This is a genomic window from Bacteroides faecis, from assembly GCF_020091505.1.
Taxonomy (GTDB): Bacteria; Bacteroidota; Bacteroidia; order Bacteroidales; family Bacteroidaceae; genus Bacteroides; species Bacteroides faecis.
In genome coordinates this window covers 2076172-2998917 of record NZ_CP081916.1, presented here as the reverse complement: position 1 = coordinate 2998917, position 922746 = coordinate 2076172, and the positions used below count along the sequence as shown (strand labels likewise).

Genomic DNA, 922746 nt, shown 5'->3' with positions numbered 1-922746 from the left:
GGAAATGACAGATGCTGCTTTGAATTTCTTATCCCAGGTAGGATATGATCCTGAATTCGGAGCTCGACCGGTAAAAAGAGCTATCCAGCGTTATTTGCTGAACGATTTGTCGAAAAAGTTACTGTCACAGGAAGTTGACAGAAGCAAGGCAATTATTGTAGATTCAAACGGAGATGGGTTGGTATTCAGAAACTAAATTATAATTAGTTGTTATAAAGACAGCCGATATGTTCTTAAATGAACATATCGGCTTTTTTATACTCCGGAATATATAATTCTTCTTACTTCTGGCTGACAATTAGGATGACTCATTACTAAAACATAGGTACCTTTCTTAGGAATATCCAAAGTGAGAGAAGGTAAGGTAAACCTCTGTTTCTCTTTCAGTTCCCCTTGCGAATCATATAAAAACACCATAGTACCTACCAACATTCCAGTTAAGCACAATGTTCCTTTTTCATTATCAAGGTAAACGTTTACCTCTTTATTTGTTATTACATCCATATTTTTACGTATATTAGCAGTTACAAAGATAGAGAAAAACTATGTTTATCTACTATATAAACAATAAAATATTCATGCAAACATAAGATTGCTTAAAGAACACTAAAGGGGATTTGTCGCTTACATATACTTTTATAAATAAAAGAAAGCGTGACAATTTGAACTATTGTCACGCTTTCCTTAATACATTTTCGTATTAAAGTCATTAGTGTTTCATGACTTATTTTTCATCAGTTACAGCCTCTTCTGCAGTGTCTGTTTCTGATTTAAATTCTGTAATTCCGTTAGAAACTAAAATGTTGTACCAAGAAATCAATTTCTTAATGTCTGCAACATATACCCGTTCACGATCAAAATTTGGTAATACTTCTCCTAAATACTCACGGAGCTGTTCCGGAGTGGCTTTTTTAGGATCAATAGAAGCTACTCCAGTATTTTCTTTTCCCTTCATTGCTTCCAACACGTTATACAGAGGCACTTCCGCCTCATCCGTATACATTGCTATATCTGCCAAAGAGATAATTTTCTCATTACCATAAGCGGGGAAACGTTTTTTATCTGCACTGATTGATTCAACAATCAACATATTTTTTCCTTGCGAAATTAGTTTGTACAATCCCGGTTTACCGGAGATAGACAGGATAGTCTTCAACATAGTATATATTCTTTTGTTTATTAATTATTTTTTTGCGGAGCAAAGGTAATGATTATTTTTAGATAGCAAAGAAATAAACGTCAAAACCTGTGGAATTAAAGGGGTTTCATCATCATTCACGATTACAAAATCAGCACGATTTCGCTTTATCTCATCACTCATTTGTGCCTCGATACGTTTCATTATCAATTCCTTTGAAGAATGATCACGTTTCATTGCCCGTACCACTCTTACTTCCAACGGTGCATATACCATTACCACAAAATCGACCTCCTCTTTAAAACCGGCTTCCAAAAGAATTGCCGATTCCATACCAACGATACCGATATCACCTTTCCGAAGTGTCCATTGCCTGAAATCTTCTTTCACCTTCGGATGAATGATAGCATTTACCTCTTTCGCATGCTGCGAATCACCGAATAAATACGATGCTAATAAAGGACGATTTAACTCTCCATTCTGAAAAACATCCGGACCGACCAGAGTACAAAGTTCTCTACGTAGCACCTCATTGGTATGAGTGATGCGCTTCGCCTCAATATCCGAAACATAAACGGGAATTCCCATCATTTCCAGTAATCTGGAAACTACACTTTTTCCACTACCGATTCCACCGGTAATACCTATTTTAATAACCATCGGAAGAAACTTGTTCTATCAGAAAATCAACTTGCTCGGGTACTATACGAATCTGGTTAATCCCACGAGGAGCTGATTTTAACTTTACCGTATACTTATCAGATCCTAGTTTTAGTAGCTCTTCATAAGAAACACTTATCACAAAATCGCTGGCTTTAATGCTTCGAAAACGTTTCAAGCCTACTTGAAAAGTTATTTGAACCTTTGAAGGAAATGCACGAAGTACCTTATCTGCCGGAAAGTTAACCCCACGCAATGGAACTTCGACCGTCTTCTCTGTGTAAATATCTACAGGAAAAGTCAGTTCAACCGAAGCGGGAACATACTTCACTCCTTTTTTATTATTCAAAGCCACCCGCTGACGAATCGTATCCGAAATATTTTCAAGGTTTACTTCTTGGGTATAAGCAGCTTTTATAGTATCTAAAATTCCAGCCGGAGCATATACTAATACAGAATCCGGACTACAAATTGTATCGGAAACATAATATTGAAGTCCGGCAGTCACTTTCCCTTGAAAATGAACAGGTACTAACTTAGATTTTCCTGTCGAATAGATATAATCTAATGTATCAGGTTTTATCGAAAGTATTTTAGAAGAGGCATTCAGCTGGCTGAGTATCTTCTTTTCAAATTCAGAGACAAAGATCTTCACATGATTATTTTGCCCTTTATAATCTGGAAAACTTAAGTTTACCGGAAAAAAGCTTTTTCCCAGCATATAATTGAGAAGCACCGTCCCTTTGTCCTTTACCCGGACACGAAGTTCGGAAGGAGGTTCTGAAGTAAGTACTATATTATTGGGGACATCCTTCATTCTCACCGGGATAGAGAATTCCGCTTCATAGTCGTTATTGAGGGTCTGAATCAGCCAGAATCCACCGGCAATCAGGAAAAAAAATAAAAAAATTAAGAACTCCCTGCTTTTATCACTAAGCAGGAAATCCTTAATTCTTTTGGATAGTCTTAAATATGTATATCTTAATTTCCTACGATCGAGCATAGGGTATTTGTTTACTAAAGATTACTTAGACTGATTGCCGGCAGCCGAAGCATCAGCAAAAATAGAGTTCTTATCTATTTTAATCTTCACGTTAGAAGCAATTTCAAGTACTATATAATCATCAGTAATCTCTTTGATCGTACCATGGATACCACCTGCAGTAATTACTGACTGATTTACCTGAAGAGATTTGCGGAAATTAGCAATTTCTTTCTGCTTTTTGTTCTGAGGACGGATCATAAAGAAATACATGATAACAAACATAGCTATCAGCATGATCCACATCATACTTCCACCTCCCGCTGCGGGAGCTTGCAATAATACAGTCAATAGGTTCATAAATAATCAAGTTTTAATTTCTACTATATGGACAAAGGTATCAGTTTTTAGTCAACTTACCTTCTTTTTTCAATTGATTAACTATTCCATCCAACGTTCCGTTGATAAAGCTTCCGCTCTTGGCAGTACTATACAACTTCGCGATTTCTACATATTCATTTAACGAAACACTCACCGGAATGTTCGGGAAACTTAAAATTTCTGCTAAAGCAGTCTGCATAATGATAATATCCATAAATGCAATACGGTCCAAATCCCAGTTTTTAGTATTCTCGCTCACAAGGTGACGATAATAGTCGGAATTCAGAATAGTACGACGGAATAAACGACGTGCAAATTCCTGATCTTCGTCATCCTTGAATTCCGGAAGCAATTCTTGATTTGCTCCATTCTTCTCTTCAAAACGCTTAATCGTTTTCAGCACAAAGGTATCCACAATCTCTTTATCGTCATTCCAATACAGACTCTGGTCTTCCAATACCTGATCAAGAGAATCATTATTGAAGATGTATGTCTTATAGAGTTTTCTCCACAATTCACGGTCAGCCTCATAGGAATTATCACTGGAAGCCATATAATCTTTATAAATATCGCTTTCTACAATTTTCTCATAGAGTTCCTTGACGAAATCCTGATCATTAGCCCAAGTCCTTTTCTGATTGGATATAAACTCGGTTAATTGTTTGTTCACCTCCAACTGTGCAACAAACTTATTATCCACAAACTTTGTATTGGGATATAACTCTTCTTTAGTAGGAGCCAGTTTTGCTTTTGCCGCATCAATGCGCTTTTGTGCATACTCTGTCAATGCCATCATCAGCATTAACAAATAATTATAAAGGTCATACGCCTTTGAAAGGCTGAAGAATAACTCTTTCTCCGCTGAGTCTAGATTTTTGCTGCCGTTCTGGTAATAGGCATACACTATTTGTATAATCTTAAGACGAATAAGAACTCTGTTGATCATAATTCAAATTAATACTGTTATTATCGAACTGCAAAAGTAGATATTTTTAATGAGTTTCCACAAATAAATCACATTTTTTAATGCAGTATTTGATTCTCTGCGCTTTTTCTTTTGACAGTTTAAAAAAAATATCCAATTTTGAGGCCGATTATTAACGGACCGAATGATATGGAAGATTTTAAAAAGAAAATGAACGCAGACATGAATGATAAGGAGATTGTTTTCTCCAAGTCCATCAAAGCAGGTAAACGCATCTATTACCTTGATGTGAAGAAGAACCGTAAAGATGAAATGTTTTTAGCAATTACGGAGAGTAAGAAAGTAGTGATGGGAGAAGGAGATGACTCTCAAGTTAGCTTTGAAAAGCACAAAATCTTCTTATATAAGGAGGATTTTCAGAAATTCATGGCAGGATTGACAGAAGCCCTCAATTTCATTAACCACAACGACATGAATGATTATATCAGCCGCCTGAATGAAGAGGCAGATATAAAAAGAGAACAAGAAGCGCTTGCCGAAGAAGCTAAAGAGGACAAGCTGGAAAACGAAATTAAGATTGATATTGACTTTTAAAGAGGTAACTCTTTGATATTTCAAAAAAAAACTGTACTTTTGCACCGCTTTTTTGCAACATCATGTGATAATCCACATCGTGTAATGGTGAATTAAGCAAAATAACTTAATTTAGAGTAACACAATTTTTTAAGAAATGAAATCAATTGAAGTAAAAGGAACTGCAAGAACTATTGCAGAACGCTCTTCAGAACAAGCAAGAGCCTTGAAAGAAATTCGTAAGAACGGTGGTGTACCTTGTGTACTTTACGGAGCTGGTGAAGTTGTTCACTTTACAGTGACTAACGAAGGTCTTCGTAACTTGGTTTATACTCCGCACATTTACGTAGTAGATCTGGATATCGATGGCAAAAAAGTAAACGCTATCCTGAAAGATATTCAATTCCATCCGGTAAAGGACAACATTCTTCATGTTGACTTCTATCAGATTGACGAAGCTAAACCTATCGTTATGGAAGTTCCAGTACAATTGGAAGGTCTTGCAGAAGGTGTTAAAGCCGGTGGTAAGCTTGCATTGCAGATGCGTAAGATTAAAGTGAAAGCTCTGTACAATGTAATTCCTGAAAAACTGACTGTTAACGTTTCTCACCTGGGATTGGGTAAGACTGTTAAAGTTGGCGAATTGAGCTTCGAAGGTCTTGAACTGATCAGTGCTAAGGAAGCAGTTGTATGTGCTGTTAAGCTGACTCGTGCAGCAAGAGGTGCAGCAGCAGCCGCTGGAAAGTAATTTGAGATTATCCCTGTAAAGAGATATAGCAAACGCAGATTAATGCAGATTAAAGCAGATGTTCAGTCTGCATTAGTTTGCGTTAATCTGCGTTCTCTTTTTATATTAACAAACTGTTTTTACGAAAAAAACAATGATTAAATATCTAATTGTCGGACTAGGAAACATTGGACCTAAATATCATGAAACCAGACACAATATTGGTTTCATGACAGTGGAGGCATTAGCTAGAATCAACAACGCCCCTTCTTTCATTGACGGACGCTACGGGTTTACTACTAGTTTTTCAATCAAAGGGCGCCAGTTAATTTTACTCAAGCCATCAACTTTCATGAATCTGAGTGGACTAGCTGTTCGTTACTGGATGCAAAAAGAAAACATTCCATTGGAAAATGTATTAATAGTAGTAGACGACCTGGCTCTCCCCTTTGGTACTTTACGTCTGAAAGGAAAAGGAAGTGATGCCGGACATAATGGCCTTAAGCACATAGCAGCCATTTTAGGAACCCAGAACTATGCCCGTTTACGCTTTGGTATCGGTAATGACTTCCCGAAAGGCGGACAGGTTGACTATGTACTCGGACACTTTACTGATGAAGACCTCAAGACAATGAATGAAAGACTGGAGACCGCCGGAGAAATCATCAAAAGTTTCTGCCTGGCAGGTATAGATATTACCATGAACCAGTTTAATAAAAAATAAGAGCATTTACAGTCGGCTACTTATAGCGCATTTGCAGTTGGTTTTAGTCAGTACACCACTAAGATATTGTACATCATAAATTAATAAATCATCAATAGACATATGGCAGAAGCAAGAATAGATAAATGGATGTGGGCCGTTCGTATTTTCAAGACACGCACAATTGCTGCTGAAGCTTGTAAGATGAATCGTGTCACCATTAACGGAGCATATGTAAAAGCCTCTCGCATGATAAAGCCAGGTGATGTGATTCAAGTCAAGAAACCGCCTATCACCTATTCATTCAAAGTGCTACAAGCTATCGAAAAGCGAGTAGGTGCCAAACTTGTACCCGATATGATGGAAAATGTAACAACTCCCGACCAATATGAACTATTGGAGATGAGTAAAATCAGCGGATTTATCGATCGTGCACGAGGAACCGGACGTCCAACCAAAAAAGATCGCAGAAGTCTGGAAGAATTCACTGCTCCGGAATTTATGGACGACTTTGATTTTGACTTTGATTTCGACGAAGATAAATAAACACTAAATAATATAAATGATAAACGGCGAACAAACCTGTACCTCTATGTTACAGTTTATTCACCGTTTATCATTTATCAAATACTCCGATTACAGATTTGCTTTCACCGCATCAATCAATTCCTGATATTCAACATCCGTCAAATAAACCTTTCCCGGGTTCATCTGGAATATACCTCCATAATCAGGTCCGTCGACATATTTCGGAGCCAGATGAAAATGCAGATGAGATAATTTATCTGAATAAGCACCATAATTTATTTTTTCCGGCTGGAAAGCCTTCTGCATCGCACGAGTAACACGTGCCACATCAGCCATAAATGCATTACGGTCTTCATCACTCAATTCATTCAAATCATTCGCGTGATCCTTGTAAGCAACGAGGCAGCGCCCCCGATAAGTTTGCTCTTTAAACAAAAACACACGTGATACACTAAGCTGCGCAATCTCAATCATCAGATTATGCAACGTTTCATTGTTCTGGCAATACAGACATTCTTTTGGATCGCTCTTCATGATATTATTATTTTTATGTTTTGACAAAGCAAAAATAGTCGTTCTGCTTTTATTTCACCTGTATTTTTTCGTTTTTTTGATCGACTAATTGGTACACATGCTCTTTTTCACCGACAACCCACACTACATCACCCTCTTCGAATGGCGCATTTACATCCGGTACCATCAGCGTCCCATCTTTCCGTTCCACACCGGCTATCATACAATGGTATTTATCCCGTATACCGGATTCACGAATTGTTTTACCCAGAAAAACAGAGTCCGTATCAACAATAAACTGCTTTAAAATCATCTCTCCTTTTTCATATACATCCCAGTCTATTTTAGCACCACTTTGCATCGCACTGCTAAATACGTTCAGCTGTTCATCTGTACCTATCACCTGAATCTTATCCATAGGGAAAAGGCGTACAGAACCACCGGGAATATTAATCCTCCTTTTTCCTCGTAAGATAGAAGCAATATGAATTCCATATTTCTTACCTAAATTTAATTCCATCAACGTTTTTCCCGCCCAAGTTGATTCACCCGGAATCTCCAAGTCTGCCAAATGCAAATCATGTGACAACAGGCGTCCGGCATATTCCGGCTTCTTTTCTCCCAAATATTCTGCACGTACCTCTCTGGAACGCAAGTTTTGAAAGAAACGCCGTTCAATTAATATAGACTGTTTTTTCAAACGACGCGACCATACCATCAACAGAACAGCAAGCACCGCAACTCCAATAATCAATCCAATAGATGCCTTAAACAATCCCGATATCACAAAAATAACAAATAATGCCGCTATCATTATACGTATGACAATAGTAGATACCAATGGCGCACGATTAGCACGATTATCATGCCACAGAGTCATAAATTCCACGGAATGGTTTTTCTTCACCATAATGGCGCGCAGGAAAGGCGCAATACAGAGAATGATAAAAACAGCCCCCAATAATGATGCCCAGAAATGAGGCAAATTCTCTTTAAAAAATGGCACGACAAAACGGAAAGACAGTGCAATAATAGATATACTGACTATTGAATATACTACAGTAATACGCACCATTGCCAGCAACAGCTTCTTCCACAAATTCTCATGATTAAGCACAGTTTGCGATCCTGAAGAATAGCGCATCAAAAACTTCCGCCAGGAAGCAGGTAAATGAGCATCTACAAAAGAGGAAGCAGGTTCAGCCAAGCGAATCATATAAGGAGTCAGGAAAGTGGTTATCACTGAGACAGCTACCACTATCGGATATAAGAAATCGCTCGTCACATGCAGAGATACACCTAAGGAAGCAATAATAAATGCGAATTCACCAATCTGGGTCAAACTGAAACCGCACTGCATAGCAGTCTTCAATGGTTTACCGGAAAGAATCACACCGAATGTTCCGAATGTAGCCTGCCCCAAAATAACCGCGATCGTAATCACAATAATAGGTATTGCATATTCAATAATCATTGCAGGGTCGACCATCATACCCACCGACACGAAGAAAATAGCGCCGAAAAGATCTTTTACAGGTTTCACCAGTCTGTCTATAGATTCCGCTTCGATCGTTTCCGCCAGAATAGACCCCATAATAAACGCACCGAATGCTGCGGAAAATCCTGTATTGGCTGCCATTACCACCATGCCGAAACACAGCGCCAATGATACAATAAGCAAAGTTTCCTCTCCCATCAGCTTTCTGCAACGTTTCAAGAACTCCGGAATCAGATAGATACCTACTACAAACCACAGAATGAGGAAAAACAGCAATTTGCCAATACTCTCCAGCATTTCGGTACCTTCAAAATTATGACTCACCGCCATTGTAGAAAGCATCACCATCAATACAATAGCCAATATATCCTCCAAAATCAGAATACTCAGCACAAGTCCGGTAAACTGTTTTTTTCTTAATCCCAAGTCGTCGAATGCCTTATAGATAATAGTAGTAGAAGACATCGCAATCATACCACCCAAAAACAGGCTGTCCATTCGATGCCAGCCGAATCCCATGCCGACGCCTATTCCCAGCAATATCATACAAAAAATAATAGTACAGGCGGCAATGATAGCAGAGCCACCTACCTTAACTATTTTCTTAAAACTAAACTCCAGACCAAGAGCAAACAACAAGAAGATAACACCAATGTCCGCCCATGTCTTAATATTGGCGGTATCCATCACTGATGGTGTAAAAGGCATGTGCGGACTTGCCAGAAACCCGGCAACCACATATCCCAACACCAAAGGTTGCTTCAACTTCTTAAAGAGTAAAGTCATAACGCCGGCACAAATCAGTATCAGTGCAAGATCGGCAATGAGTGTAGGTAATTGAGACATTGTTTTATCGTATTTGGTGACAAAATTATAATAAATCTATGGTATAAACAATATATTCACAAATATGTTTTAAGTCAATAGCCTCAAATAGATTGCATAAAATATCTAATTATTTACATAAGACATAATTAAGCGGAAAAATCTGCAGCCTATCTATTATAGATAAACTACCGACTTCATTTCATGATACCAATTCTCCCGCCATAACCTTTATTTTCTCTTTGAATTTGATAAAAGTCATAGATCTCTGAAAGCTAACTATCGAGCTATTCTAAAGGAGTAAATTCTTTATATTCTCTGGACATATTTATTTCCCCATATTCTCCCCATCGGTCATAAATGGCAAATTTCTTGGTTGTAAGTTCCTCTATATCCCAATAATGATCCGAACCAAAATAAATTGTACTGGAATTCTGATCATAAAAAGCCCATCTCACATTGACATCACGCCGTTGCTCTTTTCCGTTTTTATCAGTAACAATTGAAGTTTGAGTACACGTACCATCGTTTCTAAACTTATACAACCCTTGAATCGTCTCTTCAGCATCATTGACTATTTTTTGACTAGCCCACGTTACACCACATATCAAAGATATGACATCATCTTCCGCCTTTGTATAATATCCGGTCTTCTCCACACAACCTGTCATAAGAAAAGGCATGATAAAAACGAGCGATACAAAAATCCATTTTTTCATCAACGTAAGAATTTGAAGTTTGCAATACGGGGAGCATTCAAACTCGTCGTTTCAAAATTCCATTCTGCATAATCACCCTGAGTTGTAGACCATTCAAAACAAGGATTGATATGATAACCAATTCCACAAAATAAAATTCTTGCTGTTTCCTTGTTATCATTACTTCTAAGGTGGCAGATCACGTAAAATGCCCAGCCTGCATTCTTATAAGATTGTGGATTTAATTCTATGGATGTTTCGATATGATTGCCTTTATTTATATAATAATTCTCTTTGTGATCCGTCACATCAAGTGATGCTACTGTAGAAGAATACCTGGTGCGCCCGTAAAAGGGAATTTGACGAATGTCGCTTTGGCAAGCGACTGGGCAAGTGTTTAGAATGCCTATTAACAACCGCTAACCGGAGGGGAAAACCCCACAAGGGAACATAGCACGTTGGTAAAGCCATAAGTCAGCCAACTGTCAGGCTGCGACCGAATGGCAAGTTAAAATGATAGATATGAGGATAAAGCCTGTATTGGTTGAACGATAGTCCGAGCAGTCGTATCCTTGGGCAATGACGGAAGACAGTTGAATAATTCTTCGGAATTATACCGTTATGTTGCGGTACTACACTGATGACAGGTAGCAGGAGTAGCATAAACTTACCGCAAGGCAACTACCATAAGTAGTAAAGGACGAAAGTCGTATCCGACAATCTATCGAGCCAAATAGTCGTCAAATTTCTAAACGGGGATTGCCTAAACCGGAAAGCCAGTTGTAGGGCTATGGGGTCTGCCCCTGAATATCCGGCATGGCAACGGAGCTTCCATAGTAGTCTGAGCAGGGTAAGGTCCTGTACATGGCGAAGGGGAGCAGCTAATTAAGTTTAACAATTTAAAGGAAGATGTGAGAGACATGAGAAATCCAGAAAATGTGTTGAACAGTCTGAGTAAACACAGCGGTAACTTGAACTATAAGTTTGAGCGGCTGTATAGAGTGCTGTTTAATGAGGAAATGTTTTATGTAGCCTATCAGAATATTTACAGCAAGACAGGCAACATGACGGCAGGAGCCGATGGTAAAACCATTGACGGAATGAGCATTGACCGAGTTGAACAATTGATTGATAGTCTCAAAAATGAGACTTATCAGCCTAATCCGTCCAAAAGGACGTACATACCTAAGAAAAACGGGAAAAAACGTCCGCTTGGCATACCCTCTTTTGATGATAAGCTGGTACAGGAAGTAGTTAGAATGATACTTGAAGCAATCTATGAAGGCAGTTTTGAACATACTTCACATGGGTTTCGTCCCAAACGAAGTTGTCATACTGCTCTTATAGATATACAAAAGACATTCACTGCCGTGAAATGGTTTATTGAAGGCGATATTAAAGGATTCTTCGACAATATCAATCATGACGTATTGATTAATATTCTTCGGGAACGTATCGCTGACGAAAGATTTTTGCGGCTTATCCGAAAGTTCCTGAATGCCGGATATGTGGAAGACTGGGTATTTCATAGAACGTACAGTGGAACTCCACAAGGCGGGATTATCAGCCCAATACTGGCTAATATCTACCTTGACAAGCTCGACAAGTACATCAAGGAATACACCAATCGGTTTAATAAAGGGGTAACGAGAAAAGGCGATGCTCGATACAAGCTCTACGAACAGCGGAGATACCGACTGGCAAAGAAGCAAAAGAATGAGAAAGATGTAAAGGTAAGGGAACAGATGACCGCTGAAATTAAGCGGCTACGAGAAGAACGGAACAACTATCCGGCACGTAATGAAATGGACAGCAGTATCAAACGGTTAAAATATGTGAGATACGCAGATGATTTTCTGATTGGAATTACCGGTAGTCTGGAAGACTGTAAAACAGTAAAAGAGGATATTAAGAACTATTTGAATGAAGCTCTTAAACTGGAACTGTCAGACGAAAAGACACTGATAACCAATGCGCAAAAGCCAGCAAAATTTCTCGGATATGACGTATTTATCCGCAGGTGTAATGATTTACGCAAGGATAAGTTCGGTAGAACGGTTAGGGCATTCGGACACAAGCCTGTCTTGTATCTGAATTTTGAAACGATGCGGAAGAAACTCTTTGATTACAAGGTCGCAAGAATAGCGGTTGTCAATGGTAAAGAGGTTTGGAAATCTATCGTCAGAACGTACATGCTGAACTTGGATGACTTGGAAATAGTCAGTCAGTTCAATGCCGAAATCCGAGGGTTCTATAATTACTACTCAATAGCCAATAATAGCTATGTCATCAATTCTTTCTATCACATTATGTCATACAGTATGTATAAGGTATTTGCGAACAAATACAAATCATCTGTAAAGAAAATCCTTCTGAAATATAAAAAGAATAAGGTTTTCCAAGTGGCATATGAAAATAGCAAGGGTAAGACACTTTACCAATCATTTTATCATGATGGTTTCAAACGCAAAAAGGTTGCAGGTAATATTTACTGTGACACTATTCCACGGACAGTTTCCATAACAGGTGGACGTAACAGCCTTATGGAAAGGCTGAAACTCCAAGTCTGCGAATTATGCGGTGCTACCGATAAACTCGAAATGCATCACGTTCGCAAACTTAAAGACCTGAAAGGTAAATCCGACTGGGAAAAGAGAATGATAGCCCGAAGACGAAAAACTTTGGCTGTCTGCTCAAAGTGTCATGCAAAGATAGACCCCGACCGAAGAATCAGACTGAATTAATTAGTGGAGAGCCGGATACAGGGAGACTTGTAAGTCCGGTTCGGAGGCGAGTACTCGGAAACCTATCATAGAAATATGACAAGGCGCTGGGTGCTTAGCCTACCCATTATCAGACTGTTTTTTCTTCAGTTCAATTGGTGAATCATTCTTTATTTGACTAATGTATATTTCATTTTCTGTTATCATAACAATATAGTCCACGCCATGAGAAGCCGCCAACTGTCCGGAGCAACTATTTATTTGATTAAGACTTTCTTTAAAGATACTAAGATTAAGGGAATTGACGGAGTTTAGCTCTTCTACATCTGCGTTGGTTATATAAGATAATACAGAATTACGTTTATTAGAGTTGATATAATATTCATGTGTAGTTTTATTTATATCAACAAATTCATTTAACACCGCAGCATCTTGTTGGTAGTTACGACTTGCTGGAGTTGGAACACTAAAATTATCTCTACAGCTCTGAAAAGATAAAGATAATAAGATAATTACTGAAAATAAAACAGACTTCATAGTTGATAGTTTTTTTGTGTACAAATAATAATCTTTCAAAATTAAGAAACTGTCTTTAATCCATACTATCAATTAGATGAAAAGAAGTTAATATTAAAAAGAATTATACAACCACAATCATTTCACTTCTCACTTTTACATCCATTTAAAGTTTTATCCGATATCCAAAATAAATAATACAAGAGGGTAATCAAAACCCTTATAAATGAAAAATTACCCTTGCCACAGATTGAACTGCACCCCAAAAGTTGGACACAAAACTTTAGGAGTGCAGTTCAGATAATTGTAGCGAGGGTAATTTTATTGAGAGGAGAGTTTTGACATCCCCTTTATTTTCTAAAAGGTGGTTTCACCACTATTGCCTTCAGTTTACGTCCGCGCATATCAATACAGATCTCCGTACCTACTTTAGCATATTCCGGTTTCACATACCCCATACCAATACCAATCTTACGAGTAGGAGACATCGTTCCGGAAGTCACCACTCCTATACTCTCTCCTTCTGCATCCACCAGTCCATAGCCATGACGAGGAATTCCCCGGTCGATCATTTCAAATCCAACCAATTTACGGGTAGTTCCTTCTGCCTTCTGTTTTTCCAGCATCGGACGGTTGATAAACTCTTTGCCTTCCACAAACTTAGTAATCCAGCCTAATCCTGCTTCGATCGGTGAAGTTTTATCATCCAAGTCATTGCCATAAAGACAAAACCCCATCTCCAGACGAAGCGTATCACGAGCACCCAGTCCTACCGGCTTTATCCCGAACTCCTCTCCCGCCTCAAACACCGCTTTCCATATCGTTTCTGCAGCATCGGGATAGAAATAAAGTTCAAAACCTCCGGCACCAGTATATCCGGTATTGGAAATAATCACATTCTCCTTTCCCGCAAACTTACCAACGGTAAACGAATAATAAGGAATAGCTGACAAATCAATATCTGTCAGTTTTTGCAAAGCAAGAACAGCCTTCGGACCTTGAACGGCAAGCTGTGCCATGTTATCAGAAGAATTTTCCAATTCCACCCCTTCCGTATTATGGGAAACACACCAATTCCAGTCTTTCTCTATATTGGCTGCATTCACTACCAACAGATATTTTTCCGGCTCATAGCAATACACAAGCAAATCGTCTACAATCCCCCCTTCTTCATTAGGGAAACAGGTATATTGTATTTTTCCGGGAACAAGTGCCGCCACATTATTGGAAGTCACCTTCTGAAGAAAGGATAACGCTTGCGGACCTTTTACCCAAAATTCCCCCATATGGGATACATCAAATACACCGACTGCATTGCAGACAGTCAGATGTTCATCAATAATTCCAGAGTACTCGATGGGCATATTATAACCTGCAAATTCATGCATTTTAGCACCTAATGCAATGTGTTTCTCTGTAAACGGAGTGGTTTTCATTTTTTATGTATTAAGTTTTAAGTAATATTGAACATTGATATTCGTGAAATATAATCACTTGGAGGCTACCAGTTCTGCAATCTTCACAATGACATTCATCGCCTTCTCCATATTGGGGATAGGAATAAATTCATAACGCCCATGGAAGTTGAGACCACCTGCAAAGATATTCGGACAAGGCAAACCTTTAAATGAAAGCTGTGCTCCATCCGTACCTCCACGAATCGGCCTTACATTCGGCTTCACACCTACTGCTTCCATTGCAGAGAAAGCTGTGTCGATGATATGCATCACCGGTTCTATCTTTTCGCGCATATTATAATATTGGTCACGTAACTCCAATGCAGCTGTACCTTCTCCATATTCGGCATTGATCAGGGCAACCAAACGTTTCATTTCTTCCTTGCGTTCCTCAAATTTAGCACGGTCATGATCACGGATAATGTAGGATACTGTACTTTGTTCCACATCTCCCTGAATACCGATCAGATGATAGAATCCTTCATAACCTTCGGTCTGTTCCGGAGTTTCCATAGAGGGCAGCATCGCAATAAACTGATTAGCGACACGAATCGAGTTTATCATCTTATTCTTTGCATATCCCGGATGTACGTTACGTCCTTTAAAAGTAATCTTTGCAGCGGCAGCATTAAAGTTTTCAAATTCCAACTCTCCCACTTCACCACCATCCATGGTATACGCCCATTCACAGCCAAACTTCTCTACATCAAACTTATGGGCACCTTCACCGATTTCCTCATCCGGATTGAATCCGATACGAATCTTTCCGTGTTTGATTTCAGGGTGTTCTTTGAGATAAGCTATTGCTGATACAATTTCGGCAATCCCCGCCTTATCATCCGCACCAAGCAAAGTTTTTCCGTTTGTTACAATCAGATCCTCCCCTTTATGATCGCGCAGTTCCGGAAATTGTGCAGGAGAAAGGATTATATTTTCCTCTGCACAAAGCACTATATCCGAACCATCATAGTCTTTTACAATACGTGGAGAAACATCTTTCCCGGTCATATCCGGACTTGTGTCCATATGAGCAATGAACCCGATAGTGGGTACTTCCTTATCTATATTGGCAGGAAGCGTGGCAAAAAGATAGCCATGTTCATCCAATGTAATATCTTCCAATCCCAAAGATTCCAGTTCCGTCTTCAGATATTCGGCGAATACCATCTGTTTTGGAGTACTGGGAGTAAGCCCGGTCGATTCATCCGACTGTGTATCAAAGCTTACATACTTCAAAAATCTGTCTACTAAAGTCATATCTATTTACGATTTAATGATTTACAATTTACATTTTGATAGTTTATAGTGCCGTAAAGGTAAAAAAAGAGCCGTGAATTGACAAACAATTCACAGCTCTTTTTTCTCAGTATATTACTTATTGCTTATATTTCACACTTCACTTCAGAATTTTAATTCTCTGCCATTTCTTCTTTAAAAGTGACTGCTGCCATCAAAACAATGCGTACAAACCTTACATTTCGGCAATCCGATGGCTTCAATCAATGTTTCAAGTGTATTGAATTTCAATGAAGACAGTCCGAAACGCTCGGCTATGATGTCAACCATCTTTTCATATTCAGGCGAACCTGTAGTAGCATATTTTTCCAGATTCTTATTTTCATCGCCTTCCAATTCCTTAATGATGCGGCGGGTAATTAATTCCAAAGCATTCTTTGAAGCAGAGAAACCCACAAACGGACAGGCGTAGATCAACGGAGGACAGGCGATACGCATATGCACCTCTTTTGCTCCATAATCGTACAGAATCTTCACATTATCACGCAACTGTGTTCCACGTACGATTGAATCATCACAGAACAACAGACGCTTTCCCTGAAGCATTGCACGATTCGGAATTAACTTCATCTTTGCAACCAACGAACGCATTTCCTGATTACTCGGTGTGAAGCTACGAGGCCATGTCGGTGTATATTTTGAAATGGCACGATGGTAAGGAACCCCTTTGCCTTCGGCATATCCCAATGCCATGCCCACTCCCGAATCGGGGATACCACAAACACAATCTACTTCTGATTCATCCTTCTGTCCCATCTTCATTCCACTGGTAAAGCGGACTTCTTCTACATTTTTACCCTCATAACAAGAAGTCGGGAAACCATAATATACCCACAAGAAAGAACAAATCTGCATTTCTTCATTCGGCTGGCGAAGCTGCTCGATACGGTCGGCATACATGCGTACTATTTCTCCCGGTCCCAAGTATCTTTCGATCTCATAATCCAGATTTGGAAAGCTGGATGACTCACTGGTTGCAGCATACGCATCTTCTTTCTTTCCAATCACTACCGGAGTACGTCCCCATTTGTCCCGGGCGGCAATAACACTGCCATCCTCCGTAAGAATCAGCATCGAGCAAGAACCCTTGATGTGCTTGAATACATTTTCGATACCTTCAGTGAAAGTTCTTCCTTGTATAATAAGTAGTGCGATAAGTTCCGTCTGATTGGTATTGCTCGAACTTAGTTCGGCGAAGTGCATATTTTGATTGAGAAGTTCTTCTTCCAGTTCCTGGATATTTGCTATTTTAGCGACTGTAACGATGGCGAAGCGCCCGAGGTGAGAATTGATAATGATAGGTTGTGCGTCTGTGTCGCTGATAATACCGATTCCGGCATTGCCTTTGAATTTGTCAAGCTCTCCTTCAAACTTGGATCGGAAATACGTACTTTCCAGATTGTGAATGGAGCGAATGAATCCTTTCTCCTGACTATAAGTCGCGAGTCCGCCCCGCTTTGTACCCAGATGTGAGTTATAATCTGTACCATAGAATAAATCAGTCACGCAACTTGATTTCGAGACTGTTCCGAAAAAACCTCCCATGTTGTTCTCTTTAATTGATAATGTTAAAAAAAAGATGGCGCAAAAATACAAAAAAGAATCCATCCGATAAAAAAAGCACTCCGCAAAGTTTTAATTTTCTTTGCGGAGGACCTCTAATTTTTATTAAAAACACACAGGAAGATGAACAATCGTTTTAGCTGCGACTCATTTCCATTTCTTAATTGATTTCCGATCGGATGGACTCGCCTCGATGAGACTCAATGCAAAACCGCCGCTACGTGCCAATTGGGCAGATATCTTCGTTTTATTTGTTACAATCCCCTTCTTTATCTGATAGGAAGTCGGATTCTTTTCATAATCAGCATCTTTTCCGTCGGCATAAAGGGTAGCGACGTATTGTTTACCCGGCTCCAGAAAATCAAGGGTAAACGCAGCCGTACGTGCATTTTCATCAGTAATACCACCAACAAACCAGTTATTGGTTCCTTTCGCTTTGCGGGCTACTGTTATATAATCGCCCGGTTCAGCTTCCAGATATTTGCTGTCATCCCAGTCCAAAGCTACATCTTTAATGAACTGAAAGGCGTCCGGATGGCGCTCATAACTCTCAGGCAGGTCAGCAGCCATCTGCAAAGGGCTGTACATGGTAACGTAAAGCGCCAGTTGTTTTGCCAAAGTAGTACGTACAACGCTATGATCCCCTTCCAGAAAAGAAATTCTTGTATCGAAGATACCCGGTGTATAATCCATCGGACCACCTATCAGACGAGTAAATGGAAGCAAAGTAGTATGAAAGGGTTTGTTACCGGCAAAAGCTTCATATTCCGTTCCACGTGCCGATTCATTACCAATCAGGTTAGGATAGGTACGACACAATCCGGTAGGACGTACGGCTTCATGTGCATTCACACAGATCTTATAATCGGCAGCTTTTGTCACAGCATATAAATAATGGTTATTCATCCATTGTCCGTAATGATGTTCGCCCCGAGGGATGATATTACCCACATAACCGCTTTTTACAGCATTGTATCCGTTGTCAGCCATAAATTGGTAGGCTGTATCCAAATGTCGCTCATAATTACGAACGGAAGCAGATGTTTCATGATGCATCATCAGTTTCACACCTTTCTCTTTGGCATACGCATTCAGCATCTTCACATCAAAATCCGGATAGGGAGTGACAAAATCAAATACATAATCTTTGGATTTGCCAAACCAGTCTTCCCAGCCTTCGTTCCAGCCTTCTATCAGTACCTGATCGAAACCATGCCGGGCCGCAAAGTCAATATAACGTTTTACTTTATCATTGTTGGCTGCATGACGTCCGTTGGGCCTTGTCTTTGAATAATCTGTCAGTCCGAGTTTCACGGAATAAACATCATCCGTATATGCCCAACTACTCTTTCCGGTGATCATTTCCCACCAAACACCGATATACTTTACAGGTTTAATCCATGAAACATCTTGGTAAGCACATGGCTCATTCAAATTCAAGGTCAGTTTGGAAGCCAGAATATCGCGTGCATCATCGCTCACAATCACAGTACGCCACGGAGACTGGCAAGGTGTCTGCATATAGCCTTTATCCCCCATTGCATCCGGTGTCAACCATGATTCAAAAATCAGATTCTTGTCATCCAGATTCAGGTGCATGCAGGAGTAGTCCACTAAAGCGGCTTCGTGCAGGTTAATATACAGCCCATCAGCGGTCTTCATTTGCAAAGATGTTTGCACACCTGTCGGTGAGAAAGAAGTTTGAGAAGCATTGTCAGTAATAGCTCCCTTCATCAGCCCCCGGATTTCCGTAAGTTTGGATTCTGTATAATCATACTCTTGGGTATCATAGTCTCCCGGAATCCAAAATGCAGTATGGTCACCTGTCATAGCAAACTGCGAATGCTCTTCTTTAATAACAAAATAGTTCAGATTTTCCTGCTGTGGAAATTCATAGCGGAAGCCCAATCCATCATTATAAAGACGAAAACGGATGATTATATTCCGGTTCTGCGCTTTCTGATTCAATGTGACAGCCATTTCATTATAGTGATTACGAATGGATTTAACCTCTCCCCACACCGGTTCCCACGTTTCGTCGAAAGTGGAAGTTTTTGCATCAATACATGCAAATCCACCCATTAGTCCCGGATCGTTCTTCAATTCAAGTCCCAATTTTGATGGTTTTATCACTTCCTTTCCTTTATAAGAAAGTTCGTACACTGGCTCCCCCTGAGTATTGACCGAAAAGTCAAGCTTTAATTGTCCGTCAGGAGAAGTAATACTTTCTGCCATTGCCGTTGTACCCATAAAAAAAGAGAGTAACAGACAGAGTACTGTCGTAGTTAATATTCTCATGTTCTTCATGATATAAATGAATTAGTTAATAATCGTATGGCAAATGTAGTGAGGAATAGCAAGCATCATTTCGGATTATAATTAAAATATAGTATTCCCGGATATCAAAAAACATATATACATCTAATAATCAAAGATATAATAATTCCCTCCAATAGAAAAAATATAGTGCTTGCATGGAGCGATATAGCACTTTATCACATCGCAAAACGGGATTTTTCTTTATTCTCCCGCCCCTATTCAGAAATAAAAAAAATATTTTAGTCTCATAGTCTCATCCTATATCAGGTAATATATAGATAATCAAAACAATACAAAATGAGAGATCCATTTAAAATGGTTATCTCTCATCATTTCTTCGTAAGCGTCTCGGCGATGCCGTCTTTTCTTTAATTCTACTTCTTCATATCTTTGCTTTCATATTAATCAATTCCTACTTATATGACTGCACATGCTTTATACACTCAAACCCTGTCTGAGTATAAATCCCGTCTGATATCTTCTCCCTGTTTAACTCTTCGTAGTTATTGTCATGAGTGTCATGTTAATTATCATGGTATGGAACTCTGGCTTTCTCGGCACGGCATTCGCATTCGTGAACTTCGTTCTTCCCTTTCGGCTTCTTCCTCCGAAAAGCCGGTGCCCTGCTTCAGTCCTTTGGTTCCCTCATCTGCGCCTTCGGCCCGTCCGTCCTCTTCTTCGGATATGCTTTATGGTATCAATATTACTTTTCCGGATGGGGTGATTATTTCCATCAAGCAGGGAAGTTCTTTTGGTATTCACCGTTTTATTGACCTTTATAACCGTAAGATACAGGAGGAGCAGTCATGTTTGCTTTAACCGAAAATATGCGTTATTACCTGTACCAGCATTATGTCGATATGCGTAAAGGTATGACAGGACTTTATCAGCTGGTCAAGTCCGACATGTCACTTTCTCCCGTTTCAGGAGATGTTTTTGTTTTCTTTTCCCACAAACGGGACATGGTTAAAATTTTACGTTGGGATACGGATGGTTTTATTCTTTACCAGAAGCGCCTGGAAGAAGGTACCTTCGAAGTCCCGCGTTTTAATCCTTCTACGGGTGCTTACGAGCTTTCCTGGAAGAGTTTCTTTTTGATTATGCAGGGCGTCTCCCTCCGGTCAGCCAAGTGCAGGAAACGATTTCGGCTGAAGTCATAGAAACACCAAATGATTGATAAACAATGTGTTATAACGTAGATTTATAATAAAAAGCTTTGTTGCCCGGTTCTTTTTTCGTATCTTTGAGGTATGAAAAAAGACCGGGTCATAGAGCTTCTGGAGGAACAGAACAGACATTTCAAGGAACAGATTAAAGCTGCTGACAAGCGTGAGCAACAAAGTCAGCGTCTGATCTGTGAACTGACTTCACAGGTTAAGCAACTGACCGATGCCGTTCAATCTCTGGAAGAAGCGCTGACGCTGAAGAACGGCAAACTGAAAAAGCAGGAGAACATTAGCCGCAGTTTGAGTAAGCTTATCAGCAATGAGTCTGAAAAGCAAATACCTGATAAGCCGCAACCCGCTTCTGAGACGGCTCCGTCCCGTCCGTCCGCTTCCCCCAAAGAACGGGGGAATAACAACTCCAAACGTAAAGAGCATTTTGAACTGGAAGAAAAGATAATCGAAGTCAATCCCGACCATCCCCTTTTCAGTATGTCTCTTGCCAAGTTTATGGGATACCGTGATTCTATCCGATATGTCTATATTCCGCCAAAGTTCATTAAGTACATTTATCGACAGAATATTTATAGCTTTAATGAAACGGTCTTCAGCGGTTGCGCCCCCGCCGCCCCTTTTCTGAATTCCCAATATGACGGTTCGTTCGTTGCCGGTTTATGCCAGTTGCGATATATCTACTCCATGAGTGTGGAACGTATCGTTAACTTCTTTCGGGAGAACGGGTTCGAACTCGAGAAGCCCACCGCCCATCATCTGCTGGGTAAAACGGCTGTTTTGTTCGAAAACCTCTATGAAGCACTCAGGGAAGTGGTGCTTGAAGATCCCTACCTCTGTTGTGACGAAACATATCACAAAGTACTGGTTCCGGAAAAGAACAGTAAAGGCAAAGGGGTACGAAAAGGGTATATCTGGGCAGCGGCGGCGGCGACCTTAAAGCTGGTGTTCTATTTCTATGAGGACGGATCACGCAGGCAGGAGGTGCTTTTTGATTTCCTCAAAACCTATAAAGGAACAGTACAAAGTGATGCATACGCCCCATACAGGAAACTGGAAACCGACCAATATCACAATATCACGAGGATCGCATGTCTTCAGCACGTCAAACGAAAGTTTCTTGAACAGGATAAGGAACCGGACGCCCGAAAGATAGTTGAAATGATAAACCAACTGTACCAAAAGGAACATGAACATCGGACAGGCTATCAGGGATGGACAATCAAAGACAATCTTGCACATAGAAAACAGTATGCCCCGCCAATACTCAGGAAGATAAAAAAGAAATTATTGAGCCTGCAGGCAAAGCCGGACTTATTACCGAAAAGCCAAATGGCGGAGGCCATTAATTACACACTATCCCAGTGGAAGGCCATAGAGGATATCTTTACCAAAGGGGAGTATTATCTGGACAACAACCTTGTCGAGAGGTATAATCGGTATATATCACTATCCAGAAGAAACTCGCTTTTCTTCGGAAGCCATAAGGGAGCTGAAAGAGGGGTAATACTATATTCATTGGCATGTTCGTGCAGGATGCATGGCATAAATACATTCGAATATATAGCCGATGTGATTAACAAAGCGGCGAAGTTACCACCAAATACAGACAGGAAAATATATAGAGATTTATTGCCACACAAATGGAAGGAAAACAGAAGTAGAATCTGAAAAGAAAAGGATTATCAGATTTTTTGAAGAAAAACACGGCATCGCCGAGACGCTTACAAAATAGTTCCATTTCTTACTATCTCTCATTCATATTTCAATTATCTCTCATCAATCTTAGAATCAGCAATCCATTACCCTACAATAAGCCTTACAGAACATAAAATCCACCACTGTTTTTCATATAACATATAGTATGTTTGTATGTGTATCACCTATTCATACTGCATATTTGAAGGAATGTTAGCAGCGTTCCATCCGGATGAACAGGTCTCATCACTCTAGTGAAACGTTCTCACCACCTGGATGAAGAGATCTTCTCACCCGGGTGGAACGATGAAGATAAAAGGTAAAAAAGACACAAATACAGGCAATGTATCATAGAAAAGACAGCCGGACAACATACAAACAACTGCCAGATAGCAACAAATACAGTATAGATAAAGATATATATTCGCATAGTTTGGACTGAATACTCCAAGAGCTTACATCTTAATTGGATAATAGAGACAAAAAAGTTCAGAGAATGCAATGATATTAATATATAATTGATAATTTTGTAGACTAAATATATTACTTGAAAAACATATAATCTGATATTACTACTATGAAACGAAATCTTAGATACACGGCATTATTACTCTTTATGTTATCTACAGTTTATGCCTCCGCCCAGTCTCTACGAAAACTGATGGAAATGCCTCCCCGTATTATTGAATCGAAATGGGAACAAACTTCAGACGGAGGAACGGAATTAAACTATTACAACGAAGACTTGTGCAGCTATTATCTATTCCGCGAAAATGACCGTTCGTACAATTTGAATCCCGGAAAGAACACGGTATTCAGAATAGAAAAAGGCTCTAATGCCAGCAATCCATTTATAGGTTCAAGCAGATATATGTTCTTCCGCGGACAATTCCCCAAAGATTTTCAGATCAGCACTCCCTATGCACTCCCTGTTAAGGCCGGCGAAGAAACCCAATGGCAAATCGCCCTTCAGGAATCTGCCAAAACAATGATATTCCGAATTCAGGAAGGAGACACCGTCTATGCAACCCGCAGAGGCGTCGCCTGTGTGACAGCACTGCCACAGCAATTGCTGATATACCACCCCGACCACACTTTTGCCGCTTACCTCATGATGCATCAAAACTTCATCCATGCGGGTGAAGAAGTCATGACCGGACAACCCATTGGGATAGCCGGAGTACTCGGAGTATCCGTCTCTTATTTTTTTCTTGATAACAATAAGTTTAATTCAAACGGCCCGTTGGGGTATCCATATTCCCATTTTACCCCTGTATTCCGTACGGACAAGGGAGATGTAAAACTAGAAGAGAAAGCAGTCTATAAATCAGCTATAGATGACGAGTTGATTATGCTCGAAATGACCAAACGGGAGAAAAAGAAATTTCAGAAGCAGAAATATTCAAAATAGAGGGAAACAATATGCGTACATTTTATCTGATCCTGTCTTTTGTCTGCCTTTGCGATCTGCTTCATGCACAAACCGTACGAATCGCCTATGAAGGTGACCCGCTTACGGACAAAGAGCGCCAGAAAATTGAACTGACCCTTCAATATGAGGTCGAATTCTACTCACAATTCGGACTTCCCGATACGCTTAACCTTAAATTAACTGTATTCAATAAAAGAGAAGACGCTCTGGTTTATCTCAATAAATTCAATATACATCCCCCTAAAAGCACAAACGGTATATACATCTCCAGATTACAGAAAGCCATCATATTGAGCAGGGAGAAAGAATACCAACAAGGTCTTGGTGTCATCTATCACGAACTGAGCCACCACCTCACCTTACAAATTACGGCAGGGCGCCCTCCAATTTGGCTCAACGAGGGACTTGCTGAATACTTTGAGCACTGTAAAGTCAATAAAAAAGGACTCCAACATACATTTACCGAATACGAAAAAGGAAGAATCCGCACCATATATATGCTGGGGGACATTGATTTACCTACCTTCATCAACAGCCGCCAAAACGAATTCATGAAGCAACAAAGAACCGATGAACAATATGCTTATATCCTCTCCCATGCGCTTGTCACTTTCTGGATTGAGAAAGCTCCCCGGCAGATATTCCGTGATTTCGTACTTTCCCTACAAAACAAAGACGACTCATCCACTGTTTCTGAACGGATAGAGCAGATTTACACCGGAGGGTTCAAACAATTTGAAAAAGATTTTGAAGCCTTTTGCAAATAGTTTTATCTTTTTCTATCTTTGCACCGGCTATGGGATTAGCCTTTAACCGCCCTTTGGAGCTGATGATCCCTACAATTTGAATGTATAACTCTTAAATTGTCAGCTTATGCTCAAAACTCTATTATTTATTGGAATGGGAAGTTTTACCGGAGGTGTACTACGCTATCTCATCTCACGCTACGTTCAGAATTTCCTGATTCCTTCCTTCCCTTTGGGAACGTTTCTGGTCAATATACTCGGTTGTTTTGCCATCGGTCTGTTTTATGGACTCTTCGAACGGGGAAATCTGATGAGCCCCAATCTGAGAATGTTTCTCACGGTAGGATTCTGTGGAGGATTCACCACCTTTTCAACGTTCATGAATGAGAACTTTCTGTTAATTAAAGATGACAATTTCTTCTACCTCTCTCTCTATGTAGGCCTCAGCTTATTTGTAGGATTCATTATGTTGTACTTGGGACATTCATTGATAAAATTATTCTGAAATGTAATATGATAAAAAGAAATGCAGCCAAACCTGTCCGTGTAGTTCCTCCCATGATGGAGGAACAGGAAACCAGTACAAGCACATTGCAAGAATTGCTTGAAAAAGAAGAAACAGTCTCAAACCTTATATTCTGCAAAGGAAAAGAAGAAGGAATCAGCAAATCTTACAAGAGTTTCAAGAATTGCACATTCCGGAATCAGACATTCAGCGAATGTAAGTTCCGTTCTTCCCAACTGACAGATGTACGGTTTGAAAACTGCGACCTGTCCAATATATCTTTTGCCGAAAGTTCTCTTTACCGGGTAGAATTTATTTCTTGCAAATTATTGGGAACCAATCTCTCTGAGACGACTATGAATCATGTTTTGCTGCATGACTGCAACGCCGCTTACATCAATCTGGCAATGAGCAAAATGAATCAGGTACGCTTCTCGCACTGCCATCTCCGAAACGGCAGTTTCAATGATTGTCGTTTCTCTTCCGTCGCCTTCGAAAGCTGCGATCTGGTAGAAGCCGATTTTTCTCACGCTCCGCTTCGGGGAATCGATCTTCGCACTTCGCGTATTGGCGGGATAACACTCAATATCAGCGATCTGAAAGGAGCTGTCATTACTTCTTTGCAGGCTATGGATTTGCTTCCATTGTTGGGAGTTATTATCGAGGATTAGAATTTCACAAATTTCATCTATCCACATTCAAACAAAAAGCATCGTCACATTGTTATTTTATAAGACCGGACTAATGACATCTAGGGAATATGATTCGAAAGAATACCTATTTATAGTGATTTCCCACTCCCCGTCAAGTCCGTACTTTTGCAAAAATATTATTCAAAACAATAGAAACGATGAAAATAGAAAAAATTGTAGCTCGAGAAATTCTCGATTCAAGAGGTAATCCCACAGTAGAAGTTGACGTAGTATTGGAATCTGGTATCATGGGACGCGCATCTGTTCCGTCAGGTGCTTCCACAGGTGAACATGAAGCACTGGAACTTCGTGATGGCGACAAGCAACGTTACGGTGGTAAAGGCGTACAAAAGGCGGTTGATAATGTAAATAAAATCATCGCTCCGAAACTGGTCGGTATGTCTTCTCTCAACCAAAGAGCAATCGACTACGCAATGCTGGCACTGGACGGCACTAAGACTAAGGCTAACTTAGGCGCTAATGCCATTCTTGGTGTGTCTCTCGCTGTAGCGAAAGCAGCAGCTAACTATCTTGACCTCCCACTCTACCGCTATATCGGCGGAACAAATACTTATGTAATGCCTGTACCGATGATGAATATCATCAATGGCGGTTCACATAGTGACGCTCCTATCGCATTCCAGGAATTCATGATTCGTCCGGTAGGTGCACCCTCATTCAGAGAAGGTTTGAGAATGGGTGCCGAAGTATTCCACGCATTGAAGAAGGTACTGAAAGACCGCGGTCTCAGCACTGCCGTAGGTGATGAAGGTGGTTTCGCTCCTAATCTGGAAGGTACAGAAGATGCTCTGAACTCTATCATCGCAGCCATCAAAGCTGCCGGATACGAACCGGGCAAAGACGTAATGATCGGTATGGACTGCGCTTCTTCCGAATTCTATCATGATGGTATCTATGACTATACCAAGTTTGAAGGTGAAAAGGGTAAAAAACGCACTGCTGAAGAACAAATCAATTATCTGGAAGAACTGATCAACAAATTCCCGATTGACTCTATCGAAGACGGTATGAGCGAAAACGACTGGGAAGGCTGGAAAAAACTGACTGAACGTATCGGCGACCGTTGTCAGCTAGTAGGTGATGACTTGTTCGTAACAAACGTCGACTTCCTCGCAATGGGTATCGAAAAAGGTTGTGCAAACTCTATCCTGATTAAAGTAAATCAGATTGGTTCACTGACAGAAACACTGAATGCTATCGAAATGGCTCACCGTCATGGATATACGACTGTTACTTCTCATCGCTCCGGCGAAACAGAGGATGCTACTATTGCGGACATCGCGGTAGCTACCAACAGCGGACAGATCAAAACCGGCTCATTAAGCCGTTCAGATCGTATGGCTAAATACAACCAACTGCTCCGTATCGAAGAAGAACTTGGCGACTTAGCTGTATACGGATACAAGAGAATCAAATAACTTTTATTTTCTTTTTTAGATATCTTTCCCCGGGCAATGCGTTGTCCGGGGATTTTTTTTATATATTTGATGTTTTACAAACGACCTGAAGCATTTGGTTACGTATCATATAGTAAACAGGAATAAATAATGATGAATCAGGAAAAAATACAGGAACTGGTAAACCGGAGTCAGCAGAATGACAAAAGGGCATTCGCTCTATTGGTTTCGGAATTCCAGCCACTAGTGTTCCGACTCGCTTTCCGGTTACTTTGTGATGAAGATGAAGCCAGAGATATAACACAGGAAACGTTTGTAAAAGTATGGTTATCCCTAAAAACGTATAATCAGGAAAACCGCCTGTCAACCTGGCTCTATAAAATCACTTGCAACACCTGCTATGACCGCTTGCGTTCGTTACGTCATTCTCCTCTGGATAATGAATCTGCTTTTTCCGGTTCGGTAAATATTCCTTCAGACGATAATATTGAAATATCTCTGTCCAACAAACAGTTGAAAGAGCTTATTCTGAGGTATACCAGCGAACTGCCTCCCCAACAGAAGTTGGTCTTTATGCTTCGCGATGTAGAGGAACTGGAAGTGGCGGAAGTACAGACTATCACCGGATTATCGTCCGAAAAAATAAAAAGTACCTTGTATCTTGCCAGAAAGAATATACGTAATAAAATGAATCAAATAGATCCCGACTTATGAAACAAGAAGATAAACAGTACGAGAAATGGCTGGCTGAAGTCAAAAGCAGACAACCGATATTGGATAATCCGGAAGAACTGACAGCATCTATCCTCGACAGGATATCCGGAATCTCGCCCCCAAAGAAACAGAGAAAGTTTCTCATAGGAGCATGGGCATCAGGCATTGCCGCAACATTATTACTTTTATTATTCATCAATGACACATGCTTCACTCCTGTATCTCAAAGAACAGGAAAGCAAAATGAATATGATAATTGGTCGAACAGCATTCCATTACCTGCCAACTGGGAAGAAATGCGACTTCAGGAAAAGAACATTTATCTATCCTCTCAGTATACGCAACACCGGAAGTTCCGAAAAGCGCAAATCTTACAAGTCATTAAAGAAAAACGATTAAAATAGACAGGATATGAAAACTAACTATTTCATAATGGCAATGCTACTGCTACTTAGCGTGACTTCTTGCAGCACCTACTACCGGATGAGTTCACGGATAGAAAAGGATGGAAGCATGTATAGAGAAATTTACGCACAGGGTGATTCAGCCTTCCTTGCAGGAGATAAGACACACAATCCATTTCTGTTTCAACCAGATGCCAACTGGCAACTAGTAAATCTGGACTCCACAATCAAATTCAACTTTTGGGGAGAAGAGGAAAAGCTGAACGTCAAAGCCTGCCAAAAAATTTCGGTAACGGACGGAGAATACTTCACTGTTGCCAAAAACAAAGAACACCTAAATTCTATGGCTATCCCCATGGAACAGCTAAAAAAGAAATTCAGATGGTTTTATACCTATTATATATACACCGCTACTTACAAAGAACTTCAAGATAAAGGGCCCGTACCTCTTAGTGATTATCTGAATAAAGAAGAGCAAATAATCTGGTTTCATGGAAACGACGATGCTTTTAGAGGCATGAACGGCATCGAAATGAATGACAAACTGGATAAACTTGAAGCTAAATTCGGAGAATGGTATAATCGCAGCATCTATGAAATTAATTGGGAAGTCATCCATCACTTCGTTTCCCAACAAAAAGATACTGCCTGTCTGCATCGCTTGGAGGAATTGAAAGATGCTGTCTACAAAAAATATTCATCGGAAAAAGGATATAGTTTGGAGGATGCTGATCTTGAAGAAGTCTGCAGCTTATTTGATAAGGTTTGCAGTACGAAATATTTCTCAGACCTTTATAACACAAATAAGGAAATGATGGAAACCTTTTGTGAAGAGAAAATCAATATTGCCGAAGCCTTCTACCATGCCATACAGTTTGAATTGACAATGCCCGGCAGGCTGCTCACATCCAACGCCAAAGTTCAGAAGGACAGTTTAGTGATCTGGAAAATAGACGGTTTCCGACTTCTTGCCGATGATTATGTACTCACAGCAGAGTCACGGGTTATCAATTACTGGGCATTCGGGATTACCTTATTTATTATTCTGCTTATCTTAGGGCTCTGCATAAAATTATATAGAAGTTAGATTGACTTTAATCAGGATATAAAAGAAAAAAGCATCCAAGTAAATACCTGGATGCTTTTTTGAGCCTCTTGTCGGATTCGAACCAACGACCCCGAGATTACAAATCACGTGCTCTGGCCAACTGAGCTAAAGAGGCGGGTGGGTAAGCTTACTATATCGCGCCGCTACAACCAACTACCTTTGCTGCGATCAAGCCCTGGAGGATTCGAAGGGAGCTGGCCGTATAGGACTTACCCGTTTTGCGGTTGCAAAGGTAGGCATTTTTATCAATTCTGCAATAGTTTCAGATAACTTTTTTACATAAAAGAAAGTAACACACTACATTTCAAGCAATTAAAAACCTAAAAAAATATTCGGAGAGCAACTTTTACTGCTTTATTAACTTTAACAACCATATTCCCTTTACCAACCGATATTATTTGTACCTTTGTGCGCAATTTATTAACGAAGATGACAGAGAACAGAAGCTATTTACAGAAATATGCCATGCACTTTGGCACGTATATGGGAATCTATTGGATATTGAAGTTCATTTTATTTCCGTTGGGATTCCACATCCCTTTCCTTTCGCTATTATTTGTAATTCTGACGTTGGCAGTGCCATTCATTGGCTATCACTACGTGAAGATGTATCGTGATAAAATATGCGGAGGAAGTATCCAATTCTCACATGCGGTTCTTTTTACCATATTCATGTACATGTTTGCTTCCTTATTGGTAGCCGTTGCACACTACGCTTATTTCCAGTTCATTGACCACGGTTTTATCATCAACTCCTATATCCAGTTATGGGACGAACTGATGACCAAAACACCCGCTTTGATGGAAAATCAAGAGATAATAAAAGAAACGATAGATACCGCCCGTTCACTTACGTCCATCAATATCACCATGCAACTCTTGTCATGGGACGTATTCTGGGGAAGTTTACTGGCCATTCCTACCGGATTGATGGTAATGAAGAAAGCACGACCGGAAAACAATACCCCGGTTTAATCATAATTCGTAATTCATAATTATAAAAAATGAATATATCAGTTGTAGTCCCATTATTCAATGAAGAAGAGTCACTGCCCGAACTCTACGCTTGGATAGAACGGGTAATGAAAGCCAACGGATTCTCATTCGAAGTGATTTTCGTTAACGACGGAAGTACAGACCGTTCATGGGAGGTGATAGAAAAACTCAAAGCCCAATCGGACTGCGTAAAAGGCATCAAGTTCCGCCGCAACTACGGTAAATCGCCCGCACTCTACTGTGGATTTGCAGAAGCACAAGGAGAGGTGGTGATCACAATGGATGCCGACTTACAGGACAGCCCGGACGAAATACCGGAATTATACCGGATGATTACGGAAGACGGATATGATCTGGTATCCGGATGGAAACAAAAAAGATATGATCCGCTATCCAAAACACTACCGACCAAGTTATTCAATGCTACCGCACGCAAAGTATCAGGCATTCCAAATTTGCACGACTTCAACTGCGGCCTGAAAGCCTACCGCAAAGATGTCGTGAAAAACATCGAAGTGTATGGCGAAATGCATCGTTATATCCCCTATCTGGCAAAGAATGCCGGATTCCAGAAGATAGGTGAGAAGGTGGTACACCACCAGGCACGTAAATATGGTTCTACCAAATTCGGATTCAACCGTTTCTTCAACGGATATCTGGATCTGATTTCTCTTTGGTTCCTTTCCAAATTCGGAGTGAAGCCGATGCACTTCTTCGGATTGCTGGGATCACTCATGTTCTTTATCGGAATGATCTCCGTTATCATTGTTGGTGTAAGCAAACTGCATGCAATGTACAACGGTCTCCCCTACCGGCTTGTAACCGATTCCCCTTATTTCTACCTATCGCTTACGGCGATGATTATCGGTACACAGCTATTCCTTGCCGGATTCTTGGGAGAACTGATTTCACGTAATGCCCCCGAACGGAACAATTATCAGATAGAAAAGAAAATTTAATTCACGCCCAATAACCGAGATTATGAAGAATTTAATTCGTATCTTTTTAATATTAGTAATTGTTGGTGCATGTATAAGCATCGGCAGTTCGTGTTCGGACGAAAATGATTGTTCATTGGCAGGACGTCCTATGATGTACTGCACATTGTATACTCTTGATGAAATAACCGATGACAGAGTAAAAGACACACTGGACTCATTGACTATTACAGCATTAGGGACAGATTCGATCATTCTCAACAACGAGAAAAATGTGCATACCCTGATGTTGCCGTTGCGATATACCAGTGATACGACTGTATTTGTTTTCCGTTACGATCCGAAACGCAGACCGAACGACGTTGATACATTATATATTGTACAACAAAACACACCTTACTTCCAGTCTATGGAATGTGGATACATGATGAAGCAAAACATTCTCGGCACTAGATTCGGAAATACCAGAAATAGCTCAGAAAGAATAGACTCACTTCGTATATTAAATAAAGAAGCCAATACAAATGAAATTCAGAATTTGGAAATATTCTATAAGTATCGCGACCGTACACCTCCTACGATTGAGTAGTGTGTTGCTCCTACTTTGTATTGGACTACCGTCAATTGCACAACAGCAACAACAACGACCGGCTCCCGTACAGAAAAGAGACCAGAAGAAGAAAGAGGTTGTAGTCGACACTATCCCGTTTTATAATGGGACGTATGTCGGCGTGGACTTATATGGCATCGGAAGTAAGATGTTAGGCGGCGACTTTATGAGCTCCGAAGTCAGCATAGGTGTCAATCTTAAAAACAAATTCATCCCAACTATCGAGTTTGGTATGGGAGGAACAGATACATGGAATGAAACGGGAATACACTACAAAAGCAAGGCTGCCCCATTCTTCCGGATCGGCGTGGACTATAACACGATGGCAAAGAAAAAAGAAAAGAACAGCTATCTGTATGTAGGTCTTCGCTATGCGTTCAGTTCATTCAAATATGATGTGTCTACCATGCCGGTTGATGACCCGATTTGGGGAGGAAGTATCGGAAATCCAAGTCTGGAAGACGACTATTGGGGAGGAAGCATCCCTTTCAGTCATTTGGGGATGAAGGGGTCTATGCAGTGGTTCGAATTAGTGGTAGGCGTCAAAGTACGCATTTATAAGAATTTCAATATGGGCTGGTCTGTACGCATGAAATACAAGACAAATGCTTCGACCAATGAATACGCCAATCCTTGGTATGTACCCGGCTACGGAAAATTTAAATCAAATAACATGGGAATTACCTATTCCCTCATTTACAAATTACCTCTTTAAAGAATAATGACAGGACTAGAAATTTGGCTGCTTGCAATAGGTTTGGCGATGGATTGTTTCGCTGTTTCAATTGCAAGCGGTATTATTTTGAAACGTACTCAATGGAGACCGATGCTGGTCATGGCTCTGGCATTCGGGCTTTTTCAGGCTCTCATGCCTTTTATCGGATGGATGTTTGCAAAAAGTTTCAGTCACCTAATAGAAAGTATAGACCATTGGATTGCTTTCGCTATTCTTGCCTTTCTGGGCGGTCGCATGATTCTTGAATCTTTTAAAGACGAGGAGTGTCGCCAGACATTTAATCCGGCAAGTCCGAAAGTTGTGTTTACGATGGCAATAGCGACAAGCATCGATGCTCTGGCCATAGGTATCTCCTTTGCCTTTCTCGGCATCAACGACTATACTGAAATCCTCTCCCCCATCCTTATCATCGGATTCGTCTCATTTGTCATGTCACTGATCGGCCTTTTCTTCGGCATCAAATGTGGCTGCGGATGTGCACGGAAATTAAAAGCAGAATTATGGGGCGGCATCATTCTGGTATTTATCGGATTAAAAATATTGATAGAACATTTATTCTTCCAATCATAGAAACTTGTTCCTCCAATTATAGAAAAAAGAAAAGTGTATGAAAACAAAAAAAAGCTTCCTTTGGCTGGCTTTCCTGATCCTGGCAACGATCTGGATATTAGCCAGGCGTAATCAAAAGACTGATTTTAACACTGCCAGCGGTTTTGTCTTTGGAACAGTATATAAAATTACATACCAGTGTAAAGACGACCTGAAACCGGAGATAGAAGCGGAACTGAAACGTTTTGATCAGTCTCTGTCACCGTTCAATGACAGTTCTGTCATCAGTCGTGTCAATCGTAATGAAGAGCTGGTAACAGACAGCTTCTTCCAGACTTGCTTCAATCGCTCTATGGAAATCTCCCGCGAAACGGAAGGAGCTTTCGACATTACAGTAGCACCTCTTGCCAATGCCTGGGGGTTCGGATTTAAGAAAGGAACTTTCCCGGATTCATTGATGATAGACAGTCTGTTACAATTCACCGGCTACGAAAAGGTTAAGTTAGAGAACGGCAAGGTTATCAAGCAAGACCCACGTACGATGCTCAGTTGCAGTGCTGTGGCAAAAGGATATTCTGTAGATGTAGTAGCACATCTGCTTGACCGGAAGGGTATCAAAAACTATATGGTCGACATAGGTGGAGAAGTAGTGGTAAAGGGTAAGAATGCGACAGGAGACCTGTGGCGCATCGGTATCAACAAGCCTTACGACGACTCACTGGCCGTGAAGCAAGATATACAGACTATACTCAACCTGACAGATGTGGGTATGGCTACTTCGGGAAACTACCGCAACTATTATTATAAGGATGGCAAAAAGTATGCTCATACAATCGACCCCAGAACAGGATATCCGGTACAACACAGCATTCTATCTTCTACAGTGGTTGCAGAAGACTGTATGACAGCCGATGCTTTGGCTACCTCTTTCATGGTGATGGGGCTGGAAGAAGCGGAGAAATTCTGTAAAGCAAATCCAATGATTGACGCTTACTTTATATATAGCGGTGAAAACGGAGAATTTAAAACTTACTATACGGATGGTATGAAACGATACTTCAAATAGAGCATTCTTTTATTTCTGAGTAAGACTCCCATGCAAAATAAATCAAACTTGTATTAGAGTACTTCCCGATAAGTACAAGACTTGCTTGTGACAAGTACTTAAGTGGTCCGGTTCTTGTACAACGTTTGGGTCGAAGATGTACAACATTGGAATGAAAGATGCAGTACCTTTACTCCACACACTATTACAGAGTACTCACCGCCTTCAGCCCTTTCAGTTTCGCTCGCAAACGCCCTTGCAGAAGGGGATACCGGCTGAAGGCACTATTTTGCAACTTGTCTCTGATAAGCTCAGGGAGGGGGGGCAGTAGTTTCAGCCCTTTCAGCCTTGATCCTACATAAATTCTTTGTTTGTTTTGCCTATGGTTACTCTACCTGCGAGTGATCGTTACTTTATATACGGGCTGCACTCCGCAAGACCCGAGGTGAATCTCACTCACCACCGAGATGAAGGATACTCACCTCCGAGGTAAAAGTGGATGGTATACTAGCTTATTTTAAATGAATAAACCGATCTATAGCTCAGAAAAAACTGAGGTTCCATTTGCCTCAAACAGAGATTTTGTTTATCCTCAATAGAACCTCTGTTTGAAGTAAATACAGGCTCTATTGAATCAGATATTATTAGCTTCCGAATTTATGGTCTTCCCGACTGAAAGGGCTGAAACCACTGCCCCCCCCTCCCTGAGCTTATCAGGGACAGGTTGCAAAATAGTGCCTTCAGCCGGCATCCCCTTCTGCAAGGGCGTTTGCGAGCGAAACTGAAAAGGCTGAACGCGGAGTGTCAGTTCTTTGTTAGGGAGGTAGGATTTTGTCTCTTTTGGCGTAATAATGAAGAAAAATGAGAGCCGGTGTCATTCTGCGCTGCGAAGGAGAATTCACTGTAAATCTCTAAATACAAACGACATAGTTTTATGCGGAAGAAGTGGATCGTATTAAGCATAAATCATTTGTACTACCTGTAAACAAGAAAAGCCCGGAAAAGATTTGCATCGCCAACAGAAAAAGTATACTTTTGTAAAGTTCTAATTGTGCATTTGAGATAATGCCATGGAACATACATATTGAGAGACGTTTTCATGCGTTCATCTTCGACCTTTTGAATCTCGCAAATCCAAAACTCAGAGAAGATAAGGCAACAAAGGCGTCTACGTGGTATGATTGTATCATTTTATACTTGTCAATGAACAATTGACAAGAGGAAGTGTATATCATACAGGCGTGGGCTAACTGGCGTTGCTTATCCTCTGAGGAAGGCAATGCGAGAGCCTAAAAGGTGGGATAAGCAGATATCAGGCTCCCACGTCTTCTCGTATGTATACACATCAACATGACACACACTGCTGAGCATGGGGACCTATCAGCAAAACACAACATCCTTATGATTCATATCGGCAAACAAATCAGACAGAAAATGGAAGAACGTCAGAAGACAGTAGTCTGGCTATCAAAACATTTATCATGCAGCAGAGCAAACGTATACAAGATTTTTGAAAAATATTCTGTAGATACAGAAATGCTTGCCAGAATATCCGCTATCCTAAATTTTGATTTCTTCTCACTCTATTCGGAAGATATAAAGAAAAAAAACAATCAAGAATAATCAGCGCCAACAGTTCAAGAAGTAAGATTTTGGCACATCATGTCTCCGATTGGTTTACATGTCAACCAATCGGAGGCATGATATTTAATATATAATTCTATAATTCGTTATGTTTGCACTCAAAGATATTCATTATAGATATAATCATAATGAATGGCAGTATCCGAAAAGCCCAAACAGAGTAGGAATTATTAAATAGATATATTAATCATGGGATTCTGGAATACTTTTTTCAGCGGACAACGATGCGAACATTGCAACAGCTATAACACTGCAAATATCGATTTCCGAGATTTATCCAGCGAAGATCAGGATATGTATTGGGATACGGTAGGTAATGTCCGTCCGAAAGATATTTACCGATGCAAAGATTGCGGTCAATTGACTATTATTTGTCAGGATGGAAGAAAGTATTGGACACATCCTGCTAAATAACAACTCAGCTAAGATGATTATATTGGAAATTATAGGAGGACTTCTCGTCTTATTCCTTGCTGCACAAATTCTAGGGCGACTTGCACGTTTCGTGTGGATACCTATTTTATCATCCGTTATAGCAGGATTGGTTGTTGGTATCAGCAACCATTCACTTTGGGGAGGAATTGGAACCGGAATAGCGGTTCTCATCGTATTTGGTATATCGAGTGCTATTGTTGGAGGCAATTGACCTTTACATATTATAAAAGACATGGAGAAAAGAACCTTCAGATATGAAAAACTAAAAAGATGCACATGTACTCTATATATGACGGAGACCTGTAATCTGAATTGTGTCTACTGCTACGAGCACATAAAAGGCAAAGATTTAATGCCCTTGAATATAGCTCAAAGTGGCATAAAATCCACTTTCGAACGCGCTAAAAAAGAACAAATAGATTATGTCGAAATACTATTTCATGGTGGAGAACCATTTATAGCATTTCAACGGATTAAGGATATTTGCGAATGGTTATGGGCACAAGAGTGGCCGACAAAATATATTTGTTATGCAACAACCAATGGCACTCTTATACATAATGAAGTGAAAGAATGGCTCATGAAAAATAAAGAAAGATTCATTGTCGGACTAAGCTTGGACGGAACCCGTGAAATGCATAATCGCAATCGTTCAAATTCTTATGATAAGATTGACATCCCCTTTTTTATTGAGAACTGGCCTGAACAGGGAGTGAAAATGACTCCTTCACCCGGTACACTGAAATCCCTGGCAGAAGGTGTTATCCATATACATGAGTTAGGTTTCAGCCGCAATAATTGTACTTTTGCTTGTGGAGTGGCTTGGGATAAAGACGAATTTGGGAAAGCAATAGATTATCAACAAATACTCCAGGAACAATTGATGAAACTTGCCATATATTATTTGAACCATCCTAATATATTGCCTGTGGAAATGTTAAATATAAAATTTATAGCTGTGGCAGCAGGCATAAACAATATGCTCGATAAATTATGTGGTGCAGGTACTATTATGCGCTGTTGGACACCGGATGGGCAGTGTCTTCCCTGTCATTTATTTTATGAAGTCAGCAAAGAGAAAGGGGTGAAATTAGATGACATTGACTTATCTTCACCCTGTCATCTGTCAGATGAGCAGTGCAAGGGATGTATCCTTGAGACCATCTGTCCTACCTGCTATGGTGGCAACTATATTACATATGGCGATATATCAAAACGTGACCCCTACACTTGCATTATTACAAAAATTCGCGCATTAGCAGGTTCATGGATGATAGGCCAAATGCTGGAAACACCCGAAAAATATTATGCTTTAAAAGATTTTAGCAATGAAGAATTAGCAATGACTGCCAAAGGAGTCATTCAAACACAATCCTTTCTTGAACAAACAGGATTTATGGAAGAACTTCAAAATGGATAATTGTCCTTTCCGAAAACAGGGCAAAACATTAAAATATTAATATTATGAATTTTAAATTAAGCAACTTATCTGTCATCAATGAAAAATACGACAGGATAATAGAATTACTGAAAGATACGACTTGGGAAATATGTTCCAACAGTTGCGGTTGTTCTGGTGATTGTGGTTCTAACTGGATGCAATCATAAGACATATAAACAAGAATACTATGAAAGAACATATAGATGTAGCTAAAGATTTTATCGACTTTATATCTGAAAGTCCTACCAAATATCACGCCATAGAGAATGTAAAATCTAAACTTTTACAGCATAAGTTTGAATCACTGTCTATTGACGAAAAATGGGATTTAAAACCACATGGAAGATATTTTATCGAACAGGACAACTCGGCATTAATTGCATTTTGCATGAGTTCTCGTGAGCCAAATATACAAACAGTCATAGACGAGGGAGTACGCTTGGTATGTGCACACACAGATTCACCAGCTTTCAAAGTAAAACCAATAGCGCAAATGGTGAGTTCTGACGGCTACATTCGGCTGAATACTCAGGGGTATACATGGCCTATTTTATCAACATGGTTCGACCGCCCTTTATCATTAGCCGGAAGAGTTGCATTAAAAGGCAAATCCCCTTTTCAGCCAATAATACGTCTGATCGATATAGAAGATCCCATACTGATTATTCCCAATGTGGCTTTTCATTTGACAAAAGGAAAAACAGAAGGCATAATTTCCAAGCAAAAAGAAATGTTGCCAATCATGGGTATGAGCTACAAAGATATGAGTGAAAATATACTTTTTGATCTTATGGCTCACAAATTAAATGTATCGAAAGAAGATATTCTGGATTATGAATTATACCTCTATCCGATTGAAAAAGGACGATTAGTTGGGGTGAATTCAGACTTCATAGTTACTCCTCGGCAGGATGATTTAGTGATGGTATATGCAGCATTACAGGCTTTAACTGACGCCAACTCTGAACTTTCAAAGACCAAACTACCGGACATCGAAACGGAAATACAACTATCTGATGCAAACGCGGACGATGCAACAAGAATGATAGCCTTTTTCGATGCCGAAGAAGAGACAAACTCTACTTTAGGTGGTGCTGATACTCCACTCTTGAGAAATGTACTAACCAAAGTAGTAAAAAGCATAGGAGGCAATGAGGAAGATGTTATAAAACTAATCAACCATTCATTCGCAGTATCCTTGGATACCTCTTTTGCCGCACATCCTAACTACATGGAATGCAGCGATCCAACATGCAGCCCGATAATAAATAAAGGAGTAGTCATAAAATATGATGCAAATATGCATTATGCTACAACAGCATTTTCTTCTGCCGTATTTCAAGAAGCATGCAACCGGAAGAATATTCCTTTTCAAAAAGCCGCCGCTAATTCAGACCTCAGAACAGGAGGTACAATAAGTGCATTTATGCAAACACAGGTGGAGATTAAATGCGTAGAAATCGGCATTTCCACCTGGGCCATGCATTCAGCATACGAAAGTTGCGGAACTGCTGATCTATTCAATCTAATCGGAGCTTTAAAGAGCTTTTGGTTGATGCGTGATTGAAATTCATTGCTGCCAGGCATCAATTTTATAAAGGATGATTTATAACGGAAGGTTAATTGCCTTTACCACAAACAGGGCAAATCATTAAAATATTAACATTATGAATTTTAAATTGACTAACTTATCTTCCATCAATGAAAAATATGGTAAGACGATGAAACTATTGCAAGACACAACTTGGGAAATATGTGCCAATAGCTGCGGATGCTCTGGAGATTGCGGCTCCAACTGGATGCGCAGTTAATTTGAAGCAAGTATATTAGAGAAACATCGGAGATAAAATCAACCATATTTTATCTCCGATCATTTGTTATTGACTAAAGACCTTTTTATTTCATAAACACAAAGTAGACAGCTGCAATCAGGCAAACGAATGCTGCCAGATGATTCCAGTGCAAAGTCTCTCCTTTAAAGAAAATGGTTGTAAAAACAGTAAAGATAATCAATGTTATCACCTCTTGAATTACTTTCAGCTGCATCAACGAGAATGGGCCACCATTCCCCTCAAATCCGATACGATTCGCAGATATCTGACAAGAATATTCGTTTAACATAACGTACTTGCCCATGACAAGAAAACATATTATATTTGCACCAAATATAATGCAATTACCATGAACCATAAAAAAGCAATAGCCTATATTAGAGTTTCCACAACACACCAAGATGTTGAAAGACAAAGAATAAAGTTTAAGGAATATTGTAAAAACAATAATTTACAGGCTAATGAAGAGATTATTGATTTTGGTATATCTGGTGCAAAATCCGATAGACCTGGCTATTTAAGACTACAAGCGCTTACAGGTAAAGATGCAGATATACTAGTCGTTTCAGAATTATCTCGTCTTAGTAGACAAGAAGAAATATTAGAAACTATAAACATAATCCAAAATATTGTATACAATGGATTATCACTAATTTTCCTAGATGCTCCAAGTAAAGTATATGAAGCTCATTCAACACTAGATATTACAGAATTAATTATATTACTTGTTGGAGCTTTTAGGGCTGCACAAGACCGTAAGGAAATAAAACGTAAAAATCAAGAAGGGAAACAAGCGTTATTAAGTCAAAATCCTTATGCTGTTGTTGATGCTAAAATTCCTTATGGATACAATGCTATTTACAATCCTAATGGAAGTAGACCAAAGAAAATACTTATCGAAAACGAAGAAGAAGTAGCCAATGTTAAGAAGATATTTCAATTAGCTCTTGAGGGTTATTCTTTAGGAAAAATAGCCAAATACTTCAATAATAGAAATATATTATTTAGAGGAAACTTTGTTACAAGGCAATTATTAAGCGTATTAGTTCGCAATATTTTATATAAAGGAATTAGAAGAAGAATTCACAGCTTCGACAGAAAAGACAATCCCAATATTATTGAAAATAAAATCACTCCTATTATTTCTGAAAGTGATTTTGAGCGAGTAAACCAAATGCTCAAAGATAATCATAAATTTTGCTCAACTGGTAATAATTACTTCAATACACTTAGAGGTATTATAAAATGCAGATGCGGAAGAGGAATGATGGTAAAAGACAAAGGTTATGCATCTGGTATAAAGAAAATGGTCTATAGATGTAATGATGTGAGTGCTAAAGACAATCCAATACATTGTCAATACAAAGATGAAATATCATATCAATTTACCAATGAAGTCATATTCAATGTTTTTAAGTACATCCATAATACAGATGAAATATTCATTTTCATGGCTAAAACTGAACAAAAAATATACGAAATAGATGAAGAAATAAAAGGTATTGAACGAAAAATAGAAAATAAAAACATTGAAATAGAAAGTCTAAATAAAGACAATAAAAGATTAATAGAAAGGTATATTCATGCCAAAAGTCAATCCATAGCTAATGCTATACAAGATGAACAATTGACTATAGAAAATAAAATTCACAAATTAGAAGATGAAATATCCCATTGCAATAAAGAGAAAGTAAAACTTATAACAAACAAAGAAAGTCTTATTAATTATATAGATACAGAAGAACTGTCTAGTTTAGGTAATGAAGAAAGAGCAGAATTATTCAAAAAGCATTTAGAGAAAGTTATTTATTTACCAGTTACTTTGATGCAAGGATTCTATATCATTACTTTCAAAAGCAAAATGCAAAGAATTGTGGCTATAAGAAAAACAGCGAAGAGCCCAATAGCGGCTATTCTCCCAGATGGCTATACAGTAGATATGAATACTAAATTAATAACAGAATATTACCAAAGTATACAAACTGGTGGTTGCTCTTATCCTATTTCTTCAAGTTTTAAGCAATTAACAATCCAAGAATATTTTAAAAAATTACCACAGATTGGTAATTTGGGAATATTGGAAATTGATTATTCTTACAGAAAGGGGAAATGAAAAACAAACAATTATCAACGATTGCCAATGAAACATATTCTTCACGAATAATCATTATCAATACTTCCAGTCGTTTTTTTCAGTTTGTGGTACTAGTATTAGGTCACTCCCTAAAAACTTAGTACCTTTGTATCAATATATTACAAATAGTATATAAGATAGCACAGACACAAAAGATACACTATTTTATCATCATTTTTTATTTTAGATTTTTATCGGTTTGACTTAACCGATTGAAGAATAAACTTTTAGCGAATTATTTAAAAAATAGAGGTAACGATTTAGCAACTATACAAATTTCAGCGTTTTGCGTTGCTTCGCTGTCAAATAACTCTTTCATTTGCAAATATAATATCTTTTTTCCGAAAACACGAACTGTCAGCGGCTATTTTACAAAGACACTTGCGAAAAAAGAAAATTATTCGTTCCTTTCACGGGCTGAAATATTAGTGGTATGTTCACGTTATCATTTTGTTACTAGGATTTGTCCGCATTATGGAAGAATCATACCAATCAACCAGACACACGATATTATCTTGTAATAATTGGCAGCTTGTTTTTGTGGTGTAATACTCCGATATAGTTTTATATGTGCAAAGGTTAGGAAGCCCCCAGCGAGCTACCGCCAGAGGCTTGTTGTTAGAAATACACGTTTAGCATAAGATATACATATGCTGTTTTATCTTTTCCGTTTAAATGTTGTAATTCAAACTGGATTTTGTCTTCACGTGCCAACCATCCGATTGCACTGGCTAATTCCTTATCGTCCAATCCAGTACCTTCTTTAACTTCTGTCAGTAACCACTTTTTGTGTGCGTCCGTGCTCAGGAAACGCCATAAAATCCCGGCGTTTTCACCGATAATGTGTTTATCCATACTTGTTGTTTATTAATTGATAAAATAGCTTCAAAATGGATAATGAGAAGCGCTTTTATATTAATAATGGTATGCACTGTAAATATCCCAGCGTTTGTCTTTTATCCTTTTGAGAGGTTATGTTTTTTATAAAACGTCCCAAATTTATAAATATATCTTGTATCTAAGAATGGAATAAAATACTAAATAAAATTTATCCTCCCTATTATTAGTAAAAATTAACAGTTTACATAATCTACATATCAATCTCTTTTCATTCGCCAAATGGGATGACTATCTTAGAGGATATAATTTAGTAATATACAGTTGAAGTACTCCAAGTTCATTTCTTTATTCATAGCTACAAATCTGTATTTGCTTTTGGGTATAAGTCGTAAAGTCCTTTTTCATCTTTTTTTAATTCAAAATTCCCAGATTTTAATTGTTCATTCCATAAATTGAACGTTTCGGAAATGAACTTGTATAAATCTTCTGATATATATATCGCTTCCGTTTTTTATGAGGAAAACCAATTGACCGTTTTGGAATGACAGATGTTTTCTAGCTCTCTCAAGTGCTTTCAAATAGGCTACTTGATTAAAGGCGTATTGCTCATTAAAACCCTCTCCTGTCAACATATCTATAGCAGAATATGACATTTCTCCTTTTGTTTTTAGAAAGGTTGTGTCTGTTATAGAAGCCTTATATTTGTTTGCATCTTCCCACGTTACAAAATTAGTTATTAGTGAGTTACCGACAGCTATGCAAATCGACGCAAAACGCAGAAACAGAACTGTTTAGCAAGAAATCTGCACCCGTTACGGGAGTAATGAGGTGGTAACTGAACTCTTGCGCAGTTTGGCTTTATATTGGCTTTCTGTTGGCTCTGCCCCATAGAAAAACAAAGCGTAACGAACGCTGTATCAGCTAATTCGCTACGCTTTGCCCAAATTTACTTTTTCGCTATGTGTTTATTTTAAATAGTACTATGCAAACGTTCACCTATGAAGAAATCAGAGAAAAAGCACTAAAACAAGGAATTACAGATAATAAGCTAAGGGTTGGCTTATGGGCTAGCTCAAATGGCTATATTAAAAGCAAAAGGAAGATACAAGGAAAAGTATATACGATTTATTTTGCACCACAACATTAATTAGATTCAGATACATCATTTATAAAATAAACCTATGACCTATGATTATCCATATTCCTACAGGACAGCGATTTAATAATCGAAAAGAAGCAAAGATTTACTTTGGTAGTGCTTATTACTACAAGATAGAAAAAGAGAAGAAAGATTTACTATTTATAAACAATATTCAATCCGCTACTAATGAATATTCTACCCAAATTCTGCAAAAGCAGTGCAACCGTAAATTATTCCATTCTAAATAGATTCAAACCTGCATATATTTATAGATTTTTCTGCTTGTCTCTTTCAAGGGATGATTGGTATAATGTGAGGATTACTTTAGATGAATTAAAAAGAACAAGTGGAGATAAATCACTAAGCAGTTTTAATAAGAAATTTAAAGAGTATTTGGACATCAAGCCTTATTTTGTGGACAATGGTTTTTATTATCCAACTAGACGCAATATTTATCATATTCCTGCAATGGAAGAACAATGTATCACTATCTCCAATAAGTTTGCATTAATCAAACTGGATGCAGCAACGAAAGGTTTCTTTATCCAATTACTTCTATTATCCCAATATGGCAATATAGAGCTGATTAAGAAAAATATAATCAAAGCAATCAGAATAGATAAAAAGACTTATGATAAGTATATAATAGAACTTGTTGGCGCTGATTTAGTATCAATTACTACTCCCTTAACTTTACATACTGAAAATATTCTATTGGAAAACGACTTTTCCAAGCAGAAAAAACTACCCACGAAGAAAGTAAATAAAATAGCAGAGATAGACGATAATGGGAATATCATAATTCCCAAGTAAGGGGAAAAAATGTTCTTTATTATATAATATATTAATGTACTACTTTTCCCCTATATATACCTGTTTTGTAGAATAGGATGCAATAAAAGTGATTTTTTCCATGTAAGGCAAAGATGAATGTTGTTGCCAGTATCACAAGTCATTTTTAGCTTTACATAGGTAAGGTGGTGGGGAAAAAGTGTCTAGTAATAATTATATAATATACCACACATTTTCCCCTATTACTAAAGAAATCGAACTTTATATACATATAAAACTAATATTTCAGGGTGGCAGATTGGCTATCCTAGTTTTTAAAGATTAAAAGTTATATATATTATTTTCTAAATTGGAGAGTATAGCATGGAAAATGTCTCCTATAAGACAAAATAAGACCGATATGGGAAGCATAATAAGTAAAGTGTATTACTAGCCAACTGAATACAAAAATAGCCGCAAGCGACTGTACGCCTAAAAACAGTCAAATGCGGCTTTTTTTATTGAACTGCTAAAATCTCCATAAGTACGGAGAATATAGCGGTTCGCAATTTTAAATATGAGAGTTAATTTTCCCAATGGAAGTGTGGGAAAATACAAATATAGCCTGTTTGGTTTATCCAAAATTCAAGGAGTAGAATACTTGGCAAACAGACTGTTCTTGATTTTTATGAATACCCAAAGTTACTCATTATAAATGAAGTAAAAAAATAAACAATTCTCTATTTCTGATATTACTACTTAGTATATCTTTATATGGTAGTATAATACCCTGTTTTCTATTATAGTACATAGTAATACATGAGCACGCAATATAGTACAGGTACTTTATATATAATACCCCTACCCATTAAAAACAGGAGCTTAAATATATATCAGCTTACTTCTCCTATGATTTACTGAATTGAAAGTTATGTGAGCGCGTGAAGAGTACCCTTTTACGCCGCCCTAGGGTAGTTGGAGAGAAATGAAAAATATTTCAATCCACGTAATCAATTTATAAATCATTTAAAATCTTATTCGTTATGAGAAATCTACAAATTATTGGCAATGTGCCACAGGTAAGAAGAGAAAGTAACTTTGGTTTGTATGCAGAAGAGGCAACAGTTATCGAAGAACAGCCAAAAGTAAAGAAAGAGAATCCTCATTTCTTGGAAGCTAATACAATGGAAGTAACAATGCAACATTTGAAAGAAGATTGTATTACACCCGTATTTGCCAAAGATAATGAGCTTACAATTCCTCACCCTGCATTTATTGATACTGTTTATGATGCTGCAAATACGTTTTTCAGTGGTGAAAGTATTGATAAGCCCGATATTCGTGTAAGTCACATTATTAAAGGGAGAATACCAGAGGCAATACATAAACCTGCAAATCAACTTCTTGAAAGTGATAAGACTATCTACTACGAAAGATGTGCTTTTATTATTCAGATTCCTACGATTTACGAAACGGTGAACGGGAATAAGCTAACTCTTACTATTGGTGGTGTGAGAGCTTATAATCACACAAATCTGTATTCAAAGAAAGGAGCAGAGCGATTTAAAGTATTTATAGGCTTCATTTGTAAGGTTTGCACAAACTTGTGTGTGTCAACAGACGGTTTTCTTAGTTGTTTGGAAGTTACTAATACAAGGGATTTATATCAAGCCGTATTAGAGATGTTCAACAAATACGACACAGCCAAACACATACACTTAATGCAAACACTTGGTAACTCATATCTCACAGAACATCAATTTTGCCAATTACTTGGGAGAATGAGACTTTATCAATCATTGCCACAAGGTTATCAGAAAGATATTCCTAAAATGCTTATTACTGATTCGCAAATAAATGCAGTTGCAAAAGCATATATCAATGATGAAAATTTTGGGAGCTTGGGTAATGATATAAGTATGTGGAAATTGTACAATTTATTGACAGGAGCAAACAAGAGCAGTTATATAGATAGCTTCTTGGATAGAGCGGTAAATGCTACTGAAATAGCAACAGGAATAAATGCCGCTTTGCATGGAGACACTAAATATAAGTGGTTTATTGATTGATTAAACAGGGGAATATTCAGTAATGGGTATTCTCCTATTTTATTAACTACGTAAAATAAAGAATCATGTTTTATTATAAGATACTCGTTTGGCTCTTTTGGGTGGTATTGTCTTTTATAACAGGTTGTGTTCCGTTAATCCTACTTATTCTTTTAGTTGGTTTATGGGATGTTGAGGAAGCGAATAAACGTCACTAACTACTTGTGTATTCAAAACTGGAATGTGTTCAAATAAATCTGCAAAGGTGGTTTGAACACATTCTTTCATGTTATCAATTTAATCAAAGAATAAAATGAAAACAGCCGTAATATATGCTCGTGTTTCGTCAAGTAATGACAGACAGGACACGAGTAGACAAATAGAGGATTTAAAGAAATATGCTATCTCACAGGATATAGAAATAGTAAACATATTCCAAGAGCATATTTCAGGTGCAAAGAAGATAGAGGAAAGACAGGTTTTAGGGGAATGTCTGGAATACTGTAAACATGAATCTGTGAATATCCTACTTTTATCTGAATTGTCAAGATTGGGAAGAAGTACATTACAGGTTCTTCGCTCTTTGGATATATTGCATGAATCGAAAGTATCGGTTTACATACAGAACTTGGGCTTATATACTTTGCAACCAAATGGGGAAGTTAATCCAATAGAGTCTATCATGGTGACAGTACTTGCAGAAATGGCAAATATCGAAAGAAGCAATATCCAATATCGTTTGAATAGTGGTAGAGCGAATTATATTGCTAAAGGTGGCAAACTTGGTAGAAAGACAGGTTCAACCAAAACGGATGATAAGAAAAAAGAAGAATACAAAGAAGTCATTGCTTTACTAAGAAAAGGCTATTCAATCAGAAATATAGCTAAGCTACAAAGTATTGGTATTTCCACCGTTCAACGGATAAAAAATCAGTTTATAAAGCCATAAGCATAAAGTATCGGTGGGGTGGAAAATTTCAGAAATCTAGTTTTTATATGGGCAGTCTTGAATTTTTCCACTACCATAGATTTACAAAGCAGAGATTGCTCTCAACTTTTAATAAACAATAGTTCTTGCTATTACAAACGCTTTTCGTAACTTTGTGGCAATTTCAGATACCTAATGTGTTGGGACTGAAAGGACATATTAGTTAACGAAGAGCGTTTAAGATATTATCTCATATTGGAATCTGGACAATTTCGAAGGTTGAAGATAATGGGCAAGAACGCTCACGTCAATGTTATATACCTATCTTGTTAAGATAGTCTATATATCGTTTGGCGTGGGCTATTGTTTATTATTCAACCTTGGGCAGTCCAGAGCCTCAATATGATAATATTCAATAGTTTCCACGCCTTTCAATTTTTAATAGTATCTGAAGGAAACAGGGTACATAAAACGATATATAACTACGAATCAGACATTAGAAAACAACTTTTGCTACTATCTTTCAAGTAGCCAACTCATTTTTTGAGCAGCTTATACTACAAATTAAATTATTAACAAAAAGATTATTTACAGAATATGAAAACATTTAGATTTTTTGCGACTTTATTAATTATTACTTTATGTGCTGGTTTTACTTCTTGTAGCGATGATGATGATGAAAATGAAAGTAATTCTCCATTGGTAGGTACGTGGATAATGACGAAATCTATAAAAGATGGTCATACATGTATTCCTGGACAAAATGGATTTGACAGCGGATTAGGGCTTGTTTTTTCAGCTAATGGTACATTCTATAATTTAGTGGAAAATGAAAAAGCAGAAGATGGTAAGTACTCCTATGATGAGAAGGGGAATACTTTAACGCTTATATACACAGATGATGAAACATTATTCTGTTCTGTTAAGTCATTTAGCGAATCTGCTCTTATCATTTCATATACAGAAGGTTCATCTGCTCGTGAAGATTATTTTGTTAAGCAGTAAATAACCTGTTGGTTTATTGGAAAACAGCATTTGAAGAAATTCATTTGCTGTTTTTTTATCCTTAATCTTGTTATATTGTCAATAATATGTATTTTTGCACCCCGAAATATGCGCTCTTTGAAATGCTTAACTTTAAAAACAAAGGTCACTAGCAGCAACGCTTTATTGTGTCAAAAGCACTTTAAATGTTATCCATTGGGGTAACTCGTGACCTGTAACCTTTTTAAGACAGAGACACAACGTCTATTTTTTATTAAATAAAATTCCTATATGATTATATCTAAATTAAAAGATATTAAAAATGAGGGTGTTAACGTTTGTTTCATTCAAGGAAACAGACAAGTGTCTAATAAAAATGTAAAGTCTAAGACTACATCCATTAAAGAATATGGTATACTTGTACCATTGATGTATGTTAAAGGCACAAAAGCTGTTGAAGACGGTTGCTCATTAATGACAAGTAAAGGGGATGCTATTCCTAGTGAAGAAGCTGACAAATATATTGTTATTGTTGACGGGCAACATAGATATACAGCAGCAATAGAGAATGGTGTTTCTGATGAAGAAATATATCTTTTTGAAAGCTATGCTAAAGCTTCAACAAAAGAGTTGTTAGCAGAAGCAAATGTTGAAGTAGAAAGGTGGAAAGGTGAGGATTATATTGCAGGTGCTACTTTGGCTAAGCCAGAGGATGAACTTTTGCAATTTGCAAACTCCTTATCTTTAAGAGGATTTCCGATTAGTACAATTAGCCTTATTTTATGTTGGGATAAGCACAAGTTTACCTCAAAAAAATTAAGTAAGCTAATGAAAGGTGAAACTGTAAATATAGAGTATAAGCTTGAAAGAGCTAATGCTTTTTTGGATGCTATGTCTAATTTTACAGATAAATTTGTTGCTAAGAACTATGCTATTAATGTCGTTATAGACTTATCAAGTGAAATGGGTTACAAGCCTGTTTGTGAAGCATTGTCTAAAATTTCAAGAGCTACTATACAAAGAATCGAAGGGATGACTGGAGAGGAAAATGTAAAAAACTTCTTGAAGGATGCAATAAATAAAGAGTTAGGTAAGCAAAAGTTTAATCATTTAAAACCATAGGTTATGTAACCAAAGTTTAAAAGCGCATATTTCATAGCCGATTATCAGAAATGGTAATCGGCTTTTTCATGAAATTATTTCAAGAAAACGAAATAAACAGCCAATATTAAACATATACATGCTGCAAAATGATTCCAATGCAATGTTTCTCCTTTAAAAAGAACCATAGTAAATACTGTAAATATCATAAGAGTAATTACTTCTTGAATAACCTTTAATTGCATTAAAGAAAATGGTCCCCCATTACCAACAAAGCCAATACGATTTGCCGGTATTTGACAAGCATATTCTGCAAGTGCTATACTCCAAGAAAATAATATAACGGCATAAAGAGACCAATTAGATATAACTTTCATTTCTTGTAGTTTCAAATGACCATACCAAGCAAAGGTCATAAAAACATTAGACACAATGAGCAATAATATTGTATAAACAGCTTTCATATATATTTTTTATTTACATAAGGATATTGAAATCTTGAATCTATTTTCTCATGGGTATTTTCGACAATTTATATTCAAAGAAAGCAATTGCCCAACTAAAGGTAATCACACCTATCAGTGGAAGAGCTGCAAACCAAGAATACTCCTGCTTCATCTTTAGATGACCATACCAGGCGAAGGTCATAAAGACATTGGATACAATGAGTAATAAAATTGTATAGAAACCTTTCATCTTATTATATTAATTGGGTAATTATCATTCTATTTTATCCGGTAATAATTCTTCTTGCACATTTGTCATGCTCCCCCATAAGCTGTAGCGAGCTTCCGGATTCATCGCTTCCAACTGCCGCAGAATACCTTTCATATCGCTTCGGCTGGACTGTGATTCATATGGACAGTTCTTCACTTGCTTCCGATAGTCATGCAACATAGCCAACTCAACCAAATCAGCCTCATGCACCATACACATCGGTCGGATAATTGTCATATCAAATTTCTTCATAACCAACCGGGGAGGCATTGTACTGAAAGCTCCCTGATAAGTAATGTTCATCAACAATGTTTCCAGAATATCATCCATATGATGTCCTAAGGCAATCTTATTGCACCCTCGCTCCTTGGCAACCGTAAACAAAGCTTTCCGTCGATTCCAGGAACAAAGAAAACAGGGAGACTTACGTGTATCCGTAGCAGGATCAAAAGAGGTTTCGTACTGTACGAAAGGCACTCCAAAAGATTCACAATATGTCTTCAGATATTCGATATCACTCTGATAAGGAATATTCTTCATCACCACATGGACAGCTATCACGGAAAAACGAGGTTTGTAAATACGCGCCCGCTTGCCCAACAACTCGACAAGTGCCAACGAATCTTTCCCTCCCGACAGTCCGATAAGGATTTTGTCCCCTTCTTCTATCAGTCCATACTGCACCACTCCTTTATTGAATCGCCGTTCAATACGGCGGATCGTCTTCTCTTCTTCCGTAAATTGTGTCATATCTTCAAAAATCGGCTGCAAAAGTAAGCGAAAAGAATGATTTAAAGAAGAATTAACATAATAGAATCTCTGAAAAAGGGTTTATTTCTAATAAATTTGTACTTTTGAACAATTGATGCATGGATTATTGAATAAAACAATGAAAAGAAAATATATTCTATTTTTAATTTGCAGCTTCTTCCTTGGCGGAGCATCTGCACAAACATTGGAACAGGCACGCGCCTTATTCACAAAAGGCGACTATGAACAAGCCAAACCTGTATTTCAGAAATATGCCAAATCTCAACCGTCCAATGGCAACTACAGCTATTGGTATGGTGTCTGCTGCCTGAAAACCGGCGAGCCGGAAGAGGCAGTCAAGTATCTTGAGACTGCCGTAAAAAGACGGGTAGCCGGTGGACAACTGTATCTGGGACAAGCCTACAACGATACGTACCGCTTCGAAGATGCAGTCAACTGTTTCGAGGAATATATTGCCGACCTCACTAAACGCAAAAGATCGACAGAAGAGGCCGAAGCTCTGCTGGAGAAAAGCAAAGCCGATCTGCGTATGCTCAAAGGAGTAGAGGATGTTTGTATCATCGACAGCTTTGTGGTAGACAAGGCAAACTTCCTGAGTGCGTACAAAATCAGCGAAGAGTCGGGCAAGTTGTTCATGTTTAATGAGTTTTTCCAGACTGAAGGAGATCATCCGGGAACAGTTTATGAAACAGAAATCGGAAATAAAATCTATTATAGTGAAAAGGGAGAAAGAGGAAATCTGGACATTTTCTCCAAAAACAAATTGCTGAATGAATGGAGCAACGGACGTCCGTTACCCGGTAGCATCAACGAGTCCGGAAATGCCAACTACCCGTTTGTACTGTCGGACGGTGTTACCATCTATTATGCAACTGATGGTGAAGGATTAGGAGGGTACGACATCTTTGTCACTCGCTATAACACAAATACAGATTCGTATTTAACACCGGAAAATGTAGGAATGCCATTCAATTCTCCTTACAACGATTACATGTACGTCATCGACGAATACAATAATCTAGGTTGGTTTGCCTCCGATCGTTTCCAACCCGAAGAAAAAGTCTGCATCTATGTATTCATTCCCAATTCATCCAAACAGACTTATAACTATGAAGCGATGGACCCGCAGCAAATGATCCGTCTGGCACAGATTCATTCGCTAAAAGAAACATGGAAAGATGAAAATACAGTTGCAGAAGCATTGCAGCGTCTGAAAGAAGCAATCAATCATAAACCGCAGGAACGCCGTGTAGTTGACTTCGAATTTGTCATTGATGACAACACAACTTATTACCTCCTGAGTGACTTCCAATCTCCTAAAGCCAAACAACTTTTCCAAAGTTACCGGCAACTGGAAAAAGATTATCTGCAACAGGAAGATAAGCTGGATGGCCTCCGTCAACAGTACGCAACTGCCAACCAACAAGGAAAAGAAAAACTGGCTCCCGCTATACTCGATCTGGAAAAAAGGATTCTGCAAATGAATGTAGAGCTGGATGCTCTCGGAGTGAGTGTGCGCAATGCTGAAAAAACAAAATCAAAATAATACAGAGTTATGGACATACTAATTATCGCCGTTCTCATTATTGCTGCAGTGATACTATTTTTAGTGGAACTGTTTGTCATACCCGGAATCAGCCTCGCCGGTATTTCGGCATTGGCTTGCATCCTCTATGCTAACTACTATGCATTTGCCAATATGGGCATGGCGGGAGGATTCGTTACTCTGGGAATATCAGCTCTTGCCTGCATCGGGTCACTGATCTGGTTCATGCGTTCGAAAATGCTGGATAAGCTGGCTTTGAAAAAAGATATCGATTCGAAGGTAGACCGGAGTGCGGAAGAAAGTGTAAAGGTAGGCGATAAAGGTATCAGCACTACCCGTCTGGCCCAAATCGGTTATGCTGAGATCAACGGTAATATCGTGGAAGTAAGATCCATCGATGGTTTCCTTAATGAGAAAACACCGATTATCGTAAGCCGCATTACCGATGGCACCATTCTGGTTGAGAAACACAAAATATAATATTCACTTAATATAATTATCAATGGAAACATCTTTGTACTTACCTATCGTTCTGATTGTTGGAGGTATTATTTTCCTAATACTATTTTTCCATTATGTGCCGTTCTTCCTTTGGTTGTCGGCTAAAGTATCAGGCGTTAACATCTCGTTGATTCAACTCTTCCTGATGCGTATCCGTAATGTTCCGCCGTATATCATTGTCCCGGGCATGATTGAAGCTCACAAAGCCGGACTGAAAAACATCACCCGCGATGAATTGGAAGCCCACTACCTTGCCGGAGGACATGTAGAAAAAGTTGTTCATGCGCTAGTATCCGCATCGAAAGCAAACATCGAACTGTCTTTCCAGATGGCAACTGCCATTGACCTTGCCGGACGTGATGTGTTTGAAGCTGTTCAGATGTCTGTAAACCCGAAAGTGATTGATACTCCTCCTGTTACTGCGGTAGCCAAAGATGGTATCCAGCTGATAGCAAAAGCTCGTGTAACGGTACGTGCCAGCATCAAGCAGCTGGTCGGTGGTGCCGGAGAAGATACAATTCTCGCCCGTGTAGGTGAAGGTATCGTTTCTTCCATCGGTTCTTCCGAAAACCATAAGTCTGTACTCGAGAATCCGGATTCTATCTCTAAACTTGTACTTCGTAAGGGATTGGATGCAGGGACCGCTTTTGAAATTCTGTCTATTGATATCGCGGATATCGATATAGGTAAAAACATTGGTGCAGCTTTGCAGATTGACCAGGCTAATGCAGACAAAAACATCGCACAGGCTAAAGCAGAAGAACGTCGTGCAATGGCTGTCGCTTCCGAACAAGAAATGAAAGCTAAGGCACAGGAAGCACGTGCCAAAGTAATCGAAGCGGAAGCGGAAGTACCTAAGGCAATGGCAGAAGCCTTCCGTAACGGCAATCTGGGTATAATGGATTATTACCGTATGAAAAATATCGAAGCCGACACTTCAATGCGCGAAAACATTGCCAAACCAACGGCTGGTGGTGCCACCAACCAGCCGTTGAGTAAATAGTCTACCAAACGCCGGAACCCGATTCCTATTCAGTTCATCAGCGTATCTTCTCTTTGACAAACTTGCAAAAGAAAAGAAAGATACCTCTTCCGAACTAAAATCCGGTTCCGGCGTTTCTATTTATATACGACTTATTGTAAAACTAAAACCGTTCAATAACATGAAAAAGTACTTTCCATCCTCTGAACTGATTATCAACGAAGACGGCTCGGTATTCCATCTTCACGTAAAGCCTGAATGGCTGGCAGATAAAGTGATCCTTGTAGGAGATCCCGGACGTGTAGCACTCGTAGCTTCTCACTTTGAAAACAAAGAATGCGAAGTGGAAAGCCGCGAATTCAAAACAATCACGGGTACATATAAAGGTAAACGAATCACAGTGGTTTCTACCGGAATTGGTTGCGATAATATCGACATCGTTATGAACGAACTGGATGCGCTTGCCAACATCGACTTCGAGACACGGGAAGAAAAAGAAAAGTTCCGCCAACTGGAGTTAGTACGTATCGGTACATGTGGCGGATTACAGCCAAATACTCCGGTAGGCACCTTCGTCTGCTCACAGAAATCTATCGGTTTCGACGGATTATTGAATTTCTATGCCGGACGTAATGCGGTATGCGATCTTCCTTTCGAACGTGCTTTCCTTAATCACATGGGCTGGTCGGGAAATATGTGTGCCCCTGCGCCTTATGTTATCGATGCCAGTGAAGAACTGATTGACCGGATCGCTAAAAAAGATATGGTACGCGGTGTAACTATCGCTGCAGGAGGCTTCTTTGGACCGCAAGGACGTGAACTCCGCATTCCATTAGCAGACCCGAAACAAAATGATAAGATTGAAGCATTTGAATATAAAGGCTTTAAGATTACCAACTTCGAAATGGAGAGTTCGGCACTTGCAGGACTTAGCCGACTGATGGGACATAAGGCGATGACCGTCTGTATGGTGATAGCCAACCGACTAATCAAAGAGGCTAATACCGGATATAAGAATACGATCGATACACTGATTCAGACTGTGCTCGATAGGATATAGGATAATATCAATTACAATGTAAGACCTTCACTAAAACCATTAATGATCCTTTAGTGAAGGTCTTTTTATTGATTCATATATAAAGTTTCAAATAAGAGGAATATTTTAGCCTTTGGTGCGATGAGGAACAAAGGTAAAGAATCTTTTAAAGTAATCTCTCAAAGATTCATTGCACACATAGATATAAGTTCCGTACATACCTCTTTCCAAAAGAGTAGCATAAATATTCTTTATATAATTACGCAATATTTTTTCATCCACCTTTTCTTTGCCTTTGGCATCTTGATACATATCCTTAGATACAGTAATAATATTATTTATAGGATCATAGTCTATCTCCCAACCTATTATCACACCTGCATAATTTAAATCATACCCCTGCGTCGTATGTATACAGCCTATCTCATTAATTGAATTTTCTGAGTTTATCCAGTCTCTTTGGGTAGTATTCCAAATGTACTTATGCGCATTATTTACCTCGTATTTGTTTTCTATCTCAATATCATATAATCCTTCTTTTTGAATTTTAGACAGTTTCATTTTGTGCGTCTTCCAAGGCCAGGCATACCCCGCCATATTCCGACAGAGCCCCATTTTATTATTTTTTTCTTTAATTGCAGATACCATGTCTTCAACATCCTCAAACAACAGTAGTTCATAGGATGAACCAAAAGTGAGCATTTCTTCTTGTTGACACTCCAATATATTGTTAATATATTCTATGTAATCATTTCCACCCTTACACCTCATCTGAGAAGTAAGCTTATAGTTCCGGGTATCCTCTTGCTGAGACAATGAGAAAAATCTTAGTGCTTCCACATCAGAAGGCTTCACCGATTGTCTGGAATCATAAAAGAATAGCTGATACCGGCTTTTTTTCAGTATCCAGTCCAATTCCGTCGCTTCTTCATCTAACTCTAATGTCTTGTTAGCTTTATCATACGATCCATAATTAAATAATGCACGACGACGCCTCAAACGATGTGATTCATCAACAATCAGAAGATCATATAAACCTTCACCCGAGTTGGCAACATCTTCGGGGCTAAGTACCATTTTAGAATCAAGTCCCTGTATTCCATCAAAAACTTTTTTCAATGTCTCACGAAAACTTTGTGTAGGAACTACATACCCAACTCTTAAGTTCGGGCTCAAATGGCCAATTATATAACTAAGATTCTCATCCAATGCTTCTTCTTCCGCAGTCCATGCAGGTGAACTCTTTGCATCAATCAACAGCTTCAGCAAATAAATTCCAAGAATAGACTTACCGGTACCTGCCCCTCCATCAATTATAAAAGAACGGGATTGATTATTATTCCCTAAATCATATTTCAGATCGGTAAGAATTTGCACAGCAACATTAAATTGGTCCAAATTCAAAATCTTATATGGAGAATATTTAAATAAGTCTTGATTCTCAAGAAGAGTAATTCCATGCCTGACAACACCTTCATCCTGAAGAAGCTGCCAAATGTGTCTGAACTCTCTCTGATATTCATCACGCAAATAATAGTTATGAACATGCTGGCCACCATTGCCATTCTGGAGTCTATATTTACCATCAGCTACAATATATCCGATAAGAAACGCTTCAAGATCCAGGATTACAGATTTATTAAAGACTTTATTAAAGATAATATATATGTTTTTCAAAGCTCTGCGTTCGGTATTATTCCAATGATCACAAATCCTGGTACATATATTTGTAGACTCTCCTATATAGGCTTGTCCCTTTTCGTCATCCTCGATAATATATACAACAGGCCATCTATCTTTGAAGGCAGCTTTTACTTTAGAAAAATGTTCCTTCTCAAAGGTACATTTTAAGATTTGAGTTTCTTGTTTGAATATCATAGTTCAGAATATCATTAAGTATTTCTTCTTTGTTTCATTTTGTGTTACAATACCGACACAATGCAAATATCGGAAAATAAAATAAGAAATGACTTGAACCATACGTCAAAATGTATGCCTCAAGCCATTATTTTTACTTGTTAACTCAAATTTTACACAAGCAAATTTATATAACGATTAATCTCTTAATCAATAGCCAATTGTAAATCTCTCCTGATGATGTTTGGGATGTTCCAGCTCGTCAATCATCGCAGCCGCATAGTCTTCTACAGAAATATGGCTGTTACCCACGATGTCCACAATCATATCATCTTTGCCCAAACGATAACGTCCGGTGCGCACTCCCGGTCTCATATCTGCTGCCGGAGAGAAAAAGACCCAGTCTATCTCTTTCTCCTTCATCAGGAAGTTCAAATAAAATTCTCCTAAAGCTTTAACTCCGGGCAGGATATTTTCAGGAACTTCACCCGAATCCATCAGTCGCAATCCCGGCGCAATAAACAGTGATCCGGCACCACCCACCATCAGAAAGCGATTCACCCCTGCTTTCTTCACTCCATCAATGATAGTCAGATACACTTTGATGGTTTCGTCATATATATCAGGATTATTCCATCCCGGATTGAATGCACTGATTACAGCATCGGCTCCTTTACAAACTTCGCATACTTCATCGAGTGAAGAGACATCCGCTTTCTTTACTTTCAGATGCTCGTTCTCTATCTTTATTTTTTCGGGATGACGAACTACGGCTGTCACTTCAAAGCCACGATTCAACGCCTCATTCAACAGAGCAGAACCAACAAAGCCGCTAGCCCCTATGAGGACTATCTTTTTCACTTTCTCCATATTCCAACAAAAATTAGATTGTTATTATTACTTTAATAACAATCTAACTTTCAGAATGTTGGTTTCCTTTTAGAAAATTAATTATCCAATATAGGTTTCTATCGTTTCTTTCAGCTTCTCCAAAGAATATGGTTTGGAGATAACAGCATTGCATCCTGCCTGAATAGCTTGTTGTTGTTCCGTATAGAACGCATAGGCTGTAACTGCAATAATAGGAACCGAAAGAGAAATAGTTCGAATCTTCTCTGTAGCCTGAATGCCATCCATCACAGGCATACGAATATCCATTAATATCAAATCCGGTTTTTCGCGAATAAAACTATTGATTGCTTCCTGTCCGTTACGCACCCACAGGATGGTATACTCTTTCTTCAGTAAGATATTCAGCTGGGCAAAGTTCGATTCGATATCCTCCACTACCAAAATCTTTTTATGGCGGACAGATTCAGAATCAATCTTAGTAGACAGAGTCTGTTCGACGACTTCCGCCGGTATCTCCCGATAAGGCAGGTAAAGTGCAAATGTACTTCCTTTTCCCTGTTCTGAACTGACTTCAATACGACCACCCAAGCGTTCTACAATACTTTTACAAATAGAAAGTCCCAGTCCGGTACCTTGTACAAAGTCATTCAGTTTTTCAAAACGAGTAAAGATTTGAGGAAGTTTCTCTTCCGGGATTCCACAGCCTGTATCACTGACAAACAGCTTCAGCCAATCTCCCTCCTGCTTCAATCCTAACGTGATACTCCCCGTTTCAGTATTCTTAATGGCATTGGACAAGAAATTGAATAGTACCTGCATCACGCGGTTTCGGTCAGTAGAAGTCCAGAACTCTCCTTGTGGACGGACCACTTTCAAGTCCACATTCAACTTCATCTTCAACTGATGCACCTTCTCTACTTCGTCTACCAAGCCGGCTATTTCAACCTGCTGAAAATGCATTTCCGATTTACCGGATTCTATACGGGACAAGTCCAGAATATCATTGATCAACTGCAACAGCAGATTACTATTCTTCTGAATAATCTCCAGGTATTCATGTTTCTCCTCTTCATTTTCCGTTACAGCCATAATCTCCGAAAATCCCACAATAGCATTCAGCGGAGTGCGAATCTCGTGACTCATATTCGCCAGAAATACAGACTTCATCCGGTCAGCATCCTCTGCACGACGCTTAGCTTCTATCAATTCCTCGGAACGGCGAATACGATCACCGATATCGTGTATCAACGCCAGCACAGTGTTACCTTCAAACGGAGCAATGCGTGCCTGAAAATAATGTTTACTTCCATCTACTTCCAATGGATACTCTATTTCTTTCAGCTTACCGTCCTGCAGACATTCCCGAATGTTACAGAGAAACAAATCACTTACTTCCGGAGAATAAATACTTCGTCCGTCCGCTCCTTTCAGTACTTCTACCGGATGTAGCAGAATCGTACCCGGCGCCATCAAGACATCCGTTATAAAGAAGTCCTCGTCAAAGATGAAGATAAATTCGGGTAAAGCTTCTATTATTTTACGGTTATGTTCTTCTAAATGCTTAATATGCTGTTCTTTTTCACATTGGGAGGTGACGTTTACAGTATATGCCAACAGTTTATCCGGATCTCCTTCTTCATTCCCTTTATAAGACAGAAAATGATCCTCCAACCAAATCACTTCACCATGCTCTCCTACACAACGAACCTGAATCTGAGATGTCTTGGACTCCGAAGCAAGCATATTAGCAAAAGCCGTCTGATAGGTATTCATATCTTCGGGGTAGACGAAACGATAGAAATCATCAATATCTTTAAAGACCACTCCTGCCTCTTTCAGTCCTAACATACGGAAGTAATCGTCGGTGAAACTACATTTCCCTGTCGGAATGTCATATTCCCATAAAGCAATTTGATGTGCGGCAAGTACAGAAAGTATCTTTTGCGAATTCTCCCGTATGATTTCATTATTCTCATTCGGTGAATATAAATTTGTATCCGGCTCCATAGGCTATAATTGTATTTTGTATGTGTATTGTTTGAACGGCAGCAAATATAAACAAATAAAGCACAAGTTGTGTCTAATCTTATTTTTTTTACTCAGAAACAATTATCTTTGCATCATCCAAAAAGAAATATAATGAATCAAGATACTATCTGCGCTATTGCTACTGCTCAAGGAGGTGCTATCGGGAGCATCCGTGTTTCCGGTCCGGAAGCTATTTCTATAACAAGCCACATCTTCCAACCAGCCAAGCCCGGCAAATTACTTAGTGAACAAAAGCCTTATACGCTGACATTCGGGCGTATTTATAATGGAGAAGAAGTCATAGACGAAGTCCTTGTGAGTCTTTTCCGTGCTCCTCATTCCTATACGGGAGAGGACAGTACAGAAATCACATGTCATGGTTCTGCTTATATTCTTCAGCAAGTGATGCAGTTGTTGATTAAGAACGGTTGTCGTATGGCTCAACCGGGAGAATATACCCAACGCGCATTCCTCAACGGAAAGATGGACTTAAGTCAGGCAGAGGCTGTAGCCGATTTGATTGCATCTTCTTCCGCAGCTACCCATCGTTTGGCTATGAGTCAGATGCGGGGAGGTTTTAGTAAAGAGTTAACAGATCTACGCAACAAGTTGCTAAACTTTACTTCCATGATCGAACTGGAACTTGACTTCAGTGAGGAGGACGTGGAGTTTGCAGATCGTTCGGCATTACGAAAACTCGCAGATGAAATAGAGCAGGTTATCTCCCGACTGGTCCATTCATTCAATGTAGGGAATGCCATTAAGAATGGTGTTCCGGTGGCTATCATCGGTGAAACGAATGCGGGAAAATCGACTTTACTGAATGTATTACTGAATGAGGATAAAGCAATCGTCAGTGATATTCATGGTACCACACGTGATGTCATTGAAGATACTATTAATATAGGTGGCATCACTTTCCGATTCATTGATACTGCTGGAATCCGGGAAACAAATGATACCATTGAAAGTCTTGGTATCGAACGTACATTCCAAAAATTGGATCAAGCGGAGATTGTACTTTGGATGATTGATTCATCTGATGCATCTGCCCAGATAAAGCAATTATCAGAAAAGATCATTCCTCGTTGTGAAGAGAAGCAACTAATTGTTGTATTCAACAAAGCGGATTTGATTGAGGAAAAGCAGAAAAAAGAATTATCTGCTTTATTAAAGGACTTTTCTAAAGAATACACGAAATCTATCTTCATATCGGCAAAAGAACGTAGACAGACCGACGAGTTACAAAAGATGCTTATTAATGCAGCACATCTACCTACGGTAACACAGAATGATATTATTGTGACAAACGTAAGGCATTATGAAGCTTTAAGTAAAGCTTTAGATGCTATTCATCGAGTGCAGAATGGGCTTGACACGCATATATCCGGAGATTTTCTTTCACAAGATATACGGGAGTGTATTTTTTTCATTTCAGATATTGCAGGGGAAGTGACGAATGATATGGTGCTCCAGAATATTTTTCAGCATTTCTGCGTGGGCAAGTAATCACAAACAAATTATTATCAATATATTACGCAATAAAATACCACAAATTATTGGCTATAATTAAGTTAGAGTATATTCTCTTGCTTTCTTTTATTTGCCGTATTTTCTGTGCATTTGCATATGCTTCCTCAAGTTTTGTCCCCCGTTTGTACTCGACCAGTCAGACTGGGGACAAATTATTGTCCCTCATGACTATTTTGGTGTAATAAGCAATCAAAACCTTGTATTTACCATTAAGGTATAGCAGTAACGATACCGATACAATATACGCACTCACATATTATACTATTGATATATAGCCAAATATGATATATTATATTGTAGCAAAAGTTACAACAAACGGTATTTCATCAACAATATCCCACAAGTATTTTATGATTATTTCTGTATCAAAATTTCCAAGCACTAGGACGAAAGCAAGATTCAACAAGAGAGTTCATCATGATACTATCCACATTTACATAACACGAGTAGTGTGAAATATTTTATAACACCACAGAAGTGTTTATTACTCAATTGATTATAGAGACAATTTAATACCTATTTTGTCGCAAAAAAGATGTTTTTTTGCGACAAAATCAATCTATATGAAACTGAAACAATGACTGAATTTACAGTGCGATATATAAAGTCGACATAAAAACATATTTATTTCCGACTTTATATTGTAATGTCCGCAAAATAGCGTTTTTAAGCTTCCACATCATCACATATCGACCAGTTGAAGTATCTGTCGTTTTTCAAATTCATCCAGTAGTCAACACCTTGACTTTTAACTCCGAGTTTATGGAGTTTCTCTGCCATAAGAATTGATAACTCTGCACATAAAATCACATTCTGCTCAAGATCTCTAAATTCATCCAACGTGAGTTTATCTATCAAAAGTCGAAGTTGTGGTAGCAGTTCTAGATCTTCCATTGTATTCAGATAGTAACGCACATAATACTGCATATAGTCCAAAACCCTTCTATAAGAATATCTATTTCTGCAAAGAAGTCTTGTTACCAGCACATTAATATAAGCAATATTACAATAAATCCCCTCTTTCTTTACTTTTGCTGCAAGATCCTCTAGACAAGCTTCCACTTCACTGTTAATATCAGAAAATATAGATTTATCTAACTCCATATAGTCAGTTAGCAATTTATACTTCTCTTCAAGTGAGTTATACAATATATCAAGTCCTTCTTTATCTGAGAGTTCTCGCCGATGTAGATCAATGAATTTCATCATCTCATACACCAAATCCTCGTAACGCATTATTCTCTCAAAACCATCACCTTTGATACGCTTTAATAAAGTCTTTGCACTTGCCTCTAATTTGTCATACACAGTATGTACTTCTTCTACAGTCCACTCCAATGTGTCATCAAGGTCTACAATTGGGATATAGCCAGCTCGTACAAATGATCCATCCTTCCTTATTCCATTTTCCCATAATAACCCAGAATCTAACAAAGCATTTTTTACTATTGCCAAGGTTTTCTTGTCTGACTTGGCATAATAAACCAATCCGTTTACAGAGGAAGTTTTTATGCCTAAATACGAAATCAATGCAGGGATTTTCTTGGCAATATCTTTGTATTGTGACTTGTTGATTACTCTATAAAGATTCCCAAGTAAGATAAAATCATTGCCATTGTCCATCTTGCTGATATACTCTGTCAGTACCGGCTTTATTGCAGTTGAAACTTTCCTGCTATGCTTAGTCCGCAAATGATAGAACAAATCCTGGACTATATGATACTTACCGTTTGTCTTGACTACTTCAAGGCAATCATTGATTACTATCGCGACCAAATCTTCATTCATTGTGCATGACAGACCTACGCATATAAGTTTATAAACGGCATCGGACTCACGTATTTCATCGAATTGAGGCAAAAAGTCTTCTTTCCATAGTTTCAGAATGAATGCGTCCCAATGCGAAGAAGGCACTGCCTTGATTATCTCACTGAGAAGATGGCAGATGTTGTGAAAAGTCCAATATGACAATGGGGGTTCCTTATTAGTTATCAGCTTAAACATCCTTGCTACAAATTCCGGTAATTGGGCATGGAGCACCCCACTATAAGCAAAATCCTGTCCTATTCGTCTTAGAGTATTCGAATCATTAATTGTCGAACTATAGAAGAGAACCGGATAGGGATATTTCTCGAACAGTGCATGGACAACCTTATACCACTGTACTGTTGAGACAATACTCCACATATTTATTTGTGGCATTAACGGAGTTTCCAACATAAAATTCAGACACCTCACAGCATCCTCCACTCTGATTTTCTTATCTTCATCAGCCTCATTCCCATAAGTATAGATTCTCTCTTTGGGTTGAATCAGACTTCCAAAGTACCAATCTCTAAGTGAAAATATACTATGTTGAGCCAAGTCGGTAAACTCATCCACCGAATATGTTCCCCGTATGCTTCCCGACAAAATATTAGCCAGTTGTGTAGCCCTGAACCGTTCTATAGACGGATGTATCTTATCCAATAAAGATTGCGACAGAATCCCGTCGATAGCCTTTCCGTCCACCAGACTAAGAAGCATAAGTTTCTTCATGATAAAGTCTTCCGACGGGTGCCAAGCTTTTAACGCCCCGTTTAGCTGGCCAAATTCAAATGTGAAAGCGAGCCTTACACAACGTTCATAGACAGCCATGTCAGAGTCTCCTTCTACCGGAGCAAGTGGAGAGACAAGCGTGAGGTGGCGATTCTTCAGCCTCTTCACACGCTCCTGTTCCGCATCATTTTGCAGCACCTTTTCAATCTTATCAATAAGGTCAAGCTCTTCGTTCTCATAATCCTCCTGCATCTGTTCCAAAGCCATCAACGCCATTTGGGCTTCAAGTTCGCCTATTTCTTGCCTTCGAACCATCGCATCAATGAAATGAGACTGATAGTGAGTTCCCCGCACAAGCCTCAGATAAGCATCGTAGCGTATCAACCGATTGGCAGCACTCTCGTCAATATCAACATCGAGCATATGTTTGCCCGTGAGTGTATAAGCTTTTGCCCAAAGACTGAAAGTATCGTGAAGGATATGTTGTTCGTTCTGCTTTTCCACACCGGGCAATTCATCTTTTTCTTCCTTTTCCGCTTCCTCGCTCTTCGTTATAAGCCGTTGCTGCTCATTGATCTGTTCTTTTATAGCTTCATCTACGCAGTCTTCATGCCAAGAGCGGCTGTCTTCATCAGCAGCTTTCAGATAATCAAAGAACGCCTTAAACAGTTTACTTCCACGTTCTGGGTCATCATTACCAGAAACCTCCGCTCCTATCAATTCCATTACTTTGCCTTCCGTCAGCAGAATTCTGTATATACGGTGATTCTCAAAATACTGGCGTGTGGCGTCGTCCTGTTCGTCACCTCTCGCATCAATAAAAAACACTTTAATATCTTTTGCCTGCGGATAATCCTGAGTATTATTTTGAGAATTCATCTCAATGATTTCACGCACCCAATTTATCCAGGCAATAAAGTTGGCATCCTTACCGGAGAAACCGACAATACACAAGCAATCCTTCAACAGCGAGATTCTCATCAGTTGCATAAAAGCCTCGTGCTTGGCTGGATAATCGTCATAATCTTCTTGGGTAATGATATATTTCCTGTGCTTGTCACAGTCAAAGCCGTTCGACTCATGCTCGAAGTCTATGCTGCCATGAAGTTTGACTATCATCTCACGCATGTTGCGAAGCGACAAATCGGCAGCACGATTGCTTGCATTAAACTTTTGCATCCCATTCATCATGGCCACGTGCTCCAACAGATTATCATAGTTTGTCGTAAAAATGGCATTCCAATTAATCTTGAGCATAGAGGCCAGAAAATTCGTACTTACGCCGAGCGACATCGACTTGCCAAACAGGGTTGCAGTATTATCGTTGCTAAGTTGCGGCGTATGCGATTCGATATAAGCCTCTACTGACTCTCTCAGCCCCGTCCTTTTCTCAAACTGGGCTGGAATCCGAAGTACGCCTTCGCGCTCAATAATGTTCCTGATAATGTTTTCAATCTCTTTCTCTGAGTTTTCTCCGCCTTTTTCTATCGTATAATGACAGTAGAACTGCTTATCCTGCTCCACCTTAACACCTTTCGCTTTCAATTCGTCGGCATAAAGGAAAGCCACCATATCTTTTATCAAGCCATACCAGTCTTGATAAAGCTTGCATGCACAACACGATGCGCCACTCCCTACCAAAAGGCTCATCCTGCCATTTTCGATATGCGTCTTCATCGCTTTTATAGCATCAACGACATCTATATCTTTAAATTTACCCATTCCTGAATATCTGTTTATAAATATATTCTTTTATTGTGTCACAAACACTCTCCAGCTGCCTTCCTTCTCTCCGCGTTCTACATATTTTTTGGAAATCAGCTGATCCAACAATTTCTGTATAGCAGTCACACTGATGCCTGTTTCTTCTTTCATGTCCGAGAGCGTCAAAGTCGGTTGTGTCCGCATAGCGTTCAGTATCTTCGTATAATTAGGTGTTCGGAATGCAATCCGTTCTCCATCATACCACCACACATTTTCATTCCTTTCGCTCAAAAACAACACATCATTATAGACCTCTGTAGCCACTAAATCATTGAAATACTTCAAAAAAGGACGAATATCCTTGATATTTGCATGAGCACCATCACTGGGAACAGGCCCTACTTCAAGATCCGCCTGATGCAAAGCTTCCAGATACTCACTTTTTTTACGGCTACGAACTACAATCATTGGATAATCATGGCGGGTTAAAATGAAATTTACCATCAATCGGGCGATACGACCATTCCCATCCTCAAAAGGATGAATACGTATATAGCGGTAGTGGAACAGGGCAGCCAACTCCACCGGTGAGAGTTTTCCCTCTTGTTCTGCCGCATTATACCAGTCAACCAAGTCCCCCATCAGTCCCGGTGTTTCTTCCGGTGAGGCATATTCAAATCGGTCTCCATATCGTGTAATGACACTGTTAGGTCGAGTCTTATACTGTCCGGCATGAATCACATAACTTGTTTGTATTCCACCGGGTAAATTACGGTACACAGTGTAATCCTCTCGCAATAGAGTCTTATGCAATGTCCAGATAAAATTCTGCGTCAGTGGCATTCCTTTCATGGCTGCCTCTTCTCTCATCATCCGTAATCCAACATTACTGGCTGTCATTTCTTGTACATCACGCACATCTGCTTCTCCAATCACCTTACCGAAAAGCAGCAGGATTTCTGTCTGTCCATAAGTCAATGTATTACCTTCGATATGATTACTGTTGTAGTTGAAGTCCACGGTAAAACGGCGACTAAGCCTTTCCCTATCCTTCTCCGACAACGGTTGCAAATTCTGCCATGCGGCTAATGCTTTCTTTATATTAAGATACTTCATACGGATTTATATTTATCACTTGACAATGCAAATGTATAAAAAATCGCCGAAATGGTTATAATGATACAACCATTTTTCCGATTTACTTCACAAAATATCTACTTATAAATCCCTGAATAAATATGCTGTCCAAAAGAAAATAGAGTTTTATCACAAATGCTCGCTACTTTAAGGCTGTAAACAGTTTAGTTTAGAACTTGAAGAGATATACAATAAACAAACTAAACCTATTTTTCGTACCGCTATTGAAGTTTCCGCAGAATACATAGAAGCAACAACCATGTATCACTCACAAGGCAGAGTATGACACAATGAAAAGATATTATGTATTTGCTTTTATTTTCTTTTGGACAGCATATTTTTGTCCCCCGTTTGTCCCTTAAAGGTATTTTAATACATAAACACATATTGATTACCAGTATATTACACACTCAAAACACATATTGCGTCGGCAAGTGATGTCGCATTATTAACCGTAACTATTTAGAACCAATCATAACGAAGTCGCTGATTTTCAGCGATTTTTTTTTACCATTAGTCCAGCTAAGTCCAGTTGGATGCAGTTATTCACCATATTTTTCTACCGTATTTCTACCGCGGAACAAGTACACAATTAACCGCAATGTCACACTGACGTATTAGTTTACGTGGGTTGACAATGGTTTACGTGGGTTGACAAAAAGGGAAATTAAACAACGTATGTTTTACTCAAATATGGAGAAAAAAGAAAATGGAAGTAAAAAGAATTTGTCAATGGTGTGGTAAGCCTTTTATCGCTCAAAAAACCACCACCAATTATTGTGGTCCACAGTGCTCCAAACGTGGATACAAACATCGCATGAAAGAGCGAAGAATGGAGCTGAAAGAGAACCAGCAATTGCAGGAAGTAAAAACCAAGCTTGAAAATCAAGAGTACTTCACCTTTGCAAAGGTTGCTCAGTTGATGGGTGTCACTCGTCAATACATTTATAAACTGGTCAAGGAGGATAAGCTTCGTGCATCACGCATCAGTACCAGAATGTCTATAATACGCCGTTCCGATTTAGAGCTGATGCTGAAATCCAAACCTTATGAACGTGTCATGCAAAAAGACGATTATGATGTTGCTGACTACTACACCGCTGAGCAGATTGCTGAAAAATACAAAGTCAAGCCGAAATGGGTCTGGACCTACACCAGAGAAAACAACATTCCCAAGGTGAAAATCCGTCAGTTCAATTACTACAGCAAAAAGCACATTGATGCTGCCTTTGCCAAGTACAAGACAGATGAAGCATTGAGTGAGTGGTATACTCCAGAGGAAATTGAAAAGAAGTATGGAATGACTCGCGTTGCAATCCGTTCCCAGGTTTATCGTAATAACATCCCATCAAAGAAAGAGAATGGTAAGGTCTACTATTCCAAGGTTCACTTCGACCTCTCGAAAACATCTGAGCAGGAAAGCACTGCCGAATACTACACTGTACAGGAGGCCATGCAGAAATGCAACCTTTCCCGTGACTCTGTATATGGTGTTCTGCAATTTCATGAAATCAAACGAGAGAAGAAAGGTCGGTTTGTGAGGTTCCTGAAAGTGGACTTTGACCATGTTATGGGTGCAAGAAAATAGACCATCCGCAACAAATTGAATATAAATGGAAAATTAATCTATGCTGAAAGAAATCTGCATATCTCCATTATTCACATTTGCATCAGTTATTCATTTATTAATTTCTAAAAAAGTACAACTATGGATTGCAAGACAATTACATTGAGAACAAGAGTTCTAAAACATGGCATGTTGGGTTTCTATCTGGATTTCTATCCTGGTTATCGTGACAGAGAAACTATGAAGGTGTATCGCCACAAAAGTATCGATATTCAGATATACGCTGAGCCAAAGAACCAACGAGAGAAAAATTTCAATGCACAGATGACCGAGAAAGCCGAAGCTATCCGCTGTCGCATCTATGCATCAGTAGTTAATGACAAGTATGACTTCTTTGACAAGGACAGATTCAAAGGTGATTTCCTGGCATACTACAAAAAGCAGCTCTCCAAGCATGATCCGAAATGGGAGTTCGTGTATCTCCACTTCTGCAACTACGTGAAAGGTAAGTGTACATTTGAGGACATCACCCTTGAGCTATGTAATGGTTTCAGGGAATATCTTCTCAAAGCCAAGCAGTTAAGGCGCAAAGCAAAGGTATCAAAGAACTCAGCTTCAGGATACTGGTCAACTTTCCGTGGCTTCCTTAAGATATTATATCGCAATAAGCTGATTAAGGAGAATCTCAATGACTTCCTTGATAAAATTGAGACCGACGATGTAATTAAGGACTACCTCTCTGTTGAAGAACTGTATGCCCTGGCGGAGACTCCATGTGAAATTCCTGTGCTTAAAACGGCATCGCTATTCTCCTGTCTGACCAGTCTGAGACGAAGCGACATCATAGCACTCAGATGGGAAGATATTGTTGACTACTCTGCTGGTGGTAAGTGTGTACACATCATCACTCAGAAGAACAAGTCGGAAGATATTATTCCTATTGGCGAGGAAGCACTGGAGCTGATTGGATATGATCCGGAGAAAAGAGGTGTTGTGTTCAAAGGATTAAAGGTAAGCTGGACTCAGTTTCCTATGAAGAAATGGATCAGTTCGGCTGGCATCAGAAAGAACATAACCTTCCACTCATATCGTAGAACATTTGCGACGCTTCAAGCAGCTGCAGGTACAGACCCTAATACTATCCGCAGTATGATGGCCCACAAATCCATTACCACAACACAGAGATATGTGAAAGTGGTGGACAAAAACAAACTTGAAGCCAACAGTAAAATCACGCTGAGAAGACCTGCGAAGAAAGCGAAATAAACTCGCCTGAAATACCCCATTTACCCTCCAAAGTATGATTATTTGAAACAAATCATACTCTGGAGGATTTTTTCATCATATTTTGAACGAATTACCGCAACTAATTGCAACGTATTGGAATAGAGGATATAATTTTGAGATGAAGTTAAATTTAAAACAGCTCATAATATGAATTATTCTACTCAAATTCCAATGCGAAAGTTGTGTTTCATACTTTCTCTTTTGTCTGTTGCTTTTACCATTGTCAGCAGTTATCTGTTCATGAAACATCAGATTAATGTGATGCAGTATTCCACACCTGTTATATTGGTAACAGTTCTGGCTATCATCACTTGTGGCGTACTGAACAAAGTTTTCAAAAAGTTGCTGTCTGAGTTTGGATTTAAGAGCACACCCATCACTCAGGAGCCAGCTACCATCATTGTTCCTATTGAGGAAGCACCTGTTGAAGATCATCAGCCCGAAGATACAATCCAGGAGGAGAAAGAGCCTGTAACCCCACCTATCAACATTACCATCAATCTTGAAAACAGTGGTAGTGTGCAACCTGCAACTGCAAAGAGTAACATTCTAGATAGCTACGAAGAGGCCATGGAAATCAACGAACGTAAAAGCAGAGAGAGACGCATCGAGATTATGAATGCAGTACGAGAGTACACGATAGAAGTTATGCCTGAATTCCTGAGTAAGGAGGATCTGGCTACCCTGCTTGAGAATATCAATTACATGTCTTGTGGCGATACAGATAAGTACGTTCCATTGCGCTCTAAGATTGATAACCCTCTAAAATCACCAGACTTGCGCCATTTTGCTTGGAATATCGGGCACAGATTAAATATTCCCATGAGAGACAGAGCACTTTTTATAAAATCAGTATTCCCATTCGAGCTAAGAGAAGCTACCATAGAGTATCTGGAAAAGAATCTTCGTGACTCTGTTCCATCAAAAATCAAGATTGATGTACCTAAAAAAGGTGATTATCGCTTCAAATGCATGATGAAAGAGGCAGCATAATGCACCAACTGAGATTATTTTGATCTATTCGGATAATTAGTTCCTGCTGACGAAAATCTGCAAAATTCCATTGTATTGGTTTGCAGCATGTTTAACTAAATTATAGTTTAAATTATGTTGCATAAAGAATTAACATTTAATGATTTGCCAACCGTGGTAAATCAATTGTGCGAGAAGATCGCAAGTCTGGAATCTATGATGGAGAAGCATTTTGCAACTCCCGTCCAAAAGAAAGAGAACACGCACGTACCTATGAGTAGAGAGGAAGTGTGTGCCTATCTGGGTGGTATCACAAAATCATCATTCTATCACAAGGTCAAGTTCGGAAAACTCCCGGTAGTCAAGCAGGGCAAACGTCTCCTAGTCTATCGTGACGAGCTTGATAAGTGGCTGGAGGCTGGAAGAAAAAGTGATCCTCTCAAGAGTATTGAAGAGGAACACGATGCTATGCGTGCATCCATTCGCCGTAGACCTGAACCTTTAAATTTTTAGGCTATGGAGAAGAGAGCGATATTAACGCCTGAAGAGCTGCAGGCTTACATGGATGAATCTACCATCAGCCTTTCACAAACCTACATCAAGGCACCAGAAGTGCTGAAAGTTGGTGACTCTGTTTTGGGTACATTAGGAAACTTCAGTGTATCCATCGGTAAGGCCAAGAGTAAAAAGACCTTCAACGTATCAGCGATGATTGCAGCTGCTCTGTCTAACGGATCTGTGCTCCACTATCGGGCACAGTTTCCTGAGGACAAGCGTTTCATCCTTTACTTCGATACTGAGCAAGGACAGATACATTGTCAGAAGGTGTTGAAGCGTATAACCAAGTTGCTCAATCTTCCTGAGGATGCCGATCCCGATAACCTGCTGATGGTCGCACTTCGCAAGTATGATCCGAACACACGTGTGGCAATTATCGAAGCCTTGATTGGCACAATGCCCAATGTAGGACTGGTGGTCATTGACGGAGTTAGAGACCTTCTTTATGACATCAACAATCCTCATGAGGCAACAGCCATCTCATCCCTGCTGATGCGTCTTACTTTTGACAAGCAGATACACATTCACACCATCCTTCACCAGAACAAGGGTGATGAGAACGCTCGTGGTCATATCGGAACAGAGCTCAATAACAAAGCGGAATCTGTCATTAAGGTGGAAGTTGATAAAGATGATAAATCCATCAGCGTGGTCGAATCGGTACTCAGCCGAGACAGAGACTTTGAACCATTTGCCTTTTGTATCAATGAGGACATTCTTCCAGAACTTGTAGAGGACTATTCGCCAACAGAGAAAGGTCCAGGCAGACCGAAGAAACCACCATTCGACCCATACTTTGACATTAGCGAGAGTGTACACCGAAGTGCGTTGGAGGTGGCATTCAAAGATGGGAGTATTGGCAAGTACCAGGATCTGCGTGATAAGTTGCAAGAGGGATATGAAAGCCAGGGTATAAAGATGAATCACAATAAAGCAGTTGCCTTGGCTAAGTTTCTACGCAACAAACGGATGATACTTCAGGATGGTAGGCAAAACATCTATAATCCTGACTTTGTTTACTAACATCAACTTTACTTTATTCAAGGGGCATATATACAGGCAATAAAGCGTAGTTACCTGATTATGAGTAATAATATAGCAGTCTTGTGTAATCCCTATCCAATTAAAATTACAATTATTAATCAAAGTTGTAGAAGCACGATAGCAGGGTCTAGCAGAAATCTGCTAGCAAGATATGCCAAGGTATAACCTCAATTAATTGAGATTACCCCATTGACGCTCTTGCCTGCTCAATGCTTCACAGGTGCAGTGCTCGCAAGCTTGCACATAAATATGTATTCACAATGAAAAAGAAAATATCCAAGAAATTACTCTCCCCAGCTGACAAAAGAGAGACCTTCATCGGTGCTAAAGTAACGGCCCAACAGAAAGAACAAATTAAAGAACTAGCCAAGGACAAGGGTATGACTGTAAGCGATTACCTGCTTGCCCGTGCTCTCAATTACGAACCTAAGTCCAGACTTGGAGAGGTGGAAATATCGGCACTTCAGAATCTGAATATGCTCAGAGTGGATATCCTGCGTTGTACATCCGCACTTGAAGGTGCCAGTCTGTCGAAGCGTATGGCTATATTCAACGACGTAGCTTTTATGAATAACTGGATTGACAAGGTGACCACTATGGTTGATCGTCTGAATCTCATACTTGACCAGGCCAAGGCACCTAATGTTGTTCCGTCTAACCCTAAACCTCAGGAGTCATGATAGCCATAGCAAAAGCAGTTTCATACGGAGTCAATGATCTCCGATACATCACTGGTGAGTCCAATAAAAAGAAACACCCGGAGAAGATTTTCAGAATGCACGACAACCTCTTGCCATCCAAGATGGACGCATACGGAATATGGAGTGCTATGCAGCTTCACCTGGGGCAATACCGAAAACTCAAGAACTCCGTTATCACCATTCGTATCAGTCCCTCTCGTGAGAATACGAAACATTTCAATGAAGATGATTGGCTAAAGCTATGGCAGGACTTTGTCACAGAGTTTGACAAGCCAAGGATGACAGACAAGAATGGAAAGGGTGTCTCTGTACAAACGAACATCGCAAATAGTATCCACACAGTCTGGCTACATCACGACGCTGAGGGTGGAGTCTATCATCTGCACGCTGACGTCTGTCGCAGGGACATAAACGGCAAAACGAACGATGATTCCATGATTCATGAACGTGCACAGAAGGCTGCTGAACGAGTGGTTATCAGCCGTGGCTGGGTTACGGCTGCTGAGATTCACAATATAAACAAGCGTCAAGTTAGTAGTGACTGCTACTCTGTCTTGAAAGCCATGTCAAAATGGTCGTGGGAGGATTATAAAATCGGTATCACTCAGAAGGGCTACAAGGTAAACGAACTCAGAGATGAGAATGATATACTAAGAGGCTATTCTATTATGAAAGGTCATACCAAGTATAAAGCTTCTGATATTGGTGTCGGTCGTAACTTGACAGCAGGAAAACTGGGTCGCACCTGGAGCAGGCTCCATCCCGAAATAGAATACTCCATTCGGGAAACTCCCCAAAGTGCAAAAGTGCAAAGTGCAACAGCAAATCATTCACCAGAGCAACCTGAGAAAGTCGCTGAATATACTCAACGCAAACCAGGCTTTTATGCTTACGAGCTTACCCATAATGGTACTGACCACCGCTTTTATATTCCGGAGAAAGTGCTTGATCTGTTCAATGACGAGTTCGATTACAGGTCTGTAGCAAACTGGCAGGAGCTGACACATATGGCCGTGGCAATCTTTGTCGGGCTCATTGGTGGTGACGAAGTAGCTGTGACTGGTGGAGGTGGTGGCACGCAAAGCGACCTTAATTGGAGAGATAAGAATGAGGATGACTTTAATTGGGCACGTCGATGCGCTCGTATGGCTGGTCGCAAGTTAGGCATCCAGAGTAAAAACGGATTAAAACGATAAGATTATGGGAAAGAGAGTAAATTTATCAAAGATTGAAAAGCCGGTGAAAGATGATAACAATTCTGATGGCACAGTTACGCTTACTGGAGAAGAGTTGAGAATATTTTTAAATGTGTTGCATAAAATCGACGACAATCTCATGGGACTCGCGACTTTGAATCATAATGTTATAGTTGCAAAAGAACAAGTTAGAACTTACACTGATGGAATGTAAGCAATCAGTAAACCCCGTCTTGCGGGAACTTTAAAGATATGGAGATGTGTCTTAAAAATTTGGACTATTCTCTGAAAAAGTCCCAGTTTCTAAGAGACATCTCTTATTTTTTAGAAGATTCTTAAATGACAGCTTGGTCTTTTAGCGCGTGCGGTAGCAGCTCTGCCAAGTCCTTTGAGTAATTGTTGTCGTACTCATGAACATGATTAAGAAAGTAGCTCATCCATTCCTTGAAGTCTACACCAACCGCTTTGCAACATCCCATCAGAGAGTAAATTACAGCGGCATCTTCGGCCGCTTCGTGATTGCCACAGAAGAGATAGTTCTTTCTTTCCAAAGCTACGGGACGGACGCTATTTTCAATGAGATTATTATCGGGCAAATATCGACCATCCATGGTATAGCGCACCAGCTGACGTGAGTAATTCAAGAAGTAGCCGATAGCTTTACCGATTGGGCTCTTGGGAAGTACCTTACTCTGCTCACATATACACCACTTTTCAAAAGCGCGGATAATGGGATAAGCAAGTCGCTTACGTAACTCCATGCGTTGGATGGTATCCATATTTTGATCATTTGCCATTCGCTCCACATCATAGAGCATACCGATTTGGGCTAAAGCATATTCAGCTCTAGCCTTATCGTGGGTTAATGCCCTGTCAAAATAGCGTCTGGCATGACTCCAGCAACATAAGGTGGTTATACCTTTGAACTTTTCCAAGATACTATAGCCGGCATAGCCGTCTGTCTGTATGGCTCCTTGGTAATCTTTAAAGAGTTGTATAACTACTTTTTGGCCTCTCGAGCCTTCATTATAGGAGAAGAAGACCATATTGTTTACCACACTCCGGACCAACCATAAGTATCCTTTTACTGTTTGATGCTTCTCATTATTTATAATCGGAACCGTCGTTTCATCAGACTGAACGTAATCAGTGGCTAAGACCAGTTCTCTTAATCGATAATAAGTGGGACGCATTAAATCTGCCACATCATGGAACCAGGATTCGATAGTTGATGGTGGTATGCTAAAGCCTAAGCGCTTATACATCTGTATTTGTCTGTAGAAAGGAAGGTGATCCACATACTTCCCAACCATAAGGTCTGTCAGCAACGAGGCGCTTGCATAACTTTTAGCGATTGGCTCATTCTGCACAGGAGCGGTTTGTATCTCCTTTGTATCTTTGCGCATTCCTTTATGGCGGATGGTCACTCGGATATATAATTCTGCGGGGTTAAACTCTAAATGCTCAGATGTCTCTGTGTCATCAAACAGCACCCATTCATCTTCATGCCCTTTATAACCTTCAGGATAGATATGTTCTTCCACATGTCGAAGTTCCTCTGGTAACTTGTGCCGAACCGGAACTCGTTTTTCATGCTCCTTGACTATTACTTTTTTGTAATCGGTAATTTCTTCAATGGCTTTTCGAGCGGTTTCCTCCTCCTCAGGTGACATCTCAAGCTGTTCAAAGTCAAGCTTGAGTTGATTGGGGTCATCAGGTATGCGTCGTTTCTCTGACATAGCTCCCCACATCTTACGTTCCAGATAGAGTAGCTTTTGTTCCAGTTGAGCAATACGATTATCTTTGGCTTCAATCGTTTTATCTCGTTCTTGAAGAGCTTCTTCTTTTTCTGCCAGTTTAGCCTCGTATGCAGCCTTCATATCCTTTGCGTCGGTCAACTCCTTCAGCTGTTGTTCAGCTTTAGAAGCACGGCGATATTCTGTATCGCGGTCGCGAAGCAATTGGTCGATGAGGGCTTGTCGGCTTGAGTTTTCTGACATCTTTTCGTTCTTTATTTATGGTGCAAAAGTATGAAAAATGCCCATTTTACTAGAATTTTCACTACCAAAAAACTGCAATAAATGCTACTATTTCTTAGGCTCCCAACGACTACATCGCTTAACTTCCGAAGGGGATAATCCTTTTACAATCATTATTAAGTCAGACCAGTCTATCCCTCTTGAAGAAGCAGGGTCATCAGAGTCGATTTCAGGCAGCTTAAAGACTCCACGCTCCAGTTTCATATTATAGATGACTAGTCCACCATATTCTGCATGGAGTATTTTCATTCCTGTCAAATTCTTATTGATAAAGATATAAGCATCACCATCCTGGACATTTTTGCCCATGTGATTGGTTACTATCCCACTCAGAGAGTAGAAGCTCTTGCGCATATCTGTCGGATATGGATACAGCAAAAAACGAGTTGAATCATTCAGACAGAACATAGGCTATTGGCATAAGAGGATTAGTGTGCGTAACATTTCCAACGTCATATCACTCTTTACTTTAAGAGTTACTCCGTTTTGATACACAATCTCACAAGCAACATTATTCTCTGCATTCAATTCCGAAGTGGTGGCAGAACCCATCATGAGCTTTCCATTATGACGGCTCATCTGTATGGGTACAAAACCTTTTTTCTGCGGCAGCATAGAGTCTGTGAGCTTTTTACGCCAATAGTAGAATTTGCTTTCTTCAAATCCGGTATTGCTACAGTAGTCACGGATGGATAGGCCTGTAGACTTCCAATCCTCATGAATCTTCTTGAATTCATCTAAAGTTAAGTTCTTCATATCTTTTACGTTTTATAATTCACACGCAAAGGTATGAAGAACTATTATGGTCTAGGATACGGGGTTTACTGATTGCTTACTTTCTGTTGATGTCTCTGTCGTTGGTTCTGTAGCAGAATCTGTTAATTTATTCGTAGCATCGCTATAGTAATCATTTTCAACTTCAATAGGTTCTTCTTCCTCTGGCTCAACGTTGAAAGTCAAATCCAACGACTTGAGGTAAGCACAGAATTTCTCATCGTATGCAAGCGAAGAGCAATACTTTTCGATACAAGATTCAACGGAATTATTAATGTCTAGCACATCCTCGCAAACATCTGTATCGACAAAGCACCCAACAAGGTTTCTTATGCTGCTACAGAATTTTGTAAATGTACGGTTATGAAGCCAAGAACCCACATAATACAAATGTGAATCATCGTTGTAGATGCGCATTACATCATTATGTATAGTCTTATAGCCAAGGTCTATCTTTTCGCAGACACTAAAGCGATATTTGGAAATCGTTTCGTTATATTTCTCGTATAATTGCTGAAATCTAGCTGGATTTTCTATAGCAGCAAGCACTAAGAGGCGAGGACGAAGTATCGGTACCATTTTTACCGTTTCATCATTTTTACCAATAGGTGTGGCTATAAAATCATCCTTAGTCAGACACTCTATTTGAAGAATCTGGCAGACTTTCTCGAATGACTCCGAACTTGACGGAAAACTGGTAGTTTGCATTACAAACTCATCACCCCAAAAGATATTCCTCTCCTGTTTTGCGTCAGGATGAATAGCAAATAGTTCTGAGATGTGCTTTTTCTGTCCCTTACCGTTTCTCCATGTAGAGGTTGACGTATTTCTGTATTTTGCAACCAGTTCGCTATCGTGTGTGGGAAGCAGCAAGCATCCAATTGATAACCATACGGCGATAGTCAGATTCTTCTTCTCGACGTTCAGTTACCCTTGCAAGATAATAAAGGCAGTCTTCAAAAGACAAAACGGTACAGAAATGAAGTCTCTCAAACAGATCTCTTGCGTCACGATTATCTATACTTTCTACAATTGCCTTACATGGAACCTTTTCTTCCCATTGAGGTGCTTTTGCACGAACAGCATAACTTGCAGTAATACGAGGTGCATACAACAATTCCGGTTTTTGAACAGAGTTCTCTGTTGGTATGCATACAAGATTGTTAAATAGACCTTCCTCAATCCATGTTTCGTATTCTGACAAGCGACGAGAGAAACATTTCGACCAGAAATAGCAAGCAAATGTGCGGTTTGCGAGATATTTCAAGTCCTCTCGCGTCATATTCTGATGCAAGTTTTCCGCCTTGAAATATTGCTTGATGATATCCTTGTTGCCTTCGAAGATGTAAGTGTCAGAAAGATACGGCAATTCAGACACACCATTTGCCTCAAAGTCGCACGTTGGAGAATATGCTGTTCCAAGTGTCAGCTCATGAGCAAACTTGTATGTCGTTTCATTCGACTTGACCAGATACTTTATCTGCTTACGAAGTGTGTCATTTATGTCATACTCACTCTGTATCTTGGTAACTTCACGTACAAACTGAATGTGAGTGCCAGCAACGCTATTCTCATCGGCAGCAAACTTTGCAAGATAATCCATAACCTTTGCGTCAATCCACATTTGCTTTGTGGTAATGAGATTACGATTACCGTACTCTTCAGAGATAGCAAGAAGCAAGTCCTTGTTTGCCTTTAGGATATCGGGATGAACCTCGTTGGCGAGAGTGATGTACTTGAATGGTTCAGATACAGAATCCTCATCCACGTTGACGATTATTACCTGATCAAGAGTCTTATAACCGGCAGATTGAGTACGAACTCTCAACTGCATAATTTGGTGTTTCCTTTCTGCCCATTTGTCCTTCAGGTCTTTAAGGTGCTTGGTCATCATCGCTACAACCGAATCCAAAGACTCAGTTTTAATAGTTGAAAGCTTAGGCAAGATGTCTGAGAAAAGAATATCCTTGTTATCGGACTTAAGATCGAGTTTCCTGAACAATTTCATCCACTCTGCCTTCTCGTTCTCATTGGCGGTTTCGATGTAAGACGAAGACACAAACTGCGCCTCCTTTACATACTTAGTTACCAGCGCCTCAATTTGCTCGTGCTGATATGTGTCAGAAATGTAAAGAGATGCACCATTAATAAGCGCGTTGTTCTTGTCGAGCAACGGAATAGCCTTGAACTTATCAACAGATGCAATTTGCTTCTGGTTTACCTTTACCCATCGCCAGAAATCAACGTTATTGTTTATAACATTAACCGATTGACGCAAGTTTGCGTTCTGAGCAAGAATGTCAGTTGTGGTATTGATGTCAAATTTCACAATCTTGAACAGCTGACGCATATCTTGAGAGAAATCATCGGTATATTTCTGTGAGAGCACAACATACGTCTTTGGACACCATGCTTTCTCGCACAGAGTCTTTGCGTCCTCGTTGTATTCGATATACTGGATATTCAGTTCCCTTGCTCTTACTATGGTTCCGTCATAAGCAAGTAATGGCATATCCTTGATGTCGTTGAAACTCATAGTATCATCAAAGAGCCTGTCTGCGTCTCGCTTCAAGTATTCCAAGAATGTGAGCATAGTTGCCTCGTCAACAAGACTGGCATAGATAACCGCCTTGTTCTTGATTACAACATCTGTGAAAAACGACTTGTCTGTGAAGGTCTTAACGCCAAACTGCTGACGCAAGAACGATTCCATTTTCTTTACCTCTTCCTTCTCACGACCTTCAAAGTAAGCATTTGAGAGAGCATACATCATGCTATCCTGCAACCAAGTATGATTGATATTGTCGGCATAGGTACTGTTCTGAGCATAGGCATCCTGATTGAAGTATCTTACGTCATCGTTGCAAAGATATACCTCATTTATGTGGATGTCAACACAACGCAAGACATAATCCTTGAAACAGTTTTCTTTCAACTGCGCTTCACAAGCGAACACATATTCAACAAATGATTTGTTGGCGGCATAATTGTTTTCTATGGCTGCGTTTACTTTTGCTCGGAAATCGGCATCGCCAACTATGACAGTCGTGACGAACGAGTCCTTGGTAAATTCGTTGAATCCAAGGTTAGTAAATATTGCTGTTATGTTATCTTTCTCGTCATCAGCCAGGCTGTCAAAATAGATATGCGATAGTACGTTGATAACATTCTCGCCCAACCATTTCTCACGTGTTAAGTCATGAGCATCTTTGTTGAAGAAGTAGTGGTAATTGGTATAGTCGGTACTTGCACCGCCATCCTCGGTAATATACGGAACCTTAGTCTTGTTAGCCTTTAAATCAACTTCCTTTACTGCAAGATAATGATAGAATGCAACAGAATTGCTTGGTACGTTAAGCAACGCCATAGCATCCTCGTTGGATAGAATGTAATCTGTAATCATAGAAGCTGCAGAGAAAGACAGGAAATACTTGTCTGCAAATGATTTCCAATTTTCATCTTCCTCAAAATTTGTTCTTGATGACTCACAAAGATGCGGTACAAATCTACGCAAGAATCCTATTCCATTACAATTCGTGTCAAGATCATAGTAGAGACTTCCTGCTGTAAACAAATCGCCTTCGTACTCAATAAATATTTTTTTCTTCGCAAACTCGTTTAGTTCATCCTCACTCAACCAATGTCTTATAAATCGTGTATTGTTTTCGGGTACTGTCAACCATGTCTGGAAATCAGTTTCCTCACATTTCTTTACAACAGCATTAATCTTTACATCAAGGCTCGAAGGAGAATGCTTGTACAAGAAATCCATGAATGCCTCCGATTGTCTTAACTTGTCAACTGGCAAGGAGTAGTCACCCAACTCCATAAGAATTATGAAGTCTTCGTCTGAAATGACTCCGTTCGCTGTCATGCCAGTCATGTCGTTGATAATATTGTCGATGCATTCAAAGGTTTGTTCACCATCCTTATCCACGCATGGAACAAAAGGCTCTTCTTTTATGAGTTTTTCAAATTCTTCCTGGAACTCCTCTATAAACGTCTTATACACGCGCCTCTTCTTGCACTCATCAAAGTCTGGGATAAGTGCAAAGATAGAGTCAATGTCGTATTCTTTACTTTCAATAAGCTGCTTAATCCAATAAAAAAACTGTTTACCTGCAATACGAGCAATAACGTGATTGAGTTCGATATCCTCAATATCATCACGCTGTCCGTTGGGCACCATATCGGTGTTCATTAGGAAATTGAAGCCCCAATCAGCTCGCTTGGCAGGAAGATAGCAATAGAGCATAGCGTCATCAACAGCTTTCAGTTTACTTCCCTCTTTCTTGCATGCGAACTTAACTGCAGTTTTGTGGAAGTTCATGTACTTCTCTGGTATCTTCTCATAACCATCCGAACGAAGAGAGTCTGGATTTTCCAAGACATCGTTTATCTTATCTGTAATGTCCTCAGGAATATCATTTACAAGAGAATCTGATACACACCAGTCTTTATTGTCTTTCTCACGTACAATCGGTTCATTACGACCATCAATAAAGATGCTAACTTTCTTGATGTTCGGGATAAACAATATGACGCGCTCTGAGTCAAATACATCAGTAAACAAATCGATGTAGTTGTCATCTCTGTTTTCATCGGTCAGAATTTCCGTATCTCGTGGTTGGAGAGCGAACTTTACTCTGAACTCTTCGTTAGGATGCTGACGGAATACAGACTTGATTTCATTATCGATCTCACTATGTTCCGTCCAGATTGGCAATATCTGCCATGGTGTATTGATTACATCCGTAGCAGACTTGTCGAACCTGAATGTGTAATTACCAGTATTGAGAAGAACATAGTCGTTGTCAAGGAAAACGGTCTTAAAACCAATACCTTTGTAGCCGATGGCTTCGGTATTGTCAGCCTTCTCGCCATCATTTATATCACAAATAGCTGCAATATTCTTCGGATTGAAATATTCACCTGTATGCTCGAAGGTTAAGTAGTTCTTGGTAATATGGAACTCCACATCAACAGGCAAAGGTTGAATCTTGCTATCAACTTTTGTACGACGAGGATAGTCGTTAGCATTCTGCAACAACTCATAGATGAATACTTCCTTACCGCTTTGTGTAAGCTGCTTTTTGAGAGTATCAAGCGAACGAACAATCTTCTTTGCAGCACCTGCAGGATAACGCATAATGCCCTCATAAAGACTGCTCACAATGTCTTTGGGGTAAACTGGTGTTATTTCCTCATGCAAGTCAATACCAAACTTGAGAGGATCGGTTTCAAGCAATACCCAAGTGAACTTGTAGTATGCATAGCGGTTGAACTCCTTGTTGCTTCTGAATGAGATTGACAGATTCTTTACACCACGTTCCTTATCTTCAATCTTTGTAAAATCAGTATTACGGATATCTGTTATCGTAAACCGACCTTCATTTCTTTGAGGCGCGAACTGACCAATAAACTGATTGTTATCAAGACGCAATCTGCGTTTAATTTTAATGACTTCCTCGTAATCTACGTATTGGGTTGCTGCACGATTGTATTGTGGTCTTCTTTGCTCTTCGTGAGATTTTGGTTTAGCTTTTTCAATTACATACCTTGTGGGTTTTTCTCCCGAGAAATCTGTCCAAATAAAGAACAATTCCGAATCATTCAAGAACTCATTGAACCACTCATAGCCCAAATTCTTGAAATTGATTCGTGATTTCCAAACTTCTCGCTGGAAGTCAAACATGCTCACCCACCCCATCACCTTTTTCAGGTAATGAGACTTTGTCCATTGCTTGATAAATGGAACGAAGTTTATCTTTTATTGTTTCGTCTAACATGGTTGATTCGTTAATTGTCATTCTTAAACCTATCATCCTTCTGCACTAACTCAAAGAATGGCAAATCTCTAATACCATCTACCTTTGAACCTATTTTACAAACACTTTCGAAGAGCTTAGCCTTGTTAATAAAGTCCATATAGCGTTCTCCATTAGGATCACTAGCACCAAATATGCTGGCAATTTCTGCTTTGCTGATAGAATTAACGTGATGAATTACCCAACTCAAAATAAACTGAGAATAATCTTCCTGCGCAGTCTTGAAATCACTGATATTTTGGGTGGACAGTATCATACCAACGCCAAACATTCGTCCTTCGCTTATAATGCTACGAAACGAATTGAAGTCTTTCTTCAAAAACTGATGTGCTTCATCTACCATGATCATAGCACGCAATTCACGGTAACCATCCTCTTGCTTACTACCACCAAGTTGACGCATTTCAGCATAGAAAAGATCAAGTATTAGGGATACTATTACTTTCTTTGTGTCGTCTGGATATAGTGTAAGGTCAATTACACGAACACTATTTAGCCATTCAAACAAGGATACACAATTACTGTTGTCGGTTGTGAATATTGTGTAATCTTGAAGTTTATCAAATAGAGCATAAGCTTTATCATTGGCATCATATGTTTCAAAATATTTATCAATAACTTGCTCCATTGTTGGAACAGGCTTATCCCACGTATTTGAATCCCTTGTAATACCAGCATCATTATATGTGTCAATAATAACCTGCTTGATGTTACTCTGTTGTTTCAATCCAAGCCCATAAGCTTTTGCAAACGAATCAGCTATTCTATCTGCTGTAATAGCGGGCAAATTCATGCCTTCAACCTCATCATTTACTACTAGCTTCAGAGGATTGAATGGATAGTTGAATTTATATGACGTTCCGCCAACAGCATCTAAGAATTCCTTATCCTTGTAGTCTCCCTTGTAGTCGAACACAAGCATACCAACAGGTTTACCTCCCACATTATGCACAGATTCCTTTGCGAACTGCGCAATAACAGATCGAGCAAACTGGGTCTTACCAGTACCCATTGTACCAATAATTCCCATATTAGGATGTGAGACCATTCTGGTATTATTGGGTTCAAAAAGGATATTCTCTCTTGTCACCTTTGAATAGCCAACTATAATCTGAATTGGTTGGTTCGACGAAATCTCCGAGTCTGGAGAATTTACTTCAATGATCTCATCCGTTGTTTGTTCACCCTCCTGTGTATCAGAAGAAATTTTTGCCACGTTACTCGATGTACTATGTTGATCTTTGGTTTCAGTAATATCTATGTCCTGAGCTTGAGCAGAAGAATTTTGGTTCTCAAAACTTTTAACTGGTATAGTACCTGATGGCATCGTGGTTGGTGAATCAAGGATTCCTAAATCTTTATTCTTCCAAAATGCCTTTACCTCATCGGCAACGATTATTGGCGACTGTATAAGCTGGTTAATTGCAGAAACATCATCGCTTATAATACAAGAGTTACATGTATTCAATGAAACCTCAATATGACAAACTAGGATATCATCATTAATCATATCAACAGAAGCTTCAGGAGCACTAGAGCCAGAAAACGCAACAGTTGCAGCATAACCCATTTCACGACACTTCATTTCATCTGCTATGGTATAATCCAAATTGAGTAACCGGAATCGGCAATTATCTATGAATTGATATTCAGCTTCATCTAATAGACCATTTGCCCAAAGTTTATCTGTGTTAGTAAGTATCTGTGATGCAAAAAACGTCTTATAAATATCATTTGCAAAACCACCTTCATCCATCAATGTTTTCTTGAGAACGTTATATGTCTTAACAACTTGTTCACTGGCGGTATGTGTGAAGTTGCTTCCTATAGAAGCTTTAACTTCAACAGGATAGTAATACAACTTTATTGCTCCTTGAACATCTTCAACACCGACTAGAAGCAAATCATCAGACATCTGGCCTTTCACGCCTAGGGCTTTCTTTGAGAACAAAGAATCTTGCTCAAGACCTATATTCCCTGTTACACGAAGTATTTCTTCGAGCGAAATAGGGACCCATACAACATTTTGGTTTCTAGACAAAAACCTCTTCATCATAATGCAAGCAGATACTATGCTCATCTTTTCTCGAATCTGCACATCAGTTTTTCTGATAACATCTAGTAACCAACTTCCATTCAAACTATTGAAATAGTTCATCATAGTACTCATGAACAATTCACGCTGATTTGTATTAGTAACACAGCTGTCATAATAACCAGCCAACATATTGTCATATTGCTTGGTCTGTCTGGTTACAGTAATACTATCATATTTTGCATTTATCGTATATTGGTCCGTATAGTGAATGACATAAAGATCTTTCTGACGATAGAAGAAATCTATATCAACTTCAGGATTTAAGAATGTTACCCAATTAGACTTGTCGTATATAGATTGTAAAAGCAAGTCGTCCTTAAACACATAGCTTTTGGCGAAGCACGTATCTGGAGAATAACTATTTGCCCAATGAGTGCGCTCATTAGCATACAGACTATTCATGTCGATAGCAATTGGATAAACCTTTCCATACTTGCTGAGATCTGTTGCAAATCCACGTGTACCAAATCCAACTGTATATGTTTTGCCCTTTTGGTTGTTAGTTGATGGGATAGAAATCAACCCATTCAAAGATAATTCACTTCGAAGTGCAGACGTTGGTGACTTAGAGAATTCCAAGCCTGTATCCATTTGATAGAAAGAAATGTGACAATAATCAATTTCATTATTACATTCATTTATATCATGCTTATAGAAATCAATTCTTGTAAAAAACTGTCTTATAATTTGTAATGGGCTGATATCTTTATTGCCCATATCTAAATATGTATCAACTTTGTCGAGCTCTTTACAAATCAATTCTTCTGAATTTAATCTATTAAGCTTTTCAAAGAATGTTTCTACAGCTAGATTCTTGACATACTCATGAACTTCTACTCTCTGAATTGCTTCAGGAGAATTCTTCATTTCGCTTTTAACGTATTCAAAAAGCCCCTTGACAACATTAGTATCGTCATAAATACCGATAGTACTTATTATAATAGGACTATCAGCAACCTGAAATAGATAACTGAAATGTTTCTTAAATTCCTTTATTTTACTTGTCACCATTTTAGTGGTGATATTGTATGTGCGAACCTGTTGTGCATTGCTGGCCTTCTCATAAAACAACCATGTTTTAAGGTCATCAGTAAATTCATCACAATATGGCTGCCTATCTGAATTTTCATAGGACATATATGGCATCAGGTAGAATGGCGAAACTAGTTTAAGTATTTTGGGATTCTCAAACATTTGTCCTTTGTACCTGTTTTTATATTCCATCATGTAGGCAATCAGTAGAGGATGATAAGGAGTTAGCATTACCTTGTCACCATCTTCAATAGTCCCCAATTTCGTAAGAGAGTACTCCTTTTCATCCATCAATTCATTTGGAGTAATTGACATGATTACATTATGTACCGCATCAACATACTCTTCGTATAACTTGAAGAGTTCATCATCTATATAACTCAATGTAGGCACATAGCCTTTTTCAGAGTAGTACACATAGATAGCATCTATTTTCTCCTTTACTAATGTAGGGAGTTGGAGTTCTACTGGCTCTAACTTGCTATCAAAACTTGTAAGACAACGCTTCATGCAGTATATGTTCTCTGTTGCCATTTTTCGTTCCAGTTCAAGATAGCTAAAAAATTCTTTATCAGCATTATATTCGTTTGAACCAACTCTTACTTTGTTTCCGCCAGGGAATTTAGCAGAAGTACCATTACTCCAAACCTCTCCAATCAATTTTGGCGGTTTAACTGGAACAATTCTTTGCTCATCAACTTCAATTTTGAATATAATCTTTTTATCCCCAAATGTGATTGGTAAGTCAACACCATCGCAGAAATCGTTAAGGTCAACTTTAACACTATAGTCATCATCCCATTCAATATCTCCAAGAGTATTTGTAAAGTCGATTTTCTTTGATCCTCTTCCAATAGAGATAGAATCAATATCTTCAGGTGTTTTTATTACGATATTTGCTTTTGAACTTATAGAAAAATATGGTTTGATTTCTTCAAAAGTACCATGAGGAGCTTTTACTCTCATCATTATGAAAGTAAATTTATTACTATCCTTACCTATTTCACATTTTACAGCATTATCAGCTAATTCTATTCGTACTGATGAACCTACAACCTTGTACTGAGTTGTAGGATTGCCCTTCACATTTATATCCTTGAGTACCGTACAATCAGAGATAGGTTTATTAAAATCAATTCTAACGCTTGTTGTTATATGGTCGGTATTATCACAAATGATCGCAAAGACTTTCTTAGATTTTTGCGTCATTTTAGGAAGAGGACTATTTATTAACTCAGCCGAATGATCATTAGCTATTTGAAGAGACACAAATTTATAATTAGCCTGCTCAGCTTTCTTTTCGACACTTTTCTTGATCTCTTCGTAGTCAATCTGCATCCACGTATCTGGATTCTTAACAATCTTATTTGCTAAGGCATTGTCATATATTTTAATAAGTTCTGTATATGCCTCAGTTGAATATGAATTAAGGATAGTCTTTATTTGCTCAAAATGATATGAGTTTCCTTTTATACGAGCCTCCATATCTTTTGAGTCAATTGTTATCAGACTTGGGGTTGTACAATATTTGTCAGGGAAATAACCAAACTTGTCATACTTACCCGAAAGTTCAACTGGATGTGATTGTAAAACGCCAAGAATATCTTTGAACATAAATAGGTCAGCTTCATGGTGAGCAATTCGTTCACGAATAGTTTCTGCATACCTTTTTAAGCACATTCTATCGTAATCAAGAATCGTTAGGTTGTCCAATTGGGTCAACATATTCTTGAAAATGGTATCTTGGTGTAAAGGTCCTCCCTCTGCTAGTAGATTTACTCCAGTTGATGTTAAGGATTCTAATTTATTATTGCATAGAATACAAAACAAAGTTTTGTCACTATATTGAGAATCAGGCTGAACTACAGCATTTCTAAGCGTAGTTAAATAACCATTATCTATTACACTTTCGTTACCAACAATAATTTCTGCCCCATCAGCATTTGGCTGAAAGCACTTGGTATTAAGCACATCGACATCCATCCATTCCTGACGGTTTTCGAAAATTCCTGTAACAGTTATATCATGAGCTGTCAGATTTTCTGCAATAGCATTATATAAGCCATTTCTATGTTCAGCATTTTCAAACAGAACATAAAAATATTTTAATCCAAATGAACCAGGCTTGTGTGTTGTGAAATAATCTGTGATTAGTTCATCAACGAGATATTTATAAAACGATTTTAACATATTGTGCTTCACCTGAGTCGCTTTTGCGCTCTAATAAGTTTAATTTCAGTAAGTAATTCTCAATTGCGGCTTTTGTGTCGTAGTCAAAGGCTACACCATATTTACCAAAACCTTCATAAAGATCCTCAAGTTTCATACGGGTACCTTTTGAGATCATCGCCATAAGAAAAAATAGCATTTCGTCATCAAGGTTTAGAATCTCCCTGCCACGTCTTGTTGATAGCATTCTTATTTTCATTATATTGTTGACGCGTATCTTCATCTTTGATTCATACTCCTTGGATTGTAAAGTTGTGCAAAGCAGTCCTAGCTTAAGAATAAAATCATCGTAGGAATTGACTTCGGTAGACACCTCATCTGGGAATTGAAACTTTGCTACTTCACGTTTTTTGAGCTGTTCGCGTTTATCACGCTGATAAGAACATATGACATCTTCAAGCAGCATTTTAATTTCATCGTTGAAATCCTGTTCTTTAAGTTTATTGTATACATCATTATAAAAACCTATGTTGCCATCTAGTAAACTATTAAGAATGTCTAATGCCTCAATTCTTCCAAACGATTTCTCTAAAGCTTCTTTGTTAACGTATTTATTCCAGCCATTAGTGACAGCCTCTCGACCTTCAGATGCATGCTCAGAAGTAAGGATATAATACATCTTTTGTGGTTTCTCAGGAACTATATTGTATTTGCGATAATCAAGATACACAAGTGTCTGAGACAGAGAATAACACAGGTAGAAGTGGAGGAATACATGAATATATTTCACAACAATGCTATCATCACGTTTCAAGAACCATTTAAGGTCTTCACCAAAAGCCTCCTTAATAAAAGGGAGAATAATATATTCATTTTCATTTGAACCTCCTGTGCCAGTTGAGCTACTGAGTGCAGATATAATAATTTCATTGAAGAGATTAGGCTTCTTTGATAACATATCGACAAGTAGATCTTTTGGACAAAGCATAGAAGAGAGGTATTCTGCAATGGATCGCTGACCATGTTCATATTTCTTGGAATTTGTATTACCATCAGTGAGAGGTAGAAATTTCAAAAAAGAAGGGTCAATGATCGTTAATGAACCATCTGAATACATTACATCCTTCATTATCTCAATAAACTCTTCAACCTGTTTCTCTTTCATATGCTTCTGTTGTAATAGATAGTTACGTACAGGTTGAATAGCATTGTTTTCAAAATCTGATATTGCTTTTGTTTGTCTGTCTTTACTTTTTCTGAAAAACTCTCCAGTTATACCTCGTAAGCCACAACTTCTATCATAGTTAGAAGTTGAAGGATTACTGGTAAACGGCAATACTTGCACAGACGATCTAAAAGCATCTGTAAACTCTTTATCCTCTAACAATACATTTTCCACAACACCGTTTTCAAAACGAATTCGAGACGCTGTAGGCAATGCTTTATCTTTTGTGGTATCCTTATAATAGGAACTATAGAAATTCTCTGTATTAATCATGATAGCGTTACGACGTTGTTAAGTTTTGATCTAAGACAAACTGTTTTTTCATCAGATGATATGATTACTACCTCCTTATCGCCTGAACTATATTTAATTAACTCACGGATGAAACGGCTGAATTCCATATTCAATTCACTTTCATAGGTAATTGGAAGTTTCCCTTTCTCAAGTGAACAGATGTATTCGAACAATTGGTAATCCATTTTAAGTTCAACTGGATTATTCTTAACATCCCATTGCATTGGTATATATAATAGGAATTCATTTCTAAATTGTCCGATATAAGGTGCGTCTACACTTGACATTGACTTGTCTATTCTTGCAAAGAGTCTGTATTTACTTCCTTGAATATTGAGAGGAATTAGATCATTCACTTGGGTGTATGCTCCATAATGGCGTGGAATACTCAAATCGACTTTTTCTTCTAATTCAAGGATTATTTCATTTCTAGATTCTTCATTGTTATATAATGAGAGATTCCTTAGGAACTGGCGATATACATCAGATTCACTATGATAATCAAGAAGATGAGAAACTCGAAATATAAATTTTGAGATTCTCTCTGTATCTTTACCATGATTTTTGTAGTAAAAATTAATTTTCTCCTTCAGTGATTCATAGACACATGACAGCTTGTTTTTATCTAGCATATCATCATGCAATTTATAGGCTGTAAACATAACTGCCAAAGACTTATTATGGTCAAGACTACTCACTCGAAGAGGATCTAATTGACATACCATTTTTTGAATCTTACTAGAATTACCTGAGAATATAAGACTTGGCAATAACGATTCAAATAAATGACGGCCTTCATTGTACTTTTCGGAGAATGGAAATACAATTATAGAACATACAAAGTCAAAGAAATCTCTTGGCGTAAAGATTAGCTGAAAACGTACCATGCACTCTATTATGAGCATTACAATACTCTTTTTTACTACAAGCAAAGAAAGTATCTCGAAGTTTAATACTTCTGGATACATTGCCCCATAATGGCTATCCTTTTTTGTTTCCTCATACGCAGCATAAAATGGATTGCAGCAATCTGCTTTTGTGATTTTATTCAGAATTTCACTTATAAATGACGATTCTACAGGATATTCAGAGCCATCTTGTGTGAGCTCAAAATTTTGCTGATTACTGAACGAGACAAATCTTAGGTAATCTGTTTGATTTATACTTTCATAGTGGTCACTTAGAACCTGCTTTGCTAAATTCCCAATTTCTGAAAAGTTTTCATCATCAACAAAATCATTAAGTTTACCAAGATTTATGGCAAGAAGGGTTTTAGTTGAAGTAGTCTTGATATGCTGGTCGTCATAGTTGCGTAATGCGATCTTAAGCGTTTCTATAGAAGACATATTTGGAGAGCAACTAGCTGTAGCATCATTATAAAACTCAAAATCATTGTAGTCATTCGTATTTTTGAGTTTACTTATAATGTGTGACTTTCCATCACCAGCATTACCAATAAGTAACACTAAGCCACCTCCGTTTTGTTTGATGGCATCCATGTGTTTCTTAAGATTTACTTCTATAAGTCTATCAACATTCAGATATTCAGCCAATTCATTTAATTGACATCCGTTCTGAACTGCGCCTAACGAGCCATGGCTCAGTTGTTTAAATATGTCTGTTATCTTGCTCATATTCTATTTTGCCAAAGGATTGGATCTATAAGATCCTCCATTTTATAGTTGTACATCTGTATTAACTCATCATAGTGATTGGGGAACATTTCTAGTACATCTAGGGCTGTTTGTAAAGTTCTACAAATCTTTCGGACCTTGCCATTCTTATTTGGATGTGCATAGAAACCTGCACTAAGGTCCTTTTGGAAAGCATCAAACGATTTAATTTCATCTAAAACCTCAAAACCAGAGTGCTGTTCCCAGTAAGTTTGATTTCTGTAACAATATTCCCAAAATGACATTTTTTTGTAGAATGCCTGCTGATTACACCATCGAGCTATCTGAATATAAAAATTAGGAATTGGAGCCTTATGATAATCTTCATGCCTCATTACATAACCGACACAGCCATAGGACATAAGTATCTTTATTCTTTGGAACAATTCCCATATATCCTTGTAGAATTTATCTTGACTATGCTCAGCTTGCTTATATCCACAAAACAAATAAAACTTTGTTCCTTTTTTAGGATTATAACGTTTCCAAATTTTGAGTGACTTTTCAATTAGTTCATGGTCCTTCCAATTATCAAACGCAAAAATAAAATCTCCATGATAACGTGAACGTGATAACATTTCTGCCATTTCTTCACCATAAGGACTTTCTGCCAACATACGCTCATCAAGACCTTGACGGAATTGAAATGGACGTTTTGTCTCTATAAGTTGTTCCAATAGTGGTCGCCATATTGATGGATCAGATGCTAGAAAATTATCATCCCATAGATATATATATGGACGAATAAGTTTACCATTATCATCCCGTTCCTCATCTAAAAAACATTGTAGTTTAGAATATGGCAATATATGATTCTCAAGTTTATTTACGCAAAAAGGACAATGTCTTACACATCCACGAGTTAAAAATCCGATCGAATATTTCTGATAATCCTTATATTTCTCTCGTTTAAAACCTTTTTCAACTTGTTGATTTACAAAAGAGTCATACAGATGATAGTATGGCATTTGCCTAGCCATGTTTATACCATACTCTTTGCCTCCATGGAAGTTTCTCAACGAATTTAGGAATTCATCGTTTTCTAAGCGATTCATGTCATCTTCACGCATTTTGCGATATTCCATTACATTTGCTTCATTAGCATAGAAACCTGTTCCTCCACAATGGAATTTTCGCTCTTCAGATGTACCTTTAGCACGTATATACAGTTCAGGTAACTCGGTATATGTGAATACACGAGACATGTATATTTTTGTATAATGCGATGTATCTGCTTTGGGATCTAGTATCAACTCAAATTGAATTCCGTTGTCATGGAAGAATCCTGCTAATTTAAGCAACACAAGATTAGGATGACGTGTACCATTGTCAAGCAAGTCAGCATCTATTAATCCTATTATTTTTTTATTCTAGCCATTATTATTCCTCCAATGATTTAACAAAAGCTTGGCCTTTCTCTGTTAGCACATAACCACCAGTCTTTAAAGATCCTTGATACTCTATCAAAGCTAAAGGCTCTGATGATAGCTGTTTAATGGTTCTTTCTAAAGTTGCTTTGGAAATTTCGATATTTTCCAATAATGATTTGCGCTTAATAAGAGGCGACTTTGATATTGCCAATAAGACAGTTTGTGCATTATCATTTATAGCCTCATTTATAGCCTCATTTATAGCCTCATTTATAGCCTCATTTTTCGCTTCACCTATAGTTAAAGAACCCTCAAAGCCCTCATGACAAGGGATTTCTATCAAGAAGTAGCTTCTTTCTTCATTGGTTTCAATCACAGCTGGAGCAGAGCCATTTCTGCGTAATTCGTCCTGAATGGTTGGGATGCCAGTACCACGACCTTCCGACAACTGCAACTCTTTAAGGTAATCACCCAAACGACGGTTACGATATCGACGTGACTTTAGACGTTCTGCCTTTTGAATAGCATCCAAACTTATAGAGCGATCTGGGCCAGTATAGCTAAGAATTGATATTTTATCTGGTTCAATTGTTATCTCCACTGGCTCACGCTCTTGATAATCTCTATGATATAGTGCATTAACTACAGCCTCTTCAATCGCCTGGTAAGGATAGTTGAAATAGGTTATAGACTCCGCTTTATCTTTAGGTTTGATGATTCTCTTCTTGATAACATTTGTTTTGATATAGTCCAATGCTTGCTTAATCATTTCAGGTACAGGACCTACGATCTTTGGAACCTCAATCATATTATTGGGATTCTTGATGCAGCCCTCTGGAAAGATTACAATATCAACCTGCGTGGTTGGGAAGAACTTGGCTGGATTTTTAGAGAACATCATAGCAGCTACATTCTTCACTAGCTGACATTCAGTTGGTCCAACTAATAAGTCCATTTGAGACAATATCTCAGACATTGACAGCTTTTCAAAATCAGCTACCAAGCGACTATTTACAGTTTGTAGATAATCCAGAACCAATGCTCTAGAAATATCTGTCTGTTCAATATTTTCATTCCCTCTTTCATCAAATGGAAGGCGACTTGCCAATTCACGCAATTCATCCAATACTTCGCCTTTTGCCTCTATGGTATTGGTACCATTACGCACATACCATTTACATGGTGATTGATTGCTCGCTGTAACACGTTCACGCACATTATACGGACGATTTACACCTGCTGGTACCCAGATAAGCAATACATATTTATCATCTACCTCCTGAACATCAACTCTTGGCATGTAATAAGGATCAATCTTATTGTTATAGCCAATCATTTCACGCTGGATTTTGTCAAGCTCTTCAACAGGAACTCCTGTTACAGGGCGTTTTGCGATGCCTGTATTATCTTCCTCTTCTACACCTACAACAATGTATCCTCCTCCAAGATTATCAATATCGTTGGCGAAAGCACAAATAGTACGATAGATTTTATCAGGATTCCAACCTTTTTTAAATTCAATGCGGGTGGATTCTATTTTGCGTTTGTGAAGTAGATCTTCTATGTTAACTGGAATAGCCATGTGGATTACTTAGTTAGATTTATCTTTTTCTACATGAATCAACTCTCTCACATCAACATTCAAGAGCTCTGCGATGCGAAACAGTGTTTCCAAGTCTGGTTGTGAAGCATTTGTACACCAGCGAGACACTGAACATGCATTCTTGCCTACCTGCTGAGATAGCCAGCGAGCTGTTTTATTTTTTTCAACCAATACAATTTTAATCCTATTTAGTTGCTTCATGACTGAATTTGTTTATAGTTTAATGCAAACATATTAAAATTTATCGTAATGGGCGAATAATTTTCAGGTTAATTTGAATAGTCGCATAAAATTGACTAAGTGCCATTGTTGATTTTAATAAAAAAGTATTTATAAGTCGTGGAAATGTGGTGTTTTTGATAGATTTCCACGAGGGATAGCGCATTTTCCTTTTTATGTTCTTAAAGAGATTTGCTGACAAAAGAAAAATAGAATGACTTTACTTTAATGTCGTACCCTACATATACGGATAATAAAGTAAAGCTATATTCAAAAAGAGGGAAAAGAAGAAAGAGGCTTTGCCTCTGATATTTTCTTTTGTTTGATTACTTGTTAAGTGTAAGGGGGTACTTTCAAAGTACATCCTTAGCAATAATGATAAATGAGGAACAAATCGTTATGCATATGTCACCCATCAAAGGGGTGTCCATTTCGGCTACCCCTTGAATTGCGACCTCTCCCTGATATTTTTCTTTTGTTTGCTTATTGCTTTAATCACAAGATGGGGTCGTTTCAAAGGACATCATCTATTACATTTCACCAAACCTTGAACCAGTGTCGCAAATCACGACGGTGCTTTTAGAAATATATGGAATTGTAGGGAGGCCCTGTAACGGGGCGTCCAAAAAACGATGACCCCTTATAACATGGAGTCACATTTCGTTACCCCATACTATAGTACATAATAAACAACGAGGAACAAATCGTTACATATATGTAACATATCAATCCCAAAGGAGGTTGTGTCAAAACGTTGGCACAACCTTTTTTTTACGTTTTACAGTCCTGCTATATTTTCTTTTGCTTATGATGCTTTTTTCTGATTCATTTGGTAAGACGTTGCTATCTTCCACTTGTAGCGGTTTATAAATAGCCCAATAAGCATAGATTTAGCAAATGTAATGAGTCCCTTTCCTGCCTTTCTCAGTTTTGCACACATCTTTTTGATATTAAAAGCTATGGCAAAGAAGGCAAAGTCCATTGTCACCTTGTCTTCTCCCACATGCCGGAACCTTCTGTATGCCATGTTGTATTTCATTTGTCCAAAAACAGCTTCCGGTTCTATACACCGCCTGCCTCTATGCCTGATTCCTTCTTTTGAGAGCAACCTTTCCCGGGCTTGTCGTTTGTATTGGTTTAACCGGTGGTTGACTTCTATCATACGGTTCCCCCGTGCTTTAAAACAACTTCCACGCAAAGGACAGCCCTCGCATCTTTGTGCCTTATACCGGGCACTTTCGGTGGTGTATCCGCTCACCGTTCTGTCACGTTTGGTTCCTATGCGGTTCATGTGCTGCCCCATCGGACAAACGTAATAATCCCCTTCCGCATTGTAATGGAGACTTTCCGCATGGAACGGGTTGGACGTATAACGGGGACGCTGTTCTTTATGGAAGTAGTTGTACTTGACAAAGGCTTCTATCCCGTTCTCCTGCATGAACCGGTAATTTTCTTCCGAGCCGTAACCGGAGTCTGCCACACCGATAGCAGGTAAGCGGTTATAGCGGTGCCGGAAGGAGTGGAAAAAAGGAATGAGGGTCAGCGTATCGGTAGGGTTGGGAAACAGTCGGAAGTCTATGATGAATTGGTTTTCAGTGCCTGTTTGCAAATTATATCCGGGTTTGGTCTGCCCATTCCTCATGGCGTCTTCTTTCATGCGCATGAATGTGGCATCAGGATCGGTCTTGGAATAGGAATTACGTTCTCCAAGGACATCAAGGTGATTGTCGTATTCCATCAGCTTGTCACGATACCCTTCAAGTTCCCTGACCTGTTTCTTTTTCTCCCGCAGGGTTTTCTTTTCTTCCTTGTCCTTTGTTGCAGGCCGGTGTTCCAGGGCTTCTTTAAGTTCATTCGCTATGCCCGAGAGCATGGAGGGAGTGAACTCCACGGATGTGTCTTTTACGGAGTTCTCCTGTGCAATGGTTTCATCCACCTGCTCCAGAAGGATGCGGATCTTATCCATCAACCTTGTACGGTTCCTTTCGACTGTCTTGCGCCAGACAAAAGTATATTTGTTGGCCTTGGACTCGATCTTGGTACCGTCGATATACTCCACGTCAAGACTGATGAAACCTTTGTCGGCAAGGACAAGAACCAACTGCGTGAATACGTTGTTTATTTCCTCCTTTACACGGTTACGAAAACGGTTGATGGTAATAAAATCCGGATGCTCATTACCGGCAAGCCAGATATAATGGATGTCACGCAAAAGAAGCTTCTCGATTTTACGGCAGGAATAGATATTGTTCATGTAAGCGTAGATAATGACCTTGAGCATCATCTTAGGATGATAGGCTGAGCGCCCAGTTTCTTTATAAAGCTTCTTGAAATTATCAAGATTGAGATTATCAACAACTGCATTGACGATGCGGACAGGGTCGTTCGCAGCTATGTTTTCATCAATTCTTTGTGGAAAAAGAACGGTTTGGTTGGGAATGTAAGGACGAAAATGTAACTTTGCCATAACGAAAATGTAATGCCTAAAGTTACAAAAAAATTAGGTAATAACAAAGCCCGGGCTTGGGAAAGTCTGGGCTTTGCGCATAAAAAAAAGTTGTGCCAGCATTTTGACACAACCTCTTGAATTGAGCCCTCCCTGATATTTTTCTTTTGGTGGATTACTGCTTAAATCACAAGATGGGGTACTTTCAAAGTACATCATCCGCATTTTTGTGATATTACTACTTTAATCGCAAGATGGGGTATTTTCAAGCTACCTCATATGTTGCATTCCACTAATTCTTGAACCAGGGTCGTATATCACGACGGTGCTTTTAGAAATATATGTAATGACAGTGAGGCCCATTTAGAAGGCGTCCCCAAAACGATGCCCCCTTTGGAATCTAAACCGAAGCCTAAAACAAGGCGGAGGTTTTAAGACATGCCATCCTGAATTATAATGTCACATTTCTCACATGGGTGAAGCCGTGAAACACGGCGCCATCACTTTTTTGAATATGATGTCGCAATTTGCTACCCCATACTACTGCATTATGTTCGTACACCATACCGTAGCTTTCATTCCGCTAGTTATCATGCCTTGTATAATCAAGGAGTCTCTAAAAATGAAAACCGAAGCCCTAAAACAAGGCGGTGGTAAAAAAATACCCCCTCTGGAATAGAGTTTAAAAATTACACAAGGATGAGGCCCTGAATCAGGGCGCCACATTTATACTCATCACAACCGATGAGATTCAGCAGAGAAATATTTGATTTTTCTTTTGTCTGCCAAGCCTATATACAGTCATAGCCCCTAGTCTCTATAACTTACTATATCTGATTATTTAGGGCTATAATCGGCTTAACTTACTACTTGTATTTATTTATACTACGGCTTTTATATCAGGAACTGTCACTAATGATGACCTGATTCTTGCAGTTATAACCACATATCTAAATCAAGTATCTGGTTACATCTTGGAACAGTCGTTCTGTACAACACATGTTGATTTTTCTATTGTATGCTTAATAAGTAGGTAATTATCCTGTGATGATAAACAAAATGTAGTCTATTTGTATATTGGCAATATATAAAACTCGGTATCTTTATCTATTAAGAGCGTGGAATGTAAATAATTTGCATATACTACAATTTCTTAATTTAGTCGACTGCGGAAAGTTATGCAGTTAAATTTGCGTGAAAGTCTCCTGCAATTAGTTGACATAATCGGCGATAATTCCACGTATATTTCGTACCTTTGCAAAAGGAAAAGTAGAAGTGAACTTCGTGGCAAATTTAAAGTTTTGCTGGTTCTTATGAAATGAGGGAAAATTGATGCTAAAATATTGATTTTCACAAGAATAAAACAAATTCGACCGCTATTCTACCGTTTAAAGCGTAAATTCCTCATTTCGAATATTATAGGCATGGTGCATCGGGAAATAACAATCCCCAATATATTTATTAACACCCTAAATATCCCAATATATGTTTTCCCCCACAATTGACAACCGTCTTCGAGCAATCGATTATAGTAGCAATTGCCGTGAGAAAATAATAATGATATTTTTCTGGCTATTACTCCTCATACCTATTTTCTAATAAATATTCAACAATTTCTTTATCTGCCGGTAGCCACATAACTTCATCAAGGGAGCTTAGTACTAGCCACCGTGCAGATTTATGTTCACGAAGCTCCAATTCACCGACTAAAATTGTACACAGATAACAGTGCATAGTAAGGTGAAAAGATGGATAGTCAAAATCAGTAGTACATATAAATCCATCAATACTAATGTCAACACCTAACTCTTCTTGAATTTCCCGTCTGAGTGCATTTTCATGGCTTTCGCCTTTCTCTATTTTACCACCAGGAAATTCCCACAAACCTTCAAACTCGCCATAACCACGTTGGGTTGCAAAGTATTTTTCATTATCATAGATTATAGCTGCTACAACTTCTATCTGTTTCATAGCTTATATTGCTTTAACATATTGTGCCATTGCTGGTTGTTGAAGTTTCCATGTGATATTCATAGGGAAGTCGTCATGAGAAGACATATACTCTACTAGACCAAAACAATGGAAAGGACAAGTATTACCATAACCATCCTTTTTCTCTTCACGAACAAAGAGGATTATTTTGTTTTGTGTATCAGCTTGCTTAGTATATCGCTGTCCTCCATTATTTTGATGAGAGTCTGTGTTTTGTGACTGCCAATGGAAATAGTGTTCATTAATGAAATAATCATTATACTGTGTTGAAGGAGAAAAATCCTTATCTGATTTATTAAGCGTTACAAAAAGTAATGTAGCATTGCATTCGGACAAATTAAAGACTCCCGTTACAGAACCTTGCATCTTGCGCGCTTCCGTTTGCCTACCGACAAGCGTAAAAATTTCCTCACGGGTATAGCAACCGTATAATTCAAGTCCAGGCAAAACATCCTCTCCTAAAGGCATCGTTTTTAGTTGAAGATGCGCAAGCAAATAAGAAATAATTTCCGAAATCTCTTGCTTAAAATAGCTGTACATTTCCTTATGGATCAATTCAAGCGCTTCATAAATACTGGCAAAACCTGTTTTATCCAAACGATCCTGAAAAAGAGCGTAATATAGCATCAAAGCATACTTATAATTTTTAGTATCAAGATATTGCTTACTTCCATCGATAAAGAGTTCTATAAAATGAAGGAATGATACAGTATTGTGGTGCAATAAGTTAGCCATCCCTTTCTCCAACCGTTTGGTTATAACATCGTCTTTGTACGCGATACGACCTGCAGCGCGCTTAAGCGATGTCCAGCAATTGTTACTATGATAAAGAGTACGAATATCTTGTCCATTATTCTCTAAAAACTGAGAAATGGTAGGTATATTAAGGTAACTATTGATTTCTCTGATAATGCGATTCTTGTTATAAATAGCACTCTGGATATTATCAAGAATATATTGTCTTGCTTTCTTCTCCATCACGATACTGCAGCCTGATGGCAACAAAGTGAATCCATCTTTGATTTGCTTAACAATATTCTTTTCAGGATTGAGCATCAAAGCACGGAAACGACTAGCAAAGTCATACTTACGATTAGATTGTGCTACGAAGTCAAGTACAGTGAGTTCCGTCTTACCTACAGAAAGGCGCAAACCACGTCCTAACTGTTGAAGAAAGATCGTTAAACTCTCTGTGGGACGTAGAAAAAGTACAGTATCCACTTCAGGAATATCTACACCTTCGTTGAAAATATCTACTACGCAGAGATAATGAATAGCTCCCTCACGCAGTTCTTTAGCAAGTTGCTTGCGTTTATCAGATGGTGTATCCGATGTTAAACTCTGAGCATTAAATCCATACAGACTCAACTGTTCTGCCATAAAATCGGCATGACGTTTGTTCACACAGAAACAGAGTGCACGGCACATATATTCATTAGCGAGGTATTTATGCAACGCTTCAACAATATACCCAGCTCGTTCTTTGCTGCAAAGTTTATCCGCAAGACGCTCGATATTGTATTTTTGCCCATTCCAAAGAGCATCATCACTAAGATCAGTAGAATCTGTTACGCAAAGATATTGAAATGGTGTGAGCAATCCTGCTTGTAAAGCTTGTGGCAAGCGAATTTCTGCACTAATTCGTCCACCAAAATCTGGTCGAAGATCACGTCCATCCATACGCTCAGGTGTAGCAGTAAGTCCAATAAGGAGTTGCGGTACGAAGTGAGCAAACAATTTTCGGTAGCTTTCTGCCTGACTGTGGTGAGCTTCGTCAATCACGATATAATCATAAAAATCAGCACCTAGTTTCTCAAAAAAATCTTCAAAACGGGAGTTTAACATAAAGATGGAAACAAACAAATTTTCGTATTCGCTTTCATCTTGTGGGCGGCAATTGCCTACCCACAAAGTACCGAAATTTGCATCACCAAGCACACTACGATAAGTATTCAACGATTGGCGAAGAATTTCCTCCCGATGAGCCGTAAATAAAATGCGGCTTCTAGAGTGTATGCGACGAAATTCCTGATAGTCAAAAGCTGAAATCACTGTCTTTCCTGTACCAGTAGCCGCAACAACTAAATTTTTGAAATTCTTAAGCTCTTCACGTTCTACACGTAACTTGTCAAGAATTTGTTTTTGATGAGGAAGAAGAGTAAAATGTCGATATATCACTTCATTCGAAGTATCTCTAAAGATATTACGATGTATTTCTTTATTAAACTTTTCTATACCTCCAAGCCGGAAATCCTCAAAATTAGAACTATTCCAGTACATCTCAAATGTAGCAAGAGCAGTTTTTATTATATGTGGATTTTCAACACTTGTAACGCGTATATTCCATTCAAGACCTTCAGTTTGAGCAGATTTTGAAAGATTTGACGAACCGATATAAGCAGTATTCATACCGGAGTTGCGCACAAAAATATATGATTTGGCATGTAGACGTTCAATATCTGTATTATAAGAAATACGTATTTCAGTATTCGGCAACGCAGCAAGCTGCTCTATTGCTTTAGCCTGTGTAGCTCCGCAATAAGTAGTTGTTATGATCCGCAAACGATTCCCTTCTTTTTGGCAGAATTTGAGCAAATCATTGAGCAATATACGGACACCTGATACTTTCAAGAAAGATACAATGAAATTTATCTCATTAGCACTTGCTATTTCACGGCGTATTTCTTCTCCTAGAGAAAGCAAGCTACTACCGCCCGTAAACAGATTACTTACGCGAAAGCCAGAGATGGGACGAATAGTTTGTATGCGACTTTCTGCTTGTAATAGTGCTTGTTGTCTGCTCATTACCTCCGTTAACAATTTTGAAGGTTCAGCTATCTGAATTTCATCAATAACCCCAGCTTCTTTCAAGATATTATTTATAAGATTTACGCGATCTTCTTGATTTTCGATCTCCTCAAGTTTCTGGCGAATCACCTTCCCCAAATAATTGGCTAGTATTTGTGGAGACTCTGCCTCATCTATATTTTGTAACATACAAACCATACCTTGCTCTTCAATTTCATGAATATGCAGCTTTGTTATCTGGTTGATAACATGTTCGTATATACCCTTCTTTAGCATATAAAAGATTTATTTAAATTGTTTTTCCTGCACTACCGAGACTTCCATAAAGTTCATCTCACCTTCAAAGACAAAAGTAAATATAAAAAGACAGAAAAGCTAATACAATTACTTTTTTCTGAACGCCAATAATACCCTGTTTTAAATAGATGAGTACATCCTTAAACAATAAGCCTACAAAATATTCAGCTAAAATAGCTGGAAGAAGATTAGGTCTATTTTAAATAGAACAGTATCTTTGTGCATCAATAAGTTTTTATGCTTTATACTCTAAAGCAAATCTTTTGACTTTACAGAATAAACAACATAATATGGCAACAATAGAAGAACTTACAGAAACCATTGTGAAATTCAGAGACGAACGGGACTGGGCCCAATTTCACAATGCTAAAGATTTATCATTGGCATTATCCATTGAAGCAGCAGAACTGAACCAACTCTTTCTCTGGAAATCACCGGAAGAGGCAAATGTTGAAAAAATAAAAGAAGAATTGGCAGATGTCCTCAATTACGCATTACTCATTGCTAATAAATATAATTTTGATGTCGCCCAAATCATACTGGATAAAATAGAGAAGAATGCGCAAAAGTATCCGGTTGAGAAAGCCAAAGGATCTGCTAAGAAATATAACGAATTATAACCGAACACCATGACCGGCAAAAGAGTATTATACCAAGAACCGCAGGCTACGTTTTTTCATGATGTAATGACCAATCTGTTTACAGACAAAATAACAAAGGCCGCCACCTATTATAACTTACACCCAAGCAATTCAGAACTAATGTCATGGGGGAATAATGCCCCTAAAATAAAAGACTTGCTTCAGTTGAGCGGAGTTACTGATACATATGTGACATTCGAGTACCTCGTTCCATACAACATGAAACGCATTGACTGCATCTTATATGGTAGAAACTCACAAAATCAGGGAAATGTAGTCCATATCGAATTAAAACAATGGGACAACAAAGGGGTCCGGGATGCTGACTGCGAAGGAAACTTCAACGTCGACGAAGATTCAGACACCACATTCCAGGTACAGGCATACACAGGCGGAGGACACCGGCTGGTATCCCACCCTTCCCAACAAGTAAGAGGATACAATGATTATCTGACCGGATTCATAGAAATATTGAGCAGCAAAGAACTTCATATCGAAGGACTCGCATACTGCTACAATTACCGCAAAAACAAAACACCCAATACCTTATTTGATGAGAAATACAGCGAACTCCTGCAAGCATACAAAACGTACGCCGGCGACGAAGTGCAGGAACTCGCCCAACACCTGCAGCAAGCATTAGGCAACGGCGATGGCGAAACGATCTTCCACAAAATGATCAACAGTCCCATACGCCCTTCTAAAAAACTGCTGGAATCGGCAGCCAACCTGATTCATGAGGGTAATGTATCCGCATTCGCCCTAATCGAAGAGCAGATTATAGCGCGCAATGTCATTCTTGATAAAATCCGCAAAATCGGTAACAAGAAAAGTATCATTATCGTAAAAGGAGGACCGGGAACCGGAAAAACAGTGATTGCCTTACATATCCTGGCTCTATTGGCGGGAAACAAGAAAAGTTATAATATCCGTTATGCCACAAAATCAAAACCTTTACTGGAAGGGGTAAAAGACCGGTTGCCGCGTGGCAGTAAGGCTAAACTGCTATTTTCAAATGTAACTCAGTTTATTCCGGCCAACTGTGAACCTAATAATATAGATGTATTGCTGGTCGACGAAGCCCATCGCATCTCTAATAGTGCAAACAACCAATACACGCCGACTGATAAACGAACCAATCTTACACAGATTCAAACAATCGTCCAAGCAGCCAAGATATCCGTATTCTTTATCGACGACAAACAAGCCATTCGAAGCGTCGAGATCGGATCTTCCCAACTCATTCGGGAATGTGCCAAAGAATACAATGCCGATATTGCAGAAGTCGAATTAAAATCCCAGTTCCGCTGCAATGGTTCGGACAACTATCTGGACTGGCTTGAACAAGTTATCTATAATGAACCTGTAAAATCATCCTTCAAAGAAGATGAATTTGACTTTAAAATATTCGACGATCCTCAAACACTGTATGATGAGATAAAGAGAAAAGACAGTATAGACGGGCAAAGCGCACGCCTGACTGCAGGATTTTGCTGGCCATGGTCAAGTTCTCTGGATGAGAACGGAGATTTTGTAAAAGATGTTACCATCGGGAACTTCGCAATGCCGTGGGAAACCAAAGATACTATTACCAATATTCCCAAGGGATATGTCAAGTGGTATGAATGGGCATATAAACCCGAAGGCATCAAACAAGTCGGATGTATATATACGGCGCAAGGTTTTGAATTTGATTACATAGGTGTCATCATCGGTCCTGATTTACGGTATGACACAGAGCAACAATGTCTGATTACAGACATTAAAGAAATCAAAGATCCTATGTTAAAACGAAATGCGGCATATTTTGATAACTACGCCCGCAACATCTACCGTGTTTTAATGTCCAGAGGAATGAAAGGTTGCTATGTATATTGCTGTGATGAAAATTTAAAAGAATATTTGAGAGCTAAAATTAGAGATAGAAAATAAGAAAGTATGGCAGGCTGGCTGGAACTTGTTTCAAACAGGTTCCAAACAAAATAAAGCGTTTGTTTTCCGTATCATTTACAAAAAACTGTCCTACAGACGACATCAGATACGAAGATAACCACTACCGTTATACACAATCAAAAAAAACAAAGTATGTATCTTACAAGTATGACTCACGAGGAACTGTATGCCGAAGTGCATAAGGACCTCATCGAAATATCGACCAAAGCAAATATGTTCATGGATAAGGTTCGTAAGAAAACAAAGAACATGCTGCCATATCCTTTGGCGACCCAGCGTATAACCCTCACCACCACCCGAAGAAATGTGTGGACAGTGGTGGGAAAACACAATTCATATATGCAAGGCGTAGGATTTCAGGCTTACGCCCCCATTGTCGGCGCTTCAAGCAATGGCTATATCCAAATGTCGGGTTTCAAGCCCCGTGATATGGTGATGCATTACACAGCGCATTTCATGCAACGATATAAAGAACGTTACATCGACCATTATCAAATAGACCGCAAGGGAGAAAACTTATTCGAGTACTTTGTATATAACAATCCGCAAGTCTTGTATACCCGCAAGAATAATGGCGGCTATTTCATCGTTTCCGACCATGGTATTGCAGTAGCCGATTTAAGCAACGACCTAAAACTCATGACTCATGTCACTTTTCTGGGAGATGATGAACTGACGCTAAAGAAACAGCTCATCTATGATGAGGAAATCAAAATCTACAAAGGGGCACTTGAGCTGAAACGGTTAAAATCAAGAAAACAAAAAGATGATCTCGTCACGATTTGGAATGTTGCCAAGAAGCATAATGCAGGTATTGAGATGGTAAAACGATGGTACCAATGGAATGGAGTAAAAGTGGATGAAGATTATCTTCAACAATGCATTGATCTCATTGAGAAATATAATGTCCAGTCACTCGATCAATTTGCGGAACTTATGTCCCGACAATAAAAAGGACCTTCATAAAATCTTTTTTATTAAAGATTATTACACCAACATATCCTAAAACCTCAGAACTATCGGGCACGAAGTTGCCAGAAAGCTACGGCAGTCGCAGCGGCTACATTGAGCGAATCGACGCCGTGCGACATAGGAATACGGACTACGTAGTCAGCTTCGGCAATCGTTTCCGGCGAAAGTCCGTCCCCTTCGGTACCCATCACGATAGCCAATCTGGGTTCGGTTGTCAGGACAGGATCATCAATGGAAACAGAGTTATCCGTGAGTGCCATGGCAGCTGTACGGAAGCCCAGCTTGCCCAAGTCGCTGAGAGAACCGTCCATCCAAGTCCATGGTATAAGGAAGACCGTTCCCATCGATACTCTGACCGCACGACGGTTCAGCGGGTCACAAGAGTTACGCGTCAGTAGTACAGCATCAATTCCCAAGGCGGCTGCCGAACGGAAAATAGCACCGATGTTGGTTGTATCAACAACACCGTCGATCACGACGATGCGCCGGGCTCCCCGACAGACTTCTGCCATACTGCGCACCGCAGGACGACGCATGGCACAAAGAACACCACGTGTCAGAACATAACCGGTCAATGTAGCAAGCAGTTCCCTGCTACCCGTATAGACAGGCACATTGCCACAACGTTCAATGATGTCGGAGGCATCGCCAATGATATGTTTATGCTCACATAAAATGGCTAAAGGTTCATAACCGGCGTCCAGAGCTCTCTCTATAACCTTTGGACTTTCTACGATAAAAATACCCTTGTCAGGCTCGATACGATTGCGTAACTGAGCCTCGGTAAGAGTACAGAATATCTCAACTCCGGGATGAGACAAAGAGGATATTTCGATAACAGGCATATTCTTATTTATTACTTTCGGTTTGACATACAATCGCTACCTTGATGACGCCGTCCAGCTTGTTTTCAAAGATACGATATGCCTCCTCAATCTCGTTCAGCGGAAAGCGATTGGTAATAAGAGGAGTGGTATCTATCTTCCCTTCCTCAATCAGCCTGAGAATCTCTGCGCAGTCACAACCGTCCACTCCACCCGTTTTGAAAATCAAGTTCTTGCCATACATCTCAGGCAAAGGAAAAAGCAGAGGTTTGTCGTAAAGAGCCACAATAGTGACTATCGCATTGGGACGGGCACAGTCCCACGCCATCCGGAAACTATCTTCGGTCCCCGCCACTTCCAGGACAACATCAGCTCCACCGTGATCACTGTTTTGGAGTACAAACTCCTTGCAGTTCTCAGGTGTCGTTATCAGTACATTGGGATAATGTTCACGGACAAACCGAATCCTTTCAGGGGACTTTTCACAGACAATGATACGTTTCGGATTCTTCAGCATCGAGCAGAGCAAAGTGCAAATTCCAGTAGGTCCGGCACCAATGAGGAGGACAGTATCTTTCTCCGTAATCTCCGAGATACGAGTTGCCCAGAAGCCTGTGGCAAGGATATCACCGACAAAAAGAGCCTGTTCATCACTGACTGTATCGGGAATACGGTTCAGTCCCTGATCGGCATAAGGTACTCTGACATATTCCGCCTGTCCGCCGTCGATACGGCAGCCTAAAGCCCAGCCACCGTTGGGGTCGGTACAGTTGTTGACATATCCGTGATGACAAAAGAAACACTCCCCACAGAAAGTCTCGACATTCACAGTCACTCTGTCGCCGGGACTGACTGATGTAACTTCAGCTCCCACCTCTTCCACGACACCTACCATCTCGTGTCCAACCGTTATTCCGGGTACTGCACGCGGCACACTACCGTGTTTGATATGCAGGTCACTGGTACAGATACTGCCAAGAGTCACACGCACGATTGCATCCCGTGCATCCGTAATTTCCGGTTCCGGTTTTTCTCGCAATTCAAATTTTCCGTGTTCAATATATGTATATGCAAGCATAATCTCTTCTTGTCAATTAATAGATTCATTCTAGTGCAAAGATAGTGATATAGATAAAGAGATAGATAAGATGAAGATAAAATTACTAGAACCTCCTCAACTCTTCCATCATTGCCGACCGACGCTTATATATCGTCCTAAAGTCTTCAACCAATTGTTTTACAGCAACCTTTCCTCCATTAAGTTCTTGCATACAAAGCAATGCCCGCGCAATCTGCTCATAATATTTCCGTCCTATATTCCGTTCGGCATAATCAATCAATATAGAAATATACATGTCAATCAATTGCTCCGAATGACTGTTTTTCAGATGATGAGCATACTGCATCAATGCTTCCAGCTGCCCAAAACCGGCAGATGACAACAAATGGAATAAACGTTCATCCTCTTTTTCTTCCACATAAATTTCGGCCTCTACATTTCTGTCAAAAGAAAAATAGCCATTAAACGGTACCTCTTTCATCATCTCGTCCAAAAAAACTTTCCATTGCTCCTTCGGGATCAGCGTCTTCAGTTTATGATAATATTCCAACTGCTCTCTACCGGATATAAACAATAGGCGACACGTATCAATGACTTCAGAAGTGCGATTCGTCCTCTCAAAAATCTTCAATTTAAGCTTTAACCATTTACCTGTAGTTCCGTCATATTCTTCTTTTTTCGAAAGTTCTATCCCTTCATCCAACAATCGGACAGCCTCGTCATACTGTTCACGCTCCATCAATTTCTTAACCTCCATTTCTCTTATTTCAGATAAATACAGATATTGGCGAATCGTATCATCCGCTTTTTCCTGCTCTTTCTGCCCCAGCAACATATCGACCTTACGAAGAACCAATTGATACAAATCATAAGAATCTTTTCTCTCTTCGAGAAGCTTGTCTATCAATTCCAGAGCCTTATCCGCAGATTGGATGGAGAGATTGATTTGCATCATAAGATCATCTACATCATAGATATCATAATCATGATAAATCGATATCCCGGCAATTTGGCAAAGCTCTTGCAATATCCCGGTCTTTTGTTGCTGAGTGGTTTTCGGATGTCGAACCACTTTCAGTATCAAATCTCCTGCCTGTTCACAATAGTCTGAAGCGGATATATCATCATCATATAATAGTTCATCATCATAATTTTCTCCTATCGAACGAAGTGTCTGAAGAGCTATAGCAATCGTATCGTCCAAACTCTCCAACTTCAAGAAGAAATCTGCTTTCTCCAAAAAAGTATCCAATTGACTGAAAACAGTTTCCCAATCACGGCTAAAGTCATCATAACGATTATGATAGCGCGATTTCTTACTCTGAAAGGAGTTCTCAAATATCTTTTGAATTTCTTTTCTGTAATCTTTATCTTTGGAAGTCTTTGACAATTCTTTCGTAATAAACCGGTCCAACAGGGCTGTTTTAAATTCCTGATTCGTAGAAGCATATTCACATATAAACCGTGAAAGTTCCTGAGGCTTAATAAAAGAAAGACATTGCTGTATATCCACATCAACCGGACTATACAGGACTGTATCCTCTATCCGTTCCAAATCTACAGATTCCTCCACATCCATTTCTTCATCTCCATCATCCTCCAATACCGACATTTTCGAAAAGACACTGCGACTCACCTTCTCACTATTATCACGAATAGCGAATAATGTTGCTACCACATGCTTACAGATTCCCCCGTCATACGGACAATCACAGTACCATGAGTCTACTTTGTCTCCTTCCAGAGATATTTCCACAGTATAACTACGGGTACCGTCAACGGTTGCAGTCCATTCGCCGGACGAAGCCTCTTCCAAATCAGATACTGCACCCAGTTCATAATATTCTTGGCCACGCATTAATATCTTAAACGGCACTATGGCCTCAAAATTATCTAATGTAATCATATATTATCCTGCTCTTTAATATAACCTTCCTGTTCATACCCTCGCCTATACTTATGTATCATCTCAACCAACGGTTTCAAGCGCTCATCTGCCACCTCCATATATCTATACCGCGAATACTGAACATCATACAGTACGTGATTCCCATTTTGAAGCCGCTGTTCCACATCAGCAGGAATATAAAACTCCGCCCGTTCGCCCAATTCCGAATAGAACTCCGATAAGAATATAGACACTCCCGCCAAATCAAAATCTCCGAAATGAATATAACGGTTGGGAATCATCTTTAACCAAGCGCATAGATCTTTCGATTGGGGATAACGAGATACAAAGAGTACTTTCATCCCTTCAAATAAATACTTCTGGGCACGGATATACCGGAAATTCTCTCCGTTCTCCATGCCGACCACCACTACATCCTCGGGAATACGAAAGGATTCGTAATCTTGCATGAATATGCAAGTACCTCGTGCCGGAGAAAGCAAGTAAGGTTCCTCATGAAAAACAGCTTCTATCGGCTCGTAACAATTAAGAGGGAAACCTTTAAACGCACGGGTATGCCTAAGTTTAGAGTTAGCCCCCTTTGCCACTTGTTCCGAGCGTGCCACTTCCTTCTCACGAGTCTTTATTTCGATCCAGTCTTCCAGACTCATACCGGATGTATAATGCTGCGCCATATAAATGCGACATCCTTCAGGATCAAGCATCCGAAAAGTCCTATTTCTACCGTGTGACACGACAGCTAAGAATCCTTCTGTTTCTAATCGAAGAGATACTTCGCACACAAAGCTGGAAAAAGGGATGGACTCCCCATTTAGCAATCTCAACAATTTGCGAGCCTTTGTTACATTAAATTCACCTATCATTGTCTATTTCTGATTATAAGTCAGTAACGGAACCACCTGCGTATTCGAATGGCCGTCTTTACTCAGTAAATAAGTATACCGATAGTCCTCCACATTATAAGTAGTGGGCGAACTGTTCACCAACAGAATATTCCGGCAATTGGCAAAGTCCAGAATACCCTTCACATTATTAGGATGCAGCTTGCCGATTTCATCCATCATGCAATGAATTTTGAAATCACCGAACTTGCGTGACGCCTTCTCCTTAAACACATTAATCAACATGATATTCACCATTGCCTTCACCAGAATATCCGTGCCGTCGGAGCCCACATTCGCAATCTTTTCCACCCAGCCCGTATCATTATCATTCTCTTTCACACGAAATTCCAATTTGAATGTATCTGCCAATGCCAGCCGTTTACGTCCCGGCTCATCAAGTAAATATTTCATAAACGATAACAGATAGCGCACTGCCGTGGCATTCACATCTTCACGGGAAGTTTGCGAAAATAAATCCACTTTCCCCATGTTATGCTGATTTTCATCATTAAACCGCTTGATTTCCAACAATAATTGCATCAGTTTATCACTACTTTGCAACGCTCGGAGAGCTATTTCTTTAATCACTCCCGCAAAATTACGTTCCACAAAATCATCATTGATAGCCTGAATCGTTTTATGTATCTCGCTCTCATTGCGTGTCAAGTCGCCCACCTCTTTTGATATCCGACGAATAATGTCCGTATACCGTTCACTGATATGTTTCTGATATTCAGAGATTTTATCATTATCTACAAATTCACACAGATTCGAAGCAAAGTCATAATAATCCTGTTCTCCGATCAGTTCAGTACGGAAATGGAATGTATTCTTGGCCGAGAAGTTTCCGTTGAACTGTGTCACCACTTTCTTAAAATCTTCCGTCTTCCTGATGGTGGATACGATAAGGGATTTCAATTCTTCAACGATCACATCGCAACCTTTCCGGGTAGGCTTCTCACCTACCTCCGCCATATCAGGCGGACAAAAGGTTTCGTCTTTGCGAAACATATCCACTTTATTCAGTCCATCCTCCAATAGACGCAGTTCCTTCCGAATCCGGTCCAGAATCTCCTCCATGCCTTTTATCTGTATCTGCAACTTCTCCTTTTTCAAGGCAAAACGTTCGTCTACTGCATCAAGTTTCGCATCCAGTTCTTTTTTCCGGTTTCTCGTAGCCGGTTCTTTATCAAAAAGTTCCGCCTTATCTCTTTCATAATAAAGCACCTGCGGACGGTATTCATGAATATAATCCAACTCCTTCCGGATTTCAGCAAGCCGATCGTCATACTTCCGGATCGTAGTCGTATCAGCTCCTCTTCCGTTCAATTCATTCTCTTGCGCTTGTTTCAGTTCATTCTTCCGTTCCCGGGTTTGCAGCTTTCGACTGTCAATTTCCTGTTGTACACCTGCAACAAACAGCTCCTGTTCATTCTGTAACTCCGCTTTAGCGTCTTTATATATTTTCTGGCAGACTTTCAATTTACTCTCACGCTCGGCCAGTACTTTCTTCTTTTCCTCCGTCAGCACATATATCCGATGAGCCGTCTCCTCCAGTTTCGCCCGGAACTCCTCCGTCCTGCTTCGCTTCCACTCCTCTTCCTTTGTTTTCCATGAAGCATGATCCGCCTGCAAGTTTTTCAGTTTGGCAGGTATCTGCATCCGTTCGGCTTCTCTCAGATGTTGTTCTTCCAGAATGACACGTATCTGTTTCGCATATTTTTTCTCCAATGAAGAAACAGCCTCACTCTCTTCCTCCGTCAGTCTTTTCAGACGACCCGTACAAAGTTGCCATGCCGCTTGCCGCCCGTCACGTTCCCGTTTCATCTCTTCGGGGGTACGGACCGAACGATCGATAACCGACAAATTAAGGGAAACTCCGAACAACGTAGTTTCCTCTTTCGCCAGTTGAGGATGCAGTTCATGGCTGTACAATACCGACTCTTCATCCGCCACTTTACCTATCGTCTCCTGCCAACCCGGTTTATTCTGTTCCAGCCATTCGCACAAAGAACCTTTCCGCTTCTCAATCAACGCATCCAACACCTGAAGCTGTTCTTCAACGACTCTTCTCTCTTTTCGTATATCTTCCGCTTTCGTCTGAAACTCCCACTTCAGTTCTTTTACTTTCCACTCGCATTCCTGCCTCAATCGGTTGATATCCGCTTGCTGCTGACGAATGCCGAGTTCCAGTTCCTTGTCTTTCTTTCGCAATTCATTGATACCCTCCTCGCAATCTTCCATCTCTTTCTGATGAGGACGTTCGTATCTTACTTTCTGAAGTTTCAGATTCCACTGTGCTTGTTCGTCACGCAACTGCTGCATACGATTATCCACCGTCTGAATCTTCTCCTCCTGCACCGTTCTTATTTTTTCCTCTTCCTTGCGGACCAGCTGCATCAGTTCCTCTTGCTTCACCGCAATCTCCGATTTCCGGGCAAAGATTCGTGCCTGCTGAGTATTCTCAAATGTACGGAAGTCAGCCTCCAGATTATCGGACAGTAAACGATATTTCCCTATCACATCCTCATACGCCCTTGTCAGTTCCGACTTCATCCTCCGAACCTGTTCCAGTTCCTGATTCAAGATTTCCTCACGAGCCACCCGCCGTACAATCTCGTCTATCTGTAACCGTTCATAATGCAAGCGTTTATCACGTATCTGTTTCAGCAAATCATTGATCACACCGATATCCGTAATCAATCCGTCACGTTCTTTGGTATACTTCTGCTGTAATTCTCCCATAAGCCGCAACAAGCGTTCCCGTTCCGTCTCCTTCCGGGCAATGTCCTCTTTCACCTGCGGAATATCATGCAAAGCCCGCTTTTCCGCAAAGTTCAGTTCGGCACGTCCTTCGTCAATCTGTTTATGTGTATAAATCAAGTCCCGATAAGCATTCATCACTTTCCCCGCCATTTTCCGGACAGGCACCTCGCCATTCTTATTTTTCTCGAACCACAACATCACATCCCTGTATTCCTGCTCGAACTCCTTAATCTGACTACGATAAAAATCCAGATCAACAGAGATATCCTCGTCGCTCATCGAACGGATAATAGTATCTTTTATAAAGTCTGCATCCAACTTGGAATTCAGAAAAACATTCTGAATGGTACGTGGAATATTTTGATATTTGGCACTTTCCACGATAGCAAACTTCCGGAAGGGTATCATTTCCTGTTTACGATTATTACCAAAGATAATATCACGATACATCTCATAGCTCGTCACCTGCGCAGTCGTCTGAATCTTTGGGCCTATATGTTCACGGACACGCCCCCATTCGGCATATACCGCATTGCGCCCGTCAATAAACCAATCCCGCTGAAAAGGCGCGTCCACAAACCGGAAATAGACTCTGCCCTGCGACTTGGCGGCTACCACACAATAAGCACCGTTTTCACGCATCACCTCATATATAATGTAGGAGTTACCATATGGGAAGTAGAAAGCATCGAAACTTTTCTTCTCTTTCGGGATGCCGAGTTTCAACTTATCGGCATTGTAAAAAAAGAGCAGAGCACGAAGCAGCGTACTCTTCCCCACTCCTTGCGTACCGATAAAATGCACATTTCCATCCAGCTTCACCTCTGCATACGGAATATGGGCACTGTTCAGAAAAACAATTTTACTCAGGTATCTCATTTTGCACTTCCTCCGAAATAGTGATACAATCAATCAAATCTTCTATATAATGAAAAGCGGTCAACACCTTATAGGTCCCGTCAAGTTCATTCTCCTTCTCTATCAGTCCCATGTTTTCCAATTCCTTCAGCAGCTTGGCCACCACTTCATCAAACTTCTTCTTATCCGCAAAAAGCTTGACAGCCTTTTCTTTCAGCTCGATATCGCATCCTATCTGAATTTCAATATCGGCGGCCCGAAACAGAAAGCCCGGTCCGAACGCCGAATGGTACGTTTTCAGGAAGCTCAGATAATCAATCCACTTTTGGGCAGCTTCCAATTTGCGTTCCAAGTCAACTTTCGTTTCTTTGCGGACAAAATAATAATAGCCATCGCCTCCTTCAAGATAGAATCCGATGCCTTTATAGTAATCATAATAATCGGGCAAGTCTTCCTCTATGGCGTCATACAGGCGTTTCACTTGTGTAGAAACACTGTTGGAAGAGATGAAACCTCCTTTGCTAAGTATATTAAATATTTCTTCGGTATATTTCATGGTCATTCGTTATTTCATATTCAATATTCATCATCTGGAATAAATCAGAGGGTACTCCACTTCACCGGAAGTTTCGTAAGTATCCGTAAAGTGAAGTTCATCGGCATACTGCGAAGCCAGTTGGCAGAAAAAGATTAGTTTCTCACCACGGGTCACTTCCTTCCGGAAGCGATAGTTCATCACAAAATAGAACAGATGGGCACTGGAAGCCATAAAGGCATTATGCACTTCCTGCAGATTTACACTATCTATCGTTTGCGACTGACCGTCCAGATATTCCTCCGGAATAGCATCCGCCAGTTGCTTCATCCCCCGTGAAGAGTTCTTTTGTCGGGCTGCCAGCTTCTTCATCAGTTGAAAAGCCTCATCAGAGGTTCGCAGATTATCAATGGAAAGTTTGATGCGATAGCCCACCTGAGGCTCCATCCAAACAGGATTCTTTTGCGCTACTACTTGGCGGATATCGGTATGTTCTTCCAACAGAAACTGATCTTTCAGATATTTCAGTTTCTTCACTTTCTCCAGAATACGGTTCTGATAATCAATCAGATTCAGGTAATGTATGATTTGTTTTTGTATTTCAATCAGATTATGATACGAATCATTCAGTTGCAGTTTCACGTCGCTCACCACATTCCGCATCTGTACATCCATCGCCACCCGGAAAAAAGTAGGCTGTCCGTAGTCTATCAGTTCTTCGCTCTTGCGAATCAGCAGGGCGATATTATTCCGTTTCTCGTCCAACCGAAAAAGTTTGGTCTTTTTGATCCGGTAATTAGGTTCATTCTTGTAGGTGTTGTCCATGTTCCTTTTCAGGTCCATCACATTGCGGACGGTGGTAAGGGCGATGTTCTTCAGGCAGCGTTTCACTTCCCGCTGATAGTTGTATTTACGCTGTTCATTGTTCTCCTTCAAGTAATAATCGATGTTTTCATTCAACCGCGTGAGATAATCCTGCACGAAAGAGACATTGATTTCTTCATTGACTTCGAGTACATCTTCAAAGAATTTCAGATAGATATCCTCCATCTCCAGAAAGTCGCCTGTATCCCGAATCACTCCATAATCTATCAGATAGCGGATACGTTCTTCTTTGTACTCGGTCATTTCGAGTGCATAATCGTAGCGAAACGAAAGAGATTTCCGCTTGGCAAACATTTCTTTCAGGAGTTCTTTTTCCCGATCAAGACTCTTGACCAATTCTTCTATGGAACGAAAAGTGCTCATGTCGGTTTTGTCTTATCAGATTCACATATATACCGGTTCACAGTATTGTTTCTAATGCAAACGTACATAAAAATATTTGATTTATATGTACGTTTGCTTCTCATTCTTGAAAGAAAGCCTTACATTTGTAGGGAATACAAAACTTGTATCCCTTGCTATCATAAATAAAACAAAGTATACTAATGAAAGAAGAACCCGACAGCCTGTCTGTCCCTTACAATTTTGCCCGTTGCTTCAACGACCAATGCCCACAAGCTTCCAAATGCCTACGCCACATAGCTGCACAAAATAACGGAGCCGACTATCTTTATATCACCAACGTTAATCCGGCACGCTATCCTGCAGACGGGAATCAATGCGAATGTTTTAAAACGGCTGTAAAAGTCCATGTAACATGGGGACTTAAACGATTGCTTGACAGGATTCCTTATGAAGATGCAGTCAGTATCCGATCACAGTTGGTCGGACACTATGGGAAAACAGGATATTACCGGCTCTATCGTGGAGAACGAGGCCTTATGCCCAAAGATCAAGCTTATATAAAACAATTGTTTCGTAATAAAGGAATAAAAGAAGAACCTACTTACCAACGCTACACAGAAGAATATATATGGTAAATTGCTGTCATCTGTCACCCCAAAGGGCATAACAGACTAATTATGAACGAATCAGCCCGTGACAGCAGGAGGTGATTGCATTGTGACGGCACTCTTGCCGTCACAATCAACTACAGCCAAGTATCTTTGCAGTATCACATGAGGTTATATCGCCAGACCACACTTACGGTACTTGTTCCCGCTACCCGGCCACTAACTTGACGACATGGTAAAGCGTACCGCTACGTACATGCTTGGAGGGGATTTCCTGCTTTTTCAGTATTCTTCCAAATGAATTAACCCTTTTAACGGACATCGGTATCGAACTATTTCTCTGAATATCCTCCATAATCTCCGCCGGAGACAACCACTCCCCTTCTTCAGGCTGTGCAGCACGAAAATAACGGAAAAACAACTGTTCTTCCGGAGGAACCTGCTCAAATTCACGATTGTTTTCCATCATAATCTTTTCATCCTCCTGATCGAACCAATAGCGTTCGCCATGTTCCAATTCATACATGGCTTGCGCGTAAAGCTGCTCATAATCTATCGGACGATTCGTGTCAATCACTCCCGTCACTTCGATACAGATAAAACGACGGCTACCGGAAGGATCGGTCAACAGGTCTTTTTGATTACTCGTAGCGATAAATGAAGCATACCGCCGCATTTCGAGCACGGCATTGGCATGAGGTTTCCGCATATTTACCACAGGCTTTTGCAGAATATGTTTCAAGAAGCCTTGTTGTGTCGAACTGACCTGATCAAACTCATCAATATTGATGAGCGCAAAACGATTGAGATAAAGTTCCGCATCTTTCTTTCGCGAGAAATCAATGCTGTCAGTATAATAGGAACGTTCCGAAGGCGGCATTATACTCCGGCAGAAGGTAGATTTTCGCGTCCCTTGCGCCCCGACCAGTAATGGCGAAACACTGTTCGCGTATTTCTTATCATACCCTCTCCAATGAGAAACCATATTGAGAAACCAGCGGTGAAACAAGTCTGTCCAATACGGATTCCGGCAAGGCACAGTGGCTGCCAGTTCACGGATACGGTCTTTACCGTCCCATCCGGGAAGTCGATAAAGAAAATCCTCCAACGGATTGAATACAGGCACGCGATTTGAATAGATATAACGACTGATGTCCCTGTCCCACAACGGAATACCCTCCATTTGTGCATCCAGAGCAATGCTGTTCAGCGCCCGTTTGTCGAGAGGATTGAAACGAAAACGAAAAGAAAGCCTTTCCCGATATTCCACCTCGGCGATTTGTGTGTTATAGCGAAACTCATAACGGCGTTTCATGAATTCTTCGGTCTGCAAGGCCAACTGCTGCTCTTTGCTCAAACTGATATTCTTGCCGAAACCTTTACATTCGAGATATACGTTGCCAATCATCTCCCGGATCAGCACTTCCTGTTTATACATATAGAAATGAAAAACGGTACGTTTCACGACTTCTTCCTGAGGCAATCCCGAAGCAAAACAATTTCTGGCCAATTGTACGACCAATGGTTGCCATTTATCTTCCCGTAACTGGAGGCCTGCTTCGCTAAGATCTGTATAAGCTTTCCGAAAAGCAGCTTCAAAAAGCATCAAAAAGGCATTTTCCGCATCATATCCCGGCACGGCACGAGTCAACGGAGACTTCTCCGCCTGCACTGCCTCCCGAAAAGTCGTTTCTTCGGGCATCACTGTCGGCTGCGAGAGATAAAATTGCACGGAATTCGGACGATACATAATATCCGGATCATAAGATAATCGCGAATATTGCTCCAAAGTCGGCTCTTTGGGAAGTATATCAAACGGGATTTGGGGCTGATAACATTTCACGGCCAGCCGATAGGCGTGAGCGTGAAACAGTTCCGCCTCTTCCCGTGTCTTGGGCAGTGAGTTATCCGGACGGGTAAAGGTGGTCCATATCTTCACCGTTTTTCCACTCGAACCCATAAAAGCACAGCGGGTCTGCGGTTGTTCACTCGCTTTTTGTTTCACCAGAGCTATCTCCGATTTATTGGACAGGGGACCGACAGTCAGTTCAACAATGCCATTGTACGCTTTCATCTGCTTCTGCCCGTTTACTTTTCTAAATTCTGCGGCAGGAATTATCTCAGGAAGCTTGTCGGCAAACATACACCGATCATCAGGAAGCATATACTTTAATCCTTCCCTGAAAATGGAAACCGGGCGGGATTTTATTTCTGTTTTTACTTTGTTTACCAGTTTTTCAAGATCCATTACGCTGAGCGCTGTTGCATCTCCATTTCTACGGAATTGGGTAATTTTCATTTATATAGTAATAGGTTGTTTGTGTCAGCGTCTTCGTGTCGTTGAGACTGCTAAATTACTCATTATATCCGGGACCGACAAGAAAAAACGAAAGTTTAATATACAACCGACTTTTTAGTCAGCCTCATAGAAAAGAGAAGACACCAAAGAAGCAACCTAAGCCGGAGCATGATAGGATAAGACAACTAAATTAGTTCCCTCACCTTGAAACCATAGTTTCAGCGAAGAGAAACCATAGTTTCAAAGGCTTGAAACTTTAGTTCCAACAGCTTGGAATCATTAGTTTCAAGCGTTTGGAACTATGGTTTCAAGCATTTGGAACTTTAGTTTCAAACTGCAAAACAAACTGTTTCTTACAGTAGAAAAGATAGTTACACACCGTGATGAAATCAACGACTTCAAAACATAACCCGAATCACCAATACAAGGGTGACAGCATAATTGCCATCACAGTGCTGTCACCTACTGCTGTCACATCATTAAGTATTTATAATCTGATAGTTATAGTAAAATCGGTGACAGATGACAAATATATTCTTCTTTTTAATTTATAGGGAGTGATAGACAGACGGATTCAAATTTCACTGATATCTAGCTGTCAAACTTGAATGCTCCATATCTCTTTTTGCTAAAAGGTAAGAACTTTACCATACCAAGCCAACAAGGATACCAAAAATCTTATACGAATGATTCATTTCAGACCGTTCACTTATTCGATGACGGGAAGTATCAGGATTTCCTTGATTGGTTTTGCCCTATCATTTTCCTCCAATCTCCAACACAATCTTTCAAAGAACAGTCCGCCTATGCCGACATAGCATCTCGACGAACAGCCTCTTTTCAGTTATCCCTGCCGCAACATTTCTTATATTTCTTTCCGCTCCCGCAAGGGCAAGGATCATTCCGCCCGATTTTCGTTCCGGAGAATGTATCATAAAACATACCATCAACCATTGTTTGCATTTCAGGAGTGATATCCATGCCTGCTGCTTTCATCGCTGGTCCGGCAACGATACGAGGAAGAGTTTTCACCGATTCACCCCTACCAAGTAAAGCAGATGCTTCGGTGGACGGGTGACCTTTCAAGAACCAACAGGGACAATAATTACAATAGTTTACAGCTATTCCAACCACTTCCTGAAGTTCTTGCATAGAACGAACCTTCGTGTCTTGTTTTACCGACAAAAATAGATAATTCTTAATATAGGATTACTATTTACGGGTAAGGATTTGCTGATAAAATTAGTATTTATATCTTTGTGACTCTTAAGACCCAAATACAAACCAATTAATGAAAAAATTAGTATGCGCTCATTCATCCTGCTTCTCTGTCTGATCCCCACTATTATCTGTGCACAGAATTTTTCTCTTGAGGACCAACTCAAACAAGCTATCAAAGGCAAAAAAGCTGAAATCGGCATTGCCGTTATTATCGATGGAAAAGATACGGTAACTGTCAACAATGACATTCATTATCCATTGATGAGTGTGTTCAAATTTCATCAGGCGTTGGCATTGGCTGATTATATGGGAAAGCAGCAACAGTCATTGAACTTTGAACTGACCATAAAGAAAGAGGACTTAAAACCCGATACTTACAGCCCGCTACGGGACAGTTTCCCACAGGGAGGATTCAATATAGACATTGCGGATTTATTGAAATACACCCTGCAACAAAGTGACAACAATGCTTGTGATATTCTGTTTCAGTATCAGGGAGGAGTAGATGCGGTAAACCAGTACATCCATTCTTTAGGCGTTACCGACTGCGCCATTGTCTGCACAGAAAACGAAATGCATCAGGACGAAAGTCTGTGTTATCAAAACTGGACTACGCCTCTGGCTGCCGCCAGACTCCTGGAAATATTCCGTAAAGAAGCACTATTCCCGCAAGAATACAAAGACTTCATCTATCAGACCATGACAGAATGCCAGACCGGACAAGACCGACTGGTTGCCCCATTGCTGGACAAAAAAGTAACAATCGGCCACAAGACAGGAACAGGCGACCGGAATGACAAAGAACAACAGGTAGCCTGCAATGATATCGGCTTCGTCCTCCTGCCCGACGGACACGCTTACAGCATAGCCGTTTTCGTGAAAGACTCTGCGGAAAACAATCAGGAAAACAGTAAGATTATCGCGGACATTTCCCGCATAGTCTATGAATATATAATATTAAAATAGGCATGAAACTACATCATATCGCTATCTGGACTTTTCGTCTGGAAGAATTAAAAGATTTCTATGTCCGTTTTCTGGGTGGAACGAGTAATGAAAAATACATCAATCCGAAGAAGGGATTCGAGTCCTATTTCGTCTCTTTCGGAGAAGGGCCTTCTCTGGAATTGATGAGCCGGACAGACGTACAGAATACTCCGATAGAAGAGAACCGTCTTGGGCTGACGCATCTTGCCTTCACCTTTCCCAACCGGGAAGAGGTGCTCCGCTTCACAGAACAAATGCGTTCCGAGGGATACCCCATAGCAGGCGAGCCACGTACTTCGGGAGATGGTTATTTCGAAAGTGTAGTTCTTGATCCTGACGGTAACCGGATAGAATGCGTATGCCCCCCGCAGGCAGACGAACCACAGGATGATTGTTCGTTTGAAACGGAACGCTTACTCATCCGGCCTTTCCGGGAAAATGATGCAGAAACATTCTTCGCTTGTTGCCAGAATCCGAATCTGGGCAATAATGCCGGATGGGCTCCCCATAAATCGATAGAAGAATCGCGTGAAATCCTTCAGAATGTGTTTATCGGTCAGGAGGATATCTGGGCTATAACACTGAAAGACACCCGACAGCTCATCGGCTCCATCGGCATCGTCCCCGACCCGAAGCGGGAGAACCCGCAAGTACGTATGCTGGGATACTGGCTCGACGAGGCTCACTGGGGAAAAGGATATATGACGGAAGCGGTACAAGCTGTGCTTAACTATGGTTTCAACGAACTTCAGCTCAGCCTCATCACCGCCAACTGTTATCCGCACAACAAGCGGTCTCAGCAAGTATTGGAACGCAACGGCTTTATCTGTGAAGGCGTACTGCATCAGGCGGAACTTACCTACAACGGAAATATATACGATCACCTGTGCTATTATCTGCCTAATATATGCCGACCGGCTCCGGAAGACTACGACGAGATTCTGCAAGTATGGGAAGATTCCGTACGCCATACGCATCACTTCCTCACGGAAGAGCATATCCAATTCTACAAACCATTGGTACGCAACCACTACTTATCGGCTGTAGAACTGTATATCATCCGCAATGCCAATGGAAAGATTGTCGCCTTTATGGGACTGAGCGACGAACTCATCGAAATGCTGTTCGTAAGCCCCGGCGAACAGGGAAAAGGATATGGCAGACGATTGCTGGAATACGCCACCCGGAGAAAACAGATGAATAAAGTAGACGTAAACGAGCAGAACGACAAAGCGCTCGGATTTTATCTCCGCATGGGATTCCGGATCATAGGCCGAGATGAAACAGACGGTATGGGCAAGCCTTATCCGATTCTCCATCTGCAACTGCCGGAAGCAGAGAACGGCAACAAGTAAAAACAACTCATTCCCCCCAAAAATGAGAGCCATATGAACCTGCGTGCAAGACTATCCGAACGTGTACACATCGAGAATATCAGAGAGATACTTCATTACATACAAGACGACGAACGCCTCAGAGAAGAAATCTACCGGCTGATATATGATGAGGACAGCATCGTCTCTTACCAGGCACTGTGGGTTTGTACCCATTTCTCGAAACCGGAAGTAGAATGGCTGAGCGGGAAACAAAATGAATTGATTGACGCAGCGCTTACCTGCCCGCATTCAGGAAAACGAAGAATGCTCCTGAACCTGCTATGTCAGCAACCGCTAGCCGACCCTCCACGGGTGGACTTGCTGGATTTCTGCATAGAGCGTATGGTATCCCGGCAGGAACCGCCCGGAGTGCAGTCACTTTGCATCAAACTTGCCTACCAACTGACCCGTTCCATCCCGGAGCTTCAACAAGAATTGCGCACAATGCTGGAAATCATGGAACCCGAATTACTGGTTCCCGCTATCCGCTCTGTGCGCAAAAATACGTTGAAGGCAATCAAGGCAAAGAAGAACTAATAATTCTTCATCAGTTCCTTAAAATACCATTGCATCTTCCCGAAATTCTCAAGGGATATATACTCATTTTCGTTATGTATCGTACGCTGCTCGTACTGGTTCAGACAAATAGGCAAGAAACGGTAGATGTCATCGCTCACCGTCTGATATTTGTAGGAATCGGTACCCCCGATCGTAATATAAGAGGTAACGATAGCTGCGGGATATATTTTTGCCATCTCTTCCTTGATAATCCCGAAACCTCTAACGTTTTCAGGAGAAATGCTTGAAGGCTCACGTTCCGATACCACATGGATGGCAACATCGTAGCCTTCACACAACTTCTTCACATGCTCTATCACCCCGGCAACCGATTCACCGGGCAAAATGCGGAAGTTTACAGTAACCTCAGCTTCCGAAGCCAATACATTGGCCGCATCGCTGCCTTTAGCCATCGTGATGGCGGTTGTGGTGCGTACCAGCGCATTGGAGGCGGGAGATTTTTCCATAGTCTTCAGCAGTAACGGTTCGAGCAGCCATTGATTGGCTATCGCCATCCGCGAAAAGAATCCCATTTCCCCTCCTACATTATCGAAAAATGCAGCTATGGGAGAAATGATTTCTGCCGGGAACTGGTTGTCGTTCAGCTTCTCTATGATTTCTGCAGCATACACCAGAGAACTCTTTGAAGGTGGCATCGAAGAATGACCTCCCATCCCTTTTATCGTAAGGCGCAAGGTCAGAAAGCCTTTTTCTCCCACTCCCACCAATGCCAACGGTTCTTGTATGGATTCTATTGCCGAACCGGGAGCTGCAATGATGCCTCCTTCGTCATAAACCGCACTGAAGCGCAGCCCTTTCTGCTTAAAATAACCGGCTATATTGAAAGCTCCCTGACGTCCGCTCACTTCCTCGTCTTGCCCGAAAGCAAACCAGATATCTCTTTCCGGTTGGAAGCCTTCGGCTATCAGGTTATCCGCTCCCTCCATCAGCGAGAAGAGCATACATTTCATGTCAAGTGTTCCACGACCGTATATGCGTCCGCCTGCAACAGCTCCCGAGAAGGGAGGATAATCCCACTTCTCCGAATAAGTCCCGATGGGAGGCAACGGTTTGTCGTGAAACCGGAAAACCGTATCTGCAACAGTCGCCGTAGACGGATCATATCCGACTACCGGAACCACATCGTAATGGGACAAGAATAATATCGGTTTCAGATCACTGTTCCTGCCTTTCCAATGAAACACCAGCCCATATGTATTAATGGTATCTGCATCCATCACCCTATATACCTCCGGATAAGAATCGGCCAGGTACTTCATAAATTCATCGAAAGGCTTGAAATCAGTCTCTTCATACACTTCATTACTGATTGTCGGGATTCGTATTCCTCCGACAAAACGACGCACGGATTGCTCCGAAGGAGCTGTGTTCACCAATTCTTTATCATCCACATTCCTGGTCACTTTACCAAACTTATAGGTTACGGTCCGTACTACCAAAACCAGAATAAGTATAAGCAACAGGATGAATAAAGCTGCTAAAATCTTTTTCATTTTCATATCTCAACGTTTTATAATATTCATCCGCATCACAGTATATTCAGATGGAATATATGGGAAATGCCTGTCACGGAAATCTGTATACCAATACAGAACGTAAAAAAGCAACGAGTCTATTTATGATCTGATTGCCTGCCGGTCCCAGTCTCTGAATAATCCTCTGCCCCTGCGAAAGGAATACATACAGGATAGCGGGCATGCAAAGATACCTTATTCAATATCCGTATATATGTAAAACATAAATGGAATCTTATTGTTCTGATACCAAAGTAACTTATCATAAACCCTTAACTGAAAATTATAATTATGTGCACAAGAGTTGTTTATTCGGGAACAAATGGAATGGTGGCAACCGGTCGGTCTATGGACTGGAAGACAGATATGCATAGTAATCTTTGGGTGTTTCCCAGAGGTATGGAAAGAAATGGAGAGACGGGAGAAAACTCCTTGAAATGGGTCTCTAAATATGGCAGTGTGGTGACTTCCGCTTTTGAAATAGCCAGTACGGACGGAATGAATGAGAAAGGACTGGTCGCCAATCTGTTGTGGTTGCCTGAAGCTAAATATCCGGCAAGAGATAAAAGCAAGCCGGGACTTGCCATTACAGCATGGGTACAGTATATGCTGGATAACTTCGCCACTGTAGACGAGGCTGTCGCATTCATTGACGAGGATACTTTTCAGGTAGTATCGGACATGATGCCGGATGGTTCCCGTCTGGCGACCCTGCATTTATCAGTTTCCGATGCAACAGGTGACTGTGCCATATTCGAATATACAGACGGAAAACTGACTGTCTATCACAGCAAGGAATATAAAGTAATGACCAACTCCCCCACTTACAACAAACAGCTGGCCCTTAACGAATATTGGAAATCAATAGGTGGATTGAGCTTTCTGCCCGGAACCAACCGCCCGTCAGACCGCTTTGCCAGAGCCAGCTTTTACGTAAACGCACTGCCTGAAACGGATGATGTGAGGATCGCTGTGGCAAGCGTATTCAGTGTTGTCCGCAACGCATCGGTCCCGTACGGCATATCTACTCCCGAAAATCCGGAGATTTCGACGACACAATGGAGAACGGTATCGGAAAGCAAAGACCTGATGTACTTCTTCGAATCAAGTCTGACACCCAATACTTTCTGGGTGAATCTGCGGGAAATGGATTTGTCAGAAGGTGCTCCGGTACTTAAATTGTCTATTTCCAACGGAGAAACTTATCATGGTAATACGAGCAAAGAATTCAAACCGGCGCAACCGTTTAAGTTTATGGGAGTGAGAGGGTGAGAAAAATAAGAAGCGAATACGGGAGGTTGTCTTCATTAATCAAATGAAAACAGTCTCCCGCATTATATTACTAAATATTAATTGAAGTAATACAGGAACACTGCGATTCCTTCCAGCGCTTTTTTGGGCTGGTCTTTGATTTCAATAGCAAACTTGATTTCTGCTTTTGCCACACCACGCAAGTTAGTCAGTGAGTGCAAAGTAGTCACCAGACGAATACTTTGTCCGGACAGCACAGCCTGACCGAATTTCATCTTATCCATACCGTAGTTAATCATCATTTTCAGATTATTTACCTGAATAATCTGATTCCACAAGTAAGGAAGCATAGACAATGTCAGATATCCGTGAGCAATTGTGCTATGATAAGGACTATCCACTTTAGCACGTTCTGTATCTACGTGAATCCATTGATGGTCCAGTGTTGCATCTGCGAAAAGGTTGATGCGTTCCTGAGAGAGTTCGACATAATCGGATACACCTATCTGTTGACCTACTAACTTTTCAAATTCTTCATACGAGTTGATAATAACTTTCTCCATAGTCTCATCATTTTATGGGGGTTCTACATATAATTATGAGGGCAAAAATAGGAAAAATAAATGATATGCCGTCTATTTACCGCACAAATGCAAAAACAAAATACAAGAAAATGCTTTATCCGTTGACTGCCTTTTTTAGTGCATCGCTCAGTATGCTGTATCCTTTACCATTCAGATGTAAATCGTCAATTGTCAGCCCGGGATTCAATCGCCCGTGCTGAAGTAAACGGTCGAACACATCCAGACAGACAATTTCCGTTCCTTCCAGTCTGGCATGTATCTTCTGATTAAGCATACGGATAAACTTGTTTACTGCCGTACTATAATCATCATAATCGTTGCGGGGAAAAATACAAAAGAGATAAGTTTTCAGAGAAGGAATGGCAAGAACAGCCTTCACATAGCGTTCCACATATTCATCTGCATTTTCATCGTTCAACCGGTAAATGTCATTGGTACCGAACTGGACTACCACATAACAATCGGAAGTATCCACCGAAAAGGATTCGACATATGCCAAACCTTCTCCGGGAGCACCGTAATTCATACATTCCCATTGAGGAAAATAAATATTCAGTGCCCAGAATGCCATGTGACTGTTACCTACGAATGCAAATTTGGGTCTGTCTTCCATCTTATTGTTCTATATTCGTTCCAATTACAGAACAAATATAGAACAATATTTCGTAGATTTACCTTATTTTTGTATCCATAATTCTGTTATGACGAATCAATGATACATTTTTTCGACCAACCGGTTTCCCATATTGCACTACCGGAAAGGTTTACATATCCTTTCAACTATACTCCTCATCCGCTATGCGTATTAGCGGCTGAAGAAGTCAAAGCATATATTTCGACACAAAAGGAGTGGCAAGAGGAATTGGCTCCCGGCAAAATGTTCGGAGTACTCATAGTACAACCCCAAGAGGAGGAACCTTCTCCAATTGGCTATCTCGCTGCCTTTTCGGGCAATCTGGCAGGAAAGAACCTGCATCCGTACTTCGTACCTCCTGTATATGATTTGTTGCAACCACAAGGATTCTTCAAAATAGAAGAAGAACAGATTTCTGCTATTAATGCCCGTATCAGTGAATTGGAAGTTAACCCTCATTATCTGCATTTAAAAGAAAAGCTGAATGCAGAAACAGAGCAAGCCAATCTGGAACTGACTCAAGCCAAAGAAAAACTAAAGGCAGCCAAAGAAGAAAGAAAACTTCGCCGCAACTCATCCCCTGCCCTGTCAGAAGAAGAACAGGCCATTCTTATTCGCGAAAGTCAATATCAGAAAGCGGAATTCAAACGATTGGAACGGGGATGGAAAGAACGGATCAAAACTCTGGAAAAGGAGATCGCCACTTTTGAAACGGAAACAGATAAACTGAAGACCGAACGGAAGAAACGCTCGGCAGCTTTACAACAAAAATTGTTCGAACAGTTCCGCATGCTGAATGCAAGAGGAGAAATAAAAGACTTGTATACTATCTTTGAGCAAACCGTGCACAAAACTCCCCCTGCCGGAGCAGGAGAATGTGCCCTGCCTAAATTGCTGCAATATGCTTACCTTCATCAACTAAAGCCATTGGCAATGGCAGAATTCTGGTGGGGAAACTCTCCGAAGACGGAAGTCCGGCATCATGGTTATTATTATCCTTCGTGTAAAGGAAAATGTGAACCGATTCTACAACACATGCTGCAAGGATTGAAGGTAGATGAGAATCCACTCTCGGCCAATGCCCACAAGAAAGAAGAATTAGAGATTGTATTTGAAGATGAATGGCTGGTGGTGGTCAACAAACCATCCGGCATGTTATCCGTTCCCGGCAAGGAAGAGGAGACAGATTCCGTCTATCACCGTGTAAAAGCCAGATATCCGGAAGCTACAGGGCCAATGATCGTACATCGGCTGGACATGGCAACTTCCGGATTATTACTGGTCGCCAAGACTAAGGAAGTTCATCAACATCTGCAGGAACAGTTCATGAATCGCAGTATCAAAAAGCGTTATGTAGCCTTACTGGACAGGAGCGAACAGAATGGATTACCGGAAGAAACAGGAACCATCAATCTTCCCCTTTGCCTCAATCCGCTCGACCGCCCCCGCCAAATGGTCAGTGAAGAATACGGCAAGCCGGCTGTTACCGAATACCGGATTCTGAACTATTCCGATAAGTACATACGCATCGCCTTTTATCCATTAACAGGACGTACCCACCAACTACGGGTACATGCCGCCCATCATCAAGGGTTGAACTGCCCCATTCTGGGCGATGAACTCTACGGAAAAAAGGCGGACAGGCTCTATCTCCATGCCGAATATCTCGAATTCCGCCATCCCGTTTACGGAGATATTATCTGCATACAGAAGGAGGCGGAATTCTAAGAATATTTTCTTCGGCTGTTTTCTTTTAATTATGAAACGGCACTTGTCAGCACCTGCCGTTTCAACCTGCGATAGACGTAAATAAATGCAGGTATCAGAAACAAATCAGCTGCTACCCATGCCATCGGATCACCGAAACAGACGGCTATAAAGCCAAAAGCCGGTACGGCACAAATACTGACAAGAATACGTGCAATCATTTCCGACACTCCGGAAAACATGGCAAGATTGGTGTAGCCTACTCCCTGAATAGTATATCGCAGGATACAGAGTAATCCAAGCATCGGAAAGAAAGAGACTGATATATGCAGGAAAAGTTCTGTTTTCTCCAGAATCTCAACTTCCGAAGGGTCTACAAAAATCAGAGCAAAAGACTTGGCTCCCACCATCAGGATCAGGAAAGTCACGGCTGTATAGACAACCATCATCAGCGTACTGGCTTTAATCCCCGACCAGATACGTTCAGGCTTTCCGGCACCGTAGTTCTGGCCGCTAAAGGTAGCCATAGCCATACCCAAACTCTCCAATGGACAGAGGAAGAACATCTTGATGCGCATGGCAGAAGTAAATGCCGCCACACATGCCGTACCCAGCGCATTGTTTGCACTCTGAAGCATGATACTTCCGATAGCCGTAATGGAGAATTGCAATCCCATGGGAACACCAATGGAAAGTAACGTTTTCGCCAGTTTAGACTGATATTTCCGCTCTTTCGGTGTGCCGCGCAGGATGTCAAACTTCCGGTACATATAAATATAGCAAAGTAAAGCGGAAACTCCCTGCGAAAATACCGTAGCAATGGCAGCTCCCATCACTCCCCAGTCTAATACCAGAATACAGAATAAATCGAGAATGATATTGAGTATCGTAGCCAACACCAGAAAATAAAAAGGTGTCTTGCTATCCCCCAAAGCACGGATGATACTCGACAACAGGTTGTAGAAGAACGTACAAGGTATCCCGATAAAAGTAACAAGCAGATAAGCGTACGCCCCTTCAAAAATATTCTCCGGTGTACGCATCATCTTCAGGATATCCGCGCAATAAATACTAGTCAGAATAGCAATAACCACAGACATCACAACTGCGAGTTGCAGACTGACAGAGACGTAGCTACGCATCGTACTATAATCTCTTGCCCCGAACTTCTGAGCTACGGGGATACCGAATCCTCCGCAACATCCGTTGCAGAAACCCAGAATAAGGAAAACGACTGATGTGCTGGCTCCGACAGAAGCTAACGCATTAATTCCCAAAAACTTTCCAACGATTGCAGCATCAACAAGCGAATACGTTTGCTGCAACAGATTGCCGAACAAAAGCGGCAGAGTGAAATTAAAAATCAGAGGTAATGCCGGCCCTGCCGTCATCTCTTTAGAAGTTGCCATACGTCTATGTCCTAAAAATTGGCTGCAAAGATACTGAAAAATCCGGTTGAGAGATTCTAAACCTATGCCCTCTTTTTATTGACATAAGTCAAAAAAAGACGAAATGGCGGAAATCTCCTATCTCTTCACCAGTCTTTTCGGCGAACCATGCCAGGAACAGCCCAAACAATAGACCTCCGTCATATCAAAACCATCGGTAGAAGCTGCCGGATCTTTAGGCACGACTTCTCCATTTTCGAGTACATAGACCAAAAGGCGCTCTTTACGGTCATTCACTACATATAGGGCAGCAATCTTGCACTGCGGACATAATAACTTTCTCATGCCGCAAAGATACGCATAGTTTCCAGCAACAACAACCATTCCTCTTGAAGTTATTTGCAGAATATGCAATCCGTTTATTATCTTTGCCCTATGGAAACTGATAAAAAGCCACGTATTACTCAGGAAAAGAGAACAGTAGAGATCATGATTCGTCTCTATTGCCGGAAGAAAGAGAAGAATGCAACTCTTTGTCCGGAGTGCGAAGAACTGCTCCGCTATGCACATGCCCGTCTTGATCACTGTCCCTTCGGAGAGAAGAAAAGTTCGTGCAAGAAATGTTCCGTACATTGCTACAAGCCTGCTATGCGCGAACGGATGCGGGAGGTTATGCGGTTCTCCGGTCCCAGAATGTTGCTCTATGCTCCGATGGAAGCGATACGCCACTTATTCTCCTGACCGGTAAATTTATCCTAATGATTTTTCCAGAATCCCGGATAGAAAAGTAACAGCACACTAAAAAGTTCCAGTCTGCCTATCAACATCAGGAAAGAAAGAACCCATTTGGCCAAGTCCGGCAGAGAGTTCCATGAATATGCCGGGCCACAGCCACCCAATCCCGGTCCCACGTTACCGATGCTGGAAATTACCGTACTGACTGATTCAGAGAAACCTACTCCTAAAAACAAGAGAATCGCCCAGCCTATCAAAACAATAATCAGGTAAAAAGCAAAGAACAGTAATACGGTCGTTACAATGGACGGAGATACCGTCTGTTTGTTAATCCGCACCGGAAGTACCGCATTGGGATGAAGCAGATGCTTGAATTCATTTCGGATGGAACGAGCCACAATCAACAGGCGCATATTCTTGATACCTCCACTGGTAGAACCTGTACAACCTCCCGAAAGCATCGCTATAAATAACAATAACCATGTAAAAGGGGGCCACAAATTATAATCATCCGTGGCAAAACCGCAGGAAGTATGTACCGTAGCTACCTGAAACAATGATTTACGAAAAGCCAGTTCCCAACCATAATTATTCTGAAATACCAGTGCCAAAGTGATCAGCAGTGTCAATATCCCGACAGATGCCAGAAACCAATGCGTTTCTTCATCCTTAAACAAACGGCTCACTTTCCCTTTCAGACACATCAGGAATAAAGAAAAATTAATGCTCGAAATAATCATGAAGATAGCAACCACATACTCTATATACGGAGAATTCCAGTAAGAAATACTGTTTTGTTTGGTAGAATACCCTCCGGTCGCAGTAGTAGCAAATGATTGACAAATGGCATCGAACAAGTCCATTCCTCCGAACATCAGCAGAATGGTTTCCGAGACAGTCAATATCAGGTAGATAGTCCACAGCCATTTGGCCATTACATTAATTTTCGGATGTGTGCGGTCATGAGTTACTCCGGTAGTCTCAGCAGAAAAAAGCTGTACTCCGCCCGTAGTAAAGATAGGAAGAATGGCAATCGTAAAAAAGACAATCCCCAACCCGCCGATCCATTGCGTGAGGCTACGCCAGAAAAGCATTCCATGCGAAAGAGATTCGATATCATCGAGTATTGTAGCTCCTGTGGTGGTGAATCCGGACATCGTTTCGAAGAAAGCATTGGTAATGGTATCAATGCTTCCACTAAAATAGAAAGGCAGCATCCCGAAAACCGTAAAGAATAACCATGAAAGAGTTACCACGCAATACCCGTCCCGGCGACTCATCCGGTTCTCCGCTCCCCGTCCGTAAAGTAACAGCAATCCACCTGCTACGGCATTAATCACACAAGTATAAAGAAAATACTTATAGTCATCCTCTCCGTATCCCAACGAAATACCGGCGCACAAAAGAAACATTCCCAGCTCAATAAAAAGCAATGCCCCAAGCACTCGCCCTATCATCTTCGGATTGATCATACTATTGCTTTTGGCACGTGCATACACACTATTATCTGATATATACTCTTCCATAACTCATGAATTACTCTGCACGACTCCCATAGCCAATAGTATGCCAAAACAACGGCATTCTTTTTAAACAGCTATCTATCAGCCCAATATTATTTCCACTTTGAAAAAGCATAAAGCCTCCACCCTACCAAAATGGAAAGGTTTCCTATCAAAATGAAAAGGAGGACTTTCAAAATGGAAAGTTCCCTTTCAAAATAGAAAGATTTGATTATCTTTGTTCCAAAAAAATGAAACGAGCCATTATCATAGGTGCTACCTCCGGTATCGGGAAAGAAGTTGCCAAATGCCTTTTATCCGAAGGATGGCAAATCGGAATAGCGGGCAGGCGCCAGTCAGCTCTTGATGATTTCCGGCAAATCGCACCGGAGCGGATAAAAGTTCAGGCGCTGGATGTCACTCAGGAAGACAGTGCCGGAAAGCTGGATGCGCTTATTCATCAGTTAGGCGGCATGGACTTATTCCTTCTCAGCTCCGGCATCGGTTTCCAGAATATGAACTTGAATATGGAAATCGAGTTGAATACTGCACGTACCAATGTCGAAGGTTTCACACGGATGGTGGATACCGCATTTTCCTATTTTAAGCACAACGGAGGCGGACATCTGGCTGTCATCAGTTCGATTGCCGGTACCAAAGGATTGGGAGTTGCCCCTGCCTACTCTGCCACAAAGCGTTTTCAGAACACTTACATCGATGCTCTTGAACAACTTGCCCATCTGCAAAAGTTAAACATTCACTTCACCGATATCCGACCGGGATTTGTAGCTACCGACTTACTGAATGACGGAAAGCATTACCCGATGCTGATGAAAGCCGGTCAAACTGCCCGTCACATTGTCCGTGCACTTCATCGGAAACAGCGGGTAGCCATCATCGACGGACGCTACCGCATACTCGTATTCTTCTGGCGAATGATTCCCCGATGGATATGGAAACGGATGCCGGTAAAAACAAAATAGCAAGATTGGATAACCGAATACCGATGAAAAGCAACTATATTTGTAAGCAGATAAAAGAGAGTTATTTATCATACTTTTAATCACTTAAATAAATAAAAGATGGAACAGAAAATTTGTCAGAGTTGTGCTATGCCGATAGATGAGTCTACATTCGGAACAGAAGCCGATGGCAGTAAAAATCAAGAGTATTGCCATTATTGCTATGCAAACGGGCAGTTTACCAAAGAATGTACCATGGATGAAATGATTGAGCTCAACCTGAACTACCTTGATGAGTTTAATAAGGATTCGGAAGTGAAGTACACGATAGATGAGGCGCGGGTAACGATGAAAGAGTTCTTCCCTCAACTTAAAAGATGGAAACTATAAACTAAAAAGGGACTGACCCGAAAGTTCTTCTTCCAAACGTTTCTTTGTTACCAATATCCATTGCCACAAAGAGAAAATAACTTTTCGTTCTTTTAGGTCAGCCCCTGTTTATCTAATTATCCGCATTCATCTCCGGATGGCGTTCAAGCCATCTCACAGCATAAGAGCAGGTAGCTTTCGGCTTCATCCCGTTGGCGAGTGCAAAGTCATAAGCAGCTTTCACCAGTGCGGCAGCAATCCCCCGTCCTTCTATCGGTTTGGGGACGATGGTATGAATAATATCGAGATAATCACCTAACAGGCGATATTCTACAAAAGCGGTGCGACCGTCAACTTCCGTCTTGAACAGTTTCTGTTCGGGCTGATGAGTAATTTCGTAATCCATGATGTCTATTTTTTAAGTTGTTCAATCCATTGCAGCCGGCTCGTATCATAACCACGACGTTCGGCGGCAGTGACCAATTTCTTTTTTATTTCTTCCGTCAACTGCGGGGTACGGCTCAATATCCAAAGATATTTATCGGTACTGCTGCCGATAAGGGCATAGTTGTAGTTCTCCTGATCCAGTTCCAACACATAATAGTCAGAATAGAAATTCAGAAAAAAAGAAACTTTCAGCTTACCGGGCTGCGCGGGATCGGGAATCTTGGCATGTCCGGTGGCTGTCCGGCAAATATCGTAAGGTGAGTTACGCTTGCAACCCCGATTCTCTACGCGGATCGTCCCATCGGGACGGAGGATATAAGTGGCAGTCACTTCTGTCAGTCCACGTTCAAAACGATGGTCATACCGGGCGATCTCGTACCAGAGCCCCATATATCGCTCCAAGTCAAGATGCTCTACCGTATGACGATCCGTTTCTTCAAAAAGCTTCTTGATGGTGGGCACGGAAAAGTGAAATCCGGCTTCCAGCAAGCGCGTAGGACGTACATTCTGTCCGGCTGTCAGAAAAGAGGCGGCTTCACCATACAGTAAACGAAAGACAGTCTGAGGAACAATAAAAGTAGTCCAGGCATGATACGCCTTTCCCATCGCGCGTGTAAATGAGAGTTGTGAAACGGATTGAGGAGCAACCAGATTGAAAACACCTCTCAGTTCTTCATTCTCTATAAAGAAGACCATAGCGCGACAAAGGTCGTGAATGTCTATCCACGGAAAAGGTTGCGTACCCGGCCCTATGGCGGCGGCAACTTTCGTTGCACGCAGCGGTCGGAGCATCTGCTGCATCGCTCCTCCATCGGAAGAAAGCACGACCCCGAAACGTGTAATAACAAGTCTTGTCGGTTGCGGACAACGTTTCGCTTCCTTCTCCCACGCATAGCAAAGGTCAGACAGGAAACCATCGCCACGAGTCTGAGTATATTCGTCCGATTCCACCAAAGAAGGATAATAACCTACGGCGGATGCCGAAATCATCAGTTTCGGTTTGGTTTTGACAGCATTCAAGGCACGGATAATACGGTGTGTCACTGTGATCCGGCTATTGAAAAGTTCTTGCTTATGCTCCGGTGTCCAACGCTGATTAATGGGAGCGCCTGCCAGATTGATAATGACATCGCAATGCGTCAGCGTCTGAACCAAAAGTCCGGACATACCTTCCCGAAACATCGCCCTTCCCAGAGGAATGATCCGGTGTCCACCCTTTTCGGTCAGATAGCTAGAGAGATGTTTGCCTATATATCCGGTGGCTCCGGTCATTGCTATATTCATCTTGATTCTTCATTTTTTCAACTATACTAGAAAAACGTATTAAAAGCAGAAAAGGTTCTTTTATTATACGAATAAATATTATTCTAATAAATAAACCTTATCTTTGCACAGACATACAAACTATAAAAACAAAGACTTGTGACTAAAATACACATACTTCTAGTTCTATCGATATTCTTACTCTATTCCTGCTATTCAAGAGAACAGACCGAGGCATCATTCATACAAGTTGAATCCCTGCTAGAAGAACATCCCGACAGCGCATTGCAATTACTTCAAACATTGCCTACACTGCAAGAGCTTTCTCACAAAGAATCTGCCCGCTATGCCCTACTTTTAGCACGTGCAACAGATAAATGCGAGAAATCACTGCTACCCTGTGATTCATTACTGAATCTAGCTTTACGCTATTATGATGACGACGAGAAAGAGCGGGCTGTAGCTTTACTCTATAAAGGACGGTTGGAAATAGAAATAAATAGCCCCAAAGAGGCTATTACCCATTTGCAAGAAGCGCTGACCATATTGAAAGACTATCCGAAAGAAATTGAGATCAAACGACATACGCTCAGCTCATTGGGAAATACATATTACAGAACAAGCTTCTTTGAAGAAGCTATCAAAGCGTATCGGGAACTATATAAATATTGTATAACAGATAAAGACAAATACATTGCACTGAATGATATAAGTTCATACTATTGCATGACTGATAATAAAGATTCTACAATAACAATACAACACAAAGCATTAGAGTATGCCATAGCTTCAAAAGATTCTTCTATGATTGCCATAGCTAAACTCAATCTAAGTGTTTATTATGATGAATTTGAAGAACTCGATTCAGCTTTATATCATGCATATAGTGCCCTCCAATGGTTTCCATCAGGAAAGATACCGGGGAATTATTATGGCAATCTTGGAACCTTGTTGTTTGAAAAAGGAGATAACCTCGATTCAGCTATCTATTATCTCAATAAAAACATAGAAAACACTACGGATATAACGGGAAAAGCAGCCGCCTTATTAAGTTTATATGATGTTGAAAAAGAACGCGGAAATTATAAAGCTGCATCTGACTATTTAGAAAAACATATAGCAATACAGGATTCTTTGTCCAGCACTGAACAATCAACCGAAATACAACAACTCATTAATAAATATAATATCAAAATCCATATTAGAGAAGAGCAAATAAAAGAGCAGCATCGACTCCAACTCATAATTACACTCTTTATTTTTTGTTGCTTACTTATTATATTATTCTATCAATACCATCTTAACAAAAGAAAAAGGATACAACTTATATATCAGCAGAATTTAAAACAAACCCAATATAAACTATCTTCAATGCAGACTATCATTGAAGATAATCAATCAATAATCAGCTTACTGCAAGAAGAACAACGCAATCTGAAACAAGACCAAGCAAATAAGATAGATGAAATACAGGAAAGAGAATGTACAATAGAAAGACTTAGACAAGAAAAAGATGAACTGAGAAATTGGTTGTTTACCCAAAGTGATATATACAAGAGGATCATCGCCCTTTCGAAACAAGAAGTATCTGACAGAAAAGCAATGAAGGTATTAACAAACACAGAACTAAAGAAACTCCAAAAGACTATTTTCGAGATTTATGCCGATTATATATCACACTTGCAAAAAAAGTATCCTAAGTTGACCGAAGAAGATATCTTATATCTCTGCCTAAATGAAGCAAAGTTGCAACCTCTAACTATTGCGCTTTGTTTCGGTTATAACAATACGCATCCCATTAACCAACGCAAATTAAGGATAAAAGAGAAAATGAAAGACGAAGAAATGTAAGGTGTGACTACCAATTTCACTATCTCACTAGTTATCAACATATTACAAAATAGGAATGTGACTGCAAATATTATTCATCTAGACTAATACTCCATACCTTTGCCTCCATAAATCAATAAAAGAATTGAATATGAAAGCAAAATCGTTATTTATCCTATTATCGGTATTATTTATTATACCAATGAATGCAGCAACGCTGGAAGCACAGAGGCATAGATCGCATTGGAGAGCCCGCGACAGAGAATCCAAAGCATCCACACGTTCTCCCCTTACTTTTGATATAAACGTGCAAGAAGTAGATAACTGCCTACAAATCATCTTTCTGTCACCTCTGCCGGATGCAGAAATCACTATTACAGATAAAAACGGGAAAACCATAGTTCATGAACCTCCTACCTTCATAAACAAAGGTAAAACATTGTATATAGAAACTCCAAACGGTTATCCTTATACAGTAAAGATTATCTCTCCCATAATGGATATAACAGGAGATATTGTAGAAGAAGAAAGCGAATAAAAAAATAAAAAAAGATGAGACTAAACATTTATTTAATCGGAGCATTCTTCGGAATGTTTATTCTGTCATCGTGTGGCAACGATGATGATGAAACTCCCACTCCTAAAGATGATTCATGGTATTGGGGATACTTTAAAGGTACTATAAACGGAAAAGAAATAGCAGTAGAAAATGTAGGACATGGTGATTGGCCAGTTCATACAGTGAAAACAAGCGCATCTCCTCCAGATAATAATACTGATTCTATAAAAGGAATGATGACAAGCGTTAAATACAGTAGTGATGAATTGCTTAGCATAACCATCTATCATTTAAACAAGGGAATACGCTATATAACAAAGTCAACAAAAACAGATTGGATATATGATGGCATTCAAATAACACGAGATACGCATAGTGACAAATATGAGGACAGATATATTTACTATATCCCCCAAAAAGAGCAACCATTCCAAGTAAAAATTACTAAATTGACCTATGCAGATCAGTGGCATCCCATTGTTGAAGGAAATCTTGATGGAGTACTTTATCGTTTAGATAATCCAAAAGATTCTATTATAATCAATGGTTCTTACGGAACCAGATAATTTTTATCTATTACTAACTTTCATAAAAAACATGCATTATAGCATTTTCTTTTGTCTGAACTTATCAAACTTAGTATTAATGGAATAAAAACGTTCTCTTTTTGTGGAGAACATAATTACAATTTACGTATGAAAAAGAATTTTTATTTTTTACTTTTTAGTATTGCAATGTTATTATTTGCATGTACGAACGACCAAGAATCAGATTTATTGCCATCTAAAGAAGCAAAAGGCACTGTTGATATGTTGAATTTTGCTACGGAAGAGGAATTTTTCAATGCGGTTGAGTCGCCTGAGGCTACTTTAAAAACAATTTCAACCCATAGTGATTTTAAATCACTGTATAATGAATATGAGGAAGCTTGGGAAATAGAAGAAGAATATTATGCTTCTGAAGAAAAATATAATGAGTTCAAAATGTTGTTTCCTCATTTATATTTTCCAGAATATAAAGATGACTATTCTTTTTTCTTACCAGTAAGTAATGAATCAGTTGCAAAATTATTGAATCTTGAAGGGAATGTCAGAATAGCAGGTGAGGTGGTTAATTATATTGATATCAAAACACCACAAGATCTTTTAAAACTGGGACAGTTAGCACCTGATGATATAGATAATCGGATTATGACTCGGAATGGAGGCTATCTGAATGACATCCCTAATCAATATGGACCAGATGGAGATCGTAAATTTTGGGTTACAACAGTTGCAGGGGGATTAAATGGAAGACCCTATACTACAATAGAAGTCTATTTTCGGAGAAAAGGTGCTGGTGGACACTGGAAAAATTATAAGTCAAGAGTTACAGTTATTGGAAGATTACAATATGCAACAGGAGAAGCCATGATTTTTCCTGTAACTTCCGAGAAGTATGGAAAAGCTCCTTTGAAATTTGAATTCTTATCTTCTGCTGCACCTAATGTGAATCCTTTTCCTTGTAGAGGAAATAATATAAAGATCAGTTATCAAGGTATTCATGAAGATTATTACATGAATGTAGATATTAGCCCTAAGCAATAATTAACACTATGAAAAACAGCATTCCTGAAGGATGACCGTCTATATAAGAGACCGGATGATATTTCATCCGGTATTTTTCATAAATGAATAACTAACTATTTCTAAACAAAAAGATTATGCGAAAAATCCTTTTATTATTATTTCTATTAGCCTCTTTTCCTATGTGGGCTCAAGTTATTAAGAATTCTGGTATTATTATTAATGCCGGTAAAGAGAAAATATCCTCCAACCTTCCTTATAGTATTGAAGGAGTAGCTACTCCTGTTGATATGGATAATTCTTATCTGAAAGGTAAATTTTCAATGGAACTGGGATACCGTTTCAGATTACAACCAAAGCAATCACGCTTTTTCTATGATATAGACTTATTGGGAGGATATACGAAAAGTGAATATGCCGTAAATTTTAAGTCGTTTGGGAATACACAGTATGGAGAAAGATCGGGTACGAACGACTTACTATCATTTTCTTTGGCCGGTAGTGTCAATTTCAACATCTTTAGAGGATTGAATGTAGGATTGGGAGTACAGCCAACCGCATACATTTGGGATACTCGTTTCTTCGACATACCCGTTTTTGCTAAAGTGAGTTATGACTTGAAATATGTGGAATTGGCTTTTTCCTATAAATGTGGATTGAGTAAAGAGTACAAAATATCTCCTTTCAAAAGTAGCCGTTTGTCACAATGGCAATTCTCAGTCTATGTTCCTTTATGGAAACGATAGTGCTTTTGTATGATAATGATGTGAAACCTGAACCTATGTCACCGAATTAGTGTCAACTAATATCGAATGATGAGTAGCTGAAATATAAAAAAGGTTGTGCCAGAGTTTTGGCACAACCTTTTTTATGACATATTTTCTCTCATATACCTGTCAAAACCTCATAGAAAATATCAAGAGTTTCTCAAAAAACATTTGATGAATTTCTTAAAACGTTTGACGGGATTAAAAAACTTCCTGAAAGATCTCGGATACATTTTGGACTGTTTTTTGCCTGTCTCCAGTACATGCCACTCAATCTCCATATGATACTATCCGTAGATAAACACAGTGATATAGATACAAATGCAATTATTGATAAAGCAATAAAGCGGTATTTTGTTCAACCGGTTTAGTTTAGTTCTGACTAATAAATATTATATTTGCATGAGAACATTTATAAAATCATAAATAGAGACTATATGATAGAAGCACCCGAAGCCCGTTATCTCTGCGAACAACTCACTGAGACAGTTGTAGGAAAAAGAATAACAGATGTATTTATTCAATTCAGCCCTCACAAATTCGCTTGGTTTAACGGCAATTCCGATGAGTTTGCCGAATGGCTGGTCGGTAAGAGAATAAACGGTGCGCAGTCTCAGGGAGGCATGGTAGAGATAACAATAGAAGATAAAGTGCTCGTACTCACAGACGGAGTAAATCTGCGTTATCTGACTCCGGGGACCAAGCTGCCAGCCAAGCATCAGTTACTTATCGCATTCGAGGATGAAAGCTGCCTGATAGCTTCCGTGCGGATGTACGGCGGACTCATGTGCTATGACAAGAATGCCGCTACGGGCATGCTTTCCGAATATTACCGGATAGCGAAAAGCAAACCGCAAGTGATGACAGATGCCTTCAGCAAAGAATATTTTCTCGGACTGATTAATGAGGAAGGTGCACAGAAGAAATCTGCCAAAGCCTTTCTTGCAACAGAGCAGACTATTCCGGGATTAGGAAACGGTGTATTACAGGACATCTTGTATCATGCCCACATCCATCCGAAGAAAAAAATAGCCACATTAACAGACAAAGAGAAAGAATATTTGTTCTATCAAGTAAAGGAGACCATGAACGATATCTACCGGCAGGGCGGACGAAGCACGGAATCGGACCTATTCGGAGCGAACGGCAAGTACGTTGCTTGCCTCTCTAAAGATACGGCAGGCAAAGCCTGTCCCCGCTGCGGAGAAACCATCGTCAAGGAGAATTATCTTGGCGGTAGCATTTATTATTGCCGTGGTTGCCAGATATTGGAATAAGAACCCAACCAATGACTAAAAGAAAACAGAAAATGAAGAAATTTACCAAGATCAACTACATTCTAACCTTTATATTAGTATTCTGCATCGGAGCTACCCTCCCCATCCTGATCGGTAGCAGCCATGTAGACGAGCAGCATTCCGCCAAATCGGAAGTGCCTTATTGCGTCACCTCACCCACCGTCCCCGAACAGGTCACCTTTGACGGAGAGACAATCGACCTCCGCCGCTACGACCGTCGTGAGCGGATGGACCGGGAGATGATGGCATTCACCTATATGCACTCCACCACTATGCTGCTCATCAAGCGTGCCAACCGTTACTTCCCGATAGTGGAACCGATTCTGAAAGCGAACGGTATCCCCGATGACTTCAAATACCTGATGGTTATCGAAAGTAACCTCAACAACATAGCCCGTTCTCCCGCCGGTGCAGCCGGATTATGGCAGTTCATGCCCGCTACGGGACGCGAATTCGGACTGGAAGTGAATGAAAATGTAGACGAACGTTACCACATCGAAAAAGCAACAGCAGCAGCCTGCAAATACTTCAAACAGGCTTATGCCAAATACGGAGACTGGATGGCAGTATCCGCTGCCTACAATGCCGGACAAGGACGAATTTCGTCCCAACTCGACCAACAGCTTGCCAGTCATGCGATGGACTTATGGCTGGTAGAAGAAACTTCCCGGTATATGTTCCGCCTGCTGGCAGTCAAGGAGATATTCAACAATCCGCAACGATATGGATTCCTGTTGAAAAAGGAACACCTATATCCGCCTATCCCCTACAAAGAGATCACCGTCAGCACCCCCATCGCCAGCCTGAGCGATTTTGCCAAACAGCAGGGAATCACGTATGCCCAACTTCGGGATGCTAACCCTTGGCTGCGCGAACAAAGTCTAAAGAACAGGACCGGAAAAACATACGTTCTCAATATACCGACACAAGAAGGAATGTATTATGATCCAAAGAAAACCGTGGCATACAACAAGCATTGGGTAATAGATTGAGAAGCAAGCATTCTATGAATAACAAGTAACTGATTATTCGCATGAAACTGAAAGAAAGAATCCATCATTTCCTGCATAACGAAAAACTGAAACATAAGTTATACGTTATCATTTTTGAGTCGGACACTCCTTCGGGAAAGCTGTTCGATGTGATTCTTATCGGTTGTATCCTTGCCAGTGTGTTGCTTGTCATTATAGAAAGTCTGAAAGGACTCCCCTCCTATCTGACTACTCCATTTGTCGTAATGGAATACCTATTTACCGGTTTCTTTACTTTTGAGTATCTGACACGGATCTATTGTTCTCCCCGTCCCAAGAAATACATTTTCAGTTTCTTCGGTATCGTGGACCTGCTGGCTACCCTGCCGCTTTATATCGGTTTACTGTTTCCGGGAGCACGCTATCTGCTTATCATCCGCGCATTCCGGCTGATACGGGTATTTCGTGTCTTTAAACTGTTCAACTTCTTAAACGAAGGCGAACGGCTGCTCACCGCACTGCGGGAAAGCAGTAAAAAGATTGCTGTATTCTTCCTGTTTGTCGTGATACTGGTTACTTCCATCGGAACGCTCATGTATATGATAGAAGGGAATATTCCCGGCTCTCAGTTCAACAACATCCCGAACAGCATTTATTGGGCCATTGTCACGATGACTACCGTAGGATACGGAGATATCACTCCCGCCACCGGACTGGGAAAGTTTCTTTCAGCATGTGTCATGCTGATCGGCTATACCATCATTGCAGTACCTACCGGCATTGTGTCCGCCTCTATGATGAAGGACTACAAACGGAGAAGAGACAAAGAATGTCCGAACTGCCATCGTTCCGGACACGAAGACAATGCGAAGTTCTGCAAGTATTGCGGACATGATTTAAATCCGGACCTGTGATTCAGATCAACGTCGTCTGAATATCCGTTCAAACAGGAAAATAAAGATACATCCTGCCCCATAGCAGACGATATCTTTCCAATCGAACGTAGATCCCAGAATAATTCTTAATGCACGGTTGGTGATTCCCAGCGTTTCCACCAATTGAAAATATTGCAGAATTTCGACAAAGCAGGCGAACAGGAAGACATAAAACGGCAGGCGGGGAATCCCTGTCGGGATGAATATACGCACGAAGCTATACACCAGTACTACCACCAAAGCATCTCCCATATAAGGACGTACGAAACTATCACGCACATACAAGGCTATGAGCACCTCTATACAAAATATCATCAGAAAACTAATGATGTAAAATATCCTTTTCTCCATTTCTTATTCAATCTTTGGCGTGATGCACGGTTTTGACTGCGAATATACGATAAAATGCAGACGCTACGTTCAAATATTACTAAATTAATAGCACAAAAAGAGAAAAGAATTGTATATTTATAGGACTAACCGTTTTTTAAGAAAAAGACAGAAGAAACAAAAGAACAGAAGAAATAAGAACAGAAAAACAAGAACTAAAGAAAGAAACAAACAAAGAAAAGAAAGGAGACCGAACCTATGATGTTGAACGTTGATTTTATGTTAAGATTACTGGTCGCAGGAATACTGGGAGCCATCATCGGACTGGACCGTGAATACCGTGCCAAGGAAGCCGGATACCGCACTCACTTCCTCGTATCATTGGGCAGTGCCCTGATTATGATTGTTTCGCAGTACGGATTTCAGGAGATCATCAAAGAAAACAGTGTGACACTCGACCCCAGTCGTGTAGCGGCACAAGTAGTAAGCGGCATCGGATTTATCGGTGCGGGAACCATTATTCTACAGAAACAAATCGTCCGCGGACTGACTACAGCCGCCGGTATATGGGCCACAGCCGGCATCGGTCTGGCAGTCGGCGCAGGAATGTACGCCATCGGCATAGCCACTACCGTGCTGACTCTGATCGGACTGGAACTACTCAGCTATATCTTCAAAAGCGTAGGCATGAAAAGCTCAATGATCGCATTCTCTACCAACAACAAAGATACTTTAAAGCAGATAGCAGACAGATTCAATTCAAAAGATTATATGATTGTCTCTTACGAAATGCAAACACTACATCCGGGTGAAATGGAATCCTATCAGGTCACAATGGTCATCAAATCGAAACGGAACAATGATGAAGGACATCTGCTTTCGTTGATGCAGAACTTTCCGGATGTAACGGTGCAGCGGATAGAATGAAGAAATTCATCATTTCTCATTTCCCTGCTTTTCCGTCAAATACTTCCAGTAGCGAACAGGCATATCCTTTTTATGCTTTCTCGGATTCATACGTTCCTTGATGCAGATAGCCTTGAAATACGTTTTCCAGAGTTTCTGAAAGATCTTCTCGTTCTCATCCATCAGACTCTCGTCCAGCATGCCCGTAATCAAATGAGCGGCCTTGCTGTCGTCATCAAAAGAGATCGTAGTCACTTCCTGCAAATCATAGTAAAAGCCATAACGTCGCTTCATATCATAGACAATCCACTTCTGATCGGCAAAGCGGTCCTTGAAGTGCTGGATAGTCAGTGGTAAGGCATTGTACTGCGGTTCAAAGGCAGCAAAGAAAGTACCGTCCGCCGCTTTCTGAAAACGTACGAACTGCATCAGATGCACCCGTTCGCCATCCACCTTCTTCCAAATCTGAGCAAGCTGAAGTACATCCGGATCACCGAAGTTAGTCTCGATAGAGCGAGGAGCGTCGATCGCCTTACGGATATAACGAAAAATAAGCATCCCTATATCCGGCAATTCCGACAACCAGCTCTGGGTGAGGCAGCCGAGCGCGGAAGCGGAAACCTTCTTCTGCAAACCACGCCACACACGGGCGGCTTTCTCTTCGTCGGTGACCACCGTATGCAGCTCATCGTAAAACAAAGGCAACGCATCCCCTTCCGACAACAGGAAATCGGGAAAGGTCTTACGAAAATAAGCGTCGAAGACAGCAGTCAGCAACCCGTCAAAGGTTTTATCGTAGATATAAACATTCATTATCTCCCGGTTTTACAATATATTCCAGACATCTTCTTTATTTCTATTCTCCGAAATCCAGTACCAGCTGCCGGTCGTCCACCCTCTTCTTCGGCTTCGGGAGCAGCAGGCTGCGTACCCGCTGCGGAGAAAGCTCGTTCACCGTCTGCATCTGCAAAGGCAGTTCCCTGCACGTAATGAAGTACTGCGCTTTTTTCATCACTACGCCTATCTTCTTCAATTCATAAAAGCCCAGACGGGAAAAACGGCGGGATGCCACAATCAGCTTAGCCGACTTCACCCCGATACCCGGCACACGGAGCAACAGTTCATAATCTGCCTTATTGATATCGACCGGAAACTGCTCCGGATGACGCAAAGCCCATGAGAGTTTCGGATCTATCTCCAGGTCGAGATCGGGATAAGCGTCATCCACTATCTCGTCCACTTTAAACTGATAGAAGCGCAGCAGCCAGTCCGCCTGATAGAGACGGTTCTCGCGTACCAGAGGCGGTTGTTTCAGTGCGGGCAGCCGCGTATCGTATGTGTTCACGGAGACATATCCGGAATAGTAAACACGCTTCATCGTCGGTCGCCCATAGAGAGCCGACGAAAGGAAAAGAATATCTTTATCCGACTCGGAGGTAGCTCCTACAATCATCTGCGTGCTCTGTCCCGCAGGGGCAAAGCGCGGAGCGTGGCGAAACTTCTGCCGTTCTTCTTTGCTTTCGAGCACTCCTTGCTGAATATACTTCATCGGGGCGAACACACTCTTATGGTCCTTTTCGGGAGCGAGCAGTTTGAGGTTTTCCTCTTTGGGTATTTCTACGTTGACGCTGAGACGGTCGGCATACAGACCGGCTTCATTCACCAGTTCCCGGCTCGCTCCGGGAATGCTTTTCAGATGGATATATCCGTTGAAGCGGTGCACTTGACGCAGATCTTTCGCCACGCGTACCAGCCGTTCCATTGTATAGTCGGGACTACGGACCACACCGGAACTGAGAAACAAGCCTTCGATATAGTTTCGCCGGTAAAATTCAATTGTCAGTTCCACCAGTTCGGACACAGACAGGGTGGCGCGGGGAAGATCATTGCTGCGCCGGTTGATGCAGTAGGCACAGTCGTAAATACAATAATTGGTCAGCATGACTTTGAGCAGGGAGATGCACCGTCCGTCTTCGGCAAAACTGTGGCAGATTCCCCATCCTCCTACGGTATTGCCCAGCATGCCCGGTTTGTTGGAGCGCACTGTACCGCTGGATGCACAGGATACATCGTACTTGGCGGATTCTGCCAGAATCTTTAGTTTAGCGAGGACATTTTCGTTCATGGACCCAATCTGATTAGAGTCGCAAATATACGATTTTAATCGGAATGCTTGGGTGATAATGAACCAAATCACACGCATTTTGTTCTTTATAAACAAAACAATCAGTCTCTCTATATATAAAAAAGAGGATGCCCGTGGGAAAATGTGAGGGGCATCCTCTGCAAAGAACAGAAGGCGGAAAAAAAGACTTTCACAAGCATCGTTTTCCATCTGTTCACGTGGGGTTTTTCTTCACATTTAAGTGAAAAAAAGGGTTCATTACAGAAGTCCGGGCTTTCACAAGCACGGGCTTCCTCTTTTTACTCATCATGCAGGGTACCTCATCTTATTATTAATAGAATAGAGGAATAGGGAAAACCCCGCACGAGAAGTGGGAAAATATTATTCCGCAATACAGATACTTACCCGGTTTTCTTCCGGCACGCGGTAAGGCTGTACAGTATCTCCTTTAAAGTCCGTTACGATTCTGCTTGCTGCGATGCCTTTGGCTTTCAGTGCGTCGGCAACGTTCTTCGCACGTTTCTCGGATAAGGCCAGGTTGATTCTCGGATTACCGGTTTCTTTGTCGGCATATCCGGTGATGGCAACTTTGCTGTTCGGATACTTTTCCATGTATGCCACCATCGCGTCAATCTTCGACAACTGGTCATTCTGAATTTTCGCAGAATTTAAAGCAAAGAAAATATTTTGTTTCATCGGTTCCACTACTACTGCCGGTTCCGGTTTCGGCTGTGGCTTTTCTACCACAGGCTGAGGTTTCGGTTGCTCCACTACCGGTTCCGGTTCATAGTATACCGGGGCTGTTTTCTTATAGCTCTTGCCTAATTTGATATTCAGACCAACCAGAACATTGAACTGCCAGTCACAGTTGCCTGCCTTTTTGGAATTGAATTTGTCGGAAAGAGCATTTGCATTTCCTTCAATATTGATAGCCAGCCGGTCATTGAGGCGCAGGTCGCATCCCAGTCCAAAGCGTCCGGCTACAAGGTTTTGTTTGTCTTGCCACAGATACTCCAGTTCGTGAGATCTTGTGTCCAGTGCATTTGCTTCGTCGTTATCGAAAGCATGATTCAATCCTACGCCGCCAAAAATATATCCGTTGAATACACGTTTCGGATTAAAACCACAAAATAAAGTACTGAGGTCTGCCATAAGGTCCAGATTGCCTTGCAGATATTTGTATTGATAGGTTTGAGAAGGAGTGACCCATCCTGCCTTTGCCTGCCAACCGCTTACGCCTAAACGGGCTCCAAATGCGGGTGCAAACTTATACCCTACATTGACGGCTGCTGCCGGAGAGATCAGATCGGTAAAATCGGCTTCGCCTACTGTGTGAGCAGCTCCCGCCTGTACTTGCATAAACCAATGAGGTTTGAACACTGTCTTACCTTCTTCCTTGATTCGCTGTTCCTGAGCGAACGCCATAGTACTACTGACAGTAAGCAGAGATAATAATAGCAAATTTCTTATTTTCATAATATTTTTATTTTAAGTCTTATGAAAAACTTTGTGAAAAAGGGGGGCCCTTCTGTAGAGCCCCCTTTTAGATTTATTCTGTCTAAGAATCATTTCAAAGACATTTACACATTATCAACTGTTACTTAACAGGTTTCACCAAAATAGTCAACTGAGAAGTAGCAGTACCCCAACCGTAATTTACAGTAGCAGGGATGAAGATCTTATATTCAGATCCTACCGGTGAATTAACATTCACATACTTAACAGTATTACCTTCCTGAACCAAAGTAGCACCGTTAGGCAACTTACCATTAGCCAAATTGGTAGTAGCTTTCGTTACATCCAATTTAACTTCACCGAATGGGCCATAGAAGTACCAGTATTGTCCAGCAACCCATTGATCAGTTGTTTCTGTGTAAGTAGTCCATACATAGCATCCGCATCCAGCAGTTTCTCCATCAACTGATCCGTTGAAGTTAGGATAGTCAGAATGTTCATGTTTAACTTCTTCCCAAGTACCATCAATCCATTCGTACTTAGCCGGAGTATACTCGATACCTGCTACGTAAGTGTATTCAACGAGTTGACCTTCTAAGATAACTCTATTGGTGTATTCAGTTTTTCCAATCTGATCTACTTTAGCAAAAGGATGAATTTCCCAACCCTTAGCGCGAAGTTGAGCTTCAATAGCCTTATCAGCATCAGCTTGCGTTTCTGCTTCAGCAGTGAAAGTAGCTCTATCTTCTTCAACCCACTCATACTTCATGAAACCAACTTTCTTATATTTAAGATAGCTATATGTTGCAGTTGCAGTATACATAGTTACAGGCTTAACAGCTGTGAAAGAAACTTTCTTAGTTATCACATTCAACTTAGCTTCTTGTGTCTGTACATAGTGGCCGTCAACATATTCATACTTCGGAGTATACTTGAAGTCCCAATAAGATACACTTCCTGTAACAGATTCCTGATAAGGAGCAGTAATCGCTTCACCTCTCCAGTCTGTCAATAATTTATTATGCTGGAAGTTAGCGATATCACCACCAGTCTTAGCATCCTGCAAAGAAATTTCACCTGGCATATTCAGATTAACAGGACGGATAAAGTTAACCACGAAGCTATGTTGTGAAAGCTCATCACCGCTCTCCAATTTATAAACATGTTTAACTACAGCCTGCAGACCACCTTCGCTATTCAATGCTTTCTTAACCGCATCATCATTCTTATCCAAAGAGATTACAGTTCCATTGATCTTAACACCTGACAATACAGTCGTAGTAGCCTTACCATTAGATCTAGTTTCGATTATCTCATAGTAATCTTCAACACATTTAGGAAGTCCGGTTACTGTATGTTCTGTATAAGCTGCTTCCAGATCTTGATTGAACTGGCAGTTTTCAGGATCTTCATCATTATCAGTCGGAACTGTTACATTCACATCAAAATCATCAGCTGAAGTACCGGCCAAGGTCCAATAAGTATCATTCTTAACCAGTTTTTCTTCAAATGTCGGCAACTTCACATCAATTGTGAATTGGAATGTTACAGCAGCAGGATATTCAGAAGAAGCCAGTTTGTTCTTCACTGTAATGCTTGCTACGAAAGTAGAAGTAGAACCAATCTTACCAAGTTCACCATGTTTGAATGACCAAACAATCTTCTTAGTTGCAACTCCGGCTGAAGTAGGACCGTCTACGATGCTAGGAGCTGACATTCCATAAGCACTACCGTTCTTCGTTACAGCAGTTGTAGCAGTAGAAGCGTCATACAGATTCCAGAATTCTTCGTGGCTCATACCAACTTCACCAAGACTGTTTGCAATCTTACGGTACAGGTTCTCACGAATGTATTCTTCGTTCATTTCATAAGTAGCAGCAGTTGTTGAGCACTCGTAAGTCAATGTTCCCAAAGTCATAGGCAGAGTCATATCATCACTCTTAGTAACTCCGATTTCTACTTTCACGAAACCACGACGTACTACATTACCGTCAGCATCAACCAGTTCAACTTTCAAGATCGGAGTACGACCGATAGCTTCTTTGCTGAAATCTTCTGCCTGATACAAACCAGCTTCAGCATCATTACATTTGATCCATTTCTGCTGGTCAGTAGTAGTAGCACCTGTTTCAATCTCATATTTAGAACTTGCTACAGCAAATCTATATGATAAGCTGTAGTCCTCGATCGGGAATTTACGGTGAATATTAGTTTCTTCATTGTCACCGAAACAAGTTGCAACCAAGTCTTTCAAGTTGAATACTTCGTTGTAATACATCTTGTATCGAGGTTCTTCTAGTTTACAAGCATCAAATGTTGTTGCGTAATGAGCATCAGCTCCCCATTCTGTTAAAGTAGCATCATCGGCAATACGTACATCTGATGCATCCAATATATCATCGTAGATAGATACGTATGGAGAAGTTACCACTGCACCTGTTTCGTCTTTATCAACAGCTTCACCTTTCAATGTAGCCTGCAAAGCGATCATATTCACATCGCTCTTTTCCGGCTGAGTTGAGTGAGCGTTCAGACGAAGCAGTTTGAAGTCAACTGTACCCTTTTCAGCATTAGCAACCGGTTCGCCACTGATTTCAACCCATTTGCTGGCAGCAGCACGAGTGTTGATCACTGTAACAGTGCGATCAATGTAGCTATAGTCAGCGTTAGCCAACTTGAAGCTAGCCGGATTGAAGTGGTAGCTGGCAGTTGCCAAAGCAGCTGTAGAGAATTTATAAGTAGTAGGGATTTCTGCATTTTCACTCTTGTCCATCGCACCATACTTCAACGAGCTGAACTTAATAGCTTCAACACCGTCTACAATATAATCAGGAGCAAATGTGATGCTTGACAAACGAGCTACAACCAATATGTGCAATTGATCCAAGTCAGGTTTGATTTCTTCTCTGATTTGTTTCTGAATTTCAGCAATAGCCGGTTTGATATTGTCCTTGATATCATTTTTAATATCAGTCAACTGATTATTGATACGTTCTTCCAGATTAGCCATATCTGTAGCAGTCTGGTTCTTCAGATTTGTAATAGCTTCTGCATTACCGTTAATCAGTTCTTTCAGTCCGCCTTCACCGTTGATTTCATTCCACAGTTTCTCAATTTCTGTTTGAGCAGTGGCGATATCTTCTACGGCTTTCTTTATAGCTTCAGCATTAGCAGTGTAATCAAGACAAGCTTCTTTATATTCTTCTAATGTAGCCGACTGAATTTTCAAGTTTTCATATGCCGCCATCAAAGTTGCAATAGCCTGCTTCGCATCGCGCATGTCTTCGGCCACCTGATCCGGATCCAGATTGTTCAATCTTTCTTCGATACCCTCAATTTTACCTGCAATTGCAGTTTGGGCTGCTTCAAAAACTTCCCTGTCAACTTTTCCGTCGATAGACTCTTGCAACAGTACCTTCAACGCTTCCACCTGCTTTTTAGCTTCTTCTATTGCTTCAGCTTTAGCATTAGCAGCAGCCTCCTGAGCGGCAGCAGCATCAGCTTTCGCCTGAGCAGCATCAGCAGCAGCCTGGTCACCGGCAGCCTTAGCAGCTTCAGCTTCAGCCTTAGCAGCATCAGCAGCTTCTTTGGCGGCATCGGCAGCCGTTTGTGCAGCCTTAGCAGCAGCATCTAACGTAGCCAGCTGTTTTTCAAGAGCTGTAACGGAGCTTTGATTTCCGTCAATTTGTTCTTGTAGCCCCTTGATGTCGTCATCATAGTCTTTACAAGAAGTAAATGTACCCGCTGAAGCCGCTAATAGCGCTCCAAACAGGACGACACTTAAATACTTTTTGTTCATAATAAAAAAACTTTTAATTTATAAATTAAAAAAATAATAAAAATATAGTCTTCAAATTCTTCTTCTCAAAATTCATTTCTCATTCCTTTCATTCCTTGTGCGACCTCCTTTTCTTAATTCATTCGACCTTTATTTCCCTTATACAATACACTTAAAAGCATATTCACCATACAACTTCAGCCCGTTACTTTGTAGGTAACGGGCACACCTTTGTCCCGGCTTCCGAAAAGCCGCTTTTATGAAAAACCAAGCATTTTGATCATGAAACATTTTTACCCCTGCTTTTGAGCTACGGCAGAGGGGAGGAAATTCTTTGTATCTTAATCAAAGGTTAATAAGGCCCTGGCAAAAGAAATCCGTCGTTTTATCGTATTATTTCTCTTTTTTTAGTAGTTTATCAGAAAAAATATCTTTTTTGTTTGCATGTTTTCCAAAATATATCCATCTTTGCAACGCCATTTGGCTCCGTTACCTACAAAGTAACGGTCTAGTTATCAGCAGCCTACTCCTATAATAGATCGTTTTACAAAATTAATAATCTGATTATTAGCTTCATCAATTTTCTTACTACGGAAAGGCTTAAGATACGTCTCGGTCACCGTAATCGAGGAATGCCCCATCGCTTCAGAGATAATACCCGGATGAATCTCACAATAGTAGGCTGTCGTGGCCCATGTATGGCGGGCTGCGTACGAGCTCAACCTATCATTCAACCCCAGCATTTTGCCCAACAACATGAGTTGCTGGTTGAAGCTGCGCAAGGCCAACTGATACTCGTGATAGGCTTCCTTCGTTCCTTCACCGCTTTTCAACAGCGGGAAAAGATAAGGAGAATCGGTATCACGACTCATATACCTTTTCAACAAGATCATCGCTTCCGGTGTAAGTGTCACCGACAAAGGGCGCCCCGTCTTCCGCCTGCGGTAAGTGATCACGTTATCCCTCAAATCACTTTTACGCAGATAGGCAAGATCGACAAACGGCAAGCCGCGAAGCAAAAACATTAATATAAACAGTTCTTGTGCGCGCCGTACAGTAGTAGGTACGGCAGAAGATGAAGATAGTTTAGTAAAGACTTTCTTCATGTCTTCATCACACAGTGCCCTCTTATGGTCTGCACGCGTACCTGTATAGACGTAACGGAACAGATGAGGTGTATAAATAATCATCCGACTATTAACCGCACGGTTGTACACCGCACGGAATGTCCTTAGATAGGTAGAAACGGTATTCCAGCTACATCCTCTCCCACGAAGGTGTACCTCAAACCCTTTTAGCCACTCCGGGGTAACTTTATCAAAAGAAAAATCCCCTTTCCCACAATAAGCAATGATGGCATTGGTACTGCTACGATACACGTGCGCAGTACCAAAGTTTCCCCCCATCCGTAGCTCTTCGGCTACCTGCTTCATAAATGCTACTACTTTTAACATTGTACTAAGTATTAAAATTTACACTCTAAATATACAAATATTTTAGTAACTTGGAACCTTATATATGTATATTTTATTCATTGTTTTGACTTTCGCCGGACAGATGGATTTGATCCGGCAGAAAAGAAAAGAACAAACGAGAGAGAGGTTGAGTTCACGATACCCCTAAAAGCCCTAAACTCCCAGTCTACGAACATGCGAACAGGGACTAAAGAAAAAAATCATGAATATATCTACACAAAACAACAGGGAAAAAGAAGAATTGAAAGCTATGCTTACAGAGGTGAAATTTAAAATATATTTTTAATTACAAATATAAGAATTAACCAGAAAATAATTTAAATATTTTATTGTAACAAATATATTTTTAGTAATTTTGCAATGTCTTTACAGAATTGCACTACATATTTGTAACAATAAAATTATATTAAAATGAACTTAGAAAACGAAAACGGAGAGATTACATGGGACATCAAAGGATTCAAGGCTTTCTCCGACCTGGCGATGACATTCTTTCCGGAATACAGCAACATAGACGCGGCAAGCAAAAGAATGCGCGCAGAAATAGAAAATGACGAATCACTATTCAATGCCCTAAAACAGGCACACTATACGCACAACACCACACGTCTCAGCCCTAACCAGCAATATATACTGATATCCCTCTGGGGACCGTCTCACATTCATCTGCACTTCCGCTTCGGCACGCAAGAAACAGGGGAAGAATGAAAGGGGCAAAAAACACAGAAAAAGTGAGTCGTCCGAACAATATTAATATAGATAATTATATTTATTAATAATATATGGGCGGGTGTATGGGCGGGTCTCTTTTTTTAATGCTCATAACAGACTAGACTTCAATCAGTTGCATCCACTCAAAAACGGGCGGTTGTATGGGCGGCTTATTTTTCTGCAAATCCTCAAAATAGAGGCTCTAATTTCATCAAACAGAACCTCCATTTCTACTCAATAGAGGTTCTATTCTTAGCCAATAGAACCTCTATTTTTCCCGGCGACTTTCACCGCAACCCTCCTGCCCTCAAATACAAGTTTACACTCCATCTCCTCTTTTTGGCTTTTCCCCATACCATTCAAGTCTTCCTTCCTGTCACTCTCCCCTGTTTTCGACATAAACCGAATGCTATTCTCATTACATTCCAACATTATTTTCAACTCGTTCCGTCCAAATACGCCAGCACCGTCCATATTCGCCAAAACCGTCCATACGAACTTGACAAAAGATTCTCAATTTCGTACCTTCGGGCCGGATTTAAAGATCATTTGTCCACAACCAATAATATTAATTTAATAACGATTCAATGAAACAAATTACCGAGACATCCTTTCAACAAGGCTATTTCAAAATTCCCAGAACACTACTAAAACAACAGACAGGAAGCGGACAGCTGGAAAATATGGGAGCTTTCTTCCAAGTCCTCTCGCACGCCAACTATTCGGAAACAACCTACAACATTCACGGACTGACGATCTTTTGCCAACGTGGCGAATCACTTATCAGCAACCTGCATTGGAGTATTTTATTTGGATGGACCCGGTATAAGACCGCCCGTTTCTTCAAAAGGCTGGAACGCGAAGGCATCATCGAGATCCTCCCCCACCCGGAGAAGACTTTCCATATCCGCATCATCAACTACGACCTATGGACTGGAAGTGCACAGCCTGCCGACTCCTCTCAGAAAGAGGAAGAATCATCCAAAGCTTTCCACACCTTTTGGGACAACTACCATCAGATCATGCGGAAGCCCAAAGTCAACGTCGCCCGTGCCCGCCACGAATGGGAGAAGCTCACGAAAGAAGAATGGCAACTTGCCATCGACCGTATCGAAGATGTCTACTACCACACCAACGACACCCGCTTCATCGCCCACGCCTCCACTTACCTGAAAGACAAAGCTTTCCTGAACGAATACATAGACTAACCCCGACACCTCAAACATCATGAACCAACAAGCCACCGAACTCGAAGAAGCCATCATAGGCGCCTGCCTGATAGAGCAGGAAGCCCTGCCACTCGTCGCCGACAAACTACGTCCCGAAATGTTCTACGACAACCGTCACCAACTGATCTTCGCCTGTCTGACAGCCATGTATCAGGCCGGCAAAAAGATCGACATACTCACCGTCAAGGAAGAACTCGTCCACCGGGGCAACCTGGAAGAAGCAGGCGGCGCATTCGCCATCGCACAGCTGAGCAGCAAAGTCGCCTCTTCCGCCCACATCGAATACCATGCGCAGATCGTCCATCAGAAATACCTGGCACGCGAAGCCGTTCTCGGCTTCAACAAGCTCCTCGCCTGCGCCATGGACGAAACAATGGACATCGGCGACACACTGATAGACGCCCACAACCTCCTCGACCGGCTCGAAGGCGAATCCGGCCACCAAGACCACATGCGGGATATGGAAACACTGATGGCCGACGCCCTCAAAGAAGCCGAAGACCGCATCGCCAAAAGCGTGAACGGCGTCACCGGCATTCCCACCGGTTTGAACGAACTGGACAAGAAAACAGGCGGTCTGCAAGACGGAGAGATGGTGGTTATCGCCGCCCGTCCCTCGGTAGGAAAGACGGCCTTCGCCCTCCATCTGGCACGCAGTGCAGCATCAGCAGGAAAAGCGGTAGCCGTGTACAGCCTCGAAATGGAAGGGGAACGCCTTGCCGACCGGTGGTTACTCGCTGCCAGCAACATCAATCCATACCGGTGGCGAAACGGGCTTGCCAATCCGCAGGAAGTAGCGGAAGCACATACCACCTCCGGCGAGTTGTCGCAACTGCCCATTTACGTGGACGACAACTCCTCTGTCAGCATGGAGCACGTCCGCTCCAGCGCACGACTGCTGAAAAGCCGCAAACAATGTGACATGGTCATCATCGACTACCTGCAACTTTGCGACATGACTACCAAGCAGCTCAACCGGAATCGTGAACAGGAAGTAGCGCAAGCTACCCGAAAAGCGAAGTCGCTTGCCAAAGAGCTGCATATTCCGGTCGTACTGCTGAGCCAGTTGAACCGTGAGTCGGAGAACCGTCCCGGAGGCCGTCCGGAGCTGGCACACTTACGTGAGAGCGGGGCTATCGAGCAAGATGCGGATGTCGTAATGCTGCTCTACCGTCCGGCACAGCAGCGCATCACCATCGACAAGGAAAGCGGGTATCCGACAGAAGGATTGGGAGTGGTCATCGTAGCCAAACAACGCAACGGGGAGACAGGAAACGTCTACTTCGGGCACAACCAGTCTATGACAAAAATATATGATTACATTCCGCCATTGGAATATATGATGAAACATGCCAGATAGGGAGATATCAAGTTATATATATTATTACATTTTATAGTATAAATACCGGCTCTTTTCTTTTCTATTTTATTTTATATATTAGGGGAAAATAAAGTGCTATTTACTTGACTTCGCCTCTCAGATTTCGTATCTTTGTATTGTTAGAAAAAAGCATCACATAAGTATTAACCAAACCTTAACTTTTTAGAAATTATGAATGTATTAGTAGAACGCTATCAACGCAGAAAGTATGTAAATCAGGAAAATGCTCCCATGTTGTATTACATCCGTCAGAAGTCGGGCAATGTGAGGGTGATGGACATCGACACGATGGCTACCGCTATCGAAAGCAAGTCGGCACTGACCGCCGGAGATGTGAAGCATACCATCGAGGCTTTTGTGGAACAACTGCGGGCATCGCTCACACAAGGCGACAAAGTGAAAATTGACGGACTGGGTACGTTCCACATCACGCTGACCAGTGACGGTACGGAGCTGATGAAGGAGTGTACGGTACGCAGCATTCGCCGTGTCAATGTGCGGTTCGTTGCGGACAAGGCGCTGAAGCTGATGAACGCAAGTCACACCAGTACCCGAAGCGAGAATAATGTGGATTTCGTGCTGGGTGGTAAGAGTGACGAAGACGGAGGCGGAAACGGCGGCAATGGTGGAAACGGCGGTTCGGGCGGCAACACTCCCGGAGGGGATGATGGAGACGAGGCACCGGACCCGACAGTTTAAGACTGTAAACTACACATGGCGGGGAGATTTCAGCCCCGCCATGTTTTTTTCACTAATATGATTGATTACTCTACCCGATTCTATTTTCTTTATTCACCAATGATTCAATAAATATATGTTAGACAAAATACTTGATATTATTATGACGATTCTCCCTTTCTTCGGAGGTCGCAAGAAACGCCAGCAAATGGCGCAGGAAGTGAAAGAGTTCAGCGAACTTGTGAAGGAACAATACGGCTTCCTGATGGCACAGCTCGAAAAGGTATTGAAAGATTACTTCGACCTGAGCGACCGGGTGAAGGAGATGCATGCGGAGATATTTTCCTTGAAAGGCAGGTTGTCGGAAGCGATGGCATTGCAGTGCGTCAACAAGGAGTGTATCCAACGCAAAAACAGTACGGACGCATGAGGACAATCAATCTAATTGTCGTCCACTGCTCCGCCACCCGGGAGGACAAGAGCTTCACCGAGCATGACTTGGAGACGTGTCACCGCCGTCGCGGATTCAACGGAACGGGGTATCATTTTTATATCCGCAGAAACGGTGATATCAAATCTACCCGCCCTATCGGACGTATCGGTGCTCACGCACGAGGTTTCAACAAGGAGAGTATAGGGATCTGCTATGAAGGTGGGTTGGACTGTCGGGGAGTGCCCAAAGATACGCGTACTTCGTGGCAGAAACATTCGCTACGGGTGCTTATCCTCACATTGCTGAAAGATTTTCCCGGTTGCCGCATTTGCGGGCATCGTGATCTCAGTCCCGATCTCAACGGGAACGGTGAGATAGAGCCGGAAGAATGGATCAAGGCGTGTCCTTGCTTTGAGGCAAGTAAGGAGTGGAACCGGGAGTAAATAAAAGAATTCCCCTTATCTCTCGCCTGTCCGGTTGTGAGATAAGGGGAATTTTCTTTTTTCTGATATCTTAGTAGACTTCCAAATCTTATTTCTTAGAAGCTTCCAAAGATGCTTTACGGAATTCTTTCATTGCTTTTTCGATTTCCAAAGAAGCTTTACGAGCGCGAGTTCCTGCTGCTTTGTTACCGTTTTCAATCTGAGCGTTAGCATCTTTTGCGAAGTCAGCATACAGAGCTGCTACTTTTTCTACCAATTCTTTCATAATCCTTTTATTTTTTTCGTTAATAATGTGCCGCAAAAATACACTGTTTCCCGAAATAAACGCATAAAAACGATATTTTTTTTGAATTTATCTGCGAAAATAAACTAAAAAAAGGGCTTTTCGCCATTTTTCCCTACCTTTGTAGCCATGAAAACGCTTACAGATACGGATTATATACATAGTTTGATAGCTGAAGGAGAGCATCAGCAACAGGACTTCAAATTTGAAATTTCAGACGCACGGAAAATCGCAAAAAGCCTCTCGGCATTTGCCAATACCGACGGAGGGCGGTTATTGATAGGCGTTAAAGACAACGGACGGATAGCCGGAGTACGATCTGAAGAAGAAAAATATATGATAGAAGCCGCTGCACAACTTTATTGTATTCCGGAAGTTGAATATACTTTACAGACATTTATCGTGGAAGGCAAGCAGGTACTGGTGGCCACCATCGAAGAAAGCCCGCACAAGCCTGTGTATGCAAAAGATGAAAACGGGAAACCTCTCGCCTATCTCCGCATCAAGGACGAGAATATCCTGGCGACGCCTATTCATCTGCGTGTATGGCAGCAAAGTGACAGTCCACGGGGAGAACTGATCCGATACACGGAACGGGAACAGCTCCTGCTCGACCTGCTGGAACAGGGTACTTTGCTTTCTCTCAACCGTTATTGTCGCCAGACCGGACTTTCCCGACGGGCAGCCGAACATCTGCTCGCCAAATTTGTTCGTTATGAAATAGTAGAGCCTGTATTCGAAAATCATAAATTCTATTTTCGGATAAAAAGCGAATAATGCAAGAGTTATCATTTTAGAAATGAACTAAATTATAAATTGAGGATTAGGCACGGATTACACGGATTAACACGGTTATTTTACGTAATCATAGCACTAAAACCGTGTTAATCCGTGTAATCCGTGCCTAAATATATTCTTTTCCATACAAATATGAACTTTATCAACGAGATTAACGATATTCTCTGGACTTATATCCTGATTATCATGTTGCTAGGCTGCGCAATCTGGTTCAGCGTGCGGACAAGATTCGTACAGTTCCGCATGATTCGCGAAATGATTGTATTGCTCAGCGAATCTGCCGGAAAAGGAAAGCACGGAGAAAAGCATGTGTCTTCTTTTCAAGCGTTTGCCATCTCCATTGCCAGCCGCGTAGGTACGGGAAACTTGGCAGGGGTTGCCACCGCCATCGCTATCGGAGGACCGGGAGCCGTTTTCTGGATGTGGGTCATTGCCCTGCTGGGAGCTTCAAGCGCATTCATCGAATCTACACTGGCGCAGCTGTATAAAATACGCGGAAAGGATTCTTTCGTCGGAGGCCCTGCCTATTATATGAAGAAGGGATTGAAACAGCCTTGGATGGGGATGCTCTTCGCCGTACTTATCAGTATTACGTTCGGTTTTGCCTTTAACTCGGTACAAAGCAATACAATCTGTGCCGCTGCCGAACATGCTTTTGGTTTCGACCATACGGTGTTGGGAGGGATACTTACCGCACTGACTCTTCTCATCATCTTCGGAGGAATTCGCCGCATTGCCCGGGTAAGCAGTATTATCGTACCGATTATGGCATTGGGATACGTAGGACTGGCATTGGTCATCGTATTACTCAATATTACTCAGTTGCCGGGAGTCATCTCACTGATCGTAAGCCACGCTTTCGGCTGGGAACAGGCATTGGGAGGAGGAGTCGGAATGGCACTGATGCAAGGCATCAAGCGGGGACTTTTCAGCAATGAGGCGGGTATGGGATCGGCACCGAACGCAGCGGCAACGGCAAACGTCACTCATCCTGTGAAGCAGGGGCTGATACAAACGCTGGCTGTATTCACCGATACACTACTGATTTGTACTTGCACGGCGTTTATCATTCTTTTTAGCGGTGCTCCGCTGGACGGTTCTGCCAACGGTGTTCAACTAACTCAGCAGGCGCTGACCAATGAGATCGGCGCATCCGGAGGGGTATTTGTTGCCGTAGCACTGTTCTTCTTCGCATTCAGCAGTATTCTGGGGAATTATTATTATGGAGAGGCAAACATTCGCTTCATCACCGAAAAGAAATGGGTACTGCACTCCTACCGGATATTGGTAGGCGGCATGGTACTCTTTGGCTCTGTTGCGACTCTTGATATGGTATGGAGCCTGGCAGATATCACGATGGCGCTGATGGCTATCTGCAACCTGATTGCCATTCTTTTTCTCGGGAAGTACGCAGTACGGCTGCTCTCCGACTATCGCGCCCAAAAGAAAGCAGGCATCCAAAGTCCCGTTTTCAAGAAAGAGACTATGCCGGAGATCGAAAAGGACTTGGAATGTTGGTGAAAACCAACAGTTTTTACTACCTTTGCGGCAATTTAGCGGACGACTTGTTTGATAGTATCTTTCCGCAGACTCTATCTGTAATTTGTAAATCATAAAATTAGATATAGGACAATGAGCTTATTTGGTTTATTTAAAAAAAAATCCGATGAAACAAAAGTCGGCAACGTAGAAGATTTTATATCACTGACAAGGGTTTATTTCCAGTCAGTCATCGCTACCAACTTAGGTATCACTAATATCCGTTTCTTGCCGGATGTAGCAAACTTCAAACGTTTGTTCAAAATACCGACGCAAGGCGGCAAACTGGGACTGGCAGAGAAATCGGCTTCACGCAAAATGTTGATGCAGGACTACGGATTGAACGAGAGTTTCTTCAAAGAGATAGATGCTTCTGTCAAACGTAACTGCCGCACACAAAATGATATTCAGTCTTATCTGTTTATGTATCAGGGCTTCTCGAATGATTTGATGATGCTAATGGGTAACCTGATGCAATGGAAATTCCGTATGCCGTCTATCTTCAAGAAGGCTTTATACGGGATGACGCAGAAGACGGTTCACGATGTTTGCACCAAGCAGGTATGGAAGGCGGATGATGTACACAAGACAGCTGCTACCGTACGTCAATACAAGGAACGTCTGGGATATTCGGAACAATGGATGACGGATTATGTGTATAATATCGTTCTTCTGGCCAAGAAGGAACCGAAACGGAAAGAGGATGACACGGAGACGAAAAAATAAGTCGCTCGAAATGTTAGAAAGAAAAAATAAATCGTAAAGAAATACACGATTGGAAAAGCGGGGCTTTTGGGGCTTCGCTTTTTTTATTATCTTTATGTACTTTTCTCTTTTGCCTTGATGCAAAAGAAAAAGTACCAAAAAGAAAAAATCAAGGCTGCGTCTGCCCGGCTACTCAGGTCTCATTCCCGGCTAAAGGGCAGAAACTCGCTACGCTCAAACAGTCTGCCCTTCTTGACGCCGTGAATAAGACCTTCGCTTGACGCCGGGCAGACGAGGCCGGGGGGGGACCTGCGGGGCGTTGGAGGTGTTGGGGCTGCTGGTCGTTAATTTATTAGTCGATAATTTACTACACTAGTCAATAATTTGCTAGTCGATAAAAAGATAGGATGCTTATGAAACAAAAGAAAATGCTTGTACTTACTTTTTCGCAGTTGAAACAAATCTATAATCAGGAGATGCCGGAGTTGGTGAAGATGGCTGTAAAGAGTCCTACGGTGGAGGATTTTAAGGCCGGGTTGCTGATGTATCTGGATGCTTGTGAGGTAGTGAACGAGACGGCGAAGGAGGCGAGGGAGCAAATTCGACTCTTACTCCATTATGATGGACAGGATGTCCATGAACTGTCTACGGGACAGGATATGTCAGTACAGACGATTCGGTTGCTATATCAGTTTCTGACGGAAAGGTTGGAGAATATAGAGATGCCGACGGATTTGTTTATTGAATTGTTCCAGTTGTTTAAACGCTTGCAGGGGGAGACTGTTCCTTTGCCGTCGCCGCAACGTATCAAGAGCCGGAATGACCGGTGGGCTACGGGGCTGGATGAAGAGGTGCGTGAAGAACGCGATGAGAACAAGGAGCGGATGTTGCATTTGCTGATTCAGAAGATAGAGAACCGGAAGTCGAAGCCTTCGGTACGGTTCCATTTTGAGGAGGGGATGAGTTATGAGGAGAAGTATGAATTGGTGAGCAAGTGGTGGAATGATTTCCGTTTCCATTTGTCGATGGCGGTAAAGAGTCCGGCAGAGCTGAATCGTTTTTTGGGGAATTCGCTTTCGTCGGAGACGATGTATTTGCTGAATAGGGCTCGCAAAAAGGGGATGCCGTTCTTTGCTACCCCTTATTATCTGTCGTTGCTGAATATTACGGGATATGGGTACAATGATGATGCGATCCGGAGTTATATTCTTTATTCACCGCGGTTGGTGGAAACGTATGGCAATATTCGTGCATGGGAGAAGGAGGATATTGTAGAGGAAGGGAAACCTAACGCGGCAGGATGGCTTTTGCCTGACGGACATAATATTCACCGGCGTTATCCGGAAGTGGCGATCCTTATTCCTGATACGATGGGACGGGCTTGCGGAGGTCTTTGTGCGTCTTGCCAGCGTATGTATGATTTCCAGAGCGAACGGTTAAACTTTGAATTTGAAACGTTACGTCCGAAGGAAGCTTGGGACAGTAAGCTGCGACGGTTGATGACGTATTTCGAGAAAGATACGCAGTTGAGGGATATTCTTATCACTGGCGGAGATGCGTTGATGAGTCAGAATAAGACGCTCCGGAATATATTGGAGGCTGTCTACCGCATGGCAGTACGTAAACAAAGGGCGAATCTCGAACGTCCGGAAGGAGAAAAGTATGCGGAACTGCAACGGGTAAGGTTAGGTTCTCGCTTGCTGGCTTATTTGCCGATGCGTATCAATGATGAACTGATCGATATTTTACGTGAGTTTAAGGAGAAGGCTTCGGCTATTGGTGTGAAGCAGTTTATCATTCAGACGCATTTTCAGACACCGCTAGAGGTGACTCCTGAAGCCAAAGAGGCGATCCGGAAAATTCTTTCTGCCGGATGGATCATTACGAATCAGTTGGTATATACGGTGGCTGCTTCGAGAAGGGGACATACGACACGGCTTCGCCAAGTGCTTAATTCGTTGGGAGTGGTATGCTATTATACTTTCTCTGTGAAGGGATTCAATGAGAATTATGCAGTGTTTGCACCGAACAGCCGTTCGATGCAGGAACAACAGGAGGAAAAGATCTACGGTCAGATGAATCCGGAACAGGCGGAAGAGTTGTATAAGCTGCTGGAAACCAAAGTGGATACGGAAGAAAAAGAGGATGTTGCCAGACAGATAAGGCGCTTTATGAGAAAGCATCATCTGCCTTTCCTTGCTACAGACCGTAGTGTATTGAATTTACCCGCGATCGGCAAGAGCATGACTTTCCAGCTAGTCGGATTGACAGAAGAAGGAAAACGTATTCTGCGTTTCGAGCATGACAGTACCCGTCATCACAGTCCTATTATTGACCAGATGGGACAGATCTATATCGTAGAGAACAAATCATTGGCTGCCTATCTGCGCCAACTTGGCAAAATGGGGGAAGATCCGGAAGACTACGCATCCATCTGGAGCTATACAAAAGGAGAAACCGAACCTCGTTTCAGCCTTTACGAATACCCCGATTTCCCCTTCCGTATCACGAATAAAATGAGTAATTTAGGTATTAATACCTAATACCTAGCTCTTCACCCGTATTACTATATTAGCAATAATTGCAGTCAAACCTCCAGTGGTGATTCCTGAGGAGAATATACTCCGAATCGCTTCTGGAGCTTGTTTTAAAACATCCGGCATCAGTTCTACACCCAGACCTAAAGAGAGGCTGACTGCCAATACCAGAGTTTCTTTGCGTCCTATTTCCTGCGAAGAGACGATACGGATACCTGCGGCTGCTACGGTACCGAACATCAATAAGGTAGCACCACCCAATACCGGATCGGGCATCAGGGAAAAGACGGCTCCTACAATGGGGAATAATCCGAGGAGGACAAGCATGGCGGCAATATAATAACCTACATAGCGACTGGCAACTCCGGTCAATTGAATGATACCGTTATTCTGTGCGAAGATGGAGTTCGGGAAGGAGTTGAAAACACCTGCCAGGAAAGAGTTGAATCCATCTGCCATCACACCGCCGGAAATACGTTTCAGATATGAATCCCCTTCAATCGGAAGTCCGGAAATCATGGAATTGGCTGTCACATCTCCCGTAGCTTCAATGGCGGTAATCAGATAGACCAGACCGATGGCGATGAACGAAGAGATATTAAAGTCAACACCATATTTAAAGGGCTGAGGGATGTTGAAACTCATCAGCATCTCAACATTGAGCGCACTCATATTCACTTTGCCCAAAGCGAAAGCCAATCCATAGCCCAGACAGAGACCGAAGACAATGGAACTCATGCGCAGGTATTTGTTTTTGCAGCGATTGAAGAATAAGACGCTCAGCAAGACGAGTGCTGCAATAGAGAGATTTTCCCACGAGCCGAAGGAACCGTCATCCATTGCACTATATCCGCCGCCACAAGAAACAATACCGACTTTAATCAGACTCAATCCGATGAGCAGCACGACAATACCGGACACCAGCGGAGTGATAATATTGCGAAGATACTTGAAAGTACGGCTGACAACCATTTCGATGGGAGCGGCAGCTATACAGGAACCGAATATAAGGGGAAGTCCGCCTACCAATCCGGTAGCTATAATGGGCCCGATAAAAGAGAAACTGGTGCCTTGAATACAAAGTAACCTGGCCCCTATCGGACCAATTCGACGGCATTGTATAAACGTGGATACACCCGAAGCAAAAAGGGACATAGATACCAGAAAGCTTGTTTTTTCAACATCCAGTTTCAACGCACCTGCAATGATAAGAGGAGGTGTTATGATGGCTACAAAGATGGCCAGCAGATGTTGCAAGGCAGCAAACAGGGCATCTTTAAATGGAGGGCGGTCTTCTACGCCGTAGATCAAATCTGTTTTCATTCGATATTTTATTCAATAATTTATGTATATCCGTTTCGGGATTTCGTATCTTAAAGTTTAGTTTAACGTCCACTTCAGAGCCAGTGTCGGAATCACATAGAAGCCGTCACGACCACCGAAGTTATTGCTCAGTTCCACTTCGGAGCCAACACTCAGGTTAAAGTTTTTATTTACTCCTTTTATACGGTTCAGGTTTACCCAGAATTGAGGTTCGGACAGGAAGATTGTTTTTCCATAGTTCGTTTCTTCTCGCCACCAGTCGGCAAAGCCGGAGAAGGTGAGCAGGTTCTTGCAAAAGTTCATGTACCAGGTTCCTGTCAACTGGAAGTTATTCGAAGAGCGATGTTTCTGAATATACTTGTACATGGCTGTCAAGGTGAAGCCTCTTGAAAAAGAAGCGTTATTATAGGTATAGGTGGCTCCTGCCAGATAAGCGTTATTGTAGGAGAATCCTTTTGCTAATCCGCCATTGTATTCGAGATGGGCAGAGAAAGGACCCTTCCAGAATTTCAGTTCGCGGGCTATCTCCCAGTATGCGGCAGCGACACCTTCGGAAGTATAGTCCATATCAATAAAGAAATAAGTACTTCCCCAGTTATCGGGATGGAACTTCTCCACTGTAGAGGTTAACAATGGACGCCCTTTCAAATCTTTATCATACAGGGAACGTCCGAAATCATAATGTAACTGAATGTTTTGTGCCTGTAATTCCGGTACGGCAGAAAGCAGCATACACAGGAAAAGAGCAGAAATGATCTTTTTCATGACAAATGTGTTTAAATGAAGGTGCAAAAATAGTTAAACCTATACATATATTCACATTCTGACACTACTATTTTAATCCAGACGATTATTTCCTGTATCCCACCAAAGTCGGGTACCTCCATGATCCGGTCCGTTCAAGGCCTCAACAAGAGCTGAGTATTGTTCTTTATCTTCTGTCTGCAGGGTACCGGGGAAGTTGAGACGGCGTATCATCGTCTCCGTATCGATACACCCGTTTCTGCTATGGTTAAAGCGTACCGGAAACAGACGCGGATATCCCGTACGACGTTGTTCAGCCCATGCCTCACAGCCTTCCGGAAACATGGCAATCCATTTCTGTGTAATGATCTTCTCCAGTTTCACTTCTTTATCATCTGCCGGATTCCATTTAGGAGAAACCCGGCAACGGGCAGGAATGTTGTTTTCAGCATCATACGTATCAGTAAAGTCAGCGGCTGTTCGTTCGCTGTTCAGATAGTCGTCCACCTGATAAATCCCGTGCTGGTGCAAGGACGCTTTTACACCATTCAGATAACATTCTTCTTCATCCTCCGGAGTCCAGCCACGCAAAGCCGCTTCGGCACGGAGAAACCAGATTTCGGCAGAGTTCATTAAAGGAGCATCCGTACTCTGATCGACAGCCAATTTAGATAATCCTGCATAATGATTGTGTGCAAAACAAGTTCCCTGACGGATTCCACGATACTCCCCTGCATAAGCCTTGTCGGTACAGGCTTCAAAGTAGACTTTCAGCCGGGGATCATCATAGCCTGTGAGAATAGATTCCATTGCAGCGCTCATATAAGTTTCGTTCCATACACGGTTGAGTTCTCCCAACGGATTGGTAAATCCGGATTGCGTCGAGACCGCTACCCGCTCATCTTCGGCTTCAAAAACACCAAATTCGTTCTCCAATCCTTTCCGAAACTCGGTATATGCCTTATCCGGATCAACTGCCGAAATACGCATTGCCAGACGCAGACGCAAAGAATTGGCAAACTTGACCCAAGAAGAATACTGACCGTCCAGCAACAGATCAAAACGGGAGAATCCGTTGGATTCAGGCCTCTTTTCTATGTAACCGGCAAGAGAGACAACAGCCGAATCTAGTTCATTAAAGAACTCATAGTAAACTTCTTTCTGCGTATCAGGGCGATATTGATTTCGGGCATTCGCAAAGTTCTTATAAATAATAGGGCCGTAATAGTCCGTCACCCGATGCATAACTTCTACTTTCAGCACTTTGGTGATACCGAATAAAGCAGGTTCTGTATCACGGGTGGCATTCTCCGACTGATAGATTTGTGGAAAAATATACGAATACATATGTGTCCACATGGCACTGTTCCAGCCATCCTGCATGTTATAGTCCGAGTTATGCGTACCTCCGTTCAGCGGTTTGGCATCGTGCATATAGCCGGAGAACATATCCGCGTTCAGATTCTGTATCAATTGGAAAGGCCAGTTCTTGCCTTTACCGAAATCGTAGTTAAAGTAAATACCTTGCTGGATAATTCCCAGACGGATGCCGAAGCCATTATCATCAATCACCAAATCCTCATCCGTAATACCCGACTGATCGGTATTAAATTCACGGAACTTCCCTGTACAGCTGACAGAGAGCAGCAGAATACCCAACAAGTATATATAAATATGTCCTTTCATCATCTTCCCTCCTGCTCTTAAAATTCACATTTCAACGTAAAGCCCAGACTGCGGGTGGTAGGCATGCCAAACACTTCAATTCCCTGATTGTCATTTCCCGTAGAAAGTACCAGATCAGGATCGAAAGGGGCTTTCTTGTACAAGAAACAAAGGTTACGGGCTACAAAGGAAAGTTGCAGGTCCTTCAGTACGTTCGTTTTCTGTATCCATTTTCGGGGGAAGCTATAACTCAGTGAGACTTCCCGCAGACGGAGGTTGGTCGCATCATACATATAGTATTCGGTCACTCCGGCACGTCCGCCGACCACATTCTTATAGAATCCCTTTACATCGCTTATCTGCCGGCCTTCCAACGAGACATATCCTTTATCACGGGCTTGTGCCGTAACCTTCGAAACTCCATAAAGATCCATCTCCGCCTGAGTCTGCGAAAGGATTTCACCTCCATATCGCCAGTCGAGCAGGAAGTAAAGGCTAAAACCTTTGTAAGAGAAAGAATGATCCCATCCCAACATAAAAACAGGATTGGCATTTCCCACTTTTACGGTATTCCCGTCACCCTCTACCAACGGAAGTCCTTTATAATCTCCCTCCGTTCCATACAGAATATGACCTTCTTCATCACGTATAAAGGCTTTACCGTAAATGTCGCCGATCGAACCGCCTTTCACCAGTTTCATCGCATAACTGGAAGAGAAGCTGGTAGGTCCGTAAGCAAACTCCTTCAACTCTTCATGAAGTTCTACGATCTTATTCTTATTGGCAGAAAAGTTCATGGAAGTCTTCCATGTAAAGTCAGAAGTCAGTACCGGAGTGGCATCCAGCGTGATCTCCCATCCCTGATTCTGAATGTCTCCCGCATTTACATATCGATAGGCGTATTTATCTCCAGCAAGTGCCGGGAGTTTGAAAAACTGTTCATAAGTGTTGGTACGATAATAAGTCAGGTTCAATCCCAAGCGGTGCTGCAAGAATTTCCATTCCATACCCAGTTCGACAGAATGTGTCATTTCCGGTTTCATCTCCGCAAAAGGAGCGGCATCACTTGCCAGCATTCCTCCGCCGGCAGTCACATACGATACGGGATAAGTAATGAAGGGAGGTACCCCGTTGCCTACAATGCTATAAGCTCCGCGTAACTTTGAGAACGAAACCCATTCGGGCATCTTCACCCACTTATCGGGGAGAAAAGATACTCCGATGGAAGGATAAAAGAATCCCTTCTTTTCGTATTTTGTATAAGCTAGCGTAGATGACCAGTCATTACGTGCGGTCAGATCTAAAAAGATTCCTTCTTTATAGCCAGCCTGTGCTGTTGCAAAAACAGACTGCAGTTGGTAGTGAGCATCTATTTTCTGGTCAATACTGGCAGAACTGCTCATCACGATATTAGCAAGGTTGAACACATTGGCAAATTTTAGAGAAGCATTCTTCGAATCAATACGGGTGGAGTTAACAACCTTATCATTAATACTGCCGCCAATAGCTATATCCAACGTAAAATCATTCAGTTTCTTCTTAGCCATCGCCATCACGTCTCCATACATCAGCGTTTCCTGATAATCCATTTCAATATAACGCCCGTTCATTCCACACAGTGCCGTAGCGGTAGAGGCATAGAATTTCTGACGTAGTTTATCGGCTGAATAATCCATATTGCCACGAGCTTGAAGCGTCAGCCAACCGGTCACTTTCAAATTGGCGGAAAGAGAGAGGATCAATCGCGTACGCGCTTCCTTACTCTGTATACGGTTTTGTATCCAATACGGGTTCTGCTCGAAGTCCTCGGTAAAAGTATGCCAGTTTTGTGTATTCAGTTTTCTTTCCTCATCATAGTGTTCATAGTTATCTTTATAATATGACAAGTCTTCGCCACGAGGAAAGCGGTAAAGCCCTACCAACGGATTCATATAGAAACCTCCCGATACAGGTTTATTCTTCACCGTCTGCCTCATGACGTTCACATTACCATCCAGTTTCAGCAGGCTATTGAAGAGTACAGCGGTCTCCCTCAGATTGATATTGTGCTTGGAGAGTTTGTTTTCATTCAGAATACCACGCCCGGTCGTATTGGCATAGGAGAAGTAAGTTTGCAGTCTATCGTTTCCGGAGTTGACGGATACGGAAGTGATCGACGTCAGTCCGGTACGGAAAAAGTTATTCAGATTATCATAAGCCATGAGGTTTTCTTTCTCCCCCCAACTGTCTGTCACATCACTTACCCCATAGTTATTCTGCATTTTGGGCAGACAGAAAGCCTTCTCAAAAGTCAATCCGGTAGAGAAATGAATATCTCTCCGCCCTACGGAGTTTCCTTTTTTGGTCGTAATAAGAATAACTCCGTTGGCTGCCTGACTACCATACAAGGCTGCGGCTGGAGCTCCTTTCAGGATGCTGATACTTTCCACATCTTCCGGATTCAGATTGGAGATACCGTCGCCTCCGTCCCTGTTTCCGGCATTTGCCGTACCGCCAATAGCCGAATAAGCCTGTTCCGAAGTGGAGTTCGACATAGGAACTCCATCTATCACATACAAAGGCTGATTGTCTCCGGCTACCGAGCGCACCCCACGAATACTGACTTTCGCCGACCCGCCCATACCGGAAGAGTTCTTGCTGACCTGCACACCGGCTGCCTTCCCCGCCAAAGCAGTGATCATATTCACTTCTTTCACGCGATTCAATTCTCCTCCCCTCACCTTCTGCACAGCATAGGCCAAAGAAGATTCTTTCTTTTCAAGCCCCAAAGCGGTAACAATCACATGATCAAGCAGCTGAATGCTTTCCTTCAGACATATTTCAAGCATCGACCTGCCCTGTACGCCGACTTCCTGAGACTCGTAACCCACGAAAGAAATTTGCAGTATAGCACTATCCGGAACGGATAAGAAGAAATTCCCCTCAACATCTGTCACTGTTCCATTCGCTCCGCCCTTCTCTCTGATTGTCGCTCCGATCAACGGTTCACCATACACATCAATAACCCGTCCCCTCACCGTAAAATTAACAGAAGAGACTCTCACATTTTCTTTCGGTTCTGACTGCGAAGCATAACAACCTTCTTCAAAGAAAAATAACAAGCCTATAAAACAGCAACTTATAAGTATTCTTGTTTTCAAAAGTATTCCAATATGTTGTTTTGTCATTACCGTGCAAAAATAGCCAAAATTTTTTAAAACTGTTTTTTTCTGTAACTATTTTGAATGAAAAGAATAGATTCGTTATTTTTGTAAGAAATTACAGAAGCATGGAAATTGAAATCGAAAAACATCCGCTGGAACCTTTTCTTCCCCCGAAAGCAAAGCTGCTGATGCTGGGAAGCTTTCCGCCACAAAGGAAACGGTGGTCGATGGATTTTTACTATCCGAACCTGAATAATGATATGTGGCGCATTGTCGGACTTTTATTTTTCGGAGACAAAGAACACTTTCTGAATGAGAGCCGGAAAGCATTCTGCCGGGAACAGATCGTTGATTTTCTAAACGAAAAAGGAATCGCCCTGTTCGATACCGCCTCCTCTATCCGGCGTTTGCAGGATAATGCTTCAGACAAGTTCCTCGAAGTAGTACAGCCGACGGATATTGCAGCATTACTCCGCCAACTGCCCGAATGCAGGGCCATCGTCACCACCGGACAAAAAGCGACGGACACACTCCGTGAACAATTGGAAGTAGGCGAACCCAAAGTAGGCGATTATGCAGAATTCGTATTCGAAGGACGAGCGATGAGACTCTACAGGATGCCTTCTTCCTCACGGGCATACCCTCTTGCCTTAGACAAAAAAGCGGCTGCCTATCGGATTATGTATCAAGATTTGCAGATGCTTGTTTAAGTATTAAGTTCTAAGGTTTGAGTTTTTAAGTATGAATCAATAAACAACATATAGTATGACACCTTTATTTTTGCAATATCCGGCATGCAGCACATGCCAAAAAGCCAAGAAATGGCTAACAGAAAATAACATTGAGTACACTAACCGGCTTATTGTGGAAGATAACCCTACGGTGGAGGAGTTGAAAGCATGGATTCCGCGAAGCGGACTACCGATAAAGAAATTCTTCAACACTAGTGGTTTGGTATATAAAGAGCTGAAACTGAGTGAGAAGCTGCCAACTATGACCGAAGAAGAGCAAATCACCTTATTGGCAACTAACGGTAAATTGGTGAAACGTCCGTTAGTAGTGACCGACAGCTTCGTTCTGGTAGGTTTTAAGCCCGATGAATGGGAAAAATTAAAATAATTGGAAATTTATTTACCCTAACATTTGCAGGTTCGGAAGTTTATACTACCTTTGCAGCCGCAAACACGGGAGTAGCTCAGTTGGTAGAGCACCGGTCTCCAAAACCGGGTGTCGGGAGTTCGAGCCTCTCCTCCCGTGCAGAAGTAAACCGCAAACAGTCCATGACTATTTGCGGTTTTTCTTTTTATTACCACTTCCTTTCATCCGCATTGCAATATTCATTCTTATTTCATACTGATTTTGGAACGAACTCAAATTAGTTAAACGAAATAGTTATCTATTCGATGATTACATCTGTTTTTACCAGTGTTCTATCAATCGACTCATGTAGGCTTTAATCCTTAGGTGTTATCCCTTTAGCAGTCTCAACCAGACGGACAAATTCTCTTCTGTATCCTTTATCATCATTATTCAGTCCTTGTTTGGCTAGTTCAATCACCTTATCATAGCTTGCATCCCCTTTGAAATCAGAGTTCCGGAGCAACTGACCGAACATAGCTACGGCAGAGGCAAAGCGGAAATCGGAAGAAACATTATTTCCTTTGTTATCCACGAAGGGAAGCTCCATCTTTTTGCTGACGTCTTTATCCGGAGCTTTATAGCGTAATTTTACGGTCAGCAATTCATTGGAACCGGTTGGTTTCACCGTTTCTTTTTGTTTCTTTTGATATTTCAGATCATCCACCTTTCCTACATAGTCATTCTTCACGCCTACGGGAATCACTTCATAGAAAGCGGTTACCGTATGTCCGGCTCCCAGTTCACCGGCATCCTTGGCGTCATTATTAAAATCTTCATCTTTCAGCAAACGACTCTCATAACCAACCAGACGATATGCCTGTACCTGAGCAGGATTAAATTCGACTTGCAGTTTCACGTCCTTGGCTACCGTATGAAGTGTAGCTCCAAACTCACCCACCAAAACGCGATTGGCTTCCTGCAAGTTGTCTATATAGGCATGATTTCCATTTCCTTTTTCAGCCAAAGCCTGTCCTTTGTTATCTTTGTAGTTACCCATTCCATAGCCCAACACACTCAGAAATACTCCGCTTTTACGTTCTCTTTCTATCAGTTGCTCCAAGCCTTCCACAGAAGAAACACCCACATTGAAATCGCCGTCGGAACAAAGGATAATACGATTGTTTCCTTTAGGAAGGAAGTTTTGCTTAGCCACCTTATAAGCCAGTTGGATACCTGCACCACCAGCGGTAGAGCCACCGGATGTAAGCTCGTCTATCGCATCTCGTATTTTCTGTTTGTCACTGCCCGGAGTCGATTCCAGTTTCACACTGGCATTGCCTGCATACACTACAATCGCTACCCTATCCTTATCACGCAAGTTGTTCACCAATAACTTCAGAGACGACTTTACCAAGTCCAAACGGGTAGGTCCCCACATCGAGCCGGAAACATCAATCAGAAACACCAGATTGGATTCCGGCAGGTTGTCAGTCGGTATTTCTTTCGCTTTCAGTCCGATACGTACCAGACGGTGAGCCGTATTCCAAGGGCAAACACCTGCTTCCATGGTTATCTTCACCGGATCAGTTCCGGTCGGCTTTGCGTAATCGTAAGAGAAATAATTCACTAATTCTTCTGTACGGACAGCATCGGCAACGGGTAATGTACCGCTGTTGATAAAGCGGCGCATATTACTGTAAGAAGCAGCATCCACATCAATGGAAAAAGTAGAAAGCGGAAACTCGCCCACTTGCTTGAAACCATTTTCATGGATTGATTGATATTCTTCCGTATTTACCGCGTCCATATATACAGCCGGTTGTCTGAGGCTTGCCAGATCTACGGTCGAGACAGCTCCGGTGACTGTCATCTTCCGTTGAGTGCCGTATCCAACGACAACACATTCTTCCAGTATTTCCGACGAACTTACTTTAAGGCTTACATTGATCTTTTCCGAACGCACGACCCTTTCTGCTTTTTCAAAACCAATATAACTAAAAACAAGCGTTTCTCCCTTTTTTGCCTCAATACTATACCGCCCTTGCAGGTTTGTAATAGCCCCGCGAGAGGTTCCTTTTACAGTCACCGAGCACCCTACCAACGGAGAACCGTCCGATCCATCTGTCACCGTTCCCTTTACAATCAAAGGTTGTGCCCATACCGTACCCAATGTGGTAATCACTAACATCATTGCGAGCATCATTGCTCTGAATTGGTTTGTCTTCATAACTTTATCTTTTTAAAATGTTACAACTAATTCGCTTTTACTATAGAGATGCAGATTCCACACGGATTCCATAAACCAATCGAAGTTTTTTTTATTTTTCTTCTACACGTTGCTATTTCTAATTGCTATGTCTATCTTTGACAGCAAAAAAAGTTCTGTTTTTCAAAAGAAACATATCAAAGTTAACGGACGAGGAACTACTGACGCACTACATGAAGTCCGGGGATTCGGAATATTTCGGTGAATTATACAACCGTTATATCCCGTTAACGTACGGACTGTGCCTGAAATATCTGCAAGATGAGGACCGGGCGCAAGAAGCAGTCATGCAGATGTTCGAAGACTTGCTGCCTAAGATCAGTAACTATGAAATAAAAGTGTTCAGGCCGTGGCTCTACCGGGTAGCGAAGAATCACTGTCTGCAACTGTTACGAAAGGAAAACAAAGAAATTCCGTTAGATTACACCATTAATATTATGGAATCCGACGAATTTCTGCATCTATTAAGTGAAGAGGAAAGTTCGGAAGATCAGCTAAAGGCATTGCATCATTGTCTGGAAAAGCTGCCCGAAGAACAACGGACCAGCATTACACGTTTCTTCTTAGAAGAAATGTCGTATGCGGATATTGTGGAACAAACCGGATTTACGCTCAATAACGTGAAAAGCTATATCCAGAACGGAAAGCGAAACTTAAAAATTTGTATCAAGAAACAAACCCTATGAAACTATTGGACTACATACGAGGACTCCGCAAAGGAAAAGAGGCGCATCGACTGGAAAAAGAGTCGATGAAAGATCCTTTTCTGGCCGATGCTATGGATGGGTACCACCAAGTAGAAGGGGATCACGAACAGCAGATTCGTCAATTGCAGATGAGGGTAAACGCTCATTCGGCCAAGAAAAGAAATAAGTATGCCATCACCTGGAGCATCGCTGCCTGTCTGATGATAGGAATCGGAATCAGCAGCTATTTTCTGTTACTGAAACAGAGTATAGAAGATAATGTATTAGAGCAAGTTTCTTCCGTATCCATACAAAAGATGACCCCAGATTCCAGCCACATCCCTACCGAAAAGGAAATAGTCGGAAAAGATATAGTGGCCAAGACCAAAGAAGCTTCTAAATCCCGAGAGATTCCTGCCGCAGCAACTCCCGCAACAATACCTGCCAAAGCATCTACGACCGTTCCTACACCAGCTCCGGTCATGGAAGAAGTGATTACTCCAACTGAAGTTTCGGAAGAGGTGACTGTAGCGATGGCTACAGATACTTCAGTCTCCGAGTCTGACAGAAAAAAGATGAAAATTACTAAATTGACTGCCCAAGCCAACAACATCATCAGAGGAAAGGTAACAGATGAAAATGGAGAACCACTCGTTGGAGCTAATATCTGTTATAAAGGAACCAATATCGGAACCATAACAGACCTCAACGGAGAATTCTCATTGATCAAAATGAAAGGTAATGAAGATTTAACCATCAATTATATCGGTTATAATCGCATTGATATGCAAGTAGACACCAGTCAGACAATGCTCATAGCTATGAATGAAAGTGACAGACAAACACTGGATGAAGTCGTGGTAGTAGGATATGGCACACAGAAAAAAAGGACTGTAACAGGAGCCGTCTCCACCGTTTCAATAGAAGACTTGAAAAAGGCTCCGGGTATCTTGCAAAACTCCGATACATCAAAAGAATCCGATACATTAAAAGGCTCTGGCAATTCGCAGAGTTCTGTTGCTCCGAAGCCCGTGATGGGAATGAAACAGTATAAAAAGTATCTCAAAAAGAACTTGATTCATCCCACAGACGAAGCTTGCGCTAAAGTCAAAGGAAAGGTTGTATTGACTTTCCGCGTAAACAAGGAAGGGCGTCCTTACTTTATCAGAGTCAAAGAAAGTCTTTGCAAATCATTAGATAAGGAAGCTATACGCCTGATTCTGGAAGGACCAGACTGGACTTATGGAAACAAAATTGCAGAAGTAACCGTCAAATTCTAAGCAACATCAAAAGTTTGATTCATTTCTGTATGGAAATGAATTAAATAAAAAAGTAGGCAGTATCTTTATTGGGGCCGACTAAAAAGTCGTTAGTATCTTAAATCTCCTCCCTTCGGGAAGGAGGAGTACCCGTAGGGGGAGGTGGTAGGTGAGTATATTAGTCCTTCGTATCCTTTTGTTACAAATCAGAAGTTAAAAACATCTATTATAGGGCCTGGGTTCAAGTTATAAATGCGACAGTTGATTGAGAATTTAGTGTAGAAGCATAATTTTAGAGAGAAGCTGATGAAAAAAAACTTCATCTTGCTTCTCCCTTGGAATAAAGTTCCTATCTTGCCTCCTCAATCTCCTACCAAATCAGTTGCAAGATGAAACAATTAACCGAAGGACAAAGATACAAATTAGAAGCGTATCTGCAAGCAGGTAAAAAGAAAGATGATATTGCCTCTTTATTAGGTGTACATCGTAGTACCATTTATCGTGAGTTACGTCGTAATAAATTGCGGGCTTCCGACAAGTATGACGGAGATTATGCACAATATAGGTATGAGTTACGCAAATCACAGCGTTCTCGTTACGTAAAGTTTACAAATATAGTCGAAGCTCATGCTCGTACCATGTTGATTGATCTGAATTACAGCCCTGAGCAAATATGTGGACGATGCAAGCTCTTAGGCTACCCAATGGTTTCTCATGAACGCCTGTATCAGTGGATATGGAAAGACAAACAAAATGCCGGAAATCTATTCTGGTATTTAAGAAGAAGAGGCAGGAAACATAAAAAGAGAGGGAACAAGAATAAGGATCGTGGTTGGGTGAAAAACCGCACAAGTATATCGGAGAGACCTCCTATTGTGGATACAAGAAGCAGATTGGGCGATTTGGAGATTGATACAGTTATTGGAAAAGGACAGAAAGGAGCTATTCTGACCATTAATGACAGGAAAGCAGGATTTTTATGGACAGCAAAATTGCCCAGTAAAGAAGCAAGGTGGGTAACAACAGCGACAATTAACATATTAAAACCGTATAAGGGATATATACACACTATAACATCCGATAATGGAAGCGAATTTGCAGGGCATATGGAAATTGCAAAAGAACTGGGTATTAAATTTTACTTTGCAAGACCATATCATTCATGGGAAAGAGGATCTAATGAGAATCTAAATGGAATACTTAGACAGTATATACCTAAAGACAAAGAGTTTAAATATATTACGGGAGAAAGATTGAAGGAAATTACATACGAAATTAATATAAGACCGAGAAAAAGGCTAGGATTCATGTCGCCTAAAGAAGCCATAGCCTTTAAAAATATGAAACAGTTTAAAAAATATATGGAGAAGTTTAAATAGGAATGTCGCGTTTATAACTTGAATTCAGCGGGGATATATACATTCGAGAATTAAGTAGATTCTATTGTCATCTGTCAGCTTTTAGTATTTAAACATCTACAAAACAGTCGTTTATATCATGACAATAAGACCTGATAATAAGGCTGACAGTAGAAAAACAGGCGTTTTATTGTCAGCCTCTTTTTTCAATTCTGATAGGAGGCATCAATGATTTCTCTTATTCTTGCGAATCTTGAAGGGGATAAATGACAGGGCGGATGTTTTTGCTTGCTCATCTGTAGAAAGCTGCTGTTTCGTGTTTATAGAATTGTCGTTTCCTTGCTTGGAACTGTTGTTTCTTCTATTGGAAACGGTTGTGCCAAAGGCTTGGCACAGCTGTGCCATCGTATTGGCACGGTTGTGTCACTACGTTGGCACAACTGTTTTACCGGTATGGCACAACTGCTTTGATTGGTTGTCATGAGCAAAGTGAGCGCTCAAAAAATACAAGGAGAAGGAGAGGATATTTAAATTGCAGGATTTATCTTTGGGTAATGGGCTGACAATAAAACGCCTGTTTTTCTACTGTCAGCCTTATTATCAGGTCTTATTGTCATGATATAAACGGCTGTTTCGTAGATGTTTAAATACTAAAAGCTGACAGATGACAATAGAATGCCCGAAAAACTCTTATGTAGAAGCAACTCGGACCCGTTGATTTCTCTATATGAAATAGGGGATCAATCCGAAATCCCGGTTGTTTTCAGTTTGTTTCTTTCTGTATGGTTTTGAATGATGAATGAAGAACTGGCTGCGCTATCACGCTGCAAAGTAATTCTTCGTTCATCATTCTTCATGTCCACTAAATCCAAGTCCCCTTACGCCACAGAAACTCAAGCGGTCCCTGCTTATGACGGGCAAGCCACCAGCGGCTGAATATCAGCTGTACGGTGAAGATAAGTAATGCGATCAGCAAGCTTCCTGTTGCACCTGCATATTTGTACATGGCCAGTCCGAATCCATAATAGATAGTTACCCCCATGATGGACTGCGAGATATAGTTCGTCAGACTCATACGGCCATAAGGAATCAGCAGACTTTGCCAGCTATATCCCGTATCTTTTTTAAACCAAAGCAAGGTAAAGACGGAAACAAGAACAATCATGAAAGCAAAGTTGGCATAAGACGGGACAGCTATCTTATACGGAACCAAGATGGACGGATTCGTGATCAGTTCAGGAACAAACACCCTCAGACAATGGAGAGGAATAAAAGCGATTGCAGCACCTGTCAGCATCCTCTTCCAAAAGCGCAGGGACTCTTCGCTTTTCATAAAGTACTTCCGGCGTCCCAGAAGCATTCCGAACATGAATAAAGCTGCCGTCTGGAACAGGCGACCGTTCTCTACCTGCCAGATATTGCTATATAATTGTCCGTCAGTGATATTGGAACGGAGTACTTCAAAGAAACTGCCGGTAGCCGTCACTTCCTCCGCAAGCTTGGCAAAAGGAATATAATGACCTGTCACCGGTACATACTCCGGATTGATCATTGCATAGATGGCACGCCCCCACTCGTAGGGTTGCAGAAGCAAGATAACGGCAATCCAGAAAACGGCTTTATCTTTGAGTTTACAAACCGGAATCAAGGCAAAGCCGACTACTGCATAGAGCAGCAGAATATCCCCGTTGTAGAACAAGGCATGCAGCTGCGCAAACAGGAAAAGCAAGCACAGCCGCCACGCAAAGCGCCCGCGAAAGTCAGTTCCCCGCTTCTCCGCATTATGAAACTGAATATAAAAACTAAAGCCGAACAATAAAGAGAACGTAGCGTACGCCTTCCCTGCAAACAGGAAAAACATGGTGTCCCACGCATACTTATCTACCGTCTGCAACCATGCAGGCAAGGTACATTCCAACGGTAAAAACAGATTATAATGTTCCAGATTATGCAACAATACAATAGCCAGCAAAGCAAATCCGCGCAGAGCATCTACAACTCCGAGCCGTTCAGTCGTTTTAAGTGTTTGAGTCATCAGATATAGTTATTCAAGATCAATTTATAATGACGCAAAAATAGCAGAAATATCTGAAGTACAAAAGTTTATAAATATTAAAAGCTTTTTATATCAACTCATAGCTAGCCATCTGTATCGGCATGTCCAGATTGTGAAGAACCTTCTCCAGCAGAATGCCTTCCCGGTTGTCATACTCATAGCCGAAGGTTGCCCGGATACCTTGCAAAATAAATTGCGTAGCACGGTCCAACGCCATCGGAAGGCTGTCTCCCTGCATCAAAGAACCGGTGATCACACTCGTAAAAGTATCCCCCGTACCCGGATAGTGTGCAGGCAGATAAGGACAAGTCACCTTCCAGTAGCGGTTGCCCTGACGATTGTAGGCATATACGGAAGTCTTATGGGGCTCATCGTGCACCGGAACACTGGTGATAATAACCACCTGCGGACCTTTGTCAGACAAGAGACGGAGATATTCTTTCAGTTCCTCGTCGGTATTGTCCGCTTTATACGGTTTGTCCAGCAAATAAAACAACTCAGTCAGATTCGGAGTAATCACATCCGCCTTGGTTATCAGATGACGCATTTCCTTCACCATATCCATATCAAAGTTGGTATAAAGCCGTCCATTGTCTCCCAGCACCGGATCGGCTACTATCAGACTATCCGGCTGACGGAAATCCTTGATAAAATCGGAAACAATCTGAATCTGTCGCGGAGAGCCCAGATAACCGGTATAAATAGCATCAAACTGTACCTCCAGTTTCTTCCATTCGGCAATGATTTTCGGCATTTCATCCGTCAGGTCCAGAAAGGAGAAGCCGGGATACTGGGTGTGATTGGACAACACTGCCGTAGGAAGCGGACAGACCTGAAAGCCCATCGAGGACAATATAGGAATAACGACTGTCAGAGAAACGCGTCCCATCCCCGAAAGATCGTGAACGGCAGCTATCTTCTTTACTTTATTTGCATACATATCAATTTATTATTAGACGATTTTTGATTCTTGTCTGTCAACGGGATCTCAAACAGAGACTCTATATAATGAAAACGAAGGCTCTGTTTCTGACCAACGGAGCCTTCGTTCGATATAAACAGAAGCTCTGTTTTTTCTTTGTCCTAACAAAACTAAGCTTCTATTGTTTTAAATCCAAATTTATTTTAGAATAATAAAGCCGGAATTATGTCAATATGACTAAAACCTCCCGTGCTCCATGCGCTCCCATGACCAATGCCTGTTCGATATCCGCCGTCTTTGAGGGACCGGAAATAAAAGTACCGAACTGATATTCCTGTCCGTCCAGTTGGCAATAAGCGTCATACATGGTATCCACAATCTTGTTCCGGTCGATCAGAATCACCAGACTCTCCGAGATAAAATAAATCGCTTTATACTTCACCTGTTGCGGTATCCAGATCGCACCGTTCTCGGCTACCCCGATCTCTCCCCGAACGACGGCAACTTCCGTTCCGTCCAGTTCTTTCGGGTCGTCCACCATATCCGGATTGAAAGTTGCACAAGATATATCCGGCAGTACGGAAGCAATGCGCATCGCATCCGGATACGTCCGGCGAATGACAGCATTCACATCTTCCCCTTTGTCCAATACCACTGCCGTACCACCGACAGCACGGCTGATAGCGCAGAACTGCTCCACTTTGTCGGGATACGTCAACCGTTTCATATCTGCTATATCCGGCTTTTCATAATGCGACTGCGTATGCTTACGGATGCTCGCCAGTATTTCTTCTCTGCTACTCATTTTGATTCCTCCTTTCCCTGTACCTTGTTTTTCTTCCACATTTCATTGAATGACTCTCCGGCAAATTCCGGCAGTTCGCGTCCTTTGCCCCAATCGTCCAAGTCATTGTATTTCATAAAGCGCGGCAGACCATTCACTATCGGAGCCGCCCACAAAGCCGCATTGAACAGTGCGGGACGTTCCATCAGGAATTTCATTCCACCGGACATTATCTTCTTTCCGGTATTCGCCTTTCCCAATGCGTCGAGATCCTGACGCCACCTGTAAATCTGTTCCGCCAAGTCCACTTTTACCGGGCAGACATCGGAACAGGACATGCACAGCGAACAGGCGGAAAGATTATCATAATACTTCTCCGGATCGTGGGCCATCCCCAGATTGATACCGATAGGACCGGGTATAAAGTAAGTATAAGAGTATCCCCCACTCCGTCGATAGACCGGACAGGTATTCATGCAGGCACCGCAACGGATACAGTTCAGTGTCTTGATATGACCGGGCTTGGAGAGCAGTGTACTCCGACCGTTATCTACGATAATAATATGATATTCACCGCCTTCGCGGGGACGACGGTAATGAGAAGTATAAGTAGTCACCGGCTGTCCGGTTGCCGAACGTGCCAGCAGACGGGTGAACACTCCCAGCGCCTCCAAGTCCGGCACGATCTTCTCCATACCGAAAGCGGCGATATTCAGTTTGGGATAAGAAGTACCCATATCGGCATTTCCTTCATTGGTGCAGACGACGATGTCTCCGGTAGAGGCTACGGCAAAGTTGGCGCCCGTCATGGCAGCTTCCGCATTCAGGAAGAGATGACGCAGGTTCTTGCGTGCGGCATGTGTAAGGTAGGTCGGGTCGAAGTTTCCTTTTTCCGTACCCATCTCCTTTTCAAACAATTCGCCTACCTGTTCCCGCTTGATGTGGATCGCAGGCAGAACGATATGGCTCGGTTCGAGATGCATCAGTTGCAGGATACGCTCGCCTAAGTCGGACTCTACCACATCAATTCCACGTTCCATCAGGAAAGGGTTCAGACCACATTCTTCGGCAAGCATCGATTTGCTTTTGATGAAGTGGTGCACGTTATGCTCATTCAGAATCTCGTACACAATGGCACAATATTCATCTGCATCTTTTGCCCAATGTACAATCGCCCCGTTGGCAGTAGCGTTCTTCTCAAACTCCAGCAGGAGTTCTTCGAGGTGGCTGCTGGAATACAGTTTCAGTTCACAAGCCTTGTTGCGCAGTTCCTCCCATTCGGGAACTTCCTTGCTCATCTTGTCCCTTTTGGCACGGACCATCCAAAGGGTTTCGTTATGCCATGCTGCCATCTTGCTGTCCTGCAAGAACTTTTCGGCAGCCTTCGAATGTTTGGTACTCATGATTGCGACGCTAAGATTTCTACAATATGGATAATTTGAATCGGCAGATGTTCCCGTTTGATGACACCTTGCATATGCATCAGGCAGGAACTGTCCGCTCCGACAATGTATTCGGCTCCGGTAGCCATGTGGTCTTTCACCTTATCACGCCCCATGCAGACGGATACCGCCTGTTCTTCTACGGCAAACATTCCGCCGAAGCCGCAACATTCGTCTATATGGCTGGGCTCGAACACTTCGATGCCTTCCACCATATTGAGCAGATCACGCAGTTTGTTGTAATAAGGGATGTTCAATTCGCTGGGAGCGGAGATGAAGAGTTCGCGCACACCGTGGCAGCTGTTGTGAATGCTGACTTTGTGCGGGAAGCGTGCCGGTATCTTCGCCGGTTTGAGCACATCATGGATAAACTCGCAGAGATCATAAATCTTCCCTGCACTCTGGCACACATGTCCTTCGGTCCCCAAAATCCGGGGATGGTTTTCTTTCACAAATGCCACGCAACTGGCAGAAGGGCCGACAATGTAATCGTACTTCTGGAACAGATCTTCAAAACGGAATGCCAGCTTCATCGACTCGTCTTCAAAACCGGCGTTTGCCATCGGTTGTCCGCAACAGGTCTGATCCAACGGATAATCGACATCTACTCCTAAACTTTTCAATAGTTTATACGATGCTACCCCCACATTGGGGTAAATAGCATTGATATAACAAGGAATAAATAAACCTACTTTCATAATTATATTACGTAAAATTTAGATGCATCCTCTGCTACTCCATCCGTTCTGTCTGTTTAGCGGATGTCGATTAGTTTGTGTGTTTGCAGGCTTAGTCTCCATTTGGGGTGTCGCATTACACAATCCACTGTCAAAGCAGTGTTATAACAAGAACAAGGCTGGAGGAAAAAATGTTCAGCGGAAAGTCGTTCATAAATGCTTATATCTTGTCCTTCGTAGACCACTTTCACCTCATCCATCCGGGTAATGGCCAACCGGGCGCCTTGCTTTGGCGAACAAGTCACCCAGTCGATAGATGCCGGCAGAGGGCGTGTCCCGTTGGTTTCGATACAAACATACTTGCCTGCTTCGTGCAGACGGTCGACCAGCGCGTCGTCTATCCAGAGCGACGGTTCTCCGCCGGTGAGGATAACGGTTGCAGCCGGATATTTGCTGACTTCGGCTATGATTTCGTCGTCCGTCATCAAAGTGCCCTCTTCGTGCTGCGTGTCGCAGAAACTGCATTTCAAGTTACAGCCGGAGAAGCGGACAAAAACAGCCGGTGTTCCGGTATGATAGCCTTCCCCCTGCAAACTATAAAAGATTTCGTTAATCTTTCTCATCTTTCAAAAAAAGTTTTGTTTGGTGCGCGTTTACTCTTTCTCGTCTTCGGTACGGTCTTTCTCGTAGATAACGATATTTCCTTCGGACTCCTGCACTTCTACTTTATAGCATTGCGGAATCTGTTTGCAAACCCAGCGGGCAATGTTCTCCGCTGTCGGATTGAATGGAAGTACTTCATTCAGGTTCTGATGGTCCAGTTTCTCCGTGACCACTTCTTTGATGCGGGTGAAATCCACCACCATTCCTTCGGAGTTGAGCCGTGAAGAACGGCAATAGACAGTGATAATCCAGTTGTGACCGTGTAGACTGGCGCATTTACTGCGATACGGGAGTACCAGTTTGTGAGAAGCTGATATCTCCATGCGTTTGATTACTGTAAACATGGCTGTATATATTTTATATGGTTACATGCATCTAATGTCACCTCGATGCAAGGACAAAGGTAATATAAAAAGAGCTTTCATCCCGCAAACCCGATTATTTTTTCCTGTTTTTACACTATCTTTGCCGAATGAAAACTCTGTATATTGTTTTAGGAAGCATATCTCTCGGACTCGGCATTCTCGGCATCTTCCTGCCGTTACTGCCTACTACTCCTTTTCTATTACTTACCGCCGCACTTTATTTCAAAGGGTCGCCCCGATTATACAATTGGTTGCTGAATCACCGGCACTTCGGTCCGTACATCCGCAACTTCCGTGAAAATAAGGCCATACCGCTCCGAGCCAAGATCATCTCCCTTGTGCTGATGTGGGGAACGATGCTCTATTGCATCTTTTTCCTGATTCCGCTTCTATGGGTGAAAATCCTTCTGGGACTAATAGCGGCAGGCGTCACCTATCATATTCTCTCTTTCAAGACATTGAAATAATCCGAAAGTCCCTGACGGGCGTCAACCAGTTTGTCTTCCCAATGTTTCACGGAGTTTTGCCCGATAATGTCAGTCACGTACTTCACGGAGATAAAAGGGATTTCCTTGGAACGGCAGACGAAGGCCTGCGCATACGCTTCCATATCCACAACGTCTCCGCTGACATGAGTCAGTTCCGTCAGGAAACCATCTCCCGTATTGCAGATCCCTTCTTCTGTCCAATGTTTGCAGAACCCCTTTGTTTCGAGCAAAGCGGAAGAGTCTATTTCACATTCCATACCGAACCCGGCAAGCTTCTGCATGTCGCGGTCTATAAATTTACGGCAGACAAAGATATCTCCTACCTGATGGCTGACCGTTCCCGCGCTTCCGATATTCAAGACAAGATCGGGTTGCACCTGGCGAATCGCCTCTGCCAGATGAAAGGCAGATTTCACTTTTCCGATGCCCGTACGGATATAATAAGGCTCCACATCCGGCCACTTAATTTCTACAAACTCGCCTTGAACGGCATACGTTACTAATATTTTCAGCATAAGTTTTCTGTATATAATGACATTAATTAAGTGCAAAATTAAGCATTTACGCTTAATTTGGTTCAGGATTGCTCTAAAATGGTCATTTTTTAATCATAGATGTTTCTCCCGTTCGTTAACTTTGCCTACATAACTTAAAAACAAAACACCATGACAAAAAACTCTATTACAGACAACCGGATGGTTTGGCTGGACGTGATTCGTTGCGTTGCCATGCTAATGGTAATCGGCGTACATTGTATTGATCCTTTTTACATTTCCCCCACGATGCGGGTTATTCCTGAGTACACACATTGGGCAGCGATCTACGGTTCACTTCTGCGTCCATCGGTTCCCCTGTTCGTGATGATGACCGGACTCCTTCTGCTTCCCGTCAGACAAGAACAGCCTTTGGGCACTTTTTACAAGAAACGTATTTTCCGCGTACTTTTTCCGTTCCTCATCTGGTCGGTGCTTTACAGTATGTTCCCCTGGTTTACGGGACTTTTAGGTCTGCCCAAAGAAATCATAGGCGACTTCTTCTGCTACACTCAGGGACATGAGTCGCAAAGTCTCATGGATTCGCTGAAAGATGTGGCCATGATTCCGTTCAATTTCAGCCACAAGGAAAATCACATGTGGTATATCTATCTGCTCATCGGATTATACCTCTATATGCCTTTCTTCTCTGCATGGGTAGAGCGGGCAAGCAACAAAACCAAGCAAGTATTCCTGTTTATCTGGATCGTCTCTCTCTTTATTCCTTATATACGCGAATATGTAGCCAACTGGCTCTTCGACCGCAGCGGTTATGTTTTCGGTACCGATACATGGAACGAATTCAGCATGCTTTACTACTTCGCCGGATTCAACGGTTATCTGCTGCTGGGACATTACGTGAAAGAAAACAAGGACGGAAATATACTAAAAATCTTCTGGCCTTTTAGTGGTAACGGAGAATCCGATCGTCATAATAGCAATTGGAGTGTGTGGAAGACATTCCTTATTTGTGCCGTAATGTTTGCCGTCGGTTATTACGTGACGTACACAGGATTCAGTACGACTGCTGCCAATCCGAATGCTACGGAGACTGAAATGGAACTTTATTTCACGTTCTGTAGCCCGAATGTGCTGTTGATGACGTTAGCAGCATTCCTGTTGATGAAGAAAGTGGTAGTCAATACGCCTGTCGTAGTCAAAGCATTAGCCAATATGACAAAGTGCGGTTTCGGAATTTACATGGTACACTACTTTGTGGTAGGTCCGTTCTTCCTGCTGATAGGTCCTTCGGAAATTCCTATTCCATTGCAGGTTCCCTTGATGGCTGTTTGCATTTTCCTTTGCAGTTGGGCATTCACGGCAGCAGTATATAAAGTGATTCCGAAGAAGGCTAAGTATTTTATGGGATAAAAAAATTAAAAGAATAGGTATTATGAAGATTAAAGTTGGTCTCATCGGTTTTGGCAGAATGGGGCGATTTTATTTAAAAGAAATGCAGAAAAGCGGGCGATGGGAGGTCGCATACATTTGCGACATCAATCCCGATTGCCGGGAACTGGCGAAGAAATTATCTCCCGAATCGAAGATACTGGAAAACGAACAGGAAATGTTCGATGATGAAAGTGTGCAGGTAGTAGGACTATTTGCTCTGGCAGACTCACGAAAAGACCGGATTGAAAAGGCCATCAAATACGGCAAGCATATCATCTCCGAAAAACCCGTTTCAGACACTATCGACAAAGAATGGGAAGTAGTGGACATCACTGAAAAAGCCGCTTGTTTCTCTACCGTCAACCTGTATCTCCGTAATGCCTGGTACCATCAGGCCATCAAGCAATTTATAGACCGGGGAGAGATCGGTGAACTGGCCATCCTGCGCATCTGCCACATGACTCCGGGACTCGCACCGGGGGAAGGGCACGAATATGAAGGACCCGCCTTCCACGACTGCGGAATGCACTATGTAGACATCGCACGCTGGTATGCCGGATGCGAATACAAGACGTGGCATTCACAGGGAGTCAACATGTGGAGTTATAAGGACCCCTGGTGGGTGCAATGCCACGGAACATTCCAGAACGGCGTTGTCTTCGATATCACCCAGGGATTTGTCTACGGACAATTATCCAAGGACCAGACCCACAATTCATACGTGGACATCATCGGTACCAAAGGAATCGCCCGCATGACACACGACTTTAAAACCGCCGTTGTCGACCTTCGCGGAGTCACACGGACAGAGCGGATAGAGAAACCCTTCGGAGGGAAAAACATCGATGTACTGTGCGACCTGTTTGCCGACTCCATAGAAACCGGAACCAGAAACCCCAAACTCCCGCTCATACGAGACTCCGCCATCGCGTCCGAATACGCATGGACCTTTTTGCACGACGCCTATACGCACGATTTACCCGCGATAGGAGAACTGGAGACACTGGAGCAAATATGGGAAAGAAGAAGAAATATGAAAAACGGATACGGATTACTCCAAAAGCCATAATAAGTTTTTAATGATATAACAGGCTGAAATTAATTACTAACTCTTAAAAATAAAACCATGTCAGACTTTTCAAGAAGAAAATTCCTTAAAACGGGAGCCGCCGCTTTAGCAGGCATCACCATTGCTCCCAGCTCTATCTTAGGTATGAGCCACGGGCACGTTTCACCAACCGACAAACTGAACCTCGCAGCCGTAGGTATCGGAGGTATGGGACACGCCAACATCAACAATGTGAAGGGCACCGAAAACATCGTAGCCCTCTGTGATGTGGACTGGAAATATGCCAAAGGCGTATTCGACGAGTTCCCCAAAGCTAAGAAATACTGGGACTACCGCAAGATGTACGACGAAATGGGCAAATCCATTGACGGTGTCATCATTGCCACTGCCGACCATACTCACGCCATTATCACGGCAGACGCCATGACAATGGGCAAACATGTATATTGCCAGAAACCGCTGACACACTCCGTATATGAATCCCGTCTGCTGACCAGACTTGCCGCTTCCACCGGAGTAGTAACCCAGATGGGTAACCAGGGAGCATCAGGCGAAGGTACCGACCTTGTTTGCGAATGGATCTGGAATGGAGAAATCGGTGAAGTGACTAAAGTGGAATGCGCCACCGACCGTCCTATCTGGCCGCAAGGACTGAATGCACCCGAAAAGGCGGACCGCATCCCCAACACATTGAACTGGGATCTTTTCACCGGACCTGCCAAACTGAACCCGTACAACAACGTTTATCATCCCTGGAACTGGCGCGGATGGTGGGATTACGGAACCGGCGCATTGGGTGACATGGCCTGCCATATCCTGCATCAGCCGTTCAGAGCACTGAAACTGGGTTATCCTACCAAGGTGGAAGGTTCTTCTACTTTATTGTTGAGTGCCTGCGCTCCTCAGGCCCAGCATGTGAAAATGATTTTCCCCGCCCGCGACAATATGCCGAAAGTTGCCTTGCCGGAAGTGGAGGTACACTGGTATGACGGCGGTATGATGCCCGAACGTCCGAAAGGTTTCCCGGAAGGAAAACAGCTGATGGGCCCCGGTGGTGGTCTGACCATTTTCCACGGAACAAAGGACACATTGATTTGCGGCTGCTACGGAGAACAACCTTTCTTGTTGTCAGGCCGTGTGCCCAACGCACCGAAAGTATGCCGCCGTGTCAAATGTTCCCATGAAATGGACTGGGTACGTGCTTGCAAGGAAGACAAATCCAACCGCGTGATGCCGAAAGCGGATTTCTCCGAATCGGGACCGATGAACGAAATGGTAGTAATGGGTGTATTGGCTATCCGTCTGCAAGGCTTGAACAAGACACTGGAATGGGACGGCGCCAACATGTGCTTCACTAATATCGGTGACAATGAAACACTCAGAACCTGTATCAAAGACGGATTTACGATTCATGACGGTCACCCGTCCTTCAACAAGACCTGGACAGATCCGATCAACGCGAAACAATTCGCAGCCGAACTGGTGAAACATAATTATCGTGAAGGCTGGAGACTGCCCGATATGCCACGATAACACGATAAAAGTAAGTTAGGAATTAAAGATTAAAAAATAAATAGCAATTATTATGAAGAAAGTATTTTATCCATTAGCTTGTTGTCTTGCAGCGGGAGTTCTGGTTTCTTGCGGTGGTCAGAAGAAAGCCGGAACAGCTCAGGAAGAGCAGTCGGCAAACGAAGTAGCATTGTCATATTCAAAATCATTAAAAGCGGCAGAGACGGACAGCCTGCAATTGCCGGTAGATGCGGATGGTTACATCACCATCTTTGACGGAAAAACATTCAACGGATGGCGTGGTTACGGTAAGGACAGAGTGCCTTCCAAGTGGACTATCGAGGACGGCTGTATCAAGTTCAACGGTTCCGGCGGCGGTGAAGCGCAGGACGGTGACGGCGGAGATTTGATCTTCGCTCACAAATTCAAGAACTTCGAACTGGAAATGGAATGGAAGATTTCCAAGGGCGGTAACTCCGGTATCTTCTATCTGGCTCAGGAAGTGACTTCCAAGGACAAGGATGGTAACGATGTACTCGAACCGATCTATATCTCCGCTCCCGAATACCAGGTATTGGACAATGACAATCATCCGGATGCCAAACTGGGTAAAGACAATAACCGTCAGTCGGCTTCTTTGTATGACATGATTCCGGCTGTTCCCCAGAATGCGAAACCTTCCGGCGAATGGAACAAGGCCAAGATCATGGTTTACAAAGGCACCGTTGTTCACGGACAGAATGACGAGAATGTTCTTGAATATCACCTGTGGACAAAACAATGGACGGAAATGTTGCAGGCCAGCAAATTCAGCGAAGACAAATGGCCGCTGGCTTTCGAACTGCTGAATAACTGCGGTGGTGAAAACCATGAAGGATTTATCGGAATGCAGGATCACGGTGACGATGTTTGGTTCCGTAATATCCGCGTGAAGGTTCTGGATTAAAATTACTATTCTATTGCTAATCTGTTTTAAACAACTCCATTGAAGAGCTGTCTCAATGATAGCGTTCTTCAATGGAGTTCATGTAAATAAATTCACAAATTAATGTATCATACGATGAAAGCCAGATATTTATTAGTACTATTCGCTTTATTAGTAGCCTTGCCACAAGCAATGAACGCCAAAAAGAAAAAAGAGGTTTCTATCCAACTCTATTCTGTCAGAGATGTAATCAATAAAGGAACTGATCTCAATGTTGTTCTTAAAGATTTAGCTGAGATGGGATATACCAGTATTGAAGCAGCCAATTATGACAACGGAAAGTTCTATGGTAAAACTCCCGAAGAATTCAAGAGTGCAGTAGAAAAAGCCGGTATGACAGTGCTGTCTTCACATTGTTCAAGAGGATTGTCAGGCGAAGAAGTGGCTTCCGGAGACTTCTCCGAATCTTTGAAATGGTGGGATCAAAGCATAGCCGCCCATAAAGCCGCCGGTATGAAATATATCGTAAACCCGGGAATCGGTGTTCCTAAAACAATGAAAGAGATGAAGATGTATTGCGACTATTTCAATGAAATAGGCAAAAGATGTCAGCAGAACGGTATGAAATTCGGATATCATAACCATGCACATGAATTTCAGAAAGTGGAAGACAAAGCGGTTATGTTGGACTATATAATTGAAAATACCAATCCTGAGTATGTCTTCTTTCAGATGGATGTATATTGGATAGTCAGAGGTCAGCACAGTCCGGTAGATTATTTCAATAAATATCCGGGACGCTTCACCATGCTTCACATCAAAGACCACAGAGAACTGGGTCAAAGTGGTATGGTAGGATTCGATGCCATCTTTAATAATGCAAAAACAGCAGGAGTGAAAAATATCGTTGCCGAAATAGAAGATTATAGCTGCCCTGTAATGGAAAGCGTAAAAAAGAGTATAGATTATTTGCTGGAAGCTCCTTTTGTGAAGGCTTCTTATAGTAAATAAGAGTATGTGGTAAGTATCCTTATGCGATAAATCCACTTCTTAGGAAATAACAGAAAAGAAAACTTACGTCAGATAATGTATCAGCATTCCATCTGAACGAAGTCCAATTCTCTGTGTCATGAATGAACATATCATACCTCCTTTTTGCAAAAATAAGCATTTCATTGGAGTTTTCAGTAAATTTGCGGTTAATAAGTAGGAATAAGCCGCATATTTTGCGGCTTATTCCTACTTATTAACCGCATTATCATGACCTACCAGTCATATATTATCAGTTTCTTTATTCTAGTTATTGCATTTAATACCATTGTATATTAGTTTATGTCTGACTTCTTTTTTCATATTTTAAATCCTGAAGAATACTTGCATTGGCACGAATGGTAACATTGTAGTATTACTATTCACTAATCATCTTTCTTATCAAATCTCTATTCTCCAAATCATCCGCATCAATCACCTCGCCATATACCGACCTTACTTTTGCGTTCTTCCTCATTAAGATACACAGTAGTAACAGTACCGGCAAACAACATATTCAGTCGCAAACGGCAAATTGCTATCTGGCAATAGCCCATTCCCAAACAGGAAACACTTCTACGTCTCCCGATACTACAAAAAACAATTGATTCCCTAAACGTATTTAGGTAAAACTGCAATTTTCCCGAATCATACTTCGGTATTCAAACGCCTGCGTGCAAAGAGCCCCAAAGCAAGTACGACACACAACCCTGCTCCCCATATCCATAGCAGTAAATCTCCTCCTTCGGTCTTTCCGTAAGAATGCAGACCGCTCAGGTAGTAATTCACTCCAAACCAGGTCATGATGACAGAAAGAATAGCAACCACTGAAAGCAGATTGAAACACCAGGTTGTCTTGCCTTTCAGCAGAGGGATAAAACGGATATGGAGCACCAGTGCATAGACAACGATGGAAATCAGAGCCCATGTTTCTTTGGGATCCCATCCCCAGTATCTTCCCCACGAGACATTCGCCCAGATGGCACCCAGAAATGTTCCTGCTGTCATAAAGAATAGACCGAGGATCATTGCCATCTCATTCAGTAAGGTAAACTCACGGATACGAAATTGGAGCTTCACCCGGTTGGTGGCAGAGAGCAGACTCATCAAAATGAGATTAAACAGTCCCGTCAGAGCGCAAAGCGCAAAGAATACATAGCCTATCATGATAATGGCGACATGAGACATCAGCCAGTACGACTGAAGTACCGGCACCAAAGGAGTAATTTCGGGATTCAGGTGGTTCAATCCTGCCACAAAAAGCATTATTCCACCTAATAACCCTGCAAGTGCGGGGAGAATACGGAACCGGCGGGCAAACAGGAGTCCGCCACCTACCAGCATCCATGAAGTACAGATCATGGACTCGTAAGCATTTGCCCAAGGTGCACGCCCGCTGATATACCAACGCAACAATACACCGGATGTATGAGCCAAAAAGGCGATCACCAGAAGAGCAATTAAAATGCCGCATACCTTTTTTCCCCATTTAAAGTCTGCAATAATCTCACCACAGGCTATAAAAAGTAAAATTCCGCCTAAGATAAGATAAGCCAGACGACACCAGAAAAACAAATTCAGCTGATTATAAAGAAGTTCCGCTTTCACTCTCTGGTTGTCAATAGCGGGAGTCTTACTCTTTGCCTGCTGAAAAATATTCATCATGCCGACAATCTTGTCCGCTTCCTCCCAATTGCCGGAACGAACTCCATTCCCCAGCTCATAGATATACCAATCCATGATTTTGGAAACAAACAAAGAATCTTTTCCCTGAAAAACATTCAGTTCATCTCCTGCCGAATACCATTTCCCCTGTGCATCATTCTCGTCCGGGAAAAGTGGCAGTAACTGATGTTGCATGATACGATATACGATATTCACAGATTCATCCAGTTTCAATAAATCCGAGTCCATCCGTTTCCGTTCCGAAGCGGGTTTGGCGTAGATATCATTCACTTCATCGGTCAGGATATAGTTGCCTTCCGAATCGAAAACGTCCTCCCAGGCAATGTATTTACCGCTCCTGCCAAACCGCTGGAGTAGTTCTTTGTTATCGACTTTAATAAAAGGATAGGCTCCCCATTCGTCGGGAAAAGAGAGCAGGTTCAGGAAAAACTGGTCAGAGTTGATGCCATTCAGTTTATCGGCTCCATAAAGCTTACGCAGAATAGCGGAGGTATAGCTATTGACCGGTTCGAGGCGCCCATTAGGATTCAGCACTACCAGGCTTCCGAATTTCCCGGCGTGCTGAGAAGACACACAAGGTTGCTGTGCGTGTACTGTCTGCCCACCGGCTACACCGGACAAGGCCAAGAGAAACAGTACACAGTAAGGCATGTTTTTCTTCATCTCTCCCAATTCCCTGCGCAGACGACCGAAACGGGATTTCTTACTGAATAATGTAAGCACAAAGCCTGCAAACAGCAAAAAGTATCCTATATATGTAAGTTGCATTCCGGGACGATCGTAACTGACGGACAGAATGGTTCCCTGCTCATCCGGATCGAATGACGACTGAAACAACCGGTATCCGTCTATATCAATCACTTTATTCATACGGACAGTTGCCTGCACTGGAACCTCATCCCCCTTCTTTATCACCAGATCGCTCTCGTAAGACATCGGGCTATGGGAACCCGGATAGCGTTGCAACCTGAAATCATCCAGAGTAACGGAGAAAGGCAGGGAGGTTTTACCCATCCCTGCACCTTCATCGTGCATCATGCTACTCACCGTTTCCCCCTCACGGATGTGCATGATTCCTGTTACTCCTACATAGTGAGTAACAGCAGCCCCCAACCAAATAAATACAAAAGCCCCATGAAAAATCAAACTTCCTTTACTGATTCTTTTGAAATAGCTTCCCTGAAGAAACATGGCCAGCAGATTGACAGCCTGCAACAACTGCAACAGGATGAACCAGGGAGCATAATAAAAGTGTTCGCGGGCAACAGCAGGTCCATACGAGTTTTCCACAAATGTGGCTGCCGCCAATATAAGTGCATAGAGTCCCGCCAATACATACATTAACACCGGTGAAGCTATCAGTCGAATCAGTTTCATTCGTTTTTCCGTTATAAGTGATTATCTTCTATCAGTAAGATATGCTTTTTATAAATGAGCAATACCTTCAATCTCTACAAGTAATTCCTCCCTGCACACATCTGCATAAAGATAGGCGACAGGAACGCCCGGACAAAGTTTATCCATATCTTCTTTCACAATCTGCGCATCTTTCTCGTTTTTGAGATATACGCGGAGAAGCTCCAGCTTACCGGAATGTTCCGGTAGTTTCTCCTTTCCCTCTTCCAGACCGATCAGATGCTGGATATTTTCAAGAGTAATCTCTGTTTGCCAAAGCACATCTCCGGTCACCATACTTTCCTCGCCCCGAATAGCAGCCGTCCCGGAAATATAAATCACTTCCTGCTGATGGTCGGACAGTGATTTGCCTCTTTCAAATTTAGGGGTTCCTTTCTCCGTATCCGGTCGATGACTAATCAGTACCTCATCCGAATAAACATGTGCGGCTCTTTGCCAGTCATTATCCAAAGGAATAATCCCAATCTTTCCGCTCACTGCATTGAAGTCGATCTGTATACCACCATGCTGCGCTCCGATTCCCGTTGCTGCCGGATACCCCGACTGCCACTCCGAAGTAGCATAGAACTGGGAACGAACATCATTAAAATCCTGATAGCACTGATTGCCATGTGCAATATCCGTGATGCCTTCCAGATAATTCCATTGACGGACGATATCACCAAAATTCATCTGTTCCGCCTTCAGGATTTCTTCCGCTTTCCGGAAAGTCTGTTCCGACTGTTCACGAATGGGGAGATTCAAATCATCAGCGCAAAGTCCTCCCGCTATGATTTCCCGATAATCGGCAGACGTTATCCGCAGATAGCGGACAGAAGAGGCAAAGCGCTCTTCCAGCATCACTGCCTCATCAACCGATAACGGTAATGAATGTACTTCCAGCACCAACTCACCTTCCAAAGGCTTTTGGGCCACCACCGAAACAACCGGTCGGGGAGACGGAAAATGGCTGTCTGCCCATTGTTCCAGAAAAGTTCGTTGCTGCCGGTATTCCTGATTATCCTTACAGGCAGTAAAGAAAATAAGGCGGACGACTCTCTCCCTACGAACGGCGGACAGAAGTAATTCTTCTGCCATCCGTTCCCAAGTTTTCCCTTCCGCTTTATAGATTTCACATTTTATTCGATGATACTTCATATTGAAAACCTCAGTGATATTTCATGCACGATGCATGGATTAATGAAAAGAAGCTACTCCTGCCGGTATATCCGCACTATACACGGAAGACATTGTCTGTAGCTCCGGAGTGTTCTCCAGAGAGTAGAGCACATTCTTCTGACGGTCTACCAACAGCAAATGCACTTTATCTTTCGGATTCACATGTCCTGTCCAGTTCGTAATCAGAAAACGTCCGTCGGAGAAATACTGAAAGCCGCCGAGGAATTTCAAAGGCTTTCCGGGAATATCCGCATTCGACAGTTCCCAAATCGTCTTTCCTTCTCCGGTTACTTCTATCAAACGGGGATTTCCGTCCTTATCTGCTACGGCAATCAACGTATGTCCGTTAGGCAGGCGGGTCAAAGAATGCGGACCGCCGGGAACATCCAGCTTCCACACGACTTTACCGTTCGTATCATATTCCTTCACACACTGATCTCCATAATGTGCCACGAGAAAATGTCCGTTATCCAACCGGCGGGCATTGCGCATAAAGGCGAATCCGCCATCTTTCACGCCTTCCGGCAAAATGCAGACTTCCTTCACAATCTTCCCCTTCGGAGATATCTCCAGCATCCGTCCGGACACACATTCACCGACAAATGTATTGCCGTTCTTCAAACGTTGACAGGCAAAAATCGGACTTTGGGACTCATAATGAAAGATGGTATCGTTCTGACGAGTCATCTCGAGCACTCCGTGTCCGGTGGTGAAAAGGATATTGCCATTAGGCAATATCCATAAGTCATTTGAATCGGGGGCTTTGTGTTTCCATACAATCCGGTTGTTTTCCATCACAAATACGATCCCTTGCGAATAATCGGCTCCGGCAAATGTCTTTGTCTGTGCAAACAGAGACACAGAGAACAGAACTGCCAAAATCGAAATATATATTCTTGTCATAAATAATAAGTCTGAATTAGTATTATTATAAAGAAGCTTTCAAGCACCGATTACTCACTACAGGGATAATACATATTCCTCCAACTCTTCCAGTTCCTTTTCAGTAACAGGCTTATGAGGTCCGTGTATCTTCAGCATATCTTTCATCGAGTAGCTGCGTCCGTCATAAAGATAAGGAGCCGTACGCCAGCATTCGTTCAAAGCAGGAACGTCCATCGACAACCCTTTATCCGGTCCGGTGGTCCAGTCTACCTTATACTGTTTCTGGTCTGTGTAGTATTCGCCTGAATGACAGCTTGCACAGTTCTCTTCAAATATCTTCTTTCCCTTCTTCGCTTTCCCGGAAAGTTTGCCATTCACCAGATAAGGGCTTGGCAATGGTTTCAGAGATTTCAGATATTCGTCGATAGATTCATAGATTTCATCATTTCCTTCCATAAACAGAATGTACTTCACACCCGAACGTACTGCCACTTCAGCATTCTTACGGATACCGGTAGCCATACAAGGCGGAGTCTGATGTGAAAGCAACAGTGTCTTCGTGTTCTTCGGATTTCCCATGCCGTCGTTCAGCAAGTCCCAGTTAAGTCCGTCCATGCGCGCATCGTTCGGATGGCAGGTAGCGCAACTCTGCCAGTTCTGGAAGCAGATTGTCGCATCATGGAAATACATGTCTCCCTTGCCTACTTTGGTGAAAGCCAGCGGAGCACCCAAAACTTGTTTATTGAGATTCTTGCCGTTCATATCCATAGAAACCAGTTCCGAAGTATAATAATTGGCTGTATAAATCTTATTGCCGGTAGCAACAACCGAACGGGGACCTTTACCCTGTGTAGGGATAAAGTCGCGGATGCCATACAAAAAACCGGCATCATTCGGTATATTATTCCAGGACTTCACGGAAGGTGTCACCATCACTCCTTGTTTTGCCTTCGCCAGACGTTCGTGCAGGGCAATGCGGTCAATGCGAACCAGCTCCTGACTTCCGGCAGCAGCTACAATAATCTGCTTGTCATCCGGGGTGACAATCACCGACCACGGATTGGCAGCTCCTTTTTGGGGAGTATCCAACAATACGGAAGTCAGCAGCTTTCTCGCCTTCAGATCGATAATGGACAACGTATTCGTAGCCATCCATCCGCGATCCAGCTGATTGGTAGGCAACTGATAACGGGCAATCAAGTGAGTGACATACGCATACGCACGATTCTTGTCTACCGCTATCGATTTCACATCTGTAGAACCGTTGGGAAGCATGATACGGCTTGCCACCTTCTTTGAAGACACATCGACAATATCGAGCTGGGCTGCAAGCGGATAGGCTGTAGACGGCATTTCCGGCATATTGTTTGCTATCAGCAGACAAGAGTCACCGGCAAAGGAAGCCATTGCCACCGGCTCACGTCCGACAGTGATTTTCGCTTTTACCTTACGTGTTGCGGGGTCTATCTCCCACAGCTCGTTGTTGAACCGTTGTGCTACCCAAAGTGATTGAGACAAAGGGTTGTACAAAATATCCGAAGGAGTAGCACCGCTTTTTGTTTTAGACTGTATCGAAAGTTTTTTTCCGTCCAGTTGGTACATCATGCCGTAGTTTCCGTCGCACACTACCCAGAGGTTTCCGTCAGGGTCTTGTGTCATGGCGTTGACCGGAGAAGAGAACTCCACTTTTTGTTCCATCTCCTTTCCGTCAGCCGACATTTTTATCAGTTCGCTACCTGCTCTGTTGGTAACAAACAAGGATTTTCCATTATCCGCCAAAAACAGACGATCCGGCGAAATAACTGTCTGATCAGCATCTTTCGCAGCAGTGCAAAGAAGTACAGCTATGATACTAACAGGTATTAATATCTTTTTCATTATTTCTGTTGTTTAGTTTGAAGGGATTGAATGTACTGGCGAATATTCTCCTGCTCTTCCGCACGAGCTGCTTTCCTTTTCTTGTCGTAGCGGTCGTAATATTCGAGGTCATGTTGTGACCAGTTGTTCGCTTCACGGTAATCTCCGATCTGAGGAACGAGCAAGTCGATCCAGAGAGAAACTTTACGTATCTCCTGCGGAGTCAGTTTGGTGCCTCCATGACCTTCTTCCAGGCGTTTGATCAGATTACTTGTGTTAGACCCTGCAAAATAAGGAGGTAACAAAGTCGGCTCGGACAAAGCGCTGATCCAGTTTACTTCCGGATGATGGGCATTGCCTCTCCACGGACCATCAGGACCATCCATACGGGCATGCGTCAGACTCAGATAAGACTGTGCATATTTTCTCTTGCTTCGCTTATCAAGCACCTGCAACTCGCCTTTCAGACTCATCGGCTGTTTCACTCCGTCATGGCAAGAAATACAATGCTTGTCCCAAATCGGCTGAATTTCTTTCAGATAGCTGAAGTTACGTTCTCCCATTTCATCTTCCGGTATCAAAGCCTTGATACCTTTGTTCATTGCCATAGATACCGGATGTCCTGCCACCGGAACGGTGTTCTTATGTTCATGACATCCCACACAACTCTGTACCTCGTTCGGCTGAAGGGTAGACCAGCTGCGCATAGTCTGTACCACACGGCCATTTTCATCCAATGCCTGGAAATATAACGGTCTGCGTGCAGGAACTTTAAAGAAAGCGGAGCCATCCGGATATACATCGGTCACCCCTATCACTCTCTTCACATCCCAGGCAGCATTACCTACTCCTACCGGAGAACTGGCCAATGCACCTCCTCCTTTATCATCACCGTTCACTTCGCCGATACCTGCCGCACGGAACTGTATTTCTACCACACGAAGCTGCTTGATCGTTCCCGGTTTCACACCTTTCAAACCATTGCCTTCGTAAATGTTCTGCATATAATACACACCGTCATTCTTCGTATAGTCTACCGAAGACGAACGCTGGAAGGGACGGGTGCGCGGAGCCACCAATATAGGCTGGTTGCAGGATATCTTCGAATCGGAAACGAGCAATTCACGTTCTCCGTCTACATTCATCCAATAGATTCCAAATTCCATCGGATGCCCAACATAATATCCCAGCGGAGTATAAGAAATAAGAAAATCCGTTTCATTCATCGGGAAAGGATGCTGGTACTGATCAGTAAACTGTCCGTAGCTGTCGATACGTTCTGCTTCGGGCTTGCGAAGCGGAGCTACGAACATCGTTCCTTCATTCTCGTCACGTCCGGCTTCGGGATCGATAATACCCAATTTACCATGTTGAGGAGTATGATGTCCCATAAATACAGTCATCACTTTACGAGTACCGGGAATCTGGCGGGTTTGTGCCACCGTCGTCGGGAACCAGCTGTTCATACCGTAATATTCCGCCTGTCCTGTTCCATCAGGATTCATCTGGAACAACGGTTGTGCCCATACCTGTCCGCGGTCGTTATAATCCCAACGGGTATAAACGATACGACCGTCATCGAGCAATGTAGGAGTAACGGTATGCACCTGGTCGAAACCTACCTGGCGCATATAGCGTCCTTCTCTGTCACACAAGTACATATTGCTGACTTCGGTAAACCAGCAGTCTACCGCACTTCCGCAACGGGTGGAGTTGAAAAGGATATTTTCATCGGGCAAATAGATTCCTTCGATATCAGCATGTCCCTTACCGAAAGTCAACTGCTTGATATCGCGAGTCTTCAGGTCCATCTCATACAAATGGAAATCGTCTTCCTTAGCCGACTTCTTCCATGAGAAAAGCAGATGCTGACCATCGAAATGCAGATTCGGATCACGATATACACCATCTTCATCTGTCATCAGTGTTTCCTCTTCCGCCCAGATGCCGTTCATCTTAATCTTCGACAATGTACCGCCTGCAATGTAATTACATTCGGCACGGGCATCCGAAGCTCCTTCGGTATAAGCGAAGAAGGAAGGACGCAGTGTTCTGAACTTTGTGAATACAATTTCCGGACTGTTGGCAGTGAATGAAGCCAGACGCTTTGCACGTCTTGCTTCACATGCTTTCAGATAGGCCTGAAAAGCGGCTGTAATACTTTCCGGAGTATCATTAACGGTAGTAGTGACATTCAGCTTCTGCAAACGCATGGAAAGCTGACGGCTGAGAGTGCCTCTAAACCAATTGACATCTTTGCCATCTTTTTCATTCTTCGCATCTTGTCCGTCTTGCAGCCACCAATCGTAATAGACCGGATAGGTGTGCATCAGCATCCGGTGCGTATCTCTCATTTTACGATCTAATTCTTCTCTATGATTATCTTTCTTCCTTATCGCCTGCACTTCTGCAAACTGCTTTTGCATTTCGGCGATAAAACCGTTTGTGTCGATCGGCTGAAAAGAAGTGTCTTTCGTTTGCCAGGCAACGACAGAGACGAGCATGCAACATGCCATCCCCCACTTCAACAGCTTCATTAATCTTGATTTTATCATTTTGATTTCTTATTTACCTTAATTACCATCCTGAAAAAGAGATATTACATGCCTTTCTTCAATTCTTTATAGGCTTCCACAATCTGAATACCGCTTGAAGTACCGATACGGGTAGCTCCCACCTGAATTAAAGCCAAAGCAGTCTCCAGGTCACGGATACCGCCCGCAGCTTTCACACCAATTTCCGAACCGACTACACGACGCATCAACGCTACATCATGCACATTGGCTCCCGCTGTGCCGAATCCGGTAGAAGTTTTCACAAAGTCTACACCGGCCTCTTTGGCAATGCGGCATACTGTCTCTTTCTCTTCGTCAGACAGATAGCAAGTTTCAAGAATCACTTTACAGATCACTCCGGCAGGTTTGCAGATAGAAACCATATCTTCGATTTCTTTCTTTACGATGTCAGTCTGTCCTTTCTGTAAAGCACGGACATTGATCACTGTATCTATTTCTGTGGCACCTTTGGCAATGGCATCACGAGTTTCAAATGCTTTGCATTCTACCGTATTCTGTCCCAGAGGGAAACCGATAGCTGCTCCTACACGTACTCCGGAACCTTCGAGCAATTTCACGCAAGTTTCTACTTCCGCAGGATTGATAGCTACCATCGCAAACTTATACTGACGGGCTTCGGCACAAAGTTTTTCTATATTTTCGGCTGTTCCGAAAGGTTTAAGGAATGTATGGTCAATCATTCCTGCCAATTGTTCTACTGATAAATTTGCAATTACTTCGTTTATATTCTTAGTTTCCATTCTTATAAGGTATTTAATTATGTTAGTTAAAAAATCAATACACACTTCAATACTTCGCCACGTTTCACTGCAGCAAAGGCTTCTTCAATTTCTTCTATCTTGAAACGGTGTGTGATAAAGTCGGATGCAGAAAGTCTGCCTTCCTCAATCCATTGAGCCAGCGTGGTCATAGCCGCTTTCTCTTCCGAACGGGTAGGCCACTGATGCATGTGCAGGTCAAAGTTATAAGGTGCTTTCGACAAGTCGAATGTCGGATTTTTCGTCATAACACCATACACACAGACGTCTCCGCCCATCTTTACCAACGGCAATACGGAATTGACTACTACATCGAGTCCTACGGCGTCAATCACTGCATCGTAAGAGCGGTTGGCGGCTGCTATAAATTCCGGTGTGCTGATTTCGGCAGGTGTATATCCATTGTCGGCTCCCATACGGCGGGCAACTTCCAGTTTGGCAGGAAGCATATCAACAATATCAATCTGCCCCAGGCCGAAGAGTTTGCCCAGCTTTACGAAGCTCAATCCTACCGGACCGGAACCTACTACAATCACTTTCTTTCCCGGAGTCAGGTTGAAATCCTTGAAAGCTCCCAGTACTTCACGCCAGGTACAGGAAATTACCGCTTCTTCCGGCTGCACATGCGAAGGAACCGAATTCTGAATTTCAAAGCTGTCCCAGCATCCCTGTTCGGGTGTGGCAAGTCCTTCTTCCTTCAGCACTTCGAAGTCATTCACTACTACATATTCGCTGAAACCGCCCCAGCCGCTATTAATGCCTTGCGCGCCAAAGTCGGAAATGAGGCCGCCGATCGCACGATCGCCTACTTTAAAGTTGCGAACCTTCTCGCCTGCCGCTACTACGATTCCGGCATTCTCATGTCCCAGAGCCAACGGATATGCATCTACGCCGGGAAAATGTCCGGCAATCAGTTTACTGTCGGTAGCGTTACACAATGCCACCATTTCTGTTTTTACCAATGCCTGATATGCATTGATTGCAGGTGTTTCCACCTCTCGTATTTCAATTTTGCCGGGAGCCGGCACAATCACAGTTTTCATTGTATTCTTATTCGATTATATAATTTATAGTTCAGTTTTCGCTATCTCGGTGTACATCTCACACAATGCATGATAAGCCTGATCGAAAACAGGCATCCAGGCTTCATACTTCTTCACGTTCTCCGGAATCGGCTGTACGGTCTGTTCAATACGAACAAAACGGTCGATCACAGAGAAGTCCTTAAATATACCCGCACCGATACCTGCCAGAATAGCAGCTCCCATCGAAGTCGCTTCTTCCAGATAATTGGGTACGCGGATTTCCGCCTGATAGATATCTGCCATCATCTGACGCCAGATCGGATTCTGTGCACATCCGCCAATCACTGTTACCTGATCGATAGGAACATGCTTGCGGAAGATGTTCACAATAAATCCGAGATTTAAAGTGATGCCTTCCATGACGGCGCGCAACATATCTCCGTGTGTATGCCCCAGCGTCAGACCGATGAATGCACCTTTGGCATCAACATTCCAGCGAGGAGTACGCTCACCCAGCATATAGGGTAAGAAGAGTAGCTTGTTGGCACCGATCGGAGATGAGATAATTTGTTCGTCAATCAGTTCGAATACGCTGCGTCCTGACTGAGCCGCCAGTGTCCGTTCGTTTTGACACAACTGGTTAATCATCCAGTTGTAAGAAGAACCTGCCGCCTGCATTGTTCCCGACGGATGCAGCATACCCGGTACTACGTGCGCCCAGTTCATCGTGCGACGCTGTTCGTCCACAATCGGCTTTTCCACCGTCAGTGCTACCCAGGATGAAGACCCCAGATAGTTGTATGCATTGCCCGGAGCCACACAGCCTACTCCTACTCCGGCACAGCTGCCGTCGCCACCACCACAGATGACGGGAGTTCCGGCAAGCAATCCTGTTTCACGGGCTGCTTCGCCTGTCACTTCCCCGATGACATCGATAGAAGAACGGACTTCCGGAAATAAAGAAAGATCGAGTTCTGCCGCTTCAATGATTTCTTCGCTCCATTGCCAACGATTCAGATCATAGGCGTTCGTACCCGAAGCATCTGAAGGGTCAGTGGCAATAGTACCACACAAACGGTAGTTAATATAGTCTTTTGCATTCAGCATCTTTGCTGTCTGCGCGAAGATTTCCGGTTCGTGCTTCTTCACCCACATCAGTTTTTCTACAGAGTAGGAAGCGCTGATTCTGTGTCCCGTGATCTCATAGAAATGCAGCGGGTCTATCTTATCGGTCAACTTTGCTTCTTCTTCCTGCGAACGCTGGTCACAGTAGAGCATGTGCGGACGAAGCGGCTGACCGTTCTTATCCACACAAAGACATCCCATCATTTGTCCGCTAAGTGCTACTCCTGCGATATCATTGGGCGATACCAGTTCGAGAAGTGCCTGTGTTGTGTCTACAATAGCTTTCCACCAATGGTGCGGATTCTGTTCCGCCCGGTTGCCGGAAGCGTAGTCGGTAGGGTAAGCAGCAGTACGCGAAGCTACCAAAAGCCCCGATTCATCGAACAAAGTTGCTTTGTTCCCGCTAGTACCCAGATCGTGTGCTAATATATACATGTTATATTTTCCTTTTTCAGTTAATTGATTTAGAGTGCCGCATTTGTATATCCGGTAAGTCCGACAAAGATTCCTCCGGCAATACCACCCAGAATAATCACCAGCCAACGGGGAAACGCTTCTTTCAGTAATCCGCTGCGCGTACCTTTCGGCGCACACAGCACATCAGCCAGAATAAAGCCCATCGCAATTGCCCATCCCATGTCTACCCAGGGAGCACTGCCACGGTTTCCCTGATGAATGAGACTGAATTGCATCGGTAAACCGTCGGCATCATTCAGCAGCCCGGTAGAAAAACCGAAACCGGGAAGTTTGTGATTCACCAGCCAGAAAGTACCAATGATAAGGGCAGCTGCCATAAAACCGCCTATCGGACCGAAGTCCTTCACCAATTTAGGCCAGCTCATCAATACGGTAAACGTCACGGCAAAAGCACCGAAAATACTTGTTATGATTCCGGCATTATACATGCCCAACCATTCATTGTAGGTTTGCAACCATTCACTCATTGTATCCTCCTCCTTAATTTATTTTCCGGGCACAATCGCACGAACGGATTTTCCATACCACAATTCCGGCCAATGCGCCGCCAATCAGGCAGCATACCAGCGTGGGTACGGCATAAAAGAAATTAGTAATATCTCCCTGAAAGCGGACAATTCCCCAAGTGATCCCGGCAGAACCAATGCACCAGCCCTGATCCAGCCATATTTTTCCCGGAGGATTCAGAATCGCTCCATTATAGTGATTCATATACCACATGATGCCGATAATCAGCGTTGCCGCCAGCCAGCCTCCCATCAGACCGTATGTCTTCCAAAGTTCGGGCCAGATGCCGAATGCAAAGCCGCCACAGATAGCAGAACCGGCAAATGTCGATAGATAGTGTTTCATATTATTAATAATGTGTTTTATTAGATTGATGATAGTAGATTTGCGCGGGATATTACTCCAATGCCAGTTTAGCCAATGTGAAAGGCTTATCGTGTTTGGTATTCACCTTGTCCGGTCCGGTCACCAGGTCGAAGCAGGATACAATCACCTGACCGTTCCATACGATCGGTTCGCCGGGCTGATCCAGTCCGCCATCGCTTCCGTCGCAATCGGGACTTTGCGCAATGCGCTCAATCTTTCCGTTTTTATCTACACGCGCAACGGCATTTGCAGAGAAGTCTGCTACCCAGATGTTACCTTTATCGTCGATACACATACCGTCTGTAGTACGAAGTTGAGTCGTATCCTGTGCCCAGACGTCGTTGCTGACTACTTTTCCTTCCGCGTCCATCTTGATACGATGAATAGCACCGTCACCAAAGTTGCCTACAAAAAGGTCGCCTGCCTCGTTAAATACAATTCCGTCCAGTCCGTACTGCACTTCGGGATTTTTGGTGATTACCGTAGTCAGCAAGTTCTTATCAGCCGAAGTGTTGGTTACTACAATGTCACGATCGTTCATGTCAAAACAGTATACGCCACTGACAAGCAGACCGGAAGGGTCTTTTATCTGCGACAATGAACTTTGAGTCACATATAATTTTCCGTCACGAATACGAATACCGTTCGGATGCTCCAGACCGGATGCTACCGTAATGGTTTCTTTCAACTGGTCATTTTCAAACTTCAAACGAAGTACACGTCCTTTGTTCTTTGCTTTCTCTGCACCGCTCCAGCCTTGATTGTCACTGATAAACAAGTCACCTTCTTCGTTGAAGGCAAGCCCCATCGGAGAAGCCCATCCGGTTTCTTCCAACACAGGAACATCGAGCCATTTCGAAACCGATCCGTCCTTAGTAATACGCATCAGACAAGCAGGCTGTGTGATATCTGCAAAATTGGGACATGCCAGAATCAAATCTCCATTAGGAGCAATAGCCATACCGTCCGGAGTCGGACAATAATCAGGCAATGATACAAACAGTTCACTCTTTTGCGGAAGAGTATTCTCTCCTGTCTTTTGTTTGGGAGAAGTACATTGAATACAAGTTGCTCCAATCAAAGAAGCAGAAATAAGAGATAGTAAATAATACTTTTTCATGGTTAGCTGATACAAATATTTATGTTTATAATTTGAGTCCGTTAGTTCGGTACGCAAACTTACTGGAAAATCTCTGTAAAAAAGGAAAACGACAAATCAATAAAGGACAATATTTGTTCATTATGACGCAAAAATGCCCTATTTTCCATCTGAAAAGGAAATTTTCCTTCAACAAATAATTATTTTCATCTCTTGATTATCCACCGACAGGAAACTCAATAATAATAGAAACCACATTATTTTATGAACGAATTAAAAGACCGAAACCACTAAAAAGAAGAGTTTATTTAGAATGCACCAGGGTAACGAAGAGAGGGTTAGCAAACAAGTGATCACCAAGAAAAGATAAAGAATAAAGTCATGAGATTCATGAATAATGCAGTTTGAAAAGGGGAAATGTATAAAGCATAGCTTTGAGTGAGCCAAAGCTATGCTTTAAGAGTCGTAAAGCTTAGCTTTGGCTCATGCAAAGCACTAAGTTATCAACAGGTACAATAAGTACACTTTTCTAAGGCTTCCTTTAGCACACACACGCACGAACATTAATTATATACGCGATATATATACGTGCGCACATACGCACGCCTGTGTGTGAAAAAATTATAGGGTGTACCTAATGTACCTTTTGTACCTGCCGGGTTGTTCATAAAGAAAAGATTTACACAGATAGCCTCATGTATTTTATCTCCTTCACCCATGTAATCCACTATTTTAAGGCTAAAAAGCATATTTTCTCCCGAAAAGTTTTTGTAATATCAGAGTTAATCGTATTTTTGTGTACAATTTTGGTGTAGTAATGACAGAAGAAGAAAAAAAGTTATTGAGTACCTTTGAAACGCAGCTACGGCATTTAATGTATTTGCACGATGAATTAAAGCGTGAAAATGCCGGGTTGAGAAAACTTCTTGAAAACGAAAAGTTAAAGAACGAGAAGGTGCAAGCTCAGTATGATGAATTGGAAGTCAACTATACAAACCTAAAAACAGCTACGACAATCAGCCTTAACGGCAGCGACGTAAAAGAGACGAAGCTGCGATTGTCAAAATTAGTGCGTGAAGTCGATAAATGCATCGCTTTATTAAACGAGTAAAGAAGAAAGATGTATGAACGATAAAATAAAGATAAACCTGCAAATAGCAGACTCAAACTACCCGTTAACCATTAACCGACAGGAAGAAGAAATGGTACGGGAAGCAGCCAAGCAGGTAAACATCAGGCTTAATGCGTACCGGGAATACTATAAAAACCTTGAACCGGAAAAGATTATTGCCATGGTAGCCTATCAGTTCTCGTTGGAGAAACTGCAATTAATGCAACGTAACGATACCACTCCGTATACGGAAAAGGTAAAAGAACTAACGGAATTGCTGGAGGATTATTTCCAAAAAGAATAATGCCACCGAGCTATTCACTGATAAAGAAAACACCACGCACTGCAGAATATCCGAGCAATGACTGTTTTGATATTTGGCGGTGCGTTTTTATTTATATAACTAAATTAATGTAAGAATGATAGCAATAATAGCAACAGCAATTGCTTGCTTCGTCGTAGGAGGAATCCTTTCATATGTACTTTTCCGGTACGTACTGAAGTCTAAATACGATAGTATTCTGAAAGATGCGGAAACTGAAGCTGAAGTAATTAAGAAAAACAAATTGCTGGAAGTAAAGGAGAAATTCCTGAACAAGAAAGCTGATTTGGAAAAAGAAGTGGCACTGCGTAATCAAAAAATTCAGCAGGCGGAAAATAAACTGAAACAACGCGAAATGGTGCTTAGCCAGCGTCAGGAGGAAATCCAGCGCAAGAAACTGGAAGCCGAAGCTGTAAAGGAAAACCTGGAAGCACAGCTTGTGATCGTTGATAAGAAAAAAGAAGAACTGGACAAACTGCAACATCAGGAAATAGAAAAGCTGGAAACAATCTCCGGTCTGTCTGCCGATGAAGCAAAAGAACGCCTGGTCGAATCACTGAAAGAAGAAGCTAAAACGCAGGCACAGTCATTTATCAATGACATCATGGATGATGCGAAACTGACTGCCAGCAAAGAAGCAAAACGTATTGTTATCCAGTCTATCCAACGGGTAGCTACCGAAACTGCCATCGAAAACTCCGTGACAGTATTCCATATCGAATCAGACGAAATCAAAGGACGTATTATCGGACGTGAAGGACGCAATATCCGTGCACTGGAAGCCGCTACCGGCGTTGAAATCGTTGTAGACGATACTCCGGAAGCAATCGTTCTTTCTGCTTTTGACCCGGTTCGCCGTGAAATTGCCCGTCTGGCTCTTCACCAACTGGTAACAGACGGACGTATCCATCCGGCACGTATCGAGGAAGTCGTGTCTAAAGTACGCAAACAGGTCGAAGAGGAAATTATCGAAACCGGTAAACGTACGACAATCGACCTTGGTATCCATGGTCTGCATCCGGAACTGATCCGTATTATCGGTAAGATGAAATATCGCTCTTCGTATGGCCAAAACTTGTTGCAGCATGCCCGCGAAACAGCCAACCTTTGTGCTGTGATGGCATCGGAACTGGGACTGAACCCGAAGAAGGCAAAACGTGCAGGTCTGCTGCATGATATCGGTAAAGTACCCGATGAAGAACCGGAATTGCCACATGCATTGCTGGGTATGAAACTTGCCGAGAAGTACAAAGAAAAACCGGATATCTGCAACGCTATCGGCGCTCACCACGACGAAACGGAAATGACCAGTTTGCTGGCTCCTATCGTACAGGTTTGTGATGCTATCTCCGGTGCACGTCCGGGCGCACGCCGCGAAATCGTAGAGGCGTATATCAAGCGTCTGAATGACCTTGAACAATTGGCCATGGCTTATCCGGGCGTAACCAAGACTTATGCTATTCAGGCAGGACGTGAACTCCGCGTAATTGTAGGTGCGGACAAGATCGACGATAAACAGACTGAAAGCTTGTCCGGTGAAATCGCCAAGAAGATTCAGGATGAGATGACTTATCCGGGACAGGTGAAGATCACCGTGATCCGTGAAACACGTGCGGTTAGTTTCGCTAAATAAGTAAATATTCAAAAGAAGATTCAATATAAGGGCGAAGCAATTCGCCCTTTTTTAGCTTATCACCATTTATCTTTCATGTTGGCGGTATCGCACAGCAACATGCAGTCTAAAAGTATCAGCTTATGAAAAAGTTTCAATTTGAAGTCTGTGCCAATTCAGTAGAAAGCTGCCTGGCAGCACAGGCAGGCGGAGCCAATCGGGTAGAGTTATGTGCAGGTATTCCGGAAGGCGGAACGACCCCTTCTTACGGAGAGATATCGACAGCACGTGAGATGCTGACAACGACTCGTCTGCATGTCATCATCCGCCCGCGTGGAGGAGATTTCCTTTATTCTCCCATCGAAGTGAAGACGATGCTGAAAGATATCGAAATGGCACGGCAATTAGGAGCTGACGGAATTGTATTCGGTTGTCTGACAGCAAACGGAGAGATCGACCTTCCTGCGATGCAAGAGTTAATGAAGGCCTCGCAAGGCTTATCGGTTACCTTTCACCGTGCTTTTGATGTATGCTGCAATCCTGAAAAGGCTTTGGAACAGATTATCGAACTGGGCTGCAACCGCATTCTTACTTCCGGTCAGCAACCTACTGCCGAAATCGGCATTCCTTTACTCAAAGAATTGCAGCAACAGGCTTCCGGAAGAATCATCCTGCTTGCCGGATGTGGCGTAAACGAGAAGAATATCGCTCGCATTGCCTCAGAAACCGGTATACAGGAGTTTCATTTCTCTGCACGTGAAAGCATCAAAAGCGATATGAAGTATAAAAATGAATCAGTATCGATGGGCGGCACTGTACATATCGACGAATACGAACGAAATGTTACCACCGCCCAAAGAGTGACAGATACCATTCAGGCTATAAATAAGGGATAATCGTAATATAGATACCCGTAATAATAGCTGAGGTGATTACTCCTGAGATATTGGCTCCCAAGGCATCTCCCAGAACGAACGAATCCGGATTGTCCTTGCTTACTATCTTCTGGGCAACTTTTGCGGTGGTAGGTACGCAACTGACAGCAGCGATACCAATCACCGGATTGTAATTTCCCCGCTTGACAATGTACATAATGTATCCGCCGATAATTCCTCCGATACCGGAAAGCAATAAGGCAACGATACCTAATACCAGCAATTTCAGTATTTTCGGATCAAGCAACAGATGCGCGTCGCAAAGCACACCCAGCAATACGCCTAACATAAAGGTTGAACCATACAACAACGGACCGCTGACAAAATCATAAATGTGCTTCATACCCGATTCGCGGACAGCAACTCCTAAAAACAGGGAAAAGAACAATGGAGAAGCTACCGGAAACAAGAAGCAGAGTACTGCGCAAAGAACAGCCGAAAAGGCCAGTTTCACTTTGGCGTCATAGTTCTTCGGTGCCTTCTTACTTACCATCTTAATGGCACGGAAACGTTTAGGAACTAATAGTTTGACCAGATAAGGATAACCTCCATACGTCAGTCCCAGATACAGATAGGCAACTACCGTGATAGGGACAAACAAATGCTTTGCCAGAGCCAGCGAAGTAAACAATACCATCGGGCCATCCGCACCACCTACCATAGCAACGGAGGCACTCTCCTTCAAAGTCAGTCCAAGGGCGGAAGCGATGGGTACCGTAAGGAACGTGCCAAGCTCGGCACATAAAGCAAGGAAAATACTCGCAAACGGTTTCTGAAGCAAGAAGCCCACATCCAGCAGTGTTCCGATGCCCATAAAGACAAAGCAAGCTATAAGCCCGTTACTGAATGTCAGCGTATAGACAGGCTGCAGAAAGTCTATCTGCATCGTATTCATCAGATCATCCGTATCCGAAAGCATCGGGTCGAGAAAAAGGTTGCCTAATGTGCCATCCGGCATCATCAATGTTCCGCAGTTGATAGCTACCATGCCTAGCCCCATCGGGATCATGACCATAGGCTCGAGCACTCCCTTCCACCCGAGATAGATAAGTAACAACCCCAGAAGTACCAGAAAGACTCTGGCAGAAGCCAGCAGCCAGCCACTTTCCATCATTGTTCCAATGCCCTGAAAGAGGGTGGCAAAATCAATATTTTCCATAAATAAACGTTATTTTATTGCTTGTTGGTAGTAGATTTCTTTAAATTCTTTTTGTTGGTATGTGCCAGCTCTTCTTCTTTGAGAAAGAACTCACGTGTATCCCGCGGATAATAATAATCCATCAGGTTCTTTTCTGAAGCACCCGGACTTACCCCATGATAATAACCGGAATAGCCGGAAAAATTCCGGTTGATTCCACGACTGAAATCTTCGCGGTAATCTCCCAAAGTCTCTTCGGCTTCAAGCGGCATCTGCCTTACAAGCCTTTCTACTTTCTGCCGATGTTGTCGCCAACGGTGTAACCTCAACAGTTCCAGACGATGAGAACTATAAAAATCAAAAGAATCTGCCGCATAGGCAATCAGCTTGATGACCGCTGCAACAAAAAAACCGATGAGAAAGGTTAGTCCCATCATAGCAAAAGTAGATATTAATAAATCAATCATAGCAATATAAATATAGGTTATATAATAGTATTCAAAAAAAAGAAGAGGCGCCCAATGGTATAATCATTATAAAATTTAGACACACATGAAAGTTTAATCCCATCGGGCACTCCTCATCATCCATATAGAAACAATCGGCAGATGTTACTTGCCTGAATCACTTCGGTATACATCTTTGCTTCTATACGACGTAACTCCCGTTTCACAACGAAAAACACAATATTTTGATCCCGACACCTTAACTTGGTATCCGGGAAGTATATCATACGTTTATAGGAACAATAAATAATAAGGAGGGGCAGCGAGAAAGACATTTCTCACCCTGCCAAAGGAAAACAATGTAGCCTAAATAAGAATATGGGCTAATGTATAGACGTAGTATTTACACGAATATTTTGTGTAATTGACATCAAAGCAAGTATGGCTCAGACGTTTCTCCGGAAGCATCGTATTCAACGAGCTCAATATCTGTAGAATTGCAGTATTGGTAGTATTGAACCTCAAATTCTTGAAAGGAACAATGCTTCTTGGAAAAGAGAGATTATCAAAAATACAGTCGCTAACTTTACTGCCGTAAGTTCCGTCAGTCAGCAACGAATGAGTTTCTTTACATGATTTATCAAAACCGGCAGAAGAGATACAGCAATTTGCTCCCTCATTGTAGGACATATCAATTGCCGGGACTCCAGTTTCTTTCTGAAATCCCTGCAATTCTTTGTTGGAAATATGAGTAAATCCCAAAGCCAGAAATGCGCATGCTAATATGCCAAAAATGTACTTTGCCATAATTTGCTGCAAACGTAATCATTCTTTTCCAAAAACAATGTATGAATAATAAGAATTAACGATTATTGCACTCTGGCTTCACCTTATAATCCATGTATTACTTTCATCAATTGCTCTCCCAGACCAATCGTATATCCCTGAGAGACAAAGACTACCCGGTTGAAAGTATCGGCAATGATGAATATCGGCAAACTATTTTTATGTTTCAGTTTCATATTATCCACTATCTGTTTGCAAATTCCATCCGTATCTATACCATAAATAACGGTAGAAGGCAACTCAGGAAACTCGGAAGGATGGAACTTCTTACATTGTGCTTCATCCGGGAAAAGCAATACCATTTTCCGGTTCCATTTCTCTAAGTCAGATTTTAAAGCTGCAATATCATGCAAAGCATGGTTGGTGGGTTCTTGCCCCGGACCTAGTATCCCGACTATAAAGTAGCCGCGGCCACAAGCTTGCAACAAACTTTGCCTATCCAAAAGTGTTGTCTTCTGCCCCATTTCTTCCACTGGAGTAAAAAGAGACTCGGAATTAAACCCGCCAATTACAGCAACTTTCTCACCTGATTCACGTAAATGATAAGAAACTTTTGTAGCTTCCAATTTCAAGTCATCTTTCTGCATCGGCAATACAAAAGATGAAATTCTAGCCAACACACCACCGTCAGCCAATCGCGTACCTGTCACCTGCAAATAATAACCGGCATCCAATACTCCTATATTCCTCAATTGAGGATTATTTTCATCACAATCAATTAATATCGGCCTTCCATCTTCTATTCTGGAGATCGTAAACTTACTATAATACTTCACTCTGTCATCACCATTTGCAATGGGTTTGTTTCCATCATACATCCGATATATTCCTTTGGGCGTTTCTACGCTTTCTGCTTTATCGAAGTTAACATCCACGGATTCATTCCAAAAATAACCGTTATCTTCAAAAGTCATATAATAAGATACACTCCCATTCATACTATTTATATAAGCAGGAATATTCATGCTACGTGCCAACGCAACAAAGAATATATCCCGCGAATGTGAATCAGCCACCCGAGAACGCCAGACTCCTTCCGGGGAAACAGGTATCCCCTGAGAATTATGCGTTCCGTCGACAGTCACATAACGGTTTACCCACTCTACCAAAGCTTGTGGACGATTACGGAATGTATCTACTTCCGCTTCCGAAAACTTTGACTGGAAGAAAGATCTGTAAGGAGTCAATGTCTCCATAGAAATACGTGGTTTGAAAATTTCATGTATTTTTAATTCCGGAGGATCACTCATACAAACAGGCCCCGGTAAAGCGCACACGTATGAACTATTAGAATCATCTTCTGTATACATGAAATGATCCATCAATACCTCATAAGAAACATCACGACGGTCTTTTTCGTTAATGATAGATAATAGCGCAGCAGCTTTCAGCAATTTTCCTTGTCGATCAGCCTCCTGCAGAAAACGAATTAACACATCATAATTTCCTCTGGCATCCACTAAGAAAGAACATAAACTTTTCTTCACACTAGAAGTTTTTGTCCCTTTCCATCCGGAAACTATAGAATCAATCTGCGCAGCAGTCGGAAAAGTAGCGATATACGAATTGCGGATAGAGTCTTCCAGAGCCATCCGCCGGTCATTTTCTGCCCGTTGCTCCGGTGTTACTTCAGGCAAATTGGCATTCTCTACAGGAGGAACCATATCAAGATCCACTTCAAAGATATCTCCTTCTTTTTTATCCAGTACTAAGGCCAACTCCGATTGTTTTCCAAATGATAATTTGGTAAAGCCGAACTTTCCTTCACTGGAAGCCCATACCAGCATATCTCCTTTTCCGGCTGTCAATGATACTTGCCCGTCAGCATCCGTATATTTTGTAGCTACTGTATAGAACTCGGCGTAATTATATACCTTAAAATCAACTCTGGCACCGGAAATAGGATTTCCACTCACATCCGTCACAGTCACTATTGCTTTTGCTGTCGGCGCATAATTCTCTGTCACATTGATTTCCGTATAATTAGGAGTTTCAAGCATAATTTCTTCCGGACCGTTATAGCGACCGAATACCTTTGTATGCATCAGCATTCCCCGGCTAGCAGGAGCATTGAACCATCCCAGATTCAAAACCGGTTCCGGCTCGCAAGCCCCAATAAAATACCACTGGCCATCTGCCCATGCTTCCACCCAGGCATGATTATCATCCGTATGCGCCCAGCGGGGAGTATATACCTGCCGTGCCGGAATACCTACCGAACGCAATGCAGCCACAGCAAACGTGGATTCTTCTCCACAGCGTCCATACGCCGTCTTCACCGATGCCAGCGGAGAACTCGTACGCGCATCGCTCGGACGATACACCACCTTTTCGTGGCACCAGTGATTCACTTCCAGAATGGCATCTTTCATGGAAAGATGCTTTACCCTATCCTTCAATTCTCCATAAAATACCCGGCGGGAGTCATCCAAATTCTCATTATTCACCCGAATAGGTAACACAAAATGCCGGAACAATTCGTTCGGGACCTTATCTCCCCAAGGCATCTCGGCACGTGTCTGACCGGATAACCGAACATTCTCCAAATAATAATCTCCCGAATAATCCGTTACATCCCCTATCGGCATATACGCATAGAGAAACATCAAAGCTTCCTGCTCATACACAGACAAGTCAGGATTCGACAAAACAGTAAATAAGTCTCCACGAGGAAGCGCCTGTTTTTTTTGTTCAAAGTCTTTGGTTACTTGATTCCGATAATCCTCTTCTTTCAGGAAATGAGCATTGCTACAGGCAAACAGCACAATCGAGAGAATCAAAACAGATACTAGATGGATGAATGTTTTCATAAGAGTGTTTGGTTTATTTTAGATAATAAGATTGCTGTCTCACAAAAATACAAGAATATTTTCTGAATGCCTAGATAACTACATAAAAATGTGATGGATAAGAATAATATTGTCATCAAAAGAAAACAGCGGGAAAATTGTAACAGGTTTGTAACATCTCCGTGTTCGAACCTCTTATAAAAAGAAATTTCATAAGAAAAAGAAGATTTTTATGTTTTACAGCATATAATTCAAAAACATTTTGTATCTTTGCAGTGTTAATAAAGAAAACAAGATGTAAAACCGCTCTTCAAAACGTGGAGGGCAAAAAAAGAGGAAACAAATTATGAAAAAGAATGCAAATGAAAAAATCATGATGTTACAGTACCGTATTAAACGTTATCAAGCAATGGGAAACGGTGCTATGTGCCAAACCTTGAATGGTAAACTTCAAAAACTGCTGACGAAGCAGCCTGCCATGTAATTAAACACACTAATATATATCATGAAAAGAGCGGAGCAACCGATTGGTTCTCCGCTCTTTCTTTTTTATTTTCTTCTTATTTCTTCTTCAAAGTCACGTCACTGATTTCTACTACCCCACCTTTATTCTGTCCAAGGATAGCTACGTAACAATCCTTCAGGATAGCAGCATCATCATCCGTATCAGACACTTCCATATCAGGATTGGACTTCTTACTGCTGATAGTATTCACCACCTGTTCCATGTCATAGTAAACAACAACCTTTGTCCATTTGCCCGCATCCTTGATTTTGAAGTTATACTGTGCACCGGAAGCATTAGGCTGAGCATCAGCATCATAATCTCTACGCATAAAGAAGGTAGTGTTCAGCTTACCGTTATCATTCTTTTCTTCATTCGTCTGCTTGATATATACACTGACCGGAGTCCCTGCTTCTTTCACTTTTGCATAGAAAGTCAGCACATAGATACCTTTCTCCAAGCCGTCGGTAATACGTTGTCCCAGAAAAGCTTTATACCAGGAAGTATTCTTTTCTGCACCCGAATTATCTATTTTCATGGCATTCGGATATTTGGCATCCCCGGTTTGTTCCCAAGCGATGGTTGTCACACCGTCTGCCTCATTATTCATGATGAACCACTCACCTGCTGTAGCCTTGTTAGGGTTGGTAACCTTATTCGTTACTTCCGTAGCAAACTTTTCATTCTTGATCAGATTCTGAGCACTTACGCTTACTCCGGCGACAGCCAAAAGACCGACTAATAATACTTTTTTCATCTTACTGCGATTTAATTGTTTATACGTTATTTCTTGTTTCTACTTTATCTGCTAAATTCTATTTCACTTGTTGAATAACAAACTTATAATTTCCAGTCTCTTTTTTCTCGTTTGTTTTTAGTGTGATGCGATAAATCTCCTTGCCCCATACATTAGAGAGGCGCGGATCATCCAATTGGATGGTTTCCAGTTCAGCTTTGAATTGGACCGGATAGTCCAGTTCTACTTTCTGCCCTTTTACTTCAATCTGAATTTTACCCGGTGAAGGGAAAGTCACATTCCCCCAAGTCATAAAATTTACCTGATTGGGAGCTACAACTTCGTTCAGAGTGTAACTGTCAGTGATAGTCAGCTTACGGTCGTCCAGTGCATACGAACGGTTCCAGTTCTTCACTTTCGCCTCAGCCGGATAAGCTTTAGCTATATCAGTAGTGAAAACGCGTTTCTTTTCGTCGCAAGTGGTGTTTGTCACCTTATACTCCTGACCGTATTTCTGCGGTATACCGTTAATCATCGGCAGGTTATGATAATTGCTCTGCATGGTCCAAATGGTGTAACGGTCTTTGCTGAATGTCTGTTTGGTATACGTACCCACTCCGGCGTCGATAAAGACAGGAATCGTATTCATGTATAAAGAGAAAGTTCCCACGTCATTATGATTATGACTTTCGTTATTAAAACCACCTTTGGCAGCCACAAACATTCCATTCTTATTCTTCATGTAGCAGAATTCTGTTTCGGGATACCAGGTTACGTCAGGCATATCATGCTTTGGCGTTTCTTTGGCAAGATCATTGCAGCAAATCAGAGACTGAAGGGAACGGAATGCATCGTTTCCCATTGTTGCATAAGGTTTTCTGCCATTCAGCAGATAAGCTGCAAAATGCATCATTTCATCGCTGTTGACAGCCTTACCAAAACGATAGATCAACAGAGGATCACCACCGCCTTGTGCGGAAGCATCGGCAAAGTTCACTACCCAGCCATTACCGACATAAGAACGGGACATATACTCTCCCATACGACGAATCATCGGTTCATTGAACAGAGATATGTTGCCTCCTGTACCATCGGAAAGTATTTGCAAATAATCATATAGCTTACCTGCCGCATGTCCCCAATAAGAAGTTCCCTCTTCGCAAGCTCCGTCAGACTTCACAAAGTTGATAAACTGATCGACCGATTTCATCGAACGATACACCGCTTTTGCCAGACGGTCTTTATTATTTTCCATCAAAAGAAAACACTGCAAAGCATTAGAATTACACCAAGGATTCCAGTTGTTGATAATCTCACCCGGCTGCCAGTTGAATGCCATCCACCACATATCATCATCATTCATATATGGATCGAGGATACGTTCTTTAATCGCTTTACGCATTTGCAGAGAAACAACCGGATTGATTTTGTCGAAAGGCTTACGGAAGAAATAATGCACCCAAGCCATCAATGCACCATATCCACCGGAACCAAGATCAATAATTTGTTCACGGAAATCGGGAAGAGAACGCTTACTACTTTGTCGGGGCAGATGAGCAGACAATACCCATGAATTCATCTCGCAACTCATGTAAGCTCCGTTCAGCAACTGATCGATGAAACGCCCCTTGCCTTCTGCCAGTTCTGCCAGCATCAGCGTATTCAATGCCTGACGGTTAGCATCATAGGGAACTTCCATTATTTTACGATTACCGGTACGTTCATATTCAAGATAGGCAGTAGCGGGGATAAGTTGCCACTTGTAATCGAGAAGCTTCTCTCCTGCTGCGATAAGACGTTGCTTGTTAGGTCCCATCAGTGAGTCCCATGCGGCACGGTCGGTGTAAGCCGGGTAAGGTACCCACGCCTGCTTCATTACCAATACACTTTTCAACGTAGTTTCGTCTGCTGCTTTTTGCAGCATATTGCGTTCAGTATAGGCATTCGCTTTGAAAGAAAAACTTCCAAGGACAACTACCAAAAGAAAACTAATAAAATGCTTCATTCGATTCATGGTATTTTTGTTCGTTTAAGTATGGCAAAGATAGTACATCTCTGAAAAAGTAAGGTGAGCAAATCATACGAACCTCATGACAAAAAAGTACAGACTTCAAGAAAAAGTATATAAGTGCCTTATTATCCCCAGTAAACAGACGCTCTGTTCAGAGCAAACAGAGCCTTCATTCTAAGTAAACAGACACTCTGTTCCAAGTAAACAGAGGCTCTGTTCGAGCTTCCGTAAAACCGTCGTTACTATCAATCTGAAGGCTGCTTTATTCCCAGTCGCTAAACTCAAAACTCAGTTGTTCCCAAACTCCGCGCTGTTCGTCCGTCTCTTCTTTCGGATTGGATACGGAAAGTCCGATGAGCCGTATCGGATGTTGTTCGTACTCCACACTTTTTAGTAATTCTTTAGCAAGGGGCAGCACACGGTCTAAGGTAGTCAGTTCCTGCGATTGGGTAATACTTCGGGTAATCTGACTAAAATCATGAAACTTAATTTTCAGAGTCAATGTATTCCCTTTAAACTCTTTATGCTGAAGCCGCTCAATCAGTTCTACCGCCACATGATATAGTTCGATGATAACGGAAGAATGGGCGGAAATATCCTTTTCCAATGTCCGCTCACAGCCGATAGACTTTCGGATACGAACCGCCTCTACGGGACGTTCGTCAATGCCACGGGAACATTCATAATAAAGCGACCCGACCTTTCCAAAATGGGCAGTCAGCATTTCAAGCGAACACTTACGTAGCTGAAGTCCATTATGGATACCCAGCAGATGCATCTTCTTTGCCGTCACAGGACCCACTCCCCAAAAAGATTCAATCGGAAGACGGGCTATGAAATCAAGCGCTTGTTCAGGATGAATAGTGCACAAGCCATCCGGTTTTCGATAGTCTGAGGCGATCTTCGCCAAAAACTTATTATAAGAGACACCGGCTGACGCGACCAAATTCAGTTCTTGACGGATGCGGAGCTTTATTTCCTTTGCTATGTCTACCGCCAAAGAGATTCCTTTTTTATTCTCCGTCACATCCAGAAAAGCCTCATCCAAAGAAAGAGGTTCGATTATATCGGTATATTCATGAAAGATTTCATGTATCTGACGGGAGACGGACTTATAAACATCCATTCGACCATGTACAAATATCAATTGCGGACAAAGTTTCTTTGCCTTCTGTGAAGCCATAGCTGAGCGGACGCCATAGCGCCGGGCTTCATAACTCGCCGCCGCTACCACTCCCCGCTCCTCGGCATGCCCCACTGCCAGAGGTTTGCCACGAAGTTCCGGATTATCGCGCTGTTCTACAGAGGCGTAGAAAGCGTCCATATCGATATGTATGATCTTACGCTGAGACATTATCTTCGATTATCAGAGCAAACTTACTACAATTTTCCGAATAAATAGATCTCTAGAATAATATGCATTTATTTTTTTAGAGACACAGGTCATAAAAAAGATTCGATATCATTGCGATCCCATTTCTAATAATAGTATATTTGTATATTGTTATCCATAATCTGTCAACAGGAAAACATTTGAGGTACAAACCATAAAACAAATTTAGTATTATGAAAAAACTACTATTCTATTTATTCATTCTATGCAGCACTTCCGCAGCTGCTCAAAATGGAACGACTTTTGAAGTTGAGCAACTCTCCAAACCCGAAAAGTTGCATCCTGTGGCTTCGCCCGATGAAATCTACAGATACCTGATGTTATCTGATAATGAATTAACCATTAGAATTACAGAAAAAGACATCTGGAAACCTCCATTTAATGTAATTGCCAAAAGTGAATCTCCTGACAGTTTAGTACATTTTGGGTATAATTCTTTTTTCCGCGGCATGTATCAGGCTTATGCAGATCATAGACCGTTCGTTTTATCACCGGATATGATTTGGTTACTGATTAGCCAAGGTTTTGCCCAACATGTGAATGCCAACCATGAGTCTTTGAGAAAATATTTTGTAGATTTCTCCGGGAAACAATCTTTAGTTGTACAATCCAATAAAAAACTGGAAGACCCGAGTCTTTCATGGGAAGAAATGCTCCCTCAGTTTACGGAACAGATAAGAAAAGAAGTAGGAGGTAATCTGGTCGAAACACTCACTTGTAATTTCTCTACAACGACTTCTTTGGAAAAGACCGTTTCTGAGATAACAATAATGGAAACGGTGAAATCATACTTCGAATTTATCACCATAATGATTGCTTGCGGTATTCCGGAAATCACGCTTGAAGGGACACCACAAGACTGGGAAAAAGTTTTAAATAAAGCCAGAGAACTAAAAGAATATAAACTTGAATGGTGGACATCACAACTTGAACCTCTTTTGGAGGAGTTTGTGAAGGCATCAAAGGGGACCGTTAACCAAGAGTTTTGGCGTAATATGTTTAAATGTCATTCACCAAAGTCATGTGGAGCTCCCGAGACTTTTGATGGATGGATCATTAAATTCTTTCCTTATGACAATGAAGGAAAAAGAAATAATCTAAAACAGATTGTGGGTCGTAAAAAACTTCCGAGCGAGATAGTAAAAGTGGATTTAAAGTATATTGAAGCATACAATGATACCGTGATTGAAACACCACTGGAACTGTGGTCCGGTTTCATCGGACTCAAACAAAACAATGAGAGTTTTGCCCTGAGACCACAAATCGGCTGGATGGTCAGAAAGAAAAGCACAGATAACACCAGACTCATAAACAGATTGAAAGCCGACGCCAAAACAGGAGGTTTTGGCGGGGGTATCAACCTTAGAGTGAAAGAGTTCCCTTCCATACTGCTGAAACTTGAAGAAATAAAACAGCTGGAGCTTACCTTCATTAATGAAATTGATATACCGGACGAACTTTCAAAAGTGAAAATCGAAAGGTTAGAGCTATCCGGCAAGATTACGGAAGAAGGAATACAACGCATCAAAAGCTTGTTTCCAAATACAAATCTGAAAATAAACAGAAAGAATATAACAGAAATATCACCTGGTAATTCCCAAAGACACAAAGAAATAATCGGTATTACGTATGAATAGAAATAAGGGCTGAATTCACAATACAGAATTCAGCCCTCTTTTCAGTTAATATACTTTGAAAACTAACCTATAGCTTATTCAAGTCTGACCCTCATCTCTGTCACAGTCGGCTCTACGAAAGACTGACGTCCACCGTTTTCACCACGCAGACCATTGTTTGAAGTTGCATCGTTACGATTCGGCGACTGATCGCGCACATACCATACTCCGTCACGTTGCTCGGTGTCTTCACCATTCATTTTCCAATAACCTACCAGACCATCTGATTTCGAATCAACAAACATCATATTTTCGCGAATCTGATTGGCAGTACGTGCAACTGACCATAAACGTACTTCGCTCATATATCCATTCCATTTACGGCTACTGTCATAGTCATAAGCATAGCCGATACAGAAACGTTCGTTCAAGTCGAATGTCAGTGAGCCAACAGTCTTATCGGCTATTTTCTCACCATTGAGATAGAGAGTAGCCATTCCCGCAGAAGCATCATAAGTGAACGCCACATGATACCACTTATTCAACTGGAACACAGACACATCAGGCATCTGCAACGCAACACTACCCGCCATCTGAAGTTCGTTGTCCGGGTGATTCAAGTCACCGGTACGCATAATTAAAGTACCTTCATTACCCATAATCGTACCCAAATTCTTCCAGCGCAAAGCATAAACCAATGCTTCAAAAGTGACGGAACCCGTTGATTTGTACACTGACGGCAAACGCACATCAAACCACCCCGGATTCACACGGTACACCTTATCAATGATAATCGGCTTCCTCACAACAATGTAAGTAACACTTGTACTGCTGATCTTTTCCACATCCGTACTGTTCACTAACACAGGCAGAATATAAGTCACCCCATCTTCACCTTTGGTAATATTCTTCACTAACAACTCACATGGATTGGCATAAAGTTCTCCTGCCTTAATGGTCGACGAAGCTCCCAGCATTTCATAGTTATCAGCAGCCAGAAGCTGTCCGGTCGTCCCATGTTTTTGATTATATTCATCCACTAGGTCCTGTCCGCCTATCTGATAGCTCACCTTTACATCACTCTTCATCATATTTGACAGACGTGATATCAATTCACAGTCATAAGTATCCGCTTCCACTTCCACTCTTATCACATTACTCTCAAAATAAAGTTTGGATGTCAACAGATCACTTTCACTATCGTTACAACCAGCACCGAAGAAAGACAATGCAACCAGTGCACTTGCATATAAGATTTTGATACGTTTCATTACTGTTCTGTATTTTCATTAGATTGACTGTCCATATATTCCTTATAGGCCTCTTGATTGATTTGTATCGCATGGCGCACAAAATTGTAATCACGGGCATTATCATAGTCATTATCGAGTCGGAAAGCACCTACGCCGCCCTTCGGGCCATTGACATGGTTATAGGCTGCCTGAGTCAGCAAAACACCACCGGACACCCATGATGACTCGAAGTTCTCGGTAAAGATATGCTTACGATAGTCATAGTATTCTCCACACCAACTTTGCAAGGTACTGACTCTCCTGTCAAGATTGGAATCTCCATACGCCTGAGTAATGAAATAGTCGAAATAGGGAGCCGATTCCTTGTTCGAATTCCAGATTTCACCATCTATCATAAAATAGTAGTACTTGCCATTCGGACGTTCAGTTGCCTTCGGACCAAAGTATTTTCCTATCTCTTCTACCAGATAATGCAGAAATTCTCCACGCGGACCACCACGGCGGTCTTTCAAACTTCCGACATATCTTCCTCCGTCACCACCGTTATCCGGCTCCCAGTCAATGTCCAGACCATCATAATCAGTAGCTACGATAGTATCCACCAACGCCTTTGCATATTTTTGAATCGCTGTAATGTGATCTTCCGCACCCTTCTCTCCACTGGTAAAGCCCCAATATTCTTCTGTAGCCTTTTTTACCAGTTCATTGATCTCTTCACTGGAGGCTTCCGGGTTTTCAGCCTGTACTTTCTCTGAAACGGAAGTAGGCGTAATACCTGTCCCGATATTATGCAAAATATAACAGACAGTGATCTTACCACCTTTCTTCTTCTGGAAAATCTCCTTATCAGCCAATTTTGCTTCATTCAAACCAAACGGACCGCTCCACATCGAAACCATATCGATACTGTCCGGCAATGATGCCAAATATCCCTTACGGATAGGGCCTTCGGGTGACCAGTTACTAAACCATCCGAAAAAAATGGGACGACCGTAATCCTTGCTTGTTGCCTTCCATGCACGAAGATCCGCATAATATTGTGCGCTTTCTTCGTTATCCATCGTATTGTAACCACCGATATGCTCAAAGTCTTTGCTTTCTATATCGACACACGACGCAAACACCATCCCAATAATAGGAAGTATATATAAGATTCGTTTTAACATTTTCATATAAATCACAGATTAATAGATTCTATTTTTACAATCCCACCATAGCTGAGTGATTGCTTTATCTTTATCAGCACCACCCAAAAGATTCAAAGCTTCTTCATAATTGGCTCTGTCGTCTGCCGACTGAGAGAAGCTGAGAGGATACACCATACGGCGGATACCACCTTCACGGGTCACACCCTGCCCACGATTTGTCTGCACCTGGTTCAGTTTCGGATAACCTGTTCTGCGCCATTCGGTCCATGCTTCGTGTCCGTTAGGATAAAGAGCAATCCACTTCTGAATAATGATTTTCTCCAGTTTTTCTTCCGTCCCACCGCTGAATTCGGGTGTCGCGGCAGTAGGAGCAGCAGCGCTGTAGCTATAATATGAAGCTCTCATATTATGAGCAATCGGAGTCAAGCCGGATGCCAAATAGTCATCTACAGACGAACTGACACCGTTTTCATCAAAGGATGTGGCAACACCTTGTTCATACAGTGCCTTCGCATCTCCAAACTCTGCTCCCCATCTCAATGCAGCTTCCGCTCTGAGAAAATACACTTCAGAAGCACGCATCCAGTAAGTAGGCGTGTTCGAAGCAATATTAGGCTTGGAGAAGTCGGTGTAAATCGTGTTTTGCTGATAAGCATTGCCGGGAGGAACTGCCTGATATTTTTTACCGTCATAAGCCTCTGTTGCATACGCACTGGCGGAAGCTTCAAAATAAGCACCCAGACGCGGATCTTTGTAACCCAACAAATAAGAAAACATGGAGGATCCCATACGACATTCATTATATTGGTTTGACAACCATTCTATGTTGTTACGAAATACCATTCCGGCTCCACTGCTCATCTGCGCTTCGTCCGCTTTAGCAGTCATCACGCCGACTTCGTGCTTCAAAGCTTGCAGTACATATTTCTTCGCAGTCGTTTCGTCAGCGTAACTGATACGCATTGCCAGCCGTAACATCAGCGAATTGGCATATTTGACCCATTTTCTCGTATCACCGCCATATACGGCATCATAATCGGCAACAATGGTTGCTCCTTGTTCTACTCTGGCTGTCAATATCTCAATAGCAGCAGTCAGGTCAGCAAACATAGCATTGAATGCGTCTTTCTCACTGTCAAAAGGAATAACCAAAGCAGGCTCACCCGCATGTGTATAAGGAATCGGTCCAAATGTTTCGAGCGTCTTATGCCATGCCGAAATCTTCAGAATCTGAGCCAAAGCGAAAACTTCCATTGATCCGGTTTTCTCGGATTCTTGTCTGATTTCCTTCCATGAGGAAAGCAATTCTGTATACGAATTCTTATAAGTAGCAGCCACCCAAGCGTCCTGTAAGTAATAGGTAGTATTGTTGCTACCGCTATACCAGTTGTTATTCTGTCCGAAAAATCCGCACCACGAATCGGCTGACAAATTGTAAGCAACCTGATATTGATTAATAGCCTCTGTATCGTCAGCTTGTGTTCCTACGGGAACTACAGCTCTTTGCATTGCTGTAACGGCGCCTCCGATGGCAACACCATCTCTTATCCCCATTTCGTTGGTCATCTCGAATGGATTGGTGTTTATTTCTTCGAAGTCACAAGCAGTAAAAAGCGCCAAAGCGCAAATGCCTGCCAATAGTTTATATTGATTTATCTTTTTCATGGGTCAATTATAATTTAAATTTAATACCGAAACCGAAACTCCTTACACTCGGTTGCATGAAATAATCATTACCTTGACCGTATGTTCCTACAGACGGAGTCAGTTCCGGATCATGCGGAGCCTTACTGTAGATCATCCAAGGATTGTTGGCAATGAATGACAAAGTAACATCTTTCAGTATATCCTTAAACCAAAGGTTAGGGAACTTATAACTCAAAGTCAGTTCCTGCAGACGGATGTTGGTAGCACTATATACATAATATCCGGAGGTAGTATAGTCTCCCGTACCTATCAACTGATAATATTTCTGAGCATCCACTCTTCCCTGTCCGGGCAATAAGACACCACCTGCGTCACGCGCTTCAGCAGATGTTTTTGATACTCCGAAACGGTCGAGGACAGCTTGGGTAGAAGAAGTTACCACACCACCGAAACGTCCGTTGATCAAGAAACTCAAGCCAAATCCTTTGTATGATAATGAGTTGCTCCAACCCATATTAAAGTCCGGTGCGGTCTTTCCTAAGAAAACCGGTTCACCCTGCTCGAGTCCGAACGAGCCGTCTTGCTTGATTTCAACATAGCCCTGGCTATCCTTCTTCAAGAAGGTATTGGCATAAATATCATTGATACTGCCCCCTACTTTCAGAATTACACGCCCGTTGTCTTTCCTTACTTCCGGGACGTTAATAGGTTCCGGGCTCATACTGGTATGGTAGTTTTCCACCATTTCTTTAATCTCGTTCACATTGCGGGAGAAGGTCAGGTTTGAAGAGAAGCTAAAATCCTTGAAGCTGTCTCTATATCCCAATGAGGCTTCCCATCCGTGATTCTGTACGTTACCTGCCTGCAGATAAATTTGTTTGTAACCCGAAAACTCCGGCAAGTCTCCGATAAATGTCTGATTGTATGTATTCGACTTATAATAAGTGACTTCTGCACTCAACTTGTTCCAGAAGCGAACACTCAATCCGAATTCATACGAACGGGTACGTTCTGCCTTGAAGTCGGTAAACGGATAGATACCTGTGGGAGATAACGCACCGCCCACTATCGGAGTGGTAACTGTTCCCGGAGTAAGTCCTGATTTAGATACCGGAGAACCTACTTCCGTATAAGACCCGCGCACCTTTAAATATGAAATAAATTCGGGCAGTTTCACCATTTCAGAGATAATGCCGGACAAACCTACCGACGGATAGAAGAATGACTCTTCATCGGTGTTTACCAACCTTGAGTTCCAGTCATTACGTCCGGTCAAAGTAAGATAAAGCATGCTTCTCCAACCCAGCTCGACATTAGCAAAGATAGCGTGATTGCGCACGCGACTGTCACCTCCATCTTCGGAAATACGACCGTTGGACGGGTCGATGTTGCTGGCTGCAAACAGGTTTGTCACTCCGAGCAATGTTCCTTTATAACCTCTTGCCAGCGACCAGTAGTTAGAATAACTATAACCCAAGTTGGCAGAAACATTGAAGTCATTAAACTGCTTATTGATGTTCAGCATAAAGTCAGCGTATTCCTGACGGTCTTTATAGTTGCTATAGTCATAAAGCCCCTTTCTGCCTTCGGCGAATTTTTGATCGGAAGTAGCATAAACCTTACGTTCGAACTGGACATGAGTATCGTCCATACGATAACGTCCGGCAAGATTTATCCAGTCTGTGATCTTATAAGTCAGTCCGACGTTGAACATATAACGGCTCTTTTCATTGGTTGCTATATTGCGGTAAGCAGTCCAGTAAGGATTCTGTGAACCATAAGTAGCATCGGCAATAGGCCAATACTGTATCGGAATGTTACGACTCTGATCGTAACGTTCAAAAGTCTTGATATCATCGAAACTTTCGCCACGCGGGAATAGATAAGCGGATATCACCGGATTCCAATATTGTCCCTGCGATACCATGTTTTTATCTTTCTGCTTCACGTAGGATGCACCTAAATCCAACTGCAATTTATCATCCAGAAAAGTAGCTGTATTACGAATCGTAAAATTCAAACGATCATAAGCATTGTTAGGAACAATACCTTTTGAATTCGTAGAAGATACGGAAGCAAACGTCTGGTTCTGCTTTGTACCGGTCGACAGTGTCAATGAATTAATGAAATTAGTTCCGGTATTAAAGAAATCACTCTTAGGATCATATGAATTAGGTCTGGACAGCTTATCGCCCCAGCTTTCGAACATACCTTCTTTATTTCCATAGGTATTCTGGAATTCAGGCATCATATATGCCTTACTGAATTCGGATGAAGAAGAAAATGATATCTGCAATTTCCCTTCCTGTCCTTTCTTCGTAGTAATCAGGACGACACCGTTTGCCGCGCTACTACCATACAGAGCAGCAGCCGAAGGTCCGCTCAGAATAGAAATACTTTCGATATCTTCCGGGTTAAAGTCGGCAACACCTTCTGTTCCGGCTTTGCCTTCACCCATGATACCACTGTCGGTGTTTCCCATATTGGTATTAAACAAAGGAATACCGTCAACTACATACAGTGCATTATTGTCTCCTTCGATGGATTTTGCACCACGCATTACTACACGCGTTGCACCACCGACACCGCTACCACTTTTGTTGATACTCACACCCGCTATCTTACCGTTCAGCGAATTAATGAAGTTAGCGTCTTTGATAGCGGTTATTTCATCTCCTTTTACTTGTTGCACATTGTAAGACAGTGCTTTCTCCGCACGCTTGATACCTAATGCCGTAACAACGACTTCGTCCAGTACCTCAGCATCCTGCTTCATGGTAACCGGATAAAACTCTTTATCGGAAACTGCAATCATTTGAGTTGCATATCCTATATAAGATACTCTCAGCCTGGCATTGCCGGGACCGCTAATAGAAAAGTTTCCATCAAAATCGGTTATTGTACCCGTAGAACTACCTTCCACTGATATATTTACCCCAATAAGAGGTTCACCATTCTCATCGGTCACTTTTCCCTTAATCATTTTCTGAGATTGTTGAGATTGCGCAGCAGGTTTCTTTTCGGTAACTATGATATAATTACCCTGAATCTGATACGAGAAACCAGTTCCTTTTAAGATTGCGTCGAGTGCAGTTGCCACTGATGCGTTTTCCAAGTTTAGTTCGGCTATTTTCTTTCCTTTCAGTTCGGAATCACTGTAATTAATAGACATCTTCGACTGCCGTTCCACAGCTTTCAACGCATCTACTGCAGTGATATCTTTTTGCTTGATAGTTATTTTACTATCATTTTGAGCAAAAGCGAGGGTCTGCAGCAACAATAGACCTAAAAAAATGAGAAATACTCGCTTTTGAGCAACATTATCTGCTATTTTTTCATAAATTTGTAGCATCTTTTTAGTATTAGTTAATTGGTTATTATTTTATGATCAATTGAAATAGCGTCAAGACACGCTAATATTAAAAAGAGAATGATTTCACATCCGGGAGAAACGGCCATTTCTTCCGGATATTTTTTTGCATAATGTATTAAATTAAAAAAGGTTCAACAATTATTCTTTATTCGTTATCTGTAATATAGCATTTATTTCCCCTGATTACATATTTGACATCTCCCGCTACTTGAGTTATAATCTGCATAACTTCTTCCAAAGTGGCTTTCTGTTGGAAACGGAAACTATACGTTTTATCATTCAGGCTGTGAAGGCTATAAACAAAGGTATAAGGGAACTTACGTTCGAGGCTTGTGAAAATCTCGTCCAGATGTATATTGCTGAAAACCAGTTCTCCACGCTGCCAGGCAGTCACATCTTCCATTCGCGGCGTTTGAAGGCTACGCTTTCGGGTCTGTTTATTATACGTTATCTGCTCATTAGGTTTTAAAATCACATTAGATAATAGGTTATTAAATTCTACTTTCACACTTCCTTCCAGCAGAGTTGCAGTCAATTCATCATTCTCCGGGTAGGCATTCACATTAAACTCTGTTCCCAAAGCAGTAATTTGAAAATCATTGGCTTTTACAATAAAGGGATGTTCTTTATCCTGCTTTACCTGAAAATTTGCTTCACCAATCAAATATACACTGCGCGTTTTACCGGTAAACTGTTCGGGATACAGTAAAGTACTTTTCGAATTCAGCATCACCCGTGTACCGTCAGGCAATGTAAATTCACGTATTTCCGCTGTCGGTATATAATATTCTACCAGATCCTTTTGCGGCTTGTCCTTCTCCAGCATCAGATAGATTGAAACAGACGACACTGCCAACAAGAAAATAGCTGCCGCTCTCCATATAAGCAATTGATACTTCTTATCGGAACCGGCAGGCTGCATTCCTATATTTCGTTGCATCCGTTGTATCGACTGCTGCATGCCACGGGGTACCTTCTGTTCTCCCGCTTGCTGCCACAACGCATGGAGTGCTTCTTTTTTTTCTTCCGCATGGTTCTCATCTGCCAACCATTGCTGCACTCTTCTCCGCGTGCCCAATGAATATTCATTATGCCCGAATAACTCTATAATATGCTGAATATAATTTTTCATCCTCGTTTTTCTCCTTTATACTTTAAATACAACTAAAACAAAAACACTACTTAAATGAAAACAGAAAAAATAAAAAGAGGAGTACTTTCTTCAATTCTATAAGCACCAGATAAACCTGATGCTCCACCGTGCGAATAGAAATATTGAGCCTCTCCGCTATTTCTTTATAACTAAGTTCTTTAAAACGGCTAAGCTCGAATATTAATCTCCGGCGTTCCGGCATTTTCTCCAGAGTCAGGCGAATGACAAGCAGCATTTCTTCATAATATATGTTTTTCAGCGTGTCCTCACTTTCCATCAGTTCATGAAGTACCGCCTTTTCAAGATACCCTTCCTGATAGTCCTGTTCTATTTGCTGGTGTTTGAAGATATTCAGAATAATGTTTCGAGTCATTATAAAGAGATAGTTATCCAGTTCCTTTTCATTGTCTAGCCATATCTCGGGTTGTAACCAAAGTTTATAGAAAACATCTTGCGCTACATCCTCTGCATCAATCTCTGACCTAAGCAGCATCTGTGCATAATTCTTTACTTTTGGGAAGTTTTCAGTAAAGAAACGCTGAAACTTTAATTCAATTTGTTTCACATTGATTTCCATTTTTGCTAAGATAATTATCGGTTACAAATATAAATTTAAGCATTCTCAAAGATTAGAAGGCAATAGCGTCTCAATATTAAGACTTGTTTGCGTATATTTGCAATTATTCCGCATTTCAATTACAATCATAAAATTATTGACAATACAAAACTTCTTTTATAGCATACCAAAAGAGAACAAACGTAAATACATGTATAAGAAATTGACTCCTTATCTAAAAAAGAGGAGAAGAGCCGGTCAGTGGTAAAAACAGAGAAACAAGAGGAGTATAAAGAAAAAAATAAAGCTCTGAATACTCAGAGCTTTATTTTCTAAATCGTGGAGCTGGAGGGAATCGAACCCTCGTCCAAACGAGGAAATCATAAGCTTTCTACATGCTTATCTTTGCCTAAATTTTCGTGCAGGAGCAGAACCAAAGCCATCAATTCCTGCCTTATCCTCTAAAGTTTCATCAAAAACGCGAGGCCGCTTCTGACTATCCCCGATATTACTGCACCACTGAACCGGAATGCTTCGGAGCAACAGCTTCCGAGTGATGTCTCGTCCTGACACCTAGTGTCTGGATTAAGCTAATCTACTGTGATTCGATTAAGCAGCAAGAGCGTAATTAGTTTCGCCAGATAAAGTTTTGATAACTGAGATTTAAGTGGAAATTACCGACCCACTGCATGCTTACCTACCATTTCTGCCCGCTGTCAAATCCAGTCAACCCCATGACTTTATAACGGTCTGAAATTTTAAATACGCTGCAAAGATAAGAAATGTTTTCCTATTCCCGGCTTTTCATTAGCAAATATTATATTCACCTCACTTGTATGGACTCTCAGTGCAGGCAATTTGTACGAAAATTGCTGTTATTTTCCGATAAGTGGCATTATCTTTACAGGCAGAAATCAAAAACAAGATATCATATACCATGAAGAAACTTTTATTCACCGCACTCTTTCTGGGAAGCAGCACATTGTTATCTGCACAGAAGGCAACTAAAACACCTGCTGTTTATAAACCTGTCCGCACAGAAATGTATAAGAAAGGATGGATTGACTTTAACAAGAATGGAATCAAAGACGTGTACGAAGATCCGACTGCCACAATCGACGCACGTATAGAAGACCTGCTCAGCCAAATGACACTGGAAGAAAAAACATGTCAGATGGTGACGCTTTATGGATACAAAAGAGTATTAAAGGATGATCTGCCTACTCCCGAATGGAAAAACCAACTGTGGAAAGACGGAATCGGAGCTATTGACGAACATCTGAATGGTTTTCAGCAATGGGGACTTCCTCCCTCCGACAATGAAAACATATGGCCCGCCTCCCGCCATGCCTGGGCATTGAATGAAGTCCAGCGATTTTTTATAGAAGAAACAAGACTCGGCATTCCCACCGACTTCACCAATGAAGGGATTCGCGGAGTGGAAAGTTATAAAGCTACCAACTTCCCTACCCAACTGGGGCTGGGACATACCTGGAATCGCCGGCTGATTCACCAAGTAGGGCTGATCACCGGACGGGAAGCACGCATGTTGGGATATACCAATGTGTATGCACCTATATTGGACGTAGGTCGCGACCAACGCTGGGGACGCTACGAAGAAGTATACGGCGAGTCTCCTTATCTGGTTGCCGAACTGGGTATAGAAATGGTACGTGGTATGCAACACAACCATCAGATAGCAGCAACCGGAAAGCACTTTATCGCCTATAGTAATAATAAAGGAGCACGCGAAGGCATGGCACGTGTCGACCCGCAAATGTCGCCACGTGAAGTGGAAATGACCCATGTCTATCCTTTCAAGCGGGTTATCCGCGAAGCCGGATTATTGGGAGTCATGAGCTCATACAATGACTATGACGGATTCCCGATTCAAAGCAGTTATTACTGGCTTACCACCCGTCTGCGCGGAGAAATGGGTTTCCGTGGATATGTGGTTTCGGACAGTGATGCGGTAGAATACCTTTATACCAAACACGGAACAGCCAAGGACATGAAAGAAGCGGTACGCCAAAGCGTGGAAGCCGGACTGAATGTGCGCTGTACTTTCCGCTCACCGGATTCGTATGTATTACCACTAAGGGAGCTGGTCAAAGAAGGAGGACTGAGCGAGGAGGTCATCAACGACCGTGTACGGGATATTCTGAGAGTCAAGTTCCTCGTCGGATTATTCGATCATCCTTACCAGATTGATTTGAAAGGGGCTGATGAAGAAGTGGAGAAGGCAGCCAATGAGGAAATAGCTTTGCAGGCTTCCCGGGAATCTATCGTACTACTGAAAAATGATAAAAACATATTGCCGTTAGATGCTTCGGGCATTCAAAAAATAGCAGTCTGCGGTCCGAACGCAGACGAACATTCGTATGCACTGACTCATTACGGTCCACTGGCTGTGGAGGTCACTTCCGTACTGAAAGGTATTCAGGAAAAGATGAAAGGAAAGGCAGAAGTACTCTACACAAAGGGCTGTGATCTGGTAGATGCCAACTGGCCGGAATCGGAACTGATTGATTATCCTCTGACCGATGAAGAGCAGAAAGAAATAGAAAAAGCTGTCGACCAAACGAAACAGGCGGATGTAGCTGTAGTCGTTTTGGGAGGTGGGCAACGCACTTGCGGAGAGAACAAATCCCGCAGCAGCCTCGATCTTCCCGGTCGTCAGCTCGATTTGCTGAAAGCAGTAGCAGCTACGGGAAAGCCGGTTGTACTCGTTCTTATCAATGGTCGTCCGCTTTCTATCAACTGGGCAGATAAGTTTGTTCCTGCCATAGTCGAAGCATGGTATCCGGGTTCGAAAGGTGGAAAGGCGGTAGCAGATGTACTTTTCGGAGAGTACAATCCCGGTGGAAAACTGACCGTCACTTTCCCGAAAACGGTAGGCCAGATACCTTTCAACTTCCCCTGCAAGCCCTCTTCACAAATAGACGGAGGCAAGAATCCGGGAATGGAAGGCAATATGTCTCGTGCCAACGGTGCATTATATCCGTTCGGATACGGACTGAGTTACACCACTTTTGAATATAGTGATTTGAAAATCTCTCCCGCCATCATCACCCCTAACCAGCAAACATTCGTCACCTGCAAAGTGACAAACACAGGCAAACGGGCGGGAGACGAAGTAGTGCAGCTTTACGTACGCGATGTACTAAGCAGCGTCACTACTTACGAAAAGAACCTTGCCGGATTCGAACGAGTTCACCTGCAACCGGGTGAAACGAAGGAAGTAACTTTCCCTATTGACCGCAAAGCACTGGAATTGCTCAATGCCGATATGCACTGGGTAGTAGAACCGGGAGATTTCACGCTGATGGTCGGAGCTTCCTCTACCGATATCCGTCTGAACGGCACACTGACGGTAGTGGAACCCGGTCGTATACCTACCACCGAAGCTGATAAAGACAGTAGTCCGGTAAGCGCCAGTACCAACGCCGAAACAGCAAATAATGTAATAGACAATAATTTAACTACTTCCTGGGAGGGTAATAAAGGAGATTACATTACCTTTGCCTTACAGAACGGAGCCAAAGTAGACGGTGTATCCATAGCTTTCAGCCGCGAAAATGGACTGGATACTAATTTCGAGATACAACTATCCAGTGGTGGAGGACAGTTCCTCACCGTCTATTCCGGTATCGTAAAAGAGTATAACAAGCTCTTGGATTTTCATTTCAAAGGGACAACTGCCAGTGATTTACGCATTGTGCTGGGTGACGACCGAATCGGGATCACAGAAGTGAAATTGCCGCAGTTAAAGAAATAGCAATCAAACTGAAAAGAATCTATATATGCTAAAAATTCTTGCAACAATCTGTATTATCGGTATGGCCACATCTAGTTGTACATCAAAAAAAGCTTCCCGAACCGAAAGTTCCCATGAAGCAGAACCGGAACTGACAATGATTGTCGGTACTTACACTTCGGGAGACAGTAAGGGCCTTTACAGTTTCCGGTTCAACGAAGAAAACGGAACGGCAACTGCGCTCAGCGAGGCGGAAGTAGAAAACCCATCTTATCTTGTACCGTCTGCCGACGGAAAGTTTATTTATGCAGTCAGTGAGTTCAGCAATGATCAAGCTGCTGCCAACGCATTTGCTTTCAATAAGGAAGAGGGCACTTTCCGGCTACTGAACACGCAGAAAACCGAAGGCGAAGATCCTTGCTACATCATCACCAACGGCAGTAATGTGATCACTGCCAATTACAGCGGAGGAAGCATTTCTGTTTTTCCGATTGATAAAGACGGTTCGCTCCTCCCCGCTTCTACGGTAGTGAAGTTCAAAGGCTCGGGAGCAGACAAGGAGCGTCAGGAGAAACCGCACCTGCATTGTGTCCGCATCACACCGGACGGTAAATACTTGTTTGCCGACGATCTGGGTACGGATCAGATACATAAGTTTATCATCCATCCGAACGCCAAACCTGATAATGAAGAGATCCTCCTGAAAGAAGGAAATCCGGCTTCTTATAAAGTAGAAGCAGGGTCGGGTCCCCGCCACCTGACTTTCGCACCGAACGGACACTATGCGTATCTCATTAACGAACTGTCGGGGACAGTAATCGCATTTGAATATAACGACGGAAACCTAAAAGAAATCCAGACAATAGCTGCTGACACAGCAGGAGCCAAAGGAAGCGGGGATATCCACATCAGCCCGGATGGTAAATTCCTGTATGCAAGCAATCGCCTGAAAGCGGACGGAATAGCGATCTTCAGCATTCATCCGGAAAACGGCATGCTGACAAAGGCCGGTTATCAGCTGACAGGGATTCATCCACGCAACTTTATTATTACTCCCAACGGAAAATACCTGTTAGTCGCCTGTCGGGACAGCAATATGATTCAGGTCTATAAAAGAGATGCAGACACGGGATTGCTGACAGACATACATCAAAATATAAAAGTAGATAAGCCCGTGTGCGTGAAGTTTATCCCGTGAAACGATATCTTACAGGCTCTTACATGAACACTTGTTGCCTGCTGCCTTGAATAAGCCCGGCAAAGTTATGCTGTATAAGGGGAAAACTTCCTTTTCTCCCTATGCAAACTTATCTTTTATCGGATATAAACTATAATTGCAAGCTTTGATTGTAAAAACGCAAGTTCCATTTTTATAATCAAAGCTTGCAATTATAAAAATGAAACTTGCGTTTATAGTTTGCTTCAGGACAAAACCAACTTTGCTATGGGAACAAAAGAAGTTTGCAAAGCAGGAAGCAAAACTTGGTCAGTACCAAACCGGAACTCTTAACCTATCAGGCTACGGAAAGCCTGAATGCCCTGATGATTGATATCCAATTTCTCCACCTCACCCAGCAAGCGAACAGATTTTTCTTTTTGATTCAATCCCCAGTAACCCAATGCCATCATATATTTGCAATGGATGACATTACGTATTGTCAGATCATCTTCCCAAATTAATAAATCGGGTAGTGATACTGCAAAGTAATCCATCTTAATCTTGTCAAACAAATGCTTTTCACCATAAGAAGTCAGTTTATGAAAGCGTCCGTTAGCCTCATCCATACGACCGAGTTTCAGTAATGCCAGTCCCTGATAGAATATCTTATCAGGTTTTGCATCGTTGTAGTACATAGCTGCAGCCGGTTCGGTAGGACCGACAATGGCTTGTTCCCAACATTCCGCCGCTTTGTCACTCTGCCCCAGACCTTCATAAGCGCAACCCATAAAGTAATAGAAGTCATTCTCCTGCGCACCATATAGTTTGCCTTCACCCAAGTGGTGCGGATATTCCAGACATTCTTCCAGAAGCGGGATAGCCTGACTGTAATTACCGGCTTCAAGTGCTTTCTTCGCCAGTTCTACGCGGGCAAACTGATACTGTCCCGGCACTTTTCCTTCTCCACCTTCCCACGGATGGAAGATGTGTGCATCAAGCAATGTTTTCGCTTTTTCGTACTCTCCTGTCTGATTCAACAAAGTGATTTCTTCCAATACCAGATCGTCACGTTGTGCTATCAGTTCGGGATATTGCTGTAAGAACGCCAAACGTTCGGCATGTGAACGGCGGACACGCTTGTAAAGCTGATCTAATTCCATCAACACACGCGCGTCAGTCTTATCGAGCCGGAAAGCACGCTCCATATACTCGATGGCTCTTGCTTCTTCGTTCTTCTTGTTAAAGTTGGCCAAAGCCAGGTTGCGCCATATCGTCGGAAACTTGTCATCCAGTTTAGCCGAAGTTTCCCATGCTTCAAGTGCCAAGTCGTACTGGCGCTTGTCGTAATACAAATTGCCCAGGTAATAAGGAGCTTTCGCATCATTCGGATTTTGCTCCATAGCACACTGCAAGGCAAGTATTGCTTCCAGGCGATTAGGGAAACAGTAGTCGGAACATGCTTGGGCTGCATCGGCAAGTGCTTGCTCTGCACCGGAAAGTTTCCCTTGGGTCAAACACCATCCCAGATAATAATAAGTCATCGGAGTCACACTACCCTCAGTAATCGCCACATTCCATAAGCCGGCAGCTTCCGACCAGCAACCGGCACTACAATAATCGAGTGCTATTTCATCATAGTTGTGGGCTTCGCCACGCATCATTGTCCGCAAAGTCAGCAAGTCCTCAGCGGCATGAGTTATCAGATACTTTTCATAACGGCAACCAAAGTTGAACTGATCAATAGCCAATGAGTCTTCAATGACCTGCAAAGCTTCTTTCGCTTTCCCCATCTGACGAAGAATAGCAGTTCTCAGTGCACGTGCCTTGTGATGATGCCAGTTGCGGATAAGCGAGCGGTCCACTTCATCCAAAGCATCTTCCAAGCGACCTTGCATAGTAGCAATCTGAGCACAGGCAAAATAGCCTGCATCCTGCCATGCTGCATTCCAGCATGATTTATAGAAACGATCGTATGCTTCATTATATCGTCCCTGATACTTCAAGGCAAGTCCGAGATTGTAAAGAGGTTCTCCGTCATAAGGATTCGGATTGCGTTTCTGCAAGGTCTTCACTGCTGTAAGCAGATATTGTTCGGCTTTCCGGAAACGCCCCTTACGGATATACCACAGTCCAAGCGCATTATTATTGCGTACGTCAATCGGATCACGACGCAAGGCTTCTTCGTAATAATCTACCGGATTGTAAGTAGCATGTCTGTATTGCTCCAAGTGTAAGCCCGTCAGATAGAGTTGCTCGGTTGTCTTTATTTCTTCCGGCAACAGGGCTGCTTCGGCAGCATCGGGAATCGGTTTTACCTCTTCCGGCTCGGCATGCCAGTAAAGCAGTTCCTTACCGTTTGCTGTGATTTCGAGGCTCAGTTTATTGAACTTCTCACCTGCCACATCAACCGTTTCATCCAGCAATTCTTCCGGAGTGATGACTACTTGTTTGCTGTAATATACTGTGCCGTCCTCCCCTTTCAATACTACCTTAACCGTTTGTTCGGAAGTGGCGAATATCTTGAAACGCACCTTATCTTCACCCTCCGGTTCTATGTTCATCAAGAGGTCCTTGCTTGCATTCTTGACTACTCCCAGTTCACGATAAGGCAGAAAATACTGCACGAAGCTTTTTTCCTCGTAAGGCTGTAACCAGGTAAAGTCCGGTTGATTCTCGGTGTAGACACCTGCCATCAGCTCGATGTATGGGCCGTCTTCATCAGTCAGATTACGATCCCAGGCACGACCGAAATCGCCGTTTCCCCATGTCCACTGCTTCTTACCCGGAGAAATATGGTGATTGGCTACGTGAAGCATACCTGCATGCGTATCGTTCTCATATCCACCTTCGAAATTATACCGGGAATTGACAGCCATGTACGAAGTAGGTACTTTGATATTTTTATAGTTAGAGATGTCTACTCCGGCAGAATAATCCATTTTGTAATAAGTGCCCGTGGCAATAGGGAAGCTGGATACGGCCCGCTTTCCATGATCGAACACCGCATTAATATCGGGTGGGAATACACTCTGATAATGGTCGTTCACCGCTACGGCAGGATTTGCCCACCACAGGAAAGTTTGCGGTACTTCGGTACGGTTGTAGAGTACTCCCTTGATTTCGAGAAAAGCATGTCCCGGACGAAGAGTGAAACCTGCCATCCCTTTCTGATGAAACATACGTTCCATTTCATTGACCCACACAGTTACGCTGCCGTCTGCATTTTCTTCAACCGCCGTATCTACGGGCATGTAGGTACTGGGACGGTGATGCTGGGGCCAGTTGAACTCGATGCCTCCCGAAATCCAGGGACCTGCCAGTCCTACCAGCGCAGGTTTAATCACATGATTATAATAGATAAAGTGACGTTGCTTGATTTTGTCATAAGCCATTTGCACACGACCACCCAACTCGGGAAGAATCATCACTTTGATATATTCATTTTCAATAAAGATGGCATCGTATTCCTTATCCACCTTTTCATCGGACATTGACTCGATGACAGGATAAGGATAAACCACTCCGCTACTTCCCTGATACACACGCTTCTCCAGGAAAATAGGATTCTTCTCAGGCTTACCTACCTCATACGTAGGGATTACAACCTTTTCTTTCCACGCTTTTACCATAATATAATTAGTTTTATTTTATTAAATCTTTCTCCAACGTCTCCAGTGACTTTCCTTTGGTTTCGGGCAATGACCGACAGAAGAAGACAAAGCCTACGAGACAAATAGCTGAATAAATCCAGAATGTACCGTAACTACCCAGTGCGCTGTTCAGCAAAGGAAACGTGTATGTCAGTGTGAAACTACCTACCCACAAAGCGAAAGTACAGGTTGCCATAGCGACACCACGCACACGGTTAGGGAATATCTCAGCCAGCAATACCCATGTGATAGGTCCCAGTGACATGGCATAACAGGCTATTGCCAACACCACCAGTACGACCATAAAGAATCCGCTCACCTGGAAGAAATAACAAGTGCCGAGAACCAGATAAATGCCGGCCAGTCCGCCTGCTCCCAAAAGCATCAGTACACGGCGTCCCAGACGTTCGACTGTGTAGATAGCCACAAACGTGAAGATCACATTTGCCACACCGGTCACTACAATATTAAAGAGCACATCTCCCAGCGAATAACCTGCCGACTGGAATATTTCCTGTGCATAATTAAAGATCACATTCGTGCCGCACCACTGCTGAAACACAGCCACTATGATACCGAGTACCAGCACTTTTCGGAACGGACGACTGAAAAGCAATTTCAATCCGCCTTCTGATTTGGAAGAACCGGTTTGCTCCACCATCTGAAGTTCCTGTTCCGCATAATGGTTTCCACCTATCTTGCTGAGCACATTCCATGCCCTCTCTCTCTTTCCTTTCATAGCCAGCCAACGGGGACTCTCAGGAATAAAACAGGCAAGCAACAAGAATACTGCCGCCGGAAACGCTGCTCCCCAAAACATCCAGCGCCATCCCATCTGTCCATTCCATGAAGCACAGATATCGGCAGGAGTAAAGTCGGCAGGAATAGGCTCGGCTATCAGCCAGTTGGCTATCTGCGCACCGAGAATACCCAGTACAATAGTCAGCTGATTGAGTGAAACGAGTTTCCCTCTGATAGAAGTCGGTGCTACTTCGGCAATATACATCGGAGACAATCCCGAAGCGATGCCGATACCGATACCTCCCAGAAAACGGGCCACCAGAAACCAGCTAAATACGGAAAAAGCTCCGGTAGCGTATGCAGAAGATAAAAAGATAAATGCGGAAATCAGTAAAAGAGGCTTCCGCCCGTAACAGTCTGCCATCATACCGGCTACCATCGCACCGATCAGACAGCCAAGCAAGGCTACACTCATCGCCAATCCCTGCATCGTCGGTGAATCGGCAATATCGAAATAGAGTTCATAGAAAGGTTTCGCTCCGCCGATGACCACCCAGTCATATCCGAACAGAAGACCGCCCATCGCGGAAACCAGACAAATAGAATAGACAAACTTTTTATTATAACTTTTCATACCACTAGAAGATTGATTAATTGGTGTTGCAAAGATAGGGGGCATCCCAGGTACAAAAAATAGAATTTCATTTTATAAAGATGGACAATCTTATTTTCAATGTATTATTTGACAGATACCATACATTATTATATATTTGTGCAGAATAACCAATTATATGCTATGGTAAAACTAAAAGATGGATTTACCGGAGAAAGAGCCCTAGTCCTGCCCCGTATGATCGTTGACAAGATGGAAGAAGACCCGCTGACCTCCATGCTGCATATCACCGACATCGGATATTATCCGAAAGCCAAGTATCATTTTCGGGAACGGAAAGAACCCATCAATCAGTTCGTCTTTATCTATTGTATAGACGGGGCCGGTTCTTACCGGATCGGAGATCAGGAATATAACGTCTCTGCCAACCAGTATTTCATCCTTCCGGCAGGTGTCCCGCATTCATACGCCTCCAATCCTTCTACTCCATGGACTATTTACTGGATTCACTTCAAAGGAACAGCAGCTCCATTCTATGCCAAGGATGCCGGCCGTCCGATGGACATCAAACCCGAACGACATTCGCGCATCAGTACACGGATCAATCTGTTTGAAGAGATATTCAACACACTGAAGAACGGCTACAGCAATGAGAATCTGCGTTACGCGTTTTCGATGTTCCACTTTTATCTGGGAACATTACGCTATATCCAGCAATATCGCAATGCAGGCACCAACCAGGTGGAAGATGAAAGGATAGTGGATGTTGCCATCCACTATATGAAAGAAAATATGGAGAAACATCTGAGTCTTGAAGAAATCTCGACGCAAATCGGATATTCTCCGTCGCACTTCTCAATGCTGTTTAAAAAGCAGACGGGACATAGCCCGCTCACGTACTTCAATCTGCTGAAAATACAACAAGCTTGCCTGCTGCTGGATACCACCGATATGAAAATCAACCAGATATGCTATAAAATCGGTATTGAAGATACTTATTATTTTTCCCGCCTGTTCAGCAAAATCATGGGAATGTCACCAAGGGAGTATCGCAAATCAAAAAAAGGGTAGGAACTTCTCCTACCCTTTCTTGTCTTCTTATAAGTCATCAAGGCTGAACCGCGTAAAACGGTTTACTTTTTCTCTATAGTCAGAACAAACTGACGCAGATATACTTGCTGTTCTTCATTGCTCACATTGGTGAACCGGACAAACTTCAACGGAGTTTTCTGCAAATCAGCCGACAACCTGCTTTCTTTCTGCTTCATATCGATCGTTTTCCATTCTTTGCCATCCGCAGAGATTTCAAGACGTCCCCATGTACAAGGAGCATCCTTACCAAAGTTTATCTGAATATTCTCTCCCGGACAGATCGCATCCAGTTCTATTTCAACACTGTTTCCGGGTGCCCATTTCACGACCTCATTAGCAGGAGAGATAAGTATACGATTGGCTTTCACCTGCAAAGGCAAGTTCTTTATTTGCTCCACACTACTGATTATCTTATGTGGCATATAGTCGGTAACAGCATCCAGACGGGCATTATACTTTTTATTGTAGTAACTCACAACAGCAGCGAAAGTCTGGTCAATCAATGGTTTTATCACTCGTGTGGCCGTCTTTACTCCCGGCTGATAAGGGTTCTGATTAGATGTCTGGTCAATATAAAACATCTGTTGCTGCAAAGCTTTCACATGATTGTATTTCCGCAGAAAATAAGATTCATTCCGACCTTCTACCATTTGCAGCACTTCTTCTCCTGTTTCAGCCATCAGTTTAAACTGACGCAACCAAGGAGTAATTTCGGCAATCAACGGTTTGTTTTCCGTATTGGTCAGCAGTATATCAGCGGACTCTTTCATACGCTCGAAAGTATTCCGGAGGGCTTCGAAATCCGCCTTATCATAGCTGCCGTCTTCTTTAAAACTTTTAAGGAAACGATCGGCGGCAGGCTGAATGTCCTGAGATTCTTCACGACGGTAGCCATGTCCGTTAGGTCCTAAGTCGGAATTATGGATAGCAAAGCATTCGAGTTCACCCGACGCACTTGGCAGAATGGTACGAATCGCATCCTTCCACGTTTGCCAAGTATCATACTTGGCAGGATTCCAGGCATAGCTTGCCACACTATAGATAGCAATTTTAGATGACTCGGCATGTTCCATCGGGTTCGTTACGAAACCTGACATTTCTTTGGCAATCGTCGTATCGTTACCATACACAGGACCGAGGAGCAAATGGTCGCGCACATAATCGGACACCGGAAAATTCCACCAGATGTAAGCCGGACGTTTGATCCGTTCATTAATCCACGCCATGCCATCACGGGTAATGTCAGAAATGACACGGTCTCCCGTCCACATAATCTGAACGGAAGGGTTGAGCTTTTCACCCAGCGTAGTCAGATAATTGCCGTTAGGATTCGACCAGCTTTTATTATATTCCGTAGGACACATGACAAGTTGATTGACATCAGGCTTCGTCTGCGCAAAATTCTCATCAATATAGTTCAGCAGCTCCGCCTGCTTCTGAGGATTGGTACCTTCACCGGAAATATCATCGAAGAATACGGCAAACGAACGAACGCCGAGCTGGTACATCTTCTCAAATTTGGAAAGCAAAAGGTCGCGGTCTTCCTGATTCCATTTGATATCCTGTCCCGGATGGATTGCCCATACAAAGTCAACTTCGTTCTCATTGGCTACTACCACCAATTCTTGCAGTTGGGCAGCTTCTTTGTCGGGATATGGCAGGCGCCAGTTGGGTGCACTATGATACGGATCGTCTTTCGGACCGTATATATAAGTGTTCATCTTGTTTTTACCATAAAACTTCAGCTGACTGAGGCGTGCCTGATGGCTCCACGGAGTTCCGTAGAAACCTTCTACTACCCCCCGATATCGTACGGAAGGATAATCTTTGATTTCTACTTCGGGCAGTTTCCCGTCTTTCAGTAACTGCGCGAAAGTTTGCAAGGCATAATAGGTACCTCGTTCGTCATTTCCGGCCAGTACGATTTCTTTTTCATTCACAGAGAGATAATAGCCTTCCTCACGGTTAGGAATCCGGCGGCTATATTTGCGTACGCTCTTGTCGCCTTTCTCACCAATGGAAATAAGTATTCCCTGCTTACTGCTTTGCTTACCGGAAAGCAATTCTTTCAGTACCTTTACGGCATGCGGATTCGCTTCTTTCTCACCATTTAGCTGATAGACAGCAGGCAGATCAATGGTCTTGTTTTGAACAATAAGTTGTTGAGGAGGGGGTTGCAGACTTACATTCTGCGCAAAGACAGTTACAGCACACAGGAGGCAAGCTCCCAATAGACAGATCTTGTTGTTTTTCATAAGTTGTAATAATGGGGGTTAGTTATCATGACTTATATTATCGTACAAAGAAACACTAAATTATCAAATTACGCAAATTTATAGGGAACGTTGATCAAACAAATCAAAAAGAGCAAACAAAACAATCAGAAAGACACACTTTTCTAATTTATTATTTCTATCTTCGTCCGCTGTTATACTTTTTATTCAAATACCCCCAATTACCATGAAAATTAAACACTTTTTACCCCTGCTATTGCTAGTTCTTAGCAAGCAAATGTCAACAGCGCAAGAAATTGCCATCATCCCACAACCGGCTCACCTTACGGTAAAAGACGGACGTTTCGAATTTGGCAACCAACTGAAAGCCAAAGTCACTCCCTATCAGGGAGACAGTGTCCACATGGTCTTCGAATCATTCAAAAAGGAGTTTCAGAAAGTAACCGGCATCAAAGTCTCTTCTACTCAAAAAGAAGCCAAAGCCGCCATTATTCTGAATTTGAATCAGCAACTTCCGCCCGAAGCTTATAAACTGAACGTTTCAAAAGAACAAATCCGGATTGAAGCCGCCCGCCCTGCAGGTTTCTATTATGCGCTACAAACACTAAAGCAGCTGATGCCCCGCAACGTAATGGCAGGCGTAGCACCGTCCGGCCATCAAGAATGGAGCATCCCATCTGTTGAGATTGAAGACGCTCCCCGTTTTGAATGGAGAGGTTTTATGCTGGACGAAGGCAGACATTTCTTCGGTAAAGATGAAATAAAACGAGTGATCGACATGATGGCTACTTACAAAATGAATCGATTCCATTGGCATCTGACAGAAGACCAAGGCTGGAGAATCGAAATAAAGAAGTACCCCAAACTGACGGAAACCGGTGCATGGAGGAATAGCAAAGTGCTGGCGTATGGTGACGTAAAACCTGACGGCGAACGTTACGGCGGCTTTTATACTCAGAAAGACATCAAAGAGATTGTAGCTTATGCGAAAAAGAAATTTATAGAAATCGTTCCCGAGATCGATATCCCCGGACATTCACAGGCTGCTGTCGCTGCTTATCCGGAATTTCTGGCATGCGACCCGGAAAATAAACATGAAGTATGGTTGCAACAGGGAATCTCTACGGATGTAATCAATGTGGCCAATCCTCAGGCTATGCAATTCGCCAAAGACGTGATAGATGAACTCACCGAATTGTTTCCATTCAACTATATTCATCTGGGAGGCGATGAATGTCCCATCAACAAATGGCAAAAGAATGAAGAATGCAAGAACTTGCTAAGCGAAATAGGTTCTACCAATTTCAGGGACTTGCAGATTTATTTCTATAAACAACTGAAAGATTACATTGCCACGAAACCTGCCAGCCAGCAACGCCAACTGATATTCTGGAATGAAGTGCTTCACGGAAATACCCGCATTTTAGGCAATGACATCACCGTCATGGCATGGATCGGAGCGAATGCTGCCGCTAAACAAGCAGCCAAACAAGGTATGAACGCTATTTTAAGTCCACAAATTCCTTACTATATCAATAGAAAACAGTCGAAGCTTTCCACAGAACCGATGTCACAGGGACATGGAACTGAAACAGTGGAGGCCGTATACAACTATCAGCCGCTTAAAGATGTGGATGCCGACTTGCAACCTTATTATAAAGGTGTACAAGCTAACTTCTGGACCGAATGGGTCACTGAGCCCTCAGTGCTCGAATACCTGATGTTACCACGTCTCGCTGCCGTTGCCGAAGCTGGATGGACCCCACAGGAAAAAAGAAATTACGAAGATTTTAAAGAACGGATTCGCAAGGATGCAGAGTTGTACGATCTCAAAGGATGGGATTATGGCAAACATATTATGAAATAAGCCAAAAGGCTTTGAATAAAAGAAACAAAGGCTTTATGCGTCGACCGGACCATGAAGCCTTTGTCTATAAACCTTGCTAACAAGGCTGTTCCATTTATTTTTTATTTTGAGCCATGCGATTACCGGTTGCCTGCGACCTCACTACAATTCCATTTCCATTCTTCGTACATTTGATACATTCTTTCCGCAACGTACCTTCTTTCAGATTGAAAATAAGATTCGGATTGAAATGCTGACCGTTAATACGGGTTTCAAAATGCACATGCTCCGTAGTCGCACGACCGGTACGTCCGGTCAGTCCGACAGGTTGCCCCGCTTTCACTGTATCTCCGCTCTGCACCAGATTCTTGAAGTTATGGCTATAAATCGTTTCCAATCCGCTCGGGTGACGGACTACTACCAGATTTCCGTAAGCATAATATGGCTTGGACATACGTACCACCCCATCAAAAGCAGCACGAATGGTATCTTTTGCACACGTTTTTATATCTGCTCCCGAATGCCCTCCGCGAGATCCATAAGCCGAAATGACTTTAGCTCCCGGTAACGGAAATGCATACTCATGTTCCTTCAAAGAATCCAAATGCAAATATATATGATTGCTTTTCGCAAACAGTCCGGGAGTAGCAACCCGTACATGGTTCACCTCCATAGAAGAGAAGGAAGATTTACTTTGCGCATGAGCCATAGCCGGCAAAGCTAAGACTGTCAATAATATCAGTATGTTTTTCATGTATTTTTCCCCTTGTTATTCAAAATAGATAAGTTCGCCGCCATCCGATCCAGCATAATCCTTCAATAAGGATTGAATCATTTCAGCAGCTTCCTTAAGTCCTTCTTTTCCGTTATATCCGTTGACTATTGCAAGAATATGACTGGTCCCGATATCCATCTTTGTACGTTCATGATCGCTTGTCGGCGTTCCGATTCCTCCCAAAGAATCTCTGTACACAGGCAGTCCTTCTATGTTCAGCACCCCCCGTCCGATACCTTCAAAGGGTTCTTCCGCTTTGCCGATACCGAGTTCAAGACGGTTACCCTGTATCTTGTCCGCATCGAAACCACCAATAGAATGTCCGGTACGAAGAGAAACCAGATTGATAAGGTCTACCAAGGTATCGATCTGATACAAAGGAATTCCACGCATCAGACGGCGGCGCAATGCTTCTGCCGACGGACGATAGCGCCCCGGATCTTTACCACAACGCTTGTAAGCCTCACGGGTAGCAGCAATCACAGGTTGCCGCTTGATGTCTTCCATTTGAGTAGTGGTAGTCAAATCTTCTGTGAAAGCATTTATTTCTTTCCAAAGCCCCTCGCAGAAAGCGGTATTTTTCACTGCAGCATATACGGCTGCCCCGGCAAAAAAAGGGCAGGCATTCTTTAGCTCCTGAGATACTTTTATTTCAAACATTCTTTTATTCAAGTTTATGTCAACCTACATTCAAATTTATATCCACTTATATGGAAAGTATTATTCATGAATCATGATCCCCGACAGAATCCGTCCGGACTTAATGCCCAGACGCCTTGCCGAGAAGAAATCGTCGTAATGAATATACGTACATATCTGCGCAAGTTCCACCTGTCCGGGAGGTACTCCGAAAGCAAGCAGTTGCAATCGGTTCGCTTCCCATAAATCGATATGATGCTTTCCGGTTTCCTCTTTCCTGATAGAAATACGGGGCATGTCAAAACCATTCTTTTGAAATGCTTCGTACACCTCTTCACCCACTTCAAAAGAAGTCAATGAAATACTCGGACCGATACAGGCAACCACATCTTCTCCACTTGTGCCAAACTCTTTTTCCATCCGCAACAAGGTATCACGTACAATATACGCTACCGTCCCCCTCCATCCGGCATGGATGGCAGCCACTGCGCAATGCTTCGTGTCATATACCAGTACAGGCACGCAGTCCGCCGTCGATATGCAAAGACAATATCCCGGCTCGCGGGTAATTAGCGCATCTACTCCACACAGCATATCCTGTTTTTGCCGAGGCGAAGCAGACAAATAAACATCCCCAATCAGCAGGCAGTTCGTGTCATGAGTCTGCAAAGGAATAACCAGTTCTCTGGGCATTTGCGACATACCTTCCATCAGCAGACTTTGATTCCGTCGCACTTTCTCCGCCTCATCACCACTGTAAGGCGTGCAGTTGAACGACGCATAAGCTCCCTCACTGCATCCTCCCTGCCGGGCAGTTACAAAATGAGAAATGTTGGAGTATGAGCTTAACGACTCATACCCCAACATTCTTTTATCTCTTGTGATTGAAATCATTTTTCCTCCCAATCCTCTTCTTCGTATTCGTAGTCAAGATCATCGTCTTCGTCGTCAGCCTCTTCTTCATATTCATATTCGAGGTCTTCGTCCTCACCCATGTCTTTGAGTTCCTGCTGCAGACGGGTCACGTCTTTCGGACGGTGAACGATGTCTTCTATCTTGTTACTTTCCTTATTCAGTTCCTCCCACAAAATGTCTTTCAACACTGAGATTCCCAAACCGGAAACAGAAGAAATGAATATATGAGGAATGCCTTCGGGCAATGTCGGTTCAATCTCGTCCATCAGTTCCTGATCGAGCATATCGCTCTTTGTGATAGCCAATACGCGCTGTTTGTCCAACATTTCGGGATTGAAGGTACGCAATTCATTCAGCAATACTTCATACTCCTTGCGGATATCGTCGCTGTCCGCCGGAACCATGAACAATAATAATGAGTTACGCTCGATATGACGCAAAAAGCGCAGTCCCAATCCTTTTCCCTGACTTGCTCCCTCGATGATTCCCGGTATGTCCGCCATCACGAATGACTTTCCATCGCGATAGGAAACAATTCCCAGATTCGGTTCGAGTGTGGTAAACGGATAATCAGCAATCTTCGGTTTTGCCGCTGAAATAGCAGAAAGCAACGTAGACTTTCCTGCATTCGGGAAGCCTACCAAACCGACATCTGCCAACAGCTTCAGCTCCATGATCACCGTCATTTCCTGCATCGGCTCGCCCGGCTGCGCAAAACGCGGAGCCTGACGGGTAGCTGTCTTGAAATGACTGTTGCCCTGACCACCACGACCGCCTTTCAGCAAGATCACTTCCTGTCCGTCATCCGTCACATCACAAAGGTACTCTCCGGTTTCGGCATTATATACTACCGTACCGCAGGGAACTTCGATCACTTTATCTGCGCCGTCTTTTCCGAAACTACGGTTCTTGCTTCCCGATTCGCCATGTCCTGCCATCGCGTGGCGGTCATATTTGAGGTGAAGCAATGTCCAGTAATTACGGTTACCGCGCAAGATAATATGGCCTCCTCTTCCACCATCGCCCCCATCGGGACCTCCGTTAGGACAATATTTCTCGCGCCTCATGTGCGTAGAGCCTCTTCCGCCCTTACCTGAGCGACAGTATATCTTTACGTAATCAACAAAATTCGATTCAGCCATACTTTTTATTTATTATAATTTGTCTACTGCTTCGCAGATATCAGCGAAGATACCATCCATAGTACCCAAGCCGTTGATGTGTTGGTACTTCTTCTCGTTCTTGTACCAGTCGATCAGCGGTGCTGTCTGTGAATGATATACATGCAGACGTTTTTTGATTGTTTCTTCGTTGTCGTCAGCACGACCGGAGTCTTTGCCACGTTTGATCAGACGGGTCATCAGTTCATCTTCCGGAACTTCCAGATCTACCATCACAGTAACATCCTGTCCTCTTTCCGCCAACATCTTCTTTAATGCTTCCGCCTGTGCAATTGTTCTTGGGAAACCGTCGAAAATAACACCTTTGCTGTCTTCAAAGCTGTCGAATACGCTTGCCAGAATATCAATCATCAATTCATCCGGAATCAACTGACCCTGGTCGATGTATCCCTTAGCTGTTTTGCCCAGTTCTGTGCCGTTCTTGATTTCTGCACGCAATACATCTCCCGTAGAGATGTGGTTGATTCCATACTTTTCTACAATACGTTCGCTCTGTGTTCCTTTTCCTGAACCCGGAGCACCGAAAATTACAATGTTCAACATTTTGTCATTTACAATTTAATGATTTACAATTTACCATTTAAAAACTGGCCCTATTCTTTTTTATATATAATATATCTTAGTCCACTACCGTATAAATGTCGGGATAATTACGTCCGAAGCCGTCATAATCCAATCCGTAGCCAACAATAAAATCGTTCGGAATTTCCATTGCTACGTATTCGATGTTCAGATCTACTTTCAACTTTTCCGGCTTCACCAGCAAAGAGGCGATATGTATAGCTTCGGGATTGCGGGTCCCCAATGTATCCAGCAGGCGTTGCATCGTCAGTCCGGTATCTACAATATCCTCTACGATCACCACCGTACGTCCGGCAATGTCTTCGTTCAGTCCGATCACTTCCTTTATGACTCCGGTGGAGGTCACTCCCTGATAAGAAGCCAGCTTCACGAATGAGATTTCGCAAGGAATCGTGATATGCTTCAACAAATCGGCGGTAAACATGAACGAACCGTTCAACACACTGAGGAAAAGCGGATTTTTACCTGCCAAATCGCGATTAATTTCGCTCGCTACGCGAATCACTTCTTTCTGAATATCCTGTTCCTTGATGGAAACAGTAAACTGCTTGTCTTTTATCTGTATGGTATCCATAACCGGTCATTTTAAAAAAGTTGTCGCAAAAATACGATTTTTTATTCTACCCCGTGCATCATCTTCTGTAATTTCTTCGAGAGAAGGAACAGAATCAGTGAAGCAACACCCGACATTACGACGAATACCATGAAGAAATCGTACATGGTAGCGATCTGATAGCCAAAGAGTGATTTCACTTTTCCGTCTTCGGGATACAAACCGCTCAACATACCTGCAAATTTATTGGCAGTAGCGGTAGAAAGATACCAGATACCCATCATTAAAGAAGCAAAACGCAATGGGCTTAGTTTGTTTACCATCGAAAGTCCGATAGGAGACAAAGCGATTTCACCCATAGTGTGAATGAAGTAGAGTCCCGTCAGCCAAATCATGCTGACCTTCACTCCGGGAACAGCATCTTTCACTCCGAAACAGATAAAAAGATATCCCAGTGAAAGAAGCAGCAAGCCGATAGCCTGTTTGGTAGGAGAAGCCGGTTCCATCTTCCGTTTGTTCAGGAAGCTCCATATTCCCGGCATAATGTAGGCAAGGATGACAACGAAAAGCGGATTGAAAGACTGGAACCAGGATGCCGGCATTTCCCAGCCGAGAATATCACGGTTCGTCTGTTCGGCTGCGAAAAGCGTTAAGGAAGCACCCGCCTGTTCATAAGCTGCCCAGAAGAAGATAACGAAGAAAGCAACAATATAGATGACAAAAATCCGGCTGCGTTCTATCTTCGTGAGCGAACCATCCAGCAAAATGAGTACAGGGAAAACAATACATGCAGTAAAAATACCGATACTCACCCAGTCGCCACTAAAGGCATAACTGAAAAAGACCAATAAGGCAATGGTAAGAACAGTGATAATGACCGTATTGCGTATTTTTGTCCCCTTATCCATTTTAGGATGTACGATATGTTCTGCTTTATCTTCCTTCTTTTCACGTTTGGCGTCAGGAATAATGCCGATAGGTTCACCGGAAGGTGAGAACAGGTATTTGTTCTTTTGGGTTTCGAAAAGAACGACTGTAAACAGTGTCATGATACCAGCAGCGAGGAATCCCCACTTAAAGTCGTTCGGATCTCCGGTATCACCCAAATAACCGCAAATCAAAGGTGCTGCGAAAGAACCGACATTCACTCCCATATAGAAAATGGTGTATGCAGCATCCAGACGTCTGTCACCCGGCTCATAAAGTTGTCCGACCAGAGAAGAAACGGTAGGTTTGAAACAGCCGTTACCTAAAATCAGAAATCCGAGTCCGCCATACATCAACCAGTGTGCAAGGTCCGTATTATTCAATGTGGAAGCACTCATAAACATCAGGAACTGTCCGACAGCCATCATCACCGCTCCCCAGAACACGGAACGACGGATTCCCCAATATTTATCAGCGATATATCCGCCAATCAAAGGGGTCAGATAAACCAGTCCGGTATAACTACCGTAGATAGATGCCGCTGCCTCCTTATCGAAAAGCAATGCCTGCGTCAGGAAGAGAATAAAAATCGCACGCATTCCGTAATAACTGAAACGTTCCGCCGTGCTTGTCGCGAAAATCAGATAAAGGCCTTTCGGATGCCCCTTCAATGCACTCATGAATTTATGTGTTTAGTAGTTTATGGGGTACAAAGGTACGAAAAAGTAGTTTAAAATGCTTCAAGATAGGAAAGTTCTTATAGAATAGAAGGGTATAGAATTAAGTGCAAAACATCTCCAGCATCCACTTGATTAAGTTTTCAACCATGTAATTAATTCAGTGGATGTTCACCTTAAATGTTAATCGGTCATCATTTAGCCAAAACTAAATTCAACATCGTCGATCTTGACAAAGAGCATGTTGTCTTTTTCTCTGAAAGAAATTTTGTTTTCTCTGGCGAGCCAGCCAATAGCAACAGCTACTTCTTCAAATGTCAAACCTAACTCGCGGCAGAGTTCAAACATTGACAATTCACCTTTCTCATTTAAGATACGCCATACTTTTCCGGCATTTAAGCCAATTCTCGTATTTTCCATCATGCAAACTTTAAAAGATTAAACAATCCGTTAACTATAATCTAATTGTTGTGAGCACAGGAAATAATGCAAAGCACATTATGTACTACAAAGATAACATTTTCTTCGAAATAATCAAATAATCAACAGAGTAGCTACTACAATCAGTTATATTCCGGCCAAATTCCCCGATTCCTGCTAAAAATGGTACAAATTAAAGAAACGATTCAATTCTTTTTATAAGTTTGCAGACGCATACTCCGATAAAAGTCCGACCGGAATAAAGCATTAATTCAGAGTTTTTGCGTAAGTTTGTAGGTCGAAAAACTAAAAGAATATTGCAATGAAAATATTTCCAAGCAGCAGCATTAAGAAGTTAGATGCTTATACCATTGAACATGAACCAATTGCATCAATAGATTTAATGGAACGTGCCGCACAGGCACTGACCAAAGCCATTACCAACAGATGGAATCCGGAAACTCCTGTCACCATTTTTGCCGGACCGGGAAACAATGGCGGAGATGCCCTTGCCGTTGCCCGCATGATGGCAGAAAAAGGATACAAGATCGAAGTATATCTCTTCAATACAAAAGGAGAACTTTCTCCCGACTGCCAGACGAATAAAGAACTGGTAGAGATGATGGAAGAAGTAACTTTTCATGAAATCAGTACCCAGTTCGTTCCGCCTACGCTGACGCCCGAGCATCTCGTTATTGACGGTCTGTTCGGTTCGGGACTGAACAAACCGTTGAGCGGAGGTTTTGCTGCTGTAGTGAAATATATCAATGCTTCTCCTGCCATGGTAGTCTCCATCGATATCCCTTCCGGACTGATGGGAGAAGAAAATACATTCAATGTAAAAAGTAATATTATCCGTGCGGACGTCACTTTCAGCCTGCAACTTCCGAAGCTTGCTTTCCTCTTTGCCGAAAACACAGAATTCGTCGGTGAATGGGAACTGCTGGACATTCAACTGAGCGAAGAAGGAATCGAAGAAACAGAAACCAATTACGAAATGCTGGAAATCGCAGAAATCCGCTCACTGATTAAGCCACGCCGGCAATTCGCTCATAAAGGAAACTTCGGCCATGCCCTGCTGATAGCCGGTTCGAAAGGAATGGCAGGGGCATCGGTATTAGCCGCCCGCGCCTGTCTGCGTTCGGGGGTAGGTCTGCTGACCATACATGCACCGTTATGCAACAATGATATCCTGCAAACTTCCGCGCCCGAAGCAATGGTAGAAACAGATGCAAGCGAAACATGCTTTGCCGTACCTACCGATACCGATGATTATCAAGCTGTCGGCGTCGGTCCCGGACTCGGTCGCAGTGAAGAAACGGAAGCTGCCCTGATAGAACAACTGGAACACTGCCAGACTCCGACGGTAGTAGATGCCGATGCGCTCAACATTCTGGCAAATCACCGGCATACACTCACCCATCTGCCGAAAGGTTCCATCCTCACCCCTCACCCCAAAGAACTGGAGCGCCTGATCGGCAAATGCCAAGACTCTTACGAACGCCTGATGAAAGCCTGCGAACTGGCTCACACCGCTAAAGTGCATATTATTTTGAAAGGAGCTTACTCCACCATTATCACTCCCGAAGGCAAATGTTACTTCAATCCGACTGGCAATCCCGGTATGGCGACAGGAGGTAGCGGAGACGTATTGACAGGAGTGATTCTGGCACTACTTGCACAAGGCTATCCTGCCGAAGACGCTGCTAAAATAGGTACCTATATTCACGGATTAGCCGGAGACATCGCCCAGAAAAAACAGGGCATGATCGGACTTATCGCAAGTGATATCGTAACCTGTCTGCCAGCAGCATGGAGGCTTGTAAGCGAATAAAAGTTAAGAACTTACAGTTTATTCAATAACTTCATTAACTTTGTTTTTCAAAATCAGCTAAAAAGAACCGAATATGAAAAAGTTAATCATAGCAACAGGACTACTAATGGCCACTTCTGCCCACGCACAAACAGAAGTGCTGACAGGAGTGACACGAGGAAAAGATTACGGAGTAGTGTACGCCCTTCCCAAGACTCAAATAGAAATAGAGATAAAAGCGAACAAAGTCAACTATAAGCCGGGAGAATTCAGCAAGTATGCCGACCGCTATTTGAGACTGACCAATATCTCTGCCGAACCCGAAGAATATTGGGAACTGAGCAGCGTGAAAGTGAAGCCGGTAGGAGTACCCAACAGCGAAGCTACCTACTTCGTCAAACTGAAAGACAAAACGGTAGCTCCTCTCATGGAACTGACTGAAGACGGACTCATCAAATCAATCAACGTACCTTACAGTGGTAACAATACCACCAAAGCAGCAACCAACACTCCTGCTTCACAAAGGAAAGCCAACCCGCGCGACTTCCTCACAGAAGAGATTCTGATGGCAAGCTCCACTGCTAAAATGGCCGAACTGGTAGCAAAGGAAATCTATAACATCCGCGAAAGCAAGAATGCATTGTTGCGCGGACAAGCCGATAACATGCCTTCGGACGGCGCACAGCTCAAGATCATGCTCGACAACTTGAATCTTCAGGAAGAAGCTATGACCGAAATGTTCTCAGGAACCCGCGACAAGGAAGAAAAGACATTCACTGTCCGCCTCACTCCGGATAAAGAGTTTGACAATGAGGTCGCTTTCCGCTTTTCAAAGAAGCTGGGCGTAGTTGCTAACAACGATTTGGCAGGCACTCCATTCTACATCAGCCTGAAAGACCTGAAAACGGTGAAGATTCCGCAAGAGGACGGAAAAAAGAAGAAAGATATGGATGGAATTGCCTATAACGTACCGGGACAGGCAATGATTACGCTGACCGACGGCAAAAAGAAATTATACGAAGGAGAAATACCTGTTACTCAATTTGGTATCATCGAGTATCTGGCTCCTGTATTATTCAACAAGAACTCAACCATCAAAGTTTACTTTGATCCGGTGACCGGTGGACTACTTAAAGTAGATAGAGAAGAAGGTAAATAAAACTCTTTAATAGTAAAAATCATGGGTGGAGAAGGACACATGCTCGACATGATACGCCGGCTAAAAGACGGCAAAGAAGCTTCCCGCTTACGCCGGGAACGGAGAAATGACAAACTAGGAAGACTCAGAAGAAACAATGATCCCTATCTCTTACCGAACACGACTCCGGAAGAAATGGAACGCATCATTAAAGATTCGGAAAAGAAAAAAGAAAAAGACAACAACTATTTCGTATGGGGAACGCTTATCATTATGGGCGTCCTAATAGGATGCGCTGTCCTTCTATGGGCTTTATTTAATTGATAATGGACAATGAGGTTGAGCCAACCGGATATTATCTTATACTAAGCATTCACTATCCATTATCAATTATTCATTATCCATTTAATAAATCCGTCTTTCTGTAATTGGGTAAGATAGGTTGATATACGAGACTCGTAGCCTGCTTCACGCTGAAAGTGGTCTGCGAGTTTTTCTATGATTTCACGCACCGTCCGCTGACCGTCTATCAATTCCCATACAGCCGTTCCGTGTTCCTCCAGACGCACATGAATATCCTTTGACATTCCTTTCGGCAATAAGTAACGACTCATCCACGAACGCTTAAAACGAGGAAAGGAGAGCACAATAGTCTCCCCTTCCCGTTCAGCTTTAATATGTTCGTTACGACAAGGGATAACCTCCAAGAGGTTTATTTTCTCTTTCGTAGCCATATCTTTTCTCTTTTATATCTTTATTCCTGATAGGATCTGATTATTTCTGAATATTTGCTTCTTCCAGTCCGTAGCCTTTCTTCTTGTTCTCTGCTTTCAGCATCAAAGCAACAATCAAGGCCAATACACCGAACATAGCAAAAATAGTCATCGGCAATGTATAATCATAGGTCTGCGCACCGTCTACTACCGGGCCCTTGCAATAAGAATTCAATACCCATCCGATCAGCAAAGGTACTCCCATCAATCCCCAGTTCTGTACCCAAAAGATCAGTGCATAAGCCGTACCCAACTGTTTCTCCGGAATAATCTTTGGAACTGAAGGCCACATAGCCGAAGGAACCAGTGAGAAAGCAAATCCCAGCACAATCATGATAACGGTAGCAAACCACCATACATTCAGAATAGGAAGAGCGAACATGGAGTGTACGAAAATCAGCATCACCGACCCGATTACCATCAACGTAGCTCCCTTACCGATACGGTCATACAAAGAACCGAACAACGGTGTCAAGATGATCGCACCAATCGGCAACAATCCGGGAATGGTTCCTGCCAGTTTCGGATCTACATGATACTTCTGCACCATCAGGTCAGCCGCATACTTAATGAATGGGAATACAGCCGAATAGAACAATACACACAGTAATGCGATCAACCAGAATCCTTTGTTGGTAATGATATATACAATATCTTTCATGCGGAACGGCTCTTCCGGTTCCAGTCCTTCTGCATCCAGAGAGGCATCCAGCTTCTTATCATAGAAAGTATAGATAAAGAATGCAATCGTACCTACACACAACATGACGAGACAGAACAGAATCGGAGCAGGAATATTGGTATGGAATGCACCGCCCTCATCTGTATATCCGAAAAAGTCGGCCAAAGGAACAGTAAGCACCATCGCTAAAGTAGTTCCAATACGTGCAGTAGCCATTTCCAGTCCCATAGCAAGAGCCATTTCCTTACCCTTAAACCACTTTACAATAATCTTCGAAACAGTGATACCCGCAATCTCGACTCCTACACCAAAAATAGCATATCCCAAGGCAGCCAGTGTGACCTGCATCTTGAATCCGAAAAGCATTGCACCTTCCGGGAAAGTAGTAGAAATAGCATAATATTTCAATCCGCAACCGAACACCATCAACAAACAGGCTCCCATTCCGGTGAAGCGAACTCCCATTTTATCCAGGATGATACCACCAAAGATAAGCATCAGCAGGAATACATTAAACCAGCCATAAGCACTAGTAAAGAAACCGTAATCTAAACTGTCCCAAAGAAGTTCTTTCTCAAGCATGGGTTTCAGGGGAGACATGACGTCTGTGAGGAAATAGCCGCACAACATTGTAAAAGCGACTAATGCTAGAACACTCCAACGCAACACTGCGGAGTCATTCAGCTTTTGTTTCAATTGTTCTGTCATTGTAATATTTAAAAGGAGTTAATAATCTCGTTACGGGCAACAAAGTTAACTAATTATCATTTGTTTTACTAAAAAAGAGGCATATTTTATGAGAAAAAGGTTAACTGACAAGATATTCCTGCATGGAGACAGGCAGACAACACAAAATAATAAAGACAGGCGCGAATCACACGTATTACACAGATTCCGTTAGAATCCCAGTAACTCGCGTCATTCGCGCCTGTAACGGTGAGGACGAATCAGAAGTTTGCCGATGATACCCTCACACAATAAGTTTAAACCGAATATCCTATCACTGAACTATTCTGCTGCAGGAGCAGGAGTTTCAGTAGCCGGAGCTTCTGTTGCAGGTGCAGACTCTGCAGGAGCAGTAGCGTCTGTATTAGGAGCAGCAGTACCGGTAGGCATGTTATACGGGTTGGTTTGTTGTTCTTTCTGTGCTTGTTCCAACAATACATCTTTAGCTGCAGAAGAAGTAGGAACAACATAAGCGGTAGCAATGCTCATTACAACCATGAAGATAGCTAAGCCCCAAGTTGCTTTTTCCAGAAAGTCTGTAGTCTTGCGCACGCCCATAATAGCGTTTGATGAAGAGAAACCGGAAGCAAGTCCGCCTCCTTTTGAGTTCTGAATCAGCACGATGAAGCACATCAGCAAGGCTGCAATAACCATTAAGATAACGAATAATAAGTACATTTTTAGTTATTTTGAATTAGCGTTAATAATCAATTTCTCCAAAAATCTGATTTGGTCTGCAAAGTAAGCATTTTTTTTTGGATATTTCAAACTTAATTTTTTAATTATTTCAAGAGCTTTCGAATATCGTTGCTGTTTTACGTAGATTTTGGCTAAAGTTTCGGTGAAACAACTGTCATCTTCCTCTTCTTCAGTGTTTGTTTCGGTCGTTTCGGTCGTTCTGCCTGTTTCGTTGGTTTCAGTCGAAGAAGCGGTCATTGTTCGCTCTTCTTCTCTCAAGGGTTTCAGATACACGACAGCGTCACTCTCACTTTTTTCTATAAAGTTGTCAATAAGTTCATGTCCTTTCAGCTTGGGCATAGCCTCTGCCGGCTCGTCTGCAACGGGAGTCTCTTCGAGTAAGTATGAAGTATAGTCCATAGAATAATCAAAGCTTGTCTGACTGGTCACTTCTTCGGGAGCTGTAGAAAGAAAGGCATCGATCAAAGCCAGTGTCCGGTCGACGGTAGGCTCATCTTCCAATACTTCAGTGAGAGGCAGGTCTTTCTTCCGGGTTTCGACAGCAAACCGTTCGCCTTCGATCAGGTGAAACAGTTTCCGTCGGTCGGCAATATACAGAACGGCTTTCCGCAGCTCTGCGCCGAAATTGATGTCGTGGAGAATATATAGGTTCTTGAGATACAACAACCGGAGCGACTGAAAATACGGATACCTCGCGAGCTGGTTGCGCAGTTCGTACAAAGTATCTCTATTCAGCGTCTCAGGATGCTGAATCCATTGTTGCAAGTTAACAGAAGTCATTAAATTACCAGTTCGCTACAGTTGCATTAAATATTTGGTCGGTTATCTCTTTACTCATTTCCGCAATCAATCCATCTTGTACGGCTGTCAGCAACTGACTGGAATCATAGGTACGGAAAGCTGAGAATTGCTGCTCGAAGTCTTCGGCGTGATTAGTGTTGTTGACAAAACGTACATTGACCGTAATGGTCAGTTTCGTTTCCGAAGAGTATCCATCGGCAGACACTGCCTGGTTGTACTGGTTGTAGCCTGTGATTTCTCCGTCAATCTGCAAATCCGCATTCTGGTTCGGCTTCAGCAGTTGCAGGCGGGTCTGTCTAATGAAGATATCCTTCAGGTCTTCATTAAATTTAGTAGCCAACGGAGCATACACATACTCCGACTTAATCGGAAAGTCGGCAATCGAAATGGTCTTCACCTTATCATAATTGATAGAAGAGCCATTAAACTTATAGGACACACTACAAGCAATGATGACTGCCGGCAAAACGATCAGTATCAGCGGTCGTGCTATTTTCTTAATCCAATTCATATTCTTTTATTTTTCTGTAAAGGGTACGCTCGGAGATATTCAGATCCTTCGCCGCACTTTTCCGCTTGCCATGATGCCTCTCAAGTGCTTTGCGTATCATTTCTTTTTCTACTTCATCAAGCGAAAGGGTTTCTTCCACATATTCCTCCGTATCCTGAATATCGTCATCATCTTCTTTGGGACAGACAGACGGTTGTACCGCATGGATGATAGCAGGTACGGAAGGCTGATGTGTAGTCGTCACTACCGGAGTAGCTACCACTTGCCCCATCTGTCCGACTTGTCCCGCACGTTCGGCCATCATATTGTGCACCATCTTTTTCAGTTCCGCCACTTCCTGACGCATATCGAACAGGACGGAATAAAGTATCTCGCGTTCGCTCTCGAATCCTTTGCCCTCACGTGTTCCGAACAGTGCCGGAAGGCGTTGGGTATTCTGTACCGGAAGATAGGTCCGCAGAATAGCAGCCGTAATCTCACGGTTCGTTTCTATAATCGAAATCTGCTCTGTGATATTCTTCAACTGACGAACGTTTCCCGGCCACGGATAAGCTACCAATTCCTTCTTGGCATCTTCAGTCAGCTGGATAGCCGGCATCCGGTACTTCTCGGCAAAGTCGGCGGCAAACTTACGGAACAGCAACCACACATCGTCTCCCCGCTCACGCAAAGGCGGTATCTGAATAGGCACCGTATTCAAGCGATAATATAAATCTTCCCGGAAGCGTCCTTCGGCAATAGCTTGTGTCAGGTTCACGTTGGTAGCCGCTACAATACGCACATCCGTCTTTTGCACTTTGGATGAACCTACCTTGATAAATTCACCGCTTTCGAGCACACGGAGCAGACGCGCCTGTGTAGGCAACGGCAACTCTCCTACTTCATCAAGAAAGATAGTACCACCATCAGCTTCTCCAAAATATCCTTTCCGCTCACCAATAGCACCGGTAAATGCTCCCTTCTCATGTCCGAAAAGCTCGGAATCGATCGTACCTTCCGGTATCGCACCGCAGTTGACAGCAATATACTGTCCGTGCTTTCTCCGGCTATATTGATGAATGATCTGTGGAAAACTTTCTTTTCCGACGCCACTTTCTCCGGTAATCAGCACAGACAAGTCGGTAGGCGCTACCTGAATGGCAACATCTATGGCACGTGACAACGCTTCGGTATTACCAATAATGCCGAAGCGCTGTTTCACTTGTTGTATTTCCGCTTTTGTCATTGCTTCTTAATCTTCGTCTACTGTATCCAGTTTTAGTTTATCACTATCATCCCGTTTCTCGTAATACTGCTTCCGCAGCGGATTTACCCGTGCCGCTTTCTCGCGCTGGCGGTTACGGAATACATCAATCGCTACATAAATGGCCTGACGGAAAGAATCTTCGCTGGCAAGTCCTTTACCGGCGATATCATAGGCTGTTCCATGAGCCGGAGAGGTACGTACCACCGGAAGTCCGGCAGTATAGTTCACACCATCTTCCATAGCAAGAGCTTTGAACGGTGCCAGTCCCTGATCATGATACATAGCCAATATTCCGTCGAAATGAGTATAATTGCCCGATCCCATAAAACCGTCTGCCGCATAAGGACCGTAACAGATGATGCCTTTCTCTTCCATTTCTTTCATGGCAGGAATAATCACTTCCTGTTCTTCCATACCCAGCAATCCGCCGTCTCCGGCATGGGGATTGAGTGAGAGCACGGCAATACGCGGAGCACCAATACCGAAATCCTGTTTCAGGCAGTGATGGAAAATAGCCAGTTTCTCCTGAATCAGTTCCTTTGTGATCGTTGTAGCAATCTCCCTTACCGGAATATGTGTTGTCACCAAAGCCACACGGAAATCATTCTTCATGAGAATCATCAGCGACTTGTTTCCATTGCCCAGCCGTTCTTCAATATACTCTGTATGACCGGGGAAAGAGAACTCTTCCGACTGGATGGTATGTTTGTTGATCGGAGCGGTCACAATAACGTCGATCAGCCCCTCACGATATTCTTCAATAGCACGTTCCAAAGCGCCCAGTGCAGCTTTACCTGCTTCGGGATCGGGTTTGGAGAACTCTACTTTCACTTCATCATCGGTACAGTTCACTACACTCAGACGATTGTATCCGGCTTCGGAAGCTGTATTGACAATGCTGAAATTAGCCTGCACATCCAGCGCTTTACGATGGTAGGCCGCCACTTTAGGTGAACCGTAGATGATCGGAGTACATAGTTCAAGCATAGTAGGGTCTGAGAATGTCTTCAAGATCACTTCATAGCCTACCCCGTTGATGTCTCCCTGGGTAATGCCGATTCTTATTTTGTTTTCTTCCATGTTTTTATTTTTTAGTTGGTTCCGCTTCTTTGGTCACTCCCAAAGGAATCTGGCTCTGCGGAGCTTCTTGCGGAAGTCTCAGCGTATAAAGAGATGATTCCATCTGACGAACTAAGTTGCGTTTCATTTTATCAGGTGAGTATACAAATATTTCTGCTGTAATGATACGTTGGTTTTTCTGATCCAGACGAGTGTGGGAAACAAACGGACCACCCATGAAGTCTCCCTTCATGCGCCACAATCCACGTGCTTCCATCGTGTAGTCATTGTGTACGCTGATCGGACGGACGTCAGTCAGCAACGAATCCGTCGACATATAAACGCCCTCTTTGAATCCGGGGATATTGACCTGCATCACAGAGTCGCGTTTATGAACAAAGTATTCTTTAGTAAATGTATCTTTATCCGTATAAGGATAAGAATACATCACGAAATTACGATCAGCAGAACCTGTATTGGTAGAAGCCCAAAAGAAATCCTCACCTGTCTTCGAATTGTTCAGTTCCGAAGGTATCCAGATATCACAGCCAAACAAGCTATCTATCTTCTGAGAGATAAAATTACTGTGTTTTTCTTCCAGCAACGTAATCTGACGGTTCATCTCGGCACGAGTAAAGAAGTCGATAATCGTTTGTTTGTTCTCTTCCACGAACTTCTCAAACACTTCTTCGTCCGGAGCCTGAATAGTCAGTATCAACTGTGGAGAAGCATAAACGTCTTTCGCATATTTGAAAGTACCTTTCGTATAAATATCTTTTATATCTACTATGATAATGTTGCGGATCAGCTTCAGGGTAGAGTCGTAATCTTTCGGTGAAGTATACATAATCCGGAAAGAAGGTTCCGACTGGGGCAATCCCGGCATGTCAGAATCAAGCACATCATGCAAGGCCCTTCCGGCGGCACGGTCCCATACACCCGCATCCACTACTACCAGCAGTTCATACGGACGGCCACTAGAGGTATGATTCCCTTTCAGTCCACAAGAAGCAACGACCAAAGCTACTAAAGCCATGCTTAAATAAAAGAAGTACTTTTTCATGATGTTCGATTTTATATATTAACTTTTACTATTTTCCTCCTGTTTCGCAGTCGACAGCATGCCACATGCCGCAAAGATGTCTTCTCCCCGTGAGGCACGAATGGTAGTGAAAAGCCCGTGCGTGGTCAGATAATCACGAAAACGGGTCATTGTATCCATATCGGCCCCTTCAAGGTTTACTCCCGGAATGGCATGGAAGCGGATCAGATTGATCCGGCAATCCAGTCCGCGAAGCAGTTTCAACAACTCCCTGGCATAGATTTGCGAATCATTCAGCCCCTTAAAAACAATATACTCAAACGAAAGTCGACGCTGTTTACTAAAATCATAGTTTTTTAACAGTTCTACCATTTCTGTCATTGAAAAGGCTTTCTCCGCCGGCATCAGTTCCGCACGTTGGGGCAGCACCGGAGAATGCAGGCTGACAGCCAGATGGCAGTCACTCTCTTCGATAAAGCGCTGCAATCCTTTCCGCAATCCGACCGTAGAAACTGTTATCCGTTTCGGGCTCCATGCGTAGCCATAAGAAGCAGTCAGTATATCCAATGCTTTCAGTACTTCATCCAGATTGTCGAGTGGTTCGCCCATTCCCATCATGACCACATTCGTCAGTTTATCCCGTTCGGGCAATGAATGAATCTGGTTGATAATCTGCTGAGCGGTCAGGTTGGCGGTGTAGCCTTGTTTCCCTGTCATACAGAACTTACAATTCATTTTGCAACCTACCTGTGAGGAGACACATAAGGTCGCCCGTTCATCGTCCGGAATATATACCGACTCTACGAAATGATTCCCGCCTACAGGGTACAAGTATTTCACCGTACCGTCTACAGAGCGCATTTCATCCACCGGGGCTTCCGCACCGACCTCATAGTTCTGCATGAGCAACTCCCGGTGTTTCAACGACAAATTAGTCATTTCATCAATCGAGGTCACCTTCTTATCGTAAAGCCAGGATGCGATCTGCTTGGCGGCAAAGCCGGGCATACCCAGACGTTTTACCAGCGATTGCAGCTCTACCAGCGTCATTCCTAAGAGAGGATATTTAGACATCATTCTTTCTGTTCATGGTTTATATTTGCAAATGTAAGGAAATAAAGTCGATTTCCGTATAGCGAGGATGTAAAAGTTAGCAAAAAAGGTCGTTCCCGAAAGAGGAACGACCTTTTGCAGTTATCGTTTTTACGACTGATCTTAGAAGAACAGGTAACGTGTATCCTTTACATTTCCTTTCAGATACAGGTCGTTCATCAGACGGCTTGCGAAGCGTGCATGCATGTTGGCCAGTGTAGCTTCTTCATCTTTAGCGTTGAAGGTATCGCTCAGTTTGTCTTTGCCATACATCTGCAGTACAAATACGCCTGCATTACCTTTGATCGGAGCACTCAGCTTGTTCATTTCGGCAACAGAAGCATAAGCACCTACCAACGGTTCGCTGCTACGCAATGCTGACACATAGGCAGGAGCGGCAAATGTAACCAACTTCAAAGAATCGCTTACTGCACCGGATATCGCTTTGTACTGGTCGAGAGAAGTCGCGTTAGCGGCTTTCATGTCAGCCATAATCTTTTCAGCTTTCTTATCTTTAACAATTTCAGCTCTCAACTGATCCTGTACAGCTTTCAAAGGACGATATCCTTCCGGAGTAACACCTACCAAAGCCACTGCAACCATGTGATCGCTTTCGCCACATTCGTACAAACCGGAAACATCACCCGGTTTAGCGGAGAATGCCCATCTTAATGCTTCTTTAGTACCTCTTACACCACCGATCGTATGTTCTGAGCTATACAAGTCTTTTCTGTCCAACAGTCTGTATCCGGCTTCTTCAGCATTAGCGGCCATCTTTTCTGCAGTAGGATTAGCAGCGATGAACTGGCTGAAGTCATTGTAAGCACGGTTATATGTTTCTTTGCTGAACTCAACTTCACGTTTCACAACAGCTACTTTATATTTATCCTTCACGGCTTTCTTGTTAGTCACCTGGAGGATTACATTAGCCTGACCTAACGGCAGGTTCACTACTTCGTTCACACCTGTATTGTTGATAGCAGAGATAAACTTCAGGTTGTCACCATCGATCTGCGCTCCTTCATATTGTGCAGAGCTCATCCAGTTGCTTTCACCTGTCTGACCATATTTTTTAGCCAGATCCGCGAAGTTAGCACCTCCTTTGATAGCAGTATAGATACTGTCTGCCAAGGTTTTTGTCTTCAATGCATCTTCTGCAAATACCTGGATCTGACGGAACTCGATAGAGTCGGCAGCGGCAGTCTTGGCAACTACTTTGAATGAATTGATAGTATTGTCGGCACCATTATAGTAAGGACCATAAACTGAACCTATAGAAGCAGAATCCAGACGGGCAACTACATCAGCCGGGAAAGCTGTCTTGTTGTAGAACAAGTCTACATAAGGAGCCTCCGAACCTACAGAACGGATAAAAGAAGTATAATCGTCTGTTGTGTTAGCCAACTGTTCGGTAGCTTCGTCTACTTCCTTCTGGATAGCAGCTCTGTCTTCGGCACTTGCAGTCACCTGAACATCGATGTACTTGATATCACGGCTTTCCTGATATTGCTTGAACTGTTCTTTCTTCTTGTTATAAAGGTCTTTCAGTTCCGATTCTTTCACTACGATTGTAGAGTCTACTACAGAAGAATAAGGAACGGCAGCCATCAACAGGTCGTATTGATTCACCCTTGCATCGAAAGCATCCTGTGCTTCTACCGGATTGGAAAGAAGTGCTTTAGATACCAATGCCTGATATTTCTCAGCCAGACGGCTCTGAACCAATGTTTTCTGGATGAATGACCAGTATTTGTACATGTTGTTATACTGTTCGGCATACTGAGCAGGCATCTGAGATTCGCTCATCTTGGCATAATCTACCAGGAACTTATTCAGCATATCCTTATCGAAAGCACCGGTCTGCGGGTTGCGGAAAGGAGTCTGTTGCAACAAAGGATGCACGCCTGCTTTCAGGATATCCTGAATTTCAGCAGCAGAGACTGTCAATCCCAATGCTTTTGCTTCTTTCTCAACCAGTTTGTTATTTACGTAGGAACGCCATACTTCGTCGCGCACCTGATTGGTCTGTTCGTCGTTCAGTGCAGTCACTCCACGAGAGAGCTTTATCACCTCGGTATATTCTTCTACCAAATTCTGATACTCCTGAGCGGAAAGAGCATCTCCGTTCACCTCACCTACGTCATGTGCCTGGTGCGGTTGCATTACCTTCCACGCGTCACCCGCGATGAAAGCAAACAGCGCCAAACCGATAACAATCACCAATAGAGGTCCTTTCGACCTAATGTTTTGTAATGTTGCCATTTTGATTAATACGATTTATGTTTATTATTATTTCTTTCCATTGTCATTTTAGCGCACGAAGATACAAAAAATGCTAATATGCTTCTATTTATTAGCTAAAAATTTCACGGTTATCGCCATTATTCCATGACTTTTAAGCGTACAAGTTCTATTTTTGTCGCTGTCACCTTGATTATTTTAAACTCATAACGACCGACACGGACCAATTCATGTAGTTTCGGGAAACTCTGATATTGGCTCAGTATCAATCCGCCAACTGTCAGGTAGTCGTCCGATTCGGGCAGGTCAAGTCCGAACATTTCATTGACCTTTTCTATTTCCAGGCGGGCGGACAAAACATATTCATTTTCATCAATCTTCTTGCTGATATATGAAGTATTATCATGTTCATCTTCTATATCACCAAAAATCTCTTCTACCAAATCTTCCAATGATACAATGCCGGACGTACCACCAAACTCGTCTACCACTACCGCAATCGTCTTCTTTTGCAGCATGAACAGTTTCATCAGTTTGTGAGCGGACATTGTTTCGGGCACAATGGGCACATCTTTCACGTTATCGTGCCAATCTTTCGGAGCACGAAACATTTCCGACGAATGGATATAACCGACCACATTATCTATATTTCCGTCATACACAATAATCTTCGAGATGCCGGATTCTATAAAACGGTTCTTGAGCTCATCCAGTGAGGTTGTGAGATCAACAGCCACCACTTCGGTACGTGGAACGATACAGTCACGTATCTTTATGCTCGAAAAGTCGAGTGCATTCTGAAAGATCTTCACTTCCGTGTCCAGTTCTTCTTCATTTTCGGCATTATCGATGCTACTCTGTATAAAGTAGTCCAAATCGACTTTTCCGAAAGCGATATCCGAAGCTTCCTTGTTTACCTTCATTCCAAAAATACGAAGAAACAGGCAGGATACTCCGGAAGCGAACTTGGATATAGGATATAAGACGATATAACAGATAAAAAGCGGAATAGCGGCAACATTCAATACCAGATTGGGATTGATCTTAAACAATGTTTTAGGAAGGAACTCTCCAGTCACCAAAATAATCAGAGTGGAAATGACGGTCTGAGCCAGTACCATCAGAAAGTGGCTATCAATAAATCCGGCCAACAGATTATCACCGATAATCTGTGCCATCAATATACCATAGATAACCAATGCTATATTGTTTCCTACCAGCATGGTAGAGATAAATTCGTTCGGGTGCTTAAAAAAAACAGAAAGGATACGGGATGTGACTCTTCCCTTACGTTCCATTTCAAAGCGTAACTTATCCACTGAGACAAACGCGATCTCCATTCCTGAGAAGAAAGCGGAGAAAGCCATCGTGATGAGTAAAGAGATATAAATATTCATAGTTTATTTCACAGAATCTTTTTTCGTAGAATCCGGTGGCAATGTTTTTACTTCCGGCTGAGCGGTTCCCTCGTTTTCGTCTACATAGAAAATACCTTCAATATTCTGAATGACATAAACGGTCATTTGTTGATTAGAGTCAAAGCCGTGTCCGGTAATCACCCGGTCCGGCTGCTGGATGCGTATAAACTTATCGGAATATACTTTCTGAGTAGATTCGTTCCAATAAAGTAACTCGGTATTAAAACGCTCCCCTTTCCGGTTTTGTATATCAACGTTTCCTATCAGTTTCCAGAGCTTCTGCTTATCATAATAATAAGCGGTATCTGCTTTAATGCTGGCCTCGATATTAAAGATAGAATCAAACTGTTCCAGATACACTCCTTTCTCGAACGCCCAATAAGAAGGTTTCTTGCGGTCGTATACCGTCCACTCTTCCGTGTTTACCCGGTAGCGTGTCACTCCCGAATCGGATATAAGGGTCGTTACTCCCAGTGTATTCATCACCGGCAATGAATCACGTTCAGTTATAGCGTCGCCCAGCGCATTCTTCTTGCCGCCGCAGGAAGAAAATGAAAGAAGCATAACAATTGCCCCGAAGGCAATTGTTATGCTTATGCTTTTATGCAACAAACGGTTACTTCGTTTTCGCAACATAAATTTTATCTAATCGTTGTAGACTCTCCGATCCAGCCACCGATAGTAATACGGTCGCCTGCTTTATAACCTAACATAAAGAGGTCTTTCGCCTGCGGAGTATGACCGGAATAAGTGCCAATCAATTTGTTTGCTTCTTCAGCTACACTTGGATCCACTGCTTTTGCACGTTGCAGCTTATCTATTACAGCAAAGTAAGTACATTTGTTCAATGCAGACTCATCACTCCAGTTAGGACTCATTGCATACAGGTTGGCAATCAGAATATAAGGAGCACCGTAGTTCTCGTTGAAACTAATTGCTTTCTGGCAATATGATCTGGCTTGAGACAACTTCTTGGCAGAAGCCAATACAGCTGCGGCAGCGTATGCCTTTTCAGCCTTCTTCACGTTGTCTGTTTCCAGTTGGATTGCTTCGTCAAAGAACTTCACTGCACCGTCAATATCACCTTTCTTGAATGCCTGATAAGCACATCCGGTAGCAGCTTCAGCAGTCGGCTCCATCTTATAAGCATAGAAAGATGCTTGCAGATAAGCTTCACTTTCCGTACATCTCATCATTTTCATGATATCGATTACTTTTTTCAGATAAGCCAAGTCTGTCTGGTTAGATTCTACTTTCGGACCATAGATACCTTGCAGTGATTCACAGTCAGCAGTACCACTATTCACAAACAAAGCAACGAGATTATCTTTGATACCCATCAGGTTTTTCTTCTTTGCTTCGCTAGTTTCCGCAGCAATAGCATCATCCGCATATTCTGAAGCGAGCAGATAATCCTGGATAAATTGTTCTTTATGATTAGGATCTGCTTTCAATTTGTCCAATGACATCTGAAGAAAATAGAACAAAGTAGCTCCAGCAGATTCACCTTTCACCGCATTTACAGACTGGCTCAACCATTGATAAGCCTGATTAGCATCCACTTTCGGAGCTAAAGCGATATAGTCTACAGCCTTAATTCCCAGTGCTTCGTCGGCAGAAGAAACCTTTGTTCCTTTTGAAAGGAATTCTTCTGTGTATTTCATACGCAGGTCGTGCGTATTCATTAATTCATCAAAATACTTCTTATATTCGGGACTATTTTTATCCTTAATCTGTGCCATCAGCCCTTTAAGGATTTTATATCCGTCAGTAAAAGTGTAGAAACGCAATGTCGGGCAATTATCCAACACAGCTTTCCAAGGAGTATACGCATCTTTAAAATTTCCTGCACGCACAGCCTCATGCGAGATACTACTGTTCGAATTACAGTTAGTCGCATCCTGTGCTACCACAGTGGTTGCTCCAGCCGAAAGGAACAACATAGCCACAAGCGTTTTAATTTTCATTGTATCTAAATTTTAGTTGTTTATATAATATCGTCTATTCTCTCTCACTTTATTATTCTACCCTACGTTTGAAGAACCAACGTTCGTTGAACGTAAGTCCGATACTCACACGGAAGATATTTTCATTCACCATGTTCGTCTCCAGTCCTTTCACACGAACAAACTGTCCGCTGATACTAAGAATGGAACGCGAACGGGGAACAGGCAGACCGAAACCGGCAGTTACACCATATTCACGTGAAGCCTTTTTCCCATCAATCTTATAATACGGAGTCGTATAATAAGCTCCTAAACGGTATTTTATGTGGGCGAAATAGGAACGTCCTATCAAATTAGGAATGTATTCCGCACCGACTGATATTTTTGTACGATCACAATAATCGAATGTTTCATTAAAGTCCTGACGCACATTTTCATCATTGGTTACTACTCCAAACTTTGTTTTTGACCACTGCTGCAAACTGTAATCGGCACCGACTGTCAGACGTTTATCATAATTGTAGGTAAAGCCGATTCCAAAAGTATTGGGCAACTCTAACGTAGCATCCAAATTGTCCTGATATGAGGCCTGATTGCTAGTCTGTGCAGCCATTAGGACAGTTGATGAATAATCGTTATTCAACTTATGTTTAGGAGAATATACTGCACCAACCGTCAAAGAACTCTTTTTATTCAAAGCCTGTGTATATTGTGCACCCAAATCCAACTTATAGTCCGATATTGAAGCTACCATTGTCCGTTGATAAGAATAAGAGGAAGATTCTCCCGGATAGTACACTGCTCTTCCGCGGGTTAGATCTCCCCAAAAGTAAGAAGCATTCACACCAATAGACAAATTCTTAAGCACTTTTACACCAATACCTGCGTACATTTGATGCAAGCCACCATCTCCGGTAAAACTTCTGCTGGTAACCAAACCGTCATTCCCAGTCTGGCTATCCGACACACTATATCCGATATTAGAATATGGCAGCAATCCGACACTCATTCCCATCCACGGAGCTAACCGAAACTGCATAGCGAGATAATCGAAGCTGGCATTCTTGGCGTTCATCTTCACACCGCCATTACTAATATTCATATTCTGTAAACTGACACCTCCCTCGAACAGGAACGTCAATGAGTCAATGGCCGTATATGAAGCAGGATTCGTTGGATTGATCTGCGCCCCATCCCGGAGTCCGAAAGCAATTCCACCCATCGCCTTGCTATTTCCGAAACTTTGATCGGATAAGTCGCCATAGCCATATCGTGTGTAAGGAGAGTTTGTATTATTTTGAGCGATTGCCGTTCCGGTAACCATCATGAGCAATAGCGCCCAAATCGTGTGTTTAAATCCTACCATTATTATAGTTTAAAATTCTATTTAATCCTTTCAACACTAAAAATCTATCTGCAAAGATGACACTTTTTACGCTGCTATCAAAAGAAAAATCATCTCCGCCCGTTAAAAAAACCAAAAGTTCAGGATATTTATGCTTCATAGCCTCAATATAGCCTGAAATTTCATATTCCATCCCTTTCAGCACTCCGGCACGGATGGCCGTTTCCGTATCCTTTCCCATCGGGAGTTTCCGCCCGTTGGCATCTATCTGTGGCAAACGCCCGGTAAACTGATGAAGTGCCTTGAAGCGCATCTGCATGCCGGGAGAAATATTACCACCGTGATACTGCCCCTTCGAGTCGATAAACTCATAAGTGATGCAAGTGCCCGCATCAATGACCAATATATCATTATGGGGAAAACGCTCATTAGCCCCTACTACCGCTGCCATCCGGTCATACCCCAATGTATCGGGAGTTTCGTACAAATTGGCTACCGGCAACGGAGTCTGATGATTGAGCCATAACAAAGGGAACGGCAAAGCAGCCAGATCGGCCAGTATCCGTTCGCTCAAATCAATGACAGTAGCCACGATACCTTGTTCAACCGGGTATTTGGAACAAAGAGCTTTCAAGCAATCTAACGATTGATTGGAGTCGGTCACAACCTCCACCATCTCATTGCCATCAAAGAGAGCTACTTTTGCAGTCGTATTTCCTATGTCAATAATTAAATTCAATGTTCTCTTTTATCAATTGCGGGCGCAAAGGTAAAGTAAAAAAAGAAAAGTATCTGCATGTAGGATGAATTATCTGTTTATTTTCCTTTTGGCAACACAAAAAAAGTGAGTCGTCCGAACAATATTAATATAGATAATTATATTTATTAATAATATATGGGCGGGTGTATGGGCGGCATCATTTTTCAGAAGCCAATAATCCACTATCATACAACTAGTTACAAAGGCTGAAAATGGGGCGGTTGTATGGGCGGCTTTTCCTCGTGCTATCCACCAGAAAACAGAGCCTCCATTTCACCCAAACAGAGGCTCCATTTGCCCCGGTCAGAGCCTCTGTTCAGACAAAACGAAGGCTCTATTTTTCGAATCCAACTATTCTTCGTATATTCGCTGCCAAAATAAAACAAGTCCTTTCATGAAACGGCCTAATTTATATATACTTTTACTTTTTTTCCTGTTGCTCCTGCCCTTTGGACAAACAACTGCCAACGGTAACGACTCTATCCGACTCAGTCTGCTGACTTGCGCCCCCGGAGAAGAAATATACTCCCTGTTCGGTCATACTGCCATCCGCTACGAAGATCCAGCCAACGGAATCGACGCCGTATTCAACTACGGGTTATTCAGTTTCAACACCCCGAATTTCATATTCCGTTTTTCATTAGGCGAGACAGACTACCAGCTCGGAGCCACCGATTACGCTCACTTTGCCGCCGAATATGCTTTTGACGGGCGCAGTGTCTGGCAACAAACACTCAACCTGAGCAAGGAAGAAAAAGCAGAACTGATCCGATTGCTACAAGAAAATTACCGCCCCGAAAACCGGGTATACCGTTATAACTTCTTCTACGACAACTGTGCCACCCGACCGCGCGATAAAATAGAGGAAAGCATCATCGGAAAGGTGATTTATCCGTCTGAGTCCCAAGACGGCTCACGCTCCTTCCGTGACATCGTGCATCAATATTGCAAAGGGCACCCGTGGGCCCGCTTCGGCATCGACCTCTGCATCGGAAGCGAAGCAGACCGGCCTATCACGCAGCGTCAAATGATGTTTGCCCCCTTTTATCTGATGGATGCTTTCGCAGGTGCCCAGATTGCCAATGACTCCATTCAGCGTCCGCTCGTATCCGACAAAGCACTGATCGTAGACGCTGTCTCCGATGAAGAAGAAGGCGGCTGGATGCCCACCCCACTGCAATGCTCTCTCCTTCTTTTCATACTTACCGCAGCGGCAACCATTTACAGTCTCCGCAAAAGAACGGGACTGTGGGGAGTTGATCTGGTGTTGTTCGGCACCGCAGGCATCGTAGGTTGTGTGCTGGCTTTTCTGGCACTGTTCTCCGAACACCCCGCTGTCAGCTCCAATTTCCTGTTACTGGTCTTCCATCCGGGACAGCTTCTTTTTCTTCCATACATCATTTATTGTGTCCGAAAAGGGAAGAAATGCTGGTATCTGACATTGAATTTGATCGTTTTAACACTTTTTATAGTGCTTTTTCCACTAATTCCGCAAAGATTTGACTTTGCTGTTGTACCTTTGGCACTCTGTTTGCTGATACGTTCAGCGAGCAATTTGATTTTGACCTCTAAAAAGAAATAATGAAAGGACTACTCACTTCCCTGATTACCGTATTGACCTTCACCGGGCTACAAGCTCAGTCGTTGCCTACTGCCCCTAAACTTGTGGTAGGGCTCACGATTGACCAACTGCGTACGGACTATCTGGAAGCCTTCTCGTCACTCTACGGCGAAAGAGGCTTCAAACGGCTCTGGAAAGAGGGAAGAGTATTCCACAATGCAGAATATACATTCAGCGGCGTAGACCGTGCCTCTGCCATGGCAGCCATCTACAGCGGATCGACCCCTTCCGTCAATGGAATTATCTCGAACCGATGGATGGACGTCTCGACCCTGCGCACTGTCAACAGTACGGACGACCCGGCCTTCATGGGATATTATACCGATCAGACCTGTGCCCCGACGAAATTATTAACCTCTACCATTGCCGACGAGCTGAAAATAGCGACACAAGGCAAAGGTCTCGTATACGCCATCGCCCCTTACTGCGACGCAGCCATCTTCGCTGCCGGACATGCAGGAAACGGAGCATTCTGGATCAACCCCACAACCGGCAAATGGAGCGGAACGACCTATTATGGCGAATTCCCCTGGTGGGCAAGCCAATATAACGACCGCCAAGCCATCGACTCCCGCATCTCCAGTGTCACATGGGAACCTGTTTTTCCACGTGGCATGTACACTTTTCTGCCAGATTGGCGGGATGTGGTATTCAAATATAAATTTGATGACGACCGTAACAATAAGTTCCGCCGCTTCATCACCAGCCCATTCGTCAACGATGAAGTAAACGCCCTCGCCGAAGAAGCAATCGGAAAAGGTTCGGTCGGCATGGATGACATTACTGACTTATTGGCACTTACTTACTATGCCGGCAACTATGCACACAAATCCGTACAAGAGTGCGCCATGGAAATTCAGGATACGTATGTACGCCTCGACCGCAGCATTGCCAACCTGCTTGACCTGCTCGACAAGAAAGTAGGCCTGCAAAATGTACTTATTTTCGTCACTTCCACCGGATATACGGACAGCGAATCAACCGATTCGGGATTGTACAAAATACCGACCGGAGAGTTCCATCTCAACCGCTGCACCGCATTGCTGAATATGTTTCTGATGGCTACTTACGGAGAAGGGAAATATGTAGAAGCCTATCATGACCAGCAAATATACCTGAACCATAAACTACTGGAACAAAAGCAACTGAACCTGACAGAAGTGCAGGAAAAGTCCGCCGACTTCCTGATGCAGTTCAGTGGAGTAAACGAGGCATATTCCGCCCATCGGCTTCTCCTGGGTTCATGGACTCCGGAAATATACAGAATACGTAACAGCTATCACCGCAAACGTTCCGGCGACCTCGTAATCGATGTATTGCCGGGATGGACCATTGTCAGCGAAAACGGCAATGAAAACAAGGTGGTACGCCACTCCTATATCCCCGCACCGCTGATCTTCATGGGACATTCCGTGAAACCGGCCATTATTCAGACCCCTGTAACCATTGACCATATTGCGCCTACACTGGCTCATTTCATGCGCATCCGGGCTCCCAATGCCTCTTCTTCTGCCCCTATTACCGATCTTCGGTAAAAGATTCCTCACAAAAACCATGCGCAAAACATAAATAAATCAGCATTTTAATGTAACTTTGCGCGGATTTTATAATCACTCTGCACAGCTTGGCAACAGGTTTATGCCGTTCCTCTTTCCCGGAAAGTGAAAAAAATGCCGTGCAGACAATCAAGAAATAATAATAAACTAAATAATATAACATGGGATTTAATGAAATTTTAAGCTCGATTTTCGGAAACAAATCCACGCGAGACATGAAAGAAATCAAGCCCTGGGTAGAAAAGATCAAAGCTGCCTATCCGGAGATTGAAGCACTGGACAACGACGCCCTCCGTGCCAAAACGGAAGAACTCAAAAAATATATCTATGAGTCGGCGGCTAACGAACGCGCAAAAGTGGAAGAACTCAAAGCGAGCGTTGAAAACACAGAACTGGAAGACCGCGAAGACATCTTTGCACAAATAGATAAGATAGAGAAAGAAATTCTCGAAAAATACGAGAAAGCACTGGACGAAGTGTTGCCCGTAGCTTTCTCTATCGTCAAGGCAACTGCCAAACGATTTGCAGAAAACGAAGAAATCGTAGTAACTGCGACTGAATTCGACCGCCATCTGGCTGCTACAAAAGATTTTGTACGTATCGAAGGCGATAAAGCCATCTACCAGAATCACTGGATAGCGGGTGGTAACGATATGACATGGAACATGGTTCATTACGATGTACAGCTGTTCGGTGGTGTCGTTCTGCACAAAGGTAAGATTGCGGAAATGGCAACAGGTGAAGGTAAAACACTGGTAGCTACCCTCCCGGTATTCCTGAACGCATTGACCGGAAACGGCGTGCATGTGGTAACCGTGAACGATTACCTCGCCAAACGTGACTCCGAATGGATGGGCCCGCTTTATATGTTCCACGGCCTCAGCGTAGATTGTATCGACCGCCATCAGCCGAACTCCGATGCTCGTCGACAGGCATATCTGGCTGATATCACATTCGGTACAAACAATGAATTTGGTTTCGACTACCTGCGTGACAACATGGCAATCAGCCCGAAAGACCTTGTACAACGCCCACACAACTATGCCATCGTCGATGAGGTTGACTCCGTATTGATTGACGACGCCCGTACTCCGTTGATTATTTCCGGTCCGGTGCCGAAAGGTGACGACCAACTGTTCGAACAACTTCGCCCGCTGGTAGAACGCTTGGTGGAAGCTCAAAAAGTGCTTGCTACCAAATACCTGTCCGAAGCAAAACGCCTGATCGCCTCCAACGACAAGAAGGAAGTGGAAGAAGGATTCCTTGCTCTTTATCGTAGCCACAAGTGTCTGCCGAAGAACAAGGCATTGATCAAGTTCCTCAGTGAACAAGGTATCAAAGCCGGTATGCTGAAGACCGAAGAGATCTACATGGAGCAGAACAACAAGCGTATGCACGAAGTGACTGAGCCGTTGTACTTCGTCATCGAAGAAAAACTGAACAGTGTAGACCTGACAGATAAAGGTATCGACCTGATCACCGGTAACTCTGAAGACCCGACGCTGTTTGTTCTTCCGGATATTGCCGCACAACTTTCCGAACTGGAAAATCAAAATCTGACCAACGAACAACTGTTGGAAAAGAAAGATGAGCTGCTGACCAACTACGCTATCAAATCGGAACGCGTACATACCATCAACCAGTTGCTGAAGGCTTACACGATGTTCGAAAAAGATGACGAATACGTTGTTATCGACGGACAGGTGAAAATTGTAGACGAACAGACCGGACGTATCATGGAAGGTCGCCGCTACTCCGACGGATTGCACCAGGCAATCGAAGCAAAAGAACGTGTGAAAGTAGAAGCTGCCACACAGACTTTCGCCACGATCACTTTGCAGAACTACTTCCGTATGTATCACAAGCTGTCCGGTATGACCGGTACTGCCGAAACGGAAGCAGGCGAACTCTGGGACATCTACAAGCTGGATGTAGTCGTTATCCCGACTAACCGCCCGATCGCACGTAAAGATATGAATGACCGCGTGTACAAGACCAAACGCGAAAAGTATAAAGCCGTTATCGAAGAAATCGAAAAACTGGTACAGGCAGGACGTCCGGTACTGGTGGGTACGACTTCGGTAGAAATCTCCGAAATGCTGAGCAAAATGCTTACCATGCGTAAGATCGAGCACAGCGTATTGAATGCGAAGCTGCACCAGAAAGAAGCTGAGATCGTAGCAAAAGCCGGTTTCAGTTGCGCAGTAACTATCGCTACCAACATGGCAGGTCGTGGTACCGACATCAAGCTGAGCCCGGAAGTAAAAGCCGCGGGCGGTTTGGCCATTATCGGTACGGAACGTCACGAATCCCGTCGTGTAGACCGCCAGTTGCGTGGTCGTGCAGGACGTCAGGGTGACCCCGGTTCTTCTGTATTCTTCGTGTCACTGGAAGATGACCTGATGCGTCTGTTCTCTTCCGACCGTATTGCCAGCGTAATGGACAAACTCGGTTTCCAGGAAGGCGAAATGATCGAGCACAAGATGATCTCCAACTCTATCGAACGTGCACAGAAGAAGGTGGAAGAAAACAACTTCGGTATCCGTAAACGTCTGTTGGAATACGATGACGTGATGAACAAGCAACGTACCGTTGTTTACACCAAGCGTCGCCACGCTCTGATGGGCGAACGTATCGGTATGGATATCGTAAATATGATCTGGGACCGTTGCGCGAATGCAATCGAGAATAACGACTACGAAGGTTGTCAGATGGAACTGCTCCAGACATTGGCTATGGAAACTCCGTTCACTGAAGAAGAATTCCGCAATGAAAAGAAGGATACTCTGGCAGAAAAGACATTCAACATTGCCATGGAGAACTTCAAACGCAAAACGGAGCGTCTGGCACAAATCGCTAATCCGGTCATCAAGCAAGTATACGAAAACCAGGGACATATGTACGAAAACATTCTGATTCCTATCACAGACGGAAAACGGATGTACAATATCTCTTGTAATCTGAAAGCTGCTTACGAGTCCGAATCAAAAGAAGTGGTGAAATCGTTCGAGAAATCAATCCTGCTGCACGTTATCGACGAAGCATGGAAAGAAAACCTGCGTGAACTCGATGAGTTGAAACACTCTGTACAGAACGCAAGCTACGAACAGAAAGACCCGCTGTTGATCTACAAGCTGGAATCCGTAACGTTGTTTGACGCTATGGTGAACAAGATCAACAACCAGACTATCTCTATTCTGATGCGTGGACAGATCCCTGTACAGGAAGCTCCGGCAGACGAGCAACAGGCCCCACGCCGTGTAGAAGTACGTCAGGCAGCTCCCGAGCAGCGTCAGGATATGAGCAAGTATCGTGAGCAGAAGCAAGATCTGAGCGATCCGAACCAACAGGCTGCTGCCAGTCAGGATACTCGCGAGCAACAAAGACGCGAACCGATCCGTGCGGAAAAGACAGTAGGACGTAATGATCCTTGTCCATGCGGAAGCGGTAAGAAGTATAAAAACTGCCACGGACAGAATGCTTGACAGCAGTCCGGTGTAAGATTATAATCTAAAAGAAAGCCTCAAACGGTTAAAAACTGTTTGAGGCTTTCTTTTATTCATTCAAAATACTACTTTTGCTTAAACTACTAAAGATATCAAGACTATGGCAAAATTCTATTCACTGGCATTGGTTTCTCTGCTATTGTTAGCGCTCGGCAGCTGTCAGAGCCTGGAGCAGATTTCTATTGACTACATGCAGCCCGGAGACATGACTTTTCCTTCTCAGCTCCGCAAAGTGGCTATCGTGAATAACACCAGCACCGAACCGGATAACAAGCTGATCACACAAACCGAAAAGCCTAAGGAAAATGTCCCCGAAATCAGTCATGCCACAGCCTATGCAAATGGCAATGTTAAGATTGCAGCCGAATCACTGGCTGAAGAAATCGCTCATCAGAACTATTTCGATGTAGTGGTGATCTGTGATTCCGCCTTACGGGCTAATGATAAGTTTCCACGCGAAAGTACGTTGAGTCAGGAGGAAGTCCAACAGCTGGCATCAGACTTGGGAGTGGACTGTATCATCGCCATGGAGAACCTGCAATTCAAAGCGACTAAAACGGTGCGTTACATCCGTGATTTTAACTGCTATCTGGGTACAGTGGATGTAAAAGCCTACCCGACGGTCAAAGTATATCTGCCTTCACGCAGCAAACCGATGACTACGCTGCATCCGACCGACAGTATCTTCTGGGAAGAATACGGAGAAACGGTAACAGAAACATTTGCACACATGATTCCGGACGCGCAGATGTTGCGGGAAGCTTCTGAATTTGCAGGAACTATTCCCGTCAAACAACTGCTGCCTCTCTGGAAGACGAGCAAACGATACCTGTACACGGGCGGTTCGGTACAGATGCGTGACGCAGCCATCTTTGTACGCGAAAACTCATGGGACAGAGCCTACGAGCTCTGGAAACAGGTGTACGACGGAACCAAGAAGGACAAAAAAAAGATGAAAGCCGCACTTAACATCGCAGTATATTACGAGATGAAGGACAGCCTCGCACAGGCAGAAGAATGGGCAGTCAAAGCACAGCAACTTGCTCAAAAAGTAGACAAGAAAAACATTGCCGAAAATGCTACGTATGCTACCATCGATGATGTGCCGAATTATTATATGACAACCCTTTATGCAAACGAATTGAAGGAGCGTAACAGCCAATTACCCAAGCTAAAAATGCAAATGGAACGATTTAATGATGATTTTTAAGGAAATCATGCATTGATTATTATTTTTTTTATACCTTTGAGGTAACAAAAAGGAAGAACCTATGAAACTGAGCCAACAATCTCTATCTACCATCGAATCGGCTATCCAAAAGGCAGTCGGCAAATATGTATGTGGCTGCGACCAGACAGCCGTAACCGATATTCATTTACAACCGGACCAAACATCGGGACAACTCACTATTTTTAACGACGATGATGAGGAACTGGCAAATGTGATGATTGAAGAGTGGGCGACTTACGATGGGGATGATTTCATGGAGAATGTGGAGCCAAGCCTGAAAAGTATCCTATGCCGAATGAAAGAGGCGGGCGACTTTGAAAAAATAACGATACTGAAACCGTATTCATTCGTATTGGTAGATGAAGACAAGGAAACTGTTGCCGAATTGTTGTTGGTAGATGACGATACGATACTGGTGGATGATGAATTACTGAAAGGGCTGGACAAAGAGTTGGATGAGTTTCTAAAGAATTTGCTGGAGAAATAAATAATCATAACCATATAAGAATAATCGGAAGTAAACAGGCAATCCCTTTTACTTCCGATTATTTATTTAAAGTTATATGTAAGAGCTCTACAGGAGGCGGCTCATTCAACTGCTGACCGATACACGGTCTTTGCCGTCTCAATCACAGATGGTCCGTTCTTGCCGGATACATCGACAGTTTTACTTTTCTCCGCCCATGCTTTCTCCATGCCATAGAAGTGGATCGGTTCTGCCGTAGATTTATCGAGTTTACCGTCCAGTTCCTGCTGTTTCTGTTCAAAGAAGGTATTCCAACGTTGATAGTACAAGTCTTTCAAAAGGCCACTCCATTCCCGATGGGAATAATCATGCAGACCTCCTTGATTGGCAGCTATACTGTCACCCCAAACGGTGATCAGTGCAGAAGCATTCCATTCATAAAGTTTCTTTTCTTCTTCTGTAGTTCCCAAGGAACGGGCAGCAGATAACCATGAAGATACAGAGAACTCTTTTCGGGTGGACAGTAAACTGTCTTGAGATAATATCAATCCTAAAAATTGTTGTGTCTGCTTTCTGAAGCTATCCTTGTCTTTCCGGTCATAACTTTGGGAGATTTCTTCAAGCAATACATTCGCCTTATCTGCCAGACTCTGACGTACGATGTCCACCAGATCATATTCAAAGTTATTATTTCCTTTATACCGATCTGCGACAGAAAGTAGTAGCTGAGCTGCTTTCGCTGTTGAGTCAGGTGAATAGAATAACTTGGCATATCCCCAGGTTGATGTTCTGTCCAAATGAAATCCCGGACGGGCACATAACAGAGATTCGACTGTACCTTCTCCCTGATAATTCTTCGGAGCATTATAAACAGTATGCTCCAACGCACGCCACGCTTCTGTTACTTCCGGCGACAAATCATCTCCATAACGCGCCTTCAGATATCCTTGCAACCATATGTCCGGTGAGAATCGTTCTTCCCGCCAGGGAAGCTCATACAGCAATTCAAACATCATCGGATTGTTCTCTATTCCTTCCGGGGTAGCTCCTACCCCCCGCAATGTTTTCCCGTTGATATGTGCACAGGCGTTATAATATCCATTCACCAACTGCTCCATCCGTCCGTGCAGACCGACATTACCGCCAAAGTTAAGCAGCATACAATAAAGCCAGTCATGTTTTCCAAAGCCTTTCTCCCGATACCACATCGACTCCGGATCACCCCATTGCGGTAGCTTTTCACTATACAAATCCAGTACCAGCAAATCACCGGAATCGAGCGTGTTGACCATCGCTTCCCGCGGATTCGCCTGCCATGCCTGCATCACCCACACAGCCTCCGGATTCGCTTTCTTCATAGCACCCATAATAGAAGTTCCCGCCTTTGCCAAGTCTACTCCTTCCGTATTTCCTCCTTCATGAAAGGGGTCCATACTGTAATACTTTGCTTTTCCGTACAGTTTCTCCAACTCCTCATAATACATGGCAGCAAATGAATCGAAATGTTCATCTTCCGTAGAAAGAAAAGCCGGACGAGGGAAACCGCACCATTTACCGGGATCGGCAATCTGATATCCCAGTTTCTCTCCGATATTACGGGGGACCATTCCTGCATATCCGGGGAATACCGGTTCAATGCCCAGCTCCCTCATTCGGGCAATGATCTTCTTTTGCAGTGCTTCCTGTTGCCGATACCAACTGTCGGGATTCGGGCCGCCCCATCCTTCCAGATTATTCATCTGCCACCATGCCATAAAGGCAGGACCGGAAATAAACTCATTGACCTCCTCCGTCGTATATCCGATACGCTTCAGCAAATTATACCAGACAACCTCCATCCCTGTTATACTCAAAGGCATATTGATGCCGTGCATCGCCATCCAGTCTATTTCTTTCTCCCAGCGTTCCCAGTCCCAGAAAGCCATGGAGTAGGAATAGGTACAGTAATTCAGGTAATATCGATTCTTCATAGCCGTTGTCTGTCGGATTTTCTTTTGAGGCAGAGGCAGTACTTCCGGCAATTTCTGCGAGGGATTATTCCACGAAAGATGAATACCTGCCACATATTTCAGGTACCAATTCAAGCCTGTAGCCAGTGAGAGATCAGAGTTCCCGGTTATCAGTACTTTGTCATCCTTGGAGTCTATCTCAAAGTAGTCCTTTGCCGGATCGGCTTCATCAATAACCAACCGGAAAAGGATTTGATCTTTCGACGTATTCTCCGTCACACGTGCTGCCAATGAATCGATTGGAGCAGACGTAGATCGGCAACTTGTATACATAACAACAGAACCAAATAATAAAAGTAATAGAAGACGCATGTTCATAGTCATTATTTTTTTAAGGGTCATCAAATGTGTTTGAGCATTTGAACCCCTAAATATATTTCAAATTTCCGATTACTGAAAATAAAATATAGTTCTTTTATACTGATACACATAAAATAACCTCCAATATATGAAAAGTCGGAAAGATATAGCATTGGCTCTAATAAAGAAAGAAGATGTGGCAAACAGTTATTTGCACATCTTCTTTCAATTTGTGTTTCAGTTAATTATTACTCCCATCCCGGATTATTGGGGGCCAGTTCTGGGTTTAATGCGATTTCATTAGTAGGCACCTGATACAGATAATACTTATCTAACCAACCTTTACCTGCTACCAAAGGATCATTATACATATAGATAAAACCTTCTTTCTTTCCTGTTGTATCGGCGTATCCTTTTTCAAGATCAACAAACTGTCCGGAATCGCCAATCTGCTCTTTAGTAGCCCATTGACCATACTGTATCTTATTGATAAACCAAGGTGCTTTTTTCCAACGGCGCACATCGTAGAATCCAAATCCTTCGCCCATCAATTCTACTATGCGCTCGCGACGAATCTCCCACAATACAGGGTCTACGGTCTGGTCGCGCTTCGGATCAAATCCGGCATTTATCTCGGCCACTTTCATATGGGCAACTCCCACCCGATCGCGTAACTTATTGATAGTAAGATCAGCAACAGTCTGATTGAAGCCTTCGGCACCTGTACCACCTTTTTCAAATTTAGCCTCGGCATAATTCAACATCACTTCATCAATCTTGAACAAAGGTACATCTGAGGTCCCTTCATTCTCTTTCGAATTGTCCCATACATTATAGTATCTGTACACATAGTTACCGCTACGGGCTACGAGGAAACCTTGTCCGCCATTGTTGGTGAAGAAGTGAGGCATTCCTTTCAATATAGCAGCAGACCAGTTCATCAATGGGAACACTTTATGTTTACCGGCTTCCCCATTTCCGCCCCCGAAACCTGTGTAACGGGTAATGCCCATGATATCCATAAACTCACGGTCCTTGGGATCAGAAGTATACTCCCAACTGGTATTATCGGCACTTGGGATCACCTTATAAGGGGGAGCTACAGTCTCCAGCAGACGAAGGTCACGATTGCGGAAAGTAGCATTCATACTATTATCCCCGTCCTGCGACCATTCATATTCCGAGCTGTTATGAATCGTTTTACCATCTTTACAAAGATACATGTCGATGATGTGTTGCGGCATTTCCACATTATGGGTGGATGTCCGTTCAACATGCGTCAGTACATAATTTGTCAGTTCTTTTTCTACATATTCCTTATACAGAATGATGCCTTTCATTCCTTTCAGGTCAGATGTCAGCATCTCTCCCCAATCACTGTTCAGTTCGGGATAAGAATCCATCAGTTTCTTGGAATAAGTGATACAAGCATCAAAGTACTTATCTTCGTCCCCCAAAGCATGATATTTACGCCATGTACCTTCAAAAAGGCAGAAACGGGAAAGAAGAGCACGGACAACATGCACATTGATCGTATTTTCACCGTCACCTTCTTCTTTTATATGCTCTTCAGCGTATATCAAATCGTTCAATACATGATCGGCAACTTCTTTACGAGGTGTACGGGGACCATATGCTATTTCCTTATCCGAATCACCCAGTACACGATCTACCCAAGGCACATCACCAAAACGAGCTATCAGTTCCGAATAATAATAGGCACGGAAAAAATATCCCACCGAACGCCAATGCTCCTTGTCCGCATCCGTCATCCCTGAGTTATCGATATTTGCCAACATGACATTGACCCGATAGACGAAACTGAATGCCCATCCATTGCCCGATGACGAACTGGATACATTCTGAAAAGCATACGGATTACCGTCACCCTGACGACGCATCAGATAACCTGCATAAATATCGCTTGTATAGGATGTGGCACTGGCATAGGCTCCGTTTGTTCCGGGAATACGCAGGATATTAGTATTTGTAAATACTCCATATAATCCCCAGGCATAGGTCTTGAAAGTATTATAATTACTGAACACTGTCTGCTCCGTTAACGAAGTATCCGGATAGCGTTCCATAAAACTATCGTTGCATGAAGTAAACCCGATAGCTGCTGCCGCAAGCATAGTATATATTATTTTTTTCATAACCAATTCTAAATTAAAGAGTAACATTAAAACCAAAAGAAATCGTACGATAGAAAGGATATCCCCAAGACAGGCGTTCCGGGTCATAACCCTTCATCAGCTTAGTAAATGTGTGAAGGTTCTCACAACTTACGAACGCTTTCAAACTCGTTAATGTAATAGGTGCTAACCAGCTCTTCGGGAAATTATAACTCAAAGTCACATTCTTGACACGCAGATAAGAGCCATTCATCAGATACTTCGTTTGCGCACGTGTATTGTAACCGGAGTTGTTTCCTTGCCCGTAAATACGGAAATATTCCGCATTCGGATTGGCTGCCGTCCAGTCACCATTGGCAGAATCTACCGGTTTCCAATAATCCAGCTGGTCTTTAAAGAGTGAACCAAACTGTCCGGAATTAAACGGCCAGCGGCGTGCATCACTGATCCATACATCACGTTTACCTACTCCTTGCAGCAAAACACTCAGATCAAATCCTTTGTAATTGACTCCCAGATTTATACCATACTGCAAACGCAAAGAGTTATTACCGATTATCTTGCGGTCTCCCGGATTGTCAAAGGTTCCGTCTCCCGTATCAATACGATTCGTACTCGATTCATCATCACGCAAATTCTGGTACTTGATGTCGCCGGGACGCGGACTTACTCCATCCACTGTCACCACTCCTTCTTTCAATTTCCAGGTATTTGTATCTTCAAAGTCATCGGCTGTATAGTAACCATCCGTTACATAACCCCAGATAGAACCGATTTCATATCCTTCATAATAATTATTCGTGCCATCACTTTTCAGGATAATCTTGGATTCATTATGGTATTTGGTAACGACTGTTTTAGAGTCATAAAGATTGAAGCCTACATTATAGCCCCATGCACCGATTCTATCTCTCCAGGTCAATGACAATTCCCAGCCTTTCGTACGCAAGTCGGCGGTATTCTGCAAAGGTGCGGAAGCACCTACCACTGACGGCAACTCAGCTCCCGGAGCAAGCATATCTTTCGTATCACGGCGATACCAGTCGAAAGTACTTTGCAGACGTCCGTTCAAGGCAGTTATATCAAAACCAAAGTCCAATGTTTCTACCGTTTCCCAAGTAAAACTATCACTGACCAGTCCCGGAGCATTCAAAGTCAGCGGCTTCGCTCCATTCACCAGCCATGCCACATCCTTCTTTTCCACTTGCGACATGGTTGGAACAAATTTATAAGGGTCAATGCCTTGATTACCTATTTGTCCCCAGGTTCCGCGAAGTTTCAGATCGCTTAGCCAGTCACCTACAACCGGTTTCATAAAGTTCTCGCGGGCAATGTTCCAACCCACAGATACAGAAGGGAAGAAACCGAAACGATTTTTCTTCGGGAATTTAGACGAGCCGTCATAACGACCATTGGTCTCAAACAAATATTTGCCTTTATAATCATAATTAACACGATAGAAAGCACCACGCACGGTATACACGCGATGATCATCTGTAATAACCTTATTCTCACCGGTAGCCGTACTATGTGACGGATACTTCTCGTTAATCATATCATAAGAATAAGTATACAATTTCTTCCAGTCACTGGATTCCTGGTTGAAGCCGCCCATTAACGACAAGTTATGCGTGTCATTCCATGAATATCTATAATTAGCATACAGGTTGATGGCATTATAATCAGTACTTTGGTGAGTCGTCTCCAGAGAAGAAGTAGTGGCAGTCTGTATTTTTGCCAGCTCAACCGTTGTATAATCAATGGAAGCCTTATTCACATTCTGATTACTCCATGTCTTGTCAAATGTATATTCAAATGCCACTTCAAGCCCTTTCAATGGTTTCAATACCGTTTTTGACAGGATACGGGCATTGTCTCTGATTGTATTGTTATCCGTTGCCATTCTCAAAACGTTGGAAGGCGTATTCGTCATCAGGCTGGTGCCGTCAGGCAAAGTCAGGGAACCTTCGGGATATACAACCGGCAAACGCATATCATACAATCCGGTCTTATCCGAAGTCACAGGCATATTCTTGTCACTCTGAGCATAGCGTATATCTACAGACTGAGTCAGCCACGAGGTGATTTCGGCAGAAATATAGGCACTACCCGACAAACGTTTGTAGCGGTCTTTATCGGTGATCAAAATACCTTGCTCGCTATTATAACCAAGGGACAGACGATAAGCCAGCTTATCAGTACCACCACTCAATGACACATTATGTGCTTGCAGAAAACCGTAATCATCAAGCATATTGGCATACAGGTCTTTCTCATTCAGGTAATAATTCAATCCTGTTTCCGGGTCTACATATACTCCGTCTCCGGTAGTCTGGAATTTACCCGGATTCTTACGATATTCGGTCAGGTAGTTCATCCAAGTTTTGATATCTTGCCCGGTGTAATATTTACCGGCATTGAACTCGCCGTCCAGGTAAGCCTGCATCCACTCCAGCCCGTCAGCCTGTTCCGGACGATTGATAGAACTCTGAAAACCAAAATTATTATTATAATTGACATGAAACCCGTCGCCTTTCTTCGCCTTCTTTGTAGTCACAAGTATTACACCGAAAGCGGCACGCGCACCATAGATAGCGGCCGAGGCGGCATCTTTCAACACAGAAACACTTTCGATATCTTCGGGATTCAACATATCGATATCCCCCGGAACATTATCTATCAACACCAACGGACCACCGCCATTGATGGAAGTCGTACCACGAATATTGAATGATTTGCTCTGTCCCGGACCGGCAGCATCATTATTAGGAGTAATCTGAAGTCCCGGCATCGCACCCTGCAAAGCACTCATGGCATTTACAACAGGACGGCTCCCCAGTACATCATCCATCTTTACTTGAGATACCGCGCCGGTCAGGTTCGCTTTCTTCTGTACGCCAAAACCAACTACTACCACTTCGTCCAGACTCTGTGTGTCTTCTTTCAAGACTACCGACAGCGTCTTTCCCGGAGTTACTTTCAGGGACTGTCCTTGATAACCAATATAAGAGATTTCAAGAATGGCGTCTTTTGAACCGACATTCAAGATAAAATTACCGTCCATATCAGTGATCGTGCCATTGGTAGAGCCTTTTTCTATCACACTGGCACCGATTACCGGTTCACCTGCCGCATCCACTACTCGTCCGCTTACTTTTACCTTTTCCTGATGCGCCTGTTCGACAGATGCCAACTCCGTGGACAGAATGATCTTTTTATCTATTACCTTATATTCTACACTCGTATTTTTAAATACTTCGTCAAGAACTTTAAAGATATCATTACGGTTAGCGGAGATTGTCACCAACCGTTTCAAATTTATATGAGCATTGTTGTAGAAGAAACTAAATTCTGTTTGCTTCTCTATCGCTCTTAATACATCCTCAACTGTCTGATTACGTACATTCATCGTAACCTTTGCAGATTGAGCATAACTATCTGTCGCATTAGTTAATCCGACAAAACAAAATAAGAATAAAATAACCAGTCTCATAGTACGTGGGATTTTTTTCGAGGTTAGCCAAAAAGACTTTACCACCCTTAAAACTTGGATGCTAAAATTGTTTTGCATAATTTTGTATTGATTTAAGTTGAAAATGAGTTAACTATGCTTGTCTGCCAACAAGCATTTTCAATTGATTCATTTTAGTATGGGGAGATCTGCCAAAATCTTCCCATACTTTTTTCTAGGTAAGTTTTGCTTTCATACTATTAAATTGTTAAAGGTTAATCAATAAATTTCTATTATCTCTTTTTTTCTGTCACTTCCATCCTTATCATCATTGATATGTTGCCAACGTATTTTGGAGGATACTTTAAAATATTCCAGGATCTTCTCCAAACGTTGATTTGTAAAGGTTCCCGTAAACGAACTATTCTTCAGTTTTTCGTTCTTAATAACAAATTTCACACTATATCTTTTTTCCAACATCCATAATGCTTCTTCCAAAGGTGTATTATCAAGAACAACTTCTCCATCTTTCCAAGCCAACTCTGATTTTCCCGAAGTTTTATAAAGGCGGACTTTATCAGTCTCCGAATCATACACCAGCTTCTCTCTTGGAGATAAGAACACATGTTTCACCCCAGCGTCTTTCTCGAACATAAAATCTACTTTTCCTTCAATCAAAGTTGTAATAACCTCTGTATTCTGTTCATATGCTTCCACATTGAAACATGTACCCAATACTTCTATCTGTGATTGATGTGTAGTAGAAAGGATAAATTTCTTTTCCGGATCTTTGGCCACTTCAAAGTATGCTTCACCACTCAACGTCACTTTACGGAAATCTCCATTAAAGCGAGAAGGATAAGACAAAGAAGATTCCGAATTTAAATAAACAATTGTACCATCGGGTAATGTCAACGAAGTTGTCATTCCAGGACTGGTCTTAACTTCCATCATCTCCGCTACCTCACCGGTATCCCCTTTCCAGTTCTGCCATATAAATAAGGTAAGAAGCGGAATAAACAGAATTGCAGCAGCACGTTGTGTCCACTCCCACCACACTGTCCTTCTCACTTCACGGTCCGACATTTTTCCCTTTACTTTCAGTAAAGCTTTCTCCGTATCAACTTTTTTCATTACCTGAACCGTGTCCACAGCCAAATAAAGGGCAAAAGTCTGAGTAGCAACTCGTTTATTCTCCTCCGACTCATCTATCCACGCTTCCACTTCCAGACGTTCCTCCTCGCTCAGCCTCCCCTCACAATAACGAGGAAGCAATTCTTCTATTCTATTATTATCTAATTCTTTCATCCTTTATTCTACCTTTTATTATATGACAAGACCAAACCATGACATTCCTAAACGAAAACCTTATTTTTTTCAGAAAATCTTTATTTTATTATAAAAAAGCTATATTTGCAGTAAATTAGAATTTAATAAATGAAGGAAGTACACATAAAGAGGAATGACCCTCAATTATCTGAAATACAGCGTGGAGGCCTAAAAGCCTTTGAAACGCTATTCAGGCAATACTATGCAGTGCTATGTGCCTATGGTCATAAATATGTTGACTTCCACGATGCAGAAGAAATTGTGCAAGACTCCCTTCTATGGATATGGGAAAACCGGGAAAACCTAATTATTGAATCATCATTAAGTTCTTATCTCTTTAAAATGGTACATCACAAGGCTTTAAATAAGCTTGCACACATTGATGCCATCAAACGTGCTGATACGCGTTTCTATGAAGAAATGCAAGAGATGATACAGGATATGGACTTCTATCAAATTAAAGAGCTAACCAAACGTATTGAAGAGGCGGTTACTGCATTACCGGAAAGTTATCGGCAAGCATTTGTTATGCATCGTTTCCGGGATATGAGCTACAAAGAAATTGCAGAAACATTGGAAGTGTCTCCAAAGACTGTAGATTATCGTATTCAGCAAGCACTCAAACAATTACGCATCGATTTAAAAGATTATCTGCCATTGCTGCTTCCTTTACTGTTTCCTTAATATAAGTGACTCCTTCCAATAAATTGGATTCGTACCTATTAAATCTATACCATCCTTCAACTAAATAGAGAAAAACGGTCTCTTTTTAGGTAAAGTTCTTTTTTGCTCTATCAATTAAAGCTATAAAACAGAAAATAGTAAATCTGTATTTATCTATAGTACAAGCTGATACAGATCATAAATTCTCAACCATTCTCATCATGATGAGAATTTTTTCTCACCACAGCGAGAACTTTTTCTCATCGCAGTGAGAATCTTTTCTCATTGGATTGAGAATATTGTCTCATCGTAATAAGCTGACCAAAATCTTGGAAGTCTGCAATACATAAAACAAACAATCATAAAGGATAAGAAGACAGATACAATCCTATTCTTGCCGATAAGGCAGCGTAAACCAGAAAGTAGAACCTTTGTTTTCCTCTGATTCAACTCCAATCGTCCCTCCTAAGCGATCGATAATCATCTGACAAATGGAAAGTCCCAAACCTGTTCCCTGAACAAAAGGATTGTATTTCACAAACCTTTCGAATACATGCTTGCATTGCTCTTCCGACATGCCGCAGCCTGTATCCGAGACATAAAAGCAAATTGTATCGGCATCCTTCAGACGATATCCCATTCTGATAGAACCTGTCTGAGTAAATTTAATAGCATTGATGACAAAATTGGAAATCAGTTGTATCAAACGATTCTTATCTGTATAAAGGGTACATTCCGGCAGACGTTCGATAAAAGTAAGAGTGACAGTTTCTTTTTTCAAGCGAAGCCTCATACTCTGTTCAATTTCTTCCATTGTCTGATTGACATCTATCAATGAAGGGCAGAAGTCAAAAGTGCCGGCTTCGATTTTGGACATGTCCAGAATATCATTGATCAGTTGAAGAAGCAAGTCGGTATTTGTTTCGATGATGTCTGCATATTCGCGCATCTCCTTACGATCTTCTATATCCGGCAACATATTCGAGAAGCCGACAATCGCATTCAACGGAGTGCGGATTTCATGACTCATATTAGCCAGAAAGGCGGATTTCAACTGATTCGCCTGCTCCGCCTTTTCCATTGCCTCACTCAGACGAGTGTATGCCTTGCGAAGAATACGTATATAATAGATGATCGCTGCTATCAAAATAAGAAGGAAAATGGAACAGGAAAGGATTTCAACGCAGTATTGATGAAATATACTTTTAGGTTCGTTGACATAAACAGCTCGTTCGGGATAAAGGTGATAGGGAATATTGTAGGATTCCAGCACCGGATAACAGAGGTAGGCACTCGCCTTTCCTCCTATACTTTCGGGAATGTCCTCCGCCTGTTCTCCATGCAGCACACGGCCAATAATTTCAAGCAAGGAATCGCCGAATGATTCTGCAGAAACGTAATAGCCTCCTGCAAAAGTATTATTGGACAAGTCTTCGGAAGAAAGCAGGAACAAGGGAGAGGACGTAAAATTGGTGATAATCTCCTGAATATGATCAAAAAGATAATTATTATCTTCTTTATTATGCGACTCAAACCATGAATAATAAATAATTCCGGTGTTTGCTTTATAGCTGCGCAAGGTGTCCAGAAGCATTTCTGTTGACAAGTGAGTGGTAGAAAGCAATTCTAAAGGCAGGTTTGGGAAATGCTTTTCAACAGCTTCTTTCACGTCTCCGCGGGTTTCTTCACTGATGTAGCGGTCGTCCGAGATAAATGCCAGGCGATCCATATCAGGTATCAGGCTATAGATCAGTTCAACGGTTTCCTTCACATAGTAATGCTGTTTCAGGGTAGTCAGGTTGTAGCCTTTTCTCCACTCTTGGGCGGGGACGCTGTTGGTCTCATTCAACGGGGCATGAGAGAGCAGAATATCCAAGGTAGCAGGCAGGCGGTCACGGGAGTTCGTTATGATCACCGGAACATCTTTCCACAGGTCGTCAAATAAAGGACGGCAGACAATCCAGCCCGGATCGCCAATTATCACAATAGCGGCAGGAGGAAGCGGATATTTCTGACGCAGATGCTCGATGACCGCATTTACCTCCATCGTATCCTGCAAGGCCGGGACAGACAATGATTCCGCTCTGGCGGTTATTCCCTGTTCCTGAAGAACATCGTGCACATACCAATAGAAGTTTTTGGCCCAGGGAAGGTTGAAGTTAATAGAATTCAAAACTAATATTTCTTTATCTGATTTCCCATTATCTGCCAACATAGGGGAAAGGAGTCCTTCGAAAAGAAGAAAGAACGCACCTGTTAAGCATATTCGCAGTAATTGTTTCATTTTGCTGTGTGATTAAAAGTGGAAGCAAAGATAGTATTATTTTTATCTTTTAAAAAGAAAGGCATCCCAAATCTATCGGGATGCCTCTCCATTACATATTTTTATGTATCAGTTCATTATGCCTTTTTTAAAGCTGCGATGCTTTCTTTCAAAGAACTGATGATACTTTCCGCATCGGCCTGCTTCTTACGTTCCATTTCGAGAACGGCTGCGGGGGCATTATTGACAAATTTCTCATTGCTGAGTTTCTTCAATACACCTTGCAGGAATCCTTCCTTATGTTTCAGTTCAGCTTCCATACGGGCGATTTCGGCTTCTACATCAATCATGTTGCCCAATGGCACAGCGTATTCGGTAGTTCCTACCATGAAGGAAGAAGCACCTTCCACCTTGCTCTCTACCACTGTGATAGAAGAAAGGTTACACATCTTCTGGATCACCGCATTGAACTCTGCAACCGGATTTTCGCCCAACACCTGCAAATCAAGCGGTTCTTTCTGAGCTATGTTCTTTTGCAGACGGATGCTGCGGATATTACTGATAACTCCCTTGACAACTTCAAACTGTGCAACGAATGCGGTGTCTACATAAGTATCCATGCTCAATGCACTTACCATCAGACTTTCTCCTTCTTCCGCATTACGTTCGTACATCTGTTGCCACAATTCTTCTGTGATGAACGGCATAAACGGATGAAGCAGATGCAACAGGTTATCGAGGAAGCAGAGAGTAGCGTCATAAGTGGTACGGTCAATTCCCTGTCCGTAAGCCGGTTTAATCATTTCCAGATACCAGGAAGAGAATTCATCCCAGAATAATTTATAAACAGCCATCAATGCTTCGCTCAGACGGTATTTGCTGAACAAGTCCGCTACTTCGGCAGCTACCTCGTTCTGTTTGGATTCAAACCAGTGGACAGCCAGTTTAGCGGCATCCGGAGCCTGAATATTATCGTCAACCGTCCAGCCCTTGATCAGACGGAAGGCGTTCCATATCTTACTGCAGAAGTTACGTCCCTGTTCGCAGAGCGCGTCGTCAAAAAGAATATCGTTTCCGGCGGGAGCTGCCAGCATCATTCCCATACGGACACCGTCAGCACCATATTTGTCGATCAGTTCCAACGGGTCGGGTGAGTTGCCGAGTGACTTGGACATCTTACGTCCCAGTTTGTCGCGAACGATCCCTGTAAAGTAAACGTTCTTGAACGGCATCTTTCCTTCATATTCGTAACCCGCCATGATCATACGTGCCACCCAAAAGAAGATGATATCCGGTCCGGTCACCAGGTCGCTGGTCGGATAGTAATAGCTGATTTCCTCGTTACCCGGATGATTGATTCCGTCAAACAGGGAGATAGGCCACAACCAGGAAGAGAACCAAGTATCCAGACAGTCTTCGTCCTGACGAAGATCATCCATCGTCAAAGCGGCGTTTCCTGTTTTCTCTTTGGCTTTAGCCAGCGCTTCTTCGGGAGTGGCGGCTACCACATAGCCACCTTCCGGCAGGAAGTAAGCAGGAATACGATGTCCCCACCACAACTGGCGGCTGATACACCAGTCTTTGATGTTCTCCATCCAGTGCCGGTATGTATTCTTATATTTGGCAGGATAGAATTTCAACTCATCGTTCATTACCGGAGGCAATGCCATATCGGCAAAATGCTGCATTTTGAGGAACCACTGCATAGACAATTTCGGTTCGATCACTACATTGGTACGCTCTGAGTAACCTACTTTATTTGTGTAGGCTTCTGTCTTTTCGAGCAATCCGGCAGCATCGAGGTCTTTCTCAATCTGCTTGCGGACGTCGAAACGATCCATACCGATATATAACCCGGCAGCTTCGCTCAAAGTCCCGTTATCGTTGAAGATGTCGATGCTGGGCAGATTATACTTTTCACCCAACATATAGTCATTTACGTCATGGGCCGGAGTTACTTTCAGACAACCGGTACCGAACTCAATGTCCACATAATCGTCTTCGATGACAGGGATAACACGGTTTACCAACGGAACGATTACTTTCTTTCCTTTCAGCCATGCGTTCTTGGGGTCGTTGGGGTTGATGCACATTGCCGTATCGCCCATGATTGTTTCGGGGCGGGTCGTTGCTACTACTGCATAGCGGCCTTCCGGATCACCTTCCACCTTATAGCGGAGATAGAACAGTTTTCCGTGCTCTTCCTTGTAGATCACTTCTTCGTCGGAAAGGGCAGTCAACGCTTTCGGGTCCCAGTTTACCATACGGACACCACGGTAAATCAATCCTTTGTTGTACAGGTCTACAAATACTTTCAATACGCTTTTGCTGCGTTCCTCATCCATAGTAAAGGCGGTACGGTCCCAGTCACAGGATGCACCCAATTTGCGGAGTTGCTTCAAGATAATGCCTCCGTGCTCTTCTGTCCAGTCCCAGGCATGTTTCAGGAACTCATCACGGGTCAGGTCTGTCTTCTTGATGCCCTGGGCAGCAAGTTTGTTTACAACTTTTGCTTCGGTAGCGATGGAAGCGTGATCAGTTCCCGGCACCCAGCAGGCATTCTTGCCTTCCATACGGGCACGACGAACCAAAATATCCTGAATGGTATTATTAAGCATGTGTCCCATGTGCAACACACCGGTGACGTTCGGGGGCGGAATGACGATGGTGTAAGGTTCACGACCATCGGGTTTCGAACTGAATAAACGGTGTTCCAGCCAATACTGGTACCACTTTCCCTCCACGTCAGCGGGATTGTACTTACTTGCTAATTCCATGTTTCTTTATGTATATGATAATGTATATTCAAAAAATAACGGCTGCAAAATTAATAATTTTAATTCAAATCTTGCCACCCACAGGATGTTTCTGTGCCCGGAAAGATAATTTATATCCCTCATAAACAGCAATTCCATAAAATAAGGCGGACATCGACACCACATTCTTCACCATGACAGAAAAGATTTCGCCATAATCGACTCCCGTCAGCACTTCGAAAAACGTCATATCATAATCCTTGGCAGCAAAGCCGATGATGGATAAGAAATCACCCAATACACAACTGATCAATGCCAGTACCGCTCCCAAAATACCGAAGACGGGACGTATCCCCTTCCCCTGCCGCATGGCGAAACCGACCAGGAATCCGACTCCGATAGCCATATATCCCATCTGAAGACCTGTAGAAACGGAGATAAGACTCCATGCCACCGCCCCCAAAATACACGCGACGGATGCATACAGCACTCCTTTGGGAAGATTTTCTTCGGCGAGAAGTTCTTCTTCCGTCATTGACACCGGAAAGTCGTCGGGCTTGGGAGGAGCCATCTTCAACAGTTCTTCATCCTTCTCGAAGTTTTCGCATTCTTCGTCAAAGTCAGGAAGCTCTCTGGTACGTTTGCAAACAAGCCCTTTCCCATTCACGAAATCACGTGACACGCAATTCCGGCAATACTTTTCAATTTCTTCTACGGTAGCCATCTTTCGTTTAACAGTTTTTTTGCAAATATAGAGGTATTTTTTCGCGTGACGTTTATTTAATGCATATTTTTGTTGACTAAAATCTGCACGGATGATGAAACGGAAACTGATAATTAGATATATACCCCTGGGAGTACTGCTGCTTCTGGTATGGATGACACAGTCGATTCCCGCTTTGGGAAACCTGTATTCACAAACCGTTTATCCTGTCATCTCCCGCGTTTTGTCATTCTTCTCCAACTTATTCCCTTTTGCCATAGGGGATTTATTTATTTTCGGGAGTATCACGGGAGTCATCGTTTATCCATTTTATGCCCGTATCCGCAAGAAACTGCCGTGGAAGAGGATTCTGCTGCGTGACGGAGAATATCTGTTATGGGTTTACGTATGGTTCTACCTCGCGTGGGGGTTAAACTATTCGCAGCCAAACTTTTACCAGCGTACGCATATTCCTTATACAGCTTACACACCGGAGATTTTTCAAGAGTTTGTGGATAACTATATCGACTCACTGAACAGTTCGTTTGTTCCCGTAAAAGGAATCCATGAGGAACAGGTACGTGACGAAGCTGTCAAACTTTACAATCAATTAAGCGACAGCCTGGGAGTACACCGCCCTCCATTTCCCAATCCACGGGTCAAGACGATGATATTCACCCCATTCATATCAATGGTCGGAGTGACGGGAAGCATGGGGCCTTTCTTCTGCGAATTCACTTTAAACGGAGACTTGCTCCCCATCAACTATCCGGCAACGTACACTCACGAACTGGCTCATCTACTGGGAATTTCGAGCGAGGCAGAGGCCAATTTTTATGCCTATCAGGTTTGTACCCGTTCACAAATAAAGGGAATCCGTTTCAGCGGCTACTTCTCGATTCTGAATCATGTACTGGGGAACGCCCGACGGCTGCTGAGTGAAAAAGAATACGCCGATATAATCAACCGTATCCGACCGGAGATTATAGAACTGGCGAAAAAGAATCAGGAATACTGGATGGCTAAATACAGTCCGTTGATCGGTGATGTTCAAAACTGGATATACGACCTCTACCTGAAAGGAAACAAAATAGAAAGCGGAAGAAAAAACTATTCGGAAGTGATCGGGCTGTTGATTTCGTATCAAGTATGGAAAGCGAAAACCGCATCAGACCAATAAAAAGACTTTTATTAACTCCCTTGCTTTTGTTTTCGTACCGATTAAGGCTATAAAAGACAAGGAAGCATTATCTTTGCAACATTATTTATAAAAAAATCAAAGGAATGATACATACAAGAGAAGAACAGATGGAAGCCTTCGGCCGCTTTCTGGACATCCTCGATGAGCTTCGGGTCAAATGTCCGTGGGACCGCAAGCAGACGAACGAAAGTCTGCGCCCCAACACTATAGAAGAGACTTACGAACTTTGTGATGCCTTGATGAGGGATGACAAAAAAGATATTTGCAAGGAGTTGGGAGATGTGCTGCTGCACGTAGCATTCTATGCAAAGATCGGTTCGGAGACAGGTGACTTCGACATTAAAGATGTCTGTGACAAGTTGTGCGACAAACTGATTTTCCGCCATCCTCACGTATTCGGAGAAGTAAAAGCTGAGACTGCCGGACAGGTATCCGAAAACTGGGAACAGCTGAAACTGAAAGAAAAAGACGGAAACAAAAGTGTATTAAGCGGTGTTCCAGCTGCACTCCCTTCACTCATCAAGGCTTACCGCATTCAGGACAAAGCCCGCAATGTAGGTTTCGACTGGGAAGAACGGGAACAGGTATGGGATAAGGTAAAAGAAGAAATCGGAGAATTCCAGGCAGAAGTAGCCAATATGGACAAAGAGAAAGCAGAAGCCGAATTCGGCGACGTCATGTTCAGCCTCATCAATGCGGCACGCCTCTACAAAATCAATCCGGACAATGCTTTGGAACTAACCAATCAAAAGTTCATCCGCCGTTTCAACTACCTGGAGGAACATACGATTAAAGAAGGGAAAAACCTGAAAGATATGTCTCTTGAGGAGATGGACGCTATTTGGAACGAAGCTAAGAAAAAAGGACTGTAACCCCATCCTCCTTCCTTATGGAACGGGTATAATACGTGTCCAAACTCTGTTATTCCCACTTCCAGCAGTCTATTCTTTTAGTAAAACAACAAAGGTAAGCTAACAATTCATCCGGAAACAAAAATCAGAGGCTCTATCCGCATAGAATAGAGCCTCTGATTTACTCTGACAGAGCGTCTGTTTCATCCCAACAGAGCCTCCGTTTTATTTCTTTCTTTTCGGGTCATTTCCTCCGTCATTGCGGTTCATGCCTTTCAGCATTTCCCGATGGAAACGCATCTCCGCACGTTGAACGAGGTATATCTTCTTGTTGGAAAGTATCTTTTTAAACCGGTCCAGATAAGACTTATCAAGACGGTCGGCAGCGATACGGTTGTCACATACCTTTGCTACAATTTCTTCGTACTGGGCTTCTGTTGTTTTATCGTCTTTACCTTGACGCATCAAACTCCACGATTCATCGTTCAGTTTCTTCTTCTTCTCCTGCAGTTCAAAATAAACCGGGAAGAATTTGGCAGCCTCTTCCTTTGTTAATCCGGCCTGCCCAATAATAAACGCTTTCTGTTTATTCCGGAATTCCTCACGGGACAAATGCTGGTCACATCCATCGGCAGCCCAAAGAACAGGCATAAAGCCACATAACAAAACGATTAAAGTGATTAGTTTTCTCATTTTCTATTATTCAATCTGTTTTAATAAATCATTCTACACTCGCGTCACTCAGATAGACGTATAACGAATAATCATCCAACATCGCACGGTCCAACGCTACATCAATCATCTCGTCGGATACTTGTTCCGTATCCGTCTCCATAGCCGTTACTGCCACCGTTATATCATCTGCTGCCGGTTTATGGTCTGACGACGCCACCCGGATAATCAGGGCAGCTCCTACAAACATAGCCGCCATATAGAATAATGGTTTCAATCTCGTCCATGTCGAAACAGGCTCTTCCTTGAAAACGACTTTCTCTTTTTCAGGAAGTTTGTTCATCACCTCTGAAGTCAGATTTTCAAAGTAACCGTCGGGCACTTTGAAGGAATGCTCCTTTCCGATTTTCTTCAATAGGGTATCTTCTTCTTTCATACGTTTTTCTCCTCTCTTTTGATTAGACAATGTCTGCTTTAAAAGGTTTAATCTACTTCTTCCAAAAACTTCTCTATTTTCTTCACGGCATGGTGATAGGAGGCTTTCAGGGCTCCGACCGAAGTCCCGAAGATCTCTGACATATCCTCGTACTTCATTTCCTGATAATACTTCAGGTTGAACACCATCCGCTGTTTCTCGGGCAAAGTCAGCAATGCTTTCTGCAATAGCATCTGCACCTGGTCGCCCGAATAGTACGGATCACTCTCCAGCTTCTGCACAACTACTGCCTCGGGGTCGTCAATAGCCACCATCGTTGTAGCACGCTGCCTGTTCAGAAAAGTAAGACATTCATTCAGCGCGATACGGTAGAGCCACGTAGACAGCTTCGCCTCGGCACGGAAATAATCAATATTCGTCCATGCCTTAATGAAGGTATTTTGCAGAAGATCGTTCGCATCTTCATGCGATAGTACCATCCGGCGGATTTGCCAGTATAACTGCTCGCTGTATTGCGCCACAATCAACTCAAATCCTTTCCGCTGCGTACTCTCCTCCTGAAGGAGTTTCAGAACTTCACGTTCGTTATAAGGGGTCATAATCTCTCGTATCTGTATGTTTATTTATGGTTTTTCTTTTACTTCTCATGTACCGCTCCTCCTTCGAGTTCAATACACATATTTTCTCTTGCTAAAATTGTTTGGGGAAAGATGGCCGCTGCTTCATTCAACAACACAGTTTCATCCTCATAGCGTGCGGAAAAATGTCCGATTACTAATTGTTTCACTTCGGCATTCAATGCCATCTGTGCAGCTTGCGCAGCCGTTGTATGGTGGGTTTCCTTCGCCCGTGCCTGCTCAGTCTGCGCAAAAGTTGCTTCGTGAAAAAGAAGGTCTACCCCCTTTATCTGATCCACAATCTCCGGTCGGTAAATTGTGTCGGAGCAATACGCATATTTTCGTGCGGGAGCAGACGGACGGGTCAAGCGGTGATTCGGAATGACTTCTCCTTCGGGAGTCACAAAATCAGCTCCGTTTTTAATTCGGTTCAGTTCGTAGACAGGTACCTTGTAGAAGTCTACCATATCTCTGATTATATGATTGGGACGTTGCTTTTCCTCAAAAAGAAAGCCGCAACAAGGAATGCGGTGCTTCAGAGGGATGGTAGTCACACTCACCGAACGGTCGTCATAAATCAGTGCCGGTTGCTTTGTCTCAAACTCATGAAAAAAGACTTTATAGGCCAGTGTTTTGCAAAAGAAAGAGAGTAATGGGGCAAACAGTTCTTCCAGTCCTTTAGGTGAATGAATATGTAAATCTGCCGTTCGTCCCAACAGTCCGAAGGTAGAGATCAGTCCCGGCAAACCAAAACAATGATCGCCATGAAGATGAGAAATAAAGATATGATTCAGACGGGAAAACTTCAGGCGAGAACGGCGCAACTGCATCTGAGCCCCTTCCCCACAGTCAATCATAAAAAGCTTTTCACGCAAGTTCACAACCTGCGATGTCGCAAAATGGCGAGTGGTGGGCAAAGCAGAACCGCATCCAAGTATATGTAGTTCAAATTTCTCCATAGCGGCACAAATGTACACAAGTTTTTTGATATTTGCGCTATCATGGGGCAAACAAAAAAAAGCGCCCCGATCACCGGAGCGCTTTTCCATTATATAGAAATAAGAATTATTTCTTTCCTTCCAACTGTTCCTTCAAAGCAGCCAAAGCGTCGATGTCGCCCAGCGTAGTTGAAGCAGCCTGGTTCTGGATCATCGGAGCATCTTCTCTCTTGTTAGAAGACTTCTTAGCACCAGAAGCAGCTTTCTTTTCTGCTCTTTCTTCAGCCTTAGCTACATCTTCGAAGATACGGCTGTGAGACAGGATGATTCTCTTAGCGTCTTTGTTGAACTCGATTACTTTGAATTCAAGTTTCTCATCCAACTGAGCTTGTGAACCGTCTTCTTTTACAAGGTGTTTCGGAGTTGCGAAACCTTCTACACCGTAAGGAAGAGCTACAACAGCCCCCTTATCCAACATTTCGATGATAGTACCTTCGTGTACAGAGCCTACAGTGAATACTGTTTCGAATACATCCCAAGGATTTTCTTCGAGTTGTTTGTGACCCAAGCTCAAACGACGGTTTTCTTTGTCGATTTCCAGTACCTGAACTTCGATGTCAGCACCGATCTGAGTAAATTCTGACGGGTGTTTCACTTTCTTAGTCCAAGAAAGGTCAGAGATGTGGATCAAGCCGTCAACACCTTCTTCGATTTCTACGAATACACCGAAGTTAGTGAAGTTACGTACTTTTGCAGTATGCTTGGAACCTACAGGATACTTCTCTTCAATCGTTTCCCATGGATCTTGTTTCAGTTGTTTGATACCCAAAGACATCTTACGTTCTTCGCGGTCCAAAGTCAAGACTACAGCTTCTACTTCGTCGCCCACCTTCATGAAGTCCTGAGCAGAACGCAGGTGCTGGCTCCAAGACATTTCTGATACGTGGATCAGACCTTCTACGCCTGGAGCAATTTCGATGAATGCACCGTAGTCAGCCATCACAACAACTTTACCTTTCACCTTGTCACCTACCTTCAAGTCAGTGTCAAGTGCATCCCATGGGTGCGGAGTCAATTGCTTCAAGCCAAGAGCGATACGTTTCTTTTCGTCATCGAAGTCAAGGATAACAACGTTGAGCTTCTGATCCAGTTCAACCACTTCTTTCGGATCGCTAACGCGGCCCCAAGAAAGGTCTGTGATGTGGATCAAACCGTCTACGCCACCCAAGTCGATGAACACACCGTAAGAGGTGATATTCTTAACAGTTCCTTCAAGAACCTGTCCTTTTTCGAGCTTGCCGATAATTTCTTTCTTCTGTTGTTCCAGTTCAGCTTCGATAAGAGCTTTGTGAGATACAACAACGTTTTTGAATTCCTGGTTGATCTTAACCACTTTGAATTCCATTGTTTTGCCAACGAATACATCATAGTCACGGATCGGTTTAACGTCGATCTGAGAACCCGGCAAGAATGCTTCGATTCCGAATACGTCTACGATCATACCACCCTTTGTGCGGCACTTGATGAATCCCTTGATAATTTCTTCATTTTCCAGAGCAGCGTTAACGCGATCCCAAGAACGAGTAGCGCGGGCTTTTCTGTGTGACAGAACGAGTTGTCCTTTTTTGTCTTCCTGGTTTTCGATGTATACTTCTACAGTATCACCCACCTTCAGGTCCGGATTGTAACGGAACTCATTCAAAGGAATGATACCGTCTGATTTGTAACCGATGTTCACAACTACTTCACGCTTGTTCATTGCGATTACGGTTCCGTCAACAACCTCACGGTCGTTCACCTTGTTAAGCGTACCGTCGTAAGCTTTTTCAAGTTCTTCGTGGCTTGCGCTTGTTACAGCTTCACCGTTTTCATAAGCATCCCAGTTGAAGTCTTCAATAGGAGCTACGTTCTTTAAGTTTTCCATTAATAAATAAATTGTTTAATACTTTAATTGAATAAGACATTATATTATCTATAAATCGGGCGCAAAGGTAGAAATATTTTCTTGACCGACAAAAGAATAGCAAAAGAAAAGAGGAACATATTCGTATTTTTTGTAATATTGCAAATCTAACATTATATTACTACGGACATGAACGGAACATTGGACAAAATCAAGGTGCAGTTTGATTATCTGCCACTTATAAACTTCGCGATGCAGCAAAATAAAGTATCGGTCATCCACCGGCTTTCGATTGAAAACATGACGTCCGAGCCATTCAGAGACATTCAGGTGCTAATAACTGCCGAACCCGACTTCGGCAATATCACCCCTGTGGCTGTAGAAGCAATTCCTGCCAATGATTCCGTGTGCCTGCAGTCATTCAGCCTTGTCCTGTCCGCCAATTATTTCGCCCAACTGACCGAGCGTATGTCCGGAAGCCTGAAAATAGAAATCCGCTCCGAAGCGGAACTGATCTTTACCCAGACATATCCTATCGACATACTGGCATACGACCAATGGGGCGGAATCAATATATTCCCCGAAATGCTGGCTGCATTCATCACGCCCAATCATGCCGTGCTTGCTCCTGTTATCAAAAGGGCCGCCGCCATTCTGGAACAATGGACCGGAACACCGTCGCTGGACGAATATCAAAGCCGTAACCCGGACTGTGTGAGAAAGCAAATGGCAGCTATCTACACCGCCCTCACCGAACAGCAGATTATCTACAGTACTGTTCCTGCCAGTTTCGAAGAACACGGGCAGCGTGTCCGCCTGACAGATTCCATACTGGCACAAAAGCTCGGAACCTGTCTCGACATGGCATTGCTATACGCTTCCTGTCTCGAATCCATAGGACTGAATGCTCTCATCGTCATCACCAAAGGACATGCTTTTGCTGGTGGCTGGCTGGTGTCGGAAACCTTTCCGGACGCTACCATCGATGATGTATCTTTACTGACTAAACGGACAGCCGAAGGAATCTATGACATCACTCTGGTAGAAACCACCTGCATGAGTATGGGGTACAATACCAGTTTCGACAATGCTGTGAAAAGTGCCGACGGCAAACTAAGCGATTCGGGAAATTTCATCCTTGCAATCGATGTCAGAAGAGCCAGACATTCGGGAATCCGCCCTATCCCCCAGCGGGTGTTAAACGGACAAATCTGGGAAATAAAAGAAGAAAAGGAAGAGGATCTTTATAGGAATACAACGCATGCTACCCCGCAAAGCGTGAATCCGTATGACTTGTCGGGCAGCGAAACCCAACCGGTTCTCACCAAGCAACTGCTTTGGGAAAGAAGTCTACTGGATCTAAGTTTGCGCAACAACTTGCTGAATATCCGGATTACCAAAAACACGCTTCAGCTGATTCCGGCAAACCTTGCCTGTCTGGAAGATGCGTTAGCGGAAGGGGATGAATTTCGTATCCTCCACCGTCCAGCCGAATGGGAAAACCCGGTAATGGAATTTGGCATCTACTCATCCATACCGGCATCTGATCCGATTACCGATTTTGTAAATTCGGAGCTTTCACAGAAAAGGTTACGTTTTTATTTACCGGAGAATGATTTAGGTAAGGCACTGACCCACCTGTACCGTTCGTCCCGTACCTCTATCGAAGAGAACGGGGCCAACACGCTTTACCTGGCTCTCGGTCTTCTGAAATGGTACGAAACTCCCTCCAGCGAACGTCCCCGCTATGCACCGATATTGCTGCTGCCGGTTGAAATCATTCGCAAGTCAGCCGCCAAAGGGTATGTGATTCGTTCGCGGGAAGAGGAAACGATGATGAACATTACCTTATTGGAAATGCTTCGCCAAAACTTCGGTATCTCCGTGCCGGGACTCGATCCGCTTCCGGCTGACGAAAGTGGAGTCAACGTCAAGCTGATTTACTCCATCATCCGGCATTGCATCAAGAATCAGCGTAAATGGGATGTGGAAGAACAGGCTATTCTGGGTATCTTCTCGTTCAACAAGTTCATCATGTGGAACGACATCCACAACAATGCTCCCAAACTGGTCCAAAACAAAATCGTCTCCAGCCTCATCAACGGAAAGATCGAATGGGATGCAGTCACGGAGGAGATGGATGCCACCTACTTGGACCGACAGTTATCTCCGGCAGATATCGTACTGCCCATCATTGCCGATTCGTCTCAGCTGGAAGCAATCTACGAGGCTGTACACGACAAGACTTTTATCCTGCACGGACCTCCGGGAACCGGAAAGTCCCAGACAATCACGAACATTATCGCCAATGCACTTTATAAAGGGAAGCGCGTATTGTTTGTTGCCGAAAAGATGGCAGCCCTCTCCGTCGTCCAAAACAGGCTGGCAGCCATAGGACTTGCCCCGTTCTGTCTGGAAATTCACTCCAACAAGACGAAGAAGTCCACCGTTATCTCGCAACTCAAAGCAACAAGTGAAATCATCCGGCAAACCGCTCCCGAAGAGTTCCGGAAAGAGGCCGAACGTCTGCTTCTGTTACGGACAGAACTCAATAAGTATATCGAAGCCTTACACAAGGAATATCCTTTCGGACTTTCGCTGTATGATGCTATCATCCATTACCAGTCCATAGAGACCGAGCCTTACTTCCGTATTCCATTATCTTATCTGAATACATTGGATAAAGATAAATTCTCACATTGGGAAGATGCTGTCGAGTCTTTGGTAAGAACTGCCAATGCCTGCGGACACCCGCATCTTCATCCGCTGACAGGAATCACTATTCACAAATATTCGTCTGCCCTCAAAGAAGAAGCAGCACAAACGCTCACGACTTTCATCGGCTTGCTGACTGCCATACAATTGAAACTATCCGTCTTTTCCGCTTTACTGAAAGACACGGATATTCATCCTACCCGCAAGGATTTCGAAATAATCGCCGCCATTATCCGAAAGATACTCGATATTCCGGAACTCACGCCCGAACTGCTGACCACTCCTTTATTGAATGAAACACTGGAAGAGTACCGGAAAGTCGCGGAACACGGCAAGAAACGCGACGAAGTCAAAGCAGCAATAGAAAACAGATTCACCAAAGATATCCTAAAAATAAATGCCGGTCCTATGTTGGCCGAATGGAATCGTGTATCCGCCCAATGGTTCCTCCCTAGATATTTCGGACAAAGGAAGATTATCAAGGAGCTTCGTGCGTATGCTCTGAGACCGGTAAAGCGGGAAGCCGTCAACCCTCTGCTCCATCAGGTCATCCGTTATCGGGAAGAACTGGAATTTACAGACAAATACGTCGCCAAGCTACCTTCTCTGTTCGGAAGATTCGGGAGAGACGAAGAATGGGAAACGATCAATCAGATTATCTGTGAAATGTCTTCCCTCCATTCCCTGTTGCTAAGTTATTCGAAAGATGTGGCAAAAACATCCCGGATCAAACAGAACTTAGCGTTGCAACTGACGGAAGGTATCCGGACATTCAAAGATATTCATTCCCACTCCCTCAATGAATTGTATCAGCTGTCCGAAGCGCTTACAGCCACCGAGCAACAGCTCTCCGGCACTTTGGGTATAGCCGCAGAGTCACTTTACGCAAACTCTGCCGACTGGACAAACATCGCTTTGCAGAAAGCCGGAACATGGAAAGAGAATCTGGATAAACTCAAAGACTGGTATCAATGGCAGCAAGCTTCAGGCAAACTGAACGAACTGGGCCTCGGATTCATCGCAGAAAAGTATAAGGAAAAGAATATCCCTACAAACCTGCTCCTGAGTGGCTTCCGCAAAAGTTTCTACCAAACCGCCACTCGCTATATCATTGGCAAAGAACCGACACTGGAATTATTCAACGGCAAGATATTCAACGATATTATAGCCAAATACAAACAAGTATCCGCCAACTTTGAGAACATTACCAAGAAGGAGTTGTTTGCCAAACTGGCGTCCAACATTCCATCCTTTACCCACGAAGCTATCCAGAGCTCAGAGGTCGGAATATTGCAAAAGAACATACGCAACAATGCGCGCGGCATATCCATCCGGAAACTATTCGACCAGATTCCGACCTTATTGCCACGTATGTGTCCCTGCATGTTGATGAGTCCCATATCTGTTGCCCAATATATTGACACCGACGCGGAAAAGTTCGATCTGATCGTCTTCGACGAAGCTTCACAGATGCCGACTTACGAAGCAGTAGGCGCCATCGCCCGGGGAAAGAATGTGGTCATCGTAGGCGACCCCAAGCAGATGCCGCCCACCAGCTTCTTCTCCGTCAATACCGTTGACGAAGACAATATCGAGATGGAGGATCTGGAAAGTATTCTTGACGACTGCCTCGCCCTGTCAATCCCCTCCAAATACCTGCTGTGGCATTATCGGAGCAAACACGAAAGCCTGATTGCTTTCAGTAACTCCGAATACTACGACAATAAACTTATGACTTTCCCGTCTCCGGACAATATCGAGTCAAAAGTAAGAAGGATTGCTGTCGACGGTTATTATGACAAAGGAAAATCACGCCAGAACCAAGCGGAAGCGCAAGCCGTAGTAGACGAAATAGCAAGGAGGCTAAGAAGCGAAGAGTTAAGAAAGAAGAGTATAGGCGTAGTCACTTTCAGCGTAGTCCAGCAGGCATTGATTGAAGATTTATTATCCGATCTCTTCATCTTCCACCCCGAACTGGAAACCTTTGCACTGGAATGTGAAGAGCCTCTGTTTATCAAAAACCTCGAAAATGTGCAGGGAGACGAACGGGATGTAATACTGTTCTCTGTCGGTTATGGTCCGGATGCCGAAGGGCGCGTCAGCATGAACTTCGGTCCGTTGAACCGGGCGGGAGGTGAAAGACGACTGAACGTAGCCGTCTCCCGTGCCCGATACGAAATGATCATCTTCTCCACACTGAGATCGGATATGATTGATTTAAACCGGACCTCCTCCATCGGAGTAGCCGGACTAAAACGTTTTCTTGAATATGCGGAGAAAGGAATGAAACGCCCGCTGAATACCAATACCTCCAGCAATATCTATCTCCCGGATGAAGAGACTTCCATCGAGAAGATTATTGCCGACAAGCTGCGTTCTTTAGGATATACCGTGCATACGGATATAGGTTGCTCCGGATACAAGATCGATATAGGTATTGTCGATGCCCAAAATCCGTCCAGTTACCGGTTAGGTATCATTTGTGACGGAAAGAATTACAAACGTACCAAAACAGCCCGCGACCGGGAAATTGTTCAAAACAATGTGCTGAAAGCACTTGGATGGGATATCTGCCGTATATGGACGATGGACTGGTGGGAAAAACCGGATGAAGTAATTGCAACCCTACGGAGAAGAATCTCACAGCATGCGGACAGCAATCAGGAGAACGAAGAAGAAACTGTTCGGACGGAAGAACAAAAAGACACGGCGAAACCGGAGATTCTCAAAGCGGCATATCCTGCCATCTCCAAAAAACAACTCGCATTCAGTCTTGCCGCCGCCATCAAAGAAGACAGATACAAAAAACGAAAAGTTGTGTATCAGGAAACTGCATTAACCGCAGGGCAATACCAAGCAACAGATTTCTTTTTTGAAAGAAGTATCCCTATACTCCTCTCTCAAATCAAAAGAATCATGGAAAACGAAGCCCCGATCAGCCAATCCCTGATCTGCCAAAAGATAAACGCTGCATGGGGAATATCACGCATGTCCCAAACCGGTTCTCACCTGGATGCCCTTATACGCAGGCTGAACTTTTACCGTAGCAGACATAACGGGATCGACTTCCTGTGGCTGGACGAAGCACAGTACCGAACTTATTCACAGTTTCGTACCGATTCCAATCGTGCAGCTACAGACCTGCCCCCGGAAGAAATCGCAAATGCAGTGAAATACGTACTGACCGACTCCGTCAGCCTGCCCCTTCCGGACCTGGCCAAAGCCTGTGCCAAACTATTCGGATTCCCCCGTATGGGATCAAACATCGAGGCATCCATGCAAAGAGGCATTCAGGAGGCAGTGAAAAGAAAGTACGCTAAAGTGGAAAGCGGACGGATAACAATCATCGGTTAAGACAGCACAGCATGTGAAACACAACCGATCGTCGCCATCTGTCAATCCCCCTTTTGCAAGCGTTTCAAAGCAGCAATAGAATCGGATACATAAGTATTGTCCGGTTCTATGGAACGCCAATAGCAAAGCGTTCCTATCAACCGCTTCAGATAGGCAGGATCATGAGAGCCGATTCTTCGCTGATGTTCTGCCAGCCCTTTTGTCAGAATGAAATAGACATTCTTGCGAATCTCCCGTTTTCTGGCTTTAGGGATGGTCAGCTTCACACCCGAACTGACAGAGATACCTGTGATAATCTTCCTGTCATACTCATTCAGGAAACGGGTTTTCTCGTGATTCGGCTCAAACTTCTCTTCCCTGATGATTTCTTTGACCCGGACAAGCACCTGTTCTTTCGGAAAAACATCGCCCGAAAAGGTAAGGTCGTCGGCATAGCGAGTATAAGCCAGCCCGAATTCCTCTGCCATCGCCGCCAGTTTCCGATCCATCTCATAAGCAATGATATTACTCAATGCCGGACTGGTGGACGCTCCTTGCGGCAGATGCCGGCGCCTGCAGCACAACTCACCCAACACCTTCGATATATTCTTAGGATAACCTATATTTTCGAAGGTTTGCTTCACCCTCGGACTGCGTATAGAAAGAAAGAAATCGTGAATATCCGTCTTCAGGACACATCGTTTCCCCAGATGGGGGCGGACATTATCGACAATGGAATGCTGACGCCGGAATCCGGTAGCGACGGGATGCACATTGACGGGCAGCAATATACGGTGATAAATAGTATCCTGAATAGATTTCAGTTCTTTGTCCGGAGCAGAGATCATACGGTATCCCCCTTTCCGCTTTCTTATCCAGAATTCCCGATAATGGGAAGAGACATCTTGCAGTATTTCCTTCAATCTCACCGCCTCTACTCCCAGCAAACCGGCACACCACACCACCGCCTCTTCATCAAATACAGGATACGTTCTCGCTTTAGGAGTGGTTACTCCCAAAGCATGCCTGAGCCATGCACCATGTTTCCATTTGTTTCCGGCAGTTTCTTCGTTTGCAGTATCACCGCTGCCTGTTGCTTTCCATCTCTTGTATCCTTCCTGTTTCCGACTCGAAGAAATCATTTTATAAACCAGAAAACCGGTCACAATCAGTATCGTAATTAGAAGTCCGTCCATCTTGTTGCTGCATATATAAAAAGGAGAGGAAGAGGATGAGATTTTACTAAAATAAATAGAGGTATTTATACCAGAGATTTATTTTCCAGGAAAATACCTGTGCCTGCGAGGCGACTACACCTCTTTTCTGCTAAATTTTTCCTCATCCTCTTCCTTACAAAGATATGTATTTTCTGCACACTATGCAATAGTTGAGAGGAAAAACTATCGGTTGAACAACTCGAAAGTAAATTTACATCCTATCCCGCTGAATTTCCAGTTTTCACTGCTGACGAAAACTCCCACATCAAAGATATGCGTACCGATACCATACCCCACTTCCAGATAGGGCTGGAGATGCGGCATAGACAGTGCACTGATATAAAGACGTTCGTTCTGCACATAGCGGGTATATTTCATCAGATGGCGGAGAATCAGAAAAGGGGCTTCATAAGTGAAGTGTCCGCGTACGTAACGGCGGGAGGAGTTATACCAACGTCCGTCGAGCACCTGAAACACACCGCCGATTTCATCATTCCACCCGACAGGAAGGTTGTGCCGGGCAAAATTGGCAAAGTCGACAAAATACAGTTCATCCTGATTGGTGAATGCTCCGAATCCGAAACGGTAATAAATATTTCGCATCAATCCCAGCTGAATCTTATGTTGAAGGTCGAACTCCACCCGTTCATACTCTCCGGTACTCTTGAATACTCCCTCTATTCCCCGTTCGTAATCTACCGAAAATGTCGGATAGTCAGAACGCAGATTGATTTTACGTTTTCCGTTCATATAGTAATAAAGCGCCGGAGTCCATTCTACACGGATGCGCGGGGCGAAACTGATATAGGTATTTCTGAACCGTTCCATAAATTCCGGAGGAGGCATCGGATAGTCTCCCGTAATCACGAAGCGGGACTTCTCGACGGCTGTTCTCTTATGTGCCGAAAAACCGAGACTGATATCCAGTCCGTTGATTATTTCAAAACTATGACGGAAGTTGAAATACAAGTCTTTGAAATAGTCCAGATGAATGAGGTCGAAATTAAAAATACTATCCGGCATCGCTTTCAGTTCATCCAGCATCTTACTGCTATAGATGCGGTTACCATTACCTACACTCAGCCGGAAGAAGCCCCGCTTCTGCGGCCAGTATTCGAAGTCGGCATTCAACGACCAGTAGAATTCTTTCCGTGTAAAGTTATAACCCAGCTTGGGCACGATACGGAGCCACTTGTCTCCTCTGAAAATCCGGTTGTAACGGAAGTCTTGCCGGTAAGATAATCCATTGCTTCCGCTATAACTGAACAACAGCGGATTGATAAACGGCGAGAAACGGACACTCCCGATATTGGACAGATTGAATTTATAATCTTCCACCATCAGGTCCCCCATTGTTCCCCAGAAAGCCTGACTCTTGGATTTCCGCTGTACCGACACGGTATCGCGTCTGTACGTATAGTCTTTATAAAGTTGCTTTTCGCCCTCACTCAAAGGGATGGGACGCAACACTCCGAATGTAGAAGCATCCGTCTTATAAGCATTTGTATCGCATTGCAGGGAAAACGACTCCGACAGATTATACTTCTTCTTTTCTTTCTTCCGTACTTTTCTTTCTTTCAGTTCGATAGATTTATAGTCCAGCGAAGCGGTATAGTTGCCGTCTACCTTGTTTCCCAGAAACTTAAAAAGGGCTTCGACATCATAACGCACCGGAAGAAACTCGTCTTTCTTTCCCACTTCCCCCATCTTGATCCAACAAGTGAACGTGATCAGTTCCGACCGTCCCGAAAAGCGTATTTCCCGCACGCTCCATACATTGCTGCTGACAATCATATAGCCGCCCACCAGCTGATCGCTCTTGGTACGGGGAATGAAGCGTATCCGGTAATCGAGATTATTAGGGTCACCCATCACGCTGTCAATCCGGTATTTATAATACTTCTTTCCGTTTTTGGCAAGCGGTGACAGCAAGCGTTCATCGTTGAGGAGGGAGGACGAATAGATATTGACATTAAAATATTCGAGCAGTCCCGGCAAGCCCCTGTTCCCTCTCACGGTACCTTGCGACGCCTTTACTTTCTGATCATAGATATTGGGGGCTGTATAATGCAGGTCGCTGTACGTTTCAAGCAGATACTCGCGTACTCCTTTCTGCAAGCGAAACATCGAAGGTACATACCGGAGAATGAAATTCTTCTTCTGAATATTCATCTTGCCCTTTATATATAGGTTCGCGCGATAGTCACTCACGATACTTTCATAAGAAGGGGCAAAAGTCATGACACGTTCGATGATGGAATCAGCAGATATCTCCTGACTGGTATAAGGATTGAGAACAAGATTAGCTGCCCCCTTCGGAATAAAAGAGAACAAGCACAACATACATCCTATCAATATCTTATATTTCAATCGTCGTATCTCCTGTTTATTGTAGGCAAATATAAAAAAGAATATCGAAAAGCAAGGGAATTAAGCTGCAAAAAAGAGTTAGCGGAGAAAATATCAGATTTCTCTCCCAATCAATTTAACATGAGTTTTGCTCTCATGCTCTAACTATCGCTCTACATTCCTTTATTCATCGGTATTTCAGTTATGAGAGATCCGATGGTAGCAGAGTGAGAGCAAGCAGTTGCTCTCACTCTGCTACCATCACATTTTATAACATGTTTCTTACATTATCTATTGATTGACAGCATGTTAACGCTTGATGTGTCAACTATTAATGATTGACATGTCAGTTATTAACAATCGAAAAATCAGGCGTTAATAGCTGATGACTCATGTATTCTTGACTGAAAAATGATTTAGTACTTCCTGAAAGAACAGGTTAAGCAAAACAGTAGCTATGGTCAAGTTAATCAGGTAGATAGGTGCTTCAGAAAACTTCGACAGGTGTTTCAAATAGTTTCAAACGCTTGAAACACTTTGTTTCACCGTACGAAACACTTTGTTTCATTGCTTGAAACACTTTGTTCCAAGGCATGAAACACTTTGTTTCATCGGTTGAAACTAGTCTTGGAACTACACTGTATTAAAGTTACTCTTACTTGTCTCTTATTTTTCACTTTATTCTTGCCAAAAAAGAAAAATATAGTACCTTTGTAATGCATTTCATACCAGAAGGCGGGTAAACCTGCCAATTTCCGTGGCGGGCATTTTTATGTCCGTTTACGTTCATTCTATATGGCGGTTCCGTACCCCCGTGTAGAATGTTAATGCATCTACTGCCTTCTGGTGAAATGCAACGGGAAAGGCGGAACCGCTCTTATTATTTTAGAAAATCTTCGCCTACCACATACTCATAATCATCATTATGGAAACAGAACAAGTTGCCGTTCAACCAACGGTGGGAAGCATCGCACAAACTCCCCAAAATGCATTTGTTGTTCCTAACGGAGAATTAAAGGACTTCTACCTCAAATTCGCCCTCCTTCTGAACCCGAATTCCTGCTCCGCAAACCGTACCGAATTCGAACTCTTAAACATTCTTCTGAAAGACTTGAAAAAAATTGTGGGAGCACTCACTCACCTCACCATGCATGCCTGGGATGATGGTATACCGGAAATCCTGCTCTCATGCGGTGCTTACTCCCTACAAGACGACTTAAACAAAAAAACACGTATGCAAATGAACGCCTCGATGGGAAAGCATTTACAATTCCTCACCCAAATGGCTATGGACAGTCCTGCAATGAAGCTACTATACAGAAACATGAACAAGCATTATATGCAGGTAGAAATTTTAGTCAAACAGATGGCTACAGAAATCGAACGACAGAAAAAGGAGAATGGACAACAGGAAATAATGAAAACCATCCCTTAATGGGCCATAATCAAAAAAACCGTGATGAGCAAAAGGTGATTCAGAGATAAACCAACCCAACAAAGAGGGGGTATCTTTCAGAAAACAGTCTATTTTCTGAAAATACCCCCTTAAAAATAGGGGTACTTTCAGAAAAAACATATAATTTTGCGCCATCAACCGATAAAAAGAGGACTATTTATGTCAAAAATGAGATTTTACGCTTTACAAGAACTTTCCAACCGGAAGCCGTTGGAAGTCAGTGCCCCTTCCAACAAACTCTCAGATTATTATGGTAGCCATGTATTCGACCGCAAGAAGATGCAAGAGTATCTTCCGAAAGAAGCCTATAAGGCAGTTACCGATGCGATCGAAAAAGGTACACCGATCAGCCGTGAAATAGCCGACCTGATTGCCAACGGCATGAAGAGCTGGGCTAAGTCGCTCAACGTCACACACTACACCCACTGGTTCCAGCCTCTGACAGACGGAACAGCTGAAAAACATGATGGATTTATCGAGTTTGGCGAAGACGGCGGAGTGATCGAACGATTCTCCGGAAAACTGCTGATTCAGCAAGAACCGGATGCCTCTTCTTTCCCTAACGGCGGTATCCGTAATACCTTCGAAGCTCGCGGATACACTGCATGGGACGTTTCTTCTCCGGCATTCGTGGTAGATACCACACTTTGTATTCCCACGATTTTTATCTCTTATACGGGCGAAGCACTGGACTACAAAACTCCGCTTCTGAAAGCACTTGCCGCTGTAGACAAAGCCGCTACGGAAGTCTGCCAGCTATTCGACAAGAACGTAACACGCGTATTTACCAACTTAGGATGGGAACAGGAATATTTTCTCGTAGACTCCTCCTTATATAACGCACGTCCCGACCTTTGCCTGACCGGACGTACTTTAATGGGACACTCTTCTGCCAAAGACCAACAGCTGGAAGACCACTATTTCGGCTCTATTCCTCCACGGGTCACGGCATTCATGAAGGAACTCGAAATCGAATGCCACAAACTGGGTATTCCTGCCAAAACCCGTCACAACGAAGTAGCTCCCAACCAGTTCGAACTGGCCCCTATCTTCGAAAACTGCAACCTGGCAAACGACCATAACCAGCTTGTCATGGATCTGATGAAGCGTATCGCACGCAAACATCATTTCAACGTACTACTGCACGAAAAGCCTTATAGCAGCGTAAACGGCTCAGGCAAACATAACAACTGGTCGCTCTGCACAGACACCGGCATCAACCTGTTTGCTCCCGGAAAGAACCCGAAAGGAAACATGCTGTTCCTCACCTTCCTGGTGAATGTACTGATGATGGTATATAAAAACCAAGATTTACTTCGCGCCTCCATCATGAGCGCCAGCAACAGCTACCGCCTGGGAGCCAACGAAGCTCCTCCCGCCATCCTTTCCTGCTTCTTGGGCTCACAACTCTCAGCAACCCTCGACGAAATCGTGCGTCAGGTAGGCAACGAGAAGATGACACCGGAAGAAAAGACAACGCTGAAACTGGGAATCGGACGTATCCCGGAAATTCTGCTCGATACCACCGACCGTAACCGTACTTCTCCTTTTGCCTTCACCGGAAACCGCTTTGAGTTCCGTGCCGCCGGCTCTTCCTCCAACTGTGCCGCAGCCATGATCGCCATCAACGCTGCCATGGCAAACCAGCTGAACGAATTCCGCGCATCAGTAGAGAAACTGATGGAAGAAGGGGTAGGAAAAGACGAGGCTATCTTCCGCCTGCTGAAAGAAACGATCATCGCTTCCGAAGCCATCCGCTTTGAGGGCGACGGCTACTCCGAAGAATGGAAACAGGAAGCCGCCCGTCGCGGACTGACCAACATCTGCCACGTGCCGGAAGCCTTGATGCACTACGTAGACAACCAATCGAAATCTGTACTGATCGGCGAACGTATCTTCAACGAAACCGAACTCAACAGCCGACTGGAAGTGGAACTGGAAAAATACACCATGAAGGTACAAATCGAGGGACGTGTATTGGGCGACCTTGCCATCAACCACATCGTACCGACTGCTGTCACCTACCAGAACCGGCTGCTCGAAAATCTGTGCAAAATGAAAGAAATCTTCTCTCCCGAAGAATTTGAAGTACTGAGCGCCGACCGCAAAGAACTGATCCGCGAAATCTCGCACCGTGTGACCTCTATCAAAGTACTGGTACGAGAAATGACCGAAGCCCGGAAAGTAGCCAACCACAAAGACAACTACAAAGAAAGGGCATTCGAATACGAAGAAAAGGTACGTCCTTACCTCGATAAAATCCGCGATCACATCGATCATCTGGAAATGGAAGTAGATGACGAAATATGGCCGTTGCCTAAGTACAGAGAACTATTGTTCACCAAATAAAAAAGTCCTCAAGATTGCACGAAAGAACCTGCTTTTGTGCAATCTTTTTATAGTTTCGTTCATTTTCTCATTTTTTCTTTCTACTTTTGTGCTGTATAACACAGTTTTGTAGCACCCATGGTAAAAATGAACATGTCAGACATCGATATTTCGGAACCGTTATCCGATCTGTTAGCTCCTTTGAATAATGAACAAAGGGAGTTTCTGATGAACAATTATACGATACAGACCTACAAAAAGAACGAAACCATCTATTGCGAAGGGGAAACTCCCTCTCATTTGATGTGCCTCATTACCGGCAAAGTCAAAATTTTCAAAGATGGTGTAGGAGGTAGAAGTCAGATTATCCGCATGATCAAACAGCGGGAGTACTTTGCGTACCGTGCATACTTCGCAAAGGAAGACTTCGTCACTGCCGCCGCCGCTTTTGAACCCTCTGTTGTCTGTCTCATCCCTATGACTGCCATTACCACGCTAGTCGCTCAGAACAATGATTTAGCCATGTTTTTTATCCGCCAGCTTTCTATTGATCTGGGCATCTCCGACGAACGTACCGTCAGCCTGACACAGAAACATATCCGCGGACGTCTGGCAGAATCGCTGATTTTCCTCAAAGAAAGCTATGGCCTGGAAGAAGACGGATCGACACTGAGTATTTATCTTTCCCGTGAAGACCTTGCCAATCTGTCGAACATGACCACCTCAAACGCCATCCGTACCTTATCACAGTTCGCAACAGAACGCCTGATCACCATCGACGGAAGAAAAATCAAAATCATCGAAGAAGAAAAGCTCAAGAAAATAAGCAAAATAGGATAAAACAAACCTGATACGATCATAAAAGTTATCTGAAACTTTAACTGGAAGCCGGCGTTCATCACACCGGCTTTTTTATTTATATATTATTGGAACTTATCAATTAAACAAGTACATTTGCCCTGTCAATATATTAATAACTTAACACAAATCTCAGACCATGAAGAAAAGCATTTCCCTTCTTCTTTTATCCTTACTCATGATTGCCCCCAGTTGTCAGAAGCCAAAAGAAACCACGAACGAGTACAACATCGTTCCTCAACCCAATCAGCTTGTCCCCAAGGAAGGCCGTTTTGAGCTGAACAAGCAAGTCCGGCTGGTCACACCGTCCGATGCCTCGGAAGTGAAAAAGGTAGCTGACGGTTTTGCCGAACAGTTGAAACAGACTGCCGGAATCTCTCTGACGGAAGCGGAAAGTGCAGACGGAAAGCCTGCCATCAGCTTTGTAGTACAGGAAGATATGCCCAAAGAAGCTTACAGGCTTTCGGTCACCCCTACCCTCATTACGGTCACCGCTTCACAGCCAAATGGCTTTTTCTATGGTGTGCAGACTATTTATCAGCTTCTTCCTCCTGCCGTCTACGGAAAGAAACTGAACAAAAAGGCCGACTGGTCTGTCCCTGCTGTAGAAATCGAAGACGCCCCGCGCTTTGTACACCGCGGACTGATGCTGGACGTCTGCCGTCATTACGCACCGATAGAATATATCTACAAGTTTATCGACCTGTTGGCTATGAACAAAATGAACGTCTTCCACTGGCATCTGACGGACGATCAGGGATGGAGAATCGAAATCAAGAAATATCCGAAACTGACAGAAATCGGCTCCAAGCGGGAAAAGACGCTGGTAGACTATTATTATGTAAACTACCCGCAAGTATTTGACGGTATAGAGCATGGAGGGTATTATACACAGGAGCAGATTAAAGAGGTCGTAGCTTATGCGGCCAGCAAATATATCAATGTAATTCCCGAAATAGAAATGCCGGGACATGCACTGGCAGCTCTCGCTGCTTATCCGGAATTGTCATGCGACTCTACACAGACCTACAAGGTATGTCCTACATGGGGCGTGTTCGAACAGGTATTCTGTCCGAGCGAGACTACTTTCAAATTCTTCGAAGGAGTAATGGATGAGGTAGTCGAATTATTCCCGAGTGAGTACATTCATATCGGAGGGGACGAATGCCCCAAGACGGCTTGGAAGAACAGTGCTTTCTGCCAGCAGCTGATTCGCCAGTTGGGATTGAAAGATGATGTGACTCCCAGCAAAGTGGACGGAGTGAAACACAGCAAAGAAGATAAACTGCAAAGTTACTTCGTCACCCGGATGGAGAAATACCTGAACGGTAAAGGACGAAATATCATCGGCTGGGATGAAATTCTGGAAGGTGGTCTGGCACCGAACGCCACCGTTTTGTCATGGCGCGGTGTGGAAGGCGGAATGAATGCTGCCAAAGCAGGACACAATGCAATCATGGCCCCTATGCCTTATGCTTATCTGGACTTCTATCAGGAAGATCCGGAAATCGCCCCGACTACTATCGGCGGATACACTACGCTGAAAAAGACTTATAGCTACAATCCGGTTCCGGATGATGCCGACGAACTGGTAAAGAAGCATATCATCGGTATGCAAGGTAACCTCTGGAGAGAATACATGAAGACCTCGGACCGTGTAGATTACCAGGCATTCCCACGTGCAATGGCTATCGCAGAGACAGGATGGACACTGGATGCCAACAAAAACTGGAAGAGCTTCTGCGAACGTATGGTCACGGAGTTTGAACGTCTGGAAGTAATGGATACCAAGCCTTGTCTCAACTTTTTCGATGTAAACGTAAATACACATGCGGATAAAAACGGTCCTCTGATGGTATTGCTGGAAACATTCTATCCGAATGCGGAAATCAGATATACTACAGACGGCAGCGAACCGACAAACGGCTCTGCACTGTATGAACAGCCTTTCGTGCTTGAAGGAAACATTGACTTGAAAGCCGCTGCCTTCAAAGACGGCAAGATGTTGGGCAAAGTAACCCACAAACCATTGTATGGCAATCTGCTGGCTGGAAAACCATTTACCGTTAATTATGCAATGGGATGGACGGGAGATATATTCGGCGAAAACGATGTATTAGGAGCCGACCCGACCACTTTCGGTCTGACGAATGGAAAAAGAGGGAACAATGCCTCTTATACTCCTTGGTCCAGCTTTGCTATCGTCGAAGGAAAAGACCTTGAATTTATCGTCAATCTGGACAAGCCGACAGAGGTAAGCAAAGTCATCTTCGGTTCTTTGTTCAATCCTGCCATGAGAATGCTCCCTGCCGGAGGAATCGCTGTAGAAGTATCTGCCGACGGCCAGCAATATACACAAATAGCAGAAAAGACCTTGAAACATGATTGTCCGGAAACAGGAAGAATCGCATTCACCGACTCTATTGAATTTGAACCGGCACAAGCCACTTTCCTGAAAGTAAAGATCAAGAATGGCGGTACGTTACGCAATGGCGTCAATTTCGAAAAGAACAACGGTCCGGAAGTTATCCCTGCCGAATTGTGGATAGATGAAATCGAAGCATATTAATGCTTGTGATATAAAATGATATAAAAAAACGGTGGACATTCAGCTTATTGCTAATGTCCACCGTTTTTTTATTTATTCAGTGCTTATTTATACAGTGCAACGCATTCCGCGTTCCGCCTGTGATATCTTTAGATGATTCCTTTTGCAGAAAGATAACGTTCCGCTTCAATAGCAGCCTTACAGCCACTTCCTGCCGCTGTAATAGCCTGACGATAATGCGGATCAGCCACATCTCCCGCAGCAAATACTCCGGGAACTTTTGTACGGGGGCTGTCGCCGTCCGTAATAATGTAACCTACCTCATCGGTATCAATGTATTCTTTGAATATATCTGAATTCGGTTTGTGCCCAATAGCCAGGAAGAATCCGTCGATAGGCAAACTGTAACGTTCTTCGTCCGCTTCACCCCAGCGCTTCACAACATTCATACCTTCCACTCCATTGTCACCAAACAGGCCGACTACATTATGTTCGAAAAGTACTTCAATCTTTTCGTGCTTCTGCACACGTTCCTGCATAATCTTCGATGCGCGCAAATAAGGTTTGCGGACCACCAGATAAACTTTGGATGCCAGACCGGCCAGATAAATAGCTTCCTCACAAGCTGTATCGCCACCGCCAACGACTGCAACGACTTTCTTACGATAGAAAAATCCGTCACAAGTAGCACAAGCACTGACTCCCATGCCGGCATATTTCTTTTCATCTTCCAGCCCCAGATATTTAGCCGTAGCGCCGGTGGAGATGATCAATGCTTCTGTCTCAATCACCTTGTCACCATCAATCGTTATTTTATAAGGAGCTTTGCTTAAATCTGCCGCCGTCGCAATACCAAAACGAACATCTGTTCCGAAACGGCTGGCTTGTGCACGCAAATCTTCCATCAACTGCGGACCACTGATTCCTTCCGGATAACCGGGGAAGTTCTCCACGTCCGTAGTAGTTGTCAACTGACCGCCGGGCTGCAATCCTTCATAAAGCACCGGACAAAGGTTAGCACGTCCTGCATAGATCGCTGCCGTATAGCCGGCAGGTCCCGAGCCTATAATCAGGCATTTTACTTTTTCTATTTCTGCCATTTTATTGTTATATTATCGTTTTATTATTCCAGATATCTTATCTCCTGTTCAAAAAACATATTATCTCAAGTCTATCACTTCCGCAGTCGGATACGCTTTTCTGTCGAAAGTGAAAACATCGTCTGCATAATCCAGTCCGGTCTGATAAGCCGTCACGGTAATCTCATTACGTGTCTTTTGGCCACGTTGCTGAAGTTGGATGCAAACAGGTTCATACGCATTCTTCGTCACATAAAGAGTAATACTTTCCAACTCTTGCTTCTTATCATTAGCAGTCAGAACCACTTCCCAGACAGCTTTTCCCTGAAACGTCTTCACTGTTCCCAGCTTATAAGAGAATCCTTTCTGATACATATAAAGAAATGTATACGGATTGATCTGCTGCAACTCTTCCTGAGTAGGGGTACTGACATTCACTTCATCATTCCTTACCATATAACTCCACTGCGTTTTTCCATCAAACCAAGTGGTCGTTTCGGAAGTCTTCAACATGAATTTCTCGCCTTTCAACTGGATAACACCGTTCTCCCGTCCTTCCAGACGACCATCATTGAGTGCCTTCAATGTAAAATCAGCTCTAACACCACCGGCTTTCTTAAATGCTTCGGCTGTCCTCTCAAGAACAGCTTTAGCCTGCGACTGCTGTTGTTGAGCAATCACAGGCAGTGACAGTAAAGCTATTAAAACACTAAAAATGTATTTTCTCATTTGATTAATAAACGATCTGTTATTGTAAATTGTTCAAACGCATTTCGAGGTCATTCTCGTCGATACACAGTACATCACGCGCCTTGCTCCCCTGGGTAGGCCCGACAATTCCGGCTTTTTCAAGCTGATCCATGATACGTCCGGCGCGATTGTAGCCGATAGCAAATTTACGTTGAATTAACGAAGTGGAACCTTGCTGATGGATGACCACCAGACGAGCCGCATCTTCAAACAACGGGTCGAGACGTCCCATATCAATATCCCCCACTTCACTGCCACTGTCTTCGGTCACATATTCGGGCAGGAAGAACGGAGTAGGATAGCTCTGCTGACGGGCAATAAACTTCGTGATCTCCTCCACTTCCGGTGTATCGATAAAGGCACACTGCACACGCACCGGATCGGCACCTTGCAGGAAGAGCATATCGCCCTTACCAATCAGGCGGTTCGCACCCGGACGGTCAAGAATCGTACGGGAGTCCATCATGGCAGATACACGGAACGCAATACGTGCCGGGAAGTTCGCCTTGATCGTACCCGTAATGATATTCGTCGTCGGACGCTGCGTAGCGATGATCATGTGAATGCCGACCGCACGTGCTAACTGAGCGATACGTGCAATCGGAAGTTCGACTTCCTTACCGGCAGTCATAATCAAATCTCCGAACTCGTCAATTACCACTACGATATATGGCATAAACTTATGTCCTTTCTCCGGATTCAGGCGACGGTTGATAAACTTCTCATTATATTCCTTGACATTACGCACATGAGCCATCTTCAAGAGGTCATAGCGTGTATCCATCTCCACACAAACCGAATTCAGCGTTTGCACTACCTTCGTCACGTCTGTAATAATCGGCTCACCTCCATCGGGAAGTTTGGCCAGGAAATGATTTTCAATGACAGAGTAAATGCTGAACTCCACCTTCTTCGGATCGACCAGGACAAATTTCAGTTCAGCCGGATGCTTCTTATATAATAAGGAGGTAATGATTGCATTCAAACCAACAGACTTACCCTGACCGGTAGCACCTGCCACCAATACATGCGGCATCTTGCAAAGATCGAACATAAAGACTTCGTTTGTAATCGTCTTACCCAGTACAATCGGCAAATCGAACTTGGATTCCTGAAACTTCTTGCTTCCGATCACGCTTTGACCGGATACGATCTTCGGATTCTTGTTCGGAACTTCAATACCGATGGTTCCCTTACCCGGTATCGGAGCAATGATACGAATGCCATCTGCCGACAGACTCAACGCGATATCATCTTCCAGACCACGAATCTTCGAAATACGTACTCCTTGTTCGGGGGTAATTTCATACAGAGTCACCGTAGGCCCTACCGTTGCCTTGATCGTACTGATTTCAATACCAAAGCTGCGCAAAGTATTAATGATACGGTCTTTATTCGCATTCTGTTCGTCCATATCAATCGTCGGATCGTCATTCTCAAAATGCTTCATCAGATCGATTGTCGGGAAACGATAGTTTTCCAGATCCTTCATCGGATTATAAGGTTCCTGTTCCGGTCCCTGATATTCTTCTTCGGTCGCAGCCGTCTCTACCTGAAACCCGGGTTCATCCTCACCCGGCAATTCGTCCTGAGGCGCAGGAGTAACCGTATCAGCCACAGTCGGTTCAAAGACCATAGTCACTCCTTCCCCTTCATCAGCAGAAGGAAGTTCCTCGTCCGGTTCCGGTTCGTTCACCGGAGATTCTTCTTTCGGTTCCTCTGCCTGTATGTCCATCACAGGAGCAGGAGGAGGTGTTTGTTTATAAGTACGTTTCAGATTGAACTCAACTTCCTGTGGTTGCGAGGTTGTAAATTCCTGCGTTCCTTCTGTCGCTGCCACTTTTTCCTCTTCTTTCTTCTGACGTTTCAAGAAACTCAAAGCAAAGAGCTTGCGCAGCCAGATAACCGTTCGTGCACTTACATATATAAAGAAGCAGACTGCCGTTATCAGCAAAATCATCCACACACCGGGAACTCCCACCTGCGAAACCAACCAACGGCTTACATTATAACCGTGCATACCTCCCAGATAGATGAAAGAATCCTGATAATGATCCATCAGGGCGAACCCGAAAAACACGGAGAACCACACCAATAATAATGTACAACCGATAAACCATTTCCATAAGCGGACAATGCGTACCCGCATCAACTTCAATCCTGCCACTGCCAGAAAGACAAGGATAAAGAATGAAGATATGCCAAAGCAGTCATTGATCAGATAACTAGCCAACTGTGCTCCACGAGATCCAGCATAGTTTTTTACATTGTTATTAACAGCTGCCAGGTCTGCAGAATTGCCGCTGTCGATAATACTTTGGTCGGCTGCCCCCGTAAAGAAGAAGGAAGAAAAAGCCAACAAAAGATAAACAGAAAAGATCACCAGCATCAATCCAATTACAAAATGAATGGTTTCATTCTTAAAAATTGATACAATCTTTCCTGGAGAAGACGGAGCGCGTTCAGCCTCCTTATCTATTTTCTTTTTTGCCATGAGTCTTTATTCTTTAATAAATTGGAATCCGTATTATAAGCCGCAAAAATAATAAAAAAATAACGAGCGCTACTCTCATTCAATCCTTTTTCTTACCTTTGCGATTCAAATCAATCTGATTATGGAAAAAGAAAGCCAAACGATATTTGAAAAGAATGTGATCGAGTTCGTAACGGTAGCCGCCGAATTTTGCGCATTCCTCGAACGTGCCGAACACATGAAGCGCAAAGCTTTTGTCGACACGTCTTTAAAAATACTTCCCTTGCTCTATCTCAAAGCATCCTTGCTTCCGAAGTGTGAAACAATCGGAGACGAGGCACCCGAAACGTATGTAACGGAGGAAACGTATGAGATTCTACGCATAAATCTGGCAGGACTGATGGGAGAGAAGGATGATTATCTGGATGTTTTCGTACAGGATATGGTATACAGCGACCAGCCTATCAAGAAATCCATCTCGGAAGATTTGGCAGATATCTATCAGGATATCAAAGATTTTATTTTCGTCTTCCAACTGGGACTGAACGAAACCATGAACGACTCGTTGGCCATCTGCCAGGAAAACTTCGGTCTGCTGTGGGGACAGAAACTGGTAAACACCCTGCGCGCCCTTCACGATGTGAAATATAACCAGCAGGATGAAAATGACGAAGAGGACAACGAAGAAGAGAATAACGAACTAAGCGATGACGACTATTGTTGTGAAGAAGACGGATGTCATTGTCACGACCACAGTCACGAAGACGGTTGTCACTGCCACGACGACGAATGCCACTGTCATGACGACAGCTGCCATTGTCGTGATGACGAATAAACGAAAATGATAGTAAGAAGAAGTATAAATAAAGACGAACTAAAGGAACTCCCGAAAACTGTTTTTCCGGGACGGATCCATGTTATCCAGTCGGAAGCGGAAACAGAAAAAGCGGTAGCCTACCTGAAATCCCAGCCAATACTGGGTATCGATAGCGAAACGCGTCCATCCTTCACCAAAGGGCAAAGTCATAAGGTAGCACTCCTCCAGATTTCCTCGGACGAATGCTGTTTCCTGTTCCGCCTCAACATGACGGGACTTACCCAACCTTTGGTTGACCTGCTGGAGAATCCGGCTGTCATTAAAGTAGGATTGTCACTCAAAGATGATTTTATGATGCTGCACAAACGTGCGCCTTTCACCCAACAGAGCTGCATCGAACTGCAGGACTATGTCCGCCAGTTCGGCATACAGGACAAAAGCCTGCAAAAGATTTACGCAATCCTGTTTAAAGAAAAGATTTCCAAATCACAACGGCTGTCCAACTGGGAAGCAGACGTACTAAGTGACGGACAGAAACAATATGCAGCGACCGACGCCTGGGCCTGCCTCAATATCTATAATCTGCTGCAGGAACTGAAACGAACCGGCAACTATGAGGTCGAAAGCCTCCCTGCAGAAGAAGAGGTTAACGCAAGCTCCCTCGCCAATCGCTGATAAATAACCGATAGAAGACTAATTAATAACTGATCAAATAGCACTATCTCCACTCCTTTTTTTCGAGGACCGGAGAGAAAACTGAAATTTTAATAACATGCATAAAGTATACCTCAAACCCGGCAAAGAAGAGTCTTTAAAAAGATTTCACCCCTGGATTTTCTCCGGAGCAATCGCTCGTTTCGATGGAGAACCCGAAGAAGGTGAAGTTGTAGAAGTATACACTTCAAAAAAGGAATTTATAGCCGAAGGACATTTTCAGATCGGAAGTATTGCCGTACGTGTGCTTTCTTTCCGTCAGGAACCTATCGACCACGATTTCTGGAAACGTAAACTACAGATCGCCTACGAGATGCGCTGCGGTATCGGTATCGCAGTCAATCCGACCAATAACACCTATCGTCTCGTACATGGTGAAGGAGATAACCTGCCCGGACTGGTCATCGACATTTATGCCCGGACTGCCGTCATGCAAGCGCACTCCGCAGGAATGCATGTAGACCGCATGACTATCGCCGAAGCCCTGTCGGAAGTAATGGGTGACAAGATTGAGAATATCTATTATAAATCAGAAACCACACTACCTTTCAAGGCAGACCTTTTCCCCGAAAACGGTTTCCTTAAAGGAGGAAGCAGTGATAATATCGCACAAGAGTATGGTTTGAAATTCCACGTAGACTGGCTGAAAGGGCAGAAAACGGGATTCTTCGTAGACCAACGCGAAAACCGCTCACTGCTGGAGCATTATGCTAAAGACCGTTCAGTACTGAATATGTTCTGCTATACCGGTGGCTTTTCTTTCTACGCCATGCGTGGAGGCGCGAAACTGGTACATTCCGTGGACAGCTCCGCCAAAGCAATCGATCTGACTAACAAGAACGTAGAACTGAACTTCCCCGGTGATCTTCGCCATGAAGCTTTTGCCGAAGATGCCTTCAAGTATCTCGACCGTATGGGCGACCAATATGATTTGATAATTCTCGACCCTCCTGCATTTGCCAAGCATAAAGATGCTTTGCGGAATGCCTTGCAAGGTTACCGGAAACTGAATGCCAAAGCATTCGAGAAAATCAAACCGGGCGGCATCCTGTTTACATTCTCCTGTTCACAAGTAGTGACCAAGGACAATTTCCGCACAGCAGTATTTACTGCCGCTGCCATGTCAGGACGTAGCGTACGTATCCTGCACCAACTCACACAACCTGCCGACCATCCGGTTAACATATACCACCCGGAAGGAGAATACCTGAAGGGACTGGTACTCTATGTAGAGTAATGCAGATATAAATGCCATGAAACTTACTTATTCAGGAGCGAATAACAGAAAAAGAATAGCTTCAAAGTTAATTAGAGTTAACAAATAGAAGATTTCCGGCAATTCATTATGTTTTATAACATAAAATGCTCTATATTTGCACTGTGTTTTTCATGGTATTAGATTTAAGGTTAATAAAGATTGGCTGTCTGGGATAGATAGCCTTCTTTTTTTTATATACCTACTCCCTTTCCACTTTTTACCGGCAATTCCTCATCATTCTTCGCATTTATGGCTTTTTTATCCCCTTTTTATCGATTAACTTGCTCACCCAATCAACGAAAATATTATATTTGCATCTATTATTAACGAAAAAGAGAAACACAAATTAGAAAAGTCATGAGTATAAAAGTTCGTTTGATCATTATGAACTTCCTGCAATTCTTTGTATGGGGTTCATGGTTAATTTCACTGGGAGGTTACATGGGACGAGAACTCCACTTCGAAGGAGGGCAGATCGGTGCCATCTTCGCCACCATGGGTATTGCCTCTTTAGTTATGCCCGGCATCATTGGTATCATCGCCGATAAGTGGTTTAATGCTGAACGTTTATACGGACTTTGCCACATCGCAGGGGCTGCCTGCCTTTTCTACGCCTCCACCGCTACAAGTTACGACCAGATGTATTGGGCGATGCTGCTCAACTTATTGGTATATATGCCTACCTTATCGTTAGCTAATACCGTTTCGTATAATGCACTGGAACAATATAAATGTGACCTGATCAAGGACTTCCCTCCCATCCGCGTATGGGGAACCATCGGTTTCATCTGCGCCATGTGGGCAGTAGACCTTACCGGATTCAAGAACTCCAGCGCACAACTCTATGTAGGCGGTGCGTCGGCACTATTACTGGGATTGTATGCTTTTACCCTGCCAGCATGCAAGCCTGCCAAAACAGAAAAGAAAACATTGCTCTCTTCCTTCGGGCTGGATGCTTTCGTATTATTCAAAAGAAAGAAAATGGCTATTTTCTTCCTGTTCTCCATGCTTTTAGGAGCAGCATTGCAAATCACCAATACATATGGTGACCTTTTCCTGGGCAGTTTTGCCAATATTCCGGAGTTTGCAGATTCCTTCGGAGTGAAACATTCGGTGATCCTATTGTCCATCTCACAAATGTCTGAAACATTATTTATTCTCGCTATACCATTCTTCCTGAGACATTTTGGTATCAAGCAAGTGATGCTGATCAGTATGTTTGCCTGGGTATTCCGTTTCGGACTGTTCGGCTTCGGTGATCCGGGCTCCGGTCTGTGGATGCTGATTCTTTCCATGATCGTGTATGGAATGGCGTTCGACTTCTTCAACATTTCCGGTTCGTTGTTTGTTGAACAAGAAACCAGCTCCTCCATACGTGCCAGTGCTCAGGGATTATTCTTTATGATGACCAACGGACTGGGCGCTATCATCGGAGGATATGCCAGCGGTGCTGTCGTAGACGCTTTCTCAGTATATGCTGATGGTAAACTGATAAGTCGTGAATGGCCGGACATCTGGTTTATCTTTGCAGCATATGCACTGGTGATCGGCATCCTGTTTGCTCTGGTATTCAAGTACAAACACCAACGAGAGAGTAAAGTAAATTAAGTAATAAAGAACAATGGACAAAAAAGTAGAATTACAAGTTTTAAATATCACAAATAGCCAAGCGCAAGTAGGTGCCTTTGCCATGCTGTTGGGCGAAGTGGACGGTGAACGGCAATTGCCTATCATCATCGGTCCCGCCGAAGCTCAGGCAACCGCCTTGTATCTGAAAAGAATTAAAACTCCCCGCCCCCTGACACACGATCTGTTTATGACAACTCTTGGTGTGCTGGGAGCCAGTTTGCTTCGCGTATTGATTTACAAGGCAAAAGATGGTATTTTCTACTCTTACATCTACTTAAAAAAAGACGAAGAAATTATACGTATTGACACGCGTACCTCAGATGCTGTAGCTCTGGCTGTCCGTGCCGAATGCCCAATCCTCATTTATGAGTCTATTCTTGAACAGGAATGTCTGCACATCTCAAACGAAGAAAGAAGGCACCCGGAGGAATTTGACGATGAAGACGATGAGGGAGAACCGGAAGATGAAAAAAAGCGGAACCTGCCTCGCAACGTCACTTCCATGTCACTCGAAGAAGCCTTGGAGCAAGCGATAAAAGACGAGAATTATGAACTGGCCGCCAAAATACGCGACCGGATCAATTCCAGAAATCAAAACCAGTAATCAATTATGCACGTATTTTATACTCCCGATATACAGATAAGCAACGAACTTCCGGAAGAGGAAGCACAACACTGTACCCGTGTACTGCGGTTGGGTATCGGAGACGAAATCACTCTCACTGACGGTAAGGGGTATTTCTATCAAGCCGAAATCACGGTTGCAACCAACAAGCGTTGCCTTGTAGCCATCAAAGAAACAATATTTCAGGAACCGCTTTGGCCATGCCATCTGCACATTGCTATGGCACCAACCAAAAATATGGATCGCAATGAATGGTTTGCAGAGAAAGCTACAGAAATCGGATTTGATGAACTGACATTTCTCAACTGCCGTTTCTCCGAACGCAAAGTGATTAAAGCCGAACGAATCGAAAAGATTCTGATATCGGCCATCAAACAGTCGCTCAAGGCCCGCCTGCCTAAGCTCAACGAAATGACGGATTTCGACAAATTCATCACACAAGAGTTCAAAGGACAGAAATTCATTGCACACTGTTATGAAGGTGAAAAACCTCTGCTGAAAAATATACTGAAAGCAGGAGAAGACGCTCTCGTTCTGATCGGTCCCGAAGGAGACTTCAGTGAAGAGGAAGTGAAAAAAGCTATCGAATGCGGATTCACTCCCATTAGCTTGGGAAAATCACGGCTTCGAACAGAGACAGCAGCGTTGGTGGCTTGCCACACAATCAACTTATTGAATCAATAATAACTTTTAAATAGTATGAGTATGGCAAAGAAAATGATTTCACGGCTCTCGGTACTGGCAGTACTGATGGTGTTTTTGGCAGCATGTTCCAAACAAACGGAATATACGAACGTAATACCGGCAGATGCTACGGCTGTTGCCTCTATTGATTTGAAATCGCTGGCCAATAAGGCGGGGATGAATGACAAAGAGAATGAAGCTGCTAAACAGAAACTGCTGGAAGCACTGAAGAGCGGAATGAATGCCGCAACTTTCCAACAACTGGAGAAAGTGATAAACAACCCGGGAGCATCCGGTTTAGATCCGGAAGCACCGATCTATATCTTTAGCTCTCCCCAGATTTCCGGTGGCGTATTCGTTGCCAAAGTCAGCAATGAAGATGACTTGCACGCATCGCTTGACGTAATGACAAAAGAACAAATCTGCCAACCAGTGAGCGAAGCAGACGGATATAGCTTCACTACCCTGAACGGAAATTTGCTTGCTTTCAATGAAACCACTGCAATCATTATCTCCGCCAACAGAGCTTCTCAGACAGAAGCAGCCAAAGAAACCATCACCAAACTGATGAAGCAGACTGCCGACAACAGCATTGCTAAATCCGGAGCTTTCCAGAAAATCGCAAAACAAAAAAGTGATATCAACTTTTTCGCCTCCATGTCAGCGATTCCTTCTACTTACAGAAGCCAGATCAGCATGGGACTTCCTTCTGAAATCAAGCCGGAAGACATTACTATTGTAGGCGGATTGAACTTTGAGAAAGGCAAGATCGCCCTCAAAACAGAAAACTACACGGAAAATGATGCTGTAAAGGCTCTCTTGAAAAAACAAATGGAATCATTCGGAAAGACAAGCGGCACATTCGTGAAATACTTCCCGGCATCCACACTAATGTTCGTCAATATGGGTGTAAAAGGAGAAGGACTGTACAATCTATTAAGCGAGAATCAAGAATTCCGCAGCACAGTGTCAATTGCCAAAGCAGATGAAGTAAAAGAACTGTTCAGTTCATTCAACGGTGATATTTCTGCCGGATTAATCAATGTAACCATGAACAGTGCTCCTACTTTCCTTGCTTATGCCGATGTAAAGAATGGAAATGCTCTTGAAGCTCTTTATAAAAACAAACAGGCATTGGGGCTCAAGAAAGGAGAAGACATCATGGAACTGGGTAAAGATGAATATGTCTATAAAACAAGAGGAATGAATATATTCTTCGGCATCAAAGACAAACAAATGTATGCCACTAATGACGAACTGCTCTACAAGAGTATTGGCAAAGCTGTTGACAAATCCATCAAAGATGCTCCATACGCGGCAGAGATGAAAGGTAAAACTGTATTCATGGCTATCAATGCAGAAGCCATACTGGATTTACCGGTTGTCAAAATGCTGGTAGGTTTCGGAGGCAAGGAATTTAAGACTTATTCTGATCTCGCTTCCAAAGTTTCTTATTTATCCGTAAGTTCGGAAGGAGAAACAAGCGAAACAGACCTTTGCCTGAAAGACAAAGATGTCAATGCCCTCAAACAAATTGTAGATTTTGCCAAGCAATTTGCCGGCATGTAACTCGTAAACGGACGGTATGAATAGTATTCACTTACAGCAAACACTTCCTCAAGTGTTTGCTGACCGTAATTCGGTGACCTCTGACATATGGCATCAGGACCTTATCTTCCAAAAAGGAGAAATGTATCTGATAGAAGCTGCCTCCGGCACCGGAAAATCTTCGTTGTGCAGCTATATTTACGGCTATCGCAACGACTACCAAGGAATTATCAATTTCGATGAAACCAATATCAGAGCATATTCCGTGAAGCAATGGGTAGACTTGAGAAAGCATTCACTGAGTATGCTTTTTCAAGACCTGCGTATCTTCACTGAACTCACAGCTCTTGAAAACGTACAACTGAAAAACAACCTTACCGGATACAAAAAGAAAAAAGAGATTCTTTCATTGTTTGAAAAACTGGGTATCTCAGACAAACTGAATGTGAAAGCCGGAAAACTCTCTTTCGGGCAGCAACAACGGGTTGCCTTTATCCGTGCATTCTGTCAGCCGTTCGACTTCTTGTTTCTGGATGAACCTATCAGCCATCTGGATGATGAGAACAGCCGTATCATGGGAGAAATCATCATCGACGAAGCCGGGAAGCAAAGTGCCGGAGTCATCGCCACATCCATTGGAAAGCATATTGAACTACCTTATAAACAGGTACTCCAACTCTGATGGATCAGTGTTTCACCTTCCCTTTTTAATTTAATTATAAATTGTAAAATTGTAAATAAGATGTCTGCTCTTGTCTGGAAACTTCTCCGCCAACATATCAGTATCGGCCAACTGACCGGTTTCTTTTTAGCCAACCTGTTCGGCATGATGATTGTACTGCTCAGCGTACAGTTTTATAAGGATGTCATCCCCGTATTCACCGAAGGAGACAGCTTTATGAAAAAAGACTTTATCATAGCAACCAAGAAAATCAGCACACTCGGCTCCTTTGCCGGAAAAAGCAACACGTTCTCTCCCGAAGATATCGCCGATCTGAAAAAGCAATCGTTTACCAAAACGACAGGGGCTTTCACCCCTTCTCAGTTTAAAGTTTCAGCAGGATTAGGCATGCAGGAAGCTGGTATTCATCTCTCTACGGATATGTTCTTCGAATCAGTTCCCGATGAGTTTGTAGACATCAAACTCGATAAATGGCATTTCGATGAAGAAACGCATACGATTCCCATCATTATCCCACGCAATTATCTGAATTTGTACAACTTCGGTTTTGCTCAAAGCCGCAGTCTGCCCAAACTGTCGGAAGGACTAATGGGTCTTATCCAAATGGACATCATGATGCGAGGTAACGGACGGGTAGAGCAATACAAAGGAAACATCGTCGGTTTCTCCAACCGTTTAAATACCATTCTCGTACCCCAGTCTTTTATGGACTGGGCCAATAAGAATTTCGCTCCCAATGCAGAAGCACAACCTGCCCGCCTGATCATCGAAGTAAACAATCCGGCTGATCCTTCTATTGCCAGCTATTTCCAAAAGAAAGGCTATGAAACGGAAGACGGAAAACTGGATGCCGGAAAAACCACTTACTTCCTTCGCCTTATCGTAGGCATTGTATTGGGAGTAGGTCTGTTCATTAGTATCCTGTCGTTCTATATCCTGATGCTAAGCATATTCTTACTACTCCAAAAGAACACAACCAAACTCGAAAGCCTGCTTCTGATAGGATACAGCCCCAACAGAGTAGCATTGCCTTATCAGATATTGACTGTAGGGCTGAATATCATCGTATTGATTTTATCCATCGGATTAGTATGCTGGCTGCGCAGCTATTATGTAGAAAGTATCCGATTGCTCTTCCCCCAACTGGAAACCGGTTCGTTATGGGCAGCCATCAGCATGGGTATTTTCTTATTCCTCATCGTATCAGTCATCAACATACTGACTGTCAAGCGAAAAGTTCTTTCTATCTGGATGCATAAAAGTTAAAAACACATTATATGAAAAACATAACTACTCTTCAATGTAAAAGAAGTATTACAGCGTTTTTAGGAGTACTCCTATATTTCTCTTCACTATCTGCACAAACCATGCAAGATACAATCATCGCCCACTTCAGCCTGATGGAAAGAATTCCTAAAGAAAAGTTATACCTACATCTGGACAAGCCTTTCTATGGAGCCGGAGAGAAAATCTGGTTCAAAGGATATCTGGTAAACGCCAACACTCATCAGGATAATGCACAAAGTAATTTTATCATTACGGAATTGATCAACCGTTCCGATTCCATTGTAGAACGAAAAAAAATCCGCAGAGATTCTTTGGGATTCCATAACGCCTTCACACTTCCTGCGACCCTTCCGGCAGGCGATTATTACCTGCGAGGATACACTAACTGGATGTTGAATGATGATCCTGATTTTTTCTATTCGCGCAATATCAAGATAGGAAACTCTATCGACAACACCATCGTATCAAACATCGAGTACCAACAAGAAGATGATACACATTATACAGCCAAAATCAAATTCACCAGTAACGTGCAGGCTGTTTTTGAAAACACAACAATTAAATACTTATATCTCGAGAATGGGAAAATAAAAAACAAAGGAAAAAAAAAGACGGATGAAAACGGCTGGATCTCCATCTCCCTACCCGATTTAAAATCTCCGGCAACACGCAGAATAGAAGTAGAATTTGACGATCCGCAATATATCTATAAACGTACCTTCTATCTGCCTGTCTTCACAAACGATTTCGATGTGAAGTTTTTCCCCGAAGGCGGTGCCCTGCTCAGCATTCCTCATCAGAATGTTGCCTTCAAAGCGCAGGGAGCAGACGGATTCTCGAAAGATATCGAAGGTTTTCTGTTTAATTCAAAAGGAGACACACTTACTAATTTCCGTTCTGAACATAATGGCATGGGTGTTTTTACGATGAATCCCATCGATAATGAGACCTATTACATTACAGCTAAAACCAACGACAGTATCACCAAACGATTTGACCTTCCTGCCGTAGAACCGAAAGGAATTAGCATCGCTATGTCACACTATAAGCAGGAGATTCGTTTCGAAGTCCAAAAGACAGAAGCTACCGAATGGCCTCAGAAGTTATTCCTGCTTGCGCATACCCGTGGCAAACTTTCCATTCTACAACCCATCACTCCGGAAAGGACTTTCGGAAAGATGAACGACAGTCTGTTTACAGAAGGGATTACTCACTTCATGCTAATCGACCAGCAAGGAAATGCGCTCAGCGAACGATTGATTTTCGTACCGGATCATAAACCGAATCAATGGCAAGTCACGACAGACAAACCGACTTATGGAAAAAGAGAAAAAATATCTTTGCAGATCGCTGCCAAAGACCATGAAGGGAATCCGGTAGAAGGAACTTTCTCCGTCAGCATTACCGATCGGAAAAGTATTCAGCCCGACTCTCTTGCTGACAATATACTGTCCAATCTCCTATTGACTTCGGACTTGAAAGGATATGTAGAAGATCCGGCATTCTATTTTCTGAATCAGGATGCCCGGACACTCCGATCCATTGATTATCTGATGCTGACACATGGCTGGCGCAGACATAAAATAGAAAATGTGCTCCGCACTCCTTCAATGAATTTCACCAACTATATAGAAAAAGGACAAACTATCAGCGGACGAATCAGGGGATTCTTCGGAGGAAATGTTAAGAAAGGACCAATCTGTGTACTGGCTCCCAAATACAATATCGTCGCTACCACCGAGACAGACGAAAAAGGTGAATTCATCGTAAACACCTCATTCAGAGACAGCACGACATTCCTGGTTCAGGCACGTACCAAAAAAGGTTTTGCCGGTGTGGACATTGAAATTGATACTCCCCCATATCCGGTTCCTACACATAAAGCTCCTTATTTTAACGGAGCCACCACTTTTATGGAAGACTACCTGCTGAATACCCGCGACCAATATTATATGGAAGGGGGAATGCGTGTGTACAATCTGAAAGAAGTGACAGTCACAGCGAAACGCGAACGTCCGAGCTCGAAAAGTATCTATACAGGTGGCATCAACACTTATACTGTAGAAGAAGACAGACTGCAAGGATATGGTCAAACAGCTTTTGATGCAGCCACCAGACTACCCAGTGTTACGATCATGAACGGAAGTGAAATACACATCCGCAACAATCCCGAACCGGCAGCCATTGTCATTGATGATATTGTATATGATGATGCGTCCGACATTCTGAAAGATATACAAATTAGTGACATGTCCAGTATCAGCCTGCTTCGCGGGGCAGATGCCATCATACTGGGTCCCCGCGCTTCCGGAGGTGCCATTGTGATTACTTTAAAAGATCCCAGGAATCTCCCTGCTAAACCGGCACAGGGAATCATCACTTATACACCGCTAGGGTACAGTGAGTCCGTAGAATTTTATCATCCCACTTATGATACTCCCGAGAAAAAGAACGAACAGCGCTCTGACTTCCGGAGTACCGTTTATTGGAATCCGGAGTTACGATTGGATGCAGAAGGTAAAGCGACTATAGAATATTATACACCGGACAGTACAGCACCCGAAGATATTATTATCGAAGGAGTAGACAAGAACGGAAAAGTGTGTCGTCTTCAACAAACAATCAATAAGTAATCAAAACAGATATCATTTAAATAATCAGATAAAAGCATCCGAATATCTATTGGGTCAAAATTATTTTGTATTTTTGCCGACATAAAAGAATAAAGCTATGCCGGACTATGATTTAATCACCATACTAGGACCAACTGCCTCAGGGAAAACTCCTTTTGCAGCAGCATTAGCCCATAAGCTGAATACAGAAATTATCAGTGCCGACTCCCGTCAAATCTACCGGGGAATGGACCTCGGTACGGGGAAGGACTTGGCTGATTACACAGTCAACGGACATCCGATCCCCTATCATCTGATCGACATTGCCGATCCCGGGTACAAATATAATGTCTTCGAATATCAGCGGGATTTCCTGATTTCTTATGAATCTATCAAACAAAAAGGCCGTCTGCCCGTTTTATGTGGAGGGACAGGTATGTATCTGGAGTCTGTGCTGAAAGGCTATAAGTTAATGCCGGTACCGGAAAATCCGGAGTTACGTGCCCGTTTCGCTGATCACTCTCTCGAAGAACTGACAGAAATCCTGAGGCAATATAAAACGTTGCACAACTCTACGGATGTGGATACAGTGAAACGTGCTATCCGCGCTATAGAAATTGAAGAGTATTATGCCAAACATCCGGTTCCCGAACGGGAATTTCCGAAGTTGAACAGCCTCATCATCGGAGTCGATATCAACCGGGAGTTACGCCGTGTGAAGATCACCCGACGATTGAAACAACGGTTGGACGAAGGAATGGTAGACGAGATAAGGCGGTTGATAGAACAAGGAATTTCACCGGATGACTTGATTTACTATGGACTGGAATACAAATTCCTGACGTTGTACGTCATAGGCAAACTGACTTATGAAGAGATGTTCACAGAACTGGAAACAGCTATCCACCAATTTGCCAAACGTCAGATGACCTGGTTTCGCGGCATGGAACGAAGAGGATTTACCATCCATTGGGTCAGTGCAGAGTTGCCTATGGAAGAAAAGATAGCTTTTGTGATAGAAAAACTGCGAGGGAATTAGTATCTTTGTCAGTCATTTACGAATAGTCTGTGAAAGATAAAAATGCGATTGTTAGTTAATACAGTTAGGATAGAAAAACGGTTATGAGTGTAGAACCTGGAAAATGGGGAGTAATTTACAATCCCAAAGCAGGTACCCGAAAGGTACAGAAACGATGGAAAGAAATCAAGGAGTACATGGACAGTAAAGGTGTCAACTATGACTATGTACAATCCGAAGGTTTCGGTTCTGTAGAACGTCTTGCCAAAATACTGGCGAACAACGGCTATCGCACAATTGTCATTGTAGGCGGAGACGGTGCTCTGAACGATGCTATCAATGGTATCATGCTTTCTGACGCCGAAGACAAGGAGAACATCGCCCTCGGTATCATTCCGAATGGTATCGGAAACGACTTTGCCAAATATTGGGGACTCAGCACCGAATACAAACCAGCCGTGGATTGTATCATTAACCATCGCCTTAAAAAAATAGATGTGGGCTTTTGCAATTTCTATGACGGCAAGGAACACCAACGCCGTTATTTTCTGAACGCAGTCAACATCGGACTAGGTGCACGAATCGTGAAAATCACCGACCAGACCAAACGCTTCTGGGGCGTGAAATTCCTGTCATACGTTGCCGCCCTATTCTCGCTGATATTCGAACGGAAACTGTACCGGATGCATCTTCGCATCAACGATGAACACATCCGCGGACGCATCATGACCGTATGTGTAGGAAGTGCCTGGGGTTGGGGACAAACTCCGAGTGCCGTACCTTACAATGGTTGGCTGGATGTATCTGTCATCTACCGTCCGGAATTCCTGCAAATCATTTCGGGATTGTGGATGCTGATTCAAGGAAGAATTCTGAATCATAAAATGGTGAAAAGTTACCGGACAAGAAAAGTAAAAGTGCTCCGTGCACAGAATGCTTCCGTCGATCTGGACGGTCGTCTGCTGGCAAGACACTTCCCACTAGAGATAGGTGTATTATCAGAAAAGACCACTTTAATTATTCCAAATTAGTCAATAAAATCGGGAAACTGACGAAAAGGCAGCCCTCAACTTTTTAAACTATAGATAAGTAATTAGTAACTTGTAATTAATAAAATGATCGAACTTAAGAACAATCCTGCCGGCAATTTCTTTCTGCTGGCTGGTCCATGTGTAATAGAAGGTGAAGAGATGGCAATGCGCATTGCTGAGCGCGTGGTCGGAATCACTGAAAAATTACAGATTCCTTATGTCTTCAAAGGTTCTTACCGCAAGGCAAACCGTTCGCGTCTGGATTCATTCACAGGCATCGGTGACGAGAAAGCGCTCAAGGTACTGAAAAAAGTACGTGATACTTTCGGAGTTCCCACGGTGACGGATATACATTCAGCCAATGAGGCTGAAATGGCTGCCGAATATGCTGACATTCTCCAGATTCCGGCTTTCCTTTGCCGTCAGACGGATTTACTGGTTGCCGCTGCCAAAACCGGAAAGACAATTAACATCAAGAAAGGACAGTTCCTCTCCCCGCTCGCTATGCAGTTTGCTGCAGATAAAGTGGTGGAAGCGGGCAACAAAAACGTGATGCTGACCGAACGAGGAACAACCTTCGGTTATCAAGACCTTGTAGTAGACTATCGGGGAATCCCGGAAATGCAAACGTTTGGCTATCCGGTCATACTGGATGTCACCCATTCATTACAGCAACCCAACCAGACCAGCGGAGTGACCGGTGGTATGCCCCAACTGATCGAAACCGTAGCCAAAGCCGGCATTGCCGTAGGAGCCGACGGTATCTTTATCGAAACACACGAAAACCCCGCCGTAGCCAAGAGCGACGGAGCAAACATGTTGAAGCTGGACCTTTTGGAAGGACTATTAACTAAATTAGTCAGAATACGGGAAGCTATTAAATAATTCTTTTTTCTGCCTGTTTGTGATTATGCACAAAAGAATACGACAGATATTTCAGACAACTTTTTTATAAACTAAATAGAACATGAAACATTTATTACGTGGATTTTTTATTGCAGTTCTCTTTATATGCTGCAACTTCCAACTCGTGTCTGCACAACCCATGCAAACACTGCCTGTGGACAAAAATGTCCGCATAGGTAAACTTGAGAACGGGCTTACTTATTACATCCGACACAACGCACTCCCAGAAAAACGCGTCGAATTTCACATTGCACAAAAAGTGGGTTCCATCCTTGAAGAACCGCAACAGCGCGGTCTGGCCCACTTCCTTGAACACATGGCTTTCAATGGAACAAAGAATTTTCCGGGTGATGAAACAGGACTAGGTATCGTACCTTGGTGTGAAACCAAGGGTATCAAGTTTGGTACAAACCTGAATGCATATACCAGTATCGATAAAACTGTATACCGCATCAGCAATGTGCCTACTGACAACGTCAGCGTAGTAGATTCTTGTCTGCTGATCCTGCATGACTGGTCAAGCGCCATCAACCTTGCCGACAAAGAAATCGATAAGGAACGTGGTGTGATCCGCGAAGAATGGAGAAGCCGCAACAGTGGTATGCAGCGTATCATGACTAACGCCCTGCCTACGATGTATCCGGATTCTAAATACGCTGACTGTATGCCAATCGGAAGTCTGGACGTTATCAACAATTTCCCTTATCAGGACATCCGCGATTATTATGCTAAATGGTATCGTCCTGATTTACAAGGCATCATGATTGTCGGTGACATCAACGTGGACGAAATGGAAGCAAAACTGAAGAAAGTTTTTGCAGACGTGAAAGCTCCGGTACATCCTGCCAACCGTATCTATTATCCGGTAGCAGACAACCAGGAACCATTGATCTTCATCGGTACGGACAAGGAAATCGAGACTCCTTCTATCAGCTTCTTCTTCAAGAGCGAAGCGTTCCCCGATTCACTGAAGAATACAATCAACTACTACGGTATTCAATATATGCTGAGCATGGGTATCAGTATGCTCAACAGCCGTCTGGCAGAAATCCGTCAGCAGGCTGACCCTCCTTTCACTGGTGCAAGCGCAGGTTATGGTGACTTCTTCGTCGCTAAAACAAAAAGTGCTTTCGGTATTGATGCCAGCAGCAAAATTGGTGGTATCGAACTTGCCATGAAAACAATCCTTGAAGAAGCTGAACGCGCACGCCGCTTCGGATTCACTGAAACAGAATATGACCGTGCTCGTGCCAACTATCTACAACGCGTAGAATCCGCTTACAACGAACGCGAAAAGATGAAAAATGATACTTATGTCAACGAATACATCAGCAACTTCCTTGACAATGAACCGATGCCGGGCATTGAGTACGAATATGCAATGATGAACAAGTTGGCTCCCAACATTCCGGTGACAGCTATCAACCAGGTGATGCAACAGTTGATTACTGACAACAATCAGGTAGTACTGCTGGCAGGTCCGGAGAAAGAAGGTTTGAAGTACCCGACTAAAGAAGAAATCACAGCTTTACTGAAACAGATGAAATCTTTCGACTTGAAACCCTACGAAGACAAAGTTTCTAACGAACCTTTGCTGAAAGAAGAACCGAAAGGCGGAAAGATCATTTCTGAAAAAGCCGGAGACATTTACGGAACAACGAAACTGGTTCTGTCCAATGGTGTGAAAGTATATATCAAACCAACAGACTATAAAGCAGACCAAATTTTGATGAAAGGTACCAGTCTCGGTGGTAGCAGTCAGTTTGCTGACAAAGAAATTCTGAATATCTCTCAGATCAATGGTGTTGCATTGGTTGGTGGTATCGGCAACTTCAACAAAGTAGACTTGGGCAAAGCACTTGCAGGCAAACGTGCTTCTGTAGGAGCCGGTGTCAGCGCTACGACTGAAACGGTTTCCGGTAGCTGTTCTCCGAAGGACTTTGAAACAATGATGCAACTTACTTATCTGACTTTCACTGCTCCCCGCAAGGATAACGAAGCATTCGAATCATACAAGAATCGCCTGAAAGCAGAACTGCAGAATGCCGATGCTAATCCGATGACTGCATTCAGCGATACTATTTCTTACGCTTTGTATGGCAACCACCCGCGTTCTTTCAGCATGAAAGAAGAGGATGTAGACAAGATCGACTACGACCGTGTACTGGAAATGTACAAAGACCGTTTCAAAGACGCCAGTGACTTTACATTCTACTTTGTAGGAAACGTAGACATTGAGAAAATGAAACCGATGATTGCCAAATATCTGGGTGGTCTGCCGTCTATCAATCGCAAAGAGTCTTTCAAAGATACAAAGATGGAAATCCGCAAAGGACAATACAAAAACGAATTTGCTAAAAAGCAGGAAACTCCGATGGCTTCCATTATGTTCCTGTTCAGCGGCACTTGCAAGTATGATTTGCGCAACCAGATGACTCTCAGCATCCTTGACCAAGCTTTGGATATGGTTTACACCGCAGAAATCCGTGAAAAAGAAGGAGGTAGCTATGGCGTGAACTGTAGCGGAAGCCTCAGCAGATATCCGAAAGAACAACTCGTTCTTCAAATTGTATTCCAGACTGACCCTGCCAAGAAAGATAAACTGTCGGGCATTGTTATCGAACAGTTGAACAAAATGGCAAAAGAAGGTCCGTCTGCCGAACACATGCAGAAGATCAAAGAATATATGCTGAAAAAATACAAAGATGCTCAAAAGGAAAACAGTTACTGGCTGGGTAACCTGGACGAGTACTTCTACACAGGTATCGACTATACGAAAGACTATGAAACGTTGGTTAACAGCATCACAGCAAAAGATGTACAAGAATTCCTTGCTAAATTGATGAAACAGAACAACGAAATCCAAGTCATCATGACCGTACCTGAAGAAGAAGCTAAATAAACATCTTATAGCATACCAACAGTATGATGATATTCAACGAATTACGCAAACATGGACGGCTTGCCTCCAAACGGCATCCGATGTATGAAAAGAACAAAGTTGCCAAAATATTCGGATATATCGGGGTTGCCTTTTGGGCAGGATACCTGATCTTCTTCGGCACAACGTTTGCATTCGGCTTTGCAGATATGGTTCCCAACCGGGAACCGTATCATGTAATGAATGCAGTTGTCCTGATTTTTATTTTAGCACTTGATTTCTTGTTGCGTGTTCCGTTCCAAAAAACACCGACGCAGGAGGTAAAGCCTTACCTCCTGCTGCCGGTAAAACGGAATCGTATTATCGATTTCCTGCTCATCCGTTCGGGATTAAGCCTCTTCAACCTGTTCTGGTTGTTTATGTTCATCCCTTTTTCCTTCATTACTATTACCAAGTATTTCGGTATCTTAGGTGTATTCACCTATCTCATAGGCATTTGGTTATTAATCGTAGCCAACAACTACTGGTACCTGTTATGTCGCACACTAATTAATGAACGTATTTGGTGGGTGCTGCTCCCTATCGCTTTTTACGGTGGGCTCGGCTGCCTTGCCTTTATTCCCGAAGACAGTCCCCTATTCTACTTCTTTATGGACTTGGGCGACGGATACATTAACGGGAATATTCTCTATTTTCTAGGTACTATACTCGTCATAGCCATCTTGTGGCTGATCAACCGCAAAATCATGTCCGGTCTTATCTACGCAGAATTAGCCAAAGTAGATGACACTCGCATCAAGCATGTTTCAGAATACAAATTTTTCGAGCGATACGGAGAAGTTGGTGAATATATGCGGTTGGAGTTAAAAATGCTTTTACGCAACCGGCGTTGTAAAGGTGCGCTACGAAGCGTCATTCTTGTCGTCATCGCTTTTTCTTGTATACTGAGCTTTTCAAGCCTTTATGACAGCAGCACAATGACTACTTTTATTTGTGTTTACAATTTTGCCGTATTCGGCATGATCATTCTTTCACAGCTTATGTCCTTCGAGGGCAACTACATTGACGGCCTAATGTCCCGCAAAGAATCTATCATGAGTCTGTTGAAAGCAAAATATTATATTTATACTATTGGCGAAGTCGTTCCCTTTGTGCTGATGATTCCCGCCATAATAATGGATAAAGTACCTTTATTGGGTATTTTTGCCTGGTTCTTTTACACCACCGGTTTTATCTATTTCTGTTTCTTCCAACTGGCTGTTTACAATAAACAAACTGTAGCTCTAAACGAAAAAGTGTCAAGCCGCCAAACCAATAGCGCCATACAAATGGTTGTCAACTTCGGAGCTTTCGGAGTTCCCTTAATCTTGTATTCTACATTAAATGCACTTTTGGGTGAGACTGTAGCATACTCTATCCTGCTCGTCATCGGACTCGGATTCACCATTACTTCTCCGCTTTGGATCAGAAATGTTTATAAGCGCTTCATGAAACGAAGATACGAGAATATGGAAGGCTTCAGAGACAGTCGCCAATAAGAGATTTACAATTGAACCGATTTACCATTTTACGATAAAAATACCAAGACAATGATAAGCATCAATAATCTTCAAAAGAAATTCGGCGAAAAGATGGCCGTGAACATAGACCACTATGAGATCAATCAAGGCGATATGCTCGGATTGGTAGGAAACAACGGTGCTGGTAAAACAACACTCTTCCGGTTAATGCTCGATTTGCTGAAAGCGGATAATGGCAATGTAGTCATCAACGATATTGACGTCAGCCAAAGTGAAGACTGGAAAAACGTTACAGGTGCTTTCATTGACGACGGATTCCTAATCGACTACCTAACTCCGGAAGAATATTTCTATTTCATAGGGAAAATGTACGGACTGAAAAAGGAAGAGGTAGACGAACGTCTTGTACCGTTCGAACGTCTGATGAATGGAGAAGTAATCGGGCAAAAGAAATTAATCCGCAATTATTCTGCCGGCAATAAACAGAAAATCGGCATTATCTCCGCTATGCTTCATTACCCTCAACTGTTGATACTCGATGAACCGTTCAACTTCCTTGACCCCAGCTCGCAGTCTATTATCAAGCATATGCTTAGGAAATACAGTGAAGAACATAATGCAACAGTAATCATTTCCAGCCACAATCTGAATCATACGACAGATGTATGTCCACGTATTGCCCTGCTGGAGAATGGTGTCATTATCCGGGATATTATTAATGAGAATAATTCTGCAGAAAAAGAACTGGAAGACTACTTTAACGTAGAAGAATAAAGCAAATTACGATACCTGATGAAAGATAGCCGATGAGAGTAAAATTCAAACTTATCCTCATATTGACAGGACTGATCTTTATCCTTAGTTCCTGCCGTACATCCGCTCCCCGTTTGGATTATCAAGCACTGGCACGTGCTTCCATCCTGCTGGGTGTAGATATTAATATGGAAGATGACCATAAACTCTATTTGGAATCAGCCGAATGGATAGGTGTTCCTTATCGTGGAGGAGGCAATTCAAAACGTGGCACTGATTGTTCGGGACTTACTTACCAGATATACCGGAAAGTTTACCGTATGCAAGTCCCGCGGAACTCTGAAGACCTGAGAAAAGAAAGCACTAAAGTAGCCAAACGAAATCTACGAGAAGGAGACCTCGTATTCTTTAGCAGTAGCCGTTCCAAAAAGAAAGTAGCTCATGTAGGCATCTATCTTAAAAACGGGAAATTCATTCATGCCAGCACCAGCAAAGGAGTTATTGTCAGTCGTCTGAGTGAAGACTATTACACCAGACACTGGATATCCGGAGGAAGAATACGCTGATTACCAACTAAAAAGATATAGAATCATGAAATCATTTATTGGAGCAATCATATTTATCTGCGTAGCATTAAGCGCAAATGCACAACTTTTATGGAAAGTTTCTGGAAACGGACTTAGCAGCCCCTCTTACATCATGGGGACTCACCATCTTGCTCCGTTAAGTATCAAAGACGGTATCACCGGACTACAGAAAGCAATGGATGAAACGCAACAAGTATATGGAGAACTGAAAATGTCGGAGATACAATCTCAGGCTACCATCCAAAAGATGCAGAAAATGATGATGATCGAAAGCGATACGACTCTAACCACTCTCCTTTCACCGGAAGAATACGAAACAGCTAATAAATTCTGTAAAGAGAACCTGATGATGGACCTGAGTATGGCACCCAAAATCAAACCAGCTTTCTTACTGAACAACATAGCAGTGGTGGCATACATCAAACATATTGGAAACTATAATCCTCAAGAACAGCTTGATACTTATTTCCAAACTCAGGCAATACAGAAAGGAAAAAAAACAGATGGGCTGGAAACCCCGGATTTCCAATTTAACCTATTATATAATGGACTATCCCTGCAACGCCAAGCACAACTGCTCATGTGTACCCTCAACAACATCGACAAAGAAGTGGAAAGCCTCAAAAGACTGACGGACGCCTACATGAAACAAGATTTAGAAACCATGCTTAAGATCAACGAAGAACGCAAAGGGAATCAATGTGACGCACTTCCCGCAGAAGAAGATGCCATGATTTACAACCGTAACAAAACATGGGCACAGAAATTGCCGGCAATCATGAAAGCCGCTCCCACCTTTGTTGCAGTCGGTGCTTTGCACCTGCCGGGTGATAAAGGATTATTAAACTTACTGAAAAAACAGGGATATACAGTAGAAGCAGTGAAATAAAAAAGGTGTTCATTATATTTGCCGAAAACATCTTCCCATGAACTATAAAACTTATTTATTTGATTTCGACTATACATTAGCCGACTCATCACGGGGTATCGTTACTTGTTTCAGGAATGTACTCAATCGCCACCAATATACGAACGTCACTGACGAAGCGATCAAACGTACTATTGGCAAAACACTGGAAGAATCTTTCAGCATACTGACCGGAGTCACCGACTGGGAACAGCTCACAGTTTTCCGACAAGAGTACAGACTGGAAGCAGATGTTCACATGAACGTGAATACCCGTCTTTTTCCTGATACACTCTCTACTCTGAAAGAGCTAAAAGAACAAGGTGCCCGCATCGGTATTATCTCTACTAAATACCGTTTCCGTATACTCAGTTTTCTGGATGAGTATTTGCCGGAAAACTTTCTCGACATAGTGGTAGGCGGAGAAGATGTGCAAACTGCCAAACCTTCACCGGAAGGAGTAAACTTCGCTCTCGAACACCTGGGCAGTGCTCCGCAAGAAACTTTATATATTGGAGACAGTACAATAGATGCCGAAACAGCACAAAATGCAGGAGTAGACTTTGCAGGTGTCCTTAATGGGATGACTACCGCTGATGAACTTAAAGCCTATCCCCATCGGTTTATCATGGAGAATTTATCCTGCTTGCTACAAATATAATTATTGAAGTGGACGAAGACAAAAGATACTTCAAAAATTCATGTGAAAGCTGTATCTCCAAAAGGAAAACAGAGTATATGTAAAATGCTTTAATAAGAAACAGCAAAAAATAAAGGAAAAATTTGTCTGAAACAAATAAAAAAAGTAATTTTGTGCCCGATTATTCCGCAACGGGTTCGACAAAGAGTTCTTTAAGTGATTAAAGACCACCCGCCGGAGCTAACTTATACATTATATATAAGATGTACGCAATTGTAGAAATTAACGGTCAGCAATTTAAAGCAGAAGCTGGTCAGAAGTTGTTCGTTCACCACATCGAAGGTGCAGAAAACGGTTCAACAGTAGAATTTGAAAAAGTTCTTTTGGTAGACAAAGACGGAAACGTAACTGTAGGTGTTCCGACTGTAGAAGGTGCAAAAGTTGTTTGCCAGGTTGTTTCAAGCTTGGTTAAAGGCGACAAAGTTCTTGTTTTTCACAAGAAAAGAAGAAAAGGTCACAGAAAACTGAACGGTCACCGTCAACAGTTCACTGAGTTAACAATCACAGAAGTAGTAGCTTAATCATTTAAAAAGTAAGAAGAAATGGCACATAAAAAAGGTGTCGGTAGTTCTAAGAACGGCCGCGAATCACATAGCAAAAGATTAGGCGTAAAGATATTTGGTGGCGAAGCTTGCAAAGCAGGTAATATTATCATTCGTCAAAGAGGTACTGAATTCCACCCGGGTGAAAACATCGGAATGGGTAAAGACCACACTCTTTTCGCTTTAGTAGATGGTACAGTTAGCTTTAAAGTAGGCAAAGAAGACAGAAGATACGTTTCTATCATTCCTGCTGAAGCAACAGAAGCATAATTGCACAACTGAAATATTCAAGAAAGGAGATGTAATCCAAAAGGATTGCATCTCCTTTCTTTATTTATGCAGATTTTCATTGCTCGCTTATTCGTTTTTTCTTTATCTTTGTAGCCTTAAAAAGAAAGTTCATAAAAAGTATAGATATGCTTACCATTAAACAGATTACAGAAAATACAGAGGCGGTACTCCGCGGGCTGGAAAAGAAGCATTTCAAGAATGCAAAAGAGACGATTGACGAAGTCATCACCCTCAACGACAAGAGACGTACTACGCAAAACCTATTAGATAAGAATCTGGCAGAGGTTAACTCACTTTCCCGTACTATCGGTCAGTTGATGAAAGAAGGAAAGAAAGAAGAAGCCGAAGCTGCACGTGCACGTGTTGCCGAACTGAAAGAAAGCAACAAAGCACTGGACGCTACTATGACACAGGCTGCTACAGACATGCAGAATCTACTTTATACCATCCCCAACATCCCTTATGACAGCGTACCTGAAGGTGTAGGTGCCGAAGACAACGTCGTAGAAAAGATGGGAGGTATGGAAACAGAACTTCCCAAAGATGCACTGCCTCATTGGGAACTGGCTAAAAAATATGATTTAATCGATTTTGACCTCGGTGTAAAGATTACAGGGGCAGGTTTCCCTGTATATAAAGGAAAAGGTGCCCAGCTGCAACGCGCTCTGATCAACTTCTTTCTGGACGAGGCACGCAAGTCCGGATATACAGAGATCATGCCACCGACAGTAGTCAATGCAGCTTCCGGTTATGGTACCGGACAACTTCCCGACAAAGAAGGACAAATGTATCATTGCGAAGTAGATGATCTTTATCTGATTCCGACAGCCGAAGTGCCTGTTACCAATATCTACCGCGATGTTATTCTGGAAGAGAAACAGTTGCCGATCATGAATTGTGCGTACACACAATGTTTCCGTCGCGAAGCAGGTTCTTACGGTAAAGACGTACGTGGTCTGAACCGCCTGCACGAATTCTCCAAAGTAGAATTAGTACGCATCGACAAGCCGGAACACTCCAAAGAATCTCACCAGCAAATGCTCGACCACGTAGAAGGTCTATTGCAAAAACTGGAACTTCCATACCGTATTCTCCGTTTGTGTGGTGGCGACATGAGCTTTACCGCTGCGCTATGCTTCGATTTCGAAGTATATTCCGAAGCACAGAAGCGCTGGCTGGAAGTAAGTTCCGTATCCAACTTCGACACCTACCAGGCTAACCGCCTGAAATGCCGCTACCGTAGTGCAGAAAAGAAAACAGAACTTTGCCATACACTGAACGGTTCAGCATTAGCATTACCACGCATCGTCGCCGCCTTACTGGAAAACAATCAAACCCCCGAAGGTATCAGAATACCTAAAGCATTGGTTCCATATTGCGGTTTCGACCTGATAGACTAAGAAACTTTTTACTCCTGTAAGAACAAGACATATTTGCCCCTTACAGGAGTTTTCTTTATTTATTAACCTTTAACACATTTACCCCCATGACAAAAAACACAAAAAGTTTTGCATTGCCATTGGCATTCATTGGCGTCATGTTCTTCTCATTGGGCTTCGCCCTTGGTATCAACTCCGTACTAGTCCCCGTTTTGAAAGGGTCGCTGGAAATCAGTTCAGCCGAATCGTACTTGATCATTGCCGCTACTTTCATTCCATTTCTTATCTTTGGTTATCCGGCAGGACTTACAATTAAAAAGATTGGATACAAACGGACAATGGTCCTTTCATTCCTTATGTTTGCCATAGCTTTCGGGCTTTTTATACCATCGGCAAGTTATGAAAGTTTTCCTCTATTTTTGCTGGCCTCCTTCATCAGCGGAACCGCCAATGCCTATCTGCAGGCTGCCGTAAACCCATACATCACCATTCTGGGACCGATAGACAGTGCCGCCAAACGCATTAGCATTATGGGTATATGCAATAAACTTGCATGGCCAATCCCCCCTTTATTCCTGGCGTTTCTTATCGGAAAAGAAGTAACTGATATTACCGTCTCCGACCTGTTTTTGCCCTTCTACGTTATTATCGCCGCATTCATTGCATTAGGAATTATTGCTTATATGGCTCCACTACCAGAGGTAAAAGCTGTCGGCGAAGACGATAGCGAAGAGGCAGCCGAAGCCTGTCCTTATGCAGCAAAGAAAACATCCGTCTGGCAATTCCCGCATCTATTATTAGGATGCCTCGCCCTCTTTTTATATGTAGGTGTAGAAACTGTATCACTTGGCACATTAGTCGATTATGCCACTAGCCTCCATTTGGAAAATGCAGCAATGTATGCCTGGATCGCTCCGATAGGCATTGTCATCGGCTATATTTGCGGTATCATCTTCATCCCCAAATATATGAGTCAGGCTACAGCATTGAAGATTTGTTCTATTTTAGCAATCATCGGTTCCGTATTAGTAGTACTTACGCCTGCCGATATATCCATCTATTTCATTTCCTTCATGGCGCTGGGATGCTCTTTAATGTGGCCTGCTTTATGGCCTTTGGCTATGGCAGACTTAGGAAAGTTTACCAAATCCGGTTCATCTCTTTTGATTATGGCAATGGCAGGTGGTGCCGTCATTCCTACTTTATTCGGTTATTTAAAAGACATTTCAGATATCCAGAATGCTTATTGGATTTGCCTCCCCTGTTTCCTGTTTATTCTATATTACGGAGTGGCGGGATATAAAATCAGAACGAAATAAATAAAGATATCCGTATAGATATGGGAAGCCGCTCATCAAAAGAGTGGCTTTTCTTTTTATATTTCGTAAATAAGCTGTATCTTTGCCAAAATTTACAACATTCTGATAGCAGTTACGTAATAATACCAACAAAATAATTAGATAATGAACAAAATCATTAGCAAAGAACGCTTTTCTGAGAAAGTGTTTAAACTTGAAATTGAAGCTCCTTTAATTGCTAAATCCCGCAAAGCCGGACACTTCGTCATTGTACGTGTAGGCGATAAGGGAGAACGTATGCCTCTGACGATTGCCGGTTCTGATTTAAAGCAAGGTACAATCACTTTGGTGATACAGGAGGTCGGGCTCTCCTCTACCCGTCTCTGTGAATTGAACGAAGGTGATTATATCACCGATGTGGTAGGTCCGCTTGGACAAGCTACCCATATTGAGAATTTCGGAACAGTTGTTTGTGCTGGTGGTGGTGTAGGTGTTGCTCCGATGCTTCCTATAGTACAAGCATTGAAAGCTGCCGGCAACAGAGTGATCACAGTATTGGCCGGACGTAACAAAGATCTTATCATTCTGGAAAAAGAAATGCGCGAGAGCTCCGACGAAGTGATTATCATGACGGACGACGGCTCTTATGGCCGCAAAGGCTTGGTAACCGAAGGCGTAGAAGAAGTAATCAAACGTGAAAAAGTTGATAAATGCTTTGCCATCGGTCCTGCTATCATGATGAAATTCGTTTGTCTGCTGACTAAGAAATATGAGATACCTACCGATGTTTCATTGAATACCATTATGGTAGACGGGACAGGTATGTGTGGTGCTTGCCGCATCACTGTAGGAGGAAAAACGAAGTTCGTATGTGTTGATGGTCCGGAGTTTGACGGTCATCAAGTGGACTTTGACGAGATGCTGAAACGTATGGGTGCGTTCAAGAAAATTGAGCGTGAAGAGATGCACAAGCTCCAACCCGAATGTGAAGCGACCAAAGAAATGGATGAAAAAAGTCGTAACGCTGCCTGGAGACAGGATTTGCGTAAATCGATGAAACCGAAAGAACGTACAGCTATCCCCCGTGTCGAGATGAACGAGCTCGATGCCGAATACCGCTCACATAGCCGTAAGGAAGAAGTAAACCAGGGATTGACTGCCGAGCAAGCAGTTACAGAAGCCAAGCGTTGTCTGGATTGTGCCAATCCGGGATGTATGGAAGGCTGTCCGGTAGGCATTGACATTCCACGTTTCATAAAGAACATTGAGCGCGGTGAATTCCTTGAAGCAGCCAAAACACTGAAAGAAACAAGTGCACTTCCGGCTGTATGCGGTCGCGTTTGCCCCCAGGAGAAACAGTGCGAATCCAAATGTATACACTTAAAGATGAAAGAGAAACCGGTGGCCATCGGTTATCTGGAACGCTTTGCTGCTGACTTTGAACGTGAAAGCGGGCAGATTTCAGTACCTGTCATTGCCGAAAAGAACGGTATCAAAGTTGCGGTTATCGGTTCGGGTCCTGCCGGATTATCATTCGCAGGCGATATGGCAAAATACGGTTATGACGTAACAGTATTCGAAGCACTGCACGAAATCGGTGGTGTATTGAAATACGGTATCCCGGAATTCCGTCTGCCTAATAAGATTGTAGACGTTGAAATAGACAACCTCGCCAAAATGGGTGTCACTTTCATTAAAGACTGTATTGTAGGAAAAACAATCAGTGTGGAAGATTTGAAAGAAGAAGGTTTCAAAGGAATATTCGTTGCCTCAGGCGCTGGCCTGCCTAACTTTATGAATATACCGGGTGAAAACTCAATCAATATCATGTCTTCTAACGAATACCTCACTCGTGTCAATCTGATGGATGCCGCTAGTGAAGACTCCGATACTCCGGTAGCTTTCGGTAAGAATGTAGCTGTCATCGGCGGTGGTAATACTGCTATGGACTCTGTCCGTACTGCCAAACGCTTAGGTGCCGAACGTGCCATAATCATCTATCGTCGTTCGGAAGAAGAAATGCCGGCACGTATCGAGGAAGTAAAACATGCCAAAGAAGAAGGAGTCGAATTCCTGACCTTACACAATCCTCTCGAATATATTGCCGACGAACAAGGTTGCGTGAAACAAGTTATCCTCCAGAAAATGGAATTGGGCGAACCGGATGCTTCCGGACGTCGTAGTCCTGTCGCCATTCCGGGGGCAACGGAAACAATTGATATCGATCTGGCTATTGTCAGCGTTGGCGTATCTCCGAATCCGATTGTGCCCAGTTCGATCAAAGGACTGGAATTAGGCCGCAAAGGAACCATTTCCGTAGATGAAAATATGGAATCTTCTATTCCGATGATCTATGCAGGTGGAGACATTGTGCGTGGTGGAGCTACTGTTATTCTTGCAATGGGCGACGGTCGTAAGGCAGCTGCTGCCATGAATGAGCAACTGCAAAGCAAATAAAAAAAGACCTGATTATAGCAGAAAGGGGCTGTATCAAAACTAAGGCACATCCCCTTCTTTTTTTCATATAAAATAGTCGTTCCTCTTTTTTGTCTATGCGACTATTTTTTCAGTAATTAGGTAATAAGGCTTAATATTCGTCGTATTTTGAGTCACACGTGGTCTGATAAAGATAAATATAGTGTGTGCACTCCTTCTCTTTCCTGCTTTTAGTAGTTTTGTACACATCTTTTTGATATTAAAAGCTATAGCAAAGAAGGCAAAGTCCATTGTAACCTTGTCTTCTCCCACATGCCGGAACCTTTTGTATGCCATGTTGTGTTTCATTTGTCCAAAAACTGCTTCCGGTTCTATACATCGCCTTCCCCTATGCCTGATGCCTTCTTCCGAGAGTAACCTTTCCCGTGCCTGCCGTTTGTATTGGTTTAACCGGTGGTTGACTTCTATCATACGGTTCCCCCGAGCTTTAAAGCAACTGCCACACAAAGGACACCCTTCACATCTTTGTGCTTTATATCGGGCACTTTCGGTGATGTATCCGCTTGCTGTTTTGTCACGTCTAGTTCCTATACGGTTCATGTGCTGCCCCATAGGACAAACGTAATAATCCTCCCCCGCATTGTAATGGAGACTCTCCGCATGGAATGGATTGGGGGTATAACGGGGACGCTGTTCTTTATGGAAGTAGTTGTACTTGACAAAGGCTTCTATCCCATTATCTTGCATGAACCGATAATTTTCTTCCGAGCCGTAACCGGAGTCTGCCACACCGACAGTTGGTAAGCGGTTATAGCGTTGCTCAAAGGAGTGGAAGAAAGGTATGAGGGTCAGTGTGTCGGTTGGGTTGGGAAACAGTCGGAAGTCTATGAGGAATTGGTTCTCGGTACCTATTTGCAGATTATATCCGGGTTTGGTCTGTCCGTTTCTCATGGCGTCTTCTTTCATGCGCATGAAGGTGGCATCAGGATCGGTCTTGGAGTAGGAGTTGCGTTCTCCAAGAGTATCAAGATGGTTGTCGTATTCTATCAACTTGTCACGGTACTCCTCAAGTTCCCGGACCTGTTTCTTCTTTTCCCGGATGACCTTCTTTTGTTCCTTGTCCTTTGTTACAGGATGGTGTTCCAGCACCTCTTTAAGTTCATTCACTATATCTGAGAGCATGGCGGGAGTGAACTCTACGGGTGTATCTTTCATGGAGTTCTCTTGGGCTATGACTTCATCCACCTGCTCCAGGAGAATGCGGATCTTATCCATCAGCTTTGTACGGTTCTTTTCGACTGTCTTGCGCCAGACAAAAGTATATTTGTTGGCTTTGGACTCAATCTTGGTACCGTCGATATACTCTACGTCAAGGCTGATGAAACCTTTGTCGGCAAGGACAAGAACCAACTGCGTGAATACGGTATTTATTTCCTCTTTTACACGGTTTCGAAAACGGTTGATGGTAATAAAATCCGGATGTTCATTACCGGAAAGCCAGATATAATGAATATCACGTAGGAGAAGCTTCTCTATTTTGCGGCACGAATAGATATTGTTCATGTAGGCGTAGATAATCACCTTAAGCATCATTTTAGGATGATAAGGACAACGACCGGTTGCTTTATAAAGCTTCTTGAAATTGTCAAGATTGAGATTATCAACAACAGTATTAACTATGCGAACCGGATCGTTCGCTGCTATGTTTTCATCAATTCTTCCGGGAAAAAGAACTGTTTGGTTGGGAAGGTAAGGACGAAAATGTAACTTTGCCATAACGAAAAACTTTATGCCTAAAGATACAAAAACTTTGGGTAATAACAAAGCCCGGGCTTGTGAAAGTCTGGGCTTTGTGCATAAAAAAAGGTTGTGCCAGCGTTTTGACACAACCTCTTTCTTATCACAAGATACTTCTTACTTCACTACGCTATTCGTCGCAGGGTCCGGGAAAATCACCGTCGGTTTAAACGACTTCGCTTCCTCAAAATCCATCAGCGCATACGACATGATAATCACAATATCATCCGGTTGCACCTTACGGGCGGCAGCACCATTCAGACAAATCTTGCCTGAACCGCGTTCACCTTTGATAATGTAGGTTTCAAAGCGTTCACCATTGTTATTATCAGCGATATACACTTTTTCTCCCGGAATCATGTTGGCAGCATCCAGCAGGTCTTCATCAATCGTGATACTACCCATGTAGTTCAGATTTGCCTCTGTAACACGTGCACAATGAATTTTCGACTTCAACACTTCAATCATCATAAGGTTTCGTCTTTTAAAATTTAGATTTCTTTATATTTTATATTATCAATCAGTCTGACCTCTCCGCAGAACACTGTGATACAGCCTACTACATACTGAGCATCCTCCCAACTGTTTACCTTTTGCAGCGTGTTTCCGTCAACGATTTCAAAATACTCCAAACGCAATCCCGGAGCAGCCTCTATCGCTTCTTCTACCATCTTCTGCGTCTCACTCACTGTGTGAGAGGTTGCAAAGGTACGACTTTTAAATAATGTCCGAGAAATATTTAAAGCATTTTCACGTTCTTGTGCCGATAAACGTTTATTCCGGCTACTCAAAGCCAGTCCGTCTTCTTCACGAACAATAGGGCAACCTACTATTTCCAGTTTATAATTCATCTGGCGAACCATCTCCCGGATAATTGCCAGTTGCTGAAAATCTTTCTCTCCGAAATAGGCACGATCCGGCTGTATTGCATCAAACAACTTGCTGACAATCTGGCAAACTCCATTAAAATGTCCCGGACGGAAAGCTCCTTCCATTACCGTATCCAACGGAGCATAGCTAAATTCACGCGTATCCGGTTGCGGATACATCTCTTCTACCGAAGGAGCAAAGGCAAATGCCGCACCGCAATCTTCCAACAGGCGGCAGTCAGCATCCAGTGTACGCGGATACTTTGCTAAATCATTTTTATCATTAAACTGAGTGGGATTTACAAAAACACTCACTACTGTTACACCATTCTCACTTACGCTGCGCTTTACCAGTGATGCGTGTCCTACGTGTAAAGCACCCATTGTGGGTACTAGTCCTACCTTCTTACCCTGGGCTCTCAGTACCGTCAATTCGGCCTGTAAGTCCTTGATAGTGTGTATTACTTTCATTTTTGTTAATTGGTTTATGTTTTGGTCGTTTGCAAAAACTCTGCAAAATAAACTAATATTTGCCACATAAAGAAAGAATATGGTATTTAAAGTTCCTTTTTTTTGCTATCTTTGCAGAATATTATAGTGAACTATTGTTATTATGACAAAGGCGAATAAAGTTTTATTTATTACTCAAGAGATTACACCTTACGTTTCAGAATCCGAAATGGCCAATATAGGTAGAAACCTTCCACAGGCAATACAAGAAAAAGGCCGTGAAATCAGGACATTTATGCCTAAATGGGGAAACATTAACGAGCGCAGAAATCAACTGCATGAAGTAATTCGCCTCTCCGGTATGAACCTGATCATCGATGATACTGATCACCCCCTTATTATAAAAGTTGCTTCTATTCAATCCGCACGCATGCAGGTATATTTCATCGACAACGATGACTATTTCCAGAATCGTTTGCAGACAGCGGACGAAAATGGTGTAGAATACGATGACAACGACAGTCGTGCTATCTTCTATGCACGTGGTGTACTGGAAACAGTGAAGAAACTTCGCTGGTGTCCTGACGTTATTCATTGCCACGGCTGGATGACGGCATTAGCTCCTCTTTATATTAAGAAAGCCTACAAAGATGAACCCTCTTTCCGTGATGCAAAAGTTGTATTCTCGGTATATGAAGATGATTTCAAGAATACACTTAGTGATGACTTCGCAACCAAACTGATGTTGAAAGGCATTACCAAGAAGGATTTGGCATCTCTGAAAGAACCGGTAGATTATGCGGCACTTTGTAAACTTGCTGTTGATTATTCCGACGGAATTATACAGAACAGCGAAAAGGTAGACGAATCCATTATTGAGTACGCTCGTCAGTCGGGTAAGTTGGTTCTCGATTATCAGAGTCCGGAAAACTACGCAAACGCATGCAATGAATTCTACGATCAGGTATGGGAAACCACTACAAATAAAGAAGAAGAATAAAAATCTAGATACGACAATCATGAAAGCAAAATATGCCTTGATAGCTTTATTGGCAATCACATTTTTCGGATGCGATGATAGTACAGGTGGCTTGGGATTAGGAATGTTTCCGGGCAATGACCAAAATATCAAAGGAAAGTTATCCACATTTGATGTAATTACTGAATCTGTTAAGACAGGTGACATCTATGCGAAAACTAACATCGGTTATATTGGCAAGTTCACAGATGAAACATTCGGTACTTATCAGGCTGGTTTTTTGGCCCAACTAAATTGTCCGGATGGACTAACTTTTCCTGAACCATACAAAGAAGTTACAGATGCAAGTGGTAATGTTATTTCAGCCACAGGAAGAATGGTTGTCGACGATAAAGACCCAGAAAATAAAGATGTTACTTTTATTAAAGACGGAAATCAAATCATAGGTAACATACGTGCAGTCGAACTCTACCTATGGTATGACAGCTACTTTGGAGACTCATTGACAGCTTGTAGATTAAGTGTATATGAACTAGGAGGTAATGGAAAAGAGACATTAAATCTTGACAATGCTTATTATACAGATATTAATCCTGCAGATTTTTACGACAGTCAGAATATATTGGGAACCAAAGCATATACAGCCGTAGATCTTTCTGTAAAAGATTCCATTCGTAACCTAAGCACATATGTTCCAAGTGTGCATATTACTTTCAAAGAAGATATAGCAACAAGAGTTGGTGGAAATATTTTAACTGCTGCAAGAAAAGCTAAAAATGCTGATAAGGAATTCAATAGCCAATTATTCAGAGAAGCTTTTCAAGGTATTTACGTTAAGAGTGACTATGGTGATGGAACTGTCCTCTACATAGATCAGCCACAAATGAATGTAGTATATAAATGCTATGCAACAGATTCTATTACCGGTAAAAAATTACAGAAAAAAGACGGAAGTGGTAAAGACTCGACTTATTACTCTTATCGTGTGTTTGCTACGACTCGTGAAGTAATCCAAGCCAATCAATTAAAGAATGATCCCGAAAGGATAGATGCATTAATTAAGGAAGATAAAAACACTTATTTGAAAAGTCCGGCAGGTATTTTCACCGAAGCTACACTACCAATTTCAGATATACAAAACGAATTGACAGGCGATACCTTAAATGCAGTAAAACTAACATTCACCAATTACAATCAAACAGGTGATAAGAAGTTTGGTATGGCTATACCATCTACTGTAATGCTTGTACGTAAGAAATTCCAAGATAGCTTCTTTAAAGACAATAAGTTGAGCGACGGCGTATCTTCCTATCTAACTTCACACACAAGTAGTACAAATCAATATGTATTCAGTAATATCACCAAATTGATAAATGCTTGTATCGCAGAAAAGGAAGAAGCTAAAAAGAATGCCGGTAGTTCATGGGATGAAGCTGACTGGTTACTAAAAAATCCGGATTGGAATAAGGTAGTACTTATACCTGTACTTGTGAGTTATGACTCTTCAAATACTACAACTGGTCAGGCCAATATTATTAGAATACAACATGACTTAAAACCGGGTTATGTACGTCTGAAAGGTGGAAGTCTAGGCAAAACAAATCCTGATTATAAGTTGAAGCTTGAAGTTATTTCTACAGACTTCGGATTAACAACTAAGTCAAACTAAAAAATATATAAAAACGGCGCGGGTTACTTCAGTAATTCGCGCCGTTTTTATATATAAAGCCATTAGAAACCAAACAACAAAAACAATTCAATAACGATTACCTTTCATTGGAAGTAATAGCAAACAAGACCTTCTCGGACAATCTCATTCCTATATAACCTCCTAATATAAAAAAACAACCGTGAGGTGATTCTCATCTCCCCACGGTTATAACCAGTTAATTTACATTTTTTTATTCTTCTTTCTTTGCGGCAGCCTTCTTGCGTGTAGCTTTTGCTTTCGGTTCAGCTACTTTCTTCGGTGCAGCAGCCTTTTTTGCAGCCGGCTTCTTTAGTGCGGGCTCCTTAGCTATCTCTTTTTTTGCAGCAGCCTTCTTGGGAGCAGCAGCTCCTTTTTCAGCCTTAGCCTGCCATTTGGTTACTTCCTTTTGCAGTTCAGCGATTTCCTCACCCTGATTCTTAATCGTAGTCAGCAGAGAGTTCAGTTCTTCATTATCTACGTCAACAGGATACAGTGAATCTACTCGTTTGATAAAGTCGCCCAAGATATTCATGTAGTTAGTGAAGGCATCGTAAGGAGAATCATAGATGCCACGATTCAGCCAGATACCTGTATTCTTGGTAGTCATGAAACGGAAGTTGTTGCTGGCCTGCAGATAATCCCAGTCCTGTTTGATACGACGGTCATCACACAGATGAACACGTTCTGCTACGCTATACAACTTATTGAAAGCCTCACGCTGCAGAATATTACCCAGCCAACTGCTTGTATCTCTCTCTTCGTCTACCCATGACATTGGATAAGGAACATCCAGTTGAGACACTGATTTCAGTTTGGATACAATCTCTGTCGGAGTAGAGAAAGTGATACCTTTCGATTTTGCACATTCAGGCAGTGCCTTCAGGAATTCCAGGATATTGGAAGAAAGTGGCTGAGCCATACCCAATGCACTCAATTCCATAAAGATATTAATCACCTGCTCTTCTTGCGGCAATGCATCAATCCAGCTAATATACTTGTCAGCAAATAATGGATATTCCGGCCATTCCGAATTGGAGAAACGTAATCCTATATCATCAGAAAGTTTAAAATCCCTCAAGAGCAACTTAAGCCCCGGAGCCTGATTACAATGATATACATAATGCGGGCTCTTCCATCCCAAAATGTGTTTAGCACCTTCCGTCAGCATTCCCTTGAAGCCCATAGAGGCCACCATTCCACCTATTTCATCCGAATAAATCAGACTGGAGTTACGAAACACCTTCGGTTCTTTGCCAAACATCTGTTTCATTTTATCACGCTGACGAAGCACTTCTTCACGGAAGCAGTCTTCGTTAGCCAGAGATGACAAGCCATGTGAATAAGGTTCACACAAGAATTCACAACAGCCGGTATCATTCAGCTGATGCAGCAAGTCAATCACTGCCGGAGCATGAATTTCAAGTTGCTCCAAAGCTACACCCGAAATAGAAAGCGCTACTTTGAAAGCTCCTCCCGAGTTCTTCACCATCTCGATCAGCGTACTGAGAGCAGGTATGTAAGACCGTTCGGCAACCTCATTCATACCGGTTTCATTCGCATAGTCGTCATAGTAATAATGATCGGTGCCGATATCGAAAAAACGGTAGCGTTTCAAGTGTATAATCTGATGTATTTCGAAATAAAGACAGATCGTTCTCATAGTCTATATTATTTTATTGTTTACCATAATTTTTAATAACCTCATCATAGATACCGCGGACTTTATATCCCACGTTCTCCCATTTAATCTCATCCACTTCTTTCTTACCCTCTTCCTTCAGATATTCGTACATAGCCGGGTAAGTACAGATAGAATAAATGGCATCCGCCATGGCGTGAATATCCCAGTAGTCCGTCTTGATACACTTATCCAGAATCTCGGCACAACCGGATTGCTTGGATATAATGGAAGGCACGCTGCATTGCATGGCCTCCAACGGAGAGATACCGAATGGCTCGGATACAGAAGGCATAATATATACGTCACTGGCTTTCAGCACTTCGTACACCTGTTTTCCTTTCATAAAACCGGGGAAGTGGAAACGATCGGCGATACCGCGTTCGGCTACCAGGCGGATCATCTGATCCATCATATCACCGCTACCAGCCATAACAAAACGGACATTACGCGTGCGGTGCAAAACCATTGCAGCAGCTTCTACAAAGTATTCCGGCCCTTTCTGCATGGTAATACGTCCCAGGAAAGTAACGACCTTCTCGCTCGGATTCTTTTGAGGAACGATATCCTGTATCTCTTGTGACAAAGGAGAAACGGCATTATGCACAGTAGACACCTTCTTCGGGTCCTGAAAATATTTATGGATCACAGTCTGACGGGTCAGTTCACTCACACACATGATGTGGTCGGCATTATCCATGCCATTCTTCTCAATGGCATACACTGTCGGATTGACATTGCCGCGACTACGGTCGAAATCAGTAGCGTGCACATGAATCACCAATGGTTTGCCAGACACTTGCTTGGCATGAATTCCTGCCGGATACGTCAGCCAGTCGTGAGAATGAATGATATCAAACTCCTGCTGACGCGCTACCACCCCGGCAACGATCGAATAGTTATTGATCTCTTCATGCAGATTGTCCGGATAACGTCCGGAAAATTCGATGCATCCCAGATCATTCGTATTGAGATAACTGAAGTCAGCGTAGATATGGTCGCGCAAGTCATAGAACAACTGCGGGTCCATATAGCTTCCTACACGTCCTTTCACATAATCCCAACCGACATTCTTCCACACTACCGGTGTGCTGTTCATACCGATAATTCTTAAAAAGCTCTGATCTTCGTCTCCCCATGGTTTGGGAATACAGAATGTTATTTCCAGATCATCCTGCTGAGACATTCCTTTTGTCAGACCATAACTGGCAGTCCCTAACCCTCCTAAGATATGCGGGGGGAACTCCCATCCAAACATTAAAACTTTCATTTTCGTTCCTCCTCTTTTTAATAATACTTAGACAGTAGCTTTAGAATACGCAGTACTTCGGCGACATTCATGGCAAACGATACAGCTCCGCGTCCTTTAAAAGGCGGATTACCATCGAAAAGTTCAGGCAACGAACTGATACAATGAATTGTCAGTTCATCTTCGAGACCAATAAGCTGGCGTTCAATGAACGACAGACCACTCATCTTATAAATTCGCAGATAGGCTTCCATATAGAATCCCATCAGCCAAGGCCAGGCTGTGCCTTGGTGGTAAGCATAGTCACGCTGTATCTGAGGACCAACATAGTTAGGGTTATATCCCCCACTCTTCGGGCTCAAGGTACGGAGTCCCTTGGGGGTAAGCAACTCTTTGGTTGCAATATCGAGCACTTGTTTCTTTTGCGCCCGATCCAGCGGAGAATAATCGAATGCTACGGCGAATATCATGTTGGGGCGTACGCTCCAGTCCATCATATTTCCATCCACATAGTCAAGCAAATATCCATATTCATTGCGGAACACTTCGATAAATGATTTTCCCGTCACTTCTGCCTGCGCATCAAGCGCATCCGCCAGAAGAACGTTTTCACCTTCACGAACCAGATCAGCAACAAAACGAAGCGCATTGTACCACAAAGCATTAAACTCTACGATATATCCCGTACGGGGAATCACCGGATGTCCGTTTACAGTAGAGTTCATCCACGTAATCGCTTTGTCGGTGCCATTAGCGTAAAGCAGTCCGTTTTCATGCAGGAAGAGGTTTTCATGTTTCCGCTGACGGATAAATTCCATGATGTCCTCCAGCAGTTCTCCGTATTTCTGGCGGCATTGTTCGCGGGATGTCTCTTTGGCATACTGCTGCAAAGCCCAAACAGCCCAAAGCAGTACGTCCGGATGTTCCATCTCGTAAATTTTGTATCCAGCCGGTTCATCATTGATGAAACTGCGAATCGCTTTTTCCGCTGTCTTCATCACATCTTCAAACTGGTCCACCTCGTCCAGTGCCAGTGTCAGTCCCGGCAGAGATATAAACATATCGCGGGCACGGCATTTGAACCACGGATAACCGGCAAGGATATAATGTTCGCCATCCTGCTGGTTGTGGAACTGATGAGCTGAGTTTTTCAGACAGTGATAGAAGCTATCGCGAGGCGTACGGTCTGCCACTTCGGCTTCGAACGTCTGTTTCAATCTGCGCGGAGTCACTTCGGAAGTACCCGCAGAGAAAACGATGCTTTCTCCTTTCTTTATATCCACTTCAAAATATCCCGGAACATAGAGGTCTTCGTTGAAATCATAACCTCGTTCCTGTTCTTTCGGATATTCAAATCCACGATACCAATCGGGCTGGAAATGGAATTCGCACGACTTGTTCAACTGCATGAACAGTTCCGGATAACCGGGATACATACAAGTCTTGATCCCATTTTCCACAAGCTGATAATCTCGGCTTGCCTGCGCATTTTCGTGTGTATACTCTCGCACACTCCGGAAAGCGAGGAATGGTCGGAAGCGCAAAGTCGTCGCTGAGTGCGCATCCAACAAAGTATAACGAATCAGGATTCTGTTTTCATGATGTACAAAGATTTTTTCTTTGCGTAACACTACTCCTCCAACACGGTAAGTTGTCGCCGGGATATGTTCACAATCGAACTCACGGATATACTTATGTCCATTCGGACTAAAGTTGTTTCCCTGATATTTATGCAATCCCAAGTTAAACTCCGCACCATGTTGAATTACCGTTTCATCAAGAGAAGATAGCAGCACATGATTTTCATCGTCTATATTGGGAACAGGAATTACCAACAGGCCGTGATATTTGCGTGTGTTACAATCAACAATCGTTGTACAATGATAAGCTCCTGCTTTGTTCGTCCGTAGAATCTCCCTTTGCAGGGTTTCTTCCAGATTCGTCATGAGGGTCTTGTCAAATCGTAAATAACTCATAGTTGTGCATTATTTAAAGGTTAATTATTGGTCACTATCATCCGTATATATCTATTGCTGTTCTGTATATATACCATCCAGAGCACTGTATATATAGGTATAATGCCCAAATGTACAAATTCTAGATAAAAACAAAAATAAAAAGGCTTTTTATTTTCAGTTTTTGTGCAAATATTCGTAGTATTGCGTAAAATATCTAAAGAAAAGAATGTAATGAAGCGAGATATTCAGCGTATCATGCTAGCTGCGGTGGTACCGTTGTTCCTTATTTTTATCCTGTTTCTGCTAAAGTTCATGGAAGTTGGCATGGACTGGGACTTCTCCCACATGGGGGTATACCCTATGGAAAAGCGGGGAATAGTGGGTATTTTTACTCATCCGCTGATACACAGCGGGTTCAGTCATTTGCTGGCCAATACGTTGCCATTATTCTTTTTATCGTGGTGTTTGTTCTATTTCTACAGGGGAATAGCGGGACGTATTTTCATGATTATCTGGATCGGGGCCGGATTGCTGACATTCATGATCGGCAAACCGGGATGGCATATCGGTGCCAGCGGACTGATCTACGGACTTGCCTTCTTTCTCTTTTTCAGTGGCATCCTGCGCAAATATGTTCCTCTGATCGCTATTTCACTGCTTGTCACCTTCCTGTACGGAGGAATCATCTGGCATATGTTTCCTTATTTCTCTCCCGCCAACATGTCATGGGAAGGACATCTCAGCGGAGGAATCATGGGAACACTCTGTGCATTCGGTTTCTTGAACCACGGGCCTCAACGACCGGAACCTTTTGCAGACGAAACGGACGACGACGAAGAAGAAGAATCTCCGGAAGAAGATATCAACGATCACAATACAACCGACTCTACGGATATTACCTCACAAATCCCGGTTACGGCTTATGCAATGCCTCAATCAGCAAGGTGATATTGGCAGTAAACAACCTGACAGAGATAGCTAGCAGAATGATGCCGAAAAACTTGCGGATGATGTAGATTCCCCCCTTTCCGAGAAAACGTTCCACACGTCCGGTCATACTTACGACAAAGTAGACCCACAGCATATTCAATATTAAGGCTATAATAATATTTACGCTGGCATATTCGGCACGAAGCGAAAGTAGCGTAGTAAAAGCTCCGGCCCCTGCCAACAAGGGAAAGACCAGAGGAACAAGCGTCGCTTCTTTAATCGGCCCCTGATTTTTGAAGATTTCTATATCCAGAATCATTTCCAGAGACATGAGAAAGATAACAAATGCACCGGCTACCGCGAATGATTCGATATCTACGTGAAAGAGCTTCAACATCATATCCCCTGCATAGAAGAACCCTATCAGTAAGGCAAAGGAAATAACAGTAGCCTTCGTTGCATTCACATCTTTTCCCTTTTCCTTCAGATTAATAATAATAGGTATAGAACCAATAATATCTATTACTGCAAAAAGTACGATAAACGCACTGATCATTTGCTGCCAATTAAAGCCCGTAAACATAATTCCTCCTTTTTTTTGCAAATATACTCTATTTTTATGCATTCAAACAATAAAAAAAACAAAAAGAACGAGGATATGTTGATAGCAGTGTTCTATTATGAGTAAATTTGTACGATTAATAAGAGAGATTACAACGCATGGAAACAATGTTCGATACTTTGCTCCAATTACCTTTATTTCAAGGTCTTTGTCATGAAGATTTCACTAGTATTCTGGATAAAGTCAAGCTACACTTTATCAAACATAAAGCTGGGGAAACCATCATAAAAAGTGGTAATCCCTGCACGCAACTCTGTTTTCTGCTGAAAGGTGAGCTTTCGATTGTCACTAATGCAAAAGACAACATTTATACGGTAATCGAAAAAACAGAGGCTCCCTATCTGATAGAGCCCCAGTCACTATTCGGCATGAATACCAATTACGCATCTTCCTATGTGGCACATACCGAAGTCCATACTGTATGTATCAGCAAAGCATTCGTACTCAGTGACTTGTTCAAATATGACATTTTCCGCCTCAACTATATGAATATTGTCAGCAACCGGGCACAAAATCTCTATTCCCGTCTATGGGATGAACCGACGCTGGATTTAAAAGGCAAAATTATCCGCTTCTTCCTGTTGCACTGTGAAAAGCCACAAGGAGAAAAGGTCTTCAAAGTGAAAATGGATGATCTGGCACGCTGTCTGGATGATACACGATTAAATATTTCAAAAACACTGAATGAATTACAGGATAGTGGCTTAATCGAGTTACACAGAAAAGAGATTCTGATTCCGGATGCTCAAAAACTACTTTAAGAGATTGATTTTTCGGGTAGAACAATCTAATATAATAATAAGGTAGAATAAACTCAAAAATACAGTCTCCCATTATATCCAAAAGAAAAATCGACCTATTTTTCTAAGAGATTAGTTGAAATACAGCATTACTTTTCATTCTGAAGAGTAAAAAAGACATTATGCAAAATTGAATGATTTTGAAGAAGTTGTAATAGGACTTGGTATTTTCATACCCAAAAGTATATTTTCTACAGTTTCCATAGGCTATTCAAAGGTTATTAAGTACATGTATATTCTTAGACGGTGTAAAGTTATTAATAAAAACGAAAAATACAATATCTTTTTTATTTTAATTATCAATAAGCACTATTTTTTTAGGATATCAATTCTACTAAATAGTTCACAAATTGTCATCTCAAATATTTATACGCTCAACAATGCATTGTGTTTCAAGTATTTACACAATCACATACCAAGTCCTATTACGACTTAGCCCAATTAACCAGTATGATTATAACCTTAAATTAACATTTATGAAAACTCCTAGTAACAAACCTCCGCCTTTCAAAAACGGAGTATTTGCTCTCATTTTTTACTTGCATTTCAGCACAGCTCAGAATAGATATAATATGTATTCTGAGTTCATTATCAACTTCAATACCCCCAATTTAAGAAGATGAATAATAGCAGTCAAACACACCCATATATTTTCAAACTTACTCATACATACAAAAACAAACGTATACCCCCTTGTATGCATACCCTAGTTCTACCCATATCGTAGACACATAAGAGTAGGTTTCCCTATCATTTTTTTTAACCAATCTAATTATTAACCTTTTATCACAGAAAAACAATGCGAAAAAGAAGAGTTTATTGGACGCTGTTCATTACAGCTTTCGCGTGGTTAGCTTCCTGTTCAGATGACGACATCAATGGAAGCAGCGGGTTCAACCCAAACCAGCCTATTGAGATTACAGAATTTTATCCTGATTCCGGAGGTATAGCCACTCCGATGATCATCGAAGGCCGCAACTTCGGTACAGACACCACTGGCATGAAAGTCTATTTTGAAGATGTAGACGGGATCAGACATCCTGCCGGATTAGTCAGCAGTAACGGTAGCAGAATCTATGCATTTGTTCCCAAAGGACTCACCTTCAAAAGAGAGATGAATATTCTTGTAGAAAGAAGAACGCCCGACGGTCAAGAATACATAGGCAAAGCACCAGACCAATTCCTATACAAGACACAAACCAGTGTTAGTACGGTAGCAGGACTTGCATCACCGGACAATAATATAAATACCGTTGGTGGTGACCTTGCCACATGTACTTTCTCCTCTCCTTTCTATCTCTGTATAGACGGTGAAGACAATATATTTGTGGTAGACCGTAAAGGAGACAGTGGAAAAGCCAAACAACCAAACACAACCTGCCGCAATGAAAAAGGTGAAGGCGTAAACGGAAACATTTCAATGATTTCCATCGCCAGCAATTCTTCCATTGTATTAAAATATGGAACTGCATATATTAATGCCCCGGCTTATTCTGATGAAAAAGATGCTGAAGCTGTTTACATTCCGGATGATGCCGGCATGAAGTATTATGACATGCAAAAACTTCTAAACTATGTTCCCCGATATAGAACAGTCTTGAAATCAGAAGAACTCAGCACTGTAGACGAAAACAACTGGAAGCATTGCTTTGTAATCAACAAGCAGGATCACATGATCTATACGGTCATGTGGAAAGGGCAATTGGTTCGAATCAATCCTAAAAACCGTACAGCAGAAATTTTGCTAAAGAAAATATCTAATGTAGCAACAGGCGACGGCGGTGGAGCAGGAAGTGACTCCTATATCGCATTCAGCCCTATCAAAGGAGAAGAAAACGTACTCTATGTATCTCTTGCAGACTTTCACCAGATTTGGAGAGTGGACGTATCCAAAATCACTCCGGAGGATAAAGACACTTATAACGGAGAGCCATACGCAGGAAAAGCAATCTACGAAGGAGTTATGAACGGGAAGGGCTGGGAAGACGGCTTGCTGAAGAACGCCAAATTCAGACATCCGCGCCAGATCTGTTTCACCGACGACGGAAAAATGTACATTGCTGACAGTGGTAATTCCTGCATCCGCGTAGTAGATACTACTATGCCGAAAGAAAGAGCAGCCGTAACCACACCTATCGGTCTGCCGGGAGCGGAAGGTTATAAGGATGGAGGTCCGGAAATTGCCAAATTCCACTTCCCTTGCGGAGTAGCAGTCAACAGTGATGGAACTATTGTATATGTAGCCGACACACAGAACAAAGTGATTCGTAAATTATCCATTGAATAACCTTATACAAAATACAATATGAGAAATAATTTTCTACTGATTGTACTGATCATGGCGCTTATACCGCTGACGAGTTACAGTCAAGACAATAAGAAAAAACAGTTTACTGTAGCGGGGGTCGTAATAGACAAAACCGGTGAACCGCTACCGGGTACCACCATTTATGTTAAGAATGCACCGGGAGTGGGAACCTCAGCAGATATGGATGGTAAATTCAGTATCAAAGTAGATGCCAACCAAATATTAGTCATTCAGGCTATTGGAATGAAATCTATCGAGAAACTGGTGACTAAAGATGAAATGACACTCAAAGTTACACTGGAAGAAGATGACACCAAACTTGACGAAGTAGTGGTCACAGGTATGACTTCACAAAAAAAGATATCAGTAGTAGGTGCAATCAGTACCATTGATGTAGCCCAGCTCAGTACTCCCGGTACTTCCCTCAACAACATGATCGGCGGACGGTTGGCTGGTGTCATCACCATGCAGAGTTCGGGCGAACCGGGAAAAAACATCTCTAACTTCTGGATTCGTGGTATCAGTACTTTCGGAGCCAGCTCCGGTGCATTAGTGCTGATTGACGGTATCGAAGGCCGCCTTGAAGACATTGATCCTGATGATGTAAAATCGTTCAGTATCCTGAAAGATGCCTCCGCCACCGCTGTGTATGGTACCCGAGGTGCCAATGGCGTGGTCTTGGTTACCACTAAACGTGGAGAAACAGGCAAACTTACCATCACAGGACGAGCAACATTAAAGGTATCGCATATCAAACGTCTGCCCGAATACCTGGGAGCTTATGACTACGCTCTCCTTGCCAATGAGGCACGTGCCATGTCGGGTGAAGACGACCTTTACTCCCGTCTGGAACTGGATCTGATAAAATACAATTTGGATAAAGACCTTTACCCGGATGTTAACTGGATAGATGAAATAATGAAACGCACATCTATACAGCAGAACTATTACATCAATGCACAAGGAGGAGGCGACATAGCCAGATATTATCTTTCATTAGGGTATCAGGATGAAGGAGCGGCCTACCGGCAGGAAGACAACCTGTTCAAAAAGCCCTTGTCATATAAAAAAATAACATACCGTGCCAATATCGACATGAATCTGACCAAAACAACCAAAGTTTATTTTGGTCTGGACGGATATATTTCCAACTATACCAGCCCGGGTGGACAAAACACGAATACGGTATGGTCAGCAGTCCGTCAGCTAACTCCACTGATGTTTCCTAAAACCTATTCAGACGGCACCTTCCCTTCTTATGGAAAACATGACCTTGCTTCTCCGTATGTCATGCTGAATAACACCGGATACACGCAAGATGAAACTCAGCGTAATATGCTTACACTCAAACTTGAACAGGAATTCGGAGGATTCCTGAAAGGAATGACAGCGTCGGTACAAGCGATGAGCGAAAATATCAATTATTTCAATGAAGGACGTTACATATGGCCTGACCTCTACCGCGCTACAGGAAGAAGTTCACAAGGTGTACTCATCAAAACATTGCGTACTGCCAAAGAGAACATGAAATATACACAAAATAACAACAGATACAGAAAATACTACATGGAAGCCAAAGCCAACTGGGACCGTACATTTGGTTTGCACTCACTAGGAGCATTGGCTTTATATTACATGGAAGATGTTCATAACACCCAATGGAAGTATGACGCAATGGGTATCAATGCCATTCCTCAACGCCGTCAAAACTTATCAGGACGTGTTTCCTATGGCTATAACAATTGCTATTTCATTGATGCAAACTTCGGTTACACTGGTTCTGCACAATTCGAAAAAGGAAAAAGATTCGGTTTCTTCCCTTCCATTGCTGTAGGCTGGGTACCGACATCCTATAACTGGGTCAATGAGGCCATTCCCTGGTTAAGCTTCCTCAAGTTCCGCGGCTCCTACGGTCAGGTAGGTAATGACCAGATCAGTGGTGACCGGTTCCCTTATTTGACATTAATCAATGACAATGCCGCCTCTTACTGGGGATATCGTGAACGGGGTATTACAGAAACCGTGAAAGGAGCCGACAACCTTCAATGGGAAGTAGCAAAGAAGCTCAACTTTGGTATCGATGCCAAGTTCTTCCACGACAAGCTCTCTGTCACTGTCGACTTTTTCCGCGATACACGTGACCACATCTTCCAGGATCGTGTGACGCTGCCTAAGTTTGTAGGTATGGTTACCGTCCCGAAATCAAATGTAGGAAAAATGCATAGCTATGGTTCGGACGGAAACTTCGAATTCTTCCACCAGATCAATAAAGACATGAGCTTCACTGTACGCGGCAATTACACTTTCTCTCAGAATATTATTGATTACTATGAAGAAAACAAGTTACCTTATGATTATCTGAGTGTAACCGGAAAACCCTTTAACATCCTTCGCGGATATATTGCAGAAGGCCTCTTCTCCAGTAAAGAAGAAATCAACACAAGTGCCGACCAAAGCGGATTCGGCCGCATTCGTCCGGGAGATATCAAATATCGTGACGTAAATGGAGACGGTATTATCAATGACGATGACAAAGTACCTTTGTCCTATTCCAACCAACTCCCCCGGGTAATGTATGGGTTCGGAGCCGATTTTCATTGGAAAGACTTAACCCTCAGCTTCCTTTTCAAAGGTTCGGCAAAAGTAGACTACTACCGTTCGGGACTCGGTAATGACGCAGGATGGATTCCCTTCTATAACGGAGAACTCGGCAACGTTATCAAGCTGGCCAACAATCCCAAGAACAGATGGACGCCCGCATGGTATTCAGGCACCACCGCTACGGAAAATCCCCATGCAGAATTCCCACGTCTCTCCTATGGAGGCAATACGAACAACTCCCAGCTTTCCTCTTTCTGGAAACGGAACGGTTCTTTCCTGCGCTTTCAGGAACTCAGTCTGAAGTACAACCTGAAGACTCCATGGATAAAAAAGACAGGACTATCTTCTGTCGATCTGGAGTTTGTTGCCAACAACCTTTTTACTATCGACAAAGTGAAGTATTTTGATCCGGAACAGGCATCTGCAAACGGGGCCGCTTATCCGATACCGGCAACTTACACGTTCCAGGTTTATCTTAAATTCTAAAAATAATATAGAACACTCATGAAAAAGTTATTCAAAATAATATTGGGAGCAACAGTAGGAAGTACACTACTACTCAGTTCCTGCAATTTTCTGGATGTAGACCCATACTTCGAAGCTACTTTCAAAGAAGACTCCATCTTTCACAGCAAGAAAAATGCTGAAGGTTATCTCTGGAACACTCCGAAAGGTTTTCCCGACGCAGGGGCTATCTGGGGAAATTCCTGGAATCCGGGGGAATCTGCTTCGGACGAAATAACACTTAAATATCAGACAAATGAATTTTGGGGACTACAATTTTCCGTAGGTACCATCAACAGCAGAAATCTGCCTATCCAAAACCAATGGTACGACATGTATGTCATTGTAGCAAGATGTAACAAAATGCTCAAAGAAGTCTACAATGTACCTGATATGAACGAAATGGACAGAAGACGTTATATCGGATATGTTCACTTTATGCGTGGGTACGCTTATTATCATCTTTTGATGAACTGGGGACCGTTGATTATCGTGGGCGATGAAGAACTGAGCACCTCCGAACCTGCCGAATATTATAATCGCGAACGGGCTACCTATGATGAGTCTGTAGATTATATATGCGATGAATTCCGCCTGGCAACTCAAGGCATCTATTCGGCGGATGAGCAAAGCGTCAACTATTATCAACGTCCGACCAAAGGAGCAGCCATGGCACTCATCGCCCGTTTGCGCCTCTTCCAGGCTTCACCGCTTTTCAATGGCGGAGCTGCAGCCCGTAAATGTTTCGGGACCTGGAAACGTAAAAGCGACGGAGCCTACTATGTCAATCAAGAGTATGACCCGAGACGCTGGGCCGTCGCAGCAGCTGCCGCCAAACAGCTGACCAAAATGGGATACGAGCTACATACAGTGGAAGCAGATGCCCAGAACCCATATCCTCTGGCCTCCAATGTCCCTACTGCTAACTTCCCTGACGGAGCAGGCAATATCGATCCTTATCACTCTTACTCCGACATGTTCACAGGAGAAGGTATCATACAGACTAATAAAGAATTCATCTGGGCGATGGAATCCAGTAACGTCACTAACTATACCCATCACTCATTCCCTGTCAAGTTTGGCGGATGGGGTTCAATGTCTGTGCCGCAGAGGGTAATTGATTGCTATCTGATGGCAGATGGGCGGACTATTCATAATTCATCGGCAGAATATCCATATGAACCGGACTTCAGCAGACTCACCGGCGAATCCAAAAAACTGGGGACATACCTACTGAGGGAAAACGTACCTATGATGTACGCCAATCGTTCGGCACGCTTCTATGCCTCGATAGGTTTTCCGGGTCGCTACTGGCCGATGAGTTCAGCTTCTACCGACGCCTCCTACGTCAATCAGCAATTCTGGTATTCTCACGATGATACCAATGCCGGAATTGCCGGTGCCGGAAATAACGTAAACGACTACAGTGTCAGCGGTTATGTTCCCGTCAAATACATTCATCCGGACGACTCATGGGCTAACGGCAAAGGGAGTGTAAAAGGCGCATTCGTCACCAGCCCTAAACCGTTCCCTATCATTCGTTATGGTGAAGTGCTACTGGAATATGTAGAAGCATTGAACCGTGTAGAAGGTACAGTGACCGTAGAAGTATCCGACAATACAGGTACACTTATTGAGGAAACCGTTAGCCGTGATCCGGCAGAAATGGCTAAATATTTCAACATGATACGTTATCGCGTCGGCTTGCCGGGAGTAGATGCCAACGACATGGCAGAAGCAGACAATTTTGAAAAAATCATCCGCAATGAACGTCAGGTAGAGCTCTTTAACGAAGGATACCGATATTTCGATACGCGCAGGTGGGGAACCTATCTGGACGAAGATGCCAACAGCTCCAACTGGCGGGGACTGGATGTGACAAAAGACCGTACAAACGCCAACGGTAATGAAGGATTCTGGAATATTGTGACGATCAATACACAAAATGTGCGAGACCGCATTGCACTGCCTAAAATGGTATTCTTACCGATCCGCCATGATGAATTGCTGAAGGTTCCCAATGCCGACCAGAATTTCGGATGGGACAGATAATATCAAAACATGAATAACAGACTGAATATGAAAAAGAAATTTAATATAATGCTCTGCACCCTTATAGGTGTATTAAGTGCTTGCAATGAATACGATTTCGACCAGGAACAATACCGGAACGAAGTAGGCTTACTCAGTAATTCGAGTCTGATCTACGACCGGCAGGTGGCTAATGTAGGACAAGAAAAAGATACGATCTATCTGGTTGCCACGGTTAGCGGCTCACAAATAAGCCCTAACACACACCATGTAGCTCTTCTGGAATCGGACTCTTTGCTGAAAGCATACAACAAATCCAACTTTGATATAGAAAAAGAAAAATTTGCCAAACTGCTTCCCGATGAATGCTATGATTTTCCCAATAAGGAACTGGATATTCAGGCAGGCACTTCCAAAGTAATGTTTCCGATCTATCTGAAAAATCTGGAAAAGATTTCACCGGATTCTATTTATTTTCTGGATTACAAGATAGATCCGGAAAAAACACCTAATTATAATCCGGATAAAAGTCATGTATTATTGCGTATCTATAAAGAAAACTATTACGCAACGACAAAGACTTCTACCTACTACAATTATACAAGCAGTACGATTGTAATTCCTAACCCCAGTGGTAGTCCCGAAGTCCGTAGACCGACAAATGCCAATCAAGTATTCCCGATCGGTGCCAATTCGGTACGCATGATGGCAGGTGATGAAGATCTTGGCGATTATAAGACAGCAAGAAGCAGAATTGTATCTAAGAGTATCATTCTGGAAATTGGCGAGCAGCAACCGGAGAATCCTCAGGCCAGAGAACTTACCATCAGAGCGCATGACAGAGTTAATGATGTGGAAGTGGATCCGGTCGATGTAGTACAACTTACTCCAATCGATGATTACGACAACACATTCCTGTTAAACGCTATCCGTACTCCCGACGGACGTGCCACTTATTACAAAGAGTTCCGTCTGCATTATAAATATCGCCTGGAATCCACCGCCCCTTACCGGGAAGTGAAAGCCAAACTACGATATGAATTTAACCCAAGAGTAGATAACTTGTAATCAAATCAAATGAGTATGAAAAAAAATATATTAATCATCGGGCTCGCAAGCATATTCGGAATTGCTTCCGGACTTATCTCTTGTTCGCCCGATTACGAAACCGAGTTTAAAGTAGAAACGCTCGTAGTTCCTGATAAAAGTCAGGCACCTATCACTTTCCCACTTCTGGGAGGAGAACATGAAATTGAAGTGCAGACCAATGTACCACTCGACAGATGGAGTGCCCAGTCCAATGCAGAATGGTGCAAGGTAGTACAACACGAGGGCAAAGTAGTCGTATCTACCAGTGCAAACAATATATACAAACAACGCCGGGCAGAAATCACTGTAGCCTATGGTCATCAAAGCTATTCCATCACTGTCTCGCAGTTTGGTAAAGAACCGGCCATCCTGATAGGTGACAAGCTACAACAGGAAGGATATGTAGAAATAATAGATGCAGAAAGAGAAACATTGACAATTCCTGTAGCAACCAACCTGAATCTGGATAATATCATTATACCAGACACTTGCGACTGGATACGTCTGGCAGAGCAACCTGCCACATTTGATGCAAAGACGCGTGCAGCGGAAGACGTAAACAAACAGGAACTGAAATTTACGCTGGATAAAAGCACCGAGACTGACGTACGTTATTGTACGATTATCCTCCAGTCTTCCCAGAATTACAGCTATACAGCTTCTTTCCTGATAAAGCAACAACCCAGAGGTTATATAGTCGAAATCGATGAAGACAAGAAGATTTATGAAGTGAAGGCAATGGGAGAAACAATCACTATTCCTTTCAAAGTGAATTCTCCTGCCGGTGAAGTGTCATATACCTATGAAATCGAAGAATCCGCCCAATCCTGGATCACTCCAGTATCACTACCCGCTTCAAGAGCACTGCGTGATGTCTCCGAAAGCTTTATCATTAAAGCCAACACTGAAGTTGAGAATCAACCTCGTGAAGGAAAGATAACCTTCAAGAGCACCAATAGCACCGACAAAGTACCAAGTCAGTTCATAGTCACAGTAAAACAGGCCGGATTTATCGCGACACCTCCTTTAAATGTAATCAATGCTACTGCTACTCCGGGAGCCGGAAGTATTCAGCTGCAATGGGAGATACCTGAAGATGTAGACTTCAACAAGATAAAGATTACCTATTACGATAAAGTCACGAAAGAAAATAAAGAGATCGTGATAAATGACTATAAGACAACATCCTATATCATAGATGATACTTACCAATGTGCAGGTGAATACTCATTTACTATCAACACCTATGGTCCTACGGGTATGGAGACAGATAGTCCGGTAACAGTGACAGGCATTTCCGGCGAAGCTTCCGAGATGGAACGGGTTACTCTTACTATCGACATGCTTTCCGACAATGCCAATCATGTCGGAGACGGAGGTGGTTTACCGGCATTGATTGATGGCAAAGTCAGTACTTATTATCATACTAAATGGAATGCTCCTGTTACAACAGAAGCCCATTATGTCCAGATCAAACTGAGCAAACCATTAAAAGACCTTTGTTTTGAATATGATGCACGTCAAAGCGGAGTGAATAACGGAGGCGACGTAAAAGCCGCAACGATATATGGAAGCATGAACGGTGAGTTCTTTGAAAGTATGGGTAGTGAAGAGTTCAATCTGCCGACAACAAACGGTGGACATGCTACCGCTAAAAACAATGTGAGCGGAAAACAAGCCTATAACTATATCCGATTTACTCCTACGGCTCGCCGTGACAAAGATCCATTAAATTATACTGTCGCAGGCAGCGCATGGTGGAATATGTCCGAGATATACCTTTACAGAATAAGACATGATGAAGCCTGGGCAAGAGAACAGCTAGGCATTTAATAAAACAAGAAAAGACTGACGAAGAACAAAATAATATCAGATTAGACACATTTTCTTATCGAGTTCTTCGCCAGTCTTACTTTTTATAAAATTAGATGATAAGAATTATGAATATAAAATCCAGAAAATCGGGCTTCTTATTAACTATCTTGTCAATGATTATTACAACCACAGGTTGCCATTCCCGGCAAGAGCCCAAAGTAGACATCACTCCTCATCATATCAATCTTCAGGCAGACAGTTTCTACCAGCAAGCAATGACACTAATGGAATCTTCTTATGACGTAGACTCCACTCGAAAATGCATCCGCTTTCTGGATAAAGCTTTGGCAATCGACAGTCTAAATCCCGACTATTATGGCATAAAAGCCAAGCTTTTATCTGAAATGGGAGAACTGGACTCCGCCCTGCATGTACAAACGCTCGCGATGAAGAAAAAAGCAATTACCGGTGAATATCTGTTTCAGCTAGGATTACTTCAGGCTGCCAAAGACATGTACACCGAAGCTCACGAAAGTTTCGGCCAAAGCAGAGCCTTTCTTCAGGCGGTATTAAAGCAATATCCTGACAGTCTGGGAGCTTTCATTCTGGCAGAAGCAGCCAATGCCCTCTACGAGAAAGAAGATTCACTGTTTATGAGAGATATTGATGAAATTCGCAAACGTTTTCCCGAAAGACTAATGGAAATAGAAATGACCCGAAGAGTGAAACCGCATTCATTGGTCAATCAAATAAGAAACATTCAGATAAAAAAGGATTATAATATTGATTTTGATTTGGATAGTCTGGTTGAGGAAACGGTGAAACGAGTACGGGAGTAACAAGAAATAAAGACTAATCGACGAAACGAAATCAAAGCATGACATATCATAAGTTCTCCACTTCAAGTTCCAACTTTCCTCTCCTTTTCTTTGTTCTTTCAGCCGGAATAGACTACTTTTGTCTTATTCCGTGAGCAATGAACTAAAATAACAGGAATTATGATGAATGATGCTAAGAGAATCCCTTATGGAGTTTCCAATTTCGTGGAAGTGGTGGAACAAAATCAATATTATGTAGATAAGACCATGTATCTGCCTTTACTGGAGAAGCAACCCAGCAGTTTATTCTTTATACGCCCGAGGCGTTTCGGCAAAAGTATTTTCCTGAGCATGCTTCGTGCCTATTATGACATCTCGCAAAAAGAAAAATTTCAAAAACGCTTCGGTGATTTATGGATAGGCAGCCGGCCCACTCCTTTGCAGGGAGCATTCCAGATACTTTTTCTCGATTTCTCACGCATAGCCGGAATTGATGGAACATTGGCACAACACTTTGACGATTATTGCTGCGGCGGACTGGATGATTTCGCATCTATTTATGAACCATACTATTATCCGGGCTTTGCATTAGAAATGAAGCAATTGGAAGGCTCCACCAATAAACTGAATTTTCTGGATCGGAAAGCCCGCAACAATGCCTCCCGCCTCTATCTGATTATCGACGAATACGACAACTTCACCAACGTAGTTCTTAACGAACAAGGAAATGAAGTCTACCATGCCCTGACGCATGCCAGCGGATTCTATCGGGAGATTTTCAAGAAGTTTAAAGGCATGTTCGAACGTATCTTCATGACGGGCGTCAGCCCCGTCACATTAGATGATCTCACCAGCGGATTCAATATTGGATGGAACATCAGTACTGACTTTCAATTCAATATGATGCTGGGCTTCAGTGAAACGGATGTGCGAACCATGCTCCAATATTATAAAGACGCAGGACAACTGTCGGCAGATACGGATATAGATGCGATGATTCAGGAAATGAAACCGTGGTATGACAATTATTGCTTTGCGGAAGAAAGCTTGGAACGTGATCCGAAAATGTTCAACTGCGACATGGTATTTTATTATCTGCGCCATTATATAACGTTGGGGAAATCTCCTAAACAGATGATTGACCCTAACACCCGCACGGATTATAACAAAATGAAGAAGTTGATCCGACTGGACAAACTGGGCGGGAACCGCAAAGGTGTGTTGCGCAAAATCACCGAAGAGGGAGAAATTATCACTAACTTAGTGACGACCTTTCCCGCTACCGAAATTGCCAACCCGGAAATCTTCCCCAGTCTGCTCTTTTATTATGGCATGCTGACCATCACCGGCACACGCGGGGTCCGTCTGATACTGGGCATTCCCAACAATAATGTACGTAAGCAATATTACGATTTCCTATTGGAAGAATATCAAGAGAAACGGCATATCGATTTGAATAGCTTAGGAGATTTGTTTGATGATATGGCATTCGACGGCCAATGGCAAAAAACACTGGAGTTTATCGCCCATGCTTACAAAGAAAATTCTTCAGTACGTAGTGCCATTGAAGGTGAACGAAATATCCAAGGATTCTTTACTGCCTACATGAGTGTGAATGCTTATTACCTGACTGCCCCGGAAGTAGAGCTGAATCATGGCTACTGCGACTTATTCTTAATGCCGGACCTGTTGCATTATGAAGTAAACCATAGCTATATCATAGAATTGAAATACCTTTCGGAGAAAGATTCCGATGCGAAAGCCGAAACACAATGGGAAGAAGCCGTTGCACAGATCAGAGAATATGCTGCCGCTCCCAAAGTACGTCAGTTTGTACAGAACACGAAGCTACATTGCATTGTGGTACAGTTCCGTACCTGGGAATTGCAACGGATGGAAGAAATCCCCATTGATTTATAACTGATATTTGCTCCCATGCTACCACAAATGACTTCAACGTCCCTATTCATCGGACCTCCAGCGATGAGAGATCCAGTGGTAGCAAAGTGAGAGCAAGCAGTTGCCCTCACTTTTTTAAAACCAGTTACTCTACTTTCGTCAAATGGTAAAGCATTCCCTTAGCAGACTTCCGGCAAGGAATATTCAGTTTCTGAAGCGTACGACCGAATACCGCTACCTTATTGATAGCCAACTTGTCACGTGTCTTTGTCTGCAAATAATTCAAAATTTGCATGGACGTCATCCACTCGCCTTCCTCCTTCTCTTCTGCCGGACGAAGATAACAATGAAACAACTGCTCCAACGGGCTTGCCTGCTCAAACTCACGGTTCGTCTGCTTCAAAATCTTTTCATCCTCATCATTCAGCCAGTAACGTTCGCCTTTATAAATAGCTTCCATCGCCTGGGCATAAAGCTGTTTGTAATTGATGGTAGTATTGGTTTTAATAGGAGCTGTCACCTCGATACAGATGAAACGACGGCTACCACTGGGATCGGCAAGCAAATCTTTCTGATTGCTGGTACCGATAAAGGAAGCATAACGGCGCATTTCACGGATAGTATTACCATGAGGCTTGCGTAAGTTGGCGACAGGCTTTTGCAACAAATGTTTCAGAAACCCCTGCTGACTGACATTGATCTGATCGAACTCATCAATGTTGATCAGAAAAAAACGTCCCAAATAACGCTCCGCTTCCTGCTTACTCTTAAAATCGATACTGTCTGTATAGCCGAAACGCAATTCCGGCGGCAGGATAATCCGGCAAAATGTGGACTTGCGATACCCTTGCGGGCCGACAAGCAAAGGTGACGTACTGTTTCCATGCTGCCGGTCCACTCCTCTCCAATGCGCCACCATGCTCAGAAACCAACGGTAAAACAACTCCCTCCAATACGGATTCGTACAAGGAACCAGTCCGGCCAATGCACGAATACGGTCTTTCCCGTCCCAACGACCGACATCATAAAGATATTCTTCTACAGGATTGTACAACGGAACATATTCCGAATTCAGAAAACGGTCTACATCACGATCCCAGGCATTGATGCCCTCTTTCAAAGCACAGATAGAGATACTGTTGCGCACACGTTTGTCTACAGGCTTAAAGTAGAAGTGAATGGAATCACGCTGACGGTATTCCAGATCATCCAGCACGGTATTATAACGAAATTCATAACGACGGTTCATAAATTCTTCCATCAGAAAAGCCGTCTCCTGTTCCCTGCCTATGCTGCTTTTCTTGCCAAAACCCTTGCATTCCTGATAAAGATTATGAATCGTCGAACGTATGGTCCGTTCATCCTCTTCCCGATAATAATGAATGAGTGTCTGTCGGACTGCTTCTTCTTCGGGAATGCCGGACTTAAAGCACTGTTCGGTAAGATGTACAAGCAAAGGCTGCAAATCATCTCCACGTTTCCAGTTTTCCATTTCCTGAAACGCACGGTTCAATGCTGCCTCGTAAATCTTCGTGAAGGTTTTCGCAGACTCATATCCCGGTTGCAGCCGTGATAAGAGATTTTTCTCACCCTGTTTGCGCTGCCGGAAAGTTTCTTCACCGGGCATCGTGAGCGGTTGTTCCAGACAGAACGGCACTGCATCAGGATTATAATAAGGAGACTCATCCAGTGTCATGCGACACTTCTGTGTCAGCACAGGTTCTTTCAGGGCAATATCGTAAGGAAGTAATATCGGTTGGTAGCATTTCACCGCCAGCCAGTAGGCATGGGCATGAAATAATTCCGCTTCCGCTTCTTTTTCGGGCAGTCCTCTGTCATCCGGTAAGGCAAAACGTACCCATATCTTCACGCTGCGATCACTGGAACCGCAAAAAGCGGCAAAGGTCTGAGGCAAAAGTGCCGCCTGCCGCTTCACGAATTCCATTTCGGACAAGCCTGCCAGCCGCTTCACTTCCAACTGTACCAAGCCGTTATATTGTTTCATTTTTCGTTCGCCTTCTTTGGTGCGGGTATATTCTACAGCAGAATAGATATATGGCAATTTGTCTATATGTTCGTACTGACTGTACGTACCTTCCAGCATCGGTATAAGTTCTCGCAAAGCCGTAATGTGTCCCGATTTTGTTTCCGTTTTCATTTTGTTGAATAATGTACCTGCTTCACATATGCTCAGAGCTTCTTTTCCACTCCCGCTGTCTTGTCTGATTAAAGTTATTTTCATTCTATTTTTTTGTCTGTTTATCTACCAATATTGTTTATCGTTTAAGTCCTGTAAAGGTACGATAAAATATGACGAGGCACAAACTTTTCTCCGGATAAAATTGCCTGTTATCCTATATTATCCTTACAATAAAATACAACAAAAGTTCCAATAAGAGTTTCATACGCTTGAAACTATTGGTTTCATTACTTGAAACTTTTAGTTTCATTGCTTGGAAACTATAGTTTCACCGCATGAAACCAAAGGTTTCAAGCGTATGAAACTAACAAAAGCTCCTTTGATTGGAGTGAATGAACCACATGATTCGATTCATTCGACCATATCAGGTATTTCAATTACCCTGTTCTTTCAAGTAGCACTAAATCATTTATCAGTCAATAATACATGAATTATCAGCTATTAACAACTGATTTCTCAATTATTAATAACTGAGAAATCAATTGTTAATGGTTGACACGTCAGACATTAACACACTGTAAACCAAAAGATAACATTGAAGAAACAATAAAAAATACAATATAGTAAAGTGAGAGCAACAGCTTGCTCTCATACTTGCCACCACACTTGCTACCATAGCTAAAACCACGATGAATAAAGGGATACAGGCAGAAAGTGAGAGCATGGGAGCAAAATCTATGTTTAATTCACTTGGAGAGCAAATTTAAGTATGGAGTTTATTTAGTCCGGTATCTTAAATTATCAAACAGGCGCTCTATCAATCTTCTGTCTTTTACAATCATATCGGCAGTTCCTCCTAATTCATATTTAAAGTCCAAAACCTCCTCATAGTTAGTCGTGAGTCCATTGGGCAGTTCTACATTAATCAGATAAGTTTCAACAGTGCTTTTTTCTGTTTTTTGCGTTTGGGTGACCAGGGAGATGGAAGATACATATCCTTCGATATATCCGTACTCCATATAAGGATAGTTCTCCAGTTTAATAACGACTTTACTGTTTTGTTTTACTTTTCCGGCTCCGCTGGCCGGCAATAGTACCTGCCCATATATATGGTTCTCTTTCGGTATGATTCCAAATATAGATTCCCCTGCCTCAACGAATTGTCCGTCCGCAATAAACTTCAAGAATTCGACCCTTCCATCAAAAGGAGCCTTGAGCACATATTTCTGTTCCCATGCAGCAATGTTGGATCGAAGGCTTTGATAAGTAGACAAAAGTTCTACTTGCAGATTTCGTTCCTTTTCCTTCTGTTCAATCTCCAGCTGTTCCAGCTGATGGTATGCCTCTGTTATTTGCATTCGGGTCGAAGAAATTTCCCTGTTTATGTTCTGTACTTCTTGTACAGTGGTCAAATAATTATTCTTCACTTGATCAGTCTCATACTCATAAGTCGCTATTTGTTGCCGATCGAGTGAAGTATAGCGTTTAAGCCATTTTTGAGCGACGTCCATTCTGTCTTTTGCCGCTTTCCGTGCCTCCTCCGCTTCACCAACAATCTCTTTTTTCCATTGAATGCCTGCCGCAATATTATCCTTTTGTTTTTCATACACGTTCCGACTCATATAATCACACCAGGCTTTTAGAGCGGCAAGAAAAGCATAGTACTGGGAATTAATTTCCCCCAAAGACATTTTATCGGGAAAGCTGTCTCTGAATGTTGGTAATTGCACATCCTCCATGCTGATTTTGCCCATTATATCCGCAATCTTCTGTACATCCTCTGTAGAAGCAGGGTTTTGCACGACAGCTATATACTCTCCCTTCTTCACTTCCTCCTGTGCTTTGTGCGAAAGAAGCAGCAAATTCCCCGTACTGTTGGCAACAAGTCTTATGGTCGGGTTCTGCGCATTAATTTTAATTTGCCCGGTCACCATGTCCGGGTATTTGATAATCCATCCGAACAATAGAAATAATGCTGCAAATACAATGACTGCCAATGCCACCCATTTTCCGAAAGCCATGGGCATCCGGTCAATAATCTCATCCAGTTCTTCGCTTCTTCCGGATGGTTTAGTCTGTGCTTTCTTCTGTGGAGAAGGTATTTGTTTCCGGCTCATACTGACTTTGAATTAAATTATAATAATACTGTTTATTTGTCATCAGGCTTTGATGATTGCCTGTCTCTATGATTATTCCTGCTTTTAACACAATGATTTGATCTGCCCTGCGAATCGTGCTAAGCCGATGAGCTACCACAATGACAGTCCTGTTTTTGAAAACATTATTTAATGCCTTCACTATTTTTTGCTCATTAATGGTATCCAGTGCATTCGTCGCTTCGTCCAAAAACAGATAGTCCGGATCTTTATAGAGCGCCCTCGCTATCAACACCCGTTGCCGTTGCCCTCCACTTAAACCTCTGCCCATTTCTCCGATCATCGTCTGGTATCCCTGTGGCATGGCTTCTATTTCATGACTGATATTGGCTACTTCAACTGCTTTCTGCAACGCATCATAATCAATATTGGCATCATCCAGTACAATGTTATTCTGTATGGTATCGTTAAATAACTTTCCATCCTGCATCACGCACCCACATTTGGCTCGCCAATTGCGCAGACTGATATTATTCACGTTCATATCTCCCATACAGATTTCTCCATAAGAGGGCATGTAAAGCCGTAACAACAGTTTGAGTAAAGTGGATTTGCCGCATCCACTATCGCCAACGATAGCGGTCACTTTTCCTTTGGGAATCTGCAGCGTGATATTTTTCAAAACCAACGGAGCATTTCTCGAATATTGAAATGATACATTCTTCAAATATAAACTTTTGTCTAAAGGTAAACTGAGACTGTTGCTCACCACCGGCGAAGAATCGTCTTCATCTTTCAACTGATGAATTTCATTGATACGCATAAAACTGATTTTAGCATACTGGGCAGATTGCATAAAGCTGACCAACTGCGCCACAGGTCCATTCAGCATACCTATAATAAATTGTGTTGAAATCATGACCCCGAAAGTTATATCTCCATTGATTACAGCAATGGCACAGTAGAATGTAACGGCAATATTCATCATACTATTAATGAATTGCGCACCGAGTGACTGTGCATTATTGATTTTCAACACTTTCAGATTCAGCCGGTATATCCTTGCCTGAATAGCTTCCCATTTCCAGCGTTTAAGGTCTTCGTAATTGTTTATTTTAATTTCCTGAACATTTTCAATGGTCTCCACCCAATAGCTTTGGTTCTTGGCATTCAGTTCAAAATATTCCCAGTCGAGCTTTTTACGTATACTCAGAAAAGTGAAAATCCACGCCACATAGATTCCGCTGCCCGCTATGAATATAAAAAAGATCATAGAATTATAAATCAACAGTATAATGCTGAATACAACGAATGTAATGATGGAGAAGAACATCCCCAAAGAATTATTCATCACAAAACTGCGTATTCTTTCATGATCGCCTGCTCGTTGAAGGATATCACCGACCAGCTTATTTTCGAAGAAAGTCACCGGTAGCTTCATCAGTTTGATCAGATAGTCCGATATGAGAGAGATATTGACACGGGTAGAAACATGCAGCAATACCCAGTCTCTTAATACATTGGACAGTGTTATACTGAGTAAAAGAACAATATTGCCGATTAGCATCATATAGATGAAAGATATATCCTGAGTATATATACCTATATCTATTACAGACTTTGAGATAAACGGAAGTACGGCTTGCAGTCCGGTAGCTATCAGCATGATAGCGAACAATATGCCGAATGCTTTTTTATATGGTGTAAAATAGTTGAGAAGGTTTTCGAAACTTTTGAATCTTTCTATCCGTTCATGAGCTTCTATTTGCTTAAAGTTTGCCATAGGCTCCAATACCATCAGCATCCCGAATTCTTCCCCTTCCTTATACCATCTGTCTTTGAAATCCTCTTCCGGGTAGGAAAGCAAGCCTTTGGCAGGATCTGAAACATATATCTTCCCTTTTTTTGTTTTATACACAACAACGAAGTGGTGTTGGTCCCAATGTATGATACATGGCAGTGGAATCCTGTTAGTCAGATTCTCCATAGTCGCCTTTACAGCTACAGTTCTTAGTCCTATTTTTTCGGCAGCATAGCTAATATCCAAAAAGGAAACTCCTTCTCTGGTTATCCCGCATAAATCCCTCAAATATTGTAACGAATAGTATTTGCCGTAATATTTAGCTATCATTTTGATACATGCTGGGCCACAATCTTTTGCATCCATTTGGTACTCCCAGGGAAATTGTCTTGTTTGCATAAAAAAAGATTTATATTTCTTTGTAAAGATGGGAATTTATTTCTATATTTGGAGAATCACACAAATAAAATTTAATACTTATGAAGCAAAAATTAACAAGAGCACTTATTGATGAGATTCGGAAAGAGATGCCGGTATTGAGTCAAAATGAAGAAAAAGGAGTAATCGGAGGTACCTTATATGTAATTGGAGAGGATGGGCGTGTACTTTACTCAAACGAAACAAATTCAGATGAAGTTCTTGTATCAATGGGATCATGGGATGGGGCTCCAACAATGAAATTACCTCAAGGTACATCTTTTCAAATATCTTCTGGTCAATTGGTTATTGAAGGTACTAGTGAACAGAATCGAGAAATCTATAGTTTTTTAACTCAAAATACTTCTGTAGAATGGTCTATGTGCGTGGATAGTTCAACTTATCATTTTTTCGCAGGTACCAATCATCAAGAAAAAGAAGTGTCAATGGCGTATAGTGGATGTGATATAAAATATCATAACCATCAGAGTGAATATGCTAACTATCCAAGTGATGCAGACTATGAAACAAAGAGTAAATTACAAGAAATTGGATATAAAGAATTTTATATTTATCATGAGCCAACTGATACCTATATTCCATATTGAGAATAACAATTATGAAAAATAGAATTATATCACTTTTCGTATATTTATTACCCGGTTTGATCTATGCTCAAAATAATGCAGACGACAAATATGAGATTCTGTCTCTAACTGACATGTTTAGTCTTTTCAAGGATAGTAAAAATAGTGTTCCTCAAGATTATGACGAAATATATGTTCCCGGTTACTTCTATGAGCCTTCCTTTATGTATCCTTCACCTTTAAAGAAAGAATTTTGTTGTGTAGCTCAATGGAGAATCCCAAACAGAAACTGTAAGTATCTATTTTTAGAAGATATATTTCCGCAAAACAAAGATTCCTTAAAACAAGCTTCTCTTGAATTACAAAAAATAAAAGAGAAATATGGAATGAGAGAATCAGCTATGTATCAAGATGTGCCCGCAGGTTATAATGGTATAATTGCCAAATGGTTCACTGGCAGATTATTCGTTTTGCATTGCCCAAGAAAGCTATTTAATACAATTGTATCAAAGAAAGCTTCACTCATATCCATTCATAAAGGCAGGATATCTGACGAAAAACAAATAACTCCAGATGAGGGTAAGTTTGAATCTTCTTGTTTCCCACAAAAAGGAGGTATGATATTAATACGCGAAGACGGATGTTGGTATGATGACATTAAAAGGAATATAGATTTTTTAATCTCTCCTCTTATTAATGAAAATTTTCCTACAGAATTTAGCAAACATGTTGGGAAGGAATATTCATTTCTATTGGAAGTAGCCCCTAAAACAGGACAAATTATTCCACACCTCTTATTGCCGAAAGCATTATCTACCGACGAGAAAATGATTGTATCTTATTTAGAAAAACAAATAAGGAAGTTTCCTGAAAACAGTTTTGGCCCCCTGATAACCATTGACAAGAAAATGTTATATGGTCGATATTTAAAATTTATTGTAAAAGATGAAAAGTTTAAGATTGAAGACTACCTTGAATATTGATATTAAGTCAAGAAACAATACTAAGTCACTGATTTCGGACACTGCTTATTGAAATTGCCACAAAGAAGGACTACAACCATTCTGCCATAGTACAATTCAATATTGAAGATTTCCCTATTAAAGCGAGTTAATATAAACGAAGTATGAAAAATATTTTTTTGGTGAACTTTATATTATTACATGGATATTCATTAGACAACTCTAGTCTGATGTTTGGTAAAATGGGGTATTCTTTAATTCTTTTCGAATATTCTCACTATTTTAAGGATGCTTTAGCTGAAAAACATGCTTTTGAGTTATTGCAAGAGGTACTAGCTTCTCCTATGAAAAGCAATACATTTAATGAAGGAAAAATGGGAATAGCATGGTCACTTATTCATCTTATCGAAAAAGAATATATTGAAGCTGATTATCTGGAATTATATGGTCAAGAACATAAAGAAATAGTAGCATTCATAAAACAATTAAAAACAGATATGAACAATATTGTATCTAAAAGCGACGCTATATCTTTTTTAATAACTTCTAAATCATATATTCCAGAATCTGATATTGATGAAATAGTTCCCAATTTAATAGAGAACCTCTGTGATTATTTGAAACTAATTCCTAAAAGCTTGTTTGAACGTAACTTATTCTATTACCATGCTACGAAAGTGCTTTGTCAATATAATCTTTATGAAGAATTAAATATTCGAGGAGAAACATTAATTGACATAATAGTACAAACACATAGAAAATTAATCAGTGATAAATATGTTTGTACCAATATATCGTTTGGAGTCAATCTTTTGCAATATGGCTTGTACCATAAACGCAAAGATATCATAAAGTTGGCAAATACGATTACAAAATGCTACTTTTCAAATATGGTTTTGGAAACCCTAAACTTAAAAGAGGCAATTGACACGATTTACAATCTGAATAAATTGCAACTTCTTAATAAAAAAAGCGAATGGTCATCTTTAAAAGAAGAATTATCAAACTTACTGTTTAATAAAGAATCTTATTTATACAAAGGAAATCGACTGACATTAAATAGGCTAAAAGGAGGAATTCCTCAATTACTACTTATGAAATGTCTTAATTTTCAAGATATAAGATCCACCGGACACTATTTAATGCAACAATGACAGAAAAGAATATTGTAATCCTCAGAATAGAAACTGGAAATCCGTCCGGTGTTGTACGCTATATTCAAATGTTAACAGAAGGCATGAGGCATATAAACGGTATTAAAGTTCACATCATTTGTTTAAATACCAGTCTGATATTTCCAGAATTAGAAGTGATGGAGGATAGGATAATTGCTAATATCCCATATCCATCTAAATCCAAGCCTCTGAGAAATGAAATATATTGGCTTACTAAGTATTTTAACGTCATATCCGACCTAATATCCCCTTATTTAAAAGATAGGAAACAATTAATTTGGCATGTACAAGAATTATTACTATTTAAATTAGCCGATATTTTAAAATCGTCTTTGGGCGGATATACTTTGACCCATTTACATATCATTCCTTGGAAATTAAGCCTTGAATATAACGAAAGCCAGTTTAGAAAACAGTATTCTCAATGGTTGAATAATACATTCAATTTAATAAACGATAATCAACTAGAAAAGATTGCATATCCCTTATCTGATAGAATTATATGTGTCTCTTATTCCGCAATGAAACACATTGTTTCAGCATATGGTATTCATCCGGACAAAATATCTGTAATATATAATGGTATGGATAATACGGGGATTACCTTGCAGGAAAGAAAACATGGAATACCAGAGATTCTTTTCGTAGGTAGAATCAGCCGTGAAAAAGGAGTGATTTGCCTACTTAATGCGTTGAACAAAGTATTTAATAGAGGGTACTTTTGTAAACTGAAATTAGTTGGACAATGTACTGGTTATATGTCGACACATATTCATAAAGCGTACAAACAACTAAACATTGAAATATTGGGGGCTGTTTCTTTTAATGAACTGAAAGAATTATATTCAGCAAATACTATAGGAGTCATTCCTTCTTTGCATGAACAATGTAGCTATGTAGCTATTGAAATGTCAATGTTTGGTATACCAATGATTGTATCGGACGTAGACGCACTTTCCGAGATGTTTGAAGATGAAGTGAATGCTTTAAAAATTCCTTTAATATTTGATGAAGATTTTGGCTTAGAGCTAGATGAAGAAAAATTAGCGGATGCCATCATGCGTTTGATAGATGACGAAGCCTTAAGGTTAAAACTAAGCGCAAATGCAATCAAGAACTACCAAGAAAGATTCACACTGACAAAGATGATAGATAATACGATTAATGTATATGAACAATTAATAGAACAAGACAATGCCTGAAATAACAGTTTTAATGCCTGTCAGAAATGGCGAAAAATACATAAAGAATGCTATTGACAGTGTCTTGAATCAGACACTGACCGATTTTGAATTTCTTATTATAGATGACGGTTCAACAGACCGGACTGTGAAAATCATTCAGGACTATGCAGATGAAAGAATACATTTGGTCAAAAGAAAACATCAATTCATTCAAAACTTAAATGAAGGATTGCAGTTAGCTTCCGGCGCTTATATCGCACGCATGGACGCAGACGATATCATGCATACAGAACGATTAAGAATTCAATTAAAACGAATGAAAAAAAATCCGGATATCACAGTTTGTGGTACATGGGCTAAGATTTTCAGCGATAAGGGCAACGAAAGAAAAATTTCTCATCTTGGATATGGAATTATACATGAACCTGTATTGGAGTTACTAAAATATAACATGCTACTTCACCCTAGTGTGATGATTAAAAAAGAGTTTCTGCTTAATCACCATATTAAATATCAAAATTACCCCTGTGTGGAAGATTATAAATTGTGGTTTGATATAGCGAAAGCTGGAGGAATATTATTTGTAGAACCACAAGAACTATTAATGTTTAGAAGAAGTGATACGCAGGTCACCGTAACGAAGAAAGAGGAAATGTCTTTAGGTTCAATACGCTTGAGAAAGGAAATTCTTCTCTATCTTCTCTCTGTATATAATAATAAAACATTAAATAGCCTATTATCCGATTTTGAAAATTTAGAAAAGAATAAATGGATGTCTAATGAAGACATATTTCGTTTTTTTGTGAATCTATTTAATAGAATACAACGCGATACGATGGTTTAATCTTTCAATTGAAAATTAATAAATTATTTTAGATATAACTAGGACAATCATGAATATCGCTTTTTTATCTTCATTAAACCCTAATGATCAAAATAACTGGTCAGGTACTCTTTACTCTCTATACACTTCACTTCAAAAGAAACATAGGGTGATATGGGTAGGCGAAACTGTGTTTGCTGAGGTTTGGGAATTCCACAAAGCCAATTTCAAAAACAATGAAACATTCTTTCCTGAAAATTATGCGTTGCTTTTTGGTAAATCGTTTTCTGACCTATTGAAAAAGGAATGTTATGATGTAATTATATGCCGAGATTATTTTTTTTCCGCATATCTCGTTTCGGATGTACCACTTATTTATATTGGAGATACTACATTTCATCTGTTTAATCAATACATGAGCTGGCAGGACGAAAGTCTTGCCAAACTAGCCGAACAACTGGAATCACTCGCTATACAAAAGGCGGATAAAATTATTTATTGTTCGGAATGGGCAAAACAGAGCGCAATGCAGGATTACAATGCTGATGCCAAGAAAATAGAAGTGGTTGAATTTGGAGCGAATATCATAGAAAACATCCCGATTCCAGATAACGTATCGCCGATAAATGCACCATGTAACCTCTTATTTATCGGAAGAAATTGGAATATGAAAGGTGGAAACAAAGTACTTGAAATTTATCATAATCTAAAAGGAAGGGGATTTCAATGTACGCTCACTATTATAGGAAGTGAACCTCCAATGTCCTTACCAAATGATCCGAATATTGAAATATACCCTTTTATTGACAAAACAAACTCCAATGACAGGTTAAAATTTCATGAGATCCTGACACGATCGCATTTTCTGATTCTACCCACTCGTTTTGATTGCTTTGGAATAGCTTTCTGCGAAGCATGCGCCTATGGTATTCCATCGTTAGGTACTAATGTAGGAGGTGTATCACAAGTTATCAAAGAAGGAGAAAATGGATTTCTGTTCAACATCGACGCTTCTTCGCTGGAATATGCAGATAAAATTGAAGAGACATTTAATAACCATACAACATATTTCGAACTAATGAAAACAGCACGAAAGGATTTTGAAGAACGTTTAAACTGGGATATATGGCTCGATAAAAGTAATAAGATCATAGAACAGCTCGCATCCGAGCATCAACCGGATTTTTATCTACCGGTTTATGTTATCAATATGAAAGAAAGAGTGGAACGTAAGCAACATATAATTAAGGAGTTCGACAACAAGGAAGAATTCGAGTTAAATTGGGTAGAAGCATCGGTTCATCCTATCGGTGCAGTAGGATTGTGGAATAGTATGATCAAAATCATAAAAATGGCAAAAGAGAAAGGAGATGACATCATTGTCATTTGCGAAGACGACCATTATTTCACGGAAAATTATTCTCCCAAATTACTGTTCAAAGAAGTTACAGAAGCTTATATACAAGGAGCGGAAGTACTTACTGGTGGTATTGGAGGATTTGGACAAGCGATTCCTGAAGGATATCATCGCTATAAAGTAGACTGGTTTTGGTGCACGCAGTTCATTGTTGTTTATAATCGTTTTTTTGATAAGATGCTGGATTATTCATTTCAGGATACTGACACAGCCGATGGAGTTATATCCAAACTAGCCACAAACAAAATGGTTATCTTTCCTTTTATCTCAGAACAAAGGGACTTTGGGTACTCGGATGTTACTCAAAGTAATATGGAACAGCAGGGTAAAATAAGAGAGCATTTTGCAAGAGCGAATAAACGAATGGAGTTTGTCTCCCAAAGTAATATGCAGTCCAACATACCAAAAAATTATTTCTGAAGTCAAACACAGATAAGATTCGCAAAAATAGAAAATACTAACTCAAACTATAAATTATTACCAATCAAAGTTCCTCTTTATGAGTTTATAAAATTTCTCATTATATGGCTTGAAAAAAGCTTTAAGCTTATTACGAATATCACTAGGTAATTTTACATTATATTGTGAGACAAACTTATCATCTAAATTTATTGTATTCCAATCCACATAGGAAATATTTAGAAATTGTTCAATCTTTCTGAGTGTAGATATGCGATTGTTTTTTAATTCACGATGTTCAATAACTAAAATATTCTCCACAGGAAAAAACTGATAATAACGCTCTAATTGTTCATAATAAAATCCACGATGTAGAAAATCAGGAAAAAAATCTATTGGCGTATTCTCCTGATTTCTTATCTTTTCTATTTCCTGATTGACCCAATACGAAAAGGGAAAATTCTGAGTATCAAGTAGCTTCTTTAATAAAATATTCAATTGTTCTTTATCAGAGAAAAGTTCATATTCATGTAAAAGCTGGCTTTTCCTCCAATTTATCAACATGTTATATTGCGAATAAGCTCTATCAATGGGATTTTTAACAAGAAAAATAAATTTCAAATGAGGATTGTATTCAAAAAGTCTTTCAGGAACCTCATGCCAATAAGAATACCAAGTAGTAGATTCAAACAAAAGACTATCGGATAAAGAATAACGGAAAGGAGGATATTCCTTCCACATATATTCCATAAAAAATGGAAATCCTTTCGCATATTCAGTTGGGTAAAGAAAAAAACCGGGCTCTTTAAAAAATGATCCCCAACAAGAAGGATGATGATGAAGGTAGTCATGCAAAGCAGTACTTCCTCCCTTTTGAGTTCCAATTATCATAAAATCTATTTTTCTAAACCAATTCGTTATCTCGTCCAATAAAGGATACATTAGTTTGTACGGACGTAGCTGAGAACCAAAAGTTGTAGCGCATTTCCAATAGCACTGAGGAGAATAAGATAAATACAAGTCAAATATATTTCCCCATACTGGTTTAGTGTTGAATCTCCATTCTCGTTCTCTCGAATGTTTCCAAGCAACCCAAAACTGTCCTTCAGTTTTTTCTAATTCTTCCGATAATACATCAAGTAACGTAGGAAGGTGGAAAACAACGACAGCAGCCTTTCCAAGCAGTCTTTTATCTAGAGTAACCTCCCATCCTTTTGATTCGAAACCTGAAGATAAGTGAAAAGGCAAATATTCTGCATTATTATACAACAAAATTAACGAACTATTTTTCATACATCCCAATCACTATTCTCTACCACATTCTTCATAACCGCTAGTTTTTTATAACTACTGCAAAATTAACATTTTATTTATTGGAACAAATCAATTCTCCCACTTTTCTATCAAAAAACAAGACAACTAACCAGTTTGAATAGCATTTGCCGTAATATTTAGCTATCATTTCGAAACATACTGGTCCACAATCTTTTACATCCATTTGACACTTTCAGGAAAATTGTCATGTTTACATAAAAAAAGATTCATATTCTTTACAAAGATGCGAAATTTATTTCTATCTTTACAGAATCACACAACTTTAAATTAATACTCATGAAGCAGAAACAGACTTTTATATGGTTTATGTGCTATTGTTTTATAATCAGTAACACAACATTGGGTCAAACTAAAACCCTGCCAATCTCGAACATGATTTTGAATTTTAGTAAATCTGAAGTAAAAAATACACCTATGCAATCCATAGATGGCTTTGAAGTAGACGCAGTTGTAGTTAATAAAGATCTTTTTCCATTTTCAGAACCAAAAATAAATTTAGAATATGACAAAATAAAATGGAGTTTATTGTATACCCCTTCTTCCAGCGATCCTTTAAGACGTACCCTCACTTTAATGCAGATCGAAGGCGAAAATGGAATTAGTCTTATAGATGAATTAGCCGATAAATATGGAAAAAACAGCAATGGAGTTCCTGCTGTCTGGTATTCGGGAAAGATTGATGTTTTATTATGCCCGTTAAATATGTTTGGAGAAATTGTATCTAGAGAAAAAGCTGTATTAACTATTTCTAAGGGTATTGTTATCTCACAAGAAAATGTACCTATAAAAAAAGGAAGCATAGAAAAAAAGTCACAGAAAGCAATGATGTTAGATGGTTGCTGGCATGATAGTATGCGATATAATGATTTGGGGGCATTAGAAAAGTTTGTAAACCAAGATGCTGTAAAATCATCGATAAAAGCATTTGCGTTATCTATTTTAATTGTAACCGATAACCAAGGTAAAGAATCAGGATATATTTTAGCCCCTCAAAAAACAGAAAAACAAGAAGAGAAAATATTGGTTAATAATCTTCTAAAGCGTATTAATCAGCTACCTCCTTGGAGTTTTGGATGGTTGGAAACAATAAATGGTTCAATTTTTCAAGGACGATATTTGAAAGCGGACTATTCGCAAAATACGGGCTGGAGATTTAATGATTATTTTCATTAAAACGACTCTGTCATAAAAAATAAAGTTATGAAAAAGTTTCTTTTGCTAAGTATCTTATGTTATACTTATACCGTTTATGCCCAACATTATATTCCAGTAAAAAAGATGATATCTAACTATAAAGAGCAAAAAGCTATCGATGCTTTGAAGAATTATGATATTGTTTATAACATTGAAGAATCTCCCGAAGCAGGAGTATTTATGGAAAAATCTCTATTACCATCCGATTTACCAAGACCTAAAGATATTCGTGCAGAATGGCGTTTTGAATATTCTTCAGGACAAAAGGCTATGTTATACTTAAAGAAAATATATTCATCAAAAGAAGGAAAGTCGAATGAAGCATTGATCTATAAGAATAAGTTGGCTGAAAAATATGGAAAAGACGATTTAGGGATTCCTGCAATATGGTATTCGGGGAAGATAACAGCCTTATCGTGTCCCAAAGACTTATTTGGAGAAATTGTGACGAAGAATGTAGCTGAGTTTGACATAGAAAAGGGACAGGTTATATCACAAAACTTTCTAAATATTGCAAAAAACGGAACGATGGAAGGTCCTCGCTGTCCTCGTCCTACTATCAAGTATTCGCCTATTGCCAGTACAGATGGTTGCTGGTATAGTAATCTTCAATATAAACTGGATTTATTAGAAGAGTTCGTTAATGATAATTTGAAAAAGCATAAAACATCAACCACAAAATTTGGCGTAGATATCTTGTTGGTGACGAATAAAAAAGGGAAAACGACCGGATATTTATTATCACCCAATGAGATCATGAATAAAGAGAATCAAGCTCTGACCGAACAATTAATAAAACAGATCAGCAAGTTGCCTCGTTGGAGTTTTGGATGGTTACAAACGATAAACGGTTCTATTTTCCAAGGACGGTATGTAAAAGCAAACTATTCATCGGATACAGGATGGAAGCTAGAGGATTATCTTCATTAGAACAAAGAGTAACTTCTACTCAAAAGTAAAAGCTACTCTTCATTCCGTATAAGATTGGGGATATTCAGTAAATTTCCCTATTTATTTGCTTTAATACGTTGCCCGTCCGCCTGAACAGCGTACAGTTCCGCTCCTTCAATGTCTGCTCCGGCAGGTACGGTAAATACAAACCGATTGGCAAACCATACTTTTTTGCCACCCTTGATTAATTCGAAAGCAACCGCCTGTTCGCCATTAGTCACTGTGTACGTTCTTCCGAAAACAGAATAACTTACAGTCTTAGTGATTTTTACATTGTTCTGGAATGTTTCGAAATACCCTACATCTCCCCCATCTTCGGATATACCTTTTTGGTTGCCTCCGGCTCCTGCCTGATATCTCCGGTCTTCAATATATTCAATAGGCGGACACTTGGTGGGGAATGTTTTCATATAAGCCAGCGTCTGATTAATCATATCCTGTGTTACGGTATATGAAAAGCTTCCGTAAGCATACAACTTGAAACTGACCGGAATAAAGAATCCCCAAGCATCAAAGAATTCGGTCATATCCATATTGGCAGCTTTTGCTACGTTGCGCGCATACATCAGCTGTGCTGCTCCCGGATCATTGAAAGGTAACCAGAATTCAGGGGTACGTCCTTGTTCAAATATCTTGCGGATGGTGTTCGGTTTCTTACCGATACGTTCGAAATAGGTCCACAATTGTTGGTTGAGGCGCATGTGCATTTCGGAAGCTTCTCCCTGATACAGTCCGTATTTGTTGGCATCATCGGCTGTCATATCCTGAGGAGTAAATGCCAGCGTGTTCGGATCTCGCGGATGCATGAATCTGCTCCAAGGGGTCGGAGGCGCATATCGGTAAGCAGCCAATGTTCCGATAGAACTTCCACGTGAGCCCCACTGATTTATCTTGTATACCACATAATTAGAAAAGAGATTATTACTTGATTCCGTAGTGCTAGGCCAATTGATAGCCCCCTGATGCATGTGCCCGAGTTCATGTCCCGGTCCCCATTCATTATCTTGATTCTTGTCCATATCGCGCGGATCGAAATTATTTTTGAAGCCCCATCCGTCTTTTGTACTTACATCACCGGCTGCCATATTAATGTAATAATTGGTAGCATAAAGTCCGTCAGTGAAAGTCGTGACATGCATCAATGAATTGAATTCTCCCGTTTTTGAATAGGTATCGATAGCAGCCAGTTCCTGTTCCCAGTCTATCAGGTTATCCCATCGTTCCATTCCTCTTACTACCCCATACTGTTTGAAGTTGTCCTGATTTTGCAATAAGTCTTTCAATGCTGTAAACAGAATCTTCCTGCCTTTCAGAACAAACACACATTTATCAGCCCCATCCAAAGTAACAGATTTTGCCTTCCGGATATATTCACGGAACTGGTCATCGGTTTTATCTACTGTCAGATCCCATACATTGAAGCCTACACGGGCGTGTTCCGCTGTCTCCACATACTGAGGCGGAAAGTGTATTTTCACTGCCGGCATGCCACGGGGATCAAGTTTCTGGTAGATAACAAACAGATTTCCTGCACGTGAGAAAGAAAACTTGTTGATTCCATTTTTCAGAAACCGTTCCTCACCGTCAGGTCCCAGATCAGAGCAACATCTCAGTGAAATGGATTCACCTTGCGGAATGCCGTCCACCAAAACGACCATCTCTTCTCCCACATTCGTTATGATACCGGTAGGGTTGCAGAGAGGTGAGTAGTAATTGGTTCTCAATTTATCTCCCCAATATTCGGGCACGCTATATGCTTGATAAGACTGTATCCTGAATCTCTTTTCTGCTTCGGGATAAGTATTGCCCTGCAAAGACCTTGCCAGCACATTGAAGAATGCCGGAAGTCGGTTGATGACTTCGTCGGAAGCGTCCGGGCGGAGTTCACTGCATGAAAGGTCGGTGAATACAGTTGTCAGTTGTTCATCAAGCGGATTTTCCATAGCATGGAAAAATTCCATCTCGTCACAACTAACGAAATCATTCAATCCACTCTTAACTACAAATTTAACAGCTGCGGGTACAACCGGATCGTTCAATAATATCCTGTGACTGCCTCCTGCTCCTTTAAAATCATAATCTTGTATATGAACAAAATCCGCACTTCCTTGAGGCTTGATGTAAAGTTCGAATGCTCCGAAATTACCGTTACCATTTCGGCTGTGATACAGGATATAGTCTAGCGAAAGCTGATTCTGGTCGAATTGATATTCAAGAGTAACGGGGAATTTAGCAGCTTGACTCCATGTGGAGTGATAACAGGTTCCGCCGAACTGACCGTCATAAGACTTCGATATATCCTGTCCCGGCTGATGGTCAGTGTCGTATCCGCCGGTAACTTTCAATTGTACATCTTTCTCCGGATTCACCTCCGAAATATCACTCGATTTCTTTTGTTGTTTGATTTCCGACTGGTCATAAATGTTTGTATTTTCTTTGGATACAAACTTGATCGTAGCATTCCTTTCTGTAGCCAGAGGATTGGAAGCTATGGAGAATATTCGTGTACTGGATGCCAGATCGGCTCTTGTATCAGGTACTTCTTTCTCGATAATCCAGTCTTTGGCTTCCTCCGGAATAACTACTTCATAGTCAGTATTGGAAAGCAAGTTGACTTCCTGATGATCTTTTCCTGCCCCCGCCACCTGAATGACACGGCTCTCTTCAGCCACTTCAATGATCAGGTCACCGCCTGTCTGCACAACTCTGAGTTTAGCAGTCAGTGCATTATTGGTGATAGTAATATTTCCTTCTCTGACTCCTTTTTCGGGACTGGATGTTGCCGAAACCGTCAGTTCTGTATCCGATGCTGTCCTTGCCGTCAGCCATTCTTTTCCCTCGGTTACCGATGCATTCCACTCCCGGTTCGATTTGACAGGTACGGCTACTTCCCCACCCTCTTTCTTGAATCCGATGGATTTCTGGACTTGCAGTACCGGTTCTCCCTGTAACTCCTTATCATCACTCTTGCAGGCATATAGAGCAGTGACTCCCACCAGCAAAATAAGAGAGAGACATAACGTATGTTTCATTTTATCCAATAACATAGTATTATATTTTTTGTTGTTTTTCCATTTCGTAGACCAGACTATCCAGATCGAAATCAATATTATATTCATTCTCTATCTGAATCTTTTTGATTTGCTTCACCAGTGAGTGTGGCCTCAGTCTGCGGATCATCTCTATTTCCAGGAGTCTGTCCGGAAAACGTTTGCGAATAGCATCGATATCTTTCATATAGAGGCTGTCCGCTCCCAGATAAAGTGCATTGGCTGATTCCTCAAGAATAAATGCACCCAAACTGTCGGGATATTGTTCGAGCACTGCCTGTAGAATTTCCATACTTTTTTCAAAACTTTGATGTGCCTCAGCATTCATATCTCTGGCTGCCTGAAACAATCCCAACTGAAACATATATTCTCCTGTTATCGCTTTTTTCTCCATAGCAAGTAGCTGTATACATAATGCAGAATCCAGTTCACCCATTTCAGCCAGCAACTTAGCTTTGGTACCATAATAATCGGGATTAAGACTATCAATCGACAGTGCCCGGTCTAAAAGGCTGATGCACTTCCGGGTGGAATCGACATCATAAGATGATTGTAAAATAGCTACCGCCTTTTGATAAAAACTGTCAGCACTGAGATTTACAGGATGAGGACGAATGTCCGGTTTCTGCTGTGAATGACAACCGATAGCTATGCAGATTACCAGCAAAACAGATAGTATGATACTCAGTTTCTTTGTTTTCATGTATATGATTCTAAATAGTCGGATAATATAAATAAAAAAAATGAACTGGCAAGGAGTTTTATAAGAAAATGTGCCTAAATTTCAATCTTATTCACTCCCCGCCAGTCTTTCACTTAGTTTGTCAGATGCCTAGTTCTTTTCTTGCCCAAGCCTCATCATGATCGTTTATCTTATAAAGATAGATACCAGCCATATTCCACCAGCCGTTTCCTCCGCTCGGATCTATCGGATCGGCATCACGACGAGCTTCCGGAATAAAGCGAATGTATTTATATGGTTTGCCGGCTTTTATATTCTCATTAGGTTCAACGTGCTGTCCTCTGCTGCCGGGCAGTGTATAAGTCTCTTTACCCATCAGCGTCCAGGTATTGCCATTGTCGCTTCCCCAGATACCTACACGTTTTACGTCCCCGGCACCATTACCATTATTTCGGCCATCATACTCAAAACGCAAGGACTGCAATGGCAATTCCGACATATTGATTTGCAGATAATGAGGCTGCTTATTGGGTGATGTTCCGCTCCATATTGTATGATAATAGGTATTTATATTATCATCGACCAAAGCTGCAAGTGATCCTTCGGACGGTTCGGTCGCATTGGCAGAGAACATATCGACTGTAAGAGTAATGCGTGCCTTGATAACAGACTCTTCGGAAGTTCCTCTTACAGTTGCAGGCTGTTCCGTCTCCATACCTGTAGGACCGTATGTTTTGATGGTAAACTCATATTCACCGCCACATTTGAATGTGTTTTCTACAATGAATAAGGTAGTAGTATTATCAGCAATTTCCAGTTCTTTATCTTCTTTCGTTACAGGATCATAATAGATGACTTTCATCTTTGTAAAATTCACATTTACAGGCATTTCCCATTTCAACTTAATAAATCCCGCTCCCGGAGTAGCTGTTGGATTTTTCACGCCTTCAGGAGGAACCGGAACAAATTTCTCTTGCGTAACAGTGACAGTGAACTCATTAGGCTCTATCGGATCAGTGCTTCTGAATGTGATATGTCCTACTCGTTCTTCCTCTATAGTATTAGGTTGGATGATGAAACTTTCGGAAGCATCGCGCATACCTCTCGTGGCAGGCAAAGGCGTAATCCATTCGCGGGCAGAAGCCTCCACTTCATAAGTATACGCATCTGCAGGCCCATTTACTTTGAATGGAATCGTGATCGTTTCTCCGGTAGCTTTCACCTGATATTCCTTCTTTGATTCGTCAATGTCAACAATATATCCTCTCGGCTGCTGCTTGATAATGAGTGTACCGACACAATTATAGTTTTGTGATGACTGCAGAGTGACTGTACAATATCGCACAATGGTATCGGTATTCTGATCCAGAGTAAATGTCAGGTTCTTCTTGACTGTGTTCTCTGCTCTTTCCGCTTGCTGTGATTTCTTTGCCTTCGGCTGCTCCGGTTCGTTAAAACGTACCCAATCACAGGTATCCGGCACGGTAATAACATCCAGATTCAGATTGGTACTTACCGGAATAGTCAGAGAAGTCACTTTAGAATCCACTACTTTCATTCCATCAGCCGTCAACCCTTCCACTTCTATCACCGGTTCCAGACCGAACTGTTTGACATTAATGGAATAGCTCTGATGACCGTAAGCTATCGTGATTTCCGCTATGCGCTGTTTATAATCCTCATTCTCGTCGGCAGATACCGTGACTTTACCTTCTTGTTTTTGTAGCTTGCACCAGCCGGCATTCGAACTTGCCGTCCAGTTATCGAACGCCACGTTGGTCTCCACTTCTATCTCATGTTCACCGCCGGCAAGGGGAAAAACGACAGCCGCCTGACTCTCGCTGGGGACGGTCAAAGTCAGCACATTGAACTCTGTTTCATAATCGGGACCGCAGGAAGAAAGAGCGATAAATATCCCCAAGACTCCTGCCAGTCCGATAGTTAGTATATTTTTTTTCATATCATTAGATGCATTACAAGTTTTCTACTCTTGGATTGAATTGGTATCTCAGTTTAGCATTTACCTCCCTGTATCGGTCGGTAGACTGCAAACGGTATTTGTAATGGAGACGGAACTCCTTATAATAAGTGGCACGTCCGTCGGGTGTCCGGATGACATTCAGCAAATACGTATTGTCATACTCTCCGATGGGAGTCAATTGCATTACGTCGATATCCTTATATGGCAGGATAGTGAGCTCTTTTGCCAGCGGATTCTCGGGTAACTGTTCTCCCATTTCCAGAATAATGCTTCCTTTATTGATGATATCCAGTGCAGTGGTATAGTCACTGAAACTTTCATCGCCTGCCATCAGACGTACGGAATTCTCTGAAATAGGAAATACACGATTGGAATTCGTCGGACGACGGACTTCACTGGTTCCATCCGTATTCGGAATAATAATGGTACTACTCGTATAATTGTAATATGTTGCCGTTTGTGTGGATGCATAATAATTTTCCTTATGAATGCGAAGCAGCACGTGTCGCTTCTTCGGATTACAGTCCGGTGTCTTCAGCGAATCAATCTTATATTCGAGAAAATAAATGGAGTCGGGTGAAATCTTATCCAGATTTTTCAGATACACCGGAAACATCGCTTTGGAAGAGCCGGCAGGAATAGTCATTTCCATAGTCGGAAACTCATAACATTCTTCCGGCAAATACTTCGCGAAGCGTGCTTTATTGATATCGAAATTAGATTTGTTGTAAGCTCTCAACAATGTATCGGAGTTTTGCAGTGCTACTGCAAACGATTCATCGGAAGCCTGCGAACCACTTAATGAAGCCACCACGAAAAGGGTATCTCCTCCCTGCTGCAACTCGGCTACCTGGCGATCGTACACCAGGCTCGAATTACTGAGCAAATTTACTTCTTTGCGGAATTGTTCCTGAGCGAAATCATAGTTATCGCAACCACTTATTACAACCAAAGCAGAGCAAAGAATTATAGTTACTATCTTCTTCATATTTTCTTTCTGTTATTCTTGTTTTTCATTATCTGTCCCATCCCGGATTCTGATCCATTGCGGGAACTTTCAGTAATTCATCATGGCGAATCGGCATAAATACCATTTTGGGCAGTGCAACACGGTCACGGATATTCTGCTGATCGATCGTCACAATATTCCAGAATCCCGGATTGCCACTGACGTCGGTACGATCTTTTTGTACATCCAGTCCCCGCCAATTGGACATATTTGCATCATCTGTGAGGAAAGTACCCCATCTGCGGGTATCGAAATAGCGGTAGCCTTCGTTGAAGAGTTCTACTTGCCGTTCGTTACGGATAATCTGTTCAAATCTGTTCGCGTCGTTCATATCACTCAAAGCCGGACCGGGCAACCCGACACGATAGCGGATCATATTGAAGTATTTAGCCATTTCCTGAACATCACGGCTGACAGTAACTTCGACATCCGTACCTGTCATATCAGGGGTGGTAACGGTTACTGTACCCGTTACGTTGTTCAGTGCCTCCACATATTCCAGCAAAACTTCCGCATAACGGATGATGGCAAACGGTTTGGGACTGGTTATGAATGAACCTTTCACATTCCCTTTTCCACCAGCCCATGAATCATCCGGATGAATATACTTGACAGGAGTATAACCGCTGATATTATAATCGTTGACATTGCTCCCCGCACCAGCCAGTCCGGCTTTCGAATCATCGTGCGAATACCAGAACTGCTGATTGATATAGCTTGCATCAGAAGAAGCTGAATTCATAGTCCACTGGCGTCCGGGAAATCCGATGGAAGCATAAAAACGTGCAGAACGATTGTCATACATCTTCGGTACATCTCCCCTCAACTGGTAGCTCCCCAATACTTTATTAGTGCCAATTGTCTGGCTCAAATCCGCCACATACGGATAGTCCGCCGATGCATTGTGTATGTCTCTACCGTCCATCATCAGGAAGCAATCAACCACTCTCTGGGGTACGGACATACCGCCCCAGCCTCCGAAACCTACCGGGAACGAGTGCTTCGTGTAGTCACGCACATTGACGGATGACATTGCCCAAATAAACTCTTTGTTAGTGGATATAATACCTTCACCGTTGAACATATCAGTAAAAGAGTGGAAAGGATCAATACCACCTGCACCATCGGGGAATGGAGCTGTAGGAACATTATCTGCCAATGGATATGGATGCTGGTTGTCCGGCATCACCGTAAACAGCGAATAGTAATCCATATCAATCACCTGTTTTGCAGCAGCGGCTGCTATCGCCCAGCGGTCGGGATCGTAAGTCTGGTTTACGTAATCGGCACCGTCGCTTTTACGTTGCCAGTTGCTGAAACATTGACGGGCAGCATCACCGCCATTAAACAACGGAGAAGCCTGGAACAGGCGCAAACGGGCTATCAGTGCCAAAGCCGCTCCTTTCGTAGGACGATCAGAATAACTGATACTCTGTTCGGTCGGTCCGTAAATGCCTTGCGTAGCAAGTTTGAATTCATTGCATATATAATCCACAGATTCGTCGTATGTAGACCGTTCCCTGTTATAGTATTCCGCCGATTCGGAAGTGCTCAGCACTTCATCCCCCACAATCAGCAGCGGACCGTAGTTCATCAGTAAATGGTAGTAGGCATAACCGCGCATAAAGTGTACATATCCGATATAGCGTCTTCTGTCAGCTTCCGTCATATCGGGCACTTTGCCGACATTTTCCAACATCCGGTTGCATCTTGTCACTACTACATACATAGTATACCACAAATCCCGCGGCAGGTTTCTGCTGTTAATTTTACCGATACTGAACTGCGCTCCCCAGAATTCGCTAGTTTGCCATCTGACGGTTATCTCGTCCGAAGCAGTTTCTCCCGGATTCCATGAGTTTCCCCAAATGGCACCAGCATCTGGAAAACGGGTCGGGGTATTCCAAAGATATCCTTCGGCATTCTTCATGCTATGGAAAATGGAATCTTCCTTGAATGTAGCCTGGAAATAGCTGTCTACATCCAGAAAGTTGCAGGAGCTGAACAGTAAAGAACTGCCAATGACCGCTCCCAAAAGTATTTTAATTCGATTTTTCATGAATTTTCAATATTATGTGATTAGAATCTTAAGTATACCTGGAAAGCATAAGTAGCAGGTATCGGATAGACAGCACCATTTGCCGAAGCCTGTTCAGGATCAAAGTATTTCACTTTGTCGATAGTGAACAGATTGTTGGCAACAAATTCCAGATCAACGGAGGACAATCCAACCGATTTAATCCATGGCAGATGTTTCAGGCTGTATCTCAGACTGACTTCCTGAAGGCGCAGGAAAGACCCGTTCCGTCTCCAAAAAGAAGAAAGCTGGGAGTTGTTCGTGTTTTTGCCATAAGAAAGCCGTGGAAATTCCGCATTCGGATTCTCTGTAGCAGTAGTTCCCGAATACCATGCAGGGGTCCATCTGTTCTTGGGATTGTTAGCTAGTTTGATCACATTTCCCAAGTCTCCGTTATAAAACGGAATCCATCCGTAGTCATTGCCAAGTCCTACACGATAGTAATCCACTTTCGCAGAACCCTTGAACAAGATACTCACGGTCAAATCTTTCCACTGAAAATCGCCGCCGAATCCATACATCATTCTAGGCAACTGGTTGGAGTAAGACAAAGGCACCTTGTCGTCTTCATTGATAATGCCGTCTCCGTTCACATCACGATATTTAATGTCACCGGGACGTATCGTTCCGAATCCACTTTGGTCAGGACTGGTATTGATCTCCTCTTTACTGGCGAACAGCCCCTCGGAGATGTATCCGCGCAAAATATTAAAAGGCTTGCCAGTCACACTGAGATAATCATAAGGTAATTTGTTCTCTTCAAAATAGTCAATGACGTTTTGTGAGAACGTATAATTAGCACGAATGGTAAAATTCATATCCTTGTTGATCTGGTGGAAAAACTCAATGTTTCCGTCCGATCCCACACTATGCATACGTCCTACATTCGATTTCGGATAGGTCACCATACCTACAAAAGAAGGCAACGTCACACGATCCTGAAAGATATGATCACGAGTATCCCGGAAAATGTCGACAGTAAAAGACAGCTTGTCATGAAAGAACTTGGCGTCGATACCCAGATTTGCCTTCTTCGCTACTTCCCATTTTAAGTTGTCGGCTCCAGTATAGGTTTCTGTGATACCATTATAGCGGTATCCCCAGGCAGATCCGGCGTGATTGTCAATCATAGTCATATAAGGGAAACGTCCTACGCCTGTATAATCGTTGACGGCAACAATCTGGTCGTTTCCTACAATACCGTAAGAACCGCGAAATTTCAGAAATGTGAACCAAGGCAGTTTCTCAGACCACCAGTTATAAGAGGAAGGAACCCATCCGACAGCAATGGAAGGAAAGAAACCGAATCGTTCGCCTTTTTTAAACTGGGCAGAACCTGTATAACCAAAATTCGCGTCAATAAAATAACGGTTTTTATAGTCGTAAGAGATACGTCCGGAGAGATTCTGATGACGCTTGGGAATGCTGCTGATGCCCAAATCATCAATGGCTCCCCATTGAGAATCCTTCTCATCTTTCATATAGTATTCGAGCAACGCACCGAAAGTATGATCGCCGAATGTCCGGTTCCAATTAGCTTTTGCTTCCAGGTAGTACTGTCTGTAAGCGTGTTCAGCATCTCCGTATGCCAAACTTTGTTGTGAAGAGCGCAGTGATTTAATCAAAACTCCCTGTGCCGTTCGCCCGGTAGCACGGTAAAGATCCGGCCAGATAGAACGGTACTCACTGAAATAACCGATATGCTCTGTCATCCCTTGTACGGATAATGTCAGTCCTTTCAAGAATCCCTTGAATTCTTGTGTCAATTTAAGCGTCAGCATGTTTCGGTTATCCTCACTTTGCATATATCCGGTATTATTCAGCATGACGTAGGGAGAAGCCAATGTACGCTGTCCTCCATATACGGGTAACGTACCATCGGAGTAAGTAACCGGAAACAGAAGTGGTGTCAACTGCTGGACAGCAGACCATACTGCGTCTGTATTCATTCCGCCCGGGCTGACATAGGAATTGACATATCCGTCCACACCGAAATACAACTGGGTTGTTTTGGTCAGATTCATGTCGATATTGGCACGATAGTTCAGCTTGTTTACGCTCAATGGTTTCTTAAACAGGTTTTCTTCCTGACGATAAGCAGCACCTTCATCCTGATAACCTATCGATAAAAAATATCTGGCAACATCACCTCCTCCTTTAGCACTGACATAGTAATTCTGTTGGATAGAATTATGTTTCATGATTTCATCCATCCAGTTTACATCCGGGTAGAGGTCCGGATCCAACTTATTTTTGATAAGGTCTAGTTCCAGACGGGTATACAGATCATCTTCTCCCGACATTGCTCTGGCTTCATTGGCAAGAAGCGCGTAATCATAAGCTCCCAGATATTCGGGCAGACGTTTGATATGGGATATTTTCATGGTAGCACGTCCGGTCACTTCCAGTTTTCCGCTGGTACCGCGTTTGGTAGTCACCAATACTACACCATTGGCCCCGCGTGTTCCATAGACAGCCGTCGCTGCAGCATCCTTCAGAATGCTGAATGATTCAACGTCATCGGTATCAATATCCTCCAGTCTTCCTTCGATACCATCGATCAGCACCAATGCTCCGGTACCGGCTCCGAAAGTACTGATACCACGAATCCAAAAGTTAGAGATATTTTTCCCCGGTTCACCCGAACTCTGCATAGTGATGACACCTGCCATTCGACCTCCGATCATATTATTAAGAGAGGTGGCGGGAGTTTTCAATTGCGCGACATCGATTGTGGTAATTGCACCTACTACCGAGACTTTTTTCTGCGAACTCATACCCGTTACCACTACTTCGTCAATCTTAGTCTCGTCTTCTTTCATGACAATCTTAAGTTTCTCTTCATCTTTGGTAATCAGCATCTCGACATTCTTCATACCGACCGACTGGAATACCAACGTAGCATTTTTCGTCACTCTAATTTTGAATTTTCCGTCCAAATCCGCTACCACACCGACTCCCGGTTCATTCTTTACATAAACAGCCGTACCTACCAATGGCTCACCGGATGCATCCACAATCACGCCCGCCACTGTAAACTGTGTCTTCGTTTCGTTCTGACTGTAACCTGCCAATGGAATGAGTATCATCAGCAGCACAATCAATAAAAGATTTTTTTTCATATATGTATTATAAAAGGTTATTCTATAGACAATTTACGAATCACTTTATTTCCGGTATCAGCAACATACACGATTTGTCCATCGGCGCTGACAGCAACTCCGAAAGGATGATTGAACATAGCGATGTCCGGACCACCATCTTTATAGCCCTTCATTCCCGGAAGTCCGATAGGGGTACTTACGGTAGCTTTGTCTATTGACAATCTTGTATCAATCACTCGTATACAATTGTTACCACAATCAGCGATATACAACTTACCGTCTTCCGTAAAACAGATCTGGTGGGGATTATTAAACTTGGCATTTCTCAGTAGACCGTCTTCCCATCCTTTTCCTGCAACTTGTCCTTCTACTATAGCTTTTCCGGCATAACCCTCACCAGGATAGGTATTTTTATCTTTACCTTCCAGATTACCGACATCTACTCTCCATATCTGATTACCTTCAGCCATTGCGATGTAAAGCATATTTTCCTGTCCTTTGACAGGGCTGAATGCACAGTATGAGTCACAGGCATCAGGTCTGGTGGAAGTACCTACCTTCTTAAGCAGGAGTTCACAAGTACGGGTATTCGGTTTTATCCTGACCAGTTGGCCTCTTACCATCACCGTATAAATGTAATGGTCGAGCTTGTTCACCACGAAACAGTGCTTATAATTATTATCGGCGATATCCTTTGTTGCATCATCCAGCAACACTGTCAGACGACGAGGTGCATAACTTACACTTTTAGACAAAGCATAGAACCCCATACCACCATCTTCAGGAGCATACATCGTATTATCTATATCCGAGAAAGCAGGAGCATTCAGTATGGCCGCCGTACCATACTGTAGTACAAGCACTGAATTACTCTTGACAGAAGCCATGACAACATTTCCATTCGAGTTCTCTCCTTTATCATTCTTACAGGTGACGGATGGGTAATTATCTCCTCCGTGCCAAACATGACGTTCGGTGATAAAGATATTATCCTCATCATCCAGACAAATGTAGTTGGGTGCCGACAACGTAGAAGTAGCTATATCCCCTCCCACAGTAGGCTGGTCGGCATCCGGTGAAGCTTGACCTATTACGGTAGTTACACTTGTCTGAGTCTTGTAGATAAATTGTTTTCTGGCTTGTCCTTCATATTCTTTCCCGTCGGGCATCGTTCGGGCAACTAGAAGATTCATTTCTTTCTTGTACGTCAGTCCTGAAGGAACATACAAGTAGATTTTGTTTCCATTCGAGCTGACTAAGCCTGCCGGATGCTTTATTCCGTCTACATCCTCGAAGTAAACTTTCAGATTGGTAGTGTCTGATCCGAAGTTTCTGCCTTCGACGATCATAGGGGTGGCAATTCCACCGGAATCCGGATAAAATCCGGTCACTTCAATAGGTTGATCCGGATTGAATACTGCACTTCCTATATTCTTACTATCTGAACATGAAGTCAGATAAATGAATACGGCGGCAAAGAATGTCAAAAAAATAGTTCTTTTTTGCATTGTTTTTCTGTGATTAAAGGTTAATTATTAGTTTGGTTAATATAGACAAGTAGAAAACTTACTATTGTATCTAACATTATTTATAATGTGGTAGAAATAAGATGTGCATTTTTACTCTTATACGTTTGTTTTTGGGTGTGTATGCTTTATCTTAATATTTAGTAAGCTTGGGAATATATATAGTTGTGTTTGACTGTTATCATTCATTTGTTTTTCTTGGGGGTATTGAAATTTTTAATGAATTCAATCTTCCTTCAGCACTGTTCTGAGCTATGCTGAAGAAACGATAATAAAATTTTAATTTTACATCGGAGGAGGTCTATAATTTTGCATTATCATAAATAAGAGTTTTTAAATTCAGTCGTGATTGACCGATTGGGATAAGTCGCTCTAGAACTTGGTATATTAAACACAAAACATTGATATACAACAATATAAAACACACGAAAGATTACATCTCTCTAATTATGACCCGAACAGTAGAATGGAAAAACGAAAAAAGTATCGTTTGTCGATAATTAAAATAAAAAAAACATTGCGTTTACCAATTTTATTAATAACTTTACACCGTCTTAAGTAGCACACAAACTTAATAACCTTTGAAAAGCCTATGAAAACAGGAAAAAACACACTTATTGGTATAAAATTACCAAGTTCTAGAGCAACTTATCCCAATCTGTTAAGTGTAAATACGAATAATGACAATCAAGCACAACTATTCATTTTCAAACATATTAAGTAACAAAACAATGATAGCCCCAAGGAATAAATGCATAAAAAACAAAACGTATGCCCTAATTTCTACCATATATAATTAAGATTTCACCTCTTACCAGCAAGTTTAGATGAATCAAACTATAATAAGAGCAAATGATATATTACATAAAAAAATTCCAGTAACTTTCGATACTGGAATTTTATATAAACCAAAGAAATATCTTATTCCCACTCGATTGTTGCAGGTGGTTTAGAACTGATATCATAGGTTACACGGTTCACACCTTTCACCTTATTAATAATATCATTCGAAATCTTGCCCAGGAATTCATAAGGCAAATGCGCCCAATCCGCAGTCATGGCATCAGTAGAAGTCACAGCACGCAATGCTACCGCTCTTTCGTAAGTACGTTCATCTCCCATAACACCTACAGACTGTACCGGGAGCAAGATAACACCTGCCTGCCATACCTGATCATACAATCCCCAATCACGTAATCCCTGAATGTAAATATCATCAGCATCTTGCAGGATACGCACTTTTTCCCGGGTGATGTCACCAAGGATACGCACAGCCAATCCCGGTCCCGGGAAAGGATGACGGGTAATCAGATGTTCCGGCATACCCAACTCACGACCTACACGGCGAACTTCATCCTTAAATAACAAACGAAGCGGTTCGCACAATTTCAAATGCATCTTTTCGGGCAAACCTCCTACATTGTGATGGCTCTTGATCACCGTACCTGTAATAGATAATGATTCAATGCAATCCGGGTAGATAGTACCCTGAGCCAACCACTTCACATCTTTTATTTTGTGAGCCTCCACATCGAACACATCGATAAAGCCCTTACCTATAATCTTACGTTTACCTTCCGGTTCGGTCACACCAGCAAGCTCTGTAAAGAACTTCTCGCTGGCATCCACACCAATCACATTCAGACCGAGACATTCGTAATCGTTCATCACATTTTTGAACTCATTCTTACGCAACATTCCGTGATCTACGAAAATACAAGTCAGGTTCTTGCCAATGGCTCTGTTCAGCAATACAGCAGCAACCGAAGAATCGACACCACCACTCAAGCCCAACACAACCTTGTCATCACCCAACTGAGCTTTCAACTCAGCAACCGTACTCTCGATGAAAGAAGCCGGCGACCAGTCCTGCTTACATCCACAAACATCGACTACGAAGTTCTTCAATATCTGCGTCCCGTCTTCGCTATGGAATACTTCCGGATGGAACTGAACTCCCCACACATTTTCACCTTCCACCTGATAAGCAGCGATATCTACTTTATCTGTCGAGGCAATCTTCTTGAAGTTGTCCGGGATAGCAGTAATCGTATCACCATGACTCATCCATACCTGCGTATTCTCACGCACTCCTTTGAACAGCACATTATCCTTGCAGAAAGAAGTCAGATGCGCACGCCCATATTCGCGTGTACCAGCCGGTTCTACCTTTCCATTGTTGGTATACGCCATAAACTGTGCACCATAGCAGATACCCAAAATAGGATATTTGCCACGAATCTCACTCAAATCTACCTTGAAGGCATCTTTATCATAAACCGAAAAAGGACTTCCGGAAAGGATGACTCCTTTAATTGTTGTATCTTCTTTAGGAAACTTGTTATAAGGAACAATTTCGCAATACGTGTCCAGTTCGCGTACGCGACGACCAATCAGCTGTGTTGTCTGCGAACCGAAATCAAGAATTATTATTTTCTCCTGCATATCAATGGTTGGATTTTGAATAAATGATTTGCAAAAGTAGAAAAAAGTAGGCAAAAAGATAGAAGAATAAACAAGAAAATCGACATTTATGAGAGAAATATATCATCGGGCAAGATAAAGTCCGAAAGAAAAAAGCGAATTTGAGAAGGCTTATATATTATTAAAGAGGAGGTTCTAAACAGAACCTCCTCTTTAATAATTATGGATACTTATTTCTTCTCTTTCAGCAGATCGCGAATCTCAGTCAGCAACACTTCTTCCTTGGTAGGAGCAGGCGGTGCAGGAGGAGCAGCCGGAGCTGCCTCTGCCGCTTTCTTTGTAGTCAGCTTCGTGATGAGACGTATAAATAAAAATATAGCAAAAGCTATAATCAGAAAGTCAAAAGTTGCCTGCAGAAATTGTCCGTAATCCAGAGATACGGCAGGAGCAATCTCTTTACCATCGGCTCCGACTTCTGCCGCTTTCATTACCCATTTCAGATCTGTAAAGTTCACACCACCAACCAGCAAGCCAATTGGAGGCATAATAACATTCGCCACCAACGACGATACTATCTTTCCAAACGCGCCGCCGATAACTACACCGACAGCCATGTCTATGACGTTCCCTTTCATGGCAAACACCTTAAAGTCCTGTAAAAATGTGCTCTTTCCCATCTTTTTTCAATATTTAATGTGAATTTAATATGCGAATATAAAAACATTTTCGTAATTTTGCACCGCATTTGAAAATAAAACAAATGCGCAAGCTGAGAGATATTTGAACAAATATTATAAAACCCTTAAAAGTTTAAACAAAATGATTAAAGTAGGTATTAATGGATTCGGACGTATCGGACGTTTCGTTTTCCGCGCTGCAATGAAAAGAAACGATATTCAAATCGTAGGTATCAATGACCTTTGCCCGGTTGACTACTTGGCTTACATGCTGAAGTATGACACAATGCACGGTCAATTCGACGGTACTATCGAAGCAGATGTTGAAAACAGCAAATTGATCGTTAACGGTCAGGCTATCCGCATCACTGCAGAAAGAAACCCGGCTGACTTGAAATGGGATGCTGTAGGTGCTGAATACGTTGTTGAATCTACAGGTTTGTTCTTGAGCAAAGACAAAGCTCAGGCTCATATCGAAGCTGGTGCAAAATATGTTGTAATGTCAGCTCCTTCTAAAGATGACACTCCGATGTTCGTTTGCGGTGTAAACGAAAAAACATACGTGAAAGGTACTCAGTTCGTTTCTAACGCTTCTTGTACTACTAACTGTCTGGCTCCTATCGCTAAAGTATTGAACGACAAGTTCGGTATCCTTGACGGTTTGATGACTACAGTTCACTCTACAACTGCTACTCAGAAAACAGTTGACGGTCCTTCTATGAAAGACTGGAGAGGTGGCCGTGCTGCTTCTGGCAACATCATCCCTTCTTCTACTGGTGCTGCTAAGGCTGTAGGTAAAGTAATCCCGGCTTTGAACGGTAAACTGACTGGTATGTCTATGCGTGTTCCTACTTTGGACGTATCTGTAGTTGACTTGACTGTTAACTTGGCTAAACCGGCTACTTACGCTGAAATCTGCGCTGCTATGAAAGAAGCTTCTGAAGGCGAATTGAAAGGTATCCTGGGTTACACTGAAGATGCAGTAGTTTCTTCTGACTTCTTGGGTGACACTCGTACTTCTATCTTCGATGCTAAAGCTGGTATCGCTTTGACTGATACTTTCGTGAAAGTTGTATCTTGGTATGACAACGAAATCGGTTACTCTAACAAAGTTCTTGACTTGATCGCTCACATGGCATCAGTTAACGCTTAATTAGAAGTCTAAACATATAGGAAACCGCTGCGGGAAACCGTAGCGGTTTTTTTGTCTTCATTTTATATATTGTTAAAAAGCAAGGTATTATCCGTGGTATAACCTACAATTTTAGTAGTTTTGTACTTCTATGAAGAGAATTATGAAGAGATTATTAATAACATTGATACTAGTTTACACCATGAACAATATACTGAACGCTCAGAATCCTTTCTTCGGTCAGTATCAGACACCGCATGGTACTGTACCCTTTGACCGGATCAAGACAGAGCATTATGAGCCTGCCATCCTCGAAGGAATCAAACAGCAGAACGCGGAGCTTGATGCTATCATACAAAATCCGGAGAAAGCGACTTTTACAAATACAATAGAAGCCTACGAACAATCGGGAAGGCTGCTGGACAGAGTGACTGCCGTATTCGGCAATATGCTTAGTGCTGAAACCAATGACGACCTACAGGCATTGGCTCAGAAAATCATGCCGTTACTCAGCGAGCACAGCAACAATATCACACTGAATGAGAAATTGTTTGCCCGCGTGAAAGAAGTGTACGCCCAAAAAGAATCCTTGCAACTGACTCAGGAACAGACCCGTCTGCTGGACGATATATACGACAGTTTTGTGCGCCACGGTGCCAACCTCGAAGGGGAAGCACGCGAACAATACCGACAGCTGACCAATGAACTGAGCAAACTGACACTCGACTTCAGCGAAAACAACCTGAAAGAGACAAACAGGTATCAGATGCTTCTGACGAATAAAGACCACATTGCCGGACTGCCGGACATCATAGTAGAAGCCGCCGCCGAAACAGCCAAAAGCGAAGATAAAGAAGGATGGGCTTTCACCCTGCACGCTCCAAGCTATGTGCCTTTCATGACTTATGCCGACAACCGCGAGTTGCGCCGCAAGCTCTACATGGCATATAATACCAAATGTACACACGATAACGAATTCAACAACATCGAAATCGTAAAGAAGCTGGTAAACACACGCATGAAAATAGCCCAGCTGCTGGGATACAAGGATTATGCGGAATATACCCTCAAAAAGCGAATGGCTGAAAACAGCGACGCTGTATACAAACTGCTCAACCAGCTACTGGAAGCCTACACTCCCACCGCACAGAAAGAATACCTTGAAGTGCAGGAACTGGCGCGTCAGGAGCAAGGTAACGACTTTGTTGTCATGCCTTGGGACTGGAGTTACTATTCCAACAAACTGAAAAACAAGAAATTCAATATCAACGAAGAAATGCTCCGTCCTTACTTTGAACTGGAACAGGTAAAGAAAGGAGTATTCGGACTGGCAGAAAAACTTTACGGAATCACATTCCGGAGAAATACGGAAATACCGGTTTACCACAAAGATGTTGAAGCCTACGAAGTATTCGACAAGGACGGTAAGTTTCTGTCCGTATTGTACACCGACTTCCATCCCCGTCCCGGAAAACGCGCCGGAGCTTGGATGACCAGTTATAAGGAGCAATGGACAGATACCGCAACCAGCGAAGACAGCCGGCCTCATATATCCGTAGTGATGAACTTCACCAAGCCGACTGAAAGCAAACCCGCTTTGCTGACGTTCAACGAAGTGGAGACATTCCTGCATGAGTTCGGACACAGCCTGCATGGTATGTTCGCCAACTCAACCTATCAGAGTCTGAGCGGAACAAACGTATATTGGGACTTTGTAGAACTTCCTTCGCAAATCATGGAAAACTTTGCCATCGAGAAAGAATTTCTCAATACCTTTGCCCGTCATTATGAAACCGGAGAAGTGCTTCCGGACGAACTGATACAGAGACTGGTGGATGCTTCGAACTTCAATGCAGCCTATGCCTGCCTCAGACAAGTAAGCTTCGGCCTGCTCGATATGGCATGGTACACCCGCAACACTCCTTTCGAAGGCGATGTAAAAGCCTACGAACAGGAAGCCTGGAAAAAGGCACAGGTATTACCGATAGTACAGGAAGCGTGTATGAGCACTCAATTCTCCCATATCTTCGCCGGAGGATATTCCGCCGGATATTACAGTTACAAATGGGCAGAAGTGCTGGATGCGGATGCTTTCTCACTGTTCAAACAGAAAGGTATCTTCAACCGGGAAGTGGCAGACTCATTCCGCAACAACATCCTGTCTAAAGGAGGAACCGAACATCCAATGGTACTTTACAAGCGTTTCCGCGGACAGGAGCCTACCATTGACGCATTGCTGATCCGAAACGGCATAAAGAAATAAAATAAAAAAAGAGAGAATTGGACATGAAGAAGAGATTGATACTTAAAGTATTAGGATTGCTGTTATTGCTCCCTATGTTTTCCGGATGTAATGATACGGATGATGTAGCCGGCATCTTCACCGGTAAGACATGGAAACTGACTTATATCACCAAAGCAAACGGTCATGGATGGTATAACTTTCCTGATATAGCAGACGAAAGCAACGTCATGGAATATATAAACGGAAAGAAAACTTTCATGCTGGTTTTTTCAGGCAGTGTAGAAGACGATATAATACAAGGTACATTCACAGGCAGCGGTGCAATCAACACCAACGGAACCTGGAGTGCGAACGGTAAAAATCAGGAGTTTGGAATGAAAGTGGAAAAAGGAACTCCTATCGACAGCAAAGACCGTATCGCCGAAAAGATCCTGGAAGGAATGAGAAAAGCAAATTCTTACAAAGGATCGGACAGCCGGAACCTGTATCTTTATTATCAGACTGATAAAGAAGACCTCTGCCTGGTATTCGCTCCAAACTAAGATTAGAACTGAAACAAGATGGACACGGAAAAGAAACAATTGGAACTGGACAAACGTTACATACGTATGGCAAGCATATGGGCGGAAAACTCTTATTGCCAGCGTCGTAAGGTAGGAGCTTTGATTGTAAAGGACAAAATGATCATCTCCGACGGATACAACGGTACTCCTTCGGGCTTCGAAAACGTATGCGAGGATGAGAACAACCTGACAAAGCCCTATGTCCTTCATGCGGAAGCAAACGCTATCACCAAGATAGCACGCTCGAACAACAGCAGCGACGGCGCTACAATGTACGTCACCGCCTCACCTTGCATCGAATGTGCAAAATTAATCATACAGGCAGGAATCAAACGAGTAGTCTACTCCGAACATTACCGCCTGGAAGATGGAATAGAACTATTGAAACGGGCAGGAATCGAAGTCATCTATACAGAACTGAACGAAGATTCTTCTCCAAACAAATAATAAGACGAACGTTTTTAAAAAGGAATAGACATGAGTACAAGAAACTCTTCACGTTTTACACCTATCATCATAGCTATCAGCGTGGTAGCCGGTATTCTTATCGGTACGTTTTATGCCAAGCACTTCGCCGGCAACCGTCTGGGAATCATCAACGGTTCTTCCAACAAGCTGAATGCGCTGTTGAGAATCGTAGACGATCAATATGTAGACACTGTAAACATGACCGACCTCGTGGAAAAAGCTATGCCGCAGATTCTGGCAGAACTGGACCCACACTCTACTTACATTCCCGCACAGAATCTTGAAGAAGTCAATTCGGAACTGGAAGGCAGTTTCAGTGGAATCGGTATCCAGTTTACAATACAGAATGATACGATTCATGTGAATGCCGTTATTCAGGGAGGTCCATCCGAGAAAGTGGGACTCATGGCAGGTGACCGGATTGTCAACGTAGACGACAGTCTGTTTGTCGGCAAGAAGCTGAACAACGAACTGGCCATGCGCACGCTGAAGGGTCCTAAAGGATCGCAGGTCAAACTGGGTGTCAAGCGCGTTGGAGAACCTAAATTACTGGACTTCACCATCACCCGCGGAGACATTCCTCAGAACACTGTGGATGCCGCGTATATGCTGAACGATGATATCGGTTATGTAAAGGTCAGCAAGTTCGGACGTACCAGCCATGTAGAATTGCTGAATGCTCTGGCTCAACTCAACCATAAGAAATGCAAAGGACTGATTATCGACCTTCGCGGCAATACAGGAGGATATATGGAAGCTGCTATCCGCATGGTGAATGAATTCCTGCCCGAAGGCAAACTGATTGTATATACACAAGGACGTAAATATCCGCGTTCGGAAGAATTTGCCAACGGTACGGGTAGCTGCCAGAAAATGCCATTGGTCGTATTGATTGACGAAGGCTCTGCTTCCGCCAGCGAAATCTTTACCGGAGCAATTCAGGACAACGACCGAGGTACAGTGGTAGGACGCCGTTCTTTCGGAAAGGGATTGGTACAACAACCGATCGACTTCAGCGACGGCTCTGCAATCCGTCTGACGATCGCCCGCTACTATACTCCTTCGGGACGCTGTATCCAACGTCCTTACGAAAGTGGTAAAGACAGGAATTATGAACTGGACTTATACAACCGCTACGAACATGGTGAGTTCTTCTCACGCGACAGCATCAAACAAAACGAGAACGAACGTTATCTCACCAGCCTGGGACGTACTGTTTATGGCGGTGGTGGCATCATGCCGGACGTATTTGTACCACAGGATACCACCGGAGTCACTTCTTATCTGTCATCCGTAATCAACCGCGGACTGACTCTTCAGTTTACTTTCCAGTACACGGACAACAACCGGAAGAAACTGAGCCAGTACGAAACGGAAGAAGAGTTACTGAACTACCTCCGTCACCAAGGTCTGGTAGAGCAGTTTATCCGCTTCGCCGATACCAAAGGTGTAAAGAGAAGAAACATTCTGATCCAGAAATCATACAAACGTCTGGAAGCGAATATCTATGGCAACATCATCTATAATATGCTGGGACTGGAAGCTTATCTGAAATACTTTAATAAATCGGATGCTACCGTACAGCAAGGTATAGAGCTGCTCGAAAAAGGTGAAGCTTTCCCGAAAGCCCCTGTCGAGACAGAAGAGGAAGTGACGAAAGAAAAGAAAGATGGAAAGAAAAAAAGAACTGCGCAAGCTTATGGCATCACTGAAGATCCAACACGAATCTTCGACTTTGCAGAAGCTGCAATCAGCTAAAATACTTGCCGCCCTCGAAGCCCATCCGGCTTTCAGGGCGGCAACTACTGTATTGCTCTACCATTCGCTCAAAGATGAAGTAGACACACATGCATTTATCCGGAAATGGAGCAATGAGAAACGAATATTGCTCCCGGTAGTTGTCGGCGATGATTTGGAATTACGCCTCTATACCGGTCCCGAAGATATGGCAACCGGCACTTACGGTATTGAAGAGCCCGTTGGAGAAACATTCACAGACTATGCCAGCATAAACTTTATCGCTGTTCCCGGTGTTGCTTTCGATCGGAAAGGAAACCGGCTGGGACGAGGAAAAGGCTATTATGACCGACTGCTTCCACGTATTCCCACAGCTTACAAAGCAGGTATCTGCTTTCCATTTCAAGTAGTAGAAGAAGTTCCGGCAGAAACATTCGATATCTGCATGGACATAATTATAACAAGTAATGAGGACGAATTATCACACCCACACCACCCGCTGCCTTCATGCGACAGGGAGTGACGAAGAATTTGTTTTAAGCGCCATCAAAGGCGGTTATCAGGAACTTGGTTTCTCTGACCACACTCCGTGGAAATACCACACCGATTATGTGTCCGACATCCGGATGACTCCCGAACAGCTACCGGGCTATGTAGAAAGCCTACGCTGGCTGCAAGAAAAATACAAAGACCAGATCAGCATCAAAATCGGACTGGAATGCGAATACTTTCCGGAATATATTCCCTGGCTAAAAGGAATCATCAAAGAGTACCAGCTGGATTATATCATCTTCGGAAACCACCATTTCCATACAGATGAGAAGTTCCCTTATTTTGGACGAAACACCCATACGGTAGATATGCTCGAACTTTATGAAGAAAGTGCAATTGAAGGAATGGAGAGCGGGCTATTTGCTTATCTGGCACACCCCGATCTGTTCATGCGCTCCTATCCCTCATTCGACCGCCATTGCAAACTGATCAGCAGGCATATCTGCCGGACAGCTGCCCGCCTGAATCTGCCTCTGGAATATAATATCGGCTACGAAGATTACAATGATAAACATGGGCTGATAACCATTCCCCACCCTGCTTTCTGGGAAATAGCGGCACACGAAGGCTGTACTGCCATTATCGGAGTGGATGCTCATAGCAACCAATATCTGGAAACTCCGTTCTATTATGACCGGGCAAACGAAACACTCCGGAAACTGGGAATGAAAGTGACAGACAGGATTCCTTTCCTCAACGAAAAATAATGTTTGTAATAACCGTAGCCCCTACCCTCTGATTCAGAGTACGCACCAACAACTCCCGCCCCATCATCAGTTCCTGACGAAGGGCAGCAGAGGTGAGATGTACATACAGCGTCTGGTTACGAATATAAAGATTACTGGTATAGCTTGCCGCCGGCCCCAACACCTGCGGCCAGGCATCCAGCAACCGCTGCTCGTTCAGAGGAGACTCCAGACTCTCCTGACGCAGGTATTGCTGAATTAGTTTTCCTATCTGTTCGGCATCGTTCCGCTTCATTGTCCAGCCCCCATTTCATTGATGACACCCTGATCTACGCGGAATATTTTATAATCACTGCCTACCTTTTGCAGAATACGATCCAAATGCTCCCGGTTAGTGTCCGTTATAAATATCTGACCAAAGCTGTCACCGGCTACCAACTTGACAATCTGTTCTACCCGCGAAGCGTCCAGCTTATCAAAGATATCATCCAGCAGCAGCAAAGGAATGGTTCTTCCCGTACGCTTCAGGAAATCAAATTGTGCCAGTTTCAATGCCACCAGATAAGTTTTATTCTGTCCCTGCGAACCTTCCTTCTTGATCGGGAAGTCGCCCAACAGCATATTCAGCTCGTCTTTATGAATCCCCCGCAAAGAGAATCCCATGATCTTATCCCGCTCACGGCTTTGCTTCAGCACTTCCAGCAAAGAAGCATCCCGTGCATGCGAATCATAGGATAATCCTACCTGTTCTTTATCTTGGGAAATAAAGGAATAGAACGACTGGAAAATAGGTATAAACTCTTCGATGAATGCTTCCCGTTTACGAAAAACAATTTCGCCCGCCTGTGCCATCATCTCCTCCCAGACCAGAAACAACTCTTCCTCTATCGGAGATTCACTTTTCAATAAGGTATTGCGCTGTGCCAATGCCTTATTATAGCGTATCAATGCTTCCAGGTATTCCTTATCATATTGAGAGATCACAACATCCATAAAGCGGCGACGTTCGTCACTTCCTCCAGCTATCAGCTCCGAATCGGCAGGCGAAACCATCACCAGCGGCAGGAAGCCGATATGATCGGAGAAGCGGCTGTATTCTTTCTTATTTCGCTTGAACTGCTTTTTCGAACGGCGCTTCATCCCGCAATAAATCTCCTCCGGTGTACCATCTTCCGCTTCATAAAAGCCTTGAATGACAAAGAAATCCTGCTCGTGCCGAATGTTCTGCGAATCAATCGGATTGCCCGAGCTTTTGCAGAAAGACAAGAAATACACTGCATCCAGCAAATTCGTCTTTCCCATTCCGTTCTGTCCGAAGAAGCAGTTCAGTTTGGCGGAGAATCCGATCTCCACTTGCTCCAGATTCTTATAGTTTAATATGGATATCCGTTTCAGTATCATTGTATACGCGTTAATTTGTTCACAAAAGTAGCAAGTTTTTCGAGGTTTTCGAGCGTAAAACAAAAAAAGATGCCTCTAAATTTCGTTTGTAGATATAAAAAAACTACTTTTGCGAGTCGAATTATCAAACGATGAATAATAACAAAAAGAATCATATAAAAATGGCAGAACAAAAGAATCAGAATGAACATCTGAACGTAGAAGATGCACTGACACAATCGGAAGCATTTCTTGTTAAGTACAAAAACGCAATCATCGGCGGTGTTGTAGCCGTGATTATCATCGTAGCAGGTTTTATCATGTACAAGAACCTCTATGCTGAACCACGTGAAGAAAAGGCACAGGCTGCTCTTTTCAAAGGACAGGAATACTTTGAACAAGATGCTTATGAACAAGCACTGAACGGTGATAGTATTGGTTATGTAGGTTTCCTCAAAGTAGCTGATGAATATAGCGGCACTAAGGCTGCTAATCTGGCAAAAGCTTATGCAGGAATTTGCTACGCACAACTAGGTAAATATGACGAAGCTGTGAAGATGCTTGATGGTTTCAACGGAAACGACCAGATGGTAGCTCCTGCAATCCTCGGTGCAACAGGTAACTGCTACGCACAACTGGGTCAGCTGGACAAAGCCGCTTCTACCCTGATATCTGCAGCAGACAAAGCTGACAACAACTCATTAAGCCCTATCTTCCTGATGCAAGCCGGAGAAATTCTGGTAAAACAAGGAAAATATGACGATGCCGTTAATGCCTATACCAAGATCAAGGATAAATACTTCCAGTCTTATCAGGCTATGGACATCGACAAATACATCGAACAGGCTAAACTGATGAAGAAGTAATATTCCTTATTATATACATAATAGAAGATTAGGCACGGATTACACGGATTTCACGGTTTTTAGTACGTCACGTACTAATGCAATTATGCGAAGCTACCGTGAAATCCATGTAATCCGTGCCTTTTATAAATCCTACATTTATAACCCCTTTAATTACTACAATTATGGCAACAGCATACCATAACTTATCCGAATACGATTTCAATTCTGTTCCAAACGCTGAAAACATGAAATTCGGCATCGTTGTATCCGAATGGAATTTCAATATCACCGGAGCTTTGCTGAACGGCGCAGTCAATACATTAAAAAAACACGGAGTAAAAGATGAAAATATTCTGGTAAAAACTGTACCGGGAAGTTTCGAACTGACCTTCGGCGCCAATCAAATGATGGAAAATTGCGATGTGGATGCAATTATTGCAATTGGTTGCGTCATTAAAGGAGATACTCCACATTTTGATTATGTCTGTATGGGAGCGACTCAAGGAATTACCGAATTAAACGCAACTGGCGACATACCAGTCATTTACGGATTAATTACCACTAATACGATGGAACAAGCAGAAGATCGCGCCGGTGGTAAACTGGGTAACAAAGGAGACGAATGTGCAATTTCTGCAATAAAAATGATCGATTTTGTTTGGAGTTTAAATAAATAGTCGTATCTTTGCACCGCAATTGAGAAACAAACCTTCTCAAAAGCAAAAAAGGGCAAATACCAGAGTGGCCAAATGGGGCAGACTGTAAATCTGCTGTCTTTCGACTTCGGTGGTTCGAATCCATCTTTGCCCACAAAAATTGCGGAAGTAGCTCAGTTGATAGAGCATTAGCCTTCCAAGCTGAGGGTCGCGGGTTTGAGCCCCGTCTTCCGCTCTTCAAAGAGAATCTGAGAAATTAGATTCTCTTTTTTTGTATTACTTTAAACCTCTAAGAACATGAAAGATTCTCCAACGCGGTCACGCGTACTGCAATTGGCACACCCCCCTATCCCAATTGTCCGCATCGGAATTATAGGATTGGGGAATCGAGGGTTAGTCACCCTGCAGCGATATCTGCAAATAGAAGGAACGACCGTCAAAGCCCTCAGTGAAATCAGGGAAGGCAATCTGCACAAGGCCCAACTCATACTAAAAGAAGCAAAGCAACCCGAAGCCACAGGATATACCGGACCGGAAGGCTGGCGAAAGATGTGCGAATGCAGTGATCTGGATTTAATATTCATCTGTACAGACTGGCTCACTCATGCCCAAATGGCATCTTATGCAATGGAATGCGGCAAACATGTAGCCATAGAAGTCCCGGCTGCCATGAACATAGCTGAATGCTGGCAACTGGTAGATACCGCAGAAAAGACAAGACGTCACTGTATCATGCTGGAAAATTGCTGCTATGATCCCTTTGCTCTGACTACGCTCGAAATGGCACGCCAAGGTGTGCTCGGAGAAATTATGCATGTAGAAGGTGCATATATTCACGATCTCCGCTCTATGTATTTTGCCGAAGAGAGCGAAGGCGGCTACCACAATCACTGGGGAAAGAGATATAGTATCGAGCATACAGGCAATCCCTACCCGACTCATGGTCTGGGACCTGCTTGCCAGATTCTCGATATTCACCGTAGCGACAGAATGGAATATCTCGTATCCATGTCTACCCATCAGGCTGGCATGAGCGAGTATGCCCGGAAGAGATTTGGCGAAGATTCACCGGAAGCCCGGCAGAAATATAAACTAGGAGATGTCAACACCACCCTTATCCATACAGCCAAAGGAAAAACGATCATGCTTCAGTATAATATATCCACTCCCCGACCTTACAGCCGTTTGCAAACAGTATGCGGTACACTCGGCTTCGCACAAAAATATCCGGTACCTTGCATCACACTGGATTCCCACGGAGACGCTCCGCTGGAAGGAGAAGCATTGGAGGAAATACTGACCCGCTATAAACATCCCTTTAGCGCCACCATCGGTGAGGAAGCGCATCGCAAAGGATTACCCAACGAAATGAACTACGTTATGGATTACCGGCTAATATACTGCCTGCGCAACGGATTGCCTCTTGACATGGATGTGTACGATGCAGCCGAATGGTCGTGCATCACCGAATTAAGCGAAAAATCGGCATTAAACGGCAGTATACCTGTAGAAATACCAGACTTTACCAGAGGCATCTGGAAAGAACATACACATTAGCATTTATTTACCCCCAAAACCATAAAAACACATGAGAACATTTTTATCACTAAAAACATGCTTGTTGGCTGTACTTTTACTTTGCACAAATAGTATTTCGGCAAGCAAGATTATTTCCGTATCCGATTTTGGCTTGAAACCCGACAGCCGCATCAACTCGGTTCCATTTATACAAAAGGCAATCGAGGCTTGCAGACAACATCCCGGCTCCACCCTCGTCTTTCCGAAAGGAAGATATGACTTCTGGGCACAGCATGCCATTGAAAAAGACTATCATGAAACGAATACCTACGACATTAATCCGAAAATTCTAGCTGTGCTACTGGAACAAATCAATGATCTGACGATTGACGGCAATGGCTCTGAATTCATCATGCACGGTCGGATGCAGCCATTCACGCTGGATCACTGCCGGAATATTACTCTAAAGAACTTTTCCGTTGACTGGGAAATACCATTAACTGCACAAGGGATTGTCACTCAGTCTGCTCCCGATTATCTTGAAATTGAGATTGACTCCCGTCAATATCCTTATATCATAGAAAACAAACGCCTGACTTTTGTCGGTGAAGGATGGAAAAGCAGTCTTTGGGCTATCATGCAGTTTGATCCCAACACTCATCTTGTCCTGCCGAACACAGGCGACAATTTAGGATGGCGTTCATACGATGCCATGGAAGTAAAACCCGGACTAGTGCGTTTATCCGATCCTAAAAGAGAAGCAGAAAAATTCTTCCCTGTACCAGGCACGATCCTTGTGTTACGACATAGCACCCGTGACCATGCCGGTATTTTTATCTATCACAGCATGGATACTAAACTGGAAAATCTGAAGTTATTCCACACCTGCGGACTGGGCATCTTATCACAATACAGTAAGAATATATCATTTAATGATGTACATGTCATTCCGAATGCTTCTAAAAAGCGCGTATTGAGCGGACATGACGATGGTTTCCACTTTATGGGATGCAGTGGACTTCTCAAGATCGAGAACTGTAGCTGGGCCGGATTGATGGATGATCCGATCAACATTCACGGAACATGTTCCCGGATTATGGAAGTTCTTTCTCCTACCCGTATCAAATGCAAGTTTATGCAGGATATGAGCGAAGGTATGGAATGGGGCCGTCCGGACGAAACAATCGGATTTATAGAACATAAAACCATGCGTACCGTAGCTACCGGCAAAATGAATAAGTTTGAAACACTGAATAAAGCTGAATTCATCATCGAGCTATCAGCGCCACTTCCAGCCGGAGTGGAAGCGGGATATGTAATAGAGAATCTGACCTGTACACCCGATGCGGAAATACGTAACTGTCATTTTGGAAGTTGCCGGGCACGTGGTTTGCTCGTATCTACGCCTGGTAAGGTTATCATTGAGAACAATGTATTCGAATCCAGCGGTTCTGCCATTCTGATTGCCGGAGATGCAAATGCATGGTATGAATCGGGAGCGGTCAAAGATGTGCTGATACGCAACAATGATTTTCGCTATCCTTGCAATTCTTCACTCTATCAGTTCTGTGAAGCAGTGATTAGCATTGATCCTGAGATACCGACACCCGAGCAAAAATATCCATATCATCGTAATATACGCATTGTGGATAACACCTTCCATCTTTTTGACTATCCGATTCTCTTTGCACGCTCGGTAGACGGACTCACTTTCTCTTCCAATATACTTATACGCGATACTACTTACCAGCCTTATCACTATCGCAAGGAGGGTATCACACTGGAAGCATGCAGATCAGTGGTTATTTCGAACAATAAAATCGAAGGAGATGTATTAGGACGTACCGTTAAAATTGAAAAGATGAGACCTTCAGATGTAAAAATCAGCAAGAACCCTTTCTTCAAACTAAAAAAATAAGATATACAAAAGTCTGCAAGCAGCTAAACGTATTCGTATTCATACCTGAATATGGATACGTTTAAGCATTATCCCATAAATACAACGAATAAAGGCAGGTTCTCTTTTATAAATTTCAATGCTAAAGTTATCTGCCGTTCTATCGCTTTTTCACTGACCGCACAACGTTCTGCGATTTCCCGGTTAGACAAATGCTCTTCACGGCTCATTCTAAAAATCTGCTGCCGCCTGGCCGGAAGCTGCGAAATCAATTTATCAATATAGTTCTTCAAATCAGCAGCATCCAGTTCCTCTTCTATATCATATGAATTCTCAATTCCTTTTAAAACCGTCATCTTAAAATTCAATTCATTAAAATACCTGCGCGAATAATTGAATATGATATTGCGGGTAATCATAAAAAGAAATCCATCAAAATTTTTTGTAACATCCAAAAATTCTCTTGACTCCCAGAGTTTCACGAAAACATCCTGCACTACTTCTGAAATCGCGGAAGACGAAGTAATATAAAGTCGCGCAAAATTATAGACCTTCAACCAATAAAGGTCATACAGCAAAGAGAATGCAGATGCATCCCCTACTTTTACCTTTTCTAAAATTATCGTCTCCTTCATTTGTTTTCAATTGTGTTACAAAAATAAGGAAATAACCATTAGTCACAACATTTTTTCTTGATTTTTATTCAGAATAAAGTTATCTTTTTTCCATTAAACAGATTCTCTAAAAAGAACCTTATTATTTTTATATACCAAGTTCTGATAGAACTTTATCTTTTTTCCTATCTATACATCTTGCTTTTACTTTCTCCCATATCTGTTCTTTTATTTTTAAATCTATCGTTTTATTTCCAGATTCATTCCATTGTATTTTCAATTCTTTATCCACTGATTCCAGCTCAGCATAGCCTCTTCGCTGCTTTTTAGTTAGCCGCCCCGACAGCAAACCTTTAATCAAATTCATTTTTATATCTTTATCCATGCTATTTCACTTTACTATTATTCTATTTATAATTACTCGTATATTATAAATACACTTGAGTCAGGTCTATCCCCACATCTCTTCCACAAAAAAAATAGAAAAATGCATATTCATATCATAATCATCTTATAACAAGAGCATTATAAATAGAAAATAAAGAAAATATTTTCCAACGAACTGTTTTTTTTATCTTAGTTCTATCAGAACTAAGATGGTACTTTGCCGTAGCTTCACTTGCTCTTTTACTAACAATAGGAGGACTTTGGGTGAATTCGGTCAGGAACAATATCGAGGACGAATTCATAAAGGTAATAGCCCAGCAGAACCAAATGTACATTTTGCCGGATAGCACAAAAGTATGGATGGAACCGGGAAGTTCCATTAAGTATGCAAAAGCATTTAATCAGAAAAGAGAAGTCTGGCTGGAAGGCAACTCATTTTTTGAGGTATACAAACAGGAAGGCAGTTTCTTCCAAGTGCATATCAACAAAGCGTTTATAGAAGTAAAGGGAACCTGTTTCCAGATCCAACAAACGAATGCCGAAAGAAACGAAATCACACTGTTTCATGGTAAAATAGAATTCAATGTAGAATCTACAGGAGAGAAAATTGTCATGTCTCCGGCACAAAAGGTAATGTACAATCCAAACAATGCACAAACGCAAGTCGAAAATATAATGAATATCAACTGGAAAGACGGAAGATATAATTTCAAAGATACCCCATTGCCCCAGCTCATTTCTATTGTAAATCAAATATACCAGTCAAACATTATTTTAGTAGGAAAGTTTACCGAACAATCTTCATTCACAGGAAGCATCCGCTATGACGAGAGTTTGAACGATGTAATCGAAAAACTCTGTTTCAGCCTCAACCTTACATATAAAAATCAGAATAATGAGATAGTAATATATAATTAACCATATTTCTAATAATTAACCCAATATTTAACCTCACAACAAGTTAAATCATGAAAAAAAATCACAGTTGTTATTGGAGGCGGTATCTAAAGCATATCGCACTCACTTTGCTCTTCTACCCCTTATCAGCTCTTGGAGCCCAGGGACACATATCCATTAAGGGGCAATCAATCACTATTATGCAAGCTATCCAGCTGATAGAAAAAAACAGTGACTATACGTTTTTCTACAATGCTGCAGACTTGGAAAACAAGCAACGGAAAGATATTAATTGTAACGGTTCCATTGACGAAATCCTGAACGAAGTTTTCAAAGATAGCGGTATTAGCTACATTGTGAAAAACAAAGAGGTTATCCTCAATGTACAAAAAACGAATAGTACCCAGCAAAAGAAAAAACGTACTGTGACGGGTACTATTTTAGATGCAGTAGACGACAGCCCCATCATCGGAGCTAACATCACCATTAAAGGCGATAAAAACACCGGTACAATCTCGGACATTGACGGAAATTTCAGCCTTGCCATACCTGACAACAAGACGATTCTTGTGGTTACTTATATCGGATACAAAACCCGCGAAGTTCCTGTAGAAGATCTCGGAAATATCAAGATTGTACTGGAAGGAGACGATCACACTTTGAATGAAGTGGTCGTAGTCGGTTCCGGTACTCAAAAGAAAGTCAGTGTGACGGGAGCCATCACAAGTATCAAAGGTGCCAGCCTTAAACTGCCCTCATCCACTCTGTCCAACTCATTTGCCGGAAAGTTGGCGGGTGTCATCGCAAAAACAAATTCCGGAGAACCTGGTTCGGGTGCCGAATTTTATATTCGTGGTATCGGAACTTTCGGCGGACGGGCAACTCCTCTGATTCTTCTGGATGACGTAGAAATATCATCCAGTGACTTAAATTATGTACCGGCAGAGAACATTGAAAGCTTTTCTATCCTTAAAGATGCATCTGCTACCGCTATTTATGGTTCACGTGGTGCGAACGGTGTAATGATCGTTACAACCAAAGGTGGAGAATATAACAGTAAAACATCCATCAACGTTACAGCAGAAAATTCTTTCAACTATCTGGATAAGTTCCCAGAATTTGTGGACGGAGCGACTTATATGGACATGTACAATAAAGCCGCACTAGCCAGAAACCCTTCTGCTTCGCCCAAATATAGCGCTACGGACATGGAACGCACTGCTTCCGGAGTGAATCGTTATCTTTATCCCGATGTAAACTGGCAAGACGTATTATTCAAAAATATGAGTATGCGCCAACGTGCCAACGTCAACATTTCAGGTGGTGGTTCTAAAGTGAAATATTATATGAGTTTGGATGTCAGCCATGATTCAGGCTTGCTGAACACGGAGAAAGCATATTCGTGGAACAACAATATTAATATAATGAACTATACGTTCCAGAATAACATTGCTTACAAACTGACTCCGACGACAACGATCAAAATGAACATGAACGCTCAGATTCGCCAGAAGAAAAGCCCGAATGTATCAAGTGAAGATCTGTTCAAACAGATTCTGACGACTACGCCCATAGAGTTTCCTGTTACCTATCCAAGTCAGGATGATCGTATCATGTACGGTAATAACATCATTTCAGGGAATACATTATATACGAACCCTTATGCAAAAATGATGACTACTTTTGCCGAAACAAACGAAAATACACTTAACACAGTTATCAAGATAGACCAGGATCTGGATTTTATCACTAAAGGACTTAAAGTGAACGCTTTTGTAAATTTCAAAACGTGGTCAAGTTCTTCTTTTAACCGCAGCATCGCTCCTTATTACTACCGCGTAAAAAGTGGAAGCTACGACGAAACCGACCTGGCAAATACAGACTATGAACTGGAATTACTGAATTCGGATGGTAGCGATTACATCAGTCAGTCGGCTATTGGAAAGTCATCCGACCAGACATTCGAATTGCAGTTCAATTTAAATTATGCCCGCCAGTTCGGGTTACATAATGTAGGTGCCATGTTGCTCTACAAACAACGTGAATACAGAAGTGATGTATTGCCTAACCGCAACCAGGGACTTTCCGGACGTCTGACTTATGATTACGGACAACGTTACCTGATTGAATTTAACTTCGGCTACAACGGTACAGAACGTCTGGCCAAAGAAGACCGTTTCGGATTCTTCCCTGCCGTATCTCTGGGATGGGTGATAAGCAATGAAGCTTTCTTCGAACCAATGAAAAATGTAGTGGACAATCTGAAAATCAGAGGTTCTTACGGTCTTGTGGGTAGTGACGACCTGGCGACAGCCGGAGGAAGTTATTACTTGTATATAGATAAGATTACAAATAACGATCTGTCATATCTGAAATGGACTTCCGGACAAAATATGGACTACCAATTGGGAGGTCCTCAGATGGCATATTATGCAATGTCCGGTCTGGGATGGGAAAAGGTAAAGAAGCTCGATATCGGTGTTGATTTCACGCTGTTCCGCAATTGGACATTTACATTCGACTATTTCTACGACAAGCGTTACGACATCTTTATGAACCGTGAAGCATGGCCGCAGTCTTTGGCATACCATATAGCCAAACCCTGGAGTAACATTGGAAAAATGGATAATAAGGGAGTGGAATTCAGCATTAATTATGCCAACAACTTCTCTAAAGATTTGTCAGTCAGCCTGCAGGCAAACTTCACATACAACAAAAACAAAATGGTCTATGTAGACGAACCGGAATATCCGACTATATGGAAGTCAGAAACCGGAAAGCCTTATTCACGCATTACCGGCTACATCGCAGAAGGTTTGTTTAAATCGCAGGAAGAAATAGACAACAGTCCCGCACAGAACCTGGGGTCTACACCTAAAGTCGGAGATATTAAATATCGTGACCTCAACGGTGACGGAATCATTGACTCGGATGACCAGACGATGATCTCCAAATATGGAAGTACTCCCCGCTTGCAATATGGGTTTGGCGGAACACTCAACTACAAAAAGTTTGATTTGGGTATCTTCTTCAGTGGCTCTGCCTTGCGCTCTATCATGACAAACGGCATTGATCCTTTCCAAGAAGGAATTACCGTCGGCAACAGAAATGTATTGAAATATATAGCCGACAATTATTGGTCGGAAGAAAAGCAGAACTGGGATGCAACCTATCCTCGCTTGGGACTACTTGCAACAGACGTTGCCAACAATACGGTAAACAGCAGCTACTGGCTAAGAAACGGCTCCTTCCTCCGCCTAAAGAATGTAGAGATAGGATACAAAATACCTTACGGACGCATTTTCGTCAGTGCAGCCAATCTATTCACATTCAGCCCGTTCGACCTTTGGGACCCGGAACTTTCATCCTGGAACAGTTATCCTATGCAAAAGACTGTCAATGTGGGAATTCAACTTCAGTTCTAATTTATTATGATAAAAAATATGAAACTAACACGCATTTTTCAACATATAAGTATAGCAGTTATGATAACTGCATTTAGCTTAACTTCCTGTGATTATCTGGACGTTGTTCCACCTGAACAACCCAATATCGACGATGCTATGTCAAGCCCCACCAGAGCTTTGGGCTTCCTTTATTCCTGTTACGGAGGCGTCGGTACAGATTTACCTTCCGCCTATCTGGGAGAAATAAATTCTACGACAGACGAATACGTACTTCCGTATTCATGGAACACAGATGGCTACTGGGGCGCATATGCTTTCAATACCGCATCATCTACTAACCAAAACTGGCTATGGTCAACTACCTATCAATATATAGGTCAATGCTACCTCTTTTTACAAAAGCTGGAAAATGCAGGAAGCGACATTGCATCCGATGCCGAAAAAGAACTATGGAGAGCTGAATGCCAGTTTCTGGTAGCTTATTATCACTTTGTGACCTTAAGAAGATATGGCCCCATTCCAATCACGGACTCGTATATTCCGATGGATACCCCAACGTCAGAGTACAATGGACGTTTCCACTTTGACTATTGTGTAGACTGGATTGCGAATCAGCTGGATGAAGCAGCTAAAGTGCTTCCAGCCAACCGTACTGTTACTAATGAATGGGGACGTGCTACCTCTACTATAGCGAAAGCCGTAAAAGCCCGCTTGCTACTTTATGCCGCATCTCCTTTATGGAACGGAAGCTTTCCTTATCCTAACTGGCAGAATGAGAATTTCGAAACTCCGGGTTACGGCAAAGCACTGGTTAGCAATACTTATGATAAAAGTAAATGGGAAAGAGCACTGGCAGCATGTCAGGAAGCACTGACATTGGCTACCACTTCCGGCGACCGTGAACTGTACGATGACGATGAATATTATTCAAGACAATCATTGAGCTTGCCTTTCGTTCCCGGAGTAGCGGACGTAGATGATAATAAAGAATTTCTGAAAAACGTAATGAAGATGCGCTATGCAGTAAGTACACGCGAATCTGAAGGAAACAAAGAAATTATCTGGGGATTATCAAACCAGTTTGATTTTTATTCCCGTTATCCACTTCGCATTCTGAAGAAATCTGATGGTACCTGGCATGCAGGTTACAGTGGCGTGTCTCCTACATTATATACAATCGAACATTTCTATACAGCTAACGGAAAATTACCGGAAAAAGATCTCGATTTCACTCCGTCTTCGGAATGGTTCGAGTCGGCAGGACTTTCTTCCCGCGAAGACATTATCAAGTTGAATGTAGGTCGTGAGCCCCGTTTCTATGCATGGATGGCTTTTGACGGTGGCGACTACGGAACAAAATTTGCCGCAGGTTCTCCGCTGAAGCTGGAAATGAGAAATGCAGAAATGCACGGTTATAATCCGTCTCTGTTCAACCGAGACCATAGTGTCACAGGATTCCTGACGCAGAAATTCGTTGATCCGGTAACAGAATTCTATACAGCCGGCGGTTCTACAAGCGGAACAAGTGCACCTACTATTTTATTCCGTCTGGCTGAACTCTATCTGAACGTGGCAGAATGCCAGGCAGCATTGGGAAATACCCAGGAAGCCATTGATGCGTTAAATCCTGTTCGCGAACGTGCCGGTATTCCTAAATTAACGATAGCTGATGTCACAAGCAATATGACTATCAAGGACTGGGTACACAACGAGCGTTTTGTTGAATTATGGAATGAAGGCCATCGCTTCTTCGATGTCCGCCGTTGGGCAGAAGGAGCAAAATACTTCGGAGCAGGCAAACGGGAAGGTTTGAATGCAGAAGTTCAAAGCCCCACATTTGAAGAGTTTAACAAGCGGACCATCGTTGATGCACCCTATGTTTGGGAAAACCGCATGTACCTGAATCCGGTATTCTATAACGAGGTATACAAAAATCCGCAGATGGTACAAGCGCCCGGATATTAATTATTTTTTATTCATTCATAACAATACATAGAATATATGAAACATATATCAATAGCCTTGTGTTTGTGCGGGATGATTCTGATGAATACTTCCTGCGACAATTATGACGATACGTATCCACAGGAATATGAAAAAATACTATCATTGCAAACCACCGGTGAGCAAGCTGTAGATCTTTACAAAACAGGAGAAGCTACCAACTATTCAATCACGGTAATCAAATCCGGAAGCAACCCCACACTGACAGCTTCTGCTCATATCGGTGCAATGGATGCAGCCAATTTCGAACAGTACATCTCCGAAAGAGGTTTGAACTATGTAGCAATGCCTGCTGACTGTTACTCATTCAATATGGAAGACCTTGATTATTCTTCTGCGGAAACCTACAAAATCATCAATCTGCAGTTGAACACCAGCGAAATAGACCGTTTTGAGCAGACTCTTGAAGAAGGACAAACATGTGTTCTTCCAATCATGCTGACCAGTACATCCGATTCTATTCTGGCTGATAAGAATACATTAATTCTGAAACCGGAGGTCATTATTCCATCTCTTTCTGTCACCGAATCCAGCTCAGGAACCGTGACTAAATACTTGCCACAAAGTGGAGGTACAATCAGTCTTTCTTTAGGACTGCAAGTTGAAAACCAATGGAGTTTCACCTGTAAAGTGGCAATTGACGAAGCTACCACTACATTACAAGGAGCGACATTAGCATCGGATATCATCTCATTTGAACCGGGAAATACTTCTTCCGTACAAGTCAATATTCCTAAATTTACGCAAACCTCCGGTAATGTCGGCATCAAGATTCTGGAAATAAATGGAAAAGACGGTTTCGAATTCAATCCGGACCCATTTATTCTGGTTGCCTCCGTCGAGAAATACAATCTGACGACAGACATGCTTTCCAGCAACGCGACAGAACCGTCAGAGGGTTCATTGGCTAATTTGTTGGATGGAGATGTAGGTACCTACTTCCATAGTGCATGGAGTGTATCGGTAGCTGACAAACATTATGTACAGGTAAAACTACCCGTATCTACCAAGACATTCCGTTTCACCTATACCAACAGGTCCAATAACGGAAATGCTGCTCTGGCATGGTTCAACTTATACACCGGAGCCACTGAGAACAATTTGCAACTCTACAAGCGTTTTGCATGGGATGTGGACAATCTACCGTCCGGTGCCGCAGGTGTTTATGTTTCCCCCGACATCACAATAGACAATGCAGCAAGCACATTACGCTTTGAATGTGAGCAAAACTGGACGGGTGGTTCTTTCTTTGTATGGAGTGAATTCAGTCTGTTTATACTGTCTGAATAATAAAAAGGAAACAGAGGGCGAGTCGGGAGTCTGACTCACCCTCCCCCTCCTATCTTAAAAACTAATACTGCAAAAAGATGACAATCAAAAGATTTCTTATTAACCTATTAGCCCTTTTTTCCCTATTTACAGTGTCACTGGCATGTAAGGATAGCGAAAAATCACTCATAACCCCCTCTTTCAGTATCAACGAAGAGTACCTGATACAGAATCTGGACAAATCGAGTACATCTGTCCAGATCCCAATCAACACATCCCTGGAGTTAACTCAATGGAATGTCTCTTATGAGGCAAACTGGTTGCAATGCTCGAAACAAAAAACAGCGGCAGAAGGAACCTTCCTGAAAATTACAGTGAACGAAAATACAGGCGAGGCCAAAAGAACAGCCAGTATAAAAGTTACATCGACCACTGCAACCTATACCATCACTGTCAACCAATATGCTAAAGGTGAAGTGATTGTAGAGGGAGACATCAAGGTGACTCCAACCGGTGGCAAAGCAAGTGAACATCAGAGTGGACAAGATATTGAGAACACCTATGACGGCAAATTTTCGACTGATGGTGCCGATCCTTTCCATACCCCATGGGGACAATCCGCCAAATTCCCTGTCACGCTGGAATATTATTTCAAAGGAGATACAGAAATAAACTACTTAATTTATTATACCCGATCCGGTAACGGAAATTTCGGAAAGGTCAATGTATATACAACCACAAGCCCCGACCGGTCGGACTATACACTGCAAGGAGAATATGACTTTAAAGAGCAGAACGCTCCATCCAAAGTCTCATTTTCAGAAGGCATAAAAGCGACTGGAATCAAGTTCGAAGTCTTAAGCGGACTCGGAGATTTTGTAAGCTGTGACGAAATGGAGTTTTACAAGACCAATACGGATAAAACGCTGGACAAACAGCTGCTTACCGTCTTCACCGACATCACCTGTACGGAAATAAAAGACAATGTCACCGATGAGCAGATACAGGCTCTGCCGGACTACTTCGTCAGAATAGCAGAAGCAGTCCGCGACAACACATACGACAAATGGGAAAAAGAATTCCGTATCCGTAATTATGAGCCATACAGTAATATCGCCGAGTGGGCAGACAAACTAATGACCAAGAAATACAGTGATCTCGACAATCCGACCGGCATATCAGTGAAAGCAGGAGATGACGTTATTGTATTGGTAGGTGACACATACGGACAGAACGTTTCAGTGCAGTGTATCTGGGAAACGGGCACCGAATACAAACAAACAGCCTCTTCAGGAGATGTCTATATGCTAACCCCCGGCGTCAACAAACTGACAATGAAAGGAGAAGGCCAGTTGTTTGTCATGTACAACACCGACCTGGCTTCAAATTCAGCAAAACCTATCAAGATTCACATACCTCTGGGAAGTGGTACAGTAAACGGCTTCTTCGACCTGAAAGAACATAAGACAGACGAAAAGTACGCTGAACTGTTAAAGAAATCAACACACAAATACTTCTGCATACGCGGAGAAAAGATCATGTTCTATTTCCACCGCAACAAATTGCTGGAATATGTACCGAACAATATCCTCTCTGCCATCCATTTATGGGATAACATTGTCAGCTGGCAACAAGAATTAATGGGAATCGATGATGTACGCCCATCGCAGGTCAACAACCACTTGTTTGCCATCTCACCGGAAGGAAGCTATATGTGGGCATCCGACTATCAAATCGGATTTGTTTATACCTATTTAGGTAATATACTGCTAGAAGATAATGTAATGGCAGCGGAAGACAACGCATGGGGACCTGCCCATGAAATCGGACATGTTCATCAGGCCGCCATCAACTGGGCCAGCTCTACGGAATCATCCAACAATCTGTTCTCCAACTATATTATCTATAAATTAGGTAAATACAAATCGCGCGGCAACGGACTGGGAAGCGTTGCAACCGCCCGTTACGCCAATGGCCAGGCATGGTACAACATGGGAGACGCGACCCACCAGAACGAAGATACGGAAACTCACATGAGAATGAACTGGCAATTGTGGACTTACTATCACCGTTGTGAATATAAGACTGATTTCTGGCAAACTCTTTTCAAACTGATGCGCGAAGTGAATATGACCGAAGGAGAAGACCCCGGAAAGAAACAACTTGAGTTTGCTAAAATGGCAAGCAAAGCCGCCAACGAGAATCTGACTGACTTTTTCGAAATGTGGGGATTCTTCGAGCCTGTCAATACCACTATCGAGCAGTACGGAACATACAAATACTATGTAAGTGACGCGATGATTCGTGAAGCCAAAGAATACATGGCACAATTCCCTGCTCCGAAACATGCTTTCCAGTACATCGAAGACAGGAAGAAAAGTGAATTCCCATCGGATGACTACCGTTATTCGGCAGTCGGAGATGTCGGATACTACACGCAATTCAAAGAAAACCAGAAGATTACCAAAACAATCACGGCAGAGATAACGGGACGTAAGGTTTCCATCCGAAACGGAGATGAAGCGGTTGCTTTCGAGATCAGAGAAAATAATGAAAACGGAAAATTACTTTATTTTTCTACCTTCACGACTTTCGAGATTCCATCATCCGTATCAATGGTAAATGCCAAAACATACGCCGTACAAGCTGACGGAAAACGTATTTTGTTATAAGAACAAATTAACTTAACACACATTGCAGCTATAAAAACGGCATCGCCCAACATGGGGCGATGCCGAAAATATCACGATAGCGCAGGAAATAGTGAGACTCTTTTTCTACCAAAAAGATGAATGGACAGTGAAAATATCTACAATAATTACACCAGATTGATTAATTAATTAGTATTTTTGACACCGAAATGAAAAACCAATTAATAACCCCCAATTAAAAACCTAAAAGAAAGATGAAGAGACTACTACTTAACACACTCATCGGTCTTGCATTGTTGACCTGCCAGACCAGTTTTGCTCAAAAGACAAAAGCAAAATTCTCACCGATTAAAGTGGAAACTCCGGCTCGTCCGGCAAATCAGCAAGACGTTATCCAACTTGTCACTCCAAAACTTGAAACTGTCCGTGTAGGCTTTATCGGGCTAGGAATGCGTGGTCCCGGTGCCGTTGAACGCTGGACACATATTCCGGGAACTCAAATCGTAGCTTTGTGCGATCTCCTCCCCGAACGTGTCGAGAGTGCACAAAAGATTCTGGAGAAAGCCGGTCTGCCTAAAGCCGCTTCATATGCGGGAGACGAGAAGGCATGGAAAAAACTCTGCGAACGGGATGACATCGACATCGTATATATAGCTACCGACTGGAAACACCATGCGGAAATGGGTGTATATGCTATGGAGCACGGTAAGCATGTGGCTATCGAAGTACCTGCTGCCATGACACTGGACGAAATCTGGAAACTAATCAATACTTCCGAAAAGACTCGCAAGCATTGTATGCAACTGGAAAACTGTGTATATGACTTCTTTGAATTGACATCACTCAATATGGCACAGCAAGGTGTATTCGGTGAAGTACTTCATGTAGAAGGTGCGTATATCCACAATCTGGAAGACTTCTGGCCGTATTACTGGAACAACTGGCGTATGGATTACAACCAACTGCACCGTGGCGATGTATATGCCACTCACGGCATGGGTCCGGCTTGTCAGGTACTTAATATCCACCGTGGCGACCGCATGAAAACGTTAGTATCTATGGATACCAAGCCTGTGAACGGTCCTGCATACATCAAAAAGAAAACCGGAAAAGAAGTGAAAGACTTCCAGAACGGCGACCAGACATCCACTCTCATCCGTACCGAGAATGGCAAGACAATGCTGATCCAGCACAACGTAATGACACCACGTCCTTACAGCCGCATGTATCAAGTGGTCGGAGCAGATGGTTATGCCAGCAAATATCCGATTGAAGAATACTGTCTGAGACCTTCGCAAGTAGACTCAAATGATGTACCGAATCACGAAAAGCTGAATGCACACGGTTCCGTATCCGAAGATGTGAAAAAAGCATTGATGGCTAAATACAAAGACCCGATTCACAAAGAACTGGAAGAAACTGCCAAGAAAGTAGGCGGTCATGGTGGTATGGATTATATCATGGACTATCGTCTGGTATACTGCCTGCGCAACGGCCTGCCACTCGATATGGACGTTTATGACCTGGCAGAATGGTGCTGCATGGCTGAGCTGACCCGACTTTCTATCGAGAATGGTTCTGCTCCGGTAGAAATACCCGATTTCACCCGTGGCGGATGGAATAAAGTGCAAGGCTACAAACATGCTTTTGCCGAATAAGCCATTATACCTTATTAATATGTAAACTTACGGATAGCCCGACTGAGAAAAAGTGGGGTTATCCGTAAGTTTATGTTCGGCGCTCCACTGATTATTATAATCACCTATATGAAAGCAGATATTTTAAAACCCTCTAGACAGACTATCCTTCGGGAAGCCAAAGATTATGTGATGATCGCCGTAGGTATGATACTATATGGCATCGGATGGACCGTTTTCCTACTCCCCAACGACATTACGACGGGCGGAGTGCCGGGTATTGCATCTATTGTATATTGGGCAACGGGATTCCCGGTACAGTATACATATTTCAGCATTAACTTTTTCTTATTGTTGCTTGCCCTCAAGCTGTTGGGATTAAAGTTCTGTATTAAAACCATTTTCGGAGTATTTACCCTGACTTTCTTCCTTTCCGTTATCCAGCAACTGACCTCCGGCGTCGCCCTTCTTAAGGACCAGCCTTTCATGGCATGCGTCATCGGAGCATCGTTCTGCGGCGGCGGTATCGGAGTCGCCTTCTGCGCCAACGGAAGTACCGGCGGTACGGACATCATTGCCGCTATCATCAACAAGTATCGGGATATCACCTTGGGAAGAGTCATACTGATCTGCGATATGATTATCATTACCTCCAGTTACTTCGTTCTGAAGGATTGGGAGAAAGTAGTATACGGATTTGCAACCCTTTACATTTGCAGTTTCGTCCTCGACCAGGTAGTGAACAGTGCACGTCAGTCCGTCCAGTTCTTCATCATATCCGGCAAGTATGAAGAGATAGGACGACACATCAACGAGTACCCTCATCGTGGAGTAACGATTATCAATGCAACCGGCTTCTATACAGGCAAAGAAGTGAAAATGATGTTTGTACTTGCCAAAAAGCGGGAGTCTACCATCATCTTCCGGCTGATCAAAGATATCGACCCCAACGCATTTGTATCGCAAAGTGCCGTTATCGGAGTTTACGGAGAAGGCTTCGACCACATCAAAGTAAAATAAATAAAGAAACAAGATTGAGAAACATGAAATATAGATCATATCACCTATTACTGGCAGGAATATTCTCTCTGTTAACAACAGGCGCTATGGCCGAAAAAACATCCGATAAACCTTACTGGCAGGATGTACAAGTCGTATCGGTCAATAAAGAATATCCGCGTACCTCTTTCATGACGTACGACAACCGGACAGACGCATTGACCGGAAAGTTTGAGAAAAGCAATTATTATCAATTATTGAACGGCACCTGGAAGTTCTTCTTTGCAGACAGTTACAAAGATCTTCCGGCCAATATCACCGATCCTTCCGTGAACACTGACTCCTGGAATGATATCAAGGTTCCGGGCAACTGGGAAGTACAAGGATATGGAGTGGCCATATACACCAATCACGGTTATGAATTCAAGGCACGCCATCCGCAGCCTCCCATACTTCCGGAAGCCAATCCCGTCGGAGTCTATCGCCGTGATATCGACATCCCTGCCGATTGGCAAGAACGTGATATCTACCTCCACCTCGCCGGAGCCAAATCGGGAGTATATGTATACGTCAACGGACAGGAAGTAGGATACAGCGAGGATTCCAAAAATCCGGCAGAGTTCCTGATCAGCCCATACGTAAAACCGGGCAAGAATGTACTTACACTGAAAATCTTCCGCTGGAGCACCGGATCTTATCTGGAATGTCAGGACTTCTGGCGTATCAGCGGCATTGAACGGGATGTATACCTGTATTCACAGCCCAAAGCTGCCCTGAAGGATTTCCGTGTGAAATCAACTCTGGATGACAGCTATAAGAACGGAGTATTCGCTTTGAACGTTGATTTACGGAATCATCGTCCGGCTGCAACCAATCTTACACTGGTATATGAACTGCTCGACGCTCAGGGAAAAGTAGTTGCCAGCGAAGAGAAGACAACTTATGTCCCCACCAACGAGACACGCACCCTTTCTTTTGACAAGAATCTGGCAGACGTCCGCACATGGACATCGGAACAACCGAACCTCTACAAACTGATGATGACTGTCAAAGAGGACGGCAAAGTCAACGAGATTATTCCTTTCAATGTAGGATTCCGCCGCATCGAGATCAAACCAATCGACCGGAAAGCCGCCAACGGGAAACCTTATGTATGCCTGTTCATCAACGGGCAACCCCTGAAAATGAAAGGAGTCAATATCCACGAGCATAACCCGGAAACAGGACATTACGTCACTGAGGAACTGATGCGCCGGGACCTCGAACTGATGAAACAGCATAATCTGAACAGTGTACGTCTCTGCCATTACCCGCAGGACCGCCGTTTCTATGAACTTTGTGACGAATATGGCCTTTACGTGTACGATGAAGCCAATATCGAAAGCCACGGTATGTATTACGACCTTCGCAAAGGCGGCTCATTAGGCAACAATCCCGAATGGCTGAAACCACATATGGACCGTACGATCAACATGTTCGAACGCAATAAGAACTACCCCAGCGTCACTTTCTGGTCGTTAGGCAATGAAGCCGGAAACGGATACAACTTCTACCAGACGTACCTCTGGCTGAAAGAAGCTGACAAGAACATCATGGAACGCCCCGTAAACTATGAGCGTGCCCAGTGGGAATGGAATACCGATATGTACGTACCGCAATATCCGGGAGCCGACTGGCTGGAAGATATCGGTAAGAATGGCAGCGACCGCCCCGTCGTTCCGTCAGAATATGCGCATGCGATGGGCAACTCTACCGGAAACCTGTGGGGACAATGGCAAGCCATCTACAAATATCCGAACCTTCAGGGAGGATACATCTGGGACTGGGTAGACCAGGGCCTGCTCCAAAAAGACAAGAACGGAAGAGAATACTGGGCTTACGGAGGCGACTTCGGAGTAAATGCCCCCAGCGACGGCAATTTCAACTGCAACGGGCTGGTCAACCCCGACCGTAGTCCGCATCCGGCAATGGCAGAAGTGAAGTATGTACATCAGAACATCGGTTTTGAAGCGATCGATGCCGCATCGGGCAAGTTCAACATAACCAATCGTTTCTATTTCACTAACCTGAAAAAATACCAGATACACTACAGTGTAGTAGCCAACGGAAAAACGGTCAGAAGCGGAAAGGTATCACTGGATATCGCTCCACAAGCCTCGAAAGAGTTTACCGTACCGGTCAATGGTCTGAAGGCCCGTCCGGGAACGGAATATTTCGTTAACTTCAACGTAATAGCGGTAGAGCCGGAACCACTGATTCCCGCAGGATACGAAATCGCATACGATCAGTTCCGTCTGCCTGTCGAAGCCGAAAAGAATACTTATAAAGCAAACGGACCCGCATTGCAGACCCATACCCAAGGAGATGAACTCACTGTTTCTTCTTCAAAAGTAAACTTCGTATTCAATAAGAAGAGCGGCCTGGTCACCTCATACAAAGTGGACGGAACAGAATACTTCAAAGACGGATTCGGCATCCAGCCCAATTTCTGGCGTGCGCCTAACGACAACGATTACGGTAACGGTGCTCCCAAACGCCTCCACGTATGGAAACAGTCCAGCAAAGACTTCCACGTGACAGATACGAAGGTAAGTACAGAAGACAAAGCTGTCCTGTTGCAGGCTACCTATCTCTTGGCAGCCGGCAATCTGTACGTTGTCACCTATAAGATATACCCGAGCGGAGTGGTGAATGTGAATGCCAGATTTACTTCTACCGACATGCAGGCCACCGAGACAGAAGTTTCCGAAGCTACCCGCATGGCTACCTTCACTCCCGGAAGTGATGCAGCCCGCAAAGCTGCTTCCAAGCTGGAAGTTCCCCGCATCGGTGTACGTTTCCGTCTGCCGGCCCGGATGAACAACGTGCAGTATTTTGGCCGTGGTCCGGAAGAGAATTACATCGACCGCAATCATGGAACCATAGTAGGTGTCTATCAGACTACTGCCGACAAGATGTACTTCAACTACGTACGTCCTCAGGAAAACGGGCACCACACGGATACACGCTGGCTCACCCTGTCTCCCAACAAAGGAAGCGGACTTGCCATCGTAGCCGACAGCCTGGTGGGTTTCAACGCTTTGCGCAATTCCATCGAGGATTTCGACTCGGAAGAAGCACTGCCCCACCCCTATCAATGGAATAACTTCAGCCCGGAAGAGGTAGCCAATCACGATGAAAATGCCGCCCGCAACGTATTGCGCAGAATGCATCACGTCAATGACATCATTCCGAGAGACTTCGTCGAAGTTTGTGTCGACATGAAGCAGCAGGGAGTAGGCGGTTATGACAGTTGGGGAGCACGTCCCGAACCTTTCCACCAGATTCCCGCCAACCGCGAATATAACTGGGGATTCACCCTGGTACCGGTTCGCTCGGGCAGTCAGGCTGCCGAAGCCGCCCAATATGATTATCGATAACCTTAGTATAAATTTAAAGAAAAGACTCATGAAAGATTTATCAAGTATTGTAGCTAAGTTCAACACCCAAGGCACTATCACCGAAATCAAGCCTTTGGGAGCAGGACTCATCAATGACACATACAAAGTGAATACACAAGAAGCAGACGCCCCCGACTATGTTCTGCAACGCATCAACCATACCATTTTTCAGAATGTAGAAATGCTTCAAGCCAATATTGCCGCAGTCACCGGACATATCCGCAAGAAACTGACCGAAGCCGGAGAAACAGATATCGACCGCAAAGTTCTCTCTTTCCTCGAAACCGGAGAAGGAAAGACTTACTGGTTCGACGGAGACAGCTACTGGCGTGTCATGGTATTCATCCCGCGTGCCCAAACGTATGAGACCGTAAACCCCGAATATTCCAATTATGCAGGTGAGGCTTTCGGAAACTTCCAGGCTATGCTTGCCGACATTCCGGAAACGCTGGGAGAAACCATCCCTGACTTTCATAACATGGAATTCCGTCTCAAGCAGCTACGTGATGCTGTCGCTGCCAATGCTGCCGGACGAGTAGCCGAAGTACAGTATTATCTGGACGAGATAGAAAAACGTGCGGATGAAATGTGTAAGGCAGAACGCCTGTACCGCGAAGGAAAGCTTCCGAAACGTGTATGCCACTGCGATACGAAAGTGAACAACATGATGTTTGATGAAGACGGAAAAGTACTCTGCGTCATCGATCTGGATACGGTAATGCCAAGCTTCATCTTCTCCGACTACGGCGATTTCCTCCGTACAGGTGCCAATACCGGCGATGAAGATGACAAAGACCTGGATCGTGTAAACTTCAATATGGAGATATTCAAGGCATTCACCAAAGGATATCTGAAAGGTGCCAAGTCTTTCCTCACTCCTATTGAAATAGAGAATCTGCCTTATGCTGCTGCCTTATTCCCTTATATGCAATGCGTACGTTTCCTTGCCGATTACATCAACGGCGATACTTACTACAAAATCAAATATCCCGAACATAATCTGGTTCGTACCAAAGCACAGTTCAAACTACTCCAAAGTGTAGAAGAACATACCCCGGAAATGACCGCATTCATCAACAACTGTCTGAGAAATGAAGAATGAAAAATAAATGTGAGAATGGAGGGGAGTTTATCTGGTAAACACTCCATTCTTCCACTGGTAAATAATGGGACGGCGGAGAAACGGTTTAAGTTTTTCTGCCGTTTCTTTCGACATATAGTCGGGAGTGGACAGAGTGACTGTCAGTTCTGTGTTTTCTTTGCTCAGTTCCACTTTCATCAATAAGATATCTGCCGAACGGGAGGCTTCATCAAATTCATATATGGAAGTGGAGTCGGGAGTTATCAGAAAATCGCTCATGACCGGAAGGGTAATGAATGAATGGTCAGTCAGCAGTTTCCAGTCCGTTGTATAGAAGCGGATGCTACTGTCACATGCCGGAGCACATGCCGTAGCTACTGTACAAATCACGTTTGTCGTATCATTCAAAGCCAATACTTTCATTTGCCAACTGGTTTCCGGTGTCATCTGCATCCGAATATAGTCCTTGCTCAGGTCGGTCATTTCCGATTTCTGTCCGAAGCGGTTTTCCACTTGCGCTTTCATCTTGCTGCTCAGGAAGTCGATGCAGTCTTCACGATTCACCTTCGTAAGTAAGGGACAAAGTGAATCCGGAATATTGATAAAAAAAGTCTTGGCTTCCTGTGCCTGCAGCGAGGTAAAAGAGAACAGACCGATGGCGAAAAATACGATGGCAAGAGTTATCTTATTTGATTTCATATTGTACTTATTATTTAGACCCCAAATATAAGAATATCATTCCGATTAACACGAGGATAAGGTCAATCGCTTTGCTTTTTAAATTCTTTTCACGGAAGAAGAGCGCTCCGAAAATGAAAGACACAATCACACTTCCCCGACGCACCATCGAAACGATGGAAATCATGGAATCGTCATAGCTCAGTGCATAAAAGTAGACAAAGTCCGCTGCCGAAAGGAAAACGGAGATCAGGATGATGGTCCAGTCCCAGCGGAAAGGAGTCGTTGACTTCCGTTTGGGCCACCAGAGGAGGAACACGATGGTTCCCATAATAAAGAGCTGGTAGACATTATACCACGATTGCACCAGCATCGGATTCAGTTGTTTCATCAGAAACTTGTCATACAGTCCGCTGATGGCTCCCATCACTGCCGCCAAGACAATAAAGAGAATCCATTTGTTATGTTTGAAGTCGATTCCTTCTTTCTTACCCGAACGGCTCAACATGAAGAAGGAAGCTACTGCCAGCATTACTCCGATCCATTGGTAAAGATTCAAACGTTCGCCAAATACCAGCATCGCTCCGACAAGCACCATCACGGGACGAGTAGCATTGATGGGCCCCACAATGGTAATAGGCAGGTGCTTCATTCCGAAGTAACCGAATATCCACGATGACAGCACGATAAACGACTTGATGATAATATATTTATGCTGCTCCCACCCTGCAACGGGAACATTAAAAATGGTTCCCCCAAGGATATCAGGCTCGAATGCCGATACCAAAATGAACGGCAGAAAAATCAGACTGGAGAAAAGCGTATTCAAAAACAATACAGGCAACACCGCATTATCTTTCAACGACTGTTTCTTGAATACATCATAAAATCCCAGCAAAGTAGCCGAGAGAAAAGCTAATAATAACCACATGGTGAAATAAGTATTAAGTATCAGGTATTAAGTATTTCTTCCGGATATTCCACATTGACAAGGAAGAGCGCATTTCCCGGAGCGGAAGTTCCGGCTTTGCAACGGTCCCGTTGTTCTATCACTTTGCGAAAACCTTCTACGGTCAGTTTGCCGCGTCCTACCTCGAGCAGTGTTCCTACGATGGCACGCACCATGTTACGGAGAAAGCGGTCGGCACGGATGGTAAATACCCAAGTGGTATCTTCCCCCTCCATCTTTGTCCATTCGGCATGGGAGATGTGGCAGATATTGGTCTTTACGTCCGTATGCAGTTTACTGAAACTTGTAAAATCGATGTATTCGAACAGCGTTCGTGCCGCCTCATTCATGAGGTCATAATCCAATGCCCCGTACACACGGCAACGATACTGACGGTTGAAAGGATATTTGGCAGTCGTCACATAATACTTATACGTCCGGGCAGTCGCATCAAAACGGGCATGCGCATCCGGTTTCACCCGGCGGATACGGTAGACAGAAATATCGGGAGGCAACAGACGGTTCAACTTGTCGGCAACGGTCACTGTATCGAGCACTTCTTCCTGATCAAAATGTGCCACCATCAGCGAGGCATGCACCCCCGCGTCTGTTCGCCCGGCACCTATCACTTCCACATCACGACGCAGAAAAGTAGACAAAGCTTTCATCAAGCATTCCTGCACACTACTCCCGTTGGGTTGTATCTGCCAACCGTGATAGTTGGTTCCATCATAAGCCAAATAAATAAAATACCTTTGCACGCCGATTCCTTATTTTAGGGTTTTCGAGTGCAAAAGTAGTCATTTTTTTCATTCATACGTCGAAGGAGTCGTACCAAATGCATCTACAAAATGTTTGCGGAACGTCGGGATATCATTGTACCCCACCATTTCGGCCACTTCCTGCACCGCATATTGTTTCGTTTTCAACAGCACTCCGGCACGACGCATACGTACACCTCTGATCAGTTCTATAATGGTATAGTCGGTACTTTGCTTCACTTTTCGGTAGAGAGTGGGCTGGCTCATATTCATTTCCGCTGCCAGTTTCTTCACACTGAAGTCCGCCTCGCAAATATTCTCTTCTACAATTTTGATAACGGCTGTGATAAACGGATCTTCCGTCTTCACTTCCTCACCCGTCTGTTCCTGCTCGTTCGCGGCAATCGTATCTGTTCCCGGCAACTTGAACAATTTCGTATACATCTGCTTCAATGTCTGGCGACCGTTAATCAGATTACTGACTTTCGCTTTCAGAATGCCCGGAGTAAAAGGTTTAAGCACATAATCATCCGCACCCAACTCTAATCCGCGAATAATGTCATCATCCTCCACCTTCGCTGTCAGCATAATAAAAGGAATACTGCATGTTTCCGGATTCTCCTTTACCTCACGGCAACATTCAAAGCCGTCTTTAACCGGCATCATAACATCACTGATAATCAAATCGGGCATCTCCTTGATTGCCATATCTACCCCCTCCTGACCATTCGTTGCCATCAGCAGGTTATATTCATTGCCAAACAGCACTTTCAGATAGAGGCGGATATCTTTATGGTCTTCTACAATCAATATCGTCTTTTTATTTCCACCCACTGCAGAGGGTGCTGCTTCTTCAGGCGTCTCCTCCGTAAAAAGTGGTAATTGCTGATCTTGTTTTACTTCTGTATCCTCTATTATCACCTCCTGTTTCGATGGTTCTTCAGCCGATGCCGGCTCTGCCACATCCGGCAGTTCCTCCGGATCGGTAAACTGAATATTCGGGTTATTTTCGAAGACAGCTCTGTCGACAGGAAGATTCACCGTCACTTTCGTACCTTTTCCTTCGGCACTTTCAAGAGCAATCGTTCCCAAATGCGCTTCCACCATCTGCTGCATGATAGTGAATCCTAATTGTGCAGCTGATAAATCATGCCCCAATCCCTCATCCTCTCTCATCAGTTGTTCGGCGGTTCTCACTTTTTCTTTTCCATTATCTTCTATTACCAGACTGACATAATGCCTGTTGTCACTTACGATCTCACAGACAGATAAGGAAACGACTCCTGCATAATGCGTATGAGTGAAAGCATTCGTCAGCAGATTATGAATAATAAATTCGACCTTCTTTTTATCCACATAGAATTCCGTCTCCTTCTTGATTCTCTTCTCGCAATGAAAATCAATGGTGTATGCCTTCAACAGATCTCGGATACCCAAAAGAGAACTGTCGATCATCTTGTCTACCGAATACGGAGCAACCTTCAGTTTTTCTTCCAGATCTCCCTGTCCATATACCGACATTAGCTGGTCGCAAGCATCCACCATACGAAGTGAATTCCGGTATGCCACTTGCAGAGAAAATTTCGAAATCTGAAAGTTATCTTTCTGCAAATCCTTCAGCGGAGCGATGATAAGCGACAACGGAGTACGCAGTTCCTGCACAAACAGCATAAGCAAGCGGTTCCTCATCGCTTCTATCTCTTTCTTCTGCTCCCGCTTCAACTTTTCCATGTTTAGGTTTTCCTTCAATATCATCTCCCGATCGCGATGCATCTGTTTACGCTGATCCCTCTTTCTGAAATAGCCATAGAAGAAATAAGATAATCCGAGCAGTAACAAACCATATATGATATAAGCCCATATCGTCTGATACCACTTGCCCTTCACTACGAGAGGAATCTCGATCAACTCTCCCTCTTTTCCATCCGGGAAAACAAGTTTTGCTTGCAAAGTATATTTTCCGGCAGACAATCCATTGAACCACAAACCTTCCGCAAGTGGTATCATCTTCCAGTCTTTATCCACTGGAAGCAGACGATAGGCAATTTTGCGCTGTGCCAGTCCGTAGCGCAAGTCGGAGAAGTACAAATGAAAATCATTATTATCGGAAGCGAACGCCAGCTTCTCCTGCCTTTCCGGAGAAACAGACAGAATTATCTGCCCGTTCCGTTTCTCTCCGGCCAGCACTGTTTCTCCGCCGACTTCCACGTCCGTCAGCATCAGATGCTTCTTGCCGCTGTCTCCTTTCGTAGCAGACGGATCAAAGAAAATCAGTCCCCACGAATTCGCCCATAGCAAGCGCCCATCATTCAAACGGCATACCGCACTACAGTTTCCCGCTGACAGATAATTATAGAAAGCTTCCTGTCCGTTTCTGATTGTCATCACGCCGACATTGTTTCCTGCCCAGGTATTTCCGATATGATCATCGACCATACAACTGACGTGTCCGTTTGTCAATCCGTTCCGCAGGGTATAAACCGATTCTATTTTTTCTTTTTCTCTTCCGTCGATGCGGACAACGACATTCAGATAAGCCGCATAAATCTGATTATAATTATTCACATAGATGGTACGGACACCGGCTTCCTCCAACCCGTTCTCCTTTTCGTAGTTTCCTTCCACCCGTATCTGGTTACCGGTCGTTTCAATCCTCTTCAGTCCTTTGTCTGTACCGATCCACACATTACCTTCCTTATCTTCGGCTACTGCAAATACACTCTTGATTTCACCGGGCAGTCTTATACTCTTACATCCGTGAGTTTTCGGGTCAACCTGTATCAATCCATTCGAAGTACCTACCCACAAACGGTTCCAGGAGTCCAGGCAGAAACAATGAATAATTGTTTCCATTTTCCCGCCTTCGCTGTTTTTCAATTGAAAAGTTTCTATGCCTTCCGTAAGCGGATTGACAACGACTACTTCTCCGAAATTATTGCCCAGCCAGATATTTCCGTTCCTACCTTTATATATATGGTAATGCCCGGAGAAACCGGGCCCTTTTTTCCAAGGCTCAAAATGTGTATCCATCGAAAGCATCGGAGTAGTACTTCTCATAATGCCCCCGTCAGTCACCGTCAGCCAGACATATCCTTTCAAATCTTCAACTATACCGTCTACTCTGGACTTAAAAATCTGCCGCACCCGGCTATACATACTATCGCTGATATCAAATTTCACCACTCCGCCACCAAAGGTACCCACCCAGAGAATCTGCTGTTTATTATCCCATAGCAGACTGGTCATCTTATTTTCAATTCTCGAATGGAATGCTTTCTCATTCTGCGTCAATAGTGTCAAAGTAAACGGACTCTCACACAAATACTGGTTCTCAAAATGCAATTTGTATAATCCGTCCCAAGTAGTCAGATAAAATGTCTGCTTATCTTTCATCACCATATCCGTGACATATGAATTGGAGAAATCCGACTGATCACCTCCTTCGAGAGAGATCACCCGTTCCTTATGCGTTTTAAGGTCATAACATACAATGTCATTCCATAATCTGCAAATCCACAAATATCCCTGCCGCAAAAAGAGTCTGTTCACTACATTATATTCTCTGATCAGAGCACTCTTTTTCGTTACAAAATCATAATGCATCACCTTTTCACGATCAACAGAAAAATACAGATTTGTTTTTCCGTCCGTACAAAGATTGGCAACTTTCCCTTTTATCAAAGGTTCGGGATTCAATGTACAGAGTACAAAATCATCTTTTCCTTCTTTCTTACGGATGGGATGTGATTCAAACAATCCTTGCGAAGTAGCCAGATACAAGTTTCCGTCATACCAACAAAAATCATGAATCTCTTTAAGTTTCAATGGCCGGTCAAAACGTACAGGCAAATATTTTTCAATCTCTTTGTCAAAACAAGTCATTCCTCCCTGATAAAGTAAAGCATAATATAAACCGTCGGGAGCTTCCTTCAGCGTTTTTACAGCCTGATGCAGAGGAACAGAGAGAGAGTCGATGCTCATAATAAGGGGATAATCACGGAATCTGAAGCCGTCATAACGGGAGATTCCCTTATCGGTGGAGAACCACATAAAGCCTTCGCTTCCATAACAAACATGATAAATTGTATTATTTCCGACTCCGTTTTTAATGACTAGCGGTTCCAGGTCCCAGTGGATATCTATAGAGTATGTCGGGAGAAAACCCGTCAGCAGTAGCAACAGAAAGAAGAACTTCCTCATATCTTAATTGTATTTTGTTTATGTGTATTGGCAGATAAAGATAGATAATTTAATCATTAGCAAACCGTATAACAACTGTTTTTTAGCAATAATTCACAATAAAATAAAAGCCCGCCGATCCGTAAAAGAATCGGCGGGGCTCCTCATTGTTTGTTTCTTAATTGTCTGAATGACTAAAGCGATACTATTGTTTGCTGTTTGGTTCCTCTTTTAGTTTGATGGAATCTCCTTGCACGGCGCAAGGAGTCCTCTTATATAGTTGTATATATTGTAACGTAATACCTAAAATCAATCAATTAGTGTAGTATTTTAATTGGCTGCTTTGGAAAGAGTAAAGCTATAAGTTCCCTGATTGTTTTTAAAGTTGTAATTGCCTTTAAAGTTTACCGGAACCTTTACGAGACAATTGTTCTGGTCGCTCACACGGAAATAAAGATAAGAAGTTGAACTGAATACGCTGCTGCCTTCGGCAGTGGTAGATAAAGAAGCTCCGTAACCTTGCCAGTTGAACAGATCAGTTGAAGAAGAATATGTAGTACCTATATAGTATACGGCATCTTTATCTATATTAAAGTTGAGTGAAACACACAATGCGAATTGTTCTACGAAAGCACCGCTTCTGGTACGGGCCTGATATTCGGCGGTCATCTTTACTTCTTTTCTGTCACTACCTGTACCGTAGTATCCTTCGGAAGTTTCAGATTCACAGTTACGAACCGTATTTCCGTTCTGACGAGGTGCTTCAAGTACACTTGCCATTTCTTCTGCAGTCACAGAAGGTACATCGCCTACTTTTGAATCAGTAGTTGCAGTTTGTATACCATATAAAGATATCATGGATTCAAAGCTTGAAGAGTTGTCTTCAAAACTATCACTTTCAGCATTAGAACATGCTACAAAAGTTAATGCCAATACACATGCGAAAAAGAATTTAATTGATTTCATATTAGTTCCTCCTAATTATTACTTGTTTGTTTAACTTGCTTGCGAATTGTTGTTTGCCAGTTCGCGGTCATTTTACACTTCTTATTGTTTATTTGCTCATGTTCCTTAGGAGGGAATCTTTAAACTTAAGTTGTCTTATTTGTCTTTCCTTATTTGTTTGTACATTGCAAACATAGGTGTTTTATTCAATAGAAAAAACTTTTTAGAAGGAAAAATGAATGAATTACCACTCTTTAACGAAGGGAATACAGCTTATTCAAGCGTTTGAATAAGATATGCAAGTATTAAAACACCACTCATCTGCAAATCATTCAAAACAGGCGATAAAAACACCATCTATCACCCATGAATTATACACCACCTATAAAAGAATGATTTACCACTTCACTTATTAATTTCCATTGCAAGCGAAGAAAAGAAAGATGAATCCACCAATTAACGTCTATTCAGATAACAGCTACTTTTGTAGCATCAACAAACAAAACCCATCATGCGATGAAAAAGAAAAGAATCTTATTTTTGTTCGTTACCTTGTTTGCTTCTACCTTATTATATAGCCAGGTAGTCGGAGTGAAAACGAATCTTGTAATGGACGCGATGAAAATGATCAATCTCGGAGCCGAAGTCGGTCTGAGTAAGAAGTTAACTCTGGACTTGTATGCCAACTATAATCCGTGGAAATACAAAGATCAGAAGATGATGAAGATGCTCGCCATCCAGCCGGAACTCCGCTACTGGTTCTGCGACAAGTTCAACGGACATTTCGTGGGATTCCATGTACATGGAGGCGTTTATCAGGCTGCCGCCATCAATATGCCCTGGGGCATCTGGCCGGAACTGGAAGACCACCGCTTCAAAGGACACTTCTATGGTGCAGGCATTTCCTACGGTTACCAGTGGATTCTCGCCAAGCATTGGAATCTGGAAGGAAATATCGGTGTAGGTTATGCACGTGTCAAGTACGAGCAGTTCGAATGCAAGACATGCGGTGAGAAAGTAAGCGAAGGACATAAAAACTATGTAGGTCCTACAAAAGCTGCTATCAGTTTAATCTATTTATTCTAAAACAAAACAAATATGAAAAAGATATTATGCATACTCTTCTGCCTGCTGCCTGTATTGGGCGGGAAAGCGCAGACACTCTACAGAGATCAGGTGCGTATAGAAAAAGAATCTATCACGCGTAATGAAGATAATAATGTGCTAAGCATCGATATGGATATCGTGATGCAGGAAAATCTGAAACTCTCCTCCAATCATGTAGCTACACTCACTCCATTTCTCGAATCAAACGGACGTACCAAGATATTGCCGTCTATCGTAGTTTACGGACGCAAACGTGAAATAGTAAATCGCCGCAATAATATAACTCCGACTCCGGAGAGCATTTACAGCACCATCCGTCGTAAACATAACAAAGAGCAGATTGTAAACTACCGGCAACAATTTCAGTTCGAAGCATGGATGCGCGATGCGGAAATGAAACTGAATATTGATGTATGCGGCTGCTGCGACCTGCAAGAGGAGACCGGTGGTGAATTAATCACCCGTCTGAACATTTCACCCCTGCAGATACAGCCGTCCATTTCTTATATCACCCCACAGGCAGAAGCCGTGAAGCACCGTGCCATCGAAGGAAGTGCCTTCCTTGATTTCCCGGTCAACAAGACTATCATTTATCCGGAGTATCGCCGTAACACAGCAGAGCTGGCCAAAATACGTGCTACCATTGACAGTGTACGCAATGATGACAAGACTACACTTAGCAGTATAAGAATTCACGGTTATGCGTCACCGGAAGGCAGTTATGCCAACAATACCCGACTGGCGAAAGGTCGTACACAGGCATTGGTAGATTATGTGACCAGTTATTACAAGTTCGATACGAAACTGATTACTTCCGAATATACTTCCGAAGACTGGGACGGATTCCGCAAGTTTATCGTGGCATCTTCATTGGAGAAGAAAGACGATATCTTGAAACTGATGGATGATTCCACGTTGGATATAGACAAGAAAGAACGTCAAATCGCCCAATTGGCAGGTCCGCAAACCTATAAATACATATTGGAAGAATGTTATCCGGCTTTGCGCCATTCAGATTACACGGTCAACTATACCGTGCGCGGATTCAATCTTGAAGAGACCAAAGAGATTATCAAGACACGTCCGCAACTGTTGAGCCTGCAGGAAATTTACCGGATCGCAGAAAGTTGCCAGCCGGGAAGCGAAGAGTTCAACCATTCATTCCAAGTAGCAGCCACCATGTTCCCGGACGATCCTATTGCCAACCTGAACGCAGGGGCCATGGAGATTCAAAAAGGCGGCGACCTGACAGCAGCCAAGAAGCATCTCGCCAAAGCTGATCAGAAAGCAGCAGAAACACAGAATAACCTGGGAGTCATCGCTCTGCTGGAAGGCAACTATGATGCAGCGGAGAAATATTTCAATGCAGCCAAAGCAGCCGGTCTTGCTACTCAGGCTGACGCAAACTTGAAAGAATTAAAAAGAAAGAAGAATTATCCCACAAAATAATAAGACACAGACAAGTTTTGTTTTTACCCCAATAATTTTATTATTAATAATTTAAAACCCAAAAACAAACAGGAACGCACCACCTGAGAAGGCAGTGCGTTTTTTATATTATATCATTGGTTTAACAATCTCTACTTTTAAACCAAGCGCATCAATGATACGAAAGAAAAGTCCAACTCCCGGCTCAATAGCCCCTTTCTCAATTCTGGATATATAGGATTTGTCAGTACCTACTTTCTCAGCCAATTGAGCTTGTGTCATTCTTTCCTGCTTTCGTGCATCATAAATCAACTGTCCCACACAATAAGAGTATGCCTCTTTACGAAACTCCTCCCTCTCCGGTGAGCCTACTTTGCCGTATAGTTTATCTAATACAGCATCCATACTTCCAACGTTAGGGTTTACTTGCATAATATTCATTTTTAAGTTTCACTGCCTTTTCAATCTCACTTTCGGGCGTCTTCTGTGTTTTTTTCTGAAAGCCATTAAACAGCATCACGATATTACCTTCATCAAAAATAAAAAAAGCCCGGTAAATATTTCCATTGTGCCCTGCTCTTAACTCATACACACCATCACGGACTAACTTCACAAAGTTTTTATTTAACCGCTGTTGAGTTTTAAGCATATCAAGTACATAAGCAATTTTTTTCTTTGCGCCATCATCTAATGACATAAAGAAGTCTATAAAGTATTTTTTATAATATAGAATTTCTCTTTCGCTATTCATCATACAAATATAGTCAAAGTTTACATATATAACAACTTGCAATTCTCTTATTTATAGCATTTAACACTCACCAACATGAATATTCATAGTGTGCATTTTTTATATTCAGATGATTCAGCCTCTTCAGCCACACTCCACAACCGCCTGCCAACGGGCAAAAGCGGCTGAAAGCACCCATCGAAAATGACACCTTCCGGCCTTCAGCCCCTTCAGCCGAAAAATCACCGGAGCGTCGGCTGATCTCTGGATGTCCCGTAAAATCCGGGGACAGGCACATAGATCGGCTGATTGCGCAGACCAATATTCTGCAACTTACCTTCCCGGCAAATTCTCCGGATATGAATCATAGCCGTAGAACGCAACATGCCGCACAATGCCTGGAAGTCGCTGCGCTGCATCATCTGATGTGTACTGAAATATCCCTTCAGCAACATGTCAATTTCCACTTCCGACAGTTTGGCTGAATGAAAATTCTTCTTCAGCTGCTTTACCTTAATTAATCCGATTGAGTTTTTCAATTTCTGATCCGAGCGAAAGCGGATCGCTTTCAACTTTATTTTCATATTCCGGCGTGGGGTATCGGCAGCGATCTCTTCCGTAGCAGTCAGCGTGGGATAAAAATACCCGATGCCGTCCAGATGGATCTGCCGTCCTTCGCCCAATTCCTCTCCCATTACTTGCGAAAGCGCATCCAGCACTGCCCTCACATCTACCTCGTTCAGCGTGCAGCGGGATTGAATCTTACTCCTGATTTCGTCCGTATCGACCTGACCATTGTAAGCAATACGAGGATGGAATCTTTTTTTCTTCGGTTGGTCCGGTGATACCGGATTCTCATACCAGTCAAATAATATAGCCATAGCTTTTCTTTTATATAAGTACTTCTGATCTGTTATTCCTATAGAAACTTCCGATGAAAGAAGCCTCATCTTCAACGGCTAACGAACTATGACTGCCCGGCTAATGGAGATTAGCCGATTGACTAATGAAGGATAGCTGTTCAGCTAATCTTCATTAGCCTCTGATGTTTGCGGCTCCAAAGTTATAACATAAAGGCAGGAAAACCTAATGTTTCCTACGCTATTTCATAAACAGAAGTACTTGGAAGATTCTTGCGGAAACACTTGCAAACCCCTATCCTCAGATGGTAACTTTGATGCACGAAACTTATAAAAAACAACAGATATGATGGAAAAAGTAACCCAAATGATTGCCATGCTGATAAAGGCGTGGAAAACAGAGAACGTATTTATGCCAAACGCCGCAGCCATTACCGGCAGCACTGAAGTCAAATCTCCGGAAGCCCCTCCCCTGCCGGCAGCACCGGAACCCCCCGTCCCCGCTATGCCCGAAGCGAAGCAGCAGCCCTCCAATGGTTCCGCCTGCCTGACGGAGCGGGTAAACTCCTTTTTGCGGGCCAACTATGACTTCCGCTACAACCGACTGACGGAAGAAACCGAATTTCGCCCATTAAGCGGAACCAACAAAGAATTCCGTCCCATCGGGAAACGTGAACTGAACACGCTCTGCATGGAAGCTCATGCGGAAGGTATCTCCTGCTGGGATAAAGATGTGAGCCGCTACATCTATTCCACTCAGATCGGAGAGTACCATCCCTTCCGGCTTTACATGGACGAACTGCCTCCCTGGGACGGCATCGACCGATTGACTCCGCTTGCCCGGCGTGTATCTGCCCTGCCCTTATGGATAAAGGGATTCCACACATGGATGCTGGGACTTGCCGCCCAATGGACAGGAAAAACGGGCGTCCATGCCAACAGCGTAGCCCCCATCCTGATAAGTGCTGAACAGGGACGGATGAAGTCAACTTTCTGCAAGTCTCTGATGCCCAGAGTGCTGCAACGTTACTATATGGACAATCTGAAACTGACATCAGAAGGACAGGCAGAACGGCTTCTATCAGAAATGGGACTCATCAATCTGGATGAATTCGACAAATATGCGGAAAAGAAGATGCCGCTTCTGAAAAATCTGATGCAGATGTCGAGCCTCCACGTCTGCAAAGCTTACCAACGTAATTTTCGGGACTTGCCACGTATCGCTTCTTTTATCGGAACTTCGAACCGTTTCGATCTGATGAGTGATCCGACAGGCAGCCGTCGTTTCTTCTGTGTGGAAGTAGAAAAGCCGATAGATTGTGAGGGAATCGAGCACGAACAGATTTTTGCCCAACTGAAGGCGGAGCTTGCCGACGGGCATCCGTATTGGTTCAGCAAAGAAACGGAGCGGGAAATTCAACAGAACAATGCTCCCTTTTATCGCACCAGCTCAGCCGAAGATGTATTTTTCAGTTGTTTCCGCATGGATGCCTCGGCAGAAGAGAAATATTTGCAACTTTCCGCAGCCGACATTTATAAAGAACTGAAGAAACGGAATGCCGCCGCTCTACGAGGTTTCAATCCGAACCACCTGGCACAAGTCTTAATAAAACTAGGAGTAGAACGGAAGCACACGGAATACGGAAATGTATATTTGGTGGTACGCCGATAAGTCAATTTTAACATCCCGGCTGAAAGCACTGAAAGCAATATTTTTTATTTCCCGGTAGTGCTTTCAGCCGAAATGCCGATAAACAGAGGGATACGGCAAGGCTGAACAAGCTGAATCCCAACAGGTGGCATCCTTCAGACTTCCTCACAGCGCACCATGTCCCAGCCGCGAAACTGGATCAGCAACCGGTGAAAAGTCGTCCTCGACGCCAATTGTCGGGCCACTTTATCTTCGCTGTATTGAAGAAGTTGGCGATGCCCTTCGTCGGCTTGCATTGCAAGTTCCGCATCGGTAGCGGTGCGGGCAGCGTATTTGAGTTCGATGATGTAGCTGTGCTCAATGTCCGATAGCGCTGCTTGTCGGGCAACAGGAAGAAATCGCAGTAACCATAGTTCATTTCCAGTTCCGGTTCTACCAGATAATAGGAAGCAAGAGCAAGATAGGCTTTGAGGAAGCCTTGCAGATTTCGCTCTCCTTCCATGCCGTCACGAACGGAGGAGTTTTCGCGATAAGCACAGGCGATGGATTCGAAAAATGGCTTCCAAACACCATCGTAAGCGAGATCGTCTATCTGATCTTTCAAACGAGAAAGATCTAACGGATGAGCCTGCTGATAATATTCGCGCAGAAAGCCGAAATATTGCTCACGCACACAATGATTGGGAATGCACATTCGCAGGCGATCTCCGCGTGTGCCACACATGGTGAGCAATCCGTAATAATAGAGCAGGCTACGAAAATTGTCGACATCCGCTACCCGTTCTGCCGGAAACGAAGTATGGAGGTTCACCAAAATCTCTCCTTTCGTCGCTATCTCCTCAATGGTACTCATGCGGCTTCCTTCGTGAGCGCTGTCATGGTCGATACGGGCAAGCATCTTTAACTTACTGTAATCGGTACGGATGTTTTTGTCAACCATTTCTTCGGGGGAACGATGAAAATCAAACTGGCTACGTAAATAATATAAAGTCATATCACAATTAAAAACTCTATCATCTCCCAAGCTCATTCGTGCAAAACAATAATTATCATACCAAGGCTTCATTTCCGCTATCATCGCCTCAATATCACCGGGCAATGCATCGTTTTCCTGATAATACCGAAACATTTCGCGTACTTCCGTTTCACTGAATCCCATCATAGCATTAAAGCGGGAATCAGTCGATATATTCCAGTCTATATTGTATCCGCTGGACAGGTCATCCAGCGTGACCGGACTAACCCCCATCAGGAATATACGGTCGAACATACCTTTATATTGCTTGAAATATTCACGATAAAAGCCACTGGCATGTGTCAGATCGTGAAACATCTTCTGACCGTGTTCGCTCAATATGACATTCGTGAAGTTATCGTATTCATCTATAGTAAGGTATAAGGGATACCCCTTGGCTTTTGCCTTCAGTTCGATATAAGACAACTTTGCCTTGGCGCTGCTTATACTTTCGACAGTCGACTTGAAATCCGGATCGTAGAAAGAAGCGTAATCATCTGCGAACTGATTGATGACAAGACTGGAATATTCATTGAAACTAGCCATCATGCCATCTCCCGGAACGGAACAACCGGCTTTCGAGAAATCGAAATAAAGTACCTGATAGTGGTTTCTCTGATCGGTGGGATGAGCGCCAATCCACAAATCACCGAAATACCTGTCGAAGTTGTCCCGCTGCAACAGGTCATAATAAGTACGCATCATGCTCAGGAACAGGCTTTTCCCAAAGCGACGGGGACGGGTAAGGGAAAGATAACTCGGCATTCTTTCGATAAGAGGCAGGTATATGGTCTTATCCACAAAATAAAAATTGTCGTTCCTCAACCGGTTGAAATCCGATATTCCGTAAGGTATTCCTTTCAATCGATTCATATTGGCTGACCTTTTTATAATTAACATGAACAAAGTTAGTTTATTCCATGAGATTAAACAACGATTTGCAAAGATATTGTTTTCTATCTGCTATGGCTCCCCCTGTTCAGCACCCATTCTTGATACTCATTCTTGCTATCGATTACCATTACTCTCATGTAGTGGATTCACCTGCCACTAAAAGCCCAATCTGAGATGATGGCAGAATCATTCAAAGTCGAAGACAGAAGGGCTAATTTGCTCAATCAGTACAAATAGTTGCATATTCTAACCAAGAACAAAGAAATAAAATAAAAAAAGATCGGATTTTATAACGGTGGTAAAAGCAAAATAAGGGTGGCAAAACATTCATCCGAGCTGAAAATCGTTCAAAAAGCGACTGATTCACCCATCAAAAAAAGACCATTTCAAAGATTGACAAAAACACCTTAAAATTTGAAAAAAACACCGATTAGCAATCTCGCATTTCCCCCATATCTTTGCAATGTCGATAAGGGACAAAGGTTCCTTAGCCAAAGACAAGAGAATTAAAACAAACAAGTATAGTAACAAACAAATAAAAGTAACATTGCCTATAAAGAACAAACAAAAAGAATGCCCCCCTCGGAAGTATCTCTTATTCCTTATCATATAATAGGGACTTCCAACCAAAAGAACTGATGTTTAACAAAACAAACGACCCTCATCTCTCGGATGACTCTCACCCCAAAAAATCAAAAAACAAAAAACAGCATTGCTATACATATTATATAGTATATGCGACCATAAAAAAGAATTATTGCATCACACATTAAAATCAAAACGAAAATGAAAGTAAAAAATTTATTATTAGCAGGTTTGGCAGTAGCAGCCATGACAGCTTGTAGCAACAATGACATTGACGAGATCGTTGATAACGGAGTTCAAACTCCAACTGAAGAAGCAAGCATGAAACTCTATTTCAACTTCGCAAATCAAACGAGAGCGAATGGTGACGATAGTGGTGACAAAGTAGATGGTGAAGAGGTAGAATGGAACGTAAGCCAATCATCAATTACAGTAGTACTTCAATATGCAAATGGAGGAAAGAAACTTGTATACGACAATTTGACACCTGTTACAGAGACTGCTGACGGTTCGAAAAAGTATACTACAACACCATTTATTGTAGATGCAGGTAATGATGTTACAGTATATGCATTTATCAATCCTAATAACCTAAATATTGATGCGAATGTAGATCCTGCAACGTTGACTCTTACTAATGCCCTTACATTGCCTTCAACTGGATTAGATTACCTTATTGGTAGTCAAGATGTAGCCGGAATTGCCACACCGAATAAATTCATGATGAGTGGTAAAACGGTAGTTAATATAACAGCTGGATCAACAACAAATAAGGCTGAGATTAGTGTAGATCGTGTAGCTGCTAAACTAGACGAGAAAACACAAAAGGCCCCATTTACGATTGATGCTAAGGGTGTGACATATACAGACAAAGACAATAAGCCTGCAGCAGTTAAGATTCAGTTATTATCTCATTCATACTCAAACTTGTCAAATAACACTTTTGCTTTAAATGAAACAAGAGAAAAGAGTTATTTTAATAATGAGACTGGCGCTACCAACTATTTACAAGCATATTCCGAACAAGGATCATACCCTTTAGATACATACTACAAATGGCTTACAAAGAAGGCAGATGCCAATAATGAAATTACCTATTGCTTAGAAAACTATGGTAATGGTAATCCTACAAAAGTTCACTATAAAGGTCAAGTTTATATTGGTGAAAACGCTATCGAATCAGATTTCTATATCAGAACTGTACAAAATCCTGAGGCTTACTATATATTTAAAGATTTAGCAGAAATGAAGGCATATTACAATGACGCTGCAATCAATGCCATCACAGCTGAAACGTCTCGTGAAGATCTAGCTAATTTAGGTATTAAAAAGTACGATGGAGGTATATGCTATTATGAAGCTACTATTAACACATTTGTTCCAGATAAAGCAGCATCAATCCTACGTAACAACTGGTATAAATTAAATGTAAGTAAGATCAAAGAGATTGGTACTCCGACACCTGCTCTTGATCCAGAAGATAAAACAACAAAATTGGTAGTTGAAACAACAATCAATCCTTGGACTATCCAGGTTAATGATTTTGAACTCTAATTTCTAAATAATACATCGGGAGAGGCTTTCTCCTCTCCCGATACTTTTTCTTCTTCTCTACAGAAACAGAGCATTACATTCAAACAAAACATACGCTTCCTGAAAAAGCATAAAAAAAGAAATGATGAAACAAATACTGACTACCATACAAGAAAAGACAAGCAAAATATTGTCTCTTGCAATATTGGCTGGTACAATCGCCTCCTGTGATTCGGTACTGAATTACAATGAAGATTGTGACATCGAATATTGTGTCAAGTTCAAGTATGACTACAACATGGAAGAAAAAGACGTATTTGCCGAGCAGGTAAGGACCGTCACTCTTTATGCTTTTGATGACAACAATAACCTCGTTTACCAGAATACCGATGAAGGTGAGCCATTGGGTGAAGGAAACTACGCAATGAACGTCGTAGGAATAGATCCTTCCCAATATCGCCTAGTGGTATGGGCAGGATTAAATGACGAATCATTCGCAGTTCCATTGCTATACCCAAATCAATCAAAAATAGAGGAACTAACGGTAAAAACGTTACGCAAACAAGCTACCCGAAGTGCCTCAGAAGATGAAAAGGATCAATATATAGTAGAAAACAGTCTATACTCACTTTGGCATGGTGAAGTCAAGAAAGGACCTACTACTCGTAGTGGAAGACAACAAATCACCAATGTGTCATTAGTAAAAAACACCAATACTATTCATGTTATCGTCGCACAGGTAAATCAGTCTAATGGCCCTATAACAAAGGCACTGACAGAAGAGACTTTCCAATGTGCAATCTATGATGATAATGGATATATGAATTATGACAACTCATTGCTAGAAGACAATCTATTAACATATAAGCCATATAATACAAAAGCCGAAATTGTAACAACAAAGGCTTTTAGCGCAGACAATGAACCAGCTAAAGAATACAATGGTATTACTAGTGATTTGAGCGTTGCCAGACTCGTAAAAGGACAAACACCTGAATTAACGATTAGAAACTCTCAAACACAAGAAGTTTTATTCCACAGTGATGATTTAATAAAATACTTCGAAGAAGTAGACGCTGAAAAATATAAAGATAGAAACTATTCCCTCCAAGAATACTTGGATCGTGAAGACGAATATACCATCAAGATTTTTGTAGACGAAAAGCTTGCATTAATCAAAACTGTAATTGATGTGAACGACTGGATCATCCAAATTAATGATATTGAACTTTAATACAAAAAGAATGAAATACTCTAAATTGACATATTATTTGCTGACTATCCTCTGCATGATGGCAACGTCTTGTGTCACAGACGGAGTTATGGATGAGTGTCCAGACAGCAGTAAAAACACTGAAATGGTTACAGACGCACGCGTTAGCCTCGTTCTGAATTTTGCTATCAATAGTTCTGCTACAAGAGCAGGAGAAATTGATGGTAGCACAATAGACGGAGAACTAAACGAAAGAAAAATAAAAGATGTACATATATACGCATTCCAAAACAATAAATTTAAGGAAGAAGTCAAGTATGTATCAATATTTGGTACAGATGGAGATAAAACGCGAATCATACAAGGAACATTGTCTGAAAAATATAATCCAGAGATTGCTGTCAAATTTGTAGTAATAGCAAATGGTGAGAATAAAAAAGTCATTACTCCAAATATTCCCAAACTAGATAGTAATACAACGCCAGAAACGCTATTCTCACAATTAGTGTTCGATTATAATAGCAATGACAATTGGAACACTTGTATTCCAATGGCAGGAATATGTGAAATAAAACCACTTCAAGAAGGAGATTACAATACAGCTGAATTACAATTAACACGAGCCATTGCAAAAGTTAATGTAACAGTAAATGAAGGTAAAGGGCTTGAAGGAGTTGAAATTACAGAGATTACACTACATAACTATAACACCCAAGGATATTGTGCTGTTCAAGAAAACAATAATCTTCCATATATACCAGCAACCTCACAAATATCAACTTCTACCTTATCATCCGGACCTTTAAGAGGAAAAGAAGGAAATTGCTTTGAAAACCATTTTTATATTCCAGAGCACAAAAACATAGGTATAGCAGAAGATAATAGAGTATACTTGCATATTAAAGCAAATGTTTATGATATGCCTAAAGAATATGATTTAGCATTCACTCATAACGGTAATATCCATGACGTCTTACGTAACTACATTTATATATTTAATATCAAAAGTATAAAAGCTCAAGATGCGTCATTAAGTTTGGACTATACTGTAAAAAAGTGGGATTTAATCTCAGTCGATGTACCATCTTTTAATTAAGGAGAAATTAGCATGAAAAAGCAAAACAATATATCAATATATACAAAACAAATATTTAGTCTTGTATTGATGAGTATCCTCTTCTTTGCATGTCAGGAAGAAGAAATTATCAAAAACAATACTGTAGAAGAAGGTATCCCTGTAGAAATAGCCCTCAACGTATCAGCACCAGAAATGACAACAATGACAAGAGGATTACGTGATGAAGAAGAATTTCAAATCAATGACCTATACTTGTTGATATTCGACTCTGAAGGCAAAACCAAAGCAGGTACACAATATTATAGTGCAGAAGATTTAAATGGTAAAATAGAAGGAGGGCAAGCAAGCCCAACCCATGGAACTATTAGTGGTATCAAAACGACTAGTGGAAAAAGTTATATTTTTGCAGCTGCCAATGTTGGTAGCAACCAATTAAGCGGAGGAAAAAGTATAAAAGAGCAATTGGAACAGGTTAATAATATTAGCGACCTAAAAGCGGTAACTGCCACTTTAAACTCAAACACATCAACTGCACAAGTTGACCGGACACAGGCTGCATTAGTCATGTGCGGAGCCTACACTCCTGCTTCTACCGGTCAAACGCAGGAGAATGAGGGGGAATGTAATATTACCAAAGGTACTAATACCTTAAATGGAAAAATAGTATTAGAACGCTTAGATTCCCACATTACATTTAAGATATCTTGGGGAGGAAAGAACTCTAAAGTGACCTCTTTCGAGTTAACAGGATGGAAAGTATACAATGTGCCTATAAAGTCATATTTATTGTCACAAGAGCAAGATGCCGTAAAAAGTGATAAGAATGATTATGCTATAAGTCCTTCAGAGCAGAAAGTTACAACAGATGAAACAGGCAAGTCATGTTCTTTCGATTTCTATATGCTTGAAAATAGAAAGCATGCAAAGCTATATAATGGAAAAGCCATATCAAGCTATGCAGAAAGAGAAGCGGAAGTCAAGAATAATAACTTAAATACAGGTGAGTACAAATTTGTAGAACCATACGCTACCTATGTAGAAATTCAAGCCAATATGGAATTAGAAAGCAGTAATACTACAACCGATGGAAAGAAAGTGGCGAATGTGAAATATACAATACACTTAGGAGGAGGTGAAAGAGATTATACTAACTTCAAGAGTGAACGGAACAAAAAATATACATATAATGTAACAATCGTTGACACTGAAGATATTCGTGTTGAAGTCCAAAATAAAAATGAAGTACGCCCGGGAGTAGAAGGAGACGTCATAGATGCAAAAACAAAGGTATACACATTGGATGCACATTACAACTGTTTTATTATAGGTTTAACCAAAACGCAAGCCAAGGAATTAAGTTTTATGGTAAAAACTCCCTTTGGAACATCTGTCACTAATACTTCAAATGAAAGCGAACGTAAGATGGGAGATTATAAATGGATTAGATTTAAACGTTGTACAAAGGAGGCTCTTGCAACATACCCTAAGAATGGAAGCGGTTTAATTGATTTATTTGGTTTAGCATCAGATATTACAAGCCAAAGCGGAAACAATTATACTACATTCTATTATACAGTTTTTGTAGACGAATATTATTATGATCAAGTTCCAGCTGGAGAAAATTGGACCCAACCATATTGGAAGTATTTTGTAAACAAAGAAAACAGATATGTCATATTACTATTCACTCCTGAATATAGTCTAGATAAAGAAAGTAGTTACGCAGATGCTCAGTATCTAATTACTCAGAGATCAATCCAAACTTATTATAGTACCGAGAAATTTAATAGTGGGCAAACAGCATTAGGAATGGAACATGTTAATGAAACAGGAGAACCATCAACTGCTACTCCTGGCATTAGCGATCTCAGCAATTCTAATGGCTATTACAATATGTACAAATATATAAATAGGAATAACTACAAGAATTGGAACAATCATGCATCTATTACTTCACCAAATACCGCTGGATATACGTTCAATATAACCAAAGACAATGCTTGGTCAGACTGTCTATCAAGAAATAGAGATGAGAACAACAATGGGGTCATTGAACCAGAAGAATTAAAGTGGTATTTGCCCACCAGAGATCAATTAACTGGTATGTTCTTAGGAGCAGAAAGTCTTACAACCCCTTTATTTGATGCAGATTCGTATCCTCAAGGTAGCGTATCACTCAATGGGGATACTAGATTCCATTATCTTTTGAGTAATAATCAGAAAATATGGGGAGAAGAAGGATGTTCTATAGGAGATAGAGGCTATGCAGGCCAACCAAAACAAATAAGATGCGTCCGTAATCTGAATCTAGATATGAATAGTAGTAATGCAACCACTGAAAGTAAAAAAGTAGGCAATGTATTTACATATAATAGTACTAACCATGTATTCAATTTGGAACAGATGGATGCAAAAAACATACGCGGAAAAGTTAATGGAGAATTAGGATTACATGATAATTTCAGCATTAGCAACAGACCATATAAAGCGTTTCAAATGGCAAAGAATTTTCATACAGCAGAAGAAGGTTATGGACCTTGGGGCGAATTCGTAAATATTGATCAGAATCATAATAGTTTATGTAAAAACTATTATGAAAAAGCCAACAGAAGTGATAAAGGAAAATGGAGAACACCTAATCAAAGAGAATTCATGATTATGTATACTCAAGACATAAATTTTATACGCTATACAAAAAATGGCGGTTGGTATAATGATGATATAGATTATAGAGCATATACTAGAACCGAATGGAAATACAACAAAGCAAGACATTTTGGCTACAATAATGGAATACTATTTCTTGATCAACCGACAAGTTACAATATATCTTTGCGCTGCGTCCGTGATGTTGACGTAGACTCAAATGGCAATATTATCAATGAATGATAACTAACAAAAACCTAAAAAGGATATAATATTATGGAACCAAAAGACATCCTACAACTAGAATCATCAGATGAGCGACAAGCCTATCTGTTTGAAGAGAATGGACGGTGGTACGCTTATGAGCATTCAGCCCACCGGATCAACAAATTTGTAGAAGGCTTTGTAGACTTCAAACACAAGGTGCAAGATGTCTGCGGTCGAATCAAAGTGGAAATAGATCTCAGTGTATTGGAAAAGTGTTCCATCACACTGTGTGAAGATTCACTGCTTGTACTTGATTGTCCTGCAGCATAAAAGCTGTAGAAGAGTATAAGTTTCATAACTTTTATTTAATATAATTACACAATATATTGTTTGTTTTGTTTGTGTTCCTCAGTCCACTCAGAGGCAGCTTGTGAAAGTAGCGCTGAGTGGGTGGGGATTTTTTGTGCATAAGTTAAACAAGTTGGCTATCTATGTATTACATAAAATGTGTAACGCAAAATATGTAGTAGCCAAGAAGCCTAATCTTCCTTCCCCGTACACGGTTACAATATCTCCGAATCCTTCTGCGACCAAAAAAACAGAAAAATGATTTCTTCTTTGCAAAATGAGCGTAACCTGATCCTGATAACACCCCGCAAATAGAAATTATTTATTTTTTGACTAATAATCTTTGTTTATCTCCTATAAACCTGTATATTTGGAGTATGATAACTGATACTCTTATATTAATACAGAATTACTATGAGCCATACCATTTTCCTAATCATCGCCCTCGTCACTACAGGAATTTTTCTTATTCAATTCGTATTATCGATCTTCTTCGGAGATATGGATGCAGATGTAGATGTGGATGCTGACATCAGCAGTGTAGTATCTTTCAAAGGTCTCACCCACTTCGGGATCGGATTCGGATGGTATATGTATCTGGCAGGAAATGCCGATATAGCAAGTTATGCAATCGGGATTCTGGTAGGTCTGTTCTTTGTCTTTGCCGTATGGTTTCTTTATAAGAAAGCCTATCAGCTGCAACAAGTGAACCGGTCTGAAGAGACCGATCAGCTGGTAGGACGGGAATGTACCATCTACTTCAAGCAAACCGACAACAAATATACAGTACAGACAAGCCGGGACGGCGCCATGCGCGAAGTGGACGTGATTTCCGAAACCGGCAAAGCATATCAGACCGGAGACAGAACGATCATCAGCAGCTACAAAGACGGAACTTTATACATTAAATAACTATTCAAATACACAATTTTATGACACAAGAAATGCTAATCATGGCTGCTATCCTAGTGGCGGTCATCCTACTTACCTTTATCGGCATCCTGTCGCGCTATCGTAAATGTAAGAGTGACGAAGTCCTCGTAGTATACGGTAAAACAGGGGGAGAAAAGAAATCAGCCAAGTTATATCACGGTGGAGCTGCTTTCGTATGGCCGATTATACAGGGTTACGAATTCCTTTCCATGAAACCATTGCAGATTGACTGTAAACTGACAGGAGCACTATCTGCCCAAAATATCCGTGTGGACGTACCGACCACCATCACCGTAGCGATCAGCACAGACCCGGAAGTGATGCAAAACGCTGCCGAACGTATGCTGGGACTGACGATGGACGACAAACAAAACCTGATTACTGATGTAGTATACGGTCAAATGCGTCTGGTCATTGCGGACATGACAATTGAGGAACTGAACTCCGACCGGGACAAATTCTTATCGAAAGTAAAAGATAACATCGACACGGAACTCCGCAAGTTCGGTTTGTATCTGATGAACATCAACATCAGTGATATCCGCGACGCTGCCAACTACATTGTCAACCTAGGTAAGGAAGCCGAAAGCAAGGCGCTGAACGAAGCACAAGCCAACATCGAAGAACAGGAAAAGCTGGGTGCTATCAAAATTGCCAATCAGATAAAGGAACGCGAAACAAAGGTTGCAGAAACCCGCAAGGACCAGGATATCGCCATTGCCGAAACCAAAAAGCAACAGGAAATCTCTGTGGCAAATGCAGATAAGGAAAGAATCTCTCAGGTAGCCTTTGCCAACGCAGACAAAGAATCGCAAGTGGCAAAAGCGGAAGCAGAAAAGAACATCCGTATCGAACAGGCAAATACCGAAAAGGAAAGCCGCGTTGCCGAACTGAACTCCGACATGGAAATCAAACAGGCAGAAGCTGCAAAGAAGGCAGCTATCGGACGAAATGACGCGCAAAAGGAAGTGGCTTTATCAAATGCCGAATTAGCTGTCACACAGGCAAATGCCGACAAGCAGGCCGGTGAAGCCGCCGCAAAATCGGAAGCTGCCGTACAAACTGCCCGGGAAATAGCCCAGAAAGAGGTGGAAGAAGCAAAAGCGAAGAAAGTAGAATCTTCATTGAAAGCAGAAAAGATCGTTCCTGCAGAAATCGCCAGACAAGAGGCTATCTTACAAGCAAACGCCATCGCTGAAAAAATCACCCGTGAAGCTGAAGCACGCGCAAAAGCAACTCTGGCACAAGCGGAAGCAGAAGCAAAAGCCATCCAGCTGAAACTGGAAGCGGAAGCGGAAGGTAAGAAAAAGTCATTGCTTGCAGAAGCAGAAGGTTTTGAGGCAATGGTAAGAGCTGCCGAATCAAATCCTGCCATCGCCATACAATACAAGATGGTAGACCAGTGGAAGGAAATAGCCGGAGAACAAGTGAAGGCTTTCGAACACATAAACTTGGGCAATATCACCGTATTCGACGGAGGAAACGGAGGAACAAGCAACTTCCTCAATACGCTGGTGAAAACAGTAGCACCGAGCCTCGGTGTACTGGACAAACTGCCAATCGGCGAAACAGTAAAGGGAATCATCAACCCGGAAAGTAAAACGGAAGAGAAACCTGCCGGAAAGACGGAAGAAAAGAAAAAATAAATCTTCTGACATCACAAATGAACTGCCGATAGAATATCTTAATATCTATCGGCAGTTTGTAGTTTTAATCACACTAATTATACCCAATAGGATACAATTAGAGAATTATTGCCTATCCACAAGGAAAACTAAAGCAAAATAACATATCTTTGCAGGCAAAAAATTAAAAATGAACCGCTATAAACTCCACTTTCTGCCTTTATTTATATTGATCACGGGATTTATCACGCTTACTGCCGGCTGCAAAAAGAAAGATATGTCTCTCAAATTGAATGAACCCCGCAACATCCGCGGTGTGGTCAGTTACAAACGTTCTTTCCCCGACTTAAACGACACGCACTTAGCTGTGGCAAAGACCATCGGCATCTGCCCGCCAGAAGACAGGGATGCTGCCGAAAAGATGAAAGACAAGCTTATCCATATCACCGACAATCAATTTTATGCGATAGACTCACTGACACATTCCATCCCCTACCTTATACCTCGTGCCAGCGAATTACTCGATACCATTGGTGCCAATTTCCTTGATTCACTGACAGCAAAAGGTTTGAACCCAAACCAAATAATCGTCACTTCCGTACTGCGTTCACAAAGTGATGTGAAACGTCTGCGCCGCCGCAATGGAAATGCTTCCGCAAACTCCGCCCATTGTTATGGTGCAACCTTCGATGTTAGCTGGAAACGATTCAAAAAGGTGGAAGACAAAGACGGACGTCCCTTGCAGGATGTCAATGCCGACACGCTGAAACTCGTTCTGTCCGAGGTACTGAGAGACTTGCGCCAAGCCGATAAATGCTACATAAAATATGAATTAAAACAGGGATGCTTCCACATCACAGCAAGATGAACTGTATTTCCGGAAATTTGAATGAGGGAAACACAAAACCTTCAAACTAAATTTTGTGTTATAACGGGAAACGGCTATCTTTGTATGAATCCAACGTTAAAAGAATCAGATCATGAACAAGCTATACCCCATTGGCATACAGAATTTGAAAGTCTACGAAAAGACGGTTACTTCTATGTTGATAAAACCGCTTTGATTTCTTCAGCAATGAAACAAGAAACATCGAGAAGTGGATAGTAGAATAATTGCAATAAAATTCACCCGTAAACAGCCGAAGAATCCAAAACGTTTCACTAAATTTGCAGAAATTTTTCTTTAATACGATTCAATGATAGAGAAACTGATTGTTCTTGAGGATATTGACCCGGTTATTTTTTACGGCGTAAACAACGCCAACATACAGTTAATTAAAGCTTTATATCCAAAGCTACGTATTGTTGCCCGCGGCAATGTCATCAAAGTGCTGGGCGATGAGGAAGAAATGTGTGCCTTCGAAGAAAATATCACCAAACTCGAAAAATATTGTGCCGAATATAATTCGCTGAAAGAGGAAGTCATCATCGATATTATAAAAGGGAATGCTCCGCAAGCGGAACAGACCGGAAATGTGATTGTTTTCAGCGTTACCGGCAAACCTATCATCCCACGAAGCGAAAACCAACTGAAGCTGGTGGAAGGCTTTGCCAAAAACGATATGGTATTCGCCATCGGTCCTGCCGGCTCGGGAAAGACATATACTGCCATTGCCCTCGCCGTTCGTGCACTGAAAAACAAGGAGATCAAGAAGATTATCCTCAGTCGCCCCGCAGTAGAAGCCGGAGAAAAGCTCGGTTTCCTGCCCGGAGATATGAAAGATAAGATCGACCCGTACCTGCAACCATTATATGATGCACTACAGGACATGATACTCGCAGCCAAGTTAAAGGAATACATGGAACTGAACATTATTCAGATTGCCCCGTTAGCATTTATGCGCGGACGTACGCTGAATGACGCAGTCGTGATTCTCGACGAAGCGCAGAATACCACTACACAGCAAATCAAAATGTTCCTCACCCGCATGGGTATGAATACCAAAATGATTGTGACGGGAGATATGACACAGATCGACCTCCCTGCCTCACAAACCTCGGGATTGGTGCAAGCACTCCGTATCCTGAAAGGTGTGAAGGGAATCAGCTTTGTGGAGTTGAACAAAAAAGATATTGTACGCCATAAACTGGTGGAACGCATCGTAGATGCTTACGAAAAATTCGACAAGGAGGCGAAAGCCGAAAGGGAGAAACGAAAGAATGAACAACTGATTATCAACGGCGAACGACCGGTGAAGCAAGTCAACAACTAATCGTTTCTGTGATTTGTAACTTGTAATTTGTAATTATAATAAGACAATGAAAGCATTAACAAAAACAGATTTCAACTTTCCGGGGCAGAAGAGCGTGTACCACGGAAAAGTGCGCGATGTGTACAACATCAACGACGAAAAACTCGTCATGGTAGCAACCGACCGTATCTCGGCTTTCGATGTGATTTTACCTGAAGGTATCCCTTACAAAGGCCAAATGCTGAATCAGATTGCAGCCAAATTCCTCGATGCCACTACTGACATCTGTCCGAACTGGAAAATGGCTACGCCGGACCCGATGGTAACTGTCGGAGTATTGTGCGAAGGTTTCCCGGTAGAAATGATTGTACGCGGTTATCTGTGTGGTAGCGCATGGCGTACTTACAAAAGCGGTGTACGTGAAATCTGCGGTGTGAAACTGCCGGACGGTATGCGCGAAAACGAGAAATTCCCCGAACCGATCGTTACTCCCACTACTAAAGCCGAAATGGGACTGCACGACGAAGATATCTCTAAGGAAGAAATTCTGAAACAAGGACTCGCTACTCCCGAAGAGTATGAAATTCTAGAGAAATACACACTGGCTCTTTTCAAACGTGGAACTGAAATCGCTGCTGAACGCGGCCTGATTCTTGTTGATACAAAATATGAATTTGGTAAGCATAACGGTACAATCTACCTGATGGACGAAATCCATACACCGGACTCAAGCCGTTATTTCTACTCAGACGGCTATCAGGAACGCTTCGAAAAAGGTGAACCTCAGAAACAGCTTTCTAAAGAATTCGTTCGTGAATGGTTGATGGAAAACGGTTTCCAGGGAAAAGACGGTCAGAAAGTACCTGAAATGACTCCGGCTATCGTACAGAGCATCAGCGATCGTTATATCGAGTTGTTCGAAAACATCACCGGTGAGAAATTTGTGAAAGAAGATACCAGCAATATCGCTGAACGTATCGAAAAGAACGTAATGAATTTCTTGAGCAAATAAGAATGGACTACCCACAACAACATATCAAGCCTTACAACGAAGACGGCAAAAAGACCGAGCAAGTGGAACGCATGTTCGACAACATCGCACATGCCTACGACAAACTGAATCATACCCTTTCTCTGGGTATCGACCGCAGTTGGCGTCGTAAAGCTATTGCATGGCTCCGTCCCTTCCGCCCGCAACACATCATGGATGTCGCTACCGGCACGGGAGACTTTGCCATCCTCGCCTGCCGCGAACTAAAACCCGACGAACTGATCGGAACGGATATATCGGAAGGCATGATGAACGTGGGTCGTGAAAAAGTAAAGAAGGAAGGACTCTCGGACAAAATTTCTTTTGCCCGGGAGGACTGCACTTCTCTCTCCTTTGCCGACAATAGATTTGACGCTATCACCGTAGCATTCGGTATCCGCAATTTTGAAGACCTGGACAAGGGGCTTTCCGAAATGTGCCGCGTACTGAAACCGGGCGGACATCTGGTTATCCTGGAACTGACTACTCCGGACCGCTTCCCCATGAAGCAATTGTTCGCCATCTACTCGAAAATAGTGATCCCATTGCTAGGCAAACTCCTCTCCAAAGACAACAGTGCCTACCATTATCTGCCGGACACTATCAAAGTATTTCCCCAAGGGGAAGTCATGAAAGGAGTCATATCGAAAGCCGGATTCGGCGAAGTTCATTTCCGACGGTTAACATTTGGTATCTGCACACTTTATACGGCGACTAAATAATGAAGAATGATGAATAATTAATTTAATCCTTTCGTGTCATGGAAAAATACGGTTTAATCGGCTACCCTTTGCGACATTCGTTTTCAATCGGCTACTTTAACGAAAAGTTTAGATCCGAAGGCATCAATGCGGAATATGTGAATTTCGAGATTCCCAATATCAATGACTTTATGGAAGTTATCGAAGAGAATCCCAACTTGTGTGGGCTTAATGTTACCATCCCTTACAAGGAACAAGTGATTCCTTTTCTGAACGAACTAGACCGGGATACTGCTAAAATTGGTGCGGTAAACGTCATCAAGATTATCCGCCAACCGAAAGGGAAAGTAAAGCTGGTCGGCTACAACTCCGACATAATCGGTTTTACACAATCTATTCAGCCACTGCTACAGCCACAACACAAAAAAGCGCTGATTCTTGGTACCGGAGGCGCCTCTAAAGCTGTCTACCACGGACTTAAGAACCTGGGCATCGAAAGCGTATTCGTATCACGGACCCACAAAACCGACGATATGCTGACTTATGAAGAACTGACTCCGGAAATTATGGAAGAACACACCGTAATTGTCAACTGTACTCCGGTAGGAATGTATCCCAAAGTAGATTTCTGTCCCAATATACCTTACGAGCTACTGACTCCAAACCATTTGCTTTACGATTTGTTATATAATCCGAACGTCACTCTTTTCATGAAGAAGGGAGAAGCACAAGGTGCTGTTACGAAAAACGGTTTGGAAATGCTGCTTCTACAGGCATTTGCCGCTTGGGAAATATGGCACCGATAAGAAAGGTGCCGACATCCGTTTTCTGGTAAATTAAGAATAAAGGCGTGTATTCAATTAAGGGGATTTATGATGAAAAAGAAAGTAGTCTATAGCATTATTATTATCATGCTGGTGTTTACCAGCTGTACTATCGGCGGGAGTTTTTATATGTTGAATTTCTCCTTGACACCGAATGCCAAAATATTGTCTAAAGATGCGGATTCTTATCCTTTTATGTACAGAAACTATCCCTTCCTGCGTCCGTGGGTGGATAGTCTGAGACAAGCAGATGCGCTGAAGGATACTTTCATTATCAATCCACAGGGTATTCAGCTGCATGCCTTTTATGTTGCTGCACCTGCACCAACCAATAAAACGGCTGTCATCGTGCATGGATATACCGACAATGCAATCCGTATGTTTATGATCGGGTATCTGTATAATCGTGATCTGGGATATAATATTCTGCTTCCCGACCTGCAACATCAGGGAGAGAGTGAAGGTCGTGCCATTCAAATGGGATGGAAAGACCGGATCGACGTTCTGCAATGGATGAACATTGCGAATGAAATCTTTGGAGACAGCACTCAAATGGTGGTACATGGCATCTCCATGGGAGGTGCCACCACAATGATGGTATCGGGCGAAAAGCAAAAGCCCTTTGTGAAATGTTTTGTAGAAGATTGCGGTTACACAAGCGTATGGGATGAATTCTCGCACGAACTCAAGTCTTCTTTCCATCTGCCTGCTTTCCCATTAATGTATACTACAAGCTGGCTATGCGAAAAAAAATACGGATGGGATTTCAAAGAAGCTTCTTCACTGAAGCAAGTGGCGAAATGTGAACTGCCCATGCTTTTTATTCATGGAGACAAGGACACATACGTACCTACATGGATGGTTTATCCACTCTATGAAGCAAAACCGGACCCCAAAGAACTCTGGATCGTACCGGGAGCAGCCCATGCTGTTTCGTACAAAGAGAATAAACAGGAATACACCGACAAAGTAAGGGATTTCGTCGGACAGTATATTCATTAAACCTATTATATGAAATCAATATCAACACTTATACTTGCTATTTTTCTACTGATTCCACTGCAAGCCCAAGATAAAGTATATACGGTAGACAACTTGCCGAAAGTACATCTGCAGAATAAAATGCAATATGCATGCAACCCGGCACGGATACTTTCTCAAGCAGCTTGCGACACGATAGATTCTATGCTTTACGCACTGGAACAACAGACAGGGATTGAAACAGTAGTTGCCGTAGTACCTTCTATTGGCGATATGGAATGTTTTGACTTCTGCCACCAGCTACTCAACCAATGGGGTGTAGGCAAGAAAGGGAAAGATAATGGATTGGTCATCCTGTTGGTTACGGACCAGCGCTGTATTCAGTTTTATACCGGATATGGTTTGGAAGGAGTACTTCCCGATGCGATATGCAAACGCATTCAGACTAAATACATGATTCCCTATCTCAAAGACGATAATTGGAACGAAGGGATGGTAGCCGGTATCAAGGCAACCTGCCAGCGACTTGACGGTTCGATGAAAAATGACTCGCTTTCCGAATCGAATAATGAATCAATGGATTTCATATACTCTATTATCCTGTTTGCCGTAATCGGTGTAGGAATCGCCTTTTTTGCTGCAAGAAAACAAAGCCGTTGCCCCAAATGCGGGAAACATACGCTGCAAAGAAGCGGAAGCAGAGTTGTCTCACGGGTTAATGGAGTAAAGACAGAAGATGTCACCTATACTTGCAAGAACTGTGGAAATACCATCATACGCCGTCAGCAAAGCTATGACAGTGACTACCACCACAGAGGTGGCGGCGGAGGCGGCCCGTTCATCGGTGGCTTCGGAGGCGGCGGTGGCTTCGGAGGCGGTGGCGGAGGCTTTAGCGGAGGCAGCTTCGGCGGAGGAATGGGTGGCGGAGGAGGAGCCGGTTCACGGTTCTGACCCCAACAGATAATATTAAATAATCAAATACTCATAAAAAAGTAAGAAACATGAAAAAGTCAATTATCATCATTTTAGCCGTTGTGGCTATCCTTGTTATATGGGCAGTCAGTGTATATAACGGCCTTGTTACCATGGATGAGAATGTAACCGGTCAATGGGCGAATGTAGAAACTCAATACCAACGTCGGGCAGACTTGATTCCTAATCTTGTAAACACAGTGAAAGGATATGCTTCGCATGAAAAAGAGACGCTGGAAGGAGTGGTAGAAGCACGTAGCAAAGCTACCCAGATCAAAGTTGACGCCGACGGACTGACTCCGGAAAAACTCGCTGAATATCAAAAAGCACAAGGCGCTGTTACTTCCGCACTTGGTAAACTGCTCGCTATCAGCGAAAGTTATCCTGACCTGAAAGCAAATCAGAACTTCCTTGAACTACAAGCTCAACTGGAAGGTACTGAAAACCGTATTAATGTAGCTCGCAAAAACTTCAATGATGCAGCACAATCGTATAATACAAATATCCGCCGTTTCCCGAAGAATATATTTGCAGGAATGTTCGGATTCGATAAGAAAGCATACTTTGAGGCGGAAGAAGGGACTGAAAAGGCTCCGAAAGTAGAATTCTAAAAAAATGATTTCTTAAAAAGCTTCTTAGCAAAAGTTGGAAGAACCGCCACAACAGCACTTCCATAAAAGAGCGTTAAAAAGGAACTTTAGCCCACGTTCCTTTAACGCTTCTATTTCTCTCATTCTTCTCTTTATCAGCACAATGCTGAAAAAACGGCAAGTCACCAATTAACACTTTTAGGTTTTATTCCTCTTCCGAACGAAGCTTGATAAACAAATAGTTGGCTGTACGAAAAAAAAGCAGTACTTTTGCAGCCGTATACAAAAAATAATTCTTTAACTCATGAGTAATCAACGATACATGATGCGGGGTGTAAGCGCATCAAAAGAAGATGTGCACAACGCCATCAAGAACATCGACAAAGGAATTTTCCCAAAAGCATTCTGCAAAATTATTCCTGACATACTGGGTGGAGACCCGGAATATTGCAACATCATGCATGCCGACGGTGCCGGGACTAAATCTTCCCTTGCCTATATGTACTGGAAAGAGACTGGCGACCTGTCTGTATGGAAAGGTATTGCACAGGACGCATTGATTATGAATATCGACGACCTGCTTTGTGTAGGTGCCGTAGACAACATCCTCGTTTCTTCAACTATCGGACGTAACAAACTGCTGATTCCCGGCGAAGTAATCTCCGCTATCATCAACGGCACAGACGAATTGCTGGCTGAACTCCGTGAAATGGGGGTAGGTGTATATGCTACCGGCGGAGAAACTGCTGACGTCGGCGACTTGGTACGCACAATCATCGTAGACTCTACCGTAACTTGCCGTATGAAACGTTCAGACGTCATCAATAATGCCAATATCCGTCCGGGAGATGTCATTGTTGGCCTCGCCTCTTACGGACAGGCTACTTATGAAAAAGAATATAACGGCGGTATGGGCAGCAACGGCTTGACAAGTGCACGTCACGACGTTTTCGGCAAATACCTCGCTGAAAAATATCCGGAAAGTTATGATGCCGCTGTCCCCGAAGAACTGGTCTACTCCGGAAGATTGAAATTGACAGATACTGTAGAGAATTCTCCAATTGACGCAGGCAAACTGGTACTCTCTCCTACCCGCACCTATGCTCCGGTAGTGAAAAAGTTGCTTGACGCCTTACGTCCGGAAATACACGGTATGGTTCACTGCTCCGGTGGTGCGCAAACCAAAGTCCTGCATTTCGTAGAAAATGTCCGTGTAGTAAAAGACAACCTTTTCCCCGTTCCTCCTTTGTTCAAGACCATCCAGGAACAGAGCGGCACAGACTGGGCAGAAATGTACAAGGTATTCAATATGGGACACCGTCTTGAAGTATACCTGTCACCGGAACATGCAGAAGAGGTTATCGCTATTTCCGAATCATTCGGTATCCCTGCACAGATAGTAGGACGTATCGAAGCATGTGACCAGACAGAATTAATTATTAAAAGCGAGTTCGGAGAATTCAGATATTAAAGAATGGCAGATAACAGCACCATATTAGAAAAATTGGACGGACTTGTAGCCCGTTTTGAAGAAATATCTACCCTTATCACCGACCCGGCAGTAATTGCCGACCAGAAACGTTATGTCAAACTGACTAAAGAATACAAGGATCTGGATGACTTGATGAAAGCCCGCAAAGAATATATTCAACTGCTGGGTAATATCGAAGAAGCCAAAAATATTCTGTCGAATGAGTCGGACGCCGACATGCGTGAAATGGCTAAAGAGGAGATGGACAATAGTCAGGAACGTCTTCCGGTATTGGAAGAAGAAATCAAACTGATGCTTGTTCCTGCCGATCCGCAAGACAGCAAAAATGCAATCCTCGAAATCCGAGGCGGTGCGGGGGGAGACGAAGCCGCTATCTTTGCCGGCGACCTTTTCCGTATGTATGCCAAGTTTTGTGAGACCAAAGGATGGAAAATGGAAGTATCCAACGCGAATGAAGGAACTGCCGGAGGATACAAAGAAATTGTTTGCAGTGTCACCGGAGACAACGTCTACGGAATATTGAAATATGAATCGGGGGTACACCGTGTACAACGTGTCCCTGCTACAGAAACACAGGGACGAGTACATACCTCCGCCGCCTCAGTAGCCGTGCTTCCCGAAGCTGAAGAATTTGACGTAATCATCAACGAAGGAGAAATCAAATGGGATACTTTCCGAAGCGGTGGTGCAGGCGGCCAGAACGTCAACAAGGTAGAATCCGGCGTGCGCTTGCGCTATATCTGGAAGAACCCTAACACAGGCATTGCAGAAGAAATTCTGATTGAATGTACCGAAACCCGTGACCAGCCGAAAAACAAAGAACGTGCTCTGGCACGTCTGCGTACCTTTATCTACGACAAAGAGCATCAGAAGTATATCGACGACATAGCTTCCAAACGTAAGACAATGGTATCTACCGGCGACCGTTCGGCCAAAATCCGTACTTACAACTATCCTCAAGGACGTATCACCGACCATCGTATCAACTATACAATCTATAATCTTGCCGCCTTTATGGACGGAGACATTCAAGATTGTATCGATCATCTGATCGTAGCAGAAAACGCGGAACGTCTGAAAGAAAGTGAACTCTAAAAAATTATAGTATAGACATGAATAAACAACAGTTATTTGAAAACATAAAACGCAAGAAATCATTCCTTTGCGTAGGACTTGATACTGATATCAAGAAGATTCCTGAACACCTGTTGAAAGAAGAAGACCCGATTTTTGCATTCAATAAAGCGATTATCGACGCAACAGCCGACTTGTGTATCGCCTACAAACCCAATCTCGCTTTTTACGAAAGCATGGGCGTTAAAGGCTGGATCGCATTTGAAAAGACAGTAAAATATATCAAGGAGAACTATCCTGACCAGTTCATCATTGCCGATGCAAAACGTGGGGATATCGGAAACACTTCTGCCATGTATGCCCGTACTTTCTTCGAAGAACTGGATATAGATTCTGTAACCGTAGCTCCTTATATGGGTGAAGACAGCGTGACACCGTTCCTGACTTACGAAGGCAAATGGGTGATCTTGCTGGCATTGACTTCCAATAAAGGTTCTCACGATTTCCAGTTGACAGAAGACGCAAACGGTGAACGCCTCTTCGAAAAAGTGTTGCGCAAATCGCAGGAGTGGGCAAATGACGAACGTATGATGTACGTAGTCGGCGCTACTCAAGGACGCGCTTTTGAGGATATCCGCAAAATTGTCCCCAACCATTTCCTCCTTGTTCCGGGTGTCGGAGCACAAGGTGGTTCGCTTGAAGAAGTTTGCAAATACGGAATGAACAGTACCTGCGGCTTGATTGTTAATTCTTCCCGTGGAATTATCTACGTTGATAAAACAGAAAAGTTTGCCGAAGCTGCCCGCACCGCTGCACAAGAAGTACAGGCACAAATGGCAGATCAACTGAAAGCGATTCTCTAAAGAAAAGGAATGCCTTACGAAAGAAAGATAATCAACGATCCGGTATTCGGATTTATCAATATCCCAAAGGGGTTACTGTACGACATCGTACGGCATCCCCTTTTGCAGCGTCTTACCCGCATCAAGCAGGTAGGTCTCTCGTCAGTGGTATACCCCGGTGCGCAACATACTCGTTTCCAGCACTCATTAGGTGCTTTCTACCTGATGAGCGAAGCGATCACTCAGCTAACCTCCAAAGGCAATTTTATCTTCGACAGTGAAGCAGAAGCCGTACAGGCAGCTATCCTGCTGCATGACATCGGACATGGTCCGTTTTCTCATGTACTTGAGGATACGATTGTACAGGGAGTTTCTCATGAAGAAATCTCTCTGATGCTGATGGAACGAATGAACAAAGAGATGAACGGGCAACTTAGTCTCGCCATCCAGATATTCAAGGACGAATATCCGAAGCGATTCCTGCATCAACTCGTCAGCGGCCAGCTGGATATGGACCGCCTCGATTATCTTCGCCGTGACAGTTTCTATACCGGTGTTACAGAAGGAAACATCGGCTCTGCCCGCATCATCAAGATGCTTGATGTAGCCGATGACCGACTTGTCATTGAATCCAAAGGCATCTACTCCATCGAAAATTTCCTGACGGCACGCCGCCTGATGTATTGGCAGGTATACCTGCACAAAACATCAGTAGCTTATGAACGAATGCTTATCAGCACGCTGCTTCGTGCCAAAGAACTGGCATCGCAGGGAGTAGAATTATTTGCCTCACCGGCATTGCATTTCTTTCTATATAATGACATTAATCATACGGAGTTCTATAACAATCCCGATTGTCTGGAAAATTTCATCCAATTGGATGACAATGATATCTGGACTGCCTTGAAAGTATGGAGCAATCATCCGGACAAAGTTCTTTCCACACTCAGCCTGGGCATGATTAACCGAAATATCTTTAAAGTGGAAATTTCTTCCGAACCTATTGGCGAGGACAGAATAAAAGAGTTAACTTTGCAAATCAGCCAACAACTAGGCATAACCCTTTCCGAAGCGAACTATTTTGTCTCTACCCCCAGCATCGAAAAGAATATGTACGACCCGGCAGATGACAGTATTGATATTATCTACAAAGACGGCACTATCAAAAATATTGCCGAAGCATCGGACATGCTGAACATCTCATTATTGTCCAAAAAGGTAAAGAAATACTATCTCTGCTACCAGAGATTGCATAGATAAGTATAAAATATTCATTCAATAACACGGAAATCTGAAAAAAAAATCCGTTATTTGTGAACTAATTTAATTTAAAATAAAGACATGGAGTTCTCGGCTAAGCAAATTGCAGCATTTATCCAAGGGGAAATCATTGGAGATGAAAACGCAACGGTACACACATTCGCTAAAATAGAAGAGGGAATGCCCGGAGCTATTTCTTTCCTGTCGAACCCTAAATATACGCCTTATATCTACGAGACACAATCAAGCATTGTATTAGTTAATAAAGATTTTGTCCCTGAGCATGAGATTCATGCTACTCTGATCAAAGTAGACAATGCTTATGAAAGCCTGGCGAAGCTGCTCAATCTCTATGAAATGAGTAAACCCAAGAAACAAGGTATCGATTCACTGGCTTTTATTGCCCCCAGTGCTAAAATTGGCGAGAACGTATATATCGGTGCCTTCGCCTATATCGGTGAAAACGTCATTATCGGAGATAATACCCAAATTTACCCTCATACTTTCGTTGGAGACGGTGTGAAGATAGGCAACGGTTGCCTTCTTTACTCAAATGTAAATGTTTATCATGACTGCCGCATCGGTAACGAATGTATCCTGCATTCGGGTGCAGTAATCGGCGCCGATGGATTCGGCTTCGCTCCTACCCCGAACGGATACGATAAGATTCCGCAAATCGGAATTGTGATTCTGGAAGATAAAGTGGATATAGGTGCCAACACCTGTGTAGATCGTGCTACTATGGGAGCTACGATTGTACATAGCGGTGCTAAAATAGATAATCTGGTACAGATTGCCCATAACGACGAAGTCGGCTCACATACAGTAATGGCGGCACAAGTCGGTATAGCAGGTTCTACCAAAATAGGAGAATGGTGTATGTTTGGTGGTCAGGTAGGTATTGCCGGACACATTAATATCGGCGACCGGGTCAATCTGGGAGCACAATCAGGCGTACCAAGCAGCATCAAAGCAGACAGCGTACTGATCGGAACTCCTCCCACAGAACCGAAAACTTACTTTAAAGCTGCTGTTGTAGCTAAGAATTTGCCGGATATGCAAAAAGAACTACGCAATCTGCGCAAAGAAGTAGAAGAATTAAAACAACTATTAAATAAGTAAATAAGTAACCAATGCTGAAACAAAAAACGCTGAAAGATAGCTTTTCACTGAGCGGGAAAGGTCTTCACACTGGACTTGATCTCACTGTAACTTTTAATCCTGCCCCGGACAATCACGGATACAAAATCCAGCGTATTGACGTGGAAGGACAACCAACTATCGATGCAGTAGCCGACAATGTGACGGAAACAACCCGTGGCACAGTATTGTCGAAGAACGGAGTCAAAGTAAGCACTGTAGAGCATGGTATGGCAGCCCTTTATGCATTGGGCATCGATAACTGCCTCATCCAGGTGAATGGTCCGGAATTTCCGATTTTGGACGGTAGTGCACAATATTACGTACAAGAAATAGAGCGTGTAGGAACAGAAGAGCAAAGTGCTGTCAAGGATTTTTATATCATCAAATCTAAAATTGAATTCCGGGATGAATCAACAGGGTCTTCTATCATCGTACTACCGGACGAGAATTTTAGTCTGAACGTACTGGTTTCCTATGATTCAACCATTATTCCTAACCAGTTTGCAACGCTTGAGGATATGCATAAATTCAAAGACGAAGTGGCTGCCAGCCGTACTTTCGTCTTTGTTCGCGAAATAGAGCCGCTTCTCTCTGCCGGCCTCATTAAAGGTGGAGACCTGGACAATGCGATCGTTATTTACGAGCGCAAAATGTCACAGGAGAGTTATGATAAACTGGCTGACGTAATGGGAGTTCCTCACATGGACGCAGACCAGTTGGGCTACATTAATCACAAGCCATTGGTTTGGCCGAACGAATGTGCCCGTCACAAACTACTGGACGTTATCGGTGATCTTGCTTTGATTGGTAAACCGATAAAAGGCCGCATCATCGCCACCCGCCCCGGTCACACGATCAACAATAAGTTTGCACGCCAGATGCGGAAAGAGATTCGTCTGCACGAAATTCAGGCACCGACCTATGACTGCAACCGCGAACCGGTGATGGACGTGAACCGTATCCGCGAACTGCTGCCGCACCGTTATCCTTTTCAATTGGTAGACAAAGTAATTGAAATGGGTGCCAGCTATATAGTAGGCATCAAAAATATCACAGCAAACGAGCCTTTCTTTCAGGGACATTTCCCACAGGAACCAGTGATGCCGGGCGTACTTCAGGTAGAGGCAATGGCACAGGTGGGCGGTTTGCTCGTTCTCAATTCTGTTGACGAACCGGAACGCTATTCCACCTATTTCATGAAAATAGACGGTGTGAAGTTCCGCCAGAAAGTAGTACCGGGAGATACACTGCTTTTCCGTGTAGAATTACTAGCTCCGATCCGTCGTGGCATCTCTACAATGAAAGGTTATGCATTCGTCGGCGAAAAAGTTGTTTGTGAAGCAGAATTCATGGCACAAATAGTAAAAAATAAATAAACCCAAACTAAAGACATGGTAAGTCCTCTAGCGTATATTCATCCCGAAGCTAAAATCGGAGAAAATGTAGAAATTGCGCCTTTTGTATTTATTGATAAAAACGTAGTTATTGGCGATAATAATAAGATTATGGCTAATGCGAACATCTTGTATGGTTCGCGTATTGGCAATGGAAATACGATCTTTCCGGGTGCTGTCATCGGAGCAGTTCCACAAGACCTCAAGTTTCGTGGAGAAGAATCAACTGCTGAGATCGGAGACAATAATCTGATTCGTGAGAATGTTACAGTCAACCGTGGTACGGCAGCTAAAGGGCGTACCATTGTAGGAAGCAACAACTTATTAATGGAAGGAGTGCATGTAGCACACGATGCACTGATCGGTAACGGATGTATTATCGGCAACTCTACCAAGATGGCAGGTGAAATCGTTATTGACGACAATGCTATTATCAGTGCCAATGTATTAATGCATCAGTTTTGCCATGTAGGCAGCCATGTAATGATTCAGGGCGGATGCCGGTTCAGTAAAGATATTCCCCCTTACATCATTGCAGGACGCGAGCCTATCGCTTTCAGTGGAATCAATATCATCGGGCTTCGTCGCCGTGGTTTTTCCAATGAAGTGATTGAAAGTATCCACAATGCCTATCGTATCATTTACCAAAGTGGATTGAATACGACAGATGCATTGAAAAAAATTGAAGATGAAGTTGAATCTAGTCCGGAAATAGACTATATTATTAACTTTATCCGTAATTCAGAACGTGGTATTATTAAATAAACAGTTCAAAATAGTCATATTATGATATACAGATTTACTATCATATCTGATGAAGTTGACGATTTTGTCAGAGAAATACAAATTGATCCGGAAGCTACATTCTTTGACTTCCATGAAGCAATACTGAAATCAGTAGGGTACACAAACGACCAGATGACTTCTTTCTTCATCTGTGATGATGACTGGGAAAAAGAAAAAGAAATTACTTTAGAAGAAATGGACGACAATCCGGAAATGGATAGTTGGGTAATGAAAGACACTATTATCAGCGAACTGGTAGAGGATGAAAAGCAAAAACTGTTGTATGTATTCGACTACATGACAGAGCGTTGTTTCTTCATCGAATTGTCTGAAATCATCACCGGAAAAGAGATGACCGGTGCCAAATGTACCAAAAAATCGGGTGATGCTCCGAAACAAACGATAGACTTTGAAGAAATGGCTGCCGCAAGTAGCTCACTCGATCTGGACGAAAACTTCTATGGTGATCAAGATTTCGATATGGAAGATTTTGATCAGGAAGGATTCGACATAGGCGGTAACGCAAGCAGCTCCTACGAAGAAGAGAAATTCTAATTAATTGACAGTTGACAATTGACAGTTGACAATTGGCTGCACACTAAGAATAACAATAAAAATTAGTTGTCCAGTCACTTATCACCTGTCAATTGTCAGTTGTCAATTATCAATTGTCAATTAATCCATGCCCACTCTCATCGTTTTAATCGGACCTACAGGAGTAGGAAAAACAGAATTAAGCCTGCGACTGGCAGAAAGCTTTCACACCAGCATTGTCTCTGCTGATTCAAGACAACTTTATGCTGAACTAAAAATAGGAACAGCGGCTCCTACCCCAGATCAATTAAAACGTGTACCTCATTACCTGGTAGGTACTCTCCATCTCACCGATTATTACAGTGCCGCTCAATATGAGCAGGAAGCTATGGAAATCCTTCGTCAATTATTCACAAAACATGAGGTAGTAGTACTGACAGGTGGATCTATGATGTACGTAGATGCCATTTGCAAGGGCATTGATGACATTCCCACCGTTGATGCGGAGACGCGTCAGGTAATGCTACAAAAGTATGAGGAAGAAGGACTGGAACAACTTTGCTCAGAACTACGCTTATTAGATCCGGAATATTATCGTATAGTAGACTTGAAAAACCCCAAGCGTGTGATTCATGCACTGGAGATTTGCTATATGACTGGAAAGACATATACATCTTTCCGTACCCAACAGAAAAAACAACGTCCCTTCCGTATCCTTAAGGTCGGACTGACCCGCGACCGGGAGGAACTCTATGATCGCATTAACCGCCGTGTAGACCAGATGATGGAAGAAGGATTACTGGACGAAGTACGTTCCGTACTTCCTTACCGGCATTTAAACTCTCTCAATACGGTAGGGTATAAAGAACTGTTCAAATACCTGGACGGGGAATGGGAGCTTTCTTTTGCTATCGAAAAGATAAAGCAAAATTCACGCATTTATTCACGTAAACAGATGACGTGGTTCAAAAGGGATGAAGAAATACGCTGGTTTCATCCGGAACAAGAAACGGAGATACTTGAGTACCTCCGCATGGAAAAAGACACTATGAAATAAAAACTATTTCAGTTTATAAAGTTAAGTTTTGAACCTTTTACTCATTTGCCCAATTCCGGCACCTTTTGGTAAACTTCACGATAAACACTATTACCCAACTGAAACAGAAGCGTCATCTTCTTTCCGTCAATCCGATAAGATATAGGAACAATAGCATTCGCTGATCTTCCGTGTTCATTTCGTAGTTTCTCACAGTAAAGACCTTTGGTAATGATACTATACTCACCCGAACGAGTAATTTTGTAAGGACAAAATACACCGTCCGAATTGCGGCCATCTATGTCAACTGCATTTTTGACATAAGCATCTACGTTGAAATAATTACCATCTTTATCCAGCACCTTATATCTAACCACTTGCGAAGTATCATCACTCTGGACAAGTTTCCAGATTCCTTTTAAGTTTTGACTCATACAAAGATCAGACACAAGAAAAAGAAATGAAACAGCTAGTAAAATCTTACAAAATTTTGTTTTCATAATAAATAGAATTTTAAGTTTAACAAATAGTTAATAATATGTATGTCGCTTTTATTTCTTATTTAAATTCGCATTTTTGCATATTAATATATAAACGTTCAACCCCTACTTAGATAAAGCCTACCCTCATTTGCCCTTTAAAACAACTTTGAGTGCAGATTTCACTTTGACTTCAATGGTCGGTTTATCATTATAACCTATCAAAAGCACCCCTTTCTTAGGAGCTTTTATCGTAAAATGACCATTCGCATCTGTTCTTTCCATGAATCCCGTTCCTTTTACATTCACAATAGCCACAGTTGGCTTCCCATCTTCGCCGTACACTTCTCCTGTGACGGTAATCCAGTCGGAACGATATTTATCAGTTTTCAGACGGACTACCTTCTTCTTGCCAAAATCATCGACGGAAACTGCCTTTATCTCCTTGGCAGACATTCCTTTCAATTTTGTTTTCCTGATTTCATCGTCATCTATGCAATAAATCACTTCTCCCTCTACCCCTTTTGCCACACTTTCTGCCAGTTCCAAAGCATCGGCATAAGGCTTTTTCGAGCCATTCTTTTGAAATTCATACTCTCCTTCCGTAAGCAAAGTGATAAGTACCACGCCATTTTTCCCTTTTTCTCCATAAGCATCTATAGCTGCTTTATCTTTCAATACAGTAAAGCTTTTAATACGTTCGGGAGAAAGTGTAGAAATAGCATCAGACTTCACTTCCTTACCATCAATGATAATCAAAGCCGCATTCATTCGTTTTGTTTGGTCCGCATGCCATTCAGCATCATGAGGCCCACCTATTACAAAGGTATTTTCCTTTTTGGGCAGTTCACTTTCAGTTTTTATTTTTGTAGGATTCGGAAGGTTTTCTTTGTTTGGGTACTTTCGCTCTGCTTTCAAATTGACAAGAATGACTCCATCTTTTCCCCTATTGCCATAGACTGCCATAGCTTGCTTACCTTTCATGACAGACAGGCTCCTGATACGATCAGGAGAAATGTTGGATAAGGGATCGTCTCCCAAGGCTTCTTCACCATCTATGAAAACCAAAGGTTGCCCTCCGGTAGCAGAATGAAATTTAACTCCCCAATTCTTGTCTCCACTGTTTAGTGCATCCAGTCTCATTTTCACATTAGCACCGATTGCGTCTTTATTCGAAAACATCTGTACTTCCGTTGATTTAAGCTGGATGATCATAGCACCGTCTTTAGCTTTCTCCCCATATATTTTTACGGCATTCTCATTCTTCAATACAGAGATATTTTCAATACGACTAGGGTCTAAAGCATCTACCACCGCACGATCCGATTCTTTTCCATTAATAATAATCAAAGGAGTTTTCTCATTCGACAAAGAAGCACCGGATACGCTGATCGAAGTAGCCTTTTCACCCTTTACAATAAATACAGAATCCTTCGACATAACCTTGCCTACTACAACAACCTTGTTCTTTGCTGTATCGGCCACAGATGCTTCCACTACATTTTCTTCATTTCTTGCTTCTAAAATTGCAGCCAAATCATTAACTTTGACCGCAGAAATCTCATCAGCCTTTTCAGAGATTTCGGGACGGGCAAAAGCAGTTACTGCAATAGCTGCCAGCGGAAGCACATATAAGTACTTCAAACGCGCCCAAGGATTCGATTTTTCTTTTAACATCATAGTGATACGTTTTTTAAGTTTGCTGTGATTAAAGCTGTTGGCCATAGAGTAGAGCCTTGTGCCAACAGCTTTTTTTATTAATAATAACTGATATTCTTTTGCATTCACCCCTTCATTGATAACGGTTTCATCCGCTTCGTATTCATGAATATTCTGCAATTCCTGCTTGAGCAGCCATGCTCCGGGGTTGAACCACTGAAAGAAGATACAAACATCGGCAATCAACAAGTCTATAGAATGACGGTTACGAATATGCGCTGTCTCATGAATCAATATTTCCCGTCCATTCTCTTCCAGATCCTTCCGGCTAATGACGATGTATTTCATCCAACTAAACGGAGCAATAGCCTGGTCGTGTACTACCAGCGTAATGCCTCTTTCCAGCTTCTCCCGTTTGCCGGAACAGATTAGCCTGATCAGACACAACAAAGAATAGATATTGCGACAGACGAGAACGACAATTCCGGTCAGATAGACCAATAAAACTATTTGTATCCAAGAAAGAGAAACCGAATCAGGTACCTGTTGCCATTCTCCTGTTTCGACTTCGGCAGGAACAGCATTCTCCATCTCTGCCATCATCAGTAATTGCTCGATGGAAAGAACAGCCTGTTGCACTTCAACCTGATGCCGTGTAGTCACTTCGATACAAGGAATGAGTAATGAAAGAAGCAATACTCCCAGCAAAGCAACACGATTGAAGCGATGAAATGTCTCCCTGCTCAACAATAACTTGAAAAACAGATAAAAGAGAACGAGGCAAACGGCTGATTTTAATATATAAATGAAGAAAGCTCCCATGATACAAAGTTTATTCTATGAATATTTCCGGTTTCGCCGGTTCTTACTTCTGTATCAGTTGTTTCTTAAATTCATCCCAATAGTTCGGATTCTTTTTAGAAACAAGTACCCAAATTCTATTCTTGGCTTTCTGGCCGAATTTCTTCTCCAGCCCCGTACTTTCAGGCAAAATAGCATGCGTTTCTATGATATCGTCTTTTGCCAGTTGCATGAGTTGCTGATAGGTGATTTCCTTTCCATCCAACAAAATCAGTTGACCACTATACCCTATTCCGCCTTCTTTCTTAGCATACATATCAAAAAAGGCATCTACATCATTCGTCTCTATAATCGTCCGTGAAGTGGTTGTAGTCGAGGAAGTTACAAAAGAGTCAGCAGCATTGGAAGCAGCCTTGCTGACATTACTTCGTTTCTCGCCATAATTCTCATTCAATGACTTCAACATACCTTTTTTCACGTCCTCCACGAATTCTGCCAAACGTTCCGCAGTCCATGGAACAGAAGAAGAAAGGCGCAGCAATTCCCCGTTTTCTTTCTTATATATTGCTTTAGTGCTTACCAAGCCATCCCCGTTCTGATAAGATTGTGCGCTAGACCAGCCAAATCCTTCAGGCAACCGTAACTTTTCCGAATCCAATCTTAGTATCTGCACTGTATCCGATTCGGTATAACTTTCCTTCACGGGTATCTTCTCGAAGTGCAACACAGGATGCAAAGAATCAGTCTGACAGGCAGGCAGCGTATCATTCGCTGCAACATTGCTCGTCTCCTTATGATTATCGGCCCATGCACTGCAAGTAAAAAGAAACATTGTCACAGTAGCCAACGGCAGAGCAATCGAATACTTCAACTGTTTCATGGAATTAGATTTTTCTTTTGACATCATGTTTATTTGTTTTTAAGTAAATTGTGTTTATTCATAGTACCATAATAGTCTCGTTTACTTCCGATGTGCCTGTTCCACTTCCTGAATCAGTTGTTTCAGCTCATCCAAAGAAATGTCTTCCTCTTTGACCAAAGACGAAACAGCACTCAAATATGAATTATTGAAATACTTGCTGATTACATTCCGCAGTGTTCCTTTACGGAAATCTTCTTCGCTGACAACGGGATAGTACTGATAAGTATTCCCAAAAGTATGATGAGCTAGAAATCCCTTATCTTCAAGCCCGCGAACAATTGTAGATAACGTATTGAAATGAGGCTTCGGTTCCTCATAGAAAGCCAACATTTCTTTCACAAACAAAGGGCCTTTCTCCCAGAAATACCCCATCAATTCCTCCTCTTTTACTGTCAATCCTTTCATATGTACAACATTGTTTGTTGCAAATAACGAGAAGTTTTAGTTCATAAACTAATTTTCATAGTTAAAGTAAACTAAAAGCTTTAGTTTATCTTCTTTTCTAACAATTCCAATGAGCTATTCCTGTTTCAGTATTCAGAACAGACTCTCTCTTCCATTTATCTGCTTATCCTTTATTTCTCAGCTCCTAAAAAAATAGAAAAAGATATTTTAGTCTCACGGTCTCATCAATTATAACATAACTAACAGACTATAAGCCATATAAATAATGAGAGATACTTTTCACACCAACATCTCTCATCATATTCTCCATGAAATTGCGTAAGCGTCTCGGCGATGCCGTCTTTTCTTTAATTCTACTTCTTCATATCTTTGCTTTCATATTAATCAATTCCTACTTATATGACTGCACATGCTTTATACACTCAAACCCTGTCTGAGTATAAATCCCGTCTGATATCTTCTCCCTGTTTAACTCTTCGTAGTTATTGTCATGAGTGTCATGTTAATTATCATGGTATGGAACTCTGGCTTTCTCGGCACGGCATTCGCATTCGTGAACTTCGTTCTTCCCTTTCGGCTTCTTCCTCCGAAAAGCCGGTGCCCTGCTTCAGTCCTTTGGTTCCCTCATCTGCGCCTTCGGCCCGTCCGTCCTCTTCTTCGGATATGCTTTATGGTATCAATATTACTTTTCCGGATGGGGTGATTATTTCCATCAAGCAGGGAAGTTCTTTTGGTATTCACCGTTTTATTGACCTTTATAACCGTAAGATACAGGAGGAGCAGTCATGTTTGCTTTAACCGAAAATATGCGTTATTACCTGTACCAGCATTATGTCGATATGCGTAAAGGTATGACAGGACTTTATCAGCTGGTCAAGTCCGACATGTCACTTTCTCCCGTTTCAGGAGATGTTTTTGTTTTCTTTTCCCACAAACGGGACATGGTTAAAATTTTACGTTGGGATACGGATGGTTTTATTCTTTACCAGAAGCGCCTGGAAGAAGGTACCTTCGAAGTCCCGCGTTTTAATCCTTCTACGGGTGCTTACGAGCTTTCCTGGAAGAGTTTCTTTTTGATTATGCAGGGCGTCTCCCTCCGGTCAGCCAAGTGCAGGAAACGATTTCGGCTGAAGTCATAGAAACACCAAATGATTGATAAACAATGTGTTATAACGTAGATTTATAATAAAAAGCTTTGTTGCCCGGTTCTTTTTTCGTATCTTTGAGGTATGAAAAAAGACCGGGTCATAGAGCTTCTGGAGGAACAGAACAGACATTTCAAGGAACAGATTAAAGCTGCTGACAAGCGTGAGCAACAAAGTCAGCGTCTGATCTGTGAACTGACTTCACAGGTTAAGCAACTGACCGATGCCGTTCAATCTCTGGAAGAAGCGCTGACGCTGAAGAACGGCAAACTGAAAAAGCAGGAGAACATTAGCCGCAGTTTGAGTAAGCTTATCAGCAATGAGTCTGAAAAGCAAATACCTGATAAGCCGCAACCCGCTTCTGAGACGGCTCCGTCCCGTCCGTCCGCTTCCCCCAAAGAACGGGGGAATAACAACTCCAAACGTAAAGAGCATTTTGAACTGGAAGAAAAGATAATCGAAGTCAATCCCGACCATCCCCTTTTCAGTATGTCTCTTGCCAAGTTTATGGGATACCGTGATTCTATCCGATATGTCTATATTCCGCCAAAGTTCATTAAGTACATTTATCGACAGAATATTTATAGCTTTAATGAAACGGTCTTCAGCGGTTGCGCCCCCGCCGCCCCTTTTCTGAATTCCCAATATGACGGTTCGTTCGTTGCCGGTTTATGCCAGTTGCGATATATCTACTCCATGAGTGTGGAACGTATCGTTAACTTCTTTCGGGAGAACGGGTTCAAACTCGAAAAGCCCACCGCCCATCATCTGCTGGGTAAAACGGCTGTTTTGTTCGAAAACCTCTATGAAGCACTCAGGGAAGTGGTGCTTGAAGATCCCTACCTCTGTTGTGACGAAACATATCACAAAGTACTGGTTCCGGAAAAGAACAGTAAAGGCAAAGGGGTACGAAAAGGGTATATCTGGGCAGCGGCGGCAGCGACCTTAAAGCTGGTGTTCTATTTCTATGAGGACGGATCACGCAGGCAGGAGGTGCTTTTTGATTTCCTCAAAACCTATAAAGGAACAGTACAAAGTGATGCATACGCCCCATACAGGAAACTGGAAACCGACCAATATCACAATATCACGAGGATCGCATGTCTTCAGCACGTCAAACGAAAGTTTCTTGAACAGGATAAGGAACCGGACGCCCGAAAGATAGTTGAAATGATAAACCAACTGTACCAAAAGGAACATGAACATCGGACAGGCTATCAGGGATGGACAATCAAAGACAATCTTGCACATAGAAAACAGTATGCCCCGCCAATACTCAGGAAGATAAAAAAGAAATTATTGAGCCTGCAGGCAAAGCCGGACTTATTACCGAAAAGCCAAATGGCGGAGGCCATTAATTACACACTATCCCAGTGGAAGGCCATAGAGGATATCTTTACCAAAGGGGAGTATTATCTGGACAACAACCTTGTCGAGAGGTATAATCGGTATATATCACTATCCAGAAGAAACTCGCTTTTCTTCGGAAGCCATAAGGGAGCTGAAAGAGGGGTAATACTATATTCATTGGCATGTTCGTGCAGGATGCATGGCATAAATACATTCGAATATATAGCCGATGTGATTAACAAAGCGGCGAAGTTACCACCAAATACAGACAGGAAAATATATAGAGATTTATTGCCACACAAATGGAAGGAAAACAGAAGTAGAATCTGAAAAGAAAAGGATTATCAGATTTTTTGAAGAAAAACACGGCATCGCCGAGACGCTTACGAAATTGCTCTGATATCGCCTATCTATCATACTATTTTGCCTTATCTCTCATGCAAATAGAAAGTAGATATGTTAGTGTTCATGTAGTTCCAAGATTAGTTTCATGTAGTTCCAGGATCAGTTTCAACCGGTGGAACAAAGTGTTTCATGCCTTGGAACAAAGTGTTTCAAGCAATGAAACAAAGTGTTTCGTACGGTGAAACAAAGTGTTTCAAGCGTTTGAAACTATTTGAAACACCTGTTGAAGTTCTTTGGAGCACCTATCTACTTGATTAACTTGACTGTAGCTACTGTTTCGCTTAACCTGTTCTTTCAGGAAGTACTAAATCATTTTTCAGCCGACAATGCATGAGTTATCAGCTATTAACGCCTGATTGTCCAACTATTAACAACTGACACATCAATCATTAATAACTGACACAACAGGCGTTAACATCCTGAATGCAAGGAGTAAGTAGAAAAAAAAGATGTATTATGGCATACATACAAAGTGAGAGCAACCGCTTGCTCTCATACTGCCACCACACTTGCTACAATCGCTGTAAGGCCGATGGATAAAGGGATACAGACCAATAGTTAGAGCATGAGAGCAAAACCTATGTTTAATTCATGTGGAGGGATATTTCTATCCCAGTAACTTATCAATGATAAAATGACCGATGAAAAATAAATCACCCATGAAGACAACACTGAATATCAGAAAAGCGATAGCGGTACTCCAGCGATAATCCCCTTCGTCCTCCCCGCGCTTGATACGCAGCAGGGAGCTATACAAGCAATCGCCCGCAATGAACAGCACAAACAGACTCGGTATCAAGTCACCCCACGATACCAACCACAAGTTATCACCCTTTCCCATCAGGAAGGTCAATGCTACGGCCAACAGGAAGACAGAAGCATACTGCAAATCTTTTCTCTTCGAATTCATAGCGGTCATATTTAAAGTACTTTTCACAAAGATATCGAATCTCTTCCAATAATCCTTATCAATTCCATCTAAAAAAGATTATGTCTGATCAGAAGGTTCGGACGGACCGCTCCCCGCTCTGGCGGATTTCTTTTTCAGCCGGCCACTCTTTTTCAGCGCCTCGGCAATAATCCACTGAAGTTGTCCGTTTGTACTGCGAAATTCATCGGCGGCCCATTTTTCAATGGCATCCATCGTCTCGGCATCTACACGCAAAACAAAACTCTTGATTGAAGATTCTTTTTTAGCCACTACTTTCTTACCTTCTTTTTTTATTGATTAATGATTCAACGTACCTGTATTGACTACCGGCTGCGCAGCTTCATCCGCACAAAGAACTACAAGCAGATTGCTGACCATCGCTGCCTTCTTGTCCTCGTCCAATTCCACAATTTCCTCTTCAGAAAGTTTATGCAAAGCCATACGTACCATAGATACGGCACCCTCCACAATCTTCTCACGGGCACTGATAATAGCCGAAGCCTGCTGACGACGCAACATAACCGCCGCAATCTCAGGAGCATAAGCCAGATAGTTGATACGAGCCTCCACAATTTCCATTCCAGCCATTGCCAGACGCTCGTTAAGCTGATGCTCCAACTGGTCGTTGATTTCATCCCCTCCGCTGCGTAAGGTCAACTCATCCGCATTCGCCTCATTATCATCGTAAGCATACAACCCCGCCACCTGACGAAGAGCAGCATCACTCTGCACACGAACAAAATCTTCAAAAGCATTCATTCGTCCGGCAACGGTTACGCTCATCTGTCCGGTTCCTTTGTTATCCGCCATCGTCTGCGCATCGATTTCGAACATTGCCTTATACGTATCTTTCAGTTTCCAGACAAGCACCAGCCCTATCAAGACAGGATTACCGATTTTGTCATTCACCTTTATAGGTTCTATATCCAGATTACGGGCACGCAAAGAAAGTTTCTTCTTATTCATGAAAGGATTCACCCAGAAGAAACCGGTTTCCGTAAACGTACCCTTGTACTTTCCGAAGAATACCATTGCCCGGGCTTCATTCGGTTCCTGAGAAAAATATCCCGGAATCATCATAACAGCCGCTGCAATAAAGAGGATCAGCAGCAAGAACAAAACAATACTCCCTTTAAAAAGGAGAAAACTCATCACAACCAAAAGGGGGAGTATCGCCAAATTAATAAACAAGGCTACAAACCCATTAATAACCACGTCATTGTACTGAAATTCTTTTGTATCCATAGCATTATATTTTGATATTATTTTGATATCACAAATATATCACTTTTTAATTTTATAATGCAAGAAGAAAGACTCTTTTTTCTCGGTTATACATCATTTTTAACTAAACAGCAGTCATCCGATACTAAACAAATTTAAAAGGTGAAGAAAATAAGGGGTTATCTCAAACTAAAACGGACATGTATTTTGAGGTATTTAAGTTTATTGTTATTTTTGCAGGGTATGAACTTAATACCTTAGACAAGTAAAATATAAAACGACCTATAAAATGAGAAAAGTAAGTTTAGCCCTGCTCCTCTGCCTTCTCTGCCTCGCCGGAATGGCACAAGGACAAAAGGCACTTGATTTAAAAGATATTACCTCCGGACGTTTCCGCCCGGAAAACATTCAGGGAGTCATCCCTATGCCCGATGGGGAGCACTACACACAAATGAGCGCCGACGGTACGCAAATCATCAAATACTCATTCCGTACAGGAGAAAAGGTAGAAGTGATTTTCGACGTAAACCAGGCACGTGAATGTGACTTTAAGAATTTCGACAGCTACCAGTTCTCACCCGACGGTGACAAACTGCTGATTGCTACCCGAACAACCCCGATCTACCGGCATTCTTACACAGCTGTACATTATATATACCCTTTGAAACGAAATGATAAGGGAGTTACGACAAACAACATTATTGAACGGCTGTCCGACGGCGGACCTCAACAGGTCCCCGTCTTTTCTCCGGATGGGACGATGATCGCTTTTGTGCGTGACAATAATATATTCCTCGTGAAGTTGCTCTACGGCAACAGCGAAAGTCAGGTTACCGAAGACGGCAAGCAAAACAGCGTTCTCAATGGTATCCCCGACTGGGTATACGAAGAAGAATTCGGTTTCAACCGTGCTCTGGAGTTCAGCGCCGACAATACCATGATTGCTTTCATCCGCTTCGACGAATCGGAAGTTCCTTCCTATTCCTTCCCGATGTTCGCAGGTGAAGCACCGCAGATTACTCCTTTGAAAGATTATCCGGGCGAATATACGTATAAGTATCCGAAAGCAGGATATCCGAATTCGAAGGTAGAAGTACGTACGTACGATATCAAATCACACGTGACCCGTACGATGAAGCTCCCGATAGATGCAGACGGATATATTCCCCGTATCCGCTTCACGAAAGACGCCAGCAAACTTGCTGTCATGACACTGAACCGTCACCAAGACCGTTTCGATCTTTATTTTGCCGATCCGCGTTCAACTCTCTGCAAATTAGTGTTGCGTGATGAATCACCTTATTATATTAAGGAGAATGTCTTCGACAATATCAAGTTCTATCCCGAAACTTTCAGTCTGCTTAGTGAGCGTGACGGTTTCAGTCATCTGTACTGGTACAGCATGGGTGGCAACCTCATCAAGAAAGTGACCAACGGCAAATATGAAGTGAAAGATTTTCTGGGTTATGATGAAGCAGACGGTTCGTTCTATTATACCAGCAATGAGGAAAGTCCTTTGCGCAAAGCTGTCTATAAGATCGACAAGAAAGGCAAAAAACTGAAACTGTCTCAACGTGAAGGCACCAACACACCGCTTTTCAGCCAGTCGATGAAGTATTACATGAACAAATTCTCGAATCTGGATACTCCTATGCTCGTTACGCTGAACGACAATACAGGCAAAACCTTAAAGACGCTCATCAACAACGACCAACTGAAGCAAACGTTATCCGGTTATGCGATCCCGCAAAAAGAGTTCTTTACTTTCCAGACGACGGACGGAGTGACTCTGAACGGATGGATGATGAAGCCGGCCAATTTTTCCACATCCAAGAAATATCCGGTACTGATGTACCAATATAGCGGACCGGGTTCACAACAAGTACTGGATACTTGGGGAATCAGTTGGGAAACTTACATGGCAAGCCTCGGTTACATTGTTGTATGCGTAGATGGTCGTGGCACAGGAGGTCGCGGAGAAGCGTTCGAGAAATGCACATATCTCAAAATCGGTGTGAAAGAAGCCAAAGATCAGGTTGAAACGGCTCTCTATCTGGGTAAACAGCCTTATGTGGACAAAGACCGTATCGGAATCTGGGGATGGAGCTATGGCGGATACATGACATTAATGAGCATGAGCGAAGGAACTCCGGTGTTCAAAGCCGGTGTAGCTGTTGCCGCACCTACCGACTGGCGTTTCTACGACACCATATACACGGAACGCTTTATGCGTACTCCGAAAGAGAATGCGGAAGGATACAAAGAGTCATCTGCTTTCACACGTGCTGATAAACTGCATGGCAATCTGTTGCTGGTACACGGCATGGCAGATGATAATGTTCACTTCCAGAACTGTGCAGAATATGCCGAACATCTGGTACAGTTGGGCAAGCAGTTTGATATGCAAGTATATACCAATCGCAACCATGGCATATACGGCGGCAACACCCGTCAGCATCTATATACACGATTAACCAACTTCTTCCTGAATAACTTGTAATGGCTGACAGAGTGCGTAAGCCCGAGTGGCTGAAAATAAATATCGGCGCCAACAACCGTTACACCGAAACTAAAAGAATAGTCGACTCCCACTGCCTGCATACAATATGCAGCAGTGGGCGTTGTCCCAATATGGGAGAATGCTGGGGAAAAGGAACCGCCACATTTATGATCGGGGGGGACATCTGTACCCGTAGCTGCAAATTCTGTAATACGCAAACCGGACGCCCGCATCCGCTGGATACCAACGAGCCCACGCATGTGGCAGAGTCTATCGCCCTCATGAAACTAGATCATGCGGTAGTTACCTCAGTAGACCGTGACGATCTGCCTGACTTGGGAGCCGGACATTGGGCACATACGATCCGTGAAATCAAACGACTGAATCCGCAAACCACTATCGAGGTGCTGATACCCGATTTCCAGGGTAGAATGGACCTGGTCGATCTGGTCATAGAAGAGAATCCCGACATTATCTCTCACAATATGGAGACGGTAAGACGTATCAGCCCGCTGGTCCGCAGTGCTGCCAACTACGATACCAGCCTGCAAGTAATCGGTCATGTTGCCGGAAGCGGAATCAAATCGAAAAGCGGTATTATGGTCGGGCTGGGAGAAACTCCCCGGGAAGTAGAAACAATCATGGACGATCTGCTGGCAGTCGGCTGCCAGATTCTTACGATAGGACAATATTTGCAGCCTACGCACCGGCATTATCCGGTTGCCGAGTATGTGACGCCACAGCAATTTGCCGCTTATAAAACAATCGGATTAGAGAAAGGATTCAGCATTGTAGAAAGCGCTCCTCTTGTCCGCTCGTCCTATCATGCAGAGAAACACATACGATAGAAAACAAAACACATTCCCTATTTGTTTTATAGGTAAAACCGGCAAATAAACATAAAGATGGATCATAAAGGAACACTTTCTTCCGCGTTTAACATGTCATTGGGTTTTATCCCCGTTATTATTTCCATTTTATTGTGTGAATTTATAACGCAAGACACGGCTATTTACATCGGTACTAGTATAGGTATCGTAGGGATATACCTATTACTACACCGCAAAGGAACGCTGATCCCTAATTTTATTCTTTATATAGCTACCGGAATGCTGGCACTGCTCTCGCTCGCAGCCTTGATTCCCGGCGACTATGTTCCGCCCGGCGCCCTGCCCCTTACGCTGGAAGTCAGTATCCTCATTCCGATGCTGATACTCTACATGCATAAAAAAAGATTTATCAATCACTTTCTGAGACAGATAGGCTCCTGCAACAAACGCTTGTACGCGCAAGGAGCAGAGGCTGCCGTTGTCTCAGCACGCTTTGCATTGATCTTCGGCATATTGCATTTTATCATTATCAGCATTGTGGTAGCCTGTCAGGACCCTTTAAGCCAGACAAGTCTGATGGTACTTTACAAAGTATTTCCACCTGTCGTATTTGTGATGGCTATCCTGTTCAATCAGATCGCTATCCGGTATTTCAACCATCTGATGTCGCACACGGAATATGTACCTATAGTCAACACCAAAGGAGACGTAATCGGGAGAAGTCTTGCCATAGAAGCGCTCAACTATAAAAATACATATATCAATCCGGTCATAAGAATAGCCGTATCCACTCACGGGATGCTGTTTCTTTGCGACAGACCGATGAACGCTATTCTGGACAAGGGGAAAACGGACATACCAATGGAATGTTATCTCCGCTATGGTGAATCGCTCACCGAAGGAGTCAACCGTCTGGTACACAATGCGCTCCCACAGGCAGCAGAAGATATCAAGCCACAGTTCAACATCGTCTATCACTTTGAGAATGACATAACCAACCGGCTCATCTATCTCTTCATCGTCGACATTAAAGATGATTCTATCCTTTGTACTCCCCGCTTTAAGAACAGTAAGCTATGGAATTTCAAGCAGATAGAAGAGAATATGGGCAAAGGCTTTTTCAGCAGTTGCTTCGAAGATGAATACGAACACTTGAAAGATGTTATTTGTATAAGAGAAAAATACAAGGAATCTTAGATAATTCGGGAACATGTCCTTTCCAGTCTTTCACTGTACGAGTTTGTATCAACTCACCTTCACAAGTGATATTGGCAGCAATGCATAGTTTTGTCTGCGGACGGCAGTTCTGCAATATATCCTCTATCATCTTATGATTCCGGTAAGGAGTTTCGATAAATAGCTGTGTCTGGCTTTCGGCGTAGACGCGTTGTTCCAGTGTCTTCAGTTTCCTGGCCCGTTCGCCCGGTTCTATCGGCAGATAGCCGTGAAAGGCAAAGCTCTGTCCGTTAAATCCCGAAGCCATCACAGAAAGAATGATAGATGACGGGCCTACCAGGGGAACCACTTTCAACTTCTTGCGCTGGGCAATGGCAACTACATCTGCTCCCGGATCGGCAACGGCAGGACAACCTGCCTCTGAAATCACCCCCATTGAGGCTCCATCCGCCAAAGGTTTCAGATAACCGGAAATGTCTTCGGGAGAAGTATGCTTATTCAGCGGATAAAATGTCAGCGAATCAATGTCAATCTCCCGATCAACCTTCTTCAGAAAGCGACGGGCAGAACGAACATCCTCGACAATAAAATGCCGGATACCACGAATAATCTCCGTATTATAAGAAGGCAACACCTGTTCAAGAGGTGTATCGCCCAATGTGACAGGCAACAGATAAAGAGCAGTTTCCACTTTGAAAATGAAGAATTAAGAATGAAGAATTAAGAATAATAAATTTGGCGGATCAGAGTTTCAGGTAGCCCGATTCCTCAAACATATTCTGATAATCGGTAAGCTCTAACAGATCCTTTATTTTAAGGTCCTTATGCTTTTTCATATACGATGCGATAATCCGCGCACCCACCCACGAACCGATCAATGCAGGCGCTTGTCCTCCCAGCATGTCAACAGTCGGCGCCGGTTTCATATAGTAACGGATCACCATCGGGTCTCGTGCATGCAAGTGATTGTTTGCACAGATATACTCCCAGATGTCCTTCTCATTTTTCTTGCACCAGTCGTTTTCCTGCTCCGAATACCCCATCACCTGACCGATATCTTCATAACCGAGCAGATGCTGCACGACGTAATTGATTTTGCCGGAATGCATCATCAGATCGACCAGGCAAGTACCTTCGTGATAGTTCAGTCCGTAACGGCTGAGAAGATAGAATGAGAAACAATCCGGTACAATCCGTTCCGGGCGCATCGAAGCACATTGATAGTCGTAATAGAAACGTTTATAAAGAGGATAGTCTTCTCCCATATACTTATCGAGGCTGATCCCCAGCAAGGTATCCACCAGAATAATCGATTCATTGAATGCGGATATCTGCGAATAAATAAATGGTACTTTCGTGTCGGGAACCTCCTTCTTCAGTTTCCGGAATCCTTTGGTGAGTCCTTTTTCTACTCCGTCAAGATTAGGATATTTCGCTTCGACATCGCTCAACAAACGAAGCAATGTACTGTCCGAATAGAACTTTTGCAGTCGTTGTGAAATGGTGTCGTCCTTCACCGTACCGATAGAAAGCACATCTTCTATCAGAATCTTTGTCGGCTGCCGATAGTCCATAGTCAACTTCTGCATAGCAGAAAAGCTGTTGGAGCGAACATATTCGCTCAACAGCTTATCGTATCTCAGAACAGAAATCCCTTCATCTTTCTGCTCCGCAACCTTTCCTGTGCTTAAGCCGCAGGAGGCGAAAAGCATACCTATTAATATAGTAAGAAGAGAGATCCGTAGTTTCATAACTTTTTATCCGTAAATGATATTACCATTTTCGTCCATGTACTCATCCAGTCCTTTCTCGTAAGTAGCCATTGCACGAAGACTCATACCTACGCTGGAGAAACCACCGTCATGGAATAAGTTCTGCATAGTCACCTTACGGGTGAGATCGGAGAACATGACGATACAATAATCGGCACATTCGTCAGCCGTTGCGTTTCCGAGCGGAGACATACGGTTAGCAAAGTCGTACAGTTTATCCATACCTTTCACTCCCGAACCGGCTGTAGTGAATGTAGGCGACTGTGAAATCGTATTCACACGTACACTATGCTCACGTCCGTAGATATAACCGAAGCTGCGTGCGATAGATTCCAGCAATGCTTTGGCATCTGCCATGTCATTGTAACCGTAGAAAGTACGCTGTGCAGCTACATAACTCAAAGCTACAATAGAACCATAGTCTGCAATAGCATTCAGCTTCTTGGCAGACTGGATCATTTTATGGAATGAAACAGCTGAAATATCCAATGTTTTATCCAGCATTCCATAGTCAAGGTCATCATAAGTACGTTTCTTGCGCACGTTAGGAGACATACCGATAGAGTGCAATACAAAATCAATTTGTCCACCCAGTACATCCATAGATGTCTTGAATACGTTCGACAAATCTTCCACACTGGTAGCATCTGCCGGCACTACCTGACAGTTCAGTTTTTCAGCTAATGCATTGACTTCTCCCATACGGATAGCCATCGGAGTATTTGATAATGTAATGATCGCACCTTCTTCTACGGCACGCTCTGCTACTTTCCAGGCGATAGACTGGTCGTTCAGGGCACCGAAGATAATTCCTCTTTTTCCTTTCAACAAGTTGTTACTCATATCTTCTAATAGTTAAATTTTGTGCAAAGATAGTATCTTTCTGCATAAAAACACGAGAAGTGTGCAAATATTAGACATAAATGACAAAAAATACACGTATTCTATCAATAACTCCACATCCGCCTGCAGTTTCCCCCCTATCTTTGCCAATGATAATTAAGAGGTTTTTTCATAATATTTATTTAAGGTTAGAATTAGGTTAACATGAATTGGTCTTATTCCTTTCCGGCAGGCCGCCTGCGAGAGGTCGCCTGCCGAGGGAGATAAGCGTTATGAGAAAACCATCTTAGCAATCAGAAAAGAGAAATACCAGAAAAACAATAAATGTATAACCCTATAGAAATAGTTACTAAATGAACACAATGACAAGAAGACTCCTCTGGATGGTCGTATGTTGTTTGCCGTTTATCTCGGGATGCAAACAAAGTGAGTGTGCAATAAGCGAGAACGCAATAGACGACGCCATTTACCAGAATTTACCTTTCGATATGCCGAAAGTGCAACAGCCGGTTTTTCCCGCTTATGAGGTAAATATCTCTAAATTCGGAGCCAAAGGGGACGGAATGACCCTGAATACGAAAGCCATCAATGATGCTATAAAAGAGGTAAACCAGCGTGGCGGAGGTAAGGTGATTATCCCGGAAGGTACCTGGTTGACCGGCCCTATCGAACTGCTCAGCAACGTGAATCTTTATACGGAACGGAATGCACTGGTACTCTTTACGGGGGACTTCGAAGCATATCCTATTATCCCGACTTCTTTCGAAGGACTGGACACCCGCCGTTGCCAATCACCGATTTCAGCACGCGACGCCGAGAATATAGCCATCACAGGATATGGAATATTTGACGGCAACGGAGATTGCTGGCGCCCGGTGAAGAAGGAAAAGCTAACTGCTTCGCAATGGAACAAACTGGTAAAATCGGGCGGTGTGCTCGATGCGCAGGAAAGAATCTGGTACCCTACGGCAGGTTCGCTGAAAGGTGCAATGGCTTGTAAAGACTTTAATGTACCCGAAGGCATCAATACAGACGAAGAATGGAATGAAATCCGTGCATGGCTGCGTCCGGTATTGCTCAGTTTCGTAAAAAGTAAAAAGGTACTGTTGGAAGGTGTCACTTTCAAGAACTCACCGAGTTGGTGTTTACATCCGCTATCTTGCGAAGATATTACGGTAAATAATATTCAGGTGATCAACCCCTGGTATTCTCAGAACGGAGACGCACTCGACTTGGAATCTTGCAAGAACGCGCTGATTATCAACAGTGTATTCGATGCGGGAGATGATGCGATCTGTATCAAATCCGGTAAAGACGAAAACGGTCGTCGTCGCGGAGAACCTTGTCAGAATGTAATTGTAAAAAACAATACAGTGTTGCATGGACACGGCGGATTCGTGGTAGGCAGCGAAATGTCCGGTGGTGTGAAGAACATCTATGTAGAAGATTGTACCTTTCTGGGCACTGACGTAGGTCTGCGCTTCAAGAGTACCCGCGGACGGGGTGGTGTTGTAGAAAATATCTATATCAACAACATCAACATGATCAATATACCGAACGAACCGCTACTGTTCGACCTGTTCTATGGTGGCAAAGGAGCCGGAGAAGAATCGGAAGAAGATCTGCTGAGCCGTATGAAAACAGCGATTCCTCCTGTTACCGAAGAGACTCCCGCCTTCCGTGATATCCATATTTCCAATATTATTTGCAGAGGTTCGGGCCGGGCAATGTTCTTCAACGGACTTCCGGAAATGCCTATCCGCAACGTAACAGTGAAGAACGTGGTAATGACGGAAGCTACCGACGGGGTTGTTATCAGCCAGGCAGACGGTGTCACACTGGAAAATATTTATGTAGAATCCACCAAAGGAAAGAATATTCTGAACGTCAAGAGTGCCAGAAACCTGAAAGTCGACGGCGAAACTTATGAAGAGATTGACGCAAAAGGACAGATATTGAATTTCAAATAAGAGATTCCACCACAGATACATAGTTATAAATGCTGGTTTTAGAGAGAGGGAAAGCTTTAAGGAACGTAGACTAATCCTATTTCATTTTGCAGAGAGCTGTTTGAACCTACGTTTTTAAGAGAATAAAATAATCAGCATTAATCTATGGCGTCTGTGGTTAATCGCAGAAAACCACAAAATCATTATATAGAGTAAAAAGCTCAAATAGCAGACTAATTTATCCTCCAAAGATAAGCCGGTCTGCTATTTTTTCAACTACTTTTGCAAAGAGAAATACGACGTATCACATCATGTATTAAAATCATGAAGAAGAATATTTTTATCATAGCACTCCTTACCGGATGTTGCTCTTTATCTGCCTGGGCTCAAAAACAGGAGAAAACCATTACTGTAGAAGTAAATAATAACTGGAACCGGGCAAAGACGGATGAACCGGTAGTAATCAATTTACATGATCTGCATACCGGATTTAAAGTAAAGTCCGCCGTAGTCATGGAAGGAAGTACTGAAATCCCTTCTCAGCTGGACGACCTGAACAGAGACCGCAAGATGGACGAACTTGCATTCGTCACCAGCCTCCCTGCTCACGGTAGAAAATCCTTTCAGGTCACACTGTCTTCCGAAAAGAGTACGAAGACTTATCCGGCCCGGGTTTATGCCGAAATGTTTATTGCCGACCCGAGAAAAGGAAAGCATCAATCGGTGCAAGCGATTACTGTGCCCGGCACCAGCAACATATACAGTATGGTTCGCCCTCATGGTCCGGTACTGGAATCGGAACTGGTAGGTTATCGTCTTTACTTTAACGAAAAACAGACTCCGGATATCTACGGTAAGTTCAATAAAGGACTGGAGATCAAAGAATCTCAGTTCTACCCTACTGATGAACAGTTGGCAAGAGGATTCGGTGACGATGTCCTCCGAGTATTCGACAGTTGTGGTCCGGGGGCTTTCAAAGGATGGGACGGGAAAAAAGCAACTCATATAACTCCTGTAGATACCCGCACGGAGCGTATCATCTCTTACGGTCCGGTACGTGTCATTGCAGAAATCGAAGTGACAGGCTGGAAATATCAAAATGCGGAGCTGGACATGATGACCCGTTACACACTCTATGCCGGCCACCGTGATCTTCGTATTGAGGCGTTCTTCGACGAACCTATCAAAAACGAAGTGTTCTGTACAGGCGTTCAGGATATTGTCGGTACTGCGGAGTCTTACTCGGATCATAAAGGACTTGTCGGCAGCTGGGGAACAGACTGGCCGGTAAACGATACCGTAAAATATGCCAAAGAAACAGTAGGACTTGGCACCTGCATTCCCCAACGATATGTAAAATCGGAAGAGAAAGACAAAGACAACTACCTTTACACCATCACATCTCCGGGAAGCAAATACTTACAGTATCACACCACTTTCACTTCTATGAAAGAAACTTTCGGATATAAAACATCGGAAGCATGGTTTGCTTACCTCCGTGAATGGAAAGAAGAACTGGCACATCCGGTAACGGTGAAAATAAAAGATATTCATTAAACAGAGCGTACAAATACAACTAAACAATCAAATACCGGAGTGTTTACCAGTTTTTATACCGACTCCGCACAATTATTACTCCTTTGTGCGGAGTCTTTTTTTTACCTTTGCCCCATGGAGAAACGCTGATTGAATCTTTAAATATTAAACTATTATACCTATATCATGAAACGATTGACACAGACTTTAGCTTTCTGCCTGCTGACTGTTTTTACAGCAGTGGCACAGAAAAACTATGTATCCGAAGTATGGGTTTCCGATCTCGGAAACGGTAAATACAAAAATCCGGTGCTTTATGCCGATTATTCCGATCCGGACGCTTGCCGCGTAGGAGATGATTTCTATATGACTTCTTCCAGCTTCAACTGTCTGCCGGGATTGCAGATTCTACATTCCAAGGATTTAGTGAACTGGACGATCATCGGAGCCGCGGTTCCCTACGCCCTCACTCCTATTGAAACACCGGAACGTCCGGAACACGGCAACCGTGTCTGGGCACCCAGTATCCGCCATCACAACGGAGAGTTCTATATCTTCTGGGGAGATCCGGATCAAGGCGCTTTCATGGTAAAAGCCAAAGACCCGAAAGGTCCGTGGACGGAACCTGTTCTGGTAAAACCGGGAAAAGGAATCATCGATACCTGTCCGCTGTGGGATGAAGACGGAAAAGTATATCTGGTACATGCCTATGCGGGAAGCCGCGCCGGACTGAAAAGTGTAATCACCATCTGTGAATTGAATAAGGAGGCGACCAAAGCCATTACGCCCTCACGCATTATCTTCGACGGTCACGAAGCACACCAGACGTGTGAAGGCCCGAAGTTCTACAAAAGAAACGGTTATTATTATATCTTCCATCCGGCAGGCGGTGTGCCAACCGGTTGGCAGGTAGTGCTCCGTTCTAAGAATGTGTATGGTCCTTATGAATGGAAGACTGTACTGGCGCAGGGTGATTCTCCCGTCAATGGACCTCATCAGGGAGCCTGGGTAGATACTCCTTCCGGAGAAGACTGGTTCTTCCACTTCCAGGATGTAGGCGCTTACGGTCGCCTTGTCCACCTGCAACCTATGAAATGGGTGAATGACTGGCCTGTAATAGGTATCGACAAGGATGGTGACGGCTGCGGCGAACCGGTATTGACCTACCAAAAACCGAATGTAGGAAAGACATATCCCATCTGTACACCGCAAGAAAGTGACGAATTCGACGGATATACGCTCTCTCCGCAATGGCAGTGGCATGCAAACATCAATGAAAAATGGGCATACTATGCCGGAGACCAAAGTTATGTCAGACTGTATTCTTATCCGGTGCCACAGGATTATAAGAATCTGTGGGATGTAGCTAACCTGTTGTTACAAAAAACTCCTTCCGACAATTTCACCGCCACAATGAAACTGACCTTTACGCCTAACCCCAAACTGAAAGGTGAACGTACAGGTTTGGTAGTAATGGGCAGAGACTACGCCGGACTGATCTTGGAAAACACGGACAAAGGTCTCGTTCTGTCCCAAATCGAATGTAAAAAAGCAGATAAGGGACAACCGGAACAGACAAACTCTTCAACCGATCTTACTCAAAACACAGTTTATCTAAAGGTACGCTTCAGTTGTGACGGTAAAAAGATCAAAGCCAGCGAAGGAGGAAACGACCTCATTATAATGTGCAACTTCAGCTATAGTCTTGACGGAAAGAAGTTCTCTCCATTAGGCAACCCTTTCCAAGCTAAAGAAGGACAATGGATTGGCACCAAAGTCGGCATGTTCTGTACCCGTCCGGCTATAGTTACCAACGATGGAGGATGGACAGATGTAGACTGGTTCCGGATTACAAAGAAATAACCTATTGATCCGGATTCAGTAAGAAGGCATTGCGCAAGCAGTGACAATAGGTTGGCACAACTGTGCCATCGCATTGGCACGGCCTCTTCTCCAGATGCCTTGACTGGAGCATTCTACAGTTATCAGTAATCCGTTTTTTATTCCTATCTTTGTAAGCAGAAAGAAAGGAAAACAGGATTAACATTTAAAACAAGAAGTTCAATGAAGAAACTAGTCATTTTCGATTTGGATGGTACATTACTAAATACCATTGCCGACCTTGCACATAGTACAAATTATGCCTTGAATAAGTTAGGATATCCCACACATGAGATCGAGAAATATAACTTCATGGTAGGAAATGGCATCGACAAACTTTTTGAGCGTGCCTTGCCGGAAGAAGAAAAGTCCAAAGAGAATGTACTGCGCGTACGCAAGGAATTCGTCCCTTACTATGACATTCATAATGCCGATGACAGCTGCCCTTATCCCGGTATTCCGGAATTGCTCTCATACTTACAGGATGCAGGTGTCCAGATTGCCGTAGCTTCCAACAAGTATCAGGCAGCCACTCAAAAATTAGTCGACCACTATTTCCCGGAAATTCATTTTACAGCTGTACTCGGACAACGGGAAGAAGTCAAAGTTAAACCCGATCCGATTATTGTATCCGATATTCTGGAAGTTGCCAAAGTAGCCAAAGAAGAAGTGCTGTACGTAGGTGATTCCGGCGTGGATATGCAAACGGCTGCTAATGCAGGAGTAACTGCTTGTGGAGTGACATGGGGTTTTCGTCCGCGTACGGAACTGGAGGAATTCAATCCTTCGTATATTGCAGATACTGCCGGAGAAATCAAAAAACTTATTCTATAGTATAAGAAGAATGACCGTACGATATCTCTATGCAAGTCATATTGGCATAGATACACCCTACGGTCATTCCTCAATATCTCCGGGAAGGGCTTTTGACTGCGCTTTTTGTAAGGTGGCAAAAGGCTTGTCAAGCGTGCCTGCATTTGAATCATCAGCGTTGGTAGCTACCAAATAATTCGTAGCCGAAAGAGACAGGAAACACCCCATAAAAAAAAAGACTAATACCTATATGCTTCCTCATTTGCCTGTATTTTAAAACCTATTGATAACTAATTTCCATTTTACTGTTAATTGTGTGCTTCTGTGTAACCTGACTCCTCTCTTCTACCATCAAACAAATACACCGTAACGGGAGTTTCTTTCCAGTTACCGTTTTCATGCCGCTAAATTACAGCTTTCTTTATAGTTTAGAATGTACATACGTACACAAAGCCTAGAAAATCGTATTTCACCTGAGATTTACATCAAGAATGAACGATAATACATCGTTTCCTTGTTTTTCCGTACGCTATTACATCCTCTATTCTAAAAAGAAAATTAACTTTGTAACCATTAATAATAATGTAGAATCGTAGAAATCAAATATGAAAAATGCACTGCTGATATTCGCATTCTTATCTTTCTATCTCAGTTCAGTACATGCATCTGTCGAGATACGTTCGAACAAACTGACTACCGGTGACGGACTGGCGAATAATTCCATCCGATATATGTTTCAGGACAGCAAGGGATTTATGTGGATGGGAACCGTCAACGGATTAAGCTATTATGACGGTAACTCTTTTGTCAGTATCTACCCGGACCCTAATCTGCCGGTTTCATTGGCCGACCCGCGCATCCGGAATATGGAAGAAGATTCTAACGGCTTTTTATGGATCGCCACTCTCTCTTCTTTGTATAGCTGTTACGATTTAAAACATGGGCGTTTCGTCGATTTCACCGGTTGCGGAGAATACAAACAGAGCTATTCGAAAAAAATCATAGCATCCGACCAGTCTATCTGGTTGTGGGATAACAATAACGGATGTCGTCGTGTCGTCTATCAGAATGGCCAGTTCTCGTCGCAGGCATACAAAAAAGAATTAGGCAACCTATCTTCTGATGAGGTATTGTTTGTCTACGAAAGCAATGACAGTCCCGGACATGTGTGGATAGGAACCAGGCAAGGATTATGGAAATACCATGAAGGCAAACTGGAAGCAATGGATACACAGGGAGAAAGCTGGGAACATATCTTTTCTTATGACCAATATACCTGCATCATTACCGGAAAAAAAGAAATCTACCGCCACTCTCTTTCCAATAACCGACTGGAGAAAATCGCTTCGTTAACCGAACTCGGAGATACAGGTGTTATCACCGGAAGCCTCCGCCTGCAACATCAATGGGTGATGTTTACCGCCACCGGCAGTTACATCCTGGATCCCGTTACGGGAAAACTGCGCCGGTTCTCCCGCCTGAATATAAAAAACGGTAATGTCACCAGAGACAATAAAGGGAATGCATGGGTACACAACTATACCGGCAATGTATGGTATGTCAATACCAGCACAGGGGATATCAAACCCTTTCAGTTTCTTTCATCCGAACATTTGGGATACATCGATGTGGAACGTTACTCTATTATCCATGACTCGCGGGATATCATCTGGATTACGACTTATGGAAACGGGCTCTTTGCCTACGATCTGAACACCGGTGGTCTGCAACACTTCACTTTCGAAGTCAGTCACTCCAGCCACATCAATTCCAACTATCTGCAATATATCATTGAAGACCGTTCAGGGGGTATCTGGGTCAGTTCCGAATTTTCCGGATTATCCCATCTCGAAATTCTGAATAAAGGTACGTTGCGTATCTATCCGAACGGTGAAAATGCTTCCGACCGTTCCAACACCATCCGTATGCTCTTACGGGGTAAAAACGGGAATGTATTTATGGCAAACCGCATGGGTACCTTATATGAGTATGATGCCGGACTGAAAAACATACTTCGCAAAGAGAAGTTCACACATAACGTATACAGTATGTGCGAAGATAACGAAGGACAACTCTGGTTAGGCATGCGTGGTATAGGGCTGCGTATCGGCCCTGACCAATGGTACCGGCACAACAGCAAAGACCCAGGCTCGTTATCAAACGACAATGTGTATTTAATCTACCGTGACCGCAAAGGCCGGATGTGGATAGGGACATTTGGCGGAGGACTGAATCTGGCTGTCAAAACAGACAACGGCTATCAATTCAAGCATTTCTTTCAAGACAGTTATGGGGAAAAACGGGTACGTGTCATTCAGGAAGACCGCAACGGCATGATGTGGGTAGGTACCAACAACGGTATTTATATCTTCCATCCGGATTCACTGATCCACGCACCCAAGAACTATATACTTTACAACCACGTTAACGAAACATTCCCCAGCAATGAAATCCGTTGTCTGGTAAATGATCACGAAGGAAACATGTGGATCGGCACAACGGGAACAGGCTTTGCTATCTGTAATCCGGGAGACGACTACCAGCATCTGACTTTCGATTGTTACAGTATGAAAGACGGATTGCCCAACGGGGTTATACAATCCATTGTGGAAGACCAAGACCATAAAATGTGGATTGCAACCGAATATGGCATTTCCCGTTTCACTCCCGCCACCAAGCAAATAGAGAACTATTATTTCTCTTCGTATACACTGGGAAATGTGTACTCTGAGAATACAGCCTGCATAAACACCGACGGAAGACTGCTTTTCGGAACGAACTACGGTCTGGTAGCTCTCGACACCCATAAAGTAGAAAACATGGAAAAGCCTGTATCGACTGTATTTACGGGACTCCATATCAATGGCACACACATGCTGCCCGGCATGGAAGATTCACCTCTTGACGAAACAATGTCTTATACACGTGAATTAAAACTGAAACACTACCAGAATTCATTTGTCATCGCTTTTTCAACCTTCAATTTCTTAAGCGGAGCATCCAAATATTCTTATCGGATGCCTCCTTATGATTCGGAATGGAGTATTCCCTCGGCACAGAATCTGGCAACGTACCGCAATCTTCCTCCCGGCAAATATCAGCTACAGGTGAAGGCTTGTAACGTAGCCGGAATGTGGGGAAAAGAAAGCACCCTGGAGATTATAATAGCCCCTCCTTTCTGGCAGACAACCTGGGCCTATCTGATTTATCTGGTACTGATTGGAATTGCCGGCTATTTCAGTTTCCACATCATACGCAATTTCAACCGGCTGCGTAACCGCATCGCTATTGAGAAGCAATTGACTGAATATAAACTGGAGTTCTTCACCAACATATCTCACGAATTCCGTACTCCGCTTACTTTAATTCAAGGTGCTCTCAACAAGCTGGTCAATATAGAGAATCCTCCGAAAGAAATGCAGCGTCCTTTAAGAACGATGGATAAAAGTACGCGGAGAATGCTACGTCTCATCAATCAGCTGCTGGAGTTCAGAAAGATGCAGAAAAGCAAACTGGCTTTATCTCTGGAAGAGACGGATGTCATTGCTTTCCTTTATGAAATATTCCTGAGTTTCAAGGATACAAGCGAATCCAAACACATGGATTTCAGCTTCGAACCGTCACAACCTTCCTATAAAATGTATATTGATAAAGGCAACTTAGACAAGGTTACCTATAATCTACTGTCCAACGCTTTTAAGTACACGCCTTCTAATGGAAAGATTATATTCAAAGTAGACATTCTGGAAGACAAGCAACAACTCCGCATCCAAGTAATAGATAACGGAATTGGCATACCTAAAGAAAAGCGTTCCGAACTGTTCAAGCGTTTTATGCAAAGCAGCTTCTCCCACAGCAGTGTCGGAGTAGGGCTCCACTTGACGCATGAATTGGTCAATGTACACAAAGGCAGCATCAGCTATGAGGATAATGAAGGGGGAGGTTCCGTCTTTACCGTCATACTGCCAACTAATTCAGAAATCTATCAAGAGAAAGATTTCCTGGTCCCCAACCAGCTATTAATCGAAGAAGAGGAGCAACAACATGCCAAAGAGTTTATCCGGGAAGAAAAGCCGGAAGATACCTTCCAGCCTCCTGTCGATCCGTTGAACAAACGCAAAGTCCTGATTATAGAGGATGATACTGATATCCGCGAATTCTTAAAAGAAGAAGTGGGAATTTACTTTGAAGTAGAAGTAGCTGCCGACGGAACATCCGGGTTTGAAAAGGCAAGCACGTATGATGCAGATTTAATTATTTGTGATGTCCTGATGCCGGGAATGAGCGGATTTGAAGTGACACGCAAACTTAAAAATGAATTTACAACCAGTCATATCCCCATCATATTACTGACTGCTCTCGATATAGAAGAGAAATACCAGGAAGGAATTGAATCCGGAGCTGATGCGTATATCACGAAGCCATTCAATGTCTCTTTACTACTGGCAAGAATCTTCAAGTTAATCGAGCTACGGGATAAACTGCGCCAAAAATATTCCAACGAACCGGGATTGGCTCATTCCATTATTTGTACCAATGACAAGGATCAGAAGTTCTCGGCGAAACTAAATGAGGTATTGAATGAGCACATGACCGACACAGAATTTTCGGTCAATGACTTTGCCGGAATAATGGGATTAGGGCGTACTGTGTTCTATAAAAAAGTGCGGGGAGTAACCGGTTATTCTCCTTATGAATATTTACGTGTCATGCGATTGAAAAAAGCTGCTGAAATGTTATTGACAGAAGATCTCACTATAGCCGAAGTCGCCTACAGCGTAGGTATCAATGATCCGTTCTACTTCAGCAAATGTTTCAAAAACCAGTTCGGGGTATCTCCTTCCGCCTATCGGAAAAAGCTGCCGGAGGGTGAAAATACACCGACAAATGATACCGACGTATGATCTTACATGTTTTCCGTACTAATTTAAAGGGTGTTTATTGGACTGATGTGCTTTCTTTGCCAATGAAAAATTAATCATTAACAAATCATGAGAAACAAACTCTTTTTATTTGTATTTCTGTTTGCAGTGCTGGCTATTGTTGATAGTCACGCTTTCGAACGCAAAAAATACAATTTCAACAGTGAATGGCGTCTGCAAATCGGAGACTTTCCCGAAGCTAAACAATCTCAATTCGACGATAGCCGGTGGAAAGCAGTCACTTTACCGCATGCCTTTAATGAAGACGAAGCCTTCAAAGTATCTATCGAACAGCTGACGGACACAGTGGTATGGTATCGGAAACATTTTCGAATTCCGGCTTCCAGTAAAAAACAAAAAGTATTCATCGAGTTTGAAGGAGTGCGCCAAGCCGGTGACTTCTATTTGAACGGGCAATATTTGGGCAAACATGAAAACGGAGTAATGGCGGTAGGCTTCGACCTGACTCCCTACATCAAAGAAGGGGACAATGTACTGGCAGTACGTACAGATAATGACTGGATGTATCGCGAAAAAAGTACCAACTCCAAATTCCAGTGGAACGACCGTAACTTCAACGCAAACTACGGCGGCCTGCCCAAGAATGTATTCTTGTACGTTACAGATGAAGTGTATCAGACTCTTCCTTTATACAGTAATCTGAAAACTACCGGAGTTTATATCTATGCTAAAGATATCGACGTAAAAGGACGCACTGCCACCATCCATGCAGAATCGGAAGTAAAAAACGACAGTCGTGAACCACGCCAACTCAGCTACCAGGTAGTCTTGCTGGATGCTGACGGCAAACAGGTGAAAAGCTTCGAAGGTGAGAAAGTAACCTTACAAGGTGGCGAAACTAAAATAGTGAAAGCTGCTTCCAAAGTAGATAACCTCCATTTCTGGAGTTGGGGATATGGGTATCTTTATACTGTTCAAACGATTTTAAAAGACAATAAGAATCAAGTCTTTGATGAAGTAAGTACGCGTACAGGTTTCCGCAAGACACAATTTGCAGAAGGCAAAATCTGGCTGAACGACCGTGTGATCCAGATGAAAGGGTATGCACAACGCACCAGTAATGAATGGCCGGCGGTGGGCCTCTCTGTTCCGGCGTGGCTAAGTGACTACTCTAATGGGCTGGTAGTAAAAGGCAATGGCAATCTGGTACGCTGGATGCATGTTACCCCATGGAAACAAGACGTGGAATCCTGCGACCGCGTAGGTCTGATTCAGGCAATGCCGGCAGGAGACTCCGAGAAAGACCGTACAGGACGCCAATGGGACCAGCGCACAGAACTGATGCGCGACGCGATCATCTACAACCGTAATAATCCGAGTATCTTATTCTACGAATGTGGAAACAAAGGTATCAGCAAGGAACATATGATAGAGATGAAAGCTATCCGCGATAAATACGATCCTTTTGGCGGACGTGCTATCGGCTCTCGTGAGATGCTGGACATCCGTGAAGCAGAATATGGCGGAGAAATGCTTTATATCAACAAGAGCGTACACCATCCGATGTGGGCCACAGAATATTGCCGCGACGAGGGTCTGAGAAAATATTGGGATGAATACAGCTATCCTTTCCACAAAGAAGGAGATGGTCCGCTACATCGTAATCAACCTGCAACAGACTATAACCACAATCAGGATATGCTGGCTATAGCAATGATCCGCACTTGGTATGATTATTGGCGCGAACGTCCGGGAACAGGTCGCAGAGTCAGTTCCGGAGGTGCCAAAATTATATTCTCGGATACCAACACACACCACCGTGGTGAAGAAAACTATCGAAGAAGTGGAGTAACAGACCCTATGCGTATCGAAAAGGATGCTTTCTTTGCACATCAGGTCATGTGGAACGGATGGGTAGATACGGAAGAGGATAATACCTATATCATCGGCCATTGGAACTATCCGGCAAATACTGTGAAACCTGTCTATGTAGTATCTACCGGGGAAGAAGTAGAACTTTTCCTGAATGGTCAGTCGCTAGGTAAAGGCAAACGCGAATATAATTTCCTGTTCACCTTTGATAATGTTGCTTTTAAAGCCGGTAAACTGGAAGCTGTCAGCTACAACAAGGCCGGTAAGGAAATAAGTCGCTATGCAGTAAGCACCGTTGGTGAACCTGCCAGACTGAAACTGACTACTATACAAAACCCGGAAGGATTCCATGCGGATGGAGCCGACCTGGCGCTCATACAAGTAGAAGTGGTAGACAAAGACGGAAAACGTTGTCCGCTCGATAATCGCATCATCCAATTCGACCTGAAGGGAAATGCTGAATGGCGTGGAGGTATCGCACAAGGAAAAGACAATTATATTCTTAATACCAGTCTCCCAGTGGAATGTGGTATTAACCGTGCTCTGATCCGCAGCACTACCCAAGCCGGTAAAATCACTCTGACCGCTAAAGCAGAAGGGCTTCCCAGCGCTACAATTACATTAGAAACCCTTCCCGTCAAAGTTAGCAACGGACTGAGTACGTATTTGCCTCAGATGACTCTGAAAGGTAATCTGGATAAAGGTAAGACTCCCCTTACCCCATCTTACAAGGATACGAAACGGGATATACGAATTGTATCCGCCAAAGCCGGAGCCAACAATGAGACTGTAGACCAGAGCTGCGATGATAATGAAAGAAGCGAATGGATGAATGACGGCAAACTCAGCACCGCATGGATTACATATACGCTCGAAAAAGAAGCTGCAATAGATGATATCTGTATCAAATTGAATGGATGGCGTTCACGCAGTTATCCTTTGGAAGTATTTGCCGGTAATACCATGATCTGGAGTGGAGATACGAATAAAAGTCTGGGATATGTTCATTTAAATGTGGAGAAGCCGGTACGTTCCAATCAAATTACCATCCGTCTGAAAGGTAATACCAGCGATCAGGATGCTTTCGGACAGATTACTGAGGTAGCGGCAAAAGCAGCAAATGATATGGAACTCGAAGCGAAAGCGAACAAAAATAATGCTAATCTGAGAATTATTGAAATAGAGTTTCTGGAAACAATCAAATAGAATAAAACATTCTCATTTATAAAAAAGAGGGTTGTAAAGACCCTTATAAATTAAAAATCACCCTCGCCACAGATAGTTGTAGCGAGGGTGATTTTGCTGAGAGGGGAGTTTTGCCACATCCCCTTTTATATTTTTCAGTTCATTAATTTCCATCCGGCTTTTCATTCTCCGTAAATGAACCCAAATTCCATTTGAAAGACTCAAAGCTGTCCGGTTGTGCCGGATCAAAACCGCTATAATCCGGTCGCAGGTATTTCACGATCTCCAGATCAGCCTTTTTCATTCCTTCAATTACGCATTTTGAAACTTCATAAGCTCCGTAAGTACTAAAGTGAGTATTGTCTTTAAGAGTTCTAGTCTGACCGGGAAAAGTTCCTGCCGGATAGTGTACGAATGCTTTTGTAGAATTATCCACACCTAAAGCATTGAAAAGAATAGCAGTCATACCATTTAATTCTATCAGAGGAACGTTCTCTTTTGCAGCTACCCAACGGACTGCATCAGGATAATCACCATGAGTATTTACCGACTTTCCATTCTCGTCAAAACGACGACGGCTTGTAGGAGTCACCAATATCGGATGAGCACCTTTAGCACGGGCCTCGTCTATAAAGATTTTCAGATTATATGCAAAAGAGTAAAACGCTCCTTTACCGGGTCCTTTCTGCTTTTGGTCATTATGTCCAAATTCAACCAACAAATAATCACCTTCTTTAATCTGACTCAGTATCTTTGCAAGACGCTTTCCACCGATGAATGTATTTGCAGACAGTCCTGACTCCGCATGATTGGCTATACAAACCTGATCTGTAAAGAAGCGGGGAATCATTTGCCCCCAACTTGCCCACGGTTCATTATCCTGATCAACTACTGTGCTATTCCCACAAAGATAGACTGTAGGTATGTTTTCAACCCGTTCTATCACCAAAGAATTCACACGGGGCAGATCACCATTAAACTCCAACGTCAACTTATCATCCCAGTTCAATTTCTTCTTTTCCTTCTCTTTTATGCTGACTCTTTCTTTTCCCGAAATCACAGGGTTACGTTTATTAATGGTAAACGTTTCTGTTATCATCTCTCCTTTTTTAGTCGAAAGGTTCTCAACAAACAGCCTGCGCGATTCACCACGAACTGTTGTACTGGCAGCCTCTTTTTTACTCCCCAAGGTGACGGTTACTTTATAATTTCCATCCGGTACATTCAGTGAGAAAAAGAAAGGTTGATTACTCTTCCCATCCCATGACGGTAATAAATCATATCCATAGCCCCGTTCATTATTGAACAAAGTTTCAGAAGTCACTTTTATATAACCGTCTTTTACCTTTTTATCAATAGAAAAGTCGAATTTATAAACTTGCGCTTGCATCAGGATACTACCTGTCATCAAAATAGCACTGATTAATAATGTCAATCTCTTCATTTTTGTTATTCTATTTATTTATTAGTTTCTTTACTTCTTTGGCATAGCGTCTGCCTAAAATTATCTGGCTTGCCGCATCAAAATGAGGATCAGTCTCGTCCTTCAAAGGAGTAAGCCCTTCGGAAGAAACACAGGCACTATGAGGCAAAAAGGCGGAAATCTCTTTTATCATATCATTAAAAGGTTTTGTTCCCTCGGGGATATGAGGTTTCCTGGTCCAGTTCCATTGCGCAATCTGCCCTACTACAACAGGCAAATCAGGCATTCCCAAATCATTACGCAAATCCGTCATCAACTGAGTGATTTTCTCTCTGTATGCTTCGGAATGGTGACAATCCGCTTCTCCCTGATGCCAGATAATCGCTTTCAACGTACCATATTTCATTGCCTCTTTGGTACGTCGTACTGCTTCATCATAGTATCCGCCGGACTGTTTGGCATTTTTAACCCAGGAACGGATAGAGGACCCTCCGCGAGCATTGACTATCAGCCCTATCGGATGTTTTTTAGTAGCCATTTCCTTGGCGAAACCATATGCAGGTCCTAATTGTTGCCAGCCAAGTCCTTTTCCTATCGTAGAATAGCGATTCAAAGGATTCACTGCTGGTTCGAATTTATCTTCCGCATTCAGCAGATATACATTTCGTAAGGTGTCCATTACTTCCGGTGATAATTTTCCTCTCCCTGCCATATTCGACTGTCCAACGCAAAGATACAAATCAAGATTCTTCAACGGTTTTTCAGCATGTGCTGCCGAACTTCCCCATGATACCCCTTTTTCTTCCGTAATCTTAATTTTCTTATTCACAAAAGGCGGTTTCGGACCATACTGACCGGAACGTACCAAGACTGTACATTTTCCTTTTAACGGAATCATTTCCAAAGCTTCCTCTAATGTGAAAAAATCTCCGCTTCCATCGGTAGCAACAACATAATCATAACGCCTGATCTCTTTGCCCAAAGCCGGAATCTTTTTGCCGACTTCTTCAATTGCCAATGAAGCCACTATTCTCGCTCCTTTTATGTTCAGATGAGTATCATCTTTGCGTTTTCCAACCCACATAAAAAGCTCTTTGGATTTTTCCGGTCCCATCTGCTTTACCAAATCGTGAGTAATCTTATTCATATCTATAAAGACTACTCCCTTCTCTTCAGCTATCCGTTTCGGAGAAAGCAGATAATCTCCATGGGTATCTATTAAAGAATCCGTATATAGTCCATTTTCGTTGCAATAAAATTTACGGCGAACCATCGAATTAAAAAGCACAGGGATTCCTCCTTTTGAACGCGTCTCGGCAACAAATTTCCTTAAATTATCATCAAAAGTAGTACCCGGTTCCGTATGAAGTTTCGGATCTTCTTTCTCATCATTATGTCCGAACTGGATAAAGACATAATCACCCGGCTGAATCCGGTCCAAGACTCTCTCCCATCGTTTCTCATTGATAAAACTTTTCGTACTTCGACCACTAGCCGCATGATTATCGACAATCACTCTGTCTGTCAGGCAACCGGCAAGCATCATTCCCCAACCCCGTTCTTTATTGTTCTTATTTTGAATAGATCTGTTGGCCATTGTCGAATCACCAATCATAAAGACAGTGACAGGTCTATTACTTATAAACGAAGAAGTGGAAAATAGAATAATTGCAATCAACAGTAGTTTTGTTTTCATTACCATTATATTATCAGATTACACTTAAAATGACATAGCAAAGATAACCAGGAAAGGGGCTTGTCTTGGGCACATGTTCATTCGTATTTCAATGCAAAAATAAGCATACTTTCGCTATCAGACCATAGACAATTGTACACAAATACAGGATAGATCATTCACATCGAACACCGAAAAGAAGATTTAAAGCAAAATATAGAATAATCAGTTACTCATCTTTCTTCTGCTGCCTCATTATCTCCTTGTTCTTTCATTTCACCGCGTTGATATACGGACGGTGCTACCCCAAACTGAGTCTTAAAGCACTTGCTAAAATAGAACGGATCACTGATACCAACCTTGTAAGAAACTTCCGCAACAGTCAGATTCTCGCCGGACAATAATAGTTCAGCCGCCTTTTTCATTCGTACCACCCGCAAATATTCATTTGGAGAATAACCGGTCACACCACGCAGTTTCCTATAAAACACCGTTCGTCCTAGCTTCATCAACTGCGCAAATTCATCTATTGAAAATTCCGGACGGGAAAGATTCTGTTCCAGTACGGCAGCCAATCGGTCGGCAAACTCCTTATCACGATCGGTAGAGCATACGGCAGCACGTACAATCCCCGGCTCACTGGAGAACTTCTCCCGCAACTTGTCACGCTGTTCTATCAGCCGGAAGACACGTGCCAGCAAAAGCTTTATACTGAAAGGTTTCGCAATATAAGCATCAGCACCGGATTCAATACCTTCCAGATGTTTCTCCGGAGAATTTAATGCTGTCAGCAGGATAATAGGAATATGACTGGTAGCAAAATCTGATTTTAATTTCTTTGTAACCTCAAACCCGGTCATTCCCGGCATCAGTACGTCACAAATAATCAAATCAGCATCATAAGTACGAGCCTTTTCAAATCCGGCTGTTCCGTCAGCAGCTACTTCTACTTCAAAATATACGCCAACCTCTTCTTTTAAGAATTCACGGATATCATTGTCATCTTCTATAATCAGAACTTTACGTTTATTCAAAGGCTCCGCTATTTTCTCCGGCTCCGGCAGTTCTTCCGAAAGTTCCAGCAAATGATGCGCCTGTCCGCCTGCCTCTTTCAACAAGACATTGCCGGGGATGAGGAAATCTTTTTCCGAATAAATTGTTTTATCTGTCGGGATACAAACTGTAAAGACAGAGCCTCCACCTTCATTGTCTTTGTATTCAATTGTACCTTTATGAACTTGCACCAGTTCATGACTCAAATGCAAACCAACCCCGATACTATCTCCGGAGAAACTACTCTGCATGAATCTCTTGAATAACTCATTTTGTTTCTCTTTAGGAATACCCACTCCAGTATCGGACACTTGAATCTGCAACATCTTGTTCACTTCATCCACAGTGACAGAAAGTATAATCGTACCGTTTGAAGGAGTATATTTAAAGGCATTAGACAATAAGTTATAAGTCACTTTATCCAGATTGCCCTTATCAAGAAACATTTTGTAAGATGGTATAGACGGAATAAAACGGAAATTCATGTTCTTTTGCTCCGCAACATCGCCGAAACTCAGGAAGATTTCATAAAGAAAAGCAATCACATCCGTCTCTTCCAAAGAAAGTGCCAGTTTGTTATTCTGCATCTTCCGGAACTCCAATAACTGGTTAATCAGCCTCAACATGCGTTGAGTGCTTTTATCCATCGTTTTGAGCGGATGTATCAGATCACGGGGAATATCAGATACCCGCTGAATCTTTTCCAATGCCCCCTGTATCAAAGTCAACGGAGTGCGGAACTCATGAGAGATATTGGTGAAGAAAACCAGCTTATACTCTGTCAGCTGTTTCTCCACATTAATACGGTTACGTAAACCATTGAAATTACGCACAATACGGAAAGCAAAATACAAAGTTACAATTAGCAACAATACATACCCCAACATTGCCCAGTTCGTTTTCCAAAAAGGAGGCACTATGACAATCTTCAAGGTCGTTTCGCTTTCGTTCCAGACTCCTGCTCCATTACATGACTTCACGTGAAGTATGTAAGTACCGGGATTCAGGTATTTAAAAGAAGCAAAATTCAATGGTGAAGGAGTACTCCAACCTTTATCATAATTTTCCAGCCAGTACATATACTTGGTACGTCCACTATCCGAATAGTCAAAAGTAGAGAAATCTATTAAGAATGAATTTTGAAAATACTTCAAAGTGATTTTATCCGAATAAGCCAGAGATTGTTTCAAAGGAGAGTCCTCCATAGTAGGATTTACCTGAGTACCATTCACATGCAGGTCTGTAAAAACAACAGGAGAAAAAGTTTCACTGTCCTGTATCTTATCCGGATCAATGACAAGCAGCCCATAATTAGTACCGAAAAGTAATTTACCGTCTACCCCCACACAAGCACTGTTCTCACTATAAACATTACCTAATGTATAGGAAGAAAAGAAATAATTCTCAAAGGAGTGATTGTTTGGGTTGAACTTAGAAATACCATATTCAGTGGCAACCCATAAGTTTCCGTTATTATCTCCTAAAATAGACTGAATCACATCATTGACCAACCCTTCAGAAGTTCCGTAATGCTCATATTTCAATGAACGGTAATTATCTTGAGGCTCACAGAGATTCAAGCCGGAGCCGGAAGTTCCCACCCACATACGTCCTTTTGTATCCCGGTAAATACATCTGATTTCATTGCTGCAAAAAGTTCCGTTGGTATAATTGAACAGATGATAATCATCACTATTAGCTATCAATGAATCCGGATGAAAGATGCAAACGCCCTCACTGGTACCCACCCAGATCATGCCATTATCGTCTTCTTCTATCACCCGTATCATACGCAGACCAAATTTCTGCTGTAAAAAATGACGGAAGTTATATTTACCATCCTGCATCGGTTCGGCCAGTTCAAGCCCGCCTCCAAATGTACCGATCCACATCCTGTCTTTTCGATCCTTATAAAGAGAGAATACATTATTATCTGCTAATGAAGCTGGATTTGAAATGTCATTGCGGTACCATTCTTCTCCTATTTTCAATCCGTTTCCACGGGTTCCTACCCACATCTTACCCCTATTATCTTCTGCGATCGCATAAATATTGGAATGGAAATATTGATTGGTCATTTTAGAATGAAGATTCGAATCAAATGTGTACAATCCGCCTTTACGCGTTCCAACCCAAATATCTCCATCCGGCATTTTTGTCAGCATACGAATTGTATTCGAACGGTCAAACAACTCACGGGACTCCGGGTATATGCGTGAAGTACCCTCATTCAATACAGAAATGCGGGACAAGCCGGAATATTCGGAACTTACCCAAATGCCACCGGCACGATCTTCCATTACATACAATAGAAAATCAGAACTTATGTGACTTTGATCATTTATATTTGCCAGAAAATGTTCTAGTTTATCCTCTGTTGTATCATAAGCAAAAAGTCCGTTACCATAAGTAGAAATCCAGATAATTCCCCGGGAATCATGAACCATGTGATAACGTTCATAATCAATATACCCCAGTTTATCCTCAGGAATCAATTGAAATTCTTTTTTTGCCCCATTCTTGGCAAGAATGTAAGTGACATGACCGGTATGATTATATATCCAAAAGTCTCCGTGATTATCACGAATGACTTCACCGTTTTTAACATTGAGGTCTGCATCCACGCTGATCCGATGCAAATTAAGATCATAGTTGTAAACTCCCGTATTAGTCAGTATTACCCACTTATTCTTTAAAAGAAAATTGCCTGTAGGAGCCGTTTTACCTGCAATAGTCGAAAGAGCAGCTACCTTTGTTATTTTCTGACTGGCAGCCTGGTGGCAATAGACATCGCCGTCTGCCGTTAGAAAATACATATTATCTTTAAATGCCAGAGAAGAAGTAAAATGAAGCAAACGATCTTCCACTTTATACTGACCGTCAGATACAGATACCAATCCACGTTGCGTTCCAATCCAAATTCGCCCACCGGCATCTTCATTAATAAATTGTACCCGGTTATCCGGCAAATTACCACGTTCCGTCTTAAATTCAGTAGATACCATTTTCCTGTCTTCCTGGTGGACGATTCTACGACATCCATTGGCCGAATGCCGAAGCCATACATCCCCATTGGCAGCAATAAATACAGCTGAGTAATTCTGCTCCAACGCACCGGTTCCTGTATAATCAACAAAGCAAGCACGCTGCAAATCATAACAACTGAATAGTTCCGGAGTAGTAGAAATCCACAGAAAACCATTTTTATCTTCAGTCAGGTCATAAATCCGGTTATCTGCCAGTGAGACTTTCTCGCCGGACTCCGGACGGAAGGTCAGGAAAGAATTGCCATCATAGCGACTTAATCCGTTCAAGGTAGCTAACCACAGAAAGCCTTTACTGTCCTGATACATGTACCGAACCGAATTATTCGGTATACCGTCACTCGTTCTCATTTGTTTAGAACGGAGTTCAATACCCCCATAAACCGTATTGAAGATAAGAGTTATGAAAAGTGCGACAAGTAATAAGCGCTTTTGTGTCATAATAGATTCCAAGATTAATGATAAATGCCAGACAAAAGTAATCAAGATAGTTGAAATAATAAAGAAACAATCATAAAATAGTATTAGGAGGATGCCTGTTTTTTATCAAACATCCTCCTAAGTCTGAATCTGCTTAGAGAGTTTTAATCCATATGAAATACTTCCGGCAGAGGAATCGAAACGGGTGAATTATCCGGATTCACTTCCATGATATCTGCCATATAGTCCCACCATTTCTGTACAATCTCTGTAGTTCCCAAGTCCTGCGAGCCTCCCTCACCTTCCGTTTTCTGGAAAGCAAAAAGGATGTTGGTTTCTCTATCCCAATATATAGAATAATCTGATACTCCATTTTTTGAAAGCAGGGCTTTTAGTTCAGGCCAGATAGCGGCATGTCTTTTTTCGTATTCTGCTTCATAACCCGGTTTCAAATACATTTTAAAAGCTTCTCGTTTCATGGTTCTTATAGTTTAAAGTTATTCTTTCGTGTCTTCCTTATCTACGGCAAAAATAGGAGCTGTTGTCTTTTGCTTTTCCTGATAATACTGCACGGCACTATCATTCATCTGAGGATGCTGAGTGTTCAGCAAACGAATCATTTCCGCACCGGCCCAAAGTACCGGTCCATATCCGTGCGCCGCATATACATTGACCGGACGATAATAATAGAAAGCCGGATCAAAAGCCATGCCAGTCCCCACACAAGTACCTTCTACCTGTCCTTCTTCGTTTATCTTTCCGGCTACGGCATGCCATCCCAACTGGGCAACAGGACCATAAGCAATTGCGTCAATCCAACCTTTATTGATAGCATGTGCCAGACAATATACATAAATCGCAGTGGCAGAAGTTTCCAAATAAGAATCATTCCGGTCGAGCAACTGGTGCCAAAGCCCTTCTCCGCTTTGCAAAGCCGTCACTCCACGTACATGGGCACGGAAATAATCCATCACTTTCGGACGCTGAGGATAATCTTCCGGTAATACATCCAGCAATTCACAAGCTGTCAGCATCGCCCATCCATTCGCACGTGCCCAACAAAAAGCCGGATGATCCGTACTGCTCTCTACCCATCCATGTCTGTACAATCCTTTTTCAGGAATAAACATGCGATCGGCAAATTGCAGGAATTGCTTTACCGCTTCAGCCAGATATCGGTTCTTTGACTCTTTATCATAACAACTCATCTGTGCTACTGCCGGAATCCCCATAAACATGTCATCCAGCCAAAGAGTATTCCGCTGAGGACGATTACGTGCAAATGTCCCGTCCGCCAGACGATATTCTTTATTGATAATAAAATCAAAGTAATTCTGAATTAATCCGTCAACAGGAAGTGTCTGGTCTTTCAACCGTAGTTTGATCATGGCAGCACATACGGCTCCCGCATCATCTAATGCATGAGGAGTCAGAATTTGCAGCAGCTGTGAATCTGTCTTCCCTTTTTCTGTATAGACACGTTTGAAATGTGGAGCAACTTCCGCCAAAAAGCGAAAACGGTTTTGAACATAATCAGCATAACGCTGATCTCCCGTCGTTTCGGCAGCTGCTATCAAAGCGGAGTAAGTGACACCCCATTCGTAACTTGCCAGACGGAAAGCTCCCCGCTCCAGCTGTGCCTCATCCCCCATTGTTGTATAATCCGTAATCACTTTACCGGTATTCTTATCAACCACACGGGCGGGTGTTTCTTTATCTATATAATTAAATACACGATCTATGTCCTTCTTAACTTGCTCGGGCGACAAATCTCCATAAGTACCCTGATAAGCAGGTTGCAATAAATGCAAGGGTGTATTTGAATCATTGACAACTGTTTTCTTTTTCTGTGCAACGGCAGGCAGTGCTACCAATAATGCGGCAACGGTAATAATACGATAATTCATCATTTACTTTTTAGGTATTTTACATCCTCTGAATTCAGTTCCCCGCAGTTCCGGACCAAAGTAGAATCCAGGCTGGGTAGGCTGATTATAAGCAACATTCTGAGTCGCAATACTGATACGGTAAACAGGATCTTCCAGAAAAGTATGAAACCGGTAATCAGTGGGAATAGTAGAAACATACAGTCTCAGAGCTGTATTATCGGCTGTACGCAATAAGACTTCTTCACGCCAGTCTCCTACAATATCTCCTTGCAGACATGGGGTTGACTTCGTACCATTGTTAGAAAGTGCGCCTTCAAAAACAGCGATACGTTCACAAATCCCTTTTTCCCAATTATATTTGCTGACTACATTTCTATCCAACAATTCACGCAACAAATCACCATCCCACCAGACAGCCATATTAGTTGATAATCCTCTGACTCTGGAAGCAACCACTTCTCCTTTTACATTTCTGATGCCTTTAGAATCCAAAGACCACATTTCAACTCCGGGATGAGTCGGATCAATATCGGCAGCCATACAACGACCTACATCCGTATTACTTTTTATCTGGAATATGACTTCTCCTGTAGCTGCATCCCGAAAAGTAGAGCCATCCCTTCTGTTCTCATGGCAACTCCAGACCTGCAATCCCGGACGGGACGGATCAAAGTGAGTCAGATGCATAGCATCACCATGTCCCATACGAGTAGAATAAAGTCCTGTCCCGTCATTGTTTATCGTACATTGTCCATATACAATTTCATCACAGCCATCACCATCTACATCAGCTACCCGAAGATTGTGATTACCTTGTCCGGCGTAATCTCCGCACCCGGGATTATTACTGTCAAATACCCAACGGTTCTTCAGATTTTTACCATCCCAGTCATAAGCGGCCAATACCGTACGCGTATAATAACCGCGACACATCACCACACTCGGATGTACTCCGTCCAGATAGGCAATGCAAGCCAGAAAACGATCACTACGATTGGCACGCCCGTCTCCCCAATCCATCAGATTGCCACGTTCGGGCACATAATCAATTGTCTGCATCGCTTCTCCGGTCAGTCCATTAAAAATGGTCAGATATTCCGGTCCGGTCAGAATACGTCCCCGCTCGTTCCGATAATCCGCATTTGCATCTCCGACCACTTTTCCTGTGCCATCCACAGCTCCATCACCTGTTTTCATCACTACTTCCGCACGACCGTCACCATCCAGATCAAATACCATGAATTGAGTATAATGTGCGCCTGCACGTACATTACGTCCCAGATTAATACGCCACAGTTGCTGTCCATTCAACTTGTAACAGTCGAAAATCACAGGACCGGTATAACCATCATGGGAATTATCATGTGCATTGGAAGGGTCCCATTTCAGAATAATCTCATACTCACCATCTCCATCCACATCCCCAATGCTGGCATCATTCGGAGCATAAGTATATGCCTGTCCCGACAGAGTAGTCCCTCCTTCGGGACGTACCAACGGAATATTCAGATACCCTACCGGAGCATCAGCCGGCAACTGATAATTGCTTTCTGTTTTACCTTTTATAGCTTTTACTGTATAAAGTGCGGGGGCTGTCCCCTGATAAGAGTCCTGAAAGAAAGTGGCGTTTTTCAGCGGATGTTTATTCACCTTTTTACCATCCCGATATATATCAAATGATTCATCCATTGGATCTGAAGATAAATAACGCCAAGAGACAGCGACAGTTGAGGGATTCTCACGAATGGCAATTACGCCGCGTTCTAAATGCTCGCGTTTCAGTTTTGTGAAATCATAGTTTGGCTGGGCTGCTATAGAAGTCGCTATTACCAACAAACTAAAAAAGATACTTGTACATTTCATAGTCTTATCATTAATCAAAGTGTTCTTGTCATTTTTAGAATTACATCATGCAAAAGTAAGCGATATGGTTTATGAATAAAATAGAATATCGTACAAATCTATGTATAAATTGCCTTTTTAATCACTACAACTGCTTTCTGAAGGCATTATGGACAAATTTAAATACTTGTGGACAATATTCCATTGAAGAGGAAAAAAGAATCCTCTATCTTTGCCTGTGAAATTAATCATAGTAGCTAATTTTATTTATAAACAGTTTTTATACCATGAAGAAATTACTCCTCTCATTCATTACAGCAACCCTTCTGAGTAGCATACCTTGCAGTTCAGTCATTGCACAAGAGTTGCCTGCACAAAAGGAGACTTTAGCAACCATCGTAAAGGTAAACGACTACTTTATGAAAAAGTATGCCGATTATACCTTACCCTCGTTTTTTGGAAGAGTTCGTCCCAGTAATATCTGGACTCGCGGAGTTTATTATGAGGGACTGATGGCTTTATACAGTATTTATCCGCGCGAAGATTATTATAGCTATACTTATGACTGGGCTAACTTCCACAAATGGGGAATGCGTAACGGAAACACGACCCGCAATGCGGATGATCAATGCTGCGGGCAAGTTTATATTGACTTATACAACATGTGTCCTTCCGACCCGAACATGATCCGGAATATAAAAGCCAGTATCGACATGGTAGTAAACACTCCGCAGGTGAATGACTGGTGGTGGATAGACGCCATACAAATGGCAATGCCGATTTACGCCAAATTCGGAAAGATGACCGGAGACCAAAAGTACTATAACAAGATGTGGGACCTGTATACTTACACCCGTAATACTCATGGAGAAGCCGGTATGTACAATGCCAAAGAAGGATTATGGTGGCGTGATCAGGATTTCGATCCTCCTTATAAAGAACCAAACGGCAAAAACTGCTACTGGTCCAGAGGCAATGGTTGGGTATATGCAGCCCTTGTACGTGTATTGGATGAAATCCCTGCCGATGAAACACATCGCCAAGATTATATCAATGATTTCCTGACCATGAGTAAAGCCTTAAAGCAATGCCAGCGTACAGATGGATTCTGGAATGTAAGCCTCCACGACGAAAGCAATTTCGGAGGAAAAGAAACTTCAGGCACAGCACTGTTTGTATACGGAATGGCTTGGGGAATCCGCAACGGATTACTCGACCGTAAAGAATATCTGCCTATCGTACTGAAAGCATGGAACGCAATGGTAAAGGAAGCAGTTCATCCGAACGGTTTCCTTGGTTATGTGCAAGGAACAGGAAAAGAGCCGAAAGACGGACAACCTGTAACTTACAAAAGTGTTCCCGACTTTGAAGATTATGGTGTAGGTTGTTTTCTACTGGCAGGTACCGAGGTTTACAAATTAAAATAAGAGCATTATTTATCAAGTAAATGAAAAACAAAGTACTTCACTGTTTATGCTGGCTCACAGCCATCACATGCAGCCTGCAGATGCAGGCACAAAACAATGTTGCTTCCCCTATGAAAGATGTGAATCAGGTGGCAGACAACACATTGGACAGCCTGAACAAAGCACGTACGGCACGCCCCATTGCCGGAGCAAGCCGTAAAGGCAACCATCCGGTTTTATTTCTGGTCGGCAATTCTACCATGCGTACCGGAACCTTAGGGAATGGCAATAACGGACAATGGGGCTGGGGATATTACGCAGCTGATTATTTCGATTCCAATCGGATCACCGTCGAAAATCATGCCTTGGGAGGAACCAGCAGCCGTACCTTCTACAACCGCCTTTGGCCGGATGTAATCAAAGGTGTACAACCCGGCGACTGGGTTATCATCGAACTGGGACACAACGATAATGGCCCTTATGACAGCGGACGTGCCCGCGCCTCCATTCCGGGAATTGGTAAGGACAGCCTGAATGTTACTATCAAAGAAACCGGAGTAAAGGAGACCGTATATACTTACGGAGAATATATGCGTCGTTTTATCAACGATGTAAAGGCGAAAGGAGCACATCCTATCTTATTCTCCCTGACTCCCCGTAACGCCTGGGAAGATAAAGACAGTACCATCATTACTCGTGTCAATAAGACATTCGGTTTGTGGGCAAAGCAGGTAGCAGAAGAACAGAATGTTCCTTTTATTGATTTAAACGATATCAGTGCCCGCAAATTTGAAAAATTCGGTAAGAACAAAGTGCAATATATGTTCTATATCGACCGTATTCATACCAGCGCTTTCGGAGCTAAAGTAAATGCAGAGTCTGCTGCTGACGGAATACGTGCTTATGAAGGTCTGGAATTAGCCGACTATCTGAAACCGGTTGAGAAGGATAAGGACACCGGATCGAGCCGCAAAGAAGGACGTCCGGTATTATTTACCATTGGCGACAGTACCGTTAAAAATAAAGATAACGATAAAAACGGCATGTGGGGATGGGGCAGCGTAATAGCAGATGAATTCAATCTGAATAAGATATCCGTAGAGAATTGTGCCATGGCAGGTCGTAGCGCCCGCACTTTTCTGGATGAAGGTCGTTGGGATAAGGTATACAATGCACTCCAACCTGGAGACTTTGTTCTGATCCAATTCGGGCACAATGATACAGGAGCGATAAATACCGGAAAAGCCCGTGCCGAATTGCCCGGTTCCGGAGGAGAGAGCAAGGTCTTTTTAATGGAGAAAACAGGAAAATATCAAGTCGTTTACACTTTCGGCTGGTATCTCCGTAAATTTATCATGGATGTTCAGGAAAAAGGCGCCATACCTATCGTTTTAAGCCATACTCCACGTAACAAGTGGAAAGACGGAAAGATAGAACGTAACACGGCATCCTTTGGTAAATGGACACGTGAAGCAGCCGAAGCTACCGGAGCTTATTTTATCGACCTGAATAAAATAAGTGCTGACAAGCTCGAAAAGAAAGGTATCAAGAAAGCGGCAGACTATTATAATAACGACCATACACATACTTCCTTAAAAGGAGCACACATGAATGCCAAAAGTATCGCAGATGGATTGAAACGAACTGATTGTCCGTTGAAACAGTACTTGAAATAAGAGACAGACTCATCTGAGATTCATAAAGCGGTTAATGCATTTCACAGACAGTGCATTAACCGCTTTCTTTTTGTCACGCCTCAACCTTATAGTCCCAATAAGGATAACTTAAGTTTTCCTTACCAATATTTAGTTCTCCATATACAAAACACTAGAATCATCCATCGGAATAACCTCTTGCATATAGATAGCATCAAGGCTCCAAAGCGCCGCGTCATTTGTACTGATGCTGACGCATTCATCCAAAGGGGCCGGAACTTCGGGAGGAAATAGCGTAGTAATTTGGAAAGGAGGTGCCGGTGTATGTTCCAATCGGGTAAATAAGTCATCCCATGCCTCTCTAGCCATCATTGCATCCCGCTTGTGATAAGCAGCGTATGCCATCAGACGGGAAATCCGGAAACGGCTATGATTCAATTCCCACGCCTTCTGCTTATAACGTGCTGCATGGTCCAGCCACGCATCTTTCCATTCAGGAAGGTCGATCATACGTATCATTTCATTCATCACTTCAAAACCACCCATAATGGTCATTAAATGGTTTGAGGATTCCAGCTTAGAATCGCATTCAGTAGTAATAATTCCCGTTGACGGATCAAAGCCCAACGCTTTAGGTCCGGTAAAAATACGATTGGGCAGAGTCGCTATACTTTTCATCCCGGTTACGATCTTATCCCGATAAGCTGTATTACCAGTACGTTCCCACTCCGTCATCCAGTTGCCGGCATAGGCCAGCCAATCCGGACCGATACGCAGTCGGGCAGGTGCTGTACAAGGATATTCACTACGAGGTTGTGCCAGACGCATGGGATCTAGTTCATATAGTTTTTGATCGGCATCCTTTACTTCAGTCATCAGATCACCACAACGATCATCGGTGGTGAGATAGTAATAGAAACGGTTCCACGCAGCCTGACTGATTCGAGCTTCTTTGGCACCACAACCCCAATGGCTGACGTTATGCCGGCTACCTAACCCTGCATTCGGTCCGATATGGTAAGCATCCACTTCGGCTGTATGACGGGTCATTGCTTCTGCCATACGCCAGATATCTTCACGACCTGTACGCAAAAAGTTATACCACAACCACATATTAGAAGCAAGTTCCGTATTATCCCAGGCAAATCCGCCGATATCATAACGCCACGTATGGCGGACGGGGTCATAAGCATGCATTACATCTCCATAATTCCAGAATCCATACCACTTGTTCTGCTCTATGGCCTTACTATAAAAATTGATATATGCATCCAAGCGATCTTCTACCCGGGAACGGAAAGAAGTACTCCGATCCGGAAGACTCCATACACCAAAAGCCTGCTGCGCATGAAGATAATCCGGCGTAGGCAACAATATCCCGAGCTCAGAAAGCGATTTAGCAGTATCGGCAAAAGCCTTTTTTCCAACATAACCTCCTTGTGGAATAAGTGTCAGCGTAGTAGTACGGGCGATACCATAGGGAGTACTCATTCCGTCCTGAACATCTTCGTAACTGGCATTTAAATCATGAGCTACATTATCGTAGTGACGTAAGTCCATCGGTTCTCCTTCAGGGCTCCATAACCATGCAGTGATTGTTGCAGACGAAGTTTTAGCACCCGATATTTCTATAGAAGAAGGATAAGACTGCCAAAAATCATGCAGGCAAAGTCCTAAACCACCCGTAATATCACCGACAAAAGCATATCCTTCACTACGGGTTCCCGAAAAAGTTCCTATCCAGGGATTATTCTCATTGGCACGTTTGCGGATAGAGAATGCATCTGCAGAGAGCTGAGACAGACGATAGTCGTTCCATGAAGCCCAGTTATCTATTAAGTCACGATTCTTCTTGTCAAAAGTCTCATACGGTGGAATACGTTTGCCTTCCATCTGTTGCTGTTGAAGAGAAAGCTCATCATCCGTGTCAAGTGTCAGTTTGCGCCGTCCCACCAGCGGTTGCACCGGTTCACTCCAAACACCTCCATCAGCACAGGAGAAAGCAATATGCCGGTTATAAAGTTCTTCCCGCATAGGGGCTTCCAAACGAATACCCAAAGCACGAATAAAATCCTTATTTTGATCTCCGTCGTACACAAAGCTATGTACTATCTTGATTTGCTCGCTTCCGGCATAAAAGTAAAGACGGACTACAAACGGAAGCCACTCCCGTCCGGCATCACTTCTGTGAATACCCTCCAGTTTGACAAGCGCCCGTACATTACCGGTACGTTCTACTGTAGCCGATTTTAATCTTCCGGTATAGTTGGTAAAAGCTATTTGTGAGGTATTCTCCAAGATCGGTTCACTTTGAGTATTACAGACAAGGCGTGCATTTTCTCCTACTTTCACTCCTTTATGAAATATACTATCTATCAGAAATTCTCCCTGACGAGGGATGCAGGCGGAAATAAGACCTGTCTCAATACGAATATTCTGTGGCGTTTCAACAATCGCGATTGATGATTTACCGCTACCATCATCGCCAATCTTTGCATTAGCTCTTCCTTTTGATCTTTTCCCGACCTTTTTGAGTAATAGTTTATCAGTATTTCCCGGAATAACTCCGGCTATCCCATTCCATTTCACAGAGCCATCGGGCCAGTAAGCCAATACCCAAGTATCTATCGGAAGAGTCTCACCTCTATCAGTAATCAACTGCAAAGTATTTTCCGGATATAATTCCCCTTCACTGAAAGGAACACCCAAACTTACCGTTCTATCTTGCTGAGGAGTATTACCAATCCAGTGCAATGGAATTTCTGAGATTTCCTGTGGAGAACATTCATAATGAAAATTAGCGATACGAGTCCGGGATAAGGTGGTGCGAAAACCGAACCAGCCCTCTGTCAGGGGGGCGGCATCGCGGAAATCCACCAGTCGCACTCCATTTATATAATAACTAACCCTATTATTTTCATTCGTTATCTTGATATGATACCACTTGTTAGCTTCCAGCAAATGGTCCGCATCCGTATATTCTTTTAAGATTGCAGGACGGGCTTTTGCATTTGTAATAGCCGCCTCATTGCCGTCATAACGGCGAAAACGTGTAGTAGAATTATGATTTCCACCATATCCCATATAGTAGAGTTGTAAAGAGTAACAGTTTAGAAAAATCCCACTACGCCATTTCTCACGTTTCCATATATTATCGGGATACTGAGGGTCCGAAGCCATCCAAAAACAATTCAAGTCACTCAAACGATCGCCCTCAACCTCAACAACCACACATGCGTCATACTCAATGGTTACTTTACCACTCATCTTCTCTTTCCTCCAAAGAGTAAGCCCTTTAGGAGAAAGAATTTCAACCGTATCCCCTAAAAAAGTTACTTTATAATCCGGAGATTCAGATTCTACTTTCCAGTATTTATGAAACTGGCGGGCGTTGAGTCCGGAAGTTTTATTGTTTTGTGCGTTCAATGCCAAAGTAATGAGCAAGAACAAAAGAACAGATATGTTTTTCATGTGACAAATTTAGTATAAGGAGTTCCATTATAAGGAACGTTATCACTGGTTTCACATCACAAAATTAGAAAATACCACCCGAATGATAAATAGAATATCATTCATTTAAATGGATATTTGTTCAATAAACGGTCTTCTTCCAGCAAACAGCGATATCATTGATTGTATTGAAAGTGCCCAATATAACAAAATCGACCTGATAGCCAAGCTTTACTTGATATCAGATCGATTTATTTATCTTCAGTGTATATCTATTTCTGAAACACAAGCTCACCCATACGGTCTGCCGTACTAAAAACAATAGAGCAAAGGCCATCTTTTATTTGCAACACTTCCATTCCAGCCAGTTGCACGATCTCCGGTTCAGCTCCTGTTTTACTACTCAAGATCTCTAACGTGGCATTCGCCTTTACACCAACGGACAAATCACCATCGCAGGATAAAACATATTGCCTTCCTTCCAATACGTTGGTAATAGCAACACTATTGGTATCGATGAACAAGCTCCAATTATTGGCTTTATTCAATTCAATCATGTTTCCCCATACAAAACGCTGATTATCGGTGCTCAGCACACTCGATACCACTACTACATCAAGTGATACACTGTGCCCTTCCAAGTCGGTTACAGTCAAGACCACTTTACCGTATTTCACTCCTTGAATGTATATTAAATTTTCACGATACTTGGCGGTAGCATAGCCTTCTTCAGAAAAAGAAAACTGATATCCACCGTTTCCGCCTTCAATCTTTAGTATGCCTTCACTTCCTTCTTTGATTTGAATGGCTGTACGATCAAGTTTCAGTTCAACAACCGTATCTTCGTCTTTACAAGACGAAAAGAGACTGAGCTGAGATAATATCAAGACAAAAGATATTATATAAATATTAATAAACTGTTTCATATTATTCTAAGTTTATCTGTTTTATCTTTTAAATTTAAACGCAATGGATTTTGTAACGTTTCCGTTTGCATCTTCAATGACTGCTTTCACTTCAAGCACACCACTAAAGTCTGACAAGTCTATTGAGTTCTTATCAAACTCCACCGTTTCTTCACCGTCTACAATCACATACATCTTCGTGAACAATGCCGCTTCGGGGCCCACTACACTGGCTTTACTGCCAACTACAACAATTGTCGGCTTTTTCAACCAGCCAAAATCAAGATCAGTAGGTTCACCTGTAGCAAAGCATCCCATTCCCCAAAAACGTAATTCCGCATCAGTAGTCAGTTTTCCAAAATTAACATCAGGCAGATCTCCATTGGGCTTACGATCTCTCATCAATTCCGCTTCTTCCAGACTGATAAAGTCAGCTTCCACCACTTCCTCACTACCATCAAAAGAGTTGTTGGATACTTCACTCTTCGCCCTGTTCACTGTTACGATATGCTTACTTCCCGATCTTGAAACAAAGGACAGGTTGTTCTTAATAATATGATCATATCCGCTCACATCAGTCGGAGGAAGTGCCAAAGGCAACTCACGGTTTGTCATATTATAGTTTTCTCCACTATTGACAGCCGTATTGCTCTCGAATATGATTCCGCCCAGATGATGATTGGCATAAAAACCTCTCAATCTATTGTAATAAGCCAAACTATTGCGTACTTCATGTTGAGGTATTATGTCAGGTGTAGCTGGAAGGTTATCGGCAGACATTCCGTAACCACCGGCTTTAAAACCGGTACCGTCACCAGCCGCTTCTTTTGTGCCGGGCTTGTATCCGTTTAAGAACGACCAGCAATTGATTATCTTCACTGCCTCAAAACAATTGATGAGATCGAAACCATCATCGCTATTATACCAGGCACGACATCCTTCGAACACATTTCCCGTACCTTTACCTTCACCGGCAGAAGATGAGTTGATGTGACCGCCGAAACCATCGACATTACCACCTTTGCCTCCTTCTGAAACCGAATCATAATTGTTGTAAGCATCACAGTTTAAGATGTGATTATTGCTTCCGCCAAGCAAGTAGAAACCGATTGCCATACCGTCATGCGTTCTCAAATCTTCAAACTTGTTATTATTGGCTCCTTTAACAATACGGAAACATTCTGATTGCGTATGGTCGGTAATAGTGACTTGTGTGCCAATAACATCGAATCCTTTAAGATAAAGATTAGAACCGGTTACATAAAACACCGTAATACGCTGATCTTTAGGTTTTACTTGCGAAAGATCGAAGACAGGTCTCCCCTGTCTATTCGGATTGGCCAGATAAGAAATAGGCTTGCCTGCCTCACCACTTTTATTCAAGTGGAACACACAATGATAAAGTCCGCTATTAGTAGTAGTCATCGGTAGTTGGTCGGCAGGAACCACATAAGTTCCCGGATTGATATAAACCACATCTCCCGCAGCTACCACTTCCTGCACTTTTACTAAAGTTGCAAAAGGTTTATCTGACGTTCCCGGATTAGAATCACTTCCCTCGGGGTCCATATAATATGTCTTTTGTGCACTCATGGGGACTGATAATATCAGTCCCAAAAGTAAATAAGCTATTTTTGTTATATCCTTCATAATTTTCTTTTTTTGATTGAAAAACATGCTATTAATGAGAAGAAGACTTACCTTGCAAGTCCCAAGGTACGAAATAAGCACCACCCATAATCTTGGCCTTTACTTCCGCTTGTTTAGCCAGATCGGATTCATATTTCTGCCCGACAAAATCTGCTATGAATGAATAGTCATTCCAACGCTTTGCCACACGAATCATAAGCGGATAAGTCTTTCCTTCACAAGGAAACTCCAAGAAGGCTTCTTTCACCAATTCAATATCATTATGCTTTTTGATCTTGTCTTCATCACTCAAACCTTCCAATCTTTGTTCAGCTATAATCTCCTCTTTGATGTCTTCCGGAGTCTGCCACATATCGCGCTTGCCCAGTCCTAAGATACCGCGAACACCATTATCAGCATACGTGCGGCGGAATCCCGCATAAAGTGTTGTCCACAATCCCCAGTTGCAATTCAGTCCTTGCCATTGTTCGCCCAATACTACACCGGCTCCGTAGAAGGGGTCGACACCTGTATTCATCAACACGGATGCCGGCTCAAAACGTCCCATATTATTCAGTGCTTCAATCGCCATAAAATAAAGATCAGAAGTGTGATAAATCATTATATATGTATCGTCATGAGCAACAGTATGTCCGCTCTTTCTAAAGCCACGGTATTTGCGTATCGCATATTCCACATCCTTTTCGATTTCCTGAATAGCTCTGAAACGCGCATCGGATGTTTTAATTGCCGTTGCATCAGCAGACGGATTGAAAGTAGTATCTTCAAAACGTTTTGATCCTGGCACGGAAGCACGCATCATATAGCTTCCGCTACGGTCGAAATGATTCAATAACGAATTCTGTTGATTATATTTATAATCATACATAATAACAGATTCGGTTGCTGTCAGCATCGGCATCTCGGAGTCATATTGCTGACCGTAATTACTCCCGTAACTTCCCGAACGCATATACTTGATATTAGCAACATTTCCCTGATACTCAGCCAAAGCAAAGGTCCTGCTCATTTCTCCAAGAATTGTTGTAGCCGCCTTCTGATAATCTCCTTTCCAAAGTGCGATTTCTGCTTGCAGTACAAAATATCCGGGAACCATCATATTCCATCTTTTATATTCATCGTTTGTAGAAGTAGCCCCGTTAGCAGGATCAAGCCACTCATTCCATGACATATTGTATGTACCGTTTATTCCATCAAAGCCAGTATTCAACAGTTTGTCGCATTCATCGACAAGCTCACTCAAGTTCTTAGGAGTCCGGCTGACGATATCTTTCATACTTTGCATCGGATCATCGAACCATATAGCTTGTCCATATATCTTTGCCAACATGAGATAAGTCCATGTTTTCAACCTCACTGTGCTACTAATCAGACCTCTATAATCATCGTCATCTACGGTAGTGACATGTGTATCTCTGTATTCTTTTGCTTTCTGCAAATAATCATTGCAAGCAATGATTACATCATAATACTTGGCAGGGTCGGCATATGTGTTACCGCTCAAATCATCATCATAATTATAAATGCTGTAAAGGTCAGCCGGTGTATTTTCGGTAGGTTCCAACAGTTCGCCACGCATATCGGTCAGATAAATAGCTTTGTCTCCAATAGCTTGTATCTTTGTGATAATACCCAGAAAACCGGAATAAAGCTCGCTGCCTTCCTTGATATATCTATCACCATTCAAGGTCGTATCATTATTCGGCTCGAAGAAGTCACTACACGAAGCGAACATCATCGCCAGTACCCCCATAAGTATTATTTCTATCTTAAACTTTTTCATTTTCATTAGAATTTTAAATTAACGCCCATTTTCACTGTTTTGGGTTGCATTAGCTTTGCATTATCAAAACCTTGCATATTCTCAGCATAAGAATAAGAGAATTCTGGGTCCATTCCCAGATAATCTGTAAAGGTCAACAGGTTCTCGCCCGTCACATATATTGTTCCCGAACGAAAGAAATTCCAAAGTGTTTTAGAGAAAGTGTAGCTGAGTGTCACGTTCTTCATTCTCAGGTAAGAAGCATCTTCCATCCAGCGAGAAGAGAAATAGCTGTTGCCCACAGGATCTTTCCATGTTGCCTTCGGCATATCGGTCTTCTGTCCTTCCACTGTCCAACGGTTTACGGCTGCAATACTCTGGTTGTTAGTAGTAGACATAGCCTCCAGTTGTTGTCTGACAGCATTGTATGCGATGTTGTCTTTTGAATATGAGAACTCTGCAGAAAGTGCGAATCCTTTGTATTTCAGTTGTGTATAGAAACCTCCAAAATAAGAGGGAGCAGCACTGCCAAGAAGAACACGGTCTTTATCGTCGATGCGGTTATCGCCATTCTGATCTACAAAACGTACATCTCCGGCATTATAACGACGTCCGGTACGGTTGCTGAGATTTGCAGCGTCAGCTTCAGCTTGTGTGGAGTATACTCCATTTGCCTGATAACCGTAGAATTGGTAAGGAGCTTCTCCGACACGGTTGACCATCTGCACACCATTATCGTAACTCAACACGATTTGTTCCTCACCACCTAATGACTTGATCTTATCTCTGGAGCGAGAGATGTTTCCACCTACGATCCATTCGAAATCACGGGTACGAACCAATGAGGCCTGCACTGCCAACTCTATACCTGTATTCTCTAACTTACCTACATTCGCATAATAAGGAACCGATCCATAAACAGATGAAAGAGGCATAGCAGATATCATATCGCTGATTTGATTATTGTAATAATCAAAAGTTAGGTTCAAACGATTGTTCAGTACAGACAAGTCCAGTCCGAGATTCAAAGAAGCATTCTTCTCCGGTTTCAATGATACGTTCGGGATATTAGAACGAACGATGGTTGACAACTGCATGTAAGGTACTGTGGAATAATAGTATCCACCCATCTGTGAAGAAAAGCGTGAGTTACCTGTCAGTCCGTATTCGACACGTACATTCAGCTTATTGAGCCATGTAACATCGAGAAGTGGTTTCCATCCTTTGCCCAGCAAGGTTACTCCTACTGACGGATATGTATAGAAACGGGCAACATCCGTACCGGTAGAAGAAGCTGCATCAACGGCTATATTCACAGATGCCTGTACCATATTATTGTAAGTATAGTTGGCATGTCCGTAGAAGTTTGTCCAGTTCCAGCTATTGATATAACCCAAGAAACGTCTTCCGTCAGTCGTGCTACCCAATGTCTGGTAGAAGTCATTACCGGTGTTGCGTCCTTCTCCTGCATCATATTCGTTTTTAGTAGTCATCAACTGCCATCCGGCTATTGCATTCAACTGGTGAACATAATTAAACGTTTTCTTATAACTGGCATTCAAGTTGGCAAAGAAGTTGGTCGTTACAGCTACTCCGTCGCTTACCGCATTATTCCGCACACCGTATTTATCACTTAGCGGTACTATAGTAGCTTCACTTGCTCCAGGGATAAAGAGATGTTCGTTATCGTAATTATAATACAAACCTACTGTTCCAGTTAGTGTCAGTTCTCGAAAAGGATTGTATGCGATACCGGCTTTCATATTCAGATCATATTGGCGATTACGAGAATCCAACGTATTAATGATAGCTAAAGGATTGCTGACGCTGTAATCTCGGCTCTTGCTCCGTCCGTAGAAATGAGATGCGTAAGTTTTCAGTGTATTTCCCTCGCGGTCTTTTTCGTATGGATTTAGGAAAGGAGATCTTGCGTAAGCTGCCAATATAGGATTCGTCGTAATATCCATACCCTGCGTCTGATAATGTCCGTTCATATAAGCTAAACCTACCGTTGCAAAAATATTCAGTTGTTTATTAACCAATACATTAGCATTCAGTAATGTATGAAAACGTTCCATACTTGTATTATCCATCAGACCATTCTCGCGATAATACCCTAACGACAGGTCGTATTTAGCAATATTGTCACCACCTTCTACTCTGAAAAGATGATCGGTGGACGCTGTGTTCTTGTAAATCAAATCCTGCCAGTCTGTATTATTGTTATACAAATAGTTGTAACGTGGATCGTTAGGATTCTGCATGAAGGGGAAATTTGTATAGAAGTTCTGCGGATCCTTAGAAATAGTCATACCCATATCTGCCAGATACTGCTTGTAATCATCCAGTCCCATCACCGGCATCCGCTTATCGTTCCAGTTGATTCCGTATGATCCATAGTAACTCACCCTAGTCTCCAAGTCATTAGATGCGGTACCGTCTGTTTCAATCAAGATTACACCATTGGAGCCCATTGAACCATACATAGCTGCTTCCGCACCTTTCAATACAGTGATATTCTGTATATCCTGCAAATGATAGAACTGAAAGATATCACGGGTAAAGCCGCCAATCAGTTCCGAAGGTGTTTTATCAGGCATATGAGGTACTCCGTTTATCACAATCAGAGGAGCGTTATCACCAGTCAATGTGCGGATACCGCGCAAGTTATAATAACTGCCTTCTCCCGGCATACCACTACTGCGTTTCATTTGCAACCCAGCAATTTGTCCTGTCAATGCACGATCGATCTTTGTCGTACCCAACATAAAATCTTTTTTTGTGATATTGGTAGCTGCTGTATAATCTTCCAGCTGCATTTCTCCTTCCCGACGGAAGGGAAGAACCATCGTTTCATTGTATTTATATTGATTTTCCGGAATCAATGTAATTACAATATTCGGTCTTTCTTTTACAAGCTGCTTCACTGAGAAATACCCCGGAGCCCATACGGAAATTTCCTTGGCCTTTGAAAGATCTTTCACTTCAAACTGGAATGTACCTTCTTTGTTTGTAGTAACATTCATCGTGTCTAACACTGTGACAATGGCACCTTCTACCGGTTGATTCGTCGCTGACAAAATCTTACCAGTCAATTTCTGCCCTCCTTGTCCCCATGTATTTGCCACTCCACATACGAGTAGCACAGAAATATTAAGTATTTTTTTTATCTTTTTCATATCCTGTTTATCAAGGTTAATACAAATCTACTGTTGGGCGGAAACACCATGTAGTCGGCTCCATTTCACCTCTTGCCCCTTTCGTAAATTCAATCGTAACTTCAAGTTCTTCGGTTTTATCAAATATGACAACTCCAAGATCCGTAGAACCATCACGGTCATACCTGCTATCTCTATAAAGCTCACTATATCCACCACCGCCACGGTCATGATTAGAGCCTTTCATTGTAGAAGATGGAATAGGACCACTTTCACATTTGGGAATCTTCTTCCCATTCAAGTAGAATGTTGCATTCACTTGCGAACGAGAACCATTAAATCCCATATAGAAATTATATGACCCTGCAGGTATTTTGTAAGGCACTGCAGTATAACCGGTAGTCGAAGCTTTGTCTTCTACTAATCGATAGCATTTGAATTTAAAAATACCAGGTTGATCAGTGTCAACGACCCACAGCATCATAGATCTACAGTAAATAGCCGGCAGCCATGGCTTTGGCTGATTTGCACCCACATATTGTTTCACACGATTCATTTGTACATTCTCACCAATATCTTTCAGATAAGTACTGATGTAATTATATCCGGGATAATAGTACTTTTTATCTTCATCCGTCAATTGGTCAAACGTTTCAAAACGTTCCTTGATTCTCCAAATCAATATCTTGTTGGTCGGTATTTTCAGTGAAGTTATCTTATAAGCAACACCGTTACTCAACTCTACCGGATTATCAAGATCTACCTTATTTACTGTTGTACGCCATTGTTGATCAAAAACAGAATAAAAGTCCTGCGTTGAAGCCGGATCACTCTCGTTATAAATAAAATCTTGTTTTACATACTTTTTACTAAAAAAAGCAGTCTGGAATATCCAGTTGTTCAGAATAGAATCTTCACGTTCCATATTCCACGATTTCAACTTCTCTTTCGCTTCTCTCAGTGCATTCTCTATCAAGTCATTAGAAGGTACCAGCAATGTAGCAGTAATGTTCTCTGAATAAAGGTCTAACTTCTTATCTGCAAAATACTGACTCTTTTCTGTGAATACAGAGTCATATACCGTATTTCCTGTCTTATCAATTCCTATAGGTGTACTTGCGGCTTTATCAAATACTCTTTGCGTACGGCTCAACACCATTTCTTTAAAAACAGAGTAATCTTCGTCCGGCAAATCCTTCAAATACTCTATCAATGCTTTAGGAGTATTAATATAATTTTCCAAGTCATAAATGTAGGCATTATTAGTTTTAATCACCTTCTTCACTTTCGAACCATTGAAATAAATTCCCGGTTCCATACCATCCATCGGTTCATTGTAGATTCTTACGGTCACATACTTGCCGTTCCACATCAACAGGCGTTGTCCGTCTTCCAGATTACTGGGGGAAAGAAGAGCATCTGTTATATGTGCTTCCGCCTTAAATATTTCTTCAGCGGTTGCCTGTCCTTCACTGCCTTCGGCTTTAGTAGTTACCGATTGATCGGTATTGGCAATAGATTCATTACCTACCACCATGATGGTGTACATCAGGTTTTTCTCCTGCCATGTTTTAATCACACCTGTCTTGTCGAACAGTGCATACATGTTACTATAATCCTGAGCTGTCTTCAGGAAATCAGCTGCCGGCTCATCTACAGCTTCAATCTCTGTATTTTCAATCACCGTATCCCACTTGGAATAGTGCGAATCCCAAGTATCCGTACAGGCACAGAGTCCAATTGAAACCAAAGCGGATGCTATGATATATCTAATTTTCTTCATGGTTATTATTCTATTACAGGTTCAAACAATATATAATCAAAATACATACGGAATTTATTGTGCGAACTGGCTGCGGGATCTACCACAACTACGTTCAATGTATGAGAAGTCGTCGTTGTAAATTCAAACAATGTTTCTACTCCACTCAGGTCCGATGTCAACGGTGTATTGAAACAATCTTGCACATCCCCTGTCTTTCCATCATAAATACGTTTGTTATCGCCACCTTTAAGTCGTTTCGAATCTAATCTGAAATTGGTCAAACCGGCTTGGCTGCCCTCTTCTCTCGCACCGATAAATTTCATTGACGGATCGTATGCATAGTATAAAGTAATTCTATACTTTCCGGCTAAAATAGGTGGAATAGTCAGGTCCAATGTACCGTTGTAGCCGATATTAACTACCAAGGCATCGTTGTTCATCAACTTAGTCCAGTTGCCTGAAGTGCTGGCTCCCTTTGTGCAATACGACAGATAACTCCAGTCGCTTGCCAACGTGCCACCAGGTCCCATTTCGATCTTATAGGACGAAACTTGCGGAACAATTTCTTGTCGGCCAATGAACTTGGTGAGTGCTGTATACGTATCCGCGTCATCTCGCGAAACTTGCTGATAAAGCTGCCCTTTTCCCTTTGCCGCAATGTAAGAAGACACTTCGGGGTAATCGCAGAAATCGAAGATTACAGGTATCGGCTCAAATTCGGTTTTCACGGGCAGATATCCGTCAATCGGTTGGATATATCCGTTCTTCACGATCTCGTCAGCTTGTTCCTCAATAAACTTAACGCCGTCGTTCAGTCCGCTTTCGGAAATCAGGATCAAATCGTTTGTAGCTTTGGTGTTCAGCATCTTTCTATATTCCCACGTTTCTCTGTCGAAAGGTTTGGGAAATGTACGAAGAGATTCAAGGGTGCGTTCACCGTTCATAATATGATAGGCCATAAACCGGTTCAGTTCGTTATTGGGAAGCTCGTAATCGTTGGTCAAAGCCCCCACCTTAGCAGTCAAATCACTAAAACTGTTGATTCCTTCCTTAGCAAATATAGCATCGGATACGGCAAATACGGTGAAGTATTTCCGCAGTTCAACTCTCATTCCCAACGGACCTTCGAGTACAGAATTGACTACACTTAACGAATCGCTCCATGTTGTTTTCTCCAGCGCTTCACAGAAAATTTTATAATTCCCTTTCTCTACAAGTTTTGCATAGATAGTTTCTACGGCAGGACTCAATACATCATCGAGTACATATACACGACCATTGGCTGTACGAATAGCTAACTCGCTGACATGAGCTTCCTTATTAATATAGATAGATTTATCACCACCTTCACTACCAAAAGAAACTTTCAACGCATCTCCCGAGAGTGTTCTACCCGGCAGTTCACCGCTTTTTACAAAATCCTCCCTGTCAATAGAGTCGTTAATAACATGATATGTAGCAAGAGTACGGGCATATTCATATCCCAAATCTTCGATAGAAGTGACTCCCTTCTTTTCGTAAAAGCGAAGAACTGCATCATTAGTAGGTGCCAATACTGTGAAAGCATCCTCTGCGCGGTTCACAGCATTGAACAAATCTCCATATTTCAAAACTTTCACCCATTCGGAGAAATCGTCCGGACGACTCTGGAGATAGGTTGCAGCAGGTTGTACATCATATACCTTAAATACCGTATCCTTGTACGGATCATCACAGGAATAACAAGTGATGCACAAAATCATTAAGCAAAATCTTACAATATTCTTCATAGTATATATTAATTTGCAGTTACATCATAATAAGGATTCTGTATTAACATCGGGTTAGTGTCAATCTCACCCTGATTAATAGGCAAATACCATGCATCGGTATTCTTCAGAACCGAACGTATCCAACTGGCACTCACCGTAGAGTTATTCTCAATGATCATATTGATAAACTGATCTTTATATTTAAAATTCTGCGATCTGCCGAAGCGTAAAAGGTCATACCAGCGTTTGCCTTCCGCAGCAAATTCAAGATCACGCTCCTGCAACAAGTATCCAAGCATATTTTCTTGTGATACGGCATTCGTCTGAACACTTAGCGTGGTAACGTTGGCACGGGTACGTATCTTATTGATAAGTTCTAAAGCCTGTGCAAAATTCGCTTCTCCACCTTTCCAGATCAATGCTTCAGCTTTCATCAACAATACATCTGCCATGCGGTAGAGTATCCAGTTGGCATCTTTATAAGAACGTGTTGTAGACAATCCGTCCTTACCGCCGATTCTGAACTTGAAGGGAAGATAACCTTCCGTATTGGAGTTACCAATAACAGTTCCCGAAGAAAGAATAAATGTATTGCCATAACCACGAACGGTATTGGAAGTCACCCATGTATCGGTTTGTTCATCAAACAAACGTTTACACATTGCATTCGAGAACTGAAGAGCGGCGACAGTAGATTGTGTCCAAGGGTAAATATTCGATGGAGATGGATATGTACTCGCTGTAGCATCATCATCAGGAGATTGATTGCGCGACTGATCAAAATTCAGTTCAAATATAGAACCGTTGCTGTTGCCCGGGAAGAAGATGCTGTACCATTGTTCCGGGTCTTCTACAAATGCCGGACGGAAAGGGGAGGTCGAATTAATCAGCATATCGGCATATCTCACACAGCCATCATAATCTTCGCTCCACAAACACACGTCTGCCATCAATGCATACAATGCCCACACAGTGACACGTCCTTTACTCATGCCGGTCCAGTCTTCATCGTCATACATTTCTTTAGCGGCTCCTGTAGAAAGTGCATCCTCAATGTCCAGTTTGATCTGCGCAATAATCGCTTCTTCCGAAGATTTGGGCACATCGACCGCATATTCGTCCGTCATGTAGGGTTCCACAATCAGGGGAACTTCTTTAAAGTTGCGCACTAGCGTAAAATATGTCCAAGCCCGCATAAAGTAGGCTTCAGCCATGTTTGAGTTCATTACTGATTCATGATAGGTCTCATCCTGCCTCTTTACTTCCGGTGCATATTTAATAATGGAGTTCGCCACATTCAGTATGGAATAGAAACTCGCCCATTTACATTCGTTTGATGAAGAGGTCAACTGGAAATTCTGTAATTCCTGTTTTGACTTACCCGAATATGCATAAATGGATGCCCCGCGAAGTTCGCCCCAATAAATTAACGTAGGAACTGTCAGACGCATATTGTGGTATCCTTGTGCAAGCACCTCTTCCACCTGTTCCTTTGTTTTCCAGTATTCCGGAGATACCTGTTCGTTCTTCGGCAACACGTCCAGCCAATCATTACAACTGGAAGTCAGTAAAGTTGTTCCGGCTATTACTATGTATATTAATAATTTCTTCATGTTGATATCGTATTAGAAACTTAAGTTAAAACCAAAAGTATATCGTCTGGATACAGGCGTCGTTGCACCATCAATTGCAAGATCTGTCGGTCTTGACGGAAGGTTTACTTCCGGGTCCTGACCAGTATAAGAAGACCAGGTAAACAGATTGTATCCTGTAACGAAACATGTCAGTGAAGTGATACCCATCTTGTTGCAAATGCTTTTTGGGAATGCATAATTCAGTGTCAACTGTTTCAGACGAAGGAAGGAAGTATCTTCCACAAAACGGTCAGAACCTAAAAAGTTGAATCCTTCGCCATACAATGCACGCGGTATATCTGTAATATCACCTTCGTTTTTCCATCTTCTCAACACAGCCGTACTCTGATTGGCATTACCGTTCATAGACTCATTATTCATACGGGCCGTATTCACGACTGACTGTCCGAAACGTCCGTGGAAGAAGGTGTTGACAGAGAATTGTTTGTACTTAATAGTCAATCCGGCACCACCGGTCAATGTCGGGTTGGCATTTCCCAGATAGACGATATCATACTGGTTAATCACACCGTCATGATTGATGTCTTCATACATCGCATCTCCCGGTTGACAGGTTGCTGTCAAGTTCTTCATCACGATTGGTCTACCTTTGGCATCATTCATTACTTTTCCTTCCGCATCACGTGCGTATGTGGCATCCGTGTTCTGATATACTCCCTTGTAACGGTATCCATAGAACGAACCGATAGGACGTCCAACCTCTGCACGGGCAGCGTATTCTCCATTCTTTGGCGAGTAATTCTCCTGTACCATATTGGCAGGCAGTTCAGTAATCTTATTCTCATTACGGCTAAAGTTCACATAACCGTTGATGCGCCAGTCTTTGTTCTCAAATAAAACAACATCTGTACGGAACTCCCAACCTTTGTTCTCCATTTTACCCGAATTGAAATAACTAATCGATCCGAAACTAGTCGTTGAAGGTAGTTTGTAGTTCTTTTGCAACAAGTCTTCCACCGTCTTATAATAATAATCGAATGTAAATCTCAAACGACCTTTTAATACAGAAGCATCCAAACCATAGTTATATTCGGTAGAAGTCTCCCATTTCAAATTATCCAACTGCATACGAGCTTGCTTGGTGGCCGACATATTCATATAGTCTGTTCCCTTCACATAAGCACCCAGATAAACAGAAGCACCGCTGGGAGCACGTCCACTCTGTCCGATACTGAAACGGAATTTCGCTTCGTCCAACCATTTATCTCTTGCCGTTTTCATAAAAGGCTCATTCTGGAAGTTCCATGCAAGACCCACAGCAGGGAAGTAACCCATTCTTTCATTACGTCCCATAGCAGAGTTACCTTCGGCATTGAGAGATCCGTGTACCACATAACGATCAAACAAAGTATAGTTCAATACTCCTACAAAAGAGACATTACGTGTTTCCGATTCGCTTGAATTCATGTCGCTGATAGTAGTTCCCACTACCGGATCGGAAAGATCAGAAGAGGCATTACCATATACTTCGCTATTATAGCCTGAATTGACATACTGACCAGTACGAACTAATACATTCGCAATGATATTATGTTTGTTATTCCAGTTCTTGATATACATCAACTTGTTCTCTGTCTGTAAAGCCAACTGGTCGGAATAAGCGTCTGCACTCTGATTAGCATATTTGTTAACTTGTTCTACTCCTGTCACTACTTGTGGGAGGAAACGACGTGTTTTAATGGCACGCATATTGATAGAAGCCCAACCTTTATAAAAGAATCCCGGCATTATCTCATAATCGGCACGGAATGTAATCTTACCTTCGCGCTGTACAGTTCTGTTGATAGCTTCATGTGCCATGGCAACAGGATTATAGTTACTCTTTCCATTAAAGGATCCTTCAAAATTCGGATCATGATAAGTAAAGTATTCATCGGTCAATGCACCTGTCAGGTCGTTTACTGTAAAAGGTGATTTGTTCGGCATTTTACTCAATGCCTCCGAACGGATAGTATTAACCCAGTTCGCATCCGTATTGGTCTGTGAATAAGAAAAATCTGCACCGAACTTTAACTTATTAGAAAACTGATAGTTAATGACCATTGAAGTATTCAAACGGTTCATAGACGTACCGATAGTAGTACCGATATCACTCATATATCCTAACGAAAAACGATAAGTCGCTTTTTCACCACCACCGTTCATTGAAAAACTGTTATCAGAAACCAATGCCTTTTGGCGTACATAATCCAACCAATTGGTATTTTGGTTATATTCATCATAGTATCTCCAGTCCGGATTGTCACCGATTGCCGGTGCATCAGATAACATATTCAGATATTTATTTCCCGGATTATTCAGACCGATGTATTTGGCAGAATTCCAGATAGATTCCTGCATAAGAGAAGTATATTCCTTACCGTTCAGCATCGGAATAGTACTCGGATCCTCCTTCATCGTCCATTTAGAGGAGAATGAAAAACGAGTTTTACCAACCGTACCTTGTTTTGTCTTAATAACCAATACACCGTTAGCACCCTGAGTACCCCAAATAGCAGTAGCCGACGCATCTTTCAATACTTCAACTGAGGCTATATCATTAGGTGAGATATTTAAAAGGGCACCTAAGTCTTCTTCCGTAGCTGTGCTAAAATTGAAGTCATCACTGATTTCTGTCGGATAAGGCACACCATCGATAACAATCAACGGATCAGAAGATGCATTCAACGTACTTGTACCACGGATTCTGATAGCACTACGGCTACCGGGGTCTCCTCCCAAAACAATATCCACACCACCCAACTGTCCTTGTAGAGCTTCCTCTATGGATACAACAGGCGCAGCAGCAATCAGCTTTTCCATATCGACTTTCTGAGTAGCCGAAACCATTTCTTTGTCCGAAATACCCAAATCATTTCTATTTAACCTACGGGCTGAAACGACAACTTCATCCACAGCCATCGATTCTGACTCCAAAGTCACATTCAAAAGAGTTTGCCCCGTATACTTTATACGCTTTGTTTTCATTCCGATGTAGGAATAAACAATCGTCAGATCTTTCTCTCCTCCAGGGACTTTCACATTATACTGCCCGTTCAGGTTTGTGATACCACCACCCAACGAACGGTTCTGGTTGTTTACTAGATTGACATTTACACCAACCAGTGGCTCGGCAGTTTTTCCAAACAATTCGGTAACCGTACCGGATATAACCTTCTGTACCTGCCCTGCCATTTCTATAGAACAGGACAGAAAAATGGCTACCAATGTATAAAAGACTTTATTTGTCTGATTCATGATTAATTAGATATTCAGTTAATTAAAAACAGCGTCTATCAGGTGGAAAGCACCGTCCATAAAAGCAAATGGGAAATTCTCGTATGATACTACCTTACACGCATTTCCATACCGACCGGTGGTTTGATTCTGCAACTGCAAGGTAATAGAAGCACCATTATCAGTATACTTCACAGGAATATTATTGCTGTTACGATACTCTCCCGATAACCAATCGGGTGATCCAAGATACGGACAGCCTGATGCAACCGGAGCATTGGTAGGCGTAAAGAAATAATTAAGTAAATATTCTCCCAACAAGCGTTTGTTTGTAACCTCACCTTGAAGAGTGGGCGAAGGTAAACTCAAATCAATCGTACCTTTCACTCCCGGAATCCGGTCATTATCCAAAGCCTCTTTCAAAGCTTCATTAGTCGGAATGAACCCGATAAGACGCCCTGCCAATCGATAATCCCAAGCAAGTACACCGTCTATGGTAGCAAATATTTCAGCCTGTCTCATTAAATAGGCAAACACGAAATTGGGATATTTCGTTTCCCCGATAGAGGTTAACATCGTCTTCAGGCTTGTATATTCCAATCCATCCAACTTTCCGAATACACCGAAATCACTTTCATATTCATATACTTTTCCGTTTGTCCACACACCGCCACCATCGTTGGTCACCTCTTTCACTTCAGTAAAAAGCGTAGGAATCACCGTTTGCGGATCTTGCCCTAACACACTATTAAACACGTAGTTCGTTGTCATCTTTCCGTCTTTTATAAACCAGTATGTTCCGCCATCCTGAGTAGCATGAACTGCCCAAGGAGCGTTAAAATTAACTTCACCTACTACGGTTCCGCCACTAACGATTCTTTTCAGATCTGATGATGATACAGCCACATCGCCATCTTCTCCGGAAGTTGCCAATGTATTGCCTACTCCATCAGACATCAGACGCATATCACTGATTTCATATCCGCTATTTTTAGTGATCAACATCGTATAGTTGGTTGCAGTGGTAGTATATGCAGCCATCTGATTACTCTGATAGATAGCATACAACGAAAGCAGATAATCTCTTTTAAGGAAAGACGGTCCCATTACAGTGCTGAATATTTCAGGCATCGGGAAATTACTCAATCCGTAGAAGCTGCCGTTCACGCAGATGCTCTTATCTTTCACATCGCTCAACTGGAAATCATAGTGTGAACCCAAAGAGTTGGTTATTCCGCTTATTTCGTCTGGGAATACAATAGATCCACCATATACTGATTGATAAAGTAATATTTTGGTAATCAACGGGTCCAAATCGGTCAAAGAAGAATATCCTCCAGCTTTCCAATATTTATTGAAGAAAGTATTTAATGCCTGATTGGACGGAGCAAAGATACTATAGGATATAGAAGCCAATTCCGGATAAAGACGGAAATTGGAAGTCGGCCATTCCAAAGCAATATTGGGAAGTCCGTTTGACGCATGTTCATGAAGGAAGAGACTATCTACTCCTACTGCATTTCCATAATCGGCAGACAAGTCCTTATCATAGGTATAAGTACTGTATTGGCTATAGAAGTCGAGGAAATCGGAATAATCTGATTTCTTCTTCAAAACATCATAAATAGTTTCCAATGGTTCCAATACTCTGTCTACATTATATATATAGCCGTTGTTTGTTATGATTTGGTATTCTTTAACGCTTGCATTCGACACATTGAACCCGTTATCTCCCGTCCATGTAGAGTTAGGATAGAAAAATTCATAATTCTTCTTTGCATCTATGCCTTTAGATGCAAAGATGTGGTGAGAGAATACAGGTAAAAACCGCTCCAGGTGATAGACGGTTACTGTGTTTTTTGTTGCCGGATCCACTTCCTTCGTAGTAGGGCTGGTACTGTGTGTGCGAAATTTGTAATACATACCCGGTTGCAATACACCCAGTTCATCATCTTCATCGTCGTCTTTGCTTGTTGCACTGTCCTCGGGCCGGAAGTTCTCGAGATCGGTTTTACTATAAGAATAGTAGATTAAGTGATAACCAATCAATTTCTTCAGATCATCTGTCGGTATGTCCTTGACTGAAACATAACCGTGTTCCTCCAGATAAGTGGTAAACGCATCATTGTCCGGAGCCATGACAGTTGCGACACTCTTACCATCAAGAATAGGCCTGAAACCTGATAGCTCTGCTGCTTCCAAAAACATGGAGAACTTACCTCCATATTCATTAGAAAGAACTTCCCAAGCTGTACCTTTCAGCCATGCCGGTTTTTCATAGTGTTCATCCATCTTGTCTTCACAGGACAGGAAAAAGGAAGAGAGGAACAATAGTAGCAGCAAATGCCGCTTTCGAATCATTGCATTTCTCATAATACTAAAAATTATATTAAGTTATAATTAAAAATCTGCTAAAAAGGGAGATTGATATCGTGAATAGCATAAAAGACTTACATTTGATATTAGCAACTGCATAGATTTGCAGGCATTCATATAAATTTCGTGGTTTTTCATAATTATATCAAAACGTTAAGTTAAACAAAAGTTAGATTAATGACTTTGAGCAAAATATTTGTGTATAAGCGTATTATGAAAAATGTAAGATTGCCTGTGGACAATTAATAAGCAACTAAAAAGATAAGAAGTAGTTATTCTGAAATCAAATCGATATGCCTTACTGCAGCATAAATTTATAATAATTGGTTCAATATTTCCCTGAATACTTTATCTGCGTGTTCTTGCATTATTTTTATATAATTAAAAATGGGACGATTACTTTTCATACTATGTCCTATACAGTATTCTATTTTCTCGATTTGTATTCCCAAATTATATCCATGTTGTGCAAATGTTTTTCGAGCAGAATAATAAGTGACCTTCTTGCTTATACCAGATATTTCCGCCACCTTATTTATATTACGGAAAATTAAACTATATATCTGTTTATAGGATAAATATTTTCCGAATCTAAGTTTACCTTCCTTCGACAGGTATCTGTTAATAATCTCTTTTGCCTCAGGTTGCAAAGAGAACACGATTTCATTTGCCCCTTTTTTTCTGTTACGAGTTTTATGACGTATATATCTTATATAATCTTTATCTTTAAAGTTGTATTCCAGTAAATCTTTCAGGTTAATCCCACCTAAATAGTAAGTAAGCATAAAAATATCTCTGGTTATGTTCAAAGATGATTTCAGGAATTTCGCATCTCTAATACTTTTTAATTCATCTATTGACAAATCAAGATCCCTAACAGTACTTATTGGCATTTTAAAAAGTATAAAGGGATGAATGTGATAAGTTACATAATTCATTTTACTTGCATAGTTCAATATTACTTTTATCAGAGTCAGATAGATTCTTATCGTCGTATCACTTAAATCTTCCTTATATAGGTACTCTGCGAATTCTTGTATATGAAGAGGAGTTAGTTGAACCAAAGGAAAGTCTCCCTTCATATATTTAATCAATCTTTCACTTGCTATTTTGTACAAGCTATAAGATTTTTGTCTTTCTTCCCCTGCCATGAAACTTAAGTATTCTTTTGCTATTGTTTGAAAAGTTATCCCTTTCTTCTTTTGTTCGTAAGTGATAATATGTATCAGTTCAGTACATGAGATTGTAGACAAATAACTAATGGAAGCGAGGATTTCCTCGTATTCATCGATCATTCTACGTAAACACGAATTTATGTTAACTGCATTTTCGTGTCTGACAACTCTGCCATTTTTTAGCTGACTTGCGGAATCCAACGTAAATTGAGTCGGAATATATCTGGTCTTTGACCGATGAGCTACTGCTATTCTTATCCGATGTCTGCCATTCGCCAACTTCTTAGTCGGCACAATTACAATTGAAAAATTTGCCATATTACTTTTAAGGTTTTGTTTTATAAATAACTATCCTCCATACAACGAAAAAGGAATAAAATGCCCCCCAAACCTTGTTTCTTGATAAAAAAATGAGTTCATTGCATGGATTTCCGTGCAAAAGACGGTATTTTCCATGCTTTTGTACGATTCTTCATTGGTATTTCTTCACTAACTCGCTATGTTTGCAACAGTTTTTCACAGGTCTTTATAATAAAGAACTCTTTGAAAACAGAATCTAACTTTTGTTTAACTTAACTTAATTGGATTATATGAAAAGAGCAACCAATGTGACAACTTGTTTATGCACACAAATTTCATCTGATAATAGAATTCTTATCAGCAATGGCATTTGTGTGCAGCATTAATTTCATGAGTACGCGAGAAACATCTTAGTTATTATTGAAATATTTATTTTTTTATATTATGAAAAACTTAACGATTATGCGAAGGCTGCTATGGCTGTCTTTTATTCCATTTTTCCTATGGTCCTGCGAGGATAAGATGGATGAACATTATGAAGTTCCCGGGTGGGTAAAAGGAAGCGCTTGGGAATTACTTTCGGACGAAAGCATGGATGGACAATTCTCCATGTTCCTTGAAGCAGCAGAGCGTGCCGGTTATTATGAGATTATGAACGGGAGAGGATTAATGACCGTTATGGCACCAGACAACAATGCTTTTACCGCTTATCTGTCGGAACATAATTATTCGACAGTAAAAGACATTCCTGCCAGAGAGCTGAAAGAACTAATCGGATTCCATCTATTGTATTATTCCTATAATAAAGGTAGTATGGAAAATTTCCGTCCTGAAGGTGAGGGAGCCTATGATGAAGGTACTGAAATTCTTGATCCGGGATTATACTATAAATTCCGGACACGTAGTTCAGGAGAACCGACAAGAGAAGTTGACCCTTTAACCGGTAAATCAGTCACCGTCTATCATCTGGAACGATTTGTCCCAGTCTTTTCACACTACTTCTTCTCATCTAAGAAAATTGATGCTAAAAAGAATTACGAAGCTTTCTATCCCAATTCAACCTGGACCGGTAATGATGGATTTAATGTTTCGGAAGCTTCAGTGAAAGAATATGGCTTAATAGCCAACAACGGCTATATTTATACAATCAACAAAGTTCTGGAACCTTTAGGATCAATTTATGACCAACTTAAATCTAATCCTGAATATTCCGATTTTCTGGCGATGTATGACAAGTTCTCCATCTATACGCCTAACGATGAACTTACCCAGAAATATGGCAGCGCATTGAATGCAGATACTTTATACTTGCATAGCCACAGATCTCCATTAGCTCCCATTGCTATGGAATGGTACAAATATGACTATCAACGTTTGGACACATTAGCTTATCGTGCATATAGTCTGTTTGCTCCTAATAATACAGCATTGAACGAATTCTTTAATTCATACTGGAAAAACAGCGGATACGCTGATTACAGTTCACTTGACCCATTAATACAGACATTGTTCCTTAATGAATATGTATATAGTGGTTCAGTAGCTTTCCCGGAAGAAATTGTGAATGGCACCGTTACCACCGCTTCGGGTACAAAATATAATTTTGATCCCTATGCATCGGACGTCAATAGAAAAATGTGTGTGAATGGCAGTTTCTACGGATTGGGCAAGATTCAGACTCCGATTCTTTTCAATTCAGTATCCGGTCCGGCCTTCCACGAAAAGAGATTCCTGAATTTCTTATATGCAATGAATGGCGCAAACCTGCTGAGTTCATTCGGATCTGAAAACGAAAAATACACATTATTGATCCCTGACAATTCCGGATTCGAATCAGATGGTATCTTCTTGAATTATTATGCCGAAGGAGGAAAGCTCGAACAAAAGCCCGAAGGAGAATGGGAAGCCGTTTCTTCGGACGAGTTACAACGCATTATACGTGCACATACTGTAATGAGTGAGGAAGTCGAACTTAAAAAGCAAGGAACACAAGTCATCCCTATTCAATCTGCCTTCTGCTACTGGTTTGTTAAAGATGGAAAGATAACCTGTAACAGTCATTTCAACGGTATATTGGAACCGGGAAGTACGATCGATCCATTTGTTGAATTCGAAGAAGTCACCAATAGCGGTAAACCATGGGCAAACGGAAAGACCTACACTTATAAAGCGAATGCAATATCCGGATTATTCGAGGCAGAAACAGAAGACGGTCAGGGAAACAGCATGCAAAAAGCATTGGCTATCTGTCAGGATGCACGTTATCCTTATTATTGTTTCGCACAATTATTGAAACAGGCAGATATGATTTCCGGAGAAACAGTAGCGGGATTAGCAGGCCGTACCATTGCTTTTATTCCGACCAATGAAACGATCAAGAATGCATTAGCCGGCAAACAGATTCCGGGAGCCGACAAGCTTACGGTTTATGAGGATGGTACATTAGGTCTGATTGATTCTGGTAACGGACTGACCGGTGACGAAAAGATTGAGCTGAAGAAATACATCAGTAACTATTTCCTAGTAGCCTCTTCTGTACCTTCAGCTTGTTATCCGGGTTCGAAGATGGAAAGTGGCGAATATGTCAATTACAGCGGAAATACAATTATTTATAACGACCTGGGGACCTCTCTCTCATTCCAGCTTAAGAATGGTACAAAAGTGGTACAGGTATCTGGAAAATACAACTATTTCCCATTCTGTTATAATGACGGATGTTTCCATTTTATCGAATCTCTTCTTATGTAATTTGAATTTTAAGAATTATGAAGTTAACAAAATTATATTTTTCTGTAGTCATACTTCTTTGTACTGTAGGAGAAGTAGTGGCACAGACGCAGCAGATTATCATCGGTAATGTGACGGAACTCATTGGGAAAAGTGCAGAACCTTTGATCGGTGTTAATATTAATATTATGAACTCGCAGGAACGCTCTCTGGGAGGTACTGTTACCAATATGAGCGGTCAGTACAAGCTGGCTATTCCTGAAAAAGAGAAAGACCTGACTCTCGTGTTTTCTTATATCGGAATGAAAACAAAGAGAATAAAGTACAACGGACAAAAGTCCTTAAATGTCACCATGGAATCTATGTCTGAGGCAATAGGTCAGGTAGAAATTGTGGCTGAACGTAAAGACCGTAATGATTTAGGAGTAGGTTTGAAGGAACAGACTTCGGCTACGCAAAAAATCAATATGGAAGATTTGGTAGCCACTTCGCCTGTAACATCTGTCGAAGAGGTTTTGCAAGGACAATTAGGAGGTGTGGATATCACATTAAGTGGTGACCCCGGTGCAAAAAGTACTATTTTCATTCGTGGTGCCAGTACATTGAATGCCTCCTCTGACCCTCTGATTGTGATTGACGGTGTACCTTACTCGGACAGCAATACCAGTGACTTTGATTTTGCAACAGCCAATGAAGAAGATCTGGGAGCCTTACTTAACATTTCTCCGAATGACATCGAGTCTGTAGAAGTATTGAAGGATGCCTCGGCTACAGCCGTATGGGGAACCAAGGGAGCCAATGGTGTATTGATCATTACAACCAAAAAAGGATCAGTAGGTAAGACACGCTTCTCTTTCTCCTCCAAATGGACTGCTAAAGTAGAGCCGAAGACAATCCCGATGTTAAATGGTGACGAATATGTTGCCTTGATGCAGGATGCTATCTGGAATAGTGCCAACTATGTAGGTGTAAGTCAAGCCTCCAATTATCTGCGTTTGTTGTTCAACACACCGGAAATCGGAGATAACCCGGACTGGCAATATTACGATGAATATCATCAGAACACAGACTGGTTGGATTTGGTACGTCAGAATGCCTTATCTTCCGATAATAGTTTCTCTATGAGCGGAGGTGGTAACAGAGCAACTTATCGTCTTTCTTTGGGATATGCAACCGATGACGGAACAACAATCGGTACTTCCATGGACCGTTTCAACTCTACATTGCGTATTGATTACAATTTCTCGAAGAAATTGAGATTTGGCGCCAATGTTACCTATACTCAGACTGACAAAGATGCGAACTGGGCAACAACCGTTCGTTCCGAAGCCTTCAAAAAGATGCCTAATAAGTCACCTTATGTAATTGATGATGCAACTCATCTTCCGCTGGATCAATACTTCACTCGTCAAACCACAGACTGGGAAGGCGTTTTCAAAAGTAATGATACAGGAAGTAGTGCTACTAACTACAATCCGGTAGCTATGGCAAAAGAATCCAAAAACAATACCCTTCAACGGGAAACCAGAGCAATCATTGATGCCAACTACAAAATATTGCCGGGCTTCACCTATAGTGGTTATGTATCTATAAAGATGAATACATCCAAAAACACTAAATTCCTGCCGCAATCAGTAACAGGTGCCGTCTGGATGAACTCTTTTGCTAATCAGGCTTATGATGGAATGTCCGAAAGTTTGTCTATTCAAACTGAAAACAAACTTCAATTCATGAAAAACTGGAACGGCAAGCACAACCTGATCACCAATCTTCGTTGGAATACCAGCCAGTCGACAAGTTCCAGTTACGCAAGTAAAACATCCGGAATGGCTTCTTCCGGCCTGTCCGATCCTACAGTAGGAACATCTGTACAGAGTATGGGTTCCGGAGAATCTGAAGGCCGAAGTGTTTCAGGAATGGGAATGATCAACTATACCTTGTTAGGACGCTATGTATTCCAGGCATTATTAAACATAGAAAGCAGTTCGGCAATGGGACGCAACCAACGCATGGGTTATTTCCCGGCATTTGGTGTAAACTGGAATATTCAGGACGAACCTTTCCTCGCTGCTGCAAGAGAAAAATGGCTGGATATGGCCAAAATACGTCTTAGCTATGGAGAAAGTGGAACTCCTCCCAAAGGTAACTCTGTTTATATGGGTGCATTTAAGTCAACCGGAGATAATTATATGAATATGTCTTCCATTGCCCCCAGCCGTATGCAATTGGATCAATTAAAATGGGAATCTCTTAAGGAATACAATATTGGAGTTGATTTAGGTTTCTTGCATAACCGTTTGAGATTTACTTTTGATTACTATTGGAGAGACAGAGAAGATATCTTAAACAAAAACTTCAGAATACCTTCTACAACAGGATTTTCCAATATTGCATACTTCAACTCGGGGGCTACCAGAAACCAGGGATGGGAATTCCGTACAGACCTGGTATTCTTTGAAAACAAAGACTGGCGTGTAAGCGGTTATTTCAATGTATCACGTAACAAGAATAAAATTACTGAATTGCAGTCCGGCGTAACAGAAGGTATAAAGAATGCCGATGAAGTGAAAAATGGAGAATATGCATACATCACACAAGTTGGCCGCCCTATCGGCTCCTTCTTCGGTTATCGTTATAAGGGCGTTTATCAGAATAAAGATGCTACTTATGCCCGTGATGCAGAAGGTAATGTAATGAATGACCTGAAAGGTAATCCGATTGTTATGAAAAACGGTTCATATCTTTGCTATCCGGGTGATGCAATGTACGAGGATATTAATCATGACGGTGTTATCAATAAATATGATATTGTTTACCTGGGAAACACTCAGCCACTAGTCACCGGAGGTGGAGGAGTAACCGTCAAATATAAACAAGTAAGTCTAAGCGCTTTCTTCCATGGACGTTTTGGCCAATCCATCGTCAATATGGCTCGTATGAACAACGAATCCATGTATGGTTCCAGCAATCAAAGTAAAGCTGTACTTCGTCGTTGGAAAAATGAAGGGGATAATACAGACATACCGCGCGCCTTATACAACGAAGGACGTAACTATCTGGGATCAGACCGCTTCGTAGAAAAAGCTTCTTTCGTACGTCTGAAATCAATGACATTAAGCTACGGATTCCCCAGAAAAATCTGTAATAAATTCAATGTCAATTCATTAAGTGTATTCGTAACAGGATATAACTTGTTTACATGGACTAACTATACAGGACAGGACCCTGAAGTATCTGTTAAAGACAATCTAGCAATAGATACAGCTACCACTCCTGTCTCCAAGAGATTTTCTTTCGGTTTAAATATGAGTTTCTAATACTATTCAGATATGAAAAAGATATTAATATGTTTATTCGCTTTCGGGAGCCTACTTTGCGGCAGTTGTAGTGACTGGCTTGAAGTTTATCCTAAAAATGAGCAGATAACAGCTAATTATTGGAAAGCAAAAGAAGATGTAGAAGCTGTTTTAGCTTCAGGATATTCCTCTTTACGTGCCTGTACCCGTACACTGGTTGATTGGGGAGAACTGCGAGGTGCTTCTATCTACGCCTACAGTGATACTAAAAAACAAAAATTACAGAACTTCCAGATTACAGCTTCTGATGCCTTATGCAGTTGGGCCTCCATATACAACATACTGAATATGGCCAATTCTGTAATAAAATATGCACCGGAGGTACAAGCTAAAGACAAGACCTATTTGCAAGTCACGATGAACTCGCATTTATCCGAAGCCTATTTCTTACGCGGTCTGTGTCATTTCTATTTAGTTCGTAACTTTAAGGAAGCTCCTATTGTAACAGAACCTTATGTAGACGATTCCGCTCCTTACGATATCGCTAAATCTTCAGAAGAAGACATAATCGCCCAGATTAAGTCAGATATTCAAACTGCACTGGATACCGGAGCAGCTAAAGAGTTTTTTGAAGATGACAAATGGGAAGGTGCCAGCAAAGGACGTGCTACCAAATGGGCACTGTATGCCCTGATGGCAGATGTTTGCTTGTGGAGTGAAGATTATGACGGCTGTATAGAATATGCCAATCAGCTGATTAACGCTACAGCTTCACGCCGTCCGGTATTCATGGCTGTTCCCGAACAGTGGATCACCATCTTTACCCAAGGAAACAGTAACGAATCCATCTTTGAGATAAATTGGGACGAAAAGAACTTCGCTCAGCAGGAAGAAAATAAAGGCACCTCACCTTCTTATTACTTCACACTCAGCGCTACCGCTCCATACTTATATACAGAAGCAATGTGCGAAGATTTATATAATGAGAACATTGAGAATGGTGCCGGTGACCTCACCGCTTCCGTACGTGCAAAGTGGGGAGCTTATGCAGACTTGGACGCCACAGGAACAGCCGATAAAAAACAATATTGCATCTGGAAGTACAAAGGATCAGAATATCAGGATTTAAGTCAGGTACGCCCGAACGACGATGCCAACTACATCATTTATCGTATGACCGAAATATTATTAATGAAAGCAGAAGCATTGATCTGGAAAGGTGCTGCCAATTACGAAGAAGCATTGGAAATTATCAATAAAGTGCGTAACCGTGCCCGGCTCAAAGATCTGGACTTGACAGCAGAATCTGTAACAGAAGAAGAGATGTTGCAAGCTGTACTGCATGAACGTAATATAGAATTTGCCGCAGAGGGGAAAAGATGGTATGACTTAGTCCGCTTCGGCAAAACGAAAAATTACAGATATAAAGATTCATTCATTGAAACGATTGTAACATACAATTCAACCGCCAACGTTTCTTGGATACGTTCCGTATTGAGCAATGAATATGCTTGGTATCTGCCAATCAATCAGAGTGAAATTGATTCTAATTTATTGTTAGTTCAAAACCCGTATTATGCAGGTGTAACCGATTAATTATATTACTATGAAGAATTTGATTAGAATTTGTATATTGATCATTGTCGCTGCCGTTTATTCCTGCGACGATCCTTATAAGGATGAAACTTTTGCAGTGTACAACATGCAACCTATTTCATCTTACCTGAGTACCCGTCCTGATGATTTTTCGGAATGGATCAAGGTGATGAAATATGCCGATATGTACAATGCAGTGAATCAAGCAACTGCCAAGTTAACGCTGTTCGCTCCCACCAATCAGGCGATGGAAGCTTTTTATCAGGAAAAGAAAGTCTCCTCAGTAGAAGAACTGGGAAAAGTCTATGTAAGACAGCTGGTACAATACCATCTGGTAAATGACACGATCACATTGGAAGAATTCTCCAAAGGCGGAGAGCTGGAAGACAAGACGCTGTCCAATGATATACTGGAAGTAACCTTTAATGCAGACGATGCCTCCGAAGGGGGATTCAACTCCATGTATATGAATGGAGAAGCCCATGTGAAGGAACTGGCTATACATACTTCCAATGGTTTTGTTTATGTATTGGACGATGTCATGCGCCCGATGGTCGAAAGTGTCTATCAGAAATTTTTCGAGAACAATAAGAATAATATTCTTGCAGAAGCCTTGAAACGAACCGGATGGCACGATACATTGAATATAATTGCCGATACCATCACGATGCCCGATGGCACCAAACAGGAAGTACGCCGGAATTATACCATATTGGGAGTACCCGATGATGTTTTCCAGCGTGAAGGGATTTCTTCCTGTGACGACCTGGTGAAGAAACTGGGAGCCGGAGAAGACTATGAAAATAAGAACAATGCGTTGAACCGCTATGCAGCTTATCATATCCTGAACGGACGTTATAAAGTAGACAATCTGAAGAAATTTGACGTAGATACAGTAGCAACTTGTAAGATATGGGGAACTGCCTGCGAAAATGCAGCAATCAAAATATCCAAAGAAGCAGATGGCAACTATTACCTGAATTACGATGGTGGCAGTGAAATGAAAGCTGTTTTCCGTGAAAGTGATTGCGACTATCAGACCAAGAACGGTTATATACAGCAACTGGAAGGCTTACTTCCTGTTTGCAAAGACCTTAAACCATTTATTCTTTACTGGGATTTGGCCGATTATCCGGAAGTAGCCAACTATATCGGTTCCAACGGAGCAGACGGTCAGATTTTCCAGCAAGAGATAGATGCAAAGACGGAACCGTCGACAGAACTGAAAGATGCAAAACTATCATGCTATGAATATAAAGTAGGTTCTCAAGGAATGCCTGAAAGTAATTTTGGCAATTTAGCCTATAGAACCCTGCGCAGTAATTCAAACTATGATAACCAAGATAAAACCAGAAGATTCCTGCATGGTGATTTACTGACTGTTTCATTGGGGTATAAAGGATGGGTAGAAATGAAGTCTCCTGTTATGATTCCCGGAAAATATAAAGTGACTTTACGCTATTTTTACGCAAACAGTATGAAGAATTTCCGTTCCTACGGTAGTGGAAGTAACGGAGGGCAAATAGATGTCGAATTCACTGAAATGGAGAAAGCCGGTTCCGTATCACGTCTTTTATATTCCAGTCTTCCGGACGACAAAGATGCTAATGGTAATTATTTGGTAACTATGGGGCTATTTGACACCGTTCTATACGATGTTGTAGAAATCCCTGATATGAAGGAATATACAATGAGAATCACTTTGAATGATCCGGCAGCCAGTATTTCAAAAGACTTCCGTATCCAAGTTGATTATATTTTGTTTGAACCAATAAATTGAATCAGATTATGAAAGCATATAAATATATCTTATCCGCTGCAATCATATGGGGAGGATTGATGTCTTCCTGTACGGACGAATGGGATAACCATTACAATAAACAGGCAGCTATCATCAACAATGAAGAAATGACTATTGTCGATGCGCCGGCCATTGAATATTTAGAGTCACAGCAGTCATACAGCTCCATATGCAATTTATTCAAAGAGACAGGAGTCTTTAAGGAGATGGAAGCTGCCGGAGTATCTTACACTCTTTTTGTGGTTGACAATGCACTCATGACCGCAACGAAAAGTTCGGATGACGGCATAGACGAAGAGAAAGTTTATATGGCAAAAAGCCATATAACGACCGCCTCCCTTTCACCTAATACCATCGAAGACGGTCAGCGTCTGATGATGTGGAACGGAAAATATGTGATGATCAACAAGATGGTATCAGAAGATAGCGGATCACAAGAAATTATTTTCAACAGTAACTGTAAAGTTAAAAAAGTAGTGAAGGTAAACAATGGATATGTTTATGAATTAGACAATGTCATTGTTACTCCTAAATCTTTGCTGGAAACTCTGGAAGGATTATCAGACGAATATTCCATCTTTAAAAATGCGGTTCTTTCAAGAAACATAAAGATCTTTGATAAGAATAACAGCCTTAGCATTGGAGTAGATGAATCCGGTAATACGGTTTATGATTCTGTCTTTACGGTGAAGAACCCTTATTTCCTGGATAAAGGCTTGGATTTGGCATCTGAAAGCAAAAAGATAACAATGCTTATTCCATCTGACGAATTGATCAAGAAAGCATTGGATGAAGGGAAAGCGAAACTTAAAAAGTGGAACTTGGAGCGTCCGGATTCAATTTTGGAAAACTGGTGTTTTCAGGCCATGTTTTTCAAAGATGTGGAATATGACGCCGAAGCTTTCGGCAATCCGCAAAAACCGGACTTGACTTCCGCTTTTGGTAAACAGTGGAGAACTACAGTCAATAAGGTAGACCTCGATAATCCTGTGAGAATGAGCAATGGTATAGCTTATTATGTCACTTCTCTGAAACTGCCACAAAAAGACGTGCTGATATGGCGTTTTAAGGATCTTTTCAAATGGTTCAAATACATGAGCCAGGATGATAAGGACAAATATTTTGCATGTACCAACTTAGCTCCGTACGGAACCGGCGGACCTACACGTACCGATGTTAAAGCATGGACTCCGGGATACGGATGGCCGGAAATCAGTAATGAATATGTATGGTTTGTACGTCAGGATGCAAATAATCTGGAGACAATTCTGGATTTCACCGCCTTCAAATTTGATTTGCACAGCGACAATACGTATGATGCCGAACCTTACATCATTCCTCCCGGCGAATATACTTTCCATTTTGGTGTCGGCAAAAATGCGAACATGAAAAATGATTGTGATATTTATATTAATGATAAGCTGGTGGGAACAATAGTCAGGTCCAAATGGAGCAGCTATAGTAATGACCGAGGTGGCGGAGGTGCACCGGAGTTCTACCCATCCAGTCTGAACAATAAATATGACAGAGACGGTGGAGAAGTCGGTGTCTTTACAATCGAAGGAGATGAACCTGTGGAACTTCATCTGAAGTTCGTGGCAAGGCACAATGGAGGAACAGCCTTTACTCCGAACCATTGGTGCATCCGCCCGACTGCAAACTGTTATTAATCTAGATAAGGAACGATATGAAAAATATAAAAAGAATACTTGCGGTTGCATTGCCATTGTTGTTTGCAACTTGCATGTACGGACAGAAAAACTACAAACTGACAGGTAAGATCATCTCTGCCACTAATAAACCTATAGCAGATGCTGTAGTGTCTGTACAAGATACCTTGAATGCAACTACCAAAGCCGATGGAGAGTTCACTTTTAAATTAAGAGACAAATCCGGAGTGATATCGGTTTGGGCACCCGGTTACCTTCCCGTTCGGCAGTTGCTGAACGGAAGAACGGAAGTGGTGATCATGATGATTTCAGACAACCAGTATAAGCACAACGAGCAAGTTGTATTGCCCTTCCGGGGAGATAATACGGAAATTTCCGATTATACTACTGCAACAAATATTACCAAAAAAGATTTTCTTTTGGGAAGCTCTAAGATTGACCGGGCTTTGGCAGGACAAGTAGCAGGCTTACAAGTAAAACGCGGCAGTGGTATGCCGGGTGAAGGCAGTTATTATAACCTCCGGGGTATCCGTTCACTGACAGGTGACAATGCGCCATTGATCGTAGTCAATGGTGTACCTTACTTGCCGGACAAAAACGAATCACCGATAATCGGAGGTCTGACCCGTGATATTTTTCAGGCATACAATATTAATGATATTCAGAACATTACAGTGCTGAAAGGTGCGGAAGCCGCTATGTATGGTTCAATGGGATCGAACGGAGTTATTCTGATCCAGACAGATGGTGCCAGCTCCAACGATATGGAAACGAAGGTAAGCTACTACGGACAGTATGGCGTTACCTGGAGTGACAAACGCATTCCTTTGTTGGCCGGGAAAGATTATTTGAACTATCTGACGGATGCAGGTATGACATATTATAGTGATATGGATAAATTCTATAGCAACTTTCCTTTCCTGAAGGACCCTAATAATCCATTATACCTCAACACCTATAATAATCAGACTGACTGGCAGGATTTGATGTACAATACCGGTTATGCGACAGATCACCTTTTCCGCGTGGAAGGTGGTGACGAAATCGCAAAATATGACCTTTCGTTAGGTTATTCCAAAGAAAACGGTTTATATGAAAGCACCAGTACAGAACGTTTCCATACTCAGTTGAATGGTAATATCCTCGTAAGCAAGAAAGTGGATATCTTTGCTACCATCGGATTTGCTTATATGAACGGCCATTTCCAGGAACAAGGCATGAACATCAAGACCAACCCGATTCTGGCAGCTTATGCGCAATCACCGGTACTCAGTCCATACAACAAGGATAAAGACGGAAATATATTAAGTACTTATTCACCTTACTATTTCGGTAAATGTACCACCATGGATTTTGCGATAAGCAATCCATTAGCTATCGTCAATACCTTAGACGCACATAATCGTCAATACGATTTAAATCTGAGAGCAGGTGTAAACTATACCCCGCTACCGGGACTGGTATTCACAGGAATGATAGGAATGTACTACAATTATGACAATGAAGCTATGTTTATCCCCGGATTGACAGACAAAACCATCGTTCCGATATCCGACACTTATGGTACAGCCAACAACATGGTTCGTTCCGGTGTGGGCGAAACCAGCAACCTGTATCTGAATCTGAATGCACGTTATTCAAAAATGTTCAATCGCATTCACCAGTTGAATGCAATCGCCGGTGCACAGATTCTGACAACCAAGAACGAATTCGATGTGGGTGAAGGACGTAACACAGACAATGACTTTTATCAGACACTGGGTAACACACAGGCTGACGGACGCCGTTTCTACGGTTATGTTAACAAATGGAACTGGATGAGCTATTACGGACATGCTGATTATACCTACAATAATCTGGTACAGGCTTCTGTCAATGTATCAGTAGACGGAGCCTCATCTACAGGTACAAGCGCCAACCGGTTCTATGTATATCCGTCGGTAGGATTAGTCTGGCTGGGCAAGGGCTGGAAACCTCTGCAAAATTCAGAATGGATCAACAAGCTAAATGTACGCGCTGAATATGGTCTGACCGGTAACACCCGCTTTGCAAGCAATATGGGTACGTTCTACTATTCATCAGCCGCTTATCAGGATATTTCCGCCATTGCACGTGTCAATGTACCGAACACTCATTTAAAGCCGGAAAAGAATGCTTCTCTCAATTTGGGACTGGATCTGTCATTGTTCCGCAACCGCTTAAATGTGAGTTTCGATTATTACAATAACAAGATCAGTGATATGATCTGTATGCAACCGACATCATCTATATACGGTTCCGCACCTTATTATGCGAATGTCGGTAAGATGGATAACAAGGGAGTTGAACTCTCCGTACAAGCCTCATTGGTTCGTACCCGTGATTTCGAATGGATTATAGGTGGTAATATCGCCCATTACGATGATAAAATCACTTCTTTGGGTGGTGAAGAAAGAATCATCAATGGCAACTGGATCACAGAAGTCGGAAAGTCGCCTTATCAGTTCTACGGCTATCAGGTAGCAGGCGTGTTCTCCACTCAGGCAGAAGCTGATGCGGCCAGTCTGATGGCAGACAACGGTAACTATTTCCGAGGCGGGGATATGCATTATGTAGACCAGAACGGAGACCATAGAATTGACAGCAAAGACCGTGTAGCTTTGGGAAGTGCAGCTCCCGATTTCTTCGGAGGCTTCTATACTCAGTTCAAATACAAAGGATTCGCACTCGGTGCTGAGTTCAGCTACTCCAAAGGCAACATGGCCTACAATGCCGTACGCAATCAACTGGAAGGTATGAATACATTAGGCAACCAAAGTATCGCCGTATTGAATCGCTGGTCTTTGGACGGACAAGTGACCAATATGCCACGTGTACAGCACAACGACCCTTATCGCAGTACTTCATTCTCTGAAAGATGGCTGGAAGATGCTTCTTATCTCCGCATGAAAAGCGTGACTTTGAGCTATAGTTTTGACAAGACCGTACTTAATTTCTTCCGTTCAGGCACATTGTATGTATCAGGCGAGAACCTTTTGACAGCAACAAAATACCTGGGACTGGACCCGGAATTCTCTTACTCGTACGGCGAAACATCTCAAGGACTGGATTATGCAAAGATGGTACAACCGAAATCTGTAAAATTTGGTGTTAATTTGAAATTCTAACGACAATGAAAAAGAATATACTATTAAAAAGCATGTTGTGTGGTATAGCCATGATGGGTCTTAGTGCCTGCTCCGATTTCTTTGAACCGGAGAACAACACAATGCTGAAAGGAGATGACTATATAAAAGAAGCCAGCGAAATGTATGCAGGCTTTCTGGGAGTCGCAACGAAGATGCAGGCTATTGGCGACAAAGCCATTTATCTGACTGATTCCCGGGCTGAAATGCTGATCCCTACCGACAGAGATGTCGACATGTATGCACTGTCCAATTATGAATCGGATCTGACAGGCAACACATATGCCGATCCGGCCAAATACTATGATTTGATCATCTCATGCAACGATTACCTGCAGAAAATCTACGAATTCAAGCAGGCACATTTGTACAGCATCGACATGGAGCACTACAAAGGATTGGTTGCCAGCACTGTAAGAGTAAAAGCATGGGTCTATTTCACAATGGCGAAAATCTATAATGAAGTAGTCTGGTTTGATGATCCCATGTACGAAATGAAAGATTATTCCCAATACCCCAAACTGAATTTAGACCAGACAATAGCCAAATGTGTGGAATATCTGAAGACAGGTTTTGACGGAATCGACGGAAATCATACTATGCCATGGACAGAATGGATCGCCTCAGACAGTTCACTTTCAGCAGGTGACTACACATTTTGGGATCTTATGACTCCGGAGTATTTTGCACTGTCTGCCGAACTCGCTTTGTGGCAGGGAAGATGGCAAGATGTGGTGGACCTGGTTCTGCCTAAAATGAATGAAGCATTCGCCTCCTCTTCTACTTATACCAAATGGATGTGCCAATCTAACTACCACAACGCATATTCGAAAATATTCAGAGGAGATAATCCTTACGGATCGGCAACTGTTTCGGTAATCACTTATGAGTACAAGAAAAACCAGACGAATGCAACCAAGCAGAATCTTTACTCCGCTCCTATTCTGAGACCATCAGAATTGGGTATAGCCCGGTATTCTGACAAAGACTTTAACCCGAATGCTTTTACTTCGGAAGATTCTCGTGACGGACGGTTCAATTCTCATTTCAGCCAAGACTCATATGGAAACTGGAGAATGCAGAAATGGAGCTATGCTGCCGATAACTTTATTTACATTTATCGCAATGTGGAACTTTATTTCATGCTGATCGAAGCATTCAACCACCTTCCCGAACGTTCGGAAGAGAGATATGTATTGATGAACGAAGGAGTGAGCAGCTATTATCCGGACGGAGGAGTCACTTATCCCGGATTCACCAATGACTGGACACGTGTAGGCGGTGCCGTTACACATACCTATGCGGATACCGGTATCCGTGGCACATGGGGAGCATCTGATACAAGTAAAGGTCTACTATGCCGTGACATGAAAAAGGAACCGGGCAACGAGCGTCATAATGACATCGAACTCCTGAAAGAAATCTGTCTGGAGATGCCCTGTGAAGGTAAAACCCTTCCGGTAATGATACGTATGGCAAAACGTTACAATGACCCCACTATCATCTCAGATTTAGTTTGTTCCAAATACAGCGAAGAAAATGCAGCAATAGCCGCAAAAGTACGTGCAAAGATTGAAAGTGGCGACTACTTCGTCCATTGGGATATCGACAGCACCTCTTCTACTCATTAATTAAAATTCAGCTATTGTCAGTTGATACTTTTCCCGGAAAAGCGTCAACTGACAATAGTCTCTATAAAGCAAGCTGACTACAAGAATCTAATACAAACACCGGAAGCAGTCAGAGAGAAGACGAACACTAATACGATTGAAATATGAAAAAATCAGCTGTTTTACTATTACTGACACATTTATTAGTGTTGCCTTTAGTTGCCCAATCCCAACCGGCAAAAGTCTTGTCTGACTATATAAAAGAAATCAACCAATTCAACAAACGCAATCCTCAGGAAAAAGTATACCTTCATTTTGATAATACCGGCTACTTTCTGGGCGATACCATCTGGTTCAAAGCATATACCGTTTTAGCTGAGCAACACCGCTTCAGCCCACTAAGCAAAGTACTGCATGTTGAACTTCTGACCCCACAGGGAGAAGTGATAGCCAACCGAAAACTCATGATAGAGAACGGTCAATGTCATGGTGAATTTCCACTGAAAAGGATTTACCGGAGTGGTTTTTATGAGGTTCGTGCGTACACACGAGGGATGCTAAACTTTGGAGACGACTGTATATTCTCCCGCGTTTTCCCTGTTTATGATGAACCGGAAACGGACGGTAACTATGCAGAAAAAGCAATGGACAGCGGCTTTGGAGTGAAGAACGAACGCAAAAAAGAAAAGAAAGGAGGAAAAGTAAATCTGGCTTTCTTCCCGGAAGGCGGCAATGCAGTAGTCGGAATCGCTTCCCGTATCGGCTTTAAAGCATGGGGAGCAAAAGGAGAAGACCTCCAAATAACAGGTGCCGTCTACAATTCATCAGGCAATTCAGTTTCCTTCCTTTCGACCTATCATCAAGGTATGGGATTCTTTGAGCTATTGCCGGAAACAACCTCTTACAAAGTAATAGTCGAACATGAAGGCAAACAATATGACTTTAATTTCTCAGATATCCTCCCGGCAGGATACGTGATGCGTATCAATGATACTAACGAAGAATCATACCAGATAGAGATATCCAAATCCTCCGTCCTCCCCCGTGACACCATAGCGGTATCCGTATCTTGTCGTGGCACAGTCTATGCAGTAGAAGCCATGAGGCTGGCAGACGCCCCCTATGTTTTCCGGTTACCCAAATCCCGGCTTCCGGCAGGTTGCATACAGTTTACATTATATGATAAAAAAGGAAATATCCTTGCCGAACGCCTGTCGTTCAACACTCGTCCTTTAACGTATTACCGGCTATCTGCTCAAACAGAGAAACAGACTTATGTACCTCTCGAAAAGGTAAACATGTTTCTTTCCTTGAACGATTCCATCGGAAATCCCGTTGAAAGTTCTTTTTCTCTTTCTGTACGCGATGCCGGTACGGAGATTTACACTTCGTACCAGGATAACATATTAACCGATCTGTTACTTTCTTCCGATATAAAAGGATATGTGGCCAATCCTATGCAATATTTTGAGAAGGACGACCGCGCCACCCGCATGAAGCTGGATTTACTGATGATGGTTCAGGGGTGGTGTCGCTATGACTGGCAGACGATGGCAGATGTATCACCTTTCAGGGTAAAACATTATATTGAACAAGCTCTTCCGATAAACGGTAAAATAATGGAGCTACTGAGGAACAAGTCAAAAGCATACGCAGATGTCATCTTCTGGATGAATAAAGATAATGCAAGTTTTCACAGCCACTGCCAAACAGATGCTGGCGGACATTTCTACTTTATGTTACCGGATAGTGTCAAACTTGAAGGGAAATGGCAACTCAGCCTGTCCGTCACAGAAAAGAAAAAGCTAAAGCATTGCCGGATCATGCTGGACCGCCATTTCAGCCCTGTTCCACGCAGCTACTCCTACCCCGATTTACTGGTGAAAGATACGGTTACAGTGTTCTCTGACGAGTTTGAGGATAGCTTAAAACAACATTCTGTTGATGAGATGCAATATCTGCCGCAAGTTATCATTAAAAAGCAGCGAATAAGAAAAGAAATATCTCCGGAATTTGTTTATGATGTGGAAAAGGATGTCAACAAACTAATGGACTCGGGAAAAAATTATCCCGGTACTTTAGGAGAATATATGGAGAACAATATACCCCACCTTAGAAAAGATAGTGCAGACGGTCCTTATCAATATGCCGGCAAAGACATTGTTTACTTCTTCGATATCCAAAAAGGATCAACACGCTACCCTGCAAGGGGGCTACCACCAGAACAGATGCCCATTGAGAATATCCGGCAAATAACTCTTTATGATCAGTATGCACAACTGTGGGCTGTCAAGAAAATCAAAGAAGAGGGAATAGAAGCCGCATCTCCGTCTGATATAGACTTGCCAACAGTAGCTTCACTACTCCACACCCCTGTCATCATCATGGTCCATCCATACAATGACGGTTTACACGACGGTTATCAGAAAGGAATCCGCCACACTTTTTATGATGGTTATTCTCAGGTGAAAAGGTTCTATCACATAGATCATAGCAATAGTGTACCCGGTGACATTGATTTTCGCCGTACCCTGTATTGGAATCCGGAAGTAAAAACCGACAGTCAAGGCAAAGCGCAAATTAGTTTCTATAATAATACTACGTGTAGGCGGATGAAGATCAGTGCGGAAGGACTGAGTGACAGTGGGATACCAATTATAACAAAAGAGTAAAGAGACTCATGCTAAATAAACATTTAGTTATCATATTATATTTCATCATCAGAATTCCTTTTTCTCTATGCGCATCCCCAATATCACAAGATGAAAAGGAAACTGATTCACTTTATCAAAACATATCACTTTTTTCCGCCCTCCATCCGCAGGAAAAAGTCTATCTACACTTCGACAACACTTCCTATTTCATGAAGGAATCAATTTGGTATAAAGCTCATATAGTGAATGCCGAAACTCTAATTCCAGAAGTGAAAAGCAAAGTGCTTTATGTTGACCTATTAAGCCAAGAAGGAATTCTGGTGAAACGCAACAGGCATTATATAGAAGAAGGAATGTGTTCAGGAAACTTCTATCTTCCGGACACCTTAAATGCCGGATATTATGAAGTGCGCGCATACACAGCCTGGATGCTGAATTTCGGAAGGATAACAAGCCCGCTTCTTATCGAGAATTTCCTGTACAAAGACGGAAGTATCTTAAGTGATTTTAAAAATGTAGAAAAACGTACGAGTGAAGTTCCTTCTATTTTTTCTCGCGTACTTCCCGTATACAATGCCATAGAAAATGAAGAATACCCAACCAAACAAATGCGGACACGCCCACGTATTAACAGATCATCTCCAAAGGAAGAGAAACAGCGTATTAAAGTTGGTTTTTATCCTGAAGGCGGACATCTGATCGAAGAAATTGATAATAGAATTGCCTTTGAATTACGTGATAAGGAAGAGAAAATAATCGCTCCCAAATACATACTCATAGAAACCAACAATTATAAAGTTCTGGATACACTACAAGTAGTACACAACGGACGGGGAACCTTCAATATCAATCACCTCCATTGGGAAATAGGATTAAAAAATTGCCACTTAACAATTTCCGATCAAAACCAAATATATGAATATCCTTTGCCCACACCTGAGAAAGCAGGAGTAGCCTTGCAGGCTGATATAAATGAGAATCAGATAAATATCCAAATTCTTTCCAAAAATATCACATCTCCCTTGTTTATAACTTTGCAACAAGGAGGAAAACCTGTCCATTACCAGTCACTCGGTATCAAGGACCGTTTCCAACTATGCTTCAACACTGATTCTCTTCAACAAGGCGTACACCAGCTAACAGTCTTTGATCGTGCAGGACATATCTTTGCAGATCGATTATTCTTTGTCAGAAAACAAGAAACAGTGTCCATCACTTTACATGATCACGCTATAAAAGACAACCACCAACCATACCATCCTGAAAAATATTCATTCAAAATACAAGACAGGAATGGTAAAAGTCTTCCGGAAACATCATTTTCCGTAGCAGTCAGAGATAATGATATGGAAGATTTACACTACAGCCAAGGAAATATTCTCACGAATCTGCTATTGTCTTCAGAAATACGAGGTTTTATACAGTCACCGGAATATTATTTCGAATCTCAAGACCTGCATCACCGCAAAGCCCTGGATTTATTAATGATGATTCAGGGATGGAGACGATATGACTGGCAAACCATGGCAGGAGTAAAAACATTCAAACCACACTATCCGATAGAACAGAAACTACAAGTAAAAGGAACTGTCTATAAAAGAAGAAGTTCAAGCGGCGAACTAAAGAAATGGAACAAAGAAGTTTTTGTTCGTTGTCAAATATGCTATCCTGACGGCTATACCTATGATGCAGTTCAGCAAACTAAAAATGGTGACTTCTCCTTCGATGTAGTTCAAATCTATGGTAAACATACCATGTTCATTCAAGCATACAAAAATAAAGACAAAATAAGAAAAGAACTGGATTATCACAAGCGAGGAGATTCCTTTTTCTATGACCACTATGTTTGCAAAGACCGTGTATTTTCTCCGCTGCCTAAACAATATAATTATTATGAAACACATGAGAAGGAATTATCGACATTTTCTTTTCTCGAACAATCCATTGACCAGGTTACTATTAAAGACAGAGGCAAAATTAAGATAGATTTCACAAAACCTGATTTTTGTTATGACTTTATTGAAGCAATAGACTATATCAATGATTTTGGATACGAATTCAACAGATCCACATTTACAATACCTCTTTACATTACAGAACTTGTTTCACCATTAAAGGGTATATTGTCGGGAACTACTCATATTTGCAGTGGAAACGGTGAAGATATTGAGCAATACTATCCCGATTCTCACTTATCATCCTCAGACAAAATTAGAAGAAGGGATATACTTAGTTTTAAAAGATTGAAAACGATATGTGGCTATTTTGATATCAGGGACCGTTCACGTCTCATAGGCAAAACAGAAGCCCACTCCGGTAAATGGGATTTTTATATAAACTACACACAACGGTCAAAAAAAGAATATCTTCCCGACATGGTAGGCGACCGTTGCTACTTCTATGGATATGCACCACCCGTACAATTCTATTCACCGGATTACAGTATGCAACTACCGGATAAACCGGATCACAGGCGTACCTTATATTGGAATCCGGATATTAAAACGGATAAGAATGGAAATGCATCTATACAGTTTTACAACAACGCTACATGCAAAAAGATGATTATTTCAGCAGAAGGAATAACAAAGGATGGACAACCTTTTTATTTGAATACAGCGAAATAAGAAACAGTAATGCAACTGTTTGTTCCAGTATATTAATAAGCTAATCTATGCAATAAAGAAAATTGACTTAAAATAAATATAGTGGAGCTTATCAATGCACCAAGAGAGGCATACTCTTATAAAATTTCGCTACTATTCTTATTATCACTTGTCACTTTTCATCCCAACCACCTTTAAATCAACAAGTAACGAGTGACAATAGCCGGTGATAATAAGGTGACAATAGAAGATTTCAACTTTCTATTGTCACCTTTCTCCCCTGCTCTTTTATAGTTTGGCAACCAGATACACCGTCCCCTTATTCGTATGTTTGCAGGGAATCTTCTCCTTCTGAAGCAGCCTTCCGAAATGGTACGCCTTCCCCGAAGACAATGTGATAGTCGCTCTTTTCTGTAGATAATCCAAAATCTCTACCGGAGACAAGTACTCCCCTTCCCCATCCTCTTTGGCAGCTTTGAAGTAGTGATAGAACAACTGAATAGCCGGCGGAGTCTGTTCAAACTCCCGGTTAGCCTGTGTCAGGATAGCCTCATCCTTATCATCAAACCAGTATCGTTCGCCATGATAAATTTCGTACATCGCCTGCGCATACAATTGCTGATAATCGATAGGACGTGCCGTATCGATCGTATCCTTTACTTCAATGCAAATAAAACGGCGGCTGCCGGAAGGATCGGTCAACAAGTCCTTTTGATTGCTTGTTGCAATAAATGAAGCATAACGCTGCAACTCCTGCACCGAACTTCCATGCGGCTTACGAAGATTGACTACCGGCTTTTGCAGAATATGCTTCAAGAAGCCTTGCTGAGTCAAAGTCACCTGATCGAACTCATCAATATTGATCAGCGCAAAACGATTCAGATACATTTCCGCATCCCGTTTGCGGCTGAAATCAATACTATCCGTATAATAACCCCGAAGCTCAGGCGGTATCAAGTCCCGGCAAAATGTGGATTTACGTGTTCCTTGTGCACCGACCAGCAATGGTGAAGTACTGTTCGCATGCTGTTTGTCAAATCCTCTCCAATGCGCCACCATGTTCAGAAACCAACGGTGGAAAAGCATTGTCCAGTGTGGATTGTCACAAGGAACCCGACCTGCCAACTCCGCAATACGGTCCTTCTGGTCCCAATTAGGAAGATGGAAGATAAACTCTTCCAACGGGTTGTAGACAGGGACACGGTTGGAATGCAAGTAACGGTCCACATCCCGGTCCCACACTGCGATTCCTTCACTTTGCGCATCCAGCAAAATACTGTTCTGTGCTCTCTTGTCCAACGGACGGAAACGGAAATAAAACGAACAGCGCTCCCTGTATTCCACTTCACTCATCTGAGTATTGTAGCGAAACTCATAACGCCGGTTCATAAATTCTTCGGTCTGCATATTGAGATACTGCTCTTTTGTCAGACCGCCTTTCTTTCCGAACCCCTTGCACTCCTGATACACATTCCCTATCATCTCACGAACCAGCACCGACTGCCCGGAATCATAATACCGATGTATGGTCCGCCTGACCACCTCTTCTTCGGGAATACCGGAAAGAAAGCAGTTCTCCGCCAGCCTTACAACCATCGGTTGCAAATCATCATTCCGCCTCCATCCTTCCTCCATCGACTGAAAAGTTTTCCGCAAGGCAGCCTCATACATCAGTGCCAGCGCATCTTCTGCCGCATATCCCGGAACAGCGCGGTTCAATGGGGATTTTTCCGTCACCGTTCTCTCCCGATAAGTCATCTCCTTAGGCATCCCAAACGGTTGAGAAAGATAAAAAGGCACGGCGTTCTTCCGATAGAAAGGTGCCGGATCATAACTCAGCCGTGAATACTGCTCCAAAAGCGGCTCTTTCAACTGGATATCGAAAGGGATCTGCGGCTGATAACATTTCACAGCCAAACGATAAGCATGTGCCTGAAACAGTTCCGCTTCTTCCTGTGTTTGCGGCAATGTTCCGTCCGGACGGGTAAAAAGCGTCCATATCTTGACTGAATTTCCACTCGACCCCATATAGGCAAACATCGTTTGTGGCAAGTCTGCCGCTTTTTTCTTGACCAATTCCACCTCTACCTTTCCAGCCAACGGGCCAACGGTCAATTCAACGATACCATTATAAACTTTCATCCGTCTCACGCCATTGACACGCCCGAAAACGGCAGCGGGCATTATTTTAGGAAGCTTTCCGGCAAAGCTGCAAGGCTCTCCGGGCAAAACAAAATGCAGGGCTTGGCGTAGTCCGGTCACCGGGCGAGTCTTCGTCTCTGTTTTTATCTTCTCCATCAACAAGTCAAAATCTAATACACTCAGTGCTTCAGCGTCTTCTTTTTCCCTGATTTGTGTGATCTTCATTTATTTTCTAAATTATTTATATATATTCTTCAAAGATAGGCATAAAAAGAAGAGGATGCAACCTTTTCAACAGTTATTATTTAAAGTATATCCATTCCTTTTCAACTTTGTCTGACGTACTGGAAATAACGGTAAATAAAACGTTCATTAACTTGTTTCGAACGTTAGATTAATATATCTTTGCAGTGATAAGAAATCGTTTTACGTACATGGTCCCATCGACTCACGTACGTGATCCTTCGGGTTCACGTATGTAGTCCGAACGGTTCACATACGTGGAACGAAAACGTGCAACTAACAAAATATATTAGTCGAGCCTTGCCTGCATGTTAAGGTTACTAGTCTTTGTCTTAATACACGCGGTATCAATTAAGTAACACAGGGCATTAACCAACAAAAAACAAGTAACGCTATGGCAGCAGATTATGACTTTCGGAGAAAACCGAATGAGAAAGGAGATGAAGAGCTCCAACCATTATATCCTCGTATTGTATCTAAAGGTACCATTGATTGCAAACGACTGTTTCGTGAAATATCCGAAGCGTCCACCTTTACCGAAGGTGACTTGGCAGGTATCATGGTATCTCTTCAAGAAAAAGTATCTTACTATCTGAGTGAAGGGTATCACGTGAAATTAGGAGAAATCGGATATTTCTCCGCAAGCTTGAAAGCACGTCCGGTTATGGATAAGAAAGAAATCCGTTCTGTCTCTATTTCTTTTGACAATGTCAATTTCAGAGCTACGAAGTGGTTTCGCCGACGAAGTTCGGGCACGGTGACCCGTGCCAAATTCGGATTTCAGGAATCATCAGATATGTCGGAAGAGACACGCCGCCTGCGTCTTGAAGCATTCTTAGCTAAAAACCATTTCATCACCCGTAGGGAATACAGCGGATTAACAGGTTTATTGAAAGGAAAAGCACAGCGGGAACTGAATCTTCTGGTAGAAAACGGAGTTCTTAACACTCGTGGGTATGGTAATCGGATTATATACTTAAAATCTGAAAATCAACCTATTAAATAAGAAAAGTATAAAACAGAGGTGATAATAGAAATGCTTGAAAATTCTATTATCACCTTATTATCACTTCCTATTATCACTTTTTATTTATCATTCTCACCTGATTACTAAACATTTATCTATCACAAGTGATAAGTGACAATAGAAAGAGACTTTTTTTCTATATGGGATTGTATTCAGTAAGTAATATTGTTTTTCTCACAATGAATCATCTATTCACCTACTTTCTGTTTCAAACGGAAAGTGGACAACACCTTCTTGCCGGAAGAAATAGTCACAAGGAAATCATAGTCTTTGGCTTTCTCAAAATTAGCCTTAGTCACAAACCGTACATCTGTTTTTTCATACGGTGTCAGAGGCGGCACTGTAGCAGAAGCTACTTTTATCATCTTGCCATCCTTCTTATATTCGATCTTTACCAAAGCCTTCTGTGAACTGACCTGTCCAAAGTTCTGCACTTCAATATTTCCTTCCCAGCCTTTATCCGATTGGACAAAAACAGGTGCACGTGCCGAGAGGATCGGTTCAATATAATCAATGTAGGGTAAACGCGCATACCCATACAGCATTTTTCCGTTCTTATATTTCCCTATCAGTTTCGGAGCAAATTCATCTTCAGTCATTCCGTTTCCTTTTCCATCGAAAGTCACGATCAGATCATTACCATCTGTTTCAGTTTTCAGCACTTTACTTCCCCTGCCGTAATTCACTTCGGTGGAAGCACCAAAACGCAAAGAATTCAGATCGATATCGGTTTGCGGATTGAAGCCGTCTTCTGCTTGTATTTTCAATCGGATAGTTTTAGTTTGAGCTGTTATGGGCTTTTTGTCCAAGATAGCCAGCAATACTCCCGGGGTCAGCGGAATACTGATATTCTTCGAACTGTGATTATCGAATGGCTTATCTTTATTTTTCAGCGTATCGATCACAGCAAAATTGGCTTGAACAGCACGTCCGTACTTATCCTGATACATTTTGATACGTTCGTACTTGAACCAGTCTTCAGCGCGGCCATCTTCGTGAACAGCAATGCCCGGCATATACGCTTCTCCGGGATCTGTAACCCAGTTTACACCATCTTTGGAACGGAGATAGAAAGCTATGCGCCCCAACCAGTCATTTACAATCATATGATACTGAATATGGTCACGCCAAATGACAGGATCTTCAAACCGTCCTTTCACATTCGGATAAACACGGCTGTCCGTCAACTGGTTATATTCCGACAAGCCATCCCGGCTGATCCAGATTCCACCGCCACGACAAACCATGATATAAGAGCTGTCTTCCCGTTGGGCAAATGACAGATTGGACAATCCCTCTATAATCCGGCGATCGCGGGCATTGAAATCAAACTTTCCATATTCCCATTTACCATTGATATCATCAGAAACATAGCGACCGTTAATTACGTAAATGACATATCGCCCGTCTTTTGCTCTGAATATTTCAGGATTATGACCTTTGCCGATGATATTGACAGGTTTAAAAGGTCCGGTCAAGTTATCGCTTACCGTATTGAATACCCATGAATTGCCCCACTCCATATGTCCTTTTGGGGAAGCTTCCAGCCAGCCGCAGACCATAAGATGGTATTTTCCGTCTTCTCCTTTGCGGATATTTCCGCCCCAGTAAGACCAGATGCGGTCTTCAATGCCATTATCAACATATCGCGGACGCACACCGGCGGTTCCCCACGTATCAGATGACAGCTTGTTTCCTTTCATTGGTAAAAAGCGATCCATAAAGCGGGCACCATTTACCAGCTGATCCCACTCTTTAGGGCGCTCCCGTTCCGTCACTTGTGAGAAAGTGACATTACTGATGAGCAACAATGCCCCCATTAATGCTAATTTAAGATTCTTTCCGTACATGTTTTTCTTCTGTTAGTTAGTTTGATAGTTCGTTTGATTTACACTATAGTATAACGGCAAAAGTAAGGCAATCTCCCATTAGTCGATGATAAGAAAAGGGAAAAAGGCACGTAATGCTTTACGTAAAGAATCCAAACATTAGACATTCATACTCTCATTCTTTATCTTTCTTTAAAATAAAGTTTTCTATTTGGTCGCAAATTTGCTCCATCCCCTTGACGGAAGGATGCCCGCTCTGTTTATCAATATCATGCAATTCGATGCAATCTATGCCATAGTGTTTGCAGGTTGCTCTGACTGATTCGTTGAATTCTTCTTTCAAACCGGAATTCAACAGGAAGTAGATTTCAACATTTGGATAACGGTCAATCATGTGGTTGAGCATATAAGCCATAGCGGGACGGAATCGGTACAAATCCTCTTTGGTCCATCCGCCGTATTTATATTCTCCGAGGGGAGCACCCGCCCAACAGTCATTCGTAGCACCAAAAATAAAAATGACATCCGGACATCCCAGTTCATCCATACGAGTGATAAAGGAACGGTCGGAGTAATCTGCCTGACGGTATCCAGTATTGCAAATGGTAGCTCCCGAAAAAGAATTATTGACACAAAGCCGATAATCATTCTCTTTGATAAATTGATGCCACCAAGTTTGTCGTACAGAGACAACGTCAGTCTTATGCCTCGGAATAGTATAATACCATATACTATTGGTATCAGGCTGCAAGTAGCCTTCGAATGTGGAATAGGAGTCACCCAGGATAGAAACTGACTTTTTACTTTGAGCAAAGCTTAGACTACTACATAGAGTAATTATAAGCAAAAATACACAGGACTTTCTCATCTTTTATTTTTTTATGAATATAATTCGTCTTATCAATATTCTTTCATCAAGCAACGGACAAACTGCGGCTCTTTTGCCAAGTCACCCTGTGTCTTTATTTTCACTTTCCCGCCCGGTATCTGGAAATGCACTTGTTCAAAGAGAATATTGCGTCCATCGTCGATCAAAACAGTGGAGTCTTTACTCTGAATTGTGATATTCTTCAGTGTAAAACCTTTCACATCTGTCATCCGTATCAATTTATCGGTCTTTCCCATCAGGTTTTCTATCAAACAATTCTCTGCCGGAGTTTCGGGGATACCATTCAAATCAATAAACAACAATGATATCACGGGCTGCGATATTCTTGAAAGAAGGAGTCAAAGGAGTGACGGGAAGAGCCGGCAAACGCTTAGCCAAATCACCGACATGTTTTTCTTCTCCCAACATGTCCCACCAGAAAGCAATTCCGGCTAGATTCATCCGGATTTTACTCCACATACTGCTCTATCGAAACGGAACACTGATGTTTCCATATTTCACAATCGGTCGTGGGAGCTATCAGTCTCCCATGACCGGTCAGTGCTATATTTTCTTGATTATCAGCATATACCAGTGCTCCTAATGAATAGACTTCAATCCCTTCATAACGAGTCAGGGCAACAGGCAGATAATCTTTGATGTTTCCGCTAAAATGCAGTTCCGCACCTTCTTCCAAATGCAGGTTCACATTACTCTTTAACTCTATACGACCGGTTTTCCAGACTCCGGGAGGTACCACTACTTTTCCTCCACCTTTACGACTCACTTCGTCTATCGCTTTCTAGATTGCTTTAGTAACCATCTTCTCAGATTTGGCACCTGTTTCCACGATGGAATATGTGAGGTCTTTAAAGACCGGACGCTTCATTTCAGGCATCGCCCAAGGAGCCTGAATGGAGGCTATTTCTTCTGTCACAAGCTCAGGGCCTACTTCTCCCGCAACGGTATATATTCACGTGTTTGTGAATGGACGGATAGCACTAAAGGAAAAACCAGCATTCCCAGCAATAATCTGTTTGAGATTCTCCGGAATGGATTATTCGTTAATGTGTTCATCGCCTTCTTTGTTTTCTTTTATTTAATGGTTTCCTGATATTCAAACCAGTCATATGCTGCCTTGTTCCTGGATAGCTTTCCATTACTTGTCGCGTAGACTCCAACTCCCGAACCATTGAACTTATTAAACTTATTGTCCGATATTACTTCCAGCGTTTGGGTTCCACCGATATTCGTCATATTATCGATCGTTTCGCCAAAACTAAAATCAACATTCAATCCGTTTGCGGTAACTTTCAGATAAACGTCTTTCTTAGCATAAGGAATGCGGCTTACGACTTCCTTTTTACCTAAATGCTTTTTAGTCAATACAATACCAGATTTATCTTTCATCAGTGTATAATATCCGGTAGCCGTACGGTAAACGACCAAACCCGCCTGTTCATTTTCTTTTTTCGTCTGAAATTCCAGTTTAGTCATTGCTGTGAAATCATGATGTTTTATCTTCTGTACAATCATGGCGGCATTCACCAGACTGTCGATGACTTCAGGCTGCAACGATATATTTAAACAGTTATCTTCCAGAGTATAGAATTTCTTTCGGGGGATTCTTACAAAATACCATTTTGATGCCAGATTCTCTGTTTCAAAGTCATCTCTTACAGGTTCAACCTTCACTGGTTGCCACGGCAGATCCGGACGTTCCTGCTCCGGCAGCACGATTCCATACCCCGGATTGAAAATAGGAGTCGAATTTTCAAAATTGACTTTACATAAGAAAGTTTCTCTTGCAAGCGGATTGTACCCTTTTATCATTCTTTTTCCCAAAACAACTGAATACCATTCTCCATTTTGAGTCTGTACGAGATCAGCATGTCCCAATCCCTGAATAGGATAGTTTTCACCTAAATGGCGGTGTGATAATACCGGATTGGTTTTATCTGCAACATAAGGTCCCCACAAAGACTTACTTTGATGCACCGTCACTGCATGATGATAACTTGAACCTCCTTCGGCCATCAGCAATAAATACTTCCCGTTTATCTTATAAAGATGAGGTCCCTCTGCATAAGTTGCATTATTCGCATGCCCGTAAGTCAGAATCTTACGCTCGCCCACCAATTTATTCCGGCTGAGATCCAACTCTTGCATCCATATAGCACATTGGGCCGGCCATGAGCTTTTAAAATCCCATGTATTCCCGATATAATAACATTTTCCATTATCATCCCAAAATAATGACGGGTCTATTCCGGGCGCATCTTTCAGCCATACAGGATCAGACCAAGGACCTTTAGGATCAGCAGCTGTTATATAAAAATTACCGCCACATTTTGATCCGGTTGTGATTAAATAAAACAGACCTTCATGAAAACGTATAGTAACTGCCCATATTCCATCATTATCATTCAGTCCATTCATGTCAATCATGTCCGGACGGCTAATACCATGTCCTACAATCTCCCAATTGACCAAGTCTTTACTATGATAAATGGGGATTCCGGGATACCATGTAAAAGAAGAGGTGACCATATAATAATCATCATTCACCCGGCAGATCGAAGGATCAGGATTAAAGCCCGGCAGAACCGGATTTTTAAAAGTCTGGGCTTGCGCCAGCCAAACTGTAGCCAACAACCATATACAAATAAACAGTCCCTTATTCATAATACTTACTATTTTCATTTTTTTATTCAATTAATATTGCAGCAGGAAACTCTCCGCGACTTTCAAGAAACGGTCATGTCCCTTACTGTTCAGATGCGCCGTATCCGTATTGTTTTTACTTTTCTGGAAATAGATTTTTCTGAAAGTATCATTATCCGCATAGATACTTCCTTTTCTTGCACAATCAAAAATAGGAATACTGTAATTGCCGCAAACTTCAATCATGGCATCAACTACCTTTTCCGAATCGCTTCCTTTGAAGTTTTTGCAATTCCAACGGGTAAAGAAAAATATTTTTGCCGTCGGATATTTCTCGACCAGTCCTTTACACAGAATCTCCATTTTATCTTTGAAGTTATCAATCCCCCCGATAGAATCCAGTTTAAAAGCATCATTATGTCCGCCGATGACAATGACATAATCAAGGCTGTCCGCCATTTCTGCATACCGAAGATACATTGCTTTCCCCCAACGCGGACTGGAATAAGCGATGCTATTTCCATTCTTTCCATAATTAAAGTACTCCATGCCATGCTTCTTCGCAAACTTATAGTGCCATGTATTCTCAAACGGTTCTTTATGATTCCGCACATAGCTATCGCCAATTACTCCGATTCTCTTGCCATTCAGTTCGTCGACAGTCGTCTTACTATTCTGCGCATTCGCTGCCTGAGCGGAAAATGCACAAACGATTAACAATAAAAAGATTTTTAAATGTGTCATTTCTTGATGTATTTTTCATTTGATGGCAAAGATAAAGGTAGTTTCTATATCAGCACATGGAAATTCATACGTTTTCCATTAAAATTATACGCTTTTTATCTCACTGCTCGTCTTTTTTGGCCTAAATACCCCAATAAACGGACGATTTTCCATCTTTCTATACTTATTTACCATTGGAGCACGCCATGACTTTGCCTATCTTTGCCAAGAAAGTTATCCATTTCTACAAAAGACTACCAACGTATGAAAAAACATCTGATTGCCTGCGGCATTTTATCTACTATGTTTATGGCAACTAGTTTTGCCCAAAAAGACATCGACCGTCCTATCATGGGATGGAGTTCGTGGAATACCTATCACGTGAATATCAGTGAAGAGTTAATAAAACAGCAAGCTGACGCTTTAATCAAGCACGGGCTGAAAGAGGCAGGTTACAACTATATCAATATAGATGACGGCTTTTTCGGCTACCGGGACGAGACAGGTAAAATGCATCCGCACCCCGACCGCTTTCCGAACGGGATGAAAGTGGTTTCTGACTATATCCATTCTCTGGGACTAAGAGCCGGAATATATTCGGATGCAGGAGACAACACCTGCGGTTCCATCTATGACAACGATGCAAACGGAGTAGGCTCCGGACTGTATGGACACGAACAGCAGGATATGGATTTATATATCAAAGAATGGAACTACGATTTCATTAAAATCGATTATTGTGGCGGACGTGAACTGGGACTGGATGAAGAAAAACGTTACAACGCAATCTGCCAGGCTATTGCCAACACCGGAAGAACGGATGTATCTATCAACATCTGCCGATGGGCATTCCCCGGCACCTGGGCCAAAAAACTGGCACGTTCCTGGCGTATCAGTCCGGATATCCGCCCCAAATGGAATTCTGTCAAAGGGATTATTGAAAAGAACTTATATCTTTCTGCTTACGCTACCGGCGGGCATTATAACGATATGGATATGCTCGAAATCGGACGCGGGCTGAAACCCAACGAAGAAGAAGTTCACTTTGGAATGTGGTGTATCATGAGTTCTCCCTTACTGATCGGATGTGATATGAATACAATTCCCGATTTTTCATTGAAACTACTTAAAAATAAAGAGCTTATCGCACTGAACCAAGATGTATTAGGATTACAGGCACACGTCGTACAACATGAAAATGAAAGTTATGTGCTGGTTAAGGACATCGAACAGAAACGTGGATTAACTAGAGCGGTAGCCTTATATAATCCGTCCGATCAGCCCTGTGACTTTATCGTTCCTTTCGAAACTCTGGAACTGGGAGGTGAGGTAAAAGTACGGGATTTAATCAAACAAGAGGATCTTGGGAAAATGAAAGGGGAAATCCGGCAGACGGTTCAGCCACATAGCGTACTGATATGTAAAGTGAAGGCTGAAAAGCGACTGGAACCCGTTTGTTATGAAGCCGAATGGGCGTATCTGCCTTGCTATGACGACTTGGGCAAAAAATCCAAACCGATTGTCTACGTACCTGACGCTGATTGTTCCGGTAAAATGAAAATATCCAGATTGGGCGGTCGGGAAGAAAACTTCGCCGAATGGAGTGAAGTATACAGCGAAAAAGGAGGTAAGTATAACATGACTATCTTCTACAGTTGTGACAAGAATCGCAAACTGGAAGTGTCCGTCAACGGAACGGAAACTGTGCTCAAAGATTTGAACAGCAACAAGGAGGTGAAATCCATTACGATCCCTGTCACCTTACAAAAAGGTTATAATACGGTGCGAATGGGAAATGATTTCGGATGGGCACCGGACATAGACCGTTTTACATTATCCAGGCAATAACTTTCTCTGATTATATGGAAACAGAAAAACTTAACGTGTAAGAATAACGATATGAACAACAAAATTATAAGTATGTTTGTGCTTTGGGTTTTCTTTACCCTATGGAACGGGGTAACCTTGCAGGCACAGGCACCTCATCCCGAACGTATCTACCTTTCGGGAACAGGTATCGATGATACCAGGACCTGGGACTTTTTCTGTTCTGCGGGACAGAATAGCGGTAAATGGAAAAAGATCGAAGTTCCCTGTAATTGGGAGCTACAGGGATTTGGAGAATATACCTACGGACGTTGGTACACGGTGAAAGGACAACGCCCCAGTGATGAAACCGGAATCTACCGCTATAAATTCGACGTCCCTAAATCATGGGCAGGGCAACGGGTAAAGATCTTCTTCGATGGAGTGATGACGGATGCCGAAATCATCATCAACGGCAAACCGGCAGGCGAACTGCACCAAGGGGGATTCTATCGTTTCAGTTACGACATTACCGAATTACTTAACCTCGGGAAAAAGAACCAGCTCGAAGTAAAAGTAGCCAAAGAATCAGCCAACAGATCGATCAATGCCGCCGAACGGAAAGCAGACTGGTGGTTATTTGGCGGAATCTACCGTCCTGTATGGCTGGAAGTTCTGCCACAGATACACATGAAGCACTTTGTTTTAAGTGCAGACCACAAAGGGAAATTCCAAGCTTCCATAGATATGGAAGGAGATGCCAAAGGGCATGAAATCGTCGTATCCGTCCGTTCATTAAAAGATGGGAAAACCGTATATACTTCCAATGGACAAACAACAATCACTCATCCAATCAACAACTCCGGTAAAGAACAGATGATCAGCGGTGAATGGACAAACATAGTCCCCTGGTCTACAGAAGCCCCCAACTTATATGTAGTCAAATTGGAACTGAAGAATCCCGAAGGCAAAATCGTACAGACCAGGGAAACACGTATCGGCTTCCGTACCGTAGAGTTCTTTCCGCAGGACGGAGTATACCTGAACGGTACTAAATTAGTGATAAAAGGAATCAACCGTCATTCATTCTCCGTAGATGGAGGGCGTACCACCAATGCAGCATTAAGCCGCATGGATGCCCAGCTCATTAAAGAAATGAATATGAATGCTGTCCGTTCGCACTATCCGCCCGATGAACATTTTCTCGATATGTGCGACTCACTGGGACTTGTCTACATGGATGAGCTGGCAGGCTGGCAAAACAGTTATGACTCCAAAGTCGGGGCAAAACTCGTGAAAGAAATGATTGAACGGGATGTTAACCATCCATGCATCATCCTTTGGAGCAACGGAAATGAAGGTGGCTGGAATACGCAAACCGATCCTTTATTTGCCCAATATGACAGGCTGCAAAAGCGTCACATGGTGCATCCCTGGGCTGACTTTAATGAACTGGATACCCACCACTACCCTACTTATCTGACAGGAGTGGCACGTTTTACGAATGGTTATAAGGTATTCATGCCGACCGAATTCATGCATGCCATGTACGATCAGGGAGGGGGAGCCGGTCTGCGTGATTTCTGGGATCGATGGTGCACCAATCCATTGTTTGCAGGAGGATTTATCTGGGTCTATTGCGATGAAGCTCCCAAGCGCAGTGATAAAGGAGGAATACTCGATTCCGACAAGTCAAATGCACCTGACGGAGTAGTGGGACCACGCCGCGAAAAAGAAGGAAGCTATTACGCTATCCGTGCACAATGGTCGCCTATCCAGTTGAAACCTCTTCTCATTACCAACCACTTCGACGGCAGTTTCCTACTGACCAATGAATATACCTTTACCAACCTGAAAGACTGTCGTATGTCTTACAAAGTTCTGACATGCGGCACTCCTCTTCAAGGAAACACAGAAACAGGAAAGGTAATCGCCGAAGGAGGAGTTCAACTTCCATCCATCAATCCGGGAGAAACAGGCACTGCCCGTTTTGAACTGCCCGATTCATTCCGGGAAGGGGATATACTTGAACTGGAAGCATTCGATAAAGAAGGAAAAAGTATCTGTAACTGGACTTACCCGATTCATCTGGTAAAACGATATTTTGAACGCAAGCTGACACAGGCTGCGCCCACTCCTGCTCCCCCAAAGGCAGAAGCCCGGCAAACAGCTGATGCCATCGAACTAAAGAGCAGTAAAGTCTGCGTAACCTTCGATGCGGCAACCGGTATGATTCGTCACATTACATCCGGTGAGACTGAGGTTCCATTCAAAGATGGTCCGGTGGCAGTAGGTATGAAGATGCGATATGAACCTTCGCTCAGCTATACCCGTCATTCCTCCGACGGAGCCATTTATTGTGCCAAATACAAAGGTGCAGCAGATTCGATTGTATGGCGCCTGACAAATGAAGGTTTGCTCTACATGGATGCTATTCTGTTGAACCGTGGTTCCGGTGGCAGCGGCTTTGACGATGCTTTTATGGATTCCCAGATTTTCAATCTCGGACTTACCTTCTCTTATCCGGAACAAAATTGCTCGGGCATGAAGTGGATGGGACGTGGTCCTTATCGGGTCTGGAAAAACCGTATTGCAGGAACAAACTACGGCATCTGGCACAAAGACTACAATAACACCATCACCGGAGAAAGCTTTGAGAATCTGATATATCCGGAGTTCAAAGGCTACCATGCCAATCTCTATTGGGCAACTCTGGAAGGTGAAAAGACTTCGTTTACTGTTTATTCCCGTAATGATGGCATCTTCTTCCGGGTATTTACTCCCGAAGAACCCGCAGGACGTGTGAAAGATACAATGCCTGCATTCCCTGAAGGTGACCTTTCATTCTTACTCGATATTCCGGCTATCTGCTCGTTCAAACCCATCGAACAGCAAGGTCCCAACAGCCAGCCGGGAAATATCCGGATCAAATCGGGAGACGAAGGGCTTCATCTGAATCTGATGTTTGACTTCCGGTAATCCTAAGTGAAAACACTTAAAATAAAGATAAAACAATGAATGTAAAATTGAAATTTATACTTGTATATTTAAGTTTGTATGCTTCCTCATATACAATCCAAGCACAAAATATACAGTATGATCCTTTACTGGACCCGGCTGTAGAAATCCCGGATGCACCGGTAAGGAATGGAAACGGAGAGTATATCTGGTATCCGGGACAGCTGAGTGCGCATCTTCAGCAGAAAAGACTAAAAGAATCGGAGAAACGTTGTGTGAACGTAGGGTATCCCGGCAAATTTTATGCTCCGGTATATCATACCTCATTCTGTAAAGAAGTAAACTTGCCGGCAGAAACGCTAATGGAATGGACATCTACCGGAAAGGTAAAAGTATCTGTCAATGAAAAAGAAGCAGGCAATTCCGACAAAAGTTCTCTTACACTGCCTAAAGGAAAATCAACTTTATTATTTAAAGTAGAGACTGATAATAATCTGCCTGCCATTAAGGTATCCTTCAATGGAGAAGTCTCAACGGATCATTGGAAAGCAAGTATGGATGGTATTGAATGGAATATTGCAGAAACATCTCCGGTATTCGGCACTACAGGCAGAATGCCTTTGGATGATCCGGAAACAGAGGTTACCATTCATCCGATTTCAATCTTACCTATACGAAACGCAACAGTTGAGAATCAGAAAATAAAGATTCAAAAGAATGGATATATTCTAGTTGACTTTTTCCATATTGAAGTCGGAAAAGTCGCATTCACTGCCAAAGGTGAGGGAAAGCTCACTGCTTTTGTAGGAGAAAGTCCGGAAGAGGCATTAAACGAAAACACCAAACTCTTCGAACAATATCCTATTGAATCCTATTCTTTGACAGAAGGAGAACAGCAAATTATCCTTCCGGAAAGGGCGGTCCGCTATCTGAAAATATTTAGTGATAAAGAATGTGAGATATCTGATGTTAAGTTTAAGGCTAAAATATGGCCCGTAGACTTCCTGATGTCCTTTGAATGCAATGACGAACGTATGAATAACATCTGGAATGCTTCGGTTGCCTCCCTGCATACCAGCACGCACGGCTTTTATCTGGATGGTATCAAGAGAGACTATCTGCCTTGGTCAATGGATGCCGTTTTAAGTACCTTTGCCGGAGATTATCTTTTTGGAGATGAACAGGTTTCGCGCAACAGCCTTTCAGTAGCTATGCTCCCGCTAAATCCGCAAAAAACAGATTTAGGAATACCGGATTATCCGCTTCATGCTTTGATAGGTTTTAATCATTATTACCAAAGATATGGAGATTTCAATACGATCCTCTCCTATCGTGACCGCATAGAACAACTGCTGAAACTCTACGAGACTCTTCAGGATGAACGTGGCTTTATCTCCGCCAATGTCGGTGTCAGCTGGGGATTTGTACCGGGATGGGCTACCAGAAGAGGCCCTGACAAGAAGGGAACTCCTACGTATGCACAAATAATGCTTTATTATAATTACAAGATTGGTACAGACTTCTCCGAAAAATGGGGGGACAGAAAATCAGCAAAACATTACCGAATGAAAGCTGAGGCTTTAAAGAAAAGTATAATCAAACATTTCTGGAATGAAGAACAGGGATTATTCATAAACGGATATACCAAAGACGGCAAACTGGATACAGTGATTTCACATCATGCCCAGTACTGGGCTATCCTTGCCGATATATTTCCCAAAGAACGGTATGATCATCTGTTTGAAGTACTCCCCACCATTCCTTATTACCATGATTATGTAAGTTATGAGAAAGGATATGAGTTCCTTGCTTATTCAAAAGCAGGTAAGGTCAGAGAAATGTGGGACTTCCTTTTTACTGTATTTGGTGACTGGCTTGCACAGGGACATACCCGTTTTCCGGAAAACTTCTCATACAAGAAGCCCAAAGATGAACAACTGGTCTTCTATAAACGTCCTTATGGTCTAAGTTTATGTCATGGCGCTAATGGAGTTCCGGGAGTAGTGGCTGTTTTAAATGGCATAGCAGGTTTCAGCCAATCTCCAACAAAATCGAATCATTATATCATACGTCCTGAACTAATGGATTTGAAATGGGCAAATATCGAATTCCCTGTCAAAGAAGGTAAAATCAAGTTGAAACTATCCAAAGAAGGTAAAAATCTGATTGAAATACCTGACGGATGTAAAGTGGATTTCATTGATAAGAATAAGGCCAAAAAGACATTTACGAGAAAAGGCAGTTATAGCATATAAATAAGGGGATGTCAAAACTCCCCTCTCAACAAAATAGCCCTCGCTACAACGATCTGTGGCGAGGGCTATTTTCAATAAAAATAAGGGGTTAGACAACCCTTATTTATTATTTCATTTATCATTTGGTCATCATCTTCTTTTCCGCACTCTTCAATCCTTTCAGAGAAGCTTTGACCTTCACATCACCACCGGTTTGACTGGAACGTAATATAGCCATCACAAACCCTTGATGCAGCTTCTTATGATTTCCGGAGAAAAGCTCATCGGTCATGTGATCACCATTATCTACAGCAATCAGTCTGGCTTCACCTGAAACTTCAAAAGTGACTTCACCTTCGGCAGCAGGTACTACCCGTCCTTTACCATCAACAGCATATACCTTCACATACTGCAAGTCCATTCCATCTGCCTTCCAGTCTGCATTTTCCAGTTCTATTTTCAGCGCTTTTGCCTTACCTGTCGTTTCCAACAGATGACGTGCCACTTCTTTTCCATTGTTACGGGCTATCGCCAGTATATTTCCTCCTTTGCCATAAGGTATGTCTTTCCAATAGATCATATTGCGGCTCTGTATATCATCTCGTTTATTCTTCTGAATGCCGAAAGACTTTCCATTAACCAGCAATTCTACTTCGTCAGCATTTGTATAAGTGAACAGGTTCTGCTTACTTCCTTCAGGTCTGTTCCAATGAGAAGAAAGAGGCATACGGCCCACTGTGACATCATTCCATTCAATACTTTCTTTCTTACTATCTACTACTCCGATATGAACCAGAGGTTCATCACTAAACGCACTTTTTATCAAATACGCTTGTGGATAAGGTTCCAAAGCATGATTAAAGAATGAATAATTCCAACCTTTTTTAGGCCACCCATTCGATTCTCCCCAGTATTCAATAGCTCCCCAATAAGCAAGTCCTACCATCTTATCCTGATCCATACCAAAGAAAGGAGCAGTAAGTTCACTACTTGTTGCCTCACTCTGATAAACGATCAATCCGGGACAAGCTTCGAGATACTTAGCATAATCAACATATTGATAGTTGAAACTGGCCACTTCGGTCACTGTAGACAGCTCAGGAGGAAGGATTTTCTTATTGAAGTCTGACTCTTTTCGACTAATGGCACCTGCCCGCGAAGGATACATAGCCACCGTTGTCTTACGGGTAGAGTCATAACGTTTCACAAGCACATCGAAAATTCGATAAGTCGTAACACCCCAATCACCGGTAGGAAATCCGGCCAGATCTTCCCGCATCTGCAATTCGTTGCCTATACTCCACATAATAACCGAAGGATGATTTCTGTCACGCTTGATCCATTCGGGAATCATCTTATACCATAACTGAGTAAAAGGCACCCGGCCTCCCCAGTAAGATTTATCACTCCACTTATCAATCAATTCATCTACAATCAGGATACCATGCTTATCTGCCAATTCAAGGAAAGACTTCGAATAAGGATTGTGCGATGTACGGACATGATTATAGCCGAACTTCTTAAGTAATTCAAACTGTCGTTCAATAGCACGGTCGAATGCGGCTGCTCCCACAGCACCTAAATCGTGATGATTGGCAATACCTTTCAAGAATAACTTCTTACCGTTTAGTTTAAAGCCAAACTCCGGAGAATATTCAAGTGTACGAATACCAAAAGTCTCAGTTACATTATCGATAACTTTCCCCTTATGGAGCAATGTTATTTCTGCTTTATAAAGATTCGGAGTTTCACAAGACCATAACTGAGGATTGGAAACAGTAACTATCGGAAGAGGTACCTCAACGGTAGCCAACTTGTTTTTCTTAGGAGCCATTCCCTTTGTTTCCGTTACCAGTTCACCTTTCGGAGAAAAAATTCTGGCATTGATTTCTATATCCAGCTGCTTCCCACGAATACCTTCCAACTCAACCTGTACATTAACATCAGCACTTTGTTCAGTTATTTTAGGAGTAGATATAAACACTCCATGACGGGCTATGGAAACGGAATCTTTTACCAACAGATGGACATCCCGGAACAAACCTCCTCCTGTATACCAGCGTGATCCTCCTTTATTGCCTGTAGAAGCACTGACAGCTACTATATTATCTGCATCATATCTAAGCAATTTGGTGATATCCGTTTCGAATCCAAGATAACCATAGTCTGTACTTCCTACTTTCTGACCGTTCACCCAGACATCACCCACTAACATAATTCCCTCAAAATCAAGCAGTACTCGTTTTCCTTTCCACTCAGGTTCAGCTTTGAAAGCCTTACGATACCAACCGGTTCCCATCGCTTTAAAGCCACGCGCTCCACCCGCACCCTGGTTCCACGGCTGTTCTATTTGAAAGTCATGAGGCAAATCCAGCACACGCCAATTACTATCATCATAGTTCAAGGAATACGCATCCTTCAAATCACCAGTCTGGAATTTCCATCCGAAATTAAACAATCGGGACAAACGCACTTGTTCACCAGTATCTTGTGCGATGAGCAAACTAAATTGAAGAGTCAATAAAGATAATAAAATCAGTTTTTTCATTTTGTGCATATTAATAATTTCATAGTGTCACAAAGATAGGTTCGATTTCAATATCAGTACATAGAAGTTTGTACATTTACATAGATTATTCATCACTTATCACCCGTAAAAACGATAAAGTCTCAGGTAGCCGCAAACTACCCGAGACTTTCGTTTAAATATGATCACTTACTTTTTATACAAACCAGACCCTAAATAAAAAAATCAATTAAACAAGGAATGATCCGGCAGTTTTCCCAAAAACAGAGATGAACCCAAAAACAAATTAAAGTTCATATATGAACTTTTTTACTCAGTCTTTATGATTCTCCATTTGATAAGTTATCTTCTTTTCTACTACATTTTCAACATTACTTACTTTCTTCACAAACTTCTTAACCGACCCGACCTTTACATTTTTGATTTGCACATTCTTTACAGGCAGTTCAGCATTTCCTTTCAGCTCATAAACGGCGTCTGCCGACTCACAGTTTACTTTATCCATATAGATACCATCAATGCGAGTGATTCTCTTTTCGTATGTCGGCACTAAATCTTTCCACTGATAAAGTACCTCCGTATCTATTTCAAGTACCCGCTGTGCTGTACCTGCCTCTACATTTTTCATATAGATATTCTCAATAAATCCTCCTCTGCGATGATTGGTCTTCACAAAGAAAAGACGCATCACAGAATTAGGTGCCGTACAGTCGTGCATATAGATATTCCGTATACCACCGGAAATCTCACTACCGATACCCAGTAATGTGTGTCCTTTCAATATCCGGCAGTTACGGATAACTATATTCTCGCAAGGTGTATTCAACCGCCACGCATCCTGATTACGACCCGCTTTGATTACGACAGCATCGTCTCCCTGGTCAAAAGAACAATCTTCGACCAGAAAGTTACGGCTCATCTCAAAGTCAATGCCATCATTATTATGTCCATGTGCCCGTACATCCAGATTACGTACCATTCCTCCGTCGCACATATAGAGATGAATTGTCCAGAAAGGACTCTCACGTATTTTAAATCCGTCCAGCATTACATTCTTACAGCGATTGAAATGTATCAGATGCGGACGCAAATGATTTTCGCCAACAGCCATCTGACGTTCAATGACAGGCACATTGGTAGAAGCTTTTGTATACAAATCCTTCAATGCTTCCAGATGAGGTGCAGGGCGTTTAAACCATACTTTCCATGTTCCCATCTTCGGCTGCAACGTTCCTTTACCACTGATTGCCACATTTTCACATTCGAATGCATACAACAGAGGTGAATAATTATAGCACTCCAGCCCTTCCCATGAAGTCATGACTGCCGGAAGATAATCTTCCGGATTATCGGTGAAACTCAATACAGCATTTTCTTCCAAACAGAGGTTTACATTGCTTTTAAAGTGTACGGGGCCCGTCAGCCAAGTGCCTGCCGGAACAACAACACGCCCGCCGCCCGCTTTATTACATGCGTCAATAGCAGCAGCAATCGCCTGGGTATTATTTACTTCCCCACCCGGTACAGCTCCAAAATCAGTAATTTTAAAATCCTGCTCCGGATAAATAAAAATCTTGATCGGCTGCATCGGAAAAGGAGCTTTTACTTTGACAGTCTTATAGTGATCTCCTGCCACAACCATGGTAACGGACAACAGCCCGAAACACATGCTTACCATCCATCTTAAAAAGTTCTGTTTCATTATTATATCGTATTTAAATTTGTCCAATCCATTTTATTTTCGACTTTTCAAAGTCACCTTTATCACATCTCCATACGGATCGAAATCAAAAAGAACCTTGTCACCGGTAACCTGTACAGGCAATTTTCTTTTCCCTTGTTTTACAGTCACTTTCTTTATATCCTTACCGGTAATCACCATTGTCAATGGTTCTACAAAGAGTTTCTGATCCAATTTCAGTTCCGGAGTTATCAACAGGGTATTCTTTTTATTCACAACATCCAGTTTCGTTTCTTCTCTTTCTCTGATATAAGAAGCTACTTCCCGAAACGTTCCTACCCATATTTCATTCTCTCTCACTTTTACCTGATCCCAATGATCCCACAAGCGTTGAGGATTGCGAAAAGCATCATAACCATAAGTTAGGCCATGTGTCATACCTACTCCCCAGTCATTTGTTTCAATCAGGGTATTCATCCATTTTTCCAAATCCTGCAGAGTCGATTTACTTCCAATCGAACGTTGATGAGTTCTTGTTCCTACCCGATTCTGTACGGCAATCCTCCGCCCTTCCGCTTTTTTATTATTATTGGGATAGCAGAAAGTACGAGGCATTACTCCTGTATTTGCAAAGATAGCACTATCATTCTTTAAAATATCCTCTTTGATTTCTTCAATCGGGAAACGTGCGAAGTTTTTATGCGCCCAGCCGTGATTGGATATCTCATGCCCCTTATCAGACATTTCCTTAAGTTGAGGCCAAGTCATTCTTGTAGTGTCGGTTATATTCCTGTTATCTTTGTTTATATTGGAGCCGCATATCCAGAATGTTCCCCGAAAACCTCTCTTTTCCAGTTGGGGAGCAACCAGTGTATAGTGCTCCGCCAATCCATCATCAAAAGTATAGCTGATGGCACAGGCCTTGTCCTGTTTATATCTGGCAACGTATACATTCCAATCTGCCCCCGACATATAGCCGGTGCAGAACAACAAACTCAAAATAAAGAGTGAAAACTTTTTCATCGTTCTATCGTTTTATTGGTTTATCTTCACATTATTCATTGTCAATGAATGGATGATGCTCTGATCCACATTTCCTTTCTTAGCCCGTACTGTCAGATTCTCAAAATGGAAATCGGACAATTTATATTGGTTGGACTTCTTCACATTAAAGAAGACATTGCAATCGATATCAAGGTTGCGCATCGTAATATTATTGGAATAAGAAAGGGGAATATCCTTGCGGTCTTTCAAGTCGTAGAACTGTGTCCAAGGAGCTATATTCAGACAATTCTGCACATTCCCTGTGATATCTTCTACCAAAATATACTCATATTTTTGCGGTGTATCCGGGCGCATTTTAAGAGTCAGGAGAGCACGTGCCTTATCCACCTTACAACGGCGGACAATCACATTCCGACTATGAATGGATTCACTGCCACAGGTGAAGGCGCTATGACAGAATCCATAAGTACAGTCTTCAATAATAATATTATAATTTTCTCCATTATTGTCATCTTTATCCGCCCAAGGTCCTTTTCCGCCTTTTAAGGCTACTGCATCATCATTGACAGACATATAACAGTTCTTTATCAGCACATTATTACAAACATCCAGATCCACCGCATCTGTACTGGGAGCTTTTACGGGGCTGGCAGGCGAGGTAATGCGGAGATTCAATAATTTCAGGAAACTGCATTTATAGAAATGAGTGCTCCAGAAAGGAGAATCCATAATCCTGATTCCTTCAATCTGAACATTTTTACAGTTGGACATATAAATAATGCGAGGACGCATTTCTTCCATATTCGTGCAATCCGGGTTTATGGAACGGCGCAACCAGAATGACTTCCAATACCGGAGCCCGTTTCCATTCAAAGTTCCCTTTCCCGAAATAGTAAATCCATCCAGTCCGTCTGCATTTACCAAAGCCATAAAGTAGTTCAAAGTTTGTCCCTCCATACGGGTCATTTTCACCGGGAAATGACTGATGTCATCACTCCCCTTTAATACCGCATTTTCCTCCAGATATAAATGAGTATTATTCTTAAAGAAAAGCGATCCGCTTAAAAAGGTACCTTGGGGAACTACTATCACTCCACCCCCATTCTGTGCAGCCAAATCAATTACTTCCTGTATCTTCTTCGTCTGCACCACCGTACTGTCGTTCACTACCCCATAATTGGTTATACTATATTTCTTTCCTAAAGCATTCACATTCACTTCCTTGTTTTCCCTGAACCATTCAGGGATTGCCTTGCCGTCAGGAAAAACCTCCTGAGCCACCATTTGTGTACAACACAAAATCAATACCAGTCCTACAATTTGTTTCATTACCTATTTATCTTTTTATACTTATCTATTATAAATCAACACCTCACATTGAAAACACCAATACTCCTGCGGTTGGGATCTCTTCAGTTCCTACCAGCACCTTACTTACCTCCGGTACGTTGAATGTATAAGGACGGTCGGAATAATTCAGCACAATCCCCAGCCCGTTCCGGTATTCCAGCGTTACTCCATAAGGCAAATCCATCACAGGAATTTGTAGCTGTGCATATAATTTCTTCAGGATATCCTTTTCCAACGCACCATTGTGGCTGTCCACTCCGACATACGTTACAGTGCCTTTACCCAGTTTTCTGAATGTGACGGCAGGACCACCTTCATAAAATTCCCGGGTGTACGTCGCCCAGACCTGTGCATCTGAGGCGGGAATCAGAATTTCACCCCATGTATTCCACGTATATTCCTTTCCGTTCATGACGACAGTACCCGGATTCTCCGGTAGCAGCAGGTCATAAAAGTTCATTTCATTGCCGGTCAGAGGAGTAACCATAGAACCGAAAGGAGCTTCCGGTAAACGTCCATAACGGTCTTTCTGGGCCGTGCGACAGGTCAACACAAGATTACCGCCATTCTTCACGTAAGCAATCCATCGGTCTACCAATGCCTTATCAGCCAGTTGGTAAGCAGGAGCTATCACTACAGGATACTCCGTCAACTCCTTCTGTTCGGAGATAAAATCAACGGGAGCACCAAAGGACTTCAAAGTCCGGTAATACTTCTCTATATGTGCAAAAGTATCCCATGTACGGTTCTGTTTCTGCCGCTCGATACTCCAGGAATTCTCGTGGTTGAAAAGGATGGCGGTATGACGTGCCAGATAGTCAGCAGGCTTCGTTTCGCGCGGAGCATAATGTTTCCGGAGTTCCTTTATCTCTTTTATAAAGGTTTCATATTCCCTTCCGCCGGGAGTGACGCTTACCCCATCCGTTCCTACTATTCCATAATGATACTGCTCTGTACCGTACAGAGGCTGGCGATAGCGATACGTACAGATAAAATCGCTTCCACCGGCAAATACACTCCACATCCACAGACGGACAGCCCCCGGAAGCGGTTGCGGATTAATGCCACCCCAGTTCACTTGTCCCGGTTGCAACTCCATCACTCCGTACGTACCCTGTATAGGACGGAAGAAGTCATTCGCCCAGGCAATACGCAATGGATTTCCGACCCGATATCCGCGGCGTCCGATCCCCTCGTTGTCGCCATACACCATATAACGTGTATAACTCTGGAAATCGAGCGCAGGACTACCGCCGATATGTCCTTCATCATAGTTGGGGATATAGTTGGTAGTAATCCACTGGTTCTTTGCATATTTTCTGATCAGCAGGCATTGCTCATTCAGAAAATCATTGGTCTGCGCAGCGGCAAAACGACGATAATCCAGAATCTGATGATGATTCATAAACATCTGGACACGCTTAGGAAGAGTGATTTCATCAAAAGAGGAATAAGCCTCACTCCAGAAAGCCGTTCCCCATGCATCGTTCAGCAACTGAATGTCATGATTGTATTTTGTACGGAGATAGTCGCGGAAAGCAAGCTCCGCTTTCGGATTATAATCAAACTGTACGGCTGGTTCATTATCAAGCTGCCATCCCACAATACGGGAATCACTTCCGTAATGCTGTGCCAGTTTCTCAATCATCTTATACGATAATTCCCGATAGAGCGGCGAAGCAAACGAGGCATGCTGGCGGGCACCATGGTCGAGAACGGTACCATCTTCATTCTTCAACAGAATTTCAGGATATTTCCGGCTCATCCATACGGGCGGAGTAGCGGTAGAAGTACACATGATGACCTTCAGATCATATTTGGCTGCAAGAGCCACAGCTTTATCGAGCCAGGAAAAATCGTATCGTCCTTCTTCCGGCTCCAGCTGCGCCCATGCGAACTCTGCAAAGTGGGTAAACTCGAATCCCAGTTCATGCATCTTCTTGAAATCACGCTCCCACTGGCTTTCATCCCAATGTTCGGGATAATAATAAACCCCTGTCAATGTCAGATCCTTATCATTGAACCAAGAAGAAGTTTGTGCTTTTGCAGACTGCATTCCCCCGGAAAGGGCTAAAATACCGGCACAAAAGACTGTCAGAATTTTGCTCTTCATATTCTCTGTCATTATAGTTATTACACTGTTTTAGTTATTCATAAATCTTCCATTCCCACAAGCCGGCATCTCCCCGACGGATATGGAGACGAAGATAGCGGGCTTCACCGATGGCACCGGCAATATGCGGAGACCGTGCCTGTACCTTGCCCTGTTCGGCACATGTCTGCCAATTCTTTCCATCTGCGGATTTCTCCAGCCTCCACGCATGCCCTTCTGTGGGACGGGTAAAGAAGAAATGACATTCACTTACTGTCCGTACTTCTTTCAAATCTACTGTAATAAAGGGACTGCTGTCCGTATCAGCCGCCAGCCAACGGGTTCCGTTTGATTCGTCCGCCACATGGGCAGCCTGATAAGTATGTGTACGGGTATAATTCTTCACTGAGCCTTTATCCGGCAGGGGCTGGTTGGGTTGTGTCTCTATGCTGACCGTCGAAGTACGCGGCGCTTTCTCGCTGGAAGCATAAAAGTGCGACTGCAATGCCAGATTTTTTCTCGTTTCCTGCGGAGCAGCCAAACAGCCTACTCCCCGTGCGTCCGGTACCAGCGTCCTGATGGTCCCGTCTTCATCAAATTCCATCCGGTTGGCATATACCTGCCGGGTGGTACCTCCATCTCCATATTCAAGATAGACGAAGATATATGCATCGGTTCCCTCATCATAGAACACATTGCCATGCCCCGGTCCCCAAACCTGATTTTCAGGGGCAGAGAATAAAAAGATATCATTGCCTTCCGGTTTGACAAAGCCTATCAACGGAGACTCACGACTCATCATGTAGGCATTGGCATAATTCTGATGACCGCTTAAGGTATATACATAGTAGTAAATACCTTTTCGCTTGAACATCAGCGGGCCTTCAGAGTATCCCTGACGGGCAGTTTTGATACTGACCGGCTCACCCTCTATGTGCAGCTTATCATCCGAAAGACGGGCGGCAAACCTGCGCCGCCAAAAAATATATCCCTTCCCATCCTCATCGACAAACGGTTCTCCATCGATATCCGGTACAATAGCGGGACTATCCGCTTCCGCTGTTCCGGGCACAGACAGTCCTTTTCCTTCAGCAAACCGGAAAGGGCCATCCGGACGATCGGCCACAAGCACATACGTACCCATCTTCTCGTCCGGTTTTACAAATGTCACGTACAGATAATACCTGCCGTCCTGTTCAATCACTTTTCCGGGAGCCCAATACCGGAAATATCCTTTCTTCTTTTCACCTTTGTCATTTACATATTCATATCCTTTCGCCCAGTCGAACCCGCGAATGTGGGAACCTTCAAAACTCCAGTTTACAAAATCTTTCGACTTCCACACTACCGGAGTGCCGGCACGTCCCAATCCGTAGTCCAAATCTGTCGTACCATACAAATAGTACGTATCGCCGAACTTGGAGACAGAAGGGTCTGCCAGATTATCGGGGATCAACGGATTGTAAGCCCGGTTGGCAACCAGCGCCTCTACTACGGAAGCATCCACCGCAAAAGCGGTTCCGTGACGGATTCCTCTCGGAAAAGAAACCTGATCGGACACGTCTTCCCACGTTTCACCATGATCCAGCGAACGGACTGCACCGTAGCGATGATCACGATACTTATCAAAATATACATAAAGCGCATCACCGACAAAAAGAGGTGCCGGTCCTTCCGCCCAATACTTTCCCGTAATGGGGACCGATACCTTCGTTGGAAAACCTTTGGCCAGATCTTTGGTACGTGTCACACGCAGGTTTTTCTCCGGAGGATTGGAGTTCTCATTCTTAACGACCATGATCAGGTCTCCCTCTTTCGGGTCTTTCACGATAGCCGCATCAATAACACTAAAATCCGGATTGAAAAACATCTTTGTCTTTGAGAAAGTGCGGAAATCCTTCGTAGTGACATAGTACATGCGATGGTTCAGTCCCTTCTCACTTTCGCTGGTGGGCACTTCTTTGTGACGTCCGGGGATAGTAGTCGCCCAAAAGATATAATACGTTTCCGAAGCTTCGTCATAAAAGAGTTCCGGCGCCCAACAATTATGGGCCTTCGGTTCATGCATCATCACCGGAATGGCTTGTTGTTCACTCCAATGAATCAAGTCACGGGAAGAGGCATATCCGATAATCCGGTCCGTCCAGCTGGAAGTCCAGACCATGTGAAATGTTCCGTCGGGAGCTTGGCATATACTGGGGTCACGCATCAATTTATCTTTACCAACAGCCGGAGTCAGAAAAGAGCGTCCGCCGTTCAAAGGAGTCCAGTTCAGTCCATCATAACTGTAGGCAAGATGCAGACCGTCCTTACTGTCATTGATAAAATAAGAAAAGAGATAAGCAGTCTCACCTGCCGAGATTGTCATTACTGACCAGAGAGTTAAAGCCATCCAGGCAAATACTTTTTTCATGGTTCACCTTAAGATTAAAAAGTTTACTTCGCAAAGATATGGCATCCATCAGAAAATCAGAAATCAATGATAATGGAGATATTATCACATTCATGTAGTTTCGTACACCAACCGTCAGAAAAGCCATTTTTAGCACAATATTCTATGTATCTGTACATCTTTCTATTTTATTGATTCTCCAAAACCCCTACTTTAGCACCAGATTTTAAAACATAGTGAGAAACATATCAATCCTACATATCATGAAACAACTTTTAGTAAGTATTGCCATTGTATTCGCCTCTGTACTGACTGTAGGAGGGCAAAACTCTTCTTTCAGCCTATCCGGGACATGGGATTTCCAGATTGACCGGCAAGATGCGGGTGTGAAAGAACAATGGTTCAATAAATCGCTCGACGAATCTATCAACCTGCCCGGTTCCATGCCCGAAAAACTGAAAGGGGACAACGTAACCGCACGCACCAAATGGACAGGAAGTTTATATGACAGTTCTTACTATTTCAATCCTTACATGGAGAAATACCGGATAGAAGGGCAAGTCAAATTACCTTTCTTCCTGACTCCCGACAAACACTATGTAGGTGTCGCCTGGTATCAAAAGAAAGTGACAATTCCATCCGACTGGAAAGGGGAGCGAATCATTCTTTTCCTGGAGCGTCCGCATATCGAAACGACCGTATGGGTAAACTCTAAGAAGATGGGTATGCAGAACAGTCTTTGTGTTCCTCATGTATACGACCTGACTTCGGCAGTCACTCCCGGCAAACCTTGCCGGATCACTATCCGGATCGATAACCGGATTAAAGAAATCAATGTCGGTCCGGACTCACATAGCATCACCGACCAGACACAGGGCAACTGGAACGGTATCGTAGGCAAAATCGAACTGCAAACAACACCTAAAGTCTATTTCGATGACATACAGGTATATCCCGATCTGAGCAACCGGAAAGCGCTGGTACGTATGAATGTGAAATCCTCTTCCGCTGCCAAAGGAGAAATAACGCTTTCTGCCGAAAGCTTCAATACAGATACCCGGCATAAGGTAGCCCCTGTTCAACAGACATTCCGTATCCAGTCAGGAGACAATCGGGTAGAAATGGAACTTCCGATGGGAAAAGACTTCCTGACATGGGATGAATTCAACCCGGCACTCTACAAGCTGACGGCTACACTGAGCAGCGGCAAGCAGTCTGAAAGGAAGCAAGTGCAGTTCGGCATGCGTGATTTTAAGATAGAAGGAAAATGGTTCTACGTCAACGGACGGAAGACAATGCTCCGCGGTACAGTGGAAAACTGTGACTTCCCGCTTACAGGCTATGCGCCGATGGATGTGGCTTCATGGGAACGGGTTTTCCGCATCTGCCGCAGCTACGGACTGAACCACATGCGCTTCCACTCTTTCTGTCCACCGGAAGCAGCTTTCATTGCTGCCGATCTGGTCGGTTTCTACCTGCAACCCGAAGGTCCCAGCTGGCCCAATCATGGTCCGAGACTGGGCAACGGACAGCCTATCGACAAGTATCTGATGGACGAAACGATCGCTTTGACTAAGGAATACGGAAATTACGCCTCTTATTGCATGCTGGCGTGTGGCAACGAACCTTCCGGTCGTTGGGTACCCTGGGTAAGCAAATTCGTCGATTACTGGAAAGCAACCGATCCCCGCCACGTATATACAGGAGCCTCTGTGGGAGGCAGCTGGCAATGGCAACCTCACAATCAATATCATGTGAAAGCCGGAGCACGCGGTCTCAACTGGGCCGGCTCGCAACCGGAAAGCATGTCCGACTACCGTGCCAAAATCGATTCCGTGAAGCAACCGTATGTATCTCATGAGACCGGACAATGGTGCGCATTCCCGAATTTCAGCGAGATACGCAAATATACCGGAGTAAACAAGGCCAAGAACTTTGAAATCTTCCGGGATATCCTGAATGACAATCACATGGGCAGCATGGGACACGACTTCATGATGGCTTCGGGCAAACTTCAGGCAATCTGCTACAAACACGAGATTGAAAAGACACTGCGTACACCCGATTATGCAGGATTCCAACTGCTGGCACTGAATGACTATTCCGGTCAGGGAACTGCATTGGTAGGTCTTCTGGATGTCTTCTTTGAAGAAAAAGGCTATATCAACGCAGATGAGTTCAGACGCTTCTGCAGTCCGACCGTCCCATTGGCACGCATTCCCAAATTCGTGTATACCAACGATGAGACTTTCCATGCCGATATCGAAGTGTCGCACTTCGGGGCAGCCCCCTTGCAGGGAGCCAAAACCGTGTACAGCATCAAAGATGAATATGGCAAAGTATACGCTCACGGAACAGTAGGTACTCAGGACATACCTGTCGGAAATCTTTGCCAGCTGGGAAGTGTAGATATGAAACTGAACGGCATCACTACACCGCAGAAATTGAATATGGAGATTCGTATTGAAGGCAGCAACGCTATCAACGACTGGGACTTCTGGGTATATCCTGCACAGGTAGAACTGACTCAGGGGAATGTATATACTACCGACACACTAGATGCGAAGGCCATCTCCATTCTGAAAGAAGGAGGAAACGTACTGATTACGGCAGCCGGAAAAATCCAGTACGGCAAGGAAGTGAAACAATACTTCACCCCTGTCTTCTGGAACACTTCCTGGTTCAAGATGCGTCCACCCCACACCACGGGTATCTTCCTCAACGAATATCATCCGCTTTTCCGTGAATTCCCGACAGAATATCACAGTAACCTGCAATGGTGGGAACTGCTGAACAAAGCACAAGTGATGCAGTTCACCGGTTTCCCGGCAGACTTCCAGCCGACTATTCAGAGCATAGACACCTGGTTTATCAACCGGAAAATCGGAATGTTGTTCGAAGCCAACGTATTGAACGGCAAAGTGCTGATGACCAGCATGGACATCACTTCAAAACCGGAAAAACGAGTAGTTGCACGCCAGATGCATAAAGCAATTCTGGACTACATGAATTCCGACGCTTTCCGCCCGACAGCGAACATTGCTCCGGAACTGATTCAGGAACTATTCACCAAAGTAGCAGGAGACGTGAAATCTTACACCAAAGATTCGCCCGACGAACTAAAACCGAATATTAATTAAACTTATTGATTACTGATATGAAAACAATCTTCGCAGGGCTTCTGCTCCTGATGGCAACGTCTATCGGTGCTCAGGAACAAGCCCGGACATTTCAACTGGCAGACGCTCCCCGCTACAGCGAGGAAACAGGATATGGATATGACCTCGCAGCTACGCCCGAAAAAGGAAGCAAAGCTCCTTTCTTCTTCTCGGTCCGTGTGCCGGACGGCAACTACAAAGTAACCGTACGTCTCGGAAGCAAGAAGCAGGCAGGCGTAACCACTGTACGAGGTGAATCACGACGTTTATTTGTCGAGAATCTACCCACCCGGAAAGGTCAGTTTACAGACGAAACATTTGTCATCAACAAGCGGAATCCACGCATTTCCGACAAAGAATCGGTACACATCAAGCCGCGTGAAAAGACCAAACTGAACTGGGACGACAAGCTGACACTGGAGTTCAACGGTGACGCTCCCGTATGCCAAAGCATCAGCATTGAACCTGCCGACCCGTCTGTGATTACCGTATTCCTATGCGGCAACAGTACGGTGGTCGATCAGGACAACGAACCGTGGGCAAGCTGGGGACAAATGATTCCTCACTTCTTCGGCACCGACGTCTGCATAGCCAATTATGCCGAATCCGGCGAATCGGCGAATACCTTTATCGGAGCCAAACGGCTGGCAAAAGCGTTAAGCCAGATCAAAAAGGGAGATTATCTTTTTATGGAGTTCGGCCACAACGACCAGAAGCAGAAAGGACCGGGCAAAGGAGCTTACTACTCCTTCATGACCAGCCTGAAAACATTTATCGATGAGGCACGTGCCCGCGGAGCGCATCCTGTACTCGTCACTCCTACCCAGCGCCGCAGTTTCGATACGAACGGGCACATCCGCGATACTCATGAAGATTATCCGGAAGCCATACGCTGGCTGGCAGCCAAAGAAAATGTTCCATTGATCGATCTCAATGAAATGACGCGCACTCTGTATGAAGCACTGGGACCGGACACTTCCAAACGTGCTTTCGTCCACTATCCGGCAGGCACTTATCCGGGGCAGACCAAGGATATCGCCGACAATACGCATTTCAATCCTTACGGTGCTTATCAGATAGCCAAATGCGTCATCGAAGGAATGAAGAAAGCCGTACCCGAACTGGCGAAGCATCTCAAAATAGACCCGGCATATGATCCCGCACATCCGGACGACGTGAATGCGTTCCACTGGAATGAATCACCTTTCACGGAAATAGAGAAACCGGACGGCAATTAAAAGAATCCTATATTAAAGAACTATATGAGAATCAAAAACATCCTTCCCCTACTGCTGGCAGGCTCGTTTATGGTAGCGTGCACCCCGGCAAAACAAGCCGGAAACAGCTTCGAATGGGGACAGGTACCTCAGCAACCGGACTTGTCGTGGGCAGACAGCGTAGGTAGTCGCCAACTTCCCGGAGACAAGATGATTATATCCGCCAATTCTTTTGGCGCAGTAGCAGACAGCACTGTACTCAGCACGGAAGCCATTCAGAAGGCAATCGACAGTTGCGCTGTCTCCGGCGGAGGAACTGTAATCCTGCAACCGGGGTATTACCAGACAGGCGCCTTGTTTGTGAAAAGCGGTGTCAACTTGCAGATCGGCAAAGGGGTGACTCTGCTTGCCAGTCCCGACATCCACCATTATCCCGAATTCCGTTCGCGCATAGCAGGAATAGAGATGACATGGCCGGCAGCAGTAATCAACATTGTTGACGAGAAAAACGCTGCCGTCAGCGGAGAAGGTACGCTGGACTGCCGGGGAAAGGTTTTCTGGGACAAATACTGGGAAATGAGGAAAGAATATGTGGCCAAAGGGCTCCGCTGGATTGTGGACTACGACTGCAAACGGGTACGGGGTATCCTCGTCGAACGCAGTTCGGACATCACACTAAGCGGTTTCACTCTGATGCGTACAGGGTTCTGGGGATGTCAGATTCTTTATTCCGACTATTGCACCATAGACGGATTGACGATCAACAATAACATCGGCGGTCACGGCCCGAGCACGGACGGCATCGACATCGACTCCTCCTGCAACATTCTGATCGAAAACTGTGACGTGGACTGCAACGACGACAATATCTGTATCAAATCGGGAAGGGACGCAGACGGACTGCGCGTGAACCGTCCGACTGAGAATGTGGTAGTGCGTAACTGTACCGCCCGCAAAGGAGCAGGACTTATCACCTGCGGCAGCGAAACTTCGGGCAGCATCCGCAATATATTGGGCTATGACCTCAAAGCGGTCGGCACATCGACCGTACTGCGGTTAAAAAGTGCCATGAACCGTGGAGGAACCATAGAAAATATCTACATGACCCGCGTCAGCGCGGAAAATATCAGTCAGGTATTGGCGGCAGACTTAAACTGGAATCCGAGTTATAGCTACAGCACCTTGCCTAAAGAATATGAAGGCAAAGAAATTCCGGAGCACTGGAAAGTGATGCTGACTCCGGTAGAACCGCCCGAAAAAGGATATCCGCGTTTCCGCAATGTATATCTGTCGCAGGTAAAAGCGGAAAATGTAGATGAATTTATCTCTGCTTCCGGTTGGAATGATACGTTACGTCTGGAAAACTTCTATCTTTACGGCATCGAAGCGCAGACCAATAAACCGGGAAAAATCTGCTATACGAGAAACTTTAATTTATCGGGAATCACATTGGACGTCAAAGACAGGGATGCCATCGAATTAAAGGAAAACGAACAAAGTAATATCCACTTCGACTATGTTAAAACAACTACTGACCGCCGTACTGCTGGCAATCTGCCTCATTAGCGTACAAGCGCAGCCATTGACTCCTCCCGCCGGAACCTTCCGTCTGGGAATTTCGAAAGGAGCCGACAGTCATTGGCTGGCTCCTCAGGAAAAAGTAAAAGGAATCACTTTCCTGTGGAAAGCCTTGCCGGATACCCGTGGCTTTATCCTCGAAGTAACAGTCGCTTCCTTACAGCAGGCCGACACCTTATTCTGGAGTTTCGGAGACTGCCGTCCGGACATGGATATCAATGTATTCAGTGTAGAAGGACAAGCCTTCACCTGCTACTACGGTGAAAGTATAAAACTCCGTACCTTGCAGGCCGTCACTCCCACTGACGACATCCGTCTAAGCAACGGTCATCAGGACAAGACCCCTTTGCAGCTCTACGAATCGGGAAAACGAACAGACCGCCCTGTTCTTGCAGGTCGCTGTCCGCTCACAGCAAACGGGAAGCTTTATTTCTGTTTCTACGAGCAAAACGCCCAAGCGGATTATAATTATTTCATGTTGCCGGAGCTTTTTAATAAAATAAAGAATGAACTCAAAACCAAATAAGAAAAGAATATATCTATTACTCACTCTGCTGGCCAGTTGCCTGTATTTGCAGGCAGCAACCTACAACGTCAGAGACTTCGGAGCAAAAGCGGACGGAAAGACTATTGACTCTCCCGCCATCAACCGTGCCATCGAAGCCGCGGCACAAGACGGCGGAGGCACCATATATCTTCCTGCCGGAGAATATGCCTGTTATTCCATCCGGCTGAAAAGCAACATCCATCTCTATCTGGAACAGGGCGCACGCATCATCGCCGCTTTCCCGGGCAAGGAGGAAGGATATGACCTGGCAGAGCCCAACGAGCATAATAAATATCAGGACTTCGGACACAGTCACTGGAAGAACTCGCTCATCTGGGGAATCGGTCTGGAAAATATCACCATCAGCGGTCCGGGACTGATCTATGGCAAGGGACTGACCCGTGAAGAAAGCCGTCTGCCGGGAGTAGGCAACAAAGCTATCAGCCTCAAAGACTGCCGGAATGTCACGCTGAAAGATTTCTCCATGCTCCATTGCGGACACTTCGCCCTGCTAGCCACCGGTGTGGAACATCTCACCCTGCTGAACCTGAAAGTAGATACCAACCGCGATGGATTCGATATCGACTGCTGCCGCAACGTACGCATCAGCCAATGCACGGTCAATTCTCCGTGGGATGATGCCATTGTTCTGAAAGCCTCTTATGCATTAGGACGTTTCAAAGATACGGAAAACGTAACGATCAGCGATTGCTACGTCAGCGGATTCGACAAAGGAAGTGTACTGGACGGAAGCTGGCAACTCGACGAACCACAGGCACCCGACCACGGATACCGCACCGGACGTATCAAGCTCGGAACGGAAAGCAGCGGAGGATTCCGCAACATCGCCATCACCAACTGTATATTCGAACATTGCCGGGGACTGGCACTCGAAAGCGTGGACGGCGGTCATCTGGAAGACATCGTTATCAGCAATATTACCATGAGGAATATCGTGAACGCTCCTGTCTTCCTCCGGCTTGGCGCGCGAATGCGTAGCCCCGAAGGTACTCCCGCAGGAAGCATGAAACGCATTCTTATCAGCGACATCAACGTATGGAATGCCGACAGCCGTTATGCTTCTATCATCAGCGGCGTGCCCGGAACCTATATCGAGGACGTGACTTTCCGCAACATTCATCTATATTATAAAGGTGGATATAACGCGGAAGACGGCAAACGTGTTCCGCCCGAACAGGAGAAAGTATATCCCGAACCCTGGATGTTCGGCACGATTCCCGCCAAAGGATTTTATATCCGCCACGCAAAGAACATAACTTTCGACGGCATCCGCTTCCACTTTGAACAGCCGGACGGACGTCCGCTCTTCGTGACTGACGACGTAGAAAACATTGAATACTATCATACACCCACAGAATAATGAATAAAAAACAACTGATATTCCTCTGCATGCTCGCAGCAGGCGGAAGTGTACAAGCACAACAGTGGCCGGATGCTCCGGCAGAAGCCCGCCCCGGTACCAGATGGTGGTGGCTGGGAAGCGCTGTCGACGAGAAGAACCTGACTTACAATCTCGAAGAATACGCCCGTGCCGGCATGGGCACCGTAGAAATCACTCCCATTTATGGAGTGCAGGGCAATGACGCCAACGATATTCAGTTTCTTTCTCCCCGATGGATGGAAGTGCTCAAACATACACAAGCGGAAGGAAAGCGCACCGGCATCGAGATCGACATGAATACCGGAACAGGATGGCCCTTTGGAGGACCGGAAGTCAGCATCGAAGAGGCAGCCAGCAAAGCTATCTTCCAGACGTATGAGATAGAAGGAGGCCAGGAAATCGTACAGGACATCAATGTAGCTGACAAGAAACAGCAACCTTATTCGGTATTGAGCCGCGTGATGGCCTATGACGGAAACGGGCGGTGCATCAATCTGACTTCCCATGTCAGGAAAGACAAACTGGAATGGAAAGCTCCCGCCGGAAAATGGAAAGTGATAGCCCTTTATAACGGCAAGACACGGCAGAAGGTGAAACGTGCCGCTCCCGGAGGAGAAGGATACGTGATGAATCATCTTTCCAAAAGTGCGGTCAAAAGCTATCTTTCCCGGTTCGACCGCGCTTTCAAAAGCAGCAAGACGAGTTATCCGCATACATTCTTCAACGACTCCTACGAGGTATATCAGGCAGACTGGACAGAAGATTTTCTGGATCAGTTCGCCCGCAGGAGAGGATATAAGCTGGAAGAACACTTTCCGGAGTTCCTGGACGAAAGCCGTCCGGAAGTCAGCCGCCGCATCATATCCGATTACCGGGAAACGATTTCCGATTTACTGCTGGAAAACTTTACCCGTCAATGGACGGACTGGGCACACAAGAATGGAAGCATCACCCGCAATCAGGCACACGGATCGCCTGCCAACCTGATTGATGTTTACGCAGCCGTAGACATTCCCGAATGTGAAGGATTCGGCCTGTCTCAATTCCATATCAAAGGATTACGCCGGGATTCACTGACCAAGAAGAATGATTCGGACCTGTCGATGTTGAAATATGCCTCTTCTGCTGCCCATATTGCTGGAAAGCCCTATACTTCTACCGAGACATTTACATGGCTGACGGAGCATTTCCGCACTTCCTTGTCGCAATGCAAACCGGATATGGACCTGATGTTCGTTTCCGGCATCAATCATATGTTCTTTCACGGAACTCCCTATTCGCCCCAAGAAGCCGAATGGCCGGGATGGCTGTTTTACGCCTCTATCAATATGAGCCCGACCAACAGTATCTGGCACGACGCTCCTTCTTTCTTCGATTATATCACCCGTTGCCAGAGTTTCCTGCAAATGGGTAAACCGGATAATGACTTCCTTATCTATCTGCCCGTCTATGATATGTGGGAGGAGCAGCCGGGACGTTTGCTGCTATTCAGCATTCATCACATGGACAAACTCGCCCCCAAATTTATAAATGCCATCCACCGCATCAACAACAGCGGATATGACGGAGATTATATCTCTGACAACTTCATCCGCAGCACCCGTTTCAAAGACGGCCAGTTAGTCACTTCCGGCGGAACCGGCTACAAAGCACTGGTTGTGCCCGCCGCCCACTTAATGCCGAATGACGTTCTGGCTCATCTGCTGAAACTGGCGCAACAAGGAGCTACCATCGTATTCCTCGAAAACTACCCGACAGACGTGCCGGGATACGGTCAGCTGGAACAGAAGCGCAAGACTTATCAACAAACGCTGCAAAAGCTGCCTTCCGTATCATTCTCCGAAACAACGGTCACCCCGGTGGGAAAAGGCAAGATCATTACAGGAACGGACTATGCACGCACTTTGGCGAGTTGCAATATTCCGCAGGAAGAAATGAAAACCAGGTTCGGACTGCAAGCTATCCGAAGGGTGAACGATAACGGCCACCATTATTTCATCTCTTCCCTCCAAGATAAAGGAGTGGATGATTGGGTGACACTGGGAACAAAAGCCGAAGCCGCTGCCCTCTTCAATCCCATGACAGGCGAATGCGGAGAAGCACGTATACGCCAGACCGGAGATCAGACACAAGTCTACCTCCAGTTGAAATCCGGTGAATCGGTGATTTTGCAGACTTATCAACAGCCGTTGACAGGCGCCAAGTCATGGAAATACATTCAGGAACAACCGTTCAGCCTCAGCCTGAATCATGGCTGGAAACTGCATTTTGCCGAAAGCCAGCCGGAAATAAAAGGTACATTCAACATCGACCGCCCTTGTTCGTGGACGGCCATTGACCATCCGGCAGCCAAAACCAATATGGGAACCGGTGTTTATTCATTGGACATCGAATTGCCTGCCTTGCAAGCTGACGACTGGGTGCTCGACTTAGGAGATGTCCGCGAAAGTGCCCGTGTCCGGATCAACGGACAGGAAGCAGGCTGCGCATGGGCAGTACCTTATCAGCTAAGGGTAGGCCATCTGCTGAAATCAGGAAAAAACCACATCGAGATAGAAGTCACCAACCTTCCTGCCAACCGAATAGCCGAACTGGACAGGCAGGGAGTGCAGTGGCGCAAATTCAAGGAGATCAATATCGTCGATCTGAACTATCGTCCGGCTAACTACGGTCATTGGGCTCCCATGCCTTCGGGACTAAATAGTGAAGTCCGGCTGATTCCGGTAGATTATTTATCTTTTTAGACACACTGAAGTTATTATCTAAATCTACTCTCAGTTCAAGATAAGGCAATATACCTTGATTCCCCTCTTTTCAAAAAGGAGGGGATTTTTTTGCTCTCAACAGTAATTATGCACGACTTTTGCTCCCATGCTCTCACTATCCGTCTGTATCCTCCTGTTCATCGGCATTACAGTGATGAGAGCGAATGTGGTAGCAGAGTGAGAGATAACTGTTGCCCTCACTTTGTATCATCCAGGTTTCGCAGAGCCCTTTACACCAGGGGAGTCAATCGAAGTAGTTTCATATAGGGAAACTAAAAGTTTCAAGTAATGAAACCAAGAGTTTCAAGCAGAAGAAACTGTTGTTTCACCGCATGAAACCGGTATTTGAACTATATCGAATGAATAACCGCTAAGAACCTGCGATCTGAACAGTGAGAGCAACAGCTTGCTCTCACTCTGCTACCACATTCGCTCTCATCACTGTAATACCGATGAACAGGAGGATACAGACGAATAGTGAGAGCATGGGAGCAAAACTCATATTAAATCTATTGGGAGAGATAAATTAGTTGAAACAGAGTTAAGTTCAACCGATTTCCTCTTCATTCGACTTCGTTTGTTCTGTTTGTAATTCTTTCAATTTTATGATTTCTATAGCATTCTGAACATATTCCCATGTCAATACCAAACGGGCCATAACACGATCCGAGCAGGGTGATGCATCATCTACAAACTCATCAATAAGGACATTAAGGAAACAAAGTGTGCAATTAAGATCCTGTTTTGACGACTCATCAATACTTTCAATTTGTCCAAAGCTGGGCCAGTTGTCTTTAAGAAAGGCAAGTTTATCGGTGGTGTTCTGCAAATCAGTCTTCATCAAGCAGGTACCGGAACAAGTAGGGTCATCCATAATTATTTGTTTTTTTATTTGTGTGTATTTCCGCACGCTTTCAAAAGAAAAGCGTGGAACTGCAATATATGTTTTGAAAAGAGGAAAAAGAACTAACAAATGAAAAGAAAAGCATAACAAGTGCAAATATAATCTCTAATATACAGCATTTTAAGTGGTATCAGATTCGGGATTGAGTTTTTAATTTGTCTTAATTTGTTTCAAGTTTCTTCGGGATATATGGGAACATATACGGGAATTTATTTACCTTTGCAATGTGAATCAAAAACGCATTGCCGATGAAAGTTTCCGTCTATCTGAAAAAGAACAGTTCCTCGACCTCGAACATCTGTTTCCGTGTCCGTGAGAGGAACGTGGATATAAAGGTCGTTTCACCTCTTGTAGTCCATGACAAGTACTGGGATGCAGATATCCTCAGTTATAAACGCACGACAGCCGTACCTGCCGTTGAGCAGAAACGCCTGCCCGAGCAGATTGCCGCTATCATCGAGAAAGTGGAGAAGACCTTTTCGGACAAGGCGGACAGCAAATGGCTGAAACAGGTTATCGAAGATGTGCTATATCCTGCCCGTGTCTTCGAACGCAACCATCCAAACCTGCTCTACCGTGTTCATGAATATCTGGAGAAGTACGAAGGGGCTGATAGAACCAAAGAGCATATCATACGCTTTGAGCGCAAGATGTCCCGCTATCACGACTACCAACGGGAAATACTGGGCAATCGTGATTTTACGCTCTTTGTGGAGACTGTCACACTGGAACAGATGAACGGTTTCCGGGATTATGTCGCAAATGAATATCTGCTGCGTCAGGAGTATCCGGAGTTCTATACTCCCCGCATACTTATCAACCACAAGCCCAAGCCGCTCTCCAACACGACCGTCATCAATATCATGAACTTCTTCTGTACATTCCTGCACTGGTGCAAGAGGATGAAGTATTCCGACAATGAGGTGTATGCACTCTATGGCTGCAAGGAACCGACATACGGAGATCCGTTCTACCTTACTTCGGAGGAAAGGAATGTCTTGTACTATGCGGATTTGAGTGTTCATCCTAAATTGGCGGTCATCCGGGATATATTCGTGTTCCATTGCTATATCGGCTGTCGTGTCGGAGACCTTTACCGGCTGACAAGGGAAAACATCAAGGACGGATTTCTCGAATATATGCCACAAAAAACGAAAAAGTGTCAGGCAAAGACAGTCAGAGTCCCTTTGCACGAAAAGGCTTTAAAGATATTGGAACGCTATGATGCAAACGCGGACAGACTATTTCCTTTCAAGCCCATACACACCTATAATCTGGGCATACGTGAACTTTTGAAACATTGCGGCATAGACCGCATGGTTACCATTCTTGACACGCATGGCTATAATACCGTGCAAAGACCATTGTATGATGTAGCCAGCAGCCATACGGCACGCAAGACTTTTGTAGGCAACCTGTACAAACAGGTTCCCGATCCGAATCTGATTGCTTCCCTGTCGGGACACGTGGAAGGAAGCCGGGCGTTCAGGCGATACCGCAACATAGACGATGATATGAAGCGAAAACTGGTAGAAATGATAAACTAAGGAGGACTTATACATGAAAGTAACGGCATTTATCAGAAAGACATCGGCCAAGAACAACGTGACGGATCTGGCACGCGTCTATTTCCGTGTTCGGGATATTGGCGGAGTCGATATAAAAGCGGCAAGCGAGCTTTCCATCAACCCCAATCACTGGAGCGCGGATAAACAAGGCTACAAACCTCGTGTGGCTCTGGTATCGGAAGAGAAGCGAATGAACTTTGACAGAGACATCCAGCAAATCACCCACCTTATCACAAAGGAGTACTACCGTGGAGTGGACGGAAACTGGCTAAAAGGGCTGATAGAGGAATACCACCATCCCAACATCAACGCAAGGGGCGGCAACAAAGCCGAAGAATACCATCTCGTCTACCAAATCAGCCGGTATATCGCAGAAAATAATTTGGCAGATGACAGCTACAAGCACCATCTTGGCAATATAGACAAAATAAGCCGTTACGAGCGTTTCCAGCGTGAAGTACTGCATCGCAGGGGCTTTAAGTTGTGTATTGACACGGTTACCGCCGATGATTTGCGGGAGTTCAAGAACTGGCTGCAGGAGGAACATAATCTTGCCGGACAATACCCTTTGTTCTACAAGGACGTGCAAAAGCAGAAATACGAGCAAATCCGCTCCGAGAACAGCATTACGGGCTATTTCTACCGGATAAGAACGGTTATCAAATGGTGTATTAAACGTGGGCTGACAAGAAACAATCCGTTTGACCAGTACCAGATTACCCAGCCGATGTACGGCGATCCGTTTTATCTGACCCTTGAAGAGAGAGACAAGGTGTACTATGCCGACCTGAGCGGTCTGGGTGCCACCTATCCGGTTTATCGGGACATATTCATGTTCCAGTGCCTGATCGGTTGCCGCGTCAGCGACCTGAACAGACTGACCAAGGCGAATATCGTTGACGGTTGCGTGGAGTACATCCCGCAGAAGACCAAACTTGAACACGCCAACACAGTACGTGTGCCACTCAACCGAAAGGCATTGGATATACTGGAACGTTACAAGGATCTGGAAGATGCGCTGCTTCCACGATTCTCGCACTTCGGCTATAACAAGAAGATAAAGGAAATCCTCAAGTATGCAGGCATCGACCGCATGGTAAGAGTCCTTGACCCGAAGACACGCGAGGATGTGGCACGGCCTCTATATGAGGTGGCAACCACCCATACGGCACGAAAGACTTTTATAGGCAACTTATACAAGCAGGTCAAAGACCCGAACCTGATCGCCTCCATGTCTGGACACTCCGAGGGTAGCCGCGCCTTCGCCCGCTATCGCAAGATTGATGATGAGATGAAAAAGGAACTGGTAAACCTTTTGGATTGACCGTTTTCCTCTTTTCTAATATCCCTTTTTATGCCGACCAATAATATAATACACTATGAATACGGGTGAACGAAAATTGACATACGACCAGTTCAAGGCGGATATCCTTCATTGGAAGAACACGCACAGAGAGGAATACAACCGTTTCGTGCGTCTGATGACAAACGGGGACGAGAAGCAGTACCTTGACATCTGTAAGGCCATATTCAGACAACTACCCAGAATCAAGACTGAATGGGAGTTATGTTGGGATGATGACAGTAAGGGGAATTTTGAAAATATAGATCTCCTATTTAAAAAGGATGCAGTACCCAAGCGGATAGTGGAGTTATACCGTGAACAGAGGAAAGGGAATAATCCTTTGCCTGATATTGCTCCGGCCACATTATGGGACAGGATAAAATCCATTTTCAGTAGTAAGCCCGAAGAACCGCGCATTATCCTTTCAGCACCTCTTGTGTTGAGCTGGCTGTATTACGGAAAGAGTTTTGAGGCGATGGTAAGCATGGTCAGCAAACAGGCAGGGAGTCTGGAAGCAGATGAAGCGGACAGACAAAGCTGTTCTTTTGTTACCCGACAAATCATTAGCGTCTCCATTAAAAGTGGTTTCCGTACCCGTGCCGACTGGGACGAATACTTCGCCATGAACGAAGCCATTAAAGAAAATCGCATCGGTGAATGGGCGTTGCAATCCGCAACAGCCGAAATGGAATCCGATACAGACAGTAACGTTGGTGGCGCGGAATCAACAGATTCCGGCATTGATGTAGTATCAAAGATACAGCGTACAGCCGGAAGGAAGAAGATACAGGAACGACCTCTTATAGATTATCTTAATTGCAAGAACAAAACGGAGGTCTTGCAATGTCTCCGCAGTTTTGTTTCCATTAACAGGAGTGCCGTCCATCAGGCATTGCCGTACTATGTACTGAAAGAATTGCGGCTGGTGGACGGTATGCATACCGCCAAAGAATACAGCGTTGGATTGACCCTGCAATTTCCGGATTTGCCGTCTTTGAAGAGCGAAAGTGCCATACGACAGGCCGTTGGATCTCTGAAAACGGCAAGGCACATAATCAAGGACGGGAAAGACCAGTCCGCACCACTTATAGAAAGTGACGAAAACCGGGAACTATTCCGGACATTGACAGAGGAAATCAGTGGCATTATCAGAACAGATGGAGAAACAGATATTGCAGAATAAGGTAAAATAAGGCTATTTTATATTGTCATGCAGTCTTAAATTGTCATGACGATTTAAGACAAAGTATTATATATCAATTAGTTTTAATTCATACATACTTTTGCACCGTCAATCCTTTCCCCGAAGGTTGGCGGTGCTTCTCTTTTACAAGCCATCGGAAGTGAGGCATCAGGGAACTTTTACAGATGGGCGTGATAAATTTCAAAACTGATATTTATGATTACCATAGAAAGCCTGGTCGAACAGGGAGCGAATGTAAAACTGGAAATTACTCCCTCGGACCTCAAGATGTTTGCCGAATCCATCGTACAGCGTACCATCATGGCACAGCAGGAAGAGCAGAAGATAGTAATGCAGCGTGAAGCGGAAGAAGTCTATTTCAACACGAAGCAAGTCCGGGAATTGCTGAACGTATGCGAAGGCACTCTCAACCTGTGGGCGAAGCGCGGCTACCTCGTGCCTGTCAAGGTAGGCAACAAGAACATGTATGCCAAGTCCGATGTACGCCGCGTGCAGACCGGGGGAAAGTCCGAAAGTGTAACGTCCTATTGTAAGAAGAAAAATGGCTGACATGAAAAACAGCCGGCTTGGATTATGTAACCGGATCCGCATGGAGGCGAAGCATACCGAAGACACAAGTTTCCCTTTGGATGCATTCCCTCAGGCTGTACAGTCCGTTATACTTGACATGACCAAATACGAGAACTATATGATTGAGTTCATCGCGACATCCATGCTGTCGGCAGCATCGACAGCCTTGGGCGGTACTTACCGTATCCGTATCAAAAGCGACTGGCAGAGCAACGGCGCACTGTACATTATTCTGGTAGGCCGTCCAGGACTGGGCAAGACCCCACCGCTGGAAGCCGCATACCGTCCAATCCGGAAGCATGACTATGCCCTTTTCAAGGCGTATAAGGCAGAAGTGGAAGCATGGAAAGCGGCAGGAGAAAACGGAAAGAAACCTGTTCTTCATCGTACCATCGTATCCGACTTCACACCCGAATCGCTTCTACAGACACATAACAACAATCCACGGAGCGTTGCCATTCTGGTGGACGAGATCATGGGCATGTTCAATTCCGCCAACCGTTACACGAACGGGCAGCTCATAGAGCAATTGCTGACCGCATGGAGTGGCGGAGCCTTAGATGTAATAAGGGTAAGCAATTCCACTCCTGTACATATAGAACGCCCATGTATAAACATCATCGGGACTACACAGACCAAACGTATTCACGAACTTCTCAAAAAAGGATTCGAGGAAAACGGACTGCTTGACCGTATCCTGTTCGTGCTTCCCAAGTCTCGGGAAGTGTCAAAATGGACAAACCGGGATGATGACGGAGAAAAGACCTCTTTAGCAGCAAAACGTTGGGAAAAGATACTGAACAAGGTGCTTGCCTTGGATTATAATGCCGAAACGGAAGGAGATGGAATGGAAGAACAAATCGCCCATGTGCTTTCTATGAACAGTGAAGCCAAAGAGTATTTCTTCTCTTGGTGGAACGAAAAAGTAGAACGTATCAACCAGATAGAGGATGATGCCGACGTTGACAGTCGGGAGATGAAACATCCGGCTCACGTGGCACGGCTGGCTCTTATTATCCAAGTCCTGCGGTATGCTTCCGATGAAAGCCACCTTCAGTTTGTGGATCTGGTGTCGGTGAAAGCCGCTATCCGGCTGAATGACTATTTCGAGGATTCATACATACGCATCCGTTCCTTCGTGGCAGACAATACCTGTGAAGAACCTCCCAAAATATTGTTGTCGTTGTTACCCAATACCTTCGATACGAAAACGGCCATAGCTGCCGGTAAGGAACTGCAGAACATCAGCGAGCGCACGGTGATGAACTATCTCAGGGAGTTGTGTCACAGCAGGCTCTTGAAAAAGTCCAAAGCCGGGCATTACGAGAAATTAGTGTATGAATCTAGTAAATATTCCATGAACGAAAAAGAATCATCAACCCAAAACTACAATGAATGACCTCGCGTTGCAGCTTGCAGTTTCTTCAGTCTTGCAGTCTTGGGACTCTGAAAACGATGTTTTCTTGCAAAACTGCAAGGACTGCAAACTGCAAATGGTGCTTCGATTTGCAGTAACTATACAGACAGAAATATGAGTGAATACAGATTCCATCTTCAAAGATACAAGACAGGTTGCAAGGTCACTTGCCCAAAATGCGGCATGAAATCCTGTTTTACCCGATATGTTGACGAGAAGGCACAGGTCTTGTTCCCTGATAACGTGGGCAGATGCGACCATATCAACAGTTGCGGCTACCATTATACCCCAAAGGAATGTTTTCAGGACAACCCGGCTATCAAAGAAATGTTGGTTGAACAAGAGAAGAATGGCAACAATATACCAACAGCCGTCGCACCAACGGCAAAGCCGTTGCCTAATTCCGTACCAAAGGCTTCTCATCTTCCCTCAGATTGGGTAGAGCAATCCATGCGGAGGTTTGACATCAACCCATTATACCGATACCTTACCACAGTGGCAGGAAAGGATAAAACGGACAGGCTGTTCAATCTTTATAAGGTCGGTACATCCAAGATGTGGAACGGGGCAACCGTTTTCTGGCAGATAGACATCAACGGTAATGTGCGGGCGGGCAAGATCATGGGCTATGATGCCAAGACCGGGCATCGAATCAAGCATCCGTTCAATCAGGTAAACTGGGTCCATTCGGTTAAGAGGGTTCCGGATTTCCACATGAAGCAGTGCCTGTTCGGTGAACACCTGTTGTCCGATACTTCAATTCCGGCAAGTACTGTTGCCATTGTGGAAAGCGAGAAGACAGCACTGGTTGCCGCCCTTTTTATTTCGGATTTCGTCTGGCTTGCCACCGGCGGAATGCACGGCAGTTTCAATAGTGAAGCCATGCAGGTATTGCAGGGGCATGAGGTTATTCTTTTCCCTGATCTCAGGGCTACAGAAGAATGGCAGCGTAAAGTACCCATGCTTCAATCCATTTGCAGGCGTGTCACTTGTTCCGACCTGTTGGAGAAGATAGCGACCGACAGGCAGCGCGAAGCCGGGTTGGACATTGCCGACTTCCTCCTGATGGAAGATACGCCGCAGATGGTTCTAGCAAGGATGGTGGAACGCAATCCTGCATTGCAGTTGCTTATTGACGAACTGGATCTGGCACTGGTGGAGTAATCTGAAGGCTTGCTTCTGGAGTTTGCAGAAAAGTCCATAACACAATAAGGACTTTTTGCCTGACAGCAATAAAGGTCCGTCTGAATCCGGCAGAATCTGAATTAGAGTGAGCAAGCTCAAAACAAACATCAATCATTTATCAAAAGAACATTCATTATGACAGTAGATAGAAAACAGGCCATGCATGTTGACGCCTGCAAATCATTCAGCACGGCAGAGGCTAACGAGAACGAACGGCGTTGGAACGAGGATAAGATTGACAGGAAGAATCAGGATCCGACCAACCACTACGACAAGACCAGAATGAAATTGAATTTCGAGATCGGTCCTGACGGTAAAATCCATCCGTTGGGTTATCAGGAGAAGTCACTCGAAGTACGTTTACAGGAACGGTTGGCCGCTTTAGGTTGGAAGCCGTTCAAACCGGACAGCAAAATCCAGCCGAACTGTTGTGCGAAATTCGTCTTTGGAGGAAATCATGACCGGACGCTTGAAATGGCGTTCGGAAACCAAAATATCAATTTGGAGAAAGGTGCGGACAACAGTCATCTGCGTCGTTGCAAGGAAATCGAAAATTGGGCGAAAGACGTTTATGATTGGTGTGTCCGAAGATACGGACAGGAAAACATTGTAGGATTTCAGGTACACCTTGACGAGAGCAGCCCGCATATACATGCCCTGATTGTTCCGGTAGGTATTCGCCCCAAAAGCGGTCGTGAATGTGTGATGTGGTCGGCAAAGTTCGGGAAAGACCGGTTTGAGTATGGAAAGATTTTAAAAGATATGCACACTTTTTTGTATGAAGATGTCGGCAGCAAATACGGCCTTGAACGTGGGGATAGTATTGACGGACGTAATGTACAACATCTTTACAAGCGCGATTATATTCGTAAGTTGACCAAAGAAGCGAAACAGGCTGAGAAAGCGGTCAAGGGGCTTCAATCTATGATGCGGAATCTGGAATCAAAGGTTTTCAGTTATAGACTGCAACTTGAAAAGGCGGAAAAGGAGTTGGCTTCCGGCAGGATTACACTTGACAGATATGAAGAGCAGAAAGCGGATATACAGAAACTCATTGCCGAATATCAGGCCAAACTTGAAGACAAGGCAGACAAACTACACGCAAAGGAGCAGGAATTGGAGCGACTGACCGCAGATGCGGCAAAAGCACGTTCGGTTGTCCAGCCGTTCCGTAATCACAAGGTAGATTTCACGCCACCTCGAATTACCGAGAAAGTTCCCTTGTTTGGTACGGATAAGTGGGTTGAACGTCAGAACCAGCATATCGCCAAACAATTCACCGAGATTATCCGCAAGATAGAATCACTATACAGAAATGATGCGGTACGGCAAGTCGAAGCAGTCCAGCACAATGTGCTGGCAGATTACGGTGAGTTTTACAAATTGAAAAGGGAGAACCAGTCCCTTTCCGAGATTAACCAAGAATTGGAATCCAAGCTGAATACTTTGTTTGAACAGTTGGCTATACCGTCAGTTCGCAACTTGATTTTTGCCGTTGCCGATGCACTTATCGGAGGGCAATCGGTATCAATTTCCTCCGGTGGCGGTGGTTCTACTTCCGATTTGCCTTGGGATGGCCGAAGATCGGATGAAGAGGAAGAGGCATATAGGCGCAGATGTCTATCATACGCAGTACAGGTTGTACGCAATTCTCAAAAGCAAACTATGTGTAGAAAAAGATAACATAACTCCCATGTTAGATTTTGTAATCTTCCGATAAAGCACTAATAGCGTGTTCTTCGGGGAGGATGGATGTCATGACAACATATACTCTTTCATTGAACTGAACAAGTGGATAACCCCGACATTCTTTCATAAGCAAACTCGACAAATTTAAGATAACCGTTTGGATAATAATATGGCATGTTATGCAGATGGAATCTTAATGATGATTCTTAATTTATCAAGAAAATGGTAGTTAGTATCATTGCTTGATATAAAAAGAATGAAATCCGACTCACGAGATTTCATTCTTTTAGGCAAAACCTATAAGGTCGTATGCAGAGCTATGTGTGTGAAGTTATTGCGAGCCTTGCTACTACATTGTTTCCGAAATTCGCATCAAGTGTACACTTCCTGCGAAACTTTCGCGCCTAATTCTTTTGTTAAATCAACATTAGTCCATTTTGTGAACATAAATTTATGTCTACGAAAATACCTTTCTATCAAAGTTTGTTTAGCTTCATCTATTTGCAAAACCTTACACATAACTTTTCTATCATTATGGGTTATATACGGGCATGCTAATAAGTCTAAAGCAAGAATTATTAATTCAGCATCTTTCCTTTTATCGGGCAAATTTACAGACTTATATTTATTGTTTATTCCTTCTATTAGATATTTTTTGTCGTTTCCAAATGCTTTTGTATTGCCATAATAATACATCAGAATAATAATTGATAGAGCATTAAGCTTGGATGTATCAAATCTATCATTCCCTCTACCAGAAAAATAGTTATTTAGAGAGTTAGAATCTATACCATAATGTCTTGGCATAGATTTCAAAGTTATTAAAAAATACAATGTTTCTATTTGTGCGTTAATGTCAAATGAAGTTGTTTTGAATACTATTGTTATTTCATTTTGTATCTTTTTGGATATTTCATCTCGCAATGCAGATGAGAATCTTTTGATTATCCTTCCATCTTTCTCTTTATAATTACTCCCCAAATAGATAATCATATTATTCAATATGTTCATCATCTTAAGTGTGGTATTCACTCGTTTGCAGTCAGAGTACAAAAAGAATATTACATCTATCATCCCATCAAGATATCGATGTAGCATCTTCTCCATTTGGTAAATTTTCTTTTGGCATTCGTTCTTACGTTTATGTTGTTCAACGGCTTTAGTTAATACGTAGAAATTTTTATCAAACTTCTTCAAAAGAGACTCGAGCTTTGTAGAGATTACGGCCAAAGTATAGTTCATGATATCCTTGCTTTTTACATCATTCTCAACCATTAATGATTTGAACGCTCGATTAACTTCTTTAGAATTGATGTAAATAAAGTCTTTACATTCTAATGCTTCCTCAATTTTTCTATCATCAACATCATCTATTTCCTCATCTTCAGCGATTTCATCTTCCAATACATCTTCTATATCTTGGTGAGATTTACGCATTCTTATAAAGTCTGATAATAACGCATCAATCTTAATTTTGGACACTGAAATAGGTGTAATAAATGGACGTTCCCAATCATCACTTTTTTCTTTACTAATACATAGTTTATATTCATGTAGCAAATGTTCAAAAGCAGACATGGCCCGTTCAAGGATTTTTGTATCATTATAATAAAAGAAAACGTCATCAACATATCTATAACAACTATAATGCTCGTTGTTTTTATAGCCTGCATCCAAAAGAGTCTGCTTTACTTTTTTATCTATATATTGAAGAATTATTTCCGCAAAAATTCTGGAAAATTCCGGTCCTATAACAATACCATTTGTTTCATTATAATTCATTCTTCGCATTATACCGTCCCAATCATCTCCGAAAGACTTACTTTTTCCTCTAAAATGCTTTTTATATTCGTCCTTGCCTCCACTAACAGCCCAAGTGATAGAATGAGTGTATATGCTATCAAAACAACTTTGAATGTCAAACTTGTGCAAATGTTCAAATCGCTTCTCTGCATTTTGATATCTATAATCTTCATAGAACTTATAGATATTAGAGTATTCTTTATAACTAAAATATGTCTTGAGATTTTCGTATTCATTGAAGAATAACTCCAGTTTGTCTATCTTTTGACCTAGTAATGTATGGTGTAATCTGTCTTTGTAATAAAAATAACAAGCCACACGTTCAGGATGCCTCAATGAGAACTCATCCTGCCCACAATAATATAATATTAAGCTCTTATATTTTTCATAGAATGATACTATTTCCATTTGGTTCACAGGATGGATCAATGCAAGTCGACGGAGTTTGTGTGGTTTATGTTTAATCTTATATAAAAACGGAATACTTACTATCTTATCTTTAAATACAATCCTATTATTTGCTAATGTTATTAGATCCCTATTTAAATAAGGCGAGAATATAAAATTTAACACAGCTAAAGCGTCTTTCTTGATGCCTTCTTTCCATGACAATTCGGTACCGTCAAACTTAACTTCATTACTAACAAGAAATCTATAAAAGTAACGATTAGTAAATATTACAGGCAGTTCATATGGAAGAACATCGGATAGCAACACACGTTCTTTTTTGTATTTTAGACGTATTTTTCTTCTTTTTTTCATGACAACCAATCACTTATTTCTGCCAATCTTTGTGGGCTAAATTTAAACATAATATGGTCACGCCAACATTGTTTAAAGTCTATTTCGCTTATCTTCCGTTGGATTGATGCTATGTATTTTTGTCTATCGTTTGACCCTTTTAATACATTTACATACGGTATTATAACCTTGCCAGATAGATAAGTAGTTAAATCCTCTAAACTCTTTAAGTCTGTCAAAAGATCATTGCCAAAGAATAACCCTGCCTTTACTCGTTCTTTAGACTTGGTTAATCTATAATTACCTGATATTAAATCAAGCGAGTCTAATAGATCTCTTTTGGCCCGTTTAATATCTATCGCACTTGTTTGTTCAAAATGAGTGAAGGCTGCATCTATCTTATGTTTAATTTTTGCCACTTTTTTGTCAGTCATCCCAAATTCCACATTACTAACATTACTAGTTTTGGTAATAGTAATATTATAGCCTAAATATGTAAATTGCTGTTTAGCTGTACTATTGTAGAAATCAATAAGCTTACACTTATTTTCTTTAGGGTCATTCTTTTTAAGCTCTAATCCATAGTTCTGAAATAGATTCTTTAATCCCTTATAATATTCCGATATGCGTTGATTATTAGGAAGTCCAGCTAATATTATCAAAATATCATCCACATAACGAGCATAAAATATAACCTCTTCTCTATTTTTAATATGCTGATCAATATCATGCATATATATTTCCGAAAGATACGAACTTATACCAATCCCTCTAGGTACACCATAATCTGTTTTGATTTTATTGAGGTCTTTTTGTTTATTATATTCTGCCAATATCCCTTTAATCATTCCCTTCGTCTTGTTGTTCACTAGGTTATTAACATTTATTTTATCCAATAATGCTTGCTGCGGAATAGACTCAAAGAAACCGGTAATATCTGTACGAATAAGATAGAATGGCGTTGTTGTATTCAGAAGCAATTTAACATTAGACATAATCTGATGTTTATTTGCCTGTTTTACATTAAATAATCCTCTCAATATTCGCTGTAGATTCTTAATGGCATAAAAATACTCCCATTGACTGGTGTCGATTGTAAATATCTGTTTATCATCATCTATATAATTTGTTATAGGGAATACAAATCCTTTATTATTGGCAATGTGAGCATATTCGCTTAATTCTTTGTATAATTCTTTATCTCTGTCTGCTTGTTTGGCTTTTATTGAGAACTTAAGACTTTCCAATGCAATTGCCTCTTCTTCTGTTCGATTATTCTTTTTCTTTTTTGTTATTTCATTGACCTTACTTTTCATCATTTTCATCTTCACGACAATATCTCTATAAGGTTCGGGCATATCATCAAATGCAATATGTCCCTTACGATTCTCCTCGTGAAAGATAGAGAGGTAATTCTCAACTGAAAATGATTGATCAAACATATTCGAATAAATCTTATTGTTTATCGTTTAACATCTAATTGCTTTGTCGAATTTCTCAAACAGGAAGAGATTATGAATTTATTCATCCTGCTCCTCTATCCACTCTCTCAATTTTGCTTGTAGCAACTGCTTATCTGGAAGGTAAAGGGCATATTGTTGTGCATAGATATTAGAATCTTTCGGCAGAGTAAGTTCTACCAACGCATCTTTCTTTTCTTTACAAAGTAGAATGCCGATTGTCGGTTTTTCAAAATCCTGTTTGACATAACGGTCATAGTAGTTGACATACATCTGCATTTGTCCCAAATCTTGATGAGCCAGTTTATCTACTTTCAGGTCAATCAGCACATAGCATTGTAAAAGTCGGTTATAGAAAACCAAGTCGACATAAAAATTTTCTTCATCGAAAGTAAATCGCTTCTGACGTGCCTCAAACAAGAAACCTTTCCCTAATTCTAATAAGAAATGCTGCATCTTTCCTATTATAGCATTTTCCAACTTGGTCTCAGAATATGATACATCAGATTTAAGTCCCAAAAATTCTAATGTTAACGGATTCTTGATGATGTCATCAGGATTATTAATAGTTTGTCCCTCTTGTGCCAAACGCATGACTGCCTCTTTGTCTCTGCTAAGAGCCAATCGTTCATACAGGCTTGAATTATATTGCCTTTGCAGTTGTCGAACACTCCAATTCTGCTTTTGGCATTCGATTTCATAGAAACTCCGTTCTGCTTCGGATTCGATACGCATTAACACCAAATAATGAGACCAAGAAAGCGTAAACGGGTATGTTTCAGTCAATTTTGTTGAGCTTTTTACCGTTTTTTGAATTTGGTCAACAGTGTTGACCAAATTATCATCCGACGATTCGGTCAACACTGTTGTGCCGATCTGTTTTACCGAATATATCGTGAAAAACTTACGGCATCTTTTCAAGGTTTCTACCGACCATCCATCGCCAAGTCTTTCTGTCAATACCTCTGATACACCTTTCAATAACTGTTTACCGTATGTTGCACGTTCTTCACCTTCTTGTACGACATTTACAATAATGCGCCCTATTTCATATTTGGTGATGACTTCGGTAATATTAACTACTCGTGCAACATTTGCTCGTGCATTCGTAATCAATCGCTCGATGCGTTCCGCAATATCTGCGATGATGTGGCTATCTATATTTTGTATCTTACTCATGGTCTTTAGAGGTAGCTTTACTTATCAAATCTTGAACTTTGACACCTAAACATTCTGCTATTTGGAATAGCGTTTCAAGGCTCGGTTGACTGGTATTAGTACACCATTTAGAAACCGTAGCTTGATCCTTTCCCAATTGTTCTGCCAACCATCTATTCGTGCGTTTTGTCTCCGCCAGCACCACTTTTAGACGATTCATATCTTTATTCATGCGTCATAAATTTATCGTGACTACAAAGATACGCATAATTCAAATATTTAAAGATATAAAGATGAAAATATCTCCTATAAGATAATTATTTTGCGTTTTTAGGAAATCATATATTGATGATTACCATTTACATTAAAGCAATACGAGATCTATTACATCCCAAAATACATTATGCGGATATATCGAAATGGAGAGTTTTTCGCCATATATTTGAGGAATAATAGATTGAATAAAAGTAGATGGCGTTTTTTCAACGACTTTTGAACAAACTGTATTCAACCGTTTCCGGCCTTGAATTGCTTTCTATACTTGGACGGCGGCATTCCCATTGTACTTGTAAAGACCCGCACGAAATGCGGCAGGTCGTTGAAGCCTACAAGATAACATATCTCCGACACTCCTTTTTGCGAATGTTTTAGCAAATCGCAAGCCGTGTTCAAACGGTATTGTGTGACGAACTGTGAAAAGGTCATCCCTTTGCACCGCTTAAAATAGGAACAGAACGCCGAACGGTTCATGCCCACTTCTGCCGCAATATCATCCAGCGCAATGGAATGAACGTAATGCTTCATCACGTATGCGCAAATCTGCTGCATACGCCGAACGTTCTTCTCGATGCGCATCGGTTTCCCTGCAAATATATGGTCGGACGAAGTGAAAATGACAGGTAGCAGACGGAACATTGCACTTAAACGTCCCAGTTCGTCCATACCGTTCATTTCGGACAATGTCTTACGGATAACCCGCACACTTTCCGGTCCGAACTTCAACGCATCGGTCGGAAACATCACGTCCGCCAGTCTGTTCCGCAATTCGGGAAAGACCTCCATACTCCGTTCCACCAACGAATGCTTGAACGCTACCATCAGGTAACGGACACAACCGTCCTCGTCCGCACTGTCGGCTGCGTATTCCCAGCGATGAAGCATCGACGGCGGTATCAACGCCACATCGCCCGCTTCAAAGTGCTGTAATGTATCGCCTGCCATTCGGTTGCCCTGTCCATGAACGACATAATACAACTCCCATGCATCGTGACGGTGCAGCTTGGCTTCGAGGCTCGGCTCCGTTCGCTGGTCGATGAAGAAAAACGAATGGTTCTCCGCTTCGGGCAGTTCGTATGGTATGGCTGTATCTTCCATAAATAATTGCTTTAATTTATGCGATTGCAAATCTACAACAATTATATGAAACGATAAAACAAATTCAGAACAATAAAGCGACGTAACTTTGCAACCGGAAACAAGAAATGTAACTTAAAAATGTATTGTTATGGAATTATACGAAGTATTGGAGAAACGCCGCACATACCGCGACTATTCCGACCGTGAAGTGAGTGATGAAATCCTCAAAAGAGTAATCGGTGCGGCATTCAAAGCCCCGACAAACGATCACCTGCGCCAGCTTGAATTCATCGTGGTGCGCGGACGCGAAAACATCGCTAAAGTAATCGCCCCGCTCGCCAAAAATATGGCTGCCTTCAAGAATCTGGTACATGAAGTGGATGAATCGGGCGACAAGGATAAGATGGATATGTTTGCCGATGCCCTGCCCAAGCAACAGCGTATGCTGATGCAGAGCGGTCTGCTGATTATCCCGTTCTTCCGCCAACAGACGTGGCCATTGCTCAAACCTACGGAACAAAGTTCGCTCAACTACTTTGCTTCGGCATGGTGCGCACTGGAAAATATGCTGCTCGCCGCCACTGCCGAAGGCTTGGGAACCGTGTTCCACATTCCCGTTGCCGACGAAGTGGAAAAAATTAAGAAGATTGTCGGTGCTCCGGAAGACTACGAATTTACCTGTCTGCTTACGATGGGTTATCCCGCAGAAAATGCCTTTCTGCCCAAACAAAAAGAAATCGACATCGAGAAGCGGATACATACGAATCTCTGGTAACACAGCAACATGAAAGGACATATTCTGATATTGTCGGCAAATATCCTGTTCGGTGTCAGTATGCCGGTATTCAAATACCTGCTGACTTCAGATGTACCACCGGAAGCAATTACCATCATGCGGGCGATTTTCGCCTGCATGATGTTTTGGTTCGTGTCCCTCTTCATGCCGAAAGAAAAAGTTCTGCCGAAAGATTTGAGAACACTTTTCATCTGCGCCTTGTGCGGCGTGGGCATCAACCAATGGCTGTTTGTCGTAGGGTTGAAAAGTTCTTCGCCTGTCGATGCCTCCATTATCGCTACCGCAGTGCCTATTTTCGTATTATTGCTGGCTGCCGTCGTCCTCAAAGAGCCTGTTACGGCAAAAAAGTCATTCGGCGTATTTCTTGGCGTAAGTGGAGGAGTGTTGCTCGTGTTCAACTCCGCACATACTTCCGACGGAACTGCCAGCCTTTGGGGAGATACACTGATGCTGCTGAATCAGTTGATGTATTCCGTCTATCTGGTCTTGTCCAAACCTTTGTCCCGATACTATTCGTCCGTGACAATGATGAAATGGATGTTTCTGTTCTCCACATTGACACTCGCTCCGTTTTGTCTCCCGCACGTGCAGCACGTCCCCATATTCCATCGGGAAACTTTCGACATAACGCAAATGTGCGCACTCCTTTATCTGCTGTTTGGAGCCACGTTCGTCGCATTCATGCTTATCCCGATGGCATTGAAACACATCCGTCCCACTACGGTCAGCATGTACAATTATGTGCAGCCCATTGTTGCCTCCGTAATAGCCATTGCTGTCGGGCAGGACACTCTCTCGATACAAAAACTGTTGTCGGCGGCTTTGGTATTTGCCGGTGTTTACTTGGTGACGAAGAGTAAGAAAAAAGAAGAGATGAAAAATTTAATATTACACAAGACATGATTATAAATACAGGAGGACGGACCGATACCGTCAATTATTACAGCGATTGGCTGTTGAACCGATTCGAGGAAGGCTTTGTCTATTCACGTAACCCACTGTTCCCGAATCATATTACAAAATATACGCTCGACCCGTCAGTAGTGGATTGCGTGGTGTTCTGCTCTAAAAACTACCGCCCGATTCTGTCGGAACTTCATCGGATTACCGACCGTTTCAATGTATTCTGTCACTACACTATCACGGCATACGGCAAAGACGTGGAACCGAACGTACCGGACATCGACCAGAGTATCGACACGCTTGTCGAACTCTCTGCAAAAGTCGGAAACAAATGCGTTGCATGGCGTTACGACCCTGTACTGCTGACCTTGAAATACACAGTGGATTACCATCTGAGAATGTTCGATTACATGGCTTCACGCCTTGCACCGTATGTGAACTTCTGTGTATTCAGTTTCGTGGAAATGTACAAGAGGCTCGAATACAATATGCCGGAACTGATTCCGCTGACCGATAGGGATAAGGAAAAGCTGGCAGAGGGAATGGGCGCAATTGCCCGGAAATACGGGCTGCACCTGCAAACCTGCGGGACATCGGAGAATTACAGCCGATACGGAATATCCGTTTCTGGTTGTATGACTACCGCCAATCTGGGAAACGCGTTGGGTTGTCGATTCAAGAATATGGCACACAAGGGAACCCGCATCGGATGCAATTGTATGCCTACACGCGACATCGGAGCATACAACACGTGCTTGAACGGTTGCAGATATTGTTATGCCAACAAGAAGCCGGAGTTGGCAGTGGAGAACTACAAACTCCACGATCCGGCATCTCCGCTCTTGATAGGACACGTGAAACCTACCGATATTATCAAAGAAGGAAACCAAAAGAGCTTCATCATCTGAAACTATGTAATGGAAAAAATAATTGTAGCGGAAAAAACAGTCGAAAGCTATCTGACCAAATCCAAAATCGGTCAGTTTGCCATCAATCCCTATGTAGGCTGTCCCCATGCCTGCAAATATTGCTATGCGTCATTTATGAAACGCTTCTCGGGACATTCAGAATTGTGGGGCGATTTCATCGACATCAAACAGGCAAGACATAAAATAAACGGCTCTCAAATAACTGGGAAAAATGTCTTTATGGGAACCGTGACGGATTGTTACAATCCGTATGAGGTAAAATACGGTATCACTCGCTCCATCTTGGAGCAATTGGTCGGTGTGGATTGCCATCTGCAAATCGCTACCAAAAACAAATTGATACTCCGTGATTTGGATTTACTCAAAAAGATGAAGCGTTTGAGTGTGGCATTGTCCGTCAATACGCTGGATGAGAATTTCCGCCGGAACATGGATAGGGCGAGTACGGTGAGGGAGCGATTGAAAACACTTCGGACACTTCACGAGAACGGAATCTATACCATACTGTTCATGTCACCGATTTTCATAGAGGTCACGGACTGGAAAGCGATTATAGAAACCAGCCGTAGTTTTGTCAGTGAATATTGGTTCGAAGACCTGAATCTGCGTGGAGGCTATAAAAACGTTATCATGCAATACGTTAAGGGACATTATCCTGATTCCTATCCACTATACGAGCGGATATATATACAAGGCGACAAAACGCCGCTGACGGAAATGGAAAATGAAATCATCGCCTACTGTCATGATAACGACATTTTATTTAGCAATTATTTTCATCACGAAGAGGTAATCCGAAATCCTAAGAATAAGATTTTAGGGAAAAACCGACGTTGAAAACATATCAAGAAAAATTGCAAATAAGGATTTACGACGCATTGCATTCTATTGATTAGAAATTAATATACTCATAAGCAAATAATTCAATATGAAAGAACAAATCAAGAAGTCTTCTCTTTTTTTGAAGGGAAACAACACCTGACCCACTTCGCTACTGAACAGGATGTAGCGGAAGAACTATTCGAGCTACTCTCCGAAGCGAGAGAACTTTATCTCCAAAATGTGATTGTGGATGGCAAACGGTACAGCCGCTATGTGGATGATTTCATCAACAGTCATCGGTACATCAATTGCGATAATGCGGTTTGTCAGAACTGCCACGAAATGAACATCCACATCGTCAAGGGACTGCTGACAGAATGCGCCCACCTTATTCAATCTCTCTTTTCCGAATCAGACTTTTCTTTTGAAGAGTGCATGGATCTACGAAGACACTATGACAGATCAGAACCGTTGCCGATATCTGTAACCCATCGTACCGATAAAATAACAGATGCCTCGCCGCTTTCTTTCGGTTGTAACATCACTCAAGAACAGATGACAGGTATTGTGTCTTGTGCCAATACTTATCATCTGTTTTGTGTTTCAGAGGTTTGCGTCGAAGATATGGAAGCTCTCTTTTCCTGCAAAAAGGGCTTTCATATTCGAGTAAACAATCTCCGTCATGTGGTTATTCTTTTCGATGCGCTACTCGAAAACTCATTCATCCAATCCCGTTGGCAGTCGGTTCTTGACAAAGGCAAGTTTCTACAATCCAGGGACGGTTCACGGTTTGTTTCTGCCTCAAGTCTTTCATCTGCACTCTCTGCAATTAGAGGTAATATGACATCAGTTGCCTATGGCATTAAGCGAACTATTGGCCAATTGAAAGAATGATAATATTTCGATGATAGACTTATGATCGTTTCAGTTACGTCCAGTTTTACTATTTACCAATTGAATAAAATCTGCGGTTCGTTGATTATAATTGATCCAGTCTGTAGACAAACCGTAAAATGCACATAGTTCAGTATATAATTCATCTAATTTAGACTTGTCTGTTATATCTGCACCCTGTTTGACAACATTAAGAAATCCCATATCGTTGAAGGGGAGATGGGGAAATTTGAAAGGAAGAATGCGCTTTCCGTCCATTGCCCATGCTGCACCCATCTCATTGGTACACACCTCACTTCTTTTATAATTCTCAGAAATTATACATAAAATGAAGTCGCAACCTTTCATGTTTTTGACAATCTCATTTCTAAAATCCTCACCAGTACGAATCGCAGAATGATCTAATGTACAAAAAATATCAGTTCTCTCAAATTTACATCCCAACATTAGAATTTCCTTAACAAATCCATTTACGATATCTTTATCTTCAGAGGAATGGCTTATGAATATCTTTTTAGGGTGGTTGTAAAGGCTTGCTAAAATCCGATAACAAGTTCTAATATCTCCAAAAGAATATGCTGATATGAATCCATTAAAATTAATGGTAGAAAGGGCATTATTTAAAATATCTGCGATTTCCGGCTGCTCTTTTTGTAGGTTGGGTATTAATTGCTTAGAGATATTTATTAGCTGCATAGTATTATGTCCTATTGGGGAATTATAATTAATCCTCATTTGTTGTAATACTTTTATTCCCTGATTTACCAGTTCTCTTATAGTATTCATAATTTTTCGTATTTTTTATTTTTCAACTTATTCAAAAAATCCCCTTATTTCATAGTGTAACACAAACTTATATAGACATATCACCAATGGGTAATTTTTCTTTCTTGTTAGCTCGATGCAGTGTTTATCTGCTCTGCATTTAACCTAAAAGCGTTTGCGTCAATTCCCATTTGGTAAATCTTAATGTCTGGATTCAGTTTCCGTGCAACGCTTATTATTTTTGATTTCTCATCTGCATTCATGTTGATTCCCAAATAGACAGACTCAAAACACTCTCCTCCGATTTCAGGAAAAGCCCGAACCTCTTTCCAATCAATAGGCCCCTTATCATCATTTTGACCTGGCAATAAACTCATATATGTTGGCCAAGGATCTAAAATGAATAACCTCACCTCTTGTTCATGCTCCCATGCTTTTGCTTTTGTGGATAATTGATAATGGAAGAAATCTTTTGCATCCCTGAAATAATCAGGTTTTTCCACAATATCCTTATACTGTACTTCCACTTCCGCACAGCCAATCATAATTCCACCCTGCATACGAGAAAGATATTTTCTGACTTTCTCCATATCCAAACCAATACAGATACCTTTATGTTTGCTATAATAGCTCCACATCAAGATTGAATCATATATTTTGGAAAGGCTACATATCCACACCTCTTCTCTGGTTCTACGAAATGGATCTCTTCTTAATTCTTCGATTATTTCCGGAGTCCATCCACCACACGCTTCCTTCGGAACATTGGAGAAATCAATTAACGATGGATGGCAATCAAACGGGTCGTTCAACTGCGTGGCATTGGTAAATTGAAGGTTACTATAATGTAGCATCATCAATCCACCGTTAAAATCAAGATACTTATATAATTTGACTGCTCCCATAAATTTATTATTCCGTCCTCAATAAGTCATCCACGGTTACACCCAAAACTTTGGATATTTGAATTAGCATCTCTACATTGGGCTGTGTTGTATTGGTAACCCATTTAGAAATTATGGCAGGATCTTTATCCAATTGTTCTGAGAGCCATTTATTACTTTTGTTTTTCTCTGCGAGAACGACTTTGATTCGGTTCAGTAATTTACGTTTCATGTTATATGTATTCTATCCACACACTTACAAAGATAAGAATTATTTGAAGAATATATTTGATTAAACAGGATATATTTTGTAGCAAGCTGCAAGAAAATGAATAAAACATCAATTTTGGTTATACGATTTTATAGTACCTACTTTTTTAAAGAATGTCAATCACCATTTTACACCACAAATACAGACGATTACTTTTGGGAATATTATATATAGTTATGGGAACTATACGGTATCAAATATACAATAGAATAGCATGTGATGACAGTGTATCAGATTGATATAAAATAAATTTAGGTTCAAGCGTGGAAACTATTACCACATTACCCCTCGCTGGCTCTAGTAGGGCCGTACTCGAATAATAAGCAATAGCTCCACACCCATGAGGCATATAACATATATATATACAACAGAGACGTGGAGAATGGTTACTTATTATCTGCGAGCTTCAAATTTACCAGATTTGCGAAACAGATAATAAATACGCTATCCCCAAAATAAAAAAGCGTAGCTCCTTTGCAGAGATACGCCACAAATATAGTTATATTTTCCGATATTGAAACTTTGGTGAGTACTATTTTGCCATCTGATTTAGTTGGAATACTGCCATATCGCTATTCGTCCCTATTCTGAAAGGAGGTCCTCACAAAGATAATCCGCTGGATAAGCAGACAGCAAGTAACTCCCAACGCATAATAGAAACCGTGATTCAGCGATGGTACAAACAACTTCGTCACATCGGCTATCAATAAAGCAAAAATCATATACAAGGTAAATACCAGCCATGCCGAACCGATGTGAAACATGGATTTCGACAATAGAACAGGCATATCAATGTGACGGGTCAGCATAGCGATTACCAGCGAGAACGCTACCATCCAGTAGATGACAGACAGCAGCACCTTCATCCCCAGTGAGAAACCGGAGAGCATCTGTAAAGCACGGATAAATATGAGACATTGCCTCCTACATAGGCAAGTATAAATATCAGGAAAAATATTCGCAGAATCGTTATGAGTTAAAATGGTTATCAAATACATTATCGCCCTTCTCCGTAGTCAGGCAGTGGAGTGTCTGCATATTTTTGTGAGGTATTTGTCAGGAATCGAAGTCTATATTTGCTAAAATAAAGATTATGCAGCAGAAACACCATGTTTCTACTACATAATAATTATAATTAGGTTTATGCGAGACATTCAGCAATACTGCTATCTATTGTTGACCGCCTGCTCCAGTTGCTTCAAAGCTTTCTCCAGCGTAGCACGTGGACAAGCGATATTCAACCGCATAAATCCTTCACCCTCTTTGCCGAAAGTCGTTCCTTCATTCAAAGCTAAATGAGCATCTTCCACAAACAGGTTGTTCAGTTCTTTCTGATTCAATCCCAGTTCGCGGCAATCCAAAAAGATAAGGTAAGATGCTTGCGGACGGATCATTCTGATGGCAGGAATATGTTCCTTCAGATAATTTTCGGTAAAGTCAATATTTGCTTTTATATAAGCTATGACCTGATCCAGCCATTCAGTACCATGACTGTACGCCGCCGCTACACTGAGATAAGCAAACAAGTGTCCTTCGCTAAACTCGCCAGCTTCCATATATACCTGAAACCGGTGACGAAGCTCGTCATTCTCGATGATTGCATAAGAGCTTGCCAGTCCGGGCATATTGAATGCCTTGCTCGGAGACATAAATACAAGTGAATTCATTCGCGCTTTCTCCGAAATCAAGGCAAAGGCAGGATGCTTGTAAGGAGGTAAAGTCAAGTCGGCATGAATCTCGTCAGAAATCACCAAGGTACCGCTTTCGTAGCAGATATCAGCAATCTGTGACAATTCCTCTTTCGTCCATACCCGTCCGCCCGGATTATGGGGATTGCTTAGAATAAGCAGTTTACATCCTTGTACATCTTTACGGAAACGGTCAAAATCAATATGATATTGTCCCTCTTTCAGCACCAGCGGACTGAATACCACTTCACGTTCATTCTTCTGCGTCACCAGGAAGAAAGGATGGTACACAGGAGGCAGCACCATCACTTTATCTCCTTTCTCCGTGAAGCAATGGATAGCAAAAGCCAGTCCACGGACAATACCGGGAGTAAACGTCAGCATTTCTTCACGAATCTCCCAGCCATGCCGTTCTTTCAGCCAGTTGACAATGGATTCCGCCCACTCTTTGCAAGCAAAGGTATACCCCAACACTTCATGATCAAGACGTTTCTTTAAAGCCTCGATAACAAAAGGAGCCGTACGAAAATCCATATCGGCCACCCACATCGGAATCAAATCATTACGTCCCCAACGTCCTTGTACGGCATCCCATTTTACGGAATCCGTACCGTTACGGTCTATTATTTCATCAAAATTATAGTTCATACTGCATAAGTTTTTATGAATCTTGAAGCAAAAGTACACAAAAACTCTGAGTTTGTATCTTAAAACTCTGTAACAGACGTTTTCTATCCTGCCGGTCTGTCAAATTTGTCTCGTTTCTGATACTCCCTTACCCCTCAATCGGAAGGTCTTAAGATTCGTTTCATGTCTTACTTTGTTATGTCAAATTTCACATCATATACCGGAGCTATGCGTATCGACCGGACGCCTTGCGAAGATAACTCTAACTTCTTTCTGACAGATGGGTCCAGATAAATATTCACTTCCGGTGCAAAGGGAATTATCTGCAATAAATATTCCTGACTGCCCTGCCGCTTCATTCTGCCGGTGTCAAACATCATAGGACCTCCCCAATAGTAATCATCGGCTATCAATGCACCTTTATTATACAGAGCTCCGGTATCTCCCGTATAGTCTATCATCAAATAGGCATTTTTCACGGAAACAGGCAACTGAGGAACACTAACCGCATAATACAATGATGAGGGGACAGGCTTGAAATTCACAAAATACTGAGGTCCCGGACAAGACTCAGGAGTTTCTTTCAATCTGTTGTCTTCAGGATAAACCGGTTGCTGCGGAACATAAGAGTCCGGGTTCTGCTCTTTCCGGCAAGAGACCTGTAAGGGAACTGCCGGAACTTCAAAACGAATGACTTGAAATTCTCCCTGCTTACGTTTCTTCACACTGATTCCCTCCCGGACTTTCCAGCGGCTGTCCGCCGGATATATCTGCATTTCAAATTGATTCCTGTCGACATTGCGAACGGTTATTTCTTCCGAAGAAGGAATGACCTGCGAAGAAGTGATACATAAGAGATCTTCATTCCCTTTCTGTAGCTTCCAGCTCCTACGGGCTTGCTCCTGAGTCAGCAGCAGAATTTTAGTCTGCCTGCCATTCACTGCCGACAACACGATCAGATGTTCTTTTTCCTGTCCGCACTTCAAGAGGTATTTATCGCCTGTATTCTTTACCGGACGACCATCCATCATCACTTTCTTCAACTGACCGGCAGAGAAAACCAGCTCTGAAGCAGTGGCCGGATGAGAAAGAAACACGTAAGTCGGCACCTTGTTTTTCAGAATATAGAGTGGCTGAACCGTTGCATAATGCAGTAAATGCCCGTTAATGTCTATATTGAAAGGCATAATCAGTTGCTCGCCGGATGCGATGTTCAGTGGCGGGAAAAGCAATTCTGTACCGCCTTGCTGCTGAATACGGATACGAATATCACTTAAATCCTTCATTTCCAGCAAACGCTGATAGTTATTGATAAAAACATAACCGCTATTTCCATGACTGCGCACGCTCATTCTCAACGTTTCATTATCACCCGGTTTCAACGGACGTTTGTCGGGGAAAGTAGTCACTGTAGTTGCCAGGTGCGGTCCGAAATCATTCAGGAAGGCATGCAGAGTTTTCAGATCGTAATATGATTCATTCAATTGCCCCCACTCTCCTATCGGTGCATTAAAATCGTAATTGATAATCGGATAGTCGTTGGGGTATTTGGTTGCTTTCGATTCTTGCAGCGTGCTGTATTTGCCTATGGGATTGGAGCCGCCATGATACATATAATATCCCATCATATTAGCTCCCGAACCTACTTTGACATAACTCTGGGCTACCACATCTTTGGCAGCGATCACAGGACGGCGATGGTAAGTGATCTGATTTCCTCCTCCCATCTCGGCTGTGCTATAAGGATATTGAAGTCCTTTGGACGTCGTATTTTCCTGCTCGCCCAGCAAATCGGCGCCCACAGCAGGATCACTAGCCCAGGAACTGAACAAGTAATTTCGTGACAAAGCCAGTTCGGTGACTTTTGAACTCCAGGGAGCTTCGGGATATCCTCCCCAGACAGGAATCAGCTCGGTCTGCTTCAAATCCGACTTAGGCCAGCCGGTAGCTGTATAATAAGGAACATCCATGCCGGATTGTATGGCTATCCGCTTCAGGTTCAGCATATGATTTAACCGCGTTCTGCTATCAAAACGATATTCGTTCTCGATCTGCAAGCCGATGACGGGACCTTCATTCTTAAAGTACATTCCTTCCGCCTGTTTGCCTATTTCATTGAAAAACCGCTCCACATGTTTCAGATAAACCGGATTATCTTTACGCACTCCTCCCTCAATGCCCATCAGCCAATCGGGAAAACCACCGTAACGAACCTCACCATGACACCACGGTCCGATTCGCAGCCACACATACATGCCATGCTGATGACATAGTTCCAGAAAATGACGCAAATCCTTATTACCTTCCCAAATATACGTATTCTCCTTTTCTTCATGATAGTTCCAGAAGACGTAAGTCGCTATGACAGTTACCCCGGATGCTTTCATTTTCAGGATGGATTCTTCCCAGTCGGCACGGGGAACACGACCGTAATGAATCTCACCCATTACAGGATACCAGGGTTGCCCGTCTTTCAGATAATACAGGTTGTTCAAAGAGAAGGAATGACCGGAAGGAGAAAGGTGAGTCCCCTGTTTCAAATATCCTTCTATCAGTGGAGATTCCTTTGGCAAAACAACTGTATAGTCTTTTTGCGACCATACATACGTACTCATTAACAAGCTTATGCAAAGCAGTAGCAATCGGGATAATCGAAAATTCATAATACGTCATTTTTAGTTACATCACAAAGGTATGCCTAAATAACTCCCCCGAAGAGGAGAAAATGAACGGATAGCAAAACAAAATGAAAAAGACAAAAGGAAATAGACAGCCAAGGGTACTTTTCAGACAAAAGCCCATCCTTACATACTTTCCATGTATTGTCTGGGAGTTTTTCCGTATTTCTCCACAAAGCATTTGGAGAAATAAGAAGAGTCGGAAAAACCGACCATATACATGACTTCCGAAATCATAAACTGTTTCTTGGCAAGAAGCATCGCAGCCTTTTTCATCCGTATACCTTTTATATATTCAACTGTGGTATAGCCGGTCAGTTGTTTGACACGGCGATAAATCTGTTTTGAATGATAACCTGACAGTTCTGACAGTCTGGTTACATTCAAATCGGAGTTTGAAAGATTTTGCTCAATGACCTCCGTTATGTAAGTCAGGAACTTCTCATCCGGAGATTCTGTGATTACCGTATCTGTTTCCAAAGAAATGCCTTCCTCTTTCAGTTTACGCACTAACCGGTACTTATTACGGAGAATCCTATCGATATGCGCTACCAGCTCTTTGATATCAAAAGGCTTGGAGATAAATGCCTCGATTCCCAGTGACAACAGATTATATTCGGTCTTCTTGTCATCTTTTGCCGTCAGCATGATTACAGGGATAGTAGATGTCGTCAGGTTCGCCTTCAGTTGCTTTACCATCTCTACCCCGTTCATTACAGGCATCATAATGTCCGCAATGATCACATCGGGAGAATACTGCAGAGCCATCTCCATCCCTTTCTTGCCATTGTAGGCCAACAGGCATTCGGCATTATGCAGGCTATTCTCTCCCGAGTGATGATAATAATTCTCATCTGCCACATACAGTTTTCCTTTTTGGGAAAGCAGTTTCTCTTTATTGACTACGAAAACTCCTCCGCAATAAGCTACCAGATATAAATTACTATGATTATCGCCATTGATATAGTAAGTCCAGTTTGCATTCCGGGTATGTGTAGAATCTGCTATCTGATAATTCTCAAAGGTTTCCGTTGCATAGTCAAATCTGTTTATTCCACCATATGCGAATTGTAATACAGAGAAATGCCCGATCCTGTACCCAGCCATATATTCCCATCCCTGTCCTCAAAAATATGCCATATTATATTGTTTACCAGTGATTTCGTATTCTGAGAACTATGAACCGCATGCTCATAACGATTCAAACTTTCATCATAGATATACAATCCATTGTCCGTACCCAGCCACAACAAGCCATCAGCACTGATGTGCATATTCTTAACAGGAGTATGGGGGAACGGTGTGATGCGGGTAAACTTCCCCGACGAAATATCATATTTCCACAGTCCGTTCTCCCTGCCTATCCATACCCACCGGTTAGCGGAATCGACTTCTAATGAAAGTATTAAAGAAGATTCTTCGGAAGGCACAGACAAATATTCATAAGTATCTGCGGATTCATCATAAAGGTACAGCCCTTGATAGTTGGCAATAAGGAAGCGACTTTTGTCCAGCCTGACAATCGGATTAGTAGGCAATTGAGGTATTTTATCGACGGGCTGAAACGTATTCCGCCCGGTATCATATTTAATGAGACCGTTCAATGTGCCCAACAGAATGACCGAGTCATTCATCTGCTCAATGGCTCTTATGGACATAGTGGGAGAAGAAAGCAACTGACACGTATCTGACTTCAGATCCAGCAAATAAAGTCCTTTTTCTGTTCCCAAATAAAAATGGACATCATCTTGTTTCAGCGTACAATAAATGAAAGTTCCTTTTAAAACGTCACTGCCATCCAGCACCTTGTGTCTGCATACTTTCTGACCATCAAACATACTCAATCCGTTGGAAGTCCCCATCCATATAACGCCTTTCTCGTCCTGAAAAAAACAGTGGACAAATGCTCCTCCCTTATCGAAGTTCACAAACTCACGTGTCCTTTCTATCTGGGCATAAGAAGAGATACATAGCTGCAACAGCAAGAGGGAAACCAACATGTGTTTTATCATAATATTCAAGTATATATTCGTTTTACTCCTACAAAAATAGTACATTTGTACTCAATTCAAAAAGGAATCTATGACGAAAGCTTTATTTTTTGATATAGACGGAACGCTGGTTAGTTTCGAAACACATCGTATCCCGTCTTCTACTATTGAGGCATTAGAAGCCGCCCACGCAAAAGGGCTTAAAATATTTATCGCTACCGGACGTCCGAAAGCGATTATCAACAATCTTTCCGAATTGCAGGACCGGAACCTTATCGATGGATATATAACCATGAACGGGGCCTATTGCTTTGTCGGAGAAGAGGTGATTTACAAAAGTGCCATTCCGCAGGAAGAAGTAAAGGCAATGGCTGCTTTCTGCGAAAAGAAAGGAGTACCCTGCATCTTCGTGGAGGAACACAACATCTCTGTTTGTCAGCCGAATGAGATGGTGAAGAAGATTTTTTATGACTTCCTGCATGTCAATGTCATCCCAACGGTTTCGTTTGAAGAAGCAAGCAATAAAGAAGTAATCCAGATGACTCCTTTCATCACGGAAGAAGAAGAAAAAGAGGTGCTTCCCTCTATACCGACGTGTGAAATAGGACGCTGGTATCCGGCCTTCGCGGATGTCACAGCCAAAGGCGACACCAAACAGAAAGGCATTGACGAAATAATCCGGTATTTCGGTATCAGGCTGGAAGAAACGATGTCATTCGGCGACGGAGGAAATGATATCAGCATGCTTCGTCATGCAGCTATCGGGGTTGCCATGGGACAGGCCAAAGAGGATGTAAAAGCCGCAGCTGATTATGTGACAGCCCCCATTGATGAGGACGGCATCAGTAAGGCTATGAAACATTTCGGTATTATCTAATTTTATTTATCCGGTCGGTATCTCTGCCTATCCGTCACAAGTTTTATGAGCGTAGACATTAATAACGCAGCTTTTCAGGACGCCCTGAACCTTATCCAATATACCCGCCAGTCGGTTTTCCTGACCGGAAAAGCGGGTACAGGTAAATCTACATTCCTACGTTACGTCTGCGAACATACCAGAAAGAAACATGTTGTACTCGCACCTACCGGTATTGCCGCCATCAATGCCGGAGGGAGTACAATGCACAGTTTCTTTAAACTCCCTTTCTATCCGTTACTGCCGGATGATCCGAACTTAAGTCTTCAGAGAGGACGCATCCATGAGTTCTTCAAGTATACCAAACCGCACCGGAAGCTGTTGGAACAAATAGAACTGGTCATCATAGACGAAATCTCGATGGTACGGGCGGACATCATTGATGCTATCGACCGTATTTTACGCGTATATTCTCATAACTTACGGGAACCTTTCGGCGGAAAACAGTTATTATTGGTAGGTGATGTTTTCCAGCTGGAACCTGTAGTTAAAAACGATGAGCAGGAGATTCTGAACCGTGCCTACCCTACTCCGTACTTCTTCTCTGCAAAAGTATTCAGCCAGATCGACCTGGTATCCATCGAACTTCAGAAAGTGTACCGACAGACTGACCCCGTTTTTGTCAGCGTTCTCGACCATATCCGTACCAACACTGCCGGAGCCGCTGATCTTCAGCTGCTGAACACCCGATACGGAAGTCATATAGAGGAATCGGAAGCCGATATGTACATCACACTTGCCACCCGAAGGGATACAGTCGATTCGATCAATGAAAAGAAACTGGCTGAACTTGCGGGTGATCCGATCACTTTTGAGGGAAACATTGAAGGAGATTTCCCTGAAAGCAGTCTGCCAACCTCACAAGAACTCGTCTTAAAAACGGGTGCTCAAATCATCTTTATCAAGAATGATTTCGACCGCCGATGGGTAAACGGCACTATCGGAGTGATCGCCGGTATCGACGAGGAAGAAGAAACGATATACGTCATCACCGATGACGGCAAAGAATGTGATGTAAAACGGGAATCATGGCGTAACATCCGCTATCGCTACAACGAAAAGACGAAAGAGATTGAAGAAGAAGTCCTAGGCAGTTTCACACAATACCCTATCCGGCTGGCTTGGGCCATTACCGTTCACAAGAGTCAGGGACTGACTTTCAGCCGTGTAGTCATTGACTTCACAGGAGGGGTGTTTGCCGGCGGACAGGCGTATGTAGCCCTCAGCCGCTGTACCTCACTGGATGGTATCCAGCTCAAAAAGCCTATCCACCGGGCAGATATCTTTGTACGACCGGAGATTGTAAACTTTGCCGGACGGTTCAACGACCGGCAAGCTATTGACAAGGCACTAAAACAGGCGCAAGCGGATGTTCAATACGCTGCTGCCGCACGTGCATTCGATAAAGGGGATATGGAAGAGTGCCTGGAACAATTCTTCCGCGCCATCCACTCCCGTTATGATATAGAAAAACCTGTTCCCCGCCGTTTAATCCGCCGGAAACTTGGTATTATCAATACTTTGCAGGAACAGAACAAAAAACTGAAAGAACAAATGCGGGAACAGCAGGAACGTCTGCGACAATATGCACACGAATACCTGTTGATGGGAAATGAGTGTATCACCCAAGCTCACGACGCCCGTGCCGCCATAGCCAATTACGATAAGGCGCTTAGTCTCGATCCTAACTATATAGACGCCTGGATACGAAAAGGAATCACCCTGCTCAACAGCAAGGAGTATTTTGATGCGGAAAACTGTTTCAATACGGCTGTCAGCCTCCACCCGGCAAACTTTAAAGCGGTATACAACCGTGGCAAACTCAGACTAAAACTGGAAAATACCGAAGGGGCCATAGCCGATCTGGACAAGGCAACCAGCCTGAAACCTGAACATGCCGGCGCACATGAACTTTTTGGTGACGCCCTGCTGAAAACAGGAAAAGAGGTAGAAGCCGCCATACAATGGAGAATAGCGGAAGAACTCAGAAAGAAGAAGTCATAAATAAGTACAAACATCCCTTTCGGAAAAGATACAGTTCTTTCCCCACTCAAAATGCTTCAGAAGCCTTCCGATTGTGAAAGTTGCTGAATATCACTTTACATCAAAAACTTTTTATTAACTTTGCCTTCGTATGTACGTCAAACTCTTAAAAGAAAAGCAAATGAAAAAAGGTTTGAAAATCGCAGCTATCATCGTAGGAGTAATTATCATTCTGATGCTCCTCCTTCCTTTCGCCTTCCAGGGAAAGATAGCAGGTATTGTAAAAACGGAAGGCAATAAGATGCTTAATGCACAATTTGACTTTAAGAAACTTAACATTAGCCTGTTCCGTAACTTCCCACAGGCTTCTGTCACTCTCGAAGATTTTTGGCTGAAAGGTGCAGGAGAATTCGCCAATGACACGCTTGTACAAGCCGGAGAAGTAACCGCCACCATCAATCTGTTCTCTCTTTTCGGAGACAGCGGCTATGACATTTCCAAAGTATTCATAGAAGATACCCGCCTGCATGCCATCGTTCTGCCGGACGGACGTGCCAACTGGGATATCATGAAACCCGATACAGCAGCTACACAGGAAACACCTGCCACGGAAGAAGAAGCTTCTCCTTTCAAAATTAAGCTGCAACGTTTCGTTATCAAGAACATGAATCTGATCTATGATGATCAACAAGGAAAAATGTATGCTGACATCCGTGATTTCAATGCGCTTTGTGCCGGAGATTTAGGCAGTGACCGCACGACTCTGAAATTAGAGGCTGAAACTAAATCACTGACTTATAAGATGAATGGAATTCCATTCATCGCAAATGCCAATATCTCCGCCAAAATGGATGTGGATGCCGATCTTGCCAACAACAAGTATACTTTGAAAGATAATGTTATCCGCCTCAACGCTATCCAGGCAGGTATCGACGGCTGGGTTGAACTGAAAGATCCTGCGATCGACATGGATCTGAAACTGAACACGAATGACGTAGGATTCAAAGAAATTCTTTCGTTGATTCCTGCTATCTACGCAACCGAATTCTCCAGCCTGAAAACTGACGGAACCGCCACTCTTACCGCATCGGCAAAGGGTATGCTACAAGGTGACACCGTTCCTGCCTTCAACATCGATATGCAAGTCAAGAACGCCATGTTCCGTTATCCGGCATTACCGGCAGGAGTCGACCAGATCAATGTCAGTGCCAATGTTCAGAATCCGGGTGGAAACATCGATCTGACCACTATCAAGATCAATCCGTTCAGTTTCCGTCTGGCAGGCAATCCGTTCAGTTTGATTGCAGATGTGAAAACCCCGGTCAGCGATCCTGACTTCAAGGCTGAAGCAAAGGGAGTACTCGATCTGGGAATGATCAAACAAGTATATCCACTGGGGGATATGGAACTGAATGGTACCATCAATGCCGATATGCAGATGGCCGGACGCCTTTCTTATATAGAAAAAGAGCAATATGACAATATGAAAGCATCCGGAACGATCGGCCTGACCAATATGAAACTGAAAATGCAGGATATGCCGGATGTGGATATCAAGAAATCGCTCTTTACCTTCACTCCGAAGTATCTGCAGCTAAGTGAAACAACCGTCAACATCGGCAAGAATGACATTACCGCCGACAGTCGTTTCGAAAATTATATCGGCTACGTCCTGAAAGGTACTACGCTGAAAGGAACGCTGAACATTCATTCCAATTATTTTAATCTGAATGATTTCATGACGGCTTCTGCAGACAGTACTGCAACTGCCGACGCTGCAACTACAGACTCCACTACTGTTACCGGTATCGTTGAAGTTCCTAAGAACATCGATTTCCAGATGGATGCCAACCTGAAGCAAGTATTATTTGACAAGATGACATTCAACAATATGAATGGTAAACTTGTGGTGAAAGACGGAAAAGTGGACATGAAGAATCTTTCTATGAGCACTATGGGTGGCAATGTGGTGATGAACGGTTATTATTCTACCGCCAACGCCAAGAAGCCGGAAATGAAAGCCGGGTTCAAACTGACCAACCTCAGTTTCTCACAAGCTTACAAAGAACTGGACATGGTACAACAACTGGCTCCTATCTTCGAAAGCCTGAAAGGAAACTTCTCCGGAAGTATCAACGTACTGACTGATCTGGATGCCACAATGAGTCCGGTACTGGATACCATGCAAGGAGACGGCAGCCTGTCTACCCGCGACCTCAGCCTAAGCGGCGTGAAAGCGATTGACCAGATAGCCGATGCCATCAAGCAGCCGAGTCTGAAAGAGATGAAAGTGAAGGATATGACGCTGGACTTCACCATCAAAGACGGACGAGTGGAAACCCAGCCGTTCGATATCAAGATGGGCGACTACAATCTGAATCTCTCCGGTAGCACAGGACTTGACCAGACTATCGACTATACGGGTAAAATCAAACTTCCTGCCTCTGCCGGCAATATATCTAAAATGATGACCCTCGACTTAAAGATCGGTGGTTCATTCACTTCTCCTAAGGTCAGTGTCGACACCAAGAGTATGGCAAACCAAGCTGTGGAAGCCGTAGCCAACGAAGCAATCAGTAAATTAGGAGAAAAGCTGGGACTCGACTCTGCAACCACTGCAAACAAAGATTCTATCAAACAGAAGGTTACAGAAAAGGCCGCCGAGAAAGCTCTGGAACTCTTGAAGAAAATCAAATAAAAGAAAGGAGAAGAGATTATGCTTCTGAAGCTGTATGATAAAAACAACAACCCGCAAGACCTGCAACGGGTAACCGACATCCTGAACGATGGCGGACTGATCATCTATCCTACGGATACGATGTACGCCATCGGCTGTCACGGATTGAAAGAGCGTGCCATCGAACGTATTTGCCGTATCAAGGAAATCGATCCGCGCAAAAACAATCTGTCCATCATCTGCTATGACCTGAGCAGTATCAGCGAATACGCCAAAGTAGGCAACAACGAGTTCAAGCTCATGAAGCATAATCTCCCCGGTCCGTTCACCTTTATCCTGAACGGAACCAACCGGTTGCCCAAAATCTTCCGCAACCGGAAAGAGGTAGGTATCCGCATGCCGGACAATAACATCATCCGTGAGATTGCCCGGTTATTGGATGCCCCCATCATGACGACCACGCTGCCGTATGACGAAAATGAAGACCTGGAATACATGACTGACCCTGAACTCATAGACGAGAAATTCGGAGATATGGTGGATTTAGTTATCGACGGAGGAATCGGAGGGATAGAACCCTCGACAGTAGTCAAATGTACAGAAGACGAGCCGGAAATCGTCCGACAAGGAAAAGGATGGCTGGAAGAAATCTAGCATCGGGGAACAGTTAACATATAGAAAACATATAAATTAGGCACGGATGACGCGGATTTCACGGTTTTTAGAGATTAAGTTGAGTATCTAAAACCGTGTTAATCCGCGTCATCCGTGCCTAAAATCCTCTTACTTGATCAAAGATTCGGGATCTAAGTGTGTAGCCTCAATATCTTTGAAGTAACGGTAAGTACCCACTTTCAGTTCTACAGTAGCAGCATCGTCACAAACGATGATACCTTTTTCATGCATCTGCAATGCACTGATAGTCCACATCTGTGTGATAGCACCTTCTACTGCATGATACAAAGCACGGGCTTTGTTATGTCCGTTTACAATGATCATCACTTCTTTTGCAGAAAGTACCGTACCGACTCCAACTGTCAGAGAAGTCTTTGGAACCTTATTGATGTCATTGTCGAAGAAACGGGAATTAGCAATGATAGTATCCATCGTCAATGTTTTCTGACGAGTGCGGGAAGTCAGTGAGGAACCCGGTTCGTTGAAAGCGATGTGTCCGTCAGGACCGATACCACCCATGAAAAGATCAATGCCACCGTAAGACTTAATCTTTTCCTCATAACGTGCACACTCTGCATCCAAGTCAGGAGCGTTACCATTCAGAATATTTGTATTCTCCGGTTTGATATCAATATGACCAAAGAAGTTATTCCACATAAAAGAATAGTAGCTTTCCGGATGTTCCTTCGGCAAACCAACATATTCATCCATATTGAATGTTACTACATTTTGGAAAGAAACAATTCCTTTCTTATTAAGGTCGATCAAAGCTTTATACATACCCAGAGGAGAAGATCCGGTAGGGCAGCCCAATACAAATGGTTTTTCGGGGGTTGGATTGGCAGCTTTTATTTTTGCAGCAACATAATGTGCAGCCCACTGAGATACGGACTGATAGTCCGGCTGAATAATAAGTCTCATAAGTCGATTGTTTTATAGGTTAGTCAATTAATAATTATCTCACTCATCGTTTTAACGGTCTTTCTTCAAACGGTCCGCCATCGCATGCGCTAAATTCTCGCACTGGGTATAGGTAATGTCTTTCATCGCCTGCTTCATCTCTACCGGATCGCCCACCAGTTCGAACTTGCTCTTTTCCGCAAATTCAGCCATACGCTTCACAGCAGCTCCTGCCCATGTGAAGGAACCGAAGTAGCCCAGATAACGTCCCTTAAGTTCGCGAACCAGAATCTTCGATAACAACGATTCCACTTCCGGGAAAATCTGATTGCTATATGTGGGAGAACCGATAATCAAACCCTTATAACGGAAAATATCCGCAATGATATAAGAAGGATCACTTTTACTCACATTGTGCATAACGATATTTTTGATTCCCTGTGCGGAGAGTTCTTCAGCAATAGCTTCCGCCATCTGCTCCGTATTTCCATACATGCTGCCATAGGCGATCACCACCCCCTCATCCGCATCGTAGCGGCTCAAACGGTCGTAAATTCCGATCACCTTGGCTATATTTTCTGTCCATACCGGCCCATGCGTAGAACAAATGGTAGTAATAGGCAGTCCTCCCAACTTTTACAATGCTTTCTGTACCGGACTACCGTACTTGCCTACGATATTGGAGTAGTAACGAACCATTTCCCCCCAATACTTATCTACATTGATACGGGTATCCAGAAATCCGCCGTCCACTGTACCAAAACATCCGAATCCATCACCGGAGAAAAGGATTCCGTCTGTTTCATCGAATGTCATCATTGTCTCAGGCCAGTGCACCATTGGAGTCATATAGAAACGAAGCATATGCTTGCCTAAGGCAAGGAAATCTCCGTCTTTCACCAGATACTGCTCGCCGGTCACACCATAGAATCCTTCAATCATGCCAAAGGTCTGCTTATTACCAACAATGATAATATCCGGATAGTGCTGTTTAATCAATCGGATGGAGCCCGAGTGATCCGGTTCCATATGATTTATAATCAAATAGTTAATAGGGCGTTCACCGATTACTTGCTTGATTTTACGCAAATAGACTTCAAAATAACAAATATCCACAGTATCCACCAACGCCACCATTTCATCATCAATCAAATAAGAGTTATACGAAACTCCATAGGGTAATGGCCACAACGCCTCAAAACGGTGTTTATTACGGTCATTCACTCCCACATAGTGGACATTTCCTTTAATTCTTGTTTTCTGTTCCATTCTTCAACTTTAATTAATTTCTGCTCACCAGCTATGATTCCCTTAAAAACAGAGATTTACTCTGTGGTGAAGTTATCTTCCGCAAAAATAACTCTTTTTTCTGAATCCCTGTACTTCTTACCTTGATAAGCTCCCCTTTCTTTCATTCTTTTTTGCAAACGAGTTACAAATTCATAATTCTTCAGCCCCCAGTCCGGAGCAATCAGTAATTCCTTGGGAGACTGCGAGACAAAACGTTCCAGCACCAGATCCGGATGAAGATGCTCTACATAATCAATTACCAGGTCAATATATTCGTCTACTTCCCTAAACAGATGAAAGCCTGTCGGGTTTTCTTCGTATTCATGCGCCATACGAGTACCACGGATTAACTGTAACTGATGAATTTTGAGAGTAGACAGAGGAAGTTCGGAAAGCATTCCTGCCTGCGCCACCATTGTGTCATGTGTTTCTCCAGGAAGACCAAGAATGATGTGTCCGCCTGTCAATATACCACAGGCAGCAGTACGCTGAACCGCTTCTACTGTATCCGCATAAGTATGTCCGCGATTGATGCGCCGCAAAGTCTCATCACTCACACTCTCTATGCCATATTCCACCATCAAAAAAGTATGCTTATTGAGTTCTTCCAAATAACGGAGCAGGTCTTCCGGCATACAATCCGGACGTGTACCGATCACCAGTCCTACTACCCCATCCACCTGCAATGCTTCCTCGTATTTACGCTTTAATCCCTCTAATTCCGCATAAGTATTGGTATATGCCTGGAAGTATGCCAGGTATTTCATTTCCGGATATTTATGGGCAAAGAAACACTTCCCTTCCTCCAGTTGGGTAGCGACTGACTTTTCCGTCCGACAGTAGTCCGGATTGAAAGTCTGGTTATTGCAATAAGTGCAGCCTCCCCATCCTTTTGTTCCATCCCGATTAGGACAAGTAAAGCCGGCATTTAATGATATTTTCTGCACTTTGTAAGGAAAATACTTTCGCAGAAAGGTCGGAAAATCATTATATTGTATTTGATGAGACATATCTATTTAATTCATTTGTTATTTGTGTGGCAAACATAAGAAAAAACAGCGAGTTACAGAAAGATGCCCCAAAATATCTTCAATATATTAAAAAAAACATAAAGTGCATAAGATAAATTAATATTTATTGCGAAAGCAGAAAGTATTTAGTTAGTTTTGTGTGATTTTAAGCATTGACGGGAGGATACTTGTGAAAGTCTTGTGCAATTATTCCCCAATTATGATTTCATCTCACCATACCCCATGCGACTCTCGTCAATAAACTATCCTCTTTATGTTCTAAAAACAGAATGTAAAGAGGATTTTTAGCATAAGTAAGCCGGAAGGATACCTAGAAAGAGGAAAAAATAGGCAAACTTTCGTATTATCTGTTCAATGTACCGCCCGGAGTTCTTGTTTTCCATCCTTTTGCTTATTTTTGTTCGAACAAAAACACCAATATTATGAAACACATATTGTTCCTCCTTATTTCTCTTCTCAATTATTGCATACTAGTAGCCCAACCTACCTATCAAATCAAACATTATTCCGTTAATGATGGAATGTCACAAGGAATAGTCCAGACTATTATACAAGATAAAAAAGGATTTTTATGGTTCGGAACCTGGAACGGTCTGAACAAATTTGACGGGTATACATTCAAAAACTATAAAACATCCTATAAAGATGCTTATATTCTAAATACCAATCGAATCAGCCAGATAGCGGAGACTAAATATGGAGATATCTGGTGTCAAGTCTATGACGGACGTGTGTATATGTTCGATAACCAAACGGAGAAGTTTATCGATGTCCTGAGCTCTGTGGCAGAATCCATGATAGTGAACAATTATGCCGACCATATTTATACTCTCTCAAAAGGTGTTTCCTGGATCACATTTCAAAATGAATGTGTCGCCGTCCGTATTGACGATCAACTTTGCAAACAGGGGAAAGGAATTACTTTATACAGTGCTTTTAAACAAAACCTAAAAGGAGACAAAATCTATACAGTTTTTGAAGATTCCGAAGGTGATGAATGGATACTGACCAACAAAGGTATTTCTATTGTAGGGAAAAAGCAGGTAGACAGCGATTTCCCGTTTCAATATATCAAAGAAGCGGATGGAATTATTTATTTAGTTTCCCAATCGGACAAATTGGCCTCTTACAATTTTAAGAGCAGACAATTCAAATTCATAGAGATTCCTTATCATGTTTCGATGATTAACGAAGTCAAGAAATTTGACTCCAATACACTTTTGCTGGCTACAGACAACGGGCTGATTATTTATAAGATAAAAGAAAAAAAATTCCAGTTAATTGATATACGCACATCAACACAACCTTCCAGCGTCGTACAGTCTGTTTATCAAGACCATTACAAGGAACTATGGATATTCCCCAAAACGACAGGAGTAATCCGTTATAATCCATCTACCGAGGAAATGCAGCATTTGTTCACACCAGCCAACGAAGTGATCAGATATGAACGGAAAAACAAGAATGTAATCTTTGAAGACCAGCAACACACGTTGTGGATTCTCCCTCCTGAAGGGAATCTGTCTTATTATGACCGTGAAAAGAAAGAACTGAAATCCATGCTGAAGGACAGCAACAATCCGAAGTCTGTTTTCAGTCCGCTCGTCCGTTTTTATACATTAGACAATCAGGGTAATTGCTGGCTGACCAGTGCACGCGGCATTTACAAATTGTCTTTCTTCCCGCATACTTATAATCTGGTGCATATTGACGATGGATTTGAGACCCGTGCTTTTTTATGCGACAGTGAAAAGAGGGTGTGGGTTTCTTCGAAGGCACAGGTCATCAGAGTGTACCAACCGGACGGACAGTTGGGAGGCTATCTGACACCACAAGGAAAAATAAGCAAAGACAAGCATAGCTTTACAAGTGTATATTGCTTTCTTGAAGACCATGAAGGCAATATCTGGATAGGAACAAAAGAAAACGGCATTTATCTGTTAAAGAAAAAGTCGCCGGATTCCTATTCCGTACAACAATTCACTCATCAACCGAATATGCCATACAGTTTGAGCGGCAACAGTGTATATTCCATTTTTCAAGATAGCCATAAACGTATCTGGATAGGCTGCTACGGTGGAGGAATCAATCTACTGACCTGCAACAAGAACGGAAAGACAGAATTTATACACAGCGATAATGAGTTGAAAAATTACCCGACCGGCTACGCTTCAAAAGTCCGCCACATATCCGAAGCACCGGGCGGTGTGCTGTTGATAGGAACAACCAACGGACTACTGACTTTCTCCAATCAATTTGAGAGACCGGAAGAAATCAAGTTTTATCGTAATTGTTGCGAGTCAGGAATAAGTACCAGCCTGAGCGGAAACGATGTGATGCATACGTACACTGACAAGCAAAAACGAACCTACATAGCCAGCTTTACAGGAGGTATCAGCCAAATCGTGTCCAAGAATCTACTCAGCAATAAGATTGAGTTCAAGACATATACAACCGATGATGGCCTTGCTTCAGACTTGGTACAGGCCATACAAGAAGACCAACAAGGTAACTTATGGATCCTTTCCGAGAATGCAATTTCCAAGTTCGACACACAAAGAGAGGCTTTTGAAAATTATGGACTGAACTCTCTACACCAGGAATTCAGTTTTTCAGAAGCAGCTCCAGTGATCAACGCACGAAATCAAATTGTATTCGGTACAGATAAAGGCTTCATTGAAATTTCTCCCAAAGAAATGCAGAAAAGTACCTATGTTCCCCCTATCGTCTTCACCGGGTTGAAAGTGCAAGGTCAATCTTCTGTCATCGCCATTGACGATCTGGAAGAATTACGCCTTAAACCTTCCCAGCGGAATGTTACTTTCCAGTTTGCAGCACTTGATTATGTCGATTCTAAAGAAATCCGCTACGCATATCGATTGAAAGGATTGGAAGAAGAATGGCATGACGGGGACAAAAACCGCTCTGCCAGCTACATCAACCTGCCGAATGGCAATTATAAACTGCAAATCAAATCTACCAACAGTGATGGCGTATGGATGAACAATATCCGCACTTTATCTATCAACGTACTGCCTACTTTCTGGGAAACGGGCTGGGCATGGCTTCTTTACCTTATTCTCTTTATTCTCTTTACAGGTACTATCGTATATGTACTCTTTTACATTTATCGTTTACGCCATCAAGTAGATATCGAGCAACAATTATCCAATATCAAGCTCCGTTTCTTTACCGACATATCTCACGAGCTTCGGACACCACTGACCCTGATCAGCAGTCCGGTCAATGAAGTACTGGAAAATGAAGATTTATCCGCCACAGCCCGTGAACATCTGGCTGTGGTACAAAAGAACGCCGAACGTATGTTACGTCTCATGAATCAGATTCTGGACTTCCGCAAAATACAGAATCAGAAGATGAAAGTGCTTGTGGAGAAGACAGACCTGATTCCACTTCTTGAAAAAGTAATGATCAACTTCCGCTTGATTGCAGAAGAAAAGAAGATTAATTTCCGGTTAGAGAGCGAACTTAAGTCAATATATGCATGGGTAGACCGCGATAAGTTCGAAAAGATATTCTTTAATCTGATATCCAACGCATTCAAATATACACCAGCTGAAAAGGCGATTATAATAGAAGTGACAAAACGGATGGATAAAGTGACGATCTCTGTTGTGGATGAGGGCATCGGGATTGAACCAACTAAACTACGCAATTTGTTTCAACGCTTTGAAACACTAGCCCAACAAAATATGCTCCAACCGTCTTCCGGCATCGGTCTGTCATTGGTAAAAGAAATGGTCGATATGCATCATGGTACAATCAAAGTAACAAGCGAACCGGAAGCAGGAAGCCGTTTCGTGGTAACTCTGCCTCTCCAAAAAGAAGTCTTCGAACAAGATAGTCAAGTGGAATTTATTCTGAATGACAGCCAAAGTCCGGCTACTCGTCCGGACAGTTGCCTCCAGACTGAGAAAAGACCAGAAGCGGAAGACAAAGAAGATATGGTAAATAATACGGTTCCGGATACGTTTACTATATTGGTGGTTGAGGACAACGAGGAACTAAAAGCTTTCTTAAAGAACATCTTATCTGAGAATTACACTGTTATCACCGCTCCGAACGGAAAAAAAGGATTGCAACACGCAGTTGATAATATACCCGATCTTATCATCAGTGACGTAATGATGCCGGTTATGGACGGTCTCGAGATGATTCGGCAAATCAAAGAAAACAACAACATCTGCCACATTCCCATTATTGTATTATCGGCAAAAGCCTCTTTGGATGACCGGATTGCCGGACTGGAGCAAGGTGTAGATGACTATATCACGAAACCTTTCAGCGCTACATATCTGAAAACACGTATCGCTTCACTGCTCCGCCAACGCAAATCCTTGCAGGAAATCTATATGGCCAAACTGACGGAAGGAAAAAAAATAGCTGTCGCAGAAGCTCTTACCCCGTCGCAACCGCAGATTACTCCTTATGACGAGCAATTCATGCAAAAGGTAATGGAGTTCATAGAAGAACAGATGGATAATGCCGAACTGACCATCGACGAATTTGCAGAGCATCTGATGCTTAGCCGTACCATCTTCTACCGAAAACTAAAGTCCATCATCGGCCTGACTCCTGTAGATTTCATACGTGAAGTACGCATCAAACGTGCAGCACAGCTAATAGACAGCGGGGAATATAATTTCTCACAGGTAGCCTATATGACCGGTTTCAATGACCCGAAGTATTTCAGTAAATGCTTCAAGAAGATAGTAGGTATTACGCCTTCCGAATATAAAGAAAAGAAATAAAAGAAGAAAGGCTTTCCGCAAAGTCCATATAAGAACAATTTCGGACTCTACAAGAATGAACTGAATTGTACGGTTATAAACTAATGTGCTATTACGGTACATTAGCCGACCATATGTATTCATTAATCATCATAATCAGTTGTTTTCTTTCGTCTCACCCAGGTGAGACGAAAGAAAACAACCAAAACCATAGAAGATTTTGACTAGCAGAATACGTATTTATCACTAATTTCCAACAAATTAGTAACAGTCCCGAATCTATTTGTTCCACTAATTTCCGGAAAGTAGCATCTTTCCGGAATCCTTTTTATATTCTTTTCCGTTAATAATGACACCTGTAGCATTTTCTATCTGTATGGCCGGAATCTCGGAATCCTCCACTTTGATATTCTCCATATTTACCTGAGAAGCCTGATTGATTACAATACCTTTCTTGGCATTAGTTACAGTCATGTTCTTGATAAGGATATTCTTTAGAGGCATTTCCGGCAGTCCGTTGAAATAGACTGCCCGGCCCGCACCTCTGCAAAGAACATTTGAAATATAAATATTCCTGAAAACAGGAGTTTCCTCATTTACATCCGGTATCGGAGTTTCCGGAGAGTCATTGACAGCATAATACAAATCCATCGTCAGAGCATCATTGGGAATATCAATCATATTGATATTATCTATGAAAATATTCTCCACTACGCCACCACGTCCGCGTGTACTCTTAAACCGCAGACCTACATCTGTGCCCACGAAAGAACAGCCCGATACATATACATTCCGAACACCACCGGACATTTCGCTGCCGATTACGAATCCGCCATGCCCATGCAAAACTGTATTATTCTTAATAATCACGTTTTCACAAGGTTCCCCCCGCCTGCGTCCATCCTCATCTTTACCCGATTTCAGACAGATAGCATCATCCCCCGCATCAAAGAAACAATTAGTGACCAGTACATTTTTACACGACTCCACATCCAACGCATCGCCATTTTGCGAATACCAGGGATTGAATACCTTCACATCGTTCAAAGTCAAAGATTCGCAGGACAAAGGATGGATACACCAGCCCGGTGAGTTCTTGAAAGTCACCCCTTCCAGCAGAATCCGTTTACTTTTTACTATACTCAGCATAACAGGACGCAACCAGCTTTTCATGTAAATCCACTCTTCATCGGTTATTTCTTTCTGTCCGCTATTTTGTCCGGTCATAAGTACAGAGGCTTTCAAAGCACCCGCATCAGGATACCATACCTTTCCATTCTCATCCACTTTACCACCCGAACTCACCAGATTTTTCCATTGCCGTTCCGTCATCTTATCTTTCTTGACCGGACGCCATCTATCTCCTGCCCCGTCGAAAACACCACTGCCGGTGATGGCTATATTCTCAGCATTCATTGCCGAAATCGGCGATTGGCAACGCTTGGTGTCCAGCCCTTCGAAAGAAGCTTCGATGATGGGATATAGAGATGTATCGCTGCTAAATACAATAAGAGCATTCTTCTCAGTATATAGATTAACGTTACTCAAAAGTACAACGGGCCCCGTCAACCATAACCCTTCGGGTATGATAACTTTCCCTCCTCCTTTGGAGCTTACCGTTTTGATTGCATTGTTTATCGCCTCTGTATTCAAGGTAACACCATCACTGAGTGCGCCGAAATCACGGATATTAACCTCATAATCGGGAAAGGAAGGTTTGCTCACTTCAGGCATCGAAAACGGAAGATTCTTGTACACATCTTCTTTCTCTTTAGTTCCATTTCCCGGATTCGAATAAGCCAGGCATGATATAAACATCAATAGACCTGTCATCATAACTCTCAAATCCTTTTTCAAAAGTGTATTCATCTTTTTAAAATTTATATTATCGACAAAAATAATGGAAGTACACTACCATTAAGTTCAAATATTGATAGATAAGGAGTAAAAAATAGTCGTTCGTCATTCATTTGCTAATAATACGCATCCGAAGAATTGTCCATAAAAAAGCCATAGCAGAAAATATTATGAATATTCCCTTACTATGGCCTTTTATTTAATCCTGAAAACGCCTTTAATCTATGGTTAGAGTTTCATCATCTTGCCAATCTATAGTTCCGGCAGCACCGTTCTGGTCTGTCCAACCTTTGGTTTGTCCGAGCCAGGAGTTATTGTCCAGAATATCCTTCGATAGCCCCATCATATAATAATTAGATCTCCAGCCCATCTTAATCCATTCATTATTATTATTCTTATCCGGTTGCGCATTGGGTTCCCCATACTGGAAGTTAGCTTCCCAAAAATCGGCAACCTTTTTAAGTTGGTCCTGAAAATCGACTGACTCAGGGTCAGCAAAAATAGTCTTACGAAGATCTGCCAATACATCTTTGCTGCCAGGTGTATATCCATCTTTTACATCTACATATTTAGCTGTACGATATTTCTCAGTCAACGGAGTTATGCCCAAGAAAGAACAAGTATTTGTAGTGCTTAACTGCATATTTTCCCCTTGTCCTCCATCATAAAGCATCCAACGCCAAATATCCCAGTACCGTTTTCCTTCAAAAGCCAACTCAACCTGACGTTCGCGTAAACAAGCAGCGAGTGCTGAAGCACGATCTGTCACATAAGTATCCAATCCATAGTTGTTATCTGACGGAATACCGACACGGGCACGCAATTTTCCAATTGTTTGTTTACATAAGTCTATCTGATTGGTCGCCGCATAACATTCGGCCAGATTCAACTGTAATTCCGCGTAACGAAAATCATAAATATGTACACCTGAAGCTTCATAGTTATTATCCGAAGCCGTATTGAGCCCACTCATCTTACGTACACACACCGGACTAGTTATATTTACGCCTTCACTATATGCAAATCCACTAGTGGTTGATTCTGAAGTTCTCCAACGATAAGCCCAAACGGTATCATTAGTCAACGCTTTATGTCCCCACTTTAAACCACTGAATGCAAATGTCTGGTAAAAACGTGGATCACGATATTCCATGAAACGTAAACTTCCATCTACCACTCTGTGACTAGCATCGGGAAGGGTTCCATCAGCCATCGGGAATACATCTATTAATTCAATAGGTACACCTTTTCCACCGCTACCTCCCTGAGAAGTCAGTCGAATAGACTTTTCCCAACGATTGTTTTTGTAACCCAACGAAGAATTACTTTCCTTTGCCAATAATCTGACAACTAACGTCTCTCTATTGGAATGTTCGTTATCATCATCAGCAAGTATCTTGCCCCAAGTTACAGCATCAGTCACACCGTTCAAGCCACTGGCAGTAATGCCCGACATAGCGTCTTGAGTGGCTTTCAATGCTTGTTGCCAACGGATATTACCAGCATCATTCCAATTTTTATTAAAAATAGGGCTGGCATAGAATAGCAAGACACGACTTTTATAAGCTAATGCACCACCCCGTGTCAACCGACCGTAGTCGTTTGTCCCCCATTCGTCCGGCAATAAAGTAGACGCCTCGGTCAAATCTTTCACTATCTGATCTATACACTGAGTTACAGAAGCTCTTGGTAGTCCTGCATCGGTCGCTTCCGCATTCAACACGGTTGTCACAATAGGTACACAACCATACATACGAACCAAATCGAACAATTGCATGGCACGCAAAAAGAGTGCCTGACCTTTGGCTTGATCTTTAGTCTCCTGCGAAACGGAGGAAGCATTTATATCACGAAGTAAAACATTACAATTACGAATGCGTGTATAGGCATTATTGGTAATGCTTGAACCTAATGCCTTTCCAAAATAACCGGCAAACAACGGATCATAACTTTTACCACTGGAAGCATCAGTCTGTGTCTTTATATCATCAATTGTCGAATATTGGGTACTCGGGTCAATCCGGCTGGTAGAAGTAATACCCCACATCTCATCTGTAAACTCATTGAAGTCCTGCGCATAAGCTGTATGCAATCCCAAGTACTGAGATGCCGGAGAAGTGTAATTCTCAAAGCAATTCTGATAAAGCCCTGCCAAATACCAGGTAATTTTGGTTTCGGAATCAAAATCATCATAAGCTCCATAATTATTCATATCCAAAAAGGAATCATTACATCCGGACATGAACATTCCCAGAGCTAAAGTTCCCGCATATAATAAGTTTTTCTTTTTCATCATTGATACAGTTTTTAAAATGTAACATTAACACCTAATGACCATGTTCTCAAAGTAGGATATTCTGTAGAAGAAGAATCATACATATTACGATAATGATCAGGGTAAGGGTTGTATAAATCCCATAAATTATTACCTGTCAGATTCACACGGACAGCCGACATCTTCAACGGAGCAATCCATTTCTTAGGGAACGAGTAGCTGACAGACAAATTACGTATATAGCAGCGGAACGTACTGATCATCCAGAAATCTGAATTGGCAATAGCTGAACTGGAGATCAAAGATTCTGCTCCTAAATTGGGATACTTGCCATACGGATTGTTTACCTCATCAAACATATCTCCCCAAAAGGAATCCGGTGCCCATATCATCGTACTCTTGTTACCCCCCATAGAAGCACGGTCAATAAAGCGTACACCACCCCATGAAGTTGCAATGTTGGCACTTATAGAAAGTCCCTTCCAACTAGCACCCAATCTAGTCGAAATATTATAGATTTTGTTTTTCTCACATAATTTCCCATAATCCTGTTCAAGAACAATCTGTCCGTTAGGACCCTGCTGTACGCCATTCACCATTTCACCTCCTAAGTCCTGGTAAGCGACCATGCCCGGACGCAAATCATCCTTGCTGGTTTTATCAAGATACTTAGTTTGTCCTCCTTCAGGTGTCCATGATTCCAGATAATACCAATAATTATTGATATCTTCTTGTGTACGCAAAATACCATCACCCATCGAAGTACCTTTCCATACTTTAAATCCCCATACAGGCAGATAAGTAGACATTCCTTCCTCCCAACTTGAGCTGCAAGGATATTTATTATAGCGTAAACCGGGAACCCATTCTTTCACTTTACTACCACTTAAACCAAAATCCATACCAATATTGTAGTTTACTTTTCCGATTTTATCACGCCAAGTCAAAGAAAGTTCACCACCATATGTATCAACACGACCAAAATTCTCTTCCGCATACGAACCACCGGCATAAATAGGTATTCCTGGTTGGCTTGCCATAAACTGATTCAGAATGTTATCATTAATGTCATAGTAAAAATCGAATACAGCACTTAAACGACCATCAAAGAAACGAGTGTCAAAACCAAGATTGAACTTATCGGAAACATCCCATTTCACATTACGATTAGGAGATGCCTGTGGTATGAGGCTGGTACCCGGTTTACCACTCTCAGCTCCGAACTGCATACCTTTCAGATCCATCTTATATTGTTCTTTCCATTTCCACATCTTGATATTATCGCGTCCCGTACGTCCCCAGGATGCGCGTATCTTCAGAAACTCGAACCAAGGAAGTGAACGTTTGAACCATCCTTCTTCGGAAAGAATCCAACCGGCAGAAATACCGGGAAAAAATCCCCAATAGTTTTCAGGAGCAAACTTCGTAGAAGCATCCGAACGGAAAATAAACTGTAACATATAACGGTCGGCATACGAATAGGCGATACGTCCCAGATAAGAAAGAGAACCTGATTCTCCTTTCAATGTTACTGTATTATCAGAAGTCAATGCAGATTTGCCATCTGTTCCTACGATAGAAGGTCCCCCTACCCCCAAATAAGTATCAGAAATATCGTGCGCCAGATCAGCATATTCAATATCACGGGAATCATAGAATGATTCGTAACGTTCAATAGACGCCATTGCCGAAATGCTATGTAATCCAAACGTACGGTCATAATTTACATAAAAGTTCATTTGCCGTCTGTCCGATTGTTTATCTTTGAATGATAAGGTACTGTTTTTATCGAAAACCGATTGTTTAAAAGAACTGTTCGGAATGGTATATACCAAATGTTGATTAGCAGGCATTCTGCCACCTACATAAGCTAATTCATACGGAAAACTGGCTTGTTCTGTAGCTTCGCTTGAATGTGAAGATGAATATGTGGCGCGGAGTGACAGTCCCTTCACAAATGGAACCTCATAAGTCAATGAAATATCAGCATTCCAGCTATTGGTCCTGTTCTTACTGAATGAGCCACTGTTGCTCAATGCGAAATAATTCCAGGAAGTAACATAGTCACGATTAAAGTTCGGACTAGTATAAGTATTCTCTATCGGTCCCAGCCAATATTCCTGATCGACCCCGTTCTCATCCGGCAACATCACACTCCAAGGCATATGATTCGGCATATGATGCAAGGCACTATAGTCCGATTTTTCTGTACTTCCACTCATTCCGTACAGTTTAAAACGCGCTCCTTTTGTATATATCTGGTCAGACTTTCCTTCATTACCGGCAACAGTGGCAGACAATTTGATGTCATTCGTCAAACGCACATCAACACCGGCACGATAAGTATAACGCTTGTAGCTTTGTTCCCCCAAATTCGCTCCTTGGTCATAATAAGTAGCACCTGCATAATAAGTAGCACGTTCACTGCCACCATTAACGTTCAGAGTGTGTGTCTGTTGAAAAGCGGACGACCAACCGGCCTCATCCAGCCAGTCATAATTCAGGTTATCCATTTCAGCCAATTCCATATCACTGTAAAGTACATCCAAATCGTCATATCCACTCGCCTTGTTGGAACCGATTGCCAAAGCATTATAGAAACGTCCGTAATCAGAACCTTTCAACACCTTAGAGTGGCTGACTGCGTCATTTACCGCAAATTTCCCGGAATAAGAAATAACTGGTATTCCCTTTTTACCTCTTTTGGTTTTTACCAGAATTGCACCATTGGCAGCACGCGAACCATAAATTGCCGCACTCGCATCACGTAAGACGGTAATGCTCTCCACTTCCGAAGGATCAAGCATATTGAATTGTTCCATGCTCGGCTGCCCATTAGTACCCAGCTGAATGACGTCATCGATAATAATCAGAGGAGTCGAGTTACCACCGTCTTTGGAAATACCGGTAAAAGTACGATTCTGACGAATATAAACTTCATTAGCATTCGTACCCGGACGACTGGAACCCAATTCTACTGTTAAACCGTTAACCATTCCTTGCAATGCTTCCGAAAGATTGGATACAGGAAGGTCTTCCAACTCTTCAGCAGAAATGGTCGAAACAGAACCGGTTATATTCTTCTGTTTCATACTACCATAACCAACCACAACCACTTCATCCAGTTTTTGGTTATCCTCCTGAAGAACTATATTTAATGTATTACTTTTAGGAACAAAAGTTTGCTTAATATAGCCTATATAAGAAACTACAACCTTTTTCCCTTCAGGAACATCCAGAGAGAAATGACCGTCAATATCAGTGATAGTACCCGTCGGAGAATCTTGCAACCTTATAGTGGCACCAATAATCGGTTGACCACTTTCATCCAATATCTGCCCCGTTACTTTCCGGGGTTGTGCGTTAACAGATAATGCAAATGCGATGAAGCATAACAGCATACCTATCTTTTTAACGGATGAAGAACTTATGTACTTCATAAATATAACGTATTTATACATATTATTTCCTTTATTAAATGCGCAGTTCATCTTCTCCATTCGGGAGCTCCCACGCTAGAACAACCTTCAAATAATTCATTCAGTTTAAAATTGTTATTAGCCGGATCGGTAAACAAACCAGTTGTCGACATTTTAGAATCACTCAGCCCAAGACTGCCCTTAGTTGATGAATGATCACTTGTCTGAAAACTGTTAACCGGACTAAAGCGATAACTTCCCGTATAGTCATCCTGACCACCAGAACCCAGTTCATTAAACTTCGGAATATTATTGTCTATTTTCATAGAGCCACCAAAAACGCAATTCTCTATTTTAATGGGAATATTTGCAGCTACTCGGAATAAAAATGCATTTTCCATAGGGGCATAGCAGAATGTCGTGTTCGTAATTGATATATTTTTACCACTATCCGTATTACGCAAATCGGCAATAGCACAAATATTAGTTATGGTACATCCATCAAAAGAAACATCATTTACATAATTTCCTTTTTTTCCATCTGTAGAAACAATACCTTGATTACCTATTGCATTGATTGTACATTCTTTAAATAAAATTGCTTCAACACTTCCGCCTGCTTGTTTCGAACGAACAATAGCACGGAAATTCTCGATATAACAATTGGTAAAATCGACCGTATTGATCAAGAAGACTTTAGATTCCGGACAGATCACCTGTTTGCCGCTCAAACTGTTGTTAGTCATTTCCGACAAAGGTTTTGCAGCCTTTAGATTGATGCGTTTGAACGTTATCTTATCTATCATACCATCTTCTACCACACGAAAAGCATTATCAAAGCTAAAAGTAGGATACTCCTCCAATGTTTGCGGAGTTACAAAATTAACAGAATGAGCAAATTCAATAATCGATTCACCACTATTCAACACATATGTTTTTCCTGCCGGAAGAATAAAAGTGGTGCCTTCTGCTATAGAATTCCAATCGAGACTGTTGAAATAATTCGGGTCAAACGGTTCGTTACGCAAGTCTACACGATTTGCCGTTCCATAATCCGCATCCAAATTCTCTGTAGTTTCTGTTGTTACTTCGATACGTGCCTGATAAGTTTCAGAGGTCTGCTCAGCCCCTGAATACAGACTGACACGATAAGATGTTTCAGGAGTCAGATCACCTATAATTTTCGAACCAGCCAGGTACTCTTCCGAAGAAACCTGATATACCTTCATTTCCTGTGAATCGTCTTCTGCTCCGACCGGAACTGCGGTCAAAGCCGTAATAACAACCGTATCATTGGGGGACCATGAGATAAGAGCCTGCGTATCAATCGTACGAGTTTCCTTCAACTCAATAGACAAAGGACGATAAAGAATCCCTGTCACCTCCGTCTCCCAATAACCGGACAATCTTCCATTACCTATACATTTTACCTTAAATTTGTAATTTTCTTCCCAATCCAAAACAATAACACAGGAAGATTGGTCAGTTGATACTGTTTCTGTTTTATAGAGCTCTTCCTCCTTATTAGTCACCTTATATACTTCGACGACATATTCAGTCGCCCCTTCTACACTCTTCCAACTAATATAGGCTTTGTTTTGTACGACCTCCATCGTTGCCACAGGCCGTAATAGAACTTTAGCACCTGAATCGTCATTGTCCGAACAGCCTGTCACCAGAAACAAGAAGCTACTCAACAGGAGGCCTACCATCATTAATTTCATTAAATTCATAGTATTTAATTTTAATATTAACATTTCATTGATCTTACTTCTTGAAGTTGTATGAGATGCTTTCATTCACCAAACTATTGATATATACTTCTAAAGCAGTATACCCAATATCCGTAGTTTTGTTGCGATCTTCCGAATTAGTCGGATCCAATCCTACTTTCTTTTCCCAAGCATCATCCATACTATCTTTATCTGCATCTGTAATAACTCCGGATGTATTATATGTCAACCCTTCAAATCCTTCTGCTTCTTCCGGACTATTGATTATCCCAGGAAGAGGCCCACTTTTATCATCACCGGCTCCCGTATAGGTGCAACTTCCCCCCTTCACGTCTTTAATGATACGTGCATCCACTTTATCCCGTGGAAAGGCACCAGCGCCATTATCACCGATTACCGACTGGAAAGCCTTTTCGGCAGATTCGTAATTCTCGGACAAGGTATATGCTTCCCAATCAAACCAATATTGTTCGTAATTATCTTTACCAGAAGATACAATAAAAGAAGAAGCTTTCATTTCATCAAGACTATAAGGGTAGTTACCATCTGTATATATACCCTTCCAGTTGTCAGAAGTGAGATCAGAATTCCCTTCCATTACATTTCCATCAAAAAACCACTTGGATGCAGCACGCAAAGGAGCCTTTTCCGGATCACGTGCACTTGATTGACGGAAGAATTTCGGTTCCTTCACACGAGCCGTTGTAGCAGGTCCCGGTTTATAGTAGTTATTCACAAAGTTACATGACCATCCATGATGTTCCGAATCTTGTGACTCGTCCATTCCTCCATAAGTAGCCATTTGGCTCCCCCAATTATAGTTCACATTATTAATATATTCCATATATACATTGATATCCTGTCCGGGGTCTTTGCCTCTCGCGCCATTCATCAATGGAGTACGGCTATTACAATGAGCAAACAAATTATGGTGGTAAGTAGAAGAGGTACCACCCCATGCACCGCCATAGCCACGGGAACCTTTCTTATTTACAGAATAATAAAGTCCTTCACTGGAGATGCACCATTGTACTGTAGAAAAATGGGTATCAATAAAATCCGTATTTTCTTCACTTGCCCAACTAAATGAACAATGGTCAATGATAAAGTTATTAGCATTTTCCACACGGAGGCATGCAGCATTATGATCTTTTCCACTCGCATCCTTATCCCCTACACGGAAACGCACATGGCGAATAATAAAATTTTCAGAACCTCCAAAATTCACTTCATTCTTTATCACACAAATTCCACCTCCCGGAGCAGTCTGTCCGGCTATTGTGAAATTCTTTGCTTTACAACGTATCTCCGACTTCAATTCTATTTTACCGGAAACGGTAAAAACAATCGTAGTAGCCTCATTCTCTGAACATTGTTTCAATGCCCACCGAAAAGATCCTTCGCCATCATCATTGGTGTTTGTTACTTTAACTACGACTCCGTTACGACCCCCTGTCGCATTTTTCCCAAAGCCTTCGGCAGTAGGAAAAGCTTTCAATACTTCCGGTGCTTTCGCGTAAGGGCCCAAGTCCATATTAGTGAATCCTTTGACATCAGTACATGCTCCTAAAATCGTAGTACAACCTACAAAAAACAGACACTTAGTAAAATAATACATAACACCTTCATGCTGTGTTTTCCATTTTTCAATTAATGCATAATTTCTCATCCATCTTAATTTAAAGTTAATACATCTTACTATATACTTTTCACAAAACATCTGTTAGGCACAAATCAGAGTTGAATGTTACTCACTTTTTCACCTATTAACAGAAAAGTTTTACGCAAAGTAAGTTATATCAAATACAAAGAGAGGGGACTTTTTGAGCATTTAGGTGCACTATTTTATCACAGAAATATCATGTACAAGATTTTAGGATTAAAATACCAAAAATTCCATATTTTACTTTACACTACTATTTTAGAAATTATTCCCTGCTAGTACTCAATACCCTATCTGGGTATAAGTCTGACCTGCTTCAGTAGGTACATCATATTGATATGTCTTCATCAAACTGATACCTTTCAATGTAGCCTTCTCACTTACCAACGGACGGGCAATGTGTTGCTTGGCAAACAAAGGATTCGGATTGTCGTTTTTGGATTCAGAGTAATCTTTACCATCCACTTTCAACATATTATGAGTCCGTAAACGTAAATTTCCTCCAATAGTAGATTTTACAACCACTGATTCTATTTTTCCGTCTTTCCATTTCAAAGAAACAATTTCAAATCCTCCACGCGTTTGAAGTCCTTTCACTTCCCCATTCCTCCATGCATCAGGCAGAGCCGGCAATAGATGAACAGCATCGTCATGACTCTGTACAAGCATCTCGGCAATACCGGCAGTACAACCAAAATTTCCATCGATCTGAAAAGGAGGATGTGCATCAAATAAATTAGGATAGGTTCCTCCTCTCTGCCCTTTCTGCACTAATGGAGATACCAGGTTCAACTGATTTGTAATGAGCTTCAATGCATGATTCCCATCCAGACATCTTGCCCAAAAACAAACTTTCCACCCCATGGACCAACCAGTAGACGGATCACCTCTCTGCATCAGTGTATTCCGGGTAGCCTCGAAAAGTATGGGAGATGAATAAGGTGAAATCTGAAAACCAGGGAAAAGTCCCCATAAATGAGAAAGGTGCCGATGATGATCGTTTGGATTATCCCAATCTTCGAACCATTCCTGCAATTGTCCATATTGTCCGACCTGCATAGGAGGAAGTTGTTTTTTCAAAGAGCGGATAGTATCGCAGAACTGTTCGTCTTTTCCATTTAAAATATGTGCAGCAGCTTCCGTATTTGTAAAAAGATCAAATACTAACTGATTATCCATCGTAATGCCGGCAAACAAGTTAGCTTTTCCTTTCCACTGACGAGGAGCATTCTCGGGAGAATTACTAGGAGTTACCACCATATATCCTGTATTAGGATCCCTGACAAGGAAATCCACAAAAAATTCCGAAGCACTTTTCATTATAGGATATACACTAGCCAAAAAATCTTTATCACCTGAATAAAGATAACGTTCCCACAAATGATGACACAACCATGCATTGCAAGTAGGCCAAGTACCACAATATGCTTTATCAACGGCACCGTTCATCCGCCACAAATCAGTATTATGGTGCAGTACCCATCCACGGCAACCATACATTTCACGGGCTGCCTCTTGTCCATTCTCATACAATTCCCTTATCATCTGTAAAAATGGCTCATGCATTTCACTCAAATTGGTAACCTCTGCAGGCCAATAATTCATTTCTGCGTTGATATTCGTTGTGTACCGGCATTTCCACGCCGGATTCAACTTATCATTCCAGATCCCCTGTAAATTCGCAGGCTGCCCTCCAGGCTGTGAAGAAGATATGAGCAGATAACGACCATACTGGAAATAAAGTGATATTAACTGCGGATCATCAGAAACAGCAAATTCTTTTACTCTTACATCTGTCGGTTTATCAGCCTGAGAAGTATATCCTAAGTCTAACGATACACGATGATAATATTTCTGATATGCTGCGATATGCTCCTGAAGTGCTTTCGAATAGTTCTTTCCAGCATTTCTAAGATAAACCTGATTCCGTTTTACAGCATCAGCAGAAATGTCTTTATAGTTAACAAAATTAGTCGCCATAGCAATGTAAAGCACAGCACTATCGGCATTACTAACTGATAATACTGAGTCTTGTGCTATACTTTTTCCTCCTTGTAGTTCAAGCTTCAAATCAGCAGCAAATCGTATCGCTCCTTCAGTGAATTGATCGCCTTTAGTAATGCCACTCATCTTTATAGTATTTTTGCCGGAAACAGAAACTTCTACTGCTTGCGGACAAGTCAATGCTGCAGTAAAGGTCAACATACCAGGCTTGGAAGCAGTAAGGCGAACAATCACCAACTGATCCGTAAAAGAAGTAAAGGTTTCACGTTTATACTCAACGCCGTTCACTCGATATGTAGTTATAGCAAGGGCTTTATCTATATCCAACTCACGACGATAATCCGTATGGTTCTCCTGCCCTTGAAAATGCAAACGCAGACTCCCGACTGTTTGATAAGGCATTCCAAAGCCATTTTTAGAAAGAATCTTTTCACCGGCCATTAATTGCGCCTCGGCATAATTTCCATCAAAAATCAGTTTCCGAATAGCTGGAAGAGCTTCTTTAGCTTCTGAATTATAGTTTTTATAAGGAGAGCCTGCAGAAACTGTTTCTTCATTCAATTGAATTTCTTCATTGACCGGATCTCCATATACCATTGCACCTAAACGACCATTCCCCAAAGGTAGCGCCTCCTCCCAATGTTGAGCAGGACTATCATACCATAGGATAGCCTTTTGTTGTGATTGAACCGTCATCCCGGTACACATAACCAATACAAGACAAAGGGAACATTTTCTAAATAAATTATAAGCCATATATATACAATTTGAGTTAACAAACGATGATATGGCAAAGTTAAGGCAGAGAAATCTTCTTATAGAGTAAAATTTGGTAAGATTGGAGGAAAAAACGCCCATGAGGCAGTTTGTATTTATATGAATTTAAATGCAAACCGCCTCATCAATACCTCAAAAACAGCTGACTAGGGTAAAAATCAATCATTTGTATTATCAAACAGCCGTTTCTTATATTCCTAACCGTTCCTTCAATAATCGATAACCGGAGAGGCTTACCCGAAGTTTAACCCCGTTCTTCAATAAAAGCTGATACGTTTCTTTTCCAAACAATTCTACACGGGAGATTTGCGTAACGTTGACAATTGTAGAACGATGAACACGAACAAAAGTGTCGGAAGGCAGATGAGTTTCAAAATACTTCATAGTCTGTTCTTTCAGATATTCTCCCGAGGGAGTAATCAGCATAACATAATCTCCGCATGCCTGTATGTAAGTTAATTCATCTGTTTTAATCAAATGAATTTTCGAACCGTCTTTCACTGTTATACGGTCAATCTGCTCAATCCGCGGTTCTTCCGGCAAACTAACCGATTGACGCATTGCCAACTCTTTTTCCAGTTCTTGATTCAGCGCATCTTCTTTGGCAACAATCAAACGATACCAAAGTATGATCGCGACCCAGGTCGGAATGCCAAACAACAGACGAAAAGGAATAGTAGATGCAAAAGCGATATATGGTATACCTACTATTCTTGTCATGATATCATTAACCATAAAGCTGCCGGCTATCCAGATCAATATCCCTGTCACCAGAATAATGACTTCCGTCTGAAAGATAGACACCACTCCAACAACGAACCAAGCCAAATAACCTAATGCCATCAACCAACCGATTGTTGCTATTCCGTCTATGAAAGCAGGTACATAATCCGCGCCCGTGTATACACTCATTATCGCCACCTGAGCTGCTACCAACACCAGTGCTGCCACCAACATCGGGACCCAGCGATAAGGATAATCTATAATCGGATGTGTTTTCATACGTTAGTCTTTAACCTCCAGTCCCCCAAAAGAAAGCCTTCCCCGAATGACTAACACCCTTTCCTTATCAATATTCCCATTTTGCCAACGTTTATCATCGCATCCGCCAAAGAAAGCATTACATTTAAATACTACTTTCCAATCAGAAGGGACGTATATCTCAATTCCTCCCCAGCTGCAATCCAGGTCGATATACGTTTCCCCCGGTGCGATATGGGTATGTCGCAGGTCAATTGTTGTCCCTCCGCATGAAGTACGGACAACTCCTCCTTTGAATAGTTCGTCAAGTACTACATGACGAGCGGCTCCAAAGGTGTTATCAGAACGCAGAAAACCATCTTCCGATTCGTATTTTTGCTGTTCGTCAGTAAAGTTCATCCCTGCCTGACTGCACCGTCCGCGCTGCATCCATTCCTTATGGTGACGAAACATACGCTGTTTGTCATCCCATGGTCCTCTGCGACGAGGCTTGAAGAAAAATAAGACTCCGACTATGATCAGGGCAAATGGCCAAACCATTGCCTGAGAATTCTCAGGCAACCACGAAAGACCTCCTATCAGGAAATAAACACCTATTAATAAAAGGATAATTCCACCAATATAATGACAGCGTATCATCGAATAAATTCCTAATACAATCAGTAAGGAATGCCATGATACTATCATACTGAACAATTCATCAGTCATCCACCCCATATTGCGGGCGAATAACAGAATTCCTGAAAGGATAAACAATAAAGCTATCAGAAATTTTCCTGAAAAGCATGTAGCAGATGAGAATTTAGATTTCTGTTCCATCGTTTCTATGATTAATGATTGATGGTTCAAAGATACGTCATTTCTTTGTGCCCTCAGAGGCTTTTCTGTTGATTTCCGGTCAGAAAACCGATGAATACCGGATAAAAATCGGTAAATAAAGCACATTTAATTATGCTCAAACCGAATCTAATAACAAAAAATACAATGTGAAAAACAAATATTGCACACCTGGATATTTTCTTCGTTATACATTTGCCCCATAAAATGAACACAATATGTGAATACAACCCTATGAATAAAAAGACTAATGCCATGAATAAACTATTATTAGGTGCTTTCCTTGCATCCATTTTCCTCTCACTCACAGCCTGTTCGGAAGAGAATCCGGAGCAAGACACCAATCCTCCGGCAGAACAGCCAGGAGATTCTACCGATCCGGAGGATTCGGGAGATGATCCATTACCAGAATATCCAGCTCCGGACCGTTCGACAATCGCAGCTTTTCCCGGTGCCGAAGGGGCAGGAAAACTTACTACCGGTGGAGCCGGGGGGACAGTGTACACAGTAACCTCTCTCAAAGACGATGGTTCAGAAGGGACTCTTCGCTGGGCGATAGAGAAATCGGGTAAAAGAACAATCGTATTTGCTGTAGGCGGGACTATCTCCCTGACAAAACAACTGCAAATAAAGAATGACGATATAACCATTGCCGGTCAGACCGCCCCCCAACCGGGTATATGCCTGAAAGACTATACGCTGCGCGTTAATGCAAACAATGTCATTATCCGTTTTATCCGGTCACGTATGGGAGATGAATGCAAAACGGAAGATGATGCTATGAACGGATATCAAAGTTCATACCCCGGCAAAAAGAATATTATAATCGATCATTGTTCTATGAGTTGGAGTACAGACGAATGTGCTTCATTTTATGGAAATACGGACTTCACTATGCAATGGTGCATCATCAGCGAAAGTCTGACCAATTCAATACATACTAAACAGCAACACGGATATGGTGGAATATGGGGAGGCAGTCCCGCCACCTTCCATCATAATCTGCTGGCTCATCACAGCAACCGCACCCCACGCCTATGTGGGAGTCGTTACTCCAATAGAGCAGATATGGAACAAGTAGATCTTTGTAACAATGTTATCTATAATTGGACCGGCGAAGGAGCGTACGGAGCACAAGGAGGAAGTTATAACATTATAAACAACTATTATAAGCCAGGTCCTGTTAATGCAGCGAAAAAGACTCATTGCCGTATTTTCACAGCTTATGTAGATGATGGTAAAAATCAACAGGCCAAAGGAGTATATGGCAAATTCTATGTAAACGGGAACTATTTTGAGACATACGATAAGTTGTCTGCCTCACAAAAGACGGAAGCAGCCAATGCAAACGCAGACAATACATCCTCTACTGCCTTTGTCGTAAAAAACAACGAAATATCCAGCCAAAATTTGCTTGTATCTTCACGTTTTCCTATCTTAGATGATTATTCGTTCGTTCAAACGGCACAAAATGCTTACAAAGCTATATTACAGTATGCAGGTGCTTCTAATATACGCGATAATATAGACAAGCGTATTGTAGATGAGACGGAAAAAGGAACATTTACATATACAGGCTCAAGTGGTGGAGCCAATGGGCTGATTGATACACAAACTGATGTGGAAGGCTGGAGTGAATACGTATCCGCTGCCACCACCCAACAGGATAGTGACAAAGACGGCATACCTGATGAATGGGAAACAGCAAACGGACTGAATCCCAACGATGGCAATGACGGAAACAAATATAACTTAAACAAAGAATATACCAATCTGGAAGTGTATCTGAATAGTTTGGTAAATTCCTTATATCCAACCAATAACTAAGTAGCTATGAACAAAAAAATCTTAGTAGGCCTATGTGCTTTATTTATTCTTCCTTCCATGGCTGGTGCTGTGGGACTGGCTACACCGTCAAAAGAGTATTCTACTCCCGACCGTTCTCAAGTTCCTGCTTTTCCGGGTGCTGATGGTGCAGGGAAATATGCAACAGGAGGTGCCGGTGGAACTGTATACACTGTAACCTCACTGGCAGATGATGGTTCGGAAGGAACTTTCCGCTGGGCCATCAATAAAAAAGGGCCACGTACCATCATTTTTGCAGTCAGCGGCATCATTGAATTACAGAAACCTTTAAAGCTCAACAATGGAGATGTGACAATCGCAGGTCAAACAGCTCCCGGAGACGGTATCTGTCTGAAGAATTATACATTCTCCATTCAAGCAGACAATGTGATTGTCCGCTTTATCCGTTCACGCATGGGAGCGGACATCAAGCAAAAAGGTGATGACGCAATGAATGGTATTAAAGGAAACAGCAACATTATCATAGACCATTGCTCCTTGAGCTGGTGTACGGATGAATGTGCTACCTTCTATGACAACCGTAACTTCACCCTCCAATGGTGTATCATCAGTGAAAGTCTCGCTAACTCTATTCACGAAAAGGGAGCACACGGCTATGGTGGTATCTGGGGTGGACAGAAAGCTTCTTTCCATCATAATCTGCTTGCACATCACACCAATCGTACTCCACGACTTTGCGGCAGCCGCTACACCGGCAAACCGGAAGAAGAAAAAGTGGAACTATTTAATAATGTAATCTACAATTATGGCAGCGATGGAGCTTATGCCGGCGAAGGCGGGTCGTACAACTTTCTCAATAATTACTATAAACCAGGCCCCTATAGTGCCACCAAAGGTTCATACCGACGTTTATTCACTGCTTATGCAGACGATGGCAAAAATCAAAATGAAGCAGGTGTATACGGAATATTCCATTTCAAAGGAAACTTTATGGACGCCACCTGTCCCAGCCTGACGGATAAACAAAAAGAAGCGCTTTATAAAGTCAATATGGATAACACATTTGGGTTAGTTGTCAAAAACGACTTCGCACCGGAAAAGAATTTATTATCCAAGAAAGCATTTGACATAGCAGAACACACTTCATTGCAACCGGCAAAGAAAGCCTATAAAGATGTACTTCAATTTGCCGGAGCCTCTCACCGCCGTGATGTTGTAGACCAGCGAATCGTAGAAGAAACCCGCAAAGGAAACTATACTTATGAAGGTTCTCATGGAAGTACCAATGGAATGGTTGACCAACCAATAGACGTAGGAGGCTGGCCTGAATATAAATCCGAACCGGCCCCACTCGATACTGACGGAGATGGCATACCGGACGAATGGGAAAAAAAGCACAATCTGAACCCGGACGATCCGAATGACGGTGCTCAATACAGTCTGAACAAAGAATACACCAATCTTGAGGTATATTTGAATGAACTGGTGAACCATCTGTATCCTGCGGATTCTAAAAAATAAAATTAAAAGCCCGAATAAACAGTTATAAAAGATTAAGACGAGAGTACATTCTCCTATAAACCCTCGTCTTAATTTATTTTCTGCCGGAAAAACAAAAAATACTATCGTAAAAACAAATATTACACATCCCACAAGCCTCAAAAACATAATTTTGCACCAGTGAGAACTCTAAGAGTGGATACACTCGAATATTAATAATCTAATATAAAAGAACAAAAGATGCCTAAAGGAATGAAAAACATGCGCACTTTGCTGCTAATGATTTTCGCAGCATTATCGCTCAGCGTATCAGCGCAGACTATTACCTTAAATGGTAATGTGAAAGACACAACCGGAGAGCCGATTATCGGTGCTTCCATCGTAGAAAAAGGAAATACTACCAATGGTACAATCACCAACCTGGACGGTAATTTCTCTCTAAAGGTTCCTGCTAACGCAACTGTCGTCATTTCATATATTGGTATGAAAACGCAGGAAATCGCAATCAAAGGAAAAAGCAAAATTGACGTTACACTATCAGACGATGCGAAAGCATTGGATGAAGTTGTCGTTATCGGTTACGGTACCGCCAAACGTAAAGACATTACAGGATCAGTAGCATCAGTCAATTCAGAAACTTTAGCAGCTATTCCTGTTGCATCTGCCACGGAAGCATTGCAAGGGAAAATGGCTGGTGTACAAATTACAACTACAGAAGGTTCTCCTGATGCACAGATGAGTATTCGTGTACGCGGAGGCGGTTCAATCACTCAAAGTAATGAGCCTTTATTTATTGTAGACGGATTTCCTGTAGAAAGTATCTCAGATATTCCACCTACAGATATTGAATCAATCGATGTATTGAAAGACGCTTCTTCAACTGCTATCTACGGTGCACGTGGTGCTAATGGTGTAATTATTGTTACTACCAAGAGTGGTAAAGAAGGAAAAGTCAGTGTTAGTTACAATGCTTATTATGCGTGGAAAAAAGTAGCAAAAACATTAGATGTACTTTCCGCAAGCGATTATACCAAATGGCAGTATGAACTGGCTCAACTAACAAATAAGAATGATGATTATATCAAGTATTTTGGGAATTATCAAGACCTTGACATGTATGACAACGTAGCTACCAATGACTGGCAGGATTTAACTTTCGGACGTACCGGACATTCATTTAATCACAATCTCAGCATCAACGGTGGTAGCGATAAGTTCAAATATTCGTTCAGTTACTCTCATATTGACGATAAAGCTATCATGCAAATGTCTGACTATGCACGTGATAACCTCAATTTAAAGTTGAATCATAAGCCTCTGAAGAACGTTTCTTTAGATTTCTCAGCACGCTTTTCCAAAACAAAAATCAATGGTGGAGGTTCCAATGACGCCAACAGTTCATTGAACACAGACAAACGTCTGAAATATTCTTTGTTGTATACTCCATATCCTGTACCTGGTATCTCTGATGCACTCAATGCAGACGAAGAAGATGCCAATTCTCTATTGATAAATCCGTTAATCTCCCTAAGAGATAATGACACCCGCAAAGAACGTATCAACTATAACCTTGCCGGCTCTATCACTTGGGAAATAATCAAAGATTTAAAACTAAAAGCAGAAGTTGGTTATGACGATTATCGAAACAATGCAGACCGCTATTATGGTGTAACGACATACTATGTAAGAAATAACGTGGACGATGAGGATAAAAGCAAGCCTGCTATTTCTTTCACCCGTGGTACAAGAACTGCCTTCCGCAGTACAAACACCTTAAGTTATGACTTCAAGAAGTTCTTTAAGAATAACAAAAACCATTTAAATCTGCTGGCCGGTCAGGAATATATTGTCACCAGGGAGAGAGAATTAAGAAATGTTGTACATGGTTTCCCGACTGAATATACGGCAGACGACTGCATCAACTATTCTACAAAAGGAAATCCATATGAAGTGACCAATTATGGTTATCCGGATGATGTATTGTTCTCATTCTTCGGACGCGCAAACTATGACTTTGACAGCAAATACTTGTTTAGCGCTACTTTCCGTGCCGATGGTTCTTCGAAGTTTGCCAAAGGTAACCAATGGGGATTCTTCCCATCTGCTGCCGTCGCATGGCGTATATCTTCCGAATCATTTATGGAGAATACCAAAAATTGGTTGGATGACTTAAAGCTCCGATTCAGCTATGGTACAGCCGGAAACAATAATATTCCCTCGGGACAGATCTCTCAATTGTATGAATTAAATAAAACTCCATGGATCAATGGTGTCAATTCCTATATTGCTCCAAGCAAATACATGGCAAACAGCGATCTCACATGGGAAACGACCATTACAAGAAATGTTGGTTTGGATTTCACCACTTTAGGAGGCAGATTAAGCGGAACAATTGAAGGCTACTGGAATAATACAAAAGACCTGTTAATTATGTTCCCGACATCCGGAACTGGTTATAACTACCAATACCGTAACATGGGCGAGACTGAAAACAAAGGTCTTGAAGCCAGCGTCAACTGGGTAGCCGTTGATAAAAAGAATTTCGGTCTGAGCATTGGTGCCAATATCAGTTTTAATAAAAACAAGATCAAATCTCTCGGTTCTTTACAGAAGCTAACTAACGAACAAGCACAATCTTATTGGGCTTCAACAGAGATAGGTCAGGATTTCTTGCCGGAAGTAGGTGGTTCTGTTGGAAAAATGTATGGTTATGTAAGTGCCGGACGTTATGAAGTTTCTGATTTTGAAAGTTATGATGCAACAACCGACACCTGGACTCTAAAGAAAGATATCAACAAATCTTCTGCCGTAGGAACTGCGCGCCCGGGTATGATGAAACTAAAAGATTTGGATAATAGTGGAGATGCGAATGGTGAAAAAGATAAAACGATCATTGGCGATGCCAATCCCCTGCATACAGGCGGGTTCAATATCAATGCCCGCTTATATGGTTTCGACTTGGCAGCCAACTTTACATGGAGTTATGGTAACGACATCTATAACGCCAATAAGATCGAAACCACTTCTACTTCCAAGTACTTATATAGAAACATGACTTCTGAAATGTCCGCAGCAAAACGTTGGACTAATATTGACGGAAACGGCAATTTGGTAACAGACATGAACCAATTGGCGCAAATGAACGAGAACACCACCATGTGGTCACCTTACATGAGCAAATTCGTATTCTCGGATTGGGCTGTTGAAGACGGTTCTTACCTTCGTCTGAGCACTTTGACATTGGGATACACTCTGCCTGTCCATCTAACCAAGAAAGTTGGAATCAACAACCTTCGTTTCTATGTAACGGGATACAATCTGTTCTGTATCACGGGATATAGCGGTTACGATCCGGAAGTTTCTACTTGCCGCAGAAATGGCAGCCAACTGACTCCGGGTGTAGACTATTCAGCATATCCTAAGAGCCGTCAGTTTGTAATCGGTTTGAACCTTAATTTTTAATCAGTAAAACTAGTAAGTAATGAAAAAAATATTATATACCGCATTAGCAGCATCACTATTTGCTTTTTCTTCTTGTGATGACATATTAGATACTTCCAAAAAGTCATCTATGGAAAAGACAGAAGTTTTTTCTAACGAGGCTTTGGTCAATGATGTAGTGATGGGATTGCACCAGTCATTCGGTGAAACAAACTCTTATCGCGGACGTTATATTGCCTACTTCGGAGTCAATAGCGACTGTGAAATTTGGAACAATACGGGTAAAAAAGGAGCTTTCACTGATAAAGAAGGAGCCTTGGTAACATATAATGCCACTACCGATAATCAATACATGAATACGGACAACAACGTTTGGGCCAAACTTTATGAAGCCATAGAACGCGCAAACAGCGCTATAACCGGTATGGACGAGTACAGCGATATGAGCAGCACCAATATGCGCCAATTTTACGGTGAACTATTGACCTTAAGAGCTTTTATCTATTTCGATCTGATTAAAGCGTTCGGTGATGTCCCTGCCCGTTTTGAGCCCAACACCACAGAAACGATCGACTTGCCTAAAACCGACCGTATGGTTATCATGAGAAGACTGTTGGACGACTTACTTACAGCACAAGACTACGTAGGCTGGCCTAACGAGAACAGTTTTACTAAATCAACAGAACGAGTGAGCCAAACCTTCACTAAAGGATTACGCGCGCGGATTGCATTATTTGCGGCTGGTTACTCACAACATCCGGATGGAATCCGTTACAATACAGAGGATGCAACAGAAAGACAGGAACTCTATACAATTGCAAAAAACGAATGTCTGGACATCATCAGCAAAGGGTATAACACATTAGGTACGTTTGAAGCTAACTTTAAAGCACTATGTGCTGAAGGAACAACTGCAGGAGCAGAGTCTATTTTTGAGATTCCATTTTCGGCATCCCGTGGACGTGTCATCTACACTTGGGGAGTGAAGCATGAAAAGAAAGACCAATGGACAAAACTAGCCAAAGGAGGTATAAACGGCCCTATTCCGACTTTGTTTTATGATTATGATGTAGAAGATATTCGTCGTGATATCACTTGTGTACCTTTCAAATGGACAAGTGACAACGATGGAGACATTGCCTGGAAAGCACCCAATAAATGCTGGGGTGGATGGAGTTTTGGTAAAGTTCGTTTCGAATGGATGAACCGTGTAGTTGACTCTTCAAATGATGATGGTATGAACTGGCAAGTGATGCGTATGGCTGATATTTATTTAATGGCAGCAGAAGCTATCAATGAACTGGAAGGTCCTAAAGGATCATCTGATGCAGGAAAATATTTGAAAGCAATCCTCGACCGTTCATATCCGGCCGAAAAAGCAAGCGCTATATTAACGAAGGCAAAAGCCAGTCAGGATGCATTCTTTAACGTAATTGTAGACGAGCGTAAATTTGAATTTGCAGGAGAAGCAATACGCAAAGTCGACCTGATCCGTTGGAATCTTCTAGGAAGTAAAATGAATGAAGCCAAAGAGAAAATGACACGATTATATAACCGTGAAGGTGAATACGCTGATCTTCCTTTGAAAATCTATTATAATGAGGGCTTGGATGGAACAGATGCAACTTCCTACAAAATGTATGGATTAAACCATGGAGATACAGATGAAATAGGACAAACATTAGGCTACTCTAAAAGTAAGGAATGGATTGTACCGAAAGAATCTGCAGATCAGGCTGCTGCTTTGCTGCTTATCGACCAATTGTATGATAACAATCCCGATACCAAGCAATTCTGGCCTATCTGGAAAGTATTTATAGACGGAAGTAACGGTGTGCTAACAAACGATTATGACTATTAATGATGAATGAATTATGAAAAAGAATTATATATATACAGTATTATTTAGCCTGGTTCTGTCTGCCTTTACAGTAAGCTGTTCAGAACCGGATGACGAAGTCACGACGGGAATATTTGACCGATTATTCTCACCGACAAATGTAGAAGCTGTTATCCAGAAAAAGACAAATGTAAAGTTTAAATGGACAGCAGTGACAAATGCCACATCATATACGATCGAGCTTTATGAAAATCAAGATATGACTTTCGAAGGTACTCCGAAAACATATGAAGGGATTACGGACAACACATATACTGTAGAAGGGCTATTGGGTGAAACTCAATATACAGCAAGAATCAGAGCCTTGAGTGAAGAGATCAATGAATCAAAATGGTCGGCTGTTTCCTTCATGACAGAAGCTGAGAATATCTTCAATTCTGTGAAAGACGAAAATATAGAAGCACATGCAGTAACGCTTACATGGGATGCTATTGATGCAACGGCAACCAAAATCGTGCTGAGTGCAGATGGAAAAGCAGACATAACATATACTCTGAAAAGTACAGATATAGCCAACAAAAAGGCTTATATAGACGGACTGGAAGAAAGCACATCGTATACAGCCAAGTTATACAATGTAGATAAGCTCCGTGGTACCGTTACATTTAAAACAGCCATTGACTTTCAGGGAAAGACTCCTGTATATGAAGGTGATGATCTTGTTACCGTACTCGAAGGAGCAGCAGATGGTGCAAACATCGTTCTTGTCTCAGGCTCGTTTGTTTTGGGAGATTATGCACTAAACAAATCTGTTATCATCAGTGGTTATGACAAGGCCAATATGCCTACCATCTATGGTCGTCTACAACCCGAGGCCGGAGCTTCTTCCATAGAAATCAATAATATAATTTTCCGAGGTGACACTCCGGGAGCAGAAGAGTTGGTTTCTAATTTCATAGAGTTGCAAAGTGGAGCTAATATTTCGACTTTAACAGTCAGCGGTTGCGAAATCAGAAACTATAAGAATCAGATTCTTTACTGTAATGCAACGGCAACTTTAGGAGCGGCCTTATTTGAGAACTGTTGGGCAGATAATATTACAGGTTCCGGTGGTGACGGCTTCGACCTTCGCGCCAATACGACATTGGGAACATTGACGATCCAAAACTCAACCTTTAGTAATGGTATACGTACATTCTTACGTTGTAATATGACATCAGCCACTGTAAGCGTCACCAATTGCACTTTCTACAAAGTATGCTCTTATGATGGCGGCAGCAATAATAATGGATTGTTCTTAATGGATAAGGTTTCTACTTCTACAGGCAAACTAACTGTTGAAAAATGCGTATTCTCACAAATCGGTGTCGGAACATTAGGATACTGGGCAAAGAAGGGAAAGATGAAAGCTCAAGCTAGCTATTCAAAAAATTACTACCATGACAGTGCAAACCTATGGGATGCAACCAATGGACTTTATACAGATCCGTCAGCATGTAACGCTACAGAAATAGATCCTAAATTCACAAATCCTGAAAGTGGAGATTTCACTGTTGGAGCAGAAGATATTAAAGATTCCAAAGCTGGTGACCCTAGATGGATTAAAGAATAGTTCTGATAATCAATAAACCCCAAGTGTCTAAAACAGACACTGCATTATAAAAAAGATAGCGATGCCCGTATTCAGTATCGCTATCTTTTTTTATGACGCTAAGGCAGTTAGAAGTACCTCATTCAAACACATCTTGTACATCTCCCCTTCGGTTCTTGTACATCTTTTCCTCCAACCTCCTACATCTTTGAGTCCACTCTAGTACATCATCATGGCAACTCTTGTACTTCTCTCGGTTAACTCTAGTACAAACTTAGATAGCAAGCCTACTTTACACCTCATACACGAAACCATCAACCATCTACTAAATAAAGTAAGATTCAGAGCATTCAGTCCTTTCAGTTATCTCTGCAAAGCCCTGACAGAAGGAGATACAGCTGAAAGCAGTGGTTCCAAATGGTGACTTTCAGCATTCAGCTCTTTCAGTTTCAAAAACAGAGCTGGCATTTACTCCAATCAGAGGCTCTATTTACTACAAGTAAAAGGTCTGTTTTAATCAAGTAGAGGCTCTATTTATCTCCCCCCTTGTCGCTATCATTCTCACCCCGTATGTCAGCAGAGCTTAGCCCGGACGTCAGCAAGGGTAAGCCCGGACGTCAGCAAGCCTGAGCTCGGACACTAGTGAGCCCAAGCCTACATGTTAACTAGCCTTTGCTGCCAAATAGAATATATAGTCATCAACCATCAAAGAAAAAAATCCGAAACTACCAATCTGAAAGAACTGAAACCACCCCTCCCCTCTCAGAGTACACTCACGCAAGGGTACAAAATTGTGCCTTCAGCCGCTATCGCCTTCTGACAGGGCATTTCCGAAGAAGACTGAAACAACTGAACACCGATTATCCAATAAAACTTCTCTGGTACTAAAAGTGCCCAAAAACTCCTGTCACCGTCCCACTTTTTCCCGATACTCCGTCGGAGTCATACCGACCTGTGCCTTAAAGCATTTACTGAAATAACGCGGATCATTAATACCGACCATATAAGAAATCTGAGTCATATTAAACTCTCCTGTTTCAATTAACTGTGCAGCACGCTTGATGCGCATTTCCTTTATGAACTCGATAGGGGCCAGTCCCGTAAGCGTTTTCAACTTCTTGAAGAACACCGAACGACTGACAGCCAACTCACGAACCAAATCATCCACCACCAATTCTCCGTTATCCATATTCTGCTCCATCAGTTCAACCAGCTTATCCATAAACTTACGATCGTTAGGAGACATTTCCGGCATTACAGGCTTTTCTGCCACACCACTCTCCGACTCCGACCCGGTAACTTCATGACCGGATAAAACCTCTTCCTGAACACCCGGAACTTCAGATACCATCACATGTGTCAGGCTATCACGATAGAAATTCTGAAGTTTCTTGCGCTGTATCAGCAAGTTCTCCACACGGGCCTGAAGATAAGTAGCACTAAAAGGCTTGGTTATATAATCATCCGCTCCATATTCCAGCCCTTCCAGCTTACTTTCTATGGTTGTCTTGGCAGTCAGCAGAATAATAGGGATGTGGCTGGTCGTCATATCCGCACGGAGCTCACGCGTCATTTCGATACCATCTTTCTCCGGCATCATCACGTCACTGATGATAATGTCCGGCAGATACTTCAAAGCCTTATTCCATCCTTCCATACCGTCAGAAGCCTCTACCACCCGATAGGTTGAAGCAAAAATACTACGTAAGAAAGAACGTAATTCCTGATTATCCTCCACCAGCAACATGAGTTCTTTCGAACTGCTTTCCTCAGCCTCTTCTTCAGCGACAGATATCTCCAAACTAGGTGCATCTACGATAGCAGCTTCTGTCTGAAGCGAAGAATTAGCGATATCCACAATACGTTCCATACTCAGCGGAACAGCCGAATCGTCGAGAATAAACTCTACTGCACTATTATAATGCTCTTTTCCCTTCAGAAAATCAACTTTGAAACAACTTCCTTCCCCCAAACGGCTATCAACGGAAATCGTAGCCTTGTGCATTTCTACCAGTTCCTTTACCAAAGAAAGGCCGATTCCGGAACTTGCCTGATTGAATATATTCTTATCTACCAAATTCTCAAAGCGTACAAAGAGAGACTTACGTTTGTTTTCGGCAATACCAATTCCCTGATCTTGCACACCAACCGATACCGTGCCCTCATCTTCGCGGATAAAAACGGTAATCATTTTCCCGTTAGGCGTATATTTAAAGGCGTTGGACAGAAGATTAAATACAATCTTTTCAAACTTATCAGCATCTACCCAAAGGTTCAAAGCCTCCTTCTCCGTCTGGAAGAGGAAATCGATATGATGCTCCTCCGCCACTGATTCAAAATTGTCCATAATCTTACGGACAAAGGCTACCACATTCAACTGTTGCACCTGCATCTTCATCTTCTTATTCTGAATCTTACGGAAGTCCAGAATCTGATTCACAAGGCGAAGCATACGATTGGTATTCCGCTCCACCACTACCAGCTGCTCCCGTGCATCAGCCGGCAACTTATCATTCTTCAGCACTTGTTCTACCGGACCCGCAATCAACGTCAGAGGAGTACGGAGCTCGTGAGATATATTCGTAAAGAAACGTAGCTTAATATCAGAGATCTGTTGTTCGACAGACACTTCGTGCTTCAAACGATAAATGGTAAACAGGATATAAACCGCAACGAAAATAATCAATAATACAAAGCAGACATACAGCACATACGCTAAAGGCGTCTCCCAGAAAGAAGGGAGAATCGTGATATTCAAAATGCGCTCATTGTCCACCCACACCCCGTCACTATTGGTAGAACGGACACGAAATACATAATCTCCCTTCGGCAAGTTGGTATAGGTCACACTTCTTTGCCGGTCGGCAAAAGTCCACTGCTTCTCGAAACCATCGAGAATGTACGCGTACTGTATATTCTGCGGATTCGTATAATCGAGCGCAGCATACTGAACTGAAAAGATATTCTCATCATGAGAAAGCACCAATTCGTGTGTATCATCCAAATCGACTTTCAATATGGATTTCTCTCCCGGAATCACATCTTCATTCGCCACCATCAGCTTGGAAAAGACGACAGGAGGCACATAACTGCTCTTCCGTATAGAATCCGGACTAAACATGAATAATCCGTTACTGGTTCCAAACAACATATCCCCACCGGATGTCAGCGTAGAGGCCGCCTCGCTGAAACGTACCCGGAAACTGATACTGCGTTCATCGTAATTCTCAAAACGCTCGCCGGATGGGACAAACTTACAGATTCCATTTTCTGTACTGATCCAGAGATTCTGCTTATGATCTTCACGGATAGAAAGCAGGACGTCCGAAGAAAGTCCGTCGAGCACTGAATAGGATTTAAATTCACCGTGACCGTCTTCGCTGATAGAAATCAGTTTATTCAGTCCCCCACCGAAAGTTGCCAGATAAAGTTCCTTCTGCCGGGTAGCGATGATCCAGTGCACATCATTATTGCTCAGACTCTTCGTGTCGTTCGGGACACGGGAGAAATGGTGGAACTGAATATCTTCCGGCTTCTTGAAGTTCTCGTCAAAAGCAACGGCTCCCGTGGTAGTACCTACCCAAAGTCGTCCGTTATTATCTGAAGTGATAAAACGCGTTTTGTAACAGACATCAATGGGATATCCTTTCAGATTATTCCGGTGATTGATAAAGATTGTCTCTCCTTTTTCTCCCTGGGCAATATAGTTGATGCCACCTGCAAAAGTTGCTGCCCAGATGCGGCCATGATGATCTTCGTAAACACAATATACATTGTTATCACTCAGACTGTATATATCGTTGGCGTCATGCTGATAACGAGTCAGTTTGTAAGACATACCCGTAGCAGAAGCCTGTTCGGCACGCACCAATCCGTTTCCTTTGGTAGCAATCCAGATAATTCCTTTCGAGTCCTGCAAAATAAAATAGGCAGTGCCTTCCATAGGCGCACCTGTGAGCGAAACGGTTCCATTTCCTGTCAGATGTCCTATATACTTCCGGTTCGAATCATACAGGCGGATCATGCCGTCTTTCAGTCCGACCCATAAATTTCCCAGCTTATCTTCGCAAACCGACCGTACTTCATTACTCAAAGATTCGTATTCATGCGGAACTGGAGTCAGCATTGAAAACGGTACATTGCGGAATGTGACTTTCTCCAGCCCTTTGGAATGGGTGCAAAGCCATAAATTGCCTTGTTTATCAGAAAAAGCCGCATGTATTTTGTTAGAGAAGCGCCAGTTATTGCTCCCCAAATCATCGTAGAAAGGAACGAGACAATTCCGTTCGCGGTCAAAACAGGAGAATCCTCCGCCATAAGGATGCACCCATACATGTCCGTGTATATCTTCATGAATATGGAAAGCAGGACGCGAACGGTCAGCGTTACTATATTCCACCCGCATTTGCTCACGCTTTACCACCCCGGTAGCAGGGTTAAAATGAACAACGACTCCCGGCTCTTCCTGTTCGAACCAAACTTCCGATGTACGGTCTACATAAGCCGAAAGAATCGGCTGGTCCGACAACTCCTTGCAGGTCACAGGGGAATAGTGTATATGCTTGTTGGTTTTCAGGTTAGAGAGAAAGAATCCGTCCGAGTCGGTTGTAACGACGGTATTGTCATTGCCCACAGCATGTATGGAAGTTATACGGGCTTTTGTGGGAAGTTCGTGCAGACGAAACTCCCCGCTCTTTTTCTGATAGCACCAGATTCTTCCCCGATCGGAAGTAAAGCAGATATCGTCTTCACATTCTCTGACTGCATAAAATGCCTGGTTCATGCCGTCTTGTTTTCCCTGCGTCTCCACAAAGTAGTTCACAGGTTGCCGCTCACCGGGACGTATCATTCCCAGCCCATTATCAGTCAGCAGCCAGTTATTGCCGGCTCTATCCTGATAGACCTGATAAAAGTGATCGGCAGGAAACAAACCGGACTTAGTGGAATAAATCTCCGGTTTCGTCGTATAGTTTTTCTCAGGAAGCGTCACAACACGGATAGCTCCGTCATTCTCCGTCAGCAGCCAGACTGTACCATCAAGCAACACCTGAATAGAATGAATATTGTAGGTGCTTCCCTCTTCACCCGCAGCCGGGACTTGCTCAAACGTCTCCGTTTTCGGATCGAAACGATGGACACGGTTGTCATAAGTCAACAACCATAGAAAACCGTACCGGTCTTCATACATCCGGTCGGCACGGTTATTGGTCAGACTGATGTAATTGCCCTGACGTGCTTTATAAGTTTTAAAGTTATAGCCATCAAAACGATTGATTCCATCCCAAGTGGCAAACCAGAGGTTGTCTTTGTGATCCTGTAATATGCTCATTACTGTGTTTTGAGACAACCCATCCTCGGTAGAATAATGGGTGAAAAAGCTGTGTTGTTGTGCCTGCACCACATGCACAGTCAGGCACAAAAGAATTAGATATAAGATTCTTTTTATCATTATTACACACATATTGAATGGTGTAAAGATAATAATTAAGCTGAACTTACATCTATATTCAGTGTTTATTTAACAGAATCTCTCTTTTATTTCTGATCAAATAATGTTACTTTTTGATTGGGTCAGCGTTTTACTTCCACCATCCGGTTTCCGTTCTTTACCGGATTCCAGCCGTCTTCACCTGCCAGAACCGTTTCTATTTCGTAGCCTTTCAGATTCTTCAACTGATGGGAAAAAGCCGCGCGGGCTTTCGGATTGGCTCCCTCGCCACGACTAGCGTATTCGGCATAAAACACTGTTTTCTCCGCCTCTTTCTTTCCCCAGTTGTTCCAGCCTTCCGGAAGGATATGCTTACCCAGCTCACAACGAATAAACACAGCCTGAGCATACGGACGCCACGGACGGGACAGATATACTTTGGCAACTTCCGGATCAGCGGTCAGTTGGCAATCATAAAAGACATAGCCAAACTTTTTACCCTGATCTGTAGAAGGGGCCGTCACGTAACCATCACGTTTACTATGGATATGACAACGATTGAAGACAGCGACAGACCATCCGAAAATAAAGTCAACCGTTCCTTCAATATAGCAATCTTCATAGTATTGGCGGCTCTGCTTACCATACGTATAAAGTGTATCCTGATAACCCAGAAAGCGGCAATTCTTAAAGAATGCACGGTCAGCAGATACAAAACAAGCTACCGCCTGCCCTACCGGCCCTGCCGAATTTTCAAAAGTGATGTTCTCTGCATAGAAATCCGGAGCATAGATGTAGCAGCTTGACGATCCCGAAGTTCCCATATTCTCACCAAATACATTCTTCTTGTTGGCAAAATCATCGTTTGTCAGCACCGCACCGTCCTCTCCTATCAGGGAGATGTTTATTTTGGATTCCGGAATAATGATCTTCTCTTTGTACGTCCCTTTACGGACTAATATAGTAGTACGCACATTCTTGCGAAAATCGGGCACTGCATTTATCGCTTCCTGCACCGTGAAGAAATCACCCGTTCCGTCTTGTGCCACTACGTAATCATAATGACGAACATATTTTCCCAATTCCGGTATTTGTCCGGCAATCGCATCTACTGTCAGCCCGGCAATGGTCCGTGCTCCGTATATATTTAAGTGAGTATTGTCTTCCCGTCCTTTCGGGAAAGCCGGGATTTTACCGGGCTCGACAAACATATAAAGTTTCTTCGACTCTACCGGTCCCAGTCCCTGTACCAAGTCATGAGTAATTTTATTCATATCGATAAATACAACTCCCATCTCCTTTGCAACATTACGCGGAGAATCTAAATAAGCACCATGTGTATCGAACAATACACTTCCTTCTTTGGGTAATTCCTGCTCGCCCGGAGTCTGACGGGCATCTTTCGCAATCGACGCATCTTTCGGCTGAACGAAATTACGGCGGACAATCGAATTGAATAACACAGGGATACCTCCCTTGGCACGAGTTTCATTTACAAAACGGCGAAGGTTGTCATCAAAGGTCGTTCCCGGATCGGTATGGCGTGCAGAATCGGTCTTTTCGTCATTGTGCCCGAACTGGATAAAGACGTAATCTCCCTTCTTCACCTGAGAAATCACTTTCTCCCATCTGCCCTCAGTAATGAAACTCTTCGAGCTGCGTCCATTGGCAGCATGATTGTCAACACGGATATCTTCTGAAAAGAATCCGGGAAGCATCATCCCCCAACCACGTTCGGGATTTCCACCGTCCAGTTTTTTGTTGGCCATCGTAGAATCACCTATCGTAAAAATCGTTATGAAAGGCTTGTCCGCACGGAATGCGGAGAAAAGGATAAAAGCTGTTACTAACAATAATAGCGGTCTGTTTCTATGTATCTTCATATCTGTATTGATCTTGTGGCTTCTTGTTTTAATACAACATTTATTTATAAGGATACCAATTACTGCATTCCTTAAATATATTCTGCGGAGTATATTGCACTGCTTCTTTATCAGTCAGTTGTTTAGCCCACTTCACACGTCCGGAAGTATCCGCACCTTCACCCGTATTTTTAAACTCTGCATAGCGGGCAGTCTTTTCATTTTCCGGATTCTTCCAGTTGTGCCAGCCCTCCGAACGGATATGTCCGCCAAACTCACAATTAATAAAAGCCGTAGCGGCATAAGGTCTCCAAGGACGACCCAAATAGACTTTCTTTATACCGGGAGCAGCTGTCAGCCTGCAGTTCTTGAAAACATATCCGAACTCCACCCCTTTCGGAGTAGAAGCTGCGGTGATGTATGAATCGCGTTTACTATGCAGCTCGCAGTATTCGAAAAGAGCGGTAGAAGGCCCGAAGATAAAGTCTGTAGTTCCTTCGATATAGCAGTTGGTAAACAACAAGCGACTGCCCTCCGAACCTGTATAAATAGTATCCTGATTTCCCAGAAAACGGCAGCCGACAAACATCAGCCGGTCTCCTTCGGTATGGAGCGCCACTGCCTGTCCCAAAGGAGCGGCATTATTCTCAATCGTCAGATTTTTAAACGTAATGTCACTACCTTCTACTTTTACTGTATAAGTACGGAAAGTGCCCATTTTATTGATATTAGCATGGTCATCATACGTAATAATTGTATTTTCGGCCTCTTCACCCACCAGTTGAACATTCTTCACCCACGAAGGAATCACCAGTTTTTCTTTGTATATGCCTTTCTTTATGTAGATAGTCACCGTATAGTCCATAAAGGCACGTACTGCCTCCACGGCTTCCTGAATATCACGATACTTTCCTGTTCCATCACGTGACACGACCAATGTGTCTTGCTTTTGCTGTTGCGCACAGGTCAAGGTTCCTCCCGAACAGAATAGAAGAAACAATACCATTCCTCTTAAAATACTCCTTTTCATCGGTAGAAATTACTTTTGCAAACGTTCATATTCCAGACTTGCCATTATAAATGGTCCTACTGCTTTCGGATCGTTATTACGGATCGTTTCATTAATATAATAGTCATAATCACCGGAACGATAGACCTTTCCTCCCAGCCCTGCTACCGCACAAGCCTTCGTAATAGTCACCACTCCCTCTTTATCTACTTCAATGAAATTCTTCAGAAAACCCTCATAACCTTTCAATGCCACGTCCAGATAAGACTGGTCAATATATCCCATACGCACTGCTTTAAACAGGCTGTAAATGAACATGGCAGAGCAGGATGATTCGAGATAGTTACCCTTATCACCGCTTCTGTCCATCACCTGATACCATCCGCCGGTTTTCGGCTCCTGCAATTTCTTGACCTGAACGGCTACATTATTCAAAATGGCAAGCAAGGAATCTCTCCCTGCCTCATGCTTCGGGATAAAATCCAGTGCATCTACCAACGCCATCGCATACCAGCCTAACGCACGTCCCCAGCAATGTTTTGACTGCCCTGTCACTGGGTCTGCCCAACGCTCCGTGCGACTTACATCACACGCATGGCGATAAAGACCGTTCTTCGGATCGTAAGTATGACGGGCGCAAGTGATAAACTGATTGATAACGTCCGCATAATCCTGCGGGCGATTATTACGATATGCATATTCCGCATAAAAAGGAGCTCCCATATAAAGCCCGTCCAGCCACATCTGATGCGGATATATTTTCTTATGCCAGAATCCTCCATCTTCATTTCGAGGCTGTCCGGCAAACTGGCTATAAAGTAAGTCTAATGCTTTCTTATACTTTTCATCTTTTGTCTGTTCATAGATACGAAACAGAATCTTCCCGGAATTGATACGGTCCAGACTATAATCTGTCAACTTGTATGCAGTGATACTTCCATCCTCATGCACCATCGTATCTGCATAAGCAATTGCATAATCACGTATTTTCTTGTCTCCATAAGCATCATATACATCAAGCATCGCCCCCAGTTCCAGCCCGTGACAATAATCCCATTTCAGTTTTGGCTGGAAATCGAGCTGCCAGGATTCCGGGCAACGGATCATCTCCGATTCAGTCATCCGCACCGACCAAGGCAGTTTTTCATCCACCTGCTGTGCCGACAGTGAAATGGGGCTTGACATTATTATTACTAATATCAAAAAATTATAAAAAGAGCTTCGTCTCATGGTTTATTGTTTTAAGGATTATACATGCTATTTTTTCATGCTACGAAAGTAGTGTATTTCTTCCAAACAGAGTGGGACTTTTTAGTTAAGAAGGTGTATTTTTTGTTTTTCGTGCACGGAAACGACCAATTTTGTGCACGTAAACGTCAAAAATGTCCATTTTTGATGCAATAACTGATAAATTAAGAGTTTCGTTTTGGAATAAAGCGGAAAAGGTCGTACTTTTGGCACGGTTTACAACTAATACCCTCTGGGGAAACACAGTAATTTATCATTAAAAACAGAGAAAAAATAGAACAGAATGGAAGAAGTATTCAAGTACATTATCGGTCTGGGAGCGGCAGTGATGATGCCGATCATTTTCACAATCTTAGGAGTATGTATCGGTATTAAACTCCCTAAAGCACTTAAAAGTGGCTTATTGGTGGGAGTCGGTTTCGTTGGTTTATCTGTAGTCACAGCCCTGTTGACCAGTAGTCTTGGTCCGGCTTTAAGTAAAATGGTAGAAATCTACGGATTGGAGCTAGGTATTTTCGACATGGGATGGCCTTCTGCGGCAGCGGTAGCCTATAACACCTCAGTCGGAGCCTTCATCATCCCTGTCTGTCTGGGAGTCAACCTGTTGATGCTACTGACCAAAACCACCCGTACTGTAAATATTGACCTCTGGAACTACTGGCATTTCGCATTTATCGGAGCTATCGTATACTTCGCTTCCGATAGTATTTTCTGGGGATTTTTCGCTGCTATCATTTGCTATATTATAACGTTGGTAATGGCAGATATGACTGCCCCTGCCTTCCAGAAGTTCTATGATAAGATGGACGGTATCTCTATCCCGCAACCTTTCTGCCAGAGCTTTGTTCCGTTTGCTATTGTTATCAACAAACTTTTAGATAAAATTCCGGGATTCGACAAACTGAATATTGACTCTGAAGGAATGAAAAAGAAATTCGGCCTGATGGGCGAACCGCTGTTTTTGGGTATCGTAATTGGTTGCGGTATCGGAGCTTTGGGCTGTGCCAGCTGGAAAGAAGTTTTGGACAGTATTCCGGGTATCCTTGGACTGGGTATTAAAATGGGAGCAGTAATGGAATTGATTCCACGTATTACCAGCCTTTTCATCGAGGGTTTGAAACCGATCTCCGATGCTACCCGCGAACTGATCGCTAAAAAATATAAGAATAATACAGGTTTGAGCATTGGTATGAGTCCTGCACTGGTTATTGGACATCCGACAACCCTGGTTGTATCTCTGCTTTTGATCCCTGTTACTATTTTCCTTGCAGTCATTCTTCCGGGCAACCGTTTCTTGCCTCTGGCCTCTTTGGCGGGTATGTTCTACTTATTCCCGATGATTCTGCCTATCACCAAAGGCAATGTAGTGAAATCATTCATCATCGGACTGGTAGCATTGATCGTAGGTCTGTACTTCGTTACAGAACTGGCCGGATTCTTCACAATGGCTGCCAAAGACGTATATGCCGCTACAGGTGACCCTACGGTAAATATCCCCGCCGGCTTTGAAGGCGGAGCGCTCGACTTCGCTTCCAGCCTCTTCTGCTGGGGTATCTTCCACCTGACTTACAGTCTGAAGATTATCGGTCCTGCCATACTTGTAGTACTTGCATTGGGCATGGCAATCTACAACCGTATCCGTATGACAAGAAATGATGCAAAAGATGCAGTAAACAATTAAGTAATCATATAATCCAAAATAAAGATTCGAAACATGAAAAAATTAGCAATTGCAATGATGTTGGGTATCGCAGCTATGTCTGCTTCTGCCCAGGTAAATTACAAGATGCAAGTGGCTTGCAATCCGCAAGACGTGAAAACGTATGATACAAACCGCCTGCGTAGCAGCTTCCTGATGGAAAAGGTAATGGTTCCTAACGAAATCAATGTTACTTATTCTATGTATGACCGCCTCATCTTTGGGGGTGCCGTACCTGTAACAAAAGAACTGGTACTGGAAACAATTGATCCTCTGAAAGCTAAATTTTTCCTGGAACGCCGCGAGCTGGGTGTTATCAACATTGGTGGCGAAGGTATCGTAACTGTTGACGGCAAAGAATATACACTGAATTTCAAAGATGCATTGTATGTAGGAAGAGGCAAGCAGAAAGTGACTTTCAAGAGCAAAGACTCCAGCAAACCTGCTAAATTCTACATCAACTCAGCTACCGCTCACAAAGAATACAAAACTCAGCTGATCACCATCGACGGTCGTAAAGGTTCTCTGAAAGCTAATTCATTCCCTGCAGGAAAGATGGAAGAAAGTAACGACCGCGTTATCAACCAGCTGATTGTTAATAATGTACTTGAAGAAGGTCCTTGCCAACTGCAAATGGGATTGACAGAACTGAAACCGGGCAGTGTATGGAACACCATGCCGGCACATACTCACACTCGCCGCGTAGAAGCATATTTCTACTTCAACGTACCGGAAGGCAATTCTATCTGCCACTTCATGGGCGAACCTCAGGAAGAACGTATCGTATGGATGCAGAATGAACAAGCTATCATGTCACCGGAATGGTCTATCCACGCAGCTGCCGGAACAAGCAACTATATGTTTATCTGGGGTATGGCTGGTGAAAATCTTGACTATGGCGACATGGATAAGATCAAATATACAGAAATGCGCTAATCATTGCGCAGTTTTTTAACACATATCAAGTGATCCGAAAAGCTTCATCCTTTCCTCAAAACAGGAAAAGGATGAAGCTTTCCGGATTTGTCATATTCTTCCCCCAAAGAGACCAAATGTTACGATAATACATTACTATGTACAAATTATATGTATAATGCAACGAATTATACATGATTTTGACCAATTATTACAAAAAAAAATCAGCTGAAATACCGACCTTTGTCAGCAAATCAAAATCTATTTAAATCCATTATCATGAATGCATTTCAAAAAACAGGCGAAAAAATGACAAACTACAGATGGACGATCTGTGCGATGCTATTTTTTGCTACTACAGTTAACTATCTCGACCGCCAGGTACTTTCGCTGACCTGGGATGAATTTATCAAACCGGAATTTCACTGGGATGAATCGCACTACGGTACTATCACTTCCGTATTTTCTATTGTTTACGCAATATGTATGTTGTTTGCCGGTCGCTTTGTGGACTGGATGGGAACGAAGAAAGGATTCCTTTGGGCTATTGGTGTATGGTCTGCCGGTGCCTGCCTTCACGCCGTTTGCGGTGTTGTTACAGAAGCTCAGGTAGGACTTCACAGTGCTGCCGAACTGGCCGGAGCTACCGGAGACGTTGTTGTGACAATCGCTACTGTCAGTATGTATTGTTTCCTGGCTGCACGCTGTATACTTGCTCTCGGAGAGGCCGGTAACTTCCCCGCTGCTATTAAAGTAACTGCCGAGTACTTCCCTAAGAAGGACCGTGCCTACGCTACTTCTATCTTTAACGCCGGTGCTTCTATCGGTGCTTTGATCGCTCCGTTGACAATTCCTATCCTTGCTAAGGCTTTTGGTTGGGAAATGGCATTTATCGTTATTGGTGGACTCGGCTTTATCTGGATGGGGTTCTGGGTATTTATGTATGATGCTCCTTCAAAGAGCAAATACGTAAACAAAGCCGAGCTTGAATATATCGAACAAGACCAGAATGAAGCCGGTGCCGGTCCGAAGACTGAAGAAAAAGACGAGAAAAAGATGAGATTCTGGCAATGTTTCAGTTACAAACAGACTTGGGCATTTGTCTTTGGCAAATTCATGACTGACGGGGTATGGTGGTTCTTCCTGTTCTGGACTCCGTCTTACCTGAATTCTCAATTTGGCATCAAAACATCTGATCCTCTGGGAATGGGACTGATCTTCACACTTTACGCAATCACCATGTTATCAATCTACGGTGGTAAGCTTCCTACTATCTTTATCAACAAGACTGGTATGAATCCTTATGCAGCGCGTATGAAAGCGATGCTGATTTTCGCATTCTTCCCGCTAGTAGTACTGCTGGCACAGCCTTTGGGAACATTCTCTCCCTGGTTCCCTGTTATCCTTATTGGTATCGGGGGAGCAGCTCACCAGTCCTGGTCAGCTAATATCTTCTCTACTGTCGGTGATATGTTCCCCAGAACAGCGATTGCAAGTATCACAGGTATTGGCGGTATGGCCGGCGGTATCGGCTCCATGATTCTACAGAAAGTAGCAGGTAACCTATTCGTATACGCTTCCGGAACAACGATGCTGGACGGTAAAGAAGTGGAAATGACAAAAGATCTGCTGGAACAAGGAGCACAATTTGTACATCCTGCCATGACATTCATGGGCTTCGAAGGCAAACCAGCCGGATACTTCGTCATCTTCTGCGTATGTGCAGTTGCTTACCTGATCGGTTGGGTAATCATGAAAGCACTGGTACCTAAGTACAAACCTATCGTATTGGATTAATCCCAATATAATAATATAGAATAAAAACAGGAGGACGACTCATACAAGTTTGTCCTCCTGTTTTTATTAACCAATTATTTATTCAAAAAAGCTCAAAAACAAAAAAGCCTCTTCTCACGAAGAAGGCTTTTTAGGTTTACTTATTCTTCATAGCCATTCTGCCTATTTTACAAAACATATTGTGCATTCAAACAATGAAGGATAGTAAACGTTAAGATGAAAAAAAGGGAAGTCTCACGACTTCCACAATTCTTCTAACCTTAAATCTAAATCTCTATGAAAAAAACGTATTGCAAAGATAGGGGTTTGTTCAACAAATAGGTGTTAATGAATTGCATAAAGAGAGAATAAAAATTAACGACTGCAAAAATTACGCAATAATCCGAAGGCTCTCTATTAATTTTAATAAACTTTTATAGAGTGGATTACGCTCAAGCAAAGCCGGCACACCTGTCAGAAGCATTTGTTTTCTTGCACGCGTCAGGGCGACGTTCAATTTCCGGTCAATCAGAATTCCATCTTCTTCTGTCAGATTAGAAAGGAATTTCAGTTGATACGGATAGTTCACACAGAATGAATAAATAATCACATCCCGCTCACTTCCCTGAAAGCGTTCTACGGTATCGATCAATATCTGATTCAGTGCAGGGATGTCAAGAGCCTCTATTTCTTTCTTGATTAAAGCGATCTGACTGCGATAGGGAGTAATGATTCCCAATGTACGGGAAGCATCAAAGGTCTCTGAATGTTCTTTATATACATCTGCAGCCAAACGGGCGGCTATCTGTGCTTCCGAACGGTTTGTCTTTGCGGAAGATCCCATCGGTTCGGGTTGCGAAGGGTAGAAAACCAGTCGGTCGATATGTTCGGAGTCTTCCAGTTGATGCGGAAGCCCGACAGGCAGCAGGCGGCCTTCATAGAAAGCACGGTTTGCAAACAGAGCAACTTTAGGATGCATACGCCCCTGACGGCAAAGCATATCGTAAAGATGATGGGCATCAGTATGCTGGCGGACTGTACGATACAGTCTTTCAAACAAAGAATCCTTCAGGTTCTTCAACCCGATAGCGGACAGGGATTCATCATAAATTTCCGATTGTTCAGAATTCTGCAAGACGACGGCAGGAAGTTGTTTATGATCGCCTATCAGAATAAATTTGTCAACAGCATCTTTCCCATTTTCTCCCCGGGCACAAAGAATGCCCAGTAGCTGCGGTTCCAGTATCTGAGTAGCCTCATCGACAATAGCCACATTGAAATGTTTCAATCTGAAAAGTTCCGGTTTGGCGGAGATAGACGCTACTGTACCTACCAATATACGACAGCGGTTGATACGTTCGTAAACCTCGCTACGACGCATACAGGCAGCCAGTTCATTTTCTATCAGATGCCCCCGATAGCTCTCGTCGCACGAAAGTTCGCTTCCTACACGAATAAAATCGACTTCCGGACGAATGGAGGAAAGGGCTTTGCAAATTTCATCAACCGCACGGTTGGTATACGAAAGCAATAAAATCTGTGCATTTTCATCCTCGTAAAAGGTTTCAACCATCTTTTTCAGTGCACAGGATGTTTTACCGGTTCCCGGGGGGCCTACCAACAGGAAGTAATCTTTTGCAGCTTTGGCTTTCAAGGCAATACGGAGAAAATCATTAGCAGCTTCGGCTATCTGCGCATTCAATGTCTCATCAAACTGTGGTTCCCGCTGAGAAAGCAGCAAGTCACGACGTTCTTTGGTAGCAGACATAAAAGCATAGAGCCCTTGATACATGCTGCGGAAAGTAGTATCCATCGCATCGTGTTCGATAGCGTAAAGACTATCAGACGGAAGAACTGAAGAGTTCTGCTGTGTAGCACGAAGGCGGATACAGATTTCATTCTCATTCAGAAAGTCGATATTCCCTTTAAATACCATCTTATTAGTAACGTTGTCCGCATCCGAATTCCGTTCATAAAGTACGATAGCATCACCTTGACGAAAGTTGGGAAGAACGTTTGACGCATCTTCTGCCGGCATTCCCGGAGGTGCCGACGGTACCAGCAGTAAATGGGCTTTATGCTCATCAGCCGCGTGATTCTCTTTAATTCTTAAATCATAGATAATCTCTCCCGATTCACATTTCTCCGCTAAAGTGGAAAGCCATAGAGAAGCTGCTCCTGTACGCCCTTCATAATCCACATCACCGGATTTGGATGTATAAAGCTCCTTTGTTATAAAATTATAGAGGGCATAGAAATAGCTTTTTTCCAAAGAAGAAAGAGAACTCAGTTTCTCTTGAAAGTTATCAATGGAAGGGCGCAGATACGTTTCCCAGAAACGTCCGGACAGCCCTCGCTCATTTAATACGGAAGCCTTGATTTCTTCCAGCTTCTGTGCCGTGTATTCAAGACTGTTCCGCAACTGGACACCATATTCGTCCGCCACAATCCGGTTGCGCAAATCGATCACCCGACGGACCATTGCCCACGAAGGACGGGAAGGATAGAGCAATGGATAGCGGGTATAGAGCAGATAGGCTTTCACCTTCCGGTGATCCATCCCCATTGAGTATTGCAGAACAGCCTGATAAAGCAACATCTGCACTTTATTATTCTCTTTCGGCTCTATTTTTCCACGAATCGCATATTCGTCAGCTTTACCCGATTTCATTTCGATGAAGGAAGACATATCGCGTTGCATATAGTCGAGTCGTCCTTGCAGACCGAGTGCTTCGCATATATAAGAAGGTTCGAGCACGGCATCCGTTTTATCCAGTTCATAGCCGGCTGCATGAAAGGTGTCATTCACCGTCTCACGAATATGATCGAAATGAAGTTTGCAGTCATCAAAGAACTGCCGCTCCTTCTCCCGGTCACGCAGATCGGCACAAGCCGCCAGCTCAATAGGATAACGGCGGAAAGCTTTCCGCATACATTTCAGATAGTCGACCTCTCCCTCTGCATGTATCCACTCATCGAGGAAAAGGTTGGCTATATTTCCTAAAAGTAATGGACGTGCATTCTCTATCGGCTGTAGGCGGGAAAGGAAATAGTTTGCCGGATGATGTCCATAATCCCGATAACATTCTGCCAATGAACTGATATCAATCAGGTAGTCCGGTTCAAGGACAATGAACGAAGGGGTGAGAAAGCCAGCTTCGTCAACAGAGACATCCAGCAAGTTGAGTTGTGCATGACGCCAAAGTAACCGGCAAGTCTCCGCAAATTCTTCATTTATCTGAGGAATATTATAACGAACGCGCAACGGTTCATCCGCTATTTCATCCAAAGGGGTCACATACAGATACTGCTCATCGGAATACTGAAAACAGACACGCATCCGCTGGACGCGCTTGTGTGCCGGAGGAGCCACGATATAAGTGGCATCCGTTCGGGGAAGCAGCTGATACAGTTCCTGTGGAATATCTTCCTCAAAAAGTTTACGGATGAAGAAAGCCAATGTCTTCGCATCCCGCAGAAGATGTTCATGGGTAGGTTCCTGCTGTCGGTTCAGAATCGCATTGGAAGTCAGCCGGAAGGTATGTAGCCTGTTCTGTTCTGCCGCAGAAAGCCCCACTTTAGCCGCTACAAAACTAATTCGTGCGGAAAGATCGGTCATCTGCAAAATCCCATTGTGCATATGTAAGCGACAAAGCCTTTCGAGCAAATCGCGCATCTGTTTGTAACCGACTGTCAGTTGCAAATGATCTGCTTTACAAACAGCTAAAAGGATTTCATAAGATTCTCTTCCTTCATTTTCCATACGACAAAGGTACATGATAAAAATTACATCTGAAGAATATCTTCTTCAGATGTAGAACAACGAACGATAAATAATTAGGTTTATCAGACTTTTGCCACGCCTTCTTCCTCTTCTTCTTCCAATTCAGGCACCTCTTTCTTATCCTTTATCATCAGAATACTCATTTCATAAAGCAGATAAAGCGGGATAGCTACCACACTCAGTGTGAACGGGTCGCCAGTCGGAGTGATAATAGCCGCAGCGATTACGATGATGACAACTGCATGACGGCGATATTTGCGCAGGAAAGACTTATTGACTACTCCCAGCAAAGACAACAACCAAGTCACCAAAGGAAGTTCAAAAGCCAACCCCATACAGAGAATCAGCATCATAAAGTTATCGATATACGAATTGAGCGACAGAATATTCTCGACTTCCGAACTCAACTGATAGGTAGAAAGGAAACGGAGCGTCAACGGATATACCATAAAGTACCCCATAAGCACACCGATAAAGAACATACCGGTTCCTATGGTCAATGCTTTCCTCACTCCTTTCCGTTCATTCGGATAAAGGGCCGGATTGATAAAACGCCAGACCTCAAAGAAGATATAAGGCATAGCTGTCACTACCGACATCCAGAAGGCTGTCGACATATGTATAAAGAAAGGAGCTGCCAAATTGATATTGACAAGCGTCACCTTAAACTCCTGCGTAAAGAATTCATCAGTCAAATCGAATTTCTGACCGATATAGCGTAGTAAGTCGTAAAATACAAAATCATTATGGCAAGGCGCCAGTATTATATGGTCGAACAAATAGGGCATCGCTATGAAATAGCCGATTGCCAATACAAACCATACCCCGATAACACGAAAAAGTACCCGACGCAACTCATCCAAATGATCCCAGAAGGTCATTTCTGCCATTGCTTATTATTTCTTAGCTGAATCTGCCGGTGCGTCGATTTCGTCTTTTGCCTTATTGATTTCTTCTTTTGCCTCGTTCACGCCATCTTTAAAGCTCTTTACTCCTTTTCCTAATCCACGCATCAATTCGGGGATTTTCTTACCACCAAAAAGGAGAAGAATAACAAGAGCAATAATGATCCATTCAGAGCCACTAGGCAAAAAGCCTAATAATAATAAGTTTGTCATATGTTTATTTATTATAGAGGTTTATTAGTTGGTGCAAAGATAATTATTTTAATGGATAATGGACAATGGATAATGGATAATTTGCTATGCAGATGATTGTGCAACTCGTTTTTTATTCATTATCCAATCCATTGTCCATTATCCATTAAAGAAAGTAGACTCGTTTTACCCGGTTCGAAATACTGGTCAGCACTTCGTAAGGAATAGTATCCAGTTTATCCGAAAGAGTGGTTATCGGCAGGTCATCACCAAAAATGATAGCCTTGTCGCCTTCTCTGCAATCGATATCTGTCACATCAATCATACAGACATCCATACAGATGTTTCCGACATAAGGGGCTTTCTTGCCATTCACCAGACAATAGGCATTGCCACGTCCCAGATGACGATTCAAGCCATCGGCGTAACCGATAGGAATAGCTGCAATGCGGGAAGGGCGTGCCAGATGCCCCATCCGGCTATAACCTACCGTATCTTCTTCGGGTACATCCCGAATCTGAAGGATTGTCGTTTTCAGCGTACTTACATTATTGATAATCGAATTGTCGATCGGACTTACTCCATAAAGTCCTATTCCCAGGCGTACCATATCAAACTGTGCACCGGGGAAACGTTCAATGCCGGCAGTATTGCAGATATGACGCAGAATCTTGTGAGAGAAGGCTTCCTGCAATTCCTGAGAACCTTTCTCGAACAGCTCAATCTGTTGACGGGTAAAGAAGTCGAACTGCGCCGAATCACTTCCCACAAAATGAGAGAACACCGACCGGGGAATAACTGCATTCTGACTTTTCAAACGGCGAATCAACAAGGGAATTTCATCAATGGAAAATCCTAGACGATGCATACCCGTATCCAGTTTCACATGAATCGGGAAGTTGGTTATTCCTTCTTTTTCTGCTGCTTTAATCAGCGCGTCGAGCAAATGGAAATTATATACTTCCGGTTCGAGTTTATAATCAAACATCGTTTTGAACGATGTCAGCTCCGGGTCCATGATGATAATAGAAGAAGTGATACCTGCTTTACGAAGTTCGGAACCTTCATCGGCGACAGCTACAGCAAGGTAGTCGACATGGTGCTCCTGCAACGTTTTGGCTATCTCGTATGAACCGGCTCCGTAAGCTGCAGCTTTCACCATGCAGATTATTTTTGTCTCCGGATGACGGAGCATGGAACGATAATGATTCAAATTGGCAATCATCGCGCCCAAATTGACTTCCAGAATCGTTTCATGCACTTTCAGTTCCAGTTCTTCCGACACCAGATCAAAGTTAAACACACGGGAGCCTTTTATCAGGATAACTTCCGAATGCAGGGATTTGAAAAGACCTGATCTCAGCAACGCGTCCGTATCCGGAAAGAAATATCGTTCGGGCGTACCTTCAAAGCGGGCGGCACACGAAGAAATCTCCGCTCCTACACCAATCAGTTTGTTAATGCCCCGACTCTGAATCAGCTGTGCCACCCGACGGTAAAGCGTAGCTGTATTCTGTCCTGTCTCGAGAATATCCGATAAGATGAGTGTTCGTTTAAACCCTTTCTTCTCGGAACGGCGTACCAGAAAATCAAGCGCTATATCTAAGGAAGCCAGATCTGAATTGTAGCTGTCGTTAATCAGAACACAATTATTTTTACCTTCTTTTACTTCCAGACGCATGGCGATCGGTTCGAGCCGTGCCATTCGTTCGGTTATCTGGTCAGCAGGTGTCATCAGATAAAGACAAGCTGCCAGACAGTTCAACGCATTCTCGATGGAAGCATCGTCTATAAAAGGGATGCAGAAGATGTTATCCATATCCAGATAGCGGTAAGCGATCACCGTATGGTCTTCTTTTTTGGTCACTTTACTGATATAAAGCGGGCGTTCTATATCCTTGCAACTCCAGGCTATTTCACGTGCTGTCAACATCGACTTTGCCACGCAATTACTGATCAGCTCGTTATCTCCATTATAGATCACTACATCACAATCTTTAAAGAGGGTGAGTTTCTCCATACATTTCTCTTGCAATGAAAAGAAATTCTCCTGATGGGCACCACCTATATTGGTCAGAATACCGATAGTCGGTTTAATCATCCGCTTCAATGCTCCCATCTCTCCCATTTCGGAGATGCCGGCTTCGAAGATACCCAGTTCGGCTTCTTCATTCAGTTGCCAGACAGACAAGGGAACACCGATCTGCGAGTTGTAACTACGGGGCGAACGGACAATGCAGCGGTCCGGGCTTAATAATTGATGCAACCACTCTTTCACAATGGTCTTTCCATTACTACCCGTGATGCCGATTACCGGAATCTTAAAATTCTCCCGATGGGCCTCGGCCAGTTTTTGCAAAGCCTTCAATGGATTCGCTACAATTAAAAAGTTAAGATCACCTTCCAATTTCCACTCTCCGCTCTCCATTCTTTTAAAGTCCTTTTCCGTCACCACAAAATTACGCACTCCCCGGTCATACAGTTCGGGGATGTAACGTGCACCATTATTACGTTTGGTGGTTAGAGCAAAAAACAGGGTTTCTTCCGGAAAACTCAAAGAGCGGCTATCTGTAAGTAGCCAATCAATCGTCGCTTCGCACTCTCCTACACGGCGTGCACCGATATATTCGGCTATGGATTCAATCGTATATGACATAGTTCTTTTTCTTTTTGAAAGTCTAAGTACGGGTATTTTCCGTTAAGTCGTTCGATTTTTAACACTATTTGTCCTAAAAAGCGTTGATACGCTTCCGACTCCGGATGAAAAGGCTTGTGTGACAAGTCTCTGGATATATCTTCTACGGCAGTAATCAGCTGCTTTGTTTCAGCAGAGAAGAAGGTTTCCGAAAAACGTTCCCACAGATAACGGACAGTCATCGGTGACGGATGGAGCATATCATCGGCATAGAAACGATAATCACGGAGTTCATCCAACACAATCTCATAAGAAGGGAAATAGAATACATGTTCCGGAAACCGTTGTTGCAGGCGGTCGATTGCAAGCAACAGCGTCGATTTACTCAACTGGTTAGCATGCATCCCGTCTCGTATATGCCGGATAGGGCTAACCGTGAATAAGATCTTCAAGCCGGAGTTACGTGCAACGATACTGGTAATAAGCGAGGTATACTCGTTCACGATCTCATCGACTGAAAGAATCCGACGGTTGAAGTGACTTTCCGACAGTTTATGACAATTAGAGACTACTTGCCTTGTTTCTTTCTGCTCGTACACGTAAGCAGTACCGAAAGTCAGCATCAGCCAGTCGAGCTCATGAACAGAACGGTGAGCCTGCGACAGGCGAGCGTTTATCTTTTGAAGAACTCCCTCCGGAGATGACGCGGAAAATGAACCATGATGCATCGGACTATGCCAGCACTCCTTATACAGGAATAAATCTTTCTCCTGATATACCTTTCCCTTCAATATCTCCACTAAAGCGGCAGAGACAGACAGCGGATTATAGAGAATCCCGAAAGGGTTCATGTCAACACGGAACTTATTTTCAGCCAACAGCGAGCCTATGTTTTCAGCAAAACAAGAGCCCATCAGAAGAATCCGTTCTGAATGACTGATAAGCGGTGAACCCGTCGGCAGTTCTACCTTTGTTTGAAAATCCATATATTCTCCTTCTTTCGATTGTTTCTATAGAGCAAAAGTACGACAAAGATAAGATATTCCATTTTATCTTCAGCACACAAATAATGATATTCTCTACTCAAACACCCTAAAGCCACTTTGCTACGACGTCAGCCATTAATTGGAAAGTTACCTTCCATGCAAGGAAAAGAATCACTCGACTTAAGGAAAAAGTGTCTTCACCCGTTAGAAATCTATAAACGCAACTTGCAATTATAAAAACGAAGCTTGCGTTTATATAATCAAAACTTGCAATTACAAAAACAAAGCTTGCAATTAGACTTTGGAATGGGAGGAAAATAACTTATCTTCCTGCGAAGTAGAAGTTTGCTATAAAGGATAAACAAGTTAAGTCCACATACTTCATACGAACAAGCCGGTTTAAAAAGCTGTGAACGACGGGATTCCTTCCGACAGCTTAGCTTTAACAATAAGAATTTAAGCAAAAAGAAAGGGCTTCCGCTTTCTTTTTCGTATTTTTGCACCAAATTTTCTCGAATCATGAAGAATGAACCGATATATAACTTGCTAAACTCAATCAATAGCCCTGATGATCTGCGCCGTCTGGAAGTAGACCAACTGCCGGAAGTATGCGATGAATTAAGGCAAGACATTATTAAAGAACTCTCCTGTAACCCGGGGCACTTCGCTGCCAGCCTCGGTACTGTGGAACTGACTGTAGCCCTGCACTACGTCTACAATACACCTTATGACCGTATTGTATGGGACGTAGGACATCAGGCATACGGCCACAAAATTCTCACAGGACGGCGTGAAGCATTTTCCACTAACCGGAAACTGGGAGGCATTCGTCCTTTCCCTTCTCCTGAAGAGAGCGAATACGATACCTTCACCTGCGGACACGCTTCTAATTCCATCTCTGCCGCCCTCGGCATGGCTGTTGCCGCTGCCAGAAAGGGAGACGACCAACGCCATGTGATAGCCATTATCGGAGATGGTTCGATGAGTGGAGGACTGGCTTTTGAGGGACTGAACAATTCTTCAACTACCCCGAACAACCTGCTTATCATACTGAATGATAATGATATGGCCATTGACCGTAGTGTCGGTGGAATGAAACAATACCTGTTCAACCTGACAACTTCGAACCGCTACAACCAACTGCGTTTCAAGGCTTCCCGACTGCTATTCAAGCTCGGTATCCTGAACGACGAACGCCGCAAAGCACTTATCCGTTTCGGCAATAGTCTGAAATCAATGGCTGCCCAACAACAGAATATATTCGAAGGGATGAACATCCGCTACTTCGGTCCTATCGACGGACACGACATAAAGAATCTTTCACGAGTATTGCGCGACATTAAAGACTTGAAAGGTCCCAAAATACTGCATCTCCACACGATTAAAGGAAAAGGATTCGCCCCTGCCGAAAAACACGCTACCGAATGGCACGCTCCCGGCAAATTCGACCCTATCACCGGAGAACGTTTTATAGCTAATACGGAAGGAATGCCTCCCCTGTTTCAAGACGTCTTCGGAAATACATTAGTGGAATTGGCAGAATCGAATCCGAAAATTGTAGGTGTAACACCCGCCATGCCTTCCGGTTGTTCGATGAACATTCTTATGTCTAAGATGCCTAAACGGGCTTTCGACGTAGGTATTGCCGAAGGCCACGCCGTCACTTTCTCCGGAGGAATGGCGAAGGATGGTTTGCTCCCCTTCTGCAACATCTATTCATCGTTTATGCAACGGGCTTATGACAATATTATCCATGATGTAGCTATTCAGAACCTTCCTGTAGTTCTCTGCCTCGACCGTGCGGGCCTGGTAGGAGAAGATGGTCCGACGCATCATGGTGCGTTCGACATGGCTTATCTGCGCCCGATACCTAATCTGACCATCGCCTCCCCCATGGATGAGCATGAATTACGGCGACTGATGTACACGGCACAGCTGCCGGACAAAGGTCCGTTCGTACTCCGCTACCCACGTGGCCGCGGTGTGTTGGTCGACTGGAAATGCCCGCTCGAAGAAATTCCCGTAGGCAAAGGACGAAAATTGAAAGATGGAAAGGATGTGGCTGTCATCAGCATAGGTCCTATCGGAAATAAAGCAGCCAATGCCATCGCCCGTGCCGAAGCAGAATCAGGAAAAAGCATCGCCCACTATGACCTGAGATTCCTCAAACCACTGGATGAGGAACTGCTGCATGAAGCAGGCCGAAAATTCCGTCACATCGTCACCATAGAAGACGGAACGATTCAGGGAGGAATGGGAAGTGCCGTACTCGAATTTATGGCCGACCATGCATATACCCCGACCATCAAACGCATCGGAATTCCGGATAAATTCGTGCAACACGGTACGATACCCGAGCTATATCAGCTCTGCGGAATGGATGAAGACAGTATAACAAAGGAACTGCTGAAACAATGTGAGCTTCTGCCCAGCATGAGCAAAATAAAAGAATTAACGAACTGAAAATGAAGATTATTATCGCAGGTGCCGGCAATGTAGGCACCCACCTGGCTAAATTATTGTCACGGGAAAAACAGGACATTATCCTGATGGACGATGACGAAGAAAAACTAAGTGCTCTTAGCGCCAACTTCGATTTGCTGACAGTCACAGCTTCTCCTTCTTCCATCTCGGGACTGAAAGAGGTAGGTGTGAAAGAGGCGGATTTGTTCATCGCAGTCACTCCCAACGAAAGCCAGAATATGACTGCCTGTATGCTAGCCACGAATTTGGGAGCTAAAAAGACGGTCGCCCGCATCGACAATTACGAATATCTTCTACCCAAAAACAAGGAATTTTTCCAAAAGTTGGGTGTACATTCGCTGATTTATCCGGAAATGCTGGCTGCCAAGGAAATCGTATCTTCCATGCGCATGAGCTGGGTACGTCAATGGTGGGAGTTCTGTGGAGGTGCCTTGATACTGATCGGTACCAAGATGCGCGAAAAAGCAGAAATATTGAATATTCCTCTTCATGAACTGGGTGCACCCGATATTCCCTACCACGTGGTAGCCATCAAACGAGGTACGGAAACCATCATTCCACGCGGAGATGATGTTATCAAACTACATGATATTGTTTATTTCACTACTACACGAAAATATATTCCTTATATCCGAAAAATAGCCGGTAAAGAGGACTATGCCGATGTACGCAACGTTATGATCATGGGCGGAAGCCGTATTGCTGTCCGTACCGCCCAGTACGTGCCGGATTATATGCAAGTGAAAATCGTAGATAATGATATCAACCGCTGCAACCGACTGACTGAATTATTGGACGATAAAACAATGATAATCAACGGGGATGGCCGGGACATGGACCTTCTCATCGAAGAAGGATTAAAAAATACCGAAGCATTTGTCGCTTTAACGGACAATTCGGAAACGAATATCCTCGCCTGCCTCGCCGCCAAACGAATGGGAGTGGAAAAGACGGTAGCGGAAGTAGAGAACATCGATTATATCGGCATGGCAGAAAGCCTTGATATCGGCACCGTCATCAATAAAAAGATGATTGCTGCCAGCCATATTTATCAGATGATGCTGGATGCCGATGTATCCAATGTGAAGTGTCTGACATTCGCCAATGCCGATGTAGCAGAGTTTACCGTGCCCGCCGGAGCAAAGATTACCAGAAATTTAATCAAGGACTTGGGATTGCCTAAAGGAACGACCATCGGAGGAATGATCCGTAATGGCGAAGGAGTGCTCGTAACGGGAGATACGCTGATTCGTCCCGGAGATCATGTTGTTGTATTCTGTCTGAGTATGATGATCAAGAAAATTGAAAAGTTCTTTAATTAGCAAGTATTAGGTGTTAAGTATCAGGTATTAAGTATTAGGTACTAACCGTAGCCGCTTATACTTGGCGCATAATACTTAATACCTAAAACAGACTGTTTATGATTAATTCGAAGATGATATATCGCATCATGGGGTTTCTGTTACTGATAGAAACAGCTATGTTAATGTGTTGTGGTGGCGTTTCACTATTCTATAAGGAAGACGACTTAAATAGTTTCCTGCTTTCATCAGCTATCACAGCCTTCGTAGGGGTGATTATGCTCGCTATCGGAAGAGGGGCTGAGAAATCACTCAACCGCCGCGACGGATATGTTATTGTCAGTGTAGCCTGGATCACATTCTCTCTTTTTGGAATGTTGCCTTATTATATAGGTGGTTATATTCCAAATGTTACTGATGCCTTCTTCGAGACTATGTCCGGATTTAGCAGTACAGGTGCCACCATCATGAACAATATAGAATCAATGCCTCACGGCATCCTCTTCTGGCGGGCAATGACACAATGGATAGGTGGTTTGGGAATTGTGTTCTTTACGATTGCTGTTCTTCCGATTTTTGGTATGGGAGGTATCCAGGTATTTGCAGCCGAAGCCAGCGGTCCTACTCACGACAAAGTACACCCACGTATCGGAGTTACTGCCAAATGGATCTGGGGAATCTATGCCGGAATGACCGGAACACTGATTATCTTACTGGTATTTGGAGGGATGGGGCTTTTCGACAGCATCTGCCATGCTTTTACTACTACCAGTACTGGCGGATTCTCTACTAAACAAACAAGCATTGAATATTATCACTCGCCTTACATAGATTATGTGATATCTATTTTCATGTTTCTATCGGGAGTCAATTTCACTTTATTATTGTTGATGTTCAACGGAAAAATAAAGAAGTTCATTCATGATGCCGAACTGAAGTTCTATTTCATATCTGTTGCTTTTTTCACAATTTTCATTGCTGTCTGGCTTTATCAGACCAGTTCGATGGGAGCAGAAGAGGCATTCCGAAAGTCTCTGTTTCAAGTTATATCACTGCAGACTTCCACCGGTTTTGCTACTGCTGACTATATGCTCTGGCCTTCTATTCTTTGGGGCTGTCTTCTTATCGTTATGATAATAGGGGCTTGTGCAGGTAGTACGACAGGCGGTATCAAATGTATCCGCATGGTCATTCTCTTCAAGGTTGCCAAGAATGAGTTTAAACATATTCTGCACCCCAATGCTGTATTACCCGTACGAGTGAATAAACAGGTTATCTCCCCTTCTATCCAGTCCACCGTACTGGCTTTCACATTCTTATATGCAGTTATCGCTATTGTCAGCATACTTATTATGATGGGATTCGGAGTAGGATTCCTTGAATCAATCGGAACAGTCATATCAAGCATCGGTAACATGGGACCGGGACTCGGCACGTGTGGCCCAGCCTTCTCGTGGAGTGAATTGCCTGATGCAGCCAAATGGCTACTCTCCTTTCTGATGCTTCTCGGACGTCTGGAGCTATTTACGGTATTGCTGCTGTTCAGTTCCGACTTTTGGAAAAAGAATTAATTGAACATCATATATAAAAAAGGTGCCGACTATTAGCCGGCACCACAATACACCAATTCAAACCTTTACTAACTTATCTAAAACCAATATTATATCTTTCTCAGAATAATCTTTCTTACTACTGGTTTGTTGATTTCGTAAATCTTGGAAACCAGAACATCCATCTCTTGTTCACGTGCATCACGAATCTCTTTAAACATCATCTTTGAATAAAGATCTCGACGTCCCTTCAACCACATGTTCTTCTCTACATTTTCATCCATCACTTCAATAGCCTTTCTGTCATTAGCAAACAATAAACCTTTTTGTTGGAAGAAACCAAACTGGCACCACGCATATTCTCTAAATGTTCTTTCAAGTTCCCAACGGTACTCATTGAGATGCATGATAGCTAATGCCTGCTGGTATTGTGGAGTTTTAGATTCTGCAGCCAAGTTTATACCCTTTGCCAAATCAGCAGCATCCCAGGTTCCTATTTCCTGATTGTCAATCAACAGTTTATATTGCCCCTTCAAACCGGTAACTTTCAGCAATTCTGTGTTCATTTCTTCCATAAAAGGAACTTCTTTTATAACTTCTGCCTGACTCTTCTTAGATCCCCAACCACGTGCAATAGTATCCAAAGGATAAGGCAATGCCTCTGCCAGATAATCAAAACTAATATCTTTGCCTATCTTCTTTATATTCGAGATGGTACAACCTTCTGCCTTCACTGCTTGTTTCTTATTCGCATTGATTTCCATGTTGGCCACATCTTTACCAGCAAAACCTTGTGCTTTCAGGAAAAGATAAGCCATCACCATATGACCGTCATTGTCCGGATGGATACGATCGTTACCACAAAGAGTAAAACTAGGATCTTTTTGTTGAAGTTCCTGATTTATAGCTACCATAGGTGCATTCCAATCTGTGAATTCCCAACCATTTCTTGCAGCAGATTCTCTTTGATATTCTATGATTCTCTTAATAGTCTCATTTTTTTTCTTAAAGACCGTATTGTCCTTTATTTGCGCAGTTTCGTCATAAGGAGAAGTTCCCGTCATTACAATACGAGTATGTGGCAACTCCTTGAAGCGTTTTTCCATCTGCTGGAAGTTTTTGATGCTTTCCTGATACTTCTGTTCACCAAATTCTTTCGCATTATCACCATTATATTCATAATAACCGGAATCATTCATACCGAAAGTTACCATCAATACAGTAGGATTTTTGCTAAAAATGTCGCCATCCAAACGTTTATTCATATCATACGCTGTATCACCTCCGATACCTCCATTGAATATGCGAATAGGCATATTCGGGAAACGGGTCATGTAATACAACCAGATAAATGAATGGTAACGACCACCATCCGTAATACTATTTCCTAAAAACACAGCTCTGTCACCTTCCTTAAAAGGTTTCACAGTCTGAGCAAACGCAGTAGTATACGCCATGCAAACTGCTGCAACTAATACTAAAAACTTTTTCATTTTATCAATCTATATTTTACAAATACTGTTAATCTACTATGAGGGATAATTTAATAGTATAAACTAAAAATTTTATCACCATCTACTTTCTTTTTATTTTAAATTCTTCATTTTAAAATAAGAAAACTCTGCCGGTACATCCTTATCTCCATAATGTAGTAATCCCGGACGCTGCACTCTATCCCAACGAATCAAGGATTTACCCTTGAAAGGGGTATTCTGCACAGATTGCCATGTTTTTCCATCCAGACTTTTATAAAAGTGGAATATACACCCCTGTTCAACTTCCAATTTCAAATATATCTCTTTACTTGCAAAAGCTGAATCATAAAGTACTGACTCAATATCGTCTTTCACCACTTTCAAAATAAGTTTATCTCCTTCAATTCCCCAAGCAATCAGGTTTTTATCATCGCCATACAAGGTCAATCCTTTCAGTCCTTTGCCTGTGTTTATTACTTTCGTCTCACAGCTATACTGTGGAGATTGAGGACGTAAACATAATGCTGTACCATATTTATTGTTATTCTTTGGAGTACCGGATAAAAATAACTTTCCTTTCTTTAGCACAGCGTGTATATCTGAATAAGGATAATTCCACGTCCAATCAACTTTCAATTGATTCCCCTTAAAATTATCTTCAAAATCCGAAAGAGGCTCTTGCTTTGTACCGACAAAAGGTACAGGCTGTTCAGCTATAGCCAAATTCCCAGTCTGGAAACGCACCCAATGATCATCCGTCATTTCCATTTCTTGCAAAATCGGTTGACGCCCGATAAAGAAACCATCTCCCTTCAAATAAGCGTGACACATATAAAACATACGACCATCAGATGTTCTCACCACAGTACCATGACCACATGATTTATAATCTCCTTCTCCGCCATGAAGAATGGGGTTTCCAGAATATTTTTCATAAGGTCCACCATAATTCCTTGCACGTGCTACATATACATCATAGTCACTAGAAGGACCACAACATCCATGGGCAGCGTATACTATATAATAGTAGTCGCCTTTTTTAAAATGGTACTGTCCTTCCATACCGATTCCCTTTTCATCTACTAAAAGAGTAAAAGGTTCACCATCCAAATGCAAACCATCAGCGGACAGTTTACATCCTAACAATTCTATCGGACGCGTATCCAAACCATAAGCTTTCCAACTGATATACAATTGCCCGTTATCATCATAAATAAATGCATCGATAGCTTCCTTTCCATACTCTACAATCGGACCATGATCGGTAAATTCATGTAAAGGAGAATCAGACGTAGCTACTCCAATATATGATATTCCAGTACTTTTTTGGCGGGCGGTATAATAACAATAAACTTTATTATTATGATAAAACAATTCTGGTGCCCAAAATGAATTAGAAGTCCAGGACGGTTGCTTGGTAAAAACATGCCCTACCTGTTTCCAGTTTACCAGATCCTTGGAGGTAAACATTGGATAAAAAGGTGCCCATTCCGAAGAGGTACCCGTAGCATAATATGTATCTTCAACCCGAATGACGGAAGGATCGGGTACATCTCCCCGAATAACAGGATTTGTGAAGTAGTTGTGTTCTTGTGCCACCATTTGCAATACAAAACAAATACCAAACAAAAAGAGTCCTATCTTTTTCATTGCATTTTATTTCTTAAAAGAATCATACACAGCAACTGCTACACGTGAATCTGCACAACCATAATATAAGTACCATTTCTGATTATGGAATACTAAACCTTCTATAAATACTGTTCCCGCGGGATATTGTCCGCTCTTCTCAAAATCTGATTCCGGAATATAGAATGGTTTATCCAATTGGTCAATCAATTTAGTCGGATCTTTAGCATCAAATAATGCTTGCCCGGCACAATAAGAATTAGCAGTATACAATGTATCCCCCTCTGCACCTGACTTATTCTTACCATTATAAAGCAATAAAATACCTTTATCAGTCATGATTGCAGGTGGACCACACTCTGTCAGGTCACTATCAAATTTACCTTCACGAGGAGTAATTACTTTCAGAAAGTCTCCTTTTTCATCAAGCATTGGTTCCCAATTAATCAAATCCGTGGAAGTAGCTACGTTTACAAATTTTTCTCCCCAATACATCCAATATTTTCCATCAATTTTAGCAATCACTTGTTTGCCATCTACCAATTTTGTGACAATAGAAGCTGATTTGGAAAATTCATCAAAAAAACGTCCGCCATATGCTTTTGCAAAAGCCGGACCATATTTTTCCCATATCTGAAGATCACGAGAAGTAGCTACGGCAAGACGGGCCTGCTTACGATTCCATTGTGTATAAAGCATTACATAAAGGCCATCCTCTGTCACAGCAACTCGCGGATCTTCACACCCCCCTGGCCATTCCAATTCTTTCTGGTTATCATCTGCCGGATAAAATACAGGAACAGTCATCCGGTTAAAATGCAAACCATCATCAGAATAAGCATACCCTAAGCGAGAAGTGCGTGAACCAATTCCTACCGCCGAATTATCTTCTGCCCGGTAAAGCACAACCACTTTACCATCATAAATTGTAGCAGCCGGATTAAAAGTATCACTAGATTCCCATGCTACCGAATCCTGTCTCATTGGGCAATAAAAAACAGTAGTGGTATCAGGAGAAACAATTGGGTTAATACCTTCCGGGCGTTGAAAATCCGCCCATGCCCAATCGGGAAATTCAGATGTTTGCTTCTTCTCTCCACAGGAAGTAATCACTGCTGCAACCATCAATAAATAAGCTATATGTTGAAATTTTCTTTTCATGATTGTTCTTTATAATAGTTCATTAATTAAGGAAAAGATGGTGGAACAACCTTTGCTCCCCACTTCATATCCGGTTTACCCGAAGTACTGTATTCGATAGTAGCTCCGCTGTTGAGTTGATCCCAGTCTATCCATGTACTTTCATGTGATTTTCCGTTTAGCTTCATGGATTTGATATAGATGTCCTTTTCTGAACCTCCCTTTATCACAATATCACCTTTTTTCAAATGCACCTTAACAGATGAAAAGATTGGAGTATTTATCGTAAATCCCCCCACGCCCGGAATCTCCGGATAAAGCCCGATACAAGCAAACACATACCAAGCCCCCATTGTACCCAGATCGTCATTTCCCGGAAGACCGTCTATCTTACTTGAATATTGCTCATTCAACACACGATTAATGATTTCTTGTGTTTTGTATGGACGACCAATCCAATTATATATCCAAGGTATGTGGAAACTCGGCTCATTGCCGGAAGCAAACCATGCATCGTTATATCCGGCATCCAGGCGCGTAAAGAATTCATCCAACCGTTTCTCGGCTTTTTCCTTACCACCTATTATTTCTACCAAACCGACAATATCATAAGGCACCATCCAAAAATAATTCTTATAAGTAGATTCACGGAAGTCTTCACCAAGAGATTTCCATGATCCGTCCGGATTACGTGATTGTAGCCAACCTGTGTCCGGATTATACAAATTCTTCCATGAACGGGCAAAATGGAAATAACGCCAACTGGCAAATTCATCTCCCACTGCATGCAATGCAAACTGTCCGATAGCAAAATCTGCTGAGGTATACTCCAATTGAATAGATGCATTATAATAACCCTTATCCAAATATTGCTTCAATCCCGGGCGAGTCTCCACATCTTGCGACTTAGAACCCGGTTCCTCCGCCCCTTTTCTCATAATCTTGAAGATAGGTTTCGGATCATAGTTACGAGCTCCGAAAGCATAAGCATTAGCAATCAGAATAGGAGTCGGATCTCCCTGCATTACCCCTGTTTCAATATTAGCCATCACCCAACGAGGAAAAGAACCACCGGACTGTTCTGCAAATAATTGATGGGAAATAACAATATCGGAAGCTACCTCCGGATCAAGCATGGATAATAATTGAATCTGTGTACGATATGTATCCCAATTACTAAAAGAAGTATAATGTTTAGAACGTGACTTATGCACTCTGAAATCCGCTCCCATATATTCCCCATTTACATCGCTACAAACATTCGGGTGAATAAATGAACGATATAAATGTGTATAGAATTGGGTCGTACGATCGGGATTGGTACCCTCCACTTCAATCATACCCAAATAATGATTCCATTTTGCCTCCGCTTGATTCTGTATCTTTTGGAAATCCCATTCTGTATTTTCGGCTTTCAAATTTTCACGTGCATTCTCTACTGAAACATAAGAAACTCCAATCTTATATTGAATATTCTTCTTTTTGTTTACATCGAAAGTAAAGTATACACCAGAATACTCTCCTTCCGCAAAAGTTGTATTTGGCATCAATTCTTCTCTTTTCCATGTACCGGTTTCTAAAGCATCGGTATCAAACTCTGCAACAAAATAGACTTTATACGGAGTACGAAGTCCACAGAAATTTCCTCCTTCTGCATAACCTTCACACTTATTCGGGGCAGTAATAACAATAGCAGCCTGTTCAATAGGAGTTGCAGAAATACCTCCACCGATGATTATTGTACCATATTGTTGATCTGCCGGATATTCATAGCTAGCCATCCCCGTTCGCTCGGTCACTGTCAGTTTTGCTTTGATATCCTCTTGCACCATAGCCTCATAATAACCGGCATGTCCTTTTTCTTCAGATATATTTATACGATAGTTAAGGATATTATCTGGAGACATTTTCAGTTTTCCTTTCACTGGAAAAGTAGGAAAATTTCCCATATGCTCACAACCACCACCACTCAACTGATTGATGACAAACCCCGACCTTTTAGAGAAATAAGATGGAGTAAATTGCACCATTCCGTAAGGATAAGTTGCTCCCGGATAGAGATATCCGGAAGTCAGTCCGGTACCTTTTGTTCCAATCAATGTATTGACTTGGCAAGCATAATCATCAGCCACAGCTTGTGTTGCAACCATTCCTCCTAAAATAAGAGAGAACAATAAACTAAATAAGAATTTATATTTCATTCCGGATGTTCTTTAGTAGAGTCTATTTCGAATAAGAAACAGGAATACCACTAATAGTATCCTATTTCGTTATTCGAATAAAATCTATCGTATTATTGAACTTTATTCTTTGATTCTTTATTCTTTAGACAAAGAGAAAGGAGCAGCATACTTCGAAGTACATCTTTCTTTATTAGGTTGGCTTCCCATTTCAAATTTTAAGACTCCTCCTTCTGCTATATCATCATAATGGATATAGTTTTTATCTAAAAGTCTGCCATTCAAAGTAGCTGATTGTATATACAAATTTTCTTTACTATTTTCCGGTGCTTCAATCACAAACTTATTGCCATTTTCCATGGTTATGGTAGCCTTCTTAAATAATGGGCTGCCAATCACATATTCATCTGTACCCGGACAAACAGCATATATACCCAATGAACTCAGAATATACCATGAAGACATACCGCCTTGGTCTTCATCACCCGGATAACCTTTCTCTGTTGAGTTATATAATCTTTCAACAATCTGACGTACCCAATATTGAGTTTTCCACGGCTGACCTGCATAGCAATACAAATAAGGCATGTGTTGAATCGGCTGATTTCCGTGTGCATATTGTCCCATATTAGCTAGCTCCATTTCTTTCATTTCATGAATAATCCCGCCATAAGTACCTGGTTTAATTACATTAGGAATAGTAAATACAGAATCTATTTTAGTAGTAAACTTCTCATCACTTCCAAACAAATCAATCAAACCTTGTACATCATGGAACACTGACCATGTATAATGCCATGCATTTCCTTCACAGAAAGGTCCACCCCATTCTAGTGGATCGAATGGTTCCTGCCATTTACCATCAACACCCTTTCCACGCATAAATCCGATAGACTTATCAAAGACATTTTTATAGTTGAACATCTGACGGGCAAATACTTCCTGGTAATGTTTATTTCCAACCATTTTAGCAAGTTGATATCCGCAGAAATCATCATATGCATATTCCATTGTTTGTGCACTAGAACCCATTGATTCAGGATAAGGGACATATCCTAACTGGAAATATTCTTTCCAGAATCCACGTCCGTTAGCACCACCCCAAGGACCTTTATTCATTGCCTCATGCGCATAAGCCTCCAGCGCTTTTTCAGGATCAAAATCACGAATCCCTTTTGCCCATGCATCTGCCAGCAGTGAAATAGAATGATTACCTAACATTCCTCCTGTTTCACCCGGGGAAGACCATGAAGGTAACCAACCGCATTGTTCCTGTGCTGCCAGAAGAGCATTCATATAACGTCCCTGCATTGTTGGATGCAAAATGTTTGTCAAAGGAAATTGAGAACGGAATGTATCCCAAAATCCATTATCAGTATACATGTAACCATCATAAATCTTACCATTATATGGGCTATAATAATACGGTTCACCATTTTCTTTGCGTTCGTAGAATTTACGAGAGAATAAGTTAGCACGGAAAAGACAAGAGTAGAAAGTCTTCATCTGTTCGTCCGTACATCCTTCAACTACAATTCTATTCAGTACTTCATTCCAAGTCTTCTGACCACGTGCTTTCGTTACTTCCAGATTCTTATCTTTACCGAGTTCTTTATTTAAAGTTATCAGAGCCTGCTCTGCACTTATGTATGAGGAAGCTGCTTTAGCCTGAACCTTCGAGCCTTTTTTAAATTTAATAAATGCACCATATCCTTTACCTGATCCATCTAATTTCTGTGGAAACACTTCATCCTTTTGGTTTTCCCATACGCCGTAATCTTCGAAAGATTTATCAAATTGAACAACAAAATAGTTACGGAATGATTTTGAATCGTTCACAAAACGTTGATTATTTACCCAACCGGAGATTTGTCTCTTAGCCGGATCAATTTTGATTTCACTCATATCCGTATATCCGTCAAGTACCAAATAAGCATCTCCTGTAGTAGGATAGGAAAAACGTAAATGTACACCACGGGTAGTCGGAGCCATTTCAGTAGTAATGCCATTATCGAATGTTACTTTATAATAATGAGGTTTAGCTATCTCATTATCGTGACTAAACTTAGTAGCACGGGCATCTTGATTTACAACCAACTCCCCTACCATCGGCATGAAAGAATATACAGCATAATCACTCACCCAAGGACTACATTGATGTGATTGGCTAAAAGCACGAATCTTATCAACAGCATACATATACTTAAATCCATCCCCATTTTTACCTGTTTGCGCAGACCACATATGCATACCATAAGGCATACCTGTAGTAGGATAAGTATTACCGTAGCTCAAACCAAAATTAGAATCGGTACCTTGTAACGTATTCACATACTGTACCAGATCTTTTAGCTGAGCATTCATCACAGTCGAATACAAAAAGAAGATAATTAAATAAACTAGTTTCTTCATGGTTTATTATTGAATTTATTAATTAAATAAAGACTTACTATTTATTGACATAAGTAATACCTTTCCAATCATCAGTACGGAAAGGAGACATTGGCAGATCCGCACCGTTATACATATTGCATATCGGATAATCAGCCCATGCATAACGTACTGCAACCGGGAGGGTAACTTCAGGTGAGGAAACAACAACTGTATTTCCTTCGATCACAGCATCTGCCCAATGAAATTTATGGTCTACACCAGCAATGGTAAATCCTTTCGGCATTTCGCCATTCGCCGTCTTCAGACCACCATCAATATGATCAAAGAAGATACGAATTTTATTTCCTTCAATCTTATAAGATTTATATATCGGACCGGAATAAGGAATCTTCTCGCCATAAGTCTGCGCCCGGGCCGCTAATGCCAAGCGTCTACCCACTTCTTGCTTGTTCTTCGGATGAATATCAAACTCCTCACCTATATCAATTGCCACAGCCATACCTGTATTTTGCAAATGTAAAGTCCGAGTTTGAGCTTCTCTCAATTCCGCCCAAGTAGATTCAACAGGAGCTGTTTGTTTCGCTGTAAAACTAGCTAACTGCACCATATAGAAAGGGAAATCATATCCCCAGCGATTTCTCCAATCAGTAATCATCAACGGCATTAAATCACGATACTGAAAAGCCTCTCCCGCATTTGATTCTCCCTGATACCAGATGGCTCCTTTGATAGCATAGGGAATCAGTGGATTAAGCATAGCATTAAATAAGAAAGTAGGAGAATTTGGATTCCATGACATATCAACAGGCATTGGTGCAACCTCTCTCATATCTAAAGAAACCTGATATTTCCAATTACCAGCCAACTGGATAGCTTCTGTATCGGAAAGATGAAGTGAAATACTTTCAGGACTTCCATTGATACCACCAGTACCACCAGTATCCATTACACGTACAGCAATCACCGCTTTTCCCTTCTTCACAAGTTCTTTCGGAATCTTATAGCTTCTAGGTGCCATCCATCCTTCTGTATGTCCTATCTGTATACCATTGAAATAAGTAAAATCATTATCATCAATAACACCTAAATTCAAGATCAAGTCTTTTCCTGCCCAACCAGCCGGGATATCAATTGTTTTCCTAAACCAAACAAGCCCACTAAATCCTGGTAAATCTTGTTCTTGCATCAAACCTGGAACTTTCATAGATTTCCATGCCGCATCGTTAAAATCAGGAGCTGCCCATATAGCCTCCCCATTAACACACCCCTTGTCAATTCTTTCAACTTCAGATTTCCAAGTCTCAACATCTTCTTCAAACTTTTTCTTGCGTCCTTCCTGAGATGCAGGCAAACCGACCAATGCTTCGAGTCTTTTCTTCATACTCGGTATAGTGGCTAACGCCTCGTTACTGGTCCATGTTTCTATGATTGTTCCTCCCCAAGATGTATCAATCAACCCGATTGGCACATTACGGTATTTATTTAAATCACGTCCAAAGAAGTAACCTGCTGCAGAAAAGTCCGCTACACTCTTTGATGTACACACTTGCCAACCATTCTCTTTTGCTGTAATATTCTCAACAGGTGTAGGACTCATCGCATTTTCTACCAGTAAGAAACGAATATTAGGATAATTATTTGCCTCTTCTTTCTCCTGTTCATAGTTCTTCACCTTGCCCCAACCTTCTACCTGCATTTCCATGTTGGATTGTCCGGAACATATCCAGACTTCACCAATCATTACATTAGAAAGTTTCACCTTTTTACCATCAGAAATTGTAATATTATAAGGGCCACCCGCTACTGGGGTAGCAACTTTCGTACTCCATTTTCCTTGTTCATCAGCTTGAATAGTATATTTCTTCTGATCCCATGAAGTCGTAATTTCTACTTTCTTATTAGGCTTAGACTCGCCCCAGATAGGGGCTTGCGTTTGTTGCTGCAACACCATATTATCCGAAAATATCGGAAGCAATTTCACTTGTGCAGAGAGTGTAGCACTCCCTAATAGAAAGAATAGAGAGATTGCAAGATTCTTATTCATATTAACTACTTTTTTATAGTATACAATGTTTCAATTTATTTTATGACGAACAAATATACAATAACCACTAAACTTACTCCTTAAAAAAGTAAAAAGAGAATAATGTTTTTATAGCAAACATTATTCTCTTTTTATCTAAGCTCTACTTATTTACTAGAAGCCCAACTGAACTCCAAAGTTTATAACACGCTGATTCATATAAGCATCACCTGCTGTATTGGTCTTAATTTCAGGGTCTTGCTGATATTTATCATAACCGGTAAAAGTCAGTAAGTTATAAGCATTTACATAAAAACGGACATTGTCTAAGAACTTAGGTAATGCTGTCTTGGGAAGTTGATAACCCAAGTCAACAGTCTTCAAACGAATATACCATGCATTAATCAGCCAAAAATCCGAATTATAAGCAGAAGCACTGTTTATTGTACCATCTTGCATTGTCAAACGTGGGAACTCAATACTTTCTCCATTTTCATAACGTTCCTGTGTCCAACGCTTTTGGTGAAGTGGCTGGAACTGACTCTTACCAGACTCAATCCCTGTTCCATTGATAGCAAAACTATAATCAAACGATCCTTGGAATAATACACTGATACTAAACCCTTTCCAACTTCCTCCAATCGTCCATCCCAATGTTGTAGTAGGTAAGTTCGGTTTACCAATAGCACGTTTATCAAAATCATTGATAGTACCATCACCATTCAAATCTGCATACTTTAAGTCACCTGCCTGCACAGCAATATCAGGTTTAGCCGGAGCGTCCGCAGCACCAGAATTAATCTTTTCAATATCTTCCGGTGTATAATAGCCAATCCAATGATAACCAAAAGGCTGCCCAATCTGTCTACCCGTTTCTCTCAACCATTCATATTTCTGTTGAGCCTCAGCTTTATAATCGACTCGATTTTTAGCATAACCAAATACAAAATTGGTATTAAAGTTGAAGTTACCAAAACGGTCTTGATAACCAATCTGTCCATCAAAACCTTTATTGGTAGTTTCTGCTACATTTTCAGGAGACAAGCCGATACCTAATATGTCCGGAATATCATTTCTAGTAACTAGCTGATCATAACGTTTATCTATAAACCAGTCGAAAGTCAAGGAGAATTTATCAAACAAATTCATATCTACACCAACATTAAACTTTCTCGCTTTCTCCCACGTTACATTTAAATTTCCTAAATCACCTTCTTTAATGCCACTAACACCAAAGTTGTTACCTTCACCAAAAGCATAAGAATCACCTGTTTTATATACCTGCCGATACAGATAACGATCGCCGCTTGCTACATCTGACCCTACAAGACCATAAGAAGTTCTAAACTTCAATAACTGCACATTCCTTCCCAACCAGTCTACATTCTTGAAAAAGTCTTCTTGAGAGATAGCATAACCTATAGCCAATGCTGGAAAGAATCCGAAATTGTTATCTTTACCAAAACGATCGGTCCCATTATATGCCATGTTCAAATCTACCAAATATTTATTTTTATATTTATAGCCTAGCTGCATCGTATAACCTTCGAAATTATTGGGAACAGCTGCATCCTTTTCATTTGTTGTACTCTGACGATTGTACAAAAACATAACATTTACATCATGTGCATTATTGAAAACATGGGCATATTTCAAAGATGCTTTGATATTCAAATCTTTGATAGCTTTATCTGTACTGTTATATACAAAATACTGCTCATAATCATAGACTCCATTCGGATTGATATTATACAAACCTGTTGTAGAATCGTAATGATAAGTCGGATATCGTGTACGCATCACTGCACGATAATTTTCATCACTACTGGAATATGCCAATTGAAAATCAGCTGCAAGCCCTGGCGTTAAGAAGTCCATCTTCCATGTTGCACCATACAAAATATTATTATCATTACGTCTAGTACGTTTATATCCTTCATTTGCCAACCGTGCGTTCAATGTCGGTTTTCTATCTTGCGTATCATATAAATAAGCAAATGAACCATCCGGATTCAAAAGTGGAGCCGAATAAGGGTGCATCTTAGAGAAATCATAAAGCTCACCTGTTACATTCATATTGTACGGTTCATTGATATCCATGAAGCGCGAAGAAACATCTAAACGCATATTGAAGTTATCAGTCACATCAAAATCAAGATTAGTGCGATAGTTGAAACGACGATAGGAATAATTAGGATTCACACCATCACCAGAATTCCCCCCAAAGTCTTTTACCAAGCCATTCTGAGTAAAATATCCCGCAGAAACAAAATATCTCAATTTCTTAGAACCACCTGAGACATCAACATTTATGTTCTCCTGAAATGCCATTTTCTTAAAAATCTCATCATACCAATTGACATCAGGATGCCCATAAGGATCAGTATGATCTCTGAAAGCGATCATATCGTCTTCAGTATACGGGAAATCAGACAAAGTACCATCATTCGTATGTGCTTCCTTTACTAATTGTAAAGATTCGTAAGCGTTCAGAAATTTAGGCGTACGAACTGGGGTTTGCATACCTGTTTCCAAACGTACATTAATTTTCGGTTTACCTTGCTCCCCACGACGTGTTTTTACTACTAATACACCATTAGCACCTTTGATACCATAGATGGCCGTAGTAGAAGCATCCTTCAATATTGATATACTTTCAATTTCGTTGACATTAATTTGAGACAACTGTTCATAAGTATACTGCATGTCATCCACCATAATCAACGGTTTGTTACCATCATTATTCAAAGAACTGACACCGCGGATAAAGAAGTCGGAAGCATCTTTACCAGGTTGCCCAGACTGTTGCTGACTAAAAAAACCCGGCAGCTTTCCTGTCAAAGCATTCTGTACACTACTAGTTGGAACATTACGAATCTCACGTGCCTGTATTCCACTAACTGCACCTGTCAACGTTATACGCTTAGCCTTACCATAACCAACGACAACGACTTCATCCAAATTTGTTTGATCAGGAGCCAATTCTACATTCAGCATTTGCTGACTATTTACTTTAATGCTTTGTTTCTTAAAACCGATATAAGAAAACTCCAATACAGCACCTTTGTTTACATTTAATTGGAAATTACCGTCAATATCGGTAATTGTACCCACTGTTGTACCTTGTATTTTTACATTTACCCCCGGCAACAACTCACCGTCGGCTGAAGAGACAATTCCCTTCAAAACGAACGATTGACCGAACGCCGACATAAAAAGGCTTATACATACTAATATTAATAATAGTCTTTTCATAATATTACCACTTCGGATTTTGAATCATGTTATCATTCTTAACTACCTCATTATATGGGATCGGATATAAATAGCGTTTCACATCAAACGTCGTACTTAGGACATCCACTTCATTGAAACTCGTAGTATTTCCTTTTACCCTAATCTCCAAACCTTCCAAAGGATTCTTAAATATCTCTTCAGCAATTCTCCATCTGCGAATATCCCAATATCGTTGTTCTTCAAATGCCATTTCAATACGCCGTTCGTTTTGAATCACTTCACGCATCTCTGCCTGTGTCATATTTTTCTTAAGCCCATAAGGAGATTCATCATTACCTGCTTCAATACCAGCACGTGCCCGTAATGCAATGATAGCATCGTACACATCCTGAGAAGGAGAAGAAAGGTACTCATTCATTGCCTCTGCATAATTCAACAACATCTCTGCATAACGAAACATAACCCAAAGATGTATCTTATTCCCATATTGAGACTCTTCACCGAATTTACCCATAAACTTACACATATAATAACCCGTCTTAGAATATTCAGCAGAGTTAGATGGATTATTAACTCCTCCGATTGAAATATCAAGCGTATTATTCAACCAAGATGACCCATGATGCAGTATTGTATAATCCAAACGCGGATCACGGTTTTCATATGGATTACTCTGATTAAGAGTATATTTACTACCTTGTCCAGCAAACATACCATCCTTCATAGGGAAAGCGTCTACCAAATTTTGAGTTGGAAGCGTACGTCCTTTACCTAAATTGTCACCAGAAAATCCTAAAGGCCCATTATTGCTTTCTATAGACTTATCTTCACCCCCCGGACGATAAAAGATGACTTCAGGATTATTAGTCTTATTATAAAAACCTAAAAAGACGTCACGAAAATCCCGATTATCGCCATCAGATGTAGACTGTGTTAAACCATATGCCCCATTACCATTCGGACCGTACTCATCAATAAATGTCTTGGCAGCTTTAGCCGCATCATTCCAACGCTCTCTATCATAAGAAGCATAGCCTATCAATTCATTACCAATCTCAATAGGACGTTCATTAAATAAAGGACTCGCTGCATATAATAGCACTCGAGACTTTAAAGCTAGACAAGCCTCACGAGTAGGAGTATGTGCATATTGTTCAAAATCAGGCATTGGATTGGTACGCAAATCATCTTTAATATCATCTAATTCATCACAAATATACTGTACACATTGCTCAAAAGTATTTCTTGGGATCTCCATATCATCACCCAATATATGTACATCATCCCCCATCAAAGGAACACCACCATAGCGTTTCACTAATTCGAAATAGAAATAAGCTCTCAAGAAACGCGCTTCTGCTTTCATTGTAACATTCAATGGTTTTGTTTCTCCCTTTGCGTTCTTATAAGTCAGCATAAAAGGGACAACATCAATATGATTAATTAGAATGTTTGCCTTACGGATTCCTGAATAATACTCTTTCCATCGCATGTCCGATTCAACACGTGTACTCGCAGTATACCGTCCCATTGCCAACTTATAAACATCCGGGTCAGAAACATTTATAGATATAGCATCATCAGACGCAGCATCTAAATAATCACTTCCTACACGATTGTGCCCGTTTTGCAACGTAGCATAAATATTATTCATAAACTTTACCGCATTCGTACCAAGAGAATCGGTTTTTGAAAATACAAAATCAATTGATACCAGTTCAACTGGCTCTGGTTCATACCCATCGGTACAGGATACAGCTGTAAACAACAATCCAGCTCCGATTAGCGTCAAATATTTATTTCGTATCATAGATATCATAGTATATTAGAATTTAACATTAATACCTGTGCTGATGCAACGTTGTAGCGGATAGTTACCGAAGCTAACTTCGGGGTCAACGAGTTCATTAGCAGCTTTTGTGAATAAGTTTTGTCCACTTACGAAAACCTTCACACGTGCTCCACCTAAATAATTACGACAGAATGAATCAGGTAAGTTATATCCTAAACTAACATTTTTCAACCGAATATAATTACCGGAACGTAACCAAAAAGAAGACCCCCAGCCATTACCTTGATTATACTTATTACCACCAGCACTCAACCTCGGGAAAGTTGCTGTAGCAGCAGTTTCTGGAGTCCATCGATCTAACATGTTTTCATATGCCTGTCCATAAACTTGTCCTTGAGTTTGAAAACCTTCCAATAAATTCCAATCACTCATTAAAACATCTTTATTGTACACTCCTTGCCAAAACATTGAGAATTCTAATCCACGCCATTCGAAACCTAAATCAATACCAAAATAAGAGAGTGGTTTATCGCCACCAATCATTACCTTATCAAAGTCATTGATAACTCCATCGTTATTCTGATCTTTGTACTTGATATCACCAGGCTGAATATTGTTAAATCCTTCAATTACAGGACTCTTTGTAATTTCGTCTTGAGAAGTGAAAAAACCTTCTGCCACCAAACCGAAGATTGCCCCTTTGGGCTTACCTGTAGTACGCAGATATTCATAAGGCACTTTTTGTTCGTCTTTATATAACACTTTACTTTGCTCACAACTCCAGTTAGCAGATGCATAATAATTAAAATCGCCAACGTGATCTTGATAGGTAATTGAGAATTCACCTCCATACCAACGTTCTTTAGCAATATTTTCATCTGGATAATTCTGGCCAATTAGTTCGATACTTTTTCCACGAGCCTGCAACAAGTCATAATATTTATCATTAAAATAATCAGCAGTTACCTGTAATTTATTGTTAAACAAAGCTATATCTACACCAATATTCAGTTTATTACCTTTTTCCCACGTTTGATATAAATTCGCCAGTTTATCTTTTTCTGTAAAACTTCCTGAACTTTGTCCTAAATTAGTCCCCAACCGATAATCATCACCTCCTGAGGAATAAGTCTGATAATACGTATAGTACCCAGCATTGTTCATACCATTACCTGTTTTACCATACACACCGCGTATCTTTAGTTGATTCAGCCACTCACAGTTTTCCATAAAATTCTCTTTGCTGATATCCCATCCTAAACCGAAAGCATAAAAGGTTCCCCACCTTCTGCCTGGAGCATAACGATTGTAATAACTTTCACTTAATGCTACCTGTGCAAAATATCGCCCCGCATAATCATAAGAGACATCACCTATAATATTTGATGGATATTCAGGAAGATCCCAGTTAGTAAGAGTATTTCGCGTATCTCCTAGAACACTGGCCTTAAATTTGTGCTTACCAAATTGACGTTCATAATCAACAGCAAGTTGACCATACATCTGCCGATAGGTAGACACAGAACTAAATGAATTTGATTGCGTTTTCTTTTCTCCATACCGAGTATAAACGTCATTGCCATCCTTATCAATAGTATAATCAAAAACTTCAGAAGTTTTTGTTCGTTTCGTAGTCGAACGATTCTGAGAAGTTACACTACCTACCATACGAACAGACAAGCCTTTAACTAACTTGCCAAAATCATAGCGCAAATTAATAGCTCCCAATACATCCCGAGCCCCATCTGTTATATAACCAGAGTTAATAGTCTGCGATAGCAAATTATTATTGAACGACTGACTACCTCCCCATGATCCATCCGGATTTGTCACAGGATATGCATTACTTGGAGTAGAATAAATTGAACTGAGAATATCATCATACCCATTTCCAGTCCCTCCTGGTTGGGTACCTTCTTCTATACGTCCCATCAAAGTAACTTTTGCAATCAAATCATCAGTTATATTGATGTTCACTTTAGAAGAAATCATATAACGATCAAATGTCATATTTGTATCGTGAGCATCTCCACCTGGATTTTTAAATAATCCATTTTCACCTACATAGCCTACACTAATAAAATATTGTGCGTACTTGTTACCACCTGTAGCATTCAAATTATAAGACTGAGTAGTCGAATTTTTGTTCATCAGTTCATCACACCAATTCACACTTGGATGTGTATACGGGCTGGAATGATCACGAAACTTAATAAAGTCATCATAAGAATAAAAGGGATTTTTACCATCATTCAGCAACGCCTCATTCAATAAATAAGCATATTGAGAAGTAGACAGCGGATTTAGTTTTTTCACAGAACTCTGCACACCAAACCGTCCAGTAAACGATAACTGAAATCCCTGTTTGATAGGATCTTTAGTAGTAATTACTAATGCACCACGAGAACTGCGCATCCCCAAAAACATAGATGACAAAGCATCCTTCTGAATTGATACCGATTCAATAGCATCAGGATCGATAGAATACAATTCTCTTTGCACACCATCCACTACCACCACCGGTGCATTGTGGCGTGATAGAACATTAAATTCCGTATTATCACTATATGCCTCTTTACCCAATGTAGGGCTATTAAAGTTAAAGATGGTTCCAGAAGAACTGGATTCAATTTGACTCTTACGTGCACCACGAGTACGTACAATATCTAATCCTAGTAAACGCCCTTGTAATGAAGGAAGAATAGTAGTTCCCATCAATGAACTAACCTGATCTGTATAAACCGTAGCAGCTGAACCTAAATAGCTTGCTTTATCTTTCGTATCATAAGGTCCATTTATTACATCTGGAAATTTCACGAACTCTTCTGTCAACGTTACTTTAAAAATACGTTCCAGATTTCTTAGCTTGTTCACCTTAATCTCCTTATGTAAAAAACCTGGATGAGAAAAACGAAGCATATCGCCCTTCTTATACTGAAATTCAAAAGCTCCATCATCACCTGTCACAGTCTTAAAATCAGTATTCTTCATCGTGATTACAACACCCGAGACAGGATTGCCATATTGATCGATTACCTTACCTGTAATATTAGCCGTTCCTCCTGCTTCTTGAGCCACCGCATTCAAATGTCCCAAGCCAAATAGTAGCCACATTACAAACCATGTGAAACAGTACCGACTATTTCTTTTATTCAAAATATTACGCATATAATCTTTTTTAAGGTTAAACTCTATTCACATTGAAACTCAAATACGAAAGGCTCTTTTATTCCTTCTTCTACCTCTTCTCCTTCATTATCTCTACTGTCATCTGACTGGGAAATAGATACTGTTCCATCTTCATTTGTGAAAATATACTCTATACGAGAAATTGTTTCACCGTCCGGAATGTTAAAAAATCCACCAGGCCAAAGAGTTACATTATATCTTGGCAATTTCGTTTCTCTTTTCATCAGTGTTTTCGCACTCTTTTCATTGACTGTATATATCTTTCCTTCTATCGTATAAGCAGTAGCTTCTATATACACATTCTCAGCTTTTATCAATTCATTGGTATTAATATCCCCTTGAAAAGTGAATGTTACATAATCATCTTGTAAAGCAGACAAAGGTTCAATTTGATAATAGTGCGTAGAACAAAAATCAATCACAGTACCTGATCCTTCTACCACTTCAAAGCAATCATCAGCATCCTTAACAGAATAATGAGCCTCGTCTCCTCCAATCCCATCACTAGAGTGATTGATAAAAAAACTTGGTCGGAATTTTAAGTTACTTTTTCCTGAATTACACTTAATTGTTACTGTATAATGTATTGTTCCATTTACACTAGAATAGTTATCTGATTTAAATGCAATCCATTCCATATCGTTCAAGACATTGCCTCGTACACCATATTTTTTTTTCAATGCCGCTGACCAACTCATACCTTTATAATTTGCAGGCTGTTCAGTATCCGGAATTACTGTCATTTTGTGATCCACTTCCGTTTCATACCTATCTTCTCTGTATGTCACAGTTGCATTCTGACGTACATTCCAACTTCTTGGAGCCAAGAATCCAACAATAAACGTTTCATTGCTTGCATCACCATCGATGTTTATTTCTCCACTAAACGTAAAAGTTGCAATTTCACCAGCCTTAATATAGGCAACCATCTCTCCAGCCTCGTTCTCTTGTCTAACATTTACCTCCTTAATCAAAAAGGAACATCCAAAGACTATTAAGGAAAGTACCAACAAAAAAGAGATTTTTATTCTATGTTTTTTAAAATAATATTTCATAAGCTTTTCTTTTTAAATCATTCTTCTATTTTTTCAAAAGAATAAACATAAGAGTTGCTCGAGCATCCCGGACTAATTGTAAGGGTTATATGGCGTTTCCCTTGTACAATCGGGTAAGTGATTTCAGTTATTGCTTCTCTTTCAGCACCTTCCTCCTGAAAAGTTAAGAAAAAAGGATATGTCAAATTATCAATTCTCCATGTACCATTTTTCTTTACTAAAAAAGGGAGATAGTTTTCAATATTATATGTATTATCTTTATTCATAATCAGACGAAACTGACTAAAGTCCATCACTTCAGATATATCCGTTCCATTGCGTATAACAGTTTTTAATTGCCACTTCCCATCTAACTGCTTTGGTACTTCCATATAAGAATCAGGAGTTATTTCATCTTTAAATGTATTGCAAGCACTCACAATACCTAATAAGACGAAAAGTAAAACCGTAGTTTGTATTTTAAATCTCATATTTCTTATTTTTAATATAACAATCATTCCTATTCATAATAAGGATTCTGCAACAAATCCGGTGATTTCACAGTCTCTTTATAAGGTATTGGATAAAAATACATCGCTTTACGGAAGGTATGCTGACGAGTATCAATGATTCTTCCTGTCTTCTGCTCACCATTTCTTGTGATTTCAAAACCATGCATCATCCTATTATCTGTATCTTCAGCAATCATCCAACGACGTACATCAAAGAAACGATGTCCTTCAAACGCTAAATCCAACCGACGTTCCAACCGGATAGCTTCTGTCATATCAGCCTGACTCATATTATTTTCAATTCCATATGTTCCATCCTCGCCAGGCTCTATGCCAGCACACTCACGTATCTTTCTCAATACAATATACGGGCTAATTTCTTGATCTCCTAGTACATCTTTATGATCAGGTCCATAATATTCATTAGCAGCTTCTGCATAATTCAGCAAAATTTCAGTATAACGCATCAATGGTCGTGCTTGCGAACCTCCATAAAGCATTTGATTTGCCATTGAACCAAATTTCAAGAATTTATGTGTATAATACCCTGTCGGAGTCCCTCGATAGATAGCGTCCTGTTGTGTTCCCACAGATATATTAATTTCAGTATCCTGCATATTACTCTTCATTATGCATCCATCATAAGTAACAGTGAACATGAAACGAGGGTCACGTTTGTTAGCAGGATTCGTAGGGTCATAATCTGGACTATCCTTAGTCGGTGTGCCATCTGCCATTGGGAAAAGTTCAGCCAAATCATGATAAACATACCCTCCAATACCATTTCCTCCTGTACTAGGAGGAGCAAACCATCGGTTTGTATCTATACTAGCTCCTGCTTTCTTTTCAAAGATTGTACCGCAATAAACCTCCGTTCCCACTTTTCCATAATAATCAGCAGGTAACAACTGTGCATAATATCCCCATCCCGGATAAGCCTCATTATTCTCATCTTCATTACGGATGTACAAATCATACTGCTTCATCTTTATCACATCAAGGGCAGCATCTACAGCTATCTTCCAACGCTCCTTATCATAAGTAGTATACCCTAACAATTCTTTCGGAAAATCAGTAGGCGCAAAATCACTACCGTTGAATAATTTGCTAGCAGCGTACAAACGTACACGTGAAATTAAGGCTTTACAAGCTCCTCGGGTTACACGTCCAAATTTGTTTCCACTTCTTTCAACTGGCAATGTTTCTGCAGCTTTATTAGCTTCATCCACAATATACTCAACGCAATCCGCATAAGAGTTACGCTCCTTGATTGCTTCTTCTACAGTTTCATAAACATCATCACCAATTAAAACCACACCACCATAATGTCTTAATAGCATTGCATAATACCAAGCACGCAAAAAGCGTGCTTCTGCTTTATACTCTTCCTTTGCCGCTTCAGCCATTCGGGATCCATCTGCATATTTAAAAAACACATTTACTCGACGAATATTTCGATATGCAATTCTCCAAACATCGTCCTCAGAAATAGTAACAGGATTGACTGTTCCAGTAGCGAACATTACATCTGTCGTAAGCCCGGTACTAGCTTTATACGCAGCTTCATCACAACTAGTCTGCAATCCTCCATGATCATTATACTGATCTTTATACCGATTATGTTGGATATCAAAACCAATATCCACATAAATCTGGTTTAAGAAATCTGCCGTATAAGTACTATCAGCGAATACGGTTGCCTGATCTAAGTCCGTGGTTTCTGTCTCACCCAGAAAATCATCTGAGCAAGACGAAAAAAGCCACACACCTACAATAGATAGGAATAAATAAAATAAGCTTTTCATATACATAGAAATAGCGGTTAATAAATTTAGTTGATAAACTCTAAAAACGGTAATATTCATTATTATTAGTTCTTTTTAATATGTGTACTACTTTGTTGTTATTTATATAATAACGATTTAAAAACGATATACCACTAAAACAATTACATGTTTTTTATTAATAAATTTACTTGTATGCAGGAAAGCTCAGAACATATTAAAAAAGAAAGCCATTTCTCCCTTTTATGAAGAAACGACTTTCTAAATCAATTTACCAAGATGAGTCCGTCAGTAGCTATCACTCATCTTCATCATATATACTTTCCCAATTGAAAACACGATAGAAATAAGGGCGGCAAAAGTCAGCACTACCCGGAAAATCAAAATTATCTCCAACAGTATCAGCATCAGTATTAGTAGAAAATACTAATTCACCTTCTCGTGCAAGTTCTAAATGCAGATTTACTCTTAGTAAATCTTTATAATACTGATTACCTATCTTATCTACAGAATAAGGTACATTAAATAAAATCTTTTGATTAGTAAAAGGTCCATAAGGTGTTTCACTACGATATAGATAAACAGAATGACCATAAGATTTGGCCTGTCCTACCATATAATAGTAATCTCCTTTTCTAAAGATCTGTGGCATACTACATACATAATTATTTTCCATTATAGTAGAGCGAGTCCTCTCCTCTTTCGTCGGATACATCTTTTGCCATATAAAGTTACCATTTAAATCACGTATGTAATACTCCCACTCTGAAGCCAAGTCATGAGTAGTGGTACGAGCTACTAATGGTCGATTATTCTCTGTTACGTAAAGATAAATATGCCCATCTTCATCTTTCCACATAGTAGAACCATAGCCAACATCATCTATATTAAATTCTTCATTTTTACTAATTATTTTAAGATAAGTACTATTACCGGGCTGTCCTTCCAAACTATAAACAGCTAGACAAGTACCAGTTCGAGTCATTTTCTCCTCATTATATTTCCCCCATAACATTTGAAGTTCTTCAACCCCATTATTATCAAATACCGTAGCGCCACCTATTTGATAAAAATACTCTTCATCTGTTTCTCCCATAATAGTCTCATCTGGAGCTATGTGTGCATACGCTTGATAATAGCCTTCTCCATCTGGATCATTAGTCTGCACATAATCAACCAACCATCTTAGGTCATCATCCGTTTCTCCGAGACTACCACTAACAGTCGTTTGGACCATAATACTATTATGTGGGAAATTACAATTCCCCCTTGCTCTTGTTTCAGCATCTACAACTCCATAATAGCTATCATTAAAAGCCCAAAAAACATTTCCATCAGACAATAATGTAGATTGCACACCAATTCCACCATTCCATCCCAATGTACGGGTAAATAGCTTATCATACTTTTTGTCTTTATAAACAAAAACCTCACCACTATGCTGACCCACATTAGGAATTAGCTGCAATTCCCATGCCGAATCCATATTTGGAGGAGTAATCGTTACATCACTATCCACTATTTCTTCATATGCAGTTTGCGCTGCATCATAATCGTTGCATGCAACTAATACCAGTCCTGCAACGAAAGTTGTACATAGAGCACTATATATATTTCTTGTTTTCATAAGATTTATCAATTATTATCAGCCACTCAATTATTTTCGTTAGCAATAGCCACTGGAGACATTACCTCTTTCATTTCATACCAATCATTCGAATTATAATTATAACGATAATTCAACGTAAACTCTTTCTTATCAGGATTATAGTATGATGGAGTATCTTCAATATTTAACACAGTAATTCCACCATTTACATCATACCATTTATCTAATGTCACTTTTTGGCATTTTATATATTCTCCAGTTGGCAACCCATTACTCCCAATAATAGCAACATCAATCATTTCCTCAGGATGAACTGTAACAACGATCCCTTGTTTACGAAGCTCCTTTCTATCCGATGTAAGGGTAGATCCTGTTAAAATACGAATACCATGTTCCGTAACTGGAGCAACCAATTTAGTAGCATTTATTGGTTTATAATCAGGGGCATCATTCTTTTTGTCCAAAGGCTCCCAAGTATCCTTAACCACTCGCAAACTTGTTCCATTCATTGTATAATAGCTTTTTTCCTTGGTCGTTGCATAAGCATTTTTCATAAGTATCTGCATCAATACGTTCCTTCTTTCAGAAGAAATCATGTAATCAGAAACAGAAGCTATTCTTAAAGGAAGAAAGTAATTATCTTCAGGTTCCAAACCATCAATATCCACTTGAATTGGGAATAAAGAATAAGATGAATTTACATTTGGATATAATTTTATAGCCCAATCATCTACCTTATAGTGGTCTTTCGGTAATTCTAAGACATAGTTTTTATAATTATCCCCATATCTCTTCTGATTATAGTCTGATAATACAGTTTCATTCCTTTCTAGTTCTACTGTTACTTCTTTTTCAATTGGAGTCGTACCACTTGCATAAACAGAAAGGTATCCTATCCCTTCCCCGCCAAAAGAAAATTCTTGCTTGAAGATATTATCTTCTCCGCTAACAATATAAATTTCCTTACGATACTGTTCATCCTGATAAAATTCTTGCTCACAAGACGTTAGAACACCAGTAGTTGTCACACCTACCATAAGTATCAATTTATTGATAATTTTCCTATATTTCATAATTTATTCATTTAAAAAATTATTTATCCCAACCCGGGTTTTGATCAAGAACAGAAACTTTTCTAATCTCATCTAGATGCAAAGGCAACCATACCATCTTAGGTTTGAAATCACGTTCAGTTATTGATTTATACTGAATCACGGTAGGTTGGTAAAATCCCTCCCATTCAGCTTGTTCTACATTCAATCCCATTAAAGGTTCCCTTTCTAAATCTTCAACAATTCCCCAGCGCCTAATATCATAATAACGTTGTCCTTCCCAGAATAACTCAATCAAACGCTCACGTTGAATGACTTTGTTAAAAGCATCTGCTGTAGCTAAATCATCTGTTGTCAATCCTGGAATACCTGCACGATAACGAATCTGATTAAAATAATATTTGATAGCTTCTGTATCACGAATATAAGTTTGACCATCAATCTCATGCGCTTGAGTTAAATTATTCAAGGCTTCTGCATAAGCAAGCAATATTTCTGCATATCGAATAATCGGAAATGGCTTATCTTTTTGACGTGCACCACTACCACTCATGGCATCTTGTGGATTTATATATTTTCGAGAAGTATATCCAGTTATATTATAAACATTATTATTAGAATGATTTTTACCTGAATTAGCTCCATTCCAATAATCAATATTAACATTTTTCTTTGCACTTTCAGTAGTAGATCCCATCGGCCACCAAGCATGTGAATAGCCAATATTCACATAGAAACGTGGTTCACGGTTAGTATATGCCAAGTATGTTCCCTGGCTGATTTTATAACCTTCAGATAAAACTTTATCTTCTGTCGTCACACAAGTCTTATCATAAGGACGGGCTATATATGGATATGTACTACTGGAATTTTTGATATCACGCCCATCTGCCATATAAAATTGGTCTACTATATGCTGAGGCACACACAAACAAGAAGAACCTCCAAAATTCAATGGGAATACATAACCCATATGGCTACCCACTTGAGCTGTAGAACTGCACCAAATGAACTCAGGATTTTGATTAATAGAAAGCTCTCCATTGAACATTTCGGCATAGGATCTATAAGGGTCTACAACTTTTTTATCTCCCATCCCTACGCCATTTGGAAATTCAGCAGTAGGAACTCCTTGGGGAAGTGTGACTACATATGTACCATAATTTCCAGATTCAGGATGTTCAACATCAGTGGAAGCAGAAACTGTATATAATTGATATCGTCCTAAATCAATTACTTTTTTCGCTGCTGCAGCAGCAAGTGCCCATTTACGTTCATCATATGTTTGAGAAACATAATATTCTCCATCTGTACAACGCGTGAAATCACCAAAGAATCTACGGGCAGCCTCTCCACCATTATACAATGGGCTAGCAGCTTGTAATCTCACACGAGCAGCTAAAGCTAAGGCAGCTCCTTCTGTAGGAATATATTGATCCATCGAAGTGGTAACATCAGGTAAATTTTTAGCAGCCTCATCAAATTCAGAACAAATATAATCCACACATTCATCGTACGTATTGCGTGTTCTTGCATAATATTCCGCTTCCTCATTATTACTCACAACTTCATCACCCAGCAAAATCATTGGACCATTCTGTTGCAAAATCAAATAATATGCATAAGCTCTTAAGAAACGGCATTTTGCACGAAATTCCATTCTTTCAAAACTATTCATATCACGAACACCATCAATATGTGGCAATATAGTATTCACCTTACGAATCACCTTATAACATTTAGGCCAAATATTGAAATCCCATGTCCAACCGCCCATTGAACTAGAAGTAATCTCATTATTCATTAACTTCGTTCCAGAGAATTGTATAACAACCATGCCATTCCAATCACCACAGCTCACAGCCTCGTCTGAACCTGTAACTCCAGGAGTGTTCCCATATTCCCAATTTTTATCGACAACAGGAAGCAGAGCGGCAGCTCCATTAAAATAACGTTCAATATTACGCTTATTTGCATAAATAGAATCTTCTTGAAAGGTATCCTCAAAATAATCATCTATATTCAAATAATTACAAGAAGCAAAAAAGCCGGATACCAATAACAGAACCGATAATATAAAATATTTTTTCATGGACTAATTTCTATTAAGTTTACATATAGTATTAGAAATTCAAATAAAGCTGCAATGAATAACGTGCAGGCAAAGGATAAGCCTGTCCACAAGAGGTCGCTTGTTCTGGATCAAAGATCTTTACAGAATCCCATACTGCTAAATTTTCACACATCAACTGAATATTCATGGAATTAATACCCAAAATACGTTGTAATGCAGGAACTTTTAGATTATATGCCAAGCTCAACTCCTGCAAACGTAAGTAACGGGCATCACCCATCCAAAATGTAGAAGGTTTCGTATTATTCTCATTTTTCCCATAATACAAACGTGGAAAACGAGCATTTGGATTCTCTGTAGCCTGATTTCCTGAATATTCAGCAGAAATCCAACGATTCTCCGGATTATAAGCAATAGTCATTATATTTCCTTTATCCTTCTGATTAAATGGCATATATCCATCGAAACTTTTACCATCCGAACCACCATATAAGAACTTATTACGTCCTGTCCCCTTGAACAAGACATTTAGTGTCCAACTTTTATAACGAAACTCAGCACCAATACCATACATCAACTGTGGTACCCCTGAATAAGCAAATAAAGGTACTTTATCATCATCAGTAATCTTGCCATCACCATTTATATCTCGATATTTAATATCACCAGGGCGTACCGTACCAAATTGTGTAGGACTCATTTCTACATCTTGTTGATCTTTAAACAATCCCATAGCAACAAATCCACGTTGTACATTATTGGCGTAACCATTATTTTCCAAATATGTATAAGGCTTTTTTGTATCTTCCCAATTTAATATCTTATTCTTGCTTAAAGTAAAATTACTACGTAATATCACATGTGCATCCTTTCCTATCTGTTGATAGAATTCCATATTTCCATCAGCACCCCAGCTCTTCATACGACCTATATTACCATAAGGCATTTGAATCAAGCCTACATAATCAGGAATTTGTTTACGTTCCTGAAAAATTCCATCCCGTGTATCCTTAAAATAATCTAAAGTCAAAGTAAATTTATCCTTAAATAAATGAAGATCCATGCCAACATCAAATTTCTTTGCTTTTTCCCACATCAAATTATTGGCACCAACTTGTTCTTCTGTTAAGCTACCAGTCCCTCCCCAAGGATTTGAAGCATTTTCTTCTTTTATTAGGGTCAGATAAGGAAAACGTCTAGAACTGATGCGGTCATTACCAACAACACCATAAGAAACGCGAAGCTTTAGAAAATTCAACCAACTTACATTTTCACGCATAAATTCATATGAAGATGGTACCCATGCGAAAGCTCCTGCCGGAAAGAATCCATATTGTTTACCTGGTTCAAAGTTTTCAGATCCATTCAAACCAAAGTTCAAATCCCAAAAATATGTATCTTTAAAACCATATGTAAAACGACCAGAAAGACTTTGATAACGTTTTGGTATAGCATTCATGCTTTTATCCGCACCAGTTTCAGATGTATCTTCTATATAATAAAACAATAAACCGCCTACACGATGATCACCAAAGGTACGGTCATAATTAACATTTGCCTCTAAATATAGCTTCCTCCAAACCCAAGCAGCACTACTATATGTAACGTTCTTTTCATCAGCTATTTTCTCAAAACTCAAGGTACCATTAGGGTTACGCTCCTTCAATGCCTCATTTAGTTCCGGCATTTTATAGCGCGCTTCTCCGAATAAGCTTTGTGTATCCCATGATCCCTGTACTTTAGCTGATAGCCCTTTAGTAATCATCGACAAATCCTGTGTAATACCTAAAGTAACTAAATTCCTGGTATTCTGTTCTCTAGCATTACCTGTATAATTCAATAGAACATACGGAGATATTTCATCCTTAGTTCCTGCAGCAGGATAATATCCGTTTGAATAGCGTAATGGATAGCTTATTGGAGTAGTCTTTGCCTGTGAACTCCATAGCCAATCTGTCAAACTGACTCCTCTAGAATATTCCCCCATGCTCGGGCGAGTATTCACCGACATATAGCCAGTTGTTCCAATATAGACTTTAGTTGTTTTAGTCAAATCTATATCCAAATTCAAACGATAATTATAAGTATCATAGCCTACACCTTTATTGTATTTACTATCTTTGGATGGATTATAAGCCGCAGATTCTTTCGACATTCCTAAACTTGCAAAATAACGGGCAACACTGCTACCACCTTGAGCACTTACATAATAAGTTTGCTGGAAAGAATTGGGATTTAAAATAACATCTTGCCAGTCAATGTTTGGGTACAGATCCGGATCTAAACCATATTTTATAATATCCATTTCTGTCTTGTTATAAATAGGAGATAATCCGGTTGCAACAGAAGCTTCATTTGCCATTTCAGCATATTGAGTGGCATTAACATATTCAGGTAAACGTTTTAAATGTGAGATTGTCATATTAGCACGACCACTGATCTTCAATTTGGACTCCAAACCACGCTTCGTCGTTACCAATACTACACCATTTGCACCTCGACTACCATACACCGCTGTAGCCGCAGCATCTTTCAAAACAGAAAAGCTTTCAACATCGGCAGCATCTATCTGACTCAAACTACCTTCCAAACCATCAATCAACACTAATGCACCACTATTAGCACCAAACGTACCAATACCGCGCACCCAAAACTCGGAAATATTTTTGCCCGGTTCACCGCTAGATTGAACTCCAATCACACCTGCAACACGACCTGCTAGTGTATTAACTATATTTGTAGCAGGAACCTCTAGCTGTGCTGGATCCATCGTTGTAATTGCACCAGCAACACTGACCTTTCGCTGTGTACCCATACCTACTACCACTACTTCATCAATATTCTCCGTAGCCGGTTTTAAGGTAACTTTAATGTTATCAATTTTATTCGTTAAACGTTGCTCATAGTTTTCATATCCCAAAAAAGACACAACCACTATATCATATATGTTCACCTTTAACCGAAATTTACCATCAATATTAGTAGTTATTCCCACACCCGGTTTATCTTTAACATATACATTTGCTCCCGGAACCGGTTCATTAAATTCATCGAAGACTGTACCAGTCAACATGAAGCTATGCTCTTTCTGTGCGTGTACTTGTGCTACAAACGCAAGAAGCAAAGCAAAAATTACAAATATTCGATTCATATTATATTAAATATAAAGTTTCACTAATTATTTATTCGACAGCCAATCGACGAATAGCACGGTTCTCTGAGTCACCGATATACATTACATCGTCGTTATCAATACAGATTCCCAGTGGTTTTTTAAATTGAGCATCTTCTGCACTACCATTTACATAACCTGAATTTTGAGGTTTTCCTGCTAATGTAGATACATAACCTGTACTCATTGTTATCTTACGAATACAGTGATTCTCGGTATCAGTCAAAATTATATTGCCTTCGGAATCGACACACATCTGTCCAGGTTTATTAAACATAGCCTGTCCTATCGGTCCGTCCAAATATCCGCTTTTACCTTCTTGACCAGCCCAACATGCCCATTCTTTAGTACGTAAATCATATTTATAAATGCAATGTTTATCGTTATTTGAGAAATAAAAAACATTCTCATCTTGGGGATCGAAAACAAGTCCATAAGCACTACCATCCTTGGTTCCAACCAAATCCCCATTCGTTAGATTCTCTCCCCTAGCATTCTCTACATCAATCCGTACCAGATTTCCACCCAACATTCTTGAATACATTTTTCCATCTGGTCCCATTGTAAAATTACACTTGGCTGCCCATACTCCAAATCCTTCAATATTTGGGAAATTTGAATCATCCCATGAAACAGAGCTTATAGCTGTAGTTGGTGCATAATCCGTCTTAGGGTCAAAATAATTAACATCATGACTATCTCTATTGGCCCAAAACTGATAAACGATTCCCTCCTTACTATTATATCCCAAGATAGGAGAGTTAAACATCGCATTAATATCTGATTTTAGAGATATTAATTTATCAGCCTCCTCATTCAACATAAATGCAGCAAATTTTCCATCATTATCTACTAAAAAGAAAACATTTTTATCCTTATCTACACAAATACACCTGTCAATATTTGCTCTAAATTGTGCTTCCGAAAGTGGTATAGTTCCTGTTGGATTCACCTGCGCTGATGTACTTCCTCCCACTAATGTAGTAACAGTGGTCTGGATATAATAATTAAATGTCTGATTGTACTCTCCCATTTGCTCCTGCACTTGTACTTTAACAACACACTCCGGGTCCTCTACTGTAGATGCACGTTTTGGAGCCAATACCAACATTCTATCATCCTTCACTGAAATTACAGAAGCCTCTTTATCATTGAAAAAGACCTTCACATTTTCCTTACTATTCCCAAAATTTGATCCATTAAGAATCACTTGAGTGGCAAGTTTGCCTTCATTCGGATAGAAATCAGTCAACACAATCGGCTTATTCGGGTCATAGCCCGAAGTTGACTCTTCATCGTCTTTACAAGACGCAAAGCAGCAGCCTACAGCTATGCAAACAAGCCACTGCCATTTAAAACATTTTTGTAATAAGTTTCTCATAGAAAATACCGTTTTTAAGAATTTATATAATAATAATGATCATAGTCTTACTTTTGTTATTTTATGTTTCTTTCTCATACTTTTCGCTACAGTTAATATTAAGACGACTAGAATAATACTAACCACTAAGTAATATTCATTTATTTTTTATTTTCTATAACATATAAGAGGAAAGGTAGAAAGCTATTTCCTGTATTTATCAACTGTCTCTTGTATACCAACCGGAAAACCAAAAAAGTTAGAAGAAATCTTATACAATGAAGGACAATCATCGTTTTCTTTAGATAAGTCATTCCATTCTTTCCACAAACTATCAAATATGGTAATATACTTATCCATTTCTACCCGATTAAAAGGCTTTTTTGTTGTATCTGCCACATAACCACATAGCATAATCTGCCACGAAACAGAAAAAAGCTCATATTTAATGCGCCCATACGAACAGGAAGTACGAATGAAATGATTCAATTCTTCTGAAGGAAAATGTAGTTTTTGAGAGATCTGTTCTATTTCCTTCCAAATACGGACAGCTTCTTCCTTTTCTTTCAGATAAGCATTTACCTGATTTCTTTCAATCATACGATCAAAATAACTCTTTTGATATACATCTCCAGTTATGGTATCATCACGTGTCCAATTAACATAAGTATCTCCCATAGCACTATATTGCCCTTTTATCACTCCATCTTCTGATAACAGGCAAAGCCGACGAAACATCTCCCATTCCGACTCGGGAAGCCCCTTTGCTTTTGCAAAATCATATAGTATTTCCTTTTCTGTTTTCAAAGGATTACTAGCCCAATGCGACATGACATAAGCATTTAATTCAACCCAAAACTCATTTTTGATATAAGGCCCTCCCCAACCACCACCACGTGACCAAGTCCAAATACCCTTAAACAAGGGATTATCTTTCACTTGGTTTAAACAATACGGATTCTTTATACCAGGTTTCTTAAATTCTTCAAAACCACCAATTACTCCTTTGGCGATATAATTTGGATGCGCTCCCTTTCCTTCATATTCACGTTGGCATTGCACTTCTACTACTTGTTGATGTTTACCAATACCTATACAAGGATTAAAAGGAACACCATATTGTCCTGATTCTTCCAGCCAATATTTGTCCAGTGCACTATAATTCATATCAGGATTTACAATTGCTGATCTCCAAAAATCTGTCATGGTGTGTTTGATAGAGAAATAAAGATTGGGATGCGGCTCTATACTGTCTGTAACAGATAAATAATATTTTGGGACCGAGTGCAATTGTCCCATAATATCCCATGTACGATAAAACAACTTCTTATTACGTCTTTCACAAACTTCTTTCCGCAATAAATTAACTAACGTAATATGGTCATGCATACCGTTTTGTACCGGATGATTACCTACGTAATAAGGAGCATCATGCAGATAAGTTTCTCCTGTACGAATCACTAATCCATCCAATTGTGGAAACGTTTTAAACATTTCCTCCATCAATTCACGAATACAAAACTGAGTGTAAGGTTTCGAGATATCAAGTTTTCCTTGTTCGTTAGTAAGTTCTGCTCTATGTTTTTCTACCAATGAGGAAGGAAGTACTAACATATCAAGCATGCAGTATACCTGAAGACCTTCCTTTTTTGCCGCATCATATTTTTTATGGATTATTTCTGCTTTCTCTGCCACCCAGCGCCCGGCTTCAGTAGTATCCGGAAATAAAGAAGGATCAAAACTCTTCCAGTCAATTCCAAACTGCGCAGCCTCAAACAAGAAAAAAACTTTTGCTCCATATTCATTTGTTTTCAAGAAAGAAGGATCGAGAAACTTTGATTCTGTCATAGCTTCACCCGGATTATGGTGTACCATATCCATCACAACAAATTTCTGTCGTACACAACCTGTCAGCAATAGATTAGCTGCATAACATGATAAAAAAATAAAATAAATATATCGCTTCATGTGTTGTTTTATAGTATGATTTTTCTCCTACTTCTATTTAGCAAATGGATCTCTTAATTTAGGAGCTTTTTTACCTGTAATAGCTTTATATATATGCTCCGCCAATATGAGCGAACCGTTCTTATTCAGATGCACATTATCCCATACATAGCAAGTTGAATCAACTTTATGCTCTAATGGGCTATACAGATCTACCAATTTCAGATGGAACTTTCTTGCAACGTTCTTTTGGATCGGATAAATTTCATCTGTTATTACCTCATTGCGGATTCCATATAAATTATTACTTGCCGGAATACAACGACATATAATGATTTTCGGTTTAGATCCACACTTCTGGAAAGTAGTGATCATATATTCTAAATCAGTTTCAAATTCATCCTTATATTTCCAATTTTCTGGTTTGGAATCATTAGTACCAAGTTTAATAATTACAACGTTCGGTTGAAATTTCTGTGCATTGATAAATGCATCGGTACTCATATAAGGATGATCACCTTTTCGCAATAAAGTATGGCCCCACTTTCCAAAATTACCAACTTCATATTGATCTCCAAGCATACGAGCCAAAGGAGTCGGATAATTGTCAACCCCTTCGGTGATACTATTGCCAATGCAAGCTATTTTAATCTTATCCTGCGCTACACCGCAAACAGATATGAGCATCAGAAATGCGAAAACTAATATTCGAACTATTTTCGTCATATGATTTTGTATTCTAGTCACTATTTTTCCTGTTTCAACTGAAAACAAAACCTCTTTACCTTTTAAAAAACAATCCACCTATCTTAACCTACGATATTTTGCAAGCTCCCTCCGACTATAGTAAGAGTAATGAGGAGCCAATTTTAGCCGGAGGATAAAATTGAAAATCAATCAAACACCAATCCTAACCTTTTACCTAAATTAAACCCATAAAAAACAATGTTTATATTAAGAACGAGTAAACAGGCAAATACCACTAAAAAGAAATAAAAAAAATATCCATAAATTTTGATTCATAGGACAAAAGGTCTTATTCTCCAAAGCCTATCTCTACAAAACCTACTTTACTTACGCTTAATATTGAGTAAATATTCTGGATACAAACCTCATTACTTCAGGTAACTCCATCCGCCAGTAAGTCCACGAATGCCCACCGTCTTTCACACGAAATTCATGACCAACCTGATGTTGCAACAGCGTGTTATGTAGAAGACAGTTCGTTATCGATAAAAAATCATCGTCACCACAACTGATATACCAGCGAATCCATTTGATGCGGTCTAACTTTTCTTTCGGGGATTTCTCCAAGATAGTTTGTATATCCATTTGTCCGAGAATTTCCGCTTTCTTTTCTTCCGATACCTTCGATAAATCCGATTGATTCTTCATTTGATCGAATGTCCATTCCCCTCCAACAGCACTCAACGGAGCAGCAGCAACGAACATCTCCGGATAATGAAGCGCATAAAACAACGCTCCACCACCTCCCATCGACAAGCCGGAGATAGCACGGTAACGACTTTCAGCACGCACCCTGTACGTTTTTTCTATATGTGGGATTAATTCCTTAAAAAAGAAATCTTCGTAATTATACGTTCCGTCCAGCAAGTTAAAATAGCCTTTATGAACCGTGTCAGCATCAGGCATAACAATAATCATCGGTGCTGATTTCCCCTCAGCAATCGCCTTATCAGCAATATACTGAACCTGACCAAATTGTATCCATCCCGTATGATTGTCACCTAACCCGTGAAGCAAATACAATACAGGATAACTACCATCTCCTTCCTCATAGCCTGCCGGCAAATAAATGGAGTAACTGCGTTCCATTCCCAAAATCTCACTTTTCACAGTACGTGTCTCATATACTTTCCCTTGTTGAGCAAAGGCCGTAGCAACCAGACACACCGCTAAAAGCGCTGACAATAAATGTTTTCTCATACGTATCTATTATTTCATGTAAATATAGTATTTTAAATTACCTGCGTTTAATTGGATTGTTTTCTTTTCTATACGAACATTCTTCCCATTCATCTTACAAGCAACAGCCCCATCGGGAATACAGAGTGTAGCAGTAACTCCTGCAGGAATATCGACTTGAAGAGTCATAATATTATCTGTCAATTCCCAATCAACAGCAATCACACCATACGGAGTGTCTTTGGTCATCTTAGCCCAAGTCACACCTTCCGGTATTTGTGGATCGATAAATACATGCCGATAACCGGGTGCTGTCTCATCCATTCTTAGTCCTCCTATTGCCTGATAAAACCAGGCTCCAATTCCATTATAGCAGTTATGCACCCTGCTCCGTTCACCATTCCAAGACTCCCAAGTCGCTGTAGCGCCATTATCTATCATATACAAATAACCTGGATAATCACGTTTCTTCAGCATTTGATATAAAAAGTCAACTTCCCTGTTACGAATAGCCCACTCTGTCAGAATAGGGACACCTACCAGCCCTACAGCAATATGGCCCTTGTACTGCTTTTCAGTATCAGTCATCATCTTTCTTTTCACATCATCGTACAAAGAATCCGGTACAGCTCCTACAAGCATCGGATAACACATGTCTAACTGTGAACCGGTAGAATAGATGCCTTCACTCGGATGATAAAACGTCTGATGAATCAACTCATTAAGATTTTTCCTGCGCACAGCAAACTCTTGTGCTTCCTTTTCTTCTCTAAGTATCAGGGCTATTTTCTCCATTGTCCCCAAACATTCACTGATAAAACAATTATTCACCAGATCAACAGAAGATTGCGCTCCTGCATCCACTCCCATCGGTGCAAGCCAGTCACCAAGATACCAATCACGATATTGAGTGTCAGGCCAGCGTTTCAGCAATCCATCCACTGTATATTTATCCACATATGAGAACCATTCTTTCATTTTTGGATAATAGTTCTTTATCAATCTCGAATCATCGTAATTCACATACGTTCGCCATGGCGCCTGCACAATAAATCCACACCAATACGGACCGCCGCCACCTGCACCGGGATTAGGACCTACATGAGCCAGACTTCCCCCGTCGCGCATTGAATCTCCCCATGTTTGTATCCAGTTTGTGAAAGTCGGCGCTACATCATACATTGTTTGCAAACTCATTGTAGACGAATTTCCATCGCCACCATAGCCTGCTCGCTCCAGATGCGGACAGTCGACCATATATCCGCTAAATGTCAGACACTTCATGGTATATTGAATCATATTATGAATGGCGTTCAAGTCTGCATCCGAACATTCGAAAGTCGCGGTCTGCCGATAATCGCCATAAATCTGGAGAGATTTTATCCATTCAGTTTTCGGTCCTACCGGAAGGTTGGAGATACGGACATAACGATAAGCATGATGATTGAACTTATTCCTAAAATATTCTCCCCTCCGTCCACCGGAAATATAAACATCACTCTCACCCTGTTTGTCAAAATCTCCTTCCTTAGTCAGATTATCACTATATTCCATCGTAACCTCATGCCCCACAGGTAACACCGGCATCTGCATTTCAAACCATCCGGTCTGTATTCTTCCCATATCTACCAACCAAGTACCTTCACTAAGTTTCCTGATAGAAACAGGTTGCAATGTGTGATGTATCTTGTTAGCTTCACACATTTGAGGTGAAACGATGTGTTCCGGTACATTTACTTCCACCACAGGGTACCATTTCATTTTATCCAGAGAATAGGTTGAAAATTCTGTCGGCACTATTCGCCCATCCACTCTTTCACCACCAAATTGCAAAGCACACCAATTACCTATATCTGAATAACCACTTTCACGTCCGCTCCAAGAAGTGTCGGTTGCAGTTAATACTTTCCATTTTCCATCTTTCAGCATATCCAGTTCCGCTTTTACCAACGGACCGTCATAAGCAGCACCAAAAGTAGTTTTCTTATACCAACCTTGTCCAAGCCATATCAACAGATCATTCTCTCCTTCTTTCAAATAAGAAGATACGTCATAAGTGACCATTAACGAACGTTTATTCAGCTGTGAAACAGCAGGGGTAAGAACATTCTCCGTAACTTTCTTTCCATTGACATATACTTCATGATACCCCAGAGAATTCACATAAAGAAAAGCTGTTGCCAGTTCATCTATTTGCACTTTTTTGCGAAGTAAAGGAGCACAAACTTTGCCTCCTTCCGGGGATGAACCGATATAGGCGCCATGTATCTGTTCCTTATTCAAAAGACCAATAGAAAAACGTGCCACCGTACTCCATTGGGAAACATTTCTTTTCCGGTCCCAGGCACGTACCCTCCAATAGCATAAAGAACGCGAAGCCAGAGGCAAGCCTTGATAAGGTACCATCACAGAAACATCAGATTTCAACTTTCCCGATTGCCATAAGTCCGCCTTCCCCCCTATTAACAGAAGACTATCTGACGCTACCTGAATTTCGTAAAAGGCTTGTCTATCCACCGCCCCATCTCCTTTCAATTTCCAGCTAAAACAGGGAGTAACGTTGTCAATCCCCAAAGGATCAACCATATTCTCACATTTTAACTCCACCAAAGAGAAAGGCCCCCTGTTCTCTTTCCCATGTACAATCTTTGGCAGACACCAAAGACAGCATATTATTCCTATGCCTAGTAACAGTTTTTTATTCTTCATAAATAAGTTTCTATGAATATTACAGCTATGGATCATCAGTCCAATACTCTCATAATAAATAATAAATGACTCAATCTATCTTTGTTAACTTGACTTTATGAGTTGTCGGCTTATTCATTTTATAGATTGTATCGACGATGGTCTTCATATATTTACTCCACACTTCGCGTATCTCAGGATACATCGCTTTGGTATACCACTCATAACTCATTCTCAGAAAACCATCTTTAGGTAAATACTCCCTAAGTTTATTTACGGCCTCCTCATTATCAGCAAACAACAGACCTTCCTTTTTCAAGAACGAGTATTCCGTCCACAAATATTCTCTGAAACGTTTTTCCACTTCAAAACGTTCTTCGTTCAGATACATGATTTTCATAGCTTGCTGATACTGGGGTGTATTGGGATAATCGGCCAGATTGATACCATCTTCCAACTGCTCAGATGAAACATTATCAATAAACAATCCGTCTATTGTCAACCGATAATGACCTTTTCCCAGGTTAGTCACCTGCAAACGCTCTTGATTAAATTCTTCCATAAACGGAACTAAATCCATAGCATCGCGTTGTGACCTTTTGTTTCCCCAACCATGTCTTGGAATAGAGTCCAAAGGATAAGGAAGTGAATTTGCCAAATAATCAAAACTTAAACTACCTGCTTCTTTCTTCAGTCCGGAGACTTTACAATTCCTATGACTTAATAGATTCTTGTTATTTGCATCAATCGAAACATCCGATACTTCGACCCCATCCAATCCCTGCGCCTTTAAAAATAAATAAGCCATCACCATCTGCCCGTCATTATCAGGATGGATTCTATCCACTCTACAAAAAGTGAATGTTGAGTCTTTCTTTTGCTCTTCCAGACTTATTTGCACCATCGGCTGATTAAAATCCACAAATCCCCATCCATTCTTCTTAGCCGCTTTGCGCTGGGCATCAATTATCTTTAAAATAGCATCATTTTTATGAAGAAAAAGCAAACTATTCAATTTCGTCGTTTCATCATAAGGTGAACCACCTATCAGCACTTTGGTCATTTTATTCTCTGCCAGCAAGCGTTTCTCTATTTCCCGAAAACTTTCCAATGATTTTTCGATCCGTTGCTCCGACAACTCCTTAGCATTCTCCTTCCAAAAAATATCATACCCTGTGTCATTCATACCAAAAGTCAGAGTCACATAAGTCGGTTTTCTGTCAAAAACATCGTAGTCCAACCGATCTTTAATATCCCATGCACTCTCCCCGCCAATTCCGGCATTCATTATTGTTATCGGCTTGTTTGGGAAACGAGTCATGTAATACAACCATACAAACGAATGATAATGTCCGCCATGGGTTATACTATTTCCAACAAAAACTACCCGTTCTCCTTTTTTAAAGGGAGGAATTGCCGATTGTGCGCACAAGCTATTACAACAAGTGCAGACTAGAAACAGCAGGAAAAATACCTTTACGTTTATTTTACAGTTCATTTGATTATATGCTTTATTACAAATTTAATTATTTATCCTTCAAAACATTCTCTTTTCCAACTTTGAATGAAAAAGAATCTTGTTTAAAAAGACGATTCAAGTTTACTTAACCACTAAAACAGATCTTTTATTTTTCCTGCAACTTCCACTAGGAAAAATCAATTTCTTATTGTCACTTGTCACTTTTCAGAGATAACCATTTATCAATCAAACGAATATCGGTGATAATAAGCAGTGACAATAAGAGTGATAATAAGATTTTCGAAGTTTCTATTGTCACTTCCAGTCTACCCACATCAAGTATGCCCACTGATTTATACAACCTTAACGTCCTATTTTTCTTCGTTCTGTCCGTACACAAAACTATTTATCATAGCACATATTAAAACAAATGACGGTAACATTAATACATAAAGAAGCTTTGACGAATAAGCTTTGTCAGTAATATGTCTTCGTTTCACGTACATGGAGCATTCGGACTATGTACGTGATCTGATGGGATTACGTATGTGAAACGATGGGATTACGTACATGAAACGAACTATTGCTAGTACCAAAAGGCATTAAGCAAGCATACATACTAGATTAATAAGTCAATCATTGTCTATTAAATCAAGCAGGTTATTCAAGGTAAAGCGTTCACTTTCTACTCCTGAGCATAGTAAATACAGTATATAAGAGATATAAAAAAACACCAGAAGATAGCGCAGCAATGCTGAACTTACTATCTTCTGGTATTCAAAATAAAAAAGTAGTCCTTAGTTTTCTACATATATCATATATCCAATTTCTTCTGTTCAGCCTTACCATACTGTTTAAGCAAAACACTGACTCCCTCTTTCAACATTTCCGGTTCTGCTTCAACAGAAATAGTCCGTTCTTCACCCGGCATCAAAGTTATATAATTATCAGACATGATAACAGGAAGAATTCTTTCTTGAGTGGCCGTATTCACCAATCTTATCCGGTTAGCACAAGCAACTGTTTTCGAATGATTTTTCACCGATAATTTCATCTTCCCTTCAGATATCATCGACTTGTCAACTAACTTGCAAGACAATTCTGCTTCCGGTAACGTATTCAAGGCCGTATAATCAAGATCAGTCACACCGTTTCTCCAGTAGAAGTTATCTGAAATCAAATTACCATTTGCGTCTGTCAGTTCTAACCGGATGAAATGGAGTGGAGTCAATTCCTCAACATTTTTTTGTTTCTTACCATAGATTTCAAATTCATACAGTGAATATCCAAAGTCTGTAGCACGGCTAACTCCTTCCATTTTCACATAACGCGCAGTAACCGGAGAGAGTTTGATCTCATCTGTACCGCCTTTTCCATCTTTGTTTGTATAGACAGTTTTCCATTTCTTCGCATCATTCGAGACTTGGATTTCATACTCTTTGGCACGTGCAGTTTCCCATTTCAACACAACATTCTCTATTTTTTCTTTCTTACCCAAGTCAACATAAATCCATTGAGAATCGCTCGCATCACTTTCCCAACGACTCCCTGCTCCTCCGTCAGCTACTAAAGAAGCCGGTCTGGATGCTGATGATGAAGAAGCTACCACATTCTTGCCAAAAGCCAGATTGTATGGATTGAAGTTTAACGTGAATGCTTCCGCAATGTTACTTGCCGGTACGTCCATCTGTTTTGTACGTCCATAAGCCGCAACCTCTTTTCCATTCAGGTTGTAGATAGTTGCTTTAGCATAAGCGCCCTTCAAGTCTTTGGTAGTGGTATTTACTGCTTTTATACTATTATTAGAAGAGTTCCACTGGAGATGAAGATGTTCGCAAGCCTTCTTTGCTCCCCAATAAGCTCCGGTAGGATCATAATAATAGTCATACGTCTGCCATACGAATGATGGATATGCCGGATGACTCATCCAGATCAGAAGTCCGGCTGCATCATTCCACATTTTATCATTCCATGCTTCATACATTCCTTTCATTACTTCAATATTCAGCAACTGGGCTTTCTCACAGAACTCTTCCAGACAGGAAGATTCCCCGAATTGTGTATTTACTGATTTTTTATAATTGATAGGGTTGGCATTGGACGCTTCTTTACCAAAGAAATGCTTATTCCAAACGTTATCATCATCATCTTTCAATTGTTCATCAGTAGGCAGAGGCCACCATGAGTCTTGGGGTATAAACAGTTTCACACTCTCAAATGTCGGAAAGGTAGCCGTTCCTATTTCAGTACGCAGACCATAGCCATGATCTATACCATACGGATAAGCCGGTTCATTGAATGCCAGATTACTGCCCGAAGTCTCAAAATGATGTTTAGGCGGCTGATTTCCCCACCATCCACTTCCGGATAAACCGTCCTGATTGGAACAAGACTTATACATTCGGTCGTTCTTGTCTTCTTGAGCTATCATCTCACGCAAATAATTATCCAAATCGGGCTCCGGATGTGTTTCATTAGCACCGCACCAGATAGCAATAGAAGGGTGATTCCTTAAACGTCTCACTTTATCAAGAGCATTCGCTTTGAATGCTTCCGGCTGAGCTACGCTATTATAAGCTACATACAGCCAGAAATCATTCCATACCATGATTCCATACTTATCGCAATAATCATAGAATTCATCATCAGTCACACAACCTGTCCACAAACGGATCATGTTGTAGTTCATATCTTTATGCAACTTGATTTTGGTTTCGTACTCTTTGCCATGACAACGAAGCAGATACTCGCTCATTCCCCAGTTTCCACCTTTCAGATAAATCTTCTGTCCATTGATAAAGAATGTCAGAACCGGGTAATTCACTACGTTGTTGATCATCTTATATTCATACTTTTTGATACCAAAAGTAATATCCTTTTCATCTGATACTTTTCCATCTATCGAACAAGTCAGTTTACAGGTATAAAGATTCGGTTCTCCATAGCCGTTAGGCCACCAAAGTTTCGGATTACGAATAACTAATGCAGCAAAATCACTTTTATCTACCGACAACTGTGCTGTTTCTTTTCCTCCCACCCGAATGTGCTTGGAAAAGGTTATATTTCCCGGCTGAATAACACCGGAAACTTCCACTTCTTTCGGAGCAGAAGAAGCATTCTTGATTCCTGTAGAGAAAGATAACTCCGCTTGTTGCAAAGTCGGCAATTCCGAGCGAATCCACGGGTCTTCCATCACAGCATCACCTGTAATAGACAGATATGCATTTCCTGTAATTCCGGCAAGACGCCCCGGAACATACGGCATCCAATCCCAACCGGCACCTGCCAGATAGCTGGGACTACAAGCAACACCATACGGATCTTTTCCTTTACGAGTCTTTTTCTGGTCGGGATCAGTAATCAAAACCGCAACCGCATTCTTTCCTGATTTCTTAATCAGATGTGTCACATCAAATTTGGAACGCAACATATGCCCGCTTACATCTTTAGTAGATGTCTTTGTCCCCGATATTTTTTCTCCGTTAAAATAGAAATCGGCGAAACGATTGGTATTGTCAAAATGAAGCCAAACACGCTTACCGGCTGAATAAGATGCCGGAAGTTCAAATTCCGTACGATACCAGAAAGGACGGTTATAAAACGCCTCGTCTACTTTGTATATATTATCAGCATAGTTAGGATCGGGAACGATTCCGGCTTCAACATATGCTGTAAAAACTGCTCCGGGCACTACTCCTTTCACATAGTCCGGCATTTTAAAACCTGGGGTAGAGATTTGTTCTCCTCCCATATTATTCAAATCTGCCTGCGGTTTGACTTCCCATACTATCTTGGGATTGGAACTGTTCAATGACATGGTAGAAGTCTGAGCATGCCCTATTCCATTCAGTACAAACAAACTTGATGCCAGTAAAAGAAGTCTAAACTTATTCATCATATTATTCAGCTATTTTAAATGTTAGATAAAACTCCCCATTTTGTATTGGGCTTATCGCCCATAAATAATTCCAATGTTCCTCCTGCTGCAATCTCAGCAAAGTCAAGGTAACATTTATTGTACTCCTTGCCATTCAGTAAGGCTTTTTGTATATATAGATTATTTGTGTTGTTATTGTGAGCAATAATAGTAAATACTTTTCCCTGATGATATTTTGAATCCAGCTTAAATTCTACCTTGTCAAAAACAGGACTGGTTATTTCCATACGTGTATTACCGGGACAGGAAGGATGAATTCCGGAAGCAGCCAATATATACCACGCAGACATCTGTCCGACATCTTCATTGCCAACAATTCCTTCTACTTTGTTCGCATAAGCATTTTTACAGATATATCGTGTCCACTTCTGTGTATACCAAGGCACATCCAGCTGATTAAAAAGGAAAGGAACAAAATGTACCGGTTCATTAGCATGATTATAATAATTATTCCATAACATATCAGAAGGAGTATGATCAAATAAATTAGTCAGATTAGCTATTACCTTTTCCTTGCCACCCATCAATTCAACCATTCCCGGAACATCATGCGGTACAAACCAACCTTGCTGATAAGCATTCGACTCAATGCAACCATACCATTCTTCGGTCAGTGCATTCTCCGGCCATGCTTTCCATGATCCATCTGCATTACGGGGACGGAACCAGCCTTTTTCCACATCAAACATATTATGATAGGCTTGCCCTTTTTCATAAAAGAGCTTTGCATCTTCTTCTTTTCCCAACGCCTTTGCCAACTGAGCCACACACCAGTCTGCATAAGCATATTCCAGAGTATACGAAATACTCAACGGTTCAGGTGTATATCCCAACAAATCATTCCCAAACTTAGCCGACGTGTTGACTGCATACTGATATGCTTTTTCCACATCGTATGTGCGAATTCCTTTCATATAAGCGTCTGCCAGCACCGACAATGCAGGATTACCTATCATACAACCGGAATAAGAATTCAGAAGTTCCCAACGTTCGTAATATTCCCGTCCACTCTGATCTGCCATCGTTATCAGTGAATTCAACGCATCACTCACCAAATGCGGATTGATCATCGCTTGTAAAGGGAACTGGCTACGGAAAACATCCCAACCACTAAATATGGTACGTTTGATAAATGTACCATCCTGTTCATGTATCTTTTTATCTCCGCCAATGTATCGCCCGTCTACATCTGTATAGATACGCGGATCAATCATAGTATGATACAATGATGTATAAAAAACAGTTTTCTCGTCATCCGTTCCACCGGATATCCGTACACGGCTAAGCTCTTGATTCCACAAATCATTTGCTTCCTGTTTTACTTGAGCAAAGTTTTTAGAAGCAATCTCCTGTTTAAAGTTGTTGGCTGCTCCTTCCATATCGACAAAGGAGATACCGACTTTCATCTCAACTTCTTCTCCTTCTTTCGTCGGAAATTCGGTGAAGAATCCAAGATGCTTTCCTTCCAGCTCTTTTTTATCTTTAATGACCGGAGCTTGTGATACACGTGTCAGATAAGGAATACTCACCACTTCATCACGCTTCCGAACCCAGTCATCGGGAATATCTGCACTCCAAAAACCATAATTACTCAATGGTTTGCTAAATTGTGCATAATAATAAACAGTATAATCGGAGTTTCCCTCACCGTTTCCCCATCCGCCACCATCGGGTGTACACTTCATCCAACCTTGGATGGTATGATCATCCAATACTTTCACATATTGCGAAGTGGAGGTTCCTCCCACTCTACGTGCCAAGTCTATCTGAATACGAGATTGCTCACTGGAAGGGAAAGTGAATTGCAATATTCCACAATGAGGTGTCGCACTACTCTCTACTTTAATCTTATAATCAGTCAGTTCTACTGAATAATACCCTGCTTTAGCTATTTCGGTTGCTTTATCATAAGCAGAACGATAACCTTTTATACTTCCATCTTCTTTACCCGCAATTTTTTGCAATTTGCCCGTTGTAGGCATCACAAGGAAATTTCCTAAATCCCCAAACCACCCTACTCCACTCATTTGGGTAAAGGCAAAACCTTCAATGGTTTTATGTTCATCACTATAACCGGAACCATTGTCACCGCCGGTTATTGTATTAGGACTTACTTGTACCATGCCGTAAGGAGTAGTAGCGCCGGGAAATGTCTTACCTAATCCATGATAAACACCGGCAGCTCCTACACTGGTACTGGCACCTATAAAAGGATTTACATAATCAGTCGGAATTAAATCTTCTGTTACCACTCCTGCCGAAGAACAAGCTGTCAGCCACAAAAAAGAGCAAGCTATTAAAAGATTAGCGCTAGCTTTATACATAAAAATATTACAGTTTACTATTATTAGAATATGTTCAATTCAAGTTCAAAGCAAATGTCTTTATACCGAAACGAGGGATAGAAATACTAATTTCAGATTTTCCGGCACGTGTTTTTATTGTCTTTCTGTCGATAATTCTACCATTCAGATCTACTTCTTCTATACTAGACAGCGGTATATCAAAAGTGATATTGTGCTGCTTCTTGTCACCTTCCGCATTAAACAAGCGTAATATAATTTTCCCATCTTTCATATTGGCAGCACTCACCTGATAACCGCTGTTCTTTAAGTTTACCAATGATCTTGACTCCAATTTTACAGATGGATGATAAGAACATAACAATGGTTCATTCCAACAATCACTCTTCGTTGCAATAGCAGCCTTGTCCCATTTTCCACGATGAGGAACAATAGCATATTTCATTCTCAATGGTCCCGTGATCTTATAGTCAGGTCCCCAAAGTCCATTACCAGAATATTGAGCAGTCAATCCTAGCGGATAATCCTCTCCATGTGAATAGGAAGTTGTATGATCTGAGAATAAAGCCAATGCATAATCCCCTTCCTGCTCTGCCAAATCAACCCAATGGAGAATAATGTTATGCTTAATCTGATCCCAACTATTGAAAAATGTATTATCTAACTTACTTTCACAAACATCAAACGGTGCGTTTTTATAAATACGGGGAGAACGAAGATCTACAGGGAAAAGTACACTTAACTTAAATCTGTCATCACAATAAGCTCTGCGATTATCCCGCCAACTATTTTCTTTATATTCTCCTATACCTACATTTTTCTTCCAGTTAATAGTAAGATCAAAATCAATACGTTTCTCCCCTTGGGCAATGCTTATAATCTGTACAAAAGGATGTGAAGCGATTTCTCCTTCCAATTTTACCTTTGTCTCTTGTATATTACTCCGCAAAACCGTCATCTTAGCTGGAGTCTCTGTAGAAGACCGAAACTTACCTTCGTCATAAAAATAGCCTCTCAGCTCACCAATCGAATAGTCACCCGTCTGTTTGGCAAACTCCTTGTTTCCTTCTTTTTTGGCTACCAGACTTTTAATAATTCCTCCCTTCGACAAGTCAAAAACAATTTTATACATATCATTTTCAACCACATATTCCCGTTCATTTATTATCTTTTCGTTTCCTGAAACCGTTCTTTTACCTGTCTTTACTTGCTTTATACAGTATGTGGAGTAGCCGAAGGGAGGAACATCTGCTTCAAACAACAATCTAATTTTTCCACCTTCTTTTCCTATTGAATAATCAACTTTTTTATTTCTACAATCATTGACTTCCAAATCAGTATCTGCATATTCCTGTGGAAGTACAACATTGACCTGCTCTGTTCTTCTTATCCCCAATGTATTATAAACACGTACAAATCCCTGAGCATTTTCAGAATTAATAGTATCGTTATCAAAACTGCATATAGAAGCGGAAGTAATTTTATCAGCCACAGTATTTGTCTCATCTGTCCATCGCTTTATTTGATCCGCCCACGTTCCAAATTTATTTAGTCCATTATAAGGTACAATCCAGGAATCATGATGTTGCGCAAGCATCAAAGTACGCCATGCCTCATCCAAATCTTCCTGAACACAAGTGTAACCATTGGCAAGATGAGCAATAACAGACATCTTCTCTGCCATTATTATTTTATTCTCAGAAGTACGTACTTCTTGAGCAATTCTCTGCAACACTTGGCTTCCCCACATTAAGTTTACACGCATATCTTCCTGCGAGAAATGCCAGTCATCATTCGTTTTACCAATGGAAATATTCTCAAAATAATCTTTCCACGTCACATAAATTGAATTACTTTTTATATTCTTTCCACTTCCCAACCATGGACCATTTTTCCATCCGGCATCTTGGAAACACATTCCCACAGGATGTTCAATCCCTGCATCACGACAAGCATTCAGATAAGATTCTTCATTACACCAAGCAGTTGTCTGCCAAGTAGAATTCTCTTCCAATTTCTCGCAAGCATAGCGAGGAACAGTAAGAATGGGAGTTCCATCCGGGCCTACCCAATTGACCAATTCGCCGCCATAAGCGTTAGTGTATCCTCCCCAACAAGTATTCGGGCATTTGAGTACAGCATACTTAAAACCAAATAGCTTCAATATCTGAGGCAAACAACTTGTGAAACAAGGTTCTTCCACAGAATAAGTGGTAAAAGTCACTCCCGGAAAATGTTTATTTATCTTAGCAATACCATATTGAAACTGACGTATAATGCTTTCGCCCGATATATTATAACAATAAGGCTGAGCATAAGTAGGATTTGTAAACTCTACCTGTTTACTTACTACTATATTTTTTAATTGTCGATAGGCTTCAGGAGTCTGTATTTGCACCGTATCCCATGTTTCAGGCTCTATTTCCAGACAAATTCGCCAATCCGGATGCTTGGACAACTGGTCGACAATAAACTGAGTTTTCCACTTCACCGGATAATGCCCGTATATCCCTCCATGATATCCATCAACAAAATAAGCTTGTTGCGAATGAACATGCGTACATATAAAAACAAGTAGTAATATGATGTTATAAAGTCTATTCATGGTATTTTTAAGCCTATTTATTTTCGCAATTCTCTATCCGACTCATAAATTCAGATAGTTTTTGCTTAGCAAGTTCTCTATCATCCTTAGGAAACGACCAATCCACAAGAGCCACAACATTTTGATACTCAATAAATTCCTCTCGTATTTCCCCATTATTATTCACATCCAAAAGGAAGTCTTCCTTCTCTTCTGAAGTCAATTCACCTGCAAAATATTTATTTAAATTAGTTCCCATTATTCGTTCCTTTTTACAAAAGAACGATTATCCTGGTAAATACCCCTAAAAAAATATCAATAAAATTATTAAAAGTCATGCTGCAAGGCAAATATTTAGTTTTACCCTTAACTTTTTGAGTGCTATCCCCATCTGACATTCTACTGTATTTACTGAAATACCCAAACGTTCTGAGATTTCTCTATATTTTAATCCTTCGACACGACTTAATAAAAATATGTCACGACATTTCCGAGGCAAACTATTGATTGCATTGCGAACGAGAATTTCCGTTTCATTTCCTTCCGAGATATCCGATACATCAAACCTGTCTAAAGATTGTAACTTCAAAGACATTTCTATTTCGAAAGATGTTTGTACAAACTCAATATATTTCTGTTCAAACATTTTATGTTTCAAATGATCCAAGCATCTGTTCTTTATTAACCTGAAAAGATACGCGTTCATATTTTCAATGCGATCCATAGAATCGCGCTTCGCCCATAAGTCGGTAAACACATCTTGTGTTATGTTTTCGGCATCCTCTTCCAGTATCACAAATTCCTTTGCAAACCGAACTAATTTTGAATAATAAGTAAGATACAATTCTGAAAAATCCATAGTTGTGTTTCTTTAGATTAGTATTCAGTTATCAAAAATCTTGTGATGCAAATATAGAGATGAAAAAAGCCTACTTCTTATTGGAAGTAGGCTGTAAAGTAGATATTTTTAAAGGTATTTTTCAGATAACATATTATTATTCAATATTTTACCAATTTACCATTTTAAGGTTTTGGTAAACCAAATAGAATCATTTTTGAGACAAAGAACCAAGCTTTTTCACCTCTTCTTCGAAGATATTTCCATCTAATACAGACATCCTCTTCACTTTACTCTTATAATTATAGATCGTTTGTACTGAGTAATGCAAGAAAACAGCAATTTGCGAAACATCTGTAATCCCCATTCGCATCAAAGCAAAAATACGCAATTCTGTATTCAACTGGTCTTTGTCCAGTTTATAACAATCTTCCGGTTTCAACAATGAATTGAACTCTTCGACAAAATTAGGATACAATTTTAAGAACGCTTTATCAAAATTGGTATATAATCCTTCCAGTTCCTTTTCAAAAGGACGAGAAGAAGATTTGTATAAATCATCTACTTGTCCGGTTTTTATTTTTCGATTTACATTTTTCCTATATTCATCCAGTTTATTAATGTAAACGGCACACTGGTTCATAAAATAGCCTACATATCTTTCTTTTATTAAATTAGCCTCATCCAAATTCTTGTTCAACGCAACCAACTCTTCATTCATAACATTAAGATTCTTCTTTGCACGGGAAACAATCTTAGTCTGTTTATAAGTGAAATATAAAGTGATAGCAAGAGCTACTACAAACAGACTAGTGAGCAAAATATAAAAACGAAGATTCTGCTTTTGCTTCTCTAGCCTATATAAGTAAGTATTCTCTATAATAGGATGAATACGGGCTATTACCGTATTCTTAAAACGGGAATTATAAAAGATAGCATCACTCAATGCTACTTTGATATAATTATAAGATCTATCGATATCTCCTTTATGGTATAAATTCACAGCTAAAGTCAATAAAGCCTCATTTTCTTTCACTGCCAATTTTATATCGGTCATAGCAGCTAATATAAGATACTTTTCCTCTAATTCAAGCTCTCCAACCTGTCTATACGCTCTTGACAGTCCCATAGACATCATCGCAAACCCATGAGTACCAGTTTTTTCCTTTTGATAGATTTTAGTCAGTATCTTAAGTGCTTCTTTTGCATTTCCCTGATCCTGAAGTTTTATAGCTCTTTCTTTCGAATATTCCTCCGAGGCATCATACAAAATACTCATGACTGTATCTCGATATGCCTCTTTTTCAACCAAATATTCACTGGCGAACCGAACATCATCTGTATATTTAATCAGGTTTTCATAATACCGAATACGATTCCAACAATACAAAGCTTGTAAATGACTTGGTAAATCCGAACAATTGATAGACTTGAAAATATCATTAGCTTGAACAAACAGCCCCGACAACGAATAAACAAAAGCCAACTGTAACTTGCCTTCCAATAAGTAGGTTTCATTACCCAGTTTTTTAGCTATCTCAATATTTTCATTAATGTATTGTTCTGCAGAATCGCAGACAAACGTTTCATATTGGTGGAGGATTTCGGAGTTCAGACGGTACATATCGTCCAATGTCTTCTGTTCTTTCTTTTTCGCTTTCAGCTCTTTGATAGTAGCTTCTTTCTTTTCTGTATACACAAGACGCTCAGAAATCACTTTATCTAAAACTTTCAACAGAGAATCATTCTCGCTATTTGCATGAAGATCCAACAATGAACCTAGTAAAATTGTTATAAAGCAAAGTGTGTATTTCATATCAATGTGTTATATACAATTTGCAAAAAAATGAATTTTCTTTGGGTAATTCGTCAAAAAGAACGTAAATCGTTCTTTTTATTACATCTTTTAACCAAATGCGAACTGATTCATACTATAAAAGAAGATAATTCTCCAGAGCAATATGAAGATAAAAACGGACTTGAAGTAAAGCAAGTTAAAAAATACTTTTTTGTAATCCGGACTTTGCAAAAAATATGAATATTAATCCTATATTTGCAGCCGTTAAAAGAGAAAGATGAAACAAAGCTTAAAATACGGACTATTTCTGGTACTTGCTTTGCTGATCCATGTTGTTCCCAATGAAACAATGGAAGATAACTGCAGAGTAGCCCCCCCGACATATCGCCAGGAGAAATGCTACGTATCTCAGGACCACCCTGTTCATAATGCTCTTGAACGCCTATATTATTTTTATTCTACCCAATCTTGTGATATGAGTCATGCAGATGTTGCACATGTCCCCACGGATAAAAGCGTGCAACTGCTGATTGCTTATTTTCGTGAATATAAAAGCCAGCAAAACACTTCGCAAACTCATTCACTTCATATTCCCAAGTACTTTTACGATCCTATTACATATTATATATATGGCCTAAGGAAGATCGTCATTTAGACGGTACAATCTTTTATCTTATTCGTCAATTCATTACAGTTGGTTTCATCCGGGTGTGGAAAAACTAATTGTTTATCTCTATATAATATTCAATCTAAACAGCTATTGAAATTATGAATTTTACATTTTTAGTTGTTGTTTTACTGACAGCGCTTGCTTTTGTCGGTGTAGTAATAGCCCTTTCACGAGCTATTTCACCACGTTCGTACAATGTACAAAAGTTTGAAGCTTATGAATGTGGTATACCAACGCGTGGCAAATCATGGATGCAGTTCCGTGTAGGTTACTACTTGTTTGCCATCTTGTTTCTGATGTTCGACGTGGAGACAGCTTTCTTGTTCCCGTGGGCAGTGGTCATGCATGACATGGGGCCCCAAGGACTCGTTAGCATTCTCTTCTTCTTTATTATTTTAGTTCTGGGTCTTGCTTATGCCTGGAGGAAAGGAGCTTTGGAATGGAAATAACCAAAAAACCGAAAATAAAATCAATTCCGTATGATGAATTCATCGATAATGAATCATTGGAAAAGTTGGTCAAAGAACTTAATGCCGGAGGAGCGAATGTTTTTCTCGGGGTTCTGGACGATCTGGTCAACTGGGGACGCAGCAATTCACTGTGGCCGCTTACTTTCGCAACCAGCTGTTGCGGTATCGAATTCATGGCACTGGGTGCCGCGCGTTATGATATGGCCCGCTTCGGGTTCGAAGTAGCACGTGCCAGTCCGCGTCAAGCTGATATGATCATGGTTTGCGGAACAATCACGAATAAGATGGCACCGGTACTGAAACGCTTGTATGACCAAATGCCTGATCCGAAATATGTGGTTGCCGTAGGTGGATGTGCCGTCAGTGGAGGTCCTTTTAAAAAGTCATACCACGTGGTGAACGGAGTGGACAAGATTCTTCCGGTAGACGTATATATTCCCGGATGTCCGCCGCGCCCGGAAGCTTTCTATTATGGCATGATGCAATTACAACGTAAAGTGAAAATAGAAAAATTCTTTGGTGGAACGAATAGAAAAGAGAAGAAACCGGAATTTATGAAATGAAGAATGAAAAATGAAGAATGAAGAGTTTCTATGTAGTTCCGAAATTCAGATAATTCTTCATTCCTAATTCTTAATTTAAACAATTATGCAAGAAATACAATTTATAGCTCCTGCAGCGTTACACGACGAGATGCTGCGCTTGCGAAATGAAAAACAGATGGACTTCTTGGAAAGCCTGACCGGTATGGACTGGGGAGTGGCAGACGAGAAGGACGCCCCGGAGAAACTCCGTGGTTTAGGCGTTGTCTACCATCTGGAATCGACTGTTACGGGAGAACGGATAGCACTAAAAACAGCCGTGAACGACCGTGAACGACCGGAAATTCCGTCAGTCAGCGATATATGGAAGATAGCCGACTTTTACGAACGCGAAGTCTTCGACTACTATGGCATTGTTTTCGTAGGTCATCCGGATATGCGCCGCCTTTACTTACGTAATGATTGGGTAGGATACCCCATGCGTAAAGATAATGATCCGGAGAAAGACAATCCGCTTTGTATGGCCAACGAGGAGACGTTCGATACAACACAGGAAATAGAACTTAATCCGGACGGAACCATTAAAAACAGAGAAATGAAACTCTTCGGAGAAGAAGAGTATGTAGTCAACATTGGTCCGCAACACCCTGCAACGCATGGTGTAATGCGCTTCCGCGTTTCTCTTGAAGGCGAGATCATTCGTAAAATCGATGCTAACTGCGGTTATATCCACCGGGGTATTGAAAAAATGAACGAAAGTCTTACATATCCGCAGACACTGGCGTTAACAGACCGCCTCGATTATCTGGGAGCACACCAAAACCGCCATGCTTTATGCATGTGTATCGAGAAAGCAATGGGCATTGAAGTGAGCGACCGTGTCAAATACATCCGTACTATCATGGATGAGTTGCAACGCATTGACTCTCACTTACTATTCTACTCCGCGCTTGCCATGGACCTCGGAGCACTAACAGCTTTCTTCTATGGATTCCGTGACCGTGAAAAGATTCTCGATATTTTTGAAGAAACTTGTGGCGGACGCTTGATTATGAACTACAATACTATTGGTGGTGTACAAGCTGACCTTCATCCTAATTTCATCAAACGAGTGAAAGAATTTATCCCTTATATGAGAGGAATCATTCACGAATACCATGACATATTTACCGGCAACATTATCGCTCAAAGCCGTATGAAGGGAGTCGGTGTCTTAAGTCGTGAAGATGCAATTTCATTTGGTTGTACCGGAGGTACAGGCCGTGCTTCAGGATGGGCTTGTGATGTGCGTAAGCGAATACCGTATGGTGTATATGATAAAGTAGACTTTCAGGAAATTGTTTATACGGAAGGCGACTGTTTTGCCCGTTACTTGGTTCGTATGGACGAAATCATGGAAAGCCTGAAGATTATTGAGCAATTAATAGACAATATTCCCGAAGGACCCTACCAGGAAAAGATGAAACCTATCATCCGTGTTCCCGAAGGCAGTTATTATGCTGCCGTAGAAGGAAGCCGTGGAGAATTCGGAGTTTTTCTCGAAAGTCAGGGTGACAAGATGCCTTATCGCCTGCACTATCGCGCTACGGGATTGCCACTTGTTGCTGCAATCGATACGATTTGTCGCGGAGCAAAGATCGCTGACTTGATTGCCATCGGAGGAACACTGGACTATGTAGTACCGGATATCGACCGATAAACAAGAGATAAAACAAGTATTAAGTATAAAGTATTAAGTATTAACCGACTATGCAATATGATATACGCTATATTCCGCATGGAATTAATACTTAATACTTAAAACCTAATAATTAAAATATATATGTTCGACTTTAGTATAGTAACAAACTGGATACATGAGCTGCTGCTCTCCGTCATGCCGGAGGGATGGGCTATCTTTATAGAGTGCGTAGCTGTCGGCGTGTGCATCATTGCACTATATGCTATTCTGGCTATCGTATTAATTTACATGGAACGTAAAGTCTGTGGTTTCTTCCAGTGCCGTCTCGGTCCGAACCGTGTCGGTAAATGGGGTTCTATTCAAGTGATATGCGACGTACTCAAGATGCTGACCAAGGAGATTTTCACTCCAAAGGATGCCGACCGCTTTCTCTACAACCTGGCTCCATTCATGGTAATTATCGCCTCGTTCCTCACTTTCGCTTGTATTCCTTTTAATAAAGGAGCGGAAATTCTGAATTTTAATGTGGGCGTATTCTTCCTGCTGGCAGCTTCCAGTATCGGTGTAGTAGGTATTCTGCTTGCCGGCTGGGGTAGTAATAATAAGTTTTCTCTGATCGGTGCCATGCGAAGCGGTGCACAGATTATCAGTTATGAACTGTCTGTAGGCATGAGTATCATGACGATGGTTGTACTGATGGGTACCATGCAATTCTCTGAAATTGTAGAGGGGCAAGCCAACGGATGGTTTATCTTTAAAGGACATATTCCTGCCGTGATTGCTTTCATCATCTATCTCATTGCCGGAAATGCAGAATGTAACCGTGGTCCGTTCGACCTTCCTGAAGCTGAAAGTGAATTGACAGCCGGATATCATACGGAATATTCCGGTATGCACTTCGGTTTCTTTTATCTAGCGGAATATCTGAATTTGTTTATCGTAGCCAGTGTAGCCGCTACTATCTTCTTAGGAGGCTGGATGCCGCTGCATATCGTTGGTCTGGACGGATTCAACGCTGTAATGGACTACATCCCCGGCTTCATCTGGTTCTTTGCCAAGGCATTCTTCGTTGTGTTCCTCTTAATGTGGATCAAATGGACTTTCCCACGTCTGCGTATCGACCAGATTCTGAATCTGGAATGGAAATATCTGGTTCCTATTTCTATGGTAAACCTATTGTTAATGGCATGTTGTGTCGCTTTCGGCTTCCACTTTTAAACGGTAAGACGGCGCAACCGGGTTTCCATTTGGAATAATCATATAATATAAGAATTATGGAATATAAAGATCAAAAATATACGTACTTAGGAGGACTGATACATGGTATCAGCACTCTGGCAACGGGTATGAAAACCAGTATCAAGGTATACTTCCGTAAGAAGGTGACTGAACAGTATCCTGAAAACCGGAAAGAGCTGAAAATGTTCGACCGGTTCCGTGGTACACTGGCAATGCCCCACAATGAGAATAACGAACACCGCTGTGTAGCCTGCGGATTGTGTCAGATGGCTTGTCCGAACGATACAATCAAAGTGACCAGCGAAACGATTGAGACAGAGGACGGTAAGAAAAAGAAAATCCTGGCAAAATATGAATATGACCTGGGAGCTTGTATGTTCTGCCAACTGTGCGTGAATGCTTGTCCGCACGACGCCATCATGTTCGACCAGAATTTCGAGCATGCTGTCTTTGACCGGACGAAGCTTGTCTTGCGACTGAATCATGTCGGTAGTAAAGTAATTGAAAAGAAAAAAGAAGTTTAGATATGGGATCAACACTTGAAACAGTAGTATTCTACTTTTTGGCAGCATTTATTATTGCAATGTCCATCATGACGGTGACTACCCAACGTATTGTCCGCTCAGCCACCTATCTGCTCTTCGTGCTCTTCGGCACGGCTGGCATCTATTTCCTGCTGGGTTACACATTTCTGGGATCTGTCCAGATTATGGTTTATGCCGGTGGTATCGTCGTTCTTTATGTATTCTCCATCCTGCTGACCAGCGGAGAAGGTGACCGCGCCGAGAAACTAAAACGAAGCAGGCTTCTGGCAGGACTCTTTACGATGATTGCAGGTCTGGGAATTATCTTGTTCATCACTCTGAAGCACAACTTCCTGCAAACCGGAAATCTGGCACCGCAGGAGATAAACATTCACGCTATCGGTAATGCCCTGCTAAGCAGTGACAAATATGGTTATATATTACCTTTCGAAGCAATCAGTATTTTATTGCTGGCTTGTATCATCGGTGGTATCATAATCGCCCGAAAGAGATAAATAAGTAAGTATTAACTATTAAGTATCAGGTATTAGGCTGCGCAATGAACCGCAGGGAATTAATACTTAACACTTAAAACCTAATAATTTCAGATATGATACACATGGAATATTATCTGGTAGTTTCTACCATCATGATGTTTGCAGGAATCTATGGATTCTTTACCCGCCGTAACACGCTGGCTATCCTGATTTCTGTAGAGTTAATGCTGAATGCCACGGACATCAACTTCGCCGTGTTCAACCGTTTTCTCTTTCCGGGAGGAATGGAAGGTTATTTCTTTGCACTCTTTTCCATCGCCATCTCGGCTGCGGAAACAGCAATCGCTATCGCCATCATGATTAACATTTATCGTAATCTCCGAAGCATTCAGGTTCGCAATCTGGACGACTTGAAGTGGTGACGCGTTTCATCACCGGAGGAGCTAAGAGTTTCATGCCTTGAAACTAAAAGTTTCATACCGGGGAAACAAGAGTTTCACGCCGGGGAAACAAGAGTTTCGCACCGGGGAAACAAAGGTTTCATACCGGGAAACACAACGGCAAGTCCGGTAATGACGGCTATAAGCTAAAAGATAAAGAATGAATTATAATAAAACAAGTAATTAAAACAAACTGTATGGAACTAACAATTCTAATACTCCTTCTTCCCTTCCTCTCCTTCCTCATTCTGGGAATCGGAGGAAAATGGATGTCTCATCGGACAGCGGGTACTATCGGTACGCTGATACTGGGAGCAGTAGCAGTACTATCATACGTTACAGCTTTCCAATATTTCTCCGCTCCACGCCTGGAAGACGGAACATTTGCCACATTGATACCTTATAATTTTACGTGGCTTCCTTTCACCGAGACTTTACGATTTGACTTGGGCATTCTGCTCGATCCCATATCTGTGATGATGTTGATCGTCATCTCCACCGTATCACTGATGGTGCATATCTACTCCTTCGGTTATATGAAAGGCGAGACTGGTTTTCAACGTTATTACGCTTTCCTGTCACTCTTCACCATGTCTATGCTGGGACTGGTTGTGGCAACAAATATTTTCCAGATGTATCTTTTCTGGGAACTGGTGGGTGTAAATTCTTACTTACTGATCGGATTCTACTATACCAAACCTGCTGCTATTGCGGCTTCCAAGAAAGCGTTCATCGTCACTCGTTTTGCTGACCTGGGTTTCCTGATCGGTATTCTGATCTACGGATATTATGGTGGAACCTTCGGTTTTACCCCGGACACAGTTTCATTGATTAGTGGCGGAGCCTCCATGCTTCCATTAGCGCTCGGACTGATGTTTGTCGGTGGTGCCGGAAAGAGTGCCATGTTCCCATTACACATTTGGTTACCTGATGCCATGGAAGGTCCGACTCCGGTCAGTGCCCTAATCCATGCTGCTACAATGGTCGTTGCCGGTGTGTATCTGGTTGCCCGTATGTTTCCGCTTTTCATCGCTTATGCACCTGATGTGCTGCACATGATTGCCTGGGTAGGTGCCTTCACGGCTTTCTATGCTGCAAGTGTAGCTTGCGTACAATCGGACATCAAGCGTGTACTGGCATTCTCTACGATCTCACAGATTGGCTTTATGATGGTAGCTTTAGGCGTTTGTACTTCTATGGACCCACATGAAGGAGGTTTGGGCTACATGGCTTCCATGTTCCACCTCTTCACACATGCCATGTTCAAAGCATTACTATTTTTGGGTGCCGGCAGCATTATCCATGCGGTACACTCCAACGAAATGTCAGCTATGGGAGGATTACGCAAATACATGCCTATTACTCACTGGACATTCCTGATTGCCTGTCTTGCCATTGCCGGTATTCCTCCATTCTCCGGTTTCTTCTCCAAAGATGAGATTCTGGCAGCATGCTTCCAATACAGTCCGGTAATGGGTTGGGTAATGACAGTGATTGCTGCAATGACAGCATTCTACATGTTCCGTCTCTACTATGGTATCTTCTGGGGGAAAGAGCCGTCCCGGGCAAGTTCCCATTCGGATCATACACCGCACGGAAACCAGGAAGCGGCACCTTGCCACCTACATGAAAGTCCGTTGGCTATGACATTTCCATTAATGTTTCTGGCTGCTGTTACCTGTGGAGCAGGTTTCATCCCTTTCGGACACTTTATCAGTTCGAACGGTGAATCCTATTCTATTCATCTTGATCCGTCAGTAGCTATCACAAGTGTTGTTATTGCAATCATTTCTATAGCAGTTGCTACCTGGATGTATAAGAATGCCAGACAGCCAGTCGCCGATTCGTTGGCCAAACAGTTTAAAGGCTTACACAAGGCGGCATACAATCGTTTTTATATCGACGATATATACCAGTTTGTAACACACAAGATTATCTTCCGCTGCATTTCTACTCCTATCGCCTGGTTTGACCGTCATGTTGTAGACGGATTCTTTGATTTTCTGGCATGGGCAACGAATACAACCAGCGACGAAATTCGTGGTTTACAAAGCGGTCAGGTACAGCAATACGCATATGTGTTCCTTTGCGGAGCGTTGGCGCTTATCCTGCTGTTGGTTCTTTAATATAGTAAATAGTAAATCTTTAATTAGTAAATCATAAAGATGAATTTTTTATCAATCTTCGTACTCATCCCCTTACTGATGCTTGCCGGACTTTGGGCAGCACGGGGCATAAAAGCAATCCGAGGGGTTATGGTTACCGGCGCATCGGCACTTCTGATAGCCTCCGTCGTTCTTACCTTCATGTATTTGGGAGAACGCAGTGCCGGAAACACGGCAGAAATGTTATTCCGTGCAGATACGGTTTGGTATGCTCCGCTCAACATCGCTTATTCGGTAGGTGTTGACGGAATTTCGGTAGCGATGTTATTATTGTCTGCCATTATTGTGTTCACAGGTACGTTCGCTTCCTGGCGTCTGCAACCTCTGACAAAAGAATATTTCCTCTGGTTCACCCTATTGTCTATGGGAGTATTCGGATTCTTTATATCAATCGACTTGTTTACCATGTTCATGTTCTACGAAATCGCGTTGATTCCTATGTACCTGCTAATCGGCGTATGGGGATCGGGACGGAAAGAATATGCAGCCATGAAACTGACACTTATGCTAATGGGTGGTTCCGCTTTCCTGCTGATCGGTATCCTCGGAATCTATTTCGGTTCGGGAGCTACTACCATGAACCTTCTGGAGATTGCACAGTTGCACAACATACCTTTTGCACAGCAATGCATCTGGTTCCCGCTGACCTTCCTTGGGTTTGGCGTATTGGGTGCTCTTTTCCCATTCCATACATGGAGTCCCGACGGTCATGCTTCCGCACCGACTGCCGTATCCATGCTTCATGCCGGAGTACTAATGAAATTGGGAGGTTACGGATGTTTCCGTATTGCCATGTATCTGATGCCGGAAGCTGCTAATGAACTTTCATGGATCTTCCTGATACTGACAGGTATCTCTGTTGTCTACGGAGCTTTCTCCGCTTGCGTACAGACAGACTTGAAATACATCAATGCTTACTCTTCCGTATCTCACTGCGGACTGGTACTTTTTGCCATTCTGATGCTGAATCAGACAGCCGCAACAGGAGCCATTCTTCAGATGCTTTCCCACGGATTGATGACAGCCTTGTTCTTCGCCCTGATCGGTATGATCTACGGACGTACGCATACCCGCGATGTCCGCGAACTTGCAGGGTTAATGAAAGTGATGCCGTTCCTCAGCGTTTGTTATGTGATTGCCGGTCTTGCCAATCTCGGTTTGCCGGGCTTAAGTGGATTCATTGCTGAAATGACCATCTTCGTCGGATCTTTCCAGAACAACGATGTATTCCACCGTACACTGACCATCATCGCTTGTTCATCCATTGTTATTACGGCAGTTTATATCCTGCGTCTGGTAGGCAAGATTCTGTACGGCACCTGCACTAACAAACATCATCTCGCATTGACAGATGCGACCTGGGATGAACGCGTAGCTGTTATTTGCCTCATCGTTTGTGTAGCCGGATTGGGTATGGCTCCTTTCTGGGTAAGCCACATGATTGGTGAAAGTGTACTCCCTGTGGTCTCACAACTCATCCCATAACCTTTAATTTTTAATCTTTAATTCTTAATTTATAAAGATGGATTATTCACAATTTCTACATATGCGGGAAGAGCTGTCGCTCATAGCAGTTTTACTACTGCTATTCCTTGCCGATCTCTTCATGAGCCCGGACGCACACAAGCAAAAAGGAACGACACCTGTCTTAAACACCATGCTGCCTGTTATCCTGATGGCAATCCATACAGCGATCAATCTGGTTCCCGGGACAACTGCCGATATTTTTGGCGGCATGTATCACTATGTGCCCATGCATACGGTTGTCAAATCAATACTGAATATAGGTACACTGATCGTTTTCCTGATGGCACACGAATGGATGAAACGCGATGATACTTCATTCAAACAAGGCGAGTTCTATGTACTTATACTCTCTACCTTGTTCGGTATGTATCTTATGATTTCCGCAGGACACTTCCTGATGTTCTTTATCGGACTGGAAACAGCCTCCATCCCTATGGCAGCATTAATTGCTTTCGACAAGTATCGTCACAACTCTGCTGAAGCCGGTGCCAAGTACATCCTTACCGCCCTCTTCTCCAGTGCACTGTTGCTCTTTGGTCTTTCTATGATTTACGGTTCCGCAGGAACACTCTATTTCGAAGACCTTCCTGCACATATCGACGGAAATCCGTTGCAAATCATGGCATTTGTATTCTTCTTTACCGGTATGGCGTTTAAACTTTCTCTGGTCCCGTTCCATTTATGGACGGCAGACGTTTACGAAGGCGCACCAAGTGCAGTTACTGCCTACCTGAGTGTCATTTCTAAAGGTTCGGCAGCATTTGTGCTGATGGCTATCCTGATCAAAGTATTCGCACCGATGATACATGACTGGCAGGAAGTGCTTTACTGGGTGACTATCGCCTCTATCACCATTGCCAACATATTCGCTATCCGTCAGCAGAACTTAAAACGACTGATGGCGTTCTCCAGTATTTCACAGGCAGGATATATCATGCTGGGTATCATCGGAGGAACAGCACAGGGAATGACTGCTTTGGTATATTACGTACTTGTATATGCTGCTGCCAATCTCGGCGTATTCGCTGTGATTACCATCGTAGCGTTACGTAGTCAGAAGTTTACACTCGAAGATTATGCAGGACTTTATAAGACGAACCCGAAAATGGCTTTCCTAATGACTATTTCCCTGTTCTCGTTGGCAGGTATCCCGCCGTTTGCAGGATTCTTCTCAAAGTTCTTCATTTTTATGGCAGCTTTCGAGGCAGGTTTCCATCTGCTGGTATTCATAGCATTAGCCAACACTGTAATTTCATTATATTACTATCTGTTGATCGTAAAAGCAATGTATATCACGCCTTCCGATCATCCGATTCCAACTTTCCGCAGCGACCGCTGCACGAAGTGGGGACTGGCACTCTGCACACTGGGTATTATCGGACTGGGTATCGCAAGCATCGTATATCAGTCTATCGATAAACTATCATTCGGAATATAAGAAACCGACTCTCTATAAAAGTAACGGTCTTGATGAGGAAATCTCATCAAGACCGTTACTTTTATAGCATTCTTACTTATCTATTTTTCTGAAACCACCACGAAACAAGGAAGACGGAACCAAAAACGCGAACCTTTTCCCGGCTCGGATTCCACTCCTATTTGCCCACCCATTTGTTCCACAATACTTTGACAGATAGAGAGACCTAAACCGGTACCATGCACAAATGAATTCAGCTTCACAAAACGTTCAAAAATATGTGACTGGCCTTCTTTGTCAATGCCAACTCCCGTATCTTGCACATAAAACTCCAGTTCTCCTCCCTCCTGTTGATAACCTACACGAATACTGCCTTCCGAAGTAAACTTAATCGCATTATTTACAAAATTGGAAATCACCTGATGCAGACGATTGCGGTCACTGATAATTCTACATTCCGCAAGATGCGGATCAAATACCAGTTCCACATTCTCCTTCACCTTCATCTGCATGGAACGGACAATATCTTCACAAAGCATATTCACATCTACATCTCCACTAGTGAATTCAAATGTACCTGCCTCGATCTTCGATAAGTCCAGTATATCCGAAATCAGTTGTAAAAGCAAGTCATTGTTCTCCTTGACAATCTGGATATATTCCCGCCGTTCCTCGATACTTTCCGTATCAACCAGCAAGTCTGAGAAACCAACAATCGCATTCAGTGGCGTACGGATTTCATGACTCATATTGGCAAGGAAAGCACTTTTCAGTCGATCCATCATCTGCGCCTTATCACGTGCCAGAATCAATTCTGCCTCCGTCTCTTTCAGCTCTGTAATATCATAATTGATCCCTATGATCTCTATTTCATTTTTCTCAGGCAGATAGGTAGTAACCACCACATTCATTCGTATCCAGTTCCACTCATCTTTATTACCCGGACGTTTCACCCTCATTTCTCCCTGGAAGTGTTTCCGGTTCCCTGTTCTTACTTCTTTATAAAAGTCAAGGATAGACTGACGATCATCCGGGTGCATATTGCGATAAACTCCCACAATATCAGCTAACGGAACATCTTCGTCCTCTCCCAAATTCTTGTACCATTGTTTAATGGCGTATCCTTTCCGATTCAAAAGATTCAACTTCGCATATCCTACTTTCGCATAGTCTGATATCAGGAGGAAGAAATTCTCAAAATCATGGATACGATTCATGGCATCAATGCTTTCCGTATTATCAATACTAATCAGGATATACCCATTAAAGTTTCCTTCATTGTCATACAGTTTGCTAACTTTCGTATATATATCAATGGTACTGGAGCGATTAGGCTGGTAATATCCTTGTGCACGTTCAAAAGAATAGCTTAAACGGAAATCCACCAAGTCTTCATCCCGTACCCGGTCACGAATATCCTGCGGCACATTGGGATTATCAAAGAAATTGACTCCGATCACATCGCTCTTATCTGCCACAGCAAATATCTCCAGATCTTTATTGTTCAAGTCGATCAAATATCCATCTTTATCATAGATCTCCACCCCTGCCGGAATATTGGCAAAAATGCTTTTAAAGAGTTTCTCGCTACGGTCCAATGCCCGGTTCGCTTTTACAGCTTCCGTAGAATCCGTAAACAGACCGACTACTTCATCTTTCTCAGGCGAATAAAGAATCCAATGGCTATACAATCCTGTATTAGGAAAGTATTCATCTTTCTCCTTATATGAGTCACTTTCCAACACATCAACCAGGAAATCCAGTTTTGATGAAGGATCACGATATATCTCGGAGGCTAAAGCCCCCATATATTCTTGCAGCGGATTTCCAAAGAAACGGGTACTGATCTGGTTAGCATCCGTTATCCGGTAATCACAAGGCTGATTCTTTTCATCGCGAATGATAGACATACGTATATATCCCATCGGCATAAAGTGGAAAAGATTTTTCAGGAAAGACTGCTCCCGGGTTACACGGTCTTTGGCTTTACGCAATTCGATGCAAATACTAATGATATTTCCCAATGAAGAGAACCACTGAAAATCTTCATTACTCCATTCATGATAAGTATCTACCAGATCAATACCCATGTATCCCCACACATGATCGCCCGCCATCAGAGGAGTGACCATCAATGAGGTGATACCTTGAACGACAAGTATCTGATATTCATCCACCGCCTCTTCCGGCAACTGCTTCAATGAGTGCAGTACAATAGGTTTGCCGGATAAGATTTGCTGGCTCCACCACTTCGATTCATCAGTAGGTATACATTGCAGACTATCTTTCTCTGCCGAAACACCTTCGGAAACAACTTCATAGATACAACTATGATGAGTCTGTGTTTTATCATACTCAAAGATATAAACACGCCCCCTGCCATGATAAATATTCAGTATATCTTTTAGGATATCCGAGATACAAGATTCTATCTCATCATCCCGAAGAAAACGAAGCAGAGATTGCGAAATAAAACCTTGACGACGAAGCAGATCATTCACACGCCGCAAAGCGTTTCGCTGTTCCTCTTCTTTGGGAGCCTCCACCCGTTGAATCACTCCGAAAGACCGGTCTCCGCCATTGTCTCCCGTACCGGCTTCACGAAAAGCCAGGCGGGTATGCAACCAGACTTCACCATATTTTGAATGAATGGGAAAGGTTTGTTCGTAAAAGTCTTTATGAATAGATGAGTTTGCGCGAAACTCCTGAAAGATTTGATCACGATAATCCTCACGCACCATATTTATAAATTCTGCTGCTGAAATAGTATCACCTTCCAATCCTAACAGGTCGCAAAGAAAATCAGAACATAAGTAATATCCTGCCGATATATCTGCTTCCCACCATCCTACTTGGGCTAGAGAAGCCATTTTTCGGTATCGTTCGTTGTCTGTTTGCATATTTTATGTCTTGTACAGTAATGAAAGAACAAATATACGAAATAGTATCAGGCAAATCATATAAAACCTGAAATAATTGCTATTAAAAAGAAAGAGGTTAAATAAGAAAATATAAATGCGGCAAGGGAGGACATTACAGTCACCTGCAAAGCCTCCCTTGAACTCTATAAAAACGGATTTCGAATTTGTATATTAGAATGAAGATAAATTAGATCCTGTCCAGCCGAACAAAGAAGCATCCGCACCGGTATTGTTTTCAGATTCAACCAATGTGTTCAAGTCACCATTCAGCTTATTACCTCCTGTGATGCTCAGCGTATTAGTAATATTAATACTGGAATTGGCGTCACCCGCACCTTTACTGTCCTTCATATCGATCAAATCGATTGTTCCGCCTGTACCTTTCACTAATGCATTCTTGATAGTAGCTTTCGCACCGCGACGTACTTTAATCACATCTTGCATACGGTCTACGTTATCTGTGGTATTGGCAGCATTGTTTACGATCGTCATGTTTTCTACTATAAAGTCAGACTGACGCAAATGATCCGGATACAGACCATCCATATTACCGTCAGCTTCGATACCGCGCGGATCGGCTTCCGTACTTGTATAGTCTCTTTCCCAAACGCCATAACAGTTCTTCAATGTACCACAATAACCTTGTGTAAAGTCGAACATATCGTCGTCCGGATTAACAGCCAACAAGTTAGTTACGTTCACCGTACCACCAAAGAATTCGATTGCATCGTCAGCACTTTCCAACACATAGATATTTTCTATTTTTGTTCCGTTACCAACACCGTTCAAGGTCAGTCCGTTATGTTCGATATCCGCAGTAGAGCGGGCACCTGCATAGCAGATTTTCACGTAAGTCAATGAACCGGAGCAATCATTGTCTACATTACCGCCGTATTTATAGTCATTGTTGATTTCAGTCAATGCTGTATCACTCTTATCGGCCTTCGAACCGGAAATAGGAGCTTTACCATTGATGATTACTCCACCCCAATATCCGGACACCGGACTTGTTGTATTTGCCGTAAAGACGATTGGTTTATCCGCCGTACCATCGGCATAGAGTTTACCTCCCTGTGCAACCAACAGATAACTGCTGAAACCTTCACGTGCCTTGATGGTAGTTCCGGCAGGAATATTCAAACGACCTCCGTCGGCAATGATGACTGTTCCGTTCAGAATGTATTCTTTCGCATCCAATGTCTGTTCACCGGTCAGTGTTCCGGACAGAATATTTTCGCCTACCACGATAGAGCTACCTGTTCCTTCACCATTTCCACCGTTTCCATTTCCATTACCATCTCCGTCACTATCACTACTACATGCAGTGAATGTCAGTGCAGTTGCCATAGCGGCAAACGTCATCAAGTTTACAAACAATCTTTTCATTTTACTTTAATAATTAGTTAATAATCTTATTTCATGATCCGGTTTAAAATGTGCACGACACTCCCAGACTGATATTTATTCCTTTTTTGTAATCGCTAAGTACCACTTCTTCTCCACTTTCATTAGCCTTGCGACTCAACTTATACGATGGGTTCAGAAGGTTACGGGCTTTCAGTGTAAGTGAGATATACTTATTCAGTTTGGCCTGCGAGACGAAGTCAAGTGTCATGATTTCCTGTTCCATGATATCCTGATAGCCTTGCGTACCGATGGTATAAATTTTATCGCTGACATAGTTGAGCACCAATGTATTGATGAAACTATGATCTCCTTTTGTGTAGTTATGAGATAAGTCAAAATTAGCAATCCAGGGGGCGGCACCTTCCAGTTGCGACCCGGTGGTAACGGTTGCCAAAGGCATTTTCGCATTCGTATAGATATACGATCCGTTCAAACCGAAAGAGAGTTTATTCATTCCGTTTGCCGCACTGCTTACCGGGCGGACAAACAGGTTTTTGCGTACCTCCACTTCCGCTCCGGCTACCGTTGCCTTATCTGCTATGTTCTCATAAGAAAGATATCCTCCGGCACTTGCTACCTCAATGCGTGAGATCGGATTCTTGATGAGTTTATAAAAGGCTGTCAGAGAAATCAGTTCAGTCGGAGTAGGATTAAAGTCCCATTTCAAATCGACGTTATAGTTGTCCGAGGGCTTCAGGTTCGCATTACCCTGACTGTTAAAGTTCACTCCTACGTAACGATAAGGAGAAATTTCCTTAGGTTGCGGCAACGTATAAGTTTTACTTGCACCCAAACGTAAGGAGTGCTTCTCACTCAGATTGTATTTCAAATTCAAACTTGGAAGAAAAAAGTCCTTTTGAATCGTGTTGTTCCCTTCCGAACCACCTTTATTCACATTATAGTCTACCTGAATATCTACATTATCATATTTCATTCCTACATTTACAATCCACTGGGGAGTAAACTGGTAAGTAGCTTCCGCATAAGCGGAATGAATATTTTTCGTGACCGAATACTTATCGATGTTCTTCTGAACGGCAAACCATCCGGAAGAAAGATTCGTCTGATTATAATAGTCGTCGAGCGAAAAATTGTCGAGTGAAGGAATGGAAGAAGCGTGTCCCACAGTCAGATTGTATTCAGTCGCTTTAAAATTATCATCAACAAACCGGCCCGCATAGCCAAGACGTATTTGAGAGATTTCTTCTACATTATCTTTCAGACGATAAACAAGTCCTGCCTTTACATTGATGTCATCTTCATCCAAAGTGGAGAAGTACCGTTGTTGGGAGTTACCTCTAAGTAAGGTGTAGCCTTCTTCTGCCTTTGTTATATTGTTGATCCGGCGGTCGGGTTCGTTTCCTTTCACAATATTATAAGAAGCACCGGCATCCAGACTCAATGTTTTGGTCAGTCCCCAGTTAGTCATCAGCTGGTTAACGATCAGCAAGTTGTCATTCGTTTGCTGGCGACGGGTAAATCCTTGATTATCATAATCATCACTAAAGATCGAGTTTTTACCGGTATAGTCACCCACAGATTGCACATTGGCATGAATCATCATAAAATTGTAACTCACATGATGACGGTTCTGCATATCATAATCCACATTGGCCAGTGCCAGCTGACTGATATTCTCGGTGTACTTCTTACCCGTCATATCTTTGTACACCGTACCACTTGTCGTTGTATTACGAATTGTTTCATCCGTATATTGATAATCTGTCGTATGTCCGGCAGTCAGGAAGAAAGAGAGCGGATTCTTGTCTTTTCCTAGATAAAACCGCTTTCCACCGGAGATGCTGTAACTTCGGTTCATCTGAAAGCTCTGACTGGAAGGGTCCAGTTTATTCTTGAATCCCCAGCTATTTTCATCGGCAGGTTCTGTTGTATTGGCAAAACCCAGAAAATTGACTCCGTCGAGTTTCAGAAAGTCGGCTGTCACTGTCTGAGTGTTCAGTCCACCGGAAATACCGATATTCAGGTTTCCGCTACCGATCAGTTCTTTGGAAACAATGTCGATCGTCGCACCGCCCACATCACTGATACCTCCGGCATTAAATGCCTTATTAACGCCAACAGACTGAATAATATCCGTACCGAAGAAGTCGAGAGAGATATTCTTATATTCCGGATCTTCCGAAGGAACAGAAAATCCGTTAAAGGTAGTCGCGTTATAGCGGTCGCCCAGTCCGCGGACAAAGACATTCTTGACTCCATCCTGTTTAGAAACCCCCACCACTTTGGTTACAGCTCCCTCCGCATCGGAAACACCTTTGCGGGAAAGCTCCTTGACGCTGACAGCCTGCACGGCAATGACTGCTTTTTGTTGTTCGAGCAACAACATATTCTCATTCTCGCGATTCTTCTTTGCTACCACCACTACATCCGAGAGTTCATGTGTATCCGTCTCCAATTCCAGATCCCAAATCACCAGTTTCCCGTTCTCCACACGAACTTTGCGGCGTACTTCCGTCTTGTATCCTATATATTTTATTTCAACATCATACATACCTTCCAACACACCGGTACTGTTCAACTCAAAATTACCGTCCATATCGGTCACAGCTCCGGCAGGAGTTCCCACCAATCGTATCGTTGCTCCAATCAAAGGTTCTTTGGAGAGCTTGTCTTTCACCGCACCTTTAATCTTGATATTGGCAGCCAATGCAGGAAGAACACACAACAAACAAAAAAAGGCTGCAACAGAAAATCTAAAAAGAAATAGTTTTTTCATCGAACTTCGCTCTACGTTTTTAATTACGTCGGCAAAGGTAGAAGGAGGAGGTTACAATACGAATACGAATCAGATACAATGGTTTGAAATAGCCGTTTCAGGTTTATTACATCGTGTTACAAACTTGTTATCAACGACTTACAATACAGCTTTAATCCACTTCTCTGTAAGATTTAATCTGCATAACGGATAATAGATTTTAGTACCCCGAAGAATAAATCTCAGGGAACAGGACTCTAAACTATTATAATAGGGTGGATACAGAAAAGCTAGATCAGTTTCTTTTTCTTCCGGTAGTTCTCGCGAAACTCTTTAGGAGAACAATCTTTTTTCTTCTTAAAGATACGATTAAAATTAGAAAGGTTATTGAACCCGCACTCATAACAGATTTCTGCGATAGACATCGTAGAATCTACCAGCAACCGCGAAGCAAAACCCAACCGGATATCAATGATATAGTCGGAAAGGTTTTTCCCCGTGCGCAATTTAAAGAAGCGGCTGAACGACACATCAGTCATTCCGACCATACCAGCCAACTGCCCCAATCGAATTTCTTCCTGATAGTGAAGATTGATATACTCCTGCACCTTTTGTACACGACGACTATCGGAATGGACATCAATCTTAGCAAAAGAAGAACTGGATAATGTCCGGGCTTCTTCCTCAAAGAGAGAGAGCTCATAGAGAATCGTCATAAATTTGATAACTGCATAGAATCCTTGCTTTTCAGAAGCAAGCGTATCCAGCATGGGATAGATCTTGAGTATAGCAGACATCGGAAAACAGAGTCCTTTCTGAGCCTTATCCAGCATCCGGCGAATAGAGTCGAACTGGTTTTTATTGATAAAGCTCTTAAAGAACAGGTCTGAAGAGAATTGAATAGTGATCTCTCGTATCTCTTTGGAACGACATTCATTTTGTTCCCATACATGTTCCAGATCTTTGCCTGTGATCAGAACCAGATCATAATCTCCTATCACTTCAGAGGAATCTCCCACAACACGTCTTACTCCCGCAGCCTTCTCTGTAAAGTTCAGTTCAAATTCAGAATGATTATGAATCGGATAAGTAAATTCCGTTTTATAACGTTCTGCAATATAGAAACAGTCTTTGTCAGACAAAGGTGTAATCTCACGGATAATCTGGTTGGGTATAGGTGTATTCATAATCAATTATAGTTAACAGTATGTATCGTTTATATAATATGCTATTTTTTGAATCAATGTTCTATCTTCACTCCTATCCGACGCAGGTCTTCACCTGAAGGATTTTGGAAGATTCGCAGACCGAACTCCGGAATGATGGCCAGCACATGATCGAACACGTCTGCCTGTATGCCCTCATACGCCACCCAAACTTTGTTGGCAGAGAAGAAATAAAGTTCCAATGGAATACCTGTCTCTGTAGGCTGAAGTTGACGTACCATGCAAGTCATTTCCTGATTAACGGTAGGCAAACTCCGCAAATAATTTGTCAGATAGGCACGGAAAACTCCCAGATTGGTCTGTCTTCGTCCGTTCACTAACACGGAATTGTCAATATCATGTTCCTTATTATATTCTTCTACTACCCTCTCCGTCTCCTCTACATAATTTGTCAATAACTGTATCTTACGATATTTCTCCAGCATTTCCGGAGTGCAGAAGCGTACACTCGTCATATCAATATTAATGGAACGCTTCACTCGACGTCCACCGGATTCCTGCATCCCTTGCCAATTCTGGAAAGAATCGCTTATCAGGAGGTAAGGAGGAATAGTCGTTATCGTATTATCAAAATTACGTACCTTTACAGTATTCAGGGTAACCTCTATCACAGTACCGTCCGCCCCATATTTTGGCATAGTAATCCAATCGCCCACTTTCAGCATATTGTTGGCAGAAAGCTGGATACCGGACACAAATCCCATGATACTGTCTTTGAATACCAACATCAGGATAGCGGCAGATGCTCCTAATCCGGTCAGTAAGACCATCGGACTCTGATTGATCAAAATACTGATAATAATGATAGCTCCTATAAAGAAAAGAATCACTTGTGCCGTTTGCAAAAGTCCTTTCAACGGTTTGTCCCTATACTGCTCCCGCTCACTGTATACTTGATAGACAGCCGTAAACAAAGCACTGATAAAACGAAGAAAAACAGCAATGATATATATCAGGCAGAGACGGCGCAGGAAATCAAGTAAATCAGAATCCGCATGCTCGGGGAATGCGATAGGAATGGCAATATAAATCAAGATAGGTGCTACCATCCGGCTGACATTCACCATCACTTTATGGTTGAATACAATATCGTCCCAAGTAGCTTTAGTCTGCTTCACCAACTTGGCCACTACCCGCAGAATAATTTTTCGACAGATCAGATTAGCCAATAAAGCAATTCCTATAATGAATAGCAATACGATCAGATTATCTATTTTGTCCGCCCAGACCTCATCCACTCCTGCCGAGACCAACGTACGGTTAACCTCCTGCATCACAGCGTTCCCTACATTTTCCGTTTCTCCATTTGCTAACGCCACACTCACCGTATCAATCACTTCTTTCATAAAATAGTTCCTCTTTTAGTTTACTGTCCTTTATTCTTTTATTTATTCCCTTCGGTTTATTTTTCCTTTGCCAGATATTCCTGAATATCCTGCCTCAGCCAATCGTAGTGGAAGAGTCGCTTATAAGCAACATTCTTCTTCAACATAATCTCCACATTCACCTGGCTATTCTGATAACAAGTCAGTTCATTCCTGAATTGTTCATTATGCTCTGCCAGTCGTTTGATTTCCTGTTCCCGTTCCCGGCGTAAGGCGGTACAGACAGGAATCAAGAGTTTCATTACCACATTATCCATCACATGATGCCCCTGCATATACAGATAGGTAGTTTCCGGGACAAGCCCCAGTTCCTTCAATTCCGGCCGCAATGCGTTGACTTGGCCGACAGAACCGGGGAAACGTGCCTTCAGTTCAGAGAGTTTCTGATTGACACGATGTTGCAGTGCTTCCAGACTGTGTTCCGGATGTTTAAGACTGATCTCACGCAAAGCTGTATAAGTATGGAAATCGTACATCGGAAAAGTATAAGTATCCCGTTGACGATAGAACCACACGTTCCATAAGAAAAGCGGATATACGATTTCGGAGTATCGCTTCAGATAAGCGTTGAAATCCAGAATAAAACGATCGTTCAATGTAGCCTGTACACATACTTCGTGAAGGCTTTCGGCAAAGCAGTGATAGTTCTCAATGGCGTATGTATAGGTCTGGAAGATATATCTGTTCCGGTTGATTTTACGAGAAGTATTCGTAGCCCCCTGCAACAGGAAATCATAATCACTGTCTACGCAGGCAATCAGGCTTCTTCCAAGTTCGGCAGTATTCAGCGTGTTCATAAGCACCATCTTCTTACCTTTCGCCAACGAAGTAGCCGAAGGGAGCATCACTTGAAAATAATGCTCGTCATTTTCAAATTCTTCGAGTAATGTGCGCCAAAAGGCAACATCATCGTAGCTCTCTACATAAGCAATGATGCGCCGGCGTGCCTTTTTTGAATATAGCTTGTGAGCAGCATTGAAGTAAGAAGAAGTCAGATTATCGCGTAGTGAAGTTGCCATGTATAGATCGTTATTAACAATTAATAGTCGGGTGGATTTTAAACCCATCCGCTTCCGTAGAAATATCGCTCACCTCTGTCACTGCATCCAGCCAGCCTTCCATGATAACGGCAGGCGAATGGGTGGTCAGAATGATTTGTACGTTGGGATTCAGTTCCCGGATCATTGAAATCAATTTCTGTTGCCACTCAATATGCAGAGAGGCCTCCGGCTCATCCATAAAAAGAACACAATGGCTGTTGTCCTGCACAAGTACCGTTAGTAGAATCACCAGCATTTGCTTTTCACCGGACGAGAGTTTATATGGAAACAGCAGTTCTCCATCCTGATAAAAGGCTATATCATTCCGACGGCGATCTATCTTTTTACGGGTGTAACTGAAAAGTTCGTCAATCATATCCTGAAAGCGACGCTTGGCAAGGGACAGAGTAGCCGCTTTATTGCGCTGTTCTTCGTCATTGCTGGAAAGCATCTCAATCATCTTATTACCGATATTAACCTGATAATCAAGATAGCGGCGTTGCAACAGATATAGTTGCCAGTCCAGTTCGGACTTCACATTCTTATCTGCCATGCGTGCCGTAAAGTCACCCATAATCAAAGGACGGTCGTAGCTACGAATCACATCGTAAGGGATGTAAGTCGCTTCGGGATTATCAAAGAAAAGGTGTACCCCGTTCTTCGCATCGCTCTTCATTTCACCGGAGAGTTGTATATCGCCCGAAAGCTGTTCGAGGTATCCCACCGAACGGTTCAGAATAGTCGTCTTTCCCACTCCGTTGATGCCGGAAAGAATATTCACATCCGGGCGTAAATCCCATCTTATATTAAAGCGGCCCCAGAGTCCGTTGATCTCGATCCGCTGGATATAGTCTGCCTGTTGTTCCATAATATTCAATTTTAATCAAGGCAAATATAAACAAATCATGCGACAAATTAGTTACCTTTGCAGCAGTTTTCAATAAAGGTAACAATTAAAAGGTATACACGAACTTATGGGTAATAATAAGAACCCGCACGGCCATCTGTTTGCACTAACTGCAAACGTAATGTGGGGATTAATGTCTCCTATCGGAAAATCGGCACTTCAGGAGTTTTCTGCAATCTCCGTCACTACCTTTCGTATGGTAGGAGCTGCAGCTGCATTTTGGATACTTTCCATCTTTTGCAAGCAGGAACATGTGGATCATCGTGATATGCTTAAGATTTTCTTTGCTTCCTTGTTTGCACTGGTTTTCAATCAAGGAGTATTTATCTTCGGACTTTCCATGACTTCACCTATCGACGCATCTATCGTAACAACGACCCTGCCGATAGTGACCATGGTCGTAGCTGCTATCTATCTGAAAGAACCGATTACGAATAAGAAAGTGCTGGGTATTTTCGTCGGTGCCATGGGAGCGCTGATTCTTATTATCAGCAGTCAGGCGGCAAGCAGCGGCAACGGAAGTCTGATTGGTGACCTGCTCTGTCTGGTTGCGCAGATCAGTTTCTCTATCTACTTAACGGTATTCAAAGGTCTGTCACAACGATATTCGACAGTGACTATTAATAAATGGATGTTTATCTACGCTTCGATATGCTATATTCCTTTCTCCTACTATGATATTTCAACTATTCAATGGGCTGCTATTCCAACGATTGCCATTGTGCAGGTACTGTATGTCGTATTGGGAGGAAGTTTCCTGGCTTATCTCTGCATCATGACAGCTCAGAGGCTACTTCGCCCGACAGTAGTAAGTATGTATAATTATATGCAGCCGATTGTGGCTTCGATTGCAGCGATTATCATGGGAATCGGGAGCTTCGGCTGGGAAAAGGGAATTGCCATTACGCTCGTGTTTTTGGGTGTGTATATTGTGACACAGAGTAAGTCTAAGGCGGATTTTGAGAAAGCGGGAAAGGAGCTGTAGGAGTTCCCTAATTCCGATTAAAATAAAGAGACTGACTAAAAAGTCAGTCTCTTTCTGCTATATATTCAATAATTCCTAGTTAGCCAGAATCGTTATCTCAGCACCGGATGCAAAATCCTGTCCGTTCTGTTCACTTAAAGCTGTAAAACGGATATAGCGTGCTTTCACCGGTTTGTCAAACAAGACTCTCTTTTCTTTGGAGTCCCTTGCGAACGTTCCTTTATTAACAGGTTCTCCCCACTCTTTACCATCCATGCTGACCTGAATAGAGTAATCTTTGATATTACCGTTACCGCCATTCTGACGTGGCAAGTAAGTGAATCCTTTGATTTCTTTCACTTCACCAGCATCCAAATCTACCCAATGCGGATATTTGGCTACTGTCACAGAATACATGGTATGCCAGATAGTATTCGGATCGCCGTCAGTCAGATGAGAAGCATCGCCTTCACCCGATTCCTGACTACTGGCGTACACAACTTGCGTCTGAATGCTTTCTATTTTCTCAAACTTCATTGTGCTGCTGATATCCTTACTATCCTTATACCATGCCTTGATCGTACCTCCGTTACGCATAGGGACAGGTTCTGTGTATTCCTGCACTTTCTTACTTCCGTCAATGCTATAACAAATGACAGCATCTTTCTTTGCCGAAGTCAATTCGACCATTCCAGCAGGAGTGCGGGTGATAGATAGAGGAAGATCTCCCGCAGGGGCAACATTGGCAACAACACTCAGTTCCTTACCGGCAGGACGAATGATGAAGCCCATACTGTGCTGGTTGGCAAACACACGGTCGTGTACAAGAGGACCTCCCTGACCACAACTGTTACCACCCAAACCGGTCACTGCACAATCCAAATGCAGATAGGTATCGCCTGCCTTCGGCAACTGATAAGGATGGGAAGCTAGAATCAGATCGAGAGCCGAGTACTGAAGTGCCGAAGCCGAAAGACGGTCGGTAGCTACGAAGACAGCTCCATTGCCTGCCTGATTGGTCAACGCACACCAACGAACATCTTCGTGATTGCCCATATCCTGAGGTTTCGGGAAGTTCACGAACTCACCTGCTACGGTATTCGTATACTGTTCGATAAACTGTCCGCTCTTACGGTCGGCATAGTTATCTACCGGTCCGCGTCCATAGTAAGTGAAGTTACTGTATTGTTGGGGAACTTTCATCACATAGCCCAAACGCGGCAGCACCAAACTTGAACGATTAGAAGTAATGCTGGACTGCAATTCGATAGAACCGTCCGGATATACTGTCCATATCTGGTTAGTGATAAATTTAAAGTCATTGCTACCGAATTTTCTGTCGGTCAGTTCTTCGATGCTATTCTTACCGGAGCTTGTACCGCCCTTAATACGTGCGGCATTCGGTGCCTGAGATTCTACCGTAAAGCTCAAGACCAAAGTTCCATTGCCTTTATTCAGCACTTTATATTCAGTTGCTTTATGAATCAGATTGTGCAAACCATGTTCGAACCAGGGAGCATAGAACCAGTTATCATTGTTTGTAAAAGCACGGAGAGCATCGAGCTTCGGACCGTTGCCATCGGAGATAACTGTCTCGTTGCCATACTTCAGACTGTAGATACTTCCGGTTTGCGGGTCAAATATGGCTTCAAAGTCAGCTCCTTTTATAAAGATACGCTTCGTATCCTTGTCCAGCACGAATCCATCCAGTTTTCCTGCATCGGCTGCCACCTCACGGATGGATGGGCGGTCTGTAGCCTCCTTCAACAAAATCTGTTCCTCTGCCATCGGGAAGCCTTTGGCAGCCCAGGGTCTTTGACCTTTCAATATGAATTGGACTTTTACAAAGTACTCTGCATCTTTTTTAAGAGAGGCATAATTATAAGGAAGCGTAATCTGCATGCGCTGCCGTGGAGCTACGTTAATATCCATCGGCTGACTTGTCTGTATCGCTTTACCATCTTCATAGAGTGACCACACCAACAAATAATCCTCTGCCAAATTCTTAAAGTAGTACTTATTGAAGATTTCGAATGCTCCTTTTTCAATATCCAGCGCTTTCACTCCGATGTGCTGATATACCTTTTTCACTTCATAGTACTGAGGCTTCGGTTCAAGGTCACCAAACACGATGCCGTTCATTACAAACTGTCCATCATTGGGAGTATCACCAAAGTCGCCCCCATAAGCCAGATAACGAACACCTGTCTTCGGGTCATAATTGTACATAGACTGGTCTACCCAATCCCAGATAGCACCGCCACAGAAGAAATTGGTCGATTCCATCGCCTCCCAGTAATCAATCAGATTGCCGCAGGCATTCCCCATTGAGTGAGCATATTCGGATATATGGAACGGATACTTGATGTCATATTTCCCCTGAACGGCTCCGCGTACCCAGCCGATAGACGGATATTGGTTGGAGCCCATATCTACAATGTCATTATTACGTTCATATTGTACAGGGCGGGAAGCATCAAACTTCTTCAAAGCATCATAAGCAGCCACAAAGTTCTTCCCCGGTCCGGCTTCATTGCCCAACGACCAGATAACGATAGACGGATTGTTGACATTGGCACGCACCATTTCCATCACACGTGCTACGTGTGCATTTTTCCATTCTACCGGATGAGAGAGAGAAGCAGCACCATAATAATATTCATGAGATTCTATATTAGCCTCATCTTCCAGATAAATACCATATTTGTTGCACAGGAAATACCAATACGGATCATCCGGATAATGTGAATTACGTACATGATTGATATTGGCGCGCTTCATCAACATAATCTCTTTTTCCATCATCTCACGGGTAATGGCATGCCCCACTCCCGGATTGGATTCGTGCCGGTTTACCCCTTTCAGTTTGACCGTCTTTCCATTCACATAATAATATCGTCCGGCAAGCCCGAATTCATCTTCGGAGGCAGGAGTATCTTTAATCTCCACCTTCCGGAAACCGACAATAGTGGAAACCATCTCAATTGTTTTGTTCTTCTTATCCTTCAATTCGGCTACCAATGTGTAGCGATAAGGAAACTCCGCCGACCATTTGTTGGGAGCTTTCACCTTAAGGACAGTCTGAACAGTGCCTGTTTCATTCGGAGCGATTTTGTCGATAACAGGAGACAGGAATCCATCTACTAATGTATTCTCATCAGAGTAAAGTTTGTTAGCATATAAAGAATAATATACTTTGTAGTCTTTTATCCCTTTCTTACCCAGATTACGGATCTCAGCATTGACTGTCAAAGAACCGTCTGTATAAGTAGCATCCAGATCGGGGGTGGCAACCAAGTCACGGAAATGAACTTTAGGAACCGAATACAAGGCAACCGTGCGGAAGATACCCGGCAAACGGAACATATCCTGAGCTTCGAGGAAGGAACCGTCCGAACTACGGTATACTTCAGCAGCTACGGTATTCTTACCTTTCTGCAAATAGGGAGTGATATTGAAATCAGCGGTATTGCGTGAATTCTTGGAGAAGCCCACATATTGACCGTTAATCCACAGATAGAAGAAGGAATCGACACCATCGAAACTGATAAAGGTCTCACGTCCGTCCCAGTCTTGCGGAATTTCGAAATCACGGCGGAAGGAACCCACTTCATTCCGGTCCTTATAAGTGGTCCAGTTGGCAGGAGGGGTACGCATCACACCCCCACGCCAGTCGTCCACTTTCACGCTATGCTGAAAGATCACCGGTTGGTTGACGTAAATAGGGGTTCCATACTTCTGGCTTCCGTCTTTTTGAATGCCATAAATGTTCCAGCTAGAAGGTACGGGAATCACATCCCATGAAGTTACATCATAATTCGTCTCATAGAAATCTTTAGGGCGGGAGTCCGGATCGGGTGCCCAGTGAAACTTCCAGTCACCATTGAGTGACTGCCAGAACTGACTGTTCTCCGGTAATACCTTTCGGGCATTGTCCAGATGCTGGAACGGGAAGAAATAAGCATGCGGCTGTTCCTTGTTCAGCGCCAGATTTTCGGGAGATTCCCACTCTTTTCCTGTAGGGGCATTCACTGATCCATAAGCGAACCCCTCTAACGGTTGGTCTGCGAAGCTTTGTATTGACAAACTACAACACAAAAGCCCGGTTAATAAGGTTTTGTTCATCAGGTGTTAAAGTTAACAATTGGTTATTACTAATTAGGGTATATTTATCGGGGGTAAATGTTCGGTCGTTTTTTAATCCATCACTGTTTCCGGTTTATCATCGTTTTAATTCATCAAAATAGGTATCCAGCAGGCTCTTAGCAGCTATAAACGAAGTAAGATTTCCCTGCAACACTTGTTGTTCCTTCTCCTGAAGCATCGCTTCAATCTGAGGATTGTGATAGAAACTATCACGGAGCTGTTCATTAATTGTCTCGTACATCCAGTACTTACTCTGCTCATTACGGCGATATCCAAAATAGCCGTTTTTCTTCACAAAGTCGATATATTCATACACCATGTCCCAGATTTCCTTCACGCCGATATTATAAAAACCGGAATAAGTCAATACTTTCGGAATCCATCCCGATTCGGGAGCCGGAAACAGATGCAGCGCATTGCGGAATTGACTGGCAGCCAGCTTGGCAGGTTCCAGATTATCTCCGTCGGCTTTGTTGATCACAATACCGTCCGCCATTTCCATGATTCCGCGTTTGATTCCCTGCAATTCATCTCCCGTACCTGCGAGTTGAATCAGCAAGAAGAAATCCACCATCGAATGAACCGCCGTTTCGCTTTGTCCTACTCCAACGGTTTCCACAAAGATTTTATCGAATCCGGCAGCTTCGCAAAGCACAATGGTTTCACGGGTCTTCCTTGCAACTCCTCCCAATGAACCCGCTGAGGGGCTGGGGCGGATAAATGAATTAGGATGTACGGAAAGCTGCTCCATACGTGTCTTGTCTCCCAATATGCTGCCTTTACTGCGTTCACTGCTCGGGTCAATGGCCAATACCGCCAACTTGCCGCCTTTTTCGAGCACATGAAGGCCGAATACATCGATTGATGTACTTTTACCTGCACCGGGCACCCCACTGATACCTACCCGAATGGAATTGCCGGAATAAGGTAAACACTTCTCAATCACTTCCTGAGCGACAGCCTGATGTTCGGGCTTCACACTCTCCACCAATGTCACAGCCTGACTGAGAATAGTGACATCACCTTTCACAATACCTTCTACAAATTCCGCAACCGAAAGCTGACGCTTTTTAGGTTTACGTTTCAAATAAGGATTCACAGATGAGGGTTGTTCGATGCCTTTATTGACAACGAGTCCTTTATATTCTTCGTTATTTTCAGGATGTTCCATGGCAATAAGAGTTAGCGTTTGATATTTATTTCAACTTTCGGACGCAACGGGTCGTTTGTAATCATCAAGATACGTAAATGATGTTTCTTATTACCTACATCCCGCTTGTGGATTGTCACTTTCAACTTGGTCATTCCGTCCGGTGGAATGACCGTTTTTTTCAGTCTTACTCCTACAGAAGAGTTGAATACCTGTAGCTTGCTGATGACTAACGGGGTCTTGCCCGCATTAGCGATCAATATATCATGGCTGACTTTATTCTTCTTGATCAACGGAATACTCAGGTCAATATTCGTCTCCGAGATGTGGATGGAAGGAGCATTCAAAGAATCTTTCTCCGTCATACGCGAGAAATCGGGAAGAAGAATGGCTGAAACGGGTATCTCATTGTCTTCACTCACTTTATCACCGGAGAAACGGGACAGGTAGACAGAAGTCTGTGTCAGTCCGAAGTCTTGCAACTGGCTGGCATCCAGCGTCAGTTTAATCGTTCCTTTTTTACCTTTCAGCAGTACTTTAGGTTCCGCTTCCATCTTCAGATAAGGAGGTAAGTGCATCAATACCGGTTCGTAAGGGCGGTCGGAAAGGTTGGCAATGCTGAATGTCATAGACGGTTGCTGTCCACGATAAACATCGGGGAAAGAGAACTCGTCACGGTCAATGCGGATATTACCGATAGCATAAGGAAGAATCTTTGAATAATCTTTGATTTCCTGCACTACCTCACCGGTGAATTTCAGATAAACCAGATTCGGGGTGGCATTGCTATAGATACCTATTGACTTATCAAAACGCCCCAGTGCTTTCGCATCAAAAGAAGCTTTTACGGTTCCTTTGGCACCCGGAGCAATCGGTTCCTTTGTCCAGTCTGCTACAGCACAGGCACAGGAAGTAGTGACATTTGTCAGCACTAACGGCTCGTTTCCGGTATTGGTGATCGTATATTCCACTGTTACCGGCTTTTTCCATTCTATTTGTCCAAAGTTGTGCGTCTCCTTATTAGAAGAAATACGAGGTTGGGCAACAGCCGCCAAAGTGACAGTAAGCAGTGTAAATATCAATAGTAAAGTACGTTTCATGTGATATATTTTATTTTGGTCCACAAATGTAGGAGTTTTAGATGAGTTTTTCATCACAGATTACATAGATTAACACCGTTTGAGAAAATACTTTACCCGGTGACGGCTCCTGCAAGGCAGTATTCATCAACAAAAAGTTCCCCACCGATGAGGGAGGCCTTCATCGGTGGGGAACACCTTCTTCATCGGTGGGGAACGCCTTTCTCATCGGTGGACAAGAAATCCCCTCCCTGAACTATTTGATAATTATTGTCATTGAAGCAGAATGGGAAGCGTATTCCGGCGCATAGGCGCATTGCATCGTAGCCAAGCCGGTCTCATAGGTTCCTGCTCTGCTGATGCGATAGCCATACTCCAATACATACACTCCTTTGCCCAGATGGTCGAAGAAGAAGTTAGTGGAAGCATCTTTGATATCTACATAATAACCGATTCCATTACTCCAATTGTAACCGGATACACTGCCGATCGGTTCGAAGCAGGCTCCCCGCTGGTCTTTCAACTGTACAAAGTCCATCGGACGGTCTACACGAATGCTCAAACGGGAAACGATCTTATCGCCTACCTGAAGAACCGTCTTTTCAGTAACAGGTTGCAGTTGAGGGGCATTGTTCACCATACGTTCTACATAGAGTTGTTTTTGTACATTCAGCTCTCCTCCCTGTTGTCTCACATCGCTGACCGGTGATTCATATTCCGCATAAACAGCTCCCCACGCAATGCCCGGATTTCTCTTTTCGACTTCTATCTTACGAGCGTCTACCACATTCTTCTGTGTAAACGAACGTTTGATATAGCCTAACCCCGGCACAGTCGTCTTACTTGGAGAAACGGTCTCCAGTACCTCATCAGCAATAACAATACGCACATCTCCCTGATTATCGAGCAAGTTTACGCCTTTCATCAGTAAAGCATAGACAGCATCGGCAGTAGCTACCGGAGAATTCCACTGCTGCGTCTGTTTCTGCTTCAGCAGCCAAAGTTTCATTTCTTCTACAGTATCGTTATTTCCGCCTATCAATTCCAATGCTTCCATCACGTCTACATGAGCCTGCATCTTCATTCCACCCCAAGCGTACGGGGTTTCATTGAAAGCGAAGAACATTCCCTGTTCGGCTGTCTTCGTCAGATGCTCTTTCAGGGAAGCAACAAATTCCTGAGCTTCTTTCTTCCGTCCTGCTTTATCCAGAATAATGGCAGCTATCGCTTTCGTATCCATCGAAGCGGTCGTGAGCATTTCACCCACCTTGGAGAGATAATAAGTATAGGCAGATTTATTGGCAGCAGGGACTTGTTCACCCGAAATTGCGACCAGATACAGATATTGCAGGATACTTCCGGAAACACCTGTAAACTTCACACCGTCTTTCTGTGCTTTGAGAATTTCTTTATACTCCTTCAAAGCTTCCTGATGGAGATAGGTAAAGGCATTTTTCTGTAAAGCAAGTGCTGCACCATCCAGTTTCCCACCGGTCATCATAGCAAGACGGGCGTTCAATTCGGCAATGTACGTAGTGACATAGCGGCTGCCGCTCATTCCTTTGTACCAGGACCATGCTCCGCTTGAATTCTGCAATTCCTGTAATCTTGTCAAAGCGGCAATGTTATTGCTACGGATATTATTCAGATCAAACAGAGTGGCGATGCGTTCTTTCTGCTGTTCTTCCGTTTGCGCCTCGAGCACCCATGGAGACTCAGACAACAGAATGTTCTTCACCTCCTGATTTTTTTGCAGGTTGCTCAGGAAAGTTTCTTTATTGCCACCCTGAAGTTTCCAGCTATCGAATACAGCCTTGATGCGTGGCTGGCTATTCATTATATAAGAAGCCAACGTATTGGCATAGTAGGCGGTAGCCCATGAAATAGCATTATTGTTTTCCGGGAGACTCAATGAAGGCAATGCTTGAATAGCATACCAGGCCGGATTTCCGGTAAACTCGACAGTCAGTTTACGGTCAGTCGCAGTTTTACTGTGATGATTGAACAGGCTGTCGAGAGAGAAAATACGTGTCTCTTCTCCACGGACAGGCATCGGAAGAGTTTCTACCAAATGCTCTTTGTTGCTAAGCACCGGAAGCAACTGCTGCTCACCATCACTGAATGTACCGCTGTCAGCAATCATCCGGCAGCCCAGTATCTCGTATTTATCACTCACGCTAAACATGAAGTTAACCCCTATTGTCTTTCCGGCTTCTACGGTAAACTTCTGTTTCTGTGTACTGATCACCTTTTCCGTCATCGGGTCAAAGAGAATCATGCTCACTGTACCGACCTGCAGCTTTCCGGTCATATTGGAAATAGAAGCAGCAATAGACGTCTTATCTCCGACACGAACAAAACGGGGAAGATTGGGAGTCAGCATAAATTCTTTGCTCGTAGTAGCTTCACCATCCAATGTACCCGTCAGCATTCCTTTCGTATGAGAATATCCGCGGAAGTTCCAACGGGTCAGACTCTCGGGCATAGTGAAAGAAAAGGAAACTTCTCCCTGCTCATTAGTACGGAGTTGCGGGTAGAAGAAAGCTGTTTCCGCCAAATTGGTACGCAAGTCGGCAGGGGCTTCAGGGAGGGTTTCCTCTTCAATATTTCCTGCCGCATCCATTGCAACTTCCATTGCAGCATTAGAAGCTACAGCTCCAACCATTTCCACTTTCCCTTTTGCAGCATATGTATTTGTACCTCTAATACGTATAGTCCTAGATGATGCTTGATCCATAGCATCACTAACAATTACCGGTACCCCTCCCAACTGGGCAGACAAGAAATGCTCAATGGATAGTTGCGTCACAAAATGATCATACTCCATTGCCGGCACCTTGAGATATTTTTGATTCCACCAGTAATTGAACGAATTATTGCCGAAATATCCACTCATCCAATTGGAATAAGGGATGAGCTGATTATAATAAATACTGAAATTCTGCTTTCTATTCCATATCTTATCCAACGAAGCGTCGTACATAGTCGCTAACATTTCTGCCTCGGCAGCCTGTCCTTGCGGTGTCTTAATCGTCAGCTTCCATTCCTCTTTTTGTCCGGGACGCAGTTTATCACGAAATACTTCCCACTTCATTGTCAACGTCTTGTCCGGCAGGCGTTTCTTCAATCGGACCTGTTCCTGATATACCTGTCCGTCCCTTACCATGCAGAAGTTGACAAAGACACCTTCTCCATAACTTTCCTTATACGGATATTTAAAGTGTACAATCGTATCGGACAAGTTCATGACTTTACTTTCCAGCAGTTCATTTCCGGAAAATACATTCATCATCACATAAGCCTCTTTCTTCGAAGTCCCGAAGCAGAACATTGCCGGATGCTCAGCATCAAATTCCGTATTTGCCTCATAGAACCACACAGTCGTTTCAATCGGCGGACGCTGATCTTTCGAAGAGAAAAGAATCGTATTCGCATCAGCTGTCACTTCCTTGCCTTGTGTATCTTTCACCGTTGCTTTCAATACATAAGGTCCGGAAGGAAGATTTCCCCAATGAATCGTCATTTCTTCGTTAGAAGTGAACGTTCCTGTTGCCACCGGCTTCTCATCCAGTTTCTTGAAATCCGCATCTTGGGCTTTGTACAAATTGAACGTACCCGTCACTTCAACAGGCTGACCATTCAGATTCTGTACCTTAAATACGGTATGAAACGGCTTATCTTTACAAGTCTTATCAGCTAACTCAGTCTGCAAAATCAACGAACGGTAACCTGCTGCAATCACATCTGTAGAAGACTGCGTTTCACCCGCCACATTGGTTGCAGTAGCTTCTATCGAATAACGGTAGTATACTCTGGCATCATTCTTATAAGCATCATTTTCTTCCAGACGGACCGGTATCGTAAATTCCCCGTTCTCATTGGCAGTCACCTCACCGGAAGCGATCTGTGTGCTTTCCGCAAACCGCCACAAACTAAAGACAGAACGCTTCACGGTATATTTCACGGGAAGATCCTGCAATAAAACACCGCTATAAGACTGTATCTTACCTTTTACCTCTACCTGATCTCCCAGTTGATAACTTCCTGTCTGTTTCTCAAAAGTGATATCGAATGTCGGGCGTTTATAATCTTCCACGCGAATACTTGTCCTGCCATTTCCGGCCTTCAACGAGAACATCCCATTCAAGCAGGCCGAAGGCAATGCAAAATCTGTGGCAAACGAACCGAATTCATTGGTACGTACCTTTTTCTGTCCGACTTCCTGATCGTTCGCATCTGTCAATATCACAGTATATTCTTTGTTCGGAAGCACATTCGCCGTATCCGATTTTTGTGCATAAGCAATTCCTTTCACATACACAGTCTGTCCGGGACGATACAAAGAACGGTCTGTCAACAGGGTCATTTGTTCCGAAACCTTATTTTCATCTCCATAATATCCATAGCTTCCGCCATAGATACCTTGAAACGGCATGGCAATATCCGCACCTTTGGTAGCTTTCAAATATCTGTATTCTGATTTCCAAGGGAATACCACTTTTCCATCTGCTCCTGCCGTAAATTCCTGCAATACTTTTTCATCATTTGTATAAAGAGTTATCTTTGCATTCGGAACAGGATGGCCCGTTTGTCCGTCCAGTGTCACTACCTCATACTGATTTCCCGGCAAACGACAAGTCAATGCCTTGAGACGCGTGACATTAAATTTACTTTCACTGTCTCTCTTTGCACGAATATCCGGAACAATACGCATTACATATTCTCCAACTTCCGGTGCCTTGAATGTAAATACTGTATCCTGTGTCCGGTAATCTTTCGGACGGAGAACTGCAAAATGCTGCTCCTTTGTCATTTTCTTAGCCTGATAGAGCCGAAGCGTAAATCCGTCCAGATTCTTGTGCGAAGCCCTTATCTCTATTTCCTCACCGGGAAAAGCCGTAGCAGCCGCAGTCACATTCAGAGAAGGTGCCAGGATATCTTCGCGAAGGTTCTTCAATGCATTGATTCTGCGGTAACCGGGATACAAACGGATCGCCTCGTCACAAAGTTGCAAAGCAACAGTTTCCTGTTCTTTCCCAATCGCATTATTAGCCTGAGCCAAATACACTTCAGCACAAAGATCTAACGACTTATACTCGGTTTTCAATGCATCCAGCCCTGTTTCATAAGGATCGAATGTCATATAAGTACCGCCTTTCTTCACTCTAAAAGGCTCACGAAAACTCTTCGAGGTGCCATGCTTCCAATTCAAATAATTCAGACTTGTCAGCAAACACCCTTCCTTATCCCCCTTGGCTTTATAAGAAGTGAGCATCTGATCATATATACGTTCAATATCCTGTTTCACCAACGATTCTTTTTCAGAAGAAGTTTCCTCCGAATAGGCCTCTATCGGAGTCGTACGATCCAGCCCCTGTATCCGCTGCAATGCTTCAATGCTGCGGGAAGCCAGTAAATGATACATATCATGATGATAGTATTCACTTGTTTCGCCCAACTCTACAAAAGGAATATAAGTACGTGAAGAAGTATTGAGCAATAACACAGAATCTGCCATTGCTTCTTTGACATTCGTCCTGACTTTCTCTACAAACATATTGGCTGTCCATTCTCTCATATCTGCCGAGGGAGCTTCGCCTGCAATTTCCGTCCGCTGCCGGAGTTGCCATTGGTTATTAGCGGCATAATCTGCATACATTCCTGCGATCAATGAATGCAATATAGCCCGGTCCATCGGTTTGTCAGCTTGCTTAGCCCATTGTTTCAACTCCTGCAGGCCTGTATAAAGGCTGTCAGGAGTCAGCATATCCCGATACTTCATCCGCCACATATACGCTTTCAACATTTGCGGAGAGTTCTTTTCCATCTCTCCTTTCTGATAGATCTCGCCTGTCAGCTTTATCACTGTTTGAGGCAGGCTTTTCTTTTCCGCCTGCTCCACTTCTTTCCACAATTTGTCGAACGTTTGTGCCTGCATCGCCGGAATCACTCCCAACCATAACAGCACCAGCATACACATCTGCTTTATTTTCATAATTTATCCAGTTTAAGTTTGATATATCTCTCTGTATAAATAACAAAGTAAAGAAATAAAGTTTAAAGATTTGTACTTTTTAGCTTAAAAAACACTTTTACAGAGAAGTAAGCAGTAGTAAGAGAAGATAAAAAAAGTGGGGATAACGTTTTCAATCACGCATCCCCACTTAAGCTTAGTTAATGTACTGAATCTCATTTTTCAATTCTGTACCCCCATGAAAGCATTTCGTTGCGACCTACTTCACTGAGGATTTTTCTAATGAATGAACTCATTTTCTTTGCCATAATCTTTAAACTTTTAAAATTACTAATACCTGAAAACTAAAAAATCAAGCTTTTTCCTTGGGGAGTATGCCAAGTGTTGAATATCCCCAAACATGTACATCGGCACTGCCGATCTTTCTAAACAATCTTTCTAACTTTTTCATTTTGTTATCCTCCTATTTACATGTTTTACAACACAAAAATACGACCTTTGTTTATACGTTATACCTAAAAAAGCCAGAATTTTATGTTTTACAGCATATTAATTGATTTGCATCAATTAATTTATTTGTTATGAGACAGAATTGTAATATCAATGGCAGCAACTATGACAAAAAGGCACGAAAGATTATCTTTCATGCCTTTTACTATATGACGCCTATTTATATAATAGGAAAAGAATACTTATTTCATCGGAGTCTGTGCTAAAGTAGCTACCAGAAAATCGTAGAACTTCTGTACAGTAGGAATCAGTGCTCTTTCGTCCGGTGAATGCGGTGAACGTAACGTCGGACCAAACGAAATCATATCCAGCCCCGGAATAATAGCACCGATAATACCACATTCCAATCCCGCATGAATTACCTTCACAGCAGGTTCTACACCAAACTGCTGTTTATAGGATTCCTTCATCGCATGCAAAATCGGTGAGTCAACATTCGGCTGCCATCCGGAATAACCTCCGGTCATTTCTACCTTCATACCTGCCATTGAGAAGCAGGATTCAAGACTGGTAGTCAGATATTCTTTCATGCTATCACTGGAGCTACGAGCCAGAATCTTAATCGCTGCCTTACCTCCGCCAATCGTGATGATAGCCAGATTGGACGATGTTTCTACCGTATCGGGAACGGTCGGGATCATACGAGTCACGCCATTCTGACAAGCAAAGATAGCATCAATCAGATTATCCTGAATCTCTTCGGGCACTTCACCGGCAGGAAGTTCTACACGCTCTGCCGTAAAACTGATCGGAGTTTCAATCGCAGCATATTCTTCATTGAACAGGTCTTCGCAATATTTCACCAGTCCCAGCAGTTCTTCTTCGTTTTCAGCAGGAATGGCAAGTACGGCACATGCTTCACGAGGAATAGCGTTGCGCATATTACCCCCGTCCCAACTTACCAAGCGAGCTTCATAGCTGGCAACCGCTTCACGTACGAAACGAACCAGCAGTTTATTGGCATTGGCACGTCCCTCATTGATTTCCAATCCGGAGTGTCCGCCGCGTAAGCCTTTCAGAGTGACTTTAACAGCGATATCGCCTTCTTCGGGAGCTACTTCTTTATATTCCAGCGTAGCAGTCACATCCATACCTCCGGCACAACCGATATACAGTTCACCTTCATCCTCTGAGTCAAGGTTCAGCAGGATTTCTCCGTTTACCGTACCCGGTTTTAAGCCGAATGCACCGTACATTCCGGTTTCTTCATCTTTGGTGATCAGTGCTTCCAGAGGACCATGTTTCAAATCATTCGCTTCCAGCACAGCCATGATAGCAGCTACCCCAAGTCCGTTATCTGCACCCAAAGTAGTGCCTCTGGCTTTCACCCAGTCGCCATCTATATAAGTTTCGATAGGATCTTTTTCAAAATCATGAACCGTATCATTGTTCTTCTGAGGAACCATATCCATGTGTGCCTGAAGAATTACACCTTTCCGGTTTTCCATGCCCGGAGTTGCCGGCTTACGGATAATCACATTACCCGCTCCGTCTACAAAAGATTCCAATCCCAAACCTTTTCCGAAGTTCATCAGGAAGTCAGTCACTTTCTCCATGTGTCCGGACGGACGGGGAATCTGAGTCAACGAATAAAAATGCTTCCACACATTCTGTGGAGCTAAAGAAAGAATAGTACTCATAACAAATCTATTTTTTATTAAGTGATTACTTTCGCTGTCTATTGGTAAACGACAAAGCCGCCAAACCATATACACCCAACAAAACTACCAAAAAAGTTTGAATACCGTGCACAATTAGAGCAAATATTCCGGCATCCGTTACATTTACTCCGTAAAGCATCATCATGGAGATGATGGCAAAATGCCACGGTCCCGCCCCGTTAGGAGTTGGCACAATGACAGCAAACGTGCCACCTACAAACATTACTAAGGCCGCCATTACCCCCAGATGAGCCGTAAAAGCGAAGCAATAGAACGTAAAATAGAAATGAAAAAAATAACAAGCCCAGATGGCTAATGTATAAAAGATGAACAAAGGAATATTACGTACACCTCTCAAAGACATGATCCCTTCCCAAATATTCAGAACAAAGCCTTTCACCTGTTCATAGAAAAACAGCGTCTTCCGTAAATAATAAAGGAGGACCGCTACCCCGATAAAGCAAAATAGGACGATATAGAACCATACTGAAGTCAGAAGGTGTATCAAAGAAGGTATTTTGGTACCTGTGTTTTCCAGGAAAGTGACAAAGATCGGCATTTGCAGCAGCACGGTCACACCGGTAATCAGAAGAATGGTCAGTGTATCTACCAGTCGTTCCGTCACCACTGTCCCCAGCGACTTGGCAAACGAGACATTATCGTACTTCGCCAATACACCGCAACGACTCACCTCCCCTATCCGGGGAACAATCAGACTGGCAGCATACGAAACAAAAATGGCATTCACGCAGTCACTTCTCTTGGGAAAAGCATCCAACGGTTCCAGCGTCTGCCGCCACCGCCATCCGCGGAACACCTGGGCAAGCACTCCAAACAAGAGAGAGAAGAGCATCCACCACCAGTTCGTGCCATGCCGCAATACCTCGCCGGCTTCGGCGAAATCAAAGTCGCGATAAACCCAATATAGAATAAAGCCGCCTAAAACGATCGGTAATATCAGTTTCAGCGTCTTTTTTAGTAGTTTCTTCATCCTTAATTCTTCATTCTTCATTTAAAAGAATTACCTTTGTCGGCTGCAAAAGTAATTATTTAGTTGGTAAATGAAATTAGTAAAGCCTAAAAAGTTTCTCGGACAGCACTTTCTGAAAGATTTGAAAGTAGCGCAGGATATTGCCGATACAGTCGACACCTTTCCCGAATTGCCGATATTGGAGGTAGGACCGGGCATGGGGGTATTGACACAGTTTCTGGTAAAAAAGGACCGGTTGGTAAAAGTCGTTGAAGTGGACTACGAATCGGTTGCCTATCTCCGCGAAGCCTATCCGTCACTGGAAGATCACATTATCGAAGACGATTTTCTGAAAATGAATCTTCACCGGTTGTTCGACGGAAAGCCTTTCGTTCTGACCGGTAATTACCCATACAACATCTCCAGCCAGATATTTTTCAAGATGCTGGAAAACAAAGACATCATCCCCTGCTGTACCGGAATGATCCAGAAGGAAGTAGCCGAACGTATCGCTGCCGGACCGGGCAGTAAAACCTACGGCATCCTGAGTGTACTGATACAGGCATGGTATAAAGTAGAATATCTCTTTACCGTCAGCGAACATGTTTTCAACCCGCCTCCCAAAGTTAAAAGCGCCGTCATCCGGATGACACGCAATGACACGCAAAATCTGGGATGCGACGAAAAGCTGTTCAAACAAGTAGTGAAGACCACCTTCAACCAACGGCGTAAAACATTGCGCAACTCTATCAAACCGATTTTAGGCAAAGACTGTCCGCTGACAGAGGACGCCTTATTCAACAAACGCCCGGAACAGCTATCGGTAGAAGAATTCATCAGCCTGACAAATCAGGTAGAGGAAGCACTGAAAGCAGCCAACACTTCCGGCAACTGACAGTCTGTGAGAGGAACCTGTATGTAATTTGTAAAACGTTTAATCGCAAACAAAAAGATGAACGAGGAATACATTGACAACGTAAAACACCTTATCGAGCAGAAGGATGCCGATAAGGTAAAAGAACTTCTTGTCGACCTTCACCCCGCCGACATCGCTGAACTGTGTGATGACCTGAATCCGGAAGAAGCCCGGTTTATCTATCGCCTGCTCAACAATGAAACCGCAGCCGACGTACTTGTCGAAATGGATGAGGACGTTCGTAAGGAATTCCTCGAAATGATCCCTTCGGAAACGATTGCCAAGCGCTTTGTGGACTACATGGATACGGATGACGCCGTAGACCTGATGCGTGACCTCGACGAAGACAAACAGGAAGAAATTCTTTCGCACATCGAAGACATCGAACAGGCAGGCGACATTGTAGACCTGTTGAAATATGACGAAAACACCGCCGGTGGTCTGATGGGCACCGAAATGGTAGTCGTAAACGAAAACTGGAGTATGCCCGAATGTCTGAAGGAAATGCGCCAGCAAGCCGAAGAACTGGATGAGATATATTATGTATATGTCATCGATGACGATGAACGTCTAAGGGGAATTTTCCCGCTCAAGAAGATGATCACCTCCCCTTCTGTATCCAAAGTGAAACATGTGATGCAGAAAGACCCGATTTCGGTACACGTAGACACTTCCATCGACGAAGTGGCACAAACCATTGAAAAGTATGACCTTGTTGCCATCCCTGTAGTAGACAGTATCGGCAGACTGATAGGACAGATCACTGTCGACGACGTCATGGACGAAGTTCGTGAACAGTCGGAACGCGATTACCAGTTGGCATCCGGTCTTTCGCAGGATGTAGAAACCGATGACAACGTACTGAGACAAACCACAGCCCGGCTACCGTGGCTACTGATCGGTATGATCGGAGGAATCGGAAACTCCATGATATTGGGAAACTTCGACGCCACTTTCGCCGCCCATCCCGAAATGGCATTATACATTCCGCTGATCGGTGGTACGGGAGGAAACGTCGGAACACAATCTTCCGCCATCATCGTACAAGGACTTGCCAACAGTTCGCTGGACGCAAAAAACACATTCAAGCAAGTAACCAAGGAAGCGGTAGTAGCTTTAATCAATGCTACCATCATTTCCCTGCTGGTATATACCTACAACTTTATCCGGTTCGGCGCGACGGCTACGGTCACTTATTCCGTATCCATCAGCCTGTTTGCCGTAGTAATGTTCGCCTCTATCTTCGGTACCCTCGTTCCGATGACACTGGAGAAACTAAAGATAGACCCTGCCATCGCGACAGGTCCGTTTATAGCCATCACAAATGACATAATCGGCATGATGTTGTACATGGGAATTACGGTTTTATTATCCTAAAAACACGATAATCAAAAAAAAATAAGCAAAAGAGTATGAAGTAATCGTTTTATTTCATTATTTTGTGACCCAAAACTAATATACAATGATGGACGCTCATGACACTAATCTTCCCTTGAACCAAGGGGAGTTAGAAGAAGAAAAGAAAACAGTTGAGGTTTCTGAAGCCATTACAGAGACTCCGGCTGAAGAAGGTACCGAAAAAGTTACTGAAGAAGTTACTGCCGAAGTTCAGACTGAAGCAGCACCTAAACCTGCCACAAAGGAAGACGTACTGAACCGATTGAAAGAGCTTGCGCAAGACTCGGAAAATGCGAACAAGCAGGAAATTGACAACCTAAAACAATCATTCTACAAGTTGCACAACGCCGAAGTGGAAGCTGCCAAGAAGCAGTTTATCGACAATGGAGGCGTTGCTGAAGACTTCACTCCGAAGGATGACCCCACAGAAGAGGAATTCAAACGCCTGATGGGATCTATCAAAGAGAAAAGAAGCCGGCTGGTTGCCGAACAGGAACGTCAGAAAGAAGAAAATCTGCAAGTCAAGCTTTCCATTATCGAAGAACTTAAAGAATTGGTAGAATCGGGTGATGATGCCAATAAATCTTATACAGAGTTCAAAAAGCTGCAACAGCAATGGAACGAGACCAAACTGGTTCCTCAGGGCAAGGTGAATGAACTTTGGAAGAATTACCAACTGTACGTAGAGAAATTCTACGATCTGCTGAAACTGAACAACGAATTCCGTGAATACGATTTCAAGAAGAATCTGGAAATAAAGACTCATCTTTGTGAAGCTGCCGAAAAGCTTGCCGACGAAGAAGATGTAGTTTCCGCTTTCCACCAGCTTCAGAAGTTACATCAGGAATTCCGTGATACGGGTCCGGTAGCTAAAGAATTGCGTGACGAAATCTGGAACCGCTTCAAAGCTGCTTCTACGGCTGTCAACCGCCGTCACCAGCAACATTTCGAAGCGCTGAAAGAATCGGAACAGCACAATCTGGATCAAAAGACTGTCATTTGCGAAATTGTAGAAGCAATCGAGTACGATGAACTGAAAACATTCTCAGCCTGGGAAAACAAGACACAGGAAGTGATTGCTCTGCAAAACAAATGGAAGACCATCGGATTCGCTCCTCAAAAGATGAACGTGAAGATATTCGAACGTTTCCGCCACGCCTGCGATGATTTCTTCAAAAAGAAAGGAGAATTCTTCAAAGCGCTCAAAGAAGGAATGAACGAAAATCTGGAAAAGAAGAAAGCACTTTGCGAAAAGGCAGAAGCTCTGAAAGACAGCACCGACTGGAAAGCAACCGCCGATGCGCTGACTAAGTTGCAGAAAGAATGGAAAACCATCGGTCCGGTAGCCAAGAAATATTCGGATGCCGTATGGAAACGCTTCATCACCGCCTGCGATTATTTCTTCGATCAGAAGAATAAGGCCACTTCTTCACAACGCTCTGTAGAAGTAGAGAACATGGAGAAGAAAAAAGCGTTGATTGAGAAATTAGCTTCCATCGACGAAAATATGGATACGGATGAAGCCGGTACTTTGGTACGCGACTTGATGAAAGAATGGAATTCCATCGGTCATGTCCCGTTCAAGGAAAAAGATAAATTGTACAAGCAATATCATGGCTTGATCGACCAACTGTTCGACCGATTCAACATCAGTGCGTCAAACAAGAAGTTGAGTAATTTCCGCTCGAATATCAGCAATATTCAAGGAGGCGGCTCACAATCTCTGTATAGAGAAAGAGAAAAACTGGTACGTATTTATGAGAATATGAAGAATGAACTTCAGACTTATGAGAATAATCTGGGATTCCTTACTTCTTCTTCCAAAAAAGGTAGCAGCTTGCTGACAGAACTGAACCGCAAGGTAGATAAGCTGAAAGCTGATCTCGAATTGGTATTACAGAAAATTAAAGTAATCGACGAGTCATTGAAAGCAGAAGAATAATCTTCTCTTAAAATAAGAAGTTATTCATAATTCACTTATATAAAGCCAACTAAGTCATCCCGGTTTAGTTGGCTCTTTTATTTTCCCCGCTTCTCTTATATAGAAAGCCATTCCTATTCCGGGGTCAGTCAAAAAACAGGTTTGAGCTCTATACTGTACAGAAAAGAATATATTTAGGCACGGATTACACGGATTTCACGGTTTTAGTGCTATGATTAATTACGTAAAACAACCGTGTTCATCCGTGTAATCCGTGCCTAATCCTTAATTTATAATTTAATTCATTTCCGTACGGAAAGAAACAAACTGAAAACAACCGGAGCTTTGGATTGATCCCCTATTCCATATAGAGAAATCAACAGGACCGAGTCACTTCTACATAAGAGTTTTTCGGGCATTCTATTGTCATCTGTCAGCTTTTAGTGTTTAAACTGCTATAAAATAGCCGTTTATCTCATGACAATAAGACCTGATAATAAGGCTGACAATAGAAAACAGGCATTTTATTGTCAGCCCATTGCCCAAAGATAAATCCTGCGATTTAAATATTCTCTCCTTCTTTTTGCGTTTTGGAGCACTCACTTTGCTCATGACAACTAATCAAGGTAGTTGTGCCATACCAGTAAAACAGTTGTGCCAACGTAGTGACACAACCGTGCCAACACGGTGGCACAACTGTGCCAAGCCTTTGGCACAACCATTTCCAATAGAAGAAACAACAGTTCCAAGCGAGGAAACAACAATTCCATAAACACGAAACAACAGCTTTCCACAGATGAGCAAGCAAAACATCCATCCTGTCATTTATCCCCCCTCAAGGTTTACGAGAATAAGAGAAATCATTGATGCATCCTATCAGAATTGAAAAAAGAGGCTGACAATAAAACCCTATTTTTCTATTGTCAGCCTTATTATCAGGTCTTATTGTCATGAGATAAACGGCTATTTTATAGCGGTTTAAATGCTAAAAGCTGACAGATGACAATAGAATCTACTTAATTTTCTAATGTATATATCTCCCAATAGTAATAGAATTGAAATTCATCTTCGTATAGAGAAAGGGATAATCCAGACAATAGTCCACCAAATGACCTGATATTCAAAGCCATAGATAAGAACTGAATACAATCAAGATTCAGATATGAAATACTTCAACTAAGTTCTGGTAGAACTTAGCACATTAAACAGTCAATTTATCCGTCCACTTTCACATGAATGTATCCAGTTCGACCAATAGACTCACTATTTTTTAAATTAAAAACCAACAATTCGGTTGCAAATATAGTAATTAGTTCGAAAAAGCCATGCAATTCATCGATATTATTTCAAAATTAAATTATAATCAAGTTTCTTATTTATTCCCACGACATCAAATAATGGGTAGAAACAGAGTGTACATATAACAAAAGAAAGCTTCAAAAACAAAAGCTATACATTCTATTTATCAGCATAATAAGCTTTTCATTCCCCTATATTTCATCATATTTAAGTTCTACCAGAACTAAGACAAAGGATTTATTATTTTTTTGACTTTAAATCAGCACAGTTCAGCACACAGAAAAAAAAATGTTTTAACTTCAAATTTCAATGCCTATGAGAAAGAGATAAGTATTTCAATTCCAAGAGTACCCACAGGTACTTCTATTCGTTTTTACCCTTTTTACCTTTAATAAAACTAATATTAATTTATGAAAAAATGCTTTGAATTAACACCATGTCTGCTGGCATTCTTATGCATTACCAGCTGTGTAGAAGATGTTGATAACGAACGCTCCAAAGGAATGTTCTCAGCATCACAAAGTGGATTCACCACCATTGAAGTTTATGATTTAGGCCCCCTCAACAAGATCGATTTATCCATTGCCAAGGCAGGATTGGAGGATGCCGGAGGAACAGTCACTTTTTCGGTAGAACAATCTTTGTTAGATTCTCTGAACAATGCAGACGGAACTGCCTATCAACTGCTACCTTCCGAATGCTATACGATTGAAAACGCAACTTATGACGTAACCTCCGGCGGAGACAGGCGCGTAACAGGAGGCAGCCTGGTCTACAATCCTCACAAAATCTACAACCTTTGCGGTTTCGATGAGCTTAAATATGTGCTTCCATTACAGGTATCTTCTACAGGAACTCCCATGAATTCGGACCGGACAGCAGTGCTCTATGGATTCATAGTTAAAGAAGCCATTGTCAGACTCGCATCTACCGGAGGAGACTTCGTCGTAGAAGGAGGAGCAACTACTTCACCTATGAATCTGAACACAGAAATAAGTTTTGAGAATGAATGGGACCTGACTACCACATTTGCCGCCAAAGGAGCGGACTATGTAGATCATTACAATTCAGCAAATTCGACCTATTATATACCATTGCCCTCCGACTTTTACACTCTTCCTGACGTCACCATCGCCAAGGGGAAAGCAACGGGAGGCTCCGTCATCAGCCTGCTGGGTGAAACACTTCCCCCCGGAAATTATCTTCTTCCGGTTTCACTCAGCGGACTCAGCGGACAAGGAGATGCCAGCATCAACATAGACAAGCAAACGGTAGCCAACTATTTTGTAATCAAACAAGGTAGTCCCATCAACAGAGATCACTGGACAGTTACCGCCAACACGGAGGAAAAGACAGGAGAAACCTCAGCTGCTTACCCTCACAACGGTCAGACGGTGTCGTTGATTGACGGAGAAGTTAACACTTTCTGGCATAGCCAATGGCAGGGAGGCGAAGTAGCACCACCGTATGAAATCATACTCGACATGGGTAAAGAGAACAGTGTCAGCCAATTAGGACTCATTGCCAGACAAAACGCACTGACCTCAATGAATCTTGAAATTTATGCAGGAAATGACGGCGAAACATGGAACCTAATTGGAAAATACTTTTTTGACGGCAGTATAAAAACAGAGCAAATGGTCCCTGTAAAAACATGCGACGCACGCTGGCTCCGGATCTACATTCCAAGTCTGGGCAGCGGTTCATCCGTAGGACACCTGGCAGAACTATATGTATACGGCACGGACAAGTAACCTTAATTATTTTCTAATTCTTACTTAAAAGAAACATTTATGAATAAGATATTAAAAGTAACGTGTTTCATCCTGTTTGCCTTATTGGCAGGAATAAACACAATTTATGCACAAGGACAAAGTCCGACAGGGCTTGTAGTCGATGAAAACGGACAGCCGATGATCGGGGTGCAGATAAAAATCGAAGGAACCACGGTCGGCGCCATCACCGATGTAGACGGTAACTTCACCATCAAAGCCACAAAAGGCAATATACTTATTTTCTCTTATGTGGGCTACGAACAACAAAAAATCACTTATAAGGGAGAAAAGGTACTGGCAATCAAGATGCTTCCAAGTACGGAAATGCTGGAAGATGTGGTTGTCATCGGTTACGGCAAACAAAAGAAGAACAGTGTAGTCAGTTCTATCAACGCTATCGGACCCAAAGAACTGTCGGTTTCTTCCAGCCGTAATATGACTAATAATTTGGCAGGACAGGTGCCGGGACTGATCGCAGTACAGCGTTCCGGTGAACCGGGATACGACAACGCCGACTTTTGGATTCGCGGACAGAGTTCTTTCAAAGGAGGTACGAATCCGCTTGTATTGGTCGATGGTGTTCCCCGGCAAATGCAGGATATCGAAGCAGATGAAATCGAATCTTTTACTTTGCTGAAAGATGCTGCCGCCACAGCCGTATACGGAGCCGAAGGTGCAAACGGAGTCATCCTGATCACTTCCAAACGAGGAAATTCGCAGAAACCCAAAATCTCGTTCCGTGCCGAAGGTACGATTCTGGAACCGACACGCCTGCCGACATTCATGAACTCCGTAGAGACTTTGAACCTGTACAACGAAGCATTGAACAACGAGGGGACCGCCAGCATCCGTACAGACGAGGAGATTGCCAAATATGGTCCCGGAGCCGACCGTGATCTATATCCGGATACCGACTGGTTGGGTACGATGCTGAGAAACCATACTTATAATATGCGGTATACCCTGAATGTAAGAGGAGGAACTGAACGCGCCCGTTATTTCGTATCCGGCGCCTTCTATCAGGAAAATGGTATATTCAAGGATTTCGGTAATGATTATGACAACAACATCGGACTGAAACGCTACAATTTGCGCAGCAACATCGACTTTGACGCAACTAAAACGACAACTGTAAAAGTAGACCTCAGCGGACAATACCTGCAGACCAACTATCCGGGCACAGGAACCAGCACTATTTTTACTACCATGTGCCGTACTCCGTCTTATATCATGCCGGCTGTGTATTCCGACGGTACCATCGCCGGACATCCCCGCCCATCCGGCAACCGCTCCAACCCGTACAACCTGCTTGTTAATTCGGGATATGCCAAAGAGTGGAGAACTTCTATCCAGTCGAAAGTGGAGATAGACCAGAAACTGGACTTCCTGACCAAAGGCTTAACATGGAAAGGACTGATCAGCTTTGACGCAGACATGTCGTACATCGCCAAACGTACCAAAACACCGACACAATATCTGGCAACGGGGCGCGATGAAAATGGAAGTCTGCTATATAAGACTGTAGTAGAGGGCAGCGATGTATTATCGGAAAATCTGAGCAACAGTTCAAGCAAACGAATTTATTTCGAAACGGCTATCAACTACAACCGTACTTTTGCCGAAAAACATGACGTAGGCGCTATGTTCCTGTATATGCAGAAAGAAACACAATACCACAACAATGCCCTGCCCTATAGAAAACAAGGGTTGGTAGGCCGTGTGACTTATGGATATGACGGACGCTATTTCATAGAAGGAAACTTCGGTTACACCGGTTCCGAAACCTTCGCAAAAGGCTATCGTTTCGGATTTTTCCCTGCAATGGGTCTGGCATGGTACATCAGCAACGAGCACTATTACCCAGACGTATTAAAAAAGGTAGTAAACAAACTGAAATTAAGATTCTCTGTCGGTCGTACCGGTAATGACGATACAGGCGGTAACCGGTTCTTATATCGTGGAACCATGAAGCAGGATAACAGCGGCTACAATCTCGGATTCAGCAACAGTGGCGCAATGGGTGGAGTAGGCAACGGAATCACCGAAGCCCAGTTCGAATCACCCTTCCTCTCGTGGGAAATCGAAGACAAACGAAACTTCGGTATCGATTTAGGCTTGTTCGACAACCGCATCGACCTGCAAGTAGACTATTTCAACAACCAACGCAAGGCGATTCTGCTGCAACGTAATACAGTTTCTAACGTAACAGGATTCCAGCAGATGCCGTGGCAAAACTTCGGTATTGTTAAAAACCAGGGTGTGGACGCAAGTCTGAATCTTAATTATAAGGTAGGGGAAGTAAATCTGAGCGCACGCGGCAACTTCACATTTGCGCGCAACGAAATTCGCGAATACGACCAAGTACCGCAAGTCTATCCGTGGCTTGAAAAGAAAGGCACACGCCTCAACTCATGGAAACTGTACATCGCCGACGGACTTTATACGGCTGACGACTTTAACATCACAGGGGAAGGTCTGAACCGCCAGTACGAACTGAAGCCGGGAGTCGTATCCGGTTTGTCGAGCGGAGTCCGCCCGGGTGATATCAAATACAAAGACCTGAACGGAGACGGCAAAATCGACAGCAACGACCAGATGGAGGATGTAGGAAATCCTTCGGTACCGGAAATTGTATACGGCTTCGGACTCAACGCCGAATGGAGAGGATTCTATGCAGGTATCTTCTTCCAGGGTTCCGGAAATACATCAACTGTATTAGGAGCCAGTTCCAACGGAGCATTCTTCCCTTTCCAATGGGGAGTAGAAGAATCTGCCGTACGCTCCGAAGTGGCTAACAGATGGACAGAACAGAACCCAAGCCAAAATGTAATGTTCCCCCGCATGCATTCTAACAATTTCGACAATAACACAGTTGCCAGCACATGGTGGTTGCGTGATGCCAGCTTCCTGCGCCTGAAAAACGTCGAAATCGGATACAATTTCAAGGAGAAGACACTGAAGAAGATCGGCATACAGGCCTTACGCGTTTATCTGCAAGGAAACAACCTCTGTGTATGGGACGATATCAAGATGTGGGACCCGGAACTTGGAAACACCAACGGCGGTTTCTCATATCCTCTAAGCCGTACTTTCACATTCGGTCTCGACTTTACTTTCTAATAATCTATATAACACATTATATATATGAAGACATTGAAGAAATTATCAATCATACTGGCCGCAGGACTAAGCACGATCTTCTTTTCAGGTTGCAGCGACTATCTGGACGTATCGGATGACCTGGCGGCAGAACTGAGCATGGAAGAAGTATTCAACAACACCGGTTATGCCCGACGCTTCCACCGTTACATATACTCCGGAATTCCGGATGTGTCAAACATCATCATTACCAGTTCTTACGCAGCCCTGACCGGGCTCGACAATCCCTGGCCTGCTGTTTCCGACGAATTGAAAAGCGCGCAAAACAACGTTAAGACAATTCCCGTAGTAGGTTATCATGCCGGTTCGGCTGATTTATCCCGATGGAGCCTGTACAAACAAATCCGTCAAGCAAACGAATTCCTAGCATACTCGCATACCATCCCCCAGCAAGGTGATGTAACGGATTACATTGACGAAGCCGAACTGGCACGATTGAAAAATGAGGCCCGTTTCCTACGTGCCTACTACCACTATCTGCTATTCGAATTGTACGGACCCATTCCCATTATGACGGAAATATCAGACCCGTCGGCAAGTGATCTGGACTACTACCGGAACTCAGTGGATGAAGTAGTAGCGTTCATCGATTCCGAATTAAATGAATGCTACAATGAACTGCCGGAGAAAGAAGTGAATGACGACGGCACTCCTAACGAGAACCGAAGCGCAGCACCTACCAAAGGAGCAGCATTGGCCATTTTGGCTAAACTTCACGTTTACGCCGCAAGTCCCTTGCTGAACGGAGGCTATTCCGAAGCAGTCGCCCTGAGAGATAATCAGGACAAACAACTGTTCCCGGCAAAAGACGACGGAAAATGGCAGACTGCCTTAAACGCCTTACAACGCTTTATCGATTATGCAAAAACTCACTATTATTTGTATAAAGAAAAAGATAAAGACGGCGAACTGAATCCGGAAGAATCTTTGTACCAACTCTTCCAGGTGAGTCTGAACAACCCGGAAGCTATCTGGCAAACCAGCAAGAATTCATGGGGAGATGTTGGCGGAGAAGGAAGAGAACGCAGGTGTACCCCACGTGCGATTTATAGCGGATTTGGCTGTGTAGGTGTTTTACAAGAAGCCATAGACGACTTCCTGATGAGTGATGGCAAAAGCATTCACGAATCCGATCTTTATACCGAAGAAGGCATCGGTGAAGACGGTATCCCCAACATGTACAAGAATCGTGAACCACGCTTCTATCAGGATATCACCTATTCCGGCAAAACATGGCAGAAAACAACCAAACAGATTTATTTCTACAAAGGTAGCGGAGACGACAACTCCAAAGCGGATATGAGCTATTCCGGCTATCTGCTTTATAAGGGAATGAACCGTGACCTTTTAAATCAAGGCAGCAATGCCAAGTCAAAGTTCAGAGCAGGCATGCTGTTCCGTCTGGCCGATTTCTATTTGCTGTATGCCGAAGCATTGAACCATGTAAATCCTGCGGACGAACGTATCATCGCACACATTGACAGCGTCCGTTATCGGGCAGGTATTCCTCTGCTGAAAGATATCAAACCGGAAATAAAGGGAAACCAGACATTGCAGGAAGAAGCTATCCGCAAGGAACGCCGCATTGAGCTGTTTGCCGAAGGACAACGCTACTTTGACGTACGCCGCTGGATGTGTGCCGACGAAGAAGGATACAAACAAGGTGGGCCGGTACATGGAATGAACATGAATGCTGACAACCTGGAAGGGTTCATGGAGCGTACCCCATTCGAAACCCGCATCTTCGAAAGACGTATGTACCTCTATCCTATCCCGCTAAATGAGATTCAAAAATCAAGTAAACTTGTTCAAAATCCGGGATGGTAACCCCCTACGTCATAACACAGACACAATAGGTATCTCATCATAGATGCAAACAAACATCACCTGAACGGTGCAAACGTAAAAAAGAGTTTTCCATTGATTTTGGAAAACTCTTTTTTACGTCCATCTTCAGAGAGAACAATAAAAAAACCTGCTAAAACTTTCATTTTAGCAGGTTTCTAACTGATCATTGTTGTTGATTCTGTTGGGCTACCTGGATTCGAACCAGGAATGACAGGACCAGAATCTGTAGTGTTACCATTACACCATAGCCCAATAATTTTCGTTTGCGGGTGCAAAGATACAAATAAATTGGGAATTGCAAACAATTCTGCTATTTTTTTTGCAAAAAAGCTCATTTTGTCCCTCCGAATAAAAGCATCTCCCCTAAAAAACACAAAAATTAAGTCATAACTTTCTTGTATCCAATAAATCACCGTATATTTGTCAAAAATATCACGTTTATAATCAGAAACAAAGGGGAATCCTTTTTTGTTATAAACCAAAAGACAACATGAATTATTAATTTCAATTACAGGAATGAACGATACGAAAATATTAATTGAAAAAATTAAAGAGGGAATTCAAGAGAAAAAAGGTAAAAATATCATTATTGCTGATTTAACCGGTATAGAAGATACCATCTGCAAATATTTCGTTATATGCCAGGGGAACTCTCCCAGTCAGGTGAGCGCTATCGTAGACTCTATCAAAGAGTTTACACGTAAAGGCGCCGACAGCAAACCTTTCGGCATAGACGGACTCCGAAACGCAGAATGGGTAGCGATGGATTATGCCGATGTACTTGTACATGTTTTTTTGCCGGAAGTAAGATCCTTCTATAATCTTGAACATCTTTGGGCAGACGCCAAACTTACTCAAATCCCCGATTTAGACTAATCCACAATTATGGACAACAATAATACTAACAACAATAAGCCTAATAATAAGGTGAATATGCCTAAGTTCAATCTGAACTGGCTATATATGATTATTGCCCTCATGCTTCTCGGCCTTTGGTGGAGCAGCGATTCAAGAGGAAGCGGAAGCAAACTCGTTCCTTACAGCGACTTCCAGAAGTATGTCACCAATGGGTATATCAGCAAAGTGCTGGGTTCTGAGAAAACACTCGAAGCCTACGTAAAGCCGAATGCCGTAGGTGCTGTATTCGGTGCGGACTCCATGAAAGTGGGAAGAAACCCGATTATCACCAGTAACCCTCCTTCCAAGGACAGACTGGATAAATTCCTGCAGGATGAAAAAGCTGCCGGTCATTTTGACGGAATTGCGGATTATCCTGCCGATTCGGATATTTTCCCGGCAATCCTGATTAATATTCTTCCACTGGTTTTACTTATCGCCCTGTGGATCTTCTTCATGCGCCGCATGAGCGGCGGCGGTGCCGGCGGTGCCGGCGGCGTATTCAATGTGGGAAAATCGAAAGCCCAGCTTTTTGAAAAGGGAGGATCTATCAAGATTACTTTCAAGGACGTAGCCGGTCTGGCGGAAGCCAAACAAGAGGTGGAAGAAATTGTAGAGTTTCTGAAAGAGCCTCAAAAGTATACCGACTTAGGAGGAAAGATTCCTAAGGGTGCATTGCTTGTAGGCCCTCCGGGAACCGGTAAGACATTACTGGCCAAGGCTGTTGCCGGTGAAGCAAACGTACCATTCTTCTCTCTGGCTGGTTCCGACTTCGTAGAAATGTTTGTCGGTGTGGGTGCATCCCGCGTACGTGACCTGTTCAAGCAGGCAAAAGAAAAGGCTCCTTGTATTGTGTTTATCGATGAGATTGACGCAGTAGGCCGTGCACGTGGCAAAAACCCTGCAATGGGTGGAAATGACGAACGCGAAAACACCCTGAATCAGTTATTGACTGAAATGGACGGTTTCGGCTCCAACAGTGGTGTGATTATCCTTGCCGCCACCAACCGGGTAGACGTACTGGATAAAGCATTGCTTCGTGCCGGACGTTTCGACCGTCAAATACACGTAGACCTGCCCGACCTTAACGAACGTAAAGAAGTATTCGGCGTACATCTGCGCCCGATCAAGATAGACGACACAGTAGACGTGGATCTGCTGGCACGCCAGACTCCGGGATTCTCCGGTGCGGATATTGCGAATGTCTGCAATGAAGCTGCCCTGATTGCAGCCCGTCACGGAAAGAAATTCGTAGGCAAGCAGGATTTCCTGGATGCTGTAGACCGTATCATCGGTGGTCTGGAAAAGAAGACCAAAATCACCACAGAAGCAGAAAGACGTTCAATCGCTTTACACGAAGCAGGACACGCCTCTATCTCCTGGCTGCTGGAATATGCCAACCCATTGATCAAGGTTACGATTGTTCCTCGCGGACGTGCATTAGGTGCTGCCTGGTATCTGCCGGAAGAACGTCAGATCACTACCAAAGAGCAGATGCTTGACGAAATGTGTGCTACTCTAGGAGGACGGGCAGCTGAAGACCTGTTCATCGGACGTATCTCCACCGGGGCCATGAACGACCTCGAAAGAGTGACCAAACAGGCATACGGCATGATCGCTTATCTAGGTATGAGTGACAAATTGCCCAACCTGTGCTATTATAATAATGAAGAATATTCTTTCAACCGTCCTTATAGCGAAAAGACAGCCGAACTAATCGACGAGGAAGTGAAGCGGATGGTGAACGAGCAATATGAACGTGCTAAGAAAATTCTGTCTGAACACATGAAAGGACACAATGAATTAGCCCAACTGCTAATCGACAAGGAAGTAATCTTTGCCGAAGACGTTGAACGTATTTTCGGTAAGCGTCCCTGGGCATCGCGCTCGGAAGAAATCCTGGCTGCCAAAGAAAGCCAGGATGCTGCCAAAGCAGAGAGAGCATTAGCCGAAAAACTGAAATCAGAAGAACAGGAAATCAAGGAGGAGGAAGCTGAAAATACTGCTCAGGAAGAAGCAACTACAGAAACGAAAATCACTGCGGAAGGAAAAAAAGTGACCGTAGAAGGAAAAGTGACTATAGAAGCCAAATCCAATGAGAAAGGACAAACTACCGAATCCAACTAATTAAAACACGAAGATCGTGATTAGTAATTTTATAAAACGGGCCATTACGGGTATACTCTTCGTAGCCATTCTGGTAGGATGTATACTTTACAATTCTTTCAGTTTCGGCATTCTGTTCATGGCGATCAGTGCATTGACTATCTATGAATTCGGACAGTTGGTCAACAGCCGTGCAGAAGGTGCTAATGTAAACAAGACCATTATTATGCTGGGAGGAGCTTATTTATTCCTCGCAGTAATGGGATTCTGCATTGACGCAGCCGACTCTAAGATTTTCATTCCTTATTTGCTGTTGCTGCTCTATTTAATGATCAGTGAGTTGTATCTGAAAAAAGCAAATCCGATGCTCAACTGGGCATATTCCATGCTTAGCCAGCTCTACATAGGGCTGCCGTTTGCATTGCTCAATGTACTGGCATTCCATAATGATCCGGAATATAGCAGCGTAAGCTATAATCCGATTCTGCCATTGTCTATCTTCATATTCCTTTGGCTGAGTGACACGGGTGCATATTGCGTCGGTTCATTAATAGGTAAACACCGCTTGTTCGAACGTATCTCTCCTAAGAAATCCTGGGAAGGTTCCATCGGTGGCGGAGTGGTAGCTATCGGAGCTTCTTTTATTCTGGCACATTATTTCACGATTATGTCGATGTGGGAATGGGCAGGTCTGGCTTTGGTTGTTGTCATATTCGGAACATGGGGTGACCTGACAGAGTCATTACTGAAACGCCAATTACACGTTAAAGATTCGGGAACGATTCTTCCGGGACACGGAGGTATGCTTGACCGCTTTGACAGCGCTTTGATGGCCATACCGGCAGCAGTATTTTATCTGTATGCACTGACTTGGTTCTAATGGAGACAAAATAAACAAAAAGGTCGGAAGCTGCTTTGATGCAATTCCGACCTTTTTTTTCACACACAGTGTTCGTCAAGGTTTAGTTTTCATAAAAGTTTGGCTATTTAATAAAAGAAGTGGAATGTACGTCCTTCGCTTTCTCCGGAACGCCTACCGGATGGTCCAAATCGAGAACGATCACTCTTCCTTCTCCATTCTCCTCTGAATTGATTGTCACCTTGAATCCTTTCCATTCTGTTTCCGCGTCTTTTGCTGACGGATAGAACTCTTCCAGATTATAAGAAACTCGTCCCCATCCCCGGTATTTAGTTACATCATCATACGTATTGTAACGCAATTCCAGATGTATATAACCGTCTTCATCCACATTCAATGTTTCCGGTGTCTCCGGAGTTTCCGGTTCTATCTTATTCTGCACAAGACTAATACGATGCTTTTCAGTATGAGGTAAATACTGATGGAAGATTATATTCAGGAACTTTCCTCCCAGCCACATATCTCCCTGATAAATCACGATAGGATCATTTCCGAATTCTTCTTCATTTTCAGCAGTCATATCTTCCACCTCTTTCGTCAACACTTCCTGGATGCCTTCTATCTTTACCTGAGCACCATTATCCGTATCAGCCAAAGGGTTGAAAAAAGCAACTACACGTTCACCGTCTACCGGTTTGTACCAAGGAATAGAGCTGGCAACCGGATCAATCACTCCCCAGCGATCACCTTCCAGATAATAACCTCCGCCACCGGTTGCATGAACCGTGGCCCAATCCCATCCCAAGTCTCCAATTGAATACCCATCGTCGTCACATGATTGCAGTGCGGGTACCAATGCGAGCAATAACATTACTAAAAACCAATTAAATTTTTTCATATCTGTTCCTCTCTTTTTAATTCTTCTGCTATATAAATAAAAAAGCCGGGCATTTACTGCACCGGCTTTACGTTTATTCAGAAAAAGAAAGTTATTTTTTCAACAGTTCCAGCATTTCATGAGCAGCATGCTGTGGGGCACCCGCGGGTCCCAACCGATCTGCCATATACTCATACCCTGCAAGCATCCGTTTTTTATATTCCTTATTTTCAAGAAGTTTGCTTAGTTCCTCCTGCATATTTCCGACAGTCATTGTATCTGCCACTAGCTCCTTCACTACCTCACGGTCTGCAATCAGATTAACCAGCGAGATAAATTTCACTTTCAGAATATGGCGGCGCAAAAACGAAACGAACTTTCCAACCGGAGTATAATAGCAGACCACCTGAGGAACACGGAACAAGGCTGTCTCCAAGGTTGCCGTACCCGACGTTACCAAAGCCGCCTCCGCATGCTGCAACAAGCGATAAGTCTGGTCAAAGATTATTTTTACTTTAGCCTGTCCTACATATTGCTCGTAGTACTCCGGAGCAATACCGGGAGCACCAGCCAGCACCAGCTGATAAGCGGGAAATGCAGAAGCCGCCTTCAGCATATCCGGCAGATTATCTTTAATCTCCTGCTTCCTGCTTCCTGCCAATAATGCAATTACAGGCCGATCTTCCAGTTTATTATCCGCAATAAATGCTTCCATATTTTGGGGATGGGCTTTCTGATAAGCAGTCACTTCATCTACCGTAGGATTTCCTACATAATGTATAGGATACTGATGTTTCGCTTCAAAAAACTCCACTTCAAAGGGAAGTATGGAGAAGAGTTCATCCACATCGCGTTTGATATTCTTGATGCGATACTCCTTCCATGCCCATATCTTCGGAGAAATATAGTAGAAAACAGGAATCTGAGTCCTGGCATGTACAAACTTAGCTATGTTAAGATTGAAACCGGGATAGTCTACCAGAATCACGACATCAGGATTCCAGCCAACAATATCCTCCTTGCAACGTTTCATATTCGCAAAGATCGTACGCAAATGAAGCAGCACGGGGATAAATCCCATATATGCCAGTTCTTTATAATGCTTCACCATCGTCCCTCCGACGGCAGCCATCAGATCTCCACCGAAAAAACGGAAATCAGCTTGAGGATCTTCCGCCTTCAAGGCAGTCATCAGATGAGACGCGTGTAAGTCTCCGGAAGCTTCACCGACAATCAGATAATACTTCATGGGAATTTTGAATTAGGAGTTTTGAATTTCGAAATCAGCAAAATGCCGTATATATCAGAATTCTATTTGTTTACAATAGTCATTCAGTTCATCGATAAAGCCGTAGGCAGTCATATCAACTGTCGTTGGCGTGATAGCCACATATCCGTTTTCCAGTGCCCAATGGTCATTATTCTCGTTTTCAAGTTCATGATCAGTAAATGAACCGGTCAGCCAAAAATAATGATGGTCGTCCAGACGGGGACAAGTCACCCATTCGTTCTCCCAACACCCTTTCGCCTGTTCACAAACCTTCACCCCTTTCAGATGAGGAGTATCCGGGAAGTTCACATTGAGGCAAGTCAACGGAGGCAAGCCTTTTTCCAATATCATGGCAGCTATCTTGCGTATATAAAGACCCGCAGGTTCAAAATCAGCATCAGGCTGATGATTACACAGAGAAAAGCCGATAGAAGGAATCCCTTTCAGACAACCTTCGATCACGACTCCCATCGTTCCCGAATAATGTACGTTAATAGCAGAATTATCTCCATGATTGATACCGCCTACTACCAGGTCCGGTTTTCGGTCGAGTACAGCCCCCAATGCCAGTTTAATACAATCGGTTGGTGTCCCCGTACATTTATATACAGTCAGACCCACTTCTTTTTTGACCAGCTGATAATGAACCGGATGAGTTACTGTCAGTGCACTGCCACTACCGGAGCGCGGAGAATCGGGTGCCATTACTACAATTTCCCCCAACGGACGAAGAAACTTCACCAGTTCACTAATACCTTTAGCCATAACACCATCGTCATTTGAAACGAGGATCAACGGCTTCTTACTTTCCATATATTCAATCCTTTCCTTTTTATGTTCGCACAAAAGTAGCAAAAAGTAACCGTACCGCCAACCGGATATCTTCGAATATCCATTAATTACATCGCTATCTGGCGAATATACACCCGTTTACAAATCTTAATCTTCTGCAAGCGAGTAAAAAAAGAAAGAGATATCCAATATAAATATGTATATTTGCACGCTCGAATAGAGGAAGTTTGATGATAAAATCAGCCAGGTTTCAGAACTGTTTCGTCCGGCAGTTATTAACAAAACAGGTGACTTATCAACAGAAAATGCAAAGTTTCTCTTTTTTCGTAGGCGCTCTAAGGAATTATCACTTATTTCGCTGCCAATAAATTTAGAGTATATGGGAAAAATAATTGCTTTGGCCAATCAAAAAGGGGGTGTAGGAAAGACCACGACTACGATTAATCTCGCAGCGTCACTTGCTACACTCGAAAAGAAAGTACTCGTAGTAGATGCCGACCCGCAAGCAAATGCCTCTTCCGGTCTGGGAGTGGACATCAAGCAGTCGGAATGTACTATCTATGAATGCATTATTGACAGAGCCAATGTACAGGACGCTATCCTTGACACAGAAATCGATTCTTTAAAAGTGATCTCTTCGCACATCAATCTTGTAGGAGCAGAGATTGAAATGCTAAACCTCCCAAACCGCGAAAAGATACTGAAAGAAGTACTCACACCCTTGAAGAAAGAGTATGACTATATCTTGATAGACTGTTCTCCTTCACTCGGCCTGATCACCATCAATGCCCTGACAGCAGCCGACTCCGTGATCATCCCCGTGCAAGCTGAATATTTTGCTCTCGAAGGCATCAGCAAACTGCTGAATACAATCAAGATCATCAAGTCGAAACTGAACCCTGCGCTGGAAATCGAAGGTTTCCTGCTGACCATGTACGACTCACGTCTGCGTCAGGCAAACCAAATTTATGACGAAGTAAAAAAACACTTCCAGGAACTAGTATTCAACAGCGTGATCCAACGAAACGTAAAACTGAGCGAGGCTCCCAGCTACGGTATTCCGACTATTCTTTATGACGCGGACTCTACCGGTGCCAAAAACCACCTCGCCCTTGCCAAAGAGATTATCAACAGAAATAAATAAACGAAGAAGATATGGCAACACAAAAAAGAAATGCATTAGGACGCGGACTTGACGCCCTGCTCTCGATGGATGATGTGAAAACCGAAGGCTCTTCTTCCATTAATGAAATAGAGTTGGCGAAGATTACCGTCAACCCCAATCAGCCTCGCCGCGAATTCGATCAGACGGCCTTACAGGAACTGGCTGATTCAATTGCGGAAATCGGTATCATACAGCCTATCACTCTACGCAAACTCTCAGACGATGAATATCAGATCATCGCAGGAGAACGCCGTTACCGTGCTTCACAAAAAGCGGGACTGACAACCATCCCCGCCTACATCCGCACCGCTGACGACGAGAACATGATGGAAATGGCGCTGATTGAAAATATCCAGCGTGAAGACCTGAATGCGGTGGAAATAGCATTGGCTTATCAACATCTGCTGGACCAGTACGAACTGACACAGGAACGCCTGAGCGAACGTATCGGCAAGAACCGGACAACTATCGCCAACTACCTGCGTCTGCTCAAGCTACCGGCTCCTATACAGATGGCTCTGCAAAACAAACAGATCGATATGGGACATGCACGTGCATTGATTTCATTAGGCGACCCTAAACTTCAAGTAAAAATATTCGAAGAGATACAAGAACACGGATATTCTGTTCGCAAAGTAGAAGAGATTGTCAAATCACTGAGCGAAGGAGAAGCTGTGAAAAGCGGCACACGGAAAATCACTCCGAAACGCAGCAAACTACCGGAAGAGTTCAACTTACTGAAGCAACAACTCACGGGATTCTTCAACACCAAGGTACAACTGACTTGCTCCGAAAAAGGGAAAGGAAAAATCAGCATTCCTTTCAGCAACGAGGAGGAACTGGAACGTATCATGGAAATCTTCGATACGCTAAAAAAGTAAATGACAAGAAAAAGTAAGAAATATCAGTTACTCATCATCACCCTGCTTCTCTGTTTTCTACAGGTGGCAGGGATTGATGTGTATGCACAGGAGCCTGTGACTCCGGTACAAAAAGACAGTACTATTCAGAGTCGGGAAGCACCGAAAGCACGTGCACGAAGGCATCGCGACCCTGCCCAGGTGACGGATTCGCTAAGAAAGGATTCAATCAAGATATTGCATCCGGAACGTCTGCAAGCAACCGACAGTCTGTCTGCCGCTAAAATACAGATAGCTGACAGCCTTGACGCAGCCAACAAAAAAGAACTAAAGAAAATAGAACAGCCGACGCCTATTGTGGTGAAAACCGATACGGTCCCCCCTCCTGTACAGGACCTCAACAAGAAGCTGTTTGTTCCTAATCCGACCAAAGCAACATGGCTCGCAGTCGTATTCCCCGGTGGAGGACAGATTTATAACCGTAAATACTGGAAACTGCCTATTATATACGGAGGATTTGCGGGTTGCGCATACGCCCTCAGCTGGAACGGAAAGATGTATAAAGACTATTCACAGGCTTATCTGGACATCATGGACAGCAATCCGAATACCAAAAGCTACGAAGATTTGCTTCCTCCGAACGCCCAGTACAATGAAGAGCAACTGAAAAACACCCTGAAACGAAGGAAGGACTCATTCCGTCGTTTTCGGGACCTTAGTATATTTGCATTTATCGGAGTATACCTTATTTCTATCATTGACGCTTATGTCGATGCAGAATTATCCAACTTCGATATATCACCGGACTTGAGTATGAAACTGGAACCGACGGTCATTGACAACAACAGCCAGTTCCGTTCCAACAGTTACAAGAACAAGTCGGTAGGATTGCAATGCGTACTACGATTTTAAAAGAACACAATTTAGATTGAATTTATTATTAAAGCATGAAGAAATTAGAAAACTATTGTTCGATTATTTTCCTTTTCCTGTTGGCAACCACACAGGTAAAAGCTCAAAGTGTAGATGTAGTTATTCGTGAAAACGGAACCGAACGCAAAGAAAGCATCGATCTTCCAAAGAGTATGACTTACCCGCTCGACAGCCTGCTGAACGACTGGAAAGCTAAAAACTATATTGATTTAGGCAAAGATTGCAGTACCGCGGAAGTGAACCCTTTATTCAGTGATTCTGTTTATATCGACCGCCTTTCACGTATTCCGGCTGTCATGGAAATGCCTTACAATGACATTGTACGTAAATTTATCGATATGTATGCAGGACGTCTGCGCAATCAGGTTTCATTCATGCTGAGTGCCTGCAATTTCTACATGCCTATTTTTGAGGAAGCACTGGATGCTTACGGACTTCCTCTGGAACTAAAATACTTGCCAATTATCGAATCCGCACTGAATCCTTCAGCGGTATCACGTGCCGGTGCTTCAGGATTGTGGCAATTTATGATTGGAACGGGCAAGATTTATGGTCTGGAATCCAACAGCCTGATAGATGAACGCCGCGACCCGATCAAAGCAACTTGGGCTGCTGCCCGCTATCTGAAAGAGATGTACGATATTTATGGAGACTGGAATCTGGTTATCGCAGCCTATAACTGTGGTCCGGGTACCATCAACAAGGCAATCCGCCGTGCCGGAGGAGAAACGGACTATTGGAAAATATATAATCTGTTACCTAAAGAAACACGCGGATACGTACCTGCTTTCATTGCCGCCAACTATGTGATGACTTATTATTGTGACCATAACATCTGCCCGATGGAAACCAATATTCCGGCAAGTACAGATACAGTGCAAGTTACCCAAAATCTGCATTTTGAGCAAATTGCCGAACTTTGTAATGTTCCGCTGGATGAAGTGAAAAGCCTGAATCCTCAATATAAGAAACAAATTATTCCCGGAACAACCAAGCCTTGTACATTACGTTTACCACAAGGAGCTATCAGCGCATTTATCGATAAGCAGGATACCATCTATGCACACCGTGCCGACGAGTTATTCCGTAACCGGAAAACTGTTGCCGTAAAAGAGATAACTCCGGCCACCCGCCGACAGACAAGTGCTATCGCCGGCAAAGGTAAATTGACTTACTACAAGATAAAAAGTGGAGACACTCTCTCATCAATTGCCGAAAAGTTAGGCGTACGTGTCAGAGATATACAGCAATGGAACGGGATGTCCAACACTAGAATTTCAGCAGGAAAACAATTGAAAATCTACAAATAAATGACTTCCCGCTTGCTCCATTCGGAAATTTGCTTATTTTTGCAAAAATAAGCGAATGAAAGGATAACGAATATGGATAATATAACCCCCAAAGAAATAGCAGATGAAGAGATGATCAATCAGGCGTTCCAGGAACTTCTGAATGATTATCTCCATACTAAACATCGCAAACGAGTTGAAATCATCACGAAAGCTTTCAACTTTGCTAATCAGGCACACAAAGGAATCAAACGCCGCTCCGGCGAACCTTATATCATGCACCCGATTGCCGTTGCACAGATAGTATGCAACGAAATCGGTCTAGGGTCTACCTCGATCTGTGCAGCGTTGCTGCATGACGTAGTAGAAGACACTGACTATACGGTGGAAGACATCGAAAATATTTTTGGACCGAAGATAGCCCAGATTGTAGACGGACTGACCAAAATCTCCGGTGGAATCTTCGGAGACCGCGCCTCGGCACAGGCAGAAAACTTTAAAAAGTTACTGCTCACCATGTCGAACGATATCCGGGTTATCCTGATTAAAATAGCTGACCGCCTGCACAACATGCGTACATTGGGCTCCATGTTGCCCAATAAACAATATAAGATAGCAGGAGAAACTCTCTACATCTATGCTCCGTTAGCCAACCGGCTGGGTTTGTACAAGATAAAAACAGAACTTGAAAACCTCAGTTTCAAATATGAACATCCCGAAGAATATGCCGAAATAGAAGAAAAGCTGAATGCTACCGCTGCCGAACGCGATAAAGTATTCAACGACTTCACAGCTCCGATCCGTACTCAACTGGACAAGATGGGGCTGAAATACCGGATTCTGGCACGTGTAAAATCGATCTACTCCATCTGGAACAAAATGCAGACCAAACACGTCCCGTTCGAGGAGATTTATGACTTACTCGCTGTCCGAATTATCTTCGAACCACGTAACGTAGAGGAAGAGCTCAATGACTGCTTCGATATCTATGTTTCCATTTCCAAGATATACAAACCTCATCCCGACCGCCTGCGTGACTGGGTAAGTCACCCTAAAGCAAATGGTTATCAGGCATTGCACGTCACCCTGATGGGAAACAACGGGCAATGGATTGAAGTGCAGATTCGTAGCGAACGGATGAATGATGTAGCAGAACAAGGTTTTGCCGCTCACTGGAAATATAAAGAAGGAGGAGGCAGCGAAGACGAAGGCGAACTGGAGAAATGGCTGAAAACTATTAAAGAGATACTAGACGATCCACAACCGGATGCAATCGACTTTCTGGATACAATCAAACTGAATCTGTTTGCTTCCGAAATCTTTGTATTCACTCCGAAAGGAGAATTGAAAACAATGCCTCAGAACTCTACGGCGCTGGATTTTGCCTTTTCATTACACACAGATATCGGCAGTCATTGTATCGGTGCCAAAGTCAATCATAAGCTGGTACCACTAAGCCATAAACTACAAAGCGGCGACCAGGTTGAAATACTAACCTCCAAATCGCAACGTGTACAACCACAATGGGAAGTATTCGCTACGACCGCCCGTGCCCGTGCCAAGATTGCAGCGATTCTTCGTAAAGAACGTAAGGCGAACCAAAAAATTGGTGAAGAGTTGCTCAGTGAGTTTCTGAAAAAAGAAGAAATACGTCCGGAAGAGGCTGTCGTCGAGAAATTGCGTAAATTACACAACTTCAAGAACGAAGAAGAATTATTGGCTGCTATCGGCAGCAAAGCCATCATTCTGGGAGAAACGGACAAGAACGAACTAAGAGAAAAACAAACCAGTAACTGGAAAAAATACCTTACTTTCTCCTTCGGAAACAGCAACAAGGAGAAAACGGAAGAGAAAGAACCTCAGGAAAAAGAAAAGATCAATCCGAAAGAGATTCTTAGACTGACAGAAGAAAGTCTGCAAAAGAAATACATCATGGCTGAATGTTGTCACCCGATTCCCGGTGATGATGTTTTGGGGTACGTTGATGAGAACGACCGGATTATCATTCATAAACGCCAGTGTCCTGTTGCCGCGAAGCTGAAAAGCAGCTATGGCAACCGCATATTAGCGACCGAATGGGATACTCACAAAGAACTTTCTTTCCTCGTATATATCTATTTAAGAGGTATAGACAGTATGGGACTTCTGAACGAAGTGACTCAAGTCATCTCCAGACAACTTAACGTAAATATCCGTAAACTTGCCATTGAAACAAACGACGGGATATTCGAAGGAAAAATCCAGTTGTGGGTACATGATGTGGAAGATGTAAAAACAATCTGCAATAACCTGAAGAAGATTCAAAATATCAAACAGGTGAACCGAGTAGAAGAATAAATCCACCCAAACATCACCAACGCTTAGGTTATAAATGAAGAATGATGAATGAAGAATTGGCTGCGCTATCACGCTGCAAAGTAATTCTTCATTCATCATTCTTCATTTATATCTACTCTTCCCTGAGACTTAATCTCGTCCGTCCAGTTCTTTCTTGATAGCCAGAAGCTCTTCCTTAATACCTTTCAACCGATTCACAATCTCGTAATTGCGGACCGTAGCCTCCTTATTATCCTTCAAACGCTGACGGGCACCGGGAAGTGTCATACCTTTCTCCTTCACCAAATGATAGATCAGGCCAATTGTCTCCACATCCTCTTTACGATACTGACGTATTCCCCTTCCTGTGGTTCTGGGAGAAATCTGAGGAAACTCCTTCTCCCAAAAACGAAGCAAGGAAGCATTGACTCCAAACATCTCAGCCACTTCGGCTATGGAGTAGTATAATTTTAGCTCTTTGTCTGTATTTAGCATAGAAACCGTTGTTTTAAGAGATTAATCGAACACCTTACCATGGTTGGCAGCTAACTGGATCATCTTCTCATAATCTTCCGCACTCAAATCCATGAAATAATAGTTAACAGGATTCACAACCTTTCCTTTCACATGCACCTCATAGTGAAGATGAGGACCCGTACTCTTTCCTGTACTTCCCACCTTTCCGATCACTTCACCACGCACCACTTTTTTCCCGACTTTCGTATTGTAGCCTTGCAAGTGAGCGTAACGAGTCAGATAACCGAAACCATGGTCGATCTCAATTGTATTGCCATATCCTGTTTCCCATCCCACTTTCACCACCGTCCCGTCTCCGGTCGCATAAACATCTGTCCCCGGATGAGCGGAGAAATCCATTCCCGAATGGAATTTTGTGGTGCCATATATCGGATCAATACGTGTCCCGTATCCGGAAGCAGTCTTACGAAGGTCTTTATTGGAAATAGGCTGAATAGCGGGAATACACTTCAACATTTCATCATGGTTCTTGCACATATCTATCACATCGTCAAAAGACTTGGACTGGATATAAATTTGTTTCGATAATACATCCAGCTTTTGAGTCGTATTTACGACCAGCTTGGAGTTTGCCAGATCCATCAGTTCTTCATAACGGTTTGTGCCTCCAAAACCAGCCTGACGGATAGCCGGTGAAACAGGATCAGCCTGCAGAATCACCCGATACAGGTTATCATCACGCTGCTGAATATCCTGAAGCACCCCCATCGCATCATCCAGACGGCGGGAAAGTACGTTATATTGTGCCAAAAGACGACTGTTTTCGATTCGCAACTCCTTCTCCGAAGGCGATCCGAACACCAAAAGTAAAATGATGAAGCACCCTGCTCCAAGTCCCATACCGATAAAAAGCTGGCGCAGAATGCTAAGCGCACGTTGCCGTACGGTAGGGTAAATTCGATCATAAGTCTGCGTCCTTGGATTGTAGATGTAGTAAACTTTGCGCATCTTTTTGGAAATATTTCGCTTGTTAATACGGCAAAAGTAATAAAAACAAGCTATCTTTGCACAGTTTTTTGAGAATATTAACCTCAACAATAGATATATAGAAGAATATGTTGACTGCAAAAGAGATCAGAGATTCTTTCAAGAATTTCTTTGAGTCGAAAGGACACCACATCGTTCCCTCGGCTCCGATGGTGATAAAAGATGACCCTACCCTGATGTTTACCAACGCAGGGATGAACCAGTTTAAAGATATCATTTTGGGTAACCACCCGGCGAAATACACAAGAGTCGCGGACTCTCAGAAGTGTCTGCGTGTAAGCGGAAAACATAATGACCTGGAAGAAGTGGGACATGACACGTACCACCACACGATGTTCGAAATGCTTGGCAACTGGTCATTCGGTGATTACTTCAAAAAAGAAGCTATCAACTGGGCATGGGAATATCTGGTAGAAGTATTGAAACTGAATCCGGAACATCTGTACGCCACTGTATTCGAAGGAAGTCCTGAAGAAGGCTTGAGCCGTGACGACGAAGCTGCTTCTTACTGGGAACAGTTCCTGCCGAAAGATCATATTATCAACGGCAACAAACATGACAACTTTTGGGAAATGGGTGATACAGGACCTTGCGGACCTTGTTCGGAAATCCACATCGACCTTCGCCCGGCAGAAGAACGCGCTAAAATCTCCGGTCGCGACCTAGTCAACCACGATCATCCTCAAGTGATTGAAATATGGAACCTCGTGTTCATGCAATATAACCGCAAAGCTGACGGCAGCCTCGAACCACTTCCTGCAAAGGTAATCGATACAGGTATGGGATTCGAACGCCTCTGTATGGCTCTGCAAGGTAAAACATCCAACTACGATACGGATGTATTCCAACCGATGCTGAAAGCTATTGCAGCGATAGCAGGCACAGAATACGGAAAAGACAAACAGCAGGACATCGCCATGCGCGTGATTGCTGACCACATCCGTACGATTGCCTTCTCTATCACAGACGGTCAGTTACCTTCCAATGCCAAAGCCGGTTATGTCATCCGCCGTATCCTCCGTCGTGCCGTTCGTTACGGATATACTTTCCTCGGACAGAAGCAATCATTCATGTACAAGCTGCTTCCGGTGTTGATAGACAACATGGGAGGCGCTTATCCGGAACTGATCGCACAGAAAGGTCTGATTGAAAAAGTAATCAAAGAAGAAGAAGAAGCATTCCTTCGTACGCTCGAAACAGGTATCCGCCTGCTGGATAAGACCATGGAAGATACCAAAGCCGCCGGAAAAACTGAAATCAGCGGTAAAGACGCCTTTACTTTATATGATACTTTCGGTTTCCCCTTGGATTTGACCGAACTGATTCTTCGTGAAAACGGAATGACTGTCAACATCGAAGAGTTCAATGAAGAAATGCAACAGCAGAAACAGCGTGCCCGTAACGCCGCCGCCGTTGAGACGGGTGACTGGGTAACTCTGAGAGAAGGAACAACCGAATTTGTCGGATATGACTACACTGAGTACGAAGCTTCTATTCTTCGTTACCGTCAGATCAAACAGAAAAACCAGACTTTGTATCAGATTGTACTGGACTACACTCCGTTCTATGCAGAAAGTGGTGGTCAGATAGGTGATACCGGTGTGCTGGTCAGCGAATTCGAGACTATCGAAGTAATCGACACCAAGAAAGAGAATAATCTTCCGATTCATATTACCAAAAAATTGCCGGAACATCCGGAAGCTCCGATGATGGCTTGTGTAGACACCGACAGACGTGCTGCCTGCGCAGCCAATCACTCGGCTACTCACTTACTGGATTCAGCCTTGCGTGAAGTACTGGGCGAGCACATCGAACAGAAAGGTTCATTGGTAACACCCGACTCACTGCGTTTCGACTTCTCTCACTTCCAGAAAGTGACAGACGAAGAAATCCGCAAGGTAGAACATCTGGTTAATGCCAAGATCCGCGCTAACATTCCTTTGAAAGAATACCGCAATATTCCTATCGAAGAAGCCAAAGAACTGGGAGCTATCGCTCTCTTCGGCGAAAAGTACGGAGAAAGGGTACGTGTGATTCAGTTCGGTTCTTCTATCGAGTTCTGTGGAGGTATCCACGTAGCCGCAACCGGAAATATCGGTATGATCAAGATCGTATCCGAAAGTTCTGTTGCTGCCGGTGTACGTCGTATCGAAGCTTACACAGGAGCACGTGTAGAAGAAATGCTGGACACTATTCAAGATACACTGAATGACCTGAAAGCGCTCTTCAACAACGCACCGGATCTGAGTGTTGCCATCCGCAAATACCTCGACGAAAACGCAGGATTGAAGAAGCAGGTAGAAGACTTCATGAAAGAAAAAGAAGTCGCCCTGAAAGCAAGACTGCTGAAGAATATGCAGGAAATACATGGCATCAATGTCATCAAATTCTGCGCTCCGCTACCGGCAGAAATGGTAAAGAACATCGCTTTCCAGCTTCGTGGCGAAATCACAGAAAACTTATTCTTCGTAGCCGGAAGCATAGACCACGACAAACCAATGCTGACAGTAATGCTTAGCGACAATCTCGTAGCCGGCGGGTTGAAAGCTGGTAACCTGGTGAAAGAAGCAGCCAAACTGATTCAAGGCGGTGGAGGCGGTCAACCTCATTTCGCTACTGCCGGAGGCAAGAATGCAGACAACCTGAGTGCCGCTATTGAAAAAGTACTGGAACTTGCAGGGATTTAATCTGTAGACAAATAGAGATCAAGCATAAAAGAAGGAAGACAATACTCTTTTATGCACTTATTGAGGCACGGATGACACGGATGACACGGTTTTAAATACAAAAGAACCGTATTATCTGCGTCATCCGTGCCTTAGTAATATGATTATAGTAATCATCCGGATCGATCCGCCCCCGGTTGCTTTCAGTTTGTTTCTTTCTGTACAGAAAAGAATATATTTAGGCACGGATTACACGGATGAACACGGTTGTTTTACGTAATTAATCATAGCACTAAAACCGTGAAATCCGTGTAATCCGTGCCTAATCCTTAATTTATAATTTAATTCATTTCCGTACAGTATGGAGCTCAAACCGGGGTTTCGGACTGCCCCTCCATCCTTTTTTCCTGACACGTCACCTTTACCTGTACTTTTGCCACCGATGAAGATATCGTCCGCCACCGATGAGGACACCCTTCGCCACCGATGAGAACACCCTTCGCCACCGATGAGGACACCCCTCGCCACCGATGAAGACACCCTTCGGAACCGGGGAATTGCAAAGCCGTCCACACCCCATCCATTCCCCACCAAAAATATTTGTGATATAAGTCCAATTATCACGAATATTTCTTACCTTTGTAAACAGATTAATTATTTTTCTTATCCTTCAAATAATAAAATAAGTAATCACCAATACCCGTAGACCGATGAAAACACCTATTTACCTACTTCTAATCGTTTGTATTTTTGCATCCTGCAACACCAAACAGACACAAGCTGAAATTGATTACACATCGTATGTAAATCCTTTTATTGGCACCGATTTTACAGGAAACACGTATCCCGGCGCACAAGCCCCCTTTGGCATGGTACAGCTTAGCCCGGATAACGGACTTCCGGGATGGGACCGCATCTCCGGATATTTCTATCCGGACAGCACAATCGCCGGATTCAGTCACACACACCTTTCCGGAACAGGTGCCGGAGACTTGTATGATATTTCTTTCATGCCGGTCACACTCCCCTATAAAGAGGCGGAAGCACCGCTAGGCATCTACTCCAAATTCTCACACGATGACGAAAGTGCCTATGCAGGCTATTATCAGGTACGCCTGAAAGACTATAATATCAATGTAGAACTGACTGCAACCGAGCGTTGCGGCATTCAACGCTACACCTTCCCTAAGGCTGAAGCAGCCATTCTCCTGAATCTGAAGAAAGCGATGAACTGGGACTTCACGAACGATTCCCATATTGAAGTAGTCGACTCCGTCACTATTCAGGGATACCGTTATTCCGACGGTTGGGCACGCGACCAGCGAATCTATTTCCGCACCCGTTTCTCCAAACCTTTTGATAAGTTCGCTCTGGATACAACCGCCATTATCAAGGAGAATAAACGCATCGGTACAGCCACCATCGCCCGTTTTGACTTCAAGACAGAAGAAGGAGAACAAATTCTGGTCAACACAGCCATCTCCGGCGTCAGTATGGAGGGGGCGGCCAAAAACTTACAAGCCGAAGTACCCGAAAATGACTTCGACAAATATCTGGCAGAGACTAAAGCCAACTGGAACCGCCAACTCGGTAAGATTACAGTAAAAGGTGATAACGAAAACGACAAAGTAAATTTCTACACCGCCCTCTACCACTCTATGATTGCACCGACCATCTACAGCGACGTAGACGGAGCCTATTACGGTCCCGACAAAAAGGTACACCAGAGCGATGGTTGGGTAAATTACAGTACTTTCTCTCTTTGGGATACTTATCGTGCCGCCCATCCTCTTTTCACTTATACAGAACCGGAACGTGTCAATGACATGGTAAAATCCTTCATTGCCTTCTTTGAGCAGAACGGACGCCTGCCCGTATGGAACTTCTACGGCAGCGAAACAGACATGATGATTGGTTACCACGCTGTCCCTGTCATCGTTGACGCTTACCTGAAAGGGATAGGTGATTTTGACGCAGATAAGGCATTGGCAGCTTGCGTGGCAACAGCCAATCTGGATAATTACCGGGGAATCGGCCTTTACAAAAAGCTGGGATACATTCCTTACAATGTGACCGATCATTACAATGCAGAGAACTGGTCACTGTCCAAAACTCTGGAATATGCATTTGACGATTACTGCATCGCCGAAATGGCCAATAAGATGGGTAAAAAAGAGATAGCCGACGAATTCTACAAACGCTCGCAGAACTACAAAAACGTTTACAACCCCGCAACTTCGTTCATGCAACCTCGTGATGACAAAGGAAACTTTATCAAAGACTTCAAAGCCGACGAATACACTCCGCATATCTGCGAAAGTAACGGTTGGCAATATTTCTGGTCCGTACAACATGACGTAGACGGCTTGATTGAGCTCGTAGGAGGTAAAAACCGCTTTGCAGAGAAGTTGGACAGTATGTTTACTTATCATCCGGCAGAGGACGACAAACTTCCGATATTTAGCACGGGAATGATCGGACAGTATGCTCACGGCAATGAGCCCAGCCATCATGTCATCTATCTTTTCAATGCCATAGGACATCAGAACCGTACACAGGAATACATCGCCAAAGTGATGAACGAACTTTACAAGAATGAGCCTGCCGGCCTTTGCGGAAACGAAGATTGCGGACAAATGTCCGCCTGGTATGTGTTCAGCGCAATGGGATTCTATCCTGTCAATCCGGTCAGCGGAAAGTACGAAATCGGTACTCCCCTATTCCCGGAAATGAAACTGCATCTGGCAAACGGAAAGACATTTACAGTGCTTGCTCCCAAAGTGAGCAAGGAGAACATCTACATTCAATCGATCAAAGTAGACGGTCAGCCGTACGATAAGACCTACCTTACTCATGAACAGATTATGAACGGAGCTACTGTCGAATTTGAAATGAGTAAGACTCGCTCCTAAACTAATCTACCGAAAGAATGAATGAAAACTTTGACTTAACCTACAAAGCTCTATTCCGCAGGTACTACCCCAGCCTGATATTCTACGCCACCCGACTGGTAGGAGAAGAAGAGGCGGAGGATGTGGTACAGGATGTGTTTGTAGAGCTTTGGAAACGAAAAGACAGCATAGAGATAGGAGAGCAGATTCAGGCTTTCCTCTATCGTGCTGTCTATACACGTGCCCTTAACGTATTGAAACATCGTAATGTGGAAGATGGCTATTGCGCTGCCATGGAAGAGATTAATCAAAGGCGTGCTGAGTTTTATCAGCCGGACAATAACGAAGTGATTCGCAAAATCGAAGACCGGGAATTGAGGAAAGAGATTCACGATGCGATCAATGAGTTGCCGGACAAGTGCAAAGAAGTTTTCAAACTCAGCTATCTGCATGATATGAAAAACAAGGAGATAGCCGACATATTGGGAGTTTCACTTCGCACGGTAGAGGCACATATGTATAAAGCATTAAAGTTCCTGCGGAATCGTCTCGGACATCTTTGGTTCATTCTCCTCTTATTTTTATTGGAATAAAGTTAAGTGTTTTTGGGGTTTCAGTTGTATTACTTATATGAAGGAAAAGAAAATGAGAAATCTGAGCGAAGAAATAATAGACAAATATCTGACAGGAAAGTGCTCGCAGGAGGAGTTGATCGAGGTAAATGCCTGGATGAATGAATCAGAAGAGAACGCCTGCCAGTTGTTCCGCATGGAAGAAGTGTTCCATCTGGGCAAGTTCGATACTTATGCCGACGAACAAAGAATGGCTAATGCGGAAAAAAGGCTTTATAGAAAACTGGAGCAAGAGAAAAAAAAGAAAGACAAAGTGCTGTATATGCATCGTTGGATGAAATATGCAGCCATTATCGTTGTTGCTTTATTAATGGGCGGAGGAGCCGGATACTGGTTCTACAACCAGACGGAACATCAGATGCTCGTGGCCGTTGCCAATGAAGGTATCGTGAAAGAAGTTGTCTTACCGGACGGAACCAAAGTCTGGCTGAACAATGCCGCCACTTTGAAGTACCCGCGCGAGTTCTCCGAAAAAGAACGTAATGTATATCTGGACGGAGAAGCCTATTTCGAAGTAACCAAGAACCGCCATAAGCCATTCACGGTAGAAAGCGATGCCATGCGCGTACGTGTATTGGGAACCACTTTCAACTTCAAGTGCGACAAACGTTGCCGGATAGCAGAAGCGACATTGATCGAGGGAGAAATTGAAGTGAAAGGCAACAAGGACGAAGGACAAATCGTTCTCGCACCCGGTCAACGCGCCGAACTGAACAGAAACAGCGGACGGCTGACTGTGAAGCAAGTCGACGCAAAACTGGATGCTGTATGGCGTGACAATCTGATACCATTCAACAAAGCAAATATCTTTACCATCACCAAGGCACTGGAGCGTTTTTATGACGTGAAAATCATTCTATCTCCCGATATCCGGTCGGACAAAACCTATTCCGGTGTATTGAAGAAGAAGGCAACCATTGAATCGGTGTTGAAATCCTTGCAGAATTCTATACCCATTGAATATAAAATCGTAGGAAACAATATCTTTATCTCTTCTGATAAGAAATGAGTCCTGCCAAACTTAAATTAATTAATACCATGAAATTAAGAACACTTCTGATAGGATGTTTCGGAGGATTTATAATGCTCAACTCCTGCACAGAATCCCCCAGTGTAAAAGATTATAGTGCTTATGTCAATCCCTTCATAGGCACCGGCGGACACGGACATACTTTTCCGGGAGCCGTAGTTCCGCATGGTATGATCCAGCCGAGTCCGGACACCCGGATTGATGGCTGGGATGCTTGCTCCGGTTATTATTACGACGACAACACGATCAACGGATTTTCGCACACTCACGTCAGCGGCACCGGCTGCTGTGACTACGGAGACGTACTACTGATGCCGACTGTCGGCAATCCGCAGTATCTGACGACCGATCCGGAAAGTCAGAAACTTGCCTACGCCTCCGGCTTTTCTCACGAGAATGAGACAGCGGAACCCGGATATTACTCCGTTTTCCTTGACACCTATCAGGTAAAGGCGGAGATCACTGCTACGCAACGCGGTGCCATCCACCGCTACACTTTCCCCGAAAGTGCCGAATCCGGATTTATCATCGATCTGGATTACAGCCTGCAACGGCAAACAAACTACGAGATGGAAATCGAAGTGATCAGTGACACTGAGATTTGCGGACACAAGAAGACAACTTATTGGGCTTTCGACCAGTACATTAATTTCTACGCCAAGTTCTCCAAGCCCTTTGCATATACCCTCATCACTGACTCCGTCACAATGGACAACAGCAAACGTCTGCCTGTATGCAAAGCATTGCTGCACTTCAATACGAAAAAAGGGGAAGAAGTATTGGTTAAAGTCGGAGTATCCGCTGTCGATATTGCCGGTGCGCGCAAGAATGTAGAATCCGAAATACCCGAATGGGACTTCGATAAGGTACGCAAAGACGCCCGTACTGCCTGGAACAATTACCTGTCTAAAATAGACATCACCACTTCCGACAAAGAAGATAAAACAATATTCTACACCGCTCTGTATCATACGGCCATCAGCCCGAATCTGTTTATGGATGCAGACGGACGTTATCTCGGCATGGACCTTGAAGTACATCAGGGTGATACCATCAATCCTCTGTATACTACCTTCTCTTTGTGGGATACTTTCCGCGCACTGCACCCGTTGATGACCATCATTGACCCGAATCTGAATAATCAGTTCATCAATTCACTGATAAAGAAACATCAGGAAGGCGGGATATATCCGATGTGGGATTTAGCTTCCAACTACACAGGAACGATGATCGGATATCATGCAGTCCCGGTCATAGTGGATGCCTATATGAAAGGTTATCGCAACTTTGATGCTCCCGAAGCATACAAAGCCAGTCTGAGGGCAGCCGAATATGACACCACAGGCATCAAATGCCCCGATTTGGTATTGCCTCATCTGATGCCCAAAGCGAAGTATTACAAGAATGCAATCGGTTACATTCCTTGCGACCGTGAAAACGAGTCCGTAGCCAAAGCACTGGAATATGCTTACGACGACTGGTGCATCTCCATCTTTGCCGAGGCAATGAATGATTTCGAGAATAAAGCCAAATATGAACGCTTTGCCAAAGCTTACGAATTCTATTTCGACAAATCGACTCGCTTCATGCGTGGATTGGATTCAAAAGGTGAATGGCGCACTCCGTTCAATCCGCGTGCCTCCACTCACCGGAGTGATGACTATTGCGAAGGAACTGCCTGGCAATGGACATGGTTTGTTCCTCATGATGTGGACGGACTTGTCAACCTGATGGGAGGTGAAGATGCCTTTGTTGAAAAGCTGGACTCTCTGTTTACGGTAGAGTCAAGCCTCGAAGGCGAAACGACTTCGGCAGATATCAGCGGGCTCATCGGCCAATATGCGCACGGCAATGAACCGAGTCATCACGTCATCCATTTATATAACTACGTGAATCGCCCGTGGAGAACGCAGGAACTGGTAGACAGCGTGTACAAAAGCCAATATGCAAATAGCGTAGACGGACTTTCCGGCAATGAGGATTGCGGGCAAATGTCTGCATGGTATATACTCAACTCTATGGGATTCTATCAGGTATGCCCGGGCAAACCGGTATATTCTATCGGACGTCCGGCCTTCGACAAGGCCGTCATCAATCTGCCGGGAGAAAAGACATTCAGCATTGTAGTAAAGAACAATGCAAAGCCCCATAAATATATTGAAAGCGTTCTGTTGAACGGCAAGCCGCTGGATACGCCTTTCTTCAATCATCAGGATATTACAGCAGGTGGAGTGATGGAAATCAAGATGACTGACCGACCGACAAAATGGGGAGTCAGCAAGTAGTTATCAGCAGCCAATCATTAAAACAAATACCATGAAAAAACTATTATTAGTAGCATGTGTACTCAGTTGTACACTCTTAGCCAAAGCAAAAGACTGGACACAGTATGTCAATCCGCTGATGGGCTCTCAGTCTACTTTTGAGTTATCAACAGGTAATACCTATCCGGCTATTGCCCGCCCCTGGGGAATGAACTTCTGGACTCCGCAGACCGGAAAGATGGGTGATGGCTGGCAATATACCTATACAGCCAATAAAATACGCGGCTTCAAGCAGACACATCAGCCCAGTCCGTGGATCAACGATTATGGCCAGTTCTCCATTATGCCGATAGTAGGCAAGCCGGTGTTTGACGAAGAGAAACGCGCAAGCTGGTTTGCACACAAAGGAGAAGTTGCAACCCCTTATTACTATAAAGTATATCTGGCAGAACACGATATAGTCACCGAAATGGCACCTACGGAACGTGCCGTACTTTTCCGTTTCACATTTCCGGAGAATGATCACTCTTATGTTGTTGTAGATGCTTTCGACAAAGGTTCTTACATCAAGATTATTCCCGAAGAGAACAAGATTATCGGCTACACGACCCGTAACAGCGGCGGCGTTCCCGAAAACTTCAAGAACTATTTTATCATTGAGTTCGACAAGCCGTTTACCTATAAAGCAACAGTAGAGAATGGAAATCTGCAAGAGAATGCGGCAGAACAGACTACCAATCATGCCGGAGCCATCATCGGATTCAAAACCCGAAAAGGAGAACAGGTGCATGCACGCATCGCCTCTTCGTTCATCAGTTTTGAACAGGCTGCCGCCAATATGAACGAATTAGGCAAAGACAACCTGGAGCAACTCGCCCAAAAAGGAAAAGATGCATGGAATCAGGTGCTGGGTAAAATAGAAGTAGAAGGCGGCAATCTGGATCAGTATCGCACATTCTATTCTTGCCTGTATCGCTCGCTGCTTTTCCCGCGCAAATTCTATGAACTGGACGCGAACGGTCAGCCTGTCCACTACAGCCCGTACAACGGACAAGTACTCCCGGGATATATGTTTACCGATACCGGTTTTTGGGATACATTCCGCTGCCTCTTCCCGCTGTTGAACCTGATGTATCCGTCGGTCAACAAGGAGATGCAGGAGGGACTTATCAATACTTATAAAGAAAGCGGTTTCTTCCCCGAATGGGCAAGTCCGGGACACAGAGGTTGCATGGTAGGGAACAATTCTGCCTCTATTCTGGTAGATGCTTATATGAAGGGAGTGAAAGTAGATGATATCAAGACGCTATATGAAGGGCTGATTCACGGAACAGAGAACGTGCATCCGGAAGTCTCTTCTACCGGACGTTTGGGATACGAATACTATAATAAGCTGGGATATGTACCCTACGATGTAAAAATCAACGAGAATGCTGCCCGTACGCTGGAGTATGCATACGACGACTGGTGCATCTACCAGTTGGCAAAGGAGTTGAAACGTCCGAAGAAAGAAATCAATCTGTTTGCCAAACGTGCCATGAATTACAAGAATCTCTTCGATAAAGAATCCAAGCTAATGCGTGGACGCAACGAAGACGGCACGTTCCAGTCTCCTTTCTCGCCTCTGAAATGGGGAGATGCCTTCACGGAAGGAAATAGCTGGCATTATACCTGGTCCGTTTTCCACGATCCTCAAGGGCTGATAGACTTAATGGGCGGAAAAGAGATGTTTGTCACTATGATGGACTCTGTATTTGCCGTACCACCTATCTTCGATGACAGCTATTATGGACAGGTAATCCACGAAATTCGTGAAATGACAGTAATGAATATGGGTAACTATGCGCATGGTAATCAACCGATTCAGCACATGATTTATCTGTACGACTATGCTGGACAACCGTGGAAAGCCCAATACTGGCTCCGTCAGGTAATGGACAGAATGTATACTCCCGGCCCCGACGGCTACTGTGGAGACGAAGACAACGGACAGACTTCTGCCTGGTATGTGTTCTCTGCTTTAGGTTTTTATCCCGTTTGCCCGGGAACAGACGAATATGTGATGGGAGCTCCTTTATTCAAAAAGGCTACGCTTCACTTCGAAAATGGAAACAGTCTGGTTATTAATGCGCCTAATAACAGCAAGGAGAATTTTTATATTGACTCTATGAGCTTCAATGGGGCTGATCACACCAAGAACTATTTACGACACGGAGATTTGTTCAAGGGAGGCACTATTGAGGTAAAAATGAGCAATCAACCGAATTTGAACAGGGGAACGAAAGAAGAGGATATGCCCTACTCTTTTTCTAAGGAGTAATCATCCACATCTATACGAAGTCTTTCTTCCTCCGGATGATGGTTTTCTCTCTTCTTCTGAACGACTTTATCCGGATAATGATAAAAACGATAGCCTGAAAGTAAAGTAATTTGCTTTCAGGCTATTTTTCGATTTCTATTCACTACTTTTGCAGGACAAACAACTATAATCATGAAAGAAGAAATTGACTTTACAAAAGTCCCTTATCAGTACGCTATGTGCCTCAACCGGAAATGTTCGAAAGCAAACACATGTTTAAGACAACTTACAGAACAAAGCGTGCCGGAAAAGATTGAATATTGGGATATCCTCAGCCCCAAACATCTCGCCGCTCTACAAGGAGATTGCCCTTACTATCGTTCTAACACCAAAGTGCGTTATGCAAAAGGATTCATCAAAATATTAGAAGCCCTGCCATACAAACAAATGCAAGCTGTCATATCACATCTAATGAGTTTTTTTGGCCGGAGAACCTACTACCGGGTCCGCAAAGGTGAACGTCTCCTTACCCCCTCCGAACAACAAAGAATATTGACCATTCTCAAGAATTGCGGAGTTACTCATCCACAGGACTTTGACGTATACGTTGAGGATTACGACTGGTGACCGGCAGTACTCCGAAACGGCACAACTGTTATCATAAGGAGACACAACCATCACACTACGATGACACAACAATGCCACCTTGGTGGCACAACCGTGCCAAGCTGTTGGCACAAGACTCCCCTTAGGAAGAGAGAGAGGCAGACATTATAGGTAAAAGAAAAAAGAGCCGGGCTTTCAGAATGAAATGTCCGGCTCTAAAATTAACTAATTTACTAATGACTCAATTTTACTGAGCGTTGTATATATATACCTCAGTGACATCAATGTATGAACTAAAGCCTGCTAATAATTCAACTTTGACATAACGAGCAGTTATAGACGAGAAGAATTCGAAATAATGATTACCTGCACGAGGAGCTTCCAGTACTCCCTGCGAAGTCCATGTTTCATTATCCAAAGAAGTTGAAATACGTACTTTCTTGGCAGCATACGTATAATAATAATCCATACCTAAAGCTAAGAAAGTCTGTGGAGACTTCATATCGATAACAAACCAGAATGGATTCGAACTATATACATCTGATCCGTAACTACCTCCATTACCATCAATCAAATAACTAGCGCTACCAGAGACACCGGAAGGTATTTCTGCTCCCCAACCATCTTTCGACAATTCAACCCAATTACTACCAATAGCAGACAAATATTTGAAGTTTCTAACTACTTTATCTACATTAAAGGTTAGGATATTCTCTTTGCTATTTACTTTCACAACGGGGTCCTCGCTTTCCACCGATGCAGCTACAACAAGAGTGTGAAACTCTGCTTCCGTTGTTGTCAGCAAGAAATCGTCAGTAATAGACCATGTAATCTCTGCTGACTCTAATTCACCGGCAGGTATAGTAATTTCAGCAGGAGTAACAGTAATTTTATTCATGAACTTTTCGTCCAAACCTGTAGTAGCCAACTTCACCTTTACATCTTTTCTTGCCGGTTTATCCAACTTCATTTTGAAAGCATAAGATATAGGATCAGTATTGACAATCGCCCCTTGAGAGAAAGCTCGCTCGAATGAAACGGTGTTTCCGTTCTCACCAACTACAGAGCATGAAGCGATATATGCTTCCTTTTCTATCACAATTTTAGATTCTATCGACTCCGTTCCTATTTTATAACCTTCCACACTGGCTTTCACACCGAGCTCGTATGTTGCCGCATCATAATTGGATGCTGCAAAACTAAAATCTTCGTCCTTCAAGGTCACTGTGACAGATGCATCTGTTGAACCGGCAGGAAGAACCACCTTAGTATCACTGATTTCTACATTTTCCTTTGGTATATTAGTATTTATAACATCAAAAGTAACTGTGGCATCTTCCGGTGATGCAGCAAAATGGAATGTATAGGTTCTGGTTACAGGACCGTTCAGTTCTAAAGTACCATCAGATTTGTAAACAGCAGTCAACGTCGCTTTGGACGCTCCTTCCGCATCATTAATCGTTATAGCAGGCTGATTCACCGGATATTTCACCAAATCCACTACCTCATCATCCTGACAGCCAGCAAAAGTAACGAATGATCCTATTGCTAGAGATAAAAAGAGTTTATAATGTGCTTTCATATTCTTGTTTTTTATTTGTTTTATTTCTCCATAGCGACTATGTTACTAATCGCTATGGAAGCCATACAATTTCTACTTTATTTAAAGATCATCCGGATATTGGTATGGAGTCGGATCGTTCTTCTTGTAAAAGACTGTGGGGTCTTTTAATGGCGACCCATACAGAGTTTCGGCCCCATCCAAACGCCTAAAAATACTATAGTAATTATCAGGACTCGGAGCAAATCCCATGTACCAACCATATCCATTGTTCATCAGACTCCGAGCAGTTGATGGCGTCAAACTACTACCCCCTCCCAAATTAAATTCCATCGCTATACCTGCACATTGTTTTTTAGTCATATTCCCTATCGGATATGCACTACTTCCATAATTAGGCACAACAATATCAATCCACTCACTCGCATCTACACCATCGACAGTAGCCACACCGTACATTTGACCATACGCAAATACTGTTACCAGCTTATCAGGCATCGCTAATTTACTTTCATAACATAAACGAGCAGCAGCTGCCGTACTTGGAGTAGTAAGGGAAGGATTATTCAAATCCGGATAATTGGAATATTCATCATCGTAATTAACCCCATCCAAATTATAGGCTTTACAATATTGAGCAATTTCACGAGCGAAATCTTTAGCACCTTGATCTGAAAGTTGAGCTAAACCTGTTATATCATGATTACCAAGTAATCCTAACAGCACTTTTACGCCACGTCTACGAAGAGGCTGCAAAAAAGTTTCATTATTATCCAATAAATATTGTACGTTCGGATTACACTGTACACGCGGACGTCCAGCTTCAGAATCATAATTGATATTAGCTGCAAACAAGACAATAACATCCCATATAAGTTTTCCATTTTCCAACTGGAAAGAAAGAGTATTCAATGGGTTAACATCATTTACCTCGAAGAATAAGTAGCCTTTTACCGCATCTTCTCCTTTATAAGTATCACCGGCATTTCTCATGTCTTTCACCAGATAGATGCAGTGTTTCGCACTTTCATCTTTAATAGTAATATCACTACTCTGATCGCTGATGGCTACGGGAATAGCATAAGTCTTGTCATCCTGCAAACCTTCTCCTGCCCGGATAGTCATATCTACCTCAGCCGATTTAGCATTTGCATTCACCGTAAGCACTCCTTCGTTGGCAAACGTAACCAAGTCTTGCGGATACAATTCAAAATCTGTATTATGCGCTTTATTGTAAGTTTCCAAATAAGCAGCATCTATTTTCACTTTTGCCGATGTAGCCGTATTAGGGGTTTTGCTCAAGCCCATCTTTACTGTAGTAGCATAAGTCTCACCGTGAAGTTCGACAACTTTAGATACTAAATTTGACTTTCCATCACGCAGATACGCATTATTTTCGTAAATGCCACTGTACGCCGACTCATCAATATTCTTTCCAACCTCAAGATCATCGGCACAAGAGGTCAAGAATGCAGTACAGTTCACAATCATGGCAGCTAACAAACCCGAAGTTATATATTTTATATTCATAATGAATTCTTGAATAAAAGGTTAAACCAACAATTAATTTATCTTAGGAAGCTCCACTTGTACCCAAGTAGGATCACCCGAACCTGTAATATCATTACCATGGCCAGTCTGATCGGTAATTACATTTCCGGCACCTTCATTAAACTTCCAGTAAGCAACCAGCCCTTCACTGGCAGGATCTACTTCATAAGGATTGGTAGCGATTTGCTCTGCAGTTCTTTGTACTGACCATACACGAACTTCTGAAATATCTCCCGGCAGCCAACGAGTATTATCCCATGCACGACCAATATAGCAACCACTATTTAGAGAAATATTGCCTGAAGCAGCTTCGTCTTTATAAACGGCAACACCATCCTTATAATAGATTCGCTCTTTTGTCGTATTATCATAAACAACAGCAATGTGTACCCACTCATTAACAGGCAAACCCGCAACGGTATTCGGACCCGGGAAGTTTCCTCCGGGAGCTACTACCTGAACCTGGTCACGTGGTCGGTCAGCATCACCTACACGTATAAGGAATTTACCTTCAATACCGAAAACAGAACTCAATGCATTATCACGGCCTGCAACCCAGTCCTCACTACGAACCAAAGCTTCAATAGTCACAGTAGAAAGACTGCTCACACTGCTCTTCCAGTTTATCGGGAAATAGATTTCTTTGATATTTGCCACTACATTGATAAGTGCAGCACCCTTAAATATGAAATAAGCAGTACGGGCACTTTCGAGCACCTCAATATTGGATGCATCTAAAATGGTAACAGGTAATACATATCGTTTTGACTTATCCAATTCATTGGTGTTTTTAAAGTCAATCACGATATTATCACTGGAGACGTCTCCCGCTTTAATAGTAGCAGTTTTATTAGGAATACTGTAAAAACGTGCATCCAGCGCAGTCGCATTATCATTATAAATCAGATTGTATGCTGCGGTCATAGCAGGGGCGGCATCAAAACTAATCTGAATATCCTGTTCTGCCGGTGATGCTATACGATAGCTTATTTCACGGGTAGCCTCTGTTATACTAGGCTTAATCAGCAAATCATCACAAACAGGAGTCGAGCTGACATAGAGTTTATTGTCATAATGATGCTCTTCATTGATATCTTCATTCTTACACCCACTCACTGTGACGGTTGTAAGAGCCAAAAACGCAAGACAATATTTATAGAGTTTCATTTCTATTCTTATTTATTTGGATTCATAATACGAATAACTTCACGCACATATCCATAAGTATTGTTATAATAATCATTATGGACATTCATAATAAAGATACCTTTCCGAGTGTAATTAGGGGATTCTTCTACCATCCACCGAGCTGCTCCCGGAGCTGCTACAAGCTTGTTGCCTTTTTCATCCACCGTACTCCAGTAACCTTTCACTTTATCTTTATCATCAGCCTGCGGCAATTCCACACAAACAATAAAGCGATCAACAGGAACAGGACTTACTCCACCTTCTGTACCACCTACTGCATCTATGCCTGCCTGAATAGCCAAATATGCTTTCAAAGCAAGATCATCAGCATTGGTTGAAGCAGCTGTTTTCAACATGATGAAGTCAAACTTGCTCAACATACTCATATTCTCCGGCACCAAATACTGTACGTTTCCGTAGAACACCAAAGTCTTGTCATCATGACTGCTTTGCCAGTTCATCACTTCACCAAAGAACTTCTGCTGACGGCCATTATATTCTTTCAAAGCTGCCTCCGGAAGACTCACCAACGAACGTCCTGTATAATCAGCAATAATACCATCAAAATTATATTTATCACAAAGTGCCAGCATCTCATTGGTACGTTCACCAATATACTGAAGAGCATCTTCTTCGGTCAATTCCGGTTCAGCTTTTACTTTCTCCTTCCATGCATTTTCAATGCTGGAGTAATCAATGCTGTAAATTGTACGGGTGCCTTTCTCACGTATCTTCACCATTTCTGCCTGAACTTCAGGGCTTACTTCCGGATTGTTCAGACAAATAAAATCAACGCTGTCCGGTACAACTGTCAGGCGTTCCGCCTGTTTGCCGGGTGAACCTTGGGGGTTCTCAAAAGAGACAAAAGTGAACTTATGTTCTTCAGACTTATATCTGTTCAAATCCTTCAGATAGTCAGCATACAATTGAGGATTCTGCTCTTCGAATGTAGGTGTATTCAGCTGGAGACTTTCCACATCTGTCCAATCACTACATGAAGTCATTGTCAGGGCTGATGCCAGAAACAGCAGAGCAGACAATCTATATTTCAGGTTATTTTTCATATATACTTTCCTTTAAGTTTAATATTATTTTTTAGAAGCCCACCATACATCCGTAGCCATATTGTCGGCACCGTGCAAGTAGTTGGCAATAGCATATTCTACATTTGCCTTATTGCTGACAAACTCATCCAACGGATAAGGCATACGGCGTGCCCCCTTCTCTGAATCAACTACGCCACCACTCTTGTTTTCCTTCACCGGAATCAGTTTCGGATAGCCGGTACGACGGAAATCTGCCCAAGCTTCATTACCCAATTGCCAGTTAGCAATCCATTTCTGCACGATAATGCGTTCTTGTTTTTCTTCTTTGCCGGCACCATCATTCCATTTAATAGTAATATTAGAGAGAGCATTCTGATAGGTGTTCGTTCCTGCCGGATCAGTATAGGCAGTCGGTTTATTGACATCATCCTTCAGATAATCTTCCGCACCGTCCGCACCCCACTGTTCAAAAGACAAACGGATACCTTGATTGTAGAATGATTCAGCTGTACCACCCATATTGAAATTGAAAACAGCTTGTCCTTCAGCACGTAAGAAAGCCACTTCGGCTGCATTCATCCAATACAGCGGAGATGTAGGAGCTATATTCACACCGGAATATTTATGTCCGACTGTCTTCAACTCAGGAATCACAATACCTCGGCGCATTCCTACATAGTCGTATCCTGCCCATTCGGATTTAGTGAAGAACTTTTCACGTCTGTTATCCTTGTAACCGTTCATATAGCAGATGATATCGGCTGCAGCATGTGTATCACCACCTGTCAGACAGGCAACTCCACCATGATCGGAAGTCTGCACCTGATTATAGCGGGTAGCTACATATATAGGATTTTGTGAAGTCTCGAAGTAGTTCCATGTTGCATTGTCTGCATTAGATTCGATGACACCTCCGTTTGCCGGTTTTACAGCTTCTTCTGCCATCTGCTGAGCTTTCACCGGGTTGGCATAAGCTATACGGATAGCCAGACGCAGCTTCAATGAATTGGCAAACTTGATCCATTTCTTGACATCACCTTTGTATATATAGTCAGCTGTAGGAACGAGCTGTTCGTTAGGATGCTCATTGAGCGTAGCAATAGCCGCATTCAATTCTTCGAAAAATGTATCATAAGTCACTTCCTGAGAATCATAAGGGGTGGCAATCTCACCATTCGCACCTATCTGAGAATAAGGAATCGGACCAAAAGCATCAGTCACGCGATGCATAGCTGCTACCTTTATCACTTGTGCAATAGCGTATGGCACCGGGTCGTTTGTATTCTGTGATACAAGCTTCACTTGTGTCAGGTTAGAGTATAATGTCGGAATAATCTTATCACTTTTCAGAAATACACGGCTCCAGTCATCTTTCGGATTAAAGTTTGAGATGCTTTCTGTAAAACCGGCATTAGAATCAGCAAAATATCCGCCTAAGGGTCCACCCAACAAGCAGTCTGTAAACTGGGCCGTATTTACGTCCGGCGATACCACACAACCTGCCAGGTTATTCATAGCCGATCCTAAAGCATATCCATCCGCTGACAAATCAGGAGCTTCATATGGGTTGGAATTGATATTCTCATAGTTACCGATACACGAAGACAGTGCAAGGGTAAGAGATCCAAATACTATTTTATTTATTATATTTTTCATACCTATCTTGATTTATTTAGAATTTAAAGCTCAGATTAAAGCCAATATTACGCAATGAAGGCATCATAAAGTAGTCAATTCCCTGATAGAAGTTATCAGTAGACGCTACACTTTCAGGATCGAAAGGAGCTTTGTTGTAAATCATCCAAAGATTACGTCCGATCAATGAAACTTTGATATCACACACATTGCCCAACCATTTTCTCGGAATAGTATAACCGATAGAGGCTTCTTGCAAACGAATATTAGTAGCCGAATAAATATAATACTGAGGAACCGCTGTACCACCAGCTACAACGGAATACCAGCCTTCCGGATTTACACGGTCATTTCCGTTTACTGATACATAGCCTTTGTCACGCGCTGCAGCAGATGCCTCCGATACTCCGAAGTTATCCAGAACGGCTTGTGTACGGGAGAATACAACTCCACCCAGACGGGCTGAAACCAAGAAAGCCACATTGATGTTCTTCCAGCTGAAATTGTTGCGCCATGCCAAGTTTCCTTTCGGCAATACACTACCTAACTTGATGTAATTATTAGCTTCCAGACTTTCTGTTACAACACTGTTATTCTCATCGATATAAACAGCTCCATTGGCATCTCTCTTCAAATCCATCAAGGAATAAATGTCACCCATACTTCCACCTTCTTTCAGAATAAAACGGGTACTACCCAGACCACCCATATTCAAAGAAGAAATAGAGAATTTTTCATGAGTGATAGGATTAATGGCATTATCGGCCAAAGTCAGAATCTTGTTCTTATTCATCGAATAAGTAACTCCTGTATTCCATGTAAAGTCTTTCCACGTATTATTGTAGTTCAACGCTAATTCAAGACCTTGATTGCGAACGGCACCCGTCTGAATGTAGATACGGGCATATTCACCTACCGGCAACTCAGGATTGAATGTCTGATTCATTGTCTTAGCGTTATAATAAGTAACATCGAGTTCGAAGTTCTTCAAGAAACGCATATTCATACCTACTTCAAAAGAATTGGTACGTTCCGGTTTCAAATCGTATACCGGGAAGTCAGTCAAATTACTCCACTGACCGATACTGGTATTCCACGCGAAAAGAGGATTAGCTATATATCTTTCAAAAGCTGTACCTACAGAAGCAAAAGAACCACGTATTTTCCAATAAGACAAATAGTCCTTATTCAATTTAGGCATCAATTCTGACAGAACGACAGACATACCCACTGAAGGATAAAAGAATGATTTATTGACTGAGTTACGGCCTGCCAACTGTGAAGGCCAGTCATTACGACCAGTCAAAGTCAAATAGTAAGTACTTTGGTAACCAACTTCAGCAGATGCATAGATAGACTGAGTCTGTTCGCGCCAGCCCGACTGCATTTTGCTTGTTTTAGTCGTACTCAGGTTCTGAATATAGAAACCGTTTGTCAATCCGGCTTTTTCACCGGCAAAGGTTTTTGAATCATCAGCAATAGGTCCGCGTACAGCTATTTCATCATATCGCATATCAGTAAACGATCCACCCACATTAGCCTGCAAAGACCATTTCTCACCGAAAGTCTTGTTTACACTTACCAGGAAGTCTGCATACAGCTGCTTTTCATAGCTTCTGGAAATACCATAAAGACCACGATCAGACAATTCTGTCAACTGAGTATTTGTACTGGCATACGCTTTTTCCGTATAATCATTATTTGAATTATCCAGTCGAACACGTCCGGAAACATTCAGCCAGTCAAGAATCTGATAATTCAGGCTTGCACCCAACATATAACGGTCTTTCTTATTTTCGCGCAAGTTACGGTAGTTCACCCAATAAGGATTTTGCATCGTCATATTACCATCGCCTGTCGGCCAGTACTGAGTATAAATTTTACGTGCAACGTCATAGCGTTCGTACATCTTTATATCTTCCCAGTCATTGCCACGAGGGAACAAGTAAGCTCCTACCAACGGATTGTTGTAAGTACCCTGATTCACCATGTTGCGGTCTTTCTGCAAAATGTAGCTGGCATTTACATCCAGTGTCATCTTATCATCGAGGAATGAAGTAGTATTACGCACGTTGAAATTATAACGGTCGTATTTGTTATTAGGAACAATACCTTTTGAATTAACAGCTGCAGCCGAAGCATAAGTCTGGTTCTTTTCCGAACCGGTAGAGAAAGACACACTTTCCGTACCTATAACACCTGTCTGAAAATAATCATCACGAGGACTATATCCGAAATATCTGGCTTCTGTCAGTTTAGGCCCCCAGCTACGACTGGAGTTATCATCTTTTACCCCACCAATACCTGTACCATAACGAGTCTGAAAACGAGGCATCACAAGAGGAGAGTTAAACTCAACATTACTGTTCACGGTAATGTTCACACGGCCTTCTTTTCCTTTCTTAGTAGTAATGATAATCGCACCATTAGCTGCATCAGAACCGTAAAGCGCAGCGGCTGCCGCACCAGTCAACACTGACATTGATTCAATATCTTCCGGGTTGATGTCAGCAATCGGCTCCGTATTTCCTTTAGAAGAAAATTCTGTTCCATTCACTTTATTAGCATTGGAGTACATCGGAACACCATCTACTACGTATAATGCATTGGAAGACTGCATGATAGATTTTGTACCACGCATTACAACCTTAGACACACCACCTACTCCCGACGAAGAAGCATTGATGTTGACACCTGCTACTTTACCACTCAATGAGTTAATAAAGTTAGGGTCCTTATTGGTAGTTACCGCATCGGCATTAACCTGCTGTACATTGTACGACAGAGCTTTTTCCGAACGTTTAATACCCAAAGCCGTAACCACAACTTCTTCCAAAACCTGAGCATCTTCCTTTAAGGTAATATTAATAGCAGTCTTTCCTGCTACAGCCTTTTCCTGAGTTTGATACCCAACATAAGAAAACTGCAAAACAGCATTAGAACCTGTAACGACTAATGTATAATTACCATCAAAATCTGTAATAGTACCATTAGTTGTTCCTTTTTCCAGTACAGAAACACCAATCAGCGGTTCGTTATTTGCATCCATCACCTTACCTGTTACTTTCAGTTGTTGCTGTGCCGATTTTGTCGCAGGTGATGTGTTTGCTTTCGACAAATAAACGACATTGTCATCAATTTTGTAAACGATGTCTTTCCCCTTCAAAGCCTTATCCAGCACTTCTACCAGAGAAACATCTTTAACATTCAATGATTCTATACGCATTGAAGCTAAATTGTCATCATAAAAAAACTGATACTTAGATTGAGACTGGATTTGCTTAATCACAGTTCCTAAAGAAGAATTGGAGATCCTAATTGTTAACTGTGCTATTGCAGATTGTGCCGGAAGGGCAAATAGCATCAAGATCAACAATGCCCGAAAAATCTTCGAGCCTCTACACGAGTCATTGATTCTCATACATTTGAATTTAAGATTAAACATTAGTTTTTATATAAAAATTAGAATCGATATTTTATGTATTATTTTGATTCACATTTATATAACAACCCATACCTTGAAAAACACTTAGAAGTTTTTGAAAAAAAATAAATATAATCTCATATTTATTTTTCCACAACAAGCACACCCCACACATTCAAGCTGGGAATCAACCATTTACAAAAAAAAAGAAATCGTCTATAGAATTTGTTCTTTCGGGTAATTCACCAGATATAATGTTTTTGTAGCACGAGTAAATGCCGTATACAACCAACGAAAGTAATCCGGAGTCAGATATTCATCCGTCATATATCCCTGATCAAGAAAAACATTCTGCCACTGTCCGCCTTGCGCCTTATGACAAGTTACCGCATAGGCATATTTTACTTGTAACGCATTATAATGCGGATCTGCTTTCATTTTTTTCATTCGGTCCCGCTTATTAGATATATCTGCGTAATCTTCAAGTATGGTATAAAACAGTCTGTCACTATCTTCTTTAGATAATGCGGGAGCATCCGAATGCAATGTATCCAGCAACAGATTAGCATCCAGTTCAAAATCATTCTGATCCGGAAATCTGAGAGTAACTTCCGCAAAACGAAAACCATATATTTCCCTTGTCCGGCGGACACGACGTACCACTGCTATTTCTCCGTTGGCAATGAAGTCCATTTCCTTGTATTGCTCCGTCCAATAATAGTTGTTTTTGGCTATCATGAGCATATCTCCCGTATTCAGTTCATCTTCTCGCCAAAGAATCTGTGCACGTATTCCGTTATTATATAGGTTCGCGCGTTTATTAGAACGACAGATAACAATCGTTTCATCCATACCGTCATGATCATAGCAACTGGTGATTGCATCAATCAATTCTGCACCCGGCACCACTTTTATATCTGGAAAACCTGTAACCTTTATTTTAGGTAAAGAATAGCAATTATCCTCCGCTATCAACTGACGCAGTTGCGTTGCGTTCCATAAAATACCGGATTCCTGTATCTGGCGAACAACCTGTGTCAAATCCACTTCCCGCACTTCCAGTCCATACCCTTTCAAAGCATCTGCAAAAAGTGCCGGACTCAACTCTTCACCTACCGGAGGAAGCTGTGCAGTATCTCCCATCAGCAAAAGACGACACCCCTGACCAGAGTAAACAAACTGTATCAGGTCATCCAACAGTCTTCCTGTCCCAAACATGCTGCCAGACAATCCTTCATTGGAAATCATAGAAGCCTCATCCACTATAAATAAGGTATTTGTAGCAAGATTGTCATTTATCGAAAAATTACTGGTTTCATTAGAGAACGACTGCTGCCTGTATATTTTTTTGTGAATTGTAAAAGCCGGGTGACCGGCATATGTTGAGAAAACTTTTGCAGCACGACCAGTAGGAGCCAGTAATACAGCCTTTTGCTGTAACTGGTCCATCGTCTTCACCAATGCCCCTACCAAAGAAGTTTTACCGGTACCGGCATAGCCTCTGAGGATAAATACTTCATCCGCTAGTGTAGAAAGCAGAAACTCTGAAAGAGATTTTACAGCTATTTCCTGCTCAAAAGTTGGTTGATAAGGAAAATTTTCCTTAATTTGCCTTTCTAAATAGTTATTTATCATTTTTGTACGAGAAAAAAGTTCCCGGAACTATCGTATTTAAATTTATTTATTCTATTTTTGCGATGCGAATATAACAACTAAAAACATAATTTATCATGAAAACAGTATTTAATATTGTATTAGTACTCTGTGCTGCTGCATTAATCTACATTTGCTATAGCAGTATTATGGGTCCTATCAATTTTGAAAAAGCAAAAAAGGAAAGAGAACAGGCTGTCATTGCCCGTTTGATCGACATCCGTAAAGCACAACAGGAATACCGTTCGTTGCATCACGGAATGTACACAGAACATTTTGACACACTGATCGATTTCGTTAAAAATCAAAAATTACCTTTCGTCATGAAAGTAGGACAGTTGACAGACAAACAACTGGAAGACGGATTGACTGAAAAGAAAGCAATGGCTATCATCAACAAAGCTCAGAAGACAGGTAAATATGATGAAGTTAAGAAATGGGGACTTGAAAACTTTAAGCGTGACACCATGTGGGTAGCCGTAATGGACACCGTTTACCCAAAAGGTTTCAATCCGGATTCAATGAAATACATTCCTCACGGAAATGGTGCTATTTTTGAAATGAATGTTAAAAATGACACTGCAAAATCAGGTGCTCCTGTGTTCTTGTTCGAAGTAAAAGCTCCGTATGAAACTTACTTGGGCGGACTTGACAAACAAGAAATTATCAATCTGAAAGACCTGAACGAAAAACTGGGCAGATACTCCGGTTTGATGGTAGGTTCTATTGACAATCCTAACAATGGTGCTGGTAACTGGGAATAATGATTGATTTTACAAAATCAAAACAATATACTTTATCCATCCGTCTTAGTACGGATGGATTTTCTTTTTCTATCTACAATCCGATTCACGACAATTCACAGTCGCTATTCGAAAAAGAGGTAGACACCTCTCTGTCTCTGACAGCCAATCTTAAAAACGTTTTCCACGAATCGGACTTTTTAAGCTACTCTTACAAACGGGTAAATATCATGATGGCAAACAAGCGTTTTACCATGATACCACTGGAACTGTTTGAAGAAGAGCAGGCAGAGCTTTTATTTTATCACAATCATCAGAAACGGGAGAACGAAACAGTGATTTACAATATTCTGAAGAAGAATAACGTAGTCGTAATCTTCGGCATAGACAAAAGCACCTATGCTTTCCTGAACGAACAATATCCCGAAGCCCGTTTCTATTCTCAGTCTACCCCACTTATAGAGTATTTTTCCATAAAAAGCAGACTCGGAAATAGTAAGAAAATGTATGCTTCAGTACGCAAAGATGCTATTGACATTTACTGTTTCGAACGGGGACAGCTCTTGTTGGCCAACTCCTTCGAATGCATGCAAACTGAAGACCGTATTTACTATTTATTGTATGTATGGAAACTGCTCGAGTTCAATCAGGAACGGGATGAACTGCATCTGACCGGGACACTGTCAGATAAAGAAACATTGATGAACGAATTGAAAAAATTCATCATGCAGGTATTCATAATGAATCCTGCCAATAATATTGATATGCAAGCCTTATTAACATGCGAGTAATCAGCGGTATTTATAAACGAAGAAGATTTGATGTACCACGTACATTCAAAGCACGTCCTACAACAGATTTTGCTAAAGAGAATCTGTTCAATGTACTTAATAACTATATCGATTTCGAAGAAGGAGTCACTGCACTCGATCTGTTTGCAGGTACCGGCAGTATCAGTATCGAACTGGTATCACGGGGATGTGACCGTGTGATCAGTGTCGAAAAAGACCCGGCTCACCATTCTTTTATCTGCAAAATAATGAAAGAAGTACAAACAGACAAATGTCTGCCTATTCGTGGTGATGTATTTAAGTTTATCAATAGCGGACGTGAGCAGTTCGATTTTATTTTTGCCGATCCGCCTTACGCTTTAAAGGAGCTGGAATCAATACCGGAACTGATATTCAAAAACAATCTGCTCAAAGAGGGAGGCCTGTTCGTATTGGAACATGGAAAGCAAAACAACTTTGAGGAAAATCCGCACTTCATAGAAAGAAGAGTATATGGAAGTGTGAACTTCTCTCTTTTCAGATAAGAGCACATTCTTCTAAAGCAGCGGAGCCAACAAACGAACAACAGACTCTGCTGCCTTCTGTCTCCACGGACGCCTTACCCAGTTTTTCAGAAAGATCTGTGTACTTTCACGCTGATCCTGAAGGAATATTTCTTTCATTTCCAGAGCCGTTTCTACATCATACATAAAGGCATTTACTTCAAAATTATGCTCAAAACTGCGAAAATCGACATTGGTAGACCCTACTGTCGATAGCATATCATCTGAAACCATCAGTTTGGAATGTAGAAATCCCTTTTTATAAAAATAGACTTTGACACCCGCCTGCAACACATCCCTCAGATAAGAATGTGATCCCAGATGAGTGATTCGATTGTCAGCACGTTCGGGCAGCATCAAACGTATATCCACCCCTGCCAATGCAGCTGTTTGCATAGCAGCCAGCACTTGCTCTGTCGGCAGGAAGTAAGGAGTTTGCATATAGAAATATTTCTTGGCTCCATTGATCGCCATCGTCAATCCCTGCATTATTTCTTTCCAGGGACCGATAGGTTCGCTGGTGACTACTTGTACTAATGAGTTTCCACAAGACTCTATCTTTGGGAAATAACGTGAAGCGGTAATCAATGTACGGTCAACGAAATACCAGTCGAGCAGAAAAGCAGTCTGCAGACCATGTACAGCTTTTCCTTCTATCAGGATATGCGTATCACGCCAGATTCCCCATGAGAAGCCGCGCATATAACGCTCTGCCAGGTTCATTCCTCCGACAAAACCGATACGCCCGTCTACTACGACTATTTTTCTGTGGTTACGATAGTTGACCCTGCTTGTAAACAAAGGGAAACGTACTTTCAAGAAACTCCTGACTTCAATACCGGCATTACGCATTTCTTCGAAAAAACGGTTAGGTACATGCCAGCATCCCACATCATCATAAATCACTCTTACTTCAACGCCCTGAGATGCCTTTTCAATTAACACATCCCTTACCAGACGCCCTATGGCATCATCTTCAAAGATGTAGTACTCCATGTGAATATGCTGCTTTGCCTTTTGGAGTTCACGCAACAATGACTGTAGTTTGGTATACCCTTCCGTATACACGGCAATACGGTTTCCTTCGAATGGGAAAGCTTGATTGGTATGCTGAAAAAGTTGGATAAGACGAGCATATTCTTCGGGTACAGCCGAACAGTCCTGAGCCAGATATTCCGCCATAGGTTTCTTCAACAGACGGTCATAACTTTTTTGACCGATAATACGTTCCCGACGTTGGCTCCGTCCGAAAAAGAAATAGAAGACAAGGCCTACGATAGGAAGGAACAGTAATATGAGTATCCATGCCATAGTCTTCACCGGATTCCGGTTATCAAGAATGATAACGACAATCGTACTGATAATGGCTCCAAAATAAACAATGTCGAAAGCAACCGTAGCTATCTGGCTAACTATTATGTTCCAATCAATCATAGGAATCTCCTTTTTATATGGATACTGAACAACAAATATAAAGCAAATTATCGGATAAACAAAAAAGTCCTGATAGCAAGTTGTATCCATTGCTATCAGGACTTTCCCGTTTTTTTTATTTAAAGTTATTCATAACTTAGAAACGCATAGGCCGAACACCACCTCCGCCGTAGCCATGTCCACCTCTAGGACCACCGCCAGGACCACGTCTACCCGGTGCTTTTCCACCAAATGTATTAAAGCGGTATACAAAATGTACCATGAAATAGCTTCCCAAAGTGTTATATTCCGTATCACTCATCATTGTTTCACTTATAGAACGGGACAAACTACTCTGCTGTTTCAAGATATCATAAATTTTAAAACGAATAGTTCCTGAATTATTCTTTAAGAAATTCTTTGAGATCTGCGCATTCCACAACACCTCATTATTATTCAAGCCACCAGTGTATCCATCTTTAAATCGACAGTTTATATCTGTAGAAATTGAGATTTGCCATGGAAGATTTACATTAGTATTACCTCCAATATAATAATCAAAAGTCTCACGATTACTATTTTCCTGCTTACTATTTCGAACCAAATTATAATTAACAGAACCACTCAGAGACAAATCAAATACTTCACTACGATAACTACCAGTAAATCGTTCTCCTAAACCTAAGTTATGTGTTGTACTCAACTCTTGATCTGCATTCTTACTATTTCCAACACTCGTATAACTTACTGCATCACTATATCTTGCATTCGTATTAGATGAAATTGTAAACTTCTTATTTTTCAAAGGAGTATTGAAAGAAAAATACCCTCTCGCCTGCCAATTACCATTTACATTCTCTTTCTTATAGACCCGGGCACCGGTTTCAGGGTCGTATGACATTCTATTAGCTACAGAATTTAATGTATTCGTATAGAATAAATTGGCTGTATAGCTACGCATAGATTCTGGTACAAATTTTCTATAATCAAGTGTAAAATTGTTGTTAAATGATGGTTTTAAATTTGGATTACCATATCTCAGATTCATTGGATCAGTAATATCAATAACTTCCTGTAAATCCTCGATATTAGGAGTACTACTCCGCCCACGGTAACGGAACATTAACACATGCTGCTTATCAAACATATAGCGAAACATTACCGAAGGAGCCCAATTCAATACATTTTGTTCCGGATAATTCTTTTTATAATTAGGCCCAATAGTCGTTTCACTTAATGATGTTTGAGGTGTCAATCCAACTCCAACACTATACATCATTTTAGGATGAATACCACGCACAGAAACATCTGCCGTATGAGTATCATAAAAATTTTCCACACGCGTACTCAAATCATTATCATATCCACGTTCTATATACTCCGGATATGGATAATAATTTATACTATCATAGACCAATGATTGCGACAACTGTTTCCGATGGGCAAACTCATAACGCAACTGCAAAAAGTGATTCTTAAAAACAGGTTCAGTATAAGAAGCAGATACACTCCAGTTGCGGCTGTCGCTATTGCGGTCCGTATATCGTGAAATATCAGAAATACTGTCCTTCTCGAAAAACTCGGTTCTTGAATCGGAATAAGAATCTGATTCGCTATCACTATAACCAAAACGTGCTCCTAAAGATAAATTTCGTCCTTTACTATTCAATCTCCGAAAAGCCATTAAACTACCATTAAAAGATGCATTATGACTTTTAGAAGAAGAGGCAGCCTCCCTTTCATTAACAGGGCTGTGAGAGTTATTTTCAGTTTTTGACCAAGAGCTATTACTTGATTCTGTTTGTGAATAGCTACCATTAGGACGAAAAATTATTGTAGTTAATGTATCAGGACGCCATTCCAAGCGAAAATCAACCCTGAAATCATGACGATTACGATTTGATAAGTTCTCACTTTGAGCAAAAGACGAAGTTTCACCTAAGAATGTTTCTGAAGAAGATTTGCGACGGGCATCATTATTGGAATGCCCGTATTGAACATTTCCACCGACTTGCAGCTTCTTCGTATCTTTAGCAAAGTTAATACCTAATGATTGTGCTGTTGTAATACCAGAACCGGCATTGCCACCACCTAATCCTTGTCCGGCATCACCAAATTCAGAAAAACCTTTATTATTAGTATTATTAGCAGAACCTATTATTGAAAGACTGGCATCATCCTTAAAACGGCTAATCATCACTCCGCCTTCATATCGATCCTGACTACCATAACCAGCAATCAAATTACCAATCCATCCTTTCTTCATCCCTTTCTTGACTGTTAAGTCTAAAACGGGCTCTTCATCTCCGTCATCAATTCCTGTGATACGTGCCATATCACTTTTCTTATCGTAAGCTTTAACCTTCTCAATCATGTTAGCCGGCAAATTCTTCATGGAAACTTTGGGGTCATCCGAGAAAAACTCTTTACCATCAACCATAATCTTTTTAATTTCTTTCCCATTTATAGTAATCTTCCCCTCATCACTAACTTCAGCACCCGGTATTTTTTTTACTAAATCTTCTAACATCGATCCTTCCGGTACAGGGTAAGCAGCTGCAGAATATTCCGTTGTATCGGCTTTTACTGTAACAGGAGGAGCCTCCGCCGTAATCACAGCCTCACCCAGCATTACCGCATCGGGGTCCAGGGAGATATTCCCCATTTTCTTTTCAGTCACGTTATTGGATAATTGTACAGGAACAAATTTCGTGCGGAAACCGATGTAAGAGACCTTCAATATATACTTTCCCGCCTTCACTTTAGGGAGTGTAAACCACCCTTTATTACTACTTGCTATACCGGCTGCATAAGCGCTATCCGGTAATGATAGCAATTGAACAGTAGCCTGTGCTGCCGGCTCTTGAGAGTCAGACTCGATAACACGACCCGAAACAGTAATCACCTTATTCTGTGCAAAAATAGAGAAGGTGCATAATAATGTAAGCACCCACCAAGCTGATAATCTTTTCATTTACCTTAATTACGATTAGTAGAGTAATAACAATGTCTTTTTGACAAATAGAATCGTAAAAGGTTTAATTTAATAGAAAATTATCTTTTGAAGAATCGATCAACAAGCGCTTTTTTAAGACCAAACTCCAAACAAAGCACATTAAATATTAAAAAGGTCAGAAAAGAGGAAGTGTCTACATTAATCACATCTCCTTGCAGGACACGCCACAACATACCTCCAAAAACAAACAGGAAGGTCAGAAAGACAGCATTACGAACAGCCGTATTACGAATCTGCTCCGTCTCGCGGCTTTCGTTCTTGCTCAAAGCAAAGATTATCAACAAGCATCCTGCCATCATCAACAGCTTCGTACATTCCTTGTAGAGCAGCAGGTTACGGTCGGTAACCAACCCTTGCATCACCAAAATAAAAGGAAGAAACAAAGCCAATAACAACACCACATATCCCAAAGGACGACAAAATACAGGAAACAATGCTTTCATAATTAAACGTTTTAATGAGACAAAAGTAAGGAAAAAAAGATATTTTATATACATTTGCACCAAGAAAAAGCAAAAGAATCATGAGTAAACAAGAAGTCATTCTCTGCGAAAGCTTGGAAACAAGCCTCGGTCGTGCCATTGAAAGATGTCCGCATGACAAGTTATTCATCCTCACAGACGAACATACCCAGCGTCTTTGTCTGCCCTCATTGAAAGAAGTATCATTTCTGAAAGATGCTGTCGAAATCAATATCGGAGCCGAAGATGTGCATAAGACGCTGGAAACTCTGGCATCCGTCTGGATGGCACTGAGTCAGCAAGGGGCTACACGACATTCATTGCTCATCAATCTTGGTGGCGGGATGGTAACCGATTTAGGAGGTTTTGCCGCTGCTACCTTCAAACGTGGAATCGCTTATATTAATATTCCCACTACGCTGTTGGCCATGGTCGACGCATCCGTCGGCGGTAAAACAGGAATCAACTTCAACGGACTGAAAAACGAAATCGGTGCATTTGCCCCCGCAGACAGTGTATTGATTGAAACCGAGTTTCTACGCAGTCTCGATGCACACAACTTCTTCTCCGGCTACGCCGAAATGTTAAAGCATGGATTAATCAGCAATACCGCCCACTGGGTAGAATTGCTGGATTTTGATACAGATAACATCGATTATGCAGCCCTCAAAGATATGGTAGGACGTTCGGTACAGGTAAAAGAAGATATAGTGGAGCAAGACCCCTTTGAACATGGTATCCGTAAGGCACTGAATCTGGGACATACGGCAGGACATGCCTTCGAAAGTCTGGCACTGGCTGAGAATCGTCCCGTACTGCACGGATATGCCGTAGCTTGGGGAATCGTTTGCGAACTTTATCTGTCGCACCTTAAAGCAGGCTTCCCGAAAGACAAAATGCGGCAGACCATTCAATTCATTAAAGAGAATTATGGCTCATTCGCGTTCGATTGCAAACAGTACGAACAACTTTACGCATTTATGCAACATGATAAGAAAAACACTTCAGGAACGGTCAATTTCACTTTACTGAAAGAGATCGGAGATATTTGTATCAACCAGACCGCTGATAAAGATACCATTTTTGAAATGCTCGACTTCTATCGCGAATGTATGGGCGTCTGATCTGAGACACCTTATAATTATAAAGGAGAATGGGATTCCCTAAAAGGTTTCCCATTTCTTTTTTCCCTTTCCCATTCTCCTCTCCCCACATATGCCTTTATTCCCCACAGGCATCTTCAATATTATCCTAAGTTACTCATCCGGTATTGGGACAACGACATTCCGGTATGTTTCCTGAAGAAACGCCCCAATGACGATTGATTGGCAAAGTTTGTTTTAACGGCAATTTCCTGAATATTCATGTTCGTATTCTTCAGCAAAGCCTTTATTTCCAGCACGATGTATTCAACAATCCAGTCTTTGGCTGACTTGCCGCTCACTTCTTTGATCACCATTGTCAGGTATTTGGAAGTGATACACAGTTTATCAGCGTAGAAAGCTACGTCTTTATTTTCTTTGAAATGCTTCATTATCAGTCCAAAGAATTTATTGGCTAATTCCTCTTTGCGAGTATCTTTCCGAGTGTTCACCAAAGCTGCCTCCTTTTCATAAGCATTAAACAATTCCAGATACAGATATCTCAATAAATGGATAATCAGTTCACGCCTGTATATATCATCAGACGTCACTTTATCCTTAACCATTCCCAAATAGTTAATCAATCGCCGGGTATCATTTTCCGTCTGAGGATACCAGTAATGGCTCCTCATGTAGAAAAAGAAATGAGGCGAAAATCGCGGCACACCACTCAATGTATCGCTAAACATTGTAGGCGATACTACCAGCGTGGTAGTCAGAAAGTCATCACTAGCCTCGGTGAATGAAACGAACTGTCCCGGCAACAGAATAATTAATTCTTGTGGCTGTATCCAATGCGAATCATCATATACATTAAGCCTGGCCTTTCCACTGAAGCAATATATGACCAAAGCTGACTGAATATTAGAAGGATAAGTGCTTAGGGGAAGATACTTCAAATTCTGAAAATACTTAAAATCATCACCTAAGACATAAGCCTCTAACGTTTCTCTATTTTTATTATACACATTTACCCCCTCATTAAATAAAACTAAATACAAAAATATACTATCCAAAACTACTCTCACTTGTCCTATGCCAATATGGTTTCATTTTAAAGAAATTACGAACCATTTATTCACTTAATTTTATAAACAAAGCCCTGTTATGTTAGTTTATGAACACCTATATTATTTAGATTTATTATAGACTGCAGGACCTTTATATCCCGAAAACAAAAAGATATCCTAAAATCAGCTAATGGAAAAAAACGGGCTATTTTATTTGCTTTTTAAAAATAAAGCAGTACTTTTGCATCCGCAATTCGGGATGTAGCTCAGCCCGGTAGAGTACGCGTCTGGGGGGCGTGTGGTCGCAAGTTCGAATCTTGTCATCCCGACTACCGACAAAGCATTAATAATCGATGGGTTATTGATGCTTTTTTTATTGAAACGAGAATGAAAGAAGACCCGAGACATATTCACATCAGCGAATACAACTATCCGCTACCGGATGAACGAATCGCCAAATTTCCTTTAACAGTCCGCGACCAATCAAAATTGTTGGTATATCGCCATGGTGAAGTTACCGAAGATGTTTTCACATCTTTGCCTGATTATCTTCCGAAAGGAAGTCTGATGGTATTCAACAATACCAAAGTCATTCAGGCACGCCTGCACTTCCGGAAGGAAACGGGAGCATTGATCGAGGTCTTTTGCCTGGAACCGATTCAACCCAATGATTATGTATTAAATTTCCAGCAGACGGAACACGCTGCATGGCTTTGCATGATCGGCAATCTGAAGAAATGGAAAGACGGAGCCTTGAAGCGGGAGATGACAGTGAAAGGATTCACAATCACCCTGACTGCTACACGGGGAGAATGCAGAGGCACCAGCCACTGGATCGATTTCTCCTGGAACAATCCGGAAGTAACCTTCGCCGATATCCTCGAAGTCTTCGGAGAACTGCCGATTCCTCCATACCTGAATCGGGACACGGAAGAGAGCGACAAAGAAACCTATCAGACTGTTTATTCCAAAATAAAAGGCTCGGTTGCCGCGCCAACAGCCGGACTGCACTTTACGCCCCGTGTACTGGAAGCATTGCAGGAGAAAGGAATCGATCTCGAAGAACTGACACTACACGTAGGTGCCGGAACATTCAAACCGGTAAAAAGCGAAGAGATAGAAGGACATGAGATGCACACAGAGTACATTTCCGTCAATCGGGCAACCATCAAAAAACTGATCGACCATGACGGATGCGCTGTTGCTGTAGGAACAACTTCGGTACGTACTCTCGAAAGCCTGTATCATATCGGAGTGACATTGGCCGAAAATCCGGACGCTACGGAAGAGGAACTACACGTCAGACAATGGCAGCCTTACGAGAAGTATGATCAGATTCCTCCCGTTGTCGCATTACAGAAAATATTAGGTTATCTGGACAGAAACGGGTTGGAAACACTTCACAGCAGCACTCAGATTATTATAGCTCCGGGATATCAGTATAAAATAGTGAAAGCGATGGTTACTAATTTCCACCAGCCGCAAAGTACACTGTTACTTTTGGTTTCCGCCTTCGTGAAAGGAAACTGGCGCACGATTTATGATTATGCACTGAGTCACGATTTCCGTTTCCTGAGCTATGGAGACTCTTCTTTGCTGATACCATAAACAAAAAAAGTAAAGATACAATGCCAGGCGATAACAATCAAGAAATGTTTCCTATCGTAGACGAACAGGGAAATATCACCGGAGCCGCTACACGCGGAGAATGTCATAGCGGAAGCAAGCTTCTGCATCCGGTTATTCATCTTCACGTTTTCAATTCGGAAGGAGATTTGTACCTGCAAAAGCGTCCGGAATGGAAAGATATTCAGCCGGGGAAATGGGATACAGCCGTTGGCGGACATGTCGATTTGGGCGAGAGCGTAGAGATTGCACTCAAACGGGAGGTCCGCGAAGAACTAGGTATCACGGACTTTACTCCCGAACTGCTAACCAGCTATGTATTCGAATCGGATCGTGAGAAGGAACTCGTCTTCGTTCACAAAACGGTTTACGACGGTGAGCTACATCCCAGTGACGAGTTGGACGGCGGTCGTTTCTGGACCGTCGAAGAAATAAAGGAAAATCTCGGTAAAGGCATCTTCACTCCCAACTTTGAGGGAGAATTGAAGAAAGTATCCCTTCTTCCGTCCCTTTATCCTTCTTCCGTTCCTACTCCTCCTCTATCCAAGTAACAATTTTCTCAGAGAACGGACTCTCTTTGGGTGCAACAAAGCCAACCCAGCTTCCGTTCTCATCTATCATAAACTTCTGGAAATTCCACTGGACAGGTGCATCCTCTTTTCCGTTCTGCTTCTTTTCCGTCAGCCATTGGTAGAGTGGCGCCATGTCTTTGCCTTTGACGGAAATCTTAGCCATCATCGGAAAAGTAACATCATAATTCAATGAACAGAACTGAGCAATCTCTTCGTTGCTGCCCGGTTCCTGCCCCATGAAGTTGTTGGCCGGAAAGCCGATGATTACAAAATTCTTATCCTTATATTTATCATACAGCTCTTGCAGTTTGGCATACTGTGGCGTCAATCCACACTTAGAAGCTACATTTACTACCAACACCTTTTTCCCTTTCAAAGATGAAAGCGGAAATTCCTTACCATCAATTGTCGTCACATTGAAATCGTAGAAAGATTTATTCTGCGCTTCCAGTGAGATTGCACATACCATAGTTATTACCATTAAAATAAATGACTTCATACTGAATATATATTTAGTTTGCTATATAATAAACGAGCCCAAACAAAAAAATGTTTTGCCGTATCATAACAATTCCAATTCTTTTCGTATCCAAGCCGAATGGTTCGAAAAGATACATTCTTAGAAGATAAAAACGTTTTTTTTGCCGTCACCCGTCACTTTGGCTGTTTTTCAGCATTTAAATTATTGCTATTCATTACATTAACTAGGTGACGACAAGCAGTGACGATAAAGTGATGACAAATGAATTTGAGTTTTTACCATCACCGCATTTTCTTATACAAATCACGATAACAAACTGGATATCAACACTTCCCGCACAAACCAGCAAGTTTATATCTGATGACCTAAAAGTATCTATTTACTTTTGATACATACCTTTTTTACTAAAAACAGATGCACTCTTTTGCCTATTTGTCAGACAGTACCGTTCAGCAGATCAGATGGTATCATTCAAGAGGTCAGATAGCATTGTCCAAGAAGTTGAAAATCTCCCTGTATTTTATTCAGACCTAACTCCCATACAAAGATATCCTACCAGGCTTATTACACTTAGCAAGAAAATTCATTCCTTTTTCTTTGCAATCCTCAACAATTCACTTACCTTTGTTCTTTGAAAGCCGAAGAGAAATGCGGCATATTGAAACGTTTTTGCGCTAAGAAAAGTACCAAGTTTAATTAATGCAAATAAACAGTGTTTCAATAAATGTGTTCAATGCGTACGACGTAGGGTCGGGCGTGTGAACGTATTTATTAAACACTGTGGGTACTGGTACTACCTCTTAGCGGATAAATATGAACTCAGCGCCCGACTTCTTTTATATACGTGGCATAGTATACATCAAGATGCGAGCGATCATAAATATTTAAAGAGACATGAACAGACCAGACAAAGAAACATTGCGCCGCGTCATCCACAAAATGCACAAGCAGAATGATTGCGAAAAGTTTACCGAATTAGCATCCGTATTTACAGGTATGCGAGGAAAGCTCAATCCCCACTCCGTAGAATTTTCTTCTGACGATCCTTACCACTCTTTTCCCCTTTCTATAAAGTGCATTCACTGCGTCATCCGGGAAGAAGAATATCTTTACATATTATGTTATAGCGGAAATCTACATATACTGGGGATTCACGAACGTGGACATATACTGATTCCCATCGAAGAGCAACTGAACTTGCCGGAACTTTTCTACTGGACCTGCTACTCATGGTGGAACCTTCTCCGCATAAAGAGAACAGGCAAACAACAAAGCGAAGATTTCACTGATTAACTTCGCGTTGTCATACAATCATACTATTACTACTTATCTTAAAATCACACCATCACTATGACTAATTGGCTAACGATCAAACAACTATCGGCAAAGCGCGGCATTGTTGAATCACCTCTCCGAAGCTGAATAACTTTGGAGTATATCAACTCTCTGCACAATGCCAACTTTATCATTCTGCACGAAGACAAGAGCATTGAATTAACATCGGAAATAGCAACGTTTGTCATTCTGCGAATATAGTTTACGTATTTCATTATTTCAAAGAGTAATCCTAACCAGATTAAATATGGAGGTAGCAGACTGAAGAACCGCTTGTGAAAGTAGTTCTTCCGGTCTGTCTCCCAAGAGGATGCCATATTACCCCATGGCATCCTCTTTTATTATTTATTGACATATATTGTTTCAAACAGTTTCAAATGCTTGAAACACTTTGTTTCACGCCGAGAAACACTTTGTTTCATTACTTGGAACACTTTGTTTCAAGGCATGAAACACTCTGTTTCAACGGTTGAAACTGATGGCGGAACTACTTCTTCCTGATACCGGATGTACTTCCTCTCCCTTTTCATCTTATTAACATTTTATCAGTAGGGAGATTCTAAATGTCCCGTGTCTTTATCTGCGAATAAGCAACTCATATTTTATAAACGATGAAAACAACAACACTCTTATTTATTTGCTTGTTGCTTACAGTCGGCGGACAAGCACAGGAAGCGGAAAAAAGACCTGTATGGAAAGTGGAACTTGCCGGTGCACTGAACAATTACTCGGCGTGGGAAGTGGAGCCGACCATCACTTATCTGCCTATCCCCTATGCAGGCATCACTATGGGGTTCCTTTTCTGCAACACCATAGAAGACGAAAGCTATTCGGGCGTATCCAAAGACCAGAGATGGAGATGGAGTTCAGATGACGACAGCCCGCTCTGCCATCACTTTGCATTGCGTCCCGCCATCCAGTTGGCTACCCCCGCCCTCAAACTGGGAAAAGATAAGGATATGGGACTTTCCTTCATCCTCTCTCCGGGGCTGACTATCCCGCTATCCGTCAACCAGCGGTTGAACATCAGCTACTATCCCAACGTCTCCGGCATATGGAGTTCGCAAAGATTCGACCAGGTCAAGAACCGGGGAGGAAGAGCGATATTCTATCACATCAAAGGCATGTTTACCCTCGACTTGGGCGAACAATACACGCTTTCGGCAGGATACACTTTTTCCGACTTCGACATGTATAGCGGTGGACGCAACATGGTAGTGGAAGGGAAGAAACTGACCATGCCTGCGTTCCGCTTTATGCATTCGTTCTTTGTGAGTCTCGGATACAGATTTTAAAATGAATCAAGAATCCCAAACCATTCAAACCGCAATTTAGTCACTTCACCTCGCAATCTTTCCGCTTCATTCATTCCCGATAACCACGAATGAAGATAGTCCTTAGTTTTGTAGCATGAAATAATAACACCCAGATAATCATGTTTACAGCTATTGTACGTTTTTCAATCAAGAAGAAACTGTTTGTAGGACTCACTACCCTCTTCTTGTTTATCGGAGGTATCTACGCAATGCTGACATTGCCCATCGACGCCGTGCCCGATATAACCAACAATCAGGTGCAGATTGTAACCGTATCTCCCACCCTTGCGCCACAAGAGGTAGAGCAGCTCATCACCATGCCTATCGAGATAGCGATGAGCAATATAATGAATGTTGAGAATATCCGTTCTGTCAGCCGCTTCGGTTTATCCGTAGTAACGGTTGTTTTCAAAGAGAGTGTTCCTACGCTCGATGCCCGGCAACTCATCAACGAACAGATACAAACCGTATCCGGAGAAATCCCGCCCGAACTGGGAACACCGGAAATGATGCCCATCACCACCGGACTGGGAGAGATTTACCAGTATATATTGAAGGTAGCTCCCGGTTACGAAAAGAAGTATGACGCAATGGAGCTCCGCACCATTCAAGACTGGATGGTAAAGCGCCAGCTGTCCGGCATTCCGGGCATTGTAGAAATCAACAGTTTCGGCGGCTATCTGAAACAATATGAAGTAGCTGTCGATCCGGATGCTCTTTTTTCATTGAATATCACCATTGGTGAAGTATTCGAAGCCCTCAGCAGCAACAACCAGAATACAGGCGGAAGTTACATTGAAAAAATGAAGAACGCCTATTATATCCGTTCGGAAGGTATGATTACCGATATCAAAGACATCGAACAAATTGTGGTAGCCAACAGAAACGGGATTCCTGTACATATCAGTGACGTAGGAGTCGTCCGGTTTGGCGCTCCCAAACGCTTCGGAGCTATGACAATGGACGGTGAAGGCGAATGTGTAGGAGGAATCGCCATGATGCTGAAAGGCGCTAACGCCAATGTAGTGACACAAGAGCTTGAAAAGCGGGTAGAGAAAATACAGCATCTGTTGCCCGAAGGAGTCAGCATCGAGCCCTATCTGAACCGTTCGGAACTGGTGAACCGGAATATTTCAACCGTTGTCAACAATCTGATTGAAGGAGCAATCATCGTCTTTCTGGTTCTTATCCTCTTCCTCGGAAATATACGTGCCGGACTGATCGTCGCATCCGTCATCCCACTCGCCATGCTGTTCGCCTTTATCATGATGCGCATCTTCAATGTCACTGCCAATCTGATGAGCCTCGGCGCCATCGACTTCGGTATTGTGGTAGACGGCTCTATTGTCATACTGGAAGGCATCCTCGCCCACATTTACGGAAAACAATTCCGTGGACGGACGCTGAGCCGCGAGGAAATGGACCGGGAAGTGGAAAAAGGAGCTTCCGGAGTAGTCCGCTCAGCTACTTTTGCCGTACTGATTATCCTGATCGTCTTCTTCCCTATTCTCACGTTGAACGGAATCGAAGGAAAATACTTCACTCCGATGGCCAAAACTCTGGTCTTTTGTATCATCGGAGCATTAATCCTGTCGCTGACCTATGTGCCTATGATGGCATCGCTCTTCCTGAAACACCATATTGTAGTGAAACCGACACTGGCCGACCGCTTCTTCGAAAAGCTGAACAAAGTATACCAGCACGGCCTGCGCTTCTGCCTGCATTACAAATGGCGTACCGTCATCGTAGCCTTTACCGCACTGATAGGTTCCCTGTTTCTTTTCACCCGGCTGGGTGCGGAGTTCATCCCGACATTGGATGAAGGAGATTTTGCCATGCAGATGACATTGCCTGCCGGCAGTTCGCTGACTGAAAGCATAGAAGTTTCCCGGTTGGCAGAAAAGACACTCATGGACAAGTTTCCCGAAATAAAACACGTCGTTGCCAAAATCGGGACAGCCGAAGTTCCTACCGACCCGATGGCGGTAGAAGATGCCGATGTGATGATTATCATGAAGCCTTTTAAGGAATGGACGAGCGCAGAAAGCCGTGCAGAAATGGTAGAAAAGATGAAGGAAGCACTGGAACCGCTTGCCGAACGCGCCGAATTTAACTTCTCACAACCTATACAACTCCGCTTCAACGAGCTGATGACAGGAGCGAAAGCAGATATTGCCGTCAAGCTGTACGGTGAAGACACCCACGAACTCTATGAAAGGGCAAAAGAAGCTGCCGCCTATGTAGAAAAAGTTCCGGGAGCAGCAGACGTAATTGTAGAACAAACGATGGGACTTCCGCAACTGGTTGTCAAATACAATCGCAGCAAGATAGCACGTTACGGAATCAATATCGAAGAACTCAACACGATCATCCGGACAGCGTATGCCGGAGAGTCGAGCGGTGTTGTCTTTGAAAACGAACGGAGATTTGACCTGGTAGTCCGCCTCGACCAAGAGAAAGTGGCAGATTTGAATCTCGACAAACTGTTTGTACGCACTTCGGAAGGAATCCAAATCCCCGTTGGCGAAGTAGCCAGCATCGATCTCGTCAGCGGCCCGCTCCAGATCAACAGGGATGCGACCAAACGACGCATTGTCATCGGTGTCAATGTACGTGATGCGGATATTCAGCAAGTCGTTGCCAATATTCAAAAGACACTGGATAAGAACATCAAGCTAAAACCGGGATACTACTTCGAATACGGCGGTCAGTTCGAAAACCTGCAGAATGCAATCAATACCTTGATGATTGTCATTCCGGTAGCATTGATGCTCATTCTGCTGATATTGTTCTTCGCCTTCAAGAACATCACCTATACGCTGATGGTGTTCTCCACTGTTCCGCTATCACTTATCGGTGGCATCATCGCACTATGGCTACGAGGACTCCCCTTCAGCATATCGGCAGGCGTAGGCTTCATTGCCTTGTTTGGCGTCGCAGTGCTGAATGGTATTCTCATGGTAAATCATTTTAATGAACTTCGTAAGCAAAACACCTATTCTATGACTACGAACCGAATCATAACCCGGGGAACCCCGCATCTGCTTCGTCCGGTATTCCTCACCGGACTAGTGGCATCGTTGGGCTTTGTCCCAATGGCTATCGCAACATCAGCCGGTGCCGAAGTACAACGACCGTTAGCAACAGTCGTCATCGGCGGACTAATCATTTCTACCATACTGACTTTGCTCATCATTCCGGTATTCTACAGGATTGTCCATTCATTTGCTACACTGAGACGTCCGGGAAGCAAGTTTCATCTGCCGTTTTTCATCCTGCTGCCTATGTGCCTGCTGATTCCCTTTGATGCCTCCTCACAACCGGCAAAAGCCATCAGTCTGGAACAGGCTATCGGAATAGCCAAGCAAAACCATCCCCGCCTGCAAATAGCCGCTAACGCCATCCGACAGGCCAAAGCGACACGCGGAGAGATTGTAGAAGCTGCTCCCACCTCTTTCAACTATTCGTGGGGACAACTCAACGGAGAAAACAAAAAAGACAAAGAACTCTCTTTCGAGCAGAGCCTGGGTTCACTCCTTACACCTTTCTACAAAAATGCGTTAGTCAACCGGCAGATAAAAACAAATACCTACTACCGCCAAATGGTAGAAAAAGAAGTGACGGCAGAAGTAAAACGGGCATGGGCCTACTATCAATACGCCGCCAACCTCTGCTCCATGTATCGCGACCAAGACAAAATGGCTAAAGAATTACAGCGCATCGGGGAATTGCGTTACCAGCAGGGAGAGATCACCCTACTCGAAAAAAATATGATGACAACCATGGCCGCCGACCTTCACAATCGCTGGTTTCAGGCACAGGAAGAAGAAAAAATGGCCTTGGCACGCTTTCAGTGGAGTTGCTATTCGGACCTCCCAGTCATGCCCGAGGATTCGACTTTGTCTCTCTTCTACACCGGAACAACAGACGGAAGCTTGTCCGAAGCACATACCCGCTATTTTCAGAGTCAGGCAGATGAAGCCAAAGCAACGCTCCATGTAGAACAAAGTCACTTCTTTCCGGAACTCAGTATAGGATATACCCGCCAAGACATTCTCCCGTTAAAGAACCTGAATGCCTGGATGGTAGGAGTATCCTTCCCGATCTACTTCTTGCCGCAAAGGAGCAAAGTGAAGCAAGCGCGCCTGGCCGCTACTTCAGCACAGATCCAAGCCGACTCCAACATTCGGGAACTACGAAACAAGGTACTCGAACTGGAAGCTTCTCTCCGCAGATATAATGAGAGTTTACGCTATTACACCTCTTCTGCACTGAAAGAAGCGGACGAACTGACCAAAGCTGCCAACTTGCAGTTGCAGCAAAGCGAGACGGGTATTGCCGAATATATTCAGTCGATTGCAACCGCAAGGGATATCCGCCGTGGTTACATCGAAACAGTCTATCAATACAACATTGCCGCACTGGAATATGAACTCTTCAAATAAACGAATGTATATCCCAATTATAAAAAAACAGCATATGAAAAAGATATTTTATCCTGTCCTTCTGCTCGCTCTGACAGCATGCAAAGGAAATCAGCAAACGACGGATACTGAAAGCGTCACAGTCCCTGTCTCCGAAGTTGCAGCCGACACGACCGCACAACCGGAAGTAGACGCCATTACTTCCGCAACTTCAAAGCCCAACCAAGTTTCATTCAACGGGCGGATTGTCCTCCCGCCTCAACGTCAGGCAACCATCGCTCTGACTATGGGAGGAGTAGTGAAGAATACCTCACTACTTCCGGGACAATATGTATCCAAAAACGCAGTTATCGCCACATTAGAGAATCCGGAATTTATCACCTTGCAGCAAACGTATCTGGACAGCCACGCACAAACCGAATACCTTCAGGCCGAATTCGAACGTCAGAAGAACCTTTCTGCCGAACAAGCAGCCTCACAAAAGAAATACCAGCAAAGCAAAGCGGATTATCTCTCCATGAAAAGCCGTCAGGACGCTGCTGCCGCCCAGCTTTCACTCTTAGGCATCAGCCCGGAGACATTGCTTAAAGACGGAATACAGCCTCTGCTGGAAGTAAGGACTCCTATCAGCGGCTATGCTGCCAACGTGGCCATGAATGTCGGGAAATATATCAATCCCGGAGAAGCGCTCTGCGAAATCATCGATAAAAGTACCCCGATACTCTGCCTGACTACGTATGAAAAAGATCTTGCAGATATGCAGACAGGCAGTCCGGTACAGTTCCGAGTCAACGGAATGGGCAAACAGACATTCCATGGCACAGTAGTCTCCATCGGACAAAAAGTGGACGAAACCAATCGTTCACTCGAAGTCTATGCTTCCATCAAAGAGACGAATCCGCAATTCCGACCGGGAATGTATGTCACCGCACACATCCAAAAGCATTAAATTAATTATCTTTGCAGCATGATACTGAAAGCAATAAAAAAAGATAAGTACTTCCTTTTCACAGTCATCATTTCTTTAATGGTGGCTGTGCTCATCCATTTCCCGGAGTCAGTATCGCTCTTCGACCGTTTTGAGAGCCATACGCTTTTTCCCGGAATGCAGTTTATGGACGTAGCCAATGAAATCTTTTTCACCTTCCTTTCGCTGCTGATCCTTTTCGCCGTCAACACACGTCTGTTCCACTTCAACCAGGCTACCATCAAAATTACGGGAACTAAAATAGTCCTTTCCTTTGTCCTGACCTGGATTCTCAGCAACCTGCTGGGACAAGTTTTCGTATTCCTTCACAAGTCTTTCGACATACCGGCTATCGATGCAATGGTACATCACTACCTGCATCCTTTGCGCGACTTCATCATAGCTTGCCTCGTCACCAGTAGCTGCTATATCATCTATCTCGTCCGCCGCCAGCAATCCGTGCTTGTCGAAAATGAGCAACTGCAAGCCGAGAATATCCGCAATCAATACGAGGTGCTGAAAAACCAGCTCAACCCACATATGTTATTCAATTCTCTGAATACATTGCGTTCGCTGGTACGAGAGAACCAAGATAAAGCACAGGATTATATTCAGGAACTTTCCCGCGTACTACGCTATACCCTGCAGGATAACGAATCGCAGAGTGTCACCCTCCGGGAAGAACTGGAGTTTGCATCCGCTTACATATTCTTATTGAAAATGCGTTATGAAAACAATCTACAATTCGACATACAGACAGACAAGGCTCTCGAAGAATACCGGGTGCCGCCAATGTCGATACAAATGCTGATAGAGAATGCTGTCAAACATAACGAAATCAGTAATCGCAAACCGCTTACAATCCATATTACGACAAACAAGAAAGAAGAAAAGCTTTCCGTCAGCAATGCCATCCAACCGAAATGGACTGCGACTCCGGGCACAGGCATCGGCTTGGTCAATCTTGCTAAACGCTATCGGCTTCTATTTAAACAAGATATACAAATCACGGAGGATGAGGAATTTACCGTATGTATCCCCCTTATTGATGAAAAGCAATGAAAACAGTCATTATAGAAGATGAAAAGGCTGCTGTACGCAACCTGACTTCGTTACTTTACGAAGTCAAACCGGAGGCAGAGATTGATGCTGTGCTCGACAGCATCGGTTCCACAATCGAATGGTTCGGTTCCCATCCGATGCCCGATCTGGTGTTTATGGACATTCATCTGGCAGACGGGTCTGCCTTCGAAATCTTTGAGCATATAAGTATCACATGCCCTATCATTTTCACTACTGCTTATGACGAATATGCTTTACGTGCCTTTAAGGTGAACAGCATCGATTATCTTTTAAAACCTATCGGAAAGGAAGATATTGAGCACTCCTTCGAAAAGCTGAATAGCCTGAACGCCTCCGGTAGTTCTTCTGTCGGAAAGCAGTCTTCACAAGACATGGAATGGCTGCAACTGATCCATTCACTGAAAAAACAAGAAAACTACAAAACCCATTTTCTTATTCCGCTCAAAGGGGATAAACTGTTACCGGTCTCAGTAGATATGATTCAATTATTCTACATCAAAGATTGCCAGGTAAAGGCTGTCCTGACCGATGGGACGGAACACTACTTTCCACAAACTTTAGACGAACTGGCTGAATGCCTCAACCCGGCTCTTTTCTTTCGTGCCAACCGCCAATATCTGATTTCAAGGGAAGCTATCAAAGATATTGATCTATGGTTCAACAGCCGGTTGTCCATCAATTTACGCTATCCCAGTATTTCTGAAAAGATATTGGTGAGCAAGGCACGGGTGGCAGAGTTTAAAGAATGGTTCGCGAGGAAGAAGTGCAATAAGTGAGTCCAGCACAATTCAATCGAAAAACAACCCACTTAATGCCGCATTATCGCCCCGAACCTGATTAATTCTGATCCTTACAGGCTGGTCGACATTGAAAACAATGTATTTCCCGCCTTGATACTCTCTGACCATATATACCGGCATAATCAATTTCTTTGTCTCCAAATTGAAAACCTCTATGGCAGAACGCCGTCCTTTTCTATCCCAATCGACAAAATAAAGCGCCAATTGATATGCCCGGTCTTTTTCACCGGACAGGTCGATGGTCATGGTCTGCAGACAGACTAACGGATCACGCGTATGTGCTGCTCCCAGATTTCTTCCCGACTCCTCCTTGTCCGACTCCAGTGCCCGGATATCCGTAGTGGAAGTTATCCAGTGGGTATTCCCATTTCTTGAGAATTTTACATCCCGGATAAAATCCGGTAGGCGGGTCCGGTCTGACAGACTATCGTAGCTACACAATATATAGCCTTGTTTACCATATTTATTCCGCCAGTTACCTTTGGTTTCGATGTCCTCTCTGAACGTTTCATTTTCATAGACGAAAGGTTCATCCACCGATGGGGACATCTTTCCCGAATGATGAACCTTCATCCGATGCTCACCCGGAGAAATGCCCCTGCAATAAATGAAATCCTCATCCTTCCCAATAGAAGCTATCCGCTTATGGTCCAATGTCACTTTGTTTATTTTATATCCGCCTTTAGGTATCGCAATATCTGCCGTTGTATTGGCAGGTACGGTAAAAAGGTATTCGCCCGACTTCAGATCAAACGATACCACGATATTTCCATTAGGAGTAGGTACGGTACCTTTTGCCCAAGTGACACCGGCGGAAAGATGGGGTTTAATGATAAATGTAGCGAATCCCGGACTGGTCGGCCTGACACCCAGGATTTCTTCACTAAGCCATTTGGTAACTCCTGCACTCCACGGGTGTGTCAGGCTGGTATACCCGCATTGATTATTGACCGGAGCATCATTGGGACGGGAAATTGTATTCCACGAAGGACGGAAGACTTCAAAAAAAGTAGTTCCTCCGTAGCGGATCTGCCCTCCCCAACAATCATCGATGGTTGCCAAAGCCTTATCATATTCCTGTATTTCGGCCAGGGACTGTATGATAAAATATTGATTGAACGGAGAATAAGACAGTCTCTGCATACGGTCGGAAAGAGCTTTGGACAAAAGCCGCCGTTGCTCTTCTCTATTCGCAAATCCGGCATTAATAGCATCGGCTGCCGCATGTACCCCCAATTTGTCTGTCCAATCCGGATTCATACGCAACGAATCAATCTTTTCCCGGGCATATCGCTGATATCTGGTTGCCAGTTCTTCATAACCCGCATGGTCAAGAATGGAAGCAAACTTATTCCATGCCTGTATGGAAAGCATTCTATAAGCATGCTTCGCCTCGGCAGTAGGACTCTCAAATCCGCCCAAACGTTCATCCCAGCCATAAAAAGCAATGACCGGGTCTTTATCATAATGATGGTAGGCAATGTCCAGTTTCTGACAGGCATTTTCCAGCATCTCATCCAGCAAAGCCTTGTCACCGGTATACATATAATAGTCAATCAGACTCAATACCCAATAAAGGGAATAACTGGCAATGCCATTATATTGGGTGGAAGTATAGCGGAGGTTTTGCTTCACAAAATCATAGTTACCGAAAGCCACCATGGAGGCAGCCTGAGAGGTATGCGCATCCCCCGTCCATGAATGTCGGTCACTGCGTTCCATCAATATAGCACCAAAATAATTCTGCAATAAATTCAGTTTGACTGTGTAGGCCCCCGTATACCAGATGCGCGAAAGCAACGTATCACTGCAGGCAAAACTACCTTCATAATTGACAGGCTTCACCTGGCAGACCAGACGGACCGAAGATATCCGTGCAGGCTTATTCAAAGAATGGATATGAATCCATGCAAAACGGACACCTTCATAGAGCTGGTCATTCAACTCCAGACGCCATGTGTTGCCATGCCGTACAGGCGAAGCTGTCTTTCGGGGATGCTGAGAGCCTACGTTAAACACTGCCGGTTCATTGAACTCACTGATACTCATTTCTACTTCCCCATCCAGATCGGCAGACTCGAACTCAAACCAGGCGGCACTCACCCTACCAAAGTCGAACATCAATTCACACGGTCCGTCCACCCTCAAATTGGCTGCGTCCACTACTGAGACATTTTCACTCTTGTCCGCCTCCACGCTGACAGGGGCAAGTACATAGACTTGAAGACTGTCCGTCCATTCAGGATTGTTCCATCTGAAAGCCACCAACGGGTCGGGGGAGTGTGGTACCTGCTTGCCTGTAAAGCTGCCATTTACAGGCGAATAAGGCGCTTCGATACCGGATACATCACAGAGAACCGTCTGTGCATGACAGGAGAGCGATACAATATATAATAACAGAAAGAGAAAGTATCTGGCGGACATAAGAAACAATCATCGTTTGAACATGCACTTCGTTTATCTATCTCAATTTACCAATGCACCAGCGGAAATTCACTGATTCGCAAAGTGGTACAGCCATACGGAATCAGGGTGATCTCTTCTACAGGGCAGTTGCTCCTGCAAGTGGAGAAAGGAATAGGTCCCGCCATTTCGTTATAAAGCTTCCAATAAGGGAGTTCCTTAGCTTTCACCTTGATCCGGACAGGAGCATTTTCTACATTCCAGGGATACTTGCTCTTCTGTTTCTCCGGGTCGATGCTCACACTGAAATGTTCGTCCGTCTTATTCCGGTCAAAAGTAAGAATACCATAATTCCATTTATCGGGAGAAGTCACTTCATAATAATATTTACCGAAACGAGGCACTTCCGCTTCCGGAAACTCTTTCTTCTGCCAGTCTTCCCGCATCTTCAGTCCATACACCAGAGGGCCACGTTCCACTGCTACAGAATTTTCGAACCAGTTACTTGTAGTCACCTTCATCGGAAGGTGCAACAATACACGGTCCTCATTTCTCCATGCACGTTTCAAAACGGCAACCGTATTTCCTTTAGCAGTCATCTGCCGCACTCCATTCACACTAATCACAGCCTCTTCACACCACCCCGGTATCCGCAGATGAAACGGAAATTCAATGCTTTTCTTCTTATCTGCCTTGTCCGGGAAACTGACTGTAAACTGTATCTTATCATCCATAGGATAGAATGTATCTTCCACAATCTTTATCCTGTTGCCTCCGCCCGCCTTCACCGTAACCTCAGAAGGAGAATAAGCCAGAGCAGCAATGCCCTGATCCGGTGTGGCAAACCAAAGACTCTGTGTAAATTTAGGCCATCCCTGATGCATATTGGAGAAGCAACAAGGATATCCGGTCAACGAACCGAATATAATGTCCGTTCCGTCATGGAATGCATCTTCATAGAAATTATGAACGCCCCGGGTTATCTTTACCTGATTGGCCTGCTGGAAATATTGCTTATGCATGAAATCATCCGTTATCTGCGTAGGAAGTGCATTAAAGGCTATCTTCTCCAGATGATCCGCAAAAGTCAAGTCTCCGGTAATCTCCATCATTTTCTCCAGCGAGAACATCATTTCCACTGCCGAACAAAGCTCGGAACCTTGCGTAGGGACATTGCCGTGCAATCCTTCATCACCTCCGTACATGCCTTGAGGCTGTCCGTTATAATGCCGGAGATCGGCAAATGCTTTCTTTACTGCGGCAAGATACTTCTTGTCGGGGTCCTGCTGATAATAAATAACAGGTTCTTTGATTCCCTGGGCCAGATTCACACAGTGAATGCTGTTCTTGCGGGAAAGGTCGTTCCGGTTAAGGAACATATCTACAAAATTGTAACTCTGCTGATGCAATAGTTTCCCCAGATCAAGCAAGAAAGAATCTCCCGTAATATTATAGAGCCAATAAACAGCCTGCAGGTTATCACAGGCACGAAATTCCGCCCAGAAAGTCCACTTTCCCAAAGGAGTGGCAGGCAGCGTTGCCAACTGATAGCGGAAGTATTTTGTCATAAAATCGACCACCCGTTCATCTCCGGTTGCCGAATAATATTGCTGCATGATCTTCAGGACAACCATTCGCGGCCACCAGTCGGATGAATTATCACGCTGAAGGCCGAACTCCGGACTGTAATCCTTGGCAGGTCCGAAGAAGCCATCCTCACGCTGGCTTGCCAGACTCCATTCAATCCACGGCTGTATCTTTTCCTTCATCTCCTTATCATCCAGGATATATGCCAGGGGCAGAAGCCCGTCAATCCAGTAAGGTCCTCTCTCCCATTGGTCACCGTCTCCCCCCAGCCAGCCGTTGCGCGTACCCATGACTTCCGGATACAGCACATCCATCTGACTGGAAGCGCCGTTTCGCTGCCGCTGCAACATTTCCAGCAACCAGCCTTTAGCTTTTATACTCCCCAACGGCAGTTCCATATAGGGTTTGCGAACCAACGGATATCTGTTGTCCGAATAACATTCCGGAAAAACGTGCAGTGCCCAGACATGACTATACAGGGTGACAGCACCAATGATCAATAGTAGTTTCTTTTTCATATATCACAAATATACGTCAAAATTTCAAAAGTCGGATCATAAAGCTTTCTTTAATCCCTCCCATTTTACCGTCCATGAACCGTCCTGCGGGAATCCGGGGGCATGCACATCAGGAGCACCATCCCATCCCGCCGCCATCATGGCTACAGCATACAGCAAACCGCCATTACCCGGAAAATATGGAAAAGGAGCCCTGCCACCACCTACCAGTCCATGATCTTCAAAGGCAAACTCGGTAGCATAACTCAACAGATATTCCAGTGCCTTTTCCGGTTTTCCCAAGCGGGCAGCGGTCATTGCGAGCATGGGGAAGTCCCATCCCCACGTTTCGTGGAACTGCCATGCCTGCTCTACTCTGTCAAGAGTTCTCTGCATAGTAGGTATATCGACCCCATCTCCCGGAAGCATTCCGTAAGCCCCTATCAAAGCCGGGTGTTCAAAATTATACTTTGTCCACATATCCGTGATGTTTTCCCACGAAACATACACACCATCCTTGACGGGTAACTTGGACAATTTCGTTCTCACTTTCTCATATTCCGGATTCGCTTTTACCTTCAGACGTTTCTCCCAGTCCTGCGCTATCCGCAATCCGGTCAGCCAATAGCTCAGTTCGAACGTAGGATTGTAAGTGATTCTCGGATCACAATTTTCGGACACCACCTGAACAGGATAACCTAGAATATACCGCTTCTCTTTCTTATTATAATAGGCATAAGAAGCCATAAAGTTGGCTGTTTCAAATACAACCTCCTTCCATTTATCCAGAGTTTCCCTGGTAGGATGTGCCCGATAATCGAGTTCGGCAAAGAAAATTGCATGCGGCTGTTGCCAGATCAGCAGGGGATTTGTCTCATTAGGCCACTCCCACCAAGTCCGGTCTCCGATTGTTTTAGGCCAACGTACTCCCTTGTATCCCTGCGCTTTAGCCGATTTCTTGTACATCTCCAGATTATCCGGATAAACTTCCATCATTTTATCCATCAACGGCCATCGGTTCCATAAAGCATAATGCGTGCAGTGCCACCAAATCATTTCGTGGTGATATTTGCCATACCATCCATTATTCACCAGTCCGCTTTCCTGCGGAGGAAGAGAACCGGCCTCATTCACAGCCATTATATATTGCGAAAGAACAATTCTTCTTTCCAGCTCTTTCCAGCGGGGATCTTTACTTTCCGATAAGTCGATAGCACCACCACTTTGCCAATAATCTGCCCAGTGTTTAATGCTTTCCTGCTCTGTCTGCGCAAATGTAGGAAGTGGCGACTGATCCTTTTCCTTATCAAAGCAAACAATGAAGCAGATTTCATCTGACTTTGTCACAGGCATCAATTCATACCGATGCCCCTTTATCTTCTTAAAGTCCACCTGCTGATCCCATGACATCCTCACATCATAACGAGTATCATCCATTGTGCGTTGAAAACAAGCCTGCCTGCCATTTACCGTTTCATTGGTCTGATGTTTGTCCGGCTTTTCCCAGTCCGCGCCATTGCCAAACTCGTGCAGACTGGCATACGGAAAATCTATAAAAATACCGATCGATCCTTCCGCTACCTTTCTGGATTTAATGCGCACAGCAATCGCATCCTTCGAAGGATGCCCGATGGTAGTAACCGTTACCGGTTCACTGGATACACTAAAAGTACTGGTCGATATTCCACTCCATAAATCCAAGACCTGTTCCGGAGTTTGCAAATCGCCCAATGAAGCAATAGATCCGTTTTTCTTCTTCAAGACCAATCCTACACGTCCCAGATGGATTCTCTGCGGATTCTGTACCATCCAGTTTCTCAAATCCTGCTGTTCCGGATTTTGCACATCGTATCGCACCATTCTGCCTTGTGTATCCCATTCCTGCCCTTTGAAGTCTTCCGGTCTTTGTCCGTTGGGGCTAGGAAACTGGTGCCAGCCCCAATTGGACATGGTATTGGCACTGTTAGAGAAAGTTTGAAGGCCGGTAATATCAAAGCCGAATGCAAACTCACCGTTACCCACTTGTGTAGGACCATACAGGTTACGGTCTTTAATCAACAAGTTGTGCCTCGTCACAAGTGCTTTCCGATCTATTTTCCCTGACACTGTTTGTGCATTGCCCACCATCAGGGGATAACCTAATATACCCAATACTAACAAGAAATATATCCTGCCTGAATGAAAAGAGGTTTTGTTTCTCATAAAAAATAATTAGATAATTATTAATACATAAATATAAGCAACTTATTAAAAGCTCTTATTAAAAGAAACGCAAAAGTTTATTTTTTGCCCCCATATTTTTCTTCTTTTTCGTGGGGATAAAAAAAATCTTTTTGCGTTTATCCAATAAAAGCCCCCAAGTGATGAAGAATGACATATCTATATATAGAGACATGAAAATGCTGAATGATGAGAATTTTATCCTATGGTGTCTGAATCCGACAAAAGAGTTGGACAGACACTGGCGGACATGGGTGGAAGAACATCCGGACCAGACAGCGATCATGGAACGGACGAAAGAAACAGTCTTGTCCATACGCTTAAATGAGGATAAAATGCCGGAAGACGAACGCCGGCAATTACAAGCACGCATTCTGCATGATATCAGAAAAAACAAGAATAACATATGAACGATTATTTGTCAGTACACAGATAATGAGATCCTATGCATAAATGGCCATTTTAAAGTTTTTCAGTTGGATTTCAAGGTATATTTTTAGTGGTAAAGATTGGACGACAGTGACAGAACGAAATGTTTATAATTTACTTATTTATTAAATCTAATTTATTTATGAAACAGAAAAAAGCTAAAAGTAATAGGCAAAGTCTGATTTGCCTGCTTATTTGCTCTTTGATGGGTTTCTTTTCAACCTCTTGCCAAGATGACAAGAAAAACTCAGAAGTTTATGATCCTTCGCAGCCTGTGGTATTCACAGAATTCACTCCGACCGAAGGAGCACTCCGCACCCGCCTCTACATTTACGGCAGTAATTTTGGAAATGATGTTTCTAAAATTCATGTAAGTATCGGAGAACAAAGTGCCAAAGTAATAGGTGCCAACGGCAATGCCATTCATTGCATGGTTCCCCGACGGGCTTTCAATGGTGACGTTAACGTCAAGATTGAAAACGAACAAGGAGAAATGGTGATTGACTACACATTCGAACAGAAGTTCAGCTACCAGTCTAAAATCATGGTATCCACGCTCTGCGGAAAGGTCGATGAACTAGGGCACTCGGCCATGAAGGACGGAAGTTTCAAAGATGCCGAATTTACCAAACCGTACTGGCTTGCTTTGGATAAATATGGGGACGAAAAAGCACTGTATTTGACGGAGCAGGAACTTGCATTGCGCAAAATAAGCCTGGATAATGAAGACGTCTCAACAGTGGTTACCAACGGACAGGGCGGCTTCTTCAGAATGCAGGGGCTGACGTTCCATCCCGACGGAGACACACTCTTCATTGCTGACGACAACGGTCGCGGTGACAAAGGAATGATGGCTGTCGCCTATCTGCTCCGCTCCAGACATTTCAACAGTGCCAATCCTTATGTTTATGACCGATGCAGCTATTCTTGTGCAGTACATCCTACCTCCAAGTCAGTATACTACAATACCTATTTTAAAGCTGCCATCATGAAAGCTAAGGCTCAGTTCAACGAGCAGACACAGCAATGGGAATCCAAGCAGCTGTTTAATGTGATAGAAAACGACCGGGAAGGATGGTCCAGTTCGCTGGTGTTCCATCCGGAAGGAAAGTACCTCTATGTGGTAGGACTTGAAAGTGTACTTAGATGTGACTATAATAATGGAGAATTGCAACCTCCCTATAAGGTTGCCGGAGAACTGTTTACTAGTGGATACAAGGATGGAATGGGAAGCGACGCACGTTTCAGCAGCCCGTGCCAAGGTGTATTCGTTAAAAATAAAGACTATGTCAATGCAGGAAAAGAAGATGTATATGACTTCTATCTTTGTGATGCCGGCAATCATTGTATCCGCAAAATTACTCCCGAAGGAGCCGTGTCTACCTATGCAGGTCGGGGTACCGCATCTGCCGACGGAAAAGTCGATGGATATATTGATGGTGACTTGCGCACGGAAGCCCGTTTCTTAGAACCTACAGGAATTGCCTATGATGAAGACAATGGTACTTTTTACATTGCAGACCGAGGCAACAAGCGTATTCGTTTTATAGCCATTGAATAAAATATAAACAGACATTGAAGATGAAAAAAATCATATTATTTACCCTATTATTAATAGGATACTCAACCTGCATGTATGCGCAGAAAGTTATTGAGGTGACCGGTCTCGTCACAGATGCACAAGAAGAGCCCATGATCGGTGTAAATGTGACCGTACAAGATGCGCCGGGCTTAGGTGCAATCACTGATATAAACGGTAAATACAAAATCAAGATAGAGCCTTATCAACGCCTAGTTTTCTCCTATATCGGATTCGAAAAGAAAGTGGTATTGGTGAAAGAAGAAAAGATAATCAATGTGGTACTGAAAGAGGCGGAATCCAATATTCTGGATGAAGTCACTGTAACGGGTACCGGTGTACAAAAGAAAGTGACTGTGACAGGAGCTGTCACGACAGTAGACCTGAAAGACCTGAAAACTCCTACCTCCAGTATCACCAACGCGTTGGCCGGTAATGTGGCAGGTGTGCTTGCCCGGCAGACTTCCGGACAACCGGGAAATAACACTTCCGAATTCTGGATTCGTGGAATCTCAACTTTCGGGGCCGGAACAGGCGCATTGGTGTTAGTGGACGGATTCGAAAGAAGCATGGATGAAATTAGCATCGAAGATATCGAATCATTTTCTGTATTAAAAGATGCGTCCGCCACCGCCATCTATGGTTCACGCGGTGCCAACGGTGTCGTTTTAATCACAACCAAACGCGGTAAGGCAGGTAAAGTGCACATCGATGCCAAATATGAAGCCAGCTACAACTCCCGCACATATACACCCGAATTTGTAGATGGATATACCTATGCCAAGTTGATGAATGAAGCACGCAACACCCGCAACCAGACTCCTTTCTACAGTGATGAAGATTTGATGCTGATCCGTAGCGGATTAGATAAGGACCTCTTCCCTAATGTGAACTGGATGGACCAATTACTGAAAGAAGGCGCATTGACTCAACGGGCATCGATCAACATCAATGGTGGTGGTACTACCGCACGTTACTTTGTATCTGCCAGCTACATCGACGAAGGCGGTATGTACAAAGTAGATGATACCATGAAAGACTACAATACAAACGCTAATTACAAACGTTGGAACTATCGTCTGAATGTAGATATGGACCTGACCAAAACGACTTTAGTGAAAGTAGGGGTATCCGGTTCGCTCGAAAAGCAGAACCAGCCCGGCTCGGACTCCGGACAAATCTGGGCATCTCTGATGGGACAGAATCCGATTTCAATTCCTATCATGTATTCAAACGGTTATGTCCCGGCATACGGAGGAGGCGCTCAGAGCAGCCCATGGGTATTGGCTACCCAGACCGGATATATTGAAAACTGGAAGAACTCCATTCAAACGAACATCACACTGGAACAAGATTTCAAGTTCATCACTCCGGGACTAAAATTCATCGGTCGTTTTGGTTATGACACCTATAATGACAACTATAACCGCCGTGTAAAATGGCCGGAACAATGGAGAGCAGAGAAACTTCGTGATTCCGATGGCAATGTTGTATTCAGACGCATCGCTGAGGAGTCGTTAATGCATCAAGAATCGAGTGCAAACGGTTCGCGCAAAGAATTTCTGGAAGCAGAGCTTCACTACGAAAGGGCATTTGGCGATCATCGTGTAAGCGGAGTATTAAAGTACTCACAAGACAAAAACATTGACACTTCCGACCATGGAGATGATATCATCAAGGGAATTGAAAGGCGTCATCAAGGTTTGGCAGGACGCTTTACGTACGGATGGAAATATCGCTATTTCTTGGATTTCAACTTCGGATACAACGGTTCCGAGAACTTTGCCAAAGGACACCAGTTCGGTTTCTTCCCCGCTTACTCCGTTGCATGGAATATAGCAGAAGAAAGCTTTGTCAAGAAGAACTTACCCTGGATGAACATGTTCAAGCTTCGCTATTCTTATGGTAAGGTAGGTAATGACTATATGAATACCCGATTCCCCTATTTGGCAGAATTTGCAACCTGGAAACCGGACCCTGACAAAGGAGATATCGCCAATCAGATACCGCCCGCAGATCAGTCATATAACTGGGGAGATATTGGAAATAATATGATTTATCAGATATTGGCTTATTCGAGAGTCGCTTCCAATGCCATCACCTGGGAAATTGCAACGAAGCATGACATCGGTCTGGATTTCTCGTTGTGGAACGACAAACTAACCGGATCAATAGACTACTTTCATGAACAACGTGACGGCATCTTTATGTCACGCAATAACATTCCGCAAATCGTAGGCCTGACATCTTCGCCTTATGCCAACATAGGTTCAGTGCTCTCCAAAGGTTTCGACGGTAATGTAGGATATCATGAAAAGATAGGAAATGTGAACCTTACAGTACGTGGTAACATAACCTACAGCAAAAATGAAATCAAGGAAACAGATGAAGCATATACGAACTTCCCCTACCTGCGCCAGGCCGGTTTCAGAGTCGATCAGGCAAAAGGGCTGGTTGCATTAGGTCTGTTCAAAGATTATGAAGAAATCCGCAACAGTCCCAAGCAGCAATTCGATGATAGTAGCAAAGTGATGCCGGGAGATATCAGATATAAAGATGTTAACGGTGACGGAGTCATCAACGACAACGATGTTGTTCCCATCGGTGCAACGACCCGTCCGAATTTAATCTATGGCTTCGGTGCATCCGCTCAATGGAAAGGGCTGGATTTCAACGTACATTTCCAGGGAGCCGGCAAGTCATCCTTCTTCATTGACGGATTCACAGTATACCCATTCTCAAGTGGTGACTGGGGAAATGTACTGAAAGACGTAGTCGAATCCAACCGTTGGATACTGGGTGAGAATGAAGATGTAAATGCCAGATATCCACGTCTGAGCTATGGAGGTAACGCCAACAATTACCGTCCTTCTACTTACTGGCTGCGCGACGGTTCATACATCCGCCTGAAGACATTGGAAGTAGGCTACACCCTTCCTAAGAGCATCACTAACAAGATCCGGTTCAATAACATCCGTTTCTTCCTCATCGGAACAAACCTGTTGACCTTCTCTAATTTCAAATTATGGGACCCGGAACTGGGTAGCTCCAACGGACAACAATATCCGTTATCTAAAACGTGGACATTAGGATTAACTGTTAACTTATAAACTTTTGATGAACATGAAAAAAAAGCATATTTTAGCTGCAACACTTATAGGGGCAATGGGACTGGTATTTTCTTCTTGCTCTGATTATCTGAGTGTGGAGCGTTATTTTGGCGACCGTCAAAATGAAGAACGCATTTTTAAAAGCAGGGATTATACCGAACAATGGTTGGCGCAAGCCTATCTCTATCTGACAGGAGAAAACATGGATATAGCAGAGAAAGACCACTGCCTTACCAACTTTGCCGACGACATGTATTATGGAGACCGTGGTGAAGAATACAGAGAATTCATCCACGGGGAATATAATGAAAGCAGGTTTCAAGGTTCATGGCTACAATCGTATGCAGGAATCCGACAAGCCTCCATATTAATAGACAATGTTGACATCAACGAAGACTACACACCGGAAGAAATCAAAGACGTCAAAGCGCAAGCCCGTTTTTTAAGGGCATACATGTATTGGCTATTGCTCCGCAAATATGGGCCTGTTCCCGTTTTACCGGAAAGCGCCATCGACTATAACGCATCATACGATGATCTTTCATTACCAAGAAATTCCTATGACGAATGCGTGGACTTTATCTCCAAAGAAATGCTGCTGGCAGCGCAGGACCTCCCTTACAAACGTGATATCATCAACATCGGACGTCCTACCAAGGGAGCGGCTCTGGCTGTTCGCGCAAAAGCATACCTGTATGCCGCCAGCCCCTTGATGAACGGCAATTCCGAAATGGCTGACTTTGTAGACGACAAAGGACGCAATTTGATATCTCAAACACCGGACAACTCCAAATGGGCAACCGCAGCAGCTGCCGCTCTTGATGTCATCAACCTGAAGAACAACGGCCAGAGTGTTTATAAACTGTACACCGCAGCGAAACGTAACGAAGGCAGTGACGCATATCCGAAAACCGTTGTGCCTCCATTTAATGAGAAGTATTCGCACAAGAACTTTCCGGAAGGATGGGCAGACATCGATCCGTTTGAATCTTATCGTTCTCTTTTTAACGGAGACTTATATGCATCTGAAAATCCAGAGCTGATCTTTACCCGCGGACAAAATAATACGGATATTGCAAATATGGTGCGTCACCAGTTGCCTACCAGTGCAGGTGGATACAACTGTCATGGAGTCACCGGAAAGCAATGTGACGCCTACGAAACCAATACCGGAGAACCATTCGACAGAAAAAAACATCTTAAAGGCTATGTAAGCGAGGCAGAAGCCAACAACGGCACTTATCCGCACCTGAGAAAAGGAGTCAACCTAGAATATGCCAACCGGGAACCTCGTTTTTACGCATCAGTGGCATTCAACGGAGCATTCTGGTCTTTCTCCAGCGCCACGAATGCCGAATACAGATACCGGCAGATCTGGTATTACCGTGGTAATAGTGACGGGCGCAACGACAGCCAGTTATGGCTGCGCAATGGCATCGGTATGATGAAATACGTCAGCCCCAAAGATATACAGAACAATGGCGGAACTGTTTATCCTAAAGTGGAACCGGCCATCCGTTATGCGGATATCCTGTTGATGTATGCTGAGGCATTGAATGAGTGTGACAGCCATTATCCCGTAAGTTCCTGGGACGGTTCAACCACTTACGATATCTACCGCAATACCACGGAAATGAGCAAAGCAGTGTCACAAGTACGTATCCGCGCCGGAGTACCGGACTTTGCAGAAGATGTATATCTTTCTCAGGATGCCTTCAGAACCAGTCTTAAACATGAACGTCAAATCGAACTATTTGCCGAGAATCAACGCTATTATGACTTGAGACGCTGGAAAGACGCACCGACCGAGCAAATCGAACAAGTATACGGCTGTAACACACTGATGCCGGCAGAACAGGCGGACTTATTCCATACTCAGGTAGAAGTTCCGAGCCTCCGCTCTACTTTCTCCCGCAAAATGTATTTCTGGCCGATCAGTCATGATGAATTAAAGAAAAACAATCGTTTAACTCAAGCACCGGGATGGACATCCTATGACTAATAAAAATAAAAGAGTACAGACATGAAAAAGATATATAGTTTTTTAGCTATCGCAACGACCCTGTTTATGTGCAGTGCATGCAATAACGAATGGGAAGATGAACTTTATACCCAGATGGTTTCTCTCAAAGCTCCTTATGAAAACCAGGGAGTCACCAATATCTATTTGCGCTACAAGCCGAATGGCGAGGTGACGTACAAACTTCCCGTCATTGTCAGCGGTTCGAAAGTCAATGAACAAAATCTGGATGTACATCTCGGAGTAGATAATGACACCCTAAAGATTCTCAACGAAGAACGTTACCAGTTCCGTACCGACCTGCATTATCAGCAACTTTCCGAACAACATTACGAATTCACTTCCCCGACATGCCACATACCGGCCGGAAGTTCGATGGAGATGTACGAGATCAAATTCAAATTTAAAGATCTGAATCTGGTAGAGAAATGGGTATTGCCTATGAAAGTAGAAGAAAACCCGTCTTACATCGTGAACAGACGTAAGGGAAACGGTAAAGCCTTACTTCGCGTAATGCCGTTTAACGACTACTCAGGTACCTACTCCGCTACCTCCATGAGAATCTATCTCGATCTGACAGGATATGATAAGCCTTTAATCATGAACACCCGCACCGCATGGGTAGTAGATGAGAATTCCATTTTCTTCTATGCCGGAGTGACAGATGAAGAGGATATCAACCGTGCTACTTATAAAATTATAGCCACTTTCAAAGAAAACGGCAAGTTGGACGTACGGCCCGCAGACCCGGCCAATCCTATCAATTTTGCATTGATAGACAATAATCCGACTTATGAGATACGGACAGAAGCAGATCCTACCCTGCCCTACCTGACTCACTATTATGTCACCATGTACATCAAATACAGTTACGATGACATCACATCGATGAAAGGTACTCCTATTCGCTATAATGTAGAAGGAAGCATGACAACGGAACGTAAGATCAATGAATTGATTCCGGATGAGGATCAGGCAATTGAATGGTAAAATAAAAAACAATAATAATAACCTAGAATAAATTCAAATGACAATACGTTTTAACAGTACTCTCTCTTCCTGTCTGATAAGTTTGTTACTCATTGGCGGAAGTACAGCTTCCGCCCAGACCAACAAATCCGTCTTGCAAGATATCGGCATTGAAGGAATGAAAGCGGAAGGCTGGATGAAAGAAGCACTGACTACGCAAAGAAATGGATTAACCGGTCACATTCAAGTGGCCGGTGCTCCTTTCGACAAGGAAGGTTGGGGAGACGCCACCCAAAAGAAGATGGATCGCTGGGAAGATTTCGAGCAGACCGGCTACTGGGCAGACGGTGCATTGCGGTGTGGTTATCTCATTGACGATCCGGAGTTAACCCAACGCGTAAAGGAGTGGATTGACTTTCAGATCGATCATCCTAAAGAAGATGGATTTATCGGTCCGGAATTGCATAATTTATGGCCGCATGTCGTCTTCTTCAGAGTAATCATGGCAGAATATTCCAGGAATCCGTCACCCAAAATCATCAAGGCTCTGTCCAATCATTACAAGAATGCCGCACGCTCCCAAACTCTGATCAAGACAGGAGGACCGGAATGGGATTTCAACGAACGCACTATGTTGCATATCGAAATGTTATGCTGGCTGTATCAACAGACCAATGACGCTTTCTTTATCGAAAAAGCAGAAAACACATATAAAGCATTTTGTAGCCGGAAAAGTCCGTTCACCATGCAAGCTTTCTTGTCAGATGAAGTGCCCATCGTACATTCCGTCAGTTCTTTTGAAACATTAAAGATCCCTGTGATACTGTATATCAACACAGGTAAAAAGGAATATCTCGATGCGGCCATCCACGGGATTCAGAAGGTATACAAGTATCACGGACTGGCAGATGGTATACCATCCGGCAACGAAGCCCATGATGGAAATATGCCTAATGAAGTGCATGAAACGTGCTGTGTGAGCGACGCACAATGGGCGCTGGGATATTTCTTACAGGCAACCGGAGATGTACAATGGGCAGATCTGATGGAAAAGATCTGTTTCAATGCAGCTTTCAGTGTAGTATGGAAAGACTTCAAGTCGCTTCAGTATTATTCAAGTCCGAATCAGGTAATAGCCAAAAATAATTCCAGCTTTTGTATGTATGTCGGCGGACAAGACCGTATGGCTTACAGAATAGCACACGGACCGGCATGCTGCAATGGCAATATGAACCGCATGATTCCTCTCTTCTGCTCTCGCCAATGGATGAAAAAAGGAGATAACGGGATTGTAGCGGCTATGTACGCACCTTCCTCTTTCACTACCAAACTGAAAGGAAGCAAGAACGAGATCACCATACAAGAAGAAACGAATTATCCTTTTGAGGAAACGATTCGTTTCCGGATGAAGATGAAGCGTTCCACTCCTTTCTCTTTCTGGCTTCGCATTCCGCAATGGTGCAAAGGGGCTTCTATTACAGTCAATGGGCAGGCTGCCGATATCGTCTGCAAGGCTGGTACTTTTGTAGAAGTACAACGCAAATTCTCCGACGGAGACATCATCGAATTAAAATTACCGATGAAAGCAAAATCTGTATCTATGCCATACGATGGAGTAGCTTTTGAAAGAGGGCCGCTGGTATTCTCTCTGAACGTCAAAGCCCAAGAAGAGATCACGGAAACCAGAGAACTTGACGGCATCAAGTTCCAGTCCCGTATCCTAACCCCTTTGTCTGAATGGAATTATGCACCGGTGGATACAGAAAATATCGAGGTAGTCAACAGCAATGATTACAGTAATATCTGGAATCCGGAAACGACTCCTGTCAGACTGAAAGTAAAAGCTGTGACTGTCACGAACTGGCAACTATACAGAGACAACTTTACTCCCTATATGCCTTCCGTCATCCGGAAGGGAGAAGAGAAAGTTATAGAACTGGTTCCTGTCGGAACAACCGTGCTACGTATGACAGTTTTCCCAGATATCAGGCGCATTCCTGAATAAAAAATTCCATCAAATGAATATGAATCAAATGAATATATCTAAAACAAGCCAAAACAGTTGGATATCAAATCTGATAAAGCCCACTATTTATTTGGTATTATTAATACCGCTAAGCCTTTTTTACAGCTGCTCGGACGATGATGGTGTACCGGAACCACCACCGGAACCACCCTATACCAGTCCGGCTTCAGTAAGAATCGGAGATGATATCACCAATGTACCTTCTGCCGGAGTAATCACAGCACAATATACAGACGCTCCCTCCGGTTCGGACATCAGCAAAATAGTAGACGGTGACATAAATACAAAATTTGTCACCTCCCATAACAAATTCTATATTCTATGGGAAGGAGATGAAGAGATAGCCATCAACTATTACACGCTGACATCCGCCAACGACGCACCGGAAAAAGATCCCCAATCATGGACGCTTTACGGGTCGATTGACGGGAAAGCATGGACTCGCATCGACCAGCAAAGAGATCAGGTATTCTCTAAACGGCAAGAAGAGAAAAAATACCAATGTGAAAATACCACTGCATACAGACATTACAAGCTGGAGATACAGAGTAATAATGGAGGCAGTGACACCCAGATAGCAGAACTGGTTCTAAAGAAAGTAGCGATAGCAATCAAATACTGGAATATAAATATGCCTGCCGCAGGTGTCTTAACTCCCGAATTTGCAGACTTCCCCCAAGGGACGGAACTCGGATATATGATCGACAACAATGCGGACACGAAATTCATCATTCCCCACAGCAACTTCTATATTATGTGGTCGGGGAGTGAACAGGCCATTGCCAATCATTATTCTTTAGTGTCAGCCGCCGATTCACCGGAAAAAGACCCCAAATCATGGACGCTCTATGGTTCGAACGACAACGAAGAGTGGGTGGCAATCGATATTCAGAAGAACCAGGTATTTTCGGCACGAAAGGAAAAGAAAGAATTTCTTCTCAATAACAAGAAGGAATATCTGTACTATAAACTGGAAGTGACAGAAAATGGCGGAAGCAACACCACTCAAATAGCCGAATGGAATCTGCATGGATATACCGACGTTTCAAGAATACTGGAACGCAGTGAAGGAAGTACTTTTAGCTCCATCACCCCGATGGGAAAACACTTTGAGAACAGACCCGAAACGACGGACGAAGTCAGGACATGGTTGCGCACTGCTTCCAACGAACCGACCATCACCGATGGTGACGGCAGATTTCAATGGGTGGAACATCCGGTGACCTTGTATCCTTTCGGTCGCCCGCTGCCGGCTGACATACACCAGCGAGGCATCGGAGACTGCTGTGCTGTTGCCTCATTTGCTTCTATGGCATTTGTACATCCCGACTTTATACAGTCCATCATTAAAGATAATGGGGACAAAACGTATACCATCTCCATGTACGATCCGATGGGTAAACCTATAGAAGTGTCCGTTACTTCCAAATTCCTTTCCAACGAGAACGGAGACCATTTTACGTCCTGCGGCAAAAATGTCGTTCTCAATTGGGGAACGGTGCTCGAAAAAGCGCTCATGAAATACAGGCATGTATATTGGAAAAATTACAACCTTGGCGGAATCCCTCAGCAAGAAGTAAATCCTCTGTTCACTGGGAAAGGTGACCTGGTATATTGCTGGGGACCCGGAAAACTGACAAACGAGGAAATGACTAAAGTCGTGAGAACCGGTCTTGCACAAGGATACTTCGTGACGGGAGGATTCAACAAAGCCCAAAATATCGGAAACCAGGGAACAGTGACAGGGCACTGCTACAGCGGGATGTATTCTTCCGATCCCTACGCTCTGTTTGCCATGCGTAATCCATGGGGAGGAGACGGAGAAAAAGACGGAGTGCTGAATATCCCCAACGATAATCGTATTCCGCCTACAATCGACATCATGCTTATGCACCCCGGTTCGGCATCGGAGAAAAGCAATGGTGTATTTGAAGGGTACATACCGCCCCGGTGGTAATCTGAACTACCAAAGATAATTGAGTCCACTTTAAAAGTCAATGTATTTTATCTCTCAACAACCATCAGTTAGGAGATAAAACAGGCAAAGACTTTTAAAGTGAACTCAAATTTCATTTTAACTATAACATAAATTCTACTGAAAAGATGAGATTCATTACTCTAATCATTGCAATCACTTTATTCCCGTTGACAATCAATGCGAAGAATAAAAAAGAATTGTCGTTCAAGGAAATCGAGACCGGCTTTTTACAAATCCCTGAGGATACTCAAATAGCTGTATACTGGTACTGGATTTCGGACAACCTGTCCGAAGAAGGAATTATCCGGGATCTGGAAGCCATGAAAAAGGTAGGAATCAACAGAGCCTTTATCGGCAACATCGGTCTGGATGATGTAAAGTATGGCAAAGTCAAGCTCTTTTCGGAAGAGTGGTGGAAGATTCTGCATACGGCACTGAAAAAGGCAAGTGAACTGAATATCGAAATCGGCATATTCAACAGTCCGGGCTGGAGCCAGTCCGGTGGTCCATGGATAAAACCGAACGAAAGCATGCGCTATGTGGGCTCTTCCCAACTAAAAGTGAAAGGTCCGCAAAACTTGCAGACCAGCCTTCCTTCCGTTGCAGAAGATGCAGAGGATATACGTGTCCTCGCTTTCCCTCAACCGGCAGAAAACGTCTACCACAAAAGATGGACCATACAAAAACGGGAAGGGAAAGAAGAGAGCCTAGACATCAAAGTACCGGATAACGTAACGCTCAGAAGCATTACCATCGCCAGCCCTTCACTACTCCGGACCACAGCTGATCTATACGTGAAAGAAGGAGCAGATTATCGCCTGCTGAAGAGAATCGGAGTAGACAGAGTGAATACAGGACTGAATGTGGGATTCCTCCCTTACGCTCCCGTGGTTACTGCTTTGCCGGAAACGAAAGGCACTGACTTCCGTTTATTTGTCCACGCTTCCGGAAATGCGGACATGATAGTCGATCTGTCCTCCCAACCCATAATAGAGCGTTATCCGGAAAAAACATTGGCAAAAATGTTCCAATATCCCTTGCCTATGTGGCATGAATATATGTGGGACAAGCAACCGGAGGTTTCTGACAGCAATATGTTGATAGACCCCAAGCAAGTAATAGACATAACTCCATATTTCAAAAACGGGCAACTCAACTGGCAGGTTCCGGCAGGTGAATGGACCATTATGCGGACAGCCATGTGCCCTACCCGGGTCACCAATTCTCCCGCCAGCCCGGAAGGTAGAGGACTGGAAGTAGACAAAATGAGTAAAAAGCACGTCGCCAAGCATTTCGACGCACACATGGGAGAGATTCTTCGCCGTATCCCTCCCGAAGATCGTACCACCTTTAAAATAGTGGTACAAGACAGTTATGAAACCGGAGGACAGAACTGGACGGATGATATGCTGGCAGCCTTCAAGAAGAAATACAAGTATGACCCGATTCCGTACCTTCCTTCCTTACAAGGCATTGTGATAGGGAGTCCGGATATGTCCGACCGTTTTCTTTGGGATCTTCGTCGCCTGGTAGCCGACCGCATTGCATATGATTATGTAGGAGGACTGCGAGAAGTCGGTCATCGTCATGGTCTGACTACCTGGCTCGAAAACTATGGTCATTGGGGGTTCCCGGGTGAATTCTTACAGTATGGCGGTCAATCAGACGAAATAGGCGGAGAGTTCTGGAGCGAAGGTTCGCTGGGAGACATAGAAAACAGGGCAGCCTCATCCTGTGCGCATATCTATGGTAAAAGAAAGGTATGGGCAGAATCATTCACGGCAGGTGGCTCCAACTTCAGCCGATACCCACATACATTGAAACAAAGAGGCGACCGTTTCTTTACCGAAGGAATCAACAGTACAATGTTGCATGTTTACATCCACCAGCCCTGGGAAGATAAAGTGCCGGGAGTCAGCACTTCATTTGGTAATGAATTTAACCGCCACAACACTTGGTTCAGCCAGCTGGATGTATTCAACCAATACCTGAAACGCTGTAACTTCATGTTGCAACAAGGAACCTATGTAGCCGACGTTGCCTACTTTATCGGAGAAGATACTCCTAAAATGACAGGAGTCTGCGATCCGGAGCTGCCACGCGGATATTCTTTTGACTATATCAATGCAGAAGTGTTACTGACAAAATCCTCTGTAAAAGGTAATAAGCTGACTCTGGAAAGTGGAATGCAATATCGTGTGCTCGTTCTTCCCAAACAAAAGAGTATGCGACCGGAATTGCTGAAACAAATAAAGAAGTTTGTAAAAGAAGGGCTTGTTGTATTAGGCCCCACCCCGGAATATTCTCCGAGTCTGGTCAATTATCCTACCGCGGACAGGGAAGTTCAGAAAATGGCTTCCGAACTTTGGGCCCACTCATCATACGGAAAGGGAAAGGTCTTTTCGGAGAAGTATTCGTTAGCAGATGTGTTCGCAGCTGTGGCATTATCTCCCGACTGCAAAATAAGCGATGGGGCTCCCATTTCCTTTATTCATCGGACAACCGATGAAGGGGACATTTATTTTCTCTCCAACCAAAGCAATGATTTCACTTCTTTCAAAGCCACCTTCAGAGTATCCGGCAAGCAACCGGAACTATGGAATCCTCTTACCAATGAGATTCGCATCTTGCCGGAATATACCGAAGCAAATTCATCAATCACTATTCCCCTACAGCTAGAATCATGCGAAAGTACTTTCATCATCTTCCGGAACGCAGAGGAAAAGACTGTAACCGGCAAGAATTATCCCCAGCCGTATGTTCTTACTACCATCCATACTCCGTGGAAGGTAAAATTTGAGGAAAGGCGGCAAGGTCCCAAAGAAAGTGTTGTCTTCAACACTCTGACAGACTGGATAACATCAGAAGATCCGCGTATTAAATATTACTCTGGTACGGCAGATTATACAAACACATTTACCATCAAAGAAATTCCCAGCCAACCTACTTACATTAATCTGGGAAAAGTAGTGGCAATGGCAAAAGTATATCTGAACGGAAAATACGTAGGGGGTGCATGGACCTATCCATACCGTCTCAACATCACGGACTATCTGCAAAAAGGCGAGAACACAGTTAAAATAGAAGTCGTAAATAACTGGGTGAACCGCCTGATCGGAGACCTGAAACTACCTGCAGAACAACGTTCCACGTGGACTATGGTAAATCCGTGGAGAGATGATTCTCAGCTACAGTCCTCCGGTTTATTCGGCCCTGTCCGAATAGAATCTCATGATTATGAATTGCTCAAATTCAGCCCTCTCAGTGATAATTAATGCACTTTTTTATTATCACTTATCACTTTCCAGGTTAACAGTCTCATCATCAACCCATATGAAGTGATAATAGCTAGTGACAATAAGGTGATAATAGAATAAATCAGATTTCTATTATCACCTTATTATTTTCTCTTTTTCCACATAACTTTCAGATACACAAGCTGATCCTCTCCTCTTCATCAATAATCAATCGTACCTCACCAGCGATTAAGATCACCCTTCAAACCAATAAAGAGACGGTAGAATTAGTAGTAAACGAAGCCTTCAGCAAGGCGTTCCGGCTGTCTGAGCAATGTCTTTTGGCAGTTACTGAAGATCATCTCACGTACATAGTCTGGTCGGTCCACATACGTGAAACATTCGGATTACGTACGTGAACTCAAAGGATCACGTACGTGGAATGAATACGTGTTGCTTACAAAGTATATTATGAGAGCCTTGCCTATATATTAAGCTTACCGGGGTATACACTAACAGATGCCTAATCAAATCATCTCCGGCCCTCGAGTCAGATACATCTGCCCCAAAGCCTTACATTCTTCAGCTCTATCATAGCCCGGGATACCAGTTTTCGGGACCCTTTCTCTGTGATATGAAGCATTTCAGCTATTTCCTCGTAACTTAGTTCCTGCATATATCTGAGATAAATAGCTTCCCGCTGTCGTGCCGTCAAACATTGAAGCATCTTTTCTATCCGATTCAGCAAATTCTTCCTTTCCTCTTTATTTATCAGCAAATCCAGTCCCGTAACATGTATTGGAAAATCACTCTCATTCAGATTTTCTATGTTATAAGTCTCCATGTTCTTTCTTGCATTCGAAACGACTTTGTTCTTCAGGCACTTCAATAAATAGAATTTCACTTGTTTGTTTTCGCATATATTCAGCCCGGCATAATGATCCATTATATTAAGAAAAACATCATGAATGATATCCTGAAGATCTTCATGCGATACTCCCAATGCTTTTCCATAAGCATACAAATCATTAACGTAGCTGTCATATAAATATAAAAACAAACTTTCCTTTTTTGTGCTTTCCATACTAAATTCAATTAAAGTGAATACTTCGAACTCATGTAATACTTTCTAACGAATGCAAATTAACCTACTATTAAATGACTTTTAGTGCCGCCTGCTGACAAAATGAAAAGCCAGGGCAAAAATGTCCGACAGGAGAACAGTCGGACATTTAAGACACAAACTAAAACACTGATTATCTATAGTTTACAAATACTATATGCGCAAAGAGAGCACAAAAGGAAAGAGAGGATACGAATACAGAAAAGAGGGAGGAAAAGTCATTTCTTATGCAATTCCCTGTAGTCTTTAGGAGTCACACCAAACTTACGAGTGAACTCTTTATAGAAATAAGAACGGCTGGCAATCCCTACATCCGAAATGACATCCTGAATAGACAACTCATCATTTGACAGCAAACGTGCAGCTTTCTCCATCCGATAGTTCTTTATCAAATCACTGGGAGACATACCGGAAATCTCTTTCAACTTGCGGTAAAATTGACGGGGACTCATCGCCATCCGGTCGGCAATGAAAGTAGACCCCAAGTCCTCCTTATCCAGATTCTGCTCTACTATTTGCAGGAACTTCCTGATAAAATCGGCCTGTTCCTGAGTGTAGCATATGATTCGTTCTGACAAGCTGCCCAGTTCTTCGACATAAATCTGCTTGGCCTCCTGTTTGCCATACACCGACTTATGGACCACATTGTTCAAAAACAGAATGTCATAAGGAAGCACAATATACGAATCGGACCACTTTATAAGTTCCTGCTGAACTGTAGAAGAGGCTTTCCAGCTAAGCATAGGAACAAAGGCTGCCTTCGACAACAGAGAACGGTGCTTATTGACATACTCCATAAAGGTTCCTTCAGCGTCAGCATACATCAGCATATCCACAAGAAATACGGTAGGAGTATTCTGTTTCACATATTCGAAAGCGGCCTGAATCGTTTTGACGCGGTGAACCACAAATTCATCTGAAAGCAAATTACTAATAAGCCACACCATTTCATCACAGTCTTCGAGCAATAATACCGTTTTCTTCACAGACGATGATTCGGTTGCTTTTACAGGAGAAAAGGTAAGAGTCAGATGTTGTTTTTGTTCTCTGTCTTCATAGCGAATACCATCGCAGACCTGCTCCAAAGCTGCCTGTGCAAAATGCTGAAAGATCCTCATCTGGAATGCCTCATCCATCCGGTCTGCCTCCATAGCAGGCAGCTGACCTGATAAAGCTTCATACAATTCCTTCACCGATCCATCTTCCGAGATTACAGTCAGGAGCATCTTGCCTTCTTCTTTTGTCGCATCTATGGTGATGCCTGCTCCGTCTTTCCTGTGGCAGGAAAAGAAATAAATATAATAGAAGACATAGCGCAGAGCATTTCTGTATATCTCGAAACTGAAACTATCCGACAGGGCGATATGAATCTTCGAAACATCTTCACCGCGCTTTCTAAATACTTGCAGTACTTCTTCTGCCAATTCTTTTAAGCACAGACATCCTGATATGGTAAAATTGACAGGCGACAAAGTAGTGAGTTCTTCATTGGAGAGGGCATCGGAAGAGAACAGTAACGACATCACCGTTTCACGCACCAGTTCTATCTTTGCATAACGCTGTTCATATGTCGTATTCTCCGCCCGCAAATGGTCACACATCTGATAAATTAAAGTAAGACCGTTCACTAAATCCCTGCCCGGACTTTCACCTACTGTTCCCGAAGGAATATTCTTGTTCTCCGAGTCGCGCATCATTTTTATCATCTGCTCGTTCCGGAAGTATCTTCTCAATAAATAAGCCACATAAAGGATGATCAGTATGGCCAATAGCGTATAGATGATACGTGCCAGAGTCGTCTGATACCAAAGAGGGGAAATATGCAGGGGAATGGAAAAGGTTTTGTATGCCGTATCAAACACATCTTTTTTATAGCGTACTTTAAAGACATAGTCGCCCACCGGTACTTGTGAATAAGAAGCTTCCGTGATACTGTTAAATGGAGTCCATTCCTTATCATAGCCTTCAAGCATATAAGAATATTCGACATCCGCCCCCCTGATATAATCGGGGACGACAAATCTTAAAGAGAAAGCGACAGTCGAGCTTTTTAGCTCTATGCCTTCTTCTTCCGTACAATAATCTGCCAACTTAGCTTCAGTACGTCCGATAAACAATTTACGCAATATGATATTGGGGTAATATTCCGGAGCAATGGCATTCTCCTGTTCCATATAAATTATACCGTCGACCCCTCCGAAAAACAGATTCTCGGTATAAGGGCATTTGTAATAGGCATCGTCGCTAAATTCTCCGATTTGTACCCCACCGGTATAATAGTACGTATGCGAAGAACAATTGACGGGATTATACTTGATAAGTCCTTTATTAGTTCCCAACCAAAGAAAGTCATTCGCGTCTTTCAGGATACCGTGAATCATATCATTCAACAATCCCTGTTCACGTCCGATATATCCCGCCTCTATTTTGCTCCCTTTAAACGTCAGACAAACCAGTCCCGAAGTAGTGCCGATATACATCCGACCGTCAGGGAACCGATACATACAAAGAACATCATCTACCGCTTTATGCAACAGCGATTTGAGAGAGATCACCTGATATTCCTCCGTTTGCCTGTTAAATCGCACAAGGCCACTCCCACGGCTACCCAACCACAGAATAGAATCCCCTTCGGGTATCATGGAAAAGAATGTGTGTATTTCGTTCTGTTCATAAAAGAAATGATAATCCTTCCGTTCCTTGATGCGAATCCGACCGGTAGTTTTGTCCAGTGTCACCTTGCAAAGTCCGCCATTGGAAGTTGCCAGATAGAGAACAGAATCATTGGCTTCATGAATGGCATGTATTTCCATGTCATGCCTGCCTACAGTATCAACCACCTGTCGGAGGCAATCATCCTTAAATGAATAATATAACAAACCGTAAAGACCGGAACCCACCCAGAAACCATCCATATAGTGACTCTGCTGCAAAGCATATACCTGAAATTCCTTATGCCCCTTGCTATAAGAAGAGGCATGTTGCTTGAAATCGGGGAAGTAAACGACCGCTTTCGCCGCATCCACTCCATTCCGATAATCGGGTACACGCAACAACCCGTCTCCTTTGGTTCCAAACCACAAGCCTCCGTATTTATCAGTCATCAGAGAACGGACCTGCCTGCTTAAGTTAGGTGACAGGTCACTCATCATCAAATTGGTAGCTATAGAATACTTCTTTGCATACATGACAGTCCCCTGTCCATCGGTTCCAAGCCACAGTATTCCTTGCTTGGAGTCTTTATACACATCAAAGATCCGCACATTCTGATCGACAATCTCTTCTTTATATTTCTGTGAGGTACGTAAACGAATCAGTCCGTTCGTCCAAAAGCCGATAATTATATCTTCATAAAATGGTACAATACCTTTGATCTCCCCATATTTCTGAACCAAAGAAGCAATATTACGGATGTATATCTTTGATTTACGGGAAATATCGTACATATACAAGTCTTTATCCGCGTCTACAAAGCAAAACACATCGTTCTGATAGTAGACGTAATCAATCGGCTTGGAATGGAATGCGTAAGTGAAGAGATGGGAGGAGACATCTAAAGTGTCCTGATCGAAAGAATCTACCGAGAACTGGTATATTTCGCCTGTGGAAGAATTGGGGAATACCCATAACTTCCCGTCGTCCGTAACAAAAGCGCGCATCGTAAGGTTGTCTATCACCATGGGAGGGCGCTCCACCTCCACAAAGCGGTCATAACGCGTATTATAATAGCGTATCCAGTCGTAACCGATGACCCATGTATTTCCATTCCGGTTGGAATGCAGACAGTTTTCGCTGGGAAGTTCATAAGTACCGACTACTTTACGAAGGACAGGAGAGAAACGATTCTGACCTGCCCCCGTAGTTATCCAAAGACAATTGCTGTCTGCCTGACGAATACGATAAATTACATTATTGCTCAGGTTGGTTGAAAAATCGGAACGATAAACATCCATATCCCTTCCATCATAGCAATTGACTCCATCATACGTTCCAAACCACATCAAACCGGCACTATCTTGAAAAACCGATATCACTGCACTATTAGATAATCCTTGTTGGTAACCTACTTTTGAGAAGAAAAAGGAATCATTCTCAGAATTACCAGCCAGACAATCAAACAAGCAAAAGTAGGAGATGAATATCAAAAGAGAGAATATTTTCATTACAAAATACAAGATTTCTCTATGGTTAATGGAACAAAGTTATACTTTAAACAATAGAAAACAAATTATTTTCGTGTAATTTGCACCATTACGCCACTTTCGCAGATATCAATCGTCAAGTTAACAAATGAGTGAAATACGAGTGGACAAGGAACTTTTTTCACCTGGGCCGACTATATTTCACAGTCTTTCCCGGTGAAGAAATAGAAGGAGCTACCGCCTCATCCGACACCGCCCGTTTGTAATTAGGCTTGCTGCTCATGACAAAACGGAGTTTTACTCCATCACGAATATCATCATACGTCAGATAAGACTTATCGTACTTCTTGCCATTGACATACAGTTCTTTCACATACAGGTTCTCCGGCGACCAATGATCCGCTGTCATCTCAATATTTTTTCCATTGCTCATCCGGACGGTAATAGCCTCTGCACAAGGCGAACCGATATTATAAATATTACTGGACGGAGCAATCGGATAGAAACCGATACAGTTGAACATATACCATGCCGACATTTGTCCGCAATCGTCATTGCCACTCAAAGCATCCGGTGTGTTTCCATAGAAACGGTCCACGATGGTGCGTATCCATTTCTGGCATTTCCAAGGTTCTTTCAGGTAATTGTAAAGGTAAGCGACATGATGGCAAGGCTCATTTCCATGCCAATAGGCACCGATACGTCCCTGAATATCATGCGCGCCGGGAATATCATCCGGCAGTTCTACCGTGAAAAGCTCATCCAGCCGCTTGCGGAACAGTTCCTTACCAGCTTCATTGATATATCCTTGCACGTCTTGCGGCACATACCAGGTATATTGCATGGTGAACCCTTCTGTAATGTCTCCCCAGCCATGTACCGATCCCGGACCCTGATAGGCAACCGGAGTAAACGGGGTGCGCCAGTCTCCTTTACTGTCGCGTCCGCGCATATATTTCGTTTCGGGATCAATCAATGTCTGATAAGACAAGGCACGGTTGAGGAAATAATGGTAATCGTCTTCTTTGCCTAATTTCCTGGCTGCCTGTGCGATGCAATAATCATCATAAGCATACTCCAGCGTTTTAGAAACGGACTCGGCCTCCTTGTCGAAAGGTACATATCCCATAGCACGATACTCCGGCAGACAGTCGTAGTTCGGATTCATCGCTGTGGTCTTCATCGCTTCGTAGGCACGCTCATAATCGAAGCCTTTCACCTCTTTCACAATCATGTCTGCCAACACCGAAACGGCATGATAGCCAATCATACACCAAGTTTCATTGCCGTAGAAAGACCAGACAGGAAGCATCTTCTCCACACTCTTGTCATAATGAGCCAACATAGAATTCGCAATGTCCGCATTCACCTCTTGCTGAACCAGGTTAAACCAAGGGTGCAGAGCCCGATACGTATCCCAAAGGGAAAACACCGTATAGTTCGTGAAGCCTTCCGCCTTTTCTATGTTCTTGTCCAAGCCACGGAATTGTCCGTCCGAATCCTGAAAGATAAAAGGATGCAGGGCTGCATGATAGGCGGAAGTATAAAACGTTTCCTTTGTCTTTCGGTCAGCAGTCAACGTATATTTTCCGAGTTCCTTTTCCCAGAGTGCTTCCCCTTTCGCCTTCAACTCGTTGAAAGTCAATCCGTCGAGTTCCTTCATATTATTCCGGGCGCCATCTGTGCTGACTGCCGAAACTGCAGTTTTCACAATCACCTCTTCTCCTGCCTTCGTATCAAAAGAGAGACAAGCCATCAGATTCTTTCCCCAGGCTTCGTAAGAGCTGCGGAACCGGGAAGTATTATAAATCACCGGCTTCTTGTCCTGCATAAAGCGCAGTCCGGTCAGTTTCTTTGAGAAAGTAGCTGTCAGGTATACATGGCGTTCCGGTCCCCACCCTTTCACCAGTTTGTAGCCGGTGATAGTCGAATCGTTTATCATACGCAGATTGGACCATTCGCAGGATTGCCACAACGTATGATTCATGTCAATCATGATGAATGCACTGTCCGACTCAGGATAAGTAAAGCGAAACATACCGCTGCGCACACCGGAAGTCATTTCGGCCTTCACTCCATAGTCTGCCAGTTCCACAGCATAATAATTGGGGGAAGCCCACTCTTTATCATGCGAGTAACGCGAACGGTAGCCTTTATCGGGGTCTTCATGCGTACCAGGTTCCAGTTTCATTTCCCCCGTTCCCGGTATAAACAGAAAATCGCCTAAGTCCGGAATCCCCGTTCCGCTCAAATGCGTCAGACTAAATCCCATCAGCGTCAGATGGTTGTATTTGTATCCGGAAGCTGCATCGTAAAAACGGCTGTCCGTATCGGGACTCATCTGGATTCCTCCGAAAGGAATCTGTGCACCGGGATAGACATTTCCGTAACCATCCGTACCGACAAACGGATTCACATAGTCCGTCAGCTTTTCAGTTTGAGCCATGCCCGGCAAGATACTCACCAGACACGACCAAACCAAAAACAATCTTTTTCTTCCTACTTTATTAACCATATCTATTCACATTATACCTGTATATCACCTACGGCAACCTGATATTCATGCCATAATTCGTCTATACTATATTCTTTTCCTAAGATATGCTTGATGGCTCCGTCAAACGACCAGGGAATCACTTCCAGTGTACTCCGGTTGAATTTACGTAAAAATTCGGGGTCCTTGTTGTCGCGCAGCCAAACAAAGAAATAGCCTGCCGTGCGATAGCCATCCATATAGTTTCCCCCTTTCGGACGTGCATTCGGTCCGTCGAATCCACCGTTAGCCACACGTACGGCATCTGCCATTCCTTCAATAAATGCCCAGAATACGCGGTTGGTTCCGTAAGAGCCGATTCCCTGTGGTTCCAGCTGGTACGCGTGAGTCAGTTCATGCAGCAGTACACCACGTGTTTCAAAGAACAACTTGGCTGTATCGTTTTCAGCAAATGACTTTTCAATGTGACGAGTACTGTAGAAGATCGTAACATCTCCATTACCACCACCTTTGGCAGAAATACCTTCGATGTCTTCGAGTGTATAATGTATCTTGCTCACCGGAGTGATGCTGTCTTCCGGCGAATTGTAAAGAGTGGCCAATACAGTACGGGCCTGCTCCTTGATATAAGACTCCGCATCCGGAATAATCCGGTGATAAATGTCCGAACCTTTCGTTTCCGGAGCTTTATCTTCAAACAAGATCGTTCCTACATTGTAGCTTTTCCATACGTCCGGTTTGGATTCTGCCTGCTTCTTTGCACTTGCCGCACAAGCTCCCATGCCCACTATCAGGCCAATTGCATATACCAAATGTCTCTTTTTCATATTCTTTTCTTGATTATTTATTGATGCTGTTAATTGATTCCGTTCGTTAATGAGTAAGGTTTGTCCTCAGCTGATAATCCCCGACGTTTATTCGGCGATGACGCCATTTTAAATTCCAGTACGCCTCCTTTCAGGATATCCGCGTGTGTGATGTACATTTTATCATAAGACTCTCCATTCAGTTTCAGCGACTGCACATAACGTTTCTTGTCGCTGACACCGGGTGCCTTGATCTCTAATGTTTTCCCATTGGGAAGCTTCAATTTGACATAGGGCAGATAAGGTGCACCCAGCACGTACTGATCTGTGCCCGGACAAACCGGATAAAAACCCATGACAGAGAATAGATACCATGCCGACATCTGTCCGCAATCATCATTTCCTCCCAGTCCATTGATGTCATTCTTGTACATCTTGTTCAGAATCTCACGCAGCCAATACTGCGTCTTCCACGGTTGCGAAGTCCATGCGTACAGATAAGGAACATGATGGCTCGGCTCATTGCCATGCACATATCCGCCCACCAGGCATTCTTCCGTAATATCCTCATTATGTTCATAATACTTCTCCGGCAGATGCATGGAGAAGAGTTCGTCCAGCTTCTGCACGAATGTCTTTTCTCCTCCCATCAGATCCATCATACCAAACACATCATGCGGTACGTGGAAGGAGAAGTTCCATGAATTACCTTCGATAAAGCCTTCACCATAAGTTTGCAACACATCGAACTCTTTTTTGAATGTACCATCACTATAGCGGGGACGGGCAAAGCCGATACTTGTATCATAGATATTACGGTAGTTCAGAGCACGCTTCCGATACGTTTCGGCCAGTTCTTTATTACCCGCATTCAATGCCGTCTGATAAATAGTCCAGTCGTCATAGGCATATTCCAGCGTGGAAGAAGCCGCCGTACCGCTCTTGTCCAAGGGGATATAGCCCAGCTTCATATAATCGGCTACTCCTTCGTAATAAGGTACGGTAGAAGTACTGACCATCGCCGCCAACGCCTCGTCAGCATTCGAAAAGACTCCTTTGGTTATCGCATCGGCCAACACCGATACAGCATGATAACCGCTCATACACCAGTTCTCATTTCCCATCAGACTCCAGACCGGCAACATGCCGTGTACACTCTGCTGCTCATGCTTGATCATAGATTCTACCATATCCGCATTGCGTTCCGGTTTCACCAGATTGAGGAACGGATGTTCCGCACGGTATGTATCCCAAAGCGAGAAAATCGTATAGTTAGTAAATCCTTTGGCCTGATGGATATTGTGATCCAAACCACGATAAGAACCGTCCACATCCATATATACGGACGGATTAATCATGGTATGATAAAGCGAAGTATAGAACATTGCCTTCTGGTCGGGGGTACCTTCTACTTCGAAATGATCTAGCTCATTGTTCCAGTCTGTCCGGGCAGCTTCAGCCAGCTGTTCAAAGCTTTTTCCGGAAGCTTCGGCACGGAGATTTTTAACAGCCCCCTCCGTACTGACTGCCGAAAGCGCTACTTTCACAACCAGTTCCGGGTCCTCAGCCGTATCGAAGTTGAAATAGGCAACAATCTTACGTCCGGTGATTTCGGGAAAATTCTTTTCCATGTTGAAGCGACGCCAGAATCCGTTGTACAGTACCTTTTGCTTATCCTTATAACCGTAGTCCTTGATCGGTTGTGACAAGGAAATAGCAAAATAGGTATAATTCGTGCGTGCCCATCCGTTAGTGATACGATATCCTGTCAGTAATGTATCATTTTCCACCCGCAGGTTTGCCCACAATACTTTGCCGTCATAATTATAGATACCATGCACCAAGTCCAGAATCAAATGACCGTCTTTTCCTTTCGGGAACGTATATTTATGTACACCGACCCGCTGCGTGGCAGTCATCTGAGCTTTAATGCCATAGTCGTCCAGCATTACCTCATAATATCCGGGAGTTGCTTTTTCGGTGGCATGACTGAAACGCGAACGGTATCCTTCTTCCGGATGATCCGCCCGTCCGGGGTTCAGCTTCAGATCACCGACAGCAGGCATCAGCAGGATATCTCCCAAGTCCGAATGTCCCGTACCGCTGAGGTGGGTGTGACTGAAACCGACAATGGTCTTGTCCCGATACTGGTAACCGGCACAATACTCATAAGCGTTTTTCTGATATGCACCGTTTATATTATGTGGTATTGTATCTGTGTCCGGACTCAATTGTACCCATCCGAAAGGTGTACAGGCACCGGGAAAAGTATGCCCCATACCATTGGTTCCGATAATCGGATTAACGTAATCTACCGGTTGCTGAGCTACGGCAGACAAGGTTGCCGCCGCCATAGTCATCATCAATACTTTCTTTTTCATCTTATTCATACCTGCTTATTTTTTATCACGAGAGAAGGAATAGGGGAAATCGGATTCGTTAATACCTCTTCCTTTATTCGGTTTATTATCCATATCAAATACCAGATGTCCGCCTTTCAGCAAGTCGAAGTGATTCAGGTAATTCTTTGTATAGTTCTTGCCGTTATAGTTCAGCGAACGGATGTAACGATTGTCATCACTGTTCTTGGGAGCGGAGATTTCCAGTTTCTTGCCGTTCTCCAGTGTGATCGTCGCTTTCTTGAAATAAGGAGCACCCATCACGTACTCATTGCTGCCCGGACATACCGGATAGAACCCCAAAGCGGTAAACACGTACCAGGCAGAAGTCTGTCCGTTGTCTTCATCGCCGCAATAGCCGTCGGGAGTGGCAAAGTAAAGGCGGTTCATCACTTCACGCAGCCAGTACTGGGCTTTCCAGGGTTCGCCTGCATAGTTATACAAGTAAATCATGTGCTGGATAGGCTGGTTGCCGTGCGCATAGTTCCCCATGTTAGCAATCTCCATTTCACGGATTTCATGAATCACGCCTCCATAATAGCTATCATCAAATATCGGTGGAAGGTTGAATACTGAATCGAGCATGCTGACAAACATCTTTCTTCCACCCATCAGATCGGCCAGTCCCTGTACATCATGGAATACAGACCACGTATAGTGCCAGCTGTTTCCTTCGGTAAAGGCATCTCCCCATTTGAACGGGTTGAAAGGAGTCTGGAAAGTTCCATCAGCATTCTTTCCGCGCATCAGTTTAGTCTCCGGATCGAACAGGTTGCGATAGTTCTGGCTTCTTTTCTTATAAACTTCCAGTTCTTCCGCCGGACGGCCTAACTTTTCACCCATACGGTAGATGCACCAGTCATCATATGCATACTCCAGCGTACGGGCAGCATTCTCGTTAATCTTCACATCGTAAGGTACATAGCCCAGTTTATTATAATATTCGTATCCACGACGTCCTGTTGTAGAAACTCTCGGGTGTACACTGTTGGCTCCCTTGAGCAAACCTTCATACATTTTCTCTGCATCTGCCTTGGTCACGTTCTTCATGAAAGCATCTGCCACTACAGAAGCCGAATTGTTTCCGACCATACAACCACGATGTCCCGGACTTGCCCATTCGGGGAAGAATCCGCTTTCAAGGTATGTATTCAACAGTCCTTCCTGCATCTTCTCGCCCATCGAAGGATATACCAGATTGACGAAGGGGAACAGGCAACGGAATGTATCCCAGAATCCGGTATCGGTAAACATATAGCCCGGACGGATTTCACCGTTATAAGGACTGTAATGTACGGTTTCACCCTTCGCATTCACTTCATGGAACATACGGGGGAATAATACCGAACGATACAGACAAGAATAGAAGGTACGCATCCGGTTCTCATCATCGTCTTCGACTTTGATACGTCCCAGTACGTCATTCCAAGCTTTACGTCCGGCTTCCTTGGTCTGTTCGAATGTCTTGTTTCCGATTTCTTTCAGATTCAGTTCCGCCTGTTCGGGGCTGATGAATGAGGAAGCCACTTTGGCATGCACCTGCTCGCCTTTCTTTGTCGAAAAACCGATGGCAGCACCTACGTGATTGGATTGCAGTTCAAGATGTGTCTCTACCAGATGGTAGTCCGCCCATACTTTATTAAATGTAAAAGGCTTGTCGAACTCTATCACAAAGTAGTTCCTGAAATTCTGCGGAACACCGCCACTGTTACGTGTCGTATAACCTACAATCTTATTTTCTTCAGGAATCACCTTCACATACGAACCACGGTCGAAAGCATCTACTACCACATAAGCATCGGATGCTTCGGGGAACGTGAAACGGAAGTATGCACAACGCTCTGTCGGGGCAATCTCCGTTGTCATGTTATACTCTGACAGATAAACGCTATAATAATAGGGAGTTGCTTTCTCTGCTTTGTGCGAAAACCAGGAAGCACGGCTGTCCTGATCTATCTTCAGCTGTTTGGTCATCGGCATGATGGAGAACTGTCCGTAGTCATTGATCCAGGGACTGGGCTGATGGGTCTGCTTGAAACCTCTGATTTTGTCAGAAGCATACGTGTAAGCCCAGCCGTCGCCCATCTTTCCGGTCTGCGGCATCCAGAAGTTCATCCCCCAGGGAAGTGCGATGGCAGGATAAGTATTTCCGTTGGAGAGCGAAATTTTGGAGTCGGTTCCCATCAGGGGATTCACGTAATCCACCGGTTGCTTTTGTGCAAAAACAGAAGAGACTCCCAATAGCAGGGTCATTGTGACAGACAGTAGTTTCTGTTTATTCATGATATAAAAGTTAAACTATTAATATTAGATTAGCAAGTATTATTCACGTTACAAATTAACGCATCTTTCAGCAATTATCAGTCCTCTCATACGCCAAAATCAGAAAAAATGCCTGTATAGTCATTCAAAGGATAAGAGTGTCAATGAGAGTACAAATTAAACAACTGAGAATCAAAGCATAATGAATATCGGTGTATCATGAGAGTACAACCGGGAGAGTCACTATTCAAGTAAAAGAGAGAGGATAACTAAGCTTTACCCTCTCTCCAATTCCACTCAAAGCAAATATTTACCGGCAATTATCTGATTAATTCCATCCCGGATTCTGATGTCCTTCCAAAGATGGGTTAGCCTGAATTTCGTCCAACGGAATAGGCCATAACAAAGCATATTCGGGAATAGCACCAGCTCTTGTGCTTCCATCCGGCTTGTTCTGAATCTGAGCAGATGAAAGGGCAGTCCATTTCAATTTTCCTGCTTCAGCAGATGCTTCCGGATATAAACGGGTACGACGAATATCATCCCAAATCTTAAATTCCAATGGCAATTCGTGCAAGCGTTCAGTCAGGATAGATTGAACCAAAGCGTCTCCCGTAGCTGTCTCATCAGCCAATCCAGCACGTTTGCGTACCTGATTGAGGTAATATTTAGCGCCACCAACAGCATCCCCTTCATGTCCTGTCCGTGCCAGACCTTCAGCAGCAATCAGCAAAACCTCCGCATAGCGGAATACCGGCATATTATAATCACCATCATGACCATTAATCAGAGCACTCTCATCAAACCATGCCCAGTTTCCTACATTGTTCAGTGTATGAGTCTTTCCGCTTGCATCGGTATATTCCTTAAAGAAGAATTGCTTCTCATGTCCCCGGATATCAGCAGGATCATAGCTGTCAATCAACATATTACATGGAAGATATGCATTATACAGCACGTCTCCTCCCGGATGGAACACTCCCCATTGGAAAGCATCCGCTCCGATAGAACGACAGGCGTACGAGTTACCTACACTGTAATCACTATAGTTATATTCTTTGGCATAGATGATTTCAGCAGAAGACTTCGTAGTCTTGATCACGTTGTATGCAGAATTCAGACCGTCAGTTGTTCCATTCGGATCTATCAGACTGTGAGGGCCTTCATTGATTACTTTCAGAGCCATCTGTGCCGCTTTATCATAATAATCCGCTCCACCATTCAGCGGTGCACCTGCCCATTGCAGGTAGACTTGTGCCAACAAGGTTTGTGCCATCGCTTTGGTGACATAGCAGCCATTATCATAGAATGTCTTATTAGGCAATGCGTCTCCATTGACGATATCCAGCAAGTCGGTTTCGATATTCTTATATATTTCCTCGGCAGAAAGACGTTCTTTGTACATACCTTCCGTAGAGGTGTAAGGCTCGGAGATGTAAGGCACGCCGCCAAATTCCTTGACCAGCCAGAAATATCCGTATGCCCGGAAGAATTTACCCTGAGCCACATAATTATTAATAGTGGCTTCGTCCAGCACACTAGTCATTGTCGGGATGTTGGCAATCACGAAATTGGCACGTGAAATACCTTTATAAAACTCATGCCAGTATTTCATAGCAATATCATCAAAGGATTCAATATTGAAATTACACCCTTCGGATGCAGTAGTAAATGTTCTGTCCTTACGCTTGTCAACATACAATCCGGATACGATACCACCCCACATGGTCGCTTTAGGAGTCCAGCCACCCCCCACATCCGTATTATGCAGATAAGGTACACCGCCGAAATACAGTGCGTTGACACCCGATTCCGCATCGGCTTTCGTCTTCCAGAACTGGTCGGATGACTTCATGTCCAATGGTTCTTCTTTCAGGAAATTGTCGCATGAGTTCAACAACAGAGAGAGTGAACACATACAGAATGCAGATATATATACTTTTAATAGTTTCATAATTCTTATGGTTTTTATAACGATGAATTAAAATGCTACATTAAGACCGAACGTAAAGGTTCTCGGACGCGGATAGGTGAAGAACTGGCGGTTGGCCCCCCATTTGTTGTCACCCAAACGGGAAGAGTTGTCCGGATCGTATCCGTTATAGTCCTTGGAAGTAATCAGGAATGCGTTATTCACATTCGCATACAAGCGCAATGAAGAAAGACCGATCTTCTTGATTAGGGTCGGATTGAAGGTATACCCAAGCTGAATCATGTTACAACGTAAGTAAGAACCATTGCAAACCCAGTCATCATCTGCCTGATTGTTAGCTCCCTGCCCGAAGTTGTTCAGGCGGATCGCCTGTTCCTTGCCCGACGGATTGAGAGTAGGATGCCACGCTTCTTTGTAAAGACGGTCTATACCGTTGGTCAGGAAACGGGCGACAGTAGAGTGATAGTATTCCTGCATTACATCTACCCCCCATGTGAACTGGAAGTCAACTGTCAGGTCAAATCCTTTATAGTTAAAGGTATTGATAAACGACCCCATCCAGTCGGGCAATCCGTTACCGATAATTTCACGTTTCTTATAAGTCACCTTTTCACCGATAGTAGAAGGTATGTTCATCGTTTCCGCATCCCAATTGGACGGAATACCATCGTAGATGCCGACACGCTTATAACCATAGAAAGAAGAAAGTTCTTCGCCTTCACGAATCAACATATCATAGCCTACAAAACCATCTGTCGTAATCTGACGTTTACCTGTAACCGGATCTACGGAAGCGCTCTCATCCAGCTTCTCAACGCGGTTTTTGTTGAAACCCAGGTTAATAGTGGAAGTCCACTGGAAATCATGTGTCTGGATAGGATAAGCTGTTACCAGAATATCCACACCACGGTTGGAAACTGCTCCGATGTTATCCATGATGGAAGAATAGCCGGTTGATTCGGGAACGGGACGGTCGAGCAACAAATCCGACGTATATTTATAATAGTAGGAGATATCGAAATTCAGTCTGTTGTTAAACAAGCCCAGTTCGAATCCTAAATCCCACTGTCCTGTCTTTTCCCATTTCAAGTCAGGATTAGGCATGTTATCCAGATAAGAAACAACGTGCAGAGCATCACCGATAATGGTATTCGACTGGCTTACAGTAGCCAATGACTTATAAGTACCAATTTCCGAGTTACCTGTCAGACCATAGGAAGTATGCAGTTTCAGCTTGCTGATCAACGAATTGTCTTTCAGGAAATCTTCATTGGAAATCATCCATCCCAAACCGACTGACGGGAAGAATGCGTATTTGTTGTTCTGTCCGAATTTAGAAGAGCCGTCATAACGACCGGTTACAGTAGCCATGTACTTATTGTCATAAGAATAAGCCAAACGCAGGAAATAGGAGTTCATAGCCCACTTATCATAATCATTGCCCACAGAAGGACGGTTCGTTCCGGAACCCAGATTATAATATCCGTAGAAGTCATCGATATACTTGCTGTCGGAAGCATTGAAAGAAGTATAATGATATTCCTGCCAGGACATACCTGCCATCGCATTAATATGATGTTTATGAATGTCCGTCACATAGGTCAGATAAGTTTCTTCCTGCCAGTACAGAGAGTTGGAGTTACTTGCGGAAGCCGAGCCTTCCGAGCTCTGATTAATCATCGGACGCGGAGTGAAGGGGGTATAGCTGGCATCTCTGTTATTATGGTAATCGACACCGAACTGAGTCTTCAGATCCAGTCCCTTCATCAGATGGAAAGTCAGAGCGGCATTACCAAATATCTGTGTACGATATTGCATGGCATACAAGCGTTCGAGCAATTCCACGGGATTACCTACCCCCTCCGGGCTGAATCCTTGTTTTCCGCTGTTAGGATTCGACTGGTCGTTGAGGATAGAGCTCGTATTGATAATGTTGGTCTGCGTATATTCGCCATCCAGCTTGACAGGCAGGAAAGGCAACTGTTCGATCATGGTACGCAACGCACCTTGTCCGTAAGGATTGTCAGAGGTTCTATTACCCCAAGTGTGATTGACCAGCAAATTGACGGAAGTAGACAGCCAGTCAGTCGGTTTATCGTCATACGCCAGTTTCGCATTGATACGTTTAAAGAAGGAGTTCAGCAAAACACCCTGCTGATCGGTATAATTGATAAACGCTCCGATAGAAGAACCTTCGCCTGTACGTTGAATACTGATCTGGTGATTATGAGAAATTGCAGTACGTGATGCCTCATCCTGCCAGTCTGTATTATACTTCGGCGAACCATCGGCATTGAACAAACGTTCGTCTGTGAATATCTGTGAGAGATCTGTCGTAAAGTTCTTGCCTTGAAATTCGTTAGCATTCTCGAGTCCCTGCTTGAAGGTCGACATCCATTCGTTAGCGTCCATTACATCTATTTTTCTGGCCATCGTACCGATAGACAACGAACCGTCATAAGAGACATGCACCCCTTTTCCCGCATTACCGCGCTTGGTGGTTACCATGATCACACCGTTAGCACCACGGGCACCGTAGATAGCGGCAGAAGAAGCATCTTTCAGCACTTCGATAGACTCAATATCATTCGGGTTGAGCAGATCGAAGTTTGACATCACTACTCCATCGACCACATACAGCGGAGACGCTGATGCGTTGATGGTAGAAATACCACGAATGATCACACGTGACTCTCCACCCGGCTGTCCGGTATTAGAGAAGATATTCACACCTGCCACTTTGCCTTTCAGTCCGTCGAGTGCATTAAAAGACTGTGCTTTCAACATATCTTTCCCCTTAGCTGTGGAGATAGAACCGGTCAGGTCCGACTTACGCATCGTACCGTAACCTACAACGACAACTTCGTCCAACGCTTTCGTATCGGACTGCAGGACTACGTTCAGCACATTGCTCTTTAATTCCGATACCTTAAATTCTTGTGTAATGTAACCAATATACGAAAATACCAGGGTAGCACCGGAAGGTACTGACAGTGTGTATTTTCCGTTCACGTCGGTTATCGTTCCCGTACTACCGTTTTTCACCTTTACAGTACCGCTGATAACCGCCTCACCTAGATCGTCGGTTACCGTTCCGGAGATTGACTTCACTGACTGAGCACTAACGCCCAAACTCAACATCATACCTATTATATACAAGGTAAGATACTTTAGTTTTTCATTCATAATTATTAAATTTGATTAGTAAAAAGGGTTAACCTATTCGTTATTACTAAGATTCCAGGAGCAAATTAAGAGATTTTAAGCAGGAATGAGTTGCTCTGCTTCGCCAAAAAACAGACAAAGTAGAGTGCAACGCCAAAGCATAAACCGTCACAGGAGAGCACAAGATAAGAATCTAAATACTAGACTATTGCAAGGAAAGACGCACTATAAGAGCACATATGAAGGAGAGCAAGAACAACCTATTGAAACCAAGAAATATCTAAAAGAACAGGAGTCGGAAAGGTTTAACAGTTGTTACCAGCCCTTAAAATCCATTGTTCCCGATAATCTTTCGGGGTCATTCCGAACCGACGGGTAAACTCTTTATAAAAATAAGAACGGCTGGCAATACCGACTTCCGCAATCACATCCTGAATAGAGAGTTCTTCACTACGCAGGAGCAAGGCTGCCTTCTCCATACGATACCCTCTTATCAAGTCACCGGGTGCCATATCGGATATTTCCTTGAACTTACGATAGAACTGGCGGGAACTCATCGCCATACGTTCGGCTATCAACGTAGAGCCCAGCTCTTCGTTATCCAGATTTTTTTCGATCACCTCCAACAGCCTGCGGATAAACTCGGCTTGCTCGGTGGTGGTACAAACAATCTGTCCTGCCAAATTGCCCAGCTCTTCCATGTAGATTTGCTTCGCTTCCCGTTTTCCATAGATTGCATTATGGACTACTTCCCGCGTAAACAGAATATCGTATGGCAATACAATATAAGAGTCTGCCCATAACAGTAATTCACGCTGGATCGACGAACTGACTTTCCAGGTAAGCATCGGTATAAAAGCAGTCTTTGAAAGCAGGCTCCGGTTACGGTTGACATACTCTATAAAGGTATTCTCCGCACCTGCATACATGGTCATATCAACCAGTAACAGAGCAGGAGCCGAGCGACGGATCTCCTCAAATGCGAGTTGTACACTCTTGACTTGACGAACACTGTACTCATCAGCCAGGAAATTACTAATCAGCCAGGTCATTTCATCTCTGTCTTCAAGCAATAACACACTCTTCTTCCCCTGCTCGTCGGACTCTTCCAGAACGGACGGTTCTAAACTGATTGTCAACCGACCGGCTGCTTCGTTGCCTGTATATTGGACAGAAGCATGAATCCGCTCCAAAGCCGACTGCACGAAGCAGCGCAGCAGCTGGTCGGCAAATTCACAGTCGGCATCTTTCAGCAATGCAGAAGAGGACTTGCCGGAAAGAGACTCGTACAATTTACTCACAGTATCATCTTCCGAAGAGAATGTCAGGAGCATATTGCTTGCTTTTTCCTCCACACCGACTGTCACTCCCTGCGTTTTTCCGGCACCGGCTATCTGAATATAACAATAGTACAGGATACTGTACAAGGCATTTTTATAGACAGGATACGTAAAGTCCTCCCGTATCACCGACCGGACGGCTGAATGGTCGATCCCCTGCTCTTCCAGTGTGCGCAATACTTGTTGTGACACTCCTTGTATAGTCATACGGGCGGAAACGATAAACTTATCCGGAAAGAAATGTTTCAGTTCTTCCCGCTGAAGCAGATCCGGATTGAGGAGAGCCGTCATCACCGTCTCACGTATCAATGCTACCTTCTCAAGACGCTGCTCGTAGGAAATATTTTCCGCGCGCAATTCGTCACAGCTGTTATAAATGAGCGTAAAGCGGTCGAGCACATCGTCGCCTACCCCGTTCACTCCGGATTGCTTCCGCAACTTTTCCTTATCGAGCAGCCGCTTCAGCCGCCGCTCGTGGATGATATATTTGCGGAGCAAATGAAGCAGATAACCAATAAACAGCAGCCCCAGCAGAAGATAAGAGATATAGGCTGCGGTCGACTGATACCACGGCGAGAGAATATGGACGGGAATGGAGAAGAACTTATATTCCGTATCGAACACGTCTTTCCGGTAACGAATCTTAAAAGTATAATCGCCTGCCGGAACATCCGTATAGGAGGCTTCATTCGCACTGCTGAACGAAGCCCACTGCTCGTCGTATCCTTCGAGGATGAAGGAGTATTCCACTTCCTCCCCCGTCAGGTAATCGGGCACAGCAAAGGACAGGGCGAAAGAAGCCTGTGCACCTTTCAGTCGCAGACCTTCCTCTTCACCCGCATAATAATCTCTCAGCACAGCTTCCGTTCTGCCAATCCATAAACGGCGCAGCAGGATGTCCGGATAAAACTCCGGTGCCGCAGCCACTTTACGGTCCAGATAAAGCAGTCCGTCAATCCCCCCGAAGAAAAGATTTCCTGTATAGGGGCACTGATAATAGGCATCATCGCTGAACTCTCCGATCTGCACACCGGCACTGTAATAATAATCGTGCGAAGCGCCATTACTGGGATTATACTTGATCAGTCCGCGATTGGTGCCCAGCCACAGGAAGTCATTGCCATCTTCCAGCACGCCATGTATCATATCATTGAGCAGACCTTGCTCCCGCCCGATATAGGTGGCTTTCATCTGTTTACCCTCAAATGACAGGCACACCAGTCCCGAAGTGGTTCCTACATACATCTTGCCCTCATGATCGCGGTGCAGACTCAAAATGTCGTCCACCGACCTATGCAGCATTTCTTTCAGTGATATGACACGGTATTCCTCCGTCCGCTTGTCAAAGCGGACCAGCCCGCGCTCTCTGCTTCCCAACCATAACAGGGAATCTCCTTCTGCCAGCATCGGAAAAAACATCGCGATCTCCTTCTGCTCATAAAAGAAATGATAACGCTTCTGTTCCTTAATCCGGACGTAACCGGCCTTTTTCTCCAGTATCATTTTATAAAAGCCGACTCCTGCCGTCACCACATAGAGCGTGGTATCATTCTCTTCGTAAATATCGTGCACATCGATAGCAGGCTGTCCCGAAGGATTTTCCACCGGATGCAAAGCGTCGTCTTTGAATGAATAATAAAACAGCCCCGGATTGCCCGCCCCAATCCAGAAACCATCCATATAGCGGCTCTGCTCCAGTTTATAGACATGAAACTCTTCATCCCATTTGACGTAGGATGACGCCTTTACTCTCTTTCCGGGAGCATAAACGATGGCTTTTGATGCGGAACTTGTCAGATCATCCTGATATTCGGGCACATGAATCAATCCGTCTCCCTTTGTGCCAAACCACAGTCCCCCATACTTGTCCGTCATCACCGAACGCACCTGGCGACTCAGTTCAGTAGAGATACGGTTCAGCATCAGATTGGTGGCAATCGCATATTTCTTGGCATAGATCACGGCTCCTTGTCCGTCGGAAGCAATCCACAGCATTCCCTGGCGTGGGTCCCGATAGATTCCATAGATGCGTATATTGCGGTTGACCACTTCCGCCTCATATTTTTTCGAGGTGCGCAGACGCACCAGTCCATTGGCACGGAAAGCGATGATAATATCGTCATAGAAAGGAATGATTCCCGTAATCACTCCATACTTCTGCATCAGCGATGAAATATTGCGGATATAGATCTTCGACTTTCGGGAGATGTCGTACATGTACAAGTCACGGTCGCGGTCGACGAAACAGAATATGCCGTTCTGATAGAAAATATCCCCGATGTCCTTGGAATGAAATTCGGTGGTCGAGACCGACAGCCGGGTCGACAAGGTATCCGCGTCGAAGGCATTCAGTGAATACTGCTGTACCTTCCCCGAATGAGGCGGAAACAGCCAGAGCGTACCATCATCCATCACAAAAGTCCGCTGCTCCATGCTGTCAATGGGAAGTGAGGAGGTTGGCTGTAAAATGAAACGCTGATAGCGGGTGTTGTAGTAATAGATTCCGTCGCCGGTGAATACCCATGTATTGCCCCGGCTGTTGGAGTTCACGTAGTAATCATCCGGAAATTCATAGTTGCCGACAATCTGCCGTGACACCTTCGAGAAGCGGTTCACTCCCAGATGGGTAGAGACCCACAAGCAACTGCTGTCTGCCTGTGCAATAGAGTGAATCACATTGTTGCTCAGCGTCTTGTCTTCCGAGAAATCAGTGCGGAAGACTTCCATACTTTTCCCGTCATAACAGTTCATTCCGTCGTACGTACCAAACCACATCAGCCCTTCATTGTCCTGAAAAAGGCAAAGTACGGCACTGTTGGACAATCCCTGCTGGTAGTCTACCTTCTGGAAAAAGTAAGTATCCTTGTCATTTGCAGCAAAACCTGCCAATGAACAGAACAACGCGACCAAAAGTATCTCCGCCCTCAGATGTATCTTCCATCTATCCTCTATAACCCGCTCTATTCTCATTTATTTGTGTTTATCGAAAGGGGAATGATCTTAGCCCCCTTCTCCTTTTTTCAACAGTTCTATTTCGTATTCCAGCCGCCCGATCCGGCGATTGAGTGACATGATCGTCTCATCTTTACGCTCCAACTGTTCGAGCAACTGCTTGACATAAAGATGATCTCCATTCTCTACGGCAATGCTTTCCGCCGGCGACGGCGGCAAGTCCACATCATTCAGATTGAAATTCCGACGTACATTGAGCAGCCATTCGGACTTGTTTTCCAGATCCGCATGCGTGAGCAATGTATTCAGCATCGTGTCCGCAGGCAAGCAGAACAGCTTGCAGAGTTTCATCAATATCTTGAAATCGGGAGCAGTCACTTCTTTTTCATAATTAGAAATCGTATTGGGCTTCACACCTAGCTTCTCTGCCAGCCCGGACTGGGTCACTCCTATCAACTTTCTGACAAACATCAGGTTTCTTGAAAATAATATCACATCTTCCGACATATTCTCTTGCTTTTATCAATACTAATCTCTACTTTTACCGCCGAAATGAAGAAATACACTCCCCATTGTCAGGTAATTGAGGACAAATATAATGAATTAATGTAAATAATAAGCTAATGGAACAGAAAAGTAATCAACAACCGTACTCTCACCTCATCCCGCCGAGAGGATGGAAGCAAAAAGTAGCCCGGCTGGCAGGAGTTTCCGAAAAGACAGTGTACAATACACTCAGTGGAAAAATACGGGGCCCCAAATCACGGAAAGTGATCGAAGCATACCGAATTGTATTCGCCCGGGAAGACGAAGAGGACTTAAAAACAAAATACTGACATGGAAACAAGAAGATACATCAACGTCAGAACATGGAGTGAAAACTGGTTTGAGACCCTCTCCGCCTCTGAAAAGCTCGTCTGGATTTATTTGAACACCAATTCTTCGACCAATATGCTGGGAGTATACAGCATGACTGTAAGAAGAATCGCCTACGAATGTCACATCAGCGAACCTGCCGCCCGACGAAACATCAAGAAACTTGAAGATATCAAAAAACTAATATACTCCGACGGGTATATCATACTCATCGACTGGATGGCGCAACAGGCCATGAATCCCAGTATGAGAATCTCCGCACAGAAAGAATACGACAAGCTGCCGAAAGAAATCTGTGCCCAACTATCGGAACAGACACACCAATCCATTAAAAGTATCAGACAAGACGCGAAACAGGCTGTCTCTTCTCTTCCCGTCCCGGACTGCCATATTCCGCAGGAAAAGGAAGAGGAAGATGAAAACCCGGAAAAGGAACACGAAAAGAAAGCATTGGAACAAGAACGGGAAGGGATGGAACAGAACCCCCAAATGACCGGGCAGGAAGCCAAAATGACCGAACAAGAACCGCCCACTTCCGGTCAGCAACAGGAACCGGACCTCCCTCTCCCGCTACAGGAAACTCTGCAAAAGGCTATTCTAAATAAATCCTGGCTGAAAACGCTCTGCCACAATCATCGTCTGAAAGAAACCGAGATAAAAGAATGGCTGGAACACTTCTGCCGGAAACTGCAGAACGAAGGCACCGAACGAAAATCCATACGCGACTTCCGCCAACATTTCGCCTCCTGGCTAGACATACAACTCAACCACTCCAACTATACAAAAAACTACCGGCATGACAACCATACATCCCACTCCGCACACACAGAATCAGCTAACGTCAACGGCAAACTCCCGTCAGACATCGATAGCCTTCTTCAATCCCAAGCCTCACAACGTATCGAACAACTCCGAATTGAAGGAATTCTTCCAAAGGTATCCGAACCCTAACGACTTTCTGCGTGCCTATCCCGTCTCGCTGCAATACCGTATCCTCACCGCCGGTCTGACTCCCTCCCTGCTCGCCGACAAGCAGGGAATCCCCTCCCTCTCCCTGCTGATCAATCTTTACGGCGAACCGACTCCGACGGAATGGCTGAAATTACAACTGACCAGCCTGAACAGCCTTGCCGAAACACGCCTGCAAATGTCGGAAACCCAGCTTTACGAGACCATCGCACTGATTCTCTCCACCTATCCGCAGCTGACGGCAGCAGATATCTGCCTTTTCATCGCCCGCGTCAAAATCGGTCATTACGGCCCGTTTTACGGCTGCATCGACCCGCTGAAAATCATGGCATTCCTCCGCCAGTATGCTGCCGAATGCCGAAAAGGGAAATCGACCGCACCGCAAAGCCCTCCTCCCGTCATCTCCGAAGCGGAAGAACGAAAAGCCGTGACTTACGAGATGTATCAGGAAGTATGCCGCAGAGCCGCATATGGAGATCCCGAAGCCATCCGCGAACTACAACCGCCATCCGCAAAATAACCAATCATTTTCACCGGCGATGAAGGTCCTCCTCATCGGTGCCGAGGGCTATCCTCATCGGTGCCGGAAGGGGGCCTCATCGGTGCCGAAATTCAAAACATCATTGATCATGCCTTATACCCTACACATTCACATCAAGCCCTTACTTGCCGAATATCTGTACGGACGTTATTCCGACTTTATCGAAGAGGGCGCCCTTCATCTTCCCGCCGGCTGCTACCTGTACATCACCCTGCAAGAATTACTGGGCCGACGTCCCGCCAGCGCTCCGCTCCGCGAAACCGGCAACCTCTGCCTCCGCCTCACCGCTCCGCACCGGGGGAAAAATCCTGCTTACTATAACTATCTTACTCAAGATGCCATCAGCCTCTTCGAACAGCGTACGCTGAACCAGCTGCAACTGGAACTCTTCGACCGGATGCTGGACGACCGTCGACAACTTGGAGTGCCTTACATCGAATCTGTCCGCTGCTTCATCGAGCACTATCACATCAGCAGTATCAGCGAAGAAGGACTGATGAAGGCTTTCTGGAGATGGAAAAAGAACATAAAGAAACGGTCGCCTTCATACTAATCACATGGTTTCCCGATACTAACGCACACTTTCGTTTATTTATCACTACCTTTGCAGGATAATTGACAAAACAAAATGGAAAAGAAATACATTTCACGAAAAGAAGCTGCCGAAGTATTTGGCGTACACCCGCAAACAATCGCCAACTGGTTAGAAAAAGGAATATTACTGGGACATGTCGCCCAAGGAAGCACCTTCATTGATATTCAATCGATAGAACAACTGAAAGCATCCTTCGGCGACATTGTAGAAGCGGAAGCGAAAATACAACAGTACAAGGTCGAAATCAAAGAACAGGCAGCAGAATATAGAAAGCAGCTGGCAGCATGCAACGAGGCGCAGAAACAACTCTCCGATGACACCTGGATATACGGCAGCGTTTTCAGAAATGCAAGAATGCTGGCACATCTGTTCGTAAACGCATTCACCGCCCTTTCGACGAACAGCAATGAAAGGGCTCAATACATCGTCGTCAGATTTCTTATGGGTTACAGAATATCGGAAATTGCAGCCGAATTTCATCTTTGCCCCGAACGTATCAGACAGATCATCGAGAAAAGTATCAACCGCCTCAAATACGCCAACAAAGTTGGGGTCATGAACAATGATTACTACCGCACGCGAAAAATAAATGATATGCTTATGGAGGAAAATATGCAACTAAAGGCCCAATATATCCAGCTGAAGGAACAACTGGAGAAAAGGCTGTATAGTGCCAATGATCCCGACAACATCTTGAATACCAAAATTGAAGGCTTACACTTATCACCCCGCACCTATCACGTTTTAGACATAAATGAGATCGAAACATTGGGAGACATCGCCTATTCCAAACGAAACAAATTTGAAAAGTTACGCGGTATAGGAGCAAAGAGCATGAAAGAGCTCGACGACTTACTTGCAGCGAAAGGACTGCACTGGAAAATGACTCCTGAAGAGTATTGCCTGTAACTCTATTCTGCCGCTCCCCGGCCACTTTCTGTCCTCTTCCTTACCCGTTCGGGAAGAGGACAGGATACAGCATCCTTCAATGAGAGCATAAGATTCTAATAATCAAATCCATAGCATTCTAGCGTCCTATCATCCCCCCCATTTATCCTGTCTTTGTACCTCCCCTGCCGAAGCCCTACCTTT

646 protein-coding genes, 6 tRNA genes, 1 other RNA gene, 7 pseudogenes and 1 riboswitch (1 of these 661 only partly in view) are annotated in these 922746 nt (G+C 42.5%); of the genes and pseudogenes, 329 read left to right on the top strand and 331 right to left on the bottom strand.

The window, feature by feature from the left end:
• Nucleotides 1-196 carry the end of an ATP-dependent chaperone ClpB gene (gene clpB, locus K6V30_RS11540; protein ID WP_055270620.1) on the top strand. The gene continues 2393 nt to the left of window position 1, outside the view, so the window shows 196 of its 2589 coding nt (coding positions 2394-2589); the start codon falls outside the window, past its left edge; it ends in the stop codon at nt 194-196.
• Between the two features lie 59 nt (nt 197-255).
• On the opposite strand, the gene K6V30_RS11535 is transcribed toward clpB, so the two are convergent.
• The 6 genes from K6V30_RS11535 to nusB form a co-directional block, all read right to left on the bottom strand.
• A complete protein-coding gene (locus K6V30_RS11535) occupies nt 256-504 on the bottom strand; it encodes a hypothetical protein (protein WP_010537243.1) in 249 nt (82 codons plus the stop codon).
• Between the two features lie 220 nt (nt 505-724).
• Nucleotides 725-1159 carry a DUF5606 family protein gene (locus tag K6V30_RS11530; protein ID WP_010537242.1) on the bottom strand — a complete coding sequence of 145 codons (435 nt, stop codon included), beginning with the start codon at nt 1157-1159 and terminating at the stop codon, nt 725-727.
• A 24-nt stretch (nt 1160-1183) separates the two neighbouring features.
• Nucleotides 1184-1798 (bottom strand): dephospho-CoA kinase, encoded by a 615-nt coding sequence (coaE, locus tag K6V30_RS11525; RefSeq protein ID WP_010537241.1) that lies wholly within the window; start codon nt 1796-1798, stop codon nt 1184-1186.
• A complete protein-coding gene (locus K6V30_RS11520; RefSeq protein ID WP_055270622.1) occupies nt 1788-2801 on the bottom strand; it encodes a CdaR family protein in 1014 nt (337 codons plus the stop codon). The genes coaE and K6V30_RS11520 overlap by 11 nt, the downstream gene beginning before the upstream one ends.
• Nucleotides 2802-2822: 21 nt before the next feature.
• On the bottom strand, nt 2823-3140 hold the full coding sequence (gene yajC / locus K6V30_RS11515) for a preprotein translocase subunit YajC (RefSeq protein ID WP_008764747.1): 318 nt from the start codon (nt 3138-3140) through the stop codon (nt 2823-2825).
• 40 nt (nt 3141-3180) lie between these two features.
• Nucleotides 3181-4107 carry a transcription antitermination factor NusB gene (nusB, locus tag K6V30_RS11510; RefSeq protein WP_010537238.1) on the bottom strand — a complete coding sequence of 309 codons (927 nt, stop codon included), beginning with the start codon at nt 4105-4107 and terminating at the stop codon, nt 3181-3183.
• A 168-nt stretch (nt 4108-4275) separates the two neighbouring features.
• Between nusB and K6V30_RS11505 the strand changes: the two genes are divergently transcribed.
• The 4 genes from K6V30_RS11505 (at nt 4276) to K6V30_RS11490 (ending at nt 6635) form a co-directional block, all read left to right on the top strand.
• Complete coding sequence (locus K6V30_RS11505) at nt 4276-4680, top strand: PUR family DNA/RNA-binding protein (RefSeq protein WP_055270681.1); 405 nt, start codon at nt 4276-4278, stop codon at nt 4678-4680.
• 136 nt (nt 4681-4816) lie between these two features.
• Nucleotides 4817-5407, top strand: coding sequence for a 50S ribosomal protein L25/general stress protein Ctc (locus K6V30_RS11500; protein ID WP_008760337.1), 591 nt, complete (start codon nt 4817-4819; stop codon nt 5405-5407).
• A gap of 136 nt (nt 5408-5543) precedes the next feature.
• Nucleotides 5544-6110: an aminoacyl-tRNA hydrolase gene (gene pth, locus K6V30_RS11495; RefSeq protein WP_055270683.1), complete on the top strand. Its 567-nt coding sequence runs from the start codon at nt 5544-5546 to the stop codon at nt 6108-6110.
• A 102-nt stretch (nt 6111-6212) separates the two neighbouring features.
• A complete protein-coding gene (locus K6V30_RS11490) occupies nt 6213-6635 on the top strand; it encodes an RNA-binding S4 domain-containing protein (RefSeq protein WP_010537233.1) in 423 nt (140 codons plus the stop codon).
• Between the two features lie 90 nt (nt 6636-6725).
• Here K6V30_RS11490 and K6V30_RS11485 read toward each other — a convergent pair whose 3' ends face one another.
• From K6V30_RS11485 to K6V30_RS11475, 3 genes are all read right to left on the bottom strand, one after another.
• Nucleotides 6726-7151 carry an HIT family protein gene (locus tag K6V30_RS11485; protein WP_010537232.1) on the bottom strand — a complete coding sequence of 142 codons (426 nt, stop codon included), beginning with the start codon at nt 7149-7151 and terminating at the stop codon, nt 6726-6728.
• A gap of 49 nt (nt 7152-7200) precedes the next feature.
• Nucleotides 7201-9474: a monovalent cation:proton antiporter family protein gene (locus K6V30_RS11480; RefSeq protein WP_055270624.1), complete on the bottom strand. Its 2274-nt coding sequence runs from the start codon at nt 9472-9474 to the stop codon at nt 7201-7203.
• Between the two features lie 266 nt (nt 9475-9740).
• Nucleotides 9741-10172: a hypothetical protein gene (locus K6V30_RS11475; protein WP_010537230.1), complete on the bottom strand. Its 432-nt coding sequence runs from the start codon at nt 10170-10172 to the stop codon at nt 9741-9743.
• A gap of 899 nt (nt 10173-11071) precedes the next feature.
• Between K6V30_RS11475 and K6V30_RS11470 the strand changes: the two genes are divergently transcribed.
• A complete protein-coding gene (locus K6V30_RS11470) occupies nt 11072-12895 on the top strand; it encodes a reverse transcriptase domain-containing protein (protein WP_055270625.1) in 1824 nt (607 codons plus the stop codon).
• Between the two features lie 99 nt (nt 12896-12994).
• On the opposite strand, the gene K6V30_RS11465 is transcribed toward K6V30_RS11470, so the two are convergent.
• From K6V30_RS11465 to K6V30_RS11445, 5 genes are all read right to left on the bottom strand, one after another.
• Entirely contained in the window at nt 12995-13411 is a 417-nt protein-coding gene (locus K6V30_RS11465; RefSeq protein ID WP_224207292.1) for a hypothetical protein, read from the bottom strand.
• Nucleotides 13412-13740: 329 nt separating this feature from the next.
• Nucleotides 13741-14826, bottom strand: a complete 1086-nt coding sequence (gene gcvT / locus K6V30_RS11460) for a glycine cleavage system aminomethyltransferase GcvT (protein WP_055271848.1) — start codon at nt 14824-14826, stop codon at nt 13741-13743.
• Between the two features lie 54 nt (nt 14827-14880).
• Nucleotides 14881-16104, bottom strand: coding sequence for a peptidase T (gene pepT, locus K6V30_RS11455; protein WP_055271846.1), 1224 nt, complete (start codon nt 16102-16104; stop codon nt 14881-14883).
• Nucleotides 16105-16278: 174 nt separating this feature from the next.
• Complete coding sequence (locus K6V30_RS11450; RefSeq protein WP_010537226.1) at nt 16279-17688, bottom strand: amidophosphoribosyltransferase; 1410 nt, start codon at nt 17686-17688, stop codon at nt 16279-16281.
• 165 nt (nt 17689-17853) lie between these two features.
• Complete coding sequence (locus tag K6V30_RS11445) at nt 17854-20013, bottom strand: glycoside hydrolase family 97 protein (RefSeq protein WP_055271844.1); 2160 nt, start codon at nt 20011-20013, stop codon at nt 17854-17856.
• 549 nt (nt 20014-20562) lie between these two features.
• Here K6V30_RS11445 and K6V30_RS11440 point away from each other — a divergent pair.
• From K6V30_RS11440 to K6V30_RS11390, 11 genes are all read left to right on the top strand, one after another.
• Nucleotides 20563-20844 carry a hypothetical protein gene (locus K6V30_RS11440; protein WP_224207215.1) on the top strand — a complete coding sequence of 94 codons (282 nt, stop codon included), beginning with the start codon at nt 20563-20565 and terminating at the stop codon, nt 20842-20844.
• A complete protein-coding gene (gene tnpB, locus K6V30_RS11435; protein ID WP_055268734.1) occupies nt 20832-21185 on the top strand; it encodes an IS66 family insertion sequence element accessory protein TnpB in 354 nt (117 codons plus the stop codon). Before K6V30_RS11440 ends, tnpB (K6V30_RS11435) begins: the two co-directional genes overlap by 13 nt.
• A 90-nt stretch (nt 21186-21275) precedes the next feature.
• Nucleotides 21276-22871: an IS66 family transposase gene (gene tnpC, locus K6V30_RS11430; protein WP_055268733.1), complete on the top strand. Its 1596-nt coding sequence runs from the start codon at nt 21276-21278 to the stop codon at nt 22869-22871.
• Between the two features lie 604 nt (nt 22872-23475).
• Complete coding sequence (locus K6V30_RS11425) at nt 23476-24309, top strand: peptidoglycan DD-metalloendopeptidase family protein (protein ID WP_022301447.1); 834 nt, start codon at nt 23476-23478, stop codon at nt 24307-24309.
• An 11-nt stretch (nt 24310-24320) separates the two neighbouring features.
• Nucleotides 24321-25097, top strand: a complete 777-nt coding sequence (locus tag K6V30_RS11420) for a hypothetical protein (protein ID WP_010537223.1) — start codon at nt 24321-24323, stop codon at nt 25095-25097.
• 16 nt (nt 25098-25113) lie between these two features.
• Nucleotides 25114-25176: riboswitch (Fluoride riboswitch) on the top strand.
• Between the two features lie 27 nt (nt 25177-25203).
• Nucleotides 25204-25581, top strand: coding sequence for a fluoride efflux transporter CrcB (gene crcB / locus K6V30_RS11415; RefSeq protein WP_022301448.1), 378 nt, complete (start codon nt 25204-25206; stop codon nt 25579-25581).
• Nucleotides 25582-25589: 8 nt separating this feature from the next.
• A complete protein-coding gene (locus K6V30_RS11410; RefSeq protein ID WP_010537221.1) occupies nt 25590-26252 on the top strand; it encodes a pentapeptide repeat-containing protein in 663 nt (220 codons plus the stop codon).
• A gap of 179 nt (nt 26253-26431) precedes the next feature.
• Nucleotides 26432-27712 carry a phosphopyruvate hydratase gene (gene eno, locus K6V30_RS11405; protein ID WP_010537220.1) on the top strand — a complete coding sequence of 427 codons (1281 nt, stop codon included), beginning with the start codon at nt 26432-26434 and terminating at the stop codon, nt 27710-27712.
• A 129-nt stretch (nt 27713-27841) separates the two neighbouring features.
• Nucleotides 27842-28405: an RNA polymerase sigma factor gene (locus K6V30_RS11400; protein WP_022301449.1), complete on the top strand. Its 564-nt coding sequence runs from the start codon at nt 27842-27844 to the stop codon at nt 28403-28405.
• The gene (locus K6V30_RS11395) at nt 28402-28809 is read left to right on the top strand and encodes a hypothetical protein (RefSeq protein ID WP_010537218.1); all 408 of its coding nucleotides are present in this window, start codon (nt 28402-28404) and stop codon (nt 28807-28809) included. The genes K6V30_RS11400 and K6V30_RS11395 overlap by 4 nt, the downstream gene beginning before the upstream one ends.
• Before the next feature lie 7 nt (nt 28810-28816).
• A complete protein-coding gene (locus tag K6V30_RS11390) occupies nt 28817-29896 on the top strand; it encodes a hypothetical protein (RefSeq protein WP_055271384.1) in 1080 nt (359 codons plus the stop codon).
• A gap of 62 nt (nt 29897-29958) precedes the next feature.
• Here K6V30_RS11390 and K6V30_RS11385 read toward each other — a convergent pair.
• A tRNA-Thr gene (locus K6V30_RS11385) sits at nt 29959-30032 on the bottom strand.
• Between the two features lie 314 nt (nt 30033-30346).
• Between K6V30_RS11385 and K6V30_RS11380 the strand changes: the two genes are divergently transcribed.
• From K6V30_RS11380 to K6V30_RS11335, 10 genes are all read left to right on the top strand, one after another.
• Nucleotides 30347-30892, top strand: a complete 546-nt coding sequence (locus K6V30_RS11380) for a DUF4199 domain-containing protein (RefSeq protein WP_010537216.1) — start codon at nt 30347-30349, stop codon at nt 30890-30892.
• A gap of 29 nt (nt 30893-30921) precedes the next feature.
• Nucleotides 30922-31872 (top strand): glycosyltransferase family 2 protein, encoded by a 951-nt coding sequence (locus tag K6V30_RS11375; RefSeq protein ID WP_010537215.1) that lies wholly within the window; start codon nt 30922-30924, stop codon nt 31870-31872.
• A gap of 22 nt (nt 31873-31894) precedes the next feature.
• Nucleotides 31895-32440, top strand: a complete 546-nt coding sequence (locus K6V30_RS11370; RefSeq protein WP_055271382.1) for a DUF6452 family protein — start codon at nt 31895-31897, stop codon at nt 32438-32440.
• Nucleotides 32376-33176, top strand: coding sequence for a DUF6048 family protein (locus tag K6V30_RS11365; protein ID WP_032836846.1), 801 nt, complete (start codon nt 32376-32378; stop codon nt 33174-33176). Before K6V30_RS11370 ends, K6V30_RS11365 begins: the two co-directional genes overlap by 65 nt.
• A gap of 6 nt (nt 33177-33182) precedes the next feature.
• Nucleotides 33183-33767 carry a manganese efflux pump MntP gene (locus K6V30_RS11360; protein ID WP_055271380.1) on the top strand — a complete coding sequence of 195 codons (585 nt, stop codon included), beginning with the start codon at nt 33183-33185 and terminating at the stop codon, nt 33765-33767.
• Between the two features lie 37 nt (nt 33768-33804).
• Complete coding sequence (locus K6V30_RS11355; protein WP_010537211.1) at nt 33805-34812, top strand: FAD:protein FMN transferase; 1008 nt, start codon at nt 33805-33807, stop codon at nt 34810-34812.
• Between the two features lie 1812 nt (nt 34813-36624).
• Nucleotides 36625-36849, top strand: a complete 225-nt coding sequence (locus tag K6V30_RS11350; protein WP_010537127.1) for a hypothetical protein — start codon at nt 36625-36627, stop codon at nt 36847-36849.
• Between the two features lie 253 nt (nt 36850-37102).
• Nucleotides 37103-38290 carry a radical SAM protein gene (locus tag K6V30_RS11345; protein ID WP_029425391.1) on the top strand — a complete coding sequence of 396 codons (1188 nt, stop codon included), beginning with the start codon at nt 37103-37105 and terminating at the stop codon, nt 38288-38290.
• 208 nt (nt 38291-38498) lie between these two features.
• Nucleotides 38499-39878, top strand: coding sequence for a M18 family aminopeptidase (locus K6V30_RS11340; RefSeq protein ID WP_055271378.1), 1380 nt, complete (start codon nt 38499-38501; stop codon nt 39876-39878).
• Nucleotides 39879-39978: 100 nt separating this feature from the next.
• Nucleotides 39979-40122, top strand: coding sequence for a hypothetical protein (locus K6V30_RS11335; protein ID WP_022301454.1), 144 nt, complete (start codon nt 39979-39981; stop codon nt 40120-40122).
• 85 nt (nt 40123-40207) lie between these two features.
• Here the strand turns inward: K6V30_RS11335 and K6V30_RS11330 are convergent, their stop codons facing one another.
• Nucleotides 40208-40501, bottom strand: a complete 294-nt coding sequence (locus tag K6V30_RS11330) for a DMT family protein (RefSeq protein WP_259021332.1) — start codon at nt 40499-40501, stop codon at nt 40208-40210.
• Here K6V30_RS11330 and K6V30_RS11325 point away from each other — a divergent pair.
• A complete protein-coding gene (locus tag K6V30_RS11325) occupies nt 40493-42256 on the top strand; it encodes a recombinase family protein (RefSeq protein WP_055271376.1) in 1764 nt (587 codons plus the stop codon). The two genes, K6V30_RS11330 and K6V30_RS11325, sit on opposite strands and share 9 nt — an antisense overlap.
• 639 nt (nt 42257-42895) lie before the next feature.
• On the opposite strand, the gene K6V30_RS11320 is transcribed toward K6V30_RS11325, so the two are convergent.
• Complete coding sequence (locus K6V30_RS11320) at nt 42896-43132, bottom strand: winged helix-turn-helix domain-containing protein (RefSeq protein ID WP_010536798.1); 237 nt, start codon at nt 43130-43132, stop codon at nt 42896-42898.
• Nucleotides 43133-44305: 1173 nt separating this feature from the next.
• On the opposite strand from K6V30_RS11320, the gene K6V30_RS11315 reads away from it, so the two are divergent.
• The 6 genes from K6V30_RS11315 to K6V30_RS11290 all read left to right on the top strand — a co-directional run bounded on the left by K6V30_RS11315 (nt 44306) and on the right by K6V30_RS11290 (nt 50111).
• On the top strand, nt 44306-44506 hold the full coding sequence (locus K6V30_RS11315) for a hypothetical protein (protein WP_081030954.1): 201 nt from the start codon (nt 44306-44308) through the stop codon (nt 44504-44506).
• Nucleotides 44445-45071 (top strand): hypothetical protein, encoded by a 627-nt coding sequence (locus K6V30_RS11310; protein ID WP_055271374.1) that lies wholly within the window; start codon nt 44445-44447, stop codon nt 45069-45071. Before K6V30_RS11315 ends, K6V30_RS11310 begins: the two co-directional genes overlap by 62 nt.
• Nucleotides 45072-46072: 1001 nt before the next feature.
• The gene (locus K6V30_RS11305; protein ID WP_055271372.1) at nt 46073-47098 is read left to right on the top strand and encodes a DUF3871 family protein; all 1026 of its coding nucleotides are present in this window, start codon (nt 46073-46075) and stop codon (nt 47096-47098) included.
• Between the two features lie 292 nt (nt 47099-47390).
• Nucleotides 47391-48026, top strand: coding sequence for a recombinase family protein (locus K6V30_RS11300; protein ID WP_224207291.1), 636 nt, complete (start codon nt 47391-47393; stop codon nt 48024-48026).
• Between the two features lie 576 nt (nt 48027-48602).
• A complete protein-coding gene (locus K6V30_RS11295) occupies nt 48603-49010 on the top strand; it encodes a lipocalin family protein (protein ID WP_055271367.1) in 408 nt (135 codons plus the stop codon).
• A 270-nt stretch (nt 49011-49280) separates the two neighbouring features.
• Nucleotides 49281-50111, top strand: a complete 831-nt coding sequence (locus K6V30_RS11290) for a ParB/Srx family N-terminal domain-containing protein (protein ID WP_055271365.1) — start codon at nt 49281-49283, stop codon at nt 50109-50111.
• 74 nt (nt 50112-50185) lie between these two features.
• Here the strand turns inward: K6V30_RS11290 and K6V30_RS11285 are convergent, their stop codons facing one another.
• From K6V30_RS11285 to K6V30_RS11275, 3 genes are read right to left on the bottom strand one after another with little or no spacing between them, the layout of a single operon-like run.
• Nucleotides 50186-50554: a DMT family protein gene (locus K6V30_RS11285; protein WP_008021199.1), complete on the bottom strand. Its 369-nt coding sequence runs from the start codon at nt 50552-50554 to the stop codon at nt 50186-50188.
• Nucleotides 50555-50594: 40 nt separating this feature from the next.
• Nucleotides 50595-50786: a DMT family protein gene (locus tag K6V30_RS11280; RefSeq protein WP_055271363.1), complete on the bottom strand. Its 192-nt coding sequence runs from the start codon at nt 50784-50786 to the stop codon at nt 50595-50597.
• A 24-nt stretch (nt 50787-50810) separates the two neighbouring features.
• Complete coding sequence (locus K6V30_RS11275) at nt 50811-51557, bottom strand: PP-loop family protein (protein WP_029425389.1); 747 nt, start codon at nt 51555-51557, stop codon at nt 50811-50813.
• A gap of 139 nt (nt 51558-51696) precedes the next feature.
• Between K6V30_RS11275 and K6V30_RS11270 the strand changes: the two genes are divergently transcribed.
• From K6V30_RS11270 to K6V30_RS11255, 4 genes are all read left to right on the top strand, one after another.
• Nucleotides 51697-53124, top strand: a complete 1428-nt coding sequence (locus K6V30_RS11270; RefSeq protein WP_055271386.1) for a tetratricopeptide repeat protein — start codon at nt 51697-51699, stop codon at nt 53122-53124.
• A 9-nt stretch (nt 53125-53133) separates the two neighbouring features.
• Nucleotides 53134-53604 carry an NfeD family protein gene (locus K6V30_RS11265; RefSeq protein WP_010537120.1) on the top strand — a complete coding sequence of 157 codons (471 nt, stop codon included), beginning with the start codon at nt 53134-53136 and terminating at the stop codon, nt 53602-53604.
• Between the two features lie 22 nt (nt 53605-53626).
• Complete coding sequence (floA, locus tag K6V30_RS11260; protein WP_029425387.1) at nt 53627-54628, top strand: flotillin-like protein FloA; 1002 nt, start codon at nt 53627-53629, stop codon at nt 54626-54628.
• Between the two features lie 160 nt (nt 54629-54788).
• Complete coding sequence (locus K6V30_RS11255) at nt 54789-55667, top strand: nucleoside phosphorylase (RefSeq protein WP_010537118.1); 879 nt, start codon at nt 54789-54791, stop codon at nt 55665-55667.
• 105 nt (nt 55668-55772) lie between these two features.
• Here the strand turns inward: K6V30_RS11255 and K6V30_RS11250 are convergent, their stop codons facing one another.
• The 3 genes from K6V30_RS11250 to K6V30_RS11240 form a co-directional block, all read right to left on the bottom strand.
• Complete coding sequence (locus K6V30_RS11250; protein ID WP_055271361.1) at nt 55773-57524, bottom strand: DUF2075 domain-containing protein; 1752 nt, start codon at nt 57522-57524, stop codon at nt 55773-55775.
• Between the two features lie 189 nt (nt 57525-57713).
• Nucleotides 57714-58373 carry an NAD(P)-dependent oxidoreductase gene (locus tag K6V30_RS11245; RefSeq protein WP_008764706.1) on the bottom strand — a complete coding sequence of 220 codons (660 nt, stop codon included), beginning with the start codon at nt 58371-58373 and terminating at the stop codon, nt 57714-57716.
• A gap of 81 nt (nt 58374-58454) precedes the next feature.
• On the bottom strand, nt 58455-60362 hold the full coding sequence (locus K6V30_RS11240; protein ID WP_055271359.1) for a PAS domain-containing hybrid sensor histidine kinase/response regulator: 1908 nt from the start codon (nt 60360-60362) through the stop codon (nt 58455-58457).
• Nucleotides 60363-60494: 132 nt separating this feature from the next.
• Between K6V30_RS11240 and mnmE the strand changes: the two genes are divergently transcribed.
• On the top strand, nt 60495-61892 hold the full coding sequence (gene mnmE / locus K6V30_RS11235; RefSeq protein WP_055271357.1) for a tRNA uridine-5-carboxymethylaminomethyl(34) synthesis GTPase MnmE: 1398 nt from the start codon (nt 60495-60497) through the stop codon (nt 61890-61892).
• Between the two features lie 690 nt (nt 61893-62582).
• Here mnmE and K6V30_RS11230 read toward each other — a convergent pair.
• Entirely contained in the window at nt 62583-66176 is a 3594-nt protein-coding gene (locus K6V30_RS11230; protein ID WP_055271355.1) for an SIR2 family protein, read from the bottom strand.
• A 30-nt stretch (nt 66177-66206) separates the two neighbouring features.
• On the bottom strand, nt 66207-67274 hold the full coding sequence (locus tag K6V30_RS11225) for a Fic family protein (protein WP_055271354.1): 1068 nt from the start codon (nt 67272-67274) through the stop codon (nt 66207-66209).
• A gap of 730 nt (nt 67275-68004) precedes the next feature.
• Here K6V30_RS11225 and K6V30_RS11220 point away from each other — a divergent pair.
• The 8 genes from K6V30_RS11220 to K6V30_RS11185 all read left to right on the top strand — a co-directional run bounded on the left by K6V30_RS11220 (nt 68005) and on the right by K6V30_RS11185 (nt 74834).
• Nucleotides 68005-68883, top strand: coding sequence for a helix-turn-helix domain-containing protein (locus tag K6V30_RS11220; RefSeq protein WP_055271352.1), 879 nt, complete (start codon nt 68005-68007; stop codon nt 68881-68883).
• Nucleotides 68884-69003: 120 nt separating this feature from the next.
• Nucleotides 69004-70128: a tyrosine-type recombinase/integrase gene (locus K6V30_RS11215; RefSeq protein ID WP_081030953.1), complete on the top strand. Its 1125-nt coding sequence runs from the start codon at nt 69004-69006 to the stop codon at nt 70126-70128.
• A 168-nt stretch (nt 70129-70296) separates the two neighbouring features.
• Nucleotides 70297-71142, top strand: a complete 846-nt coding sequence (locus tag K6V30_RS11210) for a hypothetical protein (RefSeq protein ID WP_055271348.1) — start codon at nt 70297-70299, stop codon at nt 71140-71142.
• A 114-nt stretch (nt 71143-71256) separates the two neighbouring features.
• A complete protein-coding gene (locus K6V30_RS11205; RefSeq protein WP_055271346.1) occupies nt 71257-71634 on the top strand; it encodes a helix-turn-helix transcriptional regulator in 378 nt (125 codons plus the stop codon).
• Between the two features lie 3 nt (nt 71635-71637).
• On the top strand, nt 71638-72702 hold the full coding sequence (locus tag K6V30_RS11200; RefSeq protein WP_055271344.1) for an AAA family ATPase: 1065 nt from the start codon (nt 71638-71640) through the stop codon (nt 72700-72702).
• 281 nt (nt 72703-72983) lie between these two features.
• On the top strand, nt 72984-73403 hold the full coding sequence (locus tag K6V30_RS11195; RefSeq protein ID WP_055271342.1) for a plasmid mobilization protein: 420 nt from the start codon (nt 72984-72986) through the stop codon (nt 73401-73403).
• Nucleotides 73400-74620, top strand: a complete 1221-nt coding sequence (locus tag K6V30_RS11190; protein WP_055271340.1) for a hypothetical protein — start codon at nt 73400-73402, stop codon at nt 74618-74620. The genes K6V30_RS11195 and K6V30_RS11190 overlap by 4 nt, the downstream gene beginning before the upstream one ends.
• A gap of 4 nt (nt 74621-74624) precedes the next feature.
• Nucleotides 74625-74834, top strand: coding sequence for a hypothetical protein (locus tag K6V30_RS11185; RefSeq protein WP_055271339.1), 210 nt, complete (start codon nt 74625-74627; stop codon nt 74832-74834).
• Nucleotides 74835-74955: 121 nt separating this feature from the next.
• Here K6V30_RS11185 and tnpC (K6V30_RS11180) read toward each other — a convergent pair whose 3' ends face one another.
• The 14 genes from tnpC (K6V30_RS11180) to K6V30_RS11115 form a co-directional block, all read right to left on the bottom strand.
• Complete coding sequence (gene tnpC / locus K6V30_RS11180; RefSeq protein WP_055271337.1) at nt 74956-76620, bottom strand: IS66 family transposase; 1665 nt, start codon at nt 76618-76620, stop codon at nt 74956-74958.
• Nucleotides 76621-76707: 87 nt separating this feature from the next.
• A complete protein-coding gene (gene tnpB, locus K6V30_RS11175) occupies nt 76708-77067 on the bottom strand; it encodes an IS66 family insertion sequence element accessory protein TnpB (protein WP_055271335.1) in 360 nt (119 codons plus the stop codon).
• A 3-nt stretch (nt 77068-77070) separates the two neighbouring features.
• Nucleotides 77071-77415, bottom strand: coding sequence for an IS66 family insertion sequence element accessory protein TnpA (tnpA, locus tag K6V30_RS11170; protein WP_055271333.1), 345 nt, complete (start codon nt 77413-77415; stop codon nt 77071-77073).
• Nucleotides 77416-77466: 51 nt separating this feature from the next.
• Nucleotides 77467-78306 carry a hypothetical protein gene (locus K6V30_RS11165; protein WP_224207290.1) on the bottom strand — a complete coding sequence of 280 codons (840 nt, stop codon included), beginning with the start codon at nt 78304-78306 and terminating at the stop codon, nt 77467-77469.
• The gene (locus K6V30_RS11160; protein WP_224207289.1) at nt 78284-83143 is read right to left on the bottom strand and encodes a sacsin N-terminal ATP-binding-like domain-containing protein; all 4860 of its coding nucleotides are present in this window, start codon (nt 83141-83143) and stop codon (nt 78284-78286) included. The genes K6V30_RS11165 and K6V30_RS11160 overlap by 23 nt, the downstream gene beginning before the upstream one ends.
• A gap of 89 nt (nt 83144-83232) precedes the next feature.
• On the bottom strand, nt 83233-88593 hold the full coding sequence (locus tag K6V30_RS11155) for a helicase HerA domain-containing protein (protein ID WP_139147270.1): 5361 nt from the start codon (nt 88591-88593) through the stop codon (nt 83233-83235).
• Nucleotides 88562-90058 (bottom strand): DNA phosphorothioation-dependent restriction protein DptG, encoded by a 1497-nt coding sequence (dptG, locus tag K6V30_RS11150; RefSeq protein ID WP_055271330.1) that lies wholly within the window; start codon nt 90056-90058, stop codon nt 88562-88564. The genes K6V30_RS11155 and dptG overlap by 32 nt, the downstream gene beginning before the upstream one ends.
• Nucleotides 90055-91713, bottom strand: coding sequence for a DNA phosphorothioation-dependent restriction protein DptF (gene dptF / locus K6V30_RS11145; protein WP_055271328.1), 1659 nt, complete (start codon nt 91711-91713; stop codon nt 90055-90057). Before dptF ends, dptG begins: the two co-directional genes overlap by 4 nt.
• Complete coding sequence (locus tag K6V30_RS11140) at nt 91710-93089, bottom strand: hypothetical protein (protein ID WP_224207288.1); 1380 nt, start codon at nt 93087-93089, stop codon at nt 91710-91712. The genes dptF and K6V30_RS11140 overlap by 4 nt, the downstream gene beginning before the upstream one ends.
• 43 nt (nt 93090-93132) lie before the next feature.
• Entirely contained in the window at nt 93133-94704 is a 1572-nt protein-coding gene (locus tag K6V30_RS11135) for an RNA-binding domain-containing protein (RefSeq protein ID WP_055271324.1), read from the bottom strand.
• Nucleotides 94705-94713: 9 nt separating this feature from the next.
• A complete protein-coding gene (locus K6V30_RS11130; RefSeq protein WP_055271322.1) occupies nt 94714-94926 on the bottom strand; it encodes a helix-turn-helix transcriptional regulator in 213 nt (70 codons plus the stop codon).
• 823 nt (nt 94927-95749) lie between these two features.
• Nucleotides 95750-97411, bottom strand: a complete 1662-nt coding sequence (locus K6V30_RS11125) for an IS1182 family transposase (protein WP_010536421.1) — start codon at nt 97409-97411, stop codon at nt 95750-95752.
• Between the two features lie 1554 nt (nt 97412-98965).
• Nucleotides 98966-99361, bottom strand: a complete 396-nt coding sequence (locus K6V30_RS11120; protein ID WP_010537093.1) for a (deoxy)nucleoside triphosphate pyrophosphohydrolase — start codon at nt 99359-99361, stop codon at nt 98966-98968.
• 3 nt (nt 99362-99364) lie between these two features.
• Nucleotides 99365-102466: a DEAD/DEAH box helicase gene (locus K6V30_RS11115; RefSeq protein WP_055271213.1), complete on the bottom strand. Its 3102-nt coding sequence runs from the start codon at nt 102464-102466 to the stop codon at nt 99365-99367.
• Between the two features lie 311 nt (nt 102467-102777).
• On the opposite strand from K6V30_RS11115, the gene K6V30_RS11110 reads away from it, so the two are divergent.
• From K6V30_RS11110 to K6V30_RS11100, 3 genes are all read left to right on the top strand, one after another.
• Nucleotides 102778-103107 (top strand): nucleotide pyrophosphohydrolase, encoded by a 330-nt coding sequence (locus tag K6V30_RS11110; RefSeq protein WP_022301599.1) that lies wholly within the window; start codon nt 102778-102780, stop codon nt 103105-103107.
• Between the two features lie 9 nt (nt 103108-103116).
• Entirely contained in the window at nt 103117-105060 is a 1944-nt protein-coding gene (locus tag K6V30_RS11105) for a DUF2075 domain-containing protein (protein ID WP_022301598.1), read from the top strand.
• A gap of 153 nt (nt 105061-105213) precedes the next feature.
• On the top strand, nt 105214-106032 hold the full coding sequence (locus K6V30_RS11100) for a hypothetical protein (RefSeq protein ID WP_010537089.1): 819 nt from the start codon (nt 105214-105216) through the stop codon (nt 106030-106032).
• 65 nt (nt 106033-106097) lie between these two features.
• On the opposite strand, the gene K6V30_RS11095 is transcribed toward K6V30_RS11100, so the two are convergent.
• From K6V30_RS11095 to K6V30_RS11065, 7 genes are all read right to left on the bottom strand, one after another.
• Nucleotides 106098-106898, bottom strand: a complete 801-nt coding sequence (locus tag K6V30_RS11095) for a TrmH family RNA methyltransferase (protein ID WP_055271262.1) — start codon at nt 106896-106898, stop codon at nt 106098-106100.
• 4 nt (nt 106899-106902) lie between these two features.
• Nucleotides 106903-107955, bottom strand: coding sequence for an alcohol dehydrogenase (locus tag K6V30_RS11090; RefSeq protein WP_055271215.1), 1053 nt, complete (start codon nt 107953-107955; stop codon nt 106903-106905).
• Between the two features lie 85 nt (nt 107956-108040).
• Nucleotides 108041-109843 (bottom strand): SWIM zinc finger family protein, encoded by a 1803-nt coding sequence (locus K6V30_RS11085; protein ID WP_055271217.1) that lies wholly within the window; start codon nt 109841-109843, stop codon nt 108041-108043.
• Nucleotides 109840-110709, bottom strand: a complete 870-nt coding sequence (locus tag K6V30_RS11080; protein WP_029425382.1) for a DUF7281 domain-containing protein — start codon at nt 110707-110709, stop codon at nt 109840-109842. The genes K6V30_RS11085 and K6V30_RS11080 overlap by 4 nt, the downstream gene beginning before the upstream one ends.
• A gap of 3 nt (nt 110710-110712) precedes the next feature.
• On the bottom strand, nt 110713-114375 hold the full coding sequence (locus tag K6V30_RS11075) for an ATP-binding protein (protein WP_055271219.1): 3663 nt from the start codon (nt 114373-114375) through the stop codon (nt 110713-110715).
• Entirely contained in the window at nt 114359-114910 is a 552-nt protein-coding gene (locus tag K6V30_RS11070) for a condensin complex protein MksE (RefSeq protein WP_029425381.1), read from the bottom strand. The genes K6V30_RS11075 and K6V30_RS11070 overlap by 17 nt, the downstream gene beginning before the upstream one ends.
• A 30-nt stretch (nt 114911-114940) precedes the next feature.
• Nucleotides 114941-116137, bottom strand: coding sequence for a hypothetical protein (locus tag K6V30_RS11065; RefSeq protein WP_010537082.1), 1197 nt, complete (start codon nt 116135-116137; stop codon nt 114941-114943).
• A 182-nt stretch (nt 116138-116319) separates the two neighbouring features.
• Between K6V30_RS11065 and K6V30_RS11060 the strand changes: the two genes are divergently transcribed.
• Entirely contained in the window at nt 116320-116754 is a 435-nt protein-coding gene (locus tag K6V30_RS11060; protein ID WP_022302070.1) for a DUF6078 family protein, read from the top strand.
• A 181-nt stretch (nt 116755-116935) separates the two neighbouring features.
• Here the strand turns inward: K6V30_RS11060 and K6V30_RS11055 are convergent, their stop codons facing one another.
• Together K6V30_RS11055 and K6V30_RS11050 are read right to left on the bottom strand one after the other, a co-directional pair.
• On the bottom strand, nt 116936-119026 hold the full coding sequence (locus tag K6V30_RS11055) for a BT4734/BF3469 family protein (RefSeq protein ID WP_055271220.1): 2091 nt from the start codon (nt 119024-119026) through the stop codon (nt 116936-116938).
• Between the two features lie 840 nt (nt 119027-119866).
• The gene (locus K6V30_RS11050) at nt 119867-120178 is read right to left on the bottom strand and encodes an SEC-C metal-binding domain-containing protein (protein WP_055271222.1); all 312 of its coding nucleotides are present in this window, start codon (nt 120176-120178) and stop codon (nt 119867-119869) included.
• 153 nt (nt 120179-120331) lie between these two features.
• Here K6V30_RS11050 and bla point away from each other — a divergent pair, with 153 nt between their 5' ends.
• From bla to K6V30_RS11035, 3 genes are read left to right on the top strand one after another with little or no spacing between them, the layout of a single operon-like run.
• The gene (gene bla / locus K6V30_RS11045) at nt 120332-121213 is read left to right on the top strand and encodes a class A beta-lactamase, subclass A2 (protein ID WP_055271224.1); all 882 of its coding nucleotides are present in this window, start codon (nt 120332-120334) and stop codon (nt 121211-121213) included.
• Nucleotides 121214-121215: 2 nt separating this feature from the next.
• Nucleotides 121216-122589 carry a GNAT family N-acetyltransferase gene (locus K6V30_RS11040; RefSeq protein ID WP_055271226.1) on the top strand — a complete coding sequence of 458 codons (1374 nt, stop codon included), beginning with the start codon at nt 121216-121218 and terminating at the stop codon, nt 122587-122589.
• Between the two features lie 33 nt (nt 122590-122622).
• On the top strand, nt 122623-123147 hold the full coding sequence (locus K6V30_RS11035; RefSeq protein ID WP_010537076.1) for a hypothetical protein: 525 nt from the start codon (nt 122623-122625) through the stop codon (nt 123145-123147).
• Here the strand turns inward: K6V30_RS11035 and K6V30_RS11030 are convergent.
• On the bottom strand, nt 123144-124688 hold the full coding sequence (locus tag K6V30_RS11030; RefSeq protein ID WP_055271228.1) for a M20/M25/M40 family metallo-hydrolase: 1545 nt from the start codon (nt 124686-124688) through the stop codon (nt 123144-123146). The two genes, K6V30_RS11035 and K6V30_RS11030, sit on opposite strands and share 4 nt — an antisense overlap.
• Nucleotides 124689-124717: 29 nt before the next feature.
• Nucleotides 124718-124893: pseudogene (locus K6V30_RS11025) on the bottom strand (MarC family protein); the annotation flags it as partial.
• A 101-nt stretch (nt 124894-124994) separates the two neighbouring features.
• On the opposite strand from K6V30_RS11025, the gene K6V30_RS11020 reads away from it, so the two are divergent.
• Nucleotides 124995-125975 (top strand): linear amide C-N hydrolase, encoded by a 981-nt coding sequence (locus tag K6V30_RS11020; RefSeq protein ID WP_055271231.1) that lies wholly within the window; start codon nt 124995-124997, stop codon nt 125973-125975.
• Nucleotides 125976-126052: 77 nt separating this feature from the next.
• Here K6V30_RS11020 and K6V30_RS11015 read toward each other — a convergent pair whose 3' ends face one another.
• A complete protein-coding gene (locus K6V30_RS11015; protein ID WP_004308264.1) occupies nt 126053-126517 on the bottom strand; it encodes a MaoC family dehydratase in 465 nt (154 codons plus the stop codon).
• A gap of 115 nt (nt 126518-126632) precedes the next feature.
• Nucleotides 126633-127151: an SGNH/GDSL hydrolase family protein gene (locus K6V30_RS11010; RefSeq protein WP_055271233.1), complete on the bottom strand. Its 519-nt coding sequence runs from the start codon at nt 127149-127151 to the stop codon at nt 126633-126635.
• Nucleotides 127152-127250: 99 nt separating this feature from the next.
• On the opposite strand from K6V30_RS11010, the gene K6V30_RS11005 reads away from it, so the two are divergent.
• On the top strand, nt 127251-128900 hold the full coding sequence (locus K6V30_RS11005) for an RluA family pseudouridine synthase (RefSeq protein WP_055271235.1): 1650 nt from the start codon (nt 127251-127253) through the stop codon (nt 128898-128900).
• 29 nt (nt 128901-128929) lie between these two features.
• On the opposite strand, the gene K6V30_RS11000 is transcribed toward K6V30_RS11005, so the two are convergent.
• Together K6V30_RS11000 and K6V30_RS10995 are read right to left on the bottom strand one after the other, a co-directional pair.
• On the bottom strand, nt 128930-130288 hold the full coding sequence (locus K6V30_RS11000; protein ID WP_010537071.1) for an MATE family efflux transporter: 1359 nt from the start codon (nt 130286-130288) through the stop codon (nt 128930-128932).
• Nucleotides 130289-130405: 117 nt separating this feature from the next.
• Nucleotides 130406-130651, bottom strand: coding sequence for a hypothetical protein (locus K6V30_RS10995; protein ID WP_010537070.1), 246 nt, complete (start codon nt 130649-130651; stop codon nt 130406-130408).
• Between the two features lie 51 nt (nt 130652-130702).
• On the opposite strand from K6V30_RS10995, the gene K6V30_RS10990 reads away from it, so the two are divergent.
• Nucleotides 130703-131008 carry a nitrous oxide-stimulated promoter family protein gene (locus K6V30_RS10990; protein WP_022302063.1) on the top strand — a complete coding sequence of 102 codons (306 nt, stop codon included), beginning with the start codon at nt 130703-130705 and terminating at the stop codon, nt 131006-131008.
• A 14-nt stretch (nt 131009-131022) separates the two neighbouring features.
• On the opposite strand, the gene K6V30_RS10985 is transcribed toward K6V30_RS10990, so the two are convergent.
• Nucleotides 131023-132528 carry a TrkH family potassium uptake protein gene (locus K6V30_RS10985; RefSeq protein WP_010537068.1) on the bottom strand — a complete coding sequence of 502 codons (1506 nt, stop codon included), beginning with the start codon at nt 132526-132528 and terminating at the stop codon, nt 131023-131025.
• Between the two features lie 227 nt (nt 132529-132755).
• Here K6V30_RS10985 and K6V30_RS10980 point away from each other — a divergent pair, with 227 nt between their 5' ends.
• Together K6V30_RS10980 and K6V30_RS10975 are read left to right on the top strand one after the other, a co-directional pair.
• A complete protein-coding gene (locus K6V30_RS10980) occupies nt 132756-133487 on the top strand; it encodes an SDR family NAD(P)-dependent oxidoreductase (RefSeq protein ID WP_010537067.1) in 732 nt (243 codons plus the stop codon).
• A gap of 99 nt (nt 133488-133586) precedes the next feature.
• Nucleotides 133587-133856, top strand: a complete 270-nt coding sequence (locus K6V30_RS10975; RefSeq protein ID WP_010537066.1) for a zinc ribbon domain-containing protein — start codon at nt 133587-133589, stop codon at nt 133854-133856.
• A gap of 112 nt (nt 133857-133968) precedes the next feature.
• Here K6V30_RS10975 and K6V30_RS10970 read toward each other — a convergent pair whose 3' ends face one another.
• Nucleotides 133969-134241 carry a GNAT family N-acetyltransferase gene (locus K6V30_RS10970; protein ID WP_010537065.1) on the bottom strand — a complete coding sequence of 91 codons (273 nt, stop codon included), beginning with the start codon at nt 134239-134241 and terminating at the stop codon, nt 133969-133971.
• Between the two features lie 5 nt (nt 134242-134246).
• Nucleotides 134247-135566: a TIGR01777 family oxidoreductase gene (locus K6V30_RS10965; protein ID WP_055271237.1), complete on the bottom strand. Its 1320-nt coding sequence runs from the start codon at nt 135564-135566 to the stop codon at nt 134247-134249.
• A 138-nt stretch (nt 135567-135704) separates the two neighbouring features.
• Here K6V30_RS10965 and K6V30_RS10960 point away from each other — a divergent pair, with 138 nt between their 5' ends.
• The 8 genes from K6V30_RS10960 to K6V30_RS10925 all read left to right on the top strand — a co-directional run bounded on the left by K6V30_RS10960 (nt 135705) and on the right by K6V30_RS10925 (nt 143449).
• A complete protein-coding gene (locus tag K6V30_RS10960) occupies nt 135705-137396 on the top strand; it encodes a hypothetical protein (protein ID WP_055271239.1) in 1692 nt (563 codons plus the stop codon).
• 130 nt (nt 137397-137526) lie between these two features.
• Nucleotides 137527-137913: a DUF3244 domain-containing protein gene (locus K6V30_RS10955; RefSeq protein ID WP_055271240.1), complete on the top strand. Its 387-nt coding sequence runs from the start codon at nt 137527-137529 to the stop codon at nt 137911-137913.
• Nucleotides 137914-137927: 14 nt separating this feature from the next.
• Nucleotides 137928-138500 carry a DUF5025 domain-containing protein gene (locus K6V30_RS10950; protein ID WP_070613076.1) on the top strand — a complete coding sequence of 191 codons (573 nt, stop codon included), beginning with the start codon at nt 137928-137930 and terminating at the stop codon, nt 138498-138500.
• A 129-nt stretch (nt 138501-138629) separates the two neighbouring features.
• Nucleotides 138630-139520 (top strand): hypothetical protein, encoded by an 891-nt coding sequence (locus K6V30_RS10945; RefSeq protein ID WP_138338295.1) that lies wholly within the window; start codon nt 138630-138632, stop codon nt 139518-139520.
• A 116-nt stretch (nt 139521-139636) separates the two neighbouring features.
• Nucleotides 139637-140245: a hypothetical protein gene (locus K6V30_RS10940; RefSeq protein WP_055271244.1), complete on the top strand. Its 609-nt coding sequence runs from the start codon at nt 139637-139639 to the stop codon at nt 140243-140245.
• Between the two features lie 458 nt (nt 140246-140703).
• Nucleotides 140704-141543, top strand: a complete 840-nt coding sequence (locus K6V30_RS10935; protein WP_055271246.1) for a DNA-formamidopyrimidine glycosylase family protein — start codon at nt 140704-140706, stop codon at nt 141541-141543.
• 32 nt (nt 141544-141575) lie between these two features.
• Nucleotides 141576-142556: a lytic transglycosylase domain-containing protein gene (locus tag K6V30_RS10930; protein ID WP_055271263.1), complete on the top strand. Its 981-nt coding sequence runs from the start codon at nt 141576-141578 to the stop codon at nt 142554-142556.
• A gap of 41 nt (nt 142557-142597) precedes the next feature.
• A complete protein-coding gene (locus tag K6V30_RS10925) occupies nt 142598-143449 on the top strand; it encodes an ion transporter (protein WP_055271248.1) in 852 nt (283 codons plus the stop codon).
• 6 nt (nt 143450-143455) lie between these two features.
• On the opposite strand, the gene K6V30_RS10920 is transcribed toward K6V30_RS10925, so the two are convergent.
• Complete coding sequence (locus K6V30_RS10920) at nt 143456-143821, bottom strand: ribosomal maturation YjgA family protein (RefSeq protein WP_010537056.1); 366 nt, start codon at nt 143819-143821, stop codon at nt 143456-143458.
• A 237-nt stretch (nt 143822-144058) separates the two neighbouring features.
• On the opposite strand from K6V30_RS10920, the gene K6V30_RS10915 reads away from it, so the two are divergent.
• Complete coding sequence (locus tag K6V30_RS10915) at nt 144059-144727, top strand: MgtC/SapB family protein (protein ID WP_010537055.1); 669 nt, start codon at nt 144059-144061, stop codon at nt 144725-144727.
• Between the two features lie 9 nt (nt 144728-144736).
• Here K6V30_RS10915 and K6V30_RS10910 read toward each other — a convergent pair whose 3' ends face one another.
• The 5 genes from K6V30_RS10910 to K6V30_RS10890 form a co-directional block, all read right to left on the bottom strand.
• A complete protein-coding gene (locus K6V30_RS10910) occupies nt 144737-145519 on the bottom strand; it encodes a TIGR03915 family putative DNA repair protein (RefSeq protein WP_022302056.1) in 783 nt (260 codons plus the stop codon).
• Nucleotides 145520-145562: 43 nt separating this feature from the next.
• Nucleotides 145563-146831 (bottom strand): putative DNA modification/repair radical SAM protein, encoded by a 1269-nt coding sequence (locus K6V30_RS10905; RefSeq protein WP_055271265.1) that lies wholly within the window; start codon nt 146829-146831, stop codon nt 145563-145565.
• A gap of 381 nt (nt 146832-147212) precedes the next feature.
• Nucleotides 147213-148307 (bottom strand): OmpA family protein, encoded by a 1095-nt coding sequence (locus tag K6V30_RS10900; protein WP_055271249.1) that lies wholly within the window; start codon nt 148305-148307, stop codon nt 147213-147215.
• Nucleotides 148308-148428: 121 nt separating this feature from the next.
• Nucleotides 148429-152085, bottom strand: a complete 3657-nt coding sequence (locus tag K6V30_RS10895; protein WP_010537051.1) for a hypothetical protein — start codon at nt 152083-152085, stop codon at nt 148429-148431.
• Nucleotides 152086-152579: 494 nt separating this feature from the next.
• Nucleotides 152580-153518, bottom strand: coding sequence for a tyrosine-type recombinase/integrase (locus K6V30_RS10890; protein ID WP_022302052.1), 939 nt, complete (start codon nt 153516-153518; stop codon nt 152580-152582).
• A gap of 432 nt (nt 153519-153950) precedes the next feature.
• On the opposite strand from K6V30_RS10890, the gene K6V30_RS10885 reads away from it, so the two are divergent.
• The 6 genes from K6V30_RS10885 (at nt 153951) to K6V30_RS10860 (ending at nt 158414) form a co-directional block, all read left to right on the top strand.
• On the top strand, nt 153951-154247 hold the full coding sequence (locus K6V30_RS10885) for a DUF4248 domain-containing protein (RefSeq protein WP_010537049.1): 297 nt from the start codon (nt 153951-153953) through the stop codon (nt 154245-154247).
• Between the two features lie 590 nt (nt 154248-154837).
• Complete coding sequence (locus K6V30_RS10880; RefSeq protein WP_010537047.1) at nt 154838-155458, top strand: hypothetical protein; 621 nt, start codon at nt 154838-154840, stop codon at nt 155456-155458.
• A gap of 19 nt (nt 155459-155477) precedes the next feature.
• Nucleotides 155478-156839, top strand: a complete 1362-nt coding sequence (dnaB, locus tag K6V30_RS10875; RefSeq protein WP_022302051.1) for a replicative DNA helicase — start codon at nt 155478-155480, stop codon at nt 156837-156839.
• 192 nt (nt 156840-157031) lie between these two features.
• Nucleotides 157032-157559 (top strand): HU family DNA-binding protein, encoded by a 528-nt coding sequence (locus tag K6V30_RS10870; protein WP_055271252.1) that lies wholly within the window; start codon nt 157032-157034, stop codon nt 157557-157559.
• Nucleotides 157560-157674: 115 nt separating this feature from the next.
• Nucleotides 157675-157968: a hypothetical protein gene (locus K6V30_RS10865; RefSeq protein ID WP_010537044.1), complete on the top strand. Its 294-nt coding sequence runs from the start codon at nt 157675-157677 to the stop codon at nt 157966-157968.
• The gene (locus tag K6V30_RS10860) at nt 157965-158414 is read left to right on the top strand and encodes an N-acetylmuramoyl-L-alanine amidase (RefSeq protein WP_010537043.1); all 450 of its coding nucleotides are present in this window, start codon (nt 157965-157967) and stop codon (nt 158412-158414) included. Before K6V30_RS10865 ends, K6V30_RS10860 begins: the two co-directional genes overlap by 4 nt.
• 88 nt (nt 158415-158502) lie before the next feature.
• On the opposite strand, the gene K6V30_RS10855 is transcribed toward K6V30_RS10860, so the two are convergent.
• A complete protein-coding gene (locus K6V30_RS10855) occupies nt 158503-158679 on the bottom strand; it encodes a histone H1 (RefSeq protein WP_007750534.1) in 177 nt (58 codons plus the stop codon).
• Nucleotides 158680-158826: 147 nt separating this feature from the next.
• Between K6V30_RS10855 and K6V30_RS10850 the strand changes: the two genes are divergently transcribed.
• The 4 genes from K6V30_RS10850 (at nt 158827) to K6V30_RS10835 (ending at nt 164282) form a co-directional block, all read left to right on the top strand.
• The gene (locus K6V30_RS10850; protein WP_029425374.1) at nt 158827-159474 is read left to right on the top strand and encodes an AlbA family DNA-binding domain-containing protein; all 648 of its coding nucleotides are present in this window, start codon (nt 158827-158829) and stop codon (nt 159472-159474) included.
• Between the two features lie 153 nt (nt 159475-159627).
• Nucleotides 159628-161016: an alanine/glycine:cation symporter family protein gene (locus tag K6V30_RS10845; protein ID WP_010537041.1), complete on the top strand. Its 1389-nt coding sequence runs from the start codon at nt 159628-159630 to the stop codon at nt 161014-161016.
• 111 nt (nt 161017-161127) lie between these two features.
• On the top strand, nt 161128-161760 hold the full coding sequence (locus tag K6V30_RS10840) for a hypothetical protein (RefSeq protein WP_010537040.1): 633 nt from the start codon (nt 161128-161130) through the stop codon (nt 161758-161760).
• 392 nt (nt 161761-162152) lie between these two features.
• Nucleotides 162153-164282, top strand: a complete 2130-nt coding sequence (locus tag K6V30_RS10835) for a KamA family radical SAM protein (RefSeq protein WP_055271268.1) — start codon at nt 162153-162155, stop codon at nt 164280-164282.
• A 3-nt stretch (nt 164283-164285) separates the two neighbouring features.
• Here the strand turns inward: K6V30_RS10835 and K6V30_RS10830 are convergent, their stop codons facing one another.
• The 4 genes from K6V30_RS10830 to K6V30_RS10815 all read right to left on the bottom strand — a co-directional run bounded on the left by K6V30_RS10830 (nt 164286) and on the right by K6V30_RS10815 (nt 171175).
• The gene (locus K6V30_RS10830) at nt 164286-165599 is read right to left on the bottom strand and encodes a nucleobase:cation symporter-2 family protein (protein WP_055271254.1); all 1314 of its coding nucleotides are present in this window, start codon (nt 165597-165599) and stop codon (nt 164286-164288) included.
• A 57-nt stretch (nt 165600-165656) separates the two neighbouring features.
• Nucleotides 165657-166364, bottom strand: a complete 708-nt coding sequence (locus K6V30_RS10825) for a nucleoside-specific channel-forming Tsx family protein (RefSeq protein ID WP_055271255.1) — start codon at nt 166362-166364, stop codon at nt 165657-165659.
• Between the two features lie 72 nt (nt 166365-166436).
• Nucleotides 166437-168032: a SusD/RagB family nutrient-binding outer membrane lipoprotein gene (locus K6V30_RS10820; RefSeq protein WP_055271257.1), complete on the bottom strand. Its 1596-nt coding sequence runs from the start codon at nt 168030-168032 to the stop codon at nt 166437-166439.
• A gap of 14 nt (nt 168033-168046) precedes the next feature.
• A complete protein-coding gene (locus tag K6V30_RS10815) occupies nt 168047-171175 on the bottom strand; it encodes a SusC/RagA family TonB-linked outer membrane protein (protein WP_022301013.1) in 3129 nt (1042 codons plus the stop codon).
• A 101-nt stretch (nt 171176-171276) separates the two neighbouring features.
• On the opposite strand from K6V30_RS10815, the gene K6V30_RS10810 reads away from it, so the two are divergent.
• The 3 genes from K6V30_RS10810 to K6V30_RS10800 all read left to right on the top strand — a co-directional run bounded on the left by K6V30_RS10810 (nt 171277) and on the right by K6V30_RS10800 (nt 172408).
• Nucleotides 171277-171861, top strand: coding sequence for a uracil-DNA glycosylase family protein (locus tag K6V30_RS10810; RefSeq protein WP_022301014.1), 585 nt, complete (start codon nt 171277-171279; stop codon nt 171859-171861).
• Between the two features lie 55 nt (nt 171862-171916).
• A complete protein-coding gene (locus K6V30_RS10805) occupies nt 171917-172270 on the top strand; it encodes an arsenate reductase family protein (protein ID WP_010537034.1) in 354 nt (117 codons plus the stop codon).
• A gap of 65 nt (nt 172271-172335) precedes the next feature.
• A tRNA-Trp gene (locus tag K6V30_RS10800) sits at nt 172336-172408 on the top strand.
• A 196-nt stretch (nt 172409-172604) separates the two neighbouring features.
• Here K6V30_RS10800 and K6V30_RS10795 read toward each other — a convergent pair.
• Entirely contained in the window at nt 172605-174458 is a 1854-nt protein-coding gene (locus K6V30_RS10795) for a vWA domain-containing protein (RefSeq protein WP_055271258.1), read from the bottom strand.
• Between the two features lie 212 nt (nt 174459-174670).
• On the opposite strand from K6V30_RS10795, the gene K6V30_RS10790 reads away from it, so the two are divergent.
• From K6V30_RS10790 to K6V30_RS10780, 3 genes are all read left to right on the top strand, one after another.
• On the top strand, nt 174671-175183 hold the full coding sequence (locus tag K6V30_RS10790) for an RNA polymerase sigma factor (protein ID WP_010537032.1): 513 nt from the start codon (nt 174671-174673) through the stop codon (nt 175181-175183).
• A complete protein-coding gene (locus K6V30_RS10785) occupies nt 175180-176463 on the top strand; it encodes an energy transducer TonB (protein ID WP_055271260.1) in 1284 nt (427 codons plus the stop codon). The genes K6V30_RS10790 and K6V30_RS10785 overlap by 4 nt, the downstream gene beginning before the upstream one ends.
• Before the next feature lie 368 nt (nt 176464-176831).
• A complete protein-coding gene (locus K6V30_RS10780; RefSeq protein WP_055271871.1) occupies nt 176832-177821 on the top strand; it encodes an IS30 family transposase in 990 nt (329 codons plus the stop codon).
• 841 nt (nt 177822-178662) lie between these two features.
• Here K6V30_RS10780 and K6V30_RS10775 read toward each other — a convergent pair.
• The 7 genes from K6V30_RS10775 to K6V30_RS10745 form a co-directional block, all read right to left on the bottom strand.
• Nucleotides 178663-179835: a DUF418 domain-containing protein gene (locus K6V30_RS10775; RefSeq protein WP_055271823.1), complete on the bottom strand. Its 1173-nt coding sequence runs from the start codon at nt 179833-179835 to the stop codon at nt 178663-178665.
• An 88-nt stretch (nt 179836-179923) separates the two neighbouring features.
• Nucleotides 179924-180796 (bottom strand): pyridoxamine kinase, encoded by an 873-nt coding sequence (locus K6V30_RS10770; protein WP_010537029.1) that lies wholly within the window; start codon nt 180794-180796, stop codon nt 179924-179926.
• A gap of 205 nt (nt 180797-181001) precedes the next feature.
• The gene (locus K6V30_RS10765) at nt 181002-181583 is read right to left on the bottom strand and encodes a LutC/YkgG family protein (RefSeq protein WP_010537028.1); all 582 of its coding nucleotides are present in this window, start codon (nt 181581-181583) and stop codon (nt 181002-181004) included.
• Entirely contained in the window at nt 181580-182965 is a 1386-nt protein-coding gene (locus tag K6V30_RS10760; RefSeq protein WP_010537027.1) for a lactate utilization protein B, read from the bottom strand. The genes K6V30_RS10765 and K6V30_RS10760 overlap by 4 nt, the downstream gene beginning before the upstream one ends.
• The gene (locus K6V30_RS10755; RefSeq protein WP_010537026.1) at nt 182962-183702 is read right to left on the bottom strand and encodes a (Fe-S)-binding protein; all 741 of its coding nucleotides are present in this window, start codon (nt 183700-183702) and stop codon (nt 182962-182964) included. The genes K6V30_RS10760 and K6V30_RS10755 overlap by 4 nt, the downstream gene beginning before the upstream one ends.
• 56 nt (nt 183703-183758) lie before the next feature.
• Nucleotides 183759-184304 (bottom strand): 7-carboxy-7-deazaguanine synthase QueE, encoded by a 546-nt coding sequence (locus tag K6V30_RS10750; protein WP_010537025.1) that lies wholly within the window; start codon nt 184302-184304, stop codon nt 183759-183761.
• A gap of 30 nt (nt 184305-184334) precedes the next feature.
• Complete coding sequence (locus K6V30_RS10745) at nt 184335-184688, bottom strand: 6-pyruvoyl trahydropterin synthase family protein (RefSeq protein WP_010537024.1); 354 nt, start codon at nt 184686-184688, stop codon at nt 184335-184337.
• 128 nt (nt 184689-184816) lie between these two features.
• Here K6V30_RS10745 and K6V30_RS10740 point away from each other — a divergent pair, with 128 nt between their 5' ends.
• The gene (locus K6V30_RS10740; RefSeq protein ID WP_008760110.1) at nt 184817-185176 is read left to right on the top strand and encodes a YbaN family protein; all 360 of its coding nucleotides are present in this window, start codon (nt 184817-184819) and stop codon (nt 185174-185176) included.
• On the opposite strand, the gene K6V30_RS10735 is transcribed toward K6V30_RS10740, so the two are convergent.
• Nucleotides 185146-185712: a 5'-methylthioadenosine/S-adenosylhomocysteine nucleosidase family protein gene (locus tag K6V30_RS10735; protein WP_022301987.1), complete on the bottom strand. Its 567-nt coding sequence runs from the start codon at nt 185710-185712 to the stop codon at nt 185146-185148. The genes K6V30_RS10740 and K6V30_RS10735 overlap by 31 nt on opposite strands.
• 150 nt (nt 185713-185862) lie before the next feature.
• On the opposite strand from K6V30_RS10735, the gene K6V30_RS10730 reads away from it, so the two are divergent.
• The 5 genes from K6V30_RS10730 to K6V30_RS10710 all read left to right on the top strand — a co-directional run bounded on the left by K6V30_RS10730 (nt 185863) and on the right by K6V30_RS10710 (nt 191639).
• Entirely contained in the window at nt 185863-187101 is a 1239-nt protein-coding gene (locus K6V30_RS10730) for an acyltransferase (protein ID WP_010537022.1), read from the top strand.
• Between the two features lie 22 nt (nt 187102-187123).
• Nucleotides 187124-188191, top strand: a complete 1068-nt coding sequence (locus tag K6V30_RS10725) for a Gfo/Idh/MocA family protein (RefSeq protein WP_055271821.1) — start codon at nt 187124-187126, stop codon at nt 188189-188191.
• Between the two features lie 57 nt (nt 188192-188248).
• A complete protein-coding gene (locus K6V30_RS10720) occupies nt 188249-189724 on the top strand; it encodes a Gfo/Idh/MocA family protein (protein ID WP_010539392.1) in 1476 nt (491 codons plus the stop codon).
• 52 nt (nt 189725-189776) lie between these two features.
• Nucleotides 189777-190649: a 3-keto-disaccharide hydrolase gene (locus K6V30_RS10715; protein WP_149933417.1), complete on the top strand. Its 873-nt coding sequence runs from the start codon at nt 189777-189779 to the stop codon at nt 190647-190649.
• Nucleotides 190650-190763: 114 nt separating this feature from the next.
• Nucleotides 190764-191639: a sugar phosphate isomerase/epimerase family protein gene (locus K6V30_RS10710; protein WP_055270177.1), complete on the top strand. Its 876-nt coding sequence runs from the start codon at nt 190764-190766 to the stop codon at nt 191637-191639.
• 666 nt (nt 191640-192305) lie between these two features.
• Here the strand turns inward: K6V30_RS10710 and K6V30_RS10705 are convergent.
• The 11 genes from K6V30_RS10705 to K6V30_RS10655 form a co-directional block, all read right to left on the bottom strand.
• Entirely contained in the window at nt 192306-194720 is a 2415-nt protein-coding gene (locus K6V30_RS10705) for a cytochrome c biogenesis protein CcsA (RefSeq protein WP_055270086.1), read from the bottom strand.
• Between the two features lie 48 nt (nt 194721-194768).
• Nucleotides 194769-195836: a chorismate transformation FkbO/Hyg5 family protein gene (locus tag K6V30_RS10700; RefSeq protein ID WP_224207287.1), complete on the bottom strand. Its 1068-nt coding sequence runs from the start codon at nt 195834-195836 to the stop codon at nt 194769-194771.
• 99 nt (nt 195837-195935) lie between these two features.
• Entirely contained in the window at nt 195936-196820 is an 885-nt protein-coding gene (locus tag K6V30_RS10695) for an aryl-sulfate sulfotransferase (RefSeq protein ID WP_055270089.1), read from the bottom strand.
• 57 nt (nt 196821-196877) lie between these two features.
• Complete coding sequence (locus tag K6V30_RS10690) at nt 196878-198680, bottom strand: YncE family protein (RefSeq protein WP_010537016.1); 1803 nt, start codon at nt 198678-198680, stop codon at nt 196878-196880.
• The gene (locus tag K6V30_RS10685; protein WP_029425368.1) at nt 198680-201214 is read right to left on the bottom strand and encodes an HzsA-related protein; all 2535 of its coding nucleotides are present in this window, start codon (nt 201212-201214) and stop codon (nt 198680-198682) included. Before K6V30_RS10685 ends, K6V30_RS10690 begins: the two co-directional genes overlap by 1 nt.
• A 44-nt stretch (nt 201215-201258) precedes the next feature.
• Nucleotides 201259-201975 carry a deoxyribose-phosphate aldolase gene (deoC, locus tag K6V30_RS10680; RefSeq protein ID WP_010537014.1) on the bottom strand — a complete coding sequence of 239 codons (717 nt, stop codon included), beginning with the start codon at nt 201973-201975 and terminating at the stop codon, nt 201259-201261.
• A 26-nt stretch (nt 201976-202001) separates the two neighbouring features.
• Nucleotides 202002-203036, bottom strand: coding sequence for a zinc-dependent alcohol dehydrogenase (locus K6V30_RS10675; RefSeq protein ID WP_055270091.1), 1035 nt, complete (start codon nt 203034-203036; stop codon nt 202002-202004).
• Between the two features lie 24 nt (nt 203037-203060).
• A complete protein-coding gene (xylB, locus tag K6V30_RS10670) occupies nt 203061-204578 on the bottom strand; it encodes a xylulokinase (protein WP_055270093.1) in 1518 nt (505 codons plus the stop codon).
• A gap of 29 nt (nt 204579-204607) precedes the next feature.
• On the bottom strand, nt 204608-205087 hold the full coding sequence (locus tag K6V30_RS10665) for a Lin0368 family putative glycerol transporter subunit (RefSeq protein ID WP_010537011.1): 480 nt from the start codon (nt 205085-205087) through the stop codon (nt 204608-204610).
• A gap of 13 nt (nt 205088-205100) precedes the next feature.
• The gene (locus tag K6V30_RS10660; protein ID WP_055270095.1) at nt 205101-205472 is read right to left on the bottom strand and encodes a Lin0368 family putative glycerol transporter subunit; all 372 of its coding nucleotides are present in this window, start codon (nt 205470-205472) and stop codon (nt 205101-205103) included.
• A 52-nt stretch (nt 205473-205524) separates the two neighbouring features.
• The gene (locus K6V30_RS10655) at nt 205525-206613 is read right to left on the bottom strand and encodes an SMP-30/gluconolactonase/LRE family protein (RefSeq protein ID WP_010537009.1); all 1089 of its coding nucleotides are present in this window, start codon (nt 206611-206613) and stop codon (nt 205525-205527) included.
• A gap of 796 nt (nt 206614-207409) precedes the next feature.
• Here K6V30_RS10655 and K6V30_RS10650 point away from each other — a divergent pair.
• From K6V30_RS10650 to K6V30_RS10635, 4 genes are all read left to right on the top strand, one after another.
• On the top strand, nt 207410-207703 hold the full coding sequence (locus tag K6V30_RS10650; protein ID WP_010537008.1) for a hypothetical protein: 294 nt from the start codon (nt 207410-207412) through the stop codon (nt 207701-207703).
• Nucleotides 207704-207716: 13 nt separating this feature from the next.
• Nucleotides 207717-208007: a cell division protein ZapA gene (locus K6V30_RS10645; RefSeq protein ID WP_010537007.1), complete on the top strand. Its 291-nt coding sequence runs from the start codon at nt 207717-207719 to the stop codon at nt 208005-208007.
• Between the two features lie 115 nt (nt 208008-208122).
• Nucleotides 208123-209658: a ribonuclease Y gene (gene rny / locus K6V30_RS10640; protein ID WP_010537006.1), complete on the top strand. Its 1536-nt coding sequence runs from the start codon at nt 208123-208125 to the stop codon at nt 209656-209658.
• 122 nt (nt 209659-209780) lie between these two features.
• Nucleotides 209781-210533 carry a copper homeostasis protein CutC gene (locus tag K6V30_RS10635; protein WP_055270097.1) on the top strand — a complete coding sequence of 251 codons (753 nt, stop codon included), beginning with the start codon at nt 209781-209783 and terminating at the stop codon, nt 210531-210533.
• On the opposite strand, the gene K6V30_RS10630 is transcribed toward K6V30_RS10635, so the two are convergent.
• The 4 genes from K6V30_RS10630 to K6V30_RS10615 all read right to left on the bottom strand — a co-directional run bounded on the left by K6V30_RS10630 (nt 210517) and on the right by K6V30_RS10615 (nt 215812).
• On the bottom strand, nt 210517-211731 hold the full coding sequence (locus tag K6V30_RS10630) for a sodium ion-translocating decarboxylase subunit beta (protein WP_010537004.1): 1215 nt from the start codon (nt 211729-211731) through the stop codon (nt 210517-210519). The two genes, K6V30_RS10635 and K6V30_RS10630, sit on opposite strands and share 17 nt — an antisense overlap.
• 14 nt (nt 211732-211745) lie before the next feature.
• Nucleotides 211746-212177: a hypothetical protein gene (locus K6V30_RS10625; protein ID WP_010537003.1), complete on the bottom strand. Its 432-nt coding sequence runs from the start codon at nt 212175-212177 to the stop codon at nt 211746-211748.
• Nucleotides 212178-212522: 345 nt separating this feature from the next.
• Nucleotides 212523-212963, bottom strand: coding sequence for a hypothetical protein (locus tag K6V30_RS10620; protein WP_010537002.1), 441 nt, complete (start codon nt 212961-212963; stop codon nt 212523-212525).
• A gap of 83 nt (nt 212964-213046) precedes the next feature.
• On the bottom strand, nt 213047-215812 hold the full coding sequence (locus K6V30_RS10615; RefSeq protein WP_055270099.1) for a transglutaminase domain-containing protein: 2766 nt from the start codon (nt 215810-215812) through the stop codon (nt 213047-213049).
• A 325-nt stretch (nt 215813-216137) separates the two neighbouring features.
• Here K6V30_RS10615 and K6V30_RS10610 point away from each other — a divergent pair, with 325 nt between their 5' ends.
• Nucleotides 216138-216275, top strand: a complete 138-nt coding sequence (locus tag K6V30_RS10610; protein ID WP_008764567.1) for a hypothetical protein — start codon at nt 216138-216140, stop codon at nt 216273-216275.
• Nucleotides 216276-216351: 76 nt separating this feature from the next.
• Here the strand turns inward: K6V30_RS10610 and K6V30_RS10605 are convergent, their stop codons facing one another.
• The 3 genes from K6V30_RS10605 to dinB form a co-directional block, all read right to left on the bottom strand.
• Nucleotides 216352-217053, bottom strand: a complete 702-nt coding sequence (locus tag K6V30_RS10605; protein WP_055270101.1) for a DUF4627 domain-containing protein — start codon at nt 217051-217053, stop codon at nt 216352-216354.
• 58 nt (nt 217054-217111) lie between these two features.
• Complete coding sequence (locus K6V30_RS10600) at nt 217112-219046, bottom strand: heparinase II/III domain-containing protein (protein WP_055270103.1); 1935 nt, start codon at nt 219044-219046, stop codon at nt 217112-217114.
• Between the two features lie 259 nt (nt 219047-219305).
• A complete protein-coding gene (gene dinB, locus K6V30_RS10595) occupies nt 219306-220397 on the bottom strand; it encodes a DNA polymerase IV (RefSeq protein ID WP_010536998.1) in 1092 nt (363 codons plus the stop codon).
• A 212-nt stretch (nt 220398-220609) separates the two neighbouring features.
• Between dinB and K6V30_RS10590 the strand changes: the two genes are divergently transcribed.
• Nucleotides 220610-222073, top strand: coding sequence for a DUF4419 domain-containing protein (locus K6V30_RS10590; RefSeq protein ID WP_055270105.1), 1464 nt, complete (start codon nt 220610-220612; stop codon nt 222071-222073).
• Between the two features lie 74 nt (nt 222074-222147).
• On the opposite strand, the gene K6V30_RS10585 is transcribed toward K6V30_RS10590, so the two are convergent.
• From K6V30_RS10585 to ssrA, 7 genes are all read right to left on the bottom strand, one after another.
• The gene (locus K6V30_RS10585) at nt 222148-223323 is read right to left on the bottom strand and encodes a DUF1735 and LamG domain-containing protein (protein ID WP_055270107.1); all 1176 of its coding nucleotides are present in this window, start codon (nt 223321-223323) and stop codon (nt 222148-222150) included.
• Nucleotides 223323-224477: a glycoside hydrolase family 18 gene (locus K6V30_RS10580; protein ID WP_055270109.1), complete on the bottom strand. Its 1155-nt coding sequence runs from the start codon at nt 224475-224477 to the stop codon at nt 223323-223325. Before K6V30_RS10580 ends, K6V30_RS10585 begins: the two co-directional genes overlap by 1 nt.
• Before the next feature lie 12 nt (nt 224478-224489).
• The gene (locus K6V30_RS10575; RefSeq protein ID WP_055270111.1) at nt 224490-226118 is read right to left on the bottom strand and encodes a RagB/SusD family nutrient uptake outer membrane protein; all 1629 of its coding nucleotides are present in this window, start codon (nt 226116-226118) and stop codon (nt 224490-224492) included.
• 7 nt (nt 226119-226125) lie between these two features.
• The gene (locus K6V30_RS10570) at nt 226126-229452 is read right to left on the bottom strand and encodes a TonB-dependent receptor (protein ID WP_010536993.1); all 3327 of its coding nucleotides are present in this window, start codon (nt 229450-229452) and stop codon (nt 226126-226128) included.
• Nucleotides 229453-229618: 166 nt separating this feature from the next.
• Nucleotides 229619-230605 carry a FecR family protein gene (locus K6V30_RS10565; RefSeq protein WP_055270113.1) on the bottom strand — a complete coding sequence of 329 codons (987 nt, stop codon included), beginning with the start codon at nt 230603-230605 and terminating at the stop codon, nt 229619-229621.
• Between the two features lie 46 nt (nt 230606-230651).
• A complete protein-coding gene (locus tag K6V30_RS10560) occupies nt 230652-231203 on the bottom strand; it encodes an RNA polymerase sigma-70 factor (RefSeq protein WP_010536991.1) in 552 nt (183 codons plus the stop codon).
• Nucleotides 231204-231519: 316 nt separating this feature from the next.
• Nucleotides 231520-231916, bottom strand: a transfer-messenger RNA (tmRNA) gene (gene ssrA, locus K6V30_RS10555).
• 203 nt (nt 231917-232119) lie between these two features.
• On the opposite strand from ssrA, the gene K6V30_RS10550 reads away from it, so the two are divergent.
• On the top strand, nt 232120-234960 hold the full coding sequence (locus K6V30_RS10550; protein WP_055270115.1) for a beta-glucosidase: 2841 nt from the start codon (nt 232120-232122) through the stop codon (nt 234958-234960).
• A 25-nt stretch (nt 234961-234985) separates the two neighbouring features.
• Nucleotides 234986-236137, top strand: coding sequence for a lactonase family protein (locus tag K6V30_RS10545; RefSeq protein ID WP_010536988.1), 1152 nt, complete (start codon nt 234986-234988; stop codon nt 236135-236137).
• A 308-nt stretch (nt 236138-236445) separates the two neighbouring features.
• On the opposite strand, the gene K6V30_RS10540 is transcribed toward K6V30_RS10545, so the two are convergent.
• The gene (locus K6V30_RS10540) at nt 236446-239727 is read right to left on the bottom strand and encodes a DUF5107 domain-containing protein (protein WP_055270117.1); all 3282 of its coding nucleotides are present in this window, start codon (nt 239725-239727) and stop codon (nt 236446-236448) included.
• A 13-nt stretch (nt 239728-239740) separates the two neighbouring features.
• Nucleotides 239741-241123: a sugar porter family MFS transporter gene (locus tag K6V30_RS10535; RefSeq protein ID WP_055270119.1), complete on the bottom strand. Its 1383-nt coding sequence runs from the start codon at nt 241121-241123 to the stop codon at nt 239741-239743.
• A 162-nt stretch (nt 241124-241285) separates the two neighbouring features.
• Here K6V30_RS10535 and K6V30_RS10530 point away from each other — a divergent pair, with 162 nt between their 5' ends.
• Nucleotides 241286-242173, top strand: a complete 888-nt coding sequence (locus K6V30_RS10530; protein WP_055270179.1) for a helix-turn-helix domain-containing protein — start codon at nt 241286-241288, stop codon at nt 242171-242173.
• A gap of 62 nt (nt 242174-242235) precedes the next feature.
• On the opposite strand, the gene K6V30_RS10525 is transcribed toward K6V30_RS10530, so the two are convergent.
• Nucleotides 242236-244449 carry a beta-N-acetylglucosaminidase gene (locus K6V30_RS10525; RefSeq protein ID WP_055270121.1) on the bottom strand — a complete coding sequence of 738 codons (2214 nt, stop codon included), beginning with the start codon at nt 244447-244449 and terminating at the stop codon, nt 242236-242238.
• A gap of 205 nt (nt 244450-244654) precedes the next feature.
• Between K6V30_RS10525 and K6V30_RS10520 the strand changes: the two genes are divergently transcribed.
• The gene (locus K6V30_RS10520) at nt 244655-246295 is read left to right on the top strand and encodes a beta-N-acetylhexosaminidase (RefSeq protein WP_055270123.1); all 1641 of its coding nucleotides are present in this window, start codon (nt 244655-244657) and stop codon (nt 246293-246295) included.
• Nucleotides 246296-246389: 94 nt separating this feature from the next.
• Here K6V30_RS10520 and K6V30_RS10515 read toward each other — a convergent pair whose 3' ends face one another.
• From K6V30_RS10515 to K6V30_RS10480, 8 genes are all read right to left on the bottom strand, one after another.
• Nucleotides 246390-247028: a M23 family metallopeptidase gene (locus tag K6V30_RS10515; RefSeq protein WP_055270125.1), complete on the bottom strand. Its 639-nt coding sequence runs from the start codon at nt 247026-247028 to the stop codon at nt 246390-246392.
• A 15-nt stretch (nt 247029-247043) separates the two neighbouring features.
• Nucleotides 247044-247709: a B3/B4 domain-containing protein gene (locus tag K6V30_RS10510; protein WP_010536982.1), complete on the bottom strand. Its 666-nt coding sequence runs from the start codon at nt 247707-247709 to the stop codon at nt 247044-247046.
• A 60-nt stretch (nt 247710-247769) separates the two neighbouring features.
• Nucleotides 247770-248582: a peptidoglycan editing factor PgeF gene (gene pgeF, locus K6V30_RS10505; protein WP_055270127.1), complete on the bottom strand. Its 813-nt coding sequence runs from the start codon at nt 248580-248582 to the stop codon at nt 247770-247772.
• Nucleotides 248579-249745, bottom strand: a complete 1167-nt coding sequence (gene obgE, locus K6V30_RS10500) for a GTPase ObgE (protein ID WP_022301219.1) — start codon at nt 249743-249745, stop codon at nt 248579-248581. Before obgE ends, pgeF begins: the two co-directional genes overlap by 4 nt.
• 12 nt (nt 249746-249757) lie before the next feature.
• Nucleotides 249758-250327: an adenylate kinase gene (locus K6V30_RS10495; protein WP_055270129.1), complete on the bottom strand. Its 570-nt coding sequence runs from the start codon at nt 250325-250327 to the stop codon at nt 249758-249760.
• Between the two features lie 76 nt (nt 250328-250403).
• Entirely contained in the window at nt 250404-250940 is a 537-nt protein-coding gene (gene hpt, locus K6V30_RS10490; RefSeq protein ID WP_055270131.1) for a hypoxanthine phosphoribosyltransferase, read from the bottom strand.
• A gap of 41 nt (nt 250941-250981) precedes the next feature.
• On the bottom strand, nt 250982-252526 hold the full coding sequence (locus K6V30_RS10485) for a peptide MFS transporter (RefSeq protein ID WP_010536977.1): 1545 nt from the start codon (nt 252524-252526) through the stop codon (nt 250982-250984).
• 195 nt (nt 252527-252721) lie between these two features.
• Nucleotides 252722-252946 carry a winged helix-turn-helix domain-containing protein gene (locus K6V30_RS10480; RefSeq protein WP_010536976.1) on the bottom strand — a complete coding sequence of 75 codons (225 nt, stop codon included), beginning with the start codon at nt 252944-252946 and terminating at the stop codon, nt 252722-252724.
• 319 nt (nt 252947-253265) lie between these two features.
• Between K6V30_RS10480 and K6V30_RS10475 the strand changes: the two genes are divergently transcribed.
• From K6V30_RS10475 to K6V30_RS10465, 3 genes are all read left to right on the top strand, one after another.
• Complete coding sequence (locus K6V30_RS10475; protein WP_010536975.1) at nt 253266-254777, top strand: bifunctional ADP-dependent NAD(P)H-hydrate dehydratase/NAD(P)H-hydrate epimerase; 1512 nt, start codon at nt 253266-253268, stop codon at nt 254775-254777.
• Nucleotides 254778-254850: 73 nt separating this feature from the next.
• On the top strand, nt 254851-255915 hold the full coding sequence (locus K6V30_RS10470) for a DUF4831 family protein (RefSeq protein WP_010536974.1): 1065 nt from the start codon (nt 254851-254853) through the stop codon (nt 255913-255915).
• A 21-nt stretch (nt 255916-255936) separates the two neighbouring features.
• Complete coding sequence (locus K6V30_RS10465; protein WP_010536973.1) at nt 255937-256218, top strand: basic helix-loop-helix domain-containing protein; 282 nt, start codon at nt 255937-255939, stop codon at nt 256216-256218.
• A gap of 62 nt (nt 256219-256280) precedes the next feature.
• Here K6V30_RS10465 and K6V30_RS10460 read toward each other — a convergent pair whose 3' ends face one another.
• From K6V30_RS10460 to K6V30_RS10390, 15 genes are all read right to left on the bottom strand, one after another.
• The gene (locus K6V30_RS10460; protein ID WP_010536972.1) at nt 256281-256628 is read right to left on the bottom strand and encodes a PqqD family protein; all 348 of its coding nucleotides are present in this window, start codon (nt 256626-256628) and stop codon (nt 256281-256283) included.
• A gap of 40 nt (nt 256629-256668) precedes the next feature.
• Nucleotides 256669-258057 carry an MFS transporter gene (locus K6V30_RS10455; protein WP_010536971.1) on the bottom strand — a complete coding sequence of 463 codons (1389 nt, stop codon included), beginning with the start codon at nt 258055-258057 and terminating at the stop codon, nt 256669-256671.
• Nucleotides 258058-258357: 300 nt separating this feature from the next.
• On the bottom strand, nt 258358-258753 hold the full coding sequence (gene secG, locus K6V30_RS10450; RefSeq protein WP_010536970.1) for a preprotein translocase subunit SecG: 396 nt from the start codon (nt 258751-258753) through the stop codon (nt 258358-258360).
• Between the two features lie 6 nt (nt 258754-258759).
• Complete coding sequence (locus K6V30_RS10445; RefSeq protein WP_010536969.1) at nt 258760-259554, bottom strand: hypothetical protein; 795 nt, start codon at nt 259552-259554, stop codon at nt 258760-258762.
• A 4-nt stretch (nt 259555-259558) separates the two neighbouring features.
• Complete coding sequence (gene lptE / locus K6V30_RS10440; RefSeq protein ID WP_008764536.1) at nt 259559-260086, bottom strand: LPS assembly lipoprotein LptE; 528 nt, start codon at nt 260084-260086, stop codon at nt 259559-259561.
• A complete protein-coding gene (locus K6V30_RS10435) occupies nt 260073-261311 on the bottom strand; it encodes a sigma-54 interaction domain-containing protein (RefSeq protein ID WP_055270133.1) in 1239 nt (412 codons plus the stop codon). The genes lptE and K6V30_RS10435 overlap by 14 nt, the downstream gene beginning before the upstream one ends.
• 6 nt (nt 261312-261317) lie before the next feature.
• Nucleotides 261318-262412, bottom strand: coding sequence for a 4-hydroxythreonine-4-phosphate dehydrogenase PdxA (gene pdxA / locus K6V30_RS10430; protein ID WP_010536967.1), 1095 nt, complete (start codon nt 262410-262412; stop codon nt 261318-261320).
• Between the two features lie 4 nt (nt 262413-262416).
• Complete coding sequence (locus tag K6V30_RS10425) at nt 262417-263454, bottom strand: DUF4837 family protein (protein WP_022301220.1); 1038 nt, start codon at nt 263452-263454, stop codon at nt 262417-262419.
• An 18-nt stretch (nt 263455-263472) separates the two neighbouring features.
• On the bottom strand, nt 263473-264507 hold the full coding sequence (rlmN, locus tag K6V30_RS10420; RefSeq protein WP_055270135.1) for a dual-specificity RNA methyltransferase RlmN: 1035 nt from the start codon (nt 264505-264507) through the stop codon (nt 263473-263475).
• A 141-nt stretch (nt 264508-264648) separates the two neighbouring features.
• Nucleotides 264649-266787, bottom strand: a complete 2139-nt coding sequence (locus tag K6V30_RS10415) for a peptidylprolyl isomerase (protein WP_055270137.1) — start codon at nt 266785-266787, stop codon at nt 264649-264651.
• Between the two features lie 119 nt (nt 266788-266906).
• Nucleotides 266907-268163 carry a hemolysin family protein gene (locus K6V30_RS10410; protein WP_010536963.1) on the bottom strand — a complete coding sequence of 419 codons (1257 nt, stop codon included), beginning with the start codon at nt 268161-268163 and terminating at the stop codon, nt 266907-266909.
• A gap of 3 nt (nt 268164-268166) precedes the next feature.
• Nucleotides 268167-268820, bottom strand: a complete 654-nt coding sequence (gene lptC / locus K6V30_RS10405) for an LPS export ABC transporter periplasmic protein LptC (RefSeq protein ID WP_010536962.1) — start codon at nt 268818-268820, stop codon at nt 268167-268169.
• Between the two features lie 5 nt (nt 268821-268825).
• Nucleotides 268826-270151: a hypothetical protein gene (locus K6V30_RS10400; protein ID WP_010536961.1), complete on the bottom strand. Its 1326-nt coding sequence runs from the start codon at nt 270149-270151 to the stop codon at nt 268826-268828.
• Between the two features lie 52 nt (nt 270152-270203).
• The gene (gene bamG / locus K6V30_RS10395; protein WP_010536960.1) at nt 270204-271496 is read right to left on the bottom strand and encodes a BamG family beta-barrel-assembly machinery protein; all 1293 of its coding nucleotides are present in this window, start codon (nt 271494-271496) and stop codon (nt 270204-270206) included.
• On the bottom strand, nt 271483-272214 hold the full coding sequence (locus K6V30_RS10390) for a type III pantothenate kinase (protein WP_010536959.1): 732 nt from the start codon (nt 272212-272214) through the stop codon (nt 271483-271485). Before K6V30_RS10390 ends, bamG begins: the two co-directional genes overlap by 14 nt.
• Before the next feature lie 415 nt (nt 272215-272629).
• Here K6V30_RS10390 and lnb point away from each other — a divergent pair, with 415 nt between their 5' ends.
• The 5 genes from lnb to K6V30_RS10365 all read left to right on the top strand — a co-directional run bounded on the left by lnb (nt 272630) and on the right by K6V30_RS10365 (nt 280636).
• The gene (gene lnb / locus K6V30_RS10385) at nt 272630-273817 is read left to right on the top strand and encodes a lipoprotein N-acyltransferase Lnb (RefSeq protein WP_055270139.1); all 1188 of its coding nucleotides are present in this window, start codon (nt 272630-272632) and stop codon (nt 273815-273817) included.
• Nucleotides 273817-275391, top strand: a complete 1575-nt coding sequence (locus K6V30_RS10380; RefSeq protein ID WP_055270141.1) for an alkaline phosphatase family protein — start codon at nt 273817-273819, stop codon at nt 275389-275391. The genes lnb and K6V30_RS10380 overlap by 1 nt, the downstream gene beginning before the upstream one ends.
• Before the next feature lie 182 nt (nt 275392-275573).
• Entirely contained in the window at nt 275574-278897 is a 3324-nt protein-coding gene (gene secA / locus K6V30_RS10375) for a preprotein translocase subunit SecA (RefSeq protein WP_010536956.1), read from the top strand.
• Between the two features lie 121 nt (nt 278898-279018).
• Complete coding sequence (locus K6V30_RS10370; RefSeq protein WP_010536955.1) at nt 279019-280128, top strand: DUF6340 family protein; 1110 nt, start codon at nt 279019-279021, stop codon at nt 280126-280128.
• A gap of 61 nt (nt 280129-280189) precedes the next feature.
• A complete protein-coding gene (locus K6V30_RS10365) occupies nt 280190-280636 on the top strand; it encodes a hypothetical protein (RefSeq protein ID WP_010536954.1) in 447 nt (148 codons plus the stop codon).
• 101 nt (nt 280637-280737) lie between these two features.
• Here the strand turns inward: K6V30_RS10365 and K6V30_RS10360 are convergent, their stop codons facing one another.
• The 4 genes from K6V30_RS10360 to K6V30_RS10345 all read right to left on the bottom strand — a co-directional run bounded on the left by K6V30_RS10360 (nt 280738) and on the right by K6V30_RS10345 (nt 289818).
• Nucleotides 280738-282942 (bottom strand): alpha-N-acetylglucosaminidase, encoded by a 2205-nt coding sequence (locus K6V30_RS10360; RefSeq protein ID WP_029425362.1) that lies wholly within the window; start codon nt 282940-282942, stop codon nt 280738-280740.
• Between the two features lie 230 nt (nt 282943-283172).
• The gene (locus K6V30_RS10355) at nt 283173-285080 is read right to left on the bottom strand and encodes a RagB/SusD family nutrient uptake outer membrane protein (RefSeq protein ID WP_055270181.1); all 1908 of its coding nucleotides are present in this window, start codon (nt 285078-285080) and stop codon (nt 283173-283175) included.
• A 13-nt stretch (nt 285081-285093) separates the two neighbouring features.
• Nucleotides 285094-288552 (bottom strand): TonB-dependent receptor, encoded by a 3459-nt coding sequence (locus K6V30_RS10350; RefSeq protein WP_055270143.1) that lies wholly within the window; start codon nt 288550-288552, stop codon nt 285094-285096.
• A 237-nt stretch (nt 288553-288789) separates the two neighbouring features.
• Nucleotides 288790-289818, bottom strand: a complete 1029-nt coding sequence (locus K6V30_RS10345; RefSeq protein WP_010536950.1) for a FecR family protein — start codon at nt 289816-289818, stop codon at nt 288790-288792.
• A gap of 129 nt (nt 289819-289947) precedes the next feature.
• Between K6V30_RS10345 and K6V30_RS10340 the strand changes: the two genes are divergently transcribed.
• Nucleotides 289948-290523, top strand: a complete 576-nt coding sequence (locus K6V30_RS10340) for an RNA polymerase sigma-70 factor (protein WP_055270145.1) — start codon at nt 289948-289950, stop codon at nt 290521-290523.
• A gap of 367 nt (nt 290524-290890) precedes the next feature.
• On the opposite strand, the gene K6V30_RS10335 is transcribed toward K6V30_RS10340, so the two are convergent.
• The 3 genes from K6V30_RS10335 to K6V30_RS10325 all read right to left on the bottom strand — a co-directional run bounded on the left by K6V30_RS10335 (nt 290891) and on the right by K6V30_RS10325 (nt 296245).
• The gene (locus K6V30_RS10335) at nt 290891-292786 is read right to left on the bottom strand and encodes a sensor histidine kinase (protein ID WP_055270147.1); all 1896 of its coding nucleotides are present in this window, start codon (nt 292784-292786) and stop codon (nt 290891-290893) included.
• A 116-nt stretch (nt 292787-292902) separates the two neighbouring features.
• Nucleotides 292903-295542: a valine--tRNA ligase gene (locus tag K6V30_RS10330; RefSeq protein WP_055270149.1), complete on the bottom strand. Its 2640-nt coding sequence runs from the start codon at nt 295540-295542 to the stop codon at nt 292903-292905.
• Between the two features lie 64 nt (nt 295543-295606).
• Nucleotides 295607-296245, bottom strand: a complete 639-nt coding sequence (locus K6V30_RS10325; RefSeq protein ID WP_016268346.1) for a hypothetical protein — start codon at nt 296243-296245, stop codon at nt 295607-295609.
• Nucleotides 296246-296336: 91 nt separating this feature from the next.
• Between K6V30_RS10325 and K6V30_RS10320 the strand changes: the two genes are divergently transcribed.
• Together K6V30_RS10320 and mazG are read left to right on the top strand one after the other, a co-directional pair.
• Nucleotides 296337-297404 carry a DUF3810 domain-containing protein gene (locus K6V30_RS10320; RefSeq protein WP_010536945.1) on the top strand — a complete coding sequence of 356 codons (1068 nt, stop codon included), beginning with the start codon at nt 296337-296339 and terminating at the stop codon, nt 297402-297404.
• 104 nt (nt 297405-297508) lie between these two features.
• Nucleotides 297509-298297: a nucleoside triphosphate pyrophosphohydrolase gene (gene mazG, locus K6V30_RS10315; RefSeq protein ID WP_008764515.1), complete on the top strand. Its 789-nt coding sequence runs from the start codon at nt 297509-297511 to the stop codon at nt 298295-298297.
• A 204-nt stretch (nt 298298-298501) separates the two neighbouring features.
• Here mazG and K6V30_RS10310 read toward each other — a convergent pair whose 3' ends face one another.
• The 5 genes from K6V30_RS10310 to rpsA form a co-directional block, all read right to left on the bottom strand.
• Entirely contained in the window at nt 298502-298969 is a 468-nt protein-coding gene (locus K6V30_RS10310) for a hypothetical protein (RefSeq protein ID WP_029425358.1), read from the bottom strand.
• A 28-nt stretch (nt 298970-298997) separates the two neighbouring features.
• The gene (locus tag K6V30_RS10305; RefSeq protein WP_029425356.1) at nt 298998-299384 is read right to left on the bottom strand and encodes a hypothetical protein; all 387 of its coding nucleotides are present in this window, start codon (nt 299382-299384) and stop codon (nt 298998-299000) included.
• 47 nt (nt 299385-299431) lie between these two features.
• Complete coding sequence (locus tag K6V30_RS10300) at nt 299432-299983, bottom strand: RNA polymerase sigma factor (protein WP_010536942.1); 552 nt, start codon at nt 299981-299983, stop codon at nt 299432-299434.
• Nucleotides 299984-300021: 38 nt separating this feature from the next.
• Nucleotides 300022-300960, bottom strand: coding sequence for a ribonuclease Z (locus K6V30_RS10295; RefSeq protein WP_029425355.1), 939 nt, complete (start codon nt 300958-300960; stop codon nt 300022-300024).
• Nucleotides 300961-301066: 106 nt separating this feature from the next.
• Nucleotides 301067-302863 carry a 30S ribosomal protein S1 gene (rpsA, locus tag K6V30_RS10290; protein ID WP_010536940.1) on the bottom strand — a complete coding sequence of 599 codons (1797 nt, stop codon included), beginning with the start codon at nt 302861-302863 and terminating at the stop codon, nt 301067-301069.
• Between the two features lie 168 nt (nt 302864-303031).
• Between rpsA and K6V30_RS10285 the strand changes: the two genes are divergently transcribed.
• Entirely contained in the window at nt 303032-308911 is a 5880-nt protein-coding gene (locus K6V30_RS10285; protein WP_055270151.1) for a DUF3320 domain-containing protein, read from the top strand.
• A 41-nt stretch (nt 308912-308952) separates the two neighbouring features.
• Here the strand turns inward: K6V30_RS10285 and K6V30_RS10280 are convergent, their stop codons facing one another.
• Nucleotides 308953-310086 (bottom strand): retron St85 family RNA-directed DNA polymerase, encoded by a 1134-nt coding sequence (locus tag K6V30_RS10280; RefSeq protein ID WP_055270153.1) that lies wholly within the window; start codon nt 310084-310086, stop codon nt 308953-308955.
• Nucleotides 310087-310290: 204 nt separating this feature from the next.
• Nucleotides 310291-312450: a DUF5686 family protein gene (locus K6V30_RS10275; protein WP_010536937.1), complete on the bottom strand. Its 2160-nt coding sequence runs from the start codon at nt 312448-312450 to the stop codon at nt 310291-310293.
• A gap of 931 nt (nt 312451-313381) precedes the next feature.
• Between K6V30_RS10275 and K6V30_RS10270 the strand changes: the two genes are divergently transcribed.
• From K6V30_RS10270 to K6V30_RS10255, 4 genes are all read left to right on the top strand, one after another.
• Entirely contained in the window at nt 313382-313891 is a 510-nt protein-coding gene (locus K6V30_RS10270; RefSeq protein WP_010536936.1) for a hypothetical protein, read from the top strand.
• A 180-nt stretch (nt 313892-314071) separates the two neighbouring features.
• The gene (locus K6V30_RS10265; protein ID WP_010536935.1) at nt 314072-316261 is read left to right on the top strand and encodes a glutamine synthetase III family protein; all 2190 of its coding nucleotides are present in this window, start codon (nt 314072-314074) and stop codon (nt 316259-316261) included.
• A gap of 117 nt (nt 316262-316378) precedes the next feature.
• Nucleotides 316379-317080: a Crp/Fnr family transcriptional regulator gene (locus tag K6V30_RS10260; protein WP_010536934.1), complete on the top strand. Its 702-nt coding sequence runs from the start codon at nt 316379-316381 to the stop codon at nt 317078-317080.
• A gap of 157 nt (nt 317081-317237) precedes the next feature.
• Nucleotides 317238-319667, top strand: coding sequence for a beta-N-acetylhexosaminidase (locus tag K6V30_RS10255; protein WP_055270155.1), 2430 nt, complete (start codon nt 317238-317240; stop codon nt 319665-319667).
• Nucleotides 319668-319795: 128 nt separating this feature from the next.
• Here the strand turns inward: K6V30_RS10255 and trxB are convergent, their stop codons facing one another.
• From trxB to K6V30_RS10240, 3 genes are read right to left on the bottom strand one after another with little or no spacing between them, the layout of a single operon-like run.
• Nucleotides 319796-320746, bottom strand: coding sequence for a thioredoxin-disulfide reductase (trxB, locus tag K6V30_RS10250; protein ID WP_010536932.1), 951 nt, complete (start codon nt 320744-320746; stop codon nt 319796-319798).
• A gap of 60 nt (nt 320747-320806) precedes the next feature.
• On the bottom strand, nt 320807-321454 hold the full coding sequence (gene lolA1, locus K6V30_RS10245) for an outer membrane lipoprotein periplasmic chaperone LolA1 (protein ID WP_055270157.1): 648 nt from the start codon (nt 321452-321454) through the stop codon (nt 320807-320809).
• A gap of 19 nt (nt 321455-321473) precedes the next feature.
• On the bottom strand, nt 321474-323969 hold the full coding sequence (locus K6V30_RS10240) for a DNA translocase FtsK (protein ID WP_055270159.1): 2496 nt from the start codon (nt 323967-323969) through the stop codon (nt 321474-321476).
• A 121-nt stretch (nt 323970-324090) separates the two neighbouring features.
• Between K6V30_RS10240 and K6V30_RS10235 the strand changes: the two genes are divergently transcribed.
• The 24 genes from K6V30_RS10235 (at nt 324091) to K6V30_RS10120 (ending at nt 352074) form a co-directional block, all read left to right on the top strand.
• Entirely contained in the window at nt 324091-324783 is a 693-nt protein-coding gene (locus K6V30_RS10235) for a DUF5063 domain-containing protein (RefSeq protein ID WP_055270161.1), read from the top strand.
• A 6-nt stretch (nt 324784-324789) separates the two neighbouring features.
• Nucleotides 324790-325440 carry a 3'-5' exonuclease gene (locus tag K6V30_RS10230; protein ID WP_010536928.1) on the top strand — a complete coding sequence of 217 codons (651 nt, stop codon included), beginning with the start codon at nt 324790-324792 and terminating at the stop codon, nt 325438-325440.
• A gap of 97 nt (nt 325441-325537) precedes the next feature.
• Nucleotides 325538-326716 (top strand): class I SAM-dependent rRNA methyltransferase, encoded by a 1179-nt coding sequence (locus tag K6V30_RS10225; protein ID WP_055270163.1) that lies wholly within the window; start codon nt 325538-325540, stop codon nt 326714-326716.
• A gap of 378 nt (nt 326717-327094) precedes the next feature.
• A complete protein-coding gene (locus K6V30_RS10220; protein ID WP_010536926.1) occupies nt 327095-328345 on the top strand; it encodes a nucleoside permease in 1251 nt (416 codons plus the stop codon).
• Between the two features lie 13 nt (nt 328346-328358).
• A complete protein-coding gene (locus tag K6V30_RS10215; RefSeq protein WP_010536925.1) occupies nt 328359-328970 on the top strand; it encodes a bifunctional nuclease family protein in 612 nt (203 codons plus the stop codon).
• 6 nt (nt 328971-328976) lie between these two features.
• Nucleotides 328977-329675 (top strand): 16S rRNA (uracil(1498)-N(3))-methyltransferase, encoded by a 699-nt coding sequence (locus K6V30_RS10210; protein ID WP_010536924.1) that lies wholly within the window; start codon nt 328977-328979, stop codon nt 329673-329675.
• Nucleotides 329676-329696: 21 nt separating this feature from the next.
• Nucleotides 329697-331244, top strand: coding sequence for a DUF4836 family protein (locus tag K6V30_RS10205; RefSeq protein ID WP_055270183.1), 1548 nt, complete (start codon nt 329697-329699; stop codon nt 331242-331244).
• A 16-nt stretch (nt 331245-331260) separates the two neighbouring features.
• A complete protein-coding gene (locus K6V30_RS10200) occupies nt 331261-331905 on the top strand; it encodes an ATP-binding cassette domain-containing protein (protein ID WP_010536922.1) in 645 nt (214 codons plus the stop codon).
• 60 nt (nt 331906-331965) lie between these two features.
• Nucleotides 331966-333171: a membrane protein gene (locus K6V30_RS10195; RefSeq protein WP_010536921.1), complete on the top strand. Its 1206-nt coding sequence runs from the start codon at nt 331966-331968 to the stop codon at nt 333169-333171.
• Between the two features lie 11 nt (nt 333172-333182).
• On the top strand, nt 333183-335825 hold the full coding sequence (locus K6V30_RS10190) for a TonB-dependent receptor plug domain-containing protein (RefSeq protein WP_022301610.1): 2643 nt from the start codon (nt 333183-333185) through the stop codon (nt 335823-335825).
• Nucleotides 335826-335922: 97 nt separating this feature from the next.
• The gene (gene miaA, locus K6V30_RS10185; RefSeq protein WP_055270165.1) at nt 335923-336843 is read left to right on the top strand and encodes a tRNA (adenosine(37)-N6)-dimethylallyltransferase MiaA; all 921 of its coding nucleotides are present in this window, start codon (nt 335923-335925) and stop codon (nt 336841-336843) included.
• A gap of 83 nt (nt 336844-336926) precedes the next feature.
• Complete coding sequence (locus K6V30_RS10180; protein WP_010536918.1) at nt 336927-337853, top strand: diacylglycerol/lipid kinase family protein; 927 nt, start codon at nt 336927-336929, stop codon at nt 337851-337853.
• Between the two features lie 84 nt (nt 337854-337937).
• Complete coding sequence (gene kdsA, locus K6V30_RS10175) at nt 337938-338738, top strand: 3-deoxy-8-phosphooctulonate synthase (RefSeq protein ID WP_010536917.1); 801 nt, start codon at nt 337938-337940, stop codon at nt 338736-338738.
• Between the two features lie 82 nt (nt 338739-338820).
• The gene (locus tag K6V30_RS10170) at nt 338821-341661 is read left to right on the top strand and encodes a M16 family metallopeptidase (RefSeq protein ID WP_010536916.1); all 2841 of its coding nucleotides are present in this window, start codon (nt 338821-338823) and stop codon (nt 341659-341661) included.
• A 23-nt stretch (nt 341662-341684) separates the two neighbouring features.
• Nucleotides 341685-343178, top strand: a complete 1494-nt coding sequence (locus K6V30_RS10165; protein ID WP_055270167.1) for a DUF5687 family protein — start codon at nt 341685-341687, stop codon at nt 343176-343178.
• A gap of 51 nt (nt 343179-343229) precedes the next feature.
• Nucleotides 343230-343934 carry an ABC transporter ATP-binding protein gene (locus tag K6V30_RS10160; RefSeq protein ID WP_010536914.1) on the top strand — a complete coding sequence of 235 codons (705 nt, stop codon included), beginning with the start codon at nt 343230-343232 and terminating at the stop codon, nt 343932-343934.
• A 32-nt stretch (nt 343935-343966) separates the two neighbouring features.
• Nucleotides 343967-344479 carry a C40 family peptidase gene (locus tag K6V30_RS10155; RefSeq protein ID WP_055270169.1) on the top strand — a complete coding sequence of 171 codons (513 nt, stop codon included), beginning with the start codon at nt 343967-343969 and terminating at the stop codon, nt 344477-344479.
• 25 nt (nt 344480-344504) lie between these two features.
• Entirely contained in the window at nt 344505-345389 is an 885-nt protein-coding gene (locus tag K6V30_RS10150; protein WP_010536912.1) for a TraB/GumN family protein, read from the top strand.
• A 37-nt stretch (nt 345390-345426) separates the two neighbouring features.
• Nucleotides 345427-346068 (top strand): HAD-IA family hydrolase, encoded by a 642-nt coding sequence (locus tag K6V30_RS10145; RefSeq protein WP_055270171.1) that lies wholly within the window; start codon nt 345427-345429, stop codon nt 346066-346068.
• Between the two features lie 242 nt (nt 346069-346310).
• The gene (gene rplU / locus K6V30_RS10140) at nt 346311-346628 is read left to right on the top strand and encodes a 50S ribosomal protein L21 (protein ID WP_010536910.1); all 318 of its coding nucleotides are present in this window, start codon (nt 346311-346313) and stop codon (nt 346626-346628) included.
• 21 nt (nt 346629-346649) lie between these two features.
• Nucleotides 346650-346919 carry a 50S ribosomal protein L27 gene (gene rpmA / locus K6V30_RS10135; protein WP_010536909.1) on the top strand — a complete coding sequence of 90 codons (270 nt, stop codon included), beginning with the start codon at nt 346650-346652 and terminating at the stop codon, nt 346917-346919.
• Nucleotides 346920-347065: 146 nt separating this feature from the next.
• The gene (gene serS, locus K6V30_RS10130; RefSeq protein ID WP_010536908.1) at nt 347066-348340 is read left to right on the top strand and encodes a serine--tRNA ligase; all 1275 of its coding nucleotides are present in this window, start codon (nt 347066-347068) and stop codon (nt 348338-348340) included.
• 86 nt (nt 348341-348426) lie between these two features.
• Nucleotides 348427-349638 (top strand): glucose/galactose MFS transporter, encoded by a 1212-nt coding sequence (gene gluP / locus K6V30_RS10125; RefSeq protein WP_055270173.1) that lies wholly within the window; start codon nt 348427-348429, stop codon nt 349636-349638.
• Nucleotides 349639-349782: 144 nt separating this feature from the next.
• On the top strand, nt 349783-352074 hold the full coding sequence (locus K6V30_RS10120) for a bifunctional dihydroorotate dehydrogenase B NAD binding subunit/NADPH-dependent glutamate synthase (RefSeq protein WP_055270175.1): 2292 nt from the start codon (nt 349783-349785) through the stop codon (nt 352072-352074).
• A 93-nt stretch (nt 352075-352167) separates the two neighbouring features.
• Here the strand turns inward: K6V30_RS10120 and K6V30_RS10115 are convergent, their stop codons facing one another.
• The 3 genes from K6V30_RS10115 to panC all read right to left on the bottom strand — a co-directional run bounded on the left by K6V30_RS10115 (nt 352168) and on the right by panC (nt 355190).
• Nucleotides 352168-353829 (bottom strand): IS1182-like element ISBthe2 family transposase, encoded by a 1662-nt coding sequence (locus tag K6V30_RS10115; protein ID WP_224207241.1) that lies wholly within the window; start codon nt 353827-353829, stop codon nt 352168-352170.
• Between the two features lie 138 nt (nt 353830-353967).
• The gene (gene panD / locus K6V30_RS10110) at nt 353968-354321 is read right to left on the bottom strand and encodes an aspartate 1-decarboxylase (protein WP_008759980.1); all 354 of its coding nucleotides are present in this window, start codon (nt 354319-354321) and stop codon (nt 353968-353970) included.
• Between the two features lie 20 nt (nt 354322-354341).
• The gene (gene panC, locus K6V30_RS10105; protein WP_010536904.1) at nt 354342-355190 is read right to left on the bottom strand and encodes a pantoate--beta-alanine ligase; all 849 of its coding nucleotides are present in this window, start codon (nt 355188-355190) and stop codon (nt 354342-354344) included.
• A 142-nt stretch (nt 355191-355332) separates the two neighbouring features.
• Between panC and K6V30_RS10100 the strand changes: the two genes are divergently transcribed.
• On the top strand, nt 355333-356169 hold the full coding sequence (locus tag K6V30_RS10100) for a glycogen/starch synthase (RefSeq protein ID WP_010536903.1): 837 nt from the start codon (nt 355333-355335) through the stop codon (nt 356167-356169).
• Nucleotides 356170-356188: 19 nt separating this feature from the next.
• The gene (gene bamH / locus K6V30_RS10095; RefSeq protein WP_055270337.1) at nt 356189-357817 is read left to right on the top strand and encodes a BamH family beta-barrel-assembly machinery protein; all 1629 of its coding nucleotides are present in this window, start codon (nt 356189-356191) and stop codon (nt 357815-357817) included.
• 232 nt (nt 357818-358049) lie between these two features.
• On the opposite strand, the gene K6V30_RS10090 is transcribed toward bamH, so the two are convergent.
• The 3 genes from K6V30_RS10090 to K6V30_RS10080 are packed head-to-tail and all read right to left on the bottom strand — an operon-like array spanning nt 358050 to nt 362741.
• Nucleotides 358050-359498: a glycoside hydrolase family 57 protein gene (locus K6V30_RS10090; protein ID WP_010536901.1), complete on the bottom strand. Its 1449-nt coding sequence runs from the start codon at nt 359496-359498 to the stop codon at nt 358050-358052.
• Between the two features lie 13 nt (nt 359499-359511).
• On the bottom strand, nt 359512-360786 hold the full coding sequence (locus K6V30_RS10085; protein ID WP_010536900.1) for a glycosyltransferase family 4 protein: 1275 nt from the start codon (nt 360784-360786) through the stop codon (nt 359512-359514).
• Between the two features lie 17 nt (nt 360787-360803).
• A complete protein-coding gene (locus tag K6V30_RS10080; protein WP_010536899.1) occupies nt 360804-362741 on the bottom strand; it encodes a glycogen debranching enzyme N-terminal domain-containing protein in 1938 nt (645 codons plus the stop codon).
• A gap of 213 nt (nt 362742-362954) precedes the next feature.
• On the opposite strand from K6V30_RS10080, the gene K6V30_RS10075 reads away from it, so the two are divergent.
• Nucleotides 362955-363671, top strand: coding sequence for a rhomboid family intramembrane serine protease (locus K6V30_RS10075; RefSeq protein ID WP_010536898.1), 717 nt, complete (start codon nt 362955-362957; stop codon nt 363669-363671).
• On the opposite strand, the gene K6V30_RS10070 is transcribed toward K6V30_RS10075, so the two are convergent.
• Nucleotides 363637-364236 carry a MarC family protein gene (locus K6V30_RS10070; protein ID WP_010536897.1) on the bottom strand — a complete coding sequence of 200 codons (600 nt, stop codon included), beginning with the start codon at nt 364234-364236 and terminating at the stop codon, nt 363637-363639. The genes K6V30_RS10075 and K6V30_RS10070 overlap by 35 nt on opposite strands.
• A 137-nt stretch (nt 364237-364373) precedes the next feature.
• Here K6V30_RS10070 and K6V30_RS10065 point away from each other — a divergent pair, with 137 nt between their 5' ends.
• From K6V30_RS10065 to K6V30_RS10030, 8 genes are all read left to right on the top strand, one after another.
• Nucleotides 364374-365036, top strand: a complete 663-nt coding sequence (locus tag K6V30_RS10065) for a Crp/Fnr family transcriptional regulator (protein WP_010536896.1) — start codon at nt 364374-364376, stop codon at nt 365034-365036.
• Between the two features lie 838 nt (nt 365037-365874).
• A complete protein-coding gene (locus K6V30_RS10060) occupies nt 365875-367362 on the top strand; it encodes a hypothetical protein (RefSeq protein WP_010536895.1) in 1488 nt (495 codons plus the stop codon).
• Between the two features lie 18 nt (nt 367363-367380).
• Nucleotides 367381-370470 (top strand): SusC/RagA family TonB-linked outer membrane protein, encoded by a 3090-nt coding sequence (locus K6V30_RS10055; protein ID WP_010536894.1) that lies wholly within the window; start codon nt 367381-367383, stop codon nt 370468-370470.
• Between the two features lie 18 nt (nt 370471-370488).
• Nucleotides 370489-372540: a RagB/SusD family nutrient uptake outer membrane protein gene (locus K6V30_RS10050; protein ID WP_011109191.1), complete on the top strand. Its 2052-nt coding sequence runs from the start codon at nt 370489-370491 to the stop codon at nt 372538-372540.
• A gap of 27 nt (nt 372541-372567) precedes the next feature.
• The gene (locus K6V30_RS10045; RefSeq protein ID WP_224207286.1) at nt 372568-373587 is read left to right on the top strand and encodes a BT_3044 domain-containing protein; all 1020 of its coding nucleotides are present in this window, start codon (nt 372568-372570) and stop codon (nt 373585-373587) included.
• Between the two features lie 9 nt (nt 373588-373596).
• Nucleotides 373597-375441: a BACON domain-containing protein gene (locus K6V30_RS10040; protein WP_081030889.1), complete on the top strand. Its 1845-nt coding sequence runs from the start codon at nt 373597-373599 to the stop codon at nt 375439-375441.
• Nucleotides 375442-375548: 107 nt separating this feature from the next.
• Nucleotides 375549-376262, top strand: a complete 714-nt coding sequence (locus K6V30_RS10035; RefSeq protein ID WP_010536890.1) for a tetratricopeptide repeat protein — start codon at nt 375549-375551, stop codon at nt 376260-376262.
• 162 nt (nt 376263-376424) lie between these two features.
• Nucleotides 376425-378161, top strand: coding sequence for an ATP-binding protein (locus K6V30_RS10030; RefSeq protein ID WP_055270356.1), 1737 nt, complete (start codon nt 376425-376427; stop codon nt 378159-378161).
• Between the two features lie 124 nt (nt 378162-378285).
• Here K6V30_RS10030 and K6V30_RS10025 read toward each other — a convergent pair whose 3' ends face one another.
• The 3 genes from K6V30_RS10025 to K6V30_RS10015 all read right to left on the bottom strand — a co-directional run bounded on the left by K6V30_RS10025 (nt 378286) and on the right by K6V30_RS10015 (nt 384576).
• Nucleotides 378286-380382: a BT4734/BF3469 family protein gene (locus K6V30_RS10025; protein ID WP_010536888.1), complete on the bottom strand. Its 2097-nt coding sequence runs from the start codon at nt 380380-380382 to the stop codon at nt 378286-378288.
• Between the two features lie 674 nt (nt 380383-381056).
• Nucleotides 381057-382397 carry an HlyD family secretion protein gene (locus K6V30_RS10020; protein WP_010536887.1) on the bottom strand — a complete coding sequence of 447 codons (1341 nt, stop codon included), beginning with the start codon at nt 382395-382397 and terminating at the stop codon, nt 381057-381059.
• Nucleotides 382351-384576, bottom strand: coding sequence for a peptidase domain-containing ABC transporter (locus tag K6V30_RS10015; RefSeq protein ID WP_010536886.1), 2226 nt, complete (start codon nt 384574-384576; stop codon nt 382351-382353). Before K6V30_RS10015 ends, K6V30_RS10020 begins: the two co-directional genes overlap by 47 nt.
• Before the next feature lie 80 nt (nt 384577-384656).
• On the opposite strand from K6V30_RS10015, the gene K6V30_RS10010 reads away from it, so the two are divergent.
• The 6 genes from K6V30_RS10010 to K6V30_RS09985 all read left to right on the top strand — a co-directional run bounded on the left by K6V30_RS10010 (nt 384657) and on the right by K6V30_RS09985 (nt 391162).
• The gene (locus K6V30_RS10010; RefSeq protein WP_010536885.1) at nt 384657-385202 is read left to right on the top strand and encodes a JAB-like toxin 1 domain-containing protein; all 546 of its coding nucleotides are present in this window, start codon (nt 384657-384659) and stop codon (nt 385200-385202) included.
• Between the two features lie 11 nt (nt 385203-385213).
• Nucleotides 385214-386164 carry a DUF5030 domain-containing protein gene (locus K6V30_RS10005; protein ID WP_010536884.1) on the top strand — a complete coding sequence of 317 codons (951 nt, stop codon included), beginning with the start codon at nt 385214-385216 and terminating at the stop codon, nt 386162-386164.
• A 143-nt stretch (nt 386165-386307) separates the two neighbouring features.
• Nucleotides 386308-387297 (top strand): hypothetical protein, encoded by a 990-nt coding sequence (locus tag K6V30_RS10000; protein WP_010536883.1) that lies wholly within the window; start codon nt 386308-386310, stop codon nt 387295-387297.
• Nucleotides 387294-388520, top strand: a complete 1227-nt coding sequence (locus K6V30_RS09995; RefSeq protein WP_010536882.1) for a glycosyltransferase family 4 protein — start codon at nt 387294-387296, stop codon at nt 388518-388520. The genes K6V30_RS10000 and K6V30_RS09995 overlap by 4 nt, the downstream gene beginning before the upstream one ends.
• Nucleotides 388513-389346: a glycosyltransferase family 2 protein gene (locus K6V30_RS09990; RefSeq protein ID WP_055270335.1), complete on the top strand. Its 834-nt coding sequence runs from the start codon at nt 388513-388515 to the stop codon at nt 389344-389346. The genes K6V30_RS09995 and K6V30_RS09990 overlap by 8 nt, the downstream gene beginning before the upstream one ends.
• A 49-nt stretch (nt 389347-389395) precedes the next feature.
• Nucleotides 389396-391162: a glycosyltransferase gene (locus tag K6V30_RS09985; RefSeq protein WP_055270332.1), complete on the top strand. Its 1767-nt coding sequence runs from the start codon at nt 389396-389398 to the stop codon at nt 391160-391162.
• Between the two features lie 57 nt (nt 391163-391219).
• Here the strand turns inward: K6V30_RS09985 and K6V30_RS09980 are convergent, their stop codons facing one another.
• Both K6V30_RS09980 and K6V30_RS25355 read right to left on the bottom strand, forming a co-directional pair.
• Nucleotides 391220-392434, bottom strand: coding sequence for a sulfotransferase domain-containing protein (locus tag K6V30_RS09980; RefSeq protein WP_055270330.1), 1215 nt, complete (start codon nt 392432-392434; stop codon nt 391220-391222).
• A 73-nt stretch (nt 392435-392507) separates the two neighbouring features.
• Nucleotides 392508-392639 carry a hypothetical protein gene (locus tag K6V30_RS25355; protein WP_109115922.1) on the bottom strand — a complete coding sequence of 44 codons (132 nt, stop codon included), beginning with the start codon at nt 392637-392639 and terminating at the stop codon, nt 392508-392510.
• 113 nt (nt 392640-392752) lie between these two features.
• Between K6V30_RS25355 and K6V30_RS09970 the strand changes: the two genes are divergently transcribed.
• Both K6V30_RS09970 and K6V30_RS09965 read left to right on the top strand, forming a co-directional pair.
• On the top strand, nt 392753-393649 hold the full coding sequence (locus tag K6V30_RS09970; RefSeq protein WP_010536876.1) for a DUF5030 domain-containing protein: 897 nt from the start codon (nt 392753-392755) through the stop codon (nt 393647-393649).
• A 27-nt stretch (nt 393650-393676) separates the two neighbouring features.
• Nucleotides 393677-394600, top strand: a complete 924-nt coding sequence (locus K6V30_RS09965) for a DUF5030 domain-containing protein (protein WP_010536875.1) — start codon at nt 393677-393679, stop codon at nt 394598-394600.
• A 77-nt stretch (nt 394601-394677) separates the two neighbouring features.
• Here the strand turns inward: K6V30_RS09965 and K6V30_RS09960 are convergent, their stop codons facing one another.
• The 9 genes from K6V30_RS09960 to mscL all read right to left on the bottom strand — a co-directional run bounded on the left by K6V30_RS09960 (nt 394678) and on the right by mscL (nt 411151).
• The gene (locus K6V30_RS09960) at nt 394678-397668 is read right to left on the bottom strand and encodes a M60 family metallopeptidase (protein WP_055270328.1); all 2991 of its coding nucleotides are present in this window, start codon (nt 397666-397668) and stop codon (nt 394678-394680) included.
• Between the two features lie 4 nt (nt 397669-397672).
• Entirely contained in the window at nt 397673-398374 is a 702-nt protein-coding gene (locus K6V30_RS09955; RefSeq protein ID WP_055270326.1) for a tetratricopeptide repeat protein, read from the bottom strand.
• A 121-nt stretch (nt 398375-398495) separates the two neighbouring features.
• Nucleotides 398496-400313: a BACON domain-containing protein gene (locus K6V30_RS09950; RefSeq protein WP_055270324.1), complete on the bottom strand. Its 1818-nt coding sequence runs from the start codon at nt 400311-400313 to the stop codon at nt 398496-398498.
• 13 nt (nt 400314-400326) lie between these two features.
• A complete protein-coding gene (locus K6V30_RS09945; RefSeq protein ID WP_010536871.1) occupies nt 400327-401322 on the bottom strand; it encodes a BT_3044 domain-containing protein in 996 nt (331 codons plus the stop codon).
• A 28-nt stretch (nt 401323-401350) separates the two neighbouring features.
• Entirely contained in the window at nt 401351-403402 is a 2052-nt protein-coding gene (locus tag K6V30_RS09940; protein WP_010536870.1) for a RagB/SusD family nutrient uptake outer membrane protein, read from the bottom strand.
• A 20-nt stretch (nt 403403-403422) separates the two neighbouring features.
• The gene (locus K6V30_RS09935; RefSeq protein ID WP_070612473.1) at nt 403423-406542 is read right to left on the bottom strand and encodes a SusC/RagA family TonB-linked outer membrane protein; all 3120 of its coding nucleotides are present in this window, start codon (nt 406540-406542) and stop codon (nt 403423-403425) included.
• 17 nt (nt 406543-406559) lie between these two features.
• A complete protein-coding gene (locus tag K6V30_RS09930; protein ID WP_010536868.1) occupies nt 406560-408032 on the bottom strand; it encodes a hypothetical protein in 1473 nt (490 codons plus the stop codon).
• Nucleotides 408033-408971: 939 nt separating this feature from the next.
• Nucleotides 408972-410495, bottom strand: a complete 1524-nt coding sequence (gene guaA / locus K6V30_RS09925; protein ID WP_010536867.1) for a glutamine-hydrolyzing GMP synthase — start codon at nt 410493-410495, stop codon at nt 408972-408974.
• Nucleotides 410496-410704: 209 nt separating this feature from the next.
• Nucleotides 410705-411151, bottom strand: a complete 447-nt coding sequence (mscL, locus tag K6V30_RS09920) for a large-conductance mechanosensitive channel protein MscL (RefSeq protein WP_055270320.1) — start codon at nt 411149-411151, stop codon at nt 410705-410707.
• Between the two features lie 142 nt (nt 411152-411293).
• Between mscL and gap the strand changes: the two genes are divergently transcribed.
• The 7 genes from gap to K6V30_RS09885 all read left to right on the top strand — a co-directional run bounded on the left by gap (nt 411294) and on the right by K6V30_RS09885 (nt 418555).
• Entirely contained in the window at nt 411294-412304 is a 1011-nt protein-coding gene (gene gap / locus K6V30_RS09915; protein ID WP_008759940.1) for a type I glyceraldehyde-3-phosphate dehydrogenase, read from the top strand.
• A gap of 181 nt (nt 412305-412485) precedes the next feature.
• Entirely contained in the window at nt 412486-414546 is a 2061-nt protein-coding gene (locus K6V30_RS09910; RefSeq protein ID WP_055270318.1) for a M3 family metallopeptidase, read from the top strand.
• Between the two features lie 23 nt (nt 414547-414569).
• Nucleotides 414570-415070, top strand: a complete 501-nt coding sequence (locus K6V30_RS09905) for a DUF4847 family protein (RefSeq protein WP_010536864.1) — start codon at nt 414570-414572, stop codon at nt 415068-415070.
• 18 nt (nt 415071-415088) lie between these two features.
• On the top strand, nt 415089-415538 hold the full coding sequence (locus K6V30_RS09900) for a dCMP deaminase family protein (protein WP_010536863.1): 450 nt from the start codon (nt 415089-415091) through the stop codon (nt 415536-415538).
• Nucleotides 415539-415568: 30 nt separating this feature from the next.
• Nucleotides 415569-417317, top strand: a complete 1749-nt coding sequence (locus K6V30_RS09895; protein WP_010536862.1) for a S41 family peptidase — start codon at nt 415569-415571, stop codon at nt 417315-417317.
• Nucleotides 417295-417819 (top strand): 5-formyltetrahydrofolate cyclo-ligase, encoded by a 525-nt coding sequence (locus K6V30_RS09890; RefSeq protein WP_229137523.1) that lies wholly within the window; start codon nt 417295-417297, stop codon nt 417817-417819. The genes K6V30_RS09895 and K6V30_RS09890 overlap by 23 nt, the downstream gene beginning before the upstream one ends.
• Nucleotides 417764-418555 (top strand): histidinol-phosphatase, encoded by a 792-nt coding sequence (locus K6V30_RS09885; protein ID WP_055270314.1) that lies wholly within the window; start codon nt 417764-417766, stop codon nt 418553-418555. The genes K6V30_RS09890 and K6V30_RS09885 overlap by 56 nt, the downstream gene beginning before the upstream one ends.
• Here the strand turns inward: K6V30_RS09885 and K6V30_RS09880 are convergent.
• Together K6V30_RS09880 and recF are read right to left on the bottom strand one after the other, a co-directional pair.
• On the bottom strand, nt 418542-418829 hold the full coding sequence (locus K6V30_RS09880; protein ID WP_008764453.1) for a DciA family protein: 288 nt from the start codon (nt 418827-418829) through the stop codon (nt 418542-418544). The genes K6V30_RS09885 and K6V30_RS09880 overlap by 14 nt on opposite strands.
• Nucleotides 418826-419935, bottom strand: a complete 1110-nt coding sequence (gene recF, locus K6V30_RS09875) for a DNA replication/repair protein RecF (protein WP_055270312.1) — start codon at nt 419933-419935, stop codon at nt 418826-418828. The genes K6V30_RS09880 and recF overlap by 4 nt, the downstream gene beginning before the upstream one ends.
• Before the next feature lie 161 nt (nt 419936-420096).
• On the opposite strand from recF, the gene K6V30_RS09870 reads away from it, so the two are divergent.
• The 6 genes from K6V30_RS09870 (at nt 420097) to K6V30_RS09845 (ending at nt 424854) form a co-directional block, all read left to right on the top strand.
• The gene (locus tag K6V30_RS09870; RefSeq protein WP_010536858.1) at nt 420097-420780 is read left to right on the top strand and encodes a tetratricopeptide repeat protein; all 684 of its coding nucleotides are present in this window, start codon (nt 420097-420099) and stop codon (nt 420778-420780) included.
• A gap of 164 nt (nt 420781-420944) precedes the next feature.
• Nucleotides 420945-421439 carry a 6,7-dimethyl-8-ribityllumazine synthase gene (gene ribH / locus K6V30_RS09865; protein ID WP_008764452.1) on the top strand — a complete coding sequence of 165 codons (495 nt, stop codon included), beginning with the start codon at nt 420945-420947 and terminating at the stop codon, nt 421437-421439.
• Nucleotides 421440-421489: 50 nt separating this feature from the next.
• Nucleotides 421490-421572 (top strand) — tRNA-Tyr (locus K6V30_RS09860).
• 8 nt (nt 421573-421580) lie between these two features.
• A tRNA-Gly gene (locus K6V30_RS09855) sits at nt 421581-421653 on the top strand.
• A 62-nt stretch (nt 421654-421715) separates the two neighbouring features.
• Nucleotides 421716-422975: a Gfo/Idh/MocA family protein gene (locus tag K6V30_RS09850; RefSeq protein WP_055270310.1), complete on the top strand. Its 1260-nt coding sequence runs from the start codon at nt 421716-421718 to the stop codon at nt 422973-422975.
• A gap of 31 nt (nt 422976-423006) precedes the next feature.
• Complete coding sequence (locus K6V30_RS09845; RefSeq protein WP_055270308.1) at nt 423007-424854, top strand: right-handed parallel beta-helix repeat-containing protein; 1848 nt, start codon at nt 423007-423009, stop codon at nt 424852-424854.
• A gap of 68 nt (nt 424855-424922) precedes the next feature.
• On the opposite strand, the gene K6V30_RS09840 is transcribed toward K6V30_RS09845, so the two are convergent.
• Together K6V30_RS09840 and K6V30_RS09835 are read right to left on the bottom strand one after the other, a co-directional pair.
• On the bottom strand, nt 424923-425468 hold the full coding sequence (locus K6V30_RS09840; RefSeq protein WP_010536855.1) for an RNA polymerase sigma-70 factor: 546 nt from the start codon (nt 425466-425468) through the stop codon (nt 424923-424925).
• 127 nt (nt 425469-425595) lie between these two features.
• The gene (locus K6V30_RS09835; RefSeq protein WP_010536854.1) at nt 425596-425832 is read right to left on the bottom strand and encodes a hypothetical protein; all 237 of its coding nucleotides are present in this window, start codon (nt 425830-425832) and stop codon (nt 425596-425598) included.
• Between the two features lie 266 nt (nt 425833-426098).
• On the opposite strand from K6V30_RS09835, the gene K6V30_RS09830 reads away from it, so the two are divergent.
• From K6V30_RS09830 to K6V30_RS09790, 9 genes are all read left to right on the top strand, one after another.
• Entirely contained in the window at nt 426099-426752 is a 654-nt protein-coding gene (locus tag K6V30_RS09830; protein ID WP_029425347.1) for a FecR family protein, read from the top strand.
• Between the two features lie 50 nt (nt 426753-426802).
• The gene (locus tag K6V30_RS09825) at nt 426803-430156 is read left to right on the top strand and encodes a TonB-dependent receptor (RefSeq protein ID WP_055270306.1); all 3354 of its coding nucleotides are present in this window, start codon (nt 426803-426805) and stop codon (nt 430154-430156) included.
• Nucleotides 430157-430162: 6 nt separating this feature from the next.
• Nucleotides 430163-432103: a RagB/SusD family nutrient uptake outer membrane protein gene (locus K6V30_RS09820; protein ID WP_032836781.1), complete on the top strand. Its 1941-nt coding sequence runs from the start codon at nt 430163-430165 to the stop codon at nt 432101-432103.
• Between the two features lie 36 nt (nt 432104-432139).
• Nucleotides 432140-433432 (top strand): BT_3987 domain-containing protein, encoded by a 1293-nt coding sequence (locus K6V30_RS09815; protein ID WP_029425346.1) that lies wholly within the window; start codon nt 432140-432142, stop codon nt 433430-433432.
• Nucleotides 433433-433509: 77 nt separating this feature from the next.
• Complete coding sequence (locus tag K6V30_RS09810) at nt 433510-436083, top strand: M60 family metallopeptidase (protein ID WP_055270304.1); 2574 nt, start codon at nt 433510-433512, stop codon at nt 436081-436083.
• 233 nt (nt 436084-436316) lie between these two features.
• Complete coding sequence (locus tag K6V30_RS09805; RefSeq protein WP_010536848.1) at nt 436317-437720, top strand: Gfo/Idh/MocA family protein; 1404 nt, start codon at nt 436317-436319, stop codon at nt 437718-437720.
• Nucleotides 437721-437828: 108 nt separating this feature from the next.
• Nucleotides 437829-438719 carry a YitT family protein gene (locus tag K6V30_RS09800; protein ID WP_010536847.1) on the top strand — a complete coding sequence of 297 codons (891 nt, stop codon included), beginning with the start codon at nt 437829-437831 and terminating at the stop codon, nt 438717-438719.
• A 23-nt stretch (nt 438720-438742) separates the two neighbouring features.
• Nucleotides 438743-442117 (top strand): glycoside hydrolase family 2 TIM barrel-domain containing protein, encoded by a 3375-nt coding sequence (locus tag K6V30_RS09795; protein WP_055270302.1) that lies wholly within the window; start codon nt 438743-438745, stop codon nt 442115-442117.
• A gap of 28 nt (nt 442118-442145) precedes the next feature.
• Nucleotides 442146-443240 (top strand): phosphotransferase enzyme family protein, encoded by a 1095-nt coding sequence (locus K6V30_RS09790; RefSeq protein WP_022302096.1) that lies wholly within the window; start codon nt 442146-442148, stop codon nt 443238-443240.
• Between the two features lie 27 nt (nt 443241-443267).
• Here the strand turns inward: K6V30_RS09790 and K6V30_RS09785 are convergent, their stop codons facing one another.
• The 5 genes from K6V30_RS09785 to K6V30_RS09765 form a co-directional block, all read right to left on the bottom strand.
• On the bottom strand, nt 443268-443918 hold the full coding sequence (locus K6V30_RS09785; protein ID WP_022302095.1) for a DUF3256 family protein: 651 nt from the start codon (nt 443916-443918) through the stop codon (nt 443268-443270).
• 10 nt (nt 443919-443928) lie between these two features.
• A complete protein-coding gene (locus K6V30_RS09780) occupies nt 443929-444828 on the bottom strand; it encodes a DMT family transporter (protein ID WP_010536843.1) in 900 nt (299 codons plus the stop codon).
• A gap of 20 nt (nt 444829-444848) precedes the next feature.
• Nucleotides 444849-445607, bottom strand: coding sequence for a tRNA pseudouridine(38-40) synthase TruA (gene truA, locus K6V30_RS09775; RefSeq protein ID WP_022302094.1), 759 nt, complete (start codon nt 445605-445607; stop codon nt 444849-444851).
• Nucleotides 445608-445655: 48 nt separating this feature from the next.
• Nucleotides 445656-449807 (bottom strand): response regulator, encoded by a 4152-nt coding sequence (locus K6V30_RS09770; protein ID WP_070612477.1) that lies wholly within the window; start codon nt 449805-449807, stop codon nt 445656-445658.
• Between the two features lie 309 nt (nt 449808-450116).
• A complete protein-coding gene (locus tag K6V30_RS09765; protein WP_224207285.1) occupies nt 450117-450752 on the bottom strand; it encodes a DUF5033 domain-containing protein in 636 nt (211 codons plus the stop codon).
• A 495-nt stretch (nt 450753-451247) separates the two neighbouring features.
• On the opposite strand from K6V30_RS09765, the gene K6V30_RS09760 reads away from it, so the two are divergent.
• On the top strand, nt 451248-451817 hold the full coding sequence (locus tag K6V30_RS09760; protein ID WP_022302092.1) for a DUF3575 domain-containing protein: 570 nt from the start codon (nt 451248-451250) through the stop codon (nt 451815-451817).
• 12 nt (nt 451818-451829) lie between these two features.
• A complete protein-coding gene (locus tag K6V30_RS09755) occupies nt 451830-453287 on the top strand; it encodes a DUF3868 domain-containing protein (RefSeq protein ID WP_010536838.1) in 1458 nt (485 codons plus the stop codon).
• 108 nt (nt 453288-453395) lie between these two features.
• On the opposite strand, the gene K6V30_RS09750 is transcribed toward K6V30_RS09755, so the two are convergent.
• The 3 genes from K6V30_RS09750 to K6V30_RS09740 form a co-directional block, all read right to left on the bottom strand.
• Complete coding sequence (locus K6V30_RS09750) at nt 453396-453698, bottom strand: helix-turn-helix domain-containing protein (protein WP_055270350.1); 303 nt, start codon at nt 453696-453698, stop codon at nt 453396-453398.
• On the bottom strand, nt 453682-454017 hold the full coding sequence (locus tag K6V30_RS09745; RefSeq protein WP_055270346.1) for a type II toxin-antitoxin system RelE/ParE family toxin: 336 nt from the start codon (nt 454015-454017) through the stop codon (nt 453682-453684). The genes K6V30_RS09750 and K6V30_RS09745 overlap by 17 nt, the downstream gene beginning before the upstream one ends.
• A 221-nt stretch (nt 454018-454238) precedes the next feature.
• Entirely contained in the window at nt 454239-454877 is a 639-nt protein-coding gene (locus K6V30_RS09740) for an HU family DNA-binding protein (RefSeq protein WP_010536836.1), read from the bottom strand.
• Nucleotides 454878-455268: 391 nt separating this feature from the next.
• Between K6V30_RS09740 and K6V30_RS09735 the strand changes: the two genes are divergently transcribed.
• The gene (locus tag K6V30_RS09735; protein WP_371441454.1) at nt 455269-456528 is read left to right on the top strand and encodes a DUF3874 domain-containing protein; all 1260 of its coding nucleotides are present in this window, start codon (nt 455269-455271) and stop codon (nt 456526-456528) included.
• A gap of 134 nt (nt 456529-456662) precedes the next feature.
• On the opposite strand, the pseudogene K6V30_RS09730 reads toward K6V30_RS09735, so the two are convergent.
• Nucleotides 456663-458395: pseudogene (locus K6V30_RS09730) on the bottom strand (ATP-binding protein).
• 807 nt (nt 458396-459202) lie between these two features.
• Between K6V30_RS09730 and K6V30_RS09725 the strand changes: the two are divergent.
• From K6V30_RS09725 to miaA (K6V30_RS09605), 25 genes and pseudogenes are all read left to right on the top strand, one after another.
• Nucleotides 459203-460555: an Mfa1 family fimbria major subunit gene (locus tag K6V30_RS09725; protein WP_022302088.1), complete on the top strand. Its 1353-nt coding sequence runs from the start codon at nt 459203-459205 to the stop codon at nt 460553-460555.
• A 124-nt stretch (nt 460556-460679) separates the two neighbouring features.
• Nucleotides 460680-461768, top strand: a complete 1089-nt coding sequence (locus tag K6V30_RS09720; RefSeq protein WP_055270344.1) for a FimB/Mfa2 family fimbrial subunit — start codon at nt 460680-460682, stop codon at nt 461766-461768.
• Between the two features lie 10 nt (nt 461769-461778).
• Entirely contained in the window at nt 461779-462843 is a 1065-nt protein-coding gene (locus tag K6V30_RS09715; protein WP_022302086.1) for a FimB/Mfa2 family fimbrial subunit, read from the top strand.
• Nucleotides 462844-462855: 12 nt separating this feature from the next.
• Complete coding sequence (locus K6V30_RS09710; RefSeq protein ID WP_022302085.1) at nt 462856-465714, top strand: fimbrial protein; 2859 nt, start codon at nt 462856-462858, stop codon at nt 465712-465714.
• A gap of 33 nt (nt 465715-465747) precedes the next feature.
• The gene (locus K6V30_RS09705; RefSeq protein WP_010536830.1) at nt 465748-466008 is read left to right on the top strand and encodes a hypothetical protein; all 261 of its coding nucleotides are present in this window, start codon (nt 465748-465750) and stop codon (nt 466006-466008) included.
• 432 nt (nt 466009-466440) lie between these two features.
• Nucleotides 466441-466938, top strand: a complete 498-nt coding sequence (locus K6V30_RS09700; RefSeq protein WP_022302084.1) for a hypothetical protein — start codon at nt 466441-466443, stop codon at nt 466936-466938.
• A 20-nt stretch (nt 466939-466958) separates the two neighbouring features.
• Complete coding sequence (locus K6V30_RS09695; protein WP_010536828.1) at nt 466959-468605, top strand: flotillin family protein; 1647 nt, start codon at nt 466959-466961, stop codon at nt 468603-468605.
• 169 nt (nt 468606-468774) lie between these two features.
• A complete protein-coding gene (locus tag K6V30_RS09690) occupies nt 468775-469452 on the top strand; it encodes a DUF5715 family protein (protein ID WP_022302083.1) in 678 nt (225 codons plus the stop codon).
• Nucleotides 469453-469564: 112 nt separating this feature from the next.
• Nucleotides 469565-469665: pseudogene (locus K6V30_RS09685) on the top strand (AAA family ATPase); the annotation flags it as partial.
• A 115-nt stretch (nt 469666-469780) separates the two neighbouring features.
• Entirely contained in the window at nt 469781-470797 is a 1017-nt protein-coding gene (locus K6V30_RS09680) for a PhoH family protein (RefSeq protein ID WP_055270294.1), read from the top strand.
• Nucleotides 470798-470843: 46 nt separating this feature from the next.
• Nucleotides 470844-471788: a phosphoribosylaminoimidazolesuccinocarboxamide synthase gene (locus tag K6V30_RS09675; protein WP_055270292.1), complete on the top strand. Its 945-nt coding sequence runs from the start codon at nt 470844-470846 to the stop codon at nt 471786-471788.
• A gap of 2 nt (nt 471789-471790) precedes the next feature.
• The gene (ubiE, locus tag K6V30_RS09670) at nt 471791-472528 is read left to right on the top strand and encodes a bifunctional demethylmenaquinone methyltransferase/2-methoxy-6-polyprenyl-1,4-benzoquinol methylase UbiE (RefSeq protein ID WP_010536824.1); all 738 of its coding nucleotides are present in this window, start codon (nt 471791-471793) and stop codon (nt 472526-472528) included.
• Nucleotides 472529-472566: 38 nt separating this feature from the next.
• The gene (locus tag K6V30_RS09665) at nt 472567-473313 is read left to right on the top strand and encodes a shikimate dehydrogenase family protein (protein ID WP_010536823.1); all 747 of its coding nucleotides are present in this window, start codon (nt 472567-472569) and stop codon (nt 473311-473313) included.
• Between the two features lie 69 nt (nt 473314-473382).
• A complete protein-coding gene (locus K6V30_RS09660; protein WP_022302081.1) occupies nt 473383-474333 on the top strand; it encodes an alpha/beta hydrolase in 951 nt (316 codons plus the stop codon).
• 9 nt (nt 474334-474342) lie between these two features.
• A complete protein-coding gene (locus K6V30_RS09655) occupies nt 474343-475263 on the top strand; it encodes a TPM domain-containing protein (RefSeq protein ID WP_055270290.1) in 921 nt (306 codons plus the stop codon).
• A gap of 50 nt (nt 475264-475313) precedes the next feature.
• Nucleotides 475314-475895: a LemA family protein gene (locus tag K6V30_RS09650; protein WP_010536820.1), complete on the top strand. Its 582-nt coding sequence runs from the start codon at nt 475314-475316 to the stop codon at nt 475893-475895.
• A gap of 283 nt (nt 475896-476178) precedes the next feature.
• Nucleotides 476179-477345, top strand: coding sequence for an AIR synthase-related protein (locus K6V30_RS09645; protein ID WP_010536819.1), 1167 nt, complete (start codon nt 476179-476181; stop codon nt 477343-477345).
• 3 nt (nt 477346-477348) lie between these two features.
• Complete coding sequence (prfA, locus tag K6V30_RS09640) at nt 477349-478461, top strand: peptide chain release factor 1 (protein WP_055270288.1); 1113 nt, start codon at nt 477349-477351, stop codon at nt 478459-478461.
• 17 nt (nt 478462-478478) lie between these two features.
• Nucleotides 478479-479303: an orotidine-5'-phosphate decarboxylase gene (pyrF, locus tag K6V30_RS09635; RefSeq protein ID WP_010536817.1), complete on the top strand. Its 825-nt coding sequence runs from the start codon at nt 478479-478481 to the stop codon at nt 479301-479303.
• Nucleotides 479304-479312: 9 nt separating this feature from the next.
• Nucleotides 479313-480542, top strand: a complete 1230-nt coding sequence (locus K6V30_RS09630) for an HD domain-containing protein (RefSeq protein WP_010536816.1) — start codon at nt 479313-479315, stop codon at nt 480540-480542.
• A gap of 81 nt (nt 480543-480623) precedes the next feature.
• Complete coding sequence (lpxD, locus tag K6V30_RS09625) at nt 480624-481664, top strand: UDP-3-O-(3-hydroxymyristoyl)glucosamine N-acyltransferase (protein WP_010536815.1); 1041 nt, start codon at nt 480624-480626, stop codon at nt 481662-481664.
• An 11-nt stretch (nt 481665-481675) separates the two neighbouring features.
• The gene (locus K6V30_RS09620) at nt 481676-483061 is read left to right on the top strand and encodes a bifunctional UDP-3-O-[3-hydroxymyristoyl] N-acetylglucosamine deacetylase/3-hydroxyacyl-ACP dehydratase (protein ID WP_010536814.1); all 1386 of its coding nucleotides are present in this window, start codon (nt 481676-481678) and stop codon (nt 483059-483061) included.
• Nucleotides 483062-483076: 15 nt separating this feature from the next.
• Nucleotides 483077-483844 (top strand): acyl-ACP--UDP-N-acetylglucosamine O-acyltransferase, encoded by a 768-nt coding sequence (gene lpxA / locus K6V30_RS09615; RefSeq protein WP_010536813.1) that lies wholly within the window; start codon nt 483077-483079, stop codon nt 483842-483844.
• A gap of 21 nt (nt 483845-483865) precedes the next feature.
• Nucleotides 483866-484420, top strand: coding sequence for an IS1096 element passenger TnpR family protein (locus K6V30_RS09610; RefSeq protein WP_010536812.1), 555 nt, complete (start codon nt 483866-483868; stop codon nt 484418-484420).
• Nucleotides 484421-484547: 127 nt separating this feature from the next.
• Nucleotides 484548-485456, top strand: a complete 909-nt coding sequence (gene miaA, locus K6V30_RS09605; RefSeq protein WP_010536811.1) for a tRNA (adenosine(37)-N6)-dimethylallyltransferase MiaA — start codon at nt 484548-484550, stop codon at nt 485454-485456.
• Between the two features lie 41 nt (nt 485457-485497).
• Here the strand turns inward: miaA (K6V30_RS09605) and K6V30_RS09600 are convergent, their stop codons facing one another.
• From K6V30_RS09600 to K6V30_RS09585, 4 genes are all read right to left on the bottom strand, one after another.
• Nucleotides 485498-485935: a hypothetical protein gene (locus tag K6V30_RS09600; RefSeq protein WP_055270286.1), complete on the bottom strand. Its 438-nt coding sequence runs from the start codon at nt 485933-485935 to the stop codon at nt 485498-485500.
• A 126-nt stretch (nt 485936-486061) separates the two neighbouring features.
• Nucleotides 486062-488395, bottom strand: coding sequence for a M56 family metallopeptidase (locus K6V30_RS09595; protein WP_055270284.1), 2334 nt, complete (start codon nt 488393-488395; stop codon nt 486062-486064).
• 43 nt (nt 488396-488438) lie between these two features.
• A complete protein-coding gene (locus tag K6V30_RS09590) occupies nt 488439-489281 on the bottom strand; it encodes a hypothetical protein (protein ID WP_224207284.1) in 843 nt (280 codons plus the stop codon).
• Between the two features lie 54 nt (nt 489282-489335).
• Complete coding sequence (locus K6V30_RS09585; RefSeq protein WP_010536794.1) at nt 489336-489701, bottom strand: BlaI/MecI/CopY family transcriptional regulator; 366 nt, start codon at nt 489699-489701, stop codon at nt 489336-489338.
• Nucleotides 489702-490217: 516 nt separating this feature from the next.
• Between K6V30_RS09585 and K6V30_RS09580 the strand changes: the two genes are divergently transcribed.
• The 3 genes from K6V30_RS09580 (at nt 490218) to tnpC (K6V30_RS09570) (ending at nt 492526) form a co-directional block, all read left to right on the top strand.
• Nucleotides 490218-490499: a hypothetical protein gene (locus K6V30_RS09580; protein WP_224207215.1), complete on the top strand. Its 282-nt coding sequence runs from the start codon at nt 490218-490220 to the stop codon at nt 490497-490499.
• Nucleotides 490487-490840, top strand: coding sequence for an IS66 family insertion sequence element accessory protein TnpB (tnpB, locus tag K6V30_RS09575; protein WP_055268734.1), 354 nt, complete (start codon nt 490487-490489; stop codon nt 490838-490840). Before K6V30_RS09580 ends, tnpB (K6V30_RS09575) begins: the two co-directional genes overlap by 13 nt.
• Nucleotides 490841-490930: 90 nt before the next feature.
• Complete coding sequence (gene tnpC, locus K6V30_RS09570) at nt 490931-492526, top strand: IS66 family transposase (protein WP_070612857.1); 1596 nt, start codon at nt 490931-490933, stop codon at nt 492524-492526.
• Nucleotides 492527-493208: 682 nt separating this feature from the next.
• Here the strand turns inward: tnpC (K6V30_RS09570) and K6V30_RS09565 are convergent.
• From K6V30_RS09565 to K6V30_RS09555, 3 genes are all read right to left on the bottom strand, one after another.
• Nucleotides 493209-493511 (bottom strand): hypothetical protein, encoded by a 303-nt coding sequence (locus tag K6V30_RS09565; protein WP_022302283.1) that lies wholly within the window; start codon nt 493509-493511, stop codon nt 493209-493211.
• A gap of 78 nt (nt 493512-493589) precedes the next feature.
• On the bottom strand, nt 493590-493802 hold the full coding sequence (locus tag K6V30_RS09560; RefSeq protein WP_010536792.1) for a type II toxin-antitoxin system antitoxin: 213 nt from the start codon (nt 493800-493802) through the stop codon (nt 493590-493592).
• A 27-nt stretch (nt 493803-493829) separates the two neighbouring features.
• Nucleotides 493830-494777, bottom strand: coding sequence for an SPFH domain-containing protein (locus tag K6V30_RS09555; RefSeq protein ID WP_055268731.1), 948 nt, complete (start codon nt 494775-494777; stop codon nt 493830-493832).
• Nucleotides 494778-495045: 268 nt separating this feature from the next.
• On the opposite strand from K6V30_RS09555, the gene K6V30_RS09550 reads away from it, so the two are divergent.
• Genes K6V30_RS09550 through K6V30_RS09540 form a run of 3 tightly spaced genes read left to right on the top strand, consistent with a single transcriptional unit; the run spans nt 495046 to nt 499283 of the window.
• The gene (locus K6V30_RS09550) at nt 495046-497256 is read left to right on the top strand and encodes a S9 family peptidase (protein WP_022302284.1); all 2211 of its coding nucleotides are present in this window, start codon (nt 495046-495048) and stop codon (nt 497254-497256) included.
• Complete coding sequence (gene lipA / locus K6V30_RS09545) at nt 497256-498104, top strand: lipoyl synthase (RefSeq protein ID WP_010536789.1); 849 nt, start codon at nt 497256-497258, stop codon at nt 498102-498104. The genes K6V30_RS09550 and lipA overlap by 1 nt, the downstream gene beginning before the upstream one ends.
• Before the next feature lie 57 nt (nt 498105-498161).
• Complete coding sequence (locus tag K6V30_RS09540) at nt 498162-499283, top strand: hypothetical protein (RefSeq protein ID WP_010536788.1); 1122 nt, start codon at nt 498162-498164, stop codon at nt 499281-499283.
• Here K6V30_RS09540 and K6V30_RS09535 read toward each other — a convergent pair.
• Genes K6V30_RS09535 through K6V30_RS09525 form a run of 3 tightly spaced genes read right to left on the bottom strand, consistent with a single transcriptional unit; the run spans nt 499249 to nt 501877 of the window.
• The gene (locus K6V30_RS09535) at nt 499249-499953 is read right to left on the bottom strand and encodes an SAM-dependent methyltransferase (protein ID WP_010536787.1); all 705 of its coding nucleotides are present in this window, start codon (nt 499951-499953) and stop codon (nt 499249-499251) included. The two genes, K6V30_RS09540 and K6V30_RS09535, sit on opposite strands and share 35 nt — an antisense overlap.
• Nucleotides 499954-500005: 52 nt before the next feature.
• Nucleotides 500006-501013 carry a gliding motility protein GldB-related protein gene (locus K6V30_RS09530; RefSeq protein WP_055268729.1) on the bottom strand — a complete coding sequence of 336 codons (1008 nt, stop codon included), beginning with the start codon at nt 501011-501013 and terminating at the stop codon, nt 500006-500008.
• Nucleotides 501014-501019: 6 nt separating this feature from the next.
• Nucleotides 501020-501877: an enoyl-ACP reductase FabI gene (locus tag K6V30_RS09525; protein WP_010536785.1), complete on the bottom strand. Its 858-nt coding sequence runs from the start codon at nt 501875-501877 to the stop codon at nt 501020-501022.
• 353 nt (nt 501878-502230) lie between these two features.
• Between K6V30_RS09525 and K6V30_RS09520 the strand changes: the two genes are divergently transcribed.
• The 4 genes from K6V30_RS09520 to K6V30_RS09505 all read left to right on the top strand — a co-directional run bounded on the left by K6V30_RS09520 (nt 502231) and on the right by K6V30_RS09505 (nt 508077).
• Nucleotides 502231-503847, top strand: a complete 1617-nt coding sequence (locus K6V30_RS09520; protein WP_055268727.1) for a glycoside hydrolase family 28 protein — start codon at nt 502231-502233, stop codon at nt 503845-503847.
• 303 nt (nt 503848-504150) lie between these two features.
• Nucleotides 504151-505383, top strand: coding sequence for a DUF4861 domain-containing protein (locus tag K6V30_RS09515; protein WP_055268725.1), 1233 nt, complete (start codon nt 504151-504153; stop codon nt 505381-505383).
• Between the two features lie 165 nt (nt 505384-505548).
• The gene (locus K6V30_RS09510; RefSeq protein ID WP_055268723.1) at nt 505549-507225 is read left to right on the top strand and encodes a glycoside hydrolase family 43 protein; all 1677 of its coding nucleotides are present in this window, start codon (nt 505549-505551) and stop codon (nt 507223-507225) included.
• 201 nt (nt 507226-507426) lie between these two features.
• Nucleotides 507427-508077, top strand: a complete 651-nt coding sequence (locus K6V30_RS09505) for an HAD family hydrolase (RefSeq protein WP_055268721.1) — start codon at nt 507427-507429, stop codon at nt 508075-508077.
• Between the two features lie 63 nt (nt 508078-508140).
• Here K6V30_RS09505 and K6V30_RS09500 read toward each other — a convergent pair whose 3' ends face one another.
• Nucleotides 508141-508284, bottom strand: coding sequence for a hypothetical protein (locus tag K6V30_RS09500; protein ID WP_224207283.1), 144 nt, complete (start codon nt 508282-508284; stop codon nt 508141-508143).
• 377 nt (nt 508285-508661) lie between these two features.
• On the opposite strand from K6V30_RS09500, the gene K6V30_RS09495 reads away from it, so the two are divergent.
• Both K6V30_RS09495 and K6V30_RS09490 read left to right on the top strand, forming a co-directional pair.
• Nucleotides 508662-512960 carry a hybrid sensor histidine kinase/response regulator transcription factor gene (locus K6V30_RS09495; protein WP_055268719.1) on the top strand — a complete coding sequence of 1433 codons (4299 nt, stop codon included), beginning with the start codon at nt 508662-508664 and terminating at the stop codon, nt 512958-512960.
• An 87-nt stretch (nt 512961-513047) separates the two neighbouring features.
• Entirely contained in the window at nt 513048-516017 is a 2970-nt protein-coding gene (locus K6V30_RS09490) for a glycoside hydrolase family 2 protein (protein ID WP_055268717.1), read from the top strand.
• A 142-nt stretch (nt 516018-516159) separates the two neighbouring features.
• Here K6V30_RS09490 and K6V30_RS09485 read toward each other — a convergent pair whose 3' ends face one another.
• The 7 genes and pseudogenes from K6V30_RS09485 to K6V30_RS09460 form a co-directional block, all read right to left on the bottom strand.
• On the bottom strand, nt 516160-517440 hold the full coding sequence (locus tag K6V30_RS09485) for a GDSL-type esterase/lipase family protein (RefSeq protein ID WP_055268715.1): 1281 nt from the start codon (nt 517438-517440) through the stop codon (nt 516160-516162).
• Nucleotides 517441-517450: 10 nt separating this feature from the next.
• Complete coding sequence (locus tag K6V30_RS25285) at nt 517451-518236, bottom strand: sialate O-acetylesterase (protein WP_371441459.1); 786 nt, start codon at nt 518234-518236, stop codon at nt 517451-517453.
• A gap of 213 nt (nt 518237-518449) precedes the next feature.
• A pseudogene (locus K6V30_RS25280) lies at nt 518450-519034 on the bottom strand (rhamnogalacturonan acetylesterase); the annotation flags it as partial.
• Between the two features lie 293 nt (nt 519035-519327).
• On the bottom strand, nt 519328-523632 hold the full coding sequence (locus K6V30_RS09475) for a hybrid sensor histidine kinase/response regulator transcription factor (RefSeq protein WP_022302235.1): 4305 nt from the start codon (nt 523630-523632) through the stop codon (nt 519328-519330).
• A gap of 143 nt (nt 523633-523775) precedes the next feature.
• The gene (gene rhaM / locus K6V30_RS09470; RefSeq protein ID WP_010536774.1) at nt 523776-524090 is read right to left on the bottom strand and encodes an L-rhamnose mutarotase; all 315 of its coding nucleotides are present in this window, start codon (nt 524088-524090) and stop codon (nt 523776-523778) included.
• Between the two features lie 18 nt (nt 524091-524108).
• The gene (locus tag K6V30_RS09465) at nt 524109-525518 is read right to left on the bottom strand and encodes a glycoside hydrolase family 88/105 protein (protein ID WP_055268751.1); all 1410 of its coding nucleotides are present in this window, start codon (nt 525516-525518) and stop codon (nt 524109-524111) included.
• A gap of 3 nt (nt 525519-525521) precedes the next feature.
• Complete coding sequence (locus tag K6V30_RS09460) at nt 525522-527363, bottom strand: rhamnogalacturonan lyase (protein ID WP_055268713.1); 1842 nt, start codon at nt 527361-527363, stop codon at nt 525522-525524.
• Between the two features lie 266 nt (nt 527364-527629).
• Between K6V30_RS09460 and K6V30_RS09455 the strand changes: the two genes are divergently transcribed.
• Together K6V30_RS09455 and K6V30_RS09450 are read left to right on the top strand one after the other, a co-directional pair.
• Nucleotides 527630-528769, top strand: coding sequence for a glycoside hydrolase family 88/105 protein (locus K6V30_RS09455; protein ID WP_055268711.1), 1140 nt, complete (start codon nt 527630-527632; stop codon nt 528767-528769).
• A gap of 20 nt (nt 528770-528789) precedes the next feature.
• Nucleotides 528790-530424: a rhamnogalacturonan acetylesterase gene (locus K6V30_RS09450; RefSeq protein ID WP_055268709.1), complete on the top strand. Its 1635-nt coding sequence runs from the start codon at nt 528790-528792 to the stop codon at nt 530422-530424.
• 129 nt (nt 530425-530553) lie between these two features.
• On the opposite strand, the gene K6V30_RS09445 is transcribed toward K6V30_RS09450, so the two are convergent.
• The 11 genes from K6V30_RS09445 to K6V30_RS09395 form a co-directional block, all read right to left on the bottom strand.
• Nucleotides 530554-533874: an exo-rhamnogalacturonan lyase family protein gene (locus K6V30_RS09445; RefSeq protein ID WP_022302231.1), complete on the bottom strand. Its 3321-nt coding sequence runs from the start codon at nt 533872-533874 to the stop codon at nt 530554-530556.
• A 251-nt stretch (nt 533875-534125) separates the two neighbouring features.
• Nucleotides 534126-534779: a hypothetical protein gene (locus K6V30_RS09440; protein WP_010536768.1), complete on the bottom strand. Its 654-nt coding sequence runs from the start codon at nt 534777-534779 to the stop codon at nt 534126-534128.
• A gap of 21 nt (nt 534780-534800) precedes the next feature.
• Nucleotides 534801-536408, bottom strand: coding sequence for a rhamnogalacturonan lyase (locus tag K6V30_RS09435; protein WP_022302230.1), 1608 nt, complete (start codon nt 536406-536408; stop codon nt 534801-534803).
• Between the two features lie 31 nt (nt 536409-536439).
• Nucleotides 536440-538191, bottom strand: coding sequence for a hypothetical protein (locus K6V30_RS09430; RefSeq protein ID WP_022302229.1), 1752 nt, complete (start codon nt 538189-538191; stop codon nt 536440-536442).
• A gap of 5 nt (nt 538192-538196) precedes the next feature.
• Nucleotides 538197-541349 (bottom strand): SusC/RagA family TonB-linked outer membrane protein, encoded by a 3153-nt coding sequence (locus K6V30_RS09425; protein ID WP_022302228.1) that lies wholly within the window; start codon nt 541347-541349, stop codon nt 538197-538199.
• A 16-nt stretch (nt 541350-541365) separates the two neighbouring features.
• Nucleotides 541366-543111: a hypothetical protein gene (locus K6V30_RS09420; RefSeq protein ID WP_010536764.1), complete on the bottom strand. Its 1746-nt coding sequence runs from the start codon at nt 543109-543111 to the stop codon at nt 541366-541368.
• 5 nt (nt 543112-543116) lie between these two features.
• Nucleotides 543117-544862: a DUF5108 domain-containing protein gene (locus K6V30_RS09415; RefSeq protein WP_074759411.1), complete on the bottom strand. Its 1746-nt coding sequence runs from the start codon at nt 544860-544862 to the stop codon at nt 543117-543119.
• An 8-nt stretch (nt 544863-544870) separates the two neighbouring features.
• A complete protein-coding gene (locus tag K6V30_RS09410; protein WP_055268688.1) occupies nt 544871-546457 on the bottom strand; it encodes a RagB/SusD family nutrient uptake outer membrane protein in 1587 nt (528 codons plus the stop codon).
• A gap of 12 nt (nt 546458-546469) precedes the next feature.
• Complete coding sequence (locus K6V30_RS09405; protein WP_010536761.1) at nt 546470-549736, bottom strand: SusC/RagA family TonB-linked outer membrane protein; 3267 nt, start codon at nt 549734-549736, stop codon at nt 546470-546472.
• Between the two features lie 18 nt (nt 549737-549754).
• Nucleotides 549755-552007: a fasciclin domain-containing protein gene (locus K6V30_RS09400; protein ID WP_010536760.1), complete on the bottom strand. Its 2253-nt coding sequence runs from the start codon at nt 552005-552007 to the stop codon at nt 549755-549757.
• 398 nt (nt 552008-552405) lie between these two features.
• Complete coding sequence (locus K6V30_RS09395; RefSeq protein WP_010536759.1) at nt 552406-553584, bottom strand: tyrosine-type recombinase/integrase; 1179 nt, start codon at nt 553582-553584, stop codon at nt 552406-552408.
• Nucleotides 553585-554010: 426 nt separating this feature from the next.
• Between K6V30_RS09395 and K6V30_RS09390 the strand changes: the two genes are divergently transcribed.
• From K6V30_RS09390 to K6V30_RS09350, 9 genes are all read left to right on the top strand, one after another.
• On the top strand, nt 554011-556314 hold the full coding sequence (locus K6V30_RS09390; RefSeq protein ID WP_029425326.1) for a fasciclin domain-containing protein: 2304 nt from the start codon (nt 554011-554013) through the stop codon (nt 556312-556314).
• Between the two features lie 17 nt (nt 556315-556331).
• Nucleotides 556332-559610 carry a SusC/RagA family TonB-linked outer membrane protein gene (locus K6V30_RS09385; protein WP_022302223.1) on the top strand — a complete coding sequence of 1093 codons (3279 nt, stop codon included), beginning with the start codon at nt 556332-556334 and terminating at the stop codon, nt 559608-559610.
• A 12-nt stretch (nt 559611-559622) separates the two neighbouring features.
• Nucleotides 559623-561185 carry a RagB/SusD family nutrient uptake outer membrane protein gene (locus K6V30_RS09380; RefSeq protein WP_010536755.1) on the top strand — a complete coding sequence of 521 codons (1563 nt, stop codon included), beginning with the start codon at nt 559623-559625 and terminating at the stop codon, nt 561183-561185.
• Between the two features lie 10 nt (nt 561186-561195).
• Nucleotides 561196-562965 carry a fasciclin domain-containing protein gene (locus K6V30_RS09375; RefSeq protein ID WP_070101286.1) on the top strand — a complete coding sequence of 590 codons (1770 nt, stop codon included), beginning with the start codon at nt 561196-561198 and terminating at the stop codon, nt 562963-562965.
• 8 nt (nt 562966-562973) lie between these two features.
• Nucleotides 562974-564656, top strand: coding sequence for a fasciclin domain-containing protein (locus K6V30_RS09370; RefSeq protein ID WP_010536753.1), 1683 nt, complete (start codon nt 562974-562976; stop codon nt 564654-564656).
• A 17-nt stretch (nt 564657-564673) separates the two neighbouring features.
• Nucleotides 564674-567802 (top strand): SusC/RagA family TonB-linked outer membrane protein, encoded by a 3129-nt coding sequence (locus K6V30_RS09365; RefSeq protein ID WP_022302221.1) that lies wholly within the window; start codon nt 564674-564676, stop codon nt 567800-567802.
• A 5-nt stretch (nt 567803-567807) separates the two neighbouring features.
• The gene (locus K6V30_RS09360; RefSeq protein WP_074759413.1) at nt 567808-569451 is read left to right on the top strand and encodes a hypothetical protein; all 1644 of its coding nucleotides are present in this window, start codon (nt 567808-567810) and stop codon (nt 569449-569451) included.
• Between the two features lie 143 nt (nt 569452-569594).
• Complete coding sequence (locus K6V30_RS09355; RefSeq protein WP_029425323.1) at nt 569595-572102, top strand: hypothetical protein; 2508 nt, start codon at nt 569595-569597, stop codon at nt 572100-572102.
• 191 nt (nt 572103-572293) lie between these two features.
• Nucleotides 572294-574711: a hypothetical protein gene (locus K6V30_RS09350; protein WP_055268686.1), complete on the top strand. Its 2418-nt coding sequence runs from the start codon at nt 572294-572296 to the stop codon at nt 574709-574711.
• Between the two features lie 267 nt (nt 574712-574978).
• On the opposite strand, the gene K6V30_RS09345 is transcribed toward K6V30_RS09350, so the two are convergent.
• Complete coding sequence (locus K6V30_RS09345) at nt 574979-577057, bottom strand: BT4734/BF3469 family protein (RefSeq protein ID WP_055268684.1); 2079 nt, start codon at nt 577055-577057, stop codon at nt 574979-574981.
• Between the two features lie 412 nt (nt 577058-577469).
• Here K6V30_RS09345 and K6V30_RS09340 point away from each other — a divergent pair, with 412 nt between their 5' ends.
• Entirely contained in the window at nt 577470-578081 is a 612-nt protein-coding gene (locus K6V30_RS09340) for an HU family DNA-binding protein (protein WP_010536747.1), read from the top strand.
• A gap of 209 nt (nt 578082-578290) precedes the next feature.
• Here K6V30_RS09340 and K6V30_RS09335 read toward each other — a convergent pair whose 3' ends face one another.
• From K6V30_RS09335 to K6V30_RS09305, 8 genes are all read right to left on the bottom strand, one after another.
• Nucleotides 578291-579952 (bottom strand): glycoside hydrolase family protein, encoded by a 1662-nt coding sequence (locus tag K6V30_RS09335; protein WP_055268682.1) that lies wholly within the window; start codon nt 579950-579952, stop codon nt 578291-578293.
• A gap of 154 nt (nt 579953-580106) precedes the next feature.
• Nucleotides 580107-580799: an SGNH/GDSL hydrolase family protein gene (locus K6V30_RS09330; RefSeq protein WP_010536745.1), complete on the bottom strand. Its 693-nt coding sequence runs from the start codon at nt 580797-580799 to the stop codon at nt 580107-580109.
• A 32-nt stretch (nt 580800-580831) separates the two neighbouring features.
• On the bottom strand, nt 580832-581131 hold the full coding sequence (locus tag K6V30_RS09325) for a hypothetical protein (RefSeq protein WP_130061481.1): 300 nt from the start codon (nt 581129-581131) through the stop codon (nt 580832-580834).
• Entirely contained in the window at nt 581109-581279 is a 171-nt protein-coding gene (locus tag K6V30_RS09320) for a hypothetical protein (protein ID WP_153880772.1), read from the bottom strand. The genes K6V30_RS09325 and K6V30_RS09320 overlap by 23 nt, the downstream gene beginning before the upstream one ends.
• On the bottom strand, nt 581269-581586 hold the full coding sequence (locus K6V30_RS09315; protein ID WP_055268678.1) for a glycoside hydrolase family protein: 318 nt from the start codon (nt 581584-581586) through the stop codon (nt 581269-581271). The genes K6V30_RS09320 and K6V30_RS09315 overlap by 11 nt, the downstream gene beginning before the upstream one ends.
• 15 nt (nt 581587-581601) lie before the next feature.
• The gene (locus tag K6V30_RS25195; RefSeq protein WP_256207740.1) at nt 581602-581736 is read right to left on the bottom strand and encodes a hypothetical protein; all 135 of its coding nucleotides are present in this window, start codon (nt 581734-581736) and stop codon (nt 581602-581604) included.
• Between the two features lie 158 nt (nt 581737-581894).
• Nucleotides 581895-583502 carry a glycoside hydrolase family 43 protein gene (locus K6V30_RS09310; protein WP_168166720.1) on the bottom strand — a complete coding sequence of 536 codons (1608 nt, stop codon included), beginning with the start codon at nt 583500-583502 and terminating at the stop codon, nt 581895-581897.
• A gap of 12 nt (nt 583503-583514) precedes the next feature.
• The gene (locus K6V30_RS09305; RefSeq protein ID WP_010536743.1) at nt 583515-584207 is read right to left on the bottom strand and encodes an SGNH/GDSL hydrolase family protein; all 693 of its coding nucleotides are present in this window, start codon (nt 584205-584207) and stop codon (nt 583515-583517) included.
• 243 nt (nt 584208-584450) lie between these two features.
• On the opposite strand from K6V30_RS09305, the gene K6V30_RS09300 reads away from it, so the two are divergent.
• Genes K6V30_RS09300 through K6V30_RS09290 form a run of 3 tightly spaced genes read left to right on the top strand, consistent with a single transcriptional unit; the run spans nt 584451 to nt 591205 of the window.
• On the top strand, nt 584451-586034 hold the full coding sequence (locus tag K6V30_RS09300; protein WP_022302211.1) for an alpha-galactosidase: 1584 nt from the start codon (nt 584451-584453) through the stop codon (nt 586032-586034).
• Nucleotides 586035-586085: 51 nt separating this feature from the next.
• On the top strand, nt 586086-588971 hold the full coding sequence (locus K6V30_RS09295) for an exo-beta-1,4-galactosidase (protein WP_055268676.1): 2886 nt from the start codon (nt 586086-586088) through the stop codon (nt 588969-588971).
• 35 nt (nt 588972-589006) lie between these two features.
• Complete coding sequence (locus K6V30_RS09290; protein WP_055268674.1) at nt 589007-591205, top strand: alpha-L-rhamnosidase-related protein; 2199 nt, start codon at nt 589007-589009, stop codon at nt 591203-591205.
• Between the two features lie 118 nt (nt 591206-591323).
• Here K6V30_RS09290 and K6V30_RS09285 read toward each other — a convergent pair whose 3' ends face one another.
• The 6 genes from K6V30_RS09285 to K6V30_RS09260 form a co-directional block, all read right to left on the bottom strand.
• A complete protein-coding gene (locus K6V30_RS09285) occupies nt 591324-593732 on the bottom strand; it encodes a glycoside hydrolase family 2 TIM barrel-domain containing protein (RefSeq protein ID WP_055268672.1) in 2409 nt (802 codons plus the stop codon).
• 292 nt (nt 593733-594024) lie between these two features.
• Nucleotides 594025-595413, bottom strand: a complete 1389-nt coding sequence (locus K6V30_RS09280) for an alpha-d-galacturonidase (protein WP_022302207.1) — start codon at nt 595411-595413, stop codon at nt 594025-594027.
• A 33-nt stretch (nt 595414-595446) separates the two neighbouring features.
• A complete protein-coding gene (locus tag K6V30_RS09275) occupies nt 595447-596415 on the bottom strand; it encodes a polysaccharide deacetylase family protein (protein WP_055268670.1) in 969 nt (322 codons plus the stop codon).
• A 12-nt stretch (nt 596416-596427) separates the two neighbouring features.
• Entirely contained in the window at nt 596428-597726 is a 1299-nt protein-coding gene (locus tag K6V30_RS09270; protein WP_055268668.1) for a rhamnogalacturonidase, read from the bottom strand.
• A gap of 43 nt (nt 597727-597769) precedes the next feature.
• Nucleotides 597770-599872: a beta-galactosidase gene (locus K6V30_RS09265; protein WP_055268666.1), complete on the bottom strand. Its 2103-nt coding sequence runs from the start codon at nt 599870-599872 to the stop codon at nt 597770-597772.
• A gap of 22 nt (nt 599873-599894) precedes the next feature.
• Nucleotides 599895-602252: a family 43 glycosylhydrolase gene (locus tag K6V30_RS09260; RefSeq protein WP_055268664.1), complete on the bottom strand. Its 2358-nt coding sequence runs from the start codon at nt 602250-602252 to the stop codon at nt 599895-599897.
• A gap of 242 nt (nt 602253-602494) precedes the next feature.
• Between K6V30_RS09260 and K6V30_RS09255 the strand changes: the two genes are divergently transcribed.
• From K6V30_RS09255 to K6V30_RS09230, 6 genes are read left to right on the top strand one after another with little or no spacing between them, the layout of a single operon-like run.
• On the top strand, nt 602495-605371 hold the full coding sequence (locus tag K6V30_RS09255; RefSeq protein ID WP_055268662.1) for an exo-beta-1,4-galactosidase: 2877 nt from the start codon (nt 602495-602497) through the stop codon (nt 605369-605371).
• A 17-nt stretch (nt 605372-605388) separates the two neighbouring features.
• A complete protein-coding gene (locus K6V30_RS09250; protein ID WP_055268660.1) occupies nt 605389-606627 on the top strand; it encodes a rhamnogalacturonan acetylesterase in 1239 nt (412 codons plus the stop codon).
• 24 nt (nt 606628-606651) lie between these two features.
• Nucleotides 606652-608172, top strand: coding sequence for a glycoside hydrolase family 28 protein (locus K6V30_RS09245; protein WP_010536731.1), 1521 nt, complete (start codon nt 606652-606654; stop codon nt 608170-608172).
• Complete coding sequence (locus K6V30_RS09240) at nt 608123-608710, top strand: DUF4450 domain-containing protein (RefSeq protein WP_010536730.1); 588 nt, start codon at nt 608123-608125, stop codon at nt 608708-608710. The genes K6V30_RS09245 and K6V30_RS09240 overlap by 50 nt, the downstream gene beginning before the upstream one ends.
• Entirely contained in the window at nt 608691-610112 is a 1422-nt protein-coding gene (locus K6V30_RS09235) for a rhamnogalacturonidase (protein WP_055268658.1), read from the top strand. Before K6V30_RS09240 ends, K6V30_RS09235 begins: the two co-directional genes overlap by 20 nt.
• Nucleotides 610112-612877 (top strand): alpha-L-rhamnosidase, encoded by a 2766-nt coding sequence (locus tag K6V30_RS09230; RefSeq protein WP_055268656.1) that lies wholly within the window; start codon nt 610112-610114, stop codon nt 612875-612877. Before K6V30_RS09235 ends, K6V30_RS09230 begins: the two co-directional genes overlap by 1 nt.
• A 568-nt stretch (nt 612878-613445) precedes the next feature.
• On the opposite strand, the gene K6V30_RS09225 is transcribed toward K6V30_RS09230, so the two are convergent.
• On the bottom strand, nt 613446-613772 hold the full coding sequence (locus K6V30_RS09225) for a hypothetical protein (RefSeq protein WP_055268654.1): 327 nt from the start codon (nt 613770-613772) through the stop codon (nt 613446-613448).
• A 278-nt stretch (nt 613773-614050) separates the two neighbouring features.
• On the opposite strand from K6V30_RS09225, the gene K6V30_RS09220 reads away from it, so the two are divergent.
• The 7 genes from K6V30_RS09220 (at nt 614051) to mobV (ending at nt 622774) form a co-directional block, all read left to right on the top strand.
• Complete coding sequence (locus tag K6V30_RS09220; RefSeq protein ID WP_055268652.1) at nt 614051-615349, top strand: site-specific integrase; 1299 nt, start codon at nt 614051-614053, stop codon at nt 615347-615349.
• 13 nt (nt 615350-615362) lie between these two features.
• Nucleotides 615363-616694: a site-specific integrase gene (locus tag K6V30_RS09215; protein ID WP_055268650.1), complete on the top strand. Its 1332-nt coding sequence runs from the start codon at nt 615363-615365 to the stop codon at nt 616692-616694.
• Nucleotides 616695-616749: 55 nt separating this feature from the next.
• Nucleotides 616750-617898, top strand: a complete 1149-nt coding sequence (locus tag K6V30_RS09210) for a DUF6043 family protein (protein WP_055268648.1) — start codon at nt 616750-616752, stop codon at nt 617896-617898.
• 216 nt (nt 617899-618114) lie between these two features.
• Nucleotides 618115-618468, top strand: coding sequence for a helix-turn-helix domain-containing protein (locus tag K6V30_RS09205; protein WP_055268646.1), 354 nt, complete (start codon nt 618115-618117; stop codon nt 618466-618468).
• Nucleotides 618461-619888, top strand: coding sequence for a DUF3987 domain-containing protein (locus K6V30_RS09200; protein WP_055268644.1), 1428 nt, complete (start codon nt 618461-618463; stop codon nt 619886-619888). The genes K6V30_RS09205 and K6V30_RS09200 overlap by 8 nt, the downstream gene beginning before the upstream one ends.
• Before the next feature lie 132 nt (nt 619889-620020).
• Complete coding sequence (locus tag K6V30_RS09195; protein WP_055268642.1) at nt 620021-621070, top strand: DUF6371 domain-containing protein; 1050 nt, start codon at nt 620021-620023, stop codon at nt 621068-621070.
• Nucleotides 621071-621226: 156 nt separating this feature from the next.
• A complete protein-coding gene (gene mobV / locus K6V30_RS09190; protein ID WP_055268640.1) occupies nt 621227-622774 on the top strand; it encodes a MobV family relaxase in 1548 nt (515 codons plus the stop codon).
• Nucleotides 622775-623152: 378 nt separating this feature from the next.
• On the opposite strand, the gene drt3b is transcribed toward mobV, so the two are convergent.
• From drt3b to K6V30_RS09165, 5 genes are all read right to left on the bottom strand, one after another.
• Nucleotides 623153-625345 (bottom strand): antiviral reverse transcriptase Drt3b, encoded by a 2193-nt coding sequence (drt3b, locus tag K6V30_RS09185; protein WP_055268638.1) that lies wholly within the window; start codon nt 625343-625345, stop codon nt 623153-623155.
• The gene (gene drt3a / locus K6V30_RS09180) at nt 625342-626766 is read right to left on the bottom strand and encodes an antiviral reverse transcriptase Drt3a (protein WP_055268636.1); all 1425 of its coding nucleotides are present in this window, start codon (nt 626764-626766) and stop codon (nt 625342-625344) included. Before drt3a ends, drt3b begins: the two co-directional genes overlap by 4 nt.
• 78 nt (nt 626767-626844) lie before the next feature.
• Nucleotides 626845-627963 carry a PDDEXK nuclease domain-containing protein gene (locus K6V30_RS09175; RefSeq protein WP_007833358.1) on the bottom strand — a complete coding sequence of 373 codons (1119 nt, stop codon included), beginning with the start codon at nt 627961-627963 and terminating at the stop codon, nt 626845-626847.
• Entirely contained in the window at nt 627956-628174 is a 219-nt protein-coding gene (locus tag K6V30_RS09170) for a helix-turn-helix transcriptional regulator (RefSeq protein ID WP_007833359.1), read from the bottom strand. The genes K6V30_RS09175 and K6V30_RS09170 overlap by 8 nt, the downstream gene beginning before the upstream one ends.
• Nucleotides 628175-628449: 275 nt before the next feature.
• Nucleotides 628450-629316 carry an AraC family transcriptional regulator gene (locus K6V30_RS09165; RefSeq protein WP_007833361.1) on the bottom strand — a complete coding sequence of 289 codons (867 nt, stop codon included), beginning with the start codon at nt 629314-629316 and terminating at the stop codon, nt 628450-628452.
• Nucleotides 629317-629446: 130 nt separating this feature from the next.
• Here K6V30_RS09165 and K6V30_RS09160 point away from each other — a divergent pair, with 130 nt between their 5' ends.
• From K6V30_RS09160 to K6V30_RS09140, 5 genes are all read left to right on the top strand, one after another.
• Nucleotides 629447-630073: a nitroreductase family protein gene (locus tag K6V30_RS09160; RefSeq protein WP_007833363.1), complete on the top strand. Its 627-nt coding sequence runs from the start codon at nt 629447-629449 to the stop codon at nt 630071-630073.
• A 9-nt stretch (nt 630074-630082) separates the two neighbouring features.
• The gene (locus tag K6V30_RS09155) at nt 630083-630997 is read left to right on the top strand and encodes a DMT family transporter (protein WP_055268634.1); all 915 of its coding nucleotides are present in this window, start codon (nt 630083-630085) and stop codon (nt 630995-630997) included.
• Complete coding sequence (locus tag K6V30_RS09150; protein WP_055268632.1) at nt 630994-631905, top strand: DUF1848 domain-containing protein; 912 nt, start codon at nt 630994-630996, stop codon at nt 631903-631905. The genes K6V30_RS09155 and K6V30_RS09150 overlap by 4 nt, the downstream gene beginning before the upstream one ends.
• A 9-nt stretch (nt 631906-631914) precedes the next feature.
• A complete protein-coding gene (locus K6V30_RS09145; protein WP_007833369.1) occupies nt 631915-632763 on the top strand; it encodes a radical SAM protein in 849 nt (282 codons plus the stop codon).
• A 141-nt stretch (nt 632764-632904) separates the two neighbouring features.
• The gene (locus tag K6V30_RS09140; protein WP_055268630.1) at nt 632905-633642 is read left to right on the top strand and encodes a hypothetical protein; all 738 of its coding nucleotides are present in this window, start codon (nt 632905-632907) and stop codon (nt 633640-633642) included.
• Between the two features lie 30 nt (nt 633643-633672).
• On the opposite strand, the gene K6V30_RS09135 is transcribed toward K6V30_RS09140, so the two are convergent.
• The 8 genes from K6V30_RS09135 to K6V30_RS09100 form a co-directional block, all read right to left on the bottom strand.
• On the bottom strand, nt 633673-634428 hold the full coding sequence (locus tag K6V30_RS09135) for a toll/interleukin-1 receptor domain-containing protein (RefSeq protein ID WP_055268628.1): 756 nt from the start codon (nt 634426-634428) through the stop codon (nt 633673-633675).
• Nucleotides 634429-634535: 107 nt separating this feature from the next.
• Nucleotides 634536-635312 (bottom strand): DUF2971 domain-containing protein, encoded by a 777-nt coding sequence (locus K6V30_RS09130; protein WP_172680449.1) that lies wholly within the window; start codon nt 635310-635312, stop codon nt 634536-634538.
• A 7-nt stretch (nt 635313-635319) separates the two neighbouring features.
• Entirely contained in the window at nt 635320-635523 is a 204-nt protein-coding gene (locus K6V30_RS09125; RefSeq protein ID WP_055268626.1) for a helix-turn-helix transcriptional regulator, read from the bottom strand.
• A 611-nt stretch (nt 635524-636134) separates the two neighbouring features.
• Nucleotides 636135-636452, bottom strand: a complete 318-nt coding sequence (locus K6V30_RS09120; protein ID WP_029425315.1) for a hypothetical protein — start codon at nt 636450-636452, stop codon at nt 636135-636137.
• 276 nt (nt 636453-636728) lie between these two features.
• On the bottom strand, nt 636729-637898 hold the full coding sequence (locus tag K6V30_RS09115) for a MalY/PatB family protein (protein WP_055268624.1): 1170 nt from the start codon (nt 637896-637898) through the stop codon (nt 636729-636731).
• A gap of 167 nt (nt 637899-638065) precedes the next feature.
• Nucleotides 638066-640540 carry a beta-galactosidase gene (locus K6V30_RS09110; protein WP_224207282.1) on the bottom strand — a complete coding sequence of 825 codons (2475 nt, stop codon included), beginning with the start codon at nt 640538-640540 and terminating at the stop codon, nt 638066-638068.
• Between the two features lie 141 nt (nt 640541-640681).
• Nucleotides 640682-641662, bottom strand: a complete 981-nt coding sequence (locus K6V30_RS09105; RefSeq protein ID WP_055268620.1) for a response regulator transcription factor — start codon at nt 641660-641662, stop codon at nt 640682-640684.
• Nucleotides 641605-642567 (bottom strand): ligand-binding sensor domain-containing protein, encoded by a 963-nt coding sequence (locus K6V30_RS09100; protein WP_029425313.1) that lies wholly within the window; start codon nt 642565-642567, stop codon nt 641605-641607. The genes K6V30_RS09105 and K6V30_RS09100 overlap by 58 nt, the downstream gene beginning before the upstream one ends.
• Before the next feature lie 70 nt (nt 642568-642637).
• On the opposite strand from K6V30_RS09100, the gene K6V30_RS09095 reads away from it, so the two are divergent.
• From K6V30_RS09095 to K6V30_RS09080, 4 genes are all read left to right on the top strand, one after another.
• Nucleotides 642638-643423 carry a Cof-type HAD-IIB family hydrolase gene (locus K6V30_RS09095; RefSeq protein WP_055268618.1) on the top strand — a complete coding sequence of 262 codons (786 nt, stop codon included), beginning with the start codon at nt 642638-642640 and terminating at the stop codon, nt 643421-643423.
• A 45-nt stretch (nt 643424-643468) separates the two neighbouring features.
• The gene (locus K6V30_RS09090) at nt 643469-645466 is read left to right on the top strand and encodes a tetratricopeptide repeat protein (RefSeq protein ID WP_055268616.1); all 1998 of its coding nucleotides are present in this window, start codon (nt 643469-643471) and stop codon (nt 645464-645466) included.
• 160 nt (nt 645467-645626) lie between these two features.
• Nucleotides 645627-648143 (top strand): AsmA family protein, encoded by a 2517-nt coding sequence (locus tag K6V30_RS09085; protein ID WP_055268614.1) that lies wholly within the window; start codon nt 645627-645629, stop codon nt 648141-648143.
• 18 nt (nt 648144-648161) lie between these two features.
• Nucleotides 648162-648776 (top strand): L-threonylcarbamoyladenylate synthase, encoded by a 615-nt coding sequence (locus tag K6V30_RS09080; protein WP_010536718.1) that lies wholly within the window; start codon nt 648162-648164, stop codon nt 648774-648776.
• Nucleotides 648777-648905: 129 nt separating this feature from the next.
• Here K6V30_RS09080 and nagB read toward each other — a convergent pair whose 3' ends face one another.
• From nagB to mnmL, 3 genes and pseudogenes are all read right to left on the bottom strand, one after another.
• On the bottom strand, nt 648906-649718 hold the full coding sequence (nagB, locus tag K6V30_RS09075) for a glucosamine-6-phosphate deaminase (RefSeq protein WP_010536717.1): 813 nt from the start codon (nt 649716-649718) through the stop codon (nt 648906-648908).
• Nucleotides 649719-649769: 51 nt separating this feature from the next.
• A pseudogene (locus tag K6V30_RS09070) lies at nt 649770-650966 on the bottom strand (FprA family A-type flavoprotein).
• 56 nt (nt 650967-651022) lie between these two features.
• The gene (gene mnmL / locus K6V30_RS09065) at nt 651023-651997 is read right to left on the bottom strand and encodes a tRNA modification radical SAM protein MnmL/YtqA (RefSeq protein ID WP_010536715.1); all 975 of its coding nucleotides are present in this window, start codon (nt 651995-651997) and stop codon (nt 651023-651025) included.
• Nucleotides 651998-652440: 443 nt separating this feature from the next.
• On the opposite strand from mnmL, the gene K6V30_RS09060 reads away from it, so the two are divergent.
• On the top strand, nt 652441-656790 hold the full coding sequence (locus tag K6V30_RS09060; RefSeq protein ID WP_010536714.1) for a hybrid sensor histidine kinase/response regulator transcription factor: 4350 nt from the start codon (nt 652441-652443) through the stop codon (nt 656788-656790).
• A gap of 270 nt (nt 656791-657060) precedes the next feature.
• On the opposite strand, the gene K6V30_RS09055 is transcribed toward K6V30_RS09060, so the two are convergent.
• The 8 genes from K6V30_RS09055 to K6V30_RS09020 all read right to left on the bottom strand — a co-directional run bounded on the left by K6V30_RS09055 (nt 657061) and on the right by K6V30_RS09020 (nt 672297).
• Nucleotides 657061-658638, bottom strand: coding sequence for a glycoside hydrolase family 28 protein (locus tag K6V30_RS09055; RefSeq protein WP_055268612.1), 1578 nt, complete (start codon nt 658636-658638; stop codon nt 657061-657063).
• A gap of 205 nt (nt 658639-658843) precedes the next feature.
• Nucleotides 658844-660922, bottom strand: a complete 2079-nt coding sequence (locus K6V30_RS09050) for a RagB/SusD family nutrient uptake outer membrane protein (RefSeq protein ID WP_224207281.1) — start codon at nt 660920-660922, stop codon at nt 658844-658846.
• Between the two features lie 11 nt (nt 660923-660933).
• Nucleotides 660934-664341: a SusC/RagA family TonB-linked outer membrane protein gene (locus K6V30_RS09045; protein WP_224207280.1), complete on the bottom strand. Its 3408-nt coding sequence runs from the start codon at nt 664339-664341 to the stop codon at nt 660934-660936.
• A 47-nt stretch (nt 664342-664388) separates the two neighbouring features.
• A complete protein-coding gene (locus K6V30_RS09040; RefSeq protein ID WP_022302169.1) occupies nt 664389-666053 on the bottom strand; it encodes a hypothetical protein in 1665 nt (554 codons plus the stop codon).
• A 34-nt stretch (nt 666054-666087) separates the two neighbouring features.
• Nucleotides 666088-667722: a pectate lyase family protein gene (locus K6V30_RS09035; protein WP_010536709.1), complete on the bottom strand. Its 1635-nt coding sequence runs from the start codon at nt 667720-667722 to the stop codon at nt 666088-666090.
• Nucleotides 667723-667998: 276 nt separating this feature from the next.
• Nucleotides 667999-670428 (bottom strand): glycoside hydrolase family 95 protein, encoded by a 2430-nt coding sequence (locus tag K6V30_RS09030; protein WP_117615023.1) that lies wholly within the window; start codon nt 670426-670428, stop codon nt 667999-668001.
• A gap of 258 nt (nt 670429-670686) precedes the next feature.
• On the bottom strand, nt 670687-671499 hold the full coding sequence (locus K6V30_RS09025; RefSeq protein ID WP_055268606.1) for a LytTR family DNA-binding domain-containing protein: 813 nt from the start codon (nt 671497-671499) through the stop codon (nt 670687-670689).
• Between the two features lie 3 nt (nt 671500-671502).
• Nucleotides 671503-672297 (bottom strand): LiaF transmembrane domain-containing protein, encoded by a 795-nt coding sequence (locus K6V30_RS09020; protein ID WP_010536706.1) that lies wholly within the window; start codon nt 672295-672297, stop codon nt 671503-671505.
• Between the two features lie 273 nt (nt 672298-672570).
• On the opposite strand from K6V30_RS09020, the gene K6V30_RS09015 reads away from it, so the two are divergent.
• The 5 genes from K6V30_RS09015 to K6V30_RS08995 all read left to right on the top strand — a co-directional run bounded on the left by K6V30_RS09015 (nt 672571) and on the right by K6V30_RS08995 (nt 682514).
• Nucleotides 672571-674142, top strand: coding sequence for a pectate lyase family protein (locus K6V30_RS09015; RefSeq protein WP_055268605.1), 1572 nt, complete (start codon nt 672571-672573; stop codon nt 674140-674142).
• Nucleotides 674143-674148: 6 nt separating this feature from the next.
• The gene (locus K6V30_RS09010; protein ID WP_055268604.1) at nt 674149-675642 is read left to right on the top strand and encodes a hypothetical protein; all 1494 of its coding nucleotides are present in this window, start codon (nt 674149-674151) and stop codon (nt 675640-675642) included.
• A gap of 219 nt (nt 675643-675861) precedes the next feature.
• Nucleotides 675862-679083, top strand: a complete 3222-nt coding sequence (locus tag K6V30_RS09005; RefSeq protein ID WP_010536702.1) for a SusC/RagA family TonB-linked outer membrane protein — start codon at nt 675862-675864, stop codon at nt 679081-679083.
• A gap of 19 nt (nt 679084-679102) precedes the next feature.
• Entirely contained in the window at nt 679103-680923 is a 1821-nt protein-coding gene (locus tag K6V30_RS09000; protein ID WP_055268603.1) for a RagB/SusD family nutrient uptake outer membrane protein, read from the top strand.
• Nucleotides 680924-680936: 13 nt separating this feature from the next.
• The gene (locus tag K6V30_RS08995) at nt 680937-682514 is read left to right on the top strand and encodes a DUF5123 domain-containing protein (RefSeq protein ID WP_055268602.1); all 1578 of its coding nucleotides are present in this window, start codon (nt 680937-680939) and stop codon (nt 682512-682514) included.
• Between the two features lie 886 nt (nt 682515-683400).
• Here K6V30_RS08995 and K6V30_RS08990 read toward each other — a convergent pair.
• From K6V30_RS08990 to K6V30_RS08975, 4 genes are all read right to left on the bottom strand, one after another.
• Entirely contained in the window at nt 683401-687942 is a 4542-nt protein-coding gene (locus K6V30_RS08990; protein WP_055268601.1) for a hybrid sensor histidine kinase/response regulator transcription factor, read from the bottom strand.
• A 122-nt stretch (nt 687943-688064) separates the two neighbouring features.
• Nucleotides 688065-689804 carry a pectinesterase family protein gene (locus K6V30_RS08985; protein ID WP_055268600.1) on the bottom strand — a complete coding sequence of 580 codons (1740 nt, stop codon included), beginning with the start codon at nt 689802-689804 and terminating at the stop codon, nt 688065-688067.
• Between the two features lie 40 nt (nt 689805-689844).
• Nucleotides 689845-690813, bottom strand: coding sequence for a pectinesterase family protein (locus tag K6V30_RS08980; protein WP_029425307.1), 969 nt, complete (start codon nt 690811-690813; stop codon nt 689845-689847).
• 9 nt (nt 690814-690822) lie between these two features.
• The gene (locus tag K6V30_RS08975) at nt 690823-692022 is read right to left on the bottom strand and encodes a glycoside hydrolase family 88/105 protein (RefSeq protein WP_029425305.1); all 1200 of its coding nucleotides are present in this window, start codon (nt 692020-692022) and stop codon (nt 690823-690825) included.
• Nucleotides 692023-692323: 301 nt separating this feature from the next.
• Between K6V30_RS08975 and K6V30_RS08970 the strand changes: the two genes are divergently transcribed.
• The 3 genes from K6V30_RS08970 to K6V30_RS08960 all read left to right on the top strand — a co-directional run bounded on the left by K6V30_RS08970 (nt 692324) and on the right by K6V30_RS08960 (nt 696451).
• The gene (locus K6V30_RS08970) at nt 692324-693721 is read left to right on the top strand and encodes a PTS galactitol transporter subunit IIC (RefSeq protein ID WP_010536695.1); all 1398 of its coding nucleotides are present in this window, start codon (nt 692324-692326) and stop codon (nt 693719-693721) included.
• A 33-nt stretch (nt 693722-693754) separates the two neighbouring features.
• Nucleotides 693755-694675: a 5-dehydro-4-deoxy-D-glucuronate isomerase gene (gene kduI / locus K6V30_RS08965; RefSeq protein ID WP_055268599.1), complete on the top strand. Its 921-nt coding sequence runs from the start codon at nt 693755-693757 to the stop codon at nt 694673-694675.
• Nucleotides 694676-694933: 258 nt separating this feature from the next.
• A complete protein-coding gene (locus K6V30_RS08960) occupies nt 694934-696451 on the top strand; it encodes an MFS transporter (RefSeq protein WP_029425304.1) in 1518 nt (505 codons plus the stop codon).
• A gap of 370 nt (nt 696452-696821) precedes the next feature.
• On the opposite strand, the gene K6V30_RS08955 is transcribed toward K6V30_RS08960, so the two are convergent.
• The 5 genes from K6V30_RS08955 to K6V30_RS08935 all read right to left on the bottom strand — a co-directional run bounded on the left by K6V30_RS08955 (nt 696822) and on the right by K6V30_RS08935 (nt 704932).
• A complete protein-coding gene (locus K6V30_RS08955) occupies nt 696822-700193 on the bottom strand; it encodes an AAA domain-containing protein (protein ID WP_070101290.1) in 3372 nt (1123 codons plus the stop codon).
• Nucleotides 700194-700276: 83 nt separating this feature from the next.
• Nucleotides 700277-701104 (bottom strand): twin-arginine translocase subunit TatC, encoded by an 828-nt coding sequence (tatC, locus tag K6V30_RS08950; RefSeq protein ID WP_010536691.1) that lies wholly within the window; start codon nt 701102-701104, stop codon nt 700277-700279.
• Nucleotides 701105-701110: 6 nt separating this feature from the next.
• Nucleotides 701111-701332 (bottom strand): Sec-independent protein translocase subunit TatA/TatB, encoded by a 222-nt coding sequence (locus K6V30_RS08945; RefSeq protein ID WP_008760985.1) that lies wholly within the window; start codon nt 701330-701332, stop codon nt 701111-701113.
• A 145-nt stretch (nt 701333-701477) separates the two neighbouring features.
• Nucleotides 701478-703967, bottom strand: coding sequence for a bifunctional UDP-N-acetylmuramoyl-tripeptide:D-alanyl-D-alanine ligase/alanine racemase (locus K6V30_RS08940; protein ID WP_055268597.1), 2490 nt, complete (start codon nt 703965-703967; stop codon nt 701478-701480).
• Nucleotides 703943-704932 (bottom strand): GSCFA domain-containing protein, encoded by a 990-nt coding sequence (locus tag K6V30_RS08935; RefSeq protein WP_055268596.1) that lies wholly within the window; start codon nt 704930-704932, stop codon nt 703943-703945. The genes K6V30_RS08940 and K6V30_RS08935 overlap by 25 nt, the downstream gene beginning before the upstream one ends.
• A gap of 519 nt (nt 704933-705451) precedes the next feature.
• Here K6V30_RS08935 and dxs point away from each other — a divergent pair.
• The 3 genes from dxs (at nt 705452) to K6V30_RS08915 (ending at nt 710288) form a co-directional block, all read left to right on the top strand.
• The gene (gene dxs, locus K6V30_RS08930) at nt 705452-707395 is read left to right on the top strand and encodes a 1-deoxy-D-xylulose-5-phosphate synthase (protein ID WP_055268595.1); all 1944 of its coding nucleotides are present in this window, start codon (nt 705452-705454) and stop codon (nt 707393-707395) included.
• A gap of 2 nt (nt 707396-707397) precedes the next feature.
• A complete protein-coding gene (gene trkA, locus K6V30_RS08925) occupies nt 707398-708738 on the top strand; it encodes a Trk system potassium transporter TrkA (RefSeq protein WP_010536687.1) in 1341 nt (446 codons plus the stop codon).
• Nucleotides 708739-708836: 98 nt separating this feature from the next.
• On the top strand, nt 708837-710288 hold the full coding sequence (locus K6V30_RS08915) for a TrkH family potassium uptake protein (protein WP_081030735.1): 1452 nt from the start codon (nt 708837-708839) through the stop codon (nt 710286-710288).
• Nucleotides 710289-710377: 89 nt separating this feature from the next.
• Here K6V30_RS08915 and K6V30_RS08910 read toward each other — a convergent pair whose 3' ends face one another.
• The 28 genes from K6V30_RS08910 to K6V30_RS08775 all read right to left on the bottom strand — a co-directional run bounded on the left by K6V30_RS08910 (nt 710378) and on the right by K6V30_RS08775 (nt 761421).
• Nucleotides 710378-711760 (bottom strand): SGNH/GDSL hydrolase family protein, encoded by a 1383-nt coding sequence (locus tag K6V30_RS08910; protein WP_055268594.1) that lies wholly within the window; start codon nt 711758-711760, stop codon nt 710378-710380.
• 93 nt (nt 711761-711853) lie between these two features.
• On the bottom strand, nt 711854-713392 hold the full coding sequence (locus tag K6V30_RS08905; protein ID WP_055268593.1) for a family 43 glycosylhydrolase: 1539 nt from the start codon (nt 713390-713392) through the stop codon (nt 711854-711856).
• Between the two features lie 6 nt (nt 713393-713398).
• Nucleotides 713399-714532 carry a glycoside hydrolase family 130 protein gene (locus tag K6V30_RS08900; RefSeq protein WP_010536683.1) on the bottom strand — a complete coding sequence of 378 codons (1134 nt, stop codon included), beginning with the start codon at nt 714530-714532 and terminating at the stop codon, nt 713399-713401.
• Nucleotides 714533-714558: 26 nt separating this feature from the next.
• Nucleotides 714559-716712 (bottom strand): GH92 family glycosyl hydrolase, encoded by a 2154-nt coding sequence (locus K6V30_RS08895; RefSeq protein ID WP_055268592.1) that lies wholly within the window; start codon nt 716710-716712, stop codon nt 714559-714561.
• A gap of 117 nt (nt 716713-716829) precedes the next feature.
• Nucleotides 716830-719103, bottom strand: a complete 2274-nt coding sequence (locus tag K6V30_RS08890) for a GH92 family glycosyl hydrolase (protein WP_055268591.1) — start codon at nt 719101-719103, stop codon at nt 716830-716832.
• Nucleotides 719104-719140: 37 nt separating this feature from the next.
• Nucleotides 719141-721129, bottom strand: a complete 1989-nt coding sequence (locus tag K6V30_RS08885) for a sialate O-acetylesterase (protein WP_055268590.1) — start codon at nt 721127-721129, stop codon at nt 719141-719143.
• A gap of 153 nt (nt 721130-721282) precedes the next feature.
• A complete protein-coding gene (locus tag K6V30_RS08880) occupies nt 721283-724363 on the bottom strand; it encodes a SusC/RagA family TonB-linked outer membrane protein (protein ID WP_055268589.1) in 3081 nt (1026 codons plus the stop codon).
• A 4-nt stretch (nt 724364-724367) separates the two neighbouring features.
• Nucleotides 724368-726164, bottom strand: coding sequence for a RagB/SusD family nutrient uptake outer membrane protein (locus K6V30_RS08875; RefSeq protein ID WP_022301539.1), 1797 nt, complete (start codon nt 726162-726164; stop codon nt 724368-724370).
• A 6-nt stretch (nt 726165-726170) separates the two neighbouring features.
• Nucleotides 726171-729305, bottom strand: a complete 3135-nt coding sequence (locus K6V30_RS08870) for a SusC/RagA family TonB-linked outer membrane protein (protein ID WP_055268588.1) — start codon at nt 729303-729305, stop codon at nt 726171-726173.
• Between the two features lie 23 nt (nt 729306-729328).
• Nucleotides 729329-730381 (bottom strand): DUF4961 domain-containing protein, encoded by a 1053-nt coding sequence (locus tag K6V30_RS08865; protein WP_010536677.1) that lies wholly within the window; start codon nt 730379-730381, stop codon nt 729329-729331.
• 17 nt (nt 730382-730398) lie between these two features.
• Nucleotides 730399-730851 (bottom strand): DUF5004 domain-containing protein, encoded by a 453-nt coding sequence (locus K6V30_RS08860; protein WP_010536676.1) that lies wholly within the window; start codon nt 730849-730851, stop codon nt 730399-730401.
• 29 nt (nt 730852-730880) lie between these two features.
• Nucleotides 730881-732737, bottom strand: coding sequence for a RagB/SusD family nutrient uptake outer membrane protein (locus tag K6V30_RS08855; RefSeq protein ID WP_055268587.1), 1857 nt, complete (start codon nt 732735-732737; stop codon nt 730881-730883).
• A gap of 217 nt (nt 732738-732954) precedes the next feature.
• The gene (locus tag K6V30_RS08850) at nt 732955-734283 is read right to left on the bottom strand and encodes a DUF5005 domain-containing protein (protein WP_010536674.1); all 1329 of its coding nucleotides are present in this window, start codon (nt 734281-734283) and stop codon (nt 732955-732957) included.
• A gap of 26 nt (nt 734284-734309) precedes the next feature.
• Nucleotides 734310-735338, bottom strand: coding sequence for a BT_3044 domain-containing protein (locus K6V30_RS08845; RefSeq protein ID WP_010536673.1), 1029 nt, complete (start codon nt 735336-735338; stop codon nt 734310-734312).
• Nucleotides 735339-735357: 19 nt separating this feature from the next.
• Entirely contained in the window at nt 735358-737409 is a 2052-nt protein-coding gene (locus K6V30_RS08840) for a RagB/SusD family nutrient uptake outer membrane protein (protein WP_055268586.1), read from the bottom strand.
• Between the two features lie 31 nt (nt 737410-737440).
• Nucleotides 737441-740542, bottom strand: a complete 3102-nt coding sequence (locus K6V30_RS08835; protein WP_010536671.1) for a SusC/RagA family TonB-linked outer membrane protein — start codon at nt 740540-740542, stop codon at nt 737441-737443.
• Nucleotides 740543-740573: 31 nt separating this feature from the next.
• Complete coding sequence (locus K6V30_RS08830) at nt 740574-741944, bottom strand: IPT/TIG domain-containing protein (RefSeq protein ID WP_010536670.1); 1371 nt, start codon at nt 741942-741944, stop codon at nt 740574-740576.
• Between the two features lie 183 nt (nt 741945-742127).
• The gene (locus K6V30_RS08825; protein ID WP_055268585.1) at nt 742128-743891 is read right to left on the bottom strand and encodes a hypothetical protein; all 1764 of its coding nucleotides are present in this window, start codon (nt 743889-743891) and stop codon (nt 742128-742130) included.
• Between the two features lie 33 nt (nt 743892-743924).
• On the bottom strand, nt 743925-744674 hold the full coding sequence (locus K6V30_RS08820) for a GDSL-type esterase/lipase family protein (RefSeq protein ID WP_224207278.1): 750 nt from the start codon (nt 744672-744674) through the stop codon (nt 743925-743927).
• A 276-nt stretch (nt 744675-744950) separates the two neighbouring features.
• On the bottom strand, nt 744951-745817 hold the full coding sequence (locus tag K6V30_RS08815) for an alpha/beta hydrolase (protein WP_055268584.1): 867 nt from the start codon (nt 745815-745817) through the stop codon (nt 744951-744953).
• Nucleotides 745818-745826: 9 nt separating this feature from the next.
• Nucleotides 745827-748505: a family 78 glycoside hydrolase catalytic domain gene (locus K6V30_RS08810; protein WP_055268583.1), complete on the bottom strand. Its 2679-nt coding sequence runs from the start codon at nt 748503-748505 to the stop codon at nt 745827-745829.
• A 70-nt stretch (nt 748506-748575) separates the two neighbouring features.
• Nucleotides 748576-749982, bottom strand: coding sequence for an SGNH/GDSL hydrolase family protein (locus K6V30_RS08805; RefSeq protein ID WP_022301544.1), 1407 nt, complete (start codon nt 749980-749982; stop codon nt 748576-748578).
• A 775-nt stretch (nt 749983-750757) separates the two neighbouring features.
• On the bottom strand, nt 750758-753841 hold the full coding sequence (locus K6V30_RS08800) for a discoidin domain-containing protein (protein WP_022301545.1): 3084 nt from the start codon (nt 753839-753841) through the stop codon (nt 750758-750760).
• A 14-nt stretch (nt 753842-753855) separates the two neighbouring features.
• Complete coding sequence (locus K6V30_RS08795; protein ID WP_022301546.1) at nt 753856-756204, bottom strand: GH92 family glycosyl hydrolase; 2349 nt, start codon at nt 756202-756204, stop codon at nt 753856-753858.
• A 34-nt stretch (nt 756205-756238) separates the two neighbouring features.
• Complete coding sequence (locus tag K6V30_RS08790; RefSeq protein ID WP_055268581.1) at nt 756239-758788, bottom strand: glycoside hydrolase family 38 N-terminal domain-containing protein; 2550 nt, start codon at nt 758786-758788, stop codon at nt 756239-756241.
• A 13-nt stretch (nt 758789-758801) separates the two neighbouring features.
• Nucleotides 758802-759026, bottom strand: a complete 225-nt coding sequence (locus tag K6V30_RS08785) for a hypothetical protein (protein WP_010536661.1) — start codon at nt 759024-759026, stop codon at nt 758802-758804.
• Nucleotides 759027-759101: 75 nt separating this feature from the next.
• Complete coding sequence (locus K6V30_RS08780; protein WP_055268580.1) at nt 759102-759626, bottom strand: RNA polymerase sigma-70 factor; 525 nt, start codon at nt 759624-759626, stop codon at nt 759102-759104.
• Nucleotides 759627-759816: 190 nt separating this feature from the next.
• Nucleotides 759817-761421: a DUF6377 domain-containing protein gene (locus K6V30_RS08775; RefSeq protein WP_022301547.1), complete on the bottom strand. Its 1605-nt coding sequence runs from the start codon at nt 761419-761421 to the stop codon at nt 759817-759819.
• 259 nt (nt 761422-761680) lie between these two features.
• Here K6V30_RS08775 and K6V30_RS08770 point away from each other — a divergent pair, with 259 nt between their 5' ends.
• The 11 genes from K6V30_RS08770 to K6V30_RS08720 all read left to right on the top strand — a co-directional run bounded on the left by K6V30_RS08770 (nt 761681) and on the right by K6V30_RS08720 (nt 772596).
• Nucleotides 761681-762058 (top strand): hypothetical protein, encoded by a 378-nt coding sequence (locus K6V30_RS08770; RefSeq protein ID WP_010536657.1) that lies wholly within the window; start codon nt 761681-761683, stop codon nt 762056-762058.
• 113 nt (nt 762059-762171) lie between these two features.
• On the top strand, nt 762172-762522 hold the full coding sequence (locus K6V30_RS08765) for an NADH-quinone oxidoreductase subunit A (RefSeq protein WP_008760952.1): 351 nt from the start codon (nt 762172-762174) through the stop codon (nt 762520-762522).
• A complete protein-coding gene (locus K6V30_RS08760; protein ID WP_008764304.1) occupies nt 762513-763106 on the top strand; it encodes an NADH-quinone oxidoreductase subunit B in 594 nt (197 codons plus the stop codon). Before K6V30_RS08765 ends, K6V30_RS08760 begins: the two co-directional genes overlap by 10 nt.
• Before the next feature lie 85 nt (nt 763107-763191).
• Entirely contained in the window at nt 763192-764784 is a 1593-nt protein-coding gene (locus K6V30_RS08755) for an NADH-quinone oxidoreductase subunit D (protein WP_010536656.1), read from the top strand.
• 123 nt (nt 764785-764907) lie between these two features.
• The gene (gene nuoH, locus K6V30_RS08750) at nt 764908-765984 is read left to right on the top strand and encodes an NADH-quinone oxidoreductase subunit NuoH (protein WP_010536655.1); all 1077 of its coding nucleotides are present in this window, start codon (nt 764908-764910) and stop codon (nt 765982-765984) included.
• A 56-nt stretch (nt 765985-766040) separates the two neighbouring features.
• On the top strand, nt 766041-766529 hold the full coding sequence (locus tag K6V30_RS08745) for a 4Fe-4S binding protein (protein ID WP_055268579.1): 489 nt from the start codon (nt 766041-766043) through the stop codon (nt 766527-766529).
• A 2-nt stretch (nt 766530-766531) separates the two neighbouring features.
• Nucleotides 766532-767044, top strand: a complete 513-nt coding sequence (locus tag K6V30_RS08740) for an NADH-quinone oxidoreductase subunit J family protein (RefSeq protein ID WP_010536653.1) — start codon at nt 766532-766534, stop codon at nt 767042-767044.
• 95 nt (nt 767045-767139) lie between these two features.
• Entirely contained in the window at nt 767140-767448 is a 309-nt protein-coding gene (nuoK, locus tag K6V30_RS08735) for an NADH-quinone oxidoreductase subunit NuoK (RefSeq protein ID WP_007764713.1), read from the top strand.
• Nucleotides 767449-767663: 215 nt separating this feature from the next.
• Entirely contained in the window at nt 767664-769592 is a 1929-nt protein-coding gene (gene nuoL, locus K6V30_RS08730) for an NADH-quinone oxidoreductase subunit L (protein ID WP_055268578.1), read from the top strand.
• 39 nt (nt 769593-769631) lie between these two features.
• Nucleotides 769632-771116 (top strand): complex I subunit 4 family protein, encoded by a 1485-nt coding sequence (locus K6V30_RS08725; RefSeq protein ID WP_010536650.1) that lies wholly within the window; start codon nt 769632-769634, stop codon nt 771114-771116.
• A 37-nt stretch (nt 771117-771153) separates the two neighbouring features.
• Entirely contained in the window at nt 771154-772596 is a 1443-nt protein-coding gene (locus K6V30_RS08720) for an NADH-quinone oxidoreductase subunit N (protein ID WP_022300932.1), read from the top strand.
• Nucleotides 772597-772676: 80 nt separating this feature from the next.
• Here K6V30_RS08720 and K6V30_RS08715 read toward each other — a convergent pair whose 3' ends face one another.
• From K6V30_RS08715 to K6V30_RS08685, 7 genes are all read right to left on the bottom strand, one after another.
• Nucleotides 772677-775475, bottom strand: a complete 2799-nt coding sequence (locus K6V30_RS08715; protein ID WP_010536648.1) for a sensor histidine kinase — start codon at nt 775473-775475, stop codon at nt 772677-772679.
• Nucleotides 775476-775667: 192 nt separating this feature from the next.
• On the bottom strand, nt 775668-776882 hold the full coding sequence (locus K6V30_RS08710; protein ID WP_010536647.1) for a hypothetical protein: 1215 nt from the start codon (nt 776880-776882) through the stop codon (nt 775668-775670).
• A 43-nt stretch (nt 776883-776925) separates the two neighbouring features.
• The gene (locus K6V30_RS08705; RefSeq protein WP_224207277.1) at nt 776926-779640 is read right to left on the bottom strand and encodes a TonB-dependent receptor; all 2715 of its coding nucleotides are present in this window, start codon (nt 779638-779640) and stop codon (nt 776926-776928) included.
• 269 nt (nt 779641-779909) lie between these two features.
• Nucleotides 779910-780806, bottom strand: coding sequence for an AraC family transcriptional regulator (locus K6V30_RS08700; RefSeq protein ID WP_010536645.1), 897 nt, complete (start codon nt 780804-780806; stop codon nt 779910-779912).
• Between the two features lie 53 nt (nt 780807-780859).
• Entirely contained in the window at nt 780860-782191 is a 1332-nt protein-coding gene (locus K6V30_RS08695; RefSeq protein ID WP_081030734.1) for a mechanosensitive ion channel family protein, read from the bottom strand.
• A gap of 56 nt (nt 782192-782247) precedes the next feature.
• Nucleotides 782248-783249, bottom strand: a complete 1002-nt coding sequence (locus tag K6V30_RS08690; protein WP_022302309.1) for a DUF4435 domain-containing protein — start codon at nt 783247-783249, stop codon at nt 782248-782250.
• A 13-nt stretch (nt 783250-783262) separates the two neighbouring features.
• A complete protein-coding gene (locus tag K6V30_RS08685; protein WP_010536642.1) occupies nt 783263-784138 on the bottom strand; it encodes an AAA family ATPase in 876 nt (291 codons plus the stop codon).
• Nucleotides 784139-784244: 106 nt separating this feature from the next.
• Between K6V30_RS08685 and K6V30_RS08680 the strand changes: the two genes are divergently transcribed.
• Nucleotides 784245-785162, top strand: a complete 918-nt coding sequence (locus K6V30_RS08680; RefSeq protein WP_010536641.1) for a DMT family transporter — start codon at nt 784245-784247, stop codon at nt 785160-785162.
• A 75-nt stretch (nt 785163-785237) separates the two neighbouring features.
• Here K6V30_RS08680 and K6V30_RS08675 read toward each other — a convergent pair whose 3' ends face one another.
• The 7 genes and pseudogenes from K6V30_RS08675 to K6V30_RS08650 form a co-directional block, all read right to left on the bottom strand.
• Nucleotides 785238-789266 (bottom strand): glycoside hydrolase family 2 TIM barrel-domain containing protein, encoded by a 4029-nt coding sequence (locus tag K6V30_RS08675; RefSeq protein ID WP_055268576.1) that lies wholly within the window; start codon nt 789264-789266, stop codon nt 785238-785240.
• Between the two features lie 97 nt (nt 789267-789363).
• The gene (gene meaB / locus K6V30_RS08670; protein ID WP_055268575.1) at nt 789364-790458 is read right to left on the bottom strand and encodes a methylmalonyl Co-A mutase-associated GTPase MeaB; all 1095 of its coding nucleotides are present in this window, start codon (nt 790456-790458) and stop codon (nt 789364-789366) included.
• A gap of 11 nt (nt 790459-790469) precedes the next feature.
• Nucleotides 790470-791537, bottom strand: coding sequence for a DUF1573 domain-containing protein (locus K6V30_RS08665; RefSeq protein WP_010536638.1), 1068 nt, complete (start codon nt 791535-791537; stop codon nt 790470-790472).
• A gap of 235 nt (nt 791538-791772) precedes the next feature.
• Nucleotides 791773-794112, bottom strand: a pseudogene (locus K6V30_RS25480) (alpha-2-macroglobulin family protein); the annotation flags it as partial.
• A gap of 210 nt (nt 794113-794322) precedes the next feature.
• Nucleotides 794323-797511 (bottom strand): annotated as a pseudogene (locus K6V30_RS25475) (MG2 domain-containing protein); the annotation flags it as partial.
• Nucleotides 797512-798182: 671 nt separating this feature from the next.
• On the bottom strand, nt 798183-799640 hold the full coding sequence (locus K6V30_RS08655) for an aminoacyl-histidine dipeptidase (protein ID WP_010536636.1): 1458 nt from the start codon (nt 799638-799640) through the stop codon (nt 798183-798185).
• Between the two features lie 25 nt (nt 799641-799665).
• On the bottom strand, nt 799666-800652 hold the full coding sequence (locus K6V30_RS08650; protein ID WP_010536635.1) for a lysylphosphatidylglycerol synthase transmembrane domain-containing protein: 987 nt from the start codon (nt 800650-800652) through the stop codon (nt 799666-799668).
• Nucleotides 800653-800722: 70 nt separating this feature from the next.
• On the opposite strand from K6V30_RS08650, the gene rsmA reads away from it, so the two are divergent.
• The 6 genes from rsmA to K6V30_RS08620 all read left to right on the top strand — a co-directional run bounded on the left by rsmA (nt 800723) and on the right by K6V30_RS08620 (nt 812926).
• Nucleotides 800723-801526 carry a 16S rRNA (adenine(1518)-N(6)/adenine(1519)-N(6))-dimethyltransferase RsmA gene (gene rsmA / locus K6V30_RS08645; RefSeq protein WP_010536634.1) on the top strand — a complete coding sequence of 268 codons (804 nt, stop codon included), beginning with the start codon at nt 800723-800725 and terminating at the stop codon, nt 801524-801526.
• A 57-nt stretch (nt 801527-801583) separates the two neighbouring features.
• A complete protein-coding gene (mgtE, locus tag K6V30_RS08640; RefSeq protein WP_010536633.1) occupies nt 801584-802924 on the top strand; it encodes a magnesium transporter in 1341 nt (446 codons plus the stop codon).
• Nucleotides 802925-803009: 85 nt separating this feature from the next.
• The gene (locus tag K6V30_RS08635; RefSeq protein WP_010536632.1) at nt 803010-804887 is read left to right on the top strand and encodes a DUF349 domain-containing protein; all 1878 of its coding nucleotides are present in this window, start codon (nt 803010-803012) and stop codon (nt 804885-804887) included.
• A gap of 1688 nt (nt 804888-806575) precedes the next feature.
• Nucleotides 806576-807919: a BT_3987 domain-containing protein gene (locus tag K6V30_RS08630; protein WP_022302300.1), complete on the top strand. Its 1344-nt coding sequence runs from the start codon at nt 806576-806578 to the stop codon at nt 807917-807919.
• Between the two features lie 39 nt (nt 807920-807958).
• Nucleotides 807959-811060 (top strand): SusC/RagA family TonB-linked outer membrane protein, encoded by a 3102-nt coding sequence (locus tag K6V30_RS08625; RefSeq protein WP_010536630.1) that lies wholly within the window; start codon nt 807959-807961, stop codon nt 811058-811060.
• Nucleotides 811061-811084: 24 nt separating this feature from the next.
• Nucleotides 811085-812926: a RagB/SusD family nutrient uptake outer membrane protein gene (locus tag K6V30_RS08620; RefSeq protein ID WP_010536629.1), complete on the top strand. Its 1842-nt coding sequence runs from the start codon at nt 811085-811087 to the stop codon at nt 812924-812926.
• Between the two features lie 202 nt (nt 812927-813128).
• On the opposite strand, the gene K6V30_RS08615 is transcribed toward K6V30_RS08620, so the two are convergent.
• A tRNA-Gln gene (locus K6V30_RS08615) sits at nt 813129-813199 on the bottom strand.
• 264 nt (nt 813200-813463) lie between these two features.
• Here K6V30_RS08615 and rsfS point away from each other — a divergent pair.
• Genes rsfS through K6V30_RS08600 form a run of 3 tightly spaced genes read left to right on the top strand, consistent with a single transcriptional unit; the run spans nt 813464 to nt 816830 of the window.
• Nucleotides 813464-813823, top strand: a complete 360-nt coding sequence (gene rsfS / locus K6V30_RS08610) for a ribosome silencing factor (RefSeq protein ID WP_010536628.1) — start codon at nt 813464-813466, stop codon at nt 813821-813823.
• Between the two features lie 9 nt (nt 813824-813832).
• Nucleotides 813833-815971, top strand: coding sequence for an ATP-dependent zinc metalloprotease FtsH (gene ftsH, locus K6V30_RS08605; protein WP_055268573.1), 2139 nt, complete (start codon nt 813833-813835; stop codon nt 815969-815971).
• A 16-nt stretch (nt 815972-815987) separates the two neighbouring features.
• Nucleotides 815988-816830 (top strand): phosphatidate cytidylyltransferase, encoded by an 843-nt coding sequence (locus K6V30_RS08600; RefSeq protein ID WP_055268572.1) that lies wholly within the window; start codon nt 815988-815990, stop codon nt 816828-816830.
• A gap of 103 nt (nt 816831-816933) precedes the next feature.
• On the opposite strand, the gene K6V30_RS08595 is transcribed toward K6V30_RS08600, so the two are convergent.
• The 3 genes from K6V30_RS08595 to surE all read right to left on the bottom strand — a co-directional run bounded on the left by K6V30_RS08595 (nt 816934) and on the right by surE (nt 819769).
• Complete coding sequence (locus K6V30_RS08595) at nt 816934-817707, bottom strand: NigD1/NigD2 family lipoprotein (RefSeq protein WP_022302294.1); 774 nt, start codon at nt 817705-817707, stop codon at nt 816934-816936.
• Nucleotides 817708-817798: 91 nt separating this feature from the next.
• Nucleotides 817799-818935, bottom strand: a complete 1137-nt coding sequence (gene lpxB / locus K6V30_RS08590) for a lipid-A-disaccharide synthase (RefSeq protein WP_055268571.1) — start codon at nt 818933-818935, stop codon at nt 817799-817801.
• A gap of 54 nt (nt 818936-818989) precedes the next feature.
• A complete protein-coding gene (gene surE / locus K6V30_RS08585; RefSeq protein ID WP_010536623.1) occupies nt 818990-819769 on the bottom strand; it encodes a 5'/3'-nucleotidase SurE in 780 nt (259 codons plus the stop codon).
• A gap of 358 nt (nt 819770-820127) precedes the next feature.
• On the opposite strand from surE, the gene K6V30_RS08580 reads away from it, so the two are divergent.
• The 5 genes from K6V30_RS08580 to K6V30_RS08560 all read left to right on the top strand — a co-directional run bounded on the left by K6V30_RS08580 (nt 820128) and on the right by K6V30_RS08560 (nt 826332).
• The gene (locus tag K6V30_RS08580; protein WP_010536622.1) at nt 820128-820892 is read left to right on the top strand and encodes a ParA family protein; all 765 of its coding nucleotides are present in this window, start codon (nt 820128-820130) and stop codon (nt 820890-820892) included.
• Nucleotides 820893-820903: 11 nt separating this feature from the next.
• Nucleotides 820904-821794, top strand: a complete 891-nt coding sequence (locus K6V30_RS08575; RefSeq protein ID WP_010536621.1) for a ParB/RepB/Spo0J family partition protein — start codon at nt 820904-820906, stop codon at nt 821792-821794.
• The gene (locus K6V30_RS08570; protein ID WP_010536620.1) at nt 821795-822685 is read left to right on the top strand and encodes a DUF5683 domain-containing protein; all 891 of its coding nucleotides are present in this window, start codon (nt 821795-821797) and stop codon (nt 822683-822685) included.
• Nucleotides 822686-822720: 35 nt separating this feature from the next.
• Nucleotides 822721-824016, top strand: a complete 1296-nt coding sequence (locus K6V30_RS08565; protein ID WP_010536619.1) for a lytic transglycosylase domain-containing protein — start codon at nt 822721-822723, stop codon at nt 824014-824016.
• 72 nt (nt 824017-824088) lie between these two features.
• The gene (locus tag K6V30_RS08560; RefSeq protein ID WP_010536618.1) at nt 824089-826332 is read left to right on the top strand and encodes a RelA/SpoT family protein; all 2244 of its coding nucleotides are present in this window, start codon (nt 824089-824091) and stop codon (nt 826330-826332) included.
• A 129-nt stretch (nt 826333-826461) separates the two neighbouring features.
• Here K6V30_RS08560 and K6V30_RS08555 read toward each other — a convergent pair whose 3' ends face one another.
• Nucleotides 826462-826806: a MerR family transcriptional regulator gene (locus K6V30_RS08555; protein WP_010536617.1), complete on the bottom strand. Its 345-nt coding sequence runs from the start codon at nt 826804-826806 to the stop codon at nt 826462-826464.
• Nucleotides 826807-826827: 21 nt separating this feature from the next.
• Nucleotides 826828-827796, bottom strand: a complete 969-nt coding sequence (locus K6V30_RS08550; RefSeq protein WP_010536616.1) for a M23 family metallopeptidase — start codon at nt 827794-827796, stop codon at nt 826828-826830.
• A gap of 107 nt (nt 827797-827903) precedes the next feature.
• Between K6V30_RS08550 and alaS the strand changes: the two genes are divergently transcribed.
• A complete protein-coding gene (gene alaS / locus K6V30_RS08545) occupies nt 827904-830522 on the top strand; it encodes an alanine--tRNA ligase (protein WP_055268570.1) in 2619 nt (872 codons plus the stop codon).
• Nucleotides 830523-830869: 347 nt separating this feature from the next.
• Here alaS and K6V30_RS08540 read toward each other — a convergent pair whose 3' ends face one another.
• Complete coding sequence (locus K6V30_RS08540) at nt 830870-831118, bottom strand: hypothetical protein (protein WP_139147252.1); 249 nt, start codon at nt 831116-831118, stop codon at nt 830870-830872.
• Nucleotides 831119-831211: 93 nt separating this feature from the next.
• On the opposite strand from K6V30_RS08540, the gene K6V30_RS08535 reads away from it, so the two are divergent.
• The 6 genes from K6V30_RS08535 to K6V30_RS08510 all read left to right on the top strand — a co-directional run bounded on the left by K6V30_RS08535 (nt 831212) and on the right by K6V30_RS08510 (nt 840244).
• Nucleotides 831212-833413: a GH92 family glycosyl hydrolase gene (locus K6V30_RS08535; protein ID WP_055268568.1), complete on the top strand. Its 2202-nt coding sequence runs from the start codon at nt 831212-831214 to the stop codon at nt 833411-833413.
• Between the two features lie 17 nt (nt 833414-833430).
• The gene (locus K6V30_RS08530) at nt 833431-833985 is read left to right on the top strand and encodes an RNA polymerase sigma-70 factor (RefSeq protein ID WP_010536613.1); all 555 of its coding nucleotides are present in this window, start codon (nt 833431-833433) and stop codon (nt 833983-833985) included.
• A 37-nt stretch (nt 833986-834022) separates the two neighbouring features.
• Entirely contained in the window at nt 834023-835033 is a 1011-nt protein-coding gene (locus K6V30_RS08525) for a FecR family protein (protein WP_029425290.1), read from the top strand.
• A 29-nt stretch (nt 835034-835062) separates the two neighbouring features.
• The gene (locus K6V30_RS08520; protein ID WP_055268744.1) at nt 835063-837339 is read left to right on the top strand and encodes a GH92 family glycosyl hydrolase; all 2277 of its coding nucleotides are present in this window, start codon (nt 835063-835065) and stop codon (nt 837337-837339) included.
• A gap of 31 nt (nt 837340-837370) precedes the next feature.
• Nucleotides 837371-839638 (top strand): GH92 family glycosyl hydrolase, encoded by a 2268-nt coding sequence (locus tag K6V30_RS08515; protein ID WP_055268567.1) that lies wholly within the window; start codon nt 837371-837373, stop codon nt 839636-839638.
• Between the two features lie 171 nt (nt 839639-839809).
• Nucleotides 839810-840244: a DUF6078 family protein gene (locus K6V30_RS08510; RefSeq protein WP_010536609.1), complete on the top strand. Its 435-nt coding sequence runs from the start codon at nt 839810-839812 to the stop codon at nt 840242-840244.
• A gap of 226 nt (nt 840245-840470) precedes the next feature.
• On the opposite strand, the gene K6V30_RS08505 is transcribed toward K6V30_RS08510, so the two are convergent.
• From K6V30_RS08505 to K6V30_RS08475, 7 genes are all read right to left on the bottom strand, one after another.
• Nucleotides 840471-841805: a DUF4989 domain-containing protein gene (locus tag K6V30_RS08505; protein ID WP_010536608.1), complete on the bottom strand. Its 1335-nt coding sequence runs from the start codon at nt 841803-841805 to the stop codon at nt 840471-840473.
• An 81-nt stretch (nt 841806-841886) separates the two neighbouring features.
• Complete coding sequence (locus tag K6V30_RS08500) at nt 841887-843314, bottom strand: BT_3987 domain-containing protein (protein WP_010536607.1); 1428 nt, start codon at nt 843312-843314, stop codon at nt 841887-841889.
• 33 nt (nt 843315-843347) lie between these two features.
• Nucleotides 843348-844502, bottom strand: a complete 1155-nt coding sequence (locus tag K6V30_RS08495; protein WP_022301982.1) for a DUF1735 and LamG domain-containing protein — start codon at nt 844500-844502, stop codon at nt 843348-843350.
• Nucleotides 844503-844510: 8 nt separating this feature from the next.
• Nucleotides 844511-845587, bottom strand: a complete 1077-nt coding sequence (locus K6V30_RS08490; protein WP_010536605.1) for a glycoside hydrolase family 18 — start codon at nt 845585-845587, stop codon at nt 844511-844513.
• Between the two features lie 24 nt (nt 845588-845611).
• The gene (locus tag K6V30_RS08485) at nt 845612-847225 is read right to left on the bottom strand and encodes a RagB/SusD family nutrient uptake outer membrane protein (protein ID WP_022301981.1); all 1614 of its coding nucleotides are present in this window, start codon (nt 847223-847225) and stop codon (nt 845612-845614) included.
• 16 nt (nt 847226-847241) lie between these two features.
• A complete protein-coding gene (locus tag K6V30_RS08480) occupies nt 847242-850625 on the bottom strand; it encodes a SusC/RagA family TonB-linked outer membrane protein (RefSeq protein ID WP_055268566.1) in 3384 nt (1127 codons plus the stop codon).
• Nucleotides 850626-850844: 219 nt separating this feature from the next.
• Nucleotides 850845-852263: an ATP-dependent DNA helicase gene (locus tag K6V30_RS08475; RefSeq protein WP_022301979.1), complete on the bottom strand. Its 1419-nt coding sequence runs from the start codon at nt 852261-852263 to the stop codon at nt 850845-850847.
• 95 nt (nt 852264-852358) lie between these two features.
• On the opposite strand from K6V30_RS08475, the gene K6V30_RS08470 reads away from it, so the two are divergent.
• The 3 genes from K6V30_RS08470 to K6V30_RS08460 are packed head-to-tail and all read left to right on the top strand — an operon-like array spanning nt 852359 to nt 854339.
• Nucleotides 852359-853045 (top strand): hypothetical protein, encoded by a 687-nt coding sequence (locus tag K6V30_RS08470; RefSeq protein WP_022301978.1) that lies wholly within the window; start codon nt 852359-852361, stop codon nt 853043-853045.
• Nucleotides 853045-853815: a DUF3822 family protein gene (locus K6V30_RS08465; RefSeq protein WP_010536600.1), complete on the top strand. Its 771-nt coding sequence runs from the start codon at nt 853045-853047 to the stop codon at nt 853813-853815. Before K6V30_RS08470 ends, K6V30_RS08465 begins: the two co-directional genes overlap by 1 nt.
• Nucleotides 853806-854339 carry an RsmD family RNA methyltransferase gene (locus K6V30_RS08460; protein WP_010536599.1) on the top strand — a complete coding sequence of 178 codons (534 nt, stop codon included), beginning with the start codon at nt 853806-853808 and terminating at the stop codon, nt 854337-854339. The genes K6V30_RS08465 and K6V30_RS08460 overlap by 10 nt, the downstream gene beginning before the upstream one ends.
• 12 nt (nt 854340-854351) lie before the next feature.
• On the opposite strand, the gene cls is transcribed toward K6V30_RS08460, so the two are convergent.
• The 3 genes from cls to K6V30_RS08445 all read right to left on the bottom strand — a co-directional run bounded on the left by cls (nt 854352) and on the right by K6V30_RS08445 (nt 859229).
• Nucleotides 854352-855791, bottom strand: a complete 1440-nt coding sequence (gene cls / locus K6V30_RS08455) for a cardiolipin synthase (RefSeq protein ID WP_022301976.1) — start codon at nt 855789-855791, stop codon at nt 854352-854354.
• 136 nt (nt 855792-855927) lie between these two features.
• Complete coding sequence (locus K6V30_RS08450; protein ID WP_055268565.1) at nt 855928-858744, bottom strand: TonB-dependent receptor; 2817 nt, start codon at nt 858742-858744, stop codon at nt 855928-855930.
• An 80-nt stretch (nt 858745-858824) separates the two neighbouring features.
• Nucleotides 858825-859229 carry a hypothetical protein gene (locus K6V30_RS08445; protein WP_055268564.1) on the bottom strand — a complete coding sequence of 135 codons (405 nt, stop codon included), beginning with the start codon at nt 859227-859229 and terminating at the stop codon, nt 858825-858827.
• A gap of 80 nt (nt 859230-859309) precedes the next feature.
• Here K6V30_RS08445 and aroB point away from each other — a divergent pair, with 80 nt between their 5' ends.
• A complete protein-coding gene (aroB, locus tag K6V30_RS08440) occupies nt 859310-860371 on the top strand; it encodes a 3-dehydroquinate synthase (RefSeq protein ID WP_010536595.1) in 1062 nt (353 codons plus the stop codon).
• Nucleotides 860372-860493: 122 nt separating this feature from the next.
• Here aroB and K6V30_RS08435 read toward each other — a convergent pair whose 3' ends face one another.
• Entirely contained in the window at nt 860494-861357 is an 864-nt protein-coding gene (locus K6V30_RS08435) for a helix-turn-helix domain-containing protein (RefSeq protein WP_010536594.1), read from the bottom strand.
• 297 nt (nt 861358-861654) lie between these two features.
• Between K6V30_RS08435 and K6V30_RS08430 the strand changes: the two genes are divergently transcribed.
• The 3 genes from K6V30_RS08430 to K6V30_RS08420 all read left to right on the top strand — a co-directional run bounded on the left by K6V30_RS08430 (nt 861655) and on the right by K6V30_RS08420 (nt 863576).
• Nucleotides 861655-861728: transfer RNA gene (locus tag K6V30_RS08430), tRNA-Pro, on the top strand.
• Nucleotides 861729-861786: 58 nt separating this feature from the next.
• Nucleotides 861787-863007: an S-adenosylmethionine:tRNA ribosyltransferase-isomerase gene (locus tag K6V30_RS08425; RefSeq protein ID WP_055268563.1), complete on the top strand. Its 1221-nt coding sequence runs from the start codon at nt 861787-861789 to the stop codon at nt 863005-863007.
• A gap of 20 nt (nt 863008-863027) precedes the next feature.
• Nucleotides 863028-863576 carry an NUDIX hydrolase gene (locus K6V30_RS08420; RefSeq protein ID WP_022301973.1) on the top strand — a complete coding sequence of 183 codons (549 nt, stop codon included), beginning with the start codon at nt 863028-863030 and terminating at the stop codon, nt 863574-863576.
• Here K6V30_RS08420 and K6V30_RS08415 read toward each other — a convergent pair.
• Nucleotides 863554-864096, bottom strand: coding sequence for a glutathione peroxidase (locus K6V30_RS08415; protein WP_055268562.1), 543 nt, complete (start codon nt 864094-864096; stop codon nt 863554-863556). The genes K6V30_RS08420 and K6V30_RS08415 overlap by 23 nt on opposite strands.
• Before the next feature lie 876 nt (nt 864097-864972).
• Here K6V30_RS08415 and K6V30_RS08410 point away from each other — a divergent pair.
• From K6V30_RS08410 to K6V30_RS08385, 6 genes are all read left to right on the top strand, one after another.
• The gene (locus tag K6V30_RS08410) at nt 864973-865371 is read left to right on the top strand and encodes a hypothetical protein (RefSeq protein WP_010536590.1); all 399 of its coding nucleotides are present in this window, start codon (nt 864973-864975) and stop codon (nt 865369-865371) included.
• A 653-nt stretch (nt 865372-866024) separates the two neighbouring features.
• The gene (locus K6V30_RS08405) at nt 866025-866708 is read left to right on the top strand and encodes a hypothetical protein (RefSeq protein WP_032836733.1); all 684 of its coding nucleotides are present in this window, start codon (nt 866025-866027) and stop codon (nt 866706-866708) included.
• 140 nt (nt 866709-866848) lie between these two features.
• Nucleotides 866849-871174: a CusA/CzcA family heavy metal efflux RND transporter gene (locus K6V30_RS08400; protein WP_055268561.1), complete on the top strand. Its 4326-nt coding sequence runs from the start codon at nt 866849-866851 to the stop codon at nt 871172-871174.
• 34 nt (nt 871175-871208) lie between these two features.
• Nucleotides 871209-872102, top strand: coding sequence for an efflux RND transporter periplasmic adaptor subunit (locus tag K6V30_RS08395; RefSeq protein ID WP_010536587.1), 894 nt, complete (start codon nt 871209-871211; stop codon nt 872100-872102).
• Between the two features lie 18 nt (nt 872103-872120).
• A complete protein-coding gene (locus tag K6V30_RS08390; RefSeq protein WP_029425284.1) occupies nt 872121-873182 on the top strand; it encodes a sensor histidine kinase in 1062 nt (353 codons plus the stop codon).
• Complete coding sequence (locus K6V30_RS08385; protein ID WP_055268560.1) at nt 873179-873979, top strand: LytR/AlgR family response regulator transcription factor; 801 nt, start codon at nt 873179-873181, stop codon at nt 873977-873979. The genes K6V30_RS08390 and K6V30_RS08385 overlap by 4 nt, the downstream gene beginning before the upstream one ends.
• A 12-nt stretch (nt 873980-873991) precedes the next feature.
• Here the strand turns inward: K6V30_RS08385 and K6V30_RS08380 are convergent, their stop codons facing one another.
• From K6V30_RS08380 to K6V30_RS08370, 3 genes are read right to left on the bottom strand one after another with little or no spacing between them, the layout of a single operon-like run.
• On the bottom strand, nt 873992-876427 hold the full coding sequence (locus K6V30_RS08380) for an alpha-L-rhamnosidase C-terminal domain-containing protein (protein WP_055268559.1): 2436 nt from the start codon (nt 876425-876427) through the stop codon (nt 873992-873994).
• 47 nt (nt 876428-876474) lie between these two features.
• Nucleotides 876475-878511, bottom strand: a complete 2037-nt coding sequence (locus tag K6V30_RS08375) for a beta-L-arabinofuranosidase domain-containing protein (RefSeq protein WP_055268558.1) — start codon at nt 878509-878511, stop codon at nt 876475-876477.
• A 36-nt stretch (nt 878512-878547) separates the two neighbouring features.
• Nucleotides 878548-880692: a hypothetical protein gene (locus tag K6V30_RS08370; protein ID WP_055268557.1), complete on the bottom strand. Its 2145-nt coding sequence runs from the start codon at nt 880690-880692 to the stop codon at nt 878548-878550.
• Between the two features lie 161 nt (nt 880693-880853).
• On the opposite strand from K6V30_RS08370, the gene K6V30_RS08365 reads away from it, so the two are divergent.
• The 8 genes from K6V30_RS08365 to K6V30_RS08330 all read left to right on the top strand — a co-directional run bounded on the left by K6V30_RS08365 (nt 880854) and on the right by K6V30_RS08330 (nt 896096).
• A complete protein-coding gene (locus K6V30_RS08365; RefSeq protein WP_141758197.1) occupies nt 880854-881120 on the top strand; it encodes a hypothetical protein in 267 nt (88 codons plus the stop codon).
• A 161-nt stretch (nt 881121-881281) separates the two neighbouring features.
• Nucleotides 881282-882700: an IPT/TIG domain-containing protein gene (locus tag K6V30_RS08360; RefSeq protein ID WP_224207276.1), complete on the top strand. Its 1419-nt coding sequence runs from the start codon at nt 881282-881284 to the stop codon at nt 882698-882700.
• Between the two features lie 20 nt (nt 882701-882720).
• The gene (locus tag K6V30_RS08355) at nt 882721-885828 is read left to right on the top strand and encodes a SusC/RagA family TonB-linked outer membrane protein (protein ID WP_055268554.1); all 3108 of its coding nucleotides are present in this window, start codon (nt 882721-882723) and stop codon (nt 885826-885828) included.
• Between the two features lie 13 nt (nt 885829-885841).
• Nucleotides 885842-887830 carry a RagB/SusD family nutrient uptake outer membrane protein gene (locus K6V30_RS08350; RefSeq protein WP_055268743.1) on the top strand — a complete coding sequence of 663 codons (1989 nt, stop codon included), beginning with the start codon at nt 885842-885844 and terminating at the stop codon, nt 887828-887830.
• Between the two features lie 21 nt (nt 887831-887851).
• Nucleotides 887852-888838: a DUF4973 domain-containing protein gene (locus K6V30_RS08345; protein WP_055268553.1), complete on the top strand. Its 987-nt coding sequence runs from the start codon at nt 887852-887854 to the stop codon at nt 888836-888838.
• 37 nt (nt 888839-888875) lie between these two features.
• Nucleotides 888876-890822: a beta-L-arabinofuranosidase domain-containing protein gene (locus K6V30_RS08340; RefSeq protein ID WP_055268552.1), complete on the top strand. Its 1947-nt coding sequence runs from the start codon at nt 888876-888878 to the stop codon at nt 890820-890822.
• 13 nt (nt 890823-890835) lie between these two features.
• A complete protein-coding gene (locus tag K6V30_RS08335; protein WP_055268551.1) occupies nt 890836-892800 on the top strand; it encodes a C2 family cysteine protease in 1965 nt (654 codons plus the stop codon).
• Between the two features lie 146 nt (nt 892801-892946).
• Nucleotides 892947-896096 (top strand): glycosyl hydrolase, encoded by a 3150-nt coding sequence (locus K6V30_RS08330; protein ID WP_055268550.1) that lies wholly within the window; start codon nt 892947-892949, stop codon nt 896094-896096.
• A gap of 511 nt (nt 896097-896607) precedes the next feature.
• Here the strand turns inward: K6V30_RS08330 and K6V30_RS08325 are convergent.
• The 10 genes from K6V30_RS08325 to K6V30_RS08280 form a co-directional block, all read right to left on the bottom strand.
• Nucleotides 896608-897141 carry an RNA polymerase sigma factor gene (locus K6V30_RS08325; RefSeq protein WP_055268549.1) on the bottom strand — a complete coding sequence of 178 codons (534 nt, stop codon included), beginning with the start codon at nt 897139-897141 and terminating at the stop codon, nt 896608-896610.
• Between the two features lie 257 nt (nt 897142-897398).
• Nucleotides 897399-901343 carry a helix-turn-helix domain-containing protein gene (locus tag K6V30_RS08320; protein ID WP_055268548.1) on the bottom strand — a complete coding sequence of 1315 codons (3945 nt, stop codon included), beginning with the start codon at nt 901341-901343 and terminating at the stop codon, nt 897399-897401.
• A 160-nt stretch (nt 901344-901503) separates the two neighbouring features.
• The gene (locus tag K6V30_RS08315; protein ID WP_055268547.1) at nt 901504-903837 is read right to left on the bottom strand and encodes a GH92 family glycosyl hydrolase; all 2334 of its coding nucleotides are present in this window, start codon (nt 903835-903837) and stop codon (nt 901504-901506) included.
• An 11-nt stretch (nt 903838-903848) separates the two neighbouring features.
• Nucleotides 903849-904643 (bottom strand): basic secretory family protein, encoded by a 795-nt coding sequence (locus K6V30_RS08310; RefSeq protein WP_010536582.1) that lies wholly within the window; start codon nt 904641-904643, stop codon nt 903849-903851.
• Nucleotides 904644-904672: 29 nt separating this feature from the next.
• On the bottom strand, nt 904673-907012 hold the full coding sequence (locus K6V30_RS08305; RefSeq protein ID WP_081030732.1) for a GH92 family glycosyl hydrolase: 2340 nt from the start codon (nt 907010-907012) through the stop codon (nt 904673-904675).
• A gap of 6 nt (nt 907013-907018) precedes the next feature.
• Complete coding sequence (locus K6V30_RS08300; RefSeq protein WP_055268546.1) at nt 907019-909304, bottom strand: GH92 family glycosyl hydrolase; 2286 nt, start codon at nt 909302-909304, stop codon at nt 907019-907021.
• Between the two features lie 307 nt (nt 909305-909611).
• A complete protein-coding gene (locus K6V30_RS08295) occupies nt 909612-911237 on the bottom strand; it encodes a RagB/SusD family nutrient uptake outer membrane protein (protein ID WP_055268545.1) in 1626 nt (541 codons plus the stop codon).
• Nucleotides 911238-911264: 27 nt separating this feature from the next.
• Nucleotides 911265-914402, bottom strand: a complete 3138-nt coding sequence (locus tag K6V30_RS08290; protein WP_055268544.1) for a SusC/RagA family TonB-linked outer membrane protein — start codon at nt 914400-914402, stop codon at nt 911265-911267.
• Between the two features lie 284 nt (nt 914403-914686).
• Complete coding sequence (locus tag K6V30_RS08285) at nt 914687-918691, bottom strand: helix-turn-helix domain-containing protein (RefSeq protein WP_081030731.1); 4005 nt, start codon at nt 918689-918691, stop codon at nt 914687-914689.
• A gap of 30 nt (nt 918692-918721) precedes the next feature.
• Entirely contained in the window at nt 918722-919180 is a 459-nt protein-coding gene (locus tag K6V30_RS08280; protein ID WP_055268543.1) for a helix-turn-helix domain-containing protein, read from the bottom strand.
• 116 nt (nt 919181-919296) lie between these two features.
• On the opposite strand from K6V30_RS08280, the gene K6V30_RS08275 reads away from it, so the two are divergent.
• The 5 genes from K6V30_RS08275 to K6V30_RS08260 all read left to right on the top strand — a co-directional run bounded on the left by K6V30_RS08275 (nt 919297) and on the right by K6V30_RS08260 (nt 922563).
• Nucleotides 919297-919509, top strand: a complete 213-nt coding sequence (locus K6V30_RS08275) for a hypothetical protein (protein WP_055268542.1) — start codon at nt 919297-919299, stop codon at nt 919507-919509.
• A 1-nt stretch (nt 919510) separates the two neighbouring features.
• Nucleotides 919511-920500: a DUF7833 domain-containing protein gene (locus K6V30_RS08270; protein WP_055268541.1), complete on the top strand. Its 990-nt coding sequence runs from the start codon at nt 919511-919513 to the stop codon at nt 920498-920500.
• 196 nt (nt 920501-920696) lie between these two features.
• Entirely contained in the window at nt 920697-921038 is a 342-nt protein-coding gene (locus K6V30_RS25275) for a DUF6633 family protein (protein ID WP_309559901.1), read from the top strand.
• A gap of 109 nt (nt 921039-921147) precedes the next feature.
• On the top strand, nt 921148-921612 hold the full coding sequence (locus K6V30_RS08265) for a hypothetical protein (protein ID WP_070101287.1): 465 nt from the start codon (nt 921148-921150) through the stop codon (nt 921610-921612).
• Nucleotides 921613-921687: 75 nt separating this feature from the next.
• On the top strand, nt 921688-922563 hold the full coding sequence (locus K6V30_RS08260; RefSeq protein WP_055268538.1) for a DNA-directed RNA polymerase subunit alpha C-terminal domain-containing protein: 876 nt from the start codon (nt 921688-921690) through the stop codon (nt 922561-922563).
• Nucleotides 922564-922746: the final 183 nt, after the last annotated feature.

Bases quoted from the DNA above. Each gene is read 5' to 3' on its own strand.
- K6V30_RS09500 (WP_224207283.1), bottom strand. From the start codon at position 508,284: ATGGGGTGTTTCCTGTCTCTTTCGGCTACGAATTATTTGGTAGCTACC.
- K6V30_RS08490 (WP_010536605.1), bottom strand. From the start codon at position 845,587: ATGAAAAATAACCTGAAATATAGATTGTCTGCTCTGCTGTTTCTGGCA.
- K6V30_RS10115 (WP_224207241.1), bottom strand. From the start codon at position 353,829: ATGGCAAAGTTACATTTTCGTCCTTACCTTCCCAACCAAACAGTTCTT.
- K6V30_RS09160 (WP_007833363.1), top strand. From the start codon at position 629,447: ATGGAATTATACGAAGTATTGGAGAAACGCCGCACATACCGCGACTAT.
- K6V30_RS08265 (WP_070101287.1), top strand. From the start codon at position 921,148: ATGCCTTATACCCTACACATTCACATCAAGCCCTTACTTGCCGAATAT.
- nusB (WP_010537238.1), bottom strand. From the start codon at position 4,107: ATGATCAACAGAGTTCTTATTCGTCTTAAGATTATACAAATAGTGTAT.
- K6V30_RS10920 (WP_010537056.1), bottom strand. From the start codon at position 143,821: ATGGAGAAAAGGATATTTTACATCATTAGTTTTCTGATGATATTTTGT.
- K6V30_RS11345 (WP_029425391.1), top strand. From the start codon at position 37,103: ATGGAGAAAAGAACCTTCAGATATGAAAAACTAAAAAGATGCACATGT.
- K6V30_RS08525 (WP_029425290.1), top strand. From the start codon at position 834,023: ATGAAGGAAAAGAAAATGAGAAATCTGAGCGAAGAAATAATAGACAAA.
- K6V30_RS11110 (WP_022301599.1), top strand. From the start codon at position 102,778: ATGGCAACAATAGAAGAACTTACAGAAACCATTGTGAAATTCAGAGAC.
- K6V30_RS09335 (WP_055268682.1), bottom strand. From the start codon at position 579,952: ATGTACGGAAAGAATCTTAAATTAGCATTAATGGGGGCATTGTTGCTC.
- K6V30_RS09760 (WP_022302092.1), top strand. From the start codon at position 451,248: ATGAAAAAGAAAAGAATCTTATTTTTGTTCGTTACCTTGTTTGCTTCT.
- K6V30_RS10145 (WP_055270171.1), top strand. From the start codon at position 345,427: ATGAACTATAAAACTTATTTATTTGATTTCGACTATACATTAGCCGAC.
- pgeF (WP_055270127.1), bottom strand. From the start codon at position 248,582: ATGATTTCAATCACAAGAGATAAAAGAATGTTGGGGTATGAGTCGTTA.
- K6V30_RS09980 (WP_055270330.1), bottom strand. From the start codon at position 392,434: ATGAAAAATAGTTCGTTAATTTTGTTGTATAATAATGCAGAATATTTG.
- K6V30_RS09445 (WP_022302231.1), bottom strand. From the start codon at position 533,874: ATGAAAAACATATCTGTTCTTTTGTTCTTGCTCATTACTTTGGCATTG.
- K6V30_RS11505 (WP_055270681.1), top strand. From the start codon at position 4,276: ATGGAAGATTTTAAAAAGAAAATGAACGCAGACATGAATGATAAGGAG.
- K6V30_RS10740 (WP_008760110.1), top strand. From the start codon at position 184,817: ATGAAAACTCTGTATATTGTTTTAGGAAGCATATCTCTCGGACTCGGC.
- K6V30_RS08700 (WP_010536645.1), bottom strand. From the start codon at position 780,806: ATGAATACACCTATACCCAACCAGATTATCCGTGAGATTACACCTTTG.
- K6V30_RS10205 (WP_055270183.1), top strand. From the start codon at position 329,697: ATGGCAAAGAAAATGATTTCACGGCTCTCGGTACTGGCAGTACTGATG.
- K6V30_RS09310 (WP_168166720.1), bottom strand. From the start codon at position 583,502: ATGAAAATAGTAAGTATTATGAATAAGGGACTGTTTATTTGTATATGG.
- K6V30_RS10355 (WP_055270181.1), bottom strand. From the start codon at position 285,080: ATGAAAAAAATAATATATACTATGCTTGCGGCAGCAGCTATCGGGTTT.
- K6V30_RS10795 (WP_055271258.1), bottom strand. From the start codon at position 174,458: ATGAAGACAAACCAATTCAGAGCAATGATGCTCGCAATGATGTTAGTG.
- K6V30_RS11230 (WP_055271355.1), bottom strand. From the start codon at position 66,176: ATGGGTAAATTTAAAGATATAGATGTCGTTGATGCTATAAAAGCGATG.
- K6V30_RS10730 (WP_010537022.1), top strand. From the start codon at position 185,863: ATGACAAAAAACTCTATTACAGACAACCGGATGGTTTGGCTGGACGTG.
- K6V30_RS10010 (WP_010536885.1), top strand. From the start codon at position 384,657: ATGAAGCAAAAATTAACAAGAGCACTTATTGATGAGATTCGGAAAGAG.
- K6V30_RS11425 (WP_022301447.1), top strand. From the start codon at position 23,476: ATGAAACGAAATCTTAGATACACGGCATTATTACTCTTTATGTTATCT.
- K6V30_RS10180 (WP_010536918.1), top strand. From the start codon at position 336,927: ATGAGTGTAGAACCTGGAAAATGGGGAGTAATTTACAATCCCAAAGCA.
- K6V30_RS09690 (WP_022302083.1), top strand. From the start codon at position 468,775: ATGAACCGCTATAAACTCCACTTTCTGCCTTTATTTATATTGATCACG.
- K6V30_RS11375 (WP_010537215.1), top strand. From the start codon at position 30,922: ATGAATATATCAGTTGTAGTCCCATTATTCAATGAAGAAGAGTCACTG.
- K6V30_RS11060 (WP_022302070.1), top strand. From the start codon at position 116,320: ATGAAAGAAGAACCCGACAGCCTGTCTGTCCCTTACAATTTTGCCCGT.
- K6V30_RS09105 (WP_055268620.1), bottom strand. From the start codon at position 641,662: ATGGCTGGGTACAGGATCGGGCATTTCTCTGTATTACAATTCGCATAT.
- K6V30_RS11310 (WP_055271374.1), top strand. From the start codon at position 44,445: ATGAATATTCTACCCAAATTCTGCAAAAGCAGTGCAACCGTAAATTAT.
- K6V30_RS09275 (WP_055268670.1), bottom strand. From the start codon at position 596,415: ATGAAAAAGTTTTCACTCTTTATTTTGAGTTTGTTGTTCTGCACCGGC.
- K6V30_RS09375 (WP_070101286.1), top strand. From the start codon at position 561,196: ATGAAGAATTTGATTAGAATTTGTATATTGATCATTGTCGCTGCCGTT.
- K6V30_RS09725 (WP_022302088.1), top strand. From the start codon at position 459,203: ATGAAAGTAAAAAATTTATTATTAGCAGGTTTGGCAGTAGCAGCCATG.
- K6V30_RS10975 (WP_010537066.1), top strand. From the start codon at position 133,587: ATGGAACAGAAAATTTGTCAGAGTTGTGCTATGCCGATAGATGAGTCT.
- K6V30_RS09755 (WP_010536838.1), top strand. From the start codon at position 451,830: ATGAAAAAGATATTATGCATACTCTTCTGCCTGCTGCCTGTATTGGGC.
- K6V30_RS11440 (WP_224207215.1), top strand. From the start codon at position 20,563: ATGGAACTCTGGCTTTCTCGGCACGGCATTCGCATTCGTGAACTTCGT.
- nuoH (WP_010536655.1), top strand. From the start codon at position 764,908: ATGTTCGACTTTAGTATAGTAACAAACTGGATACATGAGCTGCTGCTC.
- K6V30_RS09590 (WP_224207284.1), bottom strand. From the start codon at position 489,281: ATGATGTCAAAAGAAAAATCTAATTCCATGAAACAGTTGAAGTATTCG.
- K6V30_RS10260 (WP_010536934.1), top strand. From the start codon at position 316,379: ATGGTAAAAATGAACATGTCAGACATCGATATTTCGGAACCGTTATCC.
- K6V30_RS08890 (WP_055268591.1), bottom strand. From the start codon at position 719,103: ATGAAGAAACTAGTTTATTTAATTATCTTCTTTTTGTATTCGACTGTG.
- K6V30_RS08425 (WP_055268563.1), top strand. From the start codon at position 861,787: ATGAAAGAAGACCCGAGACATATTCACATCAGCGAATACAACTATCCG.
- K6V30_RS08795 (WP_022301546.1), bottom strand. From the start codon at position 756,204: ATGTATAAAGCTAGCGCTAATCTTTTAATAGCTTGCTCTTTTTTGTGG.
- K6V30_RS11245 (WP_008764706.1), bottom strand. From the start codon at position 58,373: ATGGAGAAAGTGAAAAAGATAGTCCTCATAGGGGCTAGCGGCTTTGTT.
- K6V30_RS10620 (WP_010537002.1), bottom strand. From the start codon at position 212,963: ATGGCAAAGTACATTTTTGGCATATTAGCATGCGCATTTCTGGCTTTG.
- K6V30_RS09305 (WP_010536743.1), bottom strand. From the start codon at position 584,207: ATGACACATTTAAAAATCTTTTTATTGTTAATCGTTTGTGCATTTTCC.
- K6V30_RS10285 (WP_055270151.1), top strand. From the start codon at position 303,032: ATGAACGGAACATTGGACAAAATCAAGGTGCAGTTTGATTATCTGCCA.
- K6V30_RS10665 (WP_010537011.1), bottom strand. From the start codon at position 205,087: ATGAGTGAATGGTTGCAAACCTACAATGAATGGTTGGGCATGTATAAT.
- K6V30_RS09940 (WP_010536870.1), bottom strand. From the start codon at position 403,402: ATGAAAAATCGAATTAAAATACTTTTGGGAGCGGTCATTGGCAGTTCT.
- K6V30_RS10170 (WP_010536916.1), top strand. From the start codon at position 338,821: ATGAAACATTTATTACGTGGATTTTTTATTGCAGTTCTCTTTATATGC.
- K6V30_RS11115 (WP_055271213.1), bottom strand. From the start codon at position 102,466: ATGCTAAAGAAGGGTATATACGAACATGTTATCAACCAGATAACAAAG.
- K6V30_RS08465 (WP_010536600.1), top strand. From the start codon at position 853,045: ATGATTGATTTTACAAAATCAAAACAATATACTTTATCCATCCGTCTT.
- K6V30_RS08295 (WP_055268545.1), bottom strand. From the start codon at position 911,237: ATGAAACTATTAAAAGTATATATATCTGCATTCTGTATGTGTTCACTC.
- K6V30_RS10995 (WP_010537070.1), bottom strand. From the start codon at position 130,651: ATGGTTGTTGTTGCTGGAAACTATGCGTATCTTTGCGGCATGAGAAAG.
- K6V30_RS11465 (WP_224207292.1), bottom strand. From the start codon at position 13,411: ATGAAGTCTGTTTTATTTTCAGTAATTATCTTATTATCTTTATCTTTT.
- K6V30_RS09505 (WP_055268721.1), top strand. From the start codon at position 507,427: ATGAAGAAACTAGTCATTTTCGATTTGGATGGTACATTACTAAATACC.
- nagB (WP_010536717.1), bottom strand. From the start codon at position 649,718: ATGAGACTTATTATTCAGCCGGACTATCAGTCCGTATCTCAGTGGGCT.
- K6V30_RS08755 (WP_010536656.1), top strand. From the start codon at position 763,192: ATGCAAGAAATACAATTTATAGCTCCTGCAGCGTTACACGACGAGATG.
- K6V30_RS10220 (WP_010536926.1), top strand. From the start codon at position 327,095: ATGAGTATAAAAGTTCGTTTGATCATTATGAACTTCCTGCAATTCTTT.
- K6V30_RS09930 (WP_010536868.1), bottom strand. From the start codon at position 408,032: ATGCAAAAAAGAACTATTTTTTTGACATTCTTTGCCGCCGTATTCATT.
- K6V30_RS10540 (WP_055270117.1), bottom strand. From the start codon at position 239,727: ATGGTAAAAGCGTGGAAAGAAAAGGTTGTAATCCCTACGTATGAGGTA.
- K6V30_RS10320 (WP_010536945.1), top strand. From the start codon at position 296,337: ATGATGAAACGGAAACTGATAATTAGATATATACCCCTGGGAGTACTG.
- K6V30_RS08945 (WP_008760985.1), bottom strand. From the start codon at position 701,332: ATGACAAACTTATTATTATTAGGCTTTTTGCCTAGTGGCTCTGAATGG.
- K6V30_RS10400 (WP_010536961.1), bottom strand. From the start codon at position 270,151: ATGAAAATTAAAACGCTTGTGGCTATGTTGTTCCTTTCGGCTGGAGCA.
- K6V30_RS09370 (WP_010536753.1), top strand. From the start codon at position 562,974: ATGAAAGCATATAAATATATCTTATCCGCTGCAATCATATGGGGAGGA.
- K6V30_RS10760 (WP_010537027.1), bottom strand. From the start codon at position 182,965: ATGAGTACCAAACATTCGAAGGCTGCCGAAAAGTTCTTGCAGGACAGC.
- K6V30_RS08715 (WP_010536648.1), bottom strand. From the start codon at position 775,475: ATGCAAACAGACAACGAACGATACCGAAAAATGGCTTCTCTAGCCCAA.
- K6V30_RS10615 (WP_055270099.1), bottom strand. From the start codon at position 215,812: ATGAAAACATTCATCCATCTAGTATCTGTTTTGATTCTCTCGATTGTG.
- K6V30_RS08470 (WP_022301978.1), top strand. From the start codon at position 852,359: ATGAAAACAGTATTTAATATTGTATTAGTACTCTGTGCTGCTGCATTA.
- K6V30_RS09945 (WP_010536871.1), bottom strand. From the start codon at position 401,322: ATGAAGAAGATAGTAACTATAATTCTTTGCTCTGCTTTGGTTGTAATA.
- K6V30_RS09895 (WP_010536862.1), top strand. From the start codon at position 415,569: ATGAGTACAAGAAACTCTTCACGTTTTACACCTATCATCATAGCTATC.
- K6V30_RS10655 (WP_010537009.1), bottom strand. From the start codon at position 206,613: ATGAAAAAGTATTATTTACTATCTCTTATTTCTGCTTCTTTGATTGGA.
- K6V30_RS11500 (WP_008760337.1), top strand. From the start codon at position 4,817: ATGAAATCAATTGAAGTAAAAGGAACTGCAAGAACTATTGCAGAACGC.
- K6V30_RS09265 (WP_055268666.1), bottom strand. From the start codon at position 599,872: ATGACAGAGAATATGAAGAGCAAAATTCTGACAGTCTTTTGTGCCGGT.
- K6V30_RS11085 (WP_055271217.1), bottom strand. From the start codon at position 109,843: ATGATTACATTAGATAATTTTGAGGCCATAGTGCCGTTTAAGATATTA.
- K6V30_RS08850 (WP_010536674.1), bottom strand. From the start codon at position 734,283: ATGAAAACAAGAAATATATATAGTGCTCTATGTACAACTTTCGTTGCA.
- K6V30_RS09630 (WP_010536816.1), top strand. From the start codon at position 479,313: ATGCCTTACGAAAGAAAGATAATCAACGATCCGGTATTCGGATTTATC.
- K6V30_RS08765 (WP_008760952.1), top strand. From the start codon at position 762,172: ATGAATTTTACATTTTTAGTTGTTGTTTTACTGACAGCGCTTGCTTTT.
- K6V30_RS08260 (WP_055268538.1), top strand. From the start codon at position 921,688: ATGGAAAAGAAATACATTTCACGAAAAGAAGCTGCCGAAGTATTTGGC.
- K6V30_RS09450 (WP_055268709.1), top strand. From the start codon at position 528,790: ATGAAAAACAAAGTACTTCACTGTTTATGCTGGCTCACAGCCATCACA.
- K6V30_RS09650 (WP_010536820.1), top strand. From the start codon at position 475,314: ATGAAAAAGTCAATTATCATCATTTTAGCCGTTGTGGCTATCCTTGTT.
- K6V30_RS09720 (WP_055270344.1), top strand. From the start codon at position 460,680: ATGAAACAAATACTGACTACCATACAAGAAAAGACAAGCAAAATATTG.
- K6V30_RS09900 (WP_010536863.1), top strand. From the start codon at position 415,089: ATGGACACGGAAAAGAAACAATTGGAACTGGACAAACGTTACATACGT.
- K6V30_RS09825 (WP_055270306.1), top strand. From the start codon at position 426,803: ATGAAAAAAAATCACAGTTGTTATTGGAGGCGGTATCTAAAGCATATC.
- K6V30_RS09295 (WP_055268676.1), top strand. From the start codon at position 586,086: ATGAACAACAAAATTATAAGTATGTTTGTGCTTTGGGTTTTCTTTACC.
- K6V30_RS08290 (WP_055268544.1), bottom strand. From the start codon at position 914,402: ATGAATGAAAAACTAAAGTATCTTACCTTGTATATAATAGGTATGATG.
- K6V30_RS09550 (WP_022302284.1), top strand. From the start codon at position 495,046: ATGAGAAAAGTAAGTTTAGCCCTGCTCCTCTGCCTTCTCTGCCTCGCC.
- K6V30_RS10525 (WP_055270121.1), bottom strand. From the start codon at position 244,449: ATGAAAAACAACAAGATCTGTCTATTGGGAGCTTGCCTCCTGTGTGCT.
- K6V30_RS11535 (WP_010537243.1), bottom strand. From the start codon at position 504: ATGGATGTAATAACAAATAAAGAGGTAAACGTTTACCTTGATAATGAA.
- K6V30_RS10700 (WP_224207287.1), bottom strand. From the start codon at position 195,836: ATGGCAGAAGAATTACTTCTGTCCGCCGTTCGTAGGGAGAGAGTCGTC.
- K6V30_RS11020 (WP_055271231.1), top strand. From the start codon at position 124,995: ATGTGCACAAGAGTTGTTTATTCGGGAACAAATGGAATGGTGGCAACC.
- K6V30_RS09485 (WP_055268715.1), bottom strand. From the start codon at position 517,440: ATGAAGAGATTGACATTATTAATCAGTGCTATTTTGATGACAGGTAGT.
- K6V30_RS10765 (WP_010537028.1), bottom strand. From the start codon at position 181,583: ATGAGTAGCAGAGAAGAAATACTGGCGAGCATCCGTAAGCATACGCAG.
- K6V30_RS11185 (WP_055271339.1), top strand. From the start codon at position 74,625: ATGGGAAAGAGAGTAAATTTATCAAAGATTGAAAAGCCGGTGAAAGAT.
- K6V30_RS10790 (WP_010537032.1), top strand. From the start codon at position 174,671: ATGAAGTCCGGGGATTCGGAATATTTCGGTGAATTATACAACCGTTAT.
- K6V30_RS11400 (WP_022301449.1), top strand. From the start codon at position 27,842: ATGATGAATCAGGAAAAAATACAGGAACTGGTAAACCGGAGTCAGCAG.
- K6V30_RS08450 (WP_055268565.1), bottom strand. From the start codon at position 858,744: ATGAAAAGATTATCAGCTTGGTGGGTGCTTACATTATTATGCACCTTC.
- K6V30_RS10025 (WP_010536888.1), bottom strand. From the start codon at position 380,382: ATGAAAATAACTTTAATCAGACAAGACAGCGGGAGTGGAAAAGAAGCT.
- K6V30_RS09195 (WP_055268642.1), top strand. From the start codon at position 620,021: ATGAGTGAATACAGATTCCATCTTCAAAGATACAAGACAGGTTGCAAG.
- K6V30_RS10520 (WP_055270123.1), top strand. From the start codon at position 244,655: ATGAAAATTAAACACTTTTTACCCCTGCTATTGCTAGTTCTTAGCAAG.
- K6V30_RS25355 (WP_109115922.1), bottom strand. From the start codon at position 392,639: ATGGATGTAAAAGATTGTGGACCAGTATGTTTCGAAATGATAGCTAAA.
- K6V30_RS09055 (WP_055268612.1), bottom strand. From the start codon at position 658,638: ATGAATACACTTTTGAAAAAGGATTTGAGAGTTATGATGACAGGTCTA.
- K6V30_RS09805 (WP_010536848.1), top strand. From the start codon at position 436,317: ATGAAGAGACTACTACTTAACACACTCATCGGTCTTGCATTGTTGACC.
- K6V30_RS10660 (WP_055270095.1), bottom strand. From the start codon at position 205,472: ATGAAACACTATCTATCGACATTTGCCGGTTCTGCTATCTGTGGCGGC.
- K6V30_RS09715 (WP_022302086.1), top strand. From the start codon at position 461,779: ATGAAATACTCTAAATTGACATATTATTTGCTGACTATCCTCTGCATG.
- K6V30_RS10590 (WP_055270105.1), top strand. From the start codon at position 220,610: ATGAAAAAACTACTATTCTATTTATTCATTCTATGCAGCACTTCCGCA.
- lptC (WP_010536962.1), bottom strand. From the start codon at position 268,820: ATGTTGCGAAAACGAAGTAACCGTTTGTTGCATAAAAGCATAAGCATA.
- K6V30_RS09525 (WP_010536785.1), bottom strand. From the start codon at position 501,877: ATGAGTAACAACTTGTTGAAAGGAAAAAGAGGAATTATCTTCGGTGCC.
- K6V30_RS10300 (WP_010536942.1), bottom strand. From the start codon at position 299,983: ATGACCCCTTATAACGAACGTGAAGTTCTGAAACTCCTTCAGGAGGAG.
- K6V30_RS09080 (WP_010536718.1), top strand. From the start codon at position 648,162: ATGCTTCTGAAGCTGTATGATAAAAACAACAACCCGCAAGACCTGCAA.
- K6V30_RS09845 (WP_055270308.1), top strand. From the start codon at position 423,007: ATGAGAACATTTTTATCACTAAAAACATGCTTGTTGGCTGTACTTTTA.
- K6V30_RS09435 (WP_022302230.1), bottom strand. From the start codon at position 536,408: ATGAAGGATATAACAAAAATAGCTTATTTACTTTTGGGACTGATATTA.
- K6V30_RS10750 (WP_010537025.1), bottom strand. From the start codon at position 184,304: ATGAGAAAGATTAACGAAATCTTTTATAGTTTGCAGGGGGAAGGCTAT.
- K6V30_RS11005 (WP_055271235.1), top strand. From the start codon at position 127,251: ATGATACATTTTTTCGACCAACCGGTTTCCCATATTGCACTACCGGAA.
- K6V30_RS09460 (WP_055268713.1), bottom strand. From the start codon at position 527,363: ATGAAATGTACAAGTATCTTTTTTAGTTTGTTGGTAATAGCGACTTCT.
- K6V30_RS09595 (WP_055270284.1), bottom strand. From the start codon at position 488,395: ATGGGAGCTTTCTTCATTTATATATTAAAATCAGCCGTTTGCCTCGTT.
- K6V30_RS09085 (WP_055268614.1), top strand. From the start codon at position 645,627: ATGAAAAAAGGTTTGAAAATCGCAGCTATCATCGTAGGAGTAATTATC.
- tatC (WP_010536691.1), bottom strand. From the start codon at position 701,104: ATGGCAGAAATGACCTTCTGGGATCATTTGGATGAGTTGCGTCGGGTA.
- K6V30_RS11040 (WP_055271226.1), top strand. From the start codon at position 121,216: ATGAAACTACATCATATCGCTATCTGGACTTTTCGTCTGGAAGAATTA.
- K6V30_RS09130 (WP_172680449.1), bottom strand. From the start codon at position 635,312: ATGGGAGCAGTCAAATTATATAAGTATCTTGATTTTAACGGTGGATTG.
- ftsH (WP_055268573.1), top strand. From the start codon at position 813,833: ATGGACAACAATAATACTAACAACAATAAGCCTAATAATAAGGTGAAT.
- K6V30_RS10455 (WP_010536971.1), bottom strand. From the start codon at position 258,057: ATGACAGAACAATTGAAACAAAAGCTGAATGACTCCGCAGTGTTGCGT.
- K6V30_RS08935 (WP_055268596.1), bottom strand. From the start codon at position 704,932: ATGGATTTTCAAACAAAGGTAGAACTGCCGACGGGTTCACCGCTTATC.
- K6V30_RS11210 (WP_055271348.1), top strand. From the start codon at position 70,297: ATGAATTATTCTACTCAAATTCCAATGCGAAAGTTGTGTTTCATACTT.
- K6V30_RS10890 (WP_022302052.1), bottom strand. From the start codon at position 153,518: ATGTTAAAAGTAGTAGCATTTATGAAGCAGGTAGCCGAAGAGCTACGG.
- K6V30_RS10050 (WP_011109191.1), top strand. From the start codon at position 370,489: ATGAAAAAGTTATTCAAAATAATATTGGGAGCAACAGTAGGAAGTACA.
- K6V30_RS09395 (WP_010536759.1), bottom strand. From the start codon at position 553,584: ATGGCAAATTTTTCAATTGTAATTGTGCCGACTAAGAAGTTGGCGAAT.
- K6V30_RS11340 (WP_055271378.1), top strand. From the start codon at position 38,499: ATGAAAGAACATATAGATGTAGCTAAAGATTTTATCGACTTTATATCT.
- K6V30_RS10030 (WP_055270356.1), top strand. From the start codon at position 376,425: ATGAATGATGCTAAGAGAATCCCTTATGGAGTTTCCAATTTCGTGGAA.
- K6V30_RS08445 (WP_055268564.1), bottom strand. From the start codon at position 859,229: ATGAAAGCATTGTTTCCTGTATTTTGTCGTCCTTTGGGATATGTGGTG.
- K6V30_RS11135 (WP_055271324.1), bottom strand. From the start codon at position 94,704: ATGGCTATTCCAGTTAACATAGAAGATCTACTTCACAAACGCAAAATA.
- K6V30_RS10305 (WP_029425356.1), bottom strand. From the start codon at position 299,384: ATGAAAGAAGAAGATACCCTATTGAAGAAAATCGGAAAGGAGCATTCC.
- K6V30_RS09220 (WP_055268652.1), top strand. From the start codon at position 614,051: ATGAAAGTTTCCGTCTATCTGAAAAAGAACAGTTCCTCGACCTCGAAC.
- bla (WP_055271224.1), top strand. From the start codon at position 120,332: ATGCGCTCATTCATCCTGCTTCTCTGTCTGATCCCCACTATTATCTGT.
- K6V30_RS10310 (WP_029425358.1), bottom strand. From the start codon at position 298,969: ATGAGAAAACTAATCACTTTAATCGTTTTGTTATGTGGCTTTATGCCT.
- tnpC (WP_055268733.1), top strand. From the start codon at position 21,276: ATGAAAAAAGACCGGGTCATAGAGCTTCTGGAGGAACAGAACAGACAT.
- K6V30_RS09935 (WP_070612473.1), bottom strand. From the start codon at position 406,542: ATGAAAAAAAATCTTTTATTGATTGTGCTGCTGATGATACTCATTCCA.
- K6V30_RS10435 (WP_055270133.1), bottom strand. From the start codon at position 261,311: ATGACAAAAGCGGAAATACAACAAGTGAAACAGCGCTTCGGCATTATT.
- K6V30_RS09240 (WP_010536730.1), top strand. From the start codon at position 608,123: ATGTTAAAACAACTACTGACCGCCGTACTGCTGGCAATCTGCCTCATT.
- K6V30_RS09880 (WP_008764453.1), bottom strand. From the start codon at position 418,829: ATGAAGCGGAACGATGCCGAACAGATAGGAAAACTAATTCAGCAATAC.
- drt3a (WP_055268636.1), bottom strand. From the start codon at position 626,766: ATGTTTGATCAATCATTTTCAGTTGAGAATTACCTCTCTATCTTTCAC.
- K6V30_RS10235 (WP_055270161.1), top strand. From the start codon at position 324,091: ATGGAAAAAGAAAGCCAAACGATATTTGAAAAGAATGTGATCGAGTTC.
- K6V30_RS09350 (WP_055268686.1), top strand. From the start codon at position 572,294: ATGAAGGAATCAATTTGGTATAAAGCTCATATAGTGAATGCCGAAACT.
- K6V30_RS09045 (WP_224207280.1), bottom strand. From the start codon at position 664,341: ATGAAGTACATAAGTTCTTCATCCGTTAAAAAGATAGGTATGCTGTTA.
- K6V30_RS11420 (WP_010537223.1), top strand. From the start codon at position 24,321: ATGCGTACATTTTATCTGATCCTGTCTTTTGTCTGCCTTTGCGATCTG.
- K6V30_RS09610 (WP_010536812.1), top strand. From the start codon at position 483,866: ATGATATACAGATTTACTATCATATCTGATGAAGTTGACGATTTTGTC.
- K6V30_RS08880 (WP_055268589.1), bottom strand. From the start codon at position 724,363: ATGAAAAGACTATTATTAATATTAGTATGTATAAGCCTTTTTATGTCG.
- K6V30_RS09580 (WP_224207215.1), top strand. From the start codon at position 490,218: ATGGAACTCTGGCTTTCTCGGCACGGCATTCGCATTCGTGAACTTCGT.
- K6V30_RS08480 (WP_055268566.1), bottom strand. From the start codon at position 850,625: ATGAGAATCAATGACTCGTGTAGAGGCTCGAAGATTTTTCGGGCATTG.
- K6V30_RS09710 (WP_022302085.1), top strand. From the start codon at position 462,856: ATGAAAAAGCAAAACAATATATCAATATATACAAAACAAATATTTAGT.
- rsfS (WP_010536628.1), top strand. From the start codon at position 813,464: ATGAACGATACGAAAATATTAATTGAAAAAATTAAAGAGGGAATTCAA.
- K6V30_RS08390 (WP_029425284.1), top strand. From the start codon at position 872,121: ATGATACTGAAAGCAATAAAAAAAGATAAGTACTTCCTTTTCACAGTC.
- K6V30_RS09645 (WP_010536819.1), top strand. From the start codon at position 476,179: ATGAGTAATCAACGATACATGATGCGGGGTGTAAGCGCATCAAAAGAA.
- lpxD (WP_010536815.1), top strand. From the start codon at position 480,624: ATGGAGTTCTCGGCTAAGCAAATTGCAGCATTTATCCAAGGGGAAATC.
- K6V30_RS09120 (WP_029425315.1), bottom strand. From the start codon at position 636,452: ATGCTCTCCGGTTTCTCACTGGGGATGAAGGTGCTGCTGTCTGTCATC.
- K6V30_RS08915 (WP_081030735.1), top strand. From the start codon at position 708,837: ATGATTAATTCGAAGATGATATATCGCATCATGGGGTTTCTGTTACTG.
- miaA (WP_055270165.1), top strand. From the start codon at position 335,923: ATGCCGGACTATGATTTAATCACCATACTAGGACCAACTGCCTCAGGG.
- K6V30_RS08570 (WP_010536620.1), top strand. From the start codon at position 821,795: ATGACAAGAAAAAGTAAGAAATATCAGTTACTCATCATCACCCTGCTT.
- K6V30_RS09115 (WP_055268624.1), bottom strand. From the start codon at position 637,898: ATGAACTATAATTTTGATGAAATAATAGACCGTAACGGTACGGATTCC.
- K6V30_RS11000 (WP_010537071.1), bottom strand. From the start codon at position 130,288: ATGGCAACTTCTAAAGAGATGACGGCAGGGCCGGCATTACCTCTGATT.
- lnb (WP_055270139.1), top strand. From the start codon at position 272,630: ATGAAACGGCCTAATTTATATATACTTTTACTTTTTTTCCTGTTGCTC.
- K6V30_RS08870 (WP_055268588.1), bottom strand. From the start codon at position 729,305: ATGCGTAATATTTTGAATAAAAGAAATAGTCGGTACTGTTTCACATGG.
- K6V30_RS08955 (WP_070101290.1), bottom strand. From the start codon at position 700,193: ATGGAAAATGAAGGAAGAGAATCTTATGAAATCCTTTTAGCTGTTTGT.
- K6V30_RS10970 (WP_010537065.1), bottom strand. From the start codon at position 134,241: ATGGATTACGAAATTACTCATCAGCCCGAACAGAAACTGTTCAAGACG.
- K6V30_RS09745 (WP_055270346.1), bottom strand. From the start codon at position 454,017: ATGAATAGCGAAAGAGAAATTCTATATTATAAAAAATACTTTATAGAC.
- K6V30_RS08335 (WP_055268551.1), top strand. From the start codon at position 890,836: ATGAATATGAATCAAATGAATATATCTAAAACAAGCCAAAACAGTTGG.
- cls (WP_022301976.1), bottom strand. From the start codon at position 855,791: ATGATTGATTGGAACATAATAGTTAGCCAGATAGCTACGGTTGCTTTC.
- K6V30_RS08745 (WP_055268579.1), top strand. From the start codon at position 766,041: ATGGAATATAAAGATCAAAAATATACGTACTTAGGAGGACTGATACAT.
- K6V30_RS09285 (WP_055268672.1), bottom strand. From the start codon at position 593,732: ATGAAAAAACTGATTTTATTATCTTTATTGACTCTTCAATTTAGTTTG.
- K6V30_RS10585 (WP_055270107.1), bottom strand. From the start codon at position 223,323: ATGAAACGTATCAAAATCTTATATGCAAGTGCACTGGTTGCATTGTCT.
- K6V30_RS10565 (WP_055270113.1), bottom strand. From the start codon at position 230,605: ATGAAAAATTATATTCAGCATATTATAGAGTTATTCGGGCATAATGAA.
- ribH (WP_008764452.1), top strand. From the start codon at position 420,945: ATGGCAACAGCATACCATAACTTATCCGAATACGATTTCAATTCTGTT.
- K6V30_RS10015 (WP_010536886.1), bottom strand. From the start codon at position 384,576: ATGCAAACAAGACAATTTCCCTGGGAGTACCAAATGGATGCAAAAGAT.
- K6V30_RS11030 (WP_055271228.1), bottom strand. From the start codon at position 124,688: ATGAAAATGAAAAAGATTTTAGCAGCTTTATTCATCCTGTTGCTTATA.
- K6V30_RS09005 (WP_010536702.1), top strand. From the start codon at position 675,862: ATGCCTAAAGGAATGAAAAACATGCGCACTTTGCTGCTAATGATTTTC.
- K6V30_RS08595 (WP_022302294.1), bottom strand. From the start codon at position 817,707: ATGAAAAAATTTAATTGGTTTTTAGTAATGTTATTGCTCGCATTGGTA.
- K6V30_RS10415 (WP_055270137.1), bottom strand. From the start codon at position 266,787: ATGGCAACATTACAAAACATTAGGTCGAAAGGACCTCTATTGGTGATT.
- K6V30_RS10240 (WP_055270159.1), bottom strand. From the start codon at position 323,969: ATGGCAAAAAAGAAAATAGATAAGGAGGCTGAACGCGCTCCGTCTTCT.
- K6V30_RS10605 (WP_055270101.1), bottom strand. From the start codon at position 217,053: ATGAAAAAAGTATTATTAGTCGGTCTTTTGGCTGTCGCCGGAGTAAGC.
- K6V30_RS09555 (WP_055268731.1), bottom strand. From the start codon at position 494,777: ATGGATACAAAAGAATTTCAGTACAATGACGTGGTTATTAATGGGTTT.
- K6V30_RS10530 (WP_055270179.1), top strand. From the start codon at position 241,286: ATGGTAAAACTAAAAGATGGATTTACCGGAGAAAGAGCCCTAGTCCTG.
- K6V30_RS08355 (WP_055268554.1), top strand. From the start codon at position 882,721: ATGAAAAAAATCATATTATTTACCCTATTATTAATAGGATACTCAACC.
- K6V30_RS08375 (WP_055268558.1), bottom strand. From the start codon at position 878,511: ATGAAAAAGAAACTACTATTGATCATTGGTGCTGTCACCCTGTATAGT.
- K6V30_RS08815 (WP_055268584.1), bottom strand. From the start codon at position 745,817: ATGAGAAAACATTTATTGTCAGCGCTTTTAGCGGTGTGTCTGGTTGCT.
- K6V30_RS11125 (WP_010536421.1), bottom strand. From the start codon at position 97,411: ATGGCAAAGTTACATTTTCGTCCTTACATTCCCAACCAAACCGTTCTT.
- K6V30_RS08980 (WP_029425307.1), bottom strand. From the start codon at position 690,813: ATGAAAAGGAGTATTTTAAGAGGAATGGTATTGTTTCTTCTATTCTGT.
- K6V30_RS10775 (WP_055271823.1), bottom strand. From the start codon at position 179,835: ATGACTCAAACACTTAAAACGACTGAACGGCTCGGAGTTGTAGATGCT.
- lolA1 (WP_055270157.1), bottom strand. From the start codon at position 321,454: ATGAGAAAATACATTTTTAGTGTTTTAATAGCTTTACTGTCACTGCCT.
- K6V30_RS10155 (WP_055270169.1), top strand. From the start codon at position 343,967: ATGAGAGTAAAATTCAAACTTATCCTCATATTGACAGGACTGATCTTT.
- K6V30_RS09515 (WP_055268725.1), top strand. From the start codon at position 504,151: ATGAAGAAGAATATTTTTATCATAGCACTCCTTACCGGATGTTGCTCT.
- K6V30_RS10820 (WP_055271257.1), bottom strand. From the start codon at position 168,032: ATGATGAAAGGACATATTTATATATACTTGTTGGGTATTCTGCTGCTC.
- K6V30_RS09205 (WP_055268646.1), top strand. From the start codon at position 618,115: ATGATTACCATAGAAAGCCTGGTCGAACAGGGAGCGAATGTAAAACTG.
- K6V30_RS10550 (WP_055270115.1), top strand. From the start codon at position 232,120: ATGAAGAAACTTTTATTCACCGCACTCTTTCTGGGAAGCAGCACATTG.
- mgtE (WP_010536633.1), top strand. From the start codon at position 801,584: ATGAACGAGGAATACATTGACAACGTAAAACACCTTATCGAGCAGAAG.
- K6V30_RS09530 (WP_055268729.1), bottom strand. From the start codon at position 501,013: ATGAAACTACGGATCTCTCTTCTTACTATATTAATAGGTATGCTTTTC.
- crcB (WP_022301448.1), top strand. From the start codon at position 25,204: ATGCTCAAAACTCTATTATTTATTGGAATGGGAAGTTTTACCGGAGGT.
- K6V30_RS10600 (WP_055270103.1), bottom strand. From the start codon at position 219,046: ATGAATCGAATGAAGCATTTTATTAGTTTTCTTTTGGTAGTTGTCCTT.
- dxs (WP_055268595.1), top strand. From the start codon at position 705,452: ATGAAGAATGAACCGATATATAACTTGCTAAACTCAATCAATAGCCCT.
- K6V30_RS09785 (WP_022302095.1), bottom strand. From the start codon at position 443,918: ATGAAATCAAATAAGATAACTCTTGCCATCGTATTTTTCGCCATCGGT.
- dptG (WP_055271330.1), bottom strand. From the start codon at position 90,058: ATGATTAATACAGAGAATTTCTATAGTTCCTATTATAAGGATACCACA.
- hpt (WP_055270131.1), bottom strand. From the start codon at position 250,940: ATGGATACCATACAGATAAAAGACAAGCAGTTTACTGTTTCCATCAAG.
- K6V30_RS10705 (WP_055270086.1), bottom strand. From the start codon at position 194,720: ATGAAACTGATTCGACTGATAGCTTCACCGGTGTTAATGTATGTATTG.
- K6V30_RS11450 (WP_010537226.1), bottom strand. From the start codon at position 17,688: ATGGGAGGTTTTTTCGGAACAGTCTCGAAATCAAGTTGCGTGACTGAT.
- K6V30_RS08800 (WP_022301545.1), bottom strand. From the start codon at position 753,841: ATGATGAATAAGTTTAGACTTCTTTTACTGGCATCAAGTTTGTTTGTA.
- K6V30_RS10465 (WP_010536973.1), top strand. From the start codon at position 255,937: ATGGGTGGAGAAGGACACATGCTCGACATGATACGCCGGCTAAAAGAC.
- K6V30_RS09400 (WP_010536760.1), bottom strand. From the start codon at position 552,007: ATGGATGAACACTATGAAAAACCGGCATGGCTGAAAGGTACAGCTTGG.
- K6V30_RS11240 (WP_055271359.1), bottom strand. From the start codon at position 60,362: ATGGAGCCGGATACAAATTTATATTCACCGAATGAGAATAATGAAATC.
- K6V30_RS08665 (WP_010536638.1), bottom strand. From the start codon at position 791,537: ATGAAACGTACTTTACTATTGATATTTACACTGCTTACTGTCACTTTG.
- K6V30_RS10475 (WP_010536975.1), top strand. From the start codon at position 253,266: ATGAAAATATTTCCAAGCAGCAGCATTAAGAAGTTAGATGCTTATACC.
- K6V30_RS10080 (WP_010536899.1), bottom strand. From the start codon at position 362,741: ATGAGTTATTTACGATTTGACAAGACCCTCATGACGAATCTGGAAGAA.
- K6V30_RS10735 (WP_022301987.1), bottom strand. From the start codon at position 185,712: ATGCTGAAAATATTAGTAACGTATGCCGTTCAAGGCGAGTTTGTAGAA.
- K6V30_RS11395 (WP_010537218.1), top strand. From the start codon at position 28,402: ATGAAACAAGAAGATAAACAGTACGAGAAATGGCTGGCTGAAGTCAAA.
- K6V30_RS09800 (WP_010536847.1), top strand. From the start codon at position 437,829: ATGAAAGCAGATATTTTAAAACCCTCTAGACAGACTATCCTTCGGGAA.
- K6V30_RS09260 (WP_055268664.1), bottom strand. From the start codon at position 602,252: ATGAAAAAAGTATTTGCCTGGATGGCTTTAACTCTCTGGTCAGTAATG.
- K6V30_RS11160 (WP_224207289.1), bottom strand. From the start codon at position 83,143: ATGGGGTGGGTGAGCATGTTTGACTTCCAGCGAGAAGTTTGGAAATCA.
- K6V30_RS09810 (WP_055270304.1), top strand. From the start codon at position 433,510: ATGACAATCAAAAGATTTCTTATTAACCTATTAGCCCTTTTTTCCCTA.
- K6V30_RS09965 (WP_010536875.1), top strand. From the start codon at position 393,677: ATGAAAAAGTTTCTTTTGCTAAGTATCTTATGTTATACTTATACCGTT.
- K6V30_RS10045 (WP_224207286.1), top strand. From the start codon at position 372,568: ATGAAAAAGAAATTTAATATAATGCTCTGCACCCTTATAGGTGTATTA.
- K6V30_RS08695 (WP_081030734.1), bottom strand. From the start codon at position 782,191: ATGAAAGAAGTGATTGATACGGTGAGTGTGGCGTTAGCAAATGGAGAA.
- K6V30_RS11305 (WP_055271372.1), top strand. From the start codon at position 46,073: ATGAGAAATCTACAAATTATTGGCAATGTGCCACAGGTAAGAAGAGAA.
- pdxA (WP_010536967.1), bottom strand. From the start codon at position 262,412: ATGGAAGAAAACAAAATAAGAATCGGCATTACCCAGGGAGACATCAAC.
- K6V30_RS09665 (WP_010536823.1), top strand. From the start codon at position 472,567: ATGGAAAAATACGGTTTAATCGGCTACCCTTTGCGACATTCGTTTTCA.
- rplU (WP_010536910.1), top strand. From the start codon at position 346,311: ATGTACGCAATTGTAGAAATTAACGGTCAGCAATTTAAAGCAGAAGCT.
- K6V30_RS08860 (WP_010536676.1), bottom strand. From the start codon at position 730,851: ATGAGATTTAAAATACAAACTACGGTTTTACTTTTCGTCTTATTAGGT.
- K6V30_RS09110 (WP_224207282.1), bottom strand. From the start codon at position 640,540: ATGAATTTTCGATTATCCCGATTGCTACTGCTTTGCATAAGCTTGTTA.
- K6V30_RS08845 (WP_010536673.1), bottom strand. From the start codon at position 735,338: ATGAAATATAGGAAAATTATCAATAAATTGATACTTATGGTAGGTGTG.
- K6V30_RS10930 (WP_055271263.1), top strand. From the start codon at position 141,576: ATGAAGAAATTTACCAAGATCAACTACATTCTAACCTTTATATTAGTA.
- K6V30_RS09540 (WP_010536788.1), top strand. From the start codon at position 498,162: ATGGATCATAAAGGAACACTTTCTTCCGCGTTTAACATGTCATTGGGT.
- K6V30_RS11300 (WP_224207291.1), top strand. From the start codon at position 47,391: ATGAAAACAGCCGTAATATATGCTCGTGTTTCGTCAAGTAATGACAGA.
- K6V30_RS08760 (WP_008764304.1), top strand. From the start codon at position 762,513: ATGGAAATAACCAAAAAACCGAAAATAAAATCAATTCCGTATGATGAA.
- K6V30_RS09415 (WP_074759411.1), bottom strand. From the start codon at position 544,862: ATGAAGAATATTGTAAGATTTTGCTTAATGATTTTGTGCATCACTTGT.
- K6V30_RS09025 (WP_055268606.1), bottom strand. From the start codon at position 671,499: ATGAAAACACATCCGATTATAGATTATCCTTATCGCTGGGTCCCGATG.
- K6V30_RS09735 (WP_371441454.1), top strand. From the start codon at position 455,269: ATGCCAAACGCCGCAGCCATTACCGGCAGCACTGAAGTCAAATCTCCG.
- K6V30_RS08345 (WP_055268553.1), top strand. From the start codon at position 887,852: ATGAAAAAGATATATAGTTTTTTAGCTATCGCAACGACCCTGTTTATG.
- tnpC (WP_055271337.1), bottom strand. From the start codon at position 76,620: ATGTCAGAAAACTCAAGCCGACAAGCCCTCATCGACCAATTGCTTCGC.
- K6V30_RS09455 (WP_055268711.1), top strand. From the start codon at position 527,630: ATGAAGAAATTACTCCTCTCATTCATTACAGCAACCCTTCTGAGTAGC.
- K6V30_RS09430 (WP_022302229.1), bottom strand. From the start codon at position 538,191: ATGAAAAAGTTTAAGATAGAAATAATACTTATGGGGGTACTGGCGATG.
- K6V30_RS09820 (WP_032836781.1), top strand. From the start codon at position 430,163: ATGATAAAAAATATGAAACTAACACGCATTTTTCAACATATAAGTATA.
- K6V30_RS10985 (WP_010537068.1), bottom strand. From the start codon at position 132,528: ATGGAAGAGTATATATCAGATAATAGTGTGTATGCACGTGCCAAAAGC.
- K6V30_RS08305 (WP_081030732.1), bottom strand. From the start codon at position 907,012: ATGAATAAGATGAAAAAGAAAGTATTGATGATGACTATGGCGGCGGCA.
- K6V30_RS10770 (WP_010537029.1), bottom strand. From the start codon at position 180,796: ATGTATGCAAATAAAGTAAAGAAGATAGCTGCCGTTCACGATCTTTCG.
- K6V30_RS10000 (WP_010536883.1), top strand. From the start codon at position 386,308: ATGAAAAATATTTTTTTGGTGAACTTTATATTATTACATGGATATTCA.
- K6V30_RS11195 (WP_055271342.1), top strand. From the start codon at position 72,984: ATGAAAAAGAAAATATCCAAGAAATTACTCTCCCCAGCTGACAAAAGA.
- meaB (WP_055268575.1), bottom strand. From the start codon at position 790,458: ATGGAACATCCTGAAAATAACGAAGAATATAAAGGACTCGTTGTCAAT.
- K6V30_RS10645 (WP_010537007.1), top strand. From the start codon at position 207,717: ATGAACGATAAAATAAAGATAAACCTGCAAATAGCAGACTCAAACTAC.
- K6V30_RS09510 (WP_055268723.1), top strand. From the start codon at position 505,549: ATGAAACGATTGACACAGACTTTAGCTTTCTGCCTGCTGACTGTTTTT.
- bamH (WP_055270337.1), top strand. From the start codon at position 356,189: ATGAAAGCAAAATATGCCTTGATAGCTTTATTGGCAATCACATTTTTC.
- K6V30_RS08495 (WP_022301982.1), bottom strand. From the start codon at position 844,502: ATGAAACTCTATAAATATTGTCTTGCGTTTTTGGCTCTTACAACCGTC.
- K6V30_RS11275 (WP_029425389.1), bottom strand. From the start codon at position 51,557: ATGACACAATTTACGGAAGAAGAGAAGACGATCCGCCGTATTGAACGG.
- K6V30_RS08530 (WP_010536613.1), top strand. From the start codon at position 833,431: ATGAATGAAAACTTTGACTTAACCTACAAAGCTCTATTCCGCAGGTAC.
- mnmE (WP_055271357.1), top strand. From the start codon at position 60,495: ATGAATCAAGATACTATCTGCGCTATTGCTACTGCTCAAGGAGGTGCT.
- K6V30_RS08280 (WP_055268543.1), bottom strand. From the start codon at position 919,180: ATGTCGGAAGATGTGATATTATTTTCAAGAAACCTGATGTTTGTCAGA.
- K6V30_RS11120 (WP_010537093.1), bottom strand. From the start codon at position 99,361: ATGAAACAGATAGAAGTTGTAGCAGCTATAATCTATGATAATGAAAAA.
- K6V30_RS10060 (WP_010536895.1), top strand. From the start codon at position 365,875: ATGCGAAAAAGAAGAGTTTATTGGACGCTGTTCATTACAGCTTTCGCG.
- K6V30_RS08395 (WP_010536587.1), top strand. From the start codon at position 871,209: ATGAAAAAGATATTTTATCCTGTCCTTCTGCTCGCTCTGACAGCATGC.
- K6V30_RS08325 (WP_055268549.1), bottom strand. From the start codon at position 897,141: ATGGAAAGCACAAAAAAGGAAAGTTTGTTTTTATATTTATATGACAGC.
- K6V30_RS08810 (WP_055268583.1), bottom strand. From the start codon at position 748,505: ATGAAGAATAAAAAACTGTTACTAGGCATAGGAATAATATGCTGTCTT.
- K6V30_RS09050 (WP_224207281.1), bottom strand. From the start codon at position 660,922: ATGATGAAAAAGAAAAACTTATTATATGCGGGAACTTTAGCTCTGGGA.
- K6V30_RS08650 (WP_010536635.1), bottom strand. From the start codon at position 800,652: ATGAAGAAACTACTAAAAAAGACGCTGAAACTGATATTACCGATCGTT.
- K6V30_RS10745 (WP_010537024.1), bottom strand. From the start codon at position 184,688: ATGTTTACAGTAATCAAACGCATGGAGATATCAGCTTCTCACAAACTG.
- K6V30_RS09300 (WP_022302211.1), top strand. From the start codon at position 584,451: ATGAAAAAACATCTGATTGCCTGCGGCATTTTATCTACTATGTTTATG.
- K6V30_RS08680 (WP_010536641.1), top strand. From the start codon at position 784,245: ATGGGTAATAATAAGAACCCGCACGGCCATCTGTTTGCACTAACTGCA.
- K6V30_RS09100 (WP_029425313.1), bottom strand. From the start codon at position 642,567: ATGATAAAACACATGTTGGTTTCCCTCTTGCTGTTGCAGCTATGTATC.
- K6V30_RS11320 (WP_010536798.1), bottom strand. From the start codon at position 43,132: ATGGATAAACACATTATCGGTGAAAACGCCGGGATTTTATGGCGTTTC.
- K6V30_RS08840 (WP_055268586.1), bottom strand. From the start codon at position 737,409: ATGAAAAAATATTTTATATTATCGGTTCTGTTATTGGTATCCGGCTTT.
- K6V30_RS09740 (WP_010536836.1), bottom strand. From the start codon at position 454,877: ATGGCTATATTATTTGACTGGTATGAGAATCCGGTATCACCGGACCAA.
- lipA (WP_010536789.1), top strand. From the start codon at position 497,256: ATGGCTGACAGAGTGCGTAAGCCCGAGTGGCTGAAAATAAATATCGGC.
- K6V30_RS09330 (WP_010536745.1), bottom strand. From the start codon at position 580,799: ATGAGAAAGTCCTGTGTATTTTTGCTTATAATTACTCTATGTAGTAGT.
- K6V30_RS08560 (WP_010536618.1), top strand. From the start codon at position 824,089: ATGGATAATATAACCCCCAAAGAAATAGCAGATGAAGAGATGATCAAT.
- K6V30_RS09970 (WP_010536876.1), top strand. From the start codon at position 392,753: ATGAAGCAGAAACAGACTTTTATATGGTTTATGTGCTATTGTTTTATA.
- K6V30_RS08365 (WP_141758197.1), top strand. From the start codon at position 880,854: ATGAAGAATGACATATCTATATATAGAGACATGAAAATGCTGAATGAT.
- mscL (WP_055270320.1), bottom strand. From the start codon at position 411,151: ATGGGAAAGAGCACATTTTTACAGGACTTTAAGGTGTTTGCCATGAAA.
- lpxB (WP_055268571.1), bottom strand. From the start codon at position 818,935: ATGAAGTATTATCTGATTGTCGGTGAAGCTTCCGGAGACTTACACGCG.
- K6V30_RS08285 (WP_081030731.1), bottom strand. From the start codon at position 918,691: ATGAGAATAGAGCGGGTTATAGAGGATAGATGGAAGATACATCTGAGG.
- K6V30_RS09795 (WP_055270302.1), top strand. From the start codon at position 438,743: ATGAAATATAGATCATATCACCTATTACTGGCAGGAATATTCTCTCTG.
- K6V30_RS08320 (WP_055268548.1), bottom strand. From the start codon at position 901,343: ATGAAAATATTCTCTCTTTTGATATTCATCTCCTACTTTTGCTTGTTT.
- secG (WP_010536970.1), bottom strand. From the start codon at position 258,753: ATGTACTTATTATTCGTTATCTTAATGGTTATTGCAGCCTTGCTGATG.
- K6V30_RS09475 (WP_022302235.1), bottom strand. From the start codon at position 523,632: ATGACACAAAAGCGCTTATTACTTGTCGCACTTTTCATAACTCTTATC.
- K6V30_RS08960 (WP_029425304.1), top strand. From the start codon at position 694,934: ATGAATGCATTTCAAAAAACAGGCGAAAAAATGACAAACTACAGATGG.
- K6V30_RS11475 (WP_010537230.1), bottom strand. From the start codon at position 10,172: ATGAAAAAATGGATTTTTGTATCGCTCGTTTTTATCATGCCTTTTCTT.
- K6V30_RS09410 (WP_055268688.1), bottom strand. From the start codon at position 546,457: ATGAAGAAATTATTAATATACATAGTAATAGCCGGAACAACTTTACTG.
- K6V30_RS09705 (WP_010536830.1), top strand. From the start codon at position 465,748: ATGGAACCAAAAGACATCCTACAACTAGAATCATCAGATGAGCGACAA.
- K6V30_RS09660 (WP_022302081.1), top strand. From the start codon at position 473,383: ATGAAAAAGAAAGTAGTCTATAGCATTATTATTATCATGCTGGTGTTT.
- K6V30_RS09700 (WP_022302084.1), top strand. From the start codon at position 466,441: ATGAGCCATACCATTTTCCTAATCATCGCCCTCGTCACTACAGGAATT.
- rsmA (WP_010536634.1), top strand. From the start codon at position 800,723: ATGAAATTAGTAAAGCCTAAAAAGTTTCTCGGACAGCACTTTCTGAAA.
- pepT (WP_055271846.1), bottom strand. From the start codon at position 16,104: ATGACTTTAGTAGACAGATTTTTGAAGTATGTAAGCTTTGATACACAG.
- K6V30_RS09390 (WP_029425326.1), top strand. From the start codon at position 554,011: ATGAAAAACTTAACGATTATGCGAAGGCTGCTATGGCTGTCTTTTATT.
- K6V30_RS10255 (WP_055270155.1), top strand. From the start codon at position 317,238: ATGAAGAAAAGCATTTCCCTTCTTCTTTTATCCTTACTCATGATTGCC.
- K6V30_RS10570 (WP_010536993.1), bottom strand. From the start codon at position 229,452: ATGCTACAAATTTATGAAAAAATAGCAGATAATGTTGCTCAAAAGCGA.
- K6V30_RS10545 (WP_010536988.1), top strand. From the start codon at position 234,986: ATGCTAAAAATTCTTGCAACAATCTGTATTATCGGTATGGCCACATCT.
- K6V30_RS09125 (WP_055268626.1), bottom strand. From the start codon at position 635,523: ATGAAACGTAAATTACTGAACCGAATCAAAGTCGTTCTCGCAGAGAAA.
- K6V30_RS10495 (WP_055270129.1), bottom strand. From the start codon at position 250,327: ATGTTGAACATTGTAATTTTCGGTGCTCCGGGTTCAGGAAAAGGAACA.
- K6V30_RS08780 (WP_055268580.1), bottom strand. From the start codon at position 759,626: ATGGATTTTTCAGAATTGTATCTTACTTATTATTCAAAATTAGTTCGG.
- K6V30_RS11130 (WP_055271322.1), bottom strand. From the start codon at position 94,926: ATGAAGCAACTAAATAGGATTAAAATTGTATTGGTTGAAAAAAATAAA.
- K6V30_RS08620 (WP_010536629.1), top strand. From the start codon at position 811,085: ATGAAGACATTGAAGAAATTATCAATCATACTGGCCGCAGGACTAAGC.
- K6V30_RS08865 (WP_010536677.1), bottom strand. From the start codon at position 730,381: ATGAAATATTATTTTAAAAAACATAGAATAAAAATCTCTTTTTTGTTG.
- K6V30_RS10085 (WP_010536900.1), bottom strand. From the start codon at position 360,786: ATGAAAGTTTTAATGTTTGGATGGGAGTTCCCCCCGCATATCTTAGGA.
- K6V30_RS10950 (WP_070613076.1), top strand. From the start codon at position 137,928: ATGAGACTAAACATTTATTTAATCGGAGCATTCTTCGGAATGTTTATT.
- rhaM (WP_010536774.1), bottom strand. From the start codon at position 524,090: ATGAAACGAGAAGCTTTTAAAATGTATTTGAAACCGGGTTATGAAGCA.
- mazG (WP_008764515.1), top strand. From the start codon at position 297,509: ATGATACATACAAGAGAAGAACAGATGGAAGCCTTCGGCCGCTTTCTG.
- K6V30_RS09230 (WP_055268656.1), top strand. From the start codon at position 610,112: ATGAATAAAAAACAACTGATATTCCTCTGCATGCTCGCAGCAGGCGGA.
- K6V30_RS09885 (WP_055270314.1), top strand. From the start codon at position 417,764: ATGAGGACGAATTATCACACCCACACCACCCGCTGCCTTCATGCGACA.
- K6V30_RS09425 (WP_022302228.1), bottom strand. From the start codon at position 541,349: ATGAAAAAGATAAAAAAAATACTTAATATTTCTGTGCTACTCGTATGT.
- K6V30_RS10410 (WP_010536963.1), bottom strand. From the start codon at position 268,163: ATGAATATTTATATCTCTTTACTCATCACGATGGCTTTCTCCGCTTTC.
- K6V30_RS10650 (WP_010537008.1), top strand. From the start codon at position 207,410: ATGACAGAAGAAGAAAAAAAGTTATTGAGTACCTTTGAAACGCAGCTA.
- K6V30_RS10690 (WP_010537016.1), bottom strand. From the start codon at position 198,680: ATGAAAAAGATATTAATACCTGTTAGTATCATAGCTGTACTTCTTTGC.
- nuoL (WP_055268578.1), top strand. From the start codon at position 767,664: ATGGAACTAACAATTCTAATACTCCTTCTTCCCTTCCTCTCCTTCCTC.
- K6V30_RS09360 (WP_074759413.1), top strand. From the start codon at position 567,808: ATGAAAAAGAATATACTATTAAAAAGCATGTTGTGTGGTATAGCCATG.
- K6V30_RS10485 (WP_010536977.1), bottom strand. From the start codon at position 252,526: ATGAGTGCATTGAAGGGGCATCCGAAAGGCCTTTATCTGATTTTCGCG.
- K6V30_RS09345 (WP_055268684.1), bottom strand. From the start codon at position 577,057: ATGAAGATCACACAAATCAGGGAAAAAGAAGACGCTGAAGCACTGAGT.
- K6V30_RS09270 (WP_055268668.1), bottom strand. From the start codon at position 597,726: ATGAAACAAATTGTAGGACTGGTATTGATTTTGTGTTGTACACAAATG.
- K6V30_RS11050 (WP_055271222.1), bottom strand. From the start codon at position 120,178: ATGCAAGAACTTCAGGAAGTGGTTGGAATAGCTGTAAACTATTGTAAT.
- K6V30_RS10275 (WP_010536937.1), bottom strand. From the start codon at position 312,450: ATGTTGTGCTTGTTCTCTTTTATTCCGAAGGGGGCAGCTAATCTTGTT.
- K6V30_RS11095 (WP_055271262.1), bottom strand. From the start codon at position 106,898: ATGCCTGTTATCGAAATATCCTCTTTGTCTCATCCCGGAGTTGAGATA.
- K6V30_RS09020 (WP_010536706.1), bottom strand. From the start codon at position 672,297: ATGGAACAGAAATCTAAATTCTCATCTGCTACATGCTTTTCAGGAAAA.
- K6V30_RS10990 (WP_022302063.1), top strand. From the start codon at position 130,703: ATGGAAACTGATAAAAAGCCACGTATTACTCAGGAAAAGAGAACAGTA.
- K6V30_RS08985 (WP_055268600.1), bottom strand. From the start codon at position 689,804: ATGAAGATACATAGAAACAGACCGCTATTATTGTTAGTAACAGCTTTT.
- K6V30_RS09320 (WP_153880772.1), bottom strand. From the start codon at position 581,279: ATGTGGAGTAAAATCCGGATGAATCTAGCCGGAATTGCTTTCTGGTGG.
- K6V30_RS08500 (WP_010536607.1), bottom strand. From the start codon at position 843,314: ATGAATATAAAATATATAACTTCGGGTTTGTTAGCTGCCATGATTGTG.
- K6V30_RS11265 (WP_010537120.1), top strand. From the start codon at position 53,134: ATGGACATACTAATTATCGCCGTTCTCATTATTGCTGCAGTGATACTA.
- serS (WP_010536908.1), top strand. From the start codon at position 347,066: ATGCTTACCATTAAACAGATTACAGAAAATACAGAGGCGGTACTCCGC.
- K6V30_RS09175 (WP_007833358.1), bottom strand. From the start codon at position 627,963: ATGAGTAAGATACAAAATATAGATAGCCACATCATCGCAGATATTGCG.
- K6V30_RS08550 (WP_010536616.1), bottom strand. From the start codon at position 827,796: ATGCGCAAAGTTTACTACATCTACAATCCAAGGACGCAGACTTATGAT.
- K6V30_RS08405 (WP_032836733.1), top strand. From the start codon at position 866,025: ATGAAAACAACAACACTCTTATTTATTTGCTTGTTGCTTACAGTCGGC.
- K6V30_RS10535 (WP_055270119.1), bottom strand. From the start codon at position 241,123: ATGAAAAGTTATAATAAAAAGTTTGTCTATTCTATTTGTCTGGTTTCC.
- tnpB (WP_055271335.1), bottom strand. From the start codon at position 77,067: ATGTTCTGTCTGAATGATTCAACTCGTTTTTTGCTGTATCCATATCCG.
- K6V30_RS08875 (WP_022301539.1), bottom strand. From the start codon at position 726,164: ATGATATCTATGATACGAAATAAATATTTGACGCTAATCGGAGCTGGA.
- K6V30_RS10560 (WP_010536991.1), bottom strand. From the start codon at position 231,203: ATGGAAATCAATGTGAAACAAATTGAATTAAAGTTTCAGCGTTTCTTT.
- gap (WP_008759940.1), top strand. From the start codon at position 411,294: ATGATTAAAGTAGGTATTAATGGATTCGGACGTATCGGACGTTTCGTT.
- recF (WP_055270312.1), bottom strand. From the start codon at position 419,935: ATGATACTGAAACGGATATCCATATTAAACTATAAGAATCTGGAGCAA.
- K6V30_RS11285 (WP_008021199.1), bottom strand. From the start codon at position 50,554: ATGAAAGCTGTTTATACAATATTATTGCTCATTGTGTCTAATGTTTTT.
- K6V30_RS08370 (WP_055268557.1), bottom strand. From the start codon at position 880,692: ATGAGAAACAAAACCTCTTTTCATTCAGGCAGGATATATTTCTTGTTA.
- K6V30_RS10165 (WP_055270167.1), top strand. From the start codon at position 341,685: ATGATGATATTCAACGAATTACGCAAACATGGACGGCTTGCCTCCAAA.
- K6V30_RS25275 (WP_309559901.1), top strand. From the start codon at position 920,697: ATGTCGGAAACCCAGCTTTACGAGACCATCGCACTGATTCTCTCCACC.
- K6V30_RS08300 (WP_055268546.1), bottom strand. From the start codon at position 909,304: ATGAATAAACAGAAACTACTGTCTGTCACAATGACCCTGCTATTGGGA.
- K6V30_RS08380 (WP_055268559.1), bottom strand. From the start codon at position 876,427: ATGTCCGCCAGATACTTTCTCTTTCTGTTATTATATATTGTATCGCTC.
- K6V30_RS09680 (WP_055270294.1), top strand. From the start codon at position 469,781: ATGATAGAGAAACTGATTGTTCTTGAGGATATTGACCCGGTTATTTTT.
- K6V30_RS09015 (WP_055268605.1), top strand. From the start codon at position 672,571: ATGAATAAACTATTATTAGGTGCTTTCCTTGCATCCATTTTCCTCTCA.
- K6V30_RS11010 (WP_055271233.1), bottom strand. From the start codon at position 127,151: ATGGAAGACAGACCCAAATTTGCATTCGTAGGTAACAGTCACATGGCA.
- K6V30_RS08385 (WP_055268560.1), top strand. From the start codon at position 873,179: ATGAAAACAGTCATTATAGAAGATGAAAAGGCTGCTGTACGCAACCTG.
- K6V30_RS11330 (WP_259021332.1), bottom strand. From the start codon at position 40,501: ATGGTTCATGGTAATTGCATTATATTTGGTGCAAATATAATATGTTTT.
- gcvT (WP_055271848.1), bottom strand. From the start codon at position 14,826: ATGAAAACCACTCCGTTTACAGAGAAACACATTGCATTAGGTGCTAAA.
- K6V30_RS10195 (WP_010536921.1), top strand. From the start codon at position 331,966: ATGTCTGCTCTTGTCTGGAAACTTCTCCGCCAACATATCAGTATCGGC.
- K6V30_RS08805 (WP_022301544.1), bottom strand. From the start codon at position 749,982: ATGAACTGTAAAATAAACGTAAAGGTATTTTTCCTGCTGTTTCTAGTC.
- K6V30_RS08895 (WP_055268592.1), bottom strand. From the start codon at position 716,712: ATGAAATATAAATTCTTATTTAGTTTATTGTTCTCTCTTATTTTAGGA.
- K6V30_RS09750 (WP_055270350.1), bottom strand. From the start codon at position 453,698: ATGCAAGTAAACCCTAACGTTGGAAGTATGGATGCTGTATTAGATAAA.
- eno (WP_010537220.1), top strand. From the start codon at position 26,432: ATGAAAATAGAAAAAATTGTAGCTCGAGAAATTCTCGATTCAAGAGGT.
- K6V30_RS08720 (WP_022300932.1), top strand. From the start codon at position 771,154: ATGGATTATTCACAATTTCTACATATGCGGGAAGAGCTGTCGCTCATA.
- K6V30_RS09495 (WP_055268719.1), top strand. From the start codon at position 508,662: ATGAAAAATGCACTGCTGATATTCGCATTCTTATCTTTCTATCTCAGT.
- K6V30_RS10965 (WP_055271237.1), bottom strand. From the start codon at position 135,566: ATGAATATAGCAATGACCGGAGCCACCGGATATATAGGCAAACATCTC.
- K6V30_RS11480 (WP_055270624.1), bottom strand. From the start codon at position 9,474: ATGTCTCAATTACCTACACTCATTGCCGATCTTGCACTGATACTGATT.
- K6V30_RS10445 (WP_010536969.1), bottom strand. From the start codon at position 259,554: ATGACTTCTGTTAACTTGCAACAATGGATTCAGCATCCTGAGACGCTG.
- K6V30_RS09170 (WP_007833359.1), bottom strand. From the start codon at position 628,174: ATGAATAAAGATATGAATCGTCTAAAAGTGGTGCTGGCGGAGACAAAA.
- panD (WP_008759980.1), bottom strand. From the start codon at position 354,321: ATGATGATTGAAGTGTTGAAGTCGAAAATTCATTGTGCACGTGTTACA.
- K6V30_RS08910 (WP_055268594.1), bottom strand. From the start codon at position 711,760: ATGAAAAAGTTTTTAGTATTAGTTGCAGCAGTTTGCATGGCGTATACT.
- K6V30_RS10610 (WP_008764567.1), top strand. From the start codon at position 216,138: ATGAAAAAGAATGCAAATGAAAAAATCATGATGTTACAGTACCGTATT.
- K6V30_RS08690 (WP_022302309.1), bottom strand. From the start codon at position 783,249: ATGGCAACTTCACTACGCGATAATCTGACTTCTTCTTACTTCAATGCT.
- K6V30_RS10040 (WP_081030889.1), top strand. From the start codon at position 373,597: ATGAGTATGAAAAAAAATATATTAATCATCGGGCTCGCAAGCATATTC.
- K6V30_RS10190 (WP_022301610.1), top strand. From the start codon at position 333,183: ATGAAAAACATAACTACTCTTCAATGTAAAAGAAGTATTACAGCGTTT.
- K6V30_RS08270 (WP_055268541.1), top strand. From the start codon at position 919,511: ATGGAAACAAGAAGATACATCAACGTCAGAACATGGAGTGAAAACTGG.
- K6V30_RS10270 (WP_010536936.1), top strand. From the start codon at position 313,382: ATGGAAACAGAACAAGTTGCCGTTCAACCAACGGTGGGAAGCATCGCA.
- K6V30_RS09905 (WP_010536864.1), top strand. From the start codon at position 414,570: ATGAAGAAGAGATTGATACTTAAAGTATTAGGATTGCTGTTATTGCTC.
- obgE (WP_022301219.1), bottom strand. From the start codon at position 249,745: ATGGCTGAATCGAATTTTGTTGATTACGTAAAGATATACTGTCGCTCA.
- mnmL (WP_010536715.1), bottom strand. From the start codon at position 651,997: ATGTCTCATCAAATACAATATAATGATTTTCCGACCTTTCTGCGAAAG.
- K6V30_RS08885 (WP_055268590.1), bottom strand. From the start codon at position 721,129: ATGAATAAGAATCTTGCAATCTCTCTATTCTTTCTATTAGGGAGTGCT.
- K6V30_RS10065 (WP_010536896.1), top strand. From the start codon at position 364,374: ATGGAAACAATGTTCGATACTTTGCTCCAATTACCTTTATTTCAAGGT.
- K6V30_RS09600 (WP_055270286.1), bottom strand. From the start codon at position 485,935: ATGAAAACAAAATTTTGTAAGATTTTACTAGCTGTTTCATTTCTTTTT.
- K6V30_RS10215 (WP_010536925.1), top strand. From the start codon at position 328,359: ATGGACAAAAAAGTAGAATTACAAGTTTTAAATATCACAAATAGCCAA.
- K6V30_RS09155 (WP_055268634.1), top strand. From the start codon at position 630,083: ATGAAAGGACATATTCTGATATTGTCGGCAAATATCCTGTTCGGTGTC.
- K6V30_RS11080 (WP_029425382.1), bottom strand. From the start codon at position 110,709: ATGATAGGTGAATTTAATGTAACAAAGGCTCGCAAATTGTTGAGATTG.
- K6V30_RS10870 (WP_055271252.1), top strand. From the start codon at position 157,032: ATGAATGTATTAGTAGAACGCTATCAACGCAGAAAGTATGTAAATCAG.
- K6V30_RS11390 (WP_055271384.1), top strand. From the start codon at position 28,817: ATGAAAACTAACTATTTCATAATGGCAATGCTACTGCTACTTAGCGTG.
- K6V30_RS08350 (WP_055268743.1), top strand. From the start codon at position 885,842: ATGAAAAAAAAGCATATTTTAGCTGCAACACTTATAGGGGCAATGGGA.
- K6V30_RS09150 (WP_055268632.1), top strand. From the start codon at position 630,994: ATGATTATAAATACAGGAGGACGGACCGATACCGTCAATTATTACAGC.
- prfA (WP_055270288.1), top strand. From the start codon at position 477,349: ATGGCAGATAACAGCACCATATTAGAAAAATTGGACGGACTTGTAGCC.
- K6V30_RS08485 (WP_022301981.1), bottom strand. From the start codon at position 847,225: ATGAAAAATATAATAAATAAAATAGTATTTGGATCTCTTACCCTTGCA.
- K6V30_RS10360 (WP_029425362.1), bottom strand. From the start codon at position 282,942: ATGAACATGCGTCTTCTATTACTTTTATTATTTGGTTCTGTTGTTATG.
- K6V30_RS10580 (WP_055270109.1), bottom strand. From the start codon at position 224,477: ATGAAAATGTTAAAACGAATCTTATATATACTTCCTATTATTGGGATG.
- K6V30_RS10635 (WP_055270097.1), top strand. From the start codon at position 209,781: ATGAAAAAGTTTCAATTTGAAGTCTGTGCCAATTCAGTAGAAAGCTGC.
- K6V30_RS10630 (WP_010537004.1), bottom strand. From the start codon at position 211,731: ATGGAAAATATTGATTTTGCCACCCTCTTTCAGGGCATTGGAACAATG.
- K6V30_RS09290 (WP_055268674.1), top strand. From the start codon at position 589,007: ATGAATGTAAAATTGAAATTTATACTTGTATATTTAAGTTTGTATGCT.
- K6V30_RS11190 (WP_055271340.1), top strand. From the start codon at position 73,400: ATGATAGCCATAGCAAAAGCAGTTTCATACGGAGTCAATGATCTCCGA.
- K6V30_RS09995 (WP_010536882.1), top strand. From the start codon at position 387,294: ATGACAGAAAAGAATATTGTAATCCTCAGAATAGAAACTGGAAATCCG.
- K6V30_RS10005 (WP_010536884.1), top strand. From the start codon at position 385,214: ATGAAAAATAGAATTATATCACTTTTCGTATATTTATTACCCGGTTTG.
- K6V30_RS09655 (WP_055270290.1), top strand. From the start codon at position 474,343: ATGAAATCAATATCAACACTTATACTTGCTATTTTTCTACTGATTCCA.
- K6V30_RS09090 (WP_055268616.1), top strand. From the start codon at position 643,469: ATGAGCGTAGACATTAATAACGCAGCTTTTCAGGACGCCCTGAACCTT.
- K6V30_RS10160 (WP_010536914.1), top strand. From the start codon at position 343,230: ATGATAAGCATCAATAATCTTCAAAAGAAATTCGGCGAAAAGATGGCC.
- K6V30_RS08705 (WP_224207277.1), bottom strand. From the start codon at position 779,640: ATGAAAAAACTATTTCTTTTTAGATTTTCTGTTGCAGCCTTTTTTTGT.
- kdsA (WP_010536917.1), top strand. From the start codon at position 337,938: ATGATCGAACTTAAGAACAATCCTGCCGGCAATTTCTTTCTGCTGGCT.
- K6V30_RS11070 (WP_029425381.1), bottom strand. From the start codon at position 114,910: ATGAAATATACCGAAGAAATATTTAATATACTTAGCAAAGGAGGTTTC.
- K6V30_RS08740 (WP_010536653.1), top strand. From the start codon at position 766,532: ATGGGATCAACACTTGAAACAGTAGTATTCTACTTTTTGGCAGCATTT.
- coaE (WP_010537241.1), bottom strand. From the start codon at position 1,798: ATGGTTATTAAAATAGGTATTACCGGTGGAATCGGTAGTGGAAAAAGT.
- K6V30_RS11205 (WP_055271346.1), top strand. From the start codon at position 71,257: ATGTTGCATAAAGAATTAACATTTAATGATTTGCCAACCGTGGTAAAT.
- K6V30_RS10780 (WP_055271871.1), top strand. From the start codon at position 176,832: ATGAAACAATTAACCGAAGGACAAAGATACAAATTAGAAGCGTATCTG.
- K6V30_RS08420 (WP_022301973.1), top strand. From the start codon at position 863,028: ATGCCAGGCGATAACAATCAAGAAATGTTTCCTATCGTAGACGAACAG.
- K6V30_RS10225 (WP_055270163.1), top strand. From the start codon at position 325,538: ATGCATAAAGTATACCTCAAACCCGGCAAAGAAGAGTCTTTAAAAAGA.
- K6V30_RS08830 (WP_010536670.1), bottom strand. From the start codon at position 741,944: ATGAGAAACTTATTACAAAAATGTTTTAAATGGCAGTGGCTTGTTTGC.
- K6V30_RS09420 (WP_010536764.1), bottom strand. From the start codon at position 543,111: ATGAAGAAAATTAGATATATCATAGCATCCGCTTTGGTTTCAATTGGA.
- ubiE (WP_010536824.1), top strand. From the start codon at position 471,791: ATGGACTACCCACAACAACATATCAAGCCTTACAACGAAGACGGCAAA.
- K6V30_RS09960 (WP_055270328.1), bottom strand. From the start codon at position 397,668: ATGTTATTGGATAAAATGAAACATACGTTATGTCTCTCTCTTATTTTG.
- K6V30_RS09955 (WP_055270326.1), bottom strand. From the start codon at position 398,374: ATGAAAACAAAGAAACTGAGTATCATACTATCTGTTTTGCTGGTAATC.
- K6V30_RS10100 (WP_010536903.1), top strand. From the start codon at position 355,333: ATGACAAAGGCGAATAAAGTTTTATTTATTACTCAAGAGATTACACCT.
- K6V30_RS09910 (WP_055270318.1), top strand. From the start codon at position 412,486: ATGAACAATATACTGAACGCTCAGAATCCTTTCTTCGGTCAGTATCAG.
- K6V30_RS09165 (WP_007833361.1), bottom strand. From the start codon at position 629,316: ATGGAAGATACAGCCATACCATACGAACTGCCCGAAGCGGAGAACCAT.
- K6V30_RS10885 (WP_010537049.1), top strand. From the start codon at position 153,951: ATGAACTTAGAAAACGAAAACGGAGAGATTACATGGGACATCAAAGGA.
- K6V30_RS11335 (WP_022301454.1), top strand. From the start codon at position 39,979: ATGAATTTTAAATTGACTAACTTATCTTCCATCAATGAAAAATATGGT.
- K6V30_RS10945 (WP_138338295.1), top strand. From the start codon at position 138,630: ATGAAAAAGAATTTTTATTTTTTACTTTTTAGTATTGCAATGTTATTA.
- dnaB (WP_022302051.1), top strand. From the start codon at position 155,478: ATGAACCAACAAGCCACCGAACTCGAAGAAGCCATCATAGGCGCCTGC.
- K6V30_RS11380 (WP_010537216.1), top strand. From the start codon at position 30,347: ATGACAGAGAACAGAAGCTATTTACAGAAATATGCCATGCACTTTGGC.
- K6V30_RS10470 (WP_010536974.1), top strand. From the start codon at position 254,851: ATGAAAAAGTTAATCATAGCAACAGGACTACTAATGGCCACTTCTGCC.
- secA (WP_010536956.1), top strand. From the start codon at position 275,574: ATGGGATTTAATGAAATTTTAAGCTCGATTTTCGGAAACAAATCCACG.
- K6V30_RS10710 (WP_055270177.1), top strand. From the start codon at position 190,764: ATGAAAGCCAGATATTTATTAGTACTATTCGCTTTATTAGTAGCCTTG.
- K6V30_RS11255 (WP_010537118.1), top strand. From the start codon at position 54,789: ATGAAAAAGTACTTTCCATCCTCTGAACTGATTATCAACGAAGACGGC.
- K6V30_RS11490 (WP_010537233.1), top strand. From the start codon at position 6,213: ATGGCAGAAGCAAGAATAGATAAATGGATGTGGGCCGTTCGTATTTTC.
- K6V30_RS10575 (WP_055270111.1), bottom strand. From the start codon at position 226,118: ATGAAAAAGATAAATCAATATAAACTATTGGCAGGCATTTGCGCTTTG.
- K6V30_RS09000 (WP_055268603.1), top strand. From the start codon at position 679,103: ATGAAAAAAATATTATATACCGCATTAGCAGCATCACTATTTGCTTTT.
- K6V30_RS10515 (WP_055270125.1), bottom strand. From the start codon at position 247,028: ATGAAAAACATACTGATATTATTGACAGTCTTAGCTTTGCCGGCTATG.
- K6V30_RS08510 (WP_010536609.1), top strand. From the start codon at position 839,810: ATGAAAGAAGAAATTGACTTTACAAAAGTCCCTTATCAGTACGCTATG.
- K6V30_RS10900 (WP_055271249.1), bottom strand. From the start codon at position 148,307: ATGAAAATAAGAAATTTGCTATTATTATCTCTGCTTACTGTCAGTAGT.
- K6V30_RS10265 (WP_010536935.1), top strand. From the start codon at position 314,072: ATGTCAAAAATGAGATTTTACGCTTTACAAGAACTTTCCAACCGGAAG.
- K6V30_RS08565 (WP_010536619.1), top strand. From the start codon at position 822,721: ATGAAGAAATTAGAAAACTATTGTTCGATTATTTTCCTTTTCCTGTTG.
- K6V30_RS11350 (WP_010537127.1), top strand. From the start codon at position 36,625: ATGGGATTCTGGAATACTTTTTTCAGCGGACAACGATGCGAACATTGC.
- K6V30_RS08625 (WP_010536630.1), top strand. From the start codon at position 807,959: ATGAATAAGATATTAAAAGTAACGTGTTTCATCCTGTTTGCCTTATTG.
- K6V30_RS10980 (WP_010537067.1), top strand. From the start codon at position 132,756: ATGAAACGAGCCATTATCATAGGTGCTACCTCCGGTATCGGGAAAGAA.
- K6V30_RS10480 (WP_010536976.1), bottom strand. From the start codon at position 252,946: ATGATGGAAAATACGAGAATTGGCTTAAATGCCGGAAAAGTATGGCGT.
- K6V30_RS10810 (WP_022301014.1), top strand. From the start codon at position 171,277: ATGGAAATTGAAATCGAAAAACATCCGCTGGAACCTTTTCTTCCCCCG.
- dptF (WP_055271328.1), bottom strand. From the start codon at position 91,713: ATGAGCAAGATAACAGACATATTTAAACAACTGAGCCATGGCTCGTTA.
- K6V30_RS09245 (WP_010536731.1), top strand. From the start codon at position 606,652: ATGAGAATCAAAAACATCCTTCCCCTACTGCTGGCAGGCTCGTTTATG.
- K6V30_RS09405 (WP_010536761.1), bottom strand. From the start codon at position 549,736: ATGAATCAGACAAATAAAGTCTTTTATACATTGGTAGCCATTTTTCTG.
- K6V30_RS09365 (WP_022302221.1), top strand. From the start codon at position 564,674: ATGAAAAATATAAAAAGAATACTTGCGGTTGCATTGCCATTGTTGTTT.
- K6V30_RS10935 (WP_055271246.1), top strand. From the start codon at position 140,704: ATGATAGAAGCACCCGAAGCCCGTTATCTCTGCGAACAACTCACTGAG.
- K6V30_RS09770 (WP_070612477.1), bottom strand. From the start codon at position 449,807: ATGAGGAAGTTCTTCTTTCTGTTGCTACTGCTGACGGGTTTTCTCCCG.
- K6V30_RS10200 (WP_010536922.1), top strand. From the start codon at position 331,261: ATGAATAGTATTCACTTACAGCAAACACTTCCTCAAGTGTTTGCTGAC.
- K6V30_RS08835 (WP_010536671.1), bottom strand. From the start codon at position 740,542: ATGAATCGAATATTTGTAATTTTTGCTTTGCTTCTTGCGTTTGTAGCA.
- K6V30_RS09870 (WP_010536858.1), top strand. From the start codon at position 420,097: ATGGCAGAACAAAAGAATCAGAATGAACATCTGAACGTAGAAGATGCA.
- K6V30_RS10340 (WP_055270145.1), top strand. From the start codon at position 289,948: ATGAAGGAAGTACACATAAAGAGGAATGACCCTCAATTATCTGAAATA.
- K6V30_RS09060 (WP_010536714.1), top strand. From the start codon at position 652,441: ATGAAACACATATTGTTCCTCCTTATTTCTCTTCTCAATTATTGCATA.
- K6V30_RS10370 (WP_010536955.1), top strand. From the start codon at position 279,019: ATGGCAAAATTCTATTCACTGGCATTGGTTTCTCTGCTATTGTTAGCG.
- K6V30_RS10830 (WP_055271254.1), bottom strand. From the start codon at position 165,599: ATGAAAACAGATTTGATCTACGGCGTAGAAGACCGCCCTCCATTTAAA.
- K6V30_RS09135 (WP_055268628.1), bottom strand. From the start codon at position 634,428: ATGAATACTATAAGAGAACTGGTAAATCAGGGAATAAAAGTATTACAA.
- K6V30_RS08580 (WP_010536622.1), top strand. From the start codon at position 820,128: ATGGGAAAAATAATTGCTTTGGCCAATCAAAAAGGGGGTGTAGGAAAG.
- K6V30_RS10825 (WP_055271255.1), bottom strand. From the start codon at position 166,364: ATGAAAAAGATCATTTCTGCTCTTTTCCTGTGTATGCTGCTTTCTGCC.
- K6V30_RS09985 (WP_055270332.1), top strand. From the start codon at position 389,396: ATGAATATCGCTTTTTTATCTTCATTAAACCCTAATGATCAAAATAAC.
- trxB (WP_010536932.1), bottom strand. From the start codon at position 320,746: ATGGCAGAAATAGAAAAAGTAAAATGCCTGATTATAGGCTCGGGACCT.
- K6V30_RS08940 (WP_055268597.1), bottom strand. From the start codon at position 703,967: ATGTCATATACGATTGAATCCATAGCCGAATATATCGGTGCACGCCGT.
- K6V30_RS08475 (WP_022301979.1), bottom strand. From the start codon at position 852,263: ATGATAAATAACTATTTAGAAAGGCAAATTAAGGAAAATTTTCCTTAT.
- K6V30_RS09200 (WP_055268644.1), top strand. From the start codon at position 618,461: ATGGCTGACATGAAAAACAGCCGGCTTGGATTATGTAACCGGATCCGC.
- K6V30_RS10090 (WP_010536901.1), bottom strand. From the start codon at position 359,498: ATGAGAACGATCTGTCTTTATTTCGAAATACATCAGATTATACACTTG.
- panC (WP_010536904.1), bottom strand. From the start codon at position 355,190: ATGAAAGTAATACACACTATCAAGGACTTACAGGCCGAATTGACGGTA.
- K6V30_RS09675 (WP_055270292.1), top strand. From the start codon at position 470,844: ATGAAAGCATTAACAAAAACAGATTTCAACTTTCCGGGGCAGAAGAGC.
- K6V30_RS11355 (WP_010537211.1), top strand. From the start codon at position 33,805: ATGAAAACAAAAAAAAGCTTCCTTTGGCTGGCTTTCCTGATCCTGGCA.
- K6V30_RS09010 (WP_055268604.1), top strand. From the start codon at position 674,149: ATGAACAAAAAAATCTTAGTAGGCCTATGTGCTTTATTTATTCTTCCT.
- K6V30_RS11270 (WP_055271386.1), top strand. From the start codon at position 51,697: ATGAAAAGAAAATATATTCTATTTTTAATTTGCAGCTTCTTCCTTGGC.
- K6V30_RS10880 (WP_010537047.1), top strand. From the start codon at position 154,838: ATGAAACAAATTACCGAGACATCCTTTCAACAAGGCTATTTCAAAATT.
- K6V30_RS08655 (WP_010536636.1), bottom strand. From the start codon at position 799,640: ATGAGTACTATTCTTTCTTTAGCTCCACAGAATGTGTGGAAGCATTTT.
- K6V30_RS10055 (WP_010536894.1), top strand. From the start codon at position 367,381: ATGAGAAATAATTTTCTACTGATTGTACTGATCATGGCGCTTATACCG.
- K6V30_RS11075 (WP_055271219.1), bottom strand. From the start codon at position 114,375: ATGAGATACCTGAGTAAAATTGTTTTTCTGAACAGTGCCCATATTCCG.
- K6V30_RS11055 (WP_055271220.1), bottom strand. From the start codon at position 119,026: ATGAAAATTACCCAATTCCGTAGAAATGGAGATGCAACAGCGCTCAGC.
- K6V30_RS10345 (WP_010536950.1), bottom strand. From the start codon at position 289,818: ATGAAAGAATTAGATAATAATAGAATAGAAGAATTGCTTCCTCGTTAT.
- gluP (WP_055270173.1), top strand. From the start codon at position 348,427: ATGACAAAAAACACAAAAAGTTTTGCATTGCCATTGGCATTCATTGGC.
- xylB (WP_055270093.1), bottom strand. From the start codon at position 204,578: ATGTATATATTAGCACACGATCTGGGTACTAGCGGGAACAAAGCAACT.
- K6V30_RS11220 (WP_055271352.1), top strand. From the start codon at position 68,005: ATGGAAGTAAAAAGAATTTGTCAATGGTGTGGTAAGCCTTTTATCGCT.
- K6V30_RS08275 (WP_055268542.1), top strand. From the start codon at position 919,297: ATGGAACAGAAAAGTAATCAACAACCGTACTCTCACCTCATCCCGCCG.
- K6V30_RS11100 (WP_010537089.1), top strand. From the start codon at position 105,214: ATGTATCTTACAAGTATGACTCACGAGGAACTGTATGCCGAAGTGCAT.
- surE (WP_010536623.1), bottom strand. From the start codon at position 819,769: ATGGAAAGTAAGAAGCCGTTGATCCTCGTTTCAAATGACGATGGTGTT.
- K6V30_RS09440 (WP_010536768.1), bottom strand. From the start codon at position 534,779: ATGAAACAGTTTATTAATATTTATATAATATCTTTTGTCTTGATATTA.
- K6V30_RS10845 (WP_010537041.1), top strand. From the start codon at position 159,628: ATGAACTTTATCAACGAGATTAACGATATTCTCTGGACTTATATCCTG.
- rny (WP_010537006.1), top strand. From the start codon at position 208,123: ATGATAGCAATAATAGCAACAGCAATTGCTTGCTTCGTCGTAGGAGGA.
- K6V30_RS10815 (WP_022301013.1), bottom strand. From the start codon at position 171,175: ATGACAAAACAACATATTGGAATACTTTTGAAAACAAGAATACTTATA.
- K6V30_RS08990 (WP_055268601.1), bottom strand. From the start codon at position 687,942: ATGATAAAAAGAATCTTATATCTAATTCTTTTGTGCCTGACTGTGCAT.
- K6V30_RS08975 (WP_029425305.1), bottom strand. From the start codon at position 692,022: ATGAGACGAAGCTCTTTTTATAATTTTTTGATATTAGTAATAATAATG.
- K6V30_RS11485 (WP_010537232.1), bottom strand. From the start codon at position 7,151: ATGAAGAGCGATCCAAAAGAATGTCTGTATTGCCAGAACAATGAAACG.
- lptE (WP_008764536.1), bottom strand. From the start codon at position 260,086: ATGAATTGGATTAAGAAAATAGCACGACCGCTGATACTGATCGTTTTG.
- kduI (WP_055268599.1), top strand. From the start codon at position 693,755: ATGAAAAAATTAGCAATTGCAATGATGTTGGGTATCGCAGCTATGTCT.
- K6V30_RS09145 (WP_007833369.1), top strand. From the start codon at position 631,915: ATGGAAAAAATAATTGTAGCGGAAAAAACAGTCGAAAGCTATCTGACC.
- K6V30_RS08630 (WP_022302300.1), top strand. From the start codon at position 806,576: ATGAAAAAATGCTTTGAATTAACACCATGTCTGCTGGCATTCTTATGC.
- K6V30_RS09340 (WP_010536747.1), top strand. From the start codon at position 577,470: ATGGCAGCAGATTATGACTTTCGGAGAAAACCGAATGAGAAAGGAGAT.
- K6V30_RS09215 (WP_055268650.1), top strand. From the start codon at position 615,363: ATGAAAGTAACGGCATTTATCAGAAAGACATCGGCCAAGAACAACGTG.
- K6V30_RS08360 (WP_224207276.1), top strand. From the start codon at position 881,282: ATGAAACAGAAAAAAGCTAAAAGTAATAGGCAAAGTCTGATTTGCCTG.
- K6V30_RS09850 (WP_055270310.1), top strand. From the start codon at position 421,716: ATGAAAGATTCTCCAACGCGGTCACGCGTACTGCAATTGGCACACCCC.
- K6V30_RS08995 (WP_055268602.1), top strand. From the start codon at position 680,937: ATGAAAAAGAATTATATATATACAGTATTATTTAGCCTGGTTCTGTCT.
- K6V30_RS08340 (WP_055268552.1), top strand. From the start codon at position 888,876: ATGACAATACGTTTTAACAGTACTCTCTCTTCCTGTCTGATAAGTTTG.
- K6V30_RS08790 (WP_055268581.1), bottom strand. From the start codon at position 758,788: ATGAATAGACTTTATAACATCATATTACTACTTGTTTTTATATGTACG.
- K6V30_RS09990 (WP_055270335.1), top strand. From the start codon at position 388,513: ATGCCTGAAATAACAGTTTTAATGCCTGTCAGAAATGGCGAAAAATAC.
- K6V30_RS10075 (WP_010536898.1), top strand. From the start codon at position 362,955: ATGAAGCGAGATATTCAGCGTATCATGCTAGCTGCGGTGGTACCGTTG.
- K6V30_RS08970 (WP_010536695.1), top strand. From the start codon at position 692,324: ATGGAAGAAGTATTCAAGTACATTATCGGTCTGGGAGCGGCAGTGATG.
- K6V30_RS08775 (WP_022301547.1), bottom strand. From the start codon at position 761,421: ATGAAATACACACTTTGCTTTATAACAATTTTACTAGGTTCATTGTTG.
- K6V30_RS08310 (WP_010536582.1), bottom strand. From the start codon at position 904,643: ATGAAAAAGAGACATTTGGTATATGCAATTGGCCTGATAGTGGGCATG.
- K6V30_RS09790 (WP_022302096.1), top strand. From the start codon at position 442,146: ATGAAAGATTTATCAAGTATTGTAGCTAAGTTCAACACCCAAGGCACT.
- K6V30_RS08725 (WP_010536650.1), top strand. From the start codon at position 769,632: ATGAATTTTTTATCAATCTTCGTACTCATCCCCTTACTGATGCTTGCC.
- K6V30_RS11530 (WP_010537242.1), bottom strand. From the start codon at position 1,159: ATGTTGAAGACTATCCTGTCTATCTCCGGTAAACCGGGATTGTACAAA.
- K6V30_RS11035 (WP_010537076.1), top strand. From the start codon at position 122,623: ATGAACCTGCGTGCAAGACTATCCGAACGTGTACACATCGAGAATATC.
- K6V30_RS10725 (WP_055271821.1), top strand. From the start codon at position 187,124: ATGAAGATTAAAGTTGGTCTCATCGGTTTTGGCAGAATGGGGCGATTT.
- K6V30_RS08675 (WP_055268576.1), bottom strand. From the start codon at position 789,266: ATGAACAAAACCTTATTAACCGGGCTTTTGTGTTGTAGTTTGTCAATA.
- K6V30_RS09255 (WP_055268662.1), top strand. From the start codon at position 602,495: ATGAAACAACTTTTAGTAAGTATTGCCATTGTATTCGCCTCTGTACTG.
- K6V30_RS09465 (WP_055268751.1), bottom strand. From the start codon at position 525,518: ATGAATTATCGTATTATTACCGTTGCCGCATTATTGGTAGCACTGCCT.
- guaA (WP_010536867.1), bottom strand. From the start codon at position 410,495: ATGCAGGAGAAAATAATAATTCTTGATTTCGGTTCGCAGACAACACAG.
- K6V30_RS10840 (WP_010537040.1), top strand. From the start codon at position 161,128: ATGAGCTTATTTGGTTTATTTAAAAAAAAATCCGATGAAACAAAAGTC.
- K6V30_RS09565 (WP_022302283.1), bottom strand. From the start codon at position 493,511: ATGAATTCGAAGAGAAAAGATTTGCAGTATGCTTCTGTCTTCCTGTTG.
- K6V30_RS11250 (WP_055271361.1), bottom strand. From the start codon at position 57,524: ATGATATTCAAACAAGAAACTCAAATCTTAAAATGTACCTTTGAGAAG.
- K6V30_RS11200 (WP_055271344.1), top strand. From the start codon at position 71,638: ATGGAGAAGAGAGCGATATTAACGCCTGAAGAGCTGCAGGCTTACATG.
- rlmN (WP_055270135.1), bottom strand. From the start codon at position 264,507: ATGTCTAAATATCCTCTCTTAGGAATGACGCTGGTAGAGCTGCAATCG.
- K6V30_RS09620 (WP_010536814.1), top strand. From the start codon at position 481,676: ATGCTGAAACAAAAAACGCTGAAAGATAGCTTTTCACTGAGCGGGAAA.
- alaS (WP_055268570.1), top strand. From the start codon at position 827,904: ATGTTGACTGCAAAAGAGATCAGAGATTCTTTCAAGAATTTCTTTGAG.
- K6V30_RS10210 (WP_010536924.1), top strand. From the start codon at position 328,977: ATGCACGTATTTTATACTCCCGATATACAGATAAGCAACGAACTTCCG.
- K6V30_RS08315 (WP_055268547.1), bottom strand. From the start codon at position 903,837: ATGGTTAATAAAGTAGGAAGAAAAAGATTGTTTTTGGTTTGGTCGTGT.
- K6V30_RS08905 (WP_055268593.1), bottom strand. From the start codon at position 713,392: ATGAAAAAGATAGGACTCTTTTTGTTTGGTATTTGTTTTGTATTGCAA.
- K6V30_RS10325 (WP_016268346.1), bottom strand. From the start codon at position 296,245: ATGGCTACCGTAGAAGAAATTGAAAAGTATTGCCGGAATTGCGTGTCA.
- K6V30_RS10940 (WP_055271244.1), top strand. From the start codon at position 139,637: ATGCGAAAAATCCTTTTATTATTATTTCTATTAGCCTCTTTTCCTATG.
- K6V30_RS09815 (WP_029425346.1), top strand. From the start codon at position 432,140: ATGAAACATATATCAATAGCCTTGTGTTTGTGCGGGATGATTCTGATG.
- K6V30_RS10925 (WP_055271248.1), top strand. From the start codon at position 142,598: ATGAAACTGAAAGAAAGAATCCATCATTTCCTGCATAACGAAAAACTG.
- K6V30_RS10625 (WP_010537003.1), bottom strand. From the start codon at position 212,177: ATGATTGATTTATTAATATCTACTTTTGCTATGATGGGACTAACCTTT.
- trkA (WP_010536687.1), top strand. From the start codon at position 707,398: ATGAAGATTATTATCGCAGGTGCCGGCAATGTAGGCACCCACCTGGCT.
- K6V30_RS10510 (WP_010536982.1), bottom strand. From the start codon at position 247,709: ATGTTTGAAATAAAAGTATCTCAGGAGCTAAAGAATGCCTGCCCTTTT.
- K6V30_RS10675 (WP_055270091.1), bottom strand. From the start codon at position 203,036: ATGAAAACTGTGATTGTGCCGGCTCCCGGCAAAATTGAAATACGAGAG.
- K6V30_RS09235 (WP_055268658.1), top strand. From the start codon at position 608,691: ATGAACTCAAAACCAAATAAGAAAAGAATATATCTATTACTCACTCTG.
- K6V30_RS08685 (WP_010536642.1), bottom strand. From the start codon at position 784,138: ATGGAACAACAGGCAGACTATATCCAGCGGATCGAGATCAACGGACTC.
- K6V30_RS10905 (WP_055271265.1), bottom strand. From the start codon at position 146,831: ATGAACGAAAATGTCCTCGCTAAACTAAAGATTCTGGCAGAATCCGCC.
- tnpC (WP_070612857.1), top strand. From the start codon at position 490,931: ATGAAAAAAGACCGGGTCATAGAGCTTCTGGAGGAACAGAACAGACAT.
- K6V30_RS10035 (WP_010536890.1), top strand. From the start codon at position 375,549: ATGAATATAAAATCCAGAAAATCGGGCTTCTTATTAACTATCTTGTCA.
- K6V30_RS10230 (WP_010536928.1), top strand. From the start codon at position 324,790: ATGATAGTAAGAAGAAGTATAAATAAAGACGAACTAAAGGAACTCCCG.
- mobV (WP_055268640.1), top strand. From the start codon at position 621,227: ATGACAGTAGATAGAAAACAGGCCATGCATGTTGACGCCTGCAAATCA.
- K6V30_RS10805 (WP_010537034.1), top strand. From the start codon at position 171,917: ATGACACCTTTATTTTTGCAATATCCGGCATGCAGCACATGCCAAAAA.
- K6V30_RS09695 (WP_010536828.1), top strand. From the start codon at position 466,959: ATGACACAAGAAATGCTAATCATGGCTGCTATCCTAGTGGCGGTCATC.
- K6V30_RS11280 (WP_055271363.1), bottom strand. From the start codon at position 50,786: ATGAAAGGTTTCTATACAATTTTATTACTCATTGTATCCAATGTCTTT.
- K6V30_RS09950 (WP_055270324.1), bottom strand. From the start codon at position 400,313: ATGAAAAAAAATATACTAACTATCGGACTGGCAGGAGTCTTGGGGATA.
- K6V30_RS11325 (WP_055271376.1), top strand. From the start codon at position 40,493: ATGAACCATAAAAAAGCAATAGCCTATATTAGAGTTTCCACAACACAC.
- K6V30_RS10460 (WP_010536972.1), bottom strand. From the start codon at position 256,628: ATGGCTACGAAAGAGAAAATAAACCTCTTGGAGGTTATCCCTTGTCGT.
- lpxA (WP_010536813.1), top strand. From the start codon at position 483,077: ATGGTAAGTCCTCTAGCGTATATTCATCCCGAAGCTAAAATCGGAGAA.
- K6V30_RS10020 (WP_010536887.1), bottom strand. From the start codon at position 382,397: ATGAGCCGGAAACAAATACCTTCTCCACAGAAGAAAGCACAGACTAAA.
- K6V30_RS08410 (WP_010536590.1), top strand. From the start codon at position 864,973: ATGAACAGACCAGACAAAGAAACATTGCGCCGCGTCATCCACAAAATG.
- K6V30_RS11090 (WP_055271215.1), bottom strand. From the start codon at position 107,955: ATGCTTGCATATACATATATTGAACACGGAAAATTTGAATTGCGAGAA.
- K6V30_RS11470 (WP_055270625.1), top strand. From the start codon at position 11,072: ATGAGAAATCCAGAAAATGTGTTGAACAGTCTGAGTAAACACAGCGGT.
- K6V30_RS11290 (WP_055271365.1), top strand. From the start codon at position 49,281: ATGATTATATCTAAATTAAAAGATATTAAAAATGAGGGTGTTAACGTT.
- K6V30_RS10280 (WP_055270153.1), bottom strand. From the start codon at position 310,086: ATGGACGGACTTCTAATTACGATACTGATTGTGACCGGTTTTCTGGTT.
- K6V30_RS11410 (WP_010537221.1), top strand. From the start codon at position 25,590: ATGATAAAAAGAAATGCAGCCAAACCTGTCCGTGTAGTTCCTCCCATG.
- K6V30_RS10350 (WP_055270143.1), bottom strand. From the start codon at position 288,552: ATGAGACTGGTTATTTTATTCTTATTTTGTTTTGTCGGATTAACTAAT.
- deoC (WP_010537014.1), bottom strand. From the start codon at position 201,975: ATGGAAACTAAGAATATAAACGAAGTAATTGCAAATTTATCAGTAGAA.
- nuoK (WP_007764713.1), top strand. From the start codon at position 767,140: ATGATACACATGGAATATTATCTGGTAGTTTCTACCATCATGATGTTT.
- K6V30_RS08635 (WP_010536632.1), top strand. From the start codon at position 803,010: ATGATGGACGCTCATGACACTAATCTTCCCTTGAACCAAGGGGAGTTA.
- K6V30_RS11225 (WP_055271354.1), bottom strand. From the start codon at position 67,274: ATGAAGTATCTTAATATAAAGAAAGCATTAGCCGCATGGCAGAATTTG.
- K6V30_RS11105 (WP_022301598.1), top strand. From the start codon at position 103,117: ATGACCGGCAAAAGAGTATTATACCAAGAACCGCAGGCTACGTTTTTT.
- aroB (WP_010536595.1), top strand. From the start codon at position 859,310: ATGAGTAAACAAGAAGTCATTCTCTGCGAAAGCTTGGAAACAAGCCTC.
- K6V30_RS10120 (WP_055270175.1), top strand. From the start codon at position 349,783: ATGAACAAAATCATTAGCAAAGAACGCTTTTCTGAGAAAGTGTTTAAA.
- K6V30_RS11445 (WP_055271844.1), bottom strand. From the start codon at position 20,013: ATGAAGAACATGAGAATATTAACTACGACAGTACTCTGTCTGTTACTC.
- K6V30_RS10955 (WP_055271240.1), top strand. From the start codon at position 137,527: ATGAAAGCAAAATCGTTATTTATCCTATTATCGGTATTATTTATTATA.
- pyrF (WP_010536817.1), top strand. From the start codon at position 478,479: ATGAATAAACAACAGTTATTTGAAAACATAAAACGCAAGAAATCATTC.
- drt3b (WP_055268638.1), bottom strand. From the start codon at position 625,345: ATGAAAAAAAGAAGAAAAATACGTCTAAAATACAAAAAAGAACGTGTG.
- K6V30_RS08555 (WP_010536617.1), bottom strand. From the start codon at position 826,806: ATGCTAAATACAGACAAAGAGCTAAAATTATACTACTCCATAGCCGAA.
- K6V30_RS10850 (WP_029425374.1), top strand. From the start codon at position 158,827: ATGAAAACGCTTACAGATACGGATTATATACATAGTTTGATAGCTGAA.
- K6V30_RS09835 (WP_010536854.1), bottom strand. From the start codon at position 425,832: ATGGATAAAGATATAAAAATGAATTTGATTAAAGGTTTGCTGTCGGGG.
- K6V30_RS11520 (WP_055270622.1), bottom strand. From the start codon at position 2,801: ATGCTCGATCGTAGGAAATTAAGATATACATATTTAAGACTATCCAAA.
- K6V30_RS10330 (WP_055270149.1), bottom strand. From the start codon at position 295,542: ATGGAATTAGCAAGTAAGTACAATCCCGCTGACGTGGAGGGAAAGTGG.
- K6V30_RS09355 (WP_029425323.1), top strand. From the start codon at position 569,595: ATGAAAAAATCAGCTGTTTTACTATTACTGACACATTTATTAGTGTTG.
- K6V30_RS10855 (WP_007750534.1), bottom strand. From the start codon at position 158,679: ATGAAAGAATTGGTAGAAAAAGTAGCAGCTCTGTATGCTGACTTCGCA.
- K6V30_RS09520 (WP_055268727.1), top strand. From the start codon at position 502,231: ATGAACACAATGACAAGAAGACTCCTCTGGATGGTCGTATGTTGTTTG.
- K6V30_RS10695 (WP_055270089.1), bottom strand. From the start codon at position 196,820: ATGACAAGAATATATATTTCGATTTTGGCAGTTCTGTTCTCTGTGTCT.
- K6V30_RS11215 (WP_081030953.1), top strand. From the start codon at position 69,004: ATGGATTGCAAGACAATTACATTGAGAACAAGAGTTCTAAAACATGGC.
- K6V30_RS11315 (WP_081030954.1), top strand. From the start codon at position 44,306: ATGATTATCCATATTCCTACAGGACAGCGATTTAATAATCGAAAAGAA.
- K6V30_RS10685 (WP_029425368.1), bottom strand. From the start codon at position 201,214: ATGATAAAATCAAGATTAATGAAGCTGTTGAAGTGGGGGATGGCATGT.
- K6V30_RS09040 (WP_022302169.1), bottom strand. From the start codon at position 666,053: ATGAATTTAATGAAATTAATGATGGTAGGCCTCCTGTTGAGTAGCTTC.
- K6V30_RS09210 (WP_055268648.1), top strand. From the start codon at position 616,750: ATGAATACGGGTGAACGAAAATTGACATACGACCAGTTCAAGGCGGAT.
- K6V30_RS09250 (WP_055268660.1), top strand. From the start codon at position 605,389: ATGAAAACAATCTTCGCAGGGCTTCTGCTCCTGATGGCAACGTCTATC.
- K6V30_RS10365 (WP_010536954.1), top strand. From the start codon at position 280,190: ATGAAACTGAGCCAACAATCTCTATCTACCATCGAATCGGCTATCCAA.
- K6V30_RS10895 (WP_010537051.1), bottom strand. From the start codon at position 152,085: ATGAACAAAAAGTATTTAAGTGTCGTCCTGTTTGGAGCGCTATTAGCG.
- K6V30_RS08460 (WP_010536599.1), top strand. From the start codon at position 853,806: ATGCGAGTAATCAGCGGTATTTATAAACGAAGAAGATTTGATGTACCA.
- K6V30_RS08900 (WP_010536683.1), bottom strand. From the start codon at position 714,532: ATGAAAAGAAAATTTCAACATATAGCTTATTTATTGATGGTTGCAGCA.
- K6V30_RS10335 (WP_055270147.1), bottom strand. From the start codon at position 292,786: ATGAAACAATTACTGCGAATATGCTTAACAGGTGCGTTCTTTCTTCTT.
- K6V30_RS10755 (WP_010537026.1), bottom strand. From the start codon at position 183,702: ATGAAAGTAGGTTTATTTATTCCTTGTTATATCAATGCTATTTACCCC.
- K6V30_RS08400 (WP_055268561.1), top strand. From the start codon at position 866,849: ATGTTTACAGCTATTGTACGTTTTTCAATCAAGAAGAAACTGTTTGTA.
- K6V30_RS10915 (WP_010537055.1), top strand. From the start codon at position 144,059: ATGATGTTGAACGTTGATTTTATGTTAAGATTACTGGTCGCAGGAATA.
- K6V30_RS11295 (WP_055271367.1), top strand. From the start codon at position 48,603: ATGAAAACATTTAGATTTTTTGCGACTTTATTAATTATTACTTTATGT.
- K6V30_RS09490 (WP_055268717.1), top strand. From the start codon at position 513,048: ATGAGAAACAAACTCTTTTTATTTGTATTTCTGTTTGCAGTGCTGGCT.
- K6V30_RS09385 (WP_022302223.1), top strand. From the start codon at position 556,332: ATGAAGTTAACAAAATTATATTTTTCTGTAGTCATACTTCTTTGTACT.
- K6V30_RS08855 (WP_055268587.1), bottom strand. From the start codon at position 732,737: ATGAATATTACCGTTTTTAGAGTTTATCAACTAAATTTATTAACCGCT.
- K6V30_RS09280 (WP_022302207.1), bottom strand. From the start codon at position 595,413: ATGAAACAGAACTTTTTAAGATGGATGGTAAGCATGTGTTTCGGGCTG.
- K6V30_RS08515 (WP_055268567.1), top strand. From the start codon at position 837,371: ATGAAAAAACTATTATTAGTAGCATGTGTACTCAGTTGTACACTCTTA.
- K6V30_RS09030 (WP_117615023.1), bottom strand. From the start codon at position 670,428: ATGTGTACCGGGATGACGGTTCAATCACAACAAAAGGCTATCCTATGG.
- K6V30_RS11360 (WP_055271380.1), top strand. From the start codon at position 33,183: ATGACAGGACTAGAAATTTGGCTGCTTGCAATAGGTTTGGCGATGGAT.
- K6V30_RS10785 (WP_055271260.1), top strand. From the start codon at position 175,180: ATGAAACTATTGGACTACATACGAGGACTCCGCAAAGGAAAAGAGGCG.
- rpmA (WP_010536909.1), top strand. From the start codon at position 346,650: ATGGCACATAAAAAAGGTGTCGGTAGTTCTAAGAACGGCCGCGAATCA.
- K6V30_RS08330 (WP_055268550.1), top strand. From the start codon at position 892,947: ATGAGATTCATTACTCTAATCATTGCAATCACTTTATTCCCGTTGACA.
- K6V30_RS10380 (WP_055270141.1), top strand. From the start codon at position 273,817: ATGAAAGGACTACTCACTTCCCTGATTACCGTATTGACCTTCACCGGG.
- K6V30_RS11065 (WP_010537082.1), bottom strand. From the start codon at position 116,137: ATGAGCACTTTTCGTTCCATAGAAGAATTGGTCAAGAGTCTTGATCGG.
- K6V30_RS09095 (WP_055268618.1), top strand. From the start codon at position 642,638: ATGACGAAAGCTTTATTTTTTGATATAGACGGAACGCTGGTTAGTTTC.
- K6V30_RS09035 (WP_010536709.1), bottom strand. From the start codon at position 667,722: ATGAGAAATTATGCATTAATTGAAAAATGGAAAACACAGCATGAAGGT.
- K6V30_RS09380 (WP_010536755.1), top strand. From the start codon at position 559,623: ATGAAAAAGATATTAATATGTTTATTCGCTTTCGGGAGCCTACTTTGC.
- K6V30_RS08505 (WP_010536608.1), bottom strand. From the start codon at position 841,805: ATGAAAGCACATTATAAACTCTTTTTATCTCTAGCAATAGGATCATTC.
- K6V30_RS08710 (WP_010536647.1), bottom strand. From the start codon at position 776,882: ATGAAAAGATTGTTTGTAAACTTGATGACGTTTGCCGCTATGGCAACT.
- K6V30_RS08770 (WP_010536657.1), top strand. From the start codon at position 761,681: ATGAAACAAAGCTTAAAATACGGACTATTTCTGGTACTTGCTTTGCTG.
- K6V30_RS11365 (WP_032836846.1), top strand. From the start codon at position 32,376: ATGAAATTCAGAATTTGGAAATATTCTATAAGTATCGCGACCGTACAC.
- K6V30_RS11370 (WP_055271382.1), top strand. From the start codon at position 31,895: ATGAAGAATTTAATTCGTATCTTTTTAATATTAGTAATTGTTGGTGCA.
- floA (WP_029425387.1), top strand. From the start codon at position 53,627: ATGGAAACATCTTTGTACTTACCTATCGTTCTGATTGTTGGAGGTATT.
- K6V30_RS09840 (WP_010536855.1), bottom strand. From the start codon at position 425,468: ATGAAGGAGACGATAATTTTAGAAAAGGTAAAAGTAGGGGATGCATCT.
- bamG (WP_010536960.1), bottom strand. From the start codon at position 271,496: ATGGTAGGATTTAAACACACGATTTGGGCGCTATTGCTCATGATGGTT.
- K6V30_RS09765 (WP_224207285.1), bottom strand. From the start codon at position 450,752: ATGAAATCAATTAAATTCTTTTTCGCATGTGTATTGGCATTAACTTTT.
- tnpB (WP_055268734.1), top strand. From the start codon at position 490,487: ATGTTTGCTTTAACCGAAAATATGCGTTATTACCTGTACCAGCATTAT.
- K6V30_RS09780 (WP_010536843.1), bottom strand. From the start codon at position 444,828: ATGTGGTTATTATTAGCTTTTCTCTCGGCTACTTTGCTGGGATTTTAT.
- K6V30_RS10865 (WP_010537044.1), top strand. From the start codon at position 157,675: ATGTTAGACAAAATACTTGATATTATTATGACGATTCTCCCTTTCTTC.
- K6V30_RS08535 (WP_055268568.1), top strand. From the start codon at position 831,212: ATGAAAACACCTATTTACCTACTTCTAATCGTTTGTATTTTTGCATCC.
- K6V30_RS10070 (WP_010536897.1), bottom strand. From the start codon at position 364,236: ATGTTTACGGGCTTTAATTGGCAGCAAATGATCAGTGCGTTTATCGTA.
- K6V30_RS08575 (WP_010536621.1), top strand. From the start codon at position 820,904: ATGGCAACACAAAAAAGAAATGCATTAGGACGCGGACTTGACGCCCTG.
- K6V30_RS09225 (WP_055268654.1), bottom strand. From the start codon at position 613,772: ATGGATGACCCTACTTGTTCCGGTACCTGCTTGATGAAGACTGATTTG.
- K6V30_RS10295 (WP_029425355.1), bottom strand. From the start codon at position 300,960: ATGGAGAAATTTGAACTACATATACTTGGATGCGGTTCTGCTTTGCCC.
- rpsA (WP_010536940.1), bottom strand. From the start codon at position 302,863: ATGGAAAACTTAAAGAACGTAGCTCCTATTGAAGACTTCAACTGGGAT.
- K6V30_RS08825 (WP_055268585.1), bottom strand. From the start codon at position 743,891: ATGAAGCGATATATTTATTTTATTTTTTTATCATGTTATGCAGCTAAT.
- K6V30_RS10715 (WP_149933417.1), top strand. From the start codon at position 189,777: ATGAAGAAAGTATTTTATCCATTAGCTTGTTGTCTTGCAGCGGGAGTT.
- K6V30_RS10860 (WP_010537043.1), top strand. From the start codon at position 157,965: ATGAGGACAATCAATCTAATTGTCGTCCACTGCTCCGCCACCCGGGAG.
- K6V30_RS11015 (WP_004308264.1), bottom strand. From the start codon at position 126,517: ATGGAGAAAGTTATTATCAACTCGTATGAAGAATTTGAAAAGTTAGTA.
- K6V30_RS10425 (WP_022301220.1), bottom strand. From the start codon at position 263,454: ATGAAAAAGTACTTCTTTTATTTAAGCATGGCTTTAGTAGCTTTGGTC.
- tnpB (WP_055268734.1), top strand. From the start codon at position 20,832: ATGTTTGCTTTAACCGAAAATATGCGTTATTACCTGTACCAGCATTAT.
- dinB (WP_010536998.1), bottom strand. From the start codon at position 220,397: ATGTCTCAGCGTAAGATCATACATATCGATATGGACGCTTTCTACGCC.
- K6V30_RS08415 (WP_055268562.1), bottom strand. From the start codon at position 864,096: ATGAAGTCATTTATTTTAATGGTAATAACTATGGTATGTGCAATCTCA.
- miaA (WP_010536811.1), top strand. From the start codon at position 484,548: ATGCCCACTCTCATCGTTTTAATCGGACCTACAGGAGTAGGAAAAACA.
- K6V30_RS08785 (WP_010536661.1), bottom strand. From the start codon at position 759,026: ATGGGAACTAATTTAAATAAATATTTTGCAGGTGAATTGACTTCAGAA.
- K6V30_RS10835 (WP_055271268.1), top strand. From the start codon at position 162,153: ATGAAACAAAAGAAAATGCTTGTACTTACTTTTTCGCAGTTGAAACAA.
- K6V30_RS09585 (WP_010536794.1), bottom strand. From the start codon at position 489,701: ATGAAAGGATTGACAGTAAAAGAGGAGGAATTGATGGGGTATTTCTGG.
- K6V30_RS10150 (WP_010536912.1), top strand. From the start codon at position 344,505: ATGAAATCATTTATTGGAGCAATCATATTTATCTGCGTAGCATTAAGC.
- K6V30_RS08520 (WP_055268744.1), top strand. From the start codon at position 835,063: ATGAAATTAAGAACACTTCTGATAGGATGTTTCGGAGGATTTATAATG.
- tnpA (WP_055271333.1), bottom strand. From the start codon at position 77,415: ATGAAGAACTTAACTTTAGATGAATTCAAGAAGATTCATGAGGATTGG.
- K6V30_RS10910 (WP_022302056.1), bottom strand. From the start codon at position 145,519: ATGAATGTTTATATCTACGATAAAACCTTTGACGGGTTGCTGACTGCT.
- K6V30_RS10720 (WP_010539392.1), top strand. From the start codon at position 188,249: ATGTCAGACTTTTCAAGAAGAAAATTCCTTAAAACGGGAGCCGCCGCT.
- yajC (WP_008764747.1), bottom strand. From the start codon at position 3,140: ATGAACCTATTGACTGTATTATTGCAAGCTCCCGCAGCGGGAGGTGGA.